At 66.9% G+C, this 900,248-nt stretch carries 845 protein-coding genes, 24 tRNA genes, 3 rRNA genes, 1 other RNA gene, 21 pseudogenes, 1 riboswitch and 1 other annotated feature (2 of these 896 cut by a window edge); of the genes and pseudogenes, 541 read left to right on the top strand and 353 right to left on the bottom strand.

Annotation, left to right across the window (positions count from 1 at the left end; genetic code table 11):
- From CDOO_RS12100 to CDOO_RS12090, 3 genes are all read right to left on the bottom strand, one after another.
- Positions 1-1,011 carry the 5' portion of an ABC transporter ATP-binding protein gene (locus tag CDOO_RS12100; protein ID WP_018022097.1) on the bottom strand. 957 nt of this gene lie to the left of the window's left edge, so only the first 1,011 of its 1,968 coding nucleotides appear in the window; its start codon is at positions 1,009-1,011; its stop codon lies beyond the left edge, outside the window.
- The gene (locus CDOO_RS12095; protein ID WP_026159385.1) at positions 1,011-2,741 is read right to left on the bottom strand and encodes an ABC transporter ATP-binding protein; all 1,731 of its coding nucleotides are present in this window, start codon (positions 2,739-2,741) and stop codon (positions 1,011-1,013) included. The genes CDOO_RS12100 and CDOO_RS12095 overlap by 1 nt, the downstream gene beginning before the upstream one ends.
- A 115-nt stretch (positions 2,742-2,856) precedes the next feature.
- Complete coding sequence (locus CDOO_RS12090) at positions 2,857-3,294, bottom strand: hypothetical protein (protein WP_018022099.1); 438 nt, start codon at positions 3,292-3,294, stop codon at positions 2,857-2,859.
- A gap of 300 nt (positions 3,295-3,594) precedes the next feature.
- Between CDOO_RS12090 and CDOO_RS12085 the strand changes: the two genes are divergently transcribed.
- The 10 genes from CDOO_RS12085 to CDOO_RS12040 all read left to right on the top strand — a co-directional run bounded on the left by CDOO_RS12085 (position 3,595) and on the right by CDOO_RS12040 (position 13,859).
- Positions 3,595-5,268 (top strand): nitrite/sulfite reductase, encoded by a 1,674-nt coding sequence (locus tag CDOO_RS12085; protein WP_018022100.1) that lies wholly within the window; start codon positions 3,595-3,597, stop codon positions 5,266-5,268.
- On the top strand, positions 5,268-5,576 hold the full coding sequence (locus CDOO_RS12080) for a hypothetical protein (protein WP_018022101.1): 309 nt from the start codon (positions 5,268-5,270) through the stop codon (positions 5,574-5,576). Before CDOO_RS12085 ends, CDOO_RS12080 begins: the two co-directional genes overlap by 1 nt.
- Entirely contained in the window at positions 5,573-6,367 is a 795-nt protein-coding gene (locus tag CDOO_RS12075) for a phosphoadenylyl-sulfate reductase (protein WP_018022102.1), read from the top strand. Before CDOO_RS12080 ends, CDOO_RS12075 begins: the two co-directional genes overlap by 4 nt.
- Before the next feature lie 12 nt (positions 6,368-6,379).
- Entirely contained in the window at positions 6,380-7,285 is a 906-nt protein-coding gene (gene cysD / locus CDOO_RS12070) for a sulfate adenylyltransferase subunit CysD (protein ID WP_018022103.1), read from the top strand.
- Positions 7,285-8,580 carry a sulfate adenylyltransferase subunit 1 gene (locus tag CDOO_RS12065; RefSeq protein WP_018022104.1) on the top strand — a complete coding sequence of 432 codons (1,296 nt, stop codon included), beginning with the start codon at positions 7,285-7,287 and terminating at the stop codon, positions 8,578-8,580. Before cysD ends, CDOO_RS12065 begins: the two co-directional genes overlap by 1 nt.
- 8 nt (positions 8,581-8,588) lie before the next feature.
- A complete protein-coding gene (locus tag CDOO_RS12060) occupies positions 8,589-9,233 on the top strand; it encodes a sirohydrochlorin chelatase (RefSeq protein WP_018022105.1) in 645 nt (214 codons plus the stop codon).
- Positions 9,230-10,174 (top strand): sulfite exporter TauE/SafE family protein, encoded by a 945-nt coding sequence (locus tag CDOO_RS12055; protein WP_018022106.1) that lies wholly within the window; start codon positions 9,230-9,232, stop codon positions 10,172-10,174. Before CDOO_RS12060 ends, CDOO_RS12055 begins: the two co-directional genes overlap by 4 nt.
- Before the next feature lie 42 nt (positions 10,175-10,216).
- Positions 10,217-10,813: a nucleosidase gene (locus CDOO_RS12050; RefSeq protein WP_018022107.1), complete on the top strand. Its 597-nt coding sequence runs from the start codon at positions 10,217-10,219 to the stop codon at positions 10,811-10,813.
- An 87-nt stretch (positions 10,814-10,900) separates the two neighbouring features.
- Complete coding sequence (locus CDOO_RS12045; protein WP_018022108.1) at positions 10,901-12,502, top strand: AbgT family transporter; 1,602 nt, start codon at positions 10,901-10,903, stop codon at positions 12,500-12,502.
- Positions 12,503-12,509: 7 nt separating this feature from the next.
- Positions 12,510-13,859: a M20 family metallopeptidase gene (locus tag CDOO_RS12040; protein ID WP_018022109.1), complete on the top strand. Its 1,350-nt coding sequence runs from the start codon at positions 12,510-12,512 to the stop codon at positions 13,857-13,859.
- Here CDOO_RS12040 and CDOO_RS12035 read toward each other — a convergent pair.
- The gene (locus CDOO_RS12035) at positions 13,849-15,366 is read right to left on the bottom strand and encodes an AI-2E family transporter (protein WP_018022110.1); all 1,518 of its coding nucleotides are present in this window, start codon (positions 15,364-15,366) and stop codon (positions 13,849-13,851) included. The genes CDOO_RS12040 and CDOO_RS12035 overlap by 11 nt on opposite strands.
- A 305-nt stretch (positions 15,367-15,671) precedes the next feature.
- Between CDOO_RS12035 and dnaK the strand changes: the two genes are divergently transcribed.
- The 5 genes from dnaK (at position 15,672) to exaC (ending at position 21,811) form a co-directional block, all read left to right on the top strand.
- On the top strand, positions 15,672-17,531 hold the full coding sequence (gene dnaK, locus CDOO_RS12030) for a molecular chaperone DnaK (RefSeq protein WP_018022111.1): 1,860 nt from the start codon (positions 15,672-15,674) through the stop codon (positions 17,529-17,531).
- Positions 17,531-18,271 (top strand): nucleotide exchange factor GrpE, encoded by a 741-nt coding sequence (gene grpE / locus CDOO_RS12025; protein WP_018022112.1) that lies wholly within the window; start codon positions 17,531-17,533, stop codon positions 18,269-18,271. The genes dnaK and grpE overlap by 1 nt, the downstream gene beginning before the upstream one ends.
- A 235-nt stretch (positions 18,272-18,506) precedes the next feature.
- Entirely contained in the window at positions 18,507-19,706 is a 1,200-nt protein-coding gene (gene dnaJ, locus CDOO_RS12020; protein ID WP_018022113.1) for a molecular chaperone DnaJ, read from the top strand.
- A gap of 45 nt (positions 19,707-19,751) precedes the next feature.
- A complete protein-coding gene (locus CDOO_RS12015; RefSeq protein WP_018022114.1) occupies positions 19,752-20,186 on the top strand; it encodes a heat shock protein transcriptional repressor HspR in 435 nt (144 codons plus the stop codon).
- A 104-nt stretch (positions 20,187-20,290) separates the two neighbouring features.
- Positions 20,291-21,811, top strand: a complete 1,521-nt coding sequence (gene exaC / locus CDOO_RS12010) for an acetaldehyde dehydrogenase ExaC (RefSeq protein ID WP_018022115.1) — start codon at positions 20,291-20,293, stop codon at positions 21,809-21,811.
- 20 nt (positions 21,812-21,831) lie between these two features.
- On the opposite strand, the gene CDOO_RS12005 is transcribed toward exaC, so the two are convergent.
- Both CDOO_RS12005 and CDOO_RS14030 read right to left on the bottom strand, forming a co-directional pair.
- Positions 21,832-22,986, bottom strand: a complete 1,155-nt coding sequence (locus tag CDOO_RS12005; RefSeq protein ID WP_018022116.1) for an alpha/beta hydrolase — start codon at positions 22,984-22,986, stop codon at positions 21,832-21,834.
- Positions 22,983-23,237, bottom strand: a complete 255-nt coding sequence (locus tag CDOO_RS14030) for a hypothetical protein (protein WP_018022117.1) — start codon at positions 23,235-23,237, stop codon at positions 22,983-22,985. The genes CDOO_RS12005 and CDOO_RS14030 overlap by 4 nt, the downstream gene beginning before the upstream one ends.
- A 227-nt stretch (positions 23,238-23,464) precedes the next feature.
- Here CDOO_RS14030 and CDOO_RS14025 point away from each other — a divergent pair, with 227 nt between their 5' ends.
- Positions 23,465-23,737, top strand: a complete 273-nt coding sequence (locus tag CDOO_RS14025) for a hypothetical protein (RefSeq protein WP_026159390.1) — start codon at positions 23,465-23,467, stop codon at positions 23,735-23,737.
- 106 nt (positions 23,738-23,843) lie between these two features.
- Complete coding sequence (locus CDOO_RS11990; protein WP_018022118.1) at positions 23,844-24,653, top strand: carbon-nitrogen hydrolase family protein; 810 nt, start codon at positions 23,844-23,846, stop codon at positions 24,651-24,653.
- On the opposite strand, the gene CDOO_RS11985 is transcribed toward CDOO_RS11990, so the two are convergent.
- The 7 genes from CDOO_RS11985 to CDOO_RS11955 form a co-directional block, all read right to left on the bottom strand.
- Positions 24,650-25,822, bottom strand: coding sequence for an FAD-binding oxidoreductase (locus CDOO_RS11985; RefSeq protein WP_026159391.1), 1,173 nt, complete (start codon positions 25,820-25,822; stop codon positions 24,650-24,652). The genes CDOO_RS11990 and CDOO_RS11985 overlap by 4 nt on opposite strands.
- A gap of 32 nt (positions 25,823-25,854) precedes the next feature.
- Positions 25,855-26,685, bottom strand: a complete 831-nt coding sequence (locus tag CDOO_RS11980; RefSeq protein ID WP_020384626.1) for an aminoglycoside adenylyltransferase domain-containing protein — start codon at positions 26,683-26,685, stop codon at positions 25,855-25,857.
- Between the two features lie 10 nt (positions 26,686-26,695).
- A complete protein-coding gene (locus CDOO_RS11975) occupies positions 26,696-27,301 on the bottom strand; it encodes a class I SAM-dependent methyltransferase (RefSeq protein ID WP_020384627.1) in 606 nt (201 codons plus the stop codon).
- A 13-nt stretch (positions 27,302-27,314) separates the two neighbouring features.
- Positions 27,315-28,379, bottom strand: coding sequence for an LLM class flavin-dependent oxidoreductase (locus CDOO_RS11970; RefSeq protein WP_018022122.1), 1,065 nt, complete (start codon positions 28,377-28,379; stop codon positions 27,315-27,317).
- A gap of 122 nt (positions 28,380-28,501) precedes the next feature.
- On the bottom strand, positions 28,502-29,146 hold the full coding sequence (locus CDOO_RS11965; RefSeq protein ID WP_026159392.1) for a cation efflux transmembrane domain-containing protein: 645 nt from the start codon (positions 29,144-29,146) through the stop codon (positions 28,502-28,504).
- On the bottom strand, positions 29,143-29,496 hold the full coding sequence (gene cmtR / locus CDOO_RS11960; RefSeq protein ID WP_018022124.1) for a Cd(II)/Pb(II)-sensing metalloregulatory transcriptional regulator CmtR: 354 nt from the start codon (positions 29,494-29,496) through the stop codon (positions 29,143-29,145). Before cmtR ends, CDOO_RS11965 begins: the two co-directional genes overlap by 4 nt.
- 124 nt (positions 29,497-29,620) lie before the next feature.
- On the bottom strand, positions 29,621-30,769 hold the full coding sequence (locus tag CDOO_RS11955; RefSeq protein ID WP_018022125.1) for an NAD(P)-binding domain-containing protein: 1,149 nt from the start codon (positions 30,767-30,769) through the stop codon (positions 29,621-29,623).
- Positions 30,770-30,894: 125 nt separating this feature from the next.
- Between CDOO_RS11955 and CDOO_RS11950 the strand changes: the two genes are divergently transcribed.
- From CDOO_RS11950 to clpB, 4 genes are all read left to right on the top strand, one after another.
- A complete protein-coding gene (locus CDOO_RS11950) occupies positions 30,895-32,247 on the top strand; it encodes a sodium/glutamate symporter (RefSeq protein ID WP_018022126.1) in 1,353 nt (450 codons plus the stop codon).
- 132 nt (positions 32,248-32,379) lie between these two features.
- Positions 32,380-33,822 (top strand): DHA2 family efflux MFS transporter permease subunit, encoded by a 1,443-nt coding sequence (locus CDOO_RS11945; RefSeq protein WP_018022127.1) that lies wholly within the window; start codon positions 32,380-32,382, stop codon positions 33,820-33,822.
- An 85-nt stretch (positions 33,823-33,907) separates the two neighbouring features.
- A complete protein-coding gene (locus tag CDOO_RS11940; RefSeq protein ID WP_018022128.1) occupies positions 33,908-35,125 on the top strand; it encodes an MFS transporter in 1,218 nt (405 codons plus the stop codon).
- Positions 35,126-35,216: 91 nt separating this feature from the next.
- A complete protein-coding gene (gene clpB, locus CDOO_RS11935; RefSeq protein ID WP_018022129.1) occupies positions 35,217-37,784 on the top strand; it encodes an ATP-dependent chaperone ClpB in 2,568 nt (855 codons plus the stop codon).
- Between the two features lie 641 nt (positions 37,785-38,425).
- Here the strand turns inward: clpB and CDOO_RS11925 are convergent.
- The 3 genes from CDOO_RS11925 to CDOO_RS11915 all read right to left on the bottom strand — a co-directional run bounded on the left by CDOO_RS11925 (position 38,426) and on the right by CDOO_RS11915 (position 41,760).
- Positions 38,426-39,304, bottom strand: coding sequence for a polysaccharide deacetylase family protein (locus CDOO_RS11925; RefSeq protein ID WP_018022130.1), 879 nt, complete (start codon positions 39,302-39,304; stop codon positions 38,426-38,428).
- 16 nt (positions 39,305-39,320) lie between these two features.
- Complete coding sequence (locus CDOO_RS11920; protein WP_018022131.1) at positions 39,321-40,286, bottom strand: asparaginase; 966 nt, start codon at positions 40,284-40,286, stop codon at positions 39,321-39,323.
- A gap of 226 nt (positions 40,287-40,512) precedes the next feature.
- Entirely contained in the window at positions 40,513-41,760 is a 1,248-nt protein-coding gene (locus CDOO_RS11915; protein ID WP_018022132.1) for an ATP-binding protein, read from the bottom strand.
- 190 nt (positions 41,761-41,950) lie between these two features.
- Here CDOO_RS11915 and CDOO_RS11910 point away from each other — a divergent pair, with 190 nt between their 5' ends.
- Positions 41,951-42,130, top strand: a complete 180-nt coding sequence (locus CDOO_RS11910; protein WP_018022133.1) for a hypothetical protein — start codon at positions 41,951-41,953, stop codon at positions 42,128-42,130.
- Positions 42,131-42,133: 3 nt separating this feature from the next.
- Here CDOO_RS11910 and CDOO_RS11905 read toward each other — a convergent pair whose 3' ends face one another.
- From CDOO_RS11905 to CDOO_RS11895, 3 genes are read right to left on the bottom strand one after another with little or no spacing between them, the layout of a single operon-like run.
- Entirely contained in the window at positions 42,134-45,037 is a 2,904-nt protein-coding gene (locus tag CDOO_RS11905) for a DUF3427 domain-containing protein (RefSeq protein ID WP_018022134.1), read from the bottom strand.
- Positions 45,034-45,423 carry a (deoxy)nucleoside triphosphate pyrophosphohydrolase gene (locus tag CDOO_RS11900; RefSeq protein WP_018022135.1) on the bottom strand — a complete coding sequence of 130 codons (390 nt, stop codon included), beginning with the start codon at positions 45,421-45,423 and terminating at the stop codon, positions 45,034-45,036. The genes CDOO_RS11905 and CDOO_RS11900 overlap by 4 nt, the downstream gene beginning before the upstream one ends.
- A gap of 26 nt (positions 45,424-45,449) precedes the next feature.
- The gene (locus tag CDOO_RS11895; protein ID WP_018022136.1) at positions 45,450-46,481 is read right to left on the bottom strand and encodes a M20 family metallopeptidase; all 1,032 of its coding nucleotides are present in this window, start codon (positions 46,479-46,481) and stop codon (positions 45,450-45,452) included.
- Positions 46,482-46,505: 24 nt separating this feature from the next.
- Here CDOO_RS11895 and CDOO_RS11890 point away from each other — a divergent pair, with 24 nt between their 5' ends.
- From CDOO_RS11890 to CDOO_RS11880, 3 genes are read left to right on the top strand one after another with little or no spacing between them, the layout of a single operon-like run.
- Entirely contained in the window at positions 46,506-46,796 is a 291-nt protein-coding gene (locus tag CDOO_RS11890) for a DUF7218 family protein (RefSeq protein ID WP_018022137.1), read from the top strand.
- 17 nt (positions 46,797-46,813) lie between these two features.
- Complete coding sequence (locus tag CDOO_RS11885) at positions 46,814-47,953, top strand: glucose-1-phosphate adenylyltransferase family protein (RefSeq protein ID WP_018022138.1); 1,140 nt, start codon at positions 46,814-46,816, stop codon at positions 47,951-47,953.
- Positions 47,950-48,342: a DUF4265 domain-containing protein gene (locus CDOO_RS11880; RefSeq protein WP_018022139.1), complete on the top strand. Its 393-nt coding sequence runs from the start codon at positions 47,950-47,952 to the stop codon at positions 48,340-48,342. Before CDOO_RS11885 ends, CDOO_RS11880 begins: the two co-directional genes overlap by 4 nt.
- Before the next feature lie 181 nt (positions 48,343-48,523).
- Here CDOO_RS11880 and CDOO_RS11875 read toward each other — a convergent pair whose 3' ends face one another.
- Positions 48,524-49,027 carry a hypothetical protein gene (locus tag CDOO_RS11875; protein WP_018022140.1) on the bottom strand — a complete coding sequence of 168 codons (504 nt, stop codon included), beginning with the start codon at positions 49,025-49,027 and terminating at the stop codon, positions 48,524-48,526.
- Between the two features lie 79 nt (positions 49,028-49,106).
- Between CDOO_RS11875 and CDOO_RS11870 the strand changes: the two genes are divergently transcribed.
- The gene (locus CDOO_RS11870; protein WP_018022141.1) at positions 49,107-49,469 is read left to right on the top strand and encodes a hypothetical protein; all 363 of its coding nucleotides are present in this window, start codon (positions 49,107-49,109) and stop codon (positions 49,467-49,469) included.
- Here the strand turns inward: CDOO_RS11870 and CDOO_RS11865 are convergent.
- Entirely contained in the window at positions 49,466-50,278 is an 813-nt protein-coding gene (locus CDOO_RS11865; RefSeq protein ID WP_018022142.1) for an aldo/keto reductase, read from the bottom strand. The genes CDOO_RS11870 and CDOO_RS11865 overlap by 4 nt on opposite strands.
- 46 nt (positions 50,279-50,324) lie before the next feature.
- On the opposite strand from CDOO_RS11865, the gene CDOO_RS11860 reads away from it, so the two are divergent.
- The 9 genes and pseudogenes from CDOO_RS11860 to fbaA all read left to right on the top strand — a co-directional run bounded on the left by CDOO_RS11860 (position 50,325) and on the right by fbaA (position 58,208).
- Entirely contained in the window at positions 50,325-51,155 is an 831-nt protein-coding gene (locus CDOO_RS11860) for a sulfurtransferase (protein ID WP_018022143.1), read from the top strand.
- 50 nt (positions 51,156-51,205) lie between these two features.
- Positions 51,206-52,408, top strand: coding sequence for a type III secretion system chaperone family protein (locus tag CDOO_RS11855; RefSeq protein ID WP_018022144.1), 1,203 nt, complete (start codon positions 51,206-51,208; stop codon positions 52,406-52,408).
- A 39-nt stretch (positions 52,409-52,447) separates the two neighbouring features.
- Entirely contained in the window at positions 52,448-53,002 is a 555-nt protein-coding gene (gene pyrE, locus CDOO_RS11850) for an orotate phosphoribosyltransferase (RefSeq protein ID WP_018022145.1), read from the top strand.
- Entirely contained in the window at positions 52,989-53,654 is a 666-nt protein-coding gene (locus tag CDOO_RS11845) for a TrmH family RNA methyltransferase (RefSeq protein WP_038573438.1), read from the top strand. The genes pyrE and CDOO_RS11845 overlap by 14 nt, the downstream gene beginning before the upstream one ends.
- Positions 53,655-53,719: 65 nt before the next feature.
- Positions 53,720-54,922 (top strand): glycoside hydrolase family 76 protein, encoded by a 1,203-nt coding sequence (locus tag CDOO_RS11840; protein ID WP_018022147.1) that lies wholly within the window; start codon positions 53,720-53,722, stop codon positions 54,920-54,922.
- A gap of 254 nt (positions 54,923-55,176) precedes the next feature.
- A pseudogene (locus tag CDOO_RS11835) lies at positions 55,177-55,888 on the top strand (IS6 family transposase).
- 115 nt (positions 55,889-56,003) lie between these two features.
- Positions 56,004-56,828: a poly-gamma-glutamate biosynthesis protein PgsC/CapC gene (locus CDOO_RS11830; protein ID WP_018022749.1), complete on the top strand. Its 825-nt coding sequence runs from the start codon at positions 56,004-56,006 to the stop codon at positions 56,826-56,828.
- A gap of 24 nt (positions 56,829-56,852) precedes the next feature.
- Positions 56,853-57,014 carry a hypothetical protein gene (locus tag CDOO_RS14415; RefSeq protein ID WP_018022750.1) on the top strand — a complete coding sequence of 54 codons (162 nt, stop codon included), beginning with the start codon at positions 56,853-56,855 and terminating at the stop codon, positions 57,012-57,014.
- A 159-nt stretch (positions 57,015-57,173) separates the two neighbouring features.
- Complete coding sequence (gene fbaA, locus CDOO_RS11825; RefSeq protein WP_018022751.1) at positions 57,174-58,208, top strand: class II fructose-bisphosphate aldolase; 1,035 nt, start codon at positions 57,174-57,176, stop codon at positions 58,206-58,208.
- 27 nt (positions 58,209-58,235) lie between these two features.
- Here fbaA and CDOO_RS11820 read toward each other — a convergent pair whose 3' ends face one another.
- On the bottom strand, positions 58,236-59,150 hold the full coding sequence (locus tag CDOO_RS11820; protein ID WP_018022752.1) for an urea transporter: 915 nt from the start codon (positions 59,148-59,150) through the stop codon (positions 58,236-58,238).
- 95 nt (positions 59,151-59,245) lie between these two features.
- On the opposite strand from CDOO_RS11820, the gene CDOO_RS11815 reads away from it, so the two are divergent.
- Positions 59,246-60,466 (top strand): FUSC family protein, encoded by a 1,221-nt coding sequence (locus tag CDOO_RS11815; RefSeq protein ID WP_038574078.1) that lies wholly within the window; start codon positions 59,246-59,248, stop codon positions 60,464-60,466.
- 30 nt (positions 60,467-60,496) lie between these two features.
- On the opposite strand, the gene CDOO_RS11810 is transcribed toward CDOO_RS11815, so the two are convergent.
- The 4 genes from CDOO_RS11810 to CDOO_RS13715 form a co-directional block, all read right to left on the bottom strand.
- Positions 60,497-61,432 (bottom strand): DUF2382 domain-containing protein, encoded by a 936-nt coding sequence (locus CDOO_RS11810; protein ID WP_018022754.1) that lies wholly within the window; start codon positions 61,430-61,432, stop codon positions 60,497-60,499.
- A gap of 379 nt (positions 61,433-61,811) precedes the next feature.
- A complete protein-coding gene (locus CDOO_RS11805) occupies positions 61,812-62,783 on the bottom strand; it encodes a hypothetical protein (protein WP_018022755.1) in 972 nt (323 codons plus the stop codon).
- Between the two features lie 76 nt (positions 62,784-62,859).
- Positions 62,860-65,025: a Rib/alpha-like domain-containing protein gene (locus CDOO_RS11800; protein WP_155861382.1), complete on the bottom strand. Its 2,166-nt coding sequence runs from the start codon at positions 65,023-65,025 to the stop codon at positions 62,860-62,862.
- A 357-nt stretch (positions 65,026-65,382) separates the two neighbouring features.
- The gene (locus tag CDOO_RS13715) at positions 65,383-66,009 is read right to left on the bottom strand and encodes a septum formation family protein (RefSeq protein ID WP_155861383.1); all 627 of its coding nucleotides are present in this window, start codon (positions 66,007-66,009) and stop codon (positions 65,383-65,385) included.
- Positions 66,010-66,312: 303 nt separating this feature from the next.
- Between CDOO_RS13715 and CDOO_RS11785 the strand changes: the two genes are divergently transcribed.
- Genes CDOO_RS11785 through CDOO_RS11770 form a run of 4 tightly spaced genes read left to right on the top strand, consistent with a single transcriptional unit; the run spans position 66,313 to position 69,639 of the window.
- Positions 66,313-67,608 carry an adenylosuccinate synthase gene (locus CDOO_RS11785; protein WP_018022759.1) on the top strand — a complete coding sequence of 432 codons (1,296 nt, stop codon included), beginning with the start codon at positions 66,313-66,315 and terminating at the stop codon, positions 67,606-67,608.
- 5 nt (positions 67,609-67,613) lie between these two features.
- The gene (purT, locus tag CDOO_RS11780) at positions 67,614-68,831 is read left to right on the top strand and encodes a formate-dependent phosphoribosylglycinamide formyltransferase (RefSeq protein WP_018022760.1); all 1,218 of its coding nucleotides are present in this window, start codon (positions 67,614-67,616) and stop codon (positions 68,829-68,831) included.
- A complete protein-coding gene (locus CDOO_RS13385; RefSeq protein ID WP_018022761.1) occupies positions 68,831-69,247 on the top strand; it encodes a YbjN domain-containing protein in 417 nt (138 codons plus the stop codon). Before purT ends, CDOO_RS13385 begins: the two co-directional genes overlap by 1 nt.
- Positions 69,244-69,639: a YbjN domain-containing protein gene (locus tag CDOO_RS11770; RefSeq protein WP_018022762.1), complete on the top strand. Its 396-nt coding sequence runs from the start codon at positions 69,244-69,246 to the stop codon at positions 69,637-69,639. The genes CDOO_RS13385 and CDOO_RS11770 overlap by 4 nt, the downstream gene beginning before the upstream one ends.
- Here CDOO_RS11770 and CDOO_RS11765 read toward each other — a convergent pair.
- The gene (locus CDOO_RS11765) at positions 69,636-69,980 is read right to left on the bottom strand and encodes an ArsR/SmtB family transcription factor (protein WP_018022763.1); all 345 of its coding nucleotides are present in this window, start codon (positions 69,978-69,980) and stop codon (positions 69,636-69,638) included. The genes CDOO_RS11770 and CDOO_RS11765 overlap by 4 nt on opposite strands.
- An 84-nt stretch (positions 69,981-70,064) precedes the next feature.
- Between CDOO_RS11765 and arsB the strand changes: the two genes are divergently transcribed.
- The 3 genes from arsB (at position 70,065) to treS (ending at position 73,920) form a co-directional block, all read left to right on the top strand.
- Entirely contained in the window at positions 70,065-71,147 is a 1,083-nt protein-coding gene (gene arsB / locus CDOO_RS11760; protein ID WP_018022764.1) for an ACR3 family arsenite efflux transporter, read from the top strand.
- Positions 71,144-71,557, top strand: a complete 414-nt coding sequence (locus CDOO_RS11755; RefSeq protein WP_018022765.1) for an arsenate-mycothiol transferase ArsC — start codon at positions 71,144-71,146, stop codon at positions 71,555-71,557. Before arsB ends, CDOO_RS11755 begins: the two co-directional genes overlap by 4 nt.
- A 146-nt stretch (positions 71,558-71,703) precedes the next feature.
- The gene (gene treS / locus CDOO_RS11750; protein ID WP_018022766.1) at positions 71,704-73,920 is read left to right on the top strand and encodes a maltose alpha-D-glucosyltransferase; all 2,217 of its coding nucleotides are present in this window, start codon (positions 71,704-71,706) and stop codon (positions 73,918-73,920) included.
- Here the strand turns inward: treS and CDOO_RS11745 are convergent.
- A complete protein-coding gene (locus CDOO_RS11745; protein ID WP_038573437.1) occupies positions 73,914-74,363 on the bottom strand; it encodes a GNAT family N-acetyltransferase in 450 nt (149 codons plus the stop codon). The genes treS and CDOO_RS11745 overlap by 7 nt on opposite strands.
- Positions 74,356-75,723, bottom strand: a complete 1,368-nt coding sequence (locus tag CDOO_RS11740) for an FAD-dependent oxidoreductase (protein ID WP_018022768.1) — start codon at positions 75,721-75,723, stop codon at positions 74,356-74,358. The genes CDOO_RS11745 and CDOO_RS11740 overlap by 8 nt, the downstream gene beginning before the upstream one ends.
- Before the next feature lie 286 nt (positions 75,724-76,009).
- Between CDOO_RS11740 and pta the strand changes: the two genes are divergently transcribed.
- Both pta and CDOO_RS11730 read left to right on the top strand, forming a co-directional pair.
- Entirely contained in the window at positions 76,010-77,377 is a 1,368-nt protein-coding gene (pta, locus tag CDOO_RS11735) for a phosphate acetyltransferase (RefSeq protein WP_018022769.1), read from the top strand.
- A complete protein-coding gene (locus CDOO_RS11730; RefSeq protein WP_018022770.1) occupies positions 77,377-78,570 on the top strand; it encodes an acetate kinase in 1,194 nt (397 codons plus the stop codon). Before pta ends, CDOO_RS11730 begins: the two co-directional genes overlap by 1 nt.
- Positions 78,571-78,722: 152 nt before the next feature.
- On the opposite strand, the gene CDOO_RS11725 is transcribed toward CDOO_RS11730, so the two are convergent.
- The 3 genes from CDOO_RS11725 to CDOO_RS11715 are packed head-to-tail and all read right to left on the bottom strand — an operon-like array spanning position 78,723 to position 83,781.
- Positions 78,723-81,251: a serine/threonine protein kinase gene (locus CDOO_RS11725; RefSeq protein ID WP_018022771.1), complete on the bottom strand. Its 2,529-nt coding sequence runs from the start codon at positions 81,249-81,251 to the stop codon at positions 78,723-78,725.
- Positions 81,248-82,291, bottom strand: coding sequence for a transporter substrate-binding domain-containing protein (locus CDOO_RS11720; RefSeq protein ID WP_018022772.1), 1,044 nt, complete (start codon positions 82,289-82,291; stop codon positions 81,248-81,250). The genes CDOO_RS11725 and CDOO_RS11720 overlap by 4 nt, the downstream gene beginning before the upstream one ends.
- Entirely contained in the window at positions 82,288-83,781 is a 1,494-nt protein-coding gene (locus CDOO_RS11715) for a hypothetical protein (protein ID WP_081610394.1), read from the bottom strand. The genes CDOO_RS11720 and CDOO_RS11715 overlap by 4 nt, the downstream gene beginning before the upstream one ends.
- Before the next feature lie 88 nt (positions 83,782-83,869).
- Between CDOO_RS11715 and CDOO_RS11710 the strand changes: the two genes are divergently transcribed.
- From CDOO_RS11710 to CDOO_RS11695, 4 genes are read left to right on the top strand one after another with little or no spacing between them, the layout of a single operon-like run.
- Positions 83,870-84,388, top strand: coding sequence for an NUDIX domain-containing protein (locus CDOO_RS11710; protein ID WP_018022774.1), 519 nt, complete (start codon positions 83,870-83,872; stop codon positions 84,386-84,388).
- Between the two features lie 30 nt (positions 84,389-84,418).
- Positions 84,419-85,387 (top strand): ABC transporter ATP-binding protein, encoded by a 969-nt coding sequence (locus CDOO_RS11705; protein WP_020384679.1) that lies wholly within the window; start codon positions 84,419-84,421, stop codon positions 85,385-85,387.
- A 15-nt stretch (positions 85,388-85,402) separates the two neighbouring features.
- On the top strand, positions 85,403-86,182 hold the full coding sequence (locus tag CDOO_RS11700) for an ABC transporter permease (RefSeq protein ID WP_018022776.1): 780 nt from the start codon (positions 85,403-85,405) through the stop codon (positions 86,180-86,182).
- Positions 86,182-87,390, top strand: a complete 1,209-nt coding sequence (locus tag CDOO_RS11695; protein ID WP_038573436.1) for a multidrug effflux MFS transporter — start codon at positions 86,182-86,184, stop codon at positions 87,388-87,390. The genes CDOO_RS11700 and CDOO_RS11695 overlap by 1 nt, the downstream gene beginning before the upstream one ends.
- A gap of 2 nt (positions 87,391-87,392) precedes the next feature.
- Here the strand turns inward: CDOO_RS11695 and cls are convergent, their stop codons facing one another.
- Together cls and CDOO_RS11685 are read right to left on the bottom strand one after the other, a co-directional pair.
- Positions 87,393-88,874 (bottom strand): cardiolipin synthase, encoded by a 1,482-nt coding sequence (gene cls / locus CDOO_RS11690; protein WP_018022779.1) that lies wholly within the window; start codon positions 88,872-88,874, stop codon positions 87,393-87,395.
- A gap of 10 nt (positions 88,875-88,884) precedes the next feature.
- Entirely contained in the window at positions 88,885-89,703 is an 819-nt protein-coding gene (locus tag CDOO_RS11685) for an exodeoxyribonuclease III (protein WP_018022780.1), read from the bottom strand.
- 160 nt (positions 89,704-89,863) lie between these two features.
- On the opposite strand from CDOO_RS11685, the gene CDOO_RS11680 reads away from it, so the two are divergent.
- On the top strand, positions 89,864-91,030 hold the full coding sequence (locus CDOO_RS11680) for an MFS transporter (protein WP_018022781.1): 1,167 nt from the start codon (positions 89,864-89,866) through the stop codon (positions 91,028-91,030).
- Between the two features lie 855 nt (positions 91,031-91,885).
- Here CDOO_RS11680 and CDOO_RS11675 read toward each other — a convergent pair.
- From CDOO_RS11675 to CDOO_RS11660, 4 genes are all read right to left on the bottom strand, one after another.
- A complete protein-coding gene (locus CDOO_RS11675; protein WP_018022782.1) occupies positions 91,886-92,185 on the bottom strand; it encodes a winged helix-turn-helix domain-containing protein in 300 nt (99 codons plus the stop codon).
- Positions 92,182-92,601 (bottom strand): hypothetical protein, encoded by a 420-nt coding sequence (locus CDOO_RS11670; protein ID WP_018022783.1) that lies wholly within the window; start codon positions 92,599-92,601, stop codon positions 92,182-92,184. Before CDOO_RS11670 ends, CDOO_RS11675 begins: the two co-directional genes overlap by 4 nt.
- Before the next feature lie 90 nt (positions 92,602-92,691).
- Entirely contained in the window at positions 92,692-93,663 is a 972-nt protein-coding gene (locus tag CDOO_RS11665; RefSeq protein WP_018022784.1) for an N-acetylglutamate synthase, CG3035 family, read from the bottom strand.
- Positions 93,664-94,266, bottom strand: coding sequence for a peptide deformylase (locus CDOO_RS11660; RefSeq protein WP_018022785.1), 603 nt, complete (start codon positions 94,264-94,266; stop codon positions 93,664-93,666). It abuts the gene before it with no gap.
- Here CDOO_RS11660 and CDOO_RS11655 point away from each other — a divergent pair.
- From CDOO_RS11655 to CDOO_RS13380, 4 genes are read left to right on the top strand one after another with little or no spacing between them, the layout of a single operon-like run.
- On the top strand, positions 94,265-94,525 hold the full coding sequence (locus CDOO_RS11655; RefSeq protein WP_026159476.1) for a DUF3263 domain-containing protein: 261 nt from the start codon (positions 94,265-94,267) through the stop codon (positions 94,523-94,525). The genes CDOO_RS11660 and CDOO_RS11655 overlap by 2 nt on opposite strands.
- A gap of 24 nt (positions 94,526-94,549) precedes the next feature.
- A complete protein-coding gene (locus CDOO_RS11650; RefSeq protein ID WP_018022787.1) occupies positions 94,550-95,311 on the top strand; it encodes a LytR C-terminal domain-containing protein in 762 nt (253 codons plus the stop codon).
- Positions 95,312-96,442, top strand: coding sequence for a glutamate--cysteine ligase (locus CDOO_RS11645; RefSeq protein WP_018022788.1), 1,131 nt, complete (start codon positions 95,312-95,314; stop codon positions 96,440-96,442).
- A 1-nt stretch (position 96,443) separates the two neighbouring features.
- Complete coding sequence (locus CDOO_RS13380; RefSeq protein WP_018022789.1) at positions 96,444-96,929, top strand: alpha/beta fold hydrolase; 486 nt, start codon at positions 96,444-96,446, stop codon at positions 96,927-96,929.
- A gap of 93 nt (positions 96,930-97,022) precedes the next feature.
- On the opposite strand, the gene mnhG is transcribed toward CDOO_RS13380, so the two are convergent.
- The 8 genes from mnhG to CDOO_RS11600 all read right to left on the bottom strand — a co-directional run bounded on the left by mnhG (position 97,023) and on the right by CDOO_RS11600 (position 105,914).
- Positions 97,023-97,397, bottom strand: coding sequence for a monovalent cation/H(+) antiporter subunit G (gene mnhG / locus CDOO_RS11635; RefSeq protein WP_018022790.1), 375 nt, complete (start codon positions 97,395-97,397; stop codon positions 97,023-97,025).
- 1 nt (position 97,398) lies between these two features.
- Positions 97,399-97,674 (bottom strand): monovalent cation/H+ antiporter complex subunit F, encoded by a 276-nt coding sequence (locus CDOO_RS11630; protein WP_018022791.1) that lies wholly within the window; start codon positions 97,672-97,674, stop codon positions 97,399-97,401.
- Positions 97,671-98,186 carry a Na+/H+ antiporter subunit E gene (locus tag CDOO_RS11625; RefSeq protein ID WP_018022792.1) on the bottom strand — a complete coding sequence of 172 codons (516 nt, stop codon included), beginning with the start codon at positions 98,184-98,186 and terminating at the stop codon, positions 97,671-97,673. Before CDOO_RS11625 ends, CDOO_RS11630 begins: the two co-directional genes overlap by 4 nt.
- Positions 98,187-99,914, bottom strand: a complete 1,728-nt coding sequence (locus CDOO_RS11620; protein WP_018022793.1) for a Na+/H+ antiporter subunit D — start codon at positions 99,912-99,914, stop codon at positions 98,187-98,189.
- On the bottom strand, positions 99,907-100,404 hold the full coding sequence (locus CDOO_RS11615) for a Na(+)/H(+) antiporter subunit C (protein WP_018022794.1): 498 nt from the start codon (positions 100,402-100,404) through the stop codon (positions 99,907-99,909). Before CDOO_RS11615 ends, CDOO_RS11620 begins: the two co-directional genes overlap by 8 nt.
- Positions 100,405-103,428 (bottom strand): Na+/H+ antiporter subunit A, encoded by a 3,024-nt coding sequence (locus CDOO_RS11610; RefSeq protein ID WP_018022795.1) that lies wholly within the window; start codon positions 103,426-103,428, stop codon positions 100,405-100,407. It lies immediately after the preceding gene.
- A 333-nt stretch (positions 103,429-103,761) separates the two neighbouring features.
- A complete protein-coding gene (locus tag CDOO_RS11605) occupies positions 103,762-104,277 on the bottom strand; it encodes a hypothetical protein (RefSeq protein ID WP_018022796.1) in 516 nt (171 codons plus the stop codon).
- Positions 104,278-104,552: 275 nt separating this feature from the next.
- A complete protein-coding gene (locus tag CDOO_RS11600; protein ID WP_026159477.1) occupies positions 104,553-105,914 on the bottom strand; it encodes a dipeptidase in 1,362 nt (453 codons plus the stop codon).
- A gap of 231 nt (positions 105,915-106,145) precedes the next feature.
- Between CDOO_RS11600 and groL the strand changes: the two genes are divergently transcribed.
- From groL to CDOO_RS14015, 3 genes are all read left to right on the top strand, one after another.
- Positions 106,146-107,786, top strand: coding sequence for a chaperonin GroEL (gene groL, locus CDOO_RS11595; RefSeq protein ID WP_018022798.1), 1,641 nt, complete (start codon positions 106,146-106,148; stop codon positions 107,784-107,786).
- A 495-nt stretch (positions 107,787-108,281) separates the two neighbouring features.
- Positions 108,282-108,527 (top strand): hypothetical protein, encoded by a 246-nt coding sequence (locus tag CDOO_RS11590; RefSeq protein ID WP_018022799.1) that lies wholly within the window; start codon positions 108,282-108,284, stop codon positions 108,525-108,527.
- Positions 108,528-108,640: 113 nt separating this feature from the next.
- Entirely contained in the window at positions 108,641-108,808 is a 168-nt protein-coding gene (locus tag CDOO_RS14015; RefSeq protein ID WP_018022800.1) for a hypothetical protein, read from the top strand.
- A 192-nt stretch (positions 108,809-109,000) separates the two neighbouring features.
- Here the strand turns inward: CDOO_RS14015 and CDOO_RS11585 are convergent, their stop codons facing one another.
- A complete protein-coding gene (locus CDOO_RS11585; RefSeq protein ID WP_162138672.1) occupies positions 109,001-109,924 on the bottom strand; it encodes a GDSL-type esterase/lipase family protein in 924 nt (307 codons plus the stop codon).
- A 537-nt stretch (positions 109,925-110,461) separates the two neighbouring features.
- Between CDOO_RS11585 and ppk2 the strand changes: the two genes are divergently transcribed.
- The 3 genes from ppk2 to CDOO_RS14535 all read left to right on the top strand — a co-directional run bounded on the left by ppk2 (position 110,462) and on the right by CDOO_RS14535 (position 112,514).
- Entirely contained in the window at positions 110,462-111,361 is a 900-nt protein-coding gene (gene ppk2, locus CDOO_RS11580; protein WP_026159478.1) for a polyphosphate kinase 2, read from the top strand.
- A 173-nt stretch (positions 111,362-111,534) separates the two neighbouring features.
- Positions 111,535-112,101, top strand: a complete 567-nt coding sequence (locus CDOO_RS11575; RefSeq protein ID WP_018022803.1) for a Panacea domain-containing protein — start codon at positions 111,535-111,537, stop codon at positions 112,099-112,101.
- Positions 112,101-112,514 carry a type II toxin-antitoxin system death-on-curing family toxin gene (locus tag CDOO_RS14535; RefSeq protein WP_018022804.1) on the top strand — a complete coding sequence of 138 codons (414 nt, stop codon included), beginning with the start codon at positions 112,101-112,103 and terminating at the stop codon, positions 112,512-112,514. The genes CDOO_RS11575 and CDOO_RS14535 overlap by 1 nt, the downstream gene beginning before the upstream one ends.
- 56 nt (positions 112,515-112,570) lie before the next feature.
- On the opposite strand, the gene CDOO_RS11565 is transcribed toward CDOO_RS14535, so the two are convergent.
- Entirely contained in the window at positions 112,571-113,671 is a 1,101-nt protein-coding gene (locus CDOO_RS11565; protein ID WP_018022805.1) for a cytochrome b/b6 domain-containing protein, read from the bottom strand.
- A 44-nt stretch (positions 113,672-113,715) separates the two neighbouring features.
- Between CDOO_RS11565 and CDOO_RS11560 the strand changes: the two genes are divergently transcribed.
- On the top strand, positions 113,716-114,030 hold the full coding sequence (locus tag CDOO_RS11560) for a hypothetical protein (protein WP_218916334.1): 315 nt from the start codon (positions 113,716-113,718) through the stop codon (positions 114,028-114,030).
- Positions 114,031-114,149: 119 nt separating this feature from the next.
- Here CDOO_RS11560 and CDOO_RS13375 read toward each other — a convergent pair whose 3' ends face one another.
- Positions 114,150-114,731, bottom strand: a complete 582-nt coding sequence (locus CDOO_RS13375; RefSeq protein ID WP_018022807.1) for a TetR/AcrR family transcriptional regulator — start codon at positions 114,729-114,731, stop codon at positions 114,150-114,152.
- 98 nt (positions 114,732-114,829) lie between these two features.
- Here CDOO_RS13375 and CDOO_RS14410 point away from each other — a divergent pair.
- From CDOO_RS14410 to CDOO_RS11540, 3 genes and pseudogenes are all read left to right on the top strand, one after another.
- Positions 114,830-115,024: pseudogene (locus CDOO_RS14410) on the top strand (transposase); the annotation flags it as partial.
- Complete coding sequence (locus CDOO_RS11545) at positions 114,973-116,058, top strand: IS3 family transposase (protein WP_245616269.1); 1,086 nt, start codon at positions 114,973-114,975, stop codon at positions 116,056-116,058. The pseudogene CDOO_RS14410 and the gene CDOO_RS11545, both read left to right, overlap by 52 nt.
- Positions 116,059-116,206: 148 nt before the next feature.
- On the top strand, positions 116,207-117,217 hold the full coding sequence (locus tag CDOO_RS11540; RefSeq protein WP_018022810.1) for a hypothetical protein: 1,011 nt from the start codon (positions 116,207-116,209) through the stop codon (positions 117,215-117,217).
- Between the two features lie 61 nt (positions 117,218-117,278).
- On the opposite strand, the gene CDOO_RS11535 is transcribed toward CDOO_RS11540, so the two are convergent.
- The 3 genes from CDOO_RS11535 to CDOO_RS11525 all read right to left on the bottom strand — a co-directional run bounded on the left by CDOO_RS11535 (position 117,279) and on the right by CDOO_RS11525 (position 122,418).
- The gene (locus CDOO_RS11535) at positions 117,279-117,941 is read right to left on the bottom strand and encodes an SDR family oxidoreductase (protein WP_018022811.1); all 663 of its coding nucleotides are present in this window, start codon (positions 117,939-117,941) and stop codon (positions 117,279-117,281) included.
- 176 nt (positions 117,942-118,117) lie between these two features.
- On the bottom strand, positions 118,118-121,975 hold the full coding sequence (locus tag CDOO_RS11530) for a Pls/PosA family non-ribosomal peptide synthetase (protein ID WP_018022812.1): 3,858 nt from the start codon (positions 121,973-121,975) through the stop codon (positions 118,118-118,120).
- Complete coding sequence (locus tag CDOO_RS11525; protein WP_018022813.1) at positions 121,975-122,418, bottom strand: MarR family winged helix-turn-helix transcriptional regulator; 444 nt, start codon at positions 122,416-122,418, stop codon at positions 121,975-121,977. The genes CDOO_RS11530 and CDOO_RS11525 overlap by 1 nt, the downstream gene beginning before the upstream one ends.
- 101 nt (positions 122,419-122,519) lie before the next feature.
- Here CDOO_RS11525 and CDOO_RS11520 point away from each other — a divergent pair, with 101 nt between their 5' ends.
- Complete coding sequence (locus CDOO_RS11520; protein WP_018022814.1) at positions 122,520-123,455, top strand: PDDEXK family nuclease; 936 nt, start codon at positions 122,520-122,522, stop codon at positions 123,453-123,455.
- Positions 123,456-123,619: 164 nt separating this feature from the next.
- On the opposite strand, the gene CDOO_RS11515 is transcribed toward CDOO_RS11520, so the two are convergent.
- From CDOO_RS11515 to CDOO_RS11505, 3 genes are read right to left on the bottom strand one after another with little or no spacing between them, the layout of a single operon-like run.
- Positions 123,620-123,913, bottom strand: a complete 294-nt coding sequence (locus CDOO_RS11515) for a rhodanese-like domain-containing protein (RefSeq protein ID WP_018022815.1) — start codon at positions 123,911-123,913, stop codon at positions 123,620-123,622.
- An 18-nt stretch (positions 123,914-123,931) separates the two neighbouring features.
- Positions 123,932-124,867, bottom strand: a complete 936-nt coding sequence (locus tag CDOO_RS11510) for a serine hydrolase domain-containing protein (protein ID WP_018022816.1) — start codon at positions 124,865-124,867, stop codon at positions 123,932-123,934.
- Positions 124,868-124,881: 14 nt separating this feature from the next.
- Positions 124,882-125,421 (bottom strand): inorganic diphosphatase, encoded by a 540-nt coding sequence (locus CDOO_RS11505; protein WP_018022817.1) that lies wholly within the window; start codon positions 125,419-125,421, stop codon positions 124,882-124,884.
- A gap of 69 nt (positions 125,422-125,490) precedes the next feature.
- Between CDOO_RS11505 and dacB the strand changes: the two genes are divergently transcribed.
- The 13 genes from dacB to CDOO_RS11440 all read left to right on the top strand — a co-directional run bounded on the left by dacB (position 125,491) and on the right by CDOO_RS11440 (position 137,399).
- Positions 125,491-126,774: a D-alanyl-D-alanine carboxypeptidase/D-alanyl-D-alanine endopeptidase gene (gene dacB, locus CDOO_RS11500; protein WP_026159479.1), complete on the top strand. Its 1,284-nt coding sequence runs from the start codon at positions 125,491-125,493 to the stop codon at positions 126,772-126,774.
- A complete protein-coding gene (gene tilS, locus CDOO_RS11495; protein WP_018022819.1) occupies positions 126,774-127,664 on the top strand; it encodes a tRNA lysidine(34) synthetase TilS in 891 nt (296 codons plus the stop codon). Before dacB ends, tilS begins: the two co-directional genes overlap by 1 nt.
- A 14-nt stretch (positions 127,665-127,678) precedes the next feature.
- Complete coding sequence (gene hpt / locus CDOO_RS11490; RefSeq protein WP_018022820.1) at positions 127,679-128,266, top strand: hypoxanthine phosphoribosyltransferase; 588 nt, start codon at positions 127,679-127,681, stop codon at positions 128,264-128,266.
- Between the two features lie 127 nt (positions 128,267-128,393).
- A complete protein-coding gene (gene ftsH / locus CDOO_RS11485; protein WP_038573434.1) occupies positions 128,394-130,823 on the top strand; it encodes an ATP-dependent zinc metalloprotease FtsH in 2,430 nt (809 codons plus the stop codon).
- The gene (folE, locus tag CDOO_RS11480; RefSeq protein ID WP_018022822.1) at positions 130,807-131,397 is read left to right on the top strand and encodes a GTP cyclohydrolase I FolE; all 591 of its coding nucleotides are present in this window, start codon (positions 130,807-130,809) and stop codon (positions 131,395-131,397) included. The genes ftsH and folE overlap by 17 nt, the downstream gene beginning before the upstream one ends.
- 5 nt (positions 131,398-131,402) lie before the next feature.
- On the top strand, positions 131,403-132,245 hold the full coding sequence (gene folP, locus CDOO_RS11475; RefSeq protein ID WP_018022823.1) for a dihydropteroate synthase: 843 nt from the start codon (positions 131,403-131,405) through the stop codon (positions 132,243-132,245).
- Positions 132,245-132,634 carry a dihydroneopterin aldolase gene (gene folB / locus CDOO_RS11470; protein ID WP_018022824.1) on the top strand — a complete coding sequence of 130 codons (390 nt, stop codon included), beginning with the start codon at positions 132,245-132,247 and terminating at the stop codon, positions 132,632-132,634. The genes folP and folB overlap by 1 nt, the downstream gene beginning before the upstream one ends.
- The gene (gene folK / locus CDOO_RS11465) at positions 132,634-133,122 is read left to right on the top strand and encodes a 2-amino-4-hydroxy-6-hydroxymethyldihydropteridine diphosphokinase (RefSeq protein WP_018022825.1); all 489 of its coding nucleotides are present in this window, start codon (positions 132,634-132,636) and stop codon (positions 133,120-133,122) included. The genes folB and folK overlap by 1 nt, the downstream gene beginning before the upstream one ends.
- Positions 133,119-133,574, top strand: a complete 456-nt coding sequence (locus CDOO_RS11460) for a DUF3180 domain-containing protein (protein WP_018022826.1) — start codon at positions 133,119-133,121, stop codon at positions 133,572-133,574. The genes folK and CDOO_RS11460 overlap by 4 nt, the downstream gene beginning before the upstream one ends.
- 10 nt (positions 133,575-133,584) lie before the next feature.
- Positions 133,585-134,613, top strand: a complete 1,029-nt coding sequence (locus tag CDOO_RS13370; RefSeq protein ID WP_018022827.1) for a DUF6779 domain-containing protein — start codon at positions 133,585-133,587, stop codon at positions 134,611-134,613.
- Positions 134,610-135,311 (top strand): 6PGD fold domain-containing protein, encoded by a 702-nt coding sequence (locus CDOO_RS11450; RefSeq protein ID WP_018022828.1) that lies wholly within the window; start codon positions 134,610-134,612, stop codon positions 135,309-135,311. Before CDOO_RS13370 ends, CDOO_RS11450 begins: the two co-directional genes overlap by 4 nt.
- Positions 135,312-135,315: 4 nt before the next feature.
- Positions 135,316-136,116, top strand: a complete 801-nt coding sequence (locus CDOO_RS11445) for a pantoate--beta-alanine ligase (RefSeq protein ID WP_018022829.1) — start codon at positions 135,316-135,318, stop codon at positions 136,114-136,116.
- Positions 136,117-136,226: 110 nt separating this feature from the next.
- Positions 136,227-137,399, top strand: a complete 1,173-nt coding sequence (locus tag CDOO_RS11440; RefSeq protein ID WP_018022830.1) for a globin domain-containing protein — start codon at positions 136,227-136,229, stop codon at positions 137,397-137,399.
- On the opposite strand, the gene CDOO_RS11435 is transcribed toward CDOO_RS11440, so the two are convergent.
- Positions 137,396-137,953 (bottom strand): hypothetical protein, encoded by a 558-nt coding sequence (locus CDOO_RS11435; protein ID WP_018022831.1) that lies wholly within the window; start codon positions 137,951-137,953, stop codon positions 137,396-137,398. The genes CDOO_RS11440 and CDOO_RS11435 overlap by 4 nt on opposite strands.
- 89 nt (positions 137,954-138,042) lie before the next feature.
- Here CDOO_RS11435 and lysS point away from each other — a divergent pair, with 89 nt between their 5' ends.
- Both lysS and CDOO_RS11425 read left to right on the top strand, forming a co-directional pair.
- Positions 138,043-139,626 carry a lysine--tRNA ligase gene (lysS, locus tag CDOO_RS11430; protein ID WP_026159480.1) on the top strand — a complete coding sequence of 528 codons (1,584 nt, stop codon included), beginning with the start codon at positions 138,043-138,045 and terminating at the stop codon, positions 139,624-139,626.
- 500 nt (positions 139,627-140,126) lie between these two features.
- A complete protein-coding gene (locus tag CDOO_RS11425; RefSeq protein WP_018022833.1) occupies positions 140,127-142,271 on the top strand; it encodes a YhgE/Pip domain-containing protein in 2,145 nt (714 codons plus the stop codon).
- A 104-nt stretch (positions 142,272-142,375) separates the two neighbouring features.
- Here CDOO_RS11425 and CDOO_RS11420 read toward each other — a convergent pair whose 3' ends face one another.
- The 3 genes from CDOO_RS11420 to CDOO_RS11410 form a co-directional block, all read right to left on the bottom strand.
- Positions 142,376-142,984, bottom strand: a complete 609-nt coding sequence (locus tag CDOO_RS11420) for a hypothetical protein (protein ID WP_155861386.1) — start codon at positions 142,982-142,984, stop codon at positions 142,376-142,378.
- Positions 142,978-144,678 (bottom strand): serine/threonine-protein kinase, encoded by a 1,701-nt coding sequence (locus CDOO_RS13365; RefSeq protein ID WP_018022835.1) that lies wholly within the window; start codon positions 144,676-144,678, stop codon positions 142,978-142,980. The genes CDOO_RS11420 and CDOO_RS13365 overlap by 7 nt, the downstream gene beginning before the upstream one ends.
- A 103-nt stretch (positions 144,679-144,781) precedes the next feature.
- Positions 144,782-145,450 (bottom strand): hypothetical protein, encoded by a 669-nt coding sequence (locus CDOO_RS11410; RefSeq protein WP_020384680.1) that lies wholly within the window; start codon positions 145,448-145,450, stop codon positions 144,782-144,784.
- A gap of 130 nt (positions 145,451-145,580) precedes the next feature.
- Here CDOO_RS11410 and CDOO_RS14010 point away from each other — a divergent pair, with 130 nt between their 5' ends.
- The 4 genes from CDOO_RS14010 (at position 145,581) to CDOO_RS11385 (ending at position 152,125) form a co-directional block, all read left to right on the top strand.
- On the top strand, positions 145,581-146,192 hold the full coding sequence (locus tag CDOO_RS14010; RefSeq protein ID WP_155861387.1) for a hypothetical protein: 612 nt from the start codon (positions 145,581-145,583) through the stop codon (positions 146,190-146,192).
- Positions 146,193-146,259: 67 nt separating this feature from the next.
- Positions 146,260-147,018, top strand: a complete 759-nt coding sequence (locus tag CDOO_RS11395) for a hypothetical protein (RefSeq protein WP_018022839.1) — start codon at positions 146,260-146,262, stop codon at positions 147,016-147,018.
- A 184-nt stretch (positions 147,019-147,202) separates the two neighbouring features.
- A complete protein-coding gene (locus tag CDOO_RS11390) occupies positions 147,203-149,977 on the top strand; it encodes an ATP-dependent Clp protease ATP-binding subunit (RefSeq protein WP_051064100.1) in 2,775 nt (924 codons plus the stop codon).
- 219 nt (positions 149,978-150,196) lie between these two features.
- The gene (locus tag CDOO_RS11385; RefSeq protein ID WP_245616223.1) at positions 150,197-152,125 is read left to right on the top strand and encodes an MFS transporter; all 1,929 of its coding nucleotides are present in this window, start codon (positions 150,197-150,199) and stop codon (positions 152,123-152,125) included.
- Positions 152,126-152,169: 44 nt separating this feature from the next.
- Here CDOO_RS11385 and CDOO_RS11380 read toward each other — a convergent pair whose 3' ends face one another.
- Positions 152,170-153,561: a lipase family protein gene (locus CDOO_RS11380; RefSeq protein ID WP_020384683.1), complete on the bottom strand. Its 1,392-nt coding sequence runs from the start codon at positions 153,559-153,561 to the stop codon at positions 152,170-152,172.
- A gap of 181 nt (positions 153,562-153,742) precedes the next feature.
- On the opposite strand from CDOO_RS11380, the gene CDOO_RS13710 reads away from it, so the two are divergent.
- The gene (locus tag CDOO_RS13710; protein ID WP_081610398.1) at positions 153,743-153,913 is read left to right on the top strand and encodes a DUF4236 domain-containing protein; all 171 of its coding nucleotides are present in this window, start codon (positions 153,743-153,745) and stop codon (positions 153,911-153,913) included.
- 5 nt (positions 153,914-153,918) lie between these two features.
- Here CDOO_RS13710 and CDOO_RS11375 read toward each other — a convergent pair whose 3' ends face one another.
- Complete coding sequence (locus tag CDOO_RS11375; protein WP_018022844.1) at positions 153,919-154,806, bottom strand: HhH-GPD family protein; 888 nt, start codon at positions 154,804-154,806, stop codon at positions 153,919-153,921.
- Positions 154,807-154,859: 53 nt separating this feature from the next.
- Between CDOO_RS11375 and CDOO_RS11370 the strand changes: the two genes are divergently transcribed.
- Both CDOO_RS11370 and CDOO_RS11365 read left to right on the top strand, forming a co-directional pair.
- The gene (locus CDOO_RS11370) at positions 154,860-155,525 is read left to right on the top strand and encodes a carbonic anhydrase (protein WP_020384684.1); all 666 of its coding nucleotides are present in this window, start codon (positions 154,860-154,862) and stop codon (positions 155,523-155,525) included.
- Positions 155,526-155,561: 36 nt separating this feature from the next.
- Positions 155,562-156,257, top strand: coding sequence for a hypothetical protein (locus CDOO_RS11365; protein WP_018022846.1), 696 nt, complete (start codon positions 155,562-155,564; stop codon positions 156,255-156,257).
- Here the strand turns inward: CDOO_RS11365 and CDOO_RS11360 are convergent.
- Entirely contained in the window at positions 156,254-156,805 is a 552-nt protein-coding gene (locus CDOO_RS11360) for a mycothiol transferase (protein WP_018022847.1), read from the bottom strand. The genes CDOO_RS11365 and CDOO_RS11360 overlap by 4 nt on opposite strands.
- Positions 156,806-156,899: 94 nt before the next feature.
- Between CDOO_RS11360 and CDOO_RS11355 the strand changes: the two genes are divergently transcribed.
- On the top strand, positions 156,900-157,847 hold the full coding sequence (locus tag CDOO_RS11355) for a helix-turn-helix transcriptional regulator (RefSeq protein WP_018022848.1): 948 nt from the start codon (positions 156,900-156,902) through the stop codon (positions 157,845-157,847).
- Position 157,848: 1 nt separating this feature from the next.
- Here the strand turns inward: CDOO_RS11355 and radA are convergent, their stop codons facing one another.
- Together radA and CDOO_RS11345 are read right to left on the bottom strand one after the other, a co-directional pair.
- Positions 157,849-159,252 carry a DNA repair protein RadA gene (radA, locus tag CDOO_RS11350; RefSeq protein WP_018022849.1) on the bottom strand — a complete coding sequence of 468 codons (1,404 nt, stop codon included), beginning with the start codon at positions 159,250-159,252 and terminating at the stop codon, positions 157,849-157,851.
- Between the two features lie 98 nt (positions 159,253-159,350).
- The gene (locus CDOO_RS11345) at positions 159,351-159,923 is read right to left on the bottom strand and encodes a hypothetical protein (protein WP_018022850.1); all 573 of its coding nucleotides are present in this window, start codon (positions 159,921-159,923) and stop codon (positions 159,351-159,353) included.
- A gap of 308 nt (positions 159,924-160,231) precedes the next feature.
- On the opposite strand from CDOO_RS11345, the gene CDOO_RS11340 reads away from it, so the two are divergent.
- The 3 genes from CDOO_RS11340 to ispF are packed head-to-tail and all read left to right on the top strand — an operon-like array spanning position 160,232 to position 162,022.
- Entirely contained in the window at positions 160,232-160,813 is a 582-nt protein-coding gene (locus CDOO_RS11340) for a CarD family transcriptional regulator (protein ID WP_018022851.1), read from the top strand.
- Between the two features lie 4 nt (positions 160,814-160,817).
- Positions 160,818-161,552, top strand: coding sequence for a 2-C-methyl-D-erythritol 4-phosphate cytidylyltransferase (gene ispD, locus CDOO_RS11335; RefSeq protein WP_018022852.1), 735 nt, complete (start codon positions 160,818-160,820; stop codon positions 161,550-161,552).
- On the top strand, positions 161,549-162,022 hold the full coding sequence (gene ispF / locus CDOO_RS11330; protein WP_018022853.1) for a 2-C-methyl-D-erythritol 2,4-cyclodiphosphate synthase: 474 nt from the start codon (positions 161,549-161,551) through the stop codon (positions 162,020-162,022). Before ispD ends, ispF begins: the two co-directional genes overlap by 4 nt.
- Before the next feature lie 44 nt (positions 162,023-162,066).
- Here the strand turns inward: ispF and CDOO_RS11325 are convergent, their stop codons facing one another.
- Positions 162,067-162,339, bottom strand: a complete 273-nt coding sequence (locus CDOO_RS11325) for a hypothetical protein (protein WP_018022854.1) — start codon at positions 162,337-162,339, stop codon at positions 162,067-162,069.
- 130 nt (positions 162,340-162,469) lie between these two features.
- Here CDOO_RS11325 and cysS point away from each other — a divergent pair, with 130 nt between their 5' ends.
- Positions 162,470-163,852: a cysteine--tRNA ligase gene (gene cysS / locus CDOO_RS11320; protein WP_018022855.1), complete on the top strand. Its 1,383-nt coding sequence runs from the start codon at positions 162,470-162,472 to the stop codon at positions 163,850-163,852.
- Between the two features lie 12 nt (positions 163,853-163,864).
- Complete coding sequence (gene rlmB, locus CDOO_RS11315; protein ID WP_018022856.1) at positions 163,865-164,815, top strand: 23S rRNA (guanosine(2251)-2'-O)-methyltransferase RlmB; 951 nt, start codon at positions 163,865-163,867, stop codon at positions 164,813-164,815.
- Positions 164,816-164,878: 63 nt separating this feature from the next.
- Here the strand turns inward: rlmB and CDOO_RS11310 are convergent, their stop codons facing one another.
- Positions 164,879-165,355 (bottom strand): hypothetical protein, encoded by a 477-nt coding sequence (locus CDOO_RS11310; protein ID WP_018022857.1) that lies wholly within the window; start codon positions 165,353-165,355, stop codon positions 164,879-164,881.
- 159 nt (positions 165,356-165,514) lie between these two features.
- Here CDOO_RS11310 and CDOO_RS11305 point away from each other — a divergent pair, with 159 nt between their 5' ends.
- Entirely contained in the window at positions 165,515-166,774 is a 1,260-nt protein-coding gene (locus tag CDOO_RS11305) for an IS256 family transposase (protein WP_038573431.1), read from the top strand.
- On the opposite strand, the gene CDOO_RS11300 is transcribed toward CDOO_RS11305, so the two are convergent.
- Positions 166,664-167,194, bottom strand: a complete 531-nt coding sequence (locus tag CDOO_RS11300; RefSeq protein ID WP_038573429.1) for a hypothetical protein — start codon at positions 167,192-167,194, stop codon at positions 166,664-166,666. The genes CDOO_RS11305 and CDOO_RS11300 overlap by 111 nt on opposite strands.
- Before the next feature lie 226 nt (positions 167,195-167,420).
- Positions 167,421-167,527: riboswitch (TPP riboswitch) on the top strand.
- A 20-nt stretch (positions 167,528-167,547) separates the two neighbouring features.
- Here CDOO_RS11300 and thiM point away from each other — a divergent pair.
- Genes thiM through CDOO_RS11285 form a run of 3 tightly spaced genes read left to right on the top strand, consistent with a single transcriptional unit; the run spans position 167,548 to position 170,491 of the window.
- Positions 167,548-168,336 carry a hydroxyethylthiazole kinase gene (gene thiM, locus CDOO_RS11295; RefSeq protein WP_026159461.1) on the top strand — a complete coding sequence of 263 codons (789 nt, stop codon included), beginning with the start codon at positions 167,548-167,550 and terminating at the stop codon, positions 168,334-168,336.
- Positions 168,333-168,962, top strand: coding sequence for a thiamine phosphate synthase (gene thiE, locus CDOO_RS11290; RefSeq protein WP_018022682.1), 630 nt, complete (start codon positions 168,333-168,335; stop codon positions 168,960-168,962). The genes thiM and thiE overlap by 4 nt, the downstream gene beginning before the upstream one ends.
- 2 nt (positions 168,963-168,964) lie before the next feature.
- The gene (locus tag CDOO_RS11285; protein WP_026159462.1) at positions 168,965-170,491 is read left to right on the top strand and encodes a bifunctional hydroxymethylpyrimidine kinase/phosphomethylpyrimidine kinase; all 1,527 of its coding nucleotides are present in this window, start codon (positions 168,965-168,967) and stop codon (positions 170,489-170,491) included.
- Here the strand turns inward: CDOO_RS11285 and CDOO_RS11280 are convergent.
- From CDOO_RS11280 to CDOO_RS11255, 6 genes are all read right to left on the bottom strand, one after another.
- Positions 170,475-171,563 (bottom strand): alpha/beta hydrolase, encoded by a 1,089-nt coding sequence (locus CDOO_RS11280; protein ID WP_018022684.1) that lies wholly within the window; start codon positions 171,561-171,563, stop codon positions 170,475-170,477. The two genes, CDOO_RS11285 and CDOO_RS11280, sit on opposite strands and share 17 nt — an antisense overlap.
- Positions 171,564-171,662: 99 nt before the next feature.
- The gene (locus CDOO_RS11275) at positions 171,663-172,631 is read right to left on the bottom strand and encodes a DUF4352 domain-containing protein (RefSeq protein ID WP_020384673.1); all 969 of its coding nucleotides are present in this window, start codon (positions 172,629-172,631) and stop codon (positions 171,663-171,665) included.
- 106 nt (positions 172,632-172,737) lie between these two features.
- A complete protein-coding gene (locus tag CDOO_RS11270; RefSeq protein ID WP_018022686.1) occupies positions 172,738-173,526 on the bottom strand; it encodes a CE1 family esterase in 789 nt (262 codons plus the stop codon).
- Between the two features lie 11 nt (positions 173,527-173,537).
- On the bottom strand, positions 173,538-174,398 hold the full coding sequence (locus CDOO_RS11265; protein WP_018022687.1) for a metal ABC transporter permease: 861 nt from the start codon (positions 174,396-174,398) through the stop codon (positions 173,538-173,540).
- Positions 174,399-175,100, bottom strand: coding sequence for a metal ABC transporter ATP-binding protein (locus tag CDOO_RS11260; protein WP_018022688.1), 702 nt, complete (start codon positions 175,098-175,100; stop codon positions 174,399-174,401).
- A 1-nt stretch (position 175,101) separates the two neighbouring features.
- Positions 175,102-175,956, bottom strand: a complete 855-nt coding sequence (locus tag CDOO_RS11255) for a metal ABC transporter solute-binding protein, Zn/Mn family (RefSeq protein ID WP_018022689.1) — start codon at positions 175,954-175,956, stop codon at positions 175,102-175,104.
- A 92-nt stretch (positions 175,957-176,048) separates the two neighbouring features.
- Here CDOO_RS11255 and CDOO_RS11250 point away from each other — a divergent pair, with 92 nt between their 5' ends.
- Positions 176,049-177,146, top strand: coding sequence for a LacI family DNA-binding transcriptional regulator (locus tag CDOO_RS11250; protein ID WP_018022690.1), 1,098 nt, complete (start codon positions 176,049-176,051; stop codon positions 177,144-177,146).
- Between the two features lie 476 nt (positions 177,147-177,622).
- Here CDOO_RS11250 and otsB read toward each other — a convergent pair.
- From otsB to thrE, 5 genes and pseudogenes are all read right to left on the bottom strand, one after another.
- Positions 177,623-178,339 (bottom strand): annotated as a pseudogene (gene otsB, locus CDOO_RS14405) (trehalose-phosphatase); the annotation flags it as partial.
- A gap of 10 nt (positions 178,340-178,349) precedes the next feature.
- Positions 178,350-178,796 carry an META domain-containing protein gene (locus CDOO_RS13360; RefSeq protein ID WP_018022692.1) on the bottom strand — a complete coding sequence of 149 codons (447 nt, stop codon included), beginning with the start codon at positions 178,794-178,796 and terminating at the stop codon, positions 178,350-178,352.
- Positions 178,793-180,208: an alpha,alpha-trehalose-phosphate synthase (UDP-forming) gene (locus CDOO_RS11235; RefSeq protein ID WP_018022693.1), complete on the bottom strand. Its 1,416-nt coding sequence runs from the start codon at positions 180,206-180,208 to the stop codon at positions 178,793-178,795. Before CDOO_RS11235 ends, CDOO_RS13360 begins: the two co-directional genes overlap by 4 nt.
- Positions 180,209-180,222: 14 nt before the next feature.
- The gene (locus tag CDOO_RS11230; protein WP_018022694.1) at positions 180,223-180,594 is read right to left on the bottom strand and encodes a hypothetical protein; all 372 of its coding nucleotides are present in this window, start codon (positions 180,592-180,594) and stop codon (positions 180,223-180,225) included.
- Positions 180,595-180,643: 49 nt separating this feature from the next.
- Complete coding sequence (gene thrE / locus CDOO_RS11225; protein ID WP_425389140.1) at positions 180,644-182,149, bottom strand: threonine/serine exporter ThrE; 1,506 nt, start codon at positions 182,147-182,149, stop codon at positions 180,644-180,646.
- A 129-nt stretch (positions 182,150-182,278) separates the two neighbouring features.
- Between thrE and CDOO_RS11220 the strand changes: the two genes are divergently transcribed.
- A tRNA-Thr gene (locus CDOO_RS11220) sits at positions 182,279-182,351 on the top strand.
- Between the two features lie 50 nt (positions 182,352-182,401).
- Positions 182,402-182,614, top strand: a complete 213-nt coding sequence (locus CDOO_RS11215) for a hypothetical protein (RefSeq protein ID WP_018022696.1) — start codon at positions 182,402-182,404, stop codon at positions 182,612-182,614.
- Here the strand turns inward: CDOO_RS11215 and CDOO_RS11210 are convergent.
- Both CDOO_RS11210 and CDOO_RS11205 read right to left on the bottom strand, forming a co-directional pair.
- A complete protein-coding gene (locus CDOO_RS11210) occupies positions 182,581-183,129 on the bottom strand; it encodes a hypothetical protein (RefSeq protein ID WP_018022697.1) in 549 nt (182 codons plus the stop codon). The genes CDOO_RS11215 and CDOO_RS11210 overlap by 34 nt on opposite strands.
- 194 nt (positions 183,130-183,323) lie before the next feature.
- Entirely contained in the window at positions 183,324-184,616 is a 1,293-nt protein-coding gene (locus CDOO_RS11205; protein ID WP_038573425.1) for an MFS transporter, read from the bottom strand.
- A 266-nt stretch (positions 184,617-184,882) separates the two neighbouring features.
- On the opposite strand from CDOO_RS11205, the gene CDOO_RS11200 reads away from it, so the two are divergent.
- On the top strand, positions 184,883-186,646 hold the full coding sequence (locus CDOO_RS11200; RefSeq protein WP_018022699.1) for a pyruvate dehydrogenase: 1,764 nt from the start codon (positions 184,883-184,885) through the stop codon (positions 186,644-186,646).
- On the top strand, positions 186,643-187,626 hold the full coding sequence (locus CDOO_RS11195; protein ID WP_018022700.1) for an alanine racemase: 984 nt from the start codon (positions 186,643-186,645) through the stop codon (positions 187,624-187,626). The genes CDOO_RS11200 and CDOO_RS11195 overlap by 4 nt, the downstream gene beginning before the upstream one ends.
- Here CDOO_RS11195 and CDOO_RS11190 read toward each other — a convergent pair.
- Together CDOO_RS11190 and CDOO_RS11185 are read right to left on the bottom strand one after the other, a co-directional pair.
- Entirely contained in the window at positions 187,623-188,282 is a 660-nt protein-coding gene (locus CDOO_RS11190; RefSeq protein ID WP_038574030.1) for a hypothetical protein, read from the bottom strand. The genes CDOO_RS11195 and CDOO_RS11190 overlap by 4 nt on opposite strands.
- Positions 188,283-188,399: 117 nt before the next feature.
- Positions 188,400-188,708 (bottom strand): tRNA-binding protein, encoded by a 309-nt coding sequence (locus CDOO_RS11185; RefSeq protein WP_018022702.1) that lies wholly within the window; start codon positions 188,706-188,708, stop codon positions 188,400-188,402.
- Positions 188,709-188,751: 43 nt separating this feature from the next.
- Here CDOO_RS11185 and CDOO_RS11180 point away from each other — a divergent pair, with 43 nt between their 5' ends.
- The 3 genes from CDOO_RS11180 (at position 188,752) to CDOO_RS11170 (ending at position 191,743) form a co-directional block, all read left to right on the top strand.
- Positions 188,752-189,507 carry a MerR family transcriptional regulator gene (locus CDOO_RS11180; protein WP_018022703.1) on the top strand — a complete coding sequence of 252 codons (756 nt, stop codon included), beginning with the start codon at positions 188,752-188,754 and terminating at the stop codon, positions 189,505-189,507.
- Between the two features lie 67 nt (positions 189,508-189,574).
- Complete coding sequence (locus tag CDOO_RS11175) at positions 189,575-190,285, top strand: response regulator transcription factor (RefSeq protein WP_018022704.1); 711 nt, start codon at positions 189,575-189,577, stop codon at positions 190,283-190,285.
- Complete coding sequence (locus CDOO_RS11170) at positions 190,286-191,743, top strand: sensor histidine kinase (RefSeq protein WP_018022705.1); 1,458 nt, start codon at positions 190,286-190,288, stop codon at positions 191,741-191,743.
- On the opposite strand, the gene CDOO_RS11165 is transcribed toward CDOO_RS11170, so the two are convergent.
- Together CDOO_RS11165 and CDOO_RS11160 are read right to left on the bottom strand one after the other, a co-directional pair.
- Entirely contained in the window at positions 191,718-192,332 is a 615-nt protein-coding gene (locus tag CDOO_RS11165) for an esterase/lipase family protein (RefSeq protein ID WP_018022706.1), read from the bottom strand. The genes CDOO_RS11170 and CDOO_RS11165 overlap by 26 nt on opposite strands.
- 5 nt (positions 192,333-192,337) lie before the next feature.
- Positions 192,338-192,751 (bottom strand): HIT family protein, encoded by a 414-nt coding sequence (locus tag CDOO_RS11160; RefSeq protein WP_018022707.1) that lies wholly within the window; start codon positions 192,749-192,751, stop codon positions 192,338-192,340.
- A gap of 53 nt (positions 192,752-192,804) precedes the next feature.
- Between CDOO_RS11160 and purD the strand changes: the two genes are divergently transcribed.
- The 7 genes from purD (at position 192,805) to CDOO_RS11125 (ending at position 201,709) form a co-directional block, all read left to right on the top strand.
- Positions 192,805-194,073 carry a phosphoribosylamine--glycine ligase gene (purD, locus tag CDOO_RS11155; RefSeq protein WP_018022708.1) on the top strand — a complete coding sequence of 423 codons (1,269 nt, stop codon included), beginning with the start codon at positions 192,805-192,807 and terminating at the stop codon, positions 194,071-194,073.
- A 217-nt stretch (positions 194,074-194,290) separates the two neighbouring features.
- Positions 194,291-195,250, top strand: a complete 960-nt coding sequence (locus CDOO_RS11150) for a pyridoxal phosphate-dependent aminotransferase (protein ID WP_018022709.1) — start codon at positions 194,291-194,293, stop codon at positions 195,248-195,250.
- 49 nt (positions 195,251-195,299) lie between these two features.
- Positions 195,300-196,673 (top strand): adenylosuccinate lyase, encoded by a 1,374-nt coding sequence (purB, locus tag CDOO_RS11145; protein WP_245616277.1) that lies wholly within the window; start codon positions 195,300-195,302, stop codon positions 196,671-196,673.
- Between the two features lie 104 nt (positions 196,674-196,777).
- Positions 196,778-197,671 (top strand): phosphoribosylaminoimidazolesuccinocarboxamide synthase, encoded by an 894-nt coding sequence (locus CDOO_RS11140; protein ID WP_018022711.1) that lies wholly within the window; start codon positions 196,778-196,780, stop codon positions 197,669-197,671.
- Positions 197,672-197,743: 72 nt separating this feature from the next.
- Positions 197,744-198,862 (top strand): HNH endonuclease signature motif containing protein, encoded by a 1,119-nt coding sequence (locus CDOO_RS13355; RefSeq protein WP_018022712.1) that lies wholly within the window; start codon positions 197,744-197,746, stop codon positions 198,860-198,862.
- Between the two features lie 10 nt (positions 198,863-198,872).
- The gene (locus CDOO_RS11130; protein WP_026159463.1) at positions 198,873-200,999 is read left to right on the top strand and encodes a S9 family peptidase; all 2,127 of its coding nucleotides are present in this window, start codon (positions 198,873-198,875) and stop codon (positions 200,997-200,999) included.
- Between the two features lie 32 nt (positions 201,000-201,031).
- Entirely contained in the window at positions 201,032-201,709 is a 678-nt protein-coding gene (locus tag CDOO_RS11125) for a DUF2334 domain-containing protein (protein WP_018022714.1), read from the top strand.
- Here CDOO_RS11125 and CDOO_RS11120 read toward each other — a convergent pair.
- Positions 201,706-204,750 (bottom strand): ExeM/NucH family extracellular endonuclease, encoded by a 3,045-nt coding sequence (locus tag CDOO_RS11120; protein ID WP_018022715.1) that lies wholly within the window; start codon positions 204,748-204,750, stop codon positions 201,706-201,708. The genes CDOO_RS11125 and CDOO_RS11120 overlap by 4 nt on opposite strands.
- 268 nt (positions 204,751-205,018) lie before the next feature.
- On the opposite strand from CDOO_RS11120, the gene purS reads away from it, so the two are divergent.
- From purS to purL, 3 genes are read left to right on the top strand one after another with little or no spacing between them, the layout of a single operon-like run.
- Positions 205,019-205,255 (top strand): phosphoribosylformylglycinamidine synthase subunit PurS, encoded by a 237-nt coding sequence (purS, locus tag CDOO_RS11115; RefSeq protein WP_026159464.1) that lies wholly within the window; start codon positions 205,019-205,021, stop codon positions 205,253-205,255.
- Positions 205,252-205,929 carry a phosphoribosylformylglycinamidine synthase subunit PurQ gene (purQ, locus tag CDOO_RS11110; RefSeq protein WP_026159465.1) on the top strand — a complete coding sequence of 226 codons (678 nt, stop codon included), beginning with the start codon at positions 205,252-205,254 and terminating at the stop codon, positions 205,927-205,929. Before purS ends, purQ begins: the two co-directional genes overlap by 4 nt.
- Before the next feature lie 14 nt (positions 205,930-205,943).
- Positions 205,944-208,223, top strand: coding sequence for a phosphoribosylformylglycinamidine synthase subunit PurL (gene purL / locus CDOO_RS11105; protein WP_018022718.1), 2,280 nt, complete (start codon positions 205,944-205,946; stop codon positions 208,221-208,223).
- 73 nt (positions 208,224-208,296) lie between these two features.
- Here the strand turns inward: purL and CDOO_RS11100 are convergent, their stop codons facing one another.
- The 4 genes from CDOO_RS11100 to CDOO_RS11090 all read right to left on the bottom strand — a co-directional run bounded on the left by CDOO_RS11100 (position 208,297) and on the right by CDOO_RS11090 (position 212,709).
- Positions 208,297-209,487, bottom strand: coding sequence for an alpha/beta hydrolase (locus tag CDOO_RS11100; protein WP_245616222.1), 1,191 nt, complete (start codon positions 209,485-209,487; stop codon positions 208,297-208,299).
- A gap of 81 nt (positions 209,488-209,568) precedes the next feature.
- Positions 209,569-209,892, bottom strand: coding sequence for a hypothetical protein (locus CDOO_RS14475; protein WP_175576645.1), 324 nt, complete (start codon positions 209,890-209,892; stop codon positions 209,569-209,571).
- A gap of 922 nt (positions 209,893-210,814) precedes the next feature.
- Entirely contained in the window at positions 210,815-211,057 is a 243-nt protein-coding gene (locus CDOO_RS11095) for a hypothetical protein (protein ID WP_018022722.1), read from the bottom strand.
- A gap of 659 nt (positions 211,058-211,716) precedes the next feature.
- The gene (locus tag CDOO_RS11090) at positions 211,717-212,709 is read right to left on the bottom strand and encodes an acyl-CoA thioesterase (protein WP_018022723.1); all 993 of its coding nucleotides are present in this window, start codon (positions 212,707-212,709) and stop codon (positions 211,717-211,719) included.
- A 74-nt stretch (positions 212,710-212,783) separates the two neighbouring features.
- Between CDOO_RS11090 and CDOO_RS11085 the strand changes: the two genes are divergently transcribed.
- Genes CDOO_RS11085 through purM form a run of 3 tightly spaced genes read left to right on the top strand, consistent with a single transcriptional unit; the run spans position 212,784 to position 215,804 of the window.
- Complete coding sequence (locus tag CDOO_RS11085) at positions 212,784-213,173, top strand: sterol carrier family protein (RefSeq protein WP_018022724.1); 390 nt, start codon at positions 212,784-212,786, stop codon at positions 213,171-213,173.
- Positions 213,174-213,208: 35 nt separating this feature from the next.
- Positions 213,209-214,735: an amidophosphoribosyltransferase gene (gene purF, locus CDOO_RS11080; RefSeq protein ID WP_018022725.1), complete on the top strand. Its 1,527-nt coding sequence runs from the start codon at positions 213,209-213,211 to the stop codon at positions 214,733-214,735.
- A 7-nt stretch (positions 214,736-214,742) separates the two neighbouring features.
- Complete coding sequence (purM, locus tag CDOO_RS11075; RefSeq protein ID WP_018022726.1) at positions 214,743-215,804, top strand: phosphoribosylformylglycinamidine cyclo-ligase; 1,062 nt, start codon at positions 214,743-214,745, stop codon at positions 215,802-215,804.
- 86 nt (positions 215,805-215,890) lie between these two features.
- On the opposite strand, the gene CDOO_RS11070 is transcribed toward purM, so the two are convergent.
- Together CDOO_RS11070 and ygfZ are read right to left on the bottom strand one after the other, a co-directional pair.
- Positions 215,891-216,070, bottom strand: coding sequence for a DUF3073 domain-containing protein (locus tag CDOO_RS11070; protein WP_020384676.1), 180 nt, complete (start codon positions 216,068-216,070; stop codon positions 215,891-215,893).
- Between the two features lie 148 nt (positions 216,071-216,218).
- Positions 216,219-217,322, bottom strand: a complete 1,104-nt coding sequence (ygfZ, locus tag CDOO_RS11065) for a CAF17-like 4Fe-4S cluster assembly/insertion protein YgfZ (RefSeq protein WP_018022728.1) — start codon at positions 217,320-217,322, stop codon at positions 216,219-216,221.
- 82 nt (positions 217,323-217,404) lie between these two features.
- On the opposite strand from ygfZ, the gene CDOO_RS11060 reads away from it, so the two are divergent.
- Entirely contained in the window at positions 217,405-218,304 is a 900-nt protein-coding gene (locus CDOO_RS11060) for an aminodeoxychorismate lyase (protein WP_245616221.1), read from the top strand.
- A 6-nt stretch (positions 218,305-218,310) separates the two neighbouring features.
- Here CDOO_RS11060 and CDOO_RS11055 read toward each other — a convergent pair whose 3' ends face one another.
- Positions 218,311-219,012, bottom strand: a complete 702-nt coding sequence (locus CDOO_RS11055) for a heme-binding beta-barrel domain-containing protein (protein ID WP_018022730.1) — start codon at positions 219,010-219,012, stop codon at positions 218,311-218,313.
- Between the two features lie 22 nt (positions 219,013-219,034).
- The gene (locus tag CDOO_RS11050; RefSeq protein ID WP_245616220.1) at positions 219,035-219,853 is read right to left on the bottom strand and encodes an LmeA family phospholipid-binding protein; all 819 of its coding nucleotides are present in this window, start codon (positions 219,851-219,853) and stop codon (positions 219,035-219,037) included.
- A 31-nt stretch (positions 219,854-219,884) separates the two neighbouring features.
- On the opposite strand from CDOO_RS11050, the gene mshD reads away from it, so the two are divergent.
- From mshD to CDOO_RS11020, 6 genes are all read left to right on the top strand, one after another.
- Complete coding sequence (gene mshD / locus CDOO_RS11045) at positions 219,885-220,799, top strand: mycothiol synthase (protein WP_018022732.1); 915 nt, start codon at positions 219,885-219,887, stop codon at positions 220,797-220,799.
- A gap of 340 nt (positions 220,800-221,139) precedes the next feature.
- Positions 221,140-222,255 (top strand): phosphate ABC transporter substrate-binding protein PstS, encoded by a 1,116-nt coding sequence (gene pstS / locus CDOO_RS11040; protein ID WP_018022733.1) that lies wholly within the window; start codon positions 221,140-221,142, stop codon positions 222,253-222,255.
- Between the two features lie 168 nt (positions 222,256-222,423).
- Positions 222,424-223,476 (top strand): phosphate ABC transporter permease subunit PstC, encoded by a 1,053-nt coding sequence (pstC, locus tag CDOO_RS11035; protein WP_026159466.1) that lies wholly within the window; start codon positions 222,424-222,426, stop codon positions 223,474-223,476.
- An 18-nt stretch (positions 223,477-223,494) separates the two neighbouring features.
- On the top strand, positions 223,495-224,415 hold the full coding sequence (gene pstA / locus CDOO_RS11030) for a phosphate ABC transporter permease PstA (protein WP_018022735.1): 921 nt from the start codon (positions 223,495-223,497) through the stop codon (positions 224,413-224,415).
- A 53-nt stretch (positions 224,416-224,468) separates the two neighbouring features.
- Positions 224,469-225,245, top strand: a complete 777-nt coding sequence (gene pstB, locus CDOO_RS11025) for a phosphate ABC transporter ATP-binding protein PstB (protein WP_018022736.1) — start codon at positions 224,469-224,471, stop codon at positions 225,243-225,245.
- 84 nt (positions 225,246-225,329) lie between these two features.
- Positions 225,330-226,466 carry a cytochrome P450 gene (locus CDOO_RS11020; RefSeq protein WP_018022737.1) on the top strand — a complete coding sequence of 379 codons (1,137 nt, stop codon included), beginning with the start codon at positions 225,330-225,332 and terminating at the stop codon, positions 226,464-226,466.
- Positions 226,467-226,494: 28 nt separating this feature from the next.
- Here CDOO_RS11020 and phoU read toward each other — a convergent pair whose 3' ends face one another.
- Both phoU and dusB read right to left on the bottom strand, forming a co-directional pair.
- Complete coding sequence (gene phoU / locus CDOO_RS11015; protein WP_018022738.1) at positions 226,495-227,232, bottom strand: phosphate signaling complex protein PhoU; 738 nt, start codon at positions 227,230-227,232, stop codon at positions 226,495-226,497.
- Between the two features lie 50 nt (positions 227,233-227,282).
- Positions 227,283-228,377: a tRNA dihydrouridine synthase DusB gene (gene dusB, locus CDOO_RS11010; RefSeq protein WP_051064098.1), complete on the bottom strand. Its 1,095-nt coding sequence runs from the start codon at positions 228,375-228,377 to the stop codon at positions 227,283-227,285.
- Positions 228,378-228,748: 371 nt separating this feature from the next.
- On the opposite strand from dusB, the gene scpC reads away from it, so the two are divergent.
- Together scpC and CDOO_RS11000 are read left to right on the top strand one after the other, a co-directional pair.
- Positions 228,749-230,251 carry a succinyl-CoA:acetate CoA-transferase ScpC gene (gene scpC / locus CDOO_RS11005; RefSeq protein WP_018022740.1) on the top strand — a complete coding sequence of 501 codons (1,503 nt, stop codon included), beginning with the start codon at positions 228,749-228,751 and terminating at the stop codon, positions 230,249-230,251.
- 119 nt (positions 230,252-230,370) lie between these two features.
- Positions 230,371-230,446 (top strand) — tRNA-Lys (locus tag CDOO_RS11000).
- Between the two features lie 50 nt (positions 230,447-230,496).
- Here the strand turns inward: CDOO_RS11000 and CDOO_RS10995 are convergent.
- Complete coding sequence (locus CDOO_RS10995; RefSeq protein WP_018022741.1) at positions 230,497-230,820, bottom strand: metal-sensitive transcriptional regulator; 324 nt, start codon at positions 230,818-230,820, stop codon at positions 230,497-230,499.
- Positions 230,821-231,001: 181 nt separating this feature from the next.
- Here CDOO_RS10995 and CDOO_RS10990 point away from each other — a divergent pair.
- The 6 genes from CDOO_RS10990 to CDOO_RS10965 all read left to right on the top strand — a co-directional run bounded on the left by CDOO_RS10990 (position 231,002) and on the right by CDOO_RS10965 (position 232,713).
- Positions 231,002-231,074 (top strand) — tRNA-Glu (locus CDOO_RS10990).
- Positions 231,075-231,112: 38 nt separating this feature from the next.
- Positions 231,113-231,189, top strand: a tRNA-Asp gene (locus CDOO_RS10985).
- Positions 231,190-231,354: 165 nt separating this feature from the next.
- Positions 231,355-231,428: transfer RNA gene (locus tag CDOO_RS10980), tRNA-Asp, on the top strand.
- 36 nt (positions 231,429-231,464) lie between these two features.
- Positions 231,465-231,537: transfer RNA gene (locus CDOO_RS10975), tRNA-Phe, on the top strand.
- A 149-nt stretch (positions 231,538-231,686) separates the two neighbouring features.
- Positions 231,687-232,406, top strand: a complete 720-nt coding sequence (locus tag CDOO_RS10970) for a hypothetical protein (RefSeq protein WP_155861377.1) — start codon at positions 231,687-231,689, stop codon at positions 232,404-232,406.
- Between the two features lie 16 nt (positions 232,407-232,422).
- Positions 232,423-232,713 (top strand): GNAT family N-acetyltransferase, encoded by a 291-nt coding sequence (locus tag CDOO_RS10965; protein WP_018022743.1) that lies wholly within the window; start codon positions 232,423-232,425, stop codon positions 232,711-232,713.
- Positions 232,714-232,776: 63 nt separating this feature from the next.
- Here the strand turns inward: CDOO_RS10965 and epsC are convergent, their stop codons facing one another.
- Together epsC and cysK are read right to left on the bottom strand one after the other, a co-directional pair.
- Entirely contained in the window at positions 232,777-233,343 is a 567-nt protein-coding gene (gene epsC, locus CDOO_RS10960) for a serine O-acetyltransferase EpsC (RefSeq protein WP_026159469.1), read from the bottom strand.
- 172 nt (positions 233,344-233,515) lie between these two features.
- Positions 233,516-234,457 carry a cysteine synthase A gene (cysK, locus tag CDOO_RS10955; RefSeq protein ID WP_018022745.1) on the bottom strand — a complete coding sequence of 314 codons (942 nt, stop codon included), beginning with the start codon at positions 234,455-234,457 and terminating at the stop codon, positions 233,516-233,518.
- A 302-nt stretch (positions 234,458-234,759) separates the two neighbouring features.
- Between cysK and ramA the strand changes: the two genes are divergently transcribed.
- The 5 genes from ramA to rrf all read left to right on the top strand — a co-directional run bounded on the left by ramA (position 234,760) and on the right by rrf (position 242,926).
- Positions 234,760-235,599 (top strand): acetate metabolism transcriptional regulator RamA, encoded by an 840-nt coding sequence (gene ramA / locus CDOO_RS10950; RefSeq protein ID WP_018022746.1) that lies wholly within the window; start codon positions 234,760-234,762, stop codon positions 235,597-235,599.
- A 20-nt stretch (positions 235,600-235,619) separates the two neighbouring features.
- Positions 235,620-236,885, top strand: coding sequence for a UDP-N-acetylglucosamine 1-carboxyvinyltransferase (murA, locus tag CDOO_RS10945; RefSeq protein ID WP_026159470.1), 1,266 nt, complete (start codon positions 235,620-235,622; stop codon positions 236,883-236,885).
- Positions 236,886-237,550: 665 nt separating this feature from the next.
- Positions 237,551-239,075, top strand: a 16S ribosomal RNA gene (locus CDOO_RS10940).
- Between the two features lie 458 nt (positions 239,076-239,533).
- Positions 239,534-242,626: ribosomal RNA gene (locus CDOO_RS10935) — 23S ribosomal RNA — on the top strand.
- 182 nt (positions 242,627-242,808) lie between these two features.
- Positions 242,809-242,926 (top strand): 5S ribosomal RNA (gene rrf / locus CDOO_RS10930).
- The 16S, 23S and 5S rRNA genes sit together here, the layout of an rRNA operon.
- 148 nt (positions 242,927-243,074) lie before the next feature.
- Here the strand turns inward: rrf and ilvD are convergent.
- Positions 243,075-244,793, bottom strand: a complete 1,719-nt coding sequence (ilvD, locus tag CDOO_RS10925; protein ID WP_018020536.1) for a dihydroxy-acid dehydratase — start codon at positions 244,791-244,793, stop codon at positions 243,075-243,077.
- Between the two features lie 182 nt (positions 244,794-244,975).
- Between ilvD and CDOO_RS10920 the strand changes: the two genes are divergently transcribed.
- From CDOO_RS10920 to CDOO_RS10910, 3 genes are read left to right on the top strand one after another with little or no spacing between them, the layout of a single operon-like run.
- Entirely contained in the window at positions 244,976-245,752 is a 777-nt protein-coding gene (locus CDOO_RS10920; protein WP_018020537.1) for an ABC transporter ATP-binding protein, read from the top strand.
- An 8-nt stretch (positions 245,753-245,760) separates the two neighbouring features.
- A complete protein-coding gene (locus CDOO_RS10915) occupies positions 245,761-248,316 on the top strand; it encodes an ABC transporter permease (RefSeq protein WP_018020538.1) in 2,556 nt (851 codons plus the stop codon).
- 10 nt (positions 248,317-248,326) lie between these two features.
- Entirely contained in the window at positions 248,327-248,884 is a 558-nt protein-coding gene (locus tag CDOO_RS10910) for an LURP-one-related/scramblase family protein (protein WP_018020539.1), read from the top strand.
- Here CDOO_RS10910 and CDOO_RS10905 read toward each other — a convergent pair.
- The 3 genes from CDOO_RS10905 to CDOO_RS10895 are packed head-to-tail and all read right to left on the bottom strand — an operon-like array spanning position 248,881 to position 250,984.
- A complete protein-coding gene (locus CDOO_RS10905) occupies positions 248,881-249,234 on the bottom strand; it encodes a fluoride efflux transporter FluC (RefSeq protein WP_018020540.1) in 354 nt (117 codons plus the stop codon). The two genes, CDOO_RS10910 and CDOO_RS10905, sit on opposite strands and share 4 nt — an antisense overlap.
- Entirely contained in the window at positions 249,231-249,551 is a 321-nt protein-coding gene (locus CDOO_RS10900; RefSeq protein WP_018020541.1) for a fluoride efflux transporter family protein, read from the bottom strand. The genes CDOO_RS10905 and CDOO_RS10900 overlap by 4 nt, the downstream gene beginning before the upstream one ends.
- 11 nt (positions 249,552-249,562) lie before the next feature.
- Positions 249,563-250,984: an alanine/glycine:cation symporter family protein gene (locus tag CDOO_RS10895; RefSeq protein WP_018020542.1), complete on the bottom strand. Its 1,422-nt coding sequence runs from the start codon at positions 250,982-250,984 to the stop codon at positions 249,563-249,565.
- Between the two features lie 153 nt (positions 250,985-251,137).
- On the opposite strand from CDOO_RS10895, the gene pgm reads away from it, so the two are divergent.
- The 6 genes from pgm (at position 251,138) to CDOO_RS10865 (ending at position 255,273) form a co-directional block, all read left to right on the top strand.
- Positions 251,138-252,778, top strand: a complete 1,641-nt coding sequence (gene pgm, locus CDOO_RS10890) for a phosphoglucomutase (alpha-D-glucose-1,6-bisphosphate-dependent) (protein WP_018020543.1) — start codon at positions 251,138-251,140, stop codon at positions 252,776-252,778.
- A gap of 156 nt (positions 252,779-252,934) precedes the next feature.
- Positions 252,935-253,339, top strand: coding sequence for a MauE/DoxX family redox-associated membrane protein (locus tag CDOO_RS10885; protein ID WP_051063956.1), 405 nt, complete (start codon positions 252,935-252,937; stop codon positions 253,337-253,339).
- A gap of 93 nt (positions 253,340-253,432) precedes the next feature.
- The gene (locus tag CDOO_RS10880) at positions 253,433-254,173 is read left to right on the top strand and encodes a DsbA family protein (protein WP_018020545.1); all 741 of its coding nucleotides are present in this window, start codon (positions 253,433-253,435) and stop codon (positions 254,171-254,173) included.
- Between the two features lie 87 nt (positions 254,174-254,260).
- Positions 254,261-254,333: transfer RNA gene (locus CDOO_RS10875), tRNA-Ala, on the top strand.
- Between the two features lie 232 nt (positions 254,334-254,565).
- Positions 254,566-254,638, top strand: a tRNA-Ala gene (locus tag CDOO_RS10870).
- 101 nt (positions 254,639-254,739) lie between these two features.
- The gene (locus CDOO_RS10865) at positions 254,740-255,273 is read left to right on the top strand and encodes a hypothetical protein (RefSeq protein ID WP_020384492.1); all 534 of its coding nucleotides are present in this window, start codon (positions 254,740-254,742) and stop codon (positions 255,271-255,273) included.
- 21 nt (positions 255,274-255,294) lie between these two features.
- Here the strand turns inward: CDOO_RS10865 and CDOO_RS10860 are convergent, their stop codons facing one another.
- Positions 255,295-255,957, bottom strand: coding sequence for a MerR family transcriptional regulator (locus CDOO_RS10860; protein WP_155861242.1), 663 nt, complete (start codon positions 255,955-255,957; stop codon positions 255,295-255,297).
- Positions 255,958-256,042: 85 nt separating this feature from the next.
- On the opposite strand from CDOO_RS10860, the gene CDOO_RS10855 reads away from it, so the two are divergent.
- The 4 genes from CDOO_RS10855 to CDOO_RS10840 are packed head-to-tail and all read left to right on the top strand — an operon-like array spanning position 256,043 to position 259,096.
- Entirely contained in the window at positions 256,043-256,897 is an 855-nt protein-coding gene (locus CDOO_RS10855; protein ID WP_026159158.1) for an SDR family oxidoreductase, read from the top strand.
- Entirely contained in the window at positions 256,894-257,334 is a 441-nt protein-coding gene (locus tag CDOO_RS10850; RefSeq protein WP_018020549.1) for an anthrone oxygenase family protein, read from the top strand. The genes CDOO_RS10855 and CDOO_RS10850 overlap by 4 nt, the downstream gene beginning before the upstream one ends.
- A gap of 29 nt (positions 257,335-257,363) precedes the next feature.
- Positions 257,364-258,344 (top strand): MDR family oxidoreductase, encoded by a 981-nt coding sequence (locus tag CDOO_RS10845; RefSeq protein ID WP_018020550.1) that lies wholly within the window; start codon positions 257,364-257,366, stop codon positions 258,342-258,344.
- Positions 258,344-259,096, top strand: coding sequence for a fructosamine kinase family protein (locus CDOO_RS10840; RefSeq protein ID WP_018020551.1), 753 nt, complete (start codon positions 258,344-258,346; stop codon positions 259,094-259,096). Before CDOO_RS10845 ends, CDOO_RS10840 begins: the two co-directional genes overlap by 1 nt.
- A gap of 10 nt (positions 259,097-259,106) precedes the next feature.
- On the opposite strand, the gene nadE is transcribed toward CDOO_RS10840, so the two are convergent.
- A complete protein-coding gene (gene nadE / locus CDOO_RS10835) occupies positions 259,107-259,946 on the bottom strand; it encodes an ammonia-dependent NAD(+) synthetase (protein WP_018020552.1) in 840 nt (279 codons plus the stop codon).
- Positions 259,947-260,146: 200 nt separating this feature from the next.
- Here nadE and ykgO point away from each other — a divergent pair, with 200 nt between their 5' ends.
- From ykgO to nrdE, 4 genes are all read left to right on the top strand, one after another.
- Positions 260,147-260,269, top strand: a complete 123-nt coding sequence (gene ykgO / locus CDOO_RS10830; RefSeq protein ID WP_012732041.1) for a type B 50S ribosomal protein L36 — start codon at positions 260,147-260,149, stop codon at positions 260,267-260,269.
- 511 nt (positions 260,270-260,780) lie between these two features.
- Positions 260,781-261,014: a glutaredoxin-like protein NrdH gene (gene nrdH / locus CDOO_RS10825; RefSeq protein ID WP_026159161.1), complete on the top strand. Its 234-nt coding sequence runs from the start codon at positions 260,781-260,783 to the stop codon at positions 261,012-261,014.
- Between the two features lie 68 nt (positions 261,015-261,082).
- Positions 261,083-261,517 carry a class Ib ribonucleoside-diphosphate reductase assembly flavoprotein NrdI gene (gene nrdI / locus CDOO_RS10820; RefSeq protein ID WP_018020553.1) on the top strand — a complete coding sequence of 145 codons (435 nt, stop codon included), beginning with the start codon at positions 261,083-261,085 and terminating at the stop codon, positions 261,515-261,517.
- Between the two features lie 40 nt (positions 261,518-261,557).
- On the top strand, positions 261,558-263,741 hold the full coding sequence (gene nrdE, locus CDOO_RS10815) for a class 1b ribonucleoside-diphosphate reductase subunit alpha (RefSeq protein WP_038573420.1): 2,184 nt from the start codon (positions 261,558-261,560) through the stop codon (positions 263,739-263,741).
- Positions 263,742-263,813: 72 nt separating this feature from the next.
- Here nrdE and CDOO_RS10810 read toward each other — a convergent pair whose 3' ends face one another.
- Complete coding sequence (locus tag CDOO_RS10810; RefSeq protein ID WP_018020555.1) at positions 263,814-264,539, bottom strand: FadR/GntR family transcriptional regulator; 726 nt, start codon at positions 264,537-264,539, stop codon at positions 263,814-263,816.
- 359 nt (positions 264,540-264,898) lie between these two features.
- Between CDOO_RS10810 and nrdF the strand changes: the two genes are divergently transcribed.
- Positions 264,899-265,903 carry a class 1b ribonucleoside-diphosphate reductase subunit beta gene (gene nrdF, locus CDOO_RS10805; RefSeq protein WP_018020556.1) on the top strand — a complete coding sequence of 335 codons (1,005 nt, stop codon included), beginning with the start codon at positions 264,899-264,901 and terminating at the stop codon, positions 265,901-265,903.
- 4 nt (positions 265,904-265,907) lie between these two features.
- On the opposite strand, the gene CDOO_RS14000 is transcribed toward nrdF, so the two are convergent.
- Positions 265,908-266,816 (bottom strand): VOC family protein, encoded by a 909-nt coding sequence (locus CDOO_RS14000; protein WP_018020557.1) that lies wholly within the window; start codon positions 266,814-266,816, stop codon positions 265,908-265,910.
- A 370-nt stretch (positions 266,817-267,186) separates the two neighbouring features.
- Here CDOO_RS14000 and ctaD point away from each other — a divergent pair, with 370 nt between their 5' ends.
- From ctaD to CDOO_RS10785, 3 genes are all read left to right on the top strand, one after another.
- On the top strand, positions 267,187-268,953 hold the full coding sequence (gene ctaD / locus CDOO_RS10795) for an aa3-type cytochrome oxidase subunit I (RefSeq protein ID WP_018020558.1): 1,767 nt from the start codon (positions 267,187-267,189) through the stop codon (positions 268,951-268,953).
- 133 nt (positions 268,954-269,086) lie between these two features.
- Positions 269,087-270,379 carry a phosphoserine phosphatase SerB gene (serB, locus tag CDOO_RS10790; protein WP_018020559.1) on the top strand — a complete coding sequence of 431 codons (1,293 nt, stop codon included), beginning with the start codon at positions 269,087-269,089 and terminating at the stop codon, positions 270,377-270,379.
- Positions 270,376-271,128 (top strand): aminoacyl-tRNA hydrolase, encoded by a 753-nt coding sequence (locus CDOO_RS10785; RefSeq protein WP_018020560.1) that lies wholly within the window; start codon positions 270,376-270,378, stop codon positions 271,126-271,128. Before serB ends, CDOO_RS10785 begins: the two co-directional genes overlap by 4 nt.
- Here CDOO_RS10785 and CDOO_RS10780 read toward each other — a convergent pair.
- Together CDOO_RS10780 and CDOO_RS13350 are read right to left on the bottom strand one after the other, a co-directional pair.
- Positions 271,118-273,109: an ATP-dependent DNA helicase gene (locus tag CDOO_RS10780; protein WP_018020561.1), complete on the bottom strand. Its 1,992-nt coding sequence runs from the start codon at positions 273,107-273,109 to the stop codon at positions 271,118-271,120. The two genes, CDOO_RS10785 and CDOO_RS10780, sit on opposite strands and share 11 nt — an antisense overlap.
- 79 nt (positions 273,110-273,188) lie before the next feature.
- Positions 273,189-274,451, bottom strand: coding sequence for a hypothetical protein (locus tag CDOO_RS13350; protein WP_018020562.1), 1,263 nt, complete (start codon positions 274,449-274,451; stop codon positions 273,189-273,191).
- Positions 274,452-274,715: 264 nt separating this feature from the next.
- Between CDOO_RS13350 and CDOO_RS10770 the strand changes: the two genes are divergently transcribed.
- From CDOO_RS10770 to CDOO_RS10760, 3 genes are all read left to right on the top strand, one after another.
- Positions 274,716-276,572 carry a dynamin family protein gene (locus CDOO_RS10770; protein WP_038573418.1) on the top strand — a complete coding sequence of 619 codons (1,857 nt, stop codon included), beginning with the start codon at positions 274,716-274,718 and terminating at the stop codon, positions 276,570-276,572.
- Positions 276,569-278,035 carry a dynamin family protein gene (locus CDOO_RS10765; RefSeq protein ID WP_018020564.1) on the top strand — a complete coding sequence of 489 codons (1,467 nt, stop codon included), beginning with the start codon at positions 276,569-276,571 and terminating at the stop codon, positions 278,033-278,035. The genes CDOO_RS10770 and CDOO_RS10765 overlap by 4 nt, the downstream gene beginning before the upstream one ends.
- A gap of 206 nt (positions 278,036-278,241) precedes the next feature.
- Positions 278,242-280,245 (top strand): Hsp70 family protein, encoded by a 2,004-nt coding sequence (locus CDOO_RS10760; protein ID WP_018020565.1) that lies wholly within the window; start codon positions 278,242-278,244, stop codon positions 280,243-280,245.
- Between the two features lie 13 nt (positions 280,246-280,258).
- Here CDOO_RS10760 and CDOO_RS10755 read toward each other — a convergent pair whose 3' ends face one another.
- The 3 genes from CDOO_RS10755 to CDOO_RS10745 form a co-directional block, all read right to left on the bottom strand.
- Positions 280,259-280,813 (bottom strand): RNA polymerase sigma factor, encoded by a 555-nt coding sequence (locus CDOO_RS10755; RefSeq protein ID WP_018020566.1) that lies wholly within the window; start codon positions 280,811-280,813, stop codon positions 280,259-280,261.
- Between the two features lie 15 nt (positions 280,814-280,828).
- On the bottom strand, positions 280,829-281,173 hold the full coding sequence (locus tag CDOO_RS10750) for a hypothetical protein (protein ID WP_018020567.1): 345 nt from the start codon (positions 281,171-281,173) through the stop codon (positions 280,829-280,831).
- A gap of 66 nt (positions 281,174-281,239) precedes the next feature.
- Complete coding sequence (locus tag CDOO_RS10745) at positions 281,240-282,508, bottom strand: nicotinate phosphoribosyltransferase (RefSeq protein WP_245616276.1); 1,269 nt, start codon at positions 282,506-282,508, stop codon at positions 281,240-281,242.
- 219 nt (positions 282,509-282,727) lie between these two features.
- On the opposite strand from CDOO_RS10745, the gene clpS reads away from it, so the two are divergent.
- The 8 genes from clpS to CDOO_RS13345 all read left to right on the top strand — a co-directional run bounded on the left by clpS (position 282,728) and on the right by CDOO_RS13345 (position 288,073).
- A complete protein-coding gene (clpS, locus tag CDOO_RS10740) occupies positions 282,728-283,015 on the top strand; it encodes an ATP-dependent Clp protease adapter ClpS (protein ID WP_038573998.1) in 288 nt (95 codons plus the stop codon).
- Positions 283,016-283,033: 18 nt separating this feature from the next.
- Positions 283,034-283,573, top strand: a complete 540-nt coding sequence (locus tag CDOO_RS10735; RefSeq protein ID WP_018020570.1) for a DUF2017 domain-containing protein — start codon at positions 283,034-283,036, stop codon at positions 283,571-283,573.
- A gap of 30 nt (positions 283,574-283,603) precedes the next feature.
- Positions 283,604-284,347 (top strand): rhomboid family intramembrane serine protease, encoded by a 744-nt coding sequence (locus CDOO_RS10730; RefSeq protein WP_018020571.1) that lies wholly within the window; start codon positions 283,604-283,606, stop codon positions 284,345-284,347.
- Positions 284,348-284,379: 32 nt separating this feature from the next.
- The gene (murI, locus tag CDOO_RS10725) at positions 284,380-285,222 is read left to right on the top strand and encodes a glutamate racemase (protein ID WP_018020572.1); all 843 of its coding nucleotides are present in this window, start codon (positions 284,380-284,382) and stop codon (positions 285,220-285,222) included.
- A 63-nt stretch (positions 285,223-285,285) separates the two neighbouring features.
- The gene (locus CDOO_RS10720) at positions 285,286-286,053 is read left to right on the top strand and encodes an MBL fold metallo-hydrolase (RefSeq protein ID WP_018020573.1); all 768 of its coding nucleotides are present in this window, start codon (positions 285,286-285,288) and stop codon (positions 286,051-286,053) included.
- A gap of 24 nt (positions 286,054-286,077) precedes the next feature.
- Positions 286,078-286,815, top strand: a complete 738-nt coding sequence (rph, locus tag CDOO_RS10715) for a ribonuclease PH (RefSeq protein WP_018020574.1) — start codon at positions 286,078-286,080, stop codon at positions 286,813-286,815.
- On the top strand, positions 286,816-287,442 hold the full coding sequence (locus tag CDOO_RS10710) for a non-canonical purine NTP pyrophosphatase (protein ID WP_018020575.1): 627 nt from the start codon (positions 286,816-286,818) through the stop codon (positions 287,440-287,442).
- Positions 287,443-287,533: 91 nt separating this feature from the next.
- Positions 287,534-288,073: a hypothetical protein gene (locus CDOO_RS13345; RefSeq protein WP_051063924.1), complete on the top strand. Its 540-nt coding sequence runs from the start codon at positions 287,534-287,536 to the stop codon at positions 288,071-288,073.
- Here the strand turns inward: CDOO_RS13345 and CDOO_RS14065 are convergent.
- Positions 288,063-288,323, bottom strand: a complete 261-nt coding sequence (locus CDOO_RS14065; RefSeq protein ID WP_162138653.1) for a hypothetical protein — start codon at positions 288,321-288,323, stop codon at positions 288,063-288,065. The genes CDOO_RS13345 and CDOO_RS14065 overlap by 11 nt on opposite strands.
- On the opposite strand from CDOO_RS14065, the gene CDOO_RS10700 reads away from it, so the two are divergent.
- A complete protein-coding gene (locus tag CDOO_RS10700) occupies positions 288,322-288,975 on the top strand; it encodes a hypothetical protein (protein WP_018020578.1) in 654 nt (217 codons plus the stop codon). The genes CDOO_RS14065 and CDOO_RS10700 overlap by 2 nt on opposite strands.
- Before the next feature lies 1 nt (position 288,976).
- Here the strand turns inward: CDOO_RS10700 and CDOO_RS10695 are convergent, their stop codons facing one another.
- The gene (locus CDOO_RS10695) at positions 288,977-289,384 is read right to left on the bottom strand and encodes a DUF3817 domain-containing protein (protein WP_018020579.1); all 408 of its coding nucleotides are present in this window, start codon (positions 289,382-289,384) and stop codon (positions 288,977-288,979) included.
- A 7-nt stretch (positions 289,385-289,391) separates the two neighbouring features.
- A complete protein-coding gene (locus CDOO_RS10690; RefSeq protein ID WP_018020580.1) occupies positions 289,392-289,850 on the bottom strand; it encodes a hypothetical protein in 459 nt (152 codons plus the stop codon).
- Between the two features lie 91 nt (positions 289,851-289,941).
- On the opposite strand from CDOO_RS10690, the gene CDOO_RS10685 reads away from it, so the two are divergent.
- Positions 289,942-290,023, top strand: a tRNA-Leu gene (locus CDOO_RS10685).
- Positions 290,024-290,089: 66 nt separating this feature from the next.
- Positions 290,090-290,485 carry a holo-ACP synthase AcpS gene (gene acpS / locus CDOO_RS10680; protein ID WP_018020581.1) on the top strand — a complete coding sequence of 132 codons (396 nt, stop codon included), beginning with the start codon at positions 290,090-290,092 and terminating at the stop codon, positions 290,483-290,485.
- Positions 290,486-290,491: 6 nt separating this feature from the next.
- On the opposite strand, the gene bcp is transcribed toward acpS, so the two are convergent.
- Positions 290,492-290,962: a thioredoxin-dependent thiol peroxidase gene (bcp, locus tag CDOO_RS10675; protein ID WP_018020582.1), complete on the bottom strand. Its 471-nt coding sequence runs from the start codon at positions 290,960-290,962 to the stop codon at positions 290,492-290,494.
- A gap of 148 nt (positions 290,963-291,110) precedes the next feature.
- Between bcp and CDOO_RS10670 the strand changes: the two genes are divergently transcribed.
- Positions 291,111-291,395, top strand: a complete 285-nt coding sequence (locus tag CDOO_RS10670; RefSeq protein WP_026159165.1) for a DUF3618 domain-containing protein — start codon at positions 291,111-291,113, stop codon at positions 291,393-291,395.
- Positions 291,396-291,504: 109 nt separating this feature from the next.
- Here the strand turns inward: CDOO_RS10670 and CDOO_RS10665 are convergent, their stop codons facing one another.
- The 6 genes from CDOO_RS10665 to CDOO_RS10640 form a co-directional block, all read right to left on the bottom strand.
- Positions 291,505-292,065 carry a nicotinamidase gene (locus tag CDOO_RS10665; RefSeq protein WP_018020584.1) on the bottom strand — a complete coding sequence of 187 codons (561 nt, stop codon included), beginning with the start codon at positions 292,063-292,065 and terminating at the stop codon, positions 291,505-291,507.
- A 10-nt stretch (positions 292,066-292,075) separates the two neighbouring features.
- Positions 292,076-292,597: a gluconokinase gene (locus tag CDOO_RS10660; RefSeq protein WP_018020585.1), complete on the bottom strand. Its 522-nt coding sequence runs from the start codon at positions 292,595-292,597 to the stop codon at positions 292,076-292,078.
- Positions 292,598-292,651: 54 nt separating this feature from the next.
- Entirely contained in the window at positions 292,652-294,886 is a 2,235-nt protein-coding gene (locus CDOO_RS10655) for a cytidylate kinase family protein (RefSeq protein ID WP_245616218.1), read from the bottom strand.
- Positions 294,887-294,998: 112 nt separating this feature from the next.
- Positions 294,999-296,396: a mannitol dehydrogenase family protein gene (locus tag CDOO_RS10650; RefSeq protein ID WP_018020587.1), complete on the bottom strand. Its 1,398-nt coding sequence runs from the start codon at positions 296,394-296,396 to the stop codon at positions 294,999-295,001.
- A complete protein-coding gene (gene uxaC, locus CDOO_RS10645; RefSeq protein ID WP_026159167.1) occupies positions 296,393-297,799 on the bottom strand; it encodes a glucuronate isomerase in 1,407 nt (468 codons plus the stop codon). Before uxaC ends, CDOO_RS10650 begins: the two co-directional genes overlap by 4 nt.
- 61 nt (positions 297,800-297,860) lie before the next feature.
- A complete protein-coding gene (locus tag CDOO_RS10640; RefSeq protein WP_026159168.1) occupies positions 297,861-298,946 on the bottom strand; it encodes a LacI family DNA-binding transcriptional regulator in 1,086 nt (361 codons plus the stop codon).
- Positions 298,947-299,030: 84 nt separating this feature from the next.
- Between CDOO_RS10640 and CDOO_RS10635 the strand changes: the two genes are divergently transcribed.
- Positions 299,031-300,275, top strand: coding sequence for a glutaminase (locus CDOO_RS10635; protein ID WP_018020590.1), 1,245 nt, complete (start codon positions 299,031-299,033; stop codon positions 300,273-300,275).
- Positions 300,276-300,337: 62 nt separating this feature from the next.
- Here the strand turns inward: CDOO_RS10635 and CDOO_RS10630 are convergent.
- Positions 300,338-300,410 (bottom strand) — tRNA-Lys (locus tag CDOO_RS10630).
- A gap of 273 nt (positions 300,411-300,683) precedes the next feature.
- Between CDOO_RS10630 and CDOO_RS10625 the strand changes: the two genes are divergently transcribed.
- From CDOO_RS10625 to CDOO_RS13700, 4 genes are all read left to right on the top strand, one after another.
- Positions 300,684-301,874: a L,D-transpeptidase gene (locus tag CDOO_RS10625; RefSeq protein WP_245616217.1), complete on the top strand. Its 1,191-nt coding sequence runs from the start codon at positions 300,684-300,686 to the stop codon at positions 301,872-301,874.
- Positions 301,874-302,824, top strand: coding sequence for an MsnO8 family LLM class oxidoreductase (locus CDOO_RS10620; protein ID WP_018020592.1), 951 nt, complete (start codon positions 301,874-301,876; stop codon positions 302,822-302,824). Before CDOO_RS10625 ends, CDOO_RS10620 begins: the two co-directional genes overlap by 1 nt.
- Positions 302,821-303,405: a hypothetical protein gene (locus tag CDOO_RS10615; protein ID WP_018020593.1), complete on the top strand. Its 585-nt coding sequence runs from the start codon at positions 302,821-302,823 to the stop codon at positions 303,403-303,405. The genes CDOO_RS10620 and CDOO_RS10615 overlap by 4 nt, the downstream gene beginning before the upstream one ends.
- A 62-nt stretch (positions 303,406-303,467) precedes the next feature.
- Positions 303,468-304,289 (top strand): protein NO VEIN domain-containing protein, encoded by an 822-nt coding sequence (locus CDOO_RS13700; RefSeq protein ID WP_081610287.1) that lies wholly within the window; start codon positions 303,468-303,470, stop codon positions 304,287-304,289.
- A 299-nt stretch (positions 304,290-304,588) separates the two neighbouring features.
- On the opposite strand, the gene CDOO_RS10610 is transcribed toward CDOO_RS13700, so the two are convergent.
- Positions 304,589-305,380: a PaaI family thioesterase gene (locus CDOO_RS10610; protein ID WP_051063927.1), complete on the bottom strand. Its 792-nt coding sequence runs from the start codon at positions 305,378-305,380 to the stop codon at positions 304,589-304,591.
- Between the two features lie 411 nt (positions 305,381-305,791).
- Here CDOO_RS10610 and CDOO_RS13995 point away from each other — a divergent pair, with 411 nt between their 5' ends.
- Both CDOO_RS13995 and CDOO_RS10605 read left to right on the top strand, forming a co-directional pair.
- Entirely contained in the window at positions 305,792-306,232 is a 441-nt protein-coding gene (locus tag CDOO_RS13995; RefSeq protein WP_155861245.1) for a GNAT family N-acetyltransferase, read from the top strand.
- Between the two features lie 350 nt (positions 306,233-306,582).
- Positions 306,583-307,539: a DNA cytosine methyltransferase gene (locus tag CDOO_RS10605; protein ID WP_018020595.1), complete on the top strand. Its 957-nt coding sequence runs from the start codon at positions 306,583-306,585 to the stop codon at positions 307,537-307,539.
- On the opposite strand, the gene CDOO_RS13695 is transcribed toward CDOO_RS10605, so the two are convergent.
- The 4 genes from CDOO_RS13695 to cmrA all read right to left on the bottom strand — a co-directional run bounded on the left by CDOO_RS13695 (position 307,525) and on the right by cmrA (position 310,187).
- A complete protein-coding gene (locus tag CDOO_RS13695) occupies positions 307,525-308,280 on the bottom strand; it encodes an HNH endonuclease (protein ID WP_081610288.1) in 756 nt (251 codons plus the stop codon). The genes CDOO_RS10605 and CDOO_RS13695 overlap by 15 nt on opposite strands.
- Before the next feature lie 302 nt (positions 308,281-308,582).
- A tRNA-His gene (locus CDOO_RS10595) sits at positions 308,583-308,655 on the bottom strand.
- A 79-nt stretch (positions 308,656-308,734) separates the two neighbouring features.
- Complete coding sequence (gene orn, locus CDOO_RS10590; RefSeq protein ID WP_026159170.1) at positions 308,735-309,370, bottom strand: oligoribonuclease; 636 nt, start codon at positions 309,368-309,370, stop codon at positions 308,735-308,737.
- Between the two features lie 16 nt (positions 309,371-309,386).
- Positions 309,387-310,187, bottom strand: coding sequence for a mycolate reductase (gene cmrA, locus CDOO_RS10585; RefSeq protein ID WP_018020597.1), 801 nt, complete (start codon positions 310,185-310,187; stop codon positions 309,387-309,389).
- 190 nt (positions 310,188-310,377) lie between these two features.
- On the opposite strand from cmrA, the gene CDOO_RS10580 reads away from it, so the two are divergent.
- Positions 310,378-311,526: a trypsin-like peptidase domain-containing protein gene (locus CDOO_RS10580; RefSeq protein WP_018020598.1), complete on the top strand. Its 1,149-nt coding sequence runs from the start codon at positions 310,378-310,380 to the stop codon at positions 311,524-311,526.
- Between the two features lie 63 nt (positions 311,527-311,589).
- Here CDOO_RS10580 and CDOO_RS14395 read toward each other — a convergent pair.
- The 3 genes and pseudogenes from CDOO_RS14395 to CDOO_RS10560 all read right to left on the bottom strand — a co-directional run bounded on the left by CDOO_RS14395 (position 311,590) and on the right by CDOO_RS10560 (position 313,760).
- Positions 311,590-312,865 (bottom strand): annotated as a pseudogene (locus tag CDOO_RS14395) (IS3 family transposase).
- Between the two features lie 464 nt (positions 312,866-313,329).
- Positions 313,330-313,578: a hypothetical protein gene (locus CDOO_RS10565; RefSeq protein ID WP_018020601.1), complete on the bottom strand. Its 249-nt coding sequence runs from the start codon at positions 313,576-313,578 to the stop codon at positions 313,330-313,332.
- Positions 313,579-313,683: 105 nt separating this feature from the next.
- Positions 313,684-313,760, bottom strand: a tRNA-Arg gene (locus CDOO_RS10560).
- A 79-nt stretch (positions 313,761-313,839) separates the two neighbouring features.
- Here CDOO_RS10560 and CDOO_RS10555 point away from each other — a divergent pair.
- From CDOO_RS10555 to ettA, 3 genes are all read left to right on the top strand, one after another.
- Positions 313,840-315,966 carry a bifunctional copper resistance protein CopD/cytochrome c oxidase assembly protein gene (locus CDOO_RS10555; RefSeq protein ID WP_081610289.1) on the top strand — a complete coding sequence of 709 codons (2,127 nt, stop codon included), beginning with the start codon at positions 313,840-313,842 and terminating at the stop codon, positions 315,964-315,966.
- 145 nt (positions 315,967-316,111) lie between these two features.
- On the top strand, positions 316,112-316,702 hold the full coding sequence (locus CDOO_RS10550) for a single-stranded DNA-binding protein (protein ID WP_018020603.1): 591 nt from the start codon (positions 316,112-316,114) through the stop codon (positions 316,700-316,702).
- A 54-nt stretch (positions 316,703-316,756) separates the two neighbouring features.
- Entirely contained in the window at positions 316,757-318,427 is a 1,671-nt protein-coding gene (gene ettA, locus CDOO_RS10545; RefSeq protein ID WP_018020604.1) for an energy-dependent translational throttle protein EttA, read from the top strand.
- 59 nt (positions 318,428-318,486) lie between these two features.
- On the opposite strand, the gene CDOO_RS10540 is transcribed toward ettA, so the two are convergent.
- On the bottom strand, positions 318,487-320,421 hold the full coding sequence (locus tag CDOO_RS10540) for an FAD/NAD(P)-binding protein (protein ID WP_020384502.1): 1,935 nt from the start codon (positions 320,419-320,421) through the stop codon (positions 318,487-318,489).
- A 210-nt stretch (positions 320,422-320,631) separates the two neighbouring features.
- On the opposite strand from CDOO_RS10540, the gene CDOO_RS10535 reads away from it, so the two are divergent.
- The 7 genes from CDOO_RS10535 (at position 320,632) to CDOO_RS10505 (ending at position 328,152) form a co-directional block, all read left to right on the top strand.
- Positions 320,632-322,272: a TIGR04028 family ABC transporter substrate-binding protein gene (locus CDOO_RS10535; RefSeq protein WP_018020606.1), complete on the top strand. Its 1,641-nt coding sequence runs from the start codon at positions 320,632-320,634 to the stop codon at positions 322,270-322,272.
- Positions 322,273-323,220 (top strand): ABC transporter permease, encoded by a 948-nt coding sequence (locus CDOO_RS10530; RefSeq protein ID WP_018020607.1) that lies wholly within the window; start codon positions 322,273-322,275, stop codon positions 323,218-323,220.
- Entirely contained in the window at positions 323,217-324,065 is an 849-nt protein-coding gene (locus tag CDOO_RS10525; protein WP_051063929.1) for an ABC transporter permease, read from the top strand. Before CDOO_RS10530 ends, CDOO_RS10525 begins: the two co-directional genes overlap by 4 nt.
- Position 324,066: 1 nt before the next feature.
- Entirely contained in the window at positions 324,067-325,695 is a 1,629-nt protein-coding gene (locus tag CDOO_RS10520) for a dipeptide ABC transporter ATP-binding protein (protein ID WP_018020609.1), read from the top strand.
- A gap of 11 nt (positions 325,696-325,706) precedes the next feature.
- Positions 325,707-326,918 (top strand): alkylhydroperoxidase domain protein, encoded by a 1,212-nt coding sequence (locus CDOO_RS10515; RefSeq protein ID WP_018020610.1) that lies wholly within the window; start codon positions 325,707-325,709, stop codon positions 326,916-326,918.
- 77 nt (positions 326,919-326,995) lie between these two features.
- On the top strand, positions 326,996-327,517 hold the full coding sequence (locus tag CDOO_RS10510; RefSeq protein WP_018020611.1) for an acyl-CoA thioesterase: 522 nt from the start codon (positions 326,996-326,998) through the stop codon (positions 327,515-327,517).
- Between the two features lie 5 nt (positions 327,518-327,522).
- Positions 327,523-328,152 (top strand): DUF8185 domain-containing protein, encoded by a 630-nt coding sequence (locus tag CDOO_RS10505; protein ID WP_018020612.1) that lies wholly within the window; start codon positions 327,523-327,525, stop codon positions 328,150-328,152.
- Here the strand turns inward: CDOO_RS10505 and chrA are convergent.
- From chrA to CDOO_RS10490, 3 genes are read right to left on the bottom strand one after another with little or no spacing between them, the layout of a single operon-like run.
- Positions 328,149-329,339: a chromate efflux transporter gene (gene chrA / locus CDOO_RS10500; protein ID WP_018020613.1), complete on the bottom strand. Its 1,191-nt coding sequence runs from the start codon at positions 329,337-329,339 to the stop codon at positions 328,149-328,151. The genes CDOO_RS10505 and chrA overlap by 4 nt on opposite strands.
- A 48-nt stretch (positions 329,340-329,387) precedes the next feature.
- Positions 329,388-329,777: a globin gene (locus CDOO_RS10495; protein ID WP_018020614.1), complete on the bottom strand. Its 390-nt coding sequence runs from the start codon at positions 329,775-329,777 to the stop codon at positions 329,388-329,390.
- Positions 329,778-329,782: 5 nt separating this feature from the next.
- Entirely contained in the window at positions 329,783-330,811 is a 1,029-nt protein-coding gene (locus CDOO_RS10490; RefSeq protein ID WP_018020615.1) for a mechanosensitive ion channel family protein, read from the bottom strand.
- Between the two features lie 127 nt (positions 330,812-330,938).
- On the opposite strand from CDOO_RS10490, the gene CDOO_RS10485 reads away from it, so the two are divergent.
- Both CDOO_RS10485 and CDOO_RS10480 read left to right on the top strand, forming a co-directional pair.
- The gene (locus CDOO_RS10485) at positions 330,939-332,087 is read left to right on the top strand and encodes a cystathionine gamma-synthase (protein WP_018020616.1); all 1,149 of its coding nucleotides are present in this window, start codon (positions 330,939-330,941) and stop codon (positions 332,085-332,087) included.
- Between the two features lie 19 nt (positions 332,088-332,106).
- Entirely contained in the window at positions 332,107-333,249 is a 1,143-nt protein-coding gene (locus tag CDOO_RS10480; RefSeq protein WP_018020617.1) for an acyl-CoA dehydrogenase family protein, read from the top strand.
- A 614-nt stretch (positions 333,250-333,863) separates the two neighbouring features.
- Here CDOO_RS10480 and pepN (CDOO_RS10475) read toward each other — a convergent pair.
- Positions 333,864-336,383: an aminopeptidase N gene (gene pepN / locus CDOO_RS10475; RefSeq protein WP_018020618.1), complete on the bottom strand. Its 2,520-nt coding sequence runs from the start codon at positions 336,381-336,383 to the stop codon at positions 333,864-333,866.
- Between the two features lie 86 nt (positions 336,384-336,469).
- Here pepN (CDOO_RS10475) and CDOO_RS10470 point away from each other — a divergent pair, with 86 nt between their 5' ends.
- On the top strand, positions 336,470-337,084 hold the full coding sequence (locus CDOO_RS10470; RefSeq protein ID WP_018020619.1) for a mycothiol-dependent nitroreductase Rv2466c family protein: 615 nt from the start codon (positions 336,470-336,472) through the stop codon (positions 337,082-337,084).
- 105 nt (positions 337,085-337,189) lie between these two features.
- Positions 337,190-337,360, top strand: a complete 171-nt coding sequence (locus CDOO_RS14120) for a hypothetical protein (RefSeq protein ID WP_018020620.1) — start codon at positions 337,190-337,192, stop codon at positions 337,358-337,360.
- A gap of 83 nt (positions 337,361-337,443) precedes the next feature.
- Here CDOO_RS14120 and CDOO_RS10465 read toward each other — a convergent pair whose 3' ends face one another.
- Complete coding sequence (locus CDOO_RS10465; RefSeq protein ID WP_018020621.1) at positions 337,444-337,743, bottom strand: ArsR/SmtB family transcription factor; 300 nt, start codon at positions 337,741-337,743, stop codon at positions 337,444-337,446.
- 96 nt (positions 337,744-337,839) lie between these two features.
- Between CDOO_RS10465 and CDOO_RS10460 the strand changes: the two genes are divergently transcribed.
- Positions 337,840-338,313, top strand: coding sequence for a ribose-5-phosphate isomerase (locus CDOO_RS10460; protein ID WP_018020622.1), 474 nt, complete (start codon positions 337,840-337,842; stop codon positions 338,311-338,313).
- 79 nt (positions 338,314-338,392) lie between these two features.
- On the opposite strand, the gene CDOO_RS10455 is transcribed toward CDOO_RS10460, so the two are convergent.
- Positions 338,393-339,211 (bottom strand): hypothetical protein, encoded by an 819-nt coding sequence (locus CDOO_RS10455; protein WP_018020623.1) that lies wholly within the window; start codon positions 339,209-339,211, stop codon positions 338,393-338,395.
- A 143-nt stretch (positions 339,212-339,354) separates the two neighbouring features.
- Here CDOO_RS10455 and CDOO_RS10450 point away from each other — a divergent pair.
- The 3 genes from CDOO_RS10450 (at position 339,355) to tig (ending at position 341,077) form a co-directional block, all read left to right on the top strand.
- A tRNA-Gly gene (locus CDOO_RS10450) sits at positions 339,355-339,429 on the top strand.
- Positions 339,430-339,571: 142 nt separating this feature from the next.
- Positions 339,572-339,645: transfer RNA gene (locus CDOO_RS10445), tRNA-Pro, on the top strand.
- A gap of 73 nt (positions 339,646-339,718) precedes the next feature.
- Positions 339,719-341,077, top strand: coding sequence for a trigger factor (gene tig, locus CDOO_RS10440; protein ID WP_018020624.1), 1,359 nt, complete (start codon positions 339,719-339,721; stop codon positions 341,075-341,077).
- A gap of 23 nt (positions 341,078-341,100) precedes the next feature.
- Here tig and CDOO_RS10435 read toward each other — a convergent pair whose 3' ends face one another.
- The gene (locus CDOO_RS10435; RefSeq protein WP_018020625.1) at positions 341,101-341,655 is read right to left on the bottom strand and encodes a TetR/AcrR family transcriptional regulator; all 555 of its coding nucleotides are present in this window, start codon (positions 341,653-341,655) and stop codon (positions 341,101-341,103) included.
- A gap of 65 nt (positions 341,656-341,720) precedes the next feature.
- Between CDOO_RS10435 and CDOO_RS10430 the strand changes: the two genes are divergently transcribed.
- The 4 genes from CDOO_RS10430 to CDOO_RS10415 all read left to right on the top strand — a co-directional run bounded on the left by CDOO_RS10430 (position 341,721) and on the right by CDOO_RS10415 (position 344,659).
- On the top strand, positions 341,721-342,710 hold the full coding sequence (locus tag CDOO_RS10430) for an alpha/beta fold hydrolase (RefSeq protein WP_018020626.1): 990 nt from the start codon (positions 341,721-341,723) through the stop codon (positions 342,708-342,710).
- 75 nt (positions 342,711-342,785) lie between these two features.
- A complete protein-coding gene (locus tag CDOO_RS10425) occupies positions 342,786-343,304 on the top strand; it encodes a hotdog fold domain-containing protein (RefSeq protein ID WP_018020627.1) in 519 nt (172 codons plus the stop codon).
- A gap of 115 nt (positions 343,305-343,419) precedes the next feature.
- A complete protein-coding gene (locus tag CDOO_RS10420; RefSeq protein WP_018020628.1) occupies positions 343,420-344,016 on the top strand; it encodes an ATP-dependent Clp protease proteolytic subunit in 597 nt (198 codons plus the stop codon).
- Between the two features lie 19 nt (positions 344,017-344,035).
- Positions 344,036-344,659 (top strand): ATP-dependent Clp protease proteolytic subunit, encoded by a 624-nt coding sequence (locus CDOO_RS10415; protein ID WP_018020629.1) that lies wholly within the window; start codon positions 344,036-344,038, stop codon positions 344,657-344,659.
- Positions 344,660-344,734: 75 nt separating this feature from the next.
- On the opposite strand, the gene pdxS is transcribed toward CDOO_RS10415, so the two are convergent.
- Positions 344,735-345,613: a pyridoxal 5'-phosphate synthase lyase subunit PdxS gene (gene pdxS, locus CDOO_RS10410; RefSeq protein WP_018020630.1), complete on the bottom strand. Its 879-nt coding sequence runs from the start codon at positions 345,611-345,613 to the stop codon at positions 344,735-344,737.
- A 73-nt stretch (positions 345,614-345,686) separates the two neighbouring features.
- Here pdxS and pdxR point away from each other — a divergent pair, with 73 nt between their 5' ends.
- Positions 345,687-346,964: a MocR-like pyridoxine biosynthesis transcription factor PdxR gene (pdxR, locus tag CDOO_RS10405; RefSeq protein ID WP_018020631.1), complete on the top strand. Its 1,278-nt coding sequence runs from the start codon at positions 345,687-345,689 to the stop codon at positions 346,962-346,964.
- On the opposite strand, the gene CDOO_RS10400 is transcribed toward pdxR, so the two are convergent.
- Both CDOO_RS10400 and CDOO_RS10390 read right to left on the bottom strand, forming a co-directional pair.
- Positions 346,917-349,412 carry a helix-turn-helix transcriptional regulator gene (locus CDOO_RS10400; protein ID WP_018020632.1) on the bottom strand — a complete coding sequence of 832 codons (2,496 nt, stop codon included), beginning with the start codon at positions 349,410-349,412 and terminating at the stop codon, positions 346,917-346,919. The two genes, pdxR and CDOO_RS10400, sit on opposite strands and share 48 nt — an antisense overlap.
- Before the next feature lie 5 nt (positions 349,413-349,417).
- Positions 349,418-350,701 carry an MFS transporter gene (locus tag CDOO_RS10390; protein ID WP_026159174.1) on the bottom strand — a complete coding sequence of 428 codons (1,284 nt, stop codon included), beginning with the start codon at positions 350,699-350,701 and terminating at the stop codon, positions 349,418-349,420.
- A gap of 574 nt (positions 350,702-351,275) precedes the next feature.
- Between CDOO_RS10390 and pcaH the strand changes: the two genes are divergently transcribed.
- Genes pcaH through CDOO_RS10365 form a run of 5 tightly spaced genes read left to right on the top strand, consistent with a single transcriptional unit; the run spans position 351,276 to position 355,520 of the window.
- Positions 351,276-351,980: a protocatechuate 3,4-dioxygenase subunit beta gene (pcaH, locus tag CDOO_RS10385; protein ID WP_018020634.1), complete on the top strand. Its 705-nt coding sequence runs from the start codon at positions 351,276-351,278 to the stop codon at positions 351,978-351,980.
- A gap of 30 nt (positions 351,981-352,010) precedes the next feature.
- Entirely contained in the window at positions 352,011-352,646 is a 636-nt protein-coding gene (gene pcaG / locus CDOO_RS10380; RefSeq protein ID WP_018020635.1) for a protocatechuate 3,4-dioxygenase subunit alpha, read from the top strand.
- Positions 352,647-352,653: 7 nt separating this feature from the next.
- The gene (locus tag CDOO_RS10375; protein WP_018020636.1) at positions 352,654-353,931 is read left to right on the top strand and encodes a lyase family protein; all 1,278 of its coding nucleotides are present in this window, start codon (positions 352,654-352,656) and stop codon (positions 353,929-353,931) included.
- Positions 353,928-354,317: a 4-carboxymuconolactone decarboxylase gene (pcaC, locus tag CDOO_RS10370; protein ID WP_020384503.1), complete on the top strand. Its 390-nt coding sequence runs from the start codon at positions 353,928-353,930 to the stop codon at positions 354,315-354,317. Before CDOO_RS10375 ends, pcaC begins: the two co-directional genes overlap by 4 nt.
- A 12-nt stretch (positions 354,318-354,329) precedes the next feature.
- On the top strand, positions 354,330-355,520 hold the full coding sequence (locus CDOO_RS10365; protein WP_018020638.1) for a 4-hydroxybenzoate 3-monooxygenase: 1,191 nt from the start codon (positions 354,330-354,332) through the stop codon (positions 355,518-355,520).
- A 42-nt stretch (positions 355,521-355,562) separates the two neighbouring features.
- Here CDOO_RS10365 and CDOO_RS10360 read toward each other — a convergent pair whose 3' ends face one another.
- The 3 genes from CDOO_RS10360 to CDOO_RS10350 are packed head-to-tail and all read right to left on the bottom strand — an operon-like array spanning position 355,563 to position 358,362.
- A complete protein-coding gene (locus CDOO_RS10360; RefSeq protein ID WP_018020639.1) occupies positions 355,563-356,333 on the bottom strand; it encodes an alpha/beta fold hydrolase in 771 nt (256 codons plus the stop codon).
- Complete coding sequence (locus CDOO_RS10355; protein ID WP_173405511.1) at positions 356,334-357,557, bottom strand: acetyl-CoA C-acetyltransferase; 1,224 nt, start codon at positions 357,555-357,557, stop codon at positions 356,334-356,336.
- A gap of 28 nt (positions 357,558-357,585) precedes the next feature.
- Positions 357,586-358,362: an IclR family transcriptional regulator domain-containing protein gene (locus CDOO_RS10350; protein WP_018020641.1), complete on the bottom strand. Its 777-nt coding sequence runs from the start codon at positions 358,360-358,362 to the stop codon at positions 357,586-357,588.
- Positions 358,363-358,466: 104 nt separating this feature from the next.
- Here CDOO_RS10350 and CDOO_RS10345 point away from each other — a divergent pair, with 104 nt between their 5' ends.
- The 4 genes from CDOO_RS10345 (at position 358,467) to CDOO_RS10330 (ending at position 360,614) form a co-directional block, all read left to right on the top strand.
- Entirely contained in the window at positions 358,467-359,219 is a 753-nt protein-coding gene (locus CDOO_RS10345; protein ID WP_018020642.1) for a CoA transferase subunit A, read from the top strand.
- Between the two features lie 3 nt (positions 359,220-359,222).
- Positions 359,223-359,870, top strand: a complete 648-nt coding sequence (locus CDOO_RS10340; protein WP_018020643.1) for a 3-oxoacid CoA-transferase subunit B — start codon at positions 359,223-359,225, stop codon at positions 359,868-359,870.
- A 70-nt stretch (positions 359,871-359,940) separates the two neighbouring features.
- Complete coding sequence (locus tag CDOO_RS10335) at positions 359,941-360,234, top strand: muconolactone Delta-isomerase family protein (RefSeq protein ID WP_018020644.1); 294 nt, start codon at positions 359,941-359,943, stop codon at positions 360,232-360,234.
- Positions 360,231-360,614 (top strand): NUDIX hydrolase, encoded by a 384-nt coding sequence (locus CDOO_RS10330; protein WP_018020645.1) that lies wholly within the window; start codon positions 360,231-360,233, stop codon positions 360,612-360,614. Before CDOO_RS10335 ends, CDOO_RS10330 begins: the two co-directional genes overlap by 4 nt.
- Here the strand turns inward: CDOO_RS10330 and CDOO_RS10325 are convergent.
- Together CDOO_RS10325 and CDOO_RS10320 are read right to left on the bottom strand one after the other, a co-directional pair.
- Positions 360,583-361,308 (bottom strand): hypothetical protein, encoded by a 726-nt coding sequence (locus tag CDOO_RS10325; RefSeq protein ID WP_018020646.1) that lies wholly within the window; start codon positions 361,306-361,308, stop codon positions 360,583-360,585. The two genes, CDOO_RS10330 and CDOO_RS10325, sit on opposite strands and share 32 nt — an antisense overlap.
- A gap of 10 nt (positions 361,309-361,318) precedes the next feature.
- Positions 361,319-362,626, bottom strand: a complete 1,308-nt coding sequence (locus tag CDOO_RS10320) for an MFS transporter (protein ID WP_018020647.1) — start codon at positions 362,624-362,626, stop codon at positions 361,319-361,321.
- Positions 362,627-362,977: 351 nt separating this feature from the next.
- Between CDOO_RS10320 and CDOO_RS10315 the strand changes: the two genes are divergently transcribed.
- The 3 genes from CDOO_RS10315 (at position 362,978) to clpX (ending at position 366,602) form a co-directional block, all read left to right on the top strand.
- Positions 362,978-364,126: a saccharopine dehydrogenase family protein gene (locus CDOO_RS10315; RefSeq protein ID WP_018020648.1), complete on the top strand. Its 1,149-nt coding sequence runs from the start codon at positions 362,978-362,980 to the stop codon at positions 364,124-364,126.
- Between the two features lie 25 nt (positions 364,127-364,151).
- Positions 364,152-365,180 carry a ribonuclease HI gene (locus CDOO_RS10310; protein WP_018020649.1) on the top strand — a complete coding sequence of 343 codons (1,029 nt, stop codon included), beginning with the start codon at positions 364,152-364,154 and terminating at the stop codon, positions 365,178-365,180.
- Positions 365,181-365,303: 123 nt separating this feature from the next.
- A complete protein-coding gene (gene clpX, locus CDOO_RS10305; RefSeq protein WP_026159175.1) occupies positions 365,304-366,602 on the top strand; it encodes an ATP-dependent Clp protease ATP-binding subunit ClpX in 1,299 nt (432 codons plus the stop codon).
- Positions 366,603-366,665: 63 nt separating this feature from the next.
- Here clpX and CDOO_RS10300 read toward each other — a convergent pair whose 3' ends face one another.
- The gene (locus CDOO_RS10300; RefSeq protein ID WP_018020651.1) at positions 366,666-367,370 is read right to left on the bottom strand and encodes a TetR/AcrR family transcriptional regulator; all 705 of its coding nucleotides are present in this window, start codon (positions 367,368-367,370) and stop codon (positions 366,666-366,668) included.
- A 400-nt stretch (positions 367,371-367,770) separates the two neighbouring features.
- Between CDOO_RS10300 and CDOO_RS10295 the strand changes: the two genes are divergently transcribed.
- The 8 genes from CDOO_RS10295 (at position 367,771) to CDOO_RS14205 (ending at position 376,557) form a co-directional block, all read left to right on the top strand.
- A complete protein-coding gene (locus CDOO_RS10295) occupies positions 367,771-368,754 on the top strand; it encodes a malate dehydrogenase (RefSeq protein ID WP_018020652.1) in 984 nt (327 codons plus the stop codon).
- 93 nt (positions 368,755-368,847) lie between these two features.
- Positions 368,848-371,547 carry a valine--tRNA ligase gene (locus CDOO_RS10290; protein ID WP_020384505.1) on the top strand — a complete coding sequence of 900 codons (2,700 nt, stop codon included), beginning with the start codon at positions 368,848-368,850 and terminating at the stop codon, positions 371,545-371,547.
- Positions 371,548-373,128, top strand: coding sequence for a bifunctional tetrahydrofolate synthase/dihydrofolate synthase (gene folC / locus CDOO_RS10285; RefSeq protein WP_018020654.1), 1,581 nt, complete (start codon positions 371,548-371,550; stop codon positions 373,126-373,128).
- A complete protein-coding gene (locus CDOO_RS10280) occupies positions 373,125-373,577 on the top strand; it encodes a DUF4233 domain-containing protein (RefSeq protein WP_018020655.1) in 453 nt (150 codons plus the stop codon). The genes folC and CDOO_RS10280 overlap by 4 nt, the downstream gene beginning before the upstream one ends.
- 149 nt (positions 373,578-373,726) lie before the next feature.
- Positions 373,727-374,323, top strand: coding sequence for a DUF4956 domain-containing protein (locus CDOO_RS10275; protein ID WP_018020656.1), 597 nt, complete (start codon positions 373,727-373,729; stop codon positions 374,321-374,323).
- On the top strand, positions 374,320-375,057 hold the full coding sequence (locus CDOO_RS10270; RefSeq protein ID WP_018020657.1) for a VTC domain-containing protein: 738 nt from the start codon (positions 374,320-374,322) through the stop codon (positions 375,055-375,057). Before CDOO_RS10275 ends, CDOO_RS10270 begins: the two co-directional genes overlap by 4 nt.
- A 17-nt stretch (positions 375,058-375,074) precedes the next feature.
- The gene (locus CDOO_RS14210) at positions 375,075-375,794 is read left to right on the top strand and encodes a carbohydrate-binding domain-containing protein (RefSeq protein ID WP_051063931.1); all 720 of its coding nucleotides are present in this window, start codon (positions 375,075-375,077) and stop codon (positions 375,792-375,794) included.
- Positions 375,688-376,557, top strand: a complete 870-nt coding sequence (locus CDOO_RS14205) for a carbohydrate-binding domain-containing protein (RefSeq protein WP_211209004.1) — start codon at positions 375,688-375,690, stop codon at positions 376,555-376,557. The genes CDOO_RS14210 and CDOO_RS14205 overlap by 107 nt, the downstream gene beginning before the upstream one ends.
- Here the strand turns inward: CDOO_RS14205 and CDOO_RS10260 are convergent.
- The 7 genes from CDOO_RS10260 to CDOO_RS10235 form a co-directional block, all read right to left on the bottom strand.
- On the bottom strand, positions 376,508-377,959 hold the full coding sequence (locus CDOO_RS10260; RefSeq protein WP_018020658.1) for a sensor histidine kinase: 1,452 nt from the start codon (positions 377,957-377,959) through the stop codon (positions 376,508-376,510). The genes CDOO_RS14205 and CDOO_RS10260 overlap by 50 nt on opposite strands.
- Positions 377,956-378,672: a response regulator transcription factor gene (locus CDOO_RS10255; protein ID WP_169331871.1), complete on the bottom strand. Its 717-nt coding sequence runs from the start codon at positions 378,670-378,672 to the stop codon at positions 377,956-377,958. The genes CDOO_RS10260 and CDOO_RS10255 overlap by 4 nt, the downstream gene beginning before the upstream one ends.
- A 204-nt stretch (positions 378,673-378,876) precedes the next feature.
- Positions 378,877-379,344 carry a hypothetical protein gene (locus CDOO_RS13330; protein ID WP_052098082.1) on the bottom strand — a complete coding sequence of 156 codons (468 nt, stop codon included), beginning with the start codon at positions 379,342-379,344 and terminating at the stop codon, positions 378,877-378,879.
- A gap of 21 nt (positions 379,345-379,365) precedes the next feature.
- On the bottom strand, positions 379,366-380,262 hold the full coding sequence (locus tag CDOO_RS13325; protein ID WP_018020661.1) for a fibronectin type III domain-containing protein: 897 nt from the start codon (positions 380,260-380,262) through the stop codon (positions 379,366-379,368).
- 79 nt (positions 380,263-380,341) lie between these two features.
- On the bottom strand, positions 380,342-380,851 hold the full coding sequence (locus tag CDOO_RS10245) for a carboxymuconolactone decarboxylase family protein (RefSeq protein WP_020384507.1): 510 nt from the start codon (positions 380,849-380,851) through the stop codon (positions 380,342-380,344).
- Positions 380,852-381,163 carry a GNAT family N-acetyltransferase gene (locus tag CDOO_RS10240; RefSeq protein WP_018020663.1) on the bottom strand — a complete coding sequence of 104 codons (312 nt, stop codon included), beginning with the start codon at positions 381,161-381,163 and terminating at the stop codon, positions 380,852-380,854.
- Positions 381,160-382,188 carry a pirin family protein gene (locus tag CDOO_RS10235; protein WP_018020664.1) on the bottom strand — a complete coding sequence of 343 codons (1,029 nt, stop codon included), beginning with the start codon at positions 382,186-382,188 and terminating at the stop codon, positions 381,160-381,162. The genes CDOO_RS10240 and CDOO_RS10235 overlap by 4 nt, the downstream gene beginning before the upstream one ends.
- A 59-nt stretch (positions 382,189-382,247) precedes the next feature.
- Between CDOO_RS10235 and CDOO_RS10230 the strand changes: the two genes are divergently transcribed.
- From CDOO_RS10230 to CDOO_RS10180, 11 genes are all read left to right on the top strand, one after another.
- On the top strand, positions 382,248-382,553 hold the full coding sequence (locus CDOO_RS10230; protein ID WP_018020665.1) for a hypothetical protein: 306 nt from the start codon (positions 382,248-382,250) through the stop codon (positions 382,551-382,553).
- 38 nt (positions 382,554-382,591) lie between these two features.
- Complete coding sequence (gene ndk / locus CDOO_RS10225) at positions 382,592-383,002, top strand: nucleoside-diphosphate kinase (RefSeq protein ID WP_018020666.1); 411 nt, start codon at positions 382,592-382,594, stop codon at positions 383,000-383,002.
- Positions 383,003-383,116: 114 nt separating this feature from the next.
- Positions 383,117-383,728, top strand: a complete 612-nt coding sequence (locus CDOO_RS13320; protein ID WP_020384508.1) for a TetR/AcrR family transcriptional regulator — start codon at positions 383,117-383,119, stop codon at positions 383,726-383,728.
- A 302-nt stretch (positions 383,729-384,030) separates the two neighbouring features.
- Positions 384,031-387,174, top strand: a complete 3,144-nt coding sequence (locus CDOO_RS10215) for a translation initiation factor IF-2 N-terminal domain-containing protein (RefSeq protein ID WP_018020668.1) — start codon at positions 384,031-384,033, stop codon at positions 387,172-387,174.
- Positions 387,175-387,356: 182 nt separating this feature from the next.
- Positions 387,357-387,662 (top strand): 50S ribosomal protein L21, encoded by a 306-nt coding sequence (rplU, locus tag CDOO_RS10210; protein ID WP_018020669.1) that lies wholly within the window; start codon positions 387,357-387,359, stop codon positions 387,660-387,662.
- 22 nt (positions 387,663-387,684) lie between these two features.
- Positions 387,685-387,963, top strand: coding sequence for a 50S ribosomal protein L27 (gene rpmA / locus CDOO_RS10205; protein WP_018020670.1), 279 nt, complete (start codon positions 387,685-387,687; stop codon positions 387,961-387,963).
- Positions 387,964-388,118: 155 nt separating this feature from the next.
- Positions 388,119-389,645 (top strand): GTPase ObgE, encoded by a 1,527-nt coding sequence (gene obgE, locus CDOO_RS10200; RefSeq protein ID WP_018020671.1) that lies wholly within the window; start codon positions 388,119-388,121, stop codon positions 389,643-389,645.
- A 7-nt stretch (positions 389,646-389,652) separates the two neighbouring features.
- The gene (gene proB, locus CDOO_RS10195; RefSeq protein ID WP_018020672.1) at positions 389,653-390,819 is read left to right on the top strand and encodes a glutamate 5-kinase; all 1,167 of its coding nucleotides are present in this window, start codon (positions 389,653-389,655) and stop codon (positions 390,817-390,819) included.
- A gap of 36 nt (positions 390,820-390,855) precedes the next feature.
- Positions 390,856-391,773 (top strand): D-isomer specific 2-hydroxyacid dehydrogenase family protein, encoded by a 918-nt coding sequence (locus tag CDOO_RS10190; RefSeq protein ID WP_018020673.1) that lies wholly within the window; start codon positions 390,856-390,858, stop codon positions 391,771-391,773.
- A gap of 99 nt (positions 391,774-391,872) precedes the next feature.
- On the top strand, positions 391,873-392,487 hold the full coding sequence (locus CDOO_RS10185; protein ID WP_018020674.1) for a PepSY domain-containing protein: 615 nt from the start codon (positions 391,873-391,875) through the stop codon (positions 392,485-392,487).
- Between the two features lie 78 nt (positions 392,488-392,565).
- Positions 392,566-393,843, top strand: coding sequence for a glutamate-5-semialdehyde dehydrogenase (locus CDOO_RS10180; protein ID WP_018020675.1), 1,278 nt, complete (start codon positions 392,566-392,568; stop codon positions 393,841-393,843).
- On the opposite strand, the gene CDOO_RS10175 is transcribed toward CDOO_RS10180, so the two are convergent.
- On the bottom strand, positions 393,800-395,899 hold the full coding sequence (locus CDOO_RS10175; RefSeq protein WP_155861249.1) for a hypothetical protein: 2,100 nt from the start codon (positions 395,897-395,899) through the stop codon (positions 393,800-393,802). The genes CDOO_RS10180 and CDOO_RS10175 overlap by 44 nt on opposite strands.
- 339 nt (positions 395,900-396,238) lie before the next feature.
- Here CDOO_RS10175 and CDOO_RS10170 point away from each other — a divergent pair, with 339 nt between their 5' ends.
- The 12 genes from CDOO_RS10170 to CDOO_RS10115 all read left to right on the top strand — a co-directional run bounded on the left by CDOO_RS10170 (position 396,239) and on the right by CDOO_RS10115 (position 405,716).
- Positions 396,239-397,153, top strand: a complete 915-nt coding sequence (locus CDOO_RS10170; RefSeq protein WP_155861250.1) for an alpha/beta hydrolase family protein — start codon at positions 396,239-396,241, stop codon at positions 397,151-397,153.
- 84 nt (positions 397,154-397,237) lie between these two features.
- Positions 397,238-398,149 carry a cutinase family protein gene (locus CDOO_RS10165; protein ID WP_018020678.1) on the top strand — a complete coding sequence of 304 codons (912 nt, stop codon included), beginning with the start codon at positions 397,238-397,240 and terminating at the stop codon, positions 398,147-398,149.
- 44 nt (positions 398,150-398,193) lie between these two features.
- A complete protein-coding gene (gene nadD / locus CDOO_RS10160; RefSeq protein ID WP_018020679.1) occupies positions 398,194-398,811 on the top strand; it encodes a nicotinate-nucleotide adenylyltransferase in 618 nt (205 codons plus the stop codon).
- Between the two features lie 86 nt (positions 398,812-398,897).
- Positions 398,898-399,371 carry a ribosome silencing factor gene (rsfS, locus tag CDOO_RS10155; RefSeq protein WP_018020680.1) on the top strand — a complete coding sequence of 158 codons (474 nt, stop codon included), beginning with the start codon at positions 398,898-398,900 and terminating at the stop codon, positions 399,369-399,371.
- Between the two features lie 23 nt (positions 399,372-399,394).
- Entirely contained in the window at positions 399,395-400,099 is a 705-nt protein-coding gene (locus CDOO_RS10150; RefSeq protein ID WP_018020681.1) for a histidine phosphatase family protein, read from the top strand.
- Complete coding sequence (locus CDOO_RS10145) at positions 400,100-400,936, top strand: DegV family protein (RefSeq protein WP_018020682.1); 837 nt, start codon at positions 400,100-400,102, stop codon at positions 400,934-400,936.
- 52 nt (positions 400,937-400,988) lie between these two features.
- Positions 400,989-401,684 (top strand): ComEA family DNA-binding protein, encoded by a 696-nt coding sequence (locus CDOO_RS10140; protein ID WP_018020683.1) that lies wholly within the window; start codon positions 400,989-400,991, stop codon positions 401,682-401,684.
- A 45-nt stretch (positions 401,685-401,729) separates the two neighbouring features.
- Positions 401,730-402,035 (top strand): hypothetical protein, encoded by a 306-nt coding sequence (locus CDOO_RS10135; RefSeq protein ID WP_018020684.1) that lies wholly within the window; start codon positions 401,730-401,732, stop codon positions 402,033-402,035.
- A 24-nt stretch (positions 402,036-402,059) separates the two neighbouring features.
- Positions 402,060-403,703: a ComEC/Rec2 family competence protein gene (locus tag CDOO_RS10130; RefSeq protein ID WP_018020685.1), complete on the top strand. Its 1,644-nt coding sequence runs from the start codon at positions 402,060-402,062 to the stop codon at positions 403,701-403,703.
- 18 nt (positions 403,704-403,721) lie between these two features.
- Positions 403,722-404,657 (top strand): DNA polymerase III subunit delta, encoded by a 936-nt coding sequence (gene holA / locus CDOO_RS10125; protein WP_018020686.1) that lies wholly within the window; start codon positions 403,722-403,724, stop codon positions 404,655-404,657.
- Positions 404,658-404,667: 10 nt separating this feature from the next.
- Positions 404,668-405,072, top strand: coding sequence for an ankyrin repeat domain-containing protein (locus CDOO_RS10120; RefSeq protein ID WP_018020687.1), 405 nt, complete (start codon positions 404,668-404,670; stop codon positions 405,070-405,072).
- The gene (locus tag CDOO_RS10115) at positions 405,069-405,716 is read left to right on the top strand and encodes a LysE family translocator (protein WP_018020688.1); all 648 of its coding nucleotides are present in this window, start codon (positions 405,069-405,071) and stop codon (positions 405,714-405,716) included. Before CDOO_RS10120 ends, CDOO_RS10115 begins: the two co-directional genes overlap by 4 nt.
- Positions 405,717-405,788: 72 nt before the next feature.
- Here the strand turns inward: CDOO_RS10115 and CDOO_RS10110 are convergent, their stop codons facing one another.
- The 3 genes from CDOO_RS10110 to CDOO_RS10100 form a co-directional block, all read right to left on the bottom strand.
- Positions 405,789-406,241 (bottom strand): TM2 domain-containing protein, encoded by a 453-nt coding sequence (locus CDOO_RS10110; protein WP_018020689.1) that lies wholly within the window; start codon positions 406,239-406,241, stop codon positions 405,789-405,791.
- Positions 406,242-406,467: 226 nt separating this feature from the next.
- Positions 406,468-406,743, bottom strand: coding sequence for a 30S ribosomal protein S20 (gene rpsT, locus CDOO_RS10105; protein WP_018020690.1), 276 nt, complete (start codon positions 406,741-406,743; stop codon positions 406,468-406,470).
- 174 nt (positions 406,744-406,917) lie between these two features.
- On the bottom strand, positions 406,918-407,538 hold the full coding sequence (locus CDOO_RS10100) for a type II toxin-antitoxin system PemK/MazF family toxin (protein WP_018020691.1): 621 nt from the start codon (positions 407,536-407,538) through the stop codon (positions 406,918-406,920).
- 226 nt (positions 407,539-407,764) lie between these two features.
- On the opposite strand from CDOO_RS10100, the gene lepA reads away from it, so the two are divergent.
- On the top strand, positions 407,765-409,612 hold the full coding sequence (gene lepA / locus CDOO_RS10095; RefSeq protein WP_018020692.1) for a translation elongation factor 4: 1,848 nt from the start codon (positions 407,765-407,767) through the stop codon (positions 409,610-409,612).
- Positions 409,613-409,662: 50 nt separating this feature from the next.
- Here the strand turns inward: lepA and CDOO_RS10090 are convergent, their stop codons facing one another.
- From CDOO_RS10090 to CDOO_RS10070, 5 genes are all read right to left on the bottom strand, one after another.
- Positions 409,663-411,561: a lamin tail domain-containing protein gene (locus tag CDOO_RS10090; RefSeq protein WP_018020693.1), complete on the bottom strand. Its 1,899-nt coding sequence runs from the start codon at positions 411,559-411,561 to the stop codon at positions 409,663-409,665.
- Between the two features lie 102 nt (positions 411,562-411,663).
- Entirely contained in the window at positions 411,664-412,197 is a 534-nt protein-coding gene (locus CDOO_RS10085) for a hypothetical protein (RefSeq protein ID WP_018020694.1), read from the bottom strand.
- A gap of 115 nt (positions 412,198-412,312) precedes the next feature.
- Complete coding sequence (locus CDOO_RS10080; protein WP_018020695.1) at positions 412,313-414,148, bottom strand: BCCT family transporter; 1,836 nt, start codon at positions 414,146-414,148, stop codon at positions 412,313-412,315.
- A 120-nt stretch (positions 414,149-414,268) separates the two neighbouring features.
- Positions 414,269-415,285, bottom strand: a complete 1,017-nt coding sequence (locus tag CDOO_RS10075) for an FUSC family protein (protein ID WP_018020696.1) — start codon at positions 415,283-415,285, stop codon at positions 414,269-414,271.
- A gap of 19 nt (positions 415,286-415,304) precedes the next feature.
- Positions 415,305-416,066 carry an aldose epimerase family protein gene (locus CDOO_RS10070; protein WP_018020697.1) on the bottom strand — a complete coding sequence of 254 codons (762 nt, stop codon included), beginning with the start codon at positions 416,064-416,066 and terminating at the stop codon, positions 415,305-415,307.
- Positions 416,067-416,096: 30 nt separating this feature from the next.
- Here CDOO_RS10070 and CDOO_RS10065 point away from each other — a divergent pair, with 30 nt between their 5' ends.
- From CDOO_RS10065 to CDOO_RS13990, 3 genes are read left to right on the top strand one after another with little or no spacing between them, the layout of a single operon-like run.
- A complete protein-coding gene (locus CDOO_RS10065) occupies positions 416,097-417,299 on the top strand; it encodes an alpha/beta fold hydrolase (RefSeq protein WP_018020698.1) in 1,203 nt (400 codons plus the stop codon).
- 53 nt (positions 417,300-417,352) lie between these two features.
- The gene (locus tag CDOO_RS10060; protein ID WP_018020699.1) at positions 417,353-418,339 is read left to right on the top strand and encodes a bile acid:sodium symporter family protein; all 987 of its coding nucleotides are present in this window, start codon (positions 417,353-417,355) and stop codon (positions 418,337-418,339) included.
- A 13-nt stretch (positions 418,340-418,352) separates the two neighbouring features.
- The gene (locus CDOO_RS13990) at positions 418,353-418,511 is read left to right on the top strand and encodes a hypothetical protein (RefSeq protein WP_018020700.1); all 159 of its coding nucleotides are present in this window, start codon (positions 418,353-418,355) and stop codon (positions 418,509-418,511) included.
- Between the two features lie 172 nt (positions 418,512-418,683).
- Here the strand turns inward: CDOO_RS13990 and CDOO_RS10055 are convergent, their stop codons facing one another.
- A complete protein-coding gene (locus CDOO_RS10055; protein ID WP_018020701.1) occupies positions 418,684-419,586 on the bottom strand; it encodes a ribokinase in 903 nt (300 codons plus the stop codon).
- 18 nt (positions 419,587-419,604) lie between these two features.
- Here CDOO_RS10055 and CDOO_RS10050 point away from each other — a divergent pair, with 18 nt between their 5' ends.
- Positions 419,605-420,066: a hypothetical protein gene (locus CDOO_RS10050; RefSeq protein WP_018020702.1), complete on the top strand. Its 462-nt coding sequence runs from the start codon at positions 419,605-419,607 to the stop codon at positions 420,064-420,066.
- Here the strand turns inward: CDOO_RS10050 and CDOO_RS10045 are convergent.
- The 10 genes from CDOO_RS10045 to CDOO_RS10000 all read right to left on the bottom strand — a co-directional run bounded on the left by CDOO_RS10045 (position 420,049) and on the right by CDOO_RS10000 (position 432,562).
- A complete protein-coding gene (locus CDOO_RS10045; protein WP_018020703.1) occupies positions 420,049-421,470 on the bottom strand; it encodes an ATP-binding cassette domain-containing protein in 1,422 nt (473 codons plus the stop codon). The genes CDOO_RS10050 and CDOO_RS10045 overlap by 18 nt on opposite strands.
- Positions 421,463-422,302: an ABC transporter permease gene (locus CDOO_RS10040; protein ID WP_018020704.1), complete on the bottom strand. Its 840-nt coding sequence runs from the start codon at positions 422,300-422,302 to the stop codon at positions 421,463-421,465. Before CDOO_RS10040 ends, CDOO_RS10045 begins: the two co-directional genes overlap by 8 nt.
- Positions 422,295-423,254, bottom strand: coding sequence for an ABC transporter permease (locus CDOO_RS10035; RefSeq protein ID WP_018020705.1), 960 nt, complete (start codon positions 423,252-423,254; stop codon positions 422,295-422,297). The genes CDOO_RS10040 and CDOO_RS10035 overlap by 8 nt, the downstream gene beginning before the upstream one ends.
- Positions 423,251-424,768 (bottom strand): ABC transporter substrate-binding protein, encoded by a 1,518-nt coding sequence (locus CDOO_RS10030; protein ID WP_018020706.1) that lies wholly within the window; start codon positions 424,766-424,768, stop codon positions 423,251-423,253. The genes CDOO_RS10035 and CDOO_RS10030 overlap by 4 nt, the downstream gene beginning before the upstream one ends.
- 16 nt (positions 424,769-424,784) lie before the next feature.
- Positions 424,785-425,540: a GntR family transcriptional regulator gene (locus CDOO_RS10025; RefSeq protein WP_018020707.1), complete on the bottom strand. Its 756-nt coding sequence runs from the start codon at positions 425,538-425,540 to the stop codon at positions 424,785-424,787.
- Between the two features lie 196 nt (positions 425,541-425,736).
- The gene (locus CDOO_RS10020) at positions 425,737-426,768 is read right to left on the bottom strand and encodes an LLM class flavin-dependent oxidoreductase (RefSeq protein ID WP_018020708.1); all 1,032 of its coding nucleotides are present in this window, start codon (positions 426,766-426,768) and stop codon (positions 425,737-425,739) included.
- Between the two features lie 75 nt (positions 426,769-426,843).
- The gene (gene brnQ, locus CDOO_RS10015; RefSeq protein ID WP_018020709.1) at positions 426,844-428,241 is read right to left on the bottom strand and encodes a branched-chain amino acid transport system II carrier protein; all 1,398 of its coding nucleotides are present in this window, start codon (positions 428,239-428,241) and stop codon (positions 426,844-426,846) included.
- An 86-nt stretch (positions 428,242-428,327) separates the two neighbouring features.
- Positions 428,328-429,497: a phosphotransferase gene (locus tag CDOO_RS10010; RefSeq protein WP_018020710.1), complete on the bottom strand. Its 1,170-nt coding sequence runs from the start codon at positions 429,495-429,497 to the stop codon at positions 428,328-428,330.
- 10 nt (positions 429,498-429,507) lie between these two features.
- Positions 429,508-430,641, bottom strand: a complete 1,134-nt coding sequence (locus CDOO_RS10005; protein WP_018020711.1) for a MalY/PatB family protein — start codon at positions 430,639-430,641, stop codon at positions 429,508-429,510.
- A gap of 10 nt (positions 430,642-430,651) precedes the next feature.
- Positions 430,652-432,562, bottom strand: coding sequence for an ABC transporter ATP-binding protein (locus tag CDOO_RS10000; RefSeq protein ID WP_026159180.1), 1,911 nt, complete (start codon positions 432,560-432,562; stop codon positions 430,652-430,654).
- A gap of 117 nt (positions 432,563-432,679) precedes the next feature.
- On the opposite strand from CDOO_RS10000, the gene CDOO_RS09995 reads away from it, so the two are divergent.
- Positions 432,680-433,231: a hypothetical protein gene (locus CDOO_RS09995; protein WP_018020713.1), complete on the top strand. Its 552-nt coding sequence runs from the start codon at positions 432,680-432,682 to the stop codon at positions 433,229-433,231.
- On the top strand, positions 433,224-433,781 hold the full coding sequence (gene idi / locus CDOO_RS09990) for an isopentenyl-diphosphate Delta-isomerase (RefSeq protein ID WP_018020714.1): 558 nt from the start codon (positions 433,224-433,226) through the stop codon (positions 433,779-433,781). The genes CDOO_RS09995 and idi overlap by 8 nt, the downstream gene beginning before the upstream one ends.
- Here idi and CDOO_RS09985 read toward each other — a convergent pair.
- Entirely contained in the window at positions 433,778-435,064 is a 1,287-nt protein-coding gene (locus CDOO_RS09985) for a carboxylesterase family protein (RefSeq protein ID WP_018020715.1), read from the bottom strand. The two genes, idi and CDOO_RS09985, sit on opposite strands and share 4 nt — an antisense overlap.
- Positions 435,065-435,111: 47 nt before the next feature.
- On the opposite strand from CDOO_RS09985, the gene CDOO_RS13985 reads away from it, so the two are divergent.
- Genes CDOO_RS13985 through CDOO_RS14115 form a run of 3 tightly spaced genes read left to right on the top strand, consistent with a single transcriptional unit; the run spans position 435,112 to position 435,580 of the window.
- Positions 435,112-435,267: a hypothetical protein gene (locus CDOO_RS13985; RefSeq protein WP_155861252.1), complete on the top strand. Its 156-nt coding sequence runs from the start codon at positions 435,112-435,114 to the stop codon at positions 435,265-435,267.
- Positions 435,267-435,428 carry a hypothetical protein gene (locus CDOO_RS13980; RefSeq protein ID WP_018020716.1) on the top strand — a complete coding sequence of 54 codons (162 nt, stop codon included), beginning with the start codon at positions 435,267-435,269 and terminating at the stop codon, positions 435,426-435,428. Before CDOO_RS13985 ends, CDOO_RS13980 begins: the two co-directional genes overlap by 1 nt.
- Positions 435,429-435,439: 11 nt before the next feature.
- On the top strand, positions 435,440-435,580 hold the full coding sequence (locus CDOO_RS14115) for a hypothetical protein (protein ID WP_018020717.1): 141 nt from the start codon (positions 435,440-435,442) through the stop codon (positions 435,578-435,580).
- Between the two features lie 9 nt (positions 435,581-435,589).
- Here the strand turns inward: CDOO_RS14115 and malQ are convergent, their stop codons facing one another.
- Entirely contained in the window at positions 435,590-437,722 is a 2,133-nt protein-coding gene (gene malQ / locus CDOO_RS09975) for a 4-alpha-glucanotransferase (protein WP_026159182.1), read from the bottom strand.
- A 153-nt stretch (positions 437,723-437,875) separates the two neighbouring features.
- Between malQ and CDOO_RS09970 the strand changes: the two genes are divergently transcribed.
- Together CDOO_RS09970 and CDOO_RS09965 are read left to right on the top strand one after the other, a co-directional pair.
- Positions 437,876-439,771, top strand: coding sequence for an AMP-dependent synthetase/ligase (locus CDOO_RS09970; RefSeq protein WP_018020719.1), 1,896 nt, complete (start codon positions 437,876-437,878; stop codon positions 439,769-439,771).
- Positions 439,772-439,945: 174 nt separating this feature from the next.
- Entirely contained in the window at positions 439,946-440,623 is a 678-nt protein-coding gene (locus CDOO_RS09965) for a hypothetical protein (RefSeq protein ID WP_018020720.1), read from the top strand.
- Positions 440,624-440,683: 60 nt separating this feature from the next.
- Here CDOO_RS09965 and CDOO_RS09960 read toward each other — a convergent pair whose 3' ends face one another.
- Positions 440,684-441,712 carry a CNNM domain-containing protein gene (locus CDOO_RS09960; protein WP_018020721.1) on the bottom strand — a complete coding sequence of 343 codons (1,029 nt, stop codon included), beginning with the start codon at positions 441,710-441,712 and terminating at the stop codon, positions 440,684-440,686.
- Entirely contained in the window at positions 441,713-443,164 is a 1,452-nt protein-coding gene (locus tag CDOO_RS09955) for a hemolysin family protein (RefSeq protein ID WP_018020722.1), read from the bottom strand.
- A 166-nt stretch (positions 443,165-443,330) separates the two neighbouring features.
- On the opposite strand from CDOO_RS09955, the gene hemW reads away from it, so the two are divergent.
- The 12 genes from hemW (at position 443,331) to CDOO_RS09895 (ending at position 454,678) form a co-directional block, all read left to right on the top strand.
- Positions 443,331-444,470 carry a radical SAM family heme chaperone HemW gene (hemW, locus tag CDOO_RS09950; protein ID WP_018020723.1) on the top strand — a complete coding sequence of 380 codons (1,140 nt, stop codon included), beginning with the start codon at positions 443,331-443,333 and terminating at the stop codon, positions 444,468-444,470.
- Positions 444,471-444,481: 11 nt separating this feature from the next.
- On the top strand, positions 444,482-445,432 hold the full coding sequence (locus CDOO_RS13315) for a hypothetical protein (protein ID WP_020384511.1): 951 nt from the start codon (positions 444,482-444,484) through the stop codon (positions 445,430-445,432).
- A 258-nt stretch (positions 445,433-445,690) separates the two neighbouring features.
- Positions 445,691-446,713 (top strand): heat-inducible transcriptional repressor HrcA, encoded by a 1,023-nt coding sequence (hrcA, locus tag CDOO_RS09940; protein ID WP_018020725.1) that lies wholly within the window; start codon positions 445,691-445,693, stop codon positions 446,711-446,713.
- 34 nt (positions 446,714-446,747) lie between these two features.
- Positions 446,748-447,890 (top strand): molecular chaperone DnaJ, encoded by a 1,143-nt coding sequence (dnaJ, locus tag CDOO_RS09935; protein ID WP_018020726.1) that lies wholly within the window; start codon positions 446,748-446,750, stop codon positions 447,888-447,890.
- Positions 447,887-448,597: a 16S rRNA (uracil(1498)-N(3))-methyltransferase gene (locus CDOO_RS09930; RefSeq protein ID WP_018020727.1), complete on the top strand. Its 711-nt coding sequence runs from the start codon at positions 447,887-447,889 to the stop codon at positions 448,595-448,597. Before dnaJ (CDOO_RS09935) ends, CDOO_RS09930 begins: the two co-directional genes overlap by 4 nt.
- A gap of 48 nt (positions 448,598-448,645) precedes the next feature.
- Entirely contained in the window at positions 448,646-449,605 is a 960-nt protein-coding gene (locus CDOO_RS09925; RefSeq protein ID WP_018020728.1) for a PhoH family protein, read from the top strand.
- Positions 449,606-450,202, top strand: a complete 597-nt coding sequence (gene ybeY, locus CDOO_RS09920; protein WP_018020729.1) for an rRNA maturation RNase YbeY — start codon at positions 449,606-449,608, stop codon at positions 450,200-450,202. It abuts the gene before it with no gap.
- Between the two features lie 52 nt (positions 450,203-450,254).
- Positions 450,255-451,106, top strand: coding sequence for a pyridoxal kinase PdxY (gene pdxY, locus CDOO_RS09915; RefSeq protein WP_018020730.1), 852 nt, complete (start codon positions 450,255-450,257; stop codon positions 451,104-451,106).
- A 58-nt stretch (positions 451,107-451,164) separates the two neighbouring features.
- Entirely contained in the window at positions 451,165-452,094 is a 930-nt protein-coding gene (gene era / locus CDOO_RS09910) for a GTPase Era (protein WP_018020731.1), read from the top strand.
- A 1-nt stretch (position 452,095) separates the two neighbouring features.
- Positions 452,096-452,839, top strand: a complete 744-nt coding sequence (gene recO / locus CDOO_RS09905) for a DNA repair protein RecO (RefSeq protein ID WP_018020732.1) — start codon at positions 452,096-452,098, stop codon at positions 452,837-452,839.
- A gap of 19 nt (positions 452,840-452,858) precedes the next feature.
- A complete protein-coding gene (locus tag CDOO_RS09900; protein WP_018020733.1) occupies positions 452,859-453,608 on the top strand; it encodes an isoprenyl transferase in 750 nt (249 codons plus the stop codon).
- Positions 453,605-454,678 carry a VIT1/CCC1 transporter family protein gene (locus CDOO_RS09895; RefSeq protein ID WP_018020734.1) on the top strand — a complete coding sequence of 358 codons (1,074 nt, stop codon included), beginning with the start codon at positions 453,605-453,607 and terminating at the stop codon, positions 454,676-454,678. The genes CDOO_RS09900 and CDOO_RS09895 overlap by 4 nt, the downstream gene beginning before the upstream one ends.
- On the opposite strand, the gene CDOO_RS09890 is transcribed toward CDOO_RS09895, so the two are convergent.
- Positions 454,675-455,100, bottom strand: a complete 426-nt coding sequence (locus CDOO_RS09890; RefSeq protein WP_026159185.1) for a Fur family transcriptional regulator — start codon at positions 455,098-455,100, stop codon at positions 454,675-454,677. The two genes, CDOO_RS09895 and CDOO_RS09890, sit on opposite strands and share 4 nt — an antisense overlap.
- Before the next feature lie 43 nt (positions 455,101-455,143).
- The gene (locus CDOO_RS09885; RefSeq protein WP_018020736.1) at positions 455,144-455,650 is read right to left on the bottom strand and encodes an ArsR/SmtB family transcription factor; all 507 of its coding nucleotides are present in this window, start codon (positions 455,648-455,650) and stop codon (positions 455,144-455,146) included.
- A gap of 351 nt (positions 455,651-456,001) precedes the next feature.
- Here CDOO_RS09885 and CDOO_RS09880 point away from each other — a divergent pair, with 351 nt between their 5' ends.
- From CDOO_RS09880 to CDOO_RS09870, 3 genes are read left to right on the top strand one after another with little or no spacing between them, the layout of a single operon-like run.
- Positions 456,002-457,384 carry a glycine--tRNA ligase gene (locus CDOO_RS09880; protein WP_018020737.1) on the top strand — a complete coding sequence of 461 codons (1,383 nt, stop codon included), beginning with the start codon at positions 456,002-456,004 and terminating at the stop codon, positions 457,382-457,384.
- Complete coding sequence (locus tag CDOO_RS09875; RefSeq protein WP_018020738.1) at positions 457,384-457,890, top strand: hypothetical protein; 507 nt, start codon at positions 457,384-457,386, stop codon at positions 457,888-457,890. The genes CDOO_RS09880 and CDOO_RS09875 overlap by 1 nt, the downstream gene beginning before the upstream one ends.
- Positions 457,890-458,303 (top strand): hypothetical protein, encoded by a 414-nt coding sequence (locus CDOO_RS09870; RefSeq protein ID WP_018020739.1) that lies wholly within the window; start codon positions 457,890-457,892, stop codon positions 458,301-458,303. Before CDOO_RS09875 ends, CDOO_RS09870 begins: the two co-directional genes overlap by 1 nt.
- Here the strand turns inward: CDOO_RS09870 and CDOO_RS09865 are convergent.
- Positions 458,300-460,318, bottom strand: a complete 2,019-nt coding sequence (locus CDOO_RS09865) for a TPM domain-containing protein (protein ID WP_018020740.1) — start codon at positions 460,316-460,318, stop codon at positions 458,300-458,302. The two genes, CDOO_RS09870 and CDOO_RS09865, sit on opposite strands and share 4 nt — an antisense overlap.
- A gap of 40 nt (positions 460,319-460,358) precedes the next feature.
- On the opposite strand from CDOO_RS09865, the gene CDOO_RS09860 reads away from it, so the two are divergent.
- Together CDOO_RS09860 and CDOO_RS09855 are read left to right on the top strand one after the other, a co-directional pair.
- Complete coding sequence (locus CDOO_RS09860; RefSeq protein ID WP_018020741.1) at positions 460,359-461,018, top strand: YdcF family protein; 660 nt, start codon at positions 460,359-460,361, stop codon at positions 461,016-461,018.
- A 6-nt stretch (positions 461,019-461,024) separates the two neighbouring features.
- Positions 461,025-462,299, top strand: coding sequence for a deoxyguanosinetriphosphate triphosphohydrolase (locus tag CDOO_RS09855; RefSeq protein WP_018020742.1), 1,275 nt, complete (start codon positions 461,025-461,027; stop codon positions 462,297-462,299).
- Here the strand turns inward: CDOO_RS09855 and CDOO_RS09850 are convergent.
- Genes CDOO_RS09850 through CDOO_RS09840 form a run of 3 tightly spaced genes read right to left on the bottom strand, consistent with a single transcriptional unit; the run spans position 462,289 to position 463,517 of the window.
- Positions 462,289-462,846 (bottom strand): hypothetical protein, encoded by a 558-nt coding sequence (locus CDOO_RS09850; protein WP_018020743.1) that lies wholly within the window; start codon positions 462,844-462,846, stop codon positions 462,289-462,291. The genes CDOO_RS09855 and CDOO_RS09850 overlap by 11 nt on opposite strands.
- 1 nt (position 462,847) lies before the next feature.
- Entirely contained in the window at positions 462,848-463,105 is a 258-nt protein-coding gene (locus CDOO_RS09845) for a hypothetical protein (protein WP_018020744.1), read from the bottom strand.
- On the bottom strand, positions 463,092-463,517 hold the full coding sequence (locus CDOO_RS09840) for a guanyl-specific ribonuclease (RefSeq protein ID WP_018020745.1): 426 nt from the start codon (positions 463,515-463,517) through the stop codon (positions 463,092-463,094). Before CDOO_RS09840 ends, CDOO_RS09845 begins: the two co-directional genes overlap by 14 nt.
- A gap of 102 nt (positions 463,518-463,619) precedes the next feature.
- Here CDOO_RS09840 and dnaG point away from each other — a divergent pair, with 102 nt between their 5' ends.
- Together dnaG and CDOO_RS09830 are read left to right on the top strand one after the other, a co-directional pair.
- Positions 463,620-465,524 (top strand): DNA primase, encoded by a 1,905-nt coding sequence (dnaG, locus tag CDOO_RS09835; RefSeq protein ID WP_018020746.1) that lies wholly within the window; start codon positions 463,620-463,622, stop codon positions 465,522-465,524.
- A 5-nt stretch (positions 465,525-465,529) separates the two neighbouring features.
- Positions 465,530-465,976, top strand: a complete 447-nt coding sequence (locus CDOO_RS09830; RefSeq protein WP_018020747.1) for a helix-turn-helix transcriptional regulator — start codon at positions 465,530-465,532, stop codon at positions 465,974-465,976.
- On the opposite strand, the gene CDOO_RS09825 is transcribed toward CDOO_RS09830, so the two are convergent.
- Together CDOO_RS09825 and CDOO_RS09820 are read right to left on the bottom strand one after the other, a co-directional pair.
- Complete coding sequence (locus tag CDOO_RS09825) at positions 465,973-466,224, bottom strand: hypothetical protein (RefSeq protein ID WP_018020748.1); 252 nt, start codon at positions 466,222-466,224, stop codon at positions 465,973-465,975. The two genes, CDOO_RS09830 and CDOO_RS09825, sit on opposite strands and share 4 nt — an antisense overlap.
- A gap of 56 nt (positions 466,225-466,280) precedes the next feature.
- Positions 466,281-468,113, bottom strand: coding sequence for a glycoside hydrolase family 15 protein (locus tag CDOO_RS09820; protein ID WP_018020749.1), 1,833 nt, complete (start codon positions 468,111-468,113; stop codon positions 466,281-466,283).
- A gap of 99 nt (positions 468,114-468,212) precedes the next feature.
- Here CDOO_RS09820 and CDOO_RS09815 point away from each other — a divergent pair, with 99 nt between their 5' ends.
- The 3 genes from CDOO_RS09815 (at position 468,213) to CDOO_RS09805 (ending at position 471,445) form a co-directional block, all read left to right on the top strand.
- On the top strand, positions 468,213-469,538 hold the full coding sequence (locus CDOO_RS09815; RefSeq protein WP_018020750.1) for a hypothetical protein: 1,326 nt from the start codon (positions 468,213-468,215) through the stop codon (positions 469,536-469,538).
- Positions 469,539-470,115: 577 nt separating this feature from the next.
- Positions 470,116-471,009 (top strand): SDR family oxidoreductase, encoded by an 894-nt coding sequence (locus CDOO_RS09810; RefSeq protein WP_018020751.1) that lies wholly within the window; start codon positions 470,116-470,118, stop codon positions 471,007-471,009.
- 76 nt (positions 471,010-471,085) lie between these two features.
- On the top strand, positions 471,086-471,445 hold the full coding sequence (locus CDOO_RS09805) for a DoxX family protein (RefSeq protein ID WP_018020752.1): 360 nt from the start codon (positions 471,086-471,088) through the stop codon (positions 471,443-471,445).
- 57 nt (positions 471,446-471,502) lie between these two features.
- Here CDOO_RS09805 and CDOO_RS09800 read toward each other — a convergent pair.
- The 5 genes from CDOO_RS09800 to CDOO_RS13975 form a co-directional block, all read right to left on the bottom strand.
- A tRNA-Asn gene (locus CDOO_RS09800) sits at positions 471,503-471,575 on the bottom strand.
- A 390-nt stretch (positions 471,576-471,965) separates the two neighbouring features.
- Complete coding sequence (locus tag CDOO_RS09790) at positions 471,966-472,859, bottom strand: hypothetical protein (protein ID WP_018020754.1); 894 nt, start codon at positions 472,857-472,859, stop codon at positions 471,966-471,968.
- Positions 472,860-473,046: 187 nt separating this feature from the next.
- Positions 473,047-474,708 carry an alkaline phosphatase D family protein gene (locus CDOO_RS09785; RefSeq protein WP_018020755.1) on the bottom strand — a complete coding sequence of 554 codons (1,662 nt, stop codon included), beginning with the start codon at positions 474,706-474,708 and terminating at the stop codon, positions 473,047-473,049.
- Positions 474,709-474,798: 90 nt separating this feature from the next.
- Complete coding sequence (locus tag CDOO_RS09780; protein ID WP_018020756.1) at positions 474,799-475,107, bottom strand: hypothetical protein; 309 nt, start codon at positions 475,105-475,107, stop codon at positions 474,799-474,801.
- A gap of 134 nt (positions 475,108-475,241) precedes the next feature.
- Entirely contained in the window at positions 475,242-475,391 is a 150-nt protein-coding gene (locus CDOO_RS13975; RefSeq protein WP_018020757.1) for a hypothetical protein, read from the bottom strand.
- A 95-nt stretch (positions 475,392-475,486) separates the two neighbouring features.
- Between CDOO_RS13975 and CDOO_RS09775 the strand changes: the two genes are divergently transcribed.
- Positions 475,487-475,563: transfer RNA gene (locus CDOO_RS09775), tRNA-Ile, on the top strand.
- A 34-nt stretch (positions 475,564-475,597) separates the two neighbouring features.
- On the top strand, positions 475,598-476,746 hold the full coding sequence (locus CDOO_RS09770) for an ArsB/NhaD family transporter (protein ID WP_018020758.1): 1,149 nt from the start codon (positions 475,598-475,600) through the stop codon (positions 476,744-476,746).
- A 100-nt stretch (positions 476,747-476,846) separates the two neighbouring features.
- Here the strand turns inward: CDOO_RS09770 and CDOO_RS09765 are convergent, their stop codons facing one another.
- Positions 476,847-477,422, bottom strand: a complete 576-nt coding sequence (locus CDOO_RS09765; RefSeq protein WP_018020760.1) for a hypothetical protein — start codon at positions 477,420-477,422, stop codon at positions 476,847-476,849.
- Positions 477,423-477,571: 149 nt separating this feature from the next.
- On the opposite strand from CDOO_RS09765, the gene CDOO_RS09760 reads away from it, so the two are divergent.
- Together CDOO_RS09760 and CDOO_RS09755 are read left to right on the top strand one after the other, a co-directional pair.
- The gene (locus CDOO_RS09760) at positions 477,572-478,084 is read left to right on the top strand and encodes a ferritin (protein ID WP_018020761.1); all 513 of its coding nucleotides are present in this window, start codon (positions 477,572-477,574) and stop codon (positions 478,082-478,084) included.
- A gap of 73 nt (positions 478,085-478,157) precedes the next feature.
- Positions 478,158-479,063 (top strand): trimeric intracellular cation channel family protein, encoded by a 906-nt coding sequence (locus tag CDOO_RS09755; protein ID WP_018020762.1) that lies wholly within the window; start codon positions 478,158-478,160, stop codon positions 479,061-479,063.
- Here CDOO_RS09755 and CDOO_RS09750 read toward each other — a convergent pair.
- A complete protein-coding gene (locus CDOO_RS09750) occupies positions 479,060-480,382 on the bottom strand; it encodes a UDP-glucose dehydrogenase family protein (RefSeq protein WP_026159187.1) in 1,323 nt (440 codons plus the stop codon). The genes CDOO_RS09755 and CDOO_RS09750 overlap by 4 nt on opposite strands.
- A 30-nt stretch (positions 480,383-480,412) precedes the next feature.
- Positions 480,413-481,573, bottom strand: coding sequence for an MFS transporter (locus tag CDOO_RS09745; protein WP_018020764.1), 1,161 nt, complete (start codon positions 481,571-481,573; stop codon positions 480,413-480,415).
- 104 nt (positions 481,574-481,677) lie between these two features.
- On the opposite strand from CDOO_RS09745, the gene CDOO_RS09740 reads away from it, so the two are divergent.
- On the top strand, positions 481,678-482,151 hold the full coding sequence (locus tag CDOO_RS09740) for a MarR family winged helix-turn-helix transcriptional regulator (protein WP_155861253.1): 474 nt from the start codon (positions 481,678-481,680) through the stop codon (positions 482,149-482,151).
- Between the two features lie 85 nt (positions 482,152-482,236).
- Complete coding sequence (locus CDOO_RS09735) at positions 482,237-483,757, top strand: GMC family oxidoreductase (protein WP_018020766.1); 1,521 nt, start codon at positions 482,237-482,239, stop codon at positions 483,755-483,757.
- Here CDOO_RS09735 and CDOO_RS09730 read toward each other — a convergent pair.
- Positions 483,754-484,251 (bottom strand): hypothetical protein, encoded by a 498-nt coding sequence (locus tag CDOO_RS09730; protein WP_018020767.1) that lies wholly within the window; start codon positions 484,249-484,251, stop codon positions 483,754-483,756. The two genes, CDOO_RS09735 and CDOO_RS09730, sit on opposite strands and share 4 nt — an antisense overlap.
- A 92-nt stretch (positions 484,252-484,343) precedes the next feature.
- Between CDOO_RS09730 and CDOO_RS09725 the strand changes: the two genes are divergently transcribed.
- Both CDOO_RS09725 and CDOO_RS09720 read left to right on the top strand, forming a co-directional pair.
- On the top strand, positions 484,344-485,381 hold the full coding sequence (locus tag CDOO_RS09725) for a YihY/virulence factor BrkB family protein (RefSeq protein WP_155861254.1): 1,038 nt from the start codon (positions 484,344-484,346) through the stop codon (positions 485,379-485,381).
- Between the two features lie 14 nt (positions 485,382-485,395).
- Positions 485,396-486,355 carry a zinc-binding dehydrogenase gene (locus CDOO_RS09720; RefSeq protein ID WP_018020769.1) on the top strand — a complete coding sequence of 320 codons (960 nt, stop codon included), beginning with the start codon at positions 485,396-485,398 and terminating at the stop codon, positions 486,353-486,355.
- Here CDOO_RS09720 and CDOO_RS09715 read toward each other — a convergent pair.
- Complete coding sequence (locus CDOO_RS09715; protein WP_018020770.1) at positions 486,352-487,587, bottom strand: HNH endonuclease signature motif containing protein; 1,236 nt, start codon at positions 487,585-487,587, stop codon at positions 486,352-486,354. The genes CDOO_RS09720 and CDOO_RS09715 overlap by 4 nt on opposite strands.
- A 110-nt stretch (positions 487,588-487,697) precedes the next feature.
- On the opposite strand from CDOO_RS09715, the gene CDOO_RS09710 reads away from it, so the two are divergent.
- The 5 genes from CDOO_RS09710 to CDOO_RS09690 all read left to right on the top strand — a co-directional run bounded on the left by CDOO_RS09710 (position 487,698) and on the right by CDOO_RS09690 (position 491,262).
- Positions 487,698-488,516: a serine hydrolase domain-containing protein gene (locus tag CDOO_RS09710; RefSeq protein WP_026159188.1), complete on the top strand. Its 819-nt coding sequence runs from the start codon at positions 487,698-487,700 to the stop codon at positions 488,514-488,516.
- A gap of 4 nt (positions 488,517-488,520) precedes the next feature.
- Complete coding sequence (locus CDOO_RS09705; RefSeq protein ID WP_018020772.1) at positions 488,521-488,919, top strand: TOBE domain-containing protein; 399 nt, start codon at positions 488,521-488,523, stop codon at positions 488,917-488,919.
- 67 nt (positions 488,920-488,986) lie between these two features.
- Positions 488,987-489,667, top strand: a complete 681-nt coding sequence (locus CDOO_RS09700; protein WP_018020773.1) for an NAD(P)H-binding protein — start codon at positions 488,987-488,989, stop codon at positions 489,665-489,667.
- 10 nt (positions 489,668-489,677) lie between these two features.
- Positions 489,678-490,202 (top strand): DUF6308 family protein, encoded by a 525-nt coding sequence (locus tag CDOO_RS13310; RefSeq protein ID WP_018020774.1) that lies wholly within the window; start codon positions 489,678-489,680, stop codon positions 490,200-490,202.
- A 25-nt stretch (positions 490,203-490,227) separates the two neighbouring features.
- Positions 490,228-491,262 (top strand): trimeric intracellular cation channel family protein, encoded by a 1,035-nt coding sequence (locus CDOO_RS09690; RefSeq protein ID WP_018020775.1) that lies wholly within the window; start codon positions 490,228-490,230, stop codon positions 491,260-491,262.
- Here CDOO_RS09690 and CDOO_RS09685 read toward each other — a convergent pair.
- Both CDOO_RS09685 and CDOO_RS09680 read right to left on the bottom strand, forming a co-directional pair.
- Complete coding sequence (locus CDOO_RS09685; RefSeq protein ID WP_018020776.1) at positions 491,249-492,154, bottom strand: CE1 family esterase; 906 nt, start codon at positions 492,152-492,154, stop codon at positions 491,249-491,251. The genes CDOO_RS09690 and CDOO_RS09685 overlap by 14 nt on opposite strands.
- Positions 492,155-492,247: 93 nt before the next feature.
- A complete protein-coding gene (locus CDOO_RS09680; protein WP_018020777.1) occupies positions 492,248-492,850 on the bottom strand; it encodes an excalibur calcium-binding domain-containing protein in 603 nt (200 codons plus the stop codon).
- A gap of 301 nt (positions 492,851-493,151) precedes the next feature.
- Here CDOO_RS09680 and CDOO_RS09675 point away from each other — a divergent pair, with 301 nt between their 5' ends.
- Complete coding sequence (locus tag CDOO_RS09675; RefSeq protein WP_018020778.1) at positions 493,152-493,508, top strand: hypothetical protein; 357 nt, start codon at positions 493,152-493,154, stop codon at positions 493,506-493,508.
- On the opposite strand, the gene CDOO_RS09670 is transcribed toward CDOO_RS09675, so the two are convergent.
- On the bottom strand, positions 493,492-493,803 hold the full coding sequence (locus tag CDOO_RS09670) for an acyl carrier protein (RefSeq protein ID WP_018020779.1): 312 nt from the start codon (positions 493,801-493,803) through the stop codon (positions 493,492-493,494). The two genes, CDOO_RS09675 and CDOO_RS09670, sit on opposite strands and share 17 nt — an antisense overlap.
- Positions 493,804-493,837: 34 nt before the next feature.
- On the opposite strand from CDOO_RS09670, the gene CDOO_RS09665 reads away from it, so the two are divergent.
- A complete protein-coding gene (locus tag CDOO_RS09665) occupies positions 493,838-494,842 on the top strand; it encodes an alpha/beta fold hydrolase (protein ID WP_018020780.1) in 1,005 nt (334 codons plus the stop codon).
- Here CDOO_RS09665 and CDOO_RS13305 read toward each other — a convergent pair.
- The 4 genes from CDOO_RS13305 to aceE all read right to left on the bottom strand — a co-directional run bounded on the left by CDOO_RS13305 (position 494,839) and on the right by aceE (position 499,416).
- On the bottom strand, positions 494,839-495,420 hold the full coding sequence (locus tag CDOO_RS13305) for a DUF1707 SHOCT-like domain-containing protein (RefSeq protein ID WP_018020781.1): 582 nt from the start codon (positions 495,418-495,420) through the stop codon (positions 494,839-494,841). The two genes, CDOO_RS09665 and CDOO_RS13305, sit on opposite strands and share 4 nt — an antisense overlap.
- 81 nt (positions 495,421-495,501) lie before the next feature.
- Complete coding sequence (gene dps / locus CDOO_RS09655; RefSeq protein ID WP_018020782.1) at positions 495,502-495,981, bottom strand: DNA starvation/stationary phase protection protein Dps; 480 nt, start codon at positions 495,979-495,981, stop codon at positions 495,502-495,504.
- Between the two features lie 153 nt (positions 495,982-496,134).
- Positions 496,135-496,611 carry an SRPBCC domain-containing protein gene (locus tag CDOO_RS09650; protein ID WP_018020783.1) on the bottom strand — a complete coding sequence of 159 codons (477 nt, stop codon included), beginning with the start codon at positions 496,609-496,611 and terminating at the stop codon, positions 496,135-496,137.
- A 78-nt stretch (positions 496,612-496,689) separates the two neighbouring features.
- Positions 496,690-499,416: a pyruvate dehydrogenase (acetyl-transferring), homodimeric type gene (gene aceE / locus CDOO_RS09645; RefSeq protein ID WP_018020784.1), complete on the bottom strand. Its 2,727-nt coding sequence runs from the start codon at positions 499,414-499,416 to the stop codon at positions 496,690-496,692.
- Positions 499,417-499,684: 268 nt separating this feature from the next.
- Between aceE and CDOO_RS09640 the strand changes: the two genes are divergently transcribed.
- The 3 genes from CDOO_RS09640 to betT all read left to right on the top strand — a co-directional run bounded on the left by CDOO_RS09640 (position 499,685) and on the right by betT (position 502,861).
- Positions 499,685-500,116, top strand: coding sequence for a DUF3052 domain-containing protein (locus CDOO_RS09640; protein ID WP_018020785.1), 432 nt, complete (start codon positions 499,685-499,687; stop codon positions 500,114-500,116).
- A 75-nt stretch (positions 500,117-500,191) separates the two neighbouring features.
- A tRNA-Val gene (locus CDOO_RS09635) sits at positions 500,192-500,267 on the top strand.
- A gap of 314 nt (positions 500,268-500,581) precedes the next feature.
- Positions 500,582-502,861 carry a choline BCCT transporter BetT gene (gene betT, locus CDOO_RS09630; protein WP_018020786.1) on the top strand — a complete coding sequence of 760 codons (2,280 nt, stop codon included), beginning with the start codon at positions 500,582-500,584 and terminating at the stop codon, positions 502,859-502,861.
- On the opposite strand, the gene CDOO_RS09625 is transcribed toward betT, so the two are convergent.
- Genes CDOO_RS09625 through CDOO_RS09615 form a run of 3 tightly spaced genes read right to left on the bottom strand, consistent with a single transcriptional unit; the run spans position 502,858 to position 504,974 of the window.
- Positions 502,858-503,796, bottom strand: a complete 939-nt coding sequence (locus tag CDOO_RS09625; protein WP_018020787.1) for an SURF1 family cytochrome oxidase biogenesis protein — start codon at positions 503,794-503,796, stop codon at positions 502,858-502,860. The two genes, betT and CDOO_RS09625, sit on opposite strands and share 4 nt — an antisense overlap.
- Positions 503,797-503,821: 25 nt before the next feature.
- Positions 503,822-504,304 carry a low molecular weight protein-tyrosine-phosphatase gene (locus tag CDOO_RS09620; protein ID WP_039746311.1) on the bottom strand — a complete coding sequence of 161 codons (483 nt, stop codon included), beginning with the start codon at positions 504,302-504,304 and terminating at the stop codon, positions 503,822-503,824.
- Complete coding sequence (locus CDOO_RS09615) at positions 504,288-504,974, bottom strand: HAD hydrolase-like protein (protein ID WP_018020789.1); 687 nt, start codon at positions 504,972-504,974, stop codon at positions 504,288-504,290. The genes CDOO_RS09620 and CDOO_RS09615 overlap by 17 nt, the downstream gene beginning before the upstream one ends.
- Positions 504,975-505,008: 34 nt before the next feature.
- On the opposite strand from CDOO_RS09615, the gene CDOO_RS09610 reads away from it, so the two are divergent.
- The 5 genes from CDOO_RS09610 (at position 505,009) to CDOO_RS09595 (ending at position 509,850) form a co-directional block, all read left to right on the top strand.
- Positions 505,009-506,145 carry a Nif3-like dinuclear metal center hexameric protein gene (locus CDOO_RS09610; RefSeq protein WP_018020790.1) on the top strand — a complete coding sequence of 379 codons (1,137 nt, stop codon included), beginning with the start codon at positions 505,009-505,011 and terminating at the stop codon, positions 506,143-506,145.
- A 10-nt stretch (positions 506,146-506,155) separates the two neighbouring features.
- Positions 506,156-506,863, top strand: a complete 708-nt coding sequence (locus CDOO_RS09605) for a zinc ribbon domain-containing protein (RefSeq protein WP_018020791.1) — start codon at positions 506,156-506,158, stop codon at positions 506,861-506,863.
- The gene (locus CDOO_RS09600; protein ID WP_018020792.1) at positions 506,860-507,963 is read left to right on the top strand and encodes a bifunctional RNase H/acid phosphatase; all 1,104 of its coding nucleotides are present in this window, start codon (positions 506,860-506,862) and stop codon (positions 507,961-507,963) included. Before CDOO_RS09605 ends, CDOO_RS09600 begins: the two co-directional genes overlap by 4 nt.
- A 21-nt stretch (positions 507,964-507,984) precedes the next feature.
- An RNA gene (gene rnpB, locus CDOO_RS13400) (RNase P RNA component class A) lies at positions 507,985-508,404 on the top strand.
- Between the two features lie 57 nt (positions 508,405-508,461).
- Positions 508,462-509,850 (top strand): RNB domain-containing ribonuclease, encoded by a 1,389-nt coding sequence (locus tag CDOO_RS09595; RefSeq protein ID WP_018020793.1) that lies wholly within the window; start codon positions 508,462-508,464, stop codon positions 509,848-509,850.
- Here the strand turns inward: CDOO_RS09595 and CDOO_RS09590 are convergent.
- The gene (locus CDOO_RS09590) at positions 509,847-511,088 is read right to left on the bottom strand and encodes a hypothetical protein (protein WP_018020794.1); all 1,242 of its coding nucleotides are present in this window, start codon (positions 511,086-511,088) and stop codon (positions 509,847-509,849) included. The two genes, CDOO_RS09595 and CDOO_RS09590, sit on opposite strands and share 4 nt — an antisense overlap.
- Before the next feature lie 108 nt (positions 511,089-511,196).
- On the opposite strand from CDOO_RS09590, the gene CDOO_RS09585 reads away from it, so the two are divergent.
- Complete coding sequence (locus tag CDOO_RS09585) at positions 511,197-511,400, top strand: hypothetical protein (RefSeq protein ID WP_018020795.1); 204 nt, start codon at positions 511,197-511,199, stop codon at positions 511,398-511,400.
- Here CDOO_RS09585 and CDOO_RS09580 read toward each other — a convergent pair whose 3' ends face one another.
- Positions 511,401-512,960 (bottom strand): CYTH and CHAD domain-containing protein, encoded by a 1,560-nt coding sequence (locus CDOO_RS09580; RefSeq protein ID WP_018020796.1) that lies wholly within the window; start codon positions 512,958-512,960, stop codon positions 511,401-511,403.
- 202 nt (positions 512,961-513,162) lie between these two features.
- Between CDOO_RS09580 and CDOO_RS09575 the strand changes: the two genes are divergently transcribed.
- The 5 genes from CDOO_RS09575 (at position 513,163) to CDOO_RS09555 (ending at position 519,370) form a co-directional block, all read left to right on the top strand.
- A complete protein-coding gene (locus CDOO_RS09575) occupies positions 513,163-514,500 on the top strand; it encodes a glutamine synthetase family protein (protein ID WP_018020797.1) in 1,338 nt (445 codons plus the stop codon).
- Positions 514,501-514,506: 6 nt separating this feature from the next.
- Positions 514,507-517,497 (top strand): bifunctional [glutamine synthetase] adenylyltransferase/[glutamine synthetase]-adenylyl-L-tyrosine phosphorylase, encoded by a 2,991-nt coding sequence (locus tag CDOO_RS09570; RefSeq protein WP_018020798.1) that lies wholly within the window; start codon positions 514,507-514,509, stop codon positions 517,495-517,497.
- A gap of 105 nt (positions 517,498-517,602) precedes the next feature.
- Complete coding sequence (locus CDOO_RS09565) at positions 517,603-517,875, top strand: hypothetical protein (protein ID WP_018020799.1); 273 nt, start codon at positions 517,603-517,605, stop codon at positions 517,873-517,875.
- Between the two features lie 2 nt (positions 517,876-517,877).
- On the top strand, positions 517,878-518,588 hold the full coding sequence (locus CDOO_RS09560; RefSeq protein WP_018020800.1) for an AAA family ATPase: 711 nt from the start codon (positions 517,878-517,880) through the stop codon (positions 518,586-518,588).
- Positions 518,589-518,638: 50 nt separating this feature from the next.
- A complete protein-coding gene (locus CDOO_RS09555; protein ID WP_018020801.1) occupies positions 518,639-519,370 on the top strand; it encodes a hypothetical protein in 732 nt (243 codons plus the stop codon).
- A gap of 176 nt (positions 519,371-519,546) precedes the next feature.
- On the opposite strand, the gene CDOO_RS09550 is transcribed toward CDOO_RS09555, so the two are convergent.
- Positions 519,547-520,842 (bottom strand): MFS transporter, encoded by a 1,296-nt coding sequence (locus tag CDOO_RS09550; protein ID WP_018020802.1) that lies wholly within the window; start codon positions 520,840-520,842, stop codon positions 519,547-519,549.
- Positions 520,843-520,897: 55 nt separating this feature from the next.
- On the opposite strand from CDOO_RS09550, the gene thrC reads away from it, so the two are divergent.
- Genes thrC through CDOO_RS09540 form a run of 3 tightly spaced genes read left to right on the top strand, consistent with a single transcriptional unit; the run spans position 520,898 to position 523,438 of the window.
- Positions 520,898-522,343: a threonine synthase gene (thrC, locus tag CDOO_RS09545; protein ID WP_018020803.1), complete on the top strand. Its 1,446-nt coding sequence runs from the start codon at positions 520,898-520,900 to the stop codon at positions 522,341-522,343.
- Positions 522,343-522,483: a hypothetical protein gene (locus CDOO_RS14110; RefSeq protein WP_018020804.1), complete on the top strand. Its 141-nt coding sequence runs from the start codon at positions 522,343-522,345 to the stop codon at positions 522,481-522,483. The genes thrC and CDOO_RS14110 overlap by 1 nt, the downstream gene beginning before the upstream one ends.
- Positions 522,464-523,438: a chymotrypsin family serine protease gene (locus tag CDOO_RS09540; RefSeq protein WP_018020805.1), complete on the top strand. Its 975-nt coding sequence runs from the start codon at positions 522,464-522,466 to the stop codon at positions 523,436-523,438. The genes CDOO_RS14110 and CDOO_RS09540 overlap by 20 nt, the downstream gene beginning before the upstream one ends.
- On the opposite strand, the gene CDOO_RS09535 is transcribed toward CDOO_RS09540, so the two are convergent.
- On the bottom strand, positions 523,435-524,313 hold the full coding sequence (locus CDOO_RS09535; protein WP_018020806.1) for a hypothetical protein: 879 nt from the start codon (positions 524,311-524,313) through the stop codon (positions 523,435-523,437). The genes CDOO_RS09540 and CDOO_RS09535 overlap by 4 nt on opposite strands.
- 75 nt (positions 524,314-524,388) lie before the next feature.
- Between CDOO_RS09535 and CDOO_RS09530 the strand changes: the two genes are divergently transcribed.
- Positions 524,389-524,913: an NUDIX hydrolase gene (locus CDOO_RS09530; protein ID WP_018020807.1), complete on the top strand. Its 525-nt coding sequence runs from the start codon at positions 524,389-524,391 to the stop codon at positions 524,911-524,913.
- On the opposite strand, the gene CDOO_RS13300 is transcribed toward CDOO_RS09530, so the two are convergent.
- Positions 524,910-525,374 carry a hypothetical protein gene (locus CDOO_RS13300; RefSeq protein WP_051063937.1) on the bottom strand — a complete coding sequence of 155 codons (465 nt, stop codon included), beginning with the start codon at positions 525,372-525,374 and terminating at the stop codon, positions 524,910-524,912. The genes CDOO_RS09530 and CDOO_RS13300 overlap by 4 nt on opposite strands.
- Here CDOO_RS13300 and CDOO_RS09520 point away from each other — a divergent pair.
- On the top strand, positions 525,373-526,086 hold the full coding sequence (locus CDOO_RS09520; RefSeq protein WP_018020809.1) for a PIG-L deacetylase family protein: 714 nt from the start codon (positions 525,373-525,375) through the stop codon (positions 526,084-526,086). The genes CDOO_RS13300 and CDOO_RS09520 overlap by 2 nt on opposite strands.
- Positions 526,087-526,440: 354 nt before the next feature.
- Positions 526,441-528,333 (top strand): hypothetical protein, encoded by a 1,893-nt coding sequence (locus tag CDOO_RS09515; RefSeq protein ID WP_245616273.1) that lies wholly within the window; start codon positions 526,441-526,443, stop codon positions 528,331-528,333.
- A gap of 198 nt (positions 528,334-528,531) precedes the next feature.
- On the opposite strand, the gene CDOO_RS09510 is transcribed toward CDOO_RS09515, so the two are convergent.
- Positions 528,532-529,341 carry a DUF1206 domain-containing protein gene (locus CDOO_RS09510; RefSeq protein WP_018020811.1) on the bottom strand — a complete coding sequence of 270 codons (810 nt, stop codon included), beginning with the start codon at positions 529,339-529,341 and terminating at the stop codon, positions 528,532-528,534.
- A 117-nt stretch (positions 529,342-529,458) separates the two neighbouring features.
- On the bottom strand, positions 529,459-530,895 hold the full coding sequence (gene glnA, locus CDOO_RS09505) for a type I glutamate--ammonia ligase (RefSeq protein ID WP_018020812.1): 1,437 nt from the start codon (positions 530,893-530,895) through the stop codon (positions 529,459-529,461).
- Positions 530,896-531,052: 157 nt separating this feature from the next.
- Here glnA and CDOO_RS09500 point away from each other — a divergent pair, with 157 nt between their 5' ends.
- Positions 531,053-531,490 (top strand): RDD family protein, encoded by a 438-nt coding sequence (locus CDOO_RS09500; RefSeq protein ID WP_051063939.1) that lies wholly within the window; start codon positions 531,053-531,055, stop codon positions 531,488-531,490.
- On the opposite strand, the gene CDOO_RS09495 is transcribed toward CDOO_RS09500, so the two are convergent.
- The 9 genes from CDOO_RS09495 to sucB form a co-directional block, all read right to left on the bottom strand.
- Positions 531,477-532,049 (bottom strand): GyrI-like domain-containing protein, encoded by a 573-nt coding sequence (locus tag CDOO_RS09495; RefSeq protein WP_018020814.1) that lies wholly within the window; start codon positions 532,047-532,049, stop codon positions 531,477-531,479. The two genes, CDOO_RS09500 and CDOO_RS09495, sit on opposite strands and share 14 nt — an antisense overlap.
- 71 nt (positions 532,050-532,120) lie before the next feature.
- Complete coding sequence (locus CDOO_RS09490; protein ID WP_018020815.1) at positions 532,121-532,930, bottom strand: DUF4191 domain-containing protein; 810 nt, start codon at positions 532,928-532,930, stop codon at positions 532,121-532,123.
- A gap of 57 nt (positions 532,931-532,987) precedes the next feature.
- Positions 532,988-534,178, bottom strand: coding sequence for an alpha/beta hydrolase-fold protein (locus CDOO_RS09485; protein ID WP_018020816.1), 1,191 nt, complete (start codon positions 534,176-534,178; stop codon positions 532,988-532,990).
- Positions 534,179-534,264: 86 nt separating this feature from the next.
- On the bottom strand, positions 534,265-535,311 hold the full coding sequence (lipA, locus tag CDOO_RS09480) for a lipoyl synthase (protein ID WP_018020817.1): 1,047 nt from the start codon (positions 535,309-535,311) through the stop codon (positions 534,265-534,267).
- Between the two features lie 54 nt (positions 535,312-535,365).
- A complete protein-coding gene (lipB, locus tag CDOO_RS09475; protein WP_018020818.1) occupies positions 535,366-536,142 on the bottom strand; it encodes a lipoyl(octanoyl) transferase LipB in 777 nt (258 codons plus the stop codon).
- An 89-nt stretch (positions 536,143-536,231) separates the two neighbouring features.
- On the bottom strand, positions 536,232-536,618 hold the full coding sequence (gcvH, locus tag CDOO_RS09470; protein ID WP_018020819.1) for a glycine cleavage system protein GcvH: 387 nt from the start codon (positions 536,616-536,618) through the stop codon (positions 536,232-536,234).
- A gap of 55 nt (positions 536,619-536,673) precedes the next feature.
- On the bottom strand, positions 536,674-537,774 hold the full coding sequence (gene gcvT, locus CDOO_RS09465) for a glycine cleavage system aminomethyltransferase GcvT (protein ID WP_018020820.1): 1,101 nt from the start codon (positions 537,772-537,774) through the stop codon (positions 536,674-536,676).
- A 13-nt stretch (positions 537,775-537,787) separates the two neighbouring features.
- On the bottom strand, positions 537,788-540,730 hold the full coding sequence (gene gcvP, locus CDOO_RS09460) for an aminomethyl-transferring glycine dehydrogenase (RefSeq protein WP_018020821.1): 2,943 nt from the start codon (positions 540,728-540,730) through the stop codon (positions 537,788-537,790).
- 174 nt (positions 540,731-540,904) lie between these two features.
- Positions 540,905-543,088: a 2-oxoglutarate dehydrogenase, E2 component, dihydrolipoamide succinyltransferase gene (gene sucB / locus CDOO_RS09455; protein ID WP_018020822.1), complete on the bottom strand. Its 2,184-nt coding sequence runs from the start codon at positions 543,086-543,088 to the stop codon at positions 540,905-540,907.
- 154 nt (positions 543,089-543,242) lie between these two features.
- On the opposite strand from sucB, the gene CDOO_RS09450 reads away from it, so the two are divergent.
- Positions 543,243-543,638, top strand: a complete 396-nt coding sequence (locus CDOO_RS09450) for a hypothetical protein (protein ID WP_026159195.1) — start codon at positions 543,243-543,245, stop codon at positions 543,636-543,638.
- On the opposite strand, the gene CDOO_RS09445 is transcribed toward CDOO_RS09450, so the two are convergent.
- The gene (locus CDOO_RS09445) at positions 543,635-545,146 is read right to left on the bottom strand and encodes a leucyl aminopeptidase (protein WP_018020824.1); all 1,512 of its coding nucleotides are present in this window, start codon (positions 545,144-545,146) and stop codon (positions 543,635-543,637) included. The two genes, CDOO_RS09450 and CDOO_RS09445, sit on opposite strands and share 4 nt — an antisense overlap.
- An 85-nt stretch (positions 545,147-545,231) precedes the next feature.
- On the opposite strand from CDOO_RS09445, the gene CDOO_RS09440 reads away from it, so the two are divergent.
- Positions 545,232-546,329 (top strand): branched-chain amino acid aminotransferase, encoded by a 1,098-nt coding sequence (locus tag CDOO_RS09440; RefSeq protein ID WP_018020825.1) that lies wholly within the window; start codon positions 545,232-545,234, stop codon positions 546,327-546,329.
- A gap of 45 nt (positions 546,330-546,374) precedes the next feature.
- On the opposite strand, the gene CDOO_RS09435 is transcribed toward CDOO_RS09440, so the two are convergent.
- Both CDOO_RS09435 and CDOO_RS09430 read right to left on the bottom strand, forming a co-directional pair.
- Positions 546,375-547,385 (bottom strand): nicotinate-nucleotide--dimethylbenzimidazole phosphoribosyltransferase, encoded by a 1,011-nt coding sequence (locus CDOO_RS09435; RefSeq protein WP_051063972.1) that lies wholly within the window; start codon positions 547,383-547,385, stop codon positions 546,375-546,377.
- 92 nt (positions 547,386-547,477) lie between these two features.
- Entirely contained in the window at positions 547,478-548,188 is a 711-nt protein-coding gene (locus tag CDOO_RS09430; protein ID WP_018020827.1) for a DUF3043 domain-containing protein, read from the bottom strand.
- A gap of 259 nt (positions 548,189-548,447) precedes the next feature.
- On the opposite strand from CDOO_RS09430, the gene CDOO_RS09425 reads away from it, so the two are divergent.
- Entirely contained in the window at positions 548,448-548,798 is a 351-nt protein-coding gene (locus CDOO_RS09425; RefSeq protein ID WP_018020828.1) for a HesB/IscA family protein, read from the top strand.
- A gap of 96 nt (positions 548,799-548,894) precedes the next feature.
- Here the strand turns inward: CDOO_RS09425 and CDOO_RS09420 are convergent.
- Positions 548,895-550,202: pseudogene (locus CDOO_RS09420) on the bottom strand (MFS transporter).
- A 794-nt stretch (positions 550,203-550,996) separates the two neighbouring features.
- Between CDOO_RS09420 and CDOO_RS14385 the strand changes: the two are divergent.
- The 5 genes and pseudogenes from CDOO_RS14385 to CDOO_RS09400 form a co-directional block, all read left to right on the top strand.
- Positions 550,997-551,395: pseudogene (locus CDOO_RS14385) on the top strand (sugar phosphate isomerase/epimerase family protein); the annotation flags it as partial.
- A gap of 46 nt (positions 551,396-551,441) precedes the next feature.
- Positions 551,442-551,648, top strand: coding sequence for a hypothetical protein (locus tag CDOO_RS14380; RefSeq protein ID WP_018020833.1), 207 nt, complete (start codon positions 551,442-551,444; stop codon positions 551,646-551,648).
- Positions 551,649-551,661: 13 nt separating this feature from the next.
- Positions 551,662-552,684, top strand: a complete 1,023-nt coding sequence (locus CDOO_RS09410) for a Gfo/Idh/MocA family protein (protein WP_018020834.1) — start codon at positions 551,662-551,664, stop codon at positions 552,682-552,684.
- Positions 552,677-553,840, top strand: a complete 1,164-nt coding sequence (locus tag CDOO_RS09405) for a Gfo/Idh/MocA family protein (protein ID WP_018020835.1) — start codon at positions 552,677-552,679, stop codon at positions 553,838-553,840. The genes CDOO_RS09410 and CDOO_RS09405 overlap by 8 nt, the downstream gene beginning before the upstream one ends.
- A complete protein-coding gene (locus CDOO_RS09400; RefSeq protein ID WP_018020836.1) occupies positions 553,840-554,691 on the top strand; it encodes a sugar phosphate isomerase/epimerase family protein in 852 nt (283 codons plus the stop codon). Before CDOO_RS09405 ends, CDOO_RS09400 begins: the two co-directional genes overlap by 1 nt.
- Positions 554,692-554,712: 21 nt before the next feature.
- Here the strand turns inward: CDOO_RS09400 and CDOO_RS09395 are convergent, their stop codons facing one another.
- Both CDOO_RS09395 and asnB read right to left on the bottom strand, forming a co-directional pair.
- Entirely contained in the window at positions 554,713-555,531 is an 819-nt protein-coding gene (locus CDOO_RS09395; RefSeq protein WP_018020837.1) for a MetQ/NlpA family ABC transporter substrate-binding protein, read from the bottom strand.
- A gap of 142 nt (positions 555,532-555,673) precedes the next feature.
- Positions 555,674-557,602, bottom strand: coding sequence for an asparagine synthase (glutamine-hydrolyzing) (asnB, locus tag CDOO_RS09390; RefSeq protein WP_026159196.1), 1,929 nt, complete (start codon positions 557,600-557,602; stop codon positions 555,674-555,676).
- Between the two features lie 453 nt (positions 557,603-558,055).
- Between asnB and ctaC the strand changes: the two genes are divergently transcribed.
- From ctaC to CDOO_RS09330, 12 genes are all read left to right on the top strand, one after another.
- A complete protein-coding gene (gene ctaC / locus CDOO_RS09385; protein WP_018020839.1) occupies positions 558,056-559,126 on the top strand; it encodes an aa3-type cytochrome oxidase subunit II in 1,071 nt (356 codons plus the stop codon).
- A 47-nt stretch (positions 559,127-559,173) separates the two neighbouring features.
- Entirely contained in the window at positions 559,174-559,605 is a 432-nt protein-coding gene (ctaF, locus tag CDOO_RS09380) for an aa3-type cytochrome oxidase subunit IV (RefSeq protein ID WP_026159198.1), read from the top strand.
- A 484-nt stretch (positions 559,606-560,089) separates the two neighbouring features.
- Positions 560,090-560,704 (top strand): aa3-type cytochrome oxidase subunit III, encoded by a 615-nt coding sequence (gene ctaE / locus CDOO_RS09375; protein WP_428829103.1) that lies wholly within the window; start codon positions 560,090-560,092, stop codon positions 560,702-560,704.
- A gap of 152 nt (positions 560,705-560,856) precedes the next feature.
- Complete coding sequence (gene qcrC / locus CDOO_RS09370) at positions 560,857-561,666, top strand: cytochrome bc1 complex diheme cytochrome c subunit (protein ID WP_425389153.1); 810 nt, start codon at positions 560,857-560,859, stop codon at positions 561,664-561,666.
- Complete coding sequence (gene qcrA, locus CDOO_RS09365) at positions 561,663-562,883, top strand: cytochrome bc1 complex Rieske iron-sulfur subunit (protein WP_018020843.1); 1,221 nt, start codon at positions 561,663-561,665, stop codon at positions 562,881-562,883. Before qcrC ends, qcrA begins: the two co-directional genes overlap by 4 nt.
- The gene (gene qcrB / locus CDOO_RS09360) at positions 562,883-564,523 is read left to right on the top strand and encodes a cytochrome bc1 complex cytochrome b subunit (protein WP_018020844.1); all 1,641 of its coding nucleotides are present in this window, start codon (positions 562,883-562,885) and stop codon (positions 564,521-564,523) included. Before qcrA ends, qcrB begins: the two co-directional genes overlap by 1 nt.
- 544 nt (positions 564,524-565,067) lie before the next feature.
- Positions 565,068-565,697: a C40 family peptidase gene (locus CDOO_RS09355; RefSeq protein WP_018020845.1), complete on the top strand. Its 630-nt coding sequence runs from the start codon at positions 565,068-565,070 to the stop codon at positions 565,695-565,697.
- 226 nt (positions 565,698-565,923) lie between these two features.
- The gene (locus tag CDOO_RS09350; protein ID WP_018020846.1) at positions 565,924-567,081 is read left to right on the top strand and encodes an NlpC/P60 family protein; all 1,158 of its coding nucleotides are present in this window, start codon (positions 565,924-565,926) and stop codon (positions 567,079-567,081) included.
- Positions 567,082-567,103: 22 nt separating this feature from the next.
- Complete coding sequence (locus tag CDOO_RS09345) at positions 567,104-568,240, top strand: glycosyltransferase family 4 protein (RefSeq protein ID WP_018020847.1); 1,137 nt, start codon at positions 567,104-567,106, stop codon at positions 568,238-568,240.
- 71 nt (positions 568,241-568,311) lie between these two features.
- Positions 568,312-569,292: an ROK family protein gene (locus CDOO_RS09340; protein ID WP_018020848.1), complete on the top strand. Its 981-nt coding sequence runs from the start codon at positions 568,312-568,314 to the stop codon at positions 569,290-569,292.
- Between the two features lie 37 nt (positions 569,293-569,329).
- Entirely contained in the window at positions 569,330-570,085 is a 756-nt protein-coding gene (locus CDOO_RS09335; protein WP_018020849.1) for a lysophospholipid acyltransferase family protein, read from the top strand.
- Positions 570,086-570,215: 130 nt separating this feature from the next.
- Entirely contained in the window at positions 570,216-571,358 is a 1,143-nt protein-coding gene (locus CDOO_RS09330) for an acyltransferase family protein (protein ID WP_020384518.1), read from the top strand.
- Here the strand turns inward: CDOO_RS09330 and CDOO_RS09325 are convergent.
- Complete coding sequence (locus CDOO_RS09325) at positions 571,330-572,496, bottom strand: glycosyltransferase 87 family protein (protein WP_018020851.1); 1,167 nt, start codon at positions 572,494-572,496, stop codon at positions 571,330-571,332. The two genes, CDOO_RS09330 and CDOO_RS09325, sit on opposite strands and share 29 nt — an antisense overlap.
- 98 nt (positions 572,497-572,594) lie before the next feature.
- Between CDOO_RS09325 and CDOO_RS09320 the strand changes: the two genes are divergently transcribed.
- The gene (locus tag CDOO_RS09320) at positions 572,595-573,107 is read left to right on the top strand and encodes a polyadenylate-specific 3'-exoribonuclease AS (RefSeq protein ID WP_018020852.1); all 513 of its coding nucleotides are present in this window, start codon (positions 572,595-572,597) and stop codon (positions 573,105-573,107) included.
- 30 nt (positions 573,108-573,137) lie between these two features.
- Positions 573,138-574,526, top strand: coding sequence for a class II 3-deoxy-7-phosphoheptulonate synthase (locus CDOO_RS09315; protein WP_018020853.1), 1,389 nt, complete (start codon positions 573,138-573,140; stop codon positions 574,524-574,526).
- 75 nt (positions 574,527-574,601) lie between these two features.
- Here CDOO_RS09315 and pknB read toward each other — a convergent pair whose 3' ends face one another.
- The gene (pknB, locus tag CDOO_RS09310) at positions 574,602-576,797 is read right to left on the bottom strand and encodes a Stk1 family PASTA domain-containing Ser/Thr kinase (RefSeq protein WP_018020854.1); all 2,196 of its coding nucleotides are present in this window, start codon (positions 576,795-576,797) and stop codon (positions 574,602-574,604) included.
- A 74-nt stretch (positions 576,798-576,871) separates the two neighbouring features.
- Here pknB and CDOO_RS09305 point away from each other — a divergent pair, with 74 nt between their 5' ends.
- Positions 576,872-577,246, top strand: coding sequence for an Rv2175c family DNA-binding protein (locus tag CDOO_RS09305; protein WP_018020855.1), 375 nt, complete (start codon positions 576,872-576,874; stop codon positions 577,244-577,246).
- Here CDOO_RS09305 and CDOO_RS09300 read toward each other — a convergent pair.
- The 3 genes from CDOO_RS09300 to CDOO_RS09290 all read right to left on the bottom strand — a co-directional run bounded on the left by CDOO_RS09300 (position 577,243) and on the right by CDOO_RS09290 (position 580,597).
- Positions 577,243-578,802, bottom strand: a complete 1,560-nt coding sequence (locus CDOO_RS09300) for an alpha-(1->6)-mannopyranosyltransferase A (RefSeq protein ID WP_018020856.1) — start codon at positions 578,800-578,802, stop codon at positions 577,243-577,245. The genes CDOO_RS09305 and CDOO_RS09300 overlap by 4 nt on opposite strands.
- Positions 578,803-578,815: 13 nt before the next feature.
- Entirely contained in the window at positions 578,816-579,931 is a 1,116-nt protein-coding gene (locus tag CDOO_RS09295) for a polyprenyl synthetase family protein (protein WP_018020857.1), read from the bottom strand.
- A 99-nt stretch (positions 579,932-580,030) separates the two neighbouring features.
- Entirely contained in the window at positions 580,031-580,597 is a 567-nt protein-coding gene (locus CDOO_RS09290; RefSeq protein WP_018020858.1) for a GNAT family N-acetyltransferase, read from the bottom strand.
- 162 nt (positions 580,598-580,759) lie between these two features.
- On the opposite strand from CDOO_RS09290, the gene CDOO_RS09285 reads away from it, so the two are divergent.
- The 20 genes from CDOO_RS09285 (at position 580,760) to CDOO_RS09190 (ending at position 602,311) form a co-directional block, all read left to right on the top strand.
- Entirely contained in the window at positions 580,760-581,185 is a 426-nt protein-coding gene (locus CDOO_RS09285) for an SAV_6107 family HEPN domain-containing protein (protein WP_018020859.1), read from the top strand.
- Between the two features lie 144 nt (positions 581,186-581,329).
- Positions 581,330-581,734, top strand: a complete 405-nt coding sequence (locus CDOO_RS09280; protein ID WP_018020860.1) for a DUF3040 domain-containing protein — start codon at positions 581,330-581,332, stop codon at positions 581,732-581,734.
- A gap of 603 nt (positions 581,735-582,337) precedes the next feature.
- Positions 582,338-582,772: a division/cell wall cluster transcriptional repressor MraZ gene (mraZ, locus tag CDOO_RS09275; RefSeq protein WP_018020861.1), complete on the top strand. Its 435-nt coding sequence runs from the start codon at positions 582,338-582,340 to the stop codon at positions 582,770-582,772.
- Between the two features lie 197 nt (positions 582,773-582,969).
- On the top strand, positions 582,970-583,998 hold the full coding sequence (gene rsmH, locus CDOO_RS09270) for a 16S rRNA (cytosine(1402)-N(4))-methyltransferase RsmH (RefSeq protein WP_018020862.1): 1,029 nt from the start codon (positions 582,970-582,972) through the stop codon (positions 583,996-583,998).
- On the top strand, positions 583,999-584,877 hold the full coding sequence (gene ftsL / locus CDOO_RS14375; protein WP_155861255.1) for a cell division protein FtsL: 879 nt from the start codon (positions 583,999-584,001) through the stop codon (positions 584,875-584,877).
- A gap of 155 nt (positions 584,878-585,032) precedes the next feature.
- On the top strand, positions 585,033-586,904 hold the full coding sequence (locus CDOO_RS09260; protein WP_018020864.1) for a peptidoglycan D,D-transpeptidase FtsI family protein: 1,872 nt from the start codon (positions 585,033-585,035) through the stop codon (positions 586,902-586,904).
- A 42-nt stretch (positions 586,905-586,946) separates the two neighbouring features.
- Positions 586,947-588,464, top strand: coding sequence for a UDP-N-acetylmuramoyl-L-alanyl-D-glutamate--2,6-diaminopimelate ligase (locus CDOO_RS09255; protein WP_018020865.1), 1,518 nt, complete (start codon positions 586,947-586,949; stop codon positions 588,462-588,464).
- Between the two features lie 25 nt (positions 588,465-588,489).
- Positions 588,490-589,998 (top strand): UDP-N-acetylmuramoyl-tripeptide--D-alanyl-D-alanine ligase, encoded by a 1,509-nt coding sequence (locus CDOO_RS09250; protein WP_018020866.1) that lies wholly within the window; start codon positions 588,490-588,492, stop codon positions 589,996-589,998.
- Between the two features lie 94 nt (positions 589,999-590,092).
- Positions 590,093-591,205 carry a phospho-N-acetylmuramoyl-pentapeptide-transferase gene (gene mraY / locus CDOO_RS09245; RefSeq protein WP_020384519.1) on the top strand — a complete coding sequence of 371 codons (1,113 nt, stop codon included), beginning with the start codon at positions 590,093-590,095 and terminating at the stop codon, positions 591,203-591,205.
- The gene (murD, locus tag CDOO_RS09240; protein WP_018020868.1) at positions 591,205-592,590 is read left to right on the top strand and encodes a UDP-N-acetylmuramoyl-L-alanine--D-glutamate ligase; all 1,386 of its coding nucleotides are present in this window, start codon (positions 591,205-591,207) and stop codon (positions 592,588-592,590) included. The genes mraY and murD overlap by 1 nt, the downstream gene beginning before the upstream one ends.
- Entirely contained in the window at positions 592,587-594,047 is a 1,461-nt protein-coding gene (locus tag CDOO_RS09235; protein WP_018020869.1) for an FtsW/RodA/SpoVE family cell cycle protein, read from the top strand. The genes murD and CDOO_RS09235 overlap by 4 nt, the downstream gene beginning before the upstream one ends.
- 8 nt (positions 594,048-594,055) lie before the next feature.
- Complete coding sequence (locus CDOO_RS09230; RefSeq protein ID WP_026159204.1) at positions 594,056-595,120, top strand: UDP-N-acetylglucosamine--N-acetylmuramyl-(pentapeptide) pyrophosphoryl-undecaprenol N-acetylglucosamine transferase; 1,065 nt, start codon at positions 594,056-594,058, stop codon at positions 595,118-595,120.
- Complete coding sequence (gene murC / locus CDOO_RS09225; RefSeq protein ID WP_018020871.1) at positions 595,117-596,562, top strand: UDP-N-acetylmuramate--L-alanine ligase; 1,446 nt, start codon at positions 595,117-595,119, stop codon at positions 596,560-596,562. Before CDOO_RS09230 ends, murC begins: the two co-directional genes overlap by 4 nt.
- Positions 596,559-597,350: a cell division protein FtsQ/DivIB gene (locus CDOO_RS09220; RefSeq protein ID WP_018020872.1), complete on the top strand. Its 792-nt coding sequence runs from the start codon at positions 596,559-596,561 to the stop codon at positions 597,348-597,350. Before murC ends, CDOO_RS09220 begins: the two co-directional genes overlap by 4 nt.
- Positions 597,351-597,506: 156 nt before the next feature.
- Positions 597,507-598,730 (top strand): cell division protein FtsZ, encoded by a 1,224-nt coding sequence (ftsZ, locus tag CDOO_RS09215; RefSeq protein ID WP_018020873.1) that lies wholly within the window; start codon positions 597,507-597,509, stop codon positions 598,728-598,730.
- A 9-nt stretch (positions 598,731-598,739) separates the two neighbouring features.
- On the top strand, positions 598,740-599,468 hold the full coding sequence (pgeF, locus tag CDOO_RS09210) for a peptidoglycan editing factor PgeF (RefSeq protein WP_051063942.1): 729 nt from the start codon (positions 598,740-598,742) through the stop codon (positions 599,466-599,468).
- Positions 599,465-600,154 carry a YggS family pyridoxal phosphate-dependent enzyme gene (locus CDOO_RS09205; protein ID WP_020384521.1) on the top strand — a complete coding sequence of 230 codons (690 nt, stop codon included), beginning with the start codon at positions 599,465-599,467 and terminating at the stop codon, positions 600,152-600,154. The genes pgeF and CDOO_RS09205 overlap by 4 nt, the downstream gene beginning before the upstream one ends.
- A gap of 36 nt (positions 600,155-600,190) precedes the next feature.
- Positions 600,191-600,670 (top strand): cell division protein SepF, encoded by a 480-nt coding sequence (locus CDOO_RS09200; RefSeq protein WP_018020876.1) that lies wholly within the window; start codon positions 600,191-600,193, stop codon positions 600,668-600,670.
- Positions 600,671-600,761: 91 nt separating this feature from the next.
- Complete coding sequence (locus tag CDOO_RS09195) at positions 600,762-601,055, top strand: YggT family protein (protein ID WP_018020877.1); 294 nt, start codon at positions 600,762-600,764, stop codon at positions 601,053-601,055.
- 206 nt (positions 601,056-601,261) lie between these two features.
- Positions 601,262-602,311: a DivIVA domain-containing protein gene (locus CDOO_RS09190; protein ID WP_026159206.1), complete on the top strand. Its 1,050-nt coding sequence runs from the start codon at positions 601,262-601,264 to the stop codon at positions 602,309-602,311.
- Positions 602,312-602,369: 58 nt separating this feature from the next.
- Here CDOO_RS09190 and CDOO_RS09185 read toward each other — a convergent pair whose 3' ends face one another.
- Positions 602,370-603,536 (bottom strand): HNH endonuclease signature motif containing protein, encoded by a 1,167-nt coding sequence (locus CDOO_RS09185; RefSeq protein ID WP_018020879.1) that lies wholly within the window; start codon positions 603,534-603,536, stop codon positions 602,370-602,372.
- 338 nt (positions 603,537-603,874) lie between these two features.
- On the opposite strand from CDOO_RS09185, the gene ileS reads away from it, so the two are divergent.
- The 4 genes from ileS to CDOO_RS09165 are packed head-to-tail and all read left to right on the top strand — an operon-like array spanning position 603,875 to position 608,219.
- Positions 603,875-607,045 (top strand): isoleucine--tRNA ligase, encoded by a 3,171-nt coding sequence (ileS, locus tag CDOO_RS09180; protein WP_018020880.1) that lies wholly within the window; start codon positions 603,875-603,877, stop codon positions 607,043-607,045.
- 7 nt (positions 607,046-607,052) lie between these two features.
- Entirely contained in the window at positions 607,053-607,535 is a 483-nt protein-coding gene (locus tag CDOO_RS09175; RefSeq protein WP_018020881.1) for a VanZ family protein, read from the top strand.
- 10 nt (positions 607,536-607,545) lie between these two features.
- Complete coding sequence (locus CDOO_RS09170) at positions 607,546-607,938, top strand: hypothetical protein (protein WP_018020882.1); 393 nt, start codon at positions 607,546-607,548, stop codon at positions 607,936-607,938.
- Complete coding sequence (locus CDOO_RS09165; protein WP_018020883.1) at positions 607,935-608,219, top strand: hypothetical protein; 285 nt, start codon at positions 607,935-607,937, stop codon at positions 608,217-608,219. Before CDOO_RS09170 ends, CDOO_RS09165 begins: the two co-directional genes overlap by 4 nt.
- Here the strand turns inward: CDOO_RS09165 and CDOO_RS09160 are convergent.
- Complete coding sequence (locus CDOO_RS09160) at positions 608,216-608,581, bottom strand: hypothetical protein (RefSeq protein WP_020384523.1); 366 nt, start codon at positions 608,579-608,581, stop codon at positions 608,216-608,218. The genes CDOO_RS09165 and CDOO_RS09160 overlap by 4 nt on opposite strands.
- Positions 608,582-608,600: 19 nt before the next feature.
- Here CDOO_RS09160 and CDOO_RS09155 point away from each other — a divergent pair, with 19 nt between their 5' ends.
- From CDOO_RS09155 to CDOO_RS09145, 3 genes are read left to right on the top strand one after another with little or no spacing between them, the layout of a single operon-like run.
- Positions 608,601-609,422, top strand: coding sequence for an EamA family transporter (locus CDOO_RS09155; protein WP_038573396.1), 822 nt, complete (start codon positions 608,601-608,603; stop codon positions 609,420-609,422).
- Between the two features lie 12 nt (positions 609,423-609,434).
- Positions 609,435-610,808 (top strand): DNA polymerase IV, encoded by a 1,374-nt coding sequence (locus tag CDOO_RS09150; protein WP_018020886.1) that lies wholly within the window; start codon positions 609,435-609,437, stop codon positions 610,806-610,808.
- On the top strand, positions 610,805-611,203 hold the full coding sequence (locus CDOO_RS09145; protein WP_018020887.1) for a DJ-1/PfpI family protein: 399 nt from the start codon (positions 610,805-610,807) through the stop codon (positions 611,201-611,203). The genes CDOO_RS09150 and CDOO_RS09145 overlap by 4 nt, the downstream gene beginning before the upstream one ends.
- Here the strand turns inward: CDOO_RS09145 and CDOO_RS09140 are convergent.
- Positions 611,200-612,081 carry an asparaginase gene (locus CDOO_RS09140; RefSeq protein WP_018020888.1) on the bottom strand — a complete coding sequence of 294 codons (882 nt, stop codon included), beginning with the start codon at positions 612,079-612,081 and terminating at the stop codon, positions 611,200-611,202. The genes CDOO_RS09145 and CDOO_RS09140 overlap by 4 nt on opposite strands.
- 99 nt (positions 612,082-612,180) lie before the next feature.
- On the opposite strand from CDOO_RS09140, the gene CDOO_RS09135 reads away from it, so the two are divergent.
- On the top strand, positions 612,181-612,834 hold the full coding sequence (locus CDOO_RS09135; RefSeq protein ID WP_018020889.1) for a WKL family lipoprotein: 654 nt from the start codon (positions 612,181-612,183) through the stop codon (positions 612,832-612,834).
- A gap of 62 nt (positions 612,835-612,896) precedes the next feature.
- On the opposite strand, the gene CDOO_RS09130 is transcribed toward CDOO_RS09135, so the two are convergent.
- A complete protein-coding gene (locus tag CDOO_RS09130; RefSeq protein WP_018020890.1) occupies positions 612,897-613,862 on the bottom strand; it encodes a hypothetical protein in 966 nt (321 codons plus the stop codon).
- 129 nt (positions 613,863-613,991) lie between these two features.
- Here CDOO_RS09130 and lspA point away from each other — a divergent pair, with 129 nt between their 5' ends.
- The 3 genes from lspA to CDOO_RS09115 are packed head-to-tail and all read left to right on the top strand — an operon-like array spanning position 613,992 to position 615,968.
- Positions 613,992-614,444, top strand: coding sequence for a signal peptidase II (lspA, locus tag CDOO_RS09125; protein ID WP_018020891.1), 453 nt, complete (start codon positions 613,992-613,994; stop codon positions 614,442-614,444).
- The gene (locus CDOO_RS09120; protein ID WP_018020892.1) at positions 614,434-615,360 is read left to right on the top strand and encodes an RluA family pseudouridine synthase; all 927 of its coding nucleotides are present in this window, start codon (positions 614,434-614,436) and stop codon (positions 615,358-615,360) included. Before lspA ends, CDOO_RS09120 begins: the two co-directional genes overlap by 11 nt.
- Complete coding sequence (locus tag CDOO_RS09115) at positions 615,357-615,968, top strand: RNA-binding protein (RefSeq protein ID WP_018020893.1); 612 nt, start codon at positions 615,357-615,359, stop codon at positions 615,966-615,968. The genes CDOO_RS09120 and CDOO_RS09115 overlap by 4 nt, the downstream gene beginning before the upstream one ends.
- Here CDOO_RS09115 and rarD read toward each other — a convergent pair.
- Both rarD and CDOO_RS09105 read right to left on the bottom strand, forming a co-directional pair.
- Positions 615,965-616,825, bottom strand: a complete 861-nt coding sequence (rarD, locus tag CDOO_RS09110; RefSeq protein WP_018020894.1) for an EamA family transporter RarD — start codon at positions 616,823-616,825, stop codon at positions 615,965-615,967. The genes CDOO_RS09115 and rarD overlap by 4 nt on opposite strands.
- An 11-nt stretch (positions 616,826-616,836) precedes the next feature.
- Positions 616,837-617,844, bottom strand: a complete 1,008-nt coding sequence (locus CDOO_RS09105; RefSeq protein WP_018020895.1) for a hypothetical protein — start codon at positions 617,842-617,844, stop codon at positions 616,837-616,839.
- 130 nt (positions 617,845-617,974) lie between these two features.
- Between CDOO_RS09105 and dnaE the strand changes: the two genes are divergently transcribed.
- The 4 genes from dnaE (at position 617,975) to ilvA (ending at position 624,718) form a co-directional block, all read left to right on the top strand.
- Positions 617,975-621,532, top strand: a complete 3,558-nt coding sequence (gene dnaE, locus CDOO_RS09100; RefSeq protein ID WP_026159210.1) for a DNA polymerase III subunit alpha — start codon at positions 617,975-617,977, stop codon at positions 621,530-621,532.
- Between the two features lie 29 nt (positions 621,533-621,561).
- Positions 621,562-622,065, top strand: coding sequence for a GNAT family N-acetyltransferase (locus CDOO_RS09095; RefSeq protein ID WP_018020897.1), 504 nt, complete (start codon positions 621,562-621,564; stop codon positions 622,063-622,065).
- 62 nt (positions 622,066-622,127) lie between these two features.
- Positions 622,128-623,330 (top strand): cobalamin-independent methionine synthase II family protein, encoded by a 1,203-nt coding sequence (locus tag CDOO_RS09090; protein ID WP_018020898.1) that lies wholly within the window; start codon positions 622,128-622,130, stop codon positions 623,328-623,330.
- 107 nt (positions 623,331-623,437) lie between these two features.
- Positions 623,438-624,718, top strand: a complete 1,281-nt coding sequence (ilvA, locus tag CDOO_RS09085; protein WP_018020899.1) for a threonine ammonia-lyase IlvA — start codon at positions 623,438-623,440, stop codon at positions 624,716-624,718.
- Here ilvA and treZ read toward each other — a convergent pair.
- Positions 624,715-626,436 carry a malto-oligosyltrehalose trehalohydrolase gene (gene treZ, locus CDOO_RS09080; protein WP_018020900.1) on the bottom strand — a complete coding sequence of 574 codons (1,722 nt, stop codon included), beginning with the start codon at positions 626,434-626,436 and terminating at the stop codon, positions 624,715-624,717. The genes ilvA and treZ overlap by 4 nt on opposite strands.
- Before the next feature lie 63 nt (positions 626,437-626,499).
- Between treZ and CDOO_RS09075 the strand changes: the two genes are divergently transcribed.
- From CDOO_RS09075 to CDOO_RS09065, 3 genes are read left to right on the top strand one after another with little or no spacing between them, the layout of a single operon-like run.
- Positions 626,500-627,138 (top strand): IMPACT family protein, encoded by a 639-nt coding sequence (locus tag CDOO_RS09075; RefSeq protein WP_018020901.1) that lies wholly within the window; start codon positions 626,500-626,502, stop codon positions 627,136-627,138.
- Between the two features lie 10 nt (positions 627,139-627,148).
- Positions 627,149-627,379: a hypothetical protein gene (locus CDOO_RS09070; protein ID WP_018020902.1), complete on the top strand. Its 231-nt coding sequence runs from the start codon at positions 627,149-627,151 to the stop codon at positions 627,377-627,379.
- Positions 627,380-627,757 carry an RNA-binding S4 domain-containing protein gene (locus tag CDOO_RS09065; RefSeq protein ID WP_018020903.1) on the top strand — a complete coding sequence of 126 codons (378 nt, stop codon included), beginning with the start codon at positions 627,380-627,382 and terminating at the stop codon, positions 627,755-627,757.
- A 32-nt stretch (positions 627,758-627,789) separates the two neighbouring features.
- On the opposite strand, the gene CDOO_RS09060 is transcribed toward CDOO_RS09065, so the two are convergent.
- From CDOO_RS09060 to CDOO_RS09035, 6 genes are all read right to left on the bottom strand, one after another.
- Positions 627,790-628,782 carry a GTP pyrophosphokinase gene (locus tag CDOO_RS09060; RefSeq protein ID WP_018020904.1) on the bottom strand — a complete coding sequence of 331 codons (993 nt, stop codon included), beginning with the start codon at positions 628,780-628,782 and terminating at the stop codon, positions 627,790-627,792.
- A 10-nt stretch (positions 628,783-628,792) separates the two neighbouring features.
- Complete coding sequence (treY, locus tag CDOO_RS09055; protein WP_020384525.1) at positions 628,793-631,324, bottom strand: malto-oligosyltrehalose synthase; 2,532 nt, start codon at positions 631,322-631,324, stop codon at positions 628,793-628,795.
- 80 nt (positions 631,325-631,404) lie between these two features.
- Positions 631,405-632,010 carry a hypothetical protein gene (locus CDOO_RS13295; protein WP_018020906.1) on the bottom strand — a complete coding sequence of 202 codons (606 nt, stop codon included), beginning with the start codon at positions 632,008-632,010 and terminating at the stop codon, positions 631,405-631,407.
- A 107-nt stretch (positions 632,011-632,117) separates the two neighbouring features.
- Positions 632,118-633,566, bottom strand: a complete 1,449-nt coding sequence (locus tag CDOO_RS09045; RefSeq protein WP_018020907.1) for an exonuclease domain-containing protein — start codon at positions 633,564-633,566, stop codon at positions 632,118-632,120.
- Between the two features lie 37 nt (positions 633,567-633,603).
- Positions 633,604-635,949, bottom strand: a complete 2,346-nt coding sequence (glgX, locus tag CDOO_RS09040) for a glycogen debranching protein GlgX (protein ID WP_081610295.1) — start codon at positions 635,947-635,949, stop codon at positions 633,604-633,606.
- 48 nt (positions 635,950-635,997) lie between these two features.
- A complete protein-coding gene (locus CDOO_RS09035; protein ID WP_026159211.1) occupies positions 635,998-636,558 on the bottom strand; it encodes a TetR family transcriptional regulator in 561 nt (186 codons plus the stop codon).
- A gap of 209 nt (positions 636,559-636,767) precedes the next feature.
- On the opposite strand from CDOO_RS09035, the gene CDOO_RS09030 reads away from it, so the two are divergent.
- From CDOO_RS09030 to CDOO_RS09015, 4 genes are all read left to right on the top strand, one after another.
- A complete protein-coding gene (locus tag CDOO_RS09030; protein ID WP_155861256.1) occupies positions 636,768-637,448 on the top strand; it encodes a hypothetical protein in 681 nt (226 codons plus the stop codon).
- A 39-nt stretch (positions 637,449-637,487) separates the two neighbouring features.
- Entirely contained in the window at positions 637,488-638,045 is a 558-nt protein-coding gene (locus CDOO_RS09025; RefSeq protein WP_155861257.1) for a hypothetical protein, read from the top strand.
- Between the two features lie 86 nt (positions 638,046-638,131).
- Positions 638,132-639,313 (top strand): alanine racemase, encoded by a 1,182-nt coding sequence (locus tag CDOO_RS09020; protein WP_018020912.1) that lies wholly within the window; start codon positions 638,132-638,134, stop codon positions 639,311-639,313.
- Positions 639,313-640,632, top strand: coding sequence for a D-arabinono-1,4-lactone oxidase (locus CDOO_RS09015; protein ID WP_018020913.1), 1,320 nt, complete (start codon positions 639,313-639,315; stop codon positions 640,630-640,632). The genes CDOO_RS09020 and CDOO_RS09015 overlap by 1 nt, the downstream gene beginning before the upstream one ends.
- On the opposite strand, the gene CDOO_RS09010 is transcribed toward CDOO_RS09015, so the two are convergent.
- The gene (locus CDOO_RS09010) at positions 640,629-641,702 is read right to left on the bottom strand and encodes a YbjN domain-containing protein (RefSeq protein WP_162138655.1); all 1,074 of its coding nucleotides are present in this window, start codon (positions 641,700-641,702) and stop codon (positions 640,629-640,631) included. The two genes, CDOO_RS09015 and CDOO_RS09010, sit on opposite strands and share 4 nt — an antisense overlap.
- A gap of 123 nt (positions 641,703-641,825) precedes the next feature.
- Between CDOO_RS09010 and hisD the strand changes: the two genes are divergently transcribed.
- Genes hisD through hisH form a run of 6 tightly spaced genes read left to right on the top strand, consistent with a single transcriptional unit; the run spans position 641,826 to position 647,055 of the window.
- The gene (gene hisD, locus CDOO_RS09005; protein ID WP_018020915.1) at positions 641,826-643,151 is read left to right on the top strand and encodes a histidinol dehydrogenase; all 1,326 of its coding nucleotides are present in this window, start codon (positions 641,826-641,828) and stop codon (positions 643,149-643,151) included.
- Positions 643,152-644,249: a histidinol-phosphate transaminase gene (locus CDOO_RS09000; protein WP_018020916.1), complete on the top strand. Its 1,098-nt coding sequence runs from the start codon at positions 643,152-643,154 to the stop codon at positions 644,247-644,249.
- 3 nt (positions 644,250-644,252) lie between these two features.
- Positions 644,253-644,849 (top strand): imidazoleglycerol-phosphate dehydratase HisB, encoded by a 597-nt coding sequence (gene hisB / locus CDOO_RS08995; protein WP_018020917.1) that lies wholly within the window; start codon positions 644,253-644,255, stop codon positions 644,847-644,849.
- Positions 644,850-644,852: 3 nt separating this feature from the next.
- Positions 644,853-645,065, top strand: coding sequence for a hypothetical protein (locus CDOO_RS08990; protein ID WP_018020918.1), 213 nt, complete (start codon positions 644,853-644,855; stop codon positions 645,063-645,065).
- Positions 645,065-646,396, top strand: coding sequence for an MFS transporter (locus CDOO_RS08985; protein ID WP_018020919.1), 1,332 nt, complete (start codon positions 645,065-645,067; stop codon positions 646,394-646,396). The genes CDOO_RS08990 and CDOO_RS08985 overlap by 1 nt, the downstream gene beginning before the upstream one ends.
- 23 nt (positions 646,397-646,419) lie before the next feature.
- Positions 646,420-647,055 (top strand): imidazole glycerol phosphate synthase subunit HisH, encoded by a 636-nt coding sequence (gene hisH, locus CDOO_RS08980; protein ID WP_018020920.1) that lies wholly within the window; start codon positions 646,420-646,422, stop codon positions 647,053-647,055.
- Here hisH and CDOO_RS08975 read toward each other — a convergent pair.
- Together CDOO_RS08975 and CDOO_RS08970 are read right to left on the bottom strand one after the other, a co-directional pair.
- A complete protein-coding gene (locus tag CDOO_RS08975; RefSeq protein WP_018020921.1) occupies positions 647,052-647,456 on the bottom strand; it encodes a rhodanese-like domain-containing protein in 405 nt (134 codons plus the stop codon). The two genes, hisH and CDOO_RS08975, sit on opposite strands and share 4 nt — an antisense overlap.
- Positions 647,453-647,974 carry a DinB family protein gene (locus CDOO_RS08970; protein WP_018020922.1) on the bottom strand — a complete coding sequence of 174 codons (522 nt, stop codon included), beginning with the start codon at positions 647,972-647,974 and terminating at the stop codon, positions 647,453-647,455. Before CDOO_RS08970 ends, CDOO_RS08975 begins: the two co-directional genes overlap by 4 nt.
- A gap of 34 nt (positions 647,975-648,008) precedes the next feature.
- Between CDOO_RS08970 and priA the strand changes: the two genes are divergently transcribed.
- The 8 genes from priA to pyk all read left to right on the top strand — a co-directional run bounded on the left by priA (position 648,009) and on the right by pyk (position 655,256).
- Complete coding sequence (gene priA, locus CDOO_RS08965) at positions 648,009-648,743, top strand: bifunctional 1-(5-phosphoribosyl)-5-((5-phosphoribosylamino)methylideneamino)imidazole-4-carboxamide isomerase/phosphoribosylanthranilate isomerase PriA (RefSeq protein ID WP_018020923.1); 735 nt, start codon at positions 648,009-648,011, stop codon at positions 648,741-648,743.
- A 7-nt stretch (positions 648,744-648,750) separates the two neighbouring features.
- A complete protein-coding gene (locus tag CDOO_RS08960; protein ID WP_018020924.1) occupies positions 648,751-649,536 on the top strand; it encodes an inositol monophosphatase family protein in 786 nt (261 codons plus the stop codon).
- A gap of 45 nt (positions 649,537-649,581) precedes the next feature.
- The gene (gene hisF, locus CDOO_RS08955) at positions 649,582-650,346 is read left to right on the top strand and encodes an imidazole glycerol phosphate synthase subunit HisF (protein WP_018020925.1); all 765 of its coding nucleotides are present in this window, start codon (positions 649,582-649,584) and stop codon (positions 650,344-650,346) included.
- Positions 650,343-650,702 carry a phosphoribosyl-AMP cyclohydrolase gene (gene hisI, locus CDOO_RS08950; RefSeq protein WP_018020926.1) on the top strand — a complete coding sequence of 120 codons (360 nt, stop codon included), beginning with the start codon at positions 650,343-650,345 and terminating at the stop codon, positions 650,700-650,702. Before hisF ends, hisI begins: the two co-directional genes overlap by 4 nt.
- Positions 650,699-651,334 carry a TIGR02234 family membrane protein gene (locus CDOO_RS08945; RefSeq protein ID WP_018020927.1) on the top strand — a complete coding sequence of 212 codons (636 nt, stop codon included), beginning with the start codon at positions 650,699-650,701 and terminating at the stop codon, positions 651,332-651,334. Before hisI ends, CDOO_RS08945 begins: the two co-directional genes overlap by 4 nt.
- Before the next feature lie 68 nt (positions 651,335-651,402).
- Positions 651,403-652,215, top strand: a complete 813-nt coding sequence (locus CDOO_RS08940; protein ID WP_018020928.1) for an indole-3-glycerol phosphate synthase TrpC — start codon at positions 651,403-651,405, stop codon at positions 652,213-652,215.
- Between the two features lie 523 nt (positions 652,216-652,738).
- On the top strand, positions 652,739-653,698 hold the full coding sequence (gene lgt / locus CDOO_RS08935; RefSeq protein WP_081610307.1) for a prolipoprotein diacylglyceryl transferase: 960 nt from the start codon (positions 652,739-652,741) through the stop codon (positions 653,696-653,698).
- A 103-nt stretch (positions 653,699-653,801) separates the two neighbouring features.
- Positions 653,802-655,256: a pyruvate kinase gene (gene pyk / locus CDOO_RS08930; RefSeq protein ID WP_026159212.1), complete on the top strand. Its 1,455-nt coding sequence runs from the start codon at positions 653,802-653,804 to the stop codon at positions 655,254-655,256.
- 67 nt (positions 655,257-655,323) lie between these two features.
- On the opposite strand, the gene CDOO_RS08925 is transcribed toward pyk, so the two are convergent.
- From CDOO_RS08925 to CDOO_RS08910, 6 genes are all read right to left on the bottom strand, one after another.
- A complete protein-coding gene (locus CDOO_RS08925; RefSeq protein WP_018020931.1) occupies positions 655,324-657,687 on the bottom strand; it encodes a glycogen/starch/alpha-glucan phosphorylase in 2,364 nt (787 codons plus the stop codon).
- A gap of 348 nt (positions 657,688-658,035) precedes the next feature.
- Positions 658,036-658,524: a hypothetical protein gene (locus tag CDOO_RS08920; protein WP_018020932.1), complete on the bottom strand. Its 489-nt coding sequence runs from the start codon at positions 658,522-658,524 to the stop codon at positions 658,036-658,038.
- Positions 658,525-659,839: 1,315 nt separating this feature from the next.
- On the bottom strand, positions 659,840-660,349 hold the full coding sequence (locus tag CDOO_RS13965) for a hypothetical protein (protein WP_155861258.1): 510 nt from the start codon (positions 660,347-660,349) through the stop codon (positions 659,840-659,842).
- A 132-nt stretch (positions 660,350-660,481) separates the two neighbouring features.
- Positions 660,482-660,817 (bottom strand): NucA/NucB deoxyribonuclease domain-containing protein, encoded by a 336-nt coding sequence (locus CDOO_RS14530; RefSeq protein WP_425389152.1) that lies wholly within the window; start codon positions 660,815-660,817, stop codon positions 660,482-660,484.
- A gap of 1,022 nt (positions 660,818-661,839) precedes the next feature.
- Positions 661,840-663,099: an amidohydrolase gene (locus tag CDOO_RS08915; RefSeq protein ID WP_018020933.1), complete on the bottom strand. Its 1,260-nt coding sequence runs from the start codon at positions 663,097-663,099 to the stop codon at positions 661,840-661,842.
- A complete protein-coding gene (locus tag CDOO_RS08910) occupies positions 663,096-664,403 on the bottom strand; it encodes a DUF4921 family protein (protein ID WP_018020934.1) in 1,308 nt (435 codons plus the stop codon). The genes CDOO_RS08915 and CDOO_RS08910 overlap by 4 nt, the downstream gene beginning before the upstream one ends.
- 29 nt (positions 664,404-664,432) lie before the next feature.
- Here CDOO_RS08910 and CDOO_RS08905 point away from each other — a divergent pair, with 29 nt between their 5' ends.
- Positions 664,433-664,840 carry a hypothetical protein gene (locus CDOO_RS08905; protein ID WP_018020935.1) on the top strand — a complete coding sequence of 136 codons (408 nt, stop codon included), beginning with the start codon at positions 664,433-664,435 and terminating at the stop codon, positions 664,838-664,840.
- Here the strand turns inward: CDOO_RS08905 and CDOO_RS08900 are convergent.
- Entirely contained in the window at positions 664,810-665,817 is a 1,008-nt protein-coding gene (locus CDOO_RS08900; protein WP_018020936.1) for a glycerate kinase, read from the bottom strand. The genes CDOO_RS08905 and CDOO_RS08900 overlap by 31 nt on opposite strands.
- Before the next feature lie 215 nt (positions 665,818-666,032).
- Here CDOO_RS08900 and gdhA point away from each other — a divergent pair, with 215 nt between their 5' ends.
- The 5 genes from gdhA (at position 666,033) to mutM (ending at position 670,381) form a co-directional block, all read left to right on the top strand.
- Complete coding sequence (gene gdhA / locus CDOO_RS08895; RefSeq protein ID WP_018020937.1) at positions 666,033-667,379, top strand: NADP-specific glutamate dehydrogenase; 1,347 nt, start codon at positions 666,033-666,035, stop codon at positions 667,377-667,379.
- A gap of 100 nt (positions 667,380-667,479) precedes the next feature.
- Positions 667,480-668,226 carry a DivIVA domain-containing protein gene (locus CDOO_RS08890; RefSeq protein ID WP_018020938.1) on the top strand — a complete coding sequence of 249 codons (747 nt, stop codon included), beginning with the start codon at positions 667,480-667,482 and terminating at the stop codon, positions 668,224-668,226.
- A gap of 37 nt (positions 668,227-668,263) precedes the next feature.
- Positions 668,264-668,797 carry a YceD family protein gene (locus tag CDOO_RS08885; protein ID WP_018020939.1) on the top strand — a complete coding sequence of 178 codons (534 nt, stop codon included), beginning with the start codon at positions 668,264-668,266 and terminating at the stop codon, positions 668,795-668,797.
- Positions 668,794-669,555 carry a ribonuclease III gene (gene rnc, locus CDOO_RS08880; protein ID WP_018020940.1) on the top strand — a complete coding sequence of 254 codons (762 nt, stop codon included), beginning with the start codon at positions 668,794-668,796 and terminating at the stop codon, positions 669,553-669,555. Before CDOO_RS08885 ends, rnc begins: the two co-directional genes overlap by 4 nt.
- Positions 669,548-670,381 carry a bifunctional DNA-formamidopyrimidine glycosylase/DNA-(apurinic or apyrimidinic site) lyase gene (gene mutM, locus CDOO_RS08875; RefSeq protein ID WP_018020941.1) on the top strand — a complete coding sequence of 278 codons (834 nt, stop codon included), beginning with the start codon at positions 669,548-669,550 and terminating at the stop codon, positions 670,379-670,381. Before rnc ends, mutM begins: the two co-directional genes overlap by 8 nt.
- 10 nt (positions 670,382-670,391) lie before the next feature.
- On the opposite strand, the gene CDOO_RS08870 is transcribed toward mutM, so the two are convergent.
- From CDOO_RS08870 to CDOO_RS14525, 3 genes are all read right to left on the bottom strand, one after another.
- Entirely contained in the window at positions 670,392-670,661 is a 270-nt protein-coding gene (locus CDOO_RS08870) for a hypothetical protein (RefSeq protein WP_018020942.1), read from the bottom strand.
- 4 nt (positions 670,662-670,665) lie between these two features.
- A complete protein-coding gene (locus tag CDOO_RS08865) occupies positions 670,666-670,893 on the bottom strand; it encodes a hypothetical protein (protein ID WP_018020943.1) in 228 nt (75 codons plus the stop codon).
- A 415-nt stretch (positions 670,894-671,308) separates the two neighbouring features.
- On the bottom strand, positions 671,309-672,241 hold the full coding sequence (locus CDOO_RS14525) for a DUF3995 domain-containing protein (RefSeq protein WP_081610297.1): 933 nt from the start codon (positions 672,239-672,241) through the stop codon (positions 671,309-671,311).
- A 140-nt stretch (positions 672,242-672,381) separates the two neighbouring features.
- Between CDOO_RS14525 and CDOO_RS08855 the strand changes: the two genes are divergently transcribed.
- The 4 genes from CDOO_RS08855 (at position 672,382) to CDOO_RS08850 (ending at position 675,252) form a co-directional block, all read left to right on the top strand.
- Positions 672,382-672,945 carry a TetR/AcrR family transcriptional regulator gene (locus tag CDOO_RS08855; protein ID WP_018020945.1) on the top strand — a complete coding sequence of 188 codons (564 nt, stop codon included), beginning with the start codon at positions 672,382-672,384 and terminating at the stop codon, positions 672,943-672,945.
- Between the two features lie 205 nt (positions 672,946-673,150).
- The gene (locus CDOO_RS13665) at positions 673,151-673,243 is read left to right on the top strand and encodes a zinc finger domain-containing protein (protein ID WP_081610298.1); all 93 of its coding nucleotides are present in this window, start codon (positions 673,151-673,153) and stop codon (positions 673,241-673,243) included.
- Between the two features lie 42 nt (positions 673,244-673,285).
- Positions 673,286-673,522 carry a helix-turn-helix domain-containing protein gene (locus CDOO_RS13660; protein ID WP_081610299.1) on the top strand — a complete coding sequence of 79 codons (237 nt, stop codon included), beginning with the start codon at positions 673,286-673,288 and terminating at the stop codon, positions 673,520-673,522.
- Positions 673,523-673,770: 248 nt separating this feature from the next.
- Positions 673,771-675,252 (top strand): alanine/glycine:cation symporter family protein, encoded by a 1,482-nt coding sequence (locus CDOO_RS08850; RefSeq protein ID WP_018020946.1) that lies wholly within the window; start codon positions 673,771-673,773, stop codon positions 675,250-675,252.
- 75 nt (positions 675,253-675,327) lie between these two features.
- Here CDOO_RS08850 and CDOO_RS08845 read toward each other — a convergent pair whose 3' ends face one another.
- From CDOO_RS08845 to CDOO_RS08835, 3 genes are read right to left on the bottom strand one after another with little or no spacing between them, the layout of a single operon-like run.
- Positions 675,328-676,197, bottom strand: coding sequence for a MaoC family dehydratase (locus CDOO_RS08845; protein ID WP_018020947.1), 870 nt, complete (start codon positions 676,195-676,197; stop codon positions 675,328-675,330).
- Between the two features lie 5 nt (positions 676,198-676,202).
- Positions 676,203-677,600, bottom strand: coding sequence for a 3-oxoacyl-ACP reductase (locus CDOO_RS08840; protein WP_018020948.1), 1,398 nt, complete (start codon positions 677,598-677,600; stop codon positions 676,203-676,205).
- On the bottom strand, positions 677,601-678,848 hold the full coding sequence (locus CDOO_RS08835; protein WP_018020949.1) for an acetyl-CoA C-acetyltransferase: 1,248 nt from the start codon (positions 678,846-678,848) through the stop codon (positions 677,601-677,603).
- A gap of 74 nt (positions 678,849-678,922) precedes the next feature.
- Between CDOO_RS08835 and CDOO_RS08830 the strand changes: the two genes are divergently transcribed.
- From CDOO_RS08830 to CDOO_RS08790, 9 genes are all read left to right on the top strand, one after another.
- A complete protein-coding gene (locus tag CDOO_RS08830) occupies positions 678,923-681,526 on the top strand; it encodes an acyl-CoA dehydrogenase family protein (RefSeq protein ID WP_081610300.1) in 2,604 nt (867 codons plus the stop codon).
- A gap of 11 nt (positions 681,527-681,537) precedes the next feature.
- On the top strand, positions 681,538-681,828 hold the full coding sequence (locus CDOO_RS08825) for an acylphosphatase (protein WP_018020951.1): 291 nt from the start codon (positions 681,538-681,540) through the stop codon (positions 681,826-681,828).
- Between the two features lie 17 nt (positions 681,829-681,845).
- Entirely contained in the window at positions 681,846-685,355 is a 3,510-nt protein-coding gene (gene smc / locus CDOO_RS08820; protein ID WP_018020952.1) for a chromosome segregation protein SMC, read from the top strand.
- A 48-nt stretch (positions 685,356-685,403) separates the two neighbouring features.
- Positions 685,404-686,852 carry a signal recognition particle-docking protein FtsY gene (gene ftsY, locus CDOO_RS08815; RefSeq protein WP_081610301.1) on the top strand — a complete coding sequence of 483 codons (1,449 nt, stop codon included), beginning with the start codon at positions 685,404-685,406 and terminating at the stop codon, positions 686,850-686,852.
- Between the two features lie 215 nt (positions 686,853-687,067).
- Positions 687,068-688,498 (top strand): ammonium transporter, encoded by a 1,431-nt coding sequence (locus CDOO_RS08810; protein ID WP_018020954.1) that lies wholly within the window; start codon positions 687,068-687,070, stop codon positions 688,496-688,498.
- A complete protein-coding gene (locus CDOO_RS08805; RefSeq protein WP_018020955.1) occupies positions 688,495-688,833 on the top strand; it encodes a P-II family nitrogen regulator in 339 nt (112 codons plus the stop codon). Before CDOO_RS08810 ends, CDOO_RS08805 begins: the two co-directional genes overlap by 4 nt.
- A gap of 135 nt (positions 688,834-688,968) precedes the next feature.
- Positions 688,969-690,642: a signal recognition particle protein gene (gene ffh, locus CDOO_RS08800; RefSeq protein WP_018020956.1), complete on the top strand. Its 1,674-nt coding sequence runs from the start codon at positions 688,969-688,971 to the stop codon at positions 690,640-690,642.
- Between the two features lie 150 nt (positions 690,643-690,792).
- Positions 690,793-691,338: a hypothetical protein gene (locus CDOO_RS08795; RefSeq protein ID WP_155861260.1), complete on the top strand. Its 546-nt coding sequence runs from the start codon at positions 690,793-690,795 to the stop codon at positions 691,336-691,338.
- A gap of 45 nt (positions 691,339-691,383) precedes the next feature.
- Entirely contained in the window at positions 691,384-691,545 is a 162-nt protein-coding gene (locus tag CDOO_RS08790; RefSeq protein ID WP_051063976.1) for a helix-turn-helix domain-containing protein, read from the top strand.
- Here CDOO_RS08790 and CDOO_RS08785 read toward each other — a convergent pair.
- From CDOO_RS08785 to CDOO_RS08775, 3 genes are all read right to left on the bottom strand, one after another.
- The gene (locus CDOO_RS08785) at positions 691,542-692,495 is read right to left on the bottom strand and encodes an L-lactate dehydrogenase (RefSeq protein WP_018020959.1); all 954 of its coding nucleotides are present in this window, start codon (positions 692,493-692,495) and stop codon (positions 691,542-691,544) included. The two genes, CDOO_RS08790 and CDOO_RS08785, sit on opposite strands and share 4 nt — an antisense overlap.
- Positions 692,496-692,600: 105 nt before the next feature.
- Positions 692,601-693,530, bottom strand: a complete 930-nt coding sequence (locus tag CDOO_RS08780) for an SGNH/GDSL hydrolase family protein (RefSeq protein WP_018020960.1) — start codon at positions 693,528-693,530, stop codon at positions 692,601-692,603.
- A complete protein-coding gene (locus tag CDOO_RS08775) occupies positions 693,527-695,677 on the bottom strand; it encodes an acyltransferase family protein (RefSeq protein WP_018020961.1) in 2,151 nt (716 codons plus the stop codon). Before CDOO_RS08775 ends, CDOO_RS08780 begins: the two co-directional genes overlap by 4 nt.
- Positions 695,678-695,997: 320 nt before the next feature.
- Between CDOO_RS08775 and rpsP the strand changes: the two genes are divergently transcribed.
- The 15 genes from rpsP to CDOO_RS08700 all read left to right on the top strand — a co-directional run bounded on the left by rpsP (position 695,998) and on the right by CDOO_RS08700 (position 710,505).
- Positions 695,998-696,543, top strand: a complete 546-nt coding sequence (rpsP, locus tag CDOO_RS08770; protein ID WP_018020962.1) for a 30S ribosomal protein S16 — start codon at positions 695,998-696,000, stop codon at positions 696,541-696,543.
- Between the two features lie 94 nt (positions 696,544-696,637).
- Complete coding sequence (rimM, locus tag CDOO_RS08765; RefSeq protein ID WP_018020963.1) at positions 696,638-697,138, top strand: ribosome maturation factor RimM; 501 nt, start codon at positions 696,638-696,640, stop codon at positions 697,136-697,138.
- Positions 697,138-698,325 (top strand): tRNA (guanosine(37)-N1)-methyltransferase TrmD, encoded by a 1,188-nt coding sequence (gene trmD, locus CDOO_RS08760; protein ID WP_018020964.1) that lies wholly within the window; start codon positions 697,138-697,140, stop codon positions 698,323-698,325. The genes rimM and trmD overlap by 1 nt, the downstream gene beginning before the upstream one ends.
- A gap of 21 nt (positions 698,326-698,346) precedes the next feature.
- Positions 698,347-699,030, top strand: a complete 684-nt coding sequence (locus tag CDOO_RS08755; RefSeq protein ID WP_018020965.1) for a DedA family protein — start codon at positions 698,347-698,349, stop codon at positions 699,028-699,030.
- 10 nt (positions 699,031-699,040) lie between these two features.
- Positions 699,041-701,257 (top strand): Tex family protein, encoded by a 2,217-nt coding sequence (locus tag CDOO_RS08750; RefSeq protein ID WP_018020966.1) that lies wholly within the window; start codon positions 699,041-699,043, stop codon positions 701,255-701,257.
- 27 nt (positions 701,258-701,284) lie between these two features.
- Complete coding sequence (pepN, locus tag CDOO_RS08745) at positions 701,285-703,696, top strand: aminopeptidase N (protein ID WP_018020967.1); 2,412 nt, start codon at positions 701,285-701,287, stop codon at positions 703,694-703,696.
- 46 nt (positions 703,697-703,742) lie between these two features.
- Positions 703,743-704,111 carry a putative quinol monooxygenase gene (locus tag CDOO_RS08740; RefSeq protein WP_018020968.1) on the top strand — a complete coding sequence of 123 codons (369 nt, stop codon included), beginning with the start codon at positions 703,743-703,745 and terminating at the stop codon, positions 704,109-704,111.
- 132 nt (positions 704,112-704,243) lie between these two features.
- On the top strand, positions 704,244-704,588 hold the full coding sequence (rplS, locus tag CDOO_RS08735) for a 50S ribosomal protein L19 (protein ID WP_018020969.1): 345 nt from the start codon (positions 704,244-704,246) through the stop codon (positions 704,586-704,588).
- Positions 704,589-704,706: 118 nt separating this feature from the next.
- Entirely contained in the window at positions 704,707-705,453 is a 747-nt protein-coding gene (gene lepB, locus CDOO_RS08730) for a signal peptidase I (RefSeq protein WP_018020970.1), read from the top strand.
- Entirely contained in the window at positions 705,454-706,113 is a 660-nt protein-coding gene (locus tag CDOO_RS08725; protein WP_018020971.1) for a ribonuclease HII, read from the top strand.
- Positions 706,110-706,415, top strand: a complete 306-nt coding sequence (locus CDOO_RS08720; protein WP_018020972.1) for a DUF2469 domain-containing protein — start codon at positions 706,110-706,112, stop codon at positions 706,413-706,415. The genes CDOO_RS08725 and CDOO_RS08720 overlap by 4 nt, the downstream gene beginning before the upstream one ends.
- A gap of 144 nt (positions 706,416-706,559) precedes the next feature.
- Positions 706,560-706,919: a YraN family protein gene (locus CDOO_RS08715; RefSeq protein ID WP_018020973.1), complete on the top strand. Its 360-nt coding sequence runs from the start codon at positions 706,560-706,562 to the stop codon at positions 706,917-706,919.
- On the top strand, positions 706,906-708,414 hold the full coding sequence (locus CDOO_RS08710; RefSeq protein WP_018020974.1) for a YifB family Mg chelatase-like AAA ATPase: 1,509 nt from the start codon (positions 706,906-706,908) through the stop codon (positions 708,412-708,414). The genes CDOO_RS08715 and CDOO_RS08710 overlap by 14 nt, the downstream gene beginning before the upstream one ends.
- Positions 708,411-709,580 (top strand): DNA-processing protein DprA, encoded by a 1,170-nt coding sequence (gene dprA / locus CDOO_RS08705; RefSeq protein WP_018020975.1) that lies wholly within the window; start codon positions 708,411-708,413, stop codon positions 709,578-709,580. Before CDOO_RS08710 ends, dprA begins: the two co-directional genes overlap by 4 nt.
- A 16-nt stretch (positions 709,581-709,596) precedes the next feature.
- Positions 709,597-710,505, top strand: coding sequence for a tyrosine recombinase XerC (locus tag CDOO_RS08700; RefSeq protein WP_018020976.1), 909 nt, complete (start codon positions 709,597-709,599; stop codon positions 710,503-710,505).
- Here CDOO_RS08700 and CDOO_RS08695 read toward each other — a convergent pair.
- Complete coding sequence (locus tag CDOO_RS08695) at positions 710,468-710,962, bottom strand: M23 family metallopeptidase (RefSeq protein WP_018020977.1); 495 nt, start codon at positions 710,960-710,962, stop codon at positions 710,468-710,470. The two genes, CDOO_RS08700 and CDOO_RS08695, sit on opposite strands and share 38 nt — an antisense overlap.
- 370 nt (positions 710,963-711,332) lie before the next feature.
- Here CDOO_RS08695 and rpsB point away from each other — a divergent pair, with 370 nt between their 5' ends.
- The 5 genes from rpsB to CDOO_RS08665 all read left to right on the top strand — a co-directional run bounded on the left by rpsB (position 711,333) and on the right by CDOO_RS08665 (position 715,713).
- Positions 711,333-712,220, top strand: coding sequence for a 30S ribosomal protein S2 (gene rpsB / locus CDOO_RS08690; RefSeq protein ID WP_018020978.1), 888 nt, complete (start codon positions 711,333-711,335; stop codon positions 712,218-712,220).
- A gap of 175 nt (positions 712,221-712,395) precedes the next feature.
- Positions 712,396-713,223 (top strand): translation elongation factor Ts, encoded by an 828-nt coding sequence (gene tsf / locus CDOO_RS08680; RefSeq protein WP_018020979.1) that lies wholly within the window; start codon positions 712,396-712,398, stop codon positions 713,221-713,223.
- 132 nt (positions 713,224-713,355) lie between these two features.
- Positions 713,356-714,042, top strand: a complete 687-nt coding sequence (gene pyrH / locus CDOO_RS08675; RefSeq protein WP_018020980.1) for a UMP kinase — start codon at positions 713,356-713,358, stop codon at positions 714,040-714,042.
- A gap of 73 nt (positions 714,043-714,115) precedes the next feature.
- Positions 714,116-714,673 carry a ribosome recycling factor gene (gene frr, locus CDOO_RS08670; protein WP_018020981.1) on the top strand — a complete coding sequence of 186 codons (558 nt, stop codon included), beginning with the start codon at positions 714,116-714,118 and terminating at the stop codon, positions 714,671-714,673.
- A 110-nt stretch (positions 714,674-714,783) separates the two neighbouring features.
- Positions 714,784-715,713, top strand: a complete 930-nt coding sequence (locus CDOO_RS08665; protein WP_018020982.1) for a phosphatidate cytidylyltransferase — start codon at positions 714,784-714,786, stop codon at positions 715,711-715,713.
- On the opposite strand, the gene CDOO_RS08660 is transcribed toward CDOO_RS08665, so the two are convergent.
- A complete protein-coding gene (locus tag CDOO_RS08660; RefSeq protein ID WP_018020983.1) occupies positions 715,710-716,129 on the bottom strand; it encodes a LapA family protein in 420 nt (139 codons plus the stop codon). The genes CDOO_RS08665 and CDOO_RS08660 overlap by 4 nt on opposite strands.
- Before the next feature lie 94 nt (positions 716,130-716,223).
- Between CDOO_RS08660 and rlmN the strand changes: the two genes are divergently transcribed.
- The gene (gene rlmN, locus CDOO_RS08655) at positions 716,224-717,321 is read left to right on the top strand and encodes a dual-specificity RNA methyltransferase RlmN (protein WP_026159217.1); all 1,098 of its coding nucleotides are present in this window, start codon (positions 716,224-716,226) and stop codon (positions 717,319-717,321) included.
- A gap of 80 nt (positions 717,322-717,401) precedes the next feature.
- Here rlmN and CDOO_RS08650 read toward each other — a convergent pair whose 3' ends face one another.
- On the bottom strand, positions 717,402-717,914 hold the full coding sequence (locus tag CDOO_RS08650) for a DUF2631 domain-containing protein (RefSeq protein ID WP_018020985.1): 513 nt from the start codon (positions 717,912-717,914) through the stop codon (positions 717,402-717,404).
- A gap of 137 nt (positions 717,915-718,051) precedes the next feature.
- Here CDOO_RS08650 and dxr point away from each other — a divergent pair, with 137 nt between their 5' ends.
- From dxr to CDOO_RS08625, 5 genes and pseudogenes are all read left to right on the top strand, one after another.
- On the top strand, positions 718,052-719,200 hold the full coding sequence (dxr, locus tag CDOO_RS08645; protein WP_018020986.1) for a 1-deoxy-D-xylulose-5-phosphate reductoisomerase: 1,149 nt from the start codon (positions 718,052-718,054) through the stop codon (positions 719,198-719,200).
- Positions 719,197-720,411 (top strand): M50 family metallopeptidase, encoded by a 1,215-nt coding sequence (locus CDOO_RS08640; protein ID WP_026159218.1) that lies wholly within the window; start codon positions 719,197-719,199, stop codon positions 720,409-720,411. The genes dxr and CDOO_RS08640 overlap by 4 nt, the downstream gene beginning before the upstream one ends.
- 58 nt (positions 720,412-720,469) lie before the next feature.
- Positions 720,470-721,636 carry a flavodoxin-dependent (E)-4-hydroxy-3-methylbut-2-enyl-diphosphate synthase gene (gene ispG / locus CDOO_RS08635; RefSeq protein ID WP_020384532.1) on the top strand — a complete coding sequence of 389 codons (1,167 nt, stop codon included), beginning with the start codon at positions 720,470-720,472 and terminating at the stop codon, positions 721,634-721,636.
- Between the two features lie 53 nt (positions 721,637-721,689).
- Positions 721,690-723,591, top strand: a pseudogene (locus CDOO_RS14370) (BCCT family transporter).
- Positions 723,592-723,602: 11 nt separating this feature from the next.
- Entirely contained in the window at positions 723,603-725,348 is a 1,746-nt protein-coding gene (locus tag CDOO_RS08625) for a penicillin-binding transpeptidase domain-containing protein (RefSeq protein ID WP_026159219.1), read from the top strand.
- Here CDOO_RS08625 and CDOO_RS08620 read toward each other — a convergent pair.
- A complete protein-coding gene (locus tag CDOO_RS08620; RefSeq protein WP_018020992.1) occupies positions 725,345-726,790 on the bottom strand; it encodes a DUF5129 domain-containing protein in 1,446 nt (481 codons plus the stop codon). The two genes, CDOO_RS08625 and CDOO_RS08620, sit on opposite strands and share 4 nt — an antisense overlap.
- 36 nt (positions 726,791-726,826) lie before the next feature.
- Here CDOO_RS08620 and map point away from each other — a divergent pair, with 36 nt between their 5' ends.
- On the top strand, positions 726,827-727,702 hold the full coding sequence (gene map, locus CDOO_RS08615) for a type I methionyl aminopeptidase (RefSeq protein ID WP_038573387.1): 876 nt from the start codon (positions 726,827-726,829) through the stop codon (positions 727,700-727,702).
- Between the two features lie 62 nt (positions 727,703-727,764).
- On the opposite strand, the gene CDOO_RS08610 is transcribed toward map, so the two are convergent.
- The 4 genes from CDOO_RS08610 to CDOO_RS08595 all read right to left on the bottom strand — a co-directional run bounded on the left by CDOO_RS08610 (position 727,765) and on the right by CDOO_RS08595 (position 731,231).
- Positions 727,765-728,130, bottom strand: a complete 366-nt coding sequence (locus CDOO_RS08610; protein WP_018020994.1) for a hypothetical protein — start codon at positions 728,128-728,130, stop codon at positions 727,765-727,767.
- A gap of 41 nt (positions 728,131-728,171) precedes the next feature.
- Positions 728,172-728,495, bottom strand: a complete 324-nt coding sequence (locus CDOO_RS08605) for a hypothetical protein (protein ID WP_018020995.1) — start codon at positions 728,493-728,495, stop codon at positions 728,172-728,174.
- 354 nt (positions 728,496-728,849) lie between these two features.
- Positions 728,850-730,238, bottom strand: a complete 1,389-nt coding sequence (gene mtr, locus CDOO_RS08600; protein WP_018020996.1) for a mycothione reductase — start codon at positions 730,236-730,238, stop codon at positions 728,850-728,852.
- A gap of 15 nt (positions 730,239-730,253) precedes the next feature.
- The gene (locus CDOO_RS08595; RefSeq protein WP_018020997.1) at positions 730,254-731,231 is read right to left on the bottom strand and encodes an alpha/beta hydrolase; all 978 of its coding nucleotides are present in this window, start codon (positions 731,229-731,231) and stop codon (positions 730,254-730,256) included.
- A gap of 149 nt (positions 731,232-731,380) precedes the next feature.
- On the opposite strand from CDOO_RS08595, the gene mqo reads away from it, so the two are divergent.
- Both mqo and CDOO_RS08585 read left to right on the top strand, forming a co-directional pair.
- Positions 731,381-732,880: a malate dehydrogenase (quinone) gene (gene mqo, locus CDOO_RS08590; RefSeq protein ID WP_018020998.1), complete on the top strand. Its 1,500-nt coding sequence runs from the start codon at positions 731,381-731,383 to the stop codon at positions 732,878-732,880.
- A gap of 12 nt (positions 732,881-732,892) precedes the next feature.
- Entirely contained in the window at positions 732,893-733,765 is an 873-nt protein-coding gene (locus tag CDOO_RS08585; RefSeq protein WP_018020999.1) for a VOC family protein, read from the top strand.
- A gap of 9 nt (positions 733,766-733,774) precedes the next feature.
- Here the strand turns inward: CDOO_RS08585 and CDOO_RS08580 are convergent, their stop codons facing one another.
- Complete coding sequence (locus tag CDOO_RS08580; protein ID WP_026159220.1) at positions 733,775-734,914, bottom strand: protein adenylyltransferase SelO family protein; 1,140 nt, start codon at positions 734,912-734,914, stop codon at positions 733,775-733,777.
- Between the two features lie 31 nt (positions 734,915-734,945).
- Here CDOO_RS08580 and cobA point away from each other — a divergent pair, with 31 nt between their 5' ends.
- Positions 734,946-735,662, top strand: a complete 717-nt coding sequence (gene cobA, locus CDOO_RS08575; RefSeq protein WP_018021001.1) for a uroporphyrinogen-III C-methyltransferase — start codon at positions 734,946-734,948, stop codon at positions 735,660-735,662.
- On the opposite strand, the gene CDOO_RS08570 is transcribed toward cobA, so the two are convergent.
- Entirely contained in the window at positions 735,659-736,735 is a 1,077-nt protein-coding gene (locus CDOO_RS08570) for an AAA family ATPase (RefSeq protein ID WP_018021002.1), read from the bottom strand. The two genes, cobA and CDOO_RS08570, sit on opposite strands and share 4 nt — an antisense overlap.
- A gap of 30 nt (positions 736,736-736,765) precedes the next feature.
- Positions 736,766-737,458: a peroxide stress protein YaaA gene (gene yaaA / locus CDOO_RS08565; protein ID WP_018021003.1), complete on the bottom strand. Its 693-nt coding sequence runs from the start codon at positions 737,456-737,458 to the stop codon at positions 736,766-736,768.
- A gap of 31 nt (positions 737,459-737,489) precedes the next feature.
- On the opposite strand from yaaA, the gene CDOO_RS08560 reads away from it, so the two are divergent.
- Positions 737,490-739,229 carry a proline--tRNA ligase gene (locus CDOO_RS08560; protein WP_018021004.1) on the top strand — a complete coding sequence of 580 codons (1,740 nt, stop codon included), beginning with the start codon at positions 737,490-737,492 and terminating at the stop codon, positions 739,227-739,229.
- On the opposite strand, the gene CDOO_RS08555 is transcribed toward CDOO_RS08560, so the two are convergent.
- Positions 739,226-739,945 carry a hypothetical protein gene (locus CDOO_RS08555; RefSeq protein ID WP_155861262.1) on the bottom strand — a complete coding sequence of 240 codons (720 nt, stop codon included), beginning with the start codon at positions 739,943-739,945 and terminating at the stop codon, positions 739,226-739,228. The genes CDOO_RS08560 and CDOO_RS08555 overlap by 4 nt on opposite strands.
- 31 nt (positions 739,946-739,976) lie before the next feature.
- On the opposite strand from CDOO_RS08555, the gene rimP reads away from it, so the two are divergent.
- Positions 739,977-740,510 carry a ribosome maturation factor RimP gene (rimP, locus tag CDOO_RS08550; protein WP_018021006.1) on the top strand — a complete coding sequence of 178 codons (534 nt, stop codon included), beginning with the start codon at positions 739,977-739,979 and terminating at the stop codon, positions 740,508-740,510.
- On the top strand, positions 740,507-741,481 hold the full coding sequence (gene nusA / locus CDOO_RS08545; RefSeq protein WP_018021007.1) for a transcription termination factor NusA: 975 nt from the start codon (positions 740,507-740,509) through the stop codon (positions 741,479-741,481). Before rimP ends, nusA begins: the two co-directional genes overlap by 4 nt.
- Positions 741,482-741,539: 58 nt before the next feature.
- Here nusA and CDOO_RS08540 read toward each other — a convergent pair whose 3' ends face one another.
- Positions 741,540-742,139 (bottom strand): hypothetical protein, encoded by a 600-nt coding sequence (locus CDOO_RS08540; RefSeq protein ID WP_018021008.1) that lies wholly within the window; start codon positions 742,137-742,139, stop codon positions 741,540-741,542.
- A gap of 601 nt (positions 742,140-742,740) precedes the next feature.
- Here CDOO_RS08540 and CDOO_RS13655 point away from each other — a divergent pair.
- The 8 genes from CDOO_RS13655 to CDOO_RS08505 all read left to right on the top strand — a co-directional run bounded on the left by CDOO_RS13655 (position 742,741) and on the right by CDOO_RS08505 (position 750,929).
- On the top strand, positions 742,741-743,049 hold the full coding sequence (locus tag CDOO_RS13655) for a YlxR family protein (RefSeq protein WP_081610302.1): 309 nt from the start codon (positions 742,741-742,743) through the stop codon (positions 743,047-743,049).
- A 104-nt stretch (positions 743,050-743,153) separates the two neighbouring features.
- A complete protein-coding gene (gene infB / locus CDOO_RS08535; protein WP_018021009.1) occupies positions 743,154-745,964 on the top strand; it encodes a translation initiation factor IF-2 in 2,811 nt (936 codons plus the stop codon).
- 19 nt (positions 745,965-745,983) lie between these two features.
- Complete coding sequence (locus CDOO_RS08530) at positions 745,984-746,745, top strand: metallophosphoesterase family protein (RefSeq protein ID WP_018021010.1); 762 nt, start codon at positions 745,984-745,986, stop codon at positions 746,743-746,745.
- A 40-nt stretch (positions 746,746-746,785) separates the two neighbouring features.
- Positions 746,786-747,211, top strand: a complete 426-nt coding sequence (gene rbfA / locus CDOO_RS08525; protein ID WP_018021011.1) for a 30S ribosome-binding factor RbfA — start codon at positions 746,786-746,788, stop codon at positions 747,209-747,211.
- Positions 747,208-748,161, top strand: a complete 954-nt coding sequence (locus CDOO_RS08520) for a DHH family phosphoesterase (protein WP_018021012.1) — start codon at positions 747,208-747,210, stop codon at positions 748,159-748,161. Before rbfA ends, CDOO_RS08520 begins: the two co-directional genes overlap by 4 nt.
- On the top strand, positions 748,158-749,468 hold the full coding sequence (locus tag CDOO_RS08515; RefSeq protein ID WP_018021013.1) for an MATE family efflux transporter: 1,311 nt from the start codon (positions 748,158-748,160) through the stop codon (positions 749,466-749,468). The genes CDOO_RS08520 and CDOO_RS08515 overlap by 4 nt, the downstream gene beginning before the upstream one ends.
- Positions 749,465-750,274: a metallophosphoesterase family protein gene (locus CDOO_RS08510; protein WP_018021014.1), complete on the top strand. Its 810-nt coding sequence runs from the start codon at positions 749,465-749,467 to the stop codon at positions 750,272-750,274. The genes CDOO_RS08515 and CDOO_RS08510 overlap by 4 nt, the downstream gene beginning before the upstream one ends.
- Entirely contained in the window at positions 750,267-750,929 is a 663-nt protein-coding gene (locus CDOO_RS08505; protein ID WP_018021015.1) for a 4'-phosphopantetheinyl transferase family protein, read from the top strand. Before CDOO_RS08510 ends, CDOO_RS08505 begins: the two co-directional genes overlap by 8 nt.
- Here the strand turns inward: CDOO_RS08505 and truB are convergent, their stop codons facing one another.
- Complete coding sequence (gene truB, locus CDOO_RS08500) at positions 750,930-751,823, bottom strand: tRNA pseudouridine(55) synthase TruB (RefSeq protein WP_018021016.1); 894 nt, start codon at positions 751,821-751,823, stop codon at positions 750,930-750,932.
- 30 nt (positions 751,824-751,853) lie between these two features.
- On the opposite strand from truB, the gene CDOO_RS08495 reads away from it, so the two are divergent.
- The 4 genes from CDOO_RS08495 (at position 751,854) to CDOO_RS08480 (ending at position 756,581) form a co-directional block, all read left to right on the top strand.
- Positions 751,854-752,843, top strand: a complete 990-nt coding sequence (locus CDOO_RS08495; protein ID WP_051063948.1) for a bifunctional riboflavin kinase/FAD synthetase — start codon at positions 751,854-751,856, stop codon at positions 752,841-752,843.
- 23 nt (positions 752,844-752,866) lie between these two features.
- Positions 752,867-753,817, top strand: coding sequence for a nucleoside hydrolase (locus tag CDOO_RS08490; RefSeq protein WP_018021018.1), 951 nt, complete (start codon positions 752,867-752,869; stop codon positions 753,815-753,817).
- Between the two features lie 111 nt (positions 753,818-753,928).
- Entirely contained in the window at positions 753,929-754,207 is a 279-nt protein-coding gene (gene rpsO / locus CDOO_RS08485; protein WP_018021019.1) for a 30S ribosomal protein S15, read from the top strand.
- Positions 754,208-754,343: 136 nt separating this feature from the next.
- Entirely contained in the window at positions 754,344-756,581 is a 2,238-nt protein-coding gene (locus CDOO_RS08480; protein WP_018021020.1) for a polyribonucleotide nucleotidyltransferase, read from the top strand.
- Positions 756,582-756,729: 148 nt separating this feature from the next.
- Here CDOO_RS08480 and CDOO_RS08475 read toward each other — a convergent pair whose 3' ends face one another.
- From CDOO_RS08475 to CDOO_RS08465, 3 genes are all read right to left on the bottom strand, one after another.
- The gene (locus CDOO_RS08475; protein WP_018021021.1) at positions 756,730-757,395 is read right to left on the bottom strand and encodes an AMIN-like domain-containing (lipo)protein; all 666 of its coding nucleotides are present in this window, start codon (positions 757,393-757,395) and stop codon (positions 756,730-756,732) included.
- A 71-nt stretch (positions 757,396-757,466) separates the two neighbouring features.
- Positions 757,467-757,853 (bottom strand): VOC family protein, encoded by a 387-nt coding sequence (locus CDOO_RS08470; RefSeq protein ID WP_026159223.1) that lies wholly within the window; start codon positions 757,851-757,853, stop codon positions 757,467-757,469.
- Between the two features lie 9 nt (positions 757,854-757,862).
- Positions 757,863-758,234 carry a hypothetical protein gene (locus CDOO_RS08465; RefSeq protein ID WP_018021023.1) on the bottom strand — a complete coding sequence of 124 codons (372 nt, stop codon included), beginning with the start codon at positions 758,232-758,234 and terminating at the stop codon, positions 757,863-757,865.
- 77 nt (positions 758,235-758,311) lie between these two features.
- Here CDOO_RS08465 and dapB point away from each other — a divergent pair, with 77 nt between their 5' ends.
- The 7 genes from dapB to CDOO_RS08430 all read left to right on the top strand — a co-directional run bounded on the left by dapB (position 758,312) and on the right by CDOO_RS08430 (position 767,922).
- On the top strand, positions 758,312-759,058 hold the full coding sequence (dapB, locus tag CDOO_RS08460) for a 4-hydroxy-tetrahydrodipicolinate reductase (RefSeq protein WP_018021024.1): 747 nt from the start codon (positions 758,312-758,314) through the stop codon (positions 759,056-759,058).
- A 6-nt stretch (positions 759,059-759,064) separates the two neighbouring features.
- Positions 759,065-759,814, top strand: coding sequence for an FAD-dependent thymidylate synthase (gene thyX, locus CDOO_RS08455; RefSeq protein ID WP_018021025.1), 750 nt, complete (start codon positions 759,065-759,067; stop codon positions 759,812-759,814).
- A 47-nt stretch (positions 759,815-759,861) separates the two neighbouring features.
- Positions 759,862-760,770, top strand: coding sequence for a 4-hydroxy-tetrahydrodipicolinate synthase (gene dapA, locus CDOO_RS08450; protein ID WP_026159224.1), 909 nt, complete (start codon positions 759,862-759,864; stop codon positions 760,768-760,770).
- Positions 760,771-760,772: 2 nt separating this feature from the next.
- Positions 760,773-762,902, top strand: coding sequence for a ribonuclease J (locus CDOO_RS08445; protein ID WP_018021027.1), 2,130 nt, complete (start codon positions 760,773-760,775; stop codon positions 762,900-762,902).
- 84 nt (positions 762,903-762,986) lie between these two features.
- Complete coding sequence (locus CDOO_RS08440) at positions 762,987-763,604, top strand: TIGR03085 family metal-binding protein (protein WP_018021028.1); 618 nt, start codon at positions 762,987-762,989, stop codon at positions 763,602-763,604.
- 56 nt (positions 763,605-763,660) lie between these two features.
- Positions 763,661-766,609: a DNA translocase FtsK gene (locus CDOO_RS08435; RefSeq protein WP_018021029.1), complete on the top strand. Its 2,949-nt coding sequence runs from the start codon at positions 763,661-763,663 to the stop codon at positions 766,607-766,609.
- Between the two features lie 167 nt (positions 766,610-766,776).
- A complete protein-coding gene (locus CDOO_RS08430; RefSeq protein WP_018021030.1) occupies positions 766,777-767,922 on the top strand; it encodes a TerC family protein in 1,146 nt (381 codons plus the stop codon).
- A gap of 6 nt (positions 767,923-767,928) precedes the next feature.
- On the opposite strand, the gene CDOO_RS08425 is transcribed toward CDOO_RS08430, so the two are convergent.
- Positions 767,929-768,216 (bottom strand): YciI family protein, encoded by a 288-nt coding sequence (locus tag CDOO_RS08425; protein WP_018021031.1) that lies wholly within the window; start codon positions 768,214-768,216, stop codon positions 767,929-767,931.
- Positions 768,217-768,261: 45 nt separating this feature from the next.
- Here CDOO_RS08425 and pgsA (CDOO_RS08420) point away from each other — a divergent pair, with 45 nt between their 5' ends.
- The 4 genes from pgsA (CDOO_RS08420) (at position 768,262) to CDOO_RS08405 (ending at position 770,647) form a co-directional block, all read left to right on the top strand.
- Positions 768,262-768,831, top strand: a complete 570-nt coding sequence (gene pgsA / locus CDOO_RS08420; RefSeq protein ID WP_018021032.1) for a CDP-diacylglycerol--glycerol-3-phosphate 3-phosphatidyltransferase — start codon at positions 768,262-768,264, stop codon at positions 768,829-768,831.
- Positions 768,828-769,358, top strand: coding sequence for a CinA family protein (locus tag CDOO_RS08415; RefSeq protein ID WP_018021033.1), 531 nt, complete (start codon positions 768,828-768,830; stop codon positions 769,356-769,358). The genes pgsA (CDOO_RS08420) and CDOO_RS08415 overlap by 4 nt, the downstream gene beginning before the upstream one ends.
- Before the next feature lie 6 nt (positions 769,359-769,364).
- Positions 769,365-769,703, top strand: coding sequence for a helix-turn-helix domain-containing protein (locus CDOO_RS08410; RefSeq protein WP_026159225.1), 339 nt, complete (start codon positions 769,365-769,367; stop codon positions 769,701-769,703).
- Between the two features lie 77 nt (positions 769,704-769,780).
- Entirely contained in the window at positions 769,781-770,647 is an 867-nt protein-coding gene (locus CDOO_RS08405; RefSeq protein WP_018021035.1) for a PspA/IM30 family protein, read from the top strand.
- A 24-nt stretch (positions 770,648-770,671) separates the two neighbouring features.
- On the opposite strand, the gene CDOO_RS08400 is transcribed toward CDOO_RS08405, so the two are convergent.
- The 3 genes from CDOO_RS08400 to CDOO_RS08390 are packed head-to-tail and all read right to left on the bottom strand — an operon-like array spanning position 770,672 to position 772,558.
- Positions 770,672-771,286 carry an energy-coupling factor transporter transmembrane component T family protein gene (locus CDOO_RS08400; protein WP_018021036.1) on the bottom strand — a complete coding sequence of 205 codons (615 nt, stop codon included), beginning with the start codon at positions 771,284-771,286 and terminating at the stop codon, positions 770,672-770,674.
- The gene (locus tag CDOO_RS08395; RefSeq protein ID WP_018021037.1) at positions 771,283-771,993 is read right to left on the bottom strand and encodes an energy-coupling factor ABC transporter ATP-binding protein; all 711 of its coding nucleotides are present in this window, start codon (positions 771,991-771,993) and stop codon (positions 771,283-771,285) included. The genes CDOO_RS08400 and CDOO_RS08395 overlap by 4 nt, the downstream gene beginning before the upstream one ends.
- On the bottom strand, positions 771,974-772,558 hold the full coding sequence (locus CDOO_RS08390; protein WP_018021038.1) for a biotin transporter BioY: 585 nt from the start codon (positions 772,556-772,558) through the stop codon (positions 771,974-771,976). The genes CDOO_RS08395 and CDOO_RS08390 overlap by 20 nt, the downstream gene beginning before the upstream one ends.
- An 81-nt stretch (positions 772,559-772,639) precedes the next feature.
- Here CDOO_RS08390 and CDOO_RS08385 point away from each other — a divergent pair, with 81 nt between their 5' ends.
- The 3 genes from CDOO_RS08385 to recX all read left to right on the top strand — a co-directional run bounded on the left by CDOO_RS08385 (position 772,640) and on the right by recX (position 774,818).
- Positions 772,640-772,855: a DUF3046 domain-containing protein gene (locus tag CDOO_RS08385; RefSeq protein ID WP_018021039.1), complete on the top strand. Its 216-nt coding sequence runs from the start codon at positions 772,640-772,642 to the stop codon at positions 772,853-772,855.
- A 240-nt stretch (positions 772,856-773,095) separates the two neighbouring features.
- Complete coding sequence (recA, locus tag CDOO_RS08380) at positions 773,096-774,244, top strand: recombinase RecA (RefSeq protein ID WP_018021040.1); 1,149 nt, start codon at positions 773,096-773,098, stop codon at positions 774,242-774,244.
- A complete protein-coding gene (gene recX, locus CDOO_RS08375; protein WP_018021041.1) occupies positions 774,234-774,818 on the top strand; it encodes a recombination regulator RecX in 585 nt (194 codons plus the stop codon). Before recA ends, recX begins: the two co-directional genes overlap by 11 nt.
- Before the next feature lies 1 nt (position 774,819).
- Here the strand turns inward: recX and CDOO_RS08370 are convergent, their stop codons facing one another.
- The 4 genes from CDOO_RS08370 to CDOO_RS08355 form a co-directional block, all read right to left on the bottom strand.
- Positions 774,820-775,758, bottom strand: coding sequence for an amino acid ABC transporter permease (locus CDOO_RS08370; RefSeq protein WP_018021042.1), 939 nt, complete (start codon positions 775,756-775,758; stop codon positions 774,820-774,822).
- Complete coding sequence (locus CDOO_RS08365) at positions 775,758-776,444, bottom strand: amino acid ABC transporter permease (RefSeq protein ID WP_018021043.1); 687 nt, start codon at positions 776,442-776,444, stop codon at positions 775,758-775,760. The genes CDOO_RS08370 and CDOO_RS08365 overlap by 1 nt, the downstream gene beginning before the upstream one ends.
- An 88-nt stretch (positions 776,445-776,532) precedes the next feature.
- Positions 776,533-777,408, bottom strand: a complete 876-nt coding sequence (locus tag CDOO_RS08360; protein WP_018021044.1) for a glutamate ABC transporter substrate-binding protein — start codon at positions 777,406-777,408, stop codon at positions 776,533-776,535.
- Positions 777,409-777,433: 25 nt separating this feature from the next.
- Positions 777,434-778,162 (bottom strand): amino acid ABC transporter ATP-binding protein, encoded by a 729-nt coding sequence (locus tag CDOO_RS08355; RefSeq protein WP_018021045.1) that lies wholly within the window; start codon positions 778,160-778,162, stop codon positions 777,434-777,436.
- 304 nt (positions 778,163-778,466) lie between these two features.
- Between CDOO_RS08355 and miaB the strand changes: the two genes are divergently transcribed.
- Positions 778,467-779,930, top strand: coding sequence for a tRNA (N6-isopentenyl adenosine(37)-C2)-methylthiotransferase MiaB (gene miaB / locus CDOO_RS08350; RefSeq protein WP_018021046.1), 1,464 nt, complete (start codon positions 778,467-778,469; stop codon positions 779,928-779,930).
- A gap of 26 nt (positions 779,931-779,956) precedes the next feature.
- Complete coding sequence (locus CDOO_RS08345) at positions 779,957-780,592, top strand: Rv2732c family membrane protein (protein WP_018021047.1); 636 nt, start codon at positions 779,957-779,959, stop codon at positions 780,590-780,592.
- Here the strand turns inward: CDOO_RS08345 and CDOO_RS08340 are convergent.
- Entirely contained in the window at positions 780,589-781,575 is a 987-nt protein-coding gene (locus tag CDOO_RS08340) for a GNAT family protein (protein ID WP_018021048.1), read from the bottom strand. The two genes, CDOO_RS08345 and CDOO_RS08340, sit on opposite strands and share 4 nt — an antisense overlap.
- A gap of 63 nt (positions 781,576-781,638) precedes the next feature.
- The gene (locus CDOO_RS08335; RefSeq protein ID WP_020384538.1) at positions 781,639-782,976 is read right to left on the bottom strand and encodes a DUF349 domain-containing protein; all 1,338 of its coding nucleotides are present in this window, start codon (positions 782,974-782,976) and stop codon (positions 781,639-781,641) included.
- A gap of 127 nt (positions 782,977-783,103) precedes the next feature.
- On the opposite strand from CDOO_RS08335, the gene CDOO_RS08330 reads away from it, so the two are divergent.
- Genes CDOO_RS08330 through dapF form a run of 3 tightly spaced genes read left to right on the top strand, consistent with a single transcriptional unit; the run spans position 783,104 to position 785,405 of the window.
- On the top strand, positions 783,104-783,697 hold the full coding sequence (locus CDOO_RS08330; RefSeq protein ID WP_018021050.1) for a hypothetical protein: 594 nt from the start codon (positions 783,104-783,106) through the stop codon (positions 783,695-783,697).
- Positions 783,694-784,596 (top strand): tRNA (adenosine(37)-N6)-dimethylallyltransferase MiaA, encoded by a 903-nt coding sequence (miaA, locus tag CDOO_RS08325; protein ID WP_018021051.1) that lies wholly within the window; start codon positions 783,694-783,696, stop codon positions 784,594-784,596. The genes CDOO_RS08330 and miaA overlap by 4 nt, the downstream gene beginning before the upstream one ends.
- A gap of 5 nt (positions 784,597-784,601) precedes the next feature.
- Positions 784,602-785,405 carry a diaminopimelate epimerase gene (gene dapF, locus CDOO_RS08320; RefSeq protein ID WP_026159227.1) on the top strand — a complete coding sequence of 268 codons (804 nt, stop codon included), beginning with the start codon at positions 784,602-784,604 and terminating at the stop codon, positions 785,403-785,405.
- A 6-nt stretch (positions 785,406-785,411) separates the two neighbouring features.
- On the opposite strand, the gene CDOO_RS08315 is transcribed toward dapF, so the two are convergent.
- Positions 785,412-786,155 carry a hypothetical protein gene (locus CDOO_RS08315; protein WP_018021053.1) on the bottom strand — a complete coding sequence of 248 codons (744 nt, stop codon included), beginning with the start codon at positions 786,153-786,155 and terminating at the stop codon, positions 785,412-785,414.
- Positions 786,156-786,246: 91 nt separating this feature from the next.
- On the opposite strand from CDOO_RS08315, the gene hflX reads away from it, so the two are divergent.
- Positions 786,247-787,764 carry a GTPase HflX gene (gene hflX / locus CDOO_RS08310; protein ID WP_018021054.1) on the top strand — a complete coding sequence of 506 codons (1,518 nt, stop codon included), beginning with the start codon at positions 786,247-786,249 and terminating at the stop codon, positions 787,762-787,764.
- Positions 787,765-787,791: 27 nt separating this feature from the next.
- On the top strand, positions 787,792-789,084 hold the full coding sequence (locus CDOO_RS08305; RefSeq protein WP_026159228.1) for a uracil-xanthine permease family protein: 1,293 nt from the start codon (positions 787,792-787,794) through the stop codon (positions 789,082-789,084).
- A gap of 61 nt (positions 789,085-789,145) precedes the next feature.
- Here CDOO_RS08305 and CDOO_RS08300 read toward each other — a convergent pair whose 3' ends face one another.
- Genes CDOO_RS08300 through CDOO_RS08290 form a run of 3 tightly spaced genes read right to left on the bottom strand, consistent with a single transcriptional unit; the run spans position 789,146 to position 792,547 of the window.
- Positions 789,146-789,412 (bottom strand): HPr family phosphocarrier protein, encoded by a 267-nt coding sequence (locus CDOO_RS08300; RefSeq protein WP_018021056.1) that lies wholly within the window; start codon positions 789,410-789,412, stop codon positions 789,146-789,148.
- A 42-nt stretch (positions 789,413-789,454) separates the two neighbouring features.
- Positions 789,455-791,557 (bottom strand): PTS fructose transporter subunit IIABC, encoded by a 2,103-nt coding sequence (locus CDOO_RS08295; protein WP_018021057.1) that lies wholly within the window; start codon positions 791,555-791,557, stop codon positions 789,455-789,457.
- Between the two features lie 3 nt (positions 791,558-791,560).
- Positions 791,561-792,547, bottom strand: a complete 987-nt coding sequence (locus CDOO_RS08290; RefSeq protein ID WP_018021058.1) for a 1-phosphofructokinase family hexose kinase — start codon at positions 792,545-792,547, stop codon at positions 791,561-791,563.
- A gap of 274 nt (positions 792,548-792,821) precedes the next feature.
- Here CDOO_RS08290 and ptsP point away from each other — a divergent pair, with 274 nt between their 5' ends.
- A complete protein-coding gene (ptsP, locus tag CDOO_RS08285) occupies positions 792,822-794,516 on the top strand; it encodes a phosphoenolpyruvate--protein phosphotransferase (protein WP_026159229.1) in 1,695 nt (564 codons plus the stop codon).
- On the opposite strand, the gene CDOO_RS08280 is transcribed toward ptsP, so the two are convergent.
- Together CDOO_RS08280 and lexA are read right to left on the bottom strand one after the other, a co-directional pair.
- Positions 794,513-795,292 carry a DeoR/GlpR family DNA-binding transcription regulator gene (locus CDOO_RS08280; protein ID WP_026159230.1) on the bottom strand — a complete coding sequence of 260 codons (780 nt, stop codon included), beginning with the start codon at positions 795,290-795,292 and terminating at the stop codon, positions 794,513-794,515. The two genes, ptsP and CDOO_RS08280, sit on opposite strands and share 4 nt — an antisense overlap.
- A gap of 138 nt (positions 795,293-795,430) precedes the next feature.
- Complete coding sequence (gene lexA / locus CDOO_RS08275; protein WP_018021061.1) at positions 795,431-796,126, bottom strand: transcriptional repressor LexA; 696 nt, start codon at positions 796,124-796,126, stop codon at positions 795,431-795,433.
- A gap of 445 nt (positions 796,127-796,571) precedes the next feature.
- Here lexA and CDOO_RS13955 point away from each other — a divergent pair, with 445 nt between their 5' ends.
- Together CDOO_RS13955 and nrdR are read left to right on the top strand one after the other, a co-directional pair.
- Positions 796,572-796,733, top strand: a complete 162-nt coding sequence (locus CDOO_RS13955) for a hypothetical protein (RefSeq protein ID WP_155861264.1) — start codon at positions 796,572-796,574, stop codon at positions 796,731-796,733.
- 74 nt (positions 796,734-796,807) lie between these two features.
- On the top strand, positions 796,808-797,260 hold the full coding sequence (nrdR, locus tag CDOO_RS08265) for a transcriptional regulator NrdR (RefSeq protein WP_026159231.1): 453 nt from the start codon (positions 796,808-796,810) through the stop codon (positions 797,258-797,260).
- A 12-nt stretch (positions 797,261-797,272) separates the two neighbouring features.
- Here the strand turns inward: nrdR and hrpA are convergent, their stop codons facing one another.
- Complete coding sequence (hrpA, locus tag CDOO_RS08260; protein ID WP_018021064.1) at positions 797,273-801,154, bottom strand: ATP-dependent RNA helicase HrpA; 3,882 nt, start codon at positions 801,152-801,154, stop codon at positions 797,273-797,275.
- 125 nt (positions 801,155-801,279) lie between these two features.
- Here hrpA and CDOO_RS08255 point away from each other — a divergent pair, with 125 nt between their 5' ends.
- Positions 801,280-802,206 carry a DUF2189 domain-containing protein gene (locus CDOO_RS08255; RefSeq protein ID WP_018021065.1) on the top strand — a complete coding sequence of 309 codons (927 nt, stop codon included), beginning with the start codon at positions 801,280-801,282 and terminating at the stop codon, positions 802,204-802,206.
- Here the strand turns inward: CDOO_RS08255 and CDOO_RS08250 are convergent.
- From CDOO_RS08250 to CDOO_RS08240, 3 genes are all read right to left on the bottom strand, one after another.
- Positions 802,203-803,150 (bottom strand): hydrogen peroxide-inducible genes activator, encoded by a 948-nt coding sequence (locus CDOO_RS08250; RefSeq protein ID WP_018021066.1) that lies wholly within the window; start codon positions 803,148-803,150, stop codon positions 802,203-802,205. The genes CDOO_RS08255 and CDOO_RS08250 overlap by 4 nt on opposite strands.
- Positions 803,151-803,214: 64 nt before the next feature.
- Entirely contained in the window at positions 803,215-805,752 is a 2,538-nt protein-coding gene (locus CDOO_RS08245) for a DEAD/DEAH box helicase (protein WP_020384541.1), read from the bottom strand.
- 28 nt (positions 805,753-805,780) lie between these two features.
- Positions 805,781-806,734: a proteasome assembly chaperone family protein gene (locus tag CDOO_RS08240; RefSeq protein WP_020384542.1), complete on the bottom strand. Its 954-nt coding sequence runs from the start codon at positions 806,732-806,734 to the stop codon at positions 805,781-805,783.
- A 306-nt stretch (positions 806,735-807,040) separates the two neighbouring features.
- Here CDOO_RS08240 and CDOO_RS08235 point away from each other — a divergent pair, with 306 nt between their 5' ends.
- The gene (locus CDOO_RS08235) at positions 807,041-808,102 is read left to right on the top strand and encodes a DUF4192 domain-containing protein (protein WP_018021069.1); all 1,062 of its coding nucleotides are present in this window, start codon (positions 807,041-807,043) and stop codon (positions 808,100-808,102) included.
- Here CDOO_RS08235 and galE read toward each other — a convergent pair.
- From galE to CDOO_RS08205, 6 genes are all read right to left on the bottom strand, one after another.
- Positions 808,099-809,088 (bottom strand): UDP-glucose 4-epimerase GalE, encoded by a 990-nt coding sequence (galE, locus tag CDOO_RS08230; protein WP_018021070.1) that lies wholly within the window; start codon positions 809,086-809,088, stop codon positions 808,099-808,101. The genes CDOO_RS08235 and galE overlap by 4 nt on opposite strands.
- A gap of 5 nt (positions 809,089-809,093) precedes the next feature.
- Positions 809,094-809,783 (bottom strand): iron-dependent transcriptional repressor DtxR, encoded by a 690-nt coding sequence (locus tag CDOO_RS08225; protein WP_018021071.1) that lies wholly within the window; start codon positions 809,781-809,783, stop codon positions 809,094-809,096.
- 187 nt (positions 809,784-809,970) lie between these two features.
- Positions 809,971-810,969: a sigma-70 family RNA polymerase sigma factor gene (locus CDOO_RS08220; RefSeq protein WP_018021072.1), complete on the bottom strand. Its 999-nt coding sequence runs from the start codon at positions 810,967-810,969 to the stop codon at positions 809,971-809,973.
- A 62-nt stretch (positions 810,970-811,031) separates the two neighbouring features.
- The gene (dtd, locus tag CDOO_RS08215) at positions 811,032-811,487 is read right to left on the bottom strand and encodes a D-aminoacyl-tRNA deacylase (RefSeq protein ID WP_018021073.1); all 456 of its coding nucleotides are present in this window, start codon (positions 811,485-811,487) and stop codon (positions 811,032-811,034) included.
- Positions 811,488-813,014, bottom strand: a complete 1,527-nt coding sequence (locus tag CDOO_RS08210; protein WP_018021074.1) for a N5-glutamine methyltransferase family protein — start codon at positions 813,012-813,014, stop codon at positions 811,488-811,490. It abuts the gene before it with no gap.
- Positions 813,015-813,021: 7 nt separating this feature from the next.
- Positions 813,022-813,477: a DUF3099 domain-containing protein gene (locus tag CDOO_RS08205; protein WP_018021075.1), complete on the bottom strand. Its 456-nt coding sequence runs from the start codon at positions 813,475-813,477 to the stop codon at positions 813,022-813,024.
- A gap of 61 nt (positions 813,478-813,538) precedes the next feature.
- On the opposite strand from CDOO_RS08205, the gene CDOO_RS08200 reads away from it, so the two are divergent.
- From CDOO_RS08200 to CDOO_RS08185, 4 genes are all read left to right on the top strand, one after another.
- A complete protein-coding gene (locus CDOO_RS08200) occupies positions 813,539-813,784 on the top strand; it encodes a DUF3039 domain-containing protein (protein ID WP_026159232.1) in 246 nt (81 codons plus the stop codon).
- A 65-nt stretch (positions 813,785-813,849) separates the two neighbouring features.
- The gene (locus tag CDOO_RS08195) at positions 813,850-815,520 is read left to right on the top strand and encodes a DEAD/DEAH box helicase (RefSeq protein ID WP_018021077.1); all 1,671 of its coding nucleotides are present in this window, start codon (positions 813,850-813,852) and stop codon (positions 815,518-815,520) included.
- A gap of 106 nt (positions 815,521-815,626) precedes the next feature.
- Positions 815,627-816,184 (top strand): DUF4190 domain-containing protein, encoded by a 558-nt coding sequence (locus tag CDOO_RS13290; RefSeq protein ID WP_018021078.1) that lies wholly within the window; start codon positions 815,627-815,629, stop codon positions 816,182-816,184.
- Entirely contained in the window at positions 816,184-817,404 is a 1,221-nt protein-coding gene (locus CDOO_RS08185) for a DUF418 domain-containing protein (protein WP_018021079.1), read from the top strand. Before CDOO_RS13290 ends, CDOO_RS08185 begins: the two co-directional genes overlap by 1 nt.
- 53 nt (positions 817,405-817,457) lie before the next feature.
- Here the strand turns inward: CDOO_RS08185 and CDOO_RS08180 are convergent, their stop codons facing one another.
- Complete coding sequence (locus tag CDOO_RS08180) at positions 817,458-818,900, bottom strand: RNA polymerase sigma factor (RefSeq protein WP_425389135.1); 1,443 nt, start codon at positions 818,898-818,900, stop codon at positions 817,458-817,460.
- A 235-nt stretch (positions 818,901-819,135) separates the two neighbouring features.
- Complete coding sequence (ppgK, locus tag CDOO_RS08175; RefSeq protein WP_018021081.1) at positions 819,136-819,900, bottom strand: polyphosphate--glucose phosphotransferase; 765 nt, start codon at positions 819,898-819,900, stop codon at positions 819,136-819,138.
- Positions 819,901-819,926: 26 nt separating this feature from the next.
- On the opposite strand from ppgK, the gene CDOO_RS08170 reads away from it, so the two are divergent.
- Together CDOO_RS08170 and CDOO_RS08165 are read left to right on the top strand one after the other, a co-directional pair.
- Complete coding sequence (locus CDOO_RS08170) at positions 819,927-820,811, top strand: inositol monophosphatase family protein (RefSeq protein WP_018021082.1); 885 nt, start codon at positions 819,927-819,929, stop codon at positions 820,809-820,811.
- A gap of 136 nt (positions 820,812-820,947) precedes the next feature.
- Positions 820,948-821,238, top strand: a complete 291-nt coding sequence (locus tag CDOO_RS08165; RefSeq protein WP_018021083.1) for a DUF4193 domain-containing protein — start codon at positions 820,948-820,950, stop codon at positions 821,236-821,238.
- A gap of 68 nt (positions 821,239-821,306) precedes the next feature.
- Here the strand turns inward: CDOO_RS08165 and CDOO_RS08160 are convergent, their stop codons facing one another.
- Positions 821,307-821,810 (bottom strand): DUF3093 domain-containing protein, encoded by a 504-nt coding sequence (locus CDOO_RS08160; protein WP_018021084.1) that lies wholly within the window; start codon positions 821,808-821,810, stop codon positions 821,307-821,309.
- Between the two features lie 69 nt (positions 821,811-821,879).
- Here CDOO_RS08160 and dut point away from each other — a divergent pair, with 69 nt between their 5' ends.
- From dut to dxs, 4 genes are all read left to right on the top strand, one after another.
- A complete protein-coding gene (gene dut, locus CDOO_RS08155) occupies positions 821,880-822,374 on the top strand; it encodes a dUTP diphosphatase (RefSeq protein ID WP_018021085.1) in 495 nt (164 codons plus the stop codon).
- Between the two features lie 52 nt (positions 822,375-822,426).
- On the top strand, positions 822,427-823,344 hold the full coding sequence (locus CDOO_RS08150; protein ID WP_018021086.1) for a DUF3710 domain-containing protein: 918 nt from the start codon (positions 822,427-822,429) through the stop codon (positions 823,342-823,344).
- A gap of 9 nt (positions 823,345-823,353) precedes the next feature.
- Entirely contained in the window at positions 823,354-824,619 is a 1,266-nt protein-coding gene (locus CDOO_RS08145) for a class I SAM-dependent RNA methyltransferase (RefSeq protein ID WP_018021087.1), read from the top strand.
- Positions 824,620-824,750: 131 nt separating this feature from the next.
- Positions 824,751-826,631, top strand: coding sequence for a 1-deoxy-D-xylulose-5-phosphate synthase (dxs, locus tag CDOO_RS08140; RefSeq protein ID WP_018021088.1), 1,881 nt, complete (start codon positions 824,751-824,753; stop codon positions 826,629-826,631).
- A 16-nt stretch (positions 826,632-826,647) separates the two neighbouring features.
- On the opposite strand, the gene CDOO_RS08135 is transcribed toward dxs, so the two are convergent.
- Complete coding sequence (locus CDOO_RS08135) at positions 826,648-827,847, bottom strand: HRDC domain-containing protein (RefSeq protein WP_020384544.1); 1,200 nt, start codon at positions 827,845-827,847, stop codon at positions 826,648-826,650.
- 9 nt (positions 827,848-827,856) lie between these two features.
- Positions 827,857-828,528, bottom strand: a complete 672-nt coding sequence (locus tag CDOO_RS08130; RefSeq protein WP_026159236.1) for a DUF3000 domain-containing protein — start codon at positions 828,526-828,528, stop codon at positions 827,857-827,859.
- A 154-nt stretch (positions 828,529-828,682) separates the two neighbouring features.
- Here CDOO_RS08130 and hemQ point away from each other — a divergent pair, with 154 nt between their 5' ends.
- Positions 828,683-829,384, top strand: a complete 702-nt coding sequence (gene hemQ / locus CDOO_RS08125) for a hydrogen peroxide-dependent heme synthase (protein ID WP_018021091.1) — start codon at positions 828,683-828,685, stop codon at positions 829,382-829,384.
- A gap of 51 nt (positions 829,385-829,435) precedes the next feature.
- Here hemQ and msrB read toward each other — a convergent pair whose 3' ends face one another.
- From msrB to CDOO_RS08080, 9 genes are all read right to left on the bottom strand, one after another.
- Complete coding sequence (gene msrB, locus CDOO_RS08120; RefSeq protein WP_018021092.1) at positions 829,436-829,849, bottom strand: peptide-methionine (R)-S-oxide reductase MsrB; 414 nt, start codon at positions 829,847-829,849, stop codon at positions 829,436-829,438.
- Positions 829,846-831,126 (bottom strand): glycosyltransferase family 87 protein, encoded by a 1,281-nt coding sequence (locus CDOO_RS08115; RefSeq protein WP_018021093.1) that lies wholly within the window; start codon positions 831,124-831,126, stop codon positions 829,846-829,848. Before CDOO_RS08115 ends, msrB begins: the two co-directional genes overlap by 4 nt.
- Before the next feature lie 10 nt (positions 831,127-831,136).
- Positions 831,137-831,862 (bottom strand): pyrimidine reductase family protein, encoded by a 726-nt coding sequence (locus tag CDOO_RS08110; protein WP_020384546.1) that lies wholly within the window; start codon positions 831,860-831,862, stop codon positions 831,137-831,139.
- Between the two features lie 64 nt (positions 831,863-831,926).
- A tRNA-Gly gene (locus CDOO_RS08105) sits at positions 831,927-831,999 on the bottom strand.
- Positions 832,000-832,021: 22 nt separating this feature from the next.
- Positions 832,022-832,093, bottom strand: a tRNA-Val gene (locus CDOO_RS08100).
- A 30-nt stretch (positions 832,094-832,123) separates the two neighbouring features.
- Positions 832,124-832,194 (bottom strand) — tRNA-Cys (locus CDOO_RS08095).
- A gap of 56 nt (positions 832,195-832,250) precedes the next feature.
- Positions 832,251-832,323 (bottom strand) — tRNA-Gly (locus CDOO_RS08090).
- A 22-nt stretch (positions 832,324-832,345) separates the two neighbouring features.
- Positions 832,346-832,417 (bottom strand) — tRNA-Val (locus tag CDOO_RS08085).
- Positions 832,418-832,450: 33 nt separating this feature from the next.
- Positions 832,451-832,523, bottom strand: a tRNA-Gly gene (locus CDOO_RS08080).
- 213 nt (positions 832,524-832,736) lie between these two features.
- Here CDOO_RS08080 and CDOO_RS08075 point away from each other — a divergent pair.
- Together CDOO_RS08075 and CDOO_RS13650 are read left to right on the top strand one after the other, a co-directional pair.
- Positions 832,737-832,811: transfer RNA gene (locus CDOO_RS08075), tRNA-Val, on the top strand.
- 385 nt (positions 832,812-833,196) lie between these two features.
- On the top strand, positions 833,197-833,421 hold the full coding sequence (locus CDOO_RS13650; RefSeq protein ID WP_081610418.1) for a helix-turn-helix domain-containing protein: 225 nt from the start codon (positions 833,197-833,199) through the stop codon (positions 833,419-833,421).
- Positions 833,422-833,865: 444 nt separating this feature from the next.
- Here CDOO_RS13650 and CDOO_RS14365 read toward each other — a convergent pair whose 3' ends face one another.
- From CDOO_RS14365 to CDOO_RS08055, 4 genes and pseudogenes are all read right to left on the bottom strand, one after another.
- On the bottom strand, positions 833,866-834,081 hold the full coding sequence (locus tag CDOO_RS14365) for a hypothetical protein (RefSeq protein ID WP_245616283.1): 216 nt from the start codon (positions 834,079-834,081) through the stop codon (positions 833,866-833,868).
- A 73-nt stretch (positions 834,082-834,154) separates the two neighbouring features.
- Positions 834,155-834,400 (bottom strand): annotated as a pseudogene (locus tag CDOO_RS14360) (nucleotide-binding protein); the annotation flags it as partial.
- Between the two features lie 74 nt (positions 834,401-834,474).
- Positions 834,475-835,730, bottom strand: a pseudogene (locus CDOO_RS08065) (IS3 family transposase).
- Positions 835,309-835,440: a sequence feature (AL1L pseudoknot), on the bottom strand. (Overlaps the previous pseudogene by 132 nt.)
- An 80-nt stretch (positions 835,731-835,810) precedes the next feature.
- Positions 835,811-837,128, bottom strand: a pseudogene (locus tag CDOO_RS08055) (ISL3 family transposase).
- Positions 837,129-837,267: 139 nt separating this feature from the next.
- Between CDOO_RS08055 and CDOO_RS08050 the strand changes: the two are divergent.
- The 7 genes and pseudogenes from CDOO_RS08050 (at position 837,268) to CDOO_RS13635 (ending at position 843,309) form a co-directional block, all read left to right on the top strand.
- On the top strand, positions 837,268-837,639 hold the full coding sequence (locus tag CDOO_RS08050; RefSeq protein WP_018023069.1) for a hypothetical protein: 372 nt from the start codon (positions 837,268-837,270) through the stop codon (positions 837,637-837,639).
- A gap of 417 nt (positions 837,640-838,056) precedes the next feature.
- Entirely contained in the window at positions 838,057-839,046 is a 990-nt protein-coding gene (locus tag CDOO_RS08045) for a hypothetical protein (RefSeq protein WP_018023070.1), read from the top strand.
- Positions 839,039-839,494: a hypothetical protein gene (locus CDOO_RS08040; RefSeq protein WP_020384711.1), complete on the top strand. Its 456-nt coding sequence runs from the start codon at positions 839,039-839,041 to the stop codon at positions 839,492-839,494. The genes CDOO_RS08045 and CDOO_RS08040 overlap by 8 nt, the downstream gene beginning before the upstream one ends.
- A gap of 52 nt (positions 839,495-839,546) precedes the next feature.
- On the top strand, positions 839,547-840,098 hold the full coding sequence (locus CDOO_RS08035; protein WP_018023072.1) for a hypothetical protein: 552 nt from the start codon (positions 839,547-839,549) through the stop codon (positions 840,096-840,098).
- Positions 840,099-840,261: 163 nt separating this feature from the next.
- Positions 840,262-841,579, top strand: a pseudogene (locus CDOO_RS08030) (ISL3 family transposase).
- Positions 841,580-841,921: 342 nt separating this feature from the next.
- A complete protein-coding gene (locus tag CDOO_RS13640; RefSeq protein ID WP_155861409.1) occupies positions 841,922-842,704 on the top strand; it encodes a nucleotidyltransferase domain-containing protein in 783 nt (260 codons plus the stop codon).
- Between the two features lie 26 nt (positions 842,705-842,730).
- Complete coding sequence (locus CDOO_RS13635; protein WP_245616270.1) at positions 842,731-843,309, top strand: metallophosphoesterase; 579 nt, start codon at positions 842,731-842,733, stop codon at positions 843,307-843,309.
- A gap of 18 nt (positions 843,310-843,327) precedes the next feature.
- On the opposite strand, the gene CDOO_RS08025 is transcribed toward CDOO_RS13635, so the two are convergent.
- From CDOO_RS08025 to CDOO_RS13950, 3 genes and pseudogenes are all read right to left on the bottom strand, one after another.
- Complete coding sequence (locus tag CDOO_RS08025; RefSeq protein ID WP_026159518.1) at positions 843,328-844,764, bottom strand: tetratricopeptide repeat protein; 1,437 nt, start codon at positions 844,762-844,764, stop codon at positions 843,328-843,330.
- A gap of 57 nt (positions 844,765-844,821) precedes the next feature.
- A pseudogene (locus CDOO_RS08020) lies at positions 844,822-846,139 on the bottom strand (ISL3 family transposase).
- A gap of 146 nt (positions 846,140-846,285) precedes the next feature.
- Positions 846,286-846,441, bottom strand: a pseudogene (locus CDOO_RS13950) (ISL3 family transposase); the annotation flags it as partial.
- A gap of 171 nt (positions 846,442-846,612) precedes the next feature.
- Between CDOO_RS13950 and CDOO_RS14355 the strand changes: the two are divergent.
- Together CDOO_RS14355 and CDOO_RS14105 are read left to right on the top strand one after the other, a co-directional pair.
- Complete coding sequence (locus CDOO_RS14355) at positions 846,613-847,677, top strand: DUF5677 domain-containing protein (RefSeq protein WP_245616211.1); 1,065 nt, start codon at positions 846,613-846,615, stop codon at positions 847,675-847,677.
- Between the two features lie 2 nt (positions 847,678-847,679).
- Complete coding sequence (locus CDOO_RS14105; protein WP_018023061.1) at positions 847,680-849,242, top strand: hypothetical protein; 1,563 nt, start codon at positions 847,680-847,682, stop codon at positions 849,240-849,242.
- A gap of 54 nt (positions 849,243-849,296) precedes the next feature.
- Here CDOO_RS14105 and CDOO_RS13630 read toward each other — a convergent pair whose 3' ends face one another.
- The 4 genes and pseudogenes from CDOO_RS13630 to CDOO_RS07980 form a co-directional block, all read right to left on the bottom strand.
- Positions 849,297-849,869 carry a hypothetical protein gene (locus CDOO_RS13630; RefSeq protein ID WP_081610416.1) on the bottom strand — a complete coding sequence of 191 codons (573 nt, stop codon included), beginning with the start codon at positions 849,867-849,869 and terminating at the stop codon, positions 849,297-849,299.
- 346 nt (positions 849,870-850,215) lie between these two features.
- A pseudogene (locus CDOO_RS07995) lies at positions 850,216-851,420 on the bottom strand (IS3 family transposase).
- A complete protein-coding gene (locus CDOO_RS07985; RefSeq protein WP_018023021.1) occupies positions 851,395-851,829 on the bottom strand; it encodes a hypothetical protein in 435 nt (144 codons plus the stop codon). Before CDOO_RS07985 ends, CDOO_RS07995 begins: the two are co-directional and overlap by 26 nt.
- A gap of 66 nt (positions 851,830-851,895) precedes the next feature.
- Entirely contained in the window at positions 851,896-853,044 is a 1,149-nt protein-coding gene (locus CDOO_RS07980; RefSeq protein ID WP_018023020.1) for a tyrosine-type recombinase/integrase, read from the bottom strand.
- Positions 853,045-853,404: 360 nt separating this feature from the next.
- On the opposite strand from CDOO_RS07980, the gene CDOO_RS07975 reads away from it, so the two are divergent.
- From CDOO_RS07975 to CDOO_RS07960, 4 genes are all read left to right on the top strand, one after another.
- On the top strand, positions 853,405-854,025 hold the full coding sequence (locus CDOO_RS07975; RefSeq protein WP_018023019.1) for a copper resistance CopC family protein: 621 nt from the start codon (positions 853,405-853,407) through the stop codon (positions 854,023-854,025).
- Between the two features lie 13 nt (positions 854,026-854,038).
- Positions 854,039-854,599: a copper chaperone PCu(A)C gene (locus CDOO_RS07970; RefSeq protein ID WP_018023018.1), complete on the top strand. Its 561-nt coding sequence runs from the start codon at positions 854,039-854,041 to the stop codon at positions 854,597-854,599.
- Positions 854,600-854,603: 4 nt separating this feature from the next.
- Positions 854,604-855,797, top strand: a complete 1,194-nt coding sequence (locus CDOO_RS07965) for a Dyp-type peroxidase (RefSeq protein WP_018023017.1) — start codon at positions 854,604-854,606, stop codon at positions 855,795-855,797.
- 324 nt (positions 855,798-856,121) lie between these two features.
- Positions 856,122-857,492 (top strand): YjiH family protein, encoded by a 1,371-nt coding sequence (locus CDOO_RS07960; protein ID WP_018023016.1) that lies wholly within the window; start codon positions 856,122-856,124, stop codon positions 857,490-857,492.
- Between the two features lie 6 nt (positions 857,493-857,498).
- Here CDOO_RS07960 and hutG read toward each other — a convergent pair whose 3' ends face one another.
- Both hutG and CDOO_RS07950 read right to left on the bottom strand, forming a co-directional pair.
- Complete coding sequence (hutG, locus tag CDOO_RS07955) at positions 857,499-858,440, bottom strand: formimidoylglutamase (RefSeq protein ID WP_018023015.1); 942 nt, start codon at positions 858,438-858,440, stop codon at positions 857,499-857,501.
- On the bottom strand, positions 858,427-859,824 hold the full coding sequence (locus CDOO_RS07950) for an amino acid permease (protein ID WP_020384700.1): 1,398 nt from the start codon (positions 859,822-859,824) through the stop codon (positions 858,427-858,429). The genes hutG and CDOO_RS07950 overlap by 14 nt, the downstream gene beginning before the upstream one ends.
- 146 nt (positions 859,825-859,970) lie before the next feature.
- Here CDOO_RS07950 and CDOO_RS07945 point away from each other — a divergent pair, with 146 nt between their 5' ends.
- Positions 859,971-860,711: an IclR family transcriptional regulator gene (locus CDOO_RS07945; protein WP_018023013.1), complete on the top strand. Its 741-nt coding sequence runs from the start codon at positions 859,971-859,973 to the stop codon at positions 860,709-860,711.
- 136 nt (positions 860,712-860,847) lie between these two features.
- Here the strand turns inward: CDOO_RS07945 and CDOO_RS07940 are convergent.
- Positions 860,848-861,557: pseudogene (locus CDOO_RS07940) on the bottom strand (IS6 family transposase).
- On the opposite strand from CDOO_RS07940, the pseudogene CDOO_RS13625 reads away from it, so the two are divergent.
- Positions 861,556-862,136 (top strand): annotated as a pseudogene (locus CDOO_RS13625) (recombinase family protein). The pseudogenes CDOO_RS07940 and CDOO_RS13625 sit on opposite strands and share 2 nt — an antisense overlap.
- 278 nt (positions 862,137-862,414) lie before the next feature.
- Positions 862,415-862,939, top strand: a complete 525-nt coding sequence (locus tag CDOO_RS07930) for a putative glycolipid-binding domain-containing protein (protein ID WP_018023079.1) — start codon at positions 862,415-862,417, stop codon at positions 862,937-862,939.
- Here the strand turns inward: CDOO_RS07930 and CDOO_RS13620 are convergent.
- Together CDOO_RS13620 and CDOO_RS14520 are read right to left on the bottom strand one after the other, a co-directional pair.
- The gene (locus tag CDOO_RS13620) at positions 862,936-863,538 is read right to left on the bottom strand and encodes an IS5 family transposase (RefSeq protein WP_211209020.1); all 603 of its coding nucleotides are present in this window, start codon (positions 863,536-863,538) and stop codon (positions 862,936-862,938) included. The two genes, CDOO_RS07930 and CDOO_RS13620, sit on opposite strands and share 4 nt — an antisense overlap.
- Positions 863,468-863,791 (bottom strand): IS5/IS1182 family transposase, encoded by a 324-nt coding sequence (locus tag CDOO_RS14520; protein ID WP_018023077.1) that lies wholly within the window; start codon positions 863,789-863,791, stop codon positions 863,468-863,470. Before CDOO_RS14520 ends, CDOO_RS13620 begins: the two co-directional genes overlap by 71 nt.
- On the opposite strand from CDOO_RS14520, the pseudogene CDOO_RS13945 reads away from it, so the two are divergent.
- Positions 863,790-863,885: pseudogene (locus CDOO_RS13945) on the top strand (IS6 family transposase); the annotation flags it as partial. The gene CDOO_RS14520 and the pseudogene CDOO_RS13945 overlap by 2 nt on opposite strands.
- A 20-nt stretch (positions 863,886-863,905) precedes the next feature.
- On the opposite strand, the gene CDOO_RS07915 reads toward CDOO_RS13945, so the two are convergent.
- From CDOO_RS07915 to merA, 10 genes and pseudogenes are all read right to left on the bottom strand, one after another.
- A complete protein-coding gene (locus tag CDOO_RS07915) occupies positions 863,906-864,991 on the bottom strand; it encodes an IS3 family transposase (RefSeq protein ID WP_245616269.1) in 1,086 nt (361 codons plus the stop codon).
- A pseudogene (locus CDOO_RS14350) lies at positions 864,940-865,134 on the bottom strand (transposase); the annotation flags it as partial. The pseudogene CDOO_RS14350 and the gene CDOO_RS07915, both read right to left, overlap by 52 nt.
- A 46-nt stretch (positions 865,135-865,180) precedes the next feature.
- Entirely contained in the window at positions 865,181-865,414 is a 234-nt protein-coding gene (locus CDOO_RS07905) for a helix-turn-helix domain-containing protein (protein ID WP_018021802.1), read from the bottom strand.
- Positions 865,415-865,449: 35 nt separating this feature from the next.
- Positions 865,450-866,061 carry a recombinase family protein gene (locus CDOO_RS07900; RefSeq protein ID WP_018021801.1) on the bottom strand — a complete coding sequence of 204 codons (612 nt, stop codon included), beginning with the start codon at positions 866,059-866,061 and terminating at the stop codon, positions 865,450-865,452.
- Between the two features lie 170 nt (positions 866,062-866,231).
- Positions 866,232-866,382 (bottom strand): annotated as a pseudogene (locus CDOO_RS14345) (IS481 family transposase); the annotation flags it as partial.
- A 375-nt stretch (positions 866,383-866,757) separates the two neighbouring features.
- Positions 866,758-867,714 (bottom strand): cytochrome c biogenesis CcdA family protein, encoded by a 957-nt coding sequence (locus tag CDOO_RS07895; protein ID WP_018021800.1) that lies wholly within the window; start codon positions 867,712-867,714, stop codon positions 866,758-866,760.
- The gene (locus CDOO_RS14340) at positions 867,711-868,193 is read right to left on the bottom strand and encodes a TlpA family protein disulfide reductase (protein WP_155861326.1); all 483 of its coding nucleotides are present in this window, start codon (positions 868,191-868,193) and stop codon (positions 867,711-867,713) included. Before CDOO_RS14340 ends, CDOO_RS07895 begins: the two co-directional genes overlap by 4 nt.
- Positions 868,194-868,312: 119 nt before the next feature.
- Positions 868,313-868,636 (bottom strand): hypothetical protein, encoded by a 324-nt coding sequence (locus tag CDOO_RS07885; protein WP_245616208.1) that lies wholly within the window; start codon positions 868,634-868,636, stop codon positions 868,313-868,315.
- 18 nt (positions 868,637-868,654) lie between these two features.
- The gene (merB, locus tag CDOO_RS07880) at positions 868,655-869,308 is read right to left on the bottom strand and encodes an organomercurial lyase MerB (protein ID WP_018021798.1); all 654 of its coding nucleotides are present in this window, start codon (positions 869,306-869,308) and stop codon (positions 868,655-868,657) included.
- 34 nt (positions 869,309-869,342) lie between these two features.
- Positions 869,343-870,767 (bottom strand): mercury(II) reductase, encoded by a 1,425-nt coding sequence (gene merA, locus CDOO_RS07875; protein ID WP_018021797.1) that lies wholly within the window; start codon positions 870,765-870,767, stop codon positions 869,343-869,345.
- A 108-nt stretch (positions 870,768-870,875) separates the two neighbouring features.
- Here merA and CDOO_RS07870 point away from each other — a divergent pair, with 108 nt between their 5' ends.
- From CDOO_RS07870 to hutI, 4 genes and pseudogenes are all read left to right on the top strand, one after another.
- Complete coding sequence (locus CDOO_RS07870; RefSeq protein ID WP_018021796.1) at positions 870,876-871,265, top strand: heavy metal-responsive transcriptional regulator; 390 nt, start codon at positions 870,876-870,878, stop codon at positions 871,263-871,265.
- Between the two features lie 335 nt (positions 871,266-871,600).
- Positions 871,601-871,936, top strand: a pseudogene (locus CDOO_RS14335) (aromatic amino acid lyase); the annotation flags it as partial.
- 207 nt (positions 871,937-872,143) lie between these two features.
- On the top strand, positions 872,144-873,823 hold the full coding sequence (gene hutU, locus CDOO_RS07860; RefSeq protein ID WP_018021794.1) for a urocanate hydratase: 1,680 nt from the start codon (positions 872,144-872,146) through the stop codon (positions 873,821-873,823).
- A 77-nt stretch (positions 873,824-873,900) separates the two neighbouring features.
- Entirely contained in the window at positions 873,901-875,088 is a 1,188-nt protein-coding gene (gene hutI / locus CDOO_RS07855; protein WP_018021793.1) for an imidazolonepropionase, read from the top strand.
- On the opposite strand, the gene CDOO_RS07850 is transcribed toward hutI, so the two are convergent.
- On the bottom strand, positions 875,085-875,309 hold the full coding sequence (locus tag CDOO_RS07850; protein ID WP_026159330.1) for a hypothetical protein: 225 nt from the start codon (positions 875,307-875,309) through the stop codon (positions 875,085-875,087). The genes hutI and CDOO_RS07850 overlap by 4 nt on opposite strands.
- Positions 875,310-875,953: 644 nt before the next feature.
- Here CDOO_RS07850 and CDOO_RS14330 point away from each other — a divergent pair.
- The 7 genes and pseudogenes from CDOO_RS14330 to CDOO_RS07815 all read left to right on the top strand — a co-directional run.
- A pseudogene (locus CDOO_RS14330) lies at positions 875,954-876,199 on the top strand (imidazolonepropionase); the annotation flags it as partial.
- A gap of 810 nt (positions 876,200-877,009) precedes the next feature.
- Positions 877,010-879,088, top strand: a complete 2,079-nt coding sequence (gene thrS, locus CDOO_RS07840; protein WP_018021790.1) for a threonine--tRNA ligase — start codon at positions 877,010-877,012, stop codon at positions 879,086-879,088.
- Complete coding sequence (locus tag CDOO_RS07835; RefSeq protein WP_018021789.1) at positions 879,069-879,641, top strand: HIT family protein; 573 nt, start codon at positions 879,069-879,071, stop codon at positions 879,639-879,641. Before thrS ends, CDOO_RS07835 begins: the two co-directional genes overlap by 20 nt.
- Positions 879,634-880,290 (top strand): phosphatidylinositol phosphate synthase, encoded by a 657-nt coding sequence (gene pgsA / locus CDOO_RS07830; RefSeq protein WP_020384594.1) that lies wholly within the window; start codon positions 879,634-879,636, stop codon positions 880,288-880,290. The genes CDOO_RS07835 and pgsA (CDOO_RS07830) overlap by 8 nt, the downstream gene beginning before the upstream one ends.
- A complete protein-coding gene (locus CDOO_RS07825; protein WP_018021787.1) occupies positions 880,287-881,216 on the top strand; it encodes a phosphatidylinositol mannoside acyltransferase in 930 nt (309 codons plus the stop codon). The genes pgsA (CDOO_RS07830) and CDOO_RS07825 overlap by 4 nt, the downstream gene beginning before the upstream one ends.
- 5 nt (positions 881,217-881,221) lie before the next feature.
- Positions 881,222-882,313 carry a glycosyltransferase family 4 protein gene (locus CDOO_RS07820; protein ID WP_018021786.1) on the top strand — a complete coding sequence of 364 codons (1,092 nt, stop codon included), beginning with the start codon at positions 881,222-881,224 and terminating at the stop codon, positions 882,311-882,313.
- Positions 882,310-882,753, top strand: coding sequence for a hypothetical protein (locus tag CDOO_RS07815; RefSeq protein WP_018021785.1), 444 nt, complete (start codon positions 882,310-882,312; stop codon positions 882,751-882,753). The genes CDOO_RS07820 and CDOO_RS07815 overlap by 4 nt, the downstream gene beginning before the upstream one ends.
- Positions 882,754-882,760: 7 nt before the next feature.
- On the opposite strand, the gene CDOO_RS07810 is transcribed toward CDOO_RS07815, so the two are convergent.
- Positions 882,761-883,228, bottom strand: a complete 468-nt coding sequence (locus CDOO_RS07810; protein ID WP_018021784.1) for a DUF3817 domain-containing protein — start codon at positions 883,226-883,228, stop codon at positions 882,761-882,763.
- Positions 883,229-883,326: 98 nt separating this feature from the next.
- On the opposite strand from CDOO_RS07810, the gene CDOO_RS07805 reads away from it, so the two are divergent.
- The 12 genes from CDOO_RS07805 to CDOO_RS07750 all read left to right on the top strand — a co-directional run bounded on the left by CDOO_RS07805 (position 883,327) and on the right by CDOO_RS07750 (position 897,726).
- Entirely contained in the window at positions 883,327-884,166 is an 840-nt protein-coding gene (locus CDOO_RS07805) for an acyl-CoA thioesterase (RefSeq protein WP_018021783.1), read from the top strand.
- Positions 884,167-884,297: 131 nt separating this feature from the next.
- Entirely contained in the window at positions 884,298-885,050 is a 753-nt protein-coding gene (locus CDOO_RS07800; protein ID WP_018021782.1) for a YebC/PmpR family DNA-binding transcriptional regulator, read from the top strand.
- A 148-nt stretch (positions 885,051-885,198) separates the two neighbouring features.
- Complete coding sequence (ruvC, locus tag CDOO_RS07795) at positions 885,199-885,780, top strand: crossover junction endodeoxyribonuclease RuvC (protein ID WP_018021781.1); 582 nt, start codon at positions 885,199-885,201, stop codon at positions 885,778-885,780.
- On the top strand, positions 885,777-886,379 hold the full coding sequence (gene ruvA / locus CDOO_RS07790; protein ID WP_018021780.1) for a Holliday junction branch migration protein RuvA: 603 nt from the start codon (positions 885,777-885,779) through the stop codon (positions 886,377-886,379). The genes ruvC and ruvA overlap by 4 nt, the downstream gene beginning before the upstream one ends.
- Before the next feature lie 9 nt (positions 886,380-886,388).
- Complete coding sequence (gene ruvB, locus CDOO_RS07785; protein ID WP_018021779.1) at positions 886,389-887,465, top strand: Holliday junction branch migration DNA helicase RuvB; 1,077 nt, start codon at positions 886,389-886,391, stop codon at positions 887,463-887,465.
- 33 nt (positions 887,466-887,498) lie between these two features.
- Complete coding sequence (gene yajC / locus CDOO_RS07780; protein ID WP_018021778.1) at positions 887,499-887,864, top strand: preprotein translocase subunit YajC; 366 nt, start codon at positions 887,499-887,501, stop codon at positions 887,862-887,864.
- Between the two features lie 179 nt (positions 887,865-888,043).
- A complete protein-coding gene (gene secD / locus CDOO_RS07775; RefSeq protein ID WP_245616207.1) occupies positions 888,044-889,912 on the top strand; it encodes a protein translocase subunit SecD in 1,869 nt (622 codons plus the stop codon).
- A 2-nt stretch (positions 889,913-889,914) separates the two neighbouring features.
- Positions 889,915-891,081, top strand: coding sequence for a protein translocase subunit SecF (gene secF, locus CDOO_RS07770; protein WP_018021776.1), 1,167 nt, complete (start codon positions 889,915-889,917; stop codon positions 891,079-891,081).
- On the top strand, positions 891,078-892,736 hold the full coding sequence (locus CDOO_RS07765; protein ID WP_018021775.1) for an ABC transporter substrate-binding protein: 1,659 nt from the start codon (positions 891,078-891,080) through the stop codon (positions 892,734-892,736). The genes secF and CDOO_RS07765 overlap by 4 nt, the downstream gene beginning before the upstream one ends.
- Complete coding sequence (locus CDOO_RS07760; protein WP_018021774.1) at positions 892,714-893,265, top strand: adenine phosphoribosyltransferase; 552 nt, start codon at positions 892,714-892,716, stop codon at positions 893,263-893,265. Before CDOO_RS07765 ends, CDOO_RS07760 begins: the two co-directional genes overlap by 23 nt.
- Before the next feature lie 15 nt (positions 893,266-893,280).
- Positions 893,281-895,572, top strand: a complete 2,292-nt coding sequence (locus CDOO_RS07755) for a RelA/SpoT family protein (RefSeq protein ID WP_026159328.1) — start codon at positions 893,281-893,283, stop codon at positions 895,570-895,572.
- A gap of 150 nt (positions 895,573-895,722) precedes the next feature.
- Positions 895,723-897,726 carry a bifunctional metallophosphatase/5'-nucleotidase gene (locus CDOO_RS07750; RefSeq protein WP_018021772.1) on the top strand — a complete coding sequence of 668 codons (2,004 nt, stop codon included), beginning with the start codon at positions 895,723-895,725 and terminating at the stop codon, positions 897,724-897,726.
- Between the two features lie 69 nt (positions 897,727-897,795).
- On the opposite strand, the gene CDOO_RS07745 is transcribed toward CDOO_RS07750, so the two are convergent.
- The 3 genes from CDOO_RS07745 to CDOO_RS07735 form a co-directional block, all read right to left on the bottom strand.
- Positions 897,796-898,359, bottom strand: coding sequence for a YdhK family protein (locus CDOO_RS07745; RefSeq protein WP_018021771.1), 564 nt, complete (start codon positions 898,357-898,359; stop codon positions 897,796-897,798).
- 181 nt (positions 898,360-898,540) lie between these two features.
- Positions 898,541-898,858, bottom strand: a complete 318-nt coding sequence (locus CDOO_RS07740; protein WP_018021770.1) for a hypothetical protein — start codon at positions 898,856-898,858, stop codon at positions 898,541-898,543.
- A 175-nt stretch (positions 898,859-899,033) separates the two neighbouring features.
- Positions 899,034-899,885 carry a peptidylprolyl isomerase gene (locus CDOO_RS07735; RefSeq protein WP_018021769.1) on the bottom strand — a complete coding sequence of 284 codons (852 nt, stop codon included), beginning with the start codon at positions 899,883-899,885 and terminating at the stop codon, positions 899,034-899,036.
- Positions 899,886-900,015: 130 nt separating this feature from the next.
- Between CDOO_RS07735 and tpx the strand changes: the two genes are divergently transcribed.
- On the top strand, positions 900,016-900,248 hold the 5' end (the start) of the coding sequence (gene tpx, locus CDOO_RS07730) for a thiol peroxidase (protein WP_018021768.1). It continues 265 nt past the right edge of the window; the window shows 233 of its 498 coding nt (coding positions 1-233); it begins with the start codon at positions 900,016-900,018; its stop codon lies off the right edge, out of view.

Raw genomic sequence — 900,248 nt, 5'->3', positions numbered from 1 at the left:
GGCCACGTAGGAGAGGTAGGAGACGAACTGCATGATGGGCATCATCAGGCCGGAGAGGAACTGCGCCAGCGAGGAGGAGCGGAAGAGGGTCTCGTTGCGCTCGGCGAACTGCTCGGCAGCGACGTCGGTGCGACCGAAGATGGTCACCACCTCGTGGCCGGAGAAGGTCTCCTCGATGTGTCCGTTGAGCATGCCGGTGGAACGCCACTGCTCCTTGAACTGCTTCTGGGAGCGGGTGCCGATCACGCCGATGACCACGCCCGTGAGCGGGATGGACAGCAGGGCGACGAGCGCGAGCTGCCAGGAGACGGTGAACATCATGACGGTGATGCCGATGATCATGAGGATCGCCTGCAGGGCCTGCGCCAGCGCCTGCTGGAGGGCCTGCTGCACGTTGTCCACGTCGTTGGTGGTGCGCGAGAGGATGTCGCCGCGCTGGCCGGAGTCAAAGTAACTCAGCGGCAGGCGGTGGAGCTTGGCCTCGACGTCCACACGCAGGCGGTAGACCACGTTCATGACGATGCGGTTGAGGATGAAACCCTGCAGCCACATGAGCACGGACGCGCCGACGTACAGGCCGATGACCACGAGGATCAGCGTGCCCAGGCGGTCGAAGTCGATGCCCACGCCCGGGGTGACGTTCATGCCGGAGAGCATGTCGGCGAAGGTGTCCTCGCCCTGGGCACGCAGGCCCTCGATGACCTGGCCCTGGCTCACGCCGGCCGGCAGCTGCGCGCCGATGGCGCCGTTGAAGATGACGTCCATGGCACGGCCGAGGACACGCGGGGCGTAGACGTTGAGCGCCACGCTGGCCACCACGAGCAGGACGATGAACGCCATGACCAGTTTGTAGGGGCTGAGCATGCCCAGCAGCCGCTTGGCCGAGGGGCCGAAGTTCTTCGCCGAGCGCGGGGCGCTGCCCGACCAGTCGTCGCCGCCGAGTTTCTCCTGCAGCTCGAGGATCTCTTCCTCGGTCATCTCGGACGCGGGTTTGGTTGATTCGGTAGCCATTAGTTCAGCTCCTCCGCCATCTGGGAGTGGACGATTTCCTGGTAGGTGGGCGATGTCTCCAGCAGCTCGTCGTGGGTGCCGCGGGCGACGATCTGCCCGGCCTCCATGACGAGGATCTGGGCGGCGTCGATGATGGACGAGACTCGCTGGGCGACGATGATCGCGGTGGCTCCGGCGAAGCGCGGCTTGAGCGCCTGGCGCAGGTTGGCGTCCGTGGTCATGTCCAGCGCCGAGAAGGAGTCGTCGAAGAGGTAGACCTTGGGCTCCGCCAGCAGGGCGCGGGCGATGCACAGGCGCTGGCGCTGGCCGCCGGAGACGTTGGTGCCGCCCTGGGAGATGGGCATGTCCAGCCCCGCCTCGTCGCGGGAGACAAACCCGGCCTGGGTGGTCTCCAGGGCCTCCCACAGCTGCTCGTCGGTGGCGTCTGGGTTGGCCATGCGCAGGTTCGTGGCCACGGTGCCGGAGAAGAGGTAGGGCTTCTGCGGGACCATGGACACGCGGTCGGTGATGTCCTTTCGCGACATGCGGGTGATGTCTGTTCCGTCGAGAAGCACGCGACCGCTGGTGGGTGTGAACAGGCGGGGAACGAGGCTGAGCAGCGTCGTCTTGCCGGAGCCGGTGGCGCCGATGATCGCGGTGGTCTCGCCGGGGCGGGCGGTGAAGCTCACGCCGCCGAGGACCGGGGCATCCGCGCCGGGGTAGGTGAAGGAGACGTCCTCGAACTCGACGAGGCCCTCGTTGCGTGCCGGGCGCTCGGGCTCCAGGCTCTCGTGGATCGAGGGCTCGTGGGCGAGCAGCTCGGTGATGCGGCGGGCGCAGACCATGGCGCGGGGCAGCATCATGGCCATGAAAGCGCCCATCATCACGGCGGCGAGGATCTGCAGCAGGTACTGCAGGAAGGCGGTCAGCGAGCCGACCTCGACCTGGCCGTCGCCGACGCGCTGGCCGCCGAACCACAGGACGGCACCGGTGGCGACGTTGAGCACCAGCATGATGACGGGGAACATCAGCACAAAGAGGTTGCCGATCTTCCGGCTGAGGTCGGTGAGGTCGAGGTTGGCGTCGTCGAAACGCTCCGTCTCGTGGGCCTCCCGGGTGAAGGCGCGGATGACCCGCAGGCCGGTGATCTGCTCACGCAGGATGCCGTTGATGCGGTCGATCTTCGTCTGCATGGACTGGAACAGCGGGAAGAGCCCGGCGATGAGGCCGCCGACGACGACCATCAGGACCAGCACGGAGACGAGCACGAGCCAGGACATGCCCGGGTCCTCGCGCACGGCCATGACCACGCCGCCGATCATCATGATGGGCACCTGGACCATGAAGTTCAGGGCCATGAGGTACACCATCTGGACCTGCTGCACGTCGTTGGTGCCGCGGGTGATCAGGGTGGCGGTACCGAAGTGCGACATGTCCTCGGCGGAGTAACGCGAGACCCGGCCGAACACCGTGGCGCGGATGTCGCGGCCGACACCCATGGCGGTGCGGGAGCCGTACCACACGGCGATGGCCGCGGAGATGACCTGGACAAACGCGACCAGCAGCATGATGCCGCCGATGCGCCAGATGAAGGGGACGTCACCCTGGGAGACGCCCTCGTCGATGATGCGGGCGTTGAGGGAGGGCAGGTAGAGAGTTGCCATCGTGGTGATGGTCTGGAGGATGACGATGGCCACGAGGCCACCGACATAGGGCCGGGAAAAACGCCCCAGAATTCTTAGGAGATCCACGTCGCATCCTTGAGCTTGTGCGGTACGTCGGTAGTTGACGGGGCAACATTAGCAGTCGAGGTGGACGCGGGCTTCTTTTCTTCCGGGAGCGGAAGTGGCGGTCACCCGGGGCGGTTCACTGATCGCACACGGGCACGGCACGGGCGCGGGTGACGATGTCCTCCCACCGGGCCTCGCCCCGGGAGCGCTCCGGCGTCTCCCAGGTGGTGAACGGGATATGCCGGGAGCGCAACAGCTCGATGACGGCCGCGCCGTCCGTGTGGACACGCCGAGCGGGGACGGCCCGGGCGGCGGGGCCGGTGGCGTCGATGACGGTGTCGTAGTAATCGTGCAGGTCGTCGACGGCGATGTCCCGGCCGACCTCGATGTTGCCCAGGAGCCGCAGGCGCGGGCAGGTGCAGTAGGCGAGGAGCCCGAAGGGGGCGGGGCGGCGCTCGTAGAGGTCGACGAAGGTGTCCTGGTCCGTGGCCAGGGCCTGCGCCTCCGCGGCCCGCAACCCGGCGGGGCCCGCGCCGATGACGGCGATACGCACGGTGTCGGTGGCTGTCTCCATGGTGTCGTCCCCGCCCTCTCTGCTCGGATTAATAGACTGTGCTGTCTAGATATCGTAGCGCTCTGTCCGTATCACGCATGCTAATCGACGATTATTATTCACCCTCCGCCGCCCGGGGCCGTACCGGGAACGTTTTATTCACCCGCGCACAACCGGCGGAAACGCCAGGCAGCGACCGTATTCCCCGGTCGTCTCCACCCGGGCGGGGTGACCCGTCCGACTGTGGGGGGCGACATAGACTGAGCGGTACGTTAGATTGTGGGCCTAGGAATTACCGCCACTGCAAGGAGCTGTCTGTTCATGACGAGCACAACCACCAAGCCCAGGCCTGCCCGCGCCCCCAAACCGGAGGGGCAGTGGAAGGTCGACGGCCTGGCACCGCTCAACCACGATGAGCAGGTCAAGCAGGAGGATCCGGGCATCGCGGTGAAGCAGCGGGTCATCGACACGTATTCGAAGGAGGGTTTCTCCTCCATCGCTCCCGACGATCTCTACCCGCGCATGAAGTTCGTGGGCATGTACACCCAGCGCAAACAGAACCTCGGCGGCGAACACACGGGCAAGGACAACTCGGAGCTGCACGACGAGTACTTCATGATGCGCATCCGATTCGACGGCGGACAGTCCTCGCCCGAGCGCGCCCGGGTGGTCGGCGAGATCAGCCGCGACTACGCCCGCTCCACCGTCGACTTCACCGACCGCGAGAACATCCAGCTGCACTGGGTGCGCATTGAGGATGCCCCGGCCATCTGGGACAAACTCGCCACCGTCGGCCTGGACACCCTGGACGCCTGCGGCGACGTGCCGCGTGTCATCCTCGGTTCCCCGGTCGCGGGCGTGGCCGCCGACGAGATCATCGACGGCCAGCCCGCCATCGACGTGATCAAGAACGACTACCTCCCGCGCGACGAGTTCCAGAACCTCCCGCGCAAGTTCAAGACCTCCATCTCCGGCAACGCCCGCCAGGACGTCACCCACGAGATCCAGGACCTGGCGTTCCAGGGGGTGGTGCACCCGGAGCTGGGCCCGGGTTTCCAGGTGTTTGTCGGCGGCGGCCTGTCCACCAACCCCATGCTCGCCCGCTCCCTCGGCGTCTTTGTCACCCTCGAGCAGATCCCCGAGGTCTGGGCCGGCGTGGTGGGCATCTTCCGCGACTACGGGTTCCGGCGCCTGCGCAACCGCGCCCGCCTGAAATTCCTCGTGGCGCAGTGGGGGCCGGAGAAGTTCCGGCAGGTCCTCCAGGACGAGTACCTCGGCTTCGCGCTTCCCGACGGCCCCGATCCCGCCCCGAACCTCATCGACCGCGACCACATCGGCGTGCACGAGCAGAACGACGGCCGGTTCTACCTCGGCGTCAAACCCACCCTGGGCCACATGTCCGGGGAGCAGCTCATCGCCGTGGCCGAGATCGCGGAGAAGTACGGCGTCACCCGCATCCGCCACACCCCCTTCAAGGAGGTGCTGTTCCTCGACCTGGAGCAGGAGCAGATCGAGCCGTTCAGCGCCGAGCTCGACGCCCTGGGCCTGTACACCAAACCCAGTGAGTTCCGCCGCGGGCTGCTGTCGTGCACCGGCCTGGAGTTCTGCAAGCTGGCGCACGTGACCACCAAGTCCCGGGCCATCGAGCTGGCCGACGAGCTGGAGGAGCGCTTCGGCGACCTGGACTCGCCCATCACCATCTCCCTCAACGGCTGCCCCAACGCCTGCGCCCGCACCCAGGTCTCCGACATCGGGCTCAAGGGCCAGGCGGTGTCGGATGCCGACGGCAACTACGTCGAGGGTTTCCAGGTGCACCTCGGCGGCACCGTCGGCGAGGGCGCGAACTTCGGCCGCAAGCTGCGCGGGCACAAGGTGCTGTCCTCGGAGCTCACCGACTACGTGGTCCGGGTCGTGGGCAACTACCAGGACAAACGCGCCGACGGCGAGATCTTCCGCGACTGGCTGCTGCGTGCTGACGAAGAGGACCTCCAGTAATGGCCTTCCGGCGGGAACCGAACCCCAACCGCAACCACCCCACCCACTGCCCGTACTGCGGTGGCATGGCGCTCTTTCCCGACGAGGAGGGCGACTTCGCCTGGAGCTGCCAGGAGTGCCGGCGGGTGTTTTCCGTGATGTTCCACGGGCAGGACGACTTCACCCAGGAGCACCCCCAGGCCCCCTCCACCGAGGAGGCCCTGCGCCGGTCCCTGGAAAAACACGGACACACTGCGGGGCTCGCCTCGCAGGGGGACACTGTCTCGGATACAAAAGAGGTCTCGGACAGAAAAGAGGAGAACACATGACGACAAGCATCAATCTGCTGTCGGGCGGCGGAAGCCGCCAGTACCGCGACCCGGACATCAGCCCGGAGGGTCCGAACAGCGCCGCACCACTGAGCGACGAGGATCGCGCCCGCAACGAGAATCTGGTGGAGCGCTACGCCGACGAGCTCTACCACGCCGACGCGGCGACCATTTTTGAGTGGACCAGAGAGCATGTCCACGGACCCACGGTGATCACCATGAGCATGGAGAACACCGTGCTGGCCGAGCTGGCGCAGGAGCACCTCCCGGGCACTGACCTGCTTTTTCTCGACACCGAGTACCACTTCGACGAGACGATTGAGGTGGCGGACGCCGTCGAGAAGCGTTATCCCTCCTCGCGCCTGATCCGCACCCACGCGGTGCTCAGCCGTGCCGAGCAGGACTCCGTGTACGGCAAGGACCTCTACCGCCGCAATCCCACGGCGTGCTGCCGGATGCGCAAGGTCGAGCCGCTGCAGCGCCACCTCAGCCCGTACGTGGCCATGATTGACGGATTGCGTCGCGACGACGGCCCCACCCGTGCCGAGGCCCCCGCGCTGTCGCTGAACAAGACGGGCCGGCTGAAGATCTCGCCGATCATCACCTGGTCGCTCGAGGAGACGGATGCATTCATCCGCGAGCGCGACCTCATCGTCCACCCCCTGACGCTGCAGGGTTACCCCTCCATCGGGTGTGCCACCTGCACCCTGCCCGTGGCCGCCGGCGAGGACCCCCGCGCGGGGCGCTGGGCCGGGTCCGCAAAGACCGAGTGCGGACTGCACACCGATTAAGGACTATTCACTGTGACTGACAACACTCTTTCCCCGCACCTGCGGGACCTGGAGAACGAATCCATCCACATCCTGCGCGAGGTCGCCGGGCAGTTCGACAAGGTCGGGCTGCTGTTCTCCAGCGGCAAGGACTCCTGTGTCGTGTTCGAGCTGGCGCGCCGGGCCTTCCAGCCCGCTGCCGTGCCCTTCGAACTCGTGCACATCGACACCGGGCACAACTTCCCCGAGGTCATCGAGTTCCGCGACCGCCTCGTGGAGAAGACCGGCGCGCGCCTGCACGTGGCCAAGGTGCAGGACTGGATCGACCGCGGCGAGCTCACCGAGCGCCCGGACGGCACCCGCAACCCGCTGCAGACCGTGCCGCTCGTGGAGACCATCGCCGAGCGCGGCTACGACGCCGTCCTCGGCGGCGCGCGCCGCGACGAGGAGCGCGCCCGGGCCAAGGAGCGGGTCTTCTCCGTGCGTGACTCCTTCGGCGGCTGGGATCCACGCCGCCAGCGCCCCGAACTGTGGAGCCTCTACAACGGCGAGAAGCTCCCCGGCGAGAACATCCGGGTCTTCCCCATCTCCAACTGGACGGAGGCGGACGTCTGGGAGTACATCGGCGCGCGGGAGATCGAGCTGCCCAGCATCTACTTCGCCCACGACCGCGAGGTGTTCGACCGCGGCGGCATGTGGCTGACCCCCGGCGAGTGGGGTGGGCCGAAGAAGGGCGAGCAGCTGCAGACCCGCCGGGTGCGTTACCGCACCGTCGGTGACATGAGCTGCACCGGTGCCGTCGACTCCGACGCCACCACCATCGACGAGGTGCTCTCCGAGATCGCCACCTCCACCCTCACCGAGCGCGGCGCCACCCGTGCCGACGACCGCCTGTCCGAGTCCGCCATGGAAGACCGCAAGAAGGAGGGCTACTTCTGATGAGTGCCCCGACCATAGAGACCGCCAGCCAGATCATCGCCGACCGCGAGACCCTGCGACTGTGCACCGCTGGCTCCGTCGACGACGGCAAGTCCACTTTCGTCGGCCGCCTGCTGCACGACACCAGGAGCGTCCTCGCCGACACCCTCGCCTCGGTGGAGCAGTCCTCCGCCGACCGCGGCTTCGACGGCCTCGACCTCTCCCTGCTGGTCGACGGCCTGCGTGCCGAGCGTGAGCAGGGCATCACCATCGACGTGGCCTACCGCTACTTCGCCACCGACGCCCGCGCCTTCATCCTCGCGGACACCCCGGGCCACGTGCAGTACACCCGCAACACGGTCACGGGCATGTCCACGTCCCAGGTGGTGGTTCTGCTTGTCGACGCCCGCCACGGAGTCGTCGAACAGACCATCCGTCACCTCACCATCGCGTCGCTGCTCGGCGTGCGCACCGTCATCCTCGGGGTGAACAAGATCGACCTGGTGGACTACTCCGAGGACACCTTCCGCGAGATCGAGCAGACGTTCCTGGCCAAGGCGGAGGAGCTGGGTGTCTCCGACTCCTTCGTCGTGCCCATCTCGGCGCTGCGGGGCGACAACGTGGTTGAGGCGAGCGAGCACATGCCCTGGTACTCCGGCCCCACCGTGCTGGGCATCCTGGAGACCCTCCCCGTCGGCGGCGGGCGCGCCGGGGAACTCGACTTCCGTTTCCCCATCCAGTACGTCATCCGCGAGCACGCCACCGACTATCGCGGTTACTCCGGGCAGGTCAACGCCGGTTCCATCTCCGTGGGCGACGAGGTCACCGTGCCGGGCGGGCGCACCACCACCGTCACACACATCGACACCGCAGACGGCCTCGCCGCCGTGCAGACCGCCGGGACGGGCGACTCCGTCACGCTGCGCCTGGCCGATGACATCGACCTCGTGCGCGGCGACCTGCTCGCCGCGGGGTCGAGCCCCGAGCCGGTGCGGTCCTTCGCCGCCACGGTGGTGGCACTGACCGACACTGTGCTCAAGCCTGGCCAGCAGGTCAAGGTGCGTTACGGCTCCGCCCTGGAGCGCGGCCGCATCGCCTCCGTCGACCGCATCCTCGACCTCGACTCGCCCGCCGGCGACAACGAGGACCCGGAGAACGTCTCCCTCAACGAGATCGCCCACATCACCGTCGAGGTGGCGCGGGAGCTTCCCGTCGAGGAGTACGCGGCTCGGGGCGCCGTGGGCAACCTGCTCGTCATCGACAAGTCCTCCGGCAACACCCTTGCCGCGGGATTTGTGGGAACGCGGCTGAGGTAGGCACCATCATGCTCCCCCTCATCCTGTTGTCGCATGGTTCGCGGCACGCCGACGCGCAAGCGGGCATCGACGCCCTCGTGCGCGCGGTGGCGGGGGAGCTGGGCTGTGAGGTGGTCGACGCCCACCTGGACTTCAGCGAACACACTCTCACGGCCGTCGCGAAGCGATACGACCGTGCCGTGGTCGTGCCCCTGCTGTTCAGCTCCGGCTATCACGCGCGGGCGGACGTGCCCGCCGAGGTGGCGGCCGCGCAGGAGGAGACCGGCTGCGAACTGGTTCTCGCCGACACCCTCGGAGTGGGACCGGAAATCGCGGAACTGCTGGCCCGGGGCGTACCGGAAGGGAAAGACCTGGCCCTGTACCCGGTCGGGTCCTCGCGAATACAGGCGCGGGCCGACTACACCACGTTGCAGGACACGCTCGCCCGGATCACCGGGCGAAGCGTCGAGGTCATCCCCGCCACCGGGGAAGGACACGGCCTCGGGCAGCTCGGTGACCGGAGCGTGCATGTCATGCCCCTTTTTGTCACCGACGGACTGCTGCTGGACAAGGCCCGCGCACAGCTGAATGAGAGCTCGACCATCTCCGCCCCACTGACGGCCGCCCTGGCCCCGGTGGTCTCCTCCCGATACCGACAGGCAGTTTCCTCATGAGAACACTGATTTTTATCGCCATCGCTGGTTTTGCCGCGCAGCTCGTCGACGGCGGCCTGGGCATGGGATTCGGCGTCACCTCCACCACCATCCTGGTCACCCTCGCGGCGCTCTCCCCGGCGGCCGCGTCCGCCGTCGTGCACACCGCGGAGGTGGGCACGACCCTCGCCTCCGGCATCAGCCACTGGCGCTTCGGCAACGTGGACTGGAAGGTGGTGCTGAAGATCGGCCTGCCCGGCGCGGTCGGCGCGTTTCTCGGCGCGACCCTGCTGTCCTCACTGTCCACCGAGGCGGCCAAACCCATCATGGGCATCATCCTCGCGGCCATCGGCATCAACCTGGTGCTGCGGTTCTCCCGCGGACGCGTGAAACGCAACTACTCGGCCCGCCCGCACTCCGCGGCCTTCCTCGGGATCCTCGGCCTCGGCGGCGGCTTCGTCGACGCGACCGGTGGCGGCGGCTGGGGCCCGGTGACCACCTCGACCCTCATGACCCTCGGGCGCAGCGAGCCGCGCCGGATCGTGGGCACGGTCAACACCGCGGAGTTCCTCGTCTCCCTCGCCGCCACCCTGGGTTTTGTCCTCGGCCTGTGGGAGGACCTGGTGGCCAACCTCTCGGCCGTCATCGCGCTGCTCATCGGCGGTATGATCGCCGCCCCCATTGCCGCGTGGCTGATCAGCCGGATCAACCCGGCGGCGCTCGGCGGCATCGTGGGCATGCTGCTGGTGCTGCTCAACCTGCCCAAGGTGCTGTCCTCCCTGGGTGTCGACGACACCTGGCTCTGGGTCGCGCGCGCTGTGATCCTCGTGGCCGGTGTCAGCCTCTCTGCCCTGGGCACCGTGCGGGCGCGTCGAAACGCCGCTGAGCTGGCCCGGAGCGAGGCCGAGCACAGCCTGACGGTGGCTCCCGAGGCCCCCGAACCGGCCCCGGTGCCCCGCTAGGCGGGGTTCCCCCCGCCGCAGCCGGTCCCTAGACTCGGACTCATGCCTCGTATTCTGTTTGTCTCCGCCACCGCCGAAGAAGCCGCTCATCTGCCCGCCGACGCCACCGTGCTCGTCACCGGCGTGGGCACGATGAACACCGCCGTCGCCCTGGCCACGCACCTGGCCGATCTGGGCCCCGAAAGGCCCGAACGCATCGTCAACGTGGGCACCGCGGGCGCGCTTCGCGACGGCCTGGCGGGCGTCTACGAGATCCACGAGGTCCTCCAGCACGACTTCTCGGACGAGTTCATCTCCGAGATGATCGGCCACCCGATCCCCAACATGCGCCAGCTGCTGCCCGTCACCCACCTGCCGGCCGCGCGCCTGGCCACCGGCGACGCCTTCATCCACGACTCCGTCACCCGGGAGCGCCTCGCTGAGCGGTCCGACCTGGTGGACATGGAGGGTTACGCGGTCGCGCGCATCGGCGCGGCCTTCGACATCCCCGTCACCCTGCTCAAGCAGGTCAGCGACCGGGCCGATGAATCCGCCTACCGGACCTGGTCTGCGGCGGTGGATATCGGCGCCCAGGAGCTCGCCCGGGAACTGGTGCGCCTGGACTGGGCCAGCTCTGCGGCTCCTCCGGCAGTGTCCTAGTGCCCTAGGCTGACGTTTTTCCGAAAACCATGCGCCGGCGAGCATGACCCGTCGGGCCACACCACGAAAGGCCTCCGGGCCTCCCACATGGCAAGCACCGTCGCATCCACCACAGACCAGTCCCGCGAGCAGGAGCCCGCCGGCCGCCTCGACCGCGTCCTCGGCGGCATCGAATGGGTGGGAAACAAACTTCCCGAACCCTTCACGCTCTTCCTCGGTCTGTTCCTGCTCACCGGCGTGATCTCCACGGTGATGTCCTGGCAGGGTGTCACCGCCCAGATTCCCGGCTCCGACGAGTCCACCCCGGTCAGGGGACTGTTCACCGGCGAGGGCATGACGTGGCTGACCACGACGATGGGCGAGAACTACATCGGCTTCCCGCCGCTGGTCACGGTCCTGCCCATCATGCTCGCCGTGGGCATCGCCGAGCGCTCCGGCATGCTGGCCGCGCTGGTGCGCAAGCTGTTCGGCAGCGCGCGTAAGTGGGTGCTGCCCTACGCCGTCGGCGTGGTTGGTGTGACCGCCTCGGTCATGGCGGACGCCGCCTGGGTGGTCATCCCGCCCCTGGCCGCGATGGTGTTCAAGGCCGCGGGCAGGCACCCCGTGGCGGGGCTGCTCGGCGGTTTCGCCGCCGTCGGTGCGGGTTACTCCACCGCGCTGGTCCCCACCAGCCTCGACGCACTCTTCGCGGGCATCACCAACGTGGTCATGGAGACGATCCCGGACACCGCGGCCACCGAGGTCAACGTCCTGTCCAACTACTACTTCAACGTGGCCGGCGCCGTCGTCCTCGGTCTCATCGCCGGGTTCATCATCGACCGGGTGCTCGAGCCGCGGCTGTGGCGCACGGGAGTGACCACAGACAAGGTCGCCCAGGATGAGGACGAGGAGCATGCCGAGGACGATCTCTCCGCCGAACTGACCCGCGAGGAGACCCGCGGGCTGTGGATCACCCTGGCCGCCATGGCCGTGGTGACGGCGCTGCTGCTGGTCGCGCTTCTTCCGGCGGGTTCGCCGTGGCGTAACGACGGCGGCGGGTTCCTCCCCAGCTCTCCGGCCCTGGACTCCATCGTGTTCATCGTGTGCATCTACTTCGCCGTGGCCGGCATCGTCTACGGACACCTGGTGGGCACGGTCAAGGGCATGGGCGATCTGGTGACCATGATGATCGGCGCCATCAAGGACATGGGCGGATTCCTCGTGCTGGCCTTCATCCTCGGCCAGTTCGTCGCGCTGTTCTCCTGGACGGGCATCGGCACGTGGACCGCGGTGCAGGGTGCGGCGGGTCTCGAGGCGATCGGCCTCACCGGCTTCCCGGCCATCCTCGCGTTCATCGTGCTGGCCTCCGTGCTCAACCTGCTCATCATCTCCGGCTCGGGCATGTGGACGCTCATGGCCTCGGTGTTTGTGCCCATGTTCGCACTGCTGGGTTACGAACCCGCCTTTGTCCAGGCCGCGTTCCGTGTCGGCGACTCCGCCACCCAGGTGATCACCCCGCTCAACCCCTTCATGATCGTCATCCTCGGCCAGCTCCGCGCCTATGAACCCCACGCCGGGCTGGGCACCCTGATGAGCCGGATGATCCCCTTCGTCATCCCCTTCTGGACCGCCTGGGTGGTTCTTCTGGCACTGTGGTTCTACGTCGATATCCCGCTCGGACCGGGAGCCGGGATCATGATCCAGAACTAGGAGCTCCATGGCGCACACCCCGCGCAGCCTGACCCCCTCCTCGGCGTTTCTCGACGCCACCAACCACGCTATCCACGAACGCATGGCCAGGGCGGAGACCCCGCCCTCCGGGACCCCGGAGGACTATCCCGGCCAGTCCCACCTGTGGTCGAACACGACGCGGGCCGCCGAGGAGATCGCGGAGGAGCTGCGGGACCTGGCGCTGGACCTGCACGCGCACCCCGAGCTCGCGTTCGAGGAGCGCCGGTCGGCGGAGGCGCTGGCACGGGTCGTCGAGAAGCGTGGTTTCGCCGTGGAGCGCGGCGCCCACGGGGTCGAGACCGCGCTGCGCGCCGAGCGGGTGTCCGAGGGTTTCGATCCCGCGACGCACCCCACCATCGCCGTGATGAGCGAGTACGACGCGCTGCCGGGCATCGGGCACGCCTGCGGGCACAACATCATCGCGGCCTCCGGGGTCGGCGCGTTCCTGGCCGCCACCGCCGCACTCGGGGACACGGACGCGCGGGTGGTGTTCCTGGGCACGCCCGCGGAGGAGGGGCACTCCGGCAAGGAGTACATGATCCGCGGGGGCATGCTTGACGGCGTCGACGCGGCCGTGATGATCCACCCCTTCAGCTTCGACATCGCCTCCCACGCCTGGGTCGGCCGCCGCACGCTGTCCGTGACGTTTCGCGGAGTGGCCGCGCACGCGTCGTCGCAGCCCTTCATGGGTCGCAACGCTCTCGACGCCGCGACCCTGGCCTACCAGGGCATGGGGCTCCTGCGGCAACAGATGCCACCGTCTGACCGCCTCCACGCCGTCATCACCGACGGCGGCCGCCGCCCCAGCGTCATCCCCGGCGAGGCCCGCATGGACATCTACGTCCGCTCGTCGCTGACAGCGACGCTGATGGATCTTTCCTCGCGTATCGACGACGTCCTCGACGGAGCCGCCCTCATGGCCGGTGTGTCCGTGGACAAGACGTGGGACACCCATCCGATGAGCCTGCCGGTCCGCAACAACGAGACCATGGCCGTGCGCTGGGCCGTGACCCAGTCCGCCCGCGGGCGCCGGGCGCTTCCCGCCGGGGTGGTACCGGAATCGCTGGCCGCGTCGACGGACTTCGGTAACGTCTCCCACCTCGTGCCCGCGATCCACCCGATGGTGAAGATCGCGCCGGAAGGGGTCGCCCTGCACACCGAGGAGTTTGCTCGGTGGGCCGGCTCAGAGGACGGGATCAGGGGCCTCAACGACGCAACCGCGGGCCTGGCCCAGGTCATCATCGACCTGGTGTCAGACCCGCGGCTGCTGCTCGCGGCGCGCGAGGAGTTCGAGCGCGCCGGGGGAGAGGTGCGTGTCGAGCGGGCTACTTCGTAGCCGAACCCTTGTCGTAGGGCTGGTCCAGCCACTCGCCGGAACCGTCCGGGCCATGCGGATCCTGGACCTTGTCCGGCTCTGCGGCGACCCGGGCGACAGCCGGCTCCTTCACCTTGCTCGCGGCCGTCGAACCCGCGGGGCGGCGGCGCACGGCGATCTGCTTGAGGTGGTCGCGCACGGCGTTGAAGGCCTCGCGGGAGGTGAGGGTCTGGCCCTTGGCGGTGGCGATCTCGATGTCATCGACGGTGATCTCACCGGCGCGCAGCGAAACCATCTCGGAGTGGTAGCGGATCCACACGGCGAGGGTGGCGGCGATCGGTACGGCGAGGAAGGCGCCGGCGATGCCGAAGAGGGTGGAGCCGACGGTCACGGAGAGCAGCACCACGGCGGCGTGCAGGTTCATGGCCTTCGACTGCAGCACCGGCTGGAGGATGTTGCCCTCGAGCTGCTGCACCGCGAGGATGATGGCCAGCACGATGAGCGCGTTGGTGACACCCTGCGTGACCAGCGCGATGATGACGGCCAGTGCACCGGCGGTCACGGCGCCGACGATGGGGATGAAGCCCGCGAAGAAGGTGACGGTGGCCAGGATCAGCGCAATGGGAACCTGCAGGATGACCAGGCCGAGGCCGATGAAGAAGGCGTCGATGGCCGAGACGAGGGCCTGGGTCTGGATGAAGCCGGACAGCGTCTGCCAGGTGCGGGTGAGCACCTCGGAGAGGTGCCAGCCGGCGTTCGCGCCGGTGTACTTGCGCAGCATGGGCAGGAACTTGTCGCCGTCCTTGAGGATGAAGAACGTGATGACAAAAGTGACGAACAGCGTGACCAGGATCGACGTCGCCGCCGACAGGCCGGTGAACACACCCGTGGCGATGTTGCCGGACTGGTCCCGCAGGAAGTTGGTGGCGTTGTTGATCAGCTCGTCGAGGTTGAACCTCCCGAGATCGAGGTTGAGCGGGCCGTCCTGCAGCCACGCCACGATCTGGTTGGTACCGGCGCGGGCCTGATCGATGAGCTGGGAGCCCTGCGAACGCACCGTCGGTGCCATCGCGGCGAAGATGCCGACGATCGCGCCGAAGGACACGATCAGCGTGAGGATCGACGCCAGCGCCGCGGGGAAGCCGTGGTTGCGGAGGAATCGGGTCGCGGGCCACAGCACCGTGGCCAGGAGGATGGCGAGGATCACCGGGAAGAGGCCGACCCACACGGCGCCGAGCAGGCGCCCCAGCAGGTAGAGCGCGGCGATGATGACGATGAAGCGCAGCGCCCACCCGGCGATCACGCGGCCGTCGTGGCCGAGGATCGCGGAGCGGTCGTACTTCTCGTCGGCGGCGTGGACGGCCGGTTCCTTGGGGTGGGCCTGCGGCTGAGCCAGCTCGGAGCGGCCCTCCACAGCGTCGGGAATGGTGTCGGCGAAGTCTCGGGCGGATGCGGGGTCCCGGCGGGCCGAGGCGCCCGCTCCGGAGGACGCGCGCTCGGGCGGCGTGGGGGAGTTGTTGATAGTCATGAGAAGAAAAAGTATGCCACCGAGTGCCGGGATGTGGTAGTGCGACCGGGGGATTAGACAAAGTTGAGCGAAGTTCACTCAAGGGTGGACGGATCGTCGGGAGGCTTTGCGACGTTGTTACCTGCAGATATGGGAAAAGTTGCGCGAGTCGGGAACAAACCTGCGGGAAGTTCGTTGTAGTGGATGTGAGATTGAGTCGCACCCACTCAAGAGTCTTTGCTAGAGTGGCTCGGGAAAGTTGAGTGTGAACGTCTCAACCCGACAAACAGCAATAGAGAACACCCCACCACACAGGAGGAACCATCATGGGACGCGCAGTAGGAATCGACCTCGGCACCACCAACTCCGTCGTATCGGTACTGGAGGGCGGCGAGGCCACCGTTATCGCGAACTCCGAGGGCGCACGGACCACCCCGTCCGTCGTCGCCTTCGCCAAGAACGGCGAGGTTCTCGTCGGCCAGTCGGCCAAGAACCAGGCCGTCACCAACGTCGACCGCACCATCCGCTCCGTCAAGCGCCACATGGGCACTGACTGGACCGTCGCCATCGACGACAAGAACTACACCGCGCAGGAAATCTCCGCGCGTACCCTGCAGAAGCTCAAGCGCGACGCGGAGGCCTACCTCGGCGACGAGGTCACCGACGCCGTCATCACCGTCCCCGCCTACTTCGAGGACGCACAGCGCCAGGCCACCAAGGAAGCCGGCCAGATCGCCGGACTCAACGTCCTGCGCATCGTCAACGAGCCCACCGCCGCAGCTCTGGCCTACGGCCTGGAGAAGGGCGACAAGGAGCAGACGATCCTCGTCTTCGACCTCGGCGGCGGCACCTTCGACGTCTCCCTGCTCGAGATCGGTGACGGCGTGGTCGAGGTCATCGCCACCGCCGGCGACAACGAGCTCGGCGGCGACGACTGGGACCAGCGCATCGTCAACTGGCTCGTCGACAAGTTCAAGAGTTCCAACGGCGTCGACCTGTCCAAGGACAAGATGGCCATGCAGCGTCTGCGTGAGGCAGCGGAGAAGGCCAAGATCGAGCTGTCCAGCTCGCAGCAGGCCTCCATCAACCTGCCCTACATCACCGTCGACTCCGAGAAGAACCCCCTCTTCCTCGACGAGACGCTCACCCGCACCGAGTTCCAGAAGATCACCCAGGATCTGCTGGACCGCACCAAGACCCCGTTCAACCAGGTCATCAAGGACGCGGACATGTCCGTCTCCGACGTCGACCACGTGGTCATGGTCGGTGGCTCCACCCGTATGCCGGCCGTGACCGACCTGGTCAAGGAGCTCACCGGCCGCGAGCCCAACAAGGGCGTCAACCCGGATGAGGTCGTCGCCGTCGGCGCCGCCCTCCAGGCCGGCGTCCTGCGCGGCGAGGTCAAGGACGTGCTGCTCCTCGACGTCACCCCGCTCTCCCTCGGCATCGAGACCAAGGGTGGTGTGATGACCAAGCTCATCGAGCGCAACACCACCATCCCGACCAAGCGCTCCGAGACCTTCACCACGGCGGAGGACAACCAGCCCTCCGTGCAGATCCAGGTCTTCCAGGGTGAGCGTGAGATGGCCGCGGCCAACAAGCTGCTCGGCTCCTTCGAGCTCAGCGACATCGCTCCGGCACCGCGTGGCATCCCGCAGATCGAGGTCACCTTCGACATCGACGCCAACGGCATCGTCTCCGTTTCCGCCAAGGACAAGGGCACCGGCAAGGAGAACACCATCACCATCTCCGACGGCTCCGGCCTCTCCGAGGACGAGATCAACCGCATGGTCAAGGACGCCGAGGAGCACGCCGACGAGGACAAGAAGCGCCGCGAGGAGCAGGAGACCCGCAACTCCGCAGAGTCCACCTCGTACCAGACCCGCAAGTTCGTCGAGGACAACGCCGACAAGCTGTCCGAGGACGACAAGAACAAGGTCACCGAGGCTGCGGACGAGGTCGACGAGGCCCTGAAGGGCGATGACCTCGAGGCCATCAAGTCCGCCGTCGAGAAGCTCAGCCAGGCAGCCCAGGCCGCCGGTACCTCGCTCTACGAGGCACAGGCCAACGAAGGCGCCACCCCGGGTGCCGCTGGTGAGCCCACCGATCCCAACGTCGTCGACGCCGAGGTTGTCGAGGACGAGGCAGCCGACTCCACCGAAGACACCAAGGACGGTGACAAGTAGTGACTAACCCCGCCAACCCGGGCGACCCGGACTACACGGACGAGCAGAACATCAGCCCCGACGAGGCGGAGACCCTCGCCGCGGAGGTTGCTGAGGCCCAGGGCGTCGACGAAGACGACGACCTGCTGACCACCAGCCCCGACCCCTCCTACCTCTCCGAGGACGACACCGTCCCCTCGGTCGGGGCGGACGAGGACGAGGTGCTGGCTGCCGAGGCGACCACCGACGAGACCGCCGAAGCCCTGGCCGACGCCAAGGCCGACGAGGTCCTCGCGGCCGCGGACGAGCAGCTGCCGGCCGACTCCACCGCCGACCTGGAGACCCAGCTGGCCGAGTGCACGGACGACCTCAAGCGGGTCAGTGCGGAATACGCCAACTACCGGCGCCGCACCGAGCGTGAGCGGGAATCCGTCATCAACAACACCAAGGCCTCGGTCATGGTGCAGCTGATCCCCATCCTCGACGATCTGGATCTCGCGCGTCAGCACGGCGATCTGGAGGAGGGGCCGCTGAAGACCTTCGGCGACAAGCTCGCCACCATCCTGCAGGGGCAGAAGCTCGAGAGCTTCGGCACCGAGGGGGAGGCCTTTGACCCGGAGATCCACGAGGCCGTGCAGGATCTCTCCTCCGGTGGCCCGCAGGCCGTGGGCACGGTCCTGCGCAAGGGCTACCGAGTCGGCGACCGCGTCGTGCGCACGGCGATGGTGATCATCGCCGACGGCGAGCAGTCCGGCAGTTAGCAGCGGGCAGGTAGCTCACCGGTCAGTTCGTGGTGAGCTCCGGCCCAGCGGCGGCGGCGCACGAGGAAAGGTGCGGTCGTCGCCCCGGGGAGGCGAAGCAGTGTTCGCCGCCTCGGGGCGACGGCCCTCGGATCCCCGGTGGGCCGCCGCTTTTCTTGGATATATTTATTTTTGACGCGACCAACAAACTTTATTCAGCAGTACACCCCATAAGACTGAAAGGAGGGGATGCCCAGTGAACGCACCTAGTGAATGGGCAGACAAGGACTTCTACGGTGACCTGGGCGTCGCCTCATCGGCGTCCGCGGAGGACATCAAGAAGGCCTACCGCAAGCTCGCCCGCGAGAATCACCCGGACAACAATCCCGGTGACACCGCCGCAGAAAACCGTTTCAAGAAAGCCGCTTCCGCCTACGACGTCCTCAGCGACGACAAGAAGCGCAAGGAATACGACCAGCTGAAGGCCATGCTCCGCGGTGGAGGATTCGGCGGCTTCGGTGGAAGTGGAGGCGCCGGCTTTCCCGGCGGGTTTCGGTCGTCGTCCCGGCCCGGGCCGCAGACCGACGCCGACTTCTCCGACATCTTCGGAGGATCGCGTGGGGGATTTTCTCAAGACGGCGGCATTAACGATATCTTCGGTGGCATTTTCAACCGCGGCGGCGGTCCTGGCCGCGCAGCTCGGCCGACGCGGGGGGCGGACGTCGAAACCGACATCACCCTCGACTTCAAGGAAGCCGCCAAGGGAACGACGATCCCGCTAGAACTCAGCGGGGAGGCGCCGTGCACCACGTGCCACGGATCCGGCTCGAAGTCGGGTAAGACCACTACGTGCTCGACGTGTTCCGGCACGGGTTTCGTCTCCGAGCAGCGCGGGGCGTTCGGCATGTCCCAGCCCTGCACCACCTGCGGCGGGACCGGCCAGCACATCCCTGATCCCTGCGCGACCTGCAACGGGCGGGGAACCGTGCATCGTCGCCGGACGATCACCGTGCGCATCCCGGCCGGTGTCATCGACGGCCAGAAGGTGCGCCTCGCGGGCCAGGGGGAGGCGGGTCCGAACGGCACCCCGGCGGGCGACCTGTTCGTCAACGTCAACGTGCGTCCCGACGACGTCTTCTCCCGCAGCGGTGACGACCTCGAGGTCGTCGTCCCGGTGTCCTTCGCGGAGCTCGCCCTCGGCGACACCGTGACCGTGCCGACCCTGGACAACCCCGTGAAGGTCAAGGTGCCCGCGGGAACACCGGACGGCCGGACCCTCCGCGTCCGCGGCCGGGGCATCCCCAAGCGCGGCGGCGAGGCCGGCGATCTCCTGGTCACCGTCCAGGTCAAGGTCCCCGGGAAGCTGGACGACGCCGCTACCTCCGCCCTGCGCACCTATGCCCAGGCCGAGCGCGATTCGGGATTCAACCCGCGCTCGGGTTGGGCGGGAAACTGAGCCACCGTCACCCTTCGGGGGTGACCCTAACGAGGAAGTGAGACCATGAGCGGAGCAGAGAAGTCTGCCCTGCCGGACAGCGCCGTCGAGGCCGAGATGGGCGAGGTCTATGTCATCTCCGTGGCCGCTGAGCTGACGGGGATGCACGCCCAGACGCTGCGCACTTACGACCGCATCGGTCTGGTCACCCCGCAGCGCTCGTCCGGCGGCGGGCGGCGCTACAGCCACCGCGACGTGGATCAGCTCCGGGAGATCCAGCGCCTGAGCCAGGAGGAGGGGGTCAACCTCGCGGGCATCAAGGAGATCATCCGGCTGGGCAAGGAGAACGACCGGTTTCGCGACGAGCTGGCAGCAGTCCGCGCGGAACTCGACGAGGCGCGTGCCGCGGCAGGTAACCGGAGTGCCGGGCGGGAGCTCGTCCACGTGCCACGCTCCACCGCCGTGGTCATGTGGAACCGCCGTCGACGGGGCGCGTCCTAGGCGGGGACCCTTGACAGGGGAGTGATTAGGGGTGCAAAATGACAGGGATCCCGTGGTCGATCGGCCACCGGCACCTGTGATTGACGAAAGGTCCCCTGAACCCCATGACGATCTACGCAAACCCCGGCACCGACGGCTCGGTGATGAGCTACGAGAAGCGCTACGACAACTTCATCGGCGGACAGTGGGTCCCGCCCGTCGACGGCCAGTACATGGACAACGTCACCTCCGTCACCGGCGAGGTCTTCTGCCAGGTTGCCAGGTCGCAGGAAGCGGACGTCGAGAAGGCTCTCGACGCCGCGTGGGATGCCGCCGAGTCCTGGGGAAAGACCTCCGCCGCAGAGCGTGCCCTCGTGCTGCACCGCATCGGTGACCGCATCGAGGAGAACCTGGAGAAGCTCGCCGTCGCCGAGACGTGGGAGAACGGCAAGGCGGTGCGCGAGACCCTGGCCGCGGACATCCCCCTGGCCGCCGACCACTTCCGCTACTTCGCCGGGGCCATCCGCGCGCAGGAGGGACGTCTCTCGCAGCTCGACGACGACACCGTCGCCTACCACTTCAACGAGCCGCTCGGCGTCGTGGGCCAGATCATCCCCTGGAACTTCCCCATCCTCATGGCGGCGTGGAAGATCGCCCCGGCGCTGGCCGCGGGAAACTGCATCGTGCTCAAACCCGCCGAGCAGACCCCGGCCTCGCTGCTCTACCTGATCACGCTCATCGAGGACCTGCTGCCCGCCGGCGTGCTCAACATCGTCAACGGTCTCGGCGAGGAGGCCGGCGTAGCCCTGTCCGGCTCGGACCGGATCAAGAAGATCGCCTTCACCGGCTCGACCGCCGTGGGCAAGATCATCAACAAAGCCGCCTCCGACAAGATCATCCCCGTCACGCTGGAGCTGGGCGGAAAGTCGCCGTCCATCTTCTTCCCGGACATCATGGACGCGGACGACAGCTTCCGCGAGAAGGCCGTCGAGGGATTCGCCATGTTCGCCCTCAACCAGGGTGAGGTGTGCACCTGTCCGTCGCGCGCACTGGTGCACGAGTCCATCGCCGACGAGTTCCTCGAGCTCGCCGTCGCCCGGGTGAAGAAGATCAAGACCGGAAACCCCCTGGACACCGATGTCGCCATGGGCGCGCAGGCGAGCCAGGAGCAGATGGACAAGATCACGGACTACCTGGAGATCGGCCCGAAGGAGGGCGCGGAGACCCTCACCGGCGGTCACATCAACCAGATCGACGGCCTCAACGGCGGCTTCTACATCGAGCCGACCGTGTTCAAGGGCACCAACGACATGCGCATCTTCCGGGAGGAGATCTTCGGCCCGGTGCTCTCGGTGGCGACGTTCTCGGACTACGACGAGGCCATCAAGATCGCCAACGACACCGACTACGGCCTGGGCGCCGGAGTGTGGGCACGCAGCGCCAACACCTGCTACCGCGCCGGTCGCGACATCCAGGCCGGTCGGGTGTGGATCAACAACTATCACGCCTACCCGGCCCACGCGGCGTTCGGCGGGTACAAGGAATCCGGGATCGGCCGGGAGAACCATCTCATGATGCTCGCGCACTACCAGCAGACCAAGAACCTGCTGATCTCCTACGCGGAGAAGCCGACCGGCCTGTTCTGACCGGGTCACGGTGCCAGGGATCACGGTGCCCGCACTGCCTCGCCGACCGCGGCAAGGAAGTCGGGGCTGTCGAAGTAGCTGTTGTGGTCCCCGGTGACACCCGGATCCCAGGGCCGGGCACCAAAACCGGGTGAACCCGGGTCCACACCGTGAACCCCGCCCCGCGGCCCCGTCAGGAGGCTGATGGGATCGCCGGGGGAGGTGAAGACATGGACCCGGGGGTTCTCGCCGTGGAGTTCCATCTCCGCCACGGACCCCACGCCCACCCCGGGTGAGGCCAGCAGGATGACGTCGTCTGCGTCGAGACCGCGCCGGGCTGCCTCGCCGACGACGACCGAACCGTAGCTGTAGCCCAGCACGGAACGTTGCTGGTCGGGGCGGCGTCTGGCCAACTCGGCCTGAAACTCCGCCAGCTCCTGACCCGCCGCCCGGGCCGGCGAGTGCTGCAGCGCCTGGCCGAGCGATTCCGGTGCGGGATAACCCAGCCACAGGACACCGGCCGCGGTCGGGCCGCCGGTGGCCCGGGCCAGGTCGCGGGTGCGATCCACCTGAACCGACCATCCCGTCGGATCGGAGGAGCCGACGCCGGCGACGTAGGTGATCACGGAATCTGCGGTCTCCAGGTCCCCCACCGCGGCGACCAACCCCCCGTCCGGGGTCTCCAGGATCCGGAGATCGGGGTGCGCGGCCGCGAGCACGCGCACGGTGTCCGGGGCGGTGAGCAGATTGAGTTCGTGCAGGTCATCGACACCCAGGTCAGGGTAGTCCGCCCACCCCAGGCCGCCCGGGTCAGCGGTGGGTGCGCACAGTCGGGAGATCTGCTGGGCGCACATGACGTCCAGGGCGGTGCCCATCGAATCGAGTTGCCGGAGCAGGGCGGCGGCGGTGGGTGAGGAGTCGACGGCCGGTTCGAGGACTGCCACCGCCTTCTCCAGGACGCGGGCGAGGATCCCGGACTGCTCGAGAACTTCCGCCACCCCGCGCAGCTGAGTCTCCCGCTGCTCAAGCGGGGAATCCAGGCGACGCAGTCGTTCCTGCAGGACCCTGAGCGCCTCCCCGGTGCCCACCGCGGCAAGCGCCCGGGTCTCCGCCGCGACCCGACCGCGCTCGTCGGAGACCACGGCCGCCGCCGAACGCAGGGACGCGGCGGCGGTGAAGAAGGTTGTCGCGTTCACCGCAGGCGCCCGGCGAGGTGATCGTCGGCCCGGCTCACCGCGTGGAGGAATCGCAGCGCCTCGGAAAAGTGGAGCTCCCGGGACTCGGCGTGGTGGTGGGCTGCGCGCACCCAGGAGGCGGTGGCGGTGCTGAGGGCGAGGTGGGTGCGGGGAGCGTCGATAAGCGGTGTCTCCATCGCGGGAGGTCGAGCCCGGCGCAGGGCGGCGAGGAGGTCGGGGACGGCGGAGGTGGTGACGGACAAGGAACTCATGCGCGAAAGTCTGGCGCGCGGGGAGAAATTTTGCCCGGGGCCCTGTGGACAGCCGCGGGACAGGCGGGGTTATCCACAGGATCGGCCCTTCGGAGGCCTCTGACCTGCGCTGCAACCGGGGTTGGAGTAGGAGGGTACTTAAGTACATTGTGCCGCGAGGTGTGCCCGGGAGATGCTTGTTTTCAGACGCCCCGACAGTCGGGGTGTGCCGACTGAAAGGCTCCATAATGGGTATCGCAACCGTCATCACCACCGTCATCTCCGTCATCACCGCCCTGCTTGGCGGCCTCACCGCCGTCGACCAGGCTTCCTCCGCCCTCGACCTTCCCGGCATCAAGGAGACCATCTCCTCCGAGCAGGATCCCTCCACCGAGGGTGAGGGCTCCTCCCTCTCCTCCGACGAGAACGAGGGCTCCTCCGAGGAGACCGAGACCCCGGCTCCGACCGAGACCCCGGCTCCGACCGAGACCCCGGCTCCGACCGAGACCCCGGCGGCCTAGTAGTCGCTGGACCCACCCGCCCCGGCGAACGAAAGTTCGCCGGGGTTTTGTGCTGCCACCAAAAAAGGGGTGGAACATCGCGTGCGATCGTCCTAATGTGGCCTGCATGAAGATTGCAGCCGTGCAGGTGACCAGCGGGTCCGACATCAACAACAACCTCACCATCGCCCAGCGGGCCGTTCGTGAGGCGGCCGGGGAGGGGGCGCGTGTCGTCGTGCTTCCCGAGGGCATGAGCCAGGCCTTCGACTCTGGGCGCCTGGACACCCAGGCCGAGGAGCTCGACGGGCCCTTCGCCACCGGGCTGAAGGAGCTGGCGCAGGAGCTGGACGTGGTCATCGTCGCCGGCATGTTCCGGCCCGCCGACACCCGAGAGATCGACGGCAAGAAGATCAACCGCGTGAGCAACACCGCCCTGGTCACGGGCGCGGGCCACCACGTCGGTTACGACAAGATCCACACCTACGACGCCTTCGACTACAGCGAGTCCGACACCGTTCGTCCGGGTTCCGACCTGGTTTCCGTCGAGGTCGACGGCGTGAAGGTGGGCGTGACCATCTGCTACGACATCCGCTACCCCGAGCAGTACAAGGACCTCGCCCGCGACGGCGCCGAGGTCATCGTCGTGCCCACGAGCTGGGCCGACGGCCCGGGCAAGCTGGAGCAGTGGCGCACGCTGGTCTCCGCCCGCGCGCTGGACTCAGTGAGCTACGTCGTCGCCGCGGATCAGGCACGCCCGGGCGGCGAGGAAAAGGGTGGCCAGGAGTCCGGCCCCACGGGCGTCGGTCACTCCATCATCGCCGGCCCGGATGGCGTCCGCCTCGCCGAGGCCGGCTACGAGCCCGAGATCATCTACGCGGACATCGATCCGGAGAAGGTGCGCAAGGCGCGCAAGGCCCTGCCCATCCTCGAGGACTAACGCTCCCACTGCCCCCGGGCGGCGTAGGAGACGGTCTGGATGTGTTCTGCCCCGGACGCCCGAAGCTTATCGACGGCCCCTTCCACCTTCTCGCCCGGACCAGCGACGATGATCTCGCGGGTGATCCCCGGTGCGGCGAGTGCGACGGGATCGACGAGCTTCGCGTTGACGTCGGTGCTGCTCAGGCGTGGGTTGCCCGGCCGCGGCAACCACCACGGGTCTTCGGGGTTCTCCACCGCGGCGGTGACGCTGAGCCAGTCCGCGTACTCGGCGAGGCGGTGCAGGCGGGGGAGATCGTAGAGTTCGCCGGGGTATTCGGCGGCGGCGATGAGCCGCGTCCGAGGGTGTGAGGGTTCGTTGACCAGCGAGAACAGCACGGACTCGGCAACGGCCAGGCCGGTGCCGAAGGCGAGGATGGTGAGCTCGCCGGTGGTGGGGAGCTCCAGTTCACCGTCGACGCCGCCGAGGGTCCAGTAGTCGCCCACGCGCGGGGCCGCGAGCAGGCCGGAGGCATCCCCGCCGTAGACGGCCTGGACGTGGAACTCCAGCCCGCCGCCTGCGTTCGCGGTGCCCGCCGGCGTGAGCCGGCGCCACAGTCCGGGCAAATAGGGAGCTGTGACCTGCACGGACTGACCGGGGCGGTAGTCTAGGCCCGGCCCGGCGTCGAGGGTGACCACGGAGATGCGCGAACTGATGCGGCGCACCGCGGTGACGGAGGCGGCGAAGGCAGCCGGGTCGCCGGCGAAGTCGGCCGTGTTGGCCGAGGCGCGCATGGCGTTGCAGACATTCCGGATGATGGTCTCCGCCGGGATGATGAGGCCGGCGGACAGCTGCGGATCCGCGCGGAAGTTCACCTCCCGCAGGGCGTGGACCAGCATGTCCGCGAAGGGCGTGTAGATCTCCGAGGGAAAACCGTGGCGGCGGTGGCTCAGTCCCAGGCGGCGTGCGGTGCGCATGACCTCGTCGGGCACGCGGGCGTCGATAGTTGAGCGCTCCAGCACCCACGCCAGCGCCGGGGCGAGATCGAGGTGCGAGCGGGCTCGGGAGCTGGGGAAGACCTGGCGCGACTGCAGTTCGGTGGAAAAGAGCTGCTCGTGGACGAGGTCGCGGAACTTCTCGGAGTGCTCGCGCAGGAGCGCGCCGACGGGCTCGAGGGTGGGCAAGGACATGGTGCCCACTCTAACGCGCGGGGGCTTGGGTTTTACTTGTCGCTCGGGATCTCTGTTGCGTCGTTGATGATTGCGGCCATGCAGTCCACGGTGAGACTGCGCCAGTGCCTCCGAGGCGGCGCTTTCGCCCTGCGTTCTCCGGTTAGCTGTGCCTGTGCCACGCGAATAATTGGTGCATGCTCAGGGAATTGATTGAGCGCATGTTGTGTAGCAACCAGCTTGCTTATGACCTCGCCAGACTGAAGCGTGGCATGCATGCGCGCCGGGCCCAGAAGGCGCCACTCCACCTGGCTTGGTCTGATCGGGAGGGTGGACCCGCGGGTCTTCTCCATGAGCGGTTTCCAGTACTGCAGCAGGTTTTTCCTGGTCCAGGGCTTTAGTTTCTCTGGCTCGGGGTTTAGGCCCCATGTTTCGATGTCGCCGCCGCGCAGTACGATGCCGCCCGTGGTGAGTTGATGCCAAATCACTGGATTGACGTCGAAAGCCGCCCGATCAGTGAATTGCTCACCAGTATGTGCCGCGATCGGACGGATAGAGGTGACTGGGAGGGAAAGCTCGGAATCCCAGAGGAACGAGGTGTTGCAGCAGGCACTCGCGCCCTTGCCGCTCAGCGTGCGCCCGGCGAGACGGGGGAGTTGGGACAAGTGCAGCAAACGGAGTCTTCGGATGAGATCTGGCCGCTCACGCCATTGATCGGAAATGGCTGCGACGATGTCGATGTCACTTGAACCCGGGCGGTAAGCGCTCAAAGCGACGGAGCCGCCGATAGCCGCGGCCGTTATTGCCCCTGGGAGGAGGCGATCAGCAGCGGCGAGATAGGAGTTAGTTGCGGAGCGGATGTCCGGGTGGAGGTGGAGACTCACACCATCCACCTTACGTTTTCCGGCGCCGGGCAAGTACAGAACCATGCGGCCTGCAGCCCTCGTCAATTCGACGATGCGCTTTCACAATCTCGAATCCGGCGCGCTGAAGCTCCCGTTCTATCTCGTGCACAGGCCAGAACCAGGCTGTGACCACGGCATGATCAAAAGGTTCTACCCGAGCGCCGTTGAAAAACCCGATCAGGAGTGTGCCCCCTGGGCGCAATACCCGTGCAAACTCGTTGAGAATCTGAGGAACCTCTGCTGGCGGGGTGTGGATTATGGAGTACCAGCTCAAAATCCCGCCCTGTGAATTGTCGCGGTGGGGTAGGCAAGTGAGGTTGCCCACCTGGAAGCTCAGGTTCGGGAATCGCTCAGAGGCAAGTCTGACGAGACTGGGGGAGAGGTCGAGGCCCTCGATGTGGGTACCGTGCTCATGGGAAAATGCCGTCCAGTGGCCAGGGCCGCAGCCAGCATCAAGTGCATTTCCGTCTACGCTGGCAGCCCACTCCGCAATGGCCTTCCGGTCATCAGCGGCCGTGGCGTCGATTGTGCCAAAGAGTTCGGAGTATTCGCTGGCCCGGGCTTCGTAGCTTTGACGGACGTGTTGGTAAGCCACGTCGAGAAGCTTCCTAGATCTCGTACCCCGCGACCCGCCCATCGGTGTTGGGAACCCATCCCAGCGCGGGCGCGACGCGCTCGGCGAAGTTGCGCAGGATGGACACGTTGAGGTCCACGCCCATCTGGTTGGGAATGGTCAACAGCAGGGTGTCGGCGGCGGCGATGGCGGGGTCGTCCTTGAGCTGCTCGATGAGCACGTCGGGCTCGGCGGCGTAGGAGCGTCCGAAGGTGACGTTGCGGTTCTCGCCCAGCGAGCCGATCTGGTCCGAGCTGGTCGCGGAGGTGGCGAAGAGCTGCCGGTCGCGGTCGGTGAGGATGGGGAAGATCGACCGGGAGATGGACACCCGCGGGGTCCAGTCGTGGCCGGCCTCCTTCCAGGTGTCGCGGTAGAGCTGGATCTGTTCGGCCTGGATCTCACCGAGGGTGCGGCCGTCTGCCTCGGAGACGAGCGTGGAGCTCATGAGGTTGACGCCGTCCTGGGCGGACTGGATGGCCGAGGCATTGGAGCCGGCACCGTAGAAGATGTTCTTACGCAGCTCGGGAGAGTGCGGGAAGACGGGCAGGGGAGTGCCCTCGTGGTACATGCGCGGGTACTGCTGCTCGGCGGAGGCGGCCTTGGCCACGCCGTGGCCGTCGACGGCGTCGAGAAGCTGCTCGAACTTCGCGCGGGCCATGTCGGAGCCGTTGGGGGCATCGGCGCGGTAGCCGAAGGACTCCCAGCCGCGCTCGGCGGGTTCCGGCGATCCCCGGGACACGCCAATGGCGAGCCGGCCGTCGGAAAGCAGGTCCAGGGCGGCGAGCTCCTCGGCGAGGTAGAGGGGATTTTCGTAACGCAGGTCGATGACCCCGGTGCCCACCTCGATTTTTTTGGTCGACCCGGCGATGGCACCGAGCAGCGGCATGGGCGCCGCGCCCTGCGGGGCGAAGTGGTGGACGCGGAAGGAGGCGTTGTTCACGCCGATCTCGTCAGCGGCCTGCGCGATGGCCAGGCCGTCCTTGAGCACCTGCCGAGCGTCGGGTCCGGGCTGGTTGCCGAGGGCGTAGTGGCCGAAGCTTAAAAATCCGAAGGCTTTCATGCCCGCCACTGTAGGTGACGTGTCATCAAAATGCCACCGCCACGCATCCTTCGAACTCCTTCGGTCGGACACTTTGTGCCCACCAAGTGTCCGACCGAAGGAATTCGAAGGATAGCCCGCGGTCAGTCCCGGTCGAAGTCCTCCAGCACCTCGAACGGGGACTCGACCTCCCCGCCCCAGGCCTCCAGCCCCTCGCGCACGGCCAGCACCGCGACGACCAGCGCCGCGACCGAGTCGGCCCACCACCAGCCGAACAGGCTGTGGAGCACCAGCCCCACAAACACCGCGCCGGAGAGGTAGACGCAAAGGATGAGCTGCTTGGAGTCCGCGATCACGCTCTGCGAGTCGAGCTCGCGCCCGGTGCGGACCTCGATAAACGCCAACAGCGGCATGATGATCAGGCTCAGCGCCGTGATCCCCAGGCCGAGCGGGCTGCGGTCCGGGCCCTCGTGCCCGACCAGCGCCATTACCGCGTCGATGCTGACGTAGGCCGCGAGGGCGAAGAACGCCAGCGCGATCAGGCGCACGGTGATCCTCTCCCAGCGCTCCGGGTCTTTCCGGGTGAACTGCCAGGCGACCGCGGCGGCCGAAAGCACCTCGATGACGGAGTCGAGCCCGAAGCCGATGAGCGCGGCCGACGAGGCGAGGATGCCTGCCGACATCGCGACGATCGCCTCGAGGACGTTGTACGTGATGGTGAATCCGACGATCAGCCGGACCCGGCGGTGCAGCGTGGTGCGCCGTTCGGCGGTCAATGCCGCGCTCATGCTTCCGCCCCGCAGCAGCCGGGCACCGTGCAGGAGGCGTCCACGCAGGGCGCGTCCTCGTCGACCGCGAGGGCCACGTTCACCAGTGCGGTGAGCGCGGCCGCCAGGTGCGGGTCGGCGATCACGTACCGCGTCTGCCTGCCCTCGTGCTCGGCGACGACGATGCCGCAGTCGCGCAGGCAGGTGAGGTGGTTGGAGACGTTCGACCGGGTGAGACCCAGCTCGCGGGCGAGCACGGCGGGGTAGCTGGGGCCGTCGAGAAGCGTCATGAGGATGCGGGAACGCGTCGGATCCGCCATGGCGCGGCCGAGCCGGTTCATGACGTCGAGGCGGGAGGCAATGGTCAGCATGCGCCGAATAGTACAGCAGGCGCTGACCAAATCGAACCGAGCCCCACAGCTAACTTTCGAATACCTTCCTTCGGACACAACGTGCCCACCAAGTGTCCGACCGAAGCTATTCGAAAGACAGGCCCTAAAGCCCCTCCAGGAACCGAGCCGCCTTCCGCCCCGCTAGCCGCCCAGCGCGCGTGGCCCCCACCGTCGACGCGGTCGACCCGTAGCCGACCAGCAGCACCCTCGGATCCTTCGCGGGCGTGACCTCGTCGAACATCCGGATCCCTCTGCTCCCGGGCTCGTGAAGCTTCAGGGGCGCGAGGTGACGCAGCGCGGGCCGGAAACCGGTGTTCCAGAAGATCACGTCCACGTCCTCCTCATGCCCCGCCGGCCACGGATCCCAGCTGGCGGGCACCTGGAGGGTCTCGCTTCTCGACGGCCCCAGCCCCCGAGCCGCCCCATCCACCACCTCGCCGAAGACCACCCCGCCAGGCGTGATGCGGTCGAACATTCCGCGGCTGACCAGCACTCCGCGCTCGACGCCCGCCAGGTAGTCCGGAAGCTGCGGGATGCCCGTGGTGCGCACCACGCTGGCAGGCGCCTCGCCACCAAACGTCCGCTCGCGCACCGCGTCCTCCACCGCCAATCCCCAGCCGGAGTCGAATTCGCGGGAGGTGAAGTTGGGTGGGCGGCGAGTCGCCCAGACCGTCGACGCGTGGCCCTCGAGCTCCAGCAGGAACTGCACCGCGGACAGCCCACCGCCGACGACCAGCACCTTCTGCCCGTCAAAGTCTTCCGCCCGGTGGTAGTCGACGGTGTGCAGCTGCTTTCCGCGGAAGTCGGCGATGCCGGGGACGTAGGGCACGTAGGGGTTGGTCCACGTGCCGGTGGCGTTGAGGACGACGTCGGCACGCCAGGTGCGACCGTCGGCAAGCGTCACCTCCAGCGGGCCCGAGGCGTCCGAGACCCGCGAGACCCGCGCCGGGCGTACGACCGCGAGCTCGAAGAGTTCCTCGTAGGCGCCGTAGTACGCGCTGACCAGTCGGCTCGCGGGCACGGCGGGGTCGGGGCGGTCCATGGCCAGGCCGGGGAGGTCGGCGATGCCGTGGGCCTTGCCCAGGGTGAGGGAGTCCCAGCGGTGTCGCCACGCACCGCCGGGGCCCTCGTTGGCGTCGAGCACGACGAAGTCAGTGCCGGGCCGGAACCCGCGGCGTCGGAGTTCGTGGGCGGCGGCAAGGCCTGCCTGGCCTGCGCCGATGATGAGGGCTCTGACTTCCTGGACGGTCACGGCGGCCAGCCTAGCCCGGTCGTCGATCAGTGGGATTGCCGGTTCGTCGAATAAGGTGCGCTATATTCTCGCCGGATTTTCACCCACGAAATCCGGCTTTCACTAACGACGAAAGGATCCGGGCCGTGGACTACACCCCGTTTTCGCTCCTGATCGACGTCGGTTGGATCTCTGTCCTCATGATCCTGGGCAACATCCTGCGCAACCGCATCCGAATCTTCCAGCAGCTGCTCCTGCCCGCCCCGATCACCGCCGGGCTGCTCGGCCTGGTGTTCGGGCCCGAGGTGCTCGGCTGGATCAACTTCTCCAACCAGATCGGCTCGTACACGACCCTGCTCATCGCCGTGGTCTTCGCGTCGATGGCGTACTCCATGGAGCTCAACGGCTCAGTGTCCAAGGGTGCGCGCAACATGTGGTCGTACTCCACCGGCATGTTCATGGCGCAGTGGGGCATCTTCATCCTGCTGGGTGTCTACCTGTTTCAGCCGGTCTTCGACACCGAGGGCTGGTTCGGCATGATGCTGCCCGTCGGCTTCGTCGGCGGCTTCGGCACCGCGGCGGCGGTCGGCTCCTCGCTGGAGGGCGTCGGCGCGGAGGCGGCGAGCTCGCTGGGCTTCACATCCGCGACCATCGGCACGCTCGTGGCCATCATCGGCGGCGTCATCGTGGCCAACTGGGGAATCCGCAAGGGCAAGGCCACCGAGATGCAGGGTGAGCTGCCCGCGGATCTGCGTTCGGGTTATATCGCCAATGAGGCTGACCGGCCGTCGATAGGCAAGGCCACCACGAACCCGTCGGCGATTGAACCGCTCGCCCTGCACGGCGGTTTTGTCATCTTCACCGTGCTGGTGGCCTACCTGGCCAACCAGGGCATCAACCACCTCTGGCCGAGCGTCTCCATCCCGCTGTTCGCCATGTCCTTTGTCGTCGGTCTGCTGGGGCGCGTGGCGTTGCGCCTGTTCCGCCGCCCGAACTACCTGGACAAGGAGACGGTCTCGTCGATCTCCGGCGCGGCGACGGACTACCTCATCGCCTTCGGCATCGCCTCCATCGTTCCCGCGGCGATCGCCGATTACTGGATCCCGTTGGTGCTGCTTTTTGTCCTGGGCACGGTGTTCTGTGTGTTTTTCCTCTTTGTCATGTCGCCCATCTACTTCGGCAAGTCCTGGCTCGAGCGCGGCCTCTTCGGCTGGGGCTGGGCCACCGCGGCCGTGGCCACGGGTATCGCGCTGCTGAAGATGGTCGACCCGAAACTCAAGTCCGGCACGCTCAACGAATACGGCGTGGCTTACGTCGGCTTCGCGCCCTTCGAGATCGGTATGACCATCCTCGCCCCGATCATGGTCATCGCCGGGTTCACCGCCGGGTTCGGCTGGATCTCCCTGCTCATCGCGGTGGTGGTGCTGGGTGTCGCCTTCGCCCTGAAGTGGGTTCCGGTGAAAGATTCTGGCGTATCGACGCCCTCCCCAGCCGAGTAGACAAAGGTTGACACGTCCCTTTCAGGGGCTAGAATGTGCCAGTAGTTCGGCCCGCCGCGACATTGTCGGCGGGCCCTTTACTGTCTTTTCTCGCCGCCAGGCGTCACCCCGCCACGTTTTCTGGAAGTAGCCATGTCGCATCCCGTTTCCCCCGCCCCGGTTCAGGCCGCGCCGAACACCGCCCTGGTCATCGGTGTCCTGGTGTTCACGGCTTTTGTCATGATGCTCAACGAGACCACCCTGGCGGTGGCGCTGCCCTCGATCATGCGAGACTTCGAGGTGTCCGCGGCCACGGCGCAGTGGCTGCTCACCGGCTTCATGCTCACCATGGCCGTGATCATGCCCACCACCGGCTGGATGCTGGACCGTTTCTCTGCCCGGGGAGTGTTCCTCACCGCGCTGACCTCGTTCCTCATCGGCACCGTGGTGGCGGCCGTCTCCCCGACCTTCGCGGTCATGCTCGGCGCGCGTGTCCTGCAGGGCGCGGGCACGGCGATCATCATGCCGCTGCTCATGTCCGTGGCAATGAAACTCATTGAGCCGTCGCGACGCGGAACCATCATGGGCCTGATCTCCGTGGTCATGGCCGTCGGACCGGCGCTCGGGCCGACGGTCGCCGGCGCCGTGCTCTCCATGTTCGGCTGGCACATGATCTTCTGGGTCATGGTTCCGCTCGTGGCGGCCGCCGGCCTCATCGGCCTGTGGAAGCTGCCCGAGATCGGCGAGCGCAAAGACACCCCGCTGGACCTGCCGTCGGTGGTGCTCTCCGTGCTCGCCTTCGGCGGCCTCATCTACGGGCTCAGCTCCGTGGGCATCATCCTCGACGGCGGGGAGGCCGCCACTGTGGCCATGGCCGTGCTCGCCGTGGGCATCGTCGGGTTCGTGCTGTTTGTGCTGCGGCAACGCACGCTGGTCCACTCCGGCCGCGCGTTGCTGGATCTCACCCCGTTCACCATCCGCAACTTCACCCTCTGCCTGGCGGTGATGTTCACACTCTTCGGATCCATGCTGGGAATGTTCAACCTCCTGCCCATCTACCTGCAGGGTTCGCTCCTGGTCACCGCGCTGGTGGCCGGGCTGGCGCTGCTCCCCGGCGGCCTGCTTGAGGGGCTGCTCTCCCCGATCGCCGGGCGCATCTTCGACTCGGTCGGGCCGCGCCCGCTCATCATCCCGGGGATCGTGCTCATCGTCGCCTCGCTCTTCGGGTTGTCCACCGTGGACGAGACCACCGCACTGTGGTTTGTCATCGCCTGCCACATCGTCTTCTCCGGTGCGCTGGCGTTTGTGCTCACCCCGCTCATGACCACCGCGCTGAGCTCGCTGCCAGACAACCTTTACGGCCACGGCTCGGCGATCCTCAACACCTCGCTCCAGCTCGCCGGCGCGGCCGGCACGGCGATCCTCATCGCGGTGTACTCGGCCTCGGTCGAGGCGGACCACCTGGCGGGGGAGAGCGACGCCGCGGGAATCGCCGACGGTGCCTCGACCGCCTTCCTGGTCGCGGCCTTCATCTCCGTGGTCGCGGCGATCATCTCGCTGTTTGTCCAGCGCGCGGAGACCCCGGCCAAGGACTGATAGCCCCGGGGCCCGAGAGGGCCAGCCGGGACGTTACCGCACCGTAACCTGCCTATAGGTGGGGAGAGTTTGATAACGTGACCGCATGAGTGTGAGCCACGCCATTAAACCCACGGACTGGATCCGCGTCGGATTCGCCATGTTCACCATCGGCTTCGGCGCGAACCTCTTTGCCCCGATGCTGCAGGTCTACCGGGTGGAGCACGCCGCCGGCGAGGCCTCGCTCACCGGCATGCTGGGCATCTACTCCGTGGGCCTGATCCCCTCGCTGCTCGTCTTCGGCACCTACTCCGACCAGCGCGGACGCCGCCCGGTCCTGGTGCCGGGCCTGGCGGTGGCCATCCTCGGCTCCCTGGTCCTCTCCCTGGGTGCCCTGGGGTGGAACTGGCCGCTGTTCATCGGGCGCATCATCATCGGCGTGTCCGTGGGCATGGGCATGTCGGCCGGCGCGGCGTGGATCAAACAGCTCTCCAACGACAAGCCGGGCAGCGGACCGCGCCGGGCCACGGTCTCCGTCTCCGCGGGATTCGGCCTCGGCCCCCTGGCCTCCGGCCTGGTGGCGCAGTTTGCGCCCCTGCCGGAGCTCATTCCCTACCTCGTCCACATCGCCCTTACCGCGCTCGCGCTGGCCCTGGTGTGGCGGGTGCCGGAGACGCAGGAGCGCACGACGGTCAGCCGACGGCTGGTTCCGCACGCGGTGTTCACCCGCCGCTTCCTCTTCTCCATCGTGATCTGGGCACCGTGGGTCTTCGGCGTGACCACCACGGCCTTCGCCTCGACCCCGGGCATGGCGCACCTGAACTTCCCCTGGGTGACGGCCTTCCTGGGTTTCCTCGCGTGCATCACCATGCTGGCCGGCGTGTTCATCCAGCCGACCGCTGCGCGCATCGCGCGTTCCGGGGGCAGGCTCTCGCTCGCCGCGGTGGGGCTGCTGGTCACGCTCGTGGGTCTGCTGCTCTCGGTCGGCGCGTCGCTGACCGGTTCCCTCATCCTCATGTCCATCGCCGCGATCGTGCTCGGCGCGGCCTACGGCATCATGATGGTCGCCGGCCTGTCCGAGGCCGAAAGTTTCGCTGCGCCGTCTGAGCTGGGCGGGCTGATCGGCATCTTCTACTCGCTGACCTATCTCGGCTTCTTCGTGCCGCTGGTCACGGCCCTGGTCGTGGGTGTGCTCAGCCGCGTCACGGGGATGAGCGAGCTGCATTCCTACGTCGCGGTGCTGCTGTTCGGCGTCGTGGTTTGCCTCGTTTCGGTCGTTCCGGTGTCGCGGGCGGGGCGGGCTGGGCAGGGAACCGCCGATTAGCAAAAAATTTTCACCCTGAGTGGAACAGACTCAACTTTGCTAACGTTGTACCCAGTGACAAACGACAGTTAGCAGAGAAAGGGACGTCCCCATGAGTTCGTTCAACCCCACCACCAAGACCCAGGAAGCCCTGCAGCAGGCGCTGCAGACCGCGTCCGGCAACGGCAACCCGGACATCCGCCCGGCGCACCTGCTTGCCGCCATTCTTGATCAGCCCGAGGGCATCGCCGCGCCGGTGCTCAAGGCCACCGGCGTCGATCCGGAGACCGTGCTCCGCGAGGCACGGACGCTTGTCGACGGTTACCCCAAGGCGGAAGGCCAGAACCTGGCCAATCCGAATTTCAACCGTGAGGCCCTCGCCGTTCTCGACGGGGCCCAGAAGCTCGCCGGTGAACTCGGCGATGATTACGTCTCCACCGAGGTGCTGCTCGCGGCGATCGCGAAGGGCAAGACGGACGCGTCCGAGCTGCTCATCAAACGTGGCGCGACCTACGACGCCATCAAGGGTGCCTTCCAGTCCGTGCGCGGATCGCAGAACGTCACCTCCCAGGACCCGGAGAACCAGTTCCAGGCGCTGGCCAAGTACGCCACCGACCTCACCGCCCGGGCGCGCGAGGGCAAGATCGACCCGGTCATCGGCCGTGACTCCGAGATCCGCCGCGTGGTGCAGGTGCTCAGCCGCCGCACCAAGAACAACCCCGTCCTCATCGGCGAGCCCGGCGTGGGCAAGACCTCCATCGTCGAGGGCCTCGCGCGCCGCATCGTCGGCGGCGATGTACCCGAGTCGCTCAAGGGCAAGACGCTGCTCTCGCTCGACCTCGGCGCGCTGGTCGCCGGCGCGAAGTTCCGCGGCGAGTTCGAGGAGCGCCTCAAGGCCGTGCTCGACGAGATCAAGTCCTCCGAGGGACAGGTGATCACCTTCATCGACGAGCTGCACACCATCGTCGGCGCGGGTGCGTCCGGCGAGGGCGCCATGGATGCGGGCAACATGATCAAACCCATGCTCGCCCGCGGTGAGCTGCGCCTGGTCGGCGCGACCACGCTGGACGAGTACCGCAAGTACATCGAGAAGGACGCCGCACTGGAGCGCCGTTTCCAGCAGGTCTACGTGGGTGAGCCGACGGTGGAGGACACGGTGGGCATCCTGCGTGGGCTCAAGGAGCGCTACGAGGTGCACCACGGCGTGCGCATCCAGGACTCCGCCCTGGTCGCCGCCGCCGAGCTGTCCAACCGCTACATCACCAACCGTTTCCTGCCGGACAAGGCCATCGACCTCGTCGACGAGGCTGGCTCGCGCCTGCGCATGGAGATTGACTCCTCGCCGCAGGAGATCGACGAGCTCGAGCGCATCGTGCGCCGCCTGGAGATTGAGGAGATCGCCCTGGCCAAGGAGTCCGACGCGGCCTCCCGCGCACGCCTCGATCAGCTGCGCGCCGATCTTGCCGACGAGCGCGAGAAGCTCGGCGAGCTCAAGGCCCGCTGGACCAACGAGAAGGGCGCGATCGACCGCGTGCAGAAGGCGAAGGAGGAGCTCGAGCAGCTGCGCAACGAGTCCGAGATCGCCGAGCGCGACGGGGACTTCGCCAAGGTCTCCGAGCTGCGCTACGGCCGCATCCCCGAGCTGGAGAAGGAGGTCGCCGACGCCGAGACGGAAGCCGAGGGCCGCGGCGCCGGATCCATGCTCACCGAGGAGGTCACCCCGGACGTCATCGCCGACGTCGTCTCCGCCTGGACCGGCATCCCCGCCGGCAAGATGATGCAGGGCGAGACCGAGAAACTCCTGCATATGGAGGACGTCCTGGGCCAGCGTGTCGTGGGCCAGAAGGAGGCGGTCACGGCCGTGTCCGACGCCGTCCGCCGCACCCGCGCCGGGATCGCCGACCCCAACCGACCGGTCGGCTCCTTCCTCTTCCTCGGCCCCACCGGTGTGGGCAAGACGGAGCTGGCCAAGGCACTGGCGGAGTTCCTCTTCGATGACGAGCGCGCCATGGTGCGCATCGACATGTCCGAGTACGGCGAGAAGCACTCCGTCGCCCGCCTCGTCGGTGCGCCCCCCGGATACGTCGGCTACGACGCCGGCGGCCAGCTCACCGAGGCCGTCCGCCGCAGGCCCTACACCCTCGTGCTCTTCGACGAGGTGGAGAAGGCCCACCAGGACGTGTTCGACATTCTCCTGCAGGTGCTTGACGACGGTCGCCTCACCGACGGCCAGGGCCGCACAGTGGACTTCCGCAACACCGTGATCATCCTGACCTCCAACCTCGGCGCCGGCGGCACCAAGGAGCAGATGATGGACGCGGTCAAGGCCAAGTTCAAGCCCGAGTTCATCAACCGCCTCGACGACGTGGTGACCTTCGACCCGCTGTCCGAGGACCTGCTGCGCGGCATCGTGGGCATCCAGCTGCAGGACCTGGAGGAGCGCCTCGCCGGGCGACGCCTGAGCCTGCACGTCTCGGATGCCGCGAAGTCGTGGCTCGCCGAACGCGGCTACGACCCGGCCTACGGCGCCCGCCCGCTGCGCCGCCTCATCCAGCAGGCGATCGGCGATGCGCTGGCCAAGAAGCTGCTGGCTGGCGAGGTGCGCGACGGTGACCTGGTCAACGTCGACGTCGCCGATGGTGGCGACTCGCTGGACGTCAGCTCGGTGGCCGGGGAGTAGGTCTGGGCCGGGCCAGTGGGGCGACCTACAAATTGAGAAACCAAGAGTGAGAAAGACCGCGATTTCGAAAGCTTATGTTCTAGAACTCGAACATAAGGCCGGTCTTTCTCACTCTTGCTTTTCGGATTTCAAGCCCAGCCTCAAATCAATCTAACCGGTTACAACGCCTTCGTGGCCGCCGAGTGAGTGACTATCGTCCAACGCTGTGAATACCCGGGTGCTGGTGTCGCATGACTGCACCCCGAGGGCGAAGGCCGCGAGCTTCATATGGGCCGGCAAGTGGGTTACGCGGGAGAGCACCGGTGAGGCACCTTCCTGGTTCTGAATCGTGCGCTTGGGCCAATCCACCTGTTCGGCGCGCGGTTGCCTGGGCGTGGGTATTTCAAGTAGCGCGCGTTCGAGCTCGGCCCAGTCGTGGTGACGAGCGTGTGGGGCGATGGCCTTGATGAGCCCATCAAGCGTTTGTACTGGCCGTGCGGCACCTGTTGGTTTCTTCACCACCCATCCCTGGGTGAGTGGGCGGACGGCCACCGACGTTACGAGCGCGTCTAGGCAGCGGGCCACGTCGCGGCGGTTCGCTGAGCCCGCGACTAGTGGCCCTGCCCAGTCGTGCTGGACGCCACACGCACCACACATCGAGTTTAAGAACGCGGGTTGTCGGCCAGGAACCGGTCGGCAATGGCGTCGAAGGTGGAGAACTCGACGCCGTCGTGAGACTGGAAGTGCTCGATCAGGCGCTCCAGCATCAGTTGAACCTGTGGGCGCCCGGAGACGTCCGGGTGCAGGGTGATCGGGAAGATTGCGTTGTCGTACTCGCGGTAGACCCAGTCGAACTGGTCGCGCCACAGGTCCTCGATGTCGCGGGGGTTGACGAATCCGTGGCTGTTCGGGCTCGACTTGATGAACATCATCGGAGGAAGGTCGTCCAGGTACCAGCTGGCCGGAATCTCGACGAGATCAGTCTCCGTGCCTCTGACCAGGGGCTTCATCCACTCGGAGGCGGGCTTGTCGTAGTCGATGTTGGTCCAGGAGTCGCCAACACGAACGTAGTAGGGCTCGTGATCGCGGTGCATGAGCGAGTGGTCGTACTTGATGCCTCGCTCGATCAGCAGTTCGTTGGTGACGTGGGAGAACTCCCACCACGGCGCGACATAACCAGTCGGTCGGGTGCCAGTGCGCTTAGTGATCAGGTCGATGCAGTAATCCAGGATGTCAGTTTCCTGCTCGCGTGTCATGGCCAGCGGGTTCTCGTGGGAGTAACCGTGGACACCGATCTCGAAGCCCTCACTCACGGTTTGATCGAACTGCTCCGGGAACGTCTCAATCGAGTGCCCGGGCCAGAAGAACGTGCCTGGCAGATCGTATTTCTTCAGCAGTTTGACCAGGCGGGGAACGCCGACCTCTCCAGCGAAGACACCGCGAGAAATGTCTCCCGGGGAATCTTCACCACCGTAAGACCCCAGCCAGCCGCCGACTGCGTCGACGTCGATGCCAAATGCGACGGTGATTCTCTTGGGCATGTGAACAAACCTTTCTCTAGATGAAGTCGGCGAGCGCTTCAGGGCTGACGTCGACGCCGGCCGATAAGAGGTAAGCGAGGAGGATCCTTACCTGGCTCCAGGGTAGGTCTCCGAGCGAAACGGCACCCGCGTCAAACAGGTCCGCTGCTCCGCCGTTGCCGTAAAGCGGCAGGACAGGGCCGCCGAAAGCGCGCGTGGAGACACCGACGACGACTCCTGCGGCGGATGCTTCGGCCACCCATTCGGTCAGCGCGTGGTTGCCGTTGCCCGCGCCCGTGCCAAGGATGATGACTCCGTGAGCGGAGGCAGCCACGGATGCTCGGGCGAGTGTGGCATCGGCGCCGGGATGAGACACGACGACATCTATGCGCGTGTCGTCAAACTTCACACCCGGCAACGGCAGAGCGGGTGATCGCCGCGGAGTCATCCGGATCTTCACCTCGTCTTCGGCGACGTATCCGATGGTGCCGACACCACCGAACGGTGACGGGGCGATGGTATGAAGCTTCTTTGTGCGAGCAGCTGGGTGGATCTCGCCTGCGAAGCAGATCACGACACCTAGCTCGGCAGACTGAGGGGAGCCCGCCACCTGGATGGCATCTCGAAGATTGAACTCCCCGTCGGCGCCGAGGCTGTCCGGTGTCCGCTGCGCTCCCGTGATGACGACGGGTTTGTGACTGTCGTGAACGAGGTGCAGCAGGTACGCGGTTTCTTCCATCGTGTCTGTCCCGTGGGTCAGAACGACTCCGTCGACGTCACGGCGCTGGAGAGTCGCCTTGACCGCCTCCGCAATGATGCGCAGATGGTGGTGAGTTAGGAGATAGGAACCCGTGGTGAGCACGTCCTGGCTGGTCACGGTGTGACCACCAGTGTCGACCTCCTTCAGAAGGGAGTCGATGGCTTCTGTGGCGGTAGCGCCTGGAGAGGAATCTCGGGTGGACGCGATCGTCCCTCCGGTGGCGAGAACAACGATGTGTGCCATGCAGTGGGTAACTCCTTCGAGGTTGTGGCCACACTCACCAAATCCCAGCAGGACGGGCTCACGTGGTTACGCCACAGTGGAGCACAGGATCGATTGAGTCAAGTGCTTTCCGGCGAACAGAACATTGCGCTCAACTGACCGGCCATCCCGCACTCTTGTGATGGGGAGAGCTGAATAGGCGTTGTCTGCTGGTAGGCCGCGTGTGCAAACTGCCGGGTGATTGCTTCTATGAACCCAAAAGGTCGAGCGGGATGCAGGCGACCCCGTCGGGCCGTCGGTAGGCCACGGGCCCGGAGTAGAGGACTGCGAGGTCGACGACGTCCTCGGGAAACTGTCTGCGCAGCCACAAGAGATGGCGAACATCAGCGTCGCTGACCGAGACGGAGAGTTTGACCTCGAACCCGATTAGCCGGCCGTCAAAGCTCTCGGCTATCAGGTCCACCTCTTGTAACCCTTTGGCCGTGCGCAAGTGACTGACCGATGCCCCGGTGGCCGCCGCTGCGGCGCGGACAGAGAGAGTCGCAAGGGACTCAAAGAGCGGGCCCAGCAGATGGTTGCCGCGCTGGGAGGTCAAGTCCCGGGGGCCGAGCCGTTGAAGGGTGAGTGCGAGAGCCGGGTCCACAAGCTGGTGTTTTGGGCTCAACCGGATCGCCTTCAACGGGTTTCTCAGGGAGTTCCACGCGGGCACGGGATCGAGAATCCAAATACTCGTGAGTAGGTCACGGAATTGCGCCGTTGTATCTTTCGCGGGTTGAGATCCATCACCCGCCGTGGTGGCATCGAGAATCCCGGAATAGGTAGTGGTGGTGGAGGAAGCTGCTCCGTAGGCGGCCATCCATCGGCGCAGGGTGTCGGGTTTCCTGGTTGCGTAGCCAGCGCCTGGAAGATCCCGGTCGATGACGCGGTCGATATAGGAATTCAGATGCCGTTGCCGAAGCTGCGGGGAATGGTGATGGATGCCAGGGAATCCGCTACTGCCGATCGCCTCGACGTAGTCGGAGAGGGTGGCGGCACTCGTGCCGCTGATGTCGGCATCGCCGTCAAACATTGCTGCCAGACTGACTGAGGGCTTTTGGCCACCTCGCTCGAAGATGGCCATGGGGCGCATATGGAGCGAAAGAATTCTCCCGGCACCGGAGTGAGAATCGATTCCCGCGGCCGGGGTAGCGCTTCCGGTGAGAATAAATCTGCCCGGCGCAGCTCCGCGGTCTACGGCCCGCCGCACTGCGTCCCAGGTTGCTGGAGCGTTCTGCCATTCGTCGATGAGGACAGTGCCGTCGGGCAACTGTTCAAGCATCGGATCGGCTTCGGCCACAATCCGATCCGCTGGGTTGTATAAGAAGAGCTGGTGGTTTGCCTGCTGGAGCGCGGTTTCGGTCTTGCCCACACCTTTGGCGCCCTCGATTGCGATGGCGGGTGCCTCGGGGAGGAGAGCAAGCAGGGCCTGGTCGATTGCGCGAGGCTGGTAGGGCATACCTGGGACTTTAGCGTTACTCGTCTTTTTGGGCACGCTCTACTCGTCTTTTTGGGAATCACCTACTCGTCCTTATGGGTAGATCCAGCCGGCGGGGGTTCCTCGGCCCCGCCCCGGCCTGCGCTAACGGCAGGGCGAGCGGACGCGGTCGCTGCGACAAGTTTCCCGCCCGGAAGTAAAATGTACGGGCATGACCCTGCCCATAGTGTTTATCGTCGTCGGGATTGTCCTCATCCTCACCGGAAGCCAGACCCCCACCGACATGTCGGCAGCGGGCTACGTCCTGATCGCTGCCGGCGTTGTCTGGCTGATCATGGCGTATCAGCGCAAGGGCAAGGAGAGGGAGCCGGACAAAGCCACCGAGAACTAGCGGCTAGGTGGCCGCTTCCACTACGCCGTCATGGACGAGGTAGTCATAAAGACCCTGCTCGATGGGGGAGTCAAACTCTAGCTCCATGGTGACGACATTGAGCGACGCGTCGTCCTTCCCCGCTATGGTGGACTGCTTGGCGTTCGTGCTTTCCGCCTCCCCGAGGTAGAAGAAGATCTTGCCTTCGGCATCGCTCTTTTTCACAAACACGTGCAGGTCCACCTGGTTGCCCAGGATCGGTGCAAGCTCCTTGCTGCGCAGCGTTCGCCCGCTCTTGGAGTACCACTCCATGAGGGAGGGGCTGCGGAGTTCGTCGTGATACATCGTGCTGGCAGAGACGTCGGGATGCTTGTCGTAGGTGACAAAGAGCGGGCAGGTAGAGGTGACGCGGTCGACCTTGTACCCGTAGATCGTCGACTCTTCGTTCTTCTCCCACAGCAGCAGCCGGCAGACGTCTTTCCTGCCGTATTGCTGGCCAACCACGAGATCGCCGGTCCAGGAATGCTGCGACTCGGTGAGATACAGCGAGGTCCGGAGCAGATCGTCGACGTGGTGTCGGAAGGACTGCGCCGTGTACCCGCGATCTCCCTCGGCCGAGTAGGCGAAGTACAACTCGGCGAAGCGATGATCCAGCGACCACCCCTCGTCCGAAATAGACACAAAGGCGATGTTGCCCAGCTCGGCCCGGCGGCGGGAGTTAAAGAACTCTGAGGTCAAGACTCGCCCGGCAGAAGCAACGACGTCGTCCCCAGCAGTCGTCTCCCGAGCAACCAGCAACGAGCGGATCTCCTCCGCACTCATCACCCGCCGAACCAGCAACTCCTGCAGAATCAACGCCTCGTGCGGGCGCAACCCGTTGAGTACCTCCGTGCTGAGGTAGCGCAGGTGCTGAGCCTCCGGCAGGGAAGGCCGACGCTCGACGAATTTCAGGTCGGCGAGCAAACTCCAATAATCGCCGGATTTCGAGGCCATCGTGAACGGATCCATTGAGTCGAAGCTGGCGAAGTCATAGAGCCTGGGTACCTGGCCCAGCCGGTGGCTGAGGTCGGCAATTGCCTCCTTGAACTGCCGCTTTCCAGTGAGCTGTGCCTTAGACAGCGCCGCGAACACCCGCTGCTGAGAAACCGGGTCGAAGCTGATGCTTGAGTCGCCCATCCCGATCCCGGCGGCCTTACGCTGCGTCTTCTCCCGAATCCCGTTTTTGTTTCCCGTGCGATCACCAGTGAGAGCAATGGCAATGAGGTAATTCCGGGCGTAATTGCCAATGAAGTCGATGACCCGCAGGTGGTCCTTACCCTCCGCCTTGCGCAGGCCTCGCCCCAGCTGCTGAGTGAAGATGATGCTCGACTGCGTCCCTCGCAGGAGCACGACCTGATTGACGGCCGGGATATCAATGCCCTCGTTAAAGATGTCCACGGTGATGATGTAATCGAGCTCGCCCGCCTCCAGCCGCTGCACGCTGGCCTCGCGCACCGCCTCGGAGTCCTTGCCCGAGAGCGCGACGGTGCGCAGCTCGCGGTCGTTGACACTGCGCTCGTTGAGCTTCTCGGAGAGCAGCGCCGCCTCCTCGTTGCGGCTGCAGAAGATGAGTCCCCGCACGTCGCGCGGGAAGCCATAGACCCGCAGCATCTCCACGACATAGTCGACTCGTTCGTCGCTAAGAAGATCACTTATCGACGTCTCGTCGCCCACAGTTCGCCCCCACGCGTCCTCGAAGTCGGCGATTCCGTAGTAGTGAAACGGCGAGAGCATTTTTGCGCTCATCGCCTCTTGCAGGCGGATCTCGTAGGCGACGTTGTAGTCGAAGAGCTCGAAGACATTGGCGCCGTCCGTGCGCTCCGGCGTGGCGGTCAGCCCCAGGAGGAAGGCCGGCCTGAAGTGGTTGATGATGCGCCGGTAGCTCTCGGCACCCGCACGGTGGACCTCGTCGATGATGATGTAGTCGAAGTCGCGTGGATCAATCCCGTTGAGAGTGTCGCCGTGGATGAGTGACTGATAGGACGCGAATACGTAGCGTCTGTCCAGCTGTTTGGTGCCGCCGACGTAGAGGCCGAAGTCCTCGGATGGCGCGTCGAAGACATCCTGAAAAGACTGTTTGGCCTTGGTAAGAATCTGCTCTCGGTGGGCGATGAACAGCAGCCTCTCCGGCGCGGCGGAGCGGGCGGCGAAAGCGGCGAGGATCGTCTTGCCGGTGCCCGTGGCCGAGACGATGAGGGCGCGCTTCTTGCCCTCGTCGACAAGCTCACGAAGCGCCTCGAGCGCTGCCTTTTGCATGCGGTTGGGCACCAGCTGGGCGCTGGTTCGGGTGAGCGGCGGCAGGATGCGTGGGCGACGGCGGATTTCGTAGTCGTCGATCCACGCGTGGGTGAGCGGAATCGCCCGATCGCGCTGCTTGGCCACCGCGGCGTCGAGCTGCCCCACGATGTGCCCGCCGGCAAGGGCGGAAAACCGCAGATTCCACTCCTGGTTAACCTTCAGCGCCTGGGAGGTGAGGTTGGAGCTGCCCACGATCGCGGTCAGGCCAAAGTCCTGGCGGAAGAGGTAACCCTTGGCGTGAAACCCCTCGGAATCATCGGCGCTGACGACGTAGGCATCGACGTTGTCGAGGTTAAGAAGCTCGCGGAACGCGTTGGGCTCGTTGAAGTCTTGGTAGGTCGAGGTGATGATGGTGCCGCGGCCGCGGAAGTCGACCAGGGCCTGCTTGAGCAGGGCCAGGCCGGAGTTGGTGATGAAGGCGACCGAGAAGGTGAAAGACTGCGAACGCGCCAGCTCGTCGCAGATGGCCTTGTACATCGTCGAGTCATCGGTGTTGGACACCAACAACGGGTGGTGGAGTCGGTCGGAGTTGACGTGCGCGTCGAGGAATCCGTACTCGACATTGGGCGCGATGGAGGGGAACTCGTTCATGCGCCGGCAATCAGGGCTACCGCTGGAATGTCGGCGGGTGCCCAGTCGAGGTCGGGCAGCGCGCCGGGCCGGAGCCACACGCTGTCGGTGTGCTCGCTCAGCTGCGGTTCGCCCGCGGCCAAGGTGCAGTAATACGTGCTCAAAATGACGGTGCCAAAGTCGTACTCGTACTCGGTGGTGGTGAGGAACTCGCCCACAGTTACGTCGCAGCCGAGTTCTTCGCGAATCTCCCGGGTCAGCGCCTCGCGCGGGTCCTCGCCGGGCTCGACCTTGCCGCCGGGAAACTCCCATTTCCCTTCCAGCGCTCTCCCGGGGCCGCGCTGCACGGCGAAGACCACGCCGTCGCGGACCAGGACCGCGCCGACGACGGTGATGAGTTTGGACATGGGAGCAAGCATAAGCCAACCCCCGCCTACCCCAGCTCCGCCACGACCCGCCGGAAGTTCGCCACCGCCTGCTCATAGGAGGCGACGGACAGCACCTCGTCGACGGTGTGCATCTGGTCGCCGCCTCCTGGGCCCCAGATGATCACGGGAGCGTCGCCGATCAGCGGTGTGAGCACGGATCCGTCGGTGCAGTAGGGAAGCGGCCCCAGATCCTCGAACTCGGTCATGATCGGCGGCACGGCGTCGGTGCGCAGCGGCGCCAGTTCCACGACCTGGTCCACGCTGAATTCGCCGGGCAGCTTGTCCAGCCACTCCCGGATTCCGGAGGTGCCGGCGACGGTGCGCAGATCCAGGGTCAGCTCCGCATGGTCGGGAACCATGTTCGGGGCCTGCCCACCATTGATCGCTCCCAGATTCACGGTGTCGGTGCCCAGGTAGGCATCGGTATTGGCGGGGAGGGTGTCCAGGCGCGAGATGACGTGCTCGCTCAGCAGGGAGATCGCGTTCACTCCCTCGGAGGGCGTGGAGGCGTGCGCGGAACGGCCGCGGGCGTGGACCCAGAACCACGCCACGCCGCGGTGGCCGCGGGAGAATTTGTTGTCCGTGGCCTCGGGAACCACCACTAGCGCGGGCGGCTGCGCCAACGACAGCTCGGCAGCCGCCTGCGTCGCCCCCAGCGCGCCGATCTCCTCGTCCGAGGTCATGAGCAGACCAGCGCTGCGGCCCTCCCGCGCGGCGAAGGCGACAGCGTTGACCGCGGCCGCCAGCCCACCCTTCATGTCGACGCTTCCGCGGCCGTGGATCAGGCGGCCGTCGATAAGCTCCCCGCTGAAGGGGTCGCGGGACCAGTCGCCCGAGACGGGGACGGTGTCCGTGTGGCAGACAAAGAGCACGGCCGGTGCCGGAGTGGTGGACACCAACGCCCAGGGCACGCCGTCGCGGGAGCGCTGAACCTCGAGCCCGGGAAGCGCGTCGAGGCAGGTCTCCTGGACGCGTCGCTGCCCGTCGTGGTCGCGGGAGATGCTGGGGATGCGGATGAGTTCCCGGAGAAGATCCATGCGCGCAAGCCTAAACTGACGGGCATGACCAACAGCGACAAGAACCCCGAGAAGACGCCCGGCGGACCGTCGGTCAAGGACGGCGAGCTCTACGAGAAGCTCCGGCAGGAGGGCAACAGCAAAGAAAAGTCGGCACGCATCGCCAACGCCGCCGCCAACGAGGGCCGCGACAAGGTCGGCGAGAAGGGCGGGGAGTCCGGCAGTTACGAGGACTGGACCGTCGATGAGCTGCACGAGCGCGCCTCTGAGCTGGAGATCGAGGGCCGCTCCAGCATGAACAAGGACGAGCTGATCGAGGCACTGCGCGAGCACTGATTTGTAAACTGGGCGGCATGAGTTCCCTCGGCCCCAGGCCCGCCACCGTCGCGCTCATCCTCGCCGGAGGGCGCGGCAGCAGGCTCTCCCCGCTGACCGACCATCAGCCCAAACCCGCGGTCTCACTCGCGGGCAACTACCGGCTTATCGACGCCACGCTCACCAACCTCGTTCACTCGGAGCTTCGCGACGTCTGGGTGGTCGAGCAGTACCGCCCCGGTGATCTCAACGAGCACCTCGCCGGCGGGCGGCCGTGGGACCTCGACGGCACCCGCGGCGGCCTGTGCATCATCCCGCCCGCCCAGGGGGACGCGGACGACGGTTTCTCCGAGGGCAACGGGCACGCGCTGTACCAGCAGATCGACAAGCTGGAGGCCGCCGGCGCCGACGAGGTTCTTGTGCTCAGTGCCGACCACCTCTACCGCCTGGACTACCGCGACGTGCTGGAACAGCACCGCGAGCTGGGCAGCGACCTGACCATCGTGACCACGCAGGTGGACACCGACCCCTCCCGATACGGCGTGGTCGAGACCGACGGCGACAAGCGGGTCACGTCCTACGCCTACAAGCCGGAGGATCCGGAGTCACAGGTTGTGGCCGCGGAGATATTTGTGTTTGCGGTCGGGGCGTTGCGCGAGGCCGTCGATAAGCTGCGCACCAGCAGTGACGGTGCCGAGCTCGGGGACTACGGCGAGACGATCATCCCGTGGCTCGTGGAGAACCGGGCCACGCACGAGTTCCGCATGGACGGGTACTGGCGCGACCTGGGCACCATCGACGCGTACTACCGCGCACACATGGACCTCATCGAGGGCGACGAACTCACGCTGCAGAGCGAGGACTGGCCGATGATCACCAACCTCACCATCGCCACCCCGGCCCGGATCAGCCCGGCCGCGCGTGTCGACGCCTCGCTCATCTGCCCCGGCGCGATCATCGCCGGCGAGGTGGAGAGCAGCCTCGTCGGCCCGGGCGTGACGGTGGAGAAGGGTGCGGTCGTGCGCCGCAGCCTCCTGCTCGGGGACGTGGTCGTGCCGGCGGGTGCGCGTCTGGAGTCCGTCATCGCCGACCGCGGCGCCGTCATCCCCGCGGAGCAGGTGGGGGAGACCAAGCCGGGGCCGGGCAACATCACCGTGCTGGCCAGCGAGAACGCGTGAGGATCCTCACCCGCGTGGACGCGCCGGGCGTGGACACCGAGGAGCTGGCGGCGAAGGACATCGGCGGGGGACTGTTTGTCATCGACTCCATCCCGCTGCTGGACACCGAGCTGGCCCTCGGTGACATTGTGGAATGTGTGCTCGTCGGGGAACGCTGGCACGTCGACGCCGTCTCCGTGCGCGGCGGGAACTCCACGCTGCGCATCCTGCCCTACGGCATTGACGTGGTGTCCCCGCTGCTCGGGATCGGGTGTCGCGTGGAGGAAGGGCCGGCCGGGGTGCTCGCCGTCAGTGTCGGACCGGACGCGCCCGCACTGGGGTTGACGGACTGGCTGGAATCGCTGGCAGCGGACGGGCTCATCGACCTCGCGCCGGGTTATACGGCGTGAGAGCTCGCCGGCGTATAGGCGACGGAAAAGTACCCGCTGAAGCGTTGATCCTCGTCCGCGACCGAAAACGCGTACTTTCCCTCCGGGCGGTTCATCCCGGGATCAAAATGGTAGGTCACGGTGCCGGAACACTCCTCAGGAGATGCATGAGCGGCGAGCGCATGATGCGGTCCGGGAGTAGCTACGGAGCGTAGGTGACGGGGAAGGTGCCGTTGACACCGCCCGCGGCATCCACCACGGTCACCTCGTACGTGCCTGCAGGCATCTCTGCGATGGGGGAGAACAACTCGGTGTCCGAACCCGAGCAGCCGTTGACGGCGGGATCCAGGGAGAGCAGCAGGTCACCGGGTCCCATGATCGTGTAGATCGGGGCACATTCGCCCTGCGGGTTCATGATCTCCCAGGAGACCTCGAGGGTGTCCTCACCGTTCGAGCCGAATTCCTGTGAGTTGGCGGTGAAGCGGACCCCGCCGTCCTCGAAGACGACGGAGTCAGCAGCGGGAGCCGAGGAGCTCGACGACGCCGACGAGCTCGAGGGCGGGGCTGTCTCAGACGAAGCAGATGACTGTTCGGCCACGGTCGTTTCCGTGGTGGTCGTCTCCGGGGCGGGGGAGTCGCTGCCAGAGGCACAGGCCGTCAGGGCGAGGGCGGGTAGGACCAGGACGGGAAAGAGTTGGACACGCATGCAACTATTCTAGGGGAATCTTTCTCTGGATGAAGCGATGGTGAGCGGCCCGCCAGCCGCAACGGTTAAACTGACGCGCATGAGTAACCACAGCACGCCCCTGGAGACCGACTGGGTCTGGACGATGCCGAACATCGGCACCACGTGGTGCACCTGCGGACGTGACCCCCTCACCGGGGAGCCGCTGCACCAGGTCACCCGCCCGCTGATCACCCGCTACGTGCTGGAGACCCTCGGCTCCATCCCGGTCGACATGACCAACAAGGAGATCTCCCTGGTGGTGCTCAAGCTGTGGAACCGGCAGGAGATCACCCCGCCGCTGGCCGACGCGCTCTTGGCCTCGGTCAACGCGGTCGTGGGTGAGGTGCAGGAGAACTACCCGGTGGACACCGCCATCGCCGTGATCAAACACTTCTCACACACCGTGGTGATCCGGGACTAGTCCCGCCCGGACAGATCCACGTCGATGACCAGGCCCGACAGCGTGGCCATGTCGTCCTCGGAGATCTCAAAGTCCACCTCCGCGTTCTCGTGCAGATGTCCGACGCTCCTGGCCTTGGGCAGGCAGACCGTGCCCAGCTGCAGCGTGTAACGGATGCACAGCTGCGCCACCGACACTCCGTAGCGTGCGGCCATCTCGATCAGCCGCGGATCCGTGAGCAGGTCACCGTTGCCGATGGGGGAGTAGGACTCCACCACGATCCCCTGCGTCGCGCAGTAGTCCATCAGCGCTGCCGGGGTGTGGCCGGGGTGAACACGGATCTGGTTGACGTGCGGGACGGTCGATGAACCGGCCGCCAGAGCCCGGAGATCCGTTTCGCTGAAGTTGGAGACTCCGATGTTGCGCAGGCGGCCGTCGATAAGCGCCTCCTCCATGGCGCGCCACACCTCGTCGTCGCCGCTGGGTCCGGGCGAGTGGATGAGCAGAAGATCGAGGTAGTCCAGGCCCAGCGCGTCGAGCGAGGCGTCGATCGACGCCACGGCCCGGGCGTAGTCCTTGATCGACGCGGCGACCTTGGTGGTGACAAAAAGCTCGGAGCGATCCACACCGCACGTGCGCACTCCCTCGCCCACGCCACGCTCATTGCCGTAGGCCTGCGCGGTGTCGATGTGGCGGTAGCTCAGGGCCACGGCGTCGCGGATGACCTGCGGCACGGACGCATCGGGAATGAGCCAGGTGCCCAGGCCGAGCCGGGGGATGGGGTGGGAGGTGGGCAGGGTGAAGGACTGTTCCAGGAGCATGATGCGCATCAGCGTAGGCGGGCGTGTCGGGCGGAGTCGACCTAGACTGGCCCGCATGTCGACTTTCATGTCTGTCACCGAGGTCAACCAGGCCGTCCACGCAGGCAAGGGCTACACCGTCCTCGCCTCCATCTGGGAAAAGGACTCCGAGGGTGGCTACCTCAGCTACCGCTCGCAGCACATCCCCACCGCCCAGTTCTGCGACCCGTCCGCCGCGCTCACCGGGCTGCCCGGATCCGCCGGCGGCCGCAACCCGCTGCCCGCCCTGTCCGACGTGCAGCGTTCCCTCGAATTCTGGGGCGTGCGCAACGGCCGCCCCGTCATCGTCTACGACCAGGGCCACGGCCTCTTCGCCGCCCGCGCGTGGTGGATCCTGCGCTGGGCCGGGCTCACCGACGTGCGCATCATGGACGGCGGGCTCGCGGCCTGGGAGGCGGCGGGCTTCGACGTCGTCGGCGGCCCCGGCAACATCTCCATGGAGTCCAACGCCGTCGCGGTGGAGGGATCGATGCGGGTGGCGACGCTTGACGACGTCAAGAAGCACACCGGTCCGCTCGTGGACACCCGCCAGCCCAACCGCTACGCCGGGAAACGCGAGCGTTTCGACCTCAAGGCGGGCCACATCCCCGGCGCCGTCAACGTCCCGGTCGAGGAGCTGTTCAACGAGGACCGCACCGTGAAGACCCCGTCGGAGATCCTCGAGCGTTTCGCCGCCGAGGGCATCAACTCCGCGCAGAACATGATCATCTACTCCGGCTCCGGCAACCACTCCGCGCTGGCCATCGCGGCCATGGAATCCGCCGGGCTCAGCGGTGCCGCGCACTACGTCGGTGGCTGGTCGCAGTGGTCGGCGGACAAACACAATCCCGTCGAACGCTCGGAGTAGCACCGCGTCGGCCCAGCGGGGCACGCTCCACGGGTTAAAGTGGCAGGACCATGGCCTACGTACTGATAGCTCTCGCGATCCTCGCCCTCATCGGGGCTGCGGCGCTGTGGCGTCTCGACGCCCAGACCCGCCGCCCCGCTGCTCCGCAGCCGGTCGCGCCCGCCCCCGAGGCGGCCGAAACGACCGTGGAAGGGCCGGAGGAGGACCCGGCCGAGGAGGAGCCCGTCTACGCGGAGGTCGTCGAGGAGCCGGAGCTGCCCGCCGAGCCGGAGGTGCAGGAAGCACCTGCCGAGACGCCGGAGACCCCGGCTATCCCGGAGCCCGAGCCCCGGCCCGAGCCCGTCCGGCCCGCCACCGCCCACCGCAGTTCGGGCCTGCAGCTGCCCGGATCCACCCGCCGCGAACGTAAGGCCTGGGCCGAGGAGCGGGGATTCGAGTTCATCCGCTCCGACGACTACCTGGTGGACGAGTGGGCGCGCGGGGCCGCGGCCGGCGGCGCCGCGGCTAAGGACATCGTCTCCGGCTGGGCGTACCGCCACGAGATGTTGCTCATGGACCTCGGCGGAACCAACGTCATGGCCATGCGCACCGGCGCGGCCAGCGACGTCGTCGCGGACTTCCGCCGCGGCGTGGTGTCCGACTCCGGCACCGCCGAACCCACCGACCTCGTTGAGGTGGAACAGGTGGGTGACTTCACCGCGTTCGGCACCGACGCCGGCGCCGTCCAGCGGCTCATCGACATCCGGGTGCACACCGCGCTGGATCTCATGCCCTCCCCGGTCACGGCGGTGTGGATGGAGTCCGACTGGGTGCTGGCCCAGACCGCGCGGGGTTCCACGGCCGAGGACTGGGAGGGCATGCTGGCCCCGCTCGCGCTGCTGGCCGACGCGGCGCGGGTCCTGCCCCCGCGCTCCCGGTCCGGGCTGTCGTTGCGGGTGGAGGACTTTGTGCCGTCGCGACGCATGCCCGCCGCCCCCACCCGCGAGCTCGTGCCTCCCATCCCCGAGGAGCATGAGGCCCGGGAGGCCGTCGACATCCCCCCGGTGCTGCGCCCCGAGGAGCCGCTGGAACTTCCCACCCGCCACGCCGCGCGCGGGCGCGGGGTGGTCGAACCCCGCAGCATCGGCGGGGATGAGATCGACCCCATCGCCGACGGCGCGCCCATCGCGCACGATGATTCCATCCGGGTGCTGCGCACCACCGAGGCCCGGCCGACGATCTTTGATGACGGCGAAGCCGCCGACGAACGCTAGTGTTCTAGACACCGAAAACCCCCGACCTAGGAGCCTGCCATGAGCGCCCCCGAAGTAGATCCCGCCGGCCTCTCCCGCCTGGCCGAGCTAGTCAAGCAGCTCGCCGTCGTCCACGGCGAGGTCACCCTGTCCTCCGGCAAGACCGCCGACTACTACGTTGACCTGCGCCGCGCGACCCTGCAGCACGAGGCCTCCCGGCTGATCGGCACCCTGCTGCGCGAGCTCACCGCGGACTGGGACTACGTCGCCGTCGGCGGCCTCACCCTCGGTGCGGACCCGGTGGCCACCTCGGTGATGCACGCCGACGGCCGCGCTATCGACGCGTTTGTCGTGCGCAAGGAGGCCAAACGCCACGGCATGCAGCGCCGCATCGAGGGCGCGGACGTCGTGGGCAAGAAGGTGCTCGTCGTGGAGGACACCACCACCACGGGTAACTCGCCCCTGACGGCGGTCGCCGCGCTTCGCGACGCCGGTGCCGACGTCATCGGTGTGGCCACCGTGGTCGACCGCAACACCGGCGCGGCGGACATCATCCGCGCCGAGGGCCTCGAGTACCGCTTCCTCCTGGGCCTTGCCGACCTTGGACTCGAATAACCCCGGGCCCACCGAGTGGGCCGAAGGCCGCCACGGCGTCGGCCCCTGGGCCCTGGAACATCCGGGTGTGCAGGCGCCCGTCGACAAGCGTTATGATCCGGAGCTGCTGGCCGAGGGGGACCGGCGCAACGTTGTCGACGCGTACCGCTACTGGCGGCGCGAGGCGATCGTCGAGGATATCGACACCCGCCGGCACCCGCTGCACATCGCCATCGAGAACTTCGAGAACGACGCCAACATCGGCACGGTCGTGCGCACGGCCAACGCGTTTGCCGTGGACACCGTGCACATTGTCGGGCGCAGGAGGTGGAATCGCCGCGGGGCGATGGTCACCGACCGGTACCAGCGCCTGGCGCACCACGAGGATGTCGCCGCGCTGCTGGCCTGGGCGCAGGAGCGGGGGCTGCAGGTCGTGGCCATCGACAACACACCCGGCTCCGTTCCCCTGGAGACGGCGGAACTGCCTCGCGACTGCCTGCTGCTTTTCGGGCAGGAGGGCCCCGGGGTCAGCGACGCCGCGCAGCAGGCGGCGGTGATGACATGTTCCATCGCGCAGTACGGTTCGACGCGCTCGATCAACGCGGGGGTGGCCGCGGGTATCGCAATGCACGCATGGATGCGGCGGCATGCCGATTTCTCGCGCAGTTGGTGAACAAAAGGGTTATCATGATCCAACTGTTTGTTTGCTGATTTTTTTGAGAAGCGAGAATCCCTACCGTGCACGAGAAATGGGCGCACCGCGCCGACCTGGCTGAAGCCGCCATTAACGATCGCCATGCTTCGCGGGTCTGGGGAAACTTCCGCACCAACCTCGCCGTGGTGAGCTGGCCGCCGGTGATGAAGGAGAAACTCTTCATCAACTGGCACTACTGGTGGCAGGCGCACTACCTCGACTGCCTGGTCGACGCCGCCTCGCGCAACTCCACCAAGAACCGGCGTAAGCGCCTGCGAAAGACCGTCCGGGGCATCAGGGTGCGCAACGGCAAGTTCACCCGCAACCGCTACTACGACGACAAGGCTTGGCTCGCGCTCGCCCTGCACCGGATGGGTGACCTGGAGAAAGTTCCCCTGCCCAAGGGCACGAAGGAGCTGGAGTTCGACATCATCTCCGGCATCGACTCCACCACCGGGGTGCTGCCGTGGCGTCGCGGGGAGACCTTCTTCAACGTCCCGTCCAACGGCCCCGGCGCCATCATGATGGCGCGAACCGGCCGGCTCGACCAGGCGGCCGGGATCGTGGACTGGATCTTCGACAACCTCATCAATGACGACGGCCTCATCATGGACGGCATCCGGATGCGCATGCACGGACCCGAGACCGTGCGCAACATCCACCCCTACAACCAGGGCGTGGCCCTCGGCGCCTGCCTGGAGATCGCGCTGGCGCTCCGCGAGCGTGTCGGCTTCGGTTACAGCGAGACCATCGACGGCATCGCCGACGCCGACAAGGTCGACGAATCGATGCGGTTCATCACCCGCATCCGCGAGCTCGTCCAGGCCATCGCCGTGCACATGGCCACCCCGGGCGGCGTCATCGACTGGGACTCCGGCGACGGTGACGGCGGGCTGTTCAAGGGCATCCTCATGCGCTACCTCGCCGACGTCGCGGTGCGCCTGCCCGCTGATTCCCCGGCCAACCGCGCGGCGAAGAAACTTGCCGCGCGCCTGGTCCTGGCCTCGGCGACGAGTGTGTGGAACCACCGCCTCGAGGTCGACGGGCTGCCCGTCTTCGCCACCAACTGGACCGCGGACGCGCGCCTGCCCCACAACTACGGCCTGGGCACCTCCAGCTTAGCCGAGGCGGTCGGTGTCATCCGGATCGCCGAACGTGACCTCTCCGTCCAGCTGTCTGGCTGGATGCTGCTGGAGGCCGCGGCGCGAGTGAGCGCGGACGCCCACGCGCACGCCTCCCGGGCGTAGACGCGGCGTCCCGGCTCTCCCACTCCCCGCAGTGATACCACCTGCGGAATCCGTCATTCTGTGACGGTTTAGCGTCGACCGCAAAAGTAAACGATGGACGCTCGCCCGGTTTTTCCCAGCCTGAGTTTATCCTAAATATACCTAGGCAGGCCGCATCTCCGGTGGCACGCTCTGTGGTGTCCTCGCCGGGCCGCTGAGTGGGTGCTGTTGCAAAGTTGGGGCAGTAGGAAGAGCGACGTGAAATAATCACAGCCATGGGTATCTTCTCCGGTCGTCATTTCCCCCGTGACATCATTCTGTGGGCAGTGCGGTGGTTCTGCCGCTACGGGGTGAGCTACCGCGATCTGGAGGAAATGATGACTTCAGCGGGGCGTGCCGGTCGATCACACCACGATCTACCGCTGGGTGCAGAAATACGCCCCTGAGCTGGACAAGCAAACACGGTGGTACCGGCAGGTACCTGACTGGCAGGCCAGTTCCTGGCGGGTGGATGAGACCTATATCCGGGTCGGCGGCAGGTGGTGCTACCTCTATCGGGCGATCACCGCCGGTGGCCAGACCCTGGACTTTTACCTCTCTCCGAAGCGGAACGTGGCCGCAGCGAAGCGTTTCCTGGCCAAGGCCCTCAGATCCAATGCGTCAGCCGGGTATCCCAGAGTGATCAACACCGATAAAGCACCCTCCCTAGCCAGGGCAATCGCCGAGTTGAAGTCAGAGGGAATCTGCCCGCCAACAGTGGAACACCGGCAGGTGAAATACCTCAACAACATCCTGGAAGGCGACCATGGTCGGCTGAAGCGGATCCTCGGGCCGAAAGGCGCGTTTAAGAACCGGACATCTGCATATCGGACGTTGAAAGGGATGGAGGCGATGCACTCATTGCGGAAAGGGCAAGGCACGATGTTTGCCTACGGGCAACCGAACCCGGACGCGGTGATCGTCAACCGGGTCTTCGAGACGGCCTGAGAACGCCCACACGCAGCGGCCATCAGGGAATGAGAAACTGAGTCTTCTCTGCTCTCCGCCCAACTTTGCAACAGCACCTCTCGGAAAGCGACCGGCGCGAAAAGGTCAGCGTCTCATGAGCACCCACGCCTTCGGCAGCTACGCCTTCATCGTGGACTACGCCCACCTCACCTTCCTCATCGGCATCGTCGCCAGCGTGTTCTACTTCCGCAGCAGGCAGGTCTCCCTCGGCGGCTCGCTGGCCGTGGGTTACCTGGCCGCCTCGCTGTACAAACCCCTCGACGTGCTGGCCACCCTCGCCGTGGCGCTCATCAGTTTCGTGGTCATCCGCTACTGCATCCTCAAGATCTGGCTGCCCCGACCCCGGCAGATCTTCGCCATCGGACTCATCGTCGGCATCGTCGGCGGAGGTCTCTGGATGCTGGGCACCCACCTGGTCCTGGGCCACGAACGTGCCTCCGATTCCCTGGCCCTGGTGGGCATCATCATCCCGGGCATGATCTGCAACTCCCTGGTCAAGCAGGGCGTGTCCCGCACCCTGACCCCGCTGGTCATCTTCGTCCCGGCGGCAGGTCTCGCGGGCCTGGCCCTGACACTGCTCACCACCACGCTGCTGCCCACCTCGCTCTCCGCGTCGCTGTTCGGTGTCAGTGACCGCCCCGCCACCGTGCTCTTCGCGGGTGCGGCGGTCTCGGTGATCTCGGCGCTGCTGCTGCAGCAGGGCACGGCAGGCTCCTGGCAGCTGCGCACCGGCGGCTACGTCACCATGGGCATGATCGTCGCCAGCGTCACCCACCCCCAGTACCTGGTGGTTCTTGCGCTCACGACGCTGTTGCTCGTGCTGATCTTCACCCCCTACGCCCGGCGGGTACCCCTGTTTGGCAAGGACCGGTTCCTCGTCCTAGCCATGCTGTCGTTCTTCCTGGTCACGGCGATGTAGATTGTCACCGTCTCACTCACCGGCGTGCGCTTCGGCGGCGCGGAGAACATCGTGTTCTGCATCCTGCCGGCGATCATCGCCAACGACATCATCCAGTACGGCCTCAAACGCACTGCCGGGGGAATGACTCTGGCCGCGGCGGCCAGCCTGGCCGTGGTGGGTCCGCTGTCGATGGCGCTGAGCTGACCCCCGGTGGGGCGGGGGGTGGCACCGCGGCGTCGATAGTTCAGGGGCCTGGGAAGAACCTCCGGCACCGCCCCGCCATTGCGGGCATACTGGAACGTGAGGTGCGCCCCTCACGGGGGCGTGCGAGAAGAACCCCCACTAGGAAAGGTTTTCGCTGACATGCCTATCGCAACCCCCGAGGTCTACAACGGAATGCTTGACCGGGCCAAGGAAGACGGCTTCGCCTTCCCGGCCATCAACTGCACGTCCTCCGAAACCATCAACGCTGCCCTGAAGGGCTTCGCGGAGGCGGAATCCGACGGCATCATCCAGTTCTCCACCGGTGGTGCCGAGTTCGGCTCCGGGCTGGCAGTGAAGAACATGGTGGCCGGCGCGTCCGCTCTCGCAGCTTTCGCCCACGAGGCGGCGAAGCACTACGGCATCAACGTTGCGCTGCACACGGACCACTGCCAGAAGGACAAGTTGGACACCTACGTGCGCCCGCTCATCGAGATCTCCCAGGAGCGTGTCAACCGCGGCGAGCTGCCCCTGTTCCAGTCGCACATGTGGGACGGCTCCGCGATTGACCTTGACGAGAACCTCGAGATCGCCCAGGAACTCCTGGAGAAGGCACGCAAGGCGCAGATCATCCTCGAGGTGGAGATCGGCGTCGTCGGCGGCGAGGAGGACGGCGTCACCGGCGAGACCGGCGACAAGATGTACACCTCCCCGGGCGACTTCGAGAAGACCGTCGATGCCCTCGGCCTCGGTGAGAATGGCCGCTACCTGCTGGCCGCGACCTTCGGCAACGTGCACGGCGTGTACAAGCCCGGCAACGTGAAGCTGCGTCCGAGCGTCCTGCGCGTGGGCCAGGATGCGGCCGTGGCCAAGGCTGGCCTCGAGGCCGGTGCCAAGCCCTTCGACCTGGTCTTCCACGGTGGCTCCGGCTCCTCGGTGGAGGAGATCGAGGAGGCGCTGGGTTACGGTGTGGTGAAGATGAACGTCGACACCGACACCCAGTACGCGTTCACCCGTCCAATCGTCACCCACATGTTCGAGAACTACTCGGGCGTGCTGAAGATCGACGGCGAGGTGGGTAACAAGAAGTTCTACGACCCGCGCTCCTACATGAAAAAGGCAGAGCAGGGCATGTCCGACCGCGTGGTCGAGGCCTGCCAGAACCTGCACTCCGTGGGCAAGTCCGTCTCCAAGTAGTTTTACCGGGCTTATCGACGCCCGTTGCTACGCGTTCGCGCCGGAGGGCGACACCAGATTGACGGTGTCGCCCTTCTTCTTTTCCACCAGCCGGTCGACAACCACGACGATCCAGGTGGCGAAGACAAAAGGCCACGTCAGCACCGGCGAGCCGGCCCAACCCAGGACGAGGACAAACGGGACGGTGAACAGGCCCGCTCCGCATGCTGCGGCGAGCCTCCATGCCAGCGGGCGGTCAGCTAAGAACACCGCGCCGGTGCCGGCCGCAGCCAGCAGGGACGAGTAGCTGAGCATGCCGGTGGACACCTGCTCCGGACCCAGAACAGTCAGACCGGCCAGAATGCCGATGACTGCGCCCGCCAGCCCGAGGGAAGCAATGACACGGCTGCCCACGAGCAGGCCCACGAAGATGATCACGCCGGCGATCCAACCGTCTTCCAGATCCACCTCCGCGAAGCTGTTGGTGATGCCCAGGCCCACCGCGGTGAGGGGGTCCGAGCTGATCACCAGGGGAATCCCGCCTGTCGTGGGGAGGAGGGTGAAAATGCCCGTGGCGATGAGGCAGAACGGGGCGGTGAGCGCCGGAAGGTCGAAGTGAGCGAGGGGCCGGCTGCGAAAGAGCGTGGACAGCAGCTGGTGGAGCGGGACACAGGCGAGGGCGCCGAGGACCGTCAGCAGCACCGCCTCCCCGGAAAAGCCCACGTGGGCCATGGCGGCGGCGCCGACGAGGGCACCGTTATAGCCCTGGATTCCCTCGGCGGCGTCGTCGCGAAGCCCCATGAAGTGGGCGGTGACCGTCTGTACGACGGAGCCGAGCAGGAAGAGGAAGGCGGCCTGCGGAGAGGCGTACCCGACTGCGGGCAGGATCAAGAGTCCTGTCCAGGGGCTGGAGATGAAAAAGATCTGCGAGAGGCCGCGGATTCGGGCGGTTAGCAGGTTCATGGCGCACCGTGGGATTCGTGAGGTGAGGGGTGCTGGGGATTAAGCCGCTGATTCTCACCCTCGAACCTGGGATTTAGCGGGCTACTGTGGTGGTCATGCCGAAGCAGAGGATGAAAACCAGGGAGCGGCTCGAGATCATCGAGCATTCCCTCCAGGCACGCTTGAAACGACTGCTCAAACGAATCCTGCCCATTATCCAGATCTCCACCGCCTCCGGAATCGCCTACTGGGCGGCACAGGATTTCCTGGGCCACCAGGCACCGTTCTTTGCGCCGATCACGGTCATCATCGTGGTCGGCCTCTCCAGTGGAGAGCGGGTGAAGCGAGCCTTCGAGATGTCGCTGGGCTGCATCCTCGGCGTGCTCGTGGGCGACCTGCTGTTTCTGGGCCTGGGCACGGAGCCGTGGCACATCGCCGTCATGGTCGCGGTGGCCATGGCGGTGGCGGCGTTGTTCTCCAAATCCCCGCTGGTGTCCAACCAGGTCGCCATCGGCACGGTGCTCGTGGCCACGATCATGCCGCCGGGCGCGGAGGTGACGGGCATCGACCGGACACTGGACGCGCTGGTCGGATCGACGATCGGCCTACTGGTCGTGGCGCTGATCCCCACCTCCGCGCTGTCGACGGTCCGTCAGGAGGTGTCCAACGTCCTCTCGCTGGCGGCGTCGGTGCTCAGCGACGTCTCCGACGGGCTTCGCGACGGCGACGCGGACGTCATCTTCGACGCGCTCACCGACGTCCGGAGTTCGCAGTCCACGATCGACGCTATGCAGTCCGCGGCCCAGTCCGGCAGGGAGTCGAGCCAGATCTCACCGTTGATGTGGTCGTCGAGACGCAGGCTCCGTTCGATTGACCGGATCCTTAAACCAGTGGACAACTGCGTGCGGAACGTGCGGGTGCTGGCGCGGCGGGCACACGTGCTGGTGGCGGACCGGGAGTCGGCGTCAGAGGCGCAGATCGAGATCATCGAGGAACTCAGTGACATCACCCTTGACCTCAGCCTGCTCTATGAGGCCAAGTCGGCGGTCGAGGAGGCGTCGGAAATTCCCGGGCTCGTGCACCGGCTCCGGGTCCTCGGCGCCCGCGCGGACATGTCCGTGGTGAGGAAGGAGGGGGCGGTGCTCTCCGAGTACGCCATCCTTGCGCAGTCCCGGTCGATCATCGGCGAGCTGCTGCAGATCTGCGGCATGTCGGGCGAGTCCGCGGTCGCGGTACTCGCTCCGACGTCGAAGACGCCGGCGGTTCCGCCGGAGGTGTGGGACGAACGTACTCGGGAACGGGAGCGGCAAAAGCCCCCGGCCGAAGCCGGGGGCTGAAGCTTTCCTACGCGAGGGTTCTAACGAACCTTAGCGGCGCAGGTCGTCGCGGTCGACGTTGCCGTCGTTGTCGCGATCGAGGGGGTTGCGGGTGCCGTCAACACGCTCGACGAAGTCGGTGCCTTCGGTCTCGATGCGCTCCTTGGCGACATCCTCGGTGACGGTCTCGGTGTCGCGGACGACCTCCTTCTCCAGGCCGATCTTCTCGACTGGGACGGTCTCCTTGGAGACGACGACGCGCTCCTCGTGGAGGGTCACGGAAGCCTCGTCCTCACCGATGGTGCCACCGGCGTAGTTTGCGCGGTCAGCGTCGGTGATGGGCTGGCGCTCGACGCGAACCTCTTCGCGCTCGACCGGAACCTCGACGGTCTCGGTGTCGTGGACGACGTACTTGTGCAGGCGGACATCGCCAGCGTTGACGCGCTCCTTGTCGACGTTGAGGCGCTCCTCGGAGCGGATGATCTCGTTGTCGTTGTCGAGACCAGCGGTGCGGTCGCGGTCTAGATCGCGGTCGGCGACGACCTCGTCCTCGCGCCGCTCGAACTCAGCGGTGCGGTTGGCCTCGTGGCCAGCGACACCTGCACCGGCTACGCCAGCGCCAGCAACGCCGGCGTCACGGCGCTCGTCGCGGGTGTACTCGGTGACGTTGGAGGTGTTGTCCAGGCCGTAGTGGCGGTAGAGATCGGCCTGATCCTCGTTGGAGAGGTGAGCGTCGGAGTCGACGTTCGGGGCATCTTTGATGCGGTCCTTCGCGAAGGCGAGACGCAGCTCTTCGCCGTTCAGGGAGTGGCCGCGCAGGGGAACCAGGGAGGAGCCCATGCCGAACAGGCCGTGGTTGATCTCGACGAAGTCCGGCTGGCCGGAGGTGTCGTTGATGTAAACCTCGTTGACGTTGCCGAGCTTGTCGCCGTCGACGTCGTATGCGGTGGCGTCGAGGAGTTCACGGATTTCGCGGTTGTTAGCCATTGTTCTGGTGATCCTTTCCTAGCGAGAGTTCGTTCAGTTTCGTTCTAACACTTGAATCTGTAGCCGGGTCGACGCGAAAGCGTCCTCACCGGCTGACACTGCCCAACATAGAGATTGTTTTTCCGGCGTGCACAGACGATTTCGTGCTAGTGGTGCTACCCAGGAAACACTTAAGGAAATTTCCAGCTTGCATAGGTATAGGGCGCGCTCACTGGCGGGCTACCCGGCAAGAAAAGCCGTTCGACCTGCATCTTTAGCGGTTTGACGGGTGCGCGGCTGGGCGCTTAAGCGCCTGGGCCGGTGTGTTCGGGAGCACGTGTGAATCACTTTCCGGCCGGGATTCGATAACAATTCGGCTACATGTGATTTAGAACACATTTTAGGAGTGTCGAACGATCTGCAGGTCGCGGAGATGGCGGTAGAAGGTGACCCGGTCGACCGGTCGCTTCCCAGGTATCCCGTCGACCGTGACGAGCATCTGGTTTCCCCCGCACTGCAGCGCCCGGCCGCTCAGCAGCGACCGGGGATCTGCTCCTCCGGAAGGGGCGGGTGCCGCAGAAACCAGCCACCTGAGCGCGGGAATCTCCATCCACGACTGTGCCTGCGGCAGCCCGATCGACCGCACGATGCTCTCGCCCAGCCGGGCCCGAATGCCGCGGGCAGGCTGCGCCGGAGACAGAGAGGTGGTGAGCCTGATAGCCGCAATCCCGGGTGACGTGGTCGTGGGCACCAGACGCGCTCCGAACTGGCCGAAGAACCGGGCGTCCCCCGGTCGGGACTGCTGCTTCACCAGGATCGTGTCGTCGACGATGATCTCGCCTTCGAAGGCACCACCGTCGGCCGCGGTGACGGAGGCGGAACCGGCCACGACCGTGCCGGTGTCGTTCCGGATCACCGGCACCGGGAGGGGACTTCCCGTCAGTGCCAGCTCGACAGCGGGGGAAAGCTCGGCGGGCAACCCCCAGTTGATGGCGGCGGCAGAACCCGGAGAGGTGGGGACAAACCCCACCTGGACCCACAGGTAATCGCCCCGCATCATCCGGGTGAGCACAGCACCCAGGGCCGCGTCGCTCCCGGCCACGACCACACGCAGGAGCTCAGCGGGCTGCTGCGGAGGAGGCTTGGGCGCGCCGAGATGCTCCACGTCCGGCTGGGCGGCGATCTCCTCCAGCGAGGGAGTCGGATCCACGGGGAGAACCTCGCGGGCAGCCTCATCAAGGAAGCGGAGGTCGGCGCGCGAAGGTATCAACGGCAGCTCGTGGAACTCCACGGGTGGGTTGGAGTGGGCGTCGATACGCTCCCGGAGTTCAGCAGGAAGGGCGTTGCCGCAGTTGAGGAACAGAAGACGCATGTGGGGACATGCTACGCCGCGCAAAACAGCGGCGGGGAGATGCACCAGGCATCCCACCGCCGCCGTCGATGGTGGGCTATTCCGAACTGAGGGAGCTGAGCGAACTCAGGCCGTCGTCGGAGCTGGTCGAACTCAGATCACTCGAGGTGCTGGAGGTGCTGGAACCGTCGGGCGAACAGCTCGCGGCGAGGTAGGACACCACCAGGAGCCCGGCGGCGACGAGGGCGGCCGCGCGGATCTCATCGTTGTACTGCTCGACGAACCGAGCGACCTCCGGGTTGTAGATCCCCGCCTGCTGCTGGAGCTGGGCGTTGACCTGTGCCGCCTGGCGCTCGATCTCGTCGATGATCGGGCTCAGTCCAGAGATGTTCAGCTCGGTGGCCAGGCCGACCGGGATAAGCAGGAGGAGTGGCAGGCCGGCGGCGAGGCACTGGTCGTTGGAGGACAACCCGGGCTCTTCGGTAACCGTCACCGTGATGTAGATGGTCTCGAGAGAGCCGTCCGGGTAGCGGACTCGCACCGGGATCTCGTAGTCGCCCGGATCCATGTTGGCGGTCAGCTTGCCGCTGCCGTCGGTTTCGAGGATCAGGTCGTCGAAGACCCCTGCGCCGCGTCCGTACGTAGTCCCCTCTGGCGCATCCTTAGGAGCGGGCGCGCTGATGGTGCCTCCCTGAACCACGGAGACCGGAGAATAGGCCGGCTGGAAGACTTCCCGCTGCGGGAAGGGCGGGACCGTGACGGTCATGGGGACGATTTCGGTCGTGGTGTCGGGGAATGTCACCCGAACCTGGACGGTGTAGTCGCCTGCGAGGACGAGGTGTCCCGGGTTGACCACCGCGCTGCCGTCGGCGGAGTTGATCGATTTCAACCACTTCGGACTGTCACGCTCCACGGCGAAAGTGGTGCCGGCAGGGAAATCTCCTCCACTGCGGTTTGCTGGGGAAGCTACCGGCGTGTCCTCTTCGCGGGGCGCATCCGTATGGCCGTAGGTCGGGAAAAATTTGACGTTGTCCGGCGCATCCTCTGCGCGGACGGTGAAATCGGCGTCGCCGGTGCTGAGCACTGCGTTGTTGAAGATTGCCTGGACGGGCACATCGATATGGGTCCCGGGCAACGCGTTAACCGGTGGCTTGGCCGTGACGTCGCCGATAGCCGGGTTGACAGCGATCACCCACCCAGTTTCCGGGGTATAGCCGTCGGGCAGCCCGTAGGTAGTACCGGCCGGCATCGGATCGAGGTTAGTTTTGCGTACTGCCACCGAAGCTTCGTTGCGATGGGGTGCGCCGGGCGTGAACGAGGGCTTCGGTGCGGAACAGTGGTACGGGAAGCTCGCCGTGGCGGCACTGTAGGAGTTGAATCGGGCGTCGGTGGTGATCTCCGCGGTGCGGACGTCAGCCTGGAACTGAGCGGTCGCCCATGTGTTGGCAGGAATGCTCGCTGCGGCTATCTGGATATATTTCACCCCGTTTATTTCGGGATAACTTATCTGGAAACCACTCGAGGGGGCCTGCGTGTAACCGGGTGCCCACCAGCCGTTCCAGTTCATCATGGACGTCGTGTCCTCGCGGAGTGTCGCCCGATCGTCTGCGCGAATGAGCATGCGGAAGTTGGTGATGGTCTCGGGTGTCGATAGCCGCAGTCTGATGTTCTGGACATGGCCATATGCGGGAACCGAGTTTCGGGTGTCGATCCAGCCGTCAAGCGCGAGGCTCAGGTTGCCGACAGAGCCGGCCTGAACCTCGATCTCTCCGTTGGTGCGATCGGCTGTCTCACCGGTCTTGGTGGGGCGGGTAATCTGGAATCCGGCGTCCGGGGCCAAGTTGCTGAGGTAAATCCCTGAGCGGGCCTCGGTGACTAGGTAGTTCCTCGTCAGGTCGGCGGAGCCCAGTGGGGTGCTTGAGAATGTGTTGGACGTGGTCTGTCCGAGCATCGTCACGGCGCAGGCACCCGACGTCGAAGGCTGGACGTTGAGACCATTGTTCTCGCCGGTGACCGCTTTCCAGATCTGCGTGTCGGCGGGAGCCGGGGCTGGGGCAGGGCTCCCGTTGAAAAGCGCGGCCACGGTGGCGTTGCCCCGTTCGATTTTCTCGGTGTCGCTGAACACGCCACGGGTCTGTGCCTGAGCAGCGGGGGCGAGGGGGTTCTGCGGAACAACCGCGGCGGTGGCGAGGGCGAGTGTTGCTGAGGTCAGCGCGGCCAGCGCGATTCTCAGGCGAGGTCGGATTCTGGGTCTTGCGTTCATTGTAGGCACTTTCGAGAGGGGAGGCTGGCGGATGGATCTGCCGCCGAGGCCGAAGCAGGCTAATCGCGAATAGATATCAGCGCGTTGAAATTACTATTCGGGATCTGATTCGCCCTATCAAAACTGCCCATTAATGGTTAAAAGCTATTTACGCCCTGAGCAGCGAACCGACTGGTAAAAGTTGTCTCCATCCCGGCTCGGGGGCGGCCGGCTGGGGAACGCGGGGGTGGGGAACGGGCGCAACCACCGCCCCCGTGACCATCGGAAATGAACGGGAAACACAGTGCAGGAGCTGGGGAACAGACAGCAAAAACCCGGAACCCGCAGCAAGCGGGTTCGGGGCCGAGGATTGGGTGGCTAGGACTTCACGCTGCCCGAATGATCCTCTTCGTGGGAGATCAGGCAGACGATCTCCTTGTCGCCCTGCTTCCAGGAACCCTCGCTCGGGTGCCAGAAGGAGTAGGAGTAGTCGGAGTGAAGGATGTCCGTGCCCGTGTAGGTCTCGAAGGGGTCGGTGCAGTAGTCGATCCCGATGTCCTCCCAGCCGGCGGAGTCGGAGTCCAGGGGAATCTCGGTCTCGGTCATGTCGGTCACGTGGTAGACCTCCTCGCGGTGTGGTGCACCGCAGTCCACGACCTTGACCTCATCTTCGGCGAGGAGCTGGCCCTCGGTGGCGACAGTCTCTTCTGCGATGCAGTTGCCCACCTCCACGTCGTAGATGGAGATATTGCGGCCCTCTGCGGCGGCGGCGCTGGAAGACGACGAGCTCGAAGCGCTCGACGAAGACGAGCTGGAGGACGCGGTGCTCGATGCGCTCGAGGATGCCGAGGTGGCCGTCTCGGTGGCGGTGACCGTCGTGGAGGACTCGGATTCGTTTCCCCCGCCGAAGGGGAGGCTGGTGCAGGCCGAGAGCGTCGCGGCCGCGGTCAGGGCTGCGGCGGGGGCGAGCAGCGGGCGGGCGGTGAAAGCGAGGGAGCGCTTCATGGGGCTGACTTCTTTCATCTGGACTGCGGGGAATGTGACAGAGAGGAATGAGGTACAGACGTGCGTGCTGGCGTAGCGCACGAAACGTGCCGCATGCGCACGGGCAATTTTAGGATCTTGCGGAGATGCGGGCAGGGTAATCCGGGGAATGCGTATCGAATTGTCACACCCGTACAAGTATCCCCAGGAATCCGGTGACGGCGGGCGGCGGGGGCAGTCGGGGTAGGATGGGGCACCGTCTGGGCTGCGGAAGTGTTCCCGCATGCCCGAAACGAATCTGAACGGAAGAGACCCGAAGAGACTATGGCAGCAATCGTGATCGTCGGCGCCCAGTGGGGCGACGAAGGCAAGGGCAAAGCGACGGACATCCTCGGTGGTCGCGTCGACTTCGTGGTCAAACCCAACGGTGGAAACAACGCCGGCCACACCGTCGTGGTCGGGGGCGAGAAATACGAGCTGAAGCTCCTGCCCGCGGGCATCCTCTCCGAGAATGCCGTGCCCGTGCTGGGCAACGGCGTGGTCATCAACCTGGAGGCGCTGTTCGAGGAGATCGACGGGCTGGAGGCCCGCGGCTCCAACGCCTCCGAGCGGCTGAAGATCTCGGCCAACGCCCACCTCGTGGCCCCGTACCACCAGGTCCTCGACCGGGTGCAGGAGCGGTTCCTGGGCAAGCGTGCGATCGGCACCACCGGCCGCGGCATCGGCCCGGCCTACTCGGACAAGGTCGCCCGGATGGGCATCCGGGTGCAGGACATCTTCGACGAGTCGATCCTGCGGCAGAAGATCGCCAGCGCCCTGGACGTGAAGAACCAGATGCTGGTGAAGATGTACAACCGCAAGGCCATCGACGTGGAGGAGATCGTCGAGTACTTCCTGGGTTACCGCGAGCGCCTCGCGCCCATGGTCGTCGATGCCGAGTCCATGCTCAACCAGGGTCTCGATGACGGCAAACACGTCCTCATGGAGGGCGGCCAGGCCACCATGCTCGACGTCGACCACGGCACCTACCCGTTTGTCACCTCATCCAACCCCACCGCCGGAGGCGCCTGCGTCGGTTCGGGCGTGGGCCCGACGCGGATCACGTCGAGCCTGGGCATCGTTAAGGCGTACACCACGCGCGTCGGCGCGGGCCCGTTCCCCACCGAGCTCTTTGACAAGTGGGGCGAGTACCTCCAAGAAGTGGGCGGCGAGGTCGGTGTGAACACCGGCCGCAAGCGCCGCTGCGGCTGGTACGACTCGGTCATCGCCCGTTACGCCTCCCGGGTCAACGGGTTCACCGACCTGTTCCTCACCAAACTCGACGTGCTCACGGGCATCGGGGAGATCCCCATCTGCGTCGCCTACGACGTCGACGGAACGCGCCACGACGAGATGCCGCCGACCCAGTCGGACTTCCACCACGCCACCCCCATCTTCGAGACCATGCCCGCCTGGGACGAGGACATCACCGGCTGCACCACCTTCGAGGAGCTGCCGGAGAAAGCCCAGGCCTACGTGCTGCGCCTGGAGGAGCTGTCCGGTTGCCGCATCTCCTACATCGGTGTCGGACCGGGCCGCGACCAGACGATCATCCGCCACGACGTACTGGAAAACGCCTGAACCCAATGACCTTCCCCCTCGCGCCGACCGACCGGATCGGCACCCCCATGTCCGGCAACGCCACCACCGTTCTCCTGCTGGGTTCCGGTGAGATCGGCAAGGAACTGACCATCGCGTTCCAGCGCCTCGGCCTGGAGGTCCACGCCGTGGACCGCAAGTCCGACGGGCCGGCGCACCAGGTGGCCCAGTACCAGTACGTCGCCGACGTCTCGGATCCGGAGCAGGTGCGCAGCCTCGTGCGCCGCGTGCGCCCGGACTTCGTCGTCCCCGAGATCGAGGGCACCGCGGTGGAGGTGCTCCGGGAGATCGAGGAGGCCGGCTCCGCGGTCGTCGTCCCCACCGCACGCGCCTGCGAGCTGACCGCCGGCCGCGAGAGCCTGCGGATCACGGCGGCGGAAGAGCTGGGCTTGCCGACGACCGCCTATGAAGTGGTCACCACCCTGGAAGAGTTCGCGGCCGCTTTCGAGGAACTTGGTTTCCCGTGCGTCGCAAAGCCCGCCGAATCTTCCGGGGGACGCCGCCACGTGCGGGTGGACTCCGCGGAGCAGATCGAACGTGCGTGGCGCAGCGTGCGCGAGCCGGGTGCGGAGGACTCGGTCATCGTCGAGCGTTTTGTGGACTTCGACGACGAGATCACCATCCTCGCCGTGCGCTCCGTCGACCCCGCCACCGGCGAGCTGGCCACGTGGTTCTGCGAGCCCATCGGGCACCGCCACGAGGACGGGGTGCTGGCCGAATCCTGGCAGCCGCTGCACCTGAGCGAGGCGGCCCGGGACAACGCCCGCTCGGTGGCCGCGCGCATCTCCAACGCGCTCGGCGGGCGCGGCGTGTATGGGGTGGAGATGTTTGTCGCCGGCGACGACGTCTACTTCTCCTCCGTCTCCTCCCGCCCGCACGACACCGGCACCGTCACCCTGGCCACCCAGCGGTTCTCCCAGTTCGATCTGCACGCGCGGGCCATTCTGGGCCTGCCCATCGACGTCACGCTCACCAGCCCGGGCGCGGCGGCGAACCTGGTGGCGGAGAAGTCCTCGCGCATCGTCTCCTACTCGGGATTCGCCGAGTGCCTCGCCGTGCCGGAGACGGACGTGCGCATCTACGGCAAACCCACCGCGCACGCGGGCCGACAGATGGGCGTGGTCCTGACCACCGCAGAGACCGTCGAGCAGGCGCGCGAGAATGCCCGGGAGGCCGCGTCGCACCTCACCGTGGAGACCCGTTAGTGCAGGTCCCCGAGGAATCCGACACCCCGCCGCTGAGCGTGCAGCGCGTGCGCCGGGTCCTGTCGGCGCGGCAGATCGAGTACCTCACCGCCGAATCCGGCGACACCGGCGTCGAATTCGACGAGGTCACGTGCTGGATCAGCGTCGGTGCGGACGTGCTCACCATCCGAGCCGACTGGCCGGGAACGCTCCCGATCGAACGCCTCGAGGACGTCCGCACGCTGCTGCGTCGCTGGCACGCGGAGCACTACTGGCCCACCGCCTCGTTCGGCGTGCGTGACGACGGCTCCGTCACCGTCTCCGCGCAGTGCGCCTACGACTTCGAATCCGGCGCCGCCGACCGGCAGATCGATTCCGCCGCGGCCATGTCCTGCGCCAAGATCAACGAGCTGTTCAGGGAGGTCAGCGGTCTATGACCGTGCACAACGTCAGTGACGCGCTCATCGCCCGGGCGCTCGACGCCGAGGGATGGGATTACGGCCACACCCCGGACGGGCAGATCACCACTACCTTCGACGCGGCCTCGTTCGTGGTGGCCGTGGAGGGCGCGGAGGAGGAGATCCTCGTGGTCACCGGGCTTATCGACGCCTCCTTCACCGACACCGCAGCCCTGGACGATGTGCTGGACGAGTGGCACCGCAGCAGACCCTGGCCCAAGGCCTGGCGCGACGGCGACCGGGTGGCCACCGAGGTGGCCGGCTATTTCCCCGCCGGGCTTTCGCTGGAGCAGGCGCGCACTCAGCTGCGCTGCGCGGTGGGTTCGACCGCGGCGCTGGCCGGGCGGCTAGTGGGGGAGCTGGGAAGCTAATCCATCTGCAGGACGCGGCGGAGTTCGGCGAAGACCTCGGGGCGTACCTGGTGGGTGATCGTTCGGCCACGGCGCACCTTGGTGAGCAGGCCGGCCTCGGTGAGTTTTTTCAGATGATGGGAGACCGTCGGCTGGCTCAGGTCGGAGGACGCAGCCAGCTCGGTGACGCTGGCGGGCTCGCAACCCGCGGCGGTGAGCTGGGAGAGCAGCTGCAGGCGGGCGGGGTCCGAGAGGACCTTGAACAGCGCCGCGTAGCGGGCTGACTCCTGCTCGTCGAGAGGGCCCGAGCCGAGCGAGCAGCACGTTGCTGCCAGGGGAGAGGGATCGGGGAGGATCGTCATGGGCACCACTTTCGTATTGACAGGCAACAATACCCCACCTAGTTTAGTATCGACGAGCTTCGATACTAAGGAATGGCAAGAACGATGTCCACCACCGCTCCCGCCCGACTTTCCCTCCTGGACAGGCTGCTACCCGCCTGGATCCTGCTGGCCATGGCCGTGGGACTGCTGCTCAGCCGCCTGGCCCCGGGCGTCGGCGACCTGCTGGCCTCCCTGCAGGTGGGCGGTATCTCGCTGCCCATCGCCCTCGGGCTGCTGGTGATGATGTACCCGCCTCTGGCGAAGGTCCGCTACGACCGGGCCGGGGAGATCACGGCGGACCGTCGCCTGATGGCCGTCTCCCTGGTGCTCAACTGGCTCGTCGGCCCCGCGATAATGTTCGCTCTGGCCTGGATCTTTCTTCCGGACCAGCCCGAGCTCCGCACGGGCTTGATCATCGTCGGCCTGGCCCGGTGCATCGCCATGGTGCTCATCTGGTCCGACCTCTCCTGCGGGGACCGGGAGGCCACCGCCATCCTGGTGGCCATCAACTCCATTTTCCAGGTGCTCATGTTCGGCGTGCTCGGGTGGTTCTACCTGCAGATTCTGCCCGGCTGGCTGGGGCTGTCGACCACGGCGGCAGAGTTCTCCTTCGTCTCCATCGTCGTCTCGGTGCTGGTCTTCCTCGGCATCCCGCTGGCAGCCGGGGTGCTGTCCCGGCTCGTGGGGGAGCGTGTCAGGGGACGCCGCTGGTACGAGGACACGTTCCTCCCGGCGATCTCCCCGCTGGCGCTGGTGGGGCTGCTGTTCACCATCGTTCTGCTCTTCACCCTCCAGGGGGAATACGTCGCCGCGGACCCGTGGGCGGTCGCCCGGCTAGCTCTGCCCCTGCTGATCTACTTCGTGGGCATGTTCGCCGTGGCGCTGCTGGCGTCCCGGGCGGTGGGACTGAACTATGCCCGCTCCGCCTCGGTGGCCTTCACCGCCGCCGGCAACAACTTCGAGCTCGCCATCGCGGTGTGCATCGGTACCTTCGGTGCCACGTCCGGCCAGGCCTTGGCCGGCACGATCGGCCCGTTGATCGAGGTTCCCGTCCTCGTCGCCCTGGTGTATGTGCTCCAGTGGCTGGGCCCGAAGATGTTCCCCCACGACTCCACCCTTCCGACCAGGAAAGAGACCACCCCATGACCTCGAAACCCACAGTCCTCTTCGTCTGCATGAGCAACGCCGGAAAATCCCAGATGGCGGCGGCGCTCGCCCAGCACCACGCCGGCGACACCGTGGAGATCCACTCCGCCGGAACCCGGCCGGGCACCCACACCAACGAGCAGTCGGCCAAGGCGGTGGCCGAGCTCGGCGCGGATATGTCCGACGCCCGCCCCAAGGCCGTCGACCCTGAGCTGGCGCGCACCGCCGACCGGGTGATCATTCTGGGCACCGACGCCCAGCTGACCCTTCCCCCGGACGCCCGCGGAACCCTGGAGCGCTGGGAGACCGACGAGCCGTCCACCCGGGGCATCGAGGGCGAGGAGCGGATGCGCCTGATCCGCGACGACATCGACCGCCGCGTGCGCGACCTGCTGGCGCAGCTGGCCTAGGAGCGAGGGGTGGGCACGGGGCGTCGATACGCGTCACCACCACTGACCGGAATGGACGTGTCCAGCCGCGTCCGTATACTCGGGCGGGTCTGAGGCACCGTCGACGGCGCCGCAAATTTTCGCCCGCTAGTGAATGTGGAGGAACAGTGGCTGATTTCGATCCGGAGTCCCCTGACCAGCAGGATCGCCCCGCCCGACCCCGGCGGGAGCGCCCGCGCTCGAGCCTGGGGTTCAGCAGGATCAGCCGCGAGTTGTCCGACCCGCGCGCGGCGGACGCATCCAACCCCTCCTACGTGCAGTGGCTCAAGCGCCAGTCCATGCTCGGCGACGCGGACATCCTCGCGCGCGGCGTGACCGGCAGCTCCCGGATGTGGCGCAACGCCTACGCCGTCCCCGACGCGCGCCGGGCTCTGAACCAGGCCTCCACGTGGTTCACCACCTACCCGTCGGCGATGATCACCCGTGACGGCCAGTCCTTCCTCGAGGCGCTCGCCGACGAAGAACTCTGGGAGGCTTTCTCCACCATCGGCGTGCACGCCATCCACACCGGGCCGACGAAGACGGCCGGCGGCCTCGAGGGTTGGCAGGCGACGCCGAGTGTGGACGGGCACTTCGACCGCATCAGCACCCGCATCGACCCGGCCTTCGGCACCGACGAGGACTTTCAGCGCCTCACCGACGTGGCCGACCAGGCCGGCGGCATCGTCATCGACGACATCGTGCCCGGTCACACGGGTAAGGGTGCGGACTTCCGCCTCGCGGAGATGGCGTACAAGGAGTACCCCGGCATCTTCCACATGGTGGAGATCCCGCAGGAGCACTGGCACCTGCTGCCCGAGGTCACCCCGGGGATGGACACCGCGAACCTCAGCGTCACCGCGGAGAAGGAGCTGGCAGACCTCGGTTTCATCATCGGTTCCCTGCAGCGGGTGATCTTCTACGCGCCGGGCATCAAGGAGACGAACTGGAGCGCCACCCGCGAGGTGCTCGGCGTCGACGGGGTCGTGCGCCGCTGGGTCTACCTGCACTACTTCAAGGAGGGGCAGCCGACCATCAACTGGCTCGATCCGACGTTCGCCGGCATGCGCTTGGTCATCGGCGATGCGCTGCACTCGCTCGGCGATCTGGGGGCGAGCGCGCTGCGTCTGGACGCGAACGGGTTCCTGGGTGTGGAGAAGCGTGTCGGCGCCGAGCACGCCTGGTCCGAGGGCCACCCGCTGTCCGTCGGCGCCAACCAGTTCATCGCCAGCATGATCCGCAAGGTGGGTGGATTCTCCTTCCAGGAGCTCAACCTCACCATCAACGACATCCACGACACCGGCGAGTACGGCGCCGACCTGTCCTACGACTTCATCACCCGCCCCGGCTACCAGCACGCCCTGCTCACCGGGAACACCGAGTTCCTGCGTCTGACGCTGCGCGCCTCGCTCGCGGCCGACGTCCAGCCGGTGCGCCTCATCCACGCGCTGCAGAACCACGACGAACTCACCTACGAGCTCGTGCACTGGGAGACCCGCGCCGACGACGAACGTTTCGAGTTCCGCGGCGAGGAGATCACCGGCCCGCAGCTGGCCATGGCCGTGCGCCGCGACCTCACCGAGAAACTCACCGGCAACGGGATCGACTACAACCGCGTCTTCACCACCAACGGCATCGCCTGCACCAGCTCCACGGTCGCCGCGGCGGCGCTGGGTTACGGCACGCTCGACGACATCGACGAGGCCGGCGCCGCCCAGATCCGCCGCGCCCACCTGCTGCTCGCGGCATACAACTCCTGGCAGCCCGGCGCCTTCGCGCTCTCCGCGTGGGACCTCGTCGGTGCCCTCACGGTTCCCTCGGAGGAGGTGGCGGAGCTTATCGACGGCACCGATACCCGATGGATCGAGCGGGGTGCCATCGACCTCATGGGCGTCGCACCCGAGGCCACCGAGTCCCAGGCCGGGCTTCCCAAGGCGCGTATTCTGCATGGCACGGTCCCCGAGCAGCTGGACGATCCCGAGTCCTTCCTCAACCAGCTCACCGAGATGCTGCGCCTGCGCACCGAGCACAAGCTGCACCTGGGCATCCAGCTGGACGTCCCCGAGGTCTCCCACCCTGGGCTGCTGGTCATGGTGCACCGCCTCGACGAGGGCGAGGACGACGAAGACGCGCCGCTGCAGGTCACCGTGCTCAACTTCGCCACCGAGGCCGTCACCGCAGCGGTGCGCTCGGAGGAGCTGCCCGTGCGCCACGCCGTCATCGACGCGGCCACCGGCGAGGAGATCACCCGGGTCGATGACCTGCAGGGATTCTCCGTCGAACTCGACGGGCTGGGCATGGCGTTCCTGCTCATCGGGCCCAGCGTCGAGGACGAGGATCAGTAGCGGATCATCGGCTGGTGGGGGACGCCGGTGTCGTCGTAACGCTCACCTGTCTCCGTGAACCCGTACCGGGCGTAGTAGCCGGTCAGGCCGAGCTGCGCTGTGAGATAGACGGGCCGGTCCGCACGCGCCTCGGCGAGGGCGAAGCGCAGGAGTTCATCGCCCGCCCCGGTACCCCGCGCGGAGGGAACGAGCACGAAGCGGCCGAACTGGGTGACCTCCTCGCCGGCCACCTGTGCGGGATGCAGGCGCGCGCAACCGAGCAGCGCCCCCGATTCGTCCTGAAGCAGGAGGTGCCGGGTGGAGTCGGCGGCGTCGATGTCCTGGATCTCCTGGTAGGGAGTCGCCTGCTCTAAGACGTAGGCGTCCACGCGCAGCTTGTACAGCTGGTGCACCTCCAGCGGGGTCATCTCCGCCAGAGGGACAGCCTTGAGGGTCCTAGACAATATCCTGCGGGCCCGAGTGCTTGAGCATGTCATCCCACTCGACGATCTTCTTGCGCTCGCGGCCCTCGGCCTCACCTGCGGCGCGCTCGGCGGTGTCGAGACGGTGCCAGCCCGCCCAGGTGGTGATGGGGTGGCCCTTGCCCTCGAAGAAGTCGGCCACGTCCTGGCGGGTGCGCTTGGACGCCTCGCGCAGCTTGCCCTCGGCGTGGTCCGCCAGCAGCATGTTCGTGGTGTCCTTGGCGTCGGACTTGGTGTTGCCGATCAGGCCCACGGGCCCGCGCTTGATCCAGCCGGTGGTGTAGAGACCGGGGACGGCCTCGCCGTTCGGCTCGGTGAGCACGCGGCCGCCGTCGTTGGGCATGACGGACTCGCTGGGGTCGAAGGGCACACCCTCGACGCCCTCGGGGCGGTAGCCCACCGCGCGGTAGACCTGCTGGACGTCCCAGTCGGTGAAGGTGCCGGTGCCGGTGACGCCGCCGTTGCCGTCGAGCTCCGTGCGCTCGGTGCGGATGCCCAAGACCTTGCCGCCCTCGCCCAGGACCTCGGTCGGGGCCTCGAAGAGGTGGATGAACAGCTTGTGCGGGGCATCCTTCGGCTCGCGCATGGCGTAGCCCTCGAGGATCTGGGCGACCTGATCCACGGCCTTCTTCTCGCGGCGCGCGTTCTCGGAGGCCTCGTCGTAGTCGATGTCCTCGGGATCGACGATGACCTCGACGTTTTCGGAATGATCGAGCTCCTTGAGCTCCTGCGGGGTGAACTTCACCTGCGCCGGGCCGCGGCGGCCGAAGACGTGCACCTCCTTGATGCGGGAGTGGCCGAGGTGCTCGTAGACGTTGTCGGGAATCTCGGTGACGTGCAGCTCGTCGGCGGTCTTGGCCAAGACGCGGGCGATGTCGAGGGCGACGTTGCCCACGCCGATGACGGCGACCTTCTCCGCGTCGAGGTTCCAGTCGCGCTTGAAGTCGGGGTTACCGTCGTAGAAACCGACGAACTCGCCCGCGCCGTGCGTGCCCTCCAGGTCCATGCCCGGGATGTCGAGGTCCTTGTCGGCCGTGGCGCCGGTGGAGAAGACGATGGCGTCGTAGAACTCCCGCATCTCCTCGACGGTGATGTCCTTGCCCACCTCGACGTTTCCGATCAGCTCGATCTCCTCTTGCTCGAGGACGCGGTGCAGGCTGGCGATGATGCCCTTGATGCGCGGGTGATCGGGAGCGACGCCGTAGCGGATGAGGCCGAAGGGGGCCGGCATCTTCTCGTAGAGGTCGATCTCCACGTCGACGTCCGACTTCACCAGCAGGTCGGAGGCGTAGATGCCGGCCGGGCCGGCGCCGACCACAGCGATGCGCAGGGGGGAACTCATGAAGGAAACTCACTGCCTTTCATAGGGATTGCCTCGCCAGTCGGGCACAGGAACCGGCCCGGAGCTGGCGGAAGGATTCGCTCGTCTAACCCCCGACAGTGTACTTACCCACCTGCGGCAAACCGGCGCGGTGACTCACATTCATTCACACGAGGGGCCGAAGCTACGACGGGCAAAACTTTCCCGGGTAAGCTGAGACTGTTCGCGGCTAGAGTGTGCCCCTGATCACTCACGAAACGGGGCCGAAATAAAATTAGGCAAATCAGGAAAGGCAACAACCTTCACCATGACCGAGAATCTCTCCGTACTGCTGACAGTGGTCGGCCGAAACTTTGACGGGCTCGATCTTGACGGATTCGCCCGGGGCAACGACCTCGCGCGCGTCGACGTAGCTGAGCTGGGCACCACCATCGGTGACGTCCTTGAGCATTTCGACGACAGCCGCAACAGCCTGCTGGTCGGCACCGGAAACCAGACCTTCGACGCGAAGGTCGCGGCCGCCCTCGGCGTCCCGGTGGTCATCTCCTACGACCGCCCGGGCCCGCACGTCGACCTCGTGGTCTCCCAGGCCGAGGCCTTCGGCACCGTCATCGCCGAGGCCTGCGACTTTGAGCGCACCGCCTGGGCCATCGGCCCCGCGCTGGAGACGGACGCGACGCAGGTCATGTCCCCCAGCGTGTTCCAGCACGAACTGCTCACCAAGGCTCGCGCAGCCGGCGCGCACATCGTGCTGCCCGAGGGCGACGACGACCGCGTGCTCACCGCCGCGAGCGAGCTGCTTGAATCCGACGTCGTGAAGCTGACCATCCTGGGCAACCCGGACGCCGTCGCCGAGCGCGAGGCCGAGCTGGGCCTGGATCTCTCCAAGGCCGAGATCATCGACCACCTCACCTCGCCCCTGGCGAACGAGTTCGCCGCGGATTTCGCCGAGCTGCGCAAGAAGAAGGGCGTGACCATCGATGAGGCGAAGAAGACCATGGAGGACATCTCCTACTTCGCCACGATGATGGTGCACAAGGGCCTCGCCGACGGCATGGTCTCCGGCGCCGCGCACACCACCGCGCACACCATCAAGCCCTCCTTCCAGATCATCAAGACCTTGCCCGAGGCATCCGTCGTCTCCTCGATCTTCCTCATGGTCATGCGCGGGCGGCTCTGGGCGTTCGGCGATTGTGCCGTCAACCCCAACCCCACCGCGGAGCAGCTCGGTGAGATCGCCGTCGTCTCGGCGCAGACCGCCCAGGCGTTCGGCATCGACCCGCGCGTGGCTCTGCTGTCCTACTCCACCGGAGCCTCCGGCACCGGCCCCGACGTCGACCGCTCCGTGGAGGCGCTCGCCGCCGCGCAGAAGATCAACCCCGAGCTCAAGGTCGACGGCCCGCTGCAGTTCGACGCCGCGTGTGACCCCGTCGTCGCCGCCAAGAAGGCCCCGGACTCCCAGGTCGCCGGCCAGGCGAACGTGTTCATCTTCCCGGACCTCGAGGCCGGCAACATCGGCTACAAGACGGCCCAGCGCACCGGTGCGGCCCTCGCGGTCGGCCCGATCCTTCAGGGCCTGAACAAGCCCGTCAACGACCTTTCCCGCGGCGCCACGGTTGCCGACATCGTCAACACCGTAGCCGTCACCGCAATCCAGGCAGGAGGCGCCAAGTAATGGCCTACGTTCTCGTCATCAACTCAGGTTCATCGTCCGTCAAGTTCCAGATCGTCGACCCCAAGGCCGAGGCCACCCGGCCGCCGCTAGTGTCCGGACTCGTCGAGCAGATCGGCAGCCCCTACGGCAGGCTCACCATCAAGTACGAGGGTGACAAGCACTTCAGGGAACAGTGCATCCGCAACCACACCGAGGGCCTCGAGCTCTCGATCTCCGAGCTCAACCGTCTGGGCTGCGGCCCCAGCGAGCTGGACATCTCCTCCGTGGGCCACCGCGTCGTCCACGGCGGCCAGGTGTTCTCAAAGCCGAAGATCATCAACGACGACGTCGTCGAGCAGATCCGCGCGCAGGTGCCGCTCGCGCCCCTGCACAACCCCGCCAACATCGACGGCATCGAGGTCGCCCGGAAGCTGCTCCCGGACGTCCCGCACGTCGCGGTCTTCGACACCGGTTTCTTCCGTCAACTTCCCGCGTCCGCGTCCCAGTACGCCATCAACGCCGAGGTCGCCGAGGAGAACCAGGTGCGCCGCTACGGCTTCCACGGCACCAGCCACGAGTTCATCTCCCAGCAGGTGCCCGAGCTGCTGGGCAAGCCGGCCGCGGACGTCAACCAGATCATCCTCCACCTGGGCAACGGCGCCTCCGCGTCCGCGGTCCGTGGCGGCAACCCCATCGACACCACCATGGGTCTGACCCCGCTCGCGGGCCTGGTCATGGGCACGCGCTGCGGCGACATCGACCCGGGAATCATCTTCCACCTGCACCGTCAGGCGGGGATGAGCATCGATGAGATCGACACGCTGCTGAACAAGAAGTCCGGCATTCTCGGGCTCTCGGGCGTCAGCGACTTCCGCGATCTCCGGGAGAACATCGTGGGCGGCGACCCCAAGGCCGCCCGTGCTCTCGACGTCTACGTCACCCAGCTGCGACGCTTCATCGGCGCCTACATGATCGCCCTTGGGCGCGTGGACGCCATCACGTTCACCGCCGGAGTCGGCGAGAACGACATCGGCGTCCGCGCGGCGGCCCTGGCCGACCTGGAGCACTACGGCGTCAAGATCGATCCCGAGCGTAACTCCGTGCGCGGCGACCGCGCCCGGGAGATCTCGACGGACGACTCGACCATCAAGGTCTTGGTCATTCCGACGAACGAGGAGCTCGCCATCGCGCAGAAGGCTGACGCGCTGGTCTAGCACCTGCGCTGAGGGGGTCTCTCGCGCGAAACCCCGACCACGGTTTCTTGACCACGGTTTCCCGACCGCAATGTGGATGACACCAATCCACCAAGCGGTCGAGAAACCGTGGTCGAAGCTTTTCCCGGGGGCGGGGGCCCAGGGGCCGAATCCTAGAACAGCGTCTGCGGCCGCACCGCGTTGGCGATGTCCACCAGCGCGTAGCGGTGCTGTGCTGAGGGTGCCTGCCGGGCCAGCCGTCGCAACGAGTTGGCGATACCGTTGCGCAGCCCGGTCTGCGTGAAGGGGTAGTCGAAGAGCGTGTTGTGGCTCGCCGCCGACTCGACGCCCGCCTCCTGGAGGAATTCCAGGGCGGCGGACATGACGGCGGTCTTGATCTGGATGAACCGGGGCTCGTTGGTGGGAATCTCCTCCAGCCGCCGGGCCGCGCGCCTGATCCGGGACTCGGTGAGCACGTCGGAAATGAGCATGAGCACCGTGGTGAGTTTGGCCATCCGGTGGTGCCTGGATGCCTGGGGCACCCGGTCGAGTGCCTGCACCGCCATCTCGGTGAGCCCCTCCGCGACCAGCAGTCGGGAGAGGCCGAAGGCGCTGGAGACGGTGGTGGGGTTGGAGGCCCACACCATGCCGTAGAGACGCATGGCGTGGAAACGCAGGAGCTTGGGGTCGTCCGTGACGTGGGACCAGAGGTCGTCGCCGGGGAAATTCTCGAAGATTTCCCTGGCGAGGTCGGCGAGGTTGCCGTCCAGGGCGGGGGTGGCGCGGGCGACCCGCTCGTCGAGAAGCGGGGTGTTCTGCAGCTCCCGGGTCTGGAGGATGAGTTCGTCCACGGCCGCGAGGGCGAGTTTGGGGGCGGGCTCGCCGGGGAGGATGGTGAGCACCTGGTTGAAGTGGGACTGGGCGGCCTGGTAGTCCTCGAGAAACATGCTGGTCACGCCGGAATACCACTGGTAGCGCCAGTCGGTGCCGAGGCGTTCGGAGAGGGACTGCAGCCAGGCGCGGGCCTGGGAGGTGAGCCCCAGATCGAGCATGGCGCGGACGACGCCGAAGGGGATTTCCGCGGACTCCTCGTACTCCGGGGTCTGCATCGCCTGGCGCAGGGTCTCCAGGGCTTCCTGAGGCTCCGCGTAGGAGGAGCCGGAGAGCATGGCCGCGCCGACGTCGGAGCGGTCGATCAGCGGGGTGGGGATGGCGGAGACGACCTCGTCCGAGGTCATGCGGATGGTCCGGTCGATGCCGTCGATGAGCTGGTCGGTGCGGAAGACGACGTGTTTGGTGCCGAACGTCGAGCGCTGCGGGGAGAAGAGCGAATGCTGCTGGGGGTGGTAGCGGCCGTCGCGAAGCGCGATGACCTCCCTCAGCACGCCGTAGAGCTGGGTCTCCAGTTCCGCCAGCGAGGAGAAGCGCTGCTCGGGATCCGGGTGCGTCGCCCGCAGGAGCAGGCGGTAGTAGGAGAGGAAACGGCGCAGCGTCGGGTCGGTGGTGGGCGAGGGCAGGCCGGGGAGGTAGATGCCGTCCTCGCGGGGCATGTCCAGGGTCAGCGTCGCCAGGGTGCGCCCGACTGTGTAGATGTCCGTGGCCACCGACGGCCCGTGCGTGGACACGTCGGGGGCCTGGAATCCCTTGGTGCCGTAGATGTAGCCGTAGGCCCCGATGCCGGAGACGGCGCCGAGGTCGATGAGTTTGACCTGGTCCTCGGTGACGATGATGTTGTCCGGTTTGAGGTCGTTGTAGACCACCCCGCGCGAGTGCAAGTAGTCCAGGGCCGGGAGAATCTCCAGAATGTAGCCGATGGCCACGTCGATGGGCAGCAGGTGATTGTCCTGGGCGTTGCGGCGCGCGCGCAGCGACGGCCCGCCGACGAACTCCATGACAATGAAGCCGCCGGCCACGCGCTCGTCGTCGATGAAGTTGAAGATCTTCACGATCTGCGGGTGCGTGATCCCCGCGAGAAACTCCCGCTCCGCCCGCGCCGCCGCCATCTCCTCGTCCGTCTTCTCCGCCTGCATGCCCTTGAGCACCACCAGCCGGTCCGCGACGAAGTGGTCGTGCGCGAGGTAGATCCAGCCCATGCCGCCGTGGCCGATGACGCCGAGGATCTCGTACTGCTCGGCGACGATGTCCCCGGGGTTGAGCTGCGGCATGGCGATGCCCGGCTTCTTCGCCTCGGAGTGTGGGTCCATGAGCGCGTCCTCCGCGCGCGCCGGGGCGATGAAGGGCAGCTCGACCATGCCGTCGGCCACCGGCCGGGAGCTGCGCTCGGCGCCGTGGCGGGAACGGAAGGTCGACAGCGCCTCCCGGCGGGCACGCTCTGCGGTGTCTTCGCGTCTCGACGCCCCGTCCCGGCCAGTGCGGTGATCGCGCAGCGCCCCGAGGTCCTTGATCAGCCCGGCGATGTCGCCGACCCCGGCGAGCTCCTCGTCGTCCTCGTCCTCGTCGTCGTCCGCGAAGGGGTCGAAGGCCACGGCCGAGGTGCCCGGGTTATCCGGCGCGTCCCGCCGGAGGCTGCCGGTGGTGTGGTCGGCCTGCTCGGCGTGGGGTTCGTACTTGACGGCCTCGGCGACGACATTCTCCCCGTCGTCGAAGTCCTCGTCGTCCGCGAAGGGGTCGAACAGCGCCGCCTCCGTGCCGACGAACTCCTCGCCGTAGTCCTCTCCGGTCTTTCCCGTGCTGGCGCTCATGGGGCCTCCTCCTCGACGTAGACGGGTGCGGGCATCTCGTCCCGGAGGGGCGAATCGGTGAACCAGTCGTCGTAAAGCCTGTCCCACGTGCCATCGCTGCGGATGCGCTCCAGGGTCCAGTTGACCTGGCGCACCAGCCCGGAGGCGTCGTCGCTGGGGGTGCTGCGGCGGATGCCCAGGCCGTAGCTCTCCTCGCCGGTCACGGCGTCGGGGATGACGGTGAAGGGGTCCTGGTCCGCGATGCCGAGCAGGATCGCGTCGTCGGCGATGATGGCGTCAGCCTGGCGCTGCTGCACCGCCATGAGGCAGTCGGACCAGGTGGCCACCTTGAGGATGTCCGAGGCCGGGGCGACCCTGCGCACGGTCTCCAGCGGGGTCGACGCGCCGACCGCGCACACCCGCCGGCCGGGCAGATCCTCGAAGGAGGAGATCCCGGAGTCGCGCTGCACCAGCAGGCGGGTCGAGGACGAGAGGTAGGGGGCGGAGAACTGGATCTCCTGCTGTCGCCCGGTGGTGATGGACAGGGTCTGCGCGACCAGGTCCACCTCCCGGCGCTCGAGGGCGGCGGTGCGGTCGGTGGATGGGATGAAGCGGAACTCCACCGCGTCCGGGTTGCCGAAGATGTCCGCGGCGATCTCCCGGGAGAGCGCCACCTCGAAGCCGCTGAGCTCCCCGGAGACGGGGTCGCGGAAGGAGAGGCCGTTGATGGACTGGTCGATGCCGACGATGAGGCGGCCGCGCTGACGGATGGTCGGGATCGCCTCGTTGAGGTTCTGCGGGCGCGGGCGCAGGGTACCGGCGGGCACTTCGTCTCCCGACGTCTGCGCGGCGGTGGCTCCCGCGGGCTCGATCTCGGAGTTGTCGGGGAGCGGGAAACCCAGGTCCTCGGGCCGGTCCGCGTCGATGCCCGCGGCCTGCGCGCCGGGGTTGAGGTTCGGGGTGGGTTGGGGAGCGGGGACGCAGGAGGCCAGGGTGACGGCGCTGGTAGCGGCAGCTGCGGCTGTTGCGCTGAGCAGGGCGAAACGTCGGATGCGGGTCACAGGTACTCCTGCAGTCGGGCGCGGATGCCGAGCCACAGGCTGACCACGGCCAGGAAGGCCAGCAGCAGCACTGCGGTGGCGACGAGCGTGGTGGCCGCGAGACCGTCGGCGATGTAGGCACGCATGGACGTGCGGGCACCGTCGATGAGCTCGCTCAACGCGTTGTCCAGGCGACCGGCCGCGCTCGCCGTGGTGGGCTCCGCGCCGGGGGCCAGCGACGTGGTGGTGGAGAGGTAGGCGGCGGTGTCGTAGTCGCCCGCGCTCAGCGCCGCGAGGTAACGGTCGTAGGCACCGCTCCAGTCATCCAGCGCGGCGCGCACATCCGCGGCCTGGCGGTCCGCCGAGGTGGCCGGGGAGGAGAAGCCGTCGAGATTGACGCCCTCCGCCCGGGCGGCCTCGACGTCGTCGATGGCCGAGGTGACCGCGTGGGACATGCTGTCGAAGGCCGCGGTGGGTTCGGCGTCCGTCTCCCGGCGCAGCAGGGCGAGGGTCTCCGTCGTCTGGGCCTCCTGGGCGAGGATCCGCGCGTTGGTGAGCGAGTCCCACGGGCCCGAGGCCTCCTGGAAGCCGCGCCCGCCGGTCTGCCAGGTGGCCAGGTTGGACACGCCGACCCAGAGGATCGCCAGGACCATCATCGCCGTGGCCGCGAGGAACCCCCGGTTGAACCGGCGCCGGGTGCGTCGCCACAGCCACCACTGCGCCGCAACGAGGAACAGCACAGCCGCCAGCAGGCCGGAGAGGGGGACCCACTGCGGGGTGGTCAGCCGGGTCTGCTGTTCGGCGACGTTGTCGCCGGTGAGCTGGAAGAGTTTGGAGGCGGCGGGCAGGATGTCGCCGCGCATGAGGCCGGAGGCGTTGGTCATATACGTCACGCCCACGGGGTTGCCCATGCGGCTGTTGGTCCGGGCCGTCTCCACCATGGCGGTGTAGACGGGCAGCTCCCGTTGGATGGTGGTGACCAGCTCCGCGACCTCCGGGTCCTTCGGGTCGATGCCCGAGGCGGACTGCGTGGCGGCCACCGACGCCTGGTCGATGGCGGCGTAGTAGCGGTCCAGGGTGGTCTGCGAATCCACGCCTGGGCGGACGAACCCGCTGGTGGCAACCGTGTCCGCCAACGAGAGGTTGGTGTAGAGGTCGTGTGCCGAATAACTCAGCGGCTCCGTCTCGGTGAGCAGGACGTCGAGGCCGTCCTGGCGCTCGGTGGCCGAGGCCGACATGGAGTAGCCGGCCGCGAAGATGGCCACGGAGAGGAAGATGGTGACGGCGAACATCTTGCCCGGCGTGGTGACCAGGAAGCTGTAGGTCCTGCGCACGCTGGCGACCGGGGAGGAGAAGGCCTCGGAGACCGTGCTGCGCCACCGGGCGCGTTTCACGCCGATGTTGGTGCGCACATCGGCCCCGGCGCGGTCGAGCCATGCGTCCTCGCTCGGCCCCTCGGGGATCAACGGGTCAGGTGCTGTCACAGCATCCCGCTCACCGTCAAGGGTCATTGGGACAGGATAACGCGGCCGGGCCCGTGTGTGCCAGGCCACGCGCCGGTGGGGCCACGCTCGCCGGGGCGGAACTAGGGTGGGTCGCATGATCGGTGACGGCAATGGATGGTCCGCAGCTCCGCGCGGTGCGAAGGTGTGGGGGAGATTCGGGGCGGCGGGCCTGTTCCTCGTGGCGCAGCGCCCCACCGGCGGTGACGAGCCCGAGGTGCTGCTGCAGCACCGCGCGCCGTGGACGGCCAGCGGCGGGACGTGGGCCCTGCCGGGTGGCGCCCGAGACTCGCATGAGACGCCTGTCGACGCCGCCCTGCGCGAGGCAGTGGAGGAAACCGCCGTCGACCCCGCGGCGGTGGAGGTGCTGGACACGCAGGTCACGGCCGGGCCCTTCGCGGCCGACCCGGAACGCCCGGAGCTCTGCGGCGACTGGAGTTACACCTGCGTCCTCGCCCTGACTGTCGGCGGCGACCGGCTACTGGTGACCCACAACGACGAGGCGCTCGAGCTCGCGTGGGTCCCGCTGAGCCAGCTGGAGACCCGCAATCTACTGCCCGCCTTCGCCGCCGCGGTGCCTGTCCTGCGGGAGCGCGTGCTGGGTCTCCTCCGGTAGGAGTCCGAGGTGTATGGCATTGTTGGTGCCATGATTGAAGCAGTTGGCCTGACCAAACAGTACAGAGGCGTGCGCGCAGTCGACGACCTGTCGTTCACGGTCAAGCCCGGCGTGGTCACGGGATTCCTCGGCCCCAACGGCGCGGGTAAGTCCACGACGATGCGCATGCTCGTCGGTCTGGACAACCCCACCGCGGGCAGGGCGGCGATCAACGGCGTCAACTACCGCGACATCCGGTGCCCGATCACGGAGGTGGGCGCGCTGCTCGATGCCAAGGCCGTGCATCCCAACCGCTCCGCCGCCGCGCACCTGAAGTGGATCGCCCAGGCGAACGGCATCCCCGTCAGCCGCGTCGACGAGGTGCTCGGACTGGTTGGCCTCAGCGACGTCGCCGGCAAGAAGGCCGGCGGCTTCTCGCTGGGCATGGGGCAGCGCCTCGGCCTGGCGGGGGCACTGCTCGGTGATCCCGGCGTGCTGCTTCTCGACGAGCCCGTCAACGGACTCGACCCCGAGGGCATCCGCTGGGTCCGCGGACTCATGCAGACGCTCGCCCGGGAGGGCCGCACGGTGCTCGTCTCCTCCCACCTCTTGTCCGAGATGGCGCAGACCGCGGAGAACCTCGTGGTCATCGGCCAGGGCAAACTCATCGCGGACACGACGGTGCAGGACTTCATCCGCGAGCACTCCACCCGCACGGTGGTGGTGCGCGCCGAGCACCTCGCGGAGTTCGGCGCCGCCCTGACCGAGGAGGGCATCGGTTTCACCGAGGGCCGGGACTCCGAGGGCCGGCCGAGCCTGCTGGTGCAGGACCGTTCCTCCGACGAGATTGGCGCGCTGGCGTACTCGACCGGCGTGATGCTCTCCGAGCTGTCGGAGAAGGCCGCGTCCCTGGAGGAGGCGTTCTTCCAGATGACCGAGGGGTCCGTGCAGTACCACGGCAACTCGGCCGCACCCGCGCCGGCGCCTGCGCCGAAGGCAGCCCTCCCGGACGAGAAGTAAGGAAACCCCCGCACGATGTTCTTCAACACCCTCAAGTCCGAGTGGACCAAACTCCGCTCCACCGCGTCGTTCTGGTGGACCACTAGCCTGGTCTTTGTTATCAGCGTCGGCGTCGCGGCGATCATCACCTCGGCCGGCAACACGGTTGATACGGCAGGCACCGAAGGCGCGGTGTCCATGGGCGCGAGCCCATTCGTGCTCACCATGCCGTTCACCACCGTCGGCCTGCCCATCCTGCTCATCCAGGCGATCATGGTGGTCACCACCGAGTACCGCTTCGGGCTGGTCCCGCAGAACTTCCTGGCCACGCCGACCCGATGGCCGGTGCTGCTGGCCAAGTTCGTGCTCTACGCCGTGATCGCCGCGGTCATCTCCTTCCTCGTGGTGGTGCTGTCCTACCTGGTCAGCCAGCTCCTGCAGTCGGGCGACACCGCGAATCTGACCTCCCCGTTCGAGGATGAGACGGGCAAGCGCCTGCTCTGGGCCATTCCGCTGGCCACGGTGGTGGCGGTGCTCTTCGTCCAGGGTCTGGGCATGCTCGTGAGGCAGACGGCGGGAGCGGTGGCCATCACCATCATCTGGCTGCTCGGCTTCGACCAGTTCCTGCGCCTGATCCCGAAGGCGGGCGACGACATCGCCAAGACCATGCCGTTCCAGAACATGAACAACTTCCTCCGGGACCTGCCGTTCGAGGGGACCGAATGGTCCTCCTGGTCCTCGCTCGGGGTCTTCGCCCTCTGGGCCGTCGTGGCCTGGGTCGCGGGCCTGGTGCTCACGCTTAAACGCGATGCGTGATGACCTCGCCTGAGCCGGACAGTTACCGGTTTTCGCCCCTGCTGCTGACGTCGATAGCCTTGTTGTCGGCGTCGGCGCCGTTCTCGATCGACATGTATCTGCCGGCGATGCCGCAGATCGCGGAGTCCCTGGGCACCACCGCGCCGATGGTCCAGCTCACGCTCTCGGGATTTGTCATGGGCCTGGCGGTGGGCCAGCTCATCATCGGCCCCGTCTCGGACGGCCTGGGGCGTAAGAAACTCATGGTCGGCGGCGCGGTCGTCGCCCTGCTGGCGGCTGTGCTGGCCGCAACCGCCTCGGGCATCGGCGTTCTCATCGCCGCCCGGGTGATCCAGGGCCTGGGCAGCGGCGCGTGCATGGTCGTCTCCCGCGCGGTCATCCCGGATCTCGCGGGCGGGCGCACCGCGGCGAAGGCGTTTGCGGTGATGATGTCCATCCAGACGCTCGCCCCGGTGATCGCCCCGCTGGTGGGCGGCCTGCTCGTCGCCCCGCTCGGCTGGCGCGGGCTGTTCTGGGTGCTCGCGGGCCTCGCGGGTGTCCAGCTCCTCGCCGCCGCGCTGGTCATCCCGGAGTCGCGGCCGGTGGAGAAACGTTCACGGGTGACGGCGCGCTACGTCTTCGGCAACTACGCCCACGTGCTGCGCAACGCCGGCTACCGCGGCTACCTGCTCACCGTCGTCTTCGTCTTCATGACCCTCTTCTGCTACCTCTCCGCCTCGCCGTTTCTCATCCAGGACGAGATGGGTTACTCCCCGCGGGTCTTCGCCCTGGTCTTCGGCCTCAACGCCGTGGGTCTGCTGGTGGGCAACCTGGTCAACGCCCGGCTGATCGACATGGTCGATCCCCGGCGGATCATGCGGGGCGCGTGTCTGGTCTACGTCGCGTCCGCGCTCACCCTGCTGGCGGTCATGCTCTCCGGCACGCCGGCGCACTGGCCGGTCTTTGCGCTGCTGTTTGTCAGCGTGTCCACCCAGGGCCTCATCCAGACCAACGCCCTCTCGCTGGGTCAGCTGCAGGTCCGCTCCCACGCCGGGTCCGCCGCGGCGCTCATGGGATTCTTCCAGTTCACCGCGGCCGGAGCGGTCGGCCCACTCATGGGTCTCGGCGACAGCGCCGGGCTGGCGATGGCACTGGGGATGGCGTGTTTCTCCGTCGTCGCGGCGGGTGCCGCGTGGCGCGCGACGGGCCGGCAGGCGAGCGTCGATTAGCGTTACTGGAGAGCGGACGTGAGCTTGGCGACGTTGTCCACGTAGCGCCTGGCCCAGCCGCGCCGGTTCCAGCGTGCCAGGGTCAGCACGCGGGAGACGGCCTGGTAGTTCTCGGCCAGGTGACGCAGCTGATCGATGAGATCCCCCTCGGCGACGAGCACCGTCGACTCGTAGTTGAGGCCGAAGGAGCGCATGTCCAGGTTCGAGGAGCCTAACGCGCCCACGGGGGCCAGGCCCTCGTCGTCGGGGTCGGCGAGGACGAACTTGGAGTGTAGGACAAAGGGCTCGGGGAACTGGTAGATGTGGATCCCGGCCTCGAGAAGGCTCTGGTAGTACGACGACTGCGCGTGGTGGACAAAGAACTGGTCGCCCTTCTCGGAGACGAGCAGCTCCACCCGCACGCCCCGGTACGCGGCGGTGGTCACGGCCTCGAGGATGGATTCGTCGGGCACGAAGTACGGCGAGCAGATGATCAGCCGGTGTTTGGCGTGGTGGATGAGCGAGGTGAACACCCGCAGGTTGGGCGAGGTGGTGTAGCCGGGGCCCGAGGGGACGAGCTGCACCACGTTGGCGTCGCCCGGCTGGCCGCCGATGTCATGCGGCGGGCGGATGTCCAGGGCCTCGCCCGACTCGGTGTACCAGTCCACGGCGAACATCGACTCGAAGGATGCGACAATGGGCCCGGTGAACTCCACGAGGTAGTCCACCCACTGGCGCCCGATCCGGCGGTTGGCACGCATGAGGTAGCTGCGGTCGATCATGTTGATGGAGCCGATGAAGCCGACGTCGCCGTCGATGACCACGATCTTGCGGTGATTGCGCAGGTCCGGGCGGCGGAAGCGGCCACGCCACGGAGCCAGCGGGAGCATCGGTTGCCAGTCGATCCCGATCTCGGTGAGCCGTTTGCCCAGCTTGCGGTAGCCGGGGTACTTCAGCGACCCGATCTGGTCGAAGAGGTAACGCACCTGGACACCCCGGTCCACGGCACGTTCCAGCGCGCGGAAGAACACGTCGGTGGTCTCGTCCCACGCGGTGATATAGATCTCCACATGGATGTATTCCTCGGCCTCGTCGATGGCGTCGGCCAGGCGCTGCATCGCCTGGTTGTAGTCCGCCCACAGGCCCCGGTTGTGCCCGAGCACAGCCGGAAAGCCGGTGAGCGCGCGCGAGAGGTGGAGGATCGAGCTGAGCTCGGGGCCGAAGTCGACGTTCTCCGGCTCGTCGGGCGTGCCGTTGTGCACGTCCTCGATCATCGCGTTCGCCTCCTGCTGGATGCGGTGGCGGCGACGGTTGATGTACGGCGAACCCATGAGCAGGAACAGGGGCAGGCCCACCACGGGCAGCAGGAGGATGAGCAGCAGCCAGGCATTGCTTGACGACGGCCGCCTGCCCTCCGGCACGATTCCCACCGCGGCGATCTTGATGGCGTAGTCGAGCACCAGGATGACAACCTGCCAGGTGTTCTGGTCGAGGTTGATGTTCACCCGGTCGAACTTACCTCACGTTGTCGTAGTCCTTGCCGGTGTCCGTGTATTCCACGACCACCGGCGCGTGGTCGGAGGCTCCCTTTCCGGAGCGCTCCTCGGTGTCCACGAACGCGTCTTTCGCCTGGCCAGCCAGCTTCTGCGAGGCCAGCTGGAAATCGATGCGCATGCCCTCGCCCTTCTGGAACCTCATGGACTTGTAGTCCCAGTAGGTGTAGTGCTCGTGGGTCAGATCGCGGGTGACCTCGCGCAGCCCGGCGTCCTCGAGCATGGCCATGGCCGCGCGCTCCGGCTCGGTGATGTGGGTCTTGCCCTCGAACAGGGAAATGTCCCACACGTCCTCGTCGCGGGGGGCGACGTTGAAGTCACCCATGAGCACGAGTTTCTCGTGCTGCTGGAGTTCCTGTTCGGTGTGGCGGGCGAGGGCGTAGAAGAAGGCGAGTTTGTAGTCGTAGTGCGGGTCGCCGATCTCCCGGCCGTTGGGCACGTAGAGCGACCACACCCGTACGCCGCCGCAGGTCGCGCCCACGGCCCGGGCCTCCGCGTCCTGGGGTTTGGCGGGGTCCTTGTGGAATCCGGGCTGGCCGGGGAAGTGGTCGGCGACGTCCTCTAGCCCGACGCGGGAGATGATGGCCACGCCGTTCCACTGACTGTAACCGACGTGCGCGACCTGGTAGCCGGCCTCCTCGAAGACGAGGTAGGGGAACTTGTCGTCCCTGACCTTGGTCTCCTGGACGGCGAGCACGTCGATGTCGTGGCGCTTGAGAAAGTCGATCATGCGGTCGGCGCGGCTGCGCACCGAGTTGACGTTCCACGTGGCGATTCGCATGGGGGACAGCGTACCGGGGGCGGCGGGGCTTGGTCCGGGTCGGTTGGTCGGAAGGACGCGGTCGGATTCGGCAGTGAATCCGACCGACGCGCGGCTGCGCTGGTCTGCAGCAGACCGCGTCCATCCGACCGGCAGGAGCGGCCCCGGTACGATCGCACGAATGGTGTCGATTGAACTGAGGCGTGCGCGGGCGGGCGTCGCCACGCTCTTTTTCACCAACGGCGCCGTCTTTGCCAACTTGGCCCCGCGTTACCCCGAGGTCAAGGCCGACCTGGCCATGGGCGACGCGGTGTACGGGCTGTCCGTGGCGGCGTTCCCGGCCGGCGCGCTGGCTGCGGGCCTGCTGGCGGCGATGCTGGTCAGGCGCTTCAACTCGCGAGTCGTCGCCGTGGTGGGCACGGCGTTCGCCGCGTTCGCCCTGCTCGCCGCGGGCATCGCGCCGACCGCGGTGGCCTTCGCGCTCGCCCTGTTCGCCGCCGGCGCCGCAGACGCGCTGACGGACGTCGGCCAGAACGCCCACGGCCTGCGCGTGGAACGCCGGTACGGCCGCTCCATCATCAACTCCTTCCACGCCGTCTGGTCACTCGGCGCCGTCGTCGGCGGGCTCATGGCAGCCGCGGCCATCGCCCTGGATGCCTCCCGCGCGGTGCACATGAGCGTATCGACGCTCCTTGTCCTCATCCTCGCCTTCGGCGCCTACCGGTACTGCCTCCCCGGCCCGGACACCGCACCGGTCGAGGCCGCGAGCGCGCCCGTGACCACCAACCACGTGAACGCCCGGGTCGTGCTGCTCATCGGCGCGTTGTCGCTGGTGGGCATCGGCGCGGCGATGATCGAGGACGTGGCCAACTCCTGGGCCGCGCTCTACCTGCGCACCGAGGCGGATGCGTCGGCCACGGTGGCCGCCTTCGGGTTCATCGCGCTCATCGGCGGGCAGTTCATCGGGCGGCTGCTAGGCGACGGGCTCATCGACCGCCTGGGCCAGGGGGCCGTCGCCCGGATCGGTGGCGCACTCATCATCGCGGGCTTCGGCGTCGCGCTGTCTGTGCCGGTGACCTGGGTGATGTTGGCAGGCTTCGTGGCCACGGGGTTCGGCATGGCCACGCTCATTCCCGGGGTCATGGCCACGGCGGACAAGATTGAGGGGCTGCGGCCGTCGACAGGCCTGACCGTGGTGTCCTGGCTGATGCGCATCGGCGGGCTGGTGGCGTCGCCGCTCATCGGGTTGCTGTCCGAGGTCGAGGGGCTGCGGGCCGCGCTCTTTGTCGTGCCGGTGGTCGGGGTGGTGGTGCTGCTGTTCTCGGGCGCGATGAAGGGGAAGGCGTAGGTCAGTAGGCTACGGCCGCCGGCGGGGGTCTTCGCGGTCTAATCGACGCAGGGAATTTCTCTGCATTATTAATTCTGGATAACCGGGGTCGATTGATCCGATGAGTGCAAGTGATTCGTTGAGGCGCTTCTTTGTTTGCACCCGGAGGAGATTGTCGTGATGGCTGATCCGGTTTCGAAGCTTCCGAAAAGTCTCCAGCGTTCGTCCCACTCGCATCTGCCCTCGCTGATCCGAATACTTCGCGAAGGGGAAAGCGTATTTCAGGCAGTCATCCCACAGGGCTTTCTGCTGCTCGTTAGGGGAGCTCTCACCCGGATTGAGGAAGAGCCGCGACCAGGACCCCAGGGGAAGGTGAACGAGAACGTCCTCGTGAGAAGGAGAAACCCCATACCTCGGATGACGCGGGCTTCGCCTTTCGACCTCTTTGGAAGCTTAAATTCGGGCAGACGCCAAGCCACTAGCGAGTATGTGGTGAAGTGGGACTGCGGTGTTGTGTTCGCCCGTCCATTCCTCGCTTAGCCTGGATCCGTAGTGCGTCTGCTGGCTGTTCCAGTGCCGGAGTTGACGGTCGATCGAATTTCGAACGGCAACTTCTACGTAAGAAATATGCGAGTGCCACGAGCCGGCGAGTTCAACACCCCAGCGATAGAGCTCCATCGCCAGTTCGTGATCGTTATCGGTCTCCGCTAGATAGGGTGCAAACCTCGACGCGGAGAGAACATCCTCTGGGGAGGGCTTGTCGGCCATGGGCAAAGCGTATATGGTTCAGGTATCGAGCACCGTGTAGATCGGTGCGGATACCTCGGTCAGCCCCCGCACTCTGAGTGCGGGGGCTGACTTGTTTTCCGTGTGAGACTAGCCCCCCTCAACAATGCTGCGCAGGGCGTCGAGATGGGCTTCCCACGCCTTCACTCCGGCGGAGGTGGCGGAGTAGGCGGTGACGGGGGTCTTGCCGATGAAGGACTTGTGGATCTTCACGTAGCCCGCATCCGCCAGCGCGCTGGCGTGTTTGGAGAGCTGTGAGTCGGAGGTGTCCAGGAAGGCGCGTGCCTCCTTGAACGGCATCCTCTCCACCTTGACCAGCAGCGCCATGAGCGAGAAGCGCAGGGGGTTGGCGAAGTCCGGGTTGAGCTCCGCGCGTGGGTGGGTGCTCACGGCTGGTTCACCGCCCGAACCTCGAGGAGGATGCCCACCGCGGCGTAGACGGGGAAGAGCAGGGCGAGGAACGGCGAGACGGGCAGGAGCATGCCGGCGAGGAAGGTGAGCATCCACAAGCCCAGGGCAATGAACCAGTTGCGGCCGAACCCGCGCCGGGCGAAGGAGCTGCGGGCGTTGACCAGCACAATCACCAGCACGCCGATGGTGTTCCAGGTCAGGCCGACGAGGAGCCAGGGGGTCTGCGGGACACCGTAGTTGTCGGTGGCCCACTGGCCGAGGACCATGATCGTCGCGGCCGCGGCGAAGAACGCGTAGCTGGCCCACGCGGTGTTGAACACCTGGGTGCGCCGCGAAAGGGCACCGGCGATGTCGAGCCGGGCGGCGGCTTCGGCGGGAGAGAGGGGCTGGGACATGGCGGGTGCTCCTGTCGGAAGAAAGTGTTTTCCGGAATGGAAAGTAACTGGCCGCAACCATAGCCGGGGACTTTCCACTCTGGCAAGCCCTCAGCGGAGGGTCGCGTACCGGTGGCGGTGGTGCTCGAGGAAACCCAGCTTCTCGTAGAGCGAGATCCCGGCGGTGTTGGAGGCGATGACCTGCAGATAAGCGTCTGAAGCCCCGCGGGAGGCGCCCCAGGCCAACACTTCGGCGCCGAGGCGGGTGCCCAGGCCGCGGCGTCGATAAGCTTCTGCCACTTCGACCGCGGAGTAGCCGAGCCAAAGGCGCTCGTCGTCGGAGGTGGTCAGGGTGGCGCGGGTGATGGCGACGGTCTCACCGTCCAGGCGCAGGCGGCCGAAGCCCATCTCGCCGTCGATCTGCTCCGAGAGCAAAGCAAGTGCCGCGGGCGGCAGCGCCCGGCCGCGGAAGTGATAGAGCGAGAGCCACTCGTCGTCGGGCTGGGGGTCGACGGAGAAACCCTCGCCGTCACTCGGCGGCAGCGAGGACAGCGAGCGGGTCATCACCAGGATCTCCGGCGACAACGACCAACCCTCAATCAACCCGAGAGCGGACGCGCCGAGGCGCTCCGGAAGATGCAGGCGAACCGGCAGGTTACGGGCCTGGTAGAACGCGGCGATCTCGTCCAGCGGCACCGGCGAGAACCCCGCCGAGCGGCCCAGGGGCGTGGCGGAGTTGGAACGCTCGGTGATGCCGTCGCCGGCGCGCATGAGCCACTGGCCGTCGGAGGTCCAGGCGTGGTCGGTGCCGGGGAAGGCACGCGCGTAGGCCGTCTCCACGTGGCGGATGTCGGAGTTACGGATGCGCCGCGGGGACAGGCGTTTGACGACGTGGATCTGCTCGGAAGGGATCACCACCGAGTCGAGGGAGGACGGGTAGCCGCCCACCTCCTGGGGGCGCACCGTCAGCGGGTCGAGCGCGGTGACGTGACCGATGACGTCGGAGAACACGCCTTCGAGGCGGCGGCGCACCACCACGCGCTCGCCCACGGTGACCTCGTCGGAGCGGAAGATGCGGGACATCTAGTGGCCGAAGGGGTCCTCGTCGACGCCCGGGGTCCAGGTCTGGCCCGGCTCGGTCCACCCGTTGGCCTTGATGGTCTTCTTGGCCTGGCGCTTGTAGCGGCCGATGAGGGTGTCGGTGTAGACGAATCCGTCGAGGTGGCCGACCTCGTGCTGCAGGCAGCGGGCGAAGAACCCGTAGCCCTCCACGGAGACGGGGTCGCCGTTTTCGTCGGTGCCGGTCACGCGTGCCCAGTCGGCGCGCCCGGTGGGGAAGGACTCGCCGGGTACGGAGAGGCAGGCCTCGTCCTCCTCGCCGTCATCCTCCGGCATGGTCTTGGGGATCTCGCTGGTCTCCAGCACGGGGTTGATGATGGTGCCGCGGCGCATTCCGCCGTCCTCCAGCTCGGTGCCGTCGGGGCCGTCCATGTCGGGGCAGTGGTAGACGAAGAGGCGTTTGTTCACGCCGACCTGGTTGGCGGCGAGGCCGACGCCGTGGGCGGCGTCCATGGTCTCGTGCATGTCGGCGATGAGCTCGGCGAGTTCCGCGGGGCTCTCGGTGACGAGCTCGGTGGGGTTGTGCAGTACGGGGTCGCCGTGGATGACGATGGGGCGGATTGACATGTCCTACAGTCTAGGCATGCCAGATCTCAGCGAATCCGATGCCCGCATCCTGGAATTCGAACGCAGCGCGCCCCGTTCCGTCGGCGCGAAGGAGGAGGCGATCCGCGCGCAGCTGGGGCTGAGCCCGATGCGCTACTACCAGCGGTTGAACGTGCTTATCGACGTCCCCGCAGCCATGTCCGCCTATCCCACCCTCACCGCCCGCCTGCGCAGGATCCGGGATCGACGCGCCGATGAGCGGGCTGCCGTCGAAAAGTGACGAACGTGCACTAGTGTTACGCGTGTGACGAATGTGAATCCTGACAACCAGTACGACGAGACCATCGACGACCGCGCCGACGCTGCCGCAGCCACCGAAGGCAGCCACCGCGCCTCCCGCGGCGAGGGCGGGGCAGCCGCCGCCGGCCTCCCGCTGCGCGGCCTGGCCATGATCCTCATCGCCGTTGCCGTCATGCTCGGCCTGTGGGGCCTGTACTCCCTGACCCGCGGCGGCGAGGAAAACTCCTCGGCTGCCGGCGGGGAGACCACCGCTACCGCGCCGCAGGTCTCGCAGGACCAGACCAGCGGCAACACCGCCGTGCCCGCGCCGGCGCCGAGCAGCAACGGCGCTCCCGCGCCCGCCTCGCCCGAGAGTGCGCAGGGCACCACCCCGCCCGGCGGCGTGATCAACCGCGACGGCAGCGTGACTCCGCCGGCCGGCGGCAACGGCGCAGCCCCCGCCGCCGGTGAGACCAAGGTCAACGTGGTGAACAACTCCACCGAGGGCGGCCTGGCCGAGCGCATCTACAACGATCTGCGTGCCGACGGCACCCAGGTCGGCGAGCACGGCAACCTCCCGGGCGAGCAGGTCACGCTCACCGAGACCACCGTCTTCTACCGCGAGGGCGACGCCGCCTCCGAGGCAGCCGCCCACGCGCTCGCCGAGGAGATCGGCACGAAGAACGGGGTGCCGGCCGTGGTCAAACCCAACATCAACGAGCTACCCGCCGAGATGACCGCGCCGGGCAACATCACTCTCGCGCTCATCGGTGACGTGAAGATCTAGATGGCGGAGAACTTCAAGCGCTCCCCGAACCCCACGCTCGGCGTGGAGTGGGAGATCGGCGTCATCGACCCGGAGACCCGGGACCTGGTCCCGCGGGCCGCGAATCTCATCGACCTGGTCAACGCCCGCCACCCGGACATCCACTTCGAACGCGAATTCCTGCAGAACACCGTGGAGTTGGTCACCGGCATCCACACCAGCGTGCCCACAGCCGTGGCGGAGCTGTCCACGCACGTCGCCGCCCTGCGCGAGGGGGCCGACGAGCTCGGCGTGCGTCTCTGGGGCTCCGGCTCCCACCCGTTCTCCGACTTCCGCAAGCAGCCGGTCAGCGCGAAGATGACCTACGCGGAGATCATCAACCGCACCCAGTACTGGGGGCAGCAGATGCTCATCTGGGGTGTGCACGTGCACGTGGGCATCAGCCACGAGGACCGCGTCTGGCCCATCATCAACGCCCTGATGACCAAGTACCCGCACCTGCTCGCGCTCTCCGCGAGCTCGCCGGGCTGGGACGGCATCGACACGGGTTACGCCTCCAACCGCACCATGCTCTACCAGCAGCTTCCCACCGCCGGCATGCCGTATCAGTTCGGTTCCTGGGCCGAGTGGGAGCAGTTCCAGATCGACCAGGCCACCTCCGGGGTCACCAACCACACGGGCTCCATGCACTTCGACATCCGTCCCGCCTCCAAGTGGGGGACCATCGAGGTGCGGGTCTCCGACGCCACGAGTAACCTGCGCGAACTCTCGGCGCTGGTGGCGCTGACGCACTGCCTGGTGGTGCACTACGACCGCATGATCGACCGCGGCGAGACCCTGCCCACGCTCCAGCCCTGGCACCTGGCGGAGAACAAGTGGCGCGCGGCCCGCTACGGCATGGAGGCGCTCGTGGTCACCTCCCGGGACACGGAGGAGAGGTGGGTGACGCAGGAGCTTGACGAGCTCGTCGATACGCTCCTTCCCCTCGCCCGGGAGCTGGACTGCGCCACCGAGCTCGAGCTCGTGCGCGAGTTCTCCCAGCGCGGCGCCGGCTACGCCCGTCAGCGTCGCCTGCACGACCTGCGCGGGGACTGGAAGCCCGTCGTCGACGCGACCTGCGACGAGATGACCCAGCTGCTGCCGGAGCGCTGACATGCTCATCCTCATCGGCGGCGGGCTCCCCGACACCTGGACCGACGTCATCAACCACCTCCCCGCAGGTGTGAAGGCGCGCCCGGTCATGGGTGAGCTGGAGAAACTCCTCGACCGCGAGGAAATCCGCCGCGTCGACATCGTCGCCCACGGCCCCGGCGCACTCGTGGCCTGCGACTTCGCCGCCACGCAGCCGCACCGCGTCTCCCGCCTCGTGCTCGTCGACCCCGTGCTTCCCGACGAACGCGCCCTGCGCCTCCTGCCCGGGTTCCTCCTCGGCGGAAGGAAGAAGGAGCTTATCGACGCCACCTCCACCACCCTCGCCCGGCTAAACGACATCGCCGCCGAGGTGACCGTGCTCGGCAGCTCCCGCCAGGCGCAGCGGGTGGCCGATCTGCTGAAAGTCCCCGCGCAGCCCGGTGGCGCGGACTACCGCGTGGACCCGGTCGGGTTCATCGACGAGGTCCGCGGGCCGCTGGGGCTGTAGGCCCTCAGTTTGTTCGACCACGGTTGTTCGACCGCTTGGTCATTTAGCCCGGATCGACCAAGTGGTCGGGAAACCGTGGTCGAGGAAAACGAACTACCGGCGCCGGACGGTTTTATCGGCGGGGGCGTCGTTACGTGTCATGGTGTCCTTCGGACCGTAGAGCCCCTCGCGGCGGGCGATGCGGCCGAGGCGCTGCGCGGTGACCGGGGAGGTCATCAGGGCGAAGATGACCAGGAGCAGCAGCATGCCCATGTCGGAGCTCTCGGTGACGGTGAAGTCGTCGGAGTTGACGATGTGGATGACGGTACCCAGGATCACCAGGATCAGGCCCGTGGTCTGCGGTTTGGTGATCGCGTGGACACGCGACATGGTGTCGCGGAAACGCACCACGCCGATGGCGGCGGAGAAGACAAAGAGCGCGCCGGGGATGATGAGCACCAGCGAGATGATGTCGAGGATCAGGGACATGTCAGGCCTCGTCTCTCTTGCGGAAGCGGGCGACGGCAATCGAGGAGATGAAGCCGAGCAGGGCGATGACCAGCATGGCGTTGACCACGCTGGTGTCGAAGGTCCAGCAGATGTACACGGCCAGCCCACACTGGGACATGGCGATGAAGCCGTCGAGGCCGAGCATGCGGTCCATGGAGTTCGGGCCGACGACGATGCGCCAGGTGATGATCAGCATGCCGGCCGCGATGAGCACCCCGGGGATGATCAGGATGAGGTTGAAGATGTCGGGGTTCACTGACGCCTCGCTTCGAAGATGCGGATCATGTTGTGCTCCAGCCGGGCGATGTTGTCCACCTCGCGCTGCAGGGAGCGTTCGTCGTCGACGTCGAGAAGGTGGACCGTCCACATGCGGTTGGCGATGTCGATGTCCGACACCGACCCGCCCGGCTGCAGGTTGTAGGCCACGGTGGCGAGGTAGAGCACCAGCTCGTTGGAGACACGCATGGGCATGCGGATGATAGCGGTCTTCGGGGGTTCAGCGGGGCGCAGCGCCAGCCAGGCCACCTTGACCGAGGACGAGAGGAGCTGCGCGAACCACTTCACCAGGAAGACCAGGAGGCGACCCCAGTGGACCCGCATGCCGCCGGTGGGGGAATCGGGAAGCGGGAGCGCCAGGATGACCACCAGGCCGACGGCCAGGCCGCCGAAGACGTTGGCCCAGGTCACCTCGCCCATGAGGAGGCACCACATGACCACGATCCACAGGACGTAGGGCCAGTGCAGTCTGTTGCCGAGTCGACTCAACATTTACGGCGCCTCCTGGGTGACCGGTTCGGGTTCGGGGAGCGGGTGATCGCGCGACGTGAGGGTGTCCGAGCCGCTGTCCAGGCGCTCCTGATGGAGGGAACGGGAGGGGTGGGAGTAGTCGTCGCCAAGCACCGCCTCCCGGTAGATACGGGAGTCCTGCGCCGAGTCGGCCGCGCGGTCGGTGACCCCGGAGAGCGGGCCGGCGATGACGGAGATGGCTGTCGACGCCGCCACCAGCGTGGCCGTGGAGGCGAGCATGCCGAAGGGGATGCGGCCCGGGTCCTTGCGGTCGGTGAACTCCACCTCTTCGGTGACGTCGGAGAGCGGGGCGGGACGGGCGTCGGCGATCTGGCCCTCGGGGGCGTCCTTGCGGTCGCGCCAGAATCCCTTGGACCAGACCAGCACCATGACATACAGCGTGAGCAGCGAGGTGACCACGGTGCCGCCGATGAGGACCCAGGAGAGCCAGCCGCCCTCGTTCGCGCCAGCCTGGAGCAGGAGGATCTTGCCCAGGAAGCCGGAGAACGGCGGGATGCCGCCGAGGTTGAGCGCCGGAATGAGGTAGAGCAGGGCCACCACCGGGGCGGTGTAGAGCAGCGAACCCAGACGCCGCAGGTTGGTCGTGCCGGCCTGGCGCTCGACGAGGCCGACGACGAGGAACAGGGCGGTCTGCACCAGAATGTGGTGCACGGCGTAGAAGATCGCGCCGGACAGGCCCTGCGCCGAGCCGAGCGCGATGCCGAAGAGCATGTAACCGATGTGGCTGACCAGGGTGAAGGAGAGCAGACGTTTAATATCGTTCTGCGCCATCGCGCCCAGGATGCCCACGAGCATGGTGGCCAGGCCGGCCCACATGAACAGGTCGTCGAAGAAACCGTCGGTGAAGATGGTCGAGCGCATCCGGATGATGGAGTAGACACCCACCTTGGTGAGCAGGCCGGCGAACACGGCGGTGACCAGCGACGGCGCGGTGGGGTAGGAGTCCGGCAGCCAGGCGTCGAGCGGGAACACGGCCGCCTTGATGCCGAACGCGACGAGCAGGGTGCCGAAGATCGCGGCGCGCGTGCCGTCGGGCACCTCCTCCATCCGGAGGCCGATCTGCGCCATGTTCACCGTGCCCACCGCCGCGTACACGGCGGCGATGCCGAGCAGGAAGATCATCGACGACACCATGGAGACGGTGACGTAATTGATGCCGGCGCGCACGCGGGCCGGGGAGGCGCCGAGGGTGAGCAGGACGTAGGAGGCGACGAGGAAGACCTCGAAGCCGACGTAGAGGTTGAACAGGTCACCGGCCAGGAAGGACAGGTTCACGCCCATGGTCAGCAGCATGTAGGTGGGCAGAAAGACGGCGACCGGTTCGTCCTTGCTGCCGTCGCGGATGCCCTGCGCGATGGCGTACCACATGACGCAGAACAGAACGATCGACGAGACGGCCAGCATGAGCGCGGCCAGCCGGTCCGCCACCAGGGTGATGCCCACGGGGGCGTCCCAGCCGCCGATCTGCACGGTCTGGATGCCCTCAATGTCGGTGACGATCACCATGGAGACGGCGAGGACGAGCAGCACCAGCAGGGTGGACAGCGCGACGGCGCGCTGCAGGTGCAGGTGGGGGCTGAGCAGCCCGGCCAGCGCCGCTGCGAGCGCCGGCAGGAGGATCGGCAACGGGATGAGATAGGGCATGTAGTCCACGAGGAACTGAGCGTAGTTGCCCACCAGGTCACTCATCGTCGGCCTCCTTCACGGGCTCCTCGAAGGACTTCGGGCCGAAGCTGTCGCCCTCGCTGGTGGGCCGGCCGGTCGCGGGGTCGTCGGAGGCGTCGTGGTCCGGGGCGAAGTAGGGGACGTTGGAGCGGGCGGCGATGGCAATGGCGATGTCCTCGGTGTCCGTCTCGACGATGTCGGCGGTGCGGTAGCGGTACTGGCGGTAGATGAGCGTGAGAATGAAGGCGCTCATGGCCATGGATATGACGATCGCCGTGAGGATCATCGCCTGCGCCAGCGGGTCGGCGAAATGAGCCCCGTAAACCTCGCTGGTGCGGCCCATGATGGGCGGCGAACCCGCGGATCCACCGGCCTGGAGGATGAGAAGGTTGGCGCCATTGCCCAGCAGCAGGATGCCCATGAGGACGCGGGTGAGCACCTTGTCCAGGGTGAGGTAGACGCCCACGGCGATGAGTGTGCCGGCGGCGAGGAGAAGAACCAGGTTGGCTTCCATTTAGGTGGTCTCCTTTCCGTCGGTGTCGTTCACTGTGGGGTCGAGGGTGGCGATGTGGCTTGCGCGTGGTGCGGACGGCAGGGGCGCGGCCGGGTTGGCGTCCTTGGCTTGTCGACGCCGGTGTGCAGCCTCCCGCGCCATCGACCGAGCCCGGTCGCGGGCGCGTTGCTTGCGCATATCCTCTTCGCGGTCGAGCTGGGCGCCGAGCGCCTCGAGGACATGCATGGTGAGTCCGAGGACGATGACGTAGACCCCGGCGTCGAAAAGCAGCGCCGAAGGCAGGGAGAAGTAACCGATGAGCGGCACGTCCTCCCAGGACCAGTAGTAGCTGGACAGGGGCGGGTTGCCGTCGAACATGGGCAGCACCGCCGCGAGCCCGGAGAGCAGGAGGCCGCCGGCGAGCACCTTGCCGGGGTCGAGCGGGAGGGTCTCGTAGAACTCCGCGCGGCCGCCCGCGAGGTAGCGCAGCGACAGCGCCAGCGCGGCGACGAGACCGCCGGCGAAGCCGCCACCGGGGGCGTTGTGGCCGACAAAGAAGAAGAACAACGAGAGCGCGATCATCGAGGGGAAGAGCAGCCGGGTGGCGATGTCCACGAGGATCGAGCGGTTCTGCGCCTTCTCCGTCTCGATCCCCGCGGCGAGCCAGCGGCGACCGCGGGCGCGCAACACGGGGCGGCGGGACTCGCGGGTGAAGGAGTTGTTGCGGAAGATCAGCGAGGCGACACCGGTGGCGGCGATGGCCAGGACGGAGATCTCGCCGAAGGTGTCCCAGGCGCGGATGTCCACGAGCAGGACGTTGACCGCGTTGGCACCGTGGCCGATCTCCTCGGCCAGGTCCGGGATTACCGTGCTGATCGGGGTGGCGGTGCGGGCGTTCATGGCGAACAGGGCCACGACCGTGACGGTCAGGCCGGTGGCCGCGCCGAGCCAGGCGCGCAGGCGGTTGGACTGGCCGTTGACCTTGAGGTCGGCGCTGGCGGGCAGTTTCCTCATCACTAGGACGAAGATGACCATGACGATGGTCTCGCTCAGCGCCTGCGTCAACGCCAGGTCCGGGGCGCCGTGGAGCGCGAAGATCAGGGCGTTGGCATAGCCGGTGACGCCGACGACGACGATCGCGGTGAGACGGTTGGCCACCACCGCGGCGGTGAGCGCGGCGGCGATGGAGATCGCGGCGGCCACGGCCTGCCAGGGGTTGTCCCACAGCACCATGCGCACGTCCGTGCGAGCGCCGGCGAGCAGTGCGATACCCGGCAGGAGGATGAGCACGCCGAAGATGACACCCACGTTGGCGGTCAGCGAGCCGCGCTGCGTCTCCGCGGTGATGCGCCAGGATATCCGGCGCAGGGTGTCCAGCACCAGGTCGTACGCCCGGTTCGCCGAACCCAGCGCGGGGGCGTCGAACTGGGCCTTGGCCACCACGTCACGCTGCAGGAACATGAAGATGCCGGCCGCGATGATCACCGCGGTGAGCAGCAGCGGGATGGTGAACCCGTGCCACAGGGCCAGGTGGGTGGCCTTCGCGTCGGGGGCGAGCGGGGTGACGTTGTCCAGGTGGACCTCGATGATGGCGTCGAGCGGCGCCACCCAGAGACCCAGGCCCACGGTCAGTGTCGTGAGCAGGGCGGGGGAGAACCACAGCGAAGGGCCGATGTGGTGCATCTTCTCCACGGCCGAGGAGATGCCGCCGCCGGAGGGGTGGTCCAGCTTCTTGGTGGCGAAGGCACCGTGGAGGAAGAACAGCGCGTAGGCCATGGTGAGGATGGAACCGGCCACCAGCCCGACCATGAGCAGGTTGCGGGGCATGCCCACCAGCAGGGGCTCGTCCATGACGGCGGTGAGGACGGACTCCTTGGCGATGAACCCCACGAGCGGGGGGACACCGGCCATGGACAGGGCGGAGATCCACGCCAGGGCCGCCACCAGCGGCTGGCGCCTGCCCAGGCCGGAGAGGTGGCGGATGTCGCGGGTGCCGGAGGAGTGGTCGATGGCGCCGACCACCATGAACAGCGCCGCCTTGAAGATCGCATGACTGAAGGTCAGAGCCAGCCCGGCCTGGAGGGCGTCGCGGGAGCCGATGCTGATGACGGACATGATGAACCCCAGCTGGGACACCGTGCCGTAGGCGAGGATGAGTTTGAGGTCCTTCTGCTTCAGCGCCATCCAGCCGCCGAGCAGCATGGTGAACACGCCCGCGGAGATGACGGTGAGGTGCCAGCCGGCCACGACGTGGAAGTCGGGCGCGAGGCGGGCCACCAGGTAGATGCCGGCCTTGACCATGGCGGCGGAGTGCAGGAACGCGGAGACCGGGGTCGGGGCGGCCATCGCGCCGGGCAGCCAGAAGTGCGCCGGGGCGATGGCGGACTTGGACAGCGCGCCGGCGAGGATGAGCACCACCGCGGGGAGGATGAACGGGGTCTGGGTGAACGCATCGAAGTCCGCGATGGCCGAGAAGGTCCACACGCCGGCCTGCCGGCCCAGCAGGATGATGCCCACGAGCATGGCCAGGCCACCGAGGGTGGTGACCATGAGCGCCTGCCCGGCGGAGCGGCGCGAGCTCGCCCGCTCGCCGTAGTAGCCCACCAGGAGGAAGGACAGCACCGAGGTGATCTCCCAGAACACGTACATGAGCAGGAGGTTGTCGGAGATGACCAGGCCGTACATGGCCGCCGCGAAGGCGACCATCTCGGCGGCGAACTTGGACAGCCTCACCGGGTTGGAGTCGAAGTATCCCCAGCAGTAGAAGAGCACCAGCGCGCCGCCGCCGAGCACGATGAGGGAGAACAGCGCGGCCAGCGAGTCCAGCCGCAGGGTGAGGGCGAGGTTGGCCTCCGGCATCCACGGGTAGTCGGCGGTGAGTGCACCGCCGTCAGCGAAGGTCCCGCGGAAAAACAGCGAGATGACCCAGCCGAATCCCGCCGCGGGCACCAGGGCCAGCAGCGCAAAACCGAGCTGGCCCAGCCAGCGGATGAGCAGCGGGGCGACGACCGCGGTGAGGATCAGTGCGAAGAGCAGAATGAGCACGTACTTTTACAGCTCCCCTTGTGGTCTCGAGTGTCTTGGTGGGCGGCGTAGTTCGTTCGCCGTCTTCTCGGGACGCGCACTGCACAGAGCGGGAGTAGGTGACAACCGAAACCACGTCTTTTCCTCGGGCACGCACTCGAGGGTGCACCGCCATAAAGGGCCGTTCGCGAACCTTCGTCTTTCCTCACCGTGCGCGGAGGACGCGCATTCCGTGGGTGTGTGGGCGCCACGGGGGTAGGCGTGGCTAACATCGTCCACCTTAGCCAGAAGTTGCAGCCGGCGAAAGCCGGAGAATTAACTGACAGTTATATATGGGCGCTCTGCGCGGGGCGCCTAGCCGTGGATGCGCTGCGCGCCGGAGGAGAGCGCGGCGGCGATGGAGGTGTCCGGGGTCGGCCCGAATCCGACGGCCCAGGCGGTGTGGTGATGGTCGTTCTGGTGGGCGACCTCGATGAAAGTGACGGTCGCCTCGAAGATACGCCTCTGGTGGAAGGTGCGGATCTCGACGTAGCGTCCGCTCTCGGCCAGCATGTGGGTGAGGGCGGAGATGGCGCCGGTGGTCTCGATCTCCGCGGTGCGGGTCTCCGGTGCGCGGGTCTTGGAGACCTCGAGGACCTCGCCCGTGTAGCGGAACTTGCCCCCGCGCAGCTTCTCGGAGGCGAGGTGCGCGATGCGGACCTCCGGGGCGGGGCAGTAGATCGCGGTGAAGAGCGACCAGCTCATGCCGTCCGCCTCCTCACGCAGGCCGCGGGGCAGGCGGTGCCCGGCGCCGAAGCGGTCCTGGAGGGGATCGGTGGTGGTGGGGGCGGTGGTGATGGTGGTGTAGAAGGAGTGGTTTTCCTGGAACATGATTCTGTGCGTCCTTAGTGTTGCGAGTTCTGTACTGGCAATGGGGGCCGACCGGGAGATGAGGGTTCGGGGGAGACTAAGGACTACTGACCCGCGCGGCGCGGGCCGGAGAAAACTAGACCGCGACGGGCTGCGTAGCCCTGAGTACTCGGGCTACGCGTAGTACGCGTAGGTCGAGTGCCCGGGCGGCAGCCGGTAGGAGAGTCATGTTCGTGTTCACGGGAGCGACGGTAATCCAGATCACATATCGCTGCAACCTGAATCACAATTTTTCTTTATCGCCCCTGGTAGCGCAGCAGGAAAAGGGCCTCGGCGGCCGCGAGGTGCTCGATCTCGGAGGGGTCCACGGACTCGTTGGGGGAGTGGATGGTGCTCAGGGGCTCCTCCACGCCGAACAGCGCGATGGACGCGCCGGGCACCGCGCGCTGCAGGCCCTTGGCGAGCGGGATGGAGCCGCCGGATCCGACCAGGGCCACCTCGTCCTCGCCGTAGGACTCCGCCAGGCAGGAGCTCAGGGTCTGCGCGGCCGCGGAGGAGGTGTCGGTGGCGAACGGCGGGTTGATGTCGTCGACCTCGACGGACAGGTGCGCGCCCCAGGGCACGTGGTTCTCCAGGTGCCTGACCAGCGCCTCGACCGTGGCGGTGGAGTCCAGGGGATGCGGCACACGCAGGTTGATCTTCGCGCTCGCGGTGGCGGGCACGGCGTTGACCGCCTCGGACACCGGGGTGGAGGTGAAGCCGGTGACGGTCACCGCGGGTCGCGCCCAGATGAGGTGAGCCGGGTTGTCGGAGCCACCGAAGAGCTCCACGCCCTCGAGCACGCCGGCGTCGGAGCGGAAGGTCTCCGGGTCGTAGAGCTCTCCGTCCCAGGTGGCGGAGGTATCCAGGCCGTCGATACGCGTGGCCCCGGTCTCGTCACGCAGCGAATCCAGCAGGCGCATCAGCGCGGCCACGGCGTCGGGCGCCGCGCCGCCGACCATGCCCGAGTGGGCCGGGGTGCGCAGCGTGTCCACGGTGACGGTGACCTGGGCGCCGCCGCGCAGGGAGGTGGTCAGGGTGGGCTTGCCGACGGCCGCGTTCCCCGTGTCCGCGATGAGGATCGCGTCCGCCTGAAACAGTTCGGGGCGGGTCTCGATGAGATCGTCGAGGCCGGCGCCGCCGCGCTCCTCGGAACCCTCGATGATCACCGTGACGTTGACCTTCGGCCCGCCCTCGCTCTCCACGGCGCGCAGGGCGGCGAGGTGCATGACCAGGTTGCCCTTGCAGTCCGCGGCGCCGCGGCCGTACCAGCGGCCGTCGCGCTCGGTGAGCGTGAGCGGGTGGGACTGCCAGGCGGCGTGATCGCCGGTGGGCACTATGTCGTAGTGGGAATAGAGGAGAACGGTGGGCAGGGAGGCGTCGATAAGCCTCGTGCCCCGGACGAGCACGGAGCCGTCGGAGGTGGGGATGAGCTCCGTGTCCAGACCGGCCTCGGTGAAGGCGTCGCGGACCCAGTGGGCGGCGGAGGTGTTGTCGTCCTCGTGGCCCGGTTGGTTGTGCACGGAGTCGAAGGCGACGATCTGGGAGAGCTGGTCGAAGATGCGGCCACGCTCGGAATGGATCTTATCGACAAGGGGGTGCGTCTGTTCGGTGGTCATGACGACCACGTTAGCGCACGGTAACGGCGTTTTGTCTTGCACTCATAATGGTCAGGTGCTAAAAATGGGCGTTAGCACTTGCTCCATTTGAGTGCCAGAAAATTTCAGTCGAGTGGGTGAGACTGGTCAACACTCTCCAGTCGTCCGTCGCGGGCGCCCTACTTGCAGGCGGACGTTAAGAGTGTCGTCTACGACAGTTACCGACAACGCACGAGGAGAACAAACCAACTCATGTCCAAGATTATCGCCTTTGATGAGGAAGCACGCCGCGGTCTTGAGCGGGGTCTGAACACCCTGGCCGACGCGGTCAAGGTCACCCTCGGCCCCAAGGGTCGCAACGTTGTCCTGGAGAAGGCCTGGGGTGCCCCGACCATCACCAACGACGGCGTCTCCATCGCCAAGGAAATCGAGCTCGAGGACCCGTACGAGTCCATCGGTGCCGAGCTGGTCAAGGAAGTGGCCAAGAAGACCGACGACGTCGCCGGCGACGGCACCACCACGGCCACCGTTCTCGCCCAGGCACTCGTCTCCGAGGGCCTGCGCAACGTCGCGGCCGGCTCCAACCCCATGGGCATCAAGCGTGGCATTGAAGCCGCCACCGCCAAGGTCTCCGAGGCGCTGCTCTCCGGTGCCAAGGAAGTGGAGACCGAGGAGCAGATCGCCCAGACCGCGGGCATCTCCGCGGCTGACCCCGAGATCGGCAAGCAGATCGCCCGCGCCATGTACGCCGTGGGCAATGGCTCCGTAAACAAGGACTCCGTCATCACCGTGGAGGAGTCCAACACCTTCGGCGTCGACCTCGAGGTCACCGAGGGCATGCGGTTCGACAAGGGTTACATCTCCGGCTACTTCGCCACCGACGCGGAGCGCCAGGAGGCCGTGCTCGAGGACCCCTACGTCCTGCTGGTCTCCGGCAAGATCTCCAACATCAAGGATCTCCTCCCGCTGCTGGAGCAGGTCATGCAGTCCGGCAAGCCGCTGCTCATCATCGCCGAGGACGTCGAGGGCGAGGCCCTGTCCACCCTCGTGGTGAACAAGATCCGCGGCACCTTCAAGTCCGTCGCCGTCAAGGCACCGGGCTTCGGTGACCGTCGCAAGGCGCAGCTGCAGGACATCGCCATCCTCACCGGTGGCCAGGTCATCTCCGAGGAGGTCGGCCTCTCCCTCGAGACCGCCGATCTGGAGCTGCTGGGTACCGCCCGCAAGGTCGTGGTGACCAAGGACGACACCACCATCGTCCAGGGCGCCGGCACCCCGGAGCAGATCGAGGGCCGCGTCAAGCAGATTCGCACCGAGATCGAGAACTCCGACTCCGAGTACGACCGCGAGAAGCTGCAGGAGCGCCTGGCCAAGCTGGCCGGCGGCGTGGCAGTGCTCAAGGTCGGTGCCGCCACCGAGGTGGAGCTCAAGGAGCGCAAGCACCGCATCGAGGACGCCGTGCGTAACGCCAAGGCTGCCGTGGAAGAGGGCATCCTCCCCGGCGGTGGCGTGGCGCTGCTGCAGGCCGCCAAGGTGCTCGAGGGTGACCTCGGGCTCGAGGGTGACGAGGCCACCGGCGTGAAGATCGTGCGCCAGTCCCTCGGCGCTCCGCTCAAGCAGATCGCCTTCAACGCCGGCCTCGAGCCGGGCGTGGTGGCCGACAAGGTCTCCAACCTCCCGGCCGGCCAGGGCCTCAACGCGGCCACCGGCGAGTACGTCGACATGATGTCCAACGGCATCCTCGACCCGGCGAAGGTCACGCGCTCTGCCCTGCAGAACGCTGCCTCCATCGCCGCGCTGTTCCTCACCACCGAGGCTGTCGTGGCTGACAAGCCGCAGCCGGCTGGTGCAGGGGCACCGGGCATGGATGAGATGGGTGGCATGGGCATGTAGTTCGTGCCCTGCCAGCCCTCACCAGGCTGCGCTGCGCCCCGGCGGTACTCCTCGCGAGTGTCCGCCGGGGCGTTTTTTGCGTATCGACGCCGCTCCCAAGCGCCTGCCGCGTCGAGCGAAAAATCACACTTTGACGCCGTTCAACTCCGCCTATTCCCCCGAAATAGGGTGCTTATACGAATTATTCCCGGGGTTAATGCTGATGAAAGGTGTCTATATACTTATCGGACTGGCCAGTAGACTTTTATCTAATGTTAAGAAACGGCATTCAGGTAGAGTGCATATCCACTGGTCAGGTCGCGTAAGTGAATGGCAGGTTACGAGATCGGTTCCTGGGTAACACCTGCCAGACATGCAGTGAATGTTATTTTCCGCTTGACGATCTCTGAAGCTCTGGCATACTTATTTTCTGTGACGCCCAAGGGGGGTGTCCGTACAACCTGCATATCCGGCCTGGAACCAACTTTGGGTCGGAATTTCTCTGAAGGAGACACTATGCCTTTCGACCTCGACACCATCGTCCTGCACATCGACAACTTCGTCACCACCTGGGAGGGCTGGGGCGATGTGTTCTCCGGCCTCAACGAGTTCCTCTTCGGCGATGATAAGGACGGCGGCCGCGAATACCTGAGCTCCGAGCTCGGCGACGTTTTCGCTGGCGTTGACGAGCTCTCCAGCCGTGGCGAGGATGCCACCGATCCGGACGCTTGGTTCAGCAGCCTCGGCGGCAGCATCAACTAGTTTCACCCCATTCGGTGGAATGGCTCGAGGCTTGCGCCCTGTGAACTCGGCCTGACCACCGAAAAAGCTCCACCCCCCATTCTGAATGCCACGTCTTTCAAGGAGACACACACATGTCTGCAGATATCTTCGACAACCTGACCACCTCCTCCGTCTTCGAGCTCTCCTCCTTCGAAGACGGCTCCGCCGTTCTCGACTTCGGCGTGCTCGTCACCGAGTTCGTGGAGCCCCTCGCCAAGGCACTCGGCGGCATCTCTGACCTGATCGGCCTCATCAACTAATTGCAGTTGATGCCGTGAAGGCATGAAGCAGTACCCCGGCCCGTTGGGCCGGGGTTTTTGCATGCCCGCAGGGCGCTAGTTCGGATGTAGCCGCGGCCTACGACCTTGGGCGGGGAAGGTACATCCCAGGGTTCGCAGCATAAACCCCGGCGAAGATGTTTCGCCGGGGGATGCGGTATGCGGACTGGGTAGTTAGAGGCTCGCGCCGACTAGCCGGCCCATCTCCTGGTGCCCGAAGTCGGTGGGGTGATTGGTCATCACAGAGTCGGGGTTCGCGCGCTGGTACATGTTCACCCAACGCTGGGACGGATCGGAACACGGCCCATGTCCGCTGGAGGCCGAGTAGAGGTCCACGAAGCTGACGCCGATGCGCGCCGCAGTGTCGCCGATGACCTGGCTGAAGTGAGACTCCACGTGCGTTCCGCCCGGAATGAAGACGTTCGGCCCGCGCTGGCTCGAACCCGCCGGCAGGACACCCTCAAACGTACCGGTGCAGAGGTAGTCGTTGTCGATCAGGCGCGGATAGCTGACCATGGTGATCTTGGCGTTGGGGGCGACGCTACGGATGCGGTTGACGGTGTCGTTCAGACCGGAGACGTAGGCGGAGTACTGCAGGTCCTGGCCGTGGGTGGTCGCGCTGTAGGCGACGTCGCCGATGACGCGAACATCGAGGATGCCGAACATGATGGCCACCTGGCGGGTGTCGTAACCGAGGTCACCCTGAGCGATAGCCGCCTCGACGTAGTCTGGCAGCAGGTAGCTGGTGCCGTTGCAGGAGTAGTCCGCGAGCTGGAGCCCGGCCGTACGGGCCGCCACGTGCGGCCAGTTCTCATTGTCGGTGCGACAGTTGGGACGCGACGGCGTTTCGGAGGGGACGAAACGCCCTCCGCCCGCGCCGCCGTTGGCAGCAAAGGAATCGCCGAACGTGACCATCTGCGTGCCCGGACCGGGGGTGGCAGGGGGGAGCGACGAGAACTGCGGCAGTGCAGATGAGCCTGGGCCGGAAGAGAGCGCCGGGGTGGATGACTGCGCGCTGGCGACTCCCATCCCGGAGGCGGCGAGGAGCGAAGCGGCCGCAGCGGCGGCAACCCGGGTAGAAAGCGTTCGGAATTGCATGGAATGTCGTCTCATTTTCTTTCGGAGCCCAGGGGACCTGGCTGCGTCGGTTAATCGCGAAACTGAGGAATCCCTGGTCTGTATATCAAGTTAGAGTGAAGATTACCGTTAGGTGGTATTCACTTCAAATTCACCTGGTGGAGCCGTGTTTATGTAGCTACCTCTCGCCCGCTGCCCGTCTGGGCTTCCCGGTTGTGCCAGGGACTCCCAGCTAAGCCGAGGTCAGAAAGGTATGACTCATTTGCTGAAACCTATCGGTGAGAACAATCCGGGTGTTACAAACCGCTGGAAGGTGAACGGGAATGGCCGGCGAATCGGGGCGAAAATAGTCTGAGGATGCTCGCGCTCAACCCTCCGAACTCAACGGATTAATAAAAAATGAGTGCGTCTAATAGCCGTGCGCTCCGTCAGCGGAGCAGTGTCCAACGCGGGACGGGACCGCGTGTGTCACTCGGGGGAGCGTCCTACGTCTGAGGGGTGGTCAAGGTGGGCATTTTTCGAGTCGCGCGACCACCCTGCGCGGGTAGAGTTCTCCCCATGGCTGACACTCGCGAAGATGACCTGGAAATGCTCGACCTCGCCAAAACCGAGGGCTATGTAGTGGATGATTCAGACGAGGATGATCCCGTCCTCCTGCGTCCGGACGGCACCGCCGTGGAGACATGGCGTGAGCAGTACCCCTACGACGAGCGCATGTCCCGCGACGAGTACGAGCAGGTCAAGCGCAAGCTGCAGATCGAGCTGCTGAAGTGGCAGAACTGGACCAAGGAGACTGGCCAGCGGCACATCATTCTTTTCGAGGGCCGCGACGCCGCCGGCAAGGGTGGAACCATCAAGCGTTTCAACGAACACCTCAACCCGCGCGGAGCGCGGACCGTGGCGTTGGAGAAGCCGTCGCCACGCGAGTCCACCTCCTGGTACTTCCAGCGTTACATCCAGCACTTCCCCTCTGCCGGTGAGATCGTGTTCTTCGACCGCTCCTGGTACAACCGCTCGGGTGTCGAGCGTGTCATGGGCTTCTGCACCGAGTCGCAGCACGCCGAGTTCCTCCGCGAAGTGCCCATGCTGGAGAACATGCTGCTGGGCTCCGGCATCTCCGTGACCAAGTTCTGGTTCTCTGTGACGCAGAAGGAGCAGCGCACGCGCTTCGCCATCCGTCAGGTCGATCCCGTGCGCCAGTGGAAGCTCTCCCCGATGGACCTCGCGTCCCTGGACAAGTGGGACGACTACACCAACGCCAAGGAAGAGCAGTTCCGCTACACGGACACCGACGAGTCGCCCTGGATCACCATCAAGTCCAACGACAAGAAGCGCGCCCGGATCAACGCCATGCGTTACATCCTGTCCAAGTTCGAGTACACCAACAAGGACCACGAGGTCGTGGGGGAGCCGGATCCGCTGATCGTCAAGCGGGGCCGCGAGCAGATCGGCGACTAACGCCCGGATTGAGGGGCGGGGGCTGTTTTCGGCTGCCGAGCGCCTTTGTGGGGATTCGTGAGTGTAAACGCGCACGGGCTTGCTGACTTCTCTGCAAGGCTATCTTTCTTGACTGGGCATCCCTTATGCTGGGGAATCCATAGAAAAGACTGGCACCGACGGGAGGAGGGCAGATGGCAACCATTTTCGATGTCGCTCAGAGCATCGTCCAGCTTCGGCCTGGGCTGACCAAAATCGAACTTTACAAGCTCTGCTACTTCGCCCAAGGTTGGCATTCCACGTGGGTTGGCCAGCCGCTGTTCACGCAACCCATGGAAGCGTGGAAGTACGGCCCGGTAAGTCCGGAATTGCGCCAGCACAGTCGCTCGACCGGCAATCGCATCGACTCCATCGACACTGGAAGCTCGGACAACCTTGGCGATTATGAGCGTGAGCTTATCGCGAACGTTGTTGAATTCTATGAGGGTGTGGCAGCTTTCGGGGCAGACGGGTTGTCCGATCAAAGCCACGGTCCTGCATGGCAAAACGCGCGCGGAGATCTTCCGCCCGAGGCGGCCTGCTCGGTGGTCATTCAGCAGACCGATATCCGCAAGGAATTTACCCAGCGGATGTGGGGTGAAGATCCCAAGCCGGATGCCCCTGCGACTCTGCCCCCGTTTAGTGCTGATGAACTTTCCCGAGTCCGTCGACAGGCGGAGATCACGCACCGTGAGGTACTGCGAGGCCTTGCGCTCATCTGATGGACCGGGAACAGGTCATGGTGTCTCTTTTGGTGCGGGAGGCACTCGAGATAAACCGGGGTTGCGCGTCGCGGGATGAACCCTTCGCTGGGTTCGGTTTGCGTGACGAAGCAGCGCTCCGAAGCGCAATTGGGGCGGTATTCCAATCTGTCATCGGACAGCCTGCCTACCCGGACGTCTACAGCCGTGGAGCTGCCCTGCTCATTAAAGTTGCCAAGGCGCACGCGTTCGTCGACGGAAACAAAAGGACGGCCTTCCTGCTCTGCGTGACGTACCTCGGTATTGGGGAAATAAGCATTAGCCCGCAATGCCCTCAGGAGGCGATTGATTTCGTCGAGAGAGTTACAAAGTCCGACGAGGACCAGGGAGATCTCATCCGAATCGCAGCGAGCCAACTTCTGGAATGGAGTTAGAGGCGGTCCGTCTCGAGGCAATGCCGCCGTTAGACAGCTGGTGAGCAGATCGGCGACTAACGCCCGGTGACCTCGCCGCCATGCTTGGCGACGGGCGCCAGAACCACCGGCCGGGCGAAGTACGCCGCAGCAGCAATGACGGCGACGGACACGAGGAAGACAATCAACCCGGTCCAGTCGTGGGCGTATTCGGTCGGGTCGGCGGATCCGCGCCCGGCGTACATGTGGTTGAGGTTGCTCAGCAGACCCGTGAAGGTCACCAGAATGACGTGGATGGCGGCGAAGACGAGGAAGTAGACCATCACGCCGACGTGCACCTTGCGGGTGATCTTCAACGGCAGCGCGCGGCTCAGGCGCGTCCACTTCGCCGACCACAGCGTGCTCATCCGCAGACCGGTGATGATCGCCAGCGGGGCGGCGATGAAGACGGTGAAGAAGTAGGTGAGCTGCTGCATCGCGTTGTAGTGGATCCAGCCGTTCTCCGTGGGCCAGTCGAACGTGAGGTACTGCAGGACTGCCGACAGCGCGTGCGGGAAGACGTCCCACGTCGTGGGAACCAGGCGTTTCCACTGGCCGGTTGCGAACAGCAGCACGATGTAGATGAAACCGTTGAGCACCCAGAAGATGTCCACCGCCTGGTGGAACCACGTGGTCAGGCTGATCTTCTTGCCGTTGCCGAACTTCGGGGTCCAGTAGGCCTCCGGACGGCGCTCGCTGCGGATCTGCAGGCCCGACTTGAGAATGAGCACGATGAACAGCATGTTGAGGAAGTGCTGCCAGCTCAGCCACGCGGGCAGGCCCACCGGGGTGTCCTCCGGAAGTTCCGGGTGGCCGGGGTAGCGCGCGATGAAGTCCGCGCCAGGTCCCGTGGACAGCAGCCACCGCGTGGCCACAGCGACCAGCGCCGCGGCGGCGATGAGGGCGAGCAGGCCGAGGACGGAGCCGATGATCCACTGACGTGCGGTGAAGCGGCCGTATTTCTTGGGCTCCGGGGTGGTGGCCTTGGCGGAGGTGGACTTTGCCGGTGCCTTGGTCGTGGCCGGTGACGAGCCAGCGGCAGGCGGTGGTGTGCTGACTCCGCTAGGTGCGGCGGGCTTCGAGCTGCCAGGGGCCGTGGCCGAACCGGGCGGAGGAGGCGGGTTACTAACTCCACCCAAAGCACCCGAATTTCCGAGCGGGAGAGGGGGATTGGGTGGAGTTAGTGTCGGAGCCGCGGGAACCGGGGGAGCCGGGGGAGCAGGCGGAGCAGCCGACGGTGCCGGAGGCGCAGGTGGAGCGGGAACTGCCGGAGCAGCGGCAACCGGAGGTGCCGGGGGAGCCGCCGGGGTCGATCCGGGAGGGGTGGGAACCGACGGAGCAGCAGGGGCCGCGCTGGCGGGCGGCGTCGGGACCGGGGGAGCAGCCGGAGCCGGTGCAGCCTGGCTCGGCGGTGCCGGAACCTGCGGCGGAGCGGGAACACCCGCGGGCGCTGCGGGCGCTGCGGGAGGGATTGCCGGAGTCTTCGGGTCAGTCATGATGGCGCTTACTTTACGTGCGGGGTCTCGCCCGGGCCCTCTCCACGGCGGGGCGAGGGCGGTTTAGATTCACGAAAGGGTGGGCAGGGGGGCGTCGATAAGCGAAGCCGCACCGCGCGTCTTAAGGCGCGCTGTCCGCCGCCTGTGCCCTGAGGCCCGCGATGTAGATGTCGGTGAGCCACTCGCGCGCCTCCGGGTCAATAGCGCTGGCCAGGGCCGGCAGTGGCCGGGACGCGGTGACCAGGCCCAGGTAGAAGCGCACGGGGGAGAGGTCGGCCGGGGCGAAACCGTGGGTGACCCCCAACTGGAAGACCTCGGAGACCATGGCGATGATGCGCCCGCGTTTGGTGTTCACGTCCCCCAGGGCCTCGGGGGCCAGGGCGATGTGGCCGACGAGTGCCTCGGCCAGGCCGGAGAGGTTCTGGTCGCGCACCCCGTGGATGGTGTCGCACCAGGCCTGCCACGGGTCGTCGTCCCAGGCGGCGGTATCCGGTGTGAGCACGGCGGACAGGCGGGCGAAGCCGTGTTCGATGACCGCGCGGAACAGGGTGATCCGGTCGGGGAAGTTGCGGTTGGCGGTGGCCACGCCGACCTCGGCGTCTCGGGCGATCTCACGCAGGGAGACGTCGGCGCCCTTCTCGGCGATGAGTCGGGTGGCGCTGTCGAGGAGGGCGGCACGGTTGGCGCGGGCGTCCTTGCGCATGCTGTGCCTCCCGGGGTGTGGCTTATCGACGTTGTGGAGCGAACCGTTCTGAAGTGTCCTGGGTTTAGTTCCGATCGTTTCTAGAGGAGGATTGGACCATGCCTAGGAAGTTCAGTGACGAGTTCAAGGACAAGGCGGTGCGGTTAGCCGAGGAGCTCGTTGAGCTTGAGGGGTGCTCGAAGTGGGCGGCGGCGGAGGAGATCGGCGAGAAGCTCGGCGTCTCGGCGCACACGCTCAACAACTGGTTGAAACCTGTCAAAGCGTCCCCCGACGTTCAGCGGAGCACTGGCGAGTCGGTCGACGACGAACTGAAGCGTCTGCGGCAAGAGAACAAAGAGCTGCGCAGGGCAAACGAGATCTTGAAGACCGCTTCAGCTTTTTTCGCAGCGGAACTCGACCGTCCCACCAGAAGATGATCGAATACATCGACACGTATCGCGATCGCTTCGGGGTCGAGGCCATCTGTCGCACGTTAAGGCAGACAGAATGTGGGTTTATCACCTCTCGTGGCTACCGAGCAGCGAAAACACGAGCCCCGTCGGCCAGGAGCTTGTCAGACGCGCTGCTTATCCCCGAATTGGTGAAAGTCTTCGAGGACAACTTCAGCGTGTACGGGGTACGCAAGATGTGGAAGGCCATGCAGCGCGCCGGCTGGGACATCGGTCGTGATCAGACGGCACGGTTGATGAAACTCGCCGGCATCCAAGGCCGCAGAAGGGGCCGCACTCCGATCACAACGCTTCGGGCTGATGTCCCGGATTGTCGTCCTGATCTGGTCAATCGTGACTTCACCGCGTCAGCGCCGCACCGGCTGTGGGTCGCTGACATCACCTACGTGCGTACCCTGTCGGGGTTTGCGTACACCGCGTTCATCACCGATGCGTACTCCCGCAAGATTGTCGGGGTTGCCACCAGGGCGAGCATGCGCACCGATGAGCTGCCTCTTGAGGCTTTTGAGCATGCTCTTTATCACGCAGGTGATCTCCGTGCTGAAGGACTTGTCCATCACAGCGACCGCGGCTCGCAGTACGTGTCCATTCGTTACAGTGAGGCGCTTGCTCAAGCTGGGATTGATCCGTCCGTTGGCACCGTCGGCGATTCCTACGACAACGCGTTGGCGGAAACGGTCAACGGTCTATACAAGACCGAGCTGATCTATCCCCACCGGCCGTGGGCGTCGGTTGGGGAAGTCGAGATCGCGACCCTTCGCTGGGTGTACTGGTGGAATAACCATCGCCTGCACGAGTCATTGGGATACATCACTCCACAAGAGATGGAAGACGCCTACTATCAACAATCACACGCCCACCCGTTGGGCGTTCAATAAGCGGAACGAAAACCAGGACGCTTCATTCCGTTTCACCATAACACCTGCCCGGACCTCTGGGTTGCGGCGGGGATAGTGGAACATTATGCTCCACTACGCTATCGGAACAGAGCGTTCCGGATTGGTCCAACACCGAGGAGCCCCCTCCATGTCCACCCCTGTCTCCGAGGCACCCGCCGCTTCCGGGCGCGAGTCCCGCGAAGGAAACGACTGGCTGAAGATCGCCGGCATCGTCCTCCTGCTGCCCTGCGTCATCGCGCTCATGCTCTTCGCGTTCCTCGCCCCCAACTTCGCCTCCGGCCCGCACGAACTGCCCGTGGCCATCTCCGCGCCGGATCCGGTGGTCACCCAGCTTTCCGACGCCACCAACGCCGCCAACCCCGACGCCTTTTCCTTCGACCCGGTGGGTTCGGACGATGAGGTGCGCGGGGCCGTCGAGAAGCGAGACGCCATCGGAGGCCTGACCATGGACCCCGCCACCGGCACGGCCACCATCTACACCGCGGCGGGCAACGGCGCGCCGTACCCGGCCGTGATGCAGCAGCTCGCCGGCGGAATGCAGGCGCTGGGACTCAACGTCCAGATGGTCGAGGTCGCCCCGTACAGCCAGGACGATCCGCAGGGTTCCGGGCTCAACGCGCTCGGGCTGCCGCTGGCGTTCGGCGGCATGATCTCCGCCGCGCTCATGACCACCCTGTTCAAGGGCAAGCCCTGGCACAAACTCGTCGGCGCGCTGGGCATCGCCGCGCTGGGTGGCCTCGTGGTCGCCGCCATCCTGCACCACGGCTACGGCGTGCTCACCGGCGACTTCTGGCTCGAGGCGCTGGCCCTGGCCTGCGGCATCGCCGCGACGTCTCTCGTGGTCACTGGCCTGGGATCGCTGCTCGGCATGGCCGGCGTGGGCCTCGGCGCGGTGCTGACCATCTTCATCTCCAACCCGCTGTCCGGACTCGCCACCGGCTGGTGGTGGCTGCCGCAGCCCTGGGGCATGATCGGCCAGTACATGCCCATCGGCGCGGCCGGCTACCTGCTGCGTTCCATCAGCTACTTCGACAACCACCACGGCGGGCACTCCTGGACCGTGCTCGGCGTGTGGATGCTCGTCGGCGCGCTGCTCATCGCGGTCGGGGGAGTGCGCAACCGGCGCGCTGCCGCGTAGGTTCTGACAAAAGTTGCGGCCCCCTTCTCCTGGTGAGAAGGGGGCCGCTGCTTTGTGCGTGTTACTTCAGGGCGTCGAGCGCCTGGTCGATCGGGGTTCCGCCGCCATTGAAGTTGATGTACTTCCCGGCGGTCTCCGGCTTTTCCACGACCGCCGCGATCATCGCGGCCACGTCCGCGCGGGCGACCTCGCCGTGCTCGACGTTGCTGTCCGGCAGCGCGATCTCCACGGCGCCGGTGCCGTCGTCCTCGGTGAGGGTGCTCGGGCCGAGGATGGTCCAGTTCTTCGCCTTGGCCTGCACGTAGCGGTCGGCGGAGTACTTGGCCTCGGCGTAGTGCCAGAAGTCGTTCTCCGGGTCGATGCCGTGGTCGGCCTGCGCGCCGAACCAGGACACCGTGACAAACCGGTCCACGCCCGCCTTGTTGGCGGCCTCCACCGTGTGGGCGGCGGCGTCGCGGTCGACGGCGTAGGTGCGGCTCACGTCGCCCCCGCCCGCGCCGGCGGACCAGACGACCACGTCGGCGCCTTCGAAGGCGCCGGCCAGCTCGTCGATGGAGGCGTTCTCGATGTCCAGGACGACCGGGTGCGCGCCCGTGTCCGTGATCTCCTGCGACTGCTCCTGCTTACGGATGATCGCGTCCACCTCGTGGCCGTTTCCCACCAGCAGCGGCTCCGCCAGCAGCGAAACCTTTCCGTGTCCTCCGACGATGACGATCTTTGCCATGATGTGCTCCTTCGTATCCGGGGTGCGTTCACCATGGTTCAACGCCGGGGTGGGGGAGGAGTATTCCCTGCGCGGCCCTAGGGGAGTCGGACTTGGTTAGACAGGGTTAGGCCTTCTATTTGTCTAGAGGGCGAATGCCTAAGGCTCCGGGATCTAGGGCTGTTGGGACGGACCAGCTACAGCACCGGCTCGATCGGGTTGCCCTGCCAGGAGGTGGCGGCGGGCACGCGGTCGCCGCGCATGACCAGGGAGCCGGGGCCGACGGTGGCGCCGTCGCCGAGTTCGCTGGCCGGCAGGGCGACGGAGTGGGCGGCGAGGGTGGCGCCGTCGAGAAGTGATACCGGGCCCAGGCTCATGACACGGTCCTGGAACAGGTGTGTCTGCACGACGGTGCCGGGGCCGACGGTGGCGCCGCGGCCGATGTGGCAGAGGTCCGTTTCTGGCAGCCAGTAGGACTCGACCCACGCGCCGCGGCCGATCTTCGCGCCGAGCAGGCGCATGGCCAGGTTGTGCTCGCCGGTGCCGATGGCGTGGTTGAAGAACCACGGCGCGCCGAGCGTCTCCACAAACGTGTCCTGCAGCTCGTTGAGCCACACGAAACTGCTGTACAGGGGGTGATCGCCAGGCTTGTGTCGCCCGACGCAGATCCACTTGGCCGCGACACACACCGCGACGGCGATCGCGCCCGCGGCCATGTAGACCAGCCCGGCCGTGAGCCAGGCGGCGGCGAGGCCGAAGTGGGCGTAGATCCAGTGCATCGCGGAGAACACGCCGGCGAGCAGCATCGCGGAGGACATGGGGGCGAGCAGGCGCATCGTCTCAATGACGCCGCGGGCCACCTTCACTTTGGTGCCGGGGCGGTAGGTCAGGGCGTCGCCCTCGCCGATCGAGGCCTCGACACGCCGCATGCGCTCCGGCGGGGAACCCCACCAGTTCGCGCCGGGTTTGGCCTTCTTCGGGGTGGAGGACTGCACCGCCACCAGGGAGTTCTTGCCCAGCTTCCGGCCCGGCGCGGTGATGCCGGAGTTGCCCACGAAGGAGCGTTTGCCGATCTTCGTCTCACCCGTGAGCATCCAGCCGCCGCCGAGCTCGTAGCCGCCCACCATGGTGTCGTCGGCCAGGAACGCGCCGTCCTTGACCTCGGTGAGCTTGGGGATCATCACCGCGGTGGAGATCTCCACGTCGCGCCCGATCGTCGCGCCGAGCGAGCGCATCCACCACGGGGTGAGCTGGCCCGCATACAGCGGGAAGAGGCTGGTACGCGCGTCGTCCATGAGGCGCTCGATGGTCCACAGCTGCCAACCGCGCAGGGAGCGCACGGGCACGACGCCCGGCGCGAGCCCCGCGGAGAGCAGCCGCACGCCGAGCCAGGTCTGCGCCATGTACAGCGCGAAGGCGATGAGCCCGCCGAGCGGGGCGAACAGCAGCGCGCCGACGTAGACGTTGCCGCCCGTCAGCGTGACCAGGCCGAGCACCGCGGCGATGGCCAGGCCGACGGAGACCAGCGGCTGGACCGCCAGGCCGACCGAGGTCGCGCCGTAGATCCACGCCCAGTGGCGCCTACGCGGCGGGTGATGGTCGGGGAAGCGGTGTTTGGAGCGGCCCACCTTGACCGCGGGGGAGCCGGACCAGCGCGAACCCGCCTTAACGGCCTTGCCGCCGACGACGGTGGAGCCGGCCTCGACGTGCGCGTTCGCGCCGATGACGGTGCCGGGCAGCAGGGTGGAGCGTGCGCCGACACGCACGTTGGCCCCGATCTCGACGGCTCCGACGTGCAGGATGTCACCGTCGAGCCAGTAACCCTTGAGATCCACCTCCGGCTCGATGGCCGAGTGGTTGCCCAGGGTGAGCAGGCCCGTCACCGGCGGCAGCGAGTGCAGGTCGACGCCCTCGCCCAGTTGCACGCCGAGCAGGCGGGCGTAGTTGTTCACCCACGTCGATCCGGCGATTTCGCGCGAGCCGGAGACGTCCGACCAGCGTTCCGCGGCCCAGATGCGCAGGTGCACGGAACCGCCGCGCGGGTAGTCGCCCGGGGTGATGCCGCGGGTGAGCAGCCGCGCGCCGAGCGCACCGAGGGGCAGGCGCCCCAGCGGCGTGACAAAGACCAGCAGCATGGCGATGACCAGCCACCACGGCGTGTCGATCGCCCACGGCGCCGGCACCACGTTGCTGATGAGCAGCAGCCACGCCAGCGGACCCGTGGCTGCCATGGTCATAGCTGGGATCTGGAAGAGCGTCTGTGCCAGGCGGGTGCCGGCACCGACGGGTTTCACGTCTCGCTTCTCGACGCTCGCCTGCCCACCAAGTTCGATCCCTGAGAGCTCCGCGACGTTCTCCACGTGTTCGGCCAGCGCACCGAGGCGCGGGTGGTCGTAGAGGTCGCGCACCGCGAGGGTGGGAACCCGCTCGCGGATGCTGGCGATCAGCGTGGCCGCTGCCAGCGAGGAACCGCCGAGGGAGAAGAAGTCCGCGTCCGGGCCGTCGACCGAGACGCCGAGGTTGTCCACCCAGAGCCCGGCGAGCCAGGACTCGGTGGCCGTGAGGCCGGCGTCTTCGTTGATGCCGACGTCGGGAAGCGGCCAGGGAAGTGCTTTCTTGTCCACCTTGCCCGAGGTGCGAATGGGCAGCTCATCCATGACATGGATGCGCGGCACGAGCGCGGCGGGCATGGTCTCGGTGAGGCGCTCATGGGCCTCGGCGTGATCGAAGTCGAGCTCGGGATCGTCGAGGGAGACGTAGCCGACCAGCACCTTCTGATCGCCGCCGGTGGTCTGCACGGCGACCGCGGAGTTGTAGACATTGTCCAGCGACGCCACGTTGGCTTCGACCTCGCCGAGCTCGACACGCCGGCCGCCGATCTTCACCTGATCGTCCACGCGCCCGACGAAGTACAGGCCCTCGACCTCCAGGCGCACATGGTCGCCCGAGCGGTACGCGCGCTCCCAGCCCAGCGACTCCAACGGCGCGTACTTCTCCGCGTCCTTCGCCGGATCCAGGTAACGAGCCAGCCCGACGCCGCCGATGACCAGCTCGCCGACCTCGCCCATGGCCACGGGCTGGCCCTGCGTATCCACGACCGCCAGATCCCAGCCCGCCAGCGGCAGGCCGATCCCGACGGGGAGATTCGGGTGGAGGTGCTGCGCGCAGGCCACCACCGTCGCCTCCGTCGGGCCGTAGGTGTTCCACATCTCCCGGTCATCGGTGGCCAGGCGCTCGACGAGCTCCTGCGAGCACGCCTCGCCGCCGACGATGAGCAGGCGGATGTCGTCCAGCGCCTCCGCCGGCCACAGCCCCGCCAGGGTGGGCACGGTGGAGACGACGGTGATGTCGCGGCGGATCAGCCACGGGCCCAGGTCCATGCCCGAGCGCACCAGCGAGCGCGGGGCCGGTACCAGGCAGGCGCCGTGGCCCCAGGCCAGCCACATCTCCTCACAGCTGGCGTCGAATGCGACGGACAGGCCGGCGAGCACCCGGTCCTCGGGGCCCAGCGGGTTGTCGCGCAGGAAAAGTTCCGACTCCGCGTCGACGAACGCCGCCGCGGAACGGTGGGACACAGCCACGCCCTTGGGCTTGCCCGTGGAGCCCGACGTGAAGATGATCCACGCGTCGTCGGTGAGGTGGGGGCGGTCTGTGTCCGAACGCTCCTGGGATTCGACGAGCATGCGGAAACCGTCGTCGGTGAACAGGGCGTCGATACGCGCCTCACCGAACACCAGCTCCGCGCGCTCCTCCGGGTCATCCGCATCCACCGGAACGTAGGCGGCGCCGGCGGCGAGGGTCGAGAGAATGGCGAGGTAGAGGTCGCGCTTGCCCGACGTCATGCGGATGCCGACCTTGTCGCCGCGGCGCAGGCCCGCGCGGTGCAGCTCGGTCACCCAGGCGTCGACCGTCTCCATGAGCTCGGCGTAGGTGATGATCTCGCCGTCATCGATCGCCGCCGCATCCGGATACCGCTGGGCGGTGGCTGCGAGGATGTCGTAGAGCGTGCGCGGCGCGGGCGCGTCGTCGCGGCGCAGGTACTGGCAGGGAACCACTAGCTGGCCACCTCATCCGCATCGAGGATCGACGACGCCAGCTTGCGCAGATGCTTGAGCTGCTTATTCGTCGAACTATCCAGGGCATTGTTTTCCGCCTCGGTGACCAGCTCGGTGAGCTCCGCGTGCGCCTTCCGGCCCTTCTTCGTCGCCGTGACAATCTGGCGGCGGCGATCCTGCGGGTCACGCTCGCGCTTGGCCCAACCGTGGGACTCCAGCTGATCGACGAGACGAACCATGTCCGAGGCGTCAATGGCCAGGGTCTCCGAGAGTGCTGACTGGCTGGCGGCGTCCTGGCCGATGAGGCAGGCCAACACCCAATGCTCGCGCAGGGTGGCGTCCTTGGTGGCCAGGGCCTGCTCGACCTCATCGCGGGTGCGGCGGCGCAGGCGCTCGATCTGGAAGGAGGGGGACTCCAGGAGGGCATCGGGGATGGCGTTCATGATGCTGATGGTACCGGGCTATTGTGGCTGACGCGAATTATGGGGATGGGCCCACTAATTGGGTGGGGAACCTTGGGCTGGTTGGGCGGGTCTAAGGGGGCATGGGGCTTGTGCTGCCGCCGCTGAAGCTGCCACCTGATGTCAACGAACTCGTCTATCTGCCAAGGTTAGCTGGGGACGGCGACTACTGGGCGTCGCCAAGCAATTATGTGCTGCTCACCCCGGAGGTTGCGATTCCGCGCCGGGTCGTGGCCGGGCTGGGGGACTGGGAGGTGGAATGGCTGCGCGCCGCGGCGGTTGCCCGCGCCTGCCGATCGTCAGTCGTGACCGGGCGTCATGCGGCGCGGCTGTGGGGCATCGGCGTCCACGGCATCGAGCCGGATGGCGTGGTTGACCTGCTGCTTCCGGGGGAGCGTAGGGCGAGCTCGATGGATCGGTGGGGTGAGAACGTCCGCTACTTCAACACACTGCTTCCAGAATCTGAATACACAGCCCTGGATGGTTACCGGCTGGCGACGCCTTGGCGTGCGGTGCGGGACATCGCCATCCGCGACAGCGAACTCGAAGCCCTCGTAGCCATCGACTCATTGCGAAACGTGATCCCCGGGCCCGACGATCTCCATTACTGCGACATCCTCGGCTCGGGCAGGTATCACGGTAAAACCCGCGTCCGCAATCTTCTCGCAATGTCGAGGAAGGGGAGCGAGAGCCCCTTGGAAACCTGGGGGAGGGAGCAGCTCCGGCAGGCCCAATTGCCCGAAATCACCTCGGTGCGGCTACAAGTGAGTATCGACGTCGCGAACCGCACGTTCCGGGTGGACATGGTGATCAACGGCTGGCTCATCGTCGAATTCGATGGTGGCGTGAAATACGACGGGGATAACCAGTCTCCCCGCAAGGAGGCGCAGCGTCAACATCTCATCGTCAACGCCGGGTGGACGATGCTTCGGGTCAGCTATCAGGATCTCGCGCGGGGCAATTTTGTGCCGATGGTTCTCGAGGCACTGCGTCGGCGGGAGGCTGGGGCGTCGGCGTAAGGGTTTTGGGGGGCGTCGGGCGTTCGCCTGAGCGGCTCTCCTGCTATCTCTCGAATAGCTTCCTTCGGACACTTCGTGGGCACAAAGTGTCCGAAGGAAGCTATTCGAGAGATAGCCTTTTGGGCCAGTCGAGCCAGCCTGAGCCCCAGCCCGAGGCCCCCGACCTACTCCGTCGCCAGCCCCGACCTGACCCATGCCTGGGTCCCACCCTCGACGTTGATGACGTCCTCCATCCCGAGCGCGCCTTCCATGTACTGCGCGGCCTGCGCAGAACGCCCGCCAGATTTGCAGATGACGTAGACGGGTTGGGTGTCGTCGATCTCGCCGTGGCGCTCCATGAACTCCGAGAGCGGGACGTTCACGGCGCCGCGGGCGTGGACCTCGGCGAATTCATCGGGTTCGCGGACGTCGATGAGCTGAGCGTCGGCGGGGACTTCGGTGACGGTGACGTTTTTCATGCAGGCCACCCTAACGGATCAGGCCAATAGGAGTCGCTCGCCCGTCGTGTCCATCGGATGGGATGTGGCTCCCAACAACACGACCGCTCGCTTGGCGGGGCGGTCTAGACCGATCCAAGAGCTGAACCCGCCGGTGGCGCCGTTGTGCCAGGTAAGCGTATGCCCGTCCACTTGGGAGGTCAGCCATCCCGCGCCGATGTGGGTGCCTGAATCGAACCGCGCGGTCGGTGTCAGGGCGGACATGCCGGGAGCTGAGCCATCCAGAAGCGATCCGGCGTAGTCGCCCATGGCCCCGATGTCAGTGCTGATTCCGCCTGCTGGATAAAACTCGAGATCGTCCCATGGTTCCTGCGAACGCCCTGCCTCGTCGCGACCCTGAACGGGGTGTGACCCGCGTTTGTCTAGGCCAGGGAACGAACGGTCGAGGAGTTCTGCGTAGTTCAGGCCCGTTCGCTGTGCCACTGCGTGCCCAAGAGCTGCGAAACCCAGGTTCGAGTAAGTCGGTACCGGGGCAGTCAAACGAGCCTTACGAAGCTTCCTGACCAGGTCCTCCACGTCCCCGTGATACGGGTTCCTCGCCCGAAGTAGATCGAGGATCACTCGGGCGCGCTGCAGCGGGTTGAGGACGTCGTCACGCAGGCCCGAGCGGTGTTGTGAAAGCTCGTCGAGCGTCACGGAGCCTGCGGGAGTGAGTCCGAGATCGAAGACCTCCCGGAGCTCAGTGGACCCGCTAACCTCGCCCCGATCGACGGCGTCCGCGTAGAGCATGCCGGTGATCGCTTTGTTGATTGAACCGATCTCAAAGGTTCCGTTTAGCGGGGCTCCGACGGCAGCCAGGCGAAGTCCCAGTCCCGGGGCAAGTGCTGCCACCGAAAACGCAGAGACCTTCTTTGCGGGAAGAAGGTCAATGGCCTGCTCAGCCAGCTCGACGTCTCCGTCAATCGTCGGGGCCACCGTACGGGAAACCCTTAGTTCTCCGTCTTGGCGTCGATGTCTTCCTCGACGTTTTCCTTTTCGTTGTGGCCCTCGGCCTCGTAGGCCCTGAGGGCGGCGTCGAGGATGGACTCGGCCTCTTCGCGGGAGCCCCAGCCGGCGCTGTTGACGGACTTGCCGGGCTCGAGGTCCTTGTAGTGCATGAAGAAGTGCTCGATCTCGTCCAGGGTGAACTGGGAGATGTCCTCGAGCTCCTGGTAGTCGTCGAAGCGCACGTCGTCGATGACGCAGAGGAGCTTGTCGTCGCCGCCGGCCTCGTCGGTCATCTTGAACACGCCGACGATGCGGGAGTTGACCACGACGCCCGGGAAGACGGGCTCGGGGGAGATGATGAGGGCGTCGAGCGGGTCGCCGTCGTCAGCCAGCGTGTTCTCGAGGTAGCCGTAGTCGGCGGGGTACGCCATCGGGGTGAAGAGGTAACGGTCGAGGAAGACACGACCGGTCTCGTGGTCGACCTCGTACTTGTTGCGCGAACCCTTGGGGATCTCGACGATGACTTCTACGGACTTGCTCACTTCGAACGGCTCCTTCGCTAGGGGGGATCTATCAACCACTGAAGCATACCCGCGCTAGTGTTATCGGCGATGAGAGCTAAAAACGTGGCAGTCGGCGTGGCCGGCGGGGTGCTGGCCGTGGCCGTCGGCGCCACCGCGGTCGTCGGGGTGCAGGTGCACCAGATGTACGAGGGCCTCGACCACGGTCAGCCCTTCACCATCGCCGAGCCCGAGCCGGTGGCCACCCCGGCCGGCACCGACGTGCAACCGGTCGACATGGCCGCGCTCAACGCAACCCTGGAGCAGCTCGCGGACAACCCGGCGCTGGGCACGGTGCACGGCAAGGTCATCGACACCACCACCGGCGCGACGGTGTGGGAGCGTCGCCCGGCCGACCCCCTCACCCCGGCGAGCTCGACGAAGCTGCTCACCACCTCGGCCGCAATCCTGCACATGGACCCGGACAAGACGCTGACCACCGAGGTCGTCGCCGGGCCGGTCCCGGGCAGCGTGGTCATCCGGGCGGCGGGCGACGTCTGGCTGACCCCGGAGCGTATCGACGCCCTGGCCCAACAGATTCCCGGGCCCGTGACGCAGGTGAGCATCGACACCAGTGTGTGGAGCGGCGACGAGTACCTCCCCGGCTGGGTCGACGGCAACATCGATGAGGGCTACATCGCCCCGCTGCAGCCGGCGATGATCCACGGCGGACGCCTCGGCGAGACCACCGGCGACGTCCCCCGCAGCCACACCCCGGCCTTCGACGTGGCCGCGGAGCTCGCCGCCCGCCTCGGCGCAGAAACCGTCGCCGTCGGCCCGGCGCCGGAGGGCACACAGGTACTGGCCACCACCGAGTCGCCGACCCTGGAGGAGCGGATCGAGCAGACCAACCTGCACTCGGACAACGTCATGGCCGAGGCCATCGGCCGGGAGCTGGCCATCGACCGCGGGGCGGGGAACACGCCCGAGGCGGCCACGCGGGCCACGCTGGACACGCTGCGGGAGGCCGGGTTCGACACCATCGGCACCACGCTGGCGGACAACTCCGGACTCAGCGAGCACAACCTCATCGCCCCGCGCCTGCTCAGCGACCTGGTCACCGCGGCCGCCACCGGCGATCGGCTGCGCCCGCTGCTGGGTACGCTGCCGGTCGCGCACGGCGACGGCACCCTGGAGGTTCGTTACGCGGATCTGCCCGGTCGCGGCTGGGTGCGCGCCAAGACAGGCACGCTCACGGGGACAAACGCCCTGGTGGGAACGGTCACGGCGCAGTCGGGGCGGGTGTACACCTTTGCCCTGCTCTCCAACGGCTCCGACATCCTCGAAGGCCGGCAGGCCCTCGACGAGTTCGCTTCGGCGCTGCGGGAGCACTAGTGCGCAGCCCACACTTCCTCGCCTGCAGGCGCGCGGCCCGCGGCTACGAGGACGTGGTGGTCGGGCTCTCCGGGGGCCCGGATTCCCTGGCTCTGACCGCGGCGCTCGTCGCGGAGGGCGCCCGCGTGGAGGCGGTGGTGATCGACCATCAGCTGCAGCCGGGGTCGGCGCAGGTCGCGCAGCGCGCGGCCGCGCAGGCGCGGGATCTCGGCGCAGCAGCAAACATCAGAAAAGTTCAGGTCAGTGCCAAGAACCTCGAGGCCGAGGCCCGTACCGCCCGTTACGCGGCGCTCATCGACGCCGCCGGCGACCGACCCGTCCTCGTCGCCCACACCCTCGACGACCAGGCCGAGACCCTGCTGCTCGCCGCACTGCGCGGAAACCCCGGCGGCATGGCCGCGCGCAACGGCCAGATCCACCGCCCCTTCCTGGGCATCCGCCGGGCGGACACCGTCGGCGCGTGCGACGAGCTGGGCCTGGCGTACTGGGAGGACCCGCACAACCAGGACCGGGCGTTTCGACGGGTGGCGGTGCGCCAGCAGGTGCTGCCGCTGCTGGGGGAGCTCATCGGCGGGGACGCCGTCGCGCCCCTGGCCCAGGCCGCCGCGCGCACGGCCGCGGACAACGCGCTGCTCGACGAGCTCGCCGGGCCCGGCACCGACGACTGCCTGGAGCTCGGTGCCCAGCCGGAGCCGCTGCGGCGCCGGCGGATCGCGGCGTGGCTGCGGGCGGAGGGGTTTGCGGTGACGGGTGCGGTGGTCACGGGCGTCGATAAGCTCGTGTCTGACTGGCACGGCCAGGGCGGAGTGGCCGCCGGGTACGCGGCCGGGCGGCGGTTGGACGTGCGGCGGATCGGTGGCAAACTGGCTGTCATCCCGCAGGAGCCCTAAAGCAGAGGAATGTCATGCACACTCACAAGGATCTCAACGTCCCCCCGCACCGGTACGGCGACGACGTCGAGTCGATCCTCATCACCGAGGACCAGCTGGCCACCCGCATCCAGGAACTCGCCGACAAGGTGTCCGAGGAATACCGGGACGCCGACGATGACCTCATCCTCATCTGCGTACTCAAGGGCGCGGTGTTCTTCCTCACCGACTTCGCCCGCGCGCTGTCCATCCCCTCCGAGATGGAGTTCATGGCCGTGTCCTCCTACGGCAACTCCACGTCCTCCTCGGGCGTCGTGCGCATCCTCAAGGACCTAGACCGCGACATCGCCGACCGCGACGTGCTCATCGTCGAGGACATCATCGACTCCGGCCTCACGCTGAGCTGGCTGATGAAGAACCTGCGCGGCCGCCAGCCCCGCTCGCTCAAGGTGGTCACCCTCCTGCGCAAGCCCGAGGTGCAGACCGCCCAGGTCGACCTCTACGACGTCGGCTTTGACATTCCCAACGAGTTTGTCATCGGCTACGGCCTCGACTACGCCGAGCGTTACCGCGACCTGCCCTACGTGGGCACCCTGCACCCGCGGGTCTACGGCGGCGAGTAACCCCGCGTTAGACTCGCTGGAACGATTGCGCCGCGCCGGGCGTTAAAGAGGCGACCCACCACCGTTCCCCGAGCTGAAAGGTCATGCACCGCGTCCTCGTGAAAGGGCCGCGGTGGCTGCCTCACTGATGAAGAACAAGAGAATCCTCCAGATCGGCCTCGTAGCGGCCGTCGTCCTGGTCACGCTGTTCGTGCTCTCCGCGCTGACGGACGAGACCCGCGGTCACCTGCGGGTGGACACCTCCGTCGCCCTGGAACAGATCCAGGCGAACAACGCCGAGGAGGTGCAGGTCGACGACCGGGAGCAGCGCCTGCGCATCACCCTGGCCGAGCCGATCACGGTGGACGAGCGCGACGGGGTCACGGAGATCATCACCCAGTACCCCGCGCGCTCGACGGAGCAGATCACCACCGCACTCAATGACGCGGGAGTCGACTACGACACCAACGTCACCCAGGACTCCTTCCTCATGAGCATGCTGGGATTCCTGCTGCCCATGCTCATCCTCTTCGGCCTGCTGTTCTTCTTCATCAGCCGCATGCAGGGTGGCGCGGGCGGCATGTTTGGCATCGGCGGCAACAAGGCCAAGCAGCTGACCAAGGACATGCCCACCAACACCTTCGAGGACGTCGCCGGCGCGGACGACGCCGTGGACGAGCTCCAGGAAGTGGTGGACTTCCTCCAGGACGCCTCGCGCTACGAGGAACTCGGCGCGAAGATCCCCAAGGGTGTGCTGCTCTACGGCCCTCCCGGCACCGGTAAGACCCTCATCGCGCGTGCCGTCGCCGGTGAGGCGGGCGTGCCCTTCTACACCATCTCCGGCTCCGACTTCGTGGAGATGTTTGTCGGCGTCGGCGCCTCGCGCGTGCGTGACCTGTTCAAACAGGCCCGCGAGAACTCGCCCTGCATCATCTTCGTCGACGAGATCGACGCCGTCGGTCGCCAGCGTGGCTCCGGCATGGGTGGCGGCCACGACGAGCGCGAGCAGACCCTCAACCAGCTGCTCGTGGAGATGGACGGCTTCGGCGACCGTGAGGGAGTCATCCTCATCGCCGCGACCAACCGCCCGGACATCCTCGACCCGGCGCTCCTGCGCCCGGGCCGCTTCGACCGCCAGATCCCCGTCACCGCGCCGGACCTGGCTGGGCGCCGGCAGATCCTCAAGGTGCACTCCAAGGGCAAACCCATGGGCCCCGACGCCGATCTCGACTCGCTGGCCAAACGCACCGCGGGCATGTCCGGCGCCGACCTGGCCAACGTGGTCAACGAGGCCGCGCTACTCACCGCGCGGGTCGGCGGCACCATCATCACCGCCGACGCGCTGGAGGAGGCCACCGACCGCGTGATCGGCGGCCCGCGCCGCTCCGGCAAGATCATCTCCGAGCAGGAGAAGAAGATCACCGCCTACCACGAGGGCGGGCACACCCTGTCCGCGTGGGCGCTGCAGGAGATCGAGCGTGTGTACAAGGTCACCATTCTCGCCCGCGGGCGCACCGGCGGCCACGCCATGACGGCGCAGGAGGACGACAAGGGCATGTACACCGTGTCCGAGCTCTACGCTCGCCTTGTCTTCGCCATGGGCGGCCGCGCCGCCGAGGAAGTTGTCTTCGGCTCGCCCACCACGGGCGCCTCCGCGGACATCGAGCAGGCCACCAAGATCGCCCGCGCCATGATCACCGAGTACGGCATGTCCCCGGCGCTCGGGCCCATCAAGTACGGCCAGGAGCAGGGTGATCCCTTCTCCGGCGCCGGCGGCGGCGGAACCCTCGACTACTCCATGGAGGTTGCCGAGCGTATCGACGAGCAGGTTGCCTACCTCATCCGCCACGCGCATGTGCGCGCCTACGAGATCCTCTCGCAGCACCGCGACCACCTCGACCGCCTGGCCGAGAAACTCCTGGAGAAGGAGACGCTGCGTCGTCCGGACCTGGAGGCGCTGTTCACCGACATCGAACCCCAGCCGGTGGGCAACATCTACCCGGACCTCAAGGAGGAGTTCCCCCGCCAGGAGGGCCGCGAGCCGGTGAAGACCCCGGTCGAGCTGGCCAGGGAGCGCGGCGAGGAGCCGCCCAAGAAGTACAGCCTGCTCGAGGCCTCCCGCGAGGCGCGTGCGAAGCGCATGAAGGAGCTCGAGGCGAAGAAGGCCGCCGAGGAGCAGCAGAAGGTGGGCCCGCCGACGAAGAGCGGCGGGCGGCACCAGCGCCCCGAATCCGGCGGCTCCACCGCGGCGAGCGCCGACCTGCCGCACTACCAGGGCACCCCGCCGCCCGCGGACTGGACCGTTCCAGGCTGGCCGCCTAAGGGCCAGGACAACCCCTACGCTGCCCCGACGAACGCGCCGGAGAAACACGTCGATAAGCCCGAGAACGCCGAACACCCCGGGATGAAGAACTACGACGAGAACGCGGCGCCGCGCGGTTTCCAGCTGCCCGAGAACGAGCGCCCGGACCACGAGGAACGCCGCGAGGAGGCGCAGATCTCCGAGGCCGACGAGACCTCGGAGATGCCGCGCGTCGTCGACCCGACCCAGGAGGGCACCGATGATCAGCGAGGTTGAGTTCCCCGAGAACTTCGACGCCCCCCGCGCCGAGGCCGCCATCCGCGAACTGCTCATCGCCGTGGGCGAGGACCCTGACCGCGAAGGACTGCAGGACACGCCCGCCCGGGTGGCGCGTGCCTACGCGGAGAACTTCGCCGGCCTGCACAAGGACCCGACGGAGGTGCTCGAGCGCACGTTCAGCGAGCACCACCAGGAGCTGGTGCTCATCAAGGACATCCCCATCTACTCCATGTGCGAGCACCACCTGCTGCCCTTCTACGGCCACGCGCACATCGGCTACATCCCCAACAGGGAGGGCCGGGTGACGGGCCTGTCCAAGCTGGCGCGGCTGGCGGACCTCTACGCCAAACGCCCGCAGGTGCAGGAGCGGCTGACCTCGCAGATCGCCGACGCGATCCAGGAGAAGCTGCAGGCGCAGTCGGTCATCGTCGTCATCGAGTGCGAGCATCTCTGCATGGGTATGCGGGGCATCCGCAAACCCGGAGCGATGACCACCACCTCCGCTGTCCGGGGCGGGTTCAAACGCTCCGCGGCCTCGCGCGCCGAGGTCCTCAGCCTCATCAGGGACTGACCGTCATGGCTCTGGCAGATCTCACCCCGCCCGGCCGCGCTGCGGTCATGGGGATCGTCAACGTCACCGAGGACTCCTTCTCCGACGGGGGAAAGTGGCTGGCCGTCGACGACGCCCTCGCGCACGCCCGAGAGCTCGTGGCCGAGGGCGCGGACATCATCGACGTGGGCGGCGAATCCACCCGGCCCGGCGCCACGCGCGTCCCGGCCGACCTCGAGGCGGCCCGGGTGGTCCCGGTGATCCGGGCGCTCACCGAGGAGGGGATCGCCACGTCGGTGGACACCATGCGTGCCTCCACCGCCGCGGCCGCCGCCGAGGCGGGCGTGACCATGATCAACGACGTCGCCGGCGGCCTCGCGGATCCGGACATGTTCCGGGTCATGGCCGACGCGCAGGTTCCGGTCTGCCTCATGCACTGGCGCACCCCCGAGGGCCGGGGTTACGGGGAGGCCTCGGGCGTGGCGGATCACGGCGAAGACGTGGTCGCCGACGTGGCCGAGCTGCTCACCCAGCTGTCGCGCCGCGCCATCGAGGCCGGCGTGGATGCCTCGAACATCCTCATCGACCCCGGCCTGGGATTCTCCAAGTCCGCCGAGGAGAACTGGCAGATCCTGCGTGGGTTGCCCTCGCTTATCGACGGCGATTTCCCCCTCCTCGTCGGCGTCTCCCGGAAACGATTCCTCGCCCAACTGCGCACCGACCGGGGCATGGCGGCGGATCCCGACCCGGCCACCCACGCGGTGAGCGCGCTCGCCGCCCACCTGGGAGCATGGGGAGTGCGTGTGCACGACGTGGCCGCCTCCCGCGACGCCGTCGACGTCGCCGCGCTCTGGAAAGGAAAAAACTGATGGCAGACCGCATCGAACTCACCGGCCTGGTCGCCTACGGCCACCATGGCGTGCTCCCGCACGAGACCGAGCACGGGCAGTCCTTCACCGTGGACCTGACCTGCTGGCTGGACACCGCCGAGGCCGCCGCCACCGACGACCTGACCAAGACCGTCAACTACGCCGAGCTCGCGCAGCTGGCCCACGACGCCGTCACGGGCGAGCCGCGCCAGCTCATCGAGACGGTCGCCGCGGAGATCGCCGACGCGGCGCTCGCGCGCTACGACGTGCTGCACGCGGTCGAGGTCACCATCCATAAACCGCACGCCCCCATCCCGCTGAGCTTCGCCGACGTCGCGGTCGTGGCCCGGCGCTCGCGCAAGTCCTCGCCCCGCTTCAGGAACGCCTGATGCGCGCCGTTTTGTCCATCGGCTCCAACATGGACGACAAGTGGGCGCTGCTGCGCTCGGTCTCCGAGGAGTTCGCCGGCCAGATCGTCGCCGAATCACCCGTCTACGCCACCCCGCCGTGGGGGGTCGAGGACCAGGATGACTTCCTCAACGCCGTGCTCATCGTCGACGTCGACGAATCGCCCCTGGAGCTGCTGCGCCGCGGCCAGCGGCTGGAGCAGCAGGCCCACCGCGTGCGGGTGCGCCACTGGGGGCCCCGGACGCTCGACGTGGACGTGGTCGCGCTTTTCGACGACGCCGGCAACCCCATCGACTGCGACACCGAGGAACTCACCGTGCCGCATCCGCACGCGCACGCCCGGGCCTTCGTGCTGGTGCCCTGGCTGGCCGCGGATCCGGGGGCGACCCTGGCGGGGGAGTCGGTGGAAGGGATCGTCGATAAGCTGCCTCCCGCCGAGGTCGCCGCGGTGCGGGTGGTGGAACCGTGAACCGGACCTCCCTCGGCGCGCTCGCCGGCACCTTCGTCTTCCTGGCGGCGGCGTTCGGCATCCTCACCTGGCGTTTCTACGGCTCCTTCCCGCCCATTCCCGCCGCCGGGGCGGTGACAGTGTGGCTGCTGGTCGCCGTGGTCGTGGTGCTCATCCTCCTGGTCAGGCGCGCAGACATCGGGCTCGATCGCACCCAGCTCGACCCCATCACCGTGGCCCGGATGATGATCGTGGGCAAGGCCTCGGCGTGGACCGGCGCGGTGCTCGGCGGGCTCTATAGCGGGGTGGCCACCTACGTGATCCCGCAGGCCGGGATCCTCGCCGCCGCGCAGGACGAGGCACCCGTCGTCCTCGCCGCCGCGCTCGGATCGCTCGCGCTGTCCGTAGCCGGCGTCGTACTCGAGCGACATTGCGAAGCGCCGCCTCCCCTTGACGGGCAAACAGTTAGTTAAGGTGGTGCACATGAACGAAGAGAACCTCGCCGGTGAATACACCCAGGACAACGGGCAGGAACAGGCCACGGGGAGCGGCTCGGGTCAGACCGCGCTCATTCTTCTCATCGTCGTGGCGGTCCTGGCCAGCGTGGTCATGCTGTTCACCGACAGCAACAACGCACTGAAGATTGCGCTGCTCGCGGCGCTCTGGGCGGCGATCATCGGGTTCTTCCTCGTCTACCGCTACCGCGCCCAGGTCAAGGACGCCGACGCCCGGATCGCTCTCACCCGGCAGCTGCACGCCGCCGAGCTCGAGCAGGCGCGCGCGCAGGCCGCCCCCGCCGCCAACCCGGCCGCCGCCGGGGACGAGGGCCTGAACACCCAGATCCTCGTCGAGCTGCGGGAGGAGATCGCCGGCCTGCGCGCCCAGCTGGAGGAGCTCTCCGGCTACCGCTTCGACTACGAGCCCGAGGCCATCCGCGCCGAGGCCAAACGCATCATGGAGGTGGAGGCGCGCGCGGCCAACCAGCGGGTCGCTGAGGAGATGGCTTCCGAAAGGGAGGCACGCGCCGCCCGGGAGCCCGAGTCCGTCGTGCCGGAGCCGGTCGCGCCCGAGCCCGAGCCCGTCGCGCCGGAGCCCGAGACCCCGCGTGCCGCGTCCGCGCCGGTGGACGAGGAGACCTCGGGCCGGGGCCTGCCCACGCGCGGGCCGGTAAGTCCGGCCAACCCGTTCACGCCGTCGGGCGCCGAGACCGCCGAGCACGGCGTCGTCCCCGACAACGGCGAAGCCCCCGCCGGCGGCTCGCACCGCCGCCCCACCGGGGCGCCCAGCGAGGAAGCCGTCGCCGGCCGCGTCGGACGCCAGGACTTCCGACAGTCGGGCACGAATCCGCTGTCCGCACTGATCACGGAGAACAGCCGTCGAGAAGCGGAAAAAGCCGAACCCGCGCCCACCCGCGGCGGAGGCCGTCGCCGCCGGGACGAGAACAACACGGGCGTCTCCGTCGCCGACCTGATGAAGAACCTCAGGAAGGAATCCAGCGAGGGTCAGGAGTGAGGGCGCCCCGCCTCAACGCGGGGATCTTCGCCGACGACACCGAGCTGCTCGATCTCGGCCCCCAGCTGCGCGAGATCGGTCACCACGTCACGTACTTCTCCGACGTCGAGGACGCCACGCAGTTCGAACTCGTGGTCATCACCGTGCCGGACAATCGTCTGGAGGACGTCATCGAGGGCATGTCCGCGCGGGCGCGCCCGGGGCAGATCTTCCTGCACACCTCCGCCGGGCACGGCACGCAGGTGTTCGACTCGCTGGAGACCTCCGGAGCCGTGGTCTGCGCGGCGCACCCGCTCACCGACGACCTGTGGGCGGTCGGCGCGGCCGATGAACTGGGGGAGACCATCGTGGAGCTGCTCGTCGGCGAGCTCGGCGGCCAGGCCCTGATGGTGCCCGATACGCAGCGCCTGCGCCTCGCCGCGGCGCTGACCTACCGCAGCTTCGAGGCCACCCTGCGCAACGACGCCTTCCTCCTGCTCTCCGAGGCAATCGGCAACGAGGAACGTGCCCTGGAGATCATCGGCGGATTCGGCGAGGAACGCCCGCTCGACCCGGTCCGCGGCCCGGCGGGCATGGCGGCGCAGCAGCGTGCCATCGAGGATCCGGGCACCGCGCGGGTGTTTCGGGATCTGGCGCGCCGGGCTGCGGAGCAAACCGGGGCCCACGACGTGGAACTGTGGGCCATGGGAGACAATTAGCCCCATGAGTTTCGAATTCGGGCGGGCCACCGTCATTGACTCCCTCGAGCGGATCCGCATGCTCGGTTCGGCCATGCGCAAGACCGGGCGCCCCGTCGTGCTGGTCCCGCTTCGCGACGGCGTCCATGCCGGCCACATCTCCCTCATCCGCGCGGCCACCCTGCTGCCCCGCGCGGTCGTCGTGGTCGCCTGGCAGGGCGAGGACGTGCCCGAGGATTTCGCCCGCGAGCGTGTGGACGTGGTGTGGCGGGTCACGGACGCCGACCTCTGGCCCGCCGGCGCGCCCCGGGTCATGGTCGAGTTCTCCGGCGGGCTGGAACCTTCCCTGACCGGGGATCTCACCCGCCTGGTGGCCCTGCTCGGCGCGCTGCGCCCGAGCGACGTCATCGTGGGGGAGAAGGACTACGAGCTGACGGTCGCGTTACGACGAGCGATTGCCGACCTCCACCTCGGGGTCGAGCTCCACGGCGTTCCCACCGTGCGCATGCCGGGCGGTCTGGCGGTGTCGCTGCGCAATGCCGGGGTCGCCGAGGAGGCCCGGGAGCAGGCGCTGGCGCTGTCGGCCGCGCTCACGGCGGGCGCGCACGCGGCCGAGCACGGCGCCGACCGGGTGCTTGAGGCGGCGGCTTCGGTGCTGGCGGCGGCCGGGGTGGAGCCGGAGTACCTGGAGCTGCGGGGACTGGACTTTGGCCCTGCGCCCGAGGAGGGTGATGCCCGACTGCTGGTCGCGGCCACCGTCGGCGGCGTGCGGCTGCTGGACAACGCGGGTGCGCCGATGGGGATCGGGTTCAAGAACCTGGAGTGAGCCCCCCGGTGGAAGGCGTGGGCAATTAGCACGGTTAGTGTCGTAGTTATTCCCCGCCGAGAAGGCGGGGAGGGCACATCCACCCACCTTCCGAGAAGGAGAACTCCACCATGTTCGTCACCTCCACACCCGACACCAAGGCACGCCACCTCAGTCCCGAGCACGAGGAGCTGGTCAAGGCCACCCTTCCCGCGGTCGGAGAGAATATCGAGAAGATCGCCCACTCCTTCTACGGCAAGATGTTCTCGGCTCACCCGGAGCTGCTGCGCGACACCTTCAACCGCGCCAACCAGAAGTCGGGCGAGCAGCAGAAGGCGCTGGCGGCGTCCGTCGCCACGTTCGCCACCATGCTCGTCGACGACAACGCCCCCGATCCCGTCATGCTGCTCGACCGCATCGCCCACAAGCACGTCTCGCTGGGCATCCGCGAGGACCAGTACCCCATCGTTCATGACAACCTCATGGCGGGCATCGCCGACGTGCTCGGCGACGCCGTCACCCCGGAGGTGGGCGAGGCATGGTCGGCCGTCTACTGGCTCATGGCCGACGTGCTCATCAAGCATGAGAAGGACCTCTACGCCTCCGACGGGGTTGTCAATGGCGACGTCTTCCGCGATGTCACCGTCACCGCGAAGGAGCAGCTCTCCGACCGCGTCTACACCTATACGCTGGAGGGCGACCTCAGCGAGCCGCAGCCCGGGCAGTACACGTCCGTGCGTGTGGAGCTAGAGGACGGGGCCAGGCAGCTGCGCCAGTACTCGATCATCGGCGGCGACGCCTCCGCCTACCGCATCGCCGTGCAGATCGACGGCGAGGTCTCCCACCGCCTGTACGAGCACGTCGAGGTCGGCGACCGCCTGCAGGCCAGCCTCGCGGCGGGCGACCTCGTGCTGGAGGAGGGGGACCGGCCCGTCGTGCTCATGTCCTCGGGCATCGGCTCCACTCCGATGGTGGGCATGCTCGCTCACCTCGCGGCCACCGAGGACGACCGGAAGGTGCTCTACGTGCACGCCGACGAAGCGACCGAGACTTGGGCGCAGCAGGCGCACACCGAGGAGCTCGCCGAGTCCCTGACCAACCTGACCGTGGAGGCACGCTTCCGCAACGACGGCGACCTGGTCACCGTCGCCGAGCACGACCTCTCGGGCGCGGACGTCTACCTCTGCGGCGGCAACGTGTTCCTCCAGGCCATCCGCGACGGCATCGAGGAGCTGCCGGCGGAGAAGGCGCCGGCCAGCGTGCACTTCGAGCTGTTCAGCCCCAACGACTGGCTGATCAACTAACTCCGGGGCGCAAGCTCCTTCAGCAGGGCCTTCCAATGTGAGCGCCACTGCTCGCCGTCCTCCGCGGAGGACAGCCCGGCGTGCTCGACGCTGAGGACGGCCTTGCCCGGTTGTTTGTCGGTGGCGTTGACGGTGATCCGGGAGCCGTCGGCCAGCCGGGCGCGCCAGTAGGACCACTTCTCCGTGCGGGACTCGGTGGGCTCCCCGTCGAGGGGAATGTCGCTGAACTCGGTGAGATCACCCACCCGCTCGCGCCACGCGGCGACGGCGCCGTCCCGGTCCGTGGGGAGAGTGCGGGACGCGGACGCCCGGAAGTCGCCCGCGCAGGACTGCCCGGGAACCCGCAGGCCTGCGTGCTGCTCGTAGGCCACGGCGACCCCCTGGGCCCACCACTCCTCATTCGGCGCGGCCGTGGGCATGAGCTCCAGGGCCAGGCGGGCGATGGCGGTGTGATCCAGGAGGCGGGCTGAGCGGGCGTCGAGAAGCGAAACCCAGTCCTCCCAGCTGCGGCCGGTCGAGGTGGCGATGGACGAGGTGTTGCTCGCGGAGACCATTCGTCGATTCTCGCCGAGAGGTGGAGCCCGGCGCAATGGCTTGACGTGGCCACGGGCCGTCGATACGCGTGGTGCTACCCTTGGACACCGTGAGTGAGCAGAAGAAACCCCAGGACAGGCAGCAGAACACCCCCAGCATTTCCGAGCAGTCGCGCATCCGGCGCGACAAGCGCGAGAAGCTGTTGGCCGAGGGGCACGAGCCGTACCCGGTGATCGTCGACCGGACGACCAGCCTGAAAGATCTGCGCGCGGGCTATGCCGTCGTCGCCGAGGGGGAGCAGGCTCCGGAGGGCGTCACAGTGCTCGCGGCGGGCGAGGAGACCCAGGATGAGGTCGCCGTCGCCGGGCGCATCATGTTCCAGCGCAACACGGGCAAGCTGTGTTTCGCCACGCTCCAGGAGGGTGACGGCACGCAGATGCAGGCGATGCTCTCGCTCGCGGAGGTGGGCGAGGAGTCGCTGGCGAACTGGAAGTCGGACACCGACCTGGGTGACATCGTCTCCGTCCGCGGCCGGGTCATCGCGTCCCGGCGCGGCGAGCTTTCGGTCATGGTGAGCTCTTGGCACATGGCGGCGAAGGCGCTGCGCCCGCTGCCCGTCGCCTTCGCCGACATGAGCGAGGACCAGCGGGTGCGTCACCGCTACACGGACCTCATCATGCGTGAGGAGGCGCGGAAGAACGCCATGACCAGGATCAAGGTGATGCGCGCGCTGCGCCACCACCTGGAGTCCGAGGGTTTCAACGAGGTGGAGACCCCCATGCTGCAGACGCTGCACGGCGGCGCGGCGGCCCGTCCGTTCGTCACCCACTCCAACGCCCTGGACATCGACCTCTACCTGCGGATCGCGCCGGAGCTCTTCCTCAAGCGCGCGGTCGTCGGCGGCCTGGAGCGGGTCTTCGAGGTCAACCGCAACTTCCGTAATGAGGGCATCGATTCCACGCACTCGCCGGAGTTCGCCATGCTGGAGACCTACCAGGCGTGGGGCACCTACGAGGACGGTGCCCGCACCATCCGCGAGCTCGTGCAGGCGGTGGCCACGGAGGTGTTTGGTTCCACGACGGTGACGCTTTTCGACGGCACCGAGTACGACTTCGGGGGTGAGTGGAAGACCATCGAGATGTATCCCTCCCTCAACGAGTCGCTGGCCAGGAAGTTCCCCGGCCAGCCCGAGGTCACCATCGAAACGTCGGTGGACGAGCTCAAGGCCATCGCGGATGTCATCGGGCTCGAGGTGCCCAAGACAGGCGGCTGGGGCCACGGCAAACTTGTGGAGGAGATCTGGGAGTTGCTCTGCGATGATCAGCTGCACGGCCCGATCTTTGTCAAGGACTTCCCGGTGGAGACGTCCCCGCTGACCCGCGACCACCGCAGCAAGCCCGGTGTGACCGAGAAGTGGGACCTGTACGTGCGTGGGTTTGAGTTGGCCACGGGCTATTCCGAGCTGGTGGACCCGGTGATCCAGCGTGAGCGCTTCGAGGACCAGGCGCGCCTGGCTGCGGGTGGCGACGACGAGGCGATGGTGCTCGACGAGGACTTCCTCTCCGCGATGGAGCAGGCCATGCCGCCGACGGCGGGCACGGGCATGGGGCTCGACCGCCTCCTCATGGCACTTACCGGTCACGGCATCCGGGAGACCGTGCTCTTTCCCACGGTGAAGCCTGAGAATCGCTGAGTAGCCGCGCCCCGGGGGAGTTCACCTGCCCGAAACCGGGGGTATCTGATACCTAGCCCCAGCAAACGTCCGGATCTCGGAATTTGCTGAGCGGCGTGAGCGCTGACTCGGATCGACCCCTGGTGGGGAGGGGGGTTCCTTTGCGTGGAGACTGCTGCTCAGCACGTCGCACCGCTCTCAGGTTCGCGCCTCCAGCACGGTCCGAATATCGCCTATCGCTCTAATAGCACTGGTCAGGCCGGTATGGACGTGTCGGTTTCGATGCCCCCGCTCCCATTCGGGGGCAAACTTTTCTCAGCCAAATACATTTGTTCGGGAGCATAGTTGTGTAGCGTGTGGTTCGAGTCACAACCTGTGGCGGCCCGGTTTCACATCACGGAACCGCGGACACAGCGGACGGGAACGGCCCTTTCGGCCCGGCCCCAAAGCGACACATTTCGACAGCGTCACCATCTCCCCCTCTAAGGGATGGGACGTGAAACACCAGGAGGCCCCGCCCCATGTCAACCAGTACTGCAGTCAGCGACGGCGCCCGCTCGGGCGAGCGCCCCGGCTGGATCTCCCGCTCCTGGATCCCCAGGACCGTCATCGTCGTGGCGGTCATCCTGCCCCTCATCGTGGCACTGACCTATATGTGGGCCATGTGGGACCCGACCAAATACCTCCCCGAGGTCAAGCTCGCGGTCGTCAACGAGGATGTGGGCGCCGAACACCGCGGGGAGTTCAAGGAGATCGGAAACCAGGTCACGGAGAACCTCCTGGCCACCGAGTACCTCAACTTCACCGAGACGAACGCGGAGGAGGCCGAGGAAGGCCTCGTGACGGGTGAGTACCTCTTCATCGTCTCCATCCCGGAGGACTTCTCCGAGAAGACGGTCTCCGTCACTACCGCGGACCCCGAGCAGTCGAACATCCACATGACCTACAACGACTACAACGGCAGCAACGGCACGATCCTCACCAGCGGCCTGGTGCCCCAGATCCAGCAGGCCATCCAGGCATCGGTCACGGAGTCCTACGCCTCCGAGGCGCTCAGCGGCCTGAACACCCTCGGCGACGGCTTCGACCGCGCCTCAGACGGTGCCATCCAGGTTGACGACGGCATGACGCAGCTCCAGGACGGTGTGGTCCGGGCCTCCGACGGCATCAACCAGCTTGATGACGGCGCCACCCGACTCAACGACGGCGCCAGCCAGCTCTACGACGGTACGCAGGAACTCAACACCGGTGTCGCCGATCTCAGCGACGGTGCCACCCGGCTCAACGACGGCGCGCTCCAGCTCGACGACGGAGCCAACCAGCTCAACGACGGCCTGGGCACTCTCCGCGGCGGCACCGCGCAGCTCGCGGACGGCGCCGGACAGATCAACGACGGTGTGGTCCAGCTGACCGACAAGCTCATCCCGCTGCTCACGCAGGTCCAGGGCGCGACGCCTTCCCTGAAGCAGGCCATCCCGGTCCTGCGCGCCGCCGGCCTCAACGCCGAGGCCGATCAGATTGCGGAGATCACCGGACAGCTCGACCCGGCCAACCCGACGAACATGGTCTCGCAGCTGGGCAGGCTCCGCGAGGGCACCGGAGAGCTCTACTACAACCTCTCCGACCCCTCCGCCCCCTACCTCAGCGGCGTCATCCAGCTGCAGGACGGCAGCCAGCGCCTGGTCGAGGGCACCGGACAGCTCACCGACGGCACTGCTCAGCTGATGGACGGTGTCACCCGCCTCGACGACGGTGCTACCCGCCTCAATGACGGTGCCCGTCAGCTCAGCGAAGGAACCGTCACCCTGAAGGACGGCACGATCCAGCTCAAGGACGGCAGCGTCCAGCTTGGCGACGGCGTGACCCAGCTCAAGGACGGCACCGGCCAGCTCCGGACCGGGCTTGTCGACGGCGCTGCGCAGGCCCCGCGCATCGTGGACGTGCAGACCTCCTCGCACAACTTCGGCGAGCCGATCGACTTCACCACCTCCAACAAGAACCCGGTCCAGACCGTGGTCGACGCGGCGAACCCGACCGTGAAGAAGATCGACTCCGGTGTCTCGATCCTCCTGATCCTGGTCTTCGGCACCATGATGATGGCCATCCTCTCCATCCTGCTGCCGCACATCATCGGCCGCAGCCGCATCCTGCCGGTCCTCACCGGCCTGGGCCTGCTCTCCGTCTCGAACTTCATCATCCTCGGACTGTTCGCCTTCATCTCAACCCTCAACGGCTGGAGCCCGGCGAACTGGCCGGCCATGATCGCGGTCCTCGCCGTCATCGCCGTCACGGGTGCCGCCATCTTCCAGTGCTCCCGCATCATCTTCGGGCGCATGGTCGGCGGAATTGTCAGCCTGTCCCTGTACGCCCTGGGGCTGTTCTCCTTCGGTGGCATCTGGCCGCTGGCCACCACCCCGGGCCCGCTGCGCGCGCTGCATGTCCTGCACCCGCTGAGCTACGCACGCGACATGTTCGTCCGGGCCAGCGACGGGATCTTCGACGCCACCTACTGGTCGGGCATGATCATAAGCCTGCTGCTCTTCGCGCTGCCGGCGACCGTGATCTCGGTCATCGTCACCTACTCCCGCCGTCGCCGGCGTGAGGACGACGCGGTCAACCGTTTCGACGGCCCCGGGCGCACCGAGGAAGAAGCGGTCCTCGTCTAAACCCCGCCGCCGCGTAAACAGAGTCCGGCCCCCACCTTGTAGCGAGGTGGGGGCCGGATCTCTTGCACCGGGACTGGTGTGGGGACGCGCCGAGAAGCGGAAAGCTAGCCGCCGATGTAGGTCTCGGAGAAGTATGCGTTGGAGACCACGTCTCCGCCCTGATAGACGTAGAGATTAGAACCGTCGATGACGATGGTGCTGGGATCCGCGGGGACCGTGAACTGGCCCGCGCCGGGGTTGGAGTCCCCGGTGTCGACGGCGCGGGTGAGGGAACCGTCGAAGACGTTGCCCCGGTAGGTCATCGAGCCGCCGGAGGAACAGACCGTCACCCAGTTGCCGCCTCCGCGACCCGCGTACCGCAGGGTCTCGCCGCCGGCGCAGCGGGTGGTCGAGTTGTCGCTCCAGCCGGAGGCGGTCAGGCCCGCGGGGAGGGAGGAACTCGCGCTCGGGGCGGGTGCGGGCTGGGTTACGGTTGCCGTCTGGACTACCTGCGGCTGTGCCTGGGTTTGCGGCTGGGCCTGGGCGGAACCCGGCGCGGCGCTCTCTGCGCTCGATGCCGGTGCTGCCTCCGCGGTGTGCCGGGTCGGGGAGGCCTGGTGATCCGCCACCCCGGAGCGGGCCTGAAGAAGCATCACGGTGAAAAACGCGGCCGTGAGTGCGAGCAGCACGATCAGCGCGGTGAGCAGCTGGGAGACGAGGCGGGGGGTCAACACACCGGCACCTCCAGGCGGGCGTCAGCGGCGGTGTCGCCCTGGACGAGCACCCCGAAACGGGCCTTCGGATCCCCGGGCAGCAGGCTGTAGGAACCCGATCCGAGATCCGCGGATTCCACAGAGCATTCCTTCAGTTCCCAGCCGACCCGGTCCGAGCCGCCGGACAGGGCTTCATCGCGGGCCTCCCAGGAGCCGTAGTCGATGAACGCCGACGTGACGTTCTCGCCCTCACAGACGATGCGGGCGGTTTCCCCGGCTTCGGCAGTTCCCGGCGAACACGGCCCGCCGTCCCAGCCGTTGCCGTTCTGGAGCGAGGGGACGGCATCGGGGAACGCGGCCGCGATGGTGGCCTCGGGGCCCTCCCACGAGGGGTGGCTGCTGACGTAGTAGGCGAGATAACCGACACCGCCCGCGAGCGCCACGACTGCCGCACCGAGGGCGGCGACGACGCCCCAGGAGCCCTTCTTCCGGCCTTGCCGGGCGCCGACCGGATAGCTGACGGACTGCGCGGGGCTCGTGGGGTAGGCAGACTGTGCGACCGGTGCACCGAACGGTGCGCCCGGCCCTGCCTGCACTGCCTGGGCGCCCTGATACGCCGGTGCCTGCTGGTTGAACGCACTGTGTGGGCTGGCGGAACCGTTCCGGAAAGGATTGGCCGGGGCCGCGCCGGAGCCGAAGGGGTTGGCCCGGGAGGAACCAGTGGCGGCGGAGGGGATGGAGGACGCGGTGGTGGCGTCCGCACGCCCGGAGACGCCGGGGGCGGGAACGCTGTCCACGGCCCAGCCTTCGCCGCTGCGGGCGAGTGCCTGCACAAACTCGTTGGCGGTGGAGTAGCGGTAGGCCGGGGTCGGATCCAGCGCCTTGCGGAAGACCTCCTCGAGCGCCTTCAGCCCGGAGGCGTCGGTCTCGGAGAGCCCCATGTCCTCCAGCCGGGGGAAGGGCCGGTCGGAGCTGGTCCACTGCTGCTCGTCCATGGTGTCCTTGAGCGAGCGCATGGTGAGCATCTCCAGGGCCACGAGCGCGAGGGCGTAGTTGTCGCTCGAGGAGTCTGGTTTGCTGGCGCGCGTGCCGTCGCTGCCGTGCGACTGGCCGGGAAAAAGTTCCGGGGCGATGTAGCGCTCGGTGCCGGCGACCACGGACAGTGAGGTCAGCCGGGTGTCGTCCTCGGTGAGGCTGATGCCGAAGTCCGTGAGCAGGCTGCGCGCCTCGAACCCGCCCCCGGAGGGGATGAGGATGTTCGCGGGTTTGACGTCGCGGTGAATGATGGGCGGGCTCATCTTGAGGTGCAGGTGGTCCAGCGCGAGGGCCACCGGTTGCAGGTATCCGACGGTCTCCTCCACGCTCAGGGCCCGGCCCTGCTGCTTGCGCTCCCGGATGAGGTCGGAGAGGTTGAAGCCGGGGACGTAGTCCATTATGAAGTAGGCGCTGCCGTCGTCGGCGATCCCCGAGGTGTGCACGGACACCACGGCGGAGTGGGACACCCGGGCCAGGGTCTTCATCTCTGAGGTGATCCGGGCGCGGGCGGCCTCGTCGGCGATGAGCTCGGGCCCGAGCTGCTTGACGGCGACATAACGGTCCAGATGCGGGTCACGCGCCTTGTAGACGACCCCCATTCCGCCCCGGCCGATCTCTTCGACGTCCGTGAAGCCATGACGCTCGCGAAGCGTCGAGATGAAGCTGCTGGGAGATTCCATGTGTGTGTCCTGTGTGTATGGGTGGGTGCTAATCGACGTTGATTATCCTGCGTCCGCCCGGAACTGCGCCATTTCGCAGGGGGATTTTCCCCGCGCGGGCGAGTCAGTTCCGGGGAGCGCGCAGGGCGTAGTGGGCGAGGAAGACGTGTTTGGGTTTGTAGACCCGCTCCCCGTCCTCCTCGAGGTTGTCGAAGAGCGTGTCGATCTTGCGCTCCGTCTTCTTCACGGTCCAGCCCAGGCGCTCCGCCACTTCACTGGGGCGCGGAATGTCCGCATCCGTGGTGCCGGGGCGGGAGCGCAGGGGCTGGGACAGGGCGTCGAGTAGCTGCTTCTGCTCGAGGTTGGGGTCGTGCCGGGTGTAGGTGGGTTCCAGGGGCGCGACGGGCCGCGGGGGTGCCGGCCGGGTGAAACCGTGCAGCGGAATGTCCACGTTGAGCTCGTAGGCACGTTCCTTGGTAAAGAACGTGATCACGGACGCTCCGGCGGGCATGGGCATGACGCCGCCGGGGCCGAGATCGGTCTTGCTCAGGCTCTTCGCGCCGCGGACCTCCACGGTCAGCGGGATCGCGGAACCGCGGTTGGTGATCATCCATCCGTGCCCGGAATGCCACAGCTGGAAGAGGATTCGGTGCAGGTACCGATCGTCCGCGCCGACCGGAAAGTCACCGGAACGGCCGACGGTGATCTGGTCTCCTGGCCAGATCACCCGGTGTCCGCCGATGAGATCGTCTATCCGGAGTGGTGGGGCGGGGGTGGGGGACTGATCAGCCATGCGTAGCCGAACCTCAGATCGTGTGGTGGTGATGTAGACAGATAGGGGGAGATTAGCACTGAATAGTGATAGATATGAGGCAATCTATTTTCCTCATCCGGCTCCATTCATTTCTTTCACAGACGGGCAGTTGACCACCATGGCGGAATCTTCTCGACGACGAACAGTTGTCGTCATTCTCATCGTTATCGCCGCGTTGCTGGCGACGGCCGGCCTCGCCCTAGCGGCAGTGCTCCTGTCCTCCCGGATGCTGCCCGGCTTCGAGGCCAGCTCGGCCCCCGAGACCAGCTCCGCACCCGTGTCCTCCCCGGCCACCTCCGAGGAGGAAACTTCCGCGGCAACGGTCACGGAAATGGTGCCGGCTGAATCGTCGCCGGCGGCCCCGTCGACGTCCTCAACGTCCTCCGCGGCCTCGGCCTCGGTCTCCGGCGGGGCCACGACCCCGCAGTGCGACGGGCGAGGAGTGATGATCATCGAGTCCGTCGTCGACGACGGCACCGGCGCGGCGCAGGCGAGGATCTCCCAGCTCCTCGCCGAGCACCCGGGCGCCCAGTGGTACCGGCCGGCCGCCTGCCCCTCTCTGCGCGGCAGCATCAACGGGCAGTCCATCTACCCCGTGGTGGTGGACTACGGACGTGACTTCGACCGGTTGTGCGCGGACTTCTACGCGGCCGGGGCCGACCCCTCGTACCGCAACGCCCGCATCCTCAACAACGTCTCCGAGGCGCAGAGCCCCTGTTAGCGCCACCACGGGGGAATTCTCCCCGTACTCGGGGTCTTTCTTCACGGGTTGTGCCAAGCTGAAAATCATGAAATCAACGCAGAAACTGATTCCCGCGGCCGTGGCATTCCTGGGAATGGCGGCCCTCTCGGCGTGCTCGGGCACGGAGGACGGTTCCACCGGAACCGCGTCCTCCAGCGTGGTGGTCACCAGCATCCAGTCCTCGGAAACCCCGAGCACCAGCGTCGAAACCGTGACAGCGACCGACCCGGCCAGCAATGAGCAGCCGGCGCCCGAGCGGCAGGCAGCCGGCGGCTGCGACCCGGCGGATTTCCAGGCGGCGGGGTTTTCCAGCATCACCCACGTCGCTTTCTGTGACGGGCAGTGGGCCATCGGAGGACAGGCGCAGACGGACAGCGTCAACCACTTCCGTTTCGTCGGCAGCAGCTGGACGAAGATCGAGCACGCGGGAGAGACCCCCACCGGATTCCGGTGCTACGACCGCGTGTGGCTCGGTGAGCAGGGCGCACCGGCAGGCTTCGTCGATAACGTCATGGCCTGCCCGGAGTCGCAGGGTTCCGACGAAAAGGTCCTGCCGGGCACCCAGTGCAAGTCATATGACTTCGGACCCCTGGTGGTCAAGGAGGGGGAGATCTCGTGCGCCGAGGCGATCAGGGTGATGGACTACTACCTGGATCACGTCTCCGAGGGCACGGGCAATATCGCTGCCCTGGCCTTCGAGGACTGGCGATGCGCTACCAACACGGCCGGGATCGCGGGGGACACTGGCTGGTCCTTGGGCTGCGACCGGGCGGACGGCGTCGACATCGGGGTGCGGGCGAGTTAGGAACTGGTGGAAATGAGCGTCGAAAAGTGTCCCCAACCCGGTGTTCGCTACCGGCGTACATGCCTCCTGCCAGCATGAACACCGGAAAACTGGCAGCGTCGGTTCTGAAGTGCGAAGGCAACGTCCACCCTCGGCGTTAGAGTAGGAGACAACTTAGGATCGACACTGTTTTAGGGAGTAGCTCATGTTCGAGAGATTCACCGACCGGGCACGTCGCGTCATTGTTCTGGCTCAAGAAGAAGCGCGCATGCTCAACCACAATTACATCGGCACCGAGCACATCCTGCTCGGTCTCATCCATGAGGGTGAGGGTGTCGCGGCCAAGGCGCTCGAGTCGATGGGCATCAACCTCGATGACGTCCGCGGCGAGGTCGAGGAGATCATCGGCCGCGGCACCCAGCCGCACACCGGGCACATCCCCTTCACCCCGCGCGCCAAGAAGGTGCTGGAACTCGCGCTGCGCGAGGGCCTGCAGATGGGGCACAAGTACATCGGCACGGAATTCCTGCTGCTCGGTCTCATCCGTGAGGGCGAGGGCGTGGCCGCGCAGGTGCTCATCAAGCTCGGCGCCGACCTCCCGCGTGTGCGCCAGCAGGTTATCCAGCTGCTCTCCGGTTACGAGGGTGGCCAGGGCCAGAACCCCGAGGGCGGCAACGCCGGCGGTGGTGCAGGCGCGAGTGCCGGTGGACCGGTCGGCGCCGGTGCCGGCGCAGGTCGTGGCGGCCCGCAGGGGCAGGGCGGCGACCGCTCCAACTCCCTGGTCCTGGACCAGTTCGGACGCAACCTCACGCAGGCGGCCAAGGAAGGCAAGCTCGACCCGGTCGTCGGCCGTGAGAAGGAGATTGAGCGCATCATGCAGGTGCTCTCTCGTCGTACCAAGAACAACCCCGTGCTCATCGGTGAGCCCGGCGTGGGCAAGACCGCGGTTGTCGAGGGCCTGGCCGTCGACATCGTCAACGGTCGGGTGCCCGAGACCCTGAAGGACAAGCAGGTCTACTCCCTCGACCTCGGCTCGCTCATCGCGGGCTCCCGTTACCGCGGTGACTTCGAGGAGCGCCTGAAGAAGGTGCTCAAGGAGATCAACCAGCGCGGCGACATCATCCTGTTCATCGACGAGATCCACAACCTCGTCGGTGCCGGCGCCGCCGAGGGTGCCATCGACGCGGCCAGCCTGCTCAAGCCGAAGCTGGCCCGCGGCGAGCTGCAGACCATCGGTGCGACGACTCTCGACGAGTACCGCAAGCACATCGAGAAGGACGCCGCTCTCGAGCGTCGTTTCCAGCCGGTGCAGGTCGACGAGCCCAGCCTCGAGGACACCATCACCATCCTCAAGGGCCTGCGTGACCGCTACGAGGCGCATCACCGCGTGTCCTACACCGACAGCGCCCTCGCGGCGGCGGCGAGCCTGTCCTCGCGCTACATCAACGACCGCTTCCTGCCGGACAAGGCCGTCGACCTCATCGACGAGGCCGGCGCCCGCATGCGCATCAAGCGCATGACCGCCCCGGACTCCGTCCGCGAGGTCGACGAGCGCATCGCCGAGGTCCGCCGCGAGAAGGAGGCGGCGATCGACAACCAGGACTTCGAGAAGGCCGCCGGCCTGCGCGACACCGAGCGCAAGCTCGGCGAGGAGCGCGCCGAGAAGGAGCAGCAGTGGCGCTCCGGCGAGCTCGAGGACATCGCCGAGGTCGATGACGAGCAGATCGCCGAGGTGCTGGGCAACTGGACCGGCATCCCCGTGTTCAAGCTCACCGAGAAGGAATCCTCCCGCCTGCTCAACATGGAGGAGGAGCTGCACAAGCGCATCATCGGACAGGAGGACGCCGTCAAGGCCGTCTCCCGTGCGATCCGCCGTACCCGTGCAGGCCTGAAGGACCCCAAGCGTCCCTCCGGTTCCTTCATCTTCGCCGGCCCGTCCGGTGTGGGTAAGACTGAGCTGTCCAAGGCCCTGGCCGAGTTCCTCTTCGGCGAGGAGGACGCGCTGATCCAGATCGACATGGGCGAGTTCCATGACCGGTTCACCGCGTCGCGCCTCTTCGGTGCTCCCCCCGGATACGTCGGTTACGAGGAGGGTGGCCAGCTGACGGAGAAGGTCCGTCGCAAGCCGTTCTCCGTGGTGCTCTTCGATGAGATCGAGAAGGCGCACAAGGAGATCTACAACACCCTCCTGCAGGTGCTCGAGGAAGGCCGGCTTACCGACGGTCAGGGCCGCGTGGTCGACTTCAAGAACACCGTGCTCATCTTCACCTCGAACCTGGGTACCTCGGACATCTCCAAGGCCGTCGGGCTGGGTTTCTCCGGCTCCAGCGCCACGGACGCCGACGCCCAGTACGAGCGCATGAAGAACAAGGTCAACGACGAGCTGAAGAAGCACTTCCGCCCCGAGTTCCTCAACCGTATCGACGACATCGTGGTGTTCAAGCAGCTCGACCGCGAGGACATCGTCAAGATGGTCGACCTGCTCATCGCCCGCACCTCCAAGGCACTGGGTGAGCAGGACATGGACATCGAACTCACGGACAAGGCGAAGAACCTCCTCGCCCAGCGGGGCTTCGACCCGGTGCTCGGTGCCCGCCCGCTGCGTCGCACGATCCAGCGCGAGATCGAGGATGTCATGAGCGAGAAGATCCTCTACGGCGAGCTCGGTGCCGGCGAGATCATCACGGTCGACGTGGAGAACTGGGACGGCGAGTCCAAGGCCACCGACGAGGCGAAGCTGACCTTCACCCCGCGCCCGAAGCCGCTGCCCGAGGGCACCTTCTCCGAGACCTCCCCCGAGGCTGCGGAAACCGTCCGCGACATCGAGCCCTCGGCGGGACCGGACACGGTGACGCCGGATGTGCCCACCACATCGGGCACCGACGGCGCCGTGGACCAGGACCCCCGGTCCAGCAGGGACTGGGATGACTGGGACGATGAGGGCCCCGCCGCCGGCGGAGCTCAGCCGCAGCCCCAGTAGTCCCCGGCGATACCAGTAAGTCCTGGTGAGAGCCCCATAACGCCCCGCACGAGAGTGCGGGGCGTTTTGGAGTCAATGGTGTGACCTGCTATTGTCCGAGCCGACCCTTCCGGGCCATCAAACTGAATCGATGACACGACACGCGAGGCCTGTACGCAGGGAGCCTCAGACACGGCACGGTCGATCTACCACCTTTGCCGACGTCAGGACCACCTCTCCATGTCATCTTCCCCCGTCATCCCTACGCACTCCTCCGGGCGTGCGAAGGCCATGATTGCCGTGGCGGCCGCAGCCGCCTTTCTGGCCACCTTCAACGAGACCTTCCTTAACGTCGCCTTCACGCCGATCATGCGTGACTTCGGCGTCGACGTGAACACCGTGCAGTGGCTGACCACGGGGTATCTGCTGGTTGCCGCCGTGTTTGTCCCGGTCTCCAACGTTCTCTACCACCGCTTCCCCACACGGGTGCTCTTCAGCGGCGTCGTGGCGATCATGGTGGTGGCCTCCATTCTCGGCGCGCTCGCCCCGACCTTCGGCGTCCTGCTGGCCGCCCGGCTGCTCCAGGCGATCGGCACGGGACTGCTCACCCCGATCGGCATGAACATCACGCTGGCGATGTCCCCGCGCGAGAAGCTCGGTATGAACATGGGCATCATGGCCGCCATGACCACGCTCGGCCCGTCGCTGGCGATCGTGTTGTCAGGTGTGCTGCTGACCGTGGCGCCGTGGACCACCCTCCTGTGGGTGTTCGGCGCGCTGGCGCTCGTCGTGCTCGTCGCCGGCGCCGTCGTCCTGCGCAATGTCGCCGAACTCGGACGACCGGTCCTGGACATCGTCTCGTTCCTGTTAGTCGCCTTCGGACTCGTGGGTGTGCTCTACGGTGTCTCCGCGGCCTTCGGCGGATCGGCGCTCTACGCCGGTATCTCCGGGGTCGTCGGCCTGGTCGCCCTGTGGGCGTTTGTGCTGCGCCAGCGCCGCATCGAACATCCGCTCATCGATCTCCGCCCGTTCGCCAGCATTCCCTTCGTGCTCGGCGTGCTCATGACCATGCTCGGCCTCATGTTTGTCTTCGCCATGAACGTGGTCATCCCGCTGTTCCTGCAGTCGGCACATGGCATGGCTCCGCTCGGGGCGTCGCTGGCCCTCGCCCCCGGAATCCTGCTCACCGTGTTCATGGGACCGGTCGCGGGCAAGCTGTTCGACCGCACGGGCGGCCGCTGGTCCATCCCGGCCGGTTTCCTGGTCATGGCCGTGTTTGTCACCCTGGTTGGTGTGGCCGCCGGCTACTCGTCCATCGTGCTGTTCGCCGTCCTCTACATCCCTGCGGTCCTGGCCACGGCCTTTGTCGTCGGCCCGTCACAGACCTTCGCGCTGTCCCATCTTGACCGGGAGACGAGCGCCCACGGCGTGACCGTTGTGTCCACCAGCTTCCAGATCGCCGGCTGCGTGGGCACCTCCCTGGCCGCGGGCCTCTACGGGGCGCTGACCGCAGCCAACATCACCGCCGGCAGGGACGAGTTCGACTCCCTGCTGACCGGGTTCCACGGCGCGGTGGCCCTGGTGGTCGCCGTGTCCGTCATCGGCATCATCCTCGCGTTCCTGGCCCACCGCTCGACCCGGCCGTGCGTCACCGAGACCCGGGAACCCGCCCGGGCGAAGGACGTCGACGGCGCGGTCGAGTCCGTCATGCGCCCCGACGTCTACGCGCTCTCGACCGACCAGACGGTCCTGGCCGCGCTGCAGACCTTCTCCGAGCGCGGGATCTCGGGTGCTCCGGTGCTGAATGCGGACAACACCGCGGCCGGATTCCTCTCCGACGGCGACGTCATGCGTTACCTCTCGGCGACGGCACCCTCGTCCACGTCGATCTACTCTTTCGCGGCGGACGACGACCTCACCGAGGCCATGGCTGAGCTGGGCTCGGTGAATGTCATGAGGCTGGCGACCCACGACGTGCGCACGATCGACAGGAATGCATCGGTGGCCGACGCGGTGGCGGCGCTCTCCGACGCACGCATCAAGAAGATCCCCGTGGTCGACCCCGGCACCGGCGTGGTCGTCGGCGTGGTCAGCCGCTCCGCCATCAACCGCCTCGCGGTCGAGCACTATCTGCGCAACTCAGATGCGGCACTCGCCCCGGCCAGGTAGCCGCCGCTTTTCGACGGCTCCCCAGCCATTTTGTTTGCCGGGAGTCAGAAGGAACCGCAGCTGCTGGGCGCGGGCTGGTTGTTGAACCGGTCGATGAGGAAGTTCAGTGACCTGGGCGTGTCGGTGAACAGGCCGGCAGCGTGATCCGCTCCCAGCGGGACGCTGCTGGTCAGGCTGCCCAGCGGGCTGCCGTTGAAGTACACGGCGCTGCCGGCGCTGCAGTAGACGTTGCCCAGCGCGCGGACCTGGTGGTTGGGGATGATGTCGTCCACGGGCGAGCTGCCCAACATGATGGGGCCGGTGGGGGCGGTCTTGCCCAGGCTCTCCCGGGCGAAGATTCCGGAGATGACGGGATCTTCGGAGGCCACCTCGGACATGGACTGTCCGGTGACCGTGAACTGCCTCGTGTCCGTCAGTGCCCACTGGAGGGCGGAGTCGACGATGCAGCTGTTGGCGTTCTCCGCCACGAAGGCCTTGCCGCGGTCGTTGAGTTTCTCGTCGAGAACCTGCTTCAGTTCCGGGTAACGGTCCGAGTAGCCGGCGATGGCGTAGCCAAACACGCCGACGATCCCGGACCCGTCGACGGCCTGGAGAACCGCCTCGAGGTTCGCTGGCGGAGCCCCGGCGTAGGTGCCCTTGATATTGAGCTCCGGAGCGTAGGCGGCGGCGTGTTCCGCGGCGGCGGCGACGGCGCCGCCACCCTGCGAATAACCGAAGAATCCCACGGGGGAGTCCGCGGGAACTTCCGCGGCGGCGAGACCAGCGCGGGCGGCGTCGAGGACCGCGTGGGCCTGCTCGGTGTTGTCCACGTAGGTGTGCACACCCGGCGTGCCCAGCCCGATGTAGTCGGTGACCACCACGCGCATGCCGTAGTAGCTGGCGGCGTACTGGAAGGGGGACTCGTAGTTGACGTTGGCCGTGAGGCCGGCAGGATCGGCCGCGCCGACCAGTCCGGCGGTGCGCGACGGGGCGCAGGAGTCCGCGGCGCCGCGGGTGCCGGGGGCGACGACGATCGTCGGGGTGGGGCCCTCGCCGGCCCACCTGGTGGCGGGTTCGATGACGTACCCCGAGACCGCGACGGTCTCTCCGTGGGTTGTGGTGGACGTGTAGAGGATCTTCTCGGCGTACCCGGGAAGGGTGGGTCCGGCGATGTTGAGCAGGTGGGGGGCTGGCTGGGTGCGCAGGAGGGTGCCTGGGGTGGACGGCAGGTCGGCCGGGGGAATGTAGAACGGATCAGCCGGGTCGAACAGTGGCCCGGAACCGGTGATCAGGGCGTTCGAGGAGGCCCAGTCGGCCCCGCTGGAAAGCTGCGCGGGAGTTGCCGCAGGATAGGCCGGGGCGGGAAGCGAGGACATTGCATCGGGTTCCTGCGCAGCGGCCACACCGGTGGAGCCGAGAAGCGCCGCGAGCAGGAATGGGAGGGTCTTTTTGAGCACGTGCGGGACCACCTTGGGGAGAGAACTGTTTCACAAAAGATACAGGATCGTGATGTTTGATTGGCGATACTACGGAATGCCGGATGATTCTTAAGCGAAATTGAAAAGAACCCAACCCCGGGGGCACCACGGCGCCGGCGGTAGAGTGAGAGCCAACATTCGCCGGAAGAAAGGCATGACCGTGGGAATCACGTACCGCTCACGCAAGAAGGTCGGAAAAAACAGCTGGATCAACGTCTCCGGATCGGGTGCCTCCGCCTCCACCAAGGTCGGGCCCGTGACGTTCAACTCCCGCGGCGGGGTCTGGGTGAACCTGCCGGGCGGCCTCAACTACCGCGGTCGCTGGCGCTAAGAGAACTAGCCCGGCAGGCGGAATCGACCGTCGCTGTCCTGGGTGGCCAGGCCGTCGTCGATAAGCGAGAACAGGCAGCGCGACCGCTGTGCCGCGTCGGGCCACACCACGTCGATCTTTCCCAGCGGAACCGGCCCGTCGGCGTCGCGGAGCACGGCCATGATGAGCCCGCGCACCTGACGGTCGGTGCCGGCGAACTTCTGCACCCGCCGTTTCGCCGAGCGGGTCTCCTCCTCGGAGGGTTCGGGGCAGCCGGCGAGCTGCCACGCGCACTGATCCAGCAGCGGACACTGATCGCACCGGGGCGAGCGGGCGGTGCAGACCAGCGCGCCCAGCTCCATGAGCGCGGCCGACATCCGCGGCCCGCGTGAGGGGTGGTTGGGGAGGATGGACGCGACCTCGGCAAGCTCGCGCCTGCTCGCGGGCCCCTGCAGGAACTGCCCGTCCACCGCGCGCCGGTAGACCCGCCGCACATTCGTGTCCACCACCGGAACGTTCTGCCCGAAGTGGAAACACGCCACGGCCCGCGCGGTGTATTCACCGATTCCGGGCAGGCTCAGGAGCGTATCGACGTCCCGTGGCACCTCTCCGTCAAAGCGGCGCACGATCTCGCGTGCGCATTCGAGCAGGCGCAGCGCCCGGCGGGGATAGCCGAGCCGGTCCCAGGCGCGTAGCACCTCGTCCGTGCCGGCGGCCGCGAAATCCGCCGAGGTGGGCCAGCGCTGCATCCACTGCTCCCACAGCGGAACCACCCGATTGACCGGGGTCTGCTGGCTCATCACCTCGCTGAGCAGGACACCCCACGCGGTCGACCGGCCGTCGCGCCACGGCAGGTCACGCTCGTGGGTGTCGTACCAGGGCAGAAGAGCGTCGGCGAGAGGTGAGGAGTTCATCGTCCGCAGCAGTCTACCTACCGCTGATATAGGTACGTGCAACAATGAACCCCATGACACTGCAACCGACGCCCGCACAGGCATGGGAGCGACTCAGCAAAGGCAACGAGCGCTTCGTCCAGGACAATCTGGCACACCCGAACATGGACAAGGACCGCCGCGAGAAACTCCGTCTGGGCCAGAACCCCATCGCCGTGGTTCTCGCCTGCTCGGACTCGCGCGTGCCCGTGGAGCACATCTTCGACGCCGGCCTCGGCGATATCTTTGTCGTGCGCACCGCCGGGGAAATCCTCGGTGAGGAGGTCATGGGTTCGGTGTCCTACGCCGTGAACTCCCTCGACGTCCCCCTGGTCATCGTGCTCGGCCACGAAGGATGCGGTGCGGTGGCGGCCGCTGTCGAAGCTCTCGACGGCGGCGACCTGCCCGATGACCACCAGCGGATTCTCATCGAGCGCGTGGCGCCGTCGATCCTCGTGGCACGTAATGAGGGCAAGACGAAGTCGTTTGAATTCGAGCGTCGACACGCGGCGGAAACCGCGGCGCAGCTGATCCAGCGCATGCCCAAGCTGGGGCAGAAGTCCGCCGAGGGGACCGTCGGCCTGGTCGCCGCCCGGTACCGGCAGGACACCGGCGCGGTGGAGACCGTGGCCACCTACGGCGGCGTGGATGAGCAGCGGACCGTGGCGACGATCAATCCAGACACGCCCGCCGCTCCTTAGCCCAGGTAAGGGCCGGCACGGAATAAAGTTGTCGGCGTGACGAACTCCAGCAACCAGCGCCTGCCCGAAGAGATCTACCAGCGTCGCCGCGCCGCCGCGGCAGTCGTGGTGCTCATCGTCGTGGCGCTGCTCGTCTGGGGGCTCAGCGCTCTCGCCCGCTCGGGTGGCTCCGACAACTCCGGCAACACCGATGCGGCCGCCGCCAGCACCACCACGTCTGCGGCGGCTACCGCGACTACTACGACGTCCGCGTCCTCGGAGACCTCCACGACCTCCACGACCTCCACGACGGAATCCGCCACGGAGAGCGAGTCCGAGACCACCACCGCGGCCAGCGGCGACGGCTGCACCCTCGACGACCTGGAGATCTCCGCGAGCAGCGACCAGGCCACCTACCCGGCCGGCGCCCGCCCGACCTTCTACATGACCGTGGCCAACCCCACCCGCTCGGACTGCAAAGTCAACCTCGACGACGAGGTGCTGCGTTTCGAGGTCTACAGCCTCACCACCAATGCCCGCATCTGGTCCGACATCGACTGCTTCCCCTCGGTGAAGACCGGCGAGGAGACCTTCAAGGCCGGCGAAGAGCGATTCTTCGAGGCGGTCTGGTCCCGCACCGGATCTGCGCCCGAGCAGTGCGACGACCGGGCTGCCGTCCCCGCGGGCAGCTACCTGCTGCACACCGTCATCGGGGACAACCCCTCCGAGCCGCACACCTTCAACGTGCGCTAATCGGCGTCAGCGGCCTCAGCAAGGTCGTTGAGCTCGTAGCTCCCCTTGCCGTCGATGGTCTCCCGGATGATGTCGGCGTGGCCGACGTGGCGGGCGATCTCCGTGCAGAGGTGTAACAGGCACCAGCGGGCCTCCCAGGACTCCAGATCGTCCGGATACCACGGGGCCTCAGGAACGGGCACGGGTGCCGACAGGTCCGAGACCTTGTCGAGGTTGTCCGTGGCATAGCGGACCCCACGGTCGAAGTAGTCGAGAGCCGCGGTGAGGCCCCGGGGATCGGCCACCAGTTCATCGAGCGAATGGTCCTGCATGTCCGTGGGCAGCTCCGGCTCTTTCGGCGCAGAGGCAGCGTCGGCGGACCAGAACACGGCCACCTCCGCGGTGTGCATGAGCAGGCTCGTGAGGCTGAGGTCCGACGCGGTGGGTGTGCTGTTGGCCTGCTCGTCGCTCAGGCCATGAACCGTGGTGCGCATCTGCGCGAGCTGCTGCAGGGCGTAGGTCTTCAGGACGTCGAGTTCTCCACTGGCATTGGGGGTGAGAAATCCCATGAGGTCTCCTTGGATTCGTTGAAACCGGAGTTTTTCCGGCCGCGCACACAGACTCACATCCACGGCGGACAGATTCTGTCCTAGATTTACCGCCATGACCGATCCCACCACCCGGGCACTGTCGCTCCTGGGCCTTCTCGATAGTCGGGGCAGCTGGACCGCCGCCGATCTCGCCGAACGGCTCGGGGTGACCTCGCGGACCATCCGGCGGGACATCGACCGGCTGCGCGCTCTCGGCTACGTCATCGAGGCGGACGGCGGCCCCGGCGGCGGATACCTCCTCGGCCGCGGCCAGGTGATGCCGCCGCTGCTTCTCGACGAAGGCCAGGCCGTCAGCGTCACCCTGGCCCTAATGAAAGCGGCCCGCCACGACTCCGGCATCGAGGCGGAGGCCGCACTACGGGCCCTGTCCACGATCGACGCCGTCATCCCGGCCAGCCTCCGTGCCCGACTCGGCGCGCTGCGGGAGTCCTCCCTGGTCCCGGAACAGGGCGGGGGAGTCGACGCCACCGCGTTGCTGACCTGCGCGGACGGGGTCCGCAGGCAACGTCGGCTGACCTTCACCTACCGCGACCGGTTCGGCACTCTCACCGAAAGAAACGTCGAGCCACATCGCCTCGTCATGCGCGGCGGGACCTGGAAATTGGTGGCCTATGACCTGGGCAGGGAAGACTGGCGCACGTTCCGGGTCGACCGACTCGGCGGCGCCGAGGTGGGGACCTGGCAGTTCACCCCGCGCGTCGGAGCAGAGGATGCCGCGGCGCGTCTCGACGAACCCGTGCCGCCCACCGCCTGGCGGCACCCGTTCACCGTGCACGTTTCGGCCCCGCTCGCCGACGTGGAGCAGAGCATGCCCAGGTTGGCCGGGCGATTTCGGGCCGTGGACGACACCCACTGCGAGTTCACCACGGGCGTCGATGACCCGGAAGAGGCTGCCTGCTGGCTGGCCCGGATGCCCTTCGACTTCCACGTCTCCGGTGATGACGCGGTGAAACTCTCCCTGGCGAGGCTGGCGCGCAGGCTGCACGAGGCAGCCGGGTGAGTTACCTCGATACCGCCGCGATCGCCTCCGCCAACGTCGACGCCTGCGTCACCCGTAGCCCCTTCACCGCGATCTTCTCCCCGGCCGGAACCACGGCGCGCTCATAGCCGAGCCGCGCCGCCTCCTGCAGCCGTCGGGCCAGGTTCGGCACCCGGCGCAGCTCCCCCGCCAGGCCGACCTCGCCGATGACCACGGTCTTCTGGGGCAGGGGAGTCTCGTGCAGGGACGACCAGGTGGCCAGCGCCACCGCCAGGTCAGTCGCCGTTTCGGTGATCTTCATGCCTCCCACGGTGGCGACGTAGGCGTCCTTGTCGTTGGTCCGCTGGCCGGCGCGAGCCTGCAGCACCGCCAGGACCATGGGGACGCGGTTGGCGTCCAGGCCGGTGACCACGCGCCGCGGGTTCTTGGCCACGGGGTCGACCGTCAGCGCCTGCACCTCCGCGAGGATCGGCCGCACGCCGTCCATGGCCACCGTCACCGCGGAGCCGTCCGGGGTCTGGCCCCGGTGGGAGAGGAAGAGACCGGAGGGGTCCGAGACCTCCCGGATGCCCTCGGCGGTCTGCTCGAAACAGCCGACCTCGTCAGTGGCGCCGAAGCGGTTCTTGATGCCGCGCAGCATCCGCAGGCTCGACTGCTTGTCGCCCTCGAAGTTGAGCACCACATCCACCAGGTGTTCCAGGACACGGGGACCGGCGACGTTGCCGTCCTTGGTCACGTGGCCCACCAGCAGGATGGGAATCCCGGTGGTTTTGGCCAGGGTGGTCAGGGCGGCGGTGACGGCGCGGGACTGGGCCACTCCGCCGGCGACGCCCTCGACTCCGGCGGCGTGCATCGTCTGGACGGAGTCGACGATGACCAGGCTGGGTTTCAGCTGCTCCACGTGGCCGAAGATGATGTCCAGGTTGGATTCGGCAGCGAGGTAGAGCGTGTCCATCAGCGCCCCGGTGCGTTCGGCGCGGGAACGCACCTGGCCCGCGGATTCCTCGGCGGTGACGTAGAGCGAGGTGCGGGTTCCCTCGCCGTCGACATCCTTCTGCTGCGCCCACCTGGCGGCGACCTCCAGCAGCAGCGTGGACTTGCCCACGCCCGGCTCACCGGCCATGAGGACGACCGAACCGGGCACCACGCCGGCACCGAGAACCCGGTCGAGCTCACCGATGCCGGAGGAAACTGACCGTGAGGTGGCGGCGCTGATCCGGGTGATCGGGGTCGCAGGCGTGTGCGGGGTCAGGCCCTTGGGCACAGCGCCGGACACAGCGGCCGTCGCCGCCACCCCCGCCGAGGACGCGGAGGCGGACTCCTGGAGGGTGCCCCACGACCCGCATTCCGGGCATCGCCCCAGCCACTTGGGGGAGGAGTACCCGCACTCGGAGCAGGTGTGGATCACGCGGGTCTTCTTGGCCATGGGGCACACCTTAGACAGTGGGGTGGACAGGGCTCGTGGCGAGTGCTCTGAACAGCAAAAACCCGCCGAGAGGGCTCGGCGGGTCAGTGGCGGAGAAACTAGTGGGTGGTGTTGCTCTGGCCGCCCGTGTAGTCGGTCTCGTTCTCGCCGGCGGGCAGGCCCGGGGCGACGACGGGAGCGTTGACCTCAATGGGATCGAGGTTGTCGAAGTTGAACGTCACCTGCACGGCGCCGCCATAGGCGAAGTCCTGGTTCTCCAGGGAGGTCACCACGTACTGGATGCAGTTGTCCTCGTCCTGCGGGAGGGCCTTGATGCCGTCAGCGAAGTCGGCGACCAGGCTGCAGTTCGCGGCGATCGGCTCAGTCTTGCCCAGCTCCACTTCCTGCCCACCCACGGTGACGGACTCGAGGGTGACCTCTTCGCCCTCGGGGTCCTGGTTCGTGGCGGTGAACTTGAGGGCGGCCTCGCCGGTGTTTTCGTCGAGAAGCACGTTGACGTCCATGACGGCGACGCCGGTGGCCCGGTCACCGGCGGTGGCACCGTCGACCGCTGCGACCTGGCTGGAGGTCTGGGTGATCTGGCCGGCGGAGCAGGCCACGAGGGCGAGCGCGGACAGGGCTGCGGCGGAGATGGTGCCGCCACGACGAGCGACCGGCTTCAGGGACTTCACGACTTGTCCTCCAACATTGAGGTTCTTAAAGGTTGCTATACAGCCCTCCACCTTAGCTTCTCGGACCGGCCGGTACACAGTCAGTCTCCCGCCCACCCGCAGCTGCGGGGGTGGACGGGGCAAACTTTCGGCTCATTGCTCGTCGGGTGCCGCCCCAGGCTGAGTGGGAAGGGTACCTCGCCCGGTGGTATGATCCAGGGCCTAACTGTGTTTTTCTGGCCCCTGCCAGCGGCGGTGTCCCGGCAGGTGGCCGCGGTGCCCGAACATCAACGGTGAGGCCCTACCCACGGCCCCACGAAGGAGTGACAATGGAATTCAAGGTCGACGAAGTTGTCGTTTACCCGCACCACGGTGCAGCCAGGATCACCGGCATCGAGACCCGCGAGATCGGCGGCGAATCCGTCGAGTACCTCGTCCTCAAGATCCTCCACTCCGATCTCCAGGTTCGTGTGCCCACCAAGAACACCGAGCTCGTGGGTGTCCGCGACGTTGTCGGTGTCAAGGGCCTAGAGAAGGTCTTCTCCGTCCTTCGGGAGGAGGACGTCGAGGAAGCTGGCAACTGGTCTCGGCGCTACAAGGCCAACCAGGAGCGGCTGGCATCCGGCGACATCAACAAGGTGGCCGAGGTCGTGCGTGACCTCTGGCGCCGCGACCAGGATCGCGGCCTCTCCGCAGGTGAGAAGCGCATGATGGGCAAGGCCCGCGGCATCCTCGTCGGCGAACTCGCGCTGGCTGAGCCGGTGGACGAGGAAAAGGTCGCCGAGCTGAAGATCCGGGTCGACGAGACCATCGAGCGCCACCGCGCCGCCGGCCTGGTGGACGTCCCCGCGCCCGAGTTCGACGATGACGTCGTCCTGGCGGACGTGAGCTTCGACGACGACGACGAGTAGAACCATGGGTCGGCCCGTCATCGCCCTGGTCGCCGCCGCCGGACGGGGTACCCGGCTGGGCGCGGAGACCCCCAAAGCCTTCGTTCCCCTGCGCGACAGAACGCTGCTGGAGCGCTCCGTCGAGGCGATGATCGCCACCGGCTGCGTGGACGAGGTGATCGTGCTGGTCAGCCCGGACATGGAGGGCGATGCTGCCGCCGTGCTGGGGCGCAGCGGCCTGGATCGCGCGCAGATCCCCGTCCGTCTCGTCCACGGCGGCGGCGAGCGGGCCGACTCCATCTGGGCCGGCCTACAGGCCATCGGGGAGGACGATGCCGTGGTGCTCGTCCACGACGCCGCCCGAGCCCTGACCCCGCCGGCGATGATCGCGCGGGTCGCCCGGGCTGTGCTCGAGGGGTCGCCCGCCGTGATCCCCGTGCTCCCGGTGTCGGACACGATCAAACGGGTGGCGGGACAGACGGTCGTCGATACGCCCGACCGCGCGGGACTCCGTGCGGTGCAGACCCCGCAGGGTTTCGATCTCGCTGCGCTGCGTGAGGCGAACCGGGCGTACTTCACCGAGGCGCAGCAGTCCTTCGTGGCCACGGACGATGCCTCGCTCATGGAGTGGCACGGCGCGGAGGTCACGTGTGTGCCGGGTGATGCCCTGGCCTTCAAGGTCACCACACCCATCGACCTCACCCTGGCCACGGCAATCATCGACCAGGCTGAACACACTCCCCGGAAGGCAGACTCTTGATCCCACGAATTGGCACCGCCGTAGACGCCCACCAGATCGAGGAGGGGCGCGACTGCTGGATCGCCGGCCTGCTCTTCGACGGGGTTGACGGCTGCGAAGGCCATTCCGACGGCGACGTCGTCTCGCACGCGATCGTCGATGCGCTGCTCTCGGCGGCGAACCTCGGCGACCTCGGCTCGTTCGTCGGTGTCGGGCGCCCCGAATACGACGGCGTCGCCGGAGCGCAGCTGCTCCGTGAGTGCCGCGAGCTGCTCGAGCGCGAGGGTTTCACCATCGGCAACGTCTCCGCGCAGATGATCGGGCAGACCCCGAAGATGGGCCCGCGCCGCGAGGAGGCCGAGCGGGTGCTCTCGGAGATCCTCGGCGCGCCCGTGTCCATCTCCGCGACGACCACCGACAAGATGGGTTTCACCGGCTCCGGCGAGGGTCGCGCGGCGATCGCCAGCGCGCTGGTTGTTGCGGCGCAATGAAACGGCCGGCCCTGGTGAGGGGCCGGCCGTGTAGGAGCGGGGTTCTAACCGATGAAACGTCCGATGACGGGGACGTAGTAGTAGCGGGGGCCGTTGTTGATGCAGTCGTAGCGCGGCGGGAAGATGGCCGCCAGGGCGTCGTTCTGGTGGGCGTACTCGCAGGCGAAGCGGGTGTTGTACGGGCCGGACGGGAGGCTGGAGCCCTCCGAGGAGATCGAGACCTCGGAGTCGGCGGTGGCCGCTCCTGCGGTAGCGGGGGTCAGGGAGACGGCGGCGAAAGCGGCGAAGGCGGCTGCGATGAGGCGGGTCTTCTTCATGAGGGTGGGCTCCTTGTCAGGGTGTGGGGGTGACTCCTGTTGGCGACTGAAACGAAGTCTCACACCGTTCGTTCCACCGGCAAAGAGGTATGGGGAGAAGTCCCCACAAGCACCCGTACACTGGATCACTGTGACTCTGAGGATCTACGACACCGCCACCCGCACCCCGCGCGATTTCGTGCCCGTACGAGAGGGGCACGCGTCCATCTACCTCTGCGGTGCGACCCCGCAGGCCCAGCCGCACATCGGCCACCTGCGCAGCGGCGTCGCGTTCGACATCCTGCGCCGCTGGTTCCTCGAGCTGGGCTACGACGTCGCCTTCGTCCGCAACGTCACGGACATTGACGACAAGATCCTCACCAAGGCCGCCGACAACGGTCGCCCCTGGTGGGAATGGGTCTCCACCTATGAGCGCGAATTCACCCGCGCCTACGATCTCCTCGGCGTCCTGCCTCCGTCGGTCGAACCCCGCGCGACCGGGCATGTCACCCAGATGGTCGACTACATGAAGAGGCTTATCGACGCCGGCTACGCCTATCCCGCGCAGGGCTCCGTCTACTTCGACGTCCAGGCCTGGGTCAGGGCCGAAGGATCCGACTACGGAACACTCTCCGGCAACCGCGTCGAGGAGATGGAGCAGGGCGAGACCGACGACCGCGGCAAACGTGGCCCGCAGGATTTCGCCCTGTGGAAGGCCGCCAAACCGGGTGAGCCGAGCTGGCCCACCCCCTGGGGTGACGGCCGGCCCGGCTGGCACCTCGAGTGCTCGGCGATGGCCACCTGGTATCTGGGAGAGACCTTCGACATCCACGGCGGCGGCCTGGACCTGCAATTCCCGCACCACGAGAACGAGATCGCCCAGGCGCATGCGGCCGGGGACGGGTTCGCCAACTACTGGATGCATAACCACTGGGTCACCATGGCCGGGGAGAAGATGTCCAAGTCCCTGGGCAACGTGCTCAGCGTCCCCGCCCTGCTGGAGAAGGTCCGGCCCGTCGAGCTGCGGTACTACCTCGGCTCCGCGCACTACCGCAGCGTGCTCGAGTACTCGGAGTCCGCGCTGCTGGAGGCCGCACAGGGTTACCGCCGCATCGAGGAGTTCGTCGATCGTGCCGGGTCCCCAGAGCCGGGCGAGCTGACCGAGGGGTTCGTGGAGGCTATGAACGACGACCTCGCCGTTCCCCGGGCACTCGCGGAAATCCACGGCCAGGTCCGCGCGGGAAACACCGCGCTCGCCGCCGGGGAGAAGGACGAGGCACGCCGGATTGCCGGAAACGTGCGTGCCATGGCTAAGGTGCTGGGGGTAGATCCGCTGGATGAGCGGTTCGGGGGCGAGGGGTCGTCGAGAAGCGATGATGTCCTGGACGCCCTGATCCGGGCCGAACTGGACACGCGCACTCAGGCGCGGGCGGACAAGGACTTCGCTGCCGCGGACGCCGTCCGCGACAGGCTCGCGGCCGCGGGCATCGAGGTCACCGACACGGCAGACGGCCCGCAGTGGTCAATTAAATAAGGAAGTAAGAGCATGGCAAGAAACGAGAGCCACGACCGTCACGGCGTGCGCAAGACTAACAAGAAGGGTGCCACCAAGGGCACCGGCGGCAAGGGACGCCGCAGCCTGGCCGGCAGGGGCGCGACGCCCAAGGCCGAGGACCGTGAGTACCACGCCGCGTACAAGAAGAAGATGGAGCGCAAACGCCGCGACTCCGGACGCCACATCAAGGAATCCACCACCGAGCTCGTCGTCGGCCGCAACCCGGTTCTCGAGTGCCTGCGCGCCAACGTTCCCGCCCTGTCGCTCATGGTGGCGCAGGGAACGGGCGCGGATGACCGCCTCACCGAGGCCGTGCACCTGGCCAACGCCCGCGGCATCATCGTGCGCGAAGTTCCGCGCCCCGAGCTCGACCACCTCACCGGCAGCACGCTGCACCAGGGCATCGGCCTGGAGATCCCGCCGTTCAAGTACGACGACGTCTTCGACCTCATCGCCCGCGCCAACGACGACCCGAACCCGGGCATGTTCGTGGTCCTGGACAACATCACCGACCCCCGCAACCTCGGCGCGGTCATCCGCTCCACCGCGGCCTTCGGCGGCCACGGCGTGATCATCCCCGAGCGTCGCTCGGCATCGGTCACCGCAGTGGCGTGGCGCACCTCCGCGGGCACCGCGGCAAGGCTGCCCGTCGCGCGCGAGACCAACCTCGTGCGTGTGCTCAAAGAGTTCCAGAAGAACGGCTACCAGGTCGTCGGCCTCGACGCCGGCGGCGAGCACACCCTGGACACCTACGACGGCGGCACGGATCCCGTGGTCATCGTCGTCGGCTCCGAGGGCAAGGGAATTTCCCGCCTGGTGAGCGAGACCTGCGACGTCATCATGTCCGTGCCCACGACGGACTGGGTGGAATCACTCAACGCGTCCGTCGCAGCCGGCGTGGTGCTCAGTGAGTTCGCGCGGCAGCGCCGGGTGGCTGGCTAGTCCTCCCGCCGAAACGGGTGTTGCCCGGTCCGGGAAATCGGGCCGGGCAACACCTTTTTCTGTTTAGGTTCGGGGTTTGACCGGAGCCTGAATACCGACGAGGTAGGCGTGCGCCTGCGCCAGCAAGACCACCGGTGCGGTCACAACCATGCCGATGATGACGAAGCCACCCGCGAGATTAAGCAGGTAGCAGAGGATGAACAGCAGGATCGCCTGGTCGACGTTGTTCTTGAAGACCTCCCACGAGGATCCGAGGACCGAACCGACAGTCGCTTGGCGGGAGGCGAACGCAGCCACGTACGCGAACTGGAAGACGACGGCGACCACGATGCTTCCGACGGCGACCAGCGCGCCTAAACAGGCGAGAAGGAAGATGACCAGGCTGACAAGGATGGGGGTGCCCAGGCCGTCGAGACGCCAGAAGTCGCGCAGGGTGATGGATTCTCCCTGGACGACCTGGACGGCGTTGCGTGCTGCGTTGAGCTGGAAGATTACGCAAAAAACAATGAAGAGAATCGTCGCCAGGATGAGGAAGATCACGAGGCCGGCCGACTCGGAAGGGTAAGTCCCTTGGAGTGGTGGGGTTTGGGGGCTGGGCTTTGGGCTGACAGCGGTGTGTTGGCCCGCCAAGGGGGTTGGCCATCGCGTAGTGGTCAATGAGTTACCGCCAAGTAGCTCACAGTAAGGACACACCACGCGATGACCCACTCCCATTCTGGCGTACACGCCCAGTTGGATGCACTGCTGTCCGCGGACCCGCAGGCGATGTTCGCCGAGCTGGTCCGTGCCGGCCTGCAAGCGCTGATCGAGGCCGAGGCCGCCACCAAGATCGGGGCCGACCGTTACGAGCGCTCAGAGGGCCGCACAACCCACCGCAACGGGCACCGCACCAAGACGGTCTCCACGCCAGCCGGTGATATCGAGGCCCGCATCCCGAAGCTGCGCTCGGGTTCGTTCTTCCCGGCCCTGCTCGAGCGTCGCCGCCGGGTCGACCGGGCCCTGTACGCGGTGATCATGCAGGCCTACGTGCACGGCGTGTCCACCCGCGGGGTCGACGACCTGGTTCGCGCACTCGGCGTTGACACCGGCATCTCCAAATCCGAGGTCTCTCGCATCTGCGCTGACCTCGACGCCGAGGTGGAGGCGTTTCGCACCCGCACGCTGGCGCACACCCAGTTCCCGTACGTGTTCGCCGACGCCACGTTCTGCAAGGTTCGGATCGGTGCGCACGTGGTCTCGCACGCCCTGGTCGTGGCCACCGGAGTCTCCGTCGACGGCACCCGCGAAGTGCTCGGCACCGCCGTCGGGGACAGCGAATCCTATGAGTTCTGGTCGGACTTCCTGCTCTCGCTCAAGGCCCGCGGCCTGACCGGGGTGCACCTGGTCATCTCCGATGCCCACGCGGGCCTGAAAGCGGCCGTGGCGCAGCAGTTCGTCGGGGCTGCGTGGCAGCGCTGCCGGGTGCACTTCATGCGCAACCTGCACGGCGCTGTCGCGTCCAAGCACGCCCCCGCGGTGACCGCCGCCGTGAAGACGATCTTCGCCCACACCGACCCCGCTGACGTGGCCGCACAGTGGGACCAGGTCACCGACACGTTCGCCGACTCGTTCCCCAAGGTCATAGCGATGATGCGGGAGGCCAAGACCGACGTGCTGGCCTTCACCGCATTCCCGAAAGGGCACTGGCAGAAGATCTGGTCCAACAACCCGATCGAGCGGCTGAACAAGGAGATCAAGCGCCGTGCTGACGTCGTGGAGATCTTCCCCAACCCGGCCGCGTTCCTACGGCTGGCAACCTCGGTGGTCATCGACCAACACGACGAATGGCAAGTCGGCCGCCGCTACCTGTCAGACACCTCGATGGCTGAGCTCCGAGCCGTCATCGCCGCCAAGCAACAAGCCCTCGACACCGGTAGTGGTTATGATCAACCCACGGAACTCGTTGATCACTGCGACTGACCAGACACCGATCCGAATTCCACCACGCCACGGGGCACTATCCATCGGAACATCGGCGCTGGTGTCGCTGGGCGCCGCGGCGATGGCGAAGAGCGGGACCATCAGTATGCCGAGAAAAACGATCGTGGCTACGACGAGGAGCGCGAACGCGCCGACCCAGGTGGTCCAGGATTCGACGAACGCCTTGAATCCGTAGCTGATGCTCTGAACGGCATCGAACTTTCCAGCGGCGGGCGCGGCCGCATACTGCTGGTTCTGGGGGTTGTGAGCGTACCCGTAGGTGTCCTGGCCGTAAGGCTGCTGGCCGTAAGGGTCCTGGCCGTAGGACTTCTGACCGTATGGGTGATCGCCGCTGGATTGCTGACCGTAGGGCTGCTGGCCGCCCGGGTCGTTGCCGGATGGATCGTAGGGGTTGCTCACAACGGGTACCTCTCTCTGGGAAACGTGAATTTATGTGGACAGCGTGGAATGCGCAGGACCGATGTGCGTGGTGCATTGCAAATTCCCAGCCGAGGCACCCCTGATAGTGGACGGTCGTCCAGATGTCTGGACTGTCACCCGACAGGTCGTCGGGTACCGGCGGCCCGGCTACCCCCAGGAGGGGCAGAACCTTGCCGTCACGCCCCTGGTTTCTGCTATCGTCGAAATCACTCACACGGGGTGCACCCGGTCGCATATGACCGGGGGCTGAGATCAGACCCGTAGAACCTGCTCTAGTTCGCACTGGCGAAGGGAATGTGACTGTGGTTTTTTCGCGCACGGTTTTTCAAGAAATTCACGACGATGTTCGGCACTCTGCACCGTTGGTCCACTGTTTGACCAACTCGGTGGTTCAGGAAATCACCGCCAACGTCCTGCTCGCGGCAGGGGCCGCACCCGCGATGGTGAGCCACCCCGAGGAGGCAGGCGAGTTCGCGGCCGCCGCAGATGCGGTGCTCATCAACGTCGGCAATCCGGATCCGCCGGTCCTCGAGGCCATGCGCTCGGCGGTCGCCCAGGCCCGCAGGCGCAACATTCCCTGGGTGCTGGATCCGGTGGCCGTCGGCGGCCTGGGCGTGCGCACCCGCTTCGCGGTGGAGCTGCTCGACCAGAAGCCCACGGTGATCCGCGGCAATGCCTCCGAGGTGCGCAACCTGCACGTGGCCCACGAGGGGAGCGACGCCCAGGGCGGGCGCGGGGTCGATTCCACGGACGATCCCGAGTCCGCGCTCGAGGCGGGGCGCGCCCTGGCCGCGCTCACCGGCGGGGTCGTGGCGATCTCGGGCCCAACCGACATCATCGTCTCCGGGGGACGGGTCACCAGGATCACCGGCGGTGACGAGCTGATGGCACTGGTCATCGGCACGGGTTGCTCCCTCGGCGCGGTCACGGCAGCCTACTGCGTCGCCGCCGGCAACCCGTACGACGGGGCCGCGGCCGCCCACGTGGCCTTCTCCGGCGCGGGGGCTCTGGCGGCCAAGGTCTCCGCCGGCCCCGGTAGTTTCCGCAACGCCTGGATTGACGCGCTGTACAACGGCTCCAATGCCCTGCCCGCACTCTGCGAGATCGAGGAGGGGGAATGAGCATCGACTACAGCCTCTACCTCGTCACCGATTCCGCCCAGGCAGGCGGCGTCGACCGGGTTCCGGCGGTGGTCGCCGAGGCCATCAACGGGGGCGTGACGGTGGTCCAGGTCCGGGACAAGCTTATCGACGACAAGACCTTCACCCGCCTCCTGTTGGCCGTCGGCGAGATCGCCCGCCCGGCCGGGGTGCCCGTGTTTGTCAACGACCGGGTTCACCTCGCCGCCCGACACGGTTTCCACGTGCACATCGGCCAGGCGGACGGGTCGGTGGCCCAGGCGCGGGAGGCGCTCGGCCCTGACCTGCTCATCGGGTTGTCGGCCGGCACGGAGGCCGAGGTCGACGCCGCAGTCATGTCGGAGACCCGCCCGGATCTTCTCGGGATCGGGCCGGTCTTTCCCACCTCCACCAAACTCGATGCCGGGCCAGCCCTGGGTATCGAGGGGCTCGACCGGCTCGCAACGCGCGCAGCCGAGCACGGTATTCCCGCCGTGGGCATCGGTGGCATCACCGCCGAGACCATCAACGATGTTCGATCCACCAGCGCTGTCGGCGCCTGCGTGGTGTCCGCAATCATGGCCGCCGCCGACCCGAAGGCGGCAGCCCGAGAACTGAAAGAGGCGTGACCATGAGCATTCCCCGCGTACTGTCCATCGCTGGCACCGACCCGACCGGCGGCGCCGGCATCCAGGCCGACCTGAAGTCGATCGCGGCCGCGGGGGGCTACGGCATGGCCGTGGTCACCTCCCTGGTCGCGCAGAACACCCACGGTGTGCGCGAGGTGCACACCCCGGATCCGGACTTTCTCCGGGCACAGCTGCTCGCCGTGTCCGACGACGTCGAGATCGACGCAGTCAAGATCGGCATGCTCGCCGACGAGGATTGCGCTCGGGTGGTCGTCGAATGGCTCGATGAGCTGGGCCGGGACATTCCCGTGGTCGTCGACCCCGTGATGGTGGCCATCTCCGGGGACACCCTCGCCTCCGGGGTCTCGGCGGGCCTGCTCGAGCGGGCGAGCGTGATCACCCCCAACCTCGACGAGCTGGCCATGCTCACGAAGGCCGAGCCCGCGCAGACCCGGGAGGAGGCGGACCGGCAGGCCCGGGAGCTGGCGGAACGAACCCGGGCCCTGGTACTGGCCAAGGGCGGCCACCTCCCCGGTGAGGACCGGGGAAACTCGCTTATCGACGCCCGCGGGGTCCTCGTCCACGTTCCCTCGCCCGTCGTGCGGACGACCGCCTCGCACGGAACGGGCTGCTCACTCTCGTCCGCCCTGGCCACCCAGCTGGCGGGCGGTGAGGACCCGGAGACCGCAGTGCGCTGGGCGACTGACTGGGTGCACGAGGCGCTGAGGTTCGGAGAGGAACTGCAGGTGGGCAGTGGCAACGGGCCCATCGACCACGGGCACAGGGGGCGTCGATACGCGGCCGCCGCACGGCAGGAGCAGGAAGCTCTCGACCTGCCCGAGCGGTGGACGGACCCGGCCGAGCTGGGCGGGAGCGCGGCGGAACCGGCCGTGGCCGCCGCCGGGCCGTGGACGGAGGCGTTGTGGCGGGCCTCGGGCGTTTCATTGGCGCAGCTCGACGAGGGGTTCGTCGCCGACCTGGGCGCGGGCACCCTGCCCGAGGAGCAGTTCCGTTTCTACCTCGCGCAGGACAGCTACTACCTCGACATCTACTCGGGAGCGCTGGCTGCTCTCGCGGCATCCGCGTCCGGGGCAGAGGATCGCCGGATGTGGTCCGGCATGGTCGCGGAGACCGTGGCGGCGGAGGTCGAGATGCAGGAGCGGTGGGGTGTGCCGGACGTGGTCCGGCCGACGCTGGTGACCCGCGCCTACACCGATTTCCTGCGCGCGGAGACCCGCGGCGAACACCTCACGGGAGTGGCGGCCGTGCTGCCGTGCTTCTGGATGTACGCCCACGTCGGCGCCGACCTGCACGCGCAGAATCATGACAGTCACCCGTACACCCAGTGGCTCTCCACGTACGACGACGACCAGTTCCGCGCCGCCACCACGGAAGCGATCGAAGCCACCGAACGCCTGCTCGCGGGTGCCACCCCGGAACAGCGTTCCGCCGCCGCCGTCGCGTACCTGCGTGCCTGCCGGCATGAGGTCGACTTCTTCGGACAGGCCACGCTTATCGACGTGCCGTGAGCTCTCCGAGCTTCCGGGCAATCTCCTGGGTGGCCGTTTTCCCGGTCCGTCCCGCGCCGAGCACGTTGGAGAAGGGATGCACGTGGCCGGGAAGGAACACCTCGTCAACCTCGACGCCTGCTTCCCGCAGACGGGCGGCATAGGCGCGGGACTCGTCCCTGATGGGATCAAATCCCGCGTATCCGAACAACGTCGGTGGCAGGCCGGAGAGATCATCCGCGTGGAGGGGTGAGACCCGCGGGTCGGTGGCGAGGGCCGGGTCTTCCAGAAGCTTGTCGCGGTACCAGTCGATCTGAGCCGCGGTGAGGAAGAACCCGTCCGCGAACAGCGTTCGCGAGGGCCGGTCGGAAGCAAGATCGAGCCACGGCGACAGCAGAATCTGTGCAACGGGAAGGGGCAGGCCCCGGTCGCGGGCCGCGAGGCTCACGATCGCGGCGAGGTTGCCGCCCGCGGAGTCACCGATGACGGCGACCCGGGGTGCCAGGCCGAGCTTCCCCGTATTCGCCGCGGCCCAGGAGTAGGCCGCGACTGCGTCTTCGTGGCTCGCAGGGAAGGGATGCTCCGGTGCCAGGCGGTAGCCGACCGAAAGCACCGCGACCTCGGCGTGGTGGGTGAGAAACCGCGACACCGGGTCGTGGGACGCGATGGACCCGAGGACAAAGCCGCCGCCGTGGAAGTAGACCGCGAGTGGGGTATCGGTGTCGGCTGCCTCCGGGAGGTAGAGCCGCGCCGGGATCGGGCCGTCGGCACCCGGGATCTCCAGGTCACGCACCGCGCCGACCGGCACCGGCCGGCCACCGAACTGCCAGGCCTCGACGTCAATCTGACGCCGGCCCTTGTCCAGGGAGAGATCCTCGAACGATTCTTCGGGCAGCGCATGCAGAATGCGGAGCGCGGCCTGGACCTCAGGTTCGAGGCGCTGGCCGTCGATCTCCGTCGGCGTGCCGGCGATGCGGGAGAGGACCGCGTCCGGCAGCGCGCCCAGCACGGTGACGCCCAGACGCGTGAGGCGCTCGAACACGGTTGGTGTGGGTGGGGTGGTGGCGCCGACGACGGGACGCGAGGTGACCATGAAATGTCATCCTAATTCTCCATGGTCGCCGCGGTGGGTGTTTTGTCTATCTAAAAACCCCGGTGGGCACAGACCTTCGCACCAAGGCACAGTCGAGCGCTACTGACCGGGTGTATTCCCGTTGGCGGGTTCAGGAGCAACGGGGGAAACCGGAGCGACGGATTCGGGAGCGGAGGGAGGACTCGTGCGAATCGGGACTCCGCAGAGGTCCAGGTACTCCTCCGCAGTAGTGCCTTCGGGCGCGTAGAGGCCGCCACAGACTCCTTCGGCGCGCGCAGCTCGCTGTACGGCGGGATCATTCTCACATGAGGGTGTGATCCGGGTTGAGCCGTCCGAGTACAACGCATAGATGGTGAGATCGGCCAGACACCGGACGAAAGTCGGCTCTGAACTCTCGGGCTCCGCTGCGATGGAGGCGGAGGTTTCGGTCGTCGCAGCCTCCGTCGGCTCCTGCGCGGGCACCTCGCTGGTGGGGGTGAGGTCGCCGGTGACGGTGGTGAGGTCGATGAAGGTGAAGTCGTCGTAGTGGGTCTCGGGGTCGGCGAACCCGAACTTCTCGGCCTTGATCGTCTCCGGGACCTCAAACACCCAGGTCATCTGGTCCTTCATGCCCGGGTTGAGGTGGTCGTTGCACTCCGGGTTTCCCGGAATCCGGTACAGGTCTTCGACGGGGTCGAAGCGGCGGTCGTCGGGATCGAAGAGGCTGGCCTGGACGGCGAATCCACAGGTGAGATCCCAGCTCTCAGTCCCGGTGTTTTCCACCTCGGTCACCACTGAGACGAATTTTGTGCCGGATTCAGCAGAGCGAGTCTCGGTCGCCGCGGTCTCGGCCTTCACCCCGTCTTCGAGTAGTGGAAGCGTGGCCGTCTCCGAGACCTCCAGAACAGCCAGGGTCACGCCCTCGGCTTCAACGGGTTCGCCGACACCGGGCAGCTTCTCTGGTGGCGTGGTCGTGGTTTCCATGGTGGTCGGAGTGGAAGGCGCGGCCTCTTCGGAGGAGCATCCGACGAGGCTTAGGGCCAGGACCGCGGCACAGCCGAATATCGACGCATGTTTCAGCACGCTCATTACTGATCTCTTTCTTCAGAGGGATCAGCAGTGGCGCTATCCCGGAATGTGCTCCAGGAATCCACCTGCAGCATATGAATCAAATCACACTGCAAAACTGGATAGTTCACAACTCAAAGAAGTCCGCGATGACGTCGGCGGCCGCGAAGGCCCTGGTGCCCGGGCCGAGTCGCTCATCGACGTCGTGCGGTGCGGGCACCAGGTGTCCCATTCCCTCGACGGTGATCAACTGCACCGGTGCGCCGCCGTCCCACCTGTCCATACGGAAACCGTCCGCCTCCGTGACGGAGTGCTCCGCGGAGCCGTTGGCCTGCGCGAAGTACTCGGCCGCGGCTACGGCGGATCGCACCGTGCCACGTCGCTGGTTGGCGGTGCCCGCGCGGCCGCCCTCGTAGGGGACGATGCGGTCGCCCGTGCCGTGGATCATCAGGAGGGGCGTGGGCACTGGAGTTCCCAGGTCGGGAAGCAGATTGTCGTCGGTGGGCAGAGACGCGGCGATGGTGGCGGCGCCGGAGAGGAGGCCGGGGGCGTCGTGAAGCAGGCGAAGCACCATCTGGCCGCCGTTGGAGAATCCGGCTGCAAAGACCGTCGATAAGCCAAGTTCCGCGACGATGTCTCGGGTGAAACCCACGTCATCGATGCCCAGCTTGCGGGTCTTTTCGTCGTAGTCGAGGCGGGCGTCGTTGAAGTGGTTGGCCACGCCGTTGGGGTACGCCACCGCGACGCCGCGCGCGGTGAGGTCGTCGAAGGTGCGGGCGGTGAAGTTGCGGGCGACGTTGCCGGACTGCTGGGAGCCGTGGAAGAACAGCAGCAGCGCCGAAGCCGGGGCCTCGTCGGGGGAGACGAGGACGTAGGAGCGCTCGCCGATTTTCTTCCTGTCCACGTGATAGCCCATGGCCGATCAGCCTAGTGGTGCTCCGAATCTGAGTAGTGCGCGGCCGTGACCTCGTCCCGGTACACCCTCCGGCGCCCGCCGATGACGCGGCAGAGAAGGTAGATGGCAAAGGAGATGGAGGTGACAAACACACTCACCGGCAGCCCCGGAGCCAGGGAGAGCAGCAGGCCGCCGACTGCGGCGACCTCGGCAAACAGCACCGACCACGCCACGGCACGCAGCGGGGAGGAGGCGATCTGCGCGGCCGCCGCGCCGGGAGTGATGAGCAGCGCCATGACCAGCAGCGCACCGACGATCCGTACGGACTGCGCCGAGGCCAGGCCGATGAGCACGGCAAAAATGACCGACAGCGCCCGCACGGGAATCCCCGCGGCGCTGGCCATCTCCGGGTCGGCGGAGGCGAAGAGCAGCGGGCGCCACAGCAGCGCGACCACCCCGACCACCACGGCGGTCACCGCGGCGAGGGCCCATGTCGAGGCGCCGGAGACGCCGACGACCTGGCCCGTGAGCAGCGACATCGCGGTCGACGAGTTGCCCGGGTAGAGGTAGAGGAACAACACCGCCAGTCCCAGACCGAAGCTCATGACCACGCCTATCGACGAATCCTGCTGACCCCGAAAGCCCAGCACAGCGAGCACGATCGCGGCCACGATCGCCCCCACCACCGCGCCGAGGCCGATGTTCACACCCAGCAGCAGTGCCGCGGCCCCGCCCATGAGCGCGAGTTCGCTGGTGGCGTGGACGGAGAAACTCATGCGCCGCAGCACGATCAGCGGGGTCATCACCCCGGACAGCAGCCCTAGCAGCGCGGATGCGAGCAGCGCCTGGCGCACGAAGTCGAACTCCAGCAGCTCGAGGGTCTGGGAAAGCATCTAGATCACCACCAGTCGATCGCCCACGCGCGCGACCTCGACGCGGGCCCGGTACAGGTCGGAAAGGACGTCGGTACGCATGACCTCCGCCACGGTGCCGAGCGTGTGCCCGTGCGGCGCGAGGTAGAGCACCCGGTCGACGACGTCCAGCACGGGATTGATCCCGTGGGTTACCAGAATCACGGAGGTCCCGCGTTCCCGGCGTCGCGCGTCCAGCTTGGCGACGGTCGCCTGCTCACGCGCCACGTCCAGGCTCAGCAGCGGCTCGTCGGCGAGCAGCAGTTCGGGGTCGTTCGCCAGGGCCTGGGCCTGGCGCACGAGCTGCTGCTGGCCGCCCGACATCCGCCCCACAGGGAGATCGGCCAGGCCGTCGGCGCCGACCTCGGCGAGCAGGGCGTCGACCTGCGCTCTTTTCGGGCTGCGGTGGCTCAGGGTGCCGTGGGCGAGCGACAGGGACACCAGGTCGCGGGCGCGCAGCGGCAGGTTGCGCTCGAACAGACGCTGCTGCGGGATGAACCCGATGCGGGCGGGCGCCTCGACCCGGCCGTGGGTGAGCGTGCGGGTGCCCAGGACGGTGCTGAGCAGCGTGGACTTGCCCACGCCGTTGGGGCCGAGGACGGCGAGGAACTCTCCAGGTTCGACGGTGAGGTTGAGCCCGGACCAGAGGGGGTCGACGGCGGCGTCGGTGAAACGAACGAGCATGTCAGGCCGCCCCCCGTTCCAGATCATCGACGACCCGGTGGAAGTAGTCGAAGAAGTTGGCGCCGGCGGGCGGGATCTCGGCGATCTCCACCACGGGGACGCCGGCCTTGTCCGCGGCGTCGCGGATCGAGGCGGTGAGATCCGTTTCCGTCTGCGGGTTGTGGATGAGCACGTCGACCCCGCCGTCGTCGATGGCGCGGAGGAACGCGGCCAGGTCCCCGGCGGCCGGGGAGGCGTGGTTACGGGCGGCCGCCCGGTAGCCGGCCGGGGTGACGTCGGTGAGGCCGGAGTCCTCGATGAGGTAGTCCGCGACGGTCTCGGTCTGGGCGACGGTCGCGCCGGTGAGCCCGCCGAGCTGCTGGCGCAGCGTAGCCAGGTCCGCGGTCACTGGCCCGGCGTCGGTGCCGGCGTGGGCCGCGATGTCCCCGGCGACGGCCTCGACGGCGTCGACGTCGAACCAGACGTGTTCGTTGGCCTCGTGGTCGTGCTCCTCGTGGCCCTCATGTTCCCCGTGCTCCCCGTGTTCGTGTCCCTCGAGGGGCAGAGCGTGGATCACGGTGGCGTCGCTGCGCCCGGCGAGCGGTTCGTAGAGCCAGGCGTCGTAACTCCCGCCGCCGACGACGACCGTGTTCGCGTTCATGGCCGTGGCCAGGTCGGCGGCCGTGGCCTCGAAGCTGTGCGGATCGATGGCGTTGTCCTCGACGATGGCGGTGACGGACAGGGGGGTGTCGGCGAGCACGGCCGAGGCCACGTCGGCCCACACGGAGGTGGAGGCGACCACGTCGGCACTCGGCGGGGTGTCGGAGCAGGCCGCCAGCGGGAGGGCGGCGGCGACAGCCAGGACGCGGGTTCTCATGGGCACCACCTTCTCCTTATTGACAATAATTGTCAACATGAAAACCAGTTGAAAATGCCCCGCCGGCAAAGACCGACGTAGACTGTGCCCCCATGAAATCCGTTCGCGCGCGCAGCCGGGGCACCCTCGCCTCCCTCGCCGCCGAACTGGGGGTGTCCAGCACCACCGTCTCCAACGCCTATAACCACCCCGACCAGCTCTCCCCGGCCCTGCGTGAACGCATCCTCGCGGCCGCAGCCCAGCGCGGTTACCCGGGGCCCGACCCCACGGCGCGGTCTCTGCGCACCCGCCGCGCGGGCAGCGTCGGTGTCCTGCTCACCGAACGCCTGTCCTACGCCTTCGAGGACCTCGCGTCGGTGGACTTCCTCGCCGGTCTCGCCGATTCCTCGGCCGGCACGGGTACGTCCCTGACCCTGGTGCCCGTTGGCCCCGGTGACGAAGACCCGGACGACGCGCGGGGACTCGTTCAGCGCGCGGTGGTCGACGGGTTCATCGTCTACTCCGTCGCCGCGGACGACCCCAACCTCGCCGCGGCCCGCGCCACCGGCCTGCCCATCGTGGTCTGCGACCAGCCCTACGACCTGCCCGATCTGCCCTTCGTGGGCATCGACGACCACGCGGCGATCCGCCCCGCGGCCGCCGCGCTCGTCGCCGCCGGGCACACCCGCATCGGCATCCTGGCCAAGCGCCTCAGCCGCACGCGTCTCGACGGCCCCGTCAACCCCTCCGCCATCGACCGCGCCGACCTGCACGTGCAGCGCGGCCGCATCCGGGGCGCCCTCGCGGAATTCGCCGGGGCGGGGATCGACCCCGCGCAGGTGCCCGTGGTTGTGCGGCACCACAATGACCACGTCACCGCGGTCGACGGGGCGCGAGAGCTGCTCACCAGCCACCCCGACCTCACGGCCGTGCTGTGCACGACGGATTCCATGGCCTTCGGCGTGCTCGACTTCGCCCGCGCGCAGGGGCGCAGCGTTCCGGGAGACCTGTCGGTCACCGGCTTCGACGGGGTGACACTCGCCGTGAACAGGGGGCTGAGCACCGTGAGTCAGCCCATGCGGGCGAAGGGCACGGCCGCGGGGGACATGCTCGGTGAACTCATCGCCGGCACCGCCGAGACGCGGACCCCCCGCCGCATCCTGGAGACGCGGTTCCTGCCCGGACGAACGGTGGGCCCGCCAGCCAGCTAGGGCCGGCGACCGGACTGGGCGATGAGTTTGTCCATCACGGAGGCCCCCTCCGCGACGGGCACCGGCTCGGCGAACTTGCCGTCGGCACTGAGGTCGGTCGACTCGAAGGCACGCAGCAGGCTGGCGGCGAAGCCCTCGTCGAGAGGCGCGCTCAGGCCCTGCGAGGTGGCCAGGTCCCAGGTGTGCAGGAAGATGTCCGTGATGAGCACGCTGCGCACCAGCTTCTCGTTCTCCGCCAGGCGCTCGCGGACAAACTCCACCAGGCCGAACCACTGCTCCAGCGGCTCACCCGTCACTGCCTCGGCGCCGATGGCCTCCGGGAACCAGGTGGCCAGGTGGTCGACCACGTCGCGTGCCGACCACCCCTCGCACGAGCTCGCCGCGTCCCAGTCGGTGACCTGGAACACCACCGAGCTGAGGCCTGCGGCGACCCACTCGAAGCGGGCGCGGGTGTCCCTCGGAAAACCGAGGTGTCGGGAACGGTCGTCGGCAAGCTGCGTCAGCCAGTCCGAGACCTCCTCGACACCCGCTACCCGCACCCCGGCCGACGTCTCTCCCCCGCCGACCTTGACACCCACGTCGGAGCCGCCCAGGATGCGGAAGCCGTCCTCGTCGGTGACGTCGTCGCCGAGGAAGACGGTGACGTCCGCGCCGACCCGCTCGCGCTCCCCGGCGAGCCAGGTGCCCTTGGTGACATCGGTGGCCGAGAACTCCAGGATCTGCTTGCCCGCCGTCATGCGGGTCTCACCGGGGTCGATGGCCGCGGCGCGGGCGAGCAGCTCCTGCGCCCGCGCCGGGTCCTCCTGCGCCAGGCGGAACACGTGGGCGACCCGCTGGAAGGGTTTACGTTCCACAAACGCGCCGGGCTCGTCGAGGATCTCCGAGAGCTGCCGGTCCACGAAGTCCAGCGCCTCCTGCTGCGCCTCGGTGGGCTCACCGGCCACGGAGGACTCGTTGCCGTGGGAACCGGCGAAGGCGATCGGGGCGCGCAGGTGACAGACCTGCATGAGGCCCTCGAGGTGGCGTCCGGAGAGCACGGCCACGTGGGTGTCGGGCAGGCCGGCGAGGCGGGTGAGGGCGGCGAGCGAGCGGGCGTTGACGGGGACGTCGGCGGCGTCGACGGAGAAGCTGGCGAGGGTGCCATCGAAATCCGAGACGACGAGGAGGTTCTGGGCGGTCGCGGCTGTGATCATGCGCCCCAACCTACAGTCCCAGGAAGCGTATCGACGGCCGGTCGACCGCCTCCGTCTCCGCGGTGAGCACGATCTCCGAGGGGCCGCGACGGTCCACCGAGAACGCGGCGGCGTCGTGGATGAGCCCCGTCACCGTGTCGTGCACGCCGCGCGAGAGCTCGGGGCAGGTGGGGGAGGCCTCCCCGTAGTGCACCTCGTCGAACACGAGGCGCTCACCGGTGAGTTCGACCTTTGCCTGCAGCGGCGCACAGCCGGTGTTGCCCGTGGCCGACGCACGACCGATGACCAGGGTCACCGCCCCGGCGGAGCTGGCCGGCAGGGCGGAGGGGGCGTCGGGGGAGAGGTAGATGTCCGTCGCCGACCACGTCGTGCCCTCCACGGGGCGCTCGCCGTCGGCGGGCGCGGGGGAACACGCGCTGAGCAGCAGGGCGCCGGCGATGACCGCGACCCGTTTCATCGCCGGGCGTCCCGGAGCGAGGAGAGGAAGGCGTTGGCCCAGGCGTCCACGTCGTGGGTGGTGACCTGCTCGTACATCACCGACATCCGCTGGGCCATGACATCGGGGTGGGCGGCCAGGCCCTGGATGGCCTGGAGGATCGCGGCCTTGACGGACTCCGAGTCGAAGGGGTTGCAGAGGTTCGCCTGCGTGAGTTCCTGCGCGGCGCCGGCGAACTCGCTGAGCACGAGCGACCCCGAGCCGTCCGGGTGGCAGGCGACGTACTCCTTGGCCACGAGGTTCATGCCGTCCTTGAAGGGCGTGACCACCATTACGTCCGCCGCCGAGTAGTAGTGGCGCAGCTCCCGCTTCGGCAGCGCCTGGTGGAGGTAGTGCACGACGGGCCGGCCGATGGCGCCGAACCGCCCGTTGATGCGCCCCACCGCCTCCTCCACCTCGGAGCGGGCGCGGCGGTACTCCTCCAGCCGCTCCCGTGAGGGCGTTGCCACCTGCACGAACGCCACGTCCTGCGCGTCCAGCGCGCCCGATTCGAGCAGCTCCTCGAAAGCGGTCAGCCGCTGCAGGATGCCCTTGGTGTAGTCGAGCCGGTCCACCCCGAGCAGGACCGTCGCCGGGTCGCCGAGCTCCCCCCGCCGCTGTGCCACCGCCGCCTCGTCGGAGTGGCCCAGCGAGGACGGGTCGATGGAGATGGGGTAGGCCGCCACGCCCACCCGGCGCCCGTCACCGCCGGTGGCAAACGCCTGCACCTCCCGGGTGCGCGCGGTTCCCTCCACGGGGATGGACACGTGGCGCAGCAGGTCGAGGAAGTTGGCCGCGTTGGATTCCAGGTGGAACCCCAGCAGGTCCGCGCCGAGCAGGCCGCGGACGATCTCCTCGCGCCACGGCAGCTGGCGGAACAGGTCCGGGCCGGGGAAGGGGATGTGCAGGAAGAACCCGATGGTGAGGTCGGGGCGGATCTGCCGCAGGATGCCGGGCACGAGCTGGAGCTGGTAGTCCTGCACCCACACCGTGGCGCCCTCGGCGGCGACCTTGTCCACCTCGAGGGCGAAGCGGTGGTTGACGTCGCGGTAGCTCTCCCACCAGGAGCGGTCGTAAACCGGGGAGACGATGAGGTCGTGGTACAGCGGCCACAGGGTGGCGTTGGAGAAACCTTCGTAGAAGTCCCGGTAGTCCGCCTCGGTGAGGGAGACGGGATGCAGGAGAACCCCGTCTTCCGTGTGGAAGGGCTCGGGGCTGGCGTCGGGTGTCCCCGGCCAGCCGACCCAGCAGCCCTCGTTCGCGGAGAGGACGGGGGTCAGAGCGGCGACGAGCCCGCCTGGCGAGGGGGTCCACGACTCGGAGCCGTCGGCGTTCCGGGTCAGATCCACCGGCAGCCGGTTCGCGACCACCACAAAATCGTTGTCGCCGCTCATGGAAGCACCAGGCCCTATTCCGCGCTCGTGGTCTTGGTGGAGGTTTTCTTCGTGGCCTTCTTGGCCGTGGTCTTCGTGGTCTTCTTGGCGGCCGTCTTCTTGGCCGCGGTCTTGGTGGTCTTCTTCGCGGTGGCCTTGGTGGCCTTCTTGGCGGCCGTCTTCGCCGGCTCCTTGGCTGCTTGGGCCTCCTCGGCCTTGACCTCCTCGGCGACCTTGCTGTGGGTCAGGCCCTCGGGCTCGACCCCGAGCATGCACATGAGGGTGACACCGTCGAAGTAGTCCTCGGCGTAGGTGGCCACGATGCGGCGTGCGTTGACGGCGGTCTCCGTCTCGATGGCCTCGATCTCTTCGGCGCTCGGGCGGGTGTCATGGACCTTCGGTGGCACGGTGGACTCCTGATCTTCTGACGAGGTTTCTAGCAGGTTATTAGCTCTGTCAGTTTACGCTACCGCCGCGCGGTTTCCTCAACCGCCGGGAGGTCTGCGCCGGCCTGACGGGTTTCTGCCGACGCGCCAGCGTCTGGAAGGAGAATCGCCCGGCCCGGCGCAGCGCCGCGTAGGGCCGGAAGTCCTGCGGGCGGCGGATACGCCGTGCCATCCACTCGCCCAGGACCACGCCGGCGGCGAGGGAGCCTGCGATGGCGAGCGCGAGGAAGAGGTTGGTGAATCCCACGAGGGTCTGCTCGCTGAGCAGCGCGTACATCGCCCGGTAGAGCATGAGACCCGGGAGCAGCGGGGTGATGCCCGCGATGGCCGTGATCAGCGGCGGGATGAGGAACCGGCGGGCGAGCAGACCACCGGAGAGGCCGATGGCCACCGCGGCCGCGCCGGAGGCCATGACCGTTCCCATGCCCAGCGGCAGGAAGATGAGGTGGAACGTGGAGGCGCCGAGCATGCCCGCGGCCATGGAGACCGCGATGGCCGAGCGCTCCCCGTACACGCCGACCGCGAAGCCGGCGCAGATCACCGCCGAGGCCGCGACCATGACCAGCGCCCCGGTGAAGTTCGGGGGCGGGGTGGCCTCCATGGGAGGCAGGTCGATGTCGAACATGCCCGCGGCGGAGATACCCATGGCCACGCCGGCGACGATGCCGGTGGTCATGAGGATGGTGTCGAAGAACCTCGCCGAACCCGTGACCGTGGCGTGGGTCATCCCGTCCTGCAGCGACTGCACCAGGGACAGGCCGGCGACCAGCACGATGATGCAGGACGCGATGATCTGACTCGGCCGGATCTGGATGCCGAACTGCTGTGCGAGTTCGTAGATCACCGCCGCCGGTAGCGTGGCGATGAACCCCCCGAGCACCTGGAGGAAGAAGTCCGGCAGCCCGCGCCGGGCCAGCACCTCGTTGAGCCCGATGATGACAAAGGACGCGACGAAGGCGACCGCCGCCACGAACAGCCCACCGCCGAGCAGGATCGCCACGGCCCCGCCGAGCAGCGCCCAGCCCCAGATGGCCGTGCGGAACCCGAACCCGCGAGGGCGCGCCTCCAGCTCATCGAGGATCTTCTCCGCGATGTCCGGCCCGGTCGCACCCGACTGGATGGAGCGGATGAGCCGGTCCACCTCGGCGAGTTTGGAGAAGTCCGTCGTCGGCGTGCGTGCCACGCGGAACACCTGCACGGGCTGCTTGTTCGCCCCCGTGCCCACCGACGCCGACAGCTGGATCGTGTTCATGGTGATGGCGATGTGGCAGTAGATCAGCCCGTACGCGGACGTCACGGCCCGCACCTGCGCCTGGGCGTCTCGGTTTCCCGTGCCCGAACCGACGAGGATGTCGCCGATGCGCGCGGCAATGGACATCACACCCGCGACCTGTGACGGGTCCTGCAGATTGATGGGAGCCAGGGGGGAGGGCGGCGGAGCCGCGCGGGCGGTGTCGATCGTCGATAAGCGACCGGAACCCGGCAGAATCTCGCTCAGCCTAGACAAAACTCCCACGTGTGCACCACCCTTTCGAAGGGGCATCCTAACGGTTCCCCGCCACAGAGGCTTATCGACGGTGCCACGTCGCCGCGCCGGGCGACTGCGTTAGACTGTGCCCCTGCGTCATTTCACGACGACGCGACTGCTGGAGTGGCGCAATTGGTAGCGCAACGCACTTGTAATGCGTAGGTTGCGAGTTCAAGTCTCGTCTCCAGCTCAACTTTTTTGACGGTGGTAGAGCGTGGAAAATTGCGATACCTTGTCGGCATGATCGAACTTCCGGCGGCCTACGACATCGTGTGGAGCGCGATTCCCCTGCTCTGGTCACTTCTCACCGGCGTGATGATCTACAGGGAACTGAGCGTGGGCAGCTCAGTGCCCCGGGTCATCCTGTGGGTGGTGGCGCACCTGATTCTCCCGTTTATCGTCTTTGTGATCTGGATGTTTTATCGGTTCTCCGAATCCCGAAAGGCGTCGTAGACCGGAACCCAGTGTCCGTTTCCCGATGATTCCAGGCCCTCGAGGTCAATGAGGTCGGACACTGACCCGCTGCCGTAGACGCCGAGGAACCGGGCGCGGACGTCGAGGGAGAAGCTGTCCAGGCCGAGGCCGTCCACATCCTCGGTGGCTTCAAGATGCGCCTGAACGTGGCCGTCTTCGAGCGGGCCGACGCGCAGGGTGAGCTGACCCATACGAAAGTGGGTGTAGTCGCAATAGATGGAAAGCTCGGGAGAGCCAGCCTCCAGGAAACATTCTTCACCTTCGACCTGGATCTTCTCCATTTCTTTCCAGGACCGCCCGGGGAAGGCAACCCAGTCCGCGGTGACCTCGACGGGTTCGCCGTTCTCGTCGGGCTCGCACTCGATGTTGAGCTCGAACTTCATACCCGGCTCGATGCCGAGCGCGGAGTTCTCGAAGGCCGAGAGGTTGCAGGTCGCCGACGTGGGTCGGATGTCGCTGGCCTTCAGGGCAGCCGCCTCGTCGTAGTCAGTCATGCCGGCAAGGATAGTTATTCTCGTCGGTCCGGGAGGACTGACGGAGGGGAAAGTTCCCCGGAAAAATCCTCTCCGATTCCCTGACTGGATAGTGTCCCGAACATGGAAAACGTCAGGAAGAAGTCGCGTATTCGCAGGAAGCCCACGGCAGTGTCCGGTGCCATCCTGGCGATGACAACCGATGTACGGGTGACTCACACCCGCACTGCGTCCCGCACCCCGAGCATGAGCCCCGCCCCGACGAGCAGGACCAGCCCGATCCCCAGAACGCCCCAGCGATCGTCACCCCCGCCGAGCGAGACCAGGGCGAAGAACGCGATCGGCGACAGCCAGCTCACAGCCCTGCCCGTGGTGGCGTAGAAGCCGAACATCTGCCCCTCCCGCCCCTCGGGGATGACGCGGGTGAGAAAGGAGCGTGACGACGACTGCGCCGGCCCCACGAATAGGCAGAGAAACAGCCCCAGAATCCAGAACGCCAGTGCCCCGTGGGCGAAGAACAGGGCCACCGCCACGACCACCAGGGCAAACAGGGAGCCGAGAATGACGGGTTTGGGGCCGAGCCGGTCGTCGATAAGCCCGCCGAGCACCGCGCCGAGCGCCGCCGCGATGTTGGCCGCGACTCCAAAGATGAGCACGTCTGCGGGCTGGAGTCCGTAGACAGAGACGCCGAGGATGGCGCCGTAGGTGAACACGCCGGCCAGGCCGTCGCGGAAGACCGCGGAGGCGATGAGGAACCGTACGGAGCGGCGGTCGGTGTGCCAGAGTTCCTTGAGCTCGCGGACGAGGCGTCGATAGGAATCCGGGATCGTGCCGGCCTTCTCGCCGGAGGGGGCGATCTCCGGCACCTTGAACAGCACCGGCAGCGCTGCGAGAGCGAACCACACGGCGGCGAACAGGGCCACCAACCGGATGTTCAACCCGCCCGCGACGGGGATGCCCAGCAGGCCACGAGTGTCGCCCTCGCCGGAGACGAACCCGACGAAACACAGGAGCAACAGGATGATGCCGCCGACGTATCCCGCGGCCCAGCCGAAGCCCGAGATCCGGCCGACTGTTGCGGGAGTGGAGATCTGGTTCAGCTGGGCGAAATAGTTGACCTCGGCGAACTCGAACGTCACCGTGCCCAGGGTGAGCAGGGCGAGGCCGAGGAAGAAGTACCAGTTGGCGTCGTTACGCACGAACACCAGCGCCGCCATGAGCGCGACCGTGATGAACGTCCACGTTCCGAGCGCTTTTCGACGCGTGCCCGTGATGTCCGCGCGCTGGCCCACTATCGGCGTGATCGCGGCGACGGCCAGACCCGCCGCCGCGAGTGCGACCGACAGATACTGCGCCGACGTGATCGGGCCGGAGACGTCCGCGCCCACGGAGTCGACGAGGTAGACGGAGAAGATGAAGGTCACCAGCACCGCGTTGAAGGCCGCGGAACCGAAGTCCCACATGGCCCAGGCCGCGACCTGGCCGCGCCGGGCTGATTCTGTAGTCATGGGGGGAGTCTACGAAGAGTTTCCCCGTCCGGCCAGGGATGCGGGCGCGGGGTGCGGACGGAATGACCTACCGAAGGGGTCCGCGGGAGGGGCTCGGTCGGTCATTAGTTCGGCCCGGGAGTGCGGACGCTGTGGGTGTGCGGGTGTACCCAGGGACCTACCGAAGGGGCCTCGGGAAGGGTTCGGAAGGCCACTCGGTAGGTCATTAGTTCCGCCTGCCCGGGCCGTCGTGGCGAGATCAGCCGAAAAAGGGGACACTGGCGGACATGGCTCAGAATTTCGCACAGCAATTGGTCAAGACCCTGGAGAAGCAGGGTGTTAAACGTATTTACGGGCTGGTCGGGGACAGCCTCAACCCCATTACCGACGCGATCGCCGACTCGAGCATCGAGTGGATCCATGTGCGCAACGAGGAGGCCGCGGCCTTCGCTGCCGGCGCGGATTCCCTCACCACCGGCGACCTCGCCGTGTGTGCCGCCTCCTGCGGGCCGGGTAACACCCACCTCGTGCAGGGGCTTTACGATGCCCACCGCAACGGCGCCAAGGTCCTCGCCATCGCCTCGCACATCCCGAGCATGCAGATCGGCTCCTCCTTCTTCCAGGAGACCCACCCGGAGCAGCTGTTCCAGGAGTGCTCCGGTTATGTCGAGATGGCCAACTCCGCCACGCAGGGTAGCCGCGTCCTGCACAACGCGATCCAGTCGACGATGGCCGGCAACGGTGTCTCCGTCATCGTCATCCCCGGCGACGTGTCGAAGGAGGAGGCGACGGACGACACGTTCATGAACTCCAAGATCGCCACGGGCCGTCAGATCGTCTTCCCGGATCCGGCCGAGGCCGCCGACCTGGTGCAGGCGATCAACGACGCCGACTCCGTCACCCTCTTCTGCGGCGAAGGTGTGCGTGACGCCCGCGAGCAGGTTCTCGCGCTGGCGGAGAAGATCAAGGCTCCCATCGGCCACGCTTTCGGCGGCAAGATGCACATCCAGTACGACAACCCCTTCGACGTGGGCATGTCCGGCCTGCTCGGTTACGGTGCCTGCTCCAACGCCATGCGGGAGGCTGACCTGCTCATCCTCCTGGGCACGGACTTCCCGTACCAGGACTGGCTGCCCACGAAGAACGTGGCGCAGGTGGACATCGACGGCGCGCACATTGGTCGCCGCACCACCGTCACCCACCCGGTCGTCGGCGACGTGGGAGCGGTGATCGAGAACATCCTCCCGCACGTCGAGGCGAAGAAGGACCGCTCCTTCCTGGACAAGCAGCTCAAGGACCACGCCAACCTCATCGACGGTGTGGTGGAGAACTACACCAAGAAGGCCGGCAAGGTGAAGCCGATCCACCCGGAGTACGTGGCCTCGCTTATCGACGAGCATGCAGCCGAGGACGCGATCTTCACCGTGGACACCGGCATGTGCAACGTGTGGGCAGCCCGGTACATCACGCCCAACGGTCGGCGTGATGAGGTGGCCTCCTTCAAGCACGGCACCATGGCCAACGCCCTGCCGCAGGCCATCGGCGCGCAGGCCGCGAACCCGGACCGCCAGGTGATCACCTTCTCCGGCGACGGCGGGCTGGGCATGCTGCTCGGCGAGCTGCTCACGGTGAAGCTGCACAACTTGCCGGTGAAGATCGTCACCTTCAACAACTCCTCGCTCGGCATGGTCAAGCTGGAGATGCTGGTCGCCGGCCTCGAGGACTTCGGCACCGATCACGAGCACGTGAACTTCGCGGCCATCGCCGAGGGCGTGGGCATCAAGGCCATCCGCGTGGAGGATCCGAAGAAGCTGGACAAGGCCATCAAGGAGGCCTTCGCCTATGACGGCCCGGTGCTTCTCGACGTCGTCACCGATCCCGACGCCCTGTCCATCCCGCCGAACATCACGTGGGACATGATGATGGGCTTCTCGCGCTCGGCGGCCAAGACGGTCTTCGGTGGCGGCATCGGCAAGATGGCCAACCTGGCCAAGGCCAACCTCAAGCACATCGGGGCGGCGGCGTCGATCGAGAAGAACCGCTTCCTGTGACACCGTTCGTTCTGGTGGACGCCGCGCGGGTGAGGGAGAACGTCACCCGCATGGCGTCGGTGGGCACACCGGCGCGCCCGCACGTCAAGACACACAAGATCCCCAAGATCGCCCGCATGCAGCTGGACGCGGGCGCCGTCGGGCTCACGGTCGCCACGGTGGGGGAGGCCGAGGTCTTCGACTTCGCCGGCGACCTCTTCATCGCCTACCCGCTGTGGCCGATTCCGGAGCTGGCACAGCGCCTGGGTGCGCTGTCCTCCCGGGTCCGCGTCGGTGTCGATTCCCGCGAGGCCGTGCACGCCTGGCAGCGGGTGGGTCTGCCGGACAACGTCGAGTTCATGATTGAGCTCGACTCCGGCCACCACCGCTCCGGCTCGATCGATCCGGTCCCGGTTGCCGAGGCCGCGGGTGATAGGCTGCGCGGCCTGTTCACCTTCCCCGGGCACTCCTATGCGCCGGGCGCGCAGGTCTCGGCCGCCGCAGACGAGGCCCGGGTGCTCGCCGCGGCCCGAGACGCCATCGGGCGGGATCTGCTGCTCTCCGGCGGGTCCACGCCCTCGGCGCGGGAATCGACCGGCGTCGATGAGATCCGCCCCGGCGTCTACGTCTTCAATGATGCCCAGCAGCTCGAGCTGGGCACCTGCAGCGAGGAGGACATCGCCCTGGTGGTGCGTGCGACGGTGGTCTCGCGTCGCGACGATCTGGGACACGTCATCCTCGACTCAGGCTCCAAGATCCTCGGCTCCGACCGTCCGGCCTGGGCGACCGGTTTCGCGCGCATCCGGGGCCACGCGGACGCGCGGGTCACCGCCCTGTCCGAGCACCACGCCACCGTGACCTTCCCGGGGCAGCTTCCCGAGCTCGGCGAGCAGCTCGACGTCATCCCCAACCACGTCTGCCCGGTGCTCAACCTCGTCGACGAGGTGCAGCTCGTCGACGGCGGAACGTGGCGGGTGGCGGCGCGGGGGAGGAACTCCTAGGGTTTCTCGCCGAGAGCGGACGAAACTGACTCCAGAGACGCCACCCATTCCCGCACTGCCGCAGATCTGTATCCGACGAGTTCGAGAGAATGCGTCAAATATGCTTCGAGGTCCTGGTCGAAAATGGGTTCATGGTGCGAGAGCCGATTTCTCAGTACCCGCAGACGATCGAGCCGGGTCTTCACATTCTCTCGCAGGCTGGCGGGATCTGAAATCGCGGCGTCGGGTAACACCGCGGCGATATGCGGCTGCCACAGACGATGATGATGGCGAGAGTCGAACATGCGCACCCAAAAAATCAGTTTCAACTCGGCAATAACTTTTCCCGTCGACTCCTCGCGGGAGCGGACTCGCTTGAGTTCCTCCCGCGGTTTGAAGTTGCGGCCTCTCACTTCAGGGAGACTGTTCTCGAAGGCTTCGACCCAAGGCCACCTGTCACCGTAGACCTCGGAAAGAGCCTCATTCACGGCGTTGCGGATTGAAACCTCTGCGAAATGGATCGGCAGCATAAAGCGAGCTGAAACGTCTGCGTTCCATGCATACAGTTGAGTCGCGCGGTCAGGGTCGCCAGAGTGGTGAGCTAGGTACCGGCTAAATCGGGGAATGCTTAGTGAACGTTGAACTTCGGCGAGCGGTGCAGCGCTTGCATTGGGCACAGCGCACAGCGTAATCTGGGGATACAAGCGCCGCGGGATTCGTTGGATACGTCCTCCACCTACGGACATCTGATTGGTGGTGGTCTCCGTTGGAGGCCACCACTTTTTGTTGGCCGCTCAGGCCACCCGCTGCCCCGGCTCCGCGCCCTCGTCCACCCCGAGCAGGTACGGTGTCCCCTCGTCGTCCACCGCGGCGAGCACGAGGCACTGGCTGATGAAGTTCGCTATCTGTTTCTCACCGAGGTTCACGGCCACCACCACGCGCCGACCCACCAGCTCCTCACGCGGATAGCGGGTGATCTGAGCCGAGGATCGAAGCGTGCCGAGGGGGCCGACGTGGATAAGCAGCTTCCATGCGGGTCTGCGGGCCTCGGGGAACTCCTCGGCGGAGAGGATCACGCCGACGCGGAGATCGATATCGTTCATGGGGCTTGACCTTAACACCGCGTTAACCAGGAAGGTGGGGGTCGTGACCGACCATCAGATCGGCGAGGCCGCCGAGATACTCCGGATAAGCACCAGAACCCTGCGCCACTGGGACGCCGTGGGACTGCTCCAGCCCGGCTGGCGCACCACGTCCGACTACCGGCTCTACACCGACGACGACCTGGAGCGGGGTTTCCAGATCCTCGTCTACCGGGGCACGGGCCTGAGCCTGGGGGAGATCGCGGACATCCTCGACGAACCCGGGTCCGCGCGTGAGGCGCTCCGGCGGCAGCGGACGGTGCTCGGGGAGAGGGCCGGTCACCTGCGGGCAATGATGCACGCAGTCGACGAACTCCTGGAAAGGGGAGACACCATGACTATGAACGACAAGATCGAGGCGTTCGGCGAGGACTGGCCCGGATACGCCGAGGAGGCCGAGCAGCGCTGGGGAGGCACGCCCGAGTGGGGCCAGGCCCAGCAGGTCCAGCAGCAGATGAGCCCCGCGGACTTCCGCGCCGTGAAGGAGGAGATGGAGGCGTTTGCCGCCGAACTGGCCGACGCCCGTTCCCGCGGCGTCACCCCGGGCAGTGACGACGCCGCCCGGCTGGTCGAGGCGCACCGCGCGTCCGTGGCCCGCTTCTACGACGTCCCCCGCGGACGGCAGGTCCTGCTCGCCCGCATGTACGTCCAGGACGACCGTTTCAGCCAGACGTACCACGGAAACGCCGACTACCTGCTGGAACTCATTGAGGCGCAGGCCCGGGAGGAGGGGCTCGACCCCGACCAGGCGCAGTGGTGACGGTCTAACAGCAAACGTCCAGAAATAATCCAGTGCGTGGGGATGGCGGGGGTGTTTACTGGGCGTCATGCCTGAAAAAACCACCGCTCCCGTCAAGGTCCTCGTCGTCGACGACGAACCCAACATCGTCGACCTGCTCAGCGTCAGCCTGAAGTTCCAGGGCTTTGAGGTCGAGACCGCGTCCTCCGGCCAGAAGGCCCTGGAGCTGGCCCATTCCTTCCAGCCCGACGCCTTCATCCTCGACGTGATGATGCCCGGCATGGACGGTTTCGAGCTGCTGTCCAAGCTCCGCGAGGAGGGCCTGGACGGCCCCGTCCTCTACCTCACCGCCAAAGACGCCGTCGAGGACCGCATCCACGGCCTCACCATCGGCGCCGACGACTACGTCACCAAACCCTTCTCGCTCGAGGAGGTGATCACCCGGTTGCGCGTCATCCTGCGCCGCGGCAACATCGCCGAGGAGGAGACCGGCGACGCCACCATCCGCTACGCCGACATCACCCTCAACGACGAGACCCACGAGGCCACCAAGGCCGGCGAGGTCATCGAACTCTCGCCCACCGAGTTCAACCTGCTGCGCTACCTCATGCTCAACGCCGAAGTCGTGCTTTCCAAGGCGAAGATCCTGGACAACGTGTGGCACTACGACTTCGGCGGCGACGGCAACGTCGTCGAGTCCTACATCTCCTACCTGCGGCGCAAGATCGACACCGGGGAGACGCCGCTCATCCAGACCGTGCGTGGTGTCGGTTACGTCCTGCGCACCCCGCGTAAGTAAGTGACCGACACACCCCCCGTGTTCACCGGCGAGGCCGGCGGTAGCAGCGGGATCGGCGGCAAGCGGGCAGGTCGACGGGCCGTCAACCTGCAGACCTGGCTCGTGGTCATCATCATCGTCGTCTCGTCGGTGGGCCTGGTCGCGTCGGCCCTGGCCACCACCGCCGTGATGCGTGAGGTCCTGCTCCAGCGGGTGGACGCGGACCTCACCGCCAGCGTCGGCGGGTGGACCCAGGACCCGGACATCTATCAGAGCGCGCCGGCCGTCGTGGGCCCGCCGAGCGAGTTCGCCGTCCTGCGCATCGACCCGAGCGGGAACCAGCAGTGGATCAACGCCTCGGACACCCGGCCGAACTTCGGCGGCGTCGACATCGAGGGCGGGCCCACCACCGTCGGCTCCCTGCCCGGGTCCGTGGAGGACGTCGAGTGGCGGGCAATGGGTGTGGCCACCCCACTGGGGGTCACCATCGTGGCGCAGTCGCTCGAGCGAGAGGACGCCATGCTCGGGGGGCTGATGGCGGTGCAGATCTTCATTTCGCTCATCGTGCTGGTGATCATGGCGCTGGTGGGGGCGTGGTTCATCCGGCGTGCCCTCGCCCCGCTCCGAGAGGTTGAGTCCACCGCGCGGGCCATCTCCCGAGGGGAGTTCGACCGGCGTGTCCCCGACTGGTCGCCGGAGACCGAGGTCGGGCAGCTGTCCCGCTCCCTCAACATCATGCTGGCCAGGCTGCATTCCTCCATCGACACCTCCCGGGAGAAGGAGGAGCAGATGCGCCGCTTCATCGGCGACGCCTCCCACGAGCTGCGCACGCCGCTGACCAGCGTCAGTGGCTACGCAGAGCTCTACCGCTCCGGCGCCACGCAGGACGCCGACAAGGTGCTGGGCAAGATCGAGGAGGAGTCCGGGCGGATGAAACTGCTCGTCGAGGACCTCCTGGCGCTCACCCGCGCCGAGGGCTCCCGCCTGGAGCTCAAGCCCGTCGACCTGCTGGAACTGGTCATGTCCGCGCGCAGCTCGGCCCGGGCGGCGTTTGCGGGGCGCGAGATCACCGTGGTCAACGACGTCCTGGAGTCCCCCGTGGTCAACGGCGACCGCGACCGCCTGCACCAGGTGCTCATCAATCTCATCAGCAACGCCCTGCGCCACGGCGGCGAGGAGGCCACGGTGCAGCTTCGCCTATCGACGGCCGATCGCGACGCGGTCATCGAGGTCATCGACGACGGGCGTGGCATCTCCCCCGAGGCGATCCCCCACATCTTCGAACGTTTCTACCGCGAGGACGCCTCCCGCACCCGCACCCGCGGCGCCGGCGGCGGTTCGGGGTTGGGGTTGTCCATCGTCAAATCCCTGGTGGAACAGCACGGCGGCACCATCGTGGTGACCTCGGCGCAGGGCGAGGGCACGGTATTCCGGATCCGGCTCCCGCGCCTGCTCAATCCCGCCACCGCAGAGCGCTGACTATCGCCTCCGCCTGAGCGGGCAGGTGCCCGTGGCGCACCGGGTCGGGCAGCACGATGACCTCGCCGAGCGCCGAGGAGGCGCGGGGAACCACCCGGTCACCCGACGAGACGAGCGAGACCACTCGCGTCCCCGCGGGCTCGGACACCTCGAAAGGCGTGCGGCGCAGCAGCTGCGCCGCACCCGGACCCGCCACCCGGCCGACGGCCCGGCGCAGCCCCTCCGAGCGGGAGAACGCCACCCCTCGCCACGCCGGGCCGACGCCGACGAGCGTGCGCACGTCGAACTCGTGGGCCAGGCGCAGGGCGAGGAGGGCGCCGTAGGAGTGGGCGATGACGTCGACAACCCCTCGTCTAGACGAGAGGGTGGCGGCGTCGAAGACGGGCCGGAGCTCGTGCAGGCAGTCGTCGATAAGCGCCGTCCCGTGCCGCCCGTACGCGGGGGCGAGGACGGGCACGTCGCCGAGCGCGGCGATGGTCGGGGCGAAGTTGCCCGGCGAGCCGAGCAGGCCGTGCAGGACGATGACCGGGGTGCGGCCGTCCAGGGGTGCGAAGGGTGGCAGTGTTCCGCGGTGCGGAACCCAGGTCAACCAGCTCAGAGATCGCCCATGTCGAGGGCGGCGCGCAGGCGCTCGGCGGCGTCGTCCATCTTCTCGGGATCGGTCTGGTCGGCCGGGATCGTGTCGGCGAGGTTGTAGCCGCCCATGTCGTCGGCGGGGAAGACGTGGATGTGGGCGTGGGGGACCTCGAAACCAGCGATGAGGTAACCCGCGCGGGCCGATCCGAAGACCTCGATGATCGCGCGGCCGACGTGCTGGGCGACGTCGTTGAGATGGGTCCACGTGGCGGGTTCGACGTCGGTCCACCGGTCCACCTCCTCCACCGGGACGACGAGCACATGTCCGTAGCGGATGGGTTCGATGGAGAGGAAGGCCGCGACCTTGTCGTCGCGGTAGACGAAACGGGCAGGCAGCTCGCCGTCGATGATTTTTGTGAAGACGCTACTCATGCGTGCCAGCCTAACCGGTCGGGCACCCCGGGCACAGACTAAAATCACCGAACATGCGCATCCTTGTCATCGGGTCCGGCGGCCGCGAGCACGCCATCATTCATTCCCTCACCCTCGATCCGGCGGTGGAGGAGATCCACGCGGTCCCGGGCAACGCCGGAATTGCCCGGCTGGCCACCTGCCACGCCGGTGACATCTCAGACGGCGAGGCCATGGCGGAGCTGGCCCGCGAGGTGGCCGCGGACCTGGTGGTCATCGGCCCGGAGATCCCCCTGGTTGCCGGCGTCTCCGACGTGCTGCGGGCGGCGGGTTTCGACGTCTTCGGCCCCTCCCGCGCGGCCGCCCAGCTCGAGGGCTCCAAGCAGTTCGCCAAGGAGGTCATGCAGGCCGCGGGTGTGCCCACCGCCTCCGCCGATCAGATCCTGCCCGGCGCCACGGCCGCGGACATCGACGCCGTCCTTGCCGGCTACGGGCCGTCCTACGTGGTCAAGGACGACGGCCTCGCCGGCGGCAAGGGCGTGGTGGTCACCACCTCCATCGACGAGGCCCGCGCACACGTCGACTCCGTCCTCGCCGCCGGCAACCCCGTCCTGCTGGAGTCCTTCCTCGACGGGCCCGAGGTGTCGCTGTTCTGCCTCGTCGACGGCGAGACCGTCGTCCCGCTGCTGCCCGCCCAAGACCACAAACGTGCCTATGACCATGACGAAGGCCCCAACACCGGCGGCATGGGTGCCTACGCGCCCCTCGACTGGCTTCCCGACGGCGGCGTCCAGCGCATCGTCGACGAGGTCGCCCGGCCCGTCGCCGCCGAGATGGTCCGCCGCGGCCAGCCCTACTTCGGCCTGCTCTACGTCGGCGCCGCGTGGGGCGCGGACGGTCCCTCGGTCATCGAGTTCAACGCCCGCTTCGGCGACCCCGAGACCCAGGCCGTGCTCTCCCTCCTGAAGTCCCCGCTCGGCCAGGTGCTGCGCGCCGTCGCCCGCGGCGAGCTCGCCGAGTTCGGGGAGCTGGAGTGGGAGGACGGTTACGCCGTCACCGTCGTCGTCGCCGCCCACAACTACCCCGCCTCCCCGCGCACGGGCGACCCCCTCACCGGGGAACTTCTCGACGACCCCACCGCCGTCCTCCACGCCGGCACCGCCAGTGCGGACGGCCGGTACGTCTCCGCCGGCGGCCGCGTGCTCGCCGTCCTGGGCAAGGGCGCGACGCTCGAGGAGGCGCGCGATCACACCTATCGTCTAGTCGAGGGGATCGACCTGCCCGGAGGCTTCACCCGCTCGGACATCGCGGCCCGCGCGATCGCCGGCGAGATCACCGTATGACCAGGTTGTCGCAGCGCGGCGACGTCGCCCCCTTCCGCGTCATGCAGATGCTCGACCTCGTCCACCGCCGCCGCGCGCAGGGCAAGGAGACGATCATGCTCTGCGCCGGCCAGCCCACGACCGGCGCGCCGGCGCCTGTACGCGCGGCCGCCCGGCGCCTGTACGCGCGGCCGCCCGGCGTGCCCTGGACGAGGAGTCGCTGGGATACACCGAGGTCGTGGGTGATCGCCCGCTGCGCGAGGCCATCGCGCAGTGGCACTCCTCCACGTACGGCGTATCGACGACCGCCGCCAACGTCATCGTCACCACGGGCTCCTCCGGTGCCTTTCTGGACACCTTCCTCGCCGTCCTGGAGGAGGGCGACACGGTAGCGCTGCCGCGGCCCGGCTACCCGGCCTACCGCAACGTGCTGCAGTCGATCGGTGCCCGGGTGGTCGATCTCGTGTGTTCGGAGGAGACGAGGTTCCAGCCCACCGTGGGCATGCTCGAGGCGCTGGACGAGGTGCCGGCCGCGGTCATGGTGACCAGCCCGAACAACCCCGCCGGCACGATCATCGACCCGGATGAGCTGCGCCGCATCGCGCTGTGGTGTGAGGAGAAGGGCTGCGTGCTCATCTCCGACGAGGACTATCACGGCATCAGCTTCGGTCGGCCGACGGCGTCGGCACGCGAGTTCTCCGCACAGGCGGTCGTGGTGGGCACCCTGTCGAAGTACTTCTCCATGACGGGGTGGCGGGTCGGCTGGGCGATTGCCCCGGAGGAACTCGTCGCGCGGATGGATAACCTGCAGGCGTCGATTGCCTTGTGCGCGCCGTCGATAAGCCAGATCGCCGGGCGCGAGGCCTTCGGCGCCGAGGCACGCGCGGAGCTCGACGCCCACGTCGCGCGGTACGCCGAGACCCGTTCCGTGCTGCTGGCGGAGCTCAGGACGATCGGCTTCACCCGCTTCGCCGAGCCCGACGGCGGGCTGTACCTGTGGGTCGACGTCTCGGACGTCACGGAGGACTCGGAGGCCTGGGCCGCCTCCCTCGTCGAGACGATAGGGGTCGCGGTCGCGCCGGGCGTCGACTTCGACCCCGTCGACGGCCACGGCTGGGTGCGCCTTTCGCTGTGCGGCCCCGCCGACGAGGCACGTGAGGCGTGCCGACGCCTCGGGGTACTCTTGCACCGTGGCTGACAAGAAAAAGATCGACAACGTCCTCGCGTCCCGGTACGCCTCCGTCGGCATGGCCGAGATCTGGAGCCCCGAGACCAAGATCCAGATCGAGCGACAGCTGTGGATCGCGGTGATGAAATCGCAGCGTCAGCTCGGCATCACCATCCCCGACGGGGTGATCGAGGCCTATGAGCGAGTCGCGGACCGCGTCGACCTCGGCTCCATCGCTGAGCGCGAGCGGGTCACCCGCCACGACGTCAAGGCGCGCATCGAGGAGTTCAACGCGCTCGCCGGCCACGAGCACATCCACAAGGGCATGACCAGCCGCGATCTCACCGAGAACGTGGAGCAGCTGCAGATCTTCCGCTCCCTGGAGTTGATCCGCGACAAGTCCGTCGCCGTCATCGCCCGCCTCGGCGAGCACTCCGCGCGTTACCAGAGCCTGGTCATGGCCGGGCGCTCCCACAACGTCGCCGCGCAGGCGACGACGCTGGGCAAACGTTTCGCCTCGGCGACCGACGAGATGCTCGTGGCCGTGCAGCGTATCGACGAACTGCTCAACCGGTACCCGCTTCGCGGCATCAAGGGACCGATGGGCACCTCCCAGGACATGCTCGACCTCGTGGGCGGGGACACGGACAAACTCGCCGGCCTGGAGCGCTCCATCGCCGACTTCCTGGGTTTCCGCAAGGTCTTCGACTCGGTGGGCCAGATCTACCCGCGCTCCCTCGACTTCGACGCCCTCTCCGCGCTGGTGCAGCTTGGCTCCGGGCCGTCCTCGCTGGCCACCACCATCCGCCTCATGGCCGGCAACGAGACCGTCACCGAGGGGTTCAAGGAGGGCCAGGTCGGTTCCTCGGCCATGCCGCACAAGATGAACGCCCGCTCCTGCGAGCGGGTCGGCGGCCTGCAGGTCATCCTGCGCGGCTACCTCACCATGTCCGCCGACCTCGCCGGCCAGCAGTGGAACGAGGGTGACGTCTTCTGCTCGGTGGTGCGCCGCGTCGCGCTGCCGGACGCGTTCTTCGCCATCGACGGCATGTTCGAGACCTTCCTCACCGTGCTCGACGAGTTCGGGGCCTTCCCCGCGATGATCGACCGGGAACTCGAGCGCTACCTGCCGTTCCTCGCCACCACCAGGCTGCTCATGGCCGCCGTGCGCGCGGGCCAGGGCCGGGAGGAGGCCCACGAGATCATCAAGGGCCACGCCGTCGCCGTCGCCCTGAACATGCGCGAGAACGGCGGGGAACAGGACCTCGTCGAGCGTCTCGCCGCCGACCCCGCCTTCCCGCTCGGCGCCGCCGAGCTGGAGAGGGCCCTGGCCGACCGCCACGCCTTCATCGGCGACGCCGAGGGCCAGGTCGCGCGGATGCTCGTGCGGGTGCGCGATCTCGTCGGGCAGTACCCCCAGGCGGCGAAGTACCGCCCCGGCGACATCCTCTAGACGAGGGGTGGGCCGGGGCAGCGGCCACCGACATCCCCGGGACGGGCCCGCTGAACCCCCTGAAATTCCCCGCCCACCCCCCACCGGGTCTAGACTGCACCCACATGCGCCCCGAGCTGTCCGACTACAACCACCTCTCCGCCGGAAAAGTCCGCGAACTCTACGAGATCGACGACCACCACCTGCTCATGGTGGCCACCGACCGCATCTCCGCCTACGACCACGTCCTCACCCCGGAGATCCCCGACAAGGGGCGGATCCTCACCGCGATGAGCGTGTACTTCTTCGACAACATCGACTTCCCCAACCACCTCGCCGGCCCCGCCGACGACCCCCGCATCCCCGAGGAAGTCCTCGGCCGCGCCCTCGTGGTCAAACGCCTGGAGATGCTGCCCTTCGAGTGCGTCGCCCGCGGCTACCTCACCGGCTCCGGGCTCGCCGAATACCAGCAGCACGGCTCCGTCTGCGGCGTCCAGCTCCCCGACGGGCTCGTCGAGTCCTCGCAGCTGCCCGAGCCCATCTTCACCCCGGCGACGAAGGCGGAGCTGGGGGATCACGACGAAAACGTGCCCTTCTCCACCGTCTCCTCTCGTCTAGGTGAGAGGAGGGCGAAGGAACTTCGCGACGCCACCCTGCGCATCTACACCGAAGCCACTCGTCTAGCCGAGGCGAAGGGCATCATCCTCGCCGACACGAAGTTCGAGTTCGGCCTCGACGCCGATGGAAACCTCGTGCTCGCCGACGAGGTGCTCACCCCCGACTCCTCCCGCTACTGGCCGGCGGAGTCCTACCGCCCGGGCGACGTGCAGCCGAGCTTCGACAAGCAGTACGTGCGCAACTGGCTGATCTCCCCGAAGTCGGGCTGGGACAAGTCCTCCGACACCCCGCCGCCCGCCCTGCCGGGCTCCGTCGTCGAGGCGACCCGTAACCGATACATCGAAGCATATGAACGCCTCTCCGGCGAGCGCTTCTGCTACTGGGTTGGGGACTGCCGCTAATCGACGCCCCTTTACCCGGTTATCCACAGGGCCGACTGTCCGCCGGGGTCGGCGGCTCGTAACTTCCGGGGCATGGATCTCATCGACATGTTCCGCACCCTGCAGTCGCAGGGCATCGACTTCCTCGAGGCGATCAGCGGCATGTCCAAGGACGACCTGCTGGCCTGCGGCATCACCAATTCGCTGGCCGGCCGCTGGCGCACCCTCGCCGAAACCTTCTACGGCCCCACCCGCTCCCGGAAGCAGCAGCAGGCCTGCATCGACGCCGCCCGCGAGGCCGGCTTCAGCCTCGACGCACTGCACGTCATCGACAAGAACGCCCGCTCGCTACTCGACGGTGACCAGTGGGCCCTGCGGCTCGAGCTTCTCGCCCTGCGCGGGACGGTCGACGAGATCAACCGCGCCGCCGTCGCCATCGTCCGCTCCCGCAATCGTCTAGTCGAGGGGGCGGATGCGATGGCGCACGCCCGCCGCGCCGTCAAGGGCGGCAAGAACACCGACGCCAAGGGCTGCCGCAACCTCACCATCTACGGCCCTGAGCGCGACATCGCCGCTCTGCGGGCGGGGTGGGAGAAGTCGGCCCGCCGGCTGCGTGCCGCCGATCCTCGGCTGAGCTACGAGCAGGCGATGTACGACGCGGCGATGAGCGGTGGCCGGGCCGTCGAGACGATCACCCCGCACGTGGTCGTCGGCATCGGTGACTGGGCGAAGCTGCTGCGTGACGACGGCGACGACTGCGTCTTCGCGCTCACCGACGGGACGACGATCACGGGGGCGGAGCTCGTCGCCAAGCTCATGGACGACCATCACGTCGTCGGCCTCTACGACCCCGTCGCCGGGCCCGTCAACCTCTACAGGTCTAGACGACTGGCCAGCCCGAAACAGAGCGCGCTACTCGACGCCGAATCCATCCTCTGCGAGGGCCCCGGCTGCACCACCCCCGCCACCGAGAGTCAGAACCACCACATCAGAGCCTGGAACCGGGGCGGATTCACCAACGTCCGCGACATGACCAAACTCTGCCGCCGGTGCAACGCCCGCAACGACGACGACCCCGACGCCCCACCCCGCAACGGCCGGGTCGAGCGGGAACACGGCCGCATCCTCCACCGCCGGGGCGACGACCCGCCCACCAGGAACACCCACCCCATCAAGAACCTCTCCGCACAGGCCATCGCGGCGCGCCAGTAGCATGGCGGCCATGTCTGAACCCCACGCAACAGTTCCCCTCGCCGCCAAAAAGCCCGTGGTACGCGAGTTCCACGGGCGGAAATTTGTCGACGACTACGAATGGCTCCGCGACAAGGACGCGCCCGAGACGATCTCCTACCTGGAGGCGGAGAACGCCTACCTCGCCGCGAACACCTCTCTTCTAAACGAGATGACCGGGAACATCTACGAGGAGATCAAGTCGCGGGTCAAAGAGACTGACATGTCCGTACCCGTGCGCGCCGGGGACTGGTGGTACTACGGCCGCACCGAGGAGGGCAAGAGCTACGGTCTCTCCTGCCGCCTTCGTCTAGACGAGGGGAGTGATCCGTGGACCCCGCTGACGATCCCGGAAACCGGCCGCCCCGAGGGCGAGCAGGTCATCCTCGACCTCAACGAACTGGCCGAGGGTCACGATTTCCTCGCGCTCGGCGCCTCATCGGTGACGACATCGGGCCGCTACCTCGCGTACTCGGTGGACACGGAGGGTGATGAACGTTTCGATCTCTTCGTGAAGGATCTGGAGACGGGTGAGCTTCTCGACGACCGCCTGACCGGCATCTTCTACGGCGCCACCTGGGCGGGTGAGGAGTACCTCTTCTACCAGCGCGTCGACGACGCCTGGCGGCCGGACACCGTGTGGCGTCACCGCATCGGCACGCCGGAGGAGCAGGACGTGCTTGTGTACCGCGAGGAGGATGAGCGATACACCGTGGGGGTCGGTGGGACCCGGAGCGAGAAGTTCCTCATCATCGAGTCGGCGTCGAAGATCACCTCGGAGACCAGCGTCTGTCTAGTCGAGGGGGTGGAGGAGGGATTTGAGCTCCTATGGCCCCGCGAACCGGGCATCGAGTACTCCGTCGACCACGCGGTGGTCGCGGGTGAGGATCGGTGGATCGTCACCCATAACGCGACAGGCCCGGATTTTGCGGTGGGGGAGTGCGCGGTGGGTGAGCTGCCGCCGCTGCGTGAGCTCACTGAGCTGGTGGCGCATGAGCCGGGGACGCGCATCGAGGGGGTCGACACGTATGAGAACCAGATCGTGCTCGGTTACCGGAAGGGCGCGATCGGGCGGATCGCGGTCATGCCCCTAGACAAGACTAGGGGTTTTGGGGAATTCTCTGAGATCCCCTTCTCCGAGGACCTCTACTCCGCGGGCATCGGCGGCAACCCGGAGTGGGATGCGCCGGTGCTGCGGTTGAGTTTCACCTCGTTCACGCAGCCGGCGCAGGTGCTGGATTATGAGGTGGCGACGGGTGCGATGACGGTGTTGAAGGAGCAGGAGGTCCGGGGCGGGTATGACCCGGAGGAGTACACGGCGTACCGGTTGTGGCCGCAGGCGGCGGACGGGACGCAGATTCCGGTGTCGGTGGTGCACCGAAAGGACCTAGACACGTCTAGGGCGCAGCCGGCGTTGCTGTACGCGTACGGCGCGTATGAGTCGTCGACGGATCCGGGTTTCTCGATCTCGCGGTTGTCGTTGCTCGATCGCGGGATGATGTTTGTGGTGGCGCATGTGCGTGGCGGTGGTGAGATGGGTCGGGGCTGGTACGACGAGGGCAAGCTGCTGAACAAGAAGAACACGTTCACGGATTTCATTGATGTGGCGGATGACCTCATTGACCGGGGGTTGACGTCGCCGGAGATGCTGGTGGCGGAGGGTGGTTCCGCGGGCGGGATGCTCATGGGGGCGGTGGCGAACATGGCGCCGGAGAAGTTCCGGGGGATCCAGGCGGTGGTGCCGTTCGTCGACAGTCTGACGTCGATGCTCATGCCGGAGCTGCCGCTGACGGTGACGGAGTGGGACGAGTGGGGTGATCCGTTCCACGATCCGGAGGTGTACGACTACATGGCGTCGTATTCGGGTTATGAGAACGTCGCGAAGCAGAACTACCCCGACATTCTTGCCATCACCAGCCTCAACGACACCCGGGTGCTGTACGTGGAGCCGGCGAAGTGGATCGCGAAGCTGCGGGAGACGGCGACGGGTGGGCAGTTCCTGCTGAAGACGGCGATGTCGGCCGGTCATGGCGGGGTGTCGGGGCGGTACGAGAAGTGGCGCGAGACGGCCTTCGAGTACGCGTGGACGGTGAACAAGGCCACGGGCCGTACCGCATGACAGGTGGGCGTGGCCGTGGGATAATCGCGGTCATGTCTGGCCGCCTCCTTGTCTCCGTGTCGTCGATTTTCTCGGACACGAGGGGGGACGTCGATAAGCTCGTGTCCACCCTCGACGCGGAGGGAATCCCGGTATCGCTGCTGGTGGCACCGCATATCGACGGCTCCTGGCACCTCGCCAAGGACAAGGCCACCCGGGCGTGGCTGGAAAAGATGCGTGACGACGACCGCCCGCTCATCCTCAACGGCTTCGACAAACCGGCTCAGGGGCGGCGCGCGGAGTTCGCCACCCTCGATGCCCACGAGGCACGGCTGCGGCTCAAGGGGGCGACCCGCCAGATGGACAGCCTGGGTTTCGCCACCGAGGTGTTCGCCCCGCCGCGCTGGCAGATGTCACCCGGCACGCTCGAGGTGCTGCCGGATTTCGGCTTCCGCCTGGCCGCCTCGACGAAGGGCGTGCACAACCTCGTCGACGGCACCTTCCATCAGGCCCGCAACCTCTCCGTCGGCGAGGGTTTCGGCGCCGCGAAGTGGTGGCGGCGCGGCATCATCCGCGCCGCCACCCGGGGTGCGGGGCAGGGCAACTCCATCCGCCTGTCGATCTCCGGACGCAACCTCTCCGACAACAAGACGGCGAGGGATTTCGTGGCAGCGGCCGTGGCCGCCCGCGATGCGGGGGCCACGGCCACTGTCTACCCTCGTCTAGACTAGGAGTTTGAGAAGCGGCCGAAGAACCCGCCGATCAGCTTCGCCAGCCAGTCGAAGAACCCGCGCAGCGGGTTCCAGGAGGATCCGGAGCTGCCCTTGCCCGGGGTTTCCTTGGTCACGGTGATGGTGCCCTCGGCGACGATCTGGTCACCGGAGGTCACGGTGATGTTGGCGGTGTCGCCGTTCTTGGCGTTGGCCGGGGCGGTGATGATGATCTGGCCGTCGCGGTAGGTGGAGGTCCAGCCGTCGGGAAGCCCGGTGACCACGGAGCCCTGGGGGGCGTCGATGGCGACGGTCTTGCCGGGTTTGATGTCGGCGTCGATGTGCTCGGGGTCGATGACCGGGGCGTCGGCGGTGACGGTGATGGTGCCCTGGGCGACGACGCGGTCGCCGGAGGTGATGCGGATGGTGGCCGTCTCGCCGTCCTTGGCGTCGGCGGGGGCGGTGATGATGATCTGGCCGTCGCGGTAGGTGGAGGTCCAGCCGTCGGGAAGCCCGGTGACCACGGAGCCCTCGGGAGCGGTGACGGCGAAGTCTTTGCCGGGTTCGATCTCGCCGGCGATGACCTCGACCTCGACGTCGTCGGGGGTGTCGCCGAGGTTGAAGCCGACCTTGATGGGGTCGTGGTCGGAGGAGCGGAACGGCGAGTCGTCGTAGAAGTCGACGACGTTGTAGTTGCGCCTCGAGTACTCGAAGGCGATGGACTCGTCGGCGTTGATGTTCCACACCCGCGCGTCCTGGATCAGGCCCATGGCCGCGGCGTTGCCGAAGGCGTGGTCGAGGGAGCCGAGCTGGCCGTCGAACTGGTAGGTCGGCTCGTTGTTGTCGTGGACGCCGCTGATGTTGGTGTAGCCGTTGGCCTCCAGCGTGCGGATGGCGTCTTCGCGGGAGTAGGAGTTGAGGTCGCCGAGGAGGAAGACGGGGGCGTCGGCCCAGTCGGACTGCTCGGACAGGGCATCGATAAGCGCCTGTGACTGAGCCCTGCGGATGTTGGGGTTGTTGCCCTGGCCGTCGCCGGTGTCGGCGTCGCCGCGGGTGACGGAACCCTTGGACTTGAAGTGGTTGGTCACGCCGACAAAGGACTCGCCGCCGCCGACGGGGCGGAACTCCTGGGCCAGGGGCTGGCGCGCCGTGCCGGTGAAGGCGGGGTCGTTGAAGATGCGGGAGTCGCCGACGGGCTCGACGGTGTTCGGGTTGTAGATGAAGCCGACGCGGATGAAGTCCTCGTCCTGGCCGACCTGAGCCGGGGACTCGACGTAGGCCCAGCGCTCGGAACCGGCGGCGGCGTTGAGGGCCTCGACGAGTGCGGCGAGGGATTCGTCGCGACGGGAGGCGTCTCCGGAGACGGTGGCGGTGTTCTCGATCTCCTCGAGACCGAGCACGTCGACGTCCATGGTGTTGATGGCGTTGACGATCTTCGCCTGCTGGTCGTTGAACGCGGACTCGGTGTAGGCGCCGCGCACGTCGCAGCTGTTGGCCGTGACGGGAGTGCCGTTGCGGTCGTTGTAGGAGCGGCAGTTCTTGTCCTTGCCCAGGGTGGTGAAGTAGTTGAGCACGTTGAACGAGGCGATGGAGTAGTCACCCGCGACCCCGGCCATGGCGCCCAGCTCGGCGGCGCGGGAATCCTCCCAGGAGATGGGCAGGTCGGCGCCGGCCGTCGCGCCGGTCACCGGGGTGGTGGGCTGGAAGCGCCAGAGCTCGAAGCTGTAGTCGAGCACGACGGGGTGCTGGAAGGAGACCGCGTCGCCGGTGCGGATCGACTTGATGGTCTGACCGTTGTCCTGGGAGATGTAGGGCAGCGGGACGTCCTGGGCCTTGGTGGTGTAGTTCGGGGTGCGCCCGTCGTCCAGGGTGACCACGCGGGCATCGTTCTCCGCCTGCAGCGCCTGGGCTTCCGCGCCGGGCAGGACCACGTCGGTGGGCTGGCGCAGGGCCTCCTCGCCGGGGGCGAGGCCGAGCTCGCCGAAGGCGTTGAGCTGGTAGTTGTTGGTCACTGTGTGGGCGCCGGTGGGCTGGAGAAGCATGTGCTCGAGCGGCTCGCGCGCCTCGTCGCCGTTCGGGAGGTAGTCGATGGCCAGCGGGGTGACGGGCTCGAGCGCCGCGGCGCGGGGCGTGATCGTCGGGCCGGTCAGCTGGGTCACCCCGTTGAACTCGGCGACCCGGCCGGCGACGGTGACGGACTGGCCGATGGTGGGGTAGACCCCGCCATTACCGAGGTAGACGAAGATCGCGGGCGAGGCGGCGGGGGTCTCGGCGCCGGTGCCGCCGGTCTGGATGACGATGCCGTTCTTTCCACCGTCCGAGTACACGGCGGTGACCACGCCCTCGGTCGTGACGCTCTGGCCGTCCAGCGGGGACGTGGCGCCCGTGCCCTGGATCTGGGCGATCGGGGTGATCGCGCCAGGCTCGACGGGATCGGTCGGGTCGGTGGGATCGGTCGGATCGGTGGGGCCGGTGCCCCCGGAGGTGCCCTGCGGGGTCGGCGCGCCCACGACGAAGTCGGCGGCGTTGTTGTCGGTGTCGATGGCCGGGTTGGTGCGGGCGACGGAGGTGGCGTTGGTGGTCGCCCGGGCTGCCGCGCCCTCGACGTTCGTGGCGTTTCCCCAGCCGACCTTGTCGACCACGGTGGGGCCGTTGAACAGAACCGCCGAGGCGTTGGTGCCGGAGAAGGCCAGGTTGCTGGTCTCGTTGGGAGCGGGCAGGGCAGCGGTGGCGTTGGAGCCCGCGGCACCCGCGACCAGGTAGTGCGACCGAGCGGGGATGGTGCCGGTCAGGGTGACGTCTGAACCGCGGTTGCCGGCAGCGGACTGCTGCTGGATGACCCACCCGGCCACGTTGATCGGCGCATTCGTGGGGTTGTACAGCTCGACGAAGTCGTTGGCGAAGACGGAGCCGTTGTTGCCTCCGCCGCCGTACACCTCCGAGATGACGATGTTCGAGCCGTCCGGCGCGGCGGTGGCCAGCGGAGCGAGGACGGTGGAGGTGGTGGCGAAGGTGGCGATGAGCGCGGCGCGGGCCGTCATGCGGGTGGAGAGGAGAGACACGTGGGGGTTCCCTTGGTAGGAGGACTGTTACCCACTTGTTGTAAACCATTTATGTAAGCCATGTTGGATGAGTCTGAAATCGACCTGGGGATTTGCTTGGAATTCACCACCTCTTCACGCGCAGTCCCCGGGGGGTTGGTCTGACGTCTCCCTGCCGGGCGATGGGGCTGCCACCGGCGACTAGGTGGCCTCCCCGGGTGGACGATAGAGTAGGGCGCAAGTCCATCAGGTCAGTTCAGCTCAGTGGGAAACCGAAGAAGGAATCACTATGGCTCGTGTAGTTGTCAATGTCATGCCCAAGGCGGAAATCCTCGACCCGCAGGGCAAAGCCGTGATCCGGGCCCTGGGCCGCATCAACGTCTCGGGCGTGTCAGATGTGCGCCAGGGCAAGCGTTTCGAGCTCGAGGTCGACGACTCCGTCTCCCGCGCCGACCTGGAGAACATCGCCTCCACGCTGCTGGCCAACACGGTCATCGAGGACTACGAGATCGAGGTGTCCGAGTGAGCGCACGAATTGGTGTGATCACCTTTCCGGGAACGCTTGACGACGTCGACGCGCTGCGTGCCGTCCGATACGCGGGGGCCGAGGCCGTCGAACTCTGGCACGGCGACACCGACCTCACCGGCATCGACGCCGTGGTCGTTCCCGGCGGCTTCTCATACGGCGACTACCTGCGCTCCGGAGCAATCGCCGCGCTCAGCCCGATGATGAAGGCGACCGTCGAGGCCGCGCACAAGGGCATGCCCGTCCTGGGTATCTGCAACGGCTTCCAGATCCTCACCGAGGCCGGCCTGCTGCCCGGTGCGCTGACCCGCAACGAGGGCCTGCACTTCCACTGCGTCGATACCCACCTCGAGGTGGTCAATACCGACACTGCCTGGACCTCGACCTTCGAGCCGGGCCAGCAGATCTATGTGCCCGCCAAGCATGGTGAGGGCCGTTTCCAGGCGTCGGCGGAGACCGTCGAGAAGCTGGAGAAGGAGGGGCGGGTGGTTTTCCGGTACACGGACAACTTCAACGGCTCCCTCAATGCCATCGCCGGGATCACCAGCGAGAACGGCCGGGTCGTCGGCCTCATGCCGCACCCCGAGCACGCCATCGAGACACTGACCGGCCCGTCCACCGACGGCCTGGGCCTGTTCGCCTCCGCCATCGCCAGCCTCACCACCGCCGCCTAGAGGAGCACCCCTTAATGACCGTCCACAACGACACCGTCGAGGCTGCGGCCACCACCCCGGAGCTGGAGCAGCCCTACGCGGTGCTGGGACTCAAGGACGACGAGTACCAGCGCATCCGCGAGATCCTCGGACGCCGCCCGACCGACGCCGAGCTCACCGTCTACTCCGTCATGTGGTCTGAGCACTGCTCGTACAAGTCCTCCAAGACCCACCTGCGCTACTTCGGCAAGACCATCACCGAGGAGATGAGCTCCAAGCTGCTCGCCGGCATCGGTGAGAACGCCGGCGTGGTCGACATCGGGGACGGCAACGCCGTGACCTTCCGCGTCGAGAGCCACAACCACCCGTCGTACGTGGAGCCTTACCAGGGTGCGGCCACCGGCGTGGGCGGCATCGTGCGCGACATCATGGCCATGGGGGCGCGTCCCATCGCCGTGATGGACCAGCTGCGCTTCGGCCCGGCGGACGCCCCGGACACCACGCGTGTGCTGCCCGGCGTCGTGCACGGCATCGGCGGCTACGGCAACTCGCTGGGCCTGCCCAACATTGGGGGCGAGACCGTCTTTGATGATTCCTACGCCGGCAACCCGCTGGTCAACGCCCTGTGTGTGGGCACGCTGAAGGTCGAGGACCTCAAGCTCGCCTTCGCCTCGGGTACGGGTAACAAGGTCATGCTCTTCGGCTCCCGCACGGGTCTGGACGGCATCGGCGGCGTCTCCGTCCTAGCCTCGGACACCTTCGAGGACGGCGCCGAGCGCAAGCTACCCGCCGTCCAGGTCGGCGACCCCTTCGCCGAGAAGATGCTCATTGAGTGCTGCCTCGACCTCTATCACGCGGGTGTCGTCGTAGGCATCCAGGACCTCGGCGGCGCTGGCCTGGCCTGCGCGACCTCCGAGCTGGCCGCGGCCGGCGACGGCGGTATGCGCGTCAACCTCGACGCCGTCCCGCTGCGCAACGACACCATGACCGCCGCCGAGATCCTCGCCTCCGAGTCGCAGGAGCGCATGTGCGCCGTCGTCGCCCCGGAGAACGTCGAGAAGTTCCTGGAGATCTGTAACCGCTGGGAGGTGACCGTCGCCGAGATCGGCGAGGTCACCGACGAGACCGATCGCCTGGTCATCACCCACGGCGGCGAAATCGTGCTCGACGCGCCGCCCTCGACCATCGCCGACGAGGCGCCGGTCTACGAGCGCCCCTACGCGCGGCCCTCGTGGCAGGACGAGCTTCAGGCTGAAAAGGGCGTCGAAAAGCCCGCCGACCTGCGCCGTGCCCTGCTGGACATGGTGGCCAGCCCCGCCCTGTGCTCGCGCGACTTCATCACCAACCAGTACGACCGCTACGTGCGCGGCAACACCGTGCAGGCCAAACACGCCGACGCGGGTGTGCTGCGTATCGACGAAACCTCCGGCCGCGGCGTGGCCGTCTCCGCCGACTGTTCCGGGCGCTACACCAAACTCGACCCCCACGCCGGCGTGCGGCTCGCGCTGGCCGAGGCCTACCGCAACGTCGTCGTCACCGGTGCGACGCCGGTGGCCATCACCAACTGCCTCAACTTCGGCTCCCCGGAGAACCCCGACGTCATGTGGCAGTTCCGTGAGGCCGTGCACGGGCTGGCCGACGGCGCCGTGGAGATGGGCATCCCCGTCTCCGGCGGCAACGTCTCCTTCTACAACCAGACCGGCGACGAACCGATCCTCCCGACCCCAGTCGTCGGCGTGCTCGGCGTCATCGATGACGTGGCCGCGGCCATCGGCCACACGGGCGGCGCCACCGGCGAGCCCGAGACACTCATCGTGCTCGGCGACACCGAGGAGGAGTTCGGCGGCTCCATCTGGCAGCAGGTCAGCGGTGGCGGGCTGTCCGGCCTTCCGCCCCGGGTCGATCTCGCCGACGAGATGAAGCTCGCGGAATTCTTCGCCTCCGACGCCGCCGTCGCCGCGGCGCACGACGTCTCCGAGGGCGGCCTGTTCCAGGCGGTCTTCGAGATGCTCAAGGATTCCCGCAAGGGCATCACGCTCGATCTCAGCGGAGTTCACGAGGACCACTTCACCGCGCTGCTCTCGGAGTCAGCGTCGCGTGTCGTCGTCGCCACGGCCACCGACCACGCGGACGCGGTCATCGCGCGTGCCGCGGAGCTGGGTATCCCGGCCGCGGCTATCGGGACCACCGACGACTCCGGTGAGATCCGTGTCGGCGAGACGGTGCTCACCGTGGCAGAGCTTGTCGACGCCTGGTCAGCCACGCTCCCCGATCTCTTCGGGCACGCAGTCGGGGCCAACTCCGTGGTGGAGTAGCTACCGTCAGACGAAAAGGAGCCGCCCTCACGCTGAGGTCGGCTCCTTCTGTCTTGTTCTCGACGCCGCGTCCCTACTCCACCCCGAGGGCCGGCCCGATCGTGCGCCAGCTGGTGCGCATCTGGTGTTCGAACATGCCCCACCAGTGGTGGCCCTCGGTCATGGGGTACCAGTCCACGTCCACGCCGGCCTGGTCTGCTTGGTCGACGAAGTAGGTCGAGCAGGCGAAGGACGCGATCTCGATCTTCGAGATCGGCCGGAGTCGGCTGGACCCCTCGAGCCCGTCGATGGGCCCCGGGATACCGTGGGCCGCGCTGATGAACACAGCGGTGTCACGGAGCTTGTCGACGTTGAGTGCCGGCGAGTTCGCCGCCCAGGCCTCGTTGCCGGGAAGGCCCCACATGTTGGTCGCGCTGCCGCCGTTCATCTCCACCGCCTGGGTGGTGAAGAGGTAGCCGCCAATTCCCAGGGTCGACGGGCATCCCGAGTAGGATCCGGCCGCCTTGAACCGCTCGGGGCTGTGAGCCGCGAGGTTGAGCGCTGGCCCGCCGGACATGGAGATCCCGGCGATCGCGTCGCGCCCGGACCCGTAAAAGTAGGTGTCCACAATGTGGGGCAGCTCGTAGGTCATGTACGTCGCCCAGCGGTTGGTGCCCGTTGCCTGGTCCTCGTAGTACCAGTCCGTCTGCATCGAGGAGATGGAGCCGATTGGAGTGACCACGTTGACGTTCTTGTCCGCGAAGAACTCCTCGTAGTTCGTCGACTCCGCCCACGCCGAGCCGCCGGCGGCACCGTCGGCGCCCATCATGAGGTAGAACGTCGGCCGCGGGGATGTGTTGTCCGGACCCCCGGGAAGCAGGATGTCGTTGGTGATGATCCGGTCCATGGCGGAGGAATAGACGTCGAACTCGTACTGGTCGCCCGTGACGTGGCGCGTGTCCACGAGGCGGACGTCGCCAAGCTCCGGGTCAGGAAGAGTGAGCTCGGTGTTGCTCGACCCCGGGCCCGAGCTCAGCGCCGACCCGGTCACGGAGGGCAGTCCCCCGAACAGGGCGGATCCCCACTCTCCTTCGGCCAGCTCGCCGCTGATCAGCGCCGGTATAGAGCTGAGGGAGGTGTCGGAGGAGAGGCTGGATCCGGAGGACACCACGGCGGCCGTGTCGATGAGGCTCGAGCCCGAATCGGTGGAGGTGGAGGCGGATCCCGCACCCTGCGCGGAAGCGGTCGGCGCACACAAGATCCCGGCACACACCACTGCAGTCACTAGTTTCACAATGTTCACATGGGAAACATTAGCTGGGGCCCTGTGAAAACCGGAACTCAACCTAATCCACGTGGTTCAAAGTCACCGGGGTGACCAGCGGGATGGGCGCGTACTTGGCGCGAAGATCGCACAGCACCTGCGCGTGCTCGGCGAGGCGCACGTCGGACTTGAGGAGCGGATGATGCGCGCGTCGACCTCGATGAGGTCGCCGGCGTAGATGGCGACGGTGTGTTCGCGTGACCACTCCATGTGCTCAAGGGCTCCCGCAAGGGCATCACGTTTGACCCCTCCGGAGTCCACGCCGACGAGTTCCCCGCACCGCTCCCCGAGTCCGCCCTCTGAGTCGTTGTGGTCACGTCCACAGATTACGCGGACGTCGTCATCGCGCGCCGCGGAGCTGGGCATCCCAGCGAGTAAGATCAGTGGGGCCGAGACTCCGGCGAAACAAAACTGCCGATGGCGGGGCTTATCGGCGCCTGGTCAGCCACCCTTCCCGATTTTTCAGGCACACGACCGGGGCGAACTCCGCCCGAGTGTAGAAACACCAGAAGGCTTGAATCCGGGGAATTGTCGGAATCAAGCCTTTTCTAGCGATCACCCTGACGGGCGGTGCGGTATATACCTAAATAGAGAGACGGAGATACGGGGCAGCCGGAGCGATCAGTTTACAGCTTTCTCGCTGCGGAGCCAGCGCAGTAGCCCACCGTAGCACTTGCCACGCCTGCTGCAGCATAGCATGAGAGAATTCCGAGCCATCCACCCACTGCAGAGCATGCTGCAGAGGCCCCTGCCACTATCCAGGTAGGGATGCCTGCCGCTGAAAGGCACCGATTGAGTTCGCCGACTGCATCCCGGATTCCCCGGGTTGAGGTGGTCTTTTTTTCGGCCTGGTGAACCTCGCCGGAGGCCAATTCACCGTTTTGATAAATGGCTACCCGCCCGCTCGTATCTGAAATGGGGTAGAAATGTGACTCGGTATAGTCGCGAACCTCGCCCTCATTTCCGAGGCGCACGGACAGATTTGACCACTCGTTCCCCTCATTCTTGAGGGGGACTGATCCGAACGCTTCGCCGTTGATCTCAGTTGCAGCGGCGCGCTGCCAATCGAGATTTTCGGAATCTGTGTGCAGCGTGATTGTTTGACCACTCGTGACTGCATTCTCAACCGCTTCGACAAGTTCTTGTCCTTCGGCGGTACTGACTTGCTGTGCAGAGATGAAGTTTTCTGGAGCAAGGTGCTGAGATTACGTCGCAGAGACGGGAGATGAGGCACCGATCAGGACTGCGGAGGCAAGTGTGATAGCTGTAGTGGCTCGAGATGCACTGATTATTCTGATCGATCCTTGATTGCGTGCGGGTGAATTTTCTTCGATCGGGTTCCGAGGATCGCCGTCGCAACGATCCACACCAAGGCGGCAGCCATGATTGAAACGATCAAGGTAAAACCGAGAAAACTAGCCCATTCGTCGAAATGGGTCAAATCTCCGCCTTTATATCCAAATGAAAACCCAACAGAGAAGGCGCAAATGAGAAACGCGAATGAGGCGAGGTGTCTCGGCTGCGTCTTCATAAATTTTCCTCCCTTTAGGTCTTACGTTTTCCGCGCAATGTGATTTGTGCGGTGCTTATCACAGTAGAATTGATGGGGAGCGGCTGCAAGATCTAGATGCCGCCCGAGTCGATATCTCGGGAACTTAGTACTTTCGTGTTCTAATCGCACGTAAAGATAGACAGGCACGAGTTAACGTGGTAACGATACTGTGCTTGGTCAAGGTTATTGGAGGGTTTAGTTTCCTCAGCGTCCATACGTGGATATATAGAGCTTTTTGACTACGTGGCCAAGAGTGGACTTGCAGGAAGACAAGCTTCTGGGGTCGTTCGTGAACGGATGGTCCCGTCCATCTCTAGGTGTTGCGCACTTTCTGCGGATCTGTGAATCAATATGGTCATGAGGGGATTAACCGCTCCGGATCAACTGCCTGCATTTTGAGTGTTTCAGTGGTTGGAGGGCCCCGTTTTCTTGGGTCGAACCTAATGGGGCGCTTCTTTGAGGTGGGGGTATAAGCTTCGGAACCACTTAAATCGCTACGAAAATCTATCTGTCTGAATCTGGCTTGTCCGTAGGGTTGGGGTTTTGATCATGCCCGGAACCAACTTCTATCGAATGCTAAGCGCATTCTTTGGTTGTGGCGAAGTCTCGATGGCTAGTAAAACCCCGAAAAGTATCGTCTAATCCACGTGGTTCGGCGTCACCGGGGTAACCAGCGGGATGGGCGCGTACTTGGCGCGAAGATCGCGCAGCACCTGCGCGTGCTCGGCGAGGCGCACGTCGGATTCGAGGCGCGGGGTGAACTGACGGGCGGGCAGCGGCCGGTTGTCCACGTCCATGGCCAGGTAGGTCACGGTGGCGTGGATTGCGGTCTCGAGCTCGGCGCGGCCGCGATGGGCGTCGCCGGCGCGCACGTGCACGGACATCTGCATGGAACGGGCGTCGGTGCGGATGATGCGCGCGTCGACCTCGATGAGGTCACCGATGGCGATCGGCTGGTAGAAGCGGATGCCGCCGGCGTAGACCGCGACGGTGTGCTCACCGGACCACTCCATGGAGCAGGCGACACCGGCCTCATCGATCCATTCCATGGCGGTGCCGCCGTGGACCTTGCCGCCCCAGTTGACGTCGGTGGGTTTGGCCAGGAAGCGGGTGACCAGCCGCGGAGCTTCGGAGGGGCCGTCGTAGGACTGCTTCTCCATCTCGGTCTGGATGGCCCCGCGCAGGTCGATGCGCATGCGCGCCGCCTCCTCGACGCGCTTCTCCTCCTCGGTCTCCGGAACGTAGGAGGGCACCGGGGTCGCGCGGCCGGTGGCGGGATCCTTGGCCACGAAGATGACCAGGCAGTCGCAGGCGCGGGTGAACACACCCTCGCGCGGGTCGGCGGAGTACACCTCGTTGACGATGTGCATGGAGGAGCGGCCCGTCATGGCGATCTTCGACCGCACCTCCACGAGATGGCCGGAGGGGATCGCCTTGGTGAAGTGGATGTGGCCCACGTAGGCGGTAACGCAGTACGTCGAGGCCCAGCTCACCGCACACGCGTAGGCGGCCTTGTCGATCCATTCCAGAACTCGTCCGCCGGATACCCCGTGCATGTCGGGCTGGACGACGTCGGTTGGGGCGGCCATGAAACGCAGGGTGATGCTGGGGGACTTGGACGTGTGAGCCATGTTCTGGGGCTGATCCTTCGACAGGGGTGGGAAGTAGCTGACAGGGGAAAACCTTAACCCACTAGCATTGCGGCATGGCTAAGAAGTTGGACCCGGCGCAGGCCCGGCAGGCGGTGGCCGTGGTGGGGAAGTGGTTGGAGACGGGCGTCGACAAGCCTTCCCGGAACGAGATCGCCGCCGCGGTACGGGCCACCGCGCGCCTCATGGCGCAGGACGCGCCCGGCCATTCCGTCGAGGTGAGGGTCCCGCCGTTCGTCGCGGTGCAGTGCATCGAAGGCCCCCGGCACACCCGCGGAACCCCGCCGAATGTCGTGGAGACGGACGCGCACACGTGGTTGCTCATGGCCACGGGACGGCTGAAGTTCGCCGAGGCGCTCGATCGGGGGCTTCTCGACGTGTCCGGGTCGCGCGCCGCGGAAGTGTCGAAGTGGCTGCCGGTGTTCGGCCCGCTCGTCGCGCATTAGCCGCGGTATCGGGTGAGCGGCTAAGGTGAACGTCCGTGAGCATCCAGGAACTGCCTGCTGATTATCTCGACGACCAGAACGAGACGGAGCCCCGCGAGGAGTGTGGCGTCTTCGGCGTCTGGGCACCCGGGGAAGAAGTGTCGAAGCTGACCTATTTCGGCCTGTTCTCCCTGCAGCATCGCGGGCAGGAGGGCGCCGGCATCGCCGTCGGCGACGGCGACCGCATCGTGGTCTTCAAGGAATCCGGCCTCGTCTCCCAGGTCTTCGACGAATCCATCCTCTCCGCACTGTCGGGCCACGTGGCCATCGGCCACACCCGCTACTCGACGGCAGGTGCAGGCTCTTGGGACAACGTCCAGCCCATGTTCCGTACGGCGCCCGACGGCACCGACGTCGCGCTGGGACACAACGGCAACCTCCTCAACTACACCGAGCTGCTGGAACGCGCGGTGGACAAGGGCCTGATCAAGCCGAACGCCAACGTCAGTGGCCAGGGCTCCTCCTCGGACACCGCGGTCATGGCCGCGCTGCTCGCCGGCGGCGTCGACGAGGGTCGCAGCGTCATCGACTCCGCCCGGCAGCTGCTGCCCACCCTGACCGGCGCCTTCTGCCTCACTTTCACCGACGGCAACACGCTCTACGCCGCCCGCGACCCGCACGGCGTGCGCCCGCTGGTGCTCGGCCGGCTGGAGAAGGGCTGGGTCGTCGCCTCCGAGACGTGCGCGCTCGACATCGTCGGCGCCTCCTTCGTCCGCGAGATCGAGCCAGGTGAGCTGATCACCATCGACGAGACCGGGGTGAACTCTGAGCGCTTCGCCGAGACCACCTACCGTGGCTGTGTCTTCGAGTACGTCTACCTCGCCCGCCCGGACTCCACTATCCGCGGACGCAACGTCAACGCCGTGCGCATCGACATCGGCCGTCGCCTAGCCCGTGACTTCCCGGCCGACGGCGACCTGGTCATCCCGGTTCCCGAGTCCGGTACCCCGGCCGCCGTGGGTTACGCCCGCGAGTCCGGCATCCCCTTCGCGCAGGGGCTGATGAAAAACGCCTACGTCGGGCGCACCTTCATCCAGCCCTCGCAGACCCTGCGTCAGCTGGGCATCCGCCTCAAACTCAACCCGGTCCGCGAGGTCATCGAGGGTAAGCGCCTCATCGTCGTCGACGACTCCATCGTGCGCGGCAACACCCAGCGCGCGCTGATCCGCATGCTCCGGGAGGCCGGCGCGGCGGAGATCCACGTGCGCATCGCCTCCCCGCCGGTGAAGTGGCCGTGTTTCTACGGCATCGACTTCGCCAGCCCGGGAGAGCTCATCGCCAACATCGGCGGCTCCGACGGCGAGTCGGTGACGGAGTCCATCCGTCGCGCCATCGAGGCGGATTCCCTGGGATTTGTCTCCACCGAGGAGATGATCGCTGCCTCCCAGCAGCCCGGAGAAGAACTCTGCGCCGCCTGTTTCACCGGCGAGTACCCGCTGGGACTGCCCGACAACAACCACAACGCCGACGCCGTGCGCCGGATCCAGGCGACCAGCGTCCCCGCTGCCGCCCCGAAGGAGTAACCAGACCATGACCGAGAACACTTGCGGCCCCTCCTACGCCGCCGCCGGCGTCAACATCGAAGCCGGCGACGCCGCCGTCGAGCTGTTCAAGAGCCACGCCAAACGTGCCACCCGCCCCGAGGTCCGCGGCGGTCTCGGCGGGTTCGCCGGGCTCTTCGCCCTGGGCAAGTACGAGGATCCGCTGCTCGCCGCGGGCTCCGACGGTGTGGGTACCAAGCTGGCGGTCGCGCAGGCCATGGACAAACACGACACCATCGGCATCGACCTCGTGGCCATGTGTGTGGATGACCTGGTCGTCTGCGGCGCCGAGCCGCTGTTCCTCCAGGACTACATCGCCATCGGCAAGGTCGTGCCCGAGAAAGTCGCCGAGATCGTCGCCGGCATCGCCGAGGGCTGTGTCCAGGCGGGTTGCGCGCTGCTCGGGGGAGAGACCGCCGAGCACCCGGGCATCATGGCCGACGACCACTACGACGTCTCGGCCACCGCCGTCGGCGTCGTCGAGGCCGCCGAGGTGCTCGGCCCGGAGAAGGTCCGCGACGGCGACATCATCATCGGCATGGAGTCCTCCGGCCTGCATTCCAACGGCTTCTCCCTCGCGCGCCACGTTCTGCTGGAGAACGCCGGCCTGCCGCTGGACGGCCACATCGAGGAGCTCGGCCGCACCCTCGGCGAGGAGCTGCTCGAGCCGACCCGGATCTACGCGCGGGACTGCCTCGCGCTGGCCAACGAGTGCGAGACCCGCACGTTCTGTCATGTCACCGGTGGCGGACTCGTGGGCAACATGGAACGCATCATCCCGGAGGGCCTCGTCGCGGAGATGAGCCGCGCGACGTGGAACCCGCAGCAGATCTTCCGCACCATCCAGTCGATCGGCAAGGTGCCGGCCGTCGAGATGGAGAAGACCTTCAACATGGGTGTCGGCATGGTGGCCATCGTCGCGCCGGAGGACCGCGACCGCGCCCTGGCCATGCTCACCGCCCGGCACATCCACGCCTGGGAGCTCGGCACGGTGCGCTCCGCGGGTGAGGGAGAGACGGCGCGCGCCGTGCTCACCGGTCACCATCAGTAATTGCCCCGCGGGGGAACGCGGAAAATCCCGCCACCGTCACCCGGGAGGGGAGGCGGTAGGCGGGATTTTCTGCGGATGAGCCGGGATCAGCGACTGTTGTCGTCTGCCCAGGGGTCGGAGTCCCGGCCCTCATCGTTGGTCCAGACAGGTTCCGGTTTGCGGCTGGCCAACTCTTTCAGCAGCGAATCCGGGTCCATGTCTTGAGTGTTGTACTTCAGCTGGCGAGCAACCTTGGTCTGTTTGGCTTTGGCGCGTCCGCGACCCATAGGCCTGACCCCCTTGAGGTGTTCGGGCCGAACCAGGGAATTCGGGTGGGCCCATCGACTGTCTTGTGGTGTAATCCTGACACACACCTTAGCCAATCACCGTGAGAAATGCGGCACCGGGGTGCTCACCCGGGCATACGGTCGGAAACTACCGGCCGGAGCGCAGCCTGTCGATGGCCGCGCGCCCCGCCTTCTCTCCCTCGTCCACGGGCAGACTGTCGTGGTCGACCACGGCCGAGACCTCGGGTCGATCGGGGGAGATGACACTCAGCTGACCGGCATCGAGCGCGCTGCGTTTGACCAGTCCCAGGGCCACGGGGCCAAAGTCCCGGTCGTGCACCACGGTGCCCAGCCGGCCGACCCTGCGGCCGTTGACGGCGAGTTCATCCCCGGCCACGGGATCCTGCGGGGCGGAGCCGTCGAGATGCAGCAGGACCAGCAGCCGGGGGGAGCGGCCGAGGTTCTCCACGCGGGCGACGGTCTCCTGTCCCCGGTAGCAACCCTTGTTGAGGTGAACGGCTCTCGCGTGCTGCCCGCGCCCGATGAACCCGGGTACCTCGTGGGCGATGGCCTTGTCATCCAGGTCTGCCGCGAGCTCCGGCTCCAGGGCCTTGACCCGCTCGGCCGTGAACGTCATGAGTCCGGCGAGGCGGAATCCGGCGTCCCCGAACGTATCGACTACCCTGCCCAGCTCTCCGCGTTCCACCAGCAGATCCGTGCGTGCGGGCCCCACCCAGTCCACCTCGCGGGTGACCGCGGCCCCGGTCTCCGGCAGCTCGCCGCCGCCGAGGACGGTGAGCACACCGAGGTCCGTGTCCTCCACCTCGACCTTGGACCAGAAGACCATCTGGCGCAGGAAACCCGCGAAGCTGTCACCCTGCGTCGACGGCAGGTCCAGATAATGGGTGCCGTCCACGATGGAAACGTCCGCGTGATGCAGGATGTGCCCCTGGATGTCCAGGTCCAGGGCGGAAGCCGAGAAACCTTCCGGGGCATCGTCGAGCTTCTGCGAGAGCAGCGTGTTGAGGAACGTGGCCGCATCCTCGCCGCTGACCCGCAGAACCCGGCGGTGGGACCGGTCCACCACGACGCCGGTGTCGTCGACCGGCCGCTGCTCCCCGAGCGGGTCGCCGTAGTGCCAGGCGACGCCGCGGGCATCGAGCAGCGGGTTGGTGTCCTGCAACTCGACCGCCCCGGGGCGCTGCAGCAGCGGGGAGGAGTATTCGGGCAGGTTATTCGTCGGATCAGTCACAGGTTCGATGGTAACGCTAAACCGGGGGCATAATTCAAGGGCGAACCCCCAGCGCGCCCACATGATGAACGGATACCCCCCTGTGACGTCAGCTTCAGCACCGGCCACCCGCCGACCGGATCCGGTGATCTATGTCCTCGAGCCCTTCGGGGGATCGGCCAGAAGGCACAATCCGGCGCTCCCGCATCTCTACTTCGATGACGCGGCCGTGACCCGCGGCGACGGCGTCTTCGAGACCCTGCTCGTGCGCGAAGGCAGGGCGGTGAAGATGGACCGCCACCTGGACAGGTTCACCGCCTCGGCCCGGGCGATGGGGCTGCCGGACGTCGATACGCGGCAGTGGGAGCGGGCGACCGCCGAGGCCGCCGCGGAATGGTCGGCCACGAACGGGGACGCCGAGGCCCGCTGCACGTGGACGTACTCCCACGGGCGCGCCTCGTCGGGGCTGCCCACCGCGTGGGTCATCGTCCAGGGGCTGTCCCCGGAGACCTGCGAACTCCGCGAGCGTGGGGTCAAGGTGGTCACCACGACGCGGGGATACACGCTGACGGATACCCCGGAGTGGTTCCCGGGCGGGGCGAAGACCCTCTCCTACGCACACACCGCCGCGGCCCTGCGCTGGGCCCGCGAGCAGGGCGCGGAGGACGTGCTGTTCCTCGAGTCGCCGGAGGGAAAGGTGCTGGAAGGGGCTACCTCGAGTGTCATCGTGGTCAAGCCGGGCAGGAAGCTGCGCACACCCCCGAGCGGCTCCGGGGTGCTCGCGGGCACCACGCAGGCGGCGATCTTCGAGCTCGCGGAGGCCAGGGGATGGCGGTGCCGCACCCGCGAGCTGACCTACGAGGACCTGTTCGAGGCGGAATCGGTGTGGCTGGTCAGCTCGACGCGGATGGCCGTGCGTGTGCGCAGGCTCGACGGGCGCAAACTGCCCGGCGGGCCGCTCGACGACGAGGTGCGGGAGCTTGTCGACGCCGCCCTCAGCTGATCGCTCCTAGCCGGCGATCCGCTTGAGCTGGGCCGACAGGTGCGGGGTGAGCTCCCCGCCGCCCACGGAGCGCTCGTCCACCCAGCCGAGATCGTTGTTGGGCATGAGGCCGTACAGGCGCTTGCCCGGGCCGTGGTTCTTCGGCCCCCGCTCGGTGACCATGGTCGAGGCGGACTTGACCTCCCAGGCACGTTCGTTGAAGGGCTGGCCGTACATGATCTCCACGGCTCCCGAGGACAGGGCGAAGAACGCCTCGATCTCGTCCTTCTCGGAGATGCGCCAGAAACCGGTCTCGCGCTGGTCCGGGCCGGTGGGGTTGCCCTCGTTGTCGATACGCCAGATGCGGGACTCGTAGCTGAGGTAGTCCTCGCCGTCGTGGGAGAAGATGAGCTGCTGGCCGAAGTTGAACTGCTCGCCGTTCTCGGTCGCCTGGCCCTCGCCGCGCCACACGCCGACCAGCGGCAGGAGCGCGAGCAGCGCGTCGTGCAGGCTCGGTCCCTGGCGCAGGTTCGCGGTGTCGTCCGGGATGGGCAGCGGGCCGAGGTCCAGCGGCGGGATGTTGCGGTGCGCGGTGGACTTCGACTGCTCGGACGCCAGGTTCACGGCGTCGTTGCCGCTGAGCGGCGAGTTGCTCGCCGCGGCGGCGGCGTCGGCCGGGGTGTCGGGAAGATTGCTCGGCTGGTGGGCCTGTTCGTTGTCGGAATTCATGGCCACCAGACTAGCCACCGGGTCAGTTGTCGGGTTCGGCCTGTTCCCAGGCGGCCGTCTCCGGGTCGCCGGCATCCCCGGTGTCCAGGGGCGCTAGGTCCGCGAGTTCGACGGTGATGTTCTGCCGCTCGGTCTCGAACATGATGGAGCCGCCCCTCATCTGCACCATGGCGGCCTGCTGGGACAGCGGCAGATGGCGGGTGTCCATGGTGAAGGTGAAGGCGGCGGTCGCGTCCGCCTCGCGTCCCGGCGGCACGGAGACGAGTTCGCGAACGCTCATGCGGAAGATCGGGCCGTCGAGACGCAGGTTGACCAGGGCGGAGACCGGCTCGGAGAATCCTTCCGGAGTGCCGGTCAGCAGCGCCTCGGAGGCCACCCCGCCGCCGGGGGAGATGTCGTACGGGTTGGAGATGTCCAGGTCGGTGATGCCCAGCAGCTGCCCGAACGCGACGCCGTCGAGGGAGATCACCCGTTTGTACAGCTCCGCGGGGGCGCCGGCGAGGTCGCCGCTGACGACCTGCCGCGGGGTGACGTCGATGCCGCTGAGTTCGGTGCGCGCGTTGACGATGCCGAGCCCCTCCACGCTGATGTCGAGCGACTCCACGCTCATGGTGGGGATCTCGTTGGTGGCCAGTGCGAGCAGGTACGGCTGGCCCCCGACGTAGGCGTCGGGGCTGGTGTCCAGGTCCGCGGACTTCTCCACCGCGGAGGAGATCCGCGCCTCCACCCGGGTGGCGGCCACGCTGTCGACCACCCAGGCGAGCACGGCGACACCGGCCACGCTGGCGACCGAGGCGGTCCGCCAGCTGAGGCGACGTCGGGTACTTTCTGGGGTACTCACCCGTCCATTCTTACCCGATAGAGTGGTGCGCATGTCTACCGCGTACTTTGACCGGATTGATCTGCCGTCGCAGGAGAACCGCGCCCGTGAAGTGCAGTCACTTCTCACCCGCGTGGCGGAGACCGACGGAGTGGAGCCGCTCTCCGAGAGCTTCGTCGGTGGTGTCACCGACGCACGCCTCGGGCACCGTCACCTGGTGGTGCTTATCGACGACCGCGTGGTTGCCGTCGCTGCGGCTGCCGGAGGTGACGCGGAGCTGTGTGTCGACCCGGATTTCCGACGTCGTGGAATCGCGCGGGAGCTGGTGCTGCGGCTGCGGGACGAGCAGGATTCCGTGGGGATCTGGGCACACGGCAACCTGCCGCCCGCCCGTGGGCTGGCCGCCGCCATGGGGCTGTCCAAGAAACGCCGCCTGTTGGTCATGGCCGTGGCCGGGGCGGATCTCTCCGGGGCCGACGCCCGGGTGCCCGAGGGATATGAGGTCCTCAGCGTCGCCGAGTCGAGTGACCGGTGGGGGAGGGACGTGGTTGAGCAGGCCTGGCTGGACGCCAACAACGACGCATTCTCCTGGCACCCTGAGCAGGGCGGGTGGGATCTGGACCGCCTGCACCGGGCGCAGGAGGCGCAGTGGTACTCGGACGAGGATGTCCTCCTGTTGTGGCACCGAGGTTCCGAAGGGGAGAACGATCCGGACCTTGCCGGTTTCCACTGGACCAAATGGCAGTCCGCCGACCATCGCCACGGGGAGGTGTACGTGGTCGGGCTCGCCGGCGGGTACCGGGGCCGGGGTCTCGGCCGGGTGGTCGTGTCCATGGGGCTGGCCCATCTCGTGTCCGGGGGTGCCCGGGAGGTGATCCTCTACGTCGAGGATGACAACGCCGCGGCGGTGCGTCAGTACGAGAAGCTCGGGTTTACGGTCGCGGAGGAACACGTTGTTTATGGGTAACTGTGTGGAGATTCCGGGCCGCGTGCGCCGTTTCTGGTAATTCCCTCAACCCCAACTTGTAATAGTGATCACATTTTGTCGGAACCTCGTGTGAAGCGAAAGTGATTCACCTGCGGAAATGAGGCTGTTCAGATTGAGTAGCGAAGTGTTAACTAGGTGTTAACCAAATGCGACCATTGCGGTTAACGTGCCAGACCTAAGTTTGCTGCCTGTGAGCAACAGGACTGGTCTGTCGTGCGGTTTCGGTCGACCTGCCAGGTACCTGTCACTGGCCCCCGTCTCGGGGGCGGACTTTGCTCGGACTACACCGTAACTTTACAAAAACCGGAAAGGTTTTCCTGTGATCCGCAACTTCAAGCGTACCGCTTCCATCCTCGGCGTTGTCGCCGCTGGTTCCGCCGCTCTCGTCGCCTGTGGCGACTCCGCAACGGACGGCGCCTCCTCCTCCAACGGCGAGTCCTCCGCCGCCGAAGGCGACCTCTCCGGCACCTCCGGCGAGCTGGTTGCCGAGGGCGCGTCCTCCCAGCAGAACGCCATGGAGATCTTCGGTACCACCTACGCGGAGTCCGTCGACGGCGCATCCCTCGCCTACAACCCCACCGGCTCCGGCTCCGGCCGTACGAACTTCGTCGCTGGCCAGGTCGACTTCGCTGGTTCCGACTCCCCGCTGTCCGAGGATCAGGTCGCCCCGGCAACCGAGCGTTGTGGCGGCAACGAGGCATGGCACCTCCCCTTCGTCATCGGCCCGGTTGCCATCGCCTACAACCTTGACGGTGTCGAGAAGGTCAACCTCTCCGTCCCCACCCTGATCAAGATCTTCAAGGGTGAGATCACCAACTGGAACGACGAGGCCATCGCTGCCGAGAACGAGGGCACCGAGCTCCCGGATCAGGGCATCACCGTCGTCTACCGTTCCGACGAGTCCGGCACCTCCCAGAACTTCCAGAAGTTCCTCGCCACCGCCGGCGAGTGGGACGGCGAAGGCCAGCAGTTCCCCAACGCCATCGGCGAGGGTGCCAACGGCTCCAACGGTGTGGCCACCCAGGTCAAGAACGTCCCGGGCGCCATCACCTACGTCGAGTACGGCTTCGCCCTGCAGAACGACCTCGGCATTGCCGCTGTCGACTTCGGCTCCGGCGCCACCGAGCTCAACGCTGAGAACGTCAACGTCGCTCTCGAGGGCCTCGAGTTCAAGAACGAGGGCCACAACATGGTCGTCGACACCGAGGCTCTCTTCTCGCAGACCCAGGAAGGCGCTTACCCGCTGGTCCTGACCACCTACGAGATCGTCTGCTCCGCAGGCTACGACGAGGACGTCCAGAACCGCCTCAAGGACTTCCTCACCGTCGCTCTGAACAACCAGGATGCACTGGCCGAGATCGGCTTCATCCCGGTCGAGGGCTCGCACCGCGATCGTCTCGTCGAGGCTGTCGCAGCCATCGGCGAAGGCGCCTAAGTAACACCCCGCCCGGCCCGGATCATCCGGGCCGGCGCAGTCCGCCGCCCTTGGGGCTGGGACGCACCCGCGCCCCCGGAACGTCGACAAAACGTTTCCGGGGGTGCGACCACGTGGACATCCGACCCGGTTGTCAAGAAAAAGCCAACTTGTTAAGGAAACGAATAAATGGCTAGTAGCCCTCGTGAGCCCGATGAGGACGTGATCTCCATGTCCCAGGCGACGGTGGACACACACCGCGACGAACACGCAGACCCGACCACGCAGAAGATCGAAGCCGAAAAGGGTGGCGCAGTGAAGCGCCCCGGCGACCGGGTCTTCGAATTCCTCTCCACCGCTTCCGCCACGATCATCACCGTGCTCATCGCGGCTATCGGCCTCTACCTCGTCTACAGCGCGTGGCCGGCCCTCAGCCGCAACGAAGGCGGGCTCTGGGGATTCTTCACCTACACCGGCGCGTGGCAGACCAACAACCTCGAGGAAATGCAGTTCGGTATCCCGAACCTGCTGGGTGTCACCATCCTGATTTCCCTGGTGGCCCTCGCCATCGCCATGCCCGTGGCACTGGGCATCGCCATCTTCCTCTCCAACTACGCACCGAAGCGCGCCGTCAAGCCGCTGGGCTACCTCGTCGACATGCTCGCCGCGGTTCCGTCCATCGTCTACGGCCTCTGGGGCTGGCAGATCCTCGGCCCGTTCCTCACCCGCTTCTACGAGTGGCTCACCGGCTGGGCAGGCGGATTCTTCCTCTTCTCCTACGACGCGGGACTCTCTCCCTCGCTGGCCACCGGACGTAACATCTTCACCGGCGGCATCGTCCTTGCGGTGATGATCCTCCCGGTGATCGCCTCCACCGCACGAGAGGTCTTCGTGCAGACCCCCAAGGGCCAGGTCGAGGCAGCTCTCGCCCTCGGCGCCACCCGCTGGGAAGTCGTCCGCATGACGGTCCTGCCCTTCGGCCTGTCCGGCTTCATCTCCGGTTCCATGCTCGGCCTGGGCCGTGCACTGGGTGAGACCATGGCGCTGTACATGGTCGTCTCTCCCTCGCCGAACTTCCGTTGGTCCCTCATGGACGGTGGCCAGACGTTCGCCACCGCCATCGCCAACGCGGCCCCCGAATTCAATAACCCGATCTCCTCGGGTGCCTACATCGCCGCCGGTCTGGTGCTGTTCCTGTTGACGTTTGTGGTCAACACGATCGCCCGCTCGCTGGTCAAGTAAAGGAAGGCGAGAAAAAACATGTCAACTCCTCTCAGCTCAGACACCACGCCTCTGGCCACCACCGGCAAGGGTTTCAGCGACATCTCCGGCAGCCGCAAGGCAGTCAACAACGTCGCCACCGTGCTCGTGTGGGTAGCAATGCTCCTCGCCCTCGTCCCGCTCGTGTGGGTGCTGTGGACGGTTCTCTCCAGCGGCCTCGGCCGGATCCTCACGCTGTCCTGGTGGACCGAGGATCAGGGGACCACCCCGACCTTCATGGCCGGCGGCGGCGCGCTCCACGCCATCGTGGGTACTTTCATGCAGACCATTGTCGCGGCGGTCTTCTCCGTGCCCATCGGCATCTTCACCGCCATCTACCTCGTCGAGTACTCCCGGGGCGGCTGGCTCGGACGAATCACCACCTTCATGGTGGACATCCTCTCCGGTGTCCCGTCGATCGTCGCCGCGCTGTTCATCTACGCGCTGTGGATCTCCACCCTGGGCTTCAACCGCTCCGGTTTCGCCGTCACCCTGTCGCTCATCCTCATGATGATCCCCATCGTGGTCCGCAACACCGAGGAAATGCTGCGCGTCGTTCCCATGGATCTTCGCGAGGCCTCGTACGCCCTGGGCGTGCCCAAGTGGAAGACGATCTACAAGATCGTCCTGCCCACCGCGCTCTCGGGCATCGTCACCGGTGTCATGCTCGCCATCGCCCGCGTCATGGGCGAGTCCGCACCGGTCCTCATCCTCGTGGGATCCACCCGCACGCTGAACCTCGACATGTTCAGCGGCCCGCAGTCGTCCCTGCCGCTCATGATGCTCGACATGTACAAGTCGGGTACCACCGCGCCGACCATCGACAAGATGTGGGGCGCTGCCCTGACGCTTGTTCTCATCATCGCGCTCCTCAACATCGCCGCCCGGATCATCTCTGCCCGGTACTCCGTCAAGAGCTAGCCAGCCGGACGCCAGCGTCGCTCGTCAGCCGTTCCACCACACTCAGGAGAATCATGTCCAACAAACTCACTCTCAACGACGTCAACATCTACTACGGTGACTTCCACGCCGTGCAGAACGTCAACCTCGACATCCCCGCCCAGGCAGTGACCGCCTTCATCGGCCCCTCGGGCTGCGGCAAGTCCACCGTTCTGCGCACCCTGAACCGTATGCACGAGGTCATCCCCGGTGCCTACGTCAAGGGCGAGATCAAACTCGACGACAAAGACATCTACGGCAAGGGCGTCGATCCCGTGGCCGTGCGCAACACCATCGGCATGGTCTTCCAGAAGGCCAACCCCTTCCCGACCATGTCCATCGAGGACAACGTCGTCGCCGGTCTCCGCCTCTCCGGCGAGTCCAACAAGAAGCGACTCAAGGAGGTGGCGGAGCGCTCCCTGCGCGGCGCCAACCTGTGGGAAGAGGTCAAGGACCGTCTGGACAAGCCGGGCGGCGGCCTCTCCGGTGGTCAGCAGCAGCGTCTCTGCATTGCCCGCGCCATCGCGGTCGAGCCCGAGGTTCTCCTCATGGACGAGCCCTGCTCCGCGCTCGACCCCATCTCCACCCTGGCCATCGAGGACCTCATTCACGAGCTGAAGAAGGACTTCACCATCGTCATCGTGACGCACAACATGCAGCAGGCTGCCCGTGTGTCCGACAAGACGGCCTTCTACAACCTCGAGGCCACCGGCAAGCCGGGCCACCTCGTGGAGTTCAGCGACACCAAGAAGATCTTCGAGAACCCGGATCAGAAGGAAACCGAAGACTACATCGCCGGCCGCTTCGGCTAAACCCGGACACCGATTGTCCGACGGGCCCTGCCCGCGCCCTCAACGGCGCGGGCAGGGCCCCTCGCATGTCCTATGGTGGGGCACATGGCGATCAACACCCAGAACCTCAGTAACCGTGAGCCGGTCGAGTACGCGGACTTGCTCCATGCCGAGGGCCGCTCGGCCGCGCGCAGCGGACCGGAGGTCGTCCTCGTCAACCACGCCGCCGTCGTCGCCGCGGCCCGCGACCCGGAAACGTACAGCTCCGCCGTCTCCCGCTTCCTCCAGTTGCCCAACGGGCTCGACGGCGACGGGCACGCCGCGTTTCGTGGGTTGATCGAGCGTTACCTGTCGGCGGATGCCGTCGGCGGACTGGCCGACGACTTCGCGGCCACGGCCGCCCGTGTCATCGACGAGCGCCTCCCCGACGCCGAGGTGGAACTCGACGCAGTCACGGACCTCGGCGCGGTGTTCTCGGTCCGCGCGATGATCGACTGGCTCGGCTGGCCCGTCGCCATGGAGGATCGCCTGCTGGGCTGGGTACTGGAGAACAACGCCGCGACCCGCTCGGGAGACCTGGAGCGCACCGCCGCGGTGGCGAAGGCCTACGACGACATCATCCACGAGGTGGTCGGCGGGATCGGGGAGGAGGACACCGTCACCGCCCAGCTGGTGGCCGATGACTCGCTCGGGCGACCGCTGAGCTTCAACGAGGTGGTGTCGATTCTCCGGAACTGGACCGGCGGCGACCTCTCGTCGATGGCCTACTCCATCGGCGTCATCCTCCACGGACTCGCCGAGATGCCCGCGATCCAGGACCGGCTACGCGGCGGGGTGAGCGAGGCCGAGATGACGGCCATCATCGACGAGTTCCTGCGTATCGACGACCCCTTCGTCTCCAACCGGAGGGTGACCACCTGCCCCGTCGAACTCGAGGGCGAGGAGTTCCCCGCCGGCACCCGCGTCCGGCTGCACTGGACGGGTGCGAACCGTGACCCCGGCGTCTTCGCCGATCCGGACGCCTTCGACCCGCACGGCAACGCCGGAAACAATCTGGTCTGGGGTGTCGGGCCACACGTGTGTCCCGGAAAGACCCTGTCCATGGTCGAGCTGCACAGCTTCGTCCATGAGCTCCTCGCGCGCGCGGAGGTTCTGCCCGCGGGGGAGGAGAACGCGGCGCGGGAGATTCATCCCGTCGGTGGCTGGTCAGCCCGGCCGGTGAGGCTCCGGCCGCTGGTCTGATACGCCGCCCCGGGGGCAGCCGGAGGCCCTAGCGGTACTGGCTGCTGCCGCGTTTGCGCTGGTCCTCGAACCGACGTTTGATGTCCTCCTCGGGATCCACACCGAGCCGGTCCATCTCGTACTGGTCCGGCATGAGACCCGTGATGAGGAAGACGATGCGGGAGGAGACGTTGACGCAGTGATCCGCCCAGCGCTCGTAGAAACGCAGCAATAGCGCGGTGTCCACCGCCTGACGGGTGGGGAACTCGCCCTCGCGGCGCGTCAGCCGCGTGAGCAGGCTGTTGTTGAGCCCGTCCACCTCGTCGTCGTCCGTGGACAGGCTGAGGGCCAGGTCGGCATCGGGATTGACGAGCAGCTCGCGGGTCTTGCCCGACATGGCGTCGACCAGTTCCACCAGTCGAGAGAACTCGGCCTGGAGCTCGGCGGGGATCACCAGATCGGGGTGACGCCGGCGGGCGGACTTGGCGATGTGCATGCTCAGGGCCGCCATGCGGTCGAAGTCCTCGACGATGTAGATCGAGGAGATGACCTGGCGCAGATCACTGGCGACGGGGGCCTCCAGCGCGAGCAGTTGGATGGAACGCTCCTTGCAGCGCTGGCGGAGGTCCTCGAGGGGATCCATCATCGACAGCGCGTCCTCGGCTTCCTGCAGGGAGGCCCGCAGCAGCGCATTGGACGCTTTAGCCATCGCCTCGCGGACGGTATCGCACATGACGATGAGATCCTGTGCGAATTCATCCAGATCGGAGCGGTAGGCGGTGCGCATATGGGGAATCCTAGGTCATCGGTGCACCAGATTCACTTATGCGCACATATTTATCCTCCGTTGTTCATGTCCCCGCCACCGTCGAGAACCCGGGCGTTGTCCTGGGGGTCGTCGAGCCAGCCGTCGGGAAGCGTCACCTTGGCGGGGGAACCCTGGCGCCCGCGCGGCGCGTCGGCGTCGTCGGCGAGCTCTGGCGAGTCCGCGTAGGGCGCGAGGCGCTCGCGGAGATCGGCGAGCGAGGAGATCTTGGTCAGCTCCGCGCGCATCTTCCCGCCCACGGGGAATCCCCGCATGTACCAGCCCATGTGTTTGCGCATGTCCCGGCAGGCGTGCTCCTCGCCCATGTGCTCGGCGAGGAGCTCGGCGTGGCGGTAGATGACGTCCGTGACCTCGCCGAGCGTCGGCTCGGGGGGCAGGGGTTCACCGCGGAGTTCGGCGCCAAGGGAGGCGAACAGCCAGGGGCGGCCGAGGCAGCCGCGCCCGACGACGACCCCGTCGCAGCCGGTGGCGTCCATCATCGTCCGGGCGTCGGAGGCGGCGAAGATGTCGCCGTTGCCCAGGACCGGAATGTCGTATCCCCTGAGGTGCTCGACGAGAGCGCGGATCTCCCCGAGATCCGCGTCACCGGAGTAGCGCTGGGCGGCGGTGCGTGCGTGCAGCGTCACGGCGGACGCGCCCTCTTCGGCGGCGATGCGGCCGGCGTCGAGATGCGTCTTGTGCTCGTCGTCGATACCGATGCGGAACTTCGCGGTGACGGGGATGTCCGTCCCCTCCACGCCCTTCACAGCGGCGGCGATGATGGATCCGAAGAGCTTGCGTTTGAACGGGATGGCCGCGCCGCCGCCGCGGCGGGTGATCTTGGGTACCGCGCAGCCGAAGTTCAGGTCGAGGTGATCGGCGATGCCCTCCTCCGCGATCATCCGGGCGGCCTTGAACGTGTACTCGGGGTCGACCGTGTAGAGCTGCATCGACCGGATGTCCTCGGACATGCCGAAGGTGGTCATGTGCAGGGTTTTTTCGTTGCGCTCCGCGAGCGCCCGGGCGGTGATCATCTCGCAGACGTAGAGCCCGGACACCGTCCCGGTACGCGCCTGTTCCTGTTCCCGGCAGAGCGTGCGAAACGCCACGTTGGTCACCCCGGCCATCGGCGCGAGGACGACGGGGGAGTTCACCGTGAGGGAGCCGATGGTGAGGGAGCGCTGGGCGTGGGGCTGAGGGTCCGCGGGGGAGGCCGGGGTGGAGACAGTCACGGGCCTCATTGTCCCTGGTCTGGGTTCTTCGCCCAAACCGAACGTGGTGCGGGAACCGGGGATCGGGCGCGCGGCACGGAGACCGGGGTGCCGCGGGAGCGTCGGGCGCAGCCGGAGGAAAGGCGGATCACTTTGCCGTCAAAACTGGCTGGAGAAGAAACCGCGGGTGATTGAGCAGGGACTATCGCGAGCAATCGCGCTCGCGTCTACAGTGGATGAGCAGTACTGCACGTCACAAATCCTTACACGAGAGGTGAACTCACCAGATGTCTGATCGCATCCTGAATTCCGAGCTGAAGAACAAAGTCATGTCCGCCGAGGAGGCCGCCAAGTTCGTCAACAACGGCGACAACGTCGGCATGTCCGGCTTCACCGGCGCCGGCTACCCGAAGGCGCTGCCGGCCGCCATCGCCGAGAACGCGAAGGCCGCGCACGAAAAGGGCGAGGAATTCAAGATCAACGTCTTCACCGGCGCCTCCACCGGCCCGGAGACCGACGCCGTGCTCTCTGCGGCCGAGGCCATCAACTTCCGTACGCCGTACAACTCCGACAAGGAGCTGCGCAGCCAGATCAACAAGGGTGAGGCGTTCTACTCGGACATCCACCTCTCCCACCTGGGCCAGCAGGTCCAGCAGGGTTTCTTCGGTGATATGCAGGTGGCCATCCTCGAGTGTGTGAAGATCAACGAGGACGGCTCCCTCGTCCCGTCCTCCGCGGTGGGCAACAACGTCGAGTATGCGGCCAAGGCCGACAAGATCATCCTCGAGGTCAACTCCTGGCAGTCGCTCGACCTGGAGGGCATGCACGACATCTACGCCCCCGAGGAGCTGTGGGACCGCACCCCGATCCAGATCACCAAGGTGGGCAACCGCATCGGTGACATGTACCACAAGATCGACGTGAGCAAGGTCGTCGCCGTGGTCGAGACCGACAGCGCGGACCGTAACTCGCCCTTCACCGAGCCGGATGACATCTCCAAGAAGATCGCGGAGAACTTCCTGCAGTTCCTCGAGGACGAGGTTGCCGCCGGTCGTCTGACCTACGACAACTACGTCATGCAGTCCGGCGTGGGCAACGTACCGAACGCCGTGATGTCCGGCCTGCTGGACTCCAAGTTCGAGAACATCACCGCCTACACCGAGGTCATCCAGGACGGCATGCTGGATCTCATTGACGCCGGCAAGATGTCCATGGCGTCCGCGACCTCCTTCGCTCTCTCGCCCGAGGCTGCGGTGCGGATGAACGAGAAGGCCGACTTCTACAACAAGCACATCATCCTGCGCCCGCAGGCGACCTCCAACAACCCCGAGGTCATCCGCCGTCTGGGGCTCATTGCCACCAACGGTCTCATCGAGGCCGACATCTACGGCAACGTCAACTCCACCAACGTCACCGGCGTCCGCGTCATGAACGGCATCGGCGGCTCGGGTGACTTCACCCGTAACGCGTACATCTCCTCCTTCATCACCCCGTCCGTGGCCAAGGGTGGCGCGATCTCCGCGATCGTTCCCTTCGCCTCGCACATCGACCACACCGAGCACGACGTCATGGTCATCATCACCGAGTACGGCTACGCCGATCTCCGTGGCCTGGCTCCGCGCCAGCGTGTCGAGAAGATGATCTCCATCGCGCACCCGGACTACCGTCCGCAGCTCGAGGAGTACGTCGAGGCCGCGAACAAGGTCGGCGGCCACACCCCGCACGATCTCACCAAGGCGTTCGACTTCCACAACCGTTTCAACGAGACCGGTTCGATGCGCAAGGCCTAAAATAACGGCGCTTATCGACGCCGCGTTCCCTGCCTTTTCCGCCGGGGGCGCGGCGTCGGTGTGTCCGGGCCCGGTGATTTCAGGCTCCGGAGGGTCAACCGCTACGATTGTTGACCGTTGGGCCTTTAGCTCAGTTGGTAGAGCTACGGACTTTTAATCCGCAGGTCCCGGGTTCGAGCCCCGGAGGGCCCACCACCACACCACCCGCCTCGCAGGCGGGTGGTGTCGTTTTTCCAGGGGGTTTGTCAGGACTTCACCAGCCGCCGGATGGCCGCCATCGCCTCGGCGACCTTCTCCTCGGCGACGACACCCCCCTCCCGGGCGGCATTGGTGACGCAGTGCTCGAGATGGTCCTCCAGCAGCGCGAGGGAGACGTTCTCCAGGGCCGACGTGACGGCGGAAACCTGGGTGAGGATGTCGATGCAGTACGCGTCCTCGTCGATCATCCGGTGGATTCCCCGTGCCTGGCCCTCGATGCGCCGCATCCTGGCCAGGTAGCGGGCCTTGTTCTCGTGATAGCCGTGGGTGTCGGCGTGGCAGGACGTGTCATCGTGCGTCTGCTCGGTCATGGGTGGTCCTCTCCCCGGGGTGGTGACGGCGCTGAACTTCTCGGCCATGATATACCGCCCCACCGTATCGGAAAAAACGCGAAACCCTAGGCTACGTGGTGTTTTGGAGAACGGGGGGCGCTCGACTAAGTTTTAGTGAGTCGAAACTGAGCCGGAGATTCGTGCGGTGAAAGTCGACTGGGCCCCCATCGTCTAGAGGCCTAGGACACCGCCCTTTCACGGCGGCGACACGGGTTCGAACCCCGTTGGGGGTACGGAGTTACTTTCCGGGTACCTCCAGATTATTGAATATGGCCCTGTGGCGCAGTTGGTTAGCGCGCCGCCCTGTCACGGCGGAGGTCGCGGGTTCAAGTCCCGTCAGGGTCGCCAATGCCAAAACGGCGTCGAAGTTGTCAGTTCAGACAACCTCGGCGCCGTTTGTGCATTCCCACCGCAATTGTCGCTCCACCTGCTGATTTGTTTGCCAGAGTGGGAGATGTGTAAGGTTACCTCTCGTGCAAAGGAGCAACCCTGAGCACAGAAACAAGAAAATATGGCCCTGTGGCGCAGTTGGTTAGCGCGCCGCCCTGTCACGGCGGAGGTCGCGGGTTCAAGTCCCGTCAGGGTCGCTGGAAATCACTGTTTCTTCAGCGACAGTATTTTCTGGCCAGGTAGCTCAGTTGGTAGAGCGTCCGCCTGAAAAGTGGAAGGTCAGCGGTTCGACCCCGCTTCTGGCCACTTCTTGTTGAAGTGAAGATCAACCCCCAGCCCTTCGGCTGGGGGTTGATCTTTTTGCGTGCGGGCTGTGCGCCCCGCAGCCCACGGCGCCTCAGAATCCCGCTACTCTGGGGGACTACAGAATCACCCGCACGTGGAAAGTGAGAATGATGAGTACCGCAAAGAACCTGCAGATCGCACTCTTGGGCGCCAAGTCGGCCTACGATGCCTGGTCGCGTTACAGCGACCGCAAGGCGCAGCAGGCCTACGCCTCGCTGGCTGATGCCGCGGAGGCCTACGGCCCGGTCGCGGACAACGCGGCGGAGTCGGCCCGCGAGGGCCTGGACAAGGCCAGCAAGAAGAGCAGCGCGCTTCTCAAGGACGTGCGCTCGGACGGCAAGAAGCTGAGCCGCCGCGGCCGTCGTAAGGCGGAGAAGGCCGCCAAGCGCGCCGAGAAGGCCCGCAAGACCGCGGCGAAGCGAGTCCAGCGTCGGAACAAGAAGGGCCTGGGCTGGTTCGGCAAGCTCTCCCTCGCGACCCTTATCGCTGCCGTGGCTTCGGCCGTGGCGTACTTCGTCGCCAACAACAAGCGCAAGGCCCCGGCCCCGCTGGGCGCGAATGCGGACAACAAGCTCAAGGGTGACGAGACCTTTTCCAAGGTTGAGCCCACCGAGGTGAAGTTCCAGAGCGCGGACGCCGACGCCGAGAACAAGCCCGCCACCGAGCCGGCCCCCGAGGCCGACGCCGAGGTTAACGCCGACACCACCTCGACGGAGAACGCCGACGAGGTGCTCAAGGGCGACGAGACCTTCTCCGACGTCGAGCCCACCGAGGTGAACGTGCAGAGCGCCGACGACGCCAACCCCACCGACCCCACCACCGACAAGTAAGCAAGGGAGCTCAATCATGACCGAGAACAACCGCACCGTCCGACACGACGAGGCAGGAAGCCGTTACGTCATCGAGGTCGACGGCACCGAGGCAGGTTTCGCCGCCTACACCGATCACGGCGATGTCCGCGACTTCAACCACACCGTCGTCTCCGAGGACTTCCGTGGCCAGGGGCTCTCCAGCCCGCTGATCCGCGAGGCGCTGGATGACACCCGCTCCGCGGGCAAGACGATCACCCCGTCCTGCTCGGCAGTGGAGAACTTCCTCTCCAAGAACGAGGAGTACCAGGATCTCGTGGCTCAGTAACACCCACGCACATAAAAAACTCGCTGACGGGCTCTCCCGTCAGCGAGTTCTTTTATGTTCGCGTCAGATGACGTAGCAGTCCGGATCCACCAGATGCTGGTTCTCATCCTTCTTGCGTGGCCGGATCTTGGCGGGCACACCGGTGGCGATCGAGTCTGCCGGCACGTCCTTGGTCACCACCGCGTTCGCTCCCACCGAGGAGCCCGCACCGACGGTGATGGGGCCGAGGATCTTGGCTCCTGCGCCCACAATGACCCCGTCCTCCAGGGTGGGGTGCCGCTTGGTCTGCGTGAGTACCTGCCCGCCCAGGGTGACCCCGTGGTAGAGCATCACGTCGTCGCCGATCTCCGCGGTTTCGCCGATGACGATGCCCATGCCGTGGTCGATGAAAAATCGCCGGCCGATCGTCGCGCCCGGATGAATCTCGATGCCCGTGAGGAACCGGGTGATCTGGGAAAGGATGCGGGCGGGTGCCTTCAGCCCCCGGGTCCAGAGCCGGTGGGTGACCCGGTGGAGCCAGATCGCGTGCAACCCCGAGTAGACGATGGCGTTTTCTGCGTCGCCTCTGGCCGCGGGATCATGGACGCGGGCGTTCTGCAGATCTTCGCGGATCATCGACAGGATATTCATGCGGTTCACCCTAGCAGCGGAGAAGTAGTGGCTTTATGTGCCGGTATTTTTTAAATTCAGGCTGGAAACGGGCGTCGAAAAGCCTCCCGATCCCTGATGCCCCGGGCATATGCGGGAGGGGGACGCCTTCCATGGAAGGCGTCCCCCTGAGTGTCGCTAGCCCGGCGGCAGACTAGTCGCGGATGTCCTCGTAGAGGATGGTGGAGACGTAGCGCTCACCGAAGTCCGGGATGATGACCACGATGGTCTTGCCCTCGGCCTCGGGGCGCTTGGCCACCTCGAGAGCGGCGCGCACGTTGGCGCCGGCGGAGATGCCGCCGAGGATGCCGTCGGTCGTGGCCAGCTTGCGGGAGACGGACACGGCGTCCTCGTTGGAGACCTTGAGGATCTCGTCCACGGCGTTGCGGTCGTAGATCTCGGGGATGAAGTTCGCACCCAGGCCCTGGATCTTGTGCGGGCCGGCCTTGCCCTCGGAGAGCAGGGGAGAGGCGGCGGGCTCGACGGCGATGTTCTTGATGTCGGCGTTCTGCTCCTTGAGGTACTTGCCGGCACCGGAGATGGTGCCGCCGGTGCCGACGCCGGCGACGAAGTAGTCGATCTGGCCGTCGGTGTCGTTCCAGATCTCCGGGCCGGTGGTGTCGTAGTGGACCCGGACGTTTGCCTCGTTGGAGAACTGGCGGGCGAGGATGGCGTTGTCGCGCTCGGCGACGATCTCGTTCGCCTTGTCCAGGGCACCCTGCATGCCGGCGGAACCCGGGGTGAGGACGATCTCCGCACCGAAGGCACGCAGCAGCACGCGACGCTCGTTGGACATCGTCTCGGGCATGGTGAGGACGACGTTGTAACCGCGCGCGGCGCCGACCAGCGCTAGGGCGATGCCGGTGTTGCCGGAGGTGCCCTCGACGATGGTGCCGCCCGGCTTCAGCTCGCCGGACTTCTCGGCGGCGTCGACGATCGCCTTGCCGATACGGTCCTTGACGGAGTTGGCGGGGTTGTAGAACTCGAGCTTGGCCAGGATGGTGGCCTTGACGTCGTCGTCCTTGACGATGCCGTTGAGTTTGACCAGCGGCGTGCCGCCGATGAGGTCGAGGATGTTGTCGTTGATCTTTGCCATCGTGATGGCCTCCCTTGAGTGTGGAATGTATTTCTCCGCACCCACACTACACCCTCGTTAGAGACAGAGTGGTCTAAAGTGATTAGACCGTGACGTTCAGTGGCCGGATTGCGGCGGGGTTTGACTAGTCAACCGTCGCAGGCTCCCGCATGTGAACCTCGCCACCCGGGACACAGGGGGCCGCGTCCTTTTTTGTTTACCCCCGCCCGCCCGTTACGATGTAGGGAGAACACCATAAAGACCAGCGGATCGCCCCCCGACGGGGACACCTGCACGGGGTAGACCCGATCGAGGAGTGTGACATGGATTCCCAGCGAATCAAGGACGACGACGAGGCCATCCGCGCGGCGTTGACCTCGTTAAAGACGGCCACGGGGATCCCGGTGACCATGTACGGAACCCTGCTTTCCGATAACCGGCTTCAGCTCACCCACTGGGTTGGGCTTCGCACCCCCGCACTGCAGAATCTCATCATGGAACCGGGGGCGGGAGTGGGCGGCCGGGTGGTCACCACCCGCCGCGCGGTCGGTGTCTCCGACTATGTGCGGGCGAACCTCATCTCTCATGAGTACGACAAGGCCGTCCAGGACGAGTCTCTCCATTCCATCGTCGCCGTCCCCGTGATCGTGCAGAGGGAGATCCGGGGCGTCCTCTACGTGGGCGTCCATTCGCCCGTGCGCCTGGGCGACAAGGTCATCGAGGAAGTCACCATGACGGCCCGGACCCTGGAGCAGGACCTCGCGGTGAACTCCTCCCTGCGTCGCGCCGAGGGTGGCAAGGCCGTGGGCAAGAACGGCAGGGTCATGAACGGCGCCGAATGGGAGCAGGTGAGGTCAACCCACTCCAAGCTGCGGATGCTGGCGAACCGGGTGGAGGACGAGTCGCTTCGTCGAGAGCTGGAAATCCTCTGTGACCAGATGGTCTCCCCGGTGCGGGTCAAGCAGTCCACCAAACTCTCCGCACGCGAGCTCGATGTCCTCTCCTGTGTCGCCCTCGGACATACCAACGTCGAGGCCGCGGAGGAGATGGGGATCGGCGCGGAGACGGTGAAGTCCTACCTGCGTTCCGTGATGAGGAAGCTCGGCGCGCACACCAGGTACGAAGCCGTGAATGCCGCCAGGCGCATCGGCGCCCTTCCCTGACAGGGGCTAGTGTGGGGCGCGTGAAAGATCGATTCAGAGTTCAAGGTGGCGCCCGCCTCAGCGGCATGGTCAAGGTTGACGGAGCAAAGAACAGCGTGCTCAAGCTCATGGCCGCGGCCCTGCTCGCGGAGGGCACGACCACGCTGAACAACTGCCCGGGGATTCTCGACGTCCCCCTCATGCAGAACGTCCTGCGCGGCCTCGGCTGCGAGGTGGAGATCGACGGCTCGACGGTGCGCATCACCACGCCCGCGGTGGTCTCTCCCAACGCGGACTTCGACGCGGTCCGACAGTTCCGGGCCTCCGTCGCCGTGCTTGGCCCGCTCACCGCCAGGTGCGGACGGGCGGTCGTCGCGCTTCCGGGTGGCGACGCCATCGGCTCCCGCCCCCTGGACATGCACCAGTCGGGCCTGGAGAAACTCGGCGCCACCACCAAGATCCTCCACGGCGCCGTCGTCGCGGAAGCCGGAACCCTCCGCGGCGCGAACATCAAACTCGACTTCCCCTCCGTCGGTGCGACCGAGAACATCCTCACGGCCGCGGTCCTCGCCGAGGGGACGACGGTGCTGGACAATGCCGCACGTGAGCCGGAGATCATCGACCTCTGCGAGATGCTCGTCTCCATGGGTGCGCGCATCGACGGCGCGGGTACCTCCACCATCACCATCACCGGTGTCTCCGAGCTCCATCCCACGGAACACGACGTCATCGGCGACCGGATTGTCGCCGGCACCTGGGCGTATGCCGCGGTGATGACCCAGGGTGACATCACGGTCGGCGGCATCGCTCCCCGCCACCTCCACCTCGCGCTGCAGAAACTGCGGATGGCCGGGGCGGATGTGGAGACCTACGAGAACGGCTTCCGCGTGCGGATGGACCGTCGGCCCACGGCGGTGGACTACCAGACGCTCCCGTTCCCCGGCTTTCCGACGGATCTCCAGCCCATGGCGATCGGCATCTCGGCCGTCGCCGACGGCACCAGCGTCATCACCGAGAACGTCTTCGAGTCCAGGTTCCGTTTCGTCGACGAGATGCTCAGGCTCGGCGCTGATGCCTCGGTCGACGGCCACCACGTGGTGATCCGCGGACTGGAGAGACTCTCCTCCACTGAGGTCTGGAGCTCGGACATCCGCGCCGGCGCCGGACTGGTACTTGCCGGGCTGGTCTCGGAGGGGGAGACGATCGTGCACGACGTCTATCACATTGACCGGGGCTACCCGAGGTTCGTGGAGAACCTCCAGCGGCTGGGGGCCGACGTCACCCGGTTGGTGGGAACTGAGCAGTAGCCGGGAACTGGCCCCGCCACGACACTCAAAAACGTGTGTTGTGGTGGGGGTTTGTGTTTTGTCGGGGTGGTGGGTAACTTAGTTCAGGTCAGCGAGACCGACAGCGCCCCACCGGGACAGAGAACGACAGTCCCCGGATGTGCGGCGAGAGGAAAACACCCGCTGGTGACATCGCCGGACCATTGATGGTTGTCGGTGATGTGGAAGAAAAATCTTTGGTCGGCAGTGCGATCATCGCCGTGTGCGGTGTGAGTGTGGTGACCGGTGTTGTGTGAGAACTCGATAGTGTGCCAATGTACTTTATTTGTTTTTTCTTACCACGGCACCGCTTCCGTTGTGCGGGGTGGTGTGGGGTGGGTGCATGGCGTGTGGTTGACCATGAATGTTCGTGTGGTTGCCCCACCGACTGATGTTGTCCCTTCTGTCACGGGGTTTGGTTGGTGGTTGGTGATACATGGATGGTTGATCATGTTCTGTGATGCGCCTACCACTCTCGGGCTTTTGGCCCGGGGTGTGGTGTAGCGGTTCGTGTGGGGGTTTGTCTCGTCGATTCATCCCTGCGTGGATTGTGGGCGTGGATCATGTTTGGTGGTTCATGTTTGTTTTTTGATTGTTTTTTGTCAGTTGTTTGGACTCTTTGATGCGTCTGAATGTTTCTGCATTCTTTTGTGGAGAGTTTGATCCTGGCTCAGGATGAACGCTGGCGGCGTGCTTAACACATGCAAGTCGAACGATGATGCCCAGCTTGCTGGGTGGATTAGTGGCGAACGGGTGAGTAACACGTGGGTGATCTGCCTCGTACTTCGGGATAAGCCTGGGAAACTGGGTCTAATACCGGATAGGACTGCATCGTAAGGGTGTGGTGGAAAGTTTTTTCGGTACGAGATGAGCCTGCGGCCTATCAGCTTGTTGGTGGGGTAATGGCCTACCAAGGCGTCGACGGGTATCCGGCCTGAGAGGGTGTACGGACACATTGGGACTGAGATACGGCCCAGACTCCTACGGGAGGCAGCAGTGGGGAATATTGCACAATGGGCGAAAGCCTGATGCAGCGACGCCGCGTGGGGGATGACGGCCTTCGGGTTGTAAACTCCTTTCGTCAGGGACGAAGCCCTTCGGGGTGACGGTACCTGGATAAGAAGCACCGGCTAACTACGTGCCAGCAGCCGCGGTAATACGTAGGGTGCGAGCGTTGTCCGGAATTACTGGGCGTAAAGAGCTCGTAGGTGGTTTGTCGCGTCGTCTGTGAAATTCCGGGGCTCAACTCCGGATGGGCAGGCGATACGGGCATAACTTGAGTGCTGTAGGGGAGACTGGAATTCCTGGTGTAGCGGTGAAATGCGCAGATATCAGGAGGAACACCGATGGCGAAGGCAGGTCTCTGGGCAGTTACTGACGCTGAGGAGCGAAAGCATGGGTAGCGAACAGGATTAGATACCCTGGTAGTCCATGCCGTAAACGGTGGGCGCTAGGTGTAGGGGGCTTCCACGTCTTCTGTGCCGTAGCTAACGCATTAAGCGCCCCGCCTGGGGAGTACGGCCGCAAGGCTAAAACTCAAAGGAATTGACGGGGGCCCGCACAAGCGGCGGAGCATGTGGATTAATTCGATGCAACGCGAAGAACCTTACCTGGGCTTGACATACACCGGACCGGGCCAGAGATGGTCTTTCCCTTTGTGGTCGGTGTACAGGTGGTGCATGGTTGTCGTCAGCTCGTGTCGTGAGATGTTGGGTTAAGTCCCGCAACGAGCGCAACCCTTGTCTTATGTTGCCAGCACGTGATGGTGGGGACTCATGAGAGACTGCCGGGGTTAACTCGGAGGAAGGTGGGGATGACGTCAAATCATCATGCCCCTTATGTCCAGGGCTTCACACATGCTACAATGGTCGGTACAACAGGTTGCGATGCAGTGATGTTCAGCTAATCCTTAAAGCCGGCCTTAGTTCGGATTGGGGTCTGCAACTCGACCCCATGAAGTCGGAGTCGCTAGTAATCGTAGATCAGCAACGCTGCGGTGAATACGTTCCCGGGCCTTGTACACACCGCCCGTCACGTCATGAAAGTTGGTAACACCCGAAGCCCATGGCCCAACCAGTTTACTGGGGGGAGTGGTCGAAGGTGGGATCGGCGATTGGGACGAAGTCGTAACAAGGTAGCCGTACCGGAAGGTGCGGCTGGATCACCTCCTTTCTAAGGAGATTTTTGAGATAGTAGTTTTTCCCCATGGGTCGGGTAGTTTCCCGGCTGGTGTGGGGTGTGGTTGAGGTTGCCGAGTGTGCACCTGCCACATGGTTTTCTGGCAGTGGAAGCTGCACGAACGGTTCTTTCCGTGTGTGGTGCGTCTGCCCCGGTGGTGGAGGAGACAAATAATTGAATGGTGCGTTGGCATGCTGTCGGGTGTCTGGGACAACACGTGTGTGTGTTCCCGTGGACCGTGCTGTCGGTTACTGCTCTGTAGATTGATCCTCCTTGGTGGGGGTTGTGGGGTGGTGGGCTGGTGGTGGGGTGTGTTGTGTGAGAACTGTATAGTGGACGCGAGCATTTCATTGATTGGCACCTGCTGCCCTGGTGTGGTGGTGGGTGTGGTTGGTGTGTGTTTTTTTCTGTTCTTTTTGTGTGATTTTGTGTGTGTTGCCCGGACAAGTTTTTGTGTTTGTTCGTTAAGGGCGCATGGTGGATGCCTTGGCATGCTGAGCCGATGAAGGACGTGTGAGGCTGCGTTATGCCTCGGGGAGTTGCCAACTGAGCGTTGATCCGAGGATGTCCGAATGGGGAAACCCGGCACCTGTTATGGGGTGTCACCGTTCCATGAATTCATAGTGGTTCGGGGGTTACGCGGGGAAGTGAAACATCTCAGTACCCGTAGGAAGAGAAAATAATAATGATTCCGCTAGTAGCGGCGAGCGAACGTGGATCAGGCTAAACCGCGTGTGTGTGATACCTGGGTAGGGGTTGCATGCGTGGTGTTGTGGGGAGCATTGTTCACCGGTTACCCGACGGTGTGCCCTTTTTTTGCGCGTGGTTAGTGGAAGTGGTCTGGGATGGCCCACGAAACAGGGTGAGAGTCCCGTACATGAAGGCCAGGTGTGGGGGGTTGGTGTTTACCCGAGTAGCAGCGGGCTCGTGGAATCTGCTGTGAATCTGCCGGGACCACCCGGTAAGCCTAAATACTCAGTGTGACCGATAGCGGATTAGTACCGTGAGGGAATGGTGAAAAGTACCCCGGGAGGGGAGTGAAATAGTTCCTGAAACCATGTGCTTACAATCCGTCAGAGCACCTCTTGTGTGTGATGGCGTGCCTTTTGAAGAATGAGCCTGCGAGTCAGCGGCATGTCGCGAGGTTAACCCGTTGTGGGGTAGTCGTAGCGAAAGCGAATACTAATTAGTGTGTTTGAGTGGCATGTCCTGGACCCGAAGCGGAGTGATCTACCCATGGCCAGTGTGAAGCAGCTGTAAGAGGTTGTGGAGGCGCGAACCCACTTAGGTTGAAAACTGAGGGGATGAGTTGTGGGTAGGGGTGAAAGGCCAATCAAACTCCGTGATAGCTGGTTCTCCCCGAAATGCATTTAGGTGCAGCGTCGTATGAGCTTGCCGGAGGTAGAGCTACTGGTTGATTGAGCGGGACTACCATCTTAGCAATGTCAGCCAAACTCCGAATGCCGGTGTAAGTGTTGTACGGCAGTGAGACTGTGGGGGATAAGCTTCATGGTCGAGAGGGAAACAGCCCAGATCGCCGGCTAAGGCCCCTAAGGGTGTACTAAGTGGAAAAGGATGTGTGATCGCGAAGACAGCCAGGAGGTTGGCTTAGAAGCAGCCACCCTTGAAAGAGTGCGTAATAGCTCACTGGTCGAGTGGTTGTGCGCCGACAATGTAGTGGGGCTCAAGTACACCGCCGAAGCCGCGGCATCACACCAAAGGTGTGATGGGTAGGGGAGCGTCGTGCATGGGGTGAAGCCTGACCGTGAGGGCGGGTGGACTGTGTGCGAGTGAGAATGCAGGCATGAGTAACGAGTGTAAGGTGAGAATCCTTACCGCCGGATGACTAAGGGTTCCTGGGTCAAGTTCGTCTTCCCAGGGTGAGTCGGGGCCTAAGGCGAGGCCGACAGGCGTAGTCGATGGATAACGGGTTGATATTCCCGTACCCGTATGTGTGCGACCATGGTGAATCGGGGATACTAACCACCCATAATCACCGCCAAGCCCCGCCTTCGGGTGGGGCAGGTGGTGTGCGTGCGTGGGGCCTGATCCGGTAGTAGCCAAGTGATGGGGTGACGCAGGAGGGTAGCCGAGCCACTTAGTGGATTGTGGTGCAAGCGTGCAGGCCGGTGTGTAGGTAAATCCGCACACCATCAAGGCTGAGGCGTGATGCGTAGGACCTCATGGTCTGATGTTGGTGATCCCGTGCTGTCGAGAAAAGCCTCTAGCGATGTGCACATATGGCCCGTACCCGAAACCGACACAGGTAGTCAGGTAGAGAATACTAAGGCGGTCGGGTGAACTGTGGTTAAGGAACTCGGCAAAATGACCCCGTAACTTCGGGAGAAGGGGTGCCATTGCTGGTGACAGTCTTGACGGCTGGTAGCTGGTGGTGGTCGCAGAGAATAGAGGGAAGCGACTGTTTATCAAAAACACAGGTCCGTGCGAAAACGTTGAAGTTGATGTATACGGACTGACGCCTGCCCGGTGCTGGAAGGTTAAGAGGACCGGTTAGGACACCCTTGTGGTGTTCGAAGCTGAGAATTTAAGCCCCAGTAAACGGCGGTGGTAACTATAACCATCCTAAGGTAGCGAAATTCCTTGTCGGGTAAGTTCCGACCTGCACGAATGGCGTAACGACTTCCCTGCTGTCTCAACCACAGGCCCGGTGAAATTGCAGTACGAGTAAAGATGCTCGTTTCGCGCGGCAGGACGAAAAGACCCCGGGACCTTCACTATAGCTTGGTATTGGTGTTCGGTTCGGTTTGTGTAGGATAGGTGGGAGACTTAGAGATCATCACGCCAGTGGTGGTGGAGTCGTTGTTGAAATACCACTCTGATCGGATTGGATACCTGAACCTTGGCCCATGATCTGGGTTGGGGACAGTGCCTGGTGGGTAGTTTAACTGGGGCGGTTGCCTCCCAAAATGTAACGGAGGCGCCCAAAGGTTCCCTCAGCCTGGTTGGCAATCAGGTGTTGAGTGTAAGTGCACAAGGGAGCTTGACTGCGAGACGTACAGGTCGAGCAGGGACGAAAGTCGGGACTAGTGATCCGGCACCTACTAGTGGATGTGGTGTCGCTCAACGGATAAAAGGTACCCCGGGGATAACAGGCTGATCTTCCCCAAGAGTCCATATCGACGGGATGGTTTGGCACCTCGATGTCGGCTCGTCGCATCCTGGGGCTGGAGTAGGTCCCAAGGGTTGGGCTGTTCGCCCATTAAAGCGGCACGCGAGCTGGGTTCAGAACGTCGTGAGACAGTTCGGTCTCTATCCGCCGCGCGCGTGGAAACTTGAAGAAGGCTGTCCCTAGTACGAGAGGACCGGGACGGACGTACCTCTAGTGTGCCAGTTGTTCCGCCAGGGGCATTGCTGGTTGGCTACGTACGGAAGGGATAACCGCTGAAAGCATCTAAGCGGGAAGCCTGTTCTGAGATGAGGTTTCTTTTGAGGTCCCCTATAGATGATGGGGTTGATAGGCCAGATCTGGACGTGGGGTAACCCATGGAGGTGACTGGTACTAATGCACCGACTTCAAACACAATAGTTTTTAACAACATCTGCCGCCCCCGGTTGGTGGGGTGGTGGTGGTTCTGCTGCACGCATGATCTCCCACGCTTGTTGGGGGCAGAAAAAAAGGTTATTGCTCGCGTTCATTATGCAGTGTCTGACACGGCACATGTGGTCTACGGTGATCGCCCCGGTTGGGGTGGTGTTCCATGTGTGTGTCGGTGGTTGATAGCGGCAGGGAAACGCCCGGTCCCGTTCCGAACCCGGAAGCTAAGCCTGCCCGCGCTGATGGTACTGCACCCGGGAGGGTGTGGGAGAGTAAGTTGCCGCCGACCTAAAACAACAACAACTACATAGCAGTGAGGGCCTGTGGGTCACCCCGGACGGATGAGAATCCTCAGGGGTGGCGCACAGGCCCTTTTTTGCCATGCCCGGAAACACCCCACCACCCCAGCCCAGGGGGGCTGGGGTGGTGTGGGGGTTTTAGTAGAGGACGGCGCCTTCGGCGGCGGAGTGCACGAGTTTGGCGTATTTGCCTAGGACTCCGTGTAGTCGGGGGTTGTCGGGGATGGTCCATTCGGTTTTGCGGCGGGTGAGTTCCTCGTCATCGATGTGGAGGGTGAGGGTGCGGGTGGGGATGTCGACGGTGACGAGGTCACCGTCGTTGACCAGAGCAATCGGCCCACCATCCACTGCCTCCGGAGCGACGTGACCGATACAGAGGCCGGTGGAGCCGCCGGAGAAGCGCCCGTCGGTGATGAGCAGGACGTCCTTGCCGATGCCCGCTCCCTTGATCGCGCCCGTGATGGCGAGCATCTCGCGCATTCCCGGTCCGCCCTTCGGGCCCTCGTAGCGGATGATGATGACATCGCCCTTGTTCAGCTCGCCGTTGAGCACGGCGTCCATGGCGGGTTGTTCGCGGTCGAAGACCCGGGCAGGCCCCTCGAAACGCTCCGCGTCAAAGCCGGCGGTCTTCACCACCGCGCCGTCCGGGGCCAGGGATCCCTTGAGAATCGACAGGCCGCCCGTGGCGTGAATGGGGTCGTTCAGTGCGCGGAGGATCTTGCCGTCGGGGTCGGGCGGGTTGATTCCCGCGAGGTTCTCGGCAACCGTTTTGCCGGTGACGGTGAGGCAGGAACCGTCGATGAGGCCGGCGTCGAGAAGCGCCTTCATGACCACGGGGATGCCGCCGATCTTGAAGACATCGTTCATGACGTACTCGCCGAAGGGTTTGAGGTTTCCCAGGTGGGGGACGCGGTCACTGACGTCGTTGAAGTCGTCGAGCGTGAGGTCGACCTCGGCCTCCCTGGCGATGGCCAACAGGTGGAGCACGGCGTTGGTGGAGCCGCCGAGCGCCATGACCACGGCAAGCGCATTGAGCAGGGAGGCGCGGGTGACGATGTCCCGCGCGGTGATCCCCTGCTCGAGCAGGCCCACCACCGCCTCGCCGGACTTGCGGGCGTATTCGGTGCGGCTGCGGTGGATGGCCGGGGGCGCGGCGGAGCCGGGCAGGGATAGTCCCATGGCCTCGGCGGCCGAGGCCATGGTGTTGGCCGTGTACATGCCGCCGCAGGCGCCCTCGCCAGGGCAGACGGATCGCTCGATGGAGTCCAGATCGGCCTGGCTCATTTTGCCGGCGCGGCACGCTCCGACGCCTTCAAAGGCGTCGATAAGCGTCACTTCCCTTTCGGTGCCGTCTTCCATGCGGGCGCTGCCGGGCATGGTCGAGCCGTTGTAGAGGAACACGGAGGAGAGGTTGAGGCGCACTGCGCCCATGATCATGCCGGGGATGGACTTGTCGCATCCGGCCATGAGGACAGAGCCGTCGAGGCGCTCGGCCGACATCACCGTCTCCACGGAGTCGGCGATGACCTCGCGGGAGACCAGCGAGTAATGCATGCCCTCGTGGCCCATGGAGATGCCGTCAGAGACGGAGATGGTGCCGAACTCCAGCGGGTACCCTCCGGCCGCGTGCACGCCCTCCTTGGCGAACTGGGCCAGCTTCGAGAGGGTGAGGTTGCACGGGGTGATCTCGTTCCAGGAGGAGGCGACGGCGATCTGGGGTTTGGTCCAGTCGTCGTCACCCATTCCCACGGCACGGAGCATTCCGCGCGAGGCCGTGGCTTCGATGCCGTCGGTGACGTCGCGGGAACGGGGTTTGATGTCGACACCCGGGCGCGGGCCCGGTGAATGAGTATCCATAGGCGAATACTAGGCCACCGCCCCCGGTGGTGTCCCGCATCTCACCCTCTCGGGGCAAAGTCAGGGGAGACCCCGATGCGCGGAGTTCCTCCGCGTCGGTAGGTTCGTTGCAGTAACGGATCATCCTGCACGGCCGCGGACAACGCGATGTCGTGTATCAACCTCAACGATCGGAACCTCACATGGCCTCGACCGCCGCTGACCCCACCGTCCCTCAGCCGCAACAACCCGCCCGCCGCGCGGCAGCCCGCTCCGTGGACCTGTTCAAGCAGTACGGCAGCGGCGACACCGCCGTCACGGCCCTCGACCACGTCACCGTCGAGTTCGCCGCCAATGAGTTCACCGCGATCATGGGCCCGTCAGGTTCCGGCAAGTCCACCCTCATGCACACCATGGCCGGCCTGGATTCGGCGACCTCCGGCGACGCGTTCATCGGTGACACCAATCTCACCGGGCTCAACGACAAGGAGATCACCTCCCTGCGGCGCGACCGGCTGGGGTTCATCTTCCAGTCCTTCAACCTGGTGCCCACCCTCACAGCGCGGGAGAACATCACGCTGCCCAGCGATATTGCGGGTAAGGACGTCGATAAGCAGTGGTTCGACGAGGTGACCGAGCGCCTGGGTCTGATCAACCGCCTCACCCACCGGCCGGCGGAGCTGTCCGGCGGTCAGCAGCAGCGGGTGGCCTGCGCGCGTGCGCTGGTGTCGCGTCCGGAGATCATCTTCGGGGACGAGCCGACGGGCAACCTCGACTCCAACTCCTCGACGGAAGTGCTCAACATCCTGCGCACCGCGGTGGACTCGGACAACCAGACGGTGGTGATCGTCACGCATGACGCCCGCGCCGCGTCCTACTCCGACCGGGTGATCTTCCTCGCGGACGGCAAGATCGTGGAGGAGATGCGCGAGCCCACCATGGAGAAGATCCACGCGATGATGGCCGGGATCGAGGGCTAGGAAAACACATGGCACAAAACACCATGCGCAACGTCTCGTTGCGCAACATCGCCGCCCACAAGCTGCGCCTGGCGCTGACGGTTCTCGCCGTCGTGCTCGGCACGGCTTTCATCTCGGGCGCCTTCATGTTCACCAATTCGCTGTCCAACACCTTCGACTCGGCGGTGAGCAGCGCCTACGACGATGTGGACGCGGTCGTCTCCGGCGGGCCGACGATTGAGCAGCGCGACGAGATCGTCGGAAACGAGCTCGTCAACAACGTCAACATCACCGCCAGCACCACGGTGGTCATGGCCAAGGGGGACGCCGACAATCCGGAGCCGCTGCAGACCGGCGCGGGCACGCAGACCCTGTCGGTCTGGTACCCCAGCGACGACGCCGTCGGCCAGGCCCCCGAGCTTGTCGAGGGGGAGGAGCCGTCCGGGGACGCAGAGATGGCCATCAACGCCGCGGCAGCCGAGAAGTTCGAGGTCGGCGTCGGTGACACGCTGCTCGTCGTCGACCCGATGGAGCGCCGCGAGATGACCGTCTCCGGCCTCTACGAGACCGAACTCGACCAGGGCGGCAGCCTCATCGGCCTCATGGACGAGCAGTCCTACCTGGACCGTTACACGCCGGGTGGTCAGGTCGACCAGCTCATCGTCGACGCCGTCGACTCCACCTCGCCCCAGGAGCTTGTCGACGCCCTGTCGGCCGATTACCCGGATCTCGAGGTGGAAACCGGCGAGGCACTCGCCGACGAGATCTCGGAGCAGATCCAGTCCGCGCTGTCGTTCGTCAACTACTTCCTCATCGCCTTCGGACTGGTCGCCCTGCTCGTGGGCACCTTCCTCATCGCCAACACCTTCTCCATGATCGTCGCCCAGCGCACCAAGGAGTTCGCACTGCTGCGGGCGCTGGGTGCGTCCCGCGGCCAGATCACCCGCTCGGTCACGTTCGAGGCCGCCATCATCGGGTTCATCGGCTCCGTCATCGGTGTCATCGCCGGAATCGGCCTGGTCGCAGCCATCAAGGCGGTCATGTCGGCGCAGGAGATGGCACTGCCGGACTCCGGCCTCGGACTCTCCCCGGCGGCGATCCTCGTGCCCGTGGTCCTGGGAACCGTGGTCACCGTGCTGTCCGCCTGGGCTCCCGCGCGTCGGGCCGGCGCCATTGAGCCGGTGGAGGCGATGCGCTCGAGCGAGTCGTCGACAAGCCAGCCCCTCGCCGTGCGCACCATCTTCGGAGCCGTGCTCCTGGTCGTCGGCATCGCCGCGGCAGCTATAGGTGCGGCCCTCACCGACTGGTCCACCACTCAGCGCGCCATCGCGGTGGGAGTCGGCGCCCTGTCGATCTTCATCGGCTTCTTCCTGGCCGGGCCGGCGCTGTCACTGCCGGTGGTGCCCACCTTCGGCCGGGTCATCGGCCTGCCCTTCGGTTCGATCGGCAAGCTCGCCTCCACCAACACCCGCCGCAACCCGCGCCGCACCGCGACGACGGCGTTCGCCCTCGCCCTCGGAGTCGCGCTGGTGACGGCGATCGGCATGCTGGGTTCCACCATGCAGAAGTCCATCGCCGACACCATCGAGAACGACGTTGCGGCTGAGCACATCCTCATGGGCCCGACCAACGGCAGTTTCCCCATTCCTGCGGAGGTCCCGGATGCCGCGGCCGAGGCCGACGGCGTGGGTGAGGTGATCACGTACTCGAACGCCCAGGTCGCCGTGGACGGGGTGTTCACCTACGACTACGCCCCCGGTGTCGGCGCCAGCGATGTCGTCTCCGGCAACCCCGCGCACATGGTCACCTTCGACATGAAGGAGGGCGACTCGGACATCTCGGACGGCGGCATGCTCGCCTCCGAGAAGTTCGCCGCCGAACACGGCTGGGAGGTCGGTCAGACCTACGAGGTCACCGCCCCGGGCGTCAGCCCGGACGCGGCCGAGACCGAGCTCGTGGGCATCTACCGCGAGAATTCCCTGTTCGCCCACAACATCATCTCGGAGGCGGACGCCCTCAAGGTGTTGCCCGCAGAGATGATCAGCCCGGCGTTCATGGGAGCCAACGGGGACGGATCGCTGGATGAGTCCGAGGTGCGCAGCAACCTCGAGGAAGCCGTCGCCCCCTACATCGTGGTCCAGGTGATGACCGGCGAGGAGATGGCCGGCGAGGCCAACATGGCCATCACCCAGATGCTCAACATCCTCTACGCGCTGCTCGCGCTGGCGGTGATCATCGCGGTGCTGGGCATCGTCAACACCCTGACGCTCTCGGTCATCGAGCGCCGCCAGGAGATCGGCATGCTGCGCGCCGTGGGTACCCTGCGCGGTCAGGTCCGCACCATGATCACCCTGGAATCGGTGCAGATCGCCGTCTTCGGCGCCATCGCCGGCGTGCTCATCGGCCTCGGCCTCGGCTGGGCCTTCATCACCGTGCTCTCCGGCGAGGGCCTCGAGGATCCGGTGATTCCCTGGCCGCTGATCGGCATCGTGCTGGCCGGCTCGGTCGTCGTGGGCCTGCTGGCCGCGGTCTTCCCCGCCAACCGCGCCGCCAAGACCCCGGCGCTCGACGCCATCTCGGAATAGGAGCACCGCCATGAACGGGCTACTGGATCAGAACATCCTGCTCATGCAGCAGGTCACCTCGATGATGAGCAACAACTTCGAGATCACCGACGAACACGGGCAACCCGTGGGCATCGTGGAGACCACCGGTTCCCTGGCCTCCCGGATGCTCCGGGGCTCCCGGGCGCTGACGGTCACCGAGGTCAGCGGCGAGCCCGTGCTCTCCGTGGCCGACTCGATGAACCTCGTGCGCGACACCTTCGAGCTTTCCGACCCGCACGGCCAACCCCTGGCGCACCTGCGCAAACGCTTCGCCGTCTTCCGCACCAGCGTGGACATGCACCTCGCGGACGGCACCGTCGTGGAGATGAACGGCAACGTCCTCGGCTTCGACTTCGAGTTCCGTCTCGGAGACCGGATTCCGGCCCGGGTCTCCCGCCAGTGGTCCGGGTTCGGCAAGGCGCTTCTCGGACGCAGCACCTACTCGGTGCAGTTCGACCCCGAGGCCCCGCGCCACGTGCGGGCCGCCATCATCGGCGGGGTCATCGCCCTGGATCTCATCCGGCGCAAGGCCGAGAACAACGGTTAACCCCAGATGCGCTGTGCCCAGATCGTCCCGCGCCATGCGGCGACGACACACAGCGCGAGGGTCAGCAGGAGATAGCGGGTGAACTCCCACCACCGACGCTTCTCGACGAGCTCCGCCAACTGATTCGCGAAGCTCGACCACGTCGACAGCGCACCGGCCACCCCGGTTCCCACGATGAGCGGGATGACACCCGGAGAGCCGGCCGCGACGCCGAGGATCACCGATCCGATGACGTTGGCGGCCAGCGTGGCCGGATGCGCCGGCAGAACCCGGGTGAGCGACCACCGGGCCACACCCCCGAAAAACCCGCCCGCGGCCACCAGCACCAGGGCGGCAATGGTGGGGCTCATCGCGCGCGCCCCCGGGACAGTCGGCGCCCCAGCAGTGCGGCGCCGACGCAGCCGAACACCGTGAGCAGGGTGTAACAGAGGGCCTGGAGAGCGGGGAGCTGGGCTGTGAGCAGGGCGTAGGCTGACATCGTCGTGAAGCCGCCGAGGAAACCCGTACCCCAGAACGGTCCCGGCCGGAAGAAACCCATGAGCGCGCAGCCGAGCACGTTGACGGCGAGGATCGCCGGGAGATCAACGCCGACGGCCTCGGTGAGCGCCCAGCGGATCATGCTGCCGAGCGCGGCACCGAGGCCGACGAGTAGCGCTTCTGCGAACACGGAGGGTGATGTTACTTCCAGTTCGGCATCTGGGCCGCAGTGAACTCCTCGACGCTGAGCTTCGGCTTCTTCAGTTTCGGGTCGAACTTGAGATACGCCCTGGTCTCTCGGGCCACCAGGCCGGACATGATGAGTAGGCCGATGAGGTTGGGCAGGGCCATGAGGCCGTTGGCGATGTCGGAGAAGAGCCACGCGGTCTCGATCTCCGTGATGGCGCTGAGGAAGACGACCACGGTGAAGAGCAGGCGGTAGGGGAGCGATGACCACTGTCCCACCAGGGACACCAGGGAGCGCTCGCCGTAGTAGGCCCAGCCGATGATGGTGGAAAAGGCGAAGAAGATCAGCGACACCGAGACGATCGTCCCGCCCCACTGTCCCGGCAGCGCCGTGGTGAAGGCGGCCGAGGTCATCGTGGCCGCGGTGTCGGCACCCTGGTCCCACACACCCGAGGCGACGATGGTGAGGCCGGTGATGGAGACGACGATGAGGGTGTCGATGAAGGTCTGGGTCATGGAGACCAGGCCCTGACGCACCGGGTGTGAGGTCTTCGCCGCGGCGGCCGCGATGGCGGCCGAGCCCATGCCGGACTCGTTGGAGAAGATGCCGCGGGCGACGCCGAAGCGCACGGCGAGCATGATGGTCGCGCCGACGAAGCCACCCTGGGCCGCGGTGCCGGTGAAGGCGTCCGTGAAGATCAGGGCGATGGCCGCGGGAAGGCGGTCGGCGAGCAGGAAGAGCACGACGAGGCCGCCGACGACGTAGATGACGATCATCAGCGGGACAAACGCCGAGGTGATCTTGCCGATCGCCTGGATGCCGCCCAGCAGGGTCGCGCCTGTGAACACAAACATGATCACGCCGGTGATCCAGGGGTCGACCCCGAAGGTGTCCTTCATGCCCGCCGCGACCGAGTTGCCCTGGGTGAGGTTGCCGATGCCGAAGGCCGCGATGGAGGCGAAGAGCGCGAAGAGGAAGGCGAGCGCGGCGCCGAAGCCGCCCGGAATACCGCGCTTGAGGTAGATCTGCGGGCCACCCAACTGGTTGCCCTTGTCATCGACGACGCGGTAGCGCACGCCCAGGTAGGCCTCGGTGTACTTCGAGGCCATGCCCAGCAGGCCGGTCACCCAGATCCAGAACAGCGCGCCCGGGCCGCCGACGGAGATGGCGGTGGCCACGCCGACGATGTTGCCGGTACCCACCGTGGCTGCGAGTGCCGTGGTCAGCGCCTGGTAGTTGGAGATGTCTCCGGCGTTGCCCTCCTCGTCGCCGTCGAAGAAGGCGTGGCGCATGGCCCGTCCGAGCGTGCGGAACTGCAGCCCGCCGAGGCGGATGGTGAGGTAGAGGCCGGTGCCGAGCAGCAGGGGGATGAGTACGAACGGTCCCCAGACCACCGAGGAGATCGTCCCCAGCGCGGAGTTCAGGCTTTCAGTCATGGGAAAAAAGTAGCGTGCGTCACATGGGCACGGGTAGTTTCGGATACTTAACATGCCCCCGCGCGGGGGTGGACCCGCGGTTTTCTGCGCCCGCCCGAGAGTGCGCCGATAATGGGCCCCGAACCCAGAACCCCGATTGTGAGGAACACCGCCATGGCACACGACCGCGCCGGACAACCGGCCCGCCCCGAAGACCTCATCGACGTGGCCGAGCTCGTCTCCGCGTACTACACCCGGGAGATCGACCCGGAGGACGTGGCGCAGCAGGTCGCCTTCGGAACCTCCGGCCACCGGGGATCGTCCCTGGACAACGCCTTCAACGAGCAGCACATCCTCGCCACCACGCAGGCGATCGTGGACTACCGCCGCGACAACGGCATCGGCGGGCCGGTCTACATCGGACGCGACACCCACGCGCTGAGTGAGCCGGCGATGATCACGGCACTGGAGGTACTGCTTGCGGCGGGCGTCGAGACGCGTGTCGACGCCGCGGGTCGCTACACCCCCACCCCGGCGGTGTCCCACGCCATCCTCGCGCACAACCTCAGTGCCGCCGAGGGCGAGCGTGCCGACGGCATTGTCATCACCCCCTCGCACAACCCGCCGCGCGACGGCGGCTTCAAGTACAACCCGCCCTCCGGCGGGCCGGCCGACAACGACGCCACCGGCTGGATCGCGAAGCGGGCCAACGGATACCTCCGCGCCGGGCTTGAGGGAGTCGCGCGGGTATCCGTGTCCGGCGTCCTGGATGAGCGCGCGGTCAAACACGACTACCTGCGCGCGTATGTCGACGACCTGCCCAACGTGATCGACATCGCCGCCATCCGCGAGTCCGGCCTGCACATCGGTGCCGACCCCATGGGCGGGGCGTCGGTGGACTATTGGGGAGCCATCGCCGAGACCCACGGCCTCAACCTCACCGTGGTCAACCCGGACGTCGACGCCACCTTCCGGTTCATGACACTCGACACCGACGGCAAGATCCGCATGGACTGCTCCTCACCCAACGCCATGGCCTCGCTCATCGGCGGGCGGGACAAGTACGACATCGCCACGGGTAACGACGCTGACGCGGACCGCCACGGCATCGTCACCCCCGACGCAGGCCTGATGAACCCCAACCACTACCTCGCCGTCGCCATCGACTACCTCTTCGCGCACCGGCCGAACTGGCCCGACTCCACCGCCGTGGGCAAGACGCTGGTCTCCTCGTCGATGATCGACCGGGTGGTGGGCGCTCTCGGGCGCGAGCTCGTCGAGGTTCCCGTCGGCTTCAAGTGGTTCGTCCCCGGACTCATCGACGGCTCCGTCGGCTTCGGCGGCGAGGAATCCGCCGGCGCCTCCTTCCTGCGTCACGACGGCACCGTCTGGTCCACCGACAAGGACGGGCTGATCCTCGACCTGCTCGCAGCGGAGATCACCGCTGTGACCGGCAAGACGCCCTCGCAGCGCTACGCGGAACTCGCTTTGGAGTATGGGGCGCCGGCGTATGCACGTACGGACGCAGAGGCCAGCCGCGAGCAGAAGGCCGTGCTCAAGGCCCTGTCCCCGGAGCAGGTCTCGGCTACGGAGCTGGCAGGGGAGGAGATCACCGCCAAGCTCACCGAGGCTCCGGGCAACGGCGCGGCGATCGGCGGACTGAAAGTCACCACCGAGAACGCCTGGTTCGCCGCCCGGCCGTCCGGCACGGAGGACAAGTACAAGATCTACGCCGAATCCTTCAAGAGTGAGGAGCATCTCAAGCAGGTGCAGGACGAGGCGGAGGCGCTGGTCTCGGAGGTGCTGGACGCGTAAACCGGGCCCGTGGCCGACTATCGCGGGCCGGAGGGATGGTTTAGGCTGGCCCGCATGGCAATCCTTGAAAATTCCGGCTCCCGCACGGTTACGGCCCCGGTAGCAGACACCCGGACCCGGGTGTTCGACCTCATCAGCTTCGTCGCACGCTTCTACATGGCCTACATCTGGATCGTCGCGGGCCTGTTCAAGATCTTCGAGAGCAAGATGGAGATGGCCCAGGCCATCCAGGCCTACGACATCTTCACCAACGACTTCGCCTACGGCCTGGCGCACCTCATCGGGCCCCTCGAGCTCGCCGGCGGCCTGTTCCTACTCTTCGGTGTCTTCCTCCGCAACAGCGCGCTCGTAGGCAACGTCGTCCTGGTCCTGTTTGTCATCGGCATCGCCCAGGCCTGGGCTCGCGGCATCGAACTCAACTGCGGGTGTTTCAGCGCCGAGTCGGCCGCCATGAACTACCCGCTCCAGTACGCCCAGACCATCGGTCGCGACCTCTTCTACATCGCGCTCATGACCTGGACGATGTACCGGCCGTTCACGAAATGGTCCGTCTGGCCCTGATCCCGGGCTGATAGCCTTAGACGGGTAACCGCGCTGCCTCACCGAGGGGCGGGCGCGCAGCACAACGTAGAAAAGAGAAGGACAACAACCTCCATGAGCAGCTCCAGCCCGTCCAAACGCAGCGTCGCGGACCCCAAGGCCAAGAGTTCCGGCAACTTCCTCTGGGTGATCCTCGCCGTTCTGGCGATCGCCGCCGTCGTCATCGGCCTGGTGGTGTGGCAGGCGAACAACCAGCGCACCTCCGACCTCGCCGACCGCGCATCCATCGAGTACTCCGGTGAAATGCACTACGCCGACGGCGTGGTCACCCTCTCCGCCGCGGACGTCGCCGAGGGCACCCCCGAGGTCTCCCTCTACGAGGACTTCTCCTGCCCCTACTGCGCCGACCTCGCCCTCGCGACGGACGAGCAGATGCTCGATGAGGTGGAGAACGGCAACCTCATCGTCAACATCCACCCGCTGAACTTCATGGATGACGGCGCGGAGGGGCACTCCACCCACGCCCTCGCCGCGGTGCTCCCGCTGGCCGAGGCCGGTGACACCAACGCCTACCTCAACCTGCGCCAGCTCCTCTTCGAGGATCAGAAGAGCGTGTACAACCAGTGGGGCCCCGAGCAGTTCGCCGAGGCAGCCAAGGCCTTTGAAGGATCGGGCGACGCCGTCGACGCCATCCGCGAAGGCGATGTCAGCCAGGCCAAGACCGTCGGCCAGGACAACGGCGATCAGCTGGAAGAGCTGACCGGCACTGTGTCCTCGCCGCGCATCCTGCAGGATGGCAAGGACATCGAGATCCAGGACATGAACCAGTGGGTCTCCCAGGTGGTCGGCCAGTAGTTCCGGGTACGGATCGCCCGCGGCCAGCGGATTTGGTCGCGGGCGATGTCGCCGGGTAACTTTATCCACGTTGCCTGATGGCAATGCGGGGCTATGGCGCAGCTGGTAGCGCACCACACTGGCAGTGTGGGGGTCAGGGGTTCGAATCCCCTTAGCTCCACTTTTTCGCACACGCACCTCACCTTCCGGGTGGGGTGCGTTTTGCTGCGTGGGCCGGCGGCGGGTCTGGTCGGATGCACGCGGTCTGCTGCAGTCCAACGCACGGCCGAGCTGGTCGGATGGAGTGGCGGATCCGACGGCGCCCATCCGACCGGCGAAGCGGTGATTTGGTCTGGCGCAGCCGAGTGGCCTACTATTTCGTCTCAGTGAACAGCGGGTGTCCGCCGGATCACGGGGCTATGGCGCAGCTGGTAGCGCACCACACTGGCAGTGTGGGGGTCAGGGGTTCGAATCCCCTTAGCTCCACTGTTCATCCCGCTTCGTATCTTTCCGAGGCGGGATTTTCCGTTGCACAGGGAAGCAACAAACGCCGTCTTGTCGGGCGTTTCGTGCCTAATCTCTGGAGTATGAGCTATCGAACCGCCAGCGCGGCGACCCTGTGTGTCTGCTCCCTGTGGGTGACGGGGTGTGGTGTCGACGATGAGCGGGCGTCCCTGCCCCAGGTCACCCCGATCACCTCCTCGGCCGAAAGCGCCCCGGAGAACCGGGTCGACCCGGAGACTTTCCGTGGCCCGGGCGACGGCCACGTGTTCAAGTACCCCAGCGCGAACGGACGGGCGCGCGAGTGTTTCTTCGACGCCGAGGGAGCTACCTGCCTGGGGGTGGCGGGCCCGGACGTTCCTGACATCAGTGTTCCGCCGTTCGCGGATCAGGCCCCGTCGGCGGTCTCCGTGAGTGACACCGGGGTGCGCTACACCCTGTTCGAGGGCGTTCCACCCGCACAGGTGACGCTGGAGCGCGGCCAGTGGTTCGAATTGGGCTCGGTGAGGTGCGAGGTGGACGAGGCTCTCGACCTCACGTGCTCCGTGGGGGAGAACTCGTTCCGGATCGACGGGGACAGCGGGCTCATCTCCACGGAGGGCGTGGTGGTGGAGCACTGACCCTGTCAACTCCGCGAGCAGCTAGTTGCCCGGCCCTCCGCCGAACGTACGGATCGACGCCTTCTGCTGGGCGATGAGGATGAGGGCATCGAGAAGTGGGCGGCGCAGGGTGCTGCCGAGGACGACCAGTCGGACGGTGTCCTCGGGGTCGTCGGCGCGGGCGATGGCGTCGAGGTCGAGGCGGGCGATCTCGTCGGCGAGCGCCGAGTACTCGTCGACGCGGTCAAGCACGGAGTCCAGCCCTTCGGCGCGGAGCTCCGACAGCGCCTGGGCCGCGGCCTGGTGGGCCGGGGAGGAGGGGTCGTGGGGCCAGCCGCGGGCCTCGATGAGTTTCTCCAGCAGCGCCTGTGATTCGGGATCGGCGGAAACTTCGTCGGCGCTGCCCTCGGGCACTGGCCCCGCCTTCTGCACCAGGGCGTCCTGGGTGAGCGCGAGGGCCTCCTCGATGGAGGAGTCGGAGTCGAGGACGTCGATGATCTCGTGGATCTTGGCCAGGGGGAGCCCGGCGACCTTGGAGAGGGCCCGGATGAGGCGCAGACGGTCGAGGTGGGAGTCGTCGTAGGCGGCCTGGTTGATTCCGGTGCGGTGCCCGGGCTCGAGCAGGCCCTCGCGCAGGTAGTACTTGATGGTCGGGACGCTGAGGCCGGATCGCCTGGACAGCTCCGCCATTTTCATTGTGGACATGTGCTCACTTTAGTGGTTTACTCTTGCAGAAGGGTGTGGATAGTAGCAGTATCTATTGGGACCAGTACCGACGTGAAAGGGACACATGGCACGCATCGCTGTTTTCGGGGGCACCGGCTACCTGGGCGGATACGCAGTGAGACGACTGGCTGCGGACGGTCACCACGTTCGCGCGCTGACACGCACCGAACCCGCTCAAGATACCTTTCCGGACACGGTGGAGACAGCTCGGGCCGACATGACCAGGCCCGAGACACTGCCCGCGGCGCTGGAGGACATGGACGGGGTCCTCATCTGCGTCAACGGCGGACACGACAAGGCCACCGCCGCGGCCGTCGAGGATACGGGCGTGAAAGCCGTCGCCAAAGCCGCGGCTGCGGCCGGGGTCAGGCGCATCGTGCTCATCTCCGGGATGTACTCCCAGCCCGCCTACGCCACGTACCACTGGGAACAGGCCAAGGTGCGCGGCGAGGAGCACGTCCTCACCGGCGTGGTGCCGGCCACGGTCCTGCGCCTGGGTTTCATCAACGAGACACTCGCGCAGTTTCTCCGGGGCGGAAAGCCGGTGCTCATCGGGAAACAGCCGCACCCCGTCCGGCCCATCGCGGCGGACGACGTCATGGCCGCGGCCTCTCGGGCGCTGGTGGCGGAGGACGGCGACAACCATGTCTACGACGTCGCCGGCACCGAGGCGATGGGGCTGCGGGACGCCGTCGATAAGTACGCCCGGGCGGTTACGGGTAAAGAGCAGGCGGTGCGTGTCATGCCGCTGTGGTTCATGAAGATGCTCAACGCGACGGTGATGGGGGGAAAGATGACCAGGCCGCTGGGCATCATGCAGACGATGGACACCCACGGCGACGTCACGGACACCACCGACTTCTTCCGCGATTTCGGGCGCCCGCCGACGTCCTTCGCTGACTGGCTGGCGCAGCAGTGAGTGCGCTCGCGGTGGCGACGGTGCTGGTGTCGGGGTTCGTCGGCGGCGCGGAGTTCGCCTCCGCCACGCTCGTGCACCCGGTGATCCGCAGGCTCGAACCCGACGCGCAGCTGGTCATGGAGAAGGGACTGCTGCGCACCTTCGGCCGGGTCATGCCCGTGGGGATGACGGCGGCGGCCGTGCTCGCGGGGATACTGGCCGGCCGGGAGCCGTCGCCGCTGCTCGTCGTGGCGGCGGTGGTGCTCGTCGTCGCGCTGGTGGTCACCATCGCCGGCAACGTGCCCATCAACATCCGGACGGGCCGGATCCGCGAGCAGCAGGCGCCGGAGGGGTTCCTGGAGATGCGGCGGCGCTGGGACGTGTTCCAGCTCATCCGCGGTTCGCTGCAGCTGCTGGGGTTCGTGCTCGTGGTCTGCGGGACGGTGGGGGCTGCCTGATCCCCGTCGGTGCGCCTACCCTGGCGAGCATGACCAACAGCATTGTTCTCAACGACAACTACGAAGCCGAGCTCCGCGACATCAGCGGCGACGATTCCTTCCTGGGCGCGGGGGATCTGCTCATCGACGTCTCCCACTCCAGCCTCAACTACAAGGACGCGATGGCGCTGCGCGGCGACAAGTCCATCGCCCGCCAGGTTCCCCTCATCCCGGGCATCGACGCGGTGGGGACCGTGGTGGAGTCCGCCAGCGAGCGCTTCTCGGCGGGCGACTCCGTCATCCTCAACGGCGCCGGGCTGGGGGAGAAGCGCCATGGCGGCTACACCCCGCAGCTGCGTATCGACGCCTCCTCCACCATCGCGCTGCCTTCGGCGTTCACCGCTGAGCAGGCCGGCGCTCTGGGCACGGCAGGGTTCACCGCCGCGCTCAGCGTCGATGCACTCGTGCGCCAGGGGGTGCAGCCCGAGGACGGCGAGATTCTGGTCACCGGTGCCACCGGCGGCGTCGGCTCCGTGGCGCTGCACCTGCTCAGCCAGCTGGGCTACACCACCGTGGCCGTGACCGGACGTCAGGACGAGCACGCCGAGTTCCTCACGAAACTCGGCGCCTCCGACATCCTCGACCGCGCTGATCTGGGCGAGGAGGGCAAGCCGCTGCAGAAGGCACGCTGGGCCGGTGCCGTTGACTCCGTCGGCTCAACCACCCTGGCCAACATCCTCGCGCAGACCAAGTGGGGTGGAGTGGTCACCGCTTGCGGCATGGCCCAGGGTGTCGACCTGCCCGCCACCGTCATGCCCTTCATCCTCCGCGGCGTGCACCTCGCCGGCGTCAACTCCGTCGACGCCCCGCTGGAGCTGCGCCAGAGCGCGTGGGATCTGCTCGCGGAGAAGCTCGACGCCGCGGTTCTGGATGACATGACCACCGTCATTGGCCTGGACGAGGTCATTCAGGCAGGTTCGGACCTCATGGACGGCAAGCTCTCCGGCCGCACGGCGGTGCGCGTTCGCTGATGGCAGAGACCTTCTCCAAGAATCCCGACGAACCGCAGTCCGCGCTCGCCGAGGCCGCCGGCCTGCGCTGGCTGCGCGAGGCCTCCGACGCGGTAGCTGAGGTGGTCTCGGCGGACGAACACCAGATCACCACCACACGCGTCGCTCCGGTGCGCCCCACCGCCGAGGCCGCGCGGGAGGCCGGGCGTGAGCTCGCCCGGATCCACCTCGCCGGTGCCGAGGCCTTCGGCTCCCCGCCGCCCGGCTGGGACGGGCCGAACTACATCGGGACGCAGACCCAGGAGTGCACACCCGCGCACAGCTGGGGTGAGTTCTACGCCGACCAGCGGGTTCTGCCCTTCGCGGAGAAGGCCCAGCGGGTGGGAAACCTCTCCGCCGACGGGCTGGAGACCGTGCGCCGTGCCTGCGCTCTCATCCGCGAGCACCGCTGGGACGTCAGCCCGGCCAGGGTGCACGGCGACCTGTGGTCGGGCAATCTGCTCTTCGGCGAGCAGGGCGCGGTGATGATCGACCCCGCGGCCCACGGCGGCCACCCGGAGACGGACCTGGCCATGCTTGCGCTCTTCGGTGCTCCCCACCTGGCGGAGATCCGCGCCGGGTACGCCGAGGTCAACCCGCTTCCGGGCGGCTGGCTCACCCACACCCCGATCCACCAGCTCCACCCTCTGGCCGTGCACGCCGCCTCCCACGGCCCGAGCTACGGCGACGCGCTCGTCGACGCGGCGCGGGAGACCCTGGAGATCCTGGGATAGCCGCGCGGTTCTAGCCGCGCCACCACTGGTCGTCCGGCCCGGCCGGCAGGTGGCGCTTGTGGGTGCCCTTCGCCCACAGCTGCTCGATGCGCTCGCTCGCCTGCCCGGACACCGCGCGGCCCTCGAGGTAGTCGTCGATGTCGCGGTAGGTGACGCCCAGCGCCTCCTCGTCGGGCAGCGCCGGCCGGTCGTCCTCGAGATCCGCGGTGGGCACCTTCAGCCACGTCGATTCCGGCGCGCCGAGGGCCTCCAGCATGGCCGCGCCCTGGCGTTTGTTCAGACCCGCCAGGGGCAGCAGGTCGGCGGCGCCGTCGCCGAACTTGGTGAAGAACCCGGTGACGTTCTCCGCCGCGTGGTCCGTGCCGATGACCAGCAGGCCCTTCTCCCCGGCGACGGCGTACTGGGCGATCATGCGCTGGCGGGCCTTGATGTTGCCCACGTTGAAGTCGCTGAGCTCGGCCTGCCCCAGCGCACGCGCGGCGTCGCGCTCGGCCGCGTCGGTCGCGTCTTTGATGTTGATCACCAGGCTGTGGTCGGGCCGGATGAACTCCAGCGCGACCTGCGCGTCCGCCTCATCCGACTGAACCCCGTAGGGCAGGCGCAGCGCCCAGAACGCGACATCCGCCCCGTCGCTGCGAAACTTCTCGACGGCCAGCTGCGCCAACCTGCCTCCCAGCGTGGAGTCCTGCCCGCCGGAGATGCCGAGGACAAACCCCTTCGCTCCCGTGGTGGCGAGGTAGTCCGCGAGGAAATCGACCCGCCGGGCGATCTCCTCCCCGGGGTCCCTGGTCGGACGGGTCCCTAGTGCGGCGATGATGTGGGCCTGGGTGCTGGCGGCGTCGGGATTCATGTCGCCCCAGCGTAGTGCGCTGTCCGGCGTGGACGTGAGGTTTTCCTGTTTTGGTGGAAGGGCCCGGTGTGGGGTAAGGTTTCCCCTCGTGTCATGGCTGGCTACTCTGCCAGCCGTCGTCAGGCTTTTCGCGGTCTTTACTTTCGCGGGAGTTGTAGCCGGCGAAAGTCAACGTCGCGCAGATAAGAAAGGAGCGCCCGATGAAGGTTCGCAAGTCGCTTCGGTCGCTGAAGAACAAGCCGGGCGCCCAGGTTGTCCGTCGCCACGGCAAGGTCTTCGTGATCAACAAGAAGGATCCCCGCTTCAAGGCCCGCCAGGGCTAGTTCCGGATCCGGGGCCGCCAGGCTCCCGTCACCGCTCACCGACATTGTCGGTGGGCGGTTTTTTCGTATCTGTGGAGTTGGGTTCGGCGCGATCTTTCGAAAAGCTTCCGTCGGACACAAGGTGATTGACCAACTTTCCGAAGGAAGGAATTCGAAGGACTTGGGGGAGGCGGGCGAAAGTGTGGTGTTTGTCACATTTAGCGCCCCTCGCGGCCGGCGAACAGCACTTTCCGCAGGACAACTTCCGCCCGTGTAATTCGGTGCCGGGCCGAGGCGGCGCGGGCAATTCAATATGTAGGCTGGGCCGAACTCGCGTACTGGGAATACCACCCATGTAACTACTATATGTAGTGCGTATTGCGGGTTCCGGGCACAAAGTATAGTGTCTACCGGGACAGGCCAACGCGGGATGTAATTCACCCACCGGGCGTTGACCACAGCGAAAAAGAATACAAGTAGCGCCCCTGTTCCGAGGGTCGCCCGCCACCATCTTCAGCGAGGGACTTCCACCATGGCCATCACCGTCTACACCAAGCCCGCCTGCGTCCAGTGCAACGCCACCAAGAAGGCCCTCGACCGCGCCGGGCTCGACTACGAGCTCGTCGACGTCTCCGTCGACACCGAGGCCCGCGACTACATCATGGCGCTCGGCTACCTCCAGGCTCCCGTTGTCGCCGTCGACGGCGATCACTGGTCGGGCTTCCGCCCCGAGCGCATCTCCGCGCTCGCCGCGCGCGTCGCCTAACAGAAGCACCCGCTCCACCAACCACCGCGCGGTCGCCGCGTGGTGGAGAAAAGAATCAGGGCCCCTGCATGTTGATCGTGTACTTCTCTTCGGTCACGGAGAACACGCGCCGGTTCGTCGATAAGCTCCAGCTGCCCAGCGTCCGTATTCCGCTGCGGCTGAGCGATGAGCCGCTCACCGTCAACGAGCCCTACGTCCTCGTCTGCCCCACCTACGGGGGAGGGGCGTCCGTCAGTCACGAGAACAGCCAGCCCGTTCCCCGCCAGGTCATCCGGTTCCTCAACGACACCCACAACCGCAGCCTCATCCGCGCCGTGATCTCCGGGGGAAACACCAACTTCGGGGCGGACTACGGCAAGGCCGGCGAGGTCATCTCCCGGAAATGCCAGGTCCCCTACGTCTACCGCTACGAACTCTTCGGCAACGACGAGGACGTGCGCATCGTCCGGGAGAACCTGCTGTCCCGGGCGGAGCACCTGGGACTGAATCCTTCGCCGGCATAAGCGCCACGCACGAACGTCGACACGCACCGTCCTCCCCGCCATGAGAAAGGCCCCTCCCACCGTGAGCACCACCACCGTCCTCGGACAGTCCAGCCCGAACAGCCCGAACCGCGACCAGCTCGACTACCACGCCCTCAACGCCCTGCTCAACCTCTACAACGACGAGGGCATGATCCAGTTCGACAAGGACCGGGAGGCGGCCAACCAGTACTTCCTGCAGCACGTCAACCAGAACACGGTGTACTTCCACGATCTGGAGGAGAAACTCGACTACCTGGTGGAGAACCGGTACTACGAGCCGGAGGTGCTGGCCCAGTACGACTTCGACTTCATCAAGTCCCTGTACAAGCGCGCCTACGCGTTCAAGTTCCGTTTCCACACCTTCCTCGGCGCGTACAAGTACTACACCTCGTACACCCTGAAGACCTTCGACGGGAACCGCTACCTCGAGCGTTTCGAGGACCGCGTGGCCATGACCTCCCTCTTCCTCGCCGAGGGTGACACCGCCGTGGCGGAGAACCTCGTCGACGAGATCATGGGCGGGCGTTTCCAGCCGGCCACCCCGACCTTCCTCAACGCCGGTAAGGCGCAGCGCGGCGAGCTCGTCTCCTGCTTCCTCCTGCGCATCGAGGACAACATGGAGTCCATCGGCCGCTCCATCAACTCCGCGCTGCAGCTGTCCAAGCGCGGCGGCGGCGTCGCCCTGCTGCTGAGCAACATCCGCGAGTCCGGCGCGCCCATCAAACACATCGAGAACCAGTCCTCGGGTGTCATCCCCGTGATGAAACTCCTGGAGGACTCCTTCTCCTACGCCAACCAGCTCGGCGCACGTCAGGGCGCCGGCGCGGTCTACCTCAACGCGCACCACCCCGACATCATGCGGTTCCTGGACACCAAGCGCGAAAACGCGGACGAGAAGATCCGCATCAAGACCCTGTCGCTCGGCGTGGTCGTCCCGGACATCACCTTCGAGCTGGCCCGCAAGAACGACGACATGTACCTGTTCAGCCCGTACGACGTCGAGCGCGTCTTCGGCAAGGCCTTCGGCGACATCTCCATCTCCGAGCACTACTGGGAGATGGTCGAGGACGACCGCATCCGCAAGTCCAAGCTCAACGCCCGCGACTTCTTCCAGACCCTCGCGGAGATCCAGTTCGAGTCCGGCTACCCCTACATCCTCTTCGAGGACACGGCGAACCGCTCCAACCCGATCCAGGGCCGGATCAACATGTCCAACCTCTGCTCGGAGATCCTGCAGGTCAACACCCCGTCCGAGCTCAACGACGATCTCTCCTTCGAGACCATCGGCAACGACATCTCTTGCAACCTCGGCTCGATGAACATCGCGCTGACCATGGATTCGCCCGACTTCACCAAGACCGTCGAGACCGCCATCCGCGGCCTGACCTCCGTCGCCGACCAGACCAGCATCGACTCCGTCCCGTCGATCCGCGAGGGCAACAACAACTCCCACGCCATCGGCCTGGGCCAGATGAACCTGCACGGCTACCTCGGCCGCGAGCACATCCACTACGGCTCCGAGGAGGGCCTCGACTTCACCAACGCGTACTTCGCCGCGGTGATGTTCGCCGCGATCAAGGCCTCGAACACCATCGCCCGCGAGCGCGGCGAGACCTTCGACTCCTTCGCCACCTCCGAGTACGCCTCCGGAGCGTTCTTCGACCGCTACGACCCGGCCGACTTCGCCCCGAAGACCGACAAGGTCAAGGCCCTGTTCGACGCGTCGACCGTGCACACGCCGAGTGCCGAGGACTGGGCGCAGCTCAAGGCCGATGTCATGGAGCACGGCATCTACAACGCCTACCTCCAGGCCGTCCCGCCGACGGGCTCGATCTCCTACATCAACAACTCCACGGCCTCGATCCACCCGATCGCCTCCAAGATCGAGATCCGCAAGGAAGGCAAGATCGGGCGGGTGTACTACCCGGCGCCGCACATGGACAACGAGAACCTGGAGTACTTCCAGGACTCCTACGAGATCGGGTACGAGAAGATCATCGACACCTACGCCGAGGCCACGAAGTACGTGGACCAGGGGCTGTCGCTGACGCTGTTCTTCCGCGACGACGTGACCACCCGCGACATCAACCGCGCGCAGATCTACGCGTGGCGCAAGGGCATCAAGTCTCTGTACTACATCCGCCTGCGCCAGATGGCGCTCGCCGGCACCGAGGTCGACGGCTGCGTCTCCTGCATGCTGTAGGACGCTTATCGACGAACGCCGTGCCCGCCCCCGGAATGCCTGGGGAGACGGGCACGGCGTTTGTCGCCTCGGTCAGTCCTGCGCAGGCTCCAGCGCCTCGCGGACCTCGGAAATGAGCTCGCGAGAGGCGGTCTCCGCGGCCCGGCAGTCACCGGCGTGGATCGCCCGGGCCAGCTTCTCGTGGGCGTCCAGCGCCTCGCTGGCGGGAACCTCGGGCTGCATCCCGAACTCGGTGCGGCCGTAGAGCGCCTTGAGCAGCGGCGAGCTCAGCGCGGTGAACATCTCGTTGCCCGAGGCCTCGAGCAGCAGCGCATGGAACCGCATGTCCGCGGCCAGGAAATCCGACGACGCCCCCTGCGTGCCTTCCCCGAGCTCGCGGATGGTAGTGGCCAGGGCCAGGAGCTCGTCCTTCTGGGCGGGAGTCGCCGAGGCGGCGGCGTTGTAGGAGGCGATGGGCTCGACGGCGATGCGCAGCTCGGTGAGGGAGTGGAGCTGGGCGTCACGTTCGGAGTCGGTCTGCAGCCGCCAGGTGATGACGGCCGGGTCAAACACGGCCCAGGAGTTGCGCGGGCGCACCGTGATGCCCACGCGGCGCGAGGAGTTGACCAACCCGAGCTGCTCCAGCGCGCGCATCGCCTCGCGGGCGACGGTGCGGGAGATGTCGAAGCGGTCGCCGATGGTCTGCAGGGTGAAGGTGTACCCCTCGGGCATGACACCGGAGATGATCTCCCGGCCGAGCTCGTCCAGGACCGTGGTGAGGAGGGGGGTGGCTGGGGAAGAAACGATGTCGCCGGGCATGTCAGCCACGTGTCCTTTCGTTGACCGGCCAGGGCGGCCGGCTGATGGTGACCTCGCATGCGCGGTGCACGGGGGTGTGCGGGCAACCCGAGAACCGGGGAGGGCATATACAAAAGATCATACAATCCGGGGGTGAATTGTTCCGGATGAGAACACAAAGTCGGGGAGGAATCCCCGAGGAACAGCGCGGGGGGACTGGGCCGGGGGACTAAGCCGAGTGCACGAGTCATGGGTACACTGACGGTTCCAGCCCTGGTGAAGCCGCGAACCTGTTCCGGCTCCCAGAAAGTGTGGGAAGACCGTCGATAAGCGGCAGGTCACAGCCCCTTCCGATGTCAGATTGAGTTAGGTGAATCACCTTGAGCGTCGCCACCGAGAACCACGACTACGACTCGTACCTCACGGATCACAGCCGTCCCGTCAAAGCCATCAACTGGAACGAAGTTCCGGACGACAAGGACTCCGAGGTCTGGGAGCGGCTCACGGGTAACTTCTGGCTCCCCGAGAAGATCCCCGTGTCCAACGACATCCCGGCGTGGAACAAGCTGACCGACAAGGAACGCGAAACCACCATGCGGGTGTTCACCGGCCTCACGCTGCTGGACACCATCCAGGGCACCTCGGGCGCGGTGTCGCTACTCGACGACGCCAAGACCATGCATGAGCAAGCCGTCTACACCAACATTGCGTTCATGGAGTCGGTGCACGCGAAGAGTTACTCCAACATCTTCATGACCCTGGCCTCCACCCAGATGATCAAGGACGCGTTCCGCTGGTCGGAGGAGAACGACAACCTGCAGAAGAAGGCCAAGATCGTCCTCTCCTACTACGAGGGCGACGATCCGCTGAAGAAGAAGATCGCCTCGACGCTGCTCGAGTCCTTCCTCTTCTACTCCGGCTTCTACCTGCCCATGTACTTCTCCTCGCACGCGAAGCTCACCAACACCGCGGACATCATCCGCCTGATCATCCGCGACGAGGCCGTGCACGGCTACTACATCGGCTACAAGTACCAGGTCGGCCTGCGCGAGGAGAGCCCGCAGCGGCAGGAGGAGCTCAAGGAATACACCTTCGACCTGCTGTTTGATCTCTACGAGAACGAGATCCAGTACACCGAGGACCTCTACGACGAGCTCGGCTGGACCGAGGACGTCAAACGTTTCCTGCGCTACAACGCCAACAAGGCGCTGAACAACCTCGGCTACGAGGGCCTGTTCCCGGCTGACGAGACGAAGGTCTCCCCGGCGATCCTCTCGGCGCTGAGTCCCAACGCCGACGAGAACCACGACTTCTTCTCCGGCTCCGGCTCCTCCTACGTCATCGGCAAGGCCGAGGAGACCACTGACGACGACTGGGAGTTCTAGAGGCTCAGGCGCGCGCCGGCGGGGTCCACACGTGGATCTCCGCCGACTCGTCGTACCAGTGCCCGCCCGGGATGGTCTGCAGTTCAAACAGCGTGCCCCACGGCGCGCGGACGTAGACACTCGCGTTGCCCTCGGTGTCCTCGTGGGCGGAGTTCGGGTGCGTCCCGGACAGCGCGTCGCCACCCGCCGCGACCGCGCGCTGCAGGGAGGACTCGATGTCGTCGACGTAGACACACGCGTGGTTCCACCCGAGATCCGCCAGCCCCGCCGGCTGCTGCTGCACGGGTGAGTCGATCTCGAACATCTCGATGCTCGGCCCGTACCCGATCTGCATCATGCGTTGACGCCGGATCTTCGCCCCCGAGGGAAGCCCCAGCTGGCGCTCCGTCTCCTTGCCCTCGCGGGGATCGTCCTCGGGGGTGAGGCCGTCGTAGGCGAACTTGGCGTCAAAGGCGGCGCGGAGGAACTCCGCGGCCGCGTCGAGGTCCGGAACCGTCAGGCCCAGGTGGTTGATCCCCCGCGGCAGCTGCCCGAACACGTCCGGCGAATCGGCCAGGGGTGCCACGGCGGTGGCCTCGGTGGTCGGATCTCCGACGACGTCGGTCACCTCGCCGATGAGGGAGAGGGTGGATGAGGCGTCGATAAATGCCTCCTCCTTCGCCAGTACCCGGGTGCGGTAGGTCTCCGAGGACAGCAGTTCCTCGAGGACGTCTCGGGATTCGGCCCAGAGGTAGTCCACGCCGTCGATGTCCCCGCCCTCGGTGGCCGGGTGGGACTGCGAGTAACGCAGAATCCGGCCGTCGTCGGCGGCGAAGGAGCGTATCGACGCCGCCCCCACCGTCTCGTGTTGTTCCACGAATTCCGTGTGGGAGATCCCCGGCACACGCCTGAGGAACCTGGTCATCTTGATCATGGGGAAAAGCCTCCGCTGCTGTGGGTGAAGTGGTTCTGTGCCGACCGTATAGGCGCTTTCCCCAGCCCTCATCCTTTCGGACTACTCAACTAGGGGGCGGGTCGGGCCGGTCGTGCGGGGGAGGCGCCGGCGCGGTGGGCCGGGGAAATGTGGAGTGCGTCACTGTGGGCTGGTGTTTATCGGGGTGAACGCGGACAGATCGCCGCCAGCATCTGAGTAACCATCGTGAAAAGCGGGGGCAGAGGATAGGATGGACTGTGTCTCCAGTCCGGACATGGACTGGAATTGCGTCGCTCCCACGTATTACAGTGAGGCGATACATCATCGAGACGCGCCGGGGGAACGGCGCGTCTGTAGTCAGGAGGAACCTATGACCGCTGTCGCGCCCAGGCTCGACGATTACGTCGCGCCAGATCGTCCCGAGCCGACGGGCAACGGCCGTACAGGCTCAAAGGCCTGGACAATACTCACCACGACCGACCACAAGCAGCTGGGCATCATGTACATCATCATGTCGTTCAGCTTCTTCTTCCTGGGTGGCCTCATGGCTCTGCTGATCCGTGCGGAGTTGTTCTCCCCGGGCCTGCAGTTCCTGTCCAACGAACAGTTCAACCAGCTGTTCACCATGCACGGCACCGTGATGCTGCTGTTGTTCGGCACCCCGATCGTCTGGGGTTTCGCCAACTACGTGCTCCCGCTGCAGATCGGCGCCCCGGACGTGGCTTTCCCGCGTCTGAACGCCTTCGGCTTCTGGATCACCACCATCGGTGGCGTGGCCATGCTCTCCGGCTTCCTCACCCCCGGTGGCGCGGCTGACTTCGGCTGGACAATGTACATGCCGCTGGCAGACTCCGTCCACACCCCGGGCATCGGCGCGGACATGTGGATCGTCGGCGTCGGCGCGACCGGCGTGGGCACCGTCGCCTCCGCCGTCAACATGGTCACCACCATCCTGTGCATGCGTGCACCTGGCATGACCATGTTCCGCCTTCCTGTCTTCGTGTGGACCGTCTTCACCACCTCGGTCATCGCTCTGATGATCTTCCCGCTGCTGCTGGCCGCCGCCCTCGGCGTCCTCTACGACCGCAAGCTGGGCGGCCACATCTTCGACTCCGCCAACGGTGGCGCGGTCCTGTGGCAGCACCTCTTCTGGTTCTTCGGCCATCCCGAGGTCTACGTTCTCGCTCTGCCGTTCTTCGGCGTCATCTCCGAGATCGTTCCAGTGTTCTCCCGTAAGCCGGTCTTCGGCTACATCGGCCTCGTCTTCGCCACCCTGGCCATCGGCTCGCTGTCCATGGCCGTCTGGGCGCACCACATGTTCGTCACCGGCGCGATTCTCCTACCGTTCTTCTCTTTCATGACGTTTCTCATCGCCATCCCGACCGGCATGAAGTTCTTCAACTGGGTGGGCACCATGTGGAAGGGCCACATCACCTGGCAGACCCCGATGATCTGGGCCATGGGCTTCATGTCCTCGTTCCTGTTCGGTGGCCTGACCGGTGTCATGCTGGCCTCCCCGCCGCTGGACTTCCAGCTCGCTGAGTCCTATTTCCTCATCGCGCACTTCCACTACACGCTCTTCGGCACCGTGGTGTTCTCCTCCTTCGCCGGCGTGTACTTCTGGTTCCCCAAGATGACCGGCCGCATGCTCGACGAGCGTCTGGGCAAGATCCACTTCTGGCTCACCTTCATCGGCTTCCACGGCACCTTCCTCATCCAGCACTGGCTGGGCAACATGGGCATGCCGCGTCGCTACGCCGACTATCTGGACTCCGACGGTTTTACCATCTTCAACCAGATCTCCACCATCTTCTCCTTCGTCCTCGGCGCCTCGGTCATCCCGTTCGTCTGGAACGTGTTCAAGTCCTGGCGCTACGGCGAGGTCGTCACGGTCGACGATCCCTGGGGCTACGGCAACTCCCTCGAGTGGGCGACCTCCTGCCCGCCGCCGCGCCACAACTTCACCTCCCTGCCGCGTATCCGCTCCGAGCGCCCCGCGTTCGAGCTGCACTACCCGCACATGGTGGAGCGCATGCGCCGCGAGGCCCACTTCGGCCACGACGCCGACCCGCGCGAGAAGGTCTCCCGGACCAACCCCGAGGGCGACTCCTCCCGCCACGCACACGTCCAGCAGTAGGGCCCTGGCCACCGCTGAACGGCACGTTTCCTCCCATCCCGAATCCTTTCGGGGTGGGAGGTTTTGTGTGTGCCCAACCCGGAGCGCGGACCCCGCGTCGAGGGAACCGGACACCCGTGCCAGAATGTCAGGCGTGAGCGAACTAACGCATGACCTCGACCCCGACCTCAGCCAGGCCCCGACCGTCAGCCTGCGGGAGGGCCTGGAATCGGCCGTCATCACCTCGTCCGGTCCGGATTCGCCCGGCGTCTCGGCGACCTTCTTCCGGGTGCTCGCGGCCAACCAGGTGCAGCTTCTCGACGTCGAGCAGGCCATCTTCCGCGGGCGCATCTCACTGGCCGCCTTCGTGGGCCTGGATCCGGCCCGCGTGGAGCGCATCAGCGACGGGCTGAAGGAGAGCCTGCGCGGCTACGGGCAGGCAGTGACGGTGGAGACGGACGTCGACGCGACCAGCGGTGCCCGCCCGCGTTCCACCCACATCGTGGTGCTGCTGGGCAACCCGGTCAACGCGGAGGATATTTACCGGGTCGGCCGGACCCTGGCGGATTTCGGGGTCAACATCGACCGCATCCGCGGCATCTCGGACTACCCGGTCACCGGCCTGGAACTTTTTGTCTCCGTGCCCAACTACCAGCCGGGCGGGGCAAAGAACGTGCGTAAGGCACTGGCCGAGGTGGCCTACGAGAACTCCATCGACATCGCCATGGAACGCGCCGGCCTGGCGCGTCGCTCGAAGCGCCTGGTGTGTTTCGACTGCGATTCCACGCTCATCACCGGCGAGGTCATCGAGATGCTCGCCGCCCACGCCGGTCGGGAGCAGGAGGTCGCGGAGGTCACGGAGCGGGCGATGCGCGGCGAGCTGGACTTCGAGCAGTCCCTGCGCGAGCGGGTCAGGGCGCTCGCCGGCCTCGACGCCTCGGTCATCGACGAGGTCGCCGCGGCCATCGAGCTGACGCCGGGTGCCCGGACCACCATCCGCACCCTCAACCGCATGGGCTACCGCACGGCCGTGGTCTCGGGCGGATTCAGCCAGGTTCTGGACGGCCTGGCGGCGGAGCTCGAGCTGGACTACGTGCGTGCGAACACCCTGGAGATCGAGGACGGCAAACTCACCGGCCGGGTGACCGGCCCGGTCGTCGACCGCGCTGCCAAGGCCGAGCTCCTGCGGGAGTTCGCCGAGGACTCCGGGCTGCAGATGCACCAGACCGTCGCGGTCGGCGATGGCGCCAACGACATCGACATGATCTCCGCCGCGGGACTGGGCATCGCCTTCAACGCCAAGCCCGCCCTCAAGGAGATCGCCGACACCTCGGTCAACCACCCTTTCCTCGACGAGGTGCTCTACATCCTGGGGATCCCGCGTCACGAGGTCGACTCCTCGGACGTGGAGGCGGGCACCTACCGCCGCCCCGAGCTGCTCCCGTGACCATCGACGTGGACCGGGGACTGTTGACGCAGGCCCACGAGCTGCTGGCGGAACGGGTCGGCCACGGCCACAGCGAGGACACGCAGCGCCCGGAGACCGTGCAGGCGATGCAGATCGCCCTGCATGTGCCCAAGGCGAACCCGCCGGAACGCACGAGCCTGCTCGAGGCCGCGGCCCGCGCGGTGGTTTCAGTGTGTCTTGATGGCCGCGCCGTGACCGACGCGGACTGGCGGACCGGCCTGACCGACTGGTACGACCACCTCATCCGCAAGATCGCCCGCCGCGGCCGGAACAAACAGTGGGAGGACGTCCAGCGCCTGCCGGGCGTGACGGTGGAAGTCAACGGCGCATGCGCCCGGGCGTTCGTGCCGTCGCCGGTCGAGGACGTGCCGCGCGACCTCGGCAAACTCCAGATCAAAGGCACCGAGCTGGAGAAGGACCCGCGCAGCACCGCACCGGTCGATCCCGCGATCGCGTTGATCGCCCTGAACGCTGACCTGGACATGAGCACGGGCAAGGCCGCGGCGCAGGTCGGCCACGGCTCCATGCTGCTGGCGGCCGCCATGGACCGCGGGGAGATCCAGGCCTGGGCGCGGACCGGGTTCGAGCTGCAGGTGAGGGAGCTGCCGGCAGAGGAGTTCCGCGAGCTCGCCGCCCGGGAGGATGCCGTCATCGTCCGGGACGCCGGATTCACCGAGGTGGCCCCGGACTCCGTCACCGTGGTGGCCCTGCGGCCCGCTACTGCTTGACCAGGCGTTTCAGCGCGGCGCGCACGGTGGCCGGATCCGTGGTCTCCCAGAACGGCGGCAGCGAGGCCCGCAGGTAGGAACCGTAGCGTTTGGTCACCAGCCGATTGTCCAGCACGGCGACCACGCCGCGGTCGTTGACCGAGCGCAGCAGCCGCCCCGCGCCCTGCGCCATGAGCAGTGCCGCGTGGGTGGCGGAGACCTCCATGAACCCGGATCGCCCGGCGGCCGTGGCCGCCTCGGTGCGCGCCTGCAGCAGGGGATCGTCGGGCCGGGGGAAGGGGATCCGGTCGATGAGCACCAGCGACAGCGACCGGCCGGGGACGTCGACACCCTGCCACAGGCTCAGGGTGCCGAAGAGGCACGTGTTTTCGTTGCGGGTGAACTTGTCGACGAGCGCGCCGGTCGAATCCTCCCCCTGCAGCAGAATGTCGAAGGGCAGCCTCGTCCGCAGCGCCTCCGCCGCCTGCTGCGCCGCCCGCCGGGAGGAGAAGAGTCCGAGGGTGCGCCCGCCGGCGGCGGTGATGAGCTCGGCGATCTCGTCGAGGGTCTCCTCGGCGGGGCCCTCACGGCCGGGAGTGGGCAGGTGTTTTGCCGTGTAGAGGATGCCCGCCTTCTTCGGGTCGAAGGGGGTGCCGGCATTGAGGGAGTCCCACTGCCCCTTGGGCATGCCCCAGCTGGCGGCCAGGACGTCGAACCGCCCGCCGACGGTGAGTGTCGCCGAGGTCAGGACCACGGTCTGGTCGCCGAAGAGGCGGTCGTGAAGCAGCCCGGCCACGGACAGGGGAGCGACGGCGAGGGTGTCGCCGTAGCGGTCCGAGCGCTCCAGCCACACCACCTCGCGGGCCTCGGAAGCGTCCGCCTCCCCCTCGGAACCGAACACACCCAGGATGCGGACCACGGCGTCGTGCAGGTCGCCCAGGTGATTGGCCAGGTTCTGGCGCTCGGCGGCGCGGTCCGGGTCGCTGGCGGCCTCGCCGTCGGGGGCGCGGGCAATGGCGTCGCGAAGCGCCCACAGACCGTCACGCAGCCCGCCCAGCGCGGCCCGGGAGGTGTCGTCGAGGGTGACCCAGCGGCCGGGTTCGCGGGTGCGCAGCATCATGTCCAGATCCTCGGCGAGGTTCTCCAGAGCGGTGTCCTTGCCGGCTGCGTTGAGTTTCTCGCCGCGCTTGGCCGCCATCCTGATGGTGCGCGGGGCGATCTCGCTGGTGGCCACCGAGGTGATGCGCCCGTCGAGCTCGTGGGCCTCGTCGATGATGACCACGTCGTGTACGGGGAGAATGTCCACGTCCGCGAGGGCGTCGATGGCGAGCATCGCGTGGTTGGTGACCACGACATCCACGTCGCGGGCCTTGGCGCGGGCCATCTCCGCAAAACATTCCTCGCCGTGCGGGCATTTCGACGCCCCCAGGCACTCCGAGGAGGTCACCGAGACCTGCTTCCACGCGAGATCGGGCACGCCCGGCTCGAGGTCGTCGCGATCACCCGTCTCGGTCTCGCTGGACCACTCGTGCACCCGTTTGACGTGTTTGCCCAGCCAGGAGAGGTCCTCCTCCTCCATGAGCGCCTCCGCCTCCGGGGGCTGGTCGCCGCGGGAGACCTTGTTCAGGCAGACGTAGTTCGAGCGGCCCTTGAGGATGGCGAAGGTGGGGCGGCGGTGCAGGACGGGTTCCAGGGCGTCGGCCAGGCGGGGAAGGTCCCGCTCGACGAGCTGCGTCTGCAGCGCGATCGTCGCGGTGGAGACGACCACGGTGGTGTCGGTGTTCTGCGCGTGACGGATCGAGGGGATGAGGTAGGCGAGCGACTTGCCCGTGCCCGTGCCGGCCTGGACGGCGAGGTGGCGTTCCTTCTCGAGGGCTGCGGTGACGGCCTCGGCCATGGCCACCTGGCCCTCGCGGCGCGCGCCGCCGAGGGCGGTGACCGCGGCGTCGAGAAGCTCCCCCGTGGAGATGTTCAGTGGTTCGTCCGTGCTGTCGTCGCTCATCACCGGTCAGTCTATCCCGGAGACAGCAAAGCACCCGCCTCCCGGGAAGGGAGGCGGGCGGGTAGGGAGGGGGGGGAGACTAGACCTCGTCGGTGTACTCGCCGGCGCTGTCGTAGGTCTCGATGGTGCCGAGCTCCGGGGCGAGGTTCTCGGTGGTGATGGCCTCCTCGGTGTCGGAGTAGCCGTCGCCGTCGGTGTCCACCGCGAAGACGTCGCCGTAGCCGTCGTGGTCCGTGTCGATGATCATCTCGTCCGAGGTGCCGTCACCGTCGGTGTCGGTGTGCTGCTCGTCCGCGCGGCCGTCGTTGTTGGTGTCGATGAAGAACTGGTCGACCACGCCGTCGCCGTCGGTGTCCTGGTCGATGCGGTCGACCTGGCCGTCGAAGTTCTCGTCGCTGATGATCTCGTCGAGCTGGCCGTCGGCGTTGGTGTCGATTTGAATCTCGTCGAAGTTGCCGTCGTTGTTCCGGTCCAGGCCGATGCCGTCGGCCAGGCCGTCGGCGTTGAGGTCGATCTCCACTCCGCCGGCGGGAACTTCTGCGCTGGCGGGGGCAGCTGAACCGGTGGGGTTCTCCTCCGGAGCGGGGGCGGGTGCCTCCTCGCGCTCGGGGGCCGGTGCCGGGGTCTCCTGCGGGGCGGTGGGGGCCTGAGCGGGGGTCTCGGCCGGAGCCGGGGTCTCAGCCGGGCTCTCCTGGGGGGCGGTGGGAGCAGCTGCCGGTGCGGACGTGGCTGCGGAGGCCTCGCCACCCTGGGTGAAGTCCGTGCCCAGGCCCTGCTCGCCGAGCTGGCGCTGCGCGTCGGAGAGGTTGGCCTCGACACCGTCGGTGGAATCGAGCGTGCCGTCGCCGTCGAAGTCGTACATGCGGGTGTCGTCCTTGCCGTCGCCGTCAGTGTCGACGAGGACCGCGTCGACCAGGCCGTCGTCGTCGAGGTCGACGAGGTCGGTGTCGGCCACCCCGTCGCCGTCGGTGTCGATCTCGGCGCGGTTGATCTGGCCGTCGCCGTCGGTGTCGCGAACGGTGGTCTCCAGCAGGCCGTCGCTGTTGAGGTCCTGGCTCTCGACATCGATGGTGCCGTCGCGGTCCGTGTCGGCCACGGCGGTGTTGACGACGCCGTCGCCATCGGTGTCGAGCTCCCCGTAGTCGGCCTCACCGTCGTTGTTGGTGTCCTGGACGCGGGCGTCGGCGACGCCGTCGGCGTCGGTGTCCACGAAGATCGTGTCCTGGGTGCCGTCGAAGTCGGTGTCGGCGGAGCCGAGGACCTGGCCGTTGACGACGTTCTCGGTGGAGCCTGCTGCGGACTGTGCGTTGGAGTTCTGGTTGAGGGTGTTCTCGCTGGACATGGTGGCAGTTCCTTCCGCTCAAAGTGGGGGTGGTCTTGAGTATTCCGCAGGACCGTTCTGCTGTCCTGTCACACGTTAAATGCGGGGGGACGGAAAATGTTCCGGGGTTCCCGTAAATTTTTTGTGATCTAATGTTTTAACTGCAAATACACCTGTGTTGCGAGGAGTTTCCCCCCTCATCACCGTGCGGGCGGGGCTGGGGTGGGAAACAATGGGCGGCAACGTCCCGCGGTCACCTCGTCGGTGGGAGAAGAAAGGGCAACGATGACCAGACCTGTGGCGCAGACGCGCCGGAGCCCCCGCGAATCGGTCGAGCGGGCGACCCAGATCATCCGTCGGTACGGGATGGAACGCACGGCCGAGCACGCCGTGGAGCTCATGGACACCACCTTCCGCGCCGGGACCGTGGTGGTCATCGGGGAGATCAAACGCGGAAAGTCCTCGCTGGTCAATGCCCTGGTCGGCCACCGCAACCTGCTGCCCGTCGACGTGCTCACCTGCACCTCGGCGCCGATCCGGGTGCGGGTGGATCCGGAGATCCCGGCGGACGCCGCGCCGAGGATTGCCCTGGTCCGCGGGGACCGGAGGGATCCGGCGAACGCCGGGGACATTGTCACGTGGGCCACGCAGGAGTCGGTCTCCGGGATGGTGCGCTCCCGGGACGAGGAGAAGATTGCCCTGATCCCCACGGCCGTGGACATCGAGATGCATCTCGACGACCTCGGGGCGGTCACCGTGATCGACACCCCGGGGGTGGGCGGCCTCGACGAACACGCCGTCACTGCCGCACTGCAGGAGGCCAACCGCGCCGGGCTGGTGCTCATGGTCTGCGACGCCTCCACGCCCATCACGGCCCCCGAGATGGACATCCTCGACCGGGCCCGCACCCAGACCGGCGGGGTCATCGTCGTGGTGACCAAGACGGACAAGAACCTGCGCCGCTGGCGCGACATCGTTGAGGACGACAAACGTCTGATCGAGAAACACGTCGGGGTGAGACTGCCGGTCATCGGCGTCTCGTCGCTGCGGGCCGTGGATGCTGCGCAGGCCGACGACCCCGCCCGGCGCGCCGAGCTGGAGGAACGCTCCGGCATCGCCGAGCTGCGCAGGATGATCCGCGGCCACCTGGAGAATCCGTCGAGTAGCGGGCAACTGGCCGGGGTGGAGGCCGCCCGCGGGGCGCTGCACCGCATCAGGGGTTCGATCAGCGAGGACATCGCCATCAACACCGACTCCTCGGCCGCGGTGGCCGAGCTGGAGAACGAGCGGGCCGGGCTGGAGCGGCTGCGCGAGCAGGCCGGGGAATGGGAGCAGCTGTTCCAGCGCGACATCGCCCTGACCCGCAACCGCATCACCGACACCCTCGACGGCGAGCTGGATCTGCTGCGGCAGGCCTGGTCGCGGCGGATCGACTCCGAGGGACTGCGCGTGCTGCGCGCGAAACCCCAGGTGTTCACCAGCCAGATCGAGACCGAGCTGGTCAGCGTCATGGACAAGACCGTCTCCGCGCTACTCAACGAGATCTCCGACCACACCCACCGCATGTTCCCCGACGACGCCGAGACCCGCGACGCCGTCATGGCCGTGGTGCTGCAGTCCATCGGCCCCCGCGAGGTCTCCGGCCCCGAGGTGGCGAAGAAGACCAAGGACCTGCTGGATCCCTCGATGCTCACCATGGGCATGGTCGGGGCGGGCCTGCTCACCGCGGTCATCCCCTTCGCGCCTCTCGCCGGCGCCGCGTGGATCGGGGTCAACGCCGGCTTCCGTGCCATGCGCAACGGTAAGCAGCACCTGCAGCAGTGGCTGCGGGAGACCACCGCGACCGTGAAGGCGTCGACCGTGCGCATGATGGACATGGTCATCACCACCGCGCGCTCCGAGATCATGATGAGCCACCGCCGCAACCTCAAGGCCCGGAGCCGGGAGCTGCAGCTGAAGATCGACGAGGCCCGCACCGTCGCCCGGGACTCCGAGTCCGAGCGGCAGGCGCGGGTGGCCACGCTGAACAAGAACCTCGACATCGTCACCGCCACCATTCGGGAGCTGGACGGGCACGTCGATACGCTCCGTGCGCCCGCACCCGCACCCACCCGTGACACCCCGGCAGGAGCACCCCAGTGACCCACCCAGACCAGGACAACACAGCGTTCAAGAGCGGGATCGTCGCCCACCTGACCACCCTGCTGAGCCAGGGCTGCGACGCGCTCGGCTCGGCGGGCGGCGACCTCACCGACATCGCCGAGCAGCTCCGGGACATGGTCAACCGACCCCCGCGTGTCGCCGTCGTGGGCAGGCTCAAGGCGGGCAAGTCCACCCTGGTCAACGCCCTGACCCAGCACCACATCGCGGCCACCGGTTCACTCGAGTGCACCATGGCCGTGAGCCTGTACTCCGACGGGGCGCCCGCCCGCGCCGAGGTGCACGGTCTCGACGGGGAGGTCAGCCGCGTGCCGCTCCGCGACGGCCCGCTCACCGACCTGGGCAGGCCCCTCGACGAGGTGAGCCACGTGCACCAGTTCCTGCCCAACGCGCAGCTGCGCCCCCTCGGGCTCATCGACACCCCGGGAACCGCCACCCTCACGGTGGAGAATGAGCAGCGCACCAGAAGGATGCTTATCGACGGCGCCTCCGACACCCGGCGCGCCAGTGAATGGGCCGACTCCGTGGTCTTCCTCTCCGACTCCGCTCCCCGCGAGGACGAACGAGCCTTCCTCTCCGAGCTGGGAATGACCCCGCTGACTTTGGTCAGCGTGCTCTCCCGGGCGGACTCCTTCGGGGAGGGGGCGTTTGGGGAGCGTGATCCGCTCGACTTCGCCCGCGAGCACTCGGGGAGGATCGAGAAGGAGCTCGGGGGTGCGGTCTACCGTGTCATCCCCCTGTCGGGCCTGCTGGCCGAGTCGGCGTTCACCGGCCGGGTGACCAACGACCTCGCCCGCGAGCTCGCCAGCCTGGCCCCGCTCAACCGGGAACAGTTGCTGGACGTGGTTGAACTCGACGACCCGGGCCGGATCGTGCCCGGATTCACCGCCGAACAGCGCAACCGGCTGCTGGACACCGTGGGGGAGTACGGGGTCATGGCCGGCCGCGCGGCTGCGGCGTCGGGCGGCGCCGTGGCCCTCGCCGGATGGATGCGCGAGGTGTCCGGGGTGGACACCCTGACCAGGGTCCTCGTCGAGGACGTGAGGTACTACGCCGTGCTCCAGCGCGCGGTCCGGGTCCTGGATGAGCTGGCGGAGCTGTCCACCTCCCACCCGAACCGCGAGCACGTGCGCTGGGTGCAGTCGGTGACGCTGGCGCAGCCCGCCATCAACCTGGTCATGCTGTACCGCAGTTACCGGGACACCTTCAGCTCCACGCCGGACTCGCGCCTGCTTCCGCTGCTGCGCCGTGCCATCAACGCCGCTTCGGCCGCGGCTTCCGTCGGCCTCCCGCGCGATGCGGCGACGCCGGAGATCCGGGCGCGGCTGGACCAGGAGCTCGGAGAGCTCCAGCAGATGGCGATGCTTCCCCTGTCCGCCGCCGAGGATGAGGCCCGGGAGCGGCTGATCCAGGAAATGCAGCGCTGGTACCGGGAACTGGGATGACGGCGGACGGGAACAAAATCCCCTCGGCCGGACCTTAACTTGTGCGCTCACCCGGCACAGAAGCGTCTGTGCGGGATATTCTGTTTTTCAGATCGCCCTACTGTTAGTTCACCCTTTTGACTTCGGAGGTTTGCATCGTGTCTCGCCCGTGGAATCTAGCCATTGACTTTGGTACGTCGAACACAGCGGCGGCGCACACGTCGCCGATGACGGACGCGGTGGAGTCGGTGGCACTGTCCCACCGGTCGAACCTCATGCCGTCTGCGGTGTTCCTCGAGTCCGATTCCGGGTCGGACTCCGTCTCCCTCGCCGTGGGTGACACCGCCATCGGCCTGGGCCGACGCGATCCGCAGCGCCTGGCGCTCTCGCCCAAGCGCTACATCGACCACGACGTCATGCAGCTCGGCGGTCGCGAGGTGCCGGTTCCCACGGTCATCGGCTCCGTCGTGCGCTCCGTGGTGGAACGCTCGTCCGCGCAGCACGGCGGGGACAAACCCGCCTCGGTGACCTTCACGCACCCCGAGGCGTGGTCGGTGCACTCCATCAACCAGCTCGTCGCCGCCGCGGAATACGCCGGGGTCGAACGCTCGGCGATCCGTCTCATTTCCGAGCCCCGGGCGGCGGCGATCCACTACGCCTCGCAGTCCTCCATCGCGGACGGCTCGCACGTCGCGGTCTTCGACTTCGGTGGCGGCACGCTGGATATCGCGGTGCTGCGCGCGGACGCGGGAGGAAACTTCCAGGTCGTGGCCACCAAGGGTGACAACTCGCTCGGTGGCCGCACCGTGGACAACCTTCTTTTCCGGTGGGTGCTGGAGCAGGTCGGCCACGACGACCCCGATCTGGCCGACTACCTGAAGTCCGCCCCCATCTCCACCATGCACTCGCTGGACCAGAACATCCGCGAGGCCAAGGAGATGCTCTCGGACACCTCCTCGGCGACGATCACCGTGTCCACCCCGGAGGGCGAGAGCGACCTGCTGCTCACCCGGGACGAGTTCAACCACGTCATTGACGGCGCCGTCTCCCGCGCCGTGGAGCTGACCAAGTCCGCGCTCGACCAGGCGGGGGTGGACACGGCCACGACCCCGATCTACATGACCGGCGGCTCCTCCCGCATCCCGCACATGCAGAACCGGCTGGGTGAGCTCGGCCGGGTGATGACCCTCGACGACCCGAAGACCGTGGTCTGCCGCGGCGCACTGACCGCGACGATGGCTGGCTTCAGCCACGACATCTCCGGTAAGTCGACGCCGAACAACGAAGAACGGCGCGTATCGACGCCCCCTGCCCACGCACCCGCCGCGGGAGCGGCAGGGGCGGCAGGTGTTGCCGGTGCCACGGCTTTCGGCGCGGGAAACGCCGGCGCCCAGACCCCGCGTCAGCCGCAGCCCCAGCAGCCCCAGCACCAGAATCAGGCCCAGCCGGAGACGCGGGTCCAGCCGGCCCACCAGGCGGATCCCTACGCCCAGCAGCAGGCGTCGGTGCCGAGCTCGGAGTCGACCTCGGATGGCTCGAACCGCGGGCTGCTCATTGGCGGCGCGGCCGTGGCCGCGCTCCTGGTTGTAGGTGGCGGAATCTGGGCCCTGAACAGGGGAGGAGGGGAGGAGCAGCAGGTGGCCGAGCCGACGACCACCGTCACCTCCGAGGAGTCGGCCACGAGCGCGGCGGGGTCGAGCTCCGCCGCAGCATCGACCTCGGCATCGACGTCTACGACAGGGGACGGTTTCCTCGCCTCGGAACGCCCTGACATCGCGGCCGTCGTCCCGGCACAGCTGACGGAGGCGACGGACAACTGCTTCGGAGAAACTACGACGGAGAACTCGAGCACGATCCCCGTGTCCATCAAGGACTACCTGACGGAGACCGCCACGTGGTGCACGATGGAGGACGACAAGTCGGTCGAAGGATACCTCGGCAGCTTCTACGTCTTCACGGGAGATGACGCGAAGAAGACCTACGACGAGGCGAACTCGGGCGCACCCGACGGGTTCGATGTCCTGCAGGAGAGTTCTGGCGACCAGCCGGAGATCGGCCTGGCCAGCGTGGATGACGACGGAACGCAGAAGGCCGATATTCGCATCTTCTACCCCGACGACAACATGACCCTGTTCTTCGAGATCTCCAGCTACGAACCGGATGCTGCCGATGACGCCTCGAAGGTCAACAAGGCTGAGATCGAGAAGAACCTCGAGCGCTACGGTTTCTAACTGATCGGGGGCGTCAGCCCCCGTCCACCCCGAGCTCCACCAGGGCCGCGCGCAACTGCGTGCGGCCCCGGTTGATGCGGGACTTCACGGTCTGCACCGGGATGGCCTGCTGCTCGGCGATCTCCTGGTAGCTCAGCCCGCCGTATTCGCGCAGGACAAGGGCCTGGCGGAAGTCGTCGGGAAGCTGTGCCAGGGCGGTGCGCACCACCATCGCGGAGGTCACCTGCGAATCGACTGCCGATTCCGTGGACGCCTCCTCCAGGCCGGCATCCGGGTCGAGGGTTTCGCGCCGGGAGCGCACGACCTGCAGCGCCGCGTTGGAGGTGATCCGGTACGCCCAGGTGGAGAAGCGGGCGCGCGGCTCGAAGCGGTCGAGGTTCTTCCAGATCGCCGTGAGGGCGTTCTGCAGCGCGTCCTCCGCGTCGTGCTGGTTGCCGGTCACGGCGAGGGCGACGGCCCACATGCGCCGCTGGGCGTCGCGGGCCAGTTCGGCGAACGCCCGGTGATCACCCTGCTGGGCCAAGGCGATGAGTTCCCGCTCGCGCTCGATGCTGAGGCTGTCAGACATGCGTGTCACCGTGGCCTATTCCCACCCGGCGAGCGGGTCGTCATCAGAGGGGTCGGGGAGATCGGCGGGGTCCGTGGCCGGATCATCGGTCATGCCGAGGTCGGAGTCCCACGGGGCGTCCTCGACCGGCACGGGGTCGGGGTAACCCGCCCCGGGCTCGTCGTCGGGAATGAGATCCGCGCCGGGATCCTCGGTGGCGGGATCGACGGCGACGTCGATCATCGACTCGAAGGTGTCGGCGTCGGGCGCGGGAAAAGCATCGAGAAGCGCCTCCAACGGGGGGAGGCCCAGCTCGTCCGACGTGGGTGCTTCACCCAGGTCCGCGGCCAGGTCGGGGATGTCGCTCCGGTTGTCGCTCATGTGTCACCTCCTCGGTGGTACGCCAGCCCTACCGGTCAAATGCCGGGGGCCGGCGGAATGTTCCCGTCAGTTCAGCGGGGCGAAGCCTTCGAAACGCGGCTGGATGGCCGGCTCGCCGCGGGACAGGGCGATGCCCTCCCAGGGGAGGGTCTTCAACTGCTGTGCGAGGTGCTCGCGGGAGTCCGTGAGCGTGGGCACCGTGTCCAGGACCTCGCCATCGCGCATGAGGGGGACGGTGAGGACCGCCTGGCGCAGCTGGCCGGAGTCCGGCGCGGTGGCGTTGAGGGGGAAGATGATCTCCTCCACGGCCACGCCGCTGCCGCGGTAGTGGCGCACCGCGGACTTGGCCCCGCCGTAGGTGACCTTGCCGCTGGAGCGCTTGGCCACCGGGTGGCCCTCGACCTCCACGAGTTTGTACACCATGCCCGCGGTCGGGGCGCCGGAGCCGGTGACCACGGAGGTTCCCACGCCGAACGCGTCCACCGGATCGCCGCGCAGGCCGGCGATGGCGAACTCGTCGAGGTCGGAGGAGACGACGATCTGGGTGTTGAAGGCGCCGAGCTCGTCGAGCTGCTTGCGCACCTGGCGAGTGACGGGCGCGAGCTCACCGGAGTCGATGCGCACGCCGCCGAGCGAGGTGCCGGCGACCTCGATGGCGGTCTGCACACCCTTGGTGATGTCGTAGGTGTCCACGAGCAGGGTCGTGCCCACCCCGAGGGTGTCGATCTGCGCCTGGAACGCGGCGGCCTCGTTCGGCGAGCCGTCCTCGTTGACGTGCAGCAGGGTCCACGAGTGGGCGGACGTGCCGGAGACGGGGATGTCGTAGCGGTAGGCCGCCTCGAGGTTGCTTGTCGCGCCGAATCCGGCGAGGTAGGCGGCGCGGGCGGCCGTCACCGCGGCGTACTCGTGGGTGCGGCGCGAACCCATCTCCATGATCGTGCGGCCGTCGGCGGCCATCACCATGCGCGCGGCCGCGGAGGCGACGGCGGAGTCCGCGTTCATGATCGACAGGATGACCGTCTCCAGGACCGCGCACTCGGCGAACGTGCCACGCACGGTGAGCAACGGGGAGTACGGGAAGTAGAGCTCACCCTCGCGGTAGCCGTCGATGTCCCCGGAGAAGCGGAAGTTGCGCAGATACTCCAGCGTCCTGTCGTCGAGGAAGTCGAGGTCGGCGAGCTGCTCCTCGGTGAAGACGAAGTCGCGCACCGCCCAGAGGACCCGTTCGGTGCCGGCCACGACGCCGTAACGACGCTCGTTGGGCAGGCGCCTGGCAAACACCTCGAAGGTGCACTGCCGGTCCGCGGTGCCGTCCCGCATGGCCGCCTGCAGCATGGTCAGTTCGTATTTGTCGGTCAGCAGGGAGGTGGAGCGTTCCCGCGACACGTCGGAAGTGGCTTCAGTCACCCCATGAACTCTAGTCCCCGCGCACGGGGGCGGGGGTGCCCGGGCGCGGAGAGGTGCGTATCGACGTCGATAAGCCGCCTTCCCTCGGGTTGGCTAGGCTAGGGCACCATGATGATGAGCTCAGACACCCCCGTGATGGGTTCGCCGATGGCGACGCCTGATCTCGACGAAGAGATCAAGGTGGACGTGGCCTCCGCCGCGAACCTTCCCTGGATGTGCATCGTGTGGGACGACCCGGTCAACCTCATGAGCTACGTCTCCTACGTCTTCCAGACCGTGCTGGGATTCGACAAGAAACGCGCCGACGCGCTGATGATGCAGGTGCACACCGAAGGCAAGGCCGTCGTCTCCTCGGGGGAGAAGGACAAGGTCGAGGCCGATGTGAAGAAGCTGCACACCGCCGGGCTGTGGGCCACCATGCAGCAGGCCGGATAGAGGGGAGCGGGAACAGCCATGAAACCGTGGAAAGCGAAAAAATCCCTGATCCGGACGCCGAAGTTCACCACCACCCTCGACCCCATGGAGAGGGAGGTGCTGGGCAACCTCGCCGCCCGGGTCGCCGAGGCCCTCATGGAACGCGCCCGCTCGGCGCCCAAGGACGAGCTGGCCGAAATGATGGACATGCCCACCGGCCACAAGGAGGCACCCACCGATCCCTCGCTGGCCCGCCTGCTGCCGGACTTCGAACGCGAGGGCGACGAGGAGTACGACGGGGACAACGCGCTGCTGCGCAGCCTGCACGAGGCCGACATCATCGCCGGAAAGCTCAGCAACCTGCAGGTGGTGGGGCAGGCCACCGGGCCGGACAGCTCCGTGGAGATCACGCTGTCCGAGCGCGAGGCCCACCAGTTCATCGCCGGCCTCAACGACCTGCGCCTCTACCTCGCGGCCGGCAAGGAGACGGAGGACATGCCCGCCGAGGACCGCGACAACCTGGTGGAATGGCTGGCCTTCAACCAGGACAGCCTCCTTTCCGCCCTCATCGGCGACTAACCGGCCCCTGCGGGCAGTAAGGCACTACCCATGAGCGTGAACAACCCCTACTCCCAGCCCCATCCCCGGCGGCCCGGGTACGGCAGCAATCTCGGCGGGCAGATGCCCGGCGGTCCCGTCCAGTACCCCGTCCCCACCGGCCCCGGGGCGGCGCCCGTGTCGCGGCACAACCCCGGCGGCGGCTTCAGCGGCGGCGTGCGTTTTGCGCTGCTCTACGTGGCGGCCATCTGGGCGGTGTTCGCGCTCGACTGGGTGATCCCGGTTGATCTCAACAACTTCGGAATCCATCCCCGGGACCCCTCCTCACTGCTGGGCATCATCACCGCGCCGCTGCTGCACGCCAACTTGGAGCACCTGGCCTCCAACACCGTCCCCGGCGCGGTGTTCGCCTTCCTCATCGGCTTCTCCGGGCGCAGGGTCTTCTGGGAGGTCACCGTCATCGTGGTCATCGTCGCCGGAGTGGGGACGTGGCTACTGGGAGGCGAAGGCACCAACCACATCGGTGCCTCGGGTGTGGTCTACGGCTGGCTCGCGTACCTCATCGTGCGCGGCATCTTCAACCGCTCGCTCTCCCAGATCATCACCGGGGCGCTGCTGGGGTTCTTCTACTCCGGGCTCGTCTTCGGCCTGCTGCCGGGAACGCCGGGCGTCTCGTGGCAGGGCCACCTCTTCGGCGCGGTGGGCGGCGTGCTCGCCGGCCTGTGCATCACCTCGGACGACCCGCCCGCACTGAAGGCCCGCAGGCAGGCACGCACCCGCAACACCGGACGATGACCGCCGCGGAGGGGGAGCCTAGGGTGTCAGGCATGAGCTTTACTGAGTCTGCGTCCGAGTCTGCACCCCAGCCGTCAGCCCTGGCCCCCATCGGAATCTTCGACTCCGGCGTGGGCGGGCTGACGGTCGCCCGCACGATCATGGACCAGCTCCCGCACGAGTCCATCATCTACGTCGGAGACACCGCCAACGGGCCCTACGGCCCGCAGCGCATCGCCGACGTGCGCTCGCACGCCATGCGCATCGCCGACGACCTGGTCGAGCGGGGCTGCAAGATGCTGGTCATCGCCTGCAACACCGCCACCGCCGCGTTTCTCCACGACGCCCGCGAGCGCTACAACGTCCCCGTCGTGGAGGTCATCCGCCCCGCGGTCCGCCGCGCCATGGCCACCACCCGCAACGGCCGGGTCGGGGTGATCGGCACGGTGGGAACCATCAACTCCGGCGCCTACCAGGACCTCTTCTCGCTCAACCCCAGCGTCACCGTGAGCACCGCGGCCTGCCCGGCATTCGTGGACTTCGTGGAGCAGGGTGTGACCTCCGGCCGGCAGATCCTCGGGGTCGCGGAGGCCTATCTGGCACCGTTGCAGGACGCGGGCGTCGACACGCTCGTTCTGGGGTGCACCCACTATCCGCTGCTCTCCGGCGTGATCCAGCTGGCCATCGGCGACAACGTCACCCTGGTCTCCTCCGCGGAGGAGACGGCCAAGGACGTGCTGCGCACCCTGACGCAGCTCGACCTGCTGGCCGAGGACGCCGCCGGGGATCCGCCCACCCGGATCTTCGAGTCCACGGGGGACCCGGAGAAGTTCGCCGCCCTGGCCGCCCGGTTCCTGGGCCCGGGGATTTCCGGGGTGAGTTCCACGGCCTACTGACCGGGTCCGTTCGACCCTGGGGTCAAGTCGATTTAATTACTTTCCCGTGGCAGAGTGTGCAGCATGCAGTTGACCATTCTCGGATGCTCCGGCAGCGTGGGAGCTCCGGGTAACCCCGCCTCGGGTTACCTCATCTCGGTGGACGATGCGCCCAGCGTCGTCATGGACCTCGGCCCCGGCACCTTCGCCAACCTGCAGGTCCACCAGGATCCGACCGACGCGCACGTGGTGTTCAGCCACCTGCACGCCGACCACTGCCTGGACTTCCCCAGCCTGATGGTGTGGCGCCGCTTCCACCCGGACGCCCCCTCCAAGGGGCGCAACCTCTGTATCGGCCCCGCGCACACCCCGGTCCACCTGGGGCGACTGAGCTCCGATGATCCCGACGGCGTGGACGACATGTCCGACACCTTCGCGTTCAGCCCCTGGTCCGAGCGGCAGACCGAGATCCTCGACCGGGTGCGCATCACCCCGTACCGGGTCGCCCACCCGGTGGAGACCTACGCCATGCGGGTCGAGGAGACCGGCGGGACCGGCTCGTTCTGCTACTCAGGTGACACGGGAGTCTCCACCAACCTGGTCGAGGCCGCCCGCGGAGTGGACTACTTCTTTTGTGAGGCAGGCTGGGGGCCGACGAGCGAGGGCCGGCCGGAGGGTATGCATCTCTCCGGCGCCGACGCAGGGCGCGCCGCCCGCGAGGCCGGGGTGAAGACCCTGGTGCTGGTGCACATCCAGCCCTGGGCGGATGTCGAGGCGACGGTCGCCGCCGCCCGCGCGGAGTTCGACGGCGAGATCGTGCTCGGCCAGGCGGGCATGGTCTTCGACGCGTAGCAGCGCCCCGCTAGGGTGGTGCGCATGACTGAACCCACCGATTTCCTCCGTTTCGACGGCCGCGCACTCGACGAAATGCGCCCCGTGCGCATCACCCGGAACTTCACCTCGAACCCGGCAGGCAGCGTCCTGGTGGAGTTCGGCAACACCCGCGTCATGTGCACCGCGTCCATCGAGCTGGGCGTGCCCCGCTTCAAGAAGGACTCCGGCGAGGGATGGTTGACCGCCGAATACGCCATGCTCCCCAGCTCCACCCACGAGCGCATGCCCCGCGAATCGATGAAGGGCAAGGTCAAGGGCCGCACCCACGAGATCGGGCGCCTGGTCGGCCGGTCCCTGCGTGCCGCCGTCGACCTCTCCCAGCTGGGGGAGAACACCATCAACATCGACTGCGACGTGCTCCAGGCCGACGGCGGCACCCGCACCGCGTCGATCACCGGCGCCTACGTCGCCCTCGCCGACGCCATCGCCGTGCTCACCGAGAAAGGCGTGGTCCCGGGTCGGCCCCTGCGCGAACCCGTCGCGGCGGTCTCTGTCGGGCTTGTCGACGGGCGTATCTGCCTTGACCTCCCCTATGAGGAGGACTCCCGTGCCGAGGTCGACCTCAACGTGGTCATGACCGCCGAGGGAAAGTACGTGGAGATCCAGGGCACCGGCGAGCACGGCGAGTTCGGGCGCGAGGAGCTGAATGCCATGCTCGACGTGGCCGACAAGGGCACCCGCGAGCTGCACGCCCTCCAGATCGCCGCCCTGGGGGCCTAGATGAAACTGCTTGTTGCCTCCAACAACGCGAAGAAACTCGCGGAACTCGAACGCATCCTCGCCGCGCACGACGTCACCGGGGTGGAACTTGTGCCGCTGCGCAGCGTCGCCGCCTACGACGAACCCGTCGAGGACGGGCGCACCTTCGCCGACAACGCCCTGATCAAGGCACGCGCCGGGGCCCGGGAAACCGGGCTGGTCACCGTGGCCGACGACTCCGGCCTCGCCGTCGAGGAACTGAACGGCATGCCCGGGGTCCTCTCCGCCCGCTGGTCGGGGGCGCACGGTGACGATGCCGCCAACAACGCCCTGCTGCTGGGCCAGATGGGGGACGTGCCCGCCGAGCGCCGCGCAGCCGCGTTCGTCTCGGTGTGTGCACTGGTCACCCCGGACGGGCAGGAGTTTGTCTCCGAGGGCCGGTGGGAAGGCCGACTGCTGCGGGAGGAATCCGGGGCGAACGGGTTCGGTTATGACCCGCTCTTTGTGCCCGCCGAGGAGGATGCGGCCGGGACCGGACGCAGTTCCGCGGAGCTCAGCCCGCAGGAGAAGGACGCGTTGTCCCACCGTGGAAAAGCGCTGACCGGATTGGTGGGGACTATCGCGGAGTTGAGCGCGAATAAGGGGTAAATCCCCACGTTAGTGTTCTGGTGCGGCGTAATTATGGAATAGTCAAAGTCCGACACTAATTACAGGCATCAGACCGAATGATGGTGATGAGATGAACCCCGGGGAAAACCCTTGGCCCAGCAGCGGAGACGGCACTCCGCCCTGGCAGCAGCCCGCACAGCCCGAGTGGCAGGCTCCGGGCCAGCCGGTGGGCCAGTCCACTGCGGTGGGTGGATCCTCCCGAAGCTCGACCTGGTTGAACGCCGGATCGGCGATCGCCGTGCTGTTGCTGGTCACGGCTATGGGGGTGCTGGGCTGGAGGCTCGGGGTGCCCGCACGGCAGGCTGCGGAACAGCCTTCCCTGACCGTGCCGCAGCAGACCACCACGCAGGCGTCTGCGCCGTCGTCCGAACCGGCGCCCGCGCCCCGCAGCTACACCACGGGCGCGCCGGGCAACGGCGTGACCTCCCCCGAGTTCTCCCAGGCGGTATTCGGGGCCTTCTACGAGAGCTACTCCGCGGGCGGTAACCCCAACGTGACCGTCAACGCGTACAGCCCGGTCACCCATATCACCTACACCATGACCTGCCGCGAAACCGGTTCCACGGTCACCTGTACCGGCGGCAACAATGCTGTGGTGGTCATCTCATGAGCTCGCAGCTGAGAGTTCTGGGCGTGACGCTGCTGGCGTCGTCGGCGTTGGCACTCGCCGCGTGTTCGGAGCAGGGGCAGCCGGTGGTGCCGGAGGAGACGGTCTCGACCGAGGCAGTGGCGCCGGACCCCGCGCCGGCGGCGACCTCCCCGGGCAGTCCCGCGGTGGCTCCGCCGGCGAGCGCGTCGGAGGAGGCGTCGCCAAGCGTCGCTCCAGATACGGCCCAGGCGCTCCAGTCCGCGGTAGACATGGCCGTCGCCGCGTTCGACGGTACGGCGGGCATTGCGGTCTCCGACGGGGTCACTGTCACCAGCGCCGGCGACGACACCGCCTACCCGGCGTGGTCGACGAGCAAGGTGCCCATCGCCATCGCGGCGCTGCGCCAGGATCCGTCGCTCACCGCTCCGGCAGCCGCCGCAATCACGGCCTCGAACAATGAGGCGGCGGAGACCCTGTGGCTCTCCCTCCCGGCAGGTGCGGCGGACCAGGTGCTCGCGGAGGGCGGTGCGCCGGTGACCATGAACACCGTGAAGATCCGGCCGGAGTTCTCCGTGTTCGGGCAGACCGCGTGGAGCCCGTCGTCCCAGGCGACGTTCGCGGCAAACCTGCCGTGTGTGGCGGGATCGGCACCCGTGCTCGAGCTCATGGGCCAGGTCAACTCGGATCAGACCTACGGCATCGGCCAGCTGCCTGGGGCGAGGTTCAAGGGCGGCTGGGGGCCGGATCCGTCCGGCAGCTACCAGGTCCGGCAGTTCGGGCGGTTCGCCGGCCCGAACGGGGACATCGCCGTCGCGCTGACGGCCATCCCGGCCTCTGGGCAGTACGGCGACGCGCAGGCGATGGCGTCGATGATGGCCACCCAGCTCGCGGGAGCCACGCTTCCGACGGCCACCTGCAGCTGAGTTACGCCCGGTCGAGCTGAAACTTCGCCGTGACCTCGCGTCGGCGGGCGTGCTCGACGAAGAAGCTCAGCAGCGGGATCACGCCAGAGATGGCGGTGATGACCCACACGGCGGGTTTCCAGCGTGCCTTGAGGCCCAGGTTCAGGGTGGCCAGCACAAACGCGAGGTAGGCCCAGCCGTGCAGGATGGCGATCCACGTCGCCCAGGAGGGGATGGCCATGTGCAGCAGGTACTCCATCACCATGCGGGTGACCAGCAGAAGCAGCATCACACCGGTGACCCACGCGGTGACCGAGAACAGGGTCAGCGCGGTGCGCACCCGGCGCTTGCGCTCGGGATGAACCTTGTGGGCCGGGCTGTCCGTCGCTGCGGGGGTCGGGGTGCTGCCGGAGGTATTCGGGGTGGTCATGCTGCTCTCAGTCCTTCTCGTGATTCTGGGTCTGGTCGTGCCGGATGCGACGCGGCTGGTTGATCTCGTTGAACGTCTCCACGTCCAGCTGCGGCCGCGCCGGCAGGAAATCCTCGTCGATGGTGGTCACCTTGTCGCCGAACTCCCGGAGATCGGCCTGGTAGATGAAGTCCGGGTCGTCCGATTCCGTCTGCGCCTCGGCGGCCTGATTCTCCAGTTTGAGACCCATCCGGTAGGCGTAGACGGCGAAGATGCCGAAGAGCGGCCACTGGAACGCGTAGCCGAGGTTCTGGAATGTGCCGGAGCCGGACTGGAACCTGGACCACTGCCAGTAGGCCAGGGCGAGGGTGGCCAGCACGACGAGGATGAGGAAGATGATGTGCCAGGCCCGGACACGGACGCGCGGCGCCGGGGTGGGCTGCCCGTCGCCCGAGGGCACGTCGTCGTGGTCTCTCACACCCGCCATGATAACCGCGGTAGTACAAAAGTTGGCCTCGGGGTGGGGGCGGTCGATTGTCGCGGCCGACTCGGCGGGCACTATGCTGAACGGCGATCACGCGCCCGTGGCGAAATTGGCAGACGCGCTGGATTTAGGTTCCAGTGTCTTCGGACGTGGGAGTTCAAGTCTCCCCGGGCGCACAATTACGGCGCTTATCGACGCCTGTCTGCCCCACCCTTTGCCGGAAGTGGGGGACAATCGATTTCATGACTCTTCCCGCCGTCGGCATCGATCTGGTGCACATCCCGGGTTTCCGCGAGCAGCTCGCTCTGCCGGGCTCCACCTTCGAGCGGGTCTTCTCGGCCCAGGAGCTGCGGGTGGTGGAGACGAAACCGGACCGCGCCCTGCACCTGGCCGGCCGGTGGGCGGCCAAGGAGGCGTTCATCAAGGCGTGGTCGCAGTCGCTCTACGGGTCCCCGCCCCTCATGGGCCTCGACGACGTGGATTTTTCTGAGGTGGAGGTCATCCCGGACCGGTGGGGAAGGGTGGCGCTGAATCTGCGCGGGGAGGTGGCCCGGTGCGTCGGCACGCCACAGACCAGCCTGAGCATCTCCCACGACGGGGACTACGCGGTGGCGGTGTGCCAGTTCGTGGCGGAGTGAGACGCCCTAGGACACGTCCTTGAGGATCCTCGCGACGTGCCCGGTGGCCTTGACGTTGTACTTGGCCAGTTCGACCGTGCCGGCTTCGTCGATAAGCACCGTCGAACGGATGACGCCCTGCACGACCTTGCCGTAGTTCTTCTTCTCCCCGTACGCGCCCCACTCGGTGAGCACGGTCTTGTCCTCGTCGGAGAGCAGCGGGAAGTTGAGGTCGTGGTCTTTTTTAAAGGCCGCGAGTTTGTCCACCGGGTCGGGGGAAATGCCCAGCACGTCCACGCCGAGGGAGTTCAGCTGCTCCATGGAGTCGCGGAAGTCGCAGGCCTCGGTGGTGCAGCCCGGGGTGTTGGCCTTGGGGTAGAAATACACCAGCACCTTGCTGCCGGCGTAGTCGGACAGGGAGACCTGATTGCCGGAGTCGTCGGTGAGGGTGAAGGCCGGGGCGGTGTCGCCCACATTGAGTCTGGTGGGTTCAGTCATGCTCTCCGACCCTAGCGCCTCGGACCTTGGCGTGGGTATGCACCACGTGCGAGAACGATAGTGGTTAAAGTAACCTGTGATGGATAAAGCACTGCTTTACGCAACCTCGAACTAGAACACCAAAACCAAGCACCAGGGAGTACTTGAAGTGGCACGAGACATGGACGACATTCAGCGCGACATCGAGCGCACCCGCCGCCAGCTGGCCGGCACCCTTGACGAGCTCGCCGACCGCAGCAAGCCGAAGAACATCGCCGACGACGCGAAGCGCAGCGCCAACGCGAAGCTCCAGGACCCGAACGTGCAGAAGGTCCTCATCGGAATCGGCGTCGCCGTCGCTGGCATCATCGCCCTCTCCGTCGCGCGCAGCAACAAGAAGAGCCGCGACATCAAGGAGATCCAGCGCCTGCTGGCCCAGCGCACCGACATCTAGGTCGCCCCGCGCTCAGAACCTCGACCACGGTTGGTCGACCACGTGGTGGATTACCCACCAGGCACATTGTGGCCGATGAACCGTGGTCGAACTTTTCCCCCGCGACGTGTTAGACCAGCTCCGCGCCGGCCCCGTCCATCTCGTCGAGGGCGGCGTCGCCACGCCTGTTGTCCACCGCCGCGCACATGCCGGTGAGCACCCGCACGCTGAACCCTTCCCGCAGCCCGTCGAGCACTGTGGCGCGCACGCAGTGGTCGGTGGCGATGCCCACCACGTCGAGTTCCTCGATCCCGCGGGAGCGCAGCCAGGGCGCGAGCAGCTCGTCGCCGAAGGTGCCCTCGAATCCGGAGTAGGCGGCCTCGTACCGGCCCTTGCGGAAGTGGGCGTCGATGAGCGACTCGTCGAGCGCCGGGTGCAGCGCCGCTCCCCGGGTCTCCGCGACGCAGTGCACCGGCCAGGAGTCGACGTAGTCGGGCTGCTCGGAGAAGTGCTCGCCCGGGTCGATGTGCCAGTCCTGGGTCGCGACCACCGCGGCGTAGTCGTTTGACTCCGCGAGCTCGGAGGGCAGGTAGTTGGCGATCAACCGGGCCACCTCCGTGCCGCGGGCGGTGGCGAGGCTGCCGCCGGGACAGAAGTCGTTCTGGACGTCGACGATGATGAGTGCGCGCATGGCTTCGAGATTACCCCGCAGTATTCCCCGAGGTCAGCCATTTCTCCGCCTTATCCACCAGCACCCGGGGTGGATCCGCGATGTCGAAGACCGCGCCGGGTTCGTCTTCGGCGAGCGGCTCGAGGATCGCCATCTGGGAATCGAGCAGGCTGCTGGGCATGAAGTGCCCGGGCCGGTGTTCCATCCGCGAGCGCAGCAGCACGTAGTCGCCGTGGACGTGCACAAATACGGCGCCCGGCGCGGCGATGCGGATCGCGTCGCGGTACGTGCGTTTGAGGGCAGAACAGCCGATGATGCCGCCGTCGGCGTGCTCCTGCAGCCAGTCGCCGATGTCGGTGAGCCAGGGCCACCGGTCCTCGTCGGTCAGCGGGATCCCGTTGGCCATCTTGTCGATGTTCGCCTGCGAGTGCAGGTCATCGCCGTCCATGTAGGGCAGCCCCAGCCTCGCGCCGAGAAGCTCACCGATGGTGGACTTCCCGGCCCCGGACACGCCCATGAGGACGATGTGGCGGGGAGCAGTGTGGTCGGTCATGGTTCAGGTGTCCTTTCGGTGGCTTATCGACGGTCGTGGTGCACGCACCCGCGCCTACCCGGCGCCCGGACCGTCGGGATGGCCGACGGGTCTGCCCGACAGCTTGTCCTCCAGGCGAGGTTCGTTCTCGGGAGCGGTCAGTTCGTCCGGGCGCGCGGGAGTGTTGGGCGCGACGGCGATGTTGTCGGGGTACTTGGAGCGGTACAGGGCGACGATGGTCTCCGCCACCTGCTTGTAGGTGATGGATGCGGTGTTGATGGTGAGGTCGTAGTACTCGTCCAGGTTGGGGTTCCACCGGTAGAGCCGGTTGGCCATCTCCGTGCGGATCCGGTCCTCGGTCTGACACTGGTCCACCGCCTCGTCGAAGGTGATGCCCGTCTGGTGGGTGACCCGCTCGGCGCGCATGTCCAGCGGAGCGACCAGTCGGATGTGCATCGCGCCGACGGCGTGGCCGAGCACCAGGGCGCCGTTGCGGCCGAGCAGGACGCCGCCGTTGTCCACGGAGGAGAGCACCTCGAGTGTGTTGCCCTCCGCGAGATTGTGGTTCGCCGAGAGATCGGAGGCACCGCCGAGGTCGCCGGACTGCAGCCCGCCGTCGGAGACCGCGCGGAGCCAGCAGTCGAAGTTCGAGTCGCTGATGAGGTCGCGTCTGGCCACCGTGGTCAGCTGCTCGGAGCTGAACTTCTGCTCGATGTAGTCCACGCCGAGCATCTCGGCGACCATGGGCGCGATGGAGGTGGCGCCGGAACCGCGCTGGCCGAACAGTGAGACGATGGGCGGGTTGGGTTTGTCGGAGTGGCGCAGCAGCGTCGAGCGGCGGTCGCCGACCGGTTCGATGTTCCGGACCCGCTCGATGTCCACGCCGGCGGAGTCGGCGATCTGGTCCTGGGTGCGACGCTCGTTGAGTGTCTCGATCACGCGGGCGTGCTCGTCGAGGGTCAGCGGGTACGCCAGCATGATGCCGATGGCGATGAGCGCCATGACCGCGGGGACGAGACCGGCCGCCATGTGGATGCCGTCGATGGCACGGGCGGTCTGGGCCTCCGCGCCGGAGACGTACTCGAACGCGCCCATGACAAACAGGCCGAGCCAGCCGCCGAGGCCCTGGCCACACTTCCGGATGAGGGAGAGGATGGAGTAGGAACCGCCCTCGGAGCGGATGCCGGCGACATACTCGCCGTAGTCCACGGTGTCCGCCTGCATGGAGAACATCAGCGCGTTGGTGCCGCCGGTGCCGATGCCGATGAGCAGCCAGGCCATCAGCGCGACGATGAGGGGGTTCTCGGGCATGAAGAACACCAGCGCGTAGCCCGCGAGCAGCACCAGCCCGGAGAGGACATAGCCGTTGCGTTTGCCGAAACGCACGGTGATGGTGGGCACCAGCGAGGCGATGCCGATGGTGCCGATCGTGCTGGCCAGCATCAGCCACGGCATGTACGAGGCGCCGCCGACGATGTAGAGGGACACGTACATGCCGATGGCATTCGCCGTGAAAATCGCGCCGAGCAGGAAGAAGGCGGCGGAACAGAGGATGAGCAGGGGTTTGTTCTGCCGCAGCATGGCGAAGGTGCGACGGAACGAGATCTCGCCCTGGCCACGGGGGACCGTTTCCCTGGAGTTGAGGAAGCAGATGACGTAGAGGATCACGGCCAGGACCGCCAGCGCGATCATGATGAGCGTGAAGTGCATGCGGATGTTGTCCGCGGTGGTGTCCTTGAACTGCGGGGCCACCAGGAAAATCAGGCCCACGCCGGTGATGGCACCGGCGATGGACCGTGTGCCCGCCAGCTTCGAACGATCCACCGGGTTCTGCGTCATGGCCGAGGACAGGGAGCCGTAGGGGATGTTGGTGAAGGAGTAGAACAGCTGGAACAGGGCGTCGAAAAGCAGGATCCACACCAGCGCCATCGTCGAGCTCAGGCCGGAGGGAACCGAGAAGAGCAGGAAAAACGCGATGACCAGCGGGGTGGAGGCGAAGAGCAGCCACGGGCGCAGCCGACCCCAGAGGGTGTTGATGCGGTCGACCGTCTGCCCGGCGATGAGGTCCGCGACACCCGCCCAGATCTTGGTGATTCCGTAGATCGCGCCCGCGATGCCCGCGCTGAGGCCGACGATCTCGGTCATGTAGACCGTGAGGAACATCGAGGTCATCATGAACGACAGGTTGTTGGCCACGTCGCCGAATGAGTAGGTGAGGACCTTGTGCCCCGGCAGCTGCCGGTCGGCGGCAGGTTTTGCTGGGCTGACTGGGCTGACTGGGTTTGCTGGGGTGTTGCAGGTGGTGGTCACGGCGGACTCCCGTTCTACGAGGGGCGGCGGTGCAGGCCGCCGGGGTGAGGCTTATTCAGTTAGGGGGAGAGAAAGGTGCGGCCCGCCCGCTTGCCGGGGGGTGGGGCCGGAACTAACTGGTCAGGGCCTCGACGTGGCCGGTGATGGTGGCCAGAGCGCTCTCGTTGGCGGCGAGGTCCTCGTCGAGCACGGCGACCAGGGCCCGGATGGGCTGACCGGCGCGCCGGGCCTTGTCGATCTCCGAGGCGCGCGTGTCGTTGATGTTCGCGGCGTTCTCGTTGCCCAGGACGAAGGCGATCCAGGCGGCGATGGAGAAGGCCGAGCCGGAGCCGTTGCGACCCGCGCCAAGTTCGGCGTTCATGATGGCGACGGCGCACATGCGCTGCTTGGTGGCGCCGTCGATGCCGATCTGCGCGAGGTTGTGCCGGATGCGCGGGTTCTCACACCGCTCGATGAGCGCGGCGCGGTAGCCGGAGATGTCCAGCCCGTCCGCGGTGAGGTGCCGGGCGGCCTCGTCCCAGAGGGTCTCTACCCGGGAGCGGACGTCGGCGTCGGCGATCGCCTCAGCGACCGTGTCGTGCTCGCGCAACTGCCCGTAGTAGGCCATGAGCGAGTGCGAGCCGTTGAGCAGCCACAGCTTGCGGTTCTCGAACTGCTCGATGTCCTCGACGAACTGTGCCCCGGCGCGCTCCCATGCGGGGCGACCGTTGGGGAAGTCCCCCTCGATGACCCAGCTGGCGAAGGGCTCGGCGACCACGGGGGCGACGTCCTCGTAGCCGGTGGCTTCGGCGACGTCGCGGGCGAGCTCGCTCGCCGATGCCGGGGTGATCCGGTCGATGGAACTGGAGGGGAACGTGACGTTCTCCTCGATCCACTCCTCCAGCTCCTCGTCCACCTCGCGGGCGAGGCCGAGGACGCTGGCGCGGACGGTGTTGCCGTTGGACGCGATGTTGTCGCAGCTCATGATGGCGATGCCGCCGAGGCCGGCATCGCGGCGCGCGCTGAGACCGAGCACGAGCTTGCCGGCGGCGGTGCCCAGGTAGGTGATCCGGGAATGGTCGCCGCGCAGCGCGTCGATGTCGGTGGCCACCGACGAGCTGGACGTGTTGATCTCCAGGCCCTGCGTGAGGTGGTAGCCCGCCTCGGTGACGGTCATGGTGACCACGGCGAGATCCTTGGAGGCCATGAGCTCGCGCAGTCGGGCGACGTTGTTTGCCGGCTGGGCCTCGACGATGCCCTCGATGACGTCGTACTCGTCGCCGTCGCCGGAGCGGGTGACCAGGGTGAAGAGCCCGTCCTGGGAGGTGAGTTTCTCCGCCATGCTGGGGCCGCGCCCGGTGAAGGAGCAGTATCCCCACTCCGGGTCGGAGGGGTCGGCCTCGGCCTTCACGGTGTAGAAGACCTGGTGGGCGCGGTGGAAGGCGCCGAGCCCGAGGTGGATGAGGCGAACCGGGGCCGCGGGGGCGGCGTCGTAGGTGGTCCGGTTGAGGGGTCGGGTGGAAGGGGTCACAGCTTGAACACTCTCCTGGGTGAGGCGTCGATGAGATCGACGATGATGTCGGCGGCGCGGTCTTCGGTGATGCGGTGTTCCGCGACGAGCCGGGCGAGGTAGTTGGCCTCGACGCGTCGGGACGTGTTGTGCCGCGCCGGGATGGAGCAGTACGCGCGGGTGTCGTCGATGAAGCCGGAATAGCGGGAGAAACCCATCGTGCCGGTGGTGGCCTGGCGGAAGCGGTTCATGGCGTCGATCTCGTCGATGAACCACCACGGGGCGCCGGCGTAGACGCTGGGGTAGTAGCCGGCCAGGGGCGCGATCTCTCGGGAGAAGGTGGTCTCGTCCATGGTGAAGATGACGAAATGGAAGTCCTTGTTCTCCCCGAAGGCCGACAGCATCGGCTGCAGGGGGCGGGTGTACTCCATCTGGAAGGGGATGTCGTGGCCGATGTCGGCGCCGTACTTCTCGAAAGCCGAGGTGGAGTGGTTGCGGTAGGAACCCGGATGCAGGGTCATCACCAGGCCGTCGTCCTGGCTCATCTCCGCGAAGCGGTAGGTCATGTTGGCCTCGAAGGCCAGCGCCTCGGCGAAGGTGGCCTCGCCGCGCAGCCCCTTGTCCAGCAGTTTCTGCGCCTCGGCGTTGGTCAGCGGCGTGGTGTCCGCGTCGTGGGTGCCGTGGTCGGCGGAGGTGGCGCCGGCGTCGATGAAGTACTGCCGACGGTAGCGCATCGCCCGCAGGTAACCCTCGAAACCGGTCTGGCCGTCGCCGGCGGTGTCGATGAGCTGCTGCACCTTGTCGGCGAACTCCGGCTTGTACATCTCGGTGTACGCGTCGGGGCGGAAGGTGGGCAGGACCCGGGTGGTGAAGGTCGGGTCGGCGGCGAGTTCCTTGTGCGGGGCGAGATCATCGAGCGGATCGTCGGTGGTGGCCAGGACCTCGAGCTTGAACTCCTCGGCGAGCGCGCGGGGGCGGAAGTCCGGCCGGGCAAGGATCTCGGCGAGCTCGTCGTAGATTGTGTCGGCGTTCTCCGCGGAGATGCGGTCGGGATTGATGCCGAAGACATGCTCGAACTCCTGCTCCACCCAGTAGCCGGTGGCGGTGCCGGTGTAGAGGTCGAAATTGGAACAGAAGATGCGCCAACCCTCCCGGGGGTCCGCCTCGTGCCCGCCGACGCCGAGCTCGGAGAGCTCGTGACCGGCGGAGTGCAGGACGCGGGTGAGGTAGTGATCCGGGCTGATGAGCAGCGTGGTCGGATCGGGGAAGGCGTCATTGGTGGTGAACATCGTCGGGTCGAGGTGCCCGTGCGGGGAGATGATCGGCAGATCCTCCACGCCGGCGAGCAGACGACGGGCGATGTCCCGGGTTCCCGGATCGGCCGGCAGCAACCGGTCCGGATGGGCGGCGTGTGACGTACTCATACCTAGAGTGTCGGCCGCGTCGGACGTCACGCGCAACGAGTTGCAGGAAGTTGCCTCCCCGTCACCCAGGGAGCAGGCGGGTGGAGGATTCCCGCACGATGAGGCGGGTGGGCAGGACCCGCGGACGGGTCATCGGGGTCTTCAGCCCGCGCGCCAGCGCCAGCGCGTTCGCCGCCGCCACCCTCCCCACGGAACGCAGCGGACCGGCAACGGTGGTCAACGTCGGGCTGACCAGGGTGGTGATCTGAGTGTTGTCGTAACCCACCACCAGCACATCCCCCGGCACGTCCACGCCCTGGCGCGCGGCCTCGGCCATGAAACCGATGGCGACGAGGTCGTTGAAACACAGCACCGCATCCGAGCGCTGTCGCGACCACAGGGAGAAGGCCCGGGCACCGCCGCGTATCGACGGCTCGTCCAAGCGAATCCGGTCCACCTCCAGACTGCTCAACCGGGGTGGTGTCTCCGTCGCCGAGAATCTGGTGAGCGGCTCCCCGCCGGCGGGGGCGTGGCCCGTGACGTCGAGTAGCGCACGCCAGCGCATGCTGTCGGTCCAGGAGTCCTCCGGCCCGGCGAGGTAGGTGATCGTCCTCGCGCCCTGCTCGTGCAGGTGCGTCGCGGCGCGGATGGTGCCGGTGTAGCTGTCGGCCACGACGCTGGGGACACCGGGGACGGGGCGGTTGATCACCACGGTGGGTAGGCCCCGGGCGATTTTCTGGATCTCACCGTTGGAGAGCCGGGACGACGCGAGCAGCAGGGCGTCGACAAGCGGTGTCATCCGGGCCACCGCGAGGGTGGCGCGGCGCGCGGACTCCCGGATGTCCGCGGTGAGCACCACGACGTTCTCGATGCTCGCCGCATGGTCGGCTCCCCGGCGGATCTCCTGGAAGAAGGGGTTCATCGCGTCGGCCACGACGAGTCCCAGCGTGCCCGTGGTGGGCCGCGGCGAATGCACGTCCCCGGAGCGCGTGGCCAGCTTCGCGCCGTAACCGAGCGCGTCGGCGGCGGAGCGGATTTTCTCCGCTGTGTCGAAGGACACGCGCTCCGGCCGGGAGAATGCCCGGGACACCGTCGATGCAGAGACACCGGCCTTTTCGGCGACGTCGTAGATGGTCACCGCTCGGGGAGTCGACCGGGGTTCAGTCATGGTGGCCATGGTAGCCAGGCGGGCAAGTAGTGTGCTGGGAGGCCGAAACGATGATCTTCAAGCAACAAGAAACGGACGTGAACGATGGACCAGCTCATTCCCGACTACCTCGCCGACCTCCTCGACGGGGTGCGCGACAACAACGAAGGAGAGCTGCCCACCTATATCCCCATCCTCGCGGAGGCCAACCCCGACTGGCTCGGCGTCACGCTGTGCACGATGGACGGCAACCTGCACTCCGCGGGTGACGACGACGTGGAGTTCACCATCCAGTCGGTGTCCAAACCCTTCGCCTACGCGCTCGCGCTGCAGACCCTCGGCCTGGACGCGGTGAGTGAGGTCGTGGGCATGGAGCCCTCCGGTGAGGCCTTCAACGCCATGAGCCTGGAGGAGGAGGGCAACCGCCCGGACAACCCCATGATCAACGCCGGCGCGATCACGGTGAACCAGATCATCAACGGCACCGGCTCCACCGTGGAGGACCGGGTCGAGGTCATCCGCGAGTTCTTCTCCCGGCTCGCGGGCCGGGAGCTCGAGGTCGACGAGGTCGCCGTCGAGGGCGAGATGGCCGGCGCGGACCGCAACCTCTCCCTCGCGCACATGCTGCGCAGCTTCGATGTCATCGCCGACGAGGCGCACGACGCCGTGCTCAGTTACACCCGCCAGTGCTCCATCAAGGTCACCATCAAGGACCTGGCCGTCATGGCCGCGACGCTCGCCAACGGCGGCGTGCAGCCCGTGACGGGGGAGAGGCTTCTCGACGAAGAAGTCTGCCACCAGTCCCTCGCCGTCATGGCGTCCTGCGGAATGTACGACGCGGCCGGACGCTGGATGGCGCGGGTGGGCATCCCCGCCAAGTCGGGAGTGTCCGGTGCGGTCATCGGCATGCTCCCGGGCCAGCTCGGCGCCGCCACGCTGTCCCCGCGCATCGACGTCAACGGCAACTCCGCCCGCGGCGTGAAAATCTTCGAGGCACTGTCGAAGGACATGGGCATGCACCTCATGTCCACGGAGAACCGCGCCGGGTCCCAGGCCGTGCGTAGCATCACCCACAACGGGGAAGAGACAATCGTCAAGGTCCAGGGCCTGGTGAACTTCACCGGCGCGGAATCCATCCTCCGGGTGCTCAGCGAGTACGACTTCGAGGACGGGCGCGTCGTGCTCGACGTGTCCAACTTGATCGAGTCCAACAAGATGGGCCGACGAATGATCAAGGAGGCCATGCGCAGGCTTCGCGACGAAGGCCACGACATCGCCGTCATCGACCCCGACTCGGAGCTCAAGCACCGCCTCATGGACGACGGCGAGCAGATCCCGCTGAAGAAGTAAATAGAACGCCTGCCGGGACAGGCAAAACCCCCGCCAGGCCGGAGCCTGTCGGGGGTGAGCTGTGCGCCATCAGGGAATCGAACCCCGAACCCACTGATTAAGAGTCAGTTGCTCTACCAATTGAGCTAATGGCGCTCGGCCGAAAACTTCTCGGCCGGTGTTGCAAACTCTCGCTTGCAACGAGAATGTATGTTACTGATCCGGTGGCGATATGGAAAATCGCCAGCGCATAACCCTTTTTCGCACCCGCGCACACCCCGCGGGGGCCCCTCCGTACAACGATTTGGTGACGGAGCCGGTGTGAGGGTCACTATTTGTGCCCGGCGGGGTTATGGTTGGCCTTTCAAGTGTCACACCTCGGCCACCGTTTGAAGCGGGCTACCGGGGGTTTTCTGGAGGGAATCGGCGTTGTCGAAATCGGGTCTGACAATCGGGGTCAAGAAGTGTGTTGCCGGGTTGGCGCTGCTCGCGCTGACCGCGACCGCCTCGGCCTGCACCATCGGGGACGCAACGGGCGGATCGGGGGAGCAGACGAACGCGGCGCAGGCGGACGTCGATAAGCCCGACACCCCCGAGGTGTCCGTCGCGGACGGTGCCACCGACGTCAGCCCGGGTGAGCCCGTCACGGTGACCGCTCCCGGGGACGGACTGGACACGGTGAGCATGGTCAACGAGGAGGGGCGCGAGGTCGAGTCCGAGATCGATTCCGACGGCACCTGGACCACCGCCGAGCCGCTCGGTTTCAACCGCACGTACACCGTCACGGCCACGGCTAAGGACGGCACCACGACCACCTCCGAGTTCCAGACCTCCACGCCGGCCGCGCAGACCGCCGTATCGCTCTCGCCCGTCCCGGACTCCACCGTGGGTATCGGTCAGACGATCATGTTTGTCTTCGGGTCGGCGCCGACGGACCGCGAGGCCGTCGAGAAGGCGATCACCATCACCACCTCCAACGACACCGAGGGCGACTTCAACTGGGTCGGCCCGACCGATCTGCGCTGGCGTCCGAAGGAGTTCTGGGAGCCCGGCACCGAGGTCACCGTCGAGGCCGATCTCTACGGCGTGAACATGGGCGGCGGGGTCTACGGATCCGACGACAACGCCACCAACTTCACCATCGGTGACGACGTGCGCGCTTACGTGGACGACAACACGAAGACCATGGAGGTCTACCGCAACGGCGAGCTCCTGCGCACGATCCCCGTTTCCTTGGGGCGCAACACCGGCCAGTGGGCGACCCCGAACGGCACCTACGTCGTCGGCGACGAGAGCCCGCAGCTGATGATGAACTCCGCCACCTTCGGCCTACCGGTCTCCCAGGGCGGCTACGAGACGATGGTCGACTACGCCACGCAGCTGTCCTACTCCGGCATCTACGTGCACTCCGCGCCGTGGTCGGTCTACGCGCAGGGCAACAGCAACACCTCCCACGGCTGCGTCAACGTCTCCCCGGAGGCGGCGTCCTGGTTCCAGAACACCGTCAAGCGCGGCGACCCTGTGATCATCGAGAACACCATCGGCGGCGAGCTCGACTACTGGGACGGTCTGGGTTCCTGGAACGCGTCCTGGGAGGACTGGCAGGCCGACGAGTCCTGATGCGCTTTTCGACGCTCGATCGCGCCCAGAGCATCGCGGGCGACTCGGACGCCGACGCGTTACGACGGGTTCCCGCCCATGCTGCCCGAGTGGAGGCGCTGGGTTTCCAACGATTTCTCGTGGCCGAGCACCACGGCGTGCCGGGCATCCCCGGTTCGCAGCCCGCCATGCTCGCGCTGGCCGTCGCCGAGGCAACCTCGACGATCCGGGTCGGCACGGCCGGGATCATGCTGCCGAACCACCCGCCGCTGGTCGCTGCGGAGCAGGTCGGCGTGCTCGCCGCCCTGCACCCGGGGCGCATCGACATCGGCGTGGGTAACTCCGTCGGCTTCACCCAGCCGGTGCGTGACGCGCTGCGCCAGGGGGATCCCACCGAGCTCAAGGACCGGTTCGAGGACGATCTGCGGGAGTTCCTCGCCTACCTGCGCGGAGAGGCCGAGGTGACGTCGCGTCCCGAGTCCGGCTCGGTGGACGTCTACGTGCTCGCCGGGTTTCGTTCCATCTCGCTGGCCGCGCGTCTCGGGCTCGGCGTGATCGTCGGCGGCCCCTCGCTGCTCGTGCGCGCGGAGCACGAGGGCCTGGCGGGTTATCGCCGACAGCACCCCTCCGGACGCTCGCTCATCTCGCTGGACATCGCGGTCGCCGACACCGAGGAGGCAGCCCGCGATCTCCTGCTGCCGCAGCACGTCGCCGGAGTACTGGCCCGGCGCACGGGCGCCTTCGAGGCGCTTCCGCTGATCGACGAGATGCCTGAACTGACGGCGCGGGAGCGCACCCGCGTCGCCGACTCGTTGGCCACCTCCGTGTACGGCACGCCCGCGCAGGTCCGCGCCCGGCTGGAGGAGATCACCCGGTTCGCAGGGACCGACGAGGTGCTCGTCACCGGCGGCATGAGTGATCTTGCCGGCCAGGCGCGCTCGGAGGAGCTGCTGGCGGAGATGGCGTCATGAGCGTTCTGAGACGCCCACTGGTCATTGCCCTCGCCCTACGCGCGGCCATCATGCTGGTCCTTGCCGGGGGTCTGCTCTGGGCCGCGGGCAGCGACGCCGAGGTCGTGGCCACGATCGCCGCCACCGTCATCCTCGTGTCCCTCATCCTCTCCGGCGCGGTAATGGTCTGGCTGGCGGAATTCGCACGCAGGAAAGCCGTCCCGGGCGCGGCCTGGCTGACCGCGCAGGGCGCGACGGTTCTGCTGGCCGGGATGGTGGCACCGGTGCTGCTTATCGACGACCCTCTTATCCACTCTGCGGTGGTCTTGTGGATCTTCGCGGGGACACTATTTGCCTCGGGGGTACTCGAGTGCATTAGTTCGGTCGCGCGTCGAGTCTCTTGGGGTGCTGGAGGAACACAGGTCGGGGGAGCTGCGCTTCTGGCCGCGGTGATTTGGTTGCGAGAAAACCATGCGCTGACCGGGATGATCGGGTCGACAGGGTTGATTGTGTGGGCCGTGGGGTTGCTTTTGGTGTGGTGTGCTGTGGATGCCTCGCGGTGGCGTCTTGACTCTGAGGGCCCACTCTCTGATCACCGGTGAGACATCGAGAGCCATGCCAAAGAGCATGAAAAAGATCTCGGGAGAGCAGGTATGCTCACGTCATGAGTAACGATTGGACAGCATACGAAAATCAAATCCTTGCGCGTGAGTATATCGCGGCTTTGAAGATGGCATTGCAGGGAAACAGGTTGGCACCAAAGGACTACCTTAGAGGCCTTGGGGCGCAACTTGAAGGCCGGAGTAGGGGTTCAATCGAATTCAAGTCTCAGAACATTAGTTCAGTAATGCAGCAGCTGGGCTACCCGTACCTCATAGGATATAAACCGTTACCGCATATCCAAAAAGCGCTCGTGCCCGCGGTTGAGCGCGAGTTACTTCTCAACCCAATTGAACAATTAGTGTCGCGAGAAGCGTTGAAAGCAATCTCGGAGCAGCCCGTTGAATTAAAGGAAGTTGACGCGCCTAGTCTCCAGCCGCTCGGTAACGTTAGGCAACGCCGGGGTCAGAAAGTTGACTACGCATCTTTAGAGGCGAGCAATAGGTCGCTTGGGCTCGCAGGTGAACTTGCTGTGGTCGCCCACGTCCGAGCTACGCTGTCGAAACAAGGCCGCGACGACCTTGCGGAGCGAGTTGAACATGTCTCGGTAACCCAAGGAGACGGCTTAGGCTACGACATTCTGGGATTTGAAGCTGATGGGTCGCCCGTTCACATCGAGGTGAAAACTACACAGCTTGACGGAAACTGGCCGTTCCTTGTCACTGCTTCAGAAGTAGCAGCGAGCAAAGAACTCGCCCAATCGTTTCGCTTGTATCGGGTGCATAGCTGGGGGAAGAGTACGGGTGCACGGTTCTATGTTCTGCGAGGAAACCTAGAAGAATCTTGTTTTCTTACTCCGAAAACTTTTTCTGCCGGGCCCACCTGAGCGCCCCGGGTGATATTGTCACCGCCACCTGTGCTCCGACGGTAGTTTTCAAAGCTGAATCGAGGATTCGGACGACCTCCAACGTGAGAGATAACCACTACCTCACTTTTCTTTCCATCGCCCGGCGTTGGCAGCTATTAACAGCACCGAATTTGCAATCGCCTTAGATGACGGACTGCGGGAGTCGAACTCAAGCTGTCTGACTGCAGGATGCAAAATCGCATCCAGATTAGCTCCCTGGACAATGCGCATTATGGGCTCGAGCGCCCTCGCACTAGCAAATTCGGCTCGGAAAGTCGTTAGACCGCCGGCAGGTACTCCTCCGGAATATCCAGTGCCAGCAGGTCCTCGCGCGTGCGATCGGACTGCTTGAGCACCTGCTCGCACACGTGGCGCATCTGTTCCCGCGGATCGGGGATGCGTCGCTGCTCGGACATGAGCACCGTGGAGATCTCCGGCTGATCCTTGAACACGTGCCAGATCAGGGTGGTGGCCAGGGACTCGAGCACGATGCCGCTGGCGTGCGTCGCCTGCTGCGGAGCGGCTGTGCGCTTTCCGCCGCCACGCGGGCGCGCGTGGAGGCTCTGCTGGCCGATGCCTACCACGGAGCCGTCGCGGTTCTTGATCACCGCGGTGAAGGGGACATTGCAGTAGCCGTCCTCCGCGATGGTCTCGCGCACCCAGTTCTCCAACTCGTGGGTGATCTCCACCTCCAGGTACGCGCCGTCACGGCCGGGCGCGAGGTACTGGAAGGTTCCGGTGCGGGTCCACACCTCGAAGTCCTTGCCCAGCACGCGGGCGAGGACCGTGCCGACCAGGAAGTCGGTGGTGGCGTAGAGCGTTCCGCCGAAGGCTGCGCCGTGCATGTTGGCGTTCCAGACCGCGAGGTTGAGGTCGATGCGTGCCGTGCGCCAGTCCTCACTGATGTGCGTGATCCGGATGCCCGAGCCGGCCAGCGGCGGCCACAGGTTCATCGTGCGGCGCAGCCGTTCCGGGGAGCGCATGGCCCAAGCAGTCAGGTTCTGGGGAATCCTGGTGGCGGACTTCTGTGCGCTGCGGAGGATGGAGGAAGGGGCCTGGAGAAGATTCACTCGTGCGAGTATACGCACAGGGTGCGCGGGCGTTGGCCGGGCCGACGACCACGCGCTCCGCGGACTGGCCGACAGTCGACGAGTTGTCGTCTTACTCAGTAGCGTGCAATCGCAGTTACTAACGGAGCTTCGTTAGACGGGCCCAGCGTGGCGGTTGTGCGAAAAGAAATGCCCGGTAAAACTTGGTGATCACCACTGGGCGGATCTTAACGCCAGTCTGAGTGGGCTATGCCGACGAATCTAGCAACTATGCAGCCCGGCCGTGGTGACCACAGGTTAAGGCCGCCGACGGTCCATCAGTACTGGGGGATGGTCTCACGAAATGGCTACTACTGGCTGCGCTATTTTCGACCGTTTCGCGAGATATTGTACCGGCTGGGGCCGGTTCGAAAAAGACGGTAAGGTGAACGCGTGAATCTTACTTTCCATCCCATCGTCGATCCAACGGCGTTGTGGCCTGAGATCTCAGACGACTATGAGTTCCGACAGCATTGGCTGGGGGAAAGTCAACTACCTCAAGACCATGAGTGGTACATGGTACGCGATCGTGGTGAGCAAGCTGCGCTACTCGACCTGGACTTGAAGGGTAGTAGGGGCTACTGGCGTGGCGCTGCCTATCGCCTGCCATTGAATGGCCCTGACGTGATTGGGATTGAATTTATCGACGTCAGGTCCACCCATCGAGGTCTTGGCATAGGAACAGCTGTGGTCCACTGGGTAGCAGAGCAGTACCCGCAGCGCCAATTGCTCGCGCTGGCTGAGGCGTCGGACGGATTTTGGCAATCTTTAGGGTGGGAGTTGGTGGCGTCAGAAAACGAGGGGACGCGCCCGATGTATGTTTCACCGCTATGACACGAGCGACGTCCGCCGCCGGTGGGCGGAGTCGAAAATGGCGGACATGCGCCAGTCGCGTCTGTTTTGTTCGGCCACAACGCGGCGCCGCGATCCAATTTGGCTTGATGCGGAATTCGTACAGGTGGGCTAGTCGTCACTGGGGTTGCCGCGACGCGGCAAAAGGCGGGAGGCTAGGTTGCGGCCTAGGGGCCCAGTGGGCAATTTGCACAGGCTCGGCCAGTCATCCGAGCCTACCGACGAGTAAGCGCGCTACAGGTTAACGAACGAGTGTTCGATCAATGCGAAATTGTGTCCGAGCCGTTGTTATCATTGCGAGCACACAACACTCAAGAGCCCAAAAGGAAATAATGTCGAAGTATTCGTCGGTCGAGGTTTGCGCTGGCGCAGGCGGGCAAGCTCTAGGCCTGGAAAAGGCGGGCTTTGATCACGCCGCGCTCGTGGAAATCGAGCCCTGGCCTGTAACCACCTTGCGGCACAACCGTCCAGAGTGGAACGTCATCCAGGCAGACCTAAACGAGTGGGAGCCGGATAAGTCACTCTACGGTGCAGCGCTCTTTGCGGGCGGGGTGCCATGCCCGCCTTTTTCAGTAGCCGGAAAGCAGCTTGGCAAAGCTGACGAACGCGACCTGTTCGCCCGAGCTATCGAGCTTGTCCTCCAGATGAAGCCGCGGGGGATCATGCTTGAGAACGTGCGAGGTCTCCTCGACCCCAAGTTTGACGAATACCGCGTTGAGATACTTGAGAAACTGGCGACCGGCGGCTACTTCGGTGAATGGAGACTCGTCAGGGCTGCCGACTACGGTGTTCCTCAGCTGCGCCCCAGGGCGATTCTTGTCGCCCTCCGAGAAAATGACTGGGCCAATTTTGAGTGGCCGACGAAACACCCGGAAACAGCCCCGACCGTCGGGGAGACGGTGGTGGACCTAATGGCTGAGAATGGCTGGGAAAGTGCGCATGCCTGGGCGAAGCAAGCGAATAGGATTGCTCCTACCCTTGTTGGAGGTTCAAAGAAGCATGGTGGCCCCGACCTTGGGCCGACGCGGGCGCGCAAGGCGTGGCTGGAGATGAACGTCATTGGAAATACAATTGCGGACGAGCCCCCAGGGCCCGGGTTTGCCGGGAAACCTCGGATGACGCCAAAAATGCTCGCTCGCATACAAGGCTTCCCTGACGATTGGGAGATACAGGGGCGAAAAACTCAGGCCTGTCGACAGATTGGAAATGCATTCCCGCCACCTGTCGCTGAAGCGGTTGGCAACGCGATCCGAGTGGCATTCGAGAAGACGGACCTAGACTTCGCGTGATTCGACGCTCTCCAGGTACTCTCTCACTGCGTCTTGAACGATAGGCCCGCCGAGCCGATAGTCGTCGTACACATGGTCGAGTCGTGTTCTTGATCGCTGGCCCCGGCGAATCCACTCCAAGAGCTCGAGGCGTTCTGACTTCTTGAGTGCTTTCACACTTTGCGTGACCGCCCCGGGGTCGGCGACCGAGCCGGTATCAGCGCGTGCGGTTTCGTTGCATCGCCCACATTCAGTGCGGAGGTTATCTAAGGTTGAACGCCCGCCCAGTGCATTCGGGACCACATGGCCCGCAGTGAGGACAGCAACAGAACCGTCCTCATAGGGCTCCCCTCCGGCGCGTCCACAAAGTACACACCGACCCCCGTCACGCTCGAATACTAACCGCCGAACTTTACCGCTGATAGCGGTTTGTGGAGCTTTTGTGCTTTCGCCGGGCCACCATCCATATTTTTCGAGGATGCAGTCCTCGCCAAGAGCAGGCTCTTCATTGGAAGAAAGGTATTTCCAGCCCCAGTCTCGAAGTTCTCTCTGGCGCCGCTGGAAATGCTCATGGTCGGAACCCAGTGCTTCCCGGAGTTGACGAGTCGTGAATCGCTCTCCAATTCCGACGTTCCAGCGCAGCCAGGATGCCATTCTTGGTTTCACGCCCCAGGCGCCTGCCACTCCGTCCTCTTTCGTGAGTTCCCACCAGAGTTTTCCTGCGCCAGGATGATAAACCTCAACCGGATAATCCTTCGTCATGGAGAGATAGAATAGCCGACGATGGCCGCGGGGGCTCTAAACACGGTGTGCTTACCTCGATGGGTTCGACCTACCCATTATTACTTGGGGTGCTGAATTTGGGAGAGAGCCTTATAGAGTGAAGTGGAGAATCTAGTGGGGTTTCCCACTGCGGGAAGAACTCAAAGCATAGATCACGGACCTATTGAGGAACTAGCGTACGCATTCTGACTCGCCTCTGAACTAAAGGCGAATCTAAAAAGGATCAGGGCCGATCCGATAAGCGGCTCTAAAGCGCTCGTCCGATCGACCCTGATGTTGGGGGTGGCTGACGGGGCTCGAACCCGCGACACCCAGGATCACAACCTGGTGCTCTACCAGCTGAACTACAGCCACCATTGCCGCCTCGAAAAGCAGCGAGTCTCAGATTAACGCAAGGCCCGCGATTCACAAAAACCGCAGGTGAGAGAGGCAGTTACAGCCACTCTCGGAACGCCTCGGTCGCGCCGTCCTTAGCCTCGCGGGCCTCCTCAGAGGCCGGGCCGGGGGCGGGGACGAAAATCGCTCGGCGGTAGTAGTCGAGCTCGCGGATGGATTCGACGATGTCGGCGAGCGCGCGGTGGGCCATGCCCTTGTCGGGCTGGTTGTAGTAGGCCTTGGGGTACCAGCGTCGCGCGAGTTCCTTGATGGAGGAGACGTCGACCATGCGGTAGTGCAGGGCCTTGTCCAGGCGCGGCATCTGTTCGCGGATGAAGGAGCGGTCGGTGGCGATGGAGTTGCCGGCCAGTGGGGTGGGGTGCTCGGGGTCGCAGTGCTCGGCGATGAGCGCGAGGACCGCGTCCTCGGCCTCGGCGAGCGTGACCTTCGACGACCTGATCTTCTCGGTCAGTCCGCTGGATGAGTGCATGTCGGTGACGAAGTCGTCCATCTGGGCCAGCTCGTCCTCGGTCGCGTGCACGACGAGGTCGACGCCCTCGCCGATGATGCTGAGGTCGGCGTCGGTGACCAAGGCGGCGACCTCGACGATGACGTGGCGTTCGAGGTCGAGGCCGGTCATCTCCAGGTCAACCCAGACGAGGCGGTTGTTCTTGGCGGGGGTGTCGTCGGTCATGTTGTTCACTGTAGGTCTAACCCATCTTGGAGTAGAACTTGCCCATGATGGGGCTGAGCAGCGCGGTCGGGGCGTAGGTAGACACGAAGTCCATGCCCTTCGACAGTGGCCCGGGCACGACGCGGCGCCGGTTCCGGGCCATCGCCGCGAGGGTCTCGTGGGCGCAGGAGTCGTAGGTGGTCCACAGGAAGTCGGGCACGACCTTGTCCACGATGGACTTCTCGGATTCCGGGATGACGTCGTCGCGCACCGGCCCCGGCGCGAGCAGGGTGCAATGCACTCCCGTCGATTTCAGCTCGTAGTGCAGTGACTCGGTGAAGGCGTTGACCCCGGCCTTGGTGAACACGTAGGTGGCGTTGTTGGGGATGGGGATGTTGCCCGCCGCGGAGCCGACGTTGCAGATCGCACCCTCGCCCCGGGCGACCATGGGGTGCACCACCGCGTTGGTCAGGCGGAACACCGCGGTGGCGTTGAGGTTGAACTGGTTGGTCTCGTACTCCCAGTCCTGCTTGACGAAGGGGCCGAAACTTGCGATGCCCGCAGAGTTGACGAGGATGTTCACGGTGACGTCGGAAAGAGCGTCGATAAGCGCCGTCACCTCCTCGTCGATGCTGAGGTCGCAGGCGTGCACGTCGACGGTGACGCCGTGGGCCTCCCGCAGTTCTTCGGCGAGACGGGTGAGCACGTCCTCGCGGCGGGCGACGATGATGAGGTTGTGGCCGTACTCGGCGAGGCGGCGCGCGATGGCTTCGCCGATGCCCTGGGAGGCGCCGGTGACCAGCGCGCGTGCGTTCGGGGCGGGGGAGGGGAGACCCATGTTCTTGCGGCCCTTTCAGGTTCGACGGTGTGCGACCCACGCTAATCGACGCGCGCCTGCCCGGCGTGGAGGAGGCCTCCGGCCGCCCGTGTCGCCCCTGATCCGGTGTGCCCGAAGCGGCGCAGGAGGCGGGTAGGTAGGGTCCGGTCACGGCACTGATTCACGACCCGTCAACGAAGGGGATCTCCACATGCGCTCCAGAACTTTCCGCCCACTGTCGCCCGCCGCCATGGCCGCCGCCGGCGCCCTCGCACTGTCGGTGCTGGCACCGACCGCTGCCGAGGCCGCGACCGTGGCCCCGGGCGCCCCGATCCGCGTGCAACCGCTGACCCCCGCGGACGACGGCATGCCCGTGGAGCTCGACTCCGGCTCGTGTTCCCAGGCATTCACCGGAACCATCCTCCGCGCGGACGGCACCCGCGCGCCGATCCTGGTCACCTCCGGGCACTGCGTGACGGCCATGGACGACGCCTTCGTGCCCTCCGATCAGGTCTACGTGCCCAAACAGGACGGCAACCACGCCGTGGGCACCCGGGAGCACTACGTCCTGGAGCTGCCGGAGACCGGCGACCTCGTGGGTGACTTCGTGGGCACCGCCACCGGCGCGGACTGGGCCACCGTGACCCTGAACCCGGGTGTGAGCACCTCGCGCACCTCGGAATCCGTGGACCAGTTCGGAACGCCCTCGGGCGACCCGGTCGTGCTCACCGGCATCCGCGACTACCCGGATCTCGCCCCCGGCCAGTTCAGCGTGGACAACGCCGGCCAGACGATCTGCAAGGACGGTGCGACCTCGGGCCGCTCCTGCGGCGTCCAGCTCATGCGCACCCGCAACTCCGTGTTCCACACCGGCGTGAACTACCAGGGTGGCGACTCCGGCGGAATCAACTTCGACCCGGTCAACGGCGAGGTCATCGGCATCACCACCGAGTCCTACGGGCCGATCGGCCGCGCGCAGCCCGCTGACGTGGCGCTGCAGGATGCCTATGGCATTCCCGACGGCGAGGTCAACCAGCGTTTCCAGCTCGCCGAGAGCACGGAGCGCCACGACACCGACTTCCGCACCCTGGGCCAGGATCAGGCAGCGACGCAGGCCTGGCTCGACCAGAACACGGAGCCGGTGGAAGAGCCGAACTTCCGTGCCGAGTTTGACCAGGAGGTCGCGTCGGCCCAGGCCGATGCCGCCCGTTACTCCGAGCAGGCGGGCGCGCAGCTGGCCACCGGGGACGTCGCCGGTGTGCAGGCGACGGCGAACGAGGCCTCGGCGGTGGCCAACGGCTACGCCGAGACTCTGCCGGAGCTTGCCGTCGAAGCCGCCCTGCAGGACGTTCTGGGTTAACCGCCCAGCCAATGATGGAGCCCCCGAAGTGGACTGGTCCCCGATAGTTGGACTAGTTAAATCCTAGGCGGGCTGGGACTGAAGGGCCTGATTTCGATACTGCATCGGAGTCAGGCCCTTCAACCGTTCCTGCACACGATCCTCGTTGTACCAACGGATGTACTCACCAATCTCCTCAACTAGGTGATCAACAGTCTCAAAACGCTCACCGTGGTACATCTCCGACTTCAAGTGACCGAAGAAGTTCTCGACGATCGCATTGTCATGGCAGTTACCCCGCCTGGACATCGACTGCACGCTGCCGTGTTTCGCCAGTACACGACGCCACACTTGATGCTGGTATTGGAAACCCTGATCCGTGTGAACTAACGGCGTCGCCGGCGAGGTCAGGGTTTGATACGCCGCGGTCAGCGACTGTGCCGTGAACGCTGTCGACGGTGACGTCGACGTCGAATACGACACGATCGACCGGTCGTACAAGTCAAGAATCGGCGACAGATAAACCTTCTGCGCACCGGCACGAAACTCCGTGACATCACTGACCCACACTGCATTCGGAGTGCCCGGGGTGAACTGACGCTTCAGGACGTTGTCACAAACCTGGCTGACAGTCCCTCGGTAGGACGAGTACGCCTTCCTCGCCCGGACCTTTGACTTCAGACCGAGTTGGTTCATCAGCTTCCACACCGTTTTCCTCGACACCATCGACCCATCTTGGTGGAGCATCAACCGGATTCTGCGGTACCCGTAGCGTGACTTCGCGGCGGTGAAGTGCCTGGTGATGCAGGCCTTGAGTTCGGCGTGCCGGTCCGGGCTGTCTAGCCGGGCATGGTGGTAGTAAAACGTCGAACGCGCCATACCAGCTACGGTGAGCAGGTCTGTAAGGGCGTGGTCATCCTTGAGGGTGGCGATCACCTGTGTCTTTAGGCGTGCCCCTGCTCCCTCAAGTCCCGCAATTTTTTTAGGTAGGCGTTCTCCGCCTTGAGCAGCTGGTTTTCTCGGAGGAGTTTTTCCTCGCGGGTTAGCGGCTCGGGTGCCGGTGACCGTTTCGGTCGGCCACGACGTTTAGGTCGAAGACCGTCGTCACCGCCGGCCCGCCACAGCCCTGCCCACTTCCTGACGAGGTCAGGAGAGGATAGCTGGAACTCAACGGCCAGTGCTGTTTTGGCTTCTCCGGCGATGAACCTGTCGACGATTTCCTTCTTCGTCTCGAAGGAATAGGTCTGTTTGGTTGGTTTCTCCACGAGGCTCAGCGTGCCATGGAGTTGCCACCGCTGGAAGAGACGCCGGACGGCGTGTTTGCCCACCGCGAGGCGGTTTGCTGCAGCCTTGTAGCCATGTCCTTGTTCGAATAGGTCGACTAGCCGGGTTCGTTGCTGCCCGGTGAGTGTGCTTTGTGCACGCATGAAAATGCTCCCTGGGAGTCGGGGTCTGATTTCTCAGTCCAACTTCCGGGGACCAGTCCAACTGCGTGGGGGCTCCATTTGCTGGGCCCCTGCAGGTGGCATGAACCGCTCTTGGGGGAAATGCAGGTCGGCCGGTTGTTGGGGATGTATTCGCCCAGTGCACGCTGATGCCGCCGTATTGAAGCGCTGAATCGAAGGTCAGCGAGTGCGGGCGCGAACCCGCGGGCTATCCGCCGTTGACGACCAGAGGGAGACTTCCCAGATCCGCGATAGAGCAGCGCACGTGCGTTGGGTGAGGTGTGTGCACCATGGGGCGCGATGGTGCACGCAGGACGCAGTAGCGACGATCGTTGGAGGTGTGCGGGCTGACGCGCTTCGTGCCCGTCCGGGGTGGGGGTTAGGCGTCCATAATCTCGTCGAACGTCGCCTCGTCGATCTTGCCCCGCGTCCGTAGGACCAGAACCGATCGGCTGACCGTCGGCTCGCTGTAGCTGTCCTGCGTCACGTCCGGCACGTCGGTCCGTTTCGTCTTGGCCGCTCCGTCCTTCTCGGCCCGGATCGCCGCTTTCAGTTCTTCCAGCGTCGCTTTGCCTTCCGCGTACTGGTAGGCGATGTTCTCCGTCGGCCGCTCCTGGACTGGTGTCATGCCTGATCGGATGGCGGTTCACCGGGGGAGTCACCCACTGATTGCCCGCCATCTCGATCTTAGCTTCTGGGAGCTCCGATTTTACGTACAAATATATTAAATCTGTGGTGCCCCCAGCAGGATTCGAACCCGCGACCGACCGGGTAGAAACCGGTTGCTCTAATCCACTGAGCTATGGAGGCCTTGCGCTGCACGCGCGGATGAGAGTCTAACGCACGACTGGCTTAGGGCTGCCCCGCCCGAGGGTTTAGGCTGGGGACCATGTCAACAATGAGGGTGCAACGGGCGTCGACAAGCGAAAATCCCAACACGAGCACTGCCAGGGCCACGTGGCCGATCTATGCACTCGCCGTCGTTGTCGCCGGGCTCGTCGGCGGCACGATCGGGTACTCCTTCCTCGGCGAATCGCTTGCTGTTCTGGGCATTCCGGATCCGGGCTTTGCGACGACCTTCGGCCTGCCGTTCTTCCGTGCGGTGGCGTGGATTCTTTCCGCGCTGTCCGTCGGCTCCTTCATGTTCTCGGCGTTCTACATCTCGCCCAGGGCTCGGGACGGTCAACTCGGGTCGGCGCCGCTGACGGTCGACGGACACATCGCCGCGCGCACCGGCGCGGTCTGCGCTCTGCTGTTTGCGCTGGTGGCCCTGCTCATGGTTCCCATGGTGCTTTCCGACGTCTCCGGCACGCCGCTCGTCCAGGCCCTCAATCCGTCGGCCTTCGGCACCGCGGTGGACCAGGTGGCCACCAGTGCCGTGTGGCTGCTGTGCGCGGTCATCGGCGCGGTGGTCGGCGTCGCCGGACTGGTCTTCGGTCGCTGGGGCGCGCAGCCGGTGCTGCTGCTCGGGGCGGTGGGCATGATTCTCCCGCTGGGCATGGAGGGCCACGCGGCCTCCGGGGGCTCGCACGACTACGGCACCAACGCCTACCTGTGGCACATCGTGTTCATGGCGGTGTGGATCGGCGGGCTCATGGCGCTGCTGGCCCACGGTCGTCGGCTCGGCCCGGAGATGCAGACCGCGGTGCGTCGCTACAGTGCCGTCGCCCTGTTCTCGCTGGTGGCCATCGCGCTGTCCGGGGTGGTCTCGGCGCTGCTGCGCATCCAGCCCGCCGATCTGCTGACCACCCGCTACGGGCTGATCATCGCGGCGAAGATCGTGGGCACGATCCTGCTCGCCGTCGTGGGTTTCGCCCACCGGCAGATCACCATTCCCCAGCTCGGCCGGACCCCGGGTGCGTTCCTGCGCCTGGCCGTCGGGGAGATCGTGCTCATGGCTGTGGTCACCGGCATCGCGGTCACCATGGGCCGCACCCCGCCCCCGCCGCCGCGCAACACCGACCTCTCGCAGATGCAGGTGCAGCTGGGTTATGACCTCCACCGCGAGCCGACGTTCCTCAATGTGTTCACCATGTGGCGGGTGGACATCCTCTTCGGCGTGATCGCCCTCCTGCTCGCAGTGTTCTACCTGCTCGGCGTGCGCAGCGTGCGTCGCCAGGGCAAGCCGTGGCGCACGTCGTACACGGTGTGGTGGCTGGCCGGCTGCCTGTCGCTCTTTGTCACGGTGAGCTCCGGCATCGGCATGAACATGCCCGCCACCTATTCCATGCACATGGTCGGGCACATGCTGCTCTCCATGGTCGTGCCGATGATCCTCACGCTGGGAGCGCCGCTGACGCTGGTGAAGACGGTGTGGGAACCCGGACAGCCGGGCCACGCGACACCGCACGACTGGGCCGAGGCCTTCACCCATTCCGGTTTCGTGCGGCTGATCACCACGCCGTGGGTCAACCTCATCCAGTTCGTCGCGCTGTTCTACGTGCTCTACCTGGTGATTCCGCTCTACGAGTTCGCCATCTCCGAGCACGCCGGCCACGTGGTCATGAACACCGTCTTCCTCGTCTCCGGGTACATGTACTTCTGGGAGATGGTCGGCCCCGACCACATCCCGGGCCGCCGGCCTGCCTCGATCCGCCTGGCGTGGCTGGTCGCGTCCATGCCGATCCACCTGTTCATGGGCGTCTATCTCATGCAGCTCAACGTCATTCTCGGCGAGGAGTTCTACCGCGGGCTCGACCTGCCCTGGCATCCGGACCTGCTGCGCGATCAGAAGAACGGCGGCGGCATCGCCTGGGCCTTCGGGTCCTTCCCGCTGACCTTCGCCTTCATCTGGCTGGCGGTCGAATGGCGTCTCGACGAACGCGTGACCGAGCGCGAGGTGGACGCGCGTCTCGACGCTGGTGAACAGCGACGCGCCGAGGAGACACCCGCCGCTGAGGAACATGCCGAGGACCTGGACGAGTTCGAGGCGTACAACCGCATGCTCCAGCGCTACCACTCCGGCGAGTCGAACCAGCAGACCGACTACTACACCGACGGGTTCCGCGAGCAGTAACACCACTTGGACCTGTGGACAACGTGCGTCCGGGCGCGGTTATCCACAGGTTTTCCGCTGGCCAGAGGCGCTGAGGCCGGCGGTGGGGCAGGGTCAGGGGTGTCCCCACACACCCGCCTCTTCCCGAACATCTCAGGAGATCCTCATGCCCCAGTACCCCGTCACCATTGCCGGAAACCTCACCGCCGATCCCAACTTCCGCGCCACGCCCACGGGCAACTACGTTTGCGAGATCCGCATCGCCGCCAGCCGCTCCATCCGTGATGAGAACCAGCCCAGCGGCTGGCGCGACATCGACCACCTGTTCATCAACGGAGAACTCTGGGGCCAGCTCGCGGAAAACGCCGCCGCCTCCCTGACCAAGGGGATGGCCGTGGTCGCCACCGGGCGCATCGTCACCCAGGAGTGGGAGGAGACCACCCAGGAAGCGGGGGAGACGAAGACGAACAGACGACAGAAGATCGTGCTCAAGGTCGACCGGCTCGGACTGGACCTGTCCAAGTACGTCGCCAGTTCGCGCCGCACTGACGTGGCCCAGCACCGCGTCGAGGGCCTGGGCGTGCCGGAGCTCCCGAACAGCGAGGATCTGGCCCGGAAGCAGCCGCCGCTCTACGGCCAGTCGGAGGGCGCGGAGAATTCGCTGCCGGACACTCGCGGGACGAACACCCCGGGCGGGCGTCAGGATGAGCGCGAGCTGGCCTCGGCCGGTGCGGGCGGAGACACTGCCCCGTTCTAAATGCGCTGGTGTACCCTTTGTGAGAACGTATTTTGTACTCGATAAAGGGGAAACATGGCGGAATTCATCTACACGATGAAAAAGGTACGCAGGGCTGTCGGCGAGAAGCTCATTCTCGATAACGTCACCATGGCCTTCTACCCGGGCGCCAAGATCGGTGTCGTCGGCCCGAACGGCGCGGGCAAGTCCTCGCTGCTGAAGATCATGGCCGGCATGGACGAGCCCAACAACGGCGAGGCCTTCCTCGCCCCGGGCGCCACCGTCGGCATTCTCCTCCAGGAGCCTCCGCTCAACGAGGAGAAGAACGTGCGCGAGAACGTCGAGGAGGGCCTCGGCGAGATCGTCGTCAAGAAGCAGCGCTTCGAGGCGATCGCCGAGGAAATGGCGACCAACTACACCGACGAACTCATGGACGAGATGGGCAAGCTCCAGGAGGAGCTCGACGCCGCTGACGCCTGGGAGGTCGACTCCAAGATCGACCAGGCCCTGGCCGCGCTGCGCTGCCCGCCCGCGGATGCCCCGGTGACCCATCTCTCCGGTGGCGAGCGACGTCGTGTAGCACTGGCCAAGCTGCTGCTCAGCCAGCCCGACCTGCTGCTGCTCGACGAGCCCACCAACCACCTGGACGCCGAGTCCGTGCTGTGGCTGGAGAAGCACCTGCAGGACTACCCCGGTGCCGTCCTCGCCGTGACACACGATCGTTACTTCCTGGACAACGTCGCCGAGTGGATCTGTGAGGTCGACCGCGGTCAGCTCTTCCCTTACGAGGGCAACTACTCCACCTACCTGGAGAAGAAGGCCGAGCGCCTCGAGATCGCCGGCAAGAAGGATCAGAAGCTGCAGAAGCGCCTCAAGGACGAGCTCGCCTGGGTCCGCTCCTCGCCGAAGGCCCGCCAGTCGAAGAACCAGGCACGCCTGGACCGCTACGAGGAGATGGCCACCGAGGCTGAGAAGTACAAGAAGCTCGACTTCGAGGAAATCCAGATCCCCACCCCGCCGCGCCTGGGCAACAAGGTCGTGGAGGTCAACGAGCTGGTCAAGGGCTTCGACGGCCGCACGCTCATCAAGGCCCTGTCCTTCACGCTGCCGCGTAACGGCATCGTCGGCGTCATCGGCCCGAACGGCGTCGGCAAGTCGACGCTGTTCAAGACGATCGTTGGCCTGGAGTCGCCCGACGCGGGTTCCGTCGTCGTCGGCGAGACCGTGCAGATCAGCTATGTCGACCAGAACCGCGAGAACCTTGACCCGGAACTCAGCGTCTGGGAGATCGTCTCCGGCGGACTCGACTACATCAAGGTCGGCCAGAACGAGATGCCGTCGCGCGCGTACCTCTCCGCCTTCGGCTTCAAGGGCGCGGACCAGCAGAAACCGTCCAAGGTGCTGTCCGGCGGTGAGCGCAACCGGCTGAACTTGGCGCTGACCCTCAAGCTCGGCGGCAACCTCATCATGCTCGATGAGCCCACCAACGACCTGGACGTGGAGACCCTCGGTTCGCTGGAGAACGCCCTGGAGAACTTCCCGGGCTGCGCCGTGGTCATCTCCCACGACCGCTGGTTCCTCGACCGCACCTGCACCCACATCCTCGCCTGGGAGGGCGACCAGGAAGAGGGCAAGTGGTACTGGTTCGAGGGCAACTTCGGCGACTACGAGAAGAACAAGATCGCCCGCTACGGCGAGGAGGCTGCCCGCCCGAGCGCGGTCACCCACCGCAAGCTGGCGCGTTAGTCCCCACGGACGCCGAGACCGCCCGACCCCGCTTCGCCGAGGGGGTCGGGCGGTTTCTGTTATCTAAGGCCCAGCTGGGTTAGCGCGTCGACCGCCGCGGCGTCGGTTTCCCGGAGCATGAGCGGGTCCGTGCCCGGCATGGGGGAGATGGTGGTGTCCGGGTGCTGGGCGTGGGTGGGGATTCCCAGCAGGTGGATGCGCGGATCCAGTGCACCGTCGGCGCCGACCAGCCTGCGCGTGGTGGCGTCGACCTCGGGGGAGGCGCTCGGCGCGGGCTCACCTTGCGGGCCCAGAAGCGTGAACGGCCGGGCTCGTTCGGCGGCGAGCAACGACTGCGTGAGCGGATCCCCGGGCCGGCGGATGTCGGGGGAGTGCATCCAGGCGTCGACCAGCGTGCGGGAACGGTGCGGGGTGTCGCCCGTGGTGGGGGAGCGGACCTCCCAGGCGCCGTCGCGGACGGTTGCCGAGGGGCGCGCGCCGATGAAGCTGGCCAGACCGGCGTCGACAAGCGCGAGCAGCTGGCGGGTGCGAAACAGCGGCGGGCCGGATCCGGCCATCTGGCCGAACGCCATCATCGCCGCGAACTCCCCGCGCCGGGACTCGAAGGTGAAGCGCCCCTCGGCGCCGAGGATCTGCGAGGGTTTGCGGGCGGCGCTGATCTCCCACAGGGCATTCTTCAGCGGGGACTCCCTGGCCAGCACCGCATGCCGGATGTCGTTCTTCATGCTCGCCGCGATGCGTTCGGTGAGCTCGTCGGTGGATTCCCGGACCCCCGCGAGGGGATGCGCCCACCGGGAGAGGTCGAGGACGCGGTCGGGGTCGATGAGGTGGGGCGCAACAGCCTGGGGGAGCTCGTCCGGGTGCCCGGCGGCGTCGATGGCCGAGAGGAGCTCGTCCAGGCTCGTGGTGATCGCGCCCGGGTCGACGCGGGCGACGGTCCGGTAGAACGCGTCGTAGGCGTCCCGGGCGATCGCGGGCCAGACCTCGGTGCCGAAGTCGATGGACGCCGACCCGCGGTGCTCAGCGGAGATGCGTGCGGCGACCTCGCGGAACCTGGTCAGGCGCGCGGCGGGAGGAAGGGAGCGGTACTCGGACTTGGGCAGGTAGGGGTAGCCGCGGCCGGAGGTGATGAGGAAGCGCGGTTCGTCGCCGGAGGCCTCGTAGCGCAGGCCCGAGCGGGCCGAGTCGTCCGGGATGAACCTTCCGCCGCGGTCGAGGGTGCACAGGGCCATGACGTCGAAGAACCCCATGCCCAGGCCGCGGACCAGGACGTCCTCGCCGGCAGTAATGTCCGTGAGGTTCTGCGCCAGCGGGTTGGCGGGGCGGATCCATGTGAGGTCCGGATGCTCCTCCATAGACCGGGAGAAGGACTCTTCCTCCGCGGTGTCCGCCGGGGTGAGCCAGCCCAGGGAGAGGACGGTCTGCTCGGCGGTGATCTCGGTGCCGTCATCCAGAGTGAGCACGTCGGCGGATCCTTCGGCGCGCACGGTGGTGACCTGCGCATGGTGGGTCTGCACCCGGACCCAGTCCGGGAGCAGGGCCAGCGCCGTGTCATACGCCCAGCGCAGGTACTCGCCGTAGAGCGCGCGGGAGGGGTTGGATTCCGGCCGGGTCTCGTCGATCTCGGCGCGGAAGCGCTCGAGGGTGTCATCCGCGGGCGGGAAGCGGTCGAAGAGTTCGGCGGCGGGGGCGGGCACGCCGTCCCGGTCACCCCGGAGCAGTCGGATCCAGTCGTACTGGATGGGGCCCTCGACCACCGGAGCGGTGACCGACGCGCCCGGCTCTGTGAAGAGTGTGACTGCGCCGGCGAGGGTGTTCATGCACAGCGTCCGGGTCTGGTCGGTGCGCCAGATCTCCCCGGCTCCGAGCTCGCTCGGCTCGATGAGGTGCAGGGTGAGCTCGGCCGGGGGCTGTCCGCTCAGCGCGGCGGCGAGTCTCTCCACGACGGAGATTCCGCGGGGTCCCATACCAACGACGGCAAGGGAGGGGGACATGGCAGCACTTCCTCAACGATTCGACGAAACAGACCATGCGGTCTGTAAAAATATACTGATCAGTCTAGCAGTGTGTTACTCTCGCTCTTCAGTTGCGATGCCCGCACCTCACCCGCGCCGCACGCCACCTCAGAACGATCCCCAGGAAGGCGACCGAAGATGAACGGGCAACCCCGCCACCCAGCACACCGCACGAGAACACGCCTGGTCATGGCTGTGATCGCCGCGGCCGCCGCCGCGTCCCTGCTCGCGGCGTGCACGAGCACCCCGAGTGAGGACACCCAGGAGAGTGAACAAACGCTCACCTACCTGGAGCCTATCTTCTTCACCACCCTCTACCCGCCGGCAGCCGGTTTCTACCCCAACGGCAACGTCATGAACCAGATCGGCGACCGGCTGCTCTACCAGGACCCGGACACCCTCGAGCTCAGCCCGTGGATTGCCACCGACCTGCCGCAGGTCAACGAGGACGCCACCGAGTACACCTTCGACCTGCGCACGGACGTCACCTACTCCGACGGCACCCCGCTGACCCCGGAGAACGTCGTGGCCAACTTCGACCTCTACGGCAAAGGCGACAAGTCCCGCAAACTCACCGCCTCGGAGCAGATCACCAACTACGACCACGGCGAGGTCGTCGACGAGGACACCGTTCGCTTCCACTTCTCGGCCCCCGCCCCGGGATTCGCTCAGGCGACCAGCACGTTCAACGCCAGCCTCCTGGCCGACTCCAGCCTGGAGTTCGCCAACGAGCAGTTCGCGCCGGGCAACGCCACGAACATCATCGGCTCGGGTCCGTTTGTCATCGCCGACGAGCAGCTCGGCACGGAGCTCACTCTCACCGCCCGGGAGGACTACGACTGGGCACCGGCCGCCCGTGAGCACCAGGGGCGCGCGCAGCTCGACAACATCCACTACGTTCTCGCCGCCGAGGAATCGGTGCGCACCGGTGCGCTGGTGGCGGGGCAGGCGGACATCGCCCGGCAGATCGAGGCGCCCGTCGAGACGCATCTTCTCCAGCAGGGACTGCAGATCGTCTCCGCCCCGACGAACGGCGTGAACAACAGCCTGAACTTCCGGTTCAAGAACCCCCTGCTCGCCGACATCCGCGTGCGCCAGGCCATCATCGCCGGCGTCGACCGCGAGAACATCAAACGCATCCTCTTCTCCGATTCCTACCCGCTGGCCACCTCGGCGCTGTCGAGCACCGCCCGCGGCTACAAGGAACAGGAGGGCGGGTACGTGCACGACCCGGACAGGGCCAGAGAGCTACTCGACGACGCCGGCTGGACCCCCGGTGCCGACGGCATCCGCGAGAAGGATGGACAGCGATTGTCGCTGACCGTCAACGAGGCGATCCCGCAGCCCCGCTCGCGCGAGGTGATCACCATGATCCAGGAGCAGCTGGGGGAGATCGGCATTGAGATCCACCTCAACCCCGGCGACCAGGCCACCCAGGACGCCATGTCCAAGGACTTCACCACCATCCCCGTGCGCCACACCATGGTCGGACGCGCAGACTACGACGTGATCAAGTCCCACCTCTATTCCGCCAACCGCAACGAGCTGCTCAACGCGACGCTGGTGGACGGCACCGAGGAGATCGGGGACCCGGTGCTGGAGGAGCTGCTCATGAAGGTCGCGTCCAGCCCCCGCGAGGAGGACCGCGCGGCCGCCTCCGGTCAGGTGCAGGACTACCTCACCGAGCAGGCCTACATGCTGCCGCTGTTCGAGGAACCCGTGGTTTACGGGCTGCAGCCCTACGTCCGCGGCTTCGCTCCGGAATCCGTCGGCCGGGCGAGCTTCTACGAGGCCTCCATCGACACCGAACTGAAGAAGGAGCTGTCCTAGATGAGCACCGGCAGAATCCTCCGACGGGTCGCGCAGGCGGCCGTCGTCCTCTTTGTCACCTTCACCCTGTCCTTCCTGCTGCTCTCGGCGCTGCCGGGCGACGCCGTCCTGGCGCGTTACGCCAGCCCGGACCTCGGCCTCTCCGCCGGGGAGATCGCCGACATCCGCGACGCCTACGCGGCGGATGACCCGCTGATCGTCCAGTACCTCAGCGTGCTGGGCGGATTCCTCACCGGCAACTTCGGCTACTCGGTGCAGAGCGGAACGCCTGTGTCCACGCTGCTGGCGGAGAACCTGCCGCAGACCCTGACCCTCGCCGTGTCGGCCTTCGTGCTGGCGGTGGTGCTCGCCCTGTTCATCGCCGTGCTGGCCTCGATCGGCCGGGTGAATGTCATCCGCAGTTTCTTCCAGTCCCTGCCCTCGCTGCTGGTGTCGCTGCCGAGCTTCTGGCTGGGCATCGTGCTCATCCAGTTCCTCTCCTTCCGCCTCGGACTCGTCCCCGTCATCGGCGGCTCCCCGGCGCAGAACCTCATCCTGCCCACGATCACCCTGGCCGTGCCCATTGCGGCCCCGCTGGCGCAGGTGCTCATCCGCTCGATCACCGAGGTCAGCGCACAGCCGTTTGTCACCGCCGTGCGCGCCCGCGGTGCCGGGGAACTGCGCATCCTCTTCGGCGACGTGCTGCGCAACTGTCTGCTCCCCGTGCTCACCATTGCGGGGCTGTTGTTCGGTGAGCTCGTCGGCGGCGCCGTGGTCACCGAGGCGGTCTTCGGCCGGGCGGGAGTCGGCAGCATGACCGTGCAGGCCGTGGCCAACCGCGACACCCCGGTCATGCTCGCCATCGTCGTCATCGCGGCGTTTGTCTACATCCTCATCAACCTGCTCGTCGATCTGCTCTACCCCGTCTTCGATGCGCGCCTGCGCCGGACCGAAAGGGCGACCTCATGACCACCCCTGTAAGCGCCGTCACCACCTCGAGAAGAAGGCGCGCCCGCGTGCGCAACCCGTGGACCTCGCCCGGAGTGGTGCTCAGCATCATCGTGCTCGGCCTCGCCGTCCTCGCGGCGCTCGTGCCCGGGTTATTCACCGGCCACAGCCCGTACTCGGGCGAGACCGTCGCCCTGCTCCCGCCCTCGGGCGAGCAGTGGTTCGGCACCGACTCCGTCGGCCGCGACCTCTACGCCCGGGTGGTCTACGGAGCCCGGCAGACCCTGCTCGGCGCGCTCATCGCGGTGTTGGTCGGCATCGTCTTCGGCACGCTCCTGGGCCTGCTCGCCGGCTCGTTGCGCGGCTGGGTCGACACCGCAATCATGCGGCTTGTCGACGTCCTGCTCAGCGTTCCCGCCCTCCTGCTGAGCCTCGCGGTGATCATCCTGCTGGGCTACGGCACGATCAACGCCGCCATCGCCGTGGGCATCACCTCGGTGGCCACCTTCGCCCGCATGGCCCGCTCGCAGGTCATCAGCGTGGCCGGCGCGGACTTCGTCGAGGCCGCCTACGGGTCCGGCGGCACACGGTCCCAGGTGCTGTTGCGCCACATCCTGCCCAACTCGCTGACCCCGGTGCTCGCGCTGGCTGCGTTGCAGTTCGGCTCGGCGATCCTGCAGCTCTCCGTCCTCGGATTCCTCGGCTACGGTGCCCCGCCGCCGACCCCGGAATGGGGCCTGCTCATCGCCGACGCCCGCGACTACATGGCCACCGCCTGGTGGCTCACCGTTCTTCCGGGTCTGGTCATCGTCCTGGTCGTGCTCGCGGCCAACCACCTCAGCCGTTCCATCCGAAGGGAGGCATGACATGAGCGAACCACTGCTGCGCATCGAGGACCTGGTCGTCTCGTATGAGACCCGCGCCGGAAACGTCGCCGCCGTCAACAGCGTCAGCCTCGAGGTATTCGCCGGCAAAACCACGGCGATCGTCGGTGAGTCCGGCTCCGGCAAGTCCACCACCGCCCGCGCGGTGATCGGCCTGCTGCCGGACAATGCCGGCATCGACTCCGGTGAGGTGCTTTTCGACGGCCGCCCGATCACCAACCTCTCTCCGCGGGAGTGGAAATCCCTCCGCGGCGCCCGCATCGGGCTGGTGCCGCAGGATCCCGGAAACTCCCTCAACCCGGTGAAGACCGTCGGGCAGGCGGTCAGCGACGCCCTGGCGTTCCATGGCCGCGGCTCGGCCGCCGAGCGCCGGGCCCGCACCATCGAACTCTTCGAACGAGTGGGCATCGATCGCCCGGAGGCGCGCTTCGACCAGTACCCGCACGAGCTCTCCGGCGGCATGAAACAGCGGGTGCTCATCGCCGCGGCCATCGCCCCGGAACCTGACCTCATCATCGCCGACGAGCCCACCTCCGCCCTCGACGTCACCGTGCAGAAGGTCATCCTCGACCTGCTGGAAAAGATGCAGGAGGAGCTGGGCCTGGGCATCCTGCTCATCACCCATGACCTGGCGGTCGCGGGTGACCGCGCCGACCACATCGTTGTCATGGAGAAGGGCGAGGTGCGCGAATCCGGCGTCGCCGCCGAGGTGCTCACTCATCCGCAACAGGATTACACCCGCCGCCTGCTGGCCGACGCCCCCTCGCTGTCTGCCGCCGTCACCAGCCCTCGGGCCACGCCGGCGAACACCGAGGAGCCGCCGCTGCTCATCGTCGACGGGGTCACCCAACGATTCGGCGCTGACTTCCTCGCGGTCGACGACGTCTCCTTCGCCGTCCCGCGGGGAAGAACCCATGCCATCGTCGGCCAGTCGGGTTCCGGAAAGTCCACCCTGGGCAGGGCGATCACCGGTTTCCGCACACCCACCGCGGGACACATCAGCATCGACGGAGTGGAGGTCACCGAACTCTCCCCGTCTCGTCGACGGCGCCTGCGCCGCCAGGTGCAGCTCGTCTACCAGAACCCGTATTCCTCGCTCGATCCCCGCCAGAACATCGGCCAGATCATCGCCGAGCCACTGCGCAACTACGCCCGCGAGCTGGAGCTTTCCCGGTCGGACATCGCGGCCAAGGTGGAGCGTTACCTCGGCCTGGTGGCGCTGGGGCCGGAGCACCTGCCGCGCCGCCCGCGGGAACTTTCCGGCGGCCAGCTCCAGCGTGTGGCCATCGCCCGGGCGCTGATCCTCGAGCCCGAGCTGGTGGTGCTCGACGAGGCCGTCTCGGCACTGGACGTCACCGTGCAGGCACAGATCCTGCGCCTGCTCGCCTCCCTGCAGGAGGAGCTGGGCCTGACCTACGTGTTCATCTCCCATGACCTCTCCGTGGTGCGGGGAATCTCCGACACGGTGACGGTGATGAACCACGGCCAGCAGGTGGAATCCGGCCGTACCGCCGAGGTGTTCGCGCACCCGCAGAGCGAGTTCACCGCCGAACTCATCGCCTCGATCCCGGGTTCGAACTACCGGGACGGCTCCCTCAACCTCGGACTGTGAAAGGACCTTTCGTGACCGACATCATCAACTCCCTGGCCAGCGGGCCGACACAGCTGCGGGACCTACGCCCGGACGCCAAGGCCAACGCGCAGAAGAGCTTCGAGGCGCTGCTCGAACCCGCCTCACCCGGTGGCTTCACCCAGACCGAGCGTTACGCGGTGGCGGCCTACGTCGCCGGGCTGCACGCACAGCCGCGCGCCGCGGAGTTCTACTCCGATCTGCTTGGCGACGACGCCGCACCCACCCTCGTCGACGCCGTCACCGAGGCGATCCGCGCCGGCCAGGCGCACGGCCCCTACGGCCAGTTTCGCGAGCCCGACCTGCGCGAACGTTCCGAGCCTGGCCCCCAGGTCAGCCACGCCGGCCTCGGGTTGGGGGAGCGGCTCACCGCGGCCTTCGACGTGGCGCACCTGCTCGTCTTCCATCCCCGCGACAGCCGCCCGGGTGTGATCCGCCACCTCGAACTCGCCGGGTGGACGGCCGACGAGATCGTCTCGCTCACCCAGCTGATCAGCTTCCTGTGCTTCCAGCTGCGTGTCATCCAGGGTCTCGACGCGCTGGCCGGCGCCACGCCCAGCAAGACGCAGGGCACCCCGACGCTTCCGGAACTCGCCTGGCCCGACGCCCCCGAGCCGGACATCGCCCGCCCGCGGGCCTTCGTCAACCACGCCCTCGGCTGGAAACCCTGGGTCGAGCCGGTGGAGAAATCCGAGCTCACCGAGGCACAGGTCAACGCCATGATCCAGCCACGACGGGTCGACATGCCCTACTTCCGCCTGCTCGCCCGCGACCCCGACGCCCTGCGCGCCCGCACGCTCACGGACCTGGACATCTTCTACAACACCGACGGTGGCCTTGGCCGCGCCGAGCGCGAACTCGCCGCCACCGTCACCTCCATGGCCAACGGCTGCGTCTACTGCGCCTCGGTCCACGCCGGCCGCGCGGAGGAGGAGTCCGGCAGGTCCGAGGACATCACCAGGCTTATCGACGCTGGCCAGCACTCCGATCTCGGCAGCGAGCAGTGGAACGCCCTGCGCGATGTGGCGCTCCAACTGACGGCGACACCTCCGCGAATGGGTGGGGAGGACGTCGACAAGCTCTCTTCCGCCGGGCTCGATGCTGCGTCGGTGATTGATGCGGTGAACTGTGTCGCATTTTTCAGTTGGGCGAACCGGCTCATGCTGGTCCTGGGAGAACCGGAGCTGCCCCGGCGGTTTCAGTGAGGTACAGCAAACTAAAAGGTATAGAGTGGTGATCTGCTCACCAGGACCTCGATAGACGAACGGAAATCTCGACAATTATGTCTGCAGACAACAACGACTCCGACGGCGCCGTCCACTACACCACCCTGCCCGTGCGCTGGTCCGACTTCGACCGCCACGGGCACATCATGAACGCGAACTACCTGGAGTTTGCCCAGGAGGCGCGCCTGGAATACGGCGAGCACTTCTTCTTCTCCCGCGGACTGGAGTTCAACGTGTTCGTGCGCCGCGTCGAGGCGGACTACTTCCGGCCGATCCAGCCCGACACCACGCACGTGCACATTGAGACGCAGGCGGTGGAGGTGGGCACGACGTCGTTTGTCACCCGCCAGGAGATCAAGGACCGGCAGAAGCGCCTGGCCTGCGTGGTGGAGACGGTGCAGGTGGCCATCGACATGTCCACGCTCATGCCGCGCGAGCTGACCAAGGCGGAGATCGGCATCATCACGCAGGCGCCGGAGAAGAAGCCCCCGGAGGACATCCAGGATGCCGAGGTCGAGGAGGACGGTCTGGTGGATCTGGACAACCTCGAGGACTCCGGATACGGGGACATCTTCTAGTGCCTATGGAGTCCCTCGAGGTCAGCTCCGGTGGGCCGGGCCTGATCTCCCTGCTGGGTCGCGCGGTCGGGCTCGACGCCGCGGCGTCGGCAAGGTTCCGAACGCTTGTCGACGACTCCATCGACGTCTTTGTCACCACACCCTTCGAGGTCACCGCTTCGCGCCGCATCACCGGATCGGTGTCCCGGGACGGTGCGGTCGTGGCCGCGTCCGACCTGCTCAACTCGGTGCAGACCGACGCGCGTTCCATCGGGCCCGCGCGCGACCCCAACTGGCCGGGCGCGCTGCCGCCGGCCACGGGGTTCGAGCTCGTGGACACGCTGCCGGTGACGGTGGTGCGCCAGCTCGCCGACGACGGCCGGAATCTCGCGCGCCAGTTCTCCGGCCCGATGGGACCGCCCGCCTCGCTGCTCAACCAGACGGTCATCACCGTCGAGGGAGGCGGCCACAGCGTGGAGGTGCCCATGCGCATGGTGTTCACTTGCACGTCCCTGGGCCTTATCCCGGGATTCAGCGCCGCGATGGACATCCCGCGCCACCTGCGGGTCTCCACCGCGGGCCGGTGGGTGCGCATCGACGCCCCCTTCGGCACCGTCTACCGCTCGACGGGGCTGGGCAACGTGCTGGCGCTTTAGCCCCGCAGTGAGAGCAGCAGCCATCCGGCGAGCGCCCCGAACGCGGCGACCGACCAGGGCGGGAGCTTCCACACCGCGAGCATGAGCCAGGCGATCGCCGCCACGGCGAGTGATCGCGGGCCGGTGATGCCGTGGGTGAACACCGGGTCGTAGAGTGCGGCGAGCAGCAGGCCCACCACCGCAGCGTTGATGCCCGCGAACGCCGCTCTGAGCAGGGGGTAGTGCCGCCAGCGCGACCAGAAATACATTCCCGCGACGATGAGCAGCGCAGAGGGCAGGAAGATCATCACCGTGGCCAGCACGGCCCCGGAGATGCCTCCGTCCACCGCCCCGAGGTAGGTGGCGAAGGTGAACAGCGGCCCCGGCACGGCCTGCGCCACCGAGTACCCGGCCAGGAACTCCGCCTCGCTCATCCACTGCCCGCCCACGGCATGCGCCTGCAGCAGCGGCAGCACCACGTGCCCGCCACCAAAGACCAGCGCGCCGGTCTCGTAGTAGGCGTACGCCCGCGTGAGCACCGGGCCGCCCACGAATCGCGCTCCAGCCCACAGGCCCGCGAGCAGGGCGAAGTAGAGGGCCACCGCGCCGTAGCCCGCCCACCGGGGGACGGGGCGGAGGGTCTCCGGGGACGGCTCCGTCACCTTTGTCTGCGTGCGTAGCAGCAGCATCCCCAGCACACCGGCGGCGACGATGACCGTGACCTGGATGGCGGAGTGGGCGACGAGCAAGACGGCCAGCGCCGAGGCGACCGCGATGGTGGCCGTGACCGGGGTGGAGGCCAGTGAGCGGGCCATGCCGGACACCGCGTGGAAGACCACCCCGACGGCGACGGCGAGCAGCCCCCGGATCCACCCGGATTCCGGGTCGATGCCCGTGCCCGTGACAAACAGGCCGAAGGCGCCCAGCACGAGTGCCGAGGGGAGGGTGAAGAAGATCCAGGCCAGCGCCATCCCGGCCCAGCCGCCGCGGTGATAACCCAGGCCCATGCCCACCTTGGACGAGCCCGCGCCGGGCAGGAACTGGGAGACGGCGACCAGGTCCGCGAAGGCGTGGTCGCTCAGCCACGTCCGGCGCTCGACGAAGGCGGTGCGGAAGTACCCCAGGTGCGCGGCCGGCCCGCCGAAGGAGGTGAGCCCGAGGGCCCCGAAGGAACGGAGGACGTCGAGGACTGCACTGGGGCGGGGCACGGCGGAGATGCTACCGCCGCGAACTGGTGGACGCAGCGTCGAGAAGCGTCAGTCGTCCTTGTTGATCATCATGTACGCGACGCGTTCCATGTGGTTCCAGATGGCGGCGCGCTGCTCGTCGTTGATCGTCTCCGCGTCGATCTGGTCGAGGGAGCGCTGCATGAGCTCCAGCCACCGGAAGGCGGCCGCGGAGTCGATCTCGAAGGGGAAGTGGCGCTTGCGCAGCATGGGGTTGCCACGTTTCTCCTGGTAGGTGCGCGGCCCGCCCCAGTACTGACAGAGGAACCAGAACAACCGGTCCTCGGCGCCGGACATGTCGTCCTCGGGATACATGGGGCCGAGAATGTCGTCATCCGGCACCTGGGCGTAGAAGCCACGCACGAGCTTGCGGAACGTGGGTTCGCCACCGATGGCGTCGTACATGGTGTCGCTGGTCATGGGGTCTATTCCTCCGTGGCTGAGTAGGCGGCCGCACCGATGCCGCGCGGGTAGGGCATCTGCACGCCCGCGGTGCGCAGGGCGTTGATGAGCTTGGACTGCACCACACGCTGCACGTCCCACTGCCTGCCGGGCAGCGTCTTGATGGACACGCGGTAGACCACATGGTCTGTCTTGATCGTGGTCAGGCCGTTCATCTCCGGCTCGTCGATGATGCCGTCGGCGATGGCGGGATTGGCGGTGGCCTCGGTGATGGCCTGGAGAATCGTGTCCCACGCCTTCTCGGTGTCGTTGGTCAGCGCGACGGGGACCTCGATGCGGGCGATGGAGTACTCGTCGGAGAGGTTGCCCAGGCGCAGGATCTCGCCGTTGCGCACGTACCAGAGTGTGCCGTCGATGTCGCGGATCGTGGTGATGCGCAGGGAGATGTCCTCGACGTCGCCGGTGATCTCCTCGCTGACGTTGACGGTGTCGCCCACGCCGTACTGGTCCTCGAGCAGCATGAAGATGCCGGCCAGGAAGTCCTTGACCAGCGACTGCGCGCCGAAACCGATGGCCACGCCCACCACGCCGGCGGAGGCGATGATGGGGCCGATGTTCACGCCGATCTCGGAGAGAATCGCCAGGACCGCCCACATCCAGACGACGATGCCCAGCGCCGACTTGGCCACCGACGCCAACGTGCGGATCCGCGAGCGCCGACGCTGTTCGTGCGACTTGCGCATGGCAGCGATGCGCGGATCAACCTCCTCCGTCGGCCCGGCGGCCCTGGTGCGGAACCGGCCGGTCCGCGGTTTCTTTCTCCCGCCGCGTTCGATGTTGCTTTTCGACGCTCTGTCGACAAGCCGCCTGCCCACCCACTGGACGAGCAGGGCTACCACGATGATGAGCAGGATGCGCAGGGGAGTGGCGATGAGCCACTGCTGGGCATCCGTGCTGTTCCACCAGCTGGTGACGGTGTCGACGGTGTCCGAGCTCGTGCCCGTGAGGGGGGTGTCGGAGTTCTGACTGAGGAAGAAGGTGTTCGCATTCATCGCTCTACACCGTACCGATCCCCCGGTGGACTCAGGCATGAATTAAATTCGCGCAGGCTGACCGGCTGCTGTACCGCTTGGTCTAGTGTGGTGGATCAGTCCGCCACCGACAAGGAGTGATCAGCACATGAGCGCCGACCAGAAGTCCGGGTTCTCCACCGCATCCATCCACGCCGGATATGACCCCGACTCCCACCTCGGGCCCATCAACATCCCGATCTACGCCTCCACCACCTTCGCCCAGAACGGCCCCAACGACCTGCGCGGCGGTTTCGAGTACGGCCGGGTGGCCAACCCCACGGTCGACTCCCTGGAGAAGACCGTGGCCGCGCTCGAGGGCGCGGCGCACGGGGTGGCGTTCTCCTCGGGCATGGCGGCGACCGACACGATCCTGCGCATCCTCCTGCGCCCGGGCGACCACTTGGTCCTGGGCAACGACGCCTACGGCGGGACCTGGCGCCTCATCGACAGCGTCTTCGGCCCCTGGGGCGTGGACTACACGGTCGTGGACACCACCGACGTCGACGCGGTGAAAAACGCCATCACCGACAAGACCACCCTCATCTGGCTGGAGACCCCGTCGAACCCGCTGCTCAACATCACCGACATCCGGGCCGTCGCGGCGATCAAGGGTTCGGCCAAGCTCATCGTCGACAACACCTTCGCCACCCCGTACCTCCAGCGCCCGCTGGATCTCGGCGCGGACATCATCGTGCACTCCACCACGAAGTACCTGGGCGGGCACTCCGACGTCATCGGCGGCGTGGTCATCACCGACGACTCAGCTCTCGACGAGCAACTGCGCTTCTACCAGGGTGGAGTCGGCGCCATCGCCAGCCCCTTCGACGCCTACCTCACCACCCGCGGCATCAAGACGCTCGCCGTGCGCATGGAACGCCACTGCGACAACGCTGAACGCATCGCCCGCGAGCTCGAGGCCTCCGACAAGGTCAAGGCCGTGCACTACCCGGGCCTTCAGTCCCACGCCGGGCACGCCACCGCCGCCTCCCAGATGGACCGCTTCGGCGCCATGATCTCCCTCAGCTTCCACACCCCGGAGGCGGCGCTGGCGTTCTGCACCAACACCAAACTCATCTGCCTCGCGGAATCCCTCGGCGGCGTGGAGTCGCTTGTGGAGATCCCCGCCGTGATGACCCACCAGTCCGCCACCGGCTCTCAGCTGGAGGTTCCCCGCGAGCTCGTCCGCCTCTCCGTGGGCATCGAGGACGTCGAGGACCTGCTGGCGGACATCCGGACGGCCCTCGAGGCCGTCTGACGGGGATAGGCTGGGGCGCATGACCGCCGAACAGCTGCTTACCGACGACCTCCTCCAACGCATCCGCGGCCGCGCCGCCGGCTACGACGAACGCAACGAGTTCTTCACCGAGGACCTCGCGGAGCTCCGCGACGCCGGCTACCTGCGCATGCTGGTGCCCGAGGAGTTCGGGGGCCTGGGCTTCAGCCTCCAGGAGGTCTCGCGAGCGCAGCGTCGATTAGCTCAGGCTGCCCCGGCAACCGCACTGGGCATCAACATGCACCACGTGATTGTCGCCGTCGCGTACACCATGTGGTTGCGCGGCACGGACTCCCTGAACTGGGTGTTCGACGCGGTCGTGAAGGGTGAGATCTTCGCGTTCGGTATCTCCGAGGCCGGCAACGACGCCGTACTGTTCGATTCCGCGTCCACCGCGACCCCCGACGGGGACGGCTACCGGATCAGCGGCACCAAGATCTTCACCTCGCTCTCACCCGTGTGGGACAAGTTGCTCGTCCACGCCCGCACCCCCGATGACCAGCTCGTTTTCGGCTTCCTCGAGCGCGGCGCGGAGGGTATCGACGTCAAGGACGACTGGGACACGCTCGGCATGCGCGCCTCGCAGTCCAACACGACGAAGCTGGATGAGGTTGTCCTGCGCCCCGAGCACATCGGGACGCACACCCCGATCGGTCCCAACCCGGACCCCCTCGTGTTTGGCATCTTCGGCCCCTTCGAGCTGCTCCTTGCCTCGGTCTACGCTGGGATCGGGGAGCGCGCCGTGGCCCTGGCCGCCGAGATCACCACGTCCCGGATGAGCAGGGTCAAGCAAGCGCCGTACTCCCTCGACCCCGACATCCGCTGGCAGATCGCCTCGGCCGGGATTCTCATGGACCAGGCGGTGCTGCAGATCGAGAAGCTGACCGAGGACGTCGACCGGCTCGGTGAGATCGACCACGGGGGCAAGTGGTTCCTCTACTTCTCTAACGTCAAGAACGCTGCGACGGAGGCGGCCAAGGACGCGGTCGAACTGGCGATTCGCACGTGCGGCGGCGCGCAGTACTTCCGCAGCTCGGAGCTCCAGCGCCTCTACCGCGACGTGCTCGCCGGGCTCTACCAGCCCTCGGACAACGAGTCGCTGCACTCGGCGTACGCGAAGGCGCTGCTCGGCGCGGTGGAGTAGGGGAGTCCACACGTGTGGACTCGGTCGGAGCGGGTCGAACTATGCCGCGGCATAGTTACGGTTCGTGGGTCAGTTCGATCTTGTGGGGTAAGATTCGTCCAGACGTCTGGACACTCGATGCTGTCCACACGTGTGGACTCGGTTCAGAGAATGTCGGACTATGCCACGGCATAGTGGCAGACCGCTGGTCAGAGAAGTCCAAACGCAGCAGAATCGTCCAGACGTCTGGACGATGGAAGCTGTCCACGCGTGTGGACTCGGTTCGGAGAGAGCTGAACTATGCGACGGCATAGTCGCGCACTCCGCAGCAAGCAGATCCTGCGGGGAGGATCCGTCCAGACGTCTGGACGATGAGAAGCGATGAGAACTGTCCACACGTGTGGACTCACCCAGCCCCGAGCGGGCCGAACTATGCCACGGCATAGTCGCGAAGGGTGGGTCCGTTCAATCTTGCGAACAAGATTCGTCCAGACGTCTGGACACCCGATGTTGTCCACGCGTGTGGACTCACCTGACCCGAATCGGGTCAAACTATGCCACGGCATAGTGCTCAACCGCAGGTCAGAGGCCGGCCAAACTATGCCACGGCATAGTCCGGCCGAACCTGCCCCCACCTACCGCGCGTCCACCTTGCGCAGGCGAAGGGCGCGCTCGACGCCGTCGAGACGCTCGGCCACCAGGCGACGCAGCCCGCCCTCTGCGCTGGCGAGGAACAACTCCGCCCGGGCGACGCCGTCCTCGCTGATGTCCCACGCGGGGAAGAGGCCAGCGAGGGTGCGCTGGGCCATCTCGCCCGACTGCTCGGCCCAGATCTTCGGCGCCACGGTGAAGAACTCGGCATTGAATTGCTGCAGGAGTTCGTCGTGGCCGACGTGGACGAGGCCGGCCATGGAGTGGCGCGCCTCGACGTTGGAGAGCGAGCCTTCGACGAGCTGGTCCCAAACCTCGCGCTTGACCTGTGCCTCGGGCGCGGCGGCGCGGGCCTGGATGGCGGAGAGGCGGCCGGAGGCGAAGGGGTCGCGCTGCTCCTGCTCGGTGACGAGGGTCGCGTGGCGGTCGCCGCGGGCGACGAGTGCGGTGGTGGCGCGCCAGCGCTGGTCGGCGTCGTCGGAATCCAGCAGGGTCTCCAGGTACGCGGCGGCCTCGTCGGTGAGCTCGGCGTGCACGAGGGCCTGCTCGAAGATGATCGCGGTCTCCGGCTCGGAGTCGCGGGCGCCGGCCAGGAGGGTGTCGGTGAGCAGCGTCGATTCGGCGGCCCAGGCGGGGTCGGCGTAGCGCTGCTGGGCGGCGGTGGCCTGGTTGAGGATGCGTTCGAGCACGGCGAGTTCGCTCTCGTGGCGCGCGCCGCGGGCCACGAGCCCCACGAAGTCACGTGCGCGCATGGTGCCGGCCCTGGTCATCTCCCAGGTGGCGGACCAGGCGAGCGTGCGGGCCATGGGATCGGCGATCTTGTCGATGTTCTCCACCACAAATCTCAGGGAGTCCTCGTCGAAGTCGATGAGGCCGTAGGTGAGGTCCTCGTCGTTGGGGATGACCAGGTCGCCGGCCTCGGCGCCGATGAGCTCGGTGACGGAGGTGCGCTCGCCGGAGACGTCGAGCTCGACGCGGCGGGTGCGCTGGACGGAGCCGTCGATAAGCGAGTACACACCGACGGCCAGGCGGTGCGTGCGCGGCGTCTCCCCGGTCTGCACCAGGTCGAAGCGGGTGTACTTGCCGTCCTCGACGTCGAAGTCCGCGGCGAGGTGGTTGATGCCGGTGGTCTTCAGCCACTGATCGGCCCAGAAGGAGAGGTCGCGGCCAGAGGCCTCGGCGAGCGCGCCGAGCAGGTCGTCGAAGGTGGCGTTCGACCAGGCGTGGGCGGCGAAGTGACGGCGCACCCCGGCAAAGAATTCCTCGCGCCCGACGTAAGCCTGCAGCTGCTTGAGCAGACTGGCGCCCTTGGCGTAGGTGATGCCGTCGAAGTTCTGCTCCACCGTCTCGATGTCGGAGGCGTCCGTGACCACCGGGTGCGTAGTGGGCAGCTGGTCCTGCGCGTAGGCCCAGGCCTTCTCCACGTTGGCGAAGGTGACCCACGCGGTGTCGTACTCCGTCTCCTCGGCCTGGGAGATCGCGGCGGCCCAGGTGGCGAAGGACTCGTTGAGCCACAGGTCGCCCCACCATTTCATGGTGACCAGGTCGCCGAACCACATGTGCGCGAGCTCGTGGAGGATCGTGTCGGCGCGGCGCTCGTACTTGTAGTGCGTGGCCTTGGAGGTGAACACGTACTCGTCGCGGATGGTCACACACCCGGCGTTCTCCATGGCGCCGGCGTTGAACTCGGGCACGAAGATCTGGTCGTACTTGGTGAAGGGGTACGCCATGCCGAAGTTTCGGTGGTAGAAGTCGAAACCCTGCTTGGTCTCGGTGAACAGGCGTTCGGTGTCGAGATGCTCGGCGATCGACGCCCGCGCGTACAGCCCCAGCGGCACCTCCAGCGAGGTCGGCTGATCGCCGGGAGTCTCGTCGTGGTGGGTGAGCTCGCCGCGCCACGTGTCCGTGAACTCGGCGTACTCGCCCACGCAGATGGCCACGAGGTAGGTCGAGAGAGGGTAGCTAATCGACGCCGTGTGCACAGCCTTCCCGTCCTGCTCCGAGATGGTGGTGGGCTCATTGGTGATCACGCGCCACTCGGGACGGGCGATGACGGTGATGTCGTAGGTGGCCTTCATGTCCGGCTGGTCGAAGCAGGCGAACATGCGCTTGGCGTCGGCGGTCTCGAACTGGGTGTAGAAGTACGGCTTGTCGTCCGCCGGGTCGACCGTGCGGTGCAGGCCCTCGCCGGTGCGGGAGAAGGGGATCTCGGCCGTGACCTTGAGCATGTGGTCGCCGGCGGCGAGGTCGGCAAGCTCGAGGCCCTTGTCCGGGGTGAAACCGGAGACGTCGAGCTCGGCGCCGTCGAGAAGCGCTTCCGTGATGGTGGCCGTACGGAGGTCGATGAACGTCGAACCGGCCTCGCGGGCGGTGAAGGCGACGACCGTGTCGGAGGTGAAGTGTTCGGTCGACTGCGTGAGGTCGACGGTGATGGCGTAGTGGCTCACGTCGATCAGCGTGGATCGCTCTTCGGCCTCGACATGGGTGAGATTGAGTGAAGTCATGCATGCCAGGGTAGCCATTCCCGGAATTTCACTAGGGTGGGGCAAGGAAACGATTTATTGAAACCTTAAGGAAAGAAGGATCTGTCATGGCACAGTCAGTGAAGTTCTGGTTCGACGTCTCCTGCCCCTTCGCCTGGAAGACCTCCCGGTGGATCAAGGAGGTGGAGACCGTGCGTGACATCGACCTCGAGTTCATCCCCATGTCGCTCTCCATCCTCAACAAGGACGCGGACATCCCCGAGGACTACGCCGACAAGATGAAGGCCAACTGGGGCCCGGCACGTGTGTTCGCCAAGGTCAAGAACGAGCACCCCGAGAAGATCGACGAGCTCTACACGGCCATGGGCACCATCGTGCACACCCAGGGCGAGGGCGGAAAGACCGGCTTCGGTGCCTACGACGAGGTCATCGCCCGCGCGCTCGACGAGGTCGGACTGGACGCCTCCTACGCAGACCTGGCCAACTCCGAGGAGATGGACGAGGACCTGGCCAAGTACCACCAGTCCAGCGTCGACGCGGTGGGCGAGCCCTCCGGCACCCCGGTCGTGCAGTTCGGCGACAACGCGTTCTTCGGCCCCGTGATCACCCGCTTCCCCGAGGGCGAGGACGCGGGCAAGATCTTCGACGCCTGCTCGCTCCTGGGCGAGTACCCGTACTTCTTCGAGATGAAGCGCCCCCGCACGGAAATGCCGCAGAACTAGCGGCGCAAGTGGGATACCAAAGGAGATAGATCGGCTGCGATGGCTCTGTCAGACTGATTGCAGGCCGCGGGAAACCCTGCGGCACATCATCTGAAGGGACACATCATGGCTGATCAGTTCAACGACCTTTTCGAGGGCATCTCCGGCATCTTCGAGGCTCAGTTCGGCCTCGCCAAGGCGATCATCGAGACCATCGGTACCGGCCTGGACCTGGGCTCCTCCGCTATCGAGGGTTCCTCCACCGAGGCTCCCGAGGCAGCTGAGACCGCCAAGTAGTCCACTCCAGGACTCGTCTCAAGCCCCTGCGTCCCCGATCCGGGACGCAGGGGCTTTGTGCTGCGCTAAGGGCATCAGGGCCGTCAGTGCCCGTGGCCAGAACCCATCCAGTGCAGCAGCTCGTGGACGTGCGTATCGACGATGGCGTAGTGGATGTTCCGACCGTCGCGGCGGGAACCGACCGTCTGGTTGCGTTCCATCGCCCGCAACGCCGCCGAGGCCGTGGCCACCCTCAACCCGGAGGCCTCCGCCAGCTCCGTCACGGAGGAGACGTACTGGCCCGAGGCATGAATGGCGGTGAGCAGGCGCAACCGCGAGGGGTCGCCGAGGATCTTGAAGGTGCCGGCCCAGTCCTCAAAGGGGAGGGTGCTGTCGTCGGCCATGTGCGGCTCAGCTCCTTCGGGCGGGGGAATCGTGAATCTCCTTCACCCTACGTGGGGGAGGGCTGCCGCGACCCGAAATCCGCTAACCTAGGCCCCATGCGCGTTTACCTTGGAGCAGACCATGCCGGATTCGAGACAAAGAACCTCATCGCCGATCACCTCAAGGCCGCGGGCCACGAGGTAGTCGACTGCGGTGCCTACACCTACGACGCCGCCGACGACTACCCCGCCTTCTGCATCGACGCCGCCCGCAAGACGGTCGACGATCCGGGCTCCCTGGGCATCGTCCTCGGCGGCTCGGGCAACGGCGAGCAGATCGCGGCCAACAAGGTGCCGGGTGCGCGCTGTGCGCTGGCCTGGTCCGTGGAGACCGCCCGCCTCGCACGCGAGCACAACAACGCCCAGCTCATCGGCATCGGTGGGCGCATGCACACCGGCGACGAGGTGCTCGCCATGGTCGACGCCTTCCTGGAGCAGCCGTGGTCCGAGGAGGAGCGCCACCAGCGCCGCATCGACATCCTCGCCGAGTACGAGCGCTCCGGCGTCGCCCCGGAGGTTCCGGCCGAGTAGCCCCCGCTCAGCACAGGACCCCCGCAGCACCTCTGGGAAGAGGACGCTGCGGGGGTCTTGTCGTGGTGATCAGCAGGGGCTAGTCGAAACCGAAGTCAAAGCCGAAGCCACCGTCTCCGCCGCCATCGCCACCGCCGAAGAGGCCGTCGAAGAAACCGCCGCCGTCTCCGCCCGCGTCACCGCCGCCCATGTCTCCGCCGCCGAAGTCACCGTCGCCGCCCATGTCTCCACCGGCGTCGGCGAATCCCTCGTCATAACCGGACTCGAAGGCCGCGGCGCTCGGGGCACCGGCCATGCCCGAGAACATCATGGAGAACATCATCACCGACGACATGTTCCACATACCCGTGGCCAGGGCGGGTCCCCACCAGGGACTGGAGTACCAGCCGGCCGGAACCGGACGGCCGGCGACGTTGCCGCCGGGGTAGTAGTGCTGCGCGTCATCCGTGGCCACCGGTGACGCGGTGAGGGTCTGGCCCTCGTGTTCGATGGTGCGGCGCTCCGTGACCCGGCCGGCCTGGCGCTGGCCCTCGAGCTCGGGAAGCTGCGGGCCGGCGGGCATGCCCATGATTTCCCGGGCGGCGTTGACGTAGTGCAGGCCCTCGAGCGCGGACTCGCGGGCGAGCAGGAACTCCTTCGTCGTCTGCGCGGTGGACAGCGCGGAGTTCGCAGCATTGAAGCGCTCCGAGGCATCGGCCATGGCCTGGGTGGAGGCCTGGTCGGTGCCGGAGAGGCTGAGCACCTGGCTACCCAGACGCTCGGTCCAGCGCTGCGCGTCGGCGCGGGCGTCGGCGGCCCGGTTCTGCTCAAGCTGGGCGGTGTTCTTCTTGGTGCTTCGGCCGGAGATCCAGGCGCCGGCACCCACAGCAATGGCGATGATGATGATGAGTGAGCCCACGGGAGTGCACTTTCTGTCGCTCGTACTTGATGGAAAGTTGTCTACCGGAACAACGTTCCGCGGCCGGCGAAAGTTCCGGAAGGCGGTTTTCCTTCCGGCGCACTCATGCGTTAAGCTCGTCTCGCTGCCAGATAATGGCCTGTGGGAATGTCGTATAGTGGCTAATACCTCAGCCTTCCAAGCTGAAGACGCGGGTTCGATTCCCGTCATTCCCTCCACGTAACACCTCAACCCGGCCCCCGTGGCCGGGTTTTGCGCGTTCCGGCCTGCCGGTCGCACCCCGGTTGCACCGCGGAATCCGGTCGCCCGCTAGACTCGCAAGCCGGACGATCCGGGAAAGAGCATTTTCCCTGGGCCGGACGGGGCGTGGCGCAGCTTGGTAGCGCACCTGCTTTGGGAGCAGGGGGTCGCAGGTTCAAATCCTGTCGCCCCGACGTACGGGGCCCGGGAACGGGCTCTTAGACTTAAACAAATCCGTATTAATCACGACAACCAGGAGACTTACCAGTGAAGACTTCCGTCGAGAAGCTGAACGACACCCGCGTGAAGCTGACCGTCAACGTTCCGTTTGACGAGCTCAAGCCCGAGATCGATCAGGCCTACGAGGCCATCGCTCAGCAGGTGTCCATCCCCGGCTTCCGTAAGGGCAAGGCGCCGAAGCAGCTTATCGACGCCCGTTACGGCCGTGGCCCGATCCTCGAGCAGGTCATCAACGACATGCTGCCGACCCGCTACCAGCAGGCCTGCGAGGAGAACGACCTCAAGGTCATCGGTCAGCCGGCCATCGACATCTCGAAGCTGGAGGACAACGACTTCGTCGAGTTCACCGCGGAGGTCGACGTCCGCCCCGAGGTCGACGTGCCGGACTTCTCCGACATCAAGGTCACCGTCCCGGCGATCGAGATCGACGACGCCGCCGTGGACACCGAGCTGGACAACCTCCGCGCCCGCTTCGGCGAGCTCAAGGACACCAAGCGCAAGCTCAAGACCGGCGACTTCGCCGTGATCGACCTCGCTGCCGAGATCGACGGCGAGAAGATCGACGAGGCCTCCACCGAGGGTCTGTCCTACGAGCTCGGCTCCGACGACCTCATCAAGGGCCTGGACAGCGCACTGCGCGGACTGAAGTCCGAGGAGGAGGCCGAGTTCGAGGCTGAGCTGCAGGCTGGCGAGCACGCCGGCAAGACCGCCACCATTAAGGTGACCGTCCAGCAGACCAAGGAGCGCAAGCTCCCCGAGCTCGACGACGAGTTCGCCCAGGAGGCCTCCGAGTTCGACACCGTCGAGGAGCTGCGCGAGAACACCAAGACCATGCTCGCCGAGCAGGGCAAGGGCAAGCAGGCCGCGGACATCCGCGACGAGGTGCTCAAGGCCGCGCTGGCCAAGACCGAGGTTGCTGTTCCCGAGTCCGTCGTCGACGAGCAGGCTCACCAGCAGCTGCACCAGATCCTCGGTCAGATGGCCCACGACGAGAACGCCCTCGCCGGCCTTCTCGAGGCCCAGGGCACCACCCGCGAGGAATTCGACAAGCAGTCCCGCGAGCAGGCCGAGGAATCCGTCCGCACGCAGCTGTTCCTCGACGCACTCGCCGACGAGGAGGATCCGCAGGTCTCCCAGCAGGAGCTGACCGACCACATCCTCTTCACCGCGCAGTCCAACGGGATGGACCCGTCGCAGTTCGTCCAGCAGCTGCAGCAGGCCAACCAGATCGGCAACCTCTTCGCCGACGTGCGCCGCGGCAAGGCACTCGCCGCCGCCATCTGCCGCGTCACCGTCGAGGACTCCGAGGGCAACTCCGTTGACCCGTCCGAGTACTTCGGCGAGGAGCCGGAGGATGACGACATCATCGAGGGCGACGAGAGCTAGTCTCCCGCCGTCAGGAAAGCCCGTCACTCCAGTGGCGGGTTTTTTCGTGCGCGTTCCACCTCCCTGCTGATGACGGAGACCGCGGCCTCGGGCGAAATGGCTCCGAGGTAGGCCTGCTGCACCAATCCGTCGGACAGGGCCAGGAGTGCGGCAGCTTCCAACGTGCCGATTCTGAGTCGCCGCGCGATCTCGTCGCGCGCACCGTCCTTCGCCTCGCGGAGGACCTCCCTGACCACTGCGTCCGTGGCGGCGGTGGCGAGAAAGGCGTAGTAGATCCCGACACCACGCGGGCTCTGCGAGGCCGAGGGCAGCGCGTGGGTGAGAAGCTCCGTGACGGCCGTGTCGTCGTCGACGTCTCGGGTGGCCGGGTAGCTGGCACTGGCGGAGTCGATCATCCACCGGGCGGATTCGCGGATGAGGTCGGCCCGGGTGGGGAAGTGGTGCTGGACCAGGCCTGTCGAAACGCCCGCCTCTCTGGCGACGCTGCGGAAACTCACCCCGTCGATGCCCCGCTCGGCGATCACTCCCCACACGGCTGCGAGGACGGCGGATCGTCGGTCGGAGTTCTGCGCTGACATGTGGACAGTCTAACGATACGACTGTATTCTGATTAAAAAATACGACCGTATTGTCGGGGGGAAACGTGAAGGCTGCCAGGTGGATCATCGTGGTGCTGGTGGTGCTGGCGCTCATCGGGGCGGGGCTCGGGTGGCTTTCCAGCGGTCCGCAGGTGGGCGAGTGGGAGGACAGCGAGGCCGAGCAGCGCTACGCGCGCGCCTACGAGGATCTTCTCGCGGAACTGCCTGAAGCGCCGGAACAGGGGGAGGTGGAGACCAGTCACGGAACCGTGCACTACCTGGGGTGGGATGGTGACGGAGTGGGCGAACCAGTGCTGCTGTTTCCGGGAAGATCTTCCGGAGCCGCGCAGTGGGTGGAAAATCTCCCGGCCTGGATAGGGGAGCGCGACATCATCGCCGTCGACCCGCTCGGCGATGCCGGATTCTCCGTGCAGACCGTGGCGTTCGAGGACACCGCCGACCAGGCCGGAGTGTACGTGGAACTGCTCGATGAACTGGGCATCGAGCGTGCCCACGTCGTCGGGCACAGCTTCGGCGGAGCGGTCGCGGCGACCTTCGCGAGCCTGAACCCCGACCGGGTCGCCAGCCTCGAGCTACTTGAGCCGGTCGTCGTCGCGGACTCGATGCCACTGTCGACGTACTTCTGGGCGACCGTGTCCTCCCTCCCCCTGCCGCAGTCGTGGCGCGACCGCGCACTGGCCGAGATCGGCGGGACCAGTCCGGAGGACGTGCGCGGAGACGGAGGGCTGATGGTCGAGCTCATCGACGCCGCCTCCACGGGATACGCGGCCGCGCTGCCCCTGCCGAAGGAGCTGACTGACGAGCAGTGGCAGGCGATCACCGCGCCGGTGCGGCTGGACCTCGGCGGCCAGCAGTCCCTGAGTGGGGCCGACGCCGCCGACCGGATCCGGGAGCTGCTCCCCGGCGCGCAGGTCACGGTATGGGAGAACGGCACCCACTCGCTGCCCATGGACGAGGCGGAGGAGTTCGGGCGACTGCTGCCGACGTTCTGGGCTCAGTCCGAGGCGGAACCGGCTGGCGGGGAGCGTCGATAGGCGGGGGGCGGCGGATCGGGCCCATTTTCCGCGTTCCGGGCCGCGCGGTCCACATCCTGGGTACGCTCCCTACCTATGGATACCGCAACCACCCGCCAGACCAACCCGCGCCCGAACGCCATCGCGAAGCTCTGGCAGAAGCACGCCGACACCGCCAGGGGCCGCGCGTTCTTCTCCGCAGCCTTCTCGCTCAAGGCCCCCTACTTCCGCACCGTGCTCCCGCGCTTCCAGGAGGCCGAGCCCGGCAAGGCCGTCGTGCGCATCGGCGACTGGTGGGGAGTGCGCAACCATATCGGCACCTACCATGTCATCGCCGCGCTTAACGGTGCGGAAGCCGCCATGGGCCTGCTCTGCGAGGTCTCGGTTCCGGACACGCACCGGTGGATCCCCCGGGGCATGCGCGCGGAGTACCCCACGAAGTCCACGGGCGGCCTGACCGTCACCGCCACCGCCGACTTCCCCAACTTCGATGAGCTCACCCCGGAGACCGGTGGGCAGCTGGTCACGGTCAAGGTGGACTACCTGGATGACGCCGGCAACGCCCCGGTCGTGGCCGAGATCGACGTCTGGGTGTCGGCCAAGAAGAAGCGGTAGGGAGGCGTCGATTAGCGGTGCGACGCTGATAGCGAACAGGGGAGCGAATCCCCGCGAGGCGCTAGTAGGATTGTGGCCATAGCCAGAACCGACAAACCTCAGGAGATTTAATTCGATGAGTGATCAGATCCAGATGACCGCGCCGGGTGGCATGAACCTGGGCGATTCCGTCTACGAGCGTCTGCTCCGCGAGCGCATCATCTTCCTCGGCCAGCAGGTCGACGACGAGATCGCCAACAAGCTGTGCGCGCAGATTCTGCTGCTCACCGCAGAGGATCCGACCCGCGACATCTCGCTCTACATCAACTCGCCCGGCGGCTCGGTCACCGCGGGCATGGCCATCTACGACACGATGCGTTACTCGCCGTGCGACATCGCCACCTACAGCATGGGCCTGTCTGCCTCGATGGGGCAGTTCCTGCTCTCCGGCGGCACCAAGGGCAAGCGTTTCGCGCTGCCGCACTCGCGCATCATGATGCACCAGCCCTCCGCGGGCATCGGTGGCAGCGCGGCCGACATCTCGATCCAGGCCGAGCAGTTCGCCGCCACCAAGCGGGAGATGGCCGAGCTCATCGCCGAGCACACCGGCCAGACCTTCGAGCAGATCACCAAGGACTCCGACCGCGACCGCTGGTTCACCGCCAAGGAAGCCAAGGAATACGGTCTCGTCGACCACGTCATCACCCACGCCCAGGGCGACATCAGCAACTAAGGGATAAAGGAGATTACCCATGAACAACGCACGCATGCCTGAATCCCGTTACGTTCTGCCCTCGTTCATCGAGCAGTCCTCGTACGGCACCAAGGAGACCAACCCGTACTCCAAGCTCTTCGAGGAGCGCATTATCTTCCTGGGCACCCAGGTCGACGACACCTCCGCGAACGACGTCATGGCGCAGCTGCTGGTGCTGGAGTCCCAGGACCCGGACCGCGACATCACCATGTACATCAACTCGCCCGGTGGCTCCTTCACCGCGCTCATGGCCATCTACGACACCATGCAGTACGTCCGCCCCGACGTCTCCACGGTGTGCCTCGGCCAGGCCGCCTCCGCCGCCGCAGTGATCCTCGCGGCCGGCGCCCCCGGCAAGCGCGCGCTGCTGCCGAACTCCCGCGTCCTCATCCACCAGCCCGCCACCCAGGGCACCCAGGGCCAGGTTTCTGACCTGGAGATCCAGGCCGCGGAGATCGAGCGCATGCGCCACCAGATGGAGACCACCCTGGCGCGCCACACCGGCCGGAGCGCGGAGCAGATCCGCGAGGATACCGACCGCGACAAGATCCTCACGGCCGAGCAGGCCGTCGAGTACGGCATCGTCGACCAGGTCTTCGACTACCGCAAGCTCAACGTGTAGTTTTTCGCTTGCCGACGCCCGTGGGCCCCGCCATTGTTTGGCGGGGCCCACGGTTTTTCTGTGGTCTGTCGGGCGTTACCAGCCGCGCTCGGCGAGGCGGTGCGGGGCGGGCAGGTCGTTGACGTTGATGCCCACCATCGCCTCTCCCAGGCCACGCGAAGCCTCGGCGATGGTTTTTGCGTCGTCGTAGTTCTGCACGGCCTTGACCACGGCGCGGGCGCGGGCCTCGGGGTTGCCGGACTTGAAGATGCCCGAGCCGACGAACACGCCGTCGGCGCCCAGCTGCATCATCATGGCGGCGTCGGCAGGCGTGGACACGCCGCCGGCGACGAAGAGGGGGACCGGCAGCCGGCCGTCGCGCGCTACTCGGACGACAAGGTCGTAGGGCGCGGCCATTTCCTTGGCGGCGACGAAGAGCTCGTCCTCGTTGAGCGCGCTGAGCCCGCGGATCTCCGCGGTGATGGCGCGGATGTGTTTGGTCGCCTCGGAGACGTCGCCGGTGCCGGCCTCGCCCTTGGAGCGGATCATGGCCGCGCCCTCGTTGATGCGGCGCAGTGCCTCGCCGAGGTTGGTGGCGCCACAGACGAACGGGACGGAGAAGGAACGTTTGTCGATGTGGTTGACGTAGTCGGCGGGGGAAAGCACCTCGGACTCGTCGACGCAGTCGATACCCAGTTCCTGCAGCACCTGCGCTTCGACGAAGTGGCCGATGCGCGCCTTGGCCATGACCGGGATGTTGACCTCGCTGATGATGGCGTCGATGAGGTCCGGGTCGGACATCCGAGCGACACCGCCCTCGGCGCGGATGTCGGCGGGTACACGCTCGAGGGCCATGACGGCGCTGGCACCGGAGTCCTCGGCGATTCGGGCCTGCTCGGGGGTCACCACGTCCATGATGACGCCGCCGTTGAGGGCAGCCATGGCGCTGATCTTGGTTTCGTTGTTGTCGGTCATGGGTGATCATTCAACTCGCCTTATTGGTCTACGATGAAGTCCACTTTCTGCCCAGAGATTTGGACCACCCGCCGTGAGTATTCCCAGCACGATCGCCGCCGAGCTGCGCCAGCGCGTCACCTCGGGCGTGCTGCAGCCGGGTGACCTCCTGGAGTCCAGCCGACTGGCCGCCGCCCAGCGCGGGGTGTCGCGCGGCTCGGTCGTCTCCGCCTACGAACAACTGGTCGGGGAGGGTTACCTCGTCGCCGACAACGGCGGGACCCGCGTCAACCCGCAACTGCCCGGCGCCACCACCACCCCGGTCGTGGCCACGCCCGCGAGCACCGGTTCCGACGCCCCGGCCCTGCTGCGCCCCGGCGTCCCCGACAGCCTCGGTCTGACCAGCACGACCTGGCGTTCCGCGTGGCGCCGTGCTGCCGCCGAGCCCCGCGCGTACCCCGCGCCGGGGAACCTGCGGCTGCGGCAGCAGATCGCCGAGCATCTGCGGACGACCAGGTCCGTCGTCGTCGACCCCTCGGCCGTGTTCATCACCTCCGGTGCGAGGGACGGGCTGCGACAACTGCTCGTGGCCGTGCCCGGGCGGATCGCGGTGGAGGACCCCGGTTATCCCATGCTGCACCGTGTGCCGCGGGCGATGGGTAGGGAGGTCGTCGATACGCGTGTCGATGCCCAAGGAATCCGTATCGATGACCTCGCGGCCGCCACGCCGTCCGTGGTGCTGGTGATGCCGAACCACCAGTATCCGACGGGCCGGCAGATGTCGGCGGCCCGGCGGTTTGAGCTGCTTGAGTGGGCCAGGTCGACCGGAGCGATTGTCGTGGAGGACGACTACGACTCCGAGCTGCGCCGCGCCCACCCTGCGCTCGTGGCGCTGGATCCGGGAGGGCAGGTGGCCATGCTGGGGTCCTTCGCCAAGACGCTGAGCCCGGCCATCGGTCTGGGGTACGTCATCGTTCCGGAGCGCATCCGCGATCAGGTGGCGGAGCTGGCCACCCCGGTGTCCGGGATCGTCCAGGACGCGATGAGCAACTTCCTTGCCGACGACGGAGTCAGGCGCCACACCGCCCGGATGCGACGGGACTATGACCGCCGCCGGCGGATCTTCGCGGAGGTGTTTCCCGAGGGGATGGCCATGGACGGTGGTCTGCACGCCGTCATCGAGGTGGCCGACGAAGCCAGCGCCGTCGCCCGCGCCCGGGCGGCAGGGTTCGGGGTTGACGGGTTGGGCAGTTACTGGTCGTCGACGACCCGCTCCGGTGTCGTCGTCGGGCTGGGTACGCACACCGACGAGAGACTGCGGGAGCTACTGCTGCGGCTCCGGGCGCTCATAGGCCAGCAAGGCCCCAGGTAGGTTCGTACGCGACTTGATGTGCAGCTTCCGGTAGACGTTGGTGAGGTGATACTCCACCGTCTTCGACGAGAGCATGAGCTCCTGGGCGATCTCCCGGTTGGTGGCTTTTGCTGCCGCGAGCTGGGCGATCTCAAATTCCTGGGGTGTTAGACCATCGGCCTTGACCAGGCGTCGCCCCATCCCGCCTATTCGGCGCTCGCGCTCGGTGATCTCCACCATGGCGGTGGCCGACATGGAATGGAACAGGGCGGAGGCTGCGATGAACTTGTCGTCCGCGCGTTTGCGCAGGCCCTGGCGGCGCAGGGCCTGCCCGTACTCCAGGAGAATTCGGGCTCGGTAGTAGGGGAGGGGGAGGTTGTCGAGAAGCCCGAGGGCCCGGTCAAAGCCGGCCAAGCCCTCCTTCACGTCACCACGGGCGATTTGGATGAGTGATTCCGGGACGGTGAGTTTGGCGATCACCGACTGAACCCCGTTCGGCGAGGCCTGTGCGCGAGACATCGCCTGCGAGACCAGCTCTTCGGCTCGGTCCAGTTCTCCCGCGCGCACGAGGTTGGTGGCGTGCAGGTCTTCCCACGGCCAGAATCCCGGCTGGCCAATGTCAGTGTGTGCGCTCAGTCCCTCGAGGGCCCGGCCCTGTTCGAGGGCCGCCGGGAGATTCGAAGAATAGGAGTGGAACCAGATCCGGCACATCGTCGCCGGGATGCGCTGGATGGCCAGGGCGTCGTTGTCCTGCGGAAGCTGTGTGAGGTAACTTCTGGCCAGCGAAAACTCACCGCGGGATACGGCAATCTGTGTGGCGGTCCACAGGAGAAGCGGGACGAGGTAGCGGAAGCCGAACTGCTCGGCGCGAGTGAGTCCAGCCTCCGCGGCACGGTAGGCAGCAGCTGTGTCCCCGAGGACGAGATGCGTTCTGGCGAGCCAGGCGTCCTGCCACGCGGAGAAGGCCTCGGATCCCAGTGCCGTGCGGCGGCGCTCCAGTCGTTCCCGGGCAGCGAGAGGATCATCCCTGGTCAGGTTAAGCCAGCCCTCTGCAAGATCCCGTCCCTGCAGGTGCAGCGCCGACGAGTCCCGGGAAGAATCCTCCGGCGGAGCGGATTCCTGCAGGGCAGCGTGAGCGACCCGTTCGACAAAGGCCACGTTGCCGAGGGGCACCCCGGCGCCGGTATGCGCCCTGTGCCTGGCGCTCCACTGGATCATGCCCCGAGGGTCCCAGTCGGCCAGAGCCAGCATGGCGTTTCGAGCCGCGATGACCGCGTCCTCCGGAGAGCTTTCACCGGCGGAGGTGAGCAGGGTCTGGGCCTGGGTGCGGTGGCCCTGGTAAAGCTCGAGAAGTCCGCGCACAGAGTCCAACCGGGACGACGGGTGGCGCACCCCCGACAGGTGGATCTTCGCCCGTGGTAGGTCACCGGAGGCGATCATCGCCTCGATGGCCCGGACCCGGAGCCAGTCTGAGTTCTCGTCTGAGGTGGTGGAGGCGGCGGCGTCGGCAAACGCGATGCCGGCTTCCTGCCAGCGACCCTCCGAGCTCAGTTGCTCGGCAAAACCGATCAGATCGTGCAACGGCTCCTGCGCATCTGGCCCGCAGCCCAGGAGGCGCTGGCGAAGCGCATCGAGTGGTCTGCCCTCGCGGTGGAAGTAGTCGGCGGAGAGCAGATGCAATTCCCGGACCACTGACACGGGCGCGTCACTCAGCACGACGGCGCGGTCGGTCGCCCTCTGAAAGACGACCGAGCGCTGCCCTGTCTGTGCATTACCTCGCAACAGGCCCAGGGAAATTGCCTTATCCAGGGTGTCCTGCGAGCCGGGAACAAGGAATTCGACCAGGCCCGGGGGAACGGGATCCCCGGCAACGGCCACCGCCCGCAGAACAGCAGTCAGGGAAGCGTCCGGGAGCCGGGTTTCCAGATCCTCGCGCCACCGTCGAGGGACCGGAACGGCGGGGTCGGGGACCCGCCAATGTTCCGGAGAGACCTCCGCGAGGACCTCAGCGACACGGTCGGGATTGCCGTCGGTGAGGCGGACAATGTGGAGGGCGATCGAGGCGTCGATACGCGCCCCAACCTGGGTCAATGCCAGCTCCTGTACCCCGGCGGCATCCAGTGGGGGCAGGACTATCCGGGCGGTGGCTGCGACGGGCAGAGAAACGGTGCTGAACAGGACCACCAGGGCCGGGCCGTGAAACGCGAGTCGCTCAACCGCTCCGGGATCGCGGAGGCGCTCGGCGTTCCAGATGACGAAGACGGAGTGTTTGTCCGGGTCCGGAAGTGTGTCCGACTGGGTGTCCCCGAGCAGGAAGACCTCGTTCAACTCGTACTCCACGCGCAGCTGATCGACGGCCTCGTGCACCGCGGCGATCCCGCATCGGGAGACATCGACGTAGATCAAGGCGCCCCCGCCGCGCCGGGAGGCACGGTGGAGGGCATCGTTCAGCGCGGTGGGGTACGTCATTGTTCCTAATGCCTGTTGAGAGTCTTCGATCCTGTGAAGACTAGGGCACCAATGAGTGCGACGACGGCGAAAGCGTAGAAACCCCAGGGGTAGGCAACACCGTAGGAGACCAGAACGCCACCGAGCAGCGGGCCCGAAATAGCCCCCAGGCGACCGATGCCGGCAGAGAATCCCAGAGCGGTCGCGCGGACCTTCGAGGGGTAGTTCTCCCCCACGAAACCGTAGATGAGCACCTGGGCGCTGAAGACGAAGACGCCCGTGAGGAATAGGACCACGTAGAGCGCGCCCACGGGCATCTTGATGGACAGCAGGCCGAGGAGGACGGCTGCCCCGAAGAACCAGAAGAGTGCCGTGGTCCGGGGGGAGATCCGGTCGGCGATGCGACCCGCGACGAGGAGTCCGATGACGGCGCCGAGGTTGAGGACGAGGAGGAACGACAGGGAGCTGCCCAGGTTGTATCCGGCTCCGCGCATGATCTGCGGGAGCCAGGTGTTGGTGCCGTACACCAGCAGCAGGCCCATGAACGACGTGACCCAGATGATGATGGTGTTGCGACGGAATGTGGGCTTGAACAGTGCGGAAACCGAGTTGGCGGATTCGACCTCGTCCTTGTGGGCCCGATCGATGTCGCTCTCCAGGGAGAGTCCGTAGTCTGCCGCGATCCTTTCAGCCCTGGCCGTGTCGCCCTTGGCGTGGAGGTACTGCGGGGATTCGGGTAGCCAGAGGAGCATGGCGGGGATAAGGAGAATCGCCGGGAGGGCGCCCGCGATAAACATGGCGTGCCAGCCCAGCGGCTGGATCAGGTACATGCCGAGCAGGGCGGTGGCCACGGCCCCGGTGTGGTAGCCCGTCATCAGGAGCGTTGAGGCGGACCCGCCCTTCTTGGCGCCCCTGAACTCGGTGACCAGGGAGATCGCAGTGGGCAGAGCCCCGCCCAGGCCTGCGCCGGCGAGGAATCGGAGCAGGCCGAAGACCATGACGTTCTCGGTGAACGCCAGGCCCAGGGTGAACAGGGAGAACAAGGCCACCGACCAGATGAGAATGCGGCGTCGCCCGAGACGGTCAGTCAGGGTGCCGATGGTCAGGGCGCCGACCATCATGCCGAACAGCCCGACCGTGCTGACGAAGGTGGCGTCGGCCGGGGAGAAGGACCAGCCCTCGTCCTCCAGCATGGAGGGGATGGTCACGCCCAGGACCACGAGGTCGAAACCGTCTAGCAGGATGGCGAACCAGCACAGGAGTGTCACGATCAGTGAGCTACGTGTTGCCGGAGAAGTCGAAGTACTCATGGGATTCAGGCACGGCCCTTCATAGGGTTGGGTCGGGAATGTGGGAGCGCCGTCACTTCGTGTCAGGCGCCGACCGGTGACCCAGCAAAATTTTGCATGAGAATATGAGCTGAGTTAATTCCGGATTACGGGAAAGAATAGGGCCTCTCCGGGCGCTTTCAAACAGGCGTGCCCTCCGGTTGCCGGATCCCTGGGTAAATTGGGGCGGCTGAGCAGGCACGGCCCGAAAAATTTGGGGCGGAAGATTCGTCCCGGAGGGCTGGAAAAGTCGGAGAATGGATAATCTGCAGTTAGAACCATGTTTTTCGGACCGGCGGTGAGGCTCATGATGTGCCGGTGCCCGGCTTCCCGGGGGTGGTGGTGCACCCCCTTTGGTTAGGGGGTCGTTTAGGTATGCCCTGTTCAAGACCTAGGGGGTGATCGGAATTGTGTTCGCCTGGTGAAATAGTGGACGATTTCTTTTTGGTGGCAAGACAAACGCCTATGGTGAGACGTAGAACACTGCCTCGCCGAAAGTGCGGGGCAGCTCGCAGCACGAGGGAACCTCGGCTTGGCTGATTGAGGAGCGTCGATCATGAGTGACAACTTGGGTAAGCGGCACAATGCCGACACCACGGGAGAATGGGCACCGCTGCGTTTTCCCCAGTACCGAACAACCATTCTCCGAAACCCCAACAACAAACTGATCATGATGCCGGAGCGTCTCGGCGAGCTCACGGGGCCCGTGTTCGGTGAGCGGGATCTCGGGGGCGTGGACAACAACCTGACCAAGGTCAACGACGGGGAAGCGGTGGGACAGCGCATCCTGGTGCACGGCCAGGTTCTCGGATTCAACAAGAGGCCCGTTCCCAACACGCTGGTGGAGATCTGGCAGGCCAACGCCGCCGGACGTTACCGCCACAAAAACGACTCCTGGCCGGCACCGCTGGATCCGTACTTCAACGGTGTCGGCCGCGTGCTCACGGACAACAACGGTTACTACAGCTTCCTGACAGTCCTCCCGGGTGCCTACCCCTGGGGCAACCACCACAACGCCTGGCGGCCCGCGCACATCCACTTCTCCCTGTTCGGACGCCAGTTCACCGAGCGCCTGGTGACGCAGATGTACTTCCCCGGTGACCCGATGTTCTTCCAGGACCCGATCTTCAATGCCGTGCCTGAATCCACCCGTGACCGGATGATCTCCACTTTCGACTACGACGCGACCGAACCCAACCATCACATGGCCTACAAGTTCGACATCGTCCTTCGTGGCGACGACTCAACACCATTCGAATAGACCAGCTACGACAGCCACGAAGGACACCTCATGAGGATCGACTCAGACCACAACAACGAGTACCGCTACCCCGTCTCCGACAAGGAGGATCAGTCGGAGGTGGAGTTCGGCATCACCCCGTCACAGACGGTCGGCCCCTACGTCCACATCGGCCTGGTCAATCCCGGCGCAGAGATCATCGCCCACGAGGGTGAGACCAGTTCGGATCAGGTCGAGGTCACCGTCGTCGTTCGCGACGGAGGGAACCACCCGATCTCGGACGCGATGGTGGAGATCTGGCAGGCGGGCGACGAGGGCACCTACAACTCACCACTCGACCCACGCGTCGGCGACGCTGCCACGGACAAGGGCTTCCGGGGACTGGGTCGCGGGTTCGCTGACCGCGACGGCGCGGTGACCTTCACCACCATCGTGCCCGCGGAGGTGATGGACGAGGCGCCGCACCTCAAGGTGGGGATTTTCGCCCGCGGCATGCTCGAGCGGCTGTACACCCGCATGTATTTCCCGGAGAACGCCGACGCCAACGAGGCCGATCCCGTCTACCAGCTTGTCGACGAACCTCGTCGCCACCTGCTCGTCGCGGAGGCAACGGATGGGGGCTACCGCTTCGACGTTCAGGTGCAGTCGGAAGACCCGGAAGCCGAAACTCCGTTCTTCAGGGTGTAATGGCCCTATGACCTACTCCCGCAACACCTACTCCGACCTCGCCGCCGGATCACCGTCCGCCCTGGGGCCACTGAGCGACGAATTTTTCCTCCGCTCCATCGTCCGGTTCGAGGACGCCCTGGCGCGGGCAGCGGCCGAGACCGGCGCGATTGATGCCGCCCATACGGGTGAGCTCAGCCGGCTTTTCGGCGACTACGGGGACAACCACCTGGATGTCGAAGAGATTTCCCGGGCGTCGGCAGCCGGCGCCAATCCCGCCATCCCGATTGTGAAACAGTTGAAGGCGCGGGCGAAGGAGTCGGGGATCGATGCCCGCGGCATCCACCTCGGTGCCACCAGCCAGGACGCCGTCGACACCGCGCTAGTCCTCTGCCTGCGCACGTACGGCGCCGAGCTACGGGAGGATGCGGGAGAACTGACGGCGGTACTGGTGAACCTCGCCCGCCAGCACCGCGACACCCCGATGATCGCCAGAACCCTCGGCCAGCAGGCGACTCCGACCACCTTCGGTCTCATCGCCGCGGGCTGGGCGAACGCGATCAACGCCGCGGCCGAACGCCTGGCGGCGGAGATCCTCGGTCTTCCGGTCCAGTACGCCGGTGCGAGCGGGACGATGGCGGCGGCCGGAAGCCGTGGACTTCAGCTTCACGACGCCCTTGCCGCCGAGCTCGGTCTGCGGAGCAACCCGGTGGTGTGGCACACCGACCGGGCCCCGCTGGTCCGCCTGGCCGCAGCACTCGCGAAACTCGCGGGCCAGTGCCGGAAGGTGGCCGAGGATGTCATCTTCCTCTCCGCTACTGAGGTGGGGGAACTGCAGGAAGCGAGCCCGGGGGGTTCGTCGGCCATGCCGCACAAGGCAAACCCCGCCGCGGCTGTTGCCGCCGCCGGATATGCGCGGCGTGCGCCCGGGTATGCGGCGACGATGTTCGCCTCGATGGATGTCCAGTTGCAGCGCGGAATCGGGTCCTGGCATGCGGAATGGCAGACGATCCGCGATCTGGCGGCGGTGACCGCCTCCGCCGTCGCGCGCCTGCACGCGAGCCTCGACGGCATCAAGGTCAACACCGGCGCCATGCGCACCAACCTGGCAGCCACCAACGGTGCAATCCTGGCAGATTCGCTGCCCGCGAGTGTCAGTGGTGACGAGATCGCGGCAGCCCTGGCCGAGGGCCGGTTTGACGTGCTGCTCCGCGACCACGGCGTCGACCCCGATCCCGCGGTGCACACGGGCCGTGCGGGCGAACTCACCGACCGACTACTGGAGACCATGAGGAGCACAGAATGAGCAATTACGACATGGGCCGCGCAGCGGCCTACGACACCGGAATGAAGAACCGCCGAGCGGTGCTGGGGGACGCCCACGTCGATGCGGCCGTCGAGAAGCAGACCGAGGTGACGGAGAAGTTTCAGGACTTCATCACCCGCACGGCCTGGGGCGATGTCTGGGAGCGGGACGGGCTGGACCACACGCAGCGTCGACTGCTCACCATCGCCATTCTCACCGCGGTCGGAAACGACGGGGAGCTGGACATGCACATCCGGGCTGCACTCCGTGCCGGAGTCGACGCCGACACGATCGGCGAGGTGCTGCTGCACACCGCCGTCTACGCGGGGGTACCCAACTCCAACCACGGATTCAAGCTGCTCGACGCCGCCGTGAACGGCCAGTAGAGAAGTCCTCCCATGACCCACACTTCCGTGGCCATCATCGGTGCCGGACCAGCCGGCCTCACCCTCGCCCATCTTCTCCACCGGCAGGGGGTCGAGTCCGTCGTCTTCGAATCCCGCTCGCGGCGAGAGGTGGAGGAGACGGTGCGCGCGGGCGTGCTTGAGCAGGGAACCATGAGGCTCATGCGTGAGACAGGGATCGGTGAGCGCATGGACCGGGAGGCGGACATCGACGACGCGATCGACATCTCCATCAACGGCAGGCGCACCCGCATCGACCTTCTCGGTCTCACCGGCCACCACATGGCGGTCTACCCGCAGCACGAGTACCTCAGGGACTTCATCGCGCAGCGGATCGAAGACGGCGGAGAGCTGCTGTTTGACACCACCGTTGACGAGGTGACGGGTTATGACGGTGATGAGGTCACCATCACCTACACGGCGGAAAACGGCATGCAGGAGACGATCACCGCCGACTACATCGTCGCCGGTGACGGTTCGAGTTCCCCGCACCGTGCCCCGATCCTGGAACTCGAGGGTTCCGAGCGCACGAAGTTCGAGTACCCCTATGCGTGGTTCGGGATCCTGGTTAACGCGCCGCAGACCCAGAAGGAACTCATCTACGCGACCCACCCCGAAGGTTTTGCGCTGATCTCCACCCGCTCCCGGTCCGTCCAACGCTACTACCTGCAGTGCAACCCGAACGACCAGGTGGAGGACTGGTCTGACGAGCGGATCTGGGGGCAGCTCCACGCGCGTGTCGACGGCGAAGGCCTCACCGTTTCCGAGGGCGAAATCTTTGACAGGTCAGTTCTGCGCTTCCGCTCCGCGGTGACCGACCCGATGCAGCGTGGCCGCCTCTTCCTTGCCGGCGACGCCGCACACACCGTTCCGCCCACCGGCGCGAAGGGCCTCAACCTCGCGGTCGCGGACGTGTCGGTTCTCGCGCCGGGCCTGGTCCGTGCGATCAAGACGGGAAACGACGACCTACTGCGGAACTACTCGGCGCTTGCGGTCCCGCGTGTGTGGCGGGCACAGCACTTCTCCTACTGGATGAGCGCCATGCTGCATTCCGTTCCGGAACAGGGCCACTTCCAGCACCGGCGCCGACTCGCTGAACTCGAGGCGATGCTCGCCACCGAGGCCGGCCGCAGGTACCAGGCGCAGCAGTACGTCGGGTTCGATCTCCCCACGTTCGACCTGTAGAGCAGCCCGCAGAAATAGTTGCTGAACGGTCCCGGACGCGAGCTACGCGCGGAAGAAGTCCCGCAGCGCCTCGCTGACCTGGTCTGCCGCCTCGATCGTCGGGACGTGCGCGCCGGGAGAGACCACCACGGAGGTCACCTCGCCACCTACGCCGTCGGCAATCGTCTGGAGCGCCGCGGGCGGGGTGGACTGATCCTCCTCCCCGGCAATCGTCAGGACGGGAACGGTGATCTCGCCGAGGCGGTCGCGGAAGTCCCAGCCGGCCAGGGCGTCGGCGCAGGATGCGTAACCGACGCCGCGGGTGGAGAGGATCATGTCCCGGTACCAGTCAGCGGTGGCCGGGCGGGATTCTCTGAAGGACTCGGTGACCCAGAGTGACATCACCCCGTCGAGCATCGGGGCCATGCCCTCGGCCCGGGTGAGCTCCGAGCGTGGACGCCATTTCTCCTCGCCGCCGAAGTACGGGGCCGTGCAGAGGAAGGCCGCCCGACCGACCCGGCCGGACGTCGCGGTCAGGTACTGGGCAAGCGCTCCACCGAGGGACAGGCCGACCACGTCGAAGCCCGGCACGCCGAGGGCATCGAGAGTCTCCAGGATGTCGGTGCACAGGTCGTCGATAGTTGTGGCGAAAGGCTCCACGTCAGGATCCGTTGATTTGCCGTGGCCTCGGTGATCCAGCGCGATGACGTGGCGGTGTGCGGACAGCGCGTCGAGCTGTGGAAGCCACATCGCGGTGGTGGACACGATGGATCCCAGGAACACAATCGGGTTGCCGGGGTTTCCGGCCCCGTAGGAGACGTGGTGCAGGATCAACTAGCTCTCCCTCTCGATGACGGCTGCGAGGCCCTGGCCTCCACCGATGCACATGGTCACCAGCGCGAGCCGCTTGCCGGAGCGGGCCAATTCGTGGGACGCGGTGACCAGCATGCGGGCGCCGGTCGCGCCGACCGGGTGACCCATCGAGATGCCCGAACCCACCGGGTTGAGCCGCTCGTCGGCGGCAGAGATGCCCCATTCGTCGAGGCAGGCGAGCGCCTGGGCAGCGAAGGCTTCGTTGAGCTCGATGAGGTCGATGTCGTCGAAGGTCAGCCCGAGGCGGTCAAAGAGCTTCGCTGTGGCGCTCACGGGGCCGATTCCCATGGTTTCGGGCGCGACTCCGGCGACGGCCCAGCCCCGGAACGTCGCGGCGGGCGTGAGGCCGAGTTCCGCGGCCTTGGCACGCGTGGTCACGATCATGGCCGCGGCGCCGTCGTTCTGGCCGGAGGCGTTTCCTGCGGTGACGGTTGCGTCGTCCCCGAACTGCGCGGTCATGAGGGGACGAAGCTTCGCCAGCTTCTCGACGGTCGTTTCCCGGCGCGGATGCTCGTCGCGGTCAACGATGATCGGGTCGCCTTTGCGCTGAGGCACCGGTACGGACACGATCTCGGCATCGAACAGGCCGCTGTCCTGGGCGGCGACCGCGCGCATGTGAGAGTTATACGCCATGTCGTCCTGCGCTTCGCGGGTGACGGAGTGCTCGGCGCGGACGTTCTCGGCGGTCTCGATCATGCCGCCCGGGATCGGGTGGTCCTTGCCGCCGGCGGTCTCACGGGCCTCGGCGAGACGGTCACGGAAAGTGAGGTTGCCGCCCCTGGTGCCCCAGCGCACGTCGGCGTCCACTGTGTATTCGGTGCGTGACATGGACTCGGCGCCGCCGGCGATGATGAGCTCGGCGGCGCCGGACTGGATGTGGGCGGCGGCGGTGGCGACGGCCTGCAGCCCGGAGCCGCAGCGGCGGTCGAGCTGCATGCCGGGCACGGAATCGCCCAGGCCGGCGTCGAGTGCGACGACACGGCCGAGCGCGGGGGCGGCACCGTTCGGGGAGGCCTGCCCGAGGATGAGGTCGTCGATCTGGGCGGGGTCGATGCCCGTGCGGGAGACGACCTCGCGCACGACAATCGCGGCAAGTTCCTGGACGGGGACGTCCTTCAGCGCCCCGCCGTAGCGCCCGACCGGCGTGCGCAGGGGAGAGCAGAGGACGATGTCGTGGTTACTCATGTCGTTCATGTGGATCAGGGCCTTTCGGTCAGAGGAGTCTCGTGGACGCGTAGTCGTCGGAGATGATCTGGGCGGTGTCGAGAATTGCGGGGAGGTAGCGGGAGTGCAGCTCGTCGAGGCTGTGGACCGCGGTCTGGGTGGAGATGTTGATGGCGGCGACGGGGTCGCCGGAGGGGGAGTACACTGGGGCGGCCACCGAGCGAAGCCCCGGTTCAAGCTCCTGGTCGACAATGCACCAGCCCTGCTGGCTGACGGTTTCGAGTTCGTCGAAAAGCCGGTGCCTGTCCACGATGGTGGCCGGGGTCAGCGCCACGAGCTCGGTCGTGGACAGGTAGTCGCGTCGTTGTTCCGGACTGAGGCCCGCGAGCATGACCCTGCCCATCGAGGTTGCGTGCGCCGGGAACCTGGTTCCGATGGTGATCGAGACGGTCATGATCCGGCGGACCGGAACGCGGTTGACGTAGACGATCTCCCGGCCGTCCATGACTGACATGGAGGAGGAGTCGTCGACGACCCGGGACAGTTGTTCCAGCCTCGGCTGGGCTATCGACGGCAGAGTCAGCCCGGACATGTAGCTGTAACCGAGCTCGAGTACCCGGGGGGTGAGCCAGAAGTCTGATCCGTCGGTGGCGGCGTATCCGGTGGCGACGAGCGTGTGGAGGAATCGTCGTGCCGTCGCCCGGGCGAGGCCGGTGTGTTCGGCGACCTGGGCGAGCGTCTGCCGTGGCGCCGTGGCGCTGAATGACCTGATGACCGCCAGTCCTCTGATCAGAGACTGGACGGTGGTGGTGTCGTCTCCTGGCATGGTGGGCCTCCTCGCGGTTTCGCAGTGATGGGTTCGACCCTACGCCACCAAGTTCGCTTTGTGAACCCTTGTGCGTTGAGTGAACGGCTGCTAGCGTAGCCATCATGTTGGACAAGACCATTGACTCAATCGACGTAGCCGTCGCCGACATCTCTGACGGTGCCTCCGTAGCCGTCGGCGGGTTCGGGCTGGTCGGCATTCCCGCGGGCCTCATCGAGGCTCTCCGACGGCAAGGGGCGACCGACCTGACCGTGATCTCCAACAACCTCGGCACGGACGGCTTCGGCCTCGGTCTCCTGCTGCAGGACGGACGGATCTCCCGTTCCATCGGCTCCTACATCGGATCCAACCGGGAGTACGCCCGCCAATACCTCTCCGGGGAGCTCACGGTGGAGTTCACCCCGCAGGGGACACTGGCGGAGCGACTCCGCGCGGGCGGCAACGGCATCCCGGCCTTCTACACCAAGGCAGGGGTGGGAACCCAGCTTGCCGACGGCGGCCTGCCCTCCCGGTACAACACCGACGGAACCGTTGCGGAAGTTTCCCCGCCCAAGGAGACCCGCGAGTTCGGCGGGGAGCTGTTCGTTCTCGAGGAGGGGATCCGCGCTGATTTTGCGCTGGTTCACGCGCATAAGGCAGACCGGTACGGCAACCTGGTCTTCCGCAAGACCGCCCGGAACTTCAACCCGGACGCGGCGATGAGCGGCCGAGTCACCATCGCCCAGGTCGAGCAACTGGTCGACGAGATCGAGGGCGACGAGGTCCATCTTCCCGGGATCTTCGTCGACCGTGTGGTCGTCGTCGGTCCGCAGGAGACAGGCGTCGAGAAGCGCACCCTGACCGAGAAGGAGGGCTAGGTAATGACCTGGTCAAAGCAGCAGATGGCCGAGCGTGTCGCCCGGGAGCTGGAGAACGGGCAGTACGTCAACCTCGGCATCGGGATGCCGACGCTCATCCCGGGTTACCTGCCCGAGGATCTTGAGGTGGTCCTGCACTCCGAGAACGGCATCCTCGGCATCGGGCGTTACCCGACGGAGGGCGAGCTCGACCCTGAGCTGATCAACGCGGGGAAAGAGACGATCACCGAGGCCCACGGATCGTCCTTCTTCTCGTCGTCCGACTCCTTCGGCATGATCCGCTCCCGCGCCATCGACGTCGCCGTCCTCGGTGCCATGGAGGTGTCCCAGTTCGGCGATCTGGCCAACTGGATGATTCCCGGGAAGATGGTCAAGGGTATGGGCGGCGCGATGGACCTGGTCCACGGTGCGCAGAAGGTCATCCTCATGATGGACCACACCACCAAGGACGGGAGCTCGAAAGTCCTTGAGGTGTGCAAGCTCCCGCTCACCGGAGCAAAGTGTGTGGACCTCGTCGTCACCAACTATGCCGTCTTCGCCGTGGATCCCCTGCAGGGACTGACGCTGATCGAGGTAGCCGAGGGTGAAACCGTAGACTCCGTCCGCGAGGTCACCCAGGCGCCCTTCGAGGTCGCAGAGGGCGTCGAGTAGCTCTTTCCTGCTGGAGCACGCGACCGGAGGGCGCTAGGGTGGTGGCTTCATCCGTGAACCAAGGAGCCTCATGCTGTTTCTCGCCCGAATGGACGCCGCCCTGCCCCCGGATCTGGACCCGGAGGTGAAGGCGGATTACCTGGCCAGGGAGAAGGCCTACTGTGTCGAGCTGCAGGAACGCGGCGTCATGAAGGCCATCTGGCGGGTGGTCGGGGAGAACGCGAACTACTCCATCTTTGATCTGGACGACCACGACGAACTCCACCGCACCCTCCAGGGCCTGCCCCTGTACGCGTTCCTCAAGGTCACGGTCACGCCGCTGGCCAAGCACCCCGACGCCGTCGACTACTACCTCAAGGGATGAGCATCTCCGTAGCGGCAGTCGTGCTGCGTGACGAGGTCGGCCGAGTTCTCACCGTGCGCAAACGCGGCACCGAACTCTTCATGTTCCCCGGCGGCAAACCCGAACCGGGGGAGACGATGCCCATGGCCGCCGTCCGCGAGGTGCGTGAAGAACTCGGCATTGACCTGGGCATCGACTCGCTTACCATGCTGGGCACCTTCACGTCCGCGGCGGCGAACGAACCCGGCGAAACCGTGGAGGCAACGGTGTTCACCCACCCGTCCATGCTTATCGACGGCCCCTCAGCCGAAATCGAAGAAATCCGCTGGGTGTTGCCCAACGGATCTGCGGCGGGCCTCGCCCCGCTCCTCAGGGATGAGGTGTTTCCGGCGCTGGGTTAGCTGCGTCGTCTATCCACTCCCGGTGGGATTGAAACCGCCACAGTGCATGGTCAACGTGAGTGGGGTTGAGATCAAGTTCCTGAGAAACTTCCTCGACGAGTGCCGAGGCCTCGAGCGGTGAGACCGGCCGGCCGACCGCGTCCGTGACGAACCTGACGATCATCCGGTCGGCTTTCACGCCGGGCAGGCCCACGAGCATGAGGAAGTAGTTCCACGACAGCCCGCTTCGCTGACCAGGTATCTTCTTCCATGCCTTGACGAAGTCCGCGGATACACGGCTCTCCCGAGACTTAAACCGCACCCGGATGTCCTCGGCTGTTTCCAGACCATGGTCCGCGAGGAGCGCAGCCGCTTGGCGCACCGCCTCCGCTTTATGCGGGGCGCCGGGTGCACTGGACGTCCGCCAATGGTTGTTGGTGATCTCGATGAAAGCGTCGACACCGCCCCATCGGTCGAAGGCCTCCCGGAGGTCGGTTGCTGTGGCGCTCCAATTCTCACCAGACTCCTGACGACGGGCATCGCAATATCGTTCCACCACCTTCACGACACCGCCGTACCTCACACCGATCGAGTAAATCGAGTCAATGATCGCGAGGGCCACCGAGTTATAGCCGTCTGGACGGAACCAGACGGTCTCATCGGCACCGACGGTCGATTCAATGCGCGCGCGGAGGGCAGCGTTATCACCGGTCATCGTCGTGATTCTAGCCCCGAATGTCCGCCTCCACCCCGCCCCGGCGAAGGAAAAACACCGTGGCGGCGACGAGCACCATGATCACGGCCGCGCCGTTGTACAGCGCGGAGGGTGTCCAGCCGGCGTCGACAAGATAACCCACCAGCACCGGGCCGAGGATGGCGCCGATGCGGGAGATTCCCAGCGCCGTGCCCATGCCCGTGGCGCGCAGGCGGAACGGGTAGGAGGCCGGCGTGATGGTGTACATGCCGGTAACGCAGCCGTTGAGAAGCATGCCCACGGCGATGCCGGTGGCGAACATCAGGCCCGGGATCGCGGTGGAGGAGATGAACACCACGAGCACGACCGCGGACAGCAGCGCAAAGCCGATGAGCACCGTGCGGGCGCGGACCCGGGTGGTGAACACACCGAAGATCAGCGAGCCGATGGTGCCACCGAAGGAGAGCATGATGCCGCCGAGCACACCCTGCTGGGCGGTGAGGCCTTCGGCGGTGAGCAGGCGCGGGGTCCACTGGTTGGCGTAGTTGAAGGCGAACGTGACCAGCGCGAAGGCGAGCCAGAGCAGCAGCGTCGTGCGGAGGAACTGCGGGGTGAGCACCTCGGCGACGCGGACCTTGTCTGCGGTGTCACGCGCGGAAACGGTGACGGTCTCGTCCGCGGTGGTCTTGCCCAGTCGACGCGCCAGGGCCTGAACCTTCTCGTCCTCACCACGCGCGGCCAGGGCCTCCGGGGTTTCGGGGACCAGGACGATGGTCACCACCAGGGCCACGATGCTGAGGATCGCGCCGGAGGTGAACACGGCGTGCCAGCCGTGCTCGGGAATGAGGTTGGCGGCGAGGATGCCGCAGAGGGTGGCGCCGAGCCCGTAGCCGGAGGCGTAGATGCTCATGGCCAGGCCGCGGAAGCGAAGGTTGGAGAACTCGGAGGTCAGCACGGTGACGCAGGCGAGGATGCCACCGATGCCGATGCCGGTGATCACCCGCCAGATGAGCAGTTCGGCGTAGGTGCCGGACAGGGCGGTCAGCGCGAGGCCGACGATGTTGATCACCAGGGAGACCACGATGAGGCGCTTGCGCCCGAAGCGGTCCGCCAGCGGGGCGAGGACGAAGGCACCGACGCCCACGCCGATGAGCGCGGAGGACAGCAGCCAGCCGAGCTGCGCGCCGGAGAGGCCGAACTCCTCGACCACCGCGTTGGAGGAGAACGCCATGGCGACGAGGTCGTAACCGTCGAGGGCGTTGATGAAGGCGGCGATCAGGATGATGAACCACTGGTACCCGGACATGCGGGTGGAGTCGATGAGTTGACGGATATCCACTTAAGGAGACTTTCGTTCAAAGAGGAAAGCTGCAGCAGACGCGCCGGGGCTCCGGGGTAGCAGGGGGCAGCAGAGAGTAGGGTGGCGACTCAGTCGGCTGGTGAGGGCTCTCTGTGCGTTATGAGGTCGGGATTGAACATAGCGCACCGTGGCCGGAACGCCCGCGAATTTAATTCACGTTGGACACGGCGTCGACACGCGAGACGGTCCCGATGGCCGCAACCGTCACCGCGGGGTGGCACAGTGTCGACGGCGAATTGCCAGGACGAGGCGAGAGAAGGCTTCGCGCTTGAGCAGGGCGATCCTGGAGGAACCCTCCTGCCCTTAAATTCAGCCGTACGATCGGCGCACATGAGCAACGCACCATCACGCGAGAACGATCTGGTCATCTTCGGCGCCACGAGCTTCGTGGGCAAACTCATTGCGAAGTACGTGGCGCTCAACGCCACCGACGACACTCGGGTCGCCCTGGCCGGGCGCAACGAGGACAAACTCCGCGGCGTGCGCGCCTCCCTTCCCGGCACGACTTCCGGGTGGAGCATCATCACTGCCGACGCGGACGACGCCGACGACATGCGCGCGCTCGCCGAGTCCGCCGCGGTGATCATCTCCACGGTCGGCCCCTACAACGCCTACGGCCGAAAACTCGTGGGTGCCTGCGCCGAAGCTGGCACGCACTACCTCGACCTGGCCGGCGAGGTGCTGTTCGTGCGCGACTCCATCATCGACAACGATGAGACTGCCCGGGCGTCCGGGGCGCGGATCATCCACTCCTGCGGATTTGATTCCGTCCCCAGCGACCTGGCCCTCTACCGGCTCTGGCAGAAGCAGGACGGAAAGCTCGGCGACGTCGAGATGGTCTTGTCCAACCTCGTCGGCGGCATGTCCGGCGGCACGATCGCGTCCGCGCTGGACAACTTCGACAGCATGGACAAACTCGATCGCGAACAGCGCAAAGCAGCGGAGTCGCCCTACGCCCTCTCGCCGGGATACTCCTCGGACAAGGACATGAAGGCCCCCGGGGTGAAGAAGGGGCTCGCGCCGTTCTTCATGGCGCAGTACAACACCCGCCTGATCCGCCGCACCGCCCAGGTGCTGGACTACGGCCGCGACTTCACCTACTCCGAGTACCAGCGCGTCGGTGGGCCGGTGAAGACCGCGGTGTTCACGGCCGGGCTCGCTGCCGGCGCGGCCCTGCTGGGTTCGAAGGCGGGCAGGAACGTGGCGGGTCGTTTCCTGCCGAAGCCGGGGGAGGGGCCGTCGAGTAGCGATCGTGAAAAGGGTCGGTTCACCCTCGACACCCGCGAACACGAGCACGTGCACATCGAGCTCGAGCTGGACCCGGGTTACGAGGGCACCGCGCTGATGATCTCCGAGGCGGCCTTGACGCTGCTGGACGGCGAGGGGCTGCCGGAGCGCGCCGGGGTGCTCACGCCGGCATCCGCTCTCGGCGACGCGTACATTGATCGGCTGCGCGAAGCGGGAATGATCATCAGCTGAGCACGATGCTGTTTACTGGGTAGCCATGGAGTCCCTATCGCTGTCGGACCTGACGGGCAGACAATCACGCACCTACGCCGTGCGCGAACCGACGTCCGAGCAGGTCGGCCGGCGCATCCACGTGGCCATCGCGCGGTGGGAGAAACCCTGGCGCGGCGGCGGCCCCGTCGAACTCAACGGCTGGATCATCGTGGCCCGGGACAAACCCGGCCGCCAGATCGTGCGCGACAACTCCACCACCGAGGCCGACCCGGATCCCGCGATTCTCACTGAGCTTCACGACGTCCTGGCGGAATTCAACGTCTCCGCCGAGGAATCGTGGGTGGTCACCGGCCGGCGCCGCGTCACCCTGCTCAACCTCCTGGAGCGCAGCGGCTTCGACGTAACGGGCTCGTTCGTCGAGCAGAACCGGGCGACCAAGAAGGCCTCCGCGCTCATGCAGAGGAAGAAGTCCGCCCTGATGAAGGGCACCCGGCGACGTGCGCCTAAGGAGAGCGAACGCCCCGCGCTGTGGCTGCCCAACAGTGCCCGAACCCAGGGCAGGGGCGGCGCGGTGACCGTCTCCTGCGACGCCTCCTCTGACACCCGCTCGATCGGGAGCACGTGTTTTGTGGCCGACAACGGTGACTACCAGCTGCGCACCCGACGCACGCCCGTGTCCGTGGACGAGCTGGAGCTGGACGCCATCTCCCACGCCCTGAAGTACTCGCTGCGCATCGGCGCGACCTCCGTGGTGGTGGAGTCCGACTCCATGGCGGCGCTCGAGGCGGTGGAGCACGTGCGCCGCTCCGGTGCGCGCGGCAGGCGGTTCCGGGGAGTGAGCGCCGGCAGCCTGACCCGATTCGACCAGGCGCACCGGGAAGCCCGCAAGGCGCACCCGGTGGAGATCCGGCGGGTGCTCGGCCACTCGGGGGACCCGCTCAACCAGGCCGCCGACCAGATCGCCTACCTGGGACTGCGTGCCAGCGTGCACCCGCGCGACGCCGCGGAGGCACCCCTGCACAAGGGAATCAACCAGGCCCTGAAGAAGGCCCGCGCCGCGCTGCAGAAGTGACGCTCTGCGGTTGTTCATCCACAGCCGCCGTGTCCGCGCCGCCGCTGACTTGACCCGTTCACTAGAGTGAGGGATCAAACCTGACTCACCAGTCGTCTATGAAAAAGCGAGACCCACACTTTTATGGCACGTATGCAAGAAAGCGCCGATCTGCTCAAGTGCTCCTTCTGTGGGAAGAGCCAGAAGCAGGTGAAGAAGCTCATCGCCGGCGGCGGTGTCTACATCTGCGACGAGTGCATCGAGCTGTGCAACGAGATCATCGAGGAAGAACTCGGACAGGCGGAGGGGGAGACCCGCTCGCCCCGCGACGCGAAGCTGCCCCGCCCGTCGGAGATCTCCACGTTCCTTGACCAGTACGTCATCGGCCAGGACGCCGCCAAGCGCACCCTGGCCGTGGCGGTCTACAACCACTACAAGCGTGTCCGCGCGGAGAAGGCGCCGGGATCCGACGCGCCCAAGAAGCGCCGCAAGGGAGTGGAGGACGAGGTGGAGATCGCCAAGTCCAACATCCTGCTCCTCGGGCCCACGGGCTCCGGCAAGACCTACCTCGCGCAGACCCTCGCCCGCATGCTTGACGTCCCCTTCGCCATCGCCGACGCCACCAGCCTCACCGAGGCCGGTTACGTGGGCGAGGACGTGGAGAACATCCTGCTCAAGCTCCTGCAGGCGGCCGACTACGACGTGGAGCGCGCCCAGCGCGGCATCATCTACGTCGACGAGGTGGACAAGATCTCCCGCAAGTCCGACAACCCGTCCATCACCCGCGACGTCTCCGGCGAGGGCGTGCAGCAGGCGCTGCTGAAGATCCTCGAGGGCACCGTCGCCTCGATCCCGCCGCAGGGCGGGCGCAAGCACCCCAACCAGGAATTCATCCAGCTGGACACCTCCAACGTGCTCTTCATCGTCGCGGGCGCCTTTGCTGGGCTGGAGAAGGTCGTGGCCGAGCGTGTCGGACGAAAAGGGCTGGGCTTCGGCGCGGAGATCGAATCCGCCAAAGACCGCGAGGCGCAGAACCTCTTCAGCCAGGTGCTGCCCGAGGACCTGGTGAAGTTCGGCCTCATCCCCGAATTCATCGGCCGCCTGCCCATCGTGGCCACCGTGGAGAACCTCGACCGGGAATCGCTCGTCCGCGTGCTCACGGAGCCGAAGAACTCCCTGGTCAAGCAGTACGAGCGCCTCTTCGACATGGACGGCGCTCAGCTGTCCTTCGACAAGGACGCCCTCGACGTCATCGCGGAGAAGGCCCTGGCCCGCGGAACCGGAGCCCGTGGACTGCGCGCCATCATGGAGGAGCTGCTTGTGCCGGTCATGTACGACCTGCCCGATCAGGACAACATCGCCGAGGTCGTCGTCACCGCCGCATCGGTCAGGGGCGAGGCGGAGCCGAAGCTGGTCGAGCGCGAGGACGAGAAGTCGGCTTAGTGCGGACAAGCGTGCTGATGCGACGCCGCGGGGTGGTTGACCGGGGCGTCGACAAGCGTGCCCCTACTCGTCGAGAAATAGACCGCCGCGGAGTGAGGACCCCTCGCTGTAGAGGGCATCGGCGGGTTCCGCGCTGTCCTCGCTGGCCGCCTGTCGGGTGAGGTAGCTGGGCTGGCCCGAGCTAGGGATGTTGGACGTGAGAAACGCCAGCACCGTGTCCACCAGCAGGTGGTGCAGGCCCTCGGTGTTCTGCTCGTCGTGCAGGTCAACGCCGAAGAGCTTCCGGGTCAGGGAGTGGCCGATCTCGCGGTTGAAGATGATGGAGGTCATCAGCGTGTAGACGTCGAAGGAGGAGATGCCCGGGCGGAAGGCGCCGGAGTCCTGGCCCAGCAGCAGGAGCCGGTCCAGGTGGAAGGTCATGGTGGAGCCGTCGCGGAGCGAGACAAACTCCTCCGGGGTCGTCTCATTGATGACGTTCTCCAGCACCAGCAGCTTGATCGCGTCGGGGTTGCCGGTGAACTGCCGGTACAGGACATCAAGTAGCTTGCGCACCCCCTCGACGGGCACGCCCGAATCGAGCTGGAGCTCCTCCTCCGGGGGATGCATCAGCTGGATCGCGCGGAGCACCGACTGCACGTAGAGGCCACGTTTGTCACCGAAGTGGTAGTGGATCATGCGCTTGGACATCCCGGAATCCCGTGCGATGGCGTCCAGGCGGGCATCCGCGAATCCGCAGCGGGCGAACTCGGAGATCGCCACATCGATCACGGTGGCAGGGGAAACGGAGGTGGGCGTATCGACGCTGTTGTGAGGTGATTGTGCAGAGCCAGGCCGTTCCATGTACTTCACCCCGTTCGGTGCTTCGAGTCCTCGTCCGCCCGGACCCGCGGACCGCAGGCGGGAGGGCTGTTACCGCCTTTATCGTGCACGATTCCGGCGCTTCAGGATAGTACCGGGGCCGCGCGCTGCCCCCGGGTACCCGTTTTCTGGCGCAAAAGTCTGCGATGGCGGGGGTGGCCCGGCGGCTGTGCTCCCTTTCACAAGCCCCTGACCGCATCCCGGGGCGGCGGTAGAATCGGGTGGTGTCCACTGCCCGCACCGCCGGGAGCCAGGGAACCTGGGACAGCACGACACCCCACGGTGCCCGTCACGATGAACAGGAGCACCCATGTCCGAATCCAGCCAGTCCCGCCCCGTAAAGGTCACCGTCACCGGCGCCGCCGGCAACATCGCCTACTCGCTGCTGTGGCGCATCGCGTCCGGAGACGTCTTCGGCAAGGACGTACCCGTGGAGCTCGCCCTCCTGGAGATTCCCGCCGCCACCCGCGCCGCCGAGGGCGTGGCCATGGAGCTGGGCGATTCCGCGTTCCCGCTGCTGTGTGGAATCACCGTCACCGACAGCGCGGACACCGCGTTCGACGGCGCCAACGCCGCCTTCCTCGTCGGCGCGAAACCCCGCGGTAAAGGTATGGAGCGCGCCGACCTGCTCGCCGAGAACGGCAGGATCTTCGGCCCCCAGGGCAAGGCCATCGGGGAGCACGCCGCCTCCGACATCAAGGTCGTGGTGGTGGGCAATCCCGCCAACACCAACGCGCTCATCGCGGCCCACCACGCGCAGGATGTACCCGCCGAGCGTTTCACCGCGCTCATGCGCCTCGACCACAACCGCGCGCTGAGTCAGCTGGCGCAGAAACTCGACTGTCAGGTCGGCGACCTCTCCCGAGTCGCGGTGTGGGGCAACCACTCGGCCACCCAGTTCCCGGACCTCACATTCGCCGAGGTCGCGGGCTCACCAGTCGATGTGGATCAGTCCTGGTACACCGACGAGTTCATCCCCCGGGTGGCCAAGCGCGGCGCCGAGATCATCGACGTCCGCGGCAGCTCCTCCGCCGCCTCCGCGGCCTCGGCCGCCGTGGACCACATGCGCGACTGGGTGCAGGGTTCCGACGGGTGGGCCACCGCCGCGGTCGTGTCCGACGGCTCCTATGGCGTGGACGAAGGGCTCATCGCGGGTTTCCCGACGATCGCCCGGGACGGCCGATACGAGATCGTCCAGGGCCTCGAGCTCTCCGACTTCCAGCGCCAGCGGATCGAGGCCTCCGTAGCCGAGCTGCGCGCCGAGCGCGAGGCGGTCGGGGACCTGCTGGGATAGCCGACAATGGGGTGGGAAGCGACGTCGATAAGCGGCCCGAACCCGCCCAGGGCGACCCCAAGCCTTAGACGCAGGCCAGCTATAGTGAACCGGGTGACTGAGCAGAACAAGAACCTGGGCAAGAACCGCGCCGACGAGCTCCCCAAGGCGTGGGAACCGAAGGAGCACGAGACCGCGCTGTACCAGCGCTGGGTCGAGCGCGGTTACTTCACGCCGGACGCCTCCAGCGACAAGCCGGGATACTCCATCGTCCTGCCGCCGCCGAACGTCACCGGCCAGCTCCACATGGGCCACGCGCTGGACCACACACTCATCGACTCCATCATCCGCCGCAAGCGCATGCAGGGCTTTGAGACGCTGTGGCTGCCGGGCATGGACCACGCGGGTATCGCGACGCAGACCAAGGTCGAGGCGATGCTCAAGGAGACCGAGGGCAAGGACCGCTACGACTACGGCCGCGAGGAGTTCATCTCCAAGGTCTGGGAGTGGAAGGAGCAGTACGGCGGGACCATTCAGACGCAGATGCGTGCCATCGGCGACTCGGTCGACTGGTCGCGCGACCGCTTCACCCTCGACGAGGGCCTGTCGCGCGCCGTGCAGACGATCTTCAAGGCGCTGTTCGACCAGGGCATGATCTACCGGGCGCACCGCCTGGTCAACTGGTCGCCCGTGCTCGAGACCGCGGTCTCCGACATCGAGGTCGTGTACAAGGACGTCGACGGCGAGCTCGTGTCCTTCCGATACGGATCGCTCGACGACAACGAGCCGCACCTCGTCGTGGCCACCACCCGTATTGAGACGATGCTGGGCGACGTCGCCATCGCCGTCCACCCGGACGACGAGCGCTACCGGGATCTGGTGGGCCAGGAGCTCGACCACCCCTTCCGCAATGACCTGAAACTCAAGGTCATCGCCGACGACTACGTCGACCCCGAGTTCGGCACCGGCGCCGTGAAGATTACCCCGGCGCACGACCCCAACGACTACGCCATGGGCCAGCGCCACGATCTGGACATGCCCACGATCATGGACAAGACCGGCCGGATCGCCGACACCGGAACACGTTTCGACGGCCTGACCCGCGAGGGGGCCCGCGTGGCGATCCGCGAGGAGCTGGCCGAGCAGGGGCGCATCGTCAAGGAGATCCGCCCCTACGTGCACTCCGTGGGCCACTCCGAGCGCTCCGGCGAGGCCATCGAGCCGCGCCTGTCCCTTCAGTGGTTTGTCAAGGTGGACAAGCTCGCCCAGATGGCCGGAGAGGGCATCCGCGAGGGCGACACCACCATCCACCCGAAGGCGATGGAGCCGCGCTTCTTTGACTGGGTCGACGACATGCACGACTGGACCATCTCACGCCAGCTGTGGTGGGGCCACCGCATCCCCATCTTCTACGGCCCGAACGGCGAGGTCGTCTGCGTCGGACCCGACGAGCAGGCCCCCGAGGGCTACGAGCAGGACCCCGATGTCCTGGACACCTGGTTCTCCTCCGCGCTGTGGCCGTTCTCCACCATGGGTTGGCCCGACGCCACCCCGGACCTGGCCAAGTTCTACCCCACGAACGTGCTGGTCACGGCCTACGACATCCTCTTCTTCTGGGTCGCCCGCATGATGATGTTCGGCACCTTCGCTTCCACCATCACCCCGGAGATCCTCGGCGAGGGCACGGACGGCCGCCCCCAGGTTCCCTTCCACGACCTCTTCCTCCACGGCCTGGTGCGCGACGAGCACGGCCGTAAGATGAGCAAGTCGCTCGGCAACGGCATCGACCCGATGGACTGGGTCGAGCGCTACGGCGCCGACGCGCTGCGTTTCACCCTCGCACGCGGCGCCAACCCGGGCACCGACCTGCCCGTCGGCGAGGATCACGCGCAGAGCTCGCGCAACTTCGCCACCAAGCTCTACAACGCGACCAAGTTCGCCCTGCTCAACGGCGCCGCGGTGGACGAGCTGCCGGCGCGCGACACGCTCACCGACGCGGACCGCTGGATCCTCGACCGCCTCGAGCAGGTCCGCGCGACGGTTGACGCGCACCTGGAGAATTTCCAGTTCGCCAAGGCCAACGAGGAGCTCTACCAGTTCACCTGGAACGAGTTCTGCGACTGGTACCTGGAGATCGCCAAGACCCAGATCCCGCGCGACGAGGTCACCGAACGTGGCACCTCCACGCAGATCGTCCTCGGCCGGGTCCTCGACGTGGTGCTGCGCCTGCTGCACCCGGCCATGCCGTTCGTCACCGAGGTCCTCTGGACCACCCTGACGGAGGAGGAGACCACCACGCTCGCGCCGTGGCCCACGGTCGACGACACCAACGGCGGTGCGGAGCCCGACACCACGGCACAGACGCATATCGACGACTCCATCAAGCTCATCACCGAGCTGCGCCGGTTCCGTGCCGACCAGGGCCTGAAGCCCTCCCAGAAGGTCCCGGCGCAGATTGACTTTGCCGCGGCGGATCTGTCGGGACAGGAGACGCTGATCCGCAGCGTCGCTAGGCTCGTAGCTCCGGAGGAGGACTTCGAGGAGTCCGCCTCCCTGGAGGTGCGCCTGTCCCGGGCCACCGTGGGGGTCGCCCTGGACACCTCGGGCACCGTGGACAAGGACGCCGAGCGCGCGCGCCTGGAGAAGGAGCTCGCGGCCGCGCAGAAGGAGCTGGAGAACACCGGCAAGAAGCTCGGCAACGAGGCGTTCCTGGCCAAGGCGCCGGACGCCGTCGTGGACAAGATCCGCGCGCGTCAGGAGCTGGCCCGCGAGGAGACCGACCGCATCACCGCCCGGCTGGAAGGGTTGAAGTAAGTGGCTGAACCCGACGACGCGCTCGAGCGCATCCGCGCCGCGCTGGAAGAGAGCCAGGCCGAGGCCGCTGCCGAGGCCGTGCTGGCCGGGGAGAGGGAGCCGGGAGACACCGGCTTCGGCAAGATCAGCGTCGAGGAGCACGGGCTCACGCTGAACCTCGGAGAGTCGCACGAGCACAACCCCGAGGTCATCGCGCGCCCCGTCACCGATGAGCACCGCGCGGAGCTCGCCCGGGTGGAGCAGGCGCTCAACGCGCGGTGGCCGGAGACGGCGATCGACCCGACTTTGGACCGCATCGAGATGCTCCTGGATTTCCTGGGCAACCCCGAGCGCACGTTCAAATCCATCCACGTGGCCGGCACCAACGGCAAGACCTCCACCGTGCGCATGATCGAGTCCCTGCTCGGCGCATTCCACCGGCGGACGGGGCGCACGACCAGCCCGCACCTGCAGTCCGTGACCGAGCGCATCGGCATCGACGGTGAGCCGATCCACCCGGAGGACTTTGTCCGCATCTACGACGAGATTGCCCCGTTCGTCGAGCTCGTCGACTCGAAGTCGGAGCACCCGATGAGCACCTTTGAGGTGCTCGTCGCCATGGCCTACAGCGCGTTCGCCGACGCACCCGTCGATGTCGCGGTCGTCGAGGTCGGCATGGGCGGCCGGTGGGACGCCACCAACGTCATCTCCTCCGATGTCGCGGTGATCATGCCCGTGGGCATGGACCATACCGACTACCTGGGCGAGACAATCGAGGAGATCGCGGGGGAGAAGGCGGGCATCATCAAGTCCCGTTGGGACACCGACGACCTGCTCGCGCCGCCAGACAACGTCGCCGTCGTCGCCGAGCAGGAGCCGGAGGCCCTCGGGGTCATCCTCGAGCGCGCCGTCGAGGTCGATGCCTCCGTGGCCCGCGCCGGCTCCGAGTTCGGTGTGGTCACCTCGGCCATCGCCGTCGGCGGGCAGATGCTCACCCTGCGGGGCCTCGGCGGGGACTACGAGGAGATCTTCCTGCCGCTGGCCGGCGAGCACCAGGCGAAAAACGCCGCGATGGCCCTGGCTGCCGTGGAGGCGCTCTTCGGCGCCGGGCCCGGCCGGTCCCTCGACCTGGAGACCGTGCGCGCCGGATTCGCCCGGGCCAGCTCGCCCGGCCGGCTCGAGCGGGTGCGCAACAGCCCGTCGACCTTCGTCGACGCGGCCCACAATCCCCACGGCGCCCGCGCGCTGGGAGCGGCGCTCGAACGGGACTACGACTTTTCCCGACTCATCGGCGTGGTCGCGGTGCTCGGCGACAAGGACTCCGCCAACATCCTCCGGGAACTCGAGCCGCACCTGAGCGAGGTGGTGATCACCCAGAACTCCTCGCCGCGGGCGCTCGACGCCTACGATCTGGCAGAGACCGCACGCGACATCTTCGGCGAGGAGCGTGTGCATGTCGTCGATACGCTCGTCGGAGCGTACGACCTCGCCGTGGAGCTGGCCGAGGACGCCGACATCCAGTCGGGTTCCGGCATCGTCATCACCGGTTCGGTGGTCACCGCGGGTGACGCCCGGGCCATGTTCGGAAAGGATCCCCAGTGACCGAGACCCCTCAGGAATACGGCCCCCTCGGGCCGGGAGCTACCCCGGTCAAGGACCCGCTTAAGGCGCTCAGCGGCGTGCTCGCCGGCACGCTCGTTCTCGAGTCCATCACCATCTTCCTCGCGCTGACGGTGATCCTGCAGATCGATTCCGGCCGCTACTGGACCCCCCTGAACTGGGGAACCGTCGTCGCGCTCGGCGCGGCGCACTTCCTCCTGGCCTTCGTGCAGCGCAGGCCCTGGGGACTCAAGGCGGTCATGGTGCTGCAGGTGATCAGTTTCATCGCTGGGTTCTTCGTGCACTGGTCGCTGATGTTCATCGTCGGCATGTTCATCATGGTGTGGTGGTCTGTCCTCACCCTGCGCACGGACATCGCCGAGCGCATGAAGCGGGGCATGCTGGTCACCCAGCACCTGGGCACGGGCGAGCCGTCCGACGACGACAAGTAAGACCCCCGCACGCTGGGGTTATAACCCGGCTCATAGCTTCGCCGCCCACGCATCAGAAACTCATCACCGCAGCGGGTGAGCACTCATAAGTACGACTCCTTAAATGAATGTCAGTCCACACACCGACACATTCGTTTAAGGAGTTTTTCGTGTCTTCCTACCTCTATCTCGCCGCAGACGCCCTGGCCATCGGCCTGCTCGTCTTCGCCGTCTACCTCCCGCGCCACCGCCGGGGAGACATGGCCATGGCGTACCTCATCATCAACCTGGGCATCCTCGGCGTGGTCTCCGTGCTGGCCACCTCGACCGTCGCCGCCGGCCTAGGCCTCGGACTCTTCGGCCTGCTGTCCATCATCCGCCTGCGCTCGGAGGAGCTCAGCCAGTCCGAGGTGGCCTACTACTTCGCCGCCCTGGTTCTGGGCCTGATCGGCGGGCTGGGCGCCACCTCCGGCTCCTACCTCCCGCTTGCGCTCATGGCGGCGCTCGTGGCGGGCTTTTCGGTGCTCGACTCGAGGCTGCTGCAGCAGGACGCGGAGCGCATGAGCGTCACCGTCGACCGGGCGCTCACCGACCCAGCCGAGCTCACCGCTCACCTGGCCTCGATGTTCCACGCGGAGATTCTCGGCGCGAGGGTGGTCAGCCTCGACCTGGTCAAGGACCTCACCGTCGTGCAGGTGCACATGCGCCGGCGTGCTCGGGCGCACGCCCCGGCCGCCGAGCCCGTGAGCGAATGGAGCGTCCGATGACCTGGCTCGACGACCTCCCCGCCATCGACCTGTCCACGCTCAACGACGCCGCCGCGCGCCAGTCGCGTGTCGACCGCAAGTACCTCCTCACCCTCGACGAACTCACCGAACTCGGCGCACACCTCGGCGACTGCTCCGTCCTGGAGATCGCCGGTCAGCGCTCCGGCGGCTACTCCTCGCTCTACCTCGACACCCCCGATCTGCAGGCCTACCACCTCGCGGGCCTGGAACGACGCCGCCGATTCAAGGTGCGCATCCGCACCTACGCCTCCACCGGCGAGCAGTACCTCGAGGTCAAGACGCGTGACGGGCGCGGAATGACCCACAAGGTCAGACAGCTTCACGACGGCTCCGTGCCCCTGTCCGCATCGGCGCAGGGATTCGTCGACACGCGTCTCTCCTCCCAGGGCATCGTGCTGACCGGGCCGCTGGAACCCGTGCTGACCACCAGCTACGAGCGCACCACCCTGTACCTGCCCGGGGACGGCGCCCGGGCGACTCTCGACCTCGGGGTGCGTTTCGCCACCGCCGGCGACGAGGTCGCGCTGGACAACATCGCGGTCGTGGAGACTAAGGGGGGCACCCGGCCGACCAGCTTCGATCGCCTGCTCAGCGCGTTGGGGCACCGGGAGACCCGCATGTCCAAGTACGGGGTCGGCATGGCCGCCCTGCACCCCGAACTTCACCCCGAAAAATGGGCGGCCACGATGCGCCGCACCCTCCACCTCGTCTAAGAAAAGGTCCCTCTCCCATGCGCAACATCCTCTCCACCTCGCTCATCGCTGTTCTCTCCGCCGGAATGCTCAGCGCATGCTCCACCGCCGGGGCCACCCTGCAGACACCGGAAACGGTGGCCGCGGGCGACGCGTCCACCATCACCCTCGCCGGCGACATCGCCACCACCGATGCCCCAGGGGTGAGCACGCAGGACGGGGTGGTCACCATCACCGAGGCCGGCACCTACCGTCTGAGCGGGGAACTCGCCGGCCAGGTCGTGGTGGGCGCCGGGGACGACGACGCCGTCACGGTCATCCTCGACGGCGCGTCCATCACTTCCGACACCGGCTCCGCGCTCGCCGTCCTGAGCGCCGGCTCGGCGGTTGTCTCGCTGGCGGACGGCACCTCGAACTCGCTCACCGACGCCGCCACCTACATCACCGAGGGTGACGCCGACGCCGCCCTCTTCTCGGCCACCGACCTCACCATCACCGGCGGCGGCGCGCTGAGCGTCACAGGAAACGCCGGCGACGCCGTCTCGGGCAACGACGCGGTGGTCATAGAGTCCGGGGGCATCGACGTGCACGCGGCGGACGACGGCATCCGCGGCAAGGACTCCCTCACGGTCAGCGGGGGGGGAGGTCACCGTGGACAGCGTCGGCCACGCGCTGAAGTCGGACAACACGGAGACCGCCGAGACAGGCACGGTGACCCTTGCCGGGGGAACGCTGAACCTCACCTCAACCGGGGATGACGGCATCAACGCGCAGAATGTTCTTCTAGGCGGCGCGGACGTCACCGTCGACGCCGCCGATGACGGACTGCACGGTGATCTCTCCGTGGCAATCGAAGACGGATCGCAAGTCGTGGCCCGGTCGAACGAGGGCATCGAGGGCGCGGTGATCACCCTCGCCGGGGGCACGGTCGACGTCACCTCGACGGACGACGCCATCAACGGCTCGGTCGGCGCCGACGGGACCGGGCAGGCCATCGTCACCGTCTCCGGCGGCGACACCACCCTGAACACGGGCGGTGACGGCCTCGACTCCAACGGCTCTGCCACCATGACCGGTGGGACACTCACGGTCAACGGGCCTGTCCAGGGCGGCAACGGATCCATCGACGTGGACACCGGTCTGGACATCTCGGGCGGCACCCTCATCGCCGCCGGGGCCGCGGGCATGGCACAGTCTCCCACGACGGAATCAGCGCAGGGCTGGGTAGCCGTCGACACCGAGCTGTCGGAGGGTGACGTGCTGGAGGTCGCCGATTCCAGCGGGGCCGTGGTGGCCACGTACACCGCCGTCGCAAACGTCGGATCGGTGATCGTCTCCGGCGCCGCGCTCACCGCGGGTGAGACCTACACGTTCACCGTCAACGGGGCGGGGGAGGCGACGGTCGTCGCCGGTGAGAGCTCCGGGGAGATGATGGGCCCGGGTGGAATGGGCGGCCGCATGATGCCGGGGGCTAATGCCCCGTCGATGCTGGCCGGTGGGCCCGGGGAAACCGGAGCGTGAAACAGGCCCCGTGGTCAGACGACGCGGTGATCGTGCCCCCATGGGCACGCACGATCGCCGCGACGATGGACAGACCCAGGCCGGAGGTGCCGGAGGTGCGCTGACGGGAGGCGTCACCACGGGAGAAACGGTCGAAGACCCGGGGCAGCAGGTCGGCGGGGATCCCGGGCCCGTTGTCGGACACCGTCAAGACAATCTCCGTGTCCTTCGCCCGCACCGACACCGTGGTGACGGTGCCCACCGGCGTGTGGATGCGCGCGTTGGTGAGCAGGTTGCCCATCACCTGGCGCAGTCGGGCCTCGTTGCCGGAGACGAGGAAGTCGGGTGCCTGGCCGGCCTCGTCCAGGGGAATGTCCAGCTCAAACCGGTGGTCCGGGCCGGCCGCGTGCGCATCCATGACCGCATCGGCGGCGACCTGTCCGAGGTCGACGAGGGTGGACTGCTCGGCGCGGCTCGCGTCGATGCGTGCCAGCAGGAGGAGATCTTCCACCAGGTCGGCCATGCGGCGCGACTCCGCGGAGATCCTGCCCAGAGCGGCCGCGCTGTCCTCCGGGCTGAGGTCGTGGGTGCGCAGCAACTCGGTGTACCCGGCCACCGAGGCCAGCGGGGTCCGCAGCTCGTGGGAGGCGTCGGCGACGAAGTTGCGCACCTGCTGCTCCGAGGCATGGCGTGCGCGGAGGGAACCCTCGACATGGGAGATCAGTGTGTTCAGGGCGTGGCCCACCTGGCCGACCTCGGTGGCGGTGTCGTCGATACGCGACCGGGGCGTCAGCTGCACCTCCCCGCGGTCTAGTGGCGTGGCGCTCACACTGCGCGCGACCTCGGCGACCTCGTTGAGGGGGCGCAGCTCGCGGCGGATGAGCCAGGCGCACAGCGTCGAGATGACGGCCAGACCCGCGAGGCCGATGAGGGCCTGACGGGCCGCCGCGGCCCGCAGGGTGGCGTTGACGCTGCTGAGGGGGATGCCCGTGACGGACGTCCCGCTGGCATCGTTCCACGCGACCACCCGGTAGCTGCCCAGGTCCGGCAGGCGCACCGTGCGGGGCCGGCTGTCGGCGGGAATGCTGCGGAGGGTGTCGGCCTGGGCTTCGCTCAGCTCACCCACGGCGAACTGGTCCGTGACGATCCCGGAGCCCGACTGGTCGCGCAGCAGGACCGTCCCTACCTCCTGGCCAGGGAGATTCAGCGGATTGAGGTCCTCGCCCCCGCCCGGGGGACCGCCGCCGGGGCCGTCGAAGGCCGGGGCGGACGTGGCCCGTTCCAACCGGATGTCCACCTGGTGGAGGAGGGACTCGCGCAGCCCGAGCAGCGACGCCACCCCGGTGAGAATAATGACCAGCGCCGCGGCCGCCGCGACGACCGCGGCCAAGCGTCGCCGCAGCGGCACCGAGCGCCCGGTCACGAAAACTCGCCGGGTTTGAGGATGTACCCGGCACCCCGGAGGGTGTGGATCATGGGCGGGCGTCCCTGGTCGATCTTGCGCCGCAGGTAGGAGATGTAGAGCTCGACGACGGTCGATCGCCCGCCGAAGTCGTATCCCCAGACCCGGTCGAGGATCTGCGCCTTGGACAGCACCTTGCGTTCGTTGACCACGAGAAAGTGCAGCAGCCCGTACTCGGTGGCGGAGAGCTGGATCTCCTCGCCGCCGCGTCGGACCTCGTGGGAGTCCTCGTTCAGTTCCAGATCTCCCACGGTGAGAACAGTCGCCTCCGGCGCCGCGAGCTCGGCGATGCCGGCGCGTCGGACCAGGGCGGTGATCCGGGCGACCACCTCTTCCAGGGAATAGGGTTTGACCACGTAGTCGTCGCCGCCGGCCATGAGCCCGGTGACCCGGTCCTCCACCGCGTCGCGGGCCGTGAGGAAGAGCACGGGAACGGTGCTGCCCTCGCGGCGCAGGCGCCGGAGCACCTCGAAACCGTCGAAGTCCGGCAGCATGACGTCGAGAAGGATGACGTCCGGGTCCACCTCGCGGGCCAGCCGGAGGGCCGACATCCCGCTGCCCGCCGTGTGGATCTCCCAGCCCTCGTACTTGAGCGCCGAGGACAGCAGTGCCGCGAGGGCCTCCTCGTCGTCGACGACGAGGACGCGGATCGGGGAGCCGTCGGGGCGGAGCATCTCACTCATGGAGGGTGAGCCTACCCTGCAGGCCCGTCAGCGCCGGTGGGCCGAGAGGTGGTCTCAGAAGGGGAGCTTGATGCCCAGCTGGTCGGCGATGCGCGGGCCGAACAGCGCGACGATCGCCCCGATGCCGAGGGCCGCCACCAGTGCGAGAACGGCGCCTAGGCCGCCCGCCGAGGAGAGCGTGGAGCCAGTCGACGGTTATGTGCCGGGGTCGTTGTCCGTGGACTTGTTCAGGGTGACCTTGTCCACCTGGGATCCGTCGGCGACGTTGTACGTGGTCAGGGTCATGGTGTCCGGGGTCACCTCCACCTGCGTGTAGTCCGGGGTGCGGTCCTGGATCCAGTATGCGGTGGACGGCGCGGTCAGGCCACGTTCGTCGGACTGCGCCATCGTGGTGATGTCCGAGTAGCTCGTGTACCCCGGGTTGTCGAAGGTGGCGAACGAGTAGGACTTCGAGCCCGAGGAGGTGTTGGCGGTGAGGTAGAGGACCTCTCCCTCCTCGGGATGGAGGACATCGCCCGGACCGGTCGGCTCGCCGGCGCCGACCGGGGTGTTGCCCTTCATGAGGTGGGAACGGGTGTGGATGTGGTCGTGGCCGGAGAGGACCACGTCCACCCCGAGCTCACTGATGACGTCGACCATGTTCTTCCGGTAGTACTGCACCACGGGGTCGGCCTGGTGGAACGCCTAAGAGTAGGTGGAGTGGTGGTAGGTGACCACGATCCAGTCGTTGTCTTTGCCGTGGGCCGCGACGGTGTCACGCAGGAACTGCTTCTGGCCCGCGAGGCTCACGGCGTTGGTGTCCAGCGCTACGAACAGGGTGTTGTTGCGCTCGAAGTAGTAGTTGTACGGTGCCAGGCCGCTGGCGTCGGTGTTGGGCAGGTCGAACATCTCGCCGTAGGCCTTCGACGGGGCGTCGTGGTTTCCGCGGTTGACGGCGGTGCGGTAGCGGGAGATCTCGTCGTTGTTGAAGAACTCGTCGTACTCCGCCTGCTGGGTCAGGCCGTCGAAGACGGAGTCGACCTGGTCGCCGACCGAGACAAACATCGAGGTGCCCGGGTGCTCGGCGGCAGCGGCGGTGGCCGCTCGCCAGCCGTCCCCGTCCTTGGCCTGGTCGTCGGAGGCGCCGATCTGCGGGTCGCCGAAGACGCTGAATTCCCAGGTGTCCCCGAAGTCACCGGTGGTCAACGTGTGGGTCTTGGTCCAGCCGCGCTCGTCGGAGCCGATGCGGTAGACGTACTCGGTGTTCTCTTCCAGCCCGGTGATCTGCGCCGACATGGAGTAGCGCAGCGCCTCGATGGTGAGCGATCCTCGCTCGGCGGTGACGCGCTTGGCCGTGTCGGCGGGGAACTGCTCACCCGCGGCAGCGGAGGCCGGGGCGAACTCGACGTATTCGGTGGCCACGCCGTAGGTGGTCCAGTTGAGCAGCGCCTCGGTCTCGTCGGCGCCGACTCCGAGAAAGACGTCATCCACGGTGCTCACCGGCGCGGCGTGGGCGGAGGGGACGGTGGCGAGTCCGGTGAGCAGCGTGAATGCGGTGGCTGCCGAGATAGCGGTGGTGGCGCGGCGGCGGGAGAAGATCATGTGGAGATACCCCGTTAAGGTCGGTGAGGGTTTTGGCACCGGAACCCTAACCCGGTCACAGGGTTCTCGCAGGACGAACTCAGATCTCGGACGCCGGGGGGTGGCCGGAGAAGATGGAGATGCGGTTGTAGGTGTTGATCATGATGATCGCCCACTCCAGCGCCGCGACCTGTTCCTCGGTGAAGATCTCCATCGCCTTGACCGGGGCGGCCGCTTTGCGGATCCCCGCGGGCATGAGCGTGATGGTCTCCGCGAGATCCAGCGCCGCCCGCTCGTGCGGGGTGAAGGCGTCGGTCTCCCGCCAGGAGGCGAGCACGTCGAGTTTGTTCTGGCTGACCCCGGCGCGCCGGGCGCGGGGAACGTGGATGGAGAGGCACGCCGAGCAGCCGTTGAGCTGGCTCGCCCGGACAAGAGCGATCTCGATGAGATCGGGGGAGAGATCTACGTCCTGGTAGATCCGCTTGAGCTGGCCATTGGCCTTGCCCAGCGCGGAGTAGACCTCGGGGAAGAACTTGTCCAGGTACGGACCGTGCTCCATCCGCTCCGGGTAGGACCCGCTCGATGTTTCTTCGGGGGGACGGTTGTTCATTTACTTCTGCTCCTTAAGCCATTCCAGATCACTTGTCGATGGCCTGCGCCACGATCCGCCGAACACTTCGGGGTGCTTCTCCAGCCGGCCGCGCACGAAGGGGCACACCGCGACCACGTCGAGGCCGTCGGCGGCGGTGGCGTCGAGGGCGGCGTCGATAAGCTGCGAAGCCAGCCCACGTCCACCGAACTCCTCGCCGATTTCGGTGTGATAGAAGATACGTTCCGAACCGCGGTCGAGGAACTCGGTGCGGCCGGCTGTCGCGCCGTCGTCGTGGATGACGAAGGCGCCGGTCTCGCGGGTGACACTCATGAATCAATCCTTTCGTGGGGGCGGGCGACGGAATCCGGGTTGGTCCGGGCGCGGATCCGGGAATGGGGCAGTTCCGGCGCGGGAAGCCTGTCCAATCCCGTGGGGTCGTGGCTGATGTAGCCACGGGTGACGCCGAAGCGGTCGTCGCCACGCTCCCACTGCTCACGGTACCGGGCGATCTCGTCGTGGTCGCGGCCGATGAAGTTCCACCACATGACCACCTCCTCCGTGAACGGCTCGCCGCCCAGGAGGATCATCCGGGCCGGGGTGTCGCCGTTGTTGCGGATGCGCAGGCGGGATTCACCGGTGCCGGTGTAGGCGAGCTCGGAGGGCCAGACCGTGACCCCCTCGAGGTCGATGTCGCCGGCATCGACCAGGAGGCCGTGCTCGAAGGAGGGGTCAACGTCGATGGTGGCCGTCGCCCCGGGAAGCAGACGGATCTCCGCGCCGACCAGCGGGGTAAAGGTGGAGACCGGGGAGCGCTCGCCCAGCAGTTCGCCCAGGAAGACCAGCGCCTCACCCCAGTCGAAGGACAGCAGCTCGGGTGCGTGGTGGTCGAAGCGCCGCTCGCCCTGCCGGGCGGAATCCGGCAGGACCGTCCACAGCTGAACCCCGTGGAGCGTGGCGGTGGAGTGGGTGGAGACCTCCGAGTGGCAGATCCCGGCGCCCGCGGTCATGAGGTTGACCTCCCCGGGGACGACGACGGCGTGATTTCCTCCGGAGTCGTGGTGGGTGATGTCCCCCTCGAAGAGCCAGGACACGGTCTGCAGTCCGGTGTGGGGATGCGGGGGCACGTCCATGCCGCCGGTGAGGGACACGTCGTCGGGCCCGTAATGGTCGACGAAACACCACGCGCCGATGAGGGAGCGCTGTCGCTGGGGGAGCGTGCGTTTGACGGTCATGGCACGGGGGCCGCCGAGGGGCACGTCACGCGAGGTGATGATCTCCACCTTCGCTCCGTCGGCACACGAGGGGGAGTCGGTTCCCAGAGCGAGTTCCTCCGGGTGGTCGTCGGTGTTGGACATGGCCCTCATCCTACTCTTGTTGATGCGTCACCGAACGGGGCCGGTTAAACTTGCTGGTCATGCGCATCGTCTACTTCGCCCTGGCTGTCGTCTTCTCGCTGCTCGCCATCGCCATCCGTTTCACCGCGGGCGACACACGCCTCGCGGTGGCCGCCGTCGTCTGCGCGGGTGTGTTCCTCGTCCTGGGATTCCGGGCTCAGGCGAAGAAGGTGGAGCCCGACACCTTCGTCCTGAGCCCGGAGCAGGAGGACACGTTGCGACGGATGGTTGCCGACGGAAATCGCCCGGGGGCGATCGAGCAGTACCGCCTGTGGTCGCGCCACGCATCAACCGGGCAGGCCCGCGCCGACATCGATCGTCTGTAGCCGCACGAAACGGTCAACCGTTGGGTAGAGTCACCCGCATGACTGAACGCACCCTGATCCTGATCAAGCCCGACGGTGTGGCCAACGGCCACGTCGGTGAGATTCTCGCCCGTATCGAGCGCAAGGGTCTCAAGCTCGTCGAGCTGGATCTGCGCACCACGGACCGGGCCACGGCGGAGAAGCACTACGAGGAGCACGCCGACAAGCCGTTCTTCGGCGAGCTCGTCGACTTCATCACCTCCGCGCCGCTGGTGGCGAGCATTGTCGAGGGTGAGCGGGCCATCGACGCCTGGCGTCAGCTCGCCGGCGGCACCGACCCGGTGTCCAAGGCCACGCCCGGCACCATCCGCGGCGACTTCGCCCTGACCGTGGGCGAGAACGTCGTGCACGGCTCCGATTCCCCCGAGTCCGCAGAGCGCGAGATCGGGATCTGGTTCCCCAACGCCTAGGTCACCCGACACCGCACCTTCCCGCCCCCTCATCCATAGGGGGCGGTCGCAGTTCGCGGTCCGATCCGGCGGGGCGAATTGATTATGCCCACTTCGCCCAATAAGTTTATGCGCATGAGTTCAGAGGGGAAGGGGCGCACGGTGGCGACAGGCGGACGTGCCCGGCAGGCCCGCGCCATCGAGAAGAGGAAGTCCATCCTGGATTCAGCCATCGAGCTGATGTTCGCCCAGGGGCTCCAGGGGGTGACGCACCGTCAGGTCGCCGCGCGTGCCTCCGTACCCGTCGGATCCATCGGGTACTACTTCAACACCCGCGACGAACTGCTCATCCATGCCCTCCAGGTGCACGGCGAAGTTCTCGACGCCGGGGCCGAGGCGATCGTGGCCGACCTGCCGGAAGGGCAGAAGCTCTCGAGCGCGGAGGCGGCCAGGATTCTCCTGGACATCTACCTGCCGGGTCACCACGACCTGCTCATCGGCTGGGTCGGCGTGAAGATGGACTGCGTGCGTGAATCCACCACCCTTCAGGAGAACCTCCAGGCCCAGCGGACACGGGCGCTGGAGCACCTGGCCCAGGCGCTGCACAAGGTCGGATACGAGAGGCTGCGTGCGGAGCTGGTGGTCCTCGTCATCGAGGGCGCGGTGGTCGAGGCCGCCGTCGCCGGGGAAGCATCGGCGGAGAAGTACACCCTGAAATCCCTCGAGCTCCTGCTCTCCGCCGCCTGATCCCCGTCGGCCCCGGGGAGGGGCGATATCTCCGTGCAGTCTTCCGGAGAGTTCCGGCCCGAGCCCGGGAGGGCGGGCGTCCAATCGGCCTGCGGTGGGCAGGTGTGCCACAATGGGCGATGTCGTGGACGGCATCCGGCCGCCGCGGACAAGACTTGAAGAGCAACCAGAAACCACACTGCTGTCGGCGACGACGCAGATCGGTGACGCTCCTGTGCGGCGGCGGTATGAGATACCAGCGCCCGGGGGCCCGTGCACCGGTCGCCCGACCCGCCCCCGGCGGTGGCAGTTAAGGAGACATAGTGGCATCGACCGCAGAACCGAAAAAGCCCCGCAGAACCACCCGGAAGACGTCGCCGGCCAGCCCCATCACGCAGGCCGCCGCTGACTTCGACCGCTCCCAGCTCGGTGAATCCGTGCGCGTCTACGCACTGGCGAAACAGCTCGGCGTGTCCTCGAAGGACCTCATCGCCGCCCTGGCCGACCTGGGGGAGAAGAAAGTCGCGCAGTCGTCCCTGACGCGCGCGGACACCGAGAAGCTGCTCGACTCGCTCGCCCCCGCCGCCCCGCCGGCGCGGAAGGCGGCCAAGAAGACGACGAAGAAAACCACCAGGAAGGCCACGAAGAAGGCCACCAAGAAGGCGGTCGACAACGGGACCTCCGACGAGAACGTGGATTCCCCCGAACCCGCCCCTGCTGCGTCGGAGACCCCGGCACCGGTGGAGGAGGACGACAAACTGCGCGAGCGTGTGCGCAAGAATGTCGACAACGAGATCCACCAGATCGAGGAGAAGGTCAAGGCCGACCTGACCGAGGACCTGACTGCAGCGGATGTGGTTGCCGAGGATGTCGAGCCGGACGAGACCACTGCACTCGAAGTGCCCGAAGCTCCCGAATCCAGGGACGCGGACAAGGCCGCGTTCTCCCCGCTGTTTGTCGCCCCTGGTGCGAAGACGGAGGATGCAGAGGAAACGGAGAGCCCGGAGGAAACGGAGCCGGCTGAGCAGGGCGTCGATAAGCGGGGTTCCCGTCGGACCCGGCACCGCGTGGCGCAGAGCCGGAAGAAGCAGTCCGCCCCCGAGCCCGAGCCGGAGCCGCAGCCTGAGCCCGAGGCGGAGGAGACCCCCCAGGTCGACGAACCCGTGGCCATCAAGGGATCCACCCGGCTCGAGGCCCAGCGCCGGCGCCGCACCGAGATGCGCGAATCCGGGCGCACCAAAAAACACATCGTCTCGCAGGCGGAGTTCCTCGCGCGCCGGGAATCGGTCGAGCGCACCATGGTGGTGCGGGAACGACCGCGTCACGACGGCGGCGGCACCCTCACCCAGGTGGGCGTGCTGGAGGACGACCTGCTGGTCGAGCACTTCGTCACCACCGAGTCGCAGGCATCGATGATCGGCAACATCTACCTCGGACGGGTGCAGAACGTGCTGCCCTCGATGGAGGCGGCGTTCATCGACATCGGCACCGGGCGTAACGGCGTGCTGTACTCCTCGGAGGTCGACTGGAAGACCGCCGGCCTCGGCGGACGCGGCCGCAGAATCGAACAGGCGCTGCGGTCCGGGGACCAGATCCTGGTCCAGGTGTCCAAGGATCCCCTCGGCCACAAGGGCCCGCGCCTGACCACCCAGATCTCCCTCCCCGGGCGTTTCCTCGTCTACGTCCCGGGCGGGCGCAGCGCGGGAATCTCCCGCAAGCTGCCCGCGCCGGAGCGCAAGCGGCTGAAGGACATCCTCGGTCGGGTCATCCCGGGAAAGGGCGGAGCCATCATCCGCACCGCCGCGGAGAACGTCCCCGAGGAAGCCATCGCCGCCGACGTCCGGCGCCTGCACAACCTCTGGGAGGACGTGCAGGAACGTGCAGACAAGGAGAAGCAGTCCAAGGGCGCCACCCCGGTCACGCTCTACGAAGAGCCGGATATGCTGGTCAAGGTCGTTCGCGACCTCTTCAACGAGGACTTCGCCTCCCTGGTCATCGACGGCAAGCGCTCCTGGAGCACCGTGCACTCCTACGTGAAGTCCGTGGCGCCGGACCTGGCGGATCGCCTGGTCAAGTACGACCGCCGCGACCACGACGGACAGGACGCCTTCGAGCACTTCCGTGTCGACGAGCAGATCCACAAGGCGCTGGGGCGCAAGGTGTGGCTGCCCTCCGGCGGCTACCTCATCATTGACCGGACCGAAGCGATGATCGTCATCGACGTCAACACCGGCAAGTTCACCGGCGCCGGCGGCAACCTCGAGGAGACCGTCACCCGGAACAACCTCGAGGCCGCGGAAGAGATCGTCCGCCAGATCCGGCTGCGTGACCTCGGTGGAATGATCGTCGTCGACTTCATCGACATGGTCCTGCCCGAGAACCAGGACCTGGTGCTGCGCCGACTCAAGGAGGCCCTGGGCCGCGACCACACCCGCCACCAGGTCTCCGAGGTCACCTCGCTCGGCCTGGTGCAGATGACCAGGAAGCGCATCGGCACCGGACTCGTGGAGACCTTCACCACGGAGTGCCACCACTGCGAGGGCACGGGACTGATCTTCCACGAGGATCCCGTCGACCGCGACGAGCACCACGCTCCTGCCGAGCACCACGCTCCTGCCGAGCGACCCGGCCGGGACAACCGCCAGGAGAAGGACGGCGACTCCGAGGACGTGCTCGAGCGGATGGCGGACTCGGTGCTCAAACTGGGCGACCCGGAGGAGACCTCCGACGCCACGGAGCAGGACGACCGGGACGACCGGGACGAGGAGTCCGGAGAAAAGCGCACGTCCAAGCGCCGCGGTCGCCGCGGTGGCGGGCGCGGCCGGGGAAGCCGGGACCGGGACACCTCCTCTGAGAGGCAGCAGCAGGAGCAGCCGCAGCCGCAGGATGCCGAGCCGGTCAGTGAGTGGGAGCGCATCGCCGCCGAAGCGGTGGAGACGGCCCGCGAGCTTGACCCGGACGAGCCCTCCGATGCCGACTACGTAGCCGAGACCGGGGAGAAGTCCTTCGCCGAGGCACTTGAGGAGTTCGACTCCTCGCCCCGCCGACGCCGCAAGACCCGTGGGAACTCCCGCTCCGACCGACGTCCGGAGCGAGGGGAAGCAGATACCGATAACCGGGCGGAGAAGTCACCGCGCCGACGCCGCGCCACTGCAACCACTGCTACTACCGGCACCGCCGAGGCTCCCACGGAGTCGGTGCAGGCGGAGGCGCAGGAACAGAAGCGCACCGAGGTCTCCCGGAAGACGCCGGATGCCCCGGCCAGGGACGAGCAGCCCACGCGTTCCTCGCGGGGTCGTCGACGTGCGGTTCGCCGCCGCGCGGCGGCCGGCCGGGAAGACATTCGCCAGGAGGTGAAGGAACCGGTGCACACGGACGTCGAGAAGCGTCCCGAGCCGGAGACTGGTTCCTCCCGCGGTTCGCGGGGGCGCCGACGGGCAACCCGACGGAGCTCGTCGCGCCGTTAGTTGAGGCGTTTTGGAGAAGGGGCCCGGAACGGGGTACTCTTTGACAGTCGCTGTTTTGGAGCCGACCGCGTACCTCCTTTCGGGAAGTGCCCGCGGTCGCCCGAAACATCATAGAAATAGTGTCCATGCAGGCCCGTCGCTTTTCGGGGCTGTTAACGAGTTTAGGTAAGGGGTGACCCACCATGTACGCAATCGTCAAGACCGGCGGAAAGCAGTACAAGGTTGCCGAAGGCGATCTGGTCAAGGTCGAGAAGATCGAAGGCGAGCCGGGTTCTGCCGTGGCTCTCGCCCCGGTTCTGCTCGTCGACGGCGCCGACGTCAAGTCCAAGGCAGAGGATCTGGCTAACGTCAGCATCGATGCCGAGATCGTCGAGCAGGCCAAGGGCCCGAAGATCGACATTCTCAAGTACAAGAACAAGACCGGCTACAAGCGTCGTCAGGGCCACCGTCAGAAGCTGACGGTCCTGAAGATCAACGGCATCAAGTAGAAGCTAAGGGAGGGAAAACACCATGGCACACAAAAAGGGCGCATCCAGCTCCAGCAACGGTCGCGATTCCGAGTCCAAGCGTCTCGGCGTGAAGCGCTTCGGCGGACAGCAGGTCAAGGCCGGCGAGATCCTCATCCGCCAGCGTGGCACCAAGTTCCACCCGGGCGAGAACGTCGGCCGCGGTGGCGACGACACCCTGTTCGCTCTCGAGGCTGGCGCTGTCGAGTTCGGCATCAAGCGCAACCGACGCATCGTCAACATCGTTCCTGCCGCTGAGCAGGTCGAGGTTGCTACCGCCTAGGTAGTTCGATCGCGTGAGACCCCGGGTGCCCTGACGGGCCGCCCGGGGTCTTCGTCATCCGCGGCAATTTCCGGCCTACCTCGGCCAACGCCGCGGGTGATATCATCAACCCACCACGCACCGGCTGGTGACCACACTTTTTAGGGAATGATTTCATGGCTCAGTTCGTAGACCGCACCGTCCTGCATCTGCAGGCCGGCGATGGCGGCCATGGCTGCTCGTCCGTCCACCGCGAGAAGTTCAAGCCCCTGGGCGGGCCGGACGGCGGCAACGGCGGACACGGCGGCGACATCATTCTCCAGGTGTCCGACCAGGTGCACACCCTCCTCGACTTTCATTTTCGCCCCCACATCAAGGCGGGGCGCGGCGGCAACGGTGCGGGCGACTGGCGCCACGGCGCCCGCGGTGAGGACCTCATCATCGAGGTTCCCGTCGGCACGGTCGTGCAGAACGAGAAGGGTGAGACCCTCGCCGACCTGACCATCCCCGGAACGCGGTTCATCGCGGCCGAGGGCGGGTACGGCGGCCTGGGCAACGCGTCCCTGGCCAACAACAAACGTAAGGCCCCCGGCTTCGCGCTCATGGGTGAGGAGGGCGAGGCCAGGGATCTGGTACTCGAGCTCAAGTCCATGGCGGACGTCGGGCTCCTCGGCTTCCCGTCCGCGGGCAAGTCCTCCCTGATCTCCGTGCTCTCCGCCGCCAAGCCGAAGATCGCGGACTACCCGTTCACCACCCTGCAGCCGAACCTCGGCGTGGTCAACGTCGCCGACCAGACCTTCACCATGGCCGACGTGCCCGGGCTGATCCCGGGCGCCTCTGACGGCCGCGGGCTGGGGCTGGACTTCCTGCGCCACATCGAACGCACCGCGGTGCTCGCGCACATCGTCGACACCGCGACCAACGAACCCGGGCGTGATCCCGAGAGTGACATCGACGCCCTCGAGGCTGAGCTCGCCGCCTACCAGTCCGCGCTGGACGACGACACCGGCCTCGGCGACCTCCGCGACCGGCCGCGTGTCATCGTGCTCAACAAGGCCGACGTGCCCGAGGCCGCCGAGCTGGCGGAGTTTGTCAAGGCTGACCTGGAGGAGAAGTACGGCTGGCCCGTGTTCATCATCTCCACCGTGGCCCGCCAGGGGCTGGAGGAGCTGAAGTTCGCGCTCTTCGAGATGGTGAAGAAGGACCGCAAGCGCCGGCCCAAGGCGAAGAAGGACACCGAGAACACCATCATCCGGCCCAAGGCTGTCGATGCCGGTGCCGGTAAGGGCCGCAAGAAGAACGTCAAGGAGTTCGAAGTCACCGAGGATCCGGACGTGCCGGGCGGCTACCTCGTCACCGGCGAGAAGGTCGAACGCTGGATCAAACAGACGGACTTCGAGAACGAGGAGGCCGTCGGCTACCTCGCGGACCGCCTGGCCACCCTCGGCGTGGAGGATGCCCTGTTCAAGGCCGGCGCCGAGGAGGGGGCCACCGTCACCATCGGCTACATCTCTTTCGAGTGGGAGCCCATGACCGCGGGTGATCCCACCATGGCCGGCCGAGGTTTCGACGCCCGCCTGCAGGGCAACGACCGTGTCTCTGCCGCCGAGCGCAAGCGCGCCTCGCAGGCCAGGCGCGGGCTCATCGACGAATACGACTACGGCAACGGCGAAGAGGCCGACCGCGAACGTTGGCAGGGCTAGCTCGGTCGTGACTGGACAGGAGCGTGGGGAGGGCGTCGATACGCCGCTCTACCGCAGCGAGGCTGAGCTGCGGTCCGAGATCGCCGGTGCGAAGAAGATCGTGGTCAAGTTCGGATCCTCCTCGCTCACCAGATCCTCGGGCGGGGTCGACCGCGTGCGGATGGACCGTTATGTCGAGGCGCTCGAGGCCAGGATGGCCGCGGGTTCCGACGTGGTGGTGGTGTCCTCCGGCGCCATCGCCACCGGGCGCAAGCCGCTGAAGATGGTCACCCGGCCCAAAGACCTGGCCACCAAACAGGCGGCGGCCGCGGTCGGGCAGGTGCAGCTCGCATCCAACTGGTCGGACTCCTTTGAGCGGTTCGAGCGCACCGTCGCACTGATCCTGCTCACCGCGGGGGACACCGGCGACCGTGACCGGGCGCGCAACGCCCAGCGCACCATCGATCGGCTCCGCCAACTTCGGGTCATCCCCATCATCAACGAAAACGACACCGTGGCCACCAGCGAGATGCGCTTCGGTGACAACGACCGCCTGGCCGCGCTCGTGGCCCACCTCATCGGCGCCGACGCGCTGGTGCTGCTCTCCGACGTGGACGGGCTCTTCGACCGCAATCCCTCCGACCCCGGGGCCCGCTTCCTCTCCGAGGTCCGCTCCGGCAAGGATCTGGAGGGGGTCCTGGCGGGCGACGGTGGCCCGCTCGGCACCGGCGGCATGGCGGCGAAGGTCTCGGCCGCGCGCCTGGCCGCCCGCGGGGGAGTGCCGGTCCTGCTCACCAGCGCCGACAACATCGCCCCGGCGCTCGCCGGTGACGACGTGGGCACGGTGTTCCACCCCCGCCCAGACAAGCGGCTCAGCGCCTGGAAGTTCTGGGCCCTCTACGCCGCCGACGCCGAAGGCGTGCTGCGCATCGATCCAGGCGCCATGCGGGCGGTCACCCGCGGCGGAACGTCACTGCTGCCCGTGGGAATCACGGGTATCGACGGCGAATTCCACCGTGGCGACATCGTCGAGGTGATCGGTCCGAACGGCGAGGCGATCGGCCGCGGCGAGGTCGGCTACGACGCGGATGTACTGGCCGGAATGATCGGCAGGAACACCGCCGACCTGCCCGTGGAGCAGCGACGCGCGGTCATCCACGCGGACTACCTGTCCAACTACGCCTCCCGCGTGTGAGGTGTCGCACGGGTAAGCGCGGGTAGCCTGGCCCGCATGAAATTCACCATGCACCCCGAACGCTGGGACGAGGTCATCGCCGAGGTCGAGGAGGCGGGCCACACCCACGTTCCGGATCCCGCGGACGCTGACTTCCTCATCTTCAACGGCCGGCCCCGCGACTTCCCCGACCCGCTCCCCGAGGGCATTCGATTCATCCAGTGGCCCTTTGCCGGGGTGGATCACCTCATCGCGCGGGGAGTGATGACCCCCTCGGTGCGCTGGGCCAACGCCGCCGGCGTCTACGCCCGGCCGGTAGCGGAGGTGGCGCTGGGGCTCATCATCGCGCAGTTCCACCATTTCAAGGCCACCGCCCTTGCCGGTTCCTTCGCCCACAAGGAGAAGGTGGAGGCCACCCAGCAGTGGCTCTTCCGGGATAAGACGGTGGCCCTGTTCGGCGCCGGCGGCATCGCCCGCGAGCTCATCGAGATGCTGCGCCCCTTCGGCGTGCGCACCATCGCGGTCAACCGCTCGGGCCACGAGGTGGCGGGAGCCGACGAGACATTCGCGCTCGACTCCGCCGGTGACGTGTGGGGCCGCACCGACATTGTGGTGCTCTCCATGCCGCTGACGGATCAGACCCGCGGGCTCGTCGACGCGGAGAAGTTCCGGTTGATGAAAGACAGCGCCCTGCTGGTCAACGTCGGGCGCGGGGCCCTGGTGGACACGGACGACCTGGTGCAGGCGCTTAACGACGCCCAGATCGCCGGCGCCGCCATGGACGTCACCGATCCCGAGCCGCTTCCCGAGGGCCACCCGCTGTGGGCCATGGACAACGTGCTCATCTCCCCGCACATCGCCGCCCCGGCGGAGGTGGCGCGCATGCTCATCGGGGAGCAGGTCATCGCCAACGCCGCGGCGTTTGAGCGGGGCGAGACGATGCCCACCGAGGTCGACGTCGAGGCGGGTTACTGACGCCCCGGAAATCTCTCAGACACCTTTCGGTTACCCCACGGTCACCGAAAGTTTGCCTATGGTGGACAGGGAAGCGTCAACTAATACAGGAGGACAATCATGACCATCCGTAGAAGCATTCTCGCCACCACCGTCGCGGTCTCTACCGCGTTCGCCCTCGCAGCCTGCTCGGACGCCGCCGACACCGCCAACGATGCCGCAGGCTCCGCCACCAGCGCGGCCGCCAGCGCCACGGATTCCGCCGGTTCCGCCGTCAGCTCCGCCACGAGCTCCGCGTCCGAGGCCTCGGCATCCTCCGCCGCCTCCGAGACCAGCTCGGCCGTGCGCGAGGGCGAGCTTGACCCGGCATTCGCCGCGATCTCCGCAGTGAAGGCCGAGTACGCCGACGGCATCATCACCGCGATCGACCGCGACGACAACGACGAGACCTTCGATGTCGACGTGGTCGTGGGCGAGGACGTGCTCGACCTGGTGGTCAACGCCGACGGCGCCATCACCGAGGAGGAGCGCGAGAACGACGGCGACGATGTCCTCGAGGCCCAGAAGGCCACCGTCACCATCGACGACGCCATCACCGACGCCCTCGAGCGCCACCCCGAGGGTGTCATCGACGAGGTCAGCCTCGAGGAGGACGACGGGATGCTCAACTGGGAGATCGACCTCGATGGCCAGGACCGCAGCGATCTTGCGGAGTTCAGCGTCCGCGCCAGCTAACAGCCCCACGCTCAGACCCACCGAGGGGAACTCCCCACGGTGGGTTTTCCGCGTCGCGGGGCACGTTAGTATGGGCCCATGAACGATCATCCCCAGTCCGAGCGCGACGAGGTCCTGGCCAAGGCACATGCCGCGAAGGAGGTCGCCCCGATCCTGGCGGCCCTGCCCACGCCGGAGAAGAACACCCTGCTGCGCGCTGCCGCAGAAACCCTCATCGAGCGGCGCGAGGAGATCCTGGCTGCGAACGCCAGGGACATCGCCACCGGCCGCGACGCGGGCATGGCGGAATCCTTCATCGACCGCCTGCGTCTGGACGAGGCCCGCATCGACGGCATCGCCGACGGGCTGCGCCAGGTGGGCAGCCTCGATGATCCGGTGGGGGAGATCATCCAGGGTCGACGCATGGACAACGGCATCCTCATGCGTCAGGTCCGTGTTCCCCTCGGCGTCATGGGCATGGTCTACGAGGCCCGCCCCAACGTCACCGTCGACGCGTTCGGGCTGGCACTGAAGTCCGGCAACGTCGCGCTGTTGAGGGGTTCCAAGTCCGCGCGTGAATCCAACACGACGCTGGTGGAGATACTTCAGGATGTCTGTGCGGCGCACGGTCTGCCGCGGGAGATCGTCCAGCTCCTGCCCTGCGAGACCCACGATTCGGTGCAGGACCTCATCACCGCCCGCGGCCTGGTCGACGTGGTCATTCCCCGCGGCAGCGCGCGGCTCATCGAGGCCGTGGTCACCGGCGCGACCGTCCCCGCGATCGAGACGGGTACGGGAAACTGCCACTTCTACGTCGACGCGTATGCGGACGTCGACTCGGCCATCGACATGGTCATCAACGGCAAAACCCGCCGCTGCTCGGTGTGCAACGCCACGGAGACGGTGCTTATCGACGCCTCGCTGCCCGATCCCGAGAAACTCCGCATCATCGCTGCTCTGCAGGCCGCCGGGGTCACGGTGCACGGCGATGTCGACGAGCTCGCGTCCATCGGCGCGGAGGACATCGTGGCCGCCGACGACACGGACTGGGGCGAGGAGTACCTCTCCTTCGACATCGCCGCCAAGATCGTCGACGGCGTCGACGGAGCCACCGAGCACATCAGGCTGTGGAGCACGGGACACACCGAGGCGATCGCCACGCTCAACGCGTACACCGCCCGCACCTTCGCTGACCGTGTCGACGCCGCGGCCGTGATGATCAACGCGTCCACCGCCTTCACCGACGGGGAGATGTACGGCATGGGCGCGGAGATCGGCATCTCCACGCAGAAGCTCCACGCCCGCGGGCCGATGGCGCTGCCGGAGCTGACCTCTACGAAGTGGATTCTGGAGGGTACGGGGCAGACTCGGGCCTAACTCCCTCGGTGGAGTGCCGGGCAGCCGACCAGCGCAGCCACAGGAAGAAAGCACCGGCCAGCGCCAGTGCGATGCCGATCGTCCACAGGAGACCGGTCAGGCCCGGCTCGACCCCGGCCATCTCCACGATGGAGGGAGCACCGACCACGACACCGATGGCACCCAGGAGCAGGTTCTGGGTGTTCCTGGCCTCGTCCTTGGCCTCCTGGCGTGCCTTATCGACGTCCTGCTGCTGCTCCCGCTCCTTTGCGGTGATCTGCTGGTAGATGCTGCTGTAGATGTCGGAGCGAAGATTGAGGTCGTCGGATACGTCCTCGTACATGCGGCGAACTCCACTGGTGTCGCGCAGCCCGTGGAGAATCGCCGTGCCGGTCGACCTCCGCGGGATGGTCTCGGTCCACAGCACGTTCCGGATTTCCGCGAACTCGATCTGGGCCTCGTTGAGGTCGGTGAGACGTTCCGACAGGGCCTTCGAGGAACCGAGGGTGATGGCGCTCAACTCCTGCTTCTGGTTCAGCATGGCGCTGAGGGCACTGAGGGCGGTGAACGTGCGCATGTTCAGTAGGAGAATGTCGACGAATCTGGTCGAGGCCAGCAGGGTGATCTTCGGGTTTCCGGTGTAGTAGGTGTTGGTCCGGACCGCCGCGACCCCGGAATCGACGGTGGCGATATGCCAGTCCTCGATGTCGTCCACGGATTCCGACTCTGAGCTCAGGCGGGACTGCGAGGGGATTCTGTCGTGGTACTGATCCGCTCCGGTGGCCAGCTGCCAGGCCCAGGATGCTTCCCTGGTCCACGAGTCCGATTCGTGAGCAGCATCGGGCCACAGCTGGGGGTTGGAGGCGATGGGACGATTGGGGATCGCGACCACGCTTCGATGACGTTGGACCCGGTCAATCTGCTTCCTGCCGGAATCGGAATCCTCCGGAGTCGGGGCCGGTTTTCCCGCGGGTACGAGGTAACCGCCGTCGTTCATGAAGAAGGTCTGTGTGGCACCGGCCAGATCGTCCGAGTTGAGCAGATACTCGGCGATGCAGGTGATGTTCTTGAGGAGCTGGAAGTTCCCCAGCCTCCCTGCGCGCGGGGAGGCCGTAGGCGTGCCGTGCCAGTCGAATTCCTTGACCGCGGTGGCACCCGGGCTCGACCTGGGGCGATCCAGAGCGCGAGAGATGGCCTCCAGCTGCAGGTCATCGCAGTTCTCCGCGACAACATGGAAAACAAGGTAGTGGTCGTAGTCCTTGCTGCCAGTGGTTGCCGCGGTCTCGTGGTGCGGGAACTGGACGTATTCGATCGCCTGAAGTTGAAGCAGAGCGGAATCGTTGGCGGAGGACTTGCCGAGCCACGAACCGGAGGTGAGCGCATAGGTTCCGAACCACTCAAGCATCTCCGCGCAAGTGGCCCCCTGCTTCAGTCCCTCGCGGCTGTAGCGCAGAAGGTAATCGAGATAGGTGTAGTTCGCCCCCGTCAGAAGAGAAGCGTCGGAGAAGTCAGAATTGTCCAGGTAAGTCCGGGTTTCCTCCCCGTGCTCGGTGATGAACTGAAGGATGCTTTCCCGGGTCGCATGATAATGCAGGGGGCGATCGGGATCGTCCGCCAGAAGTCGTCGGCAGATCGCTCCTCCCGGGAGGAGCGAATCGGGTTTCGATTCGGTGGTGTTGTCCGCGATCAGTTTCTTGAGGTGGCGCGACGCTACACCGCCGTCCCGGTAGGGGTCCACCGAGTTCGCCTGGACCGCGTTGATGAGGCTCGCACCAAACCAGGCCTTGGCCTCGGTGTAGTGGGTAAATACCGCCGGGTCCTGTCTGTCCGCTGACGGAGTGGGTGTAAAACTCTTGAGCCCGCGGTAGCGGCCAAGGATCCAGGGGGAGTCCTCGAGGTCAAACGATTTGAACTCGAAACCCGTCGGCAAGGGATGGGCGATGGAGAACATGCCTGCACGCCACTGAGGCACGTGTTCCTGAGCGGCCGGGTCGGCATGACGAGGCGCGCGATACGGTAGATCCTCGCCCCGTTTCCGGTAGTCGGTGGCCTGCGAGAACGTCGTGGTCCTTGCCATTTCTACTCCTTTTCCGTCTCTGAAATTGAGCCGGTCATGGTTGCGGACTCGGATGTATGGTGACAGCGTCATCGGCGCCGAGGCTGATCGATTACAGATTAACGATCCCCCGGGTAAGAAAGTGCTCGCGCGCGAACGTCGCCTGACCTGGTCCAGCACCGGGGGTGTTCATTTCTCTGTCCGCAAAAGGTCTTTGTACGGATACTGTGCCTCAGCCCGGCCCTGAATTCTCGACTATCGGGGAGCAGTCCCCCCGGCAGCACCTCAGAAAACGAATATCAGCTGAATTCCACGGGTTTCACTGACCGTGTCAGGAAACCGCACATTAATGTCACGAGAATGAGTAATCGCGCAGTCCTGCTGACTGGCTTAATGGTCTTTTCTTCACTGGTGGTTCCGCGCACTGCGGCAGCGGCTGTGGAGACGGAAGCCTGCCCCGAGGTCGCCGTGGTCGCCGCCCGGGGCAGCGAGCAGAACGACGAGCTCACCCCCATGCGCTACGCGCCGGAGTCACGCTGGGAATCCAACGGTTACGAGGCGGAGAACATCTCCGGCCTCATCACCGCGGCCTCCGCCCGCCACCTCGGGCGCACCGGGGAGCAGCTCATGACCAACGTCCCGGTCATCGGCCTGGACAACTCCGTCTACCCGGCGGCGATGCCCCTGCCCGAACTGATCCAGGACGGGGAGGACGTGGACGCCGCGGTCTTCGCGCAGCGCGCCAGCTCGGTGCTGTCGTCCCGCTCGCCGGTGGAGATCAGTTCGACGGCGGCCACTGCCTTCGACGATTCGCTGCGCCGGGGCGTGTCGGGCACGCCGGGGTACCTCCAGGCCTGGGAGGAGGCCACCGGCTGCGCCCCCGATTACGTGCTCATCGGATACTCACAGGGCGCAATGGTGCTCACGGCCGTCGAGAAGCAGCTTGCGGAGCAGGGGAGGCTGCGCGGCGTGATCTACATGGGTAATCCGCTGCTGCGGCCGGGCGATCCGAGCATCGTGGGTAAGCGGGTGAGCAGCGGCGGAATGGCCACGGCGCTGGGTGATCGCTGGCCACGGGAGTCCGGAGTGGACCGGAGAATCAACTACTGCCTGCCCCGGGACATCGTCTGCGACCTCTCCCCGGACACCGTTGCGGGCCAGTTTGGCGCGACGGGCGGGACGCACCCCGAGTACTACGCCGAGGACGCGGAGGACCCGTCCGCGGGCCTGGTCGCGGACACGTTCGCCGGGTGGGTGAGCAGCGAAGACAGTTAGCCAGCGGGATCGGCGGCGGGGGGTTAGGATTACCCAGGTTTTCCTGCCCCCCGGTCGTTTGTCACCTCCCCGAAAGAGCCCGCCGTGACCCGCTCGCTTCCCGCCCTGTTCGCCTCCCTCGCCGCCGCTGTCACCGCCGCCGTCGCTCCCGCCACCATCGCGACACCCGTAGCCGCCGCCCAGGACAGCTGCCCGGCTGTCGCGGTCGTCGCCGCCCGCGGCTCCGGCCAGACCCAGGTGGCCCCCACCAGCTACTCCGGTGGGCCCCGGACCAGCAACGGATGGGAAGGCGAGACCATGCGCGCCATGCTGCGCACCGCCGAGAGCCGCTACGCCGCCACCCACGGCGGCGCTTCGCTGATGAAGGACGTCGACGTCATCGGCCTCGACCCCTCGTACTACCCGGCGGCCTATCCCGCGCTTCCCGATCCCAACGTGCCTATCCCGGACGGCACCCTCGCCCGGGCCCGCCTCGCCGCGGACCTGGCGATCCCTGCCGTCAACGTCACTCTCGCCGCCGCCGGTCAGTTCACCGAGTCCGTCACGGCCGGGCGCGACGGGGTCATGCGCGGCATCGACGACTACCAGAACCGCACCGGCTGCGCCCCGCAGTACGTGCTCACCGGTTACTCGCAGGGCGCGATGGTCGTCGCCGAGCACGAGCGTGAGCTGGCCCGCCGCGGTCAGCTCGCCGGAGTGATCTACCTGGGCAACCCCATGACCCGCGCCGGTGACTGGTCCACCGTCGGCGTCGCCGGGGGAGGGGCCGGCGGAATGATCGGTTCGCTGCCCGTCAACTCCGTCTCCGTGGCCGCCACCGACCACCGCGTGAACTACTGCCTGCCCCAGGACGGCGTGTGTGACACCTCCGAGCAGACGCTGCGCGAATCGCAGGGCAACGGCGGCAACCACGGCCGGTACTTCCTCGCGCCGAGCCCCTGGGACAACCAGGTCGTCGACGCCTTCGGCTCCTGGGTGGACGAGGTCCGGTACTAGTAGAGCGCGGTGCGGGGACGGCCGGCCGGGTAGACTCCCAGCGCATGAGCACGCGCGCACGCATCGGCATCATGGGTGGAACCTTCGACCCGATCCACCATGGCCACCTGGTGGCGGCGAGTGAGGTCGCCCACCGCTTCGCGCTCGACCGGGTGATCTTTGTGCCCACCGGGCAGCCCTGGCAGAAGTCCGAGAAAGAGGTCAGCCCCGCCGAGCACCGCTATCTCATGACCGTGATCGCCACGGCGTCCAACCCACGCTTCGAGGTCAGCCGGGTGGACATTGACCGGGATGGCCCGACGTACACCGTCGATACGCTGCGGGACCTGCGTGCGCTTCATCCGGACGCCGAATTCTTCTTCATCACCGGCGCCGACGCCCTGGGGTCGATCCTCTCCTGGCACGAGTGGGAGGCGATGTTCGACGAGGCGACGTTCGTGGGTGTCACGCGGCCCGGATACACCCTCAGCGAGGACATGCTCCCGCCGGAGAAGCAGAAGCTGGTGGAACTCATCGACGTCCCCGCGATGGCCATTTCCTCCACCGACTGCCGCGAGCGGGCCATGTCCGGTCTGCCGGTGTGGTACCTCGTTCCCGACGGGGTGGTTCAGTACATCGCCAAAAACAGCCTCTACGCGCCGCCGACGATCCCGGACAACTAGGAAATAACCTGGGTTTCGTGCAAGACTGGGGAGAGTTTTCTGCTCAGCAACTCCCCGTCATGGAAGACAGTAAGGACCTCACTTCATTGACCGCCTCTGACTCCGCCCGCAACTTCGCCGCGATCGCCGCCCGCGCCGCCGATGAGAAAAAGGGCGAATCCATCGCCTGTTACGACGTCTCCGACGTCATGGGCATTTCCGATGTCTTTGTCGTCGTCTCCGCCTCCAACGACCGCCAGGTCGGCTCCATCGTGGAAGAAGTTGAGGATCAGCTCACCGCGGCCGGCCTTGAGCCGCTGCGACGCGAGGGTCACCGGGAGAACCGCTGGGTGCTGCTCGACTACGGTCAGTTCATCGTCCACGTGCAGCGGGCCCAGGAGCGCGAGTTCTACGGCCTCGACCGCCTCTACGCCGACACCCCGCTCATCACCATCGAGGGTGTGGACTCCTTCACCCGGTCGAGCGACTTCTCGGATGACGTCAACACCCGCACCGTGGGATCCATCGACGAGATCCCGCTGGCCGGCGACGGTCCAGTCGAGGACGACGACGAGTACTAGAACTCCCGCGAGGTAGAAGACCGATGTCCCGTCGACTCATCATGCTGCGCCACGGCCAGACGATCCACAATGCCACGCGCCGCATGCAGGGCCACCTGGACACCAGTCTCTCCGAGCAGGGCTGGGAGGGTGCCCGCCAGGTGGCTGACTGCCTCCGGGCCGCCGGCATCTCCCGGATCGTCTCCTCCGACCTCTCCCGCGCCGCCGACACCGCCGGCGTGGTGGCGGACCTCATCGGCGTCGACCTGCAGATCGATGCCCGCCTGCGCGAGACCGACCTGGGGCAGTGGCAGGACCTCGGACACACCGAGGTGGACGAGCAGTTCCCCGGTGCGCGCGCAGCCTGGCGTCACGACGCCCAGTGGGCACCGCCCGGCGGAGAATCACGCATCGACGTCGCGCGACGCGCCCGCCCGGTCATCGACGAACTCATGACCTCCTTCCCGGAATGGGAGGGCTCGACGGTCCTGGTCGTCGCCCACGGCGGCACCATCTCCGCCCTCACCGGTTCGCTGCTCGGGTTCTCCCCGGACATGTATCCCATGCTCAGCACGCTGAATAACACACATTTCGCCGTGCTCACGGCCCGCCCGACCTACACCCCGGGTTCCGCTGACGCGCTAGACGATCCCCGCTTCGAGACCGCGGCAGCCCGGTTCGACCCCGGCGCACCCGTGGATGCGCAGTGGTACCTGGACGGGTGGAACCTGGGAGTGGTGGAACTCTAGATGGCCGTCAGAATTGTCACCGACTCCTCCTCCGGCCTGCCGCAGGAGATCGTCGACGAGCTGGACATCACCGTGCTCGACCTCCATGTCATGAGCAAAGAGGTCAAGGACGGGGTGGAGACTAGCACGTCCGGCCTCTCGACGCTGGAACTGGTGGCCGCCTACGCGCGGCAGCTCGAGCGGGGTGGGGACGACGGCGTCGTGGCGCTGCACCTCTCCAGCGCTCTCTCCTCCACCCACTCGGCGGCGGAGGCCGCGGCGGCGGTCTTCGACGACACCGTGCAGGTCGTGGAGACCGGAACGGCCGGCATGGCCATCGGCGCGGCGGCGATGGCGGCGGCGACGCGGGCGAACAGCGGGGCGGATCACGACGAATGCCTGGCCACGGCCGTCGATACGCTGGAACGCTCCGCCACCTGGGTGTATCTGCACCGCATCGACGGGGTGCGGCGATCCGGAAGGATGTCCGCCGGTACCGCGATGCTCTCGGCCGCGACCCTGGCCACCAAACCCCTCATGCAGATTGTGGGCGGCAAGCTCGAGCTGGTGGGAAAGACCCGCACGCAGACCAAGGCCTTCACCAAGCTGGTGGAGCTCGTCGCGGAGAGCGCCCGGGGAGAGGCGTGTTTTGTGGCCATCCAGCATAACGAGGCAGCGGACGCGGCGAGTGACCTCCAGGAGCTGCTCGAGGACGTCCTGCCGGAGGGTTCCAGCTTCCTCTCCACCACGATGTCCGAGGTCCTGGCCGTGCACACCGGTGTCGGCGCCGTCGGGGTCTCGGCCGTGTTCGCGCAGGCGCCTGTGGATGAATCCGCGGAAACGGACGCTGCGGAGTAGTTGTCCACAGGGGGGTCTGCGGTGGCGACGCCGGGGTTCTAGCTTGTGAGCCATGAGCAACAGTGTGGCCAGTCGCCTCGGTGAGTTCGTCCGTCCCACCGGTGAAGAAACCCGCCTCGACATCTCCTTTCCCGACCAGCCGCCGCGCATAGCCATCGGCACCCGGACGGCGATCATCGCCGCGGGTGTGCTGGCGGTGATCGTCGGCCTGATGCTGTCCCACCTGCTCTTCCGCACGGGTGACGGTGCGTTGGCTCCCTCCGCTCCCGCAGCCTCCGCACCCGCTGCGGTGGCGCCGGAAGCCGCCACTTCCGGGGGCACCATCGTCGTCTCCGTGGTGGGGGCCGTCGTGGTCCAGGGGCTGGTCACCCTCGAGCCGGGCGCGCGGGTGGCCGATGCGATCATCGCCGCAGGCGGGTTGCTCGAGGGCGCGGACCCGGCCGCGCTCAACCAGGCGCAGCTGCTGGTGGACGGGCAGCAGATCGTCGTCCCGGCCGTAGGCGCGGCACCGGCGCCACCGGCTGGTTCGGCTGGTTCGGCTGGAGCGGCGGCGGGCGGCATGGTGTCGCTGAATTCCGCCGACGCTGCGGGTCTGAGCACCCTCGACGGGGTGGGGGAGGCGACGGCGGCGGCGATCATCGAGTTCCGGGAGCAGAACGGGGGGTTCACCTCGATCGAGCAGCTCATGGATGTCTCCGGGATCGGCCCCGCCAAGTTCGAGGCCATCAAAGATCACGTGACGCTGTAGGGTGAATAAAAAGGTATTTTCACATGCACACTAGGAGCGCCGCCCATGTCGAATATGTGGTTCCGACTGATCATCGAGAGCATTCTCGGTTTCACCCTGCTCATCATCGGTGTGGTGCTCGTCGGACTGCAGGACTCGACCCTGTCCCTGGTTATCGCCGTCATCCTCATCGTCGTGGGCATCGCGCTCATCCTCGACCTTGTCTGGGCCGCCTCCTCCGGGCGGATCACCACCCCGCCGACCCTCGGCGCGGGCATGGCCACTGCCGGATCGAGCAGCAGTGAAAAGTGGGAGCGCGACCAGCGCCTGCAGGAGGAGCAGCACAGGCCCGGGGAGCCGCGCGAGATCTGACGCCTTCCCCGGGGGTGTACCCGGGTGAGCGAACTGCGTCTGCTCCCCGCGGCGCTGACGTGCTGGGGAGCACTCATTGCTCTGCTGCTGACACGCGAATCGTTTCCGGCGTATGCGGTGATTCTGGCCGTGTCCGTGCTCATTCTGCTGCTGCGCGAGCACGGCCAGGCGCTGTTCACGGGGTCGGTGGGCCTGCTCGTGGTCGGGGCCGGCGACGTGCGCCGACGGGTGGCGGAGGCGTTCTCCGCCCCGCCCGAGTTCCCGGCGGCCGTCACGGGCGCCCCGTCCGTGACCAGCTCCGGGTCGGTCCTCCTCGAGGTCCGCGTCGCGGGCTATCCCGGCCTTCTGCCGGTGTTTACCGAGGATCCCGAAGCCCTTGAGCTGGGTTCCGGCACCCCGGTCACGGTCGCGGCGGGGCTGAGCCCCTCGGGACGGCCGGGGCTCGGACTGCTCGTCGCCAACGGCGAGGTGACCCCCGTGGGGGAACCGGCCGGTGTGGCCGCATTCGCCGGGGCGGTCCGGCGGGCGTTCGCCGAGTCCGTGTCTGCCCATGTCCCCGGGGAACACCGCGGTCTGATCCCGGGAATGACGCTGGGGGACACCTCGCTGCAGAGCGACATGAGCACGGATCTCTACCTGCAGACGGGCCTGTCCCATCTCTCGGCAGTGAGCGGGGCCAACGTCGCCGTGGTAACCACGACGGCGTTGCTGCTCTGCCGGGCGCTGAGCCTGGGGCCGCGGGTCCAGGTCGCGGCGGCCGTCGGGGCACTCCTCGCCTACGTCTGTCTGGTGGGGACGGAGCCGTCCATTCTCCGGGCGGCGGTGACCGGGGTGGTGGGACTGGTGGCCGTCATCGCCTCCAGCAGGATGCAGCCCGTGCACGCGTTGTCGGTGGCGGTGCTGGTGCTGCTTGTCGTGGACCCAGGCCTGGCCGTGGATTTCGGGTTCGCCCTGTCCGTGGCCGCGACGGCAGGGATTGTCGCACTCATGCCGGTGATCGCCCGCCCCCTCATGCCCGCGGGCCTGCCACCCGTCCTGGCCCGCGCGCTGGCGGTGGCCATCGCGGCGGACGCGGTGACCATGCCGATCATCGCGCTCATGACCGGGGAGGTGTCCCTGGTGTCCGTGCTGGCCAACGTCCTGGTCGCGCCCGCGGCCGCTCCGGTGACGGTGCTCGGGCTCCTCGCCACCGTGCTCTCGCTCGTTCCGGGGCCGTGGGAGGTACCGGTGCTGTGGCTGATCACCCCACTGACCTGGTGGATACACACCGTGGCGCGGGTGTGCGCCGCCCTGCCGCTGGTGAGCGTCGCGGCGGCGCCGGCGACCGTGCTGCTGGTCTACGGCTGGGTGATCGCCGGGCTGGTCAGCCGGCGGGTGCTGCTGACAACCGGGTGCGTGGCGTTGGGCGCGGTGTGGTTGGCGTGGCCGTCGATAAGTTCACCGACCATCGACCCGGGTGAGCTGCACACCGCCACCGTGGCCGGCGAGGAGGACGTGGGCGCAGTACCGGCGGGGACGCAGCTCATCATCGTGGAGGACGCACGCGGCGAGCCCGCCGACCGGCCCACCGTGACCCGCGACGGCGTGCCCGTGTTGTACCCCAACCGCGACGGCCCGGTCACCCTGCACCGCGACGGCACGCAGCACGCTGCGGACGGGAGATTTTAGGTGGCTACTATGACACCCATGGCAGTCGAACAGGTCCACCTCATCCTCGGCGAGGAGCAGTTCCTCGCGGAACGGGTGCGCCGGCAGCTCATTGAGCAGATCGGTCCGCACGCCGAGGTCACGCTCGTGCGCGCGGGGGAGATCACCACATCGGAGATCATCGACCTCACCAGCCCCTCGCTGTTCGCGGAGGACCGGATCCTTGTGTTCACCGGCACCGACCTGGCCGGAAAGGAACCCACCGAGCTCCTGTTGCAGACCGCGGTCGACCCCGCGCCGGGGATCTACATGCTCATCCAGCACACCGGGGGAGGGCGAAACAAGGCGCTGGTGAAGAAGTTCGAGAAGGCCTGCGTGGTGCACAGGGTGGACAAGATCGCCCGCAAGGACCTGCCCGGCTGGGCGATGGCGGAGTTCCGCTCCCACGGGGTGCGGCCCACGCCCGACGTCGTCCACGCACTGCTCGAGGGAGTGGGTTCGGACCTGCGCGAGCTGGCGTCCGCGGTCTCGCAGCTCGTGGCCGACACCGGCGGCGACGTCACCGAGGCAGACGTGCGCACCTATTACGCGGGGGTCGCCGAGGTCAATGGTTTCGACATCGCCGACCTTGCCGTGGCGGGCAAGACGGCGCAGGCGCTGGCCTCGACCCGTCGCGCGCTGCAGCTCGGGGCCAGCCCGGTGGCGCTCGCCGCGGCGCTCGGCTCCAAGGTCGGCGCGATCGCCCGGCTGTACACCACCCGGGGTGCCAACGCGAAGCAGCTGGCCGGCACCCTGGGCATGCACCCCTTCGTGGTGGAGAAGACCATGTCGGTGGCCCGGCGCTGGAGCGGGGACAACGTCAGCGAGGCGGTGATCATCGTCGCGGATCTCGACGCCCGCGCCAAAGGTGCTGGTGGCGACGCCGATTTCGCCGTGGAGAATGCCGTGCGGAGGATCTCGGAGCTGGCAGGATAAACTGGCCAACATGTCTGACACCACCCAGGAACCCCTGCCCGACGACGTCCAGGAACTGGTCATCCGCCTGTTCGAGATGGCCCGCAGCGGCAACGTCGACCTGGTGGAGTACATCCGCCAGGGCGTGGACGCGAACCTGCGGAACATGGAGGGCAACACCTTCCTCATGCTCGCCGCTTATTCCGGCCACGCCAATCTGGTCAAGGGCCTCATCGAGGTGGGCGCCGACCCCGACGCACTCAACGAGCGGGGGCAGTCGCCGCTGGCCGGGGCGATCTTCAAGAAGGAGGACGAGGTCGTCGACGTGCTCATCGACGCCGGTGCCGACCCCCGCGCCGGCCACCCCACCGCCGTGGACAGCGCCCGCATGTTCGGACGAGAGGACCTGCTCGGCCGCCTCGGTGAAGCGGAGTGACCCCGGCCGCACTCGGAGCGCTCGTACTTCTCAACCTTGTGGGGGCCGCCTCGCCCGGCCCCGACGTCATCCTCATCACCCGCCAGGCCACCCGGTCGCGCCGCCACGCCCTGGCGACGATCCTGGGCATCCATGTCGGCGTGCTCATGTGGGTGAGCATCACCGTACTCGGAGCGACGGCCCTGCTCACGGCCTTCCCGCAGATGATCGACGTGGTCCAGATCGTCGGCGGCGCCTGGCTGGTCTGGATGGGCCAGAACATGGTGCGCGGCGGGCTGCGCGACCGCAGCAACCCGCCCGCCGACATGGCGGAATCCGTGTCCCGACTAGGGACACTCGGTCAGTCGTTCCGCAAGGGACTGGCCACCAACCTGGCGAACCCGAAAATCGTGCTCTTCCTCGCCGCCCTGATCGCGCCCGCGCTGCCCGCGGACCCGTCGCCGCTCACGGCGGTGGTGGTGATCCTCGCCCTGTCCGCCAGTTCACTCGTGCTCTTCAGCGCCATGGCGATGCTCGTGTCCACCAACACCGTCCGGACCAGGCTTCTTCGCGCCGGCTGGCTTATCGACGTCCTGGCCGGCGCCTTCTTCATCCTCGCCGGATGCGTCCTCGTGGGCCGCGGCGTGCTGGGGCTGGTGGGGTAGGGCCGAGCCTGGAGCAGGAAAAAGCCGGTGCCCCTTCGGAGAGAAGGGGCACCGGCATCGACTGTGCGGAACCTAGTCCAGCGGCACACCGCGGGAATCAGTGGTGAACTTTCCGCTGCCGATGAGAATCATGATGAACTCCACGAAGGCCCAGATGCCGACGGCGGCGACAAGAATCAGCCCGAGGCCGAAGATCCAGGACGTCGCCCAGCCGAGAACGGTGAGGCCCAGCTGAAGCCCACCGCGGCCGTTGTTGCCCAGGTAGAAGTTGTGCACGCCGATCGTTCCCAGGAACCATGCCAGCAGAGCAGCGATGACCTTGGACTTCGGTGCGGTACCGGCCACCTGGTTCGGGTTGTAGCCCGTGCCCTGAGCGTAGTTGTACTGCGCCGGCACGTTCGGCGTGGACTGGAACTGCTGCGGCTGCTGGTACTGGTACGACTGCTGCGCGCCGTAGGGTGAGCTGCCCGAGGTCGGTTCGAGGTTCGAATCCGGGGTCTGGGCGGCGTCAAAGGGGTTGGTCATGGCGTGGTCTCCTGGGAAATTCCGGGGTTTTGGCGGGCTAACAATGCTGTGCGAACGTCAACAGCCTAAACCCTGGACGGTCGGTTGCCACCGCCAATGGGGAACTTTCCCCGCGTCACCCTCTTACGGGTGATGCGGGAGTGAACATGCACCACCCAACAACAAACCCCCGGTGCACCTTCGCAAAAAGGTGCGCCGGGGGGCGTCGATAAGCGGGAAAGAAGCTTTAGGCCTCTTCCTTACCCATCTTGTTGAGCGCGGAAGCCATGTTGGACTTCTTGTTGGCCGCGTTGTTGCGGTGGAGCACGCCCTTGGAAACGGACTTGTCCAGCGAACGGGACGCGACGCGCAGCTGCTCGGCAGCCTTTTCCTTGTCGCCAGCTTCAACGGCGGCACGGAACTTGCGGATCTCGGTGCGGACCGCGGAGCGGACTGCCTGGTTGCGCTGACGGGCCTTCTCGTTGGTGAGAACGCGCTTCTTCTGCTGCTTGATGTTTGCCATCTGAATTACCTCTTGATAGTCGAATGAATTGCTTTTGCGACTCACCGCACGACCGAAATGCAGGCATCTGTGCTGATAAACGAGCCCAAGGTCCTGCCCGTCCCGACAGATGCTCGGCTCGTGCGGTGAACAACCTGCTAAACGTTAGCAGCCGCGGGGCCGGGGATCAAAAAGCTATACCCAGCCGAAGCGGGAGCGCAGGACGCGGGCGATGCGGTCGAAGCGCGCCTCGGGGAGGAGGACACCCTGGCGGCGGACGGAGTGTTCGGGCACCTGGATCACCTTGTCCACCCGGACCCAGCAGGTCTCTCCCGACGGGTTCCAGCCGCCCGGGCCGATGGCCAGCCAGTTGTGCTCCTCGTCGTGGCACTGTTCGGGGGAGATGAGCAGGCCGAGGACATCCTCGCGGTTGGCCCGGCCGACAACGACCATCGCACGCTCGGCCGGAGGTTTGTCCGGGCCGTACGCGGGCACCCACAGCCAGGCGATCTCGCCGGCCTCGACCTGGCCGTCGATGTCCGGCGCGTAGGCGAGGGCGCGGGCCTTCTCGTCGGCGGGAAACGCCATGATGGGGGCGGATTCGTGGTCCTCGGCGCTGTCCTCGGCCGGCCCGATCTCCGTGAGACCCAGCCGATCGCGCAGCGTCTTGAGCGTGTCCTTCGGATGGTCCGTGGAGCCCCGGGAGCCCCGAGAACGTCCACCCAGGAAGAATCTACGGCGTGGGCGCTGGGAGCGGGAGAGATCCTGCTCCGGGTCGCCGGCCTTTTCATGTGCCTTCAGCCCGCTGAAAAACATGTGGTGGGTTCCGTCTGCCTAGGTGGTGTGAATGCCGGGTGCCGACGAGTTTCGCCACCCTACGCACTGGTGTAGACACTAGTGAGCCACCGGAGTGTGATCAACCCACGAACCGAAGTTTCCGGAAAGTAATTCCGCAACCTTTTCCTCGCCGTCCCCGGGTGAGCCCGCCGGGACGGCCCTTGTAGACTGGCCCAGGTTACGTACATATGAGGGGCGCGCTTACATGAAAAACAACTTCGCGGAGAAGACGTTCACGGATCTCTCCCAGATCCGGAACTTCTGCATCATCGCGCACATCGACCACGGCAAGTCCACCCTCGCCGACCGCATTCTCGGACTCTCCGCGGTCGTCGCGGAGCGGGACATGCGCGACCAGTACCTCGACAACATGGACATCGAGCGCGAGCGTGGCATCACCATCAAGGCGCAGAATGTGCGCCTGCCGTGGGTCCCGCGCTCCGGCCGGCATGAGGGGGAGGAGATCGTCCTCCAGATGATCGACACCCCCGGCCACGTCGACTTCACCTACGAGGTCTCCCGCGCACTGGAGGCCTGCGAGGGTGCGATCCTGCTTGTCGACGCCGCCCAGGGCATCGAGGCACAGACCCTGGCGAACCTCTACCTGGCCATGGACAAGAACCTGGAGATCATCCCGGTCCTCAACAAGATCGACCTCCCGGCGGCTGACCCGGACAAGTACGCCGAGGAGATCGCCTACATCATCGGCTGCGAGCCCGAGGACGTTCTGCGTGTCTCCGGCAAGACCGGCGAGGGAGTCCCCGCGCTGCTGGACCGCGTCTGCGAGCTCGTCCCGGCCCCCACCACGGAATACGAACTGGACGGGCCCGCCCGCGCCCTGGTCTTCGACTCCGTCTACGACACCTTCCGCGGCGTGGTCACCTACATCCGCATGATGGACGGCACCCTCCGACCGCGCCAGAAGATCGAACTCATGGCCTCCGGCGCGACGCACGAGATCCTCGAGATCGGCGTCGTCTCGCCCAAGCCCCTGCCCACCAAGGGCCTCGGCCCGGGCGAGGTCGGCTACATCATCACCGGCGTGAAGGACGTGCGCGAGACCAAGGTCGGCGACACCATCACCTGGGCGAACAAGGGCGCGACCGAGCCCCTGACCGGTTACGCGGACCCCAACCCCATGGTCTACTCGGGGTTGTTCCCCATCTCCCAGGGCGACTTTCCCGCGCTGCGCGAGGCACTGGAAAAACTGCAGCTTAACGACGCCTCGCTCACCTGGGAGCCGGAAACATCCGTGGCCCTCGGTTTCGGCTTCCGCTGCGGATTCCTCGGTCTGCTGCACATGGAGATCACCCGCGACCGCCTCGAGCGCGAGTTCGACCTCGACCTCATCTCCACCGCGCCGAGCGTCTCCTACCGGGTGGTGCACGAGTCCGGGCAGGAGAAACACGTGCACAACCCCTCCGAGTGGCCGGAGGGCAAGAACGAGGCGGTTTTCGAGCCGATCGTCAACATGACCGTCATCGTGCCGTCCGAGTTCGTCGGACAGACCATGGAGCTGTGCCAGTCCAAGCGCGGTGAGATGAAGAACATGGACTACCTCTCCGAGGACCGCGTCGAGCTGCGCTACGTCATGCCGCTGGGCGAGATCATCTTCGACTTCTTTGACATGCTCAAGTCCCGCACCAGGGGCTACGCCTCGCTGAACTACGAGGAGGCCGGCGAGCAGGAGGCCGACCTGGTCAAGGTGGACATTCTGCTCCAGGGCGAACCCGTCGACGCCTTCAGCGCCATCGTGCACGCCGATGACGCGCGCTACTACGGCCTGAAGATGACCAAGAAGCTGCGCGAACTCATCCCGCGCCAGCAGTTCGAGGTGCCCATTCAGGCGGCGGTCGGCGCGAAGATCATCGCACGCGAGAACATTCGCGCCCTGCGCAAGGACGTGCTGGCCAAGTGCTACGGCGGCGACGTCTCCCGTAAGCGCAAGCTGCTGGAGAAGCAGAAGGCCGGTAAGAAGCGCATGAAGAACATCGGTTCGGTGGAGGTCCCGCAGGAGGCCTTCGTCGCGGCGCTGTCCACGGACGAGGGATAAGAAAAAGCCCGCTTTCGGCACTGGCCGGAAGCGGGTTTTTCTCTGCCTTACTAGCTCAGCATTGCGCGGGCCTGCTCGATCATCGCGTTCAGGTCGGCCGGCAGCAGCCCGGCGGCGTTGAGTCCGAAGAACGCGAGGGCGGCGACGGCACCGACCGCGGCGACCAGTGCGGCGAACGGGCCGAAGCTGGAACCGGAGGAGAGGCCGTTGTCCTCCGTGGGTGCCTTGGTGGTCTCGGCGTAGCGCACCGAGGTGCCCTCGGTGTTGGCGTCGTCGGCCCAGAGGAACTGGGTCATGCCGTCGCTGGTGAAGGAGGCGAATCCCTCGTTGGCGAAGTTGCCCATTCCCGCGGGGCGGGCCTGCTTTTCCGAGGTCACTGCCCAGGTGCCACCGGTCTTCTCGGCGATGACGGAGGCACCCTCGCAGGCCTCGTCGCAGAGGATGCGCAGCTTGTTGCCGGCGAAGTCCAGGGCCATCACGCCCGGGAAGCCGGAGGCCAGCGTCTGCACCAGCGCGTGGGAGCCGTCGCGCTTGAGGGTGACAAAGTGCACGTTGCCCGTCGCCTCGACGCCGACGGCGTAGACCCCGCCGCCGACGTACTCGACGGCCTCGAGCCCGCCGTTGGCGGACACTGCGCCGATGGTTTCGGCCAGGTTCCATTCGTGCGTGGCGGTCAGCGTGGTGTCCCCGGACTTGGGCAGTTCGAAGCGCAGGACGGACGGGCGGGAGATGCTGTTGGCGGCGCCGCTGCGCTCGGTGGCGACGTAGAGAGCGCCGTCCTCGCCGATGGTGATGCCCTCGGCGTCGGGAGCTCCGGCCTCGCCGCCCGGGTAGGCCAGGGTCCACTTGCCGGAGGTCTCCCAGGTCTTGGTGGCCTGGTCATAGTCGAGGGCGTGCAGGGTGCCGTTGCCGTTGTTGACGATCCACGCGCGGCCATGGGAATCGACGTCGATGCCGGACATGTCGTCGGTGTTGAAGTCAGACCCGAGAGCGAGGTTGGTGATCTCCTGGGGGTCGTAGGGCCAGGGCTTGTCGGCGACCGGGTCGACGGTGCCCGACGCGGTGTTGGGGGCGTTGCGGGTGGGTGCGCCGGTGACGGCGAAGTCGCCCGTCTTGTCGGGGACGCGGCCCCAGGAGGTCAGCGCGTGGCCGTCCCAGGTGGTCTCCGCGACGATGGCACCGTCGGCGTTGCGGACGATGACAGAGTCGTTGCCGCCGAGGCCGAAGCCGCCCTCGACTTTGTCGGTGTAGAAGGAGGCGTACCCGCCGGACTCGATCGACGTGCCCGCAGGAATGGTGAGCGGGGTGCGGGCGGCATCGTTGTCCGTGATGGTCCAGCCGCTGATATCGATCGAGTTGATGGTGTCAGTGTTGGCCAGTTCCACCCAGTCGCCGACCGCGTCGCCGTTGGACTCGACCTCGTTGATCACCACGGGGGAGTCGACGTAGGTGGGATCCTCCGGCGGGGGAGCCGCCTCGCCGTTGGGTGCACCGGGCGTGGCAGCGGCAGTGACAACAAAGTCTCCGGTGAAGTCGGGGACCCGGCCGTAGCTGGTCGTGCCGGGGTTTTCCGTCCACTTGTAGGAATCGACCTTGGTGGCAGAGGTGTCAGAGAGCGTGATCTCGTCCGCCTTGCCCAGTCCGAAACCTTTGGAACCGTCCGGGGTGACGGTGGCACCCTCGACATAGATCTGAAGCCGCTCGCCCGGCCGGAGAATCGTGTTGGCCGCCAGTTTCACGGGGGTGCGGTCGGCCTTGTCGTCGATGAGCGTCCAGCCGGAGACGTCCACGTCGCTGGTGCCGGGGTTGGCGATCTCCACCCACTCCTGGTCCGGGCTGACCTCGTTGATCACCACTCCCGCAGGGGCGGCGGAGGCGATCGGGGTGGCCAAGGTGGCGGCGGTGATGAGGGCTACGCCGAGGGGGAGGGCGCGGGCGATGCGGGACATGGGTGTGAACTCGATTCCGGTGTTGACAGTCTGTACCCAGCTGAATTTACGGTCTGTACCAGTCATCGCGGTGCCCTGCGGGTGAACTTCCGGCGAACAGACTCACCGAGCTGACACGAGTTCGCGCTCAGGGGCAGGCTCCACCGGTTCCTCACCCCGTGCCGCACTGACGGTGACCGACGCGGCGGCCAGCAGCGTGAGAGCGGCAGCGAATCCGACGATCGTCTGCCCGCCCACCGCAATGAGCGTCGCCCCGCCGAGCACCCCGCCCAACACGGCCGCGGGAACCATCCCGGCGGGCCGCTCCACCAGTAGTGAGCGGTGCAGGACAGCTCCGGCCAGCGCCCCTGCGGTGAGTGCGAGGAGTGCGGCGGCGAGGTTGAATCGCCCGGAGCTCTGGAACAGCGCCGCGGTCATGGCGAACACGGACGAGGTGGTCAGCGTTGCGGAGGCGAGGTGGGCGTCGTCGAGAAGCCCACGAAAGGAACGCCGCATGCTGGTGGTCAGCGCGACGCCGAGGGGTGCCAGGACCGTCATGGCGGTGAGCATGCGGAGGTCGGCGACACCGGAGAGCAGGAGGAACAGGAGAAAACAGACCGCGAACGCGAGCGCGGCGGTGGTGAGAAAACGGGTCATGCCTAGGCACGTTAGGGGGTGTGCCGGGCAGGAGGCTGGGGAGAGGCGTCGACACGCGTGGGAACCTTCTGGCATGACAATGCCCGCCCCAGTAGCGGGGCGGGCAAAGGGGGAGCTAGGACTTGTCGGCGGCCGGGTCGCTCCAGCCGTCGGACCAGGTGTCCGTGTTGTAGTCGTAACCGACGACGTTGCCGTGCTCGTCGGTGCGGCGGTACCAGTCGGTGACCTCCGAGGCGGTGGAGTCGTAGTCCGCGCCAGCGCCACGACCCTCGGGAGCCTGCGCGACGGCGAGCTCGAAGTCGTCGCCGTGCTCCTCCAGGCCGCGGACGACGGCGTTGTCGATAGCGGTGCGGGCGTACGAGCGGCGGATGGCCACGGGGTCGGTGGAGAGGTCCTTGATGAAGGCCACCATCATGGCCAGCAGCACCACGCAGAATGGCAGGGCGATGAGGATGGTGAGGTTCTGCAGACCCGAGAGTGCGTCCTCGCCGCCGGCGAGCAGCATGACAATGGCGATGCCCGCCATGCACAGGCCCCAGAACACCACGACGAGTTTGTTGGGGTTGGGATCACCCTTCGAGCTCATCGTGCCCATCACCGTCGAGGCGGAGTCGGCGGAGGTGATGAAGAAGATCGCCAGCACGACGATGAGGATGAACGGGGTGATCTGGGAGAGCGGCAGCTGGTCGAACAGCGCGAAGAGCACCTGCTCGGCGGTGGCGGTGCCGTCGAAACCCTCGACGCCGTCGCGGTTGAAGGTGATCGCCGTGCCACCGAAGACGGTGAAGGCGAGGATGAGGATGCCGGTGGGCACGGCCATGGTGGCGACGACGAACTCACGGATGGAACGGCCGCGGGAGATACGTGCGATGAACATGCCCACGAACGGGGTCCAGGCGATCCACCATGCCCAGTAGAACGCGGTCCAGGCGGCCTGGAACTCCACGGTCTCGGGACCCCAGGACAGGGACTTGCCCATCATGTCGAGCATGCCGTCGAGGTACGCGAGGGTGCCCGAGGGGATGAGGTTGAGCAGGAAGAGTGTCGGGCCGAAGACAAAGACGAAGAGGATGAGCAGCATCGTCAGCGAGATGTTGACGTTGGAGAGGATCCGGATGCCGCGGGACACGCCCGAGACCGCGGAGATGATGAAACCGACCGAGAGGATGGCGATGATGACGACCAGCACGGTGTTGCCCACCTGGCCGATGCCCGAGATGATCTGCACACCCTGACCGATCTGCACAGCCGAGAGGCCCAGGGTGGCGGCGGTGCCGAAGAGCGTGGCGATGATCGCCACCGCGTCGATGATCTTGCCCAGCACGTGATCATTGGGCTTGGACCCCAGCAGCGGCTGGAACACGGAGCTGAGCAGGCTGACGCGCCCGCGTCGGTAGGTGGAGTACGCGATGGCCGCGCCCACCAGGGCATACAGGCCCCAGGCGGCCAGGCCCCAGTGGAAGTGTGACTGGGCCATGGCCTGGTGCAGGGCCTCCTCGGAACCGGCCGGCGCGGTGTGCGGCGGCGGGACGAGGTAGTGGTTGAGCGGCTCGGAGGGGCCGAAGAAGAAGATGCCCACACCGATGCCGGCGCCGAACATCATGGCGATCCAGGAGAAGCGCGAGAACTCCGGTTTCTCGTCGTCCGGGCCGAGGGTGATGCTGCCGAAGCGCGAGAGCGCGACGGTGATCATGATGATGATGCCCAGGATCATGACGATGTTGAGCAGCCACCCGGCGTTCTCCATCGCCCAGGAGAATGCGGTGCCGGCGACGTTGCCGACGGACGCCGGGCTAATCAGCCCCCAGGCGATGAACGCGACGATCAGCAGGGCCGTGACGACGAAGAGACCGCGGTCCAGCCCGAATCGGTTGCGCTGTTGGTCGACGCTGATGCCGGGAACGAGCCCCGGGTGCAGATCGTCGGGGTAAGCATTGGTCTGTGCCGCCAAGAGTCTGGCCTTTCATAGAAAGTGATACTTAGGCCACTATTCATGAATTCCCGGGCATACCCAACTTATGGCGACAACGTCACAGTTCCTGTGCGCAGGGATTACCCGGTTTGCAATGGCTTATCGACGCCTCGTTGCCCACACCTTCGCCTCGGCCAAGGGGTCGTCGGCTCGGCGCTGTTTCGCCACCCGGACGTGATCCGCGAGCTCCGCCAACTCGGCGAGGGACACCTCGCGGTCATTGTTGGCGTTGCAGAAGTCGATGAGGTGATACCCCGTGCGCTGAACCAGCAGGTGATCGGCCCAGCGGGCCTCGGCGGTGGCATGGTCGGCCTCCGCCAGCGCCTGGATGGCCCGGCGCTCGGAGAGCAGCTCATACTGCAGGTCACGACGGGTGTTCGCCGACTCCGCCGGGGTGCCGGTGGCCAGGCCGCCGAGGACCGCGCCCATCTGGCCGAACGCCCGGCCGACCAGGCGGGAGTGCTCGCGCGCCACCGCGCCGGGCCGCCACAGCCACAGGGCGAGGGAGGTGAACACCACCGAGAGCAGCACCTCCACCGTGCGGGAGACAACCACCTCGCCGAGCGGGTCTGTCACCGCGTTGCCCATGAGCAGCGCCAGCGGGGTGGTGGCGATGACACAGAACGCGTAGTTCTTCACCGCAAACACCTCCGCGAAGAACTGGCACACCGCCAGCGCGACGAGCAGCTGCCAGCCGTGGAACTGCAGCAGGTGGAAGACGGCGAAGAGCCCGATGCCCAGCAGCGAGCCGATCAGTCGGTGGATGCCGCGGATCTGCCCGGCGGTGCGGTCGGGGCCCCACTGCAGCATGAGCATCGCCGAGACCACGGCCCAGTCGGGGCGGTCGAAACCCAGGGCGATGCCGACGACCGCGGCGCTCACGCAGGCGAGGAACACCTTCTGCGCCGTGACCGACGCGTGGGAGGTGAGATCCATGGAGCGGTAGATGCGGTAGTTGTTGGTCGGGCGGGTGTGCGGGATCGCCGAGCGGGAGGGGCCCACCATCGTCGGGGTGTCCGTCAGGGCCGCCGGGTCGGAGAGGCTCAGGCCCAGCTCTGCGGTGCGGCGGACCAGGCGCAGCTGGGCCTCCTGGGCACCTTGTGGTCGATCAACCATGGTCGAGGTATTCCGGAAGTCAGTTGGCCGAGGCCTTGACCACCATCTCCAGGGTGTTGATCTCACCGGGGGAGAGCATGACCCCCTCCTGGTCCGCGCCGAGCATGGCGGGCTCCACGCAGACGAACTTGCGCCACTCGTTGGGCCCGATGTCCTCCATGCTGTCGGCCTTGGACTGGCCTGGGTTCCACACCACGGTGGAGTCGGCACCGTCGGAGGTGATGGTCAGCGTGCGCTCCGGGGTGACGATGCGCACCTCGGGCGTGCCCAGGATGATCGAGTCGTAGATGCCGTCGAAGGTGATGTCGCCGTCGACCTTCTCGTTCGCGCCGTCGACCCGGTCGACCATGCCCAGGCCGTCCAGGCCCTCGATGCTCACGTCGTCGATGTCGGACACCGCGAAGTAGGGGTGGAAGGCGAACTGCACTCGCTTGGACTCGTCCGCGGTGCTCTCCAGGGTCAGGCGCAGGCGCAGCTCATCGTCGCCGCCGATGGCGTCGAGCCCGAAGACGATCTCGTCGCGCTCGAGGATGGCGTGGAAACCGCCGTCGATAGGCTCGACGTTCCAGGCCTCCCGCCGGGCCCAGCCGTGCTGCTGCTCGCCGAGGTAGGTGCCGAACCACGGCGCGATGAGGGGCACGCCGCCGCGGATGGCCACGCCGTCGCCGCGCTCGGTAGTCGAGGAGAGGTAGAGGAGGTCGCCGGTGGAGGTGTCGGCACGCACGACATGCGCGCCATTGTCGGAGATGGTCAGGGCGCCGTTTTCCAGAAGGTTGCTCATGCAGCAAGGATACGGGCATCATCGGGGTTCATGTTCCGCGATCATCATTTCACCGTCCCCTGGGACCGCTCCGACCCCGCCTCCGACACCCTGGACATTTACGCCCGCGAGGTCTCGCTGGATGACTCGCTGCCCTTCCTTCTCTATCTCCAGGGCGGCCCGGGATTCCCCGCGCCGCGCCCCCTGGAGATCGACGGTTGGCTCAAGGCTGCGCTGCGTCACTACCGCGTGGTGCTGCTGGATCAGCGCGGCACGGGAAGGTCGGGCCGGATCGATCGTTTCTCGCCTGTCGACGCCGCCCACCTGCGACTTCTCGGAGCCCCGCACATCGTCGCCGACGCCGAGGACCTGCGCCGACACCTCGGCGTGGAGCAGTGGGACGTGCTCGGCCAGTCCTTTGGCGGCTTCTGCATCACCGCCTACCTCTCGCGTCACCCCGAGGCCATCGGCCACGCCTACTTCACGGGCGGGCTGCCGGCCACCGGGTGCGGAATCGACGACGTCTACCGGGCGAGCTACACCAAGCTGGCACACCGTCACCGCGAGTTCTACCGTGCCTATCCGTGGGCGGAGGAGCAGATTGCCCGGGTGATCGAACGGCTGGACACGGGCGTCGAGAAGCTGCCCACCGGAGAGGTGCTGAGTTCGCGGCGCTTTCGCACCATCGGGATCGAGCTGGGGCGCGCGACCGGGTTCGCCGCGCTGGCCGCGCTGCTGGAGGAGCCCTTCCATCCGGGCGGGCAGCTGCGGGGTGACTTCCTGGCCGAGCTGTCCACCCGCCTGAGCTTCGAGGCCGCGCCCCTGTACGCCGTCATCCACGAATCCATCTACGGCGGACTCGTGCCGGGGCCGACCGCATGGTCCGCGCACCGCGTCCGGGAGGAGTTCCCCGAGTTCGCCGAATCCGGCAGCTACCTCACCGGCGAGCACATCTTCCCCTGGCAGTTCGAGGAGGATCCCGCGCTGCGGCCCTTCGCCGCCGCGGCCCACGAGCTGGCCGAGGTGGAGGACTGGGCCGCGCCCTACGACCTGTCCGTGCTGGCCACCTCGGACGCGGTGTGCGCGGCCGCGGTGTACACCGTCGACATCTTCGTGCCCCGAGAGCTCTCGCTGGACACGGCAGCGCACTTCCAGGACCTGCGGGTCTGGGAGTCGGGGGAGCACCAGCACGACGGGCTGCGCCGGGACGGGGAAGCGATCTTCACCCGGTTGTATGAGCTGGCTCACGGGTAACTAGGGTGAGGGCCACTCTCCCGCCCCCCTCCAGGAAGCGAGCGTCGCGCCTCATGTCGTCCGAGAACCCCTCCGCCGGATCGGCGCTGCTGTCCGTACTGGCGTTTCCCGCGTTCATCCTCATCGGCGCGGCCATCGCATTTTTCTTCCCCGCCCCGTTCGTGCCCATGTCGCAGTACATCACGTACTTCCTCATGGTGATCATGTTCGCCATGGGCCTGACGCTGACCCTTCCGGACTTTCAGGACGTTGCGCGCAGGCCCTGGCCGGTGCTGCTCGGGGTGATCCTGCAGTTCACCATCATGCCGCTGGGCGCGGTGTTCGTCGCCCGGGTGCTGGGGCTCAACGAGGCACTTGCGGTCGGACTGCTCATGCTGGGTTCGGTGCCGGGCGGCACGTCCTCGAATGTCATCACCTTCCTCGCGCGTGGCGACGTCGCGCTTTCCGTGACCATGACCAGCGTATCGACGGTCCTCTCACCCATCGTCACCCCGATGCTCATGCTGGCGCTGGCGGGCGCACAGACCGACGTCAACGCCGGCGCCATGGCCTGGTCGCTGCTCCAGACCGTGCTGCTGCCCGTCATCGGCGGGCTGCTCATCCGCACGTTCTTCGACCGGGGAGTGGAGAAGGTCTCCGCGATCCTGCCGGCGGTGTCCATCCTCGGCATCGGCGGCGTCGTCTTCCCCGCGGTGGCGGTGAACAATGCGGCGCTCACGGCCGTCGGTCCCGTGGTCTTCGTGGCCGTGATCCTGCACAACGTCCTGGGGTATGCGCTGGGCTACGGGGTGGGCAGGTTGCTGCGCCAGCCCGAGCGTTCCAACCGGACCATCGCCGTGGAGGTGGGCACGCAGTCCGCGGGACTGGCCTCGGGGATGTCGGGCCGGTTCTTCAGCCCGGAGGCCGCGCTGCCCGGTGCCGTCGCGGCGGTCGTGCACAACATCACCGGGGCGATCTACGCGGCGGTGATGCGGCGCATCCCGCTGCCCGAGCCGGTCGACCGGGATCCCGGAACCCCCACTGAAGTTACAGCCGTGTAGTACCGTGTCGGTCATGCAGGCATCTGATTCCTATGAGCATGCTTTTCTCAACGACCACGAGGCCGCGGTGATCGACGGCCTCGATTTCCAGGTTGAACGAGCGGAAGAACACTGCCTGGTGCGCGGGAACTCCCTCGCCGTGAACGTGCTCACGCGCTGGTACGCCAGCTAGGACTTTCGTTCCAGCCACTCACAACGAGTGCCTCGCCGAGCCAATCTGGCTGGGTTTGTGAGTGCGTAGAACGTGGGGGCGCTTTCGCAGGCTCTGTTCGTTCCAGCCACTCACAACGAGTGCCTCGCCGAGCCAATTTGGCCGGGTTTGTGAGTGCGGAGAACGCGCGGGCTCACTCCACCGCGGGAAGCACATCCCCCGGCCCGGGGTAGGACGCCTGTGCCCCGTGCCGGGTGACGGCGAACGCGCCGACCCGGGCGGCGAAGAGCGCGGCGTCGACAAGCGTGTCGCCCTCCGCCAGGCGGTGCACCAGCGCGCCGGCGAAGGCGTCTCCCGCCCCGGTGGTGTCCACGGCGGTCACGCGCGGGGTCGGCACCGGTTCGATTCCGGAGGTGTCGGCCACCAGCGCGCCCTCGGCCCCGAGGGTGAGAACCGCCGACGAAAACCCCGCTTCCAGCAGCGCCGCCGCCAGATCGTACGGGTCCTCGGAGGCCGGCTCGGCACCGAGCATCCGGAGGATCAGGTCGGCCTCGTGCTCGTTCGCCATGATCGGATCCGCGCGCAGCAGCGCATCGGGGGCGACGTCGATGACCGGCGCGAGGTTGACCACGACCCGGCCGGTGGCGAGGGAGATCGCGGCGGCGAACCCGTCGGCGGGGATTTCGCCCTGCAGCAGCACGATGTCGGCCCCCGAGATCAGCCCGGCATGGGACTCCACGTAGCCCGCGTCCACCGTGGCGTTGGCACCGGGGATGACGATGATGGTGTTCTCCCCGTCATCGGCGACCGTGATCATGGCCATGCCGGTGACCTCGTCCGTCTGCGCGACGGCGCTCATGTCCACCCCCGACTCCCGCAGGCGTGCGGTCGCGGGCACGGCATTGGCGTCGCGACCGACCGCGCCGACGAGCGCGACGTCCGCTCCGAGCAGCGCGGCAGCCACCGCCTGGTTCGCACCCTTCCCGCCGGCGGTCACCGGGTTTCCGCTGCCCAGCAGCGTCTCCCCCGGGCGGGGATGCCGCGCCACGGTGACGGTGACATCCGCGTTGATGGATCCCACGACAACGATGTTCATGGCGGTTATCCTACGGCCATGACTCCCGCCGACTGGATTGCCGCAGAGATCGATGCCGGGCGCACGCAGCTGCAGCCGATGCTCGAGCGCGCGCCGTTTCCCACCGCGGTCACCCGCACCGTGGCGGAGACCGGTGACTTCCGCATCGACGCCGGCCACGTGCGCCGGACGCCGCCGAAGCCCGCCTCCTGGTTTCCGGAGACACCGCTTATCGACGGCCGCCTGCACCACTCCCTCGCCGTCACCGACGACATGCGGGCCGGCGGCGGGGTGGTCGTCCCCATGGCCGTGGGCAACCTGCTGCAGATCCCCCGCATGGGTTTTGTCACCCTGCACACCGCCGACGGCCCGGTGGGCGCCCGGCTGATGGAGGATCACGTGCTGCTCGGGCCGGTCAAGGCCCTGGCCGATTTGTGCGGGTCGGTCGAGCTGGTCTTCGACCCCGCCGGCGAGCTCGAGGTCCTAGAGGGTGGGCACTGACTGCAGCAGCGTGCGGGTGTACTCGTGCTGCGGGTTTGCCCAGATCTCCTCGGTGGGTCCGTGCTCGACGATGCGGCCCTCGTGCATGACCACCACGGTGGAGCACACCTGGCGCACCACCGAGAGGTCGTGGGAGACAAAGACGAGGGTGAGGCCGTAGTCCTCGACAAGTTCCTCCAGCACATCGAGCACCTGCGCACGCACGGAGACGTCGAGGGCGGAGACAGGCTCGTCCGCGAGCAGGATCTCCGGGCGCGGCGCGACGGCGCGGGCGATGGAGAGGCGCTGGCGCTGGCCGCCGGAGAACTCGTGCGGGTAACGCTCGGCGGCGTCGGTGGGCAGGCCCACCTCGGCGAGCACCTCCCGGACACGCTCACGGTCGCCGCGGCAGGACTCCGCGACGGAGCGGCCCACCCGCATGCGCGGGTTGAGGGAGGAATGCGGGTCCTGGAAGACCATCTGCACGCCCGCGTCCACCGTCGCGGTTCCGGAGGTGGGGGAGTCGAGCCCGGCGATGATCTTGAGCAGGGTGGTCTTGCCGGAGCCGGAGCCGCCGACGATGCCGAGGCGCTCGCCGCGGGCCACGTGCAGCGAGACGTCGTCAAGCGCCGTTCTTTCCCCGTAGACGCGGGAGGCGTGGTCGATGACGATGACGTCCTCCCCGGTCTCGCGGACCCGGGCGGGCGCGCCGGGCAGCGAGGCGGCGACCAGCGCGCGGGTGTACTCGTGCGTGGGTGAGCGCAGCACCGTGGCGGTCGGGCCGTGTTCGACGATGCGGCCGTCGCGCATGACGGCGACTTCGTCGCACATGCGGGCGATGACCCCCAGGTCGTGGGTGACAAACAGCAGCGCCATGGTGCGCTCTTCGGCGAGGCGCTCGAGCAGCGAGAGGATCTGATCCTGGACCGTGACGTCGAGCGCGGTCGTGGGTTCGTCGCAGATGAGTACGTCGGGATCACCCGCGATGGCCATGGCGATGAGCACACGCTGGCGCTGCCCGCCCGAGAGCTCGTGGGGGTAGGCGCTCATACGCTCGCGGGGGAGCTGGACGTCGTCGAAAAGCTTCTCGACGGCCGCCGCCGACCCCTCCGCCGCCTCGGCCACCTGGCGGCCCACCGTCATCAGCGGGTCGAGCGCGGTCATGGGCTCCTGGAAGACCATGGCCATGCGGCTGCCACGCAGCCGGCGCATGCGACGGTCGGGGATCCCCAGGATCTCCTCACCCTCGAAGGTGACGGAGCCGGTGGCGCGCAGTACCGGGGGCAGCAGACCCATGATGGACAACGCGGTCATGGACTTGCCCGAGCCGGATTCGCCGATGAGCCCCAGCCGGGAGGTCGGGCCCAGGTGCAGGGAGACGTCGCGGAGGATGCCCTCGATGGACAGGAGGGAAACCTCAAGCATTGCGGACCCCTCTCGGGTCGAGGACGTCGCGGAGACCGTCGCCCAGCAGGTTGAAACCGAGCACCGTCAGGGCGATGGCCGCGCCGGGCCACAGCGCCAGCAGCGGGGCGGAGCCGAGGGAAGCCTGCGCGGACTGCAGCATCCGGCCCCAGGAGGGCTCCGGGGGAGGCGTGCCCAGGCCGAGGAAGGACAGGGCCGCCTCGGCGAGGATGGCCAGGGCGAAGGCCACGGTCGCCTGCACGATGAGCATGCCGGCAATGTTGGGCAGGACGTGCCGCCAGGCGATCACCGGGGCGGGGACCCGGGAGATGCGGGCGGCGTCGATGTAGTCCTGGGTCATCACCTGGAGCGTTCCGGCGCGGGCCACGCGGGCGAAGGCCGGGATGCCGGCGATGCCGATGGCGATCATCGCGTTGAGCGTGGAGGTGCCGAAGACGGCGCCCGCGACGATCGCCAGCAGCAGGGCGGGAAACGCCAGGAGGATGTCCATGCCGCGCATGGTCACGGTGGCCGGCCAGCCGCCGCGCATGCCCGCGGCGATGCCGGCCACGGTGCCCAGAACCGCGGAGACCGTGACGGCGACCAGGCCGACGAAGAGGGTGATCTGGCTGCCCTTCATGATCCGCGAGAGCAGGTCACGGCCGTAGCGGTCCGTGCCCAGCAGGTGCTGCGCGCCGGGCCGGGCCAGGGCGTCGGAGGGGAAGGCACGAACGGGGTCGTAGGGAGTCCACACCAGGGAGATCAGGGCGGCGAGCACGACCACGCCGACGATGATGAGGCCGATCCAGCCGGTGGCGGGGAGGCGGCGGAAAAGCTGCGAGGCACTACGCACGGGAGGTCGCCTTTCGGAGCCGGGGGTCGAGGAGGCGGTAGGCGACGTCGACGACGAGGTTGACCGTCAGCGTGAACAGCACCAGCAGCATGACGATGGTCTGCACCACCGGGATGTCGCGGGTGGAGACACCGCTGAGCAGCATGGATCCCAGGCCCGGCAGGAGGAAGACCTGCTCGATGACCACGGCGCCGACGATGAGGCTGGTCAGCTGCAGGCCGGTGACGGTGAGCACGGGAAGGGCCGCGCCGCGCAGGCCGTGGCGGTAGAGCGCCTCGCGGGGGGACTGCCCGATGGCCCGGGCGGTACGCAGATGGTCGGCGGTCATGACCTCGAGGACCGCGCCCCGGACGTAGCGGGTGAGGATCGAGGCCTGCACCAGGGTCAGCGCCGCCACCGGGAGGACGAGGTGGGAGACAAAACGCGGGAAATCGACGTTCGGCGGCACCCATCCGCTGGCGGGCAGCCAGCCCAGGCCGACGGAGAACACCGCGATGGCGATGATCGCCGCGAGGAAACTCGGCACCGCGATTCCCAGCTGCGTCAGTGCCGAGACAACGGTGCTGTCGGCGTGTCCGGTGCGTCGCGCGGTGAGGATGCCCAGCGGGACGGCGATGAGCAGGGAGAGGATCATGGCCACGCCGCAGAGGATGAGCGAGACCTGGGCGCGGTCGATGATCAGCGCCGTGACGTTGGTCTTGCTCGACAATGACATGCCGAAGTCCCCGGTGAGCAGGCCACCGATCCAGCTGAAGTACTGCGTGAGCAGCGGGCGGTCGGTGCCGAGCTGACTGGAGAGCTGGGCCACGGCGGCGTCGGTGGCGGAGGTGCCCAGGGCGATGCGCGCGGGGTTGCCCGGGATCAGTCGCATGACGGCGAAGATGAGCACGGAGGCCACGGCCAGGCTGAGGACGTAGCGCAGGAGCACCCGTCCGATGGCGGGCAGGGTCATTCGCCGTTCCTCTCGATCGTGCGGAGGTCGATGGTGTCGGTGACCGCGGTGGGCTGGACGCCGGTGACCCCGGGTGCGGTGAGCACGATGTTGGGGAAGTTCACCAGCGTCAGCGCCCCGGCCTCGTCCATGATGTGGGCGACGGCCGACTCCATGGCTGCGGTCTGCTCCTCCGGGGAGCCGGCGGAGTCCGCGGCAGCGAGGTCGTCGCGCACGGTCTGGCTGTCGAAGCGCAGGTAACCCTCGGGTGTACCGAACAGGGTCGGGATGTCCCGCGCCTCCGCGTGGGAGATCACGGACATCTGGTAGTCCGCCGCGCCCATGACCTGCGACAGCCACACGGCGGGGAACTCGGCGGTTTCCAGCTTGATGTCGAAACCGACGTCGCGAAGCTGCGAGAACACCAGTTCCGAGACGTTCTCCGTGTAGGGACGCGACGGCACGGTGATGGTCACCTCGGGGCGGTGCTCCTCGGAGTACCCGGCCTCGCGCAGCAGTTCGCGGGCGAGTTCCGGGTCGTAGGGGGCGTAGTTCTCGCCGGTGTACCAGGGGTCGGTCGGCGGGACGGGTGCGCCTCCGGTGTCCACGGCCAGGCCCTGCCACACCACGTCGCTGACCGCCTGGCGGTCGATGGCGTGGGCGACGGCCCGGCGGACGCGGACGTCATCGAAGGGGGCTGCGGCGTTGTTCATGCTCAGCAGAACCTCGCCGTTGGTGGTTCCCACCTCGACGCCGAACTCGTCGGGGAGGGTGTCCAGCAGCTCGGGGGCCTGCATGCCGAAGACGACGTCGACGTCCCCGGTGCGCAGCGCGTTGACCGAGCTCGTGGCGTCGGCGTAGTAACGGATCGAGGCGTCGTGGTCCGCCGGCTGCGCCCAGTAGTCCTGCCGCGCCGAGTAGGACACCGACGACCCGGGGACAAAACGTTCCACGGTGTACGGCCCCGTGCCGACGGGGTTGGTGGCCAGTTCGTCCATGCCGCCGGGGGTCATCATCGCGCCGGTGAGGGTGGCCATCGACCACAGCCAGCGGCTGGAGGGATGGTCCAGCGTGACCTCGAGAACATGCGTATCGACGGCCCGTGCCGACGCCACCGCCGCCATCTGCGACTTCAGCCCGTTGGTCCAGTTCTCCAGCACGTTGGTGACGGAGAAGGCCGCGGTCTCGGCGGTGAAGGCGTCCCCGTTGGAGAACGTCACCCCCTCGCGCAGCTGGAAGGTGTAGGTCAGCCCGTCGTCGGACACCTCCCAGGACGAGGCCAGACCCGGCTGGATCTGTCCGTCCTCGCCGATGGTTACCAACGTCTCGTAGACGTTGCCCATCAGCGCCTGGGGGATGGCGGCACCTCCCGCCGCGGTGAAGTCGAGCGACGAGGGGGCGATGGACGCCGCGACGACGAGACCCGATCCGGGCTCACGTCCGATCTGAGTGGCGGTCGAACCCGCCGAGCAACCCGCCAACGCCGTGACGCTGACCGCGCCTACGGCGCAGGCCAAGGCCTTGCGCAAAATCATGCGAGGGATCATAACCTCACACGTGGACATTCACCCATAGGGGGGAGGGGTTGCCCCTGGTGTTGTTCATTCCCATGGAGATGCGGTCGGGCCGGTAGCGGTAGTCCATGCATGCAACGGGGGTTCCCGCGTGCGTGAACGTGCGCATCTCCAGCTGGAGCAGCGCGGAAGGCTGCTCCAGCTCGAGCAGCTGCGCGTCATCGTCGGGGGCAGGGATGACACTCAGGGTGCGGGAGATGTTGTTGATGTTGAGTCCGGCCTGCTGCAGCCCCCGGTTGATCGACTCATGGTCGGTGTCCATCCCGAGGATGTGGCGGCCGTACTCCATGCGGAAGTGCTGGCGCTCGACGAGCACGGGTTCACCGTCGCCGAGGCGCAGGCGGTGCAGGGAGACCACCGGCTCGCCCTCCCCGATCTCGAGTTTTGCGGCGATGTCCGCCGGGGCCGGCTGGCGGGCGACGAGCAGGGTCCGGGAGCCGGGCTCGATGCCGTGGCTGCTCAACCAGGAGGTCGCCGAGAGAATCGCGTCGAAGGACTCGGTCTCGGCGGCCTCGAGGACGATGGAGCGGCGACCGCGGCCGGAGGAGATGAGGCCCTCGTTGCGCAGGGTGGCCATGGCCTGGCGGACGGGGCCGCGTGAGGAGTGGAAGCTCTCGCAGAGCTGCGCCTCGGAGGGGAGGATGTCGCCGGGGTTGAGTTCCCCTTCGCGCATGGCGGTGCGCAGATGATCGGCGATGGCCTCGTATTGCTGTGATGGTCGGATGGGACTCACGATGGTGTCCTTATTTCCTCAGTACTCGGGTGTTCGGCATGCGCGCAGGTGAAGCCCATTATCGCGAACAGTCTCTCTATAGTTACAGAAAGTAGCATAGAGGTTTCCCGTGCTAAAAATGAGTATTTCTCAGATAGCCGGAGAAGTAGGTACTAAAGGATCCTCTTGACCACACACGTGGCCGGGGGGCGGAGGGTCAGCTCCAGGTGCCCGGCGCTCCGGCGGTTTTCGCCGGGTCCAGCTCCCAGGCCTCGGCCAGCAGGCGGATCGACGCCAGTGCGTGATCGTTGCTCGGGCCCTGGGGGGAGATCATCAGTTCGTCCGCGCCCGCGAGCTTGACGAAGTCTTCCAGGTAGTCCCTCACCTGGGTCGTCGTGCCCACCGCGGTGAAACGCAGCATGTCCGCGATCTGGCGACCCTGCGGGGACGACACCAGACCGTCGAGCTGCGCGTCGGTGATGGAGGCGCCGGTGCGCGTGATCATGGAACGCACGCGGTTACGCACCACCTTGCGCTGCTGCTCGGCCGCGCCTTCCTCGGTGTCGTCCGCGATGACGTTGACTGCGGCGATGCAGTAGGGCTCGTCGAGGACGTCGCTGGGCTCGAAGTTCTCGCGGTAGTGCTTCGTCGCCTGCTCCAGGTGGGTGGGGGCGAAGTGGGAGGCGAACACGTACGGCAGCCCGAGCTGGGCGGCGAGGGACGCGCCGTACATGGAGGAGCCGAGGATGTAGAGGGGCACGTTCGTGCCGTCGCCGGGGACGGCCCTGACGCCGGGGATGCGGGAGTTGCCGGAGAGGTAGCCGTGCAGTTCGAGGATGTCCTCGGGGAAGTGCTCGGCGGCCTGGGGGTCTCGTCGCAACGCACGACCGAGGGTGTTCATGTCCGTGCCGGGGGCGCGGCCGAGGCCGAGATCGATGCGCCCGGGATGCAGCTCGGCGAGGGTGCCGAACTGTTCCGCCACCACGTAGGGGGAGTGGTTCGGCAGCATGACGCCGCCGGCGCCGAGCCGAATCGTCGAGGTGTGGGCGGCGATGTGGGCGATGAGCACCGCCGGGACGGACGAGGCGATGCTGCCCATGTTGTGGTGCTCGGAGTACCAGATGCGGGAGTACCCGAGGGACTCCGCCTGCTGGGCGAGCTCCACCGACCGCTGCATCGACCTACCCGCCGATTCACCGTCGTAGATGGTGCAGAAATCGATGAGGGAAAGTGGCTGACGGTCGCTCATGGGTACCGGTGCTCCTAGAAAACGAGAAAGAGGGTGGGCTTGATCAGCCCACCCTACGTAAAATCCCGCGTCCGTCTAGAGGGCGGCGGCCTCGCGCTCGGGCGTCGCCGCCGGAGCCGGAGCCGGCTCATGCGGGCGCACGGCGTCCAGGATCAGGCCGATGATCAGCCCGATCACGGTCGGGAGGACCCAGCCCAGCGACGCGCTCTGCAGGGGAGCCCAGGACACGATCGGGTCGATGACCGAGGCGCCCCAACCCAGGGACTGCAGGGTGCTCAGTGCGGACCAGATGACGGCGACCCAGATGGCGATCCGGAAGGTCCAGTAGAAGTGGATCCGGCCGCGCAGGGCGGGCTCCAGCAGCGCCAGGAAGATCAGGGTGATCGCCGGCGGGTAGATTAAGCCGATGACCGGGGCTGCGACGGCGAGCACCGTCTCCAGGCCGAGGGTGGCCATCGCGGTGGCGGCCAGGGAGAACAGCACGACCCAGAAGTGGTACTTCAGGCCCGGGACGAGGGACTCGAAGAACTCCGAGGTGGAGGTGATCAGGCCCACCGACGTGGTCAGACACGCCAGCAGCACGATGACGGCGAAGAGAATCTGGCCGGGGAAGCCCATGGTGGCGTTGGCCGCGACCGACAGCATCCCGGCGCCGTTCTCGAGGTCCTCCGCGCCGGGGAGAACCCGGCCGACCACGCCGAGGCCGACATAGATCATGGCGAGCAGTGCACCGGCGATGAGGCCGGCGGTGATGGTGCCCTTGACCAGCGGCTTACCCTCGCCAAGGCCCTTGTGGCGCAGGGAGGAGATCACCACGATGGAAAACGCCAGCGAGGCGATGGCGTCCATGGTGAGGTAACCCTCGAGCAGGCCGGTGGCGGCGGGGTTGCTGACGAAGTCCTCGGTGGGGGTCCGGGAGATCGTGTCGAAGCGGAAGATGGAGATGCCGATGAGCACGAGCAGCAGGACAACCAGGACCGGGGTGAGGAACTTGCCCAGGGAATCGACGATGGTGTTCGGGTTCCACGACAGCACCAGGGAGACGCCGAAGAACACGAGGTTGAAGATCGCCGAGGCGCCGAGCCCCTCCCAGCCGGTGAGCGGGGTGATGGCAATCTCGAAGGAGACCGCGCCGGTGCGGGGCAGGGCGTAGAACGCGCCGATGGAGAGGTACGCGAGGATGGGGAAGACGATCCCGAAGACCACGCCGGCCCGGCGGGCCAGGTCGCTCACGCTGTTGCCCGAGAGGGCGATGGCGATGATGCCCAGGACCGGCAGGAGGACGCCGGCGCCGAGGAAGCCGAGGATGGCCGGCCAGAAGTTCTCGCCGGCGTTGACGCCGAGCTGGGGCGGGAAGATGAGGTTTCCGGCGCCGAAGAACATGGAGAACAGCATCAACGAGGTGGCGATGATGATGCCGGTGTGCCCCTTCCTCGAGGCGCCGGCGTCGCCGGAAGTGAGTGCGGTGGACATGGTGTCTGATACCCCGTTCGGAAGTGGCTGTGAATTGTCCGGGTCAGATTACCTTGACGTGTACTGAGTCACTAATTTTTTGCCGGCTAGCCGGTGATGCGGCGCACGGCGTCGGCGGGGATCCAGGCCCAGTCGGGGCGGTTGTTGAGCTCGTAACCGACCTCATAGAGCGCCTTGTCCAGCAGGTATGCGTCGAGAAGCGGGGAAGGCGAGGTGCCGTAACCCTCGAGCAGCGCGCTAGCGGCCTCGGCTACCCACGCGGCCGGGTCGGAGAGGCCGGGGCCGTCTGTGACGGGGAAATGCGCTGCGTAGTCGAGCGAGCGCAGCATGCCCGCCACGTCGCGCAGCGGGCTGTCCGGCAGCCGGCGCTGCGCCAGCGGCCGGGCGGGCTCGCCCTCGAAGTCGATGAGGATGTAGCGGTCGGCGGTGCGCAGCACCTGACCGAGGTGGAGATCGCCGTGCACTCGCTGGACAGGCACGTTCCCGTCCAGCTTCTCGAAGGTGCTCCGCGCGGCGGGCAGGTGCTCGAGAAGCGACGGGAACCGCCGGGCGGCCTCCTCGGCCTGGCGGTACAGCCGCTCGCCGATCTCCGCGGCGGGAACCTCCACGGTGTCGAATGCCCGGGCGAGGTGCTCGTGCACGGTGCGCATCGCCCGGCCGAGCTCCCTGGCCTCGTCGGCGAAGGACTCCCCGGCGGCCGCGACGTCGAGGGCGCTCTGCCAGCCGTCGCTTCCGCCGGCGACGAAGTCCTGCACCATCGCCAGGGTCACGCCGTCGTGGGTGATCCATCCACGCACCGGCGCGATGTTCGGGCAGTCCGGGATCTCGCTGAGCAGCTCGACGTCCGGGCTGAGGCCGTCCTCGAGCTTGCGGAACACCTTGACCATCACCGATCCGGACCCGTCCGCGTCGGTGAAGAGCAGCGAGGTGTTGGACTGCTCACCCTTGAGTGCCCGGCCGGTGTCCCCCTCGCGGAGGGGGGCGGTGCCGTGCACGGTGCCGAACCCGGGGGCCTCACCCCGGGCGAGGAGCCGGCCGTACTCCGTGGCCACGTCCTCGCGGCCGAGGACGTCCTCACCGGAGTCGTCGACAAGCATCTGGTACGTGTCGGTCACCTGTCCGTGGGTGACCTCCCACAACTCCAGCCTGCCGCCGGGCGCGGGTGCGGATTCGACGACGGCGACGGCGTCAATGGGCTCGGACTTGGCACCGTAGAAGCGGGAGCGGGCGAGCAGTTCGGCAGGTTCGGTGGTCATGAGGGAGAACCTACGCCGCGGCGAAAGCCTTGGCCATGCGGTCGACGGCCTCGGTGAGCAGTTCGCGGCTGGTGGCGAAGTTCAGGCGCGCGTGGTGCTCGCCGCCGGGGCCGAAGGTCGTGCCCTCGTTGAGCGCCACCCGCGCGTTCTTGCGCAGCCAGGCGGCGGGCTGCTCGAGCTCGCCGATGGCCGTGTCGCTGAAGTCGAGCCAGAGCAGGTAGGTCGCCTGGGGTCGCACGAGACGGATCCCGGGGACCGCGGCCGGCAGCGCTTCCATGAGCCAGTCGAGGTTGTCGCGCAGGTAGTCGATCTGCTCGTCGAGGTATTCCACGCCCTCGCGGTAACACGCGGCGGCGGCGAAAATGCCCAGCGTGCCGGTGCCGTCCTTGCTCACGCCGGTCAGCGAGCTCCACGTCTTCATGTCGGCGTCGTTGGTGAAGATCATCTGCGCGCACTTGAGCCCGGCGATGTTCCAGGCCTTGGACGTGGCCGTGACGGTGAGGCAGACCTCGGCGGCGGTCTCGCTTATCGACGCCGCGACCACGTGGTCCCCGTCGAGGACCACCGGCGCATGAATTTCATCCACGATCACCCGGGCACCGTACTTGTCGGCGATGTTCACCAGCCCGCGGAGGAAGTCCTCGTCGTAGACGTAGCCGAAGGGGTTGTTGGGGTTGGCCAGCAGGATCGACCCGGCGCCGGCCTTGAAGGCTCCCGCGACCTCGGCGAGGTCGATGCCACCCTCGGAGCCGATCTCCACCTTGCCGCGCCCGGCTGCCTCGGGCAGCTCGTTGAAGGGCGGGTAGGCGGGGACGGGGACGATGACCTCGGAGTCCGGGCGGGTGAAGTGCTGCACGGCGAGCACCATGCCGCGCACGACGTCGGGCACGGGCCGGACCTTGGTGGGGTCGGGGCGCCAGCCGTAACGCTGCTGGTAGAAGTCCGCCAGCGCCTCGGGAAGGTCGGAGGAGGCCGGGGTGTAACCGAAGGCCTCCTGCTCCACCATGCGGGTGATGTTCGCCTTGACCGCCGGGGCGGTGGGAAAGTCGGACTCGGCGATCCACAACGGAATAATGTCCTCGTCGTAGACGGTCCACTTGCGGGTGGTGCGTGCCTTGAGTTGCTCGAGAGTCGGAAAATCCATGCCACCCACCCTAGCTTCCGGCGGAGGGCTCCCACTCGTCCTCGTCGTCCTCCTCCCCGGAGACGACGGGGGCGTCGCCGACGAAGCCGAACTCACGCAGCCGCTTGCGGTCGGCCGCGGAACTCGAGGCCGTCAGGCGTAGGAGCTCGGCGTATACGCCGCCGGAGACAGCGAGCTCGGCGGGGGAGCCGACCTCGCCGACGTGGCCGTCGATGAGGGTGACGATGGTGTCCACGTCCGCGATGGTGGAGAGGCGGTGCGCGATGATCAGCGTGGTGCGGTCCTTCATCAGCTCGTCCAGACCCGCCTGCACCGCACGTTCGGCCTTGTTGTCCAGGGCGCTGGTGGCCTCGTCCAGGACGAGGATCGGAGCGTCCTTGAGCATCGCGCGGGCGACGGACACCCGCTGCTTTTGCCCGCCGGACAGGCGCAGGCCACGCTCGCCGATGACGGTGTCGTAGCCGTCGGGGAAGGCCATGATGAAGTCGTGGGCGTTGGCGCGCCGGGCCACGGACTCGATCTCCTCCCGGGACGCGCCCGGCTTGCCGTAGGCGATGTTGTCGGCAACCGACCCGGAGAAGAGGTAGGACTCCTGGAACACCACGCCGACCGAGGAGCGGATCTCCTCCACGCCCAGGTCGCGGACGTCATGCCCGGCCAGGCGCATGGAACCCCCGGTGGCGCGGTAGAGGCCGAGCATGAGGTTGACCACGGTCGACTTGCCGCCGCCCGACTCCCCCACCAGCGCGATCTTGTCGCCCTGCCGCGCGGTGAAGGACACGTCGCTGAGCACGGGTTTGCCCGGCTCGTACGCGAAGGTGACGTGCGAGAGCTCGATGACCGGCTCGTCCGGGGTGGGGCGAAGGGGCTGCGGGGAGGCGTCGACAAGCTCCGGCACCCCGGTCTCCCTGGTCGCGGCGATGAGCTGGGTGTTGGCAGTGGGTTCGAAGTCCTCGTCCATGACGGCGAAGTAGTCCTTCGAGCCGGCGATCGCACGCTGCGCGGAGTCGACGATCCAGCTCATCATGTGCACCGGCTGGCGGGCCATGTTGACCAGCTGGATGAGCATGACCATGTCGCCGATGGAGAAGTCGCCGCTCAAGGTGCGGCGGAAGATGACCAGGTAGATGCCGAAGAAGATGATGTTCATCGCCGCGCCGCGCAGCACGTCCATCTGATGCCACCAGCGCGACTGCGGGCGGGTGACCTCGACCGTGCGGCCGTAGCGACGCCCGAAGAAGTCGAGCTCGCGGACCTCCGCGACGAAGGACTTGACCACCTTGACCTGGCTCACCGTCTCGGAGAACCGGCCGTTGGCCAGGTCCACCTGCTCGTTCTTCTCGCCCTCGAGGCGCTGCCAGCGCGGCGAGGTCAGCGCCGTGAGCCACATGTAGACGGGGAAGACGAGCAGCAGCAGGTTCGTCAGCGGCCAGTAGTAGAACGAGGTGATCACCAGGATGGCCACCACCTGGATGATCATGGGCAGGAAGTTGTTGGAGATCGACTGCAGGAACTGGGTGATGCCCGTGATGGAGCGGTCCAGGCGCGCGATGATCGTGCCGGTGACCTGCTTGTCGAAGTACTTCTGCGGCAGGGCCAGCAGCTTGGCGTAGTAGCGGGTGGAGAGGATCTGGCGCAGCCGGGAGCTCATCACGTCGCCGTAGTAGCCGCCGACGTTGGTGGTCACGGTGTAGGCCAGCTCGGCGAGCAGGAGGCCGCCGGCGAGCCAGAGAATGGTGCGGGTGGCGTCGGCCGCGTCGGTCTCCCCGCGCAGGGAGGACACGATGGTGTCGGTCGCGTCGCTGATGAGGAAGGGGGTGATCAGGCCGAGTCCCGCGCCGAGGACGGCGACGAGAAAGATGCCCAGGTAAAACGGCCACAGGCTGGAGGTGTTGCGGAGGATCTTGACGAGGGGTGACACGTTTCCGGGGTGATTCACTTTCAGAAGGGACATGCGGGAGAGCAGGTTTCTCACGCTCGTCGCCACAGACTACACTCGCCGGAGTATTCTGCCGACCTCGAAGAAAGGGTCTCCACCGTGCAGTTTTCTCCCCGGCCCCGGGCGCTCATGGTCCCCGTCGCAGCCGCCCTCGCGCTGGCGCTCTCGTCCTGCTCGGGCGTCCAGCCGGCCGACCAGGTCTCACCCGGTGGCTCGCTCAGCGTGTCCACCTCGCAGACCCCGACCGCCGACGCGCACGACACCGCGCCGATCATCGCTGACGAGCCCTACGGCGAGGTGGAGGATCCGGGGCACGGCGTGACCTGGCACTTCCAGGGAACCAACCCCGGGAACTACGGCGGCACCGTGGTCAACGTCGCGGTCACCAACAACAACGACGCCCCGCTGTCGCCCGAATCCCTCGGCCAGCCCGTCCTCCGCTACAACACCGGTGGCCGCATGGAGGAGGTCGACCTGCTGGAGACCGACGTCCCCGAGGGGGCGATGCCGCTGCAGATCCCGCTCGACCGGCCGCTCGGCGTCGGCGCGACGACCAACCTGCAGTACACCTTCGACGTCACCCGATCGAACCTGGGCAACGCCGAGTTCACCTTCGGCAACGTCACCTGGAAGGGCAGCCTCATTGTCTGACGAGTACGTCGTACTCGCCGATGCCCACGGCCGACCCTCGGGCACCGCGGACAAGGCGACCGTCCACACCGACGACACCCCGCTTCATTTCGCCTTCTCCGCCTACCTCGTCGACTCCCGCGGCCGCGTCCTGCTCACCCGCCGCGCCCTGAGCAAGATCGCCTGGCCGGGCGTGTGGACCAACAGCTTCTGCGGCCACCCCGGCCCCGGGGAATCGACCCCGGACGCGATCCGCCGCCGCGCCGCGCAGGAACTTGGCATCGACCCGGACAACCTCACGGACATCCGCGAGGTGCTGGGCGACTTCTCCTACCGCGCCACCGACTCCTCCGGGATCGTCGAAAACGAGATCTGCCCCGTCTACGTCGTCTCGCTTCGCGACGACTCCCCGCTCAACCCGCACCCCGACGAGGTCGACTCGTCGTTCTGGATCGCCGCCGACCAGCTCTTCGCTGCGGTCGACGCCGCTCCGCCGGCGTTCTCGCCGTGGCTGGTCAAGGAGCTTGGCGACGACCGCCTGCGCGCCGAGCTCGCCCGCACGGCCAGCTAGTCGCGGTAGGGATCGGGAAACGCCAGGCGGGCGATCCGGAGGGGATCGACGGTGGGCGTGAAACGACCGTCGACAAGCGAGATCTCCATCGCCTGCCTGCCCTCGGAGTACTCCGGCCAGCCGACCTCACCCGTATGGGCGAAGTTCATCAGCCAGCGGTGCACGGGGAAATTTGTGTCGTATCCCTCGGCGGCGAACAGCGCCGGCAACTCGCCGCAGTGGACGGCCGGGTGCTGCGGGGTGCCGGTGAATTCCGCCAGCCACACCCGCCCCGGGGCACCGTCGGCGACATACTGCGTCCACCGGCGGATCATCGAGTCGCCCACCAGCCTCGACGCCGTCTTCCCGGGTGCGACCTCGCGGGTGGAGTCCAGCCAGCTGCGATAGGTGCCCGTCATGCCCATGGGGCGGGCGATGACCCGGGTGTAGAGGTGGCCGTTGCCGCGTTTGTCCATGACCCGGGCGGCGGGCATGTCGTAGAACTCGTCGCGGGTGCACGTCACCACCAGGTCGACCTCCGCCATCTCCTCCGGCTGCAGGGGAAACGGGCCCAGCGGGAGGTCGAGAAAGAGGGTGCGTTTGAGGCGTCGGTAGGCGCGGTCGAGGCGCTCGGGTGGCTGCCGGCGCAGGGAGTCCCGGGTCAGAGGCTTGCCCAGGAAGGTGCGGAAGAGCCCGGTGCGGTCCTCCCAACCGCGGCGCGGGAAGGCGGGGGAGCAGGCGAGCACCCGTCGGAACGCGCCGCGGTAGTGATCGCGCCGGGTCAGCCACAGGGCGATCGACGCCCCGGCGGACTGGCCCACGAGGGTGACGTTGGTGGGGTCTCCGCCGAAGTCCTCGATGTTCTTCTGCACCCATTCGAGGGCGAGCTGGCAGTCGTCGATCGCGCGGTGGTGGGCGGGCTCGTCGCCGCGGAATCTCGCCATGCCCGCGATGCCCGTGCGGTAGCCGACCCGCACGGCCACGGCCCCGGAGTCGGCGCAGCCCGCGCCGGGGGAGCGGGGGTCCTCGTGGCTGCCCGTCTCGAAGCTGCCGCCGTGGATGTAGACGATGACCGGCAGATCCGCCCCCGAGGTCGTGCCTCCGGGACGCAGCACCGTCAGCGCGACGGACTCGGGGCGGGGCACGCGGGCGTCGATCTCCTCGCCGGCTGGGCGCTTGCGGGCGTCGGCGAAGTTGTCGTCGATCTCGGAGTAGGCGATGGAGTGGAAGCGGTCGGTGCCGTCGTCGTAGGAGATGCCGGTGACTTCGCCGGCGGGGCAGCTGACGGACACGGGTGCGCTCATGGGTGATCATCCTAGGCGAGCGCGGGTGTTCATTAAGGTGGTTCAGCATGACCAACCCCCTGCTGTGCCCCTCCCCGCATCACTCCGGAGCGATCCGGGAACCGAGGGTGCTGCTGTGCCCGTGCGGCCGGGAACGTGATGCCGACGCACTGTCGGCCCGGCGTGGGCCCGTGGCCACACGGACGGCGAAGGAGCAGCGCTGATGGACTGGTTGATCGGACTGCCCCTGTGGATCCAGCTCGCCGCCACCCTCGGGCTGCTCGTGCCCGTGGCGGGAGTGGGGGCCTGGGTGCTGCTGTGGGTCCTCGACACCGGCATCCGGATGGCCACGACCCGAAGAGGGAAACGCCGAGACCACGACTAGGGTTAGATGTTATGGCTAACCCAGAGGAGCTGCGCAAGCAGGATCAGAAGCTTCCCAAACCCCGGCGAAAGTACCCGCAGTCGCGGGTGACGCAGTCCCTCTGGGCGCTGCTCGCCGTCATCGTCATCGGCTGGGTCGCCAGCCTGTTCTAGGCCGGCCGGTCAGCGCCTGGAGGCCTCTCCGACCCGGCGAACCAGCTCGAGGTCCGCAAGATCGTCGATGAGCACGGCGTCGCCGTTGCCGTCGCAGAGCGGGATACACCAGTTGGGGTAGACGTCGGCGTTTGTGCCCGGCTGGTTCTGCACCCGCCTGTCGCCGACCAGGTCGACGAGGTTGGTCACCGTGAGCGCGCTCGGGGTCGCCGCGATGAAGCGGTGCAGGCCCACGAGCAGGTCGGCGGTTTCCCCGCGCTCGTCCCGGCCCAGGCCGGTGAAGTCCGTGCGCTCCGCGGCGGTCCCGGCGAGGTAGCCGTCCTTGGACAGCCGGTTGAGCACCTTGGACTGCCACTCGACGTCCTCCTTCTCCTCCTCCTCGGCGTCCGTGGTGAGCACCCCGAGCTCGTCGCGCAGGCGGATGTGCTCGCCCTCGAGGTAGCCCGCCGTCGGGGGAAGATCATGGGTGCCCACCGAGGACAGCGACAGCCTGCGGTAGTCGCTGGCGGCGAGCGGCTCGTCGTTGTCGTCGGACTCGAACCACAGGACCGTGGTGCCCATCACCCCGCGGTCGGCGAGGACGTCCTGGACCCACGGTTCGAAGGTGCCCAGATCCTCGCCGATGACCACGGCGTCGGCGCGCTCGGCCTCGAGGGCGAGGACCCCGACCATGGCCTCGTGGTCGTAGCGCACGTAGGTGCCCGTGGAGGGATCCTCCATGCGCGGCATCCAGAAGAGCCGGAAGAGACCGAGGATGTGGTCGACGCGGATGCCGCCCGAGTGGCGCAGCACGGAGGAGAGCATCTCCCGCCAGGGGGCGTAGCCCTCCTCGGCCAGCGCCTCCGGGTTCCACGGCGGCTGGGACCAGTCCTGTCCCTGCTGGTTGTACGGGTCCGGCGGGGCGCCCACGGAGGCGTCCTGGACCAGCCAGTCGCTCATCGTGTGGGCGTCGGCGCCGCCAGGATGCACGCCGACGGCGAGGTCCGTCATGATGCCGATGGCCATCCCAGCCTCGGTGGCCCGCTGCTGCGCGTGGCCCATCTGCTCGTCACAGAGGAACTGCAGCCACCGGTGGAACTCCGCGAGATCCTCCCGCGCGGGGGTAATCGCGTGTCGACGTTTCGCCCACACCTGTTCCAGCTCCCGGTCGGCGCACCACTCCGCGAAGGCGGCCAGGCCCTCGCCCTCCTCCCGCTGGTAGGCCTCAAAGGCCTCGCGGCGCTCGGGCGTGAACTCCACCGAGAACATCTCCCGCAGGGAGTCCAGCTTGGCCTGGTAGATGGGGTTGCGTTCGATCTTGTCTGCCGAGGTGTTGGCCTGGCCGAGCTCCTCGGCGATCTCGGCGATCTCCGCCCGGGCAGAGGCCGCCAGCTGCGTGTACTCCGGCACGTCCTCCACCCGGAGATACAGCGGGTTGGTGAACCGACGCGTGGACGGGAGGTAGGGGGAGTTCTCAACCGGCGGGAAGGGCTCCGCCGCGTGCAGCGGGTTGACCTGCAGGAAGTCCGCGCCGATCGTGGTGGCCAGCGTGGCGGCGAGCTCTCCCATGTCGTGGAAGTCCCCGATACCCCACGACCCGGAGGAACGCACTGAGTAGAGCTGCGCCATCACGCCGAAGCGGGGATCGCTGAGGTAGCTCGCCGTGGTCTCCAGACGGGCGGGGGTGATGATGAGGGCCGCTTCGGCGTGCAGGTCGTCCGAGTCGAGGATCAGCCGGTGGTAACCCCGCGGCAGATCCCCCGGAATATGGAAGCTGGCCTCGCCCCAGGTCACGCCGTCGACGGTGACCGGTTCGGTCCAGTTCTCGTCCTGGTAGACCTCGCGGGTGCCGCCGTCCTCCAGCTCGATGTGCACGTTCGCCGGTGCCCCGTCGTGCACGTGCACGAGGAATCCCGTCTCCACGGACTCCGTGCTCACCACGGTGGGAGGAAGCGGGCGGGTCGCGGCGCGCTGCCGACGCCGGCGCAGCGCCTCGGTGAGCTCCTGCTCGTCAGCCCCCTCTGAGAGGGGGGCACCCAGAGCGATGAGAAGTTTGAGCAGGGTGTCCTGGCTGGCGCTGACGGTGTTACCCGAGTTGTCGGTGTACTCGGTGGAGATGGCGTAGTCGTCTGCGAGGTCCCGGAGCTTGTCCATGTAAGTCACGGGTACCAATCGTGCCAAAAGTATCGCCGTTTTGTGTACATCGCCCCCGCCGATCGCCTACGTTGGCAAAAGTCATAGTGTGGGTAGAATCACCCAGAACCGCACAGTGAGTCTGAGAGCCAGATTACTGAAACCGATGGACAAGGATCACAAATGTCTGAAGTTAAGCTAGCCACCGGCACGACTGTTCCGATCGAGATCAGCGATTATCAGGGCGATACCGTCTATTCGGCGCCCGCGCGATTCACGATCCCGGAAGATGACAACTGTGTGACCGCGCTCCGCCAGTTCGCCAAGGAGAGCCCGGATTCCGTCCTCTTCATCCGCCCGGAGGGTTTCGACTGGGTCAACGTCACCGCCAAGGAATTTGTCAAAGAGGTGGACGAGGTCGCCAAGGGCCTCATCGCCCTGGGAATCGAGGAGGGCGACCGTATCGTCCTGCTCTCTGAGACCCGCTACGAGTGGAACCTCATCGACTTCGCCATCTGGTGCGCCGGTGGCATCGTGGTGCCCATCTACCCCACGTCCTCCACCCACCAGATCGAGTGGATCGTGGAGGACTCCGGGGCGGTGCTGGCCATCACCGAGACCCGCGAGCACACCGACAAGTTCGATCACCTGCTCCTGCAGGAAGACGGCACCCCCAAGCTCGCCGGATCCAAGTCGAAGCTCCGCCAGGTGCTGGAGATCAACTCCGACGCCGTGAACACCCTGAAGTTCACCGGCCGCGCCGGTGACCAGGCTGAGGTCGACCGTCGAGTAGCCGCCATCAAGCACGACGCGGTCTCCTCCATCAACTACACCTCGGGCACCACCGGCCGCCCGAAGGGCTGCGAACTCACGCACTACAACTGGATCTTCGAGGTCCGCGCACTGATGAACGACCAGGTCGCAGCCCTCGCCCGCCCGGGCCGTCGCACCATCACCTATCTGCCGCTGGCGCACGTGCTGTCCCGCGCGGTGACCCTGGCCGTCATCGTCGGTGGCGCGACCCAGGCGCACTGGTCGGACACCAACACGCTCACCACCGCCTTCGCCAGGTTCCGCCCGGAGCTCATCCTCGGTGTCCCCCGCGTCTACGAGAAGGTGCGTAACAGCGCCTACAACCAGGCCGCTGGCAAGAGCCCCATTGCGGCCGAAGTCTTCCGCCGTGCCGAGCGGGTCGCGATCGACTTCTCCAAGGCACAGGACACCCCCGAGGGACCGAGCCGTCGGCTCAAGGCGGAGCGCAAACTCTTCGAACGCCTCGTCTACTCCAAGCTCCGCACCGCCCTGGGCAACGAGGTTGGCGTGGCCATCTCCGGCGGCTCCGCCATCAACTCCGAACTCCTGCACTTCTTCCGCGGCGCCGGCGTTGCGGTCTACGAGGGCTACGGCCTCACCGAGACCACCGCGGCCTGCGCGGTGAACTACGAGGACCCCGTCATCGGATCCATCGGTCAGCCGCTCAACGGTTTCGCGGCCCGCGTGAACAAGGAGGGCGAGCTCTGCATCAAGGGAGGCGGCGTCTTCGCCGGCTACTGGAACAACCCTGAGGCCACCGCCGAGGCGCTCAACGACGGCTGGTTCCGCACCGGTGACCTGGGCAGGATTTCCGAGACGGGCCACATCTTCATCACGGGCCGCCAGAAGGATCTCATCGTCACCGCGGGTGGCAAGAACATTTCCCCCGCCCCCATGGAGGAGGTGCTCCGCGAGCACCCGCTCATCTCCCAGGCGCTCGTCGTCGGCGACGGCAAGCCCTTCCCGGGCCTGCTGGTCACGCTGGACGAGGAGGAGTTCGACCGCTGGAAGAAGTCCCACGGCATCCCCGCCTCGAAGTCCGTCAAGGAACTCGCGGCCGGCCGGGAGCTGCAGGCGGAGATCCAGAACGCCATCAACAGCGTCAACCTCACGGTGTCCAAGTCCGAGGGCATCAAGAAGTTCCGCATCCTCGACCGCGACCTCACCGAGGGCGAGGGCGAGCTGACCCCGACGATGAAGGTCAAGCGCAACGTCGTGTTCGAGACCTACGCCAAGGACATCGAGAAGCTCTACCGCACCCGCTAGGTTCCCGTTCTTCTCCCCGGCCCCCGCCCTCTTCACTGAGAGAGGATGGGGGCCGGGGTCGTTGTTTCCCACCTGTGAAGTTCCCCGGCGCGCCGTACCGGGAACTCACAGCCCACGGCTTAAGGTTTGCTCTCGTCAGGATTGAAATCGTGAGGCGGGAAAGGAGCTGAAGCGATGCAGAAACTTGCCGCAGAGCTCCGGCACCGTGAACTCACCCAGGAGATCTACAACATCGGCGACGAGGTGGCCGAGTACATCGAGCACCTCGTCGAGGCGGTCCGCGACTACGACGGCGAGCTCGCCACCGACTGCCTCGCCGAGTTCGACGAGATCGTCGTCGACGCCCGCAACGACTCCCGCCGCATCGTCGGTGAGCTCATCGGGCTGCGCCAGGCGCTGACCTCGGGCGTGCGCGCCGGTCTGCTCTCGGCCGCAGCGTCCGAGGACAACCGTCTCCCCGAGCCCGAGCTGCTCGACGCCCGCGGCCTTGCCGAGCTCCACCCCACCTCCGAGGTCCCCCTCGCCCTGCACGACATGGCCCAGGCGCTGGAGGACCGCACAGAACTGGTCGTCGAGCACCTCACCGAACTGGTCGACTACGTCCTCCAGCAGACCGAGCTTGTCGCCCGTGATCTCGACGCCGTCTCGCTGCCGCACCTCTTCGCCCGCACGGGCCACCTCGTCACCGCGGCGGGCCAGGGCTGGCTGGAGTCCGTCCCCGGCGCCCACCCGGCCTTCGCCCGCACCATGCACGGCACCCATCCGCCGGAGTTCCTCGCGGAGCGCGCACGCATTGACCGCATCGTGGCCAAGGTCGCCGCCAAGAAGGCCACCCGGGGTTTCGCCTCCTAAAAAACTTATCGACGCCCGTTTTCCACAATGAGTGGGAAACGGGCGTCGATACGTTCTTTCCTAGCGGGCGAGCTTCTCCTCGATCTCCGGCCAGAGCTGGTTCATGATGTCGTCCCAGGTGATCGTGCCCAGGACCGAGCCGTCCTCCATGACGACGACGAGCTGCTCGTTCTTGTCACGCATGAGGTCGAGCACGTCCTGGATGGAGCAGGACGAGTCGCAGCGCTGCGGCTCGTGCGCGAACTTGTCGGCGCGCTCCTCGGGCGTGGCCAGCATCGTGTCGCGGATGTGCACGATGTTGGGGATGGGCGAGTCCGGGTCGGTGAGCAGGATGCGCAGGTAACCGTGGCGGCGCGCGGCGGCATGGACCTCGCCGACCGTGGCGTCGGAGGACACCTCGACGGACGGGGAGCCGTACTCGCGCACGGCCTGGCCAATGTCGCTGGACTCCAGGGCGATGACACCCTCGATGTTCTCGGCGTAGTCCTTGTCCAGCGTCCCGGACTCCGCGGAGTGCAGCACGAGGTGGTGCAGGGTCTCCGTGCCGTAACCCTTGGCGGCGGCCCGGTCGATGGGCTCGGCCCCCGCGCGCCGCACGAGACGGTTGGCGATGCGGTTGATCCACTGCAGCAGCGGCCGGAAGATGGCCACGAACCCGCGGGCGGGCACCGCGATGAGGTTGAGCGCCCGCTCCGGGTGGGCGATGGCCCAGGACTTCGGCGCCATCTCACCCACCACGAGGTGGATGAAGGTGACGATGAAGAGGGAGAAGAGGAAGGCGATGACGTTGGCCGCCCCGGGGTGCAGACCGCTTAGCTCGAACAGCGGGGTCAGCGCGTGGTGGATCCACGGCTCAGTGATGGCACCCAGCGCGAAGGTCGCCGCGGTGATGCCCAGCTGAGCGGCGGCGAGCATGACGGTGAGTTCGTTGAGGCTGCGCAGGGCGGCCCGGGCGGAGCTGGAGTGCTCGGCCTGCTCCTCGATGCGGTGCCGGCGCGCCGACAGCATGGAGAATTCCACCATGACAAAGAAGGCGGAGGCGATGATGACCACGATGGTCACCGGGAGTGCGACATACCAGTGGCTCATTTAGTTTTCCTTCCCGGTGGTGGAGCGGTGCTGACGGATCCGGGAGACCGCGGTCGAGCCGCCGTCCAGCGGGCTCTGGACCTCGTAGTCCTCCGCGTCGGGGTCGACCAGGGTCAGGCGGATCTCGCTGGGCACGTTGCGTTCGACCTCGAGAATGTCCGCCTTCAGCGAGCGGGAGGGCAGATCGTCGGCGTCGTCGACGAAGTCGCCCGGCAGGGCCTTGAGGTCCAGGGTGACGGTCTCGCCTTCGTCGAGAAGCCCGCCCGCCACGCTGAGCAGCAGGCCGGAGAGGGTCTCGTAGTCACCGTCGGGCAGGTCGTAGCCGACCGCACGCTCGACCTCGTCGACCGGGGTGTCACCGTCGGCGACCCACTGGTCGGAGTGGGTGGCGGTGATCTCCTCGGTCTCGGGGTCCTCGTGCTCGTCGTACATGTCGCCGAGCACCTCCTCGCCGAGATCCTCCATGGTGACGATGCCGACGAAGCCGCCGTACTCGTCGATGACACAGGCCATCTGGTCGTCGGCCTCGCGGATCGCGGCCACGGTGTCGGGCAGCGACATGAGCTCGTGCACGATGACGGGCTCGCGCATGACCTCGGAGACCAGGGAATCGCCGCTGAGCGCGGGGTCGAGCACGTCGAGGACGTGCACGACACCCACGGGTTCGTGCTCGTCGTCGACCACGGGGAAGCGGGTGTGGGACTGGTACATCTCCATCCGGGCCTCACCCACCGTGGTCTCCGGGGTGAGGACGGAGACCCGCGAGCGGGGGATCATCGCGTGATCGACGTCCTTCTCGGGGAACTCCAGCATCCGGTCGAGCACCATGTAGGTGCGGTCGTCGAGCTCACCGGAGGAGCGGGAGTCGTCGAGGACATGCTCGAGGTCGTGGCGGTCGGTCGTGGAGTCGATGTCCTCGACGGGCTCGATGCCGAACAGCTTGAGCAGGGTGTTCGAGGACCAGTCGAAGAAACGCACCAGCCAGCCGAACAGGCGCAAATACGTGGTGGTGGGTCGGGCCAGCGCGAGCGCCGAGGAGTAGGGCGCGGCAATGGTGTAGTTCTTGGGGAAGAGCTCACCGAAGATCATCTGCACGATGGTCGCGGCAACTAGCGCCAGGATCGTGCCGATGGCCACGGACAGCGCGACCGGGACGCCGAAGACCCCGAAGATCTGGCCCAGGGCTTGGCCGATGAGCGGTTCCGCGGCGAAACCGACCAGCAGGCCCGAGATGGTGATGCCCAGCTGCGCCGCCGAGAGCATGAACGAGGTCCGCTGGGTGATCTTCAGCGCCGCCGCCGCGCGCTCATCGCCGTGGGAGGCCGCGGCACGCAGCTCCTGGCGGTCGACGGACATGTAGGCGAATTCCTGGGCGACGTGGAACGCATTCCACGCGATGATCAGGCCGATGACCACGATCCCTCCCAGAAGCAGGAGAATGCCGCTCAGCATCGCGTTCCCCCTTCCTCACGGCAAACGTGGGGTCGGGGGTGACAACTGTCAGGGTCGGGCACGGATCGATCCTTTCCATGGGTGCGCCGGGAGTTCGGGCCGCCTGTCGCGGATAGCCATACGTTACACGTTGGGGCGGACGTGCCGTGCGGTTAACCTGCAAGATATGTCTGGAGAAAAGTTCGGCGTCTACGTCCACGTGCCGTTCTGCGCCACGCGGTGCGGGTACTGCGATTTCAACACCTACACACCCGGCGAACTGGGCTCGGCGGCCTCGACCGAGTCCTACCTGGTGGCGCTGGAGAAGGAGCTGGAGCTGGGCGCCGCGCAGGTGGGCCGGGCGGCGGACACGGTCTTCATCGGCGGCGGCACCCCCTCGCTGCTGGGGGCGGCGGGACTCTCCCGGGTTCTCGATGCCGTGCGCGGTTCTTTCGGGCTTGTCGACGGCGCCGAGATCACCACGGAGTCCAACCCGGAATCCACCTCACCGGCCTTCTTCGCCGGTCTGCGCAAGGCCGGATACACCCGGATCTCGCTGGGAATGCAGTCCGCCTCCGCCGCCGTGCTGCGGGTCCTCGACCGCCAGCACACTCCGGGCCGCCCCGTCGCGGCCGCTCGGGAGGCGAAGGCCGCGGGTTTCGAACACGTGAACTTGGACATGATCTACGGCACGCCCACGGAGACGGACGACGACGTCCGCCGCACCCTCGACCACGTCCTCTCTGCCGAGGTCGACCACGTCTCCGCCTACTCGCTCATCGTCGAGGACGGCACGGCGATGGCCCGCAAGGTGCGCCGCGGCGAACTTCCCCAGCCGGATGACGACGTCTATGCCGACCGCTACGCCATCATCGACGAGCGCCTGCGCGGGGCCGGTTTCTCCTGGTATGAGGTGTCCAACTGGACCCGACCCGGCGGGGAGTGCGAGCACAACCTCATCTACTGGCGCGGCCAGGACTGGTGGGGCGCCGGCCCGGGTGCGCACTCCTTCGTCGCTGGGGAGCGCTTCTACAACGTCAAACACCCCGCGCGCTACTACGCGGAGCTGGGGGAGGGGCGCCTGCCGATCCAGGAGCGCGAAACCCTCTCACCTGCGGATTTGCACACCGAGGCGCTCATGCTGGGCCTGCGACTGGCCGAGGGCGTGCCCCTGGGCTGGATCAATGAGGCCGGGCAGGGGGCCGTCGATAAGCATGTCCAGCTCGGGACCCTCGCCGTCACGGGTGGCCGGGTCGCGGCGACCGATGCGGGAAGGCTGCTTATCGACGGCATCATCGCCGACATACTCGTCGCCGAGGAGCGCTAGATTCTTGCGGTATGGGGGAATTGAAGACCAGGCGTGAGCTGGTCGCTGCGGGGTGGAATGCGCGTGGGATCGCTGCGGCGGTCCGGGACAAGAAGCTGTTCCAGGCGGCACAAGGGGTCTACTGCACGGCTCCGGTGAGACGCGATCAGCGGCTGCGGGCGATTGTGCTGGGGCATCCGTCGATAATTTTTTCCGGGGTGACCGCCGCCGAGATCCATCTGGGCAAGAAACACACCTTTCCGGCGGACGCGGTGGTGGAACGCAGCCGGGGACGCTCGCGGACTCTCGAAGGCATGGTTGAAGTGCGGCAGGCGCAGAATGTGGCGGCGGAGATCGTGGACGGGCTGCCGGTCGTGTCCGTGCTGCGGGCGGCCATCGGCGCGCACGAGCGGGCTCCCCACCTGGCACGCGAGCTGCTTGCCGAGAGTTATCCGGGCAAGACCGGCGAGGCGCGCCTGGCCGAGGACCTGGCTGCCCACCCGCGGATACCGAAGACTTTCCGGGCGATCATCGCAGGCAGCGCCGTCGGCGGAGACAGCAAGACCGAGCGACGGATCTTCCAGGATCTGCGTGCCGCGGGGCTGAAGATCCGGCAGAACGTGCAGCTCGGGCCCTACCGATACGACGGCGAAGTCCTGGGGCACCGGACTCTCATCGAGATTGACTCCTACACCCACCATGCTGTGGGAACTGATCCCGGCGAGTCCGGTGGCGGCGTGGAGAATGCCCGGACCTTCGTCCAGGACCGGTGGAAACAGAACTACGCGGTCTGCCGCGGTTACCGGGTGCTTCGATACTCCGCGACGTGTGTCGATGAGCATTCCGACCTCATCGTCGAGCAAGTGCTTGGGCTCGTGCGCGGCGAGGAACCTAGCGGGCGGCAGGCGAGCGGCGTGTGGGAGTGGCACGAGACCTTCACGTCCGCGCGTTGGCTGCGTGAGCGGGGAGGGTGGGGTGAGTGAGTGCCTACCGAAAGGGGTCCGGGTGGTGCGCCGGACCTTGTTCGGTAGGTCATGGGGTCCGCGCGTGGCCGAGGCCGCAGGTTTGCGGCACAGGTAGCCGGTGCAACCTCGGGGTGTACCTGAGTGCCTACCGAAAGGCCCATGCACCGCCTCCCGGGCCTCGTTCGGTAGGTCTTTCGGACCGCGGGTGAGGGTGGTCTGAACCCCGGCGCGTGGTTACACTCGCCAAATAGCAAACAGGGGAGGAGAGTGCCAGCCATGGCCGGAACTGCCGACGCACGCCGCCAGGAGGTGCTGCGTGCCATCGTCGCCGATTTCATCTCGCGCCAGGAACCCGTGGGGTCGAAGGCACTGCTGGAGCGCCACCACCTCCCGGTGTCCTCGGCAACCATCCGCAACGACATGGCGGTCCTCGAGTCCGAGGGTTTCATCATGCAGCAGCACGCCAGCTCGGGGCGCATCCCCACGGAGAAGGGTTACCGGGCGTTCGTCGACAGCCTGCAGTCGGTCAAGCCGATGTCGCTGCCCGAGAAGCGTGCCGTGATGAGTTTCCTCGAGGAGGGCGTCGACCTGGAGGACGTGCTCAAACGCGCGGTCCAGCTGCTGGCCCAGTTCACCCGGCAGGCGGCGGTGATCCAGGTACCCACGCTGACGAACGCGCGGGTCAAACACTGCGAGGTGGTCGCGCTGAGCCCCCGGCGCCTGCTGCTCGTGCTCATCACGGACACCGGCCGGGTGGATCAGCGCAACGTCGAGTTACTCGAGCTTATCGACGATTCACAGGTCCACCTCCTGCGCGAGCTGCTCAATTCCGCGCTCCAGGGCAAGACCATGATGGATGCCTCCGACTCGCTGGCCGAGCTCGCCGGCGCGGTGCCCCCGGACATGGCCGAGCATGTGCGGCGTTCGGCGACGACGCTGATCGAGACGCTGGTGGAACAGCCGAGCGACCGGCTCATCATGGCCGGCGCCTCTAACCTCACCCGCGGGCAGTCGACGGCGAGCCTGCCGGGCATCATCGAGGCGCTGGAGGAGCAGGTGGTGGTGCTCAAACTCATGGCCGACCTCCCAGCGCTGGGGGACGTGGCCGTGCACATCGGCGGGGAGAACCGGGACGAGGAGCTGCATTCGACCTCGGTGGTGGCCACCGCCTACGGTGGCGAGGGAACGACGCTCGGCGGCCTGGGAGTGGTGGGTCCCACGTACATGGACTATCCGGGAACAATTTCCCGGGTCTCGGCTGTCGCGGGTTATGTCGGTAGGATCCTCTCCGGCGAATAACAAGTGATTACTGACTAAAGGAAACCCAGTTACTGTGGCTCGTGATTATTACGGCATTCTCGGAGTGAGCAAGGACGCGTCGGACGCGGAGATCAAGAAGGCCTACCGCAAGCTCGCGCGCAAGTACCACCCTGACGTCAACGACACGGACGAGGCGGCGGAGAAGTTCCGCGAGATCTCCGTGGCGCAGGAGGTGCTCACCGATCCGGAGAAACGCCGCATCGTCGACATGGGTGGAGATCCCATGGAGCAGGGTGGCGGAGGAGCCCCCGGTGGGTTCGGCGGCTCGGGTGGGTTCGGCGACATCTTCGAGGCATTCTTCGGTGGTGGTGGCGGCGCGCCGCGCGGCCCCCGTTCGCGTGTACAGCCGGGTAACGACGCCCTGCTGCGTACCCGCATCACCCTCGAGGAGGCCTTCAAGGGGGTCCGCAAGGACATCCGGGTCGACACCGCCGTCCTGTGCGACCACTGCCACGGCACGGGCTCCGAGTCGAAGACCAAGCCGCACACCTGTGAGAACTGCCAGGGTTCCGGTGAGATCCAGGAGGTGCAGCGTTCCTTCCTGGGCAACGTCATGACCTCGCGGCCCTGCCACGTGTGCCAGGGCTTCGGCGAAGTGATCGACGATCCCTGCTCGCGCTGCGACGGCGAGGGCCGCGTGCGCAAGAACCGCGACCTCACCGTCGCGGTGCCCGCGGGCATCGACACCGGGATGCGCATCCGCATGGCGGACCAGGGCGAGGTCGGCCACGGCGGCGGCCCGGCCGGTGACCTCTACGTGGAGATCAACGTCGACCGCCACCCCGTCTTCCAGCGCGAGGGCGACGACCTGCACCTCACCGTCCGGGTCCCGGCCGTCGACGCCGCCTTGGGCACCAACTTCGCGGTGACCACTCTCGGCGGGGAGACACTCACCCTGGAGGTTCCCGAGGGGACCCAGCCGGGCGCGCAGATCACTCTGGACGGCAAGGGCATGCCCCGGCTGCGTTCCGACGCCTCCGGCAGGCTCACCGCGCACGTCGACGTCGTCGTCCCCACCGACCTGGATCAGCGCACCCGCGAGCTGCTGGAGGAGATCCGCAACGTCCGCGACGAGTCGGCCTCCGTGCATGACGAGGACGCCCACGGCCGCGACGGCGGGTTCTTCTCCAAGTTTCGTGGCCGCTTCCGCCGATGAGCCTGCCGGTCTTCATCGCCGACGACCTCGGTGGCGACCGCATCACGGTCACCGGGCCGGAGGGGCGCCACGCGGTCACCGTCAAGAGGCTGGTTCCCGGTGAGCGGGTGAAGCTTATCGACGGCCGCGGGTCCTGGGTCAGTGGGGAGATCCTCGTGGCCGAAGGCCGGGACCACCTTGAGGTGGGCGTCGATACGCGGGGCGAGGATCAGCCGCGGCGCCCGCGCGTGACGGTGATCCAGGCGATCCCCAAGTCCGAGCGCTCGGAGCTCGCTGTGGACCTGGCCACGCAGGCCGGGGCGGACGCGATTGTCGCGTGGCAGTCGCAGCGCACGGTGTCCAAGTGGGGCGCGAAGGCGGAGAAACAGCTGGCCAAGTGGTGCGACGCGGCCACGGCCGCCGCGAAGCAGTCGCGGCGCTCACGCATCCCGGAGATCACCGGTCCGCTGAGCACCGGCGAGGTGGCCGCGCTCATCGAGGGCCGCACCGCGCTGGTCCTGCACGAGGCCGCCACCACCGGGATCCGGGACGTGGACCTCGACGTGGACGAGCTGTTCCTCCTCGTCGGTCCGGAGGGCGGGATCGGGGACGAGGAGCTGGCCCAGCTGGGGGCCGCGCCCGTGCGCCTGGGACCGGAGGTCTACCGCACAGCGTCGGCGGCGATGGTGGCGCTCAGTGCCCTCGGTGCGCTGACCTCGCGCTGGTAAGGTTCGGGGAAAAGCCGACGAAAGGTACCTGTGGCAGAACTATCCGGTGTGACCGCCGATCTCAGAGAAAAGGTCGAGCTGGACACTCGCTACGCCAGCGGAGTGCTGGGCATCAACGAAGCCAACCTCCGCACCCTGGACAACCTCATCGACGCGGACTTCCATGTGCGCGGCAACGTGGTGAGCATCAGCGGCCCCGGACACGAGGTCTCGCGGGCGCGCAAGGTGCTCACCGAGCTCGAGTCCATCGCCCGGCGCGGCCACGTCATCTCGCCCGACGCGGTCAAACGCGCCGTGGAGATCATCGCCGTGGAGGCGCCGCAGTCCGTCTCCCAGGTGCTCGGCTCCGACATCGTCTCCCGCCGCGACAAGACCATCCGGCCGAAGACACTGGGGCAGAAGACCTACGTCGACGCCATCGACCACAACACGGTGGTCTTCGGCATCGGGCCCGCCGGCTCCGGCAAGACCTACCTCGCCGTGGCAAAGGCCGTCCAGGCCCTGCAGACCAAGCAGGTCAGCCGCATCATCCTCACCCGCCCGGCCGTGGAGGCGGGGGAGAAGCTCGGTTTCCTGCCGGGCACCCTCGGCGACAAGATCGACCCCTACCTGCGCCCGCTCTACGACGCGCTGCGGGACATGCTCGACCCGGAGATGATCCCCAAGCTCATGGAGGCCGGGGTCATCGAGGTCGCGCCGCTGGCGTACATGCGTGGACGCACGCTCAGTGACTCGTTTGTCATCCTGGACGAGGCGCAGAACACCACGCCCGAGCAGATGAAGATGTTTCTCACCCGCCTGGGATTCGGCGCCAAGATGGTGGTCACGGGCGACGTCTCCCAGGTCGACCTGCCCCGCGGCACCCAGTCCGGCCTGCGTGTCGTGCGGGAGATCCTCCGCGGGGTCGAGGACATCGAGTTCTGTGAGATGGCCTCCACCGACGTCGTCCGCCACCAGCTGGTCGGCCGCATCGTCGACGCCTACGACCTGTTCGAGGAGAAGAGCTAGATGAGCATCGAGGTACTCAACGAATCCGGGTTCGCCGGGGTCAACGAGGAGATGCTCGTCTCCGTGGCCTCCCACGCGCTCGGCGCCATGGACATCCATCCGGACGCCGAGCTCACCATCACCTGCGTCGATGAGCCCACCATCGAGGACCTGCACGTGCGCTGGCTCGACCTCGAGGGCCCCACTGACGTGATGAGTTTCCCCATGGACGAGATCGTCCGGGGCGGCTCGGGTCGACCCGACGCGGCCGACCCGGGACCGTCGCTGCTCGGTGACATCGTGCTGTGCCCGTCCTTCGCGCTGCGCCAGGCCGAGGCCGCCGGCCACGGCCTGGGCCACGAGCTCGCGCTGCTCACCGTCCACGGCTGCCTGCACGTGCTGGGTTACGACCACGCCACGCCCGACGACGAGCGTGAGATGTTCGCCCTGCAGAACGAGATCCTCGCGGACTGGTACGACGCCCTCTCCCGGGAAGGTGTGTCCTACCAGCCCAAGCCCACCGGGCCGGGCGCGTTCCCGTCTGCCGCCGACCGCAAGGCGCTCAACGAGCAGGTCCCCGGCGGCGGGATTCCCGCCGTGGGGGAGCCGAAAGAATAAAACCCGCCCCCGTTGCGCGGCCGCGGCGCGCAGGGGTGCACGATATGTAGCCATGAACATTCTCTCCATCCAGTCGTCCGTCGCCTACGGGCACGTGGGCAACTCGGCCGCCGTCTTCCCGCTGCAGCGCATCGGCCACGAGGTCTGGCCGGTCTTCACCGTGAACTTCTCCAACCACACGGGTTACGGAAAGTGGGGCGGGCCGATGATCCCCGCCGACGACGTGCGCGACGTCATCCGGGGTATCGATGAGCTGGGCAAACTCGGCGAGGTCGACGCGGTCCTCTCCGGCTACCAGGGTGGGGCGGACATCGCCGACGCGATCGTGGACACGGTCGCCCGGGTCAAGGAACTCAACCCGGACGCGATCTACGCCTGCGACCCCGTCATGGGCAACTCCAAGAGCGGCTGCTTCGTCGCCGACGAGATCCCCGTGCTGCTGCGCGACAAGGTCGTGCCGGTGGCCGACATCATCACTCCCAACCAGTTTGAGCTGGGCTTCCTCACCGGCCGGGAGGCCGGCGACCTGGAGTCCACCATCGCGGCTGCCGAGGCGGCCCGGGAGATGGGTCCGTCGATAGTTCTGGTCACCAGTGTCCTGCGCCCGGAGCGTGAGCCCGACACCATCGAGATGATGGTCGCCACCGACGACGGCGTGTGGCTCGTGGCCACCCCGTACATCCCCTTCAAACGCAACGGCTCCGGCGATGTCACCGCCGCGCTGTTCACCGGCCACTACCTGCAGTCCCGCGACGTCGCTGACGCCCTAGGCAAGACGGCCGCGAGTGTCTTCGAACTGCTCGGGGTCACCTTCGAGACGGAGTCGCTGGAGCTCGAGCTCATCCGGGGGCAGGAGGCGTTTGTCGCGCCGCAGCGCACCTTCGAGGTCACACAGGTCAGGTAATACCTCGGTGCGGTGCTAGGCTGACCTGCAAGTCCGTGCACCACATCCAAGGAGTCCTGTGCCCAGTTTCACCGACACCCCCGAGGGTTTCCGCTCGGGATTCGTCAGCTTCGTCGGCCGCCCCAACACCGGCAAGTCGACGTTGACCAACGCCATCGTGGGCACGAAGATCGCCATCACCGCCGATCAGCCGGAGACGACGCGCCACCCCATCCGCGGCCTGATCCACCGGGACGATGCGCAGGTCATCGTCGTCGACACGCCCGGTCTGCACCGCCCGCGCACCCTGCTGGGTGAGCGCCTCAATGCCGTGGTCAAGGACACCTACGCCGACGTCGACCTCATCGGCCTGACCATCCCCGCCGACGAGAAGATCGGCCCGGGCGACAAGTGGATCGTCGACGCGGTGCGCGAGATCGCGCCGAGCACGCCGATCATCGGCATTGTGACCAAGCTGGACAAGGTCAGCCGTGACCAGGTGGCCGTGCAGCTCATGGCGCTCTACGAGCTGCTCGGCGGCGACGAGAAGAAACCCGTGGTCATCCCCGTCTCCGCGACGGAGAAGGTGCAGATCGACGAGCTCATCGACGTCATGGTCTCGCAGCTGCCGGAGGGCCCGAAGTTCTACCCGGACGACCACCTCACCGACGACGACACCGAGACCCGCATCTCCGAGCTCATCCGCGAGGCCGCTCTCTCCGGGCTGAAGGAGGAGCTGCCGCACTCCGTCGCCGTCGAGGTGGACGAGATGTTCGACGACCCCGAGGGCCGCGACCGGCTGAACATCTACGCCATCATCTACGTCGAGCGCCCCGGCCAGCAGAAGATCCTCGAGGGCCCGGGCGGGCGACGCCTGCAGTCCATCGTCCAGCGCTCGCGCAAGGAGATCATCGAGCTCCTCGGCCGGAACATCTTCCTCGACCTGCGCATCAAGGTGCTGAAGAACTGGCAGTCCGACCCCAAGCAGCTCGGCCGCCTGGGATTCTGACATGCGTGGCGGTTCCTACCGGGACGGGGCCGTCGTCGTCCGCAGCCACGATTTCGGGGAGGCCGACCGGGTTGTCGTCCTGCTCACCCGCAGCCATGGCGTGGTGCGCTCGGTGGCCAAGGGCGTGCGCAAGGCCAGGTCTCGGTTCGGCTCCCGTCTGCAGCCCTTCGTGCGGCTGGACGTGCAGCTCTACCCCGGCCGCAATCTGGCCACGCTGACCTCGGCGGACACCGTCGCGTACTACGGCGCGGGCATCATCGAGGACTTTGACCGTTACGCCGCGGCGTCGGCAGTATTGGAGACCGCGGAGCGGGTGGCGGCCCACGGGGAGGATCCCGCGCTTTTCGACGCCGTCGTCGACGCCCTCGCCCGGATGCAGGTCTCCGCCCACCCGGTGGCCGTCCTCGACGCGTTCCTCCTCCAGGCCATGGCCACCGAGGGCTGGGCCCCCAGTCTCTTCGACTGCGCGTCCTGCCAGGCCCCGGGGCCACACCATGCCTTCCACCCGGGCGTCGGCGGCGCCGCCTGCCTGAACTGCCGGCCGTCGGGAAGCGCGGAGATCGACGAACAGACGCTTCACCTCATGTGGCTGCTGGCCGGCGGGCACGTCGCCGCGGCCGAGGCGATTCTCGCCGCCGAAGGGGGCGGGCACCTGGGCGCCCAGGCCCACCGGCTGACGGTCGCGCACCTCCAGTGGCATCTGGAAACCACGTTGTCCAGCTTGAAGGTCATGGAGCAGCGGTGAAGTGGCACAATGGTTGGTTGTGACTAACCCGCAAGCCCTGGCACTGAACCCCCCGTCGATCCCGCGCGAGTTCCTCCCGCGGCACGTGGCCCTGGTGATGGACGGCAACGGTCGCTGGGCCACCGACCGGGGAATGAAACGCACGGAAGGCCACAAACGAGGCGAGGCCGTGCTCATGGACGCCATCGACGCCTGTCTGGCCCTGGAGATCCCCTACCTTTCGGCCTACGCCTTCTCCACGGAGAACTGGCGGCGCAGCGCGGAGGAGGTGCGTTTCCTCATGGGCTTCAACCGCGACGTGCTCCGCCGGCAACGCGACATGCTGCGGGAGAAGGGTGTGCGTGTCGTCTGGGCGGGACGCCGGCCGCGGCTGTGGCGCTCGGTGATCCGGGAGCTGGAGACCGCCGAGGAGATGACCAGGGACAACACCCGGATGACGTTTGCCATGTGCGTGAACTACGGCGGCCGCGCGGAGCTTGTCGACGGCATCCGCGCCATGGCCGCCGACGTGCAGTCCGGTGACCTGCGACCCGACGAGATCACCGAGCAGCTGGTGTCGAAGTACCTCTACGATCCGCAGATGCCCGACGTCGATCTTTTCCTGCGCCCCTCGGGAGAGAAACGCACGTCGAACTTCCTGCTGTGGCAGTCCGCCTACGCCGAGCTGGTCTACCAGGACGTGCTGTTCCCGGACTTCACCCCGCAGCACATGTTCGACGCCGTCCAGGAATACGCCCGCCGCGACCGTCGTTTCGGAGGTACGAAATGACCCAGGTGCCGAGCCGAAAGCAGATCAACCGCTGGCGTCGGTACCTCGCCAACGAGCGCGCCGAGGCCGCCGTCTACCGGGAGCTCGCCCGCAAACGCACCGGCGAGGAGCGTGAGATTCTCGAGTCGCTCGCCGACGCCGAGTCCCGCCACGAGCGTTACTGGCACGACCGCCTCGGCGATCAGGTGGGCATGCCCGTCCAGCCCGGGCTTAACACCCGGATCATGGCCTTCATGGCCAGGCACTTCGGTTCCGTCTTTGTCCTCGCGCTCATGCAGAGCGCGGAGTCCGACAACCCCTACCTCGCCGACGACGACGCCCCGGACTCCATCGCCGCCGACGAAAGCATGCACGCCGAGGTCGTCCGCGCCCTGGCCGCCCAGGGACGCGAGCGCATCTCCGGCGGGTTCCGCGCCGCCATCTTCGGCGCCAACGACGGGCTGGTCTCCAACGTCGCCCTGGTGATCGGTGTCGTGGGCACGGGCATGCCCACCAACGCCGTCCTGTTGACCGGCATCTCCGGCCTGCTTGCCGGAGCCCTGTCCATGGCCGCCGGGGAGTTCATCTCCGTGCGCAGCCAGTACGAGCTGCTCGAGGCCTCCACGCCCAACCCCGACGCACACACGCTGATCGACCAGGTCGACGTCAACACCAACGAGCTGGCCTTGGTGTTCCGCGCCCGTGGCATGTCCGCGCAGGAGGCGGACCAGCGGGCGCAGGAGGTGTTCGCCACCGCGGGAGGCGCCTCGGCCGAGGCCTTGTCCTCGGGGGAGCAGGCCAGGTCGGACGCGTCCCGTGAGTCCTGGACCGCCGCCGGCAGCTCGTTCCTCTCGTTCGGCATCGGGGCGTTCATCCCCATCATCCCGTTCATCCTGGGGATGGGATCGGCGGCCGGGGCCGTCGTCTCCCTCGTGCTCGTGTCCATCGCGCTGATGTTCACGGGCGCGGTCACCGGCCTGCTGTCCGGGAAGCCGCCGCTGCCCCGGGCCCTTCGCCAGCTCGCCATCGGCCTGGGTGCCGCGGGGCTGACCTATGTGCTGGGCGTGCTCTTCGGCACCGTGGTGGGTTAGTCCTGCGCTTTCGCGCACGAACCGCAGATGCCGAACACCTCGGTGTCGTGCCCGGTGAGCTGAAAGCCGTACTGCGTGGCCACGTCCTGCGCCCACGCCTCCACCGGCCCGCCGTCAATCTCCTCCGTGCGCCCGCACCGGGTGCACACAAGGTGGTGGTGATGATCGTCGGAGTGGCACGCCCGGTAGAGCGTCTCCCCGGAATCCATGTGCAGCACGTCCACGGCGTCCACCTCGGCCAACGACTGCAGGGTGCGGTACACCGTGGTCAGGCCCACGTCGGCGTGCAGGGCGTCGAGACGCCGGTGGATGTCCTTCGCCGACAGGAACCCGTCGAGAGTGTCCAGCAGCTCCACCACGGCGGTGCGCTGACGTGTGTTGCGCACGCCCACCCGGGGTTTAGCGGAATGCAGGGGCGGCATGGGCAGACCTCACGGACGTGGTCGGACGGGCGGGGTGACCGGCCTATCGTATCCGCGGAATCGGGGGAGTGGGAAGCTCGGGGATGAGGCCCGGCATATCCAGGGTGTCGTCGGAGGCGCGCCCGGCGATGGCGGCCTTGCCTCCAGTTGCGGACTCGTCGGTCACCGCCGAGACCTGCTCATTGTCCGAGTTGTCCACCTGGTGGGACGGGGACGAGCGACGGGCGTCGAGCTCGTCGACGGTGCCGGCCGCTGCGGTGACCCCCACGCGGTTGGCCAGATCGATGATATCGGCGGCCTCGCGGACCGCCAGGTGGTAGGCCACCTCGCGGCCGGCGCGGGTCGAGGTGACCAGGCCAACACGCTTGAGCACCCGCAGGTGCTGGCTGATGAGGGGCTGCGACTTGCCCAGCGCCGCGACGAGTTCGTGGACCACGTGGTCACGTTCGGCCAGCTTGAGAATGATCTGTAGGCGTTGTTCAGAGTCCAGTGCACTAATGACCAGCGCGGCGCACTCGATGGCGGCGGTGCCGGGGTTGGGCTCTGACATTGTGCCTCTTCTCGGTTCTCAGGCGGTGGTCTGCCTGCTAAACACTGGTCTCGTGGTGATGAAACTCCACGGTAGCGGGGATATGGAAGGAGCGAAACCCCGGCGGCGCGGCGGAGCCCGGACGTTCAGTTCCAGTACAAACACTATATGGTTGTCCTACTTTAAGGGTTGACAGGGCCCCATGTCACGCCCTACCGCGTTTCCTGCGGGCCGGTTAGTTGCCCCGCCGCGCCCTCTGCCCGTGTCAGCAGGGGCGCTACACTGTGGGAGCAACTGCCTCGCGGTCCGGCGGAGACGCCATCAGGACACCGCTGAGCGAATCCCCATTGTCTAGGAGTCGAAGAAACCCCCATGGCTGCGTCTGTGATCGATACCGTCGTCAACCTCTGCAAGCGCCGAGGACTGGTCTTCCCGGCCGGAGAAATCTACGGCGGCACCCGCTCCGCATGGGACTACGGCCCGCTGGGAGTCGAGCTCAAGGAGAACATCAAGCGCCAGTGGTGGCGCCACATGGTCACCTCCCGCGCGGACGTCGTCGGCATCGACAGCTCCATCATCCTGCCGCGCCAGGTCTGGGAGACCTCCGGGCACGTCGACGTCTTCTCCGATCCCCTGGTGGAGTCGCTGCACACCCACAAGCGTTACCGCGCCGACCACCTGCTGGAGGCGTACGAGGAGAAGCACGGCCACCCGCCGGCCAACGGCCTCGCCGACATCAACGACCCCGAGACGGGTCAGCCCGGTTCCTGGACCGAGCCGCGCGAGTTCTCCGGCCTGATGAAGACCTACCTCGGCCCCGTGGCCGACGAGGAGGGTCTGCACTACATGCGCCCGGAGACGGCGCAGGGCATCTTCGTCAACTTCAAGAACGTCATGACGACCGCCCGCATGAAGCCGCCCTTCGGCATCGCCAACACGGGCAAGTCCTTCCGCAACGAGATCACCCCGGGCAACTTCATCTTCCGCACCCGCGAGTTCGAGCAGATGGAGATGGAGTTCTTCGTCAAACCCGGCACCGACGAGGAATGGCACCAGCACTGGATCGATGACCGCCACCAGTGGTACATCAACCTGGGCATCCGCCCGGAGAACCTGCGCCTGTTCGAGCACCCGCAGGAGAAGCTCTCGCACTACTCCAAGCGCACCGTCGACGTGGAGTACGCCTTCAACTTCGCCGGCTCCAAGTGGGGCGAGCTGGAGGGCATCGCCAACCGTACCGACTACGACCTGCGCGTGCATTCCGAGGGCTCCGGCGACGACCTCTCCTACTACGACCAGGAGAACGACGAGCGCTGGATCCCCTACGTCATCGAGCCGGCCGCCGGCCTGGGCCGTGCCATGATGGCCTTCCTCATCGACGCCTACCACGAGGATGAGGCCCCCAACTCCAAGGGCGGCGTGGACAAGCGTGTCGTGCTCAAGCTCGACCGCCGCCTCGCGCCGGTCAAGGTGGCCGTGCTGCCGCTGTCGAAGAAACCCGAGCTCTCCGAGCCCGCCCAGCAGCTGGCCGACGGTCTGCGCGAGTTCTGGAACATCGACTACGACACCTCCGGGGCCATCGGCCGCCGTTACCGCCGCCAGGATGAGATCGGCACTCCGTTCTGTGTCACCTTCGACTTCGACTCCCTCGAGGACAACGCCGTGACCGTCCGCGAGCGTGACTCCATGGAGCAGGTCCGCGTCCCGCTGGCAGAGCTGCAGGGTTACCTCGCGCAGCGCCTGATCGGCTGCTGATGCGCTACACAAGCTGGGACCGCTCCGACCCCCGTGCACCGATCCTCCGGGAGGAGGACGGGGTGCGTGATCTCGCAGTCTTCACGGAGAGCACCGCCACGGTCGGAGAGGAGCAGTGGGCGCTCGACGTCGACCCGAAGTCCGGCGCCTCGATGACACTTCCCGACGGCCGCGAGTTCCGCGCCCGGGGAAACCTCAAACGCGGCTCCCTGGTCGAGGCCACCGTCGCCGAGCGCTCGTTCCACCTGGTGGGGGAGACCTCCAAGGACTGGGTCATCGAGGACGCGGCCGGCGAGAAGTTCGGTCAGTTCACCGGGGCCCACCGCGGCGTGCGCAGGGCGATCGTCGAGTTCGACGGCGAGGGTGAGCCCACGGAGGAGGAGGCCATCGCGCTGAGCTGGTTCGCCCGGCTGATCCTCGACGCAAAACAGACCAACGCGGGTATCGCGCTGATCGTCAGCATGCTGCTGCTCACGCTCGTCGCAGTTCTGGTCTGGATTCTCTGATGCAGCACTGGGTCTGGGACGGCGACGAGTTGCTGGCCGACGACGGCTCAGTGATCGCCCACGTCTCCGACTCCGTGCTGCACGTGGACGGCCAGCGAGTCCCGCTCGAGCGTGGGCGCACGCGGTTCGAGCTGACTTCGACGGACGGCTCGATGCGCCTGCGGCAGCAGGGCCTGACCGTGACCATCCTGCACGCCGACTGCGAGGGGCGCACCTACGTCCTGGCGCGGCGCAATCCCTGGCGCAAGCGGCGCGACATCAGCACCGCCACCGGGGTGGTGGCGGAGATCCGCCCGCAGCTGTCCGGGAAGGTGGAGGTGCGGCGTGATGTCGCACTACCGCTACTCGACGCCGTCTTCCTCACCTGGGGATGTGTCCTAGTGGACGCTCCCCAGCGGGAGACCCGGATCTAGAATCCGCCGCCGCGGAAGCCTCCGCCGCCGCCCCCACCGCTGAAGCCGCCACCGCCGCCTCCGAAACCGCCGCCGAATCCGCCACCGAAACCACCGCGGCCGCCGCCGGAGAGCATGGAGCCGATGACCATGCCCTGGATCAGCTGCCCGCTGGTCTGCGCGGCCTGTCGACGCTGGTAGGCGCGAACATCGTCGTTTGCAGACTTGGCCGCGTACTGCGCCGCGGTGCCGGCCGCGCGGGCGAACTCCGTGGCCTGACGGGTGTCGCGCAGGCGCAGGGTCTGCGCCTGCGCGGCGAGTCGCTGCCCCTCCGCGAGGTGGGTGCGGGCCTGCGAGCCGATGAGACGGCCGCGGGAGGCGATTAGATCCTCCGCACCCTGCAGCTGGGAGACCGCCGCGGACAGCTGCTGGTCGAAGAGTCCGAGCTGTCGTTCCTGGGACTGGGTGGTTTCCCGCGCAGAGTCGAGCTGCTCGTCGAGACGCGAGTCAATCTCCATGAGGTTGCTGTGGGCACTCAGCGGGTCCGCGTCCATGATGGAACGGGCCTCGGTGAGGCCGCGCTGTGCCTCGGCGACGGCGGCGTCGAGAGCCGGCCAGTTCACGGCGGCGCCCTGGCTCGTGCCCCGGGCCTTGAGCTGCGCGGCCTCGGCGATCTCACCCTCGACCTCGGCGATCAGCCCGGGCAGGCTGGTCTTCGCGGACGAGATGTTGGCCTCGGCGTGTTCGATGCCCTGGAGCAGGGAGTCGGCGAGCGCGATGGCCCGCTCGGACTCGCGGATCGCGTCGATCAGCCCGCCCTGCTGGCCGGCGGGTTTCGCCTCCAGGGCCCTGGCCTGAGAGAGGGAGGACTCGGCGTGGTCGAGGGCCTCGTCGATCATGTCGTCGTTGTCGTTGATGCTGGTGAGCATCTCGGGGGAGTAGTTCGTGCGCAGCGCGGCCAGGGTCTGCGTGGCGGGCTCGAGGCGGGCGCGCAGATCGACCGTGCGCTGGGTGAGCTCGTCCAGCTTGGCGGACGCGTTGATGAGCAGGTTGCGCAGCTCGGCGAAGTGCCCCGACTCCTCGTTGAGCGCCTGCTGGGCCTGGCCGCAGCTGGAGATGATGTCGGTGTACATGGCCCGCTGCTCGGGCTCGGTCTCCGGGATGGAGTCGTTGAGCTGCGCGCGGGTCTGGTATGCCCGCTGTAGGGCGGAGCTCGCCGCGTTGAGCGCCTTGAGGAAGGGACGGGTGCGTTCCGGGCCGAACTCGGACGACGCGACCTGCAGTTCCTCCTGAGCTGCGCGGACGGACTCATCCGTGGCCACGATGACCTCCTCGCTGCGCGCGCGGAGCGTGTCGACGGGGAGCGAGGCGATCTGCCGGGTGTCAGCGGGGTCGAGCTCCCGCGAGGTGGCCAGGGCATCGCCACGCTGCTTCTTGCTCTGTCGCCGCGAATAGGCCCACAGGCCACCGCCGGCGGCGACGGCTCCGACACCACCCGCGCCGAGCCAGGCCGCGGACTCGCCGGACACCTCCCCCTGGCCGAGAATGGCTTCGGCGCCGTCGACGGGCGCCCCGGCCCAGTCGCCGGCGCGCAGCGCGTCGAGCGCACCGGCGTCGAAGGCGTCCAGATCCGAGTTGCTCCAGGCGGAGCCGCCCAGGAGTCCGTACTGGCGGTCCCCGGTGGCGACGGCGAACACACCGATGTTTCCCCCGCCGGAGGAGTCGACCGCCGAGCGGGTCCACTGCTCCGGCGTCTGGCCGCCGAAGCTGTCCAGGTAAACCACCCGCAGGGTGAGCTGCTTCTCGTCCTGCAGCCGGGCGATGGCGTCCTCGATGGCGGAGACATCCGCGGCCGAGAGCACACCGGCATCGTCGGTGACGGGCTGCCGCAGCTGGGTTGAGGTGGCCTGGGCCGAGAACTGCAGGTCGGCGGCCGCGGCGAACGGGGCGGTGGCGACACCGGCGATGCCGGTGATGAGGCCGCCGGCGGCGACGGACCACAGGGCGAGGGAGAAGGATCGACACTTCGGATTCATGGGCACAACTCTACTCACCGGGCGGGCATACTGACTCACGATGAAACGCCTCCTGTTCGCCCTCGCCCCGGCCGCCTACCCGCTGCGCATCCTCGTCCACGCCCGTCGGCGCCGGGACGCGGGAGAGAACCCGGGCGCGGTCGCGGTACTGGGGACCGCGCAGTACGACGGCCGTTCCTCGCGCCAGCTGCTGGGCAGGCTCGAGCACGCCCGTGACCTCGCCCGCCGCTGGCCGGAGGCGAAGGTGTTCACGCTGGGTGGGTCATTGCCGGGGGACAGGTTCGCCGAGGCCGGGGTGTCGCGCACCTTTCTCCTCGAGCAGGGCATATCCGCCGACCGGATCACCGCGCTGGAGGTGGGGTCGGACACCCGGACCTCCGCCGAGGCGTTGGCCGCGCAAAACCCCGGCCGGGTGGTGGCGGTGACCGATCCCCACCACGCGCTGCGCACGGAGAAGATCTTCCGCTCGGTGGGCCTGGACGCGGTGGTCTCACCCACGCCGTACTGCCCGGTGCGGTTCCCCGTGAGACAGTGGTGGCTCACTCTCGCCCATGAGGTGGGCGGATTGCTGGTCGCCGACGTGTTCCTGCTGGCCGGGGCACGCGCGGCGGATAGGGTGGAGGACAGTTTGCGGAGGTGCGAGGGGGCTCTCCGGCCGTCGAGAAGGGCGCGGCATGAGCACATCCGCGCCGGGAAATGAGGAGATGTGTACGACTACACGGCCGCGGACACCGAGCGTCGTGGGGCGGAAGGCCCCAAGTCCAGCCAGCTCGGTGACGGTGAACCGGACAACCGGGACGCGTTCTCCCGGGACCGGGCCCGGGTGCTGCACTCGGCGGCTTTGCGACGCCTCGCCGACAAGACGCAGGTCGTCGGCCCCCGCGACGGCGACACCCCGCGCACGCGCCTGACCCATTCCCTGGAGGTAGCGCAGATTTCCCGGGGCATCGGATCGGGCCTGGGCCTGAACCCGGACCTGTGTGAGATGGCGGGGCTGACCCACGACATCGGGCACCCGCCCTACGGCCACAACGGCGAGTTGGCGCTCAACGAGGTCGCGCAGGACTGCGGCGGCTTCGAGGGCAACGCGCAGACACTGCGGATTCTCACCCGCCTGGAGCCGAAGATCCTCGGGCCGGGTGGCGAGTCTCTTGGCCTCAACCTCACCCGCGCCGCCCTGGACGCGGCGTGCAAGTACCCGGTGACCCGCACCAACCCAGACGGCTCGGAGAACCGGAAGTACTCCGCCTACGACGAGGACGCGGAGATTCTCGCTTGGGTCCGTGAGGGCCACTCCGATGCCCGCCCGCCGATCGAGGCCCAGGTCATGGACTGGTCCGACGACATCGCCTACTCGGTGCACGACGTCGAGGACGGGATCGTCTCCGGCCGCGTGAGCCTCAAGGTCCTCTGGGACCTAGTCGAGTTGGTGTCGCTGGCGGAGAAGGGCGCGCAGGCGTTCGGCGGCAACGTGGAGGAGCTTCTCGACGCCGCCGCCTCCCTGCGCGAGCTCCCCATCGTCGCGGCCGCCGCGGATTTCGACGGCAGCCTGCAGGGCTACGTGGACCTCAAGAGGCTGACCTCGGAGCTGGTCGGCCGGTTCGTCGGCGCCAGCGTCTCCGCCACCCTCGCGGCGACCGGGCCGGACCCCCTGGGCAGGGAGAACGGCGCGCTGGTGGTGCCCAGCCTGGCCGGCGCCGAGGTGGTGCTGCTCAAGTCGATCGCCGTGCTCTACGTCATGGACGAACCCCGCCACAAGCAGCGTCAGGACCGCCAGCGCGAGCGCATCTTCCGGGTGCATGACTACCTGCACGCCAGCGGCGCCGGCGGGCTGGATCCGATGTTCCGGGCCTGGTTTGAGAACGCTGCGGACGATCGCGAGCGTCACCGCGTGATCATCGACCAGATGGCGTCCATGACGGAGTCCCGGCTGGAGCGGGTGGCTCAGCAGTCGGCGGGGCTCGCTGGATTCATGGGGTAGGCAGGCGGTCGTCGATAAGCGACGTCACCTCCGGGGCATCTACCACGACGTGGTGGAAACCCATCTCCTGTCGGGCCTGAATGACCGGGTCAAGCGCGCCGCCGCCGTGGAGGAACGCGAGCTCCCGGGCGGTCAGGGGTGTCACCGGGAGCGCCTCCGAGCTGCGGCCGGGCACGGGGACGCCGATGGCCGCTGCCATAACTTGCCCGTCGGTCAGTGGCGGGGGAGCGCTGAAGGGCGCGGGCGCGGTGACGACGAACGGGGTGTCCGGCCACTGCGCGGTCACCAGCGAGCGGCAGAGCGTACTCAGCAGGTCGAACTGCCACTGGTTGCGCACCTGCGCGGTCAGCCAGCCCTGGGCGGTGGGCATCTCCAGGTACAGCTCGGTGGGGCCCAGGCCCTCCGAGGCCAGGATCAGCGACTGCCAGGTGCGGACGATGCGGTAACGCTGGTAGCCGCGGGGCCACGACGGCTCGCCCATGGCGAGGGCGTCGGAGGCGACGTCGATGAGCGGTGAATCCGACACCCCGATGCTGTCCCAGTCCATGTCAGCGCACCCACGCGATGCCGAGGTCGTCGAAGACCTGCCGCAGCGCATGCTCGTCCGAATGGTCCAGGGAGCAGTGGCTGCAGATGACCTTGTCCACGTGGGTCTCGCGGAGCAGGTCGGCCATGTCGTCGAGGTTGGTCGGGGCGGGGCGGTGCCCGCGGTCGGGCAGGCGCAGCGCGGAGGCCAGGGCGGTGAAGAACTGCCCGCGGGAACCGACCTCGGAGGTCAGCAGAATGGCGGAGTTACGTGTCGGCATCGGGGATCTCGCAGAAGGACTCGTAGTGGTCATCGGTGTAGTGCCAGGTCTCGGGGTCTTCCTCCGTGCCGCCGCCGGTGACGATCCGGCGCGGCCCGCGGTGATCCAGGCCCGGCGTGACGACGGTGTATTCCCGGTAGTACCCGGAATCCTGGTCAGGAAGCACACCCTCGTAGTTGCCGAAGCGCTGGTTGTCGTTGTCGGGGAAGTCGTAGGGCCCGCCGGCGTTGATGTCGGCGGCCGTCTCCTCCGCCTCGTCGGGAAGGGAATCCAGGGCACAGGTGCCGGAGCTGTCCGTTCCGGAGCCGCGCTCCTGCGCCTGGTCGAGCCCGAGGTATCCGGCCACGACGGCGAGCAGCAGCCCGCCGATCGCGGCGCCGGCCCTCTTCAGCGGGGATTTTCCTTCGGCCATGACTCCATCGTCTCACGGCCACCCCCCGTTCACAGAACCGGACCTGCTGGGCCTGTGGATAACCCCGGGGTGTGGTTTGCCAGACGCGGTAGTCTGTCCCACATGGCACAGGGACGTATTCCGGAGAGCGACATCGAGGCTATTCGTGAGCGCGCCGCCATCGACGAGATCGTCGGGGAATACGTCCAGCTCAAACCCGCCGGATCCGACTCGCTCAAGGGCCTGAGCCCGTTCAAGGACGAACGCACCCCGTCCTTCCACGTGCGCCCCGCCCGCGGCTACTACCACTGCTTCTCCACGGGCAAGGGCGGCGACGTCTTCTCCTTCCTCATGGAGATGGAGCAGCTCTCCTTCCCCGAGGCGGTGGAGACGGTCGCCCAGAAGATCGGCTTCCACATCAACTACCAGGGTGGATCAACCGGCGCCCGCAACGAGAAACCCGGCACCCGCCAGCGGCTCATCGCCGCGAACAAGGCCGCCCACGCCTACTACCGGGAGCAGCTGGAGACCCCGGAGGCGGCCGTGGCACGCAACTTCCTGCTCGAGCGCGGGTTCGGCAAGGAGATCATCCTCCACTTCGAGTGCGGCTACGCGCCCGACGGCTGGGACTCCATGACCAAACACCTGCTGCGCAAGGGGTTCGATTTCCCGGAGCTCGAGGCCGCGGGCCTGTCGACGATGGGCAGGCGCGGGCCGATCGACAAATTCCGCCGCCGGCTGCTGTGGCCCATCAAGGATCTCTCGGGCAACGTCATCGGCTTCGGCGCGCGCAAGCTGTTCGACGACGATCCCATGGGCAAGTACATGAACACCGCGGACACGATGCTCTACCACAAATCCAAGGTGCTCTTCGGGCTCGATCTGGCCAAGAAGAACATCGCCGCCTCGCACCAGGCCGTCGTGGTGGAGGGCTACACCGACGTCATGGCCATGCATGCCGCCGGCATCACCACGGCGGTGGCGTCCTCCGGCACGGCGTTCGGCGGGGACCACCTGCAGATCCTGCGTCGGCTCATGCTCGACGACTCCTACTTCCGCGGCGAGCTGATCTACACCTTCGACGGCGACGAGGCCGGGCAGAAGGCCGCGATGCGTGCCTTCGAGGGGGACCAGGACTTCACCGGCCAGTCCTTCGTCGCCGTGGCACCCGAGGGGCAGGACCCCTGCGACCTGCGCCTGAACAAGGGCGACGCCGCGGTCCGCGACCTCGTCGCCTCCCGTGTGCCCATGTTCGAGTTTGTCATCGACTCGCTCATCAACGAGTACCGCACCGACACTCCCGAGGGGCGCCTGCAGGCGCTGCGCCGCGCCATCCCCGTCGTCGCCGGGATCCGCGACCAGGTACTGCGCACCGAATACGCCCGCCTGCTCGCCGGCTGGGTCGGCTGGCCCGACCCCGACGAGATCGTGCGCCAGGTGCGCGAGGAGGCTAAGAAACCAAAGACCGAGAAGAAGGAGCGCTTCGGTCGCGCCACCCGGTTCGACCAGGCGTCCTCGACCAGTACGCAGGACACCGCCATGGTCATCCCGCCGAACCCGCGGGACCCCCGGCTCTGGCCGGAGCGTGAGGCCATCAAGCTCGCCCTGCAGGAACCGGAGGCCGCCGGCACCTACTTCGACGGCCTCGCCGACGACGCCTTCACCAACGACGCCTACCGCGCCGTGCGCACCGCCATCACCGCGGCCGGCGGCCTCAGCGCCGCGCGGTCCGGCGGGGTGGACTGGATCTCCTCGGTGGCGGGGGAGATGCTCGACTACTCCGGGCGCAACTTCGTCTCCGAGCTCGCCGTCGAGGAGATCATCAGCGACCACGACATGCCCGCCTACGCCGACCAGGTGCTCTCCCGCCTGCAGGAGCAGCGGGTGGGCAACGAGATCTCCCAGCTCAAGGCCCGGCTGCAGCGGATGCGCCCCTCCGACGACGAGCAGGCTTACAACAGCCTCTTCTCGGACCTGGTGGCGCTCGAGCAGGCCAGGCGGGAACTCAACGACCGGGCCTTCCGCTGACGGGTGTGGAGATCACCCTGCACCTGCGCGGCATCCACGCGGGCGACGACGAGTTCGCGGGCCTGGCGGAGGCGTTCACCGACGGTGAGCTCGCGCGGCACAAGGGGGTGGACACCCTCACCGTGCTCGCCGCGGATGAGGCGGCCGCGCCGGAAGTGGTGGAACGGGCCGTCGAGAAGCTTCGTCACGCCGTGGACGGGGTCCGGGTGGTGCGGGTCTCACCCGGGGTGGTGTCGGTGCCGGAACTGTCGGCGTTGACGGGAATCGAGCGGGAGACGGTGCGGAAGTGGACGAAGCGGGAGGATTTCCCGCCGATGTTCGACAACCTGCGCGGCCACAAACTGTGGCTCTGGCGCGAGGTGATCGACTGGGTCGAGCGCGAGTCGGGCACCGGGTTCGACGACCGGCCGCCGGGCGCCGAACTGGAGCGGCTCCTGAACAGCAGTTTCTAGTCCTCGTCGTGCTCGAGGATCGCCTGGCCCTCGATGCGCTCCGAGCGGTTGAGGTTCTTCACCTCACGCATGCGCGGCTGCGGATCAATGCGGTTGGCGATGGTCTTGCGCGCCGAGGAGACCACCTGGCGGGTCAGCGGCGAGTTGGCCACGGTCTCCGCGCCCTGCCGGATCTGGTGGTAACGCTTCCGGCCCGCCTTCGTGCCGAAGACGTATCCGGCGGCCGCGCCGACAACGAACTGAATCATGAGTGGTATTTCTCCCGATAGAAGGCTGGGCAACGTCTGCTGCCCAGACAGCCTACCTAGCTTTGCCTGTTCTTCACGTCGTCGATGGTCACGGCGGCGCGCACCAGTCCCAGGTGCGAGAACGCCTGCGGGAAGTTGCCCGCCAGCCGGCCGTGTTCGGTGGAGTACTCCTCGGAGAGCAGCTTGAGGTCCGTGGCGACATCGACAACCCGGCAGAACTCCTCCTCCGCGTCTGCCAGGCGACCGGAGCGGGCGTACTGCTCCGCCAGCCAGAACGTGCACAGGAGGAAGGGGTACTCGTCGCCGGTCAGGCCGTCGTCGCCGTTGGTGCGGTAGCGGTGGAGGAATCCGTGCTCGTCGAGCAGCTCGGACTCGATGCGCTCGGTGGTGGAAATCATCTTCGGGTCGTCGTGGTCGACGAAACCGATCTGGGCCAGCTGCAGCAGGGACGCATCCACCTCGGCGTTGCTGTACCTCTGTGTGAACGAGCGGATCTCCTCGTTCCAGCCCTTCTCCATGATCTCCGCCCGGAGGCGGTCGCGCTGCGCACGCCAGTGATCAACAGGTCCGTCCAGGCCATGCTTCTCGACGGCCCTGATCCCCCGGTCGTAGGCCGCCCACATCATCGCCCTCCCGTGGGTGAAGAAGTCGGGCTCGCCGCGCATCTCCCAGAGTCCCTGGTCAGGGGTGTCGAACCGCGCGTCCTGGAACTCCAGCAGGGCCTTCTGCATGTCCCAGCTCAGCTCGAACTCCTCGTGGCCGGAATCGCGCAGCACCTCGAGCGCGACCATGACCTCGCCCACCACGTCGGCCTGGTACTGCTCGGCGGCCTCGTTGCCGACGCGCACCGGCGCGGAATCCTCGTATCCGGGCAGGTGGTCCAGGGAAAATTCGGGGAGGTGGCGTTCGCCGCCGAGCCCGTACATGATGCGCAGGTTGGACGCGTCGCCGGCGATGGCGCGCAGCAGCCAGTCGCGCCACTGCTCGGCGCGGTTGCTGAAGCCGGCGCGGGCGAGCACCTCGATGGTCAGTGCGGAGTCACGCAGCCACACGTAGCGGTAATCCCAGTTGCGCACGCCGCCGAATTCCTCGGGCAGGGAAGTGGTGGGTGCGGCCACGACTCCACCGGTGGAGTAGTCCGTCAGGGCGCGCAGCGTGAGCAGGGAGCGGCGCACGTAGTCGCTGTAGCGGCCGCCGATGTCGTCGGTGCAGGACCACCGGGTCCAGAAGGCCTCGGTTTGTTCGACGCTGGAGGAGTAGTCCGCACCCGGGGGCACGGGATCGAAGGAGCAGAACCAGGTGAGCACCCATTCCGCCTGCTCCCCCTCGGAGAGACGGAGAGCCGTGGAGTGGCACGGCACGTCCTCGGAGGAATCGGCGAGCTCGGGGCCCATCATGTGGATCGCGTTGGGCCCGGACACCGCGCGCAGGACCGGTGTCCCGTCGTCGTGGGCGAACCTCTCGAAGTACGGGGTCGACGAGCCGTAGTCGAAGCGCAGGCGCAGGGTGGTGTCCACCTCCACCGTCCCGGAGGTGCACCGCACCTGGCGGATGAGGTCGTGCCGGTTGTGCTCCGGGGACGCGTCCTCCGCCCCCGGGTGGCCCGGGCCGATGGGCATGAAGTCCGTGACGACCGCCTCGCCCTCCGGGCCCTTCCACACCGTCTCCAGAATGAAGGTGTCGGGCCGGTAGGAGCGGGAGATGACCTCGCCGTCGACGATGCGCACGCACCAGTGCCCGTGTTTCTTCGACCCGAGGAGCGAGGTGAAGACGGACTGGGAATCGAAGCGCGGCATGGGGAGCCAGTCGACGCTGCCCTCGCGTGAGACCAGGGCGGCCGTCAGCGTGTCGGAGAGCAGGGCATAGTCCTCGAGGGGAGTGGAGGGCATGCGGCAGGGCCGCCTTTCTCAGTCAGTGGTGTCCGGGGTCACCCCACCCTAGCCATCGGCCCAGCGCCCCGAGGCGCAGAACTCACTAGGGTGGCCGGCATGACGAAGAAAGCCACCCTCCTCATCCTCGGCGGGGCAAGCGACCTCGCCCGCCGACTCCTCATCCCCGGAGCCGCCAACTTCCTCGCCGTCCACCCGGAAGCCGAGATCGACATCGTCGGTGTGGGCACGACCCCGCAGGAGGACTACCCGGGATTCATCCGCTCCGCCGTCCAGGAATCGGAGCTGGTGGAGGACGAATCCGTGGGGGAGCGGCTCGCAAAGAACTCCCGGTTCATCGAGGCGGACGCCACCGACGACAAGGAGCTCGCCCGGGTGATCGGCGAGGCGAATCCGGAGACCAGACTGGTGATCTACTGCGCCCTGCCGCCGTCGGTGGCGGGTTCGACGATCGACGCGCTCTGCTCGGTCGAGCTGCCGGTAGGCACGGTCCTGGCGATAGAAAAGCCCATCGGCACCGATGCGCCGAGCGCCGCGGACGTGGAGAAACGCGCCCTAAAGGTCGTCGACGAGTCCCACCTCTACCGGGTGGACCACTTCCTCCAGCAGTCCGCGGTCTCCTCGCTCATCGGTCTGCTGGCCCTGAACCGCCCGCTGCTGGACAGCTTCCGGGCTGAGTCGGTGGAGAGCGTGGACTTCGTCTACGAGGAGACCCTCGCGCTCGAGGGGCGGGCCGGATTCTATGACTCCACCGGCGCCACCCGAGACATGCACCAGTCCCACCTCATCCAGGTGGTCATGCACATCCTCGCGGTGGGTGGGGACGAGTCCGTGGCGGATCTGCTGGAGCACGCCAGCGCCGACCCCGCGAACGCCCGCCGCGGCCAATACACCGCCGGCGAGATCGACGGCCACCGGGTGCCCGCGTACACCGACGAGGAGGGGATCGACGAGTCCAGCACGACGGAGACGCTGTCCCAGGTGCAGATCGATATCGACACCGACCGGTGGCGCGGCGTCCCCGTGCGCCTGCGCTCCGGCAAGGCGTTCGGCACCGAGCGCAAGGACCTGACCATCACCTACCTCCCCTCGGACGTGGCGGACGGACCCCGCACCAGGATTGTCATCACCTTCGACGACGTGCTGCACATCCAGATGCACGTCACCGCCGGACTCGGGGTGGAGAAACACGAGCCCCTCGAGGCGGTCGCCGAACTCCACGAGGGACACCTCAGCCCCTATGCCCGGGTGGTCCGCGCCTTGGTGGCGGGGGATCACCGCCGCGAGGTGCCGGCCGGAACCGCCGCCCGGGCCTGGGAGGTGCTCCAGCCGGTGCTCGACGCGTTCGACAACGACGAGGTCGAGCTGGAGAAGTACCCCGCTGGCTCGGACACCTTCGACCAGTGGTCTCCCCCCGGAGAGTGAGGCGAGAAGCCCTAGCCCTCGCCACCGCGCCCGGAGTGAGATAAATTACCTTTCACTCCTGCCGGCGCGACCCTCTGCGCGCCGGCGATCAGCGAAAACCCTGGGCGAGAGGCGGGTGGTGGCGGTGGCACGACAGCGCCCGAATGCGCCCGCCCTCTCCCACCCCGCGGGAGCCGGGGCTGCTGCGCCGGATCCCGAGCGCCCCGGAAGCGGGGTGATCGCGCTGTCGGCGCTTTCGCTCGTGAGCGCGGCCGCCCCTGGAAGATCTCCCGGCTACCCGACAGTGACCGACCGATAAAACTCCCTCCGCGCGATTTGCGGGAGTGTCGAATATCGCCCCTGTTCCGCTGAGAAGTATGGATTATTTTCGGGGATTCGGGTGGGGAGTTCGTCGAGAAGTGTCCCTTTTCTTCCGGGGGATTAAGGAAATTCAGGAACCCCGCATACGTACGGGGCTTTCTGGCGGGCGCTTCGCCGCGGCGGCGACCCAGGCATTCGGCAATCTTTATTTGTGTATCTTGGGGCCCGTGGCCAGCCGAGAGGATGGCCGCCGACCGCAACACCTGGAGGAGAAGCAATGATCAACAAACCCGCAGCAAGTGATCCCCGCACCGTCTTTGACAAGGTCGATCCGCCGAAGCAGACCCAGCCGGAACCGGGCCTGGGCATCGAGATGGAGCCCCTCGCCGACATCGGCATCGACACCTACCAGGGCACCGGCCGGCTCAAGGGCCGCAAGGCACTGGTCACCGGTGGTGACTCCGGCATCGGTGCGGCCACGGCCATCGCCTACGCCAAGGAGGGCGCCGACGTCGCCATCGCCTACCTCCCCAGCGAGCAGGCCGACGCCGACCGTGTCATCAAGGCCATCGAGGACGCCGGCCAGAAGGCCTTCGCCTACCCGGGTGACATCGCCGACAAGTCTTACGCCCGCAAGCTCATAGACGAGACCGTCAAGGCCCTCGGCGGCCTGGACACCCTGGTGAACAACGCCTCGCGACAGATCTGGGCCGAGGGCCTGGAGAACATCGCCGACGAGCAGTTCGAGCGCACCATGCAGGTCAACCTCATGGGCACCTTCTACGTCACCAAGGCTGCCCTCGAGCACCTCAAGCCCGGTGCGTCGATCATCTTCACCACCTCGATCCAGGCCTACCAGCCGTCCGAGACGCTCCTGGATTACGCCATGACCAAGGCCGCGCTGAACAACCTGTCCAAGGGCCTGGCCACCGAGCTGACCCCCAAGGGCATCCGCGTCAACGCCGTCGCGCCGGGCCCGATCTGGACCCCGCTGCAGCCGAGCCACGGCCAGCCCCAGGAGAAGATCGAGGGCTTCGGCCAGCACGCGCCCTTGGGTCGCGCCGGCCACCCGGTCGAGCTCGCCGGTGCCTACGTCTACCTGGCCTCCGACGAGTCCAGCTACACCTCCGGTGAGACCCTCGGTGTCACCGGCGGCTCCGTCACCCCGTAGCTCCCGGTGCCGGAAAGCGTGACGACGTCAGCGTCGTCACGCTTTTTTACTGCCCGGTTCACGTAGCGTCGGCGGCATGACCATCCCTCACCGCGTACTCACCGGAATCTTCGGCGTCGCCGGCGCGCTGCACTTTCTCCGGCCCGACCCCTTCGACTCCCTGGTGCCTCCCCAGCTTCCGGGCTCCCGCCGTTTCTACACCTACGCTTCCGGGGTGGCGGAGCTGGCCACTGCCGCGTTGCTGACCAATCCGTCGACCAGGAGGCAGGGCGGGCTGGCCACCGCCGTGCTCTCCCTGGGTGTGTGGCCCGGCAACATCTACATGGCATGGCTCTGGCGCCGCCGGCCCTGGTACCGGCAGCTGGTCTCTCTGGGTCGCCTGCCGCTGCAGATCCCGCTGATCACCAGCGGCCTGCGGATCCACCGCGGGGAGTAGGGCACACAAAAACACCCCGGTCAGAAGTTCATTTGACCGGGGTGTTCTCTGATGTTGCTCCTCCAACTGGGCTCGAACCAGTGACCCTTCGATTAACAGTCGAATGCTCTGCCAACTGAGCTATGGAGGAATACATTGTGCCGCGCGTTTCAGTGGAAACTGATCCGTGCAACGGGTTCATACTTTAGCCACCGCTACTACGTGCGGGCAAATCGCCAGGTAAGGGGCGAATCGTGGTACCCGGCCGCGCGTTCAACAGCAGGATGGCCGTCGCGGTGACGGACGAAGCGACCGCGAACAGGGCCACCAGCCCCAGGGCGAAGTAGGTGGGGGTGCCGAAAGCGGGACGGTGGAGCGGGAGCAGTGATGCCTGGAGGTCATAGGCGATCAACAGGGCGAAATTGACGCCGGGCAACGAAATGAGAAAGGCTGCGGGCTGGGCTCGGTCATCCCATCGAGGTGGCGGTGGTGGACGGGGTGTGTCATTGCGAGGATGAAGCAGAGAACAAACAGCAAGGCCTCAACGATGAGGACGTCGAACGGCCCCGAGTTCAGCAGGAGACTGTCGGTGGAGAAGGTCGGGGCCGGGGCTGCGGACAGTACGCCACCCGGGTGCCTGTCCGAGGTCAGCACGATGGACTGCGTGGTCAGGATGGGGACGATGAGCCAGAAGATTCCCGAGTTGTAGAACGTGACGCCCCGACGGGCGATGCTCAGGGTGCCCCACACGACGGCCACCATGCTGACGATCCCGGCGGCCGCGGCGGGCGTACGCGATGGGCAGGGAGGAGGCGCTGACTGCAGCCACGGCGCTCGGGCGGCCACAGGCGAGGATGCCGATTCCCTGCAGCGAGAGTGCGTAGGCCGCCAGGTGGAGATTATTGTTCGACGACAGCGAGGAGTAGCGGCGGGTGCGGAGGAACCGGTAGCAGGAACGGGCGAACAGACTCATCGTGGCCACGACGCTGAAGCCCAGGTCCACGAGGCTGAGGTTGATGAGAACCTGGATCACGCCCTCCGACAGCGGGAGAATCGTGCGGCAGACGACGGAGTTGACCAGAACGTTGAGGGTGAGTGCGAGCGGCACGGCGTGCAGGGAGCTTTCTCCGCCCCGGGCCGTGATCGCCGCCAGGCCGGTGGAGCGTAGCGCTCGGACGAACTCCCGGAAACACTGGTAGAGGAGCCACCAGTTGAACCCTGCGGCCACCAGGACGAAGAGAGTGCTGGCGACGGCAGAAGTTTTGCCCAGCAATTGACCCCGACGGAAGTTGTCCCCCATGTCGAAAGCGGTGACCACGACGTCGGGGTCGGCGGGAAACGGGTGGAGGAGGAACACGAACGCGACGAGCGCGATGGTGCCGCTGCAGAAGGTCGAGAGGAACCGGTGCGGGTGGTAAAGCCCGGAACTTGTCATTACCTTAGTTGACGCTAAGTTTCCACTCTGCACAATTGTCGAGAATAACTGATTAAGAAACGATAACAGAAGGATTCATTGGCATTTTGTGCATGACCTTTCGCGGAAATTACAATTTGCTGCGTGTTTCCCGGCAACCCGGACAGGTGTGTGCTCGGCCGGGGTTAGTCCCCGGTCAACCCCGGGCCTAGTTCCACCGCCACGCATGTCCGACGCCGACGCCCGAATTCGGGTCGGCGATCCCGGCCACCCGCAACCACTGCGCGTCCACTCCCCGGCGGTCCAGGGAGACGGTGGCGTACCCGTGCGCGTCCAGGTCGACGTGGCGCAGGTGCGGGTTGGCTAGGCGGAGCAGCTCCTCGCCCAGGTGGGAGATCGGGTTGTCCTCGGGCAGTTTGATGAACTCGTTGACGTTGGCCGCGGTGATGGACCCGCACACGACCTCCGCCCCGATCTCCCGGCCGTTCCAGTTGATCACGTGGCCCCATTCGGTGTGGATGTCCCCGGTGCAGAACAGCACCTTGGACCCCTGGTTTCCCAGGGTGTCCAGCAGCCGGCGTCGCTCCGCGGAGTAGCCGTCCCACTGGTCGCCGTTGAGCGGGATGCCCTCGATGCGGTGCTCGCCCAGGAAGTCGACGATGGAGCTGGTGTCGGGATTTTCCTGCAGGGTGATGAGGTTGAGGGGGGAGAACATCACGGAGTTGCCCATGATGGTCCACGCGGCATCCGAGGTGGCGATCTTCGCGTTGAGCCATTCGGACTGCTCGGACCCCAGCATGGTGCGGCCGGGATCGTTGAACTGGTCCAGGCGCAGAGTCTGCGCCTCCTTGTCGCGGTAGGTGCGCAGGTCCATGACCACGAGGTCGGCGAGGTCGCCGAATTGGAAGGAGCGGTAGATGTGCCCGCCCTGCGAGGGGTTGGTCGCGCGCACCGGCAGCCACTCGAAGTAGGCCTGCATGGCGGCGGCGCGGCGGGCTCCCCAGTCGCCCTCGGTCGCGGGGTCGTGATTCTCCGCGCCGTCGCGCCAGGAGTTGTTGGCGGTCTCGTGGTCGTCCCACACCACGATCCACGGCAGGGCCGCGTGGGCGGCCTGAAGGTTCGGGTCGGTGTGGCTCTGCCCGTAGCGGGTGCGGTAGTCCGCCAGGGAGACGATCTCGTGGGCCGGTTCGTGTAGCCGGTAGGGGCCGAAGCCGGAGAATCCGCCGCTGGCGTACTCGTAGAGGTAGTCGCCGAGGAAGAGCACAAAATCGAGCTTGCCGTCGCGCCCGCGGCGCGCCATGTCGCCGTACGCGGTGTAGAAACCTCCCTCCCAGTTTGCGCAGGAGGAGACGGCGAAGCGCAGGGAATCGGGCGAGGAGTCCAGCGGCGGCGCAGTGACGGTGCGGCCGACGGGGGAGACCTTTCCTGCGTACGGGCCGTCGACGACGGTGAAGCGGTAGAAGTACGTGGTGTCGGCGTCGAGGCCGTAGGGGTCGACGTGGACGGTGTGGTCGGCGGCGGAGGTGGCCACCACCCGGCCGCTGACGACCACGGACGCGAACTCCGCGTCCCGTGCGACGTCCCAGGCGAGAGTGACGTCCTCGCCGATTCCCGAACCGGGCATGGCCTCGGCGGACGGGGTGACGCGGGTCCACAGCATCACCGTGTTCGGCAGCGGGTCGCCGGACGCGACGCCGTGCAGGAAGGGCAGCTCGCCGAGGGGGATGGTCACCGGCTCAGGCGACGAGGAACCCGGGAAGTTGTCCAGGGAGCTCTGGGCGGAGGCCCGGGCTCCGGTGGATAGGCCCGCGGCCGCAAGAGCGGAGGTGGTGGCGGCGGACTGGAGGAATCGACGACGAGTATGGCTCATGACCTCACTGTCCTTCGTCCGCCGCCACCCGGCAACCGGTGCGCGCCCGAATTCTGAGAGTTCTCCCAGAATTAACTAAAAAGGGGTGCGTCAGCTGGTGGGCGAGGGGGTCTCCGTGGCCGTCACCTGAGTGGGAGCCTCCTGCTCCTCCTGCGGGTTGTCCGCCCCGCCGCCGGTGAGCCACCAGAAGAGGAACGCCGCGACTAGGAGCAGCGCGATGCCGATGATCCACCACCATTTCCGGTCGGCGGTGCCGTCGTCCTCTCCCGAGGGGCCGGCGCTGTTGGCCTTGCCGATGCCGGGGTTCTCGTGGCCGCGGCTCACGGGGTCGCGGGTGTCCAAGCGCGGGTCGACGGCTTCATTGCCTTCCTGGGGGGCGGGGGGGTTCGGGGTGGTCATGGTGGTCCTCCTGGCGGTTCCGACACGGCTAATTTCTCCGCCCAGGATAGTGGAAATTCACCCCGCCGGATGCGTTCCGGCTTATCGACGCCCCGGCCCGACCCTTCCCCGCGGGAGAACTACCTCCCCGCGAGTCACCACCACAGGATTCCCAGCAGCACGAGCAGGACCACCAGGAGCGTGATCCACATTCCGAGCCGACGGCCCGAGCGGGTGTCGTTGTCGCCCCGGATCACTGCGGAATCGGCGGTCTGGGTCTCGGGGTTGGTCTGCGGGTTGCTCATGGCTGCCTCCTCAGGTCAGGGTGTCTACGGCGCCCACGATACGTATCCGGGGGTTCAGGCCGGAGCGCGTCCGGGCGGTGGATATACTCCCCGGCGGGGCTATAGCTCAGTCGGTTAGAGCCGCGGACTCATAATCCGCTGGTCGCGGGTTCGAGCCCCGCTGGCCCCACCAGAGATTTCCCCTCCCGGGTTTACACTCGGTTCCCGTGAAGCCCGCCGTCACCTCCCTCGTGTTTCCCGTGGTGGCCGTCCTCGCCCTGGGGGCGCTGGCGGCCACCGACCTGCACGCGCTCGCGGACTATGGCGCCCGGGTCGTTCCCGTGCTGGCTTTTGTCGCGTTCATGGCCGTGGTGGTCAACGCCGCCGACGGGTTGGGGACCTTCGACATTCTGCTGGGGTCGCTGCGCGCGGGCCTGGGGATCCGGGGCAACGGGCGTCGAGAAGCGGTGGCCACCTGGGTGCTGATCTTCGGCGCCAGTGTCGTGTCCACCGTCTTTTTCTCGCTGGACACCACCGCGATCCTGCTCACCCCGATCGCACTGAAGCTGGCCGCGTCCGCGGGGCTCCATCCCCTGCGCGCGGCGCTCACGGTGGTGTGGACGGCGAATCTCGGATCGCTGCTGCTGCCGATCTCCAACCTCACCAACCTGCTGGCGGTGCAGACACCGGCGTTCTCCGGCACGGCGGATTTTGTGTCGGCCTCATGGCGGGCTGCGCTGGTGCTGCTCGCGGTGGCGGCGATCGTGCCCTGGCTGACGCCGGTGGGGCCGCAGGGGGAGCGACGCGCGGCGGAGCGGCCTCGGTGGACGAGGCCGGCCGTGATGTTCTCCCTGCTCCTGGCGGTGCTGCTCGGGGCGCTCCTGTCTCCGCTCCCCGTGTGGGTGAGCGCCGGGGCGGCCGCGGCGGTGGCGCTGGGGTTGACCGCGAGATGGAACCGGTCGGGTCTGCGCCTGTCGCTGGTGCCGTGGGGTTCACTCATTCTCACCCTCGCGCTCACCGCGGTGGCGGCGCTGGTTCACCGGCTGGGGTTGCTGGATGCGGTCACCGGAGCCGTGGCCTCGCTCATCGACGCCCCCCTCGCTGTCGCTGCCTGCGGCGCAGTGCTGGCCAACGTGGTGAACAACATCCCGGCCTACCTCGCGCTGGAGCCGGCCCTGGGGTCGAGGGAGGGGCTGATGGCGCTGCTCATCGGGGTCAATGCGGGATCGGTCATCACCCCGTGGGCGACGCTGGCCACGCTGCTCTGGGCGGAGCAGGCCGGGCGCCAGGGGCTGCGCATCGGCTGGGGTCGGTTTGTCCTGTGCGGGCTGGTACTTGCGCCGGTGAGTGTCGTGGCAGCTACGGCGGTGCTCTAACCCGCGGCCAGGTAGCGCGCCAGCTCCACCTCATTGTCGGAGCGGTCGGAGAGGGCGGCGAGGGACACCAGGGTGGTGATCACCCGGTCGCAGGTCGTGCTCACCACCATGACTCCGCTACTGTCCGCGTCGCCGATCCAGGTCCGGTGGCGCTGGTGACAGCACAGCGGGCGGGCGAGTCGCTGAGGAAAATACCCTCGCACAGCCCGAGGTGCACCATTTCCTGGAGGGTGCTGAGCCGCCCGCGTCCGACGGCGGCAACGGCCTCGTGCACGGCCAGCTCGTCGGGCGGGCGGGTCTCCGGATCGACCCGGTCCAGGCCGATGCGCGTGGAACCCGCGGGCCAGTGCAGGACAAGCTCCGTCAACCGGAGGGTGCCGGTCCGGGTGGGGCCCGCGCCGGGAGTCCAGTGGATGCGGGCTCTGCCGTGCAGCGCCGCGATGGCCATGGTGGTGTCCCATTCGAGGGCCTGTTTGCTGATCTGCAGCTCGATCTCACAGTCCGGGAGGTGGGCGACGTCCGGTTCCCGGCACGTGACGCTGAGGTCCCCGTTAGCGGTGAGACCGTGGGACAGCGCCGGGATGCGCTCGGTGGACAGGCTCAGCAGGCCCGCGCCGGCGAGCAGCCGGTTGGCCAGGCGCGGGGCGTAGTCGGTGAGTGTCGGGGGATTCGTCAAGGCAGGCCTCCAGGGGTTAAGTATTGCCAGCCTCCATTGCCGGGTGGGGCGTGGTCCAGGATGGCGGCCAGATTCCGATTCTGCGGGAAAACCCTGGCCAGAGATTCTATGGTGGCGGGGTTGAGCGGGGCGCAGTTATACTCGGGGCCATGAAAATCAACGAAAAGCTCCTGAAACTGCTCAACGACCAGGTCACTCACGAATACGAGGCGGCCCTCATTTACACCCAGCTCTCCTACGATCTCGACGACCTCAGCCTCGAGGGCATGAAGACGTGGATGGAGGCTCAGGCGGATGAGGAGCGTGTGCACGCGGAGAAGTTTGCCGGACATCTTCTGGCCCTCGGCTACCGCCCCGAGCTCGGCGAGTTCAAGGTTCCCGACCTCGCGGTGAAGTCCCCGCTCGACGCGTTCAACCACGCGTACGCCCACGAGCAGAAGGTTTCCGAGCAGATCCGCGAGATCGCCCGTGTCGCCGATGAGGTCGGCGATCTGGACTCGCGCCAGCTGATCAACTGGTTCCTCGACGAGCAGATCGAGGAGGAGGACACCGTGTCCACCATCATCGACCGCATCAAGATCGTCGGCGACGACGGCTCCGGACTCCTGCGTATCGACGGCGAACTCGGCGCAGCCCGCGAGCCCGCCGGCGGCCCGAAGTAACTCCCTCCCGAACCGCACACCCGCATTTCCCGGCTACCGGGGGGGTGCGGGTGTTCTGTATGCGGTACCTACCATGGGGCCCGTGACCCTCGACTTTCTTCCCCAGCTCCTCGATCCCCAGCAGGCCCAACCCGGGGTGCAGGCCCTCTACCGCTACATCGACATCACCGGCGTCTTCCTCATGGGGGTTGTCGGTGGCACGGTTGCGCGTAGGCAGGAGTACGACATCATCGGATTCTTCTTCCTCGCCCTCTTCTCCGCACTGGGAGGGGGAATGGTGCGCGACGCCCTGATCCAGCGCGGCACCGTCGCCGCGGTAGCCTCGCCGGAGTACCTCATCCTCGCGTTCTCCGGCGCGTTGATTGCCTGGCTGTTCCACTTCCGGGGGCCGTTGTGGGACCGGGTTTCTGCACACGCGGACGCGATCATCGCTGGCTCGTGGGCCGTCACGGGAGCCACCAAGGCGCTGACGTTCGGACTCCCGGTCCTCTCGGCCCTGTTCATGGGCGTGCTCACCGCGACGGGCGGCGGGATGATCCGGGACGTGGTCACCGGCCACCGACCGCAGGTGTTCGGCGGCAATCAGCTCGCCGTGATTCCCGCGGTCGCGGCCGCCGCGGTGTGCGCGGTCTTCCACCACTCGGACATGCAGGCCGTGGGCATGATCCTCGGGCTGCTCGTGGGCTCGGGTCTGGCCATCGCCTCACACTGGTTCGGCTGGACGCTGGGCACGGACCCGGATTTTGCCCCGGCGACCATGACGGCGCGCCAGATCGCACACCTGGCACGGTCGGCCACGCGGCGGGGGAGGAAGGGGCGCAGCGAAACGTCGAAAAGCGAGAGTCCGGAACCGGAGGTCCCTGACCCGGACTATTCCTTCGAGGAGATCCTGCGAGCCATGCATGAGGACGAGACCGACGAGGGCCGGCACAACGAACGTGAGTTCATCAGCGCCTGGCTCGCGTGGCAGGCCCGCTAGCTCAGCGTGCGCCCCATCGCGCGGATGTTCCAGCCGGCGTCGCGCCACTGCACCGGGTCCAGGACGTTGCGCGCGTCGATGATGTTGGGCTTGTCGACGACCTTTCCCACCTCCTGCGGGTCCATGTCCCGGAATTCCTGCCATTCCGTGGCAAGGATGACCAGCTCGGCGCCGGAGAGCGCGTCGGTGAGCGAGTCCGCGTAGGTCAGGGTGGGGAACACCTTGCGGGCGTTGGCCATGGCCTGCGGGTCGAAGACACTCACGGCCGCGCCGGAGAGGGACAGCTGACCGGCCACGTTGAGGGCGGGGGAGTCACGCACGTCGTCGGAGTTGGCCTTGAACGCCGCGCCCAGGACCGTCACCCGGTGGCCCAGGAGTGAGCCGCCGAAGGTGTCCTTGGCGAACTGCACCACGCGGTCGCGCTGGCGCATGTTGATGGTGTCCACCTCGCGGAGGAAGCTCAGCGCCTGGTCCGCGCCGAGCTCGCCCGCGCGGGCCATGAAGGCCCGGATGTCCTTGGGCAGGCAGCCGCCGCCGAAGCCGAGGCCGGCACCGAGGAACTTGCGGCCGATGCGGTCGTCGTGGCCGATGGCGTCGGCGAGCGCGACGACGTCGGCGCCCGAGGCCTCGCATAGCTCGGCGACCGCGTTGATGAAGCTGATCTTGGTGGCCAGGAAGGAGTTGGCGGACACCTTGACCAGCTCGGCGGTCTGCCGGTCGGTGACCAGGAACGGAATGCCCTCGGCGAGCTGCGAGGCGTAGATCTCGCGGACGGTGGGCTCGGCGGGGGAACCGTCGCGAAGCCCGACGACGATGCGGTCGGGGTGAATGGTGTCGTCGACGCCGTGGGACTCGCGGAGGAACTCGGGGTTCCACGCGATCTCCACCGTGGTGCCCTCGGGGGCGAGCAGGTCCGCGAGGTCCTGCAGCTCGGCGGCGGTGCCGACGGGGACGGTGGACTTGCCCAGGATGAGGTGATCACCCTTGAGCAGGGGAACGAGCGTGGCGATGGTGTCCCGGACGTAGGTCAGGTCTGCCGCGTAGCTACCGCGCTGCTGCGGCGTGCCGACACCGAGAAAGTGCACGTTGGCGTACTCCGCGGCCTCGCGGTAGTCGGTGGAGAACCGGAGGCGACCCTCGGTGAGGTTGCGCTCGAGGATCTCGGGCAGACCAGGCTCGTAGAAGGGGACCTTGCCGTCGGAGAGCAGGGCGATCTTGCTCTCGTCGACGTCGACGCCGATGACTTCGTGGCCGAGTTCCGCCATGCAGGCGGCGTGGGTCGCGCCGAGGTAACCGGTGCCGATGACAGACATACGCATGGGTCAGAACCTTACCTGGGAATCGATGTTCTAGCGCCCCGAGGCCGCTGACCGGCCATGGACGGCGACGTAGAACCCGGCGGAGAGGACGGACACGCCGGAGAGCAGCGCGTACATGGTGCCGTACCCCGAGGCGGAGACCAGACCGCCGAGCAGGACCGGTCCCACGCCGAGGCCGACGTCCATGAGCAGGAACATCGAGGAGATGCCCGTGCCCAGGCGCTCCGGGGGAACCAGGCGCACGGCGATGGCCTGGCAGGCGGGCATGAGCGTGCCGTAGCCGAGCCCGGTCAGGGCGCCCGCGAGGACGACCTGCCAGTCGGCCCGGGCCACGGCGAGGATGCCCAGCGCGACGGTGAAGCTGACCAGCCCGAGGCCGATGACGACGTTGTCGCCGCGGCTGTCCTGCAACCGGCCAAGGACAAAACGCATGACCAGCATGATCGCCGCGTAGGCGAGGAAGAACAGACCCGCGCCGGTGCTGAGCCCCCGTTGGTCGGCGTAGCCGTTGAGGAAGGTGATCACGCCCGAGTAGCACAGGCCGACGAGCAGCATGAACAGGCCGATGGGCACGACCGCGGGGTGGGCGATGTCGGCGAGGGTGAACCGGGAGGATTCTGCGCGGGGTGCGCGGGGGATGCGGACAAACAGTGCGAGCAGGAGTGCGACCACCGACGTGGCCAGGGTGACGGTGAAGAGGACGGGGTAGGAGTACGAACGCACGAGGAAGAGCCCCAGCGCGGGGCCGACCGCGGTGGCCAGGGTCGAGCTCAGCGCGAAGTAACCCGTGCCCTCCGCGCGGCGCTCGGGCGGGATGGCGGACTGGACCACGGCCATGATCGCGGTGCTGGCGAACGCGTAGGCGAAACCGTGGAGAAAACGCACCGCGATGAACAGGGGGAGGGAGTGAGCAGGGAAGTAGAGGCAGCAGGCGACGACGACCACGACGACCGAGCCCAGCAGCACGGGGCGCCGCCCGAGGACGTCGGTGACGTAGCCGGAGAAGAGCCGGGCGATGGTGGCGCCGATGACAAAAGAGCTGGCGGCGAGCCCGCTGGCTGCCTCGGAGGCGGCGAACTCCGTGACGGCGTAGAGCGCCGTGGTGGTGACGAGCAGGTAGAAGAGCAGGTACTGCACGAAGTTGACCAGCCAGGAGAGCAGAAAGGTGGGGGTGATGAGTCTGGAGGTCACGGGGGAGTCTTTCGCTGATCGATCCGAGGGTAGATTGCACTATGCAAATTGCATGATGCAATCGACCCTACTCAGCGCGCCGGGGAGCGGGCACAATGGGGCACATGGAACGCCCCGAGCTCGCCGACCTCGTCTACGAACACATGCTGCTGTCCCGTCACGCGCTCCAGGGGGCCGCGCCCTACGGCCGCGAGCACCTCATCGACCGCAGTGCCGCCGTCCTCCTCGCCCGGCTCGACGCCGAGGGGCCGATGACGGTCGGGGAGCTCGCCGACGCCTTCGACCTCGGCGTATCGACGGTCCACCGCCAGGTCGCCGCCGCCATGAGGCGCGGCCTGATCGACCGCATCCCCGATCCCGTCGGCGGCCCGGCCCGCAAACACCGGCCCACCGCCGAGGGGTTGCGGCTGCTGCGCGAGGAATTTGCGGGCAGGCGTGGATCCGTGGCCGACATCGTCGCCGACTGGTCCGACGAGGATCTGGCCACGTACGTCGCGCTGCTGCGCCGTTTCAACGAGGGGGTCGAGGCCGTGCGCGGGAAACCCTGGCCGCGCGGTAGTGCACCCGATGCCAAGTAACTGCGCGCTCTGAGCGCAGCCGGGGCGGCCCGGCCCGGAGCATGATGGGGAAAGTAATCCACATCACACCGGGAGGCCTCTCAACATGCTGAACTACATCGTCGTCGGCGCGGGATCGGCGGGCAACGTCGTCGCAAAGCAGCTTCTCGACGCCGGGCACACCGTCGCGATTCTCGAGGCCGGCGGCCAGGACACCAATCCGATCATCGCCGACGTCGCCGCCGCCGGAGCGCTCTGGCGCGGGCCGGAGGACTGGAACTACGTCACCACCGAGCAGGAGGGTTGTCACGGGCGCCGCCTCAACCTCCCGCGCGGCAAGGTCATGGGCGGCTCGCACGCGCTCAACGCCACCATCTGGGTGCGCGGGCCGCGGCAGGACTACGACACGTGGAACTACCTCGGTTGCCCGGGGTGGGGATACGACGACGTGCTCCCGGTGTTCAAGGCGATCGAGAACTACAGCGGCGGCGGGTCCGACAGCCGTGGCGGCGACGGGTTCCTCGACGTCACGAGCGACTTCGACCTCAACCCCATCCAGCAGTCCATCCTCGACGGCGCGGTCGAGTGGGGCCTCGAACTCAACGAGGACTACAACACCGGCGAGGTTGACGGGGTATCGAAGATGCAGCTCAACGTGCGCGACGGCAAGCGCTTCAACACCTGGCACGCCTACCTCAGGCCGGAGATGGACAACCCCGACCTGCGCATCTACATCGATTCCCATGTCCTGCGCCTCCTGGTCGCCGACGGCCGGATCACCGGCGTGGAGTTCCGCCACGACGGAGAGGTGAAGACCCTCGAGGCCGCCGAGACGATCCTCTGCGCCGGCGCGCTGGGTTCGCCGGAGATTCTGCTGCGCTCCGGCATCGGCCCGGCCGAGGAGCTCGCGGAGGTCGGCGTCGACCCGGTGCACGATCTCCCCGGGGTGGGCAGGAACCTGCACGACCACCTGCTGTCGCCGGTCATCTTTACCACCCATGCCCGCGAGGTTCCCCCGCCCGAGGTGGCCGCTGCGGAGACCCACCTGTTCTGGAAGAGCGACCCCGACCTCGCCGTGCCGGACACCCAACCCATCAACTTCTCACTACCCATGTACTTCCTCGACGACATGACCGGCCCCGAGAACGGATTCTCCCTGGTGGCAGGCCTCGTCCGGCCGCTGTCCCGCGGCTCGGTCACCCTCAGCGGGCCGGGCGAGGACGACCCCGTCAACGTCGACCTCGGCGCCCTGCGGGACAAGGAGGACGCCCGCGCCCTCGCCGCCTCCGTGCGCCAGTGTCGCGAGATCGGCCGTACCGCCGCGCTGGGGGAGTGGGAACCCGAGGAGATCTACCCGGGGCCCGAGGTGTCAGATTCCGACGAGGACCTCATCGACTACGTGCGCTCCACGGCCGTGACCTATCACCACCAGGTGGGCACCTGCCGGATGGGACTCGACGAACTCGCCGTCGTCGATCCACGTACCTTCCGGGTTCACGGACTCAGTGGGATCCGGGTGGCGGACGCCTCGATCATGCCGCTCATCACCACGGGCAACACCAACGCGCCGACCATCATGATCGCGGAGCGGGCGGCGGCTCACCTCCTGGGCGACGAGGAGGCCTAGGCCGCGGCGCCCGGCAGCATCAGACCGCCGGCCATCCACAGCGCCAGGGAGCAGACGATCACGATCTCCCACCGGCGTTTCGACAGCATCGGCACCTCACTCTGGCGTCCGAGCAGCTCGAGCTCCGCACCCCGGAGGACCCTGCGCAGCTCCTCGTGGGACGTGCGACTGCGCTGCCACTCGGCGATCGTCCTCTGGTCGGTCCGATTGCGGTAGTGCCAGTAGGCCCCCGGAAGGAGGATTCCCAGACTGACGGCGATCCCGCCCACGACGCTGCCCACCGTGCTGCCTTCCGCGTAGGAGGTGGGGCTGAACAGGGCGGAAACGAGCATGAATCCCCCGAGCACCACGGAGACCCACGCCCACACCTTCTTCTTCGTGGTGGGGCGGTACTTCTGCAGACGCTCGCGCGCGGAGACCGGGTCAACCTGCGACGAGTCGGCGGAGCTCCACTCCAGCGGAATGACCGGGCCGTTGTCGAACGGATTCGTCATGGCAGTCAGTATCGCACGGGCTGGTCGGCAGTGAGCGGGAAACAAACGTCGATAAGCGTCGATTTCCCGGGGGCTGTGGAAAGATCGGCACGGTGTCGACGAAAATCCAGACCTCGATAACGATGTCCGACCGCTGGTACGTCATCCGGCGGTCCATCGCCTCGTTCTGGCAGAGCCGCGGGCAGGACAGCGGCGCGACGCTGACCTTCTTCTCCGTGCTCGCCTTCGCACCCACCCTGCTGTCGGTCTATTCGATTGCCACGCTCATTCTGGCGAACAACCGGGACCTCGTCGAACAGCTGACCACGGACTTCATCCAGACCTTCGTCCCCGGCGGATACGAGAGCGTGGTCCGCGACGTGGTGAACATGGTCGTGGGATCCTCCGCCGGCGGAATCATCGGCCTGGTGGTCGCCGTGTTCATCTCCCTGTGGTCCTCCTCCGCCTACGTCCGCGCCTTCTCCCGGACCGCGAACGAGGCGTACGGCGTGTGGGAGGGGCGCAACATCGTCCGCCTGTGGGCCTCGATGTTCCTGGTCACGGCCATGCTGGTCGTCGGAATGGTGCTGGTCCTCGCGGCGGCGATGCTGAACAAGCCGATCATCGACACGCTGCTGGTCCCGGTGGCCACCCCGCTCGGGCTCGACGGTGTGGTGCAGTTCCTCACCGAGAAATTCCTCCCGGTGTGGCGGTGGGTGCGCTGGCCCGTGATCGTCATTCTGCTCATGCTCATCATCGACGTCATGTACTACTTCACCCCGAACATCAGGGCGCCGCGCTTCCGCCTGCTCTCCGTGGGCTCGACCTTCGCCACCGCCGGCATCATCGTCGTGGGGCTCCTCTTCACCGTCTACCTGCGCTATCTCACCGGAATCAGCTCCTACGGGGCGCTCGGCACGGTCATCGCGGCGCTGTTTGCTCTGTGGATCGCCAACATCATCGTGGTGTTCGGAATAATTCTCGACGTTGAATCCCTCCGGATGCGCCAACTCCGACGCGGCAAGGAGGCAGAGGAGACCCTCGACCTGCCCGTGCGCTCCGAGGGAGGCATCGAGTTTCTGGGGCGGGTCCAGGAGCGCCACGTCGGCCAGGCCCGGGACATCCGTGGGTGGGGGCTGGATGAGAAGTGACTAGGGTGGCGCGCATGAAAGCCAGCTACGTCACTGAAACCGGGGACCCCGACGTCATCTCCTACGGCGAGATTCCGGATCCCGTACTCGCACCGACCGACATCCTGGTGAGGATGGAGGCATCCGAGGGGGTGATCGCGGACTCCTACGTCCGGACCGGGTTGTACCCGACCCCGCAGGTGTATCCGCAGGTCATCGGCCGGGATCTGGTCGGTGTGGTGGAAGAGGTCGGCGAAGGGACCACGGGATTCACCGTGGGCGACCGCGTCTGGTCGAACTCGCTCGGTTACGGCGGTCGGCCCGGCGCCTGGTCCGAGCGTGTGGCGGTTCCCGTCGAGCGGCTCTACCACCTCCCCGAGAACGTGAGCGCGGAGGATGCCGCGGTGGTTCTCCACGGTGGGGCGACCGCCTGCATTGGTCTGCAGCGCTACGCCGACCTTAAACCGGGCGAGCGGGTATTCGTCGGCGGAGGTGCCGGCGGGGTGGGCTCGGCGGTGGTGCAGGTGGCGGTGGCCATGGGAGCCGTCGTCGTCGCGACCGCCTCACCCGACGACCACGAGTGGGTCCGGTCGCTCGGCGCCTCTGAGGTGTTCGACTACCACGGGTTTGAGCCTTCCGATCTGAGCGAAAAAGTGGATCTCTGGTGGGACACCTCCGGAAAAATGCCGCTGGCACCCGCGTTCGACGCGCTCGCGCCGGGCGAGAGAATCGTGGTCACCGCGAGCGATTCGGAGGAGGAGACACTTCCCGTACAGTCGCTGTTCTTCACCAACCACACCGTGTACGGCTTCGCCCTGCCGAATGAGCCCGTGGCGGTGCTCGCCGAGGCCGCGCGGGTGATGAACTCGCTCCTGGCTGCGGGCAAGCTTGAGGGCAGGGTGGATCAGCGACTGACCATCGCTGACGGACGCAAGGTCCACGAGAAGCTCGAGGCCGGCGGGCTGAAGGGCCGGATTCTGGTGCTGCCCTCCTAGAATTCGGGTTGCTCGGTCGGGCCCTCCTCCTGCTCCCGGTCGGGGGCGTGGTGGTGCTCCCGACGGCGGGTGATGCGCTGACCCAGGGTCTGCACCCAGTTCCTCGCCTTCGCCGACAACGGACCCTCCGGCACCGAATGCACCCACGTCCCGTCCTCGAACAACCACACAATCTCCCCCTCCGGCAACCGCACCGGAAACATCCGCCCATCCGTCTTTATGTTGTGACAGTGCGCGCACAAGGACGCGAGGTTATCCGCACACGTCGGCCCACCCGCGGCCCAGTCCACGGAATGATCCATCTGCGCATCCGCCGCACTGCGGTTGTCCCCCGGACCCCGACACGTACCGTCACGACCGACGACAAACGCCCGGATATCCTCCGGAGTCTGATACCCCGCCGCCACCTTTGTGGCGACCTTGTCCATGTCACGGACCTGGGTGGCGGTGTCAGCCAGGGCGTTGCTGACCTGGGGTGTCAGCCAACCCGCGCCGAAGACGTACGCCGGGGCATCCTCGACGTCGTGGGCGCGGTAGAGGTTGAGCACCACCCGCACCCGGGCAGCCCCGGTGACCAGATCCCGCAGCGCCTCCGCCTCACTGCACCCGGCCTCGGCGACCCGGGCACGCAGGGCGGCCTCGATGATAAGGGCCACGTCCGTGGGGGCGTCGAGGTTGAGGTAGGAACGCCCGTCATCACCGTGGTGGGCGGAAAACGTCGGTGGTGCGGGGGGATCGGGTGTGTGGTCCACGTCGAGGGTGGGGGCGAGCAGGCGGATCCAGTCGCGGATGCGTGCGGTGATCTGCCCCGCGCTGGGTAGTAGCTGGTTGAGGCGGGTGGGCAGGAGATAGAGGGCGAGTCTGGTGTCGATCAGGGCGAGGAGTGTCTCGTCGGTGAGCAGGCACAGGGCTTTGTCGATGGCGATCAGGCGGGAGAGGTCCAGGCGGTGGGTGGTGTCCTGGATTTCGCGTACCAGGGGTAGCTCGGTGAGGCGGTGGACGGCGGCGAGGGCGTTGCCGATCTGGAAGCGGCCTTTGCCGGTGAGGCGGTGGATGGCGGTGACGGCGAGGTCGTAGTCGGCGTCCTCGTCGGGGAGCAGGGTGGTCCAGAGTTGGTATTCGCTGCGGCGGATCTGGTGGGCGAGGTGTGCTGTGGGGTGGTCTGCCTCGGTGGCGTAGTAGGCCCCGGGGTGTTTTTCGTGGTGTGTGGTCAGGACAGGTGAGGTGTACATGATTCCCCCGAATCACGATGCAATGACGTTGTCTGCAACCCACCCTACCCCAGTTAGAACAAATGTGCGAATCGAACGCAAAGTCCGGGACGGCCGCTACCCTGGCCAGCATGAGCATGGAAACCGCGTTGGAGAAGGTGGGGCAGTGGCCCGTCGATAAGCACGCCGCGGCGGTGATTACCGCAAAAGGGACGACGAGCGTCGGGGACGTGGACCGGGTCTTCGAGCTGGCCAGCGTGACCAAGCTGCTGAGCGCCTACGGTGTGCTCATGGCGGTGGAGGAGGGGGCGCTGGAGTTCGACGAGCCGCTGGGGCCCGAGGGATCCACCGTGCGGCATCTGCTCGCACACGCGTCCGGGGTGGCGTTCGACTCACGGGAGAACCCCAAGCCCGTCGGTGAAAGGCGCATCTATTCCTCCGCCGGGTACGAGTGGCTGGCAGAGAAGGTCGCGCAGGAGGCGGACATGTCGTTCGCGGAGTACCTCCGGCTCGGTGTCTTCGAACCGCTGGGGATGACGGACACGCAGCTGTGGGGATCGGCGGGGCATGAGGCGCGCTCGAGCGTGGCGGACCTGACGAAGTTTGCCGCGGAACTCCTGGACCCGAAACTTCTCGCCCCCTCGACCGCCCGCAAGGCCATGACGGTGCAGTTCCCGGGCCTGCGCGGCATCGTGCCGGGCTACGGGATGCAGAAACCCAACGACTGGGGCCTGGGTTTCGAGATCAGGGGGGAGAAGTCACCCCACTGGACGGGAACGACCATGCCGGCGGAGACTGTCGGCCACTTCGGGATGGCGGGGACGTATCTGTGGGTGGTGCCGTCGAGAAGCGTCGCCATGATCGCGCTGAGTGACCGGGACTTCGGGGACTGGGCGAAACCCCTGTGGGCCGAAACCAACGACGCGGTGTGGAGCGAACTGCAACAATAGGGGTATGCCCGCCATCAGGATCAAGACCGCCGCCATCCTCCTCGGAGTTTCCGACGACACCGTCCGCCGCTGGGTCAGCCAGGGCAAGTTGCAGTCCACCGACGGCGGCGTCGACGGTGCCTCCCTCGCCGCCTTCGCCAACGAACGCGCCAGGGACCAGGCGCTCGGCGATCCCGCATCGCAGGAGATTCAGTCCGCCCGCAACCAGCTCACCGGCCTGGTCACCCGCATCACCTCGGACACGGTGATGAGCCAGGTCGAACTTCAGTGTGGTCCCTACCGCGTGGTCTCCCTCATCTCCACGGAAGCGGTCCGGGATCTCGGGCTGGAGGTCGGCTCCGTCGCCACCGCCGGCATCAAGGCGACCAACGTGACGGTGTCGCTCCCCGACGGCACCCGGTGAACCCCGGCTCATGCAAGATCGCTCATGGATACCTACCGTGGGTGGCACAACCTACGAGGAGGAAAACATGTCCACAGTGATCATCATCGGCGGCCACGGCAAGGTCGCGCTCCGTACCGCTCCGCTGCTTATCGACGCCGGGCACACCGTTCGCTCCATCATCCGCAAGGAGGAGCAGGCCGCCGACATCCGCGACACGGGTGCCGAGCCCGTCGTGGCCGACATCGCCTCCCTTAGCGAGGATGAGCTCGTCGACCTGTTCCGCGGCGCCGGCGCCGTGATCTGGGCGGCCGGTGCGGGCGGCGGCGACGCCGACGCTACCTGGGCCATTGACCGCGATGCCGCGATCCGCACCATGGATGCCGCGGAGAAGGCGCAGGTCAACCGTTACGTCATGGTCTCCTACTTCAACTCCCGGCTTGTCGACGGCCGTGTGCCCGGCGTCAGTAAGGACGAGGGCATGTACCCCTACTACAACGCGAAGTCCCAGGCGGACGAGCACCTGAAGAACTCCCGCCTCGACTACACCATCGTCGGCCCGTCGGCCCTCAACCTCGACGAGCCCTCCGGCATGATCACCGTGGACAACTCCGGTGAGAGCGCCGACCTCGACGTCCCGGAGACCTCCCGCGGCAACGTCGCCCAGGTCATCGCGGCCGCTCTCGACGAGCCCGAGGCCGTGCGCAAGACCATCTTCTTCCACGACGGCGACGCGCCGATTGCCCAGGCAGTGAAGACGGGCCATTAAGATTGCGGGCATGAAACTTATCGACGACCACGAGAAAGCTGTCGAGCTCCTCACCGCCTACACGGGCCGGCTGGAGGCGCGCTTCGACCGCCTGGTGGAGGATCCGTCCACCGACCGGTTCACCGCGGACGACCTCATGGCCGCCTACCTGCACGGCGGTCGCGGATTCACCCGCCAGGTGGTGGCGGACCTGTTGTACTCGGACACCTACGCCGAGCTCCTGGCCGAGGTGGGTGACGACACCCACCTGTTCAAGGCCAAGAAGAAGCAGGTCACCGCAGCACTGGAGCTTTTCGAGGCCCTGCAGGAACTGCCCGGGGTGGGCCCGGCCACGGCGGCGAAGCTCGTTGCCAGGAAACGCCCGAAACTCTTCCCCGTTGGGGTCGCCGGCGCCGATGAGGTATGGGAGCTCCGGGAGGCCCTGGCGGCCGACGCCGACCAGGTGTCCGCGATGAAGAAGGCCCGCAAGGACGCGGGTATGCCCAAGTCGGTGACGCCGCTGCGGGTCGTCGAGATACTCAACGCCCGGACCTGACACCCGGTTTCCTAGACTCGGGGGCATGAACGTCGAAGGTGTCGATCCGCAGATTCTCCTGATGTACCGCGTATCGGATGTCAGTGGCGTCCTGCTCATGGGGGTCATCGGCGGGACCATCGCCCGCCAGCGGGGATTCGACATCGTCGGATTCCTCTTCATCGCGCTGTTCTCCGCCCTCGGCGGAGGCATGATCCGCGACGTGCTCATCAACCAGGGCACCGTCGCGGCGATGGCCACCCCGGAATACCTGCTGCTCGCCTTCATGGGCTCACTCATCGCGCGGTTCGTGTATTTCAAGGGCCGGGCCTGGGAGCAGGTCCAGGTGCACGGGGACGCTATCGTCTCCGGGCTGTGGGCCGCGACGGGATGTGTGAAGGCCCTGTCCTTCGGGCTGCCGTTTCTCTCCTGCGTGATGATGGGCGTGTTCACCGCCGTCGGCGGAGGCATGATCCGCGACGTGGTCACCGGCCGCATCCCAGGTGTGTTCGGCAACAACACCCCCACGGTGATCCCCGCCGTGGCGGTGACCCTGGTTGTCCTCGGGTGCAACGCCTTCGATCTGCTCGCCTACGGCATGGTGCTCGGGCCGTTGCTGGGCATCGCGCTGACGCTCTACGGCTACTGGGCCGGCTGGCGCATCGACACCGACTCCGAGTGGGCGCCGGTCAACCGGGCTGTCTCCAAGGCGGAGCGGGAATCACGCAAGGTGGCCCGCGAGATTGAGCCGCGGCGGGTTCGCGCCTGGCGTCACCGGCAGATGGAGAAGGCGCTGGAGCGCCGCCAGCGCAAGAACCCGGTGCTCGACGATCAGTCACCGGAGGAGATGATGGACGCGCTGACCTCCGAGTTTGAGCAGGTGCAGGAGGAGGAGTCGTCGGGCTTCGGCATGGACCTCGGCGGCGGTTCCTACGACTACTACGACGCCGACGCCGCCGAGACCACCGGCGACGGCCGAACGACGGACGAGATCCTCAACAAGGTGCTCGCCGACGACGATCTCATGGACGAGCTGCTCGACCGTCTCGAGCGCAAGGGCCGGGGAGCTACAGAGAGTTAAAGAACGTGGCGACGGTGGCGCTTGCCGGCGGGACTGCCGGCCAGCCGTGGCCGTAGCCGCTGATCCGCAGCAGCTGGGTCGGGGCCAGGCACCCCGCGGGGGTCACGACGGTGGCCGGGCCCTCTACCCGCTCCGTCAGCGTGGACATGTCGCAGGTGTTCCGGGTACCGAAGGAGGCGAAGACCTTCTCCACACCCTGGTACGGCGCGTCGTGGCGCACCCCGCCCTCATAGGAGATGACGCCGTCGGCGGTGTCGTGAATGAGCAGGGCCGGGACCGCAGCCGACTTACAGCCCTGGACGGTCGGGTCATAGAACGCGCCCGACACGGTGGCGATGCCGTCGACGAGCTCCGGTGCGTGGCAGGCGAGGGCGGCCGCCATGCCGCCACCGTTGGAGTGGCCGACCGCGTAGACCTCGTCCGCGTTGCCGGAGTAGTGGCTGGCAGCGTCGTCGATAATTGTGCGGATGAACGCCACATCCTGGTTGATCGAGGTGGCGGCGTAGGGGGCGCCAGCCCAGGCGTTGTCGATGCCCGCGGGGTAGATGACCACCGCGTCCGGTGCTGCGCCGTCGATCCTGGTGTCGCGCATCATGCGCTCGGGGGTGACGTTCCATCCGCCGAAAGCGAGGATGACGGGGTACGTCTGCGCGGGGTCGTAGTTCTGGGGCTTGACCACGAGGAATGTGCGACCGCTGGGCAGCGTGCGGATATCCGCGTTGCCCAAGGTGCCGGTGGTCGCCGCCTCGCCGGACTCAGTGGCCTGGCTGGAGGACAGCGAGGGCAGGGACGACTGGGACGACAGCTGGGCCGAAGCCACCGGCACAGACATGGTTGCGCAGGCGAGGGCCGCGCACGTCGCGGTCAGCGCGGACCGCAGGCGGAGTTTCATACCGGTGAGAGTAGACCACGGGTGGCGGAGCTTGCCGGGTTTCTGCCCGCGACAGGAAAAGACCCCGCCGGGTGGGCGGGGTCGGTGAGGGGACTAGCGGGGGCGGCTCTCGCAGCCGACGCCGTCGCCGTCGCGGTCGAGGGCATCGCGGTAGCCTGCGTCGTCCCGGTAGATGCTGCGTCCGAGGCGGTTCCACACGTCGGTGCAGTTGGCGTAGTAGGGGGCGTTGGTGCGGGCCTGCACGGGTGCGGGAGCGGGCGCGGGTGCCGGAGCGGGGGCGGGTGCGGGCGCCGGTGCCGGAGCGGGAGCCGGAGCAGGGGCAGGGGCGGGCTGGAAGGGCTCGGGGACCCACTTGGTGGGGATGATACCCGGCAGCGGGTTGGGGATGATGCGCTCGTAGATGGCCCATGCCGCACCTCCGACGGCCGCGGCGACCAGCGCCAGGGTGCCGATCACGGCGACCGCAGTGATGATCGAGGCGTCGGAGGATCCGTCCTCGTCACTCTCGCCGGATGTGTCTTGCCCGGTGGGTTCGGCCAGCTTGGGGACGGTGTCGGACACTTCTGCCTGTCCGGTTTCGGAAGCGACGGAGCTGAACCCGATCTGGGGCGCGGGCTCGGCGACGGCGGTGGCAGTGGCAGTGGAGGAGAGGCTGACGCAGCTGACGGCGACGAGCGCGATGAGTGTTTTCTTCACCCGCGTATGTTGACACACGAATGTGTGTGATGTGGGGGAAAGCTGTCATCTCGTTGTGAGCTGGCTGCCCCCGCCCCACCCGCGTTCCTTCAAGCTCGACTTCAGCTTCACCAAATGGGGGCTTTAAGTGCACCTTTAGGGTTGCTGGTGTGACTGGAGGGGGACCAGAATCGGGTGCGTCGCAAGGGACTCGTTCACCGATGTCCCGCGTAGGCAAGATCGAGGCCGTTGGGGAAGACGACCCTCGTCTTGGGCGGACACCGTCTCACGGTGCCCGCCTCCTTCCGAAAGGAACCACGCCGTGACCACCACTCTCTCACACGCGCCCGCCCGAACCTGGCGGGCTCGACACACCCCTCCGGCCACCCGCACCGCCGTGCTGAGTGTCTCCGGCATGCCCCGGGAACTGCGCTCGCACGTCGAGCGAGCCATGGAATCCTGCCTGCGCAGCGAGCCTGCCCAGGTCCCGCCGGGCACGGACCTCGTCGCCGCCGACTGGTTCACCCGCTGGGAGCGCGACCGCACCGAGGAACTCTTCTACGCAGTGCGGTGCCGCCAGGTCCTCACCGGAACCGTCGCGGAGCTCGAGAAACTCGATCACACACTGCAGTCGCTCGCCGACGACCACGGCTTCCAGGCGACTATTCGGCGTCAGTGACCTGCTGATCGATGTACTCGCTGAGCTTTCCGACGGTGGCCAGGTCGGCGGCCACGTGTTCGTCGATACGCACACCGAAGGTGTCCTCGACGCGCACCATCAGTTCGATGCGGTCGAGTGACCCCAGCCCGAGATCCTCGGGGGTGTGGTGCGCTTCGACGGTCTGGGCGTCCGTGCCCGAGATCTTCTCGATCAGAGCCGCGATGCGCGCGAGGGTCGACGCATCGGTGACGGGCTCCTCGGTCTGGGCGAGCCGGGCCGCGAGCTGGTCGGAGAGCGAATTAGACAACTGCATAGTCGCCCAGCCTAGCGCTGTAGGGTAGCCCCGTATGAGACCGCACCTGCCGCTACAGAGAATTCGCGAGGCCCCCGGCGAGATCGGCAACTACGCGCAGCGCGCGCTCGCCCTCGGGCGGAAGAATCACCTGTCGCGCAGCCGCACCCGTCACCTGGCGCAGGCCCGAAAAGGCTTCTCGACGTCGCGTGGCAGCGTCATCGCCTGGTACGAGTACGGCCCCGTCGACGCCGAGACCACCGTCGTGTTTGTCCACGGCTTCACCCTGGCATCCGAGTCCTTCTACCTGCAGGTGGAATACATGATGGCCGAGTGGCCGGACGTGCGCCTGCTGCTGGTGGACCTGCGGGGTCACGGACGCAGCGAGCACGTGCCCATCGAGGCCTGCACCATCGATTCCGCGGCCGACGACGTGCTCGCGGTCATCGATGAACGGGCCATGACCGGGCGGTTGGTCCTGCTCGGGCATTCGCTGGGCGGACCGGTCTCACTCGCGGTGGTGCGCCGGATGCGCGAGGACGTCATCGACCGCCTCGCCGGGCTCGTCGAGGTCTCCACCACCGTGGAGCCCATGGCCGGGGCGGGCCTGGCGACAATCCTGGACACCAGGTTTGTCACCGGCATGGCCACGTTGTTCTCCCGCCACCCCGACCGGGCGCGGCCCCTGCGCCAGAGTGTCAACGGCCTACTCGCCCCGATTCTCTCCATGGCGTTTTTCATGCGGGAGACCGACAAGGATCTCATCGACTTCCACGCGGCCCTCATCGCGGAGACCCCCACCGAGACCCTCATCGGGTTCCTCGATGACCTGCAGTATCACGAGGAGGTCGGCGCGGCCTCCCGGCTCGCGGGCGTCCCCGGGTTCGTCATCGTGGGGGAGAAGGACTACGTCATTCCCTCCGCGCAGTCGGAGAAGCTGCTGGAGCTGTGGCCCGACGCGAAGTTCCAGGTGGCGCAGAATGCCGGGCACATGCTGCCGCTGGAGGTGCCGGGCATCATCAACTCCGCGCTGGACCGGTTGCTGAAGACCCTGGGTTAGAGGCTGAGGAAGCCGAAGGGCACGCGCTGGCCCTGCTCGAGGGAGATGATCTTCACGGTGCCCAGGACACAGGTACCGGTGAGTGTCACCCGCGCGGCGCCGGGGAGCGCGGGGGCGGACTTGTCCTTCGTCTCACCCATGACCGTGTTGATCTGGCTGACCACCTCGACCCCGGGGGAGACGATGATGCAGACGTTGCCCCCGTACGCGTTGGCAGTGAGCGTCAGGGAGGGGGCGGTCGCGGTCGCCTCGCGCAGATCGAGGAGGACCTCCCCGCCGTATGCCGTGAAGGTCGAACCGTCGGTGACGGTCCAGCGGCCCTCGCGGCGGATGTTGCTGAACCAGACGGACGGATGCTCCGCGGTGGTCGTGGCCGGGACCGCCGCGGACACCCCGGTGGTGGACAGCGTCTGTGACCGCTCGATGATGGCGTCGAGCGTGCTCCTGCTGTCCGCGTCGGCGATCGCGCGGGTGAGTTCGTCGTAGTCCTCGATGTCGATGCGACCGTCCGTCAACGCCTGGTCAACGTGGCGCATGGCGTGTTTGCGGTCGGCGTTGAAGATCGGTCCGTCGCTCATGCCGGCCAGGGTACCGGCTGGACAGGCCGACGGCCCGCCCTCCCGGAAAACGGGGGAGCGGGCCGGTGAGGCGGGTGACGCTTAGGCGTTGTCGAGGTGGGCGCGGACGAACCACTGGAACTTCTCCAGCTCGGCCGCCTGGCCGATGAAGATGTCCTCGGTGACGGCGTCGATCTCGCCGGAGGTCTTCAGGGAACCGCGGACGTTCTCGATGACCTCGACGTAGGTCTTGTCCAGGGCCTCGAGGTGCTCCTTGGTGGAGCCCTTCTGCACGTCGTAGGCGAGGGGGGAGCGGTCGGTGGACAGGCCGCGGGGGGTGCCGTCGGGCTCGCCGCCCAGGGTGGCGATGCGCTCGGCGACGGTGTCGGCGTAGGCGCGGACGAGCTCGACCTGGGGGTCGATCATCTCGTGGACGGCGATGAAGTTCGGGCCCACGACGTTCCAGTGGGCGTGCTTGAGGATGAGGTGGAGGTCGTTGTAGTCTCCCAGCCGGGCCTGGAGCTCGGTGATGAGGGTCTTGGCGTTTTCTTCGGTCAGTCCGGGAACGGTGTAGTTGCTCATGTCTGCAATTATGACCCAGGACCTCCGGCCCGGCAACCGAAAAAGGGCTCTAACCTGCATAAATAAGGTAAGGCGTGACTAAGTTAGGGTTCCATAGTGTGAACCTCTAGCAGGGGGTTTGCCGGGCCCGGGCGGGTTTGTGAGGTTAATCACTCAACGGGAATCGTCGCTGGACCGGGCCATTTCCGACTCCAGGAACGTCTTCAGCGAGCACAGGATCATCACCCAGCCCTGCGAGATCCCCTGGTACATCCGGGACTGCTCGGACTGGAAACCCGAATGGGTCAGCGTGATCTTCACCGCGCCGGGCATGTCCAGCTCCTCGATGTCGTAACGCACGACCGTCCGCTCCTCGTCCTCCTCCGGGGTGGCGTCGTCGAAGACTGTGCCCATCGTGTGCCAGGTGAACTCGAGGGTCGAGGGGGCGGAGACTGCCAGCACCTCCTGGTCCAGATCGTCGAATTCGTCGCCGGGCATGGACTTCCACAGGACCTTGTCGCCGGGCGACCAGGTCGACTGCGGGCCCGTGCCACCGAGGTAGACGTCCATGTCGCTGCGCTGCGTGATCGCGGCGAAGGCCCTCTCGGCCGAGGTGTTGTAGGCGATGACGGGATAGCTGAAGTCGGTCATGGCTACCGAGACTAGCGCAGAGAAAACCCCCTCGCCCCTGCTGTCAAGCGGGGCGAGGGGGTGGCGTCGAGAAGCGAACTAAGCCTTCGTCGGATCCGCCACGTTGTACTTGTCCGCGGCTTCCTGGGCGACCGAGATGTCGATCTTGCCCTCGTTGGCCAGACCGATGAGCGCGGCCACCGCCATCGACTCGGCGTCGATGTTGAAGAAACTGCGGGCGGAGGGACGGGTGTCGGCGAAACCGAAACCGTCCGCACCCAGGGTGATGTACTGGCCCGGGACGACCGCGCGGATCGACTCGTGCAGATCGGAGGCGAAGTCCGAGGTGGCCACGTAGGGGCCCGGGGTCTGCTTGAGCTGGGTCGTCGCGAACGGCTCCGGGTGCTCGCCGGCCGGGTTGTGGATGCGCTCGGCCGCGATGTGCTGGCCGTCGCGCGCGAGCTCCGTCCAGGAGGTCACCGAGTAGACGTGCGCCTTGACGTCGAAGTCCTCGGCAAGCAGCTTCTGCGCGCCGAGCGCCGCCTGCATGCCGATGCCGGAGGCGAGCAGGGAGACCTCGTTCTCGCCTCCCTCCTCTCCACGGGAGTAGAGGTAGATGCCCTTGTGCAGGCCCTCGACGTCGAGATCCGCGGGCTCCGCCGGCTGCGGGGTCGGCTGGTTGTACACGGTGAGGTAGTAGATGACGTCCTCGCCGCGGCCCGCGCCGTACATGCGGTCGATGCCCTCGCGGATGAGGTGCGCGACCTCGTAGGAGAACGCCGGATCGTAGGAGACCACGCCCGGGTTGGTCGACGCGAGAATGAGCGAGTGACCGTCCATGTGCTGGAGGCCCTCACCCGCGAGGGTGGTGCGCCCGGCGGTGGCACCGATGAGGAAACCTCGGGCCATCTGGTCGGCGGCCGCCCAGATGACGTCGCCGGTGCGCTGGAAGCCGAACATCGAGTAGAAGATGTACAGCGGGACCATGACCTCGCCCTGGGTGGCGTAGGACGTGCCGGCCGCGGTGAAGGAACCCGTTGCGCCGGCCTCGTTGATGCCCTCGTGCAGGATCTGCCCGTCGGTGGCCTCGCGGTAGGAGAGCATGAGGTCGTGGTCGACCGGGACGTAGTTCTGCCCGTCCGGGTTGTAGATCTTCAGGGTCGGGAACCACGAGTCCATGCCGAAGGTGCGGGCCTCGTCCGGGATGATGGGCACGACACGCTTGCCCAGCTCCTTGTCGCGCATGAGCTCCTTGAAGGTGCGCACGAGCGCCATGGTGGTGGCCACGTGCTGCTTGGCTGAACCCTTGCGAACGGACTTGAGCTTGTCGATGTCCGGGACGACCAGCGGCGTGTAGTTCTCGCGGCGCTCCGGCAGGAATCCGCCGAGCTCCTTGCGGCGCTCCAGCGCGTACTTGATCTCGTCGGAGTCCTCACCCGGGTGGTAGTACGGCGGCAGGTAGGGATCCTTCTCCAGCTGCTCGTCGGTGAAGGGGATGTTCTGTTTGGTGCGGAAATCCTTGAGATCGTCCAGCGTGAGCTTCTTCATCTGGTGGGTCGCGTTGCGGCCCTCGAAGTTGTGGCCCAGGCCGTAACCCTTGATGGTGTGCGCGAGAATGACGGTCGGGCGACCGTTCTTCGTCTCCATGGCTCGCTTGTACGCGGCGTAGACCTTGCGGTAGTCGTGTCCGCCGCGGCGCAGGCCCCAGATCTCGTCGTCGGTCATGTCCTCGACGAGCTTCTTCGTGCGCGGGTCGCGGTTGAAGAAATGCTCACGGACCCAGGCGCCGTCGTTGGCCTTGAGCGTCTGGTAGTCGCCGTCCGGCGTGTTGTTCATGATCTCGACGAGCGCGCCGTCCTCGTCCTTCTCCAGCAGCGCGTCCCACTCGCGGCCCCAGACGACCTTGATGACATTCCAGCCGGCGCCCTTGAAGTGGGACTCCAGCTCCTGGATGATCTGCGTGTTGCCGCGGACCGGGCCGTCGAGACGCTGCAGGTTGCAGTTGACCACGAAGGTGAGGTTGTCAAGGTTGTACAGCGGGCCCATCTGCAGGAAGCCGCGGGACTCCGCCTCATCCATCTCGCCGTCGCCGAGGAACGCCCAGACGTGCTGCTCGGAGGTGTCCTTGATGCCACGGTCGTGCAGGTACTTGTTGAAGCGTGCCTGGTAGATCGCGTTCATCGGGCCGATGCCCATGGACACGGTGGGGAACTCCCAGAAGTCCTTCATGCCACGCGGGTGCGGGTAAGACGGCATGCCGTTGCCCGGGCCACGGGAGACCTCCTGGCGGAAGCCGTCGAGGTCATCCTCGGACAGGCGACCCTCGAGGAAGGCGCGGGCGTACATGCCCGGGGAGGCGTGGCCCTGGAAGAAGATCTGGTCGCCACCGCCCGGGTGGTCCTTGCCGCGGAAGAAGTGGTTCATGCCCACCTCGTAGAGCGGGGCGGCCGAGGCGTAGGTGGAGATGTGGCCACCGATCTCAATGCCCGGTCGCTGTGCGCGGTGCACCATGATGGCCGCGTTCCAGCGGATCCACCGGCGGAAACGCTTCTCAATGTCCTCGTCGCCCGGGAACTCCGGCTCCATCGTCGTGGGGATGGTGTTGACGAAGTCCGTGGAGGTCAGCGACGGCAGCGGGACACGCTTGGCGGTGGCACGCTCCAGCAGGCGCAGCATGAGATAGCGAGCGCGCTCCGGGCTGGAGGATTCCAGCAGGCCGTCGAGGGAGTCCATCCACTCGCGGGTCTCTTCCGGATCGTTGTCGTGCAGGTATGAGGCAACACCGTCGCGGATGAGCGGATAGTGGGTGTCTGGGGATTCAGTCATGTGTGACCTCCTGAGGGGCAACCAGGTTCGTGGTGGCGACGTGTCTGGCGTGATTCCTTGCAGGTGAACGCCGTGGGCACATCATTAAGGACAACGATACTAGTTTTGGTAATACTGTGCGTGGGCTGGTCGGCCCAGCCGGCCCTTCCCCCGATTGGTGTCAAAAAATGACCGGTGAGCGACTAAACTGACGCTGGACCCGCTTCTGAGGCGGGTGCCCGCAGACTTCACCCCCGCTCATCGGGGACAAACTAGGAGGACAAACACAGTGGTTGACGCCCCCGGCGCCGTTAATGATGACACGGCCCAGGATCTCGTACACCGTCTCGGCATTGAATCCGGGATGATCGTTCAGGAGCTCGGATGGGACGACGATTGCGACGCCTCCATCTCGGAGGCCGTCGAAGACGTGGTCGGCGAAGAACTTCTGGACGACCAGACCGACGAGCTGTGTGATGTTGTCCTCCTCTGGTGGCGCGCCGCGGACGGCGATCTCGTCGACGGGCTTGTCGACGCTGGTCGCAACCTGTCCCCGGAGGGCCGCATCTGGCTCCTTAGCCCGGCGGCCGGAAACGACGGTGCCATCGCGCCGGGCGAGGTGAACGAGTCCGCCCAGCTGGCGGGCCTGGTGCAGACCAAGTCCGATCGGATCCGCGATTTCCAGGGCGCCTGCCTGGTCCCCAGCGGCACCAAACGCTAGCCGGACGGCTTTTCAGCCGGCCGCGGGCGCGTGCTAACGTTGCCCAGGTATTTCGGCCAGTCCGGATGCCCCCCCGCGCCCCTAGCTCAGCTGGAAGAGCAACTGGTTTACACCCAGTAGGTCGGCGGTTCGAACCCGTCGGGGCGCACCAACCCCAAGGCACCCACCGAGCAGTCGGCGGGTGTCTTTCCGTTCGTCCACTGCCTGGTGTGGCCGAACGTCGCGGAGATGGCCTGACTGCCTCCCAGCTTTCTCCAATTGCCAGGACAGTTAAATACTACTATTGTGATGGAGTCGCTGCGCCCAGATCGGGCAAGCGCAGACCACGAGATGAAGTGGCGCCCCGGACCGCCTGAGTGCGCGGAGTTACGGGAGGCGCGACGCCTCGGCCCCGCAAGGCGGGCCGGGGCGTTTATCACTGCCTCGGATACGTGCGATGTCTGAGAACTACAGAAAGGAACGTGTGTGAACAGCAGCCCAGACGGCCAGCAGTCTTCACCGGTCAACCGCGAGGAACTCGGCGGGCGGGAGCGCTCCGCCCGCGAGGAGAGCAGGAGGGTCAACCGGGCCCCGGCGTCGGGGGATGAACTCTCCCGGGGCGCACTGACCTTCGACAAACCCCAGGTCAACTGGGCTGTGTTGATCATCAGCGCCGCGGTGATCGTCGCGTTCTCCGTGTGGGCGATGGCGTGGCCGGACCACGCCTTCGACACCATGGGCACGGTGGTCGGGTGGATCGGTTCCAGCCTGGGCTGGTACTACGTGCTCACCGTCGCCATCGTCATCACCTTTGTCGTCGGCGTGGCGATCTCCCGCATGGGTACGATCCGTCTCGGCCCGGACCACTCCCGACCGCAGTACCGGATGTTCACCTGGGTCTCCATGCTGTTCGCCGCCGGCGTGGGCATCGACATGCTCTTCTACTCGGTCACCGGGCCGATCACCCAGTTCATCACGCCCCCGGACGCGGATCCCCGCTCGGCCGAGGCCGCCCGTGACGCCGTGGTGTGGACGATGTTCCACTACGGGATCGGCGGATGGGCCATGTACTCGCTGCTGGGCATGGCCATGGGTTACTTCGCGTTCCGCTGGGGCATGCCGCTGTCCATCCGTGCCGCGCTCTACCCGCTCCTGGGCAAGCGCGTGAAGGGCCGGGCGGGCGACGCGATCGACATCGTCACCCTGGTCGGCACCGTCATGGGCGTCGCCACCTCCATGGGTATCGGCGTCGTGCTGCTGTCGGTCGGATTCTCCCACCTCTTCGGGCTTCCCGACGGCCTGGGCCTGCAGATCGCCCTCGTCGCGGTGGCCGTGCTCATCACCATCGCCGCCTGCTACTCCGGCGTGGACAAGGGCGTGCGCCTGATCTCCGAGCTGAACCTCTGGAGCGCTGCGGCGATGATCCTCTACATCATCGTCACGGGTAAGACGGGTTTCCTGCTCAACGCCATGGTGGAGAACATCGGCCGGTTCATCAACACTCTGCCGGGGCGTGCCCTGCAGACGATGGCCTACGAACCCGGCGGCTCCGACTGGATGGCGGGCTGGACCCTGTTCTTCTGGGCGTTCTGGCTGGCCTGGGGCCCGTTCGTGGGCCTGTTCCTGGCGCGTATCTCACGCGGGCGCACCCTGCGCGAGTTTGTCATCGCTGCCATCACCGTGCCGGTGCTGTGTGACTTCCTCATCGTCACCACCTTCGGCAACTCAGCGATGTGGGAGGTGCTGAACGGCAACGAGGAGTTCGCGCAGCTGGCCATGGATTCCCCGGAGCAGGGCTGGTACTCGCTGCTGGAGATGTTCCCGGGCGCGACGTTCCTCGTCGGCCTGGCCACGCTCTCCGGCCTGCTGTTCTACCTCACCAGCGCCAACTCCGGCGCGATGGTCATGTCGAACTTCTCCTCCACCATCCCCGATCCGAGCCAGGACGGGGCGAAGTGGCTGCGAGTCTTCTGGGCGCTGCTCACCGCACTGCTCACCGTGGCCATGCTCTACGCCGGTGGTGTGACCACCATGGAGTACGCCACCCTCATCTTCGCGCTACCGGTGACGGTCATCGCCTACCTGATCATGGCCTCCTTCCTCAAGGTTCTGCGCATGGAGCGTGCGGAGATGGACGGCCGACGCCTGCGCCACCACTCCAGCGCTTTCGACGGCGGCAACGCCCCCGACAAGACGTGGCGTCAGCGCCTCGCCCGGATGCGTTCCTACCCGTCGAAGGACACGGTCGCGGACTTCATCGGTTCCACGATCCAGCCCGCGCTGGCCGACGTTCACCGCGAGTTCGAGCGCTTGGGTTACCAGACGGCGCTTATCGACGGCGTCGACGACGCCACCGGACTGCCGACCCACGCGCTGATCGTCGACATCGAGGGGCAGCGCCGGTTCCAGTACATGGTCGCGCCCGTGAGCACCCCGATCCCGTCCTACGGCGGGCGCCGTGTCCAGACCGATGACGCCTACTACCGGCTCGAGGTGTTCAGCCAGACGGGCTCGGAGGGTTATGACCTGGTCGGCCTGAACCGGCAGCAGATCATCGACGACGTTATCGATCGCTACGAGGCGCACCTGCACTTCCTCACGGTGACCGCGGCTACCGACGCCGAGTCCTACCTCACCCCGGCGCATCCGCCCGTGGCCGAGCCCGCGCTCATCGAGACGGCCGAGCCGGCCGACGATGTTCCGCAGACCAGCGGCGCCGCCGTGGGCGCCAAGGAAACCGCGGAGCTGCTCGAGGGCCGGGACTAACGCTCCCGCAGGCGCTTGGCGTACTTGGAGTAGTGATCGGTGTTGGCGTCGCCGTACCGGTCACGCACCGTGCGTGAGCGCTGCACGACCTTCGCGTCCGGGTGGGTGGAGAGATCCTCCTCCTCGGGCGCGCTGGTCATCTCCTCGTCCATTTCCCGGTCCTCCTCGCGCACCCGCCTGCGTTCGCGCACCTCGGAGACGATGAAGTAGAGGAACCCGAGCGGGGCCATGACGCCGAAAGTCAGCCACTGGAAGCCGTAGCTCAGGTGGGAGCCGCGCTCCAGCATGGGAATGGGAATGGCGTTGATCACCCCGGGCTGGTCGGAATTGAGCTGGACGTAGCCGTCGACGAGCTGCTCCCCGGTGAGCTCGCCGATGAGCTCCGGGTTCATGGTGTACACGTGGGTGTATCCCTGCTCGTTGAGCGGCGCGCGGTCTCCGCGGCCCTCCGGCAATTGCGCCATGCCGACCGTCGATACGCGTCCCTGGGGCGCAGCCGGGATCTCCGGGACGGTGTTGCTGCCGCCGGTGGGGACGTAGCCGCGGTTGACCAGCACGACGTCGCCGGAGTCGAGGCGGAACGGGGTGAGCACCTGGTAGGTGTTGGTGTTCTCCACCGGGCGCAGGCGCAGGAGCACCTCGTCGTCGGTGAGGAACTCTCCCTCGAGCACGACGCGGGTCCACTGCTCGTCTTCGGTGAAGGTGGCGTCGTCAAGCAGGCCCTGGACCGGGACGGGATCGGCCTCGTAGGCCGCCTCGATCTGGTGGTTGCGCTCGACGATCGCTTCGTCCTTGTTGAGCTGCCACGGGGCGAGCAGCGTGAAGGCGAAGTACGAGAAGATGATGATGAAGACGCAGGCCAGGACCCAGCCCGGGGAGAGGAACTTGCGCCACAGGGGCGGGCCGGCGGATCGCTGACGAGGGGTGCTACTCACAGGGGCGAGTCTATCCAACTTTCGGTTAGTGTCCCAGCCGCTGCCTGGCCCAGTCGACGATGCCGTCGGCCGCGGCCTCGATCTGCTCGCGCGTACGGGTGAACTCCGCCGGTCCGCCGTAGTAGGGGTCGGCGACGGATTCGTCCTCGCCGGAAGCGGGGTCGAAGTCGCGCAGGAGGCGGATCTTGTCGGCGTCCGCGCCGAGTTCGAGAAGCTCGTCGCGGTGGCGGGTGGCCATGGCGATGATGAGGTCGGCATCCAGAGTGTCCTGGTCGACCTGGCGGGCGCGGTGGGCGGAGCCGTCGTAGCCCGCGTCGGTGAGTTCGAGCAGCGCGCGCTCGTCCGCGCGGTTGCCCACGTGGTAGTCGGCGATGCCGCTGGAGGTGACGGTGACGTGTTCGAGCCCGGCGTCGTCAAGCTTGCGGCGCAGGATGACCGCGCCCATGGGGGAGCGGCAGATGTTACCGGTGCATACGACGTCGATGGTCGGGTCAGTTTGCCCAGTCATGGATGATCTCCTTCAGTTCGTCAGTGGATTTGGCCACGTAGCGGGCCAGGTCCCATTCCTCCGGCGCGCCGTAGCCCCAGGTCACGGCCACGGTGTCGATGCCGTGGGCCTTCGCGCCCTCGATGTCGTGCAGGCGGTCGCCCGCCATGAGGAGGTCGCCGGTGCGGTCGTGCAGCTCCAGGCTGTCCAGCACGTAGGCGATCACCTTGTCCTTCTCCCGGCGCTCGCCGCGCTCCTGGGCCGCACCGAGGAAGTCGATGTGCGGCAGCAGTCCCAGCTCGGTGAGGATCGCGCGGGCGAAATTCTCGCCCTTACTCGTGGCCGTGGCGATGTAGAAACCCTCGTCCTTCAGCCACGGAAGAAGCTTATCGACGCCCGCAAACGCCTCCGCCCGGGACCAGCCACCCTCGCGGGTGAAGGCCATGTAGGCGTCGAAGGCCCGGCTGGTTTCCTCGGGGCTGAGCCCCAGCGAGGCGTAGGTCTGCTCCATCGGCGGCCCGGCGATCTTCGCGGTGAACTCCTCCGCGGGGTGCGGGTGACCCACCTCGTCGAGGCCGTGGAAAAAGCCGGCACGGATGCCGGGGAAGGAGTCGATGAGGGTGCCGTCGACGTCGAGAAGGATGATGCGCCGGCCGGCGGGAACCGGGGCGCCGGAAAGAAAGTCACTCATTGCTCCCAGGGTGCCAGAAGTAGACTCGGGCGGCATGAGCCTTCACGTTTCCGACATCGTCAGAGTCCTGGACAACGCCTACCCGCCCGAGCTCGCGGAGGACTGGGACGCGGTGGGCCTGATCTGCGGCGATCTGGCGGACAAGGTCACCACCGTGGCCTTCGCACTGGACTGCACGCAGGCGGTGGCCGAGGCCGCGGTGGCCGCGGGCGCCCAGCTGCTGGTGGTGCACCACCCGCTGCTCATGCGTGGGGTCACCTCGGTGGCGGCCTCGACGCCCAAGGGCAAGGTCATCCACACGCTGGTGCGCGGGGGTTGCGCGCTCTTCGCCGCCCACACCAACGCCGACTCGGCGCGCCCGGGGGTCTCCGACAGACTGGCGGAGCTGGTGGGGATCACGCCTGGCCGGCCCATCAAGCCGATCCTGCTGGACGCGAAGGACAAGTGGGGTGTGCACGTCCCTCCCGCCGACGCGGACAAAGTCAAGGAGGCGCTTTTCGACGCCGGTGCCGGGGCCATCGGCGACTACTCCGCCTGCTCCTTCGACCTCACCGGCACGGGCCAGTTCCTCCCCGGCGAGGGCGCGGACCCCACCGAGGGGGAGGTGGGCACACTCCACCGCGCGGAGGAGATCCGCGTCGAGTTTGTGGCCCCGCGCTCGCTGCGTCGGACCCTCACCGAACGGTTGCGCCAGGTGCACGCCTACGAGGAGCCCGCCTTCGACATCACCGAGATGGCCCCGGACCAGCCCCTGGACACCGCGCCGGGCCTGGGCCGGATCGGCGAGCTGCCCGAGGCGATGACCCTGCGGGAGTTCACTCAGCAGGTCGCCGACGCCCTTCCCGAGACCGCCTGGGGCGTGCGTGCGGCCGGTGACCCCGAGCAAATGGTGAAGAAGGTGGCCGTGTCCTCCGGCTCAGGCGACAGCTTCCTCGCCGACGTGCAGAAGCTCGGGGTGGACGTCTACGTCACGTCCGACCTGCGCCATCACCCCGTCGATGAGCACCTGCGCGCCGGAGGGCCCGCGGTGATCGACACCGCCCACTGGGCCAGCGAATTCCCGTGGACGTCCCAGGCCTGCGATATCGTGGCGCGGGAAACGGGCGTCGACACACACATCATCGACATCCGCACCGACCCGTGGACTGTGTCCGCCCACCCGGAAAGGTAGAACTAGAGGCATGAAACTCGACCGTTCCCTCCAGCACGTCCTCCTCGAACTCGCCACCACCGAGCGGGTGCTGAACGCGGGCGCCGACTCCACCACGCCCGAGCAGAAGGAATACGAGCGCCTGCAGGGTGAGCTGGCGCGCATGCGCGAGGCCGCCGGGTCCGCGCAGCTGGCCGTCGACGACATGGAGACGGAGATCCTGCGCATCCAGGAGGACGAGCGCAAACTCCAGCGCCGCGAGCGCGACGACAAGGCCCAGCTCACCGCCGAGACCGATCCCGACCGCCGCAAGGATCTCGAGCACGACCGCTACGCCACCAAGTCGCGGTTGACGGACATCCACTACGAGCTCAAGGAAGCGCACAACGAGATCCACGCGCTGCGCAACAACCGTGACGTCCACGGCGCGCACGTCTCTGACCTCGAACGCAAGGTGGAGGTCGCCGCGCGTGCCGCGGAGGCCGCCAACGAGGCCGCGGCGAACATCAACCCCCGGGAGAAGGCCGACGAGCTGCGCTCGCAGCTGCCGGCTGACGTCATCGCCGCCTACGAGGACCGCCAGGACGAGAACGACGTGGGCGTGGCCGCCTTCAACGGCCGGGTCTGCGGCGGCTGCTTCATCCAGCTGCCCTCCGCTGACCGCTCCCGCATCAACCTCGCCCCGGAGAATGAGCTCCCCACCTGCCCGAACTGTGAGTCGTTCCTGGTGCGTTCATGAAGGTCTTCGTCTACACCGACGGCGGCTCCCGCGGAAACCCCGGGGTCGCCGGTTCCGGATCGGTGCTTATCGACGCCTCCTCCAAGCAGGTCCTCGCAGAAATCGCCTACGCCTTCTCCGAGCCGACCTCCAACAACGTCGCGGAGTACCGCGGGCTGATCGAGGGCCTGCGCGCCGCGGTCGATCTCGGCGCCGACGAGGCCTACGTGTTCATGGACTCCAAGCTCGTCGTCGAGCAGATGTCCGGCCGGTGGAAGATCAAACACCCCGACATGCAGAAGCTCGCCCTCGAGGCGCGTGACCTGGCCGCGAAGCTCAAGGCGGTCAACTACACGTGGATACCGCGCGCGCAGAACAAACAGGCCGATGCCCTGTCCAACGTGGCCATGGACGCCTCCGCGAAGGGCGCGCCGGAGGGCATCATCGGGGAGAAGCCGGTCGCCGCAGTTCCGAAGGCCGCGGAGTGGTGCGGGGGAACCTCCACGCCCACGCGCGTGGTGCTTGTGCGCCACGGCCAGACCGACATGTCCGCCGCCCAGCAGTACGCCGGGCTGCGCGACGCCGAACTCACGGATCTGGGCCGCCGACAGGTCGAGGCGGCGGCCGCGGCGGTCAGCCGGCGCGAGCAGATCGACCTCATTCTCACCTCCCCGCTGCGCCGCTGCGTGGCCACGGCCGAGGCCCTCGCCGCCGCCGCCGGCGCGACAGTGGAGGTGGAGAACGGGCTCATCGAGTGTGACTTCGGCGAGTACGAGGGCATGACCTTCGCCGAGGCCCAGGAGCGTGACCCCGAGGGACACCGCGCCTGGCTGGGAGACCCGACGCTGGCTCCCCCCGGGGGAGAATCACTGGCCGACGTCTACGCCAGGGTGGAACGGACGGTGGGGGAGATCGTCGATAAGCACCACGGAAAGACCGTGGCGCTGGTCAGCCACGTCAACCCCATCAAGGCCATCCTCGCCTCCGCGCTCGGCGCGGGCGAGGGCATGTTCCCGCGGCTGTTTCTCGACCTCGCCTCGGTGTCCGTGGTGGACTACCTGGGTGAAGAGGCCATCGTGCCCGTCCAGGTGCGCCGGGTCAACGACACTTCATTCCTCTAGGTGTAACGTATCCCCCGCGAATGAGTGGGCCGGGTGATCGCGGCGTTTTCCGAACCGCCCCTGCAACAGGGGCAGGCGGGAGTCGAGGAAAGTCCGGACTCCGCAGGGCACGGTGGTTGCTAACGGCAACCCGGGGCGACCCGAGGGCAAGTGCAACAGAGAGTAGACCGCCTCCTTCAGCTTTCGGGCCGGGGGAGGTAAGGGTGAAAGGGTGCGGTAAGAGCGCACCGGCGGCGTCAGGTGACTGCGCCGGCCAGGTAAACCCCACCGGGAGCAAGGCAAAACGGCTCGCACACAGTGCGCGCCAGATCGGGCGTTCGAGGGCTGCCCGCCCGAGTCCGAAGGTAGCTGCTTGAGGCGCCCAGCAATGGTGCGTCCAGATGGATGTTCACCGCCCTCCCCGCGAGGGCACAGAATCCGGCTTACAGGCCCACTCATTCGCCCTTTCCACAGGGTCGCTTCCCCGCAGGCGCGCGGACAGTGCCAAGATGGGGAGCCATGAAACTCTTTGCGGCACAGCTGAACTACCGGGCCATCGCCGAGGAATTCCAGGTACCCACGGACTTCTCCCCGGAACTTGTCGACGCCGCCGCACACGCCACGGACCGCTTCGCGGACCAGCGGCGCGACGCCCGGGACATCGAATTTGTCACCATCGACCCGCCCGGCTCGAAGGACCTCGACCAGGCCGTGCACATCGAGCGCACCCCGGACGGCTTCCGCGTGCATTACGCCATCGCCGACGTGGCAGCGTTCATCGAACCCGGCAGCGCGTTGGAGGAGGAGTCCCTGCGCCGCGGGCAGACCATCTACCTGCCCGATGAGCCCGCCCGCCTGCACCCCAGGCCGCTGTCCGAGGGCAGTGCCTCGCTGCTGCCGCGCGTCGACCGCCCCGCGGTCCTGTGGACCTTCGACCTCGACGAGGCCGGGGAGGTCACCCGCTCGCACGTCGAGCGCGCGCTGGTGCGCTCGCGGGAGCGGCTCGACTACGAAGGCGTCGATCTTGAACTGCGGGCCGGCGACGTTCACCCGTCCATCGAGTACCTGCCCGAGGTGGGCAGGCTGCGGGAGCGCTCCTCGCTGCGCCGCGAGGCGATCAACCTGCGCATGCCGTCGCAACGTGTCGTGCGCGACGAGGACGGCCGCTACGAACTCATCATCGAGCCGCGCCCGCCGATCATGGACTACAACTCCGAGATCTCCCTGCTCACCGGCATGGTCGCCGGACAGATGATGCAGGCCGCCGGGCACGGGCTGCTGCGCACGCTGCGCCCCGCCAGCCCGCGCTCCGTGGCGGAATTCCGGGTCGAGGCCCGTGCGCTGGGTTATGAGATCGGTGACGAACCCGTGGGCGCCTTCCTCCAGGGTGTCGACGCCGACACCCCGCGCGGCATGGCGCTCATGCGCGAGGCGCAGGCCCTGCTGCGCGGCTCCGGCTACGGCTCGGTGGAGGCAGGCGACGCCGAGGTGCACGCGGGTGTCGGCGGCTACTACGCCCACGTCACGGCACCGCTGCGCCGGCTCGTGGACCGCTTCGCCACCGAACACTGCCTCGCCATCGCCGCGGGCACCGAGACCCCCTCCTGGGTGACCGAACGCCACGCGGCGGTGCTCGAGTCCATGGAGCGCACCGGCGCCCTGGCCAGCAAGGTCGACCGCGCCGCCATGGACCTCACCGAGGCCACGGTCCTGCAACCCTGGGTGGGGGAGAACTTCGACGCGGTGGTGCTGCAGACCAATGCCGACTCCGCCCGCATCCTGCTCACCGATCCGCCCGTGCTGAGCACCACCCGGGGAACCCCCGAGGTGGGCACCGGCGTCAAGGTGACCCTGACCACCGCGGATCCAGAGACCCGGACGGTCGACTTCGCCTGGCCGGCGGACTAACTCAGCTGGGCCGCCTCGCCGCGGGGCAGCTCCAGGACGGTGAGCCCATCTGCGGCCAGGTCAGCCGCGAAGTTGTCGGCCGTGGGTGCCGGAACGAAGCAGAGCGCGGAACCCGGTCCCGCCGAGCGTGCCGAGTGCGCGCCCCGGGACAGTGCCAGCTGAGCGAGTGAGCCGTCCAGGCCGGTGACGCGGGCGGTCTCGCGCTGAGAGTCGGCGAGGAAGGCCCACACGTCGCCGACGCGCCGGGAGCGCAGGGCCACGGCCACCTGCTGTGCCCGGGTGGTCTCGTTGTCGAAGTAGCTGAGCCACGTGTCGGCCTCCCCGGTCTCCGGGGCGGCGACGTCCGGGTGGACCTTGTGCACCGCGCGCAGCCAGTCGAGCACGCGCACGCGGGCGTCGGGAAGTAGACGGAGCGATTCCGTGCCGAACGCGCGGCAGGCGTCGTCGAGGAACTCCCGGCGACCGCGCTCCCCGTCATCACCGTCGCCGGCGGGCGCCAGGAGCGCGAAGACACGGACGGGTGAAGCGGCCGGGTGCGGGGCCTGGGTGAGGGAGCCGTCCGCGTAGTCGATCACGGACAGCGAGTCCGGCGCGGAGCGCAGCGCGGTGGTGAACCGCGCCTGGCTCAGAGGGCGGGCGGAGAACTGCTCCGCGGACTGCGCGCACAGCTCGGCCAGGCGGGCACGCAGCGGCGCGTCGGAGAGGTCCTCGGCGTCGGCCTGCAGCGCGAGCGCGAACGCGGCGTCGATCGCCTCGGCCTCTCCCAGGGCCGGCCCGGGCGGAACCTCGGAGATCACCGTGACGTCCATGCCCGCGGTATCCCGCGGCAGGAGCTGACGCCCGACCATTGCGTGCACGATCCCCCCGAGCTGCGCCGCGGGCCCACCCTCGGGGACCGGGGGATTGGTCGGCCTGCCGGCTTCGTCGATGCCGGGGAACTGCTCGGCGGCGCGGCGGGTGATCTCGCCCGAGGAGATGGAGTCACTGACCTGCGAGCCGTCTGCCCGGTGGATCTTCACGGTGACGGCGTCGTCGTCAGTGCGGCGCACGGCCACCGCCACCTGCGCCGAACCCACGCCCATGATCACCGTGCCGCGGTAGTGGTCGACGTGCTCACCGATGACCGGGTACGTCGAGGGAGCGACCGCGACGTGCTCGGCGACGGCGCCGTGGTCGAGGGTGAACTGCTCGCGGGCCCGGTCAGCGGCGGGAATGTCGGAGGTCGGCCAGTGCGGCATGGTGGGTGGATCTCCTTCAGGTGGCGGTAATGAAAGCCCCACATTACCGCCCGGCCGATCTGCCGTATTCTGGGCTGACCAATCCCCGACGCACAAAGGTGACTGACAATGGCTGACGAACAGTGGTACTTCGATCCCTCGACCGGCGACGTGGCCCAGGGCAAGGAAGGCTCCTGGTCCAACCGCATGGGCCCCTACGACTCGGAGTCCGCCGCCCGCGACGCCCTCAAGATCGCCCAGGCCCGCAACAAGCAGGCCGACGCCGAGGATGAGGCCGACGACAACTGGGGCACCGGAGACCAGCGAAACTAGCTACTTGCGCAGCTTTCGGTACGCCGACTCGATTTTGGCGTACGCGTCCGAGTACTCCTCGAGCGACTCCAGGCCGATGTAGCGTTCGCGCTGGTAGAGCAGGCCGTAGGCGAAGGTGTCGTTGCCCTTCCTGCGGTCCGCCTGCGACATCGCCAGCAGCTTGTCGCGGCTGGTCACGGAGTCCTGGAAGTCGCCGAGTACCGACTGCATCTGCTTGCAGGCCTTGTAGATCTTCCCGGTCTTCATGCCGGTGGCCGAACCCACGGCCTCGGCCGCGTAGCGCAGTTTCTTCGCCGCCTTGCGCATGTCGTGGAAGTACTCCTCGCGCTCGTGCAGCGTGAGATCCTCGTTGTCCCAGTTGCCCACGGCCCGCTTGTGCCGCTTGAGCAGCTTCTTGAAGGCCGCGTCCAGGTGCTCCGCCATGACATCCTCGACGCTGCTGTCCTCGCGCGTGACGACGGGCGGTTCAGCCAGCAGCGCATCGATGTCCTCGAGCAGCTGGAGGTAGCGCTCGGAATCCAGCGTGGCCACGACGCGGCGGTGCGCCCGCTCGTACTCCTTGCGGATGGCCGCGAGAATGCGCCCACGGTCCTCGTCGGTGACGGTGCCGGAGTCCTCATTGTCCAGCAGCCAGACGAAACGCTCCTCCACGACCTCGGCGTCGCGCGCCAGGCCCAGCACGCCGGCGAGCTCCTTGAGCTCGGCGAGCAGCCACTCGACCCGCTCGCCGGCGAGCACCCCGTCGAAGGTCTGCAGGTGGCTGCGCAGCTCGCGGGTGGCCACGCGCATTTGGTGCACGGAGTCCCACTCGTCGCGGCGCACCCGCGGATCCAGGGCGACGAGTTTGTCGCGGTTGGCCGACAGCGCGCGGACCACGCCGGCCGCGGCGTCATCCTCGCTGTGCCCGGTGAGATAGTCGGGCAGCGGCGCCGAGTTCACGGAGTCGCCCAGGGCGGCGACGAGCTTGGAGGGGCTCTTCGACTTCCGCGCCCCCGCGCCGATGAGCACCGTGGTGGCGGAGTTGATGAGGTCCTGACCCTCCTCCGTGCCCGGCAGTTCACCAGCGAGCTCCAGCTCCCACTCGCGCCAGCTGGTGCTCGATCCGCCCGGAAGCAGCGACCATGCGGTGACGCGGTCGTCGCAGAACTCGGCTACGGGGCCGTCCTCGCCGCGCAGCAGCGTCTCCGTGCGGGTGTTGTCCACCTGCCCGATGGGCACGAGTTCGCGGTTACGGACGATGGACCTGATCAGCGTGAGCAGGTCGTCGGGGACGCGGTACTGGCCGTCCACGGGCTCGGTGAGTTCCGCGGCGAGCTCGATGCGGCCCTGCTCGCCGGGGAGCTTGAGGTGCCAGCCGTCGTCCTTGCCGCCGGTGCGCCTACGCAGCGTCACCTTGGCGCGGGTCAGGCGCAGGTCGGACGTGTCGTAGTAGATGGCGGACAGGTTGTGCACCTGTGCCTCGTCGACGCGGGTCACGCCGGGCAGTGTGGTGAGGTCCGGGACGGAGGTTTCTTCGTCCACGGCGAACTTGACTTCAACTTCCAGGAAGGTGGTGACCATGGCGATTGCCTCCAGGTAGATGCTCGGGTCTTCGTCTCACCTCGGATTCTACGTCCCGGACCTGGCCGGTGCGTGTGCGCAGCGTCCCTGCGCCATCTCTCGAATAGCTTCGGTCGGACACTTGGTGGGCACGAAGTGTCCGACCGAAGTTATTCGAAAGACAGCCGGAGGGACCCGCCCGCGAACCCGTAAGGTGACAACCATGAACACCCAACAGGAGCACGTCCTCGGCGCTGTCGATGAGCGAGATATCCGTTTCATCCGGCTGTGGTTCACCGACATCGCCGGGCAGCTGAAGTCCGTGATGATGTCCCCGAGCGAGCTGGAAGGTGCCTTCGAGGAGGGCGCGGGATTCGACGGCTCATCCATCGAGGGTTTCAGCCGCATCTCCGAGTCGGACACGCTGCTGCTGCCGGACCCCTCGACCTTCCAGCTGCTGCCCTTCGATGAGGAGGACCCGGATCTGCGCACGGCCCGGATGTTCTGCGACATCGTCATGCCGGACGGCAACCCCTCGCAGGCGGATCCGCGGCAGATTCTGCGTCGACAGGCGAAGAAGGCCGCCGACGTGGGCTTCACCTGCCAGGCCAGCCCGGAGATCGAGTTCTACCTGCTCAAGGAGCAGGGTTTCCCCCTGGAGATGGCACCCACCGAGTTCGGCGGCTACTTCGACCAGGCCGCCCACACCCCGGTGCCGAAGTTCCGCCGCCGCGCCATGCGCGCGCTCGAGGACGTGGGCATCGCCACCGAGTTCTCCCACCACGAGGCCGCGCCGGGCCAGCAGGAGATCGACCTGCGCCACGCCGACGTGCTGGCGATGGCGGACCATGTGATGACGTTCAGGTACCTCATCAAGGCCGTGGCCATGCGCGACGGCGTGCGGGCGACGTTCTTGCCCAAGCCCTTCCAGGCCCACCCGGGAAGCGCGATGCACACCCACTTCTCGCTCTTCGAGGGCGACAACAACGCCTTCCACGACCCGGACGACGAGTTCTCCCTCTCCGACACGGCCCGGCAGTTCATCGCCGGCGTGCTCACCCACGCCCCGGAGATCAGCGCGGTGACCAACCAGTGGGTCAACTCCTACAAACGCCTGCAGTTCGGCAACGAGGCACCCACCGCCGCCACCTGGGGTGCCTCCAACCGCTCCGCGCTGGTCAGGGTGCCCATGTACCGCCTGGACAAGGAGGTCTCCCGCCGCGTGGAGGTGCGCAGCCTGGACTCCGCCGCCAACCCCTACCTGGCGTTCGCGGGTGTGCTCGCCGCCGGCCTCAAGGGCATCGCGGAGGGCTATGAACTCGGGGATCCGGCGGAGGACGACGTCACCAGCCTCACCCGCCGGGAGCGTCGCGCGATGGGTTACCGTGACCTGCCCATGAGCCTGGACCAGGCGCTGCGGGAGATGGAGAAGAGCGAGTTCATGGCCGAGGTCCTGGGCGAGCATGTCTTCGAGTTCTTCCTGCGCTCCAAGTGGGATGAGTGGCACGGCTACACCGAGCAGATCACCGGCGTGGAGATCCGCTCGGCTCTGGAGCTGTAACCCGCCATGACTCCCTCACGCAGCACCGTTCCTTCCGCGGCCTCCCTCGGGCTGACCGGCCGGCACGCGGCCACCGACCTGGAGTGGCTGGGCTGGACCGGCGAGGACTCCGTCGACCTGCTGTGGACGCTGGCGGGGGCGGGCGATCAGAACCTCGCGCTCAACACCCTGCGGCGCCTCGGTGAGGCCCTCGGCGACAGCTACGGCGAGTTCGACCGCATGATGCGGGAGAACGAGGCTTTCCGCGTGCGCACCCTCGCGCTGCTCGGCGGGTCATCGGCCCTGGGGGATCACCTGGTGGCCAACCCGGAGCTGTGGCGCACCCTCGCCGACGACGTGCCCGAGGCCGAGGAGATGCGCGCGGCGATGCTCGACGCCGCGCAGGACCGCTACACGCTGCGCGACGCCTACCGCTCGCTCATCCTGCGCATCGCCGCCCACGACCTCGCCGGCACCTACGCCTCCCGCCGCGGCCGGGGCGAGGGCCAGCCGGAGCTGGGTTATGAACGCACGACATCGCTGCTCACGGAACTCGCCGACGCCGGGCTGAACGCCGCGCTCACCGTGGCCAACCGCGAGGTCTACGGCGAGGATGAGCCCGACGCACGCCTGGCGGTCATCGCCATGGGCAAGTGCGGCGCGGGCGAGCTTAACTACATCTCGGACGTGGACGTCATCTTCGTCGCCGAGCCCGCCACGCCGAAGGCCACACGCGTGGCCAGCGAGTTCATGCGCCTTGGGTCGGCGGCCTTCTTCGAGGTGGACGCGAACCTCCGTCCGGAGGGCAAGTCCGGCGCGCTGGTGCGCACCTTGGAGAGCCACGTCGCGTACTACAAACGCTGGGCCAGCACGTGGGAGTTCCAGGCCCTGCTCAAGGCGCGCCCCATGGTGGGCGACAGGGAACTGGGTGAGGAGTATGTGCGCTCGCTCAACCCGATGGTGTGGGAGGCGTCGAGACGCGAGTCCTTCGTCGAGGACGTCCAGGCCATGCGGCGACGGGTGATTGAGAACGTGCCCGACGACCTCAAGGAGCGGGAACTCAAGCTGGGCAGGGGAGGGCTTCGCGACGTCGAGTTCGCCGTCCAGCTGCTGCAGATGGTGCACGGGCGTTCCGACGACACTCTCCGCCCGCTGGCCACCACGGACGCGCTGAAGGCGCTGGTGGACGGGGGTTACGTCGGCCGCGAGGACGGCCAGGCGATGATCGAGGCGTATGAGTTCCTCCGCCTGCTGGAACACCGCCTGCAGCTGCAGCGCATGCGCCGCACCCACGCCCTGCCGGAGCCGGACGACGCGGCCTCCTGGGAATGGCTGGCCGCGGGGGCCGGCTACCGCGCCGATCCCGAACACTCCGCGGTGGAGAACGTCCGGCGCCGGCTCAAGGACGTGCGCCTGAAGATCTCCGGGCTGCACGAGAAGCTCTTCTACCGCCCGCTGCTCAACTCCGTGGTCACCATGAGCATCGACGAGCTCCGGCTATCCCCCGAGGCGGCCCGGGATCAGCTCGCCGCGCTGGGATACCGCTACCCCGGACGCGCCTTCGAGCACCTCTCGGCTCTGGCCTCCGGGGGCACACGCAAGGACAAACTCCAGGCCATCCTGCTACCCACGCTCATGGCAGCGCTGGCGGATACCGCCGACCCGGACGCGGGCCTGCTCAACTACCGCAAACTCTCCGAGGCGGCGCACGACAACGCGTGGTTCCTGCGCACGCTTCGCGACGAGGGCATCGTGGCCCAGCGGCTGATGAAGATCCTGGGCACCAGCCCGTACACGGCTGACCTGGTGATCTCCACGCCCGACGTGGTGAAGCTGCTCTCGGACGGCACCTCCGGGCCGAAGCTGCTGGACACGCCCTCGGGGCAGGTGAGCACGTCGCTGGTGGCGGCGTCGAAACGCCACAAAGACCCGGACAAGGCCGTGGCCAGGGCCCGGGCGTTGCGACGCTTCGACCTCGCCCGCATCGCCTGCGCCGACCTCCTCGGTTTCATGGACGTGCCCCGGGTCTGCGAGGAGCTGTCCAACATCTGGATCGCCGTCCTGCAGGCCTCGCTGCTCGCGGAGATCCGCGCCAGCCAGATGAAGAACGAGTGGGAGGAGGCGCCCGCGCGCATCGCCGTGATCGGGATGGGTCGGCTCGGCGGCAGCGAGCTCGGCTACGGCTCCGACGCCGACGTGCTGGTCGTGGCCGAGCCGCTCGACGGGGTGGATGCCTCGGAGGCGATCGCGTGGGCGGCGTCGATCATTGACGGGCTGCGCGGCAGGCTGAAGAAACCCTCGGCGGATCCGGCCCTGGAAGTCGACCTGGGGCTGCGGCCCGAGGGGCGCTCCGGCCCGGTCGTGCGCACCATCGCGTCCTTCGAGCGTTACTACCGCGAATGGGGCGAGACCTGGGAGGTTCAGGCGCTGCTGCGGGCCTCCTTCGCCGCCGGTGACGCGGAGGTGGGCGAGCGTTTCCTGCGTATGATCGACCAGTTCCGTTACCCCGAGGCCGGCGCCACCCGGGCCCAGATCCGGGAGATCCGGCGCATCAAGGCGCGTGTCGACGACGAGCGCCTGCCCCGCGGGGCGGACCGCACCACGCACACCAAGCTCGGCCGCGGTGCGCTCACCGACATCGAGTGGACCGTGCAGCTGCTCACCATGGAGCACGCCCACGAAATCCCCGGCCTGCACAACACCTCCACCCTGGAGATCCTCGACGTGCTCGAGGAGATCGACGACCCGGCCATCATCACCGCGGCGCAGGTGACCACGCTTCGCGACGCCTGGATCATGGCCACCCGCGCCCGCAACGCCATCGTGCTGGTCAAGGGCAAACGTAAGGACCAGCTGCCGGCCGCCGGGCCCGACCTCATGAAGGTCTCCGGCGCCGCCGGCTGGGGAGCCACCAACTACCAGGACTTCCTGGAGACCTACCTGCGGCTGACCCGACGGGCGCGCAACGTCGTCGACGAGATCTTCTGGGGCGAGGCGGCCTCGCACGAGCATGCGTAGGTGAATGCCCGGATCTTTCCCTGAGATCCGGGCCGAACGGTTCTCCCGTGGCGCGCTGGTAGCTAGCGTGGGGCGAAACCGACTTCCCTGAAAGGAATTTCTCTCATGGCTCTGCATCTCTCGCTCGACCTGGCCGACTCCACCTTCGCCGACCTCGCCGCCCTCGTCGAGGCCGCCCGCACTGCGGGCATTGCCGCGGACGCGCGGGTCGAGGTCACGGAGAACACACTGTCCATCACCTCCGCCGGCGATCCCTCGCACGCCCGGGCACCGCGCACGCCCGGCCCGGAGCGGCCGATGCCCTCCGCAGGCAGCGATGCGGCCCTGAAGTTCATTGCGGAACTGCTCGGCGGGCCGGATCGCGGCGGGCGCCGCTGATAATGCTGCTGTCCTCGATCCGCGTCCGTCATCCGGAATGGCTGGCCGACTACGCCCGCGAGCTGCCCGCGATCCGCAACCTGATCACCCGCGGGCAGCTGGACTTCCGGGCACCGGTCACGTTTCTCACCGGAGATAACGGGGCGGGCAAGTCGACGCTGCTCGAGGGCATCGCCGCGGCCCTGGCCTTCCCCGAGGGCGGCGGACCACGGTTCGGCTTCAACGGCAAAGGGGTCCCCCGCGGAGCGTTCGTTGCCCGCGCCGACCAGATGATCGGCGGGTTCTACCTCACCGCGGAGACCCACTCGAGCCTCGTGGAGAGAGCGGACTCACCCATCGCCCGTGGCGCCCGACTGGGGTTGCAGAACCCGGTGGCCGAACGCTCCCACGGTGAGGCCGTCTTCGACCTGCTGGGGGAGTACATCGGCGGGCCCGGTATCTACCTTCTCGACGAGCCCGAGGCCGGCCTGTCCGTCATCCGGCAGATGGCCCTGCTCGCAGAGATCCACGCGGCAGCGGAGCGCGGTGCGCAGTTTCTCATCGCCACCCACTCCGCCATCCTCCCGGCGCTGCCCGGCGCGGAGATCATCGAGATCAACGAGGCCGGGATTATGCCCACACGTTTCGACGACCTCGAATCCGTCCGCGCCACCCGCGAGTTCTTTGAGAACCCGGCCGACATCGCCGAGTACCTGGTGGGGGAGCCGGAGTAGGGGTGGCGTAACGCCAGGTGTCGTACCGCAGCGTGTGTCATGATTAGCGAATGAAGCCCGAATCGCGGGACAAGGTACTCAAACACCTGGGCGCAGCACGTCTCGAGCCGTACCTTGCAGAGGCCGGAGGGAATAAGAAAGCCGCCCTCAACCTCTACCGCTGGAGTGTGCAACTCACCGCGTCCGTGCAGCAACTGCTCGGATTGACCGAAGTCATGCTCCGAAACTCCATCGACGAACAACTTCAGCTTTGGAACAATGAAGCGAGGGCACAGGAAACGAGCTGGTTGCTGGATGAGCCTGCAAACCCGCTTCGTTCCCTGGTTGAAGACAAGAGAAAGAGAGCTCACCATGACGCAGAAAAGGCCCTAACAATTCGACCTCCGGGGCATCCACGGCACGGCGACGAGCTCACCCATGACGACGTGCTCGCGCACACCATGTTTGGTATGTGGAAGGACCTGCTTCCAAACCATGCTCCAAATATGAGCCAGGAAGACCAGAGGAACCAGAACCGGCTTCGCATGTGGAATGAATCCTTGTCTGCGGCATTCCCGCACGCAGAAGATCCCGATGGGCAAAAAACTTACTGGCGCGTCGCTCATCTTCATCTCTTGCGCAATCGGGTCTCTCATATGGACAGCCTGCTCAACGTCGATGTCGATGACCGAGCCAACGACGCTTTTGATCTGGTCGGCAGCATCGACCCAGTGCTGAGAAACTGGTTGACAGGCACGAGCACCGTGAGTCAGATTCTCAACCACAAGCCCGAGGTTCGGTGACACAAAGAAGAGGCCTACCGGCGCATATTGTCCGGTAGACCTCTTCACCTCAGGGAAAGGAACGTCGTTCCTAACCTCCAGTGCATCCCAGGATACAGGCATCCGAAGCGATAGGGAAGCGGACGGCCGATGGGCAAGTCAAAATAGCTGGGCAAGGGCCGTCGATAAGCGGCCATCTAGCTTTCGTCGACGACCCGGACGCGGCTCTGGCCCCGCTCCCAGCGGGCGATGAACACCCGGCTGACCAGGATTCCCACGACCGCGAACAGCCAGATACCCAGGACGATGAACCAGGCGGAGCGGAAGTCGGACCAGGCGTAGCCCGCGCCCGCGGAAGTGGCGTCGAGGGAGAAACCGACCAGCTGTGCGGCGACCATGGCCAGGAGGAACCCGCCCATGTTGCCCAGGCCGGTGGCCGTGGCGATGATGCGCCGGTCCATACGCGCGCGGATGTTGTCGAAACCGAAGTTCGAGACCGGGGTGAAAAACGCCATGATGATGTTGATGACCACCGCGGCCAGCATGGTGCGCGGCTGATCCGGGAGGAGGAACACCAGCCAGCTGATGCCGATGATGGAGGAGAGCGCCACCACCGCGAGGTCCCGGTGGCGGCCCGCACGCTGTGAGATTGCGCCGAGGATCGGCCCCGCCGAGATGGTGGCGATGGTGTTGCACAGCAGCACCACGCCGACCTCCGCACCGGAAAGGCCCATGCCCAGGGTCATCAGCGGCACGCCCCAGAGCAGCGTGAACACGATCTGGTTGAGCATGCCCGAGGCGTGGACAAAGAAGGCCTGCCAGGCGAGTGGGTGACGCACGACCGTCGATAAAGTCTCGCCGAACCTCGCCGGGGCGGGAGCCGTCTCGTCCCGGGCAGGCTCGGGCGGGATGGCCAGTCCCGCGGCGATGGCGATGAGAATGCCCACCGCCCCCAGGGTGACAAACGACGTGGTCCAACCCTGCGCGCCGAGCAGCGCCAGGAATGGGATGGCCGAGACGAACTGCCCGAGCTGGCCCAGGCCGGCCGTGAGCTGACCGAACAGAGGCGTCAACCGCGCCGGGAACCAGTAGGGCAACAGCCGCATGACGGAGAGGAAGGCCGTGGCGTCGCCGGCGCCGATGAGCACACGCGCGAGCACGGCGACCCAGTAGTTGCCGGTCAGCCCGAGGATGATCTGGCCCACGCCCATGATCAGGGCGCCGGCGACCAGCACCTTGCGCGAGCCGAAGCGGTCCACGAGCAGGCCGACCGGGATCTGCGAGAAGGAGTACACGGCCAGCTGCACGGCGGTGAACACGGCGATGCGCGAGGCGTCCACCCCGAAGCGGTCGATGGCGTCCACTCCCGCGACGCCGAACGACGTGCGCCCGGCCACCGCGACGATGTAGAACAGCACGGCCGCTCCCCAGACGATGAGGGCTTTGCGGGAGAGGCGCTCCCGCGGGTCAGGCACAGGCGGGGTAGCGGTCATAACTGGCAACCCTAGTCCCCGTCTTTCCGGGACCCCGCCGGTAGGGTGAATGCCCATGGACTACATTTCCACGCGCGACAGCAGCCAGACCGCTGCCAAGTTCACCGACATCCTCATGTCCGGCCTCGCCTCCGACGGTGGTCTCTACATCCCCACCGCCTACCCGGACGTCGACCGCGCCGAGCTGGAATCCCTGCGCACGGTGTTCGACACCGACGGCTACGCGGCGCTGGTCGCGGAGATCCTCAAGCTCTACATCGACGACATCCCCGCCGAGGACCTCGAGGACATCGCGCGCCGGGCCTACACCGCGGAGGCCTTCGGCACCGACGAGATCGTGCGTCTTTCGCGTCTCGACGACCGCGTGCTCCTCGGCCACATCTCCGAGGGCCCGACCGCCGCGTTCAAGGACATGGCCATGCAGCTGCTCGGCGAGCTCTTCGAGTACGTGCTCACCCGCCGCGGCGCGAAGATCAATATCCTCGGCGCCACCTCCGGTGACACGGGCTCCTCCGCCGAGTACGCCATGCGCGGGCGCGACAACATCAACGTCTTCATGCTCACCCCGGCCGGTCGGATGACGCCGTTCCAGCAGGCCCAGATGTTCTCGCTGGACGACGACAACATCTACAACATCGCCGTCGAGGGCGGGTTCGATGACTGCCAGGACCTGGTCAAGGCCGTCAACGCTGATGCCGGCTTCAAGTCCCGGTACTCGGTCGGCGCGGTGAACTCCATCAACTTCGCCCGCATCCTCGCGCAGGTGGCCTACTACTTCGCGCTGTACTTCAAGGCCACCTCGACCAACGACCAGCTGGTCTCCTTCACCGTGCCCACCGGCAACTTCGGCAACGCCTACGCCGGGCACGTGGCCAAGTTCATGGGCCTGCCGATCGACAAGATCATCGTGGCCAACAACGAGAACGACACGCTGGCCACCTTCTTTGGCACCGGCCGTTACGGCACGGGCTCCGCCTGGGTGGACTCGCAGGTGACGTCCTCGCCGTCGATGGACATCAGCCGCCCGTCGAACTTCGAACGATTCGTCTATGACCTGCTCGAGTCCGACGCCGGGGAGATCGAAGAGCTGTTCTCCGTCAAGGTTCCCACCGGTGGCTTCGACCTGGGGGAGGACCCCAACTTCGCCGAGGCCATCGACTCCCTGGGCATCGTCTCCGGCAGCTCCACCCACGCGGATCGCCTGCGCGAGATCACACACGCCCACGAGAACCTGGGCACGCTGATCGACCCGCACACGGCCGACGGTGTCCACGTCGCCCGGCAGAACCTTGATGTCACGAACACCGACATCATCGTCCTGGAGACGGCCCTGCCGGTGAAGTTCGCCGACACCATCACCGAGGCCATCGGTTCCTTCCCGGCGGTGCCGGAGCGTTTCGCGGGCATCGAGGGCGGCGAGCGATTCGTCGTCGATCTGCCCAACGATGCCGAGGCCGTGAAGGAATTCATCGCCAAACACGCCGCGGAAAAGGAAAACTGATGGGACAGGAGTTCTTCGGCGGGCCGGAATACTTCCAGGAGTTCGACCCGGAAAAATTCGCCCGCGAGCTCAAGGCCGAACAGGAGCGGCAGGAGCGCAGGGAACGGGAGCTGGACTCGGATGAGTCCGACGACCAGTAGCTCCCTCGCGCCGTGGCTGGCCGCCGTCGTCCTGGCCTCGTCGGCCGTCGCGGGAGTGGCGTCCCTGGGGATTCTGCGGGAACCCACCCCGGCGGCAGTGACCCATCCCGGTGATGCGTCGGCCTCGGCCGTGCTCCCGGAGGTGCAGGCGGAGGGGGAGGCGAACCCGGCCGAGACCGTCGCGCCGTCGGAGGCGCCCGTGACCCCGGCGTACTCCCCGTGGGCACCGGGCTCCACGTTCCACCTCACCACCGAGTACCCGCAGCCCGGGGTCTCCTTTTCCGCGACGGAATGCACCGCCGCGTTCTCCTTCGACGGCGCGGACGGGCGGATGTACGCCGTCACGGCGTCGCACTGCGGCAGCGTGGGTGACCTGCTGTGGCCGAGCGACGGTTCGACGATGGCCGACTACACCGTCGAACTCGGCCGGGTCATCTACTCGGGTCTGGATCAGGCACCCGCTCCGGATGACGAGGGCCGGGTTCCCGACGTCGCCATCGTGGAGATCTTCAACCCCGGCCGCCCGATGGTCACAGGCGGTGAGCCTCCGGTGGACACCGTGCTGGCCAACCTGCCTCCCGAGGCGACGGGCCAGGCGTGCAAGATCGGCGGAACCACGGGCATCACCTGCGGTGACCTCGGCCTGCGGGGGGAGCACTACATCATGGTGGATCCGGAGACGGATGCGGAGGTGCGCACGGTCGGCGACACCGCCTACCTGTGCGCGCAGCGCGGCGACTCCGGCGGGCCCGTCACCGCGGGCGTGGCGGGCCACACCGCCGTCGTCGGCCTGGTATCGGGGACCAGGGAGGACGCCCAGGGCTCCCCGGAGTGCAACGGGGACGGGATCTCCGCCCCGGCGGGCGCGATCGCGTACGCGTCGATGGCGCAGATTCGGGAGATCATCGCGCAGGTCGTCCCCGACGCCCGGCTGCTGCCGGTGGAGAGCGCCTAGTTCTCTTCGCCCGACTTCTCGTCCGCCTGTTGGACCTTGAGGCCGTCCTCGGTGAGGTCGGCGTAGGTCATCCGGTCGGAGATGGCGTCGGTTCCGTAGATGGAGAAGAGGACGTGGTCCACGCCCCGGGGACGGTCGATGTCCTCCCAGGACTCGACGATGCGGTCGTATTCCGCCGGGTCGGAGACCTGCCAGACGTAGGAGATGCGCCGCTGGTTTTCCTGCGCGGGGAACGTCTGGAAGCTCAGGCTGGTGACGTCGTTGTCCACCGCGTAGGTCAGCGACTCCGAGATGGCCTCCGGCGGAAGAGAGGCGAAACAGAAACCCCAGAAGTCCACGAGGAGGTTGTCTGACGTCGTCAGATGGAGATTGTTGACACACGCGTCCGTGAGCACGCCGGCGATGTGCTCGCTGAAGGTGTTGGGGTTGGCCAGGGCGACGTCGGTGAGCTCGCCCACGATGCGGACGCCGGTGTCGCCGATGCCGGTGCTCGAGATGGTGACCATGCCCGGGTCGAAGCGGGCGGCGTCAACCTGCTGGGCCTCGCTGGGTGGCGGCGGTGGGTCAGCCACGGTCCGGGGTGTGTCCGTGGCGGTCTGCTGGTTGGCCAGGTCGTCGACCCCGTAGGAGGTCAGCAGCACTCCCGACACGACGAGCGCGAGCACCACGACGGGGTAGGCGACCCACCCGGCGGCACGCCACCGCGGACGGTCACGTTTGACCACGCGCGAGGAGGTGGCGGGGGCCGGGTCCGGGTAGAACACCTCAGTGTCGGTGAGGGTGAGCAGCTGCGCGGAGTCTCCGGCGATCGCCGTGGGCAGGGCTGCCTGATCCTCGAGGCGGGGGGTGCGAGGCTCGCTCGGTGAGATCGACATGATGGCGGTCAGTCTAACCCAGCGGGGCGGCTAAACTGGGCGCGCCCAACCCCTGTCGACCAGAAGGAATTTCTCATGCCCATTCCGGAGTTCATCGTCCGCCTCCGCGAGAAGATCGGACATGACCCCCTGTGGATTCCGTCGGTCACCGCAATCGTTCTGCGCGACTCCACCGACGACTCCATCTGGGCCGTTCCCGAGGTGCTCCTGGTGCGCCGGTCGGACAACGGCAAGTGGACTCCCGTGACCGGGATCTGCGAGCCGGGTGAGGAACCCCATGTCACCGCCGTGCGCGAGGTGTTGGAGGAGACCGGCATCGAGGCGCGGGTGGACGCCCTCATCGGGGTCGGCGCGACCAAGGAGGTCGTGCACGTCAACGGCGACCGGGCCACCTACATGGCCACCGTTCTGCGTCTTTCCCCCACCGGCAACCAGGACGCTGTGGCCGGCGACGACGAATCCTCCGAGGTCGGCTGGTTCTCCGTCACCCACCTGCCCGTCGAGGACCCGCAGTTCCGCCTGCTCATCGCCGATGCCGTGGCCCAGCGCAAGCGCCCGGAGGGGTTCACGCCGCGTCTGGGATTCACCAAACGCAACTAACCCCAGTACCGATCCCCGAACGTCGACCGAAATTCCCCCCACTCACCCGTCAAGGCCCGTTCCAGCTCGGACGGCGTATCGACGACCGCCACCACCTCCAACCACGGCGGCACCGATTCGTCCGTGACATCCCGGACGTCAATGCCGTCGCCGCAGACCACCAGGTGCGGCGGCCCGGGGGAAACACTCACCAGCAGCGGCCCGGCGACGGCCAGCTCAAACACGAGCCGGCACAGCTGCGGGCCCGGCTCGGCCTGAAAGATCTGCCCGTAGAAGCTCGTGGCCTCCGGACCGAGGTAGGAGGACTCGAAGGTGAGCGGGCGGTTGTCGATAAGCGATCCCGCAAGGAAGATGCCGGACGGCGCCAGCCGGTGTTTGTGCAGCACACGGCGGATCGCGGGGAGGTCCGGAGTGTCGAGCGCGGTGAGGGTGAGGTCCACCATCGCTACGGTAGGGGACATGGCTACCGAACTGAACCCGGACGGCGTGAAGAGGATCCTTTGCGTCGTCGCGCACCCCGATGATCTGGAATACGGCGTATCGACGGCCGTTGCCGCCTGGACCGCCGCGGGCATCGAGGTGAATTACCTCCTGCTCACCGCCGGTGAGGCCGGGATGCAGCGCGAACCCGAGGTGGTCGGCCCGCTGCGCGTACGCGAGCAGCGCGACGCCTGCGACATCGTCGGCGTCAGCGACCTCACCGTGCTGGACTTTCCCGACGGTCACCTCGTCGAGGGCCTGGAACTGCGCCGGGCCATCGCCGGGCACATCCGCAAGATCCGACCCGACGTGGTGGTGGCCACCAATTTCGAGGTCGAGGTCTCCTGGGGCATCAACCACGTCGATCACCGGGTGGTCGGGCTGGCCACGGCCGACGCCATCCGCGACGCCGGCACGCGGTGGATCTTCCGCGAGGAGCTAGGTGAGCTGGAGCCGTGGTCCGCCGGGCGGCTGCTCATCGGCGGCTACGGTGACGACGAGGTTGACGCGTTTGTCGACGTCACCGGCGAGGCGCTGGACAAGGGCGTGGCCTCACTGGAGGCGCACAAGGAATACCTGGCCGATCTTCCCGATCACCCCAAGCCGGCGGAGTTCATTCCCGCCATGGCGAAGGGGTTGGGGGAGAAAGTTGGCGTGGAGGCGGCGATCGGGTTTCGGAGTTTTGAGATGTGAGGATGTCCAGGCCCGAGTTCTATTCCCGGAAATTTTCCCCTGAGTCGTCTTGCATAGATGATGGGCGGGGTCTGAATAAGGCCCAGCTGTAGCGGATAGCTGCAGAAAGAACGACTCATGCCCGCCAAAGCCCAAGCTTCTCGGCCCTTTAAACTAGACGCGGTGACGGGTTCATCGTGGGATGATGTTGTCTCGACAGCTGATACAGTTTGTTCACACCATGCGGTCCGACTCCTGTTAGTTGTGCGTGGCTGTACAGCGAGATGATGGGATCGGAGTTAATCGATGGAATTGGACGAAAGCTTCCGACGGGTGAGGTTCTATGGGACGCACGACCTAGCGGCCGGGGCGCACATGGATCGAGTGACTGAGGTCATTGAAAAATTCAAGGTTAACGACACGCTGACTTCAGCTAAGGACGCGATCGAACTCCACAATGTCCAGAAGTACATCGACAACGGTCTCTTTCCGTCGGCATTCACGGAAGAAGATCGTACGAACGCAGTTAATCTTGCGCGGAAAATGAATAGTGCGATTGCACGATTCTTCAACACGGTCAACGACGCCAATTGTGCAAGCATCGTTACTGACATCGACTACGAATACCGCGATGATCTACTCGACCTTCTCGGGAGAAACAAGGCGTACGACAGGTGCAGCCCCGACGTTATGTTGTCAGCGCTCGGTAACGCGGGCATCCACATCGGCCAATTGCTAGCATGCGCGAAACTCGTATCCGCGTACCCGGCAGAGGTACATAAAAAGCTACTTTCCTCCTCGGAGAATGCAGAACATCTGATCCGAAAATATTTGGAGGCGGGTACGTCTGTAAAAGTTCATCTTCCAACCAGTATCACGCCGAAAGAGGTGCGCGACCTACTCGAGAGCTACATCGCGAGCCCCGAAGCAAACCTCAACTATATGAGACTTATCGAGACTGCGCCGTCGGAGTCGGAACAAACAACTGGGATCGATAATAAATTAAGACTCCAGGCTCAGCATCGAGGTGCTGAGTTGACCGAACAACTTTTTGAGAACTCGAGGGGCTATAAGACGGGCGTGGCGGTAAACATTTCCGCTGATCAAGATGACCCGGTTGTGGTGGAAATAGACGATTCTGATGGAATATCTGCTAGGTTCACGTACAGCAATAGCTGGTTGGAGCAGACCCTTGAATACCCGAGCATACTTAACAATTTTCTACACCTTTTTGAGTTTGCCGACCTTCAGGCGGTACTGACATTACCTTCATATCCGGCGCAGCTCAGTGTTTTCGAACGGATGCTCGGGGCGACGGGAGTGAAAGACTATCGAACAGGGGTAGCGTTTCGGTCTAAAGAGCATCTTACCCTCCTCCAGACGGGTTTTTATCTCCATTACTTGAAGGGCAGGGGGATCGACTTGGAGGATGTCATCGCCTGGTTCTTTAATGAATACTTGGCAGAGGAATTCAATGTCCAGAATTTTTCGTTTACGCGATCTTCGCGAGAGGCGACGTATCTAGAGAAAATTAGACATCTATTTGCCGAGTTGGATGGCGTCGTGAGACAGTTTGCGCTGTTTGTAGAGGAGGGGGAGCTTGATCCGGAGCTCTTGGCTATCGATTCGAAACCGGTCCGGTACAGGGAAGTGCCGAGCCTTGTAGCCGGCAAATATATCTACCAGTCGCCCGGCAATGAGATTAGCGGAATAGTTCACGCGCTTTTCTCTGATCAATCGGGTCTACGTTCTGTCCGGGATGGTCTAAGCGGGGATAACTTCGCCGAACTAATTGTGAACAATAACGTCTTGTATGGGGATCTGCACGAGTTTCAGAAAAGCACGGTTGATCGTCTCGTCAGCCTCGGTATCGTCGAGCGTTTGAACGAGCAGCTGTGTATTGCGAACTTGCAACAGCTCCGCATACTCAAGTCATTGTTCGCCACTGAAGCAGTGAACTATTTCCACCTTTCAGCAGCAGGTCGTGCAGAAGTTGGTGCAATGGAAGAGAAGGGCTGGGTAAGCCGCCGGTCTTCCCTGCTCACTGAAGCTGAATCAGCATACTTTAACTACGTCCTCAATTTGGTTGATTCTTCTAACGGGCCCCAGGTACGAAACAAGTACGTGCATGGGGCGCAAGCGAATGGCCGCGGCGAGGCCCCCCACTTCGATACCTACATCACTGTGCTGAAGTTGACGATTGCACTCATCATCAAAGTGAACGACGATTTCTGTCTGGCCGATGAGGAGCAGAGCGCCGTCGGCTGAGTTGCTCAGATCGGCCATAGTTGTTTGGGCTAAAGTATTAGGTATGTAAATGAATTGCTTCACCCCAGCGGGCTTGTCGGGTAGGAGTGTGGAATGTCAACCTCGATCCATAGTTGCACCTCCGCGGCCTCTGGATGGGTGTTGAGCCGTTGGAGTCCGTGTAGCTGAACGAGTTAGGTTACGGGGAATTGCTGGCCACTACTCGTCGATGTACTTCGCCCGTGCGATGCAGTACACGCCGTAGAGCGCGAGCCCGACACCGACGATGATGAGCAGGATCATGCCAGCCGGTTGCTGGCCCACGTACCGCAGTGCCGCGTCGAGGCCGCCGGCCTTTTCCGGGTCATTGCTCAGCGCGGCCCAGACCACCAGGCCACCGAGCACCGCGAAGGCGACTCCGCGGGCGATGTATCCTACCACACCCGCGCAGACGATGGCGCTGCCGACGTCACCGGATGCAGCCCGCGATTCGATCTCCTCCAGGAACTTCTTCGTCGCCCCTTTGTACAGGCTGTAGACGCCGACCCCGGTGATCACCAGTCCCGCGGCGATCACCACGGGCACGCCCCAGGACTGCTGGAGCACGGTTGCTGTGGTCCCGGAGGCCTTGTCACCGTCCGAGCTCGAGCCCCCGGCGGCGAAACGGCCGGCGGTGATCGAGAGGAAGAGATAGACCACCCCGAGGATCGCTCCTCGTGCGCGGTCCTTCATCTCCGGGCCAATGAGCACCTCGGCGAAGCGCCACAGGGCGAGCGCAGCCAGCCCCACCGCGGCGACCCACAGCGCGATCCGGCCGCCGGGGGCGCAGGCGATCTGCGCGAGTGCGCCGCTGTTGGAGGCCTCCCCGCCGCCGGAACCGGTGGCGATGCGCACGGCGATGAGGCCGATGAGGATGTGCAGGAGGCCGGTGACGACATAACCCGCGCGGGCGAGGTTTTTCAGGACCGGGTGGTCGTGTGCCCAGTTGGCCGCGGATTCGGTCCTGCGCCGGGTGGTTTTGCTGTCCATAACAACCCATTGAAGCAGCTTGCCGGGCCCCGCGCAGGCCATGCCCCCCGGAGATGACGGAACGCCCCCGCGCCGTGAGGCGGGAGGGCGTTGCAGCGGCCGTCGAGAAGCGTCTTTTTAGACGTCGAAGTACATTTCGTACTCGAGCGGCGTCGGGCGCAGGCGGGTCGGCATGATCTCGTGCTCCACCTTGTAGTTGATGTAGGTGTCGATGAGATCCTCGGTGAACACGTCGCCCTCGAGGAGGAACTCGTGGTCGTCGCGAAGTGCCTGCAGGGCGGCCTCGAGGGAGGTCGGGGCCTGGGGGATGGACTTGGCCTCCTCCGGCGGGAGCTCGTAGAGGTCCTTGTCCACCGGGGCGTGGGGCTCGATGCGGTTCTTGATGCCGTCGATGCCCGCCATGAGCATGGCGGCCAGGCCCAGGTAAGGGTTGCCCGAGGGGTCCGGCGCGCGGAACTCCAGGCGCTTGGCCTTGGGGTTGTTGCCCGTGATGGGGATGCGCACGGCGGCCGAGCGGTTGCGCTGGGAGTACACCAGGTTGATCGGGGCCTCGAAACCGGGGACCAGGCGGTGGTAGGAGTTCAGCGTCGGGTTGCTGAACGCCAGCACGGCCGGGGCGTGGTGGAGCAGGCCGCCGATGTAATAGCGGGCGGTGTCGGAAAGCCCGCCGTAGCCGGACTCGTCGTAGAACAGCGGCTTGCCGTCCTTCCACAGCGACTGGTGGGCGTGCATGCCCGAGCCGTTGTCACCGGCGAGCGGCTTGGGCATGAAGGTGGCCACCTTGCCGTACTCGGCGGCGGTGTTCTTGATGATGTACTTGAAGGTCTGCAGGTCATCGGCCGCGCGCAGAAGGGTGTCGAAGCGGTAGTTGATCTCGTTCTGCCCACCGGTGCCCACCTCGTGGTGGAAACGCTCGACGTCGAAGCCGACCTGGAGCAGGCGCTGCACCATGGCGTCGCGCACCTCCTGGGTCTGGTCGACCGGCGTGTTGGGGAAGTAGCCGCCCTTGACACGCGTCTTGTTGCCCAGGTTGGGGGAGCCGTCGAGGTTAGTCTCCTCGCCGCGGTTCCACCAGCCCTCCTCGGAGTCGACGTGGAAGAACGCCTGGTTGACGTCCGCGGCGTAGCTCACCTTGTCGAAGACGTAGAACTCCGCCTCCATGCCGAAGGACGCGGAGTCCGCAATGCCGGTGGACTGCAGGTACTCCTCGGCCTTCTTAGCCACGTTGCGCGGGTCGCGGGAGAAGGGCTCGAAGGTGAAGGGGTCGTTGACGAAGAACTGCATGTTCAGCGTCTTGACTTCGCGGAACGGATCCACGTACGCGCTCGCCGGATCCGGCAGCAGCGTCATGTCCGACTCATCAATGGTGGTGAAGCCGCGAATCGACGAACCGTCGAACGCCATGCCAGCCTCGGCCGCCTCCTCATCGAAGGCAGAGGCGGGGAGGGTGAAGTGGTGCTCGGTTCCGGGGACATCGGTGAAGCGGATGTCCAGGAACTGCACGTCCTCGTCCTGGATGAACTGGACGATTTCCTTGATGTTTTCAAATGCCACGCGGGTCTCCTTGGGGTTTCGACAACTGGTGGGCGTACTTCTCTGTTGGTTTCCGCCGCAGCGGGGGCATGTCCTACATGGTAGCGACTATCTGTCGGCTTATCGGGTACGGGGCGTGTATTTCCGCGGCAAAGGCGCTGGCGTTACGCTGTCAGTCATGGTGAACAGCACGCGGGCGAGTGGTGAAGCAGCTTTTTGGCCCGGCAAGATCATTGGTCTCCCCGAATCCGGGCCCGGGTCGATGGCCTCGGTGGCCAGGCGCGCGGGTGCGGTCGCGATCGACTGGCTCATCTCCTGGATCATCGCCGCCTTCATCAACATGTTCACCAACGCTCTCGGCGACACCGCGACACTGACGTTGCTGGTGTGGGTGGTCATCGGCATCATCGGTGGCTGGCTCTTTGCCCGGACCCCGGGTATGGCGGTCCTGCGCCTGGGCGTCGCGCGTGTCGACGTCGCCGGTGCCCGCGTGGGCCTCTGGCGCGCGGCCGTGCGCACGCTTCTGACCATGTTTGTTCTGCCCGCCGCGATGGTGGATGTCGACGGCCGGGGCATGCACGACCGCGGCACCGGCACCGCCGTTATTCGGGCCTGACCGGCTGGCGCAGCACCGTCCGCAGCTTCTCCGGCGCCGTCTTTCGCACATCGCTGAGATAGAACTCGTGGTGCGCGCCGTTGAAGGTCACTTTCTGCGCGGGCATGACCTCGTGGTGCAGCCGGTGCAGCGTCGGCCCCTCGGCGTCATAGGGTCCGATGTGCAGGATCTGCAGGCACCGACCCTCCCGGATCTCCCGCTTCTCGACGCCCGTCGCAGCCATGTCCTCTTGTGCCACCTCGTCCGGGAGCGGAATGAGCAGGGTCCATTTCCACGTGTCCTTGTTGCCGCGGGCGAAGTCCGCCGGGTCCTCCGCCCACCACAGGGCCTCGAGCGGGCCGACGACAAAGGCGTCGCCGGTGCGCTGCTTGAACGCCTTTCGCACGGCGTAGGCCGCCGGGTAGATCGTCTCGATGGCCTCCCGGTAGGCCGCGGACGTGTTGGGGTCACCCTCGCCGTCGATGGCCAGGTACGTCCGCGGCGGGACATCGACCTCCACGAAGTCCCGGGCACCGGGTCGGTAGAGGTGGGGGAGATCCTTCTTCAGATCGATGCTCATGGTGGGGGAGGATACAGAAAAAGTCCCGCCCCCCACGTGGATGGGGAGCGGGCCTGGCGAAGAGGGGCGGGTTACTTGCCCTGGCGCTCCTGGGCGCGGCGCATGCGGCGGTTCATGCCGGACATGTTCTGCGCCTGCTTGGGCATCGGCCCCTTGGGCAGGCCGGCCTGCCGGGCGGTGGTGGCGTCGATGGCGTCGAGCTTGGCGGAGAGGGAGTAGACCTCGTCCTTCTTGTAGTTGCGCGGGAACTTCAGCATGTGGCGCTGGAGCTTCTTCAGCGGAACCTGGTCCTTCTCCTCGTCGTCACCGACGAAGACCTCGTAGACGGGCACCCCGGCGAGCACGCGGTCGATGCGCTTGGCCTGCTGCTTCATCAGCGGCTTGAGGCGGGTGGGGTTGCCCTCGCCGACGAGGACGACGCCGGGGTTGCCGACCACGCGGTGGACGACATCCATCTGCGTCGTTCCCGCGACACCGGTCTTGGTGATCCACGCAACGCCCATGGTGTTGCGCATGTTCTCCAGCGCCCAGCCGCCGGCGCCCGTCTGATCAGCGACGCGGTCGTACATCGACGACTCCAGCCGGCGGGTGAACAGCAGGACGGCCAGCAGCACGCCGAGCGGGATTGCGATGACGAGCATCCACCACTGGCCACCCCAGAGGAGGCCGAGCAGGAAGAAGACGAGCATGGTGCCCAGCAGCACCAGGAGCATGAGCGGGATGAGCTTCTTGTCCTGCTTGCGCTGGAGGTTGAACGCCTCCCACATCTGCTTCCAGGTGTTGTTGCGCTGCGTGCGCTTGGCCTGCCGCTGCTCCTTCTTGGCGGCCTTCTCGGCAACCTTGGAGGCGGCGGTGGAACCCTTGTCTTTGTCTTTCGCCATGGCCCCTACCTTAGGGTATTCGCCGGGAAACTCGGAAAAAACGCTCCCCGTGCGCCGTCAGGCGCCGTTGACGGGAGGAACGAGCGCGGACAGGGAACGCAGGAGCTCTCCACGCCACCAGAGAAAGTCGTGGCCGCCGGTGACCGCGGTGAACTCCGAGGCAATTCCCCGGCTGGACAGCAGCACGTGGAGTTCTGTGACATGGGCGACGCTGGTCGTTTCGAGGGTGCCCACCGAGAGCAGCACCCGGGTCTTCGTCGGCGTCGCCCGGTCGAAGCGGGAGGTCAGCCAGTCCCGCTCCCGCTCCCCGAGCGAAGCGGGAGAAACGTCCGCGTCCGGCTCCCACCACAGCGAGGGTGACTGCGCGATGACCGCGTCCACCGCCGACGGGTGACGCAGCATCAGCGACAGCGCGGTGGTTCCGCCCAGGCTCTGACCGGCCACGACCCGTTCCGTCAGCCGTACGCCCCTGGTGGCGGCGTGGTCCTCGGCCCAGCTGGTCAGTGGACCGGCCACGGCATCGAGAAATCCCTCGTGCGCCCCGAGGAGTGCCATCCGGTCGGCGTGGTCGATCATGGGCACGCCGAGGACCGCCATGCGACGCAGACGCCCGGACGCGACCGCGTTGTCGAGGGCCCGAGGCAGAGGATGGATGTCGCGCCACACCTCGGCGTCGAAGACGATGAGCAGCGGAAGATCCTCCGCCGGGCCCGGGTCTTCGGGGAGATACAGCCACGTCGGCCGCGGTCCGAGCGGGGTCTGCACCACTGATTCGCTGAGTTGTCCCAGCGGGTCGCGGGGATCGTCCCACTCCTCCTGCGCCGGGGCCAAGGGCCCGATCAGGGCGGAGAACGGGCGGGGATTGAGGGGGTCGGGCAGTGTGGCTGCCCGGTGGTGGCCCGGGCGCGGGCTGGTGGTGGGGGCTTCCCCGGTGAACTCGCTGAAACCGTAGGAGATTCTCGCGGTGGGTGGGAGGTGCAGCGTGCGTACCCAGAGGTCGGTGCCCGGGATGCGGTCCATCAGCCCCCGGGAGTACAGGTGTTTGTCCGTGACCCGGTTGATCTGCACGTGCACGCCGAGATCGTCCGGCGCCCCGGGGACCTGCCGCACGAAGGTCACCCGGTCGGAGTCCGTGTCCCACAGCGGCATTCCACGCCGGCGCAGCTCGGCCACCAGCGCCTCGACGCGGCCGGTGTCCGCGTGGGCGAAACTCCGGTGGAGGTCTGCTGCATCTAGAAAACCACTCATGACGGCGGGGGGAGGTCCTTTCGGTGACGACAAACCCCCCGGCACGAGGCGGGTGCGTGCGCGGGGGGACGTCGATAAGCGGTGATCTACCTGCGGAAGGCTCCGACGGGATGCTCCTCCGAGGGGCCGTACTTCTCCAGCAGGGTGGAGGCCTCCTGGGAGGTCGCGCCCCCAGATGTCTCTGCGAGGTGCGCGAGATTCTGCGGGATGTCGAAGCCGCGGTTGGTCATTGCCTCAACGTAGAGGCGGCCACCGCGGTAGGAGGAGCGCACGAGCGGGCCGGACATCACCGTGAAGCCCATTTCTTCGGCCGCGTCGCGGTACTCGATGAACTCCTCGGGGCGGACCCAGCGGTCGATGGGGTGGAAGTTCGGCCCCGGGCGCAGGTACTGGGTGATGGTGATGATGTCCAGTCCCACCTCGCGCATGTGGGAAAGCGCCTCGTAGACCTCGTCCTTGGTCTCGCCCATGCCGAGGATGAGGTTGGACTTGGTGATCAGGCCGAACTTGTGGGCCTGGTTGATCACGTCGAGGGAGCGGTCGAAGTTGAACGCGGGGCGGATCTGCTTGAAGATGCGCGGCACGGTCTCCACGTTATGCGCGAACACTTCGGGCCTGGTCTCGAAGACCTCCTGGAGCAGCTCGGGCTTGCCGGAGAAGTCCGGGGTGAGGATTTCCATGCCGGTGTGCGGATTGAGCTCGTGCACGCGGCGGATAGTTTCGGCGTAGAGCCAGGCGCCCTCGTCGTCGAGGTCGTCGCGGGTCACGCCGGTGACGGTGACGTAGTTGAGGTCCATCTCGCGGATGTTCTCCGCCACGCGACGTGGCTCGTCCCGGTCGTACTCGGTGGGTTTGCCCGTGGCGATGTCACAGAAGTCGCAGCGGCGGGTGCAGAACGCACCGCCGATGAGGAACGACGCCTCGCGGGACTCCCAGCACTCGTGGATGTTGGGGCAGCCCGCCTCCTGACACACGGTGTGGAGGTTGGAGCCCTTGACGCGGCTCTTCATCTCCTCGTACTCCGGCCCGGTCTTGACGGAGTTGCGGATCCACCGCGGCTTCGACTCGATCGGGGTCTGGATGTTGCGCTTCTCGATGCGCAGCAGCCTGCGTCCTTCTGGTGCAATAGTCACAAAAACAAACCGTATCTTCTCGTATCGGGGAGGGTCTACTTACCTACCAACCTACTAGGTAATTCTTTTCTTCCCACCTAACCCCTTCGAGGGGTCCGGTGCCGAGCCGAAGGAGTGGTCCGCGACGGTCATCCGCCCGCTGAGCACCTCGTCCAACGCCCAGAGCAGCGGGTCGGCGGCCTCGGCCGTGCCCACCTCGCGCCCCAGCTCCAGGGAAAGCGTGGTCACGTCGGCGTCGTCGATCCCGCACGCCACGATGGGTTCGTAGAATTCCAGCGTGTTGGCGCAGTTCAGCGACAGGCCGTGCATGGTCACTCCGCGGGTGATGCGGATGCCCAGGGCCGCGATCTTCCGGTCGCGCAGGGGGGACTCGCCGCCCGCCCCCGGCACCCAGACGCCGGAACGACCGTCGATACGCCCGGCCTTGTCGATGCCGAAGCCGCGCACCACGTGGATGATCGCCTCTTCTAATCGACGGACGTAGTCCACCACATCGACGGGTTCCGCGAGTTTGATGATGGGATAGACCACGAGCTGGCCCTCGCCGTGCCAGGTGATCCGCCCACCGCGGTCGACGTCGACGACCGGCTGGCCGTTGGTGGGACGATCCTCCGGCTGGGTGCGTTTGCCGGCCGTGTAGACGCTGGGGTGTTCCACGACGAGGACGGTGTCCCCGATCTCACCCGCCGCGCGCCGGCGGGCCGTCTCCGCCTGCAGGTCCCAGGCGTCGAGGTAGTCGATGAGGCCGATCCTCTGCACGTCCAGGGGTGTCTGGGCGTCCGCGCGGATGGGTTGGTGGGCCGGAAAAAAGGGATCTCGGGGGGCAGTCATGATGAGTGCGATAGTACCGCCGATGAAACAAACCGCCGCAACCCCCTGGGGTGAGGGGTGCGGCGGTGTGGTTGCCGGGGAGAGTCTTCTTAGACGCCGTTCGCTGCGCCGTACTCCTCGGCGGTCAGGAGCGGGCCGGCCTCGTCGACCTCGACCTCGAAGAGCCAACCCTCGCCGAAGGGGTCGGCGTTGATGAGCGAGTAGTCGTCGGCCACGGCCTCGTTGACGGCGGTGACGGTGCCGGTGACGGGGGAGAAGAGGTCGGAGACACTCTTGGTGGACTCGACCTCGCCGCAGTTCTCGGAGTGGGTGACCTGGTCGCCGACCTCGGGGACCTCGGCGTAGACGACCTCGCCCAGGCGCTCAGCCGCGACGGAGGTGATGCCGACGCGGACGGTCTTGCCGGAGAGGTCGCCGGTGGCGTTGATCCACTCGTGGTCCTCGGAGTAGGAGAAGTCGTTGGGAAGGGTAGCCATGGTGGAGGCCTTTCTGAGGTAGACGAACTTAGGGGGAAGTATAAGTGCTGGGGAACTACTTTTCGCGCTTATAGAACGGGCGCGGGGACACCGTGAAGGGCAGGCGCTTGCCGCGGACGTCGATCTCCACCTCGGTGCCCTCGGCGGCGTGCTCGGGAGTGATGTGCGCGAGTGCGATGGGGTGGCCGAGCGTCGGGGACGGCTGGCCGGAGGTGACCACGCCGATCTTCTCGTCGCCGAGGAAGATCTCCGCGCCCGGGCGGGCGGCGCGGCGCTGCTCGGAGGTCAGCGCGGCGATCTCCACGCTGGGCTCACGGCCGGTGAGGGCGTCCCTGCCCACGAAGTCCGCCTCCTTCTTGGCGAAGGCCCGACCCATCCCGGCCTCCACCGGGGTGATGTCCAGGGAGAGCTCCTGGCCGTAGAGCGGCATGGCCGCCTCCAGGCGCAGCGAGTCACGCGCGGCCAGGCCGGCGGGGATAGCGTTGAAGTCACCCGCGACGGCCATCACCTGGTTCCACAGATCGACGGCTTCCTCATTTGGGAGGACGAGCTCGAAGCCGTCCTCGCCGGTGTAACCGGTGCGGGCGAGCATGACGTCGTGACCGCCGGCCGTGAGCTGGGCGCAGCGGTAGTAGCCGAGCTCACGCACGGTGGCGGCGTCGCCGTCGGCGACCAGGCGCAGGACGATCTCCTCGGCCTTCGGGCCCTGGACGGCGATCATCGCGGTGTCGAGGGACTCGTTGGTCAGCTCCACGTCGAAGTTCTGTGCGCGCTCGCTCAGCGCGTCCCACACGGGAGGGGTGTTGGAGGCGTTGGGCACGACGAGGAACTCGTTGTCGCCCAGGCGGTAGGTGATGAGGTCGTCGATAATTCCACCGTCCGCCGCGGTGATCATGGAGTACTTCGCCTGCCCGATCTTCGCGGTGGAGAGCGTGGAGATGAGGCTGTAGTCCAGGAACGCACCGGCGTCGGGCCCGGTGACGCGGACCTCGCCCATGTGCGACAGGTCGAAGACACCCGCGGTGGAACGCACGGCCTTGTGCTCGTCGAGCTCGTTGCCGTACTTCAGCGGCATGTTCCACTCCCCGAAGGGGGTGAAGCTCGCGCCGAGCTCGGCGTGGATGTCATGCAGGGGGCTGTTGCGCAGGTCAGACATGAGGGATTCTCCTTTACTTGGTGGGGTCGCCGGCGTTTGCGCCCGCGCCCTTGCGGCCGGGGACGTCCGAGGTGTCGCGCGCGACGTCCTCGAGCTCGTCGGCGGAATCGGTGTCGAACTCGAAGGCCTCCGGCGGCGGGCAGGAGCAGACGAGGTTGCGGTCGCCGTAGGCCTCGTCGATGCGGCGCACCGGGGTGAAGTACTTCGGGCGCTGACGCAGCGAGGTCACCGGGAAGGCGGCCTGCTCGCGGGTGAAGGGGTGCTCCCAGTCATCGCCCGCGATGACGTGTGCCGTGTACGGGGCGAACCTGATCACGGACTCCTCGTAGGCGACCTTGCCGTCGATGATCTCCTGGATCTCCGCGCGGATGCTCAGCATCGCCTCGATGAAGCGCTCGAGCTCGTCGCGGTCCTCGGACTCCGTCGGCTCCACCATGAGGGTGCCGGCGACGGGGAAGGCCAGGGTCGGTGCGTGGAAGCCGTAGTCGATGAGACGCTTGCACACGTCGGCGGCGGTCACGCCGGAGGCGTCGGTCAGGGCGCGCAGGTCGAGGATGCACTCGTGGCCGACCAGGCCGTTCTTGCCGGTGTAGAGCACCGGGAAGGCGTCGCGCAGGCGGGCCGCGAGATAGTTCGCGCCGAGGATGGCGTGCGCCGTGGCGTTGGCCTGGCCCTCCGCGCCGGTCATGGCGATGTAGGACCAGGGGATCTGCAGCACGCCGGCGGAGCCGTACTTGGTGGAGGTGACGGGCACGCCCACGTCGCCGGGCAGCTCCGCGGAGGGATCCGTCGACAGCGGGTCGGCGGGGAGGTAGGGGATGAGGTGGGCGCCGACGCCGACGGGGCCGACACCCGGGCCGCCGCCGCCATGGGGGATGGTGAAGGTCTTGTGCAGGTTCAGGTGCGAGACGTCGCCGCCGAACTCGCCCGGTTTCGCCAGCCCGGCCATGGCGTTCATGTTCGCGCCGTCGACGTAGACCTGGCCGCCGGCGTCGTGCACCTTCTTGCACACCTCACGCACGGTGTCCTCGAAGACGCCGTGGGTGGAGGGGTAGGTGATCATGATCGCGGCGAGCTGCTCGCCGTGCTTGGCGATCTTCTCGTCCAGGTCCGCAAGGTCGATCGACCCGTCCTCGGCGGTGGCCACCACGACGACACGGAGGTTGGCCAGCACCGCGGAGGCGGCGTTGGTGCCGTGGGCGGAGGCGGGGATGAGGCAGACGTCGCGCTGCGTGTCACCGTTGGCGACGTGGTAGCGGCGGATCGCCAGCAGCCCGGCGAGCTCACCCTGGGAACCGGCGTTGGGCTGCACGGACACCTTGGCGTAGCCGGTGATCTGCGCCAGCCACTCCTCGAGCTCCTCGATGAGCTCGCGCCAACCCGCGGTCTGGGAGTCCGGGGCGAAGGGGTGGATGTTGGCGAACTCTGGCCACGTGATGGTCTCCATGCCCGCGGTGGGGTTGAGCTTCATCGTGCAGGAACCCAGCGGGATCATGGTGCGGTCCAGCGCCAGGTCCTTGTCACCCAGCATGCGGATGTAACGCATCATCTGGGTCTCGGAGTGGATCTGGGAGAAGATGGGGTGGGTCAGTGCGGCGTCGTCACGCTTGACGACGCCCGTGAGCACGCCCTCGCCTTCCACGGTTTCCTGCGCACCGAAGAGTGCGGCCAGGGCCGCGACGTCGTCCGCGGTGGCGGATTCGCCGAAGGACACACCGACGGTGTCGGCGTCGATGGCGCGCAGCAGGTAACCCGCCTCCGCGGCCTTGTCCACGATCTCCTGCGCCCGGCCCTCGGCGGTCACGGCGACGGTGTCGAAGAACTGTCCGTGCTTCACGCCGGGGACCGAGGCGGCGAACGACCTGGCCAGGCCGTGGACCCGCTCGGCGATGCGCTTCAGGCCCTCGGGGCCGTGGTAGACGGCGTACATCGAGGCGGTGGTGGCCAGCAGGGCCTGCGCGGTACAGATGTTCGAGGTAGCGCGCTCGCGGCGGATGTGCTGCTCGCGGGTCTGCAGTGCCAGACGGTAGGCGGGCCGGCCGTCGGCGTCGATCGAGACACCGACGAGGCGGCCCGGGATCTGACGCTTGAGTTTGTCCGTCACGGACATGTAGGCGGCGTGCGGGCCGCCGAAGAACAGGGGGACACCGAAGCGCTGCGAGTTGCCCACCACGATGTCGGCCCCCAGCGAACCCGGGGACTTCAGCAGCAGCAGGGAGAGCGGGTCGGTGGCCACCGCGGCGAGACCGCCGCGGGAGTGGATGTCCTCGATGACCTTGGTGGGGTCGACGATGTCACCCTCGGTGCCGGGGTAGGCGACGACCACGCCGACGAGATCCTCGCCGACGAGGCCGGAGGTGACGTCCGTGATCTCCACCTCGAGCTCGATGGCCCGGGCGCGTTCGGCGGCGACGGCAAGCACCTGGGGGTGGAGGCGCTCGTCGAGGATGACCCTGCGGCCCTTCTTCACGGAGCGGGACATGAGGCCGACGGCCTCGGCCACGGCGGAGGCTTCGTCGAGAAGCGAGGCATTGGCGATGGGCAGCCCGGTGAGCTCCTGGATCATCGTCTGGTAGTTGAGCAGCGCCTCCAGCCGGCCCTGGGAGATCTCCGGCTGGTAGGGGGTGTACGCGGTGTACCAGCCCGCATCCTCGACCACGCCGCGGCGGATGACCGGGGGCGTGATGGTGTCGGAGTAACCCTGCCCATAGAACGACTTCAGGACGACGTTCTTCGAGGCCATCTCCTTGAGCCGGGCCTGTGCCACGTGCTCGGAGAGGGCTGCCGGGAGCTCGGGAGCGTTCTCCTGCCGGATCGCTTCGGGAAGAGCCGCGTCGACCAGCGCGTCGAGGCTGTCGTAGCCCACGACGCCGAGCATGTCCTCGGTCTCAGTGCGGTTCGGTCCGAGATGGCGGGCGAGGAAATCGACGCCGTCGCTAACGGGTTGCAGTGTCATCTGAAGAGATGCTCCTTCAACGTGGTGGGGAGAACGGGGGATAGTCCCGAATATACAGTGCCCCAAAAACAAAAATTGTCGAATGCCCCGGTGCGGGGTTTTCCGGGATAATTCGGGCACGAAAAAACCGCCTCCCCCCGCCAGACGGGGCAGGAGGAGGCGGTTCAGGCGGTGCTAGACCTCGAGGTCAGCGGCGAAGTCGGCGGTCTCCAGACGATCCTTGATCGTGGTGATGAACCGGCCGGCGTCCGCGCCGTCCACGACCTGGTGGTCGTAGGTGAACGGGAGGTAGCACATGTAGCGGATGGCGATCGCGTCCGCGCCGTCCTCGGTGACGACGACCGGGCGCTTCTCGATGGCCGCGGTGCCCAGGATGCCTGCCTGCGGCGGGGTGAGCACCGGGGTGTCCAGCAGGGCACCCTCGGAACCGATGTTGGACACGGTGAAGGTGCCACCGGTGAGATCGTCCGGGCGCAGCTTCCGGTTACGGGCGCGGTCGGCGAGATCGGCAATGTCCTTGACGATCTCCACGAGCGACTTGTCCTGTGCCTTCTTGACCACGGGGACGAGCAGACCCTGCGGGGTGTCCACGGCGATGCCAATGTTGACGTCCGCGTGGTAGGTCATCTCCTTGGTCTCCGCGTTGTAGGACGCGTTGACGTTCGGGTGGGAGACCAGCGCCTCAGCGGCGGCCTTGACGATGAAGCCCAGGAACGTCGGGTTGGCACCGTGCTTGTCCACGAAAGCCTGCTTGTTGGACTTGCGCAGGTCCCAGACCTTGGACATGTCCACCTCCTGCACGTGCGTGAGCTGTGCGGAGGTCTGCAGGGACTCCACCATCTTCTCCGCCGTGATCTGGCGGATGCGGTTGACCTTCTGAGTCGTGCCGATCAGCTCGGCCTTCTCCGGGTCAACGGACTTGGTGGACCAGTTGGCGCGGGCGTCGGTGGACTTGCCGGAGGCCTGCTCCGCGGAGCCTTCCGCGCTGCCACCCTCAGCGGCGGCGAGAACGTCCTGCTTGCGGATGCGGCCGCCGACGCCGGTGCCCTCGATGGAGTTGAGGTCGACACCGTGCTTGTCGGCCAGCTTGCGCACCAACGGGGTCACGTAAGGGACGTTGCCGTTGTTGTCGATCTTCTCCGTGGCCGAGGACTTCTTCGGCTCCTCGGACTTCTCGGCGGCGGGGGACTTCTTGGGCTCCTCAGCCTCCTCGGCCTTCGGATCCTTCTTAGCCTCGTCGACCGTGGCGTTCTCGTCCTTGGACTCGGCCTCCTCGATCGCTTCCTCGGAGGGCACGTCGCGCTCCTCTTCGGACTCTGCAGGCTCGGTGGCCTCAGTGGCCTCCTCGGATGCGGCATCCGCGTCGCCGATGCGGGCGATGACCGCGCCGACGTCGATGGTGTCGTCCTCATCGGCGAGGATCTCGACGATGGTGCCGGCCACGGGGGAGGGGATCTCGGTGTCGACCTTGTCGGTGGAGACCTCGAGCAGCGGTTCGTCGACCTCGACCTCGTCGCCGACCTGCTTGAGCCACTGGGTGATGGTGCCCTCGGTGACGGACTCGCCGAGCTCCGGCATCTGCACGTCGGTGGCGGATCCGCCGGAGGACTTCTTTGCCTCGGCCTTGGGAGCCTCCTGCTTCTCGTCCTTCTTGGGCTCCTCCTTCTTCGGCTCTTCCTTTTCGTCGGAGGACTCGGAAGACTCGGAGGAGGTGTCGGAGTCCTCGGCCTCGTTGTCGGTGGCGGCGTTGCCGTCGCCGATGCGGGCGATGACGGCGCCGACGTCGATGGTGTCGTCCTCATCGGCGAGGATCTCGACGATGGTGCCGGCCACGGGGGAGGGGATCTCGGTGTCGACCTTGTCGGTGGAGACCTCGAGCAGCGGCTCGTCGACCTCGACCTCGTCGCCGACCTGCTTGAGCCACTGGGTGATGGTGCCCTCGGTGACGGACTCGCCGAGCTCGGGCATCTGCACGTCGGTGGCGGTGCCGCCCGAGCCCTTCTTGGGCTCAGCCTTGGGCTTGGCCTCGGTCTCGGTCTCCTTGGCGTCCTCGGCGGGAGCCTCGTCCTCAGCCGGGGCGTCGTCCTTGTCCTCGGAAGAGGCGGAGCCGGAATCCTCGCCCTCCTCGCCGATGATGGCGATGACGGTGCCGACGTCGATGGTGTCGTCCTCCTCCGCCTTGATCTCCAGGAGAACGCCCGCAGCCGGGGAGGGAATTTCAGTGTCGACCTTGTCCGTGGAGACCTCGAGCAAGGGCTCGTCTGCCTCCACGGTGTCGCCGACTTCCTTCAGCCACTGGGTGATGGTGCCCTCAGTGACGGATTCGCCCAGCTCGGGCATTTCTACGGAGTAGGCCATGTGTTTCAGACTCCTCGACAGTCATAAGTAAAACGGTGGGTAACGCGGCCAAGCGTACCGCGTCGACCCCGATGATGCTTATATCAGCCTCGGCGCACGCAACTAGCAGGGGCGCTGCAGCCGCGTGATAATTTGCGGGCCTACACTTGTGCTCGTGTTTAACCCTTTTCGACGCAAAAGTTCGCCATCACCCCTGAAGCCACCCCGGGCTCCCGGCGAGACCATCCGCGAGGTCGACGCGCAGGCGCTCACCAGCTGGGTGACGGGCCGCGCATTCGTGGAGGCCTTCATCGAACCCGAGACGGTGGTCAATGAAATGTCCGTCGTCCTGGTCGATGAGACGGGCGAATTCACCCGACGACGCATCGGTGGGCCGAAGGGGATCGACGCCGTCGCCAAGCTCCTTCAGGTTCCGGTGTACGACGTCGAGGAGACCGGCTACCCGGACCGCATGCGTGCCCGGATCGAGCGCGACCGCATCCTGCGCAAGCGCGAGGAGGCGGCCGAGCGCCGCGCGAAGTTTGAGCGCGGCGAGAACCCGTACTCCTAGGACGCCTCGGAGAGGTCGCGCAGCAGCTGGATCACCGTGCGCACGGGCACGCCGGTGGCGCGCTTGGGGGTGTAACCGAACGGGCCGCCGTCGTTGAAGGACGGGCCGGCGACGTCGATGTGCGCCCACTCGATGCCCTCGCCGACGAAGCGGGAGAGGTAGAGGCCGGCGAAGAGCATGCCGCCGTTGCGCGAGTTGTGCACGTTGCGGATGTCCGCGACCGGGGACTTGAGCTCGTCCTCCTGCTCCTCCAGCAGCGGCATGGCCCAGGCGTTCTCACCGACGAGCCGCCCGGTCTCGGCGACCCGGTCCCGGAAGTCGTCCGAACCCATGACACCCGCGGTCCGGGTGCCCAGGGCGACCATCTGCGCGCCGGTGAGGGTGGCGGTCTCGATGAGGTAGTCCGGCTTGTCCTCGCTGGCCCGGGCGATGGCGTCGGCAAGCACCAGGCGCCCCTCGGCGTCGGTGTTGAGCACCTCCGAAGTGATGCCGCCGTAGTGGGTGATCACGTCGCCCGGCCGGGTGGCGGTGCCGGACGGCATGTTCTCCGCCAGCGGGAGGGTCGCGGTGACCGACACCGGGAGGTTGAGGCGGGCGGCGGCGATGACCGCGGCCACCATGGCGGCGGAACCGCCCATGTCCGAGATCATGTTTTCCATCCGTGCGGCGGGTTTGATGGAGATTCCGCCGGTGTCGAAGGTGATGCCCTTGCCCACCAGCGCGACCGAGGTGACGGGTTTCTTCGGGGACCAGGTGAGACGGACCAGGCGGGGGCCGCGGGCGGAGCCGTTGCCCACTGCGAGGATGCCGCCGTAACCCTGCTTCGTCAGCTGCTTGTCGTCGAGAATCTCCACCTCGAGGCCCGCCACCTCCGCCTCGGCGGCGAGCACCGCGGCGTAGGACTCGGGGTAGAGGTGGGAGGACGGGGTGTTGACCAGGTCGCGGGCGAAGGCCACGGACTCGGCGGTGACCTGGGCGGCGACGAACTCGGTCTTGTCCTTCTTGGTGTCCCCCAGCACGGTGATCTTCACCGGCTTCGATCCGGATTCCTCGGAGCGCAGGCCTCGGTAGCTGTATCCGCCGAGGATGAGGCCCTCGACGACGGGGGCCAGGCCGAGGGCGCTGAGGCTCACGGCAGCGCTGGTGCCCGGGCGTAGGGCGCGGGCGGCGGAGCCGGCGGCTCGGCGCAGCAGTTCGTCGTCAAGCTCCTCCGGATCCCCGAGGCCCACGGCGAGAACGGAGGATGCGCCGGAGTCCGTCGGGGCGGGCACGCGGGTGAGCTCGCCCAGCGCCCCCTTCGCGCCAACGGCGGTGAGGGAGTCGTACACCGAGCGCAGCGCGTCCTCCGCGAGCAACGGGGTGACGGGGAGCTCCGCCGAATCCTCGCCGCTGAACAGCCCGATCACTAGCACGTCGACGTTCTTCGGGGCCTTCTTGCCCAGCTTGAGTTCGGGCAGGCTGCCCCGGGCCGGCAGGGTCGGGGTTTCCGTGGAGTTCTTCTTCGCCATGGTCGGTGATCTCCTTTGGTCGTCAGGGTATTTATAGGTCGCCAGCCTAACCGGAGGCGGACGGGGGCGGAGTAGGTTGTAGGCCATGACTCTCAACTTCGCCGTGGACCAGCACCCGAATCCCGCCACCGACGCGCAGCGCGAGGCGGTACTGGCTGATCCTGCCTTCGGTCAGAACTTCACCGACCACATGGTCACCGTCGAGTGGTCTGCGGACCGCGGGTGGCACGATGCGCGGGTGCGCCCGTACGGGCCGGTCGCGATGGATCCGGCGACCTCGGTGTTCCATTACGGCCAGGCGATCTTCGAGGGCATCAAGGCCTACCGGCAGGAGGACGGCTCCATTGCCACCTTCCGCCCGGAGGAGAACGCCCGGCGTCTGCAGCGCTCCGCCGAGCGTCTGGCCATGCCGGAGCTGCCCGAGGAGGACTTCATCGAGGCCGTCCGCCAGCTGGTCGAGGCCGACCAGGCCTGGGTTCCCGCCGCGGGTGGCGAGGCCTCGCTCTACATCCGCCCCTTCATGATCTCCACCGAGATCTCGCTCGGCGTCCACCCCGCCAGCCAGTACACCTTCTTTGTCATCGCGTCCCCCTCCGGCGCGTACTTCCGGAGCGGCGTCAAGCCCGTCTCCGTCTGGCTGGGCGAGCAGTACGTCCGCGCGGCGCCGGGTGGCACAGGTGCGGCGAAGTTCGCGGGCAACTACGCGGCCTCGCTCATCGCCCAGGCCCAGGCCGAGGAGAAGGGCTGTGACCAGGTGGTCTGGCTCGACGCCATCGAGCGCAAGTACATCGAGGAGATGGGCGGGATGAACCTCATGTTCGTCTACGGCTCCGGCGAGGACGCCCGCATCGTCACCCCCTCGCTCTCCGGCTCGCTGCTGGCGGGCGTGACGCGCGATTCCCTGCTCCAGGTCGCCCGGGACATGGGTTACGAGGTCGAGGAACGGCGCATCTCCACGGACGAGTGGCGCGCCGATGCCCTCTCCGGCGCGATGACCGAGGCCATGGCCTGTGGCACCGCCGCCGTGATCACTCCGGTCGGCCGCGTTCTCGGCGAAGACGGCGAGTTTGTCGTCGGCGGCGGCGAGCCGGGCCCGATCACCATGGCCATGCGCGAGCGCCTCACCGGCATCCAGCGTGGCACGGTCGAGGACACCCACGGCTGGCAGCACAAGCTGGTGTAGCGGGAGGCTTATCGACGCCCCCCTGCACACCCCCTCGCCGGGGACCTACAGCTCGCTGTCCAGCTCCACCTCGGCCGAGCCCTCCGCGACGGCCCGCGCTCCCGCGTGGGCCGCTGCCTCGTCGGCGGCCAGCTCGCAGGCGGCGGCGATGAGTGGAAGCGCCGTCAGCGCGCCGGTCCCCTGCCCGGTGGACATGTTCAGCGCCACCAGTGGAGTCAGGCCGAGTTCACGGAGCGCGAGCAGGTGCGCGGGCTCGGGGGAGAGCTGGCCGGCGATGAACCACTCGCGGGCTCCGGGGGCGAGCAGGTCCGCGACGAAGGCCGCGGCCGTGACGGGGGCGCCGTCGAGAAGCACCGGCGTGCGCCGCGAGGCAGCCTGGCCGATGAATCCCACGAGCGCGGCGAAGTCGGGGGAGGAGACGGTGCGCAGGACCGCCAGGGGTTCGCGCCGGAGGCCGCGGGCGCGGAACATGGCGTCGCGAAGCACCGTGACCTTCCGCTTCCACATCTCATCCGTGGTCCCGGAGCCCGGACCCACCACCGCGACCGGCTCGGTGCCCGTGAGAACACCCATGACGACAGCAGCGACGGTGGTGAGACCCACCCCGAGATCACCGGGGACAAGCAGGTCGGCGCCGGCGTCGATCTCCTGGTCGGCTACCCGCTGACCGATCTCCAGCGCCCGGTGGAGATCCTCCGCGGTCATGGCGTCCGCGCGGTCGATGGGTGGGCAGGAGCGGGAGACCCGCTCGTCACCCCAGGCCTCGCGGTCGAGGCTGATGTCCACCAGCCGGACGGCCGAACCCGCGGCGCGGGCCAGGACGTGGACCGGGCCGCCGCCAGCCTGGATCTCCTCCGCGATCTCCACGGAGGCCGACGGGGAAAACGCGGAGATGTCGGATCCGCTGATGCCGTGGTCACCGGCGAAGATGACGGTCCGGGCCTGGGTGATGGGCGCGGGCGGGACGCTGGCCTGCCAGGAGGCCGCCAACGCGCCGACCTCGACGAGGCGGCCGTAGGAGAGGCCCCGGGGCGTGGACAGCAGGATCTCCCGCATGCGGTCGGCGCTCAGCGCGTCCGGCGCGGGGATGTCGGCGAAAATTGCGGCGTTGTTATCCACGGTGGCCCCAGTTTCTCTTCGCGGAGGAATCAGGCGTCCGCGCCGAGCTCAACCCGGGGGCGCGGGGTGCGCCAGCGGCGCGGCTGGGTGGCTCGGGAATAGGCGTAGAAGCCCAGCCGCCAGCTGGACTCCGAGGTCTCCGGGAAACGCTCCCGGACCGCGTTGTTCACGCGGCGGCCGATGATGAATCCCTCGATGAAGAAGGCCACGATGGCCACCATCATGACCGAGGTGATGATGGTGGAGAGGGTCGGCGAGAACGTGGAGATGAACAGCGACAGCAGCATCACCAGCGCAAACGGCATGAACAGGTTGTTGAAGAATCGGCGCGAGTCCACCCAGTCGCGGACGAAGGCGCGCTCCGCTCCCTGGTCCCGTGCCATGAGCACCTTGCCGGAGTCGAGACGCTCGCGCTCGGCGCGGTTGCGCTCCTGTGACTCGGCGCGCTCCTTGCGGCGGTACTCCTTCCACTCCTCCTTCGACATGGAGGCCTTGAGTTCCTTGCGCCGCTTGCCGGCGGTGGCCGGGGTCTGGCGATGGGGGTCGCGGATCACTCCGCGCTCGATCTCCTGCTCGCGGCGTTTCGGCGTCGGCCTGGCCTTCGGCGGGGTGTAACCCTTCGGCCGGGGCTGGCCGGCATGTCCGGTCCGTTCAGACTGTTCGGTCTCGCCGATGAGGGCGGACGCGGGGGTGGAGCCGGAGCCGGCGGAGTTCTCGGTTTTCTGCCACGGAAGTTTCACATTCACCAGGTTACAAGGCCTAAGGTCCGGTTCGGGAATGCGGGGGCTCGAGTCCGTGTTGAAGGGTTTGAACAGCCGCTGCTCGTCGGGGATTCCCCCGCGAGGGGAGCTGACACCCGTCCCGGGGTGGGAGTATAGTCGAATTCGGACAACGTCGTACATTCGCCACCGATCCAGAAGAAGAATCCCGCCTCACCGGCCGCATGTCTGACCAGACACCGCGCACCGGCCCAGCAGGAAAGCAGAAGGAGACAACATCATGACCGCACCCGCATCCGCATCCGCCACCGGCCTCGTTCTCACCGAAGCCGCCGCAGCTAAAGCCAAGGGGCTGCTGGATCAGGAAGGCCGCGACGACCTCTCGCTCCGCATCGCCGTGCAGCCCGGCGGCTGCGCCGGCCTCCGGTACCAGCTGTACTTCGATGACCGCACCCTCGACGGTGACAAGGTCGACACCATCGGCGGCGTGAACCTCGTCGTGGACAAGATGTCTGTGCCCTACCTCATGGGTGCCACCGTGGACTTCTCGGACACCATCGAGTCCCAGGGTTTCACCATCGACAACCCCAACGCAGGCGGCTCCTGTGCCTGCGGAGACTCGTTCAACTAGAACGCTGTCGCGTCACTGCGAACGCCCCCTCCGCCTGAACAGGCGGAGGGGGCGTTGTGTGTCGCGTGTGGGGGTTAGAGAGTCTCGATCTCGGCATCATCCACCGGGGCGGCGAGCCTGGAGGATGGCGACGTTCTCGTCGACCTTCTTTGTCTTCAGCGGGTAGAGAAAGAGCAGCGCGAGAGCGACGAGGATCGTGCCGACGGCGGGCACGACGTCGGCCAGCATGCAGATACCGTCGATCGCTTCCTGGCTCTGGGCCTGACCGGAAGATGCCAGGGTGGAGTCGAAATCAATCCAGGCCAGGCTGGCACCGACGAGGAAGCCGGCGAGTGCCTGGCCGAGCTTGCGGGCCCAGGAGTACACGGCGTAAACGGTGCCGTCATCGCGGGAGCCGGTGCGAACCTACTGGTAGTCGATGACGTCTGTGATCAGTGCCCAGATGAGGAAGTTGAAGACGCTGATGCAGAAGGTCGCCACCGCATAGAAGCTGATCCAGACCCAGGGGTTGTCGATCTTGAGGAAGTATGCCACGAGCATGAGGACGCCGGAGATGAGCATGGCCACGATGCCGACCTCGGCCTTGCCGAATCGGTGCGCGAGTATCGGGGCTAACACGATGAGCACCAGCGAAGGGGCCATGCCCAGCAGGGAGGCGGGCGACTGCAGCCGACCGTCGTTGTAGACGTCGAGGAACAGGTAGCCGAGCATGCCCATGAGGAACATCATGGACAGCAGCAGGCACAGCGCCGCGACGATGAGACCGAGCAGGGCGCGGTGGGAAATGACGGAACCTAGCATGGCGCCGATGCCGACGTGGGTCTCCTCGGCCGATTCTGTCCGGACGACCCGTTCGGTGACCAGCGAGTAGGGCAGTGCGTAACAGATGACAGCGAGGACGGAGCAGCCGACGGCCGACCACATCATGCGGTTACCCGAGAGGACGGAGACGCCGGCCTCGTTGGAGACGTAGACGATGAGCGGCAGCGCGGTGGTGATGGCGATGTTGGCTAGGGTGCCGCCGGTGGAGCGCCACACCGAGAGGTGCGCGCGGTCGTCCGGGTCAGCGGAGATGACGGAGGCCATGGAGCCGTAGGGGATATTGATGGCGGTGTAGGCCACGGAGCCCCACAGGAAGTAGGTGGCCACCATCCAGGTGACCTTTGCTCCGTAGGAGTCGAAGTCGGCGACAAACGACGCGTACATCAGCGCGGAGGCCACGGCCACAGGGATGGCGATTCACTTGATCCAGCGTTTGAAGCGGAACCCGGCAGCCTTGTTGGGGAGCCGGTCGACGATGATGCCCATGCCGACATCGGTGAATCCATCGACGATGCGAGCGACAAGCAGGAGGGTACCGACGTGGCCAGGGGTGATGCCCACGACGTTGGTGTAGAAGAGCATGAAGAACGAGGACTGGAGAAGGAACGTGAAATCGTTGCCGAAGTCGCCGAACATGTATCCGACCTTGTCGCGGATACCGAAGGGGCGGACGTCGCGTTCGACGGTGGTCGGGGTAGTGGTGGGGATCGCAGTACTTAAGGGGAACCTCCGGGGGGTCTGGACGGTTAGGGAATTAACCTGGTGTTAATTTGAACACGGAAAGTATGAATTCTGATACCATTTGACAAATATGTGTCGCGGTCGCATATGTACGGGGGGTAAAATTTCTGTGGGGAAACAATATTTCGAGCTTGCGACGGCCGGGCGGCCGGCGCGACCGGAGGGCCTTTCTGAGGTGATCCCCGCACCAGCAGTCGTTCTGGGGGAGTAGGTCGGTGCCTCTCGGGCGGCAAGAAGTTGCTGCTCCGTGGGGGTGGGGTGGGTGGGCGAATGGGGCGTCGATAAGCCGCGGTGGCGGGAGCGTTTCCCCGCAGAGGGGCGCCGGACGGGCCCGGGAAACTGCGGGGGTGAAAACAAAGATTCTCTACCTCGGTGGGGTCTGGGTGGGTAGGGTCAAAAAGTAATCCCAATGACCTCGGCCCAGCGATTGAGTTAGGAAACACATGTTCACCATCACCGGATTCGCGGATTAGATCGCCCACGAGCTCGACGAGCAGATCGCCCTGCTGACGAAGCTGGGCATCCGGCATGTGGAGTACCGCAGCGCCTGGCAGACCAAGGTGCTGGACCAGACCCCGGAGCAGTTGGCCTAGGCCAAGCGGGCCCTGGACGCGGCCGGGATCACCCTCTCGTCCGTGGGGTCCGACCTGGGCAAGATCCTCATCACCGACCCCTTCGAGGAACAGCTCGAGCGCGCCCGCCACGGCGTCGAGGTGGCCAGATACTTCGGCACCCGCTACATCCGGATGTTCTCCTTCTTCATCCCGGAGGGGGACAACCCCGCCGACCACCGCGACGAAGTCATCCGCGGCACCCGGGCCATGGTGGAGCTCGCGGAGGTGGGGGATGTCATCCTCCTGCACGAGAACGAGAAGGGAATCTACGGGGACTCCCCCCAGCGGGTCAGGGACCTCATCGCCACCATCGACTCGCCTAACTACCGGTCCATCTACGACGCGGCCAACTACGTGCAGACGGGATTTCGCCCCTTCGACGAGGCCTGGCCTGTGGTCGGGGAGTACGTCGACTACGTGCACGTCAAGGACGCGACCGTGCCCACCGGGAACACATCCGATCGGAGTGATCACCCCGGCGGGGCAGGGAGCCGGCCAGTACCCGGAGCTCCTGGCGCACCTCCGGGACGCCGGTTACGACGGGTTGGTCTCCATCGAACCGCACCTCGGCGACTTCGACGAGTTCGGCGGACTGTGCGGCCCCGACCTGTGGACCAGCGCATACGACGCGCTGACCGGCATCCTCGATTCCGTCGACGCCGAATACAAGTAGGAACGGAGGAGACATGACCAACATCGCCCTCGCCGGCTGCGGAGACGTGGCCACCGTGCACTTCGAGGCCGTCGACGCGCTCTCGGACGAGCTCGGGCTGAAACTCGTGGCCGTCGCCGACAGCAACCCCGACGCCGCCCGGGACGCCTCCGCCCGCACCGGGGCCAACGCCTACTCCGACCTCACCACCCTGCTGGCCGAGGAGGACATCGGCGTCCTGCACGTGACCACGCCCCACGACGAACATGTCGACCTCGTGCTCGAGGCGCTCGCGCCGGGTGTCCACGTCATCGTGGAAAAGCCGCTGGCCAACGAACTCCAGCACGCCCGGCGGCTGCTCGACTACCTGGCGGAGAACCCCGACGCACCGAAGGTCGGCGTGTGTTACCAGAACCGGTACAACGCCTCCTCGCGCGAGCTGCGCCGCCTGCTCGACTCCGGGGAGCTGGGTAACGTCAACGGGGCGTACGCCTCGGTCGTCTGGACCCGGACCCCAGGCCACTACACCGCGAAACCCTGGCGCGGACAGCAGCACCGCTCGGGCGGCGGACTGCTCATGAACCAGGCGATCCACACGCTCGACCTACTGCAGTGGCTGCTCGGCCCGGTCACCGACGTCAAGGGCATGGTCTCCACGGACAAGTACGGCGACGTCGTCGACGTGGAGGACACGGCCCACGCCTACTTCACCCACGACACCGTAGTGCGCACGAGCTTCTACGGCACGCTGACCAACTCCCGCCACCGGGCTGTCGAGATCGAGATCGACACCGCGAAGGCGCTCGTCGAGCTCAGCGACGGACTGACCGTGACCTGGAAGGACGGCCGCGTCGACCGTTACCAGGAGCGCACGCAGGACACGGAGGGAAGGAGTTACTGGGGGGTGAGTCACGAACTGCTCACCCGGGACTTCTACGAACAGCTGGACCGTCCGGGGGCCTTCTGGATCGGACCGAAGGAGGCGATGGCCTCGCTGGGCATCGCCAAAGCCATCTATTACTGGTCAGACAACCACACAAGGAGCACACATGAGTAACGATGTTCGCCTGGGCATCATCGGCCTGGGCGCCCAGGGTGGCATGTACGCCAACCTGCTGGAGGAGAACCGCATCGAGGGCATGACCCTCGGGGCCATCTGCAGCAGATCCCCGGAGAAGAAGAAGCGTGCCGACGAACTCGGGGTCCCGTTCTTCACGGATTACCGGGAGATGATCACCTCCGGCGAGGTCGACGCCGTGGTCACCACCGTGCCGCACTACCTGCACCCCGAGATGGGCATCTATGCACTGCAGAATGAGGTGCATGCGCTCGTCGAGAAGCCCGTCGGTCTGTACACCAAACAGGCCCGGGAACTCATCTCCATCGCAGAGACCACGCCCGGACTCAAGTTCGGTGTCTTCTTCAACCAGCGCACCAACCAGCTCTACAAGGACATCAAGGAGATCATGGACTCCGGTGAGCTGGGTAAACTGCGCCACACCTCCTGGCTGATCACCAACTGGTGGCGTCCGCAGGGTTATTACGACCAGTCCGACTGGCGCGCGACCTGGGGAGGAGAAGGTGGCGGCGTGCTGGTCAGCCAGGCGCCCCACCAGCTGGATCTCTGGCAGTGGATGTGCGGCGTGCCCCGGTCCGTCTTCGCCAAGGCCCAGTACGGATTCCGCCGCGACATCGTCGTGGAGGACGAGGTCATTGCGCTGGTCAGCTTCGACGACGGCGCCACCGGCACCTTCATCACCGCCACGCACGACATGGTCGGCACCGACCGCCTGGAGATTCTCCTGGACCGGGGCAAGATCGTCGTTGAGGACTCACAGAAGGTCACCATCACCCGCCTCAAGGAGGACGAGCAGGTGCTCTCCCGGGACATGGACATGGAGGCCGTGAAGAAACTCTTCACCGGCCAGATGGACATCGACCTCTACATGACCACCGAGACCACGGAATACGAGTCCCAGTGGGGCGCGCAGCACGCCGAGGTCCTGCGCAACTTCGCCGCCGCCATCAACGGCGAGGAAGAACTGCTCGCGCCGGGTGCCGACGGCATCCACGCCGTCCGCCTCGCCAACAGCATCCACCTGTCCTCCTGGACGGGCAAGGAGATCGACCTGACCGATTTCGACGAGAAGACCTACCTCGAGGAACTGAACAAGCGGATCCGCGAAGAGGGCAAGTTTGAGGAGCGTTCCTGATGGCTGACATGGGCGTACAGATGATGATGCTCAAGGACCAGGTCGCCGAGGAGGGCATGTACCCGGTCCTGGAGAAACTCAAAGAGCTGGACATCGCCTCCGTCGAGGTGTCCCAGATCCCCATGGACGAGGAGAACACCGCCGCGCTCAAGCGGGGGGTCCGAGAGCTGGGGATCGCCGTGGGTGCGCTGTCCGTGGCGCTCAAGCCCGGCCCCATGGCCAACAGCGACAACCTGCAGGAGCACTACGACAAGATCGTGGCCGACTGCCGACGCCTGGGGGTCAACTTCGTGCGCATCGGCATGATGCCCTTCGACGCGATGGTGTCGCTGGAGGCCACCGAGACGTGGGCCGCGGAAGTCGGGCCGTGGGCGGACAAGCTCGCCGCGGACGGCATCACCCTGTGTTACCACAACCACCACGTTGACCTGCACAAATACGCCAACGGTGAGCGCATCTTCGACGTCGTCCGCCGGGTCGCGCCGAACCTCCAGTTCGAGGTCGACCTGCACTGGGTCCAGCGCGGCGGCATGGCGCCCCTGGACATGCTCAAGGAGTACTCGGGCGTGTGCCGCCTCATCCACGTGAAGGACTACCGGGTGACCTCGCTCCCGCAGGAGGCGATGGACCTGTTCACCGAGGGCAGGGTGATGGAGGGTTACGACAAGTTCGTCAACATCATCGAGTTCGCCGAGGTGGGCCAGGGCAACATGAACTGGGCGGATCTCCTGCCCGCGGCGCAGGCTGCGGGCGCGGAGTTCTTCTTCATCGAGCAGGATCTCACCTACGGCCGTGACCCGTTCGACTGCATCCGGGACTCCCGGGAGTACCTGGCCTCCATCGGCTGGTAGCTCGCTTTTCGACGTCTCCTCCTAGTGGGTCGGGATGACCACCCCGTCGTATTCGGCGCGGATCCACTCGGCCATCTCGGGCGACTGCAGCGCGGACATGAGCTCGGCCACCTCCGCCGAATCGGCCGAGCCCGCGGAGGCGACCACGATGTTGCCGTACGGGCTGTTCTCCGCCGACTCGGTGAAGATGGCCAAGTCGACGATGCCTGCCTGCAGAGCGTAGTTGGAGCTCATCACCGCGGCGGTGACATCGGGGTCCTCCATGGCGTGGGGAACGACATCGTCCTCCACGCCGGTGATCTTCAGGTTCCGCGGGTTTTCCGCGATGTTGGCGTCGGTCAGCGCGGAAAGGCTCGCCACCCCGCTCCGGTCCAGGGTGAGCAGGCCGGCGTCCTCCAGGATGAGCAGCGCCCGGGCGTAGTCCGAGCCGGACTGGGGGACGAGGATCTGCGCGCCGTCGGGAATGTCCGCCACCGACTTCAGGTCGCGGGAGTAGATCGACTGGGGCTCGAGGTGCACGTCGCCGAGGTTGACCAGGTTCTCCACGTCGCTCTCGGCCACCCAGTCGTCGAAGAACGGGGTGTGCTGCAGGTAGTTGAGGTCGAGACTGCCGTTGGAGACGGCGATGTTGCCCTCCGCGGCCCGGGACATGATGGAGATGTCCAGATCGGTGTCACCGAGCATGCCCGCGTCCTCGGCGTGCTGGAGGATCTCCGCGTGCGGGGTTGACGAGGCGGCGATGCGCAGCGTCGTGGTGTCGTCTGCGTTAGAGCAGCCGGCGAGCGCGGCCGAGGCGGCCAGGGCGCAGGCCAGAGCGGAGAGGCGGAGGGTGGTTTTCACGGGTGATCCTTCAGTGGCGGGAACGGGTCAGAACTGGGAACTTTATGTTGCCGCGGCGGCCGGACCAGCCGATTTATTCACCCGGAAATGGCGGGACGCCCGCAGCCTGGGCGGCATACGGGCGTCGATAAGCGCCGTTCTTCTAGAGCTGGACGGGGTAGTCGCGCTGCTCCACCTGCGGGTCGATGCGCTTCTCGATGAAGATGCCGTGCCAGATCATGAACGCGATGACGGTCCACAGGCGACGGGAGTGGTCGGACACGCCGGCGCGGTGCTCGTCGAGCATCTCCAGGACCGCGGCCTTGTTGAAGATGTCGTCGGTCTGCGAGGCGTTGATTTGCTCCTGGGCCCAGCCGAAGAGCTCGTCACCCGCGAGCCAGTGGCGCATGGGCACGGGGAACCCGAGCTTCTTGCGGTGCAGCACGTGCGGCGGGACGATCTGCTCCAGGGCCTTGCGCAGCGCGTACTTGGTGGTGTTGTTGGCGATCTTCAGATCCGCCGGGATGGTCTGGGCGACCTCGAACACCTCCTTGTCCAGGAACGGGACACGCAGCTCGAGGGAGTTGGCCATGTTGATCTTGTCGGCCTTGACCAGGATGTCGCCGCGCATCCAGGTGAACAGATCCAGGTGCTGCATCCGGGCCACCGGGTCCATGCCCAGGCGCGCGGACTCGGCGTAGATCGGGGCGGTGACCTCGCGGTGGTCCCACTCGGGCTTGGCCCAGGGGATGACCCGCTGCAGCTGCTCGAAATTGAAGTTGCGCGCGTTGCCGTAGTAGCGGGACTCCATGGGCTGGGTGCCACGCTCGAGCAGCGACTTGCCCTTCATGCCCTCGGGCAGCACCCGGCTGAGGGTGTTCAGGCCCTTGAGCAGGGCGGACGGCACCTTGTCGAAGGGCGCGAGCGACAGTGGCTCCTTGTAGATGGTGTAGCCGCCGAACAGCTCGTCGGCGCCCTCACCGGACAGCACCACCTTGACGTGCTTACGGGCGGTCTCGGCGACGAAGTAGAGCGGGACCAGGGATGGATCGGCAACCGGATCATCGAGGTACCAGATGATCTTGGGGACCGCCGCGGCGTATTCCTCGGGAGAGACGATCTTGACGATGTGCTCGACCCCGATCGCCTCCGCCGTCTCCGCGGCGACATCGACCTCCGAGTAACCCTCGCGCTCGAAACCGGTGGTGAAGGTGAGCAGGTTGGGGTTGTGGCGCTTGGCCAGCGTCGCGATGGCACTGGAGTCGATGCCTCCGGAGAGGAAGCTGCCCACGGTGACATCGGCCCGCATGTGCTTGGCGACGGAATCCTCCAACGCGGCCGCGATCCGGTCGAAGAGCTCCTGCTCCCCGCCCTTGGGCACGGAGGTGACCTGGAAATTCGGGGTGAAGTAGCGCTCGGAAACGACCTCGCCGCCGGGGGAGAGCGTGACGGTGCAGCCGGATTCCACCCGGCGGATCGCGGAGTGCAGGGTCTCCGGTTCCGGGGTGTACTGCAGGTCGACGTAGTGCTCGATCGCCCGACGGTCAAGGCTGAGGTCGAGACCGATGGCGTCGGCCATCTCCAGGATGGACTTCTTCTCGGAGGCGAACACGGTGCCGGCCTCGGTGGTGGCGTAGAACAGCGGCTTGATGCCGAACTGGTCACGCGCGACAAACATCGACCGGGTCTCGGTGTCCCAGATGGCGAAGGCGAACATGCCACGCAGATGCTGCACGACCTCGGCGCCCCAGTGGTGGAACCCCACGACGATGGTCTCGGAGTCGCCCTCGGTGTGGAACGTCAGGCCGGCGGCCTGGAGTTCCTCGCGCAGCTCGATGAAGTTGTAGATCTCGCCGTTGAAGACCAGGGCGTAGCGCTCCGGGTTGTCCTCCGGGCCCCAGCGCAGCGGCTGGTGGGAGTGCTCGAGGTCGATGATGGCCAGGCGGTTGAAGCCGAACAGGGCGTCATCGTCGTGCCAGGTACCTGCGGCATCGGGGCCGCGGTGGCGCATGCAGGGCAGGGCACTGCTCATCGCATCGGTGTAGTCGCCGGCAGTGGCACCGGAGGTCAGCATTGCTACTAGGCCGCACATGAAGTGGAAGTACTCCTTATATATAAGGTCGTCGGCGAATGGCGGAGCCGCCACCGTCGTCGGACAGCTCCCCACACTCTAGATCCGGGCGGGCGGATCGGAGTAACGGCACTCCGAGCCTGCGCGGATGGCCGGGTGGTGATGGGTGGGATGGGGGAGCGGGGGCACTCGATCCCCGAATAGGTGCAAACTTTCGGATGATGGGGCGGGCGAGGGGTTGTGAATTGGAATACAGGCCTCTGCCACCGGTTTCCTCCGTCATTCGCCGCCACCTGCAACGGGGCTGGGAAACCCCGGCCAACCCGCGGGGTGGATATCGGTGGCCGGGGAAAATCCCGCTCCCCGACAAAGCGAAAGTTCCGCGGTTCATCCACTATCCTGCAAAGGTAGGAATGCATAAGCACGGCATTCACATGAGTGTGGACAGGAAGGCAGACACACGTGGAACAGCGAATGAAGCGCGGAATCGCCCGCAAGGCCGGTTTCGGCGCATCCATCGTCCTGGGCGCCGTCGCCCTGGTCGGTTGTGACGTGGCAATGCCTTCGGGCATGGCCAACATCCTCGATATGGGGTGGCCGGATCCGGTGACCCCTGAGGGCCAGTCGATGTACAACTTCTGGGTGTGGGTCTGGCTCGCAGCCTGGACCATCGGCGCTATCATGTGGGGCCTTATGCTCACGGCCATCTTCTCCTGGAACCGTAAGGCCCAGGAGAAGCGTGGCAAGGGTGAGTTCCCGCGGCAGCTGCAGTACAACATCCCGCTCGAACTCGTGCTGACGGTGGTTCCTATCCTCATCGTCATGACCCTGTTCTTCTTCACGGTGCAGACGCAGCAGAAGGTCATTGCTCTGGACAAGAACCCCGAGGTCACAGTCGACGTCACCGCGTTCCAGTGGAACTGGAAATTCGGCTACGCTGACGTTTCGGGGAATCTTATGCCGAACGGCCAAGCGTACGTCGGTACTGACGAGGAGCGCCAAGCTCTCGCAGAGGAGTCTGCTCGTGATCCCGAAGACATGAAGAATGCCAACCCGATCCATGGCGAGTCGATGGGCGATCAGTCGTATCTCAACTTTAACGAAATTGAGACCCTCGGCACGACTGAGGAGATCCCGGTTATGGTCCTCCCCGCCAACACCCCGGTTGAATTCCGTCTCGCCTCTGGAGACGTCTCTCACGGCTTCTGGGTCCCCGAATTCCTGTTTAAGCGCGACGTGTACGCCCACCCGGAGTCCAACCAGCAGGAGCGTGCCTTCCAGATCGAGTCCATCGAGCCTGGTGCCTACGTCGGCCGCTGTGCCGAGATGTGCGGTACCTACCACGCCATGATGAACTTCGAGCTGCGTGTCGTCTCCCCGGAGGCCTTCACCGAGTACATGGAGTTCCGTACCGCTAACCCGGACGCACCCAACTCGGAGGCGCTCGCCGCCATCGGCGAAGAGCCCTTCGCCACCACCACCCAGCCCTTCAACTCCGACCGCCAGACCCGCGACGGCGACAACGCAGTCCAGCTGGGCGCATAGCTCCCCGCTCTTCACCTCACGGCATCAAGAAATAAGGAGAAAAGAAAATGCGTCCCGGTGCAAAAGTCATGTTCTCGATCGCAGCCTTCCTCGGCGTGGTCACCGTCATCTACATTCTGGGCACCATGTGGGTCCAGGATGACGCCTACCTCTACGGCATGGAATGGGCCGGAGGGCCGGCGCTGCTGCTCTCCTTCGTTATGGCCATGATGCTGGGTGCTTACATCCAGTTCACCACCAACCGCATGGATCTGCTCCCCGAGGACTTCGAGGAGGCGGAAGTCGAAGACGCAGCCGGAACGCTCGGCTTCTTCTCGCCCAGTTCCATCTGGCCCTTCGCCATGGCCGTCTCTATCGCTGTGCTCGGCTACGGCATCATCTTCTTCTACTTCTGGATGATCGCCCTCGGTGCCATCATGCTCGTCTGGGCCTGCACCATGCTCTCGCTGCAGTACGGCCTGCCGAAGGAAAAGCACTAATTACTTGCCTCCTGTCTCAAGAACTCGCCGCTTCCCCCGTGGAGCTGCGGGTTTTCTGCTTCCCATGTCAGGTTGGAGTGACCACGTTGTGTCGCGCAGGGGCAGGGTCGTTGCGAGAAATGCCTCGGGGGCCTGTCCGAGGTGGGGGTCATCCAAAAGTTGGTGACGGTGAGGGTGCCGCCGAAAAGAGAGTGACATCAATCTCTTTGGGCACATCGCCGAACCTGCCAAGTGGGCGCGGCGCAGGCGCTAGAATGAATGCCAGAGTATGCGCGATGAGCGGTGGGGGACCGTGGAAGCGCTGACCAGCGGGGACGATTCCGATTCACGCGTCGGACAGCCGGGGGAAAAGTTCCGGACGACCCAAAAAAAACTGCCCCGAGGACGCAAATCTACAGAAACCGCAGGTGAGCCGACGCGGGATGGAAAATCTTCGGGGGTAGTCAAGGTGACTTCTGGGCACATTCCCGCCATACTGTTATGCGTGACGAGCGCAGTAACTAACCCAAGCATGGCAGCACCACAGCGTGTGCCCGCACTGAACCGACCCAACATGGTCAGTGTCGGCACCATTGTGTTCCTGTCCCAGGAATTAATGTTCTTCGCCGGACTGTTCGCGATGTACTTCACGTCGCGTGCGAACGGCCAGGCAGGCGACTGGGCGGAACATACCGCCCATCTCAACGTGGTTCTCGGTGCCATCATCACCGCGATCCTCCTCGCCTCCTCCGTGACTTCGCAGTTCGGCGTCTTCGCAGCTGAGAAGGGAGATGTATACGGACTTCGAAAGTGGTACGCCGCGACGATCGCGCTGGGCGTGATCTTCCTCGGCCTGGTCGGCTTCGAGTACTCCGAGATGATCCGGGAGGGCATTACGATCCAGGGCAGTGTCTACGGATCGGTGTTCTACATCATCACCGGATTCCACATGGCCCACGTCATCGGCGGCCTCCTGGCCTTCGTGGTGATCCTCCTCCGCGTGGGTAAGTCGAAGTTTACGCCGGCACAGGCCACCGCCGCCATGGCCGTGTCCTACTACTGGCACTTCGTCGACGTGATCTGGATCGGCGTCTTCACCATCCTCTACCTGATTCAGTAGTTCACCCCGGGCCCGGTTCGCCGGCCCAGGCCAGACACTGACTTCTCCACCTTCACAGCACACAAGGGAAATCGATGGATACCAATTCCAACTCCGCACCAGAGCAGGGCACAGCCTCTGTCGCGGTGAAGCAGTCCCGTCGTCGCCGCAAGATGCGCAAGACCGCCGCAGGCGCAGCCGCGCTGACGGTCGGGCTCACCGGTGCCGGCGTCCTCGCTACGGCGCTGACCCCCGACGCCCAGGTCGCCACCGCGCAGCTCGACGATCAGGCGATGATCCAGGAGGGCAAAGACATCTACGATGTCGCCTGCATCACCTGCCACGGCGCCAACCTGCAGGGCGTCCAGGACCGCGGGCCCTCTCTCGTCGGAGTCGGTTCCGGCTCCGTCTACTTCCAGGTCCACTCCGGCCGTATGCCGATGATGTCCAACGACGCGCAGGCGGAGCGCAAGACCCCGCGCTACACGGAGCAGCAGACCCTGGCACTCGCTGCCTACGTCGCCGCCAACGGTGGCGGTCCCGGCCTGGTCACCAACGAAGACGGTTCGATCGCCATGGAGGAACTCCGTGGCGCGAACTACGACGGCCAGACCCAGGCCGGCGACGTCGCCCGCGGTTCCGAGCTCTTCCGCCTGAACTGCGCGTCCTGCCACAACTTCACCGGTCGCGGCGGCGCGCTGTCCTCCGGCAAGTACGCCCCGGGTCTCGACCCCGCGAACGAGCAGGAGATCTACCAGGCCATGCTCACCGGCCCGCAGAACATGCCCCGGTTCTCCGATCGCCAGCTGACGGCGGACGAGAAGAAGGACATCATCGCCTTCATCAAGTCCTCCAAGGAGACCAGCAGCCCCGGCGGCTGGGGCCTGGGTGGCCTCGGCCCCGTCTCTGAGGCGCTGGCAATGTGGCTCATCGGTATCACCGCTCTTATCGGAGCAGCTATGTGGATTGGATCGCGCTCATGAGCAACGACGTGAAGAAGACTTACACGGAGAAAGAACTCGCGTCGATGAGCCAGGCCGAACTGGCCGCTCTCGGCACCGAGATGGACGGCGTCACCGTAGCGTTCCGTAAGGATCGGTGGCCGGTGGAGAACGACCCCAACGAGAAGCGTGCCGCCAACGGCGTCGCCATTTGGCTGGCCATCTCCATCCTGGCGGCCCTGGGATTCCTGGCCACCTACCTCTTCTGGCCGTGGCACTACCGTGCGCTCGGCGATGAGGGCCACGTCTTCCACACCCTTTACACCCCGATGCTCGGCCTCACCGCTGGCATCGCCATCCTCGCCCTAGGCATGGGCGTGAACCTCTACGTCAAGGGGTTCATCCCCGAGGAGATCTCCATCCAGCGGCGCCACGACGGCCCGTCGGACGAGGTCGACCGTCGCACCGTGACGGCACTGCTTAACGACGCCTGGACCACCTCCACGCTGGGTCGACGCACGGCCATCAAGGGTCTGCTCGGCGGTGCCGGTCTGCTCTTCGGCCTCGTCGTGGTCGCCCCCCTGGGCGGAGCCATCAAGAACCCGTGGCGCGCCCACGAGCTCGACTACAACGGAGACGGCACGCTGTGGACCTCCGGCTGGACGCTGCAGGAGAAGGGCGTCAAGCTCTACCTCGCCCGTGACATCGGCACCATCGCCGAGAAGTACGAGGGGGAGAGCGGCACTCACTTCACCACTGCCGGTCTGAGCCGACTGGTTCGCGTTCGCCCCGAAGACCTCTCTTCCGGTGCGATGGAGACGGTGTACCCCTTGGCCGAAGAGGACGTGAACGACGGCGACCGGTACAACCCGGAGTCGCACGCCTACGAGAACCACATGCACTCAATTCACGGCCCGCGAAATGCTGTCATGCTGATCCGCCTGCGTAACAGTGATGCCGAGCGTGTCATCGAGCGTGAGGGCCAGGAGAGCTTCCACTACGGCGACTACTACGCGTACTCGAAGATCTGTACCCACATCGGCTGCCCGACCTCGCTCTACGAGGCGCAGACGAACCGCATTCTCTGCCCGTGCCACCAGTCGCAGTTCGACGCTCTGCAGCACGGCAAGCCGATCTTCGGTCCCGCCGCGCGCGCACTGCCGCAGCTCCCGATCACGATCGACGAAGAGGGTTATCTCATCGCCGAGGGCAACTTCATCGAACCCCTCGGCCCGGCATTCTGGGAGCGTAAGTCCTAATGAGCAAGAAACCCGACAACCGCATGGCGGCTGCCGCGAACAACATCGACTCGCGCTACACCGTGGCCGGTCTGCTTCGCCCGCAGCTCAACAAAGTCTTCCCGACCCACTGGTCGTTCATGCTCGGTGAGGTGGCCCTCTACAGCTTCATCATCCTGCTGCTGACCGGTGTCTACCTGGCACTCTTCTTCGACCCGTCGATCACCAAAGTGATCTACGACGGGGGATACCTCCCGCTCAATGGCGTCGAGATGTCCCGCGCCTACGCCACCGCACTAAACATCTCCTTCGAGGTCCGCGGTGGACTGTTCATCCGTCAGATGCACCACTGGGCCGCACTGATGTTCATGATGTCCATGGTCGCCCACATGCTCCGCATCTTCTTCACCGGCGCGTTCCGTCGCCCGCGTGAAGCCAACTGGATCATCGGCTGCACCCTGATCCTCATGGGCATGATCGAGGGCTTCCTCGGTTACTCCCTCCCGGACGACCTTCTCTCCGGCGTCGGCCTGCGCATCATGTCGGCCATCATCATCGGCCTGCCGATCGTGGGCACCTGGCTCCACTGGGCGATCTTCGGCGGCGACTTCCCGTCCGACCTCATGCTGGACCGCTTCTACATCCTTCACGTCCTGGTTCTCCCGGGTCTGATCCTCGCGCTCATCGCGGCCCACCTGCTGCTGGTCTGGTACCAGAAGCACACCCAGTTCCCCGGGCCGGGACGCACCGAGAACAACGTCGTGGGTATCCGCATCATGCCGGTGTTCGCCACCAAGGCCATCGGCATGGGTCTCATCACCGCCGGCGTGCTTGCCCTGATGTCCGGTCTCACCACGATCAACGCCATCTGGACCCTCGGCCCGTACAACCCCTCGCAGGTCTCCGCGGGCTCCCAGCCTGACGTGTACATGCTGTGGACGGACGGCCTCGCCCGAGTCATGCCGGCGTGGGAGCTCTACCTGGGCAACTACACCATCCCGGGCGCGTTCTGGGTCATGCTCGTGGCCGGCGCCATGGTCGGACTGCTCATGGCCTACCCGTGGATCGAGAAGTGGGCCACCGGCGACGATGCGCACCACAACCTGCTGCAGCGCCCCCGCGACGCCCCGACGCGTTCCGGCATCGGCGCAATGGCCATCACGTTCTTCGCGCTGGTGACCATCTCCGGCGGTAACGACCACGTGGCGCACTTCTTCCAGGTGTCGCTGAACGCGATGACGTGGTTCGGCCGCATCGGCCTGGTCATCCTCCCGCCGCTGGCGTACTTCATCACCTACCGCATTTGCGTCTCCCTGCAGCGCAACGACCGCGAGGTGCTGGAGCACGGCATCGAGACCGGCACGATCAAGATGCTGCCCAACGGCGCGTTCATCGAGATCCACCAGCCCCTGGGCAAGGTCGACGCCCACGGTCATGCGATCCCGCTGGAGTACGCGGGCGCCCGGGTTCCGAAGCAGCTCAACGAGCTCGGCCTGGCCGACTCCCAATCGCACGGTGGCTGGTTCTCGCCCGACTCCGACGCCATCGCTGCAAAGCGTCAGGCACACGTGGACGAGAACGCCCACGAGGAGCATCAAATGTTCGAGAACCTCACCGAGGCGAACCGCGAGCAGGATCGCCGCAACGGCTTCCTGGACTAACAGCAGCCGCGTCGATCAGCCAGAAATCCCCGCCCTCACGCACCAGCGTGACGGCGGGGATTTTTGCTGTTCCGGGGACATAGGTCAAGCATGTGACGAAGGACACATCAACGTCGTCTGGCGTCCCCGTCGCCTGGGGTGGCGTGCCGAGCTGGTCGCGCGGGCGGCGCCAAACGCTCCGGTCAGCGGCTTTTTGCTGGCCAAGTGAGGCCTCGTCACTGACCGTGCAAATGGGCCGATCCAATGGTGGAGGAATGGTCTCCATTGCATTACGGACTGATAACGAAGCCTGCGGCTGGACATGTTTGTTGCAATTTCGTAACCTATTCGAGACATTGCGGATAGCCACAGGGTCCCGCAGTCCGAACTGAACAGTAATGCCGAACTCTCTCGGCCATCGTCCCGGCAATGGGGACGGGCCGAGGGAACTGGGATATACGAGCGGAACCCGATCCGGGTACCGCGAGTGGCTAAGGGTGAGCTTCCTCTCGGAGGCTCTCCTCGAGCAGCCCGGTCGGCAAACAAATGAGTTGGAGATTTTTTCGTGGCCAAGCACCGTAGTCAGAACGCCGGCACCACCCGCCGTATCGCCGCAGCATCCGCTGCGGTCGCCACCATGAGCGTTCTTACCCCCGGTATCGCCTCCGCCGCCGAGGTTGCCGTTCCCGGCACCGGTTTCGGTGTCGAGGTTCAGGGCGTTGAAAACATCCCGGGTGTCGCAAACATCCCGGGCGTCGAGCAGTACATCCCGTCTCTCGCAGGCCAGGCCGCTCCGGCGGTCGAGGCTTTCACCGCAGCTGCCGCCCCGGTCACCGCTGCAGCCCCCACCTCCGGCAACCAGGCCGTCGTTGACGCCGTCCGCTCCAAGGTCGGTGCCCCCTACGTCTACGGCGCAGCCGGCCCCAGCGCTTTCGACTGCTCCGGTCTGACCTCCTGGGCCTACGCCCAGTCCGGCAAGACCATCCCCCGTACCTCGCAGGCCCAGGCCGCTGCCGGCCAGCAGGTGGCCATCAGCGACCTGCAGCCGGGCGACATCATCGCCTACTACGGTGGCGCCTCCCACGTGGCCATCTACACCGGCAACGGCATGATGATCGACGCACTGAACTCCGGTTCCCCCGTCACCGAGCGCCCGATCGACTACATGCCGATCCACTCCGCGTTCCGCTTCTAGTCTGCGCGGCCGCTGAGACTACGCTCCCACGGCCGCCAGGCCTCATGGCCTCCTTACCTCCGCTTATCGGCGAGGTGAGGGGGCCATTTCGCCCACCGGGCCCTGCTGGCGCGTGCCCGGTGTGTGAAGTACGATCATCCGTGAATGCACCGGCGCCGCTCATCGCTGCTGGTCCCCGCGCCGCCCGCCTCCCCAGGCCCGGGCCGCTCCTCAGAGAGTCAGATTCTTGAACAAGCCTCACCTCCGCTTTGCCCGTGCACGTTCCCTGGCCGTCGTCGCCGCCTTCTCCGCCACCGCCGTAGGGGGCACCTCGTTCATCTCCGCTTCCGCGGGTGCGGACGACGTGGACACCATGATCTCCAACATGGAGGAGCTCTCCCGCGAGTCGGCCGCGGCCAATGAGCAGGTGCTCGCCCTCGAGGAGCAGATCGACGAGACTGGCGATCTGATCGAGGATTCCCAGCTCAAGGTCGATGCCTCCACCGCGGCGACGGCGGGTGCCGGTGCAGAGCTGGCTCGCCTGGACGAAGAGGCGGCAGGCGCTGCGGCGCTCGCGGATGCGGCTCGCGCCTCGCAGGATGCGGTCCAGTCGAAGCTTGACGATCTCGCGTCGGCGACCTACCGCGGTGTGGTGGTCGACCCGCTGACCAACGCGGCCCGCGCCGAGGACCCGCAGTCGATGATCGACCGGGTCTCCTACATGGGAGTCCTGGCCGATGACGCCAGCGAGGAACTCTCCCAGCTGAAGTCCGACAATGTCGAGGCCGGGCAGTTGGCCACGCGGGCGAACGCCGCCGTCGCGGAGGCCGCGTGGGTTCGCTCGCAGCTCGCGAACAACCAGCGTGAGGCCGAGACCGCCCATAACGATCTCGAACGCCACCAGGCAGAGCTCGAGGCCCAGCGCGCAGATCTCGCCGCCCAGCAGGCCGCCCTGCAGGAGCAGGTCGCCGCAGTCCAGTCCCAGGTCGACGCGCTTGACCCGGCCCTGCTGTCCAGGTGGCAGAACAAGGACAACCCGCTCACCCCGAACACCGCCGGCGTCGGTGCTGACGGCGCCGTCGCCTCCGCGCTCACCCGCCTGGGTGCCCCGTACTCCTGGGGTGCTGCCGGCCCGGACGCCTTCGACTGCTCGGGACTGATGTTCTGGTCGTACCAGCAAGAGGGCAAGTCCATCCCGCGTACCTCCCAGGCACAGCTCGCCGGGGGCACGCCCGTGTCCCGGGCGGAGCTCCAGCCGGGTGACATCGTGGGTTACTACCCCGGAGTCACGCACGTGGCCATGTACATCGGCAACGGTCAGGTGGTCCACGCCTCGGACTACGGCATTCCCGTTCAGGTGGTCTCGGTAGACTCCATGCCGTTCCAGGGCGCAGCCCGGTACTAGCCCGGGCGGGGAGGCTGGCTCGATGTCGGACATGTCCCGGACCCTGCTGGTGACCAACGATTTCGCCCCCACCGTGGGCGGGATCCAGTCCTATCTGCGGGACTTTGTGGGCACCCTGGATCCCCGCGAGGTGGTTGTCTTCGCCTCCACCCAGGATCCCGCGGCCGCGGCCCGTTACGACGCGGCATCTGACTGGAAGATCATCCGCTGGCCGCGATCGGTAATGCTCCCCACTCCCGCGACCGAGGCCGCGATGAGTGCCATCATCCGCGAGTTCCGGATCGAGACCGTGTGGTTCGGCGCCGCCGCGCCCCTGGGCCTCATGGCTCCCGCCGCGCGGAAGGCCGGAGCCCGGACCATCATCGCGTCGACCCACGGCCACGAGGTGGGCTGGTCCATGACGCCCGGTGCCCGGCAGGCTTTGCGACGCATCGGGAACCACGTGGACACCGTCACCTACATCTCCGACTACACCCGAGGCCGCATCGAGCCGGCCTTCGGCGCGCATCCGGAGTACGTCCACCTGCCCTCCGGGGTGGATTCGGCATTTTTCCACCCGGCTTCCGCCGAGGAGAGGGCCCGTACCCGCCACCGGTTCGGCTGGGGCGACGAACCACTGGTGGTGTGCATCTCCCGGCTGGTGAGACGCAAGGGCCAGGACCAGCTCATCGCAGCCCTGCCCCAGGTGCACCGGCAGTTCCCGGACGCGCGGCTCGTCATCGTCGGCACCGGCCCGGAGGAGCGACGCCTGCGTCGCCTCGCCGACGATCTCGGGGATCGGGTGGTGTTCACCGGCGCACTCGAGCGGGAGGACATGCGGGACGTGCTCGCCGCGGCGGACGTGTTCAGCATGCCCGCGCGGACGCGGGGAGCGGGTCTGGACGTCGAGGGGCTCGGCATCGTGTACCTGGAGGCCCAGGCCTGCGGGGTCCCCGTGGTCGCCGGTGATTCCGGCGGGGCGCCGGAGGCTGTGCACGCGGATGCGGGAGAAGTGGTCAGCGGGCGCAGCCGGGAGCAGATCGCCCGGTCGATCTCGGCCCTGCTCGCTGACCCCGGCCGCCGCGCGGCGATGGGGGAGACGGGGCGTCGATACGTGTCTTCACTGTGGACCTGGGGGCGTTTCGGAGCCAGGCTCCGGGAACTGACCACCGGCCCGTAGTCGGGCCTGGTCCAGCGCTGGGTATATCCTCGCAGGACGGCACGACACGTCTCAGCAGTATGTGAGGAACCATGAACTCCACCCCCCACCCGGATGCCCTGACCATCGGCTTCGATATCGGCGGCACCAATCTTCGTGCCGGCGTCGTCGACGCGAGGGGCGGGCTCGTGGAGACGGTGTCCGTCGCCACGCCCCGGGTCAGCTCGGAGGCCGAGGAGGCCATCGTCGCGTTGGTGGCGGACCTACGTTCCCGTCATGACGTCGGAGCGGTGGGCCTCGCGGTGGCGGGTTTTCTCGACCCGCAGTGTGAGAACCTGCGGTTCGCGCCGCACCTGCCCTGGCGGGACGCGCCGCTGCGCAGCATTCTGGCCGACAGGATCGGCCTGCCGGTGCGCCTGGAGCACGACGCCAACGCCGCCGCGTGGGGCGAATACCGCCACGGCGCCGGACAGGGTGCCGGGACCTGGGTCTTTTTCGCCGTGGGCACCGGGATCGGGGCCACGCTCATGCTCGACGGGGAGATCTACCGCGGGGCATTCGGCACGGCCCCGGAGTTCGGCCACCTCACCGTCGTACCGGGGCCGGACGCGCGCCTGTGTTCCTGCGGCAAGAAGGGGTGCCTCGAGCGTTACGCCTCCGGAACCGCGCTCGTGGACACCGCCCGGGAACTCGCTCCGCGCTTCCCGAATTCGCAGCTGGCCAAGGATCTGGGCACCGGCGCCGACGTCACCGGCTCGACCGTCGTCGGTGACGCCCGGCTCGGCGATCCCCTCGCCGTGGCGGTGCTCGCGGAGTTCGCCGACTGGCTGGGGCTGGGCCTGTCGTTTGTCGCGGACCTTCTCGATCCGGAACTCATCGTCATCGGCGGGGGAGTGGCCAGCGACGCCGACCTCTACCTCGACCGGGCGTGTTCGGTGATGACCGGCTCGATGGTCGGCAGCGGCCATCGACCTGCGCCTCGGGTGGCCACCGCGGTGCTGGGCGGATCCGCCGGTATGATCGGCGTAGCAGATCTGGCACGTCAACTTCTGCCTGGTTCGCGGCTTTCCTGAACCGGGCAACGCCCCCGAAGACGAGGAGAAACACCGCATGGCCCTGAATTGGTGGGAATTCTACCGGTACACGATCGGCTCGGGACTCCACGTCCTCAACCGGGTGGAGGCCGAGGGCCTGGACAACATCCCCGAGGAAGGCCAGGCCATCGTAGCCTCGAACCACCTGGCGGTCATGGATTCGCTCTACCTGCCCCTGATGCTCAAACGGGAGCTGCGGTTCCCGGCGAAGAGCGAGTACTTCACCACCCCGGGCCTCGTCGGCCGGATGCAGAGGTTCTTCTTCACCTCGGTCAACCAGATTCCCGTCGACCGGGAGTCCGCGGACGCCGGTGACGCCACCCTCAGAGCCGCCCGCTCGGTCCTCGACCCGGGTGAGATCTTCGGCATCTACCCGGAGGGCACCCGCTCGCCCGACGGCCGTCTCTACCGCGGTCGCACGGGCATCGCCCGCATCGCCATGGCGACCGGGGCCCCGGTCATCCCCGTCGCGATGATCGGCACCCGGGAGGCCAACCCCATCGGGTCCTGGATCCTGCGCCCCGTGAAGGTCAGGATCAAGATCGGCGAGGCGATCGATCCCCACGCCTGGGCGATCGAGCATGGCTTTACCCCGGACTCGCGCGAGGTGACCCGCCCGTTCACCGATCACGTCATGCAGGTGATCGCCGAGCTCAGCGGACAGCCGTATGTGGACATCTACGCCTCCGAGGTGAAAAAGTCCCTCGCCGAGGGCAACGGTTATCCCGACGGCGCCCAGCCCGGTGGCCGGCTGGAGACGCCGGCGAAGTAGGTGCTCTTTTTCCTTGTGCCGCGACGCTGGTTAGGATGGATTGAAGGTTGCCCGCAGGCAGCGGCATTCAGGTAGCTTTCCGTGCGTTTTTGTGCGGGGCGCGGAGAAATTTCAACAGGGGAGGGTGGCCATGTCCCAGACTGCTGCGGCCACCCGAATGGCGTGGCCCGACGTGGCCAAGGGCCTGTCGATCCTCGGTGTGATCTTCCTGCACGTCTCCATGGCCGTGCCCGAGGCGGAGCTTTCCCCGCTGGCGCTGGCGAACACCATGGCCGACCCCCTGCGCATGCCGTTGTTTTTCCTGATCTCCGGGCTGTTCGCCACCAAGATCTTCCGGTTCAGCTTCCTCGAGCTGTTCACCCGTCGCCTGTGGTTCTTCCTCGTTCCCTACCTCGTCTGGGTCCCGGTGGAGACCTACCTGAAGAACCGTGAGTACCTCCTGGTTCACCAGGCGCCCATGCCTCCCGCCATGGACTACCTCAAGGCCCTGGTCTTCGGGGTCAACATGGCGTGGTTCCTCTATGCCCTCGTGCTGTTCAACATCGCACTGTGGCTGACGAGGAAACTACCGGTGCCGTGGGCCATCGCCGCGAGCCTCGTGCCCGTGGTGGCGCTGCCGCTGCACCTGGAGTTCCACATGATCGGCAAGGCGGTGCTCTACCTGCCCATCTTCTTCCTCGGCGCCTTCCTGCGCCCGATGATCACCCGCTTTTCCGGACGGGTCTTCACCCCGCTCTGCCTGGCCGGGACCATGTCGGCCTACCTGGCGGGACTGGCACTGTTCATCGCCTGGGCACACATCGTCGGCAGCACCCAGATGAGCATTCCCTGGCCGCTGCCCGGTGCAACGACGGTGGGTGTCCCCGAGATCGAACTTCTCGTGCGACTGTCCACGCACGTGCTCATGCTTCCGGCCGGCATCACCATCGCGGTGCTGCTGTCAAAGATCTCGGTGGTCTCCCAGTCGCTGCAGTTCATCGGCCGCAACACCCTGCCGGTCTACCTGGGCCACCCCATCGCCCTGACCCTCGTCTACCACTTCACCCAGTTCCGCCTGCAGGTCCCGGTCACTGCGGAGGCCGGGCACTGGATCGCCTCGACCAACTTCTGGATGACGGCGGCGGTGGCCATCTCGTTCCTCGGCGGGCTGGCGCTCTGGGCTCTGGCCCGGGTGCCGGTGCTGGGGTGGACCATCGCCCCGCCGCCCATCCACGGACTGTGGGCGCGCAGGCAGGAACCGAGCGTCAGCGGGTCCGCTCTGGTGCGCCGCTAGCCGCACCCCACCGGCCGGGCGCGGCCACCGCGAGCACCAGCAGCGCGACCCCGCCCAGCACATAGGCGTTGCCCAGCAACTGCTCCCACCACGACCACGGCTGCTCACCCATCAGCCAGTGCGGCGCGATGACGCCCGCGGCAAAGACGGCCGCGCCGAGCCAGCGGGAGCCCTGCCAGCAGGCCGCCGCGAGAACCACCACCCAGACCCAGTGGTGGGACCAGGACACCGGCGAGGCCAGCAGCGCGATGAGGCTGACCACCGCGAGGGTGGACAGGGCGTTGGTGCGCACCCGCCAGGCCGCGCAGAGTGCGAGCGCCAAGAGGGCGAGCACGGCGACCGGCCACAACCGGTCGGCGGCCGCCGGACCCGTCACCCGGGCCAGAAGCCCGAAGACGGACTGGTTGGTGAGGTAGTCCGGGTCGCCGATGCGGGACGTGTTGGCCAGCGTGTCGGTGAAGTACTGCCACGACAACCTCGGGGTCAGGGCGGCGGCCAGCAGTGTAGAGACCACGGCGGATCCCACCATCACGGCGGCCGCGCGGTACTGCCGGCGGACGAGGAAATACACCACAAACACCGCCGGGGTGAGTTTGAGTGAGGCGGCTATGCCGGCGAGAACGCCCGTCGATAAACGTTGCCCGGAGCGGTACAACGCATCCGTGGCCACCATAGCCAGCAGGACAAGGTTGATCTGCCCGAAAGCCACCGTCTCGCGGACGGGCTCCAGCAGGCCGAGCAGGGGGAGCAGCCACAGGGCGAGAACGCGGGGGCGATCCGCGCCCAGGTGGGAGAGCACGAGCGTGGCGGTCCACCAGAGGCAGACCAGCGAGACGAGGCTGAGGATCAGCCCGGCGATGGGGAGCGGAACCAGCGCGAAGGGCGTGAACACCAGGGCCGCCAGGGGCGGATAGGTGAACGGCAGGTTGATGCCGAAGACATGGTATTCCAGGTCGTAGATGGGCTGGCCCGCCAGCAGCGCGGCCGCTCCCTCGCGGTAGACATCCGTGTCGATGTGGTACTGCAGCCCCATCGGCGAGTCGCGGTCGACGATCCAGGCGCCGAGGACCAGTGCCGTCAACAGCACCGGAACAACGAGCCAGACGGGGGACCGCGGGAGGCGCAGGGTGGAGTTCACAGAACTTCACTCTAATATGTGCACCGCGGTGAACGGGCCGCCACCCGGGGGATAGGCTGGGCTTTCGACAACACTTCCAGCGGGGAAAGGGACCCGGCGTGCGCTACTTCTACGACACGGAATTCATCGAGGACGGCCGGACCATTGAGCTGGTCTCGATCGGCGTGGTCGCCGAGGACGGGCGGGAGTACTACGCCGTCTCCACGGACTTCGACTCCTCCCGCGCAGGCCAGTGGGTGCGCGACAACGTGCTGGGAAAACTGCCCAGTCCCAGCGCGCCCGAGTGGAGGTCGCTGGAGACGATCCGTGCCGAGCTCGTGGACTTTCTCACCGCCGGACCCGGGCCGGTGGACCTGTGGGCCTGGGTCGGAGCCTACGACCACGTCGTCCTGGCCCAGCTGTTCGGCGACATGACCGGCATGCCCCGGGCGCTGCCGCGCTACACCAACGAACTCAAGCAGTACTGGCACATGGCCGGGAAACCGGTGCTGCCCCGGGTGCCCTCGGGCAACCACGATGCGTTGGTGGACGCACGTTTCAACGTGGAGAAGTTCCGCATCATCAACGAGGCGATGCCGTTGGGTAGAGAAAATAAGGTACTGCGTGGATAGCCGGTGGCCGGGCGTGCTACAAATAACTCTGTGAGTTGGACAATTGACATTCCCCGATCCGTTCTTCCGGACCTGCCGCCCCTTCCGGGCGAGCTGAACCAGCGCTTCCAGTCCGTTCTGGCGCGGGAAGCACATCAGCAGCCGACCTGGGACCAGGGTCAGGCGGACAATGTCCGCAAGATCCTCGAGTCCGTCCCGCCCGTGGTCGTGGCCCCCGAGATCGTCGAGCTGAAGGCCAAGCTGGCGGAGGTCGCCAACGGCCGCGCCTTCCTCATGCAGGGCGGCGACTGCGCCGAGACCTTCGAGTCCAACACTGAGCCGCACATCCGCGCCAACATCCGCACCCTGCTGCAGATGGCTGTCGTGCTGACCTACGGCGCCTCCACCCCGGTGGTGAAGATCGCCCGCATCGCCGGCCAGTACGCCAAGCCGCGTTCCGCGAACCTCGACTCCAACGGCCTGCCCAACTACCGGGGTGACATCGTCAACGGCGTCGAGCCCACCGAAGAGGTGCGCGCGCACGACCCGGCCCGCATGGTCCGCGCCTACGCCAACTCCTCGGCCGCCATGAACCTCGTCCGCGCGCTCACCAGCTCGGGCACCGCGGACCTCAACCGCCTGCACGAGTGGAACCGCGAGTTCGTCGCCGCCTCCCCGGCCGGCGCCCGCTACCAGGCCCTGGCCAACGAGATCGAGGCCGGCCTGAAGTTCATGGAGGCCGCCGGCGTGCGCGACGAGTCGCTGCGCACCTCCACCATCTACTCCTCCCACGAGGCGCTGCTCGTCGACTACGAGCGCAGCATGCTGCGTCTGTCCGAGGACGCCGATGGTGAGACCCGTCTCTACGACCAGTCCGCACACATGCTGTGGATCGGCGAGCGCACCCGCGGCCTGGAGGACTTCCACGTCAACTTCGCCGCGCTGATCTCCAACCCGGTGGGCATCAAGATCGGCCCGTCAATCACCCCGGAGCAGGCCGTCGCCTACGCCGACCGCCTGGATCCGAACTTCGAGGACGGCCGCCTGACCTTCGTCACCCGCATGGGCCACGACAAGGTCCGCGACGTGCTGCCCGCCGTGGTCAAGGCCGTGGAGGAGTCCGGCCACAAGGTCGTCTGGCAGTGCGACCCGATGCACGGCAACACCTTCACCGCGTCCAACGGCTACAAGACCCGCCACTTCGACAAGATCATCGACGAGGTGCAGGGATTCTTCGAGGTGCACCGCGCGCTGGGCACCCACCCGGGCGGCATCCACATCGAGCTCACCGGCGAGGACGTCACCGAGTGCCTCGGCGGCGCGATGGACATCACCGACGTAGACCTCCCGGGCCGCTACGAGTCCGCCGTGGACCCGCGCCTGAACACCCAGCAGTCCCTGGAGCTCGCCTTCCTCGTGGCGGAGATGCTGCGCAACTAGGCGGTTTCCGCTTTTCGACGCCCGGCCCACCGAATCCCTCGGGGCCGGGCGTCGTCGTGTGCCCGGGGCGGCCGACTAGCGGGACTGCACCCGCACGTCCTCGTCCCGGCGCAGCGGGGTGCCCGCGGCCGGGGACTGGCCGGAGATGACCTGAGAGTTGGCGAAGACCGACGCGTTGATGTCCAGCCCGACACCGCGCAGCGTGGACCGTGCCTCGCGGACGGTCATCCCGGTCACGTCGGGAACGGTGATCTGCCCGGGCAGTACGACGATCACGTCCCGGTCGCGTTCCGGGTCGGTGAGTGTGCCGGCGGAGGGTTCGAGGGCGACGACGGTGTCCTCGGATTCGCCGACAAGGGCGGGGTCCCGGGTGTCGGCCACGGAGAAGCCCGCGTCCTGCAGCGCGGCCTTGGCATCGACGAGGGTCATCCCCGTGACGTCGGGGACGGCGACGGCGGTGGAGACGACCAGGTCGATCCTGTCTCCGCGGGTGAGGGTGGCACCCGGGCCCGGGGTGGTGGTGATGAGCGCGTCGCCGGGAACGTCCTTGTCGAACCGCGGGGTCACCTCGCCGATGACCAGGCCGGAGCCTTCCAGGATCGCGCGTGCCTCGTCCAGATCGGTGCCGGTGAGGGTGGGGACCTCCACGGGCTCGGGCCCCTTGGAGAGGTGGACGGTGACGGTGGAGCCAGTGTCGAGGGTCGTGCCCGGGGGCGGGGTGGTCTCGGCGACGGCGCCGCTGGGGACGTCGGCGGAGTAGACGGACTCTCCGGTGGCGACCTCGAAGGTGCGCTCTCCCGCGAGGGCCCGGTAGTCCTCGACCCCCATGCCAGCGGGAATCTCGGGTACCGACGGCCGGCCCTGCGAGATGAGCACCGTGACCATCTCTCCCGGCAGCAGGTTGGAACCCCCGGCCGGATCGGTGCCGGCGGACTGGTCGGCGGGCACGTCGTCGTCGTAGACGATCTCCGTGGTGGTCTCGAACCCGGCCTCGGTCACGGTGCTGATGGCCGCGGCGCGGTCCATGCCCACCACCTGCGGGATCTCGCCGTATCGGCCCGAGCCGAACCACCAGCCGCCGAGAAGTACGGCCGTCAGGACGATTGCGGCAACCGCGATGCCCAGCCACAGCCGCCAACCGGAGCGGTTGCTCACCGGAGCGGGCTCGTCGGGGCGCTGAGCGACGGGGCGGTTGTCCTGCTCCGGAGCGGGAATCGGCGCAGGCAGGGGCGCCGGGGCCGGCCGGACCGGCGGCGGCGGGACGGCACCCAGTGCCCTGGTCTCATTCTCCGGGCGGAGCACGGAGGTCTCGTTCTCCGGCTCGGGGCCGGTGACGGCTCCCAGGTTGGTGGTCTCGATGATGCCCGTCGTGTCCGTGGGCACCGCGGCCGCCCGGTGTGCGGCCGAGTTGGTCGGGACGGGGACGCTGTAGGCGGGGAGGTTGAGCTCGGCGGCGACGTCGTCCAGCGCGGCGAGGAACTCGCCGGCATCGGCGAAGCGGTCCTCCGGCGACCGTGCGGTGGCGGTGGCGACGAGTTCATCGAAGAGCTGGGGGATGCCGTCGATACGCGAGCTGGGCGAGGGCACATCGTGGGTGATGCGCTGGTACGCCTTGGCCAGCGGGGTCTCCCCGGTGAAGGGCACGGTGCCGGTGAGCAGATCGAAGAGCACGATGCCCGCGGAATACACGTCCGAGGCAGGGGTGATCTCCGAGCCGTCGACCTGCTCGGGGGAGAGGTACGCGGCGGTGCCGACGATCTCGTTGGTGGAGTGCTCGGAGGCGGAGGAGACCCGGACCAGGCCGAAATCCGCCACCTTCACCCGGTTGTCGCCGTTGATGAGGATGTTGTCGGGTTTGATGTCCCGGTGGACCAGGCCCTGGGAGTGGGCGACGGAGAGGCCGGTGAGCACGGCACGCATGACCGCGGTGGCCGCGTGCGGGGGCATCGGCCCGCGCTCGGCGACCAGCTCACGCAGGGTGCCGCCGGTGATGAGCTCCATGATGAGGAAGGAGATCCCCTCGTCGGAGGAGAAGTCGTAGACACCCACGAGGTTGGGGTGGGAGAGCTGTGCCATCGCGCGGGCCTCGCGCCGGAACCGCCCGCGGGTGGCGGCGTCGTCGGCGAAGCGGTCGTGCATGATCTTCGCGGCGACGGCGCGCCCCAACCGCAGGTCGACACAGCGGTAGACGGTGGACATGCCGCCGCGCGCGATCGGGTGATCGATGCGGTAGCGCCCCTCCAGGACGTCGCCAACTGCGAGTTCAGCCATGGCCACCAGTATGGCCGATGGCCCCGGGTTGGTGGTAGCCGACCCACGGGCGGCGAACCTCTAAGGTGGGAGGGGTGACATCACCGAATGACAACAATTCTCTGTCCGAGCTCACCTCCGGCGACGAGCTGCTCACGCTCACCGATTTCGCCGAACGCATGGGGGTCCCGGTCACCCGGGTGGGCGATCTTCTCACTGCCCACCGCCTCGTGGTCGGCAACATCGAGGGCAAACGCCGCATCCCGGCACTGCTGCTGGATGACGACGGCACCATCAACAAGTACGCCTCCGGCACGATCACCGTGCTTGTCGACGGCGGTTTCAACGATGACGAGATCCTCACCTTCCTGTTCACCGAGGACGACTCGCTGCCCGGGCGCCCGATCGACAACTTCCACGGCCACGGCGCCCGCGAGGTCATCCGCCGGGCGCAGGCCATGGCGTTCTAGGACGCGCGGGTCTCCGGGGCCGGGCCGCCGGAGAAACCGGGCCGGCGGTGGGCATCCAGCGGGAAAATGTACACCGTGAGCACCCAGGCGGCGACCGCCGTGCCCAGGATCCACACCAGGTTGTAGAGCTGGTGGTTGCCGCTGCCGGTGAACGCCAGCGCCACGACAATGGAGGCGCCGGTGACGAACTTGACCAGCCACAGCGGGGGAGTGAACGTGCCCACCAGGGACAGCGACGAGGCGAAGTACCACGGCAGCGTCACCGAGCTGAGCAGGAACGCGATCTGATAGGCCGCGGCCGTGCCCATGACCGACCGTCGGTCGCCGCCGCGGAAGAACCACCAGGTGGCCACGAGCCCGAGCAGCATGAGCACCGAGAAGACCGGCCGGACCGCGCCGATGACCACGTTGTAGTCGAAGTCCGGGGCAAACAGCTGGAAGAACGGGGTGGCGATCTCCGCCAGCAGGGTCGGGCTGGACAGCGGGTTGATCACCTTGGAGTTGCCGGTGATCTCCGAGAGCCAGCCCCACGAGGAACCGGATGCCCAGGTCACCGCCCACACCACGGCGATGGTCTCCACCAGTCCGATGAATCCCGCGGCCACGAACACACCGACGCGCCGCGGCCAGTAGGTGAGCGTCCGGGAGAAGTGGAAGGTGGCCATCCACACGATGAAGGGCAGGGCGATGGCTGCGGTCGCCTTCAACGACACGGCCACCGCTATGAGCGCCACCCCGAGCAGGAAACGTCGGTTGAGGCAGGCCAGCAGGCCCAGGGAGACCAGACCCACCATGATGGACTCGTTGTGCATCCCCCCGATCATGTGGAAGACCATGACCGGGTTGGCCACTCCCAGCCACAGCGCCATCGTGGGGTCGCCGCCGAGGTGGCGGGCGATGCGCTCCACCGCGAAGGCGATGGCCAGGAAACCCAGCACGGACACCACCTTGTAGGCCGCGACCCCGGCCGCGACGTTGTCGCCCACCAGCGTGGTGATGCCCTCCCCGATCCACAGGTGGAGCGGGCCGTACGGGGTGGTGGTGTTACGCCAGTCGTGGGAGACCTCGAGCAGGTAGGCGCCGGGGTTGACGGCCGCGCCCTCCGTGTACGGATCGAATCCGTCGCGCACCATCGCGCCCTGCATGAGATAGGAGTAGACGTCCCGGGAGAGGATGGGGGCGGAGAAGAGCAGGGGCAGGCACCAGGCGAAGAGCGTCGTGCGTGCCTCGCGGAGGCGGCCGGGATCTGAACGGTCCCGGTCCGTGACCACGCGTCGGCCCAGCAGGACCCAGGCGAGGACCATGGCGATGAGCCCCACGGAAAAGAGGGCACCCATGAGCGCGGCCCCGTGGCCGAAGCCGAGGAACTCCAGGTCGAGCCATTCCAGGATTCCGCCTCGGTTGCGGGTAGCACCTGCTCCGTGGGAGCTGACAGCCAGCAGGAGCGCGCCGACGACGCCGAGCGGGAGGGGGCCGGGCAGGACGGACAGCCAGCGGTCGACGTGGCCGCGCCGGGTGGTGGCGTGGGTTTCCCCGGGGGAGACGGAAGTGCTCATGTGCGGGTGGCTCCTACGTCCGACGTTCCGTGGAGCGGATGGCCAGCGAGTGCAGCGTGGACTTCACCGATTCCGGGAGCTGCACACGGTCCAGGTGCGCGAGGCCGGAGCGGGTGAGCTCCTCGATGCGCTGTTCCATCTGCTCCGGCGCGCCGGTGGAGGCGATGATGTCCGCCAGCCGGGTGATGTCCGCGGGGTCGTCCACGGTGCCCACCCCGGCGCGCAGTTCGGCGGCAGCGGCGGGATCACTGCGGTCCGCGTCGGCGAGGGCCAGGGAGAGCAGTTCGGTGCGTTTGCCCTCCCGGAGGTCGTCGCCGGCCGGTTTGCCGGTTAGAGCCGGGTCACCGAAGACGCCGAGCAGGTCGTCGCGAAGCTGGAAGGCGATGCCGATGTCGTGGCCGTAGCCGCGGAAGGAGGAGATGAGCTGCTCATCCGCGCCGGCCAGCGCCGCCCCGATGTGCAGGGGGCGTTCGATGGTGTACGCGGCGGTCTTGTAGCGGTTGACCGAGCGGGAGAGGGTGATGTCCTCGCTACCACTCGATTCCAGCGAGATGTCCAGCAGCTGACCGCCGATGACCTCGGTGCGCATGCCCCGCCACGGCTCGCGGGCCCGGGCGAAGGCGGCCGCGGAGATGCCGGAGTCGGCGAACATGTCGTCCGCCCAGGCCAGCGCCAGGTCGCCGATGAGAATGGCGGCGGAGAGCCCATAGTGGTCCGGCTCGCCGAGGTGGTTGCGGTCGCGGTGGTCCGCGGCGACCGCGCGGTGGACGGTGGGTCGCCCGCGCCGGGTCTCGGAGGAGTCGATGATGTCGTCGTGGACCAGGGCACAGGCCTGGATGAACTCCAGGGAACTGACGGCGCGGAGCACCGCCTCGGGGTCCTCGGAGGAGTTCTCCAGCCCGCCGGCGCCGACGAATCCCGCCCAGCCGTAGAGGGGTCGGATGCGTTTGCCGCCCCCGAGCACGAAGTCCGCGAGATGCTCGAGCGCGGTGGTCACGGGCGCGCCGATGGCGTCGATCTCCGGTCGGCGCGCCTCGATGTAGGCCGCGAGCTGCGCGCGGGCGGCATCGGGGATGGAGTCGATGGTGGCCGGGTCGGGGCGCGGGCCGGGGGTGCTCTGGGAGCTCACGGGAGGGATCGTCCTTACATATCGGGGTGACCGCGGACCACGGCCGTCGGTAGATGATCCACCCTACTACCCGGCCCGTAGCCGCCCCGGGGGCGCTGCTCAGTCGAGGGGGAGCTCGCGCCCCAGGACCGCGAAGGGGCGGTCATCGCCGGGGTAGCGGAACTGGCGCAGGACGTCGGCGAAACCCAGCGACCGGTACAGGCCGAACGCACCGTTCGCCTCTCCGTCCACCTCCGGGGTGGACAGGAGCGCTCGCGGCGCGGGCGCGTTCCACAGCAGCTCGGAGATCAGGCGGCGACCGAGCCCGTTTCCCTGGCGGCCCGGGCGGACGTGGATCTCCGCGACCTCGAAATATCCGGAGTGGAGGGCGTCGCGGGTCTCCTCCGGGACCCCCTGCTCGCGCATTCCGCGGCGGAGCTGACGGTCCCACCAGTGTTCCGGGGAGCCGAGAAACCCGTAGGCCACACCGACGACATCGTCGGGCGTGACAGCGATGACGCTGGTGAACCCGGGTTTGACGAGGTCGCGTTTCCACGACTGGATGCGGGATTCGCGTATCGACGGGTGGTAGTCCATCGCGTCGATGTAGATGTCGACGAGACGGGGTGTGAGGAGGGCGAACTCCGAACCGGTGGTTCGCCGAATGGACACGTTCACGCCTGCCATCGAACCACGACCGGGCTCGTCGGCGCCATCCTGCCGGGGGAGGGGTGGCCAATCGAACACAATTTCGAATAGAATCGACGGTGGTGTCCGGGCGGGGTCGTAGTGTTCCGGTCATCGCAGGGAGACAGTCGCCTCCCGCAGGATCCGACAAGGAGGACCACCATGGGAAACGTCATTTCCGCCACCACCCGCTTCGGGCGCAGCGAGGGAGCGCGTGACCGTTTCCTGACGTCCGCGCATGACCTCATCGAACACGCGCAGGGTTACATCGAGGCCGAGGACTGGGCGCTCGCCATGGAGAGCGCCTATCAGGCGGCCCTCCGTACGGCCGGCGCGCGGATCGCGTCGTCCCCGGTGATCGCGCGGCGCAAGCGTCTGCCCACCAGTGCCTGGGAGCGCCTCGTGCTTGTCGACGAACGCGGTGCCGAGTGGTCGCGGGAGCTGTCCCGGTACTCCGGCCTGCGGTCCCGGGTCGCCAACGGGATTGTTCCCCGGCCCGACCCCGCGGTCGTGCTCGCCCTGTTCAGTGCCGCGCGGCAATTCCTCGCCGAGGTGGACGCGGAAGCCGGGTGGCTCTCGGTCGCGTGATGCCGGGGCTGAAATCGCCGTGTTGGTCCCGCTGGGAACAATACGGTTAGGCTGGGCGTTGAACGGATAGAGCACTGAGACGGCCTGGCCGTCTCCGGTCCATATTTCAGACGCCGCACCAGGCCAGTTCCGGGGAGGAATGACGTGTCGCTTTCAGAGCAGGAGCAGAGGGCACTCCGTGAAATCGAGCAGTCCCTGCTGGCGGAGGACCCGCGATTCGGTTCTTCCTCCGCCCAGGAACAGACCTTCAACTTCGGGTCAGGAACCTCGTACCTCAAGTCGCTGGCGATCGGTGTCGTCGGTCTGGTGATGCTCATCGGCGGTGTCGCGCTCGCCCAGAACAATCTGTGGTTCATCGCCCTGAGCATCGCCGGGTTCCTGGTCATGTTCGGCGCGGGGATCTGGGCGCTGCGGGGCGGCGGCGCGAAGGCTCCGGCCCAGGGCGGTTCCGCACAGCCCCGGATGGCCGGGGGACAGTCGACCGGGGACTCCTCGGGGGTCAGCTCCCGGATGGAGGAGAACTTCCGGAAGCGGTTCGAGGGCCAGTAGGCCCCGAAGTTACCCCTGACCCCCGCCGGGCCCGAGTCGACGGCAGGGTGTCTGCCTACCCGCACACTGAGGTGTGCGGGTTTTGTCATTCCCGGGCCCACCGCCCGGCACCCTGGGCCCATTCTTCTCCTCGCTCCACTTTGCCCCACCCCGGATCCCGGGATGAGCCCCACTTCGCCCCACGTCCTGATTCCGGCCGCGGCCTCGCACTCCGGCATGGAGAAAGCGCAGCTCGCCTGTTCTTCTAGGTATGACAATTAAAGGGAGGGGCATGAGTGGCGTGTAGTGCGTACGCGTCCCATGACGCGATTTGGGGCCCCAGGGGCGAATCTGACATAACCTACGGACCGGTCGGGGAGCACGCCCCACCAAATTTCTCCCGCGTGACCTGCAGGAAATATTTTGTGGGGACATCTGTGCGCGTGTGGGAGTGGTGCTGGTGGGTGATAGTGGGTTAAAGTGGGTCGCAGTGGCGAACGAGGGGCTGGCCGATCGTGGTCGAACCTCACCCGGCACTCGAGAAAAGACAATCGAAAAGACGTGCACCACACGTCACCGCAAAGTGCAGACCGATGACGTCGTAGTGGAGGGGAGGGACCGGGAATGTTTCTCGGCACCTACACCCCGAAGCTCGACGACAAGGGGCGCCTGACTCTCCCCGCCAAGTTCCGTGAGGATCTGGCGGGCGGGCTGATGGTCACCAAGGGGCAGGACCACTCGCTGGCCGTGTACCCGAGGGAGGAATTTGCCGCCCGGGCCAAGAAGGCCGCGGCGGTGTCCCGCACCAACCCGGAGGCTCGCGCCTTCATCCGCAACCTCGCTGCGAGCGCGGATGAACAGCGTCCCGACGGAAACGGTCGTATCACCTTGTCGGCGGCACACCGCGAATATGCGGGACTGTCGAAAGAATGTGTGGTCATCGGCTCGGTGGATTTTCTCGAAATCTGGGACGCCGAATCCTGGTCCGAGTACCAAAACGACACAGAAGCCGCGTTCTCTGCGGCGGACGACGACGACATCCTGGCCGGGCTCCTCTAGAGCCGGGTTGTCACCGACGGAGTGTGTGTAAGGACTCTGTCCGGGGCGGATGCTCTGGTGTACTTCCCCGACATCAGATCCCCGCCCCGGGCAGGGCCCTATATGCACCCCGGACACCCGAGGGCCGACAGCCTCCACTGCCGGCACCGAGGGCCGAATTTCACTCACACGGACGCAGGAAGGAGGCGGCAGGACGCATGACACCGGAACAGCAGGACCGACTCAGCGAGGATCTCGCAGTCAACCACGGACACGTCCCCGTCCTCCGCGACCGCATGGCAGCGCTCCTGGCCCCCGCCGTCGAATCCGCCGGAGCCACGGCCGTGATCGTCGACGGCACCCTGGGTGCCGGCGGGCACACCGAGCACTTCCTCTCCACCTTCCCGGACGCACGGGTCATCGGCATCGACCGCGACACCGCGTCACTGGCCGCGGCGACCGAACGGCTGGCCCGGTTCGGTGACCGATTCATCGGAGTGCATGCGACCTTCGATGACCTGGAACGGGCCGTCGATACGCCCGCGGGAGAGATCTTTGAGATCGCCCGCGAACACGGGATCGCTGGGGCACTGTTCGACCTCGGGGTCTCGTCCATGCAGCTGGACCAGCTGGACCGCGGATTCGCCTACCGCGCGGATGCGCCGCTGGACATGCGGATGGACCCGACCATGGGAATCACCGCGGCGGACGTGCTCAACACGTACAGCCACGGCGACCTCGCCAGGATCCTCAAGACGTACGGCGACGAACGTTTCGCGGGGAAGATCGCCTCGGCGGTCCTGCGCGAGCGGGAGGATCAGCCGTTCACGACGTCGGCGCGGCTCGTCGAGCTGCTCTACGCCACCATCCCCGCCGCCACCCGGCGCACCGGGGGACACCCCGCCAAGCGGACCTTCCAGGCCCTGCGGGTCGAGGTCAACGCCGAGCTCGAATCGGTGGAGAAGTCCATCCCGGCCATCACCGACCGGCTGCGGGTCGGGGGCCGGGCGGTGTACATGAGCTACCAGTCGCTCGAAGACAAGATCGTCAAGTCCGCCTTCACCGCGCTGACCACGTCAACCACGCCGCCCGGGCTGCCCATGGACCTCCCGGGGACCTCGGCGAAGTTCGCCGTGGTAACCCGCGGGGCGGAAAAGGCCAACGACCGGGAGATCGAGGACAACCCGCGCGCGGCTTCCGTGCGGGTGCGGGCCATCGAACGCATCGCTGAACGGGGAGACAACTAAATGGCCAATCCGACCACCACCCGCCGACCCCGCCGACAGCACAACTCCCCGGAAGGACCCATGAACATGGGAGCAAGCCGCGATCTCACCACCGCCGCCACCCGCGCGCAGCGCTCGGGCACGGCCGTGCTCGACCGTGCCCCCTCCCGGGCCAGCGCACAGACCCGGGTCGCCCCGCCTCGGGGACTCACGACGCCGACCCCGCTCCGCCGCCCGGTCGAGGACGACCGAGTCCAGCCCAGCCCGCGGCGACTGGGATCGCGGCAGGTGGTGTCCGTTCGCGGACGCCGGACCCAGCCGATCAAGGCCGTGGGCCTGCTGCCCAAGGTCAGCGCGATCGCGATCGTCATGCTCATCGGTGGCATCGTCATCGCCATGTGGCTGTCGGGCATCGCCACCCAGCAGACCTTCCGCATCAACTCCCTCGTGGCCCAGGAATCGCAGCTCTCCAACCAGCTCGAGACCCTCAACCGCGACCTCGAGCACGTCTCGTCCTCCGCAGAGCTCGCCCGCCGGGCGCGGGAGATGGGCATGGTCGTGCCGGATCAGCCGGGAATCCTCACCGTCGAAGAAAACGGCGACATCACCGAGAACCGGGCGTCCGACGGCATCGTCAGTCCTATGCTGGACGTCAATGGCGACCCGGCCCGACCCGGCCAGGCCTCCAGTGACCCCAAGGAAACCGGCGAACTGTCCGGCGACAATCTCCCCGCCGTGCCGCAGGGAGAGCAGCTGCCGGCCGCAGGTGTCGCCCCGTACAGCAGCGGTACGACCCCCGCTGCACCTGCCGCTCCGGCAGCGCCCGCCGCTCCCGCAGTACCCGCAGCACCCGCCGCGCAGGAGGCTCCCGGAGCTCCTGCCGCACCCGCACTCAACTAGAAGGTGACCACCGGGCAGTGACACACCCCAACTCCCGACACGAACGCGGACGACAGCGGCGCAGCAGTGCGCCGCTCAGTCCACCGTCGCCCGCGCGCGCCCGCGCCGTCAACTCCGCCGCAGCCGGGGGAGCCGCTCCTTCGCAGAAGACCACCATGACCAGGCGCGCCCGCCTGGTGGTGGCGTTCATCCTCGTCGCCGCGGTTCTGCTCATCAGCCGCCTCGCCTGGGTGCAGCTCGCCTGGGGCCCAGAGCTCTCCGCGCAGGCCCAGGAGCAGCGCGCCCGTGTCTATGTCGAACCGGCCCGCCGGGGAGAGATCACCGATCACGCCGGAAACCAGCTCGCCTACACCATGCAGGCGCGTTCGCTGACCGTGTCGCCGAACGTCCTGCGTGACGAGCTCCGTCAGCAGCAGGAGTCCGAACTCCTGCAGACCGAGAACACCGACGCGATGAGCCCGGAGCAGATCAACGCCGAGCTCAACGACCGCGTGAACAAGGTGATGAAGGACATGTCGGAGCGCATTCCCGACATGATCAAGGACACGGGCGCGAGCACGGACAAGGTTGATCCCAAAGAGATCATGGACAAACTCACGGCCGACTCCACCTACGAGGTGCTGGTCCGCAACGTCGATCCCGACGTCGCGGCCGAGATCGCCGCCGAGTTCCACGGGGTCGCCGCCGACCACCAGGACATCCGCCAGTACCCCAACGGGGCGATCGGGGAGAACATCCTCGGGCGGGTGTCCATGGACGGCCAGGGGCAGTTCGGCCTGGAGGCCTCGGGCGATCACCTGCTCGCCGGGGTCAACGGCCGCTCGACCGAGGACGTCGCCTCCACCGGTCAGGTCATCCCGGGCACGCTGCGCGACGTTGTCGAACCGGTCGACGGCGCCCGGGTGGAGCTCACCCTCGACCTGGAGCTGCAGACGTTTGTCCAGCAGAAGCTGGAGCAGGCAAAGGCCAACTCGCTGGCCCAGCACGCCGAGGCCGTGGTTCTCGACGTCGAGACCGGCGAGGTGCTGGCCATGGCCAACACCGACACCATCAACCCCAACGAGAACATCGAGGATCAGCTGAAGAAGGGCAAGGACTTCGAGAACTCCTCGATCTCGCTGCCCTACGAGCCCGGCTCCGTGGCCAAGATCATCACCGCGGCCGCCGTCATCAACGAGGGCCTCACCACCCCGGACGAGGTGCACATGGTTCCGGGATCCATCGATATGGCGGGCATCACCGTCAACGACGCGTGGCAGCACTCGGGAACGAACTTCACCACCACCGGCATCTTCGGCAAATCCTCCAACGTGGGCACGCTCATGCTGGCCCAGCGCCTCGGCGAGGAGAAATACGACCAGTACCTCAACGGCTTCGGCATCGGGCGGTACACCGACGTCGAGCTGCCCGCGGAGTCCGCCGGCCTGCGACCCCCGCTGGAGCAGTGGTCCGGGGGCACCTTCGCCAACCTGCCCATCGGCCAGGGCATGAGCTGGACGACCCTGCAGATGGCCGGTGTCTACCAGGCCATCGCCAACGACGGCGAGCGGATCGAACCGCGCATCATCAAGCAGGTCACCAACGCCGACGGCGACGTCGTCGAGCAGGAGGCGCCGGAGACGACGCAGGTGATCAGCCCGGAGGCGGCGCGCACGGTCGTCGAGATGTTCCGTTCCACCATGCAGCAGGACCCCGCGGGCGGAGCCCAGTCGGGCACCGCCGGCGGCTCGGGGATCGAGGGTTACCAGACCTCCGGCAAGACCGGTACGGCCCAGCAGGTCGACCCGGCCACCGGCGCCTACTCCAACAGCGACTACTGGATCACCTTCGCCGGGATCGCGCCGGCCGACGATCCGCGTTTTGTCGTGGCCATCATGCTCGACGATCCCGAGCGGGGCACCAAGGAGGGAGGCGCCGGCGGACAGTCGGCGGCCCCCGTGTTCAATGACATAGCCAACTGGCTGATCGACAAGGAGAACATCCCTCCCTCCCCGCCGGCGGACACCCTGATCCTGCAGGCTCCCTAGCTCCCTCACCCCTCCTCGACACCCCGCGAAGGACGACCCCCCATGACACCGAACGTCACTCTTTCCCACCTGGCCCAGATTGCCGGGGCACGTATCGAGGGCGCCGGTGCACTGGATGCCTCGCAGACGATCACCTCGATCAGCCTGGACAGCTCCACGCTCGCCGACGGAGGGCTGTTCGCCGCGGTCCCCGGCACCCGGGTGCACGGCGCCAGCTACGCCTTCGACTCCGCGGCGGGCGCGATCCTCACCGACGAGGCCGGGCTGAGCATCATCCGCCAGACCGACGAGCGCCGCCCGATCCTGGTCGTCGACGACGTCCGCGCCGTGCTGGGCAACGTCTCGGCGGAGATCTACGGCCATCCCTCCCGCGAGATGACGCTCATCGGCGTCACGGGCACCTCCGGCAAGACCACCACCACGTACCTGCTCGAACAGGGACTGATCGCGGCGGGCCACAAAGTCGCGCTGATCGGCACGACGGGAACACGTATCGACGGGCGCGTGGTCCCCACCAAGCTCACCACCCCGGAGGCCACCACGCTGCAGTCGCTCTTCGCCGACATGCTCGCGGAGAAGGTCACCCACGTGGTCATGGAGGTCTCCTCCCACGCCCTCGAGCTCGGCCGGGTCACCGGCGCGGACTTCGACGTCGCCGGATTCACCAACCTTTCCCAGGACCACCTCGACTTCCACCCCACCATGGAGGAGTACTTCGAGGCGAAGGCCGCGTTCTTCGCCCCGGACTCCCCGCTGCGGGCGCGGGACTTCGCCATCTGCGTGGACGACACCTGGGGTGAGCGCATGGCCGAGCGGGCCGGCTCCGGCGTGCGTGTGGGAACACGCGGGCAGGAGGGCCTCGACGTCAGTGGCCGGCAGGTCTCCCAGGACGCGACCGGCGCGCAGGTCATCGAGGTCGACCTCGGCGGGCACCGCGTCACGGCCGATCTTCCCCTTCCGGGTGACTTCAACGTGGCCAACGCGACCCTCGCCCTGGCGCTCGCCTCCCGCGTCGGCGTGGATGTCGACGCCTTCGCGCGCGGCCTCGGCGAGGTCGCGGTTCCTGGGCGCATGGAGCGTATCGACGAGGGCCAGGATTTCGTCGCGGTCGTCGACTACGCCCACAAACCCGCCGCCATTTCCGCGGTCCTGCGCACCCTGCGAGGCCAGGTCGACGGACGCATCGGAGTCGTCGTCGGATCGGGCGGGGACCGGGACTCCAGCAAACGCCCGCTGATGGGGGCAGAATCAGCGCGGGGAGCGGATTTCGTCGTCGTGACTGACGACAACCCACGCACGGAGGAACCCGCCCCCATCCGCGCCGCCGTGGTTTCGGGGGCCCGCGAGGCGGCGACGGGCGCGGAGATCAGTGAGGTGGCGTCGCGTCGAGAAGCGATCGACGCCGTGATCAACTGGGCCCGCCCCGGCGACGCGGTTGTCGTCGTGGGCAAGGGGCACGAGGTCGGCCAGATCGTGGGCGACACCGTGCTGCACTTCGATGACCGCGAGGAAGTCCGCCGCGCCCTGCGCGAGCGTGGGTTCTCGGGCCGGCAGAACTAACGGATCGACACGGAGGATTCCCCCCATGATTGCCCTGACACTCGCAGAGATAGCCGACCTCACCGGCGGACAGCTCAACGACGCCGCCGACCCCGCAGCCGTGGTCAGCGGGTTCGTCGAGTTCGACTCCCGCAAGGTCACCCCGGGCGGCCTGTTCGTCGCCCTGCCGGGGGACAAGGTCGACGGGCACCAGTTCGCCGCGGCCGCCGCAGCCAAGGGTGCCGCGGGAGTGCTGGCGGCCCGTGCGGTCGACGCCCCCGCGGTCATCGTCGACGCGGCCGGCGACTCGGACGGGGAGGTCTTCCAGGCGGTCGTCGACGCACTCAGCGCTCTGGCCCGCGCGGTGGCCGAGCGGCTGACCCGGGAACACGGCCTGCGCATCGTCGGGGTCACCGGCTCGGCCGGCAAGACCTCCACCAAGGACCTCATGAACGCGGTCTTCTCCGCCGAGGGCCCGACGGTGGCACCGCCGGGATCCTTCAACAACGAACTCGGCCACCCCTACACGGTCCTGCGCTGCGACGAGAGCACCCGTTTCCTCGTCGCCGAGATGTCCGCCCGCGGCATCGGGCACATCGCGCACCTGGCCACCATCGCCCCGCCCTCGATCGGCGCGGTGCTCAACGTCGGCTCCGCCCACCTCGGCGAGTTCGGCTCCCGAGAGAACATCGCGACCGCCAAGGGCGAGCTCGTCGAGTCCCTCCCCGCCGCGGCCGACGGGGGAGTGGCCGTGCTCAACCTCGACGATCCCTTCGTCGCGGCGATGGCCGGGCGGACCTCGGCGAAGGTGGTCACGTACTCCGCGGCCACCCCGCCGGCGCCGGGAGCGGACTACGTCGCCACCGACGTGGAGCTCGATGACGTCGCCCGCGCCTCCTTCACCCTGCAGGGCCCGGGATTCACACCCGTCCCCGTCTCACTCCGGGTCTTCGGCGCCCACCAGGTCTCCAACGCCCTCGCCGCCGCGGCCGCGGCCATCGAGGCGGGCATGGAGCCGGCCACGGTGGCCACCGCACTCAGCGGGCACCGCGCGGCGAGCGCCCACCGGATGGACGTGTCCACCCGCCGCGACGGGCTGACCATCATCAACGACTCCTACAACGCCAACCCCGAGTCCATGAGCGCGGCCGTGGCGGCCCTGGCCTACACGGCCTCCGCCCACCCGGGCTCGCGGGCGATCGCCGTCCTCGGCCCGATGGGGGAGCTCGGCGGCGACGGGATCACCGCGCACCGCGAGCTCGGACTGTCGCTGGCCAAGTTCAATGTCGACCACCTCGTGGTGGTGGGCGAGGGGGAGCTCACCGAGGCGGTCGCCGAGGCCGCCGCAGAACGAGGCCTTGACGTCTCCCGCGCGGGCGGGGTGGAGGAGGCCGTGGAGAGGGTGAACACGATCGTCGCCACGCGTCCTCCCTTCTCCGGTGAGGAGCGCGGACCGGACGTGGTGCTGGTCAAGGCCTCGAACTCCGCGGGCCTGTGGCGCGTGGCGGAGTTGCTTTCGGACACGCGCGAGGGGCAGAGCAGTGCGGGCAGGTGAGCCGACTACGGTGACTGACGACGTGCCACCCCACCGGGTGAGCGCAACTGTGGACAGAAAACTCGGGCAAGAACATGGGCAAGGTGCGAAGTAAGTGACTCAAATCATTATCGCGGGGATCGTGGCGTTTCTCGTCGCCATCTTCGTCACCCCGATGCTCATCCGTTATTTCTCCGCCGAGGGACTGGGCCAGGAGATCCGCGAGGACGGACCCCGTTCCCACCTGCGTAAACGCGGTACCCCGACCATGGGTGGCATCGCCATCATCTCCGGCATCACCATCGCCTACCTGGTCCAGGGTTTCTACGGCCTGGCGACGACCGGCTCCGGGTTCTCCGTCACCGGCTGGATCGTGCTCGGCCTGACGCTCGCGCTGGGCGCCACCGGTTTCGCCGACGACTACATCAAACTTTTTAAGGGCCGCAACCTGGGCCTGAACAAGACCGCGAAGCTGCTGGCGCAGCTGGCCATCGCCATCGTCTTCGGCGTGGTCATCCTCCAGTTCCCCGACGACCTCGGCCTGACCCCGGGCTCGACGAACCTGTCGTTCATCCGGGACATCGACACCATCGACCTCGCCATCGGCGGTTCGATCGTGGGGCTGGTGCTGTTCCTCGTCTTCATCTACATCCTCATCGCGGCCTGGTCCAACGCCGTCAACCTCACCGACGGCCTCGACGGACTGGCCGCGGGTTCGACCGCCATGGTCATGGGCGCGTACACGCTGATCACCTTCTGGCAGTTCCGCAACTCCTGCCAGGTGGAGGTCGAGGCCGGCTGCTACGCCGTGCGAGATCCCCTCGACCTCGCGGTCCTCGCCGCGGCGGGCCTCGGCGCCTGCGTCGGATTCCTCTGGTGGAACGCCTCGCCCGCGAAGATCTTCATGGGCGACACCGGCTCCCTCGCCCTCGGCGGGCTCGTGGCCGGACTGTCCGTGGCCAGCCGCACCGAGCTGCTCATGATCATCGTCGGCGCGCTCTTTGTCATGGAGGCCGCGTCGGTCGTGCTCCAGGTGGCCAGTTTCCGCTCCACCGGCAAACGCATCTTCCGCATGGCGCCCTTCCACCACCACTTCGAGAACGGCGGGTGGAACGAGGTCACCGTCGTCGTGCGCTTCTGGATCATCGCCGCGCTCGGCGCGCTGGGCGGCGTGGCTATCTTCTACGGCGAGTGGCTCAGTTCCACCGCCTCGCTGGGAGCACCGTGATGGAGCACATCCTGGGCACCGGCACCGTCCTGGTCACCGGCGCGGGAGTCTCCGGCACCGGCACCCACGCACTGCTGACATCCCTCGGCGCCGACGTCGTGCTTGTCGACGACCGTTCCCAGCTCCCCGGCGTCATCGCCACGGAGTCCGCCCGCGAGCTGCTGCGCGGCGGATCGGTCTCGCTGCTGGTCACCTCCCCCGGGTGGCGCCCCGATTCCGAGATCTTCGCCGAGGCTGAACGGGCCGGGGTGGAGGTCATCGGTGACGTCGAGCTGGCCTACCGGCTCGACCGGGCCGAGGTATTCGGGACGCCGCGCGCCTGGCTGGTAGTCACCGGCACCAACGGCAAGACCACCACCACGGCCATGCTGGCCGACATCATGGCCCTGCACTGCGCCGCCTCCGGGCAACACGCGCAGGCGGTGGGCAACATCGGCACCGCCGTGGCCGACGCCCTGCGCGCCGAGGAGCGCGTCGACGTCCTCGTCGCCGAGCTCTCCAGCTTCCAGCTGCACTGGTCCTCCGAGCTGCGCCCGGACGCCGGCGTGCTGCTCAACCTCGCCGAGGACCACCTCGACTGGCACGGATCGCTTGCCGCGTACGCGGCCGACAAGGCCAGTGTGCTCACGGCCGGCCGGCCCGTCGCGGGGATCGACGACGCTCTCGTGCGCGCCGAGGTCGAGCGCCTGAACCCCGCCAACCTGGTGGGTTTCACGGTCGCCGAGCCCGAGCCAGGGCAAGTCGGCGTCGTGGACGGGCGGATCACCGACCGCATCGACGGCGAACCGGTGGACATCTGCTCCGCCGAGGGACTGCAGCCGGCGGGTCCCGCCGGTGTCCTGGACGCCCTCGCGGCCGCCGCCGTGGCCCGCACCCAGGGTGTCGCGCCGGACACCATCGCCACTGCCCTGGCGAACTTCAGCGTCGCCGGACACCGCGGGGCCGTGGTGCACCGCGGGAGCAAGCAGTGGATCGACAACTCCAAGGCCACCAACCCGCACGCCGCGGACGCCGCCCTGGGGGCCTTCGACGACCGGGTGATCTGGATCGCCGGCGGGCAGCTCAAGGGCGCCGAGGTCGACGATCTCCTGCGCACCCATGCCCACCGGCTCAGCGCCGTGGGCCTGCTCGGTCAGGACCGCGGAGTGTTGGCCGCGGCCGTCGAGAAGCACGCCCCGGGAATCCCGGTGCTGGTCACCGACGAGACCGAACCCGAGAAGGCCATGACCGAACTCGTCGACTTCGCCCATCGGCAGGACGGGGTCACCGTGCTCCTCGCCCCCGCCGCCGCCAGCCTGGACATGTACACCGGAATGGGCCAGCGCGGCGACCTGTTCACGGCAGCAGCCGCCCGCATCGATGCAGACCCCGAGGAGAATCGATGAGCACCCCGTCAACCACCGAGCGGCCCACGCTGCGCGACTACGTCGCGCGGACCAACGACTACCTGTCCCGTCAGCCGGGCTTCGACTACCTCATGATCCGGATCATCGTGCTCGTCCTCGTCGGGTTGGGCGTGGTCATGGTGTTCTCCTCCTCAATGACCACGTCGGTCTCCGAGGGCGGCAGCGTCTTCAGCGAGGCCGCGCGCCAGACCATGATGGTCACCATCGGGCTGGTGGCGTTCTGGGTCGCGCTGAAGCTGCCGCTGCGGTTTGTCCGCCGGGCTGCGCCGTGGCTCATGTGGCTGACCCTGCTGCTCCTGGTCGCGGTGCTCATCCCCGGGATCGGCACCGGGCGCGAGTCCGTGGGCTCGCAGTCCTGGATCGTACTGGGCGGCTTCTCGCTGCAGCCCTCCGAGCTGGCCAAGGTGGTCATCGCCGTGTGGGGTGCCTGCCACCTCGCCGGCAAACGCCACGTGGAGACCACCGTGCGCAGCCCCTTCGTGCAGTTCATCGCCGTCGCCGTGGTGTGGTTCGGCCTCATCATCGCCCAGGGCGACCTCGGCATGGCCATGTCCTTAGCCGTGGTCGTGGGGTTCACGCTCATCTTCGCCGGCATCCAGTGGAAGTTCATCGTCATCGCCGTGGTCGGGGCCATCGTCGGCCTCGCTGCCGTGTTCATCAGCGGCGGCTTCCGCTCCGCGCGTTTCCACACCTACTTCGACGCGCTGACGGGCAACTTCTCCGACACCCGCTCGACCGCCTTCCAGAGCCACCAGGGTTTCCTCTCGCTGGCCGACGGCTCGTTTGCCGGCGTCGGGCTGGGTCAGTCCCGCGCCAAGTGGTTCTACCTGCCCGAGGCCAAGAACGACTTCATCTTCGCCGTCATCGGCGAGGAACTCGGCCTGTGGGGCGGCGCGCTGGTCATCCTGCTCTTCGCGGCGCTGGCGTTCTTCGGCATTCGCACCGCCCGCCGAGCCCAGAACCAGTTCCAGGCGCTGCTCGCCGCGGCGCTGACCATGAGCGTGGTCTCCCAGGCGTTCATCAACATCGGCTTCGTCATCGGGCTGCTGCCGGTCACCGGCATCCAGCTGCCCATGATCTCCGCCGGCGGCACCTCCGCGATCATCACCATCGGTTCCATGGGACTGCTCGCCTCGGTGGCACGTCACGAGCCGGAGGCCGTCTCCGCGATGCAGAGCTACGGCCGCCCGCTCTTCGACCGGGTGCTCTTCCTCGGCGAACCCGCGCCCGAGGCGGAAGAGAACCTGCGCCCCGGGGTGCGGGTCCGGCCGCAGTCGCGTCGCGACGCACCCCGCGCCACCCCGGTGACGGCCCGCTCCTCGGCCACGAGACGCCCTGGTAGCGTCGGTGGCCCGAGAAACGCCACCGCCGCCAGGACGCAGCCCGCGTCCCGGTCGCGCCGAGTCGAATACATCCAGAACGACAGGAGGCGCTGAGAACCCCCATGCCTACCCCACTTCGTATGCTGCTGGCCGGCGGAGGAACCGCCGGCCACATCGAACCCGCCCTCGCCGTCGGCGAGGCGCTGAACGCCCGTCATGGCGCGGTCGTCTCCGCGCTGGGCACCACTAAGGGCCTGGAGACCCGCATCATCCCCGACCGAGGTGTCGAACTCCACCTCATCGAGCCCGTGCCCATCCCGCGGTCCAAGCCGTGGAAGCTGCTCGCGGTGCCCTTCAAGCTGTCGCGCTCCGTGGCACAGGCCCGCAAGGTGATCCGAGACAACGACATCGACGTGGTCTTCGGCACCGGTGGCTACGTCTCCGCCACCGCCTACCTCGCCGGCCGCTCCTGCGGCACCAAGCTCTACGCCCTGGAGACCAACGCCCTGGCCGGGATGGCCAACAAACTCGGCGCCCGGCTGGGTGCCACGGTGTTCACCGCGGTCGAGGGGGCGGGGATCGACGGCGAGGTCGTCGGCATACCCGTGCGCCCCGGTCTGGGACAGGCGGGCGAGGCCGAGCTCCGCACCGCCCGCGAGCAGTGGGGGCTCGACCCCGAGCGACCGGTGCTGCTGGTCACCGGTGGATCCCAGGGGGCGGCCTCGATCAACGCCGCCGTCGCGGACGCCCGTGTTGAGCTTATCGACGACGGGTGGCAGATCCTCCACGCCTACGGCCCGAAGAACGAGCCGCTCCCGGAGATGACGCACTACACCGGCGTGCCCTACATCAACGACATGACCGCGGCACTGGCCGTGGCCGAACTCACCGTGTGCCGCTCCGGCGCCATGACCGTCGCCGAGGTCACCGCCTCGCGACTGCCCGCCATCTACGTACCACTTCCCCACGGCAACGGCGAGCAGGGCCGCAACAGCGAGCAGACCGTCGCCGCCGGGGGAGCGGTGCGCATCAACGACCGGGACCTCGACGGTGCCCGCCTGGTCAAGGAAGTCCGGGCGCTGCCCGAGCTGGACACCATGCGCAGAGCCCTGGACACCACCGGCGTCGGCGACGTCGCCGAGCAACTCGCCGACCGGATCGCCGCAGACCAGGGAGCAGACCAATGACCTCACACTCCATCGACCTATCCCGGGTGCACCTCGTGGGCATCGGCGGCGCCGGCATGTCCGGCGTCGCCCACATCCTGCTCAGCCGCGGGGCCGTGGTGTCCGGCTCGGACATCAAGGACTCCCGCCCAGTGCGGGTGCTCGAATCGCACGGCGCGTTCGTCGCCATCGGACACGCGGCGGAGAACCTTGAGGTGGCGGGTGCGTTGCCGACGGTCGTCGTCACGTCCTTCGCCGCCATCCCCACCGACAACCCGGAACTGGCCGCGGCCGCCGAGCACGGCATCCCCGTCATCCGCCGCTCCGACCTGCTGGGCGAGCTCATGGAAGGTTACTCCCAGATCCTGCTGGCGGGAACCCACGGCAAGACCTCGACCACCTCGATGACCGTCGCCGCGATGCAGGGCGCTGGCATGGATCCCTCCTTCGCCATCGGCGGGATGCTCAACAAGGCGGGCACCAACGCGCACCACGGCACGGGCTCCGCGTTTGTCGCCGAGGCCGACGAGTCGGACGCGTCGCTGCTGCGGTACAAACCCGACGTCGCCGTGGTCACCAACATCGAACCCGACCACCTCGACTACTTCGGCACCCGCGAGGCCTACTTCCAGGTGTTCGACGACTTCGCCGCCCGCGTCCAGCCCGGCGGCCACCTCGTGGTCTGCCTGGACGACGACGTCGCGGCCGCCCTCGGGGAGCGTTCCGTTACCGCCGGGGTGCCGGTGCTCGGTTACGGCACCACCGCCGCGGCCGCCGCGCACCCGTCCGTCCCGGTCGGCGCCGAGGTCACCCACCACGAGGTCGTCGGCGCCGGCACCGAGGTGACCGTGCGGGTGGGCGGACACGAGGTGACCTACGTCCTGCAGATCCCGGGCACACACATGGTGCTCAACTCCGCCGCGGCCCTCCTGTCAGGACATCTCGCCGGGGGAGACCTGGATCAGCTCGCCGCGGGCCTCAGCGACTTCTCCGGCGTGCGCCGCCGCTTCGAGTTCAAGGGGACGGTCGACTCCGGCCCCTACGCGGGCACCCGGGTCTACGACGACTACGCCCACCACCCGACCGAGGTCACAGCCGTGCTCCGCGCCGCCCGCGAAAAGGTCGACGCGGAGGGTGACGACGCCCGGATCGTGGCGGTGTTCCAGCCACACCTGTACTCCCGCACCATCGAGTTCGCCGCGGAGTTCGCCGAGGCGCTCTCCCTGGCCGACGCGGTCGTGGTGCTGGACATCTACGGCGCCCGCGAGCGCCCGGTCGAGGGCGTGAGCTCCCGCATCATCACCGACCGCATTCCCGGCGAGGTGCGTTACGAACCCGACTTCTCCGGCGCCCCGGACACCGTGCGCGGCCTGGTCACCGCCGGTGACCTCGTCATCACGCTGGGCGCGGGCACGGTGACCATGCTCGCCGACGAGATCCTCGGCAACCTGGGCGACTCATGACCGGACGAGTGCTCCCCGAGGAGGTTCCGGAACCGAAACGCGAGGCCGGCCCCCGCTCCAACAGCTCCTCCACCCGGTGGCAGGAACCCGCACCGGCCGCGGAGTCCGGCTCCACCCCGGTGCGCCGGCGCCGTCGCTGGCCGTGGGCCCTCGGCGTGGTCGCCGTGCTGGCGGTGCTGGCCGGCGCGCTCGCCCTGGCCTGGTTCGTCCCGATTTTCCGCGTCTCGACGATCGCCGTCGACGGCACCCGCCAGATCGACCAGCAGAGCGTCCTCGACGCCTCCGGCCTCACCGAGGGGGAGAACCTGCTGCGCATCGACACCACCGACGCCGCCCGCGGGGTCGTCAGCCTGCCGCGGGTGCGGGAGGCCACGGTCGCGCGTGCCTTCCCCGACACCGTGCGCATCGAGGTGGTCGAGCGCCGCGTGGCGGCGTGGATCGACGACTCCGGCCAGCCGGTGCTCATCGACGAACGCGGCGAGCCATTCTCCGACGGCGAACCGCCCGAGTCCGCCGTGCGCCTCGAGGGGGTCCGGCAGGACCAGACCGAGGAGCTCGCCGGGGCGGTCGCCGTGGCCGCTGCGCTGAGCGACGAGAGCGCGCGTCTGGTCGACCATCTGCGGGTCGAGGGCCCCTCCGCCTACACCCTGCACCTGGACGACGGCCGCACCGTCTTCTGGGGTGCGCCGGTGGACAACGAGAACAAGGCCGTCGCCCTGGAGACGGTGCTCAAACGCGAGGGTTCCAGCTGGAACATCTCCAACCCCGCCATGGTGACGGTGCGCTAAAACCGCACGTCATCAACCCTAAAGTAGGGGTTGAGGGTGCCGACACACCGAAAAATGAGCGGTGAATTCCGCGGTACTTTCGCCATGATGGAGCGCGAGCCACACCCTGAGCCCCACAATGAGAAACCAACAAGTCGAAAGGCGAGCGATCACCCCATGACCTCCCCGAACAACTACCTCGCCGTCATCAAGGTCGTCGGTGTCGGCGGCGGTGGCGTCAACGCCGTCAACCGCATGATCGAGGAAGGCCTGAAGGGCGTCGAATTCGTCGCCATCAACACCGACTCGCAGGCACTGCTCTTCTCCGACGCCGACACCAAACTCGACATCGGACGCGAGGCCACCCGCGGCCTCGGCGCCGGCGCCAACCCCGAGGTCGGCCGCACCTCCGCCGAGGACCACAAGTCAGAGATCGAGGAGACCCTCAAGGGCTCCGACATGGTCTTCGTCACCGCCGGCGAGGGCGGCGGCACCGGCACCGGCGCCGCCCCCGTCGTCGCGGGCATCGCCAAGAAGATGGGCGCGCTCACCATCGGCGTGGTCACCCGCCCCTTCTCCTTCGAGGGCAAGCGCCGCTCCCGTCAGGCCTACGAGGGCATCGAGCAGCTCCGCGAGGTCTGCGACACCGTCATCGTCATCCCCAACGACCGGCTCCTGCAGCTCGGCGACCAGGACCTCACCATGATGGAGGCCTTCCGCGCCGCGGACCAGATCCTCCACAACGGTGTCCAGGGCATCACCAACCTCATCACCATCCCCGGCATGATCAACGTCGACTTCGCCGACGTCCGCTCCGTCATGGCCGACGCCGGCTCCGCCCTCATGGGCGTCGGCTCCTCGCGTGGCGACGACCGCGTCATGGCCGCCACCCAGCAGGCCATCAACTCCCCGCTCCTCGAGGCCACCATGGAAGGCGCCACCGGCATCCTCCTCTCCGTCGCCGGCGGCTCCGACCTCGGCCTGCAGGAGGTGCACACCGCCGCCACCGTCGTCCAGGAGAAGGCCGACGAGGACGTCAACCTCATCTTCGGCACCATCATCGACGACAACCTCGGCGACGAAGTCCGCGTCACCATCATCGCCACCGGCTTCAACGCCGCCGCGAACTCCACCGAGACCGCCGCCCCCGCCCCCCAGCGCGAGGCCACCCCGGCCGAGCCCACCAGCCGCGGCTCCCTCTTCGACGACCGCGACCGCGCCCCCGAGCCCGCCCCCCGCGAGGAGCGCGAACCCCGCCACCGCTACGAGGGCACCCACACCGGCGAACCCCGCGCCCGCACCGGCGGCCTCTTCACCGAGCGCCCCAGCGCCCCCCGCGAGGAATACCGCAGCAGCCGTCACAACGACGACGACCTCGATGTGCCCGACTTCATGCGCTAACTTGGGGTCATGCCTGACTTAGCGTCAACCCTCGACCGCCCCGCCCGCATGGTCTTCACCAACCGTGTCGGCGGGGCGTCGTCGTCCCCGTACGACTCCTTCAACCTCGGCGGACACGTGGGGGACGACTCCTCCCTAGTCAGGGAGAACCGTCGACGCCTCGCCAGCTCGGTGGGGCTGGATCCGGCCCGGATCGTCTGGATGGAGCAGCTGCACACCAACACCGTCACCGTCGTGGATGAGCCGAGCTCCGAGCCCGTCCCGGCCACCGACGCCCTGGTCACCACCACCCGCGGCCTCGCCCTGGCCGTCCTCGTGGCCGACTGCGTCCCGGTCCTGCTCTCCGACCACACCCACGGCGTCGTTGCTGCTGCCCACGCCGGCAGGATCGGCGCGCGCAACGGCATCGTGCGCCTGACGGTGGAGAAGATGCTTGACAAGGGGGCCCGCCCCGGCACCATCCAGGTCCTCCTCGGGCCCGCCGCCTCCGGACAGCGTTACGAGGTTCCGGACGAGATGGCCGCGGACGTCGAGAAGCATCTTCCCGGGTCGCGCACCCGCACCCTCGACGGCACCGCCGGCATCGACGTCCGTGCCGGGCTGGTGCGCCAGCTGCGGGACCTCGGGGTCAGCAACATCCACGTCGACCCCCGCTGCACCATCGCCGATGACACCTTCTTCTCCTACCGACGCGACGGCGTCACCGGCCGACAGGCAGGGCTGGTGTGGCTCCCATGACGCGTATCGACGACCTCCGGACCAACCTCTCCCAAGTCAGGGAGCGCATCGCCGCCGTCGAAGCCGCCGCGGGGCGCGAAGCAGGCAGCGTGCAGCTGCTGCCCGTCACCAAATTCCACCCCGCCGCCGACATCGCCCTGCTCGCCGAACTCGGCATCACCGACGTGGGAGAGAACCGGGAGCAGGAGGCGCGCGCCAAGTCAGGGGAACTGCCCGGCCTGAACTTCCACATGATCGGCCAGATTCAGACGAAGAAAGCCAACTCCGTCGCCCGCTGGGCCAGCGCCTGCCACTCCGTGGGGACGGTCAAGCTGGTGGAGGCGCTTGACAGAGGAGTCAGGAACGCGCTTGACAGTGGGTCACGGACGAAGGCCCTTGAATGTTTCATCCAGTGGTCCGTCGACGGGGATCTCAGCCGGGGCGGCGCGGTCGAATCAGACCTGCCGGAACTGGCCGACGCAGTGCGCGCCACCGACGGCCTGACCCTGGCGGGGCTCATGGTGGTGCCGCCCATCGGCGCGGACCCGGGCGAGGTCTTCCGCAACGCTAAAGCGCTGGTTGACGGTTTAGGGGAGGGGTTGCGGCTCTCCGCCGGAATGTCCGGCGACATGGAGGCCGCAATATCTTCAGGCAGCGATATCGTGCGTGTCGGAACGGATATTCTCGGACCCCGACCAGTAGCGTGATCCGCAATACCCCGGCCACGACACAACGGAGCACACATGTCACTGATCAAGGAAGCCAAGGAGTTCTTCGGGCTAACGCCGCCCGCAGAAGAGCTCGACGACGCCTACTACGCCGACAACGGCTCGGCCGCCTACGCGCCCCGCTACTCCGCCGACGTGCGCGAGCGCGACACCTACGAGCCCCGGGGCAGCTACCGGGCCTCCACCGCCACGCTGACCACGCGCGAATACGAAGCTGAGATCGTGGCCGTCGAGCCCCGCTCCTACTCGGAAGCCACCCGCATCGGCGAGCCCTTCCGCGACGGAGACGCCGTCACCTTCGAACTGACCGACACCGACTCGGCCGTCGCCAAGCGAATCATCGACTTCGCCGCGGGGCTCTGCTTCGCCTCCCGCGGCAAGATGCACAACCTCGTACGCGGCCTCGACACCGACCGTCGCGTGTTCGCCGTCGTGCCCGAAAACGCCGACTTCACCGTGGAAGAGCTCCAGCTGGCCGCCGGACTGATCCGCTAGCGTCAACCGCACGCTCCGACGCCCCGCCTGACAGGAACAGTCAGACGGGGCGTTCGTCATTTACCCGGAGTTCTCGATAAGGTAGGCACCCATGAGCCTCATCGGCACGATCCTCCTGCTAATCCTGCGCATCTACAGTCTGATGCTCATCGCCCGTCTGATCACCGAAATGATCCAGAGCTTCTCCAAACAATTCCGGCCGCCTCGCTGGTACGCCGTGGTGATGGAGCCGATCTTCGTGGCCACTGACCCCCCAGTCAAGGCGCTCCGCCGGATGATCCCTCCCCTCCAGACCGGAGGAGTGGGCATCGACGTCAGCGTCATCGTCCTGTTCATCATCCTCGCGGTCCTGCAGGTGCTCGTCCAGATGGTGTTTATGCGATAACTGGACAACTTTTTGCGGACGCACCCATCGTCAAGAATGTTCGCTGGCGTAGTTGCTTGCTAGGGTGTCAAGGAGGTCAGTGTCACCTGTGACAACTAGACTGGTAAACATAACCGTATAACTCGCGAACACACTCTGTGCCGCGCGCTTCTCGCGCTCCGGCACAGGAAGCTCCGCAGGGGCTCAACTGACTCGAAGGGGAAACCATGCCGTTGACACCAGCTGACGTGCACAACGTTGCTTTTAGCAAGCCGCCGATCGGCAAGCGGGGCTACAACGAGGACGAGGTCGACCAGTTCCTCGATCTCGTTGAAGACACGCTCACCCAGCTCCAGGACGAGAACGACCAGCTTCGTTCCACCTCCGGTGCAGCCACCGCCGGCGCCGGCCTTGGAGTCGGCACCGGGGCAGCAGTCTCCCACGAGTCCCGTGTGGACGAGGCGTCCCTCCGCAAGGAGATCGAGGACAAGCTCCGCCGCGAGTACGAGGCAAAGCTTTCCGACGCCCGCAAGGCCACCGACAAGGCCGAGGCCGACGCCCGCGCCGCCCGCGAAGAGGCCAACCGCGCCCGCACTGACGCCTCCAGCGCGAAGGCCAAGTTCGACTCGGACCTGAAGGCAGCCCGCGAGCAGTCCAACACCGCCGGGCAGACCACCAAGGCCACCGCCCCCGCGGCAGCCGCCAACGTCGCACCGGCAGCAGCCACTTCCGGGCTCGCCACCCCCGAGACCCACATGCAGGCAGCCCGCGTGCTCGGCCTCGCCCAGGAGATGGCCGACCGTCTCACCTCCGAGGCACAGGCGGAGTCCCGCTCCATGCTCGACGAGGCCCGCTCGTCCGCTGAGAAGCAGATCGCGGATGCTGACTCCAAGTCGAGGGCGCAGCTCGACCAGGCTGCCAAGGACGCGGAGAAGACCACGTTCGAGGCGCAGTCCCGCGCCAACAAGCTCGTCTCTGACGCAGAGTCGAAGGCTGCCCAGACCACGTCTGACGCCAACTCCCGCGCGGAGGCGCAGATCAAGCAGGCCGAGGAGAAGGCTGCGGCGCTGCAGGCTGACGCTGAGCGCAAGCACACCGAGGTCATGAACACGGTGCGCAAGCAGCAGACCGCTCTCGAGGACCGCATTGCTGAGCTGCGTACCTTCGAGCGTGAGTACCGCACGCGTCTGAAGACCCTGCTGCAGTCCCAGCTGGAGGAGCTCGAGTCCCGCGGCTCGTCTGCTCCGAACGGTGACGTTGCGTCTGACAACAAGTAGACCGCAGCACTGAGTGCTCCCCGCCCGTCGTGGTGGGGAGCATTTTTGTGTCTTGGGACTATCTCCGGGTGACTGACAGGGCCCAGTTCCGGCCCGACCGCTTGGTGATGGGGTGGGGGTTGAACTGCATCGGCCCGCCGTCGGGTGGTTTCCAGCCGGCGCGGCCGGTGTCGGGGCAGTGTTGGAGTTTTCCGTTCCGTGCGGTGCCGGGATGGTCATCGTTCTGGGCGTTGTGGGTGGCGCAGGCGCCGAGGAGGTTGGACAGGTTGGTGTTGCCGCCGCGTGCCCAGGGGGTGGAGTGGTGGACCTGGGAGGTCGCGGCGGTGTGGGTGCAGTGGGGGTCGGCGCACAGGAGTTGGTCAATGTTGATCATGGCGCGTTGTTTGTCGTTGGCGAATCGTGAGGTGCGGAAGAGGTCGACGGGTTGGGCATCGGCGTCGTAGAGGAGGCAGAGTCCATATGGGGCGAGTTTCTGCGCGGCGTATTCGGCGGCGGTGATGAGGGTGCCGTCGGTGGTGGCGAACATGCCGTCTCCGCGGTTCTCCAGGTCGTCCATGGTGATGAGCACCGCCGGTTGCAGCCACGGGGAGGAGCCGGACGCCCCGGCGCGGTGGATGAGTGCGTCGGCCATGGCCTGCTGATGGGTGAGGGACTCGTCTGATTTCCGCATCTCGACGGCGCGTTCATGCAGATCCCGCTCCAGCGCAGCCAGGTCGTCCTCGGGGAGGTAGAGGTGGGCGTGGCGCATGCCCAGGGCGTCGGTGGTCCGGGAGGCGCGGAAGTAGCGGCGCACCCGGTCGGTCTTGGGCGCGAGCCCGTCATTGACTTCCCGGACCCGCGCGCTGGCCATGGCCTTGACATGGTCGACGCTAAGGCCGGCCGACTTCTCGACAAGCTCCGCCCGCAGTGCCTCCTTCGACAATGGCGCGTCGACGTGGCGGTACCGCAGAGCCGTGTTGATGGCCAGCAGTACGTCGATGCTCAACCCCAGGTCCTCGGCGCGGGAGACGGTGCGCGCGCGGAGGGAGCTTTCGGATTCGTCGTCGAGCGGGCCGAGGAGTTCGGCGGCGAGGTTGAGCCAGCGGCCGGCGGTGGCGCCGGGGAGGGAGAAACGTTCGGCGATCTCGACGCGTGCCCGCGCGCTGGTGTCGGCGACGTGGCGGCAGTGGCGCACCAGCTCCACACCCCGCACGGCCACGGCGGCCAGCATCTCGTCGATTCCCATGAGCTGGACTGTAGGGCGAAGGGGTGGGCGGGAAGCGTCGGGAAGCGTGGGGCTGTGGACAGCCGTCGATACGCGGGGTTCTCCACATACTGCGAGGCACCGGGCATGCGCCGGGCGGTGTATAGTGCTAGGCGACGCGACGATCCGGCCATCACCGGGGAGCAATCCGGAAGAACAGCCCTGGCGGCCCAGTAGAACCGGACGGGTGGGACCGACACCTCCTTCTCCACACAACGAAGCGGGGCCCTCCACTAGGGGCCCAAGCGGGGTGGTACCGCGCAGGAATGACTGCGTCCCCGTACACGGCAGCTAACCGGTGTAGGCGAAGGATGGAACAGATGAGCACGGAAGACAAGGTCGGCGGGGTATATCCGAAGGTCGACATGTCGGGCGGATCGAGCAGATTCCCTGACATGGAGGAGAACGTCCTCAAGTACTGGGCCGAGAACGACACGTTCAAGGCGTCGCTCGACAACCGTAGTGAGGCCGAGGAGTTCGTCTTCTACGATGGCCCTCCGTTCGCCAACGGTCTGCCTCACTACGGGCACCTCCTGACTGGCTATGTCAAGGACATCATCCCCCGCTACAAGACGATGCGCGGCTTCCACGTTCCGCGTGTGTTCGGCTGGGACACCCACGGCCTGCCGGCGGAGCTGGAGGCGGAGAAGCAGCTGGGCATCACGGACAAGGGTCAGATCGAGGAGATGGGTCTGGCGAAGTTCAACGAGTACTGCGCGAGCTCGGTGCTGCGGTACACGGAGGAGTGGAAGGACTACGTCACCCGCCAGGCGCGCTGGGTCGATTTCGACGGCGGCTACAAGACGATGGACCTCTCCTACATGGAGTCGGTCATCTGGGCGTTCAAGCAGCTCTACGACAAGGGCCTGATCTACCAGGGGTTCCGTGTCCTGCCGTACTCCTGGGCGGAGCACACGCCGCTGTCGAATCAGGAGACGCGTCTCGACGACTCCTACAAGATGCGTCAGGACCCGACACTCACCGTGACCCTACCCCTGACTGGGGCGCGGCCGGGTTCGACCGCCGAGCAGACCCTCGCCGACAACCCGGTTCTTCGCGACACCGCGGCCCTCGCGTGGACCACCACCCCGTGGACGCTGCCGTCGAACCTGGCGCTGGCGGTGCACCCGGAGGTCGACTACGTCGTGGTGAAGGCGACGGACGGGAAGCAGTATCTCCTGGCGGAGCCGCTGGTCGGCGCCTACGCGCAGGAGCTGGGGGAGGACCGCGAGGTCGTCGTCGCGCTGAAGGGCGCGCAGCTCGAGGGCCTGACCTATGAGCCGGTGTTCGACTTCTTCGCCGACCACGAGAACGCGTTCCAGATCCTGCTGGCGGACTACGTCACCACCGAGGACGGCACGGGTGTGGTGCACCAGGCGCCGGCGTTCGGTGAGGACGACATGAACACGACGAACAAGTACGACATTTCGCTGGTGATCCCGGTGGACATGGACGGCAAGTTCACGTCCCTTGTCAAGCCGTACGAGGGTCAGCTGGTGTTCGACGCGAACAAGGACATCATCAGGGATCTCAAGGCGGCGGGCCGGGTACTGCGGCACCAGACCATCGAGCACTCCTACCCGCACTCGTGGCGTTCGGGTGAGCCGCTCATCTACATGGCGCTGCCCAGCTGGTTCGTCGACGTGGTGGCCATCCGTGAGCGCATGGTGGAGCTCAACCACGAGGGCATCGAGTGGCTGCCGGAGCATGTACGGGACGGGCAGTTCGGCCGCTGGCTGGAGGGGGCGCGTGACTGGAACATTTCGCGCACGCGTTACTGGGGTTCGCCGATCCCGGTGTGGGTCTCGGACGACGAGAACTACCCGCGTGTCGACGTCTACGGATCCCTAGACGAGCTGGAGCGTGACTTCGGCACCCGTCCGGATTCCCTGCACCGCCCGTACATCGACGATCTGACTCGTCCGAACCCGGATGATCCCACGGGCAAATCGACCATGCGGCGTGTCACCGACGTCCTTGACGTGTGGTTCGACTCGGGCTCCATGCCGTTCGCGCAGTTCCACTACCCCTTCGAGAACAAGGAGTGGTTCGAGGACCATCACCCGGCGGACTTCATCGTCGAGTACATCGGGCAGACCCGTGGCTGGTTCTACCTGCTGCACGTGCTCAGCGTGGGCCTGTTCGACCGCCCGGCGTTCTCCAAGGTGGTGGCGCACGGCATCGTGCTGGGTGACGACGGGCAGAAGATGTCCAAGTCGAAGGGCAACTACCCCAACGTCAACGAGGTCTTCGACCGCGACGGCTCCGACGCGATGCGCTGGTTCCTCATGTCCTCGCCGATCCTGCGCGGTGGCAACCTCATCGTCACGGAGCAGGGCATCCGCGACGGCGTGCGCCAGGCGATCCTGCCGATCTGGAACGCGTACACCTTCCTGCAGCTCTACAGCTCCCGGGAGGCGGAGTTCGACACGTCCTCGACGAACGTGCTGGACCGCTACATCCTGGCCAAGCTGCACGACCTGGTGGCGGGCGTCGAGAAGCATCTGGACAACACCGACATCGCCGCAGCCACGGAGGAACTGCGCCTGTTCGCGGACGTGCTCACCAACTGGTACGTGCGTCGCTCGCGTGATCGGTTCTGGGGCGGCGAGGACGAGAACCCGGAGGCGTTCAATACGCTCTACACCGTGCTCGAGGTGCTCACCCGCACCGTCGCGCCGCTGCTGCCCATGGTCACCGAGGTCATCTGGCGAGGCCTGACAGGGGGGCGCTCTGTGCACCTCACCGACTTCCCGGACCCGGCCTCCATCCCGGCGGACGCGGCGCTCGTGGAGACGATGGACGCCATCCGCGGCGTCTGCTCCGCGGCCAGCTCCGTGCGCAAGTCGAACAAGCTGCGCAACCGCCTGCCGCTGCCGAAGCTCACGGTCGCCATGCCTGACTCCGGGCGCTTGGCGGAGTTCTCCGACATCATCCGCGACGAGGTCAATGTCAAGGAGGTCGAGCTCACCGACGACGTCGACTCGGCGGGCACCTTCGAGGTCGTCGTCAACGGCAAGGCCGCCGGCCCGCGCCTGGGCCGCGACGTCCAGCGCGTGATCAAGGCCGTCAAGTCAGGCAACTATGAGCGCCACGGCGAGACGGTCGTCGCCGACGGCATCGAGCTCCAACCCGAGGAGTTCACCGAGCGCCTCGTGGCCGCGGACCCGGATTCGACGGCGCGTATCGACGGCCTTGACGGCCTCGTCGTCCTTGACAGGGACGTCACGGAGGAGCTCGAGGCCGAGGGCTGGGCCGCCGACGTCATCCGTGGCATCCAGGACGCCCGCAAGAACTCCGGCTTCGAGGTCTCGGACCGCATCAGCGCGCTGCTGAGCGTGCCGGCGGAGAAGAAGGAGTGGGCACAGCGTCACTCCGACCACATCGCCGCCGAGACCCTGGCGACGGACTTCACTGTCACCACCGACGAGGTCGATGACGGCCACGACGTGGTCAAGGGAGTCAAGGTCCGTGTGGCCAAGAACGGCTAGATGGGCGTTGACCGGCGCGTATGCGCTGGTCATCCTCGCCCTGACCACGGGTAAGTCCTTCTTCCGGATCGGCTACCTGTGGGACCCGGCCAACCAGCACGTCCGCGAGCTGCGCCTCGTTCCGTTTGAGGCGTGGGCCCGGTCGGAGACGTGGTTCGGCCCGCTTTTCGACGCCGTGGGCAACGTGGCCTTCTTTGTTCCGCTGGGATGGCTGCTGGCGACGCTGCTGCGCTCCAGTCAGGCGATCGGGGCGGCGGCCGTGTTCAGCGTGGCCATCGAGGTCACCCAGTACGCCTTCGCCCTCGGGCGCACGGACGTGACCGACGTGATGCTCAACGTCCTCGGCGCGGTGATCGGCGTAGGAATCGCGCGGTTACTGCCGCACCGGCTGCTGCTGTGGGTGTCGCTCCTCGCGGTGGTGGCCTTCGCGGTTTTGCTCGTCGCCGGGCCGTATCTGGGCGACCCTGACAAGGTGGTACCCGTCGGATAAGGTGCCAAGCATGAAAACGGTGGAGCAGGCCAGGGAAGAACTCGGGGTGGTCGACGAGGTCACCCGCGAGATGCAGTTCCGACCGCAGCAGTGGGCGGTGATCCTGTTGTCCCTGACATACGGGGTGGCCGTGGCACTCACCAGCTTCGAGAACTACCTGGTGAGATACAGCGGTGTTCTGATCTTCATCGCCGCGATGATGGTTCTTCGCTCCTACGTCAGCGACACCCGCCTGCAGCGCACCGGGAGCGAAGGGTCCTGGAGCCCGCTCCTCCTGGGTGCATGGGCCTGGATCGGCATCTTCTTTTTCGCGGACTTGCCCACCTGGGTGGCCGTCGTGGCCGGAATCGGCGCGACGATCCACGCCTACCTCGTCTTCCGCGACGGAAAGGCACAGCTATGACCACGGAAGTCGCCACGCTCAAGGTCTGGACCACGCTCTACGCCGCCAAGGCGCGGGCGGATCGCCCGATGACCGAGCGCACCCTGGCGAACATCACCGGGTACGCCCGTGAGGAGCTCACCGAGCACCTCGCCGGGCTGATCGCTGACTCCTATGTCAGGCGCCGCCGCGAGCGCGGCATCACCCCTGACAAGGACAAGGAGTTCGTCTGGCTCACCGACGAGGGCGCCGAGGCGTTCGACGCCTACGTCGCGGAGCTGCGGAGAATCGCCGGGCGCTAGAGCGGCATGGGGGGCTGGGACTCGGGGTCGGGAAGCGTCCTTTTCCCGGTGGTGTCCACGTCGAAGACACCGAGGCCGTTCTGCGCGGCGTAGTCCTGCACCCACTGGCTGCCGACCTGGGCGTCGGCGTCGTCGAAGGTGATTTCCAGGTGGTCGTGGTCGGCGAAGTACTTCGTGGGCTGGACCCCGCGCTCGTCTGAGCCGTCCTCGGGGAAGACCTCGAGCGCGGCGTCGTGAAGCGAGGAAATCTTGGGCGAGGGCTCGCCGGGCTCGCGGGTGAAGAGCTCGTCGCGCCAGGCGCGGAAGCCGGTGTCGTCGGTGGGGACCTGCTCTGGGTCGAAGATGATGATGTCGTAGGCCATAGCCACTACCCTAATCACTATGACAAGGTTGGCTGCGCCCGCGGTGATGGTGGGCTCCGGGGTGTCGCTGTACTTGGGCGCCGCCATCGCGGTCGGGCTTTTCGACGTCTTTTCCCCCGTAGTCGTGGCGTGGTTCCGCATCGCGGGTGCCGCGGTCATCCTGCTGGCGCTGCATCGGCCGAAGGTGTCGCTGTTCGTGGGCGAGGCGGGTGTGCGCGCGGCGACCTACGGCATCATCACCCTGGCCATGAACATGACGTTCTACGAGGCCATCGCGCGGCTGCCCATGGGCACGGCCGTGGCCATCGAGTTCCTCGGACCCGTCGCCGTCGCCGCCGTGGGTTCGCGCAGCGTGCGCGACGTGGTGTCGCTGATCCTCGCGGTCCTCGGCGTAGTGATCATCAGCGGGGCCGTGTGGTCGGATTCCGCCCTCGGCCTGCTGCTGGCGCTGGCCGCCGGCGCGTTGTGGGCCGCCTACATCGTCGTGGGTTCGCGCATCGCGGGGGAGGCGAGCTGGACGTCGATGACGGTGGGCTTCACCTGGGCGGCGGTGCTCGCCTCGCCGGTGGCGCTGCTGCTGTGGCCGGCGTCGACGGGGATGGCCCCGGCGCCGCTGCTGGGCCTGGTCCTGGGGCTCGGGCTGCTGTCCGCGGCCATCCCGTACTCGCTCGATCAGGTGGTGCTGCGCATGGCCGGCTCGGCGTACTTCGCCGTCCTGCAGGCGATCCTGCCGATCGTCGCCGCGGTCATCGGCGCCCTGACTCTGGGGCAGTTCCTCTCCCTGGCGGAGATCCTGGGCATCACGCTGGTGGTTGCGGCCGTCGCACTGCGCAACCCGTAGTCTGAGGGGGATATGAGGCGCTGGGTACTGCACATCGACATGGACGCGTTCTTCGCGTCCGTCGAGCAGCTCACCCGCCCCACGCTGCGCGGCCGGCCGGTGCTCGTCGCCGGAGTCTCGGGCCGCGGGGTCGTGGCGGGCGCGTCCTACGAGGCCCGTAAGTTCGGGGCCCGCTCGGCCATGCCCACCCACCGCGCCGCCCGGCTGGTGGGCAACCGCGTCGTGCTTGTCTCCCCGCGCCACGCCGTCTACTCGGCCGCGTCGAGGCGGGTGTTCCAGGTGTTGCGCCAGCACGTCGACCTGGTGGAGCAGCTCTCGGTGGACGAGGCGTTCATGGAACCGGCGGAGCTGGCCGGCGCGGAGCCGGAGCAGGTGCGTGCCTGGGCGGAGTGGCTGCGCGGAGTCATCAGGGAGGAGACGGGGCTGGCGGCGTCGATAGGCGCGGGCTCCGGTAAGCAGTACGCGAAGATCGGCTCCGACGAGGCCAAACCCGACGGGGTGTTCATCTTTGATCCCGACCACGCGCTGGAAATCCTGCACCCCATGGCGGTGAACAAACTCTGGGGAGTGGGCCCGGTGACGGCCGCGAAGTTGGCGAACATCGGCATCGACACCATCGGCGATCTCGCGGCGTTGAGCCGGAAGGAGGTGGAGATCTCCCTCGGCTCCACGGTGGGGCTGGGGCTATGGGGCCTGGCACGCGGCATCGACGACCGGCCCGTCGCCCCGCGGGGGGAGGCGAAGCAGACCTCGGCGGAGCACACGTATCCGCAGGACCTGACGTCGAAAAGCGAGGTCGACGCGGCAGTGATCCGCAGCGCGCAGGACGCGCACCGCAGGTTGCGTCGCGACGGTCGTGCGGCCCGCACCATCACCGTCAAGCTGCGCATGTCGGACTTCCACATTGAGTCGCGCTCGGCCACGTTGCCCTACGCCACCGACGACCTGGACACCCTCACCGCGGTGGCGTTCCGCGTGACGCGCTATCCGGACGAGGTCGGGCCGATCCGGCTGGTCGGGGTGAGTTTCTCCGGGTTGGAGGAGACCGTGCAGGACGTGCTCTTTCCCGAGCTCGACCAGCACCGGCCTGAGGTGATCACCGACTTCGAGGCGGGAGTCACCGACGGTGTGCGGGAAGATCCCGAGGTGGTCGAGGACGTGTGGGAGGGCTGGCGCGCCACGCAGGACGTGCGCCACCCCGAGTTCGGGCACGGCTGGGTCCAGGGCGCGGGCCACGGGATCGTCTCCGTGCGTTTCGAGACCCGCGCCACCGGCCCCGGCTTCACCAGAACCTTCGCCGAGGGCGACCCGGACCTGCAACCCGCCGACCCCGTGGACTCCCTGGCGTGGGACGACTGGGTTGACACCGAGGAGGACGATGAATGACACGCATCGCGCTGTACTGCACCGACACCATGATCGACTCGACCTACGCCCACCTCCTCGTTGACCTCGCCCGCGCGGGCGGCGAACTCGTGCTCGTCGGCGACGGCCTGGACACGGTGCGCTCCCTGGGCGGCCTGCCCGTCACTCCGGAGGCGGACCTCGGCGCGGTGACGGCGCTGGGGGTTGATGTGCTGGTGGTGCCCGGGGCTGACTCCTATGTCAGGGGGCACGAGAGGCTGGTGAGGACACTGAGAGAGGTGAGGCTTAGGGGGATCCCCGTCGCGGCCATCGGCGCCGCATTAGTGCTTGAGCGCGCCGGGCTGGGGGAGGATCCGGCGGTGATCACCGACGACGATCCTGCCCGCTTCGCCGCCCGTGTTCTGCGCGCCGGCTAGAACACCTCGGCCGGATCCACACCCGCGGCCAGCGCCGAGGCCAGCGCGATGCGCGCCTGCCCGGCACTGAGCTCTCCGGCACCCAGCGCGCCGAGCTCACCCAGCGTCGCTCCGCCGCCGGCACCGCCGTAGGCCAGCGTCACCTCGCCGAAGGGCACCCGGGTGGCCACCACGACCGGGACACCCGCGTGCAGCGCCCGGGCCGCCGCCTCGCCGAAGCCGGTGGACATGTTGCCCGAGCCCAGGGCCTCGATGACCAGACCGTCCACGCCCCGCTCGACCGCCGCGTCGACGACCCAGCCGTCCGCGCCGGGATAGGCCGCGAGCACGGGCACATCAAGCGGGCCCAGCGGTGCGGCGGGCACGACGCGGCGACGGTCGTTCCACGCCTGGTTGTCGAAGGCGTCGAGATTCGCGGTGTGCACCTTGCGCACGCCGTGGGCGGGCAGGATGCGCCCGCCGAAGGCGACGAGCACCCCGGCGGACGTCCGGGCTGCCTCGACCGCGTCGCGGAGGTTGCCCGGCCCGTCGGAATCCGGGTGGTCGAAGGCCCGCTGCGCCCCGGTGAGCACGACGGGTTTGTCGGACTCGTGGATCATCGCCAGGGCCATGGCGGTCTCCTCCAGGGAATCGGTCCCGTGGGTGAGGACAATTCCGGTGACGGTGTCGTCGAGAAGCTCCTTCCGGACCCGGTCGATGAGGCCGTCGAGGTCGCGGAGGCTTATCGACGACGAGTCCAGGCGCAGGAGATCCGCGACACGCACGCCCTCCAGCTGGGCCGCGCGGACCAGCTCCTCGCCGGTGACGGTGGGGACGAGGGCGCCGGTGGGGTCGGCGGTGCACGCGATGGTGCCGCCGGTGGTGAGGAGCGAGATCATGCCTGTAAGGGTGCCACACCGGTGGTGGCGTGTACGCTCTTAACGTAATTCGATAACCTCAACTGCCCCGCGCGTCACGCGGGAAAGGAGAACACTTCCGTGAAGCTTCGTACCTTCGGCGCTGTGCTGGCTGCCACCGGCCTGAGCCTGAGCCTGGCCGCCTGCTCCGACAACGGTTCCGATTCGGAGGAAAAGAGCAGCTCGGCGACCTCGACCACCCAGTCGGCCGCCGCCGCGATGCCCACCGCCGCGGAACTGAACACCGTTCTCGCCACCGCCGTCGACCCGGCCGCGCCGATGGACCAGCGGGTCACCACCGTCCAGGGCGGCGAGACCGTCGACCCCGCGCTGTTCGACACCCTGTCCACCTCGCAGGTCGAGTCCGGCGCCCAGTTCCAGGTCGTCGACCCGGTGCTGCCCGGCTACACCCCGGACTCCGTGCTCACCACCGTGAACTTCACGCTGCCCGACCGCGAGCCGCAGGTCGCCGAGAACGTCGAGTTCGTCAACGAGAACGGCACCTGGAAGCTCTCCCAGTCCTGGGCCTGCACCCTGGTGACCAACACCGTCGCCCCCGAGCAGGTCCCGGCCATGTGCCAGGATCCGGCTGCTCCGGCTCCGGCGCCTGCCGCTGAGGCACCGGCCGCCGATGCTCCGGCACCGGAGGCTCCCGTCGAGGAAGCCCCCGCCCCGGAGGCCCCGGTCGAGGCTCCGGCTCCCGAGGCTCCCGTCGAAGAGGCCCCGGTTCAGTAGACCGGACACGAATGGCCCGCGCTCCCCAGTCAGGGGGAGTGCGGGCCGTCGTCGTCTCCGGGTCAGTCGAAGCTCAGACTGGTGGAGGCGTCCTGCACGATGCGCTGCTCAGAGCTGTCGGCGTAGACCACCCGGGTGGTGTAGGTGACGTCGCCATCCACCGGCAGGGGCTCGCCCAGATCCACGGTCAGCGAACCGGTCGAGGTGGTCGCCGAGCTCTCCACCGTCAGCTCGGTCTCGGCGGAGCCCTCCGCGCCCTCCACCCCGTCGAGCGAAAGCGCGCCCAGCGACGGGCGCTGCTGCACCTCAACACCCAGGTCAAGCACGTCGCCGTCGCGTGACTGCAGGGTGTAGGTGACGGTCTGCAGCAGCGAGTTGTCGCCGGCGACACGCGAATCCACCGTCCACGAGGCACCCTCGCCGATCTCCTCGTCGGGGAAGACCACGGGCAGGGACATCAGCGACATGATGGCCCCCTCCGCCATGGCGCGCCCGTCGTCGCTGGCATCCTCCGGGGCGCGCAGCTGCAGCGTGGAGACCTCGCCGGTGTCGTCGCCACGCCAGCCGAAGCGGAAACCCTCCGCCGAGCGCAGGTCCGGCAGCAGCGCCTGGTCGTCGATGGTGGCCGCGCCCACGGTGAACTCGGGCGCGCGGGTGGCCTCGCGTTCGCCGACGGCCGCGTCGCCGGCCTCGGTGGTGGAACCGGTCAGCGGCAGGACGATGGTCGATCCGCCGCCCAGCTGGCCGGAGGGGGCGTCGGTGACCACGTCCGCGGCGGTGGTGACGGACTGGGCGAAACCCTCCGCCACGGTCGCGGTGACGGACTGCTCCTCGCCGTCTGTGTCAAGGTCCGAGTAGGTCACCACCGAACGCTGCCCGCTGCCGGCGTCGACCAGGGTGACCCGCGGCGCGTCGACGGGAAGACCGACGGTCTGGCCGTCGGCTTCCGTCTCCTCCTGCGCCTGACAGGCGGAGAGCACGAGCGCAGCGCTGAAGATCAGGGGCAGGGAAAGAGTTCTGGTACGCACAGGGGCCAATCTATACACGGGGGAAGTGGAACCATGACCGGGGTGTGGGGAACAATGGCAGGCGTGAATACTGCTGAGCCGTCTCCAACTCGCGTTGACCCCCGGCCCCGCGGCCGCAACGCCGCCCTCATGGTCGCCATCGTCGTGGCCGTCGCGGCGGTGGATCAGGCCGTCAAGCAGTACATGCTATCCACCCTCGAGCCCGGCATCGCTCAGCCCGTCATTGGCGACTGGTTCCGCTGGCTGCTCATCTTCAACCCCGGCGCGGCTTTTGGCATGGGGGAGAACACCACCTGGTTGTTCACCACGATCCAGCTGGCGTTTGTCCTGGGCACGCTGGCCTCGGCCTACTTCATTCGGGACCGGCCCAGCGCGGTCGGCCTGGCGCTGATCGGTGGCGGCGCGCTGGGCAACCTGCTGGACCGTCTCCTGCGCGCGCCGGGTTTCTGGTTTGGCCATGTCGTCGACTTCATCTCGGTGGGCAACTTCGCCATCTTCAACCTCGCCGACGCCTCCATCAACGTCGGCGTGGCCGTGTTCCTCATCGCCATGCTCACCGAGGAGCGCCGCCATGCCGCGTGACGTCCGTCAGCTCCCCGTCCCGGAGGGCCTCGAGGGCATGCGTGTCGACGCCGCCGTCTCCCGCCTCTTCGGCCTCTCCCGCGGCGTCGCGGCGGATCTCATCACCGACGGTGACGTGCTTGTCGACGCCCGCGTGCCCGGCAAGTCCGACCGCCTGAACCCCGGCGCGCTCCTGGAGGTCACCCTCCCGGCACCGGAGGAACCGTTGCTCCCGCGCGAGGAGCACGTCGAAGGCATGGACATCCTCTACGCCGACGACGACATCATCGCCGTGAACAAACCCGTCGGCGTGGCCGCGCACCCATCGGTGGGGTGGGACGGGCCGACCGTCGGCGGGGGCCTGGCGGCCGCGGGTTACCGCATCTCCACCTCGGGCCCGGCTGAGCGCAAGGGCATTGTCCAGCGCCTCGACGTGGGCACCTCCGGCGTCATGGTGATCGCCGCCTCGGAGAAGGCCTACACCGTGCTCAAGCAGGCGTTCCGCGACCGCACCGTGGACAAGACCTACCACGCGCTGGTCCAGGGGCTTCCCGATCCGCTCGTCGGCACCGTCGACGGGGCGATCGGCCGCCACCCCTCCGCGGGCTGGCGCTTCGCCGTCACCTCGGCGGGCAAACCCGCGGTCACACACTATGAGGTCATCGAGGCGTTCCGAGAGGCCTCGCTCCTGGAGGTCCACCTGGAGACGGGCCGGACCCATCAGATCCGTGTGCACATGTCGTCGATAGGCCATCCCTGCGCCGGCGACCCGATGTACGGCTCCGACCCCGGCCTGGCCAAGCGTCTCGGGCTGGAGCGGCAGTGGCTGCACGCCGTCAAGCTGGGCATCACCCACCCGCGCACGGGCAGGTACATGGAGATCGAGGCGCCGTACCCGGAAGATCTCCACCACGCGCTGAACGTGGTGCGCGGGTGAGGCTCGACTCCGTTGATCGTGGTCGGCTCATCATCGCCGTGGTCGCGGTGGTGGCGCTGCTTGCGGGTCTGTGGTGGGCATCGCGTGACGACGCCACCTCCCAGCCCCCCGCCATCAACGGCGACATGCTGGGGCAGGTGGACGAGTCCTACGACCAGTACGTCGAGCGCGCCGCGGACACGCTGGCCACGGCCCCCGAGGGAGAGAAGGCGTTCGGCCTGGTCACCTTCGCCGAGCCTCTCGACGCAGCCCAGGCGGGGGAGCTCACCGCGGAGCTGGGGCGGGTCAACGCCATGCTCGTCGGTTTCTCCGCGCCGATGCCGCTGCCGGAACCGGTCGGCGGGGCCACCCGCGCGGAGGTCTACGAGCGGCAGTTCGGGGCTGTCGCCGATTCCCTGGCCGGCATCGGCAACGTTCCCGTGCCGCGCGAGCTCACCGCCGTGATCGCGTGGGATGAACCCGAGGCGTTCCGCGCGCTGGCGGGGGACGGGCGGGTCGCGGCCGTCGAGATGCTTCCCCCGGATGCCGTGTGGGGTGACTTCGGCGTGCGCCCCGTCGAGGTCCCGGGCGTGGACATGCTCGAGGTCGCCGCTCCTACGGCCGGTTAGGCCGGGCGGCGGGTGCGCCGGAAATTGAGCAGATCGGCGAGGTACACCGCCACCGCGATCCAGATGATGATGTAGCCGATCCACCGCGAGGCGGAGAGGTACTCGTGGGTGACAAACAGCGCCCACAGCATCTGCATGGTCGGTGTGATGTACTGCAGCATGCCTACCGTGGCCAGGGGAATCTTCTTCGCTCCCGCGCCGAAGAAGAACAGCGGTGCCGCGGTGACCACGCCGGCCAGCAGCAGGAGAGCCGTGTGGCCCGGGCCTTCCGAGGTGAAGGTGGACTCGCCTCTCGACGCCAGCCACACCAGGTAGATGACCGCCACCGGAGTCATGGCCAGCGCCTCTGCGGTCAGCGACGCCGCCGCGGACACGGTGACCCGCTTCTTGATCAGCCCGTAGAAGCCGAACGACAGTGCCAGGCCGATCGCGAGGTAGGGTGGCTGGCCCGTGAGGAACGCCAGCCAGACCACCCCGGCGGCCGCGATGATCACCGAGACGACCTGCCAGCGACGCAGGCGCTCGCCGAGAAAGAGCATGCCCAGCGCGATGGAGAGCAGCGGGTTGATGAAGTAACCCAGCGCGGCGTCGGCGACGTGGCCGGAGTTCACCGCCAGCACGTAGATGCCCCAGTTGACGGAGATGAGCAGCCCGGCCAGGGCCAGCCAGCCCCACTCCCGCAGGCCCGCGCGGCGCAGTTCACCCCACCCGCGGATGAGCAGGAGGACAATCACCATGAACAGCGCGCACCACACGAGGCGGTGGGCGAGGATCTCCAGCGGGCCGGCAGGTAGTAGCAGCGGGAAAAACGCCGGGAAGAACCCCCACATGAGGTACGCGAGCAGGGTGTAGACCATGGAAGGGGAGCCTACGCCGGGGGAATCTGCGGGGCGTAGTCCACCTCGAGGTCCATCTCCTCCTCAAACAGGCCGGGCAGATAGTGCTGGTCCGAGTACGGGGTCCGGGAGTCGATGTAGGTCTGGGTGTGATCGATGAGCCGCTGAGCTGCCCAGGCGCACCTGTCGAGTCGATAGCCCGTCGGCCACCCGTAGTTCTCGTACAGCGCTGTGAGCGTGGCCTCGATGCCCTGCCCGCTGACCAGCTCCAGTCCTGAGCGGGAGGTGAAGAATGCGAGGACCGTCTCCACCTCGGCGTGTTCGGCCCAGGGAGTGAGCCTCGCGAGCCGGCTCTGGGTCGGGGTCCAGTAGCTTTCGCTCTCGAACGGGCCGAAGTGGCCGAGGAGGATCCCCGCCCAGCCGGACAGGAGCGACCTCAGCCGCACAGTCGGTGGTGCGTGCACCAGATCCGGGAGGGCGAAGAAACGGGCGTAGGAGCGCATCGCGCCCTCGGATCTGATGTCCACCTCGTAGTGCGTCGAGTCCACACGGAGCGGGATGAAGAGCGAGACCGGCTGGGACACGTACTGAGGGGCGATCTGGATGCCGTCGAGGTGTGCGGAGCTGGACAGATGGTCGAACACCTGCTGGTGATCTTCCTCGCCATACGGAAGTTCGACGTCGACGCCGAAGTCGTCGAGGACAAAGGTTTCCTCGTCCTGTTCACAAATGAGACGGACGTCGGAAAAGTCGTAGGCGAAGATCGGCTGGCCTTCCGGGTTCACCGCGACGAGGGGAGAGGTGCCGGGGATCGGCTCCATGTCGAGGCGCTCCCAGTCATCGAGTGTCTGCATCGCGGAGGCGTCGGGGCGTTGGACAGCCAGCAGGGCCGCAGTCCGGAGCGGGAAGTTGCGGTGCCGGCAGGTGAGTTCGACGACACGAACGAGGCGTGCGATCTCGTCGGGTCCCGGGTCGTCGACGTCGTAGGAGAAGGTTTTGTCGAGGTCGGTGAGGATGAAGGCGGGGTCGGTGGTGGTCATGGCCCTCACCCTAAACACCGGGGTGGACACCGGGCGCGGCATTCATTCGAGCGCGTGTGCGAGGCGTCGAAAAGCGGCCTCACACTGGTGTAATTTACGGACGTCCCCCGCGCGGATAGGATGACCCGACATGGGGAAAAGTGGGTTCGTTCATCTGCATAATCACACCGAATTTTCCATGCTCGACGGCATGGCCAAGGTGGATCTGCTCGCCGAGGAGGTGCTCCGCCAGGGGATGCCCGCGGTGGGGATGACGGATCACGGCAACATGTTCGGCTCCAACGCGTTCTACCGCCGCATGGTGGACGCGGGAGTGAAGCCGATCATCGGCATCGAGGCGTACATGGCGCCGGAGTCACGCTTCAACAAGAAGCGGGTGACCTGGGGTAACCCGGATCAGAAGCGTGACGACGTCTCCGCCTCCGGCGCCTACCTCCACCAGACCCTGCTGGCGGAGAATGCCACGGGTCTGAAGAACCTGTTCTATCTCTCGTCCATGGCCTCGTACGAGGGCCAGCTGGGTAAATGGCCGCGCATGGACGCCGAGCTCATCGCCGAGCACGCCGACGGCATCATCGCCACCACCGGCTGCCCTTCCGGCGACGTGCAGACGCGCCTGCGCCTGGGGCAGTACGACGAGGCGCTCGAGGCCGCGGCGATGTGGCAGGACATCTACGGCAAGGACAACTTCTTCCTCGAGCTCATGGACCACGGGCTGTCCATCGAACGTCGGGTGCGTGACGGGCTGTTGGAGATCGGCAAGGCGCTCGAGCTGCCGCCGCTGGTGACCAACGACTGCCACTACGTGCTGGAATCCCAGGCCAAGGCGCATGAGGCCATGCTCTGTGTGCAGACCGGCAAGACGCTGCTGGACGCCGACCGCTTCAAGTTCGACGGCTCCGGCTACTACATCAAGTCGGCCGCGGAGATGCGCGGGATCTGGGACGACGTCGTCCCCGACGGCTGCGACAACACCCTCTGGGTCGCCGAGCGGGTGCAGGACTACGGGGAGATCTGGGAGGACCACACCCACGACCGCATGCCCATCGCCGACGTCCCGGAGGGGGAGACCCCGACGACGTGGCTGCACCACGAGGTCATGGCGGGTCTGCGCGAGCGTTTCGACGGCGAAGACGCGCCCGAGGAATACATCAAACGTGCCGAGTACGAGATCGAGGTCATCGACGGCAAGGGTTACCCGTCCTACTTTCTCATCGTCGCGGAGATCATCAAACACGCCCGGTCCATCGGCATCCGCGTCGGCCCGGGCCGTGGCTCGGCCGCCGGTTCGCTGGTCGCGTACGCACTGACCATCACGAACATCGACCCCATCGAGCACGGCCTGCTCTTCGAGCGTTTCCTCAACCCGGAGCGCCCGTCCGCGCCCGATATCGATATCGACTTCGATGACCGCCGCCGCGGCGAGATGATCACGTACGCCGCCGAGCGCTGGGGCGAGGACAAGATCGCGCAGGTGATCACCTTCGGCACCGTGAAGACGAAGCAGGCCATCAAGGACGCCGCCAAGGTCAACTTCGGCCAGCCCGGCTTCCAGATGGCCGACCGCATCAACGCCGCCCTGCCCCCGGCCGTCATGGCCAAGGACATCTCTGTCGCCGGCATCACCGATCCCGCCAACCCGCGCTACAACGAGGCCACCCAGGTGCGCACCCTCGTGGAGACCGACCCCGACGTGGCCAAGATCTACGAGACCGCCCGCGGCCTCGAGGGTGTTGTGCGCCAGGCCGGCGTGCACGCCTGTGCCGTGATCATGGCCAGCGTGCGACTTCTCGACCACATCCCCATGTGGAAACGCGCCGCCGACGGCGCCCTCATCACCGGTTGGGACTACCCGGCGTGCGAGGCCATCGGCCTGCTGAAGATGGACTTCCTGGGCCTGCGCAACCTCACCGTGCTGGGCGACGCCATCGAGAACATCAAGGCCAACCGCGGCGAGACCGTGCTTCTCGACGATCTGACCACCGATGACCCGGCAGTCTACGAACTGCTGGGCCGGGGTGACACCCTCGGCGTCTTCCAGCTCGACGGCGGCGGCATGCAGGAACTGCTCAAGCGCATGAAACCCACCGGCTTCAACGATATCGTCGCCTCCCTGGCGCTCTATCGACCCGGCCCGATGGGTGTCAACGCCCACCTCGACTACGCGGACCGCAAGAACGGGCGCAAGCCCATCGAGCCCATCCACCCCGAGCTGGAGGAGCCGCTCAAGGAGATCCTCGGGGAGACCTACGGCCTGATCGTGTATCAGGAGCAGATCATGCAGATCTCCCAGAAGGTGGCCAACTACACCGCGGGCGAGGCCGACGGATTCCGTAAGGCCATGGGCAAGAAGAAACCCGAGGTCCTGGCCAAGGAGTACGAGAAGTTCTCCCAGGGCATGTTCACCAACGGCTACTCCAAGGCCGCCGTCGACGCGTTGTGGGGCACCATCGAGCCCTTCGCCTCCTACGCATTCAACAAGTCCCACGCCGCCGGCTACGGGCTGGTGTCCTACTGGACCGGCTACATGAAGGCCAACTACGCGCCCGAGTACATGGCCGCGCTGCTGACCTCCGTGGGTGACAAGAAGGACAAGTCCGCCATCTACCTCGCGGACTGCCGGCACCTGGGCATCAAGGTGCTCCCGCCGGACGTCAACGAATCCGAACTCGACTTCATGGCCGTGGGCGAGGACATCCGCTACGGCCTGGGGGCGATCCGCAACGTCGGAGCGGAGGTGGTGGAATCGATCGTCGAGACGCGCAGGACCAAGGGTCACTTCACCTCCTTCGGGGACTACCTGGACAAGATCGACCTTCTGCCGTGTAACAAACGCATCACGGAATCGCTGGTCAAGGCCGGTGCCTATGACTCGCTCGGTCATCCGCGCAAGGGCCTCATGCTCATCCAGGAGGACGCGGTCGATTCGGTGCTCACCACTAAGAAGGCCGCCGACAAGGGGCAGTTCGATCTCTTCGCCGGTCTCGGCGGCGGGGACGCGCCCGAGGACAACGTCTTCGCCATCGAGGTGCCGGACCAGCACTGGGAGCGCAAGCACGAACTCACCCTGGAGCGCGAGATGCTGGGGCTCTACGTCTCCGGCCACCCGCTCGACGGTTTCGAGGAGGCGCTCAATGCGCAGACCAACACTCCGCTGACCAAGATCCTCTCCGGCGAGGTCAGCCACCAGCAGGAGCTGGTCATCGGCGGGCTGATCTCCAGCGTGGACCGGCGTTACTCCAAGAAGGACGGTTCGCCGTGGGCGATCGTCACCATCGAGGACCATCACGGCGCGCAGGTGGAGATCCTCGTGTTCAACAAGGTGTACTCGCTGGTCGCGCCCCAGATCGCCGAGGACAACATCGTCCTGGCCAAGGTGCACGTGTCCGTGCGCGACGACCGGATGAGCCTGTTCTGCGACGATATCCGCGTCCCCGAGCTGGGCCCCGGCAACGGTGCCGGGCTGCCGCTGCGCCTGACCATGCGCACCGAGCAGTGCACGATCGAGAACATCACCAAACTCAAGGACGTGCTGGTGCGCAACACCGGCGACGCCGACGTCTACCTCAACCTGGTCAACGGCGACGACTCCACGCTCATGGTGCTCGGTGAGCACCTGCGGGTGGAGCGCTCCGGCTCGCTCATGGGTGACCTCAAGGCGACGATGGGGCCGGGGATTCTGGGGTAGTTGCGGCGAGGGCGCTAGTGTCGGATGCCATGAGCATTGACCCGAAATTCTCTTTCCGCGAAACCACCGACGCCGACGTCACCTACGTCAAGCGCCTGAACTACCTCGCCGACGTCTTCGGCGACGAGACCGTCACCCCGGAGTCCGGGGAGTTTCTCGAGGGCATGTCGTTCTACGTGGGCAAGTGGGACCCCGAGAACGGCATCCTCGTCAACGACGATGACCTGGACAACCCCGCGGGCGCCGCGTGGTACATCTTCGGCGACGACGGGCACCACGGCGTGGGCTACGTGGGTGAGGACATTCCCGAGCTCGCCATCGCTGTGGAGACCCGCTACCAGCGCAACGGCCTGGGGGCGGAGCTCCTGCGGCGTGCGGCCGATCTCGCCGAGCAGCGCGGTTGCCCCGGAATCTCGCTCTGCGTGCACAACGACAACCCCGGTGCGCGACGCCTGTACGAGCGCGAGGGATTCGAGCTGGTGGGGGAGCGCGAGGAGAACTACGTGGCCATGAAGCGGACCTTCGGGGCATAAACCCCTCGGACTTGATACAGTAGACCGCACAGTCTATTCCAGACGTCCCGACAAGGAGATCCATGACCAACAAGATCCGCACCACGCACGTCGGCTCCCTGCCGCGCACGCCTGAACTCATCGAGGCGAACAAGCAGCGCAGCGAGGGCTCGATCGACGACGCGAAGTTCTTCGAGATCCTGCAGACCTCCGTCGACGACGTGGTCAAGCGTCAGGTCGACCTGGGCATCGACATCATCAACGAGGGCGAGTACGGCCACATCACCTCCGGCGCCATCGACTACGGCGCCTGGTGGAACTACTCCTTCTCCCGACTCGGCGGCCTCACCATGACCGACGAGGACCGCTGGGCCTCCGAGGAGATCGCCCGCTCCACCCCGGGCAACATCACACTCACCTCCTTCAAGGACCGCCGCGACCGGGTTCTCTTCGACGACGCCTACAACGACCCCGAGTCCGGCATCTTCACCGGCCGCGCCAAGGTGGGCAACCCCAAGTTCACCGGCGAGGTCACCTACATCGGCCAGGACGAGGTGGAGACCGACACCAAGCTGCTGCGTAACGCGATGGACAAGGCCGGCGCCACCGACGCCTTCGTCGCCGCGCTGTCGCCGGGTTCGGCCGCCCGACTGAAGAACGAGCACTACGACACCGAGACCGAGCTGGTCAGGGCCTGCGGTTCCGCGCTGTCGCACGAGTACAAGGCCATCACCGACGCGGGTTTCACCGTGCAGCTCGACGCCCCGGACCTCGCCGAGGCCTGGGACCAGATCAACCCCGAGCCCACCGTCGCCGACTTTCAGGACTGGCTGAAGATCCGCATCGACGCCATCAACGACGCCCTCGAGGGCCTGCCGCGCGAGCAGACCCGCCTGCACATCTGCTGGGGTTCCTGGCACGGCCCGCACTCCACGGACGTCCCCTTCGAGGACATCATCGATGTCATTCTGGAGGCCAAGGTCGGCGGCTTCTCCTTCGAGGGTTCCTCGCCGCGCCACGCCCATGAGTGGCGTGTCTGGCAGAACCGCACCCTGCCTGCGGGAACGCTGATCTACCCGGGCCTGGTCTCCCACTCGACCAACGCCATCGAGCACCCGCGCCTGGTCGCGGACCGCATCATCAAGTTCGCCGAGCAGGTCGGCCCGGAGAACGTCGTCGCCTCGACCGACTGCGGCCTCGGCGGGCGCCTCAACCAGCAGATCGCCTGGGCCAAGCTTGAGTCCCTGGTCCAGGGTGCGGAGATCGCCACCCGGGAACTGTTCTAGGTTGCTTATCGACGCCCCGTCCCAGCCCTTCCGGTGACCCCCACCGGATCGGTTGCCGGGGTCGTCGATACGCGGCCCTCCCGCGGGGGCGACTAGGGTTGTCCGACATGAGTGACGTTTCTTTCGAGCCGGTGCACGCCTCCGATATCCAGTCCGCGCAGGCACGTATCTCCTCGATCATCGATCCGACCCCGCTGCAGTACTGCCCGCGGCTGTCGGAGGAGACGGGTTACTCCGTCTACCTCAAGCGGGAAGACCTGCAGGACGTGCGCTCGTACAAGATCCGCGGCGCCTACTACGCCATCTCCAACCTCTCGGACGCCCAGCGCACGGCGGGCATCGTCGCCGCCAGCGCCGGCAACCACGCCCAGGGCGTGGCCTACGCCTGCCGGACCATGGGAATCCCGGGCAAGATCTTTGTCCCGTCCAAGACTCCGAAGCAGAAGCGCGACCGCATCGCCGTGCATGGCGGGGACATGGTCGAGCTCGTGGTCACCGGCGCCAACTTCGATGAGGCCTCCGCGGCCGCGCGGGCTGACGCCGAGGCCCGCGGCGCCACGTCCATCGAACCCTTCGACGCCCGGGACACCGTCATCGGCCAGGGCACCATCGCCGCGGAGATCCTCAGCCAGCTCACCGCGCTGGGCAAGAACCTCGATACCGTTGTCGTGCCCGTCGGCGGCGGCGGGCTGCTGGCCGGCGTGGCCAGCTACCTCGCGGACATGGCACCACGCACCGCCATCGTCGGCGTCGAACCCTCCGGGGCGGCCTCGTTGCACGCCGCGCTGGAGAACGACGGCCCCGTGACCCTCCCGGAGGTGGACACCTTCGTCGACGGGGCGGCCGTCAAACGCATCGGCGCGGTGAACTTCCACATCATCGAAGCCAATAAAGGCCGCCTGCACACGGTCGCCGCCGACGAGGGCGCGGTCGCCACCGAGATGCTCGACCTCTACCAGTCGGAGGGCATCATCGCCGAGCCCGCCGGCGCGCTGTCGGTTGCCGGCCTGCGCGAACTCAACCTCCCGGCCGGATCGACCGTGGCCTGCATCATCTCCGGGGGCAACAACGACGTCCTGCGCTACGCCGAGATCATGGAGCGCTCGCTGGTGCACCGCGGACTGAAGCACTACTTCATCGTCAACTTCCCCCAGGAGCCCGGCCAGCTGCTCAGCTTCCTCACGGAGATTCTCGGCCCGGAGGACGACATCACACTCTTCGAGTATCTCAAGCGCAACAACCGGGAGACCGGCGCCGCGCTCGTCGGCCTCGAGCTGGGCAACGCCGGGGAGTTCGACAGCCTGCTGGAGCGCATGGCGCAGTCGCGGATCGACTGCCGACACATCGCCCCTGGCACGCCGGAGTACGAGTACCTGGTCAGTACCTAGCGCCTGACCAGCACAAACTCCCACGGCCCCAAGCGGGTCTCGTCGGTACCGGCGGTGACGTCGCTGAAGGAGTACACCGCCTCGCCGCCGAAGGGCACGGTCTGCGGATCGGCCGAGAGATTCGCCAGCAGCAGGTGCTCCCCGGAGCCCATGGCCAGCCAGCGGTGCTCCTCGCCGCCGTGCTCGACACGCAGCTGACGCAGGTCAGGGTTGGCCAGCCGCAGAGACGTGCGCAGGGCAATCATCCGTCGATAAGCCTCGTGAATACGCAGCTGCTCATCGGTGAAGTCCCACAGCAGCTTCGCCGAGTCAAAGGTCTCGGCCGTGGTGGGATCGGCGATGTCCTCCTCCCGCCAACCCGCGCGGGAAAACTCACGCTTGCGGCCCTCTCGGGTGCCCGTCATGATCTCCTCGTTGGTGTGCGAGACGAAGAAGGGGAACGGCGTGGTGGCGCCGTACTCCTCGCCCATGAACAGCATCGGGGTGAAGGGGGAGAAGAGCACCACGGCCGCCTTGAGCACCTGCTGCTCGGGGGAGAGGTTCATCGACGGCCGGTCGCCCGCCGCCCGGTTTCCCGTCTGGTCGTGTGTCGTGGTGTACGTGACCAGCCGCCACGCCGGGGTGCGCTCCAGGTTCAGCGCGCGGCCGTGGGTGCGCCCGCGGAAGGACGAGTAGGTTCCGGTGAACCACCAGCCCTTACGCAGCGTCTCCGCGAAGACCTCCATGGAGGCGTAATCCGAGTAATAGGCGTGGTCCTCGCCCGAGACCAGGGTGTGCAGGCCATGGTGGATGTCATCGACCCACTGGCCCGCCAGGCCGTAACCGCCCGCGGCCTTCTCGGTGATCAGGCGCGGGTCGTTGAGATCGGACTCCGCGATGAGGGAGCGGGGGCGACCGTCGGTGGCGGTGAGCTCGTCGGCGACGGTCTGGAAGTCCTCCATGATGGAGAAGGCGCGGCGGTCGTCGAAGGAGTGCACCGCGTCGAGACGCAATCCGTCCACGTGGAACTCGTCCAGCCACTGGCGCACGGCACCGAGGGCGTAGTCGCGCACCTCGTCGGAGTTCTCCCCGGAGAAGTTCACCACGTCACCCCATTCGGTCGCGCCGCCGGTGGTGTACGGGCCGAACGCGCCCAGGTAGTTGCCGTCGGGGCCGAAGTGGTTGTAGACCACGTCGAGCACCACGGCCAGGCCGCGGGCGTGCGCGGCGTCGACAAATCGTTTGAAACCCTCGGGCCCGCCGTAGGCCTCGTGCACGGCGTACCAGTCGACGCTGTCGTACCCCCAGTTGCGGGTGCCGCCGAAGGGCTGGATCGGCATGACCTCGACCGCGTTGACACCGAGGTCCGCGAGGTAGTCGAGCTGCTCGATGGCCGAGTCGAAGGTGCCCCCAGCGGTGAAGGTGCCCACGTGCATCTCGTAGAGCACCATGCCGGCGAGTGAGCGGCCGGACCAGTTGTGGTCCGACCAGTCGAAATCCTCGGCGACCACCTCGGACAGCCCGTGGATCCCGTCCGGCTGCGAGCGGGTCCGGGGGTCGGGGTAGGTGGTGGACCACTCGTCGTCGACACACAATTCATACCCGTAACGCATCCCGGGTTCCGGGGCGACGGTGGCCTCCCACCAGTTGCCGCCGACGGTGTGCATGTCGTGGATCTGCTCGCCGATACGGAGGCGAACATCCTTGGCGAGCGGGGCCCAGACCGAGAAAGAGTTCATGTGCACCCAGGCTAGAGATAAAAGTCCGGGCATGCACCGCGAGTAGTCTCTGGGGAGATTGCCATGGAAACCACCTACCTGCTGCCCGAGCCGGGGCGTGACTTCACCCGCGAATGGGAAGTCAAACGCTCCCGCTTCATCGCCACCGCCCGCCGCGTCATGGACGAGACGCAGGCGCGTGCGTTCATCGACGAGGTCAGGACCACCTACCCCGACGCGCGCCACCACTGCTCCGCGTTCATCGTGCTTATCGACGACGTCCTGCCCGTGGAACGTTCCTCCGACGACGGTGAACCCTCCGGGACCGCCGGCCGGCCGATGCTGGAGCAGCTCAAGGGTTCCGGCCTGCTGAACATCGCCGTGGTGGTGACCCGGTACTTCGGCGGCATCAAACTCGGCGCCGGGGGACTGGTGCACGCCTACTCCGAATCCGTGGGGCAGCTGCTGCCGGAGATTCCCCGCGCCCGGCGCAGCCTGAGCGAACTCTACCGCGTCGACCTCGCCCACGCCGAGGCGGGCAGGCTCGAGTCGGAGCTACGCGACCGGGGCGTGGAGATCACCGACGTCGCCTACGGGGAGACGGCCGGTTACACCCTTGCGGTGGAGCCGGGCGGTTTCGGGAGCCTGTGCGACACCCTGGCCTCCCTCACCCAGGGTCAGGTGGAACCCCGGGAAATCGGCACGACCTGGATTGAAAGCTAGAATCGCATACATGACGCTTCAGCCCCGCCCGAACAACCCCATCCAGCACCGCAAAGACCAGGTGCGCAAGTACACCCGCAACGGTGTGGTCTCCGTCGCCGGCGGTGTCGTCGGCGGCGTGGCCCTGGCGTTCCTCTTCACCAACATCTGGCTGATCCTGGGCATGGTCATCGCCGTGGTTGGCGGTGCATACAACGCCTACAAGGTCAACCAGATCATCAACCACCGGGACGGCCAGTAATTGACTCAGCCTGACGGCAACCCCGTCCGCATCGACGCGTGGGTGTGGGCGGTGCGTTTGTTCAAGACCCGCTCCGAGGCCGCCGACGCCGTCCGCGCCGGGCACGTCAAACTCAACGGCGTCGCCACCAAACCTGCCCAGCAGGTGGTCCCGGGCGACCGCGTGCGGGTGTGGAAGGACCACCGCGAGCACGACCTGGAGGTGCTGGCGACGCTGCGCAAACGCGCCGGCGCTCCCATCGCGCGCACCTGCTACATCGATCACGCGCCGCCGCCCCCGCCGAAGGAGATCCTGGCGTCGATCCCGCAGCGCGACCGCGGTACCGGCCGGCCCACGAAGAAGGACCGCCGCGAGATGGACCGGCTCAGGGGTCTCTAGAGGAAGGCTTCTCGACGCCCCCCTGCCCGGCCCTACTGCCCCCGCGAACGAATCGACTTCAGACGCGCCCGCAGCCGGCGCGGACGCTGATCCGCGCGGTTTCCCGTCGTGCCCGTGCGCTCGATGTGCTGGTCACCGAAGCGTAGGAGTAGCAGGTCGTCGATGAGTCTGACCTGGCCCGGCGGGAAGCGGTAACGCATAGCCTCCGACACCGTCTCGATGTCCTTGACCGACAGCAGACTGGCCAGCTCGGAGACGGTGGTGACGCCGTTGTTGGTCAGCAGCTCCTCCAGCCAGCGGTAGTGCTCCGAGCGTGAACGGGGGAAACGGTTGGCCAGGAGCATGGCGAGGATGCCCGGCAGCGTTTCCGCGGAGAGCTCGACGTCGATGGGGTTGGTCCCCTTGTCTGGCGCGCGCAGGGCGGCGATCTGGTCGAACTGCTGGTCAGCCAGCTCGATGAGACCCGCGGCCAGGGTGAAGGCCCGGTCGACCTGCGGGTCGAGCTCGTCGGTGCCCTGCTTGTAGCGGATGTCGTGCTCGAACTCCGCCCAGGCGTGCTGGAGCACGGTGCGCACCTGCACCTCGAAGTGTTGGCCGACGTAGTGCGCCAGATCCGTGGACGACTCCGGCACCTCGAGGACGAGGTGGTGTGAGCCGTAGCCGAAGCCGCCGGCCACGCGGGTCTCCGCCGCCTTGTCCACCGAGCGGATCACCGTGAAGGCCTCCGAGAGCACCTCCAGGGCGAGGGGGATCTCGGTGGAGTGGAAGACATTGACCCGCACGCCGATGAGGTCGTGGATGTCCTCCCACGGGTTGGGGTAGTCGAGCTCCTTGCCAGTGCGTCGCCGGGCCTTGGCCTTGAGCGAGGGCCAGGACTTCACCCGCGCGCTCACGCGGTCGAAGGTCACACCCGCGTCCGACAGCAGATCCTCGATCTCGCCCTCGAAGTCCTCCGCCGCACCGGGATGGGCACGCACCCACTCGTGATACCGCGTGCCCAGCAGGCTGATGGTGTTGTCGGTCATTGAAGAGAGGTTAGCTTGCCGTCATCGGATCGAAGGCGACGACCTGCTCCAGCCGGGAGGCGATGAGCAGGGCGCAGGGGAAGAGCTCAAAGACCTCGCTGACCGGGGCGGTGCCTTCGAATCGACGCCCGGTGAGCAGGTCCAGCCATTCACCCTCGGGGAAGTTCAGGGTGGTGTCGTCCCACCCGCCGCGTGCACCGAGCACCATCGGGCGACGCGTGGCCACGGCGATGACCCCGATCTGCTCCGCACTCCGGGTGTCCTGCGGCCCGCGGGCGATGCCCACCACGTGACCGCTCTGCGGCCCCTGCGCGAAGACCGCGTGATAGGAGCCGCCGGCGAACAGCGACGGCACGGCCCGGCGCACCCGCAGCGCTTGGTGGGTGACGTGCTGCAGGGCCCAGTTCGCGTGTTTTTCCAGGTGCGGGTAGCCGAACAGCTCACCCGCGCCCGCCTCCGTGCGCTCCTCCGCGGCCAGTTCAGCCCAGTCGAGTCCGCCGTCCAGATGGGCGAGGGACTGCTGGCGCGCCGTGTAGTCGACGAAACGCCGGTTGTCGGGATCGACCAGGGAGTCGTCGAAGTACTCCTGGCCCTGGTAGATGTCCGGGATGCCCGCGCCGACGAGCTGCAGGAGTTTGCGTCCCAGGGAGATCTGGGTGGCTGCTGCGGCGATGGGCTGGATGAAGCGGGTGATGGGGGAGGCGACGGGGCCGTCGAGCAGCGCGTCGATCCAGTCGTGGATGGCCTGCTCGAACTGCGAATCCTGGTCCGTCCAGGTGGTCTTCGTGCCGGCCTCGCGGATGGCCTTTTCCGCGTAGTCGTGGAAGCGCTCGCGCAGCGAGTCGGTGATCTCGCCGTCGACAGGCCAGATGCCCAGCAGGTTCTGGAAAAGGAAGTGGCCCGCGGCGGGGTCGGGCGCCGGGACCTGCGCCGTCACCCGGCGGACCAGTTCGCCGAAGTCGCTGGGGACCTCGGACAGGGCGATGATGCGCGAGCGCACGTCCTCGCTGCGTTTGGTGTCGTGGGTGGACAGGGTGGTCATGGAGTTGGGCCACAGCGTCGCGCGTTCCTGCTGGTTGAGGTGGAACTCGGCGGAGGAGACCCCGAAGCGGCCCGGGGCGCCGCCGACCTCCTGCAGCGCGATGAGGCGGGAGGCGCGGTAGAAGGTGGTGTCCTCCACACCCTTGGCCATGACCGCGCCACACACCTGGGCGAAGCGGGACTTGGCCTCCTTCTCCTCGATGAGCGCTGCGGAGATGAGGTCCAGGGCGTTGCGGCGCGAGGGGAACTTCCTGGCCATGTCGGCCACCACCGTCGCGGTCGTGCGTGAGAGGGAGAGGTAGTCGGCGCGGTAGACGGGGATGGCTGCGACGAGCTCCACGATGGTGGAGATGAGCTCGGGCTCGGTGACGTCGGCGCCCGCGGTGGAGTAGTTGTCCCGGCGGATGGCGCGGGCGAGGCGGGCGACCTCTGCTCCGAGCTCGGATTCCGCCACCTCGCGCTTGAGCTGCTGCTCGGCGGCCTCGAACGCGGCCTCGTCCCAGGTGGAGCCGGACTGCTGCAGGGCCAGCATGCCCAGGGAGTCCTCCGCCTCCCGGGAGATGAACACGCCGTCGAACTCACGCAGTGCGTCGTAGCCGGTGGTGCCGTCGACGGACAGGCGAGGATCCAGCGGTTCGGTGTCCGCGAGGATCTTCTCCACGATGAGCCAGCGGTCCGGGCCGACCAGTTCCCGCAGGCGGTTGAGGTAGGCGAAGGGATCGGTGAGCCCGTCCGGGTGGTCCACGCGCACCCCGTCGATGAGGTCCTCCGCGATGAGCTGGCGGAGGATGCGGTGGGTGTGCTCGAACACCAGGGGATCCTCCTGGCGGATGCCCGCCAGGGTGTTGACCGAGAAGAAACGCCGGTAGGAGATGACGCCGTCGCGCCAGAACATCAGGCGGTAGGACTGCCGGTCGTAGACCGCGACGGGGTCGTCGTCCAGGCCCGAGCATGTGCCGTCGGCGACGGGGAAGAAGTTGTCGAAGTACGCGATCACGGTCTCGTCGAGGAGCTCGTCGTGAACGAGCTCGAGTTTGTCCTCGTCGCCGGGGTTGCCCAGGATGGGCATGCCCAGTTTCCCGCCTGCGCCATTGTCGGCGTGCCAGTCGATGTCGAAGTACCCCTCGAACTCCGACTCCTGGCCGTTCTTCAGCACATCCCAAAACCACGGGTTGAGTCGGGGATCCTCGACGCTCATGTGGTTGGGAACGATGTCGATGATGATGCCCAGGCCCGCGTCGTGCGCGGTCTTTGCCAGCTCCCGCAGCCCGTCGATGCCGCCGAGCTCGGGGTTGACCTCGGTGGGGTCGATGACGTCGTAGTTGTGGTTGGAGTTGGGCATCGACGTGAGCACGGGGGAGAGGTACAGGTGGCTCACGCCAAGGGAGGCGAGGTAGGGGACCTGTTCGGCGGCGTCGGAGAAAGCGAAGGCCCTGCCGGACGGGTCCGCTTGCGGTCCCCTCAGCTGGAGGCGGTAGGTAGCGGTGATCGGGCGGCGCATGCGGCTTCGGGGCTCCTCATAAAACTTCTCGACGTGCGAATTTGCCTCACCCAGCATAAAGAAAAGTGCGCCGGCCCGGGTCAGGCCGCCAGAAGCAGTGGGGCCGACTGGGGTGAGAGCACGGTCTCGCGCAGGCCGCTGAGCGGGACGGGGAAGCCGGCCCGGTAGATGAGCTCGGACCCGCGGGAGGGACCGGCCCACGAGGAGGGGTCCTCGCCCCGGACGCGGATCGTCCACGAGGTGTCCTCGTCGAAGGAGTAGATCGGGGTGGCGGCAAAACGCGTGGTCAGATACTCGTTGAGCACGGTGAAGGTTCGGGGATGTGCCAGCCAGCTGGTGGCCGCGGCGCCGTCGACGGCGAGCTCGTTCCAGGGGCGCTGCCCGGGGGCGGCGGGAAGCGCGCGGAGCCAGAACCGCATTCCGGGTTGTGCCCGGGCCAGAAGCAGCAGGTTGGTGGCCGACTGGTCCCACGCGGCGCGGATGCTCAGTCCGGCGCGCCCGAGGTCGGCGGGAGTCTGAATCCGGCCGTTGAGGGAGAGAACGGCATCGTGCCTGCGGGAGAGAGCTATGGCGGCTGCCGGGGAGGGCGCGCCGTCCGTGGAGCGCAGCTGCGGAACCAGGACTCCGGTGGGCCACTGGGCGGTGGGTTGCGGGCAGGACGGTCGGTGAATCAGGGGAGCGGTCACGGCGAGACCTCCGGGGTCGTGGTGCGGGCGGTGTCCAAGCGTTGCCGCGGCGGCTTTCGCGCCGGGGTTACTTTCTTTGACTGCCCGAACCCGGCCGGGGTTCCCTCCTAGAAAGGAGGCTGCTCGTCGAGTCCCAGCGCCTCGTAGAGCTGGTCGGCGGACCAGATCTGGATGTCCTGGCCCTTCTCGTTCAGCTCCTCGGCACGTTTCTCCTTCGAGGTCTTGCTCGCCCAGGCACCCGTGACCAGGATGGTGGACTTCTTGGTGACGTTCTTGGCCACCTGGCCGCCGTGCTCGGCGATCGCCGACCACAGCATGCCCTTGTCGTAGGGCTCGAAGTCGCCGGTGAGGGTGACGTTTTGCCCGTTGAGGGGATCGTCGGGCGAGGCCGCCGCGCTGGGTTCCGGAATCTCGTCCGGGGTGGCCACGGCCTGCCACGGCGCCGGGCCGCGTTTGCCCTGCTCGGTACCGTCGTCTGCCCCAGCCCCAGTCTCCGTGGCAGAGGAGCCCGCACCGGCGGGTGCGCGGAAGTCGGTCCCCGCGCCCGTGGCCTTGTCCTCCTCGCCCCGCATCGCGGCCTGCGGCGCGGGTGAGGTGACGCCTCTGGCCTGCAGGCTCCGACCGGCCCCGGAGCGGTCCTTGAGCACCGAGACGACCTTGCCGTCGGCGATCTCGCCGAGGGTGAGGCCCGTGGCGTGGAACAGCTCCATGAGCGAGCCCGGGCGACCGGCGCGCTGGGCCAGCGCGACGGTGACGGCCCCGGCGGCGCGGGCGTGGGAGGGGGCGTTGTCAGGCGAGGGAACCTCCACGCCGAGGCCCTCGGCGATGGTGGGCAGGCGGTGGTCGGGCAGGTCGAGGTCGCTGTGGCGGGCCAGGGCGAGGGTGCAGCCGAAGAGCGCCTCCGGCGCGGCCGTGCCGGCCGAGGCAGCTGCGGCGTCACGCAGCGCGGTGGCCACGAACTGGGCGTTGTAGGCCAGCAGCGGATCGGAGCCGACGAACTCGAGCACGTCGCCAAGGATCTCACCGAAGCGGGGGCTATCGGAGACGTCCTCGGCTGTGATCCCGTGGGCGGCGAGGGAGGTGTCCTCGAAGTTGTCCAGACCCTCGGGCGGGCGGCAGAGCCAGGTCTTGTCGTCGTGAAGTTCGCCGTCGGTGAATCGCGCGGCGGACACCTGGCACACCGATCCGTACCGCCCGTTGGCCGTGGAGACGGCCAGGGCCACGAAGTCGAGGCCGGCGACGCCGCCGGCGGAGGGATCCTCGCCGCGCTGCGCGGCCTCGAGATCCGCGAGGAACGCCCGGGCGTTGTCCTGCTGGTTGGGGGAGAAGACGATGCGCTCGTTCGCGCCCGTCAGCTCCACCCAGCCCACGTCGACAGCGGTGGGTTCCTGCAGCTCGGTGCCGGTGATCTCCGAGAGCGGGATCTCCACGGTGGAGCCCGCCGCGGCGTCCTCGCCGGCGATGTCCTCGCCGAGGAGGGCGGCGAGCAGCGCCGTGCGGTGGACGGTGACCGAGGACGTGGTCACGGTGACGGTGCTTCCATGGGCGCTGATCACGAGGCGGGCCTTTCCCTGTTAGATGGCGGTGAGTGGGCTATTCGGCGGCGTCCTGGTCGAGCTGGTGGCCGACCCCGGGGGTGAGCGTCACCGGTCGTTCGACCTCGGCGGCCGGACGGGACTCCGTGGGCACCGCGATGGTGCGCGACTCCAGGATGTCCGCGGGATCGTCGGTGTTGGACACCACGGAGCGGTCGCGGCCCTCGGCGTTGTCGGCCTCGTCGTCGTAGATCGGTCGCTCCAGCTGCTTGAGCACCATGGTCGCTCGCGCGGGGACGGTGAGTGTGCCGTTGGCCGCGAGAACCTCGGAGTCCAGCGGGTGGCCGCAGGCCTCGGTGGTGTCCACGATCAGCTGCCACTTCGCGCCCAGGTTCTGCGGCGGTAGGGTAAACTCGATCGGCTCGTGGTGGGCGTTGAACATGAGGATGAAGGAATCGTCGACGATCGCCTCACCGCGCACGTCCGGCTCGGAGATGGCGTTGCCGTTGAGGTAGACCATCAGCGCCTTGCCGAAGTCGAAGTCCCAGTCGTCCTGGGTCATCAGCTCGCCGGAGGGCACCAGCCAGGCGATGTCGCGCTCGCGCACGTCCGAGCCCAGCGGGCCGCCGGAGAGGAAACGACGGCGGCGGAACACGGGGTGGCGCTTGCGGATGGCGATGAGCCGTTTGGTGAAGTCGTGCAGCTCCCGGTTCTCCTCCAGCTGCTTCCAGTCCATCCAGGCGAGCTCGTTGTCCTGGCAGTAGACGTTGTTGTTGCCGTTCTGGGTCCGCGCGATCTCGTCACCGTGGCTGATCATGGGCGTGCCCAGGGACAGCAGAAGGGTGGTGAGGAAGTTGCGGCGCTGTCGGCCGCGCAACTGGAGGATCTCCGGGTCGTCGGTCGGGCCCTCGACGCCGTGGTTCCACGAGCGGTTGTGGGACTCGCCGTCGCGGTTGTCCTCGCCGTTGGCCATGTTGTGTTTCTCGTTGTAGCTCACCAGGTCGCTGAGGGTGAAGCCGTCGTGCGCCGTGATGAAGTTGATCGACGCAGTGGGGCGACGGTCGTTGTTGGCGTAGAGGTCTGAGGAGCCGGTGATCCGGGAGGCGAATTCGCCGAGGGTGGCCGGCTCGCCACGCCAGAAGTCGCGCACGGTGTCGCGGTACTTGCCGTTCCACTCCGTCCAGATCGGCGGGAAGTTACCCACCTGGTAGCCGTTCTCGCCGACGTCCCAGGGCTCGGCGATGAGCTTGACCTGGGAGACCACCGGGTCCTGCTGGACCAGGTCGAAGAAGGTGGCCAGGCGGTCCACGTCGTTGAACTCACGCGCCAGGGTGGTGGCGAGGTCGAAGCGGAAGCCGTCGACGTGCATCTCGGTGACCCAGTAACGCAGGGAGTCGAGGATCAGCTGCAGGGAGTGCGGGTGGCGCACGTTGAGGGAGTTACCCGTGCCCGTGTAGTCCATGTAGTGGAACGGGTCGCCGTCGACCAGCCGGTAGTAGGCCGCGTTGTCGATGCCGCGGAACGCGATGGTCGGGCCCAGGTGGTTGCCCTCGGCGGTGTGGTTGTAGACGACGTCGAGAATCACCTCCATCCCGGCCTCGTGGTACGCGCGCACCATGCCCTTGAACTCGGCGACGGCGTCACCCGGGTTGGCGGTGACGGCGTAGTCGCTCTGCGGGGCGAAGAACCCGAAGGTGTTGTAACCCCAGTAGTTGCGCAGCCCGAGGTCACGCAGGCGGTCGTCCTGCAGGAACTGGTGGACGGGCATGAGCTCGATGGCCGTGACGCCCAGGTCCTTGAGGTAGTCGATGACGGCCGGGTGTGCCATGCCGGCGTAGGTGCCGCGCAGCGTCTCCGGGACGTCCGGGTGCGCCATGGTCATGCCCTTGAGGTGGGTCTCGTAGATGACCGACTCGTTGTAGGGGATCTTCGGCGCGCGGTCGTTGGCCCAGTCGAAGAAGGGGTTGATGACCACGGACGTCATGGTGTGGCCGAGGCTGTCGCTCTCGTTGCGTCCGGTGCCCGGCTCCTCGGCGAAGATGTCGTAGGAGAAGAGGGACGGGTCACCGTCAAATTCGCCGTCGAACGCGCGGGCGTACGGGTCGACGAGGAGTTTGCTCGGGTCGCAGCGCAGCCCGTTGAACGGATCGTACGGGCCGTGGATGCGGTAGCCGTAGCGCTGTCCGGGGGAGACGGAGGGGAGGTAGCAGTGCCAGACGTGGGCGTCGACCTCGGTGATCTCGACGCGCTGCTCGCTGCCGTCATTGTCAATCAAGCACAGTTCGACCCGGTCGGCGACATCGGAGAAGAGGGCGAAGTTGGTTCCGGCGCCGTCGTAGGTGGAGCCAAGCGGGTAGGCGGAACCAGGCCACACTTGTTGTTCTTGGGGGTTGTCTGAGCTCATGAAAAGCGAGTCTATCCGGTGACCCCCGTGATCGTTACACGGGAAAGATCAAGGCCTCGTTCTGGTGATACCTGTGAGCAGCAACGCAACCTGCTCATCGATCTCCTCCCGGGCGACGCTTGTCGACGGCGCCTCCACCGCCCCCGTCATCTCAGCGAACTGTCGGCGACTCTGTTCCTGGACACACGCACCGAGTAGGAGATGAACGATGGCGCTGGCACCGGTCGTCGCCACGCGGGAATCCCCGGACAACTCCGTGAGCTCCTCGCTCAACCGGTCTTCCAGCGCGCCGCGCAGGGGAGAGTCCGGCTGGGCGAGGGCGCTGGCGACGATCTCCGCCCCGTCGCGGTGGGAGAGCAGTACCTCGCGCAGCTGCCCGCAGTAGGCGGCCGGGTCGGGGGAGCCGGCGCCGGGGGAGGTGAGCATGGGCTGGAGAATCCGCTCGGCGATGGCGCTGACCAGCTCCTGTTTGTTGGCGATGTGCCAGTACAGTGCGCCCGGGGCCACGCCGAGGTGGGTGGCGACCCGTCGCATGGTCATGTCGCCCAGGCCGAAGGAGCGGAGAATCTCCATGGCCGATTCGACGATGAGGTTTCGGGTGAGGTTCACCAGAGCCATAGTAGGGGCCTGGTAGGGGCCGGATAATGGACGTTGGTCCATGTCTGATCATTCACGGTGCCCGGGCGGGTTCTTCACAGGAAACTGTGCGACGGTCAGGACTGCCTGCCTAAGTGCGGTTGCTACGTTAGGGCGAGGTTTTTGGATCTCCCTTCCGGATGACCGACTGACTATTAGCCGAATATTTCACAGGAGTACCCGTGCCCGTTTCCCTTAATTTGTCGAAGTTCGCTGTTGCGGCCGTCATCGCCACGCCGTTGGTTCTGGTCGCCTGTGGCTCCGGTGATGACGTCGAGGAGCAGGCAGCCTCCGCCAGCACCGTGACCTCCCAGGCGACGGCAGCCAGCACCACCCAGACGTCGTCGACCACCTCGGCCAGTACCTCCGCCAGCGAGTCCGCCGAGGGCGAGACCCCCTCTGCGGCGGCCGACCAGCCGAGCGGCAGTGCCGCCGACGGCGGCGCTGCTCCGGTGCTGGAGAACCCCTTCGAGAACGGGGACATCGAGGTCGCCCAGCCGGATCCGGTGCAGGGCCGCCCGGCCAGCGCCGAGGAGACCGAGGCGCTGTCCAACCTGGTCAACGGGATCTACCAGCAGCCCTCGCTGCACGGATTCATGATGTACATGCCCAACCACACCTGTGCCGCCACGCTCGAGGCCCAGGGTGGCATTGAGGCCTACTCGCTCGACGGCATCCCGGACATGCCCATGAACCAGTTCCCGGGTTACAGCGAGAGCCGCGTCACGGCCATCGAGAATCAGACCGTCACCGACTCCGGTGACCGCGCGTCCGCCACCGTGACCGTGCAGAGCGCCGAGGGGCCGTCGACCGGCACGATGGTGTTCCAGCACGAGGGTGGCGAGTGGAAGTTCTGCAGCTAGCTGGGGCTCTTCCATGGCCGGGGGCTACCCTGGGCAACCATGTCCACCCGAGTTGCCCGCGCTGACCTGACCGAATCTCGCCCCCGCACTCCGCGGGTGAACCGGTCCGTCGGCTCGGCGGCCGGGCTGCTCGCGCTCTCGCTGGTGGTGTACTCCGTCGCCGGCGCCGTCTGGGGAGCACTGCGCCCGACCTTCGGCGCGGAAGTCTCCACGGACGGCGCGCTGCTGCTGCACGACGCGGACAACGCCCAGTTCACGTCGTTCATCACCTTCGCCCTCATCACGGGTCTCCTGGGGCTGGGCGGGGCACTCTTCGCCTACTTCCGGTTCCGAGGGGAACGCGGGATGGGCATGCTGCTGTGGGTCGCCGCGGTGGCGTTCCTGGCGGCGGTCAGTTTCTGGGCGGTGGGGGAGGTCGTTGCCGACCGGCTCCACCCCGTCCCGGAGCCCTCGGAGCTCGAGCTCGGCGACGAGCTGCGTGTCGTGCCGTCCCTTGTTCCCGGGGTGGCGGCGGGTGCGGCGCCCGCACTGGCCTCGCTGGGTTACTGGCTGGCCGCGGTGCTGGATTTTCTCGCGCCCGAGCCGGCGGAGGAATGACAGACTTTCTCCCGCCAAACTTCCCCGGGTACTTCACAGGCGAAAACTGTCCGGAGGCCTTCGCCCGGTGGGTAGGGTCGCCACCTATGAAAGACGACCTCCGCCGGGCAGTGGCAGACCTGGAAGCGCCCTTTGCCGTGCTGGACCTCGACGCCGCCCTGGACAACGCGGCGGACCTGGTCAGGCGGGCCTCGGCAGCGGGCCGCGACGTTCCCGTCCGCCTTGCCAGTAAGTCCCTGCGGATCCGCCCCCTGATGGAGCGGGTCCTAGCCCTTCCCGGCTACCGGGGTGTGCTCAGCTTCCACCTCAGCGAGGCACTCTGGCTTGTCGACGAACTCACCAGCGACAACGTCCTCGTGGCCTATCCCTGTGCCCACCGGGACGTCCTGGCCCGGTGGATGGGGGAGCAGAGATACCTCGACGCCGTGACCGTCATGGTCGACTCCGCCGAGCATCTCGAGCTTCTTGACACCGTGTACGACCAGGTGCGACCGTCCGCCCGCCTGCGTGTGTGCCTCGACATCGATGCGGGCCTGCGCCTCGGCCCCCTGCGGATCGGCGCGAAGCGTTCCCCCGTGCACGCCCCACGCCAGGCCGCCCACATGGCGCAGCAGATCCTGGCCCGCCCGCACCTGAAACTCGTGGGGCTCATGGCCTACGAGGGGCAGATCGCCGGCACGACCGACACCTCCCGCGCGGTGGCACTGATGAAGAAACTCTCCGTCCGGGAGCTGGCGCCCCGCCGGGCGAAGATCCTCCGGGCGGTCCGTGATGCCGGCGCGACGGAGATCGAGTTCATCAACGGCGGCGGCACCGGGTCGATAGAGACCACGTCCGCGGAGGACTCGGTCACTGAGATCGGCGCCGGTTCGGGGATCATCGGCTCCGCGCTCTTCGACCACTACGCCAGCTTCCGGCCGCAGCCGGCGGAGTGGTTTGTCCTCCCCGTGGTGCGCCGACCCGGTCGCCGGACGGTGACGGTGGCCGGCGGCGGCCGGGTCGGCTCGGGCCCGCCGGGAACGGACCGCCTGCCCGTCGTCGACTGGCCCGAGGGGTTGTCGATGGCCCGGCTCGAGGGGCCCGGGGAAGTGCAGACCCCGCTGATGGGCGCCGCCGCAGCCTCGCTCCGGCTGGGGGACCACGTGTGGTTCCGCGCCGCGAAGGCGGGGGAGCCCACCGAGTTCGCCGACGAGGTCATCGTCGTATCCGGCGGTCGCATCATCGACCGCTGGCCCACCTACCGCGGAGAGTCGAGGAGTTTCGTCTGATGTCCACCTCCACCTGGCACAACTGGTCCGGCCTGATCACAGCCCAGCCCGAGCAGATCCTGCAGCCGCGCACCGAGGCCGAGGTCTGCGAGATCGTCTCCCGCGCCGCCGAGCGCCGTCAACGGGTGAAGGCGGTGGGTGCGGGGCACTCCTTCATGCCGCTCGCGCAGACCGATGGCATCCTCATCAACCTGGATCACCTGTCCGCGGTGACGTCCATCGACCGCAACGCCATGACCGCGCGCATCCTCGCCGGGACCCGGTTGCGTGACATTCCCGACCTGCTGCGCCCGCACGGCCTGGCCCTGGCCAATCAGGGTGACGTGGACCCGCAGTCGCTCGCCGGGGCTATCAGCACCGGCACCCACGGCACCGGCATCGGCCACACCGGTTTCGCGGGCATGGTGAAGGGTTTTCGCATCGTCACCACCGACGGGGTGCTGCGCCACGCGTATCCCGGCGCGCCCGGCCCGGACGGCCGGCTGTTCGATCTCGCCCGGATCTCCCTCGGCGCCTTCGGCATCGTCACCGAGGTAGAGCTCGACGTGGTGGACACCTTCATTCTCCGGGCCTCCGAGCGCTCGGAATCCCTCTCGGAGACCATCTCCCATTTCGAGGAGCACGTCCGGGGGTCCGATCATTTTGAGTTCTACTGGTTTTCCCACACCGATGTCGTGCACGCGAAGAGGAATGCGCGCCTGCCGGCGACCGAGGCCATCACCCCGATTCCGCGCTGGCGCAAGGTAGCGGCGGACGAGGTGACCAACAACGGCGTCTTCGGCGCCATGTGCCAGCTGGCCTCCACCTTCCCCAGGTTGACGGAGCCCTTCGCCCACCTCTCGGCGAGATTCCTGGACCAGCGGGAATACTCCGACTACGCCCACAGTGTCTTTGTCTCCACCCGGCGGGTGCGGTTCAACGAGATGGAGTACTCCGTGCCCCTGTCCGACGCCACCGAGGTGCTCACCGAGGTCCGCGCCGCCCTCGACCGCAGCGACCAGCACGTGCTCTTTCCCATCGAGGTACGCGCCACCGCCGCGGACAACGTCCCCCTGTCCACGGCCAAGGGCCGACAGTCCTGTTACATCGCGGTGCACCGGTTCCACCGCGATGACCACGAGGCGTGGTTCCGGCAGATCGAACCCATCCTGGCCGCCGCGGACGGTCGCCCGCACTGGGGCAAGATCCACACCCTGGGATTCGCGGAACTCAGCGAGCGGCACGAGGACCTGGCGGCGGCCGCGGAACTCCGGGCCGAGGTGGACCCGGACGGCATGTTCGTCAACGACCTCGTGCGCCGCGTCTTCGGAATCGCCTAGTTCGGCCACTCCACGGCGCTGACGCCGGTGGCGTCGGTGCTGATGGTGTCCACCGCGTGCAGGATGTGGTTGATGGCCACGGCGGTGTTGTGCTCGAGCTGCGCGTCGTTGAGCCCGGCGCTCACCGCGACGGTGAACTCCACCCGGACCTGGAGGCCGTCGTCGTCGGTGTGGGTGTAGGCCTTGGTGGTCAGCGTCTCCTCGTTCCAGTCGTTGCACAGCAGGAACACCCGCAGGAAGTCGCCGTCGGGATCGAGGCCGGGATCCCAGTGGCCCTTGACCAGGTAACTCGGCCCGTTGTCGATGAAGAACCCGAAGAGCACGCCGTTGATCCAGGCGATGAGTGCCTCATCCTCGCCGGTGGTCTTGGTGATGCCCAGATCACTCAGCGCCGCCCGCACGCGGTCGACCGTCACCTCGGTGGGGGACTGGGCGTCCCCGCGAAAATCGTCCTCGTCCACCTGATCAGCCCACTCCGTCGTGTCGGTTTCCGCGTGCATCGGCATGGCGTTGTCCTCGGCGCTGCGGCGTTTCTCGGCGGCGCGGTGCTCCATCATCGCGGCGAGGTCCTGCTGGCCGCGCCGTTTGTCCAGCTCGTCGGTCCCCTCCGCGCCGGTCTCGAGATCGGGGTGATCGCCCAGCAGCTCGCGGACGAAGAGGATGGTGGTCTCGATGCCGAGGCGGATGTGCTCGGAAAGCTGCTCATCGCTGAGGCCCTCGTCGATGAGCACGCACGTGCGGGAGTGGATCTCCACCTCACCGTCGTCGTTCACGCGTAACGACGCCGTCGGTCCCAGCCGCTCGTGGTTCCATTCGTTGATCGACTGCGCGGTGGTGGCGATCTCGGAGAAGGACAGGCGCTCCCGGAGCTCTGCCTCGAAGAGGAGGGTGGGCGGCGTGTCGTCGTCGATACGCACGATGAGCACGTGGTTGTTCCACGGGAACACCAGGCGCTGCTCGCCCTCGAGATAGTGGAAGCCGAAGCTTTCGGCGGCGGAGCGCACCCGCGTGAGATCGACGTACAGCGGGACATCGCCACCCGCGGCGGGGCCGGACGATCGTTTGCTCATCATTACCCCCTCAGAAAAGACGTACCTTCTGCAGTGTACGGGTGGCCACCTGGGCCGGGTGTCCAGGCCGGGCACTAGAGTGACACGCAGTAGAAAGCCTCAACGGAAAGGCACGGCGAGACCATGCTGAAGATCACCGACCTGCGCGGAACCACCCCGTCCACGGCGGGGCTGCGCGCGGCGCTCCCGCGCGGGGGAACGGATGTGGCCGCCGTCCTGCCCACCGTCGCCCCCATCGTCGAGGCCGTGCGCCAGGGCGGTGCTTCCGTCGCGCTGGACTACGGCGAGCGTTTCGATTCCATCCGCCCCACCTCGGTCCGCGTCCCCGCCGAGGTGATCCGCGACGCCGCGGACACCCTCTCGCCCGAGGTCCGCGCCGCGCTGGAGGAGTCCATCTCGCGCATCCGCGCCGTGCACGCCGAGCAGAAGCCCGCCTCCCACACCACCACGCTCGCCGACGGCGCCACGGTCACCGAGGTCTTCCGCCCGGTGGAGCGCGTGGGCCTCTACGTCCCGGGCGGACAGGCGGTCTATCCCTCCAGCGTGCTCATGAACGTCATCCCCGCCCAGGAGGCCGGGGTGTCCTCGCTGGTCGTGGCCACGCCGCCGCAGTCGGAGTTCGGCGGCTGGCCGCACCCCACCACGCTCGCGGCCTGCCACCTGCTCGGCGTGGACGAGGTGTGGGCGGTCGGCGGTGCGCAGGCCGTCGCGCTGCTCGCGCACGGTGACGAATCCGCCGATCTGGTTCCCGTGGACATGGTCACCGGCCCGGGCAACATCTTTGTCGCCGCCGCGAAACGCCTGGTCAACGGCACGGTCGGCATCGACTCCGAGGCCGGCCCCTCGGAGATCGCCGTGCTCGCCGACGACACCGCCGACGCCGTCCAGGTCGCCTACGACCTCATCAGCCAGGCCGAGCACGACCAGCTCGCCGCCTCCGTGCTCATCACCGACTCGGAGGAGCTCGCCCGGGCGGTCGACGCCGAGATCGAGCGCCGCTACACGGTCACGTTCAACGCCGAGCGGGTCCGGGAGGCCCTGGAGGGTGCGCAGTCGGGCATCGTGCTTGTCGACGACCTTTCAGCCGCCATCGCCGCCGCCGACGCCTACGCCGCCGAGCACCTGGAGATCCACACCCGAAACGCCCGCGAGGTGGCCGAGCGGGTCACCCACGCCGGTGCCGTCTTCGTCGGCGCGTACTCGCCGGTGCCCCTGGGCGACTACGCCGCCGGTTCCAACCATGTCCTGCCCACCTCGGGCACGGCGCGGTTCAACCCCGGCCTGTCCACCCACACCTTCCTGCGCCCGGTCAACCTCATCGAATACGACCGCGATGCGCTCCAGGAGATCGGCCCGCACATCATCGCGCTCGCCGACGCGGAGGCCCTGCCTGCACATGGGGAAGCGATCCGCGCCCGCTTCGAAGACCTGCCCACCGGAGGGAAGTAAATGTCCGAGACCACCCTCGACCAGTTGCCGCTGCGCGACGAGCTCCGAGGCCAGTCCGCCTACGGCGCGCCGCAGCTCGACGTCCCCGTCCAGCTCAACACCAACGAGAACCCCTACTCGCCCTCGCAGGCGCTCATCGACGACCTCGGCGACACGGTGGCCAAGCTCGCCCCGCAGCTCAACCGCTACCCGGAGCGCGACGCGGTGGAGCTGCGAGACGCCCTGGCGGACTACGTCTCCCGCCAGACCGGCGTGAGTGTCACCCGGGAGAACCTCTGGGCGGCCAACGGCTCCAACGAGGTGCTGCAGCAGCTGCTCCAGGCCTTCGGCGGGCCCGGGCGCACCGCGATCGGTTTCACCCCCTCGTACTCCATGCACCCGCTGCTCGCCGCGGGCACGCAGACCGAGTTCCTCTCCATTCCGCGCGGGGAGGACTTCCGGATTGATGTGGCGGTGGCGCTGGAGGCCGTCGATAAGCATCAGCCGGACGTCGTGTTTGTCACCACGCCGAACAATCCCACCGGCGATGTCACGTCGCTCGAAGACATCGAGCGCATCGTCGCCGCCGCGCCGGGCATCGTCATCGTCGACGAGGCGTATGCGGAATTCTCCGCCTCGCCGTCGGCCACCACGCTGCTGCGCAAGTACCCGGCCAAGCTCGTCGTCTCCCGGACCATGAGCAAGGCCTTCGACTTCGCGGGCGGGCGCCTCGGTTACTTCGTCGCGGACCCCGCGTTTGTCGAGGCCGTCATGCTGGTGCGCCTGCCGTACCACCTGTCGGTGCTCTCGCAGGCCGCGGCGATCGTCGCGCTGCGCCACGCGGACGACACGCTAGCGACCGTCGCGAAGCTTTCCCGGGAGCGTGACCGGGTGGCCGCGCGTCTGACTGAGCTCGGCTACCGGATCGTGCCCAGCGAATCCAACTTCCTCTTCTTCGGGCGTTTCGACGACCCGCACGCCACCTGGCAGGCCTTCCTGGACAGGGGAGTGCTCATCCGCGACGTCGGCGTCGGCGGACACCTGCGGGTCACCATCGGCCTACCCAGCGAAAACGACGCGTTCCTCGCGGCGGCAGAAGAACTCAGCAAGGAGAACTAAATCATGCGTACCGGCACCTCCTCCCGCACCACCCGGGAATCCGACATCCAGGTGGAGATCAACCTCGACGGCACGGGCCAGGTCGACGTGGCCACCGGGCTGCCGTTCTTCGACCACATGCTCACGGCGTTCGGCACCCACGGGTGCTTCGACCTCACGGTCAAGGCGCGTGGCGACGTCGAGATCGACGCCCACCACACCGTCGAGGACACCGCCATCGTCCTCGGCCAGGCGCTGCTCGAGGCCCTCGGCGACAAGTCCGGCATCCGCCGCTTCGGCCAGCGCCAGCTGCCCATGGACGAGACACTGGTGGAGGCTGTTGTCGACGTCTCCGGCCGGCCGTACTTTGTCATGAACGGCGAGCCCGGGCACATGGACCACCAGATCATCGGCGGCCACTACGCCACCGTGATCAACCGGCACTTCTTTGAGACCCTCGCCTTCAACGCCCGGATCACCCTGCACGTCAACGTGCACTACGGCCGCGACCCCCACCACATCACCGAGGCCGAGTACAAGGCCGTGGCCCGGGCGCTGCGCGAGGCCACCGAATCCGACCCCCGGGTCAGCGGCGTTCCCTCCACCAAGGGCGCGCTGTAGGGCATGTCGATCCTTGCTAGTGTGGCGCAGAACGATTCGCCGTCTGCCCTGACGTACCTGCCGGTCTGGTTGCTGTTTCTCCTCGCCGGGTTGCTCGTCGGCGGAGCCTGGTCCGCGTACCAGGGTTCCTCCAAGGTGGCGACTATCCTCATGGCGGTCCTCGCGGCGCTGGCGACGGCCGCCGCCCTGGTCATCTTGTTAGGAGAGATAGGTTAGTGTCCCCGCAGGTTCTTCCCCGAGCTGAGATCGAACGACTCGACAGCATGTGGAAGAGTCCCGGGTTCACTCCCACTCTCGTGGCCATCGCGGCCGCCTTCGGCGCGTGGTCGCTCCTGCTGCCGGTCATTCCCCTGGCCGTTCTCGACTCCGGCGGATCCGCCGGGCTGGCCGGTGCCTCCACCGGCGTGTTCATGCTCGCCACGGTGATCACCCAGATGTTCACCCCGCTCATGCTGCGGCGTATCGGCTACAACCCCGTCATGGTCGCGGCCGCCTTCATGCTCGGCGTCCCCGCGCTCGGCCACCTGCTCGGCACCGAGGCCTGGGTGGTCCTGCTCTTCTCCGCGCTGCGCGGCATCGGCTTCGGCGCGCTGACGGTGGCGGAGGCGGCGCTCGTCGCCGAGCTTGTGCCCGTGCGGTTCCTGGGCAAGGCCACCGGCACCATGGGTGTGTTCATCGGCCTGGCCCAGATGATCATGCTGCCGGCGGGACTGTTCCTCGCGCAGGCCGCGGGTTACGACACGGTGTACATCACCGCGGCGGTCGTCGCGCTCATCGCCGTGCTCATGTGCCTGCGCATCCCGCGCCTCAAGGCAGCGCCCGCGCGTCCGGCCAGCGCCGGACAGGTCGCCGGCGAACCCCAGCATGTGCCCATGTGGAAGCTGGTCCTCGTGCCGGCGCTCGCGCTGACCACCCTGTCCATGAGCTTCGGCGCGGTGTCCTCCTTCCTGCCCGCGGCCGTGGTGGAGAGCAACCCCGCCGCGGGCGCGGTCATCGGCGGCTTCATGCTGTCCATCGTCGGCGGCTCGGCGATGGTCCCGCGTTATCTGGCCGGCGTCATCGCCGACCGGACCGGCCAGCCGGGCGGGCTGATCATCTACGCCCAGGTCGCCGGCCTGGCGGGCATGGCGCTCATGGCGGCGACCGTCGCCTGGGGTTGGCCCGTCTGGCTGCTGGTGGTCGCGGCGGTCCTCTTCGGCGGTGGGTTCGGTGCCGTGCAGAACGAGGCCCTGCTCAGCATGTTCCAGCGCCTGCCACGCTCCAAGGTCTCCCAGGCCTCCGCGGTGTGGAACATCTTCTACGACGCCGGCACCGGCATCGGTTCGGTGGTCTACGGTGCCATCGTCGCCGCCTGGTACTACTCGGGCGCGTTCACCGCCGGGGCGCTCATCATCGTCGTGGGCATCGCCCTCACCGTTGCCGACCGCATCGTGGGCAGGCACCGGGTCAGCGAGTACGACAACATCCGCACCCGGCTCCAACGCGTGCGCCCCGCCGCGCGGCGGCGCACCACCCTCACGCAGGCGGACCTTCCACCCCGAAACTGAGGGCGTGTCTTAGACTCTCTCCCATGGCTAAATCCGTCGCACTGCTCGACTACGGCTCCGGCAACCTCCGTTCCGCGCACCGCGCGCTGGAGCGGGTCGGCGCCGACGTGACCATCACCTCCGACCCCAAGGTCGCCGTCGCCGCCGACGGGCTGCTCGTCCCGGGCGTCGGTGCACTCGCCGCCTGCATGGCCGGGCTGCGGGCCGTCAACGGCCCCCGCGTCATCGGTGAGCGCCTCGCCGGCTCGCGCCCGGTCATGGGCATCTGCGTGGGCATGCAGGTGCTGTTCGACTCCGGGGACGAGCACGGCATCCACACTGAGGCCTGCGGGGAATGGCCAGGCTCCGTCACCCGGCTACAGGCCGACGTGCTCCCGCACATGGGGTGGAACACCGTCGACATCGCCGAGGATTCCCAGCTCTTCGCGGGGCTCGACGCTGACACCCGCTTCTACTTCGTGCACTCCTACGCGGCCAGGAACTGGGAACTCAACCCCGAGCCGCCCATGGAGGCGCCGAAGGTGTCCTGGGGCGAACACGGGGGAGACCGCTTCGTCGCCGCCGTGGAGAACGGCCCGCTATGGGCGACGCAGTTCCACCCGGAGAAGTCCGGCGACCCGGGAGCCGTGCTCCTGGAGAACTGGCTGAAGAGCTTCTAGGCGCGCACGTCCGCCGGCCCCTCGCCTGCGGGAAGCCCAGCGGCAAACCAGGCCTCGGCCCCGCCGATCATGTCGGTGGTGTTGACTAGGCCCATCTCCTTCAGCTGCGCCGCGGCCACCGAGGAGCTGAAGCTGTGTCGGCACACGAGGATGTAACGCCGATCCCAGTCGGTGGCTTCGGGGATCCGCCACTCGAAGGTGGGGTCGAGGCGCCAGGGCAGCACGGTGAGGTCGATGACCACCGCTCCGGGCAGTTCGCCCTGGGCGGCGCGGTGGTCGGGCATGCGGACGTCGATGAGCGTCGCCGAACCCGTCCGCACTTCGTCGTACGCCTGCTGCGGCGTCACCCGGTCCAGCCGCGCGCGGGCTGCCTCGAGCAGTGCCATCGCGCCGCGGGTCACGCCGGGCCCACCGCGCGGCCGGTGACCATGCCGGCGACGTGCATCGCGGCGCCGACGTGCTGCTGGGCGTCGTCGATGATGGAGACGATGCGGGTGCCGCGGGTGACGTGCGGGGTGTAGTTGTGGTCGATGACCTCATCGAGATCCTCCGGCGACAGCGACGCGGCGTAGGCGCAGATCTCACCGAGAACCGCCGCGAGGTAGCGGGTGAGCAGGGAGAAGTCCGTCACCTGGATCTGCGCCGCCTGCTCGGGGATGTGGCCGAGGCCGAAGGTGTCGCCGATCTCGCCGAGGTCGAACTCCTCGCGGTAACCCAGGCGCGTCCACACCTCCTCCACGTCGGTCAGCGCATTCAGCTGGACGTCGGCCTGGCGCGCCGAGTGCCACAGCAGCCAGGAGATGGAGTTGGGGTGATCGCCCGGGTGGGCGAGCAGCTGCCCGGCGGTGAGATCTGCCAGGTTCTCCAGCTGGTCGACGGGGCGGGAGGCGAAGTCGGAGATAATTTCGGCGGCGTTCATGCCCGCCCACCCTACAGCGCTAGTATCAGTGACCATGACGTTCACACTCTTGCCCGCGGTCGATGTCGTCGACGGCCAGGCCGTGCGCCTGGACCGGGGCGAAGCTGGCACGGAGAAGTCCTACGGCACCCCCCTCGAGTCCGCGCTGCAGTGGCAGGAGCAGGGCGCGCAGTGGCTGCACTTCGTGGACCTCGACGCCGCGTTCGGCCGCGGCTCCAACCACGAGCTCATGGCCGAGATCACCCGCACGCTGGACATCAACGTGGAACTCACCGGGGGTATCCGCGACGACGCCTCCCTTGAGCGTGCGCTGGCCACCGGTGCGAAGCGCGTCAACATCGGCACCGCCGCCCTGCAGCAGCCGGAGTGGATCGCCCGCGTGCTGGGAGAGTACGGCGAGAAGGTCGCCGTGGACATCGCCGTCGAGGAGGTCGGCGGGCAGTACCGCGCCAAGGGCAACGGCTGGGTCTCCGACGGCGGCGACCTCTGGGAGGTCCTCGAGCGCCTCGACTCCGCGGGCTGCCAGCGTTTCATCGTCACCGACGTCTCGCGCGACGGCATGCTCTCGGGCCCGAACATCGAACTGCTGCGCGACGTCTCCGCCGCCACCGACGCGGCCGTCACGGCGTCGGGCGGGATTTCCTCGCTTGACGACGTCCTGGCGGTCTCCCGCCACCTCGACGAGGGCATCGATTCCGTCATCATCGGCAAGGCGCTCTACGAGAACCGCCTCACCCTCCCCGAGGCCCTTGCCGCGGTCAGTGCCTGAGGGCCCCATGGATCTGCGCGCGATGCTGACCCTGGCAGAGAGGGTGGTGGACGAGGCGGAGGCGATGTTCGTCGCCGGCCTGGGGGCGGATCCCGCTGAGTTCAAGGGCCCGGGTGACTTCGCCACCGAGGTCGACCTGGAGATCGAGTCCAGCGTCCGGGCCCTGCTCGAGGAGACCGACATCCCCGTCTACGGCGAGGAGGCCGGGGGAGCGTACTCCTCGGACGCGGTGTGGGTGGTCGATCCCATCGACGGCACCAGCAACTACGCCGCCGGCAACCCCATGTGCGCGATCCTGCTCAGCCTGCTGGTCGAGGATCAGCCGGTGCTCGCGGTGACGTCGCTTCCGCTGCTGCACCGCCGGCTCACCGTGGTCTCGGGCGGGCCGCTGGTGGTCAACGGGCGGGAGGCGCCCGCTCTGGCCCGGCGTCACCGGATGGTCACCCAGGTCGGGTTCTCCTCGGTCTCGTCGCGCTCGCGTTCGCCCTTCACCTCCGACGAGCGGCTGGAGATGCTGGGCATCCTCGCCGCGGGTTCCCTGCGCCCGCGGATCACCGGGTCGGTGGGCGCGGACCTGGCGCTGACCGCGCAGGGGATCTTCGACGGAGCCATCAGCTTCTCGCCTTATGTGTGGGACAACGCCGCCGGGGTCGCGCTGGTGCGGGCTGCCGGGGGAGTGGTCACCGACATCGACGGCCGCGACTGGACCCCGGACTCCACCGGGGTGGTGGCGGGGACTCCCGAAGTCCACGCGGAGCTGATGAGTACCATCAACACGGTCAGAAATTCTTGAGCGCCCAAACCTTAGGTTGCTCAGAGCAAGGAGCACGTTAGTCCCATGGCCCTAGCCATCCGAGTCATCCCCTGCCTCGACGTCGACGACGGCCGAGTGGTCAAGGGGGTCAACTTCGACAATCTCCGCGACGCCGGTGACCCCGTCGAACTCGCCGCACGTTACGACCGCGAGGGCGCCGACGAGCTCACCTTCCTCGACGTCTCCGCCTCCAAGGCCGGCCGCGGCACCATGCTCGACGTGGTCCGCCGCACCGCCGAGCAGGTGTTCATCCCCCTGACCGTGGGCGGCGGCGTGCGCTCGGAGGAAGACGTCAACGAGCTCCTGCGCGCGGGCGCGGACAAGGTCTCCGTGAACACCTCCGCCATCGCGCGCCCCGAGCTGCTGCATGAGCTCTCCCGCCGCTTCGGCTCCCAGTGCATCGTGCTGTCCGTGGACGCCCGCCGCTCCGCCGACCAGCCCTCCGGCTTCGAGGTCACCACCCACGGCGGTTCCCGCTCGGCCGGTATCGACGCGGTGGCCTGGGCGCGCAAGGGCGAGGAGCTCGGCGTGGGGGAGATCCTGCTCAACTCCATGGACGGCGACGGCACCCGCGACGGCTTCGACCTCGAACTCCTGCGCCTGGTGCGCGAGGCCGTGAACGTCCCGGTCATCGCCTCGGGCGGTGCCGGAACGGCCGCGCACTTCCCGCCGGCCGTGGAGGCGGGCGCCGATGCCGTGCTCGCCGCCTCGATCTTCCACTTCCAGGAAGTGAGCATCAGCGAGGTCAAGCAGGAGCTCGCCGCTAACGGATTCGAGGTGCGCCAGTGAGCCCCGCGGAGTATGTGCTGGACAGCGCCGTCGAGAAGCGGGTGACCTTCAACGCCGACGGCCTCGTGCCCGCCGTCGTCCAGGCCGCCGACACCGGCGAGGTGCTGATGATGGCGTGGATGGACACGCACGCGCTCGCCTACACGCTGGCCACCCGCCAGGGCACGTACTACTCACGCTCGCGCCGGGAATACTGGATCAAGGGCCTGACCTCCGGAAATGTCCAGGAGGTCACCGAGGTGCGCCTCGACTGCGACGGCGACACCGTCCTGCTCAAGGTCAACCAGACCGGCGGAGCGTGCCACACCGGAGACCGGACGTGCTTCGACGCCGACGTCCTCCTGGAGGCGCGATGAAACGCCAGGCAGCACTGCTCATCGGGCTCGGCGCGCTGATCCTCTGGATCTCCTCGCGGTCCCGGTGGCTCACCGTCTCCGTCTTCGACGACCTCGCCGGGGCCGCCGTGCACGACCTGCCCGGTTCCGTCTGGTCGACGGAGGCGACCGCCGTCGCCCTGCTCCTCGCCGTGGCCACCATTGCGGCGCTGGCTTTGCGACGCCTGGGTCGACGACTCGTCGGCATAGTCGCCGCGCTTGCCGCTGCCGGTGCGAGCTGGACCCCACTCACCCTCCTGACCGGGGAGCCCGACCCGCAGCGTGCCCACGCCCTCCTCTCCTCGGGTGCGGCGAGCCAGCGGGCCAGCGACCCGGTGAGCATCTCCTCCTGGGCGCAGGTCACCTCGATCGACGTCGCCACCCTCGGGCCGGCGCTGGCGCTGCTCGGGTGTGCCGTCGCCCTGGTGGGCGGCGTGCTGCTCGCCCTGCGCCCGGGTGTCGACGGCCCCAAGCTCAACAAATACGAACGCAAGGCCGCCCGCCGGGAAAAGCTTGAGGAGGACCTGCGCACCTCCCCGGATTCCGGGCGGGTCATGTGGGACGCCCTCGACGACGACATCGATCCCACGGATCCCACGGATAGCGCCCGCTGATTTCAGTTGTGTCGTACCCGGCGGTTAACATTTTCTCAAAGACCACCGGGACGTAAGGGAGAGGGCGCATGAGCGGTCCTTTTGCTGTCAACCGGATCGTCGCCGGGATCCTGGATGATGTCGCCGCCCGGGAGGCCGTGACCTCGTTCCAGTCGATCAAGCACCTTTCCCGACAGGCCCCCGAACCCCGTGACGCCGCCGCCGCGATCCTCAGATCCGGCTGCGGCGTTATTGCTGAGATCAAACGCCAGATCCCCATCCGCGGCCAGAGCATCGACATCTCCTCCATGTCGGAGTTCGCCGCCTCCATCGAACGCGCCGGCGCCCACATGATCGCCTGCCAGACGGAGAAACTGCGTTACGCCGGCTCCCTGGAGGACATGCGCGAGGCCCGGCTCGCCGTGGACCTGCCCATGATGTGCCGCGACATCATCGTCGACCCCTACCAGATCCACGAGGCCCGCTACTTCGGTGCCGACATCGTGCCCCTCCAGGTGGAGCTGCTCGGCCAGGCCCGCCTGGTCTCCCTCATCGACCGCATCGAATCCCTCGGCATGACCGTGCTCGCCGAGGTGCGCAGCCCCGAGGAGGCCGACCGGGCCCTGTCGGCCGGGGCGACGGTCGTGGGTGTCAACGCGTGGTCCATCAACTCCGCCGAACTCGACCGGGAGAACTTCAACTCCATCGTCCCCGGCCTGCCCCCGGAGGTCCTGCGGATCGCCCTCGGCGGGGTGCGCACCGCGAAGGACCTGCTGTCCTATGCTGCCGCGGGTGCGGACGCCGTCATCGTCGGCGAGGCGATCATGAGCTCCGAGGATCCGGCGGCCAAGGCGAGGTCGCTGGTCGCCGCTGGCCAGCATCCCGCGTGCCCGTCGCGGTGATTCCTTTTTGAGGGGTGGTTTCCGCTGGTTTCGGCCTCGAGCGGGCCGGAGGACCTACCGAAGAGGGGTTCGGCGTACCCAAACAGGCCTTTCGGTAGGCACTCAGGTACGCGGTCCGCTGGTTTCGGCGTCGAGCGGGCCGAAAGACCTACCGAAGTGGGGTTCAGCGGGGTTCGGAAGTGCTTTCGGTAGGCACTCAGGTACGCGGTCCGCTGGTTTCGGCGCCGAGCGGGCCGGAAGACCTACCGAAGAGGGGTTCGGCGGGGTTCGGGGGTGCGTTCGGTAGGCCCTCAGGTACGCGGCCGGCTGGTTTCGGCGCCGAGCGGGCCGAAAGTCCTACCGAAGTGGGGTTCGGCGTACCCAAACAGGCCTTTCGGTAGGCACACAGACCGGGGGGCAGCCACACGACTTACCAGGCAGGGCCCCAAACTGGTACCCAGCGACCCCATGGTGGGCGGCACGCCGGGGACCCGGTGGACGGCGGCGTCGATAAGCATCGGGCACACTGTCTGGGGTGAACACCATGATTCTCGCCAATATCCCTTCGCCGCCGCAGGGCGTGTGGCAGGTCGGACCCGTCCCCATCCGTGCGTACGCGCTGTGCATCATCGCGGGCATCCTGGTCGCGCTGTGGCTGACGCTCAGGCGTTTCCGGGCCAAGGGCGGGGATCCCAACGAGGTGTGGGACGCGGCGATCGTGGCCATCCCTGCCGGCATCGTTGGGGGCCGGCTGTACCACGTGATCACCGATGCGCCGAAGTATTTCGGCGAAGGTCGCAATCCCTGGCAGGCGTTGAACATCACCGCCGGCGGGCTGGGGATCTGGGGCGCGATCGCCCTGGGCGCGGTGGCGGTCTGGCTGCTGTTCAAGTTCAAGAAGGTTCCCCTCGCGCCCTTCGCCGACGCGGTGGCACCCGGCATCATTCTCGCGCAGGGGATCGGCCGGTTGGGCAACTGGTTCAACCAGGAGATCTACGGCCGGGAGACGGACGTGCCCTGGGCACTGGAGATCTACTACCGGGTCGACGAACACGGTCAGTTCGCCCCGCTGACGGGCCGCTCGACGGGTGAGGTCATCGCCACGGTGCATCCCACGTTCCTCTATGAGCTGCTGTGGAACGTGCTGGTCTTTGTCCTCCTGCTGTGGGCGGAGAAACGATTCCGGCTGGGCCACGGCAGGGTGTTCGCCCTGTATGTGGCCGGGTACACGCTGGGCAGGTTCTGGATTGAGCTCATGCGCGCCGACGACGCCACCATGATCCTTGGCCTGAGGGTGAACACCTGGGTGTCCGCGATCGTGTTCCTCGTGGCGGTCGTGGTGTTCCTTCGGCTGCGCAAGGGCCAGGAGACGCCGGCCGAGGTGGATCCGCGTCCGCGGGATGAGCAGGGGGAACTGATCACGGCGAAGGGTGACGGAAATCCCACGAACCGGAATGTGGACGAGATGCCCACTGAAGTAGCGGGGCAGGAAAAGCGCAGGTAGGTTGGGGTCGGAAATCGCGGACACCCTCGCGCCACTGTGAGGTATCCGGAAAAATACTACTAATCAGCACGCTCAGGTTAACCAAGCAAGTAGGGTGAAACACGTGGATAGAAGAACCAAGATCGTCTGTACTCTCGGCCCGGCCGTCGCTTCCAAGGAAGGCATCCTTGAGCTGGTGAAAGCTGGCATGAACGTCGCCCGCATGAACTTCTCGCACGGTGATCACGCCGACCACAAGCAGAACTATGACTGGGTGCGCGAGGCCACCGACGAGACCGGCCAGGCCGTGGGCATCCTCGCCGACCTCCAGGGCCCGAAGATTCGCCTCGGACGCTTCGCAGAGACCGCCACCGTGTGGGAGAACGGCGAGGTCGTCCGCATCACCGTGGAGGATGTCGTGGGCACCCACGACCGTGTCTCCACCACCTACAAGAACCTCGCCCGCGACGCCAAGCCCGGCGACCGCCTGCTCGTCGACGACGGCAAGGTCGCGCTCGTGTGCATCGAGGTCGACGGCGACGACGTCGTCTGCGAGGTCGTCGAGGGCGGCCCCGTCTCCAACAACAAGGGTGTCTCCCTCCCGGGAATGGACATCTCCGTCCCCGCCCTGTCCGAGAAGGACATCGCCGATCTGCGCTACGCCATGGAGCTCGGCGTCGACCTCGTCGCCCTGTCCTTCGTGCGCTCGCCCGCGGACGTCGACCTGGTCCACGAGATCATGGACGAGTACGGGTTCCGCGTGCCGGTGATCGCCAAGCTGGAGAAGCCCGAGGCCATCGACGCGCTCGAGTCCATCGTGCTTGCCTTTGACGGCATCATGGTCGCCCGCGGTGACCTCGGCGTGGAGATCCCGCTGGAGGAGGTCCCGCTGGTGCAGAAGCGTGCGATCCAGATTGCCCGCGAGAACGCCAAGCCCGCCATCGTGGCCACCCAGATGCTCGACTCCATGATCGAGAACTCCCGCCCCACCCGCGCGGAGGCCTCCGACGTGGCCAACGCCGTGCTCGACGGCGCCGACGCGGTCATGCTCTCCGGCGAGACCTCGGTGGGCCGCGACCCGCACAACACCGTCCGGGTCATGAGCCGCATCGTCAAGGTCGCGGAGAAGGACGGGTCCGTCCCGCCGCTCAGCCACGTCCCGCGCACGAAGCGTGGTGTCGTGTCCTACTCGGCCCGTGACATCGCCGAGCGCCTCGGCGCCCGCGCCCTGGTCGTGTTCACCACCTCGGGTGACACCGCCAAGCGCGTCGCGCGCCTTCACTCCCCGCTGCCGCTGCTGGTGTTCACACCCCACCAGCACGTCCGTTCGCGCCTCGCGCTGACCTGGGGTGCGGAGACCTTCCTCTGCAAGCCCATCGAGAAGACCGAGGAGATGATGGACATCATCGACAGCGAGCTCCTCGCGCTTCCCGAGTACTCCGAGAACGACATGATGGTCGTCGTCGCCGGCACCCCTCCGGGAATCGCGGGCAACACCAACATGATCCACGTGCACCTCCTCGGCGAGGTCGTCACCGTTCCCAAGGAGGAGCAGGATACGCCGGAGGACATCGTTTAGTACCTCGCGTATCGACGGCCCCGTCTCCCGCATCCGCGGGAAACGGGGCCGTTTCGTCTGTGCGGCTCTACTTCACCGCAGCGGGGGAGATCTTCCACACCTCGTCGGCGTAGTCGCGGATCGTGCGGTCGGAGGAGAAGCGTCCGGAGGCACAGATGTTGGCCCAGCACATGCGTGCCCAGGCCAGCTGGTCGGCGACGTAGTCGGCGGACATGCGGTCGCGGGTTTCGCGGTAGTCCTCGAAGTCACCGAGCAGGTAGTAGGTGTCGGTGGCGGACTCACCGTAGCCGTGGATGAGCGAGTTCTTCAGGTCGTGGAACTGGCCGGTGCCGTTATCGTCCAGCAGGCCGTTGTCGAAGGCGTCGAGCACGCGCTTGAGGCCCGGCACCCGCTCGTAGTACTCGTGCGGGGAGTACTCGGCGCGTAGGCCGGGCAGCTCCTCCTCGCGGGCGCCGAAGATGTAGGCGTTGTCCTCGCCGACGGAGTCGACGATCTCCACGTTGGCGCCGTCCATGGTGCCCAGGGTCAGGGCGCCGTTCATCATGAACTTCATGTTCGACGTGCCCGAGGCCTCCTTGCCGGCGGTGGAGATCTGCTCGGAAATGTCGGCGGCGGGGATGATCTTCTCGGCGGGGGAGACGTTGTAGTTCTCGATGAAGACCACGCGCAGGGTCTTGGACACCTCCGGGTCGTTGTTGATCAGCTCGCCGATCTCGTTGATGAGCTTGATGATCGCCTTGGCGCGCACATAACCCGGGGCTGCCTTGGCGCCGAACACGAAGGTGCGCTTGGGCAGGTCGGTCTCCCCGTCCTCCTTGATGCGGAAGTACAGGTCGAGGATGTAGAGCGCGTTGAGCAGCTGACGCTTGTACTCGTGCAGACGCTTGATCTGGACGTCGAAAATTGAGTCCGGGTCCACGTCGATGCCCTGGCGGTTCTTGATCCAGGTGGCGAAGTCGCGTTTGTTGGCGGCCTTGATGCTGGTCAGCTCCTCCATGACCTCGTCATCAGAGGCCAGCGGGGCGAGATCGGCGAGGATGTCCATGTCGGTGATCCAGGCGTCGGAACCCGTGAGTGAGGTGAGGAGCTCGCGCAGGCGCGGGTTGCACATGGCCAGCCAGCGGCGCGGGGTGACGCCGTTGGTCTTGTTGTTGAACTTCTCCGGCCAGATCGCGGCCCAGTCGGCCAGGGTGTCGCGTTTGATGATCTCGGAGTGGATCGCCGCCACGCCGTTGATGGAGAACGCCGCGTAGCAGGCGATCCATGCCATGTGCACGGTTCCGCCCTGCAGCGGCGCCATGCGTTCGATGGTCTCGGCGTCCAGGCCGCGGGACTCCATGTCCAGGCGGAAGCGGCGGTCGATCTCCACGATGATCTCGTACACGCGCCAGAACATGGACTTGAAGATCGACTCCTCCCATTGCTCCAGGGCCTCGGTGAGCACGGTGTGGTTGGTGTAGGCGAAAGTCTTGGTGACGATGTCCCACGCCTCCTCCCAGCCCAGGCCGTGCTCGTCGAGAAGCAGGCGCATGAGCTCGGGGATGGCCAGCACCGGGTGGGTGTCATTGAGCTGGACGCAGTGGAACTCGGCGAAGGAATGCACGTCGCCGTGCTCCTCGACGTGGTTGGCGACCATCTCCTGCAGCGACGCGGAGGTGAAGAAGTACTGCTGACGAACGCGCAGCTTCTTGCCCTCATAGGTGGTGTCGTTGGGATAGAGCACCCGGCAGATGTCGTTGACGGCCTCGCGCTCGACGATGGCGTCGGTGAAACGCTGGGAGTTGAAGGCGTCGTAGTCGAACTCGGCCAACGGCTCGGCCTTCCACAGGCGCAGCGTGCCCACGTTTTTCGTGCCGTAGCCGGTGATGGGCATGTCGTAGGGCACGGCCTGGACGTCCATGTCATCGAAATGCACGGCACGCTTCTGATGGGAGCGGCGGATGGTGAAGGGGTTGCCGTCCTCGCGCCACGGGTCGGGGTGCTCGACCTGGAAGCCGTCGGAGAACTCCTGGCGGAAGAGGCCGTAGCGGTACAGCAGGCCGTAGCCGGTGACGGGCAGGTCCTGGGTGACGGCGGAATCGAGGAAGCACGCGGCGAGGCGACCGAGGCCACCGTTGCCCAGCGCGGCGTCGTTCTCCGACTCGAGCACGTCGACGAGGTCGTGGCCGAGCTCGGCGGCCTGGTTGCGTGCGTCGTCGACAAGCTCCAGATTGGTGAGGTTGTTCAGTAGCGCGCGGCCCATGAGGAACTCGGCGGAGAAGTAATGCTGCTGGCGTACGGGGGCATAGGCCTTGCGGGTTTCGTGCCAGTCGTCGGCAATGCGGTCAACGACGGAGCGGGAGAGGCCGAACCAGAATTTCCGGTCGGTGGCGAGCCTGGGGACGGTGCCGGAAGCGGCGCGGACATGACCTGAAACTTGGAAATCCTGCACGAAAAATCCTGCCTTAAGTTCACGAAACGGGTGTGGAGCACAGGTTCCTGAGCCTATACGGCTTTCGGGTATTTCACCTGTCCACGTGGCCGAGACGGCAGGGATCGCTAATCGACGATCGCGACACACTATTCGTTACTTATATGGGGTCTGTTTGCCGGTGTGGCTAGGGGTTGTGGTGGTACACGTCAAAATTTGGGGGGTCTCTCCTTGCGCGGGTGTTGCGACCCAACCGGTTCGAGCGGGGTTCCGGCAGATGTCTCACTTCCAATGGGCAGCTAGATAGCTACGGAAATCACTGCCACGCGGGTGAAACACACTGTCTTCTTTATTTTGCAATTCTTTCTTCTAGTCGGGGAAAATGTCTTGGCGGGGACGGAGGGAAGCCTCCGGCCAGAACTCGAGCCGCATCTGGCCGGGGAGGGAGTCCCAGGTGCGGCCCGATCCGGGGTAGTCCATGAAATCGACGCTGTCGGGATGGGTGCCTAGAATCCCGTGTCGAGTTTGGGTCTTGTCGTAGTACGCGTAGCCACGAATGCGCCACGTCCCGCACGGCAGGCGCCAGTCATTGATTGGCTCGCCCGGGTAACCTGCTGGCCCACCGTAGTTATCGTTCAACTCGGCGGGCAGCCCAGGTAGGAACGTTGCGGAGACCTCTGAATACTGATTCCAACCGTCCATGTCTGGCTCGCCCGGGTTGGAATCTAAGATGCAGAGAGTCATTCCTACTGCCTCGTCGATGGTTGGAGGAAGTATTTCCAGATGACTCACACCTGCGAAGAGGAAGGCACCCTTATGGAACTCGGGCGGGAAAATGATGTAGAAATCTTCCGTCATTTCATAGACAGTATCTGGACCCCATGGCACCCAGCCTGGGTCGTCCGAGTCCTCGACATATGGGACATTCGATATTCCGAAGGTAACGGCGCCAGGCACCTTAATCGCACCGCTTACGCAATTCTCCATCAGATGACCCTTTTCTACTGTGTGTAAATACTTAACCCTCTGGGCTCCGTGTTTGGAAATTAAGCATACCGGAACCAATTCGGTGTGGAAATAACTTAGGTACGTTCGGTCGTTCAATCTCGTGCCGATTGAGGGCGGCAGTTGGGCGCAGGTAGATTTCTGCGCAGGACGTGCTCAGCCCTGAGAGAACGCACCCTAGTCCAAGTCCACTCGTATGGGGGGGAGGGGCGGTGGTTGGATCTAACGAAGTCCGAAGCGCTTCCAGCAGTATTGATCGGGGTGGATTTCAACTGGGAGAACAGTAAATAGCCATTCTGATCAGTATTGGTAGTGGTCACAACTTCGAAAAATACGGGTGGACAGTCCCCCTCTCAAAGGCGCGCTGGTCGCCGAGAGAGGGGTCATCCGCCTCCTACTGGGCCGGCGGTGTCGGTGAACGGGCAAAAATCCTGAGGATCATCAGGCTGCGCAGGTTACCCAGTGGTGATAGTGAACGTGCCCACGACCTCTGCGCCGTCAGAGGCGAAGAGAGGGATGATTCGATCGCCCGGAGCCGACTCATCTGTCGCGTGGGAAGGGTTTTCGGGCAGGGTTGTCTCAAGGTCCGTGTCTCGGACGAAGCCCTGGGTTCCATTGTCTCCGAACGCGGGAGTAAATCCGGCCGGAGCATCTTCGACCTTCACACGGTCGGCGGAAGCCGGTTTTTGCTGGGCGGCGAAGGTCCGTGTCAATCGTGCACCGCTGGCCACCCAAATGGGATCCGTTTGGAACGTGGGAAGATTCACGTACGTTTGTTTCGTGTCATTCCACACAGATACAAATCCGTGGCTGTTGTACCAGCCGTCCCCGCAGTTCCGGGAAGTTCCGAAAGACATTTCGGTGGCGGGCCAGGGGTTGTACTGGTAATCAATAGCCTCACAGAGAACCCCGGATTTGAAAAGTCGCGCTCGAACGCCCATGGTTCCCTGCGGGGCCTCAGAACCGGTCATGGACCAAATACGGGTAGAGGCGCTCAGTGCGGGAGAGTCGGTGATCGTAGAATTGTGCATGTACAAACGGCCGTCAATTGGGGTTGTGGGACCGGTCCAACCAGTTTTGGAGGCGGCGCTCGCTGGTGCCTGAACTCCCAAGACGAGTGGTATTGTTAAGAAAAGTGCTGCGACGCGTGTGAAATACGATGCTTTCCTCATTTTGCGATTCTTCCTTCTAGTGGTGGGAAAATGTCTTGGCGTGGTCGGAGGGTGTCCTCTGGCCAGAATTCAAGTCGCATCTGTCCGGGAAGACTGTCCCAGGTGCGGCCCGAATCGGGGTAGTCCATGAATTCGACGCTGTCAGGATGCGTCCCTGGGGTGCCATTGTCGGTCTTTGTGTATTCGTAGTAGGCATAGCCGCGAACGCGCCACGTCCCGCAAGGGAGGCGCCAGTCATTGATTGGCTCGCCCGGGTAACCTGCAGGTCCACCGTAGTTGTCATTTAGATTGGCGGGCGGCCCGGGGAGGAACGTTGCGGAGACCTCTGAATACTGATTCCATCCGTCCATGTCTGGCTCGCCCGGGTTGGAATCTAAGATGCAGAGGGTCATCCCTACAGCTTCGTCCATAGTCGGGGGAACTATTTCAATATGGCTGGTACCTGCGAATAGGAGCGCCTTCTTATGCCATTCGGGCGGAGCAATGATTTGGAAATCGTCCGTCATTTGAAAGACGGTATCAGGACCCCATGGCTCCCAGTTTGGGTCGTCCGAGTCCTCAATATAAGGAACATTTGATATTCCGAAGGTAACGGCGCCAGGCACCTTAATGGCGCCGCTTAGACAGGCCGGCATTTGCTAGCTCACCTTAACCCTGTAGGAATCCCCATATTGAACCTGTTGAGTTCGAAGGAAAGTGGACATTTGGTTACCCTGCAAATTGTTTTCTGGGGATGGCACCCACTTGGTCTGTGCATTCGCGCCGCCTTGGGTTGCTGATGCGAACGGATATTCATCGCAAGACGGGTCAGACATTCCGGGCGGCTTAGGTTGGAGTGATTCCAGCTTTCGCTTTGCTACCGGCCCGCAGACTGCAACTCGGTTGGCGTCGCGATCGTCACTTGTGGCTCGGGTAAGCGTCGAGGGGTGTCCGGCTGCGATCGCGGTTGAAATATTTTCTGCAATGTAGGGCATTTCGGCTCGGCTGAATGACAGTGTGGGTAAATTATTTGGATTCACACAATTGGCGGTAGTTCCTGTCCATGCACGGCTGCAGCGAACTGTGTAGCTTCCAGGTTGTGAGATCGGGGTCGGGCTCAGCGTCGTAGTGAATCTCATGTTCACTCGGATCCCGGGGGTCCCCGGCGATGTGGAAGCTACACTCAACGTTTGTTGATCAAGGTCCTTGAGCCCCACGGTGTTCTTCAAATCTTCCGAACTCACCGATTTTGGCGGAGTTAGAAACCGGTTATCGCTGGATACGAATTCATAGGAGATTATTTCAGGAAGTGGTGCACCGGTCTCAGATGTGATGGTGGCATATGGCTTAGTCCACGGCGTTTTGTTGGCGGGGCCCATGTTGATATCTGCCCGGAAAACAATTGTTCGGCTCCCTATCAGTGTGCAAGACGGTGCCGTTCCTGCACAGTGATCGAGCTTGAGTCGGTATGTTTCGCATGCGCGGAAACGACTAGTACGGTCACAGTCCGCGAGTGACGCGGATCTCGACTGCAGAGAAATTATGTTTTCGGACTCCTGTTCATTAGCATCTCCCACGGTTGCCCGCTCCCAGAAGTTTTCCGGTATCGAGTTAGGATCTGCTGGGTCCGGTATCGAGTTAGGATCTGCTGGGTCCGGTATCGAGTTAGGATCTGCTGGGTCCGGTATCGAGTTAGGATCTGCTGGGTCCGGTATCGAGTTAGGATCTACTGAGGGGGCGGGAAGGCTGGAAAACCCTGATGAAAGCGTCGACGATTGGGCGGTTGCGGGTATGGGCAGCGTGAAGGTAGCCAGAAACGTGGAGACGAGAATGGCTAGTAGAGCTGCGGGGAGTCGTCGCATTGAGTGGTGTCCCGTCAGATTGAGGGAGGCCTTGAGAAGATCCGGACTGGATCTGACATGGACGATATCCTAATAGTTAGCGCCCCAATAGGAAAATTGATCTCGGGCCCGAAAGAAGTCCCCCCGGGGGTGAGAACTGTCCAGTGTGAAAGTTGTTAAGTCCGCCCCAGATAAGCCAGCGCCGCCGCCACCCCGGCCTTGGTCGCCGCATCGGCCGTGGGTTCGTAGTCGGGCAGGAAGGTGGGCTGGTGGTTGACGGGCACGTCTATGTCGGTGCGCCCGGCCTTTTCCGCGGCGTCCCACACGTCCCTGGGGGTACAGCCGATGATCCAGAAGAGGTAGGGGGCGGAAAACGCGGCGGGAAGGTGGGAGAAGTCTTCGGAGGCGCTGGTGCGCACGGCGTCGACGCTGTCGTTGCCGAAGACCTGGTCAAACACCGGACGCACGGCCTCGAAGACCTCGGGGGAGTTGTCGATGAGCTCGCCGTGGGCGAAGAACTCAAACTCGGGGGGCTTGGGCGATCCGGAGGCCTGGCATTCGGCCTCGACGACACGGCGAATGGCTGCGTAGATGCGCTTCTTAGTGGTGTCGTTGAAGAAGCGGCAGTTGAGCACCAGCTCGGCGGTGGCGGGGATGATGTTGTTGGTGGTGCCCGCGTGCATCTGCCCGACCGTGACCACGGCGAAGTCGTCCGGGTTGACCTCACGGCCGACGATGCCCTGCAGGCGCACGATGATCATGGCGGCGATGTAGGTCGGGTCGACGGCACGGTGTGGCATGGAGCCGTGGGCGCTGCGCCCGTGCAGGGTGATGCGGATGGAGTCGCAGGCGGCGAACTCGGGCCCGGCCATCGTCTGCACCTCCCCGGCGCGCCCGGGCAGGACATGCTGACCGAGGCAGACGTCGGGACGCGGGATCTTGGTGGCCAGTCCGTCGGCGATCATGGCGTTGGCGCCGGTGGAGTTCTCCTCCGCGGGCTGGAACAGACCGACAAATGTGCCGGACCAGGTGTCGCGGTTGTCGTCGAGGATGGCGATCATGCCCATGAGAGCGGCGGTGTGCATGTCATGGCCGCAGGCGTGCATGACGCCGGACATGGTGCCGTCGGTACGTGGGCGAAGCCTCGTGGAGGCATAAGGGACGTCGGTCTCCTCCTTCACCGCGAGTGCGTCATGGTCTGAGCGGAACAATACGGTGGGGCCCTCGCCGTTGCGCAGTACCGCGCAGGCGCCGAAGCCGCCGATGGGGGAGACGATCTCGCAGTCGAAGCGTTTCAGCTGCGCGACGATCCGCGACAGGGTCTCCGACTCCTGCCCGGAGAGCTCCGGGTGTTCGTGCAGGTCCTCGTAGAACGGGCGCTGGAAGGACAGGTCCGTGCCGTGGGTGGACAGGAAGCGGGCGATGTCGAGAGTCATGGGTTCCTCTGTATGTAACGCAGTCGGTTCGGGGTGGTGGAGCATTCGGTGGCGATGCGGATGTTTGTGTCGATCCGGCCTTGTCGGCGCAGCTCATAGAGCGCGGACACAACCAGGTCGCGGGTCTGTTCCGGGGTGCGGGTGTTGACGTAGATCTTGGTCCCGCCCTCGAATCCGGCGAGGGTGGACACCCGCCACTTGATGTTCACCCGCCACGGCATGGCCACGTCGACGTCCGGGGGCTGGTGGTGCCACTCCTCGTTGCACGGCACGGACGGCCCGGCGGCGGCGTGCGCGGCGTGGAGAAGGTCGCTCATGGCGTCGATCTCCTCGCCGGAATGCTCCCAGGGCCGGCAGCTGGCCGAGGTGGAGTAGATGCTCAGGGTGGGGTAGCGGTGCCCGATGCCCACGACCAGCACCGCGTGATCATTCTCCGCGATGATGAGGTTGTGGTAGCCGGCGTAGTTCACGCCCCACTCGTTGTACATGTTGGGGTTGTGGCGCAGTCGGGCAATCTCCTCGTCGGCGCTGGCCCCGCGCGCGTCGATGGCCACGAGCTGCTTGTGCAGGTGGTCGAAGCTTGCCCCGGCCGCGGAGAGCCAGTTCTGGAACACGGAGACGTAACGCACGTAGGGGTTGCGTTCGTAGAGGTCACGGGTGGATTCCACGGCGAGGCGGATGAACGCGCGGTGCTCCGCGACGCTGAGCGTGCCCGAGCTGGCGAGCTGGTCGTCGAACTCCGCGCCGTCCACGAAGTGCCTGCGCGCTACGAGTACGTCGTGCCCGCCGGCGAAGTAAGACTCGCGCAGGATCTGCCGTCCTGCCTCGTTCGGGTTGCTTCCCGCGGCCTTGATTCGCGTATCGACGATCTTTTCCACGTGCTCCGCGCCTCCCGGCGCTGCCAGGTATTTTGCCATGGCAGCGCGGGTGTCGGCGTCGATCTCGTAGCCGTAGTTCTGCCGCCAGTAGTCGTAGGAGACGATCTCGAAGAGGTTCGGCACGCGTCGGAACTCCGCGCGGGTGTCGTGCAGGTGCTCCGGGGTGACGGCGCCCACCAGGTCGAAATGCCCGTTCTCGAGCACCACGCGGGACTTCTCCGGCGGGGTCTGCAGCATCCGGTCCGCGCAGAAGGCGCAGTAGTTCTCGGGGGATACGGGTTGCAGGGGGCGTCGAGAAGCGGGCGGCGTGGACAGCGGCCGATTTCCCCGGCCGGGCACCGACCACACCTCGGTCCCGGAGAACGGGTTGAGTTGTTTGATCGTCCCGTCAGCCATGTAGGTCAGGGGCGCGCCGGGAATGCTCATGCCGGCCACCTTAATTAAGCTCGGGTGCCATGCCCACTATTTGTTTTGATGTCCTCATCCCCGACGAGTTTGTTTCGGCACCGGAGGATCTCGGGGCCACGTTCCAGCGGGCGCTGGACATTCTTGTTCAACGCGGCCGGCTGAGCTCGGGAAACGCCACCCACGAGCGTGCGATCGACGTTGATCCGGGCGTGGTGGCGGAGCTGCGCGAGGTCTATGAGCGTGACCACGATGGCCGAGAGGCGGGGGAGGCGAGCATGCACCGCTACCTCATCGAGGCAGCGGGCGAGTCCGTGTCCTACAACGAGCTGGCCATGAGCCTGTCACGAATCCTGCAGCCCAAGGCCGACCTTCCGATGGATCCGGTGGCCTTGGAGCGTCAGCTCGATTTCGAGGCGCCCGCGATCTACCCCTGGACGGTGGAGATCCGCAGGTAGTCCACCGCGAGCTGTGCCCCGGCGTCCTGCAGAGATTCCCCCGCGTTGACGGTGAGGGCCTGCTCCGGGGCCGTCTCGCCCTCGCCCAGCACGACGCCGAGCACGTTGTCGGCGCCGGCGCTGCGGGCGAGGGCCGGGGCCAGCGCGCCGGTGGTGACCAGGAAGTCACCCGGGTTGATGAGGTCCGAGGTGTCCAGCGAGCCTGCCATCAGCTGCTCGGCCGGGATCAGGCGAACATTGTCCGCGCTGCCGTGCAGCAGGGCGGAGAGCCACGTGACGGCCACCGCAATCCCGCCGCCGGCGCCCAGACCCGGGGTGGCGGGATCGACGCCGGTAACCTCGGCGAGCTGCGCCATGCCGGGCGCGTCGGTGTCCAGGGGAGCTGAGGTGTCGGTGACTAGCACCCACTCCACCGCGCCGGCGCCGATGTTGAGCTGGGCGGTGTCAAAGTCCGCGAGAGTCTCCAGCGCGGTGCCGCCCTTGGGCAGGGTGCGGCCGGACTGATCCAGCGGGTTCGCGCCCAGGGCGACGAGCACACCCACCCCGCCGTCATCGGTGGGGCAGCCGGTGAGGTTGAGCACCACGCGCCGGGCTCCGCGGGACTGGGCGTCGGCGACCAGAACGCCGACGCCGTAGCTGTCCGAGCGCCCGGGGGTGAGGCGATCGGTGCCGGTGGCCTGCGCCGCATCGATGTAGGCCGTGGCCTGCTCCTTGTCCAGCACGTAGGTCGCCTCGGTGAGGGTGCCGGCGGCGGTAGTGGTGGGCAGCGTGACCTGCTCGCCGGGGAAAAGCTCGGCCAGGCTGGTGAGCCCGGAGTCGGGGAGCGAGAGCGGGGAGAGGCGGATCTTCGCGTCCCGGATGATGGAGAGGATGCCCTCGCCGAGCTGCTGGGCGACCTCGTCGGCGGAGTGCGAGCCGATGCCGGAGGGGGCGATGAGGATGGAGACCGGGCGGGGATCGTCGGGGGAGTAACTCATGGCAGTCAGCATATCCGCGCGCCTCTGAGCAGGGCGCAGCTGGTCCCTGGGGGAGTGGGCTGGAAGGCGGCGTCGATAGGCGAGTGATCCATGTCACTGAATTTTTTCCGGAACCGGCTTGCGCGACGCACGGCCATAAACAAAACTATCTATTGTTAGATAGGCACGCCGGGGTAGCCGGCCGCTACGGGATACAGACCGAAAGAGGTTCACGCATGACCACAGTCGAAGAGCAGGTCTCCGAGTACTACAACAAACTTCTCAAGAGGAACGCCGGTGAGCCCGAGTTCCACCAGGCCGTCGCCGAGGTCCTCGACTCCCTGAAGATCGTCCTGGGCAAGGACGAGCACTACGCCGACTACGGTCTGATCCAGCGCCTCTGCGAGCCCGAGCGCCAGATCATCTTCCGTGTCCCCTGGGTCGACGACAAGGGCAACGTGCACGTCAACCGCGGTTTCCGCGTCCAGTTCAACTCGGCACTCGGCCCCTACAAGGGCGGCCTGCGCTTCCACCCCTCGGTCAACCTGGGCATCGTCAAATTCCTCGGTTTCGAGCAGATCTTCAAGAACTCCCTGACCGGCCTGCCCATCGGCGGCGGCAAGGGTGGCTCCGACTTCGACCCCAAGGGCAAGTCCGACGCCGAGGTCATGCGCTTCTGCCAGTCCTTCATGTCCGAGCTGCAGCGCCACATCGGCGACCAGACCGACGTCCCCGCCGGTGACATCGGCGTCGGCGGCCGCGAGATCGGCTACCTCTTCGGCCAGTACCGTCGCTCCTCCAACCGCCACGAGTCCGGTGTGCTCACCGGCAAGGGCCTGACCTGGGGCGGCTCCCTCGTGCGCACCGAGGCGACCGGCTACGGCTGCGTCTACCTCACCGACGAAATGATGAAGGAGCACGGCGACTCCCTCGACGGCGCCAAGGTCATCGTCTCCGGCTCCGGCAACGTGGCCATCTACGCCATCGAGAAGGCGCAGCAGCTCGGCGCCACCGTTGTCGGCTTCTCCGACTCCTCCGGCTGGGTCTCCACCCCGGGTGGCGTCGACGTCGAACTGCTCCGCGACGTCAAGGAGGTCCGCCGCGAGCGGGTCACCGCGTACGTCGCCGAGTCCGAGGGTGCGACCTACCACTCCGACGGGTCCATCTGGGACCTCGAGGCCGACGTCGCTCTGCCCTGTGCCACCCAGAACGAGCTCGACGGCAACCACGCCGAGACCCTGGTGGCCAACGGTGTCAAGTACGTCGCCGAGGGCGCGAACATGCCGTCCACCCCGGAGGCCGTCGAGGTCTTCCGCGCCAAGGGCGTGCACTTCGCCCCGGGCAAGGCAGCCAACGCCGGCGGCGTGGCCACCTCCGCGCTGGAGATGCAGCAGAACGCATCCCGCGACTCCTGGACCTTCGAGTACACGGACGAGCGCCTCAAGGAGATCATGACCACGATCTTCCGCAACTCCGCCGACACCGCTGCCGAGTACGACCGTGAGCACGACTACGTCACGGGCGCGAACATCGCCGGCTTCAAGAAGGTCGCCGACGCCATGCTCGCCCAGGGCGTCATCTAAACCCTGTCAGTACTTAAACGCCCCGCAGTTTGCGGGGCGTTTTGCATGCCCCGTGGTGTCGGAACCCCGCGCAGGGGTGCGGCGGGTACCCTCCACTGACATGTACCGCGTTTTCGAATCCCTCGACGAACTTGTCCAGACGGTGGAGCAGGCCTACGGCGTGCCCATGACCTCCAACGCGATGGTCCCGCGCAACGAGGTGCTCACGCTTCTCGACGACCTGCGCAACGCCCTGCCGCTGGAGCTCGACGACGCCCAGGATGTCCTGGACAAGCAGGAGGAGATCCTCCGCGGCGCCGAGGAGCGCGCCCGCGACATCATCGCCGGCGCCGAGGCCGAGGCCGACGACATCGTCGGCGCCGCGCAGCAGGAGTCCGAGGACATGCTCGCGGACGCCCAGCGCCGCGCCACCGCCACCGTCGCCGCGGCGGACGACGAGGCCGACCGCACCGTCACCTCCGCCCGCTCCGAGGCCGACCGCCTCATCTCCGAGGGCAACGCCACCTACGAGCGTTACGTCAACGAGGGCCTCGCCGAGCAGCAGCGACTCGTCGACGACTCCGAGGTCACCCGGCGTGCCGACGAAGAGGCCCACCGCATCGTCGACTCCGCCCACGCCGAGTCCGACCGCCTGCGCACCGAGGCCGACGAGTTCGTCGACGGCAAGCTCGCCGACTTCGAGGAATCGCTCACCGGCATACTGCGCACCGTCACCAGCGACCGCGCGGCACTGCGCCGCGGCGCCGGGCTCTCCGGCGGGCCGCGCCAGGCGGCCCAGCCGGCTCCTGCCGAGCAGCGCTACGTGGCCGGCCGCGAGCCGCGCGTCCGGCGCCCCCGCAGCGAATAGGACCTATTCCCGGGGCGGCGGGTAGGATATGGCCGTTATGACATCACCGTTTGTATTTAATGTCGCCGAGTTGCTGCGCTCCAAGAACCAGATGCCGGTTCAGCGCCAGCAGTCCGGCCCCAGCCCCACCCGCATCGGCCCGGAGATGATCGCCATCTCCGAGGGCGAGGACGTCACCGTCGACGCTACCCTGACGCCCATCGGCTCCGGAATCTTCGTCAATGCAGAGGTCTCCACGACGCTGACCGGGGAATGTGTGCGCTGCCTGCGCGAGCTGCGCCCCGACTACACGCTGCGCATCAGCCAGGTGTTCGCGGCCTACGACGACTTCTTCACCGGGGACGAGGCCCTCGACGACGAGGACGAGGTCCCCATGGTCGAGCAGGACCACATCGATCTCCTCCAGACCGTCATCGACGAGGCCGGGCTCAAGCTGCCGTTCAACCCCACCTGCGAGGGCGGCTGCCACAACGAGGACACCGGCGTCCCCGCCCCCGACGGCGTGTCCGGCGAGGACGAGGCCGAGGAGAAGGTCGACCCGCGCTGGTCCGGGCTGGAGAAGTTCCTGTGAGCCGTTCCAAGAAGAACCGCATCACCGGCGAGGACGCCTGGGACGCGGGCTTTTCCGCCGTCGACCACGCCCCGCTCTTGGAGCGGCTCGGCGTGGAGCTGGAGCCGGTGAACCTGCGCCTCGCGCTGACCCACCGCTCCTTCGCCAACGAGAACGGCACGCTGCCCAACAACGAGCGCCTCGAGTTCCTCGGCGACGCCGTGCTCGGGTTGTCCGTGGCCGGGCAGCTCTTCGAGCAGTACCCCTCGCGCCCCGAGTCGGACATCTCCAAGATGCGCGCCTCCATCGTCTCCCGCTACGGTCTCGCCGACATCGCGCGTGAGATCGAGCTGGGCCGGCACATTCTGCTGGGCAAGGGCGAGCTGGTCACCGAGGGCCGCGACAAAGACTCCATCCTCGCCGATACCACCGAGGCGCTCTTCGGCGCGATCTACCGCCAGCACGGTTTCGCCGTCGCCCGCGACGTGATCCTGCGGCTGTTCAAGGAGAAGATCGACAACGCCTCCGCCGTGGGCATGCACCAGGACTGGAAGACCACCCTGCAGGAGCGCCTCGCCGAGCTCAAGGCCCCCATGCCGGTCTACACCGCCACCTCGGTCGGGCCGGACCACGACCTGACCTTCACCGCCAACGCCACGGTCGGGGGAACGATCCTCGGCACCGGCATTGGCGGGAACAAGAAGGTCGCCGAGCAGGAGGCCGCCCACCGGGCCTTCGCCGCGCTGCGGGACAACCCGGCGCTGGCCAGCCGTGCCTGAACTTCCCGAGGTCGAGGTAGTCCGCCGCGGCCTGGAGAAACACGTGCTCGGCGCGCGTTTCGACTCCGCCCGGGTCCTGCACCCGCGTGCCAACCGCGGCCAGGACGCGCCGCTGGAGGCCCTGCTTACTGGTGCCTCCGTGCGTGATGTTCGCCGGCGGGGAAAATTCCTCTGGCTCGAGCTCGACAACGATGACGCCCTCTTCGTCCACCTGGGCATGAGCGGTCAGATGCTCGTCGGATCACCCGGGGCATGCACATCGCCGCACCTGCGGATCCTGGCTGAGATGACGTCGAAAAGCGGCGATCCCCTGGAGCTGGCCTTCGTGGATCAGCGCACCTTCGGACGCTGGCTCGTGGCACCGCTTATCGACGGCGTCCCGCAGCCCGTCCGCCACATCGCCCGCGATCCGTTGGCGGCGGATTTTGACATCGTGGCCACCGCCCGGCGCATGCGTAAGTCCTCGTCGGCGGTGAAATCCGTGCTGCTCAACCAGGAGATTGTCTCCGGGATCGGCAACATCTACGCCGACGAATCGCTGTGGGCCGCGCAGATCAACCCTCGCCGAAGGGCGTCCGCGCTGCTCCAGCGCGAGGCCGTCAGTCTGCTCGAGGCTTCCCAGGACGTCATGGGGCGGGCGCTGGCCGTGGGCGGAACGAGTTTTGATGCGCTGTACGTCGACGTGGAAGGGGCATCGGGGTATTTCGCGCGCTCGCTGCACGTGTACGGGCGCGAGGGGGAGCCGTGCGATCGGTGCGGGACTCCCATTGTGCGACAGGCGTTCCAGAATCGCTCGAGTCACTTTTGTCCGGTGTGCCAAGGGTAGGGGTGGGCGGTCAGGCGGATAGTCGTCCGTAGCGTTGCCGCGCAGCTTCCCCAGTCGTTCCGACCAGCGTGCCGATCGCGTTCCAGGACATACCTCCCTGCCGCGCGGAGCGGATGGCATCAAGTAAGTGGCGTTCTGCGACTGACTGCTCTACGACGGCGGCGCGGAGTTCGTTCATCGCCTCTATGTTGAGCTCGTTGCCAGGTGAAGGCTCGAAGTGTTCAAAGCGCTGTGCGAGCTCGTCGGCGTGAGCAAGGATTTCTTCGACGGTGCGGGGCATATCATCACCTCAGGAATTTCTTGCGGGCCCGCATCGCATGGACGATCACGACGGCGGTGGTGCCCTGTATGTAGCCGACCTCCAGGATGATGGCGGCCTGGTTGGCGCCGATCAGCATCGTGAAACCGTCGCCGAGATCCCAGGCACGCAACGGGTTTCGGTATGCGTGCAGGATCTCGTCGTCCGATAGTCCGTGCCTCAACGCGGACTGGGCGATGATCGGCTCGTCCATTTCTCCAAGTTACCTTGGAGTGCCGCGTACGAGCAAGGGTCTATTCTTGCCCGGGTCCTTCGTGTATACGGAATCCGGTAATAGCTTCAATCTTTCCGGTACGTGTTTTTAGGCGGCCCGAACAGGTCCAGCGTCTGCAGCGGCGTTTGTTGAGGGCTGGGGGATGGCATTCATATCTGGTTCTAGTAGAACGCTACGAACAGGAGATTGCACCAATTGGCCGCCGCGATCATGCCGCGCTTGGACTCGGGAATCGCCGCCGCGGGTAGAGGGTGAGTCCAGCAGCACAATCACTTAGATGCCGACCCGCCGAGAGCAGTTCGTGGACCGTTTAAGCCTTTTTGCCCGCCGTGGCAGCGAAGACACTAGCTGAGGGCCATCTGAGTCCGTTCCTAGCACCACTTGTTGATCCTGTTCAGGAACGTTTATGGGTGTGCAACTTCCATGAAGTTGTCGCGAACAGTCCCGATGCGAGAGCGAGACATAGCGGTGAGTAGACCATCAAATTTGCCCTATGAAACTCTGTTGCTGTGGACGAGGGCCGACCAAATACGGCCCAGACGATGCCGGAGATTCCTCGTAGCGCCAGAATAGCGGCGGCGCATTGCAGGAACACGTCGAGAAGACCGGTCGTGTGCGGTCTCCGGTCCAGCTCGGGTGCGACCCGAGCTGTAGTCGCCGCAGCGGTGACACCCAAAAGGATGGCAACAATCGAACAAGGTATCGGGCCGGGAACCCGCTCGGTCCCGATCACGCAATGCGCCAGGGTGGAACGGTCATCGGCGGGCCAGGACGCTCCTGCCCCCCATGCAGCGTGCAGTACCCCCGTTCCTACCAGCACAGTGGCGGTCGGAATAGCGACCGGTCGACGGCGAGCCCGAGTCGAACGGCTTTCGGGCTGTCGTTCGACTACTCCGTCTAACCAGCGCAGCACCCGGCGAGAGATGCCCGGGCGGGGCGGGCAACCGCCTTGCTCTCGCTCCGTGTTGTCCAGCAGGTCTTCGAGCAGGCCGTCGTGCAACGGGATAACCCACGCCTGAAACAGTCGCTCGCGATGAGTACGCGGGGCGGCAAAGTCGAGGTCGTGCACCCACCTGACCTTGCCGTCATCGAGTGCCTCGAACCAGAGACGGTGGCTGCTGAGCAGCGGGAATCCTTGGGCGAAAGTGAACGTCACCGAGCGACCTGGCTGCAGTTCAGTTACCCGGTAGGGCACTGACCCATGTCCACCCTCGCTTCCGAGTTGAAGCCCCCGATCCAAACGAATCGGAGTCCACCATTGGCTTGGCCACACTCGGTCACCTGAACCGGCAAGGCCGCTGACGAGATCTTCGGATCTTTCCCCCATCCCAGGTGTGATGCGTTCGTGTCGATTGCGCAGCCAGCCCCCGCGTTCTGGGTGGTATTGGGTAAATCGACTCATTCGAACCCCTCCATACGCCTACGTATGGTTTCCGACCATACGTAAGCGTACGGTAACGTGCAACCATGTCGATTCGAGAGACACTGACGGCCGATGACTGGGTGGCTGCCGCCTCGCGGATCGTGGCTCGTGATGGGCTAGAGCGGCTAGCTGTAGAGCCATTGGCGGCGGAGATGGGTACCACAAAAGGCAGTTTCTACTGGCACTTTTCGAATAGGGCGGCGCTGATTGATGCGGTCCTTGAGCTCTGGGAACGAGAGGCGACCCGTCAGGTGATGTCTGTGCTCGAGGCGCGACCTGAACAGGATCGCCTGCCTGCCCTGGTGCGAGTGATGTTCACGCAACCCGACTGGGAGCTGTTGGAGTGGAGGATTCTCAGTACGATCGATCACCCGCAGGTTGGCCCTGTTGTCGGTCGAGTCGAGGAAGCTCGCATCGCATATGTCGTTGGGCTGTTGCGGGACCGCGGCATGACCGCAGTTCGAGCGGAGGCCCGCGCCCGCTTGCTGTATGCGGCCTATCTCGGCCACCTGCGGATGGCGACCCAGGGCGAAGGCGGGCTTTCCGAGGAAGCCCGGGCCGCGTTCGTAGCCGAAATTGGCGCGCTGGCCTGCAGTGACAACCTTTGACCCGGCACGATCTCAAAGCTGCTCTGTACTTACTTAGCTTGACCACGGATTCGGCGGGCCGACATTTCCCAGGTGTTTGGCGATAGCTCGTGCCCGGGCTGGCTCTGACCGACAAGACCATCGAACCATTGACGGCCCCGACCTCAACGCGTCCTACCTGTGAGGTCCGGGTGCTTCGCGAGCCCCGCACAACGTCTATTGGCGGGTGGGGAAGCCGTGCGGTCGGTGTGGTTCCCCCATTGTGCGGCAGGCGTTCCAGAACCGGCCGAGTCACCTTTGTCCCGTGTGCCAGGGGTAGGGGAGGGCGGCTGACTATCGCATTGACCCGCAGCTCTCCGACATGGGGGAGCACGTTCGTGGGTGGCGCATGGTCCTTGGGCTTACGGCGCAGCAGGTATCCGACCGCGCGGGCATCAGCCGGGACACTCTCCGCAAGATCGAGAAGGGAGAGCCGGGGCCGAGCTGGAAAAATGTTGCGCAGGTGCTGCGCGCCCCGGGCACCTTGGACCGAGTCGTCGAGTCTGCTGATCCTCTTAGATTGCGGGCCGGGAACGTGAGCACGAGACGCGCGCGATGACCGCCATGGATGTACTCCTCAACCGGGTGGGTGAATCCGTACATGCGGGGCAGGCGCACTTCACCCGCCGTAGCGGTCGGCGCGCCGATCGCTCTGGGATTCCCGTGATCAACGAGATGGCGCGCTATGGGCTGATGGGCTGAGGGGTTCGTCGATAAGCAATGCGAAAACGGGGGTCGGTGGACGCCCTGTGCACACGGGACTTTCACAGTTAGGTGTGAGGGCAAACACAGTTTAGTATCCCTTGCATGGAAACAATCGAGACGTTCATCGCAGACGTCATCAACGCGAATCTTTGGATGGTGATCCCGTTCCTCCTCATCGGAGCGGGCATCTACTTCGGCGTCCGCACCGCTGTCGTGCAGGTCACCCACATCCCCGACATGGTCCGTGCCGTCACGGAATCCCCCAAGGGAGAGGACAAGGACGCCGACTACGGCGGGATCTCCGCCTTCAAGGCCTTCACCATTTCCGCCGCCTCGCGCGTCGGCACCGGCAACGTCGCCGGCGTGGCGCTGGCCATCTCCCTCGGCGGGCCGGGTGCAGTGTTCTGGATGTGGATGATCGCCCTCGTCGGCGGCGCCACCTCCTTCGTCGAGTCCACCCTGGCCCAACTCTGGAAGACCCGCGACGGCGACACCTATCACGGTGGCCCCGCCTACTACATGACCCGCGGCCTGGGCTGGCGCCCGCTCGCGCTCATCTTCGCGGTGGCCATCTCCATCACCTACGGCTTCGTCTACAACGCCATCCAGACCAACTCCATCGTCGAGTCGGTCGGCGGCTCCCTCGGCCGCGATGACATGACCATGAAGGTCATCGTCGGCCTCATCCTCGCGGCCGTCACCGCCGCCATTGTGTTCGGCGGCCTGCAGCGCATCGCCAGCGTCACCCAGGTCATCGTGCCGTTCATGGCCATCGCCTACATCCTCGTCGGCCTGTTCGTGGTCGTGCTCAACCTCGGTGAGGTTCCGGGCATGATCGCGGAGATCGTCACCCACGCCCTCGGTTTCCGGGAGATCGCCGGCGCGACGCTCGGCGCCGCGTTCATGCACGGCTCCCGCCGTGGCCTGTTCTCCAACGAGGCCGGTCAGGGTTCCGCGCCCAACGCCGCCGCCACCGCGACTGTCTCCCACCCCGTCAAGCAGGGGCTCGTGCAGACGCTCGGCGTCTACTTCGATACCTGGGTGGTCTGTTCCATCACCGCGTTCATCATCCTGCTCGGCCCCCAGCCGGTCTACGGCGAGGAGATCCAGGGCGCGTCCTTCACCCAGGCGGCGCTGGCCTCCGAGGTCGGTGCCTGGGGCACCCACTTCATCACCTTCATCCTCTTCTTCCTGGCGTTCTCGTCGATCATCGGTAACTACTACCTGGCGCAGGCCAACATCCAGTACCTCTCCGGGTCGAAGACGGTCATGAACGTGTTCCGCGTGCTGGTGGTGCTCTTCGTCTTCGGCGGTGCCATCGGCTCCATCACCCTGGTCTGGAACCTGGGTGACACCTTCGCCGCCACCATGGTGATCATCAACCTGCTGGCCATCATCCCGCTGTGTGGCGTGGCCGTGAAGCTGCTGAAGAACTTCAACGAGCAGCGCAAGGCCGGTCTTGACCCCGTCTTCCACCGGGACATGATCCCCGGCCTGAAGAACGTCGAGGTCTGGGACGGCTCCGATCCCGTCACCCGTCGTTCCGTCGAGGACTCGATCCTCGCGGAGAAGAAGGGCCTGTAGGTCCGGTACCGAACAACAGAAATCCGCCCTCCCCGGGAAAGGGGAGGGCGGATTCTTTTGTGCGGGTGCTGCCGGCTAGAGGGACTTGCCGATCTGCACGTCCTCGCAGGGCTTGTACGAGCCGCCGAGACGGGGCTTGCCGTCATCGTCACCCGTGACGCCGAAGTGGCCGTCCTCGTGGGTGAAGTTCACGGTGGCGGGCAGGGAGATGGGCTTGGTGAACTGAACCCTCACCTCGTACGCCTCCGGGAGCTCATCCTGCAGCGCGGCGAGGGCCCGGGCGTGGGTCCACATGCCGTGGATGATGGTGGTGGGGAAGCCGAAGAGCTTCGCCGTCAGCGGCGTGAGGTGGATCGGGTTGAAGTCACCCGAAGCCTTGGCGTACTGGCGGCCGAGGTCGGCGGGAAGCTCCCACTTCTCGGAGTTCTCCGTCTTCGGAAGCTCCTCGCGCTCGATCTCCACGGGCTTGCCCGGCAGCTGGTAACCGGGAACCAGGTAGGTCGAACGGCCGGTCCACACTGTCTCGTCGCCGGACTTGATCACTCCGACGAGGTCGAAGGACGCGCCCTTGGCGTGGGGGCTGAAGTGGCTGGCACGCACGTTGAGGTCCAGCACCTCGTCCACGGAGACGGGACGGAACATGCGCATGGAGTTCGCGGTGTGCACCGTGCCCATGGCGGGGAACGGCCAGTCCCGCTCGCTCATGATCCCGGAGTGCAGGGGGAAGGTGAGCACATGCAGCCAGGTCGCCGGAACAAAATCCGACTGCGGGAACCCGCAGACTTCCTGGTACGCGTGCAGCTTCTTCTTGTCCTGGCGCACGCCGTTGAGTTCCAGATCACCGATCGGCGGGCCGGCAGCGGCCGGTCGGCGAGCCGCCCGCGGGCGAAGAGCCGACACGAGCAACTTGGCCTGGCTCGGCTTCTTGCGGAGTTCTTTCGTCATATGTCCTACTTTCCGACGAGGTTCTGGCCGCAGACGCGGATGGTCTGGCCGTTGACGGCGCCGGAGGCCGGGTCGCACAGGTACGCGATGGTCTCGGCGACGTCCTTGGGCTGGCCACCCTGGCTGAGGGAGTTGACGCGACGGAAGATCTCGCGGCTGACGTACGGGATGGCTCCCGTCATTTCCGTCTCGATAAAGCCCGGAGCCACGGCGTTGGCGGTGATCCCGGTCTCGGCGAGCTCGAAGGAGAGGGCGTCGGTGTAACCGATGACGCCGGCCTTGCTGGCCGCGTAGTTGGTCTGGCCCTTGTTGCCGGCGATACCGCTGGTGGAGGCGATACCGACGATGCGGCCCTCGTTACCGAAGCCACCGGGCAGGTTCTGGGACAGCAGCGCCTCGTTGATGGCCATCTCGGCCTTGAGGTTGATGTCGATGACCTGCTGCCACTTCTTCTCGTCCAGGTTGGCCAGCATCTTGTCGCGCGTGATGCCCGCGTTGTGGACGATGGCGTAGAGCTTCGCGTCCTCACCGTGGGTCTTGGTGATGTGGCGGGTGATGCGCTCTGCGGCGTCCTCGGCGGTGATGTCGAGCTGCAGTGCGGAGCCGCCGAGATCCACGGCGACCTGGGCGAGGGAGTCGCCAGCCATGGCCAGGTCGATGACGACCACGGTCGCACCGGCCTCAGCGAAGGTCTTGGCGATTGCGGCGCCGATGCCGCGGGCGGCGCCGGTCACGGCGACGATGCGGCCGTCGAAGGGCTTGTCGGACGTGGCGGTGGTGGCGGTGCCTTCGGCGCCGGTGCCCACCTCCCAGGTCTGACCGTCGACGAACGCGGAGCGTCCGGAGATGAGGAAGCTCAGGGTGGAGAGCAGATCCTCGGGGCGGGTCTCCGGGCGGACGCGGATGAGGTTGGCGGTGGAGCCGCCGGTGAGTTCCTTACCCACGGTGCGCACGATGCCGTCGAGGGCCTCGGCGGTGGCGCGGGCCTCGGAGTCGGCGGCGTTGGCCGGGTGCGGGCCGACGACGATGACGCGTCCGGACTTCTCCAGCCCGCGCATGACGGGGCGGAGAACCTGGCGGACGAGCTCGAGGTCGTCCAGCTTGGTCAGGTCCGAGGCGTCGATGACGAGGGCGCCGGGAGCGGAGGAGTACTTCGGCGCCTGCTCGCGGCCCTTGTCGTCCTTGCGGCGGTTGTCGGCGAGATCGTGCACGGCCTCACCGGTGGAGATGTTCAGCTGCGCGAGGGCGTCCTTGACCAGGGTGGATGCCCCGGTGGTGGACAGCGCGATGGTGCCGGCGGGCATGATGCGGCCGCGGCGCAGCACCGGCGGATCCTTGAGGCCGAGCTGCTTGGTCACCACTCGGCCCGGGCCAGACGTGACGATGGTCTCGAGAATATCCATTTACATTGCCTCCAGAATCACGACGACGCCCTGGCCACCAGCGGCGCAGACCGAGATGAGTCCGCGGGAGCCGGCGCCACGCTCGTGCAGTCGCTTGGACAGGCTCGCGATGATGCGGGCGCCCGTAGCGGCGAAGGGGTGGCCGGCTGCCAGGGAGGAGCCGTCTTTGTTGATGCGGTCGCGGGGAATGTTGATCCCCTGCTCGTCAAGGTTAGCGAGGGTGGCGAGCACGGTGGAGGCGAATGCCTCGTGGATCTCGTAGAGATCGATGTCGTCGGCGGTCAGGCCGTTGCGCTCGAGGATCTCCGGGATGGCGCGGGTCGGGGCCAGCAGCAGACCGTCGGTGAGCTCGGGGCCGTCGACGTGGTTGACGGCGGCAACCTGGGCGTCGACGAACTTGGCCAGCGGCTCCCAGTTACGGGCGCGGGCGGTCTCCTCGTCGGCCAGCAGGACCACGGCTGCGCCGTCGGTCATGTTGGTGGAGTTGCCGGCGGTCATGGTGTCGCCGAAGGCCGGGCGCAGCTTGGCCAGCTTCTCGACGGTCGTGTCCGGGCGAAGGACGTTGTCCTTGGTCAGACCGTTGAAGGAGGTGACCAGGTCATCGAAGAAACCTTCGTCCCAGGCCTTGGCCAGGTTCTGGTGGCTCTGGTAGGCCAGCTCGTCCTGGGCCTCGCGGGAGATGCCGTAGGCCTTGCCGGTCTCTGCCTGGGACTCGCCCATGCTCTTGTGGGTGCGGGGCTCCTCCACGGAGGGGGGAGCGGGCTGCAGATCCTTGGGGCGGATTGCGGCGAACGCCTTGAGGCGACCCTGGGTGGTCTTCTCGCGGCTGGCGCGCAGCAGGGCCTTGCGCAGGCCCTCGGAGACGGCGATGGGGGCGTCGGACGCGGAGTCGACACCGCCGGCGATCGCGGTGTTGGCCTGACCGAGGCGGATCTTGTTGGCCGAGTAGACGAAGGTCTCGAGGCTGGTGGCGCAGGCCTGCTGGAGATCGACGGCGGGGGTGTGGGGATCGAGGCCCGAGCTGAGCACGCACTCGCGGGTGAGGTTGAAGTCACGCGCGTGCTTGAGCACGGCGCCGGCAGCGACCTCGTCGATCTTCTCGCCGGTGAGGGCGAAGCGGGCGACGAGGCCGTTGAGGGCTGCGGTCAGGAGTTCCTGGGTGGAGACGTCTGCGTAGGCGGTGCCGGTGCGGGCGAAGGGGGTTCGGTTGCCGCCGACGACGACGGCATTTCTCAGATCGTTAGACATTGAGTCAACTCACTTTCTCTCGGTGTTGTGATTCACACTACACGATACCGCGCGTTTCTGATACCGTCAGTCGCATGAAGTCGAAGGAGACCGCGGACGGCAGGTCGACCCGCTGGGCCGAGCACCGTCGGAACAAGAAGAGAGAGCTCTCTTCTGCGGCGCTCCGGGCGATCCGGCAACGCGGACCGCAGGTGGGCATGGGAGAAATTGCGGAGGTGGCTGGAACCTCAAAAACAGTCTACTACCGCCACTTTTCCGATCGTGCCGGTTTGTGGTCCGCAGTGGTGGAACGTTCCGTCGACTTCATCTACGACGAGTTGCCACTCAGCCGGATTGATCGGCTGACCGTGCCGGAGCTCATCGCTGAACTGGCGGACTCCTACCTGACCCTGGTTGAAAAGGATCCGGAAATATACGAGTTCGTCACCACCCGCCCCGGCACCCCCTCTCCGGCGGAGTACACGGATCCCGAGATCACGCTGACAGCGCGCATCGCGGGAAAGCTCGCCGAAACCCTGGACCTGCAGGGTATGGGCGAGCGGTCGGAAATCTGGGCCCATGCCATAGTCGGCGCCACCTGGGCCATCGCCAACCGGTGGATGATCACCGGCCGGACGAAACCCAAGGACGAAGTCGTCGCCCAGATCCGCGACCTGTTCGCCCCTGGACTCTCCCTGCATCATCACCCTCCCATTGACCTTTCCAAGGAGCACCCGATGACCACCACTACACCTGTGGCAACCACCAACCCCGTCGTGGGCAACAGCGACAACCTCTCGCCGCTCGGCCGCGACCTGCGCAAGGCTCTCGACGGCAAGCACCACGAGCTCAAGCAGACGCTGCGCGACAACATGACCGCCGACATGATCGTGCGCCCGTTCGACCAGAGCGTCGACGAGGCTCGCGACTGGGTTCTTGAGTCGATCGGCAAGCTCATCGAGCACGGTTTCAGCAAGGTGGGCATGCCCGCCGAGTACGGCGGCACCCACTCGCTGTCCGAGTCCATCGCGGCCTTCGAGATCCTCGCCATGGGCGATCTCTCCCTCACCATCAAGAGCGGTGTCCAGCAGGGCCTGTTCGGCGGCGCCGTGCTCAACCTCGGTGACGACGCGCAGAAGAAAGAGTGGCTGAGCAAGATCATCAGCGCCGAGCTTCTCGGCTGCTACGGCATGACCGAGCTCGGCCGTGGTTCCGACGTCCAGCACCTCGAGACCACCATCACCTACATCCCGGAGACCGACGAGTTCGAGATCCACACCCCGGACGACGACGCCCGCAAGGCCTACATCGGCAACGCGGCACGCGACGGCCAGAAGGCCGCCGTCTTCGGCCAGCTCATCGTCAACGGTGAGAACCACGGCGTGCACTGTGTCATCGCCGACGTCCGCGACGAGAACGGCGACCCGGCTCCGGGTGTCACCATCGGTGACCACGGCCGCAAGGGTGGCCTGCTCGGTGTCGACAACGGCACCCTTGCCTTCGACCACGTGCGTGTTCCCCGCTTCAACCTGCTCAACCGCTACGGCAAGGTCGACGAGAACGGCGTCTACACCTCGCCCATCGAGCGTCGTGGACAGCGCTTCTCCACCATGCTCAGCACCCTCGTGCGTGGCCGCATCTCCGTCGGTGGCGCCGGCGGATCCGCCACCCGCCGCGGCCTGACCATCGCCGTCAAGCACGCACTGGCTCGTACCCAGTTCACGGACACCACGGGCAAGCCGGTCACCATCATGAACTACCAGACCCACCAGGCGAAGCTGGTCCCCGAGGTTGCCCGCGCCTACGCCTTCGGCTTCGCGCAGAACGAGCTCATCGACCACTTCCAGCAGGTCCAGGACGGCGCCGAAGAGAAGGTCGTGCGCGAGCTCGAGGGCCACGCTGCCGGCATGAAGGCCGTGCAGACGCGCTGGGCCAACGACACCCTCCAGGTGTGTCGCGAGGCTTGCGGCGGCTACGGCTACATGGCCGAGAACGGCCTGACCACGCTGACCGCCGACGCGGACGTCTTCGCCACCTTCGAGGGCGACAACACCGTTCTGCTCATGCTCACCGGCCGTGGCCTGCTCGCGGGCTTCAAGTCCAGCTGGGCCGAGCTTGACATGCTCGACACCGCCCGCAAGAGCGCGGCCCTGGTGGGCACCCGCATCATCGAGCGCACCACGGCGCGCCCGACCATCGAGCGTCTCGTGTCCATCGCCAACCGCAAGTCCGGCGCGGACATCCTGCGCGCCCGCGGCTGGCACGTGGAGATGCTCGAGTACCGCGAGAAGCGCATGGTCGAGTCCCTCGGCCTGCGCATGCGCGAGGTGCTCAAGGTGGAGAAGGAGAAGGAGTTCGACGCCTTCAACTCCTGCCAGAACCACATGATCGCGGCCTCGCTCGCGCACATGGACCGCATCATCCTCGAGGCCTTCGTCGAGGGCATCAGCAACACGCCCGAGGGTGAGGCTCGCGACACCCTCATCAAGCTGTGTGACCTCTACGCCCTGGCGACCATCGCGGAGCACCGCGCATGGTTCCTCGAGCATGGCGCCATCGACGGTGGCCGCTCGCGGGAGATCACCCAGGCCGTGGAGCGGATCTCCGCCGAGCTCACCGAGAACATCGAGCCGATCGTCGAGGGCCTCGGTGTCCCCGAGGCATGGCTGAACTCGAAGATCGCCGCCGAAGGGAAGTAAACTCCCCAGGCATGACCGACAAACCCACCCGCCTGACCGCATTCGTCCACGGATCCGTTCAGGGGGTGGGTTTTCGTTGGTGGACCCGCTCCCGGGCGCTGGAACTGGGGCTCAGCGGCCATGCCACCAATCTTCGCGACGGTCGGGTGCAGGTGGTCGCGGAGGGGCCGGCGGAGAGCGTCGATAAGCTCCTGAATCTTCTGCGCGAGACCCCGTCCTCGACGCGGCGACCGGGCGCCGTGGAGGCCGTGGTCGAGCAGTACTCCGAGCCCCGGGGCGAAAGCGGATTCATCGAGCGCTAGCCGCTACCCTTAACCGAATGCACCTCAAATCGCTGACGCTCAAGGGCTTCAAGTCCTTTGCGTCCGCGACGACGCTGAAGTTCGAGCCCGGGATCTGCGCCGTCGTCGGGCCGAACGGCTCGGGCAAGTCCAACGTCGTCGACGCCCTGACCTGGGTCATGGGCGAGCAGGGCGCGAAGAACCTGCGTGGCGGCAGCATGCAGGACGTCATCTTCGCCGGCGCGGGGGAGCGCAAGGCGTTGGGGCGCGCCGAGGTGACCCTGACCATCGACAACGCCGACGGCAAGCTGCCCATCGACTACCGAGAGGTCTCCGTCACCCGGCGCATGTTCCGCGACGGCGCCAGCGAGTACGAGATCAACGGGGCGAAGGCCCGGCTCATGGACATCCAGGAGCTGCTCTCGGATTCCGGCATCGGCCGCGAGATGCACATCATCGTGGGCCAGAACAAGCTGGGCGACATCCTTTCTTCGCGACCCGAGGAGCGCCGCGCCTACATCGAGGAGGCGGCGGGTGTGCTCAAGCACCGCCGCCGCCGGGAGAAGGCGCAGCGCAAGCTCCAGGGCATGCAGTCCAACCTCGACCGGTTGCGCGACCTCACCGACGAGCTCGGGGCCCAGCTCAAGCCCCTGGCCAGGCAGGCCGAGGCCGCCACGCGCGCCGCGACGGTGCAGGTGGATCTTCGCGACGCCCGGCTGCGCATGGCCGCCGACCAGGTGCTCACCCTGCGGGCCGCGCTCACCGACGCCGCCCGCGCGGCCGAGATCCACGCCGAGCAGGTGGCCGCGGTCACGGAGCGGCTTGAGGAGGCCAGCGAGCGGCAGCTGCAGGCCGAGGGAGAGGTGGAGGCGCTCACGCCCGAGGCGGAGCAGGCGCAGCAGCTGTGGTTCCGGCTGTCGACGCTCGCCGAACGCCTCTCGGCCACCTCGCGTATCGCCGCCGACCGCGCCGCCAACGCGGGCGAGGCCACGGCCTTCGCCGGCCAGGACCCCGAGGAGCTGGAGGCCCGCGCCCTGCGCGCCGACGAGGATCACGCCGAGCTGGTCATGGAGGCGGAGGAGGCCGCGGAGCGACTGGAGACCCTCCGCGAGGAGCTGCGCGAGCGCCAGGAGGCCTACGACGCCGCCGAGGCCGAGCACCGCGCGCAGGTGCGCGCCATCGCGGACCGCCGCGAGGGTGTCGTGCGCCTGCTGGCCACGGAGGAATCCCTGGCGGGGCAGGTCCGGGCCGCGGAGGAGGAGATCGAGCGGCAGGCCGAGACCCTCGCCGAGACCCGGGCGCGCAGCGTCGCCGCCGAGAAGGAGGCCCGCGAGGCCGCACGTTCGCTGTCCGTGCTCAGGGGAGAGCGTGAACCACTCGCCGAGGCACACGTGCGGGCCGGCGCGGAGTCCCAGGCCGCCGACCAGCGGCTGGAGCAACTGCGCGATGCCCAGCGCGAACACGAGCGGGCGGTTTACGGCCTGCGTTCACGCATCGAGACGCTTGCGGAATCCGCCCCCAGGGCCGAGGCCGGATCGCTGCTGGGCGGCGACTTCGCGCCGGTGGCCGAGTTGATCAGGGTCACCGACCCGGCGCTCGCGGGAGCCCTGGCCGCCGCGCTGGGCGCGCACGCCGACGCGTTGGCCGGCAGGGTGACGGACAGCGTCGTGGATACCCTGCACGAGGCCACCCGGGTCGTGCTCATCGATGTCGCAGCCGGGGGCGAGGACTGGCGTGTCAGCGCCGACCTGCCTGCCGGCACGTCGTGGCTCCTGGACAGCCTCGAGCTCGACCCGTCGGTCTCCCGCGCGGTGACCCGCCTGCTTGCCGACGTCGTGGTCACCCCCGATCTGGCCGCCGCCCGGGCCGTGGTCGACGCCGACGCGCGGCTGCGGTCGGTCACCCCGGAAGGCGTCGTCGTGGGCGAGGGCTGGGTGGTCGCGGGCCACGGCGGGCCGAGCGCCGTGGAAACCTCCGCGCAGATCGACGTGGCACAGGGGGAGCTCGAGATCGCGAATGCGCAGCTCATCGAGCTCTCCGGCACCCTCGAGGGTGCCCGGCAGGCCGCGGAGGAGGCCCGGGTCGCAGCCGCCTCGGCGACCGCGGCACTGCGCGAGCACGACGCCGCGGCCCAGGCGGGCGAGCGCGAGCACAAACGCCTGGTGGCGCAGCACGAGACCGCCAAGGCCGAACACACCCGTCTCGCAGAGCGGGCCAGCGGGGCCGACGTCCGCCTTGCCGACCTCAGGGAAAAGCTCTCGGAGACCCGCGACCGACTTTCGCGTGTCGACGATGACTCCAACCCCACCGAGGCCTCCACCGACGAGCGTGACCAGACCTTCGTGGCGCTCAACCAGGTCCGTGCCATGGAGATGGAGGCCCAGCTCGCGGCCCGCAGCGCGGCGGACAAGGCCGGTCAGCAAGCCGGCAGGGGAGACACGCTGCGCCGCCAGGCCGCGCAGGAGCGGGAGGCGAAGGCGCGGCACGAACGCGCCATGGCCCAGCGCCGGCGGGCGGGGGCGCTGGCACGGGCCGTCGAGAAGCATGCCCGGGTCGTGATGGAGCGCACCGAGGACGCCCTCGCGCGGGCGACCCAGCGCCGCGACGAGCTGGCGCAGCGGCGCCGGGAGGCGATGGGACGCGCGACGCGGGTCAAGGACGAGGTGTCGGCGGCGCGGCAGCAGCTGGACCGGTTGTCCGACACCGCGCATGCGGCGGACATTGCGAGGTCGCAGGCGCAGGTGCGGGCCGATGAGGCGGAGGCACAGGTCGCGGAGCAGCTGGGACTGGCCATCGCCGACCTGCTGGAGGGATACGCGCCGGGCGAGGACTTCGATCGCGCCGAGCAGCAGGCCCGGCTGAAACGCGCGGAGAAGGATCTGCGTTCCCTGGGCAAGGTCAACCCGCTGGCGATGGAGGAGTTCAAGGCGCTGGAGGAACGCTACGAGTTCCTGTCCACGCAGCTCGACGACGTGGTCAAGGCGCGCGAGGATCTCACCGGCGTCATCTCGGACGTGGACACGCAGATCCTGCAGCTGTTCACCGACGCGTGGAACGACGTGGAGAAGGAGTTCCCCAAGGTCTTTGACACCCTCTTCCCCGGTGGCGAGGGAAGGCTCGTGCTCACCGACCCGGACGACCTGCTCACCACGGGCATCGAGGTGGAGGCGCGCCCGCCCGGCAAGAAGGTCAAACGCCTGTCGCTGCTCTCCGGCGGCGAGAAGTCGTTGACGGCGCTGGCCATGCTCGTGGCCATCTTCCGCGCGCGGCCCAGCCCCTTCTACGTCATGGACGAGGTCGAGGCCGCGCTCGACGACGTCAACCTGCGCCGGCTCATCGCCCTGTTCGAGGAGCTGCGCAAGGACTCCCAGCTCATCGTCATCACGCACCAGAAACCCACGATGGACATCGCCAACGTGCTCTACGGGGTGACCATGCGTGGCGACGGCGTCACCCACGTCCTCTCCCAGCGCATGAGCCCGGCCGGTCAGGCGCCGCTGTCGGACTTCCCGGAGGTTGAGGCGACCGACGTGGGCGCTCGGGATTAGGCCCGGCAGGCGTGCTCAGGGTGACTACACCTACCGGTTAGTGCCACTATGGGGAGCATGAATATGACTCTGCTCTGGATCATTGTCGCCATCGTCGTGGTCGTGCTGATTCTCATCGGCGTGCTCGTGGCCGTGGGCAACCGACGCAAAAAAGCCAAGACGGTCTCCTTCGACAGGAAGGACGACGCGCCCAAGGAGCTCACGCAGCAGGAGAAGTCGGGCAACTACCAGGCCGCCGGCGGTTTCGCGTTCTCCCCGGCGGGGACCGCGCAGCCGGTTTCGGAGCCCGTGCTTCGCGACGACCAGGATCTCACCCCGCGGGAGACCCCGCAGGCCGAGCCCGAGACCCCGGTGTTCGAGGACGTGGCCGAGGACGTCATCGCGGATGACGCTGACCGGGCCGAGATCGAGGAGACCACGCAGGAGCCGGTCATCGATCCGCGGGAGGAAGCGGAGGAAGCGGCCGAGGCGGCCGCGAGCACCGCAGATGCCGCCGCAGAGGCGAAGGAGCAGACCCCGCCCCCGGCGGCCGAGCCCGCTCCGGCGCCGGCACCGGCTCCGACCGAGGAGATCGCACCCGCCGCGGGCCGCCTGGGCCGCCTGCGGGGCAACCTGTCGCGCTCGCAGAACGCCCTGGGCCAGGGGCTGCTCGGCGTGCTCACCGCGGGCGATCTCGACGAAGACGCGTGGGAGGAGATCGAGGACACGCTCATCATGGCCGACCTCGGCTCCGCCCTGACCATGAAGGTGACGGAATCCCTGCGGCACAAGTTCGCCGAGCGGGGAGTGACCTCCGAGGCCGAGGCCCGCGCGATGCTGCGGGAGACGCTCATCGAGGCCGGCCGGCCCGAACTCGACCGTTCCATCAAGGCGGTGCCCTCCGAGGGCAAACCCGCGGTGATCCTCGTCGTGGGTGTCAACGGCACCGGTAAGACCACCACCACGGGCAAACTCGCCCGGGTGCTGGTGTCCATGGGCCACAAGGTGTTGCTCGGCGCGGCCGACACCTTCCGCGCGGCGGCCGCCGATCAGCTGGAGACCTGGGGCCGTCGCGTCGGGGCCACCACCGTGCGCGGCAAGGAGGGCGCCGACCCCGCTGCGGTTGCCTTCGATGCCGTGGCCAGGGGCGTGGAGGAGCGCGCCGACGTGGTCATCATCGACACGGCCGGACGGCTGCACACCGCGACCGGCCTGATGGACCAGCTGGGCAAGGTCAAACGCGTCGTGGAGAAGAAGTCCGCCGTGGACGAGGTGCTCCTCGTGCTCGACGCCACCGTCGGTCAGAACGGGCTCATGCAGGCCCGGGTGTTCCGCGAGGTCGTGGACATCACCGGCGTGGTGCTCACCAAGCTGGACGGCACCGCCAAGGGTGGCATCGTCTTCCAGGTCCAGGAGGAGCTCGGGGTTCCCGTCAAGCTGGTGGGCCTCGGCGAGGGTGCGGATCACCTCGCCCCCTTCGAGGTCGAGGGGTTTGTGGACGCGCTGCTGGGCAGCTAACCACCCCCGCAGGGTACCCCTGTGCAAGGGCCGTCGTCACGTGTGTGGCGGCGGCTTTTTGTGTGTCTGAGCAGCGCACTTGAAGTGGCGGCCGGGGAGGGGGCGGGATAGTTTCACCCGCCAACCTATAGAAACTCCTACCTGTCGGTTTATAGTTAGCGTCGTTCGATCTAACTAACGCCCGATAGAAACAAAACGGAAAGGGGTAGGTTGCCATGACAGCGGAACAGACGGCGGCGGCCTCCGGAGACACCAGCTGGATGCTCATATCCGCATCCCTCGTGCTCCTCATGACGCCCGCGCTCGCACTCTTCTACGGCGGCATGAGCTCACGCCGCAACGTGCTCAACATGATGATGATGTCCTTCGGCGCCCTCGGCCTCGTCTCAGTCATCTACGTGCTGTGGGGATGGTCCATGTCCTACGGAACACAGTCCCTCGGCGGGATCGTGGCCAACCCCTTCGAGTCCTTCGGGCTCAGCGGGCAGATCACCGACGAGGCCGGCAACTATGTCGAAGGCGCCTCCGGCTACCCCAACATCGTCGACATCGGCTTCCAGCTCACCTTCGCCGTCATTTCTTCGGCGATCATCTCCGGTGCTCTGGCTGGACGCGTGAAGTTCTCCACCTGGCTCGTGTTCACCGGCGTGTGGGTCACCCTCGTCTACTTCCCGCTGGCGCACATGGTGTGGGGCGGCGGCATCCTCTCCCACTCCGAGCACTCCCTGGCCAGCTGGGTCTTCGGGCTCACCGACGGCGAGGCCACCATCCATCCCATCGACTTCGCCGGCGGCACCGTCGTCCATATCTCCGCGGGTACGGCGGCACTCGTCCTGGCCCTCGTGGTGGGCAAGCGCGAGGGATTCCCGCTGATGGTGCAGCGCCCGCACAACCTGCCCATGGTCATGCTCGGCGCGGGCCTCCTGTGGTTCGGCTGGTTCGGCTTCAACGCCGGCTCCGCCTTCCACGCCGACGGCCTCGCGGGCCTGGCCTGGGTCAACACCACCGTCGCCGCGGCGGCCGCCATGCTCGGCTGGCTCGGGGTGGAGCGCCTGCGCGACCGCACCGGAACCTCTCTCGGTGCAGCCTCCGGCCTGGTCGCCGGCCTGGTGAGCATCACCCCGGCCGCCGGCAACGTGTCCCCGCTCGGCGCGATCATCCTCGGCGCCATCGGCGGTGTGCTCGCGTGCCTCGGTGTCGGGCTGAAATACCGCTTCGGCTTCGACGACTCCCTCGACGTCGTCGGCGTGCACCTGGTCGCCGGACTCTGGGGCACCATCGGCCTGGCGTTCGTCGCCACCGATGACGGCGTGTTCACCGGGGGAGGAGTGGACGGGCTGAAGCTGCTCTTCGTCCAGTTCATGATCGCCGCCGTGGCCGTCCTCTTCGCCGGAGTGATCACCCTGCTCATCGCGCTCGCACTGAAGGCGACCATGGGCTGGCGCATCGCCCCGGAGGCCGAGTTCGAGGGCATCGACTTCCACGAGCACCGCGAGACCTCCTACGACGTCACCGGGCGCGCCGGCGGCGGCGGGGGATTCGCCCTGGCCGGTCTGGTGAAGGATCATGCTGATCACGCCGCCCAGCCTGCCCAGCCTGTCCAGACAGAAGCACCCGCTACCCAGCAGAAAGAGAGCCTGTCATGAAGCTGATCACGGCCGTCGTCAAGCCTTTCACCCTCCCGCGGATCCTGGAGAAGCTCGTCGAACTGGGCATTCACGGCATGACCGTCACCGAGACCCAGGGCTACGGCCGCCAGCGCGGGCAGTCCGAGGTCTACCGCGGCGCCGAATTCGCCACCGACTTCGTGCCCAAGGTCAAGATCGAGATCGTGGTCACCGACGAGTCGCTCGACGCGGTCTGCGACGCCGTGGTGGCCGCCGCGCACACCGGCAAGATCGGTGACGGCAAACTCTGGGTCACCTCGGTCGACACCGTCATCCGGGTACGTACGGGGGAGCGTGACGACGACGCGGTCTAGCCGGGGAGGAATGTGACCCGCTCCCCGGCAACGCGCTAGGCTGGGGAAGTTAGATTTCGGATCGCCCGGCTCACGCTGCCGGCCGCAGGTCCGCGAACGAGAATCACATCCCCTAGTCACCGAGGAAGTACACGAGTGTTTGAGACTCTGTCCGATCGCCTGTCCGGTGCCCTGAGCGGGCTGCGCGGCAAGGGCAAACTCACCGAGGCGGACATCGACGCCACCGCCCGCGAGATCCGCCTCGCCCTGCTCGAGGCCGATGTCTCGCTGACGGTCGTGCGTGCCTTAATCAAGAGGATCAAGGACCGTGCCCTCGGTGCCGAGGTCTCCGCCGCGCTGAACCCGGCGCAGCAGGTGGTGAAGATCGTCAACGAGGAACTCGTGCAGATCCTCGGCGGCGAGACCCGCCGACTCCAGCTGGCCAAGAACCCGCCGACGGTGATCATGCTCGCCGGCCTGCAGGGTGCGGGTAAGACCACCCTGGCAGGCAAGCTGTCCAAGCACCTGAAGAAGCAGGGCCACACCCCGATGCTGGTGGCCTGTGACCTGCAGCGACCGGGTGCGGTGCAGCAGCTGCAGATCGTCGGCGAGCGCGCCGGCGTGCCCACGTTCGCGCCGGACCCCGGGACGTCGATAGATTCCCACGAGCACGAGATGGGCACCTCCCACGGTGACCCCGTGCAGGTCGCGCAGCGGGGCATCAACGAGGCCCGCCGCACGCAGCACGACGTGGTCATCATCGATACCGCGGGTCGTCTCGGCATCGACGAGACACTCATGACTCAGGCGCGCGACATCCGCGACGCGGTCAACCCCGACGAGGTCCTCTTCGTCATCGACTCCATGATCGGCCAGGACGCGGTGCTCACCGCGGAGGCCTTCGCCCAGGGCGTCGACTTCACGGGCGTGGTGCTGACCAAGCTCGACGGCGACGCCCGCGGTGGTGCCGCGCTGTCCATCCGCGAGGTCACCGGCAAGCCCATCCTGTACGCCTCCACCGGTGAGAAGCTCGAGGACTTCGACGTCTTCCACCCGGAGCGCATGGCCAGCCGCATCCTCGGCATGGGCGACATCCTCAGCCTGATCGAGCAGGCCGAGTCCGTCTTCGACCAGGAGCAGGCCGAGTCCGCCGCCGCGAAGATCGGCAGCGGCGAGATGACGCTCAACGACTTCCTGGATCAGCTCATGATGGTCCGTCGTCTCGGCCCGCTGGGCACCATCATGAAGATGCTGCCCGGTGGCAAAGAGATGAACCAGATGGCCGACATGGTCGACGAGAAACAGCTCGACCGTATCCAGGCCATGATCCGCGGCATGACCCCCGAGGAGCGCGACAACCCGAAGATCCTCAACGCCTCGCGCCGCAAGCGCATCGCCAACGGCTCGGGTGTGTCGGTCTCTGAGCTCAACCAGCTCGTGGAACGCTTCTTCGAGGCGAAGAAGATGATGTCCCAGATGGCCGGCAAGATGGGCATGGGTGGCCCGGGCATGCAGCGCTCGGCCACCAAGAAGAAACCCAAGGGACGCAAGGGCAAGAACGGCAAGCGCAAGCCGGCGAAGTCCCGGCCGAACCAGCCGCAGATGCCGGGCGGCATGCCCGGTGGCATGGACATGAGCCAGCTGCAGAAGATGGCCGAGCAGATGGAGAGCCAGGGCGGCGGCATGCCGGGAATGCCGGGAATGCCCAAGCTCCCGGGTATGGGAGGCGGCGCCCCGAAGCCCGCGGACCAGCCGAAGGGCATGGACAACATCGACGTGAACAACCTGGACTTCAACGCCGCCATGGAGCGACTGCGCGGCAAGAAGTAACACTGGGCGAGTAATCCGCGGAAGCTTTCGGGCTCCCGCGGATTTTTTGTGCCTCCCGACTTGCGGGCATATCGATATTCGATATATCATATCGATAAACGATGCATCGATAATCGATGTGCCACCCACGTCCGCCAGGAGGAAACCAGAATGAACACACGCAGAACTACGACCGGGGGAGCAGTGGTGGCCCTGGGCATCGCTGTCTCGTGGATCGGCATCGACATCTTCCGGACCTTCTCCACCCGGGGATTTGAGGCGGCGCTCGCACCCGCCCTCGACCCTTCACTCGGCGGCGGCGGACGGGTGCCCTTCGACGTTCTGGACTCCGGCCCGTTCGGCTACTACCTCACCGGATACATCCTCTGCATCCTCGGCCTGCTCATGGCCACGCTCTTCCTGCTCACGGCCGCTCAGTCGTACTCCCGGAGCGGGCAGCTGGGCAGGCGGATCGGCCTGCTGCTCACGGGTGCGAGCGCCGGAATCATGGTGTGGGCGGTGGGAAAGTTCATCACCCACATGGGTAACAACTTCGCGGCCAACCGGCTCGGCGTCCTCGACAGGTGGGAGGGGATGAATATGCTGGATATGCAGACCATGATCCTCATGTCCATGTTCTTCGCGACACTGTCGTTCCTGTCCATGGTGTCGGCTCGGACGTTGACGCTGCAGGAGGAACAGGAAGGTCTGGTGTAGGTGAAAGTTCACTGCCATCTGGGTGTGCTTCTCGACGAGCGTGGCATGACCATCGCCGAGTTGTCCAAGCGCGTGGACATCACGCCGGCGAACCTGTCGAAGTTGAAGAACAACCGCGCGCGGGCCATCAGGTTCGACACCCTCGTGGCCCTCTGCGACGCGCTGGGGTGCCAGCCCGGCGATCTGCTCACGGTGTCCGGAGATTAACCAGCAGGGAAGAGCCGGTCCTGGATCTGCCGCAGCGTGTTGGCGGAGTGGGTGAAACGCTCCATCTCGTGATCGGTGAGCTCCAGCTCGACGACCCGGCGGATGCCACCGCGGTTAATCACCGCGGGAACGCCGATGTAGAGATCGTCCTGCCCGTACTTGCCGTGCAGGTGCGCGGAGACGGGCAGCGCCACGTCCTGGTTCTCCAGGATCGCGCGGGTGATGCGGGACAGGCCCATGCCGATGCCGTAGGAGGTCGACCCCTTGGCGTCGATGATCCGGTAGGCGGCGTCGCGGGTCTGCTCGAAGATCTTCTCCAGCTGCGGCGTGAGATCCGGATCCTTCTCCATCATCCGCCGCATGGACACACCCGCGATGGTGGCGGAGGAGAGCACGGGCAGCTCGGTGTCGCCGTGCTCGCCGATGATGTAGGCGTGGATGGAGCTGGGGGCGACCTCGTAACGCTCGCCGAGCATGAAGCGGAAGCGGGCGGAGTCCAGCACGGTTCCGGAGCCGATGACCCGGTGGGAGTCCAGCCCCGAGTACTTCCACACCGCGTAGGTGAGCACGTCGACGGGGTTGGTGGACACGAGGAAGATGCCGTTGAAACCCGCCCCCATGACGTTGTCCACGATGGACTTCATGATCGCCGCGTTTTTGTCCACCAGGTCCAGGCGGGTCTCGCCCGGCTTCTGGGCGGCGCCGGCGGTGATGATGACGATGGCCGCGTCCGCGCAGTCCTCGTAGGTGCCCATGGTCACCCGCGTGCGGGACTGTGCCCACACCACGCCGTGGTTGAGGTCCATGACGTTGCCGAGCAGTTTCTTCTCGTCGATGTCGATGATGGCCAGGTGGTCGGTGATTCCCAGGTTGATCAGCGAGTACGCGCAGGCGACTCCGACGTCACCGGCACCGATGAGAACAACTTTTCTTTCCGCGAAGCTCGTCATGGGGATCCGGGTCCTTCCAGCAGGATTGGGGGTTCACCGCCCATTATGTCCCCGGAACGGGCGCTGCGCTGGCCGAGTTGTGGAGAGATGTCTCTAGCGGCGCGGCTAGATGACGCGCAGCACCGCCTCCGCCATGGCCTCCTGGCCGCGCGGGGTGGGATGCAGCGGGTAGGAATCCGTCTCGTCCCCGGTGAGGTCGACGAAACGGTCCTCAATCGGCGCGCACACGGTGTGCTGGGCGAGGTCATCGAAGGTGTTGTCCGCCAGAACAAACGTCGCGCCGTTGCGCTCCGCGGCGCTGCCCAGGAGGGTGTCCAGCGAAAGGGTCAGCGCGGCGACCCAGAACCGGTCCCGGGAGGAGAACTCCATGGCCGCCTCGCACTCGTCCCTGCCGGTCACCAGCGGGGTGTATCCGGTGGTCACCACGGTGAGGCCGTCCATCGTTCCGCCGTGCTGCTCGCGGATTGCTGCGTAGAGATCGTCGAGACGCGAGGGCAGCTTGGAGAGTCTCTCCTCCATCTGCGGTCCGAGCTGATCCTGGCAGTCCGAGGTGGTCGGGTCCGAGTTGACGCAGCGGGCGATGTCCGCGAAGCCGAGGTCGTTGCCGCCGATCGACAGGGTGATGAGGTCGGTGTCCGGCGTGACGGCCTCGATCTGCGGCGGGAGGATCTCCTCGCCGGTGTCGCGGGTGCCCAGGATGTTGTCGATCGTCGAACCCTGGCAGGTGACGTCCTCGGCGAGTTCCACGTCCTCATCGTCGGCTACCGTGGCGGCGTAGTTGTCCACGGAGCGGTTGCAGAAGTCCGGGCTGCCCGGCTTGAAGTCGTCCTTCGTGCCCATGGACGCGTAGGAATCACCAAGGGCAACATAGTTGCTGTAGGACTCGGACGCGGAGGCCTCACCCAGCGGTGCCGCGGCGGCGACGGATTCCGCGGAGGTGGCGGTGTTCTCGGGAGCTTCCGGGGAGCAGGCGGTCAGGGCAGCGACGGTCAGGACGGCGAGCGCGGCGGCGACAGGCTGGTTCTTGGTTCTCACCTGCGTGATGCTACTGAATTTTCCGGCCGCGTGGTGTGGCCGGTGAGCAGCGGCTCCAGCCGCTCCCACAGGAGGGGAGCGGTGGACGTGGCAAAAGCGTTGGAGATGTGGTTCTGGTCGCGGTAGACGGTGATGTTGCCGATCACCGGCGGGCACAGCACCGGACCGCAGAACCAGTCGGACGTATCGACGGCCGTGGCAAACTCATACCCACTCAGCACCCCCTCCGCCGGATCGGCGTCCGCGTAGACGAACTCGCGGCGGGTGGCGCACTCGTCGACGGAGTCCGGGCCCAGGTCGAGCAGGCAGTAGTTGGCGTCGGCTGGTTCGAGGTCGCCGTTCAGCGTCCACGGGTTGTCGCGCAGGCCCAGGAAGGTGATCTCGTTGCGGTCCAGCTCCGCCCAGAACTCCTCGTAGCCGAGCGGGACGATGTCGGGCCCGAGGCCGGCCAGCTCCAGGGGTCGCGTCGAGGTGGACACGACGACGTCGGGGTCAAGCTCGATGATGTGCTCGACGGCACCCTCCGCCCACGTCTCACACTCCGGGGAGACGCCGTAGTGCGCGCCGAGGACGATGGGGCACTCCTGGCGCAGGAAGGGAACGACCCGGAAACCGTGCTCCCGGCCGAGCACGTCGAGGGGTTCGGTCCACGGCTCGGCGTGCGAGCCCCCGGCGATGACCACCGTGCGTTCGGCGGTGGTGTCGCCGTAGATGCAGTCCTCGTCGCCACCGAGCTCGGCGGGGTAGAGGTTCGTCGGCTCGTCGAGGAACACCAGGCAGCTGTCGCGGCCCGGCGCCGGGAAGATTCCCGCGGCGACCGCCGGCTCCGGGCGGGCCGGTGCGTGCGGAGAGTCCGCGCCGAACTGGGCCATCGCCCCGGGGTAGTGGTCGGGATCGAGGGACTCGTCGGCGGCGTTGTCGGCCAGCGCGGCGTACCCGGGCTGGACGGTGAGCAGGCCCGCCACCAGGGCGCTGATCCCGATCCCGCCCAGCGCGCGGGCTCGTCCGGGGATCTCGTCGAGCGAGGCCCGCGCTTCGTCGACCGGGTGGTCTGTCACCGTCGGCCGTCGGCGGTGCTGTCGGAGGGGGCTTTCGACGTGCCGGAAGGTGAGGTCCGCGAGGAGCAGCGACGCGGCGATCACGGCAATGCCGAGGACGACCGGCGGTTTCTCTCGGCCGGTGAGTGCGGTGAGCACGATGAGCAGGGGCCAGTGCCAGAGGTAGAGCGAGTAGGCGATGTTTCCCAGCCAGAGGCTGAACGGCGAGGTCAGCGCGCGGGAGGCCGCGTTGCGCCTGCCCGACAGGATCACCAGCACCGCGCCGCTGACCGGGAGCAGGGCCACCGGCCCCGGAAACACAAACGTCTCCGACACCACGACGCCCGTCAGGGCGATCAGGGCGACGCCCAGCGGCGCAGACCACCGGGGGAGGCGAAGTTTGTGCTGGTAGAGCGCGAGGACACCGCCGAGAGTGAGTTCCCAGGCCCGGGAGAAGGAGGAGTAGTAGCTGCCGGGGGTGCCGACCAGCCCGTGCCGGGCGGCCCAGAGGAAGGACACCACGGTCACGGCGATGAGGGCCGGGCCGGCGATGCGGCGCAGGTCATCGGCGGAGAGATCCCGCGTGCGGGCCAGCCAGGTGAGCACGAGCCCGAAGCCGATGGCGAAGACATAGAACTGCCCCTGCACCGACATCGACCACAGGTGCTGCAGGGGAGAGGCGTCCACGGACGCTGCCGCGTAGGCGGCGTCCTGGCCGATGAGCTCCCAGTTGAGCACGTACCCGATACTCGCGGTGACCTGGCGGGCCAGCTCCGGGGTGATGAGCTGCCGGGTCACCAGCAGCACGGCCAGCACCGTGGCGGTGAGCACCACCGCGAGGGCGGGGACCAGGCGGCGGATCACTCGCCACAGCGGCCACCAGGGATTGAGGCTGGCATCCGGCCGGGAGGCGTAACGCAACTGGGAACCGAGGAAGAAGTACCCGGAGAGAAGGAGGAACACGTCCACGCCGCCGGAGACCCGGCCGACAAACACGTGGAAGATGACCACCAGGGCGATGGCGACTCCCCGCAGGCCGTCCAGGTCGAGGCGGTAGGCGTCGGTCGAGGGGGCGGTCGTCCTCTGCCCAGCAGAAGTTCCTGCCGTCACGCTCTCACCCACTTCACCTCTGTACACAATCGGCCCCTCACCCTATAGGACGGCGATCCGGGCCCACGCCGACCCACGGGCTAGTGCCGTCTTTTGGAGGGGCGGCCCGGTCACGCTAAAGTGTGTGAGGTTGTCCTGTGTCCCGCCCGGTCTGAGCCGGGGGAGCGCGGAACAGCGAAAAAACTTCACGCTGCGTAACACCGTCACCGACTCCGGCCGGCCGGTACGTCACAAGCAGCATAAATCCAAGGGTTGAACCGGCCCGCCGAAGCATTTGGCGGGTGTCTGAACTGCCCGGTGACTAGACACAAGGAGCCAACATGGCTGTCAAGATCAAGCTTCAGCGTATGGGTAAGATCCGTAACGCCCAGTACCGCGTCATCATCGCCGATGCCCGCACCGCCCGTTCGGGCCGCGCCATCGAGAACATCGGCATCTACCACCCGAAGGAAGAGCCCTCGCTCATCCAGATCGATTCCGAGCGTGCGCAGTACTGGCTCGGCGTCGGCGCCCAGCCGACCGAGCCGGTCATGGCACTGCTCAAGGTCACCGGTGACTGGCAGAAGGCCAAGGGCCTGCCGGGCGCCGAGGGCACCCTGCGCGTCGCCGAGCCGAAGGCCTCCAAGCTGGATCTTTTCAACGCCGCTCTCGCCGAGGCCAACGACGGCCCGTCGATCGAGTCCATCGCCAAGTCCAAGCAGAAGGCCAAGGAAGAGGCTGAGGCCAAGGCCGCAGCTGAGGCTGAGGCTGCCCGCAAGGCTGAGGCTGAGGCCGCTGCCGCCGGCGAGGCTGACGCCGACGCCGACGCTGCTGCCGAGGAGGCTCCCGCCGAGGAGTCCGGAGAGGCTCCGGCCGAGGAGAACTAACTCCCGCGCCGAATAATCCCGATCCCCGCTGGGGTCGGGATTTTTTCCGCCCTCACCCCGGGACTCACCCGGGCGACGGCTAGAATCATCGCCCATGGAACTGATGATCGGTCGAGTGATTAAGTCCCACGGGATCCGTGGCGAGGTCTCGGTCGAGGTGACCACCGACGACCCTGAAGACCGCTTCGCCGTCGGGCAGACGCTCGATGGCCGGCAGGGCAACCGCGAGGTCGAGCTGACGGTCAAGAGCTCCCGCCCGCACAAGGGCCGCCTGCTGCTCACCTTCGAGGAGATCCCGGACCGCACCGCGGCCGACCAGCTGCGCGGCACGAAGTTCTTCGCCGAACCCGCGGAGGACGAGGACGACGACGGCTTCTACGACCACGAGCTCGAGGGCCTGCGCATCATCCACGAGGGCGCGGACATCGGCGAGGTCACCGGCATCGCCCACACCGTCAACCGCGTCATCCTCGAGGTCACCCTCACCGACGGTAAGGAGGTGCTCATCCCGTTTGTCGAGGAGATCGTGCCCGAGGTCGACCTGGAGGCGGGCACCGCGACCATCACCCCGCCCGAGGGGCTGCTCGAGCTGTGATGCGCATCGACGCGATCACCATCTTCCCCGAGTACCTCGAACCCCTGCGCCACGCCCTGCTGGGCAAGGCCATCGAGGACGGCCACCTTGCGGTCGGCGTGCACGACCTGCGCGACTGGGCCACCGGCGCGCACCGGAGCGTCGACGCCCGACCGGCGGGCGGCGGGCCCGGCATGGTGATGAAACCCGAGGTCTGGGGCCCGGCACTCGACGATGTCGCGGCCGGCAGGGTCGAGGGAGGCTTATCGACGGCCGTCGCTCACAAGTCGGTGGCCCGGCACGATGAGTTGGCGGGCGTCGACAAGCATCTCTATGCCGCCGGGGACAGAGACACCCGGCCGCTGCTGCTCGTGCCCACCCCGGCGGGAAAACCCTTCACGCAGGAGGATGCCCGGGCGTGGTCGCGCGAGGAGCACATCGTGTTCGCGTGCGGGCGCTACGAGGGCATCGACCAGCGGGTGTTCGACGACGCGGAGCAGCGCTACCGGGTGCGGGAAGTCTCCATCGGGGACTACGTGCTCATCGGCGGGGAGGTGGCCGTGCTGGTCATCACCGAGGCGGTGGTCCGGCTGATCCCCGGGGTGCTGGGCAACCAGGACTCGCACCTGGAGGACTCGTTCTCCGACGGGCTGCTCGAGGGCCCGAGTTACACCAGACCGCGGGAGTGGCGTGGGCTGGAGGTCCCGGAGGTGCTGCTCGGCGGGGACCACAAGAAGATCGAGGCGTACCGGCGCCGGGAGTCGCTGCGGCGCACTCGCGACGTGCGGCCCGATCTGCTCGACGCGGCGGAGCTGAGCAGGCAGGATAGGTTCATGCTGAACTCCCGGGCCATCCATACCGACCTCAACGTACTTCTGCGCCAGCGCGAGTGGGACGCGGTGGCCGCCAAGCTGTCGAAGAAGCTGCGCAAGGCCGGTTACGAGGTCACCTCGATCCACGCCGAGCCGGTGGACCTCACCTGCGAGCCCGACAACATGCTGCTCACCCAGTACCTGCAGGCCGAGGGCGCGCCGCCCCGGGAGCCGGTGCTGCGCATCCTCATCAACGGTGTGAGTGATCTGGAGCTGCGGGAGGCGACCCGCGTCGTGGTCAAAGAACTTCCGGGCGCGGAGTACTGGTACGGCACCTCCGACGAGGGGGAGGCGGAGCCGGGCATCGCCGCCGCGTGCGCCTGGCAGCACCCTTAAGGTGTGCAAGGATGTGTCGTTGTGACTGTAGCGAAGAACGAACCCCAGCTGCCGGAGTTCCTGGAGAACCCGAAACGCACCGACGTGGTGCTCATGGTTCTCATGGGGGTCATCGTCGTCTGGGGATTCGCCATGATCCCGCTGCGCGGCTGGCTGCTCAACCACCCGCTGGCTTATGACCTGCTGGTCGGCGGCTACACCAGCGCGGTCATCTCCGGCGCGTACACCAGCGACGGGCAGGGCACCTGGTGGGTCTACCTGCTGGCCAACATCGTCGGCGCCGTGAAGTGGGTGCCCATCTACTGGCTCATGGGCCTGAGGTGGGGGCACGACTTCATCGATCTCTCCGTGCAGTACATGCCCCGGGTGAAGTCCTTCTTGCGCCGCTTCCTGGGGTCGAAGTCACGCAAGTCGATCGCCATTACCGCCGGGCTGGTGCCGCTGGCCTACCTGCCCGGCCCGGTGCCGGCGAACATCGTCAACGCGGTGCTCGGGCTGTTCCGGCTCCCGTGGTGGGCCGTGCTCGCCTACAACGCGGCTTGCGTCGCGCTGGTCAACGGCGTGATGATGTGGCTGGGTTACCTGCACGGCGACCAGGTGCTCGCGGTGATCGAGGTGGTCAACCGCTACCTGCTGTGGATCACCCTCGGCCTGCTCGCCCTGGTGTTCTTCCGTGCGTACCGACAGGCGAACCGGGCGCGCTAGAATCACACGAATGTCATTCGCAGCAATCATCGCCCGAGAGCTCGGCGTGCCGGAATCCTCCGTCGCCGCGGCCCTGAAACTTCTCGACGAGGGCAACACCGTCCCCTTCATCGCCCGTTACCGCAAGGAAGCCACCGGTGGGCTGGATGACACCCAGCTGCGCACCCTCGAGGAACGCTCCCTCTACCTGCGCGAACTCGAGGAGCGCCGCGAGGCCGTGCTTGCCGCCATCGAGGAACAGGGCAAACTCACCGATCAGCTGCGCGCCGAGATCCGCGCCGTGGACACCAAGGCCCGCCTCGAGGACCTCTACCTGCCCTACAAGAAACGCCGCCGCACCAAGGCGGACATCGCCCGCGAGGCAGGGTTGGAACCGCTTCTCGACGCCCTGCTCGCCGATCCCTCCGCCGCGCCGGAGACGCTCGCCCAGGGGTATGTCACCGAGGGATTCGAGGACGCCAAGGCGGCGCTGAACGGCGCGCGTTCCATCCTCATCGACCGCTTCTCCCTCGACGCCGACCTGGTGGGGGAGGTGCGCGAGAAGATGTTCCGCCAGGGCACGATGCGCTCGTCCGTCGTGGCCGGAAAGGAGAACGAGGGCGCGAAGTTCCGCGACTACTTCGACTTCTCCGAACCCTTCACCTCGCTGCCCTCGCACCGCATCCTGGCGCTGCTGCGCGGGGAGAACGAGGGAGCGCTCTCGCTCAACCTCGACCCCGGCGAGGACACGGAGTACGAGTCGCTTATCGCCTCCCGCTTCGACCTGGACACCGAGCACTCCGCCTGGCAGCGCGAGGCCGCGCGTTTCGGCTGGCGCACCAAGCTGCTCATCTCCTCCGGGCTGGATGTGCGCCTGCGCCTCAAGGAGCATGCCGAGCAGGGCGCGCTGGGTGTCTTCGCGGAGAACCTGCGCGACGTCCTGCTCGCCGCCCCTGCCGGGCAGCGGCCGACCCTGGGCCTGGACCCCGGTTTCCGCAACGGCGTGAAGTGCGCCGTGGTCTCGGCCACCGGCAAGGTGCTGGACACCGTGGTGGTCTACCCGCATCAGCCGCAGAACCGCTGGTCCGATGCGGTCTCCGTGCTGTCGTCGCTGTGCCGCAAACACGACGTGGAGCTGCTCGCCGTGGGCAACGGCACCGCGTCGCGTGAGACGGAGAAACTCGCCGGGGAGATCGTCGCCGGCACCTCTGCCACCCCGGTCATCGTCTCCGAGTCGGGGGCGTCGGTGTACTCGGCCTCCGCGGCCGCCGCCGAGGAGTTCCCCGATATGGACGTCTCCCTGCGCGGCGCGGTGTCCATTGCGCGTCGCCTGCAGGACCCGCTGGCGGAGCTGGTGAAGATCGACCCGAAGTCCATCGGCGTGGGCCAGTACCAGCACGACGTTAACCAGACCGCCCTGGCCAGGACACTCGACGGCGTGGTCGAGGACGCGGTCAACGGTGTCGGAGTGGACGTCAACACCGCCTCCGCGCCGCTGCTCGAGCGGGTCGCCGGGGTGAACTCCACCGTGGCGCACAACATCGTCGCCTACCGCGACGAGAACGGGGCATTCGCCTCCCGCAAGGAGCTGGGCAAGGTGCCGCGCCTGGGGGCCAAGTCTTTCGAGCAGGCCGCCGGCTTCCTGCGTGTGCACGGCGAGAACCCCCTCGACGCCTCCGCGGTGCACCCGGAGTCCTACCCCGTGGTGAAGAAGATCGCGCAAGCCACCGGGCTGAGCGTGGACCGCCTGCTGGGCAACTCCGCCGCCCTGGCCAAGCTGCGCCCGGCCGACTTCGCCGACGAGAAGTTCGGCGTTCCCACCGTCACCGACATCATCGCCGAGCTGGACAAACCCGGACGCGACCCGCGGCCGGAGTTTAAGACGGCCACGTTCAAGGAGGGCGTCGAGAAGCTCAGCGACCTCAAGCCGGGCATGTCCCTGGAGGGGACGGTGACCAACGTCGCGGCCTTCGGCGCGTTCGTGGACATCGGAGTGCACCAGGACGGGCTCGTGCACGTGTCGCAGCTGGCGGACAAGTTCGTCTCCGACCCGCACGAGGTCGTGCGCTCCGGGCAGGTCGTGCGGGTGCGGGTGGTCGAGGTGGACGAGAACCGGGGGCGCATCTCGCTGACCATGCGCACCACCGACGAGAATCGCGGTGCCCGGCCGGCCAAGAAGAAGCAGCCGCCGAAGCAGGACGCCGGATCCCTGGCCGACGCCCTGCGCAACGCCGGGTTCGGGCGCTGACCCGGCCGGGCGTGGCAAGGTGGGTTCATGATCTATGCGCTCACGCTTGCCGACGCCCGCCACCGCTCCACCCACCTCACGGTGGAGCACTACGACCTGTGGCTCGGCCTCACCGACGACCCCGCCACCGCGGAGACCTTCGCCGTCACCTCGGAGATCACGCACACCAGCGCCGAGGCCGGGATCGTCCTCGACTACCTCGGCGAGAGCGTCACCACGGTGGAGGTCGACGGTGCCCCGGTGGAGTATTTGTTTGCTGACGGGCAGATCTGGCTGGAGGTGCCCGTCGATACGCGATGTTCCGTGAAGGTGGCCGGGCGCTCGCGGTATTCGCGCACCGGGCAGGGCCTGCACCGCTTCACCGACCCGGCCGACGGCCGCACGTACCTGTACTCGCACTTCGAGCCCTCCGACGCGCGCCGGGTGTACCCCTGCTTCGACCAGCCGGACCTCAAGGCGACGTTCTCCGTTCGGATGAGTGTGCCGGAGGGGTGGACGGCGCTGGCCAACGGCGCGGAGACCGACCGGGAGGGGGACAGCGTGCACTTCGCCGAGACCCCGCCGATGTCGACCTACCTCATGGCCTTTGCCGCGGGAGAGTACGTCCGCGCCGGGCACGCCACCTCCGAGGGGGTCGAGCTGGGCGTCTGGGCGCGGGCCTCCATGGCGGAGTTTGTCGACGACGAATTCCTGCAGATCACCGCCCGAGGCCTGCCGTACTTCAACGAGGTGTTCGGTTACCCCTACCCCTGGGGAAAATACGACTCCATCTTCGTGCCCGAATACAACCTCGGTGCCATGGAGAACCCCGGCCTGGTCACCTTCACGGAGAGGTACCTCTTCCAGGACCGCGCCACCCGCGCCCAGCACGCGGCGCGTGCGAACACGATCCTCCACGAGATGAGCCACATGTGGTTCGGCGACCTGGTCACGCCGAGGTGGTGGGACGACCTGTGGCTCAAGGAATCCTTCGCCGAGTTCATGGGGGCGGACGCATCCCTGCACGTCAGCGACTACGCCGAGGCCCGCGCGAACTTCGCTGGCGACCGCAAGAACTGGGCCTACCAGCAGGATCAGCTGCCCACCACGCACCCGATCGCCGCAGAGATCCCCGACGTGGACGCGGCACGGCAGAACTTCGACGGCATCACCTACGCCAAGGGCGCGGCCGTGCTCACCCAGCTGGTGCACTACATCGGGCGCGAGGCATTCTTCGCCGGCGCGCGCGACTACTTCTCGGCCCACGCCTTCTCCTCCGCCACGTTCGCGGACCTGCTCGCCGCGCTCTCGGCACACACGGACGTCGACCTGGGGGAGTGGGCGGATCGCTGGCTGCGCACCACCGGCCCGGATCGCCTCGACCCCGCGCGGGTCGGCGACACCCTCACCCTCGCCCACGAGGGAAACCGCCCGCACCGCCTCGACGTCGGGGTCTACGCCGCAGGAAGGTGCATCAAGGGCATCGACGTCACCGTGCCCGCGGAGGCCGATGAGGTGACGGTCGAGCTGCCCGCGGGGGCGGAGCTGGTGATCGTCAACGACACCGACCAGACCTATGCGCTGACGGGCGTGGACAAACGCTCGCTGCTCTGGCTCACCGAGCACCTCTCCGAGATCGAGGATCCGCTGGCCCGGGCGGTCGTGTGGACCTCGCTGTGGAACCTCTGCCGCGACGGCCGCCTGCCCGTGGCGGACTACGTGGCCATCGCCGCCCGGCACGCACCTAAGGAGGACAACCCGGGCATGATCGCCCGCACGCTGGGCGCGGCACTGCAGGCCGCCCGGGACTACACCGCTGACGACACCCTCGCGGACCGCCTGGCGGAGCAGCTGTGGAACGCGCTCGGGGACGCCGAACCCGGCTCCGACGCGCAGCTCGCCATCGCTCGGGTGGCCATCGCCGCGCTGAGTTCAGAGGGCTCGGGGGAGAGGCTACGGACGCTTCTCGACGCCCGCCTACCCGGCCTCACCGTGGACAACCAGCTCGCCTGGTCCATCCGCGCCGCCCTGGCCGCGTGCGGGGAGATCAGCCGGGAGGAACTCGACGAGGCACACGCCCGGGACGCCACCCTGTCCGGGAAAACGCGTCACCTGCGTGCCGTCTGGGCCGCCCCCTCGGCCGAGACCAAGACCGAGCTCTTCGATACGGTCACCGTGCCGGGCAGATGGTCCAACGACGAGGTGGACGCCCTGCTCGCCGCCTACACCGCCCCGGGTTCGCAGCCACTGCGCGCGCACCTGGACCGACGGTTCTTCGACTGGGTCCCGCAGATCTGGGAGGAGCACCCCATGGAGATCGCCAACCGGCTGGTGCGCGGGCTGTACCCGGACGTTGCGGGTGAGGTCCCCGGTGAGCTGCCGGCGGCGCTGCGCCGAGTGCTGGCGGAATGTGCGGACCAGCGCGAGCGCGCGGCACGGCTGCGGGCGCTGAACGGCTAAGGGTGAGGGGAGCGTCGATAAGCCTCCTCCGGCTACCATCGCGTGCATGTCCCAGATCACCGGCGTCATCCACTTCACCTTCCGTCCCGGCATGGCGGAGCGATTCCTCGAGCTCTCCGGGCAGGCGCGCGGCCTGGTCGAGGCCAACGAGCCGGGAACGACACGTTACGACGTCTTTCTCTCACCCGATCGCCGGCAGGCCACCGTCATCGAGGAATACGTCGACTTCGACGCGGCCATGGCGCACCAGCACAACATCGGCGAGGAGCTCAACGCCGCCATCGTGGAAACCGCGTCGGAGGTGCACGGCGAGATCCTCGGGGACATCCCGGTGGAGGTGGCGGAGAGCCTGGTGGGGACGTCGGCAAGCCCTTTCCTCACCGTATTCCGCTCGGATTTGGCCGACCGCGTCTGAGCATGCCATCATTGACCGGTTGATTGTGCCCTGTCACGGGGCATCGTCGCACGACTTTGACACGGATACGAACCGGTTGAGCCGTCACTGGCCGCCAGGGTCCTCTGTCCTGAACTGTGAGGAATAACCATCATGACCAACATCATCGATCAGATCGACGCCCAGCAGCGCCGCGACGACATCCCCGATTTCCGCCCCGGCGACACGCTTGACGTGCACGTCAAGGTCATCGAGGGTGCCAACGAGCGTACCCAGCTGTTCAAGGGCTTCGTCCTGCGCCGCCAGGGCTCCGGCATCCGCGAGACCTTCACGGTCCGCAAGGTGTCCTTCGGCATCGGCGTGGAGCGTACCTTCCCGGTACACTCCCCGAACATCGCCAAGATCGAGGTCATCCGCAAGGGTGACGTCCGTCGTGCGAAGCTGTACTACATGCGCGACCTGCGCGGCAAGGCTGCCCGCATCAAGGAACGCCGCTAGTACCTGTCTCACGTCAATGGGCCGCACCGAGAAATCGGCGGGGCCCATTTTCTGTTCTCCGCCTGGGGCGTGCTGGCCGGGCAGGTGGCGCTGCCGGGCCCTGCTAGGCTGAGTCGCCGTGAGTTCCCCCAGAAATCGTGGCAGCAGGCGCGACCGCGAAACCAAGTCCCTGCCCTGGTACGTCGAGTTCCCGGTCATCATCGTGGTGACGATGATCATCATGGTGATCCTCCAGACCCTCATCGGGCGCGTGTACCTCATCCCCAGCGCCTCCATGGAGCCGACGCTGCACGGTTGCGAGGGCTGCACCGGCGACCGCATCGCCGTGGAGAAGGTCTCCTACTACCTTTCCGATCCCGAGCCCGGCGACGTCATCGTCTTCGAGGGCACCGACTCGTGGAACGCCGGTTTCGAATCCCACCGCTCGGCCAACCCTGTCGTGCGTGGCCTGCAGAACGTCGGCTCCTACGTCGGCCTCGTCGCCCCGGACGAGAACAACCTGGTCAAACGCATCATCGCCGAGGGCGGCCAGACCGTCTCCTGCCAGGCCGGTGACCCGGCGATCATGGTCGACGGCCAGCCCACGGACCAGTCGTTCATCCAGCAGCCCGCGCAGTACCCCGTGGACACGCAGTCCGGCTCCGAAGCCTGCGGCGGCGCCTACTTCGGCCCCGTCGAGGTGCCGGAGAACCAATACTTCATGATGGGCGACAACCGCACCAACTCCCTGGACTCGCGCTACCACCTGGGTGATCAGTTCCAGGGGACCATCCCCAGGGAGAACATCCAGGGCAAGGTGCAGGCGATCATCCTGCCCGTCGGCCGCTTCGGTGGGGTCGACGACCCGGACATCCAGCAGCAGTAGATGCGTCGCCTCTCCAAGCTGCGCACCCATGAGGTGACGCTGGAGAAGGCCGGGCTCGGGCCCGTCGCCGGCGTGGACGAGGCCGGTCGGGGAGCCTGCGCCGGGCCGTTGACCGTCGCCGCCTGCATCCTTCCTGCCCGCGCCTTTCCCGAGCTGGACCGGCTGACGGACTCCAAGAAACTCAGCCCGAAGCGCCGGGACGAACTCTTCGATGTCATCCGATCAGTGGCCGTGGCGTATTCCGTGGTGTCCATCGGGCCGGCGGAGATCGACGCCCGCGGGGTGCAGGTGGCCAACATCGACGGCATGCGCCGGGCGGTGGCAACGCTGGCCACACCCGCGGGATACGTGGTCACCGACGCCTGGCGGGTGCCCGGGCTCACCGCCCCGCACCTGCCCATCATCGGCGGCGACGCCACCGCGCGGTGCATCGCAGCCGCCAGCGTCCTGGCTAAGGTCACCCGCGACCGCCACATGGCCTCACTGGGGGAGCAGTATCCGGTGTACGGCCTGGCCGGGCACAAGGGTTACTCCACGAAGGCGCATCTCGACGCGGTGCGCCAGCACGGCGCGAGCAAGATCCATCGCTACACTTATGCCAATGTCGCGGCCGCCCACGCCGAGTGGGCGGCGAAGAAGTCACCGGAAGGACCTACGTGAGCGCTGAGGATCTCGAGAACTACGAAGCTGACGCCGAGCTTTCCCTCTACCGCGAGTACCGCGACGTGGTCAGCCAGTTCTCCTACGTCGTGGAAACCGACCGCCGCTTCTACCTCGCCAACGCCGTCGAACTCATCCCGCACTCCTCGGGCCCGGACGTCTACTACGAGGTCCGCATGTCCGACGCCTGGGTCTGGGACCTCTACCGATCCGCCCGTTTCGTGCGCTACGTCCGGGTGATCACCTACAAGGACGTCAACATCGAGGAGCTGGACAAGCCGGAGCTCACGTTCCCGGATTAGGCAACCCGCTGGTGCATGCAGCTGTGGACAACTGAGGTTGTCCACAGTTTTTTTGTGCTTATCGACGCCCGCCCCCACCCCTCGCGAGAAACCTGCCACGCTGCGTCGGTGAAGCCATTTCATCTGACGCAGGGGGAGTTTTCCATGACGGGCACCATCGAATTAGGCAGGCGCGGGGAGGCCTATGCCGCGCAGTTCTACCGGGAGCGGGGTGCGCAGGTGATCGACACCAACGTGCGCTTCGGCAGCGGGGAGATCGACATCATCGCCACGGAGCCGGACGGCACCGTGGTGTTCGTCGAGGTGAAGACGCGCACGGGCCAGGGCTTCGGGGGAGCGGAGTCCGTGACCCCGAGAAAGCTCCACCGGATGCGCTCGGCCGCGTCTCGGTGGCTGACCGGCCGGCCCTACGCCCCGGTGCGTTTCGACGTCGTGGTGCTCTACGTCGCCGGCGCCGGTTTCGAGCTCACCCACTACGAGGGGGTCGAGCATGGCGCTGGGTAGAACCACCACGACCGCCCTGGACGGGATCACCGCCCGCCTGGTCACCGTAGAGGCGAATGTCGGCCCCGGTCTGCCCGGCATCAGCGTCGTCGGGCTCGGTGATGCCTCCGTGCGGGAGGCGCGCTACCGACTGCGCACCGCAGTGGCCAATGCCGCCCTGGACTGGCCGAAGTCGAAAATCGTGCTCTCACTCTCTCCCGCGGACCTGCCCAAGCGTGGCTCCCACTTCGACCTGGCCATGTGCCTGGCGGTACTCGCCGCGCGGCACCCGGGGGCGGATGCCCGGCTGCGTGACGTGGTGGTGCTCGGAGAACTCGGGCTCGACGGGTCGGTGCGGGCGGTGACCGGGGTGCTGCCCTCCGTGCTGGCGGCGGCCAGGGAGAACAAGGCCACGGTGCTCGTTCCGCCGGGGAACCAGGAGGAGGCGGCCCTGGCCGAGGGGATCGACGTGCTCGTGGCCCCCAGTCTCGAGGCCGCCTGGGCCTGGGCCTGCGGGTCCCCGGTGCTCCACCGGGCCCGTCCGGGGATCCCGGGCACGAGTGCCGGCGTGCCCGACTTCGCCGACCTGGCCGGCCAGCACGACGCCCGCTGGGCCACCGAGGTCGCGGCTGCCGGGGGACACCACATGTTTCTCACCGGGCCGCCGGGTTCCGGAAAGTCCATGCTGGCCGAGAGGCTCCCCGGCATACTCCCGCCGCTGTCGCGGGCCGAGGCCCTCGAGGTGGGGGCGATCCGCTCGGTGGCCGGCGTCTCCACGGACAGGGCGATGCTCACCGTCCCGCCCCTCTCCGCACCCCACCACACCGTGACCCGGGCAGGGCTGCTAGGCGGCGGCTCCGGCCATCCCTCACCGGGAGCTGTGACGCATGCGCACCACGGGGTGCTCTTTCTCGACGAGGTCTCCGAGATACCCGCTGCCACCCTGGACTGCCTGCGGACCCCGCTGGAACACCGACGTATCGTGCTCCAGCGCGGCAACAGATCCACGGTGTTTCCCTCCCGGTTCCAGCTGCTGCTCGCCGCCAACCCCTGCAGGTGCGCCGCCGAGAACCCCGGCGACTGCACCTGCACGGTGGCCGAGCGACGCAACTACCTGTCCAACCTCTCCGGCCCGCTGCTGGACCGCATCGACATGATCGTGCGCACGACCGGAAAGGGCGGGGTGGTGTCCACCGAGGGCGCCGAGGCCAGCGCGGTCATCGCCGCCCGGGTCGCGGAGGCCCGCGGCCGGGCCGCGCGGCGCTGGGGGAACGCCGCCCGCAACAGCGATGTGGCGGGGCCGTATCTCCGACGCCACGCTCCCGCCGACGACACCGGCATGGCACTCGTCGAGGCCCACCTGGCCGTCGGCGACATCACCCAGCGGGGGGTCGACCGGGCGCTGCGCCTGGCCTGGACCATCTGCGACCTGGCCGGGCGGGACCGGCCCGACCTCGACCACGTGGCCCGGGCCCTGGAACTGCGCGGCTCCCAGCTAGAGGTGCGGGCGGCATGAACGAACGACTCGCCTGGGCCTACCTGTCCAGGGTGGTCGAGGGGCCGTCCCGGCCGCTCCAGGCCCTGCTCTCCGCGGGCCGGTGCGCGGAAGAGATCGCCCACGGTGTGCGCACCCGCGCCGGGTGGGTCGGCCCGCTCCTGCGGGAGACCGAGGCCCGGCACGGGTGGGACCGCGCCGCGGAGGATCTGGAGACGGCCGAGCGCCTCGGCGCGCGCCTGATCGCCCGCGGGGATGACGAGTGGCCCGCGGAGGAGTTTGATTCCGCCTTCGGTTTCGCGGCCACCGGGATCAGCGAGCATCTGCGCACGTACCAGTCGGACGCCGTGGCACCCCACGCGCTGTGGGTGAGGGGTCACGCGCTGGCACCGCTCCTGGCCAGGTCGGTGGCCATCGTGGGCACCCGCGCCCTCAGCGGCTACGGGAAGGCGGCCACCGAGCAGGTCGTCTCCGAGCTTGCGTCACAAAAGTGGACGATCGTCTCCGGCGGGGCCGTCGGGGTGGACGCTGTCGCCCACCGCGCAGCCCTGGTGACGGGGACATCCACCGTGGTGGTCGCCGCGTGTGGGCTGGACCGCGCCTACCCCAAGGAGAACGCGGAACTCTTCGGCACCATCGCCTCCCACCCGAAAGGCGGGGCGATCGTCTCCGAGTATCCGCCCGGAACCACGCCCCAGCGTCATCGTTTCCTCACCCGCAACCGGCTCGTGGCCGCACTCTCGCAGGGCACCGTCGTGGTGGAGGCCGCGTGGCGCTCCGGCGCACTCAACACCCTGAGCTGGGCAGAGGGTCTGGGACGGGTGTCCATGGCAGTGCCGGGACCGGTGACCTCGACCAACTCGCTGGGGTGTCACCGGCGTATCCGGGACGGCCGCGCCCAGCTGGTCACCGGGGGCGCCGACATCCGCGCGCTGCTGGAGGCGGTGGGGGCGGTCGACCCCGACGGGCAGTACGAGCTGGCCTTCGCACCCGACGAGGTGCAGGTGTTGTCGCGCAACGAGCTCCGGATCTTTGACGCCCTGCCACCCTCGGGGGAGATGCCCACGGAGCAGCTCGCGCGTGCGGCCGGGATGACCATCCCGCTGTGCGTGACCATCCTCGTCGACCTGAACCGCAGGGGGGTGGTGCGCCGGGTCGGCAACGCCTGGGAGCGAGTCGAACACTGACGTAGACTCCTGCCACATGAGCACCATTCAGGCTGAGCGACCGAGCCAACTCGGCGAGGCCATCGAGGACTTCGCTGAGCACCAGCGTTTGGTCAGGGGCCGCTCCGAGGCGACTGTGCGCTCCTACCGCTCGGACCTGCTCGACCTGGCCCGGAACGTGCGCACCTTCGACGAACTGACCCTCAATGCCCTGCGCACCTGGCTGGCCGCCGCCGTCACCGAGGGCAAGTCCCGCGCCACCCTCGCCCGGCGCACGGCGTCCGCCCGTGCCTTCACGTCCTGGGCCGTGCGCGCCGGGTACCTGGAGTCCGACGTGGCCGCCCGCCTGGCCAGCCCGAAGATCAACCGGCCCCTGCCCGACGTGCTCTCCGACAGGCAGGCCGACCATCTGGTGACCGAACCCGCCCAGTCCGACGACTCGCCCGAGTCGGTCCGCGACGTCGCGATGCTCGAGCTGCTCTACGCCAGCGGCATGCGGGTGGCCGAGCTCTGCGGCCTGGACACCACCGACGTTGACCTCGCCCGCCGGACCACCCGGGTCACCGGCAAGGGCAACAAACAGCGCACGGTGCCCTTCGGGGAATCGGCCGCGGCGGCGATCCGGGAATGGATCGACCACGCCCGCCCGGAACTTGACCACGGAGACGGCGGGAGCGCGCTCTTCCTGGGGAGCAGGGGTGGCAGAATAAACCCGCGACAGGTGCGCAGGGTCGTCGAGAAGTCCGCCGCCGCCTCCGGAGCGGGGCACGTGAGCCCGCACGATCTCCGCCACAGCGCCGCCACCCACATGCTCGAGGGCGGGGCCGATCTACGGGTGGTCCAGGAGCTGCTCGGCCACTCCTCGCTGCAGACGACGCAGATCTACACCCACGTCTCCGCGCAGCGCCTCAAGGACGTGTTCTCCCGGGCGCATCCACGGGCTTGAGCCGGATCACCGGCGCGTCCAGCAGGGTGAGCGGGTTGAGGTAGACGTCCCGCCCGCTCAGCGCTCCCCAGTGCAGGCCCGCGTGACCCGGGCCTGGCGGGGCGAGCGTGCCGATGACCTGCCCCTCCGTGACCTCGTCACCCTCCCGGACCCGGGCGAAGACCGGGGTGTACGTGGTGCGGATACCGTCCGGGTGCTCGACAGACACCGAGGGGGTTCCCGCGACATTGCCGGCGAAGGCGACGTGGCCGGTGGACGCCGCGCGCACCTCACTGCCGGTGGCCAGCGCGAGATCGACCCCGCGGTGCCCGGGTTGCCAGTTGCGTTCCGGAATAGCAGCCGGCACGAGGACCCGGCCGACCGAGGCGGCCCCCGTGGCAGGGGAGACGTAGGCGAGGGCGAGGGGTGGGGGGAGCGTCGATACGCATGCCAGGACGACGGCGAGGAGTCTTTTCATGGCCTGAGGGTGCCCCGGATCTGACCCGGAAGTGCGGGGCGGCTGGCGCTGCTGTGGACAACTGGGGCGGGTGTGACAGCGAGAGGCAATCCTGTGCACAACCTGCGCCTACTCGTTTTGTGCGGGGTGTGAAGTAGCGGTAGGGTTGTCTCCAGCAGTGTGCCCTGACAATGACCAGTCATTGGCGGGCTGCATTGACTTCGCGCGGCAGACAGCCTGAATTACCAGGTAATCCCCATCGACACGGTCCCCTCACGGGGCGTTGGCGGGGAGGATGTCGCCAGGGTGCGTGGCAAACCCGTCTCACGGACAAAACCCGCACGTCAGATCCCTGTAACCGAAACTAGCTAACTCCAAAGGAGAGCACACCATGGCAGTTGTGACCATGCGCGAGCTCCTCGACGCTGGTGTCCACTTCGGACACCAGACCCGTCGCTGGAACCCGAAAATGCGCCGCTTCATCTTCACCGACCGTAACGGCATCTACATCATCGACCTTCAGCAGACGCTGACCTTCATTGACGAGGCCTACCAGTTCGTCAAGGAGACCGTCGCCCACGGCGGCACCGTCCTGTTCGTCGGCACCAAGAAGCAGGCTCAGGAAGCCGTGCAGGAGGAAGCCGAGCGCGTCGGAATGCCGTTCGTCAACCACCGCTGGCTCGGTGGCATGCTCACCAACTTCCAGACCGTCTCCAAGCGCCTGCACCGCCTCAAGGAACTCCGCGCGATGGAGGAAGCCGAAGAAGGCTACAAGGGCCGCGGCAAGAAGGAAATCCTCATGCTCACGCGTGAGCGCAACAAGCTCGAGCGTGTGCTCGGCGGCATCTCCGACATGTCGAAGACCCCTTCCGCAATGTGGGTCATCGACACCAACAAGGAGCACATCGCCGTCGCTGAGGCGCACAAGCTGAACATCCCGGTCGTCGCGATCCTGGACACCAACTGCGACCCTGACGTCGTCGACTTCCCCATCCCGGGCAACGACGACGCCATGCGTTCCAACCGCGTGCTCACCCGCGTCATCGCCGAGGCCGTCATCGAGGGCAAGCGCTCCCGCGAAGAGCGTCAGCTCGCCGCGGCACGCGAGTCCGCCGGTGACGACCAGGAGAAGATCAGCGCCGACGCTGAGGCAGCCGCTGCTGCCGCCGCCGGCGAGGCTGAGACCGCCGCCGCCACTGCAGAGGCTGCAGCTCCCGCCGCGGAGACCCCTGCAGCAGAGGCCGCTCCCGCAGAGCAGGGCTCCGGCTCGGCCGAATAAGTTCGACCAACCAGGGTGAATGACTGAACTCGCCCGGATGGAAGGACAACGGCCCCCGACCACGATGGTCGGGGGCCGTCTGTCCGCAAGCTACTGCGCAAGCGCGAAACAAGAGCGTCGACTAGTGTTTTTGTTACGCGAAAATCGATTCAATACGAGGAGGATCGCCCTTACTATGGCGAACTACACCGCTGCAGACGTGAAGAAACTGCGTGAAGCCACCGGCTCCGGCATGATGGACTGCAAGAAGGCGCTCGAAGAGACCAACGGCGACTTTGACAAGGCCATCGAGATCCTGCGCATCCAGGGTGCCAAGGATGTCGGCAAGCGCGCCGACCGCAACGCCCTTGAGGGCCTTGTGACCGTCTCGGGCAACACCATCGTCGAGATCAACTCCGAGACCGACTTCGTGGCCAAGAACGACGAGTTCAAGAACTTCGCCGCGAAGATCGCCGAGGCAGCCGCTGCCGCCAAGGCCAACTCCGCCGAGGAGCTCGCAGCAGTCGACGTCGACGGCAAGCCCGCCTCGCAGGCCACCGAGGAGCTCTCCGCCAAGATCGGCGAGAAGCTCGAGTTGCGTCGCGCGGCCACCCTGGAGGGTGAGAACGTCGAGTCCTACCTCCACCAGCGTTCCGCTGACCTTCCCCCGGCCGTGGGCGTGCTCGTCGCGTACACCGGCTCCGGTGAGGCCGCTGCCAAGGGCGCACACGATGTCGCCCTGCAGATCGCCGCTCTCAAGGCCCAGTACCTGACCCGCGAGTCGGTCCCGGCCGAGGTCGTCGAGAAGGAGCGCTCCATCGCCGAGCAGATCACCCGCGAAGAGGGCAAGCCCGAGAAGGCCATCCCCAAAATCGTCGAGGGTCGCCTGAACGGCTTCTACAAGGATTCCGTCCTGCTCGAGCAGGCCTCGGTCTCCGACAACAAGAAGACCGTCAAGCAGGTCGCCGACGAAGCCGGTATCGAGATCACCGACTTCATCCGCTACGAGGTCGGCCAGCAGTAGTCTGCGCCGCCTTGACCCCGTCCACCTTGTGGGCGGGGTTTTTGCGTTGGGTAGGATGAAAAACGGATTTTTAGGCGATAAAGGAGACCCCTGGTGACCACCGAAAATACTCGTACCGGATACAAGCGTGTGATGTTGAAACTGGGCGGTGAGATGTTCGGCGGAGGCAAGGTCGGCATCGATCCCGACGTGGTGGAGAACGTCGCGGAGCAGATCGCCGAGGTCGCCCGCACCGGCGCCGAGATTGCCGTGGTCATCGGTGGAGGAAACTTCTTCCGCGGGGCCGAGCTGCAGCAGCGTGGCATGGACCGCGCCCGCTCGGACTACATGGGCATGCTCGGCACGGTGATGAACTCCCTCGCGCTGCAGGACTTCCTCCAGCAGAAGGGTGTCGACTGCCGCGTCCAGACCTCCATCAACATGGCCCAGGTCGCGGAGCCATACCTGCCGCTGCGCGCCGACCGCCACCTGGAAAAGGGGCGCGTGGTCATCTTCGGCGCCGGCATGGGCATGCCGTACTTCTCCACCGACACCACCGCGGCGCAGCGCGCACTGGAGATCGGCTGTGACGTGCTCTTCCTGGCCAAGGGAGTCGACGGCGTCTACGACTCCGACCCGCGGGTCAACCCCGAGGCCCAGCTGTTCACCGAGATCACGCCCCGCGAGGTCATCGAGAAGGGCCTCAAGGTCGCCGACGCCACCGCGTTCAGCCTGTGCATGGACAACGACATGCCCATCCTCGTCTTCAACCTGCTCACCCACGGCAACATCGCCCGCGCCGTGGCCGGCGAACAGATCGGCACCCTGGTGAGGTCGTAGCCACGGCCAAGCTCGGGAAACTGATAGATTTGTGTGTCAGTAACGACTGACGCCCGCAAGAGAGAAGAGCATCATGATCGAAGAGATTTTTGCCGATTCGCGCACCCACATGGCCTCCTCCGTGGATCACACCCGCGAGGAACTGGTCACCATCCGCACCGGCCGCGCCAACCCCAACATGTTCAACGGCCTGGTCGCCGAATTCTACGGCTCGCTGACGCCCATCCCGCAGATGGCCTCCATCTCCACGCCGGAGCCGCGCATGCTCATCGTCAAGCCGTATGATCCCTCGGCGATGAACGAGATCGAGAACGCGATCCGCAACTCCGACCTCGGCGTCAACCCCACCAACGACGGCCAGGTTCTGCGAGTCACCATTCCGCAGCTGACCGAGGAGCGCCGCAAGGACATGGTCAAGCTGGCCCGCTCCAAGGGCGAGGACGGCAAGATCGCCATCCGCAACATCCGCCGCAAGGGCATGGATTCGCTGAAGAAGCTGCAGAAGGACGGCGACGCCGGCGAGGACGAGGTCAAGGCCGCAGAGAAGGAGCTGGACGAGATCACCGCCGGCTACATCTCCCAGGTGGACGATGTCGTCGCCGCCAAGGAGAAGGAACTCATGGTGGTGTAGTCCGGCCTTAAGCCAGACATATTTTCCACCTAGCCGCCCCTTCACCTAACCCGAGGGGGCGGCTGTCTTAAACACCGTGTCACTGTGGCCGGGAAGGATCCTCACGAGCAATGGGATTGACGGATAATCCGGACGACTCCGGGATCGGCCGGCTAGGGTCCATCTCCCGCGGCATCTCGGTGGAGAGCTTTCCCAAACCCAGGAACAACGCGGGACGCGACCTTCCGGTGGCGATCTCTGTCGCGGTGTTCCTCGGTCTGCTCGTCATTCTTTCCGTGTGGATCGGCCCCTTTGCCTGGTACCCGCTTGTCGCGGCCGCCGTGGCGCTGGGCATGTGGGAGGTGATCACCCGCCTGCGCGAGCACTCCTACGTGCTTCCGCGCTCGATGACCATGCTGCTCGGGCAGTTGATCGTCTGGCTCTCCTGGCCCTTCGGCGCGACCGGGGTCCTGGGTGGGTTCACCATCGCGGTGCTGTTCCTCATGTTCGGCAGGCTCTTCCACCACGGACGCAAGATCGCCCCGCAGAACTATCTGCGGGACACGGCCGTCGGCATCTTCGTGCTCGCGTGGATACCCATGTTCGGTGCGTTCGCCGCGATGCTGTCGCTGATGAGCCGGCTGAACGTGCCCACCAGCTACTACATCATCACGTTCATGGTCTGCGTCATCGCCTCGGACACGGGAGGCTACATCGCCGGGGTCTTCTTCGGCTCGCGCCCCATGGCCCCAGCCGTGAGTCCCAAGAAGTCCTGGGAGGGAGCGGTGGGCTCGCTCTTTGCCGGCATCGTCGCCGGGGTGCTCACCGTGACGTTCCTGCTGGGGGAGCCGTGGTGGCTCGGAGTCATCCTCGGCGCCGCGCTCGTGGTGTGCGCCACGATGGGCGACCTGGTGGAGTCTCAGTTCAAGCGGGAGATCCATATCAAGGACATGTCCGGGCTGTTGCCCGGCCACGGCGGCCTCATGGATCGTCTCGACGGCATGCTGCCGTCGGCCGCCGTGACCTGGCTGGTGCTCAGCGCGCTGTCGACCGGGGTCTAGACCCGGTTCGCGCGGCGGACCTGGCGGCGCAATTCCATGATGCGCAGGCCGCCGACCAGCGCCATGATGACCGCGCCGATGATCGCGGAAATGAGGTAGGCGACACCGGCGGGGAAGTTCCACGTCCAGGTGAAGAGGTTGACCTCGGCCTGCTGCTGGTTCTGGATGATGAACACCAGCAGCAGGACCAGCAGCAGGATGCCCACGATGAGGGCGACCCACGTGCCGCCGGCGAGAGAGCCCTTCGGCTTGCCTGCCGAGGCGTGAGGTTTAACGGTCCTGTCGGCCACGGGCTCACGCACCGGCTCGTTGACCGGCTCGTTCACGGAAGCGGTGGCGGGGGATACGGCGGGATCCACGGCGGGATCCACACGCGGATCGGTCGGGTCGTAGTACGGGTCATTGTTGTTGGTCATGTCACCGATTATTCCTGACACCCGCCCGGATGCCCACGGTCGCCCCGGCCGGAATTGGGTAGCATCCCCTCTAGCGTGCAAGAATGGAGCAGATATGTCTCAACCAGTGAAGCTGCAATTTACCCCCGCCCGTCCGAAGATGCCGCCGAAGCACTTCGCCGACCTCACCCGCGACGAGCGCATCGCCGTCCTCGGGGAGCTGGGCCTGCCCAAGTTCCGCGCCGACCAGATCGCGCGCCACTACTACGGCCGGTTCGAGGCCGACACCTCCACCATGTCCGATCTGCCGGAGGCCGCCCGCGCCCAGGTGGCGGAGAAGATGTTCCCGGTCCTCATGGACCCGCTGCGTCAGCACCAGACCGATGACGGGGAGACCTCCAAGTCGCTGTGGCGGCTTCACGACGGCACCCTCCTCGAGTCCGTGCTCATGCGCTACCCCGACCGCGCCACGCTGTGCATCTCCTCCCAGGCAGGCTGCGGGATGAACTGCCCGTTCTGCGCGACGGGACAGGCCGGGCTCGACCGCAACCTCTCCACCTCCGAGATCGTCGACCAGGTGCGCAACGCCGCGGCCCAGATGCACTCCGAGGGAAGCCGGCTGTCCAACGTCGTGTTCATGGGCATGGGCGAGCCGCTGGCGAACTACAAACGAGTGATCTCCGCGGTGCGCCAGATCGTCGCTCCGTCGCCCGAGGGTTTCGGTATCTCCCAGCGCAACGTCACCGTCTCCACCGTGGGTCTGGCTCCGGCCATCCGCAAGCTGGCGGACGAGGACATGTCCGTCACGCTGGCGGTCTCGCTGCATACCCCGGACGATGAGCTGCGCGAGACCCTCGTGCCCATCAACACCCGTTACTCCGTGGAGGAGGTGCTGGATGCGGCCCGCTACTACGCCGACAGGTCCGGGCGTCGGGTCTCCATCGAGTACGCGCTGATCCGCGACATCAACGACCACGACTTCCGCGCCGACATGCTGGGCAAGAAGCTGCACGATGCCCTCGGTTCGAAGGTGCACGTCAACCTCATCCCGCTCAACCCCACGCCGGGCTCCAAGTGGGACGCCTCGCCGAAGGCCCGCCAGGACGAGTTCGTCCGCCGGGTTCGTGCCCAGGGAGTCACCTGTACCGTGCGTGACACCAAGGGCCAGGAGATCGCCGCGGCCTGCGGGCAGCTGGCCGCCGAGGAGCGTTAGAGCAGATACAAGAAAGTGGTGCCCACCCCGGAGAAAGCATCGGGGTGGGCACCACTTTGTGCGGCCGGGACGGCCTGGAACTAGCGGCGCACCTGCTGCGCGGTGGAACCGGTGGTGTCCGCCGCAATGTCGGAGGCGGTGGAACCGGTGGTGATCGCGGAGTTGCCGGTCTTCGGCGCGACGCGCAGGTGGCTGACGCGGGCCGGGTCGATGTTCAGCGCGCGGAGCTGGCCGTCGGTGAGCTCCGAGTAGGTGCCGGAGAGCGTCTTCTGGTCGTAGGCCCAGTCCGGTTCGACGTGGCCGACGGGCTTGTTGTGGCCGGTCAGGGTGCGCACGCGGCTGAAACGGGGCTCGAAGGCGTAGAGGATCAGGCCGATGGCCAGGAGAGCGGCGAGGGCCAGGAGCCAGATGGTCTCCACGTGGCCCTGGTGGTTGCCGAAGTTGAACATCAGCAGGACAAAGACGCTGAACCAGCCGGCGATCTGCACGGTCGTGCGGCTGAGCGCGCTGTAACCCCAGGCAGCACTCGGGACGTCTCGGGTGGAGACTCCGTTGTAGACCTCGTAGGACTCTTCGGCGTGGGATGCAGACACGTTGTACTCCTTGGCAAGCGGGCACCGAAATTTATCGGCGCCGACACGGTTATCTGCCTCGTATTGTTGCACACCGCAGGCGCCGGAGTGACCTACCACCCCCGGCAATTCGGCGGGCGCGTGCAACAATGAGACCCATGAATTCACCGCGTCGCATTCTTGTTCTGGGTTCCACCGGTTCCATCGGAACCCAGGCGTTGGAGGTCATCTCCGAGAATCCCGATCTGTTCACCGTGGTGGGCATCGCCGCGGCGGGTTCGGACCCCGGGAAGATCATCGCCCAGGCCCGGTCGCTGGGCCTGGGTGCGGACCGGGTGGCCGTCGCAAAGCAGGACGCTGCCCGGCAGGTGTCCGAGGTGCTCGGGGGACCGGTGCGCGGGGACGCCGCCCAGCTGGTCGAGGACGTGGAGGCGGACACCGTCCTCAACGCGCTGGTGGGGTCGCTGGGCCTGGCGGCGACCATCGCGACGCTGCAGAAGGGCGCCTACCTCGCGCTGGCCAACAAGGAGTCGCTGGTGGCGGGCGGCACGCTGGTCACGTCGATGGCGGCCGAGGGGCAGATCATTCCCGTCGACTCCGAGCACTCCGCGATGGCGCAGTGTCTGCGCGCGGGCCGCGAGGACGAGGTCGAACGGTTCGTGCTCACCGCGTCGGGAGGCCCGTTCCGCGGCCGGACCCGGCAGGAGATGATGGACGTCACCCCGGAGCAGGCCGCGCAGCATCCCACGTGGTCCATGGGCCAGATGAACACCCTGAACTCCGCGACCCTGGTGAACAAGGGGCTCGAACTCATCGAGGCCACCCTGTTGTTCGGCATCGACGCCGACGCCATCGACGTCACCGTGCACCCGCAGTCGATCGTGCACTCCATGGTGACGTTCTTCGACGGCGGCACCATCGCCCAGGCATCCCCGCCGTCGATGAAGCTGCCCATCTCCCACGCCCTCGCCTGGCCGGGTCGGGTGCGTGGCGCGCAGCCCGCCCTGGACTTCGCCACGGCATCGACGTGGGGGTTCGCCCCGCTTGACGACGCCTCCTTCCCCGCAGTCCGGTTGGCACGGGACGTCGCCAAGCGAGGCGGAACCTACCCGGCCGTGTACAACGCGGTGAACGAGGAGGCCGCGGCCGCGTTCCTCGGCGGGCGATTGAGGTTCCCGGAGATCGTGGACACCATCGAAAAGGTGCTCGAACGCGCGGACGAGTTCGCCGCCGAGCCGGCCAGCGTGGAAGACATCCTCGCCGTCGAGGCCGAGGCACGCTCGCGCGCGGGAGAGCTGCTGCGTTGAGCTCGTATCTTCTCGGGGTGATTCTTTTCGCCCTCGGCATTGCCGTGACCATCGCCCTGCACGAGGCGGGGCACATGCTGGTGGCCCGGGCCTTCGGCATGCGGGTGCGCCGGTACTTCATCGGGTTCGGGCCCAGGGTGGCCTCGTTCACCCGCGGGCACACCGAGTACGGCGTCGCCGCGGTGCCCTTCGGCGGGTTCTGCGAGATCGCCGGCATGACCCCCAACGACGAGCTCACCGCGGAGGAGGCTCCGCACGCCATGGTGAACAAGCCGTGGTGGCAGCGGGTGGCGGTGCTCTCAGGCGGCGTGGCGGTCAACCTGCTGCTGGGGTTCTGCATCCTCTACGGCGTGGCCGTGTCCTCGGGAATCCCCAACCCCTACGCCGATCACACCGCGACCGTCGGTGAGGTGACCTGCACTGCGGACCAGGATCCGGCGACGGGGGAGCTCGAGCAGTGCAGCGGCGTCGGCGCCGCCGGGCGCGCGGGCATCGAGGTCGGCGACAGGATCCTCGCGGTCGACGGTCGGCGCGTGGAGAACTTCCAGCGCCTGGCCGCGGAGGTGGCCGAGCGCCCGGGCGAAACGGTGGAACTCACCGTCGAGAGGGACGGGCAGCGGCTGGAGGTTCCCGTGACCGTTGACGAGGTGACGCGCTACTCCGCGGACGGGCAGGCCCGCAGCGCGGGTTCCGTCGGCCTGGTCAGCAGGCCGGTGACGGACGCGGTGCGGAAGTTCGGGCCGGTCGAGGCCGTTCCCGCGACGTTCGCCCTGACCGGCCAGGCCCTGCAGGCGACGGTCGAGGGGGTCCTGCAGCTGCCGGCAAAGATCCCCGGGGTCGTCGCCTCGATCTTCGGCGCGGAGCGCGACGACGAGTCACCGATGAGTGTCGTCGGTGCCTCGCGGATCGGCGGCGAGCTCGTCGAACACTCCCTGTGGACAAGTTTCCTCATGCTGCTGGCGTCGCTGAACTTCTTCCTCGCCCTGTTCAACCTCGTCCCGCTTCCGCCTCTCGACGGCGGGCACATCCTCGTCGTGCTGTACGAGAAGGCCCGCGACCTGCTGCGGCGACTGCGCGGGCTTCCCGCGGGGGAGCCGGTGAACTACGAGAAGCTGCTCCCGGTGACCTACGTCATGGCCGCGCTGCTCATGGGCTTCGGCGGGCTCGTGCTCATCGCGGACGTGGTCAATCCCGTGAGACTGTTCGGGTAGTAGGGTGGGGCGAAAATCCCCCGGCAGTAGTTAGCCGGTTGTCAGTTGAGGAGTATTTATGCCGACACCCATCGGACTTGGCCTTCCGGCAGCACCGCCGCCCACCCTGGCCCCGCGACGCAAGACGCGTCAGCTCATGGTCGGCAACGTCGGCGTCGGATCGGATCACCAGATCTCCGTACAGTCCATGACCACGACCAAGACCCACGACATCAACTCCACGCTCCAGCAGATCGCGCAGTTGACCACCGCGGGCTGCGATATCGTGCGTGTCGCCGTGCCCAAGCCGATCGACGCTGAGGCGCTGCCGATCATCGCGAAGAAGTCGCCGATCCCCGTGATCGCCGACATCCACTTCCAGCCGAAGTACATCTTCTCGGCCATCGACGCCGGCTGTGCCGCCGTCCGCGTGAACCCGGGCAACATCAAGGAGTTCGACGGCCGGGTCAAGGAGGTGGCCAAGGCCGCCGGAGACGCGGGCATCCCCATCCGTATCGGCGTCAACGGCGGCTCCCTGGACAAACGCATCCTGGACAAGTACCACGGCAAGGCCACCCCGGAGGGCCTGGTGGAGTCTGCTCTGTGGGAGGCCTCCCTCTTCGAGGAGCACGGCTTCCACGACATCGCCATCTCCGTCAAACACTCCGACCCGGTGCTCATGGTCGAGGCCTACCGTCAGCTAGCGGCGGTCTCCGACTACCCGCTGCACCTCGGCGTGACCGAGGCGGGCCCGAAGTTCATGGGCACCATCAAGTCCTCCGTCGCCTTCGGCACCCTGCTCGCACAGGGCATCGGCGACACCATCCGCGTCTCTCTCTCCGCCGACCCGGTGGAGGAGATCAAGGTGGGCGATCAGATCCTGCAGTCGCTCAACCTGCGTGAACGCGGCCTGGAGATCGTGTCCTGCCCGTCCTGCGGGCGCGCCCAGGTGGACGTGTACACCCTCGCCGAGGAGGTCACCGCCGCGCTCGAGGGCATGGAGTACCCGCTGCGCGTCGCGGTCATGGGCTGTGTCGTCAACGGCCCCGGCGAGGCACGCGACGCCGACCTGGGTGTGGCGTCCGGCAACGGCAAGGGGCAGATCTTTGTCAAGGGCGAGGTGATCAAGACCGTGCCCGAGTCCCAGATCGTGCAGACCCTCATCGAGGAAGCCGAGCGCATCGCCGAGGAACAGGGTCTCGAGGAGACCGCGGGCATGAAAGCGGAAGTTAAGGTCACTCGCTGACTGGTGTTACATTAACCGGGTTTGTCCCCAACACACCCGGAACCAGAAGGTGAATGACAGCCATGGCTGAGGAAACCCCGTCCCGGGAATCCCCGTCCCGGGAAACCCCGGGATCCACCAAGTTGGAGGGCAGCCGCTCCATCCGGTCACTGCGCCGGCGGAGCACGCCCAACGACGAGGACCTGCATCCCGGGCTGATCCCGGGCATCAGCGTGGAGAAGACCCGGAGCGAATACCCCACCAACTACCCGGTCTTCGGCGTCGCGCTGGTGGCGTCCGTGGCGGTGCTGCTGTGGGCGATCTTCGCCCCCGGCAACCTCAACACCGTGGGCACGGGGATGCAGGCGTGGGTGACCTCCAACTTCGGGTGGTTCTTCACCGCGCTGGTCATCCTCATCATGTTCTCCATGCTCGTCATCGCCGTCGCGCCGACGGGCAACATCCGCCTCGGCCACGACAACGAGGCACCCACCTATTCCCGGGCCTCCTGGATCTCCATACTCTTCGCCGCGGGGCTGGGCATCATGCTCATCTTCTACGGCCCGCTGGAGCCGCTAAGCCACTTCCTCTCCACCCCGCCCGCCTTCGACGTCGAGAGCGGGACCTCCGCCGCGATCCAGACCTCGCTGGCGCAGACCATCCTCCACCAGGCGTTTGTGCCGTGGTCGATGTACGCGCTGCTGGGCGGCGCGCTGGCCTACGCCACCTACCGCAAGGGCCGGCTCCCGCTGATCTCCTCCCTGTTCGAGCCGGTCTTTCCCGACGGCCCGAACCGGGTGCTGGGCAAGGTCATCGACATCTTCGCCGTCCTGGTCACGCTCTTCGGCACCGCGACCTCCATGGGTATCGGTGCCCTGCAGATCCAGATGGGCACCGCGATCGTCACCGGGTGGAACACCCAGGGCAACGCCTTCCTCGCCGGGGCGATCACGCTGCTCACGGTCCTGTTCATCATCTCCGCGGTCTCGGGGGTGAAGAAGGGCATCCGCCTGCTCTCCAACGTGAACATGGGGCTGGTCATCTTCCTCGGTATCTTCGCCCTCGTGGCGGGGCCGACGGTGTTCCTGCTCGACCAGATCCCCACGGCCATGCTCACCTTCCTCACCAGCTTCGGCGACATGCTCGCCGTCAACGCCAGCCGCGGCCCGGCGGAGGCGGAGTTCATGACCTCGTGGACCACGATGTACTGGGCCTGGTGACTGTCCTGGTCCCCTTTCGTGGGCATTTTCGTGGCCAAGATCTCCCGGGGCCGCACCCTGCGTGAGTTTGTCTTCGTGGTCATCTTCATCCCCTCGCTCATCTCCGTGGTTTGGTACGTCATCTTCGGCGGAAACGCCATCTACCAGGTGCTGAACGACGCGGGGCTGAGCATCGAGGCCTCGGGCGAGAACGTCATGTTCGACGTGCTGGGCAACCTGCCGCTGGGTTCGATCACTGCGGTGCTCGCGCTCATCGCCGTGATCATCTTCTTCACCACCGCCGCAGACTCCGCCACCATCGTCATGGGGTCGATGTCGCAGACCGGCCGGCCGGATCCGTCGAAATCCGTCACCGTCATCTGGGGCGTCGCCCTCGGCGCGATCTCCCTGTTCCTCCTGCTCGCGGGCGGGGAGAACGCGGTGAGCGGGCTGCAGTCGATCATGGTCACCTGCGCGCTGCCCTTCGCCATCATTCTCGCCGGCGTGCTCTACGCCTGGATCCGGGAGCTGCAGAACGATCCGTACATGATCCGTCGGCGGTACGAGCGCCAGGCCATCGCCCAGGGCGTGCGCCGCGGCATCGCCGAGCACGGCGACGACTTTGTCTTCGGCGCCCAACCCGTCCCCACGGAGGAGGGGGCGGGCGCGAAGTTCGAGAGCGCCAACCCCACGTACCGCGAGTGGTACACCAAGGCGGGCAGCGACCTGCCGGACACTCCCGTGCCGGAGCCCGGGAAGCCCGCCGAACTCGATTAGATTGAGCGGGCATGAGGCGACTGGGTGCGGTACTGGTGATCGGTGCACTGAGCGTATCGACGCCCGCCTGCACCCCGAAGCCGCCTTCGGCGCAACCCGTCGCTGAATCCGCGCTCGCGGCCATCGCCGCCGGCGACACCTCGCAGTTCCCCGAGTACTTCGACAAACCGGACGAGGCCGCGGAGGTCGTCTCGGCGACGACGCAGGGGATGCAGGCCGAGGACGTCAGCGTCGAGGACCTCGAGGTCACCCACGACGGCACCCGGGCCACCGCCAGCTACCGGCTGGTGTGGCACCTGCCCGGCGAGCGGGAGTTCTCCTCCGACGCGCAGATGATCCTCACCCGCGCTGCCGACGAGTGGACCGCGACGTGGCAGCCGACGATCCTCACCCCGCAGCTCGGGGCCCACCAGCACCTCGAACTCCGGGCGCTGGAGGCGCCCCCGGCCTCCGTGGTCAGCTCCGACGGGGCAGAACTCATGCGCCCCGGGGTGGTTCACCGCCTGCTGGTCCGCACCGACGAGATGGCCGACGCCGCAGGCACCGCGGACACGTTGCGCGCCGCGGGCCTGGAGATTGACGAAAAGACGCTGCGCGACGCCGAGGGCACCTACTCCGTGGGCACGTCCCCCGAACCGGTGAGCTTCGACGGGCACCCGGAGATCCTCGTCAACGACGAGGCGGCCATGGTGAGCACCGACCCCGGATTCGCCCCGGACACCATGTCCCGGGTCGGAGCGGTGGTGGCCGACCGGCTGCAGGGACGCAACGGCTGGCAGGTCGCGGTGGTCAACGAACAGGGCGCGCTGCTCGGCGAGCTGGAGTCCCACGAGCCCGACAACGCCTCGGCGATCACCGTCAGCCTCGACCACGACGTACAGCGCGCCGCCGACACGGCCGTGGATGAGCTGGGGGAGCAGCAGGCCGTCATCGTCGCCATCCGCCCGTCCACCGGGCAGATCCTCGCCGTAGCGCAGAACGACGCCGCCGACGCCGCCGGCAACATCGCCCTCATGGGCCAGTACCCGCCCGGGTCGGTGTTCAAGATCGTCACCGCCGCGGCGGGCGGCATCCCTCCCGACCAGATCGTCGGGTGCCCGGGGTCGGCGGAGTTCTACGGCCGGGTGGTCACCAACTACAACGGATTCTCCCTGGGCGATGTCCCGCTGGAACGGGCCTTCGCGCAGTCCTGCAACACCACCTTCGCCGAGATCTCGACCGGGCTGGAGCCGGGGCGGCTGCAAGACGTCGCCAAGCAGTTCGGCCTCGGGGTGGACTATTCCGTCGCCGGTCTGGACACCCTCACCGGTTCGGTCCCGCGCGGGGACACCCCGCTGGAACGCACGGAGGCCGGGTACGGCCAGGGCCTCGACCTGGTCAGCCCGTTCGGGATGGCGCTGGTGTCGGCCACCGCGGCCTCCGGGCGCACCCCGGTGCCCGTGCTCATCGACGGCGAGGAGACCGCCGTCGACACGGCCGCCCCGCCCCCGGATCCCCGGGCGATCGCCGACGTCCGCCAGATGATGCGCGCCGTGGTCACCTCCGGCACCGCCGCGGGGATGAGCGCCGGCGGGGAGATCCACGGTAAGACGGGTGAGGCGGAGGTCAACGAGGGCTCCCACGCCTGGTTCACCGGATACCGCGACGACCTGGCCTTCGCCACGCTCGTGGTCTACGGCGGCGGCTCGACCATCTCGGTCAACGCGACCAACCGGTTCCTCACCACGCTGGATGAGTTGAAGGCGCCGGCGGGTTAGAAGCCGGACGAACCGCCCGCGCCGGAGAAGCCGGAGCTGAAAGAAGAGTTCGTGTTCGACTGGCTGGCCTCGTGCGCGGAGACGTTGTTGGAGTGCCAGGCCGCCATGCTCCAGTAGGGGACAAAACCGCTGACGCCGTAGCCGGGGCGGTAGTCCCGGTCGTAGAGCCGGGGGGCACGCAGCTCCTCGGCGGGTTCGACGTCGGAAAACTTCTGTTTCCTGATCTCCGTCAGCGCGCTCTGGTAGTCGCGCAGCAGGACAAAGAAGTCCTGGACAAACGTGGGGCTGTCCGTGCGTCGGGTGAGCTGTTCGGCGCGTTCCTTGACCTCGGTGAGGTGGACGTAGAGCGGCGAGGACGTGGTGTCGAGGTCGAGCCGGGCGGCGAGGATGTCGCTGTGCAGCGCGGAGACCTCCTGCTCCCGCACGGCCGTGTCGCCCTGCTCCAGGCGGAACAGCGTGTCGATGTTCTCCTCGGCGTAGGACACCTGGCGGGTCACCTCGGCGGCCTCCCCGAGCTCGTCGGCGCGGTGGAGGAACGCCTTGTCGGGGGCGTCCTGCGAGAGCTCGCCAAGTGATCCGACACGGTCGTGCATGGTGAGGAATCGCTGCTGAACCTCGGCCCACTGCCCGCGCAGGGTGTCGTCGACCAGCGGCGAGGTGAGGGAGTGGGCCCGGATGTCGATGTGGTCGAGCCGCTGCGACAGCTCGGCGTATTCCCTGGTGGCCACCTGGAAGTCCTCGCGGGCCTGCTCGGCCTTCTTCCTGCGCGACCGGGCGGCGACACCTGCCCACAGCGCGGCACCACCGGCCAGACCCCCGGCGCCGAAGCTGCTGAACGCCTGGCCCAGGGTGTGGTCCGACTCGGCCTGCTCGTAGGCGTCGTCGGCCGCGCCCTCCTGATCGGTCGCGGTGCGGGCTCCCGAAACCAGGCCCGCCGGGATGTCCCCGTCCTTCACGCCGGGTTTGATGGCGTCCAGGGCTGCGTCAAGATGCCGGCCCTCGTGCAGGCTGAGGGTGTTTGCCACGTCCTCGCCGGCGAAGGTGAAGGCTTGGCGCGGGTCGAGCCCGACGCCCACGATGAGTGCACCGTCGGCGAAGTGGTCGTCATCGGGTGCGATGAGCTCCGGCGCGTTGTCGCGGAGGTACTTCTCGACCGTGTCGTTGACGTTCTCGTCGTTTCTGGCGAAGACCAGGTAGTGCAGCTGCGTGACCACCTCCGGTGCCTGCACCTGCTCGGCCTCCGTGCGCAGTCGCTCCTCCTCTTCTGCGCTGAGCACCCCGTCGGGGTTGTGCACGGTGGTGGTGAAGGTGCCCACGGTCTGTTCCACCGCGTAGTCCGATTGCCGGGGCGGGTCGGTCAGTGCGGAGAACCCGAGAAATCCTGCTCCGGTGCCGGCAAGAGCGGCGGCGGCGGTGAGTGCTGCGATGCTGGTTCTCTTCATGGGTGCCGAGGTTACCTCCCTGACACGGGGTCTACCATGGGGCGCATGTCGAACAAACGCTCCATGCTCACCCCTGGCCAGCCCACCCCCACCCTCGCCGTGCCCGCAGGCATCGCCCGGCCCGAGTACGTGGGAAAGAACGAGGTTCAGGAAGCGGTCGGAGAGCCCTTCGTGCAGGACGCGGAGACCATCGAGGCCATGCGCCTGACTTCGAAGATTGCGGCCAACGCCCTTGCCGAGGCGGGCAGGGCCGTTGAGCCGGGGAAGACCACGAGCGAGATCGACGCCATCGCCCACGAGTACATGGTCGACCACGGCGCGTACCCCTCCTGCCTGGGGTACCGGGGTTACCCCAAGTCCACGTGCATCTCGCTCAACGAGATCGTCTGCCACGGCATCCCGGACTCCACGGTGATCCAGGACGGGGACATCGTCAACATCGACGTCACGGCTTTCAAACACGGGGTGCACGGGGACACCAATGCGACGTTCCTGGCCGGCGATGTCTCCGAGGAGTACCGGCTGCTGGTGGAGCGCACCCACGAGGCGACGATGCGCGGCATCAGGGCCGCGAAACCCGGCCGGGAGATCAACGTCATCGGCCGGGTCATCGAGTCCTACGCCAAGCGTTTCGGATACAACACGGTGCGGGACTTCACCGGACACGGGGTGGGTCCGACGTTCCACAACGGGCTGATCGTCCTGCACTATGACTCCGACGCCTACACCGACGTCCTCGAGCCGGGGATGACGCTGACCGTCGAGCCGATGATCAACCTCGGTGAGCTGCCCTACCGCATCTGGGACGATGGCTGGACCGTGCAGAACCTCGACGGGAAATTCACCGCGCAGTTCGAGCACACCATCGTCATCACTGAGGACGGCAACGAGATCCTCACCCTCGCGGACTAGATCCCGCACAAAAAAGGGGTATGACCGCCATGGCGGTCATACCCCTTCTTTACGTGGGCGTACTAGCGGGGGAGAACCCCGGTGTACTTGAGGTAGTTCACCACGCCGATGGCCGCGCCGGCGAGGGTCGCGACACCAGCGGCGATCGTGAGCTTGACCCACTCGGTGGCCCAGGCCGGAGCGTCGTCGACGGTCTCCTCGCCGAAGAGGTCCTCGGCGTTGATGCCTTCCTCAGCCTGCAGCCCGTCGCCGATTTCCCACAGGCTCGAGCCGTGGGAGGAGAACTCGGAGGAGACGGTGTTCGGGTTGTCGGTTTCGGCGACATCCGGGGCGGCGCTGGCGACGGAGACGCCGGCGACGGAGACGGTGGCGACGGAGACGGTGGCTGCGGTGACGAGGGAGAGTACCGCGGTGCGGAGGTTACGCATGTGTGTTCCTTTTTGGGGGTTCGGTGAAGAAGGGGAGGGGCCTAAGCCTGGGGGCCGTGCACGACGAAGTTGTACAGCGGGCCGCCGATGAGGCCGACGAACGCCCCGACGGTGCCGAGGACGGTGAGGGCGTAGAGGGCCTTGGCCCAGTTGGGCTGATCCTCGAGATCCTTGGAGGAGCCGAAGATGTCCTCGCCGTTGGCGTCCTGGTCGCCCTCGAGATTCAGGCTCGTGTTCGGCTGCGAGGACAGCGAGGGTGCCTGTGTCTCAGCGGCGTCCGACTCCTGGGCGGTGGCGGTGGTGGTGCCTAGGGCGAGGGCGAGGACGGTGGCGCCGGCGACGGCAGCGTTGCGGACAGAGCGCATTGTCAATTTCCTTTACGGTGGGAGAAACCTGTTTTCCGGGACCGGAAAAACTGCGGCGAACAGGACCGGTGAACCAGTCCTGAGCGCACAGAACCCGCGTGGTTTGTATTCCGTGTTGCTGCGAAACGTTTACAGAACCGCCGGTAGGGGCAAGATGAGCGAAAGATGCCGCCGCGACCCATCCGTAGAGATCTATGTGAAATTGCAAGGATCCCCCCGGGATTGCGTAGCCTTTCCGCCGGAGGGGAGAAACTGGCGGGCGAAGACCGCGGAAATCGCCGAGGGATTCTCATCATCCGTTAAGGAAGACGGTCACCCTTATCGGGGGTGCATCGGCCCGTTCTCACCGCGCCACTACTCGGAGAAGTCCAGACCTAGAATCGCGTTCTCGGTGAGCTCGGACAGTGCCGGGTGGATCCAGTACTGCCTGCGCGCGAAGTCCCGTAGGTCGATGTCGTAGGCCAGCACGGTGATCATCTGCTGGATCAGCGTCGACGCCTGGGCGCCGAGGTAGTGCGCGCCGAGCAGCTTGCCCGTGGTGCGGTCGGCGACCAGCTTGCAGATCCCGTCGCGTTCCTCCATCGCCCAGCCGTAGGCCACGTCGCTGTAGGCCTGCACCTTGACGGTGACATCGTGCCCGGCCGCGCGGGCCTGCTCCTCGGTCAGGCCCACGGTGGCGATCTGCGGGTGGGTGAAGATCGCCGCGGGGACGTTCTCCAGCGGCAGCTCGCGCAGATCCTCCGGGTGCAGCAGGTTGTGCTGGATGGTTCTGGCCTCCGCGTTGGCGACATGCTTGAGCTGGTACGGGGACGACACGTCGCCCAGGGCCCACACGCCGTCGGCGGTGGTGCGCCCGAACTCATCGACCTGCACGCGGCCGTCGTCACGCATCTTCACCCCGCCGAGGTCCAGGTCCATCTCGTCGCCGTTGGGGCGCCTGCCCGTGGCCACGAGCAGGGCGTCGGCGGTGACCTCGGAGCCGTCGTCGAGAGTGAGGGTCACGGAGGTGGAGTCGCCGGTGGCCGAGGCCACGGTGCGGCCGATGCGGGCGTCGAAACGCTCCCTGGCCAGAGAGTTGAAGCGATCCGAGAGCGTCGAGTCAAGGTTGCGCAGCAGCGGAGAGCGGTTGATCACCGTGACCTTCGTGCCCAGGGATGCAAAGACGTGGGCGAATTCCATGGCGATGAAGCCGCCGCCGAGGATGATCAGCGACTCCGGCTGCTCCGGGAGCCGCATGACGTCGTCGTTGGTGTGGAACGGGATGCCGGAGTCCCGGACGACCTCGGGAATGACCGGCCGCGAGCCGGTGGCGATGACGATCTGGTCGCCGGAGATGGTGCGTTCCTCGCCGCCGATGCCCGTGGACAGGGTCCGTGGGCCGACGAAGCGGGTGTGGTGGTCGTACACGTCGATGTTGGGGGTCTCGTCCCCGCGGCGGTAACGCTCGCCACCTGCGGCGATGAGGTCGATGCGCTGGGTGAAGACCCGGTCGACGAGCCCCTGCCAGTCCGCGCCCTTGTACTCCGAGGAGATGTTCAGGCGCTCGGAATGGCTGGCCTCGAAGGCGAGGTCGGCCGCGTAGACGTACATCTTGGTGGGGATGCAGCCGACGTTGAGGCAGGTGCCGCCGAAAAGGCCCTTCTCCACGATAGCGATCTTCTTGTCGGCGAAATTCTCGTCCGGGATCGAGTTTCCGGATCCGGCACCGATGATGATCAGGTCGTAGTGGGCGTCGAAGTTCATGAAGGACAGAAGCTCCTATAAGGGGCAGAGGGTGGCGAGCCACTCGCGGGTGGTGGATTTGACGTGTTTGAGGGCGTGGGGGAGGGACAGGAAGACGTCGTGACGCGCCCCTTCGATGGAGGCCAGCGTAACCGTCGGACCCACCTTGGGGGCCCAGCGCTCGATCTGCTCCACGTCGAGGACGACGTCGGCCGTGTCCGCGGCCGCCGAGTAGGGTTTGCCCAGGTAAGACGAAGAGGACAGTAGGGTCAACACCGGCACGCCCACGTTAATTCCTCCGGTCTGAATGCGTTTCTGGGAGAAGAGCACCGTGCGCAGCCAACCGAGGTACTTGTCGTGGCCGTCCAGCGGCTTGAGGGTGGTGTCGAACTTCCACTCGCCGTGTTGAGAGGCGTGGATGGACTCGGCGTAGGTGCGGAGGTTGCCACCGGGGATCTTCACGGTGGGAAAACGTTTGCCCAGGACGCCGACGATGGGCTTGAGCGCGCGCACCGCCCAGGTGGGGTACTGCATGTCCAGCCAGGGGGAGTTGAGGATCAGCCCGGGGACCTGCTCCAGGAGCACGGGATCGTGGCGCCGCAGGTGATCCAGCCACAGGGGGACAATGAGCCCGCCCGTGGAGTGGGCGAGGGGGATCACACCCCCGGGGACCTCGGCGGAGATGACCTTCAGGGCGGCGGTGAGGTCGGGAAAGTAGTGCTCGAAGTTCTCGCTGTAGTGCCAGCGCTGGCCCTTCTGGCGTGCGCGACCGCACTTGCGCAGGTCCACCGCGTAGAAGGCGTAACCCTGCTCGTTGAACCACTCTGCAACGTGGGTCTGGAAGAAGTAGTCGGTCATGCCGTGCACCCAGAGCACCGCCCGGTCGCCGGTGCCGCGGCGTACGAGCGTGGCGACGGCCTCTCCCTCGCCCTCCGGATCCGCCCCCAGGGGGAGATCACGGGACTCGAATTTTTCCCCGAGGATGTCTGGTTTCCAGCCGGCTTCGACGTTCATGCCTGCCCACGTTACCGCGCCGGCAGGCCCGGGTGCCTCACGAGAGGCCGCCAGGGAGTAGGATTTGGAACCATTCCGCGTCAATTAGCGTCGCTGCTCACGCCTCGGGGTGTCGAGGGACGACGAACATACAAAATGAGGTAGCCACGTTGTCTGAAGCGTCCCAGAACACCAAACCCACCGACGAGGTCGATGTCGCGCTCGTCGGCGCAGGCATCATGAGCGCCACTCTCGGTGCCATGATCCGTGAGCTGGAGCCCAGCTGGTCTCAGATGATCTTCGAGCGCCTCGACGGCCCCGCCCTTGAGTCCTCCTCCCCCTGGAACAACGCCGGCACGGGCCACTCCGCGCTCTGTGAGCTCAACTACACGCCTGAGGTCAACGGCAAGGTCGACATCACCAAGGCCGTGACCATCAACGAGAAGTTCCAGGTCTCCCGCCAGTTCTGGTCTCATCAGCTGGATCACGGCGTACTCAATGACCCCACCGCCTTCATCAACCCGGTGGCCCACCTCTCCTTCGCCCAGGGTGACAAGCAGGTGGACTACCTGCGTCGCCGCCACGAGGCCCTTAGCGCCAGCCCGCTCTTCCCGGACTTCTACTACACCGACGACGCCGACAAGTTCGCCGAGCGCCTGCCCGTCATGTCGAAGGGGCGTGACTTCGGTGCGGAGAAGGTCGCCTACTCCGGCACCCCGGACGGCACCGACGTCAACTTCGGCGCCCTGACCGACCAGTTCCTCACCGCGGCCAAGGCCTCCGGCACGCAGATCCGCTACGGGCACGAGGTGAAGAACCTCACCCGCGAGGGCGGCGCTTGGAAGGTCACGGTGAAGAACCGCCACACCGGGGACACCTCCGTGGTCAAGGCCAAGTTCGTCTTCGTCGGCGCCGGCGGCTACGCCCTCGACCTGCTCCGCAAGGCCGGGGTGCCCGAGGTCTCCGGTTACGCCGGCTTCCCGGTCTCCGGCATGTGGCTGCGCTCCACCAACAAGGAGCTCATCGAGGCGCACGACGCCAAGGTCTACGGCATGGCCAAGGTCGGCGCCCCGCCGATGTCCGTCCCCCACCTGGACACGCGTGTCATCGACGGCGAGAAGGGCCTGCTCTTCGGCCCCTACGGCGGCTGGAGCCCCAAGTTCCTGAAGAAGGGCTCCTACCTCGACCTGTTCAAGTCCATCAAGCCCAGCAACGTCGCGTCCTACCTCGGCGTGGCCGCCACCGAGTTCGGCCTGACCAAGTACCTGGTGCAGGAGGTGCTCAAGGACTTCGAGGGCCGCGTCGACGATCTCAAGGAGTACGTCCCCTCCGCCCGCCCGGAGGACTGGGAGACCATCATCGCCGGGCAGCGTGTCCAGGTGATCAAGCCCGCCTCCGCGCCCCGCTTCGGCACCCTCGAGTTCGGCACCGCCCTGGTGAACAACGCGGAGGGCACCATCGCCGGCATCCTCGGCGCCTCCCCGGGAGCGTCCATCGCCCCGTCCGCGCTGCTCGAGCTGCTGGAGCGCTGCTTTGGAGACAAGATGATCAGCTGGGGCCCCAAGCTCATCGAGATGATCCCGTCCTACGGCACCAAGCTGGCGGAGGACCCCAAGCTCTTCGGCGAGCTGTGGGACTACAGCCAGAAGGCCCTCAAGCTGGAGCGCTAGAATCTCGGGGGTATGCAACGCATAACCCCCGACATCTGGTGCAACGGCACCGCCGATGAGGCCCGCGACTTCTATCTGGAAGCCTTCGCGGGCCTGGATGCATCCCTCGTCCAGCAGAACACCTATCCCACGGAGGGTCTGCTCGACTTCCAGCGGCACCTCGCCGGCCAGACGCTGACCAACGAGATCTCGATCGGTGGATTCCACCTCATCCTCGTCAACGCCGGCGACGAGATCCGGCCCAACCCGTCCATCAACTTCTTTGTCAACTTCGATCCCGCGGCGATGGACCAGCCCCGGGAGAAGCTCGACGCGCTCTGGGAGCGGCTCACCGACGGCGGTCGCGTCCTCATGGAGCTGGGGGAGTACGACTACTCGCCGCACTACGGCTGGGTCGAGGACCGCTACGGGGTGAGCTGGCAGCTCATGCTCACCAACCCCGAGGGCGATTCGCGCCCGCTGATCATCCCGCAGCTCATGTTCTGCGGCGACGCGCAGGGCCGCGCCGAGGAGGCCATCGCGGTCTACACCGGTGTCTTTGCGGATGCGCGGGTGGGCAACGTCGTCAAGTATCCCCACAACGACGAGGTGGTGTTCTCCGATTTCCAGCTCATGGGTGAGTGGTTCGCCGCCATGGATTCAGGGGTGCCCCAGGACTTCACCTTCACCGAGGGGGTCTCACTCATGGTGCAGGTGGACGGTCAGGAGGAGATCGACCGGCTGTGGGCGAGCCTGGCGGAGCAGGAGCAGCCCTGCGGCTGGTGTAAGGACCGCTTCGGGGTGAGCTGGCAGATCGTGCCGGCCAACCTCGGTGAGCTCATGCAGAACCCGGGCTCCTACGAGAAGCTCATGGGGATGAGTCGGATCGTCGTGGACGAGTTCTAGAACCGGCTTCTAGGTTCCGCAGTAGGTGATGAAGTGCCCGAAGTCCTCGGGCTCCTCCGTGGGTTCTCCCGCCGCCGGGTCCCAGGGACGGGTGACGGCGTTGAGCAGCTCCTCGTAGGCACCGAACTCGCCGAGGCGGGCCTTCTTCAGCGCGTCGGCCACGAGGTGATTGCGCGGAAAATGCAGCGGCCGCACGGGTTCGGTGTCGCGGGTCTCGAACCTCTCCACGAACTGTCCCAGCAGCGCCTCCAGCTCCGACTGGGGGGCCAGCTCCAGCAGCGTCTCCGCCAGGCGCGTGAGGTTCCACCGCAGGATGAGCGGCTGGTTGCCGAAGCGGTAGCGGCCCTGCGTGTCCACCGAGGAGTAGAACGCGTCGGGGTCACGCGACTCGGTGAAGGCGCAGGGGCCGTAGTCGATGGTCTCGCCCGTGATGGAGGTGTTGTCGGTGTTCATCACCCCGTGGATGAACCCGAGGCGCATCCAGGCGGCGACGGTGTCCATCTGCCGTTCCATCACGGCCTCGAAAAATCCCGCATAGCTTGTCGACGGATAATGCCGGGCGATGTCGTAATCCGCCAGCCGCTGCGTGATCTCGGGGCCACCGGATCGGGCGTACTGGTACGTGCCCACGCGGGTGAGTCCGCGCGCCACCCGCACGAGTAGCGCGGCCGGTTCGACGCCGTTTTCCCGCACTACCGTGCGCCCGGTGGTGATCACCGCCAGGGTGCGGGTGGTGTCCACCCCCAGGGCGTGCATGGACTCTGAGTAGAGGAACTCGCGCAGCATCGAGGTCAGGGTGCCTCGGCCGTCGCCACCCCGGGAAAACGGTGTGCGCCCGCCGCCCTTGACGTGCAGGTCCTGCCCGGTGGGCAGCTGGCCGAGGAGCACGGCACGCCCGTCACCCAGCCGGGGGGAGTACTGGCCGAACTGGTGGCCGGCGTACCCCATGGCCACGGTGCGTCCGACCTGGCCGGTGAGAAAGGCCGTGCCCTCGGCCGAGCGCAGCCAGGACACGTCCAGTCCCAGGTCCTCGGCCAGCGGCTCGTTGAGAACGATGAGCTGGGGATCGGGCATCTCCTCGGCCGTGGCGTCGATCACGAGTTCGGGGAGGGCGTCGGCGTAGGTGTGAAGCAGGTCTGAAGCACTCATGGCCCCGAGGGTAGACGTAAGGTGTGCGCCCATGACGATTCATCCGGTGACACTGATCGGCGGCGGCCCCGGCGCCTGGGACCTCATCACGCTGCGCGGGGCACGCGCGCTGGAGGAGGCGGAGGTGATCCTCACCGACCACCTGGGTCCGGAGCTCAGCCGGATCGTGGACGTGCGGGACAAGGAGGTCATCGATGTGGCCAAGCTGCCCTACGGCCGCTCCGTGGCGCAGGAGGAGACCAACCGCCTGCTCGTCGAATACGCCCTGGCCGGCAGAAAGGTCGCCCGGCTCAAGGGCGGGGACCCGTTTGTCTTCGGGCGCGGTTTCGAGGAGGTCCAGCACCTCACGGCCCACGGCGTCGCCTGCGAGGTGATCCCCGGGGTGACCAGCGCGGTCTCCGTCCCCGCGGCGGCCGGGGTGCCGGTGACCCACCGGGGCGTGACCCATGCGTTCACCGTCGTCTCCGGGCACGTCGCGCCGGGCGAGGGACTGGTTGACTGGTCGGCCCTGGCCCGGGTGGGTGGCAGCATCGTCGTGGTCATGGGGGTGCGTCACGTGGCGGCGATCACCGCGGCGCTCATTGGCGCCGGCCTGCCCCGCGACACCCCCGCCACGGCTGTGATGGAGGGGACCACCCTTGCGCAGCGCTCGGTGACGGGGTCCGTGGAGACGCTGGCCGCGGACATGACACGCGCGGAGATCTCATCACCCGCCGTCTACGTCATCGGCGAGGTGGCCCGCCTCTAGCTGATCCGGTTGATCCGGCCACCGCCGCGCAGGAACTCGGCGAGGTAGGGCAGGGCGAGCTGGACGTGGCCCCAGCCGGCGACGTCGATGAGCCCGCGGTCGAGGAGCTTGGAACGGGTGTCGGTGGTGGCGTTGGGAGTCTTGCCCAGCCTCTCGGCGATGTCGCTGGTCGAGGTCAGCCCGTCCGCCATCGCGTGCAGGTACGCGAGCTGCGCGGCGGGCACGTCCTTGAGCGAGGGGTGGTGCACCTGCGCGCCCATGGTCTCCACACACTCGTCGCGCACGGCGGCGATGTCCGCGGCGCCAATACGTTCCCCGGACCGGGCGTAGGCGAGATAACCCAGCAGCTGCACGAGGTAGGGGTAACCCTGCGCGATCTCCACCGCGGGTGCGACGTCGTCGAAGGGTTTGTCCGAGGTCCCGGTGAGGATGCGGGCGACGTCCTCGTCCTGCAGTGGGCCGAGCTCGTAGCGCCGCGCCCGGCGGAGGAACGTCGTGCCGGGGAGATCGAGCAGCTTGCCGATCCCATGGGTCAAACCCGCCATGACCAGGGAGACGTTGGCCTCGTCGCGGATGAGGTCCTGGTAGGTCACGGCGAGCCGGCTCAGCGATTCGGGGTCGGCGTCCTGGACCTCGTCGACGGTGATCATCACCCCGGTCTCCAGCAGCGCCAGCAGCTCGCGCAGGCGCAACCCCAGGGTGGGCACGGGTTCGGTGTGGTCGGCAACGTCGGAGTCGATGCGCCCCACCCCGGCGATGCTCACACCGGTCACGGTGCGTTTGGCCGGCGGATCGAGCTCGTTGAGTTTGGCGGGGATGGTGGAGTTGACCAGCGTATCGACGGTGTCCTCCCGCCCCGTCGCGCGCAGCACCACCCAGCCGTTGCTGATGGCGATGTCCTCGAGCTCGGTGAGCAGCACCGTCTTGCCGATTCCCCGGGCGCCGCCGATGACCAGCGAGCGGTGGGGATCACCCGGCCCGCCGGCCAGGCCGGTGGCGAAGTCGGTGAGGATCTGCTGGCGCCCGGCCCAGAGGTGGGGGGAGGCGCCGAAGGTGGGGCGGAAGGGGTTCATGCCCCGCAGTATAGATTGATAATTTGATAATTACGGCGTGACGAGGGTGAGCTCCGGCCCGCCGTCGAACTCGATGTCCAGCCCGGCCGCGCGGGCGATGTCCACGACGTCCCCGACCGACCCCGCGTCGTGCAGGGCCAGGGCCCGGGCGAACTCGCCCTTGAAGTGTTTGTTGAAGTGGCTGATCACCTGTCGGGTCTCCCCGCTGACCACCCGGACCGTCACCGCGCCGGGCACCTTGCCCAGCGTCTGGTACGTGCCCGAGCGCAGGTCAACGATGAACTCCCCGGAGAGCGCCTCGGTGATGAGTTTCCCCCAGCGCGACTTCATGGTGCGCCCGCCCAGCTTGCTCCCGCCCGAGAGCCGGTAGTGGGGGATGGGATCGGCGGCGCGCACCACGCCGAACAGCGCGGAGCCGACGGCGAGCCGGCTGGTGTCCTCCAGCGTGGCTGCGTCGAGCGCGTCGTAGAGCACGCCGGTGTAGCGCTCGATGGCGGGCATCGTCGGGTTCGTCCACAGCCGGGTGTTGGACTCCGCCTCACCGCGGAGCTTCTCCGAGATCTTCAACGTCTCGAGGGCGTCGTCGACGGGGAGGGTGGACAGGGCGTCGACAAGCTCTCTTCTCACCGGGGTGAGCTCCGGGAACGACAGTTCCGCGAGATCCAGTGGCGCGCCGCTGCCGCCGTGAGACTTGGTTTCCGACGGGGGCAGGACGATCAACATGGCTCAGAGGCTACCGGGTAAAGTCTCGCCCATGATTACCCGCATGTCCCACCTCTTCCTGCGCACACTGCGCGAAGACCCCGCCGACGCCGAGGTTCCCTCCCACCGACTGCTCGTGCGCGCCGGTTACATCCGCCGCGCCGCGCCCGGCATCTACTCCTGGCTGCCGCTCGGCCTGCGCACGTTGCGCAAGATCGAGGACGTCGTCCGCGGGGAGATGGAGGGCATCGGCGCCCAGGAGCTGCTCTTCCCGGCGCTGCTGCCCAGGGAGCCCTACGAGACCACGGGTCGGTGGACCGAATACGGCGACGCCCTCTTCCGTCTCAAGGACCGCAAGGGCGCGGACATGCTGCTCGGCCCGACCCACGAGGAGATGTTCGCCCAGACCGTCAAGGACCTCTACTCCTCCTACAAGGATCTCCCGGTCACGCTGTACCAGATCCAGACCAAGTACCGCGACGAGGAACGCCCCCGCGCCGGGATCCTGCGCGGGCGGGAGTTCGTGATGAAGGACTCTTACTCCTTCGACATGACCGACGAGGGGCTCGAGCAGTCCTACCAGAACCACCGCGCCGCCTACCAGCGCATCTTCGACTCCCTGGGCATCGACTACGCCATCTGCAAGGCCACCTCCGGCGCCATGGGCGGCTCGGCCTCCGAGGAGTTCCTCGCCGTCTCTCCCAACGGTGAGGACACCTTCGTGCGTTCCACCGACGGCGAGTATGCCGCCAACGTCGAGGCCGTGGTCACCCCCCGCCCGGCCGCCGTTCCCCTGGAGGGGCTGCCCGAGGCGAAGGTCTACGAGACCCCGGACTCCGAGACCATCGAAACGCTGGTCGAATGGGCGCGCTCCGAGGGCATCGAGGCGCAGGCCTCCGACACCCTCAAGTGCATGGCCGTGATGATCCGCCAGCCGGGCGGGGAGTGGGAGCTCACCGGCGTGCTCATCCCCGGCGACCGCGCGCTGGATGAGAAGCGCCTCGAGGCATCGCTCGAGCCCGCGGAGTTCCGTCTGGCCGAGCCCGAGGACTTCAAGAACCACCCCTTCCTGGTCAAGGGGTACATCGGCCCGCGCGGCCTCAACGCGAACGGTGTGCAGGTGCTCGCCGACCCGCGGGTCGTTGAGGGCAGCGCGTGGATCACGGGCGCCGACGAGAAGCAGCGCCACGTCGTCGGCCTCGTCGCCGGCCGGGACTTCACCGTCGACGGTTACATCGAGGCCGCCGAGATCCGCGAGGGCGATCCCGCCCCCGAGGGCCACGGCACCCTCACCCTCGAGCGTGGCATCGAGCTCGGGCACATCTTCCAGCTGGGCCGCAAGTACACCGAGGCCTTCGACGTCCAGATTCTCGACGAGTCCGGCAAACGCGCCATCCCCACCCAGGGTTCCTACGGCATCGGCGTCTCCCGCATGATGGCCGTGCTCGCCGAGCAGAACCACGACGAGAAGGGTCTGGTCTGGCCGGCCAACGTCGCCCCGTACCAGGTGCACGTCGCCGTGGCGAACAAGGACGAGGCCGCGACGGAGGCCGGCGAGCGGCTGGTCTCCGAGCTGGACGCCGCCGGCATCGAGGTGCTTTTCGACGACCGTCCCAAGGTCTCTCCCGGCGTGAAGTTCAAGGATGCCGAGCTGCTGGGCATGCCCTACGCCGTCATCCTCGGCCGGGCCTTCGCCGACGGCAAGGTCGAGCTGCGCGTGCGCGGCGGCGAGACCTCGGAGATCGCCTACGACGACGCGGTCGCGGAGCTCCTGCGCCTGATCGCCAGCTAACGCTGGAGCGCGCGGCCCGCGCCCTGCACCAGCAGGGAGCGCCCCTCCACCGAGGTGGCGTCCGCGGCGGCCGCGGCCCACGCGTCGGCGGTGCTGCGTTCGATGTGCTCGACCAAGGCGTCGTCAAGCTCCATCTCACCGAAGGTGTACCCCGCCGCGGCGACCGGGGCGTCGGGCACGGCGTCGGACAACACGCTGACACGCTGCTCATGCTTCTCGACGAGCGGGTCCACCCATTCCGGATCCGACGCAAACGCCCGCGACGCCTCCAGCCCGTAGACTGCCGCGTGCTCCTGACGCAGCACCTCACGCACGAGTTCCTGATCCTCTGGATCGGTGACGACCGTTGCCGGGAGTTCGCTGCTGTCCAGCGACGCGAGCTCGATCGCCTGGGAGGTGACCAGGTCAACCGACTCCTCGGGGACCTGCGCCTCCAGGTACGCGCCCAGCGGGGCGGGGGAGGGGCGCAGCTGCCCGGCGGTGTGCTCGACCTCGCAGGAGGTGGGCACCTCGCCCTGCTCGTCCACCCCGCAGAGACGTTCGATCTCCGCGTACAGCGCGTCGGCGTGGGCGGATCGGCCGTCCGCGGTGGCCTGCTGCGCCAGCTCCAGCAGCTCGGCATCCGGCCGCGGGCCGAAGGTGCACGCACCCAGGCTGCCGGCCGCGACGGCGGCGACGAGGAGGGCGGCGGAACGTCGGTTAGCGGCGGAGTTCACGCCGGACATGCTACCGCCTAGGCTGGTGGGCATGGCATTCCCCACCACAGAACAACTCGCTGAGCTGATCAGGCCCGTCACCGAATCGCACGGGCTCGACATCGAGAACATCCGCGCCGTCCCCGCCGGAAAGAAATCTTCCGTGCAGATCGCGCTGGACTCCGACGAGCGGCCCAGCCTCGACGATCTGGGGGTCGTGTCCCAGGAGATCGGCGAGGTCTTCGACGACGCCGAGGCCGCCGGGAGCGTCAATTTCGGAGCGGGTTACACCCTCGAAGTGTCGACCCCGGGCGTCGATACGCCGCTGACCGCACCGCGGCACTGGCGACGCAACCGCGGCCGGGCGGTGATCCTCGACGGGCAGAAGTGGCGCATCGGCGCGCTGTCGCCCGCGGAGGACGCCGTCATCCTCGTCGGAGCGGGCGGCGAGATCCGGGAACTGGCGTTTTCCGGGGACGAGTCCGCGGTGGTAGACATTGAGTTCAACAATCCGCCGCAGGCCGAACTCGACCTCAGCGACATGACTTACGACGAAGCCACCACGTGGCGGGAGGACAACAAGTGAATATTGATCTTGGCGCTCTACGGGACATCGAACGCAGCAAGGGCATTCCCGTCGATGACATGCTGCGCACCATCGCCGGCGCCCTGCTCTTCGCCTACCGCGAGTACCGCGGCCCCGGTGGCCAGGCACGGGTGGACATCAGCTCGGAGACCGGCGACGTGTCCGTCATCGTCACCGAGGAGGACGGCGTCAGCGAGTACGACGACACCCCCGCCAACTTCGGCCGCATCGGCGCCTCCACCGTCCGCGAGGCCATCCTCCGCCGACTGCGCGAGGCCGAGACCGGGCGCACCTACGAGGAGTACGCCGTCCACGAGGGCAAGGTCGTCTCCGGCATCGTCCAGGCCGACGCGAAGGCCAACGCCCGCGGCATCGTCATCGTCGAACTCGGCACCGAACACGACGCTCAGGACGGCATTCTCCTGCCCGCCGAGCAGATCCCGGGCGAGAAGCTCGAGCACGGCGACCGCGTCAAGGCCTTCCTCGTGGGCGTCAACCGCAACCCCAAGGCCGTCCAGGTCAACCTCTCGCGTACCCACCCGGAGCTGGTCCGCGGGCTCTTCGAGCTCGAGGTGCCCGAGATCGTCGACGGCGCCGTGGAGATCAACGCCATCTCGCGCGAGGCCGGCCACCGCTCCAAGATCGCCGTGAGCGGCAAGGTCAAGGGTATCAACGCCAAGGGCGCCTGCATCGGGCCCAAGGGCCAGCGTGTGAACAACGTCATGGAGGCGCTCGGCGGGGAGAAGATCGACATCGTCGACTTTGACGAGGACCCGGCCGTCTACGTGGGCAATGCCCTCGCGCCGGCGCGCGCGGTGCGTGTGGACATCGTCGACGCCGACGCGCAGGTCGCACGCGTCACGGTGCCCGATTACCAGCTGTCGCTGGCGATCGGCAAGGAAGGGCAGAACGCCCGGCTCGCCGCGCGTCTCACCGGCTGGAAGATCGACATCCACTCCGACGCGGAGTAAATCGCGTGCTGCCCGGGCCGGGGAGCCGGATACTCCCCCCAGCCGAGCAGCGCCGTGGCTACGGCGTGAACACCGCGCCTTCGATGGCGACGGTGTCGATCACCTTGGGCACCACGAACGCCCCATACAGACTCTGCTTCTCACCGTTCTTGACGGGCGCGGTCCACGGCTGGTGACCTTCGGTAGAGCCTCCGCACTCCGTAGCAGGCTCTGCGGAATGCGGGGTGGTGCTGGCATCGGTGTACTGGGGGTTCGCGAGTGAAATTTCGCCGCTTCCAGTACCCGTGGGCAGCTGCGTGGTGTCCAATTCACCCCACACCTGGAGGTACTGCTCACCGGGTGTTGGCCGGTTGAACTCTGGGTCGATGTTTTCTTCAACAGTCCCGGGCTCGTAGCGGCACTCCTCTCCGAGCGTCAGATCGGTGATGGTCAGCTCGACGATGCCGCCGTCCTTTGTGGCGAGCTGAATCGTGTCACCCACCGCCGCCACGGCGGGCTCACCGGGCACGACGCTGTTGTCTGTGACACCATCTGCTGCGGACGTTGCAGCGGATGTGGGCGCTGACGTCGTAGCGGATGCCATATCAGTACTGTCACCGCAGGCTACGAGGGCGATCGACGTGGCGAACGCCAGGGTGCTCGCAAGAGATTTCTTCATGGGATTCTCCTCTCGTGCACTTCCCGCAACGGCGGGAAGGTTGTATTCGGGTCCCGGAGACCTGATCAGCTCGGCGGCCTGTTTTCGGCCGGACTCACTGGGATGTTGTTGCCGACGCCTGCACCCTCGCTTTCGAGGGCGCATACCGGTGGACGGTCAAGGACGTTTCCTCCTTGCCTGCGTCGATGCTGCCGAGCTGTGTGATGAGCGCCGCACGCCTGGCGATGTCGCCGGCCTGCGGCGGTCTTCACGATATCGATCGCCCGTCCAGGAATTAAGGCACTTTCGGATACTCTCAGCCGTGGAAGAGAGCGGTCGTGCCAGAACGCCCGGGCGGATGGGATTCTCGGGGTCGGGAGTCTAGATAACGCTTGGGCTGCAGCCGGGCCGGGAGCAGGGGAACGGGCGCTTCCGGGACTCCTGGCATATCTGCCCAGATAAGTGGGCATCCGCAGGAAGAGGTTTTGGGCCTGGGTCGTGTCGAGTTGAAGTCGGCACCGGCTCATCGCCCCAGCGGGGCAAGTTCATTTTCCCGTAACTATGGCGTATGGTTGGCAACGGCCCACGTACCGTTCACCAGTTGTGATGCAGAGGAGATCTTTTGCCGCGCAGTCAACCGGCACCGATCAGAACCTGCATCGCCACGCGCGAGCGTCACGGCGATAGCCAGCTGCTCAGAGTGGTCTTCGACCGCGAGTCGCAGCGCGTCGTCGCCGATCCGCATCGCCGCCTCCCGGGGCGGGGAGCGTGGATCACTCCGACGCTTGCCGCGTGGGAGCTGGCGGGGTCACGGCGCGCCTTCGGGCGAGCACTCCGAGTGAACGGGCCCGTGGACACTGGTCATGTACGCACGTACCTCGCAGAACATGCAGACGGGCCCACCCAAAAAGGAAAGAAGACCGAACACTGATGAGCACTCAACGATGATTAAGCATCGGCGATGAAAGTCAGCAGTACACCCTAGAGGGCCCCACTTTTCGTGGCACGTCCTCTAGCCAACCAATGAGGAGACAAGTGCCCGGAAAGCTACGCGTTCACGAGCTCGCAAAAGAACTCGGCGTAACCAGCAAGGAACTTCTCGCCACGCTCAAGGAGCAGGGCGAATTCGTCAAGACCGCATCATCGACCATCGAGTCCCCCGTCGCCCGCAAGATGCGCGACCACTTCGGACCCACCGATGGTGCGACCGGTGACAAGACCGCCGACACCCCCGCCTCTGCGGGGACGCCGGCGACCCCGGCCAAGCCGGGCGCCAAGAAGTCCGCGGCCCCGAAGCCCGGCGCCCCGAAGGCGCCCGAGGCCACCACCCCGGCTCCGAAGCCCGAGGCCGCCAAGCCGGAGTCCACCGGGACCCCGGCAGCGAAGCCCGCATCACCGAAGCAGCCCCAGGCAGCTCGGGAAGCAGCCCAGGATTCCGCTCCGAAGCCGGCAACCCCCGGTGCCCGGCCCGCTGCCCCCAAGCAACCCGAGGCCCCGCGAGACTCCGCGCCGAAGGCCGAAGACAAGCCGGCCGGCAACGCCGAGAACAACAGCATGCCCCGGCCGATGCCGCGTCCCATGCCCAAGCAGGGCAAGCCGCGCGTGGCCAACAACCCCTTCTCCTCCGGCGCCGCACCGCGCCCCGGTGGAGCTAAGCCGCGTCCCGCCGGCGACCGCCCGGGTCCGGGCAACAAACCCCCGCGCCCGCAGCAGGGCCAGGGCCAGGGACAGGGTGCCGAGCGTCAGGGTGGCGGACGTCGTCCGTCCCCCGCAGCTATGCCGGCACGCCCGTCACCGGGCGCCATGCCGTCCAAGTCCGCTCCCGCCGCAGGTGGCGGTAAGCCCGGAGGCGGCCGCGGCCGCACCGGTGGCGGAACTGGTGGCGGACCCGGCGGCGCATTCGGCCGTGGCGGACGTCGCGGCGGCACTGCCGGTGCGTTCGGCCGTCCGGGCGGAGCGCCCCGCAAGGGCCGCAAGTCCAAGCGTCAGAAGCGCAACGAGTACGAGGAGATGCACCAGCCGAACGTCATCGGTGGCGTGCGCCTGCCCGACGGCCAGGGCCAGACCCTGCGCCTGCGTCGTGGTGCCTCGCTGTCTGACCTCGCTGAGAAGATCGGTGCGGATCCGTCGGCACTGGTCCAGGCGCTGTTCAACCTCGGTGAAATGGTGACGGCCACCGCCTCCGTTCCCGAGGAGACCCTGCAGCTGCTGGGTGCCGAGATCAACTACAATGTTGAGCTCGTCTCCCCGAAGGACGAGGACCGCGAGCTCCTCGAGTCCTTCGACCTGCAGTTCGGCGAGGACTGGGGCGGTGACGAGGAGCTGGAGAAGCGTGCTCCCGTCGTCTCCGTCATGGGCCACGTCGACCACGGTAAAACCCGCCTCCTGGACACGATCCGTAAGACGAACGTGGGCAAGGGCGAGGCCGGTGGCATCACCCAGGGCATCGGCGCCTACCAGGTGCCGCTGGAGATCGACGGCCGCGAACGCGACCTGACCTTCCTGGATACCCCGGGCCACGAGGCCTTCACGGCCATGCGTGCCCGCGGTGCCCAGTCCACCGACCTGGCCATCCTCGTCGTCGCAGCTGACGACGGCGTCATGCCCCAGACCGTGGAAGCCATCAACCACGCCAACGCGGCAAACATCCCCATCGTCGTCGCCGTGAACAAGGTGGATAAGCCGGACGCGCAGCCGGACAAGATCCGCGGCCAGCTCACCGAGTACGGCATCATCCCGGAGGAGTACGGCGGCGAGACCATGTTCGTCGACGTCTCCGCCCGCGAGGGCACGGGTATCGACGACCTCCTCGAGGCCGTCGTGCTCACCGCCGACGCCGCTCTCGAGCTGCAGGCCAACCCGGACATGAACGCCCAGGGCCTGGCCATCGAGGCGCACCTGGACCGCGGTCGCGGCCCGGTCGCCACGGTCATCGTCCAGCGCGGCACCCTGCGCGTCGGTGACTCCATGGTCGTGGGTTCTGCCCACGGTCGTGTGCGTCGCATGCTCGACGAGTGGGGCGAGGACGTCCTGGAGGCTGGACCGTCCAAGCCGGTCCAGGTCCACGGTCTCAGCGGCGTCCCCGGCGCCGGTGACAACCTCATCGTGGTCGAGGACGATCGTGTCGCCCGGCAGATTGCCGCGCAGCGCGATGCCCGCCAGCGCTCCGCCATGCAGGCCAAGCGCAAGAAGCGGGTCTCCCTGGAGGATCTGGATGCGGTGTTGAAGGAGACTTCGACGCTCAACCTCATCCTCAAGGGCGACAACGCCGGTTCCGTCGAGGCGCTGGAGGAGTCCCTGCTGAAGCTGGACATCGGCGACGAGGTCGAGCTGAACATCATCGACCGTGGTGTCGGTGCCGTGACGCAGACCAACGTCTCGCTGGCTTCGGCCTCCGACGCCGTGATCATCGCCTTCAACGTCCGCGCGGAGGGTAAGGCCACGGAAGAGGCGAACAACGAGGGTGTGGACATCCGCTACTACACCGTCATCTACCGTGCGATCGAAGAGGTCGAGCAGGCTCTCACGGGCATGCTCAAGCCGATCTACGAGAAGCGCGATCTGGGCAAGGCCGAGATCCGCGCGATCTTCAAGGCATCGGCTATCGGCAACATCGCCGGTTGCATGGTCACCGAGGGCAAGATCCGTCGCAACGTCAAGGCGCGCCTGGTCCGCGATGGCTCGGTCATCGCGAACGAGGTCAACGTCAACTCGCTGCGCCAGGAGAAGCAGGATGTCACCGAGATCTCCGCAGGTTACGAGTGCGGTATGGTCCTGTCCTTCCAGGACTTCCAGATCGGCGACACCATCGAGGCCTTCGAGATGGTTGAGGTTCCCCGCACCTAATCAGGCCTAAACTCGCCTCATGGCGAAAACCCTGTGGGCGGTCAGCGATCTGCACGTCACCTTCCCCGAGAACCGGGCGAGGGTGGACGGGCTGGCCGGCCCCGGCGACTGGCTCATCGTCGCCGGGGATGTCGCAGAAAAGATCAGCCCGGTAGTGGAGACACTGGCCGGGCTGATCTCGCGTTTCGAACGTGTCATCTGGGTCCCCGGCAATCACGAGCTCTTCAACCGGCGCAGCGAGAAACTCACGGGTAAGGCACGCTACCGGGCGCTGGTCGGGGAGTTGCGGGCCATCGGCGTCGATACGCCCGAGGACCCCTATCCCGTGTTCGACGGTGTCACGGTGTGCCCGCTGTTCACGCTCTACGACTACTCCTTCGCCCGCCCGGGGCTGACGCCGGACAACGCCCGATTCAAGCTCGACGACACGCTGGCCATCGCGCCCTACGTGGACATTCCCGCATGGTGCGCCGAGCGCCTCGATTACACCCGGGCCCGCCTGGATGAGGTCCGCGGCCCCACCGTGCTCATCAACCACTGGCCCCTGGTCATCGAACCCGTCGCCGGCCGCGACGTCGCCCTATGGTCGGGAACCACCGCCACGCGTGACTGGGCGGTGAAGTACCGTGCCCGGGCGGTGATCCACGGACACCTGCATACGCCGGGGGAGAGGCTTGTCGACGGCCGTCGCCACCTCGACGTCTCCCTGGGGTATCCCTTCGAGCACCACCCCGCCTCGCGCCCGTGGCCGTTTCCCGTTCTGGGCGGGGCGGCAGGATAGGATGAACCCAACACTTGAACGCTAGAAGAGGGGAGCTGCCATGGCAGATCAGGCACGCGCCGCGCGAATGGCCAAACGCATCCAGACCATCGTCGCCACGGCCATCGAGCGCCAGCACCAGAAGGACCGCCGGCTCGAGGCCGTCACCGTCACCGATGCCCGGGTCACCGGCGACCTCCACGACGCCACGGTCTTCTACACCGTCCGTGGCATCACCATCGACGACGAGCCCGATCTGGACGGTGCGGCCGAGGCGCTGAACCGCCAGCGGGGACACCTCCGCAAGACCATGGGCGACCAGCTCGGCGTGCGTTTCACGCCCACGCTGTCGTTCCAGCTGGACACGGTTCCCGAGGCCTCCGCGCACATGGAGGATCTCCTCGAGCGCGCCCGGGCGCGCGACGCCGAGCTGGCCAAGCTCAAGGAGAACGCCACGCCCGCCGGGGATCCGGATCCCTACAAGTGATCGGCTCCTACGAACGCGCGGTCGAGGTGCTGCGGGAGGCACAGACCGTCGCCGTCACCGGCCACCTGCGCCCGGACGCCGACGCCGTGGGCTCGGTCATGGCGCTGACCCTCGCGCTGCGCAAGCTGGGGAAGACGGTCACCGCGCACGTCGGACAGCCCGGTGACTTCTCCGCGAACCTGCGCACCATTCCCGGGGCCGAGGAGGTTCTCCCGTCCACCTCGCTGCCGGCGGAGGCGGACCTCATCGTCGCCGTCGACTGCGGGTCCCTCGACCGGACCGGCTCGCTCATGGAGGAGTTCACCTCCCGGCGCTCGCTGGTCATCGACCACCACGAGTCCAATCCCGGATTCGGCACGGACAACCTGGTGGAGGTCGCGGAGTCCACCACGGTGATTCTGCGCAGGATCATCGAGATGCTCGGCGTCGAGCTTGACCGGGACATCGCCCACGCGCTCTACGCAGGGCTGATGACCGATACCGGCAGCTTCCGCTGGGGCGGCGCGCGCATGCACACCCTCGCGGCCGAGCTCATGGATTACGGGCTGGACACCCGGCAGATCGCCGTGGACCTGCTGGACCTGACCACCTCGAGCAGCCTGCAGATGTTCGGCCGGGTGCTCTCCGGCCTCCAGGTCCGTGAGGTGGGTGAGCACACCGCGGCCATCCTCATCGCCGACATCGAGGCGATCGGCGGGCAGCCGAACAGCGCCGTCGAGTCCCTCGTGGACTTCGTCCGCGCCCTGGAGGGAACGGACATCGGCGTGGTGTTCAAGGAGCAGTCCCGCGCCGTCTGGGCGGTGTCGCTGCGCTCCTCAACCATCGACGTCTCCCAGCTCGCCCTGCGTTTCGGCGGCGGTGGACACATCCCCGCCGCGGGGTACATGACCGCCGGGCCCCGGGAGGCGATCGTCACCGAGTTCCTGTCGGCTCTGAGCCAGACCCCGTGACCGGGGAGGTCACCGGCCGGCAGATCTTCGCCCTCGCACTGCCCGCGTTGGGCGTGCTCTCCGCGACCCCGCTCTACCTCATGCTGGACACGGCCGTCATCGGCCGGCTGGGCGCCTTCGAGCTCGCCGCCCTGGCGGCCGGAGCGGCGATCCAGTCGTCGTTGACCACCCAGCTCACCTTCCTGTCCTACGGCACCACCGCCCGCTCCGCCCGGCTCTACGGCGCAGGGGATCGCCGCGGTGCCGTGGCCGAGGGGGTGCAGGCAACGTGGCTGGGGCTGGCGGTCGGCCTCGTGCTGGCCTCGCTGGTGTGGATCTTCGCCGGCCGCATCACCCTGGCGCTGGCCGGGGATGAGGCTGTCGCCCAGGCCTCGGCGCACTGGCTGCGGGTGGCCGCGGTGGCGATCCCGCTGACACTCATGGTCATGGCCGGAAACGGCTGGCTGCGGGGCATCCAGGACACCCGCAGGCCGCTCTACTTCGTACTCGCCGGCGTCATTCCCGGAGCGCTCGCGATTTTCCCGCTGGTCGCGCTCTTCGGCCTGGTCGGCTCGGCCATGTCCAACGTCCTGGGCATGGCCATCGCCGCGACGGCTTTCGTGGTGTGTCTGATCAGGGAGCACGACGGTTCCTGGGCCCCGCGCCCCCGGGTGATCTGGCAGCAGCTCATCCTCGGCCGTGACCTCATCCTGCGCTCGCTCTCGTTCCAGGTGGCGTTCCTCTCCGCGGCGGCCGTCGCGGCGCGTTTCGGCACCGCGCCGCTGGCGGCGCACCAGATCATGCTGCAGCTGTGGAACTTCATCACCCTGGTGCTGGACTCGCTGGCCATCGCCGCGCAGGCCCTCACCGGGGCGGCGCTGGGCAGGGGGACCGTCGGGGTGGCGCGTTCCGTGGGCAGGAAGGTGACGGTGTACTCGCTGGTCTTCGCTGGCCTGCTCGCCGCCGTCTTCGCCCTGGGCGCACGGGTGATTCCGCGCATCTTCACCACCGACGCCGCCGTTCTCGAGGCCATGCGGATCCCGTGGTGGATCCTGCTGGCCATGATCGTGGCGGGAGGGGTGGTCTTCGCCATCGACGGGGTTCTGCTCGGCGCGGGCGACGCCGCCTTCCTGCGCACCATCTCCATCGGCTCGGTGCTGCTGGGTTTCCTGCCCGGGGTGTGGATCTCCTACGCCCTGGACGGCGGCCTGCCCGGGGTGTGGCTCGGCCTGCTCGCGTTCGTCGCCATTAGGCTGGTGGCCGTGATCTGGCGTTTCCACTCGATGCGCTGGGCGGTAACCGGCGGCGGCAAGGAGAGTGAGCGATGACCACCACGCTGTGGGCGGTGTCGGACCTCCATGCCGCCGTGTCGGCCAACCGCGACCGGGTGGTGCAGCTGCAGCCCACGGACCCCTCGGACTGGCTCATCGTCGCCGGCGACGTCGCCGAGCGCACCGACCTGGTGATCGACATCCTCGCCGAGCTGCGCAGCCGCTACGCCACCGTCATCTGGGTACCCGGCAACCATGAACTGTTCTCCCGCTCCTCGGAGGAGCACCAGGGCCGGGACAAGTACACGGCCCTGGTCGAGGGGTGCCGGGAGATCGACGTGCTCACCCCGGAGGACCCCTTCCCGGTCTTCGACGGGGTGACCATCTGCCCCCTGTTCACGCTCTACGACTACTCCTTCCGAGGTCCGGGAAAGTCGGTGGAGGAGGCCGTGGCCGACGCGCACGAGCGGGGCCTGGTCATGACCGACGAGTTCGCCATCGCCCCGTTCGTGGACATCCGCGCATGGTGCTGGGACCGGTTGACCTACTCGATCAAACGGCTCGGGCACGTCACCGGCCCGACCATCCTCATCAACCACTGGCCGCTGGTGCAGGAGCCGACGGATCTGCTCACCTATCCCGAGATCGGCCTGTGGTGCGGCACCCGGCACACCCGGAACTGGCCCGCGAGGTTCAACGCAGAGGCCGTGATCTACGGCCACCTCCACATGCCGTCCTCCTTGACCGTGGACGGAGTGGAGCACCTGGAGGTGTCCCTGGGCTACCCGCGGGAATGGGAACGCCACGGCGATCTGCGCGCCTGGCCGTATCCGGTGATGCGGACAGAGAGCGCCCATGCTTGATCCCTCTCTCTTTCCCTCCTCCGCCCGGTTCTGTTTCATCCAGACCGTCCACGGCGAGTCCAGCCTGAACAACTTCGAGGCCCTGCATCCCCTGGAGAAGACGCTGGTCGCCAACTCCGTGGACGTGCGCCGGGCCGAGTTCGGCGACGCCCGCTGGTGCGCGCACACGGCTCTGGCCGACCTCGGCTACGACGGGGACGTCCCCATTCTCAAGGGGGAGCGGGGTATGCCCCTGTGGCCCGAGGGTGTGGTCGGTTCGATGACCCACACGGAGGGTTTCCGCGCCGCGGTTGTCGCTCCCACCCGCTCGGTGCGGTCGATCGGGCTGGATGCGGAGCCCGCCGAGCCCCTGCCGGAGAACGTGCTGGAGTCCATTGCCCGGCCCGCGGAGATCGATCAGCTCGCCGTGCTCCGCGACGCCGGCGTGCACTGCGCGGACCGGCTGCTGTTCTGCGCCAAGGAGTCCACCTACAAGTCCTGGTTCCCCCTGACCCAGCGCTTCCTCGACTTCGACGGCGCGGAGGTGGACATCCGCCCGGACGGGACCTTCGTGTCCTATCTGCTGGTCCGACCTGCGCCGGTGCCGTTCATCAACGGCCGGTGGAAGATCAAGGACGGTTTCGTCGTGGCCTCCACGTTTGTGGAGTGGCTCTAGCTACAACGTCGACGGCCGCGCCACAAACACCGTGGACAGGCGCTTGCCCTTCTCCGCGATGAGCGCCACCGCCCGCCCGTCGGGGGCCACGGCGGCGTGAACCCCGACCAGCCCCCGCGGCTCCAGCCACTTGCCCATGGCCAGGGCCGCAGCCTCGTCGTCGGTGACGCTTATCGACGGGTATGACCTCGTCAACGCCTCATCCAGCGAGAGTGACAATCGGGGTGAATCCTCCAACTCCTCCAGGGTGCGGGCATCGGCGAGCAGGAACGGCCCCACCTCGGTGCGCCGCAGGGCGGTGAGATGACCTCCCACCCCGAGGTCCTCACCCAGGTCGCGCGCGAGCGAGCGGATGTAGGTGCCCGAGGAGCAGCCCACGGAGACGTCGACGTCCACGAATCCGTCCTCGCGGCGGATGTCCAGCACGTCGAGGCGGTGGATGGTGACCGGGCGGGCCGGGATGTCCACGGTCTCGCCGTCGCGGACCCGTTCGTGGGCACGTTTGCCGTCGATCTTGATCGCGGAGACCGAGGACGGACGCTGCATGATCTCGCCCCGTAGTTTGTCCAGGGAGGCGTGGAGGGCGTCGTCGATAAGCGAGTCCGAGTCCGCAGTGGACAGCACCGATCCCTCGGCGTCGTCGGTCGAGGTCGCGGCACCGAGGCGGATGGTGGCGTCGTAGGCCTTCGTGGCCGCGACCATGTGGGCGAGGAACTTCGTGCCACGCTCGATGCCGGCGACGAGCACGCCCGTGGCCATGGGGTCGAGGGTGCCCGCGTGGCCGACCTTGCGGGTGCCCATGATGCGGCGCAGGCGGCTGACGACATCGTGCGACGTCATGCCGGCGGGTTTGTCCACGACGACGAGTCCGGAACGGGAGAGCGATTCGGTCATTGGGCGATTCTATGTCGTAACCTGTAGGACGTGATTATTTGGGACGGCCCGGACGAGGTACACGGAGATCTGGCGGCCAGCGTGGTGACCATCGGCGTCTTCGACGGAGTTCACCGAGGTCACCAGCGTCTCATCAACACCGCCGTGCACGCCGCCCGCGAGCGCCGGCTGCCCGGAGTGCTGGTCACCTTTGATCCGCATCCGAGGGAGATCTTCACGCCCGGTGACACCCCGCCGCTGCTGACCACCCGCGGCGAGCGCGAACTCATGTGCGCGGAACTGGGCATCGACGCGGTGCTCGTCATCAACTTCGCCCGGGAGCTCGCCGGCCTCAGTCCCGAGGACTACTTCCGCACCCTGCTCGTGGACACCCTGCACGCGCAGTACGTGGTCGTGGGGGAGAACTTCACCTTCGGCGCCGGCGCGGGCGGCACCGCCGACACCATGGTGGAGCTGGGAGAGAAGTACGGCGTGGAGATCAAGATTGTGCCGTTGCTTCACGACGACGGCGAGCGCGTCTGCTCCACCCTCATCCGCGACAGCCTCGCCGCGGGCGAGGTCTCCGCGGCGGCCTGGGGGCTCGGGCGGCCCTACTCGCTCACCGGAGAGATCGTGCACGGCGCGGGCCGCGGGGGAGCCGAGCTCGGCTACCCCACCGCGAACCAGTACTTCGCCGAGTCCGTTGCGGTCCCCGGTGACGGGGTCTATGCGGGCTGGTTCGTCGTCGAGGGCGACGGGCACATCGACGGCGACATGCAGCCCGAACTGTCCTACCCGGCCGCGGTCTCCGTGGGCACCAATCCGACCTTCGGCGACCACGAACGCTCGGTCGAGTCCTTCATCCTCGACCGCCGCGCCGACCTCTACGGGCACGTGGCCACCGTGTATTTCGTGGAGAAGATCCGCGACATGGTGAAGTTCAACTCCGTGGACGAACTCCTGGAGAACATCGGCCGAGACGTCGAACGCACCCGCGAGGTGCTCATCGACGCCCCGCGCCCCAAGCCGCTGGGTTACTAGAACCCCTACGAACGGAGAGCACCATGACCACCAAAATCATCCTCGACCTCGACACCGGCATCGACGACGCGCTCGCCCTGGCCTACGCCCTCGGCTCCCCGGAGCTCGAGCTCATCGGCGTGACCGGCACCTACGGCAACGTGCTCGTGGAGACGGGCACGCGCAACGCCCTCGCCCTGCTGGAGCTCTTCGGCTCCCCGGACGTGCCCGTCTTCGCCGGCCCGACCCACGCCTCCACGAGGGACTCCTTCGAGGTGCTGCCCATCTCTGAGTTCATCCACGGCAAGAACGGCGTCGGCGAGGCCGTGCTGGCCGAGCCCACCGCGCAGGTGCAGGAGAAGTCCGCGGTGGACTTCCTCATCGAGTCCGTCCGCGAGCACGGCGACAACCTCGTCATCGTGCCCACCGGCCCGTCGACCACCATCGCCGCCGCCATTGACGCCGATCCGTCCTTCGCGGAGAACGCCCGCATCGTCATGATGGGCGGCGCGCTCACCGTCCCGGGCAACGTCTCGCCCGTGGCCGAGGCCAACGTCAACCAGGACCCGGAGGCCACCGACCGGCTCTTCCGCACGGCCGCGGACGTCACCATGATCGGCCTGGATGTCACGCTGCAGACCCTGCTCACCTACGAGGAAACCGCGCAGTGGCGGGCGCTGGGCACCCCGGGCGGTGACTTCCTCGCCGAGGCCACGGACTACTACATCAGGTCCTACGAGACGAACTCCCCGCACCTCGGCGGCTGCGGCCTGCACGACCCGCTGGCGGTGGGCGTCGCGGTGGATCCGTCGCTGGTGGAGCTTTTCGACGTCAACCTCAAGGTCGACACCGAGGGGGCGCTCCGCGGCCGGGTCATCGCCGACGAGACCCGCCTGAACGACCCCGTCAAGACCGCCCACGTGGCCATCAACGTGGACAAGGAGCGGTTCGTCTCCGAGTTCATGCGGCGCATCACCGGTTTGGTTTCCCGCTAACCCGCAGGTAACATCACCCGAGGCTTTAAGCGACTGCGGTCCACAGCAGCCGCGCCTACCGCGAAGGCGGTGACCATTCATGTGGACTGAAACAACTACTAGGAGATCACCATGTCCGTTGGCGCCCAGAGCACCGAACGCAAAAAAGAAGTACTCGCCGAGTTTGGTCTGCACGAGACCGACACCGGTTCACCCGAGGCACAGGTCGCACTGCTGACCGACCGCATCAAGAATCTCACCGAGCACCTGAAGTTCCACAAGCATGACCACCACTCCCGTCGTGGTCTGCTCCTGCTGGTCGGCCGTCGTCGCGCCCTGCTGAAGTACCTGGCGGAGTCCAACGTCGACCGCTACCGCGATCTCATCTCGCGCCTGGGCCTGCGCCGCTAATCGTTTCACCCTCAACGCCCGTCGACCTACGTCGACGGGCGCTGTCGTGTTTCCACCTGCTACGCTCGGTGCGTCCAGACTCGCAGGGCGGCACCGACGATCGCCCTACACCCCAATTCAGGAGTGACATTTACATATGAGCAGCAATAACGCTGTGGAATTCGTCGTCGACGACGAATTCGGCATCACCGAGGCAACCGCCACCATCGACAACGGCGACTTCGGTACCCGCACCATCCGCTTCGAGACGGGCCAGCTGGCCCGCCAGGCCGGGGGAGCGGTGACCACGTACCTCGACGAGGACAACATGCTCCTCGCCACCACCACCGCGTCGAACAACCCCCGCGAGGGCCTCGACTTCTTCCCGCTCACCGTCGACGTCGAAGAGCGCATGTACGCCGCGGGCCGGATCCCGGGTTCCTTCTTCCGTCGTGAAGGCCGCCCCTCCACCAACGCGATCCTCGCCTGCCGCCTCATCGACCGCCCGCTGCGCCCGACCTTCGTCAAGGGTCTGCGCAACGAGGTCCAGGTGGTCATCACCGTGATGAGCCACAACCCGGACGACTACTACGACGTCGTGGCCATCAACGGCGCTTCCGCCGCCACGCAGCTCTCCGGCCTGCCGGTCTCCGGCCCGGTCGGCGGCGTGCGCATGGCGCTGATCTCGGACGACCAGCACAAGGACGGCCAGTGGGTCGCCTTCCCGAACCAGCTGCAGCGCGACGCCGCCGTCTTCGAGATGGTCGTCGCCGGCCGCTTCGTGGGCAAGAACGACGTGGCCATCATGATGGTCGAGGCCGGCGCCGGCGAGGACACCGTCCAGCAGGTCAAGGACGGCGCCCCCATGCCGACCGAGGACGTCATCGCCGAGGGGCTCGAGGCGGCCAAGCCGTTCATCCAGATCCTCTGTGAGGCGCAGGTCGGCCTGGCCAAGCGCGCGGCCCGCGAGAAGCAGGACTTCGTCCTCTTCCCGCCCTACACCGACGAAGTGTTCGCGGCCGTGGAGAAGAAGGCGTCCAAGCGCCTGGCCAAGCTCATCACCACCCCGGGCAAGGCCGAGCGCGACGAGGCCACCAACGCCTACATGGTCGAGATCGAGAACGACCTGCTGGAGTCCTTCGGTTCCGCCGACGAGGTTGCGGTGGGCAAGGAGATCCGCGCCGCCTACAACGCCCTGATGAAGAAGATCGTGCGCGAGAAGATCCTCACCGAGGGCTTCCGCATCGACGGCCGCGGTGTCACCGACATCCGCGACCTCTCCGTCGAGGTCGAGCTCATCCCGCGCGCACACGGCTCCGCCCTGTTCGAGCGCGGCGAGACCCAGATCCTCGGCGTGACCACGCTGGACATGCTCAAGATGGAGCAGCAGATCGACGCGCTGACCCCGGAGACCTCCAAGCGCTACATCCACCACTACAACTTCCCGCCGTACTCCACCGGCGAGACCGGGCGTGTGGGTTCCCCGAAGCGCCGTGAAATCGGCCACGGAGCGCTCGCGGAGCGTGCCCTGGAGCCGGTCATCCCCTCCCGCGAGGACTTCCCGTACACCATCCGCCAGGTCTCCGAGGCGCTGAGCTCCAACGGCTCCACCTCCATGGGCTCGGTCTGTGCCTCGACCCTGTCGCTGTATAACGCTGGTGTTCCCCTCGTGGCTCCCGTGGCCGGCATCGCCATGGGCCTGGTCTCCGATGAGGTTGACGGTGAGCAGAAGTACGTCGCCCTGACCGACATCCTCGGTGCGGAGGACGCGTTCGGCGACATGGACTTCAAGGTCGCCGGCACCTCCGAGTTCATCACCGCGCTGCAGCTGGACACCAAGCTCGACGGCATCCCGTCCGAGGTGCTGGTGGATGCCCTGAATCAGGCGAAGGACGCCCGCATTCAGATCCTGGACACCATGGCCGAGGTCATCGACGGCCCCGACGAGATGAGCACCCTCGCGCCGAAGATCACCTCGGTGAAGATCCCCATGTCCAAGATCGGCGAGCTCATCGGCCCGAAGGGCAAGAACATCAACGCCATCACGGAGGAGACCGGCGCGAACATCTCCATCGAGGATGACGGCACGGTCTACGTCTCCGCCACCTCGGGCGAGTCGGCGGATGCGGCGATCGACAAGATCAACTCCATCGCCAACCCGCAGCAGCCCAAGGTCGGCGAGCGCTTCCTCGGCACCGTGGTGAAGACGGTCGCCTTCGGCGCCTTCATCTCGCTCACCCCGGGCAAGGACGGCCTCGTGCACATCTCCAAGCTCGGTGGCGACGAGCGCATCGAGAAGGTCGAGGACGTGGTCAACGTCGGCGACAAGATCCAGGTGGAGATCGCGGACATCGACAACCGCGGCAAGATCTCCCTGGTCCCCGTCGAGGACTAGATTGCGGCGGGGTTGAAAACCCCTGCGCATGGAGAGGAGCACCCCGAGGCCGGAAAGCCTCGGGGTGCTCGTTCTTATGTCCGCCCTCAGGTCAGCGACACCGTCACCCTGGACCTGGTGGGGCAGGGACGCAGGGATTCAGTCGCCCCTAGTTCTGGATGTCCACCACGAGCCGCGGCGGGTTCTCCAGGGTGGTGACAGTGTACGGACGGGGTTCGCCGTCCAGGCCGATGACAAACTGGGCCTGTCCCTCGAAGATGCCGTTGTGGCTGACCCCGGTGACCGCCCCGCCCGCGGCACCGGTGGGGCCGACGGGGAAGGTGGAGTCCGGCCCGGCGGGCAGCGCCACGCCGTTGGCCATGAGGTCGATGGCCGTGCCGCCCTGGTATTCGATGGGGAAGCCGGAGGCCTGCTGGCGCGGCTCGTCGGTGTAGGACGCGAACCAACCCGGGGTGCCGGTTCCCGCGAACTCGATGACCACGCGGTCGAAGCCGGAGTGCTGGCCCGCGCGCACGTCCACGATGGACAGGTCCCACTCGCCGACGGGCTGCTGGTTGCTGGTGTCCGTGGTGCCCTGCGCGCCGAGCGACTGCTGCACGGTGTCGTCCGCCGGGGCACCGGTCTCGGTGACCACCTCGGTGGTGGTCGCGGGGGTGGACTTCGCGGGCGAGGACGTCATCGTGGTGGTCTGGGGCGCGGACGACGTGTTGTTCGTGTCCTCCTCGGGACCGCACGCGGCGAGCGTCAGCGCGGCGAGGGCGGCGGCAGCCGTGAGAGAAAGGGTCCTGTGTGATCCAAGTGCCGTAAGTGTCATAACTGACAGATTAGATTGTCCGCTCCCCGGGGAACAGTCCGGGCCGGAAACCTTGTCCGGATTGTGACGCCCTACTGCGGCTGCGCCAGCTGGATGAGATTGCCGCAGGTGTCGTCGAACACAGCGACCTTCACGGTGTCCATGTCCGTCGGCTCCATGGGGAAACGCACGCCCAGGCCCGACAGGCGGGTGAACTCCGCGTCGAGGTCATCCGTCTCCAGCTGCGTCGCCGGGATGTCGTTGTTGTACAGGTGCTCGTAGTAGGTCACGGCCGCGTCCATGCCGCGCGGTTCGAGAAGAATCTCCGTGCCGTCGGGGTCGGCGGGGGAGACGACGGTGAGCCACCGCGCGCCGCCCGCGGGCACGTCGTGGCGGATCTGCATGCCCAGCGTCCCGGTGTAGAAGGCCGCGGCCTTTTCCTGGTCGGTGACGGGGATCGAGGTCAGGGTGACTCGGATGCTCATGATCTAGTCTTTCTTGTCGAAGGCGTGCCGGACAATGTCGGTGAACCGGGCGAGGGTCTCGTCCGCGAGCTCGGGGGTTTCGGCGCGGAGGAACCAGGCGGCGTCGACAAGCTGGGTCTCGGTCGGCTGGGTGTCCTCGGTGACGCCGATGGACATGACGTCCTCGTCCACGCGGAAGAACACGAGGACGGGGGAGCTAATCGACGCCGCGTACCCGCACCCGCCGTACCACAGACGGGGCTGCCCGAACCGGGCGGCGATCTCGTGCAGCGCCGCGCCGACCTCGGGGTAGGGATCCGGCCAGGAGGCGATCTTCTCCCCGACCATGGCGAGGTTGTCGGCCTGCTTCTCTTCCGTGGACTTTCTCTGTGCCATGCGTGCCAGGGTAACAACCGACGCCCCCTAGGATGGGTGGCGAACTGAACCCAGCGAATTGCAGAAGGAGTATCGCCATGGCGATCAAGGTCGGAGTTATCGGGGCGCGGGGACGAGTGGGCAGCGCCGTCGTCGACGGGGTGAACGCGGCGGAGGATCTCGAGCTGGTCGCCGAGGTGGACCAGGACGACTCCCTCGAGCTGCTCACCGAGAACGGTGCCGAGGTCATCGTGGACTTCACCACCCCGGGTTCGGTCATGGACAACCTCGAGTTCTGCATCAACCACGGCATCCACGCGGTCGTGGGCACCACCGGATTCGACGACGAGCGTTACGGGCAGGTCCGGGAATGGTGTGAGGAGAAGCCGTCCGTGGGTGTGCTCATCGCCCCGAACTTCGCCATCTCCGCCGTGCTCACCATGGCCTTCGCCCGCCAGGCGGCCCCCTTCTTCGAGTCCGCCGAGGTGGTGGAGTACCACCACCCCCACAAGCTCGACGCCCCGTCGGGCACCGCGGTGAAGACCGCCCAGGGTATCGCCGAGGCGCGTCGCGACGCCGGTATGGACGCCATCCCTGACGCCACCGAGCAGGCGCTCGAGGGCTCGCGCGGCACGGACGTCGACGGCGTGAAGGTCCATGCCGTGCGCATGACGGGCATGGTCGCGCACGAGGAGGTCATCTTCGGCACGCAGGATCAGTCGCTGACCATCCGCCAGGACTCCTACGGCCGGACGTCGTTTGTTCCGGGCGTGCTCACCGGCGTGCGCCAGGTGGCGGATCGCCCCGGACTGACCATCGGCCTCGACTCCTACCTGGGGCTGTAGTAACCGGTGGCCACCGCAGTAGAACTAGACGTCCAGCTCATCGCCGCCACCCGGTTCACCCCGCCGGCGGACATCGCCTTCGAATCGGGGGATGACGGCCAGGCGCTCGTCGAATTCGCCGGCCGTGCCTGCTACGAATCCTTCGACCGGCCCAACCCGCGCACCGCGGAGACCGCCGACTACCTCCGCCACATCATGGAGGTCGGCCACGACGGCCTCCTCGAGCATGCCTCGGCCACCCTCTACATCCGGGGCATCTCCCGCTCGGCCGTGGGGGAGCTCATGCGGCACCGGCACTTCTCCTTCTCCCAGCTCTCGCAGCGTTTCGTCCACCCCGACGACGCCGAGGTCGTGCTGCCCGACGCCGTGGTGGGCGACGAGGAGCTCACCCGGCTGGTCCTGCGCGCCGCCGATGAATCCCGTTTCGTCTACGACGAGCTACTGCGGGCGCTGGAGGAACAGCTCGGGGAGGAGTCCAACGCGCTGCTGCGGAGGAAGCAGGCCCGCCAGGCCGCCCGCGCCGTGCTGCCCGGTGCGACCGAATCGCGGGTGGTGGTCACGGGCAACTACCGCGCGTGGCGCCATTTCATCGCCGCCCGGGCCACCGAGCACGCCGACCGGGAGATCAGGAAGGTGGCCGTCGCCTGTCTGCGGCTGCTGCGCGAGGAAGCTCCGGTGGTCTTCTCCGACTTTCACATCACCCGGCTGACGGACGGATCCGAGATGGCGGCCAGCTCGATCGTCTCCGGCTACTGACGGGTCGCTCACACCCCGGCGGTCGGGCACCTGTACCCTAAGAGTCCATGAGCACAGGTTTGACCGCGAAAAACGGAATCGATGACTTCGGTGTCGTCAGCGTAGCCATGGTCACCCCCTTTGACGCCGACGGCGCACTCGACGTGGCATCCGCCCGTCGTCTAGCCGTGCACCTGGCGGACAATGGTGTGGATTCCCTGGTACTCGCCGGAACCACCGGTGAATCGCCGACGACGTCGGTCGCGGAAAAACTGGAACTGCTCACAGCTGTCAAGGACGAGGTGGGCGACCGGGTGAAACTCATCGCCGGCGCCGGAACAAACGACACCGCACGCAGCGTCGAGCTGGCCAGGGCATCCGCCGAGGCCGGCGCTGACGCGCTGCTGGTGGTGACGCCGTACTACTCCAAGCCGACCCAGGAGGGTGTCGTCCGGCACTTCACCGCGGTCGCGCAGGCCACCGAACTGCCGATCTGTCTCTACGACATTCCGGGACGTTCCGCGACCGCCATCGAGGCGGACTCGATCCGTCGCCTCGCCGAGCTCCCCACCGTCAAGGCGGTCAAGGACGCCAAGGGCAACCTCGGGGAGTCCGCTCAGCTCATCCAGGAGACCGGCCTGGCCTGGTACTCCGGGGATGACCCGCTGAATCTGCCGTTTCTGGCACTCGGCGCCTCCGGCTTCATCTCGGTGATCGGCCACGCCGCACCGGAAGCCCTGCGACAGCTGCACACAAGTTTCGAGGAAGGCGACCTCGCCCGTGCGCGGGAAATCAACGCCAACGTACTTACCCCGCTGGTCCACCAACAGGCACGCCTGGGTGGAGCCAGTTTCGCAAAGGCAGCCCTGCGCCTGCAGGGCTTCGAGGTGGGGAACCCTCGTCTCCCGGTCGTTGAACCGGATACAGAGGACATCGAGGGTCTCCGCCGCACAATGGAAAAAGTTGGAGTCCTATAAATATGACTGAACCCCGCAAGAGCTCCCGGAAAGTCACCCGCAAGGCCGGGCCCCCGGAAGCAGACGCTGTCGCACCCGTGTTCCAGGCACCCGAGGTTCCCGCCTCGACGCCGGACGCAGCCCCCTCCCAGGCGGCTGAATCCCAGGAACCGGCCGAGAACGCTCCGCGTGAGCAGAAGAACGAGTCCCGCGAGGACAACGGCGGCAACGGCAACGGCCGTTCCCGCGGTCGCCGTGGCGGTCGCGGCCGTGGTCGCTCCGGCGGCAACGGTGGTAGCGGCAACAACGAGCGCGGAAACGGCGACCGCAGCGATCGCAGTGAGCGTGGCGACCGTAACCAGGGCGGAAACGGCAACAACCGCAACGTCGTGAAGTCCATGCAGGGCAACGACCTCACCCGCCGCCTCCCGGAGCCGCCGCAGCAGCCCCGCGGCAGCGTCCGGCTGTACAACCTCGGCGGCATCTCCGAGATCGGCCGCAACATGACCGTCTTTGAGTATGACGGCCGTCTGCTCATCGTCGACGTGGGTGTGCTCTTCCCGTCCTCGGGTGAGCCCGGCGTCGACCTGATTCTCCCGGACTTCGGCCCGATCGAGAACAAGCTCGACAAGATCGACGGCATCGTCATCACGCACGGCCACGAGGACCACATCGGTGCCATCCCCTGGATCCTCAAGCTCAAGCACGACATCCCCATCTACTCGGCCAAGTTCACGCTGGCGCTCATCGCGGCGAAGACCAAGGAGCACCGCCAGCGCCCGAAGATGATCGAGGTGAACAAGGACTCCGATCTCAACATCGGCAAGTTCCGCCTGCGCTTCTGGACCGTCGGCCACTCCATCCCCGACGCGCTCGGCCTGTCCATCAAGGTCGGCGGCAACCACATCGTCATGACCGGCGACATCAAGGTCGACCAGACGCCCTACGACGGCAAGCCCACCGACCTGCCGGCACTGTCGCGCTTCGGCGACGAAGGCATCGACCTCTTCCTGGTCGACTCCACCAACGCCACCACGCCGGGCATCTCCAATTCGGAGCTCGGCATCGAGGACACCCTGATCCGTCTCACCCAGCGTGGACGCCAGCGGGTCATCGTCTCGTCGTTCGCGTCGAACGTCTCGCGTGTGCAGATGGCGGTCAACGCGGCCGTGGCCACGAACCGCAAGGTTGCCTTCAACGGCCGCTCGATGATCCGCAACATGGAGATCGCCGAGAAGATGGGTTACCTCAAGGCACCGAAGGGCACGATCGTGTCCGTCGATGACGCCTCGAAGATGGCCCCGCACAAGGTCATGCTCATCACCACCGGTACTCAGGGTGAGCCGATGGCGGCGCTGTCGCGCATGTCGCGTCGCGAACACCGCCAGATCACCATCCGTGACGGCGACATGATCATCATGTCCTCCTCGATGATCCCGGGCAACGAAGAAGCCATCTACGCGGTGCTCAACAACCTCTCGCAGATCGGCGCCGAGGTCATCACCAACAAGGACGCCAACGTCCACGCCTCGGGCCACGGCTACGCCGGCGAGCTGCTGTTCCTCTACAACGCCGCCCGCCCGAAGAACGTTATGCCGGTGCACGGCGAGTGGCGCCACATCCGCGCGAACAAGGAACTGGCCATCGCCACCGGCGTCCCCCGCGACAACGTGGTGCTGGCGCAGAACGGTGTCGTCGTGGACCTGCTCAACGGCAAGGCCCGCGTCAGCGGCCAGCTCCAGGTCGGCCACCTCTACGTCGACGGTGTCACCATGGGTGATGTCGACGCGGACGTGCTGTCGGACCGCACCAGCCTCGGCGCGGGTGGAGCCGTGTCCATCACCTGCATCGTTGACGACGTCACCGGACGCCTCCTAGAGTCGCCCCGCGTCTCGACGACCGGTTTCTCCGACGACGACCGTGGAGTCGTTCCGGAGGTCACGGAACTGGTGGAGAACACCATGTCCGACCTCGCCGGCCAGGGTGAGAACGACACCTACCGGATGGTGCAGCAGCTGCGCCGCGGCGTCTCTCGCGCGATCGAGCAGAAGTGGAAGCGCGAGCCGGTGATCCTGCCGACCGTCATCGCCATGAACTCGGGCAGCCGGGTCATCGGGGACGAGGACGTCGAAGTTTCCCGAGAGTCGCTGTAGCGTAAATTCCGACGGTTCGCTTCATGAAAAAGACCACTCTTTTGCATGGGGCGAGCCGTCTTTTTTGGGTATACGGTGAAGTGCATGACTTTCGCTGACACCGAACGTAAGAAGCTCGCGCAACTATTTACCGAAGTCGGCCCGGATGCTCCGACCCTCTGCGAAGGCTGGGCCGCACGTGACCTGGCCGCTCACCTCTACGTGCGGGAGAACGATCCGCTCTCCGCCGCGGGCATGATGGTCGGTCCCCTGGAAGGCCGGCTGGACAACGCCATGGAAAAGCAGAAGAGCCGCGACTACGCGGAACTGGTCCGCGACTGGTCCGCGGGGCCGGCAAAACTCAACCCGATGCGGCTGATGGATCCGCTGGTCAACGGGATCGAGCACTTTGTGCACCACGAGGACCTGCGTAGGGGAGACGGGGTCGCGCGCCCCCGGGAGTTCGACGCTGAGACCACCGAGATGCTCCTCGGCAAGCTCAAGCAGATGGCCCCGATGCTGCTCCGCGGCAGTGACAAGCCTGTGATCTTGACCCCGACCGGAGGCGTGCCCATCGTCGTGGGTGCCAAGCGCGGAGTGGCCGAGCGTGGCGACGACGTTGTGCGTGTCTCCGGCGCCCCGGGCGAGCTCCTGCTCTGGGCTTTCGGCCGGGATGCCGTCGAGGTGACCATGGAGGGTGACGAGAGGTCCGTCAACCGCTAGCCGCGGGCGGTGTGGCGCATGTGATTAGTGGTGCTGCAGGCGCTAGAGTGGCCAGCATGTCTGTGAAGAATACGGCCCCAGGCCGCTCCGGGTCCTCCCGGCAGCGGCGTAAGACGGGCGCCACCCATCCGCCCACCAGCGCACTCCGCGCCGCCGAGACCGCCCCGGAGCGCACCAGCAGCGCCCTGCGCCCGGTGGGCAATGCCGTGGGATCTGTCTTCGGGGCCGTCCGGCGCGGTGCCAGCCGCACCACGCCCGACCACACCGACCACACCGACCACTCCTCCGGGAGTTCCCGCCCGCGCACCTCGGAGGCGCCCATCCAGGAGCCCAACGGCCAGGAAAACACCGAGGGATCCACCCGCAACGACGGCATCGCCCTGCTCCTGCTCGGGTTGGCCGCGGTGCTGGGGGCCTCGGTGTGGATGGACATCGCTGGGCCGGTCGGCGAGTACATCTCGCTGGCCGCACACTTTGTCATCGGTGCCGGCGCGCTCGTGCTGCCGGTGGTGCTGGTGGCGCTGGCGATCGTCATCATGCTCGATCTCAGCCCCTCCGGGACGGTGCAGCGACGGGTTGCCCTGGGTGTCGTGCTCATCGTGGTGAGCATGCTCGGGCTCATCCACCTGTTCGCCGGCGACCCGGCCGACTGGGCCGGACGCATGGTCGCCGGCGGCGCCATCGGCGCGGGCACCGGCGGCATCCTGGCCAAGGGGTTCTCCTCCTATGTCGCCGTGCCGCTGCTCATCCTCGTCATCGTCTACGGCGCCCTGAAGGTCACCGGCATCACCGTGCGTCAGGGTTACGATCTCATCGCCGACTACATCCGGGACGCCCGGAACTCCGGAGGTGAGCGCGACACCGACGACGAGGATCCCTACGGCCACGTCAGCGACGATCTCGACGACATCGCCGAGGGGCGGCCCGTCGCCCCCCGCACCCGGTCCACCCCGCGCCCGCGGGGCCGGGGCGGCCGAAACAGCCGGATGGAGAACTACCCGCCCGAGGAGACCGCGCGCGCGGCCGAACCGAAGCCGGACATTGACGAGCCACTCGACCTCTTCGACGACGAGGAGCAGCATCGCGACGCGAAGGAGGAGGCGACCGACACGACCGTGTTGGCGCGTCCCTCGCGCACGCCGGCCAGGAAACGACAGGCGCGCCCCGAGACCGGTGACCACACCGACGAGTTCCCGGCCGTGCAGGCAACCGACGCCACTGAACACGCTCGGCCCGCCGGATCCTCCGATGCCGTGGAGAATTCCCGGGAAGCCATGCGCCAGGCCATCATCGCTCGCTCCGGCATCGACCCCTCCGCAGTTCCAGCGGCGACGCCGAGGAGTGAGTCGGCACCGGCCGTCGATACGCCTCCCGCACCCCGCGTGCCCGAGACGATGTCGGACTACACCCCGCCGAGCACCGATCTGCTCATCGACGGCGAGCCGCCGCTGACCCGGACCCCGCTCAACGACCAGACCATCGAGGCCATCACGGATGTCTTCGCGGAGTTCAAGGTCGACGCTCAGGTCACCGGATTCTCGCGTGGCCCGACGGTGACCCGCTACGAGGTCGAGCTCGGCCCCGGTGTGAAAGTCTCCAAGATCACCAACCTGCAGCCCAACCTCGCCTACGCCGTGGCCACGGACAACATCCGCATCCTCGCCCCCATCCCGGGCAAGTCCGCGGTGGGCGTCGAGGTGCCCAACATCGACCGTGAGATGGTGCGCCTCGCCGACGTGCTCAACGCGCCCACCGTCGTGGCCAACCACGATCCCATGCTCATCGGGCTGGGCAAGAACATCGACGGTGACTTCGAGTCCCACTCGCTGCAGAAGATGCCGCACCTGCTCGTCGCGGGTTCCACCGGCTCGGGCAAGTCGGCCTTCGTCAACTCCATGCTGGTCTCGCTGCTCACCCGCGCGACCCCGGACGAGGTTCGGCTCATCCTCGTCGACCCGAAGATGGTCGAGCTGACCCCCTACGAGGGCATCCCGCACCTGATCACGCCGATCATCACGCAGCCGAAGAAGGCCGCGGCTGCGCTGCACTGGCTGGTCGAGGAGATGGAACAGCGCTACATGGACATGAAGTCCGCGCGGGTGCGCCACATCAAGGACTACAACACCAAGGTCCGCTCCGGGGAGCTTGTCGCCCCGCCCGGATCCGAGCGTGAAATGCGGCCCTACCCGCTCATCGTCTGTGTCGTCGACGAGCTCGCCGACCTCATGATGACCGCACCCAAGGAGGTGGAGGAGTCCATCGTGCGCATCACCCAGAAGGCACGTGCGGCGGGCATCCACCTCGTGCTGGCGACCCAGCGCCCGTCGGTGGACGTGGTCACCGGCCTGATCAAGACCAACGTGCCGTCGCGGCTGTCGTTCGCGACCTCGTCGCTCACAGACTCCCGGGTCATCCTCGACCAGGGCGGCGCCGAGAAACTCATCGGCATGGGCGACGCCCTGTTCATCCCACAGGGCGCGGGCAAACCCAAGCGCCTGCAGGGTGCGTTTGTCACGGACGAGGAAGTGCAGGCCGTAGTCGACGCGGCCAAGAACCAGGCCGACCCGCAGTACACCGAAGGCGTCACCGAGGACAAGGCCGCCGAGGCGAAGAAGGACATCGACGAGGAGATCGGCAAGGACATGGACGACCTCGTCGAGGCCGTCGAGCTGGTGGTCACCTCGCAGTTCGGTTCCACCTCCATGCTGCAGCGCAAGCTGCGCATCGGCTTCGCCAAGGCCGGCCGGCTCATGGACCTCATGGAGACGCGCGGTGTCGTCGGGCCCTCCGAGGGATCCAAGGCGCGCGACGTCCTGGTCAAACCCGAGGAGCTGGAGACGATCATCTGGATGATCAAGGGCGCCAACCCCGCCGACGCGCCGAAGGAGGAATCGGACGACTTCGACGACGATCTCTCGGACGACGGCAGCGACGATGACGGGGCCGAAGTGAGCGAAACCCGCACCGTGCAGGCCACCTACAATCCCTCGTCCGGGGCATTCTAGGCGCGTGTGTATAGTGGTCCCCGTGGTGGAGGGGAGTACCCCAACAATCGGCGATGATCGTCAACACGGTGGCTCTTCATAGCGCCCCCGGTCGCGCCAGCCCGGCAGAGCTCGGGCGGGGGAGACCTCCGGTCACTTTTTCACTCAACTGACCGGAGGAATTTTTTATGTCTGTACCCCTATGGATCTGGCTACTGACGGGCGCCGTCATCGCCGGATTCTTTGTCTTCGACTTCGTCTCCCACGTGCGCACCCCGCACGAGCCGACCATCAAGGAATCCGCCTGGTGGTCCGCCTTCTACATCGGCCTGGCACTGGCCTTCGGCGGTGTGGTCTGGGGCGTGTGGGACGGCGAGCACGGCATGCAGTACCTCACCGGCTACATCACCGAGAAGGCGCTGAGCGTGGACAACCTCTTTGTCTTCGCCCTCATCTTCGGCGCCTTCAAGATTCCCCGCAGGTACCAGCAGAAGGTCCTGCTCATCGGCATCGTCATGGCCCTGATCTTCCGCCTGGTGTTCATCCTCATGGGCGCGACGATCATCGCCGCCTGGTCCGACGTCTTCTACATCTTCGCCCTGTTCCTGCTCGCCATGGCGGCGAAGACCTTCTGGGACGAGGCCACCGACGCGGAGGAGACCGACCCCAAGGACATGAAGGTGGTGCAGTGGCTGGGCAAGGTCATCCCGATCTCCGACAGCTACCGCCGTGACCACCTGTGGTTCAAGGAGGGTGGCAAGCGCCACTTCACGCCCCTGTTCCTCGCGCTGGTGACCATCGGTTTCGTCGACGTGCTCTTCGCGCTCGACTCCATCCCGGCCATCTACGGCATCACCACCGAGGCGTTCCTCGTGTTCACCACCAACGCCTTCTCCCTCATGGGCCTGCGCCAGCTGTACTTCCTACTCGACGGCCTCCTCGACCGCGTCGTCTACCTGGCCTACGGCCTCTCGGCGATCCTCGGTTTCATTGGCGTGAAGCTGCTGCTGCACGCCCTGCACGAGAACAACATCCCCTTCATCAACGGCGGGGAGAACGTGCACGTGCCGGAGATCAACACCACCGTCTCGCTGCTGGTGATCCTGGGCATCCTCGTGGTCACCGTCGTGGCCTCGCTGATCAAGGACCGCCGCGACCGGGCCAACGGCCAGGTCAACGAGAAGGCCCGCAAGACCGACTACGACGACCACGGCAACAAGCACTACGTCGACGAGAACGGTTACATGATCGACGAGCACGGCAACGAGCTCGACTGGGACGGCAACGTCCTGGAGGGCCAGGGAGGGGACAAGACCGGCGGTCATGCCCACTAGCCCCGGCTAGAAGATACTGAGCACCGGGTTCCAGGGACGGATGTCCCTCCCGGCCAGCACGCCCTCGCGGTGGAACGGATCCTCGTCCATCACCGCGAGGGCGTCAGTCGTCTCCGCGCCTTCCGGCAACCGGAGGATGATGAGCGCCGACCCGCGCCCGTCGACGTACGGCCCGGAGGCAACCAGCGCGCCCTCGTCCTTGAGGCGGGCGAGGAACTCCCGGTGCTCGGGACGCAGCGCGACGATGCGCTCGTCGCCGTCGGGGTAGGAGTAATGGCAGGCAAAGTAGGTCATACCGCCTCATCCTAGGGGGTGGCGTGCCGGGTAGGGTGGATCGTCGTGAGCGTCGGAACTAGCACCCGCGAGGGCGAGAAGCCCTCCAACTTCAACCTGCCCAACGTGCTGACCAGCCTGCGCATCCTCTTCATTCCGCTGTTCGCCTGGCTGGTGCTGAACTCGCCCGAGGGCCCGGGCTGGCAGTGGGCCGCGTTCGGTGTCTTCGCCGCGCTGATGATCACCGACAAACTCGACGGGGACATCGCCCGCGCGCGTGGCCAGGTCACGGACTTCGGCAAGATCGCCGACCCCATCGCCGACAAGGCGCTGATGGCCGCCGCGCTGATCTGCCTCAACGTCATCGGTTCGCTGCCCGTGTGGATCACCGTGGTCATTCTCGTGCGCGAGTTCGGCATCACCTTCTGGCGTATGTTCATGCTGCGCCGCGGCCTCGTCGTCCCGGCCTCGAAGGGCGGCAAGCTGAAGACGGCCCTGCAGACCCTCGCCGTGGGCCTCTACCTGCTCCCGCTGCCGGAGTGGATGGAGCTGCCGACCTTCCTGGTGATGGTGGCCGCGGTCGTCGTCACGGTGGTCACCGGCCTGCAGTACCTCTGGGATTCGAGGAAGCAGTGACTCTCGCCGCCGAGGTGGTGGGCCTGCTGAAGCAGCGGGGCGAGACACTCTCCTTCTGCGAGTCGCTGACCGCGGGCCTGGGCTCGGCGACGATCGCCGAGGTCCCCGGTGCGTCGGCGGTCCTCCGCGGGGGCCTGGTCACCTACGCCACGGACCTCAAGTCGGGGCTGGCGGGCGTCGATACGCATCTTCTGGACCGCGAGGGCCCGGTGTCTCCCGAGACCGCGCGGCAGATGGCCGCCGGCGCGCGGCGCGTGTGCGGCTCGGACTGGGCGGTGTCGTTCACCGGGGTCGCCGGGCCCGACCCCCAGGACGGGCATGAGCCGGGGGAGGTGTTCATCGCCGTGGCAGGGCCCGACGGGGTACGCAGTGAGCGGGCGCGTATCGACGGCCGGATGCACCTCATCGCCGGTGTCGAACACTTCGCCGGTGACCGGCCGCAGATCCGCGAGTGGTCCGTCCAGGCGGGCCTGTATGCTCTGGTGAACCGAATCCAGGGAACAAATGGAAAAGGAGCGTCGTTGTAACCAATGATGACAACGAAAACAGCACTTCTCACCGCACCCGTCGCCAGCGACCAGTCACCGACCCGCGACATCCTCCTCCGTGAAGCACTCGGCATGACCCTGCGGGCGTTCCGCGCCGACCAGTCCGTCACCCTGCGCGAGCTGGCGGAGTCCGCCCGCGTGTCCCCCGGCTACCTCTCCGAGCTCGAGCGAGGCCGCAAGGAGGTCTCCTCCGAGCTCCTGGCCTCGATCTGCCACGCCCTGGGAGCCTCCGTCTCGGACGTGCTCTTCGAGGCGGCGTCGACGATGGCGCTGCCCTCGATGGTCGACGAACTCGCCAACACCAGCCCCGCCGCCGCGGAGTAAAACCGGACGAGTCGGTGTCGGCTACCATGGACCCCGATAATTAGACACCTATTGAGCTGTAGGAAAGGCCCGCAGACATGGCTAACCCCTTTGTCAAAGGATGGAAGTACCTGATGGCGCTCTTCGACTCGAAGATCGAGGAGAACGCCGACCCCAAGATCCAGATCGAGCAGGCCATCCAGCAGGCCCAGCGCCAGCACCAGGACCTCTCGCAGCAGGCTGCCGCGGTGATCGGCAACCAGCGCCAGCTGGAGATGCAGCTCAACCGTCGCCTCAGCGAGATCGAGAAGCTGCAGGCCAACACCCGCCAGGCCATCACCCTGGCCGATCAGGCGCGCAACAACGGCGACGAGCAGAAGGCCGTGGAGTACGAGAACGCCGCCGAGGCCTTCGCCGCGCAGCTGGTCACCGCAGAGCAGGGCGTCGAGGACACCAAGCAGCTCCATGACCAGGCACTGCAGCAGGCTGAGCAGGCCAAGAAGGCCGTCGAGCGCAACTCCATGCAGCTCCAGCAGCAGGTCAACGAGCGCACCAAGCTGCTCAGCCAGCTCGAGCAGGCCAAGATGCAGGAGAAGGTCTCCGAGTCCCTGAACTCGATGAACTCCATCACCTCCGGAAACACCCCGAACCTGGATCAGGTGCGCGAGAAGATCGAGCGCCGCTACTCCAACGCCCTCGGCCAAGCCGAGCTCGCCCAGAACTCCGTCCAGGGCCGCATGGCCGAGGTCGAGCAGGCCGGCGTGCACCTCGCCGGACACTCCCGCCTAGAGCAGATCCGCGGCGAGATGGCGCAGGACCGTCAGCTCTCCAGCGGTGGCGAGAAGCCCGCGATCGAGCAGGGCAACCCCTTCGACGCCACCACCGCCGACCGCGAGACGGCCACGGCGGACGTCTCCGAAGACGCGGTCGAGCGCAAGATGCGCGAACTGCGCGGCGAGTCCTAGAACCTTCCGGCCGGAAGTTCTGCGCTAGTCTCCGAAGCCCCTCGCCATGAGGGCTTCGCCGAGGGCTCGGGCGCGGCGGATGGATCGCACCATCACGGGCACACCGATAGCCCGGATGGACCATCCCGCCCCCCGGGCCTTTCGTGCGTCCGCGACCTCCCTCAGCGCGGCGAGCTGCATGGGAATCATGCGCAGGGTGAGCGAGGCCGCCAGGGTGACGGTCTCCACGGGGAACCCGTAGCGCGCCAGCGGGCCGAGCAGTCTCTCCGTCGACTCCATGAGCCCGGAGATGGTGGTGGTCAGGGTGAACAGTGCCGCCGCCGCGATGGTGCAGAGCAGGCTGAGCACGATCACGCTCGCCCGGGTGAGATCGTTCTGCCACCACTGGAACGCGCCCAGCACAAGAATGATGGGCAGCGCCGGAAGCACCTGGCCCGCGGCGATGCGCAACGGGATGCGGGCGACAACGTACCCCGCCGCCACCAGCGCCCAGGCCACCCCGGCCGCGGGCAGCGACCGGGCGAACACGGTCACCGCCAGGATGAACACCAGGAGCACGAGGAGCTTCAGCGCTCCCGGCAGGCGGTGCAGCGGGCTGTTTCCCGGGACGTAGACACCCAGGGGGATGCCGAGCTTCACGCGGTCATCCTGCTGACGTAGGTGTCGATGGCATCACGCGGTGCGCCGTCGGCGATGACCTGTCCCTCGTCCAGGCAGATAACCCGGTCGAAGTCGGCGAGCAGGTCGAGATCGTGGGTGACCACGATGAGCTGCTGCTCTAGGCGGCGGAACTCCTCCGCGATGCGGAGCCGGTTGCGCAGGTCAAGCAGCGTGGTGGGTTCGTCGGCGACGATGATCTCCGGGTCCAGCACCAGCACCGAGGCGAGGGCGAGCATCTGCTTCTGGCCACCGGACAGGGTGTGGGGCGAGTCGTCCGCGTGTTCGGTGAGGTCGAAGCGGGCCAGCACCTCGTCGGCGCGGCGCAGGCGCTCGCTCTTGGGCAGGCCGCGGCGGCGCAGGGAGAAGAGCACGTCGTCGCGGACCCGCGGCATGATGATCTGGTTGTCCGCGTCGGAGAAGATGAACCCCACGAGGGAGCGGACCTGTTTCCTGGACGTCCGGACATCCTGGTCATTGACCAGAACCGTGCCCTCGGTCGGGGTGGCCAGCCCGTTGAACAACCGCGCCAGGGTCGACTTTCCGGATCCGTTGGCACCGATGATGCCCACCCGGGATTCGGTGATCGTCAGCGAGACGGGGCCGAGAATGGTGTTCACCGCGTCCGGCCGAGCGTCGGAGGCGGCGTCGACGGTGAGGGAGACGTCGTTAAGCGAGATTACGGGCACGGGTGACCTTGCGGGACAGGAAGTCGGGGAAGGCCGCGTGCACGCCGACGGCGATGGCGATCATCACCGCGACCTTGAGGGCGTCGGGGAGGAGGAACGGGACCTGCACGGCCGCTGCCGCCGCGACCGTCATGTCCGCGCGCAGCATCAGGCCGATGGCGCCGAGGACGTACTGGATGAGCAGCGCGACGGCGCCGGCGAGGGCGAACCAGCCGATCTGCGCGGTCTGCCGACGGGCCGGCGCGCGGTAGGCGATGGCTCCGGCCACGGCGGGGGAGATAAGGTAGCCGAGGATGTAACCTACCCTCGGGCCACCGAGGGCGGACAGGACGGTCCGGCCGCCGGAGAGCACGGGCAGGCCGAGTCCCAGGCCGAGGAACAGCACGGCGACGAAGAACGCCCGCCGGGGGCCGAGGATGAGGCCGGAGAGAATGAGGATGGCGTTCTGCAGGACGATGGGCACCCCGGCGCTGCCGATGGGGATGGAGACAAAGGCGAAGACGATGACCAGGGCCGCGAATACGGCGACGTAGGCGAGATCGGCGGCGGTGCTGTTCGATTTCATGGGAAAACCTTATCTTGAACAGTGTTTAACCTGCAAACGTCGCCGTTCTGGCATGCTCGCGGGGAACGCTATGCTAGTGGAATGCGTCTGACCGAGTTCACCCGGCTGATCACCGACGAGTTCGGCGACTCGGAGGGCCGCTGGATCGCCCACTCCCACATGCTGCCGGCCCTGGGCGGTACCCCGGATGAACTCATCGAGCGCGGGGTTGATCCGCGGGTCGTATGGGACCAGCTGTGTGAGGACTTCGACATCCCCGAGGAGCGTCGGCTCGGGCACGACGTGCCGGGATTCTGAGTGGGCGGCGAAACGCCGGGCGTTCGGCTGTCTTTCGAACAGATGTGCGTGTAGATTTACGGGCGACGACCACCGCCGGTGTTAGTGTCCTGAAAAACCGACAGAGGTGACCGCCGAGGGAAAATTTCGGCGGTTGGCGGGATCCGAACCGGCCCCGGTGCGGTCTAAGAAACCAGAGCTGAGAAAACAGGCACCGGCCCATGTCTTCGGACACCGGCACCACGAAAGGAAACACAGACAATGGCAACAAAGAAGTCCACCAAGAGCCAGGCGGCACCCGGGGGAGACCGGCAGAAGGCGCTCGACGCGGCCCTGTCCATGATCGAGAAGGACTTCGGCAAGGGTGCCGTCATGCGGCTGGGCGACGAGAACCGCCCGCCCATCCAGACGATCTCCTCCGGCAACACGGCCATCGACGTCGCGCTCGGCATCGGCGGGTTCCCCCGCGGGCGCATCGTGGAGATCTACGGCCCGGAATCCTCGGGTAAGACGACCGTCGCGCTGCACGCCGTGGCCCAGGCGCAGAAGGCCGGCGGCATCGCCGCGTTCATCGACGCCGAGCACGCGCTCGATCCCGACTACGCCAAGAAGCTCGGCGTGGACACCGACAACCTCCTGGTCTCCCAGCCCGACACGGGCGAGCAGGCCCTGGAGATCGCCGACATGCTGGTGCGCTCCGGCGCGATCGACATCCTCGTCATCGACTCCGTGGCGGCCCTGACGCCGAAGGCCGAGATCGAGGGCGAGATGGGCGACAGCCACGTCGGCCTGCAGGCGCGCCTCATGTCCCAGGCACTGCGCAAGATGACGGGTGCGCTGTACAACTCCGGCACCACCGCCATCTTCATCAACCAGCTCCGCGAGAAGATCGGCGTGATGTTCGGTTCCCCGGAGACGACCACGGGCGGCAAGGCCCTGAAGTTCTACTCCTCCGTGCGCTGCGATGTCCGCCGTATCCAGACGCTCAAGGACGGCCAGGACGCCATCGGTAACCGCACCCGCCTCAAGGTGGTGAAGAACAAGGTGTCCCCTCCGTTCAAGATCGCGGAGTTCGACATCATGTACGGCGAGGGCATCTCCCGGGAGTCCTCCATCATCGACATGGCGGTGGAGAACGGCATCGTGAAGAAGTCCGGCTCCTGGTTCACCTACGAGGGGGACCAGCTGGGCCAGGGCAAGGAGAAGGCGCGCCTGTTCCTCAAGGACAACCAGGAGCTGGCCGATGAGCTGGAGAAGCAGATCCTGGTGAAGATGGGCATCGGCCAGGCTCCCGCGGGCGAGGAGAACCAGGACATGTCCGTCCCCGGCGTCAATGACGAGGGCCTGAGCGACGACCCCGTCGACATGGTGCCCAACATTGACTTCGATGACGAGGACGATGACGAGTAACACCGACAAGGTCGAACGGCTGCGCCAGGAGCTGGAGAACTTCTCCGGGGGCACGCTCTTCGACCACGAAGCGGAGGAGGCGAAGGCACAGGTGCGCGGCCGCGCGCTGCGCCTGCTCGATCAACGCGCCCGCTCCCGCCACGAATTACGCGGCCGGCTCGTGGATCTGGACTTCGACCCCCGCCTCATCGACGAGGTCCTCGACGACCTGGAGCGTGCCCAGCTTCTCGACGACCAGTCGTTCGCCCACGAATGGGTCCGGCAGCGCCACGCCCGGCGGGGCAAGTCCGCCAGCGTCCTCGACCGGGAGCTGCGCGAGAAGGGTGTCTCCGAAGCGATCCGCACGGAAGCCCTGGAACAGATCGATTCCTCGGACGAGGAGTCGGCCGCCCGGAGCGCGGCAGAGAAAAAGGCCCGCACCGTAAAGACGGTGCCGGCCGATCGCGCAGAACGGGACAAGCTCCTGCGCCGGATTCTCGGAGTGCTCGCCCGGCGGGGATACGGGGGAGAGATGTCCATGCGCATCGCCCGCGCGGCGCTCGACGACCGGATCGCCGAGCTCGAGCAGTCCTGACCTACTGGTCCGGGGTGTCCACCCGCTGGTAACCGGGGGCGTGCCAGTCCACGACCTCGTTGTCCTTGGTGGTGATACCGGGGTTGGCCGCCTCGGGCACCTTGGCCAGGATGTTGCGGCGCGCGCGCCCGGCCCGGAGCTGTCGTTCGACCCGCTCCGCGACCAGGGAGAGGCCCCAGTTGATGAGGATCATGATGATGGCCACGACGATGAGCGAGGCCAGGTAGTTCTGGTTCGCCGACGAGGACTGGACGCCGGAGCGCACGATCTCGATGTAGCCGATCTGGTAGCCCAGCGCCGAGTCCTTCAGGGCGATGACCATCTGCGAGATCAGGGCCGGGAGCATGGCCGCGATGGCCTGCGGCAGAAGGATCGAGCGCATGTACTGGCTGTGGGACAGCCCCAGCGCCTTGGCGGCCTCGGTCTGGCCCTTGGGCAGTGTCTTGATCCCGGCCCGGAGGACCTCGGCGATGACCGCGCCGTTGTACAGCGTCAGCGCCACGACCACGGCCGCGAACGCCAGCTGCCGGGGCGGGAACACGCCGTAGACGGCGAAGAGCTGGTACGCGAAGATCATGAGCAGAAGCACCGGGATGGCGCGGAACAGCTCGACGATCACGCCGCAGACAGCGGAGACGATGCGGTTCTCCGACAGCCGGCCGAGGCCGAGCACCACGCCCGCGATCATGGCCAGGACGATCGAGAAGACCGCGGCCTTGAGGGTGCCCACCAGGCCCGGGATGAGGTAGGTGGTCCAGGTCTGGGAGTTGAGGAAAGGCTGCCATTTCGCAGCGGTGAGCTGGCCGTTCTGCTGCAGGGTCCAGAGGACCCAGCCGAGAATGGCGAGGATCACCACGGCGGCGAGCGCGGAGTAGAGGAGGTTGCGCCGGCGGGTGGCCGGCCCGGGTGCGTCGTAGAGGATCGTGGCGCGATTGCTCATCAGCGCTTCACCGCCAATCGGTTGGACAGATTACCCAGGAAGAGTCCCATGGGCAGCGTGAGGATGATGAAGCCCAGGGCGAACATGCCGAAGATGACAAAGAGCATGTTGGCATGCATCTCGATGGTCTCCTTCATGAGCAGCGAGGCCTCCGCCACGCCGATGACCGACGCGATGGTGGTGTTCTTGGTCAACGCGATGAGGGTATTGCCCAGGGGGACGATGGCCGCCCGCAGTGCCTGCGGGAAGACGACCTCGCCGAAGACCTGGGGAAAGTTCAGACCCAGCGACCGGGCGGCCTCGGCCTGGCCGAAGTGCACGGTGTTGATGCCCGAGCGCAGGGACTCAGCGACGAACGTCGAGGTGTAGAGGATGAAACCCAGTACCGCGAGGCGGAAGTTCTGGTCCAGGAGGAAGGTGTCCGAATCCCGGCTGGCGAGCTCGAGGCCGAGGTTCTGGTAGAGCCCGAAGGAGCAGAAGAGGACGATGAGGGTCAGCGGGGTGTTGCGGACAATGTTGATGTAGGCGGTCGCGAGGGTGCGCAGCACGCCGACCGGGGAGACTCGCATGGCGGTGAGGATGACGCCGAGGATCAGCGCGCCGATCGCCGACCAGAAGGTCAGCTGGATGGTCATCCAGAACGCCGAGAGGATCCCCGGCCAGATATCAGGCCAGAATGTGGACATTCACTGGCCCCCTTTCTTGACATGGAAAGCCACCGGCATCCGGGTTGTGAGCGCGGAGCACCGGTGGATCACCAGGCGGGTGCGGTGGTTACTTGTCGAGGAAGCTCAGGTCACCCGGGGAGTCGGGGGAGACACCCTGGCCGTCGCCGAGGTTGTCCGCGACGATTTTGTCGAAGGTGCCGTCCTCGATGATGGCGTTGAGTGCCTCGTTGATGGCGTCGACGGTGGCCTGGTCGTCCTTGGTGACGCCGATGCCGTAGTGCTCGTTGGTGAAGGGCTCGCCGTCCTTCTCCATCTCGATCACGGTGAAGTCGCCGGGGGACTGGGCGGAGTAGCCGTTGAGGATGGTCGCGTCCGTGGTCATGGCGTCGACGTTGCCGTTGCGCAGTGCCTCGGTGCAGGAGGAGTAGGTGTCGTACTCCTGCAGCTGCACGCCGGGCAGTGCCTCCTTGACCTTCTGCGCCGGGGTGGAGCCCGTGACGGAGCAGAGGATCTTGCCGTCGAGGGATTCGAGGCTGTCGATGGAGGTTTCGTCGGCACGCACGAGCAGCGCCTGGTGGGTGAGCAGGTAGGGGCCGCCGAAGCTGACGGTCTCGGCGCGGCCCGCGTTGATGGAGTACGTCGCGGCGATCATGTCCACCTCGCCGTTCTGGATGAGGGTCTCGCGCTGGGCGGACGGGGTCTCGCGCCACTCGATGGTGGGTTCCGCGTGGCCCTCCTTCTCGGCGATGCGGTTGACCACCTCGGTGGCGATGTCCACGTCGAGTCCGGACATGGAGCCGTCGGCGTTGCGCAGGCCGAGGCCGGGCTGGTCGAACTTGGTGCCCAGGGTGACGCTGCCGGCCTCGATGCTGGCGAGGAGGCCGTCGGAGCCGCCTTCGGATCCGGCGCAGGCGGTCAGCGCGGTGGCGGCGGTGGCGACGATGGCGGTGGCAGCGAGGATGCGGCCGGTGGTGTTCTTCATGATGATGTCTCCTGGTCTGGGGTTCTTAGTGGGCGAGGATCTTGCCCAGGAAGTCCCGGGCGCGTTCCGTCTTGGGGGCGGTGAAGAATTCGTTTGGGGTGGTGTCCTCGAGGACGGCACCGTCGGCCATGAAGAGGATGCGGTCGGCGGCCTTGCGGGCGAAGCCCATCTCGTGGGTGACCACGACCATGGTCATTCCGGCCTTGGCCAGGTCGGTCATGACGTCGAGGACCTCGTTGACCATCTCCGGGTCGAGGGCGGAGGTCGGCTCGTCGAAAAGCATGATCTTGGGGTCCATGGCCAGGGCCCTGGCGATGGCGACTCGCTGCTGCTGACCGCCGGAGAGCTGGGCCGGGTACTTCTCGGCCTGCGCGGCGATGCCCACACGTTCGAGCAGGCGGTCCGCGGTGGCGTCGGCGTCGGCCTTGGACATGCCGCGTACCTTGCGGGGGCCGAGGGTGACGTTCTCGCGGATGGACTTGTGCGGGAAGAGGTTGAACTGCTGGAAGACCATGCCGACGTCGGCACGTAGCCGGGTCAGTGCCTTGCCCTCGGAGGGCAGCACCTTGCCGTCGATGCGGATCTCGCCGTCGTCGATGGTTTCGAGGCGGTTGATGGTCCGGCACAGCGTCGACTTTCCTGAGCCCGAAGGCCCGAGGACGACAACAGCCTGACCGGCGGGAATCGACAGATTGATGTCCTTGAGGGCCTGGAAGTCGCCGAAGTATTTGTTTACTCCGGCCACCTCGATCATGTTGTGTTGCTCACCCGACGCGGGTGTTGTGATCTGACTCATGAACCAGACTTTAAGGATGGTTATGCCCGGTAGGAAATTTTCTGGGGGAAATGTAGGTAGGTAGTATCATTATTCGCCCCCGCCCGGAGCCCTCCCGGCAGGTCAGTGTCGCCGCGTCCACCCAACGGCTACCCCCGGCCCGGCTGCTCCAAGGGGTTTAGGGCCACGCCCGTGACGGTAGCTAGACTGGCTCACCGTGGTTGAACAAACTCTAGAAAACCCCGGGCAGCGCTCCTACGAAGTCCGCACGTTCGGGTGCCAGATGAACGTGCACGATTCCGAACGCTTGTCCGGCCTGCTGGAAGACGCCGGATACGTCGCGGCCGGGGAGGACACCCCGCCGGATCTCGTGGTGTTCAACACCTGCGCGGTGCGTGAGAACGCCGACAAGAAGCTCTACGGCACCCTGGGATCGCTGCGGGAGACCAAACGCAGCCGACCCGGAATGCAGATCGCCGTCGGCGGCTGCCTGGCGCAGAAGGACCGCGACACCGTCGTGGACAAGGCCCCCTGGGTGGACGCCGTGTTCGGCACCCACAACATGGGATCGCTGCCGGCGCTGCTGGAACGCGCGCGGCACAACAACGAGGCCCAGGTCGAGATCGAGGACTCGCTGCGGGAATTCCCCTCGGTCCTGCCGGCCAAACGTGAGTCCGCCTATGCGGGCTGGGTCTCCATCTCGGTGGGGTGCAACAACACCTGCACGTTCTGCATCGTGCCCAGCCTGCGCGGCAAGGAGGAGGACCGTCGCCCCGGCGACATCCTCGCCGAGGTCGAGGCACTGGTGAGCCAGGGAGTATCCGAGGTGACGCTGCTGGGGCAGAACGTCAACGCCTACGGCGTGAACTTCTCCGACCCCACGATCGAGCGGGACCGCTCGGCGTTCTCCAAGCTGCTGCGCGCGTGCGGCGAGATCGAAGGCCTCGAGCGGGTGCGGTTCACCTCCCCGCACCCGGCGGAGTTCACCTCCGATGTCATCGACGCGATGGTGGAGACCCCGAACGTCTGCCCTCAGCTGCACATGCCGCTGCAGTCCGGCTCCGACAAGGTGCTCAAGGACATGCGCCGCTCCTACCGATCCAAGAAGTTCTTGCGCATCCTCGACGAGGTGCGGGAGAAACTCCCGCACGCCGCCATCACCACGGACATCATCGTCGGTTTCCCGGGGGAGACGGAGGAGGATTTCCAGGCCACCCTCGACGTGGTGGAGAAGTCACGCTTCACCTCGGCCTACACCTTCCAGTACTCGCCGCGCCCCGGCACCCCGGCGGGTGAGCTGGAGGAGCAGATCCCCAAAGAGATCGTGCAGGAGCGTTTCGAACGTCTCGTGGCACTTCAGGACCGCATCGCCGCGGAGGAGAACGCCAAGCTGGTCGGCACCGACGTGGAGCTGCTGGTCCAGGCCGTGGGCGGCCGGAAGAACGGCCAGACCCACCGCATGACGGGACGCGCCCGCGACGGCCGCCTCGTGCACTTCGCCCCGGAGGGCAACCTCGACGGCGACATCCGCCCCGGCGACGTCGTGCACACCACCATCACCGAGGCCAAACCCTTCTTCCTCATCGCGGACGCGGGGATCACCACGCACCGCCGCACCCGCGCGGGTGACATGTCCGCGGCCGGGGAGGTTCCCACCACCGCGCCGATCGGCGTGGGCCTGGGCCTGCCGTCGATAGGCCGCCCGCCCCAGGTCGCCGCCGCCGACACCGCCTGCGGGCGATCATGAGTACCAGAAGATCGGATGGAGCCGAGATGACCAGTCCCCACAGCAACAACCTTGCCGGCGCCGAGAAACATGCGGCCCGCCGGATGAGCCTCGACGGCCAGCAGTGGACGCTCATCGCCGCGGTCATCATCTGGCTCGCGTACCTCGTGCTTCCGCACGCGGGCGGGGTCAGCGGCTTCGAGGTCACCTTCGCCCGCCCCGCCGCCGCCGAGGCCGGCATCAAGATCACCGAGTACGTCTACGCCATCCTCATCGGGCTGGGCATCGGCGTGCTCACCACCCTGACGCTGATCACCCGGCGGGCGGTCTTCGGGCTCACCGCGTGGATGCTGGTCACGGTGGGCCTGTTCTACGCCGTCTTCGCGCTGTGGCTGCGCCAGACCCGCTCGTCCGCGGATGACGGGGTGAACATGGGTGTGGGGATGTACCTCAGCATTCTCGGGGTGCTGCTCGCGGTGGTCGCCTATTCCATGGTGGCCCTGCGGCGCGATCCGGAACAGAGCCACATCGCCGAGGAACGCGCCCGGCGCGAGGAACTCGATGAGGTCGGCCTGACGCAGCGCGCGGTGATGGAGCAGGAACGGCGCAGCATGGAGGGAAATCCGCTGCTTATCGACGACCGCCGCCGCCGAGCCGCACAGCGGCACCGCCCCGAGGACTAGGGCAGGATCCGCTGCCAGGCGGTCGCGGAGGTGAGCAGCTCCGGGGTGTACGGCGCGAGCAGTCGCGCGGTCGCCGTGTCGCCGGCCGCGGCCGACGCGTAGACCGTCTGCACCTCCGGCGCGAGATTCGTCAGGCCGGCGGCCAGGACCGCGTGGCCCAGGCCTCGGCCCCGGAAACCCCTGTCCACGGACACGACACCGAGCTCCGCGACCGTGGGGTCGGCCCCCGAGTGGGCCGTGAACTCGCACAGGGCCCGGGCCGTGCCGGAGCCGTCGACGAGCAGGACCACAAGCTGCGTCTCGCCCCGCGCGGCGAGCCTGGCGGCCGCCTCCCTGAGCCGGTCTCCGGTCCAGCGCACGGGTTCGGTGTGCAGGTGTCCGTGGTCGGCGTCAGCGGATGCGGTGGAAAGCAGCGTCGATAAGCCGTCGACGGGGGCGTAGTTGCGGGCCACCCGGACGCTGAAGCCGTCCGGGACGCGGGGCGACGGCGTGGCGGCGCGCAGCGCGTACTGGTCGACGGTGACGGCGGGGCAGTAGTGCTCGGGGGCTCCCTGATCGCTCCACAGCTGGAGGACGTCGCGGCCCAGAGCGCGGCACACCTCTTCCACACCACGCATCAGCTCCGCGCGCACGGAGACGGCGTCCGTGTCCAGTTCCTCGCCGGGAAGCGGCAGGTACCCGGCGTCCAGGACGAGCTCCACCTCGACCACGCGGAGCTCCTCGAGCAGGGGGATCGAGAGGTAGGCAAACGCCGCGACCTCCAGGTCCCGCTCGTCGTCGGTGGCGGGGATGACCGGCACACCAAGGTCACCGACGGGGGCGAGCACCGGGGTGAGCGAGTCGTCCACCAGCGCGAGCAGCAGGGCATCGGACTCCGTGGAACCCTGAAGCCGAGTGAGCACGCGCTCCACACTCACCGAGGCGAGGCGGTCGCCGCTGGCCTCCTGTGCGGCGAGGTTCTGATGGAAACAGAAGGTACGCACGACATCGGCCGGCTCCCTCCCGGGAACCGGCCGACCAATCTGGACCAGCTGCACTCTGGCTGACTAGTTGTCTACAGCGTTGCGCGCGGCCTCGGCGAACTGCTCCCACTGCTCGGCCTGCGCACGCAGTTGCTCGGCCTGGGTGGTCAGGCCCTTGGCCTCAGCGGCCTCGGCCTTGGCGGTGTAGTCGTCGACCTTGGCCTGGAACTGCGCGACCCGGGCCTGCACGGCCGGGTCGGTGCGGCGCCACTGGGACTGCTCGGCGTCGGAGACCCGCTTCTCGATGGCGCCGATCTTGTCCTCGTACTCGCGCACACGCCCGCGCGGGACGTAGCCGATCTCCTCCCACTTCTCCTGCAGGTCACGTAGCTTGGCGCGGGCGCCATCGAGGGACTTCTCGGGGTCGATCTGAGAGTCGTACTCGGCGAGGAGCTTGTCCTTGGCCTCGGCGTTGGCCTCGTACTCCTGGTCGCGTTCGTTGTTCAGGGCCTCGCGCGCGCCGAAGAAGTGGTCCTGCGCGGCGCGGAACCGGGCCCAGAGCTGGTCGTCGATGTCCCGCTGGGCGCGGCCGGCGGCCTTCCACTCGTCCATGAGGTCGCGGTAGGCATGCGCGGTCTCCTTCCAGTCCGTGGAGTCCTGCAACTTTTCGGCGCGCTCGATGAGCGCCTCCTTCTTCGCCTTTGCGGCGTCGCGGCCCCGGTCGAGGTCGGCGAAGTGGGCGCCGCGGCGGCGGTTGAACGCATCCCGGGCGCGGGAGTAGCGCTTCCACAGGGCGTCGTCGGTCTTGCGGTCGATGCCGCGGATCTGCTTCCACTCGTCGAGGATATCGCGGATCCGGTCGCCGCTGGCCTTCCAGTCGGTGGAGTTCTCAGCGATGTCCTCGGCCTCCGCGGCGAGCTCCTCCTTGCGGGCGGTGGACTGCGCGCGGCGCTCCTCTTTTTCGCGGGAGGCCTGCTCGCTCGCCTCGGCGGTGCGAGAGATCACCGAGTCCAGGCGTGCCGCCAGGGCGTCGAGGTCGCCGATGGCGGCGACGGTGGGCAGCGACGCGCGGATGTCCTCGGCCTGCTTGGCCACGGTGGCCGCCTCGCCCGGGGTGGAGGTCAGGCGTGCCTCGAGCAGATCGACCTCGGTGGAGAGGTCATCGAACCGCGTCCCGTAGTGCGCGAGACCTTCCTGCGGGGTGCCCGCCTTCCACACTCCGATCTCGCGCTCGCCGGCGGAGGTGGTGACAAACGCGGTGCCGTCCTCGGCGACCCGGCCGAACTTCGCCGGGTCATTCTTCGACGCAACCTTGGCCGGGACCGGGGTAGGGGTGGCCCCGGCCTGCACTCCGGGCTTCGGACCCGGCTTGGGCCCCGGCTTCGGACCGGGCTTGGGGGAGGGGGTGTTCGGGGAAGTCATGGGGCGGGTCCTTGGGGGTGGCTAGGTTCGCCGCGCGACACGGCTGCCGATTCATGAATGGATGTGCGTACAAACATAGCCGTTGCCCCCGAGGGCTGCGAGGGGGTGGCCCACTAGGGTGTGGGGAGTGAAACACAACATCGTCATCATGCCCGCCAGTCCCGCGCTGGTGGCGGAGCTGGCACCGCAGGATCTGGCCGGAAGGACGCTTCTCGACGCCGTGCGCACCCTCGTCGCCGGCGCCGACCAGGTGGAGCTGGTGGGGAGCCGGGACGAGCGGTGGCGCACGGAGCACACCGGTTCCTTTGCCGCGTGGGGCGCCCCCCGGGTCACCGTGGGGAGCGGAAACTACCTGCCTGAGCTGCTGCAGCGCTACGCCCTCGGGCCAGGGCTTTCCGCGCGGGTCACCGGGGTCCGAGGAGAGCTGGGTGAGCTCAACCCCCGTGCCTTGACGCTCGTCGCCGTGGACGGCAGCGCCGGGATGACCCCGCGCGCACCCCTCGCGCTGCTCGACGGTGCGGAGGCGGCCGATCAGTGGTGCCGGGCAGTTCTGGCTGGCGGAAAACGCCTTGCATTGGCCGGGGAATCCCTGCGGGAGGCCGGAATTCTTGAGGCTGGTCTGTGGGACGAGCTGGCGGGCGTCGACAAGCGAGACGCTGCCCTGCTGGAGGCGGACACGACCCTCGGGGTCGCACGCTACGTGGCGGGGTGGGTCCTGTGATCCGGCCCGTTGCTGTGGTCGGGCCCACCGCGTCCGGCAAGTCCAGCCTCTCGCTCGACCTGGCGGAACATCTGGGCGGGGAGATCATCAACGTCGACTCCATGCAGCTCTACCGCGAGATGGAAATCGGCACGGCGAAGCTGCCCGTGGCCGAGCGCCGCGGAATCCCGCACCACCTCCTCGACATCTGGGACGTCACCGAGGAGGCGTCCGTGGCCGCCTACCAGGACATGGCCGTCGCGCGGGCCGAGGAGCTCATGGCACGCGGGGTGACGCCGATCTTCGTCGGCGGTTCCATGCTTTACTACCAGGCGCTCATCGACGACTTCCAGTTCCCGCCCACCGACCCGGCCGTGCGTGCCCGGTGGGAGGCCCGACTCAGAGAGGTCGGCATTACCCGGCTCCACGCGGAACTCGCGGCGGCGGACCCCGCGGCGGCGGCGGTCATCGAGTCCCAGGACGAACGCCGTACGGTGCGTGCGCTCGAAGTCATCGAACTCACCGGCCGCCCCTTCGCCGCCTCCCAGCCGCCGAAGGACGCGCCGCCGCGCTGGGACACCCGCATCATCGGCCTGGAGACCACCGCGGATTGGCTCAACCCACGCATCGAGCAGCGCACGCGGGAAATGTTCGACAGCGGGCTTATCGACGAAGTCCGCCACCTCACCGCCGAGCGCGGCCTCATCGCCGACTCCACCGCCGGACGTGCCATCGGCTACGCCCAGGTGCTGGCGTTTTTTGCGGGGGAACTGACCCTGGCTGAGGCGCAGGAACGCACCGTCACGGGCACCAGGCGGTACGTCCGCCGGCAGCGGTCCTGGTTCCGGCGCGACGGCCGAATCCGGTGGATCGACGCCTCGGGGCCGACGCTTAAGCAGGCGCTAGACTCGTTGGCGTGAATACTCTGAACTTCGCCAAAGGCCACGGAACCGAGAACGACTTTGTCATCGTCTCCGACCCCGAGGACACGCTCGAGCTGACGCCTGAGACGGTGGCCGGGCTGTGCGACCGGCGAGCGGGTATCGGCGGCGACGGGCTGCTGCACGTCGTGCGCAGGGACGGACAGTGGTTCATGGACTACCGCAACGCCGACGGCTCCATCGCCGAGATGTGCGGGAACGGCGTGCGGGTGTTCGCGCACTGGCTGCGCACCCGCGAGGGCGTGGCGGAGGACAGGTTTGTCATCGGTACCCGGGCGGGTGAGCGGTCGGTGACGATCCACCAGGCGAACGACACCGACGCGGTCGTCTCCGTGGGGATGGGAAAGGCGGAGGTCACCGGGGTGAGCACCGCGCAGATCGGGGATCTCTCCCTCGCCGGTCTGGGGGTTGACGTGGGCAACCCGCACCTGGCGGCGGTCATCCCGGATCTTCGTGCCGAGCAGCTCGCAGAGATGGATCTGGTGGCGCCCGTCTTTGACCGCGACTTCTTCCCGCAGGGCGTCAACGTGGAGGTGCTCACCCCGCTGGTCGACGGAGCCGTGCACATGCGTGTCTACGAGCGTGGCGTCGGCGAAACCCGATCCTGCGGCACGGGAACCGTCGCTGCGGCCACCGCTGCGCTGGCCGATGCCGGGGTGGGCGAGGGCACCGTGGACGTCCACGTCCCCGGTGGGCGGGTCACCGTCACCGTGGATGACGAAGGGGCCACGTTGACCGGGCCGTCGAAAATTGTCGCGACGGGCGAGGTCGATCTCGACGCGCTGTAACCGGGTCTAGTGCCCGCCGCAGGCGCAGTTGCCGCCGCAACCCCCGCAGCCGCCGCCCATGGGGGAGAGGATCATCGCGGTCATCACCGCGGTTCCGGCGATGACGGAATTGCGTGCTGGCAGCTCGGCGGCATCGGGAAGGCACAGGTCGAAGGGGAACGCCCCGTCGACGGTCGCGTGGATGAACCGCTGGCCGGTGAGCTGGTTGTGCCGGTGTTCGGCGTCCAGCACCCGGGCGGAGAACTCGGCCGAGGCATCGGGCACCGAGGCGCCGGAGCCCGAGGCCACGACCTGCGCGCCCTCGGAAACCAGGAGGCCGACGGGAGTGCCGGTGGCCTGCTCGTAGGCCTCGGCATCGGCGTAGGTCTGCTGGTCCACGACGAGGGCGGCGATACCCAGCTGCTGCCATTCCTGGGTGTCCAGCTCCGCGAGCAGCGGGCCCTGGGCGAGGTTCATGGTCACGGCGGTCATGACCTTGCCGTTGGGATCGAGGACCTCGCAGTAGGCGAGCACATCATTGACCATGGTGACGTTGCCGTAGGTCTGGGTGAGAGACTCGAAACCCGCGAAGGTGGCATAGGGCTCCACGGCCATGATGTTGATGAGCGCACCGGAGGCATCGGTGTACTGGATGAGCTGTCCGCCGCGGATCTCACCGATCACGGCCAGCTGATTCGTGGCGATCGCCGCTTCCACGGCATCCTGCCAGCGGTCGAAGCCCAGTCCAATGCTCTTCAAATCGGTGCTCATGTCTTTCGACTCTAACCGCTGGTGGTCGTTTGCCCATAACCCCCCGCCCCTATTGGCCGGCGAATTGGCCACGTGGGATACTTACACCCAAATGACTGAATTCCCCCGAGAAACCACTCCAGACCACGACGACCTTCTGGCCCGCGCCTTCCGCGAGAACGCCCCCCAGCGCGAGGCCGAGGACTCCGGCCGCGACCTCTCCGATCTGGAGAGCCCGACCGTCGGTGAGCTCGAACTCGCGGAGCGCAACGCGTTCCGCCGCGTCACCCGGGACACGGACATCCGCTCGGAGGACACCGAGGACGGCTACGAGGTCGAGTACCGCAAGCTGCGCCTCGAGCAGGTCATCCTCGTCGGCGTGTGGACGGAGGGCACGACCGCCGAGGTCGAGGCGAACATGGCGGAGCTGGCCGCGCTTGCCGAGACCGCCGGTGCCGAGGTCCACGACCTGCTCTATCAGAAGCGTGACAAACCCGATCCCGGCACATACATCGGTTCGGGCAAGGTGGATCAGCTCAAGACCATCGTGGAGTCCACCGGCGCCGACACCGTCGTGTTCGACGGCGAGCTCTCGCCCGGTCAGCTCATCACGCTGGAGGACCGGCTGAAGACCAAGGTCATTGACCGCACCATGCTCATCCTGGACATCTTCGCCCAGCACGCGAAGTCCAAGGAGGGCAAGGCCCAGGTCTCGCTCGCCCAGATGGAGTACCTCTACACCCGCGTGCGTGGTTGGGGTGGCAACCTCTCGCGCCAGGCCGGCGGCCGGGCGGGTTCCAACGGCGGCGTGGGCCTGCGTGGCCCCGGTGAGACCCGGATCGAGGCCGACCGTCGGCGTCTGCGCACCGACATGGCCAAGCTGCGCAAGGAACTCTCCGCGATGAAGACCGCGCGTGAGATCAAACGTTCCCAGCGCCGGGGCTCCACCACCCCGCAGATCGCCATCGCCGGCTACACCAACGCCGGCAAGTCCTCGCTCATCAACGCCATGACCGGCGCGGGCGTGCTCGTCGAGGACGCGCTGTTCGCCACCCTCGACCCCACGACCCGGCGCGCTCATCTTCCCGACGGCCGCGCCATCGTCTTCACCGACACCGTCGGCTTCGTTCGCCACCTGCCCACCCAGCTGGTGGAGGCGTTCAAGTCCACCCTCGAGGAGGTGCTCGGCGCCGACCTCATCCTCCACGTCGTCGACGGCGCGGATCCGTTCCCGCTCAAGCAGATCGAGGCGGTGAACAAGGTCATCTACGACATCGTCCGCGAGAGCGGCGAGGACGTGCCCCCGGAGCTCATCGTGGTGAACAAGATCGATGCCGCCGACCCGGTGACCCTCGCGGAACTGCGCCACACCCTGGACCGCGACAACGTCGTCTATGTCTCCGCCGCCACGGGGGAGGGGATCGACGAGCTCACGGCGCGCATCGAGCTCTTCCTCAACTCGCTGGACGCGCACGTCGAGATGCTCGTGCCCTTCACCCGCGGTGACGTGGTCTCGCGCATCCACGAGGTGGGCACGGTCCTGGCGGAGAAGTACGACGAGGACGGGACGCGTCTCGACGTCCGCCTGCCGCAGCGGGTCGCCCAGGAGCTGGACGAATTCGTGGTTTAGGCCGGAGACCGTGGATAATCACGGTCTGTGAATAATTCCTTTGGTTGGGCTGTCCACGGAGACGGCCGAAAGATAGCGCCCGGAGCCGTCGTCGCCCCGGGTGAACGCCTGAGCTGGCCGCGCACGGTGAGCATCGGCATGCAGCACGTGGTGGCCATGTTCGGCGCCACGCTGCTGGTTCCCACGATTACCGGATTCCCGGTCAACACCACCCTGCTGTTCTCGGGCCTGGGCACGATCATCTTCCTGCTGCTCACCCGCAACCGCCTGCCGAGCTACCTCGGTTCCTCGTTCGCGTTCATCGCGCCACTCTCCGCGTCCGCTGGTGAGGGCATCGGGGCGCAGCTGGGTGGAGTCGTGGTCACGGGCCTGGTGCTCATCGGGGTGGGCATCATCGTGCACCTCGCCGGCAGGAGGCTTATCGATGCCGTGATGCCACCCGCCGTGACCGGTGCCATCGTCGCGTTGATCGGCTTCAACCTCGCACCCGCCGCGACCGCGAACTTCGAGGCGCAGCCCCTGGTCGCCTTTGTCACCCTGGCCGCCATCCTCGCCTTCACCGTGCTCGCCCGGGGGATGGCCTCGCGCCTGTCCATCCTCCTCGGCGTGGTGCTGGGCTGGATGTTTGCCGCGCTGACCGGAAACCTCAGCGAGGGAGCGAGCGAGGCGATCTCCGCGGCCGCGTGGATCGGAATGCCGCAGTTCCATGCGCCGGAATTCCGCTTCTCGGTGATCATGGTGACCCTGCCGGTGCTCGTGGTGCTCATCGCCGAGAACATCGGGCACGTTAAGGCCGTCGGTGGCATGACCGGCGACGATGTCGACGATCTTTCCGGCCGGGCGCTCATCGGCGACGGCATCGCCACCACCCTCGCCGGCAGCTTCGGCGGCTCCGGCACCACCACCTACGCCGAGAACATCGGTGTCATGGCCGCGACCAAGGTGTACTCCACCGCCGCGTACTGGGTGGCGGGTTTCTTCGCCATCGCCCTGGCCTTCGTGCCCAAGTTCGGCGCGCTCATCACCACCATTCCCACCGGGGTGCTCGGCGGCGCGGCCATCATGCTCTACGGCATGATCGGCCTCCTCGGCGTGCGGATCTGGATGGACAACAAGGTCGACTTCACCCATCCCGTCAATCTCGCGGCGGCGGCCGTGGCGATGATCGCCGGCATCGGCAATCTCACCCTTCCGCTGTTCGGGATTGAGCTCGAGGGCATCGCCTGGGGATCGATCGGCATCCTCATCGGTTACCCGCTGCTGCTGTGGGCCTACCGCACCTTCGGCGAGGGACGCTACGCGGTCGCGCTGAAGAACTAGTCGGGCAGACCAAAAGCCCCGCACAGGAATCTGTGCGGGGCTTTCGTCGATAAGCGAAGATCTACGCGTCGAGATCTTTCTCGATCAGCGCGGCGATCTTCTCCACGGCCTCGGCGTTGTCGGAGGTCACGGTGACCTCGTCGCCGTGCTCGGCACCGAGGGCCATGATCATGAGGGAGGACGCGGCGTCGGTCTCCTCGTCGTCCTCGTCACCGACGAGGGTGAGGAAGATGTCGTCGTCGTACTCCGAGGCGGCCTCGGCGACGACGGTCGCGGGACGGGCGTGCAGGCCGACGGATGATCCAACCTTGACGGTCTTGGAAGCCATGAAACTTGTCCTTTCGTTGAGAGCGTGAGTCTGCCTACGAGACTAGGCGTTAACGGGCTCCGCGGCACGGATTTCTTCCTCGGCGGCGGCCTCCTCGGCGGCCTGCTCGATGACCTTGTTGGGCCAGAACTGCTTGAGCGCGATGACCGCGACGGTCGCGACCGCGGTGCCCACCACGAGCGAGAGGAGGAAACCCCACCACGGCGACACGGCGAAGAGCACGAAGATGCCGCCGTGCGGGGCGCGGGAGCCCACGCCCAGGGCCATGGAGACGGCACCGGTGGCGGCGCCGCCGGCCATCATCGCGGGGATGACCCGGAGCGGGTCGGCCGCGGCGAACGGGATGGCGCCCTCGGAGATGAAGGACAGGCCGAGCAGCCAGGCGGACTTGCCGTTCTCCTGCTCCGCGGGGGTGAAGAGGCGCTTGCGCAGGAAGGTGGCCAGCGACAGAGCAATCGGCGGGACCATACCGGCGGCCATGACCGCGGCCATGATGTTCATCGAGGCCTCGTCGCCCGTGGACAGGCCAGCGGTGGCGAAGAGATAGGCCGCCTTGTTCACCGGGCCGCCGAGGTCGACACACATCATCAGACCGAGGATGATGCCGAGCAGCACGGCGGAGGCGCCGGACATGGAGCTGAGCCAGTCGGTGAGGCCGGTCATGATGGCCTCGAGCGGGCGGCCCAGCAGCAGGAACATGAGCAGGCCGACCACCAGGGTGGTCACCAGCGGGATGATGACCACCGGCATGAGGGAGCCGATGATCCTGGGCACCTTCCAGTTGCCGATCCAGTAGGCGACCAGGCCGGCGATGATGCCGGTGACCAGACCGCCGATGAAACCCGCGCCGAGCAGGACCGCAATCGCGCCACCGGCGAAGCCCGGGGCGATGCCGGGGCGGCCGGCGAGGGAGAAGGCGATGAAGCCGGAGAGTGCCGGGACGATGAATCCCATGGCCATCTGACCGGTGGCGAAGAGGACCGCGCCGAGATAGAGCAGGATGCCGGAGCGGTCGAACTCCATCACCTCGCCCTCGACGTCGACGGAGTTTCCGGGCAAGTTGCCGAAGGTGAAGTGGGTGGCGATGTGCTGCGCCGCATTGGCGACGTCGTAGCCGCCGACGAGGAAACCGAAGGCGAGCAGCAGGCCGCCGGCCGCGACGAACGGGATCATGTAGGACACGCCGGTCATGACGGCCTGCTGGATGCGCTTGGGCCAGCTCTCGTTGGCGCCCGCGGCGGACGCGCTGTCGTCGCTACGCGAGGCCGCGACCCGGGGTGCGTCCGGATCCTTCGAGGCGGCAATGGCCTCGTCGAGCATCTGACCGGGCTCGTTGATGCCGCGCTTGACGGGGGACTGGATCACGGGCAGGCCGGCGAAACGGTTCTTCTCCCGGACGGCCACGTCGACAGCGAAGATGACCGCGTCCGCGCTCTTGATGATGTCCTCGCTCAGCGGGGTGTTCCCGGAGGAACCCTGGGTCTCCACGTGGAAGTCGATGTCGCCGCGGGCCTCGGCGGCCTGGGACAGGGCGTCGGCGGCCATGTAGGTGTGCGCGATGCCCGTGGTGCACGCGGTGACGGCGACGATGCGCAGGGGTTTGTCGGCCGCGGCGGTGGTGTCGCCGGACGCGGCGGCGGTGGCTGCTTTGGCGGCGGTGGAGGTTCCGGTAGCGGCCGCGGGTTTCTTCTCCGCGTTGACCACCTCGGTCACGGCGGCGACGATCTCCTCGTCGGAGGTCGCGCTGCGCAGCCGCTCGACGAAGTCACCCCGGACCAGGGCGCGGGCGAGCTTGGACAGGATCTTCAGGTGCTCCTTGCCGCCACCCGCGGGCGCGGCGATGAGAAAGACCAGCTCCGCGTCCCCGTCGGGCCCGGCGAAGTCCACGGGCCGGCTCAGGCGGGCAAACGCCAGCGTCGGCTCAGTGACGGACTCCGCGCGGGCATGGGGGATGGCGACCCGCCCGGGAACACCCGTTCCGGCCGAGGTCTCGCGGGCGTAGGCGGCGGCGGCCAGCTCGGCGGCGTCGGTTGATCGACCGGTGGAGGCCACCAACTCAGCGAGTGAGGAGATCACCTGCTCCGTGGTCGAGCCGAGGTCCGCGTCGAGGCGGACCAGCTCGGTGGTGATGATGGGAGAAGCCATGTCTTAGATGTCCTTCACTGGGCTCAGGGGGAGAGGGGAGACGGAGACGCCGTCGATGTTGAGTTGTGCGGGAGAGGGAAGGTCGGTGCCGGGGAGACCCGCCGCAGCGGTGCCGTAGGCAACGGCCGACCGGAGCGCTTCGGGAGGTTCCTTGCCCGCGATGCGCGCCAGCAGATAACCCGCCAGCGAGCTGTCCCCGGCCCCGACGGTGGACCGGACCGTCACCGGCGGCGGGGTGGCGCGCCAGGCGCCTGCCGCGGTGACCAGCAGGGCCCCGGCACCGCCGAGGGTGACCAGGACCTCGCGGACACCCGACGCGACCACACGCGCCGCGGCCGCGAGAACCGGACCGAAGTCTCCGTTCTCTGCGGCCGTCTCGAGGCTCGCGCCGTCGAGCCCGGCAAGCTGGCCGAGTTCGAAGCCGTTGGGTTTGATGATGGTGGGGGCGGCGGTGGCGAAACCCTTCCCCAGCGCGCGCAGGGGATTGTCCGACGTGTCCACCGCGATGATGAGATCGGGGAACCGGGCCTGGAGGGCGGCGGTGGCATCGACGTAGAACGTCTCCGGCACACCGGGCGGCAGAGAGCCGGCGAGGACGACGGCGTCGGCGTGCGCGGCGCGGTCCACGAGTCGGGTGAGCAGCTCGGTGACCTGGTCCGCGGACAGTTCCGGGCCGGGACCGTTGATCTTGGTCGTGCGGCCCCCCGGTTCGGTGAGGGTGGTGTTGACCCGGATGCTTCCCGCGACGGGAAGGTTGTCGAAGGGAAGACCGGTGGCGGCGACAAGATGGAGAAACTGATCGCTGACCGACGACGGGAAGAGCGCGGCGACGGCGTGGCCGGCCAGGTGCGCGACCCGGGCGACGTTCACGCCCTTGCCTCCGGCGATGCTGGTGGCGGAGGCAGCTCGGTTGACGCCCCCCAGCTCAATGTCCTCTGACAGGTGCAGCGTGGCATCAATGCTGGGGTTGGGGGTCACGGTGAGAATCACGGCGGGAGGTCCTTGCGTTGAGGCCTACGCCGCGCATCCGGCACCCCGAGGGAGTGATTTTTCCGGCCATGCGTGTAGGTCAGTGACGGCTACCACTCCATGATTGCCCGTTTGTGCCCGATTGTCAATAGTTTGTTTCCGATATTCACCGGGTCGTTTCCGTGTAGAATTCAGAGGCAGAATTGGAGCTGGTGCACCGCCTTCCCTCGGTGCGACGGAATCCGGATTCCCGTGCCGCGCGGCGTCCAGCTGCCGGATCAATCTCGAACGAAGGATGGCAAACGTGAACGAGAGCACCGTGTCTGGTGAAGTCAGCGGAACCGGCGTCGTCGCCGGCATCGCCTATGCCCCGGTCGTGTGGGTTCGTCCCCGTCCGGAACTCCCGGAGGCCGGCAACCCGCTCCGAGACGACGAGCGGGAGCCCGAGATGGAGCGGTTCCTCGCCGCCGTGGAGACCGTGGCGGAACGGCTCCAGCACCGCGCCGACAACGCGCAGGACCAGGCCGCGGAGGTGCTCAAGGCGACCGTGGGAATGGTGCGCGACCGCGGATGGCAGAAGACCGTGCGCAAGAACATCACCACCGGGCAGCGCGCGGAATACGCCGTCGTCGGAGCCACCGACCGCTTCGTGTCCATGTTCGAGAGCGCGGGCGGACTCATGGCCGAGCGCACGACGGACCTCCGCGACATCCGCGACCGGGTCATCGCCGAACTGCGAGGGGAGGAGGAGCCCGGACTGCCCGACGCGCGACAGCCCAGCATCCTCTTCGCCGACGACCTGGCCCCCGCGGACACGGCCGGGCTCGACCCGGAGAAGTTTGTCGCCATCGTCACCGAGGTCGGCGGGCCGACCAGCCACACCGCCATCATCGCCCGCCAGCTCGGAGTCCCGTGCATCGTCGCCGTGGGCAAAGAGCTGCACGACATCCCGGCGGGTGAGAAGGTCCTGGTCGACGGGGCAGCGGGCACCATCGCCAGGAACGTCGATGAGTCCGAGGCCCTGAAGTCGGTGGAGGAGTCCCGCCGTCAGCAGGAGCGCATCGCCGGCTGGCAGGGTCCCGCGCAGACAAGCGATGGACACCGGGTGCAGCTGTTGGCCAACGTGGCCGATCCCAAGGCGGCCACCGCCGCGGCGAAGTCCCAGGCTGAGGGCGTGGGTCTCTACCGCACCGAGCTGAGTTTCCTCTCCTCGACCTCCGAGCCGAGCGTCGACGAGCAGGCCGAGCTCTACGGCAGGGTCTTCGACGCGTTCGGCACGTCGAAGGTGGTCGTTCGCACCCTGGACGCGGGCTCCGACAAACCCATCGCGTACGCCACGCTGGCCTCCGAGGAGAACCCCGCCCTGGGCGTGCGCGGACTGCGCATCGCCCTCGGTAACGAAGGGTTGATGACCAGGCAGCTCGACGCCATCGCCCAGGCGGCCCAGGCTCGACCCGAGGGTTCCCAGACCTGGGTCATGGCCCCCATGGTGGCCACGGCGGACGAGGCGGAATGGTTCGCCGGGCTGTGCCGCGAACGTGGCCTCGTGCCCGGTGCGATGATCGAGGTTCCGGCGGCGGCCCTCATGGCCGACACGGTCATGCCCTCGCTCGACTTCGTCTCCATCGGAACCAACGATCTCACCCAGTACGCCATGGCCGCCGACCGGCTCTCGCCGCAGCTCGCGTACCTCACCGACCCGTGGCAGCCGGCCGTGCTCAAACTCATCGAACTCACCTGCCAGGGTGGCCAGCGCCATGATGTGCCGGTCGGTGTCTGTGGCGAGGCGGCCGCAGATCCCCTCCTGGCGTGCGTGCTCACCGGCCTCGGCGTGAACTCGCTGTCCGCGGCCTCCAACGCCGTGGCCGGGGTCGGCGCGCAGCTGGCCGAGGTGACTCTGGACCAGTGCCGCGAGATGGCCGCTGCCGCTGTCGGCTCCCGGAGTGCCGCCGAGGCGAAGGCCGCGGCACGCGCGGTGCTCGGGGATTAACCCGCGATGACGACGTCGACCTCGCGCTCGCGCAGCGCGTCGACGTAGAAATCAGGGGCGTTGGCATCGGTGATCACCACATCGATGTCGGCGATACCCGCGAAGCTCACCAGGTAGTCGTTGCCCAGTTTGGTGGAGTCACACAGCACGATGACCCGGTGGGCGTTGGTGACCATGGCCGACTTCACCGCGGCCTCCTGTGAGTCTGCGGTGGAGAGGCCGTGATCGAGGGTCAGCGCGTTGGTCCCGATGAACGCGACATCGGCGCGCATGAGCGCCAGGGTGCGTAACGACGTATCGCCCACTACCGCCTGGGTGATGGCACGAACCGTGCCACCGAGGAGCTGAACATCGGGGGCGTGTTTGGCGGCGAGGTTGAGTGCCGACGGCAGCGAGTTGGTGACGATCGACCACCGCGCACCGCCCGGCCGGTCGCCGATGAGCTCGGCGATGGCGTTGATGGTGGTCCCGGAGTCAAGGAAGATTGAGCCGCCGGGAGCGGGGAGGAAATCGAGCGCGGCCCGGGCGATGGCGGTCTTAGCGGACTGCGCCGAGCGGAGCCGGGTGTCCAAGGGGAACTCCGCAGTCTGAAAGGACTGGCTGGCCACGGCGCCCCCGTGCACCCGGTGGACCACCCCCTCACGGTCGAGGGTCGCCAGATCGCGGCGAACCGTTTCGGCGGTGACGTCGAACCGCTCGGAGAGCTCGGTGACGTTGACCCGGCCCTCCACGGCGGTGAGGGAAGCTATCTGGCGGCGTCGTTCTTCTGCATACATCGGGAACCGGCCTTTACTCGCGCGGGACTCACATGCGGGGAGGTGGTGGCCCCCCATTGTCATGCCTTATAGCCACGATTAAACCCAATAGCAGGAAAACACAGGCCCGATCACCCCCGAACGGGAATACTCCCGGCCTCAGAGACGGCGGAAAACGGAAACGACCTTGCCCATGATTTCTGCTTCCTCTCCCGGGATGGGATCGAAGTCGTCGTTGTGGGGGAGCAGCCAGACACCGGTGGAGTCACGGTGCAGTTCCTTGACGGTGGCCTCGCCGTCGAGCATGGCGGCGACGAACTCGCCTTCCTCGGCGACCGGCTGTGCACGGACGACCACCCAGTCGCCGTCCATAATTCCGGCCAGTTTCATGGACTCACCCACGACGCGCAGCATGTAGAGCTCACCGTCGCCGACGATCTCGGTGGGCATGGGGAAGTACCCGTCGACGTTCTGCTCGGCGAGGATCGGGGAGCCGGCGGCAATCTGACCGACGACGGGGACGTAACTCGGGGCGCCGGCGTCCTCCGGGACCTGGCGCTCGGTGACCTCATCGAGGGCGTTGCGGGCGGGCTCGTTTGTGTCGTGCAGGTGCCGGATGTCCACGGCGCGAGGTTTGTTGGGGTCGCGGCGCAGGAAACCCTTCTTCTCCAGCTCGTTGAGCTGGTAGGCGACCGACGACGTCGACTGCAGGCCGGCCGCGTCGCCGATCTCCCGGATGCTGGGGGCGTAACCGCGGAGGACGACCGCGTCCCGGATGACCTCGAGGATGCGCTTCTGGCGTGGGGAGAGTGTGCTGATGTCGGGCTGTTTCTTGCGGGTGTTCTTCGGTGCCATGGGTATCTCCTCGGATCCACGTCGGTGTCGTGGTGGGTGCGTGCGCGAGCGGTCGGGCGGTGATCGTGTTCCTGTCTACCATCAAACCGTATTTGTGTTCGATATTCAACGGCAACGCTGGACAAGTTTTCGAAAGGGTGATAACTTTCGAACACACAGGCGGATTCGAACACTTGAACGGTAGACGGCGTTCGATGTCCAGCTGGCTGGTTATCCTCGAACGCACAACGACAACAAGGTGGTAGAAATGACCCTCACAGTGAACACTCCGAACCACGTCAACACCGGGAACCATACCTTCTCCCGCACGGTCCCCCCGGCCGCGGTCTGGGATCTCCATCCCTCCCGTTCCCTGCCGTCCCCCGCACTCGGTGTTCGAACCCTGGCGCCCGTTGATCGAACAGGTGAACCGTCCCTCGTGGCCGGTGGGGTAGCGGATGTTCGAGTGCGTTCATTCGAACAACGTCGCGAGAACGGCAAGGTCACCCTGCTCGGTCTCGCGGTGGGCGCCGTTCTGGTCATCGGCACCGTCATCGGTGTCAACGAAGGTGCCTCCAGCCAGGGCCCCGGCCAGTTCGAAACCGTCACCGCGGTCACCGCGAAGTAGGCCGGCTCTTCCAGGGCTCCGGCTCCCCGGCACTAGGATGGGCAGCTCCGCCCCCTTAACTCTTAGGAGCCCTCGTGTACTGCCCGTTTTGCCACAATGAACAATCACGAGTGATCGACTCCAGGGTGATTGATGCCGGCACCTCCACTCGCCGTCGCCGGGAGTGCTCGCAGTGCAACGGCCGCTTCACCACGGTGGAGAAGGCGATTCTGCTGGTGGTCAAACGCAACGGCCTCACCGAACCTTTCAGCCGAGAAAAGCTCATCAGCGGCGTCCGCAGAGCCTGCCAGGGACGTGATGTGCCCGACGACGATCTGAAGAAGCTCGCCCAGGAGGTCGAGGAGACCATCCGCGGAAAGGGAAGTTCCCAGATCGACGCGAATCTCATCGGCCTGGCCATCCTTGACCCCCTGCGGGAGCTGGACGAGGTCGCGTACCTCCGCTTCGCCTCGGTGTACAAGTCCTTCGAGAGCGCGGAGGACTTCGAATCCGAAATTCGGTTCATGCGGCGCAAGATCCGCGGCTGACGTCCCGGGCGGTCAGGAGAGTTTGTCGATGGCCTTCTGAACACGTCGGGCGGACACCGGGCGGGCAGTGCCGAGCCGCTGCGCGAACAGGCTGACCCGGAGTTCCTCGATCATCCAGAGGATCTCGCGCACGGCCGGGGAGTTCTCCCGCCCTGCAGGGAGCGTGCGCAGCCTGTTCTTGAGATAGGACTTCACCTCGTCGATCTCCGACTGTCGGTCAGCATCCTTGTCCGGATCCTGCCTCAGCTCCTCCAGACGGATGACCATGGCCGCGAGATACCTCGGCAGATGCCGAAGGTGCTCCATCCCGTGCATGGTTACGGCGTGGTCCGGAAGCAGGAAACCGAGCTGCGACTTCATGTCGTCGATGGCCGGGCCGCTCCACGACTCCAGCTCGCTCCGGACCTTGGCGTATTCGACGAGCGCGGGTGCCAGGCCGACGATCGTCTGCCGCACCTGGGCTGGGACCTCGGGTGACACGGAATCCTTGAGCGCGTCGAAGTCCTCCGGGGACCTCGCGGGTCCGCCGTGCTTCATCATCGAGTCGCGGATCGCCCGCACCCGGGCATCCTGCACCAACCCGTCGGCGCCGCCGTGCGGGTAGTTGTCCACCGCGACGCGTTGGGTGAGCGGCAAGCCCTTGATCATCTGCTTCGTGTTGACGGTGATGGCGCGCATGAGCAGGGTGAGGTTCGCCGTGCGCTGGGAGGCCTCGGCGGCCGCCTTGGTCGGCATGACCTTGACCTCCACACCGGAGGGCGAGATCGCCAGCGCTGGGTAGGCCTGCACGGTGTGTCCGTCCACCGTGGTCGTGACCTCCTCGGGCACCGTGCCCAGGCTGTCCCGCGTCCATTCCGCGACCGCGCCCGTCTCGGCGGAGCGGCTCACCCGGCTTATCGACGACCGGATCTGTCCCGCCTGCCGCTGCTGAAGCGCCGCCAGATCCTTGTCGGCGTCGATGACCTTGCCCCGTTTGTCGATGGCCGCGTAGGTCATCTTGAGGTGCGGGGGAAGCGACTCCGGGCGAAAGTCCGTGGAGTTGATGCCCGAACCACCGAGCTCACGGAGTACATCGGCCAGCTGCTGCGTCACGGGTGACTCGTAGGCGAGGAGCTTGGGCAGGGCCTTGTCCGCGAAATCCGGCGCCGGCACCACGCCCCGGCGGAGGGCCTTGGGCAGCGAGCGGATGAGCTCGGTGAGCAGCTCCCTGCGCAGCCCGGGCACGAGCCAGTCGAACCCCTCGGTGGTGACCCCGGCGAGCAGGGGAACGGGGATGTTGACGGTGACACCGTCCTGCGGGTGCCCGGGTTCGAAGCGGTACTCGAGGTCGAACACCAGCGAGCCCGTGGCCCAGGTGTCGGGAAACTCATCCTCGGTCACGGCCCCGGCGGCGTCGGAGAGCAGCGCGTCGGGGTCGAAGTTGAGCAGGTCGGGCTCGCTCTGCCGGGTATCCTTCCACCAGGAGTCGAAGTTCCTGGCGGTGGTGGCTTTTTCGGGCAGTCGCTGGTCGTAGAAGTCGAAGAGCGTCTCCTCGTCGACGACGATGCCACGGCGGCGTGCCTTGTCCTCGACGGCCGCGGCTTCCTCGAGCCTGTCCACGTTGTGGCGGTAGAAGTCGTGGTGAGCGTTCCAGTCGCCCTGGACGAGGGCATGACGGATGAACATGTCCCGTGCGGCTGCGGGATCGACCCGGTGGTAGGGCACCAGCCGGTCCGCGACGATGGGCACCCCGTAGAGCATGGTCTTCTCGTGCACCATCGCGGCGCCGCGTTTACGCGACCACAGGGGTTCGCTGTAGGAGTGGCGCAGCAGATCCCCGGCAATCTCCTCGACCCAGGATGGTTCGATCCTGGCCACGTCGCGTGCCCACAGGCGGGAGGTCTCCACGAGCTCGGCCGCCATGATGAACTCCGGCGGCTTCTTCGACAGGGCCGATCCCGGGAAGATGAGGAAACGGGTGCCGCGGGCCCCCTGGAATTCCTTGCTGTTGCCGTCGCGGGCGCCGATGTTGGACAGCAGGCCGGAGAGCAGCGCGCGGTGGATGCCGTCGGAGTCGCGGTTCTCGGCGGCGGACTGACGGTTCCAACCCAGGCGCCGGGTGGTGTCGCGGAGCTGGCGCACCAGGTCGTACCACTCACGGATGCGCATGTAGTGGAGGTACTCGTCTTTCATGCGGCGTCGAAAAGCGTTGCCGGAAAGGTCATCGCGGGAGGTGTTGATGTAGTCCCACAGCTGCAGGGTGGAGAGGAAGTCGCTGGTCTTGTCCTTGAAGCGGGCGTGCGACTGATCGGCCTGGGACTGCTTGTCCATGGGGCGCTCGCGCACGTCCTGGATCGTCATGGCGGAAACGAGCACGAGGACGTCCTCGAGGACGGCGAGCCGGTCGGCCTCGACGAGCATGCGGGCCATGCGGGGATCGACGGGGATCTTCGACAGGTCCCGGCCGATGTTGGTGAGCATGGGCAGGCCGTCGTCCTCCCGGTCGGTGAGGGCACCGAGCTCGTGGAGCAGGCCCAGGCCGTCGCGCACGGCCTTGGGCTCTGGCGGCTGGACGAAGGGAAACGCGGCGATGTCGCCCAGGCGCAGCGAGATCATCTGCAGGATGACGCTGGCGAGGTTGGTGCGCAGGATCTCCGGGTCGGTGAACTCCGGTCGGGACTGGAAATCCTCCTCGGAGTAGAGGCGGATGGCGATGCCGTCGGCCACACGCCCGCACCGACCGGAGCGCTGGTTGGCGCTCGCCTGCGAGATCGGCTCGATGGGCAGGCGCTGGACCTTGGTACGGGTGGAGTACCGGGAAATGCGCGCGGTGCCGGTGTCCACGACGTAGTGGATCCCGGGCACCGTCAGCGAGGTCTCCGCAATGTTGGTGGACAGGACGATCCGCCGCTTGGAGTGCGGCGAGAACACCCGGTGCTGCTCCTCGTTGGACAGGCGGCCAAACAGGGGAGTGACCTCGATGCCACGCCACTTCCGGCCCTCGATCGCCTCCATCGTGTCGGTGATGTCGCGCTGACCGGGGAAGAAACAGAGAATGTCGCCCGGTCCCTCGGCCATGAGCTCCTCGAGCGCGTCGCACAGACCGTCGAGGGGATCCTGGTCCACGGTCTTGCCCGCGGCCTCGAACTCCAGCGGGCGGTAGCGGATCTCCACGGGGAACGTGCGCCCGGAGACCTCGATGATGGGCGCGGGCGTTCCGTCGGGCTCGGCGAAGTGGTGGGCGAAGAGCTCCGGGTCGATGGTCGCCGAGGTGATGATGACCTTGAGGTCGGGGCGGCGGGGGAGGAGCTGCTTGAGGTAACCCAGGAGGAAGTCGATGTTGAGGCTGCGCTCGTGGGCCTCGTCGATGATGATGGTGTCGTAGGCGTTGAGGAAACGGTCGCGCTGCATCTCGGTGAGGAGGATGCCGTCGGTCATGAGTTTGACGGCGGTGGTGTCGGAGACACGGTCGTCGAAACGGATGGCGTAACCGACCGTCTCGCCGATGTCCTGCCCCAGCTCGTCCGCCACGCGTTCGGCCACGGTGCGGGCCGCGAGTCGCCGGGGCTGCGTGTGGCCGATGAGACCCCGCCGGCCGCGTCCCAGTTCCAGGCAGATCTTCGGGATCTGGGTGGTCTTGCCCGAGCCGGTCTCGCCGGCGATGACCACGACCTGGTGGTCCCGGATGGCGTCGGCGATGTCGTCACGACGCCCGGAGACAGGCAGCTGCTCGGGATAGGAGATGTCGGGGACGGCGGCGTCGATACGCGCGACCTTCTGCCGGGCCCGGTCCATGTCCGCCGCGATGGCGGCCAGGGCCTTGGGGGCGCGGGCCTTCTTCAGCCGACGGCGGAATGCCAGCTCGTCGGCGAGGGAGAGATCCGTTAGTGCCGAGATCAGGTGGTCTCTCGACATGGGCTCGGAAGGCTGGGTATCGTTCGAAGTCTCGTGGGTAGTCATAATCGCCTGGATCAGCGTACCCGCACCCAGAGCATTGACACCCACCTTGTCCCCGGAATGAGAGCGAGAAATCCCCCGTCATGGCAGACGAGAACAACGGCAACCCGTACGAGCAGTACCCGCAGACCCCGCACCCCGAGGATCAGCCGGGTTACGGCCAGAGCCCGTACCAGGGCTACCAGGCGCCCTACGGAGCGACCGGCGGCTACGGGGCACCGGCGGGAAACCCCGGGCAACCCGGTGTCCGCGAGACCGGCACGGGAACCGTCGATGTGATGAAGGCCGTGGCCTGGGCGTTCAGAGCCACGTTCAAGAACTGGACCGTGTGGATCCTGGGCGCACTCGCCTTCTTCGCCGCGATCGTCGTGGTGAGCATGGCCATCTCCATCGCCACGGTCGCCAGCTCGGGCCGTGAGGCGGCGGCCAACCCGCTCCTGAGCCTGCTCTCGGGCCTGCTGGGTATGGCGGTCAGCCTGGTGTTCTACAACGCCGCCATACGTCAGCTCGACCGGCAGAAGATCGCCTGGGGAGACTTCTTCCGCGGTATGAATGCTGGCCCGCTGATCGGCTTCCTGCTCCTCAACGCGGTGCTCGGGCTGCTGATCATGTCCCTGGCCGAGTTGGTGACCACGGGTTCGGTACAGACGCTCACCGGTGCGGAGCCCTCCACGAACTGGGAGGATTTGTCCCGCCTGCTGCTCGGTCAGCTCGGCGCGACGCTGATCTCTCTGCTCATCGCTCCGCTGATGGTCTTCATCCCGTACTATCTGGCTGATCGCCGGGCGGGATTTGTCGACGCGATCCGCCTGGGCATCTCCGCCGGCGCGCGCAATTACGGCAAGCTGCTGCTCGCGATGTTTCTCATGGGCCTGGTGGGAGCCCTCGCGGTGATCGTCACCCTGGGCCTGGGCGTGCTGGTGGTCCTCCCCGCGGTCATTCTCACCTACGCCCACCTCTACCGTCAGGCGCCGGGATTCGAACTCCCCGTGGAGCAGCGCGCTAGCTAGCTGGCGGTCTCGCTGGCCCGGGAGCGCTCGAACGCCTGCGTGATGAGCTCGCCCAGCTGCGTGAACTCTCCCGCGCGGGTCGAGGAGCTGCGGTACACCAGCCCCATCTCGCGCTGCGCCGTGACCGCGTCGGAGAAGCGGGAGGTGGACAGGCCGAGGCCCTCCAGCTCGGGGTTGAGTGCGGTCTCCGGCACCAGCGTGGCACCGAGCCCGCCCGCGACCAGGCGCATGATGGTGGTCAGCGAGGTGGCCCGGGTCAGGGTGCTGGAGGCCTCGCTGGGATTGATGTCCGCCAGGCGGCACAGGTCGAGGACCTGATCACGCAGGCAGTGGCCGTCGTCCAACAGCAGCAGTTCGAGTTTGTGCAGGTCGTCAAGGGTGAGATCGTCCCGGCCGGCGAGTTCGTGGTTGGCCGGGACCACGACCGCGAAGTCCTCGACGTAGAGGGGCATGTCCACCAGCCCCTGGGCGTCGGAGGGTATGGCGATGAGGGCGACGTCGATGTTGCCGTCGCGAAGCATCTGGATGAGTTCCGTCGTCTGCCCCTCGATGAAGCGCGGTTCCAGATCCGGGTACTGATTCTGGCCCGCGGCCAGCAGTTCGGTGAGGATGTACGGCGCCGCGGTGGGGATGATCCCGATGTTCAGCGGCCCGGTGAGGGTGCCTACCGTCCCGCGGGAGTGGGAGAGGAAGGCGTCGGCGGCGTCGAGGGTGGCCTTGGCGTAGGGCAGCAGCTCCTCGCCCGCGGAGGTGATGATCACCTTGCGGGTGGAGCGTTCGATGAGCTGGATGCCCAGGCCTTTCTCGAGGGCGACCAGCGCCTGGGAGAGCGAGGGCTGGGAGATACCGAGCTTGGTCGCGGCGGTGCCGAAGTGGCGCTTCTCCGCGACGGTGACGAAGGTGCGGAGTTGCGCCAGGGTGGGCCGGTACTCTTTATTGCTCATTCCTATAGGCTATCCAACGTTCTATAGGTTCACAACCATTTCAGCCAGGTTTTATACCCATAAGCTATTGACGCTCTATTCTCAGCTCGCTGAGGCGCACCTCGCCCGCCGCATCCGACGCGTCCAGATCCACCGTGCCGACGAAGGCGTAGGAGTTGTCCCCCTCCGGATCCTTGAGGATCTGCCGCACCTCCCACCGGCGCCCGTTCTCCGTGAGCCGGAAGAACTCCGCCCCCCGGGCCGCCTGGCCGGCGTCGAGGTCGGCGTACTCGTCGAAGTAGTCGTCCATCGCTGCGGGGAAGTCCGGGGCCTCCTCGAGGTGGCTGACCATCGCTGCCAGCTGATCCTCCTTCTCCAGCGCGAAGAGGTCGACGAGGCGGAAGAAGAAGTTGCGCACCATCACGGTGAAGGCCCGGCGGTTGGCCGTCAGCGCCGAGGGGTCCTCCACCCCGAAGGCGAGCTCGCGCTCGAGAGCCTCCTCGGAGATCGGGGTGTCCTCGCTGCCCATGCGGGTCCATTCGTCGATGAGCGAGGAGTCGACCTGCTTGATCAGCTCGCCCAGCCACTCGATGACGTCCCCGAGCTGCTCGGTCATGTACTCGTCCGGCACGGACTGACGCAGCGTGCGCCACGCGTCGGTGAGATAACGCAGCACCACCCCCTCGGAGCGCGAGAGCGAGTAGAGGGCGACGAGGTCGGAGAAGGTCATCGCCTTCTCGATCATCTCGCGCACCACCGACTTCGGCGACAGCTCAAACTCCTTCACCCACGGCTGGGTCTGCGCGAAGGTCTCGTAGGCCTGATCGAGCAGCTCCTCCAGCGGCTTCGGGTGGGTGACGTCCTCAACCAGGGCCATGCGCTCGGTGTAGTCCACGCCGTCGGCCTTCAGTGCCGCGATCTCCTCGCCCCGGGCCTCGTGCTGCTGGGCGCGCAGGATCGGACGCGGATCGTCGAGGATGGCCTCGAACACGCTGATGACATCGAGGGTGAACGTGTCCGACTCCGGGTCGAGCAGGCTGAGCGCGGCGAGCGCGAAGGGCGCCAACGGCTGGTTGAGCGCAAAGTCGCGGGGGAGTTCCCGGGTGAGGTGGTAGGTGCGGCCGTAGCGGTCGGGAGCTTCTCGACGTTTCACCAGCCCCGCGTCGACCAGGCCACGCAGCAGTGCCAGCAGGGTGAGGATGTCCTGGTTCTGTTTCGCCCGGGGATCGTGGTTGGTGCGGATGAGGTGGCGCAGGTGGTCGTAGGCGTCGCCGTGGCGTTCCAGCACGTTGATGAGCATGGAGTTGGACACCTTGAACTGGCTGTTCATCTGCTCGGGCTCGGCCTCGGTGAGGCGGAGGAAGGTGTTCTCCGACCAGGAGACCTCCCCGTCGCGGGCGGATTTCTTGCGGATCTTCTTGAGTTTCTTCGGGTTGTCCCCGGCCTTGCGGCGCAGGCGCACGTTCTCGATCTCGTGCTCCGGTGCCTCGACGATGACGGTGCCCTCGGTGTCGTAACCCGCGCGGCCCGCGCGCCCGGCGATCTGGTGGAACTCCCTCGACTTGAGCACGCGCTGCCGGGTGCCGTCGTACTTGGCCAGACCGGTAAACAGCACGGTGCGGATGGGAACATTGATGCCCACGCCCAGAGTGTCGGTGCCGCAGATGACCTTGAGCAGGCCGGTCTGGGAGAGTTTCTCCACCAGCCGGCGGTACTTGGGCAGCATGCCGGCGTGGTGGACACCGATGCCGCGGCGCACCAGCTTGGACAGTTGCCGGCCGTAGACGGAGGTGAAACGGAAGTCGCCGATCTCTTCGGCGATGCGCTCCTTCTCCTCCCGGGTGATCAGTTCCAGGCTGGTCAGCGCCTGGGCCCGCTCGGTGGCCTCGCGCTGGGAGAAGTGCACGACGTAGATCGGCGCCTTGCCGTCCTGGATGAGCTCCTCGATGGTCTCGTGGACCGGGGTGAACACGTAGTGGAAGTCCAGCGGCACGGGACGGGTGGTGCCCGCGACCAGCGAGGTGTCCCTGCCGGTGCGCTCGGTGAGGTCTGCCTGCAGCGCGCTGGTGTCACCCAGGGTGGCGGACATGAGCACGAACTGGGTCTTGGGAAGCTCCAGCAGCGGCACCTGCCACGCCCACCCGCGCTCGGGATCGGAGTAGTAGTGGAACTCGTCCATGACCACCTGGTCGATCTCTGCCTCGGCGCCGTCGCGCAGCGCGATGTTGGCGACAATCTCCGCCGTCGCGGCGATGATGGGGGCCTTGGCGTTGACGGTGACATCTCCCGTCATCATGCCCACGTTCTCCGGCCCGAAGATCTCGCAGAGGGCGAAGAACTTCTCGCTCACCAGGGCCTTGATCGGCGCGGTATAGAAGGAGCGCTGGCCGCGGGCCATGGCGATGAAGTGGGAGGCGTTGGCCACCATGGACTTGCCGGAGCCCGTCGGGGTGGCCAGGATGACGTTGTCGCCGGCGAGCACCGCCAGCGAGGCCTCCTCCTGGGCGGGGTAGAGGGTGATGCCCCGGTCACGGGTCCAGGTGAGGAACGAATCGTAGACGGCGTCGTCGAGAAGCGACTCCGGGACGTCGGCGAGGTCGGGCAGCAGGTCGGCGAGGTTCACCTGACCCACCGTAGCCGAGGGGCCGGGCCTAACTTTCGGTGTCGTCCGATTGCGTCGGGTCCTCGTGGTCGATGGAGGCGAGGAAACGTTCGAACTCCTCGCCGATCTCCTCACCCGTGGGCAGCGGCGCCTCGCCCGGCAACAGCGCGTCCGGGTGCTTGCTGCGGTATCGCTCCAGCTCCTCGTCGTACTGCTGCTCCAGGGCGGAGACCACCTGGATGATCTCCATGTTGTCCGCCAGGTAGTCCTCCAGCTGCGACTCGGTGCGTTCCATGTCCTTCTCCAGGCTTTGCAGCGGGAAACTCAGACCCGTCGACTCGGCCACCGCGCGGAGCAGGTGGTGCGTCGCCTGCGGGTAGGGGCCCTGGGCGATGTAGTGGGGCACGTGCGCGGTGTAGCCGGCGACCTTGCGGCCACGCTTGTGCAGCTCGCGCTCGAGGAACAGGGAGGCGGACCCCGGCATGGTCACCTTCGTGTCCAGGGTGAACAGGTCGCGGAGAAGATCCTTGTCGTTGCCGTGGGCCGAAACCACCAGCGGGCGGGTGTGGGGGACGGTCATCGGGGCGCCGTAGAGGCAGATCGTCGACTCCACGTTGTACTTGTCCGCCAGATCCGCCACCGCGCCGGTGAAGGCCTCCCAGCGCATGTCCGGCTCCGGGCCGGAGAGCAGGAGGAACGGGGTTTCGTCGTTGTCCCGCAGCACGCGGATGTCCAGCGTGAGGTCCTCGATCTCCGCGACGGAGTTGTCCTCCAGGGTCACGGCGGGGCGCCGGGAGCGGTAGTCGATGAGCTCGTCGTTGTGGAAGGACACGACCGGGCGGGAATCCAGGGCGGCCTTGAGGTGGTTGGCCGAGTTGTCCACGGCCATGCCGGCGTCCGCGAACCCCTGGAGGGCGACGATGAGCACCGGGCCGCGCGAGGCGTCGGAGTCGACCTTGGGGGCGGGGTACTCCAGCTCATACATCCGTGAATTGTCCTGCATTGTGGATCCTCCTTGGCTCGTAGATCCTGGTGGGGACTGACGAACTCGCTTCTCGCTCATCCTGTGGTTCAATCCACCGTCATACGTACCCTGTTCAACGTGTGTGCCACCGGAAAGATTCCCGAAACAACGAGGGAACGGAAACTTATCGACGGCCACCGTAGAGCCGTCAGATTAGCAAACGGCGCCCGCCTGCGGGGTGACCTCTGTGGACAAGTGCGTGTCGGATCACCCAAAACGCGTGTTATCCACAGGAGCTCCTGCACCGGGATGACGGTGTCCTCCCGGCCGGTCACAGTGGGGCCCATGACAGAACGCACGGCTTGCCAGAGCTCGAATCCCCAGTCGCTGACCGACCCCGGTCAACTCATCGCCAACCTTCCCGCCATCCTCGGTTTCTTTCCCCGTGAGTCGATCGTGCTGGCCACGTTCGAGTCCGTGGCCGGATCGACGTATTCCCTCGGCCCGATTCTGCGCCTGGACATCGGGACGACCGACGGAGTGCGGGAACTCTTCCGCGGCGGCGGGACGATCGCCGACTGCGACCTCGTGTGCGCCTTTGTCATCTCGGCGGAGGTTCTGGGCGGGTCACTCCACAGTCCCCAGCTGCTGGAGAGCCTGCGTCTCATCGAGGACGCCGTGGCCGACTCGGCGGCCACCCTCGCCGGGATCTGGGGGTGCGAGGAGGTCCTCACCGGCAGCCGCTACGTCTCACTGCGGCCGGCGGTCGGCGAGTGTGCCATTCCCGGATGGGCCGGTGGGACGGTGAGCAGTGTCGTCGGCTCCGCGGCCATGGAGCAGTGGGTGGCCGCCGGGAAGCTGCCCGAGGTGAGCCGGAAGGACGTCTTCGACAGGTTCACCCGGGGAAACCCCTTCCTCTCAGCGTCCGAACTGGCCCGGATCGGAGAGTGGGCGGGCACGGGCCGGTGGGGCGGTGGCGTCGGGCTGGTCGAGGAGCTCGGGGCCATGATCGCCGACGCGGAGGGGCTGGACGAGGAGGTGCTCCTGGCCGATGAGGAACTGCTCGCCGTGTGCGCGGCCGTCCTCGGTGAGACTCAGCTGCGTGACGCGGCGGTGGGGGATGTGCTCGGCATGCCGGCCGCGGCCGGCCCGGTCATGCTGGCGGCGGCGAAGTCGCTCCGGGGGAACGCCCGGGCCAACGCGTTGTGCCTCCATGCGCTGGCGGTGATCGCGGAGGGGTTTCCCATGGCGGCGAATCCGGCTTTGATCACCGCGTTGGCGGAGGTGCCGCGGCATTCGCTCTCGCGGCTGATTCTCCACCTGCTGCATACCGGTGATCTGGACTCCCTGCTCGAGAGCGTTTCCCGCGGCAGTGAGGTCGCGCGGCGCGGACTCGCCGAATGTTAGGTGAGGCGGCGTGCGGAGTGTGCTTTGTCGCCCAGCGCCGAGGTGAATGCCCAAGCATCGGTGACGATGGTGCGCAGGTCGGTTCGCTCGGGCGACCAGCCCAGCTCACGTTTGATCTTCTCGGACGAGGCGATCAGTACGGCCGGGTCGCCCGCCCGTCGGCCGGTCTCCACCAACGGGATGTCCCGGCCGGTGACCTCCCGGCACATGTCGATGACCTCGCGGACGGAGTACCCGTCCCCGGAGCCCAGGTTGTAGATGCGGTGGACCCCCGGTTCGTTCGACTCGAAGGCCAGCACGTGGGCGGCGGCGAGGTCACGGACGTGGATGTAGTCGCGCACCGCAGTGCCGTCGGCGGTGGGCCAGTCGGTGCCGAAGACGGAAATGTGGTCCCGGTGGCCGAGGGCGACCTGCAGCACCAGCGGAATGAGGTGGGTCTCCACTTCCCGGTTCTCCCCGACGGAGCCGTACGCCCCGGCCACGTTGAAGTAGCGCAGGCTGGTGGCGGCGATGCCGTGCGCGGCGCAGTAGGACGTGATGGCGTAGTCGATGGAGAGTTTGGTGGCGCCGTAGGGATTGGTGGGGGCCGTGGCCATGTCCTCGGTGATGGGGACCCGGTCCGGCTCGCCGTAGGTCGCGGCGGTGGAGGAGAACACCAGGTTGCCGACCCGGTGGGTGCGCATGGCCTCGAGCAGCGTCAGCGTGGTGCCGACATTGTCTCGCCAGTACTCCTCGGGCACCTCCATGGACTCGCCGACGAGGGAGCGGGCGGCGAAGTGGAAGACCGCGTCGAACCCGCCGGAGGAGAGAACGTCGTCGATGACGTTCGCGACCTCCCCCTCAACCAGTTCCGCGCCGGACGGGACCGCCGCCCGGTTGCCCGTGCTGAAGTTGTCGATGACGGTGACGTCGTGGCCGGCCTCGAGCAGCACCGTCGCGCAGACGCTGCCCACGTAGCCGGCTCCGCCGGTGACCAGAAGTTTCATGCCCGCTACTGGTCCAGCACTTCGATGCGCAGCGCGTGTGCCAGATCCCCGGCGAGTTCGACCTGCTGGCCGTCCGCGGAGGCGATGGTGACCGAGTTCGCGTTGGAGGTCACCGTGACCTCGGCGCCGGGACGGATCCCGGCTCTCTCCAGGGAGCGGAACTGGCCAGCGTCGACCTGGAGGATCTCATTGAGCTGCACGATCCGGGCGCGCACCGGGCCGGGGGAGGACAGGTCAATGGCCCGGATCCCCGTGTCGGAGACGTCGGCGGCCTCGACACCGAGCTCCTCCAGGCCCGGGATGGGGTTGCCGAAGGGCGAGCGGGAGGAGTCCTCGAGCACGGCCACAACGCGGCGTTCGACGTCCTCGCTCATGACATGCTCCCAGCGGCAGGCCTCGTCGTGGACACGGTGAATGTCCAGACCGAGCACGTCGGTGAGCAGCCGCTCCGCCAGACGGTGCTTGCGCATGACGGAGGTGGCGAGCTGTCGGCCGGGCTGGGTCAGTTCCAGGCTGCGGTCGGTGCGCACGTGCAGCAGACCGTCGCGCTCCATGCGGGCGACGGTCTGGGAGACGGTCGGCCCGGACTGCTCGAGGCGTTCCGCGATGCGCGCGCGCAGCGGAGTGATGCCCTCTTCCTCGAGCTCATAGATGGTGCGGAGGTACATTTCCGTGGTGTCGACGAGGTCTCTCATGATTAGTTAAGAAATGCCCTTTCTTCCATTGACGCGTCGGAGCGTCGGTCGTGACCGGAGACGAGTCAAAGCGTGGTGACGCTGAGCGTACCTGACGGCCCCCGCCGCGTGGACGTGAACATACGACCACCGCGCGACGAGGGCCGCTGACGGACCCGGGGGTTGTCCCGGGAAAAATTCGGTTGTTCTAGAGGGCGTACTCGCGCAGGCGGCTGGCCCGGTCGCCGGCACGCAGCTTCGCCATGACCTCACGTTCGATCTGGCGGACACGCTCGCGGGAGAGGCCGAATCGACGGCCGATCTGGTCGAGGGTGCGGGGCACGCCGTCGTCCAGGCCGTAACGCAGGCGGATGACGTCCTGCTCACGCTGCTCCAGCGACTCGATGACACCGCGGATGTCCTCGTGGCGCATGGCCGCGACGACCGCAGACTCGGCGTCGGTGGCCTCGGCGTCCTCGATGAAGTCACCCAGGGGTGCCTCCTCGTCGGCGCCGACGGGCATGTCCAGGCTCACCGGATCGCGCGACTGACGCAGGAGCATCTCGATCTTGGACTCGTCGATCCCGGACTCGTCCGCGAGCTCCTCGTTGGTGGCTTCGCGGCCCAGGGACTGGTACATCTCCCGCTTGATGCGCGAGAGTTTGTTCACCTGCTCGACCAGATGGACCGGGAGGCGGATGGTGCGCGACTGGTCGGCCATGCCGCGGGTGATGGCCTGGCGGATCCACCACGTGGCGTACGTAGAGAACTTGAAACCCTTGGAGTAGTCGAACTTCTCCATTGCGCGGATCAGGCCGAGGTTGCCCTCCTGGATGAGATCCAGCAGGGGCATCCCGCGACCGGTGTAGCGCTTGGCCAACGAGACCACGAGGCGGAGGTTGGCCTCGAGGAGGTGGGAGCGTGCCTTGCGGCCTTCGCGGGCGAGGATCTTGTAGTCGCGTTTGTTCGCGCGGGTGAGTTTGGTGTCCGGGTCATCGAGCAGGAACTGGGCGTAGAGCCCGACCTCGATGCGCTGGGCGAGATCGACCTCTTCCTCGGCATTGAGCAGCGCCGTCTTGCCGATGCCGTTGAGATACACACGGACGAGGTCCGCTGCCGGATTGTCGTTCGTCTGGTTTCGCCGGCTGCCCGGGTCGACCTCCTGCTTGTCCTGGTCACTGAGGGTTGCGGTGGCCGTTTGGCTCATGGTGCCTCCTAGAAGTCGCGATCTATCTGGTACAACGCACCGCCCCACAGATAAGTTCCCCGCTACCCCCGGAGGGTGGAGTTCCCGGTTTCTACCAGCAAAGTAAAAGGCCCATCGTTGACGGAGGAGACCGACATCATGGCCCCGAACCGCCCCTCGGCGACCTCGAGACCCCGCTCCCGCAGGCCGTCGATTACCTCCCGGATCAACGGCTCGGCCTGGTCTCCGGGCGCCGCGTCGGACCACGACGGCCGCCGTCCCTTCGCCGTGCGGCCCTGCAGGGTGAACTGGCTGACCACGAGCACCGGCGCACCCACGTCGACGGCGGACACCTCGCCGTCCAGCATCCGCAGTTCGGCGATCTTGCGCACCATGGTGGACACGTCGGCGGAGTCGTCGTCACGCGAGACCCCGATGAGGGCGAGGATTCCTCCGGTCTCCGGGGCCTCGATCGCGCCGACGATCTCGCCGTCGACGCTGACCGAGGCCGAGCTGACCCGGGTGAGCACGGCCCTCATCTAGCTCTCCTCCGTGAGATCGGCCGGCAGGAGCAGCCCGTGGCGCACGAGGTCGACCACCGCGGCCACGGCGCCCTCGATGAGCGTGTCCTCGTCGAGGCTCCGGGAGACGGCGAAGAGCCCGACCGTCTCCTCGAGGTTCAGCCCGTCGGGCCGCAGGCCCGCCACGATGGCGGCGATGGCCTCGTCGACGTCGTGGCTGAACCGGGGGCCGTCCGTGCGGGTGAGGCGCAGTGCGGCGGGGGAGAAGCCGACCCCTTCCTCCGTGTCGGGGAGGCTGACCTGCTCGCGGGCCACACCCGGGCGCATCCGGAAGCGCGCCGCCGCGACCTCGGCCGCGTCCCGGTCACGCAGCCACGCGGTGCGCAGGAAGTACTCCTCCACCTCCGGGCCGAGCGGATCGGTGAAGGGCTGGGACAGTTCCTCGGCGGTGACCTCGGTGGGGCGGTCACCGATCTCGCGCAGCGCCACGAACCCGAAGCCGATGCCCGTGACGTCGTGCTCGGCGAAGTGGTCGAGCCAGGCGCGGGTGCGCTCCTGGGCTTCGGGCGAGCGGGGGTCGAGGGACTCGTCACGCAGCCACGTACCTACGTAGAGCTCGGGGTCGGCGACGTCGCGCTGCAGCACCCAGGCCTCGATGCCGCGGTCGGGAAGCCACGACGCCACCCGCTGCTGCCAGGACTGCGCCGGGGTGTGCACCCACGCGGCGAGCAGGTGGGCCGTTCCGCCGTCGGTGAGATGCTCCGGCGCTCCCGCGACCACGAGCTCGCTGGCGCCGTCGAGATCCAGGCCGGAGTCGCGGTAGACATGCCCGACCTCGGGAAGCCCGACCACGAAGGGAGGGTTGGCGACAATCCGGTCGAAACGCTCACCCACGACGGGCTCGAACCACGACCCCTCGCGGAAGATGATCTTCCCGGCCAACCCGGCGGCGGCCGCGGTGGCCTCGGCGAAGTCTAGGGCGGGGCTGTGGACGTCCGTAGCGGTGACCGACCCGGCGCAGCCGGCCTGTGCCAGCGCCAGCACGCCGGAACCCGTGCCCAGATCGAGCACGGAACCCACCGGGGACAGGGGAGCGGATCCCAGCAGGGAGAGGCTGGCGGCGCCCACGCCCAGGACATGGTCGGGCCCCGGGATCACCTCGGTCATGGAGGCGTCGAAGTCGGAGAAGACCAGGCGGTGTTCACCGGCGATGACGTGGGGGCGGACGTCGATAAGCATCCGGGACCCCGAGGTGGTGGCCCCCGCGGCACCGGCGTCCCGGAGCAGGCCGAGCACCCGCGGGCCGAGGACGTCCGCGAGAAGGTCGTCCGGCAGCGTGTCGCGGAGCAGGAACCACCGGATCACCGTGCTCAGGGGAGAGGAATCGCTCACCCGGCGGCGCACGGCGCCGGGCTCTCCCCGGTGCAGGGCGTCGGTGGCGGCGGGTCCGAGGTGCAGGGCGATGCCGTCGGCGGTGAAACCGAGCTCGCGTAGTCGGGGGGCGAGCTCGACGGCCGCGACGGTGAGGGGGGAGCGGTGGGTCATGGCGGGGTCAGGTCTCCGGGTGGTCGGGTTCGGTGTGGTCGATGATCATGGGCAGGGTGTCGAGGCGGTGCTCGGGCGGGGCCACCTGCCGGGCCTCGTGCTCCGTCTGCAACTGCCGGGCGAGGCCGGGTTTGTACGTGTTGCGCTCGCGCTTGTCCTTGCGCTCGTGAGGTTCGTTGGCGATGACCACCGCGATCGCGGGCGCCGGGACGGCCAGGACGATGAGCACGATGGTCAACGGGACGTTGTCCCACACGAAGTAGGCCAGGGCCGCGAGAATGGTCGTGACCACCCGGCTGAACTGGAGCGCCAGATACCACCGGCGACGCCGCCGACGATTCTGGAACGACGAGGTCCGGGCCGTGGTGATGAGCTCGGAAGGGCCCCGACGCAGGGCGAAACGCCGGGCGTTCCCGTCCGCGGTCCGGTCGACCTCCGGGTGAATCACGTTCGGCTCCTCCATGGTTTCCCCAGCCTAGACCCACCGGCTGCCGGTATTGCGGACGTGGGGCATGATGGGTGCCGTGAGTACTACGACGAAAACGATTGAGCGCCCGGACATCCGGGAGGACACCAGCACGGGGACCGGCGACGACACCCCCAAGTTCTTCCACTACGTCAAGAAGGACAAGATCGTCGACTCGGCCGTCAACGGACGCATGGTCGTCGCCCTGTGCGGAGAGACCTTCCCCGTGACCAAGTCCGCCAAGCCCGGATCCCCGGTCTGCCCCGACTGCGAGCGAGTCTTCAAGGGCCTGCGCAAGAAGTGACTTCACCCGCAACCCCCGCACTTCCCCAGCTCCGCGCCTGGCAGCAGCAGGCCCTGGCCAGGTTCATGGCCGAGCGCCCCACCGACTTCACCGCCGTGGCCACCCCCGGCGCGGGCAAGACCACCTTCGCCCTGACCATGTCCGCCATGCTGCTGGCCGACCGCAGCGTCGACCGCATCATCGTCGTCGTCCCCACCGAGCACCTCAAGGTGCAGTGGGCCTCGGCCGCGGCGCGGGTGGGGCTCTCGCTCGACCACGAGTTCACCAACTCCTCGGCCGTGAACCCCGCCTACGACGGCATCGTGGTCACCTACGCCCAGGTGGGCATGCACCCGTTCAAGCACCACGCGGTGGCGTCGTCGAAGCGCACCATGGTCATCCTCGACGAGATCCACCACGCCGGCGACGCCAAGAGCTGGGGTGACGGCGTGCGCGAGGCGTACAACGACGTCGTGCACCGCCTCGCGCTCACCGGTACGCCGTTCCGCTCCGACGACTCCGCCATCCCCTTCGTCCGCTACGACGAGGACGGCGAGGGTCACCTCGTGTCGCGCTCGGACTACACCTACGGTTACTCCGAGGCGCTTCGCGACGGCGTGGTCCGACCCGTCGTCTTCCTCGCCTATTCCGGGCAGGCGCGCTGGCGCGACAGCGCCGGTGACGAGTACGAGGCCCGCCTCGGTGAGCCGCTCAACGCCGAGCAGACCGCCCGGGCGTGGAAGACCGCGCTGGATCCCAAGGGCGAGTGGATCCCCGCGGTGCTCACCGCGGCGCACACCCGCCTGATGCAGCTGCGTCGCAACATGCCCGACGCGGGCGGGCTGGTCATCGCCAGCGACACCAAGACGGCACGCGCCTACGCCAAGATCCTCGGAGAGCTCTCCTCCACCCCGGTCGCGGTGGTGCTCTCCGACGAGCCGGGTTCCTCCGAGCGCATCCAGGCGTTCTCCGACTCCACCGACGAGTGGATGGTCGCCGTGCGCATGGTCTCCGAGGGGGTCGACGTGCCACGCCTGGCCGTGGGTGTCTACGCCACCTCCGCGTCCACCGCGCTGTTCTTCGCGCAGGCCATCGGCCGTTTCGTGCGTTCGCGCATGCCCGGTGAGACCGCGAGTGTGTTCCTCCCCTCGGTGCCGGTGCTGCTGGGCCTGGCCGAGAACCTGGAGAAGCAGCGCGACCACGTGCTGGGCAAACCCGAGCGGCCCAAGGAGGGCTGGGAGGACGACGAGCTCGCGGCCGCGAACCGCGAGCAGAACGAACCCGACGAGCCGGGCAGCTACGAATCCCTCGGTGCCATCGCCGAGCTGGACTCCCTGATCTACGACGGCTCGACCTACGGCACCGGCACCCTCTCCGGCTCGGAGGAGGAGCAGGAGTACCTGGGACTGCCCGGGCTTCTCGATGCCGACCAGGTCAAGGCCCTGCTGCGCAAGCGGCAGGAGGACCAGCTCGACGCCCGAGACGAGCAGGACAAGGCCCGCAGGGAGCGCGAGGCCGAGGAGGCCCGCAGACGGGCCATCGAGGGAAAACCCGCCACGGCGGGCAAGGTGGCCAGCGAAGAGATCCCCCAGCTGCGCAAGGAGCTCAACACCATTGTCTCGGTGGTGGCGGGGCGCACCGGTCGCCCGCACGGCTCCGTGCACACCGAGGTGCGTCAGGCCTGCGGCGGCCCGCCCACCGCGCTGTGCTCCGCCGAGCAGCTGCGCGACCGGATCGCCTACCTTCGTACCTGGTGATCCCCCCACCCCCGGGGTGAGGGGTCGGGGTGAACTACACTCGGGGCGAACTTTGTCCTGGCCCCGACAAGGGGCCGAACGAGATCTCAAGAGGAGTTGACTTCGCATGACCACGCGCGAACCAGGCGAATACGGAAATGACAACGTGAACAACGGAGTCGGCAACACCGGGGCCGGAAACACCAGCCCCTACGGTGGCTACGAGAACTACGGCAACACCGGCAACGTCGGCAACACCACCCCGGGCTACGGGGCAGCCGGCACCAACGATCAGCTCGGCGGCTACGGCAACTACGCCGAGACCCAGCCGGCCGCCGGAGCACCCGTGACCGGCGAGACCAACGGCCTGGCCATCGCGTCGCTGGTCATCGGCATCATCGCGCTGCTCGGCCTGGTCGTCGGCGGCCTCGGCTTCTTTGTCGGCATCATCGGCCTCGTCGTGGGCATCCTCGCCGTGGTCAAGGCCCGCAAGATCGTCGGCCCCGGCCGCCGCATGGGCATGTCCGTGGCCGGCCTGGTGCTGTCCATCCTGGCGATCGTCCTCCCGCTGGTGCTGTTCGGCTTCGCCTTGGCCTTCCTGGGTTCCACCGGAGCCATGGACTGCCTCTCCATCGGTGACCAGGCAGCCATGCAGACCTGCATCGAAGACGCTCTCGCGCAGTAGTGACTACGACAACCCACCAGCCCCCTCGCATCGTCGCTCCCGACGTTGCCAGGGGGCTGGCCCTTTTTGGCATCGCCTGGGCGAACATCCCGTCCTGGGCCGGCACCGACCCCTCCCTTGCCGGGGCGGACTTCGGCGGCGTCGGCCCCGGCGGCACCCTGGATCAGCTGGCGGTGGTGCTCTCGGCCATGTTCGCCCACGTGCGGGGGCTGCCCATGTTCTCCACCCTGCTGGGTTTCGGGGTCGGGCTCATCGCCGTGAGCCTGTGGCGGCGCGCCTATCCGGTCGGTGCGGCGCAGGGGACGCTGGCCAGGCGCTACGGCATCCTCGCCGGGATCGGTGTGCTGCACTGTCTGCTGCTCTTCTTCGGCGACATCATCTTCCTCTACTCTTTGCTCGCGCTCATCCTCATCGCCATGATCCGGTTGCGTGACCGGACGCTGCTCATCATCGCGGGTGTGCTCTACGGCCTGCACCTTTTCGCCACCCTGGCGTTGACGGCGCTCACACCGGACATCCCCTCGGCGTCGATCTCGGGCATCCCGGACTCCTACCCGGAGTACCTGCTCAGCAACCTCGTGTGGCTGCTGGGATACCTGTTCTCCGTCCCCGTCGCGGGCGCCAGCATCCTCCCACTCATGATCCTGGGGTTCGTCGCCGCCCGCAGGGGAGTGCACCAGCGCCCGGCGGACTTCGCCCGGATTCTCTGGGGCTGGGTTGCGCTCGCCGCGGCCATCGTCCTGCTCGTCGGCGCACCGATGGGACTGGCCGCCATCGGCGTTCTCCCGGCCGGGTGGGAACCGGTGTTCTCCGGCATGAACCAGGCGTTCGGCTACCTCACCGGCCCGGGCATCGCCGCCGGGGTGCTGCTGGCCTGCCGCGGGCTGCAGGCGCGCGTGGCCTCCGGCGACACCCGCCGGTCGCTCCCGCTGACGATGATCACCGCGCTGGGCAAACGTTCCATGTCCGGCTACATCCTGCAGTCGATCCTCTTCTTTGTGCTGTGCCTGCCCTTCACACTCGGCCTCGGCGCGGACATGGGCGCCTTCGGCCAGATGTTTGTGGCGCTGGGCGTCTGGGGCACGACGGTGCTGGCCGCCTGGCTGTGCGAGCTCGCCGGGCGCAACGGACCGGTCGAGGCGATCCACCGGCGGCTGAGCTACGGGCGTGGCGGGTTACCCGCGCGCTACGGGCAGTTGGTGGGCACGGAGCGTCGATAGGCACCAAAAAATCCCGACCGCAGGTGGTCGGGATTTTTGCGTGTCGACGCCCGTTAGTCCAGGTAGTCGCGCAGAACCTGCGACCGCGAGGGGTGGCGCAGCTTGGACATCGTCTTCGACTCGATCTGCCGGATGCGCTCGCGCGTGACCCCGTAGACCTGGCCGATCTCGTCGAGGGTGCGCGGCATGCCGTCGGTGAGGCCGAAGCGCAGGCGAACCACGCCGGCCTCACGCTCGGACAGCGTGTGCAGGACGTCCTGCAGCTGATCCTGGAGCAGGGTGAAGGAGACGGCGTCGACCGCGACGACGGCCTCGGAGTCCTCGATGAAGTCGCCGAGCTGGCTGTCGCCCTCGTCTCCGATGGTCTGGTCGAGGGAGATCGGCTCGCGGGCGTACTGCTGGATCTCGAGGACCTTCTCCTCGGTGATGTCCATCTCCTTGGCCAGCTCCTGCGGGGTGGGCTCGCGGCCCAGGTCCTGCAGCAGCTCACGCTGGATGCGGCCCAGCTTGTTGATGACCTCGACCATGTGCACCGGGATACGGATCGTGCGGGCCTGATCGGCCATGGCGCGGGTGATGGCCTGGCGGATCCACCAGGTGGCGTAGGTGGAGAACTTGTAACCCTTGGAGTAGTCGAACTTCTCCACGGCACGGATCAGACCGAGGTTGCCCTCCTGGATGAGGTCCAGGAACGCCATGCCACGACCGGTGTAGCGCTTGGCCAGGGAGACCACCAGGCGGAGGTTGGCCTCGAGCAGGTGGTTCTTCGCCTTGCGGCCGTCGCGGGACACGGCACGCAGGTCGCGCTTGAACGCGGGTGTGAGCTTCGCGTCCTTGTCGCCGGCCTGCAGGGCCTTCTCCATCTCCTCGAGACGGTGCTGGGCGTAGAGGCCGGACTCGATGCGCTTGGCCAGGGAGACCTCCTCCTCGGCGTTGAGTAGCGCCACCTTGCCGATCTGCTTGAGGTACGCACGCACGGAGTCGGCCGAGGCGGTGAGCTGGGCGTCCTTGCGGGCCTGACGCAGCGCGGCGGACTCGTCCTCGTCCCAGACGGAGGCACCGGCGTCGACGACGACGGCCTTTTCCTCGTCTTCGTCCTCGGGGGCGTCGGCCTCGTCGAGGGTGGGCTCCTCGAAGTCGTCGTCCTCGACGCCCTCGGTGACCAGGGTGGGATCGAAGTCCTGCTCCTCGACGTCCTCGGTGACGTTCTGCTCGCTCGCGTCGACGACGGAGGTGTCGACCTCGTCGGCGGTGTCCGGGGTCTCCGGCGCGGGGGCTGCCTTGGCGGTCTTGGCGGTGGCCTTGCGGGCCGGAGCCTTGCGGGTCGTCTTCTTCGCCGTCGCCTTGCGCGCAGTCTTCTTGGCCGTCTTTTTCACGGCCTTCTTAGCGGTCTTTTTGGCGGGAGCCGCAGTAGCAGCTGACGAAGTTTCGTCGACTGCTTCCACGTTCGCCTTGTCAGAAGATTCAGTGGCTGCCACGTACGCCCTTTCGCTCAAAGCTTGGTGCGGAACCTCCCGCGGGGGAGAGGATCCCCTCGGCTGTCGTTCCTGGGAGGAACCGCCGATCGGTGCTCCACGTTACGTCACCGGACAACGGTGACAACGCGAGGTCGGCCGGAAGAATTTCCTCGGTGGAACTTCCCCCCGGGGAGACCCCTTGTGGTGAACTGCGTCTTAGTGTACGTGAGAATTCTCAGGTGCCGTGCACCGACCCGGGGAGAACGCCCGCCGACTAGGGCGTGATGCGCTCGGCGACCGCCATGGCCGCACCCACGATGCCCGCGCGGTTGCGCAGCTCGGCGGGCAGCACCGGGGTCTGGGTCTCCAGCAGCGGAACCCACTTCTCGTGTTTGCGGGAGATGCCGCCGCCGACGATGAAGGTCGTGGGGGAGAACAGGCGCTCGTACTCCACGAGCACCGTGTTCACCCGCGCGGCCCACTTGCGGTAGCTGAGCTCCAGTCGGTCCTTCACGGCTGACGACGCCTGGTGCTCCGCCTCCTGCTCGCCGACCATGAGGTGGCCCAGCTCCGTGTTGGGGAACAGGTCGCCGTCGAGAAGGAAGGCCGAACCGATGCCCGTGCCGAAGGTGAGGAAGATGACCGTGCCCACGCGGGCATCGGGGTGGCCGAACTGCGCCTCCGCCAGTCCCGCGGCATCCGCGTCATTGAGCACGGCGACCTCGCGCCCGGGCAGGTGGCGGTGGAAGAGCTCGGCGACGTCCGTGCCGACCCAGCTCTTGTCGATGTTCGCGGCCGAGCGGGCCACCTGGTCCTTGATCACGGACGGCAGCGTGATGCCCACCGGCCCGTCCCAGCCGAAGTGACCGACGATGTTGAGGATCTCCGCGGCGACCGCCTCCGGGGTGGAGGGGCGCGGGGTGTCGATCTTGTGGCGTTCGGTGACGAACTCCCCGGTGGTCAGATCAACGACGGCACCCTTGATGCCGGAACCCCCGACATCGATGCCCAGTGCCTGGGGAGTCTCTCGAACAGTCATGACCGCCAAGCATACAAGCGGGCACAATGGTCGGCATGACGTACCGCGACGCACGCGACACCCGTGAACCTGACCCGAGCCCGGCAGACCTGCGATCGATCTGTGTGGATCTGGTGACAGAGACCGCGTCGCTAGTGGCTTCTCGACGCCGCGAGCTCAGCGCCCGGGGAGACATCCGGGACTACTCCATGAGCAAGTCCTCGGCGGTCGACCCCGTCACCGTCGTGGACACCCTCGCGGAGGAGCACCTCTACGAGCGCATCAGTGAACTTCGCCCCGCCGACGGCATCATCGGCGAGGAGGGTTCGGACAAGGAGTCCGCCACCGGGCTCTCGTGGATCGTCGACCCCATCGACGGAACCGTGAACTTCCTCTACGGGATACCGCACTACGCGGTCTCGGTCGGCGTGGCGCGCGACGGCGAGGTGCTCGCCGGGGCCGTGATCAACGTCGTCACCGCCGAGACCTATTCCGCGGCCAGGGGAGAGGGTGCCGCCAAGAGCGTGGCCGGGGAGGAACACCGGCTCGGCGCCACCGGGGTTGAGTCGCTCGACATGGCGCTCGTGGCCACCGGGTTCGGTTACGGCGCGCAGCGCCGGCGGAGGCAGGGGGAGATCGTCGCCACGCTCCTTCCCCGGGTGCGCGACCTCCGCCGGCTGGGATCGGCCGCACTGGATCTGTGCCACCTGGCGGAGGGGAGGGTGGACGCCTACTACGAGAACGGGATCCACTGCTGGGACTTCGCCGCCGGGGCGATCATCGCCCGGGAGGCGGGAGCCGTGGTGGAGGTACCCCCGCTGTCGGTCTCCGGAACGGAGGGGCGCCTGAGTCTCGCCGCCGCGCCGGGTATCGCCGACGCCTTCGCGGGGCTGCTGCGAGATGCCGGAGCCACCCGCCCATTGGGGCCGTGACCACGGTCGATGGGGGAGTAGGGGGACCGATGTAGACATCGGCGTGAGGCTCGCTTAGTATGCGGCACGTCAACCGGAAACGAGTTTGCGCACGAACTATTTCCACACCTCAACTTCAACCAGAGGACCGAAGACGATGGCCACCGATTACGATGCCCCCCGCCGCCGCGCGGAAGACGAGTTTGAGACCGACTCCCTCGAGGGGCTCAAGGCCGCCGAAACCCCGTCCAACGGCATGGACGACGACGGAGAGATCATTGAGGCCTTCGAGCCGCCGTCGCTCGACCTCACCGGCGAGGAGCTCAACGTCGACGTCGTGCCCCGCCAGGAGGACGAGTTCACCTGCAGTAGCTGCTTCCTCGTGCAGAAGAAGAACCGCATCTCCCACCACGAGGACGGCCAGCCGATCTGCCTCGACTGCGCCTGATCAGCTCCGTCAGCAAAAACCGCCACGCCCCTAGTCGGGGGCCGTGGCGGTTTTTCTCTGCGACGTTGTCAGCTGCGGGGCATGTGCACCAGGGCGGCGTCCGCCTGATCGGGCACAAACGCCCGCAGCAGGGCCTCCGGGTTCTTCGACGAGATCAGCCAGTAGGGGGTGGGATCCTCGGGATCGTCGAGCACGAGCATGACCATCTGGCGAACCCAGCCGTGGGAGACGACAAAGGCTGCGGGATCGAGCTGCTTGCCCATGGCGTTACGTTTCGCTGACTCCGGCACGGCGAGGGACCTGGCGACGGCATCCGACGGCAGGTTCGCCTGGCCCGCGATGAGCCACCGGGTCCCGTCGCCGTCCTGCTCCACCCGGATCACCGTCGAGGACAACCACAGCAGCACCCAGGCGGCGAGCACGGACAGCAGGACCGCGGGGCCGATCAGCCACCAGACATCCCGGTTGAGCGCAAACTGGGCGGTGGTCAGGGCGACGAGGCCCGCGCCCAGGATCCACCAGTAGAACGGCACCCACTGGCGCTCGCGGTAGATGATTGTCGTTTCCGTCATCACGCTGTCACTCACAGGCCGCAAGTCTAGCCGACCAACCTGGCAGCACCCGACCCGCGGTAGGTAGCCTTGATCACCGTGAACAGGCAATCAGCAGACAACACGGACACGTCCGTCCAGCTCAAGCGGCTCGACCCGGGGCTGCCGGTGCCCACCCGCGCGCACCACGACGACGCGGGTGTCGACCTGTACTGCACCGATGCCGTGCACCTCGCGCCGGGGGAACGTGCCCTGGTGGGAACGGGCATCGCCGTTGCGCTGCCCCCGGGGACCGTCGGCCTCATCCACCCGCGCTCGGGACTGGCGGCCCGCCAGGGGCTCAGCATCGTCAACGCTCCCGGGACCGTTGACGCCGGGTACCGTGGGGAGATCAAGGTTGCGCTGATCAACCTCGACCCCCGCGAGGACATCGACCTGCCCCGCGGATCCCGGATCGCCCAGTTGCTCGTGCAGCGCGTCGAGCTGGTGGACTTCATTGAGGTCGACGAGCTGGATGAGACGGAACGGGGAGAGGGTGGGCACGGCTCCACCGGGGTGGAGACGCACCTGCCTCCGCTCGCCTAGAACCGACAGCAACAGACCACCCTGAGCACCTCTGAGAAAGGATCACCCCACCATGGCACTGTGGCCATTCGGAAAGAAGAACGAGCCGGTCGAGGAGGCTCCCCGCGAGACCACCGACACCACCGAGACCTTCGTACCCGCCGACGAGCAGGTGACCGAGGCTGACACCCGGTCCGACACCGCGGACTCGCTGCAGCGTGACAGGGAGGTTGCCGGAGGCGTCGAGAAGCCCGCCGCCAGCATCCCCCACGACGCGGTCTCCGGTGAGTCGGGGCCGTTCGATGGCGACAACGTCGACATCGAGGAGTTCGACCTCTCCGACTACGCCACCGGGGTGCTCAACCTCGGCTCCATGCGCATCCCGCTGCCCAAGGGCAGCCAGGTGCAGCTGGAGATGGGTGAGTCCGGTCCGCGGATGCTGCACATTGTCACCCGCTTCGGCCGCATCACGCCCGTCGCGTTCGCCGCCCCACGGCAGGGTGGGCAGTGGGAGACCGCCTCCCAGGAGATCCTCGAGGGCATGACCCGCGACGGCATGCCCGCGACCTTCGTCGAGGGAGTCTGGGGCCGCGAGGTCACCGGATCGAGCGGGGACAACACCATGCGCATCATCGGCATCGACGGGCCGCGCTGGATGCTGCGCCTGACCCTGGCCTCGCCGAAGGAGTCGGCCGAACAGCTCACTGAGCTCGCCCGGTCCCTGGCCGCGCGGACCTTCGTCTACCGCGGCGACGACCCCGTGCTCGCCGGCGACTCCCTGCCCGTCGAGCTGCCCCCGCCGCTGGTGGAGCAGGTGCAGGCTGCCATGGCCCAGCGTCAGGAGCAGGCGCGCATCCAGCAGGAGAGCGACCAGGCGAGCACCCGCCGCCACGATGAGCAGGCCGTCAACGACGCCGCCGAAACCCTGAAGAACCTGGGCAGAAACACCGGGAACACCCCGGCGCCCGACTCCGATCCGACAAGAAAGTAACCCCACCACGTGCCTGAGAACCTTGAGAACCCCGTAAACCCCGAGAACCCCGTTGATGCCGTCGAGGTCGGCCAGACCGTCCGGCTGAGCATCGACCGCATGGCGCATGGCGGCGAAGGTATCGCCACCGGGCCCGACGGGCGGGTCGTCTTCGTCCGCGGTGCCTACCCCGGGGACGTCGTGTCCGCGCAGATCACCGAGGTGAAGAAGAAGTTCGCCCGCGCGGAGCTCACGGAGGTCCTCACCGCGGGTGCCTACCGCGGGCCGCAGCGCTGCCCGGCGGCGGCCCAGGGAGCCGGCTGCTGTGACTTCGGCGATCTCGATCCGAGGCGCGAGCCGGAGCTCAAGGCGACCATCCTCGCCGGTCAGCTGGGACGGGTCGTGGATCTGGCGGGCCTGCCCGACACCGAGGTCATCGCCCTGAGCCCCACCCGCGGCTGGCGTACCCGCGTGCGCCTCGGCGTGGACGAGAAGGGCCGCGCGGGCGCGCGCAAGCTGGGATCCAACGACCTGGTCACGTCCGTGGCCTGCACCCAGGTGGCGGAGGGGCTTCTCGACGGCATCGTCGGCGAGAACGCCCGGCGCTTCACTCCGGGTGCGGAGGTCGTCGTGGTTCGGGACTCCGCGGGCGGGCGACATGTCGTCGAGACGCGGAAGGCGCCCCGAGGATCGCGCGTCGAGAACGTCGCTGAGCACCTCGAGGGCGAGAAATTCGTTGCTGAGCAGGCCGACGGCGTGGAATTCGCCTTTCCGCCGACCGCGTTCTGGCAGGCGCACTCCGCCGCGCCGAACGCCTACACCGGACTCATCCGCCGCTGGCTCGCCGACGCCCCGCTCTCCGAGGCACACACGCCCGTCGCGTGGGATCTCTACGGCGGAGTCGGCCTCTTCGTGCCCGCGCTGAGCGACAGCCTCGGCGCCGGCGCCAAGGTCATCTCCGTGGACTACTCCCCGGCCGCGAACACCCCCCAGGCAGGGCTGGCGTCTTACGACGTCGACCGCGTGAACAAGCGGGTCGAGCAGGCTGTGGATCAGCTGTCAGGACCGCACGTCGTGGCCCTGGATCCGCCCCGTACGGGCGCCGGAGCCAAGGTCATCGCCGCCACGGCCAAGGCCAACCCCGCCCGGGTCATTCACATCGGCTGTGACCCGGCCACGTTCAGCCGCGACATTGCCTCGTGGAAGGAGCACGGCTACCGCATCGAGCGCCTGGCCCTGCTCGACGCGTTCCCCGGCACCCACCACTTCGAGGTCGTGGCCCAGCTGGGCCACTGACCGTTGTGGGATTCCAACGGTCAGGCCCCGCGCGGGTAGGCTGTCTGGAAAGAAATTCCCGGGTCGCCATCGCCCGGGACCGGGCAACGAGTGCGGGTCAGCAGTGAGTTAAGGAGCAGGACATCAAACGAATGGGAATCCTCAGCGAACTGTCATCACCCGCCGACCTCAAGGCGCTCGATCCCGGGCGGCTCGAGGAGCTGGCCACCGAGATCCGGGAGCTCCTGGTGAGCAAGGTCGCCGTCACCGGCGGCCACCTAGGCCCCAATCTCGGTGTCGTTGAGCTGACCATCGCCCTGCACCGGGTGTTCGAGTCCCCCGATGAACCCATCATCTTCGACACCTCCCACCAGTCCTACGTGCACAAGATGCTCACCGGGCGCGCGGATCAGTTCGACACCCTCCGCCAGAAGGGCGGCCTCTCCGGCTACACCGACCGCGGCGAGTCCGAGCACGACTGGACGGAATCCTCCCACGCCTCCGCCTCGCTGTCCTACGCCGACGGCCTGGCCAAGGGGCTGCAGCTCGCCGGGCGCCCGGAACGCAACGTCGTCGCCGTGGTGGGCGACGGCGCGCTGACCGGCGGCCTGTGCTGGGAGGCACTGAACAACATCGCCGGCAGCGACCGCAACGTGGTCGTCGTGGTCAACGACAACGGCCGCAGCTACTCGCCCACAATCGGCGGGTTCGCCGCCAACCTCGCCGGCATCCGCATGCAGCACGGCTACGACGAGATCATGCAGGAGGGCAAGAAGCGCCTCAAGCAGATGGGCTGGGTCGGGGAGCGCACCTTCGAGGCGCTCGCCGCCTTCAAGGAGGGCGTGAAGTCGCAGCTGCTGCCCACCGAGATGTTCTCCGACCTGGGCATGAAGTACGTCGGCCCGGTCAACGGCCACGACCTCAAGGTGCTGGACAACGCGCTGCACTACGCCCGAGACTACGACGGCCCGCTGCTCGTTCACGTGGTCACGGAGAAGGGCCACGGATTCGCCCCGGCGGTGAACAACGTCGCCGACCAGATGCACTCCACCGGGGCGATGGACCCCATCACCGGTGAGCCCACCAGCGCCTCCGAGCCCGGATGGACGTCGAAGTTCTCCGACGACCTGGTCGAGCTGGCCGGCCGACGCCGCGACATCGTCGCCATCACCGCCGCCATGGCCGGGCCCACCGGGCTGCAGGCCTTCGCGGACACCTACCCGCGCCGGTTCTTCGACGTGGGCATCGCCGAGGCCCACGCCGTCACCTCCGCGGCCGGGCTGGCACTCACCGGCCTGCACCCGGTCGTGGCGCTCTACTCGACGTTCCTCAACCGCGGATTCGATCAGCTGCTCATGGATGTCGGCCTGCTCAAACTGCCGGTCACCCTCGTGCTCGACCGCGCGGGCATCACCGGTTCCGACGGTGCCAGCCACAACGGCGTGTGGGACTTGTCGGTCGCTTCGGTCGTCCCCGGCATCCGCATCGCGGCCCCGCGCGACGGTGCGCAGCTCACCGAACTCTTCCACGAGGCCGTGGACATCGACGACGGCCCGACCGTTGTGCGGTTCCCCAAGGGAAACCTGCCGGAGGAGATGACGGCCCTGACCCGCACCGCGGACGGGGTGGACATCCTGCGCTACAGCGACGCGGTAGAGGGCTCACCCTCGGTCCTGCTGATCGCAGTGGGGCCGCTGACGGCCACCGCCGTGGAGGCCGCGGAGGCCCTGGAGGCGGACGTCACCGTGCTCGATCCCCGCTGGTGTTTCCCGGTGGCGGATTCAATTCTCGCCCTGGCGGCGGACCATGACCTCGTCGTTGTCGCCGAGGACGGTATCCTCCGCGGGGGCATCGGCTCCGCCGTGTCCGAGGCCCTCAACGCGGCGGGCATCGACACCCCGCTGCGCCAGCTCGCGTTCCCCAGCTACTTCCCCCGGCACTGCTCCCGCAACGAACTGCTTGCCGAGGTGGGGCTCGATGTCCGGGGAATGACCGAGTCCCTGCGCGGCTGGATCGACGAGCTGTCCAGCTAGAACGCGCCAGAACACGTTAGAACACGCGCGCCGCGATGAGCGGCGTGGTGGCGTCGATCTGCCACTCGCGCGCGCCCTCGGCGGCGAGGAAGCGGCGCAGCTGCTCGGCGGTGTGGATGCTGCCGTCGCCGAGCGAGTGCCAGACCGCCGCACGCAGCAGGGCGGGGCGCAGGATGTTCTCCGCCGGGATGTTCACCGCCTCCGACAGTTCCGCGAGGTCCGCGCGCAGCTCGGTGAGCACCTCCCAGGACTCGGGATCGAGGGACTGCCAGGACTTCGGCGACGGTACCTGGGAGGCCGAGCGCTCCGGGCGCGGCCAGGTGTCCCGGTCCGAGCGCCTCGCGGCGGCGACCTCGGACAGCCAGAAGGCCGGGCGTTTGCCCCGGAGCCTCTCGCCGCCGTCTACCCTCTTCAGCTCCGCGGCGGTGGTGGGCAGGCGTTTGGCCATGTCCACCATCGTCTTGGTGGCCAGCACCCGGGTGACGGCGGTGTCCGAATCCTGCGCCAGCCTCTCCCGGGTGCGCCACAGCCGTTCGCCCGCGGCGAGCTGCTCGGAGGACTTCAGCGTGGCCATGCCCTTGGCGGCGCGCCACTGGGTCGGCGCGGGCGGCTCGAGGTGGGTCAGGCGCAGGTGCTCAAACTCCTGGTGGGCGATGTCGAGCTTGCCGGCTGCGTCGAGAAGCTCCGCCATGGCCTCGGCGAGTTCGAGCAGCCATTCCACGTCGAGGGCCGCGTAGTCGAGCCAGCTGTCGGGAAGTGGGCGGGTGGACCAGTCTTCCGCGCCGTGGCCCTTGGCCAGCGAGATCCCCAGGACCTCCTCGTGCATGGCGGCGAGGTTTACCCGCTCGAAACCGGCGAGGCGCCCGGCGAGTTCGGTGTCGAACAGTGCGGCCGGGTGCAGGCCGAGCATGGCCAGGGAGGGGAGATCGGAGGCGGCGGCGTGGATCACCCAGGACAACTCATCCAGCACGGGCGCGAAGGCCTCGGTGAGGTCCGCGCGGTGGCCTTCCGGGTCCAACAGGAGTGTCCCGCATCCGCGGCGGCGGATCTGCAGGAGAAAGGCGCGGTCGCCGTAGCGGAATCCGGAGGCGCGCTCGGTGTCGATCGCCACCGGGCCCCTGCCAGCGGCGAGGCGCTCGGCCGCAGCCGTGAAGTCTTCCGGGGAGTTCAGCAGCGGGGGTCGGCCCGAGGGGGGCCGGGTTACGGGTTCGCTCACGCTGGAAGTCTAGCGCCCCAGCTCCGTGACCCCCTCGGGGGGAAGGCCGGCTACGTTGGCCAGGACGGTCGCGAACGCCTCGACGTGGGCCGCGAGCTCGGAGCCCTCGGCAGTCCAGGAGGCGCGCATCTCCAGCTGGTGGGCGCGCGGGGGGCCGCCGATCTCGCCGAAACGCACGGACGCGGTGGAGGTGACCGTTCCGCCGAGGTTGTTGTACTGCGCCCCGGTGCCGTCGAGCCCCTCGGTGAGCCACTGCCAGGCCACGTCGGGGAGGAAGGGGTCTGCGGCCACCTCGTCGTCCATGTCCGCCTGGATGTAGGAAACCAGGCGCATTGTCCCGTCCCAGGCATCGTCCGCGCCCGGGTCGTGGAGCAGGATCAGGCGGCCGTAGGCGTCGCCCTCGGTGTCGGTGGGCACGTGATCGGTGTCGGGGTCGATGGTGTGGGAGACCTCGATGCCCACGGCGTGGCTGAACGGCGCCAGTCGCTGGGGCGGGCGGATGGTGCCCAGGGAGAGCTCGCTGCGCAGGCGCGCGGAGTGCATGGATTCGACCGCGCGGGTGAAGGCCGCCGGGGTGGTTCGGGACTGCTCGTCGTCCTGTGCCGGGTTCTCGGACGCGGCGGCGGTGCCTCGGTCGCTCAGCGATGTCGGCACGCTCGGGGTCGATTCTGAGTTGCTCACGACTGCAGACGGTAGTGATCAGGGCCTCGGAGATCGGGTAGGCGCGCCGTCGGGTGGGGTCGGTGGCACCGCGCCCGGCCTACAACTTATGATGGATATATCAGACGGGGCATGCGAATCCGCCCCGGCCTCCACCGAAAGGATCCTCCAGACCGTGGCACATCCAGACATTGACACCTTGAACAACACCGAGCGTTTCTCCGCCTATGTCACCTTCAAGGCCATCCCCGGCGCCCTGGGTACCGACCGAGCCGAGACCATCGCGCAGGCCACCGACTTCTTCGCCCAGCTGGAGCAGGAGGGCAAGGTCACCGTCCGCGGGCTCTACAACGTCACCGGCATCCGCCCCGAGGCCGACTTCATGATCTGGTGGCACGCCGAGCGTTTCGAGGACCTCCAGGACGCGCTCTCCCGTTTCCGCCGCGACACCGTCCTGGGCCAGGTCGTGGACCTGGGTTGGATCGGCAACGGCGTGCATCGCCCGTCCGAGTTCAACAAACGCCACCTGCCGGCCTTCATCATGGGGGAGGAGCCGGGCGACTGGATCACCGTCTACCCCTTCATCCGCTCCTATGACTGGTACCTCATGGACGCGGAGGATCGCAGCCGCATCCTGCGCGAGCACGGAATGGCGGCGGCCGACTTCGCCGACGTCCGCGCCAACACCATCCCCGCCTTCGCGCTGGGTGACTACGAGTGGATGCTCTCCTTCGAGGCCCCCGAGCTGGGACGCATCGTCGACCTCATGCACAAGATGCGTTACACCGAGGCGCGCCTGCACGTGCGCGACGAGCTGCCGTTCTACTCCGGCCGCCGCGTCAACACGGTGGAGGAGCTCGTCTCCACCCTTCCCTGATCCGCGCAGCAAAAATCCCGCCGTCGAAGAAACGGCGGGATTTTTCGCGTCTTACTTATCGACGCTCTTTTCCTCGAGTTTCATGGAAATCGAGTTAATGCAGTAACGCAGATCCGTGGGGGTCTGGTAGCCCTCGCCCTCAAAGACGTGTCCCAGGTGGGACTCGCAGTTCGCGCACAGGACCTCGACGCGCCTCATGCCGAGTGAGTTGTCCACTCGTTCGATGACGTTGTCGTTGCCGGCGGGGGAGTAGAAGGACGGCCAGCCGCAGTGCGAGGAGAACTTCTCGGTGGAACGGAAGATCTCGTGGCCACACGCGCGGCAGGTGTAGATGCCCTCGGTGGTGGTGTTCTCGTACTCTCCGGTGCCGGGCGGCTCCGTGCCCGCCTGGCGCAGGACGTGGTATTCCTCGGGACTCAGGCGCTGGCGCCATTCGTCGTCCGCGATGAGTTTGAAGTCGGTCATGGGGTGCTCCTTTCGCTAGCGGTCTTCCTGTTCAACGCTACCGGCTCGCGAGAGATTCCCTCCCGCCGCAGCCAGACGACCGTGGCCGTCGCGGTGACCGCTATGAGCATCGCCCAGCCGGCCGTGGCGGTGAAGGTGGAGAGCCAGCGGCCGAGGTTGGGCCAGACATCGCTGAGCCAGCTCACCGGCGCAAGGAAGAGGAAGGCGGCCAGCCACGCGGGGGCGTGGTGGAAGACGCTGGTGCGCAGGAGCAGCGTGAAGATCATGGGGTACAGCATCATGGAGTAGTACTGCTGGCCCAGCGAGGAGAGCAGGAACACGCCGGTGAGGAGCAGACCGGAGGAGGTGGTCAGCCAGAACAGCGGATCGGTGATGCGCCAGGGCAGCAGGGCCAGCACGCCGACGCCGACGAGCGCAGCCAACACCAGCCACGCCGCCGCGTGCAGCGCGCCCGGCATGTCGAAGTACACGGCGAAGCCCGCCAGGGAGGAGTTGGCGTAGTCGCGTGTCTGCGAGAGGTAGGGGGCCACGACGGAGAGGTAGTCGCCAGCTCCGGGCACCAGCGGCCAGGCGATAGCGTTGGTCACCACCGGCACTGCGACCGCGCCGAGGACGGTGCGCCAGTCCAGCCGAACGAGGGGCAGCAGGATCAGGGGGGTGAACATCGGCTTGACCACGATGGCCAGCCCTAGCGCCAGGCCTGCCAGCCAACGCCGATCATGCAGCCACAGCCAGAGAAAGCCGACAAAGACGAGCAGGAGGATGCCGTTGATGTTGGAGAACACCAGGGTGTTGCGCACGGACTCGGTCATGAACGCCACCGCGACGGACACGGGGAACACGGCGGAGCTCAGCCGGTGTCCGAACAACCGGGTCAACAGCGCCAGCGCCGCCACGATCGCCGCGGCGTTGGCCAGGACAAACAGGCCCCGGGCCAGGGAGGCGTCGGGGATCAGCCCCAACGGGGTCAGTAGCAGCGTCGCCCCGGGGTTGTACAGGTAGTGCGGGTCAACGTGGTGGTAGGCCTCGTTGTACACGGGCGTCCCGGTGAGGAACCGGCGGATTGCTGCGTGGACCGTCGAGAAGTCATCTGTCACCGAGCCGTTGGCCGCGAGGACAAGGATTCCGTGGAGGACCAGCACTATCGCGACTGGCCAGGCCACCGCGGCCGCGACCCGGTTGCCGGCGGTGCCCGAGCGGTCGGTCAGCCACAGCGGGGCGAGCGGTCGGCGGGCGGCGAAGAACCGGTCGAGGGGGGCGGTAACTGGAGTGCTCACCCGTCACAGGCTAGCGGGTGGTGGTGCGGCGGTACCGGAGAAACACGGTGCCGTCGGTGGTCGGTGCAGCGTGCTCCAGCCCGAAGCGACGCTCGAAACCCTCCATTCCCGGGCGCAGGGAGAGTAGCGGCTGCTCGACCGGGGTGGTGAAGACCGGCTCGAAGGTGAGGTGGACGACGTCGATGAGGTCGGCACCGAGCATCATCGCGGCGATGCCGGGGCCGCCCTCGCAGTCGATGCGGTGCAGGCCACGGGAGGTGAGCGCGTCAATGATCTCCTCCGGGCTGCCGCCGCCGGTGCTCACGAGCTCGACGCCGGCGCTCTCCAGTTCGGTTCGGCGTTCGCGCAGAGCCGGGTCGTCCAGGCTCGACTGCGGGGTGAGCGTGAGCTGGTCCGCGGTGGCGGGAAAATCCAGCGAACGGGAGATCACGGCCAGGACGGGGGCGGGGGACTGGTTGGCGAGGCGTCGAGAAGCTTTCTGTTCCCCGGTGCCCTCGGCGACCGCTCCGTATCCCTCACGCCGCACGGTGTTCGCGCCCACGAGGATCGCGTCGGACCACTGGCGCACGCCCTGGAACAGCTCGGAGTCTGTATCGTTGCCCATCTTCCCGGTGCTTCCGCCGAGGGACGCCGAGCCCGTCAGCGTGGAGATGTACACCATGCGCACCTCGCGCACGCCGGGCGCGGGGCCGTCGCCGATGAGTTCGCGGGCGGGAATGTGGGTGGGGAAGGTCATGGGGGAGAGATTACGGGACACGGAAAAACCCGCCTACCTGGGGTAGACGGGTTTTTCTTTGTTGAGCGGATGACGAGATTCGAACTCGCGACCCTCACCTTGGCAAGGTGATGCGCTACCAGCTGCGCCACATCCGCGTTGAGAACCGAGGGCTCTCTGTGCGCGATACTGGGATTGAACCAGTGACCTCTTCCGTGTCAGGGAAGCGCTCTCCCGCTGAGCTAAACGCGCAGGAATACTGCAAAAAGCTACAGTACTTCGAGGTGGAAACGGGAATCGAACCCGTGTGCACGGTTTTGCAGACCGTTGCCTCACCACTCGGCCATTCCACCGTGGCGAAGTTTTCCGCCTCATGATCTAGACAGATACCCTGATGAAAAGGTACCAGAGCGGATGACGAGATTCGAACTCGCGACCCTCACCTTGGCAAGGTGATGCGCTACCAGCTGCGCCACATCCGCGTTGAGAACCGAGGGCTCTCTGTGCGCGATACTGGGATTGAACCAGTGACCTCTTCCGTGTCAGGGAAGCGCTCTCCCGCTGAGCTAAACGCGCTCGGGACATTCCAACCACGAGGATTGAAACGAGAGCGGATGACGAGATTCGAACTCGCGACCCTCACCTTGGCAAGGTGATGCGCTACCAGCTGCGCCACATCCGCATGCACGTCCACGTCGGCGCTGTACGCGCCGTGCTTGGTGCGAGAACAAACTCTAGCCGCTCGCCGCGCCGAGGAACAAATCCCGTGGTGGGCGGGTGGAAACGGCGTGGGGATGACGCGCAGGTGAATTTCACGGGTGTCATTCGGTGGCCGCCTCGCTGTGCAGGCGATTAGGAACCCCGGACCCAGGCGTGATAAATTTTTCTTCCGCAAGGTCCTATGGCTCAGTGGAAGAGCGTTCCGTTCACACCGGAAAGGTCGCTGGTTCGAACCCAGCTAGGACCACCAGTTAAACCCCCTGGAAACAGGGGGTTTTTTGCTTTCTAAATCGTGGTACAAGGTGTGTCGTGGTACCTGCGTGGTACTCGTGATTTGCCTGCTGACCTACACGATGGTTGCGAATCCTAGGGGTGGCGCTTCCGGGCACTCCTAGGTATCCTCAGGGTAAACGTGCTGAAGATGACCCTGGCGTGGATATCCCCCACGCAGCTCGGTCATTGGAGCGAGGACGGGGCGTGATGGGATGACACGTCTAATGACTGAGCAGTCATTACTGGACCGCGCGACGGAGCGGGACCGCCACTGGAGCCTTAGGGGACAATCCCCGGGCCGGGGCGCCGATAGGCCCCGGTAGCACCATCTTGACGGGTGGGCAGCTACCGGAGGTATCTTTATGGCTAACGCCACCCCTACCCTTCCCTCGATCACTGCTGATGATCTCCTCAGGACGTTCCGTCGTGAAGACGTGTGTGATCGTCTGGGCATCTCTGTTCGCACCCTTGATCGCCTGCTCACTCGCGGTGAATTAAAGACCGTTCCCGGTACCCGGGGCAAGGGGCGCACCACGCTAATCACGGCTGCCACGCTGTACGACTACATTTACGGCAGTGGTCGGTAGTGGCCATCCATAGGAAAACCCCACCGGGCTGGGCCGGGGGGTTCCTGGGAAATCGAACATGGTGCTGTCGATAGTTTACCGTCTACTATTCAGCAGGCTCACTTAGCGACTGCTTCCGACGTCGAAGATACCGATTGGAACGCCCGTCTCGTTGACGTTTCTTTGGGCAATCCTGATGTCAAAGACGCCTCATTTTTCAGCGTCCTGATCCGTCGTGTGGAACGGGGAAATATGGGGTGGGTCTCGGAGACCCGCCCCACGGGTTCATTCGAACAAAGCGGTGAAACTGCTGGTCAGGACATTCGAACACATTCAGGCCAAATTCCCCTATGGGAGAGCAGATTGGCTGGCCTGAGAGGACAGCCAACGTGCGACCCCGCCGGGGCCGCGGTCCCGGCGATCGGAGACCTCGCCACGGTCCGGTCGATGGGCACTGGACAGCGCTCACATGTCATCGGTTTCGACACCGAATTCACTTACATCAGTGAGACTGAGCGGGTCATCGATAGTTACCAATTCTGTTGCCTCGATCCCACTGACGAGGGTGTGCGTATCGCCGTGGTGATCCTGCCGCTGCAGCGGCAACGCATCCTGGTGGAGGACGCGCTGTACATCGTCGTCCGCGCCGCCGACCTGCATCGGTTGGTTGAAGGTCTCCACCCTCGGGGTGTCGCTCTAGGGGTGAGGCGGAGGTGGGGATGAAGATCAGGTCGCCGGCCTCGATGGCGGTCTCGATGACTTCGTAGCCGCCGGGCGGGGTGTCCACGATGACGAGTCCGTCATGACCATCAAGGGCCCGGGTAAGATTGGCGGGGGTGGCTGCTGTGACGATGGGCCAGGGGAAGGCGTCACCTGCCTCCTCGGCCGCCTGGGCCCAGGCGGTCGCGGTGCCCTGGGCATCGGAGTCAATGAGGGTGACGTCTATTCCTCGGGCATGGGCAGCTGCGCACAGCAGGACGGCGGAGGTTGTTTTACCCACCCCGCCCTTCGTGTGGGCAATAGTCAGTATGGACTGAATCGGCCTGAGTTTTTCGGAGACTACGGGTAAAAGCCTTACTGGGCTTTTCGGGTGGTGTTGAATTCCTCGTAGTCCTGCTCGTATTCGATCGGGGGAACGTCACCGATCGACGAGTGCAGACGCTGGTGATTGTACCAGTAGACCCACGAGGCCGTTTCCGTTTCGACCTCCCGGGCATCCCTCCACGTGCGTGCGGGATCGACGTCGATGAGCTCAGTCTTGTACAGCCCGATCGTCGACTCCATCATCGCGTTGTCCAGAGCATCACCGACCGAGCCCTGGAGTCCGGCGTCTGCCAGCGCGTCGGTGAACGCCAGCGAGGTGTATTGCGCCCCGGCGTCCGAGTGATGGACGATGCCGGTGGCGGTGAAATCCATGCGGGTGCGTTTGCGGCTGAACAACGCGTGTTCCAGGGCCATGAGCACCATCCTGGTGTCCATCACCGTGGTGACGACCCGGCCGAGGACCTGCCGCGAGTAGGCGTCGACGATGAAGGCGACGTAGCAGAATCCCTCCCGCGTCCAGGCGTAGGTGAAGTCCGCGATCCACCACTGATCCGGATGCGACGGATACCTCCACCGACGGCCTATTCGGTCCGGGTGCCGGCGGTGCGCAGGATTGGCCACGGTCGTCTTCTTGCGGTGCATCCCGCGGGACACACCGCGGATGCCGGTGATCTTCATCAGCCGTTCCACCTGGTCACGACCAATAAGCATGCCGTCACGGATGGCTGCTTTCCAGAGCTTGCGCCGGCCATAGACCTTGCGGTTTTCCTCCCACAGTCGGTAGATGCGGTGGGCGGCGTACGCTTCGTCGAGTTCGGCTCCGGTGGGGCCGAAGCCGCGGGACTGGTGGGCGTAGAAGGTGCTCGGGGCAATCGCGATGCCGTGGGCGGTCAAGGTTTCGCAGATTGGCCAGACCCCGAAGCGGTTCCGGTAGGTGCGGATGAAATCCACGACTACCGAAGTTTACGGTCGAGCTCCGCTTGGGCGAAAAAAGCTGACGCCGTCTTGAGGATCTCATTGGCTCGTCGCAGTTTGGCGACCTCCTTGGCCTGCTCCTCGTAGGCAGCCTGGAGCTGCTCGTAGGACAGGGAGCCGGGCTGGGGTGCTTGTTCCTGCTTTTCCTGTTTTCGGATCCAGTTGCGCAGGGTGGATTCCTTTACGCCGAGCAGTTCGCCGATCTCTCGGCGGGCGGCTGCCTTGGAGATGTCGCCGTCTTCGAGACGTTCGAAGTACATACGTACCGCGCGTTCTTGGGTGGCGGTGTCGTACTTGCTGGGCCGTGCCATGATGCTGATCGTCCTCCTAGGGTAAAACCTAGTCTCCGACCAACCCAGGCCGCCTCAGGACATAAGCGGCTCTTCGCGATTTAGAGTGCGTTGATCCGGTTGTGCAGCTGTCCGGAGTGGATCAGTGACCGCAAGATGTAGTGGTCCAGGTTCCGGAACCCGAGGGCGATTCCCCGCAGGTGCTCCAGCCGTCCGTTGATGGCTTCGACGGGGCCGTTGGACGCCCCCACATCGAAGTACGCCAGAACGTCGTCGCGGCGACGCCACAGGGTCCGGCCCAGCTGGGCAAGCTCCTCCAGACCCGCTGGTAGGCCCTTACGAATGCTGTTGATCACCCTGCTCATGATCTTCTTGCCCTCCGACTTCTTCGGATGCCCGTACGCCGCAATCATGTCCTGGTAGAACATCCAGGTCACCTCGAGTGCGACATATTCATCGTCGGTGACCCACAACAGGTCGAGCCGCCTGTTCTGCCGCTCTGAGAGGTAGTTCGTCCTAGTCAACAGGGTACGCCGGTGCTTGTACAAGGGATCGTCCTTCCGGCCCCGCCGTCCTTGGGTCTCACGTTGGAGTCGTTGCCGGCATCCGGTGAGTTTGTCGGCGGCCAGGTGCACGACGTGGAAAGGATCCATGACCTTGGTGGCGTCCGGGAGGACCTGGTCGACAGCGCTGGCGTAGCCGGTGAACCCGTCCATCGTCACCACCTGGACGTTTTCCCTGAAGTCGGGGGTGCGTTCCTGCAGCCAGCTACGTAGAACTTCTGCGCTGCGTCCCGGGCGCATGTCCAGCAGGCGGGCAGGCCCTGTCCCGTCGACCAGCGGGGTGAGGTCCACCAGGACCGTCACGAACGACGATGGCTGGCCTGGGCGTCGGGTGTGTTTCCACACGTGCTCATCCACCCCGAGGATGCGCACCCCGTCCAGATGGGAGGGGGTGGTCGTAGACCAGCTTGCGGCAGGCATCGATTGCGACCTGGTTGACCAATTCCCAGCCCACCCCGAGGGCTTTCGCGGTGGCGGCCACGCTCATCCGGTCGAGGGCCAGTCGCTGGAGGACCCAGCGGGTGACCCGGTGGGTGAGCTTCGCACCGTCATCGGCGCAGTTCAGAGAGGCTTGGAAGATTTTCCTCGGACATTGTTGATTCGTGCAGGTCAAGCGGGGGACGCGGACGTGCAGACGGGTGGGAAATCCCACGACAGGCAGGTCAACCAGTCGACGAACAGTGTGATCACGCCGCTTCCCGGGCTGGGTGCAGTCGGGGCAGTGATCCTCCACAGCGACCAGGGTGGCGTCGATGATGGTGATGTTTCCGGCGTCGGCGGCGCCGATGATCGTCAGGCCGATTTCCGCGGTACGGCAGATGGTGTCGGCCACGAGGTTGCCAGTAGTAGGCTGCACAGTAGGGTCCTGGTTCGGTCAGATGGAAGCTTCGCAACTCTCATCTTGTACCGGCCAGGACCCCTATATGTTGTGCCACCCCGAACCCCACCCTGGGCTCACCTACGCACTCCGAAACGCGAAGAGCCGGAAAACCTTCATGTTCACTAAGTTCAAGATCGTCGCGGTCCTCACTGTCGCGAGCCTCGCTCTGGTTGGCTGCAATTCAGAAGCTGAAAAAGTCTCTAAGAGGCTCCAGGACTACACCCCCGACACATCCCTCCCCATCTCCCAGCAGATCGCCGACTCCGGTGTCGCTACAGTGCCGTATGAGGTCGAGGAGGAGGATTGGAAAGACTTCTCGATAGCTTTCTGTCACGGCGTGCTCAACATCGATGACTACCCCGAATACGAAACTGCCGACGACATCTTGGTTGATGAGGGTTTCGATGAGTTCTGGGACAGGGAAGAACGCGACACCGTCGCTCGGATCATGTCCGCAAACCACTGCCCAAATAGGATCACCGAATGATATTTGAGGTCATGGGCCCGACCCCTGGAAAGTAGACACGGAGGTCGGGCCCGATCTTAGGTCAGCTCACCCCGCAGCGGGTAGTTACCTGCGCACTGTTCACAGAATGATGTCACGGGGAAATGACGACCCGAGAAGATGCCCATGACGTGATCCTTTCATGGCGACCGCCACCCAGCCCTCACTTTGCAACAGCACCATTTGCGCCAACGTCTTCTAGCACTGACATGTGCGCAAGGTGATGAGACATCCTGTGCACAACGTGCTGATAGAGCACATCCGATCGTCAGAACCGCGCTACTAAAAACACGTCCCTAACACGCAAGCGTCCCGAGATTGATTGTGAGGGGCTCGGCACGTCTAGACTGGCTTCTATATGTGAACCATCTCGTCGTCGCCGCAAAGGAGGGTCCATCGATGGCTCTCCCGAAAGTACCCCTAACGATCATCATCGGAGGGTTCACCACGGTTTGCGTCAGCGCTGCCTCCGCAATGAAGGGCGCAGCTGAGATGCAGCGGGCCCACCGAGCCAACCGAACCCAGTCCGAGCGATACGACAAACGCTACCAAGCCCACCAAGCGGTGGTGATCCAGACCAACGAGTGTCTTCAGGTCTTCGGGACGACTCAGGCCCGCGCGAGGATCGAAGTGACGTTCCGCATGCGGGACTTCCTCGAACGCCACGCAAAGCAGGTTCAGGCCAACGAGCACTTGGTACTGGACGGCGTCGATGCCTGCAATGCGCGGGTGATTGGCATGGCCAGACTCGATGCAGACGTAGCAAATTGGGTGCGTGGAATCGTCACTGCCGTCAATATTGGTCGAGCCGCTCCGCGCCTCGCTAAGGCAGGTGCCATCGAGTTAGGGACGGCGAGCACCGGAAACCGGATCGCCAACCTCCATGGCGCCGCCGCGGAGAAGGCCACACTCGCCTTCTTCGGCGGCGGCAGTATCAAGTCTGGTGGTGGCGGCATGAAGCTCGGCGGTCAGATGCTCAACATCGTGACAATCAGCCCGGTGATCCTGATTGTCGGACTGACCATGCTCGGTCAGGGGTTCAAGGCCAAGGGCAGTGCCGAGGAATTTCGAGCAGAGGTTGACTTAGAGATTGCTCGGCTTGATGCCCGGGATGAGCTCATGCGTGGAGTCCAGCTCAGGGCCACTGAGCTCGATGACATCCTGGTCCGCCTGATTGATAAGGCGACGGTCTCCCTCGACCTGCTGGAGTCCGAAGATTTCATCATGCCCGATCACGCCGAGCGACTCCAGGCCGCCCTCATCCTGCAACGGGCGGTTCGCGATGTCGCGATCGCGCCCGTAGCAAATGAGGACGGTGAACTGGATGAGAGCACCGACGACCTCATCTTCAAGTACCGAGAGCCAGTTACGGAGGCACCAAATGCCTGACCCAAAGAAAGAGCCAAACGACGTTGTCGTGCCGACAAACGCTGCTGAGGTGATGGATATCTTCGTTGGCAAGATCACCTCCGCCGAAGCGTTCGGGTCGCTCAAAGAGATTGTCACGGTGGTGCAAGGCCTCGTCGAGTTACACGAGAAGCAGAGCACGAAGCGGGAACAGCTAGTGACCTACCGGGAGACTCAGATCGCCCGGCTCCAACTGGTGGAGAACACCCTACATCGCTACTTCGATCTGACCTTCGCTGAACGCCGTGAGACCAACAAGCGCCTGTTCGACAGTCTCGAAGCGGCGGTGAAATCCGGTGATGTTGCGGCGATGCAGACCGTGGTCGCCGGCATCGTTCAAGTGGCACAAACCTCACCCTTGGCCGACCTCGGCAACCTCACTGGGGTGATCGAGGCGATGGACGATCCCGAAGCTGTCTTCGAACTGTAGGTATGCGTTTTTCAGCCAGATCCTCCACTTCGGGGACCCACGCTACGAGAAGATGTCCGTCTTCGCCGACCTGCTGGCCAAGCAGCTACGGGAGTTCACGGCCGACGCCGAGAAACCTGAGGCGGTGGATGTCTCTGATGTGGTGCTTACCCACTTCCGGTTGGAGAAGATCCGCCAGGACGACGACCTCGGACTGAACACCACCGAGGGAGATGCCCCGGGGCTGACGGGTATGACCGAGGCTGGCCTGGCGAAGGCGCGGGAATCGGAACATGCCGGGAAGGCAGAGTTGATCGAGAAGGTCAACAAGTACTTCGGGGACCTGGAAGCCAAGGAAGAGTACAAGGTCAGCTTCATCCAGGCCCTGCTGGCGGAGGCCGCTGATCATCCCGAGCTGGAGGTCCAGGCCAAGAACAACTCTAAGATCGACTTCGCCAGCTCCCCGCAGCTGCAGGTCATCCTGGAAGACGCCCTGTGGCAGCACGAAGAATCCTCCAACGAAGTTCCCAAGGCAGCCCGAGAGATGACAACCAGGAGGTTGGTGGAGATGGCCATGGAGTTCGGGCTCTTTGAACGACTTCGAGGGGAGGGAGCGACTGGTTAATAGACTTTCACTATTTAACGTCGCTCTTCCTATCGGGCTCTTCGCGTTTCGGAGTGCGTAGGTGAGCCCAGGGTGGAGTTCGGGGTGGCACAACATATAGGGGTCCTGGCCGGTACAAGATGAGAGTTGCGAAGCTTCCATCTGACCGAACCAGGACCCTACTGTGCAGCCTACTACTGGCAACCTCGTGGCCGACACCATCTGCCGTACCGCGGAAATCGGCCTGACCATCACCGGTGCCGCCGACGCCGGCACCCTCACCATCATCGACGCCGCACCCGTGACCGTGGACGGACTCTGCCCCGAGTGCGGAAATCCCGGAAAGCTACGGGACCACATCGTCCGGACCCTGGTCGACCTTCCCGTCGTGGGGTTCCCCACCCGCCTTCATGTCCGTGTCCCCCGCTTCACCTGCACGAATCAACAATGTCCGAGGAAAATCTTCCAAGCCTCTCTGAACTGCGCCGATGACGGTGCGAAGCTCACCCACCGGGTCACCCGCTGGGTCCTCCAGCGACTGGCCCTCGACCGGATGAGCGTGGCCGCCACCGCGAAAGCCCTCGGGGTGGGCTGGGAATTGGTCAACCAGGTCGCAATCGATGCCTGCCGCAAGCTGGTCTACGACCACCCCCTCCCATCTGGACGGGGTGCGCATCCTCGGGGTGGATGAGCACGTGTGGAAACACACCCGACGCCCAGGCCAGCCATCGTCGTTCGTGACGGTCCTGGTGGACCTCACCCCGCTGGTCGACGGGACAGGGCCTGCCCGCCTGCTGGACATGCGCCCGGGACGCAGCGCAGAAGTTCTACGTAGCTGGCTGCAGGAACGCACCCCCGACTTCAGGGAAAACGTCCAGGTGGTGACGATGGACGGGTTCACCGGCTACGCCAGCGCTGTCGACCAGGTCCTCCCGGACGCCACCAAGGTCATGGATCCTTTCCACGTCGTGCACCTGGCCGCCGACAAACTCACCGGATGCCGGCAACGACTCCAACGTGAGACCCAAGGACGGCGGGGCCGGAAGGACGATCCCTTGTACAAGCACCGGCGTACCCTGTTGACTAGGACGAACTACCTCTCAGAGCGGCAGAACAGGCGGCTCGACCTGTTGTGGGTCACCGACGATGAATATGTCGCACTCGAGGTGACCTGGATGTTCTACCAGGACATGATTGCGGCGTACGGGCATCCGAAGAAGTCGGAGGGCAAGAAGATCATGAGCAGGGTGATCAACAGCATTCGTAAGGGCCTACCAGCGGGTCTGGAGGAGCTTGCCCAGCTGGGCCGGACCCTGTGGCGTCGCCGCGACGACGTTCTGGCGTACTTCGATGTGGGGGCGTCCAACGGCCCCGTCGAAGCCATCAACGGACGGCTGGAGCACCTGCGGGGAATCGCCCTCGGGTTCCGGAACCTGGACCACTACATCTTGCGGTCACTGATCCACTCCGGACAGCTGCACAACCGGATCAACGCACTCTAAATCGCGAAGAGCCAGTAAACTGAGAAAAACCACTGATGCGGGACACGCCAACCACGTTCTTCCGGATGTCAACGAAGTACACGCCCACCTGGCCGTAGACGCGGCCCTGGCCTGGTGTAGATTCGCTCTGGGCGTCTACGAACAGCAAAAGAACACTCCCCCTTTCTAACTGCGTATACCCCATAGTAAATGCAACCAATAGGGGCAACTAACGGGTTCGGATGAGGCCTGCAATATTAGAATTAATTGAAGTAAACGATGTCCACAAAACCCTTCTGCGTTTTTTAACTATATTCATCCCATTAATGGAAACAAGTAAAGATGCGAAAAACGAAAAAGTACATGAATAATAACGATGTGATTAACATTTTGTTGGAAATGGAAATCCCAGCTCATATGCTAAAAGACTTTCCCGTTCTCCCTACAGAAGTTGAAGGAATTTTAATCTACGGCAGCCAAGCCCGTGGGGACGCTGGTCCCGATTCCGATCTAGATATATTGGCACTAGTTCCCCGACCTCGTCCTAGCACCCACTCCGGCGATGTAAACATCAGCTATTACACCCTCGATCAGCTGTCCACTGGCGCCGGCACCCTATTCGGATCTCACCTTAAACGAGATGCCAAGATAATCCAGGATGACACGGGCTACCTCACTCAAGCCATTATAAATATGGGCGAGGTCAATACTAACCGGCTCTTCAATCGAGCTCGGAACATGTCTCAGATTTTCACTAATCTCGATCGAGATATCCCTAAACACCTTTCTGGGCTTTTACGCCAAGCCCGGTATCTGTTACGAAGTTGCCTTTATGCTCAGGCCATTGCGGAGGACCGCCCTTGTTTTTCTGTACGCGAACTTTCAGCCCGGCACAGTGATGAAGACCTACCCCGGCTCCTGACCTCTCGGCCGGAAGGAGAGAATTCAGTTAAAGATCTCGAGGAATGCCTATCTCGTCTCCGTGAAATAGTTGGTGATTTTCCCCACAATAAACACGGCTCCCTGGAGGCCACAGTGATTAATGAATGGGGAAACTCCAGTGATGTTCTTTCAATGGCGTTCCTAGCTTTAGAGCCCAAAGAGATGGGTGGCGACTACACGGAGATGGAGATGATCCTACTTTGAGGAGAGAAACCGCATTCATAGGTGATGTGCATGGGAACATCACCGCCCTTCAGGGCATTTGCTCGATCCTCGCTAAGCGAGGAAACCCGCACATGGTTTTCCTCGGCGATTACATTAACAAAGGTTCACACTCGTTAGAGGTCATGCAAGAACTCATGGCTTATGCGCGAAACGGCCAAGCGACCCTCCTTGCGGGAAACCATGAGATAGCCCTACTCAATGCGTTGGAAACAGGCGATCTAGCTGCTTTTCTCAGAATAGGAGGAGCTATGACTATCCGATCATATGTCGGTCCACATGTAGGAGCTGATGCATTTAAGGATTTTAGGGATGGATTCCCTATAGAACACTTAAACTTCCTTCGGAATATGTTGAAAGTCTACGAAAATGACGACTTGATCGCTCAACATATTCCTTCAACTACAGCAACTCATAAGTTTCTAATTAGTGCGCATATTCCAACCGGCAAGCTGCCGCGGATTGAACAGGACTCAGCTTACTTAGATACCGGGTGCGGAACACAGGACGGGCGACTCACTGCTTTACTTTGGCCTAGTCTTGATTACGTCCAAGTTAACTCAGAGGGCACTATTGTGTCCGATTGATCTGAAAATTGATCAAAATCATTGTATTCCCAGCCGATCAATAACCCCTTGGGCCTGCTGTGAACCAAATTCATTTTCCATCAACTGATTCAACTCGAGACACTCGTGTGCATATTTCTTCGCTTCGCTTTCCTTACCAGCTTCTCGGTAACATTCCGCAAGTATGTATAAGGATATTGCCTCACCATATTTGTTCGACAGCTGACGATTCAGGGACAGGGCGCGCTGAGCGTAAGAAATACCCTCGCTGGCTCTTCCCTGCCGAAGTCGGATCTCCGCAGCTAATGCGTGCCCGTTGGCATGCAACGCAGTAGGAGGGGTTTGCTGCAAACCTTCGATGACCTGATCCATATATTCATCCGCAACCTCCACGTTGTCGTCCTCAAGTTCGATCCGAGCCAAGTTGATCAAAGACTGGAACTTCTCCAGATCCTTCTCAGTCTTCTGCCTGTAATCGAAGGCCTTCTGAAAGTATTCTCGGGCCAAGATCAGCTTCCCGGTCTTCCGGTATGCGTGTCCCAGAAAATCCAGAATCCGGCAACGGGCGTTCTCCGTATACGGATCGTGCTCATGGAGGAGCGTCAGAGCATGTTCGAGCCTTCCAATAGCATCCACGTCACGTCCTTGTCGACGTAGTATTCCGGCTTTATCAGCGAAAGCTTCCGCCGCAAGTGGCGAGTACAGGGGGAACGTATCACTAATAAAGTGTCCGATGGCTGTCTCCGTTAAAGCACTTGCTTCCTCGAGGTCTCCCTGTCGGGTGAGAAATTTGGCATATGCCAGCTGCTCAACCGGACCCCCCAAAATCGCAGCTTCTTTTAGCGCATCCCTTCCTGCACTAGTTTGACCCAGTTCAATCAGTTTCTCACCCTTCAGGCGGAGCCGAGCTGCTTTAAGAACATCCTTCCCCGAGGATGAAAGTAGATCAATGTTCCTGGGAGCCTTAAATTCTGCCGACTCCGACCAACCTTCGAGACGCTTGGTCAGTTTGTCTTTAAGGTCACGGGAGTTAACAATTGATTCATACATTACCGAGTGGGACTGAGCCATTTGACTTTGGAGGGCTACAACTTGAGGAGCAGGTGAGGGATGTTTGACAAATGCCACCCACACATCCCGCATTGGTTGATCAGCCTGACCAAGTTCCAGTAGTCCCGTAAAGAGTTCCTCCTCAGTCCCAGAGGTATATCCCCAAGGGCTGCCCGGTTCACTGCCCCATAATTCCTTAAAAAGCACAATTAAGAAATGACTCTCATGAATGAGTTCATTAATTGCTTCCTGGGGCCGTCGGGCGGTCCCTCTCACCTGTTCCCACCCAACGACTTCGAAATTTTCACTATTCTCGCCATTGCTCCGCGCGCTATATTCTTTGACGCAGCTTTCCACAATTGCGCGCTCCTCCCCTAGGTCCCCAGGAGAAGCCAGAAAAATGCGGAGCGGTACGGAGTCAGTCATGGGGTAACTATATCCGGTGCTGTTGCAAAGTTGGGACGATAGGAGGCTCTTCGCGATTTAGAGTGCGTTGATCCGGTTGTGCAGCTGTCCGGAGTGGATCAGTGACCGCAAGATGTAGTGGTCCAGGTTCCGGAACCCGAGGGCGATTCCCCGCAGGTGCTCCAGCCGTCCGTTGATGGCTTCGACGGGGCCGTTGGACGCCCCCACATCGAAGTACGCCAGAACGTCGTCGCGGCGACGCCACAGGGTCCGGCCCAGCTGGGCAAGCTCCTCCAGACCCGCTGGTAGGCCCTTACGAATGCTGTTGATCACCCTGCTCATGATCTTCTTGCCCTCCGACTTCTTCGGATGCCCGTACGCCGCAATCATGTCCTGGTAGAACATCCAGGTCACCTCGAGTGCGACATAATCATCGTCGGTGACCCACAACAGGTCGAGCCGCCTGTTCTGCCGCTCTGAGAGGTAGTTCGTCCTAGTCAACAGGGTACGCCGGTGCTTGTACAAGGGATCGTCCTTCCGGCCCCGCCGTCCTTGGGTCTCACGTTGGAGTCGTTGCCGGCATCCGGTGAGTTTGTCGGCGGCCAGGTGCACGACGTGGAAAGGATCCATGACCTTGGTGGCGTCCGGGAGGACCTGGTCGACAGCGCTGGCGTAGCCGGTGAACCCGTCCATCGTCACCACCTGGACGTTTTCCCTGAAGTCGGGGGTGCGTTCCTGCAGCCAGCTACGTAGAACTTCTGCGCTGCGTCCCGGGCGCATGTCCAGCAGGCGGGCAGGCCCTGTCCCGTCGACCAGCGGGGTGAGGTCCACCAGGACCGTCACGAACGACGATGGCTGGCCTGGGCGTCGGGTGTGTTTCCACACGTGCTCATCCACCCCGAGGATGCGCACCCCGTCCAGATGGGAGGGGGTGGTCGTAGACCAGCTTGCGGCAGGCATCGATTGCGACCTGGTTGACCAATTCCCAGCCCACCCCGAGGGCTTTCGCGGTGGCGGCCACGCTCATCCGGTCGAGGGCCAGTCGCTGGAGGACCCAGCGGGTGACCCGGTGGGTGAGCTTCGCACCGTCATCGGCGCAGTTCAGAGAGGCTTGGAAGATTTTCCTCGGACATTGTTGATTCGTGCAGGTGAAGCGGGGGACACGGACATGAAGGCGGGTGGGGAACCCCACGACGGGAAGGTCGACCAGGGTCCGGACGATGTGGTCCCGTAGCTTTCCGGGATTTCCGCACTCGGGGCAGAGTCCGTCCACGGTCACGGGTGCGGCGTCGATGATGGTGAGGGTGCCGGCGTCGGCGGCACCGGTGATGGTCAGGCCGATTTCCGCGGTACGGCAGATGGTGTCGGCCACGAGGTTGCCAGTAGTAGGCTGCACAGTAGGGTCCTGGTTCGGTCAGATGGAAGCTTCGCAACTCTCATCTTGTACCGGCCAGGACCCCTATATGTTGTGCCACCCCGAACTCCACCCTGGGCTCACCTACGCACTCCGAAACGCGAAGAGCCATGGTGGTTCTTCACGATTCAGAGTATATTGATCTCCGCCTGCAGCTGTCCGGAGTGGATCAGACACTCCAAGATGGAATGGTTGAGATTTCTAAACCCGAGGGCAATGCCGCGCAGGTGCTTGGTCCGTCCCTTGATTGCCTTAACCGGTCCGTACGACGCCCCGATATCGAATGGTGGCATCGACTCCGCAGGACCGCGGTCAGGTCTGCTATAGGCACTGGTTGGGAGGCTCTTTATCATAGGGTTATGGAACAAAGTTCCGATCTTTTAGGTTTCGATGTCGATGTCATATGACAGGCTTGACTACAACGCAGAGGTCTGAAGGAAAAGAGGATGGTAGTTATGAAGGCCGAGTTCAGCTTCGAACCCGGAATAACGGCGCCAGAGGGTGATGAACAGTTCGAAAAATTCTGGCAGCTTTTTATTGAAGAAGCCCAGGCTGAAAAGCCAGTCGAACTGGCAGAACGAGAGGCGCTCCGTGTGCACATCGCCGAGCAGCATGGCCATGCGTTCAACCTGATGGACCTTTTCTGGAGAAGCGCCATGGACGCCGTCAATTGGGGGGCCGAGAGTCGTCACGAGCATCTCGAAGCTGACCCAGAAGATGATGCCTATGCTGCCCTATTCACTACCTTGACCGGGCTCGCAGCGCGGGCGTTGCTCGCCTTCAACGAAGTAACCTGGTTGCTGCGAGGTGGTTACCCCCAGGGCGCATTCACCCGTGTTCGCTCTCTCCATGAACTCTTTGTTGTCGCGGCAGTCCTCTGGGAATACGGCTCACCCGAGTCGGACCACCCTGACCTCGTGGAACGCTACCTTCTTCATCATGAAGTATTCATCAACGGAGCCGCCAGGGACCTGATCGGGACTGAAATCCCAGGAATTGCGGACACCATCAACGCCGAGGTCCTCGACGTTCTCGATTCCCGAAAGAAGGAGCTCATCGGCACCTATGGTAAGGCATTTGCGACAACCTGGGACTGGGCGGCGCCTCTGTTTCCCAAGGGAACACCATCATTCATGGGCTTGAACGAGCTCATCATGCCCAGCCTAAACGCCTACTACCGAATCGCCAGCGAACACTTGCATGCAAGCTCAACCGGTTTACTAGATGCAGGAAAACCAGATGAAACAGGTGTAATGGGGTACAACGGCGGACCGACTATTGATGGTCTCGCGTTTCCGGCCATTCTCGGATCCACATTCCTGCTCGCTTTGGTGGGCACCATTGTCCCAACAGAGATTCGTGACCCAGCGGCAGACAAGAATATTGTCACCGGCCGCCACATGCTTGAGATCCTAGCTCGGGTACACAGAGAGATTCTCGATGCTTGGGACAAGGAACCGACAGAAGACCATCCAGATGCAGCTATACTCGATGCCGAATCCAACGATGGAGACTTATAACTATGGGTTCAACAGTGCACTTTTTTATCCCGCTTGGCCGGGCGCTCCCAGTGCCTGACGGCTTCAATAAGACGAAATACCCATCTGGGCAGCAAAAGACGGAGGAAGGGGTGATCACCCCGACCACAGACAGCGCACACTTCATCTTCCATCAGCGTGTACTCCAGGGTTCTCCGCATCTGCCGATGGAAGCCGGTTTCGAGATTGCCGCCAAGAGGACACACACCCAGCCCCGGCAAGAAAGCCCTCCTGGCATCCTGCGCACTGCCCATCAGACGGTCGTTGAAGCCATGGTGGAGTTGGATTACACGCCCCTGGTCGCTGCCCAGGATCTGAACAATGACGCCCCAGACGAAATAACCAGGGCCTTCGACTATGCGGTCTCGGAGCTAAATATTCTCCTCCGGGCAATCGCCATGGCCCTGGATGAACCGCTCAGGATCGTGGCAAGGGAATCGCTTCCCCCGATGATTCCGATCGCAACCTCTGATACCAAACCGTGGGAGATGATCGACAAGACCGATCTACCGGACGTGGAAAGCTTCAGCATCTTCAACGTCAACTGGAGTATCCCTATCGCTCCTGACAGCACTCAGGATTATGCTCAACTGGACACCTGGATCGATGCTGCACTGGTAAATCTATCCACCACAGGACCGTTCATCACCTATCGTGACTTCCGACGCGAGGCTGATCTGACCTTTTTTGAGGAAGGTAACTACCGGACTGCAATCATCCTGTATGCCTCTGCCTGTGAGTCTCTATTGGATGAACTTCTGCAGCACAACCTTTGGGAGCAGAATCTGCGCCCAGAAGAAGCGGCAAGCAAATTCCTAACCGAGAGAGGTAGCCCCCGAGGCATCGTCGATCTTGTTAAGAACGAACTGGGGAAGTTCTACTCAGGGTGGGGCCGTAACACCCCCGAGGTCATTGTTAGGTGGATCACCTACGTCACTGATCTTCGAAACCAAGCTGTCCATGATGGGTATCTACCCACCTCAAGTGAATTGCGCACTTGCGTGGAGACAGTCAACGCTCTTGTAGAGTTTCTAGCCGATCAAGCCTTTGAAACCAGAACAAGGCGGCCTATCACTGCACTTGCTTTTCTCGGTCGAGCGGGTCTTGAATCTCGAGGTGGCTGGGATGAACAGTTTTCTAGCTATGAAACCAGCCTGACCGATGTGAACTTTCGACTCAGAGTTTTCCGGAGATGGGGGAGTGCGCTGTCATACTTCCGGGCTGGCGACCGTAAGAGACCGGTGCCGAGCACCGAGCAGTCCACCTGCTACATGGTAACTTACCCACAGGGCAAAACTGAGATTTTCCTTGTAGACCAAAACGGCGTTATGGCGCAGCCGATCACCCGCGAAGAGGTCATTCTGCCCGCTACAGCCGAGGAAAGCATTCGGCGCTTTGAATACCTGAATGCTCCGATTCCTACAGTGACAAATCTTCCATACGGAAAGCTCACCCTCCGAGAGGAACCCAGGTGGGAGCATTATGTTTACGATGTGCTTCCAGGCCACGAGGTTGTCTTCTCCACTTTGGGGGAATTTGAAAACTAAAGATCCCTTCAGGACTTATAAAACTTTTGCCACAATTACTAAAATCGCAGGTAATTACTCTTCCAACTTGGTTTCTCTATGCTGGCTGCATTGATCGACCCACCCCTGCACTACCCTTGCAACATCTTTAGGAAGTTTCTTGTTGAATACCTTGTTGGCAGTGACAACTTCGATTTTAAGATCTTTGACCGGTTCGTGAACGGCGGGCGTGAACCCCATAATCTGGGCCAATGGGATCTCGACCTCGGCGATATCTCCTACTGGGAAGTGCTGCCCTTTACCGCTCCCACTGTGTCTCCATGAGCCTAGCCACATGGTGGTCCATCTGAGGCGCGGCAGTTCCCCGGTGTGGATTAGAGGATCGGTAACCGTAGTTTCTGTTCTTCCTGCGTTCTTAGCAATCACGATCAAAGAGGCCTTGGGATAATTTCTATCGCCTTCTGGAATCACTTCCGACCCATAGACTGAAAAATCCAGTTTTACCCTCGCTCCGCTGCTCCACCATTGCCAAATCGCAGTAAAAATGGATACAACTAAGGCAAGCGAAGCAAAAACGTTTGAGGCGGTCCAGAATTCTGGTTCTGGGTTCACTATTTCCACGGGGAACGGCGCAATGGCGAAGTACACGCCGGGATTGTATCTCGCGATACAGCTGCACTCTGCTCTCGATGTTGGAGCCGGGGTGGGCCCATGCTTTCAGACATCGGTAGTAAGCGAGGCTTTGCATGATCACATTGGCTGGGTCATGCTCCTTTTCTCCAAAGGTACAAAGAATGTCATGGGTCAAACTAAGGATTTCCCTCGCAGAAAATTCTGCCCGAATTTCCCGTCACTTTACTGTCCTTTGGAACCCTTTGAGTAATATAGAATAAATTATGCGTTAAGTGACAATTTTCGTAGGTGTGCACATGTCGGTCGAGAGTGTCACGTAAACGATGGGGGTGTCCCCCTTTGAGTGGACACGCAGGATTGATCAAGCAGCGGGTGCCACGGTAACAGCCGTGGCGCGGTGTTCGAAAGCTCTCGGCGATAAGTAACTGATCCCGGAGTGCCGACGACATGTGTTGTACCTCGTGATCCACCGGAACACCTCCCGTCGACACTGAACCGGCGACGCCCAACCACCAGAACCTTGCAGCGTCTCCCGCTTCAGCGAGGCGTTGAACGACTCAGCCATCGCGTTATCCGCACTCGATCCGATCCGGCCCATCGACTGGCGGATCCCCAGCCTCCGGCACGTGGTCTGGAACGCTGAGGAGGTATAGACGCTGCCGTGGTCCGAGTGAAATATTGCCCCGTCCAGGGAGCCTCTCGTGCGTGCCGCGTCCTCAATCGCGTCCTGGACGAGACTGGTACGCATGTGGTCCGCAAGCGAGTAGCCGACCAGACGCCTGGAACAGACGTCGATGACCGTGGCCAGGTACATGAATTCTCCTTTCCCGCAGGGCAAGTAGGTGATGTCGCCGATATAGAGCTGGTTGCAGTCCTCGGCGGTGAAGTCTCGGCCGACGAGGTCGTCGAAGACCCTCGCGTCCTGGTCCGGGATGGTGGTGCGTTTCTTCTTGCGCAGGTTCACCCCGGCGATCTGGTGCTGGCGCATGAGACGTTCGATGCGTTTGTGGTTGACCGGCGTGGGCGCGGTGTCGTTGATTTCGGCGGTCATGCGGCGCACTCCGATCGTGGCGTCGAACTCCTCGTGGTAGTCCCGCATCTGGGCCACCAGCACATCATCGGCGTGCTGGCGCTGCCTGCGGGCAGGCTTGCCGTCCCGCCACTTGTAAAAGCTTGACCGGTTCAGATTAAGGACATGACACAACCGCTTCACCGAGTAGGTGGTGGCGTAGTCGTCAACGAACTGGAAGCGGATCACCAGGTCGTCTCTCCCGCGAAATACTTCGCGGCCTTGCGCAGGATATCGCGCTCGGTGGAAAGCTTCTGGGTCTCCGAGCGCAGGTGCTGGACTTCTTTGCGCAGGCGCAGCAGCTCGTCGGTGGGGTCCTCGGCGGTGCGGCTGGGCGGGACGCCGCGGGCCCTGCGGGCGGCGTAGACCTAGTTCTTCAACGTCGCCCGGCTGATGCCGAGGTCCACGGCGATTGAGGAAAATGAAGCGCCCTTGGTGTCCTCGTAGAGCCGGACCGCGTCGGCTTTGAACTCATCGGTGTAGGTGTTCTTCGGCATGGTGGTCTCTCGCATTCTCCGGCCCATTGTGGGCCAGGGTCAGCGTGTCCACCAAACAGGGGACGGCCCCGATCGTATAAGTGATGGGATAACACGGTGACACTGTGTGGCCCATGCCCAGGTGTGGCGCCAGCTCACGGGCAACGTGCTCGTCGACGGTGATCGTGTACAGGTATGCCTGGATCACGGAGTCGGCGAGATTGTTCACATTCAGGTCGTCGATCCACGAGAAGCTGAACAAGTGGTCGGTGGCCTCCCCGGCCTCGGTGTGATCAGTGATGGTGAGCCACGCGGTTTGGGGGTCGTCTTGGTCGATCTTCACGGTCACGGAGCGGATATGTCGGCCCTGGATCGGTGAGGCGGTGTGCAGGCGGGCCTTGAGGGCCTCACGGATGCTGTCGGCGTGCATGACGGTTCCTTTCGGGGGATGGGTTTATCATGCATGCCGTCGGCGCAGCTGTGCTGCGCGGGAGAGTTACCGCGCAGCTCTCCGGGCCAGCTCGTCGTCGCGTGTACCAGCGTGTTGGTAGCGCATCGCGGCCACGGGGGAGCTGTGTCCGAGGCGGGCCATCGTTTCCTTCAGCGTCGCGCCGGTCTGCGCGTAGCGGGTGCCGCTGTAATGCCGCAGGGAGTGAAAGTTTGCGGTGGAGCCCACGGACGCTGCTGCCTTCTTCCAGTTGTGCTCGAACGTGTGGTACGGCAACGGCTGGTTTTGGTCGCGGGCAGCGTGCCACAGGCGCTTACCTGGGGGGACCCTCTCGACGTGGGCTGCGATGGTCACCGCGTCGGCACCGAAGATGGCGGCCACACGCTCACCAGCTTCACTCTTCGTCGTACCCTCGACTCGGCCGGACCTCTTGGTGTGGGCAATCGACCTGGCGACGGCAATCCGCACAGCGTCGACGTCGCCGTCGTTGGTCAGCTCGATGGTGATGTCGTCGCGGGTCAAGGCGATAATCTCGCCGAAGCGGAGGCCACCGGCCGCGGCCAGGACGGCGACGGATCGGTATTTCTCGGGCAGGGCCTCGATAATCTGGTCCAGCTCGTCGTCGGCCGGGGGAGTGACTTTCTTGCCCGTGGATGCTGTTGACCCGCCTCGGACGCGGCAGGGGTTGGTTTCGATGAGCTCATCCTCGACGGCGGTCTTAAGAATGGACTTCATCAGGTCGTAGGCACGGGCTACGGCGGTGAGCTTGCCGGTGGCGATCTGTTCGGCGTACCAGTCGCGCACGGCGGCGGCAGTGACCTCGGCCAGCGGCGTCTCAGACCAGGAGGCAAGACGCCCAGTCTCGACCAACCTCAGGTACTCGCCGCGGGTCGAGGCCTTGATGGGGTGGCCACGCCCATTCGTCCGTGTGGTGATCCAGCGGGTCGCGTAGACACCGAAAGTTATCTGGGCTCGGTCACGAGCCTGCTGGGCTTGCTTGCCGGCCTTCTCTCGCTCATCCGGGTGAATCCACGTGCCGGCTGCAATGGCCGAACGTTCACCGGCAAGATACTCACGCGCCTGGGTCTTGGTCTCGAACGTGTCTGGCGCCTTATGACGGGCACCGTCATGGGTGTAGCGGGCGCGGTACCGCCCGGACGGTAGTCGGTCAATGATTCCCCAAGCTTCGCGGGCCATAATGGTTTCCTCATCCTCGTGGTACCTACGTGGTACTTAGATTGGCGTTCTGTGACGTTCCACGGCGCTTTTCGGCACTGTTAAAACCCTACTAGCTGCACTGATAATGTATCCACCATATCATTACTAGCTGGTTTGAACCCAGCTAGGACCACCAGAGTCGCCCGCCGGAGACGGCGGGCCTTTTTTGCGCCAGGAACACGGTGTAACGCACCTCATATTGGTGAACGAGGGGTAACGGGGAACTTTCGTCCCGTCCCCGGCGACTACTAGCGCGTAGGACACTGTGCGGAAACCGCGGCTGGGTACCGTGGTTTCACCGCGCACTGCTCGATTCTCAACGAAGGACGGAAAAAGCACATGAACTTCTCGACGCGCCCCTCCCGGCGATCACCGCTCCGCACCGGAGCGGCCGTGGCGGCAGCGGCTGGCCTGCTCACCCTCGGTGCACCCATCGCGATTGCCCATGATGCGGTCATCGGCGGCGACCCGGCCGACGGCGCGACCGTCTCCGAGTTCCCGGAGTCGGTCACCCTGGAGTTCTCCGCCGAGCCCCGCGAGGGTTTCAACACCTTCGCGCTCTCCGACGCTGAGACGGAGGAGGTCCTCTTCTCCGGGGAGCCGGCCATCGACGGGCACATGCTCACCCTTGAGATCCCGGAGGACGTCGACCCGGGCGCGGGCGACTACCGCGTGGGCTTCCAGATCACCTCCTCGGACGGGCACTCCACCCAGGGCATGACCTCGTTCTCGGTCGCCGGAGATGCCGCCACAACGGCGCCCGCATCGGAAACTGAGGCTGAGGCTGAGGCTGAGACTGAGACCGAAGAGGCGGAGCAGGACGGCCTGCCCAGCGTGCCGGCCTGGGTCATCATCGGACTGTCGGCCCTCGCTCTCATCGCCGTGGTCATCATGATCCTCCGCAAGGGCCGGATGTCGCGCGAGCTGGACGAGAACACCGATCATCCCGAGAACATCTAGAAGGACACCCCCGATGCTGAACCGCACTGTCCTCATAGCCTCCGCCGCGGCGGCCGCTCTGGCCCTGGCCGCCTGCTCCCCGCCGAACGAAAACCCCTCCTCCGACACCGCTGCCCCGAGCACCACGTCCGAGACCGCCCAGGCCCAGTCCCAGGCCGTGACCTTCACCGACGGCGTCGTGCGGGAGAAGGGCGAGGACTCCGACATGACGGCGATCTTCGGCACCCTCACCAACGACTCCGACGAGGACGTCGAGGTCACCGGGTTCTCCACCAGCCTGGATGCCCCGATGAACCAGATCCACGAGACCGTCGACGGCACGATGCGCGAGCGCACCTCACCGCTGGTCATCCCCGCGGGGGAAAGTGTCACCCTGGCCCCGGGCGGCGATCACTTCATGGTCATGGGACATGAACCGATGCTCATGGCCGGCGACGTGGTCGATCTGACCATCCAGCTCGCCAGCGGCAACGAGGTCACCGTGAAGGATGTCCCCGTGCGCACCATGGGCGCGGGCCACGAGAACTACGGCGAAGGCGCCGAAAGCACCGAGATGACTGGCCACCAGCACTAGGCACATGGGCAGCTCAGCGTTCACCCGCCGCGGATTCCTCGCCGGAGGGGCGGCCGTCACCGCCGGCGGCCTCCTCGCGGCCTGCAACGAGGCAGAGCCAAACGAACCCTTCGACGAGAACCGCTACCTCACCGGTCAGACGATTCCCTTCGACGGGCCGCGCCAGGCGGGTGTCGAGACCCCGCATCAGGCGCACCTCAACCTCGTGGGATTCCGGCTCAATGACGGCCTGGGCCGCGCGGACCTGGTGCGCCTCATGCGCTCGTGGACGACCGACGCGCGCCACCTCTGCCAGGGCACCACTCCGCCGGGCAGCCTCGAGCCGGAGATGACGGACAAGCCTGCCCGCCTGACCGTGACGTGCGGACTCGGTGCCCGGGCGTTTGAGGTTGCGGGGGTCGTCGATAAGCGTCCCTCATGGCTCGCGCCTCTGCCCGAGTTCAGCCGCGACCGGCTCGACCCGGCGTGGGGGCAGGCGGACGTGGTGTTGCAGATCTGCGGGGACGATCCCATCACCGTCAGCCACACGATGCGCCACCTCATTCGCACCGCGCCGACCTACGCCACCACCCTGTGGGTGCAGCAGGGGTTCCTCAGCGCGCAAGGGGCCAGCGGCGAGTCGGGCACGCCGCGCAACCTCTTCGGTCAGCTCGACGGCTCGATCAACCCGCACACCGCGGACGAGTTCGACGGGCAGGTGTGGGACGGCGACGCCACCGCGATGGTGGTGCGCCGCATCTGGATGAACCTGGACACGTGGGAGGAGCTGGATCGCGGTTCGCGGGAGAATGCGATCGGCAGGCGTCTCGACGACGGCGCGCCGCTGTCCGGGGGAGGGGAGTTCGACGACGTCCACGTGTCCGCGCTCAACAGCTACGGCCTGCCGCTAGTCGACCGCACCAGCCACGTCGCCCGTGCCATGCCCGCCCCCGGCCATCCCGAGCAGCGCATTCTGCGCCGACCGTACAACTACGACCTGCCGCCGGACATGAGCGCGGGCCAGCTGTCCAACTCCGGGCAGATCTTCATCTGCTTTCAGAAGGATCCAATGACGCAGTTCGTGCCCATCCAGCAGCGTCTCGACGACCGGGACCAGCTGAACACCTGGATCACCCATATCGGTTCCGGGGTGTACTGGGTGCCGCCCGGCACCCGCTCGAGCGACGAGTACTGGGCGCAGCAGCTCCTGTCCGGGTAGCCGGCTTGACTCGGTGAGGCGCGTCACGTTAGGTTGAACATACCGTCGCTTGGCTGTAGCGCACGGCACATTTATCCCACCCTTGGCTTCTGCCGCGGCGCCTTCTCGCCGGCGGCGGTGCACCTCGGGTCGTGAGGATTTCTGGTGCCTGCGTGTGTGCAGCCCCCGGCCATCTTCTCGTTCCCCGCGGCGCCGCTTGTCGCTCGTCATCGCTCCCCGGCAGCCCGGATCAGAGAGATAGCGCCCGTGAACAACCCAGAAAACGTATCCGCTGCGTCGGCGGCGGGGAGTCAGCCCGTTGGCGGCTCCCATCGCCACGCCCAGATGCCGGTCGGCGACCCCAACGACACCATCCTGCACCAGCTCGAGGAGACCTCCGAGGAGGACATCTACACCACCCGCCCCGAGGTTTCGGGCATCTGGCGGCTGTTCCTCTACAGCGCCATCGGTATCTTTGTCTTCTTTGTCTCCATCAACATCGGCGGCAAGAGCACCATCCCCCTGGACCACATGGTCACCGCGATCAGGACCTACGCCGCACCGGTGGTCCCGTGGATCCTCTTCGCCCTCATCGTCTACGGCACGGTCAGCGCGCTGTGGCAGCGCAAGTGGATGAAGAGCTCCATCGACGCCGTGTTCACCGCCTTCAAGATCATCGGCCTCGTGGTCTCCGTGCTCATCCTGGCCAACCGCCTGCCTGGCTTCCTCAGCGAGCCCGACCTCGTGCCGTTCCTGTGGGAGAAGATCGTCATCCCCGTCGGCCTCATCGTGCCCATCGGCTCCGCGTTCCTCGCCCTGCTCGTCGGCTTCGGCCTCATGGAGTACGTCGGCGTCTGGATGCAGCCCATCATGCGCCCCGTGTGGAAGACCCCGGGCCGCTCGGCCATCGACGCCGTCGCGTCCTTCGTCGGCTCCTACTCGCTCGGCCTGATCATCACCGACCGTGTGTACAAGAGCGGCCGCTACACCGGTAAGGAAGCGGCCATCATCGCCACGGGCTTCTCGACGGTCTCCGCAGCCTTCATGGTCATCCTCGCCAATACGCTCGACCTCATGAGCCACTGGACCATGTACTTCGTGGTCACGTTCATCGTCACCTTCATTGTCACGGCCATCACCGTGCGCATCCCGCCGCTGAGCACGATCCCGGACGACTACTACCCGGGCTCCACCCCGCAGCCCGAGCTCCAGGTCACCGGCAAGCGCTCCACCGCCGCGTGGAACGGCGCGCTGCACGCCCTCAAGGGCGCGGACTCGCTGCCCAAGACGGTGTGGGACAACTTCCTCGACGGCCTGAAGATGTCCTCGGCCATCGCCCCGTCGATCCTCTCGGTGGGCCTGACCGGCCTGCTGCTGGCCAAGCACACCCCGATCTTCGACTGGCTGGGTTACATCTTCTACCCGTTCGCCTGGCTGGTGCGCCTGCCCGAGCCGCTGCTCGCCGGCAAGGCCTCGGCCATGGGCCTGGCGGAGATGCTGCTGCCCGCCACCGCGGTCGCCGACCAGGAATCCATCATCCTGCGTTTCGTCGTCGCCGTGGTCGCGGTCTCCGCGGTGATCTTCTTCTCCGGCATGATCCCCTGTGTCATGGCCACGGAGATCCCCATCTCCATCGCGCAGATGGTCATTGTGTGGTTCATCCGGGTGGCGCTGACCATCGTCATCACCACCCCGATCGCCTACCTGCTGCTTTAGCGGGTCTTAGCGCGGAAGCGCCGCCACAATATCGTTGATCAGCCGTGCCGCCGTCTTGGCGGTGCGGCTGTCTGCGTCGTAGGAGGGGTTGAGCTCCACCACGTCGACCAGGCGCAGTTTTCCCGTGCGCGCCACGGCGACGGCCATGGCGTGGATGCGCTCAAGAGCCACGCCCAGGCCCGCGGGTGCGGAGACACCCGGCGCCACGGAGGCGGGTAGCACGTCGAGGTCGATGCTCAGGTGCACGGCATCGGCGTCGATGCAGGCCTCGACCGCGGCCGCGCCCGCCTCCTCCGGGGTCAGGGAAGCGAGCTCCACGTCAGTGACCACACGCACGTCGAGGTCCCGCGCGGTCTCGAACAGCACGCGGGTGTTGTTGGCCGCGGAGATGCCGAAGACGGAGTAGTCGAACCCGTCGCCGACCAGGTCCGCGATCTGCTTGAACGGCGTGCCCGAGGTCGGACGCTCCGCCTCGCGCAGGTCAAAGTGCGCGTCGAGGTTGACGATCGGCGCCGACTTCTCGCCCAACCCACGGTAGAGGCCGCGGTGGGAGGCGAAGGCCGTCTCGTGCCCGCCGCCGAGGAGGATCACCAGGTTGTTCTGCTCGATGAGCTCCGCGACCCGGCGGCTGACCTCCTCCTGGGACTCCTCGAGGTTGTCGCCCACGGTGGCGATCGTGCCGGCGTCGTGGCGGGCACGGTCATCGTGGACCGCCAGGCCGCCGAGGGCGGAGCGCAGGGCCTCGGGGCCGGCCGCGGCTCCCTGGCGGCCGTCGTTACGCAGCACGCCTTCGTCGGTGGCGTAACCCAGCAGCACCACCGCATCGCGGGTATCCGCCGTGGCGGGGGTGACGACACTGTGCCAGCGGGCGTGTTCGGGGCCGGGGCCGTCGTCACGCCCGGTCCACTCGGGAGCGGGGGAGTAGAGGGGAAGATCAAGCGAGTTCACTGGTGGGCTCCTTTGCGAGTTGGGCGCGTCCCGCGGCGAAGTACAGGATGGTCATGATGACCACGAAGGCTACGCCGACACCGAGGGCGAGGCGGAAGTCCGGGATCCACGCCATGATGCCGAAGGTGAAGACGATGAAGGCGATGGCGAAGTACTGACCGTAGGGCCAGAACGGCACCCGGTAGTGCAGGTCCGCGACCTCGGCGGGGGACATGGCGCGGCGCGACGCCACGTGTGCCAGCAGGATCATCAGCCAGACAAACACGGTGGCGAAGGTGGCCAGGGAGGCGACGACGGTGAAGACCCGCTCGGGCAGGTAGGCGTTGAGCACCACGCCGACGAGCATGACCACGAGCAGGCTCACGGTGGTCATGACGGGCACGCCGCGGCTGGTGCGGGCCATGACCTTCGGCGCGAGGTTCTCCCTGGCCAGGCCGGTGAGCACGCGGCCGGCGCCGAAGAGGTCCGCGTTGATGGCGGAGAGCGCGGCGGTGATGACCACGGCGTTGAGCAGGCCCGCGGCCCAGGAGATGCCGAGGGTGCTGAAGATCTGCACGAACGGGGACTCGTCGCCGGTGATGGTGTGCCACGGGTCAATGAGCAGGATGACCAGGATGGCCAGCACGTAGAACAACAGAATGCGCACCGGAACGGTGTTGATTGCCTTGGGGATGGACCGCTCCGGCTCCTCCGCCTCCGAGCCGGCGACGCCGATGATCTCCGTGCCGCCGAAGGCGAAGAGCACGAGGATGAAGGAGGCGATCATGCCGCCGACACCGTTGGGGAAGAAACCGCCGTCGGCGTAGAGATTCTCCACGCCCATGTTCTCCGCCTGGCCCAGGCCGAAGATGAGCACCGCGGCACCACCCACGATCATCGCCACCACGGCCGAGACCTTGATGATGGTGAGCACGAACTCCAGCTCACCGAAGACCTTGACGCTGGCCAGGTTGGCCGCGCCGACGATGAGCAGGGTGACCGCCACCCAGACCCACTGGGAGACGTCGGGGAACCACAGCTTCATGTAGATGCCGATGGCCGTGAGGTCCGCCAGGCAGACGATGACCATCTCGAAGGCGAACACCCAGCCGGTGATGTAGCCGGCCCAGCCGCCGAGGAACTTCCGCGAGTACTCCGCGAAGGAGCCGGTGACGGGGTGGCGCACGGCCATCTCGCCCAGGGCGCGGAGCATGAAGTACACCACCGCGCCGCCAAGAAGGTAGACCAGCAGCACGGACGGGCCGGCCGCCTGGATCGCCCCGGCCGAACCGTAGAACAGGCCGGTGCCGATGGCCGAGCCGAGGGCGATGAAGTGCAGGTGGCGGTGCTTGAGGCCGGAGGTCCGGGGCGCGGCCTCTTGTTCGGTGAGCCTGGTCGACGGCATGTGAGTCTCCTTGCGGACGAGGGAGCGATCCGCAGGGCAGGGATCGTTCATGGGAAAGATAGTAGGTGGGGCCATGGACATCCACGGACATGGCCCGGAACCAACCCCCCGGATCAGGCGCCGGGGTCCTCGGTAGGGTGATTTCCATGGCTTCCTCCCAGGTGCCGGCGGCACGTAATACGCTGAAGATCCTGTCGCTGCTCTCCGCGATCGACGTGCCCGTCTCCGCGTCGAGGATCCGCGCGGAGCTGGATCTGCCCAGGTCAACGACCTACCACCTGCTGGCCGAGCTCACCGACGCGGGATTTGTGGTCCACCTGCCGGAGAACCAGACCTACGGGCTCGGACTCGCCGCCTACGCCATGGCCCAGGCGTACTCGAAGCAGCAGCCCCTGGTGCGCCTGGCCACCAGACCACTGGAACAGGCCGCGGCCCTGGTCGGGGGATCGGGCCACCTATCGCGGCTGGCGGGCTCGGAGATTGTGTATCTCCACGAGGTGCGCGCGCCGGGCGCGCTGTCGCTCATCACCGACGTCGGCGTTCGCCTGCAGGCGGCGCGCACGGCGTCCGGGCGCATCATGCTCGCCCACCTGCCCGAGCTGGAGGCCCGGGCGGCGTTCTCGGCGTCGAGCTCCGCGGGCACGCTGCGTGAGTTCCAGGAGCTGCTGCGGCTGAGCCGGGGTCGCGGCTGGGCGGAGGAGACCGAAGAGGTCAGCCGGGGTCAGTGCTCCGTGGCCGTGGCGGTGCACGATCACCTCGACCGGCCCGCGGCCGCGCTGGCGGTGACGTTTCCCACGGCAAAAGGCGGGTCGCAGGAGCGGGCCTCGCTGGTGGCCGTACTCCGAGACGCGGCGGCCCGGATCTCCCGCACCATGTACGGCGAGTAGGTCCCGCTAAAATGGCTACGGTTGGCCTTACCGCTTTCCCGTACCTACACAAGTAGCAGTGCTGTTGCAAAGTTGGGGGGGAGAGCAGCGAAGACTCAGTTTCTCATTCCCTGATGGCCGCTGCGTGTGGGCGTTCTCAGGCCGTCTCGAAGACCCGGTGGACGATCACCGCGTCCGGGTTCGGTTGCCCGTAGGCAAACATCGTGCCTTGCCCTTTCCGCAATGAGTGCATCGCCTCCATCCCTTTCAACGTCCGATATGCAGATGTCCGGTTCTTAAACGCGCTTTTGGCCCGAGGATCCGCTTCAGCCGACCATGGTCGCCTTCCAGGATGTTGTTGCGGTATTTCACCTGCCGGTGTTCCACTGTTGGCGGGCAGATTCCCTCTGACTTCAACTCGGCGATTGCCCTGGCTAGGGAGGGTGCTTTATCGGTGTTGATCACTCTGGGATACCCGGCTGACGCATTGGATCTGAGGGCTTTGGCCAGGAAACGCTTCGCTGCGGCCACGTTCCGCTTCGGAGAGAGGTAAAAGTCCAGGGTCTGGCCACCGGCGGTGATCGCCCGATAGAGGTAGCACCACCTGCCGCCGACCCGGATATAGGTCTCATCCACCCGCCAGGAACTGGCCTGCCAGTCGGGTACCTGCCGGTACCACCGTGTTTGCTTGTCCAGCTCAGGGGCGTATTTCTGGACCCAGCGGTAGATCGTGGTGTGATCGACCGGCACGCCCCGCTCGGTCATCATTTCCTCCAGATCGCGGTAGCTCACCCCGTAGCGGCAGTACCACCGCACTGCCCACAGGATGATGTCACGGGGGAAATGCCGACCGGAGAAGATGCCCATGGCCGTGATTATTTCACGTCAATCTTCCTACTGCCCCAACTTTGCAACAGCACCAGACAGGGCCTCGGGCAAGAAGGAGGACCGTCCCGAGCTTGCGGCGTGCCTGAAGTCCCTACGTCACGGGGACACCCTGGTGGTGTGGAAGTTGGACCGGCTCGGCCGCGACCTGCGTCACCTGGTCAACATCGTCCACGACCTCACCCAACGCGGCATCGGCCTGAAGGTCCTCACCGGGCAAGGCGCGGCCCTCGACACCACCACCGCATCCGGCAAGCTCGTCTTCGGCATCTTCGCCGCCCTGGCGAGTTTGAACGCGAACTCATCTCCGAACGCACGATCGCCGGCCTAGCCGCCGCCCGGGCCCGCGGCCGCAAAGGCGGACGCCCCTACAAGATGACCCCCGCCAAGCTCCGCCTCGCCATGGCCTCCATGGGAAAGCCCGGTACCAACGTCGGTGACCTCTTCAAGGAACTCGGCATCACCCGCCAGACCCTCTACCGCCACGTCTCACCCACCGGCGAACTCCGCGAGGACGGACGCAAGCTCCTGGCCAAGGACCGCAGCAAGGTAGCCAGGTAACCTCTGTTGTCCGGAACCTACGAACGTCAATGAGCGGGGTACGTTCCCGCGACTCTCGCACGCCCGCGGGGGGACTTCCACCGCTCAGCTACTTCGTGTCGGGTCGGTTAGGATTGTGGGCGAGCCGGGAGAAGGCAGCTAGGGCGTGTCTCTTATATCTGTAGTCCGGTGATACCGGCGGAGTCGACCGTGCAATCCCTATGCGATGACAGACTTGTTCTCGCCAGTGATGGTTCTGCCGCAAGGTTGACCCGCCCCGAAGATTCAAGGAGGAGACGATGACTGAGATAGTGTGGACTGGCCTGGAGGAGCCCTCCCGCGAGTCATGCCGGATCGAGAGCAACCTGCATGGCGTGACCGTCGTCAGCGATATTAATGGCGGGGTCGGCGCGTGCTCGTACAAGTTGCAGATGACGGAGGCCTGGGAGTTCATCGACCTCGTAGTTCGGGCGAACGGACGCGAGCTTGAACTGCGCCTCACCGAGCGGGGATGGGAAGTTGATGGGGAGGATCGCCCTGACCTTCAAGCGGCGCGAGAGGTCGACATCTCGGTGTCCCCGCTGAGTAACACATTGCCGATCCGACGACTTGACCTCGCTGTTGGCGAGAGTGCCGACATCACCACGGCTTACATCCGGGTTCCGGAGCTCGAGGTTACGACCGATCCGCAACGGTACACGCGCACCGGCGAGAACGAGTACCTCTATGAGTCCCGCGACTCCGATTTTCGCCGGTCCATCACCGTGGACGGGGACGGACTGGTCATCGAATACCCGGGGTTGTTCATTCGAGGAGATCGTTAGGGAGCGTCCAGTTTGCGTAGCCAAGCGACGACGGCGCAGAGCACGGCGGTGGCCCGGTAGGTGATGGCCAGCTTTTCGTAGCAGGTGGCGATCCCGCGCCACTGTTTGGCGAGGTTGAAGTGGCGCTCGACCACGTTCCGGCCGGCATAGGTGGTCTTATCCATAGCCGGTGGTCGGCCTCTGGTTGAGCCTTTGCGTTTGCGAGCGGCTTGTTCGTCGGACTTCTGCGGGATCACTGCTCGGATGCCCCGAGCCGAGAGCATCTTGCGGATGACCCTATTGGAGTAGGCCTTATCGGCGATGACCGCATCAGGTCGTGTGCGGGGTCTTCCCGGCCCGATCCGGGGCACGCGGATGTCAACGAGGACCTCGGCCAGCACCACCCCGTCGTTGCGCTGTCCGCCGGTGAGCACGATCGACAGTGGCATCCCCTCACCGTCGACGGCTGCATGCAGTTTCGAGGAGAGTCCCCCGCGGGAGCGGCCGACCGCGTGGCCTTCTGGCTCCTGGCAGTGTTCAGCCCCGGATTTATTGTGATTCGAGCGAGCCCCCTGTGGGCTGGTCAGGGCGGGTGGTGTTGGTCCCGTGCTGGTGAGCACGGCTGATCGTCGAGTCCACCGAAACCGTCCAATCGATTTCTCCGACGGCATCGGCCTCAGCCAGGATCTGGGCCAACACCGAATCCCAGGTGCCCTCAGCGGCATACCTGCGATGTCGCTTCCAGACTGTCTGCCAGGGCCCGAAGGCATCGCGGGGCAAGTCACGCCACGGGATCCCTGTCCTGGCGCGGTAGATCGGTGCTGTTGCAAAGTTGGGGCAGTAGGAAGATTGACGTGAAATAATCACGGCCATGGGCATCTTCTCCGGTCGTCATTTCCCCCGTGAAATCATCCTGGGGGCGGTGCGGTGGTACTGCCGCTACGGGGTGAGCTACCGCGATCTGAAGCGTCCTGGTTTTCGTTCCGCTTATTGAACGCCCAACGGGTGGGCGTGTGATTGTTGATAGTAGGCGTCTTCCATCTCTTGTGGAGTGATGTATCCCAATGACTCGTGCAGGCGATGGTTATTCCACCAGTACACCCAGCGAAGGGTCGCGATCTCGACTTCCCCAACCGACGCCCACGGCCGGTGGGGATAGATCAGCTCGGTCTTGTATAGACCGTTGACCGTTTCCGCCAACGCGTTGTCGTAGGAATCGCCGACGGTGCCAACGGACGGATCAATCCCAGCTTGAGCAAGCGCCTCACTGTAACGAATGGACACGTACTGCGAGCCGCGGTCGCTGTGATGGACAAGTCCTTCAGCACGGAGATCACCTGCGTGATAAAGAGCATGCTCAAAAGCCTCAAGAGGCAGCTCATCGGTGCGCATGCTCGCCCTGGTGGCAACCCCGACAATCTTGCGGGAGTACGCATCGGTGATGAACGCGGTGTACGCAAACCCCGACAGGGTACGCACGTAGGTGATGTCAGCGACCCACAGCCGGTGCGGCGCTGACGCGGTGAAGTCACGATTGACCAGATCAGGACGACAATCCGGGACATCAGCCCGAAGCGTTGTGATCGGAGTGCGGCCCCTTCTGCGGCCTTGGATGCCGGCGAGTTTCATCAACCGTGCCGTCTGATCACGACCGATGTCCCAGCCGGCGCGCTGCATGGCCTTCCACATCTTGCGTACCCCGTACACGCTGAAGTTGTCCTCGAAGACTTTCACCAATTCGGGGATAAGCAGCGCGTCTGACAAGCTCCTGGCCGACGGGGCTCGTGTTTTCGCTGCTCGGTAGCCACGAGAGGTGATAAACCCACATTCTGTCTGCCTTAACGTGCGACAGATGGCCTCGACCCCGAAGCGATCGCGATACGTGTCGATGTATTCGATCATCTTCTGGTGGGACGGTCGAGTTCCGCTGCGAAAAAAGCTGAAGCGGTCTTCAAGATCTCGTTTGCCCTGCGCAGCTCTTTGTTCTCTTGCCGCAGACGCTTCAGTTCGTCGTCGACCGACTCGCCAGTGCTCCGCTGAACGTCGGGGGACGCTTTGACAGGTTTCAACCAGTTGTTGAGCGTGTGCGCCGAGACGCCGAGCTTCTCGCCGATCTCCTCCGCCGCCGCCCACTTCGAGCACCCCTCAAGCTCAACGAGCTCCTCGGCTAACCGCACCGCCTTGTCCTTGAACTCGTCACTGAACTTCCTAGGCATGGTCCAATCCTCCTCTAGAAACGATCGGAACTAAACCCAGGACACTTCACCTGGTGAGCCCGAGGTGTTCTATGTAGGCGACCAGTTCCGCGGATATGCGATGTGCCCCGGCATCGGATCGTGTGGTGGTGCGCAGACCGTGGATTCCGTCGGCCCGGTAGCGGGCAGCCCACCGGGATAGAGTGCGGGTGCTGATGCCGGTGGACCGTGCCAGGTCGGTCAGGGTGATGCCGTCTTCGATGTGCAGGCGAAGGATCTCCCAGCGCTGCATCTCGTCCATCACCATCACCTCACGACCTGGTCATTGTGCCCGCATCAGGCGGGCAGTGCTGACTGTCGTCGTTTAGCACCCTGCAGATGCCGGTACAGTGTTGCCCTCGACCAGCCGACCATGCTCGCGGCGTCTTCGGCACTACGGCCTTTGGCTCTCTCCTCGGCGACGATAGCGAGCTTGCGGTCGACCACCTCTGGATCCACAGGTGGTCGGCCGAAGCGGGTGCCCTGGGCTTTCGCTGCGGCGATGCCGGCGTTGACGCGTTCGGTGATCAGTTCTCGTTCGTACTCAGCCAGAGTCCCCAGCATCCCGAGCATCAGCCGACCCGAGGACGTCTCCGGGTCGATGCCGTCAGAGACCGACTTAATCTTCACCTCTCGTTCGCGCAGCAGGTTCACCGTGTTGAGTACGTCGAGCAGGGATCGGCCCAGCCGATCGATGCGCCACACCACCACCGTGTCACCGGGTTGGGCATAGGCGAGAAGTTTCTTCATTCCGGGACGCTCGATCGCATTCTTCGCCCCGGAGGTGACATCGCTGAAGACATCACGGTTCTGGACCCCGGCGGTGACCAAGGCGTCGTGTTGAAGTGTCGGATCCTGACCGACGGTGGATACCCGGGTGTAGCCCAACAGTCTCATACCCACCATCATGCCTCACTAAATCCCAGCATGGAAGAAGGCGGGACACTTTTCGGTGAGACAGGTTGGTAAGACATTTTTCGTGTTGGTTTCCGCAGGAGCCGCGGATTTTGAGATGCTCGTTGTGCGTGTCTTGTAAACCTTTAGGTTTTCAGGACGCTCCGCGACCGCTAGTGGGCCATATAAGCGAGTCGGGTGTGGTCATCGACAGCGGCATGGACGTGGTCGAACCCGATCGGGTCTTCCGGTCGCGGATCGGTCGTGGACTCGCCAACCGCCGCTGTCGGGGATGCGGCTGAGTTTCTTCACATCGATATGGATGAGCTTGCCTGGCCACCAGCAACGCTCTCGCATGCGTGGTCAAGCGGGCGTTACCGTTGGGCATAGAGGCCTCCTGGCAGTGAAGAACTAGACAGCTCCACTAAGCCAGGAGGCCTAGCTATTTCACAAGACCGAAAGTGCCACCAACGTCACGGTCGAGTACAACTAGTGGGTGTCACTGTGGCATTCCGAAGTCCACCGCACTGACGTTCCCGTCATTGCGGGGGCGGTGCAGAGGGCTCCTGACGGATTGCCCGAAGTCCTCTGCACGAATTGACTTCCGGCCTGATGCCGCTGTACCAACCTGTCCTGATAGGCGGGCGCCTCGTTTGCCAGAAGATGGGCAAGGTTCCCTCTCCCCCTTGCTTTTTGGGAGTCCCCGGCCAGCTACGGGATCGTGACTGGCCGGTCCTCGGTCGAGTTGTTGTCCGGAGTTGGTGTGCAGCAGTCGGGTTCCCCGCTTTGCCCGGGGCCCTCGCCTGTGGGCGGCGTTCCCTGTCTGATGCGCAGTCTCCTGCGCCGGTTGAGGGCGGCCAATGCCGATGCGAGCACCACGGCTGCGGCGAGGGCTGCGATCAGGGTGCTGTTGTCGCTGATCCAGGCGCTGGCGGCGGCTGACCATACGGCGAGGCTGTTGGCCTGTGCGGTTCCGCCGGTGGCGGCGGGATACCAATACCAGCTGAGGTAGGCGCCGGTTATGGTGAGGATGAAGGCGGCGATGCGGTTGCTGTGCTTGGCCAGGCCGGTGATTCTTCGCCCGAGGGCGGCCCCGGCGATGGCCGTGCCTGCCGAAACGAGCATCAGGACAGTGGCCGAGCCTGCGGCGTAGGCGGCGAAGACCGCGAGCAGCCCGGCGTAGCTGGCGACGGCCTGGGCTTGGGCGATCACGGCCAGGAGCACCCCGAGGGTGCAGGCGAGGGATGCTGCGGCGTATCCGACCCCGAAGGCCACCATGCGCCCGGTTTTGTGACCTGCCCCTGCGGCTTCTTGTGTGCGGGGTTTCGTGGCCCAGGCCGGCAGACGGAGCCGTGGTGTGAGTCCGGTGAGCATGGCCAGGCCCAGCAGGAGAAGGATCACCCCGGTGGCCATTCCCAGCCAGGGCGCTGCGCTGATCAGGGTCCTGGCGCCCGCGCTGACGATCAGCCCGAAGGCTGCCAGGGTCCCGGCGAAGCCGAGGCTGAGCGCGAGCCCGGCCCGGAGCCCGTGGGCCAGACGCAGCGCGAGCGGGCGCGTCCGGGCGTCCCCGATGGTCTGGGCTATCCAGGCGGGCAGGAGGGCGAAACCGCAGGGATTGACCGGGGCAATCATTCCAGCGGCGAAGGCCAGGGCAAGCAGGGCTGTCATTGGGCGCCGGCCTTGGTGAGTTCTTCTTGGATCTTTTCCGCAGACGGGTCGGTGGCCCGGAAGGTAACGTCACCCTTCGCGTCGACCACCACCAGGGTGCTCATGGAGGTGACCTCGTACCGGGTGGTCAGTGTGGCCCCGGTGTCGATGACGGCAGGGAGCTCAGGGGCCTTGATGTAATCGCGGAATCCGTTGATGGTCTCCTTCGGTTCTCGGGGGTCCACGTCCACCAGGAGGTAGTCGGCCGAGCTTCCCAGGGCCGTGGAGGCCTTGTTCAGGGAATCGGCCCCTTCCACACACTCACCGCATCCGACAGAGAAGAAGAACAGTGCTGCGGGCTTACCGTCCGGGATGGTCCGGGTAGTGCCGTCAATGTCGGAGACCGTAACAGCAACGGCACCGGCCGCGTCGGGCGACGAACCGCCTGGCGCGGCCGACGGGCCGCTCGGTGAGCTGGCGCAGGCGGTTGTCAGTGCCATGACCGCTGCCAGAAACAGGGCGGAGGCGAGGTGCCTGGGCCGGGGAACGGACAGAGAACGGCGGGATCTCGGGTATGTCATGGTGTCTGGTGGTTCCTTCCAGGAATGGGGATGGGGACTCAGGCGGTGCCGTGGTCGGTGCGGTGGTGCTCGGGGGATGCGGGAGGGCAGCAGTCGTCGGTCCTGCGGCGTTTTCGCTGCCTGGTGACGGCGATGATCCCGGCCAGGAGCACCGTGGCGGCCGCGAGTAACACGAGGGGATTTGAGAAGAATCCGGCGATCGCGCCGAGGGCTCCGGCGGCGATGAGGATGGGTCCTGCGCAGCACAGGATCATGGCCGCTGCTACGCCGATCCCTGCGGCCAGTGTGTGGTATCGCCCGGGGCGACCGGTCTGCCGGACGGGTTGATGGCCGGTGTCTGGCTGTTCTGGGTGCTGGGTCATGTCATGTCCTTTTAAAGCTCAGCAGCAGGAGTCCTGCGCCGCGGGGGCCCGCGTGGCGGCCGCGGCGAGGAGGGCGGAGGCCATGGCGGCACCGGACCGGTGTGCCGCCTCGATGTCCAGGAATTCGCCGTCGGGATGGGAATCCAACCACGGCTGGGCGTCCTCGCGGGAGGCGAAGTAGTGGACCTGGTTGCAGAACGATGACCGCACCGGCCCCGTGCCCGGGTGGCTGATGATGGACACGACGGCGGTGGCCGGCTGCACGGAGGTCACCGTGCCGTCCGCGCCCGTCATCACCCGGATGAGGGTCCCGCTACCCGGGGAGGTCGACTCAATGGTTGCGGCCTTCCCGATCAGGGCCGGGAAGAAGAGGGTGTCCAGGGCGCACCAGGTGTAGAGCTGTTCCCCGGCCAGGGTGAAGCGATGCGGGGTGGGCCGCATCGTCAGGGCCAGGCCGATGATGCGGCCCTCGTCGTCGTACTCGGTGTCCGGGACGGCGGCCAGTCCCTGCCGGACCGTGTCTTCGCTCCGGCCACTGGCGGTGGCCAGTTCGGCGACCGTGACGGGCTCGCCCTCGGCCAGGAGCCGCAGCAGCGGCACGAACAATTCCGGGTCTATTCCGGAGCGCGCGGGGGACAACAGATAGGTGAGGGCCTGGTCGGTGGCGGTCATGGCATTCCTTTGCTTCGGTAGTGGGGGCTACAGCTCAGGCGCAGCAGGAGAGCTTGGAGACGTCGGTGGTGAAGGCCTTGGCGGCGATCCTGATGCCCTCGGCCATCGTCAGGTAGGGGCTCCAGGCGGCGGCGACCTGCGCGGTGGTCATGCCCGCTTCGAGGATGTAGACGCCGGCGGCGGCGATTTCCCCGGCGTCCTTGGCCACCGCGGAGAGGCCCAGGATCCGTCCGGTGTCGCGGTCCGCGACAACCTTGATGAAGCCGCGGGTGTCGCGGTTGACCACGGCTCGCGGCACGTACTCCAGGGGGAGGACCCGGCACTCGCAGCTGATCCCGGCGGCGACAGCTTCCTTTTCCGTCATCCCGACCGCCCCGATGGCGGGACTGGTGAAGGTGACCCGGGGCAGGTGCCGGTAGTCGACCTCGGCCAGGGCATCGGTGAACGCATTGTCCACGGCCAGGGCGCCGTGGGCCGCTGCGACGTAAACGAACTCCCGATGGCCGGTCGCGTCCCCGGCGGCCCAAACCCGCGGGTTGGACGTGGCCAGGCGGGAATCGACCACGATCTCGCCGGATGCGCCGGTCTTCACCCCGACGGCGTCAAGGTCCAGTCCCTCGGTCACCGGGCGGCGGCCCAGTGCCACGAGGATGCGGGAAGCGCGGAACACCTCCTCGCCCCCGGCCACGTTTGCCGTCACCGAGACCCCGTCCGGGCCGGAGGCCACGGAGTCGGCCATGGCCCGCCGGACCACCCGGATCCCCTCGTCGGCGAACACCCCCGCCAACGCCTTGGATGCCTCCGGTTCCTCCTGCGAGGCCAACCGGGAACGGACCAGCATGGTCACCCGGGAGCCCAGCCGGGAGAAAAGCTGTGCCATCTCCAGGGCAACATAGCCTCCGCCCAGGATCAGCATTGATTCGGGCACCTCGTCCAGTTCCATCGCCGTCGTCGAGGTCAGGTACCCGGCCTCGGCCAGTCCGGGAACGGGCGGCACGTAGGGTGCGGAGCCAGTGGCCACGAGGTAGTGCCCGGCCTCGATCGTTCTCACTGCACCATCCGGGGAGATCACCCGGAGCAGCGGTGCGTCCTGGGTTCCGGTGAACGACGCGTCCCCCGAGATCATCGTCCACCCGTAGTCCGCGGCCAGATCGACGTACTTCTCCGTGCGCATGCTTTCAACCAGCGCGGCCTTGCCCTGAATCAGGGCCGGCATGTCCACCGGGCCCGCCGAGGCCGCCACCCCAGGGAAGCGGGCCGAATCCAACGCCACGTGGCGGGCCTCCGCGGCAGCCAGGAGCGCCTTCGACGGGACGCAGCCCGTGTTCACGCATGTCCCGCCCACGGTGCCGCGCTCCACCATCACGACGCGCTTGCCTAGCCCGGTGGCCCGGATCGCGGCCGCAAACGCTCCGCCGCCGGAACCAATAATCGCCAGATCGAACTTTTCGTTTGTCATTCCAGATGTCTCTTCCCTGTGGTTCAAAAGTTCCTATGGAACCATTGTGAACCTTCCAGTACAATGGAAGGTCAAGTGTGGTGGCCATTGGAAGGGGAATCGGCGAACATGAGGATCGGACAGCTTGCGGAAGCAACCGGAACCACGACCAAGACCCTGCGGTTCTACGAGGAGTCGGGGCTGCTCCCTCCGGCCGAGCGATTGGCCTCCGGCTATCGGGACTACGCCGAGGATGCCGTGGGTCGGGTCGGGTTCATCCACCGGGGCCAGGCCGCCGGGCTGACCCTCGCCCAGATCCGTCAGATCCTGAGGATCCGCGAGCACGGCCAGACGCCGTGCTCGCACGTCCAGGGCCTGCTGGGGCAGCGTCTCGGAGAACTCGATACCCAGATCGCCGATCTCCTGGCCCTCAGGGAAACCATTTCCCAGCTCCAAGAAAAGGCCAGCAAGCCGGAGCCGGATTCCTGCTCCGCCGACCAGGTCTGCCGCTACATCTGATCAACGTCCCGCCCCGCTGGTTGCGGGCCTCGCGGCAGGGAATACCTGCCAGACGGTAGTGGTAGCCGCCCATGGACCGCGCATCCCGTCGAGGGTTTGGGTGGCTTCAAGGTTGCCCGGCGGAGACGGCACTGCGGATTCTAGGAGTTGCAACACCTGTCAGCCCGCGCCCGTGGCCTTGCTTGGCGGCCGGGTCATGCCATCGCTTGGCGGCTTCGAGGCCCCGATTACAACAAGGACGCCCGGTTGCGGTTCCCCTGTGGAACGGTGTGCAACGAGAGTCATGGGCGTTGGGATTGCGACATTTAGCGCTGCAAAAAAAGCGACATTTAGCGCTGAGAACCACAGCCTCCGCCGACTCCATCCCCTCCTCGGCCATGCAGGAGGACCACGTCTCCATGGGCTGGTCCGCCGCGCGCAAGCTGCGCAGGTCCGTCGACGGCCTGCAGCGTGTCCTGGCGGTGGAGCTGCTCACGGCGACGCGGGCGATCGACATGCGCGGCGGCGAGGCGAGCCCGGGCACCGGCGCCGCCATCGCGGCGATCCGCGAGGTGGCCGAAGGCCCCGGTCGCGACCGTTACCTTTCGCCGGAGATCGAGGCCACCGTGGAACTCGTTTCGTCGGGTGCGATCCTCCGATCGGTGGAAAGGGTCGTTGGAAAGCTCCGTTAACCTGGCGTGTCTGGGATCCCAGACACCCGATGCTTTTGTGCTCTAGATCATATGGCGATGATCCAGTTAGGTGGGAGACACCCCAAAAGATTTGTGAGCTTATCGACGGTGTGGCCAACGTCATCGGTAGGGGACAGCCCCGGGAAACCGGCCCCGCCGAGACTTCGACCCACCGGACTGCGGTTCCCACACTGTGAAAGGACGGCCATGTCCGCACCCCGTGAAGTCCACGCACCCCGTGGCACGACGCTCAACGCCAAGAACTGGCAGACCGAAGCGCCCCTGCGCATGCTGATGAACAACCTCGACCCCGAGGTCGCCGAGAACCCCGACGAGCTGGTCGTCTACGGCGGAACCGGCCGGGCGGCGCGCAGCTGGGAGGCGTTCGACGCAATCGTCGAGACGCTCAAGGATCTGGAGGAGGACGAGACCCTGCTCGTGCAGTCGGGCAAGCCCGTCGGCGTCTTCCGCACCAACGTGTGGGCACCGCGCGTGCTCATCGCCAACTCCAACCTCGTCGGCGACTGGGCCAACTGGCCCGAGTTCCGCCGCCTCGAGGCCGAGGGCCTGATGATGTACGGCCAGATGACGGCCGGCTCCTGGATCTACATCGCCACCCAGGGCATCCTGCAGGGCACCTTCGAGACCTTCGCGGCCGTGGCCAAGAAGCGCTTCGGCGGCACGCTGAAGAACACCATCACCCTCACCGGTGGCTGCGGCGGCATGGGCGGCGCACAGCCGCTGTCCGTCACCCTCAACGGCGGCGTCTGCATCATCGCCGACGTGGACATCACCCGCCTGGAGCGCCGCAAGAACAAGCGATACCTCGACGAGATCGCCCCCAGCCTCGACGCCGCAGTCGAGCGCGCCAACCAGGCCAAGGAGGCCGGCGAGGCCGTCTCCATCGGCGTGGCCGCCAACGCCGCCGACGTCTTCCCCGAGCTTCTCGAGCGCCACAAGCGCGGCGAGATCACCATCGACGTCGTCACCGACCAGACCTCGGCGCACGACCCGCTGTCCTACCTCCCCTCGGAGATCACGGTCGAAGACTGGCGTCGCGACGCCGCCGACGACCCGGAGACCTTCACCAAGAAGTCCCGCGAGTCCATGGCCCGCCAGGTCCAGGCCATGGTCGAGTTCCAGGATGCCGGCGCCGAGGTCTTCGACTACGGCAACTCCATCCGCGACGAGGCCCGCCTCGCCGGCTACAGCCGCGCCTTCGAGTTCCCCGGCTTCGTCCCCGCCTACATCCGCCCGCTGTTCTGCGAGGGCCTCGGCCCCTTCCGCTGGGTGGCACTCTCTGGCGACCCCGAGGACATCCGCGTCACCGACCAGGCCCTGAAGGAACTCTTCCCCGAGAACGAGCACCTGCACAACTGGCTCGACGCCGCCGAGGAGCACGTCGAGTTCGAGGGCCTGCCGGCACGCATCTGCTGGCTCGGCTACGGCGAGCGCGCCAAGGCCGGCCTGCTGTTCAACAAGCTGGTCCGCGAGGGCAAGGTCTCCGCGCCCATCGTCATCGGCCGTGACCACCTCGACTCCGGCTCCGTCGCCTCGCCTTACCGCGAGACCGAGTCCATGCTCGACGGCTCCGACGCCATCGCCGACTGGCCGCTGCTCAACGCCCTGACCTCCACCTCCTCCGGAGCGACCTGGGTGTCCATCCACCACGGCGGCGGCGTCGGTATCGGCCGCTCCATCCACGCCGGCCAGGTCTCCGTCGCCGACGGCACCGACCTTGCCGAGGCCAAGCTCAAGGCCGTGCTCACCAACGACCCCGGCATGGGTGTCATCCGCCACTTCGACGCCGGCTACGAGCGTGCGCACGAGGTCGCCGAAGAGCGCGGCGTGCGGGTTCCCATGGAGTTCCACTCCCGGGAGAAGTAGGCCGGTTTTTGTCAGAAGCGCCACCGCACGGTTACCCGTACGGTGCCGCTCACCGTTTATCAGCACGAAGGAGAATCATGACCTCGACCCTCTTCACCGGAATTTCAGAACTGCGCACCGTGTCCGACCTGGGCACTCTCTCGGACGCCGCCCTGGTGGTGGAGGACGGACGTATCGCCTGGGTGGGTAAGGCTGCGGACGCTCCTGCCGCCGATTCCGTGGAGGACCTCGGCGAGCGCGCCGTGCTGCCCGGCTGGGTGGACTCGCACTCCCACATGATTTTCGACGGCGACCGCTCGGCCGAGTTCGAGGCCCGCATGTCCGGCGGCGACTACGCCGCCGGCGGCATCGCCGTGACCATGGAGGCGACCCGCTCGGCCAGCGCTGAGAAGCTGGAGGAGCTGCTGCTCGAGCGCATCGCCGCAGCCCACGCCGGCGGAACCACCTCCCTGGAGACCAAGACCGGCTACGGCCTGGACGTCGAGTCCGAGACCCAGGCGGCGCAGATCGCTTCGAAACACATCGGCGACGTCACCTTCCTCGGCGCCCACCTCGTGCCCCCGGGCGCGGATGCCGAGGAGTACACGGAGCTGGTCGTCGGCCCCATGCTCGAATCCGTGCGGCCTCATGTCCAGTGGATCGACGTATTCTGCGAGCGCGGCGCCTTCACCGAGGAGCAGTCGCGCCGCGTGCTCGAGGCCGGCAAGGCCGCTGGCCTGGGCGTTCGCGTCCACGGCAACCAGCTCGGCGAGGGCCCCGGTGTGCAGCTCGCTGTCGATCTCGGCGCCGCCAGCGTGGACCACGTGAACTTCCTCAGCGACGAGGACGTTGCGGTGTTGGCTGGCTCGGACACCGTTGCCACCGTTCTTCCGGCCTGCGACCTCTCTACCCGCATGCCCCTGGCCCCCGCACGCCGACTTCTCGACGCCGGCGCGCATGTGGCCATCGCCTCCAACCTCAACCCGGGAACGTCCTACACGTCCTCGATGAACTACTGCGTCACGACGGCCGTTCTCCAGCAGCATCTCTCCCTCGACGAAGCGATTGCCGCGGCCACTGTCGGCGGAGCACGAGCGCTGCGCCGCCAGGACGTCGGTAACGGTCTGGACGCGCAGGGCCGCCCGGCAAAGGGCTCCCTGGTTGTCGGTGCCGCGGCTGACCTGCACGTACTTGACACCGCCAACGCCATCGATCTGGCCTACCGGCCAGGCATGCCGTTGACGTGGCGGACGTGGGTTGGCGGCCAGTTGGTGTACTCGGCCTAAGCCAGCACTACGGCGACAACGAAGAGGATGATGAATGCTGCTGCGAGCAGCGTAAAGATCATCATCCGTTTCCTGTCGCCGGCGTCAACAGTAAGTTGGCTGAGCACGCGAACTGCGAAAAGGATCGCGAAGAACTTGGCTCCGTACGCCCAGTAGGGCACGTGAACGCCGCTAAACAGTGCAGGGTCGACTGCAAAAATTGCCGCGAGGATCACAGACACGATTCAACTGAACCCTGCTGTGGAATTAGGACGCTGATCAATCAATGCTCTCTCCTGGCAATTTTCGGCGGTGGTCAGGTTATCTCCCGCGATGTGGCAAGCAACTGCGGTTGCAGCTCCCGTGGCAACGCCGGGGGTTCTGGATTGCGTTCAATGAGCGATTTCCCGCCCATCGACTGATGCGGATTGACCGCTCGCATAGTCAACGGTTTCAGCAGCTTGTACAGAAAGAATCTCAGAGCCGAGGGCCAAAATCGAGGCTCGGCACGCCCCGCCCAGAAAACATCGAGTTTTTAAAATGAAGACTTTTCTTCAAACGAATCGGACCAGTTTTTGGCCACGACCGACGTTACTTTCCAAGAAACGTCATTTTCGGAATACATGGATTGACGGAACCTTAGTACTTACCCATTTGGGGGTGGGTCGGGTCCGTGCCACCCTTGCAGCTTTCATCAAAGTTGTTGCGCGTGGGGGGTGCCAAAGAAGAAGCGCCGGCCCCGGTTTGGCCGAGGTCCGATCCACAAGGCGGTCAGCGTTTCGAAGGGAGCCGTCAGTAGCCCGAGTACTTCTACGTCCCAGGCCCTCCATCGTCAATTATTACTCGGCAGAAGACTGTGATACGCCTCCGACCTCAACCCGGGAACGTCCTCCAGCAGCATCTCGCCCTCGACGAGGCGATTGCCGCGGCTACCGTCGGCGGAGCTCGTGCTTTGCGACGCCATGACGTCGGCTCAGGGCTGGACGCGGGGGGCCGCCCTGCAAAGGGCTCCCTGGTCGTTGGCGCGCCGGCTGATCTGCATGTACTGGACACTGCGAATGCGATCGATCTGGCCTACCGACCGGGCATGCCCATGACCTGGCGGACGTTCGTGGCAGGAGAGCAGGTCTAGCAGCTCACCGCGCGTTCTACGTACTTACAATCCCGTGGATTTTGAGGCGAACCGGCAAGGTTTGTGAGTGGTTGGAGCGTCGTGGAGTCCACACGTGTGGACTGTCGGGCGACAGATAACCGGTGGTTCAGTCGGCCTAGGCCCAAATCGTCCAGACGCCTGGACGGTTGAATATTCAATCTAGTCCACACGTGTGTACTGACGAGCTTCGTTCTACGCACTCACAAACAAGAGGATTCTGAGGCGAATCGGCGCGGTTTGTGAGTGGTTGGAGCGTCGTGGAGTCCACACGTGTGGACTGTTGGCGGACAGGTATCCGGGGGTTTGGCCGGCCTTGGCCCAAATCGTCCAGACGTCTGAACAGTTGAACATTCAATCTAGTCCACACGTGTGTACTGACGAGCTTCGTTCTACGTACTCACAAACCCGTGGCTTTTGAGGCGAACCGGCACAGTCTGTGAGTGGTGGGAGCGCCGTCGAGTCCACACGTGTGGACTGTCAAACGATAGGTATCTAACTCCACCCAAACCTCGAGAGATTGATCGAATTCGCGGCGTTTGGGTGGAGTTAGTAACGCACGCAGCGAGGCGTCGGGCGTCCAGCGTCGAGACCCTAGGACCGAGGCCGGGCGCCGATCTTTCGCGAGGGGATCACGTCCGCCGCAAGCGCCGCCCGCCCCGCGCGCTAAGCTGTCCGATGAAGCGATACGGTGCCCACGGGGCGTCGATAAGCGAAAACACCTTTTACCAGCGGGGCGCGGCCAGGTATGCCGCGTTCCCCGCGTGAGCGCATCAAGGAGCGCACCACACGATGGCCACTATTGAACTCAGCGACGCCGAGCACGAGATCTTCCTCCCCGAACCGTTCACCGTTCCCGCCGGCACCGCCGTCGGTGCCGCGATGCGTGAGCTGGAGCTGCCGAACAAGGGTCCGGACGCCATCGTCTGCGTCAAGGACTCGGAGGGCCAGCTGAAGGACCTGTCCCACGTCCCGGACTCCGAGGCCGAGTTCACCCCGGTCGCAGCATCGACCGAGGAGGGCCGCTCCGTGATCCGCCACTCGGCCGCCCACGTGCTGGCGCAGGCCGTGCAGAAGGAGTTCCCGGGCACGAAGCTGGGCATCGGCCCGGCCATCGAGAACGGTTTCTACTACGACTTCCAGGTCGGTGAGCCCTTCACGCCGGAGGATCTGAAGACGCTGGAAAAGTCGATGAAGAAGATCATCAAGTCCGGACAGAAGTTCGTGCGCGGCGTTTATGCCGACACCACGGAGGCGGCGGAAGATCTCAAGGACGAGCCGTTCAAGCTCGAGCTCATCCAGGACAAGAGCAAGATCGATCCGTCGTCAGATGAGGCCACCGAGGTCGGCGAGGGTGAGCTCACCTACTACGCCAACGTCAACCCGCGCACCGACGAATCCGAGTGGCACGACCTGTGCCGTGGCCCGCACGTGCCCACCACCCGCTACATTCCGGCCTTCGCCCTGACCAAGTCCTCCGCCGCCTACTGGCGTGGCGACCAGTCCAAGGCCGGCCTGCAGCGGGTGTACGGCACCGCGTGGGAGTCCAAGGAGAAGCTCGACGACTACCAGCTCATGCAGGCCGAGGCGGAGAAGCGTGACCACCGCCGCCTGGGCACCGAGCTGGACCTGTTCTCCTTCCCGGACGACCTCGGCTCCGGCCTGCCCGTGTTCCACCCCAACGGCGGCATCATCCGCCTGGAGATGGAGGAGCACTCCCGCCGCCGGCACATCGAGGCCGGGTACTCGTTCGTCAACACCCCGCACATCACCAAGCAGAATCTCTACGAGCGCTCCGGCCACCTCGGGTTCTACAAGGACGCGATGTTCCCGCCGATGCAGGTCGACGCGGAGTTTGACGCTGAAGGCAACGTGACCAAGCAGGCGCAGGACTACTACCTGAAGCCGATGAACTGCCCCATGCACAACCTCGTCTTCGACTCCCGCGGTCGTTCCTACCGCGAGCTGCCGCTGCGCCTGTTCGAGTTCGGCACCGTCTACCGCTACGAGAAGTCCGGCGTCATCCACGGCCTGACCCGCGCCCGCGGCTTCACGCAGGACGACGCCCACATCTACTGCACCGAGGAGCAGCTCGAAGCCGAACTCACCAGCGTGCTGGAGTTCGTCCTCTCCCTGCTCAAGGACTACGGGCTCAATGACTTCTACCTGGAGCTGTCCACCCGCGACCCGGAGAAGTCCGTCGGCTCGGACGAGATCTGGGAGGAGTCCACCGCGATCCTCGAGCGCGTGGCCACCAACTCCGGCCTCGAGCTCGTCCCCGACCCGGAGGGCGCGGCGTTCTACGGCCCGAAGATCTCGGTGCAGGCGCGTGACGCCATCGGCCGCACCTGGCAGATGTCCACCGTGCAGCTCGACTTCAACATGCCGGACCGCTTCGACCTGGAGTACACCGCGTCCGACGGCACGAAGAAGCAGCCGATCATGATCCACCGCGCGCTCTTCGGCTCCATCGAGCGTTTCTTCGGCGTGCTCGTCGAGCACTACGCCGGCGCGTTCCCGGCCTGGCTGGCCCCGCACCAGGTCGTGGGCATCCCCGTGGCCGACGAGTTCGCCCCGCACCTCATCGAGCTCACCGACACGCTGCGCAAGCGCGGCATCCGCGCCGAGGTGGACACCTCGGACGACCGCATGCAGAAGAAGATCCGCAACCACACAACGTCCAAAGTGCCCTTCATGCTGCTGGCCGGCGCCCGCGACGTCGAGGCTGGCGCGGTGAGCTTCCGCTTCCTCGACGGTAGCCAGGTCAACGGCGTGCCTGTCGACGAGGCGGCCGACCTCATCGAGGCCTGGATCTCCGAGCGCATCAACGACCAGCCCAGCGAGGAAGCCATTGCAGCACGACGAAGCTGACGCCCAAAACACCTACATCGACTCCGGTGTCGGCACGGACGATCAGTTGCAGCGCCTGTGGGCGCCGTACCGCTCGGCGTACATCGCCAAGCGGGTCGGTGGCGAGAAGCAGGACCCGTTCGTGGAGGCGCCGAAGCAGTCGGACGAGGACGGGCTGATCGTCGCGCGGGGCACCCATGTGTACGCGCTGCTCAACCTGTTCCCGTACAACGCGGGTCACCTCATGGTCGTGCCCTACCGCAAGACCGCGGACCTCGAGGACCTCACGGAGGAGGAGTCGGCGGAACTCATGGCTTTCGCGCAGAAGGCCGTCCGGGTGCTCAAGCGGGTCTCCCGCCCCGAAGGCATCAACGTCGGCTTCAACCTCGGGCGGGCGTCCGGGGGTTCGGTGGGGGATCACCTGCACATGCACGTGGTTCCGCGCTGGCCGGGCGACGCCAGTTTCATGACCGTCCTGGGCGACACCAAGGTGCTGTCCACGGTGCTGGGCGACACCCGGGCGCTGCTCGCGCAGGCGTGGGCGGACATCACCGCGGAGGACAGCCGTGCTTAGCGTTCACGGGCGCAGGCCCGCGGCCGTGGTCGTCGAACCGGTGGCCAGGGGCCTGCTGAAGATCGGCCTCACCCCGAACGCCATCACGGTGCTCAGCTCCGCCATCTCCGTGGCGCTGGTGGTCATCCTCATCCCGGCCGGACACCTGGTGTGGGCGGCCATCCTCATCGGCCTGTTCACCGCGGTGGACATGGTCGACGGCACCATGGCCAGGCTGCGCGGCGGCGGAACCAAGTTCGGCGCCACCCTCGATGCCACCTGCGACCGCATCACCGACGGCGCGCTCTTCGCGGCCATCACCTGGTGGCTCGTCTACACCCACGACGCGCATCCGTCGCTCGTGGCGGCCACCCTCGGCGTGCTCATCTCATCGCAAGTGATCAGCTACATCAAGGCGCGCGGCGAGGCCTCGGGCTTCCAGGTCGTGGGCGGGCTCATCGAACGCCCGGAGCGGCTCATCATCGCGCTGGTGGGCCTGGGCCTGGAGGGGTTCGGCGTGCCCTACGCGCTCGACGCGGCCATCTGGCTGCTGCTCGCGGGATCCGTGTTCACCGTGTTCGAGCGCTTCCGCATGGCCTACAACTCGCCCCACGCCAACGACTTCATCGCGCCGCCCACAGGCAGCAAAGAGGCGGGGGAGAAGAAGTGACCGGGATCTGGGGTCTGATCCGCCAGCGCGAGTGGGCCGCCGCGGGTTACCTCACCGGGTGGAAGGTGGTCTCTGCGCTGCCCCGCCCTGTGGCCCAGACTCTATTCACCTTCGGTGCGGACCTGGCCAGCGACCACGGCCGGGGGATGGACCAGCTGCGCCGCAACCTCACCCGCGTGGTGGGGGCGGAGAACGTCACCTCCGAGCTCGTGCGCGACTCGGTGCGTTCCTATGCCCGCTACTGGATGGAGGCCTTCCGCCTTCCCTCCCTGGTCGCGGACCCCGACCTGCTGCGCCGGATCACCGACGGCGTCGTCGGTCGGGACATCTTCGAGGCCTCGCTGGCGCGCGGCAAGGGCGTCATCCTCGTGCTTCCGCACACGGGCAACTGGGACATGGCGGGCATGTGGCTGAGCTCGAACTACGGCCAGTTCGCCACCGTCGCCGAGCGGGTCAAGCCGGAGGCCTTGTTCAACGCCTTCGTGGACTACCGCGAGTCCCTGGGTTTCGAGGTGCTTGCGCTCACCGGGCACAGCGAACCGCCCTTCGCCCGGTTGCGGGAGGTGCTTTACGACGGCGGCGTGGTCTGCCTACTCGGCGAGCGTGACCTGCGCCAGACCGGCGTCGAGGTCGAGTTCTTCGGCGAGCACACCACCATGCCCGCCGGGCCGGTGAAGCTCGCCCAGGAAACCGGCGCGGGGCTGCACGTCGTCCACGGCTGGTTCCCCTCCGAGGACGGCTGGGGTTTCTCCGTCTCCGACGAGCTAGAGGTCACCGACCTGGAGTCGACGACCCAGCGCATGGCCGACCTCTTCGCCGCCAACATCGCGGCCCACCCGGTGGACTGGCACATGCTGCAGCCGCAGTGGACCAGCGACATCAACGAAGCCAAGGCGCGTCGGGCGGCGCGTCGAGAAGCGACGTAGCCGCCGTGCGCATCGGCGTCGTCTGCCCGTACTCCTTCGACGAGCCGGGCGGGGTCCAGGCCCACATTCTCGAGCTGGCCGCCCATCTCATCGACCTCGGCCACCACGTCGAGGTCATCGGCCCGGCCTCCCCGGGCACCGAGGTGCCGGACATGGTCACCCGCGGCGGCAGGTCCACCCCGGTGCGCTACAACGGCTCCGTCGCCCGCCTCTCCTTCGGCCCGGTGGTGCACCGTCGGGTGAAAAAGTTCATCCGCCAGGGCCGGTTCGACGTGCTGCACATCCACGAGCCCAACTCACCGAGCTACTCCATGCACGCGCTCGTCGCGGCGCGCGGCCCGATCGTGGCCACCTATCACGCGTCCAGCGACCGCTCGTGGCTGCTGCGTGTCATGCGGGGGATTCTGCAGCCGCAGCTGGAGAAGGTGCGCGGGGGCATCGCCGTCTCGGAGATGGCCCGGCGCTGGCAGGTGGAGCAGCTCGGCGGCGACCCGGTGCTCATCCCCAACGGGGTCGACACCGCGAAGTACCGGCGCGCCCGCAGCGCGTCCCCGGGACCGGTGAAGGTGGTGTTCCTCGGGCGTATCGACGAACCCCGCAAGGGGCTCGACATCCTCCTGCGTGCGTTGGTCCTGCTCGGTCGTTCCCCGGAGGACGTCGAGGTGACGGTGATCGGCGGCGGGCGGCAGCGCGACATCAACGGCGTGCGTTTTGCCGGAAGAGTGAGCGAAGAGGAGAAGGCCCGCATCCTCGGCGAGTCGGACATCTATGTCGCGCCGAACACCGGGGGAGAGTCCTTCGGCATCGTGCTGGTGGAGGCGATGGCGGCGGGCTGCGCCGTGGTGGCCAGCGACCTGGAGGCGTTTGCCGCGGTGGTCGACGCCCACGGTGACAACCCCGCGGGACAGCTGTTTCGCACCGGATCCGACGCGGACCTCGCGCGTGTGCTGGGCGAGCTCATCGATGACCCCGCCGCCCGGCGTCGCCTGGTCGAGGCGGGGGAGAGTCGGGCGCAGCGGTACGACTGGTCGTCGGTGGCGCTCGAGGTGCTCGCGGTCTACGAGACGGTCGCGGACGGCAGCGGGGTGAGAGCGTGAACACGTGGCTGATCGTGCTGGTCATCCTGGCGGTGGCAGCGCTGCTCTGGGCGTACTTCACCGCGCAGCGGCTCAACCGCCTGCACATCCGCACGGACGCGGCCCGCAGGTCGCTGGAGGCGGCGCTCAACCGGCGCGCTGCGGTGCTGTCAGCCCTCGAACCCGGGGCGGGAAAGGTGGCCGACCGCGCCGAGGCCATCGACCTGACGTACGGAAACTTCCGCGAACGGGCGGCCGCGGAAAGGGAGGTCACCCAGGCCGTCGCAGCCCTGGGGGCCGAACCCCCGAGCAGGATCGTCGACGCCAACGTGCGGGTCGAGCTGGCCCTGCGGTTCTACAACGAGGCCGTGGCCGACACCCGCGCGCTGCGCCTGCGCCTGGCGGTGAAGTACACCCGGCTGCGCGGCACGGCGGCGCTGCCGGAGTTCTTCGAGCTCTGAGGCGGCGCTAGTTGCCCGGGATCGCCTCGGGGTCGTAGGGCTGGCCGATGAGCAGCAAGGCCGTGAACACCACGGCGATGAGCACGAGAATGATCAGCACGGTACGCACCGGGTGGCGCACCAGCTGGGCGAGCACCTTGTCCGGCAGGGACCGGGGCTCCTCCGCGCGGTCGCGGAAGCGCCAGTCGCCGTCGAGGTGGCCGCGGCGGTCGGCCCAGATGCTGAAGGGCAGCGCGGCGAAGGGGATGAGCGAGACCGCGAGACCCGCGATGCCCACGCCGGCGGGCCAGCGGTTGTTGGTCCACAGGATGATCGTCAGCGCGACGAAACACAGGAAGCCGAACCCGTGGATCGGGCCGGCGGCGGAGACGAGGTCGGCCCCGCCGACGCCGCGCAGGATCATCGCGCCGATGAGCAGGGTCCAGGTGAGCATTTCCAGGGCGGCCGCGCCGCGGTGCAGATTCTGAGGAGTCATTGGTGCCATCGTAACGGTCGGCCGACGGTGGGCCGTACAGTGGATCACTGGCAGGACGGGGAAACTGGTGGACAACGACGTCGAAAAGCGAGCGAGACATGACTGATATCCGAGACATTCTTGATCTGGAGCGGATCGACCGCGACATCTTCCGGGGTGCCCCGGTCAATTCGCAGCTCCCACGGACCTTCGGCGGCCAGGTCGCGGCGCAGGCGCTGGTCGCCGCCGTGCGCACGGTCGCCGAGGACGAGGACAGCAAGAAGGTGCATTCGCTGCACGGGTACTTCCTCAAGGCCGGGGTGTCGTCGGAGCCGACCGTGTTCCTGGTGGACCGGCTGCGCAGCGGGCGCAGTTTCTCCACCCGGCAGGTCTCCGCCGTGCAGAACGGGGAGACGATCTTCTCCATGCAGGCCAGCTTCCACCGCGAGGGCGACGTGGGCCCGGAGCACGCCGACCGGATGCGTGAAGTGCCCGCCCCGGATGAGATCGGTGACACCGCCGCGAGTTTCCCGGCGAGCTCCCGCGCGCTGCTCGACGAGTGGATCGACTGGGACGTGCGGGTCGTTCCGCCGGAGGACTACGCGCACAACCCGTTCTCCGCGAGCCAGCAGGTGGTGTGGTTCAAGTCGAAGCGACCCCTGCCCGACGAGGACACGTTCCACATCTGCGCGCTCGCCTACATGTCCGACATGACGCTGCTGCAGTCCTCCATGGTCCCGCACCCGGGGCACAAGGTGCAGATGGCGTCGCTGGATCACGCCATGTGGTTCCTCCGGCCGTTCCGGGTGGACGAGTGGCTGCTCTACGACCAGGTGTCCCCGTCGGCGTCGTCGGCGCGCGCGCTGACCCACGGCCGGATCTTCGACGCGCAGGGAAACCTCGTGGCCATGGTCACCCAGGAGGGTCTGACACGCACGTTCGACGAGGACCGTACCTAAACCGCCCCGGGCGGCCTGCGTATACTTGGCCCGGTTAACCACACGCACCAGCGTCCCTCGTTGCTCCCGCATCACCCGCGGTGGAGCGCAACCGGAGATCGGGACGCGTTTCGACGAAGGGAAGTCACCGTATGTCAGGCCACTCAAAATGGGCGACCACCAAACACAAGAAGGCCGCCAACGACGCCCGTCGCAGCAAGGACTGGGCCAAGGCGATCAAGAACATCGAGGTCGCGGCGCGTATCGGCGGCGGTGACCCGGCCGGTAACCCGACGCTGGACGACATGATCAAGAAGGCCAAGAAGGCCTCCGTCCCCAACGACAACATCGAGCGCGCCCGCAAGCGCGGCGCCGGTGAAGAGGCGGGCGGCTCCAACTGGGAGCCCATCACCTACGAGGGTTACGGCCCCAATGGCGTGGCCGTGCTCGTCGAGTGCCTCACGGACAACCGCAACCGCGCGGCCTCCGAGGTGCGCACCGGGTTCAACAAGAACGGCGGCAACCAGGGCGACGCCGGCTCCGTGTCCTACCTGTTCACCCGCATCGGCTACGTCATCGTGGTGAAGAAGGATCTCACCGAGGACGACGTGCTCATGGCCGTGCTCGAGGCCGGCGCCGAGGAGGTTAACGATCTCGGCGAGCAGTTCGAGGTCATCTGCGAGCCCACGGACATCCGCGCCGTCGTCGCCGCGCTGGAGGAGGCGGGCATCGAGGTCGAGGATTCCGGCCGCGACTTCCGCGCCTCCGTCAACGTCCCCCTCGACGTCGAGGGTGCCCGCAAGGTGATGAACCTGGTCGACGCACTCGAGGACCTCGACGATGTCCAGGACGTCTACACCAACATGGAACTCTCCGAAGAGGTCATCGCGGCGCTCGACGCCTAAGTTTCGTGCTTCTCGACGACCCGGGCCCCGCCACTCGCGGCGCGGCCCGGGTTTTTGCCTGTGGGTCGATCCGAATATATGTGCGCTTTTGCGCTAGACTGCCCAGCGTCAGCAGAGGGCAGTTCCGGATGCACCGTGGGAGGCGTGGGTGAACCTGCAGGGCATGCGTGTCATGGGTATCGACCCGGGTCTGACCCGGTGCGGTCTCTCCGTGGTCCAGTCCGGTGGTGGCCGGGCCATTGCGCCCGTCGCCGTCGGAGTGATCCGGACCCCCAGTGACATGGAGCTGGGGGAGCGCCTGGTGCGCATCTCCGCGGCCGTGGAGGAGTGGATCGAGGACTACAGGCCGGACGTCGTGGCTATCGAGCGCGTATTCGAGCGCGGCAACGTCTCCACCGTCATCTTCACCGCCCATGCCGTGGGGGTGCTCATCCTCGCCGCGGCCAAGCGGGGCATCCCCGTGCACCACTACACACCCTCCGAGGTGAAGAAGGCCATCTCCGGCAACGGCCGGGCGGACAAGAAGCAGATGACCATCATGGTCACCCGCATCCTTGGTCTGTCGGAGGCACCCAAACCCGCCGACGCCGCCGACGCCCTGGCCCTGGCCATCTGCCACTGCTGGCGCGCCCCGGCGCTGGCCAGGGAGAAGGCGGCCACCGAGCAGGGCGCAGCCAAACTCAGGGAACTGGCGGAGATCGCCAAACAACATCAGAGGAGTAACTCGTGATCGCATCACTGCGCGGACAGGTGCTCAGCATCGCGCTGGACCACGCCGTCATCGACTGTTCCGGGGTGGGTTATCTCTTCCTGGCCACCCCGGGCACACTCTCCCGGCTGCGCCGCGGCGACGAGCACACCGTGCTCACCCACCTGGCGGTCAAGGAGGACTCCATGACCCTCTACGGCTTCATCTCCGACGACGAACGCCGCCTGTTCCTCCTGCTGCAGACCGTCACCGGCCTCGGCCCGAAGCTGGCGCTGGCGACCATCGGCACGCTGGGCACCGGAGAGATCTCCGCAGCCATCGCCGGGTCGGACGCGAAGAAGCTGCAGACCGTCCCCGGCGTGGGCAAGCGCATGGCGGACCGGATGATCCTCGACCTCAAGGACAAGGTCACCCCCTACCTGCCGCAGGCGGTCCCGGACGCCACCCCGCTGCCCCTGGCCGCCACTGCCACCGCCGAGCAGGTCACCGAGGCCCTCATCGGACTGGGCTTCACCGAGCGCGTGGCCGGCCCGGTGGTCGACGAGGTCCTCGTGGACAATCCCGACCTCAGCGTCGCCGCGGCGCTCAAGGCCGCGCTCTCCGAGCTCGGCCGCGGATAGGAGTAACCCGTGTCAGACATCGAACGCACCGAATTCCAGCTCCCGTCCGAACTCCTCGCCGGCGGCCGGGCCCCCGATTCCGCCGTCGACCCCGGCGTGCAGCCGGACGAGACGGACATCGACCAGACCCTGCGCCCGAAGTCGCTGGATGACTTCATCGGCCAGCCCAAGGTGCGCCAGCAGCTCGACCTCGTGCTCGCCGGCGCCCGGCGGCGCAGCGTCACCCCCGACCACATCTTGCTCTCCGGGCCGCCCGGTCTGGGCAAGACCACCATGGCCATGATCATCGCCCAGGAATTGGGCAGCAGCCTGCGCATGACCTCGGGCCCCGCGTTGGAGCGCGCCGGCGACCTCGCCGCGATGCTGTCCAACCTCATGGAGGGCGACGTGCTCTTCATCGACGAGATCCACCGCATCGCCCGCCCCGCCGAGGAGATGCTCTACATGGCCATGGAGGACTTCCGCATCGACGTCATCGTGGGCAAGGGCCCCGGCGCCACGTCGATCCCGCTGGAGATCCCCCCGTTCACCCTGGTCGGAGCCACCACCCGCGCGGGCATGCTCACCGGCCCGCTGCGCGACCGCTTCGGCTTCACCGCGCAGATGGAGTTCTACGACACCGACGATCTCACCCGGGTGGTCAACCGCACCGCCAGCATCCTCGGGGTGGAGATCCGCCAGGACGCCGCCGTGGAGATCGCCTCCCGCTCGCGCGGCACGCCGCGCATCGCCAACCGCCTGCTGCGGCGCGTGCGCGACTACGCCGACGTGCACGCCGAGGGCCGGGTCTCCCTGGAGGAGGCCCAGGGCGCGCTCGAGGTCTTCGACGTGGATGAGCTGGGCCTGGACCGCCTCGACCGAGCGGTGCTCAGCGCCTTGGTCAAGGGCCACGGCGGCGGACCCGTCGGTGTGAGCACGCTGGCCATCGCTGTGGGGGAGGAACCCGGCACGGTCGAGGAGGTCTGCGAGCCCTACCTCGTGCGCGCCGGCCTGGTCTCCCGCAGCGCCCGCGGACGCGTGGCCACCGCAGCCGCCTGGAGGCACCTCGGACTCGAACCCCCGGAGACCGCGGCGGGGTTGCACTAAGGCCGAAACCGCACGTCTGGCACACTGGCGGGCATGGAATTCCCGTTTCTCCTCATTCTCCTTGCCCTCCTTTTCATTCCCTCCTTCCTCATGATGCGCCGCCAGCGCAAGCAGCAGGGGGAGCTCCAGGCCATGCAGGCGTCGCTCACCCCCGGCGACAACGTCGTCACCAGCGCCGGCATCCACGGCCGGATCTCCGCGCTGACGGACACCACCGTTCTGCTCGAGGTCGCCCCCGGAGTGGAGATGACCCTCGAGCGCATCGCCATCCTGCGCAGCGTCCCCGACGCCGCCACCCGCCCGGAGCCCGTGCTCGGCGAGGGCGTGCAGGAGGAAGAGATGCGTATCGACGACCCGCAGCGCACCCGCGGCGACGACCACCCGGAGAACCTGCGTTAGAGAAGTATCCGAAGGTGGGTACCTGCGGCGCCTTGCGTTGCCGCCATTCGGACGTCCGTGTTCTACGATGAACCACTGTTCTACGATGATCCACGTTGTGCTTGCACAGGGACCCCACCTACTGCGACCGAGGGGCGCCTGCCCCGAGGTCGCTTTCTATGAGGAAAGACCTTAAAACTTTGTCTGCTGACACTCGACGTACCGCGGGCGCGGGCAACGCCAAAAGAGCGTGGCCCAAGCGAGCCCTGGCCATTTTCGGCGTGATCTTCCTCGTGGTGATCGGCCTGGTGTTCCTCACCGGCGACCGGTCGATGGCCCCGAAGCTGGGCATCGACCTGCAGGGAGGCACCCGCATCACCCTGGTTCCGCAGGGCGAGCAGCCCACGCAGGACCAGATGGAGCAGGCCCGCACGATCCTCGAGGGCCGTGTCAACGGCATGGGCGTCTCCGGCGCCGAGGTCGTCGCCGACGGCAACACCCTGGTCATCACCGTGCCGGGTGAGGACGCCAGCCAGGCACAGGCGGTCGGCCAGACCTCGCAGCTGCTGTTCCGCCCCGTCTCGCAGCCGGCCATGCCGGATCCCGCGATGCTCACCGTCACCCTGCCGGAGATGGCGGAGCGCTGGGTCGAGCAGGGCGTCGTCTCCCCGGAGCAGGCGCAGACCGCCGTGCAGACGGTCGTGGACGGCGTCAACGCCGCCATCGCCCAGCAGACCCCGGACGCCGAGAAGGTCGAGGTCCCCACCATCGAGGCCGAGCCCCTTCCGGAGCCGGAGAACGCCATCGAGGCGGGGGACCGACGCGAGGAGGTCACCGCCATGCTGCGCGAGGACCGGCAGTCGGATGACCCCACCACCATGGCCGCGGCCAGCGCGCTCATGCAGTGCGGCCCGGACTACGTCGACCCGCTCGCGGGCACCGACGACCCGGCCCGCCCCCTGGTGGCCTGCGACGCCACCAGCGGACAGGCGGTCATGCTCGAACCCGCCCCGCTGCTCAAGGGTGTCGAGGACCCCGCGGGCCCGCGCCTGACCGGCGAGGAGATCGACACCGGGCGCCCCATCTCCGGCGGCATCAACCCGGAGACCGGGCAGATGGAGATCAACTTCGCCTTCAAGACCGAGGGCGAGCCCAACGGCTCCGCCACCTGGGCGGACCTGACCACCCAGTACCTCGGGCAGAACATCGCCATCACCCTGGACTCGGCGGTCATCTCCGCGCCCACCATCCAGGGCGCCACGCCCTTCGGCTCGGCGACCTCGATCACCGGCGACTTCACCCAGGAGGAGGCCACCGCGCTGGCCAACAACCTCAAGTACGGCGCGCTGCCGCTGTCTTTCGCCGGCGAGAACGGCGAGCAGGGCGGCACCACCGAGACCATCCCGGCGCAGCTGGGCACCGCGGCACTCAAGGTCGGCGTCATCTCGCTCATCGCGGGTTTTGCGCTCATCGCCGTCTACGTCTTCTTCTACTACCGCCTCTTCGGCCTGATCTCCCTGTTCACCCTCGTGGTGTCCACCCTGGTCACCTACCTGCTCATCGTGCTGCTGGGCCGCTGGATCGGCTACTCCCTCGACCTGGCCGGCGTCGCCGGCATCGTCATCGGCGTGGGCCAGACCGCGGACTCCTTCGTGGTCTACTACGAACGCATCAAGGACGAGATCCGGGAGGGCCGCACCTTCCGCTCGGCCACCCACCGCGGCTGGGACCGGGCCAAGCAGACCATCGTCACCGGTAACGCCGTCACGCTCATCGGCGCCGTCGTGGTGTACTTCCTGGCCGTCGGCGAGGTCAAGGGCTTCGCCTTCACGCTGGGTCTGATGACGGTGCTCGACCTCATCGTCACGTTCCTGGTCACCGCCCCGCTGGCGCAGCTGGCCGCCCGCAACCCGTTCTGGTCGAAGGGCAGTGTCAACGGCCTGACCAAGATGTTCGAACTGGCCGACACGAAACGTCGAGAAGCACGCGACGCACACCCGGAACCTGCCCTGAGCGGCGCGGGATCCACCGCCGCTTCCGCAGCGACCACCGCGAATGAGGAGAAATAGCAATGTCGAGCTCCGTCACTGAACCCGTGCAGGCCCCCCGCGGCAACTTCTTCGACCGCCTCTACACCGGCGAGGGCGGGTTCGACTTCATCCGCCGCTCCAAGACGTGGTACCTCATCACCCTCGCGCTCATCGTGCTGTCGTTTGCGGCCATGCTGCTACGCGGATTCGACCTCAACATCGATTTCGAGGGCGGCACCAGGGTCTCCATGCCCGCCGGCGATCTCGTCGCCGAGGAGGTAGAGCAGACGTTCATCGAAACCACGGGCATCGAGCCCGAGGTCGCGCAGATCGTCGGCTCCGGCGAATCGCGCACGCTGGAGATCAACTCCGTGCACCTGAGCAACGAGCAGGCGCAGGACGTGCAGCTGGCCATTGCCAACGAGCACGGCGACGGCCCCTCCAGCGTCGACGACATTGGCGTGTCCACCGTCTCGGAGTCCTGGGGTTCCACCATCACCCAGCGCATGCTCCTGGCCATGGGCGCCTTCCTCGTCCTGGCGGGCATCTACGTGGCCATCCGCCTCCAGCGTGAGATGGCCGTCGCGGCGCTCGCGGCGCTGGTGGTCGACGGCATCCTCATCGCCGGCACCTACGCACTGTTCGGCCTCGAGGTCTCCCCGGCCGTGGTCATCGGCCTGCTTACCGTGCTGACGTTCTCCATCTACGACACGGTCATCGTGTTCGACAAGGTCAAGGAGAACACCGAAGGCGTGCTGGAGACGCGGCGCGCCACCTACGCCGAACAGGCGAACCTGGCGGTCAACCAGACCATCATGCGGTCGATCTCCACCTCGGTGATCTCCGCGCTGCCCATCATCGCGCTCTTTGTGGTGGCCATCTGGCTCATGGGTATCGGCACCCTGCGTGACCTCGCCGTCATCCAGCTCATCGGCGTGGTCGAGGGCATGTTCTCCTCGCTCTTCCTGGCCACCCCGATCCTGGTGAGCCTGATGAACCGCACCAAGCGGGTGCGCGAGCACAAGAAGGCCGTGGAGAACTACCGCGCCCACGGTGGACAGGCCGACGTCCGCGACCCCGCCGCCGACGAGGACAACGAGATCGCCCACGAGAGCGATCCCGCCCCGGCGGCGGGGGGCAGGCGCACCGTCGTCACGCCCACCTCCCCGGGTGGAACCGGCGCAACCTGGCGGCCGGGCCGAGAATGATCCGCGCACACCGCCGGGCCCGCGGCGTGGGCGCCATGCTCGCCGCCACCGCCCTGCTCACCACCGCATGCTCGGGTGACGGCGCTCCGCTAGGCGCCGAGGACCAGGAGAGCACCGCCGACCACTTCGGCTACCAGGTCAACGAGTCGCTGGTGACCACCAACGCCGCCAGCTCCGCGGGTGCGAGCACCAACGCGCAGCTCGTCTCCGCGCGGGTGTACCCCGGTGCCTTCGTCGAGGGCCCGTCGGGGCAGATGATCCCCAACACCGACCTCGTCTCCGCGCAGACCTTGCCTGGCACGACGCCGCAGGTGCAGTACACCATCACCGAGGGCGCGACGTTCAGCGACGGCAACCCGGTGACCTGCCTCGACTTCCAGCTCGCCTTCGTCACTGGCACCATGACCGACCTCTTCGACTCGCACGAGCCGATGATGGGCCAGGTCACCGACCTGCACTGCGCGCCCGACGCCAAGCAGTTCACCGTGGTCTTCGCCGACGGCCAGGGCGGGCGCTGGCGCCAGCTCTTCGGCCCCGGCACCGTGCTGCCGTCCCACGCCATCGCGGCGAAGGCGGGTATCGACGAACCGACCCTGCACACCGCGCTCGTGGACCGCGACTACTCCGTGCTCGCCGGGGTGGCCGAGGTGTGGAACACCGGGTTCTCCCTGGACGCCTTCGACAGCGCGCTGCAGGTCGCGTCCGGCCCCTACGTCATCGACCACGTCGGGGAGGCCGGCGAGGTCGTGCTCGTGCCCAACGGCCAGTACCCGGGCGACGCCGCCGCGACGAACCCGCTGGTGGTGTGGCCGCGGGAGGCGGACACCACCGAGTTGGTCGCCGAGGGCGCGCTGCGCATCGCCGACGTGCCCACCTCGGATCCCGCCTGGGTCAACCGCGACGACACGATGAACCCCTTCATCGTCGAGCCGGTGGTGGGGCTGCTCACCGACTCCCTCAAGCTTTCCGACGGCGGCGTGATCGCCTCCCCGGAGTACCGCCAGCTCTTCGCCGCCTGCGTGGACCGTCGCGCCGTGGCCGAGGCTTCCTCGCGGATCGCTGGCGTCGAGGTGTCGCCCGTGGTGCTGCACACCGTGCCGCACGATGACCCCATCCACCACCAGCTCGACGACATCGGGCAGTCGCACCTAGAGCCGAACTACGCCAGCGCCAGCGGCCTGTGGGGCATGACGGTCAACGTCGGCTACCAGGGCCCGGACGCGCGTAAGGCCGCGATGGTCGAGGCCCTGGCCACCTCGTGTGAGCAGGCGGGGATCACCGTCGTGGACGCCTCGGCCGAGGGCTCCAGCCTCACCGACCTGGGCAGCGCCACCGAGCAGGGCACCATCGACGCCTTCCTGGGTGCTATCGACCCGCGCACCGAGTACGGCTCCGTGTCGGCGGGGCTGACCCAGGTGGACGCGCTGCGCAAGGCGGAGGAGGCGATGTGGCAGCAGCTGCCGTCGATCCCGCTGGCCGCGGAGCCTCGGATCTTCGTCCGGGACAAGAACGTCAGTAACGTGGTGGTCTATTCGGGCCTGACCGGCATCGGCTGGAACAAGGACCGGTGGCAGTTGAGCACCGGTGAGACGGCGAGTGGGTCCAGTGAGCCCAGTGAGGAAGACAGTTCCAGTGACAGCACAGAAGTACGCTAACGCCGCCGAGGCCATCGGCGACAAGATCCGCCTGGTCCCGGACTTTCCGGAGCCGGGTGTGCTCTTCGAGGACCTCACCCCGGTGCTCGCGGACGCGGAGGCCTTCGCCACCGTCGTGAGCTCGCTCTCGCAGGCGTGCCGCGACCTCGGTGCGGACCTCATCGGCGGCCTCGATGCCCGCGGGTTCCTGCTCGGCTCGGCCGTCGCCTTCGACATGGGCCTGGGCATCCTGGCGATCCGCAAGCAGGGCAAACTCCCGCCGCCGGTGATCACCGAGGAGTACTCCCTGGAGTACGGCACCGCGGCGCTGGAGATCCCGGCGGGCCAGACGGACCTGCAGGGCAAGCGGGTCGTTCTGGTCGACGACGTCCTCGCCACCGGCGGGACCCTGCTCGCGGCCACCAAACTCCTGGAATCCTGCGGCGCCGAGGTCAGCGGCTACGTCGTGGTCCTGGAGGTGCCCGGCCTGGGAGGACGCGAGAAGCTTCGCGACGGCTCCCTGGTAGTCATCAACGAGTCGGACGCCTGAGTAGAGGAGCGAGCGATGGCCACCAGCAACGACAGGAACTCCCGACGTACGTCCTCGGGAATGCGCAGCATGTCCGCGCGGTTGGCCAGGTCGCTGACCGGCGGCAGCCGCTTGCGCATCAACCCGGTCCTGGACCCGCTGCTGTCCATCCACCGCGAGTTCCACCCCAAGGCCGACGCCGAGCTGCTCAACCGCGCCTATGACCGCGCGGAACTGCTGCACCAGGGCGTGATCCGCAAGTCCGGCGACCCCTACATCACCCACCCGCTGGCCGTGGCCACGGTGTGCGCGGAGATCGGCATGGACACCACCACGCTGGTGGCCGCGCTGCTGCACGACACGGTGGAGGACACCGACTACTCGCTGGAGGACCTCACAGAGGAGTTCGGCGCCGAGGTGGCACGCCTGGTCGACGGCGTGACCAAGCTGGACAAGGTCGCCCTCGGCGCGGCCGCGGAGGCGGAGACGATCCGCAAGATGATCGTCGCCATGGCCAGCGACCCCCGCGTGCTGGTGATCAAGGTGGCCGACCGGCTGCACAACATGCGCACCATGCGTTTCCTGCCGCCGGAGAAGCAGGCGAAGAAGGCCAGCCAGACCCTGGAGGTCATCGCCCCGCTCGCGCACCGCCTGGGCATGGCGAGTGTGAAGTGGGAGCTGGAGGACCTGTCCTTCGCCATCCTGCACCCGAAGAAGTACGACGAGGTCGTGCGACTGGTCGCCGACCGCGCGCCGTCCCGCGACCGCGCGCTCAAGGAGATCACCTCCGAGCTCGGCGCCGCGCTGCGCACCAACGGCATCGAGGCCGAGGTCCAGGGCAGGCCGAAGCACTACTGGTCGATCTACCAGAAGATGATCGTGGGTGGCCGCGAGTTCGACGAGATCTTCGACCTCGTGGGCCTGCGCATCCTCGTGGACAACGTCAACGACTGCTACGCCGCCATCGGCGTGGTGCACTCCCTCTACGCCGCGCTTCCGGGCAGGTTCAAGGACTACATCTCCAACCCGCGTTTCGGGGTGTACCAGTCCCTGCACACCACGGTGATGTCCGACAGCGGCCGCCCGCTGGAGGTGCAGGTGCGCACCCATGAGATGCACTACAACGCCGAGTTCGGCGTGGCCGCGCACTGGCGGTACAAGGAGACCAAGGGTTCACACAAGGGCGACGTGGCCGAGGTGGAGCAGATGGCGTGGATGCGCCAGTTGCTCAGCTGGCAGAAGGAGGCCGCGGACCCCAACGAGTTCCTCGACTCCCTGCGCTACGACCTCACCAGCAACCAGATCTTCGCCTTCACCCCGAAGGGCGACGTGGTCAACCTCGTGGCCGGGTCCACCACGGTGGACTTCGCCTATGCGGTACACACGGAGGTGGGCCACCGCTGCATCGGCGCCAAGGTCAACGGCAAGCTCGTGGCCCTGGAGTCGACGCTGAAGTCGGGTGACCGGGTGGAGATCTTCACCTCCAAGGACCCGGAGGCCGGGCCCTCGCGCGACTGGCAGGACTTTGTCGTCTCCCCACGCGCGAAGGCGAAGATCCGCCAGTGGTTCGCCAAGGAGCGCCGCGAGGAGCATCTGGACAGCGGCCGCGACGCCCTCGCCCAGGAGGTCCAGCGCGGCGGCCTGCCCCTGCACCGCCTGTTCACGGCCGAGTCCATGCGCCAGGTGGCGGCCCAGCTGCACTACCCGGACATCGACGCGCTCTACACCGCCATCGGCGCCGGCCACGTCTCGGCGCAGCACGTGGCGCAGCGGCTCATGGCCACCTTCGGCGACGAGGACGACGCGGTCGACGCCCTCACGGATCGCGCGCCGCTCTCGCAGCTGGTGGACAAACGCGCCCGCGTCTCCGAGGGCGGCACGGGCATTCTCGTCGAGGGCAGCCCGGACGTGCTGGCCAAGCTGGCCAAGTGCTGCCAGCCCGTGCCCGGCGATGAGATCTTCGGGTTTGTCACCCGCGGCGGGGGAGTTTCGGTGCACCGCGCGGACTGCACGAACGCGGAGAAACTTCGCGACGAGCCGGAGCGCCTCATGAGCGTCTCCTGGGACACCGACCCCACCACGGGCGGGGCCTTCGCGGCCACGCTCCAGGTGGAGGCCCTGGATCACTCCCGCCTGCTCTACTCGCTAACCAAGGTTCTCAGTGAGCAGAAGCTGTCGGTCACGGCGATGAACTCCCACATCGCTGATGATCGCGTGGCGACGATCCGGTTCACCATCGCTGTCTCCGACACGAAGCAGCTCGGCTCGCTGATCACCCTGCTGCGCAACACCGAGGGTGTGTTCGACGTCTACCGCGTCACTGCCTAGACGTGGCGGGGTGGTGGCCGTCGGGTGAACTCTTGCCCGCGGCTGGGTGAACCTGCAGGAGGGCTGGGAAACCGTCGAGAAGTTTCGGCGTAGCTGTGATATTCCTGACCGGGTACGCACGACACCACAGCTATCCAGGAGCACCCACCCGTGAGCTACTTCCGCCGGTATGGCCACATCATCGCCGCCGTCACCGCCTCCACCCTCGTCATCTCGGGCACGGCAGTCGCCGAGGCCCAGGAGATGCAGACCGTGTCCGTCACCAACATCACCGACTTCCACGGGCACCTCTCCGAGGTTGTGGATACAAAGAAGCCGGTGAACACCGAAATGGGCGCCGCGCGCATCGCGGGAATCATGAACCAGCTGGGCTCGGACGATACCTTCGCATTCCGCACCACCTCGGGCGATAACGTCGGCGGCTCCGCATTCGTGTCTGCGATCTCCGACGACAAGTACACGCTCGAGGCACTCAACGAGATGGGTATCGACGTTTCCGCGGCGGGCAACCACGAGTTCGACAAGGGCCAGAATGACCTGTACAGCCGCATCAACGAGGCGTCCGACTACCCGATTCTCGGCGCCAACGTCATCGACACCGACACCGGAGAGCCCGCGCTGGATCCCTCGTACGTGGTGGAGAAAGACGGGCTGAGCATCGGTTTCGTCGGCACCGTCACCCAGCAGACGGTGAACAAGGTCTCCCCGGCGGCGATCTCGGGTCTGGAGTTCACGGACCCCGTTGCCGCAGCCAATGCCGAGGCCGCCCGGCTGAAAGCCCAGGGTGTCGACGCGGTCATCGTGCTGCAGCACGAGGACATCGCAGTCGTCAATGGCTTCAGCGAGGACGTTGACGCGGCCTTCGGTGGCGACAGCCACCAACGCCACCTCAACGGCACGCTGGCGCAGAGCCAGGAGTACGGCAAGGTCGTCTCCGAGCTGGAGTTCGATTACGACCCCGCCAGGGATAAGGCCACCAACTTCCGCATTGCGCAGCATGACTACACCACCTCTGGCACCGTGGCAGTGGACCCGGCGGTCGCTGAAACGGTTGCCGCGGCCGAGGCTGAGGCCAAGGTGCTGGGCGAGGAGGTTGTGGCCACGATCGACAAGTCCTACTACCGCGGCACCCAGCTGGGCGGGGCCACCGGTTCCAACCGTGGTGTCGAGTCCACCCTCAACAACATGCTCGCCGAGTCCAACCGCCGGGCCATGAACCAGTTCCTGAAGAGCGAGGAGATCGACCTGGGCATCATGAACGCCGGCGGTGTGCGCGCCGATCTCGAGTCCGGAGAAGTCACCTACGCCGAGGCTCTCACCGTGCAGCCCTTCGGCAACAACCTCGGCTACGCCACCCTCTCCGGCGCGACGATCCTCCAGGCGCTCGAGAACCAGTGGCAGCCTGGTGCGTCCCGCCCGCGTCTGTCATTGGGCCTCTCCGACAACGCGTCCTACAGCTACGACCCCTCTGCTCCGCAGGGCTCCCGGGTCATCGATGCCCGCATCGACGGTGTGCCCATCGATCCGAGCGCTGAGTACAAGGTCGCCGGCGCGTCTTTCCTCCTCGAGGGTGGCGACGGATACATCAACAAGGCTGATGTCCGCGATTACCGCGACGTGGGTTACCCGGACATCGCAGCCTTCACCGACTACTTGAAAATGGAAGATGCGCCGACCTACCGGGCGGGTCAGTCGGACATCGGAATCTCCGGGCTGAGCGCCCTGGCCGCTGGTCAGACCTCCGAGCTGGAGCTGACCTCGCTAAGCTACTCCAACACCACCGAGCCGCAGGCCAAGACCGTGACCGTTCACATCGGTGACCTAGAGTTCGAGGCCCAGGTGAACAACGAGGTCACCACTGACGATATCGGCCTCGGCGAGGTCGGCCGCGCCACCGTCGAGGTGGCACTGCCGGAGACCTATACCGGCGAGGAGCGCATCTGGATCACCACCGACGCGGGCACAAAGATCACCGTTCGCGGTACTGAACCCACCGACCCGAGCGGTTCGTCTCTCGGTTCCTCCGTGGGTGGCATCCTCGCTGGCCTGCTCGGGCTCGGCGTTGTCGGCGGCATCGTCGCTGCCGTGCTGAACTTCCTCTTCCCGGCGCAGACGCGTCAGGCGATCGAGAACTTCTTCCCGTTCCGCCGCTAGCCTCACCCTGATAGACGCAGACTCCCTTGCCGGCCTCGTGCCGGCGGGGGAGTCTTGTTGTTGTCGGAGCTACTTCGCGGGTTCGAGCTCGCTCTCCACGGCCCACTTGTGGTTGGTCATCGTCATGCCGTCGGCCTCAATGTCCACCATGTAGACGGTCTCCTGGGTGGAGGAGTCGATGGTGGCGGTGGCACCCGACATGCCCGCCATGTGCTCGGCCGTGAGCACGACCTCGGTGCCGTCCGCGAGTGGGGCGGGACCGGGGTTCTCCAGCTCCTCGTGAACCACCCACTTGTGGTTCACGACCGGGTCAGAACCGTCGGTGGGCGTGTAGCTCACCGCGTAAGCCGTGGTGTCAAAGGCGCCGGTGATGGTGCCTTTCTCGCCCTCCATGCCGGGCATGTGATCGGCCAGCACGGTGACGTCGGTGCCGACCGGGTAGGTCGCATCGGTGGCCTCGACGATGCCGCCCGGGGGAGCGCCCCCGTCCTGGGCGTGATCGTGCTGCATCGATTCGTGGTCATGCGTGGCGGAGGTCGCGGGGGTCTGCTCCGGTTCATCGGCGGTGGAGCAGGCGCTAAGCGTCAGCGCTCCCAGGGTGGCCGCGGTGGCGAGGATAAGTCGGCGTGTCATGGCGACTGTTCTTCCTTTCTGGCGGATCTTTAGGCGATTGCCGGATCGAAAACTCTTGACACCGACTGGTGTACCCCTGGGAGGTATATGGTTTATGGCCGGGTCGCCTCGCGTTTCACCGCGGCCCGGGCGTGCAAAAAACGCCGCCCGCATGTGCGGGCGGCGTTGGAGCGTCAGGTGCTTACTTGGTGAAGCGGTTGACGAAGGTGTAAATGGCGGTCAGCACGCCGATGGCACCGGTGATGGCGGTGAAGATGCCGGTGAGTTTCTTGATTTCGAACTCGCCTTCGTCATCGAAGAAGTAGTCGCTGGAGCCGTTGTCCGTCTCTTGACCGGGCTCGGTCGGGGTGTCGGTCTCGGTACCGGTGTTGCTGGAACCGAGGTCGAGTCTCTCGAGGGAGCTGGAGTCGGCCTCTGCAGCCGAAGCGACGGAGACGCCAGCGGTGGTGACGGCGAAGGCGGTGGCCACTGCGACGAGGCTGTTGCGGAACTTGTTCATTTGTGGAACTTCCAATCTTGGAAAATACGGGGGAGCAGATGTCTCGCTACGAACCGGAACTATAACGGCCGGTTTCACCTGGCGCAACACCAAATAGCAACTATTAACCTGCCCCTTACCTGGCGTTAAGAAATGCCCGAAGTGGAGTTCTCTTCCGCCACAGGAGTATCTACAATCACACCGTGGCGTGCTCGATGACGACCTGTTCGGCGGGCTGTCCGTCGGGAGCGCCCCCGTCGGCTCCGGCGTCGGCGATGGCATCGAGCGTCGACAAGCCTTCCTCCGTGATCTGACCGAAGTAGGTGTAGCTCGGCGGCAGCGGGGAGTCGTCGTAGTTGAGGAAGAACTGCGAACCGTTGGTGCCCTCGCCGGCGTTGGCCATGGCGATGGAACCGCGCGGGTAGGTCACGGACTCCTGGGAACCGCCGGCCTCATCGGTGGGGTACTCGTTGTCGAACTCGAAGCCCGGCCCGCCCGAGCCGGTGCCCGTGGGGTCGCCGCACTGCAGGACGTAGATGCCCTGCGTGGTGATGCGGTGGCAGACGGTGTCGTCGAAGTACTTCTCCTGGGCGAGGTGCTCCACGGCGTTGACCGTGCACGGCGCGACGGAACGGTCCAGATCCATGGGGATCGGGCCCTTGTTCGTCTCCAGGGTGACGGTGACGGTGCCCTCGGTGGAGATGTTGTCCTTGGCCGGGACGGTGGCGTCGTTGGCCTCCTCGCCGGTGTCGCGGTAGTCGCAGGTCACGGTCGCGGGCAGCGGAGTGTCGCGCTTCATCGCCAGCGGCTCGTAGGTCGCCTCCGGCGTGGTGCTCTCCGCGGAGGTGGACGTCTCGTCCTGGGCGGTGGTCTCTTCGCCTGAGTCGCGGGTGGCGAAAAAGACGACGCCACCGCCGATCAGCAGAATCGCCGCGGCCGAGGCCGCGATGACGCCGAGGGGGCGGGCCTTATTCTTGCGTTCGCGCGACTTCAGCTCGCGCTCCAGGTTGGACAGGGCTTTGTCGCCGCGTTCTTGGTTGGTGCTCATCCGTGGCCGGTCCCTACGTGTTCGGTGGAGAAGTGGACTACTGACAGGGGCAAGTCTAACGCGGACGGGTGTGCTGGAAGCGGCGAGGGCGCTGGGCGGGCGTCGATAAGCGTGGCTATCCTCGGGGGACATGGCTACCGTAACTTTCAAGAATGACCCCACGTCCCTCTCCGGGGAGCTGCCGGCCGTCGGCGACACGCTGCCGGACTTCACCCTCGTGGACACCGAGCTCGGGGAGGTCACCCGGGAGGACTTCGCGGGAAAGCGCCTGGTGCTGAACATTTTCCCGTCCGTGGACACGGGCGTGTGCGCGCACTCGGTGCGCAAGTTCAACAAGCTCGGTGAGCGCCACGACGACACCGC

The sequence above is a fragment of the Corynebacterium doosanense CAU 212 = DSM 45436 genome, assembly GCF_000767055.1.
GTDB lineage: Bacteria > Actinomycetota > Actinomycetes > Mycobacteriales > Mycobacteriaceae > Corynebacterium > Corynebacterium doosanense.
Note: the sequence above shows the minus strand (reverse complement) of the source record. Positions and strands in the feature narration are given on the sequence as shown.

Excerpts from the sequence above, each read along its gene's own strand:
- CDOO_RS11090 (WP_018022723.1), bottom strand. The coding sequence starts at position 212,709 with ATGGCTCACACGTCCAAGTCCCCCAGCATCACCCTGCGTTTCATGGCC.
- CDOO_RS11710 (WP_018022774.1), top strand. The coding sequence starts at position 83,870 with ATGATCGGTGACGGCAATGGATGGTCCGCAGCTCCGCGCGGTGCGAAG.
- CDOO_RS09720 (WP_018020769.1), top strand. The coding sequence starts at position 485,396 with ATGAAAGCCAGCTACGTCACTGAAACCGGGGACCCCGACGTCATCTCC.
- CDOO_RS11325 (WP_018022854.1), bottom strand. The coding sequence starts at position 162,339 with ATGAAGAAGACCCGCCTCATCGCAGCCGCCTTCGCCGCTTTCGCCGCC.
- CDOO_RS08560 (WP_018021004.1), top strand. The coding sequence starts at position 737,490 with ATGATTACCCGCATGTCCCACCTCTTCCTGCGCACACTGCGCGAAGAC.
- rpsT (WP_018020690.1), bottom strand. The coding sequence starts at position 406,743 with ATGGCAAACATCAAGCAGCAGAAGAAGCGCGTTCTCACCAACGAGAAG.
- scpC (WP_018022740.1), top strand. The coding sequence starts at position 228,749 with ATGTCTGATCGCATCCTGAATTCCGAGCTGAAGAACAAAGTCATGTCC.
- glgX (WP_081610295.1), bottom strand. The coding sequence starts at position 635,949 with ATGAGCTCAGACAACCCCCAAGAACAACAAGTGTGGCCTGGTTCCGCC.
- CDOO_RS09485 (WP_018020816.1), bottom strand. The coding sequence starts at position 534,178 with ATGAGTGGTTTTCTAGATGCAGCAGACCTCCACCGGAGTTTCGCCCAC.
- CDOO_RS10350 (WP_018020641.1), bottom strand. The coding sequence starts at position 358,362 with ATGCCAGGAGACGACACCACCACCGTCCAGTCTCTGATCAGAGGACTG.
- CDOO_RS08170 (WP_018021082.1), top strand. The coding sequence starts at position 819,927 with ATGGTCGGCATGACGTACCGCGACGCACGCGACACCCGTGAACCTGAC.
- CDOO_RS12040 (WP_018022109.1), top strand. The coding sequence starts at position 12,510 with ATGGCGCACACCCCGCGCAGCCTGACCCCCTCCTCGGCGTTTCTCGAC.
- CDOO_RS11520 (WP_018022814.1), top strand. The coding sequence starts at position 122,520 with ATGGGGCTTGTGCTGCCGCCGCTGAAGCTGCCACCTGATGTCAACGAA.
- CDOO_RS09840 (WP_018020745.1), bottom strand. The coding sequence starts at position 463,517 with ATGGCCGAAGGAAAATCCCCGCTGAAGAGGGCCGGCGCCGCGATCGGC.
- qcrB (WP_018020844.1), top strand. The coding sequence starts at position 562,883 with ATGAGCAAGAAACCCGACAACCGCATGGCGGCTGCCGCGAACAACATC.
- cobA (WP_018021001.1), top strand. The coding sequence starts at position 734,946 with ATGACGATTCATCCGGTGACACTGATCGGCGGCGGCCCCGGCGCCTGG.
- ramA (WP_018022746.1), top strand. The coding sequence starts at position 234,760 with ATGGATTCCCAGCGAATCAAGGACGACGACGAGGCCATCCGCGCGGCG.
- CDOO_RS08665 (WP_018020982.1), top strand. The coding sequence starts at position 714,784 with ATGGGATTGACGGATAATCCGGACGACTCCGGGATCGGCCGGCTAGGG.
- CDOO_RS12035 (WP_018022110.1), bottom strand. The coding sequence starts at position 15,366 with ATGACTATCAACAACTCCCCCACGCCGCCCGAGCGCGCGTCCTCCGGA.
- CDOO_RS09865 (WP_018020740.1), bottom strand. The coding sequence starts at position 460,318 with ATGAATCCGAAGTGTCGATCCTTCTCCCTCGCCCTGTGGTCCGTCGCC.
- CDOO_RS10470 (WP_018020619.1), top strand. The coding sequence starts at position 336,470 with ATGGCACAGTCAGTGAAGTTCTGGTTCGACGTCTCCTGCCCCTTCGCC.
- gcvT (WP_018020820.1), bottom strand. The coding sequence starts at position 537,774 with ATGTCTGACCTGCGCAACAGCCCCCTGCATGACATCCACGCCGAGCTC.
- CDOO_RS11800 (WP_155861382.1), bottom strand. The coding sequence starts at position 65,025 with ATGAACGCAAGACCCAGAATCCGACCTCGCCTGAGAATCGCGCTGGCC.
- hpt (WP_018022820.1), top strand. The coding sequence starts at position 127,679 with ATGCACACTCACAAGGATCTCAACGTCCCCCCGCACCGGTACGGCGAC.
- CDOO_RS10885 (WP_051063956.1), top strand. The coding sequence starts at position 252,935 with ATGGCCTACATCTGGATCGTCGCGGGCCTGTTCAAGATCTTCGAGAGC.
- CDOO_RS10065 (WP_018020698.1), top strand. The coding sequence starts at position 416,097 with ATGTTCCGCGATCATCATTTCACCGTCCCCTGGGACCGCTCCGACCCC.
- CDOO_RS09820 (WP_018020749.1), bottom strand. The coding sequence starts at position 468,113 with ATGCCCTCCACTCCCCTCGAGGACTATGCCCTGCTCTCCGACACGCTG.
- CDOO_RS11425 (WP_018022833.1), top strand. The coding sequence starts at position 140,127 with ATGTCAACCAGTACTGCAGTCAGCGACGGCGCCCGCTCGGGCGAGCGC.
- CDOO_RS07755 (WP_026159328.1), top strand. The coding sequence starts at position 893,281 with ATGGCCACCAGCAACGACAGGAACTCCCGACGTACGTCCTCGGGAATG.
- CDOO_RS09025 (WP_155861257.1), top strand. The coding sequence starts at position 637,488 with ATGTCCACCCGAGTTGCCCGCGCTGACCTGACCGAATCTCGCCCCCGC.
- CDOO_RS08355 (WP_018021045.1), bottom strand. The coding sequence starts at position 778,162 with ATGATCGAGGTGGCCGGAGTAAACAAATACTTCGGCGACTTCCAGGCC.
- CDOO_RS14105 (WP_018023061.1), top strand. The coding sequence starts at position 847,680 with ATGGGTTCAACAGTGCACTTTTTTATCCCGCTTGGCCGGGCGCTCCCA.
- CDOO_RS10695 (WP_018020579.1), bottom strand. The coding sequence starts at position 289,384 with ATGACCACCCCGAATACCTCCGGCAGCACCCCGACCCCCGCAGCGACG.
- CDOO_RS08025 (WP_026159518.1), bottom strand. The coding sequence starts at position 844,764 with ATGACTGACTCCGTACCGCTCCGCATTTTTCTGGCTTCTCCTGGGGAC.
- ptsP (WP_026159229.1), top strand. The coding sequence starts at position 792,822 with ATGGCAAACGTGAACGAGAGCACCGTGTCTGGTGAAGTCAGCGGAACC.
- CDOO_RS11385 (WP_245616223.1), top strand. The coding sequence starts at position 150,197 with ATGTCATCTTCCCCCGTCATCCCTACGCACTCCTCCGGGCGTGCGAAG.
- CDOO_RS11270 (WP_018022686.1), bottom strand. The coding sequence starts at position 173,526 with ATGGGCTATCACGTGGACAGGAAGAAAATCGGCGAGCGCTCCTACGTC.
- CDOO_RS10485 (WP_018020616.1), top strand. The coding sequence starts at position 330,939 with ATGAGCGCCGACCAGAAGTCCGGGTTCTCCACCGCATCCATCCACGCC.
- CDOO_RS13660 (WP_081610299.1), top strand. The coding sequence starts at position 673,286 with ATGGGGGAGCACGTTCGTGGGTGGCGCATGGTCCTTGGGCTTACGGCG.
- CDOO_RS11575 (WP_018022803.1), top strand. The coding sequence starts at position 111,535 with ATGGCAACCATTTTCGATGTCGCTCAGAGCATCGTCCAGCTTCGGCCT.
- CDOO_RS08410 (WP_026159225.1), top strand. The coding sequence starts at position 769,365 with ATGACAACGAAAACAGCACTTCTCACCGCACCCGTCGCCAGCGACCAG.
- CDOO_RS10295 (WP_018020652.1), top strand. The coding sequence starts at position 367,771 with ATGTCCGAATCCAGCCAGTCCCGCCCCGTAAAGGTCACCGTCACCGGC.
- CDOO_RS13315 (WP_020384511.1), top strand. The coding sequence starts at position 444,482 with ATGGGGGAATTGAAGACCAGGCGTGAGCTGGTCGCTGCGGGGTGGAAT.
- CDOO_RS07950 (WP_020384700.1), bottom strand. The coding sequence starts at position 859,824 with ATGCCGTCGACCAGGCTCACCGAACAAGAGGCCGCGCCCCGGACCTCC.
- CDOO_RS09685 (WP_018020776.1), bottom strand. The coding sequence starts at position 492,154 with ATGAAACTCCGCCTGCGGTCCGCGCTGACCGCGACGTGCGCGGCCCTC.
- murC (WP_018020871.1), top strand. The coding sequence starts at position 595,117 with ATGACCTCACACTCCATCGACCTATCCCGGGTGCACCTCGTGGGCATC.
- CDOO_RS10465 (WP_018020621.1), bottom strand. The coding sequence starts at position 337,743 with ATGGCCGACGACAGCACCCTCCCCTTTGAGGACTGGGCCGGCACCTTC.
- CDOO_RS13300 (WP_051063937.1), bottom strand. The coding sequence starts at position 525,374 with ATGTCCCCTACCGTAGCGATGGTGGACCTCACCCTCACCGCGCTCGAC.
- dnaK (WP_018022111.1), top strand. The coding sequence starts at position 15,672 with ATGGGACGCGCAGTAGGAATCGACCTCGGCACCACCAACTCCGTCGTA.
- CDOO_RS08255 (WP_018021065.1), top strand. The coding sequence starts at position 801,280 with ATGGCAGACGAGAACAACGGCAACCCGTACGAGCAGTACCCGCAGACC.
- pyrH (WP_018020980.1), top strand. The coding sequence starts at position 713,356 with ATGTTGAAACTGGGCGGTGAGATGTTCGGCGGAGGCAAGGTCGGCATC.
- CDOO_RS09670 (WP_018020779.1), bottom strand. The coding sequence starts at position 493,803 with ATGCAGTTGTCTAATTCGCTCTCCGACCAGCTCGCGGCCCGGCTCGCC.
- CDOO_RS08530 (WP_018021010.1), top strand. The coding sequence starts at position 745,984 with ATGGCGAAAACCCTGTGGGCGGTCAGCGATCTGCACGTCACCTTCCCC.
- purS (WP_026159464.1), top strand. The coding sequence starts at position 205,019 with ATGGCTCGTGTAGTTGTCAATGTCATGCCCAAGGCGGAAATCCTCGAC.
- CDOO_RS10120 (WP_018020687.1), top strand. The coding sequence starts at position 404,668 with ATGTCTGACACCACCCAGGAACCCCTGCCCGACGACGTCCAGGAACTG.
- CDOO_RS08960 (WP_018020924.1), top strand. The coding sequence starts at position 648,751 with ATGGATCTGCGCGCGATGCTGACCCTGGCAGAGAGGGTGGTGGACGAG.
- exaC (WP_018022115.1), top strand. The coding sequence starts at position 20,291 with ATGACGATCTACGCAAACCCCGGCACCGACGGCTCGGTGATGAGCTAC.
- fbaA (WP_018022751.1), top strand. The coding sequence starts at position 57,174 with ATGCCTATCGCAACCCCCGAGGTCTACAACGGAATGCTTGACCGGGCC.
- purD (WP_018022708.1), top strand. The coding sequence starts at position 192,805 with ATGCGCATCCTTGTCATCGGGTCCGGCGGCCGCGAGCACGCCATCATT.
- CDOO_RS09570 (WP_018020798.1), top strand. The coding sequence starts at position 514,507 with ATGACTCCCTCACGCAGCACCGTTCCTTCCGCGGCCTCCCTCGGGCTG.
- CDOO_RS10845 (WP_018020550.1), top strand. The coding sequence starts at position 257,364 with ATGACCAACAGCATTGTTCTCAACGACAACTACGAAGCCGAGCTCCGC.
- CDOO_RS10335 (WP_018020644.1), top strand. The coding sequence starts at position 359,941 with ATGCTGTTTCTCGCCCGAATGGACGCCGCCCTGCCCCCGGATCTGGAC.
- CDOO_RS09490 (WP_018020815.1), bottom strand. The coding sequence starts at position 532,930 with ATGGCGAAAGACAAAGACAAGGGTTCCACCGCCGCCTCCAAGGTTGCC.
- CDOO_RS12050 (WP_018022107.1), top strand. The coding sequence starts at position 10,217 with ATGCCTCGTATTCTGTTTGTCTCCGCCACCGCCGAAGAAGCCGCTCAT.
- CDOO_RS11280 (WP_018022684.1), bottom strand. The coding sequence starts at position 171,563 with ATGGTCACCTCGCGTCCCGTCGTCGGCGCCACCACCCCACCCACACCA.
- CDOO_RS10555 (WP_081610289.1), top strand. The coding sequence starts at position 313,840 with ATGTCAACAATGAGGGTGCAACGGGCGTCGACAAGCGAAAATCCCAAC.
- CDOO_RS09220 (WP_018020872.1), top strand. The coding sequence starts at position 596,559 with ATGACCGGACGAGTGCTCCCCGAGGAGGTTCCGGAACCGAAACGCGAG.
- pepN (WP_018020967.1), top strand. The coding sequence starts at position 701,285 with ATGATCTATGCGCTCACGCTTGCCGACGCCCGCCACCGCTCCACCCAC.
- CDOO_RS08870 (WP_018020942.1), bottom strand. The coding sequence starts at position 670,661 with ATGCCCCGCACCGTCGAAGAAATCCTTGCTCACGCCGACGAGCTCGCA.
- CDOO_RS11920 (WP_018022131.1), bottom strand. The coding sequence starts at position 40,286 with ATGGCACACATCGTTGTTCTCGCCACCGGAGGGACGATCGCGTCCACC.
- ctaF (WP_026159198.1), top strand. The coding sequence starts at position 559,174 with ATGCGTCCCGGTGCAAAAGTCATGTTCTCGATCGCAGCCTTCCTCGGC.
- CDOO_RS10325 (WP_018020646.1), bottom strand. The coding sequence starts at position 361,308 with ATGACCGGTGATAACGCTGCCCTCCGCGCGCGCATTGAATCGACCGTC.
- CDOO_RS08360 (WP_018021044.1), bottom strand. The coding sequence starts at position 777,408 with ATGAAGAACACCACCGGCCGCATCCTCGCTGCCACCGCCATCGTCGCC.
- CDOO_RS07960 (WP_018023016.1), top strand. The coding sequence starts at position 856,122 with ATGCCGGTCGGCGACCCCAACGACACCATCCTGCACCAGCTCGAGGAG.
- CDOO_RS09620 (WP_039746311.1), bottom strand. The coding sequence starts at position 504,304 with ATGACTGGGCAAACTGACCCGACCATCGACGTCGTATGCACCGGTAAC.
- CDOO_RS08740 (WP_018020968.1), top strand. The coding sequence starts at position 703,743 with ATGTCCCAGATCACCGGCGTCATCCACTTCACCTTCCGTCCCGGCATG.
- CDOO_RS09185 (WP_018020879.1), bottom strand. The coding sequence starts at position 603,536 with ATGGGAATCGACGAGATGCTGGCCGCCGTGGCCGTGCGGGGTGTGGAG.
- CDOO_RS11940 (WP_018022128.1), top strand. The coding sequence starts at position 33,908 with ATGAGTGTGAGCCACGCCATTAAACCCACGGACTGGATCCGCGTCGGA.
- CDOO_RS09895 (WP_018020734.1), top strand. The coding sequence starts at position 453,605 with ATGACCCAGGTGCCGAGCCGAAAGCAGATCAACCGCTGGCGTCGGTAC.
- hutU (WP_018021794.1), top strand. The coding sequence starts at position 872,144 with ATGTCCGCACCCCGTGAAGTCCACGCACCCCGTGGCACGACGCTCAAC.
- CDOO_RS14030 (WP_018022117.1), bottom strand. The coding sequence starts at position 23,237 with ATGAGTTCCTTGTCCGTCACCACCTCCGCCGTCCCCGACCTCCTCGCC.
- clpS (WP_038573998.1), top strand. The coding sequence starts at position 282,728 with ATGGCGACGCCTGATCTCGACGAAGAGATCAAGGTGGACGTGGCCTCC.
- CDOO_RS09560 (WP_018020800.1), top strand. The coding sequence starts at position 517,878 with ATGCTGCTGTCCTCGATCCGCGTCCGTCATCCGGAATGGCTGGCCGAC.
- CDOO_RS13370 (WP_018022827.1), top strand. The coding sequence starts at position 133,585 with ATGAACGAAGAGAACCTCGCCGGTGAATACACCCAGGACAACGGGCAG.
- rlmB (WP_018022856.1), top strand. The coding sequence starts at position 163,865 with ATGGCAAGAAACGAGAGCCACGACCGTCACGGCGTGCGCAAGACTAAC.
- arsB (WP_018022764.1), top strand. The coding sequence starts at position 70,065 with ATGTCCACCACCGCTCCCGCCCGACTTTCCCTCCTGGACAGGCTGCTA.
- CDOO_RS08425 (WP_018021031.1), bottom strand. The coding sequence starts at position 768,216 with ATGACCTACTTTGCCTGCCATTACTCCTACCCCGACGGCGACGAGCGC.
- CDOO_RS13640 (WP_155861409.1), top strand. The coding sequence starts at position 841,922 with ATGAATAATAACGATGTGATTAACATTTTGTTGGAAATGGAAATCCCA.
- CDOO_RS11070 (WP_020384676.1), bottom strand. The coding sequence starts at position 216,070 with ATGGGTCGCGGACGCGCCAAAGCCAAACAGACCAAGGTTGCTCGCCAG.
- lexA (WP_018021061.1), bottom strand. The coding sequence starts at position 796,126 with ATGGCACCGAAGAACACCCGCAAGAAACAGCCCGACATCAGCACACTC.
- CDOO_RS09510 (WP_018020811.1), bottom strand. The coding sequence starts at position 529,341 with ATGGACAGCAAAACCACCCGGCGCAGGACCGAATCCGCGGCCAACTGG.
- CDOO_RS10055 (WP_018020701.1), bottom strand. The coding sequence starts at position 419,586 with ATGAACATCGTTGTCGTGGGATCCATCAACGCGGATGTCACCGTCACC.
- CDOO_RS11215 (WP_018022696.1), top strand. The coding sequence starts at position 182,402 with ATGATCGAACTTCCGGCGGCCTACGACATCGTGTGGAGCGCGATTCCC.
- mshD (WP_018022732.1), top strand. The coding sequence starts at position 219,885 with ATGTCTACCGCGTACTTTGACCGGATTGATCTGCCGTCGCAGGAGAAC.
- CDOO_RS10180 (WP_018020675.1), top strand. The coding sequence starts at position 392,566 with ATGAACGATCATCCCCAGTCCGAGCGCGACGAGGTCCTGGCCAAGGCA.
- hutI (WP_018021793.1), top strand. The coding sequence starts at position 873,901 with ATGACCTCGACCCTCTTCACCGGAATTTCAGAACTGCGCACCGTGTCC.
- CDOO_RS09750 (WP_026159187.1), bottom strand. The coding sequence starts at position 480,382 with ATGCGTATGTCTGTCATCGGCACCGGTTACCTCGGCGCGACCCACGCC.
- recO (WP_018020732.1), top strand. The coding sequence starts at position 452,096 with ATGCGTGGCGGTTCCTACCGGGACGGGGCCGTCGTCGTCCGCAGCCAC.
- rimP (WP_018021006.1), top strand. The coding sequence starts at position 739,977 with ATGGCATTCCCCACCACAGAACAACTCGCTGAGCTGATCAGGCCCGTC.
- CDOO_RS09805 (WP_018020752.1), top strand. The coding sequence starts at position 471,086 with ATGACCATCCCTCACCGCGTACTCACCGGAATCTTCGGCGTCGCCGGC.
- CDOO_RS08970 (WP_018020922.1), bottom strand. The coding sequence starts at position 647,974 with ATGAACGCCGCCGAAATTATCTCCGACTTCGCCTCCCGCCCCGTCGAC.
- CDOO_RS08900 (WP_018020936.1), bottom strand. The coding sequence starts at position 665,817 with ATGAGTTACTCCCCCGACGATCCCCGCCCGGTCTCCATCCTCATCGCC.
- CDOO_RS11865 (WP_018022142.1), bottom strand. The coding sequence starts at position 50,278 with ATGCGCATCATGCTCCTGGAACAGTCCTTCACCCTGCCCACCTCCCAC.
- CDOO_RS10615 (WP_018020593.1), top strand. The coding sequence starts at position 302,821 with ATGAGCGTTCTGAGACGCCCACTGGTCATTGCCCTCGCCCTACGCGCG.
- CDOO_RS09340 (WP_018020848.1), top strand. The coding sequence starts at position 568,312 with ATGAACTCCACCCCCCACCCGGATGCCCTGACCATCGGCTTCGATATC.
- CDOO_RS07980 (WP_018023020.1), bottom strand. The coding sequence starts at position 853,044 with ATGGCCCGCGAAGCTTGGGGAATCATTGACCGACTACCGTCCGGGCGG.
- asnB (WP_026159196.1), bottom strand. The coding sequence starts at position 557,602 with ATGTGCGGCCTAGTAGCAATGCTGACCTCCGGTGCCACTGCCGGCGAC.
- nadE (WP_018020552.1), bottom strand. The coding sequence starts at position 259,946 with ATGAATCCCGACGCCGCCAGCACCCAGGCCCACATCATCGCCGCACTA.
- dnaG (WP_018020746.1), top strand. The coding sequence starts at position 463,620 with ATGGCACAGGGACGTATTCCGGAGAGCGACATCGAGGCTATTCGTGAG.
- CDOO_RS08150 (WP_018021086.1), top strand. The coding sequence starts at position 822,427 with ATGGCACTGTGGCCATTCGGAAAGAAGAACGAGCCGGTCGAGGAGGCT.
- merB (WP_018021798.1), bottom strand. The coding sequence starts at position 869,308 with ATGACCGCCACCGACCAGGCCCTCACCTATCTGTTGTCCCCCGCGCGC.
- CDOO_RS12055 (WP_018022106.1), top strand. The coding sequence starts at position 9,230 with ATGAGAACACTGATTTTTATCGCCATCGCTGGTTTTGCCGCGCAGCTC.
- CDOO_RS09605 (WP_018020791.1), top strand. The coding sequence starts at position 506,156 with ATGAAACTCGACCGTTCCCTCCAGCACGTCCTCCTCGAACTCGCCACC.
- CDOO_RS10720 (WP_018020573.1), top strand. The coding sequence starts at position 285,286 with ATGCAGTTGACCATTCTCGGATGCTCCGGCAGCGTGGGAGCTCCGGGT.
- CDOO_RS10710 (WP_018020575.1), top strand. The coding sequence starts at position 286,816 with ATGAAACTGCTTGTTGCCTCCAACAACGCGAAGAAACTCGCGGAACTC.
- CDOO_RS11285 (WP_026159462.1), top strand. The coding sequence starts at position 168,965 with ATGAGCATTCCCCGCGTACTGTCCATCGCTGGCACCGACCCGACCGGC.
- CDOO_RS10315 (WP_018020648.1), top strand. The coding sequence starts at position 362,978 with ATGAGCAACGCACCATCACGCGAGAACGATCTGGTCATCTTCGGCGCC.
- thrC (WP_018020803.1), top strand. The coding sequence starts at position 520,898 with ATGGACTACATTTCCACGCGCGACAGCAGCCAGACCGCTGCCAAGTTC.
- CDOO_RS13650 (WP_081610418.1), top strand. The coding sequence starts at position 833,197 with ATGGCTAACGCCACCCCTACCCTTCCCTCGATCACTGCTGATGATCTC.
- CDOO_RS11440 (WP_018022830.1), top strand. The coding sequence starts at position 136,227 with ATGTTCGTCACCTCCACACCCGACACCAAGGCACGCCACCTCAGTCCC.
- obgE (WP_018020671.1), top strand. The coding sequence starts at position 388,119 with ATGGCTCAGTTCGTAGACCGCACCGTCCTGCATCTGCAGGCCGGCGAT.
- CDOO_RS08040 (WP_020384711.1), top strand. The coding sequence starts at position 839,039 with ATGCCTGACCCAAAGAAAGAGCCAAACGACGTTGTCGTGCCGACAAAC.
- CDOO_RS09870 (WP_018020739.1), top strand. The coding sequence starts at position 457,890 with ATGCAGCACTGGGTCTGGGACGGCGACGAGTTGCTGGCCGACGACGGC.
- CDOO_RS08835 (WP_018020949.1), bottom strand. The coding sequence starts at position 678,848 with ATGTCTAACGATCTGAGAAATGCCGTCGTCGTCGGCGGCAACCGAACC.
- CDOO_RS09885 (WP_018020736.1), bottom strand. The coding sequence starts at position 455,650 with ATGTCAGAGCCCAACCCCGGCACCGCCGCCATCGAGTGCGCCGCGCTG.
- CDOO_RS09445 (WP_018020824.1), bottom strand. The coding sequence starts at position 545,146 with ATGGCGAAGAAGAACTCCACGGAAACCCCGACCCTGCCGGCCCGGGGC.
- ispG (WP_020384532.1), top strand. The coding sequence starts at position 720,470 with ATGCCGACACCCATCGGACTTGGCCTTCCGGCAGCACCGCCGCCCACC.
- CDOO_RS10235 (WP_018020664.1), bottom strand. The coding sequence starts at position 382,188 with ATGTCCAACACCGACGACCACCCGGAGGAACTCGCTCTGGGAACCGAC.
- CDOO_RS10175 (WP_155861249.1), bottom strand. The coding sequence starts at position 395,899 with ATGGCAAGGACCACGACGTTCTCGCAGGCCACCGACTACCGGAAACGG.
- CDOO_RS09850 (WP_018020743.1), bottom strand. The coding sequence starts at position 462,846 with ATGGACTGGGACAGCATCGGGGTGTCGGATTCACCGCTCATCGACGTC.
- CDOO_RS10540 (WP_020384502.1), bottom strand. The coding sequence starts at position 320,421 with ATGTCCCCCTCCCTTGCCGTCGTTGGTATGGGACCCCGCGGAATCTCC.
- CDOO_RS08435 (WP_018021029.1), top strand. The coding sequence starts at position 763,661 with ATGTCTGTGAAGAATACGGCCCCAGGCCGCTCCGGGTCCTCCCGGCAG.
- CDOO_RS08855 (WP_018020945.1), top strand. The coding sequence starts at position 672,382 with ATGTCGATTCGAGAGACACTGACGGCCGATGACTGGGTGGCTGCCGCC.
- rph (WP_018020574.1), top strand. The coding sequence starts at position 286,078 with ATGACTGAACCCACCGATTTCCTCCGTTTCGACGGCCGCGCACTCGAC.
- CDOO_RS09875 (WP_018020738.1), top strand. The coding sequence starts at position 457,384 with ATGCGCTACACAAGCTGGGACCGCTCCGACCCCCGTGCACCGATCCTC.
- CDOO_RS09200 (WP_018020876.1), top strand. The coding sequence starts at position 600,191 with ATGTCACTGATCAAGGAAGCCAAGGAGTTCTTCGGGCTAACGCCGCCC.
- CDOO_RS11970 (WP_018022122.1), bottom strand. The coding sequence starts at position 28,379 with ATGAAAGCCTTCGGATTTTTAAGCTTCGGCCACTACGCCCTCGGCAAC.
- CDOO_RS09435 (WP_051063972.1), bottom strand. The coding sequence starts at position 547,385 with ATGCGGGAGATCCTGCTGTCCACGCCCCGGGGCCTCTCCTACGGCCGC.
- smc (WP_018020952.1), top strand. The coding sequence starts at position 681,846 with ATGCACCTCAAATCGCTGACGCTCAAGGGCTTCAAGTCCTTTGCGTCC.
- CDOO_RS08370 (WP_018021042.1), bottom strand. The coding sequence starts at position 775,758 with ATGAGCAATCGCGCCACGATCCTCTACGACGCACCCGGGCCGGCCACC.
- hemW (WP_018020723.1), top strand. The coding sequence starts at position 443,331 with ATGTCTGGAGAAAAGTTCGGCGTCTACGTCCACGTGCCGTTCTGCGCC.
- CDOO_RS08490 (WP_018021018.1), top strand. The coding sequence starts at position 752,867 with ATGACCACCAAAATCATCCTCGACCTCGACACCGGCATCGACGACGCG.
- CDOO_RS11535 (WP_018022811.1), bottom strand. The coding sequence starts at position 117,941 with ATGGCAAAGATCGTCATCGTCGGAGGACACGGAAAGGTTTCGCTGCTG.
- CDOO_RS11585 (WP_162138672.1), bottom strand. The coding sequence starts at position 109,924 with ATGCAATTCCGAACGCTTTCTACCCGGGTTGCCGCCGCTGCGGCCGCT.
- CDOO_RS11185 (WP_018022702.1), bottom strand. The coding sequence starts at position 188,708 with ATGAACGATATCGATCTCCGCGTCGGCGTGATCCTCTCCGCCGAGGAG.
- CDOO_RS11700 (WP_018022776.1), top strand. The coding sequence starts at position 85,403 with ATGTTCTTCAACACCCTCAAGTCCGAGTGGACCAAACTCCGCTCCACC.
- CDOO_RS08570 (WP_018021002.1), bottom strand. The coding sequence starts at position 736,735 with ATGAACCCCTTCCGCCCCACCTTCGGCGCCTCCCCCCACCTCTGGGCC.
- CDOO_RS09095 (WP_018020897.1), top strand. The coding sequence starts at position 621,562 with ATGAGCATTGACCCGAAATTCTCTTTCCGCGAAACCACCGACGCCGAC.
- CDOO_RS10425 (WP_018020627.1), top strand. The coding sequence starts at position 342,786 with ATGGATACCGCAACCACCCGCCAGACCAACCCGCGCCCGAACGCCATC.
- CDOO_RS10340 (WP_018020643.1), top strand. The coding sequence starts at position 359,223 with ATGACCTGGTCAAAGCAGCAGATGGCCGAGCGTGTCGCCCGGGAGCTG.
- CDOO_RS09715 (WP_018020770.1), bottom strand. The coding sequence starts at position 487,587 with ATGTACACCTCACCTGTCCTGACCACACACCACGAAAAACACCCCGGG.
- folB (WP_018022824.1), top strand. The coding sequence starts at position 132,245 with ATGGCAGACCGCATCGAACTCACCGGCCTGGTCGCCTACGGCCACCAT.
- CDOO_RS11605 (WP_018022796.1), bottom strand. The coding sequence starts at position 104,277 with ATGTTCCAGGAAAACCACTCCTTCTACACCACCATCACCACCGCCCCC.
- CDOO_RS09410 (WP_018020834.1), top strand. The coding sequence starts at position 551,662 with ATGACCAACATCGCCCTCGCCGGCTGCGGAGACGTGGCCACCGTGCAC.
- CDOO_RS08750 (WP_018020966.1), top strand. The coding sequence starts at position 699,041 with ATGTCATTCGCAGCAATCATCGCCCGAGAGCTCGGCGTGCCGGAATCC.
- CDOO_RS11805 (WP_018022755.1), bottom strand. The coding sequence starts at position 62,783 with ATGCGTCTTCTGTTCCTCAACTGCGGCAACGCCCTTCCTGCTGAACTC.
- CDOO_RS10270 (WP_018020657.1), top strand. The coding sequence starts at position 374,320 with ATGACCTGGCTCGACGACCTCCCCGCCATCGACCTGTCCACGCTCAAC.
- CDOO_RS11260 (WP_018022688.1), bottom strand. The coding sequence starts at position 175,100 with ATGCTCGTTCGTTTCACCGACGCCGCCGTCGACCCCCTCTGGTCCGGG.
- CDOO_RS10810 (WP_018020555.1), bottom strand. The coding sequence starts at position 264,539 with ATGCCCGGCGACATCGTTTCTTCCCCAGCCACCCCCCTCCTCACCACG.
- CDOO_RS09540 (WP_018020805.1), top strand. The coding sequence starts at position 522,464 with ATGAGTCCGACGACCAGTAGCTCCCTCGCGCCGTGGCTGGCCGCCGTC.
- CDOO_RS08830 (WP_081610300.1), top strand. The coding sequence starts at position 678,923 with ATGAAGTCGAAGGAGACCGCGGACGGCAGGTCGACCCGCTGGGCCGAG.
- dprA (WP_018020975.1), top strand. The coding sequence starts at position 708,411 with ATGAACGAACGACTCGCCTGGGCCTACCTGTCCAGGGTGGTCGAGGGG.
- recX (WP_018021041.1), top strand. The coding sequence starts at position 774,234 with ATGACGAGTAACACCGACAAGGTCGAACGGCTGCGCCAGGAGCTGGAG.
- rpsP (WP_018020962.1), top strand. The coding sequence starts at position 695,998 with ATGGCTGTCAAGATCAAGCTTCAGCGTATGGGTAAGATCCGTAACGCC.
- CDOO_RS08825 (WP_018020951.1), top strand. The coding sequence starts at position 681,538 with ATGACCGACAAACCCACCCGCCTGACCGCATTCGTCCACGGATCCGTT.
- CDOO_RS08475 (WP_018021021.1), bottom strand. The coding sequence starts at position 757,395 with ATGACACTTACGGCACTTGGATCACACAGGACCCTTTCTCTCACGGCT.
- CDOO_RS10070 (WP_018020697.1), bottom strand. The coding sequence starts at position 416,066 with ATGAGCAACCTTCTGGAAAACGGCGCCCTGACCATCTCCGACAATGGC.
- dusB (WP_051064098.1), bottom strand. The coding sequence starts at position 228,377 with ATGGCCGGGGTGACCAACGTGGCGTTTCGCACGCTCTGCCGGGAACAG.
- CDOO_RS09425 (WP_018020828.1), top strand. The coding sequence starts at position 548,448 with ATGACCGCACCCGCATCCGCATCCGCCACCGGCCTCGTTCTCACCGAA.
- CDOO_RS09930 (WP_018020727.1), top strand. The coding sequence starts at position 447,887 with ATGAGCCTGCCGGTCTTCATCGCCGACGACCTCGGTGGCGACCGCATC.
- CDOO_RS09815 (WP_018020750.1), top strand. The coding sequence starts at position 468,213 with ATGACGAAGAAAGCCACCCTCCTCATCCTCGGCGGGGCAAGCGACCTC.
- CDOO_RS08850 (WP_018020946.1), top strand. The coding sequence starts at position 673,771 with ATGGAAACAATCGAGACGTTCATCGCAGACGTCATCAACGCGAATCTT.
- CDOO_RS10780 (WP_018020561.1), bottom strand. The coding sequence starts at position 273,109 with ATGAGCGACGACAGCACGGACGAACCACTGAACATCTCCACGGGGGAG.
- purT (WP_018022760.1), top strand. The coding sequence starts at position 67,614 with ATGACCTTCCCCCTCGCGCCGACCGACCGGATCGGCACCCCCATGTCC.
- CDOO_RS11525 (WP_018022813.1), bottom strand. The coding sequence starts at position 122,418 with ATGAACGCCATCCCCGATGCCCTCCTGGAGTCCCCCTCCTTCCAGATC.
- CDOO_RS11375 (WP_018022844.1), bottom strand. The coding sequence starts at position 154,806 with ATGAACTCCTCACCTCTCGCCGACGCTCTTCTGCCCTGGTACGACACC.
- mnhG (WP_018022790.1), bottom strand. The coding sequence starts at position 97,397 with ATGTCCCTGATCCTCGACATCATCTCGCTGGTGCTCATCATCCCCGGC.
- msrB (WP_018021092.1), bottom strand. The coding sequence starts at position 829,849 with ATGACCGACTTCAAACTCATCGCGGACGACGAATGGCGCCAGCGCCTG.
- CDOO_RS13350 (WP_018020562.1), bottom strand. The coding sequence starts at position 274,451 with ATGTCCAGCGAGAACACCCTCAACCAGAACTCCAACGCACAGTCCGCA.
- CDOO_RS09015 (WP_018020913.1), top strand. The coding sequence starts at position 639,313 with ATGTCCACCTCCACCTGGCACAACTGGTCCGGCCTGATCACAGCCCAG.
- CDOO_RS09825 (WP_018020748.1), bottom strand. The coding sequence starts at position 466,224 with ATGATTCAGTTCGTTGTCGGCGCGGCCGCCGGATACGTCTTCGGCACG.
- dapA (WP_026159224.1), top strand. The coding sequence starts at position 759,862 with ATGAGCACAGGTTTGACCGCGAAAAACGGAATCGATGACTTCGGTGTC.
- CDOO_RS08210 (WP_018021074.1), bottom strand. The coding sequence starts at position 813,014 with ATGACCCACCGCTCCCCCCTCACCGTCGCGGCCGTCGAGCTCGCCCCC.
- CDOO_RS11160 (WP_018022707.1), bottom strand. The coding sequence starts at position 192,751 with ATGAGTAGCGTCTTCACAAAAATCATCGACGGCGAGCTGCCTGCCCGT.
- ppk2 (WP_026159478.1), top strand. The coding sequence starts at position 110,462 with ATGGCTGACACTCGCGAAGATGACCTGGAAATGCTCGACCTCGCCAAA.
- CDOO_RS07800 (WP_018021782.1), top strand. The coding sequence starts at position 884,298 with ATGTCAGGCCACTCAAAATGGGCGACCACCAAACACAAGAAGGCCGCC.
- CDOO_RS09735 (WP_018020766.1), top strand. The coding sequence starts at position 482,237 with ATGCTGAACTACATCGTCGTCGGCGCGGGATCGGCGGGCAACGTCGTC.
- CDOO_RS08280 (WP_026159230.1), bottom strand. The coding sequence starts at position 795,292 with ATGTATGCAGAAGAACGACGCCGCCAGATAGCTTCCCTCACCGCCGTG.
- CDOO_RS14115 (WP_018020717.1), top strand. The coding sequence starts at position 435,440 with ATGGCTAACCCAGAGGAGCTGCGCAAGCAGGATCAGAAGCTTCCCAAA.
- CDOO_RS10390 (WP_026159174.1), bottom strand. The coding sequence starts at position 350,701 with ATGAGTACTTCGACTTCTCCGGCAACACGTAGCTCACTGATCGTGACA.
- CDOO_RS09700 (WP_018020773.1), top strand. The coding sequence starts at position 488,987 with ATGTCCACAGTGATCATCATCGGCGGCCACGGCAAGGTCGCGCTCCGT.
- CDOO_RS10190 (WP_018020673.1), top strand. The coding sequence starts at position 390,856 with ATGAAATTCACCATGCACCCCGAACGCTGGGACGAGGTCATCGCCGAG.
- CDOO_RS10140 (WP_018020683.1), top strand. The coding sequence starts at position 400,989 with ATGAGCAACAGTGTGGCCAGTCGCCTCGGTGAGTTCGTCCGTCCCACC.
- murI (WP_018020572.1), top strand. The coding sequence starts at position 284,380 with ATGAGCTTTACTGAGTCTGCGTCCGAGTCTGCACCCCAGCCGTCAGCC.
- CDOO_RS09290 (WP_018020858.1), bottom strand. The coding sequence starts at position 580,597 with ATGGCAGGCGTGAACGTGTCCATTCGGCGAACCACCGGTTCGGAGTTC.
- CDOO_RS09145 (WP_018020887.1), top strand. The coding sequence starts at position 610,805 with ATGACACGCATCGCGCTGTACTGCACCGACACCATGATCGACTCGACC.
- CDOO_RS11860 (WP_018022143.1), top strand. The coding sequence starts at position 50,325 with ATGTCGACTTTCATGTCTGTCACCGAGGTCAACCAGGCCGTCCACGCA.
- rarD (WP_018020894.1), bottom strand. The coding sequence starts at position 616,825 with ATGGTCTACACCCTGCTCGCGTACCTCATGTGGGGGTTCTTCCCGGCG.
- CDOO_RS11140 (WP_018022711.1), top strand. The coding sequence starts at position 196,778 with ATGCGCCCCGAGCTGTCCGACTACAACCACCTCTCCGCCGGAAAAGTC.
- CDOO_RS14535 (WP_018022804.1), top strand. The coding sequence starts at position 112,101 with ATGGACCGGGAACAGGTCATGGTGTCTCTTTTGGTGCGGGAGGCACTC.
- ctaC (WP_018020839.1), top strand. The coding sequence starts at position 558,056 with ATGAAGCGCGGAATCGCCCGCAAGGCCGGTTTCGGCGCATCCATCGTC.
- CDOO_RS11820 (WP_018022752.1), bottom strand. The coding sequence starts at position 59,150 with ATGAACCTGCTAACCGCCCGAATCCGCGGCCTCTCGCAGATCTTTTTC.
- CDOO_RS10520 (WP_018020609.1), top strand. The coding sequence starts at position 324,067 with ATGAGCGAACCACTGCTGCGCATCGAGGACCTGGTCGTCTCGTATGAG.
- CDOO_RS09575 (WP_018020797.1), top strand. The coding sequence starts at position 513,163 with ATGAACACCCAACAGGAGCACGTCCTCGGCGCTGTCGATGAGCGAGAT.
- CDOO_RS13375 (WP_018022807.1), bottom strand. The coding sequence starts at position 114,731 with ATGCGCAAGGACGCCCGCGCCAACCGTGCCGCCCTCCTCGACAGCGCC.
- CDOO_RS08540 (WP_018021008.1), bottom strand. The coding sequence starts at position 742,139 with ATGAAGAAATCTCTTGCGAGCACCCTGGCGTTCGCCACGTCGATCGCC.
- CDOO_RS14065 (WP_162138653.1), bottom strand. The coding sequence starts at position 288,323 with ATGTCTACCGCGGACTGGAGCGCCTGGGCCGTATCTGGAGCGACGCTT.
- rpsO (WP_018021019.1), top strand. The coding sequence starts at position 753,929 with ATGTCCGTTGGCGCCCAGAGCACCGAACGCAAAAAAGAAGTACTCGCC.
- CDOO_RS10045 (WP_018020703.1), bottom strand. The coding sequence starts at position 421,470 with ATGCTTGAGGTTTCCCTCCTGTCCATCGAGGGCATCCTCCGCGACGTC.
- hflX (WP_018021054.1), top strand. The coding sequence starts at position 786,247 with ATGACTGAATTCCCCCGAGAAACCACTCCAGACCACGACGACCTTCTG.
- CDOO_RS09075 (WP_018020901.1), top strand. The coding sequence starts at position 626,500 with ATGGAAACCACCTACCTGCTGCCCGAGCCGGGGCGTGACTTCACCCGC.
- CDOO_RS09140 (WP_018020888.1), bottom strand. The coding sequence starts at position 612,081 with ATGATCTCGCTCCTCACCACCGGCGGCACCATCGCGTGCACCGCCGAC.
- CDOO_RS11020 (WP_018022737.1), top strand. The coding sequence starts at position 225,330 with ATGGCGATCAACACCCAGAACCTCAGTAACCGTGAGCCGGTCGAGTAC.
- rsmH (WP_018020862.1), top strand. The coding sequence starts at position 582,970 with ATGACACCGGAACAGCAGGACCGACTCAGCGAGGATCTCGCAGTCAAC.
- CDOO_RS08785 (WP_018020959.1), bottom strand. The coding sequence starts at position 692,495 with ATGACGAGCTTCGCGGAAAGAAAAGTTGTTCTCATCGGTGCCGGTGAC.
- CDOO_RS11235 (WP_018022693.1), bottom strand. The coding sequence starts at position 180,208 with ATGAGCGGCGACAACGATTTTGTGGTGGTCGCGAACCGGCTGCCGGTG.
- pgm (WP_018020543.1), top strand. The coding sequence starts at position 251,138 with ATGGCACACGACCGCGCCGGACAACCGGCCCGCCCCGAAGACCTCATC.
- CDOO_RS09190 (WP_026159206.1), top strand. The coding sequence starts at position 601,262 with ATGCCGTTGACACCAGCTGACGTGCACAACGTTGCTTTTAGCAAGCCG.
- CDOO_RS08315 (WP_018021053.1), bottom strand. The coding sequence starts at position 786,155 with ATGAGCACCGATTTGAAGAGCATTGGACTGGGCTTCGACCGCTGGCAG.
- CDOO_RS11340 (WP_018022851.1), top strand. The coding sequence starts at position 160,232 with ATGGAATTCAAGGTCGACGAAGTTGTCGTTTACCCGCACCACGGTGCA.
- dxr (WP_018020986.1), top strand. The coding sequence starts at position 718,052 with ATGAATTCACCGCGTCGCATTCTTGTTCTGGGTTCCACCGGTTCCATC.
- CDOO_RS09165 (WP_018020883.1), top strand. The coding sequence starts at position 607,935 with ATGACCACGGAAGTCGCCACGCTCAAGGTCTGGACCACGCTCTACGCC.
- CDOO_RS09090 (WP_018020898.1), top strand. The coding sequence starts at position 622,128 with ATGACCAACAAGATCCGCACCACGCACGTCGGCTCCCTGCCGCGCACG.
- CDOO_RS13360 (WP_018022692.1), bottom strand. The coding sequence starts at position 178,796 with ATGAAACGGGTCGCGGTCATCGCCGGCGCCCTGCTGCTCAGCGCGTGT.
- lepA (WP_018020692.1), top strand. The coding sequence starts at position 407,765 with ATGAAAAACAACTTCGCGGAGAAGACGTTCACGGATCTCTCCCAGATC.
- CDOO_RS11765 (WP_018022763.1), bottom strand. The coding sequence starts at position 69,980 with ATGACGATCCTCCCCGATCCCTCTCCCCTGGCAGCAACGTGCTGCTCG.
- CDOO_RS11305 (WP_038573431.1), top strand. The coding sequence starts at position 165,515 with ATGACCCACTCCCATTCTGGCGTACACGCCCAGTTGGATGCACTGCTG.
- CDOO_RS09600 (WP_018020792.1), top strand. The coding sequence starts at position 506,860 with ATGAAGGTCTTCGTCTACACCGACGGCGGCTCCCGCGGAAACCCCGGG.
- CDOO_RS09235 (WP_018020869.1), top strand. The coding sequence starts at position 592,587 with ATGAGCACCCCGTCAACCACCGAGCGGCCCACGCTGCGCGACTACGTC.
- tsf (WP_018020979.1), top strand. The coding sequence starts at position 712,396 with ATGGCGAACTACACCGCTGCAGACGTGAAGAAACTGCGTGAAGCCACC.
- CDOO_RS11885 (WP_018022138.1), top strand. The coding sequence starts at position 46,814 with ATGAGTTCCCTCGGCCCCAGGCCCGCCACCGTCGCGCTCATCCTCGCC.
- rplU (WP_018020669.1), top strand. The coding sequence starts at position 387,357 with ATGTACGCAATCGTCAAGACCGGCGGAAAGCAGTACAAGGTTGCCGAA.
- ftsH (WP_038573434.1), top strand. The coding sequence starts at position 128,394 with ATGAAGAACAAGAGAATCCTCCAGATCGGCCTCGTAGCGGCCGTCGTC.
- CDOO_RS09860 (WP_018020741.1), top strand. The coding sequence starts at position 460,359 with ATGAAACGCCTCCTGTTCGCCCTCGCCCCGGCCGCCTACCCGCTGCGC.
- dps (WP_018020782.1), bottom strand. The coding sequence starts at position 495,981 with ATGAGCAACTACACCGTTCCCGGACTGACCGAAGAAAACGCCAAGACC.
- ileS (WP_018020880.1), top strand. The coding sequence starts at position 603,875 with ATGAGCACGGAAGACAAGGTCGGCGGGGTATATCCGAAGGTCGACATG.
- treZ (WP_018020900.1), bottom strand. The coding sequence starts at position 626,436 with ATGAACTCTTTCTCGGTCTGGGCCCCGCTCGCCAAGGATGTTCGCCTC.
- CDOO_RS08915 (WP_018020933.1), bottom strand. The coding sequence starts at position 663,099 with ATGACTCTCGACATCGCCCGCTTCCTGTCCACCCACGGCACGGACCTG.
- CDOO_RS10510 (WP_018020611.1), top strand. The coding sequence starts at position 326,996 with ATGTCTGCAGACAACAACGACTCCGACGGCGCCGTCCACTACACCACC.
- CDOO_RS10565 (WP_018020601.1), bottom strand. The coding sequence starts at position 313,578 with ATGACACCAGTCCAGGAGCGGCCGACGGAGAACATCGCCTACCAGTAC.
- CDOO_RS10035 (WP_018020705.1), bottom strand. The coding sequence starts at position 423,254 with ATGACCCTGCCCGCCATCGGACGGGTGCTCCTGCGCTACGTCCTCAGC.
- CDOO_RS09440 (WP_018020825.1), top strand. The coding sequence starts at position 545,232 with ATGACTCTCAACTTCGCCGTGGACCAGCACCCGAATCCCGCCACCGAC.
- rimM (WP_018020963.1), top strand. The coding sequence starts at position 696,638 with ATGGAACTGATGATCGGTCGAGTGATTAAGTCCCACGGGATCCGTGGC.
- folE (WP_018022822.1), top strand. The coding sequence starts at position 130,807 with ATGATCAGCGAGGTTGAGTTCCCCGAGAACTTCGACGCCCCCCGCGCC.
- CDOO_RS08715 (WP_018020973.1), top strand. The coding sequence starts at position 706,560 with ATGACGGGCACCATCGAATTAGGCAGGCGCGGGGAGGCCTATGCCGCG.
- CDOO_RS11600 (WP_026159477.1), bottom strand. The coding sequence starts at position 105,914 with ATGACCACCGAACAGACGCACCCCCTTGTCGATAAGATCCATTCCGAG.
- yaaA (WP_018021003.1), bottom strand. The coding sequence starts at position 737,458 with ATGTTGATCGTCCTGCCCCCGTCGGAAACCAAGTCTCACGGCGGCAGC.
- gdhA (WP_018020937.1), top strand. The coding sequence starts at position 666,033 with ATGACCACAGTCGAAGAGCAGGTCTCCGAGTACTACAACAAACTTCTC.
- CDOO_RS09810 (WP_018020751.1), top strand. The coding sequence starts at position 470,116 with ATGATCAACAAACCCGCAGCAAGTGATCCCCGCACCGTCTTTGACAAG.
- CDOO_RS14110 (WP_018020804.1), top strand. The coding sequence starts at position 522,343 with ATGGGACAGGAGTTCTTCGGCGGGCCGGAATACTTCCAGGAGTTCGAC.
- CDOO_RS11390 (WP_051064100.1), top strand. The coding sequence starts at position 147,203 with ATGTTCGAGAGATTCACCGACCGGGCACGTCGCGTCATTGTTCTGGCT.
- CDOO_RS14340 (WP_155861326.1), bottom strand. The coding sequence starts at position 868,193 with ATGGCACTGACAACCGCCTGCGCCAGCTCACCGAGCGGCCCGTCGGCC.
- ndk (WP_018020666.1), top strand. The coding sequence starts at position 382,592 with ATGACTGAACGCACCCTGATCCTGATCAAGCCCGACGGTGTGGCCAAC.
- CDOO_RS11085 (WP_018022724.1), top strand. The coding sequence starts at position 212,784 with ATGGCTAAGAAGTTGGACCCGGCGCAGGCCCGGCAGGCGGTGGCCGTG.
- CDOO_RS12075 (WP_018022102.1), top strand. The coding sequence starts at position 5,573 with ATGACGACAAGCATCAATCTGCTGTCGGGCGGCGGAAGCCGCCAGTAC.
- rbfA (WP_018021011.1), top strand. The coding sequence starts at position 746,786 with ATGGCAGATCAGGCACGCGCCGCGCGAATGGCCAAACGCATCCAGACC.
- CDOO_RS08465 (WP_018021023.1), bottom strand. The coding sequence starts at position 758,234 with ATGGCACAGAGAAAGTCCACGGAAGAGAAGCAGGCCGACAACCTCGCC.
- CDOO_RS11175 (WP_018022704.1), top strand. The coding sequence starts at position 189,575 with ATGCCTGAAAAAACCACCGCTCCCGTCAAGGTCCTCGTCGTCGACGAC.
- CDOO_RS09230 (WP_026159204.1), top strand. The coding sequence starts at position 594,056 with ATGCCTACCCCACTTCGTATGCTGCTGGCCGGCGGAGGAACCGCCGGC.
- CDOO_RS11515 (WP_018022815.1), bottom strand. The coding sequence starts at position 123,913 with ATGAAAAACGTCACCGTCACCGAAGTCCCCGCCGACGCTCAGCTCATC.
- cmtR (WP_018022124.1), bottom strand. The coding sequence starts at position 29,496 with ATGCTGACCATTGCCTCCCGCCTCGACGTCATGAACCGGCTCGGCCGC.
- CDOO_RS08660 (WP_018020983.1), bottom strand. The coding sequence starts at position 716,129 with ATGACCAACAACAATGACCCGTACTACGACCCGACCGATCCGCGTGTG.
- CDOO_RS09585 (WP_018020795.1), top strand. The coding sequence starts at position 511,197 with ATGGCTGACGAACAGTGGTACTTCGATCCCTCGACCGGCGACGTGGCC.
- CDOO_RS08840 (WP_018020948.1), bottom strand. The coding sequence starts at position 677,600 with ATGGATATTCTCGAGACCATCGTCACGTCTGGCCCGGGCCGAGTGGTG.
- CDOO_RS12045 (WP_018022108.1), top strand. The coding sequence starts at position 10,901 with ATGGCAAGCACCGTCGCATCCACCACAGACCAGTCCCGCGAGCAGGAG.
- CDOO_RS08440 (WP_018021028.1), top strand. The coding sequence starts at position 762,987 with ATGACTTTCGCTGACACCGAACGTAAGAAGCTCGCGCAACTATTTACC.
- CDOO_RS08430 (WP_018021030.1), top strand. The coding sequence starts at position 766,777 with ATGTCTGTACCCCTATGGATCTGGCTACTGACGGGCGCCGTCATCGCC.
- CDOO_RS11200 (WP_018022699.1), top strand. The coding sequence starts at position 184,883 with ATGGCTCAGAATTTCGCACAGCAATTGGTCAAGACCCTGGAGAAGCAG.
- CDOO_RS08910 (WP_018020934.1), bottom strand. The coding sequence starts at position 664,403 with ATGAGCATTCCCGGCGCGCCCCTGACCTACATGGCTGACGGGACGATC.
- CDOO_RS08795 (WP_155861260.1), top strand. The coding sequence starts at position 690,793 with ATGAACACACGCAGAACTACGACCGGGGGAGCAGTGGTGGCCCTGGGC.
- CDOO_RS11055 (WP_018022730.1), bottom strand. The coding sequence starts at position 219,012 with ATGAATTCCGACAACGAACAGGCCCACCAGCCGAGCAATCTTCCCGAC.
- CDOO_RS09160 (WP_020384523.1), bottom strand. The coding sequence starts at position 608,581 with ATGGCCTACGACATCATCATCTTCGACCCAGAGCAGGTCCCCACCGAC.
- CDOO_RS08890 (WP_018020938.1), top strand. The coding sequence starts at position 667,480 with ATGTACCGCGTTTTCGAATCCCTCGACGAACTTGTCCAGACGGTGGAG.
- CDOO_RS09780 (WP_018020756.1), bottom strand. The coding sequence starts at position 475,107 with ATGACCACCCCGAACCCCCCCGCCCCCCAGGAAGGCAATGAAGCCGTC.
- lipB (WP_018020818.1), bottom strand. The coding sequence starts at position 536,142 with ATGACTGCCCCCCGAGATCCCTTTTTTCCGGCCCACCAACCCATCCGC.
- lspA (WP_018020891.1), top strand. The coding sequence starts at position 613,992 with ATGGTCGCCATCGTCGTGGCCGTCGCGGCGGTGGATCAGGCCGTCAAG.
- holA (WP_018020686.1), top strand. The coding sequence starts at position 403,722 with ATGGCAGTCGAACAGGTCCACCTCATCCTCGGCGAGGAGCAGTTCCTC.
- CDOO_RS08790 (WP_051063976.1), top strand. The coding sequence starts at position 691,384 with ATGACCATCGCCGAGTTGTCCAAGCGCGTGGACATCACGCCGGCGAAC.
- dapB (WP_018021024.1), top strand. The coding sequence starts at position 758,312 with ATGGCGATCAAGGTCGGAGTTATCGGGGCGCGGGGACGAGTGGGCAGC.
- CDOO_RS07745 (WP_018021771.1), bottom strand. The coding sequence starts at position 898,359 with ATGACACGCCGACTTATCCTCGCCACCGCGGCCACCCTGGGAGCGCTG.
- thrS (WP_018021790.1), top strand. The coding sequence starts at position 877,010 with ATGGCCACTATTGAACTCAGCGACGCCGAGCACGAGATCTTCCTCCCC.
- CDOO_RS10550 (WP_018020603.1), top strand. The coding sequence starts at position 316,112 with ATGCCCCAGTACCCCGTCACCATTGCCGGAAACCTCACCGCCGATCCC.
- CDOO_RS08365 (WP_018021043.1), bottom strand. The coding sequence starts at position 776,444 with ATGTCCACATTCTGGCCTGATATCTGGCCGGGGATCCTCTCGGCGTTC.
- pdxY (WP_018020730.1), top strand. The coding sequence starts at position 450,255 with ATGAACATTCTCTCCATCCAGTCGTCCGTCGCCTACGGGCACGTGGGC.
- CDOO_RS11620 (WP_018022793.1), bottom strand. The coding sequence starts at position 99,914 with ATGAGTGACCTGGTGGGCAACTACGCTCAGTTCCTCGTGGACTACATG.
- CDOO_RS13980 (WP_018020716.1), top strand. The coding sequence starts at position 435,267 with ATGGACTGGTTGATCGGACTGCCCCTGTGGATCCAGCTCGCCGCCACC.
- CDOO_RS09730 (WP_018020767.1), bottom strand. The coding sequence starts at position 484,251 with ATGACGAATCCGTTCGACAACGGCCCGGTCATTCCGCTGGAGTGGAGC.
- CDOO_RS08110 (WP_020384546.1), bottom strand. The coding sequence starts at position 831,862 with ATGACCTTCCCCACCCACATTCCCGCCCGCGAACTCATCGGCGACGGC.
- CDOO_RS11665 (WP_018022784.1), bottom strand. The coding sequence starts at position 93,663 with ATGTCCCGCATCTTCCGCTCCGACGAGGTCACCGTGGGCGAGCGCGTG.
- CDOO_RS09960 (WP_018020721.1), bottom strand. The coding sequence starts at position 441,712 with ATGAGCCACTGGTATGTCGCACTCCCGGTGACCATCGTGGTCATCATC.
- CDOO_RS08480 (WP_018021020.1), top strand. The coding sequence starts at position 754,344 with ATGAGCAGCAATAACGCTGTGGAATTCGTCGTCGACGACGAATTCGGC.
- CDOO_RS08620 (WP_018020992.1), bottom strand. The coding sequence starts at position 726,790 with ATGAAGAGAACCAGCATCGCAGCACTCACCGCCGCCGCCGCTCTTGCC.
- lgt (WP_081610307.1), top strand. The coding sequence starts at position 652,739 with ATGATTCTCGCCAATATCCCTTCGCCGCCGCAGGGCGTGTGGCAGGTC.
- CDOO_RS08905 (WP_018020935.1), top strand. The coding sequence starts at position 664,433 with ATGCCCACTATTTGTTTTGATGTCCTCATCCCCGACGAGTTTGTTTCG.
- CDOO_RS08250 (WP_018021066.1), bottom strand. The coding sequence starts at position 803,150 with ATGAGCAATAAAGAGTACCGGCCCACCCTGGCGCAACTCCGCACCTTC.
- CDOO_RS11875 (WP_018022140.1), bottom strand. The coding sequence starts at position 49,027 with ATGCGTGTCCAACTCTTTCCCGTCCTGGTCCTACCCGCCCTCGCCCTG.
- CDOO_RS11755 (WP_018022765.1), top strand. The coding sequence starts at position 71,144 with ATGACCTCGAAACCCACAGTCCTCTTCGTCTGCATGAGCAACGCCGGA.
- CDOO_RS10965 (WP_018022743.1), top strand. The coding sequence starts at position 232,423 with ATGACCGAGAACAACCGCACCGTCCGACACGACGAGGCAGGAAGCCGT.
- map (WP_038573387.1), top strand. The coding sequence starts at position 726,827 with ATGGGGCGCATGTCGAACAAACGCTCCATGCTCACCCCTGGCCAGCCC.
- CDOO_RS11645 (WP_018022788.1), top strand. The coding sequence starts at position 95,312 with ATGGCGGAGAACTTCAAGCGCTCCCCGAACCCCACGCTCGGCGTGGAG.
- miaB (WP_018021046.1), top strand. The coding sequence starts at position 778,467 with ATGAACGTGCACGATTCCGAACGCTTGTCCGGCCTGCTGGAAGACGCC.
- CDOO_RS09965 (WP_018020720.1), top strand. The coding sequence starts at position 439,946 with ATGCAGAAACTTGCCGCAGAGCTCCGGCACCGTGAACTCACCCAGGAG.
- CDOO_RS08345 (WP_018021047.1), top strand. The coding sequence starts at position 779,957 with ATGACCAGTCCCCACAGCAACAACCTTGCCGGCGCCGAGAAACATGCG.
- CDOO_RS09690 (WP_018020775.1), top strand. The coding sequence starts at position 490,228 with ATGAACGTCGAAGGTGTCGATCCGCAGATTCTCCTGATGTACCGCGTA.
- CDOO_RS08865 (WP_018020943.1), bottom strand. The coding sequence starts at position 670,893 with ATGGACGAGCCGATCATCGCCCAGTCCGCGTTGAGGCACGGACTATCG.
- CDOO_RS13965 (WP_155861258.1), bottom strand. The coding sequence starts at position 660,349 with ATGACGGACGATTTCCAAATCATTGCTCCGCCCGAATGGCATAAGAAG.
- CDOO_RS11355 (WP_018022848.1), top strand. The coding sequence starts at position 156,900 with ATGACCGATCCCACCACCCGGGCACTGTCGCTCCTGGGCCTTCTCGAT.
- CDOO_RS10750 (WP_018020567.1), bottom strand. The coding sequence starts at position 281,173 with ATGAGCGACAACCGGAGCGACATCCCCGACCTGGCCGCGGACCTGGGT.
- CDOO_RS10535 (WP_018020606.1), top strand. The coding sequence starts at position 320,632 with ATGGCTGTGATCGCCGCGGCCGCCGCCGCGTCCCTGCTCGCGGCGTGC.
- CDOO_RS11255 (WP_018022689.1), bottom strand. The coding sequence starts at position 175,956 with ATGAGAACCCGCGTCCTGGCTGTCGCCGCCGCCCTCCCGCTGGCGGCC.
- CDOO_RS11410 (WP_020384680.1), bottom strand. The coding sequence starts at position 145,450 with ATGGCTGATCAGTCCCCCACCCCCGCCCCACCACTCCGGATAGACGAT.
- CDOO_RS10355 (WP_173405511.1), bottom strand. The coding sequence starts at position 357,557 with ATGAGTAACCACGACATCGTCCTCTGCTCTCCCCTGCGCACGCCGGTC.
- CDOO_RS08195 (WP_018021077.1), top strand. The coding sequence starts at position 813,850 with ATGGCCGAGCGCCCCACCGACTTCACCGCCGTGGCCACCCCCGGCGCG.
- CDOO_RS08445 (WP_018021027.1), top strand. The coding sequence starts at position 760,773 with ATGACTGAACCCCGCAAGAGCTCCCGGAAAGTCACCCGCAAGGCCGGG.
- CDOO_RS10640 (WP_026159168.1), bottom strand. The coding sequence starts at position 298,946 with ATGACTGAACCCCGGTCGACTCCCCGAGCGGTGACCATCTACGACGTC.
- CDOO_RS10690 (WP_018020580.1), bottom strand. The coding sequence starts at position 289,850 with ATGGCGGGTGTGAGAGACCACGACGACGTGCCCTCGGGCGACGGGCAG.
- acpS (WP_018020581.1), top strand. The coding sequence starts at position 290,090 with ATGACTCTTCCCGCCGTCGGCATCGATCTGGTGCACATCCCGGGTTTC.
- CDOO_RS10905 (WP_018020540.1), bottom strand. The coding sequence starts at position 249,234 with ATGAGCCCCACCATTGCCGCCCTGGTGCTGGTGGCCGCGGGCGGGTTT.
- CDOO_RS10755 (WP_018020566.1), bottom strand. The coding sequence starts at position 280,813 with ATGTCTGACAGCCTCAGCATCGAGCGCGAGCGGGAACTCATCGCCTTG.
- ybeY (WP_018020729.1), top strand. The coding sequence starts at position 449,606 with ATGAGCATCGAGGTACTCAACGAATCCGGGTTCGCCGGGGTCAACGAG.
- CDOO_RS08035 (WP_018023072.1), top strand. The coding sequence starts at position 839,547 with ATGTCCGTCTTCGCCGACCTGCTGGCCAAGCAGCTACGGGAGTTCACG.
- CDOO_RS10920 (WP_018020537.1), top strand. The coding sequence starts at position 244,976 with ATGGCCTCGACCGCCGCTGACCCCACCGTCCCTCAGCCGCAACAACCC.
- CDOO_RS09530 (WP_018020807.1), top strand. The coding sequence starts at position 524,389 with ATGCCCATTCCGGAGTTCATCGTCCGCCTCCGCGAGAAGATCGGACAT.
- CDOO_RS09760 (WP_018020761.1), top strand. The coding sequence starts at position 477,572 with ATGAAAATCAACGAAAAGCTCCTGAAACTGCTCAACGACCAGGTCACT.
- CDOO_RS10230 (WP_018020665.1), top strand. The coding sequence starts at position 382,248 with ATGCGCATCGTCTACTTCGCCCTGGCTGTCGTCTTCTCGCTGCTCGCC.
- CDOO_RS10090 (WP_018020693.1), bottom strand. The coding sequence starts at position 411,561 with ATGTCCCGCATCGCCCGCGCCCTCCCCCTCGGCGTAGCCCTCATCACC.
- CDOO_RS11915 (WP_018022132.1), bottom strand. The coding sequence starts at position 41,760 with ATGCCCTACCAGCCTCGCGCAATCGACCAGGCCCTGCTTGCTCTCCTC.
- folK (WP_018022825.1), top strand. The coding sequence starts at position 132,634 with ATGCGCGCCGTTTTGTCCATCGGCTCCAACATGGACGACAAGTGGGCG.
- hisB (WP_018020917.1), top strand. The coding sequence starts at position 644,253 with ATGCGTACCGGCACCTCCTCCCGCACCACCCGGGAATCCGACATCCAG.
- CDOO_RS11615 (WP_018022794.1), bottom strand. The coding sequence starts at position 100,404 with ATGGAAGCCAACCTGGTTCTTCTCCTCGCCGCCGGCACACTCATCGCC.
- CDOO_RS10135 (WP_018020684.1), top strand. The coding sequence starts at position 401,730 with ATGTCGAATATGTGGTTCCGACTGATCATCGAGAGCATTCTCGGTTTC.
- CDOO_RS09010 (WP_162138655.1), bottom strand. The coding sequence starts at position 641,702 with ATGAGCAAACGATCGTCCGGCCCCGCCGCGGGTGGCGATGTCCCGCTG.
- CDOO_RS10400 (WP_018020632.1), bottom strand. The coding sequence starts at position 349,412 with ATGACGTACCCCACCGCGCTGAACGATGCCCTCCACCGTGCCTCCCGG.
- priA (WP_018020923.1), top strand. The coding sequence starts at position 648,009 with ATGACGTTCACACTCTTGCCCGCGGTCGATGTCGTCGACGGCCAGGCC.
- CDOO_RS11740 (WP_018022768.1), bottom strand. The coding sequence starts at position 75,723 with ATGAGTTCCCCCCTGCGCATCGCTGTGGTCGGCGCCGGCCCGGCCGGC.
- CDOO_RS08990 (WP_018020918.1), top strand. The coding sequence starts at position 644,853 with ATGTCGATCCTTGCTAGTGTGGCGCAGAACGATTCGCCGTCTGCCCTG.
- CDOO_RS11205 (WP_038573425.1), bottom strand. The coding sequence starts at position 184,616 with ATGACTACAGAATCAGCCCGGCGCGGCCAGGTCGCGGCCTGGGCCATG.
- CDOO_RS09710 (WP_026159188.1), top strand. The coding sequence starts at position 487,698 with ATGAGCATGGAAACCGCGTTGGAGAAGGTGGGGCAGTGGCCCGTCGAT.
- CDOO_RS10245 (WP_020384507.1), bottom strand. The coding sequence starts at position 380,851 with ATGAACAACCGTCCCCCCGAAGAAACATCGAGCGGGTCCTACCCGGAG.
- CDOO_RS11125 (WP_018022714.1), top strand. The coding sequence starts at position 201,032 with ATGTCTGGCCGCCTCCTTGTCTCCGTGTCGTCGATTTTCTCGGACACG.
- CDOO_RS08920 (WP_018020932.1), bottom strand. The coding sequence starts at position 658,524 with ATGACGGAAGATTTCTACATCATTTTCCCGCCCGAGTTCCATAAGGGT.
- murD (WP_018020868.1), top strand. The coding sequence starts at position 591,205 with ATGGAGCACATCCTGGGCACCGGCACCGTCCTGGTCACCGGCGCGGGA.
- orn (WP_026159170.1), bottom strand. The coding sequence starts at position 309,370 with ATGACCGACGACACCCCCGCCAAGAACAACCGCCTCGTCTGGGTTGAC.
- CDOO_RS08945 (WP_018020927.1), top strand. The coding sequence starts at position 650,699 with ATGAAACGCCAGGCAGCACTGCTCATCGGGCTCGGCGCGCTGATCCTC.
- CDOO_RS10910 (WP_018020539.1), top strand. The coding sequence starts at position 248,327 with ATGAACGGGCTACTGGATCAGAACATCCTGCTCATGCAGCAGGTCACC.
- galE (WP_018021070.1), bottom strand. The coding sequence starts at position 809,088 with ATGAAACTTCTGGTCACCGGCGGAGCCGGCTACGTGGGCAGCGTCTGC.
- CDOO_RS10420 (WP_018020628.1), top strand. The coding sequence starts at position 343,420 with ATGAGTGATCAGATCCAGATGACCGCGCCGGGTGGCATGAACCTGGGC.
- CDOO_RS07895 (WP_018021800.1), bottom strand. The coding sequence starts at position 867,714 with ATGACAGCCCTGCTTGCCCTGGCCTTCGCCGCTGGAATGATTGCCCCG.
- hrcA (WP_018020725.1), top strand. The coding sequence starts at position 445,691 with ATGGCCGGAACTGCCGACGCACGCCGCCAGGAGGTGCTGCGTGCCATC.
- gcvH (WP_018020819.1), bottom strand. The coding sequence starts at position 536,618 with ATGGCTACCCTTCCCAACGACTTCTCCTACTCCGAGGACCACGAGTGG.
- CDOO_RS11695 (WP_038573436.1), top strand. The coding sequence starts at position 86,182 with ATGACCTCGCCTGAGCCGGACAGTTACCGGTTTTCGCCCCTGCTGCTG.
- CDOO_RS13695 (WP_081610288.1), bottom strand. The coding sequence starts at position 308,280 with ATGACGAAGGATTATCCGGTTGAGGTTTATCATCCTGGCGCAGGAAAA.
- mtr (WP_018020996.1), bottom strand. The coding sequence starts at position 730,238 with ATGAACTTCGACGCCCACTACGACCTGATCATCATCGGTGCCGGATCC.
- CDOO_RS07965 (WP_018023017.1), top strand. The coding sequence starts at position 854,604 with ATGGGCAGCTCAGCGTTCACCCGCCGCGGATTCCTCGCCGGAGGGGCG.
- CDOO_RS11360 (WP_018022847.1), bottom strand. The coding sequence starts at position 156,805 with ATGGGATTTCTCACCCCCAATGCCAGTGGAGAACTCGACGTCCTGAAG.
- CDOO_RS09665 (WP_018020780.1), top strand. The coding sequence starts at position 493,838 with ATGAGACCGCACCTGCCGCTACAGAGAATTCGCGAGGCCCCCGGCGAG.
- merA (WP_018021797.1), bottom strand. The coding sequence starts at position 870,767 with ATGACAAACGAAAAGTTCGATCTGGCGATTATTGGTTCCGGCGGCGGA.
- CDOO_RS09195 (WP_018020877.1), top strand. The coding sequence starts at position 600,762 with ATGAGCCTCATCGGCACGATCCTCCTGCTAATCCTGCGCATCTACAGT.
- CDOO_RS08725 (WP_018020971.1), top strand. The coding sequence starts at position 705,454 with ATGCGTCGCCTCTCCAAGCTGCGCACCCATGAGGTGACGCTGGAGAAG.
- CDOO_RS11095 (WP_018022722.1), bottom strand. The coding sequence starts at position 211,057 with ATGAAGACGCAGCCGAGACACCTCGCCTCATTCGCGTTTCTCATTTGC.
- CDOO_RS12080 (WP_018022101.1), top strand. The coding sequence starts at position 5,268 with ATGGCCTTCCGGCGGGAACCGAACCCCAACCGCAACCACCCCACCCAC.
- CDOO_RS09285 (WP_018020859.1), top strand. The coding sequence starts at position 580,760 with ATGGGAAACGTCATTTCCGCCACCACCCGCTTCGGGCGCAGCGAGGGA.
- treY (WP_020384525.1), bottom strand. The coding sequence starts at position 631,324 with ATGCGCCGCCCGATCACCGCTACCTACCGCCTCCAGCTGAGGGGACCG.
- CDOO_RS10525 (WP_051063929.1), top strand. The coding sequence starts at position 323,217 with ATGACCACCCCTGTAAGCGCCGTCACCACCTCGAGAAGAAGGCGCGCC.
- CDOO_RS14525 (WP_081610297.1), bottom strand. The coding sequence starts at position 672,241 with ATGGGGGAAAGATCCGAAGATCTCGTCAGCGGCCTTGCCGGTTCAGGT.
- CDOO_RS11990 (WP_018022118.1), top strand. The coding sequence starts at position 23,844 with ATGAAGATTGCAGCCGTGCAGGTGACCAGCGGGTCCGACATCAACAAC.
- CDOO_RS11725 (WP_018022771.1), bottom strand. The coding sequence starts at position 81,251 with ATGAGCGCCAGCACGGGAAAGACCGGAGAGGACTACGGCGAGGAGTTC.
- ftsZ (WP_018020873.1), top strand. The coding sequence starts at position 597,507 with ATGACCTCCCCGAACAACTACCTCGCCGTCATCAAGGTCGTCGGTGTC.
- nrdE (WP_038573420.1), top strand. The coding sequence starts at position 261,558 with ATGAGAAAGGCCCCTCCCACCGTGAGCACCACCACCGTCCTCGGACAG.
- CDOO_RS07900 (WP_018021801.1), bottom strand. The coding sequence starts at position 866,061 with ATGATGGTGGGTATGAGACTGTTGGGCTACACCCGGGTATCCACCGTC.
- CDOO_RS11685 (WP_018022780.1), bottom strand. The coding sequence starts at position 89,703 with ATGCGAATCGCCACGTGGAACGTCAACTCGGTGCGCAGCCGCGCCGAC.
- CDOO_RS11655 (WP_026159476.1), top strand. The coding sequence starts at position 94,265 with ATGTCCTACAGTCTAGGCATGCCAGATCTCAGCGAATCCGATGCCCGC.
- CDOO_RS08610 (WP_018020994.1), bottom strand. The coding sequence starts at position 728,130 with ATGCGTAACCTCCGCACCGCGGTACTCTCCCTCGTCACCGCAGCCACC.
- ykgO (WP_012732041.1), top strand. The coding sequence starts at position 260,147 with ATGAAGGTTCGCAAGTCGCTTCGGTCGCTGAAGAACAAGCCGGGCGCC.
- yajC (WP_018021778.1), top strand. The coding sequence starts at position 887,499 with ATGGAATTCCCGTTTCTCCTCATTCTCCTTGCCCTCCTTTTCATTCCC.
- CDOO_RS12090 (WP_018022099.1), bottom strand. The coding sequence starts at position 3,294 with ATGGAGACAGCCACCGACACCGTGCGTATCGCCGTCATCGGCGCGGGC.
- CDOO_RS10770 (WP_038573418.1), top strand. The coding sequence starts at position 274,716 with ATGACCAGACCTGTGGCGCAGACGCGCCGGAGCCCCCGCGAATCGGTC.
- CDOO_RS08510 (WP_018021014.1), top strand. The coding sequence starts at position 749,465 with ATGACCACCACGCTGTGGGCGGTGTCGGACCTCCATGCCGCCGTGTCG.
- CDOO_RS09300 (WP_018020856.1), bottom strand. The coding sequence starts at position 578,802 with ATGAGCACTTCCGTCTCCCCCGGGGAAACCCACGCCACCACCCGGCGC.
- CDOO_RS07885 (WP_245616208.1), bottom strand. The coding sequence starts at position 868,636 with ATGACCCAGCACCCAGAACAGCCAGACACCGGCCATCAACCCGTCCGG.
- ppgK (WP_018021081.1), bottom strand. The coding sequence starts at position 819,900 with ATGACTGTTCGAGAGACTCCCCAGGCACTGGGCATCGATGTCGGGGGT.
- CDOO_RS11945 (WP_018022127.1), top strand. The coding sequence starts at position 32,380 with ATGTCGCATCCCGTTTCCCCCGCCCCGGTTCAGGCCGCGCCGAACACC.
- dacB (WP_026159479.1), top strand. The coding sequence starts at position 125,491 with ATGAGAGCTAAAAACGTGGCAGTCGGCGTGGCCGGCGGGGTGCTGGCC.
- CDOO_RS11785 (WP_018022759.1), top strand. The coding sequence starts at position 66,313 with ATGGCAGCAATCGTGATCGTCGGCGCCCAGTGGGGCGACGAAGGCAAG.
- CDOO_RS13325 (WP_018020661.1), bottom strand. The coding sequence starts at position 380,262 with ATGATCTTCTCCCGCCGCCGCGCCACCACCGCTATCTCGGCAGCCACC.
- CDOO_RS09330 (WP_020384518.1), top strand. The coding sequence starts at position 570,216 with ATGTCCCAGACTGCTGCGGCCACCCGAATGGCGTGGCCCGACGTGGCC.
- CDOO_RS14520 (WP_018023077.1), bottom strand. The coding sequence starts at position 863,791 with ATGGCCGTGATTATTTCACGTCAATCTTCCTACTGCCCCAACTTTGCA.
- CDOO_RS10345 (WP_018020642.1), top strand. The coding sequence starts at position 358,467 with ATGTTGGACAAGACCATTGACTCAATCGACGTAGCCGTCGCCGACATC.
- CDOO_RS09790 (WP_018020754.1), bottom strand. The coding sequence starts at position 472,859 with ATGACAAGTTCCGGGCTTTACCACCCGCACCGGTTCCTCTCGACCTTC.
- CDOO_RS10730 (WP_018020571.1), top strand. The coding sequence starts at position 283,604 with ATGAGCGTGAACAACCCCTACTCCCAGCCCCATCCCCGGCGGCCCGGG.
- CDOO_RS14000 (WP_018020557.1), bottom strand. The coding sequence starts at position 266,816 with ATGATCAAGATGACCAGGTTCCTCAGGCGTGTGCCGGGGATCTCCCAC.
- CDOO_RS08405 (WP_018021035.1), top strand. The coding sequence starts at position 769,781 with ATGGCTAACCCCTTTGTCAAAGGATGGAAGTACCTGATGGCGCTCTTC.
- CDOO_RS08695 (WP_018020977.1), bottom strand. The coding sequence starts at position 710,962 with ATGAAAAGACTCCTCGCCGTCGTCCTGGCATGCGTATCGACGCTCCCC.
- CDOO_RS10310 (WP_018020649.1), top strand. The coding sequence starts at position 364,152 with ATGGAGTCCCTATCGCTGTCGGACCTGACGGGCAGACAATCACGCACC.
- CDOO_RS07735 (WP_018021769.1), bottom strand. The coding sequence starts at position 899,885 with ATGAGCACCAACCAAGAACGCGGCGACAAAGCCCTGTCCAACCTGGAG.
- cmrA (WP_018020597.1), bottom strand. The coding sequence starts at position 310,187 with ATGGGTCTCCCCTCCCCCGCCCCGAACGCACGCGCGCTGGTCACCGGC.
- CDOO_RS08845 (WP_018020947.1), bottom strand. The coding sequence starts at position 676,197 with ATGACGAAAGAACTCCGCAAGAAGCCGAGCCAGGCCAAGTTGCTCGTG.
- dtd (WP_018021073.1), bottom strand. The coding sequence starts at position 811,487 with ATGAGGGCCGTGCTCACCCGGGTCAGCTCGGCCTCGGTCAGCGTCGAC.
- rpmA (WP_018020670.1), top strand. The coding sequence starts at position 387,685 with ATGGCACACAAAAAGGGCGCATCCAGCTCCAGCAACGGTCGCGATTCC.
- CDOO_RS11770 (WP_018022762.1), top strand. The coding sequence starts at position 69,244 with ATGACCGTGCACAACGTCAGTGACGCGCTCATCGCCCGGGCGCTCGAC.
- CDOO_RS09955 (WP_018020722.1), bottom strand. The coding sequence starts at position 443,164 with ATGCTGAGCGGCATTCTCCTGCTTCTGGGAGGGATCGTGGTCATCGGC.
- CDOO_RS09520 (WP_018020809.1), top strand. The coding sequence starts at position 525,373 with ATGGCTACCGAACTGAACCCGGACGGCGTGAAGAGGATCCTTTGCGTC.
- CDOO_RS08805 (WP_018020955.1), top strand. The coding sequence starts at position 688,495 with ATGAAGCTGATCACGGCCGTCGTCAAGCCTTTCACCCTCCCGCGGATC.
- qcrA (WP_018020843.1), top strand. The coding sequence starts at position 561,663 with ATGAGCAACGACGTGAAGAAGACTTACACGGAGAAAGAACTCGCGTCG.
- CDOO_RS14120 (WP_018020620.1), top strand. The coding sequence starts at position 337,190 with ATGGCTGATCAGTTCAACGACCTTTTCGAGGGCATCTCCGGCATCTTC.
- CDOO_RS10365 (WP_018020638.1), top strand. The coding sequence starts at position 354,330 with ATGACCCACACTTCCGTGGCCATCATCGGTGCCGGACCAGCCGGCCTC.
- CDOO_RS09985 (WP_018020715.1), bottom strand. The coding sequence starts at position 435,064 with ATGAGCGCACCCGTGTCCGTCAGCTGCCCCGCCGGCGAAGTCACCGGC.
- CDOO_RS11680 (WP_018022781.1), top strand. The coding sequence starts at position 89,864 with ATGGTGTCGATTGAACTGAGGCGTGCGCGGGCGGGCGTCGCCACGCTC.
- CDOO_RS08050 (WP_018023069.1), top strand. The coding sequence starts at position 837,268 with ATGTTCACTAAGTTCAAGATCGTCGCGGTCCTCACTGTCGCGAGCCTC.
- CDOO_RS10145 (WP_018020682.1), top strand. The coding sequence starts at position 400,100 with ATGGCCGTCAGAATTGTCACCGACTCCTCCTCCGGCCTGCCGCAGGAG.
- nrdI (WP_018020553.1), top strand. The coding sequence starts at position 261,083 with ATGTTGATCGTGTACTTCTCTTCGGTCACGGAGAACACGCGCCGGTTC.
- CDOO_RS08505 (WP_018021015.1), top strand. The coding sequence starts at position 750,267 with ATGCTTGATCCCTCTCTCTTTCCCTCCTCCGCCCGGTTCTGTTTCATC.
- CDOO_RS07970 (WP_018023018.1), top strand. The coding sequence starts at position 854,039 with ATGCTGAACCGCACTGTCCTCATAGCCTCCGCCGCGGCGGCCGCTCTG.
- CDOO_RS10005 (WP_018020711.1), bottom strand. The coding sequence starts at position 430,641 with ATGGATTTTCCGACTCTCGAGCAACTCAAGGCACGCACCACCCGCAAG.
- purL (WP_018022718.1), top strand. The coding sequence starts at position 205,944 with ATGACCGTCCACAACGACACCGTCGAGGCTGCGGCCACCACCCCGGAG.
- CDOO_RS13380 (WP_018022789.1), top strand. The coding sequence starts at position 96,444 with ATGCTCATCCTCATCGGCGGCGGGCTCCCCGACACCTGGACCGACGTC.
- CDOO_RS14210 (WP_051063931.1), top strand. The coding sequence starts at position 375,075 with ATGCGCAACATCCTCTCCACCTCGCTCATCGCTGTTCTCTCCGCCGGA.
- CDOO_RS13985 (WP_155861252.1), top strand. The coding sequence starts at position 435,112 with ATGACCAACCCCCTGCTGTGCCCCTCCCCGCATCACTCCGGAGCGATC.
- CDOO_RS08300 (WP_018021056.1), bottom strand. The coding sequence starts at position 789,412 with ATGGCTTCCAAGACCGTCAAGGTTGGATCATCCGTCGGCCTGCACGCC.
- CDOO_RS11445 (WP_018022829.1), top strand. The coding sequence starts at position 135,316 with ATGAGTTTCGAATTCGGGCGGGCCACCGTCATTGACTCCCTCGAGCGG.
- CDOO_RS09250 (WP_018020866.1), top strand. The coding sequence starts at position 588,490 with ATGATTGCCCTGACACTCGCAGAGATAGCCGACCTCACCGGCGGACAG.
- CDOO_RS09060 (WP_018020904.1), bottom strand. The coding sequence starts at position 628,782 with ATGACCGACAACACCATCAGCCTGCTGGGCACGCGGTATCACGAGTGG.
- CDOO_RS11435 (WP_018022831.1), bottom strand. The coding sequence starts at position 137,953 with ATGGTCTCCGCGAGCAACACCTCGTCCATCGCCACCTCGACCGGCCGC.
- CDOO_RS08940 (WP_018020928.1), top strand. The coding sequence starts at position 651,403 with ATGAGCGGTCCTTTTGCTGTCAACCGGATCGTCGCCGGGATCCTGGAT.
- epsC (WP_026159469.1), bottom strand. The coding sequence starts at position 233,343 with ATGAATATCCTGTCGATGATCCGCGAAGATCTGCAGAACGCCCGCGTC.
- CDOO_RS10665 (WP_018020584.1), bottom strand. The coding sequence starts at position 292,065 with ATGCGCGCACTCATCATCGTCGACGTCCAGAACGACTTCTGTCCCGGC.
- CDOO_RS13355 (WP_018022712.1), top strand. The coding sequence starts at position 197,744 with ATGGATCTCATCGACATGTTCCGCACCCTGCAGTCGCAGGGCATCGAC.
- CDOO_RS10760 (WP_018020565.1), top strand. The coding sequence starts at position 278,242 with ATGACGGACGCGGTGGAGTCGGTGGCACTGTCCCACCGGTCGAACCTC.
- rpsB (WP_018020978.1), top strand. The coding sequence starts at position 711,333 with ATGGCAGTTGTGACCATGCGCGAGCTCCTCGACGCTGGTGTCCACTTC.
- clpB (WP_018022129.1), top strand. The coding sequence starts at position 35,217 with ATGAGTTCGTTCAACCCCACCACCAAGACCCAGGAAGCCCTGCAGCAG.
- CDOO_RS09845 (WP_018020744.1), bottom strand. The coding sequence starts at position 463,105 with ATGCCGACACGTAACTCCGCCATTCTGCTGACCTCCGAGGTCGGTTCC.
- CDOO_RS10915 (WP_018020538.1), top strand. The coding sequence starts at position 245,761 with ATGGCACAAAACACCATGCGCAACGTCTCGTTGCGCAACATCGCCGCC.
- CDOO_RS11965 (WP_026159392.1), bottom strand. The coding sequence starts at position 29,146 with ATGAGCGCGGCATTGACCGCCGAACGGCGCACCACGCTGCACCGCCGG.
- CDOO_RS11705 (WP_020384679.1), top strand. The coding sequence starts at position 84,419 with ATGATTGAAGCAGTTGGCCTGACCAAACAGTACAGAGGCGTGCGCGCA.
- CDOO_RS08235 (WP_018021069.1), top strand. The coding sequence starts at position 807,041 with ATGACAGAACGCACGGCTTGCCAGAGCTCGAATCCCCAGTCGCTGACC.
- CDOO_RS10995 (WP_018022741.1), bottom strand. The coding sequence starts at position 230,820 with ATGACCGAGCAGACGCACGATGACACGTCCTGCCACGCCGACACCCAC.
- ftsL (WP_155861255.1), top strand. The coding sequence starts at position 583,999 with ATGGCCAATCCGACCACCACCCGCCGACCCCGCCGACAGCACAACTCC.
- CDOO_RS08605 (WP_018020995.1), bottom strand. The coding sequence starts at position 728,495 with ATGCGCTCTGTCCGCAACGCTGCCGTCGCCGGCGCCACCGTCCTCGCC.
- CDOO_RS14475 (WP_175576645.1), bottom strand. The coding sequence starts at position 209,892 with ATGCCCAGCTCCGCGGCGCGCGATGACGACGTCCGCGTAATCTGTGGA.
- CDOO_RS13975 (WP_018020757.1), bottom strand. The coding sequence starts at position 475,391 with ATGAGCAACCCGCAGACCAACCCCGAGACCCAGACCGCCGATTCCGCA.
- CDOO_RS11660 (WP_018022785.1), bottom strand. The coding sequence starts at position 94,266 with ATGTCAATCCGCCCCATCGTCATCCACGGCGACCCCGTACTGCACAAC.
- CDOO_RS09555 (WP_018020801.1), top strand. The coding sequence starts at position 518,639 with ATGAAGCCCGAATCGCGGGACAAGGTACTCAAACACCTGGGCGCAGCA.
- pstC (WP_026159466.1), top strand. The coding sequence starts at position 222,424 with ATGGCTAGTAGCCCTCGTGAGCCCGATGAGGACGTGATCTCCATGTCC.
- CDOO_RS09155 (WP_038573396.1), top strand. The coding sequence starts at position 608,601 with ATGACAAGGTTGGCTGCGCCCGCGGTGATGGTGGGCTCCGGGGTGTCG.
- CDOO_RS14015 (WP_018022800.1), top strand. The coding sequence starts at position 108,641 with ATGTCTGCAGATATCTTCGACAACCTGACCACCTCCTCCGTCTTCGAG.
- CDOO_RS11715 (WP_081610394.1), bottom strand. The coding sequence starts at position 83,781 with ATGACCCTTGACGGTGAGCGGGATGCTGTGACAGCACCTGACCCGTTG.
- CDOO_RS10085 (WP_018020694.1), bottom strand. The coding sequence starts at position 412,197 with ATGACCCGTTTTCTCACCACCGCCGCGCTCGCGTTCGCGGTCTGTTTT.
- pstB (WP_018022736.1), top strand. The coding sequence starts at position 224,469 with ATGTCCAACAAACTCACTCTCAACGACGTCAACATCTACTACGGTGAC.
- CDOO_RS07985 (WP_018023021.1), bottom strand. The coding sequence starts at position 851,829 with ATGCACGCCGACAGCATCCGTGAGGCCCTCAAGGCCCGCCTGCACACC.
- CDOO_RS10480 (WP_018020617.1), top strand. The coding sequence starts at position 332,107 with ATGACCGCCGAACAGCTGCTTACCGACGACCTCCTCCAACGCATCCGC.
- CDOO_RS08240 (WP_020384542.1), bottom strand. The coding sequence starts at position 806,734 with ATGCAGGACAATTCACGGATGTATGAGCTGGAGTACCCCGCCCCCAAG.
- CDOO_RS09880 (WP_018020737.1), top strand. The coding sequence starts at position 456,002 with ATGGCTGCGTCTGTGATCGATACCGTCGTCAACCTCTGCAAGCGCCGA.
- CDOO_RS11590 (WP_018022799.1), top strand. The coding sequence starts at position 108,282 with ATGCCTTTCGACCTCGACACCATCGTCCTGCACATCGACAACTTCGTC.
- pgeF (WP_051063942.1), top strand. The coding sequence starts at position 598,740 with ATGCCTGACTTAGCGTCAACCCTCGACCGCCCCGCCCGCATGGTCTTC.
- thiE (WP_018022682.1), top strand. The coding sequence starts at position 168,333 with ATGAGCATCGACTACAGCCTCTACCTCGTCACCGATTCCGCCCAGGCA.
- CDOO_RS09405 (WP_018020835.1), top strand. The coding sequence starts at position 552,677 with ATGAGTAACGATGTTCGCCTGGGCATCATCGGCCTGGGCGCCCAGGGT.
- sucB (WP_018020822.1), bottom strand. The coding sequence starts at position 543,088 with ATGGCCTACTCCGTAGAAATGCCCGAGCTGGGCGAATCCGTCACTGAG.
- CDOO_RS08225 (WP_018021071.1), bottom strand. The coding sequence starts at position 809,783 with ATGAGAGACCTCGTCGACACCACGGAAATGTACCTCCGCACCATCTAT.
- CDOO_RS13990 (WP_018020700.1), top strand. The coding sequence starts at position 418,353 with ATGCAGGCATCTGATTCCTATGAGCATGCTTTTCTCAACGACCACGAG.
- CDOO_RS07945 (WP_018023013.1), top strand. The coding sequence starts at position 859,971 with ATGGCTTCCTCCCAGGTGCCGGCGGCACGTAATACGCTGAAGATCCTG.
- CDOO_RS10060 (WP_018020699.1), top strand. The coding sequence starts at position 417,353 with ATGTCGTCCGAGAACCCCTCCGCCGGATCGGCGCTGCTGTCCGTACTG.
- CDOO_RS12060 (WP_018022105.1), top strand. The coding sequence starts at position 8,589 with ATGCTCCCCCTCATCCTGTTGTCGCATGGTTCGCGGCACGCCGACGCG.
- CDOO_RS10495 (WP_018020614.1), bottom strand. The coding sequence starts at position 329,777 with ATGACCAGCGACACCATGTACGACGCCATCGGTGGCGAACCCACGTTC.
- CDOO_RS09515 (WP_245616273.1), top strand. The coding sequence starts at position 526,441 with ATGGATCGAGTGACTGAGGTCATTGAAAAATTCAAGGTTAACGACACG.
- CDOO_RS11985 (WP_026159391.1), bottom strand. The coding sequence starts at position 25,822 with ATGTCCTTGCCCACCCTCGAGCCCGTCGGCGCGCTCCTGCGCGAGCAC.
- CDOO_RS09785 (WP_018020755.1), bottom strand. The coding sequence starts at position 474,708 with ATGAGCCATACTCGTCGTCGATTCCTCCAGTCCGCCGCCACCACCTCC.
- CDOO_RS12085 (WP_018022100.1), top strand. The coding sequence starts at position 3,595 with ATGACGAGCACAACCACCAAGCCCAGGCCTGCCCGCGCCCCCAAACCG.
- CDOO_RS11265 (WP_018022687.1), bottom strand. The coding sequence starts at position 174,398 with ATGCTTTCCCAGACCCTCGAGCTGCTGGAGTTCGACTTCGTGCGCCAG.
- CDOO_RS09580 (WP_018020796.1), bottom strand. The coding sequence starts at position 512,960 with ATGGTCACCACCTTCCTGGAAGTTGAAGTCAAGTTCGCCGTGGACGAA.
- pstA (WP_018022735.1), top strand. The coding sequence starts at position 223,495 with ATGTCAACTCCTCTCAGCTCAGACACCACGCCTCTGGCCACCACCGGC.
- groL (WP_018022798.1), top strand. The coding sequence starts at position 106,146 with ATGTCCAAGATTATCGCCTTTGATGAGGAAGCACGCCGCGGTCTTGAG.
- uxaC (WP_026159167.1), bottom strand. The coding sequence starts at position 297,799 with ATGAGTACGTCACACGCCGCCCATCCGGACCGGTTGCTGCCGGCCGAT.
- CDOO_RS07905 (WP_018021802.1), bottom strand. The coding sequence starts at position 865,414 with ATGGACGAGATGCAGCGCTGGGAGATCCTTCGCCTGCACATCGAAGAC.
- CDOO_RS11895 (WP_018022136.1), bottom strand. The coding sequence starts at position 46,481 with ATGGATCTTCTCCGGGAACTCATCCGCATCCCCAGCATCTCCCGCGAC.
- CDOO_RS10435 (WP_018020625.1), bottom strand. The coding sequence starts at position 341,655 with ATGTCAGCGCAGAACTCCGACCGACGATCCGCCGTCCTCGCAGCCGTG.
- recA (WP_018021040.1), top strand. The coding sequence starts at position 773,096 with ATGGCAACAAAGAAGTCCACCAAGAGCCAGGCGGCACCCGGGGGAGAC.
- CDOO_RS09610 (WP_018020790.1), top strand. The coding sequence starts at position 505,009 with ATGAGCCTTCACGTTTCCGACATCGTCAGAGTCCTGGACAACGCCTAC.
- hisF (WP_018020925.1), top strand. The coding sequence starts at position 649,582 with ATGGCCCTAGCCATCCGAGTCATCCCCTGCCTCGACGTCGACGACGGC.
- CDOO_RS10970 (WP_155861377.1), top strand. The coding sequence starts at position 231,687 with ATGAGTACCGCAAAGAACCTGCAGATCGCACTCTTGGGCGCCAAGTCG.
- CDOO_RS11855 (WP_018022144.1), top strand. The coding sequence starts at position 51,206 with ATGGCCTACGTACTGATAGCTCTCGCGATCCTCGCCCTCATCGGGGCT.
- CDOO_RS10700 (WP_018020578.1), top strand. The coding sequence starts at position 288,322 with ATGGCCGTCGCCGCGTTCGACGGTACGGCGGGCATTGCGGTCTCCGAC.
- hrpA (WP_018021064.1), bottom strand. The coding sequence starts at position 801,154 with ATGTCGAGAGACCACCTGATCTCGGCACTAACGGATCTCTCCCTCGCC.
- CDOO_RS11870 (WP_018022141.1), top strand. The coding sequence starts at position 49,107 with ATGAGTAACCACAGCACGCCCCTGGAGACCGACTGGGTCTGGACGATG.
- nrdH (WP_026159161.1), top strand. The coding sequence starts at position 260,781 with ATGGCCATCACCGTCTACACCAAGCCCGCCTGCGTCCAGTGCAACGCC.
- CDOO_RS09500 (WP_051063939.1), top strand. The coding sequence starts at position 531,053 with ATGGTGAACAGCACGCGGGCGAGTGGTGAAGCAGCTTTTTGGCCCGGC.
- CDOO_RS09105 (WP_018020895.1), bottom strand. The coding sequence starts at position 617,844 with ATGACCACCACCGACCCCGCCTTCATCCTCACCGACCTCGACAAAACC.
- CDOO_RS09335 (WP_018020849.1), top strand. The coding sequence starts at position 569,330 with ATGGCCCTGAATTGGTGGGAATTCTACCGGTACACGATCGGCTCGGGA.
- folP (WP_018022823.1), top strand. The coding sequence starts at position 131,403 with ATGGCTCTGGCAGATCTCACCCCGCCCGGCCGCGCTGCGGTCATGGGG.
- phoU (WP_018022738.1), bottom strand. The coding sequence starts at position 227,232 with ATGCGCACCGCCTACCGCTCCGATCTGGATGAATTCGCACAGGATCTC.
- CDOO_RS09705 (WP_018020772.1), top strand. The coding sequence starts at position 488,521 with ATGCCCGCCATCAGGATCAAGACCGCCGCCATCCTCCTCGGAGTTTCC.
- truB (WP_018021016.1), bottom strand. The coding sequence starts at position 751,823 with ATGACCGAATCGCTCTCCCGTTCCGGACTCGTCGTCGTGGACAAACCC.
- pta (WP_018022769.1), top strand. The coding sequence starts at position 76,010 with ATGACCGAGAATCTCTCCGTACTGCTGACAGTGGTCGGCCGAAACTTT.
- cysK (WP_018022745.1), bottom strand. The coding sequence starts at position 234,457 with ATGGCAAAGATCAACGACAACATCCTCGACCTCATCGGCGGCACGCCG.
- CDOO_RS10660 (WP_018020585.1), bottom strand. The coding sequence starts at position 292,597 with ATGACCGACCACACTGCTCCCCGCCACATCGTCCTCATGGGCGTGTCC.
- CDOO_RS08205 (WP_018021075.1), bottom strand. The coding sequence starts at position 813,477 with ATGGAGGAGCCGAACGTGATTCACCCGGAGGTCGACCGGACCGCGGAC.
- CDOO_RS08390 (WP_018021038.1), bottom strand. The coding sequence starts at position 772,558 with ATGAAATCGAACAGCACCGCCGCCGATCTCGCCTACGTCGCCGTATTC.
- CDOO_RS11395 (WP_018022839.1), top strand. The coding sequence starts at position 146,260 with ATGAAATCAACGCAGAAACTGATTCCCGCGGCCGTGGCATTCCTGGGA.
- CDOO_RS10170 (WP_155861250.1), top strand. The coding sequence starts at position 396,239 with ATGAGTAATCGCGCAGTCCTGCTGACTGGCTTAATGGTCTTTTCTTCA.
- CDOO_RS09890 (WP_026159185.1), bottom strand. The coding sequence starts at position 455,100 with ATGCCGCCCCTGCATTCCGCTAAACCCCGGGTGGGCGTGCGCAACACA.
- pcaG (WP_018020635.1), top strand. The coding sequence starts at position 352,011 with ATGAGGATCGACTCAGACCACAACAACGAGTACCGCTACCCCGTCTCC.
- ilvD (WP_018020536.1), bottom strand. The coding sequence starts at position 244,793 with ATGGATACTCATTCACCGGGCCCGCGCCCGGGTGTCGACATCAAACCC.
- frr (WP_018020981.1), top strand. The coding sequence starts at position 714,116 with ATGATCGAAGAGATTTTTGCCGATTCGCGCACCCACATGGCCTCCTCC.
- qcrC (WP_425389153.1), top strand. The coding sequence starts at position 560,857 with ATGCGCAAGACCGCCGCAGGCGCAGCCGCGCTGACGGTCGGGCTCACC.
- CDOO_RS10490 (WP_018020615.1), bottom strand. The coding sequence starts at position 330,811 with ATGAATGCGAACACCTTCTTCCTCAGTCAGAACTCCGACACCCCCCTC.
- dxs (WP_018021088.1), top strand. The coding sequence starts at position 824,751 with ATGGGAATCCTCAGCGAACTGTCATCACCCGCCGACCTCAAGGCGCTC.
- CDOO_RS14530 (WP_425389152.1), bottom strand. The coding sequence starts at position 660,817 with ATGCCCTACATTGCAGAAAATATTTCAACCGCGATCGCAGCCGGACAC.
- CDOO_RS11625 (WP_018022792.1), bottom strand. The coding sequence starts at position 98,186 with ATGTTGAGTCGACTCGGCAACAGACTGCACTGGCCCTACGTCCTGTGG.
- CDOO_RS10605 (WP_018020595.1), top strand. The coding sequence starts at position 306,583 with ATGTCGAAGTATTCGTCGGTCGAGGTTTGCGCTGGCGCAGGCGGGCAA.
- CDOO_RS09260 (WP_018020864.1), top strand. The coding sequence starts at position 585,033 with ATGACCAGGCGCGCCCGCCTGGTGGTGGCGTTCATCCTCGTCGCCGCG.
- CDOO_RS13320 (WP_020384508.1), top strand. The coding sequence starts at position 383,117 with ATGAGTTCAGAGGGGAAGGGGCGCACGGTGGCGACAGGCGGACGTGCC.
- CDOO_RS10375 (WP_018020636.1), top strand. The coding sequence starts at position 352,654 with ATGACCTACTCCCGCAACACCTACTCCGACCTCGCCGCCGGATCACCG.
- CDOO_RS10865 (WP_020384492.1), top strand. The coding sequence starts at position 254,740 with ATGAGCTATCGAACCGCCAGCGCGGCGACCCTGTGTGTCTGCTCCCTG.
- CDOO_RS10880 (WP_018020545.1), top strand. The coding sequence starts at position 253,433 with ATGAGCAGCTCCAGCCCGTCCAAACGCAGCGTCGCGGACCCCAAGGCC.
- CDOO_RS08885 (WP_018020939.1), top strand. The coding sequence starts at position 668,264 with ATGACATCACCGTTTGTATTTAATGTCGCCGAGTTGCTGCGCTCCAAG.
- CDOO_RS09205 (WP_020384521.1), top strand. The coding sequence starts at position 599,465 with ATGACGCGTATCGACGACCTCCGGACCAACCTCTCCCAAGTCAGGGAG.
- CDOO_RS10530 (WP_018020607.1), top strand. The coding sequence starts at position 322,273 with ATGAGCACCGGCAGAATCCTCCGACGGGTCGCGCAGGCGGCCGTCGTC.
- CDOO_RS14355 (WP_245616211.1), top strand. The coding sequence starts at position 846,613 with ATGAAGGCCGAGTTCAGCTTCGAACCCGGAATAACGGCGCCAGAGGGT.
- pdxS (WP_018020630.1), bottom strand. The coding sequence starts at position 345,613 with ATGACCGACAACAACGAAACCAAGATCAGCGCCATGGCTGCCCTCAAC.
- ettA (WP_018020604.1), top strand. The coding sequence starts at position 316,757 with ATGGCGGAATTCATCTACACGATGAAAAAGGTACGCAGGGCTGTCGGC.
- CDOO_RS10240 (WP_018020663.1), bottom strand. The coding sequence starts at position 381,163 with ATGAGTGTCACCCGCGAGACCGGCGCCTTCGTCATCCACGACGACGGC.
- CDOO_RS14025 (WP_026159390.1), top strand. The coding sequence starts at position 23,465 with ATGGGTATCGCAACCGTCATCACCACCGTCATCTCCGTCATCACCGCC.
- CDOO_RS10505 (WP_018020612.1), top strand. The coding sequence starts at position 327,523 with ATGGAGTCCCTCGAGGTCAGCTCCGGTGGGCCGGGCCTGATCTCCCTG.
- CDOO_RS10010 (WP_018020710.1), bottom strand. The coding sequence starts at position 429,497 with ATGACCACCGAACCTGCCGAACTGCTCGCCCGCTCCCGCTTCTACGGT.
- CDOO_RS09255 (WP_018020865.1), top strand. The coding sequence starts at position 586,947 with ATGACACCGAACGTCACTCTTTCCCACCTGGCCCAGATTGCCGGGGCA.
- CDOO_RS07740 (WP_018021770.1), bottom strand. The coding sequence starts at position 898,858 with ATGAACAAGTTCCGCAACAGCCTCGTCGCAGTGGCCACCGCCTTCGCC.
- CDOO_RS10855 (WP_026159158.1), top strand. The coding sequence starts at position 256,043 with ATGGCACGCATCGCTGTTTTCGGGGGCACCGGCTACCTGGGCGGATAC.
- CDOO_RS11900 (WP_018022135.1), bottom strand. The coding sequence starts at position 45,423 with ATGTCCAAACTCATCACCGTCGTCGGCGCGGTCCTGGTCCGCGACGGC.
- CDOO_RS09550 (WP_018020802.1), bottom strand. The coding sequence starts at position 520,842 with ATGACCGCTACCCCGCCTGTGCCTGACCCGCGGGAGCGCCTCTCCCGC.
- brnQ (WP_018020709.1), bottom strand. The coding sequence starts at position 428,241 with ATGTCCACCGCACTCACTTCCGGCGACGCCGGCGCCTCGAGGAAGGGG.
- CDOO_RS10860 (WP_155861242.1), bottom strand. The coding sequence starts at position 255,957 with ATGTCCACAATGAAAATGGCGGAGCTGTCCAGGCGATCCGGCCTCAGC.
- CDOO_RS13345 (WP_051063924.1), top strand. The coding sequence starts at position 287,534 with ATGAACCCCGGGGAAAACCCTTGGCCCAGCAGCGGAGACGGCACTCCG.
- CDOO_RS10895 (WP_018020542.1), bottom strand. The coding sequence starts at position 250,984 with ATGACTGAAAGCCTGAACTCCGCGCTGGGGACGATCTCCTCGGTGGTC.
- hisD (WP_018020915.1), top strand. The coding sequence starts at position 641,826 with ATGCTGAAGATCACCGACCTGCGCGGAACCACCCCGTCCACGGCGGGG.
- CDOO_RS09495 (WP_018020814.1), bottom strand. The coding sequence starts at position 532,049 with ATGAGCATCGATCTGAAGAAGGATCTCCCCCACCTCTACCGACCCGGT.
- CDOO_RS09740 (WP_155861253.1), top strand. The coding sequence starts at position 481,678 with ATGGAACGCCCCGAGCTCGCCGACCTCGTCTACGAACACATGCTGCTG.
- CDOO_RS09150 (WP_018020886.1), top strand. The coding sequence starts at position 609,435 with ATGAGGCGCTGGGTACTGCACATCGACATGGACGCGTTCTTCGCGTCC.
- CDOO_RS11910 (WP_018022133.1), top strand. The coding sequence starts at position 41,951 with ATGACCCTGCCCATAGTGTTTATCGTCGTCGGGATTGTCCTCATCCTC.
- CDOO_RS13700 (WP_081610287.1), top strand. The coding sequence starts at position 303,468 with ATGAGTAACGATTGGACAGCATACGAAAATCAAATCCTTGCGCGTGAG.
- CDOO_RS10185 (WP_018020674.1), top strand. The coding sequence starts at position 391,873 with ATGACCATCCGTAGAAGCATTCTCGCCACCACCGTCGCGGTCTCTACC.
- ispD (WP_018022852.1), top strand. The coding sequence starts at position 160,818 with ATGGGTCGGCCCGTCATCGCCCTGGTCGCCGCCGCCGGACGGGGTACC.
- CDOO_RS09595 (WP_018020793.1), top strand. The coding sequence starts at position 508,462 with ATGAAACTCTTTGCGGCACAGCTGAACTACCGGGCCATCGCCGAGGAA.
- CDOO_RS08585 (WP_018020999.1), top strand. The coding sequence starts at position 732,893 with ATGCAACGCATAACCCCCGACATCTGGTGCAACGGCACCGCCGATGAG.
- clpX (WP_026159175.1), top strand. The coding sequence starts at position 365,304 with ATGGCACGTATGCAAGAAAGCGCCGATCTGCTCAAGTGCTCCTTCTGT.
- CDOO_RS13310 (WP_018020774.1), top strand. The coding sequence starts at position 489,678 with ATGAAACTTATCGACGACCACGAGAAAGCTGTCGAGCTCCTCACCGCC.
- CDOO_RS08595 (WP_018020997.1), bottom strand. The coding sequence starts at position 731,231 with ATGAACGTCGAAGCCGGCTGGAAACCAGACATCCTCGGGGAAAAATTC.
- CDOO_RS09070 (WP_018020902.1), top strand. The coding sequence starts at position 627,149 with ATGACGCTTCAGCCCCGCCCGAACAACCCCATCCAGCACCGCAAAGAC.
- purB (WP_245616277.1), top strand. The coding sequence starts at position 195,300 with ATGGCCGAGATCTGGAGCCCCGAGACCAAGATCCAGATCGAGCGACAG.
- CDOO_RS09345 (WP_018020847.1), top strand. The coding sequence starts at position 567,104 with ATGTCGGACATGTCCCGGACCCTGCTGGTGACCAACGATTTCGCCCCC.
- CDOO_RS07975 (WP_018023019.1), top strand. The coding sequence starts at position 853,405 with ATGAACTTCTCGACGCGCCCCTCCCGGCGATCACCGCTCCGCACCGGA.
- nadD (WP_018020679.1), top strand. The coding sequence starts at position 398,194 with ATGAGCACGCGCGCACGCATCGGCATCATGGGTGGAACCTTCGACCCG.
- CDOO_RS11370 (WP_020384684.1), top strand. The coding sequence starts at position 154,860 with ATGACACTGCAACCGACGCCCGCACAGGCATGGGAGCGACTCAGCAAA.
- CDOO_RS08045 (WP_018023070.1), top strand. The coding sequence starts at position 838,057 with ATGGCTCTCCCGAAAGTACCCCTAACGATCATCATCGGAGGGTTCACC.
- CDOO_RS11670 (WP_018022783.1), bottom strand. The coding sequence starts at position 92,601 with ATGTCCCAGCCCCTCTCTCCCGCCGAAGCCGCCGCCCGGCTCGACATC.
- CDOO_RS10620 (WP_018020592.1), top strand. The coding sequence starts at position 301,874 with ATGCGCTTTTCGACGCTCGATCGCGCCCAGAGCATCGCGGGCGACTCG.
- CDOO_RS10840 (WP_018020551.1), top strand. The coding sequence starts at position 258,344 with ATGGCAGAGACCTTCTCCAAGAATCCCGACGAACCGCAGTCCGCGCTC.
- CDOO_RS09400 (WP_018020836.1), top strand. The coding sequence starts at position 553,840 with ATGGCTGACATGGGCGTACAGATGATGATGCTCAAGGACCAGGTCGCC.
- CDOO_RS09000 (WP_018020916.1), top strand. The coding sequence starts at position 643,152 with ATGTCCGAGACCACCCTCGACCAGTTGCCGCTGCGCGACGAGCTCCGA.
- dnaE (WP_026159210.1), top strand. The coding sequence starts at position 617,975 with ATGGGGAAAAGTGGGTTCGTTCATCTGCATAATCACACCGAATTTTCC.
- CDOO_RS11540 (WP_018022810.1), top strand. The coding sequence starts at position 116,207 with ATGTCCACCCCTGTCTCCGAGGCACCCGCCGCTTCCGGGCGCGAGTCC.
- CDOO_RS09650 (WP_018020783.1), bottom strand. The coding sequence starts at position 496,611 with ATGACCGACTTCAGCTATCCCGTCATCGCCTACAACACCTCGGCCGAG.
- ftsY (WP_081610301.1), top strand. The coding sequence starts at position 685,404 with ATGGGGAGCATGAATATGACTCTGCTCTGGATCATTGTCGCCATCGTC.
- CDOO_RS08385 (WP_018021039.1), top strand. The coding sequence starts at position 772,640 with ATGCGTCTGACCGAGTTCACCCGGCTGATCACCGACGAGTTCGGCGAC.
- CDOO_RS08220 (WP_018021072.1), bottom strand. The coding sequence starts at position 810,969 with ATGAGCCAAACGGCCACCGCAACCCTCAGTGACCAGGACAAGCAGGAG.
- CDOO_RS08580 (WP_026159220.1), bottom strand. The coding sequence starts at position 734,914 with ATGAGTGCTTCAGACCTGCTTCACACCTACGCCGACGCCCTCCCCGAA.
- CDOO_RS12065 (WP_018022104.1), top strand. The coding sequence starts at position 7,285 with ATGAGTGCCCCGACCATAGAGACCGCCAGCCAGATCATCGCCGACCGC.
- CDOO_RS10460 (WP_018020622.1), top strand. The coding sequence starts at position 337,840 with ATGCGCGTTTACCTTGGAGCAGACCATGCCGGATTCGAGACAAAGAAC.
- CDOO_RS09590 (WP_018020794.1), bottom strand. The coding sequence starts at position 511,088 with ATGCCGCACTGGCCGACCTCCGACATTCCCGCCGCTGACCGGGCCCGC.
- CDOO_RS10415 (WP_018020629.1), top strand. The coding sequence starts at position 344,036 with ATGAACAACGCACGCATGCCTGAATCCCGTTACGTTCTGCCCTCGTTC.
- CDOO_RS09565 (WP_018020799.1), top strand. The coding sequence starts at position 517,603 with ATGGCTCTGCATCTCTCGCTCGACCTGGCCGACTCCACCTTCGCCGAC.
- CDOO_RS08700 (WP_018020976.1), top strand. The coding sequence starts at position 709,597 with ATGAGCACCATTCAGGCTGAGCGACCGAGCCAACTCGGCGAGGCCATC.
- radA (WP_018022849.1), bottom strand. The coding sequence starts at position 159,252 with ATGGCCAAGAAGACCCGCGTGATCCACACCTGCTCCGAGTGCGGGTAC.
- CDOO_RS09755 (WP_018020762.1), top strand. The coding sequence starts at position 478,158 with ATGGGGCCCGTGACCCTCGACTTTCTTCCCCAGCTCCTCGATCCCCAG.
- ilvA (WP_018020899.1), top strand. The coding sequence starts at position 623,438 with ATGAGTGACGTTTCTTTCGAGCCGGTGCACGCCTCCGATATCCAGTCC.
- pcaC (WP_020384503.1), top strand. The coding sequence starts at position 353,928 with ATGAGCAATTACGACATGGGCCGCGCAGCGGCCTACGACACCGGAATG.
- CDOO_RS11905 (WP_018022134.1), bottom strand. The coding sequence starts at position 45,037 with ATGAACGAGTTCCCCTCCATCGCGCCCAATGTCGAGTACGGATTCCTC.
- CDOO_RS13290 (WP_018021078.1), top strand. The coding sequence starts at position 815,627 with ATGACCACGCGCGAACCAGGCGAATACGGAAATGACAACGTGAACAAC.
- CDOO_RS07870 (WP_018021796.1), top strand. The coding sequence starts at position 870,876 with ATGAGGATCGGACAGCTTGCGGAAGCAACCGGAACCACGACCAAGACC.
- CDOO_RS10075 (WP_018020696.1), bottom strand. The coding sequence starts at position 415,285 with ATGGTTGATCGACCACAAGGTGCCCAGGAGGCCCAGCTGCGCCTGGTC.
- CDOO_RS11830 (WP_018022749.1), top strand. The coding sequence starts at position 56,004 with ATGAGCACCCACGCCTTCGGCAGCTACGCCTTCATCGTGGACTACGCC.
- trmD (WP_018020964.1), top strand. The coding sequence starts at position 697,138 with ATGCGCATCGACGCGATCACCATCTTCCCCGAGTACCTCGAACCCCTG.
- CDOO_RS10030 (WP_018020706.1), bottom strand. The coding sequence starts at position 424,768 with ATGATTTTGCGCAAGGCCTTGGCCTGCGCCGTAGGCGCGGTCAGCGTC.
- CDOO_RS08160 (WP_018021084.1), bottom strand. The coding sequence starts at position 821,810 with ATGACGGAAACGACAATCATCTACCGCGAGCGCCAGTGGGTGCCGTTC.
- CDOO_RS10050 (WP_018020702.1), top strand. The coding sequence starts at position 419,605 with ATGACTCCCGCCGACTGGATTGCCGCAGAGATCGATGCCGGGCGCACG.
- gcvP (WP_018020821.1), bottom strand. The coding sequence starts at position 540,730 with ATGACACTGCAACCCGTTAGCGACGGCGTCGATTTCCTCGCCCGCCAT.
- CDOO_RS11810 (WP_018022754.1), bottom strand. The coding sequence starts at position 61,432 with ATGGCTAACAACCGCGAAATCCGTGAACTCCTCGACGCCACCGCATAC.
- CDOO_RS10330 (WP_018020645.1), top strand. The coding sequence starts at position 360,231 with ATGAGCATCTCCGTAGCGGCAGTCGTGCTGCGTGACGAGGTCGGCCGA.
- CDOO_RS07765 (WP_018021775.1), top strand. The coding sequence starts at position 891,078 with ATGATCCGCGCACACCGCCGGGCCCGCGGCGTGGGCGCCATGCTCGCC.
- purM (WP_018022726.1), top strand. The coding sequence starts at position 214,743 with ATGACCGAGAACACTTGCGGCCCCTCCTACGCCGCCGCCGGCGTCAAC.
- CDOO_RS07810 (WP_018021784.1), bottom strand. The coding sequence starts at position 883,228 with ATGACTCCTCAGAATCTGCACCGCGGCGCGGCCGCCCTGGAAATGCTC.
- CDOO_RS08625 (WP_026159219.1), top strand. The coding sequence starts at position 723,603 with ATGAGGCGACTGGGTGCGGTACTGGTGATCGGTGCACTGAGCGTATCG.
- CDOO_RS13715 (WP_155861383.1), bottom strand. The coding sequence starts at position 66,009 with ATGAAGCGCTCCCTCGCTTTCACCGCCCGCCCGCTGCTCGCCCCCGCC.
- CDOO_RS10735 (WP_018020570.1), top strand. The coding sequence starts at position 283,034 with ATGAAACCGTGGAAAGCGAAAAAATCCCTGATCCGGACGCCGAAGTTC.
- CDOO_RS11730 (WP_018022770.1), top strand. The coding sequence starts at position 77,377 with ATGGCCTACGTTCTCGTCATCAACTCAGGTTCATCGTCCGTCAAGTTC.
- bcp (WP_018020582.1), bottom strand. The coding sequence starts at position 290,962 with ATGACTGAACCCACCAGACTCAATGTGGGCGACACCGCCCCGGCCTTC.
- CDOO_RS09020 (WP_018020912.1), top strand. The coding sequence starts at position 638,132 with ATGAAAGACGACCTCCGCCGGGCAGTGGCAGACCTGGAAGCGCCCTTT.
- CDOO_RS10110 (WP_018020689.1), bottom strand. The coding sequence starts at position 406,241 with ATGACCAACCCCTTTGACGCCGCCCAGACCCCGGATTCGAACCTCGAA.
- CDOO_RS11890 (WP_018022137.1), top strand. The coding sequence starts at position 46,506 with ATGACCAACAGCGACAAGAACCCCGAGAAGACGCCCGGCGGACCGTCG.
- CDOO_RS13305 (WP_018020781.1), bottom strand. The coding sequence starts at position 495,420 with ATGAGCGACGGACCGATCTTCAACGCCGACCGCAAACACGCCATGCGC.
- CDOO_RS10580 (WP_018020598.1), top strand. The coding sequence starts at position 310,378 with ATGCGCTCCAGAACTTTCCGCCCACTGTCGCCCGCCGCCATGGCCGCC.
- CDOO_RS12015 (WP_018022114.1), top strand. The coding sequence starts at position 19,752 with ATGAGCGGAGCAGAGAAGTCTGCCCTGCCGGACAGCGCCGTCGAGGCC.
- CDOO_RS11925 (WP_018022130.1), bottom strand. The coding sequence starts at position 39,304 with ATGCCCAAGAGAATCACCGTCGCATTTGGCATCGACGTCGACGCAGTC.
- CDOO_RS08295 (WP_018021057.1), bottom strand. The coding sequence starts at position 791,557 with ATGGCTTCTCCCATCATCACCACCGAGCTGGTCCGCCTCGACGCGGAC.
- CDOO_RS08165 (WP_018021083.1), top strand. The coding sequence starts at position 820,948 with ATGGCCACCGATTACGATGCCCCCCGCCGCCGCGCGGAAGACGAGTTT.
- CDOO_RS11815 (WP_038574078.1), top strand. The coding sequence starts at position 59,246 with ATGCCGAAGCAGAGGATGAAAACCAGGGAGCGGCTCGAGATCATCGAG.
- CDOO_RS10020 (WP_018020708.1), bottom strand. The coding sequence starts at position 426,768 with ATGAGCGACCGTCAGCCACTTTCCCTCATCGATTTCTGCACCATCTAC.
- CDOO_RS10635 (WP_018020590.1), top strand. The coding sequence starts at position 299,031 with ATGGACCAGCTCATTCCCGACTACCTCGCCGACCTCCTCGACGGGGTG.
- CDOO_RS07805 (WP_018021783.1), top strand. The coding sequence starts at position 883,327 with ATGACTGATATCCGAGACATTCTTGATCTGGAGCGGATCGACCGCGAC.
- CDOO_RS08710 (WP_018020974.1), top strand. The coding sequence starts at position 706,906 with ATGGCGCTGGGTAGAACCACCACGACCGCCCTGGACGGGATCACCGCC.
- rlmN (WP_026159217.1), top strand. The coding sequence starts at position 716,224 with ATGTCTCAACCAGTGAAGCTGCAATTTACCCCCGCCCGTCCGAAGATG.
- CDOO_RS08335 (WP_020384538.1), bottom strand. The coding sequence starts at position 782,976 with ATGACTTCCCCGAACACCCCCTCCCCCAAGCCCGGTCCGAAGCCGGGG.
- pepN (WP_018020618.1), bottom strand. The coding sequence starts at position 336,383 with ATGACTTCACTCAATCTCACCCATGTCGAGGCCGAAGAGCGATCCACG.
- CDOO_RS10150 (WP_018020681.1), top strand. The coding sequence starts at position 399,395 with ATGTCCCGTCGACTCATCATGCTGCGCCACGGCCAGACGATCCACAAT.
- mraZ (WP_018020861.1), top strand. The coding sequence starts at position 582,338 with ATGTTTCTCGGCACCTACACCCCGAAGCTCGACGACAAGGGGCGCCTG.
- CDOO_RS09170 (WP_018020882.1), top strand. The coding sequence starts at position 607,546 with ATGAAAACGGTGGAGCAGGCCAGGGAAGAACTCGGGGTGGTCGACGAG.
- CDOO_RS08810 (WP_018020954.1), top strand. The coding sequence starts at position 687,068 with ATGACAGCGGAACAGACGGCGGCGGCCTCCGGAGACACCAGCTGGATG.
- ctaD (WP_018020558.1), top strand. The coding sequence starts at position 267,187 with ATGACCGCTGTCGCGCCCAGGCTCGACGATTACGTCGCGCCAGATCGT.
- CDOO_RS13365 (WP_018022835.1), bottom strand. The coding sequence starts at position 144,678 with ATGGAATCTCCCAGCAGCTTCATCTCGACGCTTCGCGAGCGTCATGGC.
- CDOO_RS11250 (WP_018022690.1), top strand. The coding sequence starts at position 176,049 with ATGAAATCCGTTCGCGCGCGCAGCCGGGGCACCCTCGCCTCCCTCGCC.
- CDOO_RS09970 (WP_018020719.1), top strand. The coding sequence starts at position 437,876 with ATGTCTGAAGTTAAGCTAGCCACCGGCACGACTGTTCCGATCGAGATC.
- CDOO_RS11275 (WP_020384673.1), bottom strand. The coding sequence starts at position 172,631 with ATGAGCGTGCTGAAACATGCGTCGATATTCGGCTGTGCCGCGGTCCTG.
- pyrE (WP_018022145.1), top strand. The coding sequence starts at position 52,448 with ATGAGCGCCCCCGAAGTAGATCCCGCCGGCCTCTCCCGCCTGGCCGAG.
- CDOO_RS11210 (WP_018022697.1), bottom strand. The coding sequence starts at position 183,129 with ATGACTGACTACGACGAGGCGGCTGCCCTGAAGGCCAGCGACATCCGA.
- CDOO_RS11130 (WP_026159463.1), top strand. The coding sequence starts at position 198,873 with ATGTCTGAACCCCACGCAACAGTTCCCCTCGCCGCCAAAAAGCCCGTG.
- CDOO_RS10745 (WP_245616276.1), bottom strand. The coding sequence starts at position 282,508 with ATGCTGCAGGCGGCCATGCGGGACGGCACCGCGGACCGGCAGTGCACC.
- secF (WP_018021776.1), top strand. The coding sequence starts at position 889,915 with ATGTCGAGCTCCGTCACTGAACCCGTGCAGGCCCCCCGCGGCAACTTC.
- pcaH (WP_018020634.1), top strand. The coding sequence starts at position 351,276 with ATGAGTGACAACTTGGGTAAGCGGCACAATGCCGACACCACGGGAGAA.
- CDOO_RS10100 (WP_018020691.1), bottom strand. The coding sequence starts at position 407,538 with ATGTTTTTCAGCGGGCTGAAGGCACATGAAAAGGCCGGCGACCCGGAG.
- CDOO_RS07930 (WP_018023079.1), top strand. The coding sequence starts at position 862,415 with ATGACTGAGATAGTGTGGACTGGCCTGGAGGAGCCCTCCCGCGAGTCA.
- pknB (WP_018020854.1), bottom strand. The coding sequence starts at position 576,797 with ATGGCTGAACTCGCAGTTGGCGACGTCCTGGAGGGGCGCTACCGCATC.
- CDOO_RS09535 (WP_018020806.1), bottom strand. The coding sequence starts at position 524,313 with ATGTCGATCTCACCGAGCGAGCCTCGCACCCCCCGCCTCGAGGATCAG.
- CDOO_RS09120 (WP_018020892.1), top strand. The coding sequence starts at position 614,434 with ATGCCGCGTGACGTCCGTCAGCTCCCCGTCCCGGAGGGCCTCGAGGGC.
- CDOO_RS09615 (WP_018020789.1), bottom strand. The coding sequence starts at position 504,974 with ATGAGTGACTTTCTTTCCGGCGCCCCGGTTCCCGCCGGCCGGCGCATC.
- aceE (WP_018020784.1), bottom strand. The coding sequence starts at position 499,416 with ATGACTGAATCCCCAGACACCCACTATCCGCTCATCCGCGACGGTGTT.
- CDOO_RS10255 (WP_169331871.1), bottom strand. The coding sequence starts at position 378,672 with ATGCTCCGCCCCGACGGCTCCCCGATCCGCGTCCTCGTCGTCGACGAC.
- rplS (WP_018020969.1), top strand. The coding sequence starts at position 704,244 with ATGACCAACATCATCGATCAGATCGACGCCCAGCAGCGCCGCGACGAC.
- hisH (WP_018020920.1), top strand. The coding sequence starts at position 646,420 with ATGGCTAAATCCGTCGCACTGCTCGACTACGGCTCCGGCAACCTCCGT.